At 60.8% G+C, this 853,584-nt stretch carries 721 protein-coding genes, 9 tRNA genes, 1 other RNA gene and 10 pseudogenes (2 of these 741 cut by a window edge); 303 read left to right on the top strand and 438 right to left on the bottom strand.

Annotated features, from left to right (window positions below):
• Positions 1-19, bottom strand: the 5' end (the start) of a protein-coding gene (gene tyrS, locus Thiofri_RS06865) for a tyrosine--tRNA ligase (protein WP_009150966.1). The gene continues 1,187 nt to the left of window position 1, outside the view; only the first 19 of its 1,206 coding nucleotides appear in the window; its start codon is at positions 17-19; its stop codon lies beyond the left edge, outside the window.
• A 248-nt stretch (positions 20-267) separates the two neighbouring features.
• Between tyrS and Thiofri_RS06860 the strand changes: the two genes are divergently transcribed.
• The gene (locus Thiofri_RS06860; RefSeq protein ID WP_009150965.1) at positions 268-2,055 is read left to right on the top strand and encodes a peptidoglycan DD-metalloendopeptidase family protein; all 1,788 of its coding nucleotides are present in this window, start codon (positions 268-270) and stop codon (positions 2,053-2,055) included.
• Between the two features lie 49 nt (positions 2,056-2,104).
• Here the strand turns inward: Thiofri_RS06860 and erpA are convergent, their stop codons facing one another.
• The 5 genes from erpA to Thiofri_RS06835 all read right to left on the bottom strand — a co-directional run bounded on the left by erpA (position 2,105) and on the right by Thiofri_RS06835 (position 5,412).
• Positions 2,105-2,461, bottom strand: coding sequence for an iron-sulfur cluster insertion protein ErpA (erpA, locus tag Thiofri_RS06855; RefSeq protein ID WP_009150964.1), 357 nt, complete (start codon positions 2,459-2,461; stop codon positions 2,105-2,107).
• Between the two features lie 165 nt (positions 2,462-2,626).
• Positions 2,627-3,412, bottom strand: coding sequence for a DUF6776 family protein (locus Thiofri_RS06850; protein ID WP_009150963.1), 786 nt, complete (start codon positions 3,410-3,412; stop codon positions 2,627-2,629).
• Positions 3,413-3,508: 96 nt separating this feature from the next.
• Positions 3,509-4,579, bottom strand: coding sequence for an N-acetyl-gamma-glutamyl-phosphate reductase (gene argC / locus Thiofri_RS06845; RefSeq protein WP_009150962.1), 1,071 nt, complete (start codon positions 4,577-4,579; stop codon positions 3,509-3,511).
• Between the two features lie 94 nt (positions 4,580-4,673).
• Entirely contained in the window at positions 4,674-5,039 is a 366-nt protein-coding gene (locus tag Thiofri_RS06840) for a HesB/IscA family protein (RefSeq protein WP_009150961.1), read from the bottom strand.
• Between the two features lie 208 nt (positions 5,040-5,247).
• Positions 5,248-5,412, bottom strand: coding sequence for a rubredoxin (locus tag Thiofri_RS06835; protein ID WP_009150960.1), 165 nt, complete (start codon positions 5,410-5,412; stop codon positions 5,248-5,250).
• A gap of 297 nt (positions 5,413-5,709) precedes the next feature.
• Between Thiofri_RS06835 and thiD the strand changes: the two genes are divergently transcribed.
• From thiD to Thiofri_RS06820, 3 genes are all read left to right on the top strand, one after another.
• Positions 5,710-6,594, top strand: a complete 885-nt coding sequence (gene thiD, locus Thiofri_RS06830; protein WP_143742023.1) for a bifunctional hydroxymethylpyrimidine kinase/phosphomethylpyrimidine kinase — start codon at positions 5,710-5,712, stop codon at positions 6,592-6,594.
• A gap of 55 nt (positions 6,595-6,649) precedes the next feature.
• Positions 6,650-7,936 carry a glutamate-1-semialdehyde 2,1-aminomutase gene (gene hemL / locus Thiofri_RS06825; protein WP_009150958.1) on the top strand — a complete coding sequence of 429 codons (1,287 nt, stop codon included), beginning with the start codon at positions 6,650-6,652 and terminating at the stop codon, positions 7,934-7,936.
• 85 nt (positions 7,937-8,021) lie between these two features.
• Entirely contained in the window at positions 8,022-10,094 is a 2,073-nt protein-coding gene (locus tag Thiofri_RS06820; protein ID WP_009150957.1) for a VTT domain-containing protein, read from the top strand.
• Here Thiofri_RS06820 and Thiofri_RS06815 read toward each other — a convergent pair.
• From Thiofri_RS06815 to dxs, 6 genes are all read right to left on the bottom strand, one after another.
• The gene (locus Thiofri_RS06815) at positions 10,009-10,686 is read right to left on the bottom strand and encodes a flavin prenyltransferase UbiX (protein ID WP_009150956.1); all 678 of its coding nucleotides are present in this window, start codon (positions 10,684-10,686) and stop codon (positions 10,009-10,011) included. The genes Thiofri_RS06820 and Thiofri_RS06815 overlap by 86 nt on opposite strands.
• 84 nt (positions 10,687-10,770) lie before the next feature.
• Positions 10,771-12,177 (bottom strand): UDP-N-acetylmuramate:L-alanyl-gamma-D-glutamyl-meso-diaminopimelate ligase, encoded by a 1,407-nt coding sequence (gene mpl, locus Thiofri_RS06810; RefSeq protein ID WP_009150955.1) that lies wholly within the window; start codon positions 12,175-12,177, stop codon positions 10,771-10,773.
• A gap of 49 nt (positions 12,178-12,226) precedes the next feature.
• Positions 12,227-12,745 (bottom strand): hypothetical protein, encoded by a 519-nt coding sequence (locus Thiofri_RS06805; protein WP_009150954.1) that lies wholly within the window; start codon positions 12,743-12,745, stop codon positions 12,227-12,229.
• A 71-nt stretch (positions 12,746-12,816) separates the two neighbouring features.
• The gene (lnt, locus tag Thiofri_RS06800) at positions 12,817-14,367 is read right to left on the bottom strand and encodes an apolipoprotein N-acyltransferase (protein ID WP_223296822.1); all 1,551 of its coding nucleotides are present in this window, start codon (positions 14,365-14,367) and stop codon (positions 12,817-12,819) included.
• The gene (gloB, locus tag Thiofri_RS06795) at positions 14,351-15,139 is read right to left on the bottom strand and encodes a hydroxyacylglutathione hydrolase (RefSeq protein WP_009150952.1); all 789 of its coding nucleotides are present in this window, start codon (positions 15,137-15,139) and stop codon (positions 14,351-14,353) included. The genes lnt and gloB overlap by 17 nt, the downstream gene beginning before the upstream one ends.
• A gap of 5 nt (positions 15,140-15,144) precedes the next feature.
• Positions 15,145-17,073 (bottom strand): 1-deoxy-D-xylulose-5-phosphate synthase, encoded by a 1,929-nt coding sequence (gene dxs, locus Thiofri_RS06790; RefSeq protein ID WP_009150951.1) that lies wholly within the window; start codon positions 17,071-17,073, stop codon positions 15,145-15,147.
• Between the two features lie 262 nt (positions 17,074-17,335).
• Between dxs and Thiofri_RS06785 the strand changes: the two genes are divergently transcribed.
• Positions 17,336-18,604 carry a diguanylate cyclase gene (locus tag Thiofri_RS06785; RefSeq protein WP_009150950.1) on the top strand — a complete coding sequence of 423 codons (1,269 nt, stop codon included), beginning with the start codon at positions 17,336-17,338 and terminating at the stop codon, positions 18,602-18,604.
• Here Thiofri_RS06785 and Thiofri_RS06780 read toward each other — a convergent pair.
• Complete coding sequence (locus Thiofri_RS06780) at positions 18,597-21,869, bottom strand: PAS domain S-box protein (RefSeq protein ID WP_009150949.1); 3,273 nt, start codon at positions 21,867-21,869, stop codon at positions 18,597-18,599. The two genes, Thiofri_RS06785 and Thiofri_RS06780, sit on opposite strands and share 8 nt — an antisense overlap.
• Before the next feature lie 79 nt (positions 21,870-21,948).
• Positions 21,949-22,917, bottom strand: coding sequence for a GGDEF domain-containing protein (locus Thiofri_RS06775; RefSeq protein ID WP_009150948.1), 969 nt, complete (start codon positions 22,915-22,917; stop codon positions 21,949-21,951).
• 273 nt (positions 22,918-23,190) lie between these two features.
• Between Thiofri_RS06775 and Thiofri_RS06770 the strand changes: the two genes are divergently transcribed.
• The 3 genes from Thiofri_RS06770 (at position 23,191) to Thiofri_RS06760 (ending at position 28,054) form a co-directional block, all read left to right on the top strand.
• Positions 23,191-23,267: transfer RNA gene (locus tag Thiofri_RS06770), tRNA-Pro, on the top strand.
• A gap of 18 nt (positions 23,268-23,285) precedes the next feature.
• Positions 23,286-25,694 carry a carbamoyltransferase HypF gene (gene hypF / locus Thiofri_RS06765; RefSeq protein ID WP_009150947.1) on the top strand — a complete coding sequence of 803 codons (2,409 nt, stop codon included), beginning with the start codon at positions 23,286-23,288 and terminating at the stop codon, positions 25,692-25,694.
• A 179-nt stretch (positions 25,695-25,873) separates the two neighbouring features.
• Positions 25,874-28,054, top strand: coding sequence for a polysaccharide deacetylase family protein (locus Thiofri_RS06760; RefSeq protein WP_009150946.1), 2,181 nt, complete (start codon positions 25,874-25,876; stop codon positions 28,052-28,054).
• A gap of 43 nt (positions 28,055-28,097) precedes the next feature.
• Here Thiofri_RS06760 and Thiofri_RS24725 read toward each other — a convergent pair whose 3' ends face one another.
• The 7 genes from Thiofri_RS24725 to cobD form a co-directional block, all read right to left on the bottom strand.
• Complete coding sequence (locus tag Thiofri_RS24725) at positions 28,098-28,397, bottom strand: type II toxin-antitoxin system RelE/ParE family toxin (RefSeq protein WP_083848571.1); 300 nt, start codon at positions 28,395-28,397, stop codon at positions 28,098-28,100.
• Positions 28,394-28,663, bottom strand: a complete 270-nt coding sequence (locus Thiofri_RS06755; RefSeq protein ID WP_009150944.1) for a type II toxin-antitoxin system ParD family antitoxin — start codon at positions 28,661-28,663, stop codon at positions 28,394-28,396. The genes Thiofri_RS24725 and Thiofri_RS06755 overlap by 4 nt, the downstream gene beginning before the upstream one ends.
• Before the next feature lie 259 nt (positions 28,664-28,922).
• Positions 28,923-29,255 carry a hypothetical protein gene (locus tag Thiofri_RS06750; RefSeq protein ID WP_009150943.1) on the bottom strand — a complete coding sequence of 111 codons (333 nt, stop codon included), beginning with the start codon at positions 29,253-29,255 and terminating at the stop codon, positions 28,923-28,925.
• Between the two features lie 231 nt (positions 29,256-29,486).
• Entirely contained in the window at positions 29,487-30,797 is a 1,311-nt protein-coding gene (locus Thiofri_RS06745; RefSeq protein ID WP_009150942.1) for a flagellin N-terminal helical domain-containing protein, read from the bottom strand.
• A 585-nt stretch (positions 30,798-31,382) separates the two neighbouring features.
• On the bottom strand, positions 31,383-31,766 hold the full coding sequence (locus Thiofri_RS06740; protein ID WP_009150941.1) for a hypothetical protein: 384 nt from the start codon (positions 31,764-31,766) through the stop codon (positions 31,383-31,385).
• Between the two features lie 2 nt (positions 31,767-31,768).
• Entirely contained in the window at positions 31,769-32,494 is a 726-nt protein-coding gene (pyrF, locus tag Thiofri_RS06735; RefSeq protein WP_009150940.1) for an orotidine-5'-phosphate decarboxylase, read from the bottom strand.
• A gap of 49 nt (positions 32,495-32,543) precedes the next feature.
• Positions 32,544-33,593, bottom strand: coding sequence for a threonine-phosphate decarboxylase CobD (gene cobD / locus Thiofri_RS06730; protein WP_009150939.1), 1,050 nt, complete (start codon positions 33,591-33,593; stop codon positions 32,544-32,546).
• 196 nt (positions 33,594-33,789) lie between these two features.
• Between cobD and bchE the strand changes: the two genes are divergently transcribed.
• Positions 33,790-35,556, top strand: coding sequence for a magnesium-protoporphyrin IX monomethyl ester anaerobic oxidative cyclase (gene bchE, locus Thiofri_RS06725; protein WP_009150938.1), 1,767 nt, complete (start codon positions 33,790-33,792; stop codon positions 35,554-35,556).
• Between the two features lie 56 nt (positions 35,557-35,612).
• Positions 35,613-37,040 carry an MBL fold metallo-hydrolase RNA specificity domain-containing protein gene (locus tag Thiofri_RS06720; RefSeq protein WP_009150937.1) on the top strand — a complete coding sequence of 476 codons (1,428 nt, stop codon included), beginning with the start codon at positions 35,613-35,615 and terminating at the stop codon, positions 37,038-37,040.
• A gap of 94 nt (positions 37,041-37,134) precedes the next feature.
• On the opposite strand, the gene Thiofri_RS06715 is transcribed toward Thiofri_RS06720, so the two are convergent.
• The 9 genes from Thiofri_RS06715 to Thiofri_RS06675 form a co-directional block, all read right to left on the bottom strand.
• Positions 37,135-38,682, bottom strand: a complete 1,548-nt coding sequence (locus Thiofri_RS06715) for an ATP-binding protein (RefSeq protein ID WP_009150936.1) — start codon at positions 38,680-38,682, stop codon at positions 37,135-37,137.
• 94 nt (positions 38,683-38,776) lie between these two features.
• Entirely contained in the window at positions 38,777-40,324 is a 1,548-nt protein-coding gene (locus tag Thiofri_RS06710; RefSeq protein WP_323706023.1) for an ATP-binding protein, read from the bottom strand.
• 88 nt (positions 40,325-40,412) lie between these two features.
• On the bottom strand, positions 40,413-41,960 hold the full coding sequence (locus tag Thiofri_RS06705) for an ATP-binding protein (protein ID WP_323706022.1): 1,548 nt from the start codon (positions 41,958-41,960) through the stop codon (positions 40,413-40,415).
• 88 nt (positions 41,961-42,048) lie between these two features.
• Positions 42,049-43,596 carry an ATP-binding protein gene (locus tag Thiofri_RS06700; RefSeq protein ID WP_323706229.1) on the bottom strand — a complete coding sequence of 516 codons (1,548 nt, stop codon included), beginning with the start codon at positions 43,594-43,596 and terminating at the stop codon, positions 42,049-42,051.
• Between the two features lie 50 nt (positions 43,597-43,646).
• Positions 43,647-44,156, bottom strand: coding sequence for a hypothetical protein (locus tag Thiofri_RS06695; RefSeq protein WP_009150935.1), 510 nt, complete (start codon positions 44,154-44,156; stop codon positions 43,647-43,649).
• 82 nt (positions 44,157-44,238) lie between these two features.
• A complete protein-coding gene (locus Thiofri_RS06690) occupies positions 44,239-45,798 on the bottom strand; it encodes an ATP-binding protein (protein WP_009150934.1) in 1,560 nt (519 codons plus the stop codon).
• A gap of 88 nt (positions 45,799-45,886) precedes the next feature.
• Positions 45,887-47,434 (bottom strand): ATP-binding protein, encoded by a 1,548-nt coding sequence (locus Thiofri_RS06685; RefSeq protein WP_009150933.1) that lies wholly within the window; start codon positions 47,432-47,434, stop codon positions 45,887-45,889.
• 43 nt (positions 47,435-47,477) lie between these two features.
• The gene (locus Thiofri_RS06680; protein WP_223296821.1) at positions 47,478-47,627 is read right to left on the bottom strand and encodes a type II toxin-antitoxin system HigB family toxin; all 150 of its coding nucleotides are present in this window, start codon (positions 47,625-47,627) and stop codon (positions 47,478-47,480) included.
• Positions 47,628-47,743: 116 nt separating this feature from the next.
• Positions 47,744-48,637, bottom strand: a complete 894-nt coding sequence (locus Thiofri_RS06675) for an Rpn family recombination-promoting nuclease/putative transposase (RefSeq protein WP_009150932.1) — start codon at positions 48,635-48,637, stop codon at positions 47,744-47,746.
• 927 nt (positions 48,638-49,564) lie between these two features.
• On the opposite strand from Thiofri_RS06675, the gene Thiofri_RS24720 reads away from it, so the two are divergent.
• Entirely contained in the window at positions 49,565-50,578 is a 1,014-nt protein-coding gene (locus Thiofri_RS24720) for a class I SAM-dependent methyltransferase (RefSeq protein WP_009150930.1), read from the top strand.
• A 101-nt stretch (positions 50,579-50,679) separates the two neighbouring features.
• Positions 50,680-52,422, top strand: coding sequence for a tetratricopeptide repeat-containing sulfotransferase family protein (locus Thiofri_RS06660; protein ID WP_009150929.1), 1,743 nt, complete (start codon positions 50,680-50,682; stop codon positions 52,420-52,422).
• An 89-nt stretch (positions 52,423-52,511) separates the two neighbouring features.
• On the opposite strand, the gene Thiofri_RS06655 is transcribed toward Thiofri_RS06660, so the two are convergent.
• The 3 genes from Thiofri_RS06655 to Thiofri_RS06645 are packed head-to-tail and all read right to left on the bottom strand — an operon-like array spanning position 52,512 to position 59,050.
• Entirely contained in the window at positions 52,512-54,677 is a 2,166-nt protein-coding gene (locus Thiofri_RS06655) for a tetratricopeptide repeat protein (RefSeq protein ID WP_009150928.1), read from the bottom strand.
• 23 nt (positions 54,678-54,700) lie between these two features.
• A complete protein-coding gene (locus tag Thiofri_RS06650) occupies positions 54,701-56,896 on the bottom strand; it encodes a tetratricopeptide repeat protein (protein ID WP_083848570.1) in 2,196 nt (731 codons plus the stop codon).
• A 60-nt stretch (positions 56,897-56,956) separates the two neighbouring features.
• Positions 56,957-59,050, bottom strand: coding sequence for an O-linked N-acetylglucosamine transferase, SPINDLY family protein (locus Thiofri_RS06645; protein ID WP_009150926.1), 2,094 nt, complete (start codon positions 59,048-59,050; stop codon positions 56,957-56,959).
• Between the two features lie 193 nt (positions 59,051-59,243).
• Here Thiofri_RS06645 and Thiofri_RS06640 point away from each other — a divergent pair, with 193 nt between their 5' ends.
• Positions 59,244-61,439, top strand: coding sequence for an O-linked N-acetylglucosamine transferase, SPINDLY family protein (locus Thiofri_RS06640; RefSeq protein WP_009150925.1), 2,196 nt, complete (start codon positions 59,244-59,246; stop codon positions 61,437-61,439).
• A 75-nt stretch (positions 61,440-61,514) separates the two neighbouring features.
• Here the strand turns inward: Thiofri_RS06640 and Thiofri_RS06635 are convergent, their stop codons facing one another.
• The 8 genes from Thiofri_RS06635 to Thiofri_RS06600 all read right to left on the bottom strand — a co-directional run bounded on the left by Thiofri_RS06635 (position 61,515) and on the right by Thiofri_RS06600 (position 74,294).
• Positions 61,515-61,850: a hypothetical protein gene (locus Thiofri_RS06635; RefSeq protein ID WP_009150924.1), complete on the bottom strand. Its 336-nt coding sequence runs from the start codon at positions 61,848-61,850 to the stop codon at positions 61,515-61,517.
• A 65-nt stretch (positions 61,851-61,915) separates the two neighbouring features.
• On the bottom strand, positions 61,916-62,326 hold the full coding sequence (gene fliS, locus Thiofri_RS06630; RefSeq protein ID WP_009150923.1) for a flagellar export chaperone FliS: 411 nt from the start codon (positions 62,324-62,326) through the stop codon (positions 61,916-61,918).
• Between the two features lie 20 nt (positions 62,327-62,346).
• Positions 62,347-63,750 (bottom strand): flagellar filament capping protein FliD, encoded by a 1,404-nt coding sequence (gene fliD / locus Thiofri_RS06625; protein WP_009150922.1) that lies wholly within the window; start codon positions 63,748-63,750, stop codon positions 62,347-62,349.
• A gap of 89 nt (positions 63,751-63,839) precedes the next feature.
• Positions 63,840-64,181, bottom strand: a complete 342-nt coding sequence (locus Thiofri_RS06620; protein ID WP_083848608.1) for a flagellar protein FlaG — start codon at positions 64,179-64,181, stop codon at positions 63,840-63,842.
• Positions 64,182-64,483: 302 nt separating this feature from the next.
• Positions 64,484-65,746 (bottom strand): flagellin N-terminal helical domain-containing protein, encoded by a 1,263-nt coding sequence (locus tag Thiofri_RS06615; protein WP_009150920.1) that lies wholly within the window; start codon positions 65,744-65,746, stop codon positions 64,484-64,486.
• Between the two features lie 119 nt (positions 65,747-65,865).
• On the bottom strand, positions 65,866-68,610 hold the full coding sequence (locus Thiofri_RS06610) for a tetratricopeptide repeat protein (RefSeq protein ID WP_009150919.1): 2,745 nt from the start codon (positions 68,608-68,610) through the stop codon (positions 65,866-65,868).
• On the bottom strand, positions 68,610-71,477 hold the full coding sequence (locus Thiofri_RS06605) for a tetratricopeptide repeat protein (RefSeq protein ID WP_009150918.1): 2,868 nt from the start codon (positions 71,475-71,477) through the stop codon (positions 68,610-68,612). Before Thiofri_RS06605 ends, Thiofri_RS06610 begins: the two co-directional genes overlap by 1 nt.
• Before the next feature lie 6 nt (positions 71,478-71,483).
• Positions 71,484-74,294 carry an FkbM family methyltransferase gene (locus Thiofri_RS06600; protein ID WP_009150917.1) on the bottom strand — a complete coding sequence of 937 codons (2,811 nt, stop codon included), beginning with the start codon at positions 74,292-74,294 and terminating at the stop codon, positions 71,484-71,486.
• A gap of 117 nt (positions 74,295-74,411) precedes the next feature.
• On the opposite strand from Thiofri_RS06600, the gene Thiofri_RS06595 reads away from it, so the two are divergent.
• On the top strand, positions 74,412-75,512 hold the full coding sequence (locus Thiofri_RS06595; RefSeq protein ID WP_009150916.1) for an SET domain-containing protein: 1,101 nt from the start codon (positions 74,412-74,414) through the stop codon (positions 75,510-75,512).
• A 3-nt stretch (positions 75,513-75,515) separates the two neighbouring features.
• Here the strand turns inward: Thiofri_RS06595 and Thiofri_RS06590 are convergent, their stop codons facing one another.
• The 5 genes from Thiofri_RS06590 to Thiofri_RS06570 form a co-directional block, all read right to left on the bottom strand.
• The gene (locus Thiofri_RS06590) at positions 75,516-77,483 is read right to left on the bottom strand and encodes a tetratricopeptide repeat protein (RefSeq protein WP_009150915.1); all 1,968 of its coding nucleotides are present in this window, start codon (positions 77,481-77,483) and stop codon (positions 75,516-75,518) included.
• 144 nt (positions 77,484-77,627) lie between these two features.
• On the bottom strand, positions 77,628-78,530 hold the full coding sequence (locus Thiofri_RS06585) for a tetratricopeptide repeat protein (RefSeq protein WP_190275868.1): 903 nt from the start codon (positions 78,528-78,530) through the stop codon (positions 77,628-77,630).
• A 536-nt stretch (positions 78,531-79,066) separates the two neighbouring features.
• Positions 79,067-79,753 (bottom strand): class I SAM-dependent methyltransferase, encoded by a 687-nt coding sequence (locus tag Thiofri_RS06580; RefSeq protein ID WP_009150913.1) that lies wholly within the window; start codon positions 79,751-79,753, stop codon positions 79,067-79,069.
• Positions 79,754-79,807: 54 nt separating this feature from the next.
• A complete protein-coding gene (locus tag Thiofri_RS06575; protein WP_190275867.1) occupies positions 79,808-81,643 on the bottom strand; it encodes an O-linked N-acetylglucosamine transferase, SPINDLY family protein in 1,836 nt (611 codons plus the stop codon).
• A gap of 50 nt (positions 81,644-81,693) precedes the next feature.
• The gene (locus Thiofri_RS06570) at positions 81,694-82,281 is read right to left on the bottom strand and encodes a Uma2 family endonuclease (RefSeq protein ID WP_009150911.1); all 588 of its coding nucleotides are present in this window, start codon (positions 82,279-82,281) and stop codon (positions 81,694-81,696) included.
• Between the two features lie 64 nt (positions 82,282-82,345).
• On the opposite strand from Thiofri_RS06570, the gene Thiofri_RS06565 reads away from it, so the two are divergent.
• The gene (locus tag Thiofri_RS06565) at positions 82,346-82,537 is read left to right on the top strand and encodes a hypothetical protein (protein ID WP_040857549.1); all 192 of its coding nucleotides are present in this window, start codon (positions 82,346-82,348) and stop codon (positions 82,535-82,537) included.
• A 117-nt stretch (positions 82,538-82,654) separates the two neighbouring features.
• Here the strand turns inward: Thiofri_RS06565 and Thiofri_RS06560 are convergent, their stop codons facing one another.
• The 19 genes from Thiofri_RS06560 to Thiofri_RS06470 form a co-directional block, all read right to left on the bottom strand.
• Positions 82,655-82,924, bottom strand: coding sequence for a CCDC90 family protein (locus Thiofri_RS06560; RefSeq protein ID WP_009150910.1), 270 nt, complete (start codon positions 82,922-82,924; stop codon positions 82,655-82,657).
• Between the two features lie 76 nt (positions 82,925-83,000).
• On the bottom strand, positions 83,001-83,261 hold the full coding sequence (locus tag Thiofri_RS06555) for an O-linked N-acetylglucosamine transferase family protein (protein ID WP_190275866.1): 261 nt from the start codon (positions 83,259-83,261) through the stop codon (positions 83,001-83,003).
• Entirely contained in the window at positions 83,254-83,478 is a 225-nt protein-coding gene (locus Thiofri_RS06550; protein ID WP_083848568.1) for a Txe/YoeB family addiction module toxin, read from the bottom strand. Before Thiofri_RS06550 ends, Thiofri_RS06555 begins: the two co-directional genes overlap by 8 nt.
• The gene (locus tag Thiofri_RS06545; RefSeq protein ID WP_143742021.1) at positions 83,471-83,710 is read right to left on the bottom strand and encodes a hypothetical protein; all 240 of its coding nucleotides are present in this window, start codon (positions 83,708-83,710) and stop codon (positions 83,471-83,473) included. The genes Thiofri_RS06550 and Thiofri_RS06545 overlap by 8 nt, the downstream gene beginning before the upstream one ends.
• A gap of 364 nt (positions 83,711-84,074) precedes the next feature.
• On the bottom strand, positions 84,075-84,290 hold the full coding sequence (locus Thiofri_RS06540) for a DUF2283 domain-containing protein (protein WP_009150907.1): 216 nt from the start codon (positions 84,288-84,290) through the stop codon (positions 84,075-84,077).
• The gene (locus Thiofri_RS06535) at positions 84,287-84,529 is read right to left on the bottom strand and encodes a hypothetical protein (RefSeq protein ID WP_009150906.1); all 243 of its coding nucleotides are present in this window, start codon (positions 84,527-84,529) and stop codon (positions 84,287-84,289) included. The genes Thiofri_RS06540 and Thiofri_RS06535 overlap by 4 nt, the downstream gene beginning before the upstream one ends.
• A gap of 19 nt (positions 84,530-84,548) precedes the next feature.
• On the bottom strand, positions 84,549-84,785 hold the full coding sequence (locus Thiofri_RS06530; RefSeq protein ID WP_040857547.1) for a Rossmann-fold NAD(P)-binding domain-containing protein: 237 nt from the start codon (positions 84,783-84,785) through the stop codon (positions 84,549-84,551).
• A gap of 253 nt (positions 84,786-85,038) precedes the next feature.
• The gene (locus tag Thiofri_RS06525; RefSeq protein WP_009150905.1) at positions 85,039-85,797 is read right to left on the bottom strand and encodes an O-linked N-acetylglucosamine transferase family protein; all 759 of its coding nucleotides are present in this window, start codon (positions 85,795-85,797) and stop codon (positions 85,039-85,041) included.
• A gap of 296 nt (positions 85,798-86,093) precedes the next feature.
• Positions 86,094-86,594, bottom strand: a complete 501-nt coding sequence (locus tag Thiofri_RS06520) for a hypothetical protein (protein ID WP_040858227.1) — start codon at positions 86,592-86,594, stop codon at positions 86,094-86,096.
• A gap of 66 nt (positions 86,595-86,660) precedes the next feature.
• On the bottom strand, positions 86,661-87,104 hold the full coding sequence (locus Thiofri_RS06515; protein ID WP_009150903.1) for a DUF29 domain-containing protein: 444 nt from the start codon (positions 87,102-87,104) through the stop codon (positions 86,661-86,663).
• A gap of 140 nt (positions 87,105-87,244) precedes the next feature.
• On the bottom strand, positions 87,245-87,721 hold the full coding sequence (locus Thiofri_RS06510) for a hypothetical protein (protein ID WP_009150902.1): 477 nt from the start codon (positions 87,719-87,721) through the stop codon (positions 87,245-87,247).
• A 14-nt stretch (positions 87,722-87,735) separates the two neighbouring features.
• The gene (locus Thiofri_RS06505; protein WP_190275865.1) at positions 87,736-87,903 is read right to left on the bottom strand and encodes a hypothetical protein; all 168 of its coding nucleotides are present in this window, start codon (positions 87,901-87,903) and stop codon (positions 87,736-87,738) included.
• A 155-nt stretch (positions 87,904-88,058) separates the two neighbouring features.
• Positions 88,059-88,205 carry a type II toxin-antitoxin system HicB family antitoxin gene (locus Thiofri_RS06500; protein ID WP_009150901.1) on the bottom strand — a complete coding sequence of 49 codons (147 nt, stop codon included), beginning with the start codon at positions 88,203-88,205 and terminating at the stop codon, positions 88,059-88,061.
• Positions 88,206-88,261: 56 nt separating this feature from the next.
• Positions 88,262-88,723, bottom strand: coding sequence for a Uma2 family endonuclease (locus Thiofri_RS06495; protein WP_009150900.1), 462 nt, complete (start codon positions 88,721-88,723; stop codon positions 88,262-88,264).
• Between the two features lie 333 nt (positions 88,724-89,056).
• On the bottom strand, positions 89,057-89,851 hold the full coding sequence (locus Thiofri_RS06490; RefSeq protein ID WP_143742020.1) for an HvfC family RiPP maturation protein: 795 nt from the start codon (positions 89,849-89,851) through the stop codon (positions 89,057-89,059).
• A gap of 26 nt (positions 89,852-89,877) precedes the next feature.
• Entirely contained in the window at positions 89,878-90,777 is a 900-nt protein-coding gene (locus Thiofri_RS06485) for an HvfB family MNIO-type RiPP peptide maturase (protein WP_009150898.1), read from the bottom strand.
• A 42-nt stretch (positions 90,778-90,819) separates the two neighbouring features.
• Entirely contained in the window at positions 90,820-91,116 is a 297-nt protein-coding gene (locus Thiofri_RS06480; RefSeq protein ID WP_009150897.1) for an HvfA family oxazolone/thioamide-modified RiPP metallophore, read from the bottom strand.
• Positions 91,117-91,303: 187 nt separating this feature from the next.
• Positions 91,304-92,623, bottom strand: coding sequence for a sensor domain-containing diguanylate cyclase (locus Thiofri_RS06475; RefSeq protein WP_009150896.1), 1,320 nt, complete (start codon positions 92,621-92,623; stop codon positions 91,304-91,306).
• 4 nt (positions 92,624-92,627) lie between these two features.
• Positions 92,628-95,033 (bottom strand): putative bifunctional diguanylate cyclase/phosphodiesterase, encoded by a 2,406-nt coding sequence (locus Thiofri_RS06470; protein ID WP_009150895.1) that lies wholly within the window; start codon positions 95,031-95,033, stop codon positions 92,628-92,630.
• Between the two features lie 226 nt (positions 95,034-95,259).
• On the opposite strand from Thiofri_RS06470, the gene Thiofri_RS06465 reads away from it, so the two are divergent.
• Positions 95,260-96,828: a GAF domain-containing protein gene (locus Thiofri_RS06465; protein WP_009150894.1), complete on the top strand. Its 1,569-nt coding sequence runs from the start codon at positions 95,260-95,262 to the stop codon at positions 96,826-96,828.
• 9 nt (positions 96,829-96,837) lie between these two features.
• Here the strand turns inward: Thiofri_RS06465 and Thiofri_RS06460 are convergent, their stop codons facing one another.
• Entirely contained in the window at positions 96,838-100,083 is a 3,246-nt protein-coding gene (locus Thiofri_RS06460) for a response regulator (RefSeq protein WP_009150893.1), read from the bottom strand.
• Between the two features lie 221 nt (positions 100,084-100,304).
• On the opposite strand from Thiofri_RS06460, the gene Thiofri_RS06455 reads away from it, so the two are divergent.
• Both Thiofri_RS06455 and Thiofri_RS06450 read left to right on the top strand, forming a co-directional pair.
• Positions 100,305-100,381 (top strand) — tRNA-Arg (locus tag Thiofri_RS06455).
• Positions 100,382-100,496: 115 nt separating this feature from the next.
• Positions 100,497-101,825 carry a (Fe-S)-binding protein gene (locus Thiofri_RS06450; protein ID WP_009150892.1) on the top strand — a complete coding sequence of 443 codons (1,329 nt, stop codon included), beginning with the start codon at positions 100,497-100,499 and terminating at the stop codon, positions 101,823-101,825.
• Between the two features lie 27 nt (positions 101,826-101,852).
• Here the strand turns inward: Thiofri_RS06450 and Thiofri_RS06445 are convergent, their stop codons facing one another.
• The 4 genes from Thiofri_RS06445 to Thiofri_RS06430 form a co-directional block, all read right to left on the bottom strand.
• Positions 101,853-104,972 (bottom strand): efflux RND transporter permease subunit, encoded by a 3,120-nt coding sequence (locus Thiofri_RS06445; RefSeq protein ID WP_040858220.1) that lies wholly within the window; start codon positions 104,970-104,972, stop codon positions 101,853-101,855.
• 41 nt (positions 104,973-105,013) lie between these two features.
• Positions 105,014-106,321, bottom strand: coding sequence for an efflux RND transporter periplasmic adaptor subunit (locus tag Thiofri_RS06440; RefSeq protein ID WP_009150890.1), 1,308 nt, complete (start codon positions 106,319-106,321; stop codon positions 105,014-105,016).
• A gap of 87 nt (positions 106,322-106,408) precedes the next feature.
• Positions 106,409-106,852, bottom strand: coding sequence for a tetratricopeptide repeat protein (locus tag Thiofri_RS06435; protein WP_009150889.1), 444 nt, complete (start codon positions 106,850-106,852; stop codon positions 106,409-106,411).
• A gap of 191 nt (positions 106,853-107,043) precedes the next feature.
• Positions 107,044-107,931: an inositol monophosphatase family protein gene (locus Thiofri_RS06430; protein ID WP_009150888.1), complete on the bottom strand. Its 888-nt coding sequence runs from the start codon at positions 107,929-107,931 to the stop codon at positions 107,044-107,046.
• A 185-nt stretch (positions 107,932-108,116) separates the two neighbouring features.
• On the opposite strand from Thiofri_RS06430, the gene Thiofri_RS06425 reads away from it, so the two are divergent.
• From Thiofri_RS06425 to Thiofri_RS06415, 3 genes are all read left to right on the top strand, one after another.
• Complete coding sequence (locus Thiofri_RS06425; RefSeq protein ID WP_009150887.1) at positions 108,117-110,177, top strand: lytic transglycosylase domain-containing protein; 2,061 nt, start codon at positions 108,117-108,119, stop codon at positions 110,175-110,177.
• A 133-nt stretch (positions 110,178-110,310) separates the two neighbouring features.
• Positions 110,311-110,907 carry a hypothetical protein gene (locus Thiofri_RS06420; protein ID WP_143742018.1) on the top strand — a complete coding sequence of 199 codons (597 nt, stop codon included), beginning with the start codon at positions 110,311-110,313 and terminating at the stop codon, positions 110,905-110,907.
• 229 nt (positions 110,908-111,136) lie between these two features.
• On the top strand, positions 111,137-112,075 hold the full coding sequence (locus Thiofri_RS06415; RefSeq protein WP_009150885.1) for a complex I NDUFA9 subunit family protein: 939 nt from the start codon (positions 111,137-111,139) through the stop codon (positions 112,073-112,075).
• A gap of 23 nt (positions 112,076-112,098) precedes the next feature.
• On the opposite strand, the gene fdxB is transcribed toward Thiofri_RS06415, so the two are convergent.
• From fdxB to Thiofri_RS06380, 7 genes and pseudogenes are all read right to left on the bottom strand, one after another.
• Positions 112,099-112,410: a ferredoxin III, nif-specific gene (gene fdxB, locus Thiofri_RS06410; RefSeq protein ID WP_009150884.1), complete on the bottom strand. Its 312-nt coding sequence runs from the start codon at positions 112,408-112,410 to the stop codon at positions 112,099-112,101.
• Positions 112,411-112,434: 24 nt separating this feature from the next.
• Positions 112,435-112,908, bottom strand: a complete 474-nt coding sequence (locus tag Thiofri_RS06405; protein ID WP_009150883.1) for a NifX-associated nitrogen fixation protein — start codon at positions 112,906-112,908, stop codon at positions 112,435-112,437.
• A 35-nt stretch (positions 112,909-112,943) separates the two neighbouring features.
• Positions 112,944-113,423: a SoxR reducing system RseC family protein gene (locus tag Thiofri_RS06400; RefSeq protein WP_009150882.1), complete on the bottom strand. Its 480-nt coding sequence runs from the start codon at positions 113,421-113,423 to the stop codon at positions 112,944-112,946.
• On the bottom strand, positions 113,420-113,923 hold the full coding sequence (locus tag Thiofri_RS06395) for a NifB/NifX family molybdenum-iron cluster-binding protein (protein WP_009150881.1): 504 nt from the start codon (positions 113,921-113,923) through the stop codon (positions 113,420-113,422). The genes Thiofri_RS06400 and Thiofri_RS06395 overlap by 4 nt, the downstream gene beginning before the upstream one ends.
• A 21-nt stretch (positions 113,924-113,944) precedes the next feature.
• Positions 113,945-115,318: a nitrogenase iron-molybdenum cofactor biosynthesis protein NifN gene (gene nifN / locus Thiofri_RS06390; RefSeq protein ID WP_223296871.1), complete on the bottom strand. Its 1,374-nt coding sequence runs from the start codon at positions 115,316-115,318 to the stop codon at positions 113,945-113,947.
• Positions 115,319-115,357: 39 nt separating this feature from the next.
• Positions 115,358-116,752 (bottom strand): annotated as a pseudogene (nifE, locus tag Thiofri_RS06385) (nitrogenase iron-molybdenum cofactor biosynthesis protein NifE); the annotation flags it as partial.
• A gap of 158 nt (positions 116,753-116,910) precedes the next feature.
• On the bottom strand, positions 116,911-117,480 hold the full coding sequence (locus Thiofri_RS06380; protein ID WP_009150879.1) for a glutathione peroxidase: 570 nt from the start codon (positions 117,478-117,480) through the stop codon (positions 116,911-116,913).
• A gap of 1,086 nt (positions 117,481-118,566) precedes the next feature.
• On the opposite strand from Thiofri_RS06380, the gene Thiofri_RS06375 reads away from it, so the two are divergent.
• The 10 genes from Thiofri_RS06375 (at position 118,567) to Thiofri_RS06330 (ending at position 123,577) form a co-directional block, all read left to right on the top strand.
• Entirely contained in the window at positions 118,567-118,935 is a 369-nt protein-coding gene (locus Thiofri_RS06375; protein ID WP_143742017.1) for a hypothetical protein, read from the top strand.
• 148 nt (positions 118,936-119,083) lie between these two features.
• Positions 119,084-119,437, top strand: a complete 354-nt coding sequence (locus Thiofri_RS06370) for a hypothetical protein (RefSeq protein WP_143742016.1) — start codon at positions 119,084-119,086, stop codon at positions 119,435-119,437.
• A 341-nt stretch (positions 119,438-119,778) separates the two neighbouring features.
• Positions 119,779-119,970, top strand: a complete 192-nt coding sequence (locus Thiofri_RS06365) for a hypothetical protein (protein ID WP_009150878.1) — start codon at positions 119,779-119,781, stop codon at positions 119,968-119,970.
• Positions 119,971-120,086: 116 nt separating this feature from the next.
• The gene (locus tag Thiofri_RS06360) at positions 120,087-120,359 is read left to right on the top strand and encodes a hypothetical protein (RefSeq protein WP_143742015.1); all 273 of its coding nucleotides are present in this window, start codon (positions 120,087-120,089) and stop codon (positions 120,357-120,359) included.
• Positions 120,360-120,436: 77 nt separating this feature from the next.
• Positions 120,437-120,925: a hypothetical protein gene (locus Thiofri_RS06355; protein ID WP_009150877.1), complete on the top strand. Its 489-nt coding sequence runs from the start codon at positions 120,437-120,439 to the stop codon at positions 120,923-120,925.
• A 162-nt stretch (positions 120,926-121,087) separates the two neighbouring features.
• A complete protein-coding gene (locus Thiofri_RS06350; protein ID WP_009150876.1) occupies positions 121,088-121,549 on the top strand; it encodes a type II toxin-antitoxin system VapC family toxin in 462 nt (153 codons plus the stop codon).
• 268 nt (positions 121,550-121,817) lie between these two features.
• Positions 121,818-122,036 carry a DUF4160 domain-containing protein gene (locus Thiofri_RS06345; protein WP_223296869.1) on the top strand — a complete coding sequence of 73 codons (219 nt, stop codon included), beginning with the start codon at positions 121,818-121,820 and terminating at the stop codon, positions 122,034-122,036.
• 2 nt (positions 122,037-122,038) lie between these two features.
• On the top strand, positions 122,039-122,287 hold the full coding sequence (locus Thiofri_RS06340; protein WP_009150873.1) for a DUF2442 domain-containing protein: 249 nt from the start codon (positions 122,039-122,041) through the stop codon (positions 122,285-122,287).
• A gap of 503 nt (positions 122,288-122,790) precedes the next feature.
• On the top strand, positions 122,791-123,153 hold the full coding sequence (locus tag Thiofri_RS06335; protein ID WP_009150872.1) for a toxin-antitoxin system TumE family protein: 363 nt from the start codon (positions 122,791-122,793) through the stop codon (positions 123,151-123,153).
• A 10-nt stretch (positions 123,154-123,163) separates the two neighbouring features.
• Positions 123,164-123,577: an HVO_A0114 family putative DNA-binding protein gene (locus tag Thiofri_RS06330; protein WP_051023962.1), complete on the top strand. Its 414-nt coding sequence runs from the start codon at positions 123,164-123,166 to the stop codon at positions 123,575-123,577.
• Between the two features lie 154 nt (positions 123,578-123,731).
• Here Thiofri_RS06330 and Thiofri_RS06325 read toward each other — a convergent pair whose 3' ends face one another.
• Together Thiofri_RS06325 and Thiofri_RS06320 are read right to left on the bottom strand one after the other, a co-directional pair.
• Positions 123,732-125,432 (bottom strand): ammonia-forming cytochrome c nitrite reductase subunit c552, encoded by a 1,701-nt coding sequence (locus tag Thiofri_RS06325; RefSeq protein WP_009150870.1) that lies wholly within the window; start codon positions 125,430-125,432, stop codon positions 123,732-123,734.
• Positions 125,433-125,613: 181 nt separating this feature from the next.
• On the bottom strand, positions 125,614-126,465 hold the full coding sequence (locus Thiofri_RS06320) for a ferritin-like domain-containing protein (RefSeq protein ID WP_009150869.1): 852 nt from the start codon (positions 126,463-126,465) through the stop codon (positions 125,614-125,616).
• Between the two features lie 168 nt (positions 126,466-126,633).
• Between Thiofri_RS06320 and Thiofri_RS06315 the strand changes: the two genes are divergently transcribed.
• Entirely contained in the window at positions 126,634-126,882 is a 249-nt protein-coding gene (locus Thiofri_RS06315) for a hypothetical protein (protein ID WP_009150868.1), read from the top strand.
• 91 nt (positions 126,883-126,973) lie between these two features.
• On the opposite strand, the gene tsaB is transcribed toward Thiofri_RS06315, so the two are convergent.
• From tsaB to Thiofri_RS06280, 7 genes are all read right to left on the bottom strand, one after another.
• Complete coding sequence (gene tsaB, locus Thiofri_RS06310) at positions 126,974-127,696, bottom strand: tRNA (adenosine(37)-N6)-threonylcarbamoyltransferase complex dimerization subunit type 1 TsaB (protein WP_009150867.1); 723 nt, start codon at positions 127,694-127,696, stop codon at positions 126,974-126,976.
• Positions 127,697-127,721: 25 nt separating this feature from the next.
• Entirely contained in the window at positions 127,722-128,636 is a 915-nt protein-coding gene (locus tag Thiofri_RS06305; protein ID WP_143742014.1) for a hypothetical protein, read from the bottom strand.
• Between the two features lie 233 nt (positions 128,637-128,869).
• The gene (locus tag Thiofri_RS06300) at positions 128,870-130,861 is read right to left on the bottom strand and encodes an ATP-dependent DNA helicase (RefSeq protein ID WP_223296820.1); all 1,992 of its coding nucleotides are present in this window, start codon (positions 130,859-130,861) and stop codon (positions 128,870-128,872) included.
• A 20-nt stretch (positions 130,862-130,881) separates the two neighbouring features.
• On the bottom strand, positions 130,882-131,655 hold the full coding sequence (locus Thiofri_RS06295) for a hypothetical protein (RefSeq protein ID WP_143742013.1): 774 nt from the start codon (positions 131,653-131,655) through the stop codon (positions 130,882-130,884).
• A 56-nt stretch (positions 131,656-131,711) separates the two neighbouring features.
• Complete coding sequence (gene mrcB / locus Thiofri_RS06290; RefSeq protein ID WP_009150863.1) at positions 131,712-134,141, bottom strand: penicillin-binding protein 1B; 2,430 nt, start codon at positions 134,139-134,141, stop codon at positions 131,712-131,714.
• A gap of 58 nt (positions 134,142-134,199) precedes the next feature.
• The gene (locus tag Thiofri_RS06285; protein WP_009150862.1) at positions 134,200-134,976 is read right to left on the bottom strand and encodes an ABC transporter permease; all 777 of its coding nucleotides are present in this window, start codon (positions 134,974-134,976) and stop codon (positions 134,200-134,202) included.
• A complete protein-coding gene (locus Thiofri_RS06280; RefSeq protein WP_009150861.1) occupies positions 134,973-135,935 on the bottom strand; it encodes an ABC transporter ATP-binding protein in 963 nt (320 codons plus the stop codon). Before Thiofri_RS06280 ends, Thiofri_RS06285 begins: the two co-directional genes overlap by 4 nt.
• A 424-nt stretch (positions 135,936-136,359) precedes the next feature.
• On the opposite strand from Thiofri_RS06280, the gene Thiofri_RS06275 reads away from it, so the two are divergent.
• From Thiofri_RS06275 to Thiofri_RS06265, 3 genes are all read left to right on the top strand, one after another.
• Positions 136,360-137,307, top strand: a complete 948-nt coding sequence (locus tag Thiofri_RS06275; RefSeq protein WP_009150860.1) for a DUF808 domain-containing protein — start codon at positions 136,360-136,362, stop codon at positions 137,305-137,307.
• A 185-nt stretch (positions 137,308-137,492) separates the two neighbouring features.
• Positions 137,493-137,939, top strand: coding sequence for a flagellar assembly protein FliW (gene fliW, locus Thiofri_RS06270; RefSeq protein WP_009150859.1), 447 nt, complete (start codon positions 137,493-137,495; stop codon positions 137,937-137,939).
• A 302-nt stretch (positions 137,940-138,241) separates the two neighbouring features.
• The gene (locus Thiofri_RS06265; protein WP_143742012.1) at positions 138,242-139,552 is read left to right on the top strand and encodes a hypothetical protein; all 1,311 of its coding nucleotides are present in this window, start codon (positions 138,242-138,244) and stop codon (positions 139,550-139,552) included.
• Positions 139,553-139,628: 76 nt separating this feature from the next.
• Here the strand turns inward: Thiofri_RS06265 and Thiofri_RS06260 are convergent, their stop codons facing one another.
• The 4 genes and pseudogenes from Thiofri_RS06260 to ureA all read right to left on the bottom strand — a co-directional run.
• Entirely contained in the window at positions 139,629-142,229 is a 2,601-nt protein-coding gene (locus Thiofri_RS06260) for a penicillin-binding protein 1A (protein ID WP_143742011.1), read from the bottom strand.
• Positions 142,230-142,327: 98 nt separating this feature from the next.
• On the bottom strand, positions 142,328-143,974 hold the full coding sequence (locus Thiofri_RS06255; protein ID WP_009150856.1) for an urease subunit alpha: 1,647 nt from the start codon (positions 143,972-143,974) through the stop codon (positions 142,328-142,330).
• Between the two features lie 48 nt (positions 143,975-144,022).
• Positions 144,023-144,415, bottom strand: coding sequence for an urease subunit beta (gene ureB / locus Thiofri_RS06250; protein ID WP_009150855.1), 393 nt, complete (start codon positions 144,413-144,415; stop codon positions 144,023-144,025).
• A gap of 193 nt (positions 144,416-144,608) precedes the next feature.
• Positions 144,609-144,905 (bottom strand): annotated as a pseudogene (gene ureA / locus Thiofri_RS06245) (urease subunit gamma); the annotation flags it as partial.
• A gap of 176 nt (positions 144,906-145,081) precedes the next feature.
• Here ureA and sthA point away from each other — a divergent pair.
• Together sthA and Thiofri_RS06235 are read left to right on the top strand one after the other, a co-directional pair.
• Positions 145,082-146,512, top strand: a complete 1,431-nt coding sequence (gene sthA / locus Thiofri_RS06240) for a Si-specific NAD(P)(+) transhydrogenase (RefSeq protein WP_009150853.1) — start codon at positions 145,082-145,084, stop codon at positions 146,510-146,512.
• A gap of 134 nt (positions 146,513-146,646) precedes the next feature.
• Entirely contained in the window at positions 146,647-147,849 is a 1,203-nt protein-coding gene (locus Thiofri_RS06235; RefSeq protein WP_009150852.1) for a hypothetical protein, read from the top strand.
• A 46-nt stretch (positions 147,850-147,895) separates the two neighbouring features.
• On the opposite strand, the gene Thiofri_RS06230 is transcribed toward Thiofri_RS06235, so the two are convergent.
• The 4 genes from Thiofri_RS06230 to Thiofri_RS06215 form a co-directional block, all read right to left on the bottom strand.
• Entirely contained in the window at positions 147,896-148,603 is a 708-nt protein-coding gene (locus Thiofri_RS06230; protein ID WP_009150851.1) for an NADase-type glycan-binding domain-containing protein, read from the bottom strand.
• A gap of 41 nt (positions 148,604-148,644) precedes the next feature.
• A complete protein-coding gene (locus Thiofri_RS06225) occupies positions 148,645-148,860 on the bottom strand; it encodes a response regulator (protein ID WP_040857540.1) in 216 nt (71 codons plus the stop codon).
• Positions 148,861-148,921: 61 nt separating this feature from the next.
• Positions 148,922-153,394 (bottom strand): transporter substrate-binding domain-containing protein, encoded by a 4,473-nt coding sequence (locus Thiofri_RS06220; protein WP_009150850.1) that lies wholly within the window; start codon positions 153,392-153,394, stop codon positions 148,922-148,924.
• Positions 153,381-154,517 carry a response regulator gene (locus Thiofri_RS06215; RefSeq protein WP_009150849.1) on the bottom strand — a complete coding sequence of 379 codons (1,137 nt, stop codon included), beginning with the start codon at positions 154,515-154,517 and terminating at the stop codon, positions 153,381-153,383. Before Thiofri_RS06215 ends, Thiofri_RS06220 begins: the two co-directional genes overlap by 14 nt.
• A gap of 246 nt (positions 154,518-154,763) precedes the next feature.
• Here Thiofri_RS06215 and Thiofri_RS06210 point away from each other — a divergent pair, with 246 nt between their 5' ends.
• Positions 154,764-156,746 (top strand): hybrid sensor histidine kinase/response regulator, encoded by a 1,983-nt coding sequence (locus Thiofri_RS06210; RefSeq protein ID WP_009150848.1) that lies wholly within the window; start codon positions 154,764-154,766, stop codon positions 156,744-156,746.
• A gap of 27 nt (positions 156,747-156,773) precedes the next feature.
• The gene (locus Thiofri_RS06205; protein ID WP_009150847.1) at positions 156,774-161,090 is read left to right on the top strand and encodes a transporter substrate-binding domain-containing protein; all 4,317 of its coding nucleotides are present in this window, start codon (positions 156,774-156,776) and stop codon (positions 161,088-161,090) included.
• A gap of 116 nt (positions 161,091-161,206) precedes the next feature.
• On the opposite strand, the gene Thiofri_RS06200 is transcribed toward Thiofri_RS06205, so the two are convergent.
• Together Thiofri_RS06200 and Thiofri_RS06195 are read right to left on the bottom strand one after the other, a co-directional pair.
• Positions 161,207-164,410, bottom strand: coding sequence for a PAS domain S-box protein (locus Thiofri_RS06200; RefSeq protein WP_009150846.1), 3,204 nt, complete (start codon positions 164,408-164,410; stop codon positions 161,207-161,209).
• 56 nt (positions 164,411-164,466) lie between these two features.
• Positions 164,467-167,847 carry a PAS domain-containing hybrid sensor histidine kinase/response regulator gene (locus Thiofri_RS06195; RefSeq protein WP_009150845.1) on the bottom strand — a complete coding sequence of 1,127 codons (3,381 nt, stop codon included), beginning with the start codon at positions 167,845-167,847 and terminating at the stop codon, positions 164,467-164,469.
• Between the two features lie 354 nt (positions 167,848-168,201).
• Between Thiofri_RS06195 and aceE the strand changes: the two genes are divergently transcribed.
• The 7 genes from aceE to Thiofri_RS06160 all read left to right on the top strand — a co-directional run bounded on the left by aceE (position 168,202) and on the right by Thiofri_RS06160 (position 179,734).
• Positions 168,202-170,850 (top strand): pyruvate dehydrogenase (acetyl-transferring), homodimeric type, encoded by a 2,649-nt coding sequence (gene aceE, locus Thiofri_RS06190; RefSeq protein WP_009150844.1) that lies wholly within the window; start codon positions 168,202-168,204, stop codon positions 170,848-170,850.
• Between the two features lie 96 nt (positions 170,851-170,946).
• On the top strand, positions 170,947-172,353 hold the full coding sequence (locus tag Thiofri_RS06185) for a dihydrolipoyllysine-residue acetyltransferase (protein ID WP_009150843.1): 1,407 nt from the start codon (positions 170,947-170,949) through the stop codon (positions 172,351-172,353).
• A 107-nt stretch (positions 172,354-172,460) separates the two neighbouring features.
• Positions 172,461-172,688, top strand: coding sequence for a hypothetical protein (locus Thiofri_RS06180; RefSeq protein ID WP_009150842.1), 228 nt, complete (start codon positions 172,461-172,463; stop codon positions 172,686-172,688).
• Positions 172,689-172,720: 32 nt separating this feature from the next.
• Complete coding sequence (locus Thiofri_RS06175; RefSeq protein WP_143742010.1) at positions 172,721-173,041, top strand: type II toxin-antitoxin system PemK/MazF family toxin; 321 nt, start codon at positions 172,721-172,723, stop codon at positions 173,039-173,041.
• A 51-nt stretch (positions 173,042-173,092) separates the two neighbouring features.
• On the top strand, positions 173,093-174,523 hold the full coding sequence (gene lpdA / locus Thiofri_RS06170) for a dihydrolipoyl dehydrogenase (protein WP_009150840.1): 1,431 nt from the start codon (positions 173,093-173,095) through the stop codon (positions 174,521-174,523).
• 358 nt (positions 174,524-174,881) lie between these two features.
• Positions 174,882-178,802: a response regulator gene (locus tag Thiofri_RS06165; RefSeq protein ID WP_009150839.1), complete on the top strand. Its 3,921-nt coding sequence runs from the start codon at positions 174,882-174,884 to the stop codon at positions 178,800-178,802.
• 14 nt (positions 178,803-178,816) lie between these two features.
• The gene (locus tag Thiofri_RS06160) at positions 178,817-179,734 is read left to right on the top strand and encodes a diguanylate cyclase domain-containing protein (protein ID WP_040858187.1); all 918 of its coding nucleotides are present in this window, start codon (positions 178,817-178,819) and stop codon (positions 179,732-179,734) included.
• Between the two features lie 83 nt (positions 179,735-179,817).
• On the opposite strand, the gene Thiofri_RS06155 is transcribed toward Thiofri_RS06160, so the two are convergent.
• The 4 genes and pseudogenes from Thiofri_RS06155 to Thiofri_RS06140 form a co-directional block, all read right to left on the bottom strand.
• Entirely contained in the window at positions 179,818-181,350 is a 1,533-nt protein-coding gene (locus Thiofri_RS06155) for a P-loop NTPase family protein (RefSeq protein ID WP_009150837.1), read from the bottom strand.
• Positions 181,340-182,689, bottom strand: a complete 1,350-nt coding sequence (locus Thiofri_RS06150; RefSeq protein WP_009150836.1) for a KGGVGR-motif variant AAA ATPase — start codon at positions 182,687-182,689, stop codon at positions 181,340-181,342. Before Thiofri_RS06150 ends, Thiofri_RS06155 begins: the two co-directional genes overlap by 11 nt.
• Before the next feature lie 2 nt (positions 182,690-182,691).
• On the bottom strand, positions 182,692-183,075 hold the full coding sequence (locus Thiofri_RS06145) for a hypothetical protein (RefSeq protein ID WP_009150835.1): 384 nt from the start codon (positions 183,073-183,075) through the stop codon (positions 182,692-182,694).
• A gap of 352 nt (positions 183,076-183,427) precedes the next feature.
• Positions 183,428-183,523 (bottom strand): annotated as a pseudogene (locus Thiofri_RS06140) (hypothetical protein); the annotation flags it as partial.
• Between the two features lie 553 nt (positions 183,524-184,076).
• On the opposite strand from Thiofri_RS06140, the gene Thiofri_RS06135 reads away from it, so the two are divergent.
• The 3 genes from Thiofri_RS06135 (at position 184,077) to Thiofri_RS06125 (ending at position 187,415) form a co-directional block, all read left to right on the top strand.
• The gene (locus tag Thiofri_RS06135) at positions 184,077-184,265 is read left to right on the top strand and encodes a PleD family two-component system response regulator (protein WP_009150834.1); all 189 of its coding nucleotides are present in this window, start codon (positions 184,077-184,079) and stop codon (positions 184,263-184,265) included.
• 120 nt (positions 184,266-184,385) lie between these two features.
• Complete coding sequence (locus Thiofri_RS06130) at positions 184,386-185,519, top strand: hypothetical protein (protein ID WP_009150833.1); 1,134 nt, start codon at positions 184,386-184,388, stop codon at positions 185,517-185,519.
• A gap of 108 nt (positions 185,520-185,627) precedes the next feature.
• Positions 185,628-187,415: a mechanosensitive ion channel family protein gene (locus Thiofri_RS06125; protein ID WP_009150832.1), complete on the top strand. Its 1,788-nt coding sequence runs from the start codon at positions 185,628-185,630 to the stop codon at positions 187,413-187,415.
• A 65-nt stretch (positions 187,416-187,480) separates the two neighbouring features.
• Here the strand turns inward: Thiofri_RS06125 and Thiofri_RS06120 are convergent, their stop codons facing one another.
• The 8 genes from Thiofri_RS06120 to Thiofri_RS06085 all read right to left on the bottom strand — a co-directional run bounded on the left by Thiofri_RS06120 (position 187,481) and on the right by Thiofri_RS06085 (position 198,129).
• Positions 187,481-188,212, bottom strand: coding sequence for an LrgB family protein (locus Thiofri_RS06120; protein WP_009150831.1), 732 nt, complete (start codon positions 188,210-188,212; stop codon positions 187,481-187,483).
• 3 nt (positions 188,213-188,215) lie between these two features.
• Positions 188,216-188,581, bottom strand: a complete 366-nt coding sequence (locus tag Thiofri_RS06115) for a CidA/LrgA family protein (RefSeq protein WP_009150830.1) — start codon at positions 188,579-188,581, stop codon at positions 188,216-188,218.
• Between the two features lie 64 nt (positions 188,582-188,645).
• Positions 188,646-190,769, bottom strand: a complete 2,124-nt coding sequence (locus tag Thiofri_RS06110; protein ID WP_009150829.1) for a PAS domain-containing sensor histidine kinase — start codon at positions 190,767-190,769, stop codon at positions 188,646-188,648.
• 115 nt (positions 190,770-190,884) lie between these two features.
• On the bottom strand, positions 190,885-191,367 hold the full coding sequence (locus tag Thiofri_RS06105) for a CZB domain-containing protein (protein WP_083848563.1): 483 nt from the start codon (positions 191,365-191,367) through the stop codon (positions 190,885-190,887).
• Positions 191,368-191,387: 20 nt separating this feature from the next.
• Complete coding sequence (locus Thiofri_RS06100; RefSeq protein ID WP_009150828.1) at positions 191,388-191,738, bottom strand: hypothetical protein; 351 nt, start codon at positions 191,736-191,738, stop codon at positions 191,388-191,390.
• A gap of 45 nt (positions 191,739-191,783) precedes the next feature.
• Complete coding sequence (locus Thiofri_RS06095) at positions 191,784-194,345, bottom strand: methyl-accepting chemotaxis protein (RefSeq protein WP_040857531.1); 2,562 nt, start codon at positions 194,343-194,345, stop codon at positions 191,784-191,786.
• A 20-nt stretch (positions 194,346-194,365) separates the two neighbouring features.
• On the bottom strand, positions 194,366-197,614 hold the full coding sequence (locus Thiofri_RS06090; RefSeq protein ID WP_009150826.1) for a PAS domain S-box protein: 3,249 nt from the start codon (positions 197,612-197,614) through the stop codon (positions 194,366-194,368).
• A gap of 68 nt (positions 197,615-197,682) precedes the next feature.
• On the bottom strand, positions 197,683-198,129 hold the full coding sequence (locus Thiofri_RS06085) for a BLUF domain-containing protein (RefSeq protein ID WP_009150825.1): 447 nt from the start codon (positions 198,127-198,129) through the stop codon (positions 197,683-197,685).
• A gap of 292 nt (positions 198,130-198,421) precedes the next feature.
• Here Thiofri_RS06085 and Thiofri_RS06080 point away from each other — a divergent pair, with 292 nt between their 5' ends.
• Both Thiofri_RS06080 and Thiofri_RS06075 read left to right on the top strand, forming a co-directional pair.
• Positions 198,422-198,607, top strand: coding sequence for a hypothetical protein (locus Thiofri_RS06080; RefSeq protein ID WP_009150824.1), 186 nt, complete (start codon positions 198,422-198,424; stop codon positions 198,605-198,607).
• A 126-nt stretch (positions 198,608-198,733) separates the two neighbouring features.
• Positions 198,734-198,810 (top strand) — tRNA-Met (locus Thiofri_RS06075).
• A 151-nt stretch (positions 198,811-198,961) separates the two neighbouring features.
• Here the strand turns inward: Thiofri_RS06075 and Thiofri_RS06070 are convergent.
• The 3 genes from Thiofri_RS06070 to Thiofri_RS06060 form a co-directional block, all read right to left on the bottom strand.
• Positions 198,962-200,329 (bottom strand): N-acetylmuramoyl-L-alanine amidase, encoded by a 1,368-nt coding sequence (locus tag Thiofri_RS06070; RefSeq protein ID WP_009150823.1) that lies wholly within the window; start codon positions 200,327-200,329, stop codon positions 198,962-198,964.
• 162 nt (positions 200,330-200,491) lie between these two features.
• Positions 200,492-201,064, bottom strand: a complete 573-nt coding sequence (gene tsaE / locus Thiofri_RS06065) for a tRNA (adenosine(37)-N6)-threonylcarbamoyltransferase complex ATPase subunit type 1 TsaE (RefSeq protein WP_009150822.1) — start codon at positions 201,062-201,064, stop codon at positions 200,492-200,494.
• Positions 201,061-202,584 carry an NAD(P)H-hydrate dehydratase gene (locus Thiofri_RS06060; RefSeq protein WP_143742008.1) on the bottom strand — a complete coding sequence of 508 codons (1,524 nt, stop codon included), beginning with the start codon at positions 202,582-202,584 and terminating at the stop codon, positions 201,061-201,063. Before Thiofri_RS06060 ends, tsaE begins: the two co-directional genes overlap by 4 nt.
• A gap of 286 nt (positions 202,585-202,870) precedes the next feature.
• Between Thiofri_RS06060 and queG the strand changes: the two genes are divergently transcribed.
• On the top strand, positions 202,871-203,986 hold the full coding sequence (gene queG / locus Thiofri_RS06055; RefSeq protein ID WP_009150820.1) for a tRNA epoxyqueuosine(34) reductase QueG: 1,116 nt from the start codon (positions 202,871-202,873) through the stop codon (positions 203,984-203,986).
• On the top strand, positions 203,983-205,434 hold the full coding sequence (locus Thiofri_RS06050) for a 2Fe-2S iron-sulfur cluster-binding protein (protein WP_009150819.1): 1,452 nt from the start codon (positions 203,983-203,985) through the stop codon (positions 205,432-205,434). Before queG ends, Thiofri_RS06050 begins: the two co-directional genes overlap by 4 nt.
• A 63-nt stretch (positions 205,435-205,497) precedes the next feature.
• On the opposite strand, the gene Thiofri_RS06045 is transcribed toward Thiofri_RS06050, so the two are convergent.
• The 4 genes from Thiofri_RS06045 to gpmI form a co-directional block, all read right to left on the bottom strand.
• Positions 205,498-206,406: an HAD-IIA family hydrolase gene (locus Thiofri_RS06045; RefSeq protein ID WP_009150818.1), complete on the bottom strand. Its 909-nt coding sequence runs from the start codon at positions 206,404-206,406 to the stop codon at positions 205,498-205,500.
• 78 nt (positions 206,407-206,484) lie between these two features.
• On the bottom strand, positions 206,485-207,495 hold the full coding sequence (gene sohB, locus Thiofri_RS06040; RefSeq protein ID WP_009150817.1) for a protease SohB: 1,011 nt from the start codon (positions 207,493-207,495) through the stop codon (positions 206,485-206,487).
• A 127-nt stretch (positions 207,496-207,622) separates the two neighbouring features.
• Positions 207,623-208,462, bottom strand: coding sequence for a thymidylate synthase (locus Thiofri_RS06035; protein WP_009150816.1), 840 nt, complete (start codon positions 208,460-208,462; stop codon positions 207,623-207,625).
• A gap of 16 nt (positions 208,463-208,478) precedes the next feature.
• A complete protein-coding gene (gpmI, locus tag Thiofri_RS06030; protein ID WP_009150815.1) occupies positions 208,479-210,023 on the bottom strand; it encodes a 2,3-bisphosphoglycerate-independent phosphoglycerate mutase in 1,545 nt (514 codons plus the stop codon).
• Between the two features lie 583 nt (positions 210,024-210,606).
• On the opposite strand from gpmI, the gene Thiofri_RS06025 reads away from it, so the two are divergent.
• From Thiofri_RS06025 to purN, 6 genes are read left to right on the top strand one after another with little or no spacing between them, the layout of a single operon-like run.
• On the top strand, positions 210,607-211,866 hold the full coding sequence (locus tag Thiofri_RS06025) for a glucose-1-phosphate adenylyltransferase (RefSeq protein ID WP_009150814.1): 1,260 nt from the start codon (positions 210,607-210,609) through the stop codon (positions 211,864-211,866).
• A 40-nt stretch (positions 211,867-211,906) separates the two neighbouring features.
• Positions 211,907-213,001 (top strand): dTDP-glucose 4,6-dehydratase, encoded by a 1,095-nt coding sequence (gene rfbB / locus Thiofri_RS06020; RefSeq protein WP_009150813.1) that lies wholly within the window; start codon positions 211,907-211,909, stop codon positions 212,999-213,001.
• Positions 212,998-213,873: a glucose-1-phosphate thymidylyltransferase RfbA gene (gene rfbA / locus Thiofri_RS06015; RefSeq protein WP_009150812.1), complete on the top strand. Its 876-nt coding sequence runs from the start codon at positions 212,998-213,000 to the stop codon at positions 213,871-213,873. Before rfbB ends, rfbA begins: the two co-directional genes overlap by 4 nt.
• Before the next feature lie 45 nt (positions 213,874-213,918).
• Entirely contained in the window at positions 213,919-214,491 is a 573-nt protein-coding gene (rfbC, locus tag Thiofri_RS06010) for a dTDP-4-dehydrorhamnose 3,5-epimerase (RefSeq protein ID WP_009150811.1), read from the top strand.
• Positions 214,492-214,501: 10 nt separating this feature from the next.
• Entirely contained in the window at positions 214,502-215,548 is a 1,047-nt protein-coding gene (gene purM / locus Thiofri_RS06005; RefSeq protein ID WP_009150810.1) for a phosphoribosylformylglycinamidine cyclo-ligase, read from the top strand.
• Positions 215,549-215,604: 56 nt separating this feature from the next.
• A complete protein-coding gene (purN, locus tag Thiofri_RS06000; RefSeq protein ID WP_009150809.1) occupies positions 215,605-216,348 on the top strand; it encodes a phosphoribosylglycinamide formyltransferase in 744 nt (247 codons plus the stop codon).
• Here purN and Thiofri_RS05995 read toward each other — a convergent pair.
• Positions 216,345-216,602 (bottom strand): hypothetical protein, encoded by a 258-nt coding sequence (locus Thiofri_RS05995; RefSeq protein WP_009150808.1) that lies wholly within the window; start codon positions 216,600-216,602, stop codon positions 216,345-216,347. The two genes, purN and Thiofri_RS05995, sit on opposite strands and share 4 nt — an antisense overlap.
• A 192-nt stretch (positions 216,603-216,794) precedes the next feature.
• The gene (locus tag Thiofri_RS05990; RefSeq protein ID WP_390166806.1) at positions 216,795-217,271 is read right to left on the bottom strand and encodes a hypothetical protein; all 477 of its coding nucleotides are present in this window, start codon (positions 217,269-217,271) and stop codon (positions 216,795-216,797) included.
• A 425-nt stretch (positions 217,272-217,696) separates the two neighbouring features.
• On the opposite strand from Thiofri_RS05990, the gene Thiofri_RS05985 reads away from it, so the two are divergent.
• The 3 genes from Thiofri_RS05985 to hslO are packed head-to-tail and all read left to right on the top strand — an operon-like array spanning position 217,697 to position 219,822.
• The gene (locus tag Thiofri_RS05985) at positions 217,697-218,065 is read left to right on the top strand and encodes an MTH1187 family thiamine-binding protein (RefSeq protein ID WP_009150805.1); all 369 of its coding nucleotides are present in this window, start codon (positions 217,697-217,699) and stop codon (positions 218,063-218,065) included.
• On the top strand, positions 218,062-218,937 hold the full coding sequence (locus tag Thiofri_RS05980; protein ID WP_009150804.1) for a metallophosphoesterase family protein: 876 nt from the start codon (positions 218,062-218,064) through the stop codon (positions 218,935-218,937). The genes Thiofri_RS05985 and Thiofri_RS05980 overlap by 4 nt, the downstream gene beginning before the upstream one ends.
• A 9-nt stretch (positions 218,938-218,946) precedes the next feature.
• Complete coding sequence (hslO, locus tag Thiofri_RS05975; protein ID WP_009150803.1) at positions 218,947-219,822, top strand: Hsp33 family molecular chaperone HslO; 876 nt, start codon at positions 218,947-218,949, stop codon at positions 219,820-219,822.
• A 9-nt stretch (positions 219,823-219,831) separates the two neighbouring features.
• On the opposite strand, the gene Thiofri_RS05970 is transcribed toward hslO, so the two are convergent.
• Both Thiofri_RS05970 and Thiofri_RS05965 read right to left on the bottom strand, forming a co-directional pair.
• On the bottom strand, positions 219,832-221,154 hold the full coding sequence (locus tag Thiofri_RS05970; RefSeq protein WP_009150802.1) for an HD-GYP domain-containing protein: 1,323 nt from the start codon (positions 221,152-221,154) through the stop codon (positions 219,832-219,834).
• Positions 221,155-221,334: 180 nt separating this feature from the next.
• A complete protein-coding gene (locus tag Thiofri_RS05965; protein WP_009150801.1) occupies positions 221,335-222,276 on the bottom strand; it encodes an SAM-dependent methyltransferase in 942 nt (313 codons plus the stop codon).
• 132 nt (positions 222,277-222,408) lie between these two features.
• Here Thiofri_RS05965 and Thiofri_RS05960 point away from each other — a divergent pair, with 132 nt between their 5' ends.
• Genes Thiofri_RS05960 through Thiofri_RS05950 form a run of 3 tightly spaced genes read left to right on the top strand, consistent with a single transcriptional unit; the run spans position 222,409 to position 225,400 of the window.
• The gene (locus tag Thiofri_RS05960; RefSeq protein ID WP_009150800.1) at positions 222,409-223,587 is read left to right on the top strand and encodes an ABC transporter permease; all 1,179 of its coding nucleotides are present in this window, start codon (positions 222,409-222,411) and stop codon (positions 223,585-223,587) included.
• Positions 223,587-224,360 carry an ABC transporter ATP-binding protein gene (locus Thiofri_RS05955; protein ID WP_009150799.1) on the top strand — a complete coding sequence of 258 codons (774 nt, stop codon included), beginning with the start codon at positions 223,587-223,589 and terminating at the stop codon, positions 224,358-224,360. Before Thiofri_RS05960 ends, Thiofri_RS05955 begins: the two co-directional genes overlap by 1 nt.
• Positions 224,357-225,400: an MlaD family protein gene (locus Thiofri_RS05950; RefSeq protein ID WP_009150798.1), complete on the top strand. Its 1,044-nt coding sequence runs from the start codon at positions 224,357-224,359 to the stop codon at positions 225,398-225,400. The genes Thiofri_RS05955 and Thiofri_RS05950 overlap by 4 nt, the downstream gene beginning before the upstream one ends.
• A 40-nt stretch (positions 225,401-225,440) precedes the next feature.
• Here the strand turns inward: Thiofri_RS05950 and Thiofri_RS05945 are convergent, their stop codons facing one another.
• The 4 genes from Thiofri_RS05945 to Thiofri_RS05930 form a co-directional block, all read right to left on the bottom strand.
• Positions 225,441-226,229 (bottom strand): J domain-containing protein, encoded by a 789-nt coding sequence (locus Thiofri_RS05945; RefSeq protein ID WP_009150797.1) that lies wholly within the window; start codon positions 226,227-226,229, stop codon positions 225,441-225,443.
• Positions 226,230-226,232: 3 nt separating this feature from the next.
• Entirely contained in the window at positions 226,233-226,967 is a 735-nt protein-coding gene (locus Thiofri_RS05940; protein ID WP_009150796.1) for a vWA domain-containing protein, read from the bottom strand.
• Positions 226,968-227,003: 36 nt separating this feature from the next.
• Positions 227,004-227,429 carry a rubrerythrin family protein gene (locus Thiofri_RS05935; RefSeq protein WP_009150795.1) on the bottom strand — a complete coding sequence of 142 codons (426 nt, stop codon included), beginning with the start codon at positions 227,427-227,429 and terminating at the stop codon, positions 227,004-227,006.
• A gap of 103 nt (positions 227,430-227,532) precedes the next feature.
• Positions 227,533-227,829 carry an acylphosphatase gene (locus tag Thiofri_RS05930; RefSeq protein WP_009150794.1) on the bottom strand — a complete coding sequence of 99 codons (297 nt, stop codon included), beginning with the start codon at positions 227,827-227,829 and terminating at the stop codon, positions 227,533-227,535.
• Positions 227,830-228,200: 371 nt separating this feature from the next.
• Between Thiofri_RS05930 and Thiofri_RS05925 the strand changes: the two are divergent.
• From Thiofri_RS05925 to Thiofri_RS05910, 4 genes and pseudogenes are all read left to right on the top strand, one after another.
• Positions 228,201-229,461 (top strand): annotated as a pseudogene (locus tag Thiofri_RS05925) (NupC/NupG family nucleoside CNT transporter).
• A 189-nt stretch (positions 229,462-229,650) separates the two neighbouring features.
• Positions 229,651-237,012, top strand: coding sequence for a non-ribosomal peptide synthetase (locus Thiofri_RS05920; protein ID WP_009150792.1), 7,362 nt, complete (start codon positions 229,651-229,653; stop codon positions 237,010-237,012).
• A 54-nt stretch (positions 237,013-237,066) separates the two neighbouring features.
• Entirely contained in the window at positions 237,067-238,374 is a 1,308-nt protein-coding gene (locus Thiofri_RS05915; protein ID WP_009150791.1) for an aromatic amino acid transport family protein, read from the top strand.
• A 56-nt stretch (positions 238,375-238,430) separates the two neighbouring features.
• On the top strand, positions 238,431-240,062 hold the full coding sequence (locus Thiofri_RS05910; RefSeq protein WP_040858166.1) for an RNA-binding domain-containing protein: 1,632 nt from the start codon (positions 238,431-238,433) through the stop codon (positions 240,060-240,062).
• Here Thiofri_RS05910 and Thiofri_RS05905 read toward each other — a convergent pair.
• Positions 240,059-241,309, bottom strand: a complete 1,251-nt coding sequence (locus tag Thiofri_RS05905) for a multifunctional CCA addition/repair protein (RefSeq protein WP_009150789.1) — start codon at positions 241,307-241,309, stop codon at positions 240,059-240,061. The genes Thiofri_RS05910 and Thiofri_RS05905 overlap by 4 nt on opposite strands.
• A gap of 146 nt (positions 241,310-241,455) precedes the next feature.
• Between Thiofri_RS05905 and Thiofri_RS05900 the strand changes: the two genes are divergently transcribed.
• A complete protein-coding gene (locus Thiofri_RS05900; RefSeq protein ID WP_009150788.1) occupies positions 241,456-241,959 on the top strand; it encodes a DUF2939 domain-containing protein in 504 nt (167 codons plus the stop codon).
• Between the two features lie 73 nt (positions 241,960-242,032).
• Here the strand turns inward: Thiofri_RS05900 and ubiG are convergent, their stop codons facing one another.
• Both ubiG and Thiofri_RS05890 read right to left on the bottom strand, forming a co-directional pair.
• Positions 242,033-242,779, bottom strand: a complete 747-nt coding sequence (gene ubiG, locus Thiofri_RS05895) for a bifunctional 2-polyprenyl-6-hydroxyphenol methylase/3-demethylubiquinol 3-O-methyltransferase UbiG (protein ID WP_009150787.1) — start codon at positions 242,777-242,779, stop codon at positions 242,033-242,035.
• Positions 242,780-242,896: 117 nt separating this feature from the next.
• Positions 242,897-243,568 (bottom strand): peroxiredoxin family protein, encoded by a 672-nt coding sequence (locus Thiofri_RS05890; RefSeq protein WP_009150786.1) that lies wholly within the window; start codon positions 243,566-243,568, stop codon positions 242,897-242,899.
• Positions 243,569-243,931: 363 nt separating this feature from the next.
• Here Thiofri_RS05890 and Thiofri_RS05885 point away from each other — a divergent pair, with 363 nt between their 5' ends.
• From Thiofri_RS05885 to Thiofri_RS05855, 7 genes and pseudogenes are all read left to right on the top strand, one after another.
• Positions 243,932-247,534, top strand: a complete 3,603-nt coding sequence (locus Thiofri_RS05885) for a response regulator (RefSeq protein ID WP_009150784.1) — start codon at positions 243,932-243,934, stop codon at positions 247,532-247,534.
• A 65-nt stretch (positions 247,535-247,599) separates the two neighbouring features.
• Positions 247,600-248,535, top strand: a complete 936-nt coding sequence (locus tag Thiofri_RS05880) for a GGDEF domain-containing response regulator (RefSeq protein ID WP_009150783.1) — start codon at positions 247,600-247,602, stop codon at positions 248,533-248,535.
• On the top strand, positions 248,532-248,852 hold the full coding sequence (locus Thiofri_RS05875) for a hypothetical protein (RefSeq protein ID WP_009150782.1): 321 nt from the start codon (positions 248,532-248,534) through the stop codon (positions 248,850-248,852). The genes Thiofri_RS05880 and Thiofri_RS05875 overlap by 4 nt, the downstream gene beginning before the upstream one ends.
• 108 nt (positions 248,853-248,960) lie before the next feature.
• Positions 248,961-252,302, top strand: a complete 3,342-nt coding sequence (locus Thiofri_RS05870) for a DEAD/DEAH box helicase (RefSeq protein WP_009150781.1) — start codon at positions 248,961-248,963, stop codon at positions 252,300-252,302.
• Between the two features lie 284 nt (positions 252,303-252,586).
• Positions 252,587-253,243: pseudogene (locus Thiofri_RS05865) on the top strand (hypothetical protein); the annotation flags it as partial.
• A gap of 267 nt (positions 253,244-253,510) precedes the next feature.
• Positions 253,511-254,446, top strand: coding sequence for a DUF3482 domain-containing protein (locus Thiofri_RS05860; protein ID WP_390166793.1), 936 nt, complete (start codon positions 253,511-253,513; stop codon positions 254,444-254,446).
• Positions 254,447-254,781: 335 nt separating this feature from the next.
• Positions 254,782-255,135 (top strand): hypothetical protein, encoded by a 354-nt coding sequence (locus Thiofri_RS05855; protein WP_009150779.1) that lies wholly within the window; start codon positions 254,782-254,784, stop codon positions 255,133-255,135.
• 76 nt (positions 255,136-255,211) lie between these two features.
• Here Thiofri_RS05855 and Thiofri_RS05850 read toward each other — a convergent pair whose 3' ends face one another.
• Positions 255,212-255,355 (bottom strand): hypothetical protein, encoded by a 144-nt coding sequence (locus tag Thiofri_RS05850; protein ID WP_009150778.1) that lies wholly within the window; start codon positions 255,353-255,355, stop codon positions 255,212-255,214.
• Between the two features lie 370 nt (positions 255,356-255,725).
• Here Thiofri_RS05850 and Thiofri_RS05845 point away from each other — a divergent pair.
• The 3 genes and pseudogenes from Thiofri_RS05845 to Thiofri_RS05835 form a co-directional block, all read left to right on the top strand.
• Positions 255,726-255,962 (top strand): annotated as a pseudogene (locus Thiofri_RS05845) (NAD-binding protein); the annotation flags it as partial.
• A 76-nt stretch (positions 255,963-256,038) separates the two neighbouring features.
• Positions 256,039-256,224 (top strand): hypothetical protein, encoded by a 186-nt coding sequence (locus Thiofri_RS05840; RefSeq protein WP_040857524.1) that lies wholly within the window; start codon positions 256,039-256,041, stop codon positions 256,222-256,224.
• Positions 256,225-256,736: 512 nt separating this feature from the next.
• Complete coding sequence (locus tag Thiofri_RS05835) at positions 256,737-257,393, top strand: VPLPA-CTERM sorting domain-containing protein (RefSeq protein ID WP_009150777.1); 657 nt, start codon at positions 256,737-256,739, stop codon at positions 257,391-257,393.
• A 289-nt stretch (positions 257,394-257,682) separates the two neighbouring features.
• Here the strand turns inward: Thiofri_RS05835 and Thiofri_RS05830 are convergent, their stop codons facing one another.
• Positions 257,683-258,306 carry a HyaD/HybD family hydrogenase maturation endopeptidase gene (locus Thiofri_RS05830; RefSeq protein ID WP_009150776.1) on the bottom strand — a complete coding sequence of 208 codons (624 nt, stop codon included), beginning with the start codon at positions 258,304-258,306 and terminating at the stop codon, positions 257,683-257,685.
• Between the two features lie 109 nt (positions 258,307-258,415).
• Here Thiofri_RS05830 and Thiofri_RS05825 point away from each other — a divergent pair, with 109 nt between their 5' ends.
• Positions 258,416-258,544, top strand: a complete 129-nt coding sequence (locus Thiofri_RS05825) for a hypothetical protein (RefSeq protein WP_323706018.1) — start codon at positions 258,416-258,418, stop codon at positions 258,542-258,544.
• A 385-nt stretch (positions 258,545-258,929) separates the two neighbouring features.
• On the opposite strand, the gene Thiofri_RS05820 is transcribed toward Thiofri_RS05825, so the two are convergent.
• Positions 258,930-260,024 carry an amidohydrolase family protein gene (locus Thiofri_RS05820; RefSeq protein WP_009150775.1) on the bottom strand — a complete coding sequence of 365 codons (1,095 nt, stop codon included), beginning with the start codon at positions 260,022-260,024 and terminating at the stop codon, positions 258,930-258,932.
• A 344-nt stretch (positions 260,025-260,368) separates the two neighbouring features.
• Between Thiofri_RS05820 and Thiofri_RS05815 the strand changes: the two genes are divergently transcribed.
• From Thiofri_RS05815 to Thiofri_RS05800, 4 genes are all read left to right on the top strand, one after another.
• The gene (locus tag Thiofri_RS05815) at positions 260,369-260,923 is read left to right on the top strand and encodes a Uma2 family endonuclease (protein ID WP_009150774.1); all 555 of its coding nucleotides are present in this window, start codon (positions 260,369-260,371) and stop codon (positions 260,921-260,923) included.
• A gap of 94 nt (positions 260,924-261,017) precedes the next feature.
• Positions 261,018-262,250, top strand: coding sequence for a hypothetical protein (locus Thiofri_RS05810; RefSeq protein ID WP_040857518.1), 1,233 nt, complete (start codon positions 261,018-261,020; stop codon positions 262,248-262,250).
• Positions 262,247-264,016 carry an NAD(P)H-binding protein gene (locus Thiofri_RS05805; RefSeq protein ID WP_009150772.1) on the top strand — a complete coding sequence of 590 codons (1,770 nt, stop codon included), beginning with the start codon at positions 262,247-262,249 and terminating at the stop codon, positions 264,014-264,016. Before Thiofri_RS05810 ends, Thiofri_RS05805 begins: the two co-directional genes overlap by 4 nt.
• Positions 264,017-264,199: 183 nt before the next feature.
• A complete protein-coding gene (locus Thiofri_RS05800) occupies positions 264,200-264,601 on the top strand; it encodes an SPOR domain-containing protein (RefSeq protein ID WP_009150771.1) in 402 nt (133 codons plus the stop codon).
• 26 nt (positions 264,602-264,627) lie between these two features.
• Here Thiofri_RS05800 and Thiofri_RS05795 read toward each other — a convergent pair whose 3' ends face one another.
• Together Thiofri_RS05795 and Thiofri_RS05790 are read right to left on the bottom strand one after the other, a co-directional pair.
• Entirely contained in the window at positions 264,628-265,422 is a 795-nt protein-coding gene (locus tag Thiofri_RS05795; RefSeq protein WP_009150770.1) for an ABC transporter permease, read from the bottom strand.
• Positions 265,419-266,057 carry an ABC transporter ATP-binding protein gene (locus Thiofri_RS05790; protein ID WP_009150769.1) on the bottom strand — a complete coding sequence of 213 codons (639 nt, stop codon included), beginning with the start codon at positions 266,055-266,057 and terminating at the stop codon, positions 265,419-265,421. Before Thiofri_RS05790 ends, Thiofri_RS05795 begins: the two co-directional genes overlap by 4 nt.
• 97 nt (positions 266,058-266,154) lie before the next feature.
• On the opposite strand from Thiofri_RS05790, the gene Thiofri_RS05785 reads away from it, so the two are divergent.
• Both Thiofri_RS05785 and Thiofri_RS05780 read left to right on the top strand, forming a co-directional pair.
• Entirely contained in the window at positions 266,155-266,697 is a 543-nt protein-coding gene (locus Thiofri_RS05785; protein WP_009150768.1) for a hypothetical protein, read from the top strand.
• A 337-nt stretch (positions 266,698-267,034) separates the two neighbouring features.
• Complete coding sequence (locus Thiofri_RS05780; protein WP_009150767.1) at positions 267,035-267,817, top strand: hypothetical protein; 783 nt, start codon at positions 267,035-267,037, stop codon at positions 267,815-267,817.
• A 123-nt stretch (positions 267,818-267,940) separates the two neighbouring features.
• On the opposite strand, the gene Thiofri_RS05775 is transcribed toward Thiofri_RS05780, so the two are convergent.
• The 7 genes from Thiofri_RS05775 to sufB form a co-directional block, all read right to left on the bottom strand.
• Complete coding sequence (locus Thiofri_RS05775; protein WP_009150766.1) at positions 267,941-269,050, bottom strand: toxic anion resistance protein; 1,110 nt, start codon at positions 269,048-269,050, stop codon at positions 267,941-267,943.
• A complete protein-coding gene (locus Thiofri_RS05770) occupies positions 269,047-269,937 on the bottom strand; it encodes a 5-bromo-4-chloroindolyl phosphate hydrolysis family protein (RefSeq protein ID WP_009150765.1) in 891 nt (296 codons plus the stop codon). Before Thiofri_RS05770 ends, Thiofri_RS05775 begins: the two co-directional genes overlap by 4 nt.
• 11 nt (positions 269,938-269,948) lie before the next feature.
• Positions 269,949-270,140 (bottom strand): hypothetical protein, encoded by a 192-nt coding sequence (locus Thiofri_RS05765; protein WP_009150764.1) that lies wholly within the window; start codon positions 270,138-270,140, stop codon positions 269,949-269,951.
• A 72-nt stretch (positions 270,141-270,212) separates the two neighbouring features.
• Positions 270,213-270,641 (bottom strand): SUF system Fe-S cluster assembly protein, encoded by a 429-nt coding sequence (locus tag Thiofri_RS05760; RefSeq protein ID WP_009150763.1) that lies wholly within the window; start codon positions 270,639-270,641, stop codon positions 270,213-270,215.
• Positions 270,642-270,742: 101 nt separating this feature from the next.
• Positions 270,743-272,092 carry a Fe-S cluster assembly protein SufD gene (sufD, locus tag Thiofri_RS05755; protein ID WP_009150762.1) on the bottom strand — a complete coding sequence of 450 codons (1,350 nt, stop codon included), beginning with the start codon at positions 272,090-272,092 and terminating at the stop codon, positions 270,743-270,745.
• Positions 272,089-272,841: a Fe-S cluster assembly ATPase SufC gene (sufC, locus tag Thiofri_RS05750; RefSeq protein ID WP_009150761.1), complete on the bottom strand. Its 753-nt coding sequence runs from the start codon at positions 272,839-272,841 to the stop codon at positions 272,089-272,091. The genes sufD and sufC overlap by 4 nt, the downstream gene beginning before the upstream one ends.
• Before the next feature lie 58 nt (positions 272,842-272,899).
• Positions 272,900-274,342, bottom strand: coding sequence for a Fe-S cluster assembly protein SufB (gene sufB / locus Thiofri_RS05745; protein WP_009150760.1), 1,443 nt, complete (start codon positions 274,340-274,342; stop codon positions 272,900-272,902).
• A gap of 700 nt (positions 274,343-275,042) precedes the next feature.
• Between sufB and Thiofri_RS05740 the strand changes: the two genes are divergently transcribed.
• The 3 genes from Thiofri_RS05740 to Thiofri_RS05730 all read left to right on the top strand — a co-directional run bounded on the left by Thiofri_RS05740 (position 275,043) and on the right by Thiofri_RS05730 (position 278,942).
• On the top strand, positions 275,043-276,017 hold the full coding sequence (locus Thiofri_RS05740) for a Fe(3+) ABC transporter substrate-binding protein (protein WP_143742006.1): 975 nt from the start codon (positions 275,043-275,045) through the stop codon (positions 276,015-276,017).
• Positions 276,018-276,107: 90 nt separating this feature from the next.
• Positions 276,108-277,778, top strand: a complete 1,671-nt coding sequence (locus Thiofri_RS05735) for an ABC transporter permease (RefSeq protein WP_009150758.1) — start codon at positions 276,108-276,110, stop codon at positions 277,776-277,778.
• A 66-nt stretch (positions 277,779-277,844) separates the two neighbouring features.
• On the top strand, positions 277,845-278,942 hold the full coding sequence (locus tag Thiofri_RS05730; protein ID WP_051024025.1) for an ABC transporter ATP-binding protein: 1,098 nt from the start codon (positions 277,845-277,847) through the stop codon (positions 278,940-278,942).
• A 24-nt stretch (positions 278,943-278,966) separates the two neighbouring features.
• Here the strand turns inward: Thiofri_RS05730 and Thiofri_RS05725 are convergent, their stop codons facing one another.
• A complete protein-coding gene (locus Thiofri_RS05725) occupies positions 278,967-279,215 on the bottom strand; it encodes a hypothetical protein (protein ID WP_009150756.1) in 249 nt (82 codons plus the stop codon).
• A 159-nt stretch (positions 279,216-279,374) separates the two neighbouring features.
• Entirely contained in the window at positions 279,375-280,259 is an 885-nt protein-coding gene (locus Thiofri_RS05720) for a GGDEF domain-containing protein (RefSeq protein ID WP_190275863.1), read from the bottom strand.
• Between the two features lie 452 nt (positions 280,260-280,711).
• Between Thiofri_RS05720 and Thiofri_RS05715 the strand changes: the two genes are divergently transcribed.
• Positions 280,712-280,909 carry a hypothetical protein gene (locus Thiofri_RS05715; protein ID WP_040857513.1) on the top strand — a complete coding sequence of 66 codons (198 nt, stop codon included), beginning with the start codon at positions 280,712-280,714 and terminating at the stop codon, positions 280,907-280,909.
• A 79-nt stretch (positions 280,910-280,988) separates the two neighbouring features.
• Here the strand turns inward: Thiofri_RS05715 and Thiofri_RS05710 are convergent, their stop codons facing one another.
• On the bottom strand, positions 280,989-281,378 hold the full coding sequence (locus Thiofri_RS05710) for a type II toxin-antitoxin system VapC family toxin (protein WP_009150754.1): 390 nt from the start codon (positions 281,376-281,378) through the stop codon (positions 280,989-280,991).
• The gene (locus Thiofri_RS05705; protein ID WP_009150753.1) at positions 281,375-281,644 is read right to left on the bottom strand and encodes an AbrB/MazE/SpoVT family DNA-binding domain-containing protein; all 270 of its coding nucleotides are present in this window, start codon (positions 281,642-281,644) and stop codon (positions 281,375-281,377) included. The genes Thiofri_RS05710 and Thiofri_RS05705 overlap by 4 nt, the downstream gene beginning before the upstream one ends.
• 349 nt (positions 281,645-281,993) lie before the next feature.
• Between Thiofri_RS05705 and Thiofri_RS05700 the strand changes: the two genes are divergently transcribed.
• Positions 281,994-282,353: a hypothetical protein gene (locus Thiofri_RS05700; RefSeq protein ID WP_143742004.1), complete on the top strand. Its 360-nt coding sequence runs from the start codon at positions 281,994-281,996 to the stop codon at positions 282,351-282,353.
• Here the strand turns inward: Thiofri_RS05700 and Thiofri_RS24715 are convergent.
• The 3 genes from Thiofri_RS24715 to Thiofri_RS05690 all read right to left on the bottom strand — a co-directional run bounded on the left by Thiofri_RS24715 (position 282,316) and on the right by Thiofri_RS05690 (position 285,470).
• Complete coding sequence (locus Thiofri_RS24715) at positions 282,316-282,495, bottom strand: formylglycine-generating enzyme family protein (protein ID WP_407702929.1); 180 nt, start codon at positions 282,493-282,495, stop codon at positions 282,316-282,318. The two genes, Thiofri_RS05700 and Thiofri_RS24715, sit on opposite strands and share 38 nt — an antisense overlap.
• Before the next feature lie 188 nt (positions 282,496-282,683).
• Entirely contained in the window at positions 282,684-283,541 is an 858-nt protein-coding gene (locus tag Thiofri_RS05695; RefSeq protein ID WP_009150751.1) for an NAD(+)--dinitrogen-reductase ADP-D-ribosyltransferase, read from the bottom strand.
• A 36-nt stretch (positions 283,542-283,577) separates the two neighbouring features.
• A complete protein-coding gene (locus Thiofri_RS05690) occupies positions 283,578-285,470 on the bottom strand; it encodes a chorismate-binding protein (protein WP_009150750.1) in 1,893 nt (630 codons plus the stop codon).
• A 64-nt stretch (positions 285,471-285,534) separates the two neighbouring features.
• Between Thiofri_RS05690 and Thiofri_RS05685 the strand changes: the two genes are divergently transcribed.
• Positions 285,535-287,103 (top strand): long-chain-fatty-acid--CoA ligase, encoded by a 1,569-nt coding sequence (locus tag Thiofri_RS05685; RefSeq protein WP_009150749.1) that lies wholly within the window; start codon positions 285,535-285,537, stop codon positions 287,101-287,103.
• 78 nt (positions 287,104-287,181) lie between these two features.
• Here the strand turns inward: Thiofri_RS05685 and Thiofri_RS05680 are convergent, their stop codons facing one another.
• Genes Thiofri_RS05680 through Thiofri_RS05660 form a run of 5 tightly spaced genes read right to left on the bottom strand, consistent with a single transcriptional unit; the run spans position 287,182 to position 293,570 of the window.
• The gene (locus Thiofri_RS05680) at positions 287,182-288,588 is read right to left on the bottom strand and encodes an AMP-binding protein (protein WP_009150748.1); all 1,407 of its coding nucleotides are present in this window, start codon (positions 288,586-288,588) and stop codon (positions 287,182-287,184) included.
• A gap of 2 nt (positions 288,589-288,590) precedes the next feature.
• Positions 288,591-289,193: a hypothetical protein gene (locus Thiofri_RS05675; RefSeq protein WP_009150747.1), complete on the bottom strand. Its 603-nt coding sequence runs from the start codon at positions 289,191-289,193 to the stop codon at positions 288,591-288,593.
• On the bottom strand, positions 289,190-290,953 hold the full coding sequence (locus tag Thiofri_RS05670) for a hypothetical protein (RefSeq protein WP_009150746.1): 1,764 nt from the start codon (positions 290,951-290,953) through the stop codon (positions 289,190-289,192). Before Thiofri_RS05670 ends, Thiofri_RS05675 begins: the two co-directional genes overlap by 4 nt.
• The gene (locus Thiofri_RS05665; RefSeq protein ID WP_009150745.1) at positions 290,953-291,984 is read right to left on the bottom strand and encodes a hypothetical protein; all 1,032 of its coding nucleotides are present in this window, start codon (positions 291,982-291,984) and stop codon (positions 290,953-290,955) included. Before Thiofri_RS05665 ends, Thiofri_RS05670 begins: the two co-directional genes overlap by 1 nt.
• Entirely contained in the window at positions 291,981-293,570 is a 1,590-nt protein-coding gene (locus Thiofri_RS05660) for an AAA family ATPase (RefSeq protein ID WP_009150744.1), read from the bottom strand. Before Thiofri_RS05660 ends, Thiofri_RS05665 begins: the two co-directional genes overlap by 4 nt.
• Positions 293,571-293,704: 134 nt before the next feature.
• Between Thiofri_RS05660 and pnuC the strand changes: the two genes are divergently transcribed.
• The 5 genes from pnuC (at position 293,705) to Thiofri_RS05635 (ending at position 297,370) form a co-directional block, all read left to right on the top strand.
• On the top strand, positions 293,705-294,286 hold the full coding sequence (gene pnuC / locus Thiofri_RS05655) for a nicotinamide riboside transporter PnuC (RefSeq protein WP_009150743.1): 582 nt from the start codon (positions 293,705-293,707) through the stop codon (positions 294,284-294,286).
• Entirely contained in the window at positions 294,283-295,269 is a 987-nt protein-coding gene (locus Thiofri_RS05650) for an AAA family ATPase (RefSeq protein ID WP_009150742.1), read from the top strand. The genes pnuC and Thiofri_RS05650 overlap by 4 nt, the downstream gene beginning before the upstream one ends.
• A gap of 586 nt (positions 295,270-295,855) precedes the next feature.
• Positions 295,856-296,293 (top strand): hypothetical protein, encoded by a 438-nt coding sequence (locus Thiofri_RS05645; protein ID WP_009150741.1) that lies wholly within the window; start codon positions 295,856-295,858, stop codon positions 296,291-296,293.
• A 7-nt stretch (positions 296,294-296,300) separates the two neighbouring features.
• Entirely contained in the window at positions 296,301-296,864 is a 564-nt protein-coding gene (locus Thiofri_RS05640) for a type II toxin-antitoxin system MqsA family antitoxin (RefSeq protein ID WP_009150740.1), read from the top strand.
• Positions 296,861-297,370 (top strand): preprotein translocase subunit SecB, encoded by a 510-nt coding sequence (locus tag Thiofri_RS05635; protein WP_009150739.1) that lies wholly within the window; start codon positions 296,861-296,863, stop codon positions 297,368-297,370. Before Thiofri_RS05640 ends, Thiofri_RS05635 begins: the two co-directional genes overlap by 4 nt.
• A 691-nt stretch (positions 297,371-298,061) precedes the next feature.
• Here Thiofri_RS05635 and Thiofri_RS05630 read toward each other — a convergent pair.
• The 3 genes from Thiofri_RS05630 to Thiofri_RS05620 all read right to left on the bottom strand — a co-directional run bounded on the left by Thiofri_RS05630 (position 298,062) and on the right by Thiofri_RS05620 (position 300,825).
• Positions 298,062-298,138, bottom strand: a tRNA-Pro gene (locus Thiofri_RS05630).
• 169 nt (positions 298,139-298,307) lie between these two features.
• Complete coding sequence (locus Thiofri_RS05625) at positions 298,308-299,276, bottom strand: polyprenyl synthetase family protein (protein WP_009150738.1); 969 nt, start codon at positions 299,274-299,276, stop codon at positions 298,308-298,310.
• A 166-nt stretch (positions 299,277-299,442) separates the two neighbouring features.
• Positions 299,443-300,825, bottom strand: a complete 1,383-nt coding sequence (locus Thiofri_RS05620; protein WP_009150737.1) for an HD domain-containing phosphohydrolase — start codon at positions 300,823-300,825, stop codon at positions 299,443-299,445.
• Between the two features lie 259 nt (positions 300,826-301,084).
• Here Thiofri_RS05620 and Thiofri_RS05615 point away from each other — a divergent pair, with 259 nt between their 5' ends.
• From Thiofri_RS05615 to Thiofri_RS05605, 3 genes are all read left to right on the top strand, one after another.
• Positions 301,085-301,396 (top strand): hypothetical protein, encoded by a 312-nt coding sequence (locus tag Thiofri_RS05615; protein WP_009150736.1) that lies wholly within the window; start codon positions 301,085-301,087, stop codon positions 301,394-301,396.
• Positions 301,397-301,655: 259 nt separating this feature from the next.
• Positions 301,656-302,789 carry an efflux RND transporter periplasmic adaptor subunit gene (locus tag Thiofri_RS05610; protein ID WP_009150735.1) on the top strand — a complete coding sequence of 378 codons (1,134 nt, stop codon included), beginning with the start codon at positions 301,656-301,658 and terminating at the stop codon, positions 302,787-302,789.
• On the top strand, positions 302,782-306,039 hold the full coding sequence (locus Thiofri_RS05605; protein WP_009150734.1) for an efflux RND transporter permease subunit: 3,258 nt from the start codon (positions 302,782-302,784) through the stop codon (positions 306,037-306,039). The genes Thiofri_RS05610 and Thiofri_RS05605 overlap by 8 nt, the downstream gene beginning before the upstream one ends.
• Positions 306,040-306,092: 53 nt before the next feature.
• Here Thiofri_RS05605 and Thiofri_RS05600 read toward each other — a convergent pair whose 3' ends face one another.
• Positions 306,093-306,398 (bottom strand): type II toxin-antitoxin system Phd/YefM family antitoxin, encoded by a 306-nt coding sequence (locus Thiofri_RS05600; RefSeq protein WP_009150733.1) that lies wholly within the window; start codon positions 306,396-306,398, stop codon positions 306,093-306,095.
• A 220-nt stretch (positions 306,399-306,618) separates the two neighbouring features.
• Between Thiofri_RS05600 and Thiofri_RS05595 the strand changes: the two genes are divergently transcribed.
• The 4 genes from Thiofri_RS05595 to Thiofri_RS05580 all read left to right on the top strand — a co-directional run bounded on the left by Thiofri_RS05595 (position 306,619) and on the right by Thiofri_RS05580 (position 308,228).
• Positions 306,619-306,885, top strand: a complete 267-nt coding sequence (locus tag Thiofri_RS05595; RefSeq protein ID WP_009150732.1) for a type II toxin-antitoxin system Phd/YefM family antitoxin — start codon at positions 306,619-306,621, stop codon at positions 306,883-306,885.
• 3 nt (positions 306,886-306,888) lie between these two features.
• Positions 306,889-307,152: a Txe/YoeB family addiction module toxin gene (locus tag Thiofri_RS05590; protein WP_009150731.1), complete on the top strand. Its 264-nt coding sequence runs from the start codon at positions 306,889-306,891 to the stop codon at positions 307,150-307,152.
• A 409-nt stretch (positions 307,153-307,561) separates the two neighbouring features.
• Positions 307,562-307,807, top strand: a complete 246-nt coding sequence (locus tag Thiofri_RS05585) for an AbrB/MazE/SpoVT family DNA-binding domain-containing protein (RefSeq protein ID WP_009150730.1) — start codon at positions 307,562-307,564, stop codon at positions 307,805-307,807.
• On the top strand, positions 307,791-308,228 hold the full coding sequence (locus Thiofri_RS05580) for a type II toxin-antitoxin system VapC family toxin (RefSeq protein WP_009150729.1): 438 nt from the start codon (positions 307,791-307,793) through the stop codon (positions 308,226-308,228). The genes Thiofri_RS05585 and Thiofri_RS05580 overlap by 17 nt, the downstream gene beginning before the upstream one ends.
• 47 nt (positions 308,229-308,275) lie before the next feature.
• Here the strand turns inward: Thiofri_RS05580 and Thiofri_RS05575 are convergent, their stop codons facing one another.
• The 15 genes from Thiofri_RS05575 to ppsR form a co-directional block, all read right to left on the bottom strand.
• Positions 308,276-310,018 carry a diguanylate cyclase gene (locus Thiofri_RS05575; protein WP_009150728.1) on the bottom strand — a complete coding sequence of 581 codons (1,743 nt, stop codon included), beginning with the start codon at positions 310,016-310,018 and terminating at the stop codon, positions 308,276-308,278.
• Positions 310,019-310,332: 314 nt separating this feature from the next.
• Positions 310,333-311,868 (bottom strand): transposase, encoded by a 1,536-nt coding sequence (locus tag Thiofri_RS05570; RefSeq protein ID WP_009150727.1) that lies wholly within the window; start codon positions 311,866-311,868, stop codon positions 310,333-310,335.
• A gap of 44 nt (positions 311,869-311,912) precedes the next feature.
• Positions 311,913-312,422, bottom strand: coding sequence for a hypothetical protein (locus tag Thiofri_RS05565; RefSeq protein WP_009150726.1), 510 nt, complete (start codon positions 312,420-312,422; stop codon positions 311,913-311,915).
• 21 nt (positions 312,423-312,443) lie between these two features.
• Positions 312,444-312,986, bottom strand: a complete 543-nt coding sequence (locus Thiofri_RS05560; RefSeq protein WP_009150725.1) for a chemotaxis protein CheW — start codon at positions 312,984-312,986, stop codon at positions 312,444-312,446.
• Between the two features lie 8 nt (positions 312,987-312,994).
• Positions 312,995-313,363 (bottom strand): response regulator, encoded by a 369-nt coding sequence (locus Thiofri_RS05555; protein WP_009150724.1) that lies wholly within the window; start codon positions 313,361-313,363, stop codon positions 312,995-312,997.
• Positions 313,364-313,487: 124 nt separating this feature from the next.
• A complete protein-coding gene (locus Thiofri_RS05550; protein ID WP_009150723.1) occupies positions 313,488-315,731 on the bottom strand; it encodes a hybrid sensor histidine kinase/response regulator in 2,244 nt (747 codons plus the stop codon).
• Between the two features lie 2 nt (positions 315,732-315,733).
• Entirely contained in the window at positions 315,734-317,287 is a 1,554-nt protein-coding gene (locus Thiofri_RS05545; protein ID WP_009150722.1) for a CheR family methyltransferase, read from the bottom strand.
• Positions 317,287-318,336: a chemotaxis-specific protein-glutamate methyltransferase CheB gene (cheB, locus tag Thiofri_RS05540; protein WP_009150721.1), complete on the bottom strand. Its 1,050-nt coding sequence runs from the start codon at positions 318,334-318,336 to the stop codon at positions 317,287-317,289. The genes Thiofri_RS05545 and cheB overlap by 1 nt, the downstream gene beginning before the upstream one ends.
• 13 nt (positions 318,337-318,349) lie before the next feature.
• Positions 318,350-320,251, bottom strand: coding sequence for a methyl-accepting chemotaxis protein (locus Thiofri_RS05535; RefSeq protein WP_009150720.1), 1,902 nt, complete (start codon positions 320,249-320,251; stop codon positions 318,350-318,352).
• Between the two features lie 26 nt (positions 320,252-320,277).
• Positions 320,278-322,902 carry a sensor domain-containing protein gene (locus Thiofri_RS05530; protein WP_009150719.1) on the bottom strand — a complete coding sequence of 875 codons (2,625 nt, stop codon included), beginning with the start codon at positions 322,900-322,902 and terminating at the stop codon, positions 320,278-320,280.
• Entirely contained in the window at positions 322,902-323,186 is a 285-nt protein-coding gene (locus Thiofri_RS05525; protein WP_009150718.1) for a hypothetical protein, read from the bottom strand. Before Thiofri_RS05525 ends, Thiofri_RS05530 begins: the two co-directional genes overlap by 1 nt.
• 258 nt (positions 323,187-323,444) lie before the next feature.
• Complete coding sequence (locus Thiofri_RS05520; RefSeq protein WP_009150717.1) at positions 323,445-324,689, bottom strand: geranylgeranyl diphosphate reductase; 1,245 nt, start codon at positions 324,687-324,689, stop codon at positions 323,445-323,447.
• 117 nt (positions 324,690-324,806) lie between these two features.
• Positions 324,807-324,929, bottom strand: coding sequence for a hypothetical protein (locus Thiofri_RS05515; protein ID WP_009150716.1), 123 nt, complete (start codon positions 324,927-324,929; stop codon positions 324,807-324,809).
• 22 nt (positions 324,930-324,951) lie between these two features.
• The gene (gene chlG / locus Thiofri_RS05510; RefSeq protein WP_009150715.1) at positions 324,952-325,875 is read right to left on the bottom strand and encodes a chlorophyll synthase ChlG; all 924 of its coding nucleotides are present in this window, start codon (positions 325,873-325,875) and stop codon (positions 324,952-324,954) included.
• Between the two features lie 16 nt (positions 325,876-325,891).
• The gene (ppsR, locus tag Thiofri_RS05505; RefSeq protein WP_143742002.1) at positions 325,892-327,328 is read right to left on the bottom strand and encodes a transcriptional regulator PpsR; all 1,437 of its coding nucleotides are present in this window, start codon (positions 327,326-327,328) and stop codon (positions 325,892-325,894) included.
• 657 nt (positions 327,329-327,985) lie between these two features.
• Here ppsR and bchF point away from each other — a divergent pair.
• The 4 genes from bchF to Thiofri_RS05485 are packed head-to-tail and all read left to right on the top strand — an operon-like array spanning position 327,986 to position 332,870.
• Positions 327,986-328,477: a 2-vinyl bacteriochlorophyllide hydratase gene (gene bchF, locus Thiofri_RS05500; protein ID WP_009150713.1), complete on the top strand. Its 492-nt coding sequence runs from the start codon at positions 327,986-327,988 to the stop codon at positions 328,475-328,477.
• Positions 328,474-329,769, top strand: coding sequence for a ferredoxin:protochlorophyllide reductase (ATP-dependent) subunit N (locus Thiofri_RS05495; protein ID WP_009150712.1), 1,296 nt, complete (start codon positions 328,474-328,476; stop codon positions 329,767-329,769). The genes bchF and Thiofri_RS05495 overlap by 4 nt, the downstream gene beginning before the upstream one ends.
• Positions 329,770-329,782: 13 nt before the next feature.
• Positions 329,783-331,387, top strand: a complete 1,605-nt coding sequence (gene bchB / locus Thiofri_RS05490; RefSeq protein ID WP_009150711.1) for a ferredoxin:protochlorophyllide reductase (ATP-dependent) subunit B — start codon at positions 329,783-329,785, stop codon at positions 331,385-331,387.
• 43 nt (positions 331,388-331,430) lie between these two features.
• Positions 331,431-332,870: a BCD family MFS transporter gene (locus tag Thiofri_RS05485; RefSeq protein WP_009150710.1), complete on the top strand. Its 1,440-nt coding sequence runs from the start codon at positions 331,431-331,433 to the stop codon at positions 332,868-332,870.
• 205 nt (positions 332,871-333,075) lie between these two features.
• Here Thiofri_RS05485 and Thiofri_RS05480 read toward each other — a convergent pair whose 3' ends face one another.
• Positions 333,076-334,950 (bottom strand): polysaccharide biosynthesis protein, encoded by a 1,875-nt coding sequence (locus Thiofri_RS05480; RefSeq protein WP_223296817.1) that lies wholly within the window; start codon positions 334,948-334,950, stop codon positions 333,076-333,078.
• A gap of 351 nt (positions 334,951-335,301) precedes the next feature.
• Here Thiofri_RS05480 and rplU point away from each other — a divergent pair.
• The 7 genes and pseudogenes from rplU to Thiofri_RS05445 all read left to right on the top strand — a co-directional run.
• Positions 335,302-335,610, top strand: a pseudogene (gene rplU, locus Thiofri_RS05475) (50S ribosomal protein L21); the annotation flags it as partial.
• Positions 335,611-335,704: 94 nt separating this feature from the next.
• Positions 335,705-335,968 carry a 50S ribosomal protein L27 gene (rpmA, locus tag Thiofri_RS05470; protein WP_009150707.1) on the top strand — a complete coding sequence of 88 codons (264 nt, stop codon included), beginning with the start codon at positions 335,705-335,707 and terminating at the stop codon, positions 335,966-335,968.
• Between the two features lie 50 nt (positions 335,969-336,018).
• Positions 336,019-337,098, top strand: coding sequence for an Obg family GTPase CgtA (gene cgtA, locus Thiofri_RS05465; protein WP_009150706.1), 1,080 nt, complete (start codon positions 336,019-336,021; stop codon positions 337,096-337,098).
• 148 nt (positions 337,099-337,246) lie between these two features.
• Entirely contained in the window at positions 337,247-338,389 is a 1,143-nt protein-coding gene (proB, locus tag Thiofri_RS05460; protein WP_009150705.1) for a glutamate 5-kinase, read from the top strand.
• Between the two features lie 169 nt (positions 338,390-338,558).
• Positions 338,559-339,245, top strand: a complete 687-nt coding sequence (locus Thiofri_RS05455; protein ID WP_009150704.1) for a protein-L-isoaspartate O-methyltransferase family protein — start codon at positions 338,559-338,561, stop codon at positions 339,243-339,245.
• A 26-nt stretch (positions 339,246-339,271) separates the two neighbouring features.
• On the top strand, positions 339,272-339,592 hold the full coding sequence (locus tag Thiofri_RS05450; RefSeq protein WP_009150703.1) for a rhodanese-like domain-containing protein: 321 nt from the start codon (positions 339,272-339,274) through the stop codon (positions 339,590-339,592).
• Positions 339,593-339,658: 66 nt separating this feature from the next.
• Positions 339,659-340,237, top strand: coding sequence for an isochorismatase family protein (locus tag Thiofri_RS05445; RefSeq protein WP_009150702.1), 579 nt, complete (start codon positions 339,659-339,661; stop codon positions 340,235-340,237).
• A 114-nt stretch (positions 340,238-340,351) separates the two neighbouring features.
• Here Thiofri_RS05445 and Thiofri_RS05440 read toward each other — a convergent pair whose 3' ends face one another.
• The 4 genes from Thiofri_RS05440 to Thiofri_RS05425 form a co-directional block, all read right to left on the bottom strand.
• Positions 340,352-341,842: an ArnT family glycosyltransferase gene (locus Thiofri_RS05440; RefSeq protein ID WP_009150701.1), complete on the bottom strand. Its 1,491-nt coding sequence runs from the start codon at positions 341,840-341,842 to the stop codon at positions 340,352-340,354.
• 66 nt (positions 341,843-341,908) lie between these two features.
• Positions 341,909-343,276: a lipid IV(A) 3-deoxy-D-manno-octulosonic acid transferase gene (gene waaA / locus Thiofri_RS05435; RefSeq protein WP_009150700.1), complete on the bottom strand. Its 1,368-nt coding sequence runs from the start codon at positions 343,274-343,276 to the stop codon at positions 341,909-341,911.
• A 242-nt stretch (positions 343,277-343,518) separates the two neighbouring features.
• Positions 343,519-343,773, bottom strand: a complete 255-nt coding sequence (locus tag Thiofri_RS05430; protein WP_009150699.1) for a hypothetical protein — start codon at positions 343,771-343,773, stop codon at positions 343,519-343,521.
• A gap of 23 nt (positions 343,774-343,796) precedes the next feature.
• Positions 343,797-344,441, bottom strand: coding sequence for a hypothetical protein (locus tag Thiofri_RS05425; protein WP_040857503.1), 645 nt, complete (start codon positions 344,439-344,441; stop codon positions 343,797-343,799).
• Positions 344,442-344,528: 87 nt separating this feature from the next.
• Between Thiofri_RS05425 and Thiofri_RS05420 the strand changes: the two genes are divergently transcribed.
• Entirely contained in the window at positions 344,529-344,795 is a 267-nt protein-coding gene (locus tag Thiofri_RS05420) for an AMP-binding protein (protein WP_040857501.1), read from the top strand.
• Between the two features lie 28 nt (positions 344,796-344,823).
• Here the strand turns inward: Thiofri_RS05420 and Thiofri_RS05415 are convergent, their stop codons facing one another.
• The 3 genes from Thiofri_RS05415 to Thiofri_RS05405 are packed head-to-tail and all read right to left on the bottom strand — an operon-like array spanning position 344,824 to position 345,551.
• Positions 344,824-345,081 (bottom strand): DUF2442 domain-containing protein, encoded by a 258-nt coding sequence (locus Thiofri_RS05415; RefSeq protein WP_009150697.1) that lies wholly within the window; start codon positions 345,079-345,081, stop codon positions 344,824-344,826.
• Between the two features lie 4 nt (positions 345,082-345,085).
• Positions 345,086-345,355, bottom strand: a complete 270-nt coding sequence (locus Thiofri_RS05410) for a DUF4160 domain-containing protein (RefSeq protein WP_009150696.1) — start codon at positions 345,353-345,355, stop codon at positions 345,086-345,088.
• Positions 345,356-345,407: 52 nt separating this feature from the next.
• Positions 345,408-345,551 (bottom strand): hypothetical protein, encoded by a 144-nt coding sequence (locus Thiofri_RS05405; RefSeq protein ID WP_009150695.1) that lies wholly within the window; start codon positions 345,549-345,551, stop codon positions 345,408-345,410.
• Between the two features lie 68 nt (positions 345,552-345,619).
• Here Thiofri_RS05405 and Thiofri_RS05400 point away from each other — a divergent pair, with 68 nt between their 5' ends.
• On the top strand, positions 345,620-345,805 hold the full coding sequence (locus Thiofri_RS05400) for a hypothetical protein (protein WP_040857498.1): 186 nt from the start codon (positions 345,620-345,622) through the stop codon (positions 345,803-345,805).
• 93 nt (positions 345,806-345,898) lie between these two features.
• Here the strand turns inward: Thiofri_RS05400 and Thiofri_RS05395 are convergent, their stop codons facing one another.
• From Thiofri_RS05395 to Thiofri_RS05370, 6 genes are read right to left on the bottom strand one after another with little or no spacing between them, the layout of a single operon-like run.
• Positions 345,899-347,050 (bottom strand): glycosyltransferase, encoded by a 1,152-nt coding sequence (locus Thiofri_RS05395; RefSeq protein WP_009150693.1) that lies wholly within the window; start codon positions 347,048-347,050, stop codon positions 345,899-345,901.
• Positions 347,047-348,156 carry a glycosyltransferase family 9 protein gene (locus tag Thiofri_RS05390; RefSeq protein WP_009150692.1) on the bottom strand — a complete coding sequence of 370 codons (1,110 nt, stop codon included), beginning with the start codon at positions 348,154-348,156 and terminating at the stop codon, positions 347,047-347,049. The genes Thiofri_RS05395 and Thiofri_RS05390 overlap by 4 nt, the downstream gene beginning before the upstream one ends.
• On the bottom strand, positions 348,146-349,024 hold the full coding sequence (locus Thiofri_RS05385) for a polysaccharide deacetylase family protein (protein WP_223296816.1): 879 nt from the start codon (positions 349,022-349,024) through the stop codon (positions 348,146-348,148). Before Thiofri_RS05385 ends, Thiofri_RS05390 begins: the two co-directional genes overlap by 11 nt.
• Complete coding sequence (locus Thiofri_RS05380; protein WP_009150690.1) at positions 349,015-350,106, bottom strand: glycosyltransferase; 1,092 nt, start codon at positions 350,104-350,106, stop codon at positions 349,015-349,017. The genes Thiofri_RS05385 and Thiofri_RS05380 overlap by 10 nt, the downstream gene beginning before the upstream one ends.
• An 11-nt stretch (positions 350,107-350,117) precedes the next feature.
• Positions 350,118-350,258, bottom strand: a complete 141-nt coding sequence (locus tag Thiofri_RS05375; protein WP_009150689.1) for a hypothetical protein — start codon at positions 350,256-350,258, stop codon at positions 350,118-350,120.
• Complete coding sequence (locus tag Thiofri_RS05370) at positions 350,255-351,556, bottom strand: O-antigen ligase family protein (RefSeq protein ID WP_009150688.1); 1,302 nt, start codon at positions 351,554-351,556, stop codon at positions 350,255-350,257. Before Thiofri_RS05370 ends, Thiofri_RS05375 begins: the two co-directional genes overlap by 4 nt.
• A gap of 83 nt (positions 351,557-351,639) precedes the next feature.
• On the opposite strand from Thiofri_RS05370, the gene Thiofri_RS05365 reads away from it, so the two are divergent.
• From Thiofri_RS05365 to Thiofri_RS05355, 3 genes are all read left to right on the top strand, one after another.
• Positions 351,640-352,830: a glycosyltransferase gene (locus Thiofri_RS05365; protein WP_009150687.1), complete on the top strand. Its 1,191-nt coding sequence runs from the start codon at positions 351,640-351,642 to the stop codon at positions 352,828-352,830.
• Positions 352,827-353,960 carry a glycosyltransferase gene (locus Thiofri_RS05360; protein ID WP_009150686.1) on the top strand — a complete coding sequence of 378 codons (1,134 nt, stop codon included), beginning with the start codon at positions 352,827-352,829 and terminating at the stop codon, positions 353,958-353,960. The genes Thiofri_RS05365 and Thiofri_RS05360 overlap by 4 nt, the downstream gene beginning before the upstream one ends.
• 76 nt (positions 353,961-354,036) lie before the next feature.
• Entirely contained in the window at positions 354,037-354,738 is a 702-nt protein-coding gene (locus tag Thiofri_RS05355) for a phosphatase PAP2 family protein (protein WP_009150685.1), read from the top strand.
• An 86-nt stretch (positions 354,739-354,824) separates the two neighbouring features.
• Here Thiofri_RS05355 and Thiofri_RS05350 read toward each other — a convergent pair whose 3' ends face one another.
• The 4 genes from Thiofri_RS05350 to Thiofri_RS05335 form a co-directional block, all read right to left on the bottom strand.
• Positions 354,825-355,310, bottom strand: a complete 486-nt coding sequence (locus Thiofri_RS05350; RefSeq protein ID WP_009150684.1) for a cyclic nucleotide-binding domain-containing protein — start codon at positions 355,308-355,310, stop codon at positions 354,825-354,827.
• 120 nt (positions 355,311-355,430) lie between these two features.
• The gene (hisB, locus tag Thiofri_RS05345) at positions 355,431-356,057 is read right to left on the bottom strand and encodes an imidazoleglycerol-phosphate dehydratase HisB (protein ID WP_009150683.1); all 627 of its coding nucleotides are present in this window, start codon (positions 356,055-356,057) and stop codon (positions 355,431-355,433) included.
• A 43-nt stretch (positions 356,058-356,100) separates the two neighbouring features.
• Positions 356,101-357,306 carry an exo-beta-N-acetylmuramidase NamZ family protein gene (locus Thiofri_RS05340; protein ID WP_009150682.1) on the bottom strand — a complete coding sequence of 402 codons (1,206 nt, stop codon included), beginning with the start codon at positions 357,304-357,306 and terminating at the stop codon, positions 356,101-356,103.
• On the bottom strand, positions 357,290-357,949 hold the full coding sequence (locus Thiofri_RS05335) for an arylesterase (RefSeq protein WP_009150681.1): 660 nt from the start codon (positions 357,947-357,949) through the stop codon (positions 357,290-357,292). The genes Thiofri_RS05340 and Thiofri_RS05335 overlap by 17 nt, the downstream gene beginning before the upstream one ends.
• Positions 357,950-358,091: 142 nt before the next feature.
• Between Thiofri_RS05335 and Thiofri_RS05330 the strand changes: the two genes are divergently transcribed.
• The 5 genes from Thiofri_RS05330 to Thiofri_RS05310 all read left to right on the top strand — a co-directional run bounded on the left by Thiofri_RS05330 (position 358,092) and on the right by Thiofri_RS05310 (position 364,277).
• The gene (locus tag Thiofri_RS05330) at positions 358,092-358,799 is read left to right on the top strand and encodes an ABC transporter ATP-binding protein (protein WP_009150680.1); all 708 of its coding nucleotides are present in this window, start codon (positions 358,092-358,094) and stop codon (positions 358,797-358,799) included.
• Complete coding sequence (locus tag Thiofri_RS05325; protein WP_009150679.1) at positions 358,799-361,348, top strand: ABC transporter permease; 2,550 nt, start codon at positions 358,799-358,801, stop codon at positions 361,346-361,348. Before Thiofri_RS05330 ends, Thiofri_RS05325 begins: the two co-directional genes overlap by 1 nt.
• Positions 361,349-361,505: 157 nt before the next feature.
• Positions 361,506-361,841: a DUF2782 domain-containing protein gene (locus tag Thiofri_RS05320; RefSeq protein ID WP_009150678.1), complete on the top strand. Its 336-nt coding sequence runs from the start codon at positions 361,506-361,508 to the stop codon at positions 361,839-361,841.
• Positions 361,842-361,991: 150 nt separating this feature from the next.
• A complete protein-coding gene (locus tag Thiofri_RS05315; protein WP_009150677.1) occupies positions 361,992-363,017 on the top strand; it encodes an amino acid ABC transporter substrate-binding protein in 1,026 nt (341 codons plus the stop codon).
• 30 nt (positions 363,018-363,047) lie between these two features.
• Positions 363,048-364,277 (top strand): DUF1015 domain-containing protein, encoded by a 1,230-nt coding sequence (locus Thiofri_RS05310; protein ID WP_040857495.1) that lies wholly within the window; start codon positions 363,048-363,050, stop codon positions 364,275-364,277.
• Between the two features lie 4 nt (positions 364,278-364,281).
• Here the strand turns inward: Thiofri_RS05310 and Thiofri_RS05305 are convergent, their stop codons facing one another.
• Positions 364,282-364,704 (bottom strand): site-specific integrase, encoded by a 423-nt coding sequence (locus Thiofri_RS05305; protein ID WP_051023959.1) that lies wholly within the window; start codon positions 364,702-364,704, stop codon positions 364,282-364,284.
• 353 nt (positions 364,705-365,057) lie between these two features.
• On the opposite strand from Thiofri_RS05305, the gene Thiofri_RS05300 reads away from it, so the two are divergent.
• From Thiofri_RS05300 to Thiofri_RS05250, 11 genes are all read left to right on the top strand, one after another.
• Entirely contained in the window at positions 365,058-365,435 is a 378-nt protein-coding gene (locus Thiofri_RS05300; protein ID WP_143741999.1) for a hypothetical protein, read from the top strand.
• A 510-nt stretch (positions 365,436-365,945) separates the two neighbouring features.
• On the top strand, positions 365,946-366,899 hold the full coding sequence (locus Thiofri_RS05295; RefSeq protein ID WP_009150675.1) for an IS1595 family transposase: 954 nt from the start codon (positions 365,946-365,948) through the stop codon (positions 366,897-366,899).
• Between the two features lie 45 nt (positions 366,900-366,944).
• Positions 366,945-367,277, top strand: a complete 333-nt coding sequence (locus Thiofri_RS05290) for a hypothetical protein (RefSeq protein ID WP_009150674.1) — start codon at positions 366,945-366,947, stop codon at positions 367,275-367,277.
• 47 nt (positions 367,278-367,324) lie between these two features.
• Complete coding sequence (locus Thiofri_RS05285; RefSeq protein ID WP_190275860.1) at positions 367,325-368,341, top strand: DUF3616 domain-containing protein; 1,017 nt, start codon at positions 367,325-367,327, stop codon at positions 368,339-368,341.
• A gap of 46 nt (positions 368,342-368,387) precedes the next feature.
• Complete coding sequence (locus tag Thiofri_RS05280; protein ID WP_009150672.1) at positions 368,388-368,954, top strand: DUF4956 domain-containing protein; 567 nt, start codon at positions 368,388-368,390, stop codon at positions 368,952-368,954.
• Between the two features lie 40 nt (positions 368,955-368,994).
• Entirely contained in the window at positions 368,995-370,452 is a 1,458-nt protein-coding gene (locus Thiofri_RS05275) for an OprO/OprP family phosphate-selective porin (protein WP_009150671.1), read from the top strand.
• A 42-nt stretch (positions 370,453-370,494) separates the two neighbouring features.
• Entirely contained in the window at positions 370,495-372,225 is a 1,731-nt protein-coding gene (locus Thiofri_RS05270; RefSeq protein WP_009150670.1) for a DUF3616 domain-containing protein, read from the top strand.
• Positions 372,226-372,301: 76 nt separating this feature from the next.
• On the top strand, positions 372,302-373,039 hold the full coding sequence (locus tag Thiofri_RS05265; protein ID WP_190275859.1) for an AMP-binding protein: 738 nt from the start codon (positions 372,302-372,304) through the stop codon (positions 373,037-373,039).
• Positions 373,040-373,116: 77 nt separating this feature from the next.
• Positions 373,117-373,518, top strand: a complete 402-nt coding sequence (locus Thiofri_RS05260) for a hypothetical protein (protein WP_040857492.1) — start codon at positions 373,117-373,119, stop codon at positions 373,516-373,518.
• 70 nt (positions 373,519-373,588) lie between these two features.
• Positions 373,589-374,020 carry an IS1096 element passenger TnpR family protein gene (locus Thiofri_RS05255; RefSeq protein WP_009150667.1) on the top strand — a complete coding sequence of 144 codons (432 nt, stop codon included), beginning with the start codon at positions 373,589-373,591 and terminating at the stop codon, positions 374,018-374,020.
• Between the two features lie 324 nt (positions 374,021-374,344).
• On the top strand, positions 374,345-374,665 hold the full coding sequence (locus Thiofri_RS05250) for a hypothetical protein (protein ID WP_143741997.1): 321 nt from the start codon (positions 374,345-374,347) through the stop codon (positions 374,663-374,665).
• Positions 374,666-375,595: 930 nt separating this feature from the next.
• Here Thiofri_RS05250 and Thiofri_RS05245 read toward each other — a convergent pair.
• Positions 375,596-376,906 carry a class I SAM-dependent methyltransferase gene (locus tag Thiofri_RS05245; RefSeq protein WP_009150665.1) on the bottom strand — a complete coding sequence of 437 codons (1,311 nt, stop codon included), beginning with the start codon at positions 376,904-376,906 and terminating at the stop codon, positions 375,596-375,598.
• A 118-nt stretch (positions 376,907-377,024) separates the two neighbouring features.
• Between Thiofri_RS05245 and Thiofri_RS05240 the strand changes: the two genes are divergently transcribed.
• From Thiofri_RS05240 to Thiofri_RS05220, 5 genes are all read left to right on the top strand, one after another.
• Positions 377,025-377,789, top strand: a complete 765-nt coding sequence (locus Thiofri_RS05240) for a pteridine reductase (protein ID WP_009150664.1) — start codon at positions 377,025-377,027, stop codon at positions 377,787-377,789.
• A 163-nt stretch (positions 377,790-377,952) separates the two neighbouring features.
• Positions 377,953-378,402, top strand: a complete 450-nt coding sequence (locus Thiofri_RS05235; RefSeq protein ID WP_223296814.1) for a DUF2452 domain-containing protein — start codon at positions 377,953-377,955, stop codon at positions 378,400-378,402.
• 105 nt (positions 378,403-378,507) lie between these two features.
• Complete coding sequence (locus tag Thiofri_RS05230) at positions 378,508-379,146, top strand: GNAT family N-acetyltransferase (protein ID WP_009150662.1); 639 nt, start codon at positions 378,508-378,510, stop codon at positions 379,144-379,146.
• A gap of 35 nt (positions 379,147-379,181) precedes the next feature.
• The gene (locus tag Thiofri_RS05225; protein ID WP_009150661.1) at positions 379,182-379,757 is read left to right on the top strand and encodes a LemA family protein; all 576 of its coding nucleotides are present in this window, start codon (positions 379,182-379,184) and stop codon (positions 379,755-379,757) included.
• Positions 379,758-379,829: 72 nt separating this feature from the next.
• Positions 379,830-380,762: a GIDE domain-containing protein gene (locus Thiofri_RS05220; protein WP_009150660.1), complete on the top strand. Its 933-nt coding sequence runs from the start codon at positions 379,830-379,832 to the stop codon at positions 380,760-380,762.
• Between the two features lie 29 nt (positions 380,763-380,791).
• Here Thiofri_RS05220 and Thiofri_RS05215 read toward each other — a convergent pair whose 3' ends face one another.
• Positions 380,792-381,565, bottom strand: coding sequence for a DUF2202 domain-containing protein (locus Thiofri_RS05215; RefSeq protein WP_009150659.1), 774 nt, complete (start codon positions 381,563-381,565; stop codon positions 380,792-380,794).
• A 169-nt stretch (positions 381,566-381,734) separates the two neighbouring features.
• Here Thiofri_RS05215 and ubiD point away from each other — a divergent pair, with 169 nt between their 5' ends.
• On the top strand, positions 381,735-383,201 hold the full coding sequence (gene ubiD / locus Thiofri_RS05210) for a 4-hydroxy-3-polyprenylbenzoate decarboxylase (protein ID WP_009150658.1): 1,467 nt from the start codon (positions 381,735-381,737) through the stop codon (positions 383,199-383,201).
• A gap of 48 nt (positions 383,202-383,249) precedes the next feature.
• Entirely contained in the window at positions 383,250-383,384 is a 135-nt protein-coding gene (locus tag Thiofri_RS05205; protein WP_009150657.1) for a hypothetical protein, read from the top strand.
• A 171-nt stretch (positions 383,385-383,555) separates the two neighbouring features.
• Here the strand turns inward: Thiofri_RS05205 and Thiofri_RS05200 are convergent, their stop codons facing one another.
• The 4 genes from Thiofri_RS05200 to Thiofri_RS05185 all read right to left on the bottom strand — a co-directional run bounded on the left by Thiofri_RS05200 (position 383,556) and on the right by Thiofri_RS05185 (position 387,681).
• On the bottom strand, positions 383,556-385,748 hold the full coding sequence (locus Thiofri_RS05200) for a PAS domain S-box protein (protein WP_009150656.1): 2,193 nt from the start codon (positions 385,746-385,748) through the stop codon (positions 383,556-383,558).
• Positions 385,749-386,003: 255 nt separating this feature from the next.
• Positions 386,004-386,690: a pyridoxamine 5'-phosphate oxidase gene (gene pdxH / locus Thiofri_RS05195; protein WP_009150655.1), complete on the bottom strand. Its 687-nt coding sequence runs from the start codon at positions 386,688-386,690 to the stop codon at positions 386,004-386,006.
• Between the two features lie 61 nt (positions 386,691-386,751).
• Positions 386,752-387,264 (bottom strand): DUF2934 domain-containing protein, encoded by a 513-nt coding sequence (locus Thiofri_RS05190; RefSeq protein ID WP_009150654.1) that lies wholly within the window; start codon positions 387,262-387,264, stop codon positions 386,752-386,754.
• A gap of 168 nt (positions 387,265-387,432) precedes the next feature.
• Positions 387,433-387,681, bottom strand: coding sequence for a hypothetical protein (locus Thiofri_RS05185; RefSeq protein ID WP_009150653.1), 249 nt, complete (start codon positions 387,679-387,681; stop codon positions 387,433-387,435).
• Between the two features lie 80 nt (positions 387,682-387,761).
• On the opposite strand from Thiofri_RS05185, the gene Thiofri_RS05180 reads away from it, so the two are divergent.
• The 3 genes from Thiofri_RS05180 (at position 387,762) to Thiofri_RS05170 (ending at position 390,663) form a co-directional block, all read left to right on the top strand.
• Positions 387,762-387,887, top strand: coding sequence for a hypothetical protein (locus Thiofri_RS05180; RefSeq protein WP_255324732.1), 126 nt, complete (start codon positions 387,762-387,764; stop codon positions 387,885-387,887).
• Between the two features lie 89 nt (positions 387,888-387,976).
• Positions 387,977-389,200 carry a polysaccharide deacetylase family protein gene (locus Thiofri_RS05175; RefSeq protein WP_009150652.1) on the top strand — a complete coding sequence of 408 codons (1,224 nt, stop codon included), beginning with the start codon at positions 387,977-387,979 and terminating at the stop codon, positions 389,198-389,200.
• Positions 389,197-390,663 (top strand): hypothetical protein, encoded by a 1,467-nt coding sequence (locus Thiofri_RS05170; RefSeq protein WP_009150651.1) that lies wholly within the window; start codon positions 389,197-389,199, stop codon positions 390,661-390,663. The genes Thiofri_RS05175 and Thiofri_RS05170 overlap by 4 nt, the downstream gene beginning before the upstream one ends.
• Before the next feature lie 135 nt (positions 390,664-390,798).
• Here Thiofri_RS05170 and Thiofri_RS05165 read toward each other — a convergent pair whose 3' ends face one another.
• Positions 390,799-392,607: an AAA family ATPase gene (locus tag Thiofri_RS05165; RefSeq protein ID WP_009150650.1), complete on the bottom strand. Its 1,809-nt coding sequence runs from the start codon at positions 392,605-392,607 to the stop codon at positions 390,799-390,801.
• A 242-nt stretch (positions 392,608-392,849) separates the two neighbouring features.
• Between Thiofri_RS05165 and mutS the strand changes: the two genes are divergently transcribed.
• A complete protein-coding gene (mutS, locus tag Thiofri_RS05160) occupies positions 392,850-395,573 on the top strand; it encodes a DNA mismatch repair protein MutS (protein ID WP_009150649.1) in 2,724 nt (907 codons plus the stop codon).
• Between the two features lie 95 nt (positions 395,574-395,668).
• On the opposite strand, the gene Thiofri_RS05155 is transcribed toward mutS, so the two are convergent.
• A complete protein-coding gene (locus Thiofri_RS05155) occupies positions 395,669-397,591 on the bottom strand; it encodes a methyl-accepting chemotaxis protein (RefSeq protein ID WP_009150648.1) in 1,923 nt (640 codons plus the stop codon).
• Positions 397,592-397,951: 360 nt separating this feature from the next.
• Here Thiofri_RS05155 and aspS point away from each other — a divergent pair, with 360 nt between their 5' ends.
• From aspS to Thiofri_RS05130, 5 genes are all read left to right on the top strand, one after another.
• Positions 397,952-399,730: an aspartate--tRNA ligase gene (gene aspS, locus Thiofri_RS05150; protein WP_009150647.1), complete on the top strand. Its 1,779-nt coding sequence runs from the start codon at positions 397,952-397,954 to the stop codon at positions 399,728-399,730.
• A 117-nt stretch (positions 399,731-399,847) separates the two neighbouring features.
• Complete coding sequence (gene nudB / locus Thiofri_RS05145; protein ID WP_009150646.1) at positions 399,848-400,309, top strand: dihydroneopterin triphosphate diphosphatase; 462 nt, start codon at positions 399,848-399,850, stop codon at positions 400,307-400,309.
• Positions 400,310-400,647: 338 nt separating this feature from the next.
• On the top strand, positions 400,648-402,798 hold the full coding sequence (locus tag Thiofri_RS05140; RefSeq protein ID WP_009150645.1) for a carboxy terminal-processing peptidase: 2,151 nt from the start codon (positions 400,648-400,650) through the stop codon (positions 402,796-402,798).
• 23 nt (positions 402,799-402,821) lie between these two features.
• A complete protein-coding gene (gshA, locus tag Thiofri_RS05135; protein ID WP_009150644.1) occupies positions 402,822-404,450 on the top strand; it encodes a glutamate--cysteine ligase in 1,629 nt (542 codons plus the stop codon).
• A 167-nt stretch (positions 404,451-404,617) separates the two neighbouring features.
• On the top strand, positions 404,618-405,091 hold the full coding sequence (locus tag Thiofri_RS05130; RefSeq protein ID WP_009150643.1) for a PilZ domain-containing protein: 474 nt from the start codon (positions 404,618-404,620) through the stop codon (positions 405,089-405,091).
• A 119-nt stretch (positions 405,092-405,210) separates the two neighbouring features.
• Here Thiofri_RS05130 and Thiofri_RS05125 read toward each other — a convergent pair whose 3' ends face one another.
• Entirely contained in the window at positions 405,211-406,818 is a 1,608-nt protein-coding gene (locus Thiofri_RS05125; RefSeq protein ID WP_009150642.1) for an imidazole glycerol phosphate synthase HisHF, read from the bottom strand.
• Positions 406,819-406,953: 135 nt separating this feature from the next.
• A complete protein-coding gene (lptF, locus tag Thiofri_RS05120; RefSeq protein WP_009150641.1) occupies positions 406,954-408,081 on the bottom strand; it encodes an LPS export ABC transporter permease LptF in 1,128 nt (375 codons plus the stop codon).
• A gap of 317 nt (positions 408,082-408,398) precedes the next feature.
• Here lptF and Thiofri_RS05115 point away from each other — a divergent pair, with 317 nt between their 5' ends.
• Together Thiofri_RS05115 and Thiofri_RS05110 are read left to right on the top strand one after the other, a co-directional pair.
• Entirely contained in the window at positions 408,399-409,211 is an 813-nt protein-coding gene (locus Thiofri_RS05115) for a PilZ domain-containing protein (RefSeq protein ID WP_009150640.1), read from the top strand.
• A 103-nt stretch (positions 409,212-409,314) separates the two neighbouring features.
• Positions 409,315-411,237, top strand: coding sequence for an AAA family ATPase (locus Thiofri_RS05110; RefSeq protein ID WP_009150639.1), 1,923 nt, complete (start codon positions 409,315-409,317; stop codon positions 411,235-411,237).
• Positions 411,238-411,299: 62 nt separating this feature from the next.
• On the opposite strand, the gene secF is transcribed toward Thiofri_RS05110, so the two are convergent.
• From secF to yajC, 3 genes are all read right to left on the bottom strand, one after another.
• Positions 411,300-412,247, bottom strand: a complete 948-nt coding sequence (secF, locus tag Thiofri_RS05105) for a protein translocase subunit SecF (RefSeq protein ID WP_009150638.1) — start codon at positions 412,245-412,247, stop codon at positions 411,300-411,302.
• Positions 412,248-412,451: 204 nt separating this feature from the next.
• On the bottom strand, positions 412,452-414,308 hold the full coding sequence (gene secD / locus Thiofri_RS05100) for a protein translocase subunit SecD (protein ID WP_009150637.1): 1,857 nt from the start codon (positions 414,306-414,308) through the stop codon (positions 412,452-412,454).
• Positions 414,309-414,470: 162 nt separating this feature from the next.
• Positions 414,471-414,803, bottom strand: coding sequence for a preprotein translocase subunit YajC (gene yajC, locus Thiofri_RS05095; protein ID WP_009150636.1), 333 nt, complete (start codon positions 414,801-414,803; stop codon positions 414,471-414,473).
• A gap of 322 nt (positions 414,804-415,125) precedes the next feature.
• Here yajC and Thiofri_RS05090 point away from each other — a divergent pair, with 322 nt between their 5' ends.
• Positions 415,126-415,878, top strand: coding sequence for a tetratricopeptide repeat protein (locus Thiofri_RS05090; protein WP_009150635.1), 753 nt, complete (start codon positions 415,126-415,128; stop codon positions 415,876-415,878).
• Between the two features lie 74 nt (positions 415,879-415,952).
• Here the strand turns inward: Thiofri_RS05090 and queE are convergent, their stop codons facing one another.
• The 4 genes from queE to Thiofri_RS05070 all read right to left on the bottom strand — a co-directional run bounded on the left by queE (position 415,953) and on the right by Thiofri_RS05070 (position 423,306).
• Complete coding sequence (queE, locus tag Thiofri_RS05085) at positions 415,953-416,603, bottom strand: 7-carboxy-7-deazaguanine synthase (protein WP_009150634.1); 651 nt, start codon at positions 416,601-416,603, stop codon at positions 415,953-415,955.
• A 41-nt stretch (positions 416,604-416,644) separates the two neighbouring features.
• Complete coding sequence (locus tag Thiofri_RS05080) at positions 416,645-417,757, bottom strand: 6-carboxytetrahydropterin synthase (protein ID WP_009150633.1); 1,113 nt, start codon at positions 417,755-417,757, stop codon at positions 416,645-416,647.
• Between the two features lie 157 nt (positions 417,758-417,914).
• On the bottom strand, positions 417,915-418,610 hold the full coding sequence (queC, locus tag Thiofri_RS05075; RefSeq protein WP_009150632.1) for a 7-cyano-7-deazaguanine synthase QueC: 696 nt from the start codon (positions 418,608-418,610) through the stop codon (positions 417,915-417,917).
• A 76-nt stretch (positions 418,611-418,686) separates the two neighbouring features.
• Positions 418,687-423,306, bottom strand: a complete 4,620-nt coding sequence (locus Thiofri_RS05070; RefSeq protein WP_009150631.1) for a hypothetical protein — start codon at positions 423,304-423,306, stop codon at positions 418,687-418,689.
• A gap of 189 nt (positions 423,307-423,495) precedes the next feature.
• Between Thiofri_RS05070 and Thiofri_RS05065 the strand changes: the two genes are divergently transcribed.
• Positions 423,496-424,635, top strand: coding sequence for an aminotransferase class V-fold PLP-dependent enzyme (locus Thiofri_RS05065; protein WP_009150630.1), 1,140 nt, complete (start codon positions 423,496-423,498; stop codon positions 424,633-424,635).
• A gap of 35 nt (positions 424,636-424,670) precedes the next feature.
• Positions 424,671-425,819 (top strand): RNA-binding domain-containing protein, encoded by a 1,149-nt coding sequence (locus tag Thiofri_RS05060; protein ID WP_009150629.1) that lies wholly within the window; start codon positions 424,671-424,673, stop codon positions 425,817-425,819.
• 517 nt (positions 425,820-426,336) lie between these two features.
• Here the strand turns inward: Thiofri_RS05060 and Thiofri_RS05055 are convergent.
• A complete protein-coding gene (locus Thiofri_RS05055) occupies positions 426,337-427,131 on the bottom strand; it encodes a hypothetical protein (RefSeq protein ID WP_009150628.1) in 795 nt (264 codons plus the stop codon).
• Between the two features lie 863 nt (positions 427,132-427,994).
• Between Thiofri_RS05055 and Thiofri_RS05050 the strand changes: the two genes are divergently transcribed.
• From Thiofri_RS05050 to pap, 3 genes are all read left to right on the top strand, one after another.
• Positions 427,995-428,366, top strand: coding sequence for a DUF805 domain-containing protein (locus Thiofri_RS05050; protein WP_009150627.1), 372 nt, complete (start codon positions 427,995-427,997; stop codon positions 428,364-428,366).
• A 635-nt stretch (positions 428,367-429,001) separates the two neighbouring features.
• Entirely contained in the window at positions 429,002-429,331 is a 330-nt protein-coding gene (locus tag Thiofri_RS05045; RefSeq protein WP_223296813.1) for a DUF4357 domain-containing protein, read from the top strand.
• A 252-nt stretch (positions 429,332-429,583) separates the two neighbouring features.
• A complete protein-coding gene (pap, locus tag Thiofri_RS05040) occupies positions 429,584-431,152 on the top strand; it encodes a polyphosphate:AMP phosphotransferase (RefSeq protein ID WP_009150625.1) in 1,569 nt (522 codons plus the stop codon).
• Between the two features lie 61 nt (positions 431,153-431,213).
• Here the strand turns inward: pap and lysM are convergent, their stop codons facing one another.
• Genes lysM through Thiofri_RS05025 form a run of 3 tightly spaced genes read right to left on the bottom strand, consistent with a single transcriptional unit; the run spans position 431,214 to position 434,498 of the window.
• Complete coding sequence (lysM, locus tag Thiofri_RS05035; RefSeq protein ID WP_009150624.1) at positions 431,214-431,651, bottom strand: peptidoglycan-binding protein LysM; 438 nt, start codon at positions 431,649-431,651, stop codon at positions 431,214-431,216.
• 34 nt (positions 431,652-431,685) lie between these two features.
• Complete coding sequence (locus Thiofri_RS05030) at positions 431,686-432,306, bottom strand: redoxin domain-containing protein (RefSeq protein WP_009150623.1); 621 nt, start codon at positions 432,304-432,306, stop codon at positions 431,686-431,688.
• 35 nt (positions 432,307-432,341) lie between these two features.
• Positions 432,342-434,498: a protein-disulfide reductase DsbD family protein gene (locus Thiofri_RS05025; protein ID WP_143741996.1), complete on the bottom strand. Its 2,157-nt coding sequence runs from the start codon at positions 434,496-434,498 to the stop codon at positions 432,342-432,344.
• Positions 434,499-434,945: 447 nt separating this feature from the next.
• On the opposite strand from Thiofri_RS05025, the gene Thiofri_RS05020 reads away from it, so the two are divergent.
• On the top strand, positions 434,946-436,148 hold the full coding sequence (locus Thiofri_RS05020) for a DUF3419 family protein (RefSeq protein WP_040857479.1): 1,203 nt from the start codon (positions 434,946-434,948) through the stop codon (positions 436,146-436,148).
• Positions 436,135-436,929: a class I SAM-dependent methyltransferase gene (locus tag Thiofri_RS05015; RefSeq protein WP_009150620.1), complete on the top strand. Its 795-nt coding sequence runs from the start codon at positions 436,135-436,137 to the stop codon at positions 436,927-436,929. Before Thiofri_RS05020 ends, Thiofri_RS05015 begins: the two co-directional genes overlap by 14 nt.
• A gap of 56 nt (positions 436,930-436,985) precedes the next feature.
• Here Thiofri_RS05015 and Thiofri_RS05010 read toward each other — a convergent pair whose 3' ends face one another.
• Positions 436,986-437,918, bottom strand: coding sequence for an isoaspartyl peptidase/L-asparaginase family protein (locus tag Thiofri_RS05010; protein WP_009150619.1), 933 nt, complete (start codon positions 437,916-437,918; stop codon positions 436,986-436,988).
• Between the two features lie 129 nt (positions 437,919-438,047).
• A complete protein-coding gene (locus Thiofri_RS05005) occupies positions 438,048-439,130 on the bottom strand; it encodes an ATP-grasp domain-containing protein (RefSeq protein ID WP_009150618.1) in 1,083 nt (360 codons plus the stop codon).
• A gap of 442 nt (positions 439,131-439,572) precedes the next feature.
• Here Thiofri_RS05005 and Thiofri_RS05000 point away from each other — a divergent pair, with 442 nt between their 5' ends.
• Positions 439,573-440,403, top strand: a complete 831-nt coding sequence (locus Thiofri_RS05000) for a DUF2189 domain-containing protein (protein WP_009150617.1) — start codon at positions 439,573-439,575, stop codon at positions 440,401-440,403.
• A 133-nt stretch (positions 440,404-440,536) separates the two neighbouring features.
• On the top strand, positions 440,537-441,286 hold the full coding sequence (locus Thiofri_RS04995; RefSeq protein ID WP_009150616.1) for a sulfotransferase family 2 domain-containing protein: 750 nt from the start codon (positions 440,537-440,539) through the stop codon (positions 441,284-441,286).
• Between the two features lie 42 nt (positions 441,287-441,328).
• Here Thiofri_RS04995 and gltX read toward each other — a convergent pair whose 3' ends face one another.
• Positions 441,329-442,747, bottom strand: coding sequence for a glutamate--tRNA ligase (gene gltX, locus Thiofri_RS04990; RefSeq protein ID WP_009150615.1), 1,419 nt, complete (start codon positions 442,745-442,747; stop codon positions 441,329-441,331).
• A 142-nt stretch (positions 442,748-442,889) separates the two neighbouring features.
• Complete coding sequence (locus Thiofri_RS04985; RefSeq protein ID WP_009150614.1) at positions 442,890-443,258, bottom strand: VOC family protein; 369 nt, start codon at positions 443,256-443,258, stop codon at positions 442,890-442,892.
• Between the two features lie 120 nt (positions 443,259-443,378).
• Here Thiofri_RS04985 and dapC point away from each other — a divergent pair, with 120 nt between their 5' ends.
• The 3 genes from dapC to dapE all read left to right on the top strand — a co-directional run bounded on the left by dapC (position 443,379) and on the right by dapE (position 446,771).
• Positions 443,379-444,578, top strand: coding sequence for a succinyldiaminopimelate transaminase (gene dapC / locus Thiofri_RS04980; RefSeq protein ID WP_009150613.1), 1,200 nt, complete (start codon positions 443,379-443,381; stop codon positions 444,576-444,578).
• Between the two features lie 208 nt (positions 444,579-444,786).
• On the top strand, positions 444,787-445,608 hold the full coding sequence (gene dapD, locus Thiofri_RS04975) for a 2,3,4,5-tetrahydropyridine-2,6-dicarboxylate N-succinyltransferase (protein WP_009150612.1): 822 nt from the start codon (positions 444,787-444,789) through the stop codon (positions 445,606-445,608).
• Between the two features lie 11 nt (positions 445,609-445,619).
• Positions 445,620-446,771 carry a succinyl-diaminopimelate desuccinylase gene (gene dapE / locus Thiofri_RS04970; RefSeq protein WP_009150611.1) on the top strand — a complete coding sequence of 384 codons (1,152 nt, stop codon included), beginning with the start codon at positions 445,620-445,622 and terminating at the stop codon, positions 446,769-446,771.
• Here dapE and minE read toward each other — a convergent pair.
• From minE to Thiofri_RS04890, 16 genes are all read right to left on the bottom strand, one after another.
• A complete protein-coding gene (gene minE, locus Thiofri_RS04965; protein WP_009150610.1) occupies positions 446,768-447,034 on the bottom strand; it encodes a cell division topological specificity factor MinE in 267 nt (88 codons plus the stop codon). The two genes, dapE and minE, sit on opposite strands and share 4 nt — an antisense overlap.
• Positions 447,035-447,037: 3 nt before the next feature.
• Complete coding sequence (minD, locus tag Thiofri_RS04960) at positions 447,038-447,847, bottom strand: septum site-determining protein MinD (RefSeq protein WP_009150609.1); 810 nt, start codon at positions 447,845-447,847, stop codon at positions 447,038-447,040.
• Positions 447,848-447,987: 140 nt separating this feature from the next.
• Positions 447,988-448,839, bottom strand: a complete 852-nt coding sequence (gene minC, locus Thiofri_RS04955) for a septum site-determining protein MinC (protein WP_009150608.1) — start codon at positions 448,837-448,839, stop codon at positions 447,988-447,990.
• Between the two features lie 20 nt (positions 448,840-448,859).
• Positions 448,860-449,204, bottom strand: coding sequence for a histidine triad nucleotide-binding protein (locus tag Thiofri_RS04950; protein WP_009150607.1), 345 nt, complete (start codon positions 449,202-449,204; stop codon positions 448,860-448,862).
• Between the two features lie 68 nt (positions 449,205-449,272).
• Entirely contained in the window at positions 449,273-449,914 is a 642-nt protein-coding gene (recR, locus tag Thiofri_RS04945) for a recombination mediator RecR (protein WP_009150606.1), read from the bottom strand.
• A gap of 51 nt (positions 449,915-449,965) precedes the next feature.
• Positions 449,966-450,289, bottom strand: a complete 324-nt coding sequence (locus Thiofri_RS04940) for a YbaB/EbfC family nucleoid-associated protein (protein WP_009150605.1) — start codon at positions 450,287-450,289, stop codon at positions 449,966-449,968.
• Positions 450,290-450,372: 83 nt separating this feature from the next.
• Positions 450,373-452,190: a DNA polymerase III subunit gamma/tau gene (dnaX, locus tag Thiofri_RS04935; protein ID WP_009150604.1), complete on the bottom strand. Its 1,818-nt coding sequence runs from the start codon at positions 452,188-452,190 to the stop codon at positions 450,373-450,375.
• Positions 452,191-452,336: 146 nt separating this feature from the next.
• Positions 452,337-452,433: signal recognition particle sRNA small type (ffs, locus tag Thiofri_RS04930), an RNA gene on the bottom strand.
• Between the two features lie 101 nt (positions 452,434-452,534).
• A complete protein-coding gene (locus Thiofri_RS04925; protein ID WP_009150603.1) occupies positions 452,535-452,819 on the bottom strand; it encodes a DUF6129 family protein in 285 nt (94 codons plus the stop codon).
• Positions 452,816-453,535 (bottom strand): dinitrogenase iron-molybdenum cofactor biosynthesis protein, encoded by a 720-nt coding sequence (locus Thiofri_RS04920; RefSeq protein WP_009150602.1) that lies wholly within the window; start codon positions 453,533-453,535, stop codon positions 452,816-452,818. Before Thiofri_RS04920 ends, Thiofri_RS04925 begins: the two co-directional genes overlap by 4 nt.
• A 103-nt stretch (positions 453,536-453,638) precedes the next feature.
• Positions 453,639-453,833, bottom strand: coding sequence for a 4Fe-4S binding protein (locus tag Thiofri_RS04915; protein ID WP_009150601.1), 195 nt, complete (start codon positions 453,831-453,833; stop codon positions 453,639-453,641).
• A 27-nt stretch (positions 453,834-453,860) separates the two neighbouring features.
• Positions 453,861-454,076: a putative nitrogen fixation protein NifT gene (nifT, locus tag Thiofri_RS04910; RefSeq protein WP_009150600.1), complete on the bottom strand. Its 216-nt coding sequence runs from the start codon at positions 454,074-454,076 to the stop codon at positions 453,861-453,863.
• A gap of 65 nt (positions 454,077-454,141) precedes the next feature.
• Positions 454,142-455,713, bottom strand: a complete 1,572-nt coding sequence (gene nifK / locus Thiofri_RS04905; RefSeq protein ID WP_009150599.1) for a nitrogenase molybdenum-iron protein subunit beta — start codon at positions 455,711-455,713, stop codon at positions 454,142-454,144.
• A gap of 146 nt (positions 455,714-455,859) precedes the next feature.
• A complete protein-coding gene (nifD, locus tag Thiofri_RS04900) occupies positions 455,860-457,344 on the bottom strand; it encodes a nitrogenase molybdenum-iron protein alpha chain (protein WP_009150598.1) in 1,485 nt (494 codons plus the stop codon).
• Positions 457,345-457,440: 96 nt separating this feature from the next.
• Entirely contained in the window at positions 457,441-458,328 is an 888-nt protein-coding gene (nifH, locus tag Thiofri_RS04895) for a nitrogenase iron protein (RefSeq protein WP_009150597.1), read from the bottom strand.
• Between the two features lie 336 nt (positions 458,329-458,664).
• Positions 458,665-459,738, bottom strand: coding sequence for a Gfo/Idh/MocA family protein (locus tag Thiofri_RS04890; protein WP_009150596.1), 1,074 nt, complete (start codon positions 459,736-459,738; stop codon positions 458,665-458,667).
• A 594-nt stretch (positions 459,739-460,332) separates the two neighbouring features.
• Here Thiofri_RS04890 and Thiofri_RS04885 point away from each other — a divergent pair.
• Positions 460,333-460,749 (top strand): PilZ domain-containing protein, encoded by a 417-nt coding sequence (locus Thiofri_RS04885; RefSeq protein ID WP_009150595.1) that lies wholly within the window; start codon positions 460,333-460,335, stop codon positions 460,747-460,749.
• Between the two features lie 78 nt (positions 460,750-460,827).
• Here the strand turns inward: Thiofri_RS04885 and Thiofri_RS04880 are convergent, their stop codons facing one another.
• From Thiofri_RS04880 to Thiofri_RS04845, 8 genes are all read right to left on the bottom strand, one after another.
• The gene (locus tag Thiofri_RS04880; RefSeq protein ID WP_040857474.1) at positions 460,828-461,781 is read right to left on the bottom strand and encodes a BsuBI/PstI family type II restriction endonuclease; all 954 of its coding nucleotides are present in this window, start codon (positions 461,779-461,781) and stop codon (positions 460,828-460,830) included.
• Positions 461,778-463,298 carry an Eco57I restriction-modification methylase domain-containing protein gene (locus Thiofri_RS04875; RefSeq protein WP_223296812.1) on the bottom strand — a complete coding sequence of 507 codons (1,521 nt, stop codon included), beginning with the start codon at positions 463,296-463,298 and terminating at the stop codon, positions 461,778-461,780. The genes Thiofri_RS04880 and Thiofri_RS04875 overlap by 4 nt, the downstream gene beginning before the upstream one ends.
• A gap of 202 nt (positions 463,299-463,500) precedes the next feature.
• Positions 463,501-463,839: a type II toxin-antitoxin system PemK/MazF family toxin gene (locus tag Thiofri_RS04870; protein ID WP_009150593.1), complete on the bottom strand. Its 339-nt coding sequence runs from the start codon at positions 463,837-463,839 to the stop codon at positions 463,501-463,503.
• A complete protein-coding gene (locus Thiofri_RS04865) occupies positions 463,824-464,066 on the bottom strand; it encodes a ribbon-helix-helix domain-containing protein (RefSeq protein WP_009150592.1) in 243 nt (80 codons plus the stop codon). The genes Thiofri_RS04870 and Thiofri_RS04865 overlap by 16 nt, the downstream gene beginning before the upstream one ends.
• 103 nt (positions 464,067-464,169) lie before the next feature.
• On the bottom strand, positions 464,170-465,234 hold the full coding sequence (pseI, locus tag Thiofri_RS04860) for a pseudaminic acid synthase (RefSeq protein ID WP_009150591.1): 1,065 nt from the start codon (positions 465,232-465,234) through the stop codon (positions 464,170-464,172).
• The gene (locus Thiofri_RS04855; protein WP_009150590.1) at positions 465,224-466,351 is read right to left on the bottom strand and encodes an ATP-grasp domain-containing protein; all 1,128 of its coding nucleotides are present in this window, start codon (positions 466,349-466,351) and stop codon (positions 465,224-465,226) included. Before Thiofri_RS04855 ends, pseI begins: the two co-directional genes overlap by 11 nt.
• A gap of 43 nt (positions 466,352-466,394) precedes the next feature.
• Positions 466,395-467,465, bottom strand: a complete 1,071-nt coding sequence (pseG, locus tag Thiofri_RS04850) for a UDP-2,4-diacetamido-2,4,6-trideoxy-beta-L-altropyranose hydrolase (protein ID WP_009150589.1) — start codon at positions 467,463-467,465, stop codon at positions 466,395-466,397.
• Between the two features lie 3 nt (positions 467,466-467,468).
• Positions 467,469-468,257 (bottom strand): cytidylyltransferase domain-containing protein, encoded by a 789-nt coding sequence (locus Thiofri_RS04845; RefSeq protein WP_009150588.1) that lies wholly within the window; start codon positions 468,255-468,257, stop codon positions 467,469-467,471.
• Positions 468,258-468,502: 245 nt separating this feature from the next.
• Here Thiofri_RS04845 and Thiofri_RS04840 point away from each other — a divergent pair, with 245 nt between their 5' ends.
• From Thiofri_RS04840 to gorA, 3 genes are all read left to right on the top strand, one after another.
• Positions 468,503-469,189 (top strand): phosphocholine cytidylyltransferase family protein, encoded by a 687-nt coding sequence (locus Thiofri_RS04840; protein ID WP_040858064.1) that lies wholly within the window; start codon positions 468,503-468,505, stop codon positions 469,187-469,189.
• 183 nt (positions 469,190-469,372) lie between these two features.
• A complete protein-coding gene (locus tag Thiofri_RS04835; RefSeq protein WP_009150586.1) occupies positions 469,373-470,107 on the top strand; it encodes a glutathione peroxidase in 735 nt (244 codons plus the stop codon).
• A 221-nt stretch (positions 470,108-470,328) separates the two neighbouring features.
• Complete coding sequence (gene gorA, locus Thiofri_RS04830; RefSeq protein WP_009150585.1) at positions 470,329-471,696, top strand: glutathione-disulfide reductase; 1,368 nt, start codon at positions 470,329-470,331, stop codon at positions 471,694-471,696.
• Between the two features lie 98 nt (positions 471,697-471,794).
• Here the strand turns inward: gorA and Thiofri_RS04825 are convergent, their stop codons facing one another.
• The 6 genes from Thiofri_RS04825 to Thiofri_RS04800 all read right to left on the bottom strand — a co-directional run bounded on the left by Thiofri_RS04825 (position 471,795) and on the right by Thiofri_RS04800 (position 479,535).
• Positions 471,795-472,493, bottom strand: coding sequence for a M48 family metallopeptidase (locus tag Thiofri_RS04825; RefSeq protein ID WP_009150584.1), 699 nt, complete (start codon positions 472,491-472,493; stop codon positions 471,795-471,797).
• Positions 472,494-472,619: 126 nt separating this feature from the next.
• A complete protein-coding gene (locus Thiofri_RS04820; RefSeq protein ID WP_009150583.1) occupies positions 472,620-473,237 on the bottom strand; it encodes a hypothetical protein in 618 nt (205 codons plus the stop codon).
• Between the two features lie 52 nt (positions 473,238-473,289).
• Positions 473,290-474,447, bottom strand: a complete 1,158-nt coding sequence (locus tag Thiofri_RS04815) for a vWA domain-containing protein (protein ID WP_040857468.1) — start codon at positions 474,445-474,447, stop codon at positions 473,290-473,292.
• Between the two features lie 67 nt (positions 474,448-474,514).
• The gene (locus Thiofri_RS04810) at positions 474,515-476,440 is read right to left on the bottom strand and encodes a serine/threonine protein kinase (protein WP_009150581.1); all 1,926 of its coding nucleotides are present in this window, start codon (positions 476,438-476,440) and stop codon (positions 474,515-474,517) included.
• A gap of 52 nt (positions 476,441-476,492) precedes the next feature.
• Positions 476,493-478,796 (bottom strand): FHA domain-containing protein, encoded by a 2,304-nt coding sequence (locus tag Thiofri_RS04805; protein ID WP_009150580.1) that lies wholly within the window; start codon positions 478,794-478,796, stop codon positions 476,493-476,495.
• A gap of 250 nt (positions 478,797-479,046) precedes the next feature.
• Positions 479,047-479,535: a hypothetical protein gene (locus Thiofri_RS04800; protein WP_009150579.1), complete on the bottom strand. Its 489-nt coding sequence runs from the start codon at positions 479,533-479,535 to the stop codon at positions 479,047-479,049.
• A gap of 369 nt (positions 479,536-479,904) precedes the next feature.
• Here Thiofri_RS04800 and Thiofri_RS04795 point away from each other — a divergent pair, with 369 nt between their 5' ends.
• A complete protein-coding gene (locus tag Thiofri_RS04795) occupies positions 479,905-480,987 on the top strand; it encodes a hypothetical protein (protein ID WP_009150577.1) in 1,083 nt (360 codons plus the stop codon).
• Positions 480,984-481,742, top strand: a complete 759-nt coding sequence (locus tag Thiofri_RS04790) for an OmpA family protein (protein WP_009150576.1) — start codon at positions 480,984-480,986, stop codon at positions 481,740-481,742. Before Thiofri_RS04795 ends, Thiofri_RS04790 begins: the two co-directional genes overlap by 4 nt.
• Before the next feature lie 174 nt (positions 481,743-481,916).
• On the opposite strand, the gene Thiofri_RS04785 is transcribed toward Thiofri_RS04790, so the two are convergent.
• The 3 genes from Thiofri_RS04785 to Thiofri_RS04775 form a co-directional block, all read right to left on the bottom strand.
• The gene (locus Thiofri_RS04785; protein ID WP_040858055.1) at positions 481,917-482,780 is read right to left on the bottom strand and encodes an HDOD domain-containing protein; all 864 of its coding nucleotides are present in this window, start codon (positions 482,778-482,780) and stop codon (positions 481,917-481,919) included.
• Positions 482,781-483,039: 259 nt separating this feature from the next.
• Positions 483,040-484,266, bottom strand: a complete 1,227-nt coding sequence (locus Thiofri_RS04780) for an HDOD domain-containing protein (RefSeq protein WP_009150574.1) — start codon at positions 484,264-484,266, stop codon at positions 483,040-483,042.
• 159 nt (positions 484,267-484,425) lie between these two features.
• A complete protein-coding gene (locus Thiofri_RS04775; protein WP_009150573.1) occupies positions 484,426-484,746 on the bottom strand; it encodes a hypothetical protein in 321 nt (106 codons plus the stop codon).
• A 161-nt stretch (positions 484,747-484,907) separates the two neighbouring features.
• Here Thiofri_RS04775 and Thiofri_RS04770 point away from each other — a divergent pair, with 161 nt between their 5' ends.
• Positions 484,908-485,117 (top strand): YjfB family protein, encoded by a 210-nt coding sequence (locus Thiofri_RS04770; protein ID WP_009150572.1) that lies wholly within the window; start codon positions 484,908-484,910, stop codon positions 485,115-485,117.
• Positions 485,118-485,245: 128 nt separating this feature from the next.
• Here the strand turns inward: Thiofri_RS04770 and Thiofri_RS04765 are convergent, their stop codons facing one another.
• Together Thiofri_RS04765 and Thiofri_RS04760 are read right to left on the bottom strand one after the other, a co-directional pair.
• A complete protein-coding gene (locus Thiofri_RS04765) occupies positions 485,246-485,902 on the bottom strand; it encodes a putative metalloprotease CJM1_0395 family protein (RefSeq protein ID WP_223296811.1) in 657 nt (218 codons plus the stop codon).
• A 458-nt stretch (positions 485,903-486,360) separates the two neighbouring features.
• Positions 486,361-488,112, bottom strand: coding sequence for an AAA family ATPase (locus Thiofri_RS04760; RefSeq protein ID WP_190275857.1), 1,752 nt, complete (start codon positions 488,110-488,112; stop codon positions 486,361-486,363).
• A gap of 464 nt (positions 488,113-488,576) precedes the next feature.
• On the opposite strand from Thiofri_RS04760, the gene Thiofri_RS04755 reads away from it, so the two are divergent.
• Positions 488,577-489,752: a hypothetical protein gene (locus Thiofri_RS04755; RefSeq protein WP_009150569.1), complete on the top strand. Its 1,176-nt coding sequence runs from the start codon at positions 488,577-488,579 to the stop codon at positions 489,750-489,752.
• A 273-nt stretch (positions 489,753-490,025) separates the two neighbouring features.
• Positions 490,026-490,310, top strand: a complete 285-nt coding sequence (locus Thiofri_RS04750) for a PilZ domain-containing protein (protein WP_009150568.1) — start codon at positions 490,026-490,028, stop codon at positions 490,308-490,310.
• Between the two features lie 157 nt (positions 490,311-490,467).
• On the opposite strand, the gene Thiofri_RS04745 is transcribed toward Thiofri_RS04750, so the two are convergent.
• The 8 genes from Thiofri_RS04745 to rimP all read right to left on the bottom strand — a co-directional run bounded on the left by Thiofri_RS04745 (position 490,468) and on the right by rimP (position 501,466).
• Positions 490,468-492,135, bottom strand: coding sequence for an alpha/beta hydrolase (locus Thiofri_RS04745; protein ID WP_009150567.1), 1,668 nt, complete (start codon positions 492,133-492,135; stop codon positions 490,468-490,470).
• Between the two features lie 44 nt (positions 492,136-492,179).
• A complete protein-coding gene (gene pnp / locus Thiofri_RS04740; protein ID WP_009150566.1) occupies positions 492,180-494,288 on the bottom strand; it encodes a polyribonucleotide nucleotidyltransferase in 2,109 nt (702 codons plus the stop codon).
• Between the two features lie 147 nt (positions 494,289-494,435).
• Positions 494,436-494,705, bottom strand: coding sequence for a 30S ribosomal protein S15 (gene rpsO / locus Thiofri_RS04735; protein WP_009150565.1), 270 nt, complete (start codon positions 494,703-494,705; stop codon positions 494,436-494,438).
• 198 nt (positions 494,706-494,903) lie between these two features.
• Positions 494,904-495,866: a tRNA pseudouridine(55) synthase TruB gene (gene truB, locus Thiofri_RS04730; RefSeq protein WP_009150564.1), complete on the bottom strand. Its 963-nt coding sequence runs from the start codon at positions 495,864-495,866 to the stop codon at positions 494,904-494,906.
• Between the two features lie 31 nt (positions 495,867-495,897).
• A complete protein-coding gene (rbfA, locus tag Thiofri_RS04725; RefSeq protein ID WP_009150563.1) occupies positions 495,898-496,329 on the bottom strand; it encodes a 30S ribosome-binding factor RbfA in 432 nt (143 codons plus the stop codon).
• Between the two features lie 37 nt (positions 496,330-496,366).
• Positions 496,367-499,210, bottom strand: coding sequence for a translation initiation factor IF-2 (infB, locus tag Thiofri_RS04720; protein WP_009150562.1), 2,844 nt, complete (start codon positions 499,208-499,210; stop codon positions 496,367-496,369).
• Positions 499,211-499,225: 15 nt separating this feature from the next.
• Positions 499,226-500,794 (bottom strand): transcription termination factor NusA, encoded by a 1,569-nt coding sequence (nusA, locus tag Thiofri_RS04715; protein WP_009150561.1) that lies wholly within the window; start codon positions 500,792-500,794, stop codon positions 499,226-499,228.
• A gap of 210 nt (positions 500,795-501,004) precedes the next feature.
• Positions 501,005-501,466: a ribosome maturation factor RimP gene (gene rimP / locus Thiofri_RS04710; protein WP_009150560.1), complete on the bottom strand. Its 462-nt coding sequence runs from the start codon at positions 501,464-501,466 to the stop codon at positions 501,005-501,007.
• Between the two features lie 429 nt (positions 501,467-501,895).
• Here rimP and Thiofri_RS04705 point away from each other — a divergent pair, with 429 nt between their 5' ends.
• Positions 501,896-502,441, top strand: coding sequence for a SprT family zinc-dependent metalloprotease (locus Thiofri_RS04705; protein ID WP_009150559.1), 546 nt, complete (start codon positions 501,896-501,898; stop codon positions 502,439-502,441).
• A gap of 136 nt (positions 502,442-502,577) precedes the next feature.
• Here Thiofri_RS04705 and Thiofri_RS04700 read toward each other — a convergent pair whose 3' ends face one another.
• The 6 genes from Thiofri_RS04700 to Thiofri_RS04675 form a co-directional block, all read right to left on the bottom strand.
• Positions 502,578-503,387: a hypothetical protein gene (locus tag Thiofri_RS04700; RefSeq protein ID WP_009150558.1), complete on the bottom strand. Its 810-nt coding sequence runs from the start codon at positions 503,385-503,387 to the stop codon at positions 502,578-502,580.
• A gap of 234 nt (positions 503,388-503,621) precedes the next feature.
• Positions 503,622-504,395, bottom strand: coding sequence for an S-methyl-5'-thioinosine phosphorylase (locus tag Thiofri_RS04695; protein ID WP_009150557.1), 774 nt, complete (start codon positions 504,393-504,395; stop codon positions 503,622-503,624).
• A 130-nt stretch (positions 504,396-504,525) separates the two neighbouring features.
• The gene (locus Thiofri_RS04690; RefSeq protein ID WP_009150556.1) at positions 504,526-504,978 is read right to left on the bottom strand and encodes a hemerythrin domain-containing protein; all 453 of its coding nucleotides are present in this window, start codon (positions 504,976-504,978) and stop codon (positions 504,526-504,528) included.
• Between the two features lie 280 nt (positions 504,979-505,258).
• The gene (locus Thiofri_RS04685) at positions 505,259-505,819 is read right to left on the bottom strand and encodes a hypoxanthine-guanine phosphoribosyltransferase (RefSeq protein ID WP_009150555.1); all 561 of its coding nucleotides are present in this window, start codon (positions 505,817-505,819) and stop codon (positions 505,259-505,261) included.
• A gap of 79 nt (positions 505,820-505,898) precedes the next feature.
• Positions 505,899-506,966 (bottom strand): beta-N-acetylhexosaminidase, encoded by a 1,068-nt coding sequence (gene nagZ / locus Thiofri_RS04680; protein ID WP_009150554.1) that lies wholly within the window; start codon positions 506,964-506,966, stop codon positions 505,899-505,901.
• Positions 506,967-507,050: 84 nt separating this feature from the next.
• Complete coding sequence (locus Thiofri_RS04675; RefSeq protein WP_009150553.1) at positions 507,051-507,905, bottom strand: ABC transporter permease; 855 nt, start codon at positions 507,903-507,905, stop codon at positions 507,051-507,053.
• A 154-nt stretch (positions 507,906-508,059) separates the two neighbouring features.
• Here Thiofri_RS04675 and Thiofri_RS04670 point away from each other — a divergent pair, with 154 nt between their 5' ends.
• The 9 genes from Thiofri_RS04670 (at position 508,060) to Thiofri_RS04630 (ending at position 516,420) form a co-directional block, all read left to right on the top strand.
• On the top strand, positions 508,060-508,263 hold the full coding sequence (locus Thiofri_RS04670) for a hypothetical protein (RefSeq protein WP_143741995.1): 204 nt from the start codon (positions 508,060-508,062) through the stop codon (positions 508,261-508,263).
• Positions 508,264-508,654: 391 nt separating this feature from the next.
• A complete protein-coding gene (locus Thiofri_RS04665) occupies positions 508,655-510,250 on the top strand; it encodes a class I SAM-dependent DNA methyltransferase (RefSeq protein WP_009150551.1) in 1,596 nt (531 codons plus the stop codon).
• Positions 510,243-511,535, top strand: a complete 1,293-nt coding sequence (locus Thiofri_RS04660) for a restriction endonuclease subunit S (protein ID WP_083848554.1) — start codon at positions 510,243-510,245, stop codon at positions 511,533-511,535. Before Thiofri_RS04665 ends, Thiofri_RS04660 begins: the two co-directional genes overlap by 8 nt.
• A gap of 25 nt (positions 511,536-511,560) precedes the next feature.
• The gene (locus Thiofri_RS04655; RefSeq protein ID WP_009150549.1) at positions 511,561-511,842 is read left to right on the top strand and encodes a hypothetical protein; all 282 of its coding nucleotides are present in this window, start codon (positions 511,561-511,563) and stop codon (positions 511,840-511,842) included.
• Complete coding sequence (locus Thiofri_RS04650) at positions 511,830-512,258, top strand: PIN domain-containing protein (protein WP_009150548.1); 429 nt, start codon at positions 511,830-511,832, stop codon at positions 512,256-512,258. The genes Thiofri_RS04655 and Thiofri_RS04650 overlap by 13 nt, the downstream gene beginning before the upstream one ends.
• Positions 512,255-512,473 carry a hypothetical protein gene (locus tag Thiofri_RS04645; protein WP_009150547.1) on the top strand — a complete coding sequence of 73 codons (219 nt, stop codon included), beginning with the start codon at positions 512,255-512,257 and terminating at the stop codon, positions 512,471-512,473. Before Thiofri_RS04650 ends, Thiofri_RS04645 begins: the two co-directional genes overlap by 4 nt.
• On the top strand, positions 512,457-515,675 hold the full coding sequence (locus tag Thiofri_RS04640; protein ID WP_009150546.1) for a type I restriction endonuclease subunit R: 3,219 nt from the start codon (positions 512,457-512,459) through the stop codon (positions 515,673-515,675). Before Thiofri_RS04645 ends, Thiofri_RS04640 begins: the two co-directional genes overlap by 17 nt.
• Positions 515,676-515,890: 215 nt before the next feature.
• Positions 515,891-516,166: a PIN domain-containing protein gene (locus Thiofri_RS04635; RefSeq protein WP_190275856.1), complete on the top strand. Its 276-nt coding sequence runs from the start codon at positions 515,891-515,893 to the stop codon at positions 516,164-516,166.
• Between the two features lie 2 nt (positions 516,167-516,168).
• Complete coding sequence (locus tag Thiofri_RS04630; protein ID WP_009150545.1) at positions 516,169-516,420, top strand: hypothetical protein; 252 nt, start codon at positions 516,169-516,171, stop codon at positions 516,418-516,420.
• A 10-nt stretch (positions 516,421-516,430) separates the two neighbouring features.
• Here the strand turns inward: Thiofri_RS04630 and Thiofri_RS04625 are convergent, their stop codons facing one another.
• The gene (locus Thiofri_RS04625; RefSeq protein ID WP_009150544.1) at positions 516,431-517,273 is read right to left on the bottom strand and encodes a hypothetical protein; all 843 of its coding nucleotides are present in this window, start codon (positions 517,271-517,273) and stop codon (positions 516,431-516,433) included.
• A 256-nt stretch (positions 517,274-517,529) separates the two neighbouring features.
• On the opposite strand from Thiofri_RS04625, the pseudogene Thiofri_RS04620 reads away from it, so the two are divergent.
• From Thiofri_RS04620 to Thiofri_RS04605, 4 genes and pseudogenes are all read left to right on the top strand, one after another.
• Positions 517,530-517,913 (top strand): annotated as a pseudogene (locus Thiofri_RS04620) (type I restriction enzyme endonuclease domain-containing protein); the annotation flags it as partial.
• Positions 517,914-518,073: 160 nt separating this feature from the next.
• Complete coding sequence (locus Thiofri_RS04615) at positions 518,074-518,544, top strand: type II toxin-antitoxin system VapC family toxin (protein WP_009150543.1); 471 nt, start codon at positions 518,074-518,076, stop codon at positions 518,542-518,544.
• A gap of 2 nt (positions 518,545-518,546) precedes the next feature.
• A complete protein-coding gene (locus Thiofri_RS04610) occupies positions 518,547-518,798 on the top strand; it encodes a hypothetical protein (protein WP_009150542.1) in 252 nt (83 codons plus the stop codon).
• A gap of 169 nt (positions 518,799-518,967) precedes the next feature.
• Positions 518,968-519,858: a DUF4124 domain-containing protein gene (locus Thiofri_RS04605; protein ID WP_009150541.1), complete on the top strand. Its 891-nt coding sequence runs from the start codon at positions 518,968-518,970 to the stop codon at positions 519,856-519,858.
• Positions 519,859-520,263: 405 nt separating this feature from the next.
• Here Thiofri_RS04605 and Thiofri_RS04600 read toward each other — a convergent pair whose 3' ends face one another.
• The 5 genes from Thiofri_RS04600 to Thiofri_RS04580 all read right to left on the bottom strand — a co-directional run bounded on the left by Thiofri_RS04600 (position 520,264) and on the right by Thiofri_RS04580 (position 523,195).
• Positions 520,264-520,689 (bottom strand): type II toxin-antitoxin system VapC family toxin, encoded by a 426-nt coding sequence (locus Thiofri_RS04600; RefSeq protein WP_009150539.1) that lies wholly within the window; start codon positions 520,687-520,689, stop codon positions 520,264-520,266.
• Positions 520,686-520,943, bottom strand: a complete 258-nt coding sequence (locus Thiofri_RS04595; RefSeq protein WP_009150538.1) for a FitA-like ribbon-helix-helix domain-containing protein — start codon at positions 520,941-520,943, stop codon at positions 520,686-520,688. The genes Thiofri_RS04600 and Thiofri_RS04595 overlap by 4 nt, the downstream gene beginning before the upstream one ends.
• Positions 520,944-520,995: 52 nt before the next feature.
• Positions 520,996-522,534: a sigma-54-dependent transcriptional regulator gene (locus Thiofri_RS04590; protein WP_009150537.1), complete on the bottom strand. Its 1,539-nt coding sequence runs from the start codon at positions 522,532-522,534 to the stop codon at positions 520,996-520,998.
• Positions 522,535-522,592: 58 nt separating this feature from the next.
• Positions 522,593-522,937, bottom strand: coding sequence for a hypothetical protein (locus tag Thiofri_RS04585; RefSeq protein ID WP_009150536.1), 345 nt, complete (start codon positions 522,935-522,937; stop codon positions 522,593-522,595).
• A gap of 111 nt (positions 522,938-523,048) precedes the next feature.
• Positions 523,049-523,195 carry a hypothetical protein gene (locus Thiofri_RS04580; RefSeq protein ID WP_190275855.1) on the bottom strand — a complete coding sequence of 49 codons (147 nt, stop codon included), beginning with the start codon at positions 523,193-523,195 and terminating at the stop codon, positions 523,049-523,051.
• A 94-nt stretch (positions 523,196-523,289) separates the two neighbouring features.
• Here Thiofri_RS04580 and Thiofri_RS04575 point away from each other — a divergent pair, with 94 nt between their 5' ends.
• From Thiofri_RS04575 to Thiofri_RS04560, 4 genes are all read left to right on the top strand, one after another.
• Positions 523,290-523,904 carry a hypothetical protein gene (locus Thiofri_RS04575; RefSeq protein WP_040857455.1) on the top strand — a complete coding sequence of 205 codons (615 nt, stop codon included), beginning with the start codon at positions 523,290-523,292 and terminating at the stop codon, positions 523,902-523,904.
• The gene (locus Thiofri_RS04570) at positions 523,901-524,104 is read left to right on the top strand and encodes a hypothetical protein (RefSeq protein ID WP_040857453.1); all 204 of its coding nucleotides are present in this window, start codon (positions 523,901-523,903) and stop codon (positions 524,102-524,104) included. Before Thiofri_RS04575 ends, Thiofri_RS04570 begins: the two co-directional genes overlap by 4 nt.
• Before the next feature lie 1,149 nt (positions 524,105-525,253).
• A complete protein-coding gene (locus tag Thiofri_RS04565; protein WP_009150534.1) occupies positions 525,254-527,056 on the top strand; it encodes a KAP family P-loop NTPase fold protein in 1,803 nt (600 codons plus the stop codon).
• 439 nt (positions 527,057-527,495) lie between these two features.
• Positions 527,496-529,259, top strand: a complete 1,764-nt coding sequence (locus tag Thiofri_RS04560) for a DUF262 domain-containing protein (RefSeq protein ID WP_009150533.1) — start codon at positions 527,496-527,498, stop codon at positions 529,257-529,259.
• Between the two features lie 279 nt (positions 529,260-529,538).
• Here Thiofri_RS04560 and ltrA read toward each other — a convergent pair whose 3' ends face one another.
• Complete coding sequence (gene ltrA, locus Thiofri_RS04555) at positions 529,539-530,813, bottom strand: group II intron reverse transcriptase/maturase (protein WP_009147486.1); 1,275 nt, start codon at positions 530,811-530,813, stop codon at positions 529,539-529,541.
• Between the two features lie 798 nt (positions 530,814-531,611).
• Here ltrA and Thiofri_RS04550 point away from each other — a divergent pair.
• The 4 genes and pseudogenes from Thiofri_RS04550 to Thiofri_RS04540 all read left to right on the top strand — a co-directional run bounded on the left by Thiofri_RS04550 (position 531,612) and on the right by Thiofri_RS04540 (position 533,354).
• Positions 531,612-532,112 (top strand): tellurite resistance TerB family protein, encoded by a 501-nt coding sequence (locus Thiofri_RS04550; RefSeq protein ID WP_143741994.1) that lies wholly within the window; start codon positions 531,612-531,614, stop codon positions 532,110-532,112.
• Between the two features lie 110 nt (positions 532,113-532,222).
• Positions 532,223-533,098 (top strand): IS110 family transposase, encoded by an 876-nt coding sequence (locus Thiofri_RS04545; RefSeq protein ID WP_040857449.1) that lies wholly within the window; start codon positions 532,223-532,225, stop codon positions 533,096-533,098.
• Positions 533,070-533,138, top strand: a pseudogene (locus Thiofri_RS24710) (hypothetical protein); the annotation flags it as partial. The gene Thiofri_RS04545 and the pseudogene Thiofri_RS24710, both read left to right, overlap by 29 nt.
• A 15-nt stretch (positions 533,139-533,153) precedes the next feature.
• Positions 533,154-533,354: a hypothetical protein gene (locus Thiofri_RS04540; RefSeq protein WP_040857447.1), complete on the top strand. Its 201-nt coding sequence runs from the start codon at positions 533,154-533,156 to the stop codon at positions 533,352-533,354.
• Positions 533,355-534,204: 850 nt separating this feature from the next.
• Here Thiofri_RS04540 and Thiofri_RS04535 read toward each other — a convergent pair.
• The 4 genes from Thiofri_RS04535 to Thiofri_RS04520 all read right to left on the bottom strand — a co-directional run bounded on the left by Thiofri_RS04535 (position 534,205) and on the right by Thiofri_RS04520 (position 539,468).
• Positions 534,205-535,701, bottom strand: coding sequence for a hypothetical protein (locus tag Thiofri_RS04535; RefSeq protein ID WP_009150530.1), 1,497 nt, complete (start codon positions 535,699-535,701; stop codon positions 534,205-534,207).
• The gene (locus tag Thiofri_RS04530) at positions 535,698-536,384 is read right to left on the bottom strand and encodes a PspA/IM30 family protein (protein ID WP_009150529.1); all 687 of its coding nucleotides are present in this window, start codon (positions 536,382-536,384) and stop codon (positions 535,698-535,700) included. Before Thiofri_RS04530 ends, Thiofri_RS04535 begins: the two co-directional genes overlap by 4 nt.
• A gap of 179 nt (positions 536,385-536,563) precedes the next feature.
• On the bottom strand, positions 536,564-538,699 hold the full coding sequence (locus tag Thiofri_RS04525; RefSeq protein ID WP_009150528.1) for a sensor histidine kinase: 2,136 nt from the start codon (positions 538,697-538,699) through the stop codon (positions 536,564-536,566).
• Between the two features lie 61 nt (positions 538,700-538,760).
• Positions 538,761-539,468: a response regulator transcription factor gene (locus tag Thiofri_RS04520; RefSeq protein WP_009150527.1), complete on the bottom strand. Its 708-nt coding sequence runs from the start codon at positions 539,466-539,468 to the stop codon at positions 538,761-538,763.
• 367 nt (positions 539,469-539,835) lie between these two features.
• Here Thiofri_RS04520 and Thiofri_RS04515 point away from each other — a divergent pair, with 367 nt between their 5' ends.
• The 3 genes from Thiofri_RS04515 (at position 539,836) to Thiofri_RS04505 (ending at position 542,254) form a co-directional block, all read left to right on the top strand.
• Positions 539,836-540,387, top strand: a complete 552-nt coding sequence (locus tag Thiofri_RS04515; RefSeq protein ID WP_009150526.1) for a PspA/IM30 family protein — start codon at positions 539,836-539,838, stop codon at positions 540,385-540,387.
• Positions 540,384-540,941: a hypothetical protein gene (locus tag Thiofri_RS04510; protein WP_009150525.1), complete on the top strand. Its 558-nt coding sequence runs from the start codon at positions 540,384-540,386 to the stop codon at positions 540,939-540,941. Before Thiofri_RS04515 ends, Thiofri_RS04510 begins: the two co-directional genes overlap by 4 nt.
• Positions 540,942-541,009: 68 nt before the next feature.
• Positions 541,010-542,254 carry a vWA domain-containing protein gene (locus tag Thiofri_RS04505; protein ID WP_009150524.1) on the top strand — a complete coding sequence of 415 codons (1,245 nt, stop codon included), beginning with the start codon at positions 541,010-541,012 and terminating at the stop codon, positions 542,252-542,254.
• 80 nt (positions 542,255-542,334) lie between these two features.
• Here the strand turns inward: Thiofri_RS04505 and Thiofri_RS04500 are convergent, their stop codons facing one another.
• Entirely contained in the window at positions 542,335-542,913 is a 579-nt protein-coding gene (locus Thiofri_RS04500) for a DUF302 domain-containing protein (RefSeq protein ID WP_009150523.1), read from the bottom strand.
• 558 nt (positions 542,914-543,471) lie between these two features.
• On the opposite strand from Thiofri_RS04500, the gene Thiofri_RS04495 reads away from it, so the two are divergent.
• Positions 543,472-543,927, top strand: a complete 456-nt coding sequence (locus Thiofri_RS04495; protein WP_190275853.1) for a hypothetical protein — start codon at positions 543,472-543,474, stop codon at positions 543,925-543,927.
• 32 nt (positions 543,928-543,959) lie between these two features.
• Positions 543,960-545,036: an NAD(P)/FAD-dependent oxidoreductase gene (locus Thiofri_RS04490; RefSeq protein WP_009150521.1), complete on the top strand. Its 1,077-nt coding sequence runs from the start codon at positions 543,960-543,962 to the stop codon at positions 545,034-545,036.
• Positions 545,037-545,123: 87 nt separating this feature from the next.
• On the opposite strand, the gene Thiofri_RS04485 is transcribed toward Thiofri_RS04490, so the two are convergent.
• Genes Thiofri_RS04485 through Thiofri_RS04475 form a run of 3 tightly spaced genes read right to left on the bottom strand, consistent with a single transcriptional unit; the run spans position 545,124 to position 549,850 of the window.
• Positions 545,124-548,000 carry a response regulator gene (locus Thiofri_RS04485; protein WP_009150520.1) on the bottom strand — a complete coding sequence of 959 codons (2,877 nt, stop codon included), beginning with the start codon at positions 547,998-548,000 and terminating at the stop codon, positions 545,124-545,126.
• A 60-nt stretch (positions 548,001-548,060) separates the two neighbouring features.
• Complete coding sequence (locus tag Thiofri_RS04480) at positions 548,061-549,185, bottom strand: uroporphyrinogen decarboxylase family protein (protein WP_009150519.1); 1,125 nt, start codon at positions 549,183-549,185, stop codon at positions 548,061-548,063.
• Positions 549,182-549,850: a cobalamin B12-binding domain-containing protein gene (locus tag Thiofri_RS04475; protein WP_009150518.1), complete on the bottom strand. Its 669-nt coding sequence runs from the start codon at positions 549,848-549,850 to the stop codon at positions 549,182-549,184. The genes Thiofri_RS04480 and Thiofri_RS04475 overlap by 4 nt, the downstream gene beginning before the upstream one ends.
• 420 nt (positions 549,851-550,270) lie before the next feature.
• Between Thiofri_RS04475 and Thiofri_RS04470 the strand changes: the two genes are divergently transcribed.
• Entirely contained in the window at positions 550,271-552,772 is a 2,502-nt protein-coding gene (locus Thiofri_RS04470) for a vWA domain-containing protein (protein ID WP_009150517.1), read from the top strand.
• Positions 552,773-552,775: 3 nt separating this feature from the next.
• On the opposite strand, the gene Thiofri_RS04465 is transcribed toward Thiofri_RS04470, so the two are convergent.
• The 9 genes from Thiofri_RS04465 to Thiofri_RS04425 form a co-directional block, all read right to left on the bottom strand.
• Complete coding sequence (locus tag Thiofri_RS04465) at positions 552,776-553,039, bottom strand: hypothetical protein (protein WP_040857444.1); 264 nt, start codon at positions 553,037-553,039, stop codon at positions 552,776-552,778.
• 243 nt (positions 553,040-553,282) lie between these two features.
• Positions 553,283-555,085 carry an AAA family ATPase gene (locus Thiofri_RS04460; protein WP_009150516.1) on the bottom strand — a complete coding sequence of 601 codons (1,803 nt, stop codon included), beginning with the start codon at positions 555,083-555,085 and terminating at the stop codon, positions 553,283-553,285.
• A 150-nt stretch (positions 555,086-555,235) separates the two neighbouring features.
• A complete protein-coding gene (locus tag Thiofri_RS04455) occupies positions 555,236-555,934 on the bottom strand; it encodes a porin family protein (protein WP_009150515.1) in 699 nt (232 codons plus the stop codon).
• A 67-nt stretch (positions 555,935-556,001) separates the two neighbouring features.
• Entirely contained in the window at positions 556,002-562,220 is a 6,219-nt protein-coding gene (locus tag Thiofri_RS04450; protein ID WP_009150514.1) for a LamG-like jellyroll fold domain-containing protein, read from the bottom strand.
• Positions 562,221-562,296: 76 nt separating this feature from the next.
• Positions 562,297-562,461: a tetratricopeptide repeat protein gene (locus Thiofri_RS04445; RefSeq protein WP_143741993.1), complete on the bottom strand. Its 165-nt coding sequence runs from the start codon at positions 562,459-562,461 to the stop codon at positions 562,297-562,299.
• A gap of 25 nt (positions 562,462-562,486) precedes the next feature.
• Positions 562,487-563,587: a response regulator gene (locus Thiofri_RS04440; protein ID WP_009150513.1), complete on the bottom strand. Its 1,101-nt coding sequence runs from the start codon at positions 563,585-563,587 to the stop codon at positions 562,487-562,489.
• A 251-nt stretch (positions 563,588-563,838) separates the two neighbouring features.
• Positions 563,839-565,656, bottom strand: a complete 1,818-nt coding sequence (locus Thiofri_RS04435; RefSeq protein WP_040857442.1) for a sensor histidine kinase — start codon at positions 565,654-565,656, stop codon at positions 563,839-563,841.
• Positions 565,657-565,863: 207 nt separating this feature from the next.
• The gene (locus Thiofri_RS04430; RefSeq protein WP_009150511.1) at positions 565,864-566,217 is read right to left on the bottom strand and encodes a hypothetical protein; all 354 of its coding nucleotides are present in this window, start codon (positions 566,215-566,217) and stop codon (positions 565,864-565,866) included.
• Positions 566,218-566,305: 88 nt separating this feature from the next.
• Positions 566,306-568,105, bottom strand: coding sequence for an AAA family ATPase (locus tag Thiofri_RS04425; RefSeq protein WP_323705945.1), 1,800 nt, complete (start codon positions 568,103-568,105; stop codon positions 566,306-566,308).
• A 319-nt stretch (positions 568,106-568,424) separates the two neighbouring features.
• Here Thiofri_RS04425 and Thiofri_RS04420 point away from each other — a divergent pair, with 319 nt between their 5' ends.
• Positions 568,425-568,664, top strand: coding sequence for a type II toxin-antitoxin system Phd/YefM family antitoxin (locus Thiofri_RS04420; protein ID WP_009150508.1), 240 nt, complete (start codon positions 568,425-568,427; stop codon positions 568,662-568,664).
• Positions 568,661-569,047: a type II toxin-antitoxin system VapC family toxin gene (locus Thiofri_RS04415; protein WP_009150507.1), complete on the top strand. Its 387-nt coding sequence runs from the start codon at positions 568,661-568,663 to the stop codon at positions 569,045-569,047. Before Thiofri_RS04420 ends, Thiofri_RS04415 begins: the two co-directional genes overlap by 4 nt.
• 620 nt (positions 569,048-569,667) lie before the next feature.
• On the opposite strand, the gene Thiofri_RS04410 is transcribed toward Thiofri_RS04415, so the two are convergent.
• From Thiofri_RS04410 to Thiofri_RS04380, 7 genes are all read right to left on the bottom strand, one after another.
• Positions 569,668-574,896, bottom strand: a complete 5,229-nt coding sequence (locus tag Thiofri_RS04410) for a beta strand repeat-containing protein (protein WP_009150506.1) — start codon at positions 574,894-574,896, stop codon at positions 569,668-569,670.
• A 3-nt stretch (positions 574,897-574,899) separates the two neighbouring features.
• Positions 574,900-576,048, bottom strand: a complete 1,149-nt coding sequence (locus tag Thiofri_RS04405; RefSeq protein ID WP_190275852.1) for a DUF4347 domain-containing protein — start codon at positions 576,046-576,048, stop codon at positions 574,900-574,902.
• A 250-nt stretch (positions 576,049-576,298) separates the two neighbouring features.
• Positions 576,299-576,520, bottom strand: coding sequence for a helix-turn-helix domain-containing protein (locus tag Thiofri_RS04400; protein WP_083848552.1), 222 nt, complete (start codon positions 576,518-576,520; stop codon positions 576,299-576,301).
• Complete coding sequence (locus Thiofri_RS04395; protein ID WP_223296809.1) at positions 576,469-576,918, bottom strand: hypothetical protein; 450 nt, start codon at positions 576,916-576,918, stop codon at positions 576,469-576,471. Before Thiofri_RS04395 ends, Thiofri_RS04400 begins: the two co-directional genes overlap by 52 nt.
• A 369-nt stretch (positions 576,919-577,287) precedes the next feature.
• Positions 577,288-581,748 carry a hypothetical protein gene (locus Thiofri_RS04390; RefSeq protein ID WP_009150504.1) on the bottom strand — a complete coding sequence of 1,487 codons (4,461 nt, stop codon included), beginning with the start codon at positions 581,746-581,748 and terminating at the stop codon, positions 577,288-577,290.
• 477 nt (positions 581,749-582,225) lie between these two features.
• The gene (locus Thiofri_RS04385) at positions 582,226-582,507 is read right to left on the bottom strand and encodes a helix-turn-helix domain-containing protein (RefSeq protein ID WP_223296866.1); all 282 of its coding nucleotides are present in this window, start codon (positions 582,505-582,507) and stop codon (positions 582,226-582,228) included.
• Complete coding sequence (locus Thiofri_RS04380; RefSeq protein ID WP_223296878.1) at positions 582,390-583,277, bottom strand: hypothetical protein; 888 nt, start codon at positions 583,275-583,277, stop codon at positions 582,390-582,392. The genes Thiofri_RS04385 and Thiofri_RS04380 overlap by 118 nt, the downstream gene beginning before the upstream one ends.
• A 315-nt stretch (positions 583,278-583,592) precedes the next feature.
• Between Thiofri_RS04380 and Thiofri_RS04375 the strand changes: the two genes are divergently transcribed.
• Positions 583,593-584,060, top strand: coding sequence for an SRPBCC family protein (locus Thiofri_RS04375; RefSeq protein WP_009150502.1), 468 nt, complete (start codon positions 583,593-583,595; stop codon positions 584,058-584,060).
• Positions 584,061-584,188: 128 nt separating this feature from the next.
• Complete coding sequence (locus tag Thiofri_RS04370) at positions 584,189-584,656, top strand: PAS domain-containing protein (protein ID WP_009150501.1); 468 nt, start codon at positions 584,189-584,191, stop codon at positions 584,654-584,656.
• 34 nt (positions 584,657-584,690) lie between these two features.
• Here Thiofri_RS04370 and thiO read toward each other — a convergent pair whose 3' ends face one another.
• Positions 584,691-585,782 (bottom strand): glycine oxidase ThiO, encoded by a 1,092-nt coding sequence (gene thiO, locus Thiofri_RS04365; RefSeq protein WP_009150500.1) that lies wholly within the window; start codon positions 585,780-585,782, stop codon positions 584,691-584,693.
• 36 nt (positions 585,783-585,818) lie between these two features.
• On the bottom strand, positions 585,819-586,778 hold the full coding sequence (gene ispH, locus Thiofri_RS04360; protein ID WP_009150499.1) for a 4-hydroxy-3-methylbut-2-enyl diphosphate reductase: 960 nt from the start codon (positions 586,776-586,778) through the stop codon (positions 585,819-585,821).
• 207 nt (positions 586,779-586,985) lie between these two features.
• Between ispH and rimO the strand changes: the two genes are divergently transcribed.
• Entirely contained in the window at positions 586,986-588,308 is a 1,323-nt protein-coding gene (gene rimO / locus Thiofri_RS04355) for a 30S ribosomal protein S12 methylthiotransferase RimO (protein WP_009150498.1), read from the top strand.
• A 36-nt stretch (positions 588,309-588,344) separates the two neighbouring features.
• Here rimO and Thiofri_RS04350 read toward each other — a convergent pair whose 3' ends face one another.
• Positions 588,345-588,854: a hypothetical protein gene (locus Thiofri_RS04350; protein ID WP_051023949.1), complete on the bottom strand. Its 510-nt coding sequence runs from the start codon at positions 588,852-588,854 to the stop codon at positions 588,345-588,347.
• Positions 588,855-589,111: 257 nt separating this feature from the next.
• Positions 589,112-590,227 (bottom strand): SAM-dependent methyltransferase, encoded by a 1,116-nt coding sequence (locus tag Thiofri_RS04345; RefSeq protein WP_040858022.1) that lies wholly within the window; start codon positions 590,225-590,227, stop codon positions 589,112-589,114.
• 188 nt (positions 590,228-590,415) lie between these two features.
• Here Thiofri_RS04345 and Thiofri_RS04340 point away from each other — a divergent pair, with 188 nt between their 5' ends.
• The 3 genes from Thiofri_RS04340 (at position 590,416) to Thiofri_RS04330 (ending at position 594,377) form a co-directional block, all read left to right on the top strand.
• Entirely contained in the window at positions 590,416-591,693 is a 1,278-nt protein-coding gene (locus tag Thiofri_RS04340) for an alpha-amylase family glycosyl hydrolase (RefSeq protein WP_009150495.1), read from the top strand.
• Between the two features lie 233 nt (positions 591,694-591,926).
• Positions 591,927-593,672 carry a DEAD/DEAH box helicase gene (locus tag Thiofri_RS04335; protein WP_143741991.1) on the top strand — a complete coding sequence of 582 codons (1,746 nt, stop codon included), beginning with the start codon at positions 591,927-591,929 and terminating at the stop codon, positions 593,670-593,672.
• A 147-nt stretch (positions 593,673-593,819) separates the two neighbouring features.
• On the top strand, positions 593,820-594,377 hold the full coding sequence (locus Thiofri_RS04330; protein ID WP_009150493.1) for a DUF4124 domain-containing protein: 558 nt from the start codon (positions 593,820-593,822) through the stop codon (positions 594,375-594,377).
• A gap of 51 nt (positions 594,378-594,428) precedes the next feature.
• On the opposite strand, the gene der is transcribed toward Thiofri_RS04330, so the two are convergent.
• From der to ndk, 8 genes are all read right to left on the bottom strand, one after another.
• The gene (gene der, locus Thiofri_RS04325) at positions 594,429-595,838 is read right to left on the bottom strand and encodes a ribosome biogenesis GTPase Der (RefSeq protein ID WP_009150492.1); all 1,410 of its coding nucleotides are present in this window, start codon (positions 595,836-595,838) and stop codon (positions 594,429-594,431) included.
• 1 nt (position 595,839) lies between these two features.
• Positions 595,840-597,093, bottom strand: coding sequence for an outer membrane protein assembly factor BamB (gene bamB, locus Thiofri_RS04320; RefSeq protein ID WP_009150491.1), 1,254 nt, complete (start codon positions 597,091-597,093; stop codon positions 595,840-595,842).
• A 70-nt stretch (positions 597,094-597,163) separates the two neighbouring features.
• The gene (locus Thiofri_RS04315) at positions 597,164-597,877 is read right to left on the bottom strand and encodes a YfgM family protein (protein WP_009150490.1); all 714 of its coding nucleotides are present in this window, start codon (positions 597,875-597,877) and stop codon (positions 597,164-597,166) included.
• A 74-nt stretch (positions 597,878-597,951) separates the two neighbouring features.
• Positions 597,952-599,232, bottom strand: a complete 1,281-nt coding sequence (hisS, locus tag Thiofri_RS04310) for a histidine--tRNA ligase (protein WP_009150489.1) — start codon at positions 599,230-599,232, stop codon at positions 597,952-597,954.
• A 42-nt stretch (positions 599,233-599,274) separates the two neighbouring features.
• Positions 599,275-600,318, bottom strand: coding sequence for a helix-turn-helix domain-containing protein (locus Thiofri_RS04305; protein ID WP_040857431.1), 1,044 nt, complete (start codon positions 600,316-600,318; stop codon positions 599,275-599,277).
• Between the two features lie 36 nt (positions 600,319-600,354).
• Entirely contained in the window at positions 600,355-601,179 is an 825-nt protein-coding gene (gene pilW, locus Thiofri_RS04300; protein WP_223296808.1) for a type IV pilus biogenesis/stability protein PilW, read from the bottom strand.
• A 32-nt stretch (positions 601,180-601,211) separates the two neighbouring features.
• On the bottom strand, positions 601,212-602,318 hold the full coding sequence (locus Thiofri_RS04295) for a bifunctional tRNA (adenosine(37)-C2)-methyltransferase TrmG/ribosomal RNA large subunit methyltransferase RlmN (RefSeq protein WP_009150486.1): 1,107 nt from the start codon (positions 602,316-602,318) through the stop codon (positions 601,212-601,214).
• Positions 602,319-602,350: 32 nt separating this feature from the next.
• A complete protein-coding gene (ndk, locus tag Thiofri_RS04290; protein WP_009150485.1) occupies positions 602,351-602,779 on the bottom strand; it encodes a nucleoside-diphosphate kinase in 429 nt (142 codons plus the stop codon).
• A gap of 470 nt (positions 602,780-603,249) precedes the next feature.
• On the opposite strand from ndk, the gene Thiofri_RS04285 reads away from it, so the two are divergent.
• Together Thiofri_RS04285 and Thiofri_RS04280 are read left to right on the top strand one after the other, a co-directional pair.
• Positions 603,250-604,206 carry a hypothetical protein gene (locus Thiofri_RS04285; RefSeq protein WP_040858013.1) on the top strand — a complete coding sequence of 319 codons (957 nt, stop codon included), beginning with the start codon at positions 603,250-603,252 and terminating at the stop codon, positions 604,204-604,206.
• A 176-nt stretch (positions 604,207-604,382) separates the two neighbouring features.
• On the top strand, positions 604,383-604,604 hold the full coding sequence (locus Thiofri_RS04280; protein ID WP_009150483.1) for a hypothetical protein: 222 nt from the start codon (positions 604,383-604,385) through the stop codon (positions 604,602-604,604).
• 38 nt (positions 604,605-604,642) lie between these two features.
• Here Thiofri_RS04280 and Thiofri_RS04275 read toward each other — a convergent pair whose 3' ends face one another.
• Both Thiofri_RS04275 and Thiofri_RS04270 read right to left on the bottom strand, forming a co-directional pair.
• Positions 604,643-605,272, bottom strand: a complete 630-nt coding sequence (locus Thiofri_RS04275; RefSeq protein ID WP_009150482.1) for a NapC/NirT family cytochrome c — start codon at positions 605,270-605,272, stop codon at positions 604,643-604,645.
• Positions 605,265-606,725, bottom strand: coding sequence for a multiheme c-type cytochrome (locus Thiofri_RS04270; protein ID WP_407702928.1), 1,461 nt, complete (start codon positions 606,723-606,725; stop codon positions 605,265-605,267). The genes Thiofri_RS04275 and Thiofri_RS04270 overlap by 8 nt, the downstream gene beginning before the upstream one ends.
• Before the next feature lie 403 nt (positions 606,726-607,128).
• Between Thiofri_RS04270 and Thiofri_RS04265 the strand changes: the two genes are divergently transcribed.
• The 3 genes from Thiofri_RS04265 to Thiofri_RS04255 all read left to right on the top strand — a co-directional run bounded on the left by Thiofri_RS04265 (position 607,129) and on the right by Thiofri_RS04255 (position 610,490).
• Entirely contained in the window at positions 607,129-608,574 is a 1,446-nt protein-coding gene (locus Thiofri_RS04265) for a cytochrome c family protein (protein ID WP_223296807.1), read from the top strand.
• A 350-nt stretch (positions 608,575-608,924) separates the two neighbouring features.
• Complete coding sequence (gene cobT, locus Thiofri_RS04260; RefSeq protein WP_009150479.1) at positions 608,925-609,986, top strand: nicotinate-nucleotide--dimethylbenzimidazole phosphoribosyltransferase; 1,062 nt, start codon at positions 608,925-608,927, stop codon at positions 609,984-609,986.
• A gap of 57 nt (positions 609,987-610,043) precedes the next feature.
• Positions 610,044-610,490 (top strand): cysteine-rich small domain-containing protein, encoded by a 447-nt coding sequence (locus Thiofri_RS04255; protein WP_009150478.1) that lies wholly within the window; start codon positions 610,044-610,046, stop codon positions 610,488-610,490.
• A gap of 62 nt (positions 610,491-610,552) precedes the next feature.
• On the opposite strand, the gene Thiofri_RS04250 is transcribed toward Thiofri_RS04255, so the two are convergent.
• The 6 genes from Thiofri_RS04250 to Thiofri_RS04225 all read right to left on the bottom strand — a co-directional run bounded on the left by Thiofri_RS04250 (position 610,553) and on the right by Thiofri_RS04225 (position 615,275).
• Complete coding sequence (locus Thiofri_RS04250; RefSeq protein WP_009150477.1) at positions 610,553-611,560, bottom strand: NAD-dependent epimerase; 1,008 nt, start codon at positions 611,558-611,560, stop codon at positions 610,553-610,555.
• Between the two features lie 31 nt (positions 611,561-611,591).
• A complete protein-coding gene (locus Thiofri_RS04245) occupies positions 611,592-612,893 on the bottom strand; it encodes a nucleotide sugar dehydrogenase (RefSeq protein ID WP_009150476.1) in 1,302 nt (433 codons plus the stop codon).
• A 71-nt stretch (positions 612,894-612,964) separates the two neighbouring features.
• Entirely contained in the window at positions 612,965-614,266 is a 1,302-nt protein-coding gene (locus tag Thiofri_RS04240) for an FGGY-family carbohydrate kinase (RefSeq protein WP_009150475.1), read from the bottom strand.
• Between the two features lie 58 nt (positions 614,267-614,324).
• On the bottom strand, positions 614,325-614,714 hold the full coding sequence (queF, locus tag Thiofri_RS04235) for a preQ(1) synthase (RefSeq protein ID WP_009150474.1): 390 nt from the start codon (positions 614,712-614,714) through the stop codon (positions 614,325-614,327).
• A gap of 67 nt (positions 614,715-614,781) precedes the next feature.
• The gene (locus tag Thiofri_RS04230) at positions 614,782-615,051 is read right to left on the bottom strand and encodes a DUF2283 domain-containing protein (protein ID WP_009150473.1); all 270 of its coding nucleotides are present in this window, start codon (positions 615,049-615,051) and stop codon (positions 614,782-614,784) included.
• Positions 615,048-615,275, bottom strand: coding sequence for a hypothetical protein (locus tag Thiofri_RS04225; RefSeq protein WP_143741989.1), 228 nt, complete (start codon positions 615,273-615,275; stop codon positions 615,048-615,050). The genes Thiofri_RS04230 and Thiofri_RS04225 overlap by 4 nt, the downstream gene beginning before the upstream one ends.
• A gap of 256 nt (positions 615,276-615,531) precedes the next feature.
• On the opposite strand from Thiofri_RS04225, the gene smc reads away from it, so the two are divergent.
• The 4 genes from smc (at position 615,532) to Thiofri_RS04205 (ending at position 622,406) form a co-directional block, all read left to right on the top strand.
• On the top strand, positions 615,532-619,035 hold the full coding sequence (smc, locus tag Thiofri_RS04220) for a chromosome segregation protein SMC (protein WP_009150471.1): 3,504 nt from the start codon (positions 615,532-615,534) through the stop codon (positions 619,033-619,035).
• Positions 619,036-619,108: 73 nt separating this feature from the next.
• The gene (locus tag Thiofri_RS04215; protein WP_009150470.1) at positions 619,109-619,924 is read left to right on the top strand and encodes a cell division protein ZipA; all 816 of its coding nucleotides are present in this window, start codon (positions 619,109-619,111) and stop codon (positions 619,922-619,924) included.
• Positions 619,921-621,969, top strand: a complete 2,049-nt coding sequence (gene ligA, locus Thiofri_RS04210; RefSeq protein ID WP_009150469.1) for an NAD-dependent DNA ligase LigA — start codon at positions 619,921-619,923, stop codon at positions 621,967-621,969. Before Thiofri_RS04215 ends, ligA begins: the two co-directional genes overlap by 4 nt.
• Before the next feature lie 155 nt (positions 621,970-622,124).
• A complete protein-coding gene (locus Thiofri_RS04205; RefSeq protein ID WP_009150468.1) occupies positions 622,125-622,406 on the top strand; it encodes a hypothetical protein in 282 nt (93 codons plus the stop codon).
• 181 nt (positions 622,407-622,587) lie between these two features.
• Here Thiofri_RS04205 and Thiofri_RS04200 read toward each other — a convergent pair whose 3' ends face one another.
• The 8 genes from Thiofri_RS04200 to pufB (Thiofri_RS04165) form a co-directional block, all read right to left on the bottom strand.
• Positions 622,588-622,776, bottom strand: coding sequence for a light-harvesting protein (locus Thiofri_RS04200; protein WP_407702935.1), 189 nt, complete (start codon positions 622,774-622,776; stop codon positions 622,588-622,590).
• A gap of 208 nt (positions 622,777-622,984) precedes the next feature.
• Complete coding sequence (pufA, locus tag Thiofri_RS04195; protein ID WP_009150466.1) at positions 622,985-623,230, bottom strand: light-harvesting antenna LH1, alpha subunit; 246 nt, start codon at positions 623,228-623,230, stop codon at positions 622,985-622,987.
• A 97-nt stretch (positions 623,231-623,327) separates the two neighbouring features.
• Positions 623,328-623,468, bottom strand: a complete 141-nt coding sequence (pufB, locus tag Thiofri_RS04190) for a light-harvesting antenna LH1, beta subunit (RefSeq protein WP_009150465.1) — start codon at positions 623,466-623,468, stop codon at positions 623,328-623,330.
• 88 nt (positions 623,469-623,556) lie between these two features.
• A complete protein-coding gene (gene pufC, locus Thiofri_RS04185; RefSeq protein ID WP_009150464.1) occupies positions 623,557-624,747 on the bottom strand; it encodes a photosynthetic reaction center cytochrome PufC in 1,191 nt (396 codons plus the stop codon).
• Entirely contained in the window at positions 624,744-625,718 is a 975-nt protein-coding gene (pufM, locus tag Thiofri_RS04180) for a photosynthetic reaction center subunit M (RefSeq protein ID WP_009150463.1), read from the bottom strand. The genes pufC (Thiofri_RS04185) and pufM (Thiofri_RS04180) overlap by 4 nt, the downstream gene beginning before the upstream one ends.
• 15 nt (positions 625,719-625,733) lie before the next feature.
• On the bottom strand, positions 625,734-626,555 hold the full coding sequence (gene pufL / locus Thiofri_RS04175; RefSeq protein ID WP_009150462.1) for a photosynthetic reaction center subunit L: 822 nt from the start codon (positions 626,553-626,555) through the stop codon (positions 625,734-625,736).
• Between the two features lie 123 nt (positions 626,556-626,678).
• Positions 626,679-626,912 (bottom strand): light-harvesting antenna LH1, alpha subunit, encoded by a 234-nt coding sequence (pufA, locus tag Thiofri_RS04170; protein WP_009150461.1) that lies wholly within the window; start codon positions 626,910-626,912, stop codon positions 626,679-626,681.
• Between the two features lie 82 nt (positions 626,913-626,994).
• Positions 626,995-627,135 (bottom strand): light-harvesting antenna LH1, beta subunit, encoded by a 141-nt coding sequence (gene pufB / locus Thiofri_RS04165; protein ID WP_009150460.1) that lies wholly within the window; start codon positions 627,133-627,135, stop codon positions 626,995-626,997.
• Positions 627,136-628,328: 1,193 nt separating this feature from the next.
• Here pufB (Thiofri_RS04165) and Thiofri_RS04160 point away from each other — a divergent pair.
• Entirely contained in the window at positions 628,329-628,544 is a 216-nt protein-coding gene (locus Thiofri_RS04160) for a YgaP family membrane protein (RefSeq protein ID WP_009150459.1), read from the top strand.
• Positions 628,545-628,743: 199 nt separating this feature from the next.
• Here Thiofri_RS04160 and Thiofri_RS04155 read toward each other — a convergent pair whose 3' ends face one another.
• The 3 genes from Thiofri_RS04155 to Thiofri_RS04145 all read right to left on the bottom strand — a co-directional run bounded on the left by Thiofri_RS04155 (position 628,744) and on the right by Thiofri_RS04145 (position 633,987).
• On the bottom strand, positions 628,744-630,012 hold the full coding sequence (locus Thiofri_RS04155; protein ID WP_223296806.1) for a RidA family protein: 1,269 nt from the start codon (positions 630,010-630,012) through the stop codon (positions 628,744-628,746).
• Between the two features lie 147 nt (positions 630,013-630,159).
• Positions 630,160-631,512 (bottom strand): YncE family protein, encoded by a 1,353-nt coding sequence (locus Thiofri_RS04150; protein ID WP_009150457.1) that lies wholly within the window; start codon positions 631,510-631,512, stop codon positions 630,160-630,162.
• A 309-nt stretch (positions 631,513-631,821) separates the two neighbouring features.
• Positions 631,822-633,987, bottom strand: a complete 2,166-nt coding sequence (locus Thiofri_RS04145; RefSeq protein WP_009150456.1) for a molybdopterin dinucleotide binding domain-containing protein — start codon at positions 633,985-633,987, stop codon at positions 631,822-631,824.
• 475 nt (positions 633,988-634,462) lie between these two features.
• On the opposite strand from Thiofri_RS04145, the gene Thiofri_RS04140 reads away from it, so the two are divergent.
• Complete coding sequence (locus Thiofri_RS04140) at positions 634,463-636,253, top strand: B12-binding domain-containing radical SAM protein (RefSeq protein ID WP_009150455.1); 1,791 nt, start codon at positions 634,463-634,465, stop codon at positions 636,251-636,253.
• Positions 636,254-636,324: 71 nt separating this feature from the next.
• Positions 636,325-638,136, top strand: a complete 1,812-nt coding sequence (locus Thiofri_RS04135) for a B12-binding domain-containing radical SAM protein (protein ID WP_009150454.1) — start codon at positions 636,325-636,327, stop codon at positions 638,134-638,136.
• 197 nt (positions 638,137-638,333) lie between these two features.
• Here the strand turns inward: Thiofri_RS04135 and pufA (Thiofri_RS04130) are convergent, their stop codons facing one another.
• The 12 genes from pufA (Thiofri_RS04130) to Thiofri_RS04075 form a co-directional block, all read right to left on the bottom strand.
• Positions 638,334-638,594: a light-harvesting antenna LH1, alpha subunit gene (gene pufA, locus Thiofri_RS04130; RefSeq protein ID WP_009150453.1), complete on the bottom strand. Its 261-nt coding sequence runs from the start codon at positions 638,592-638,594 to the stop codon at positions 638,334-638,336.
• A 96-nt stretch (positions 638,595-638,690) separates the two neighbouring features.
• The gene (pufB, locus tag Thiofri_RS04125) at positions 638,691-638,831 is read right to left on the bottom strand and encodes a light-harvesting antenna LH1, beta subunit (RefSeq protein ID WP_009150452.1); all 141 of its coding nucleotides are present in this window, start codon (positions 638,829-638,831) and stop codon (positions 638,691-638,693) included.
• A gap of 89 nt (positions 638,832-638,920) precedes the next feature.
• Positions 638,921-640,249 carry a photosynthetic reaction center cytochrome PufC gene (pufC, locus tag Thiofri_RS04120; RefSeq protein WP_009150451.1) on the bottom strand — a complete coding sequence of 443 codons (1,329 nt, stop codon included), beginning with the start codon at positions 640,247-640,249 and terminating at the stop codon, positions 638,921-638,923.
• Positions 640,246-641,220: a photosynthetic reaction center subunit M gene (gene pufM, locus Thiofri_RS04115; protein WP_009150463.1), complete on the bottom strand. Its 975-nt coding sequence runs from the start codon at positions 641,218-641,220 to the stop codon at positions 640,246-640,248. Before pufM (Thiofri_RS04115) ends, pufC (Thiofri_RS04120) begins: the two co-directional genes overlap by 4 nt.
• Positions 641,221-641,235: 15 nt before the next feature.
• The gene (gene pufL / locus Thiofri_RS04110; protein WP_009150462.1) at positions 641,236-642,057 is read right to left on the bottom strand and encodes a photosynthetic reaction center subunit L; all 822 of its coding nucleotides are present in this window, start codon (positions 642,055-642,057) and stop codon (positions 641,236-641,238) included.
• A 132-nt stretch (positions 642,058-642,189) separates the two neighbouring features.
• Positions 642,190-642,411: a light-harvesting antenna LH1, alpha subunit gene (pufA, locus tag Thiofri_RS04105; protein WP_009150448.1), complete on the bottom strand. Its 222-nt coding sequence runs from the start codon at positions 642,409-642,411 to the stop codon at positions 642,190-642,192.
• An 83-nt stretch (positions 642,412-642,494) separates the two neighbouring features.
• The gene (gene pufB / locus Thiofri_RS04100) at positions 642,495-642,635 is read right to left on the bottom strand and encodes a light-harvesting antenna LH1, beta subunit (protein WP_009150447.1); all 141 of its coding nucleotides are present in this window, start codon (positions 642,633-642,635) and stop codon (positions 642,495-642,497) included.
• A gap of 250 nt (positions 642,636-642,885) precedes the next feature.
• Positions 642,886-644,367 (bottom strand): chlorophyllide a reductase subunit Z, encoded by a 1,482-nt coding sequence (gene bchZ / locus Thiofri_RS04095; protein ID WP_009150446.1) that lies wholly within the window; start codon positions 644,365-644,367, stop codon positions 642,886-642,888.
• Positions 644,367-645,881, bottom strand: coding sequence for a chlorophyllide a reductase subunit Y (gene bchY / locus Thiofri_RS04090; protein WP_009150445.1), 1,515 nt, complete (start codon positions 645,879-645,881; stop codon positions 644,367-644,369). Before bchY ends, bchZ begins: the two co-directional genes overlap by 1 nt.
• 49 nt (positions 645,882-645,930) lie before the next feature.
• Positions 645,931-646,938 carry a chlorophyllide a reductase iron protein subunit X gene (locus tag Thiofri_RS04085; RefSeq protein ID WP_009150444.1) on the bottom strand — a complete coding sequence of 336 codons (1,008 nt, stop codon included), beginning with the start codon at positions 646,936-646,938 and terminating at the stop codon, positions 645,931-645,933.
• On the bottom strand, positions 646,931-647,905 hold the full coding sequence (bchC, locus tag Thiofri_RS04080; protein ID WP_009150443.1) for a chlorophyll synthesis pathway protein BchC: 975 nt from the start codon (positions 647,903-647,905) through the stop codon (positions 646,931-646,933). The genes Thiofri_RS04085 and bchC overlap by 8 nt, the downstream gene beginning before the upstream one ends.
• Before the next feature lie 216 nt (positions 647,906-648,121).
• The gene (locus Thiofri_RS04075) at positions 648,122-650,167 is read right to left on the bottom strand and encodes a polyprenyl synthetase family protein (protein WP_313778497.1); all 2,046 of its coding nucleotides are present in this window, start codon (positions 650,165-650,167) and stop codon (positions 648,122-648,124) included.
• A 552-nt stretch (positions 650,168-650,719) separates the two neighbouring features.
• Here Thiofri_RS04075 and Thiofri_RS04070 point away from each other — a divergent pair.
• Complete coding sequence (locus tag Thiofri_RS04070; RefSeq protein WP_009150441.1) at positions 650,720-651,949, top strand: carotenoid 1,2-hydratase; 1,230 nt, start codon at positions 650,720-650,722, stop codon at positions 651,947-651,949.
• Between the two features lie 89 nt (positions 651,950-652,038).
• Here the strand turns inward: Thiofri_RS04070 and Thiofri_RS04065 are convergent, their stop codons facing one another.
• The 7 genes from Thiofri_RS04065 to nifL form a co-directional block, all read right to left on the bottom strand.
• On the bottom strand, positions 652,039-653,583 hold the full coding sequence (locus tag Thiofri_RS04065) for an HDOD domain-containing protein (RefSeq protein ID WP_190275850.1): 1,545 nt from the start codon (positions 653,581-653,583) through the stop codon (positions 652,039-652,041).
• A 257-nt stretch (positions 653,584-653,840) separates the two neighbouring features.
• Positions 653,841-655,886 carry a transglutaminase TgpA family protein gene (locus Thiofri_RS04060; protein ID WP_009150439.1) on the bottom strand — a complete coding sequence of 682 codons (2,046 nt, stop codon included), beginning with the start codon at positions 655,884-655,886 and terminating at the stop codon, positions 653,841-653,843.
• Entirely contained in the window at positions 655,876-656,778 is a 903-nt protein-coding gene (locus Thiofri_RS04055) for a DUF58 domain-containing protein (protein ID WP_223296805.1), read from the bottom strand. The genes Thiofri_RS04060 and Thiofri_RS04055 overlap by 11 nt, the downstream gene beginning before the upstream one ends.
• Before the next feature lie 110 nt (positions 656,779-656,888).
• Complete coding sequence (locus Thiofri_RS04050; protein WP_009150437.1) at positions 656,889-657,848, bottom strand: AAA family ATPase; 960 nt, start codon at positions 657,846-657,848, stop codon at positions 656,889-656,891.
• A gap of 180 nt (positions 657,849-658,028) precedes the next feature.
• Positions 658,029-658,346: a FeoA family protein gene (locus Thiofri_RS04045; protein WP_009150436.1), complete on the bottom strand. Its 318-nt coding sequence runs from the start codon at positions 658,344-658,346 to the stop codon at positions 658,029-658,031.
• A 93-nt stretch (positions 658,347-658,439) separates the two neighbouring features.
• Entirely contained in the window at positions 658,440-660,005 is a 1,566-nt protein-coding gene (nifA, locus tag Thiofri_RS04040; protein ID WP_009150435.1) for a nif-specific transcriptional activator NifA, read from the bottom strand.
• A 34-nt stretch (positions 660,006-660,039) separates the two neighbouring features.
• Complete coding sequence (nifL, locus tag Thiofri_RS04035; RefSeq protein ID WP_009150434.1) at positions 660,040-661,785, bottom strand: nitrogen fixation negative regulator NifL; 1,746 nt, start codon at positions 661,783-661,785, stop codon at positions 660,040-660,042.
• Positions 661,786-662,259: 474 nt separating this feature from the next.
• Here nifL and rsxA point away from each other — a divergent pair, with 474 nt between their 5' ends.
• The 7 genes from rsxA to Thiofri_RS04000 are packed head-to-tail and all read left to right on the top strand — an operon-like array spanning position 662,260 to position 667,631.
• Positions 662,260-662,835 carry an electron transport complex subunit RsxA gene (gene rsxA / locus Thiofri_RS04030; protein ID WP_009150433.1) on the top strand — a complete coding sequence of 192 codons (576 nt, stop codon included), beginning with the start codon at positions 662,260-662,262 and terminating at the stop codon, positions 662,833-662,835.
• Positions 662,832-663,422, top strand: a complete 591-nt coding sequence (gene rsxB / locus Thiofri_RS04025) for an electron transport complex subunit RsxB (protein WP_009150432.1) — start codon at positions 662,832-662,834, stop codon at positions 663,420-663,422. Before rsxA ends, rsxB begins: the two co-directional genes overlap by 4 nt.
• Entirely contained in the window at positions 663,422-664,873 is a 1,452-nt protein-coding gene (gene rsxC, locus Thiofri_RS04020) for an electron transport complex subunit RsxC (RefSeq protein ID WP_009150431.1), read from the top strand. Before rsxB ends, rsxC begins: the two co-directional genes overlap by 1 nt.
• Before the next feature lie 4 nt (positions 664,874-664,877).
• Positions 664,878-666,014, top strand: coding sequence for an RnfABCDGE type electron transport complex subunit D (locus tag Thiofri_RS04015; protein ID WP_009150430.1), 1,137 nt, complete (start codon positions 664,878-664,880; stop codon positions 666,012-666,014).
• A complete protein-coding gene (gene rsxG, locus Thiofri_RS04010) occupies positions 666,011-666,670 on the top strand; it encodes an electron transport complex subunit RsxG (RefSeq protein ID WP_009150429.1) in 660 nt (219 codons plus the stop codon). Before Thiofri_RS04015 ends, rsxG begins: the two co-directional genes overlap by 4 nt.
• Positions 666,654-667,349, top strand: a complete 696-nt coding sequence (locus Thiofri_RS04005; RefSeq protein ID WP_009150428.1) for an electron transport complex subunit E — start codon at positions 666,654-666,656, stop codon at positions 667,347-667,349. Before rsxG ends, Thiofri_RS04005 begins: the two co-directional genes overlap by 17 nt.
• Positions 667,350-667,370: 21 nt before the next feature.
• The gene (locus Thiofri_RS04000) at positions 667,371-667,631 is read left to right on the top strand and encodes an RnfH family protein (RefSeq protein ID WP_009150427.1); all 261 of its coding nucleotides are present in this window, start codon (positions 667,371-667,373) and stop codon (positions 667,629-667,631) included.
• Positions 667,632-667,931: 300 nt separating this feature from the next.
• Here Thiofri_RS04000 and Thiofri_RS03995 read toward each other — a convergent pair whose 3' ends face one another.
• From Thiofri_RS03995 to Thiofri_RS03990, 3 genes are all read right to left on the bottom strand, one after another.
• Complete coding sequence (locus tag Thiofri_RS03995; RefSeq protein ID WP_009150426.1) at positions 667,932-669,092, bottom strand: glycosyltransferase; 1,161 nt, start codon at positions 669,090-669,092, stop codon at positions 667,932-667,934.
• A 251-nt stretch (positions 669,093-669,343) separates the two neighbouring features.
• A complete protein-coding gene (locus tag Thiofri_RS24705; protein WP_009150425.1) occupies positions 669,344-669,631 on the bottom strand; it encodes a type II toxin-antitoxin system RelE/ParE family toxin in 288 nt (95 codons plus the stop codon).
• Entirely contained in the window at positions 669,561-669,986 is a 426-nt protein-coding gene (locus Thiofri_RS03990) for a type II toxin-antitoxin system Phd/YefM family antitoxin (RefSeq protein ID WP_190275849.1), read from the bottom strand. The genes Thiofri_RS24705 and Thiofri_RS03990 overlap by 71 nt, the downstream gene beginning before the upstream one ends.
• 137 nt (positions 669,987-670,123) lie before the next feature.
• On the opposite strand from Thiofri_RS03990, the gene Thiofri_RS03985 reads away from it, so the two are divergent.
• Positions 670,124-670,747 (top strand): Uma2 family endonuclease, encoded by a 624-nt coding sequence (locus tag Thiofri_RS03985; RefSeq protein ID WP_009150423.1) that lies wholly within the window; start codon positions 670,124-670,126, stop codon positions 670,745-670,747.
• A 20-nt stretch (positions 670,748-670,767) separates the two neighbouring features.
• On the opposite strand, the gene Thiofri_RS03980 is transcribed toward Thiofri_RS03985, so the two are convergent.
• Positions 670,768-675,003, bottom strand: a complete 4,236-nt coding sequence (locus tag Thiofri_RS03980; RefSeq protein WP_009150422.1) for an ATP-binding protein — start codon at positions 675,001-675,003, stop codon at positions 670,768-670,770.
• Positions 675,004-675,217: 214 nt separating this feature from the next.
• On the opposite strand from Thiofri_RS03980, the gene gshB reads away from it, so the two are divergent.
• The 9 genes from gshB (at position 675,218) to Thiofri_RS03935 (ending at position 683,620) form a co-directional block, all read left to right on the top strand.
• Complete coding sequence (gene gshB / locus Thiofri_RS03975) at positions 675,218-676,171, top strand: glutathione synthase (RefSeq protein ID WP_009150421.1); 954 nt, start codon at positions 675,218-675,220, stop codon at positions 676,169-676,171.
• Complete coding sequence (locus Thiofri_RS03970) at positions 676,161-677,297, top strand: FAD:protein FMN transferase (protein WP_009150420.1); 1,137 nt, start codon at positions 676,161-676,163, stop codon at positions 677,295-677,297. Before gshB ends, Thiofri_RS03970 begins: the two co-directional genes overlap by 11 nt.
• 16 nt (positions 677,298-677,313) lie before the next feature.
• Complete coding sequence (locus Thiofri_RS03965) at positions 677,314-678,315, top strand: energy transducer TonB (protein ID WP_009150419.1); 1,002 nt, start codon at positions 677,314-677,316, stop codon at positions 678,313-678,315.
• Positions 678,316-678,408: 93 nt separating this feature from the next.
• A complete protein-coding gene (locus Thiofri_RS03960; protein ID WP_009150418.1) occupies positions 678,409-678,972 on the top strand; it encodes a YqgE/AlgH family protein in 564 nt (187 codons plus the stop codon).
• Between the two features lie 39 nt (positions 678,973-679,011).
• On the top strand, positions 679,012-679,452 hold the full coding sequence (gene ruvX / locus Thiofri_RS03955) for a Holliday junction resolvase RuvX (protein WP_009150417.1): 441 nt from the start codon (positions 679,012-679,014) through the stop codon (positions 679,450-679,452).
• Complete coding sequence (pyrR, locus tag Thiofri_RS03950; RefSeq protein ID WP_009150416.1) at positions 679,445-679,978, top strand: bifunctional pyr operon transcriptional regulator/uracil phosphoribosyltransferase PyrR; 534 nt, start codon at positions 679,445-679,447, stop codon at positions 679,976-679,978. Before ruvX ends, pyrR begins: the two co-directional genes overlap by 8 nt.
• Positions 679,978-681,078 carry an aspartate carbamoyltransferase catalytic subunit gene (locus tag Thiofri_RS03945; RefSeq protein ID WP_009150415.1) on the top strand — a complete coding sequence of 367 codons (1,101 nt, stop codon included), beginning with the start codon at positions 679,978-679,980 and terminating at the stop codon, positions 681,076-681,078. Before pyrR ends, Thiofri_RS03945 begins: the two co-directional genes overlap by 1 nt.
• Positions 681,071-682,381 carry a dihydroorotase gene (locus Thiofri_RS03940; protein WP_009150414.1) on the top strand — a complete coding sequence of 437 codons (1,311 nt, stop codon included), beginning with the start codon at positions 681,071-681,073 and terminating at the stop codon, positions 682,379-682,381. The genes Thiofri_RS03945 and Thiofri_RS03940 overlap by 8 nt, the downstream gene beginning before the upstream one ends.
• A 198-nt stretch (positions 682,382-682,579) precedes the next feature.
• Positions 682,580-683,620 (top strand): NADP(H)-dependent aldo-keto reductase, encoded by a 1,041-nt coding sequence (locus Thiofri_RS03935; RefSeq protein WP_009150413.1) that lies wholly within the window; start codon positions 682,580-682,582, stop codon positions 683,618-683,620.
• Between the two features lie 117 nt (positions 683,621-683,737).
• Here the strand turns inward: Thiofri_RS03935 and Thiofri_RS03930 are convergent, their stop codons facing one another.
• The 6 genes from Thiofri_RS03930 to Thiofri_RS03905 form a co-directional block, all read right to left on the bottom strand.
• A complete protein-coding gene (locus Thiofri_RS03930; protein WP_313778482.1) occupies positions 683,738-684,736 on the bottom strand; it encodes a lysylphosphatidylglycerol synthase domain-containing protein in 999 nt (332 codons plus the stop codon).
• Positions 684,733-685,701, bottom strand: a complete 969-nt coding sequence (locus Thiofri_RS03925) for a lysophospholipid acyltransferase family protein (protein ID WP_009150411.1) — start codon at positions 685,699-685,701, stop codon at positions 684,733-684,735. The genes Thiofri_RS03930 and Thiofri_RS03925 overlap by 4 nt, the downstream gene beginning before the upstream one ends.
• Before the next feature lie 241 nt (positions 685,702-685,942).
• Positions 685,943-690,010: a translocation/assembly module TamB domain-containing protein gene (locus Thiofri_RS03920; protein WP_009150410.1), complete on the bottom strand. Its 4,068-nt coding sequence runs from the start codon at positions 690,008-690,010 to the stop codon at positions 685,943-685,945.
• A 9-nt stretch (positions 690,011-690,019) separates the two neighbouring features.
• Positions 690,020-691,828, bottom strand: coding sequence for an autotransporter assembly complex protein TamA (locus tag Thiofri_RS03915; RefSeq protein WP_009150409.1), 1,809 nt, complete (start codon positions 691,826-691,828; stop codon positions 690,020-690,022).
• 12 nt (positions 691,829-691,840) lie between these two features.
• Positions 691,841-692,854 carry a glucokinase gene (glk, locus tag Thiofri_RS03910; RefSeq protein ID WP_009150408.1) on the bottom strand — a complete coding sequence of 338 codons (1,014 nt, stop codon included), beginning with the start codon at positions 692,852-692,854 and terminating at the stop codon, positions 691,841-691,843.
• Positions 692,855-692,973: 119 nt separating this feature from the next.
• Positions 692,974-693,513 carry a hypothetical protein gene (locus Thiofri_RS03905; RefSeq protein ID WP_083848543.1) on the bottom strand — a complete coding sequence of 180 codons (540 nt, stop codon included), beginning with the start codon at positions 693,511-693,513 and terminating at the stop codon, positions 692,974-692,976.
• Between the two features lie 58 nt (positions 693,514-693,571).
• On the opposite strand from Thiofri_RS03905, the gene Thiofri_RS03900 reads away from it, so the two are divergent.
• Both Thiofri_RS03900 and yhbY read left to right on the top strand, forming a co-directional pair.
• A complete protein-coding gene (locus Thiofri_RS03900; RefSeq protein ID WP_009150406.1) occupies positions 693,572-694,564 on the top strand; it encodes a YhdH/YhfP family quinone oxidoreductase in 993 nt (330 codons plus the stop codon).
• A gap of 35 nt (positions 694,565-694,599) precedes the next feature.
• Positions 694,600-694,905 carry a ribosome assembly RNA-binding protein YhbY gene (yhbY, locus tag Thiofri_RS03895; protein ID WP_009150405.1) on the top strand — a complete coding sequence of 102 codons (306 nt, stop codon included), beginning with the start codon at positions 694,600-694,602 and terminating at the stop codon, positions 694,903-694,905.
• 37 nt (positions 694,906-694,942) lie between these two features.
• On the opposite strand, the gene Thiofri_RS03890 is transcribed toward yhbY, so the two are convergent.
• From Thiofri_RS03890 to rnr, 33 genes and pseudogenes are all read right to left on the bottom strand, one after another.
• Positions 694,943-695,731, bottom strand: a complete 789-nt coding sequence (locus tag Thiofri_RS03890) for a TatD family hydrolase (protein WP_009150404.1) — start codon at positions 695,729-695,731, stop codon at positions 694,943-694,945.
• 59 nt (positions 695,732-695,790) lie between these two features.
• Positions 695,791-696,147: a PilZ domain-containing protein gene (locus tag Thiofri_RS03885; protein WP_009150403.1), complete on the bottom strand. Its 357-nt coding sequence runs from the start codon at positions 696,145-696,147 to the stop codon at positions 695,791-695,793.
• 358 nt (positions 696,148-696,505) lie between these two features.
• Positions 696,506-697,558, bottom strand: coding sequence for a DNA polymerase III subunit delta' (locus Thiofri_RS03880; protein ID WP_009150402.1), 1,053 nt, complete (start codon positions 697,556-697,558; stop codon positions 696,506-696,508).
• The gene (gene tmk, locus Thiofri_RS03875) at positions 697,555-698,184 is read right to left on the bottom strand and encodes a dTMP kinase (RefSeq protein ID WP_009150401.1); all 630 of its coding nucleotides are present in this window, start codon (positions 698,182-698,184) and stop codon (positions 697,555-697,557) included. Before tmk ends, Thiofri_RS03880 begins: the two co-directional genes overlap by 4 nt.
• 42 nt (positions 698,185-698,226) lie before the next feature.
• A complete protein-coding gene (gene mltG, locus Thiofri_RS03870; RefSeq protein ID WP_009150400.1) occupies positions 698,227-699,285 on the bottom strand; it encodes an endolytic transglycosylase MltG in 1,059 nt (352 codons plus the stop codon).
• Between the two features lie 49 nt (positions 699,286-699,334).
• The gene (gene fabF / locus Thiofri_RS03865) at positions 699,335-700,573 is read right to left on the bottom strand and encodes a beta-ketoacyl-ACP synthase II (RefSeq protein ID WP_009150399.1); all 1,239 of its coding nucleotides are present in this window, start codon (positions 700,571-700,573) and stop codon (positions 699,335-699,337) included.
• A 425-nt stretch (positions 700,574-700,998) separates the two neighbouring features.
• On the bottom strand, positions 700,999-701,235 hold the full coding sequence (gene acpP, locus Thiofri_RS03860) for an acyl carrier protein (RefSeq protein WP_009150397.1): 237 nt from the start codon (positions 701,233-701,235) through the stop codon (positions 700,999-701,001).
• A 104-nt stretch (positions 701,236-701,339) separates the two neighbouring features.
• Complete coding sequence (gene fabG, locus Thiofri_RS03855) at positions 701,340-702,083, bottom strand: 3-oxoacyl-ACP reductase FabG (RefSeq protein ID WP_009150396.1); 744 nt, start codon at positions 702,081-702,083, stop codon at positions 701,340-701,342.
• Positions 702,080-703,069 (bottom strand): ACP S-malonyltransferase, encoded by a 990-nt coding sequence (gene fabD, locus Thiofri_RS03850; RefSeq protein ID WP_009150395.1) that lies wholly within the window; start codon positions 703,067-703,069, stop codon positions 702,080-702,082. Before fabD ends, fabG begins: the two co-directional genes overlap by 4 nt.
• A 77-nt stretch (positions 703,070-703,146) precedes the next feature.
• A complete protein-coding gene (locus tag Thiofri_RS03845; RefSeq protein ID WP_009150394.1) occupies positions 703,147-704,103 on the bottom strand; it encodes a beta-ketoacyl-ACP synthase III in 957 nt (318 codons plus the stop codon).
• A 143-nt stretch (positions 704,104-704,246) separates the two neighbouring features.
• Positions 704,247-705,236 (bottom strand): annotated as a pseudogene (gene plsX, locus Thiofri_RS03840) (phosphate acyltransferase PlsX); the annotation flags it as partial.
• Positions 705,237-705,438: 202 nt separating this feature from the next.
• Positions 705,439-705,618 (bottom strand): 50S ribosomal protein L32, encoded by a 180-nt coding sequence (gene rpmF, locus Thiofri_RS03835; RefSeq protein WP_009150392.1) that lies wholly within the window; start codon positions 705,616-705,618, stop codon positions 705,439-705,441.
• A gap of 176 nt (positions 705,619-705,794) precedes the next feature.
• Positions 705,795-706,397 (bottom strand): YceD family protein, encoded by a 603-nt coding sequence (locus Thiofri_RS03830; protein WP_009150391.1) that lies wholly within the window; start codon positions 706,395-706,397, stop codon positions 705,795-705,797.
• A gap of 96 nt (positions 706,398-706,493) precedes the next feature.
• Positions 706,494-707,627 carry a sodium ion-translocating decarboxylase subunit beta gene (locus Thiofri_RS03825; protein ID WP_009150390.1) on the bottom strand — a complete coding sequence of 378 codons (1,134 nt, stop codon included), beginning with the start codon at positions 707,625-707,627 and terminating at the stop codon, positions 706,494-706,496.
• Positions 707,628-707,631: 4 nt separating this feature from the next.
• Positions 707,632-709,446: a sodium-extruding oxaloacetate decarboxylase subunit alpha gene (gene oadA / locus Thiofri_RS03820; RefSeq protein ID WP_009150389.1), complete on the bottom strand. Its 1,815-nt coding sequence runs from the start codon at positions 709,444-709,446 to the stop codon at positions 707,632-707,634.
• Between the two features lie 143 nt (positions 709,447-709,589).
• On the bottom strand, positions 709,590-709,871 hold the full coding sequence (locus Thiofri_RS03815; protein WP_009150388.1) for an OadG family protein: 282 nt from the start codon (positions 709,869-709,871) through the stop codon (positions 709,590-709,592).
• 116 nt (positions 709,872-709,987) lie between these two features.
• Complete coding sequence (locus Thiofri_RS03810) at positions 709,988-711,280, bottom strand: adenylosuccinate synthase (protein WP_009150387.1); 1,293 nt, start codon at positions 711,278-711,280, stop codon at positions 709,988-709,990.
• 112 nt (positions 711,281-711,392) lie between these two features.
• Entirely contained in the window at positions 711,393-712,595 is a 1,203-nt protein-coding gene (locus Thiofri_RS03805) for an ATP phosphoribosyltransferase regulatory subunit (RefSeq protein WP_009150386.1), read from the bottom strand.
• Between the two features lie 103 nt (positions 712,596-712,698).
• Positions 712,699-712,884, bottom strand: a complete 186-nt coding sequence (locus Thiofri_RS03800; RefSeq protein WP_009150385.1) for a DUF2065 domain-containing protein — start codon at positions 712,882-712,884, stop codon at positions 712,699-712,701.
• A 49-nt stretch (positions 712,885-712,933) separates the two neighbouring features.
• Positions 712,934-713,860 carry a protease modulator HflC gene (hflC, locus tag Thiofri_RS03795; protein ID WP_009150384.1) on the bottom strand — a complete coding sequence of 309 codons (927 nt, stop codon included), beginning with the start codon at positions 713,858-713,860 and terminating at the stop codon, positions 712,934-712,936.
• Complete coding sequence (hflK, locus tag Thiofri_RS03790; protein ID WP_009150383.1) at positions 713,860-715,035, bottom strand: FtsH protease activity modulator HflK; 1,176 nt, start codon at positions 715,033-715,035, stop codon at positions 713,860-713,862. The genes hflC and hflK overlap by 1 nt, the downstream gene beginning before the upstream one ends.
• 238 nt (positions 715,036-715,273) lie before the next feature.
• Positions 715,274-716,590 (bottom strand): ribosome rescue GTPase HflX, encoded by a 1,317-nt coding sequence (hflX, locus tag Thiofri_RS03785; protein ID WP_009150382.1) that lies wholly within the window; start codon positions 716,588-716,590, stop codon positions 715,274-715,276.
• A gap of 24 nt (positions 716,591-716,614) precedes the next feature.
• On the bottom strand, positions 716,615-716,872 hold the full coding sequence (hfq, locus tag Thiofri_RS03780) for an RNA chaperone Hfq (protein WP_009150381.1): 258 nt from the start codon (positions 716,870-716,872) through the stop codon (positions 716,615-716,617).
• A 266-nt stretch (positions 716,873-717,138) separates the two neighbouring features.
• Positions 717,139-718,113, bottom strand: a complete 975-nt coding sequence (gene miaA, locus Thiofri_RS03775; RefSeq protein WP_040857411.1) for a tRNA (adenosine(37)-N6)-dimethylallyltransferase MiaA — start codon at positions 718,111-718,113, stop codon at positions 717,139-717,141.
• 127 nt (positions 718,114-718,240) lie between these two features.
• Positions 718,241-720,109 carry a DNA mismatch repair endonuclease MutL gene (mutL, locus tag Thiofri_RS03770; RefSeq protein WP_009150379.1) on the bottom strand — a complete coding sequence of 623 codons (1,869 nt, stop codon included), beginning with the start codon at positions 720,107-720,109 and terminating at the stop codon, positions 718,241-718,243.
• A 45-nt stretch (positions 720,110-720,154) separates the two neighbouring features.
• Positions 720,155-723,067 (bottom strand): response regulator, encoded by a 2,913-nt coding sequence (locus tag Thiofri_RS03765; RefSeq protein ID WP_009150378.1) that lies wholly within the window; start codon positions 723,065-723,067, stop codon positions 720,155-720,157.
• Between the two features lie 11 nt (positions 723,068-723,078).
• Positions 723,079-723,672 carry a hypothetical protein gene (locus tag Thiofri_RS03760; RefSeq protein ID WP_143741987.1) on the bottom strand — a complete coding sequence of 198 codons (594 nt, stop codon included), beginning with the start codon at positions 723,670-723,672 and terminating at the stop codon, positions 723,079-723,081.
• A gap of 38 nt (positions 723,673-723,710) precedes the next feature.
• Entirely contained in the window at positions 723,711-725,822 is a 2,112-nt protein-coding gene (locus Thiofri_RS03755; protein WP_083848541.1) for a TonB-dependent receptor plug domain-containing protein, read from the bottom strand.
• A 120-nt stretch (positions 725,823-725,942) separates the two neighbouring features.
• Positions 725,943-727,370: a GGDEF domain-containing protein gene (locus Thiofri_RS03750; RefSeq protein WP_009150375.1), complete on the bottom strand. Its 1,428-nt coding sequence runs from the start codon at positions 727,368-727,370 to the stop codon at positions 725,943-725,945.
• Positions 727,360-727,998: a YfiR/HmsC family protein gene (locus Thiofri_RS03745; protein ID WP_051023944.1), complete on the bottom strand. Its 639-nt coding sequence runs from the start codon at positions 727,996-727,998 to the stop codon at positions 727,360-727,362. Before Thiofri_RS03745 ends, Thiofri_RS03750 begins: the two co-directional genes overlap by 11 nt.
• Positions 727,982-730,069 (bottom strand): TonB-dependent receptor plug domain-containing protein, encoded by a 2,088-nt coding sequence (locus Thiofri_RS03740; protein WP_143741985.1) that lies wholly within the window; start codon positions 730,067-730,069, stop codon positions 727,982-727,984. The genes Thiofri_RS03745 and Thiofri_RS03740 overlap by 17 nt, the downstream gene beginning before the upstream one ends.
• A 16-nt stretch (positions 730,070-730,085) precedes the next feature.
• Entirely contained in the window at positions 730,086-730,928 is an 843-nt protein-coding gene (rlmB, locus tag Thiofri_RS03735) for a 23S rRNA (guanosine(2251)-2'-O)-methyltransferase RlmB (RefSeq protein WP_009150372.1), read from the bottom strand.
• 52 nt (positions 730,929-730,980) lie between these two features.
• A complete protein-coding gene (gene rnr / locus Thiofri_RS03730; protein ID WP_009150371.1) occupies positions 730,981-733,230 on the bottom strand; it encodes a ribonuclease R in 2,250 nt (749 codons plus the stop codon).
• A gap of 251 nt (positions 733,231-733,481) precedes the next feature.
• On the opposite strand from rnr, the gene Thiofri_RS03725 reads away from it, so the two are divergent.
• Together Thiofri_RS03725 and Thiofri_RS03720 are read left to right on the top strand one after the other, a co-directional pair.
• A tRNA-Leu gene (locus Thiofri_RS03725) sits at positions 733,482-733,568 on the top strand.
• Positions 733,569-733,886: 318 nt separating this feature from the next.
• A complete protein-coding gene (locus Thiofri_RS03720) occupies positions 733,887-735,077 on the top strand; it encodes a class I SAM-dependent rRNA methyltransferase (protein WP_009150370.1) in 1,191 nt (396 codons plus the stop codon).
• 86 nt (positions 735,078-735,163) lie between these two features.
• On the opposite strand, the gene typA is transcribed toward Thiofri_RS03720, so the two are convergent.
• Both typA and Thiofri_RS03710 read right to left on the bottom strand, forming a co-directional pair.
• Positions 735,164-736,993: a translational GTPase TypA gene (typA, locus tag Thiofri_RS03715; protein WP_009150369.1), complete on the bottom strand. Its 1,830-nt coding sequence runs from the start codon at positions 736,991-736,993 to the stop codon at positions 735,164-735,166.
• Between the two features lie 247 nt (positions 736,994-737,240).
• Positions 737,241-738,299, bottom strand: coding sequence for a glycoside hydrolase family protein (locus Thiofri_RS03710; RefSeq protein WP_009150368.1), 1,059 nt, complete (start codon positions 738,297-738,299; stop codon positions 737,241-737,243).
• A gap of 199 nt (positions 738,300-738,498) precedes the next feature.
• On the opposite strand from Thiofri_RS03710, the gene Thiofri_RS03705 reads away from it, so the two are divergent.
• Positions 738,499-738,575: transfer RNA gene (locus Thiofri_RS03705), tRNA-Met, on the top strand.
• Positions 738,576-738,667: 92 nt separating this feature from the next.
• Here the strand turns inward: Thiofri_RS03705 and Thiofri_RS03700 are convergent.
• From Thiofri_RS03700 to bioA, 10 genes are all read right to left on the bottom strand, one after another.
• A tRNA-Leu gene (locus Thiofri_RS03700) sits at positions 738,668-738,752 on the bottom strand.
• A 109-nt stretch (positions 738,753-738,861) separates the two neighbouring features.
• Positions 738,862-738,935: transfer RNA gene (locus Thiofri_RS03695), tRNA-Cys, on the bottom strand.
• Positions 738,936-739,079: 144 nt separating this feature from the next.
• On the bottom strand, positions 739,080-739,973 hold the full coding sequence (gene ybgF, locus Thiofri_RS03690; protein WP_009150367.1) for a tol-pal system protein YbgF: 894 nt from the start codon (positions 739,971-739,973) through the stop codon (positions 739,080-739,082).
• Position 739,974: 1 nt separating this feature from the next.
• Positions 739,975-740,520, bottom strand: coding sequence for a peptidoglycan-associated lipoprotein Pal (gene pal / locus Thiofri_RS03685; RefSeq protein ID WP_009150366.1), 546 nt, complete (start codon positions 740,518-740,520; stop codon positions 739,975-739,977).
• A gap of 37 nt (positions 740,521-740,557) precedes the next feature.
• Positions 740,558-741,847 carry a Tol-Pal system beta propeller repeat protein TolB gene (tolB, locus tag Thiofri_RS03680; RefSeq protein ID WP_009150365.1) on the bottom strand — a complete coding sequence of 430 codons (1,290 nt, stop codon included), beginning with the start codon at positions 741,845-741,847 and terminating at the stop codon, positions 740,558-740,560.
• A 12-nt stretch (positions 741,848-741,859) separates the two neighbouring features.
• Complete coding sequence (tolA, locus tag Thiofri_RS03675; RefSeq protein ID WP_009150364.1) at positions 741,860-742,834, bottom strand: cell envelope integrity protein TolA; 975 nt, start codon at positions 742,832-742,834, stop codon at positions 741,860-741,862.
• A gap of 60 nt (positions 742,835-742,894) precedes the next feature.
• Positions 742,895-743,335, bottom strand: coding sequence for a protein TolR (tolR, locus tag Thiofri_RS03670; RefSeq protein ID WP_009150363.1), 441 nt, complete (start codon positions 743,333-743,335; stop codon positions 742,895-742,897).
• A 47-nt stretch (positions 743,336-743,382) separates the two neighbouring features.
• A complete protein-coding gene (gene tolQ, locus Thiofri_RS03665) occupies positions 743,383-744,057 on the bottom strand; it encodes a protein TolQ (protein ID WP_009150362.1) in 675 nt (224 codons plus the stop codon).
• On the bottom strand, positions 744,047-744,586 hold the full coding sequence (gene ybgC / locus Thiofri_RS03660) for a tol-pal system-associated acyl-CoA thioesterase (protein WP_009150361.1): 540 nt from the start codon (positions 744,584-744,586) through the stop codon (positions 744,047-744,049). Before ybgC ends, tolQ begins: the two co-directional genes overlap by 11 nt.
• A 102-nt stretch (positions 744,587-744,688) precedes the next feature.
• The gene (gene bioA, locus Thiofri_RS03655) at positions 744,689-745,966 is read right to left on the bottom strand and encodes an adenosylmethionine--8-amino-7-oxononanoate transaminase (RefSeq protein WP_009150360.1); all 1,278 of its coding nucleotides are present in this window, start codon (positions 745,964-745,966) and stop codon (positions 744,689-744,691) included.
• A 226-nt stretch (positions 745,967-746,192) separates the two neighbouring features.
• Here bioA and Thiofri_RS03650 point away from each other — a divergent pair, with 226 nt between their 5' ends.
• The 5 genes from Thiofri_RS03650 (at position 746,193) to Thiofri_RS03630 (ending at position 750,817) form a co-directional block, all read left to right on the top strand.
• Positions 746,193-746,621: a DUF2782 domain-containing protein gene (locus Thiofri_RS03650; RefSeq protein ID WP_009150359.1), complete on the top strand. Its 429-nt coding sequence runs from the start codon at positions 746,193-746,195 to the stop codon at positions 746,619-746,621.
• Between the two features lie 173 nt (positions 746,622-746,794).
• Positions 746,795-747,382 carry a TRAP transporter small permease subunit gene (locus Thiofri_RS03645; RefSeq protein ID WP_009150358.1) on the top strand — a complete coding sequence of 196 codons (588 nt, stop codon included), beginning with the start codon at positions 746,795-746,797 and terminating at the stop codon, positions 747,380-747,382.
• Complete coding sequence (locus Thiofri_RS03640) at positions 747,375-748,760, top strand: TRAP transporter large permease (RefSeq protein ID WP_009150357.1); 1,386 nt, start codon at positions 747,375-747,377, stop codon at positions 748,758-748,760. The genes Thiofri_RS03645 and Thiofri_RS03640 overlap by 8 nt, the downstream gene beginning before the upstream one ends.
• Positions 748,761-748,831: 71 nt before the next feature.
• Positions 748,832-749,314, top strand: a complete 483-nt coding sequence (gene smpB / locus Thiofri_RS03635; RefSeq protein ID WP_009150356.1) for an SsrA-binding protein SmpB — start codon at positions 748,832-748,834, stop codon at positions 749,312-749,314.
• A gap of 87 nt (positions 749,315-749,401) precedes the next feature.
• Positions 749,402-750,817: a YihY/virulence factor BrkB family protein gene (locus tag Thiofri_RS03630; protein WP_009150355.1), complete on the top strand. Its 1,416-nt coding sequence runs from the start codon at positions 749,402-749,404 to the stop codon at positions 750,815-750,817.
• Between the two features lie 101 nt (positions 750,818-750,918).
• Here the strand turns inward: Thiofri_RS03630 and rnhB are convergent, their stop codons facing one another.
• The 15 genes from rnhB to rpsB form a co-directional block, all read right to left on the bottom strand.
• Positions 750,919-751,500 (bottom strand): ribonuclease HII, encoded by a 582-nt coding sequence (rnhB, locus tag Thiofri_RS03625; RefSeq protein WP_009150354.1) that lies wholly within the window; start codon positions 751,498-751,500, stop codon positions 750,919-750,921.
• A gap of 9 nt (positions 751,501-751,509) precedes the next feature.
• Positions 751,510-752,697 carry a lipid-A-disaccharide synthase gene (gene lpxB / locus Thiofri_RS03620; protein ID WP_040857389.1) on the bottom strand — a complete coding sequence of 396 codons (1,188 nt, stop codon included), beginning with the start codon at positions 752,695-752,697 and terminating at the stop codon, positions 751,510-751,512.
• Positions 752,698-752,742: 45 nt separating this feature from the next.
• The gene (gene lpxA, locus Thiofri_RS03615) at positions 752,743-753,513 is read right to left on the bottom strand and encodes an acyl-ACP--UDP-N-acetylglucosamine O-acyltransferase (RefSeq protein WP_009150352.1); all 771 of its coding nucleotides are present in this window, start codon (positions 753,511-753,513) and stop codon (positions 752,743-752,745) included.
• Positions 753,514-753,516: 3 nt separating this feature from the next.
• On the bottom strand, positions 753,517-753,960 hold the full coding sequence (gene fabZ, locus Thiofri_RS03610) for a 3-hydroxyacyl-ACP dehydratase FabZ (protein WP_009150351.1): 444 nt from the start codon (positions 753,958-753,960) through the stop codon (positions 753,517-753,519).
• Between the two features lie 46 nt (positions 753,961-754,006).
• Positions 754,007-755,080: a UDP-3-O-(3-hydroxymyristoyl)glucosamine N-acyltransferase gene (gene lpxD, locus Thiofri_RS03605; RefSeq protein ID WP_009150350.1), complete on the bottom strand. Its 1,074-nt coding sequence runs from the start codon at positions 755,078-755,080 to the stop codon at positions 754,007-754,009.
• A 35-nt stretch (positions 755,081-755,115) separates the two neighbouring features.
• Positions 755,116-755,646, bottom strand: a complete 531-nt coding sequence (locus Thiofri_RS03600) for an OmpH family outer membrane protein (protein WP_143741984.1) — start codon at positions 755,644-755,646, stop codon at positions 755,116-755,118.
• Positions 755,647-755,726: 80 nt separating this feature from the next.
• A complete protein-coding gene (gene bamA, locus Thiofri_RS03595; protein WP_009150348.1) occupies positions 755,727-758,084 on the bottom strand; it encodes an outer membrane protein assembly factor BamA in 2,358 nt (785 codons plus the stop codon).
• A 75-nt stretch (positions 758,085-758,159) separates the two neighbouring features.
• On the bottom strand, positions 758,160-759,527 hold the full coding sequence (gene rseP, locus Thiofri_RS03590; RefSeq protein WP_009150347.1) for an RIP metalloprotease RseP: 1,368 nt from the start codon (positions 759,525-759,527) through the stop codon (positions 758,160-758,162).
• 3 nt (positions 759,528-759,530) lie between these two features.
• Positions 759,531-760,748 carry a 1-deoxy-D-xylulose-5-phosphate reductoisomerase gene (ispC, locus tag Thiofri_RS03585; protein ID WP_009150346.1) on the bottom strand — a complete coding sequence of 406 codons (1,218 nt, stop codon included), beginning with the start codon at positions 760,746-760,748 and terminating at the stop codon, positions 759,531-759,533.
• A complete protein-coding gene (locus Thiofri_RS03580) occupies positions 760,745-761,533 on the bottom strand; it encodes a phosphatidate cytidylyltransferase (protein ID WP_190275848.1) in 789 nt (262 codons plus the stop codon). Before Thiofri_RS03580 ends, ispC begins: the two co-directional genes overlap by 4 nt.
• 100 nt (positions 761,534-761,633) lie before the next feature.
• Complete coding sequence (gene uppS / locus Thiofri_RS03575; protein WP_407702927.1) at positions 761,634-762,428, bottom strand: polyprenyl diphosphate synthase; 795 nt, start codon at positions 762,426-762,428, stop codon at positions 761,634-761,636.
• 158 nt (positions 762,429-762,586) lie between these two features.
• Positions 762,587-763,144, bottom strand: coding sequence for a ribosome recycling factor (gene frr, locus Thiofri_RS03570; protein WP_009150343.1), 558 nt, complete (start codon positions 763,142-763,144; stop codon positions 762,587-762,589).
• Positions 763,141-763,875 carry a UMP kinase gene (gene pyrH / locus Thiofri_RS03565; RefSeq protein ID WP_009150342.1) on the bottom strand — a complete coding sequence of 245 codons (735 nt, stop codon included), beginning with the start codon at positions 763,873-763,875 and terminating at the stop codon, positions 763,141-763,143. The genes frr and pyrH overlap by 4 nt, the downstream gene beginning before the upstream one ends.
• A gap of 102 nt (positions 763,876-763,977) precedes the next feature.
• Entirely contained in the window at positions 763,978-764,859 is an 882-nt protein-coding gene (gene tsf / locus Thiofri_RS03560) for a translation elongation factor Ts (RefSeq protein WP_009150341.1), read from the bottom strand.
• Positions 764,860-764,991: 132 nt separating this feature from the next.
• On the bottom strand, positions 764,992-765,765 hold the full coding sequence (gene rpsB, locus Thiofri_RS03555) for a 30S ribosomal protein S2 (RefSeq protein ID WP_040857385.1): 774 nt from the start codon (positions 765,763-765,765) through the stop codon (positions 764,992-764,994).
• A gap of 469 nt (positions 765,766-766,234) precedes the next feature.
• Here rpsB and map point away from each other — a divergent pair, with 469 nt between their 5' ends.
• The gene (gene map / locus Thiofri_RS03550) at positions 766,235-767,017 is read left to right on the top strand and encodes a type I methionyl aminopeptidase (protein WP_009150339.1); all 783 of its coding nucleotides are present in this window, start codon (positions 766,235-766,237) and stop codon (positions 767,015-767,017) included.
• Between the two features lie 7 nt (positions 767,018-767,024).
• Complete coding sequence (gene glnD / locus Thiofri_RS03545) at positions 767,025-769,697, top strand: [protein-PII] uridylyltransferase (protein WP_009150338.1); 2,673 nt, start codon at positions 767,025-767,027, stop codon at positions 769,695-769,697.
• A gap of 72 nt (positions 769,698-769,769) precedes the next feature.
• On the opposite strand, the gene Thiofri_RS03540 is transcribed toward glnD, so the two are convergent.
• On the bottom strand, positions 769,770-771,056 hold the full coding sequence (locus Thiofri_RS03540; RefSeq protein WP_009150337.1) for an O-acetylhomoserine aminocarboxypropyltransferase/cysteine synthase family protein: 1,287 nt from the start codon (positions 771,054-771,056) through the stop codon (positions 769,770-769,772).
• Between the two features lie 362 nt (positions 771,057-771,418).
• Here Thiofri_RS03540 and Thiofri_RS03535 point away from each other — a divergent pair, with 362 nt between their 5' ends.
• Positions 771,419-771,637, top strand: coding sequence for a hypothetical protein (locus tag Thiofri_RS03535; RefSeq protein WP_009150336.1), 219 nt, complete (start codon positions 771,419-771,421; stop codon positions 771,635-771,637).
• A gap of 12 nt (positions 771,638-771,649) precedes the next feature.
• A complete protein-coding gene (locus Thiofri_RS03530; RefSeq protein ID WP_009150335.1) occupies positions 771,650-773,896 on the top strand; it encodes a DUF1631 family protein in 2,247 nt (748 codons plus the stop codon).
• A gap of 73 nt (positions 773,897-773,969) precedes the next feature.
• Here Thiofri_RS03530 and Thiofri_RS03525 read toward each other — a convergent pair whose 3' ends face one another.
• A complete protein-coding gene (locus tag Thiofri_RS03525) occupies positions 773,970-774,734 on the bottom strand; it encodes a transglycosylase SLT domain-containing protein (protein ID WP_009150334.1) in 765 nt (254 codons plus the stop codon).
• 503 nt (positions 774,735-775,237) lie between these two features.
• Between Thiofri_RS03525 and Thiofri_RS03520 the strand changes: the two genes are divergently transcribed.
• The 16 genes from Thiofri_RS03520 to Thiofri_RS03450 all read left to right on the top strand — a co-directional run bounded on the left by Thiofri_RS03520 (position 775,238) and on the right by Thiofri_RS03450 (position 789,393).
• The gene (locus Thiofri_RS03520; protein ID WP_009150333.1) at positions 775,238-775,765 is read left to right on the top strand and encodes a YcbK family protein; all 528 of its coding nucleotides are present in this window, start codon (positions 775,238-775,240) and stop codon (positions 775,763-775,765) included.
• Between the two features lie 311 nt (positions 775,766-776,076).
• Positions 776,077-776,152, top strand: a tRNA-Ala gene (locus Thiofri_RS03515).
• Between the two features lie 219 nt (positions 776,153-776,371).
• Positions 776,372-780,142, top strand: coding sequence for a methionine synthase (gene metH / locus Thiofri_RS03510; RefSeq protein WP_009150332.1), 3,771 nt, complete (start codon positions 776,372-776,374; stop codon positions 780,140-780,142).
• A 260-nt stretch (positions 780,143-780,402) separates the two neighbouring features.
• The gene (locus Thiofri_RS03505) at positions 780,403-780,615 is read left to right on the top strand and encodes a type II toxin-antitoxin system HicB family antitoxin (protein WP_009150330.1); all 213 of its coding nucleotides are present in this window, start codon (positions 780,403-780,405) and stop codon (positions 780,613-780,615) included.
• Between the two features lie 131 nt (positions 780,616-780,746).
• Entirely contained in the window at positions 780,747-781,592 is an 846-nt protein-coding gene (locus Thiofri_RS03500; protein WP_009150329.1) for an ABC transporter substrate-binding protein, read from the top strand.
• A 248-nt stretch (positions 781,593-781,840) separates the two neighbouring features.
• Positions 781,841-782,863, top strand: coding sequence for a FecCD family ABC transporter permease (locus Thiofri_RS03495; RefSeq protein WP_009150328.1), 1,023 nt, complete (start codon positions 781,841-781,843; stop codon positions 782,861-782,863).
• Positions 782,860-783,837 (top strand): ABC transporter ATP-binding protein, encoded by a 978-nt coding sequence (locus tag Thiofri_RS03490; RefSeq protein ID WP_009150327.1) that lies wholly within the window; start codon positions 782,860-782,862, stop codon positions 783,835-783,837. The genes Thiofri_RS03495 and Thiofri_RS03490 overlap by 4 nt, the downstream gene beginning before the upstream one ends.
• Before the next feature lie 18 nt (positions 783,838-783,855).
• Entirely contained in the window at positions 783,856-784,827 is a 972-nt protein-coding gene (gene cbiB / locus Thiofri_RS03485) for an adenosylcobinamide-phosphate synthase CbiB (protein WP_009150326.1), read from the top strand.
• A 252-nt stretch (positions 784,828-785,079) separates the two neighbouring features.
• Positions 785,080-785,343, top strand: a complete 264-nt coding sequence (locus tag Thiofri_RS03480) for a type II toxin-antitoxin system ParD family antitoxin (RefSeq protein ID WP_009150324.1) — start codon at positions 785,080-785,082, stop codon at positions 785,341-785,343.
• The gene (locus Thiofri_RS03475) at positions 785,343-785,642 is read left to right on the top strand and encodes a type II toxin-antitoxin system RelE/ParE family toxin (protein WP_009150323.1); all 300 of its coding nucleotides are present in this window, start codon (positions 785,343-785,345) and stop codon (positions 785,640-785,642) included. Before Thiofri_RS03480 ends, Thiofri_RS03475 begins: the two co-directional genes overlap by 1 nt.
• A gap of 17 nt (positions 785,643-785,659) precedes the next feature.
• A complete protein-coding gene (locus Thiofri_RS03470; RefSeq protein ID WP_083848537.1) occupies positions 785,660-785,914 on the top strand; it encodes a helix-turn-helix domain-containing protein in 255 nt (84 codons plus the stop codon).
• 299 nt (positions 785,915-786,213) lie between these two features.
• Positions 786,214-786,453, top strand: coding sequence for a UPF0175 family protein (locus Thiofri_RS03465; RefSeq protein ID WP_009150321.1), 240 nt, complete (start codon positions 786,214-786,216; stop codon positions 786,451-786,453).
• 103 nt (positions 786,454-786,556) lie between these two features.
• On the top strand, positions 786,557-786,694 hold the full coding sequence (locus tag Thiofri_RS24700; RefSeq protein WP_190275847.1) for a DUF3368 domain-containing protein: 138 nt from the start codon (positions 786,557-786,559) through the stop codon (positions 786,692-786,694).
• A gap of 55 nt (positions 786,695-786,749) precedes the next feature.
• Complete coding sequence (locus tag Thiofri_RS03460) at positions 786,750-787,655, top strand: carbon-nitrogen hydrolase (RefSeq protein WP_009150319.1); 906 nt, start codon at positions 786,750-786,752, stop codon at positions 787,653-787,655.
• A 103-nt stretch (positions 787,656-787,758) separates the two neighbouring features.
• On the top strand, positions 787,759-788,859 hold the full coding sequence (locus tag Thiofri_RS03455; RefSeq protein WP_009150318.1) for an anthranilate phosphoribosyltransferase: 1,101 nt from the start codon (positions 787,759-787,761) through the stop codon (positions 788,857-788,859).
• A gap of 198 nt (positions 788,860-789,057) precedes the next feature.
• Entirely contained in the window at positions 789,058-789,393 is a 336-nt protein-coding gene (locus tag Thiofri_RS03450; protein ID WP_009150317.1) for a Rieske (2Fe-2S) protein, read from the top strand.
• Here the strand turns inward: Thiofri_RS03450 and Thiofri_RS03445 are convergent.
• On the bottom strand, positions 789,390-790,019 hold the full coding sequence (locus Thiofri_RS03445; RefSeq protein WP_009150316.1) for a DUF2726 domain-containing protein: 630 nt from the start codon (positions 790,017-790,019) through the stop codon (positions 789,390-789,392). The two genes, Thiofri_RS03450 and Thiofri_RS03445, sit on opposite strands and share 4 nt — an antisense overlap.
• Positions 790,020-790,436: 417 nt before the next feature.
• On the opposite strand from Thiofri_RS03445, the gene ccmA reads away from it, so the two are divergent.
• The 9 genes from ccmA (at position 790,437) to ccmI (ending at position 797,858) form a co-directional block, all read left to right on the top strand.
• Entirely contained in the window at positions 790,437-791,126 is a 690-nt protein-coding gene (gene ccmA / locus Thiofri_RS03440) for a cytochrome c biogenesis heme-transporting ATPase CcmA (RefSeq protein ID WP_009150315.1), read from the top strand.
• Positions 791,120-791,791: a heme exporter protein CcmB gene (ccmB, locus tag Thiofri_RS03435; RefSeq protein ID WP_009150314.1), complete on the top strand. Its 672-nt coding sequence runs from the start codon at positions 791,120-791,122 to the stop codon at positions 791,789-791,791. The genes ccmA and ccmB overlap by 7 nt, the downstream gene beginning before the upstream one ends.
• 102 nt (positions 791,792-791,893) lie before the next feature.
• Positions 791,894-792,652: a cytochrome c biogenesis protein CcsA gene (ccsA, locus tag Thiofri_RS03430; RefSeq protein ID WP_009150313.1), complete on the top strand. Its 759-nt coding sequence runs from the start codon at positions 791,894-791,896 to the stop codon at positions 792,650-792,652.
• The gene (ccmD, locus tag Thiofri_RS03425; RefSeq protein ID WP_009150312.1) at positions 792,649-792,825 is read left to right on the top strand and encodes a heme exporter protein CcmD; all 177 of its coding nucleotides are present in this window, start codon (positions 792,649-792,651) and stop codon (positions 792,823-792,825) included. Before ccsA ends, ccmD begins: the two co-directional genes overlap by 4 nt.
• A gap of 64 nt (positions 792,826-792,889) precedes the next feature.
• Positions 792,890-793,342: a cytochrome c maturation protein CcmE gene (gene ccmE / locus Thiofri_RS03420; RefSeq protein WP_009150311.1), complete on the top strand. Its 453-nt coding sequence runs from the start codon at positions 792,890-792,892 to the stop codon at positions 793,340-793,342.
• A complete protein-coding gene (locus Thiofri_RS03415) occupies positions 793,339-795,339 on the top strand; it encodes a heme lyase CcmF/NrfE family subunit (RefSeq protein ID WP_009150310.1) in 2,001 nt (666 codons plus the stop codon). Before ccmE ends, Thiofri_RS03415 begins: the two co-directional genes overlap by 4 nt.
• Before the next feature lie 8 nt (positions 795,340-795,347).
• Positions 795,348-795,935, top strand: coding sequence for a DsbE family thiol:disulfide interchange protein (locus Thiofri_RS03410; protein WP_009150309.1), 588 nt, complete (start codon positions 795,348-795,350; stop codon positions 795,933-795,935).
• A 22-nt stretch (positions 795,936-795,957) separates the two neighbouring features.
• Positions 795,958-796,440 (top strand): cytochrome c-type biogenesis protein, encoded by a 483-nt coding sequence (locus Thiofri_RS03405; protein ID WP_009150308.1) that lies wholly within the window; start codon positions 795,958-795,960, stop codon positions 796,438-796,440.
• On the top strand, positions 796,437-797,858 hold the full coding sequence (gene ccmI / locus Thiofri_RS03400; RefSeq protein WP_009150307.1) for a c-type cytochrome biogenesis protein CcmI: 1,422 nt from the start codon (positions 796,437-796,439) through the stop codon (positions 797,856-797,858). The genes Thiofri_RS03405 and ccmI overlap by 4 nt, the downstream gene beginning before the upstream one ends.
• On the opposite strand, the gene recD is transcribed toward ccmI, so the two are convergent.
• The 5 genes from recD to radC all read right to left on the bottom strand — a co-directional run bounded on the left by recD (position 797,855) and on the right by radC (position 809,641).
• On the bottom strand, positions 797,855-800,038 hold the full coding sequence (gene recD, locus Thiofri_RS03395; RefSeq protein ID WP_223296803.1) for an exodeoxyribonuclease V subunit alpha: 2,184 nt from the start codon (positions 800,036-800,038) through the stop codon (positions 797,855-797,857). The genes ccmI and recD overlap by 4 nt on opposite strands.
• 48 nt (positions 800,039-800,086) lie before the next feature.
• The gene (gene recB, locus Thiofri_RS03390; RefSeq protein WP_009150304.1) at positions 800,087-804,079 is read right to left on the bottom strand and encodes an exodeoxyribonuclease V subunit beta; all 3,993 of its coding nucleotides are present in this window, start codon (positions 804,077-804,079) and stop codon (positions 800,087-800,089) included.
• The gene (gene recC, locus Thiofri_RS03385; protein WP_009150303.1) at positions 804,079-807,669 is read right to left on the bottom strand and encodes an exodeoxyribonuclease V subunit gamma; all 3,591 of its coding nucleotides are present in this window, start codon (positions 807,667-807,669) and stop codon (positions 804,079-804,081) included. Before recC ends, recB begins: the two co-directional genes overlap by 1 nt.
• Positions 807,670-807,827: 158 nt before the next feature.
• Positions 807,828-808,835: a helix-turn-helix transcriptional regulator gene (locus Thiofri_RS03380; RefSeq protein WP_009150301.1), complete on the bottom strand. Its 1,008-nt coding sequence runs from the start codon at positions 808,833-808,835 to the stop codon at positions 807,828-807,830.
• A gap of 131 nt (positions 808,836-808,966) precedes the next feature.
• Positions 808,967-809,641, bottom strand: coding sequence for a RadC family protein (gene radC / locus Thiofri_RS03375; RefSeq protein ID WP_009150300.1), 675 nt, complete (start codon positions 809,639-809,641; stop codon positions 808,967-808,969).
• Between the two features lie 130 nt (positions 809,642-809,771).
• Between radC and coaBC the strand changes: the two genes are divergently transcribed.
• The 4 genes from coaBC (at position 809,772) to argB (ending at position 815,096) form a co-directional block, all read left to right on the top strand.
• Entirely contained in the window at positions 809,772-810,971 is a 1,200-nt protein-coding gene (coaBC, locus tag Thiofri_RS03370; protein WP_009150299.1) for a bifunctional phosphopantothenoylcysteine decarboxylase/phosphopantothenate--cysteine ligase CoaBC, read from the top strand.
• Positions 810,955-811,413, top strand: coding sequence for a dUTP diphosphatase (gene dut, locus Thiofri_RS03365; RefSeq protein ID WP_009150298.1), 459 nt, complete (start codon positions 810,955-810,957; stop codon positions 811,411-811,413). Before coaBC ends, dut begins: the two co-directional genes overlap by 17 nt.
• Before the next feature lie 103 nt (positions 811,414-811,516).
• Positions 811,517-814,138, top strand: a complete 2,622-nt coding sequence (locus Thiofri_RS03360) for a phosphomannomutase/phosphoglucomutase (RefSeq protein ID WP_009150297.1) — start codon at positions 811,517-811,519, stop codon at positions 814,136-814,138.
• 61 nt (positions 814,139-814,199) lie between these two features.
• Positions 814,200-815,096 carry an acetylglutamate kinase gene (gene argB / locus Thiofri_RS03355; RefSeq protein WP_009150296.1) on the top strand — a complete coding sequence of 299 codons (897 nt, stop codon included), beginning with the start codon at positions 814,200-814,202 and terminating at the stop codon, positions 815,094-815,096.
• 3 nt (positions 815,097-815,099) lie between these two features.
• Here argB and Thiofri_RS03350 read toward each other — a convergent pair whose 3' ends face one another.
• Positions 815,100-816,176, bottom strand: coding sequence for a DUF4124 domain-containing protein (locus Thiofri_RS03350; RefSeq protein WP_190275846.1), 1,077 nt, complete (start codon positions 816,174-816,176; stop codon positions 815,100-815,102).
• Between the two features lie 110 nt (positions 816,177-816,286).
• Positions 816,287-816,985, bottom strand: a complete 699-nt coding sequence (pyrE, locus tag Thiofri_RS03345; protein WP_040857356.1) for an orotate phosphoribosyltransferase — start codon at positions 816,983-816,985, stop codon at positions 816,287-816,289.
• 85 nt (positions 816,986-817,070) lie between these two features.
• On the opposite strand from pyrE, the gene Thiofri_RS03340 reads away from it, so the two are divergent.
• The gene (locus Thiofri_RS03340; RefSeq protein ID WP_009150293.1) at positions 817,071-817,745 is read left to right on the top strand and encodes a sulfite exporter TauE/SafE family protein; all 675 of its coding nucleotides are present in this window, start codon (positions 817,071-817,073) and stop codon (positions 817,743-817,745) included.
• A gap of 48 nt (positions 817,746-817,793) precedes the next feature.
• Here the strand turns inward: Thiofri_RS03340 and Thiofri_RS03335 are convergent, their stop codons facing one another.
• The 7 genes from Thiofri_RS03335 to Thiofri_RS03305 form a co-directional block, all read right to left on the bottom strand.
• Positions 817,794-818,078, bottom strand: a complete 285-nt coding sequence (locus Thiofri_RS03335; RefSeq protein ID WP_009150292.1) for a DUF167 family protein — start codon at positions 818,076-818,078, stop codon at positions 817,794-817,796.
• 30 nt (positions 818,079-818,108) lie between these two features.
• Complete coding sequence (locus tag Thiofri_RS03330; RefSeq protein ID WP_009150291.1) at positions 818,109-818,696, bottom strand: YggT family protein; 588 nt, start codon at positions 818,694-818,696, stop codon at positions 818,109-818,111.
• Between the two features lie 173 nt (positions 818,697-818,869).
• Positions 818,870-819,691, bottom strand: coding sequence for a pyrroline-5-carboxylate reductase (proC, locus tag Thiofri_RS03325; protein WP_009150290.1), 822 nt, complete (start codon positions 819,689-819,691; stop codon positions 818,870-818,872).
• A gap of 106 nt (positions 819,692-819,797) precedes the next feature.
• Positions 819,798-820,502 carry a YggS family pyridoxal phosphate-dependent enzyme gene (locus Thiofri_RS03320; RefSeq protein WP_009150289.1) on the bottom strand — a complete coding sequence of 235 codons (705 nt, stop codon included), beginning with the start codon at positions 820,500-820,502 and terminating at the stop codon, positions 819,798-819,800.
• Positions 820,503-820,535: 33 nt separating this feature from the next.
• Positions 820,536-821,147, bottom strand: a complete 612-nt coding sequence (rdgB, locus tag Thiofri_RS03315) for an RdgB/HAM1 family non-canonical purine NTP pyrophosphatase (RefSeq protein WP_009150288.1) — start codon at positions 821,145-821,147, stop codon at positions 820,536-820,538.
• Positions 821,148-821,169: 22 nt separating this feature from the next.
• Positions 821,170-821,895 (bottom strand): ribonuclease PH, encoded by a 726-nt coding sequence (gene rph, locus Thiofri_RS03310; protein ID WP_009150287.1) that lies wholly within the window; start codon positions 821,893-821,895, stop codon positions 821,170-821,172.
• A 79-nt stretch (positions 821,896-821,974) separates the two neighbouring features.
• Positions 821,975-822,973 carry a serine/threonine protein kinase gene (locus Thiofri_RS03305; protein WP_009150286.1) on the bottom strand — a complete coding sequence of 333 codons (999 nt, stop codon included), beginning with the start codon at positions 822,971-822,973 and terminating at the stop codon, positions 821,975-821,977.
• 201 nt (positions 822,974-823,174) lie between these two features.
• Here Thiofri_RS03305 and Thiofri_RS03300 point away from each other — a divergent pair, with 201 nt between their 5' ends.
• The 5 genes from Thiofri_RS03300 to Thiofri_RS03280 all read left to right on the top strand — a co-directional run bounded on the left by Thiofri_RS03300 (position 823,175) and on the right by Thiofri_RS03280 (position 828,305).
• Positions 823,175-824,050 (top strand): YicC/YloC family endoribonuclease, encoded by an 876-nt coding sequence (locus Thiofri_RS03300; protein ID WP_040857354.1) that lies wholly within the window; start codon positions 823,175-823,177, stop codon positions 824,048-824,050.
• Between the two features lie 11 nt (positions 824,051-824,061).
• Positions 824,062-824,790 (top strand): guanylate kinase, encoded by a 729-nt coding sequence (gmk, locus tag Thiofri_RS03295; protein WP_009150284.1) that lies wholly within the window; start codon positions 824,062-824,064, stop codon positions 824,788-824,790.
• A gap of 162 nt (positions 824,791-824,952) precedes the next feature.
• Positions 824,953-825,234 (top strand): DNA-directed RNA polymerase subunit omega, encoded by a 282-nt coding sequence (gene rpoZ, locus Thiofri_RS03290; RefSeq protein ID WP_009150283.1) that lies wholly within the window; start codon positions 824,953-824,955, stop codon positions 825,232-825,234.
• 17 nt (positions 825,235-825,251) lie between these two features.
• Positions 825,252-827,597 carry a RelA/SpoT family protein gene (locus tag Thiofri_RS03285; RefSeq protein ID WP_009150282.1) on the top strand — a complete coding sequence of 782 codons (2,346 nt, stop codon included), beginning with the start codon at positions 825,252-825,254 and terminating at the stop codon, positions 827,595-827,597.
• A gap of 291 nt (positions 827,598-827,888) precedes the next feature.
• A complete protein-coding gene (locus tag Thiofri_RS03280) occupies positions 827,889-828,305 on the top strand; it encodes a hypothetical protein (protein WP_040857911.1) in 417 nt (138 codons plus the stop codon).
• Positions 828,306-828,351: 46 nt separating this feature from the next.
• Here Thiofri_RS03280 and galE read toward each other — a convergent pair whose 3' ends face one another.
• The 4 genes from galE to prfB all read right to left on the bottom strand — a co-directional run bounded on the left by galE (position 828,352) and on the right by prfB (position 832,691).
• Positions 828,352-829,371 carry a UDP-glucose 4-epimerase GalE gene (gene galE, locus Thiofri_RS03275; protein WP_009150280.1) on the bottom strand — a complete coding sequence of 340 codons (1,020 nt, stop codon included), beginning with the start codon at positions 829,369-829,371 and terminating at the stop codon, positions 828,352-828,354.
• A gap of 61 nt (positions 829,372-829,432) precedes the next feature.
• Positions 829,433-829,870 carry a hypothetical protein gene (locus Thiofri_RS03270; RefSeq protein WP_040857352.1) on the bottom strand — a complete coding sequence of 146 codons (438 nt, stop codon included), beginning with the start codon at positions 829,868-829,870 and terminating at the stop codon, positions 829,433-829,435.
• A 95-nt stretch (positions 829,871-829,965) separates the two neighbouring features.
• Complete coding sequence (gene lysS, locus Thiofri_RS03265) at positions 829,966-831,540, bottom strand: lysine--tRNA ligase (protein WP_009150278.1); 1,575 nt, start codon at positions 831,538-831,540, stop codon at positions 829,966-829,968.
• 52 nt (positions 831,541-831,592) lie between these two features.
• Positions 831,593-832,691, bottom strand: a protein-coding gene (gene prfB, locus Thiofri_RS03260) for a peptide chain release factor 2 (RefSeq protein ID WP_009150277.1) whose coding sequence is annotated in 2 segments (ribosomal slippage) — positions 831,593-832,615 and positions 832,617-832,691 — 1,098 coding nt in all. Because the reading frame shifts where the segments join, the coding sequence is not laid out codon by codon here.
• Positions 832,692-832,764: 73 nt separating this feature from the next.
• On the opposite strand from prfB, the gene Thiofri_RS03255 reads away from it, so the two are divergent.
• The 10 genes from Thiofri_RS03255 (at position 832,765) to Thiofri_RS03210 (ending at position 845,892) form a co-directional block, all read left to right on the top strand.
• On the top strand, positions 832,765-833,136 hold the full coding sequence (locus Thiofri_RS03255) for a cupin domain-containing protein (RefSeq protein ID WP_009150276.1): 372 nt from the start codon (positions 832,765-832,767) through the stop codon (positions 833,134-833,136).
• 332 nt (positions 833,137-833,468) lie between these two features.
• Positions 833,469-835,427 carry a hypothetical protein gene (locus tag Thiofri_RS03250; RefSeq protein ID WP_009150275.1) on the top strand — a complete coding sequence of 653 codons (1,959 nt, stop codon included), beginning with the start codon at positions 833,469-833,471 and terminating at the stop codon, positions 835,425-835,427.
• Between the two features lie 188 nt (positions 835,428-835,615).
• Positions 835,616-837,580 (top strand): tRNA uridine-5-carboxymethylaminomethyl(34) synthesis enzyme MnmG, encoded by a 1,965-nt coding sequence (gene mnmG / locus Thiofri_RS03245; protein ID WP_009150274.1) that lies wholly within the window; start codon positions 835,616-835,618, stop codon positions 837,578-837,580.
• Positions 837,581-837,591: 11 nt separating this feature from the next.
• The gene (rsmG, locus tag Thiofri_RS03240; protein ID WP_040857903.1) at positions 837,592-838,245 is read left to right on the top strand and encodes a 16S rRNA (guanine(527)-N(7))-methyltransferase RsmG; all 654 of its coding nucleotides are present in this window, start codon (positions 837,592-837,594) and stop codon (positions 838,243-838,245) included.
• Positions 838,238-839,026, top strand: coding sequence for a ParA family protein (locus Thiofri_RS03235; RefSeq protein ID WP_009150272.1), 789 nt, complete (start codon positions 838,238-838,240; stop codon positions 839,024-839,026). The genes rsmG and Thiofri_RS03235 overlap by 8 nt, the downstream gene beginning before the upstream one ends.
• 17 nt (positions 839,027-839,043) lie before the next feature.
• The gene (locus Thiofri_RS03230; protein WP_009150271.1) at positions 839,044-839,958 is read left to right on the top strand and encodes a ParB/RepB/Spo0J family partition protein; all 915 of its coding nucleotides are present in this window, start codon (positions 839,044-839,046) and stop codon (positions 839,956-839,958) included.
• Positions 839,959-840,143: 185 nt separating this feature from the next.
• Positions 840,144-841,955 (top strand): DUF262 domain-containing protein, encoded by a 1,812-nt coding sequence (locus Thiofri_RS03225; RefSeq protein WP_009150270.1) that lies wholly within the window; start codon positions 840,144-840,146, stop codon positions 841,953-841,955.
• Positions 841,948-843,954 (top strand): DUF262 domain-containing protein, encoded by a 2,007-nt coding sequence (locus tag Thiofri_RS03220; protein ID WP_009150269.1) that lies wholly within the window; start codon positions 841,948-841,950, stop codon positions 843,952-843,954. Before Thiofri_RS03225 ends, Thiofri_RS03220 begins: the two co-directional genes overlap by 8 nt.
• Positions 843,955-844,385: 431 nt before the next feature.
• Positions 844,386-844,664, top strand: a complete 279-nt coding sequence (locus Thiofri_RS03215) for a helix-turn-helix domain-containing protein (protein ID WP_009150268.1) — start codon at positions 844,386-844,388, stop codon at positions 844,662-844,664.
• Positions 844,654-845,892 (top strand): type II toxin-antitoxin system HipA family toxin, encoded by a 1,239-nt coding sequence (locus tag Thiofri_RS03210; protein ID WP_009150267.1) that lies wholly within the window; start codon positions 844,654-844,656, stop codon positions 845,890-845,892. Before Thiofri_RS03215 ends, Thiofri_RS03210 begins: the two co-directional genes overlap by 11 nt.
• 31 nt (positions 845,893-845,923) lie before the next feature.
• Here Thiofri_RS03210 and Thiofri_RS03205 read toward each other — a convergent pair whose 3' ends face one another.
• Complete coding sequence (locus tag Thiofri_RS03205) at positions 845,924-846,139, bottom strand: FeoC-like transcriptional regulator (RefSeq protein ID WP_009150266.1); 216 nt, start codon at positions 846,137-846,139, stop codon at positions 845,924-845,926.
• Entirely contained in the window at positions 846,139-848,529 is a 2,391-nt protein-coding gene (gene feoB / locus Thiofri_RS03200) for a Fe(2+) transporter permease subunit FeoB (protein ID WP_009150265.1), read from the bottom strand. Before feoB ends, Thiofri_RS03205 begins: the two co-directional genes overlap by 1 nt.
• A 350-nt stretch (positions 848,530-848,879) precedes the next feature.
• Here feoB and Thiofri_RS03195 point away from each other — a divergent pair, with 350 nt between their 5' ends.
• On the top strand, positions 848,880-849,644 hold the full coding sequence (locus tag Thiofri_RS03195) for a DUF4070 domain-containing protein (protein ID WP_040857346.1): 765 nt from the start codon (positions 848,880-848,882) through the stop codon (positions 849,642-849,644).
• Positions 849,645-849,664: 20 nt separating this feature from the next.
• Here Thiofri_RS03195 and Thiofri_RS03190 read toward each other — a convergent pair whose 3' ends face one another.
• Together Thiofri_RS03190 and Thiofri_RS03185 are read right to left on the bottom strand one after the other, a co-directional pair.
• On the bottom strand, positions 849,665-852,196 hold the full coding sequence (locus tag Thiofri_RS03190; protein ID WP_009150263.1) for a GGDEF/EAL domain-containing response regulator: 2,532 nt from the start codon (positions 852,194-852,196) through the stop codon (positions 849,665-849,667).
• A gap of 152 nt (positions 852,197-852,348) precedes the next feature.
• Positions 852,349-853,584: the 3' portion of a response regulator gene (locus tag Thiofri_RS03185; RefSeq protein WP_190275845.1), read on the bottom strand. It continues 2,799 nt past the right edge of the window; 1,236 of the gene's 4,035 nt are visible here — the last part of the coding sequence; its start codon lies off the right edge, out of view; it ends in the stop codon at positions 852,349-852,351.

The following is an 853,584-nucleotide window of genomic DNA, read 5'->3' as shown; positions in this document are numbered from 1 at the left end:
CATCGTCAATCGCCTGCATCAAACCTTTGCTCCTGCGTCATCGTTAGCTAAAAAACCTCTTCATCGTCAGATGTTGCGCCCCTGAATAATGAACGTCTGCATTGTGACACCTTAGGCTTCAGCGCAGAAATATCAGGGCAAGAAAGATCTTGAACCCAGTCCGCTGACCAGGAAACTTGCAAGACCGGTTGACCTTCTTTCAGCATAGTCTAAACTTGCAGCTTAAGCACTTCGCTTTCAAAATCGGCACCTTGGGATGGATTTATAATGCGTGACTACAAGTTTCGCGTGCGCGGACATGGATTTCGGCGCCAGCCAGACCGCCGGTCGCGGCGAGCGCTACGCCTCGGGTCCCTGGCTCTCGGGGCCGGCATCAGCTACGCCGTCGCGCAGCTCATGATGTCGACCGACTCGGTCCCCCGTACAACATCACCCTCGGGAGATCCTGAGGTGATTGAACTGCCACTACCGCCAGGGCATCTTCAGGATCAGCCCCTCGAGCACCCGCCCGCACTTGGCCAGATGATTGATTCGACCGATGCGTCCGCCGGGAAGCAAAGCGCTGACGAACGCCCGATTGGGCTTAGCGATTCGCTAAGCACCCCCGTGGCCAACACAGCGGGCATACAGGACTCCAACCAAGCTCACCCGACTCTGGTGCTTGAGGACCAGCACCAGAGACTAGCGGACCTTGCGCCCGATCTACGCCAGCTGATCGGCATAAACGAAGAAGATCTGCACGAGCTCTCACTCGCGAACGCACAGCCCTTGGCGGTCGAGCTCAACACCAATATCGCGACACTCCAGCCGCAGAGCATCGATCAGGCGCAGCCCAGCCTCAGCTCACTTCCGCCCGGGTTGAAGCCTGCATTAAAGCAGGGCCCTTTCCGCTTGGACTATCAAGTTCAACCAGGCGACACGCTGGGCACCATCCTCGAGCAGCAAGGACAATCGGGGCGCATGGTTTATCAGATTCTCGACCAGGTCTCCGACCAGCATCGTCGCCGTCTTGAGCAGATCCGCCCCGGCGAGACCATCCACCTGCACTTTGATCAGGCACTTGAGCTAACGAGCCTTGAGTTCAAGCTCGATGCCACCCAAAAACTGCTGGTCTCCCGCGCAGGCGAGACAATCAGCACCTCAGTTGAATCAACCCCAACCGAACCGCGCCGCCAATGCCTGACCGCCGTTGTTGACAATTCTCTTTACGGCGCCGCCAAGAGTGCCGGCATCCCCGACCAGGTCACCCAGCGCGCGATCAACATCTTTCGCCACCAGATCAATTTCTCTCGTCAGACCCGCAAAGGTGATCAACTCTCAGTACTATTCGAGCAAATCTATGCCGGTGACGAACCGATCAAAACCGGCCCAGTACTGGCTGTGGAGTTTACCAACGGTAGCAAGCAATATGCCGCCGTGCGCTACACCACATCGAAGGGCGTGACGGACTACTATTCGGCCGATGGCCAACCCGTTAATAAAGGCAAACACACCTTCCTGCGCGCGCCGCTGACCTACACCCGCGTCAGTTCAGGGTTTAGCATGAACCGCATGCACCCAATTCTGCGCAGAGTACGGCCACATCCCGGGATCGACTTCGCCGCACCAGCCGGGCGTCGCGTTCTCGCCGCTGCCGACGGTCAGATTCACTTCAAGGGTCGTAAGAGCGGCTATGGAAACATCGTGATCCTGCGTCACGGATCGCGCTACGAAACCCGCTATGCGCACCTGATGCGCTTTGCCCGGGGCATCTCAAACGGAGGCCGGGTCAAACGCGGTGAGACCATCGGCTATGTCGGGCAGACCGGACTCGCAACTGGCCCGCACTTACACTACGAGATTCGCATTAATGGCACGCCGGTCAATCCGCTAACCGCCAAACTGCCTTTCCTGAACGAATTCGACGACAAGGAAAAAGCCCGTTTTCGCCGCCAGACAAGGCCTTTACTGGCTGAACTACAGCGCAACCGGGAACGCGCCTTGCTAGTGGATGCGCGCTCCTTTGATCAGCCCGACCGTGGTTTGCCCGTTGCCGAGCGCCAGTCAATTCAGTAAAGAATGACCGCAGCGACTCCACCGGTGAGATATTTGTTCACCGCAACCGTTAAACGTCAAAGGACGATCCGCAACCGCAGGTGGTAGTGGCATTGGGATTGCGGATCACAAACTGGGCGCCCTGCAACCCCTCGCTGTAGTCGATCTCGGCCCCTGTGAGATACTGCATGCTCATCGGGTCGATTAGCAGCTTAACGCCATCAGTGATGACTTCAGTGTCCCCGTCCTGCACCTGCTCATCAAAGGTGAATCCGTACTGAAAGCCCGAACAACCGCCTCCTTGGATGTAAACCCTAAGCATCAATTCCTCATTCCCCTCTTCCTTGATCAGATCAGCCACCTTGGCCGCAGCCGAGTTTGTAAAAACAAGCGGGGCATCCCCGGTTAGATCGGTCGTCATTGTCATCGCATCTATCCCCCTGTCGTTGAATCGGGTAGTGAAGGCGGCTAAGGCGGCCGGGAGCACCCGAAATCGCTCATCCCGATAGGGTGCGATCACCGCAGACCCGAATCAAGACCACCCCGAATTTTGGCGCACTTGCAGCCGCCTCCCTACGCCGCCGATGCTTCATCAGTCTTCTGCTGTCTGTTCGTCCAACTGCGCAGCACTCGCCGGTTGCGTAAGGCGCAACGCCTGTGTTGGCTCTGGCCTCCAGGCATCGGGGGTCCAGGCGTAGGTGCGGGATGAAGAAATCAGATTCTTGACGTTCGGTTCAATCTCGACTGTCAGTGTCTGCGGCTGGAAATCGTCAGGCACCTTGAGCACGCCGTTGAAGTTCTGAAAAAACTCAAAATTCATGCGATGCACAGCCGGCTCCGAACCCTTGAGTTGCTCCGCAGTGCGCACCACTGCGTCACCCTCGTTTGTGTTGCCTTTGAGCCGCAGCTTCACCTGCCCGGATGCCTGGCCGAATTCTGGAATCAGCTGCGCCACTGTAAACCGGTAGCCAAACTCTTGCGGCTGCTCGGTTTCCCACAGCTCGAAATCCTGCACTCGGACCACACCGCCACCACCTTCGCGAATCAGGCGCTCGAGCGCCGAAACCTGCTTGGCGTATTCATGCCGCTCGTGCTGTAACTTCTCAAGCTGCTCCTGGGCAAGGCGCTTGGCCTCGCGATCAATGGATTGCGCTTGCTCGAGACCCGCGACGCGTTCCTCGGCGGCCATCAAGGCTTCGCGCAGTTGATGCCGATCCGCCTTGAGCTGCTGCATCTCGATCAGCGTATTATCAGCATCGTGATAGGCAAGCTGATAGCCGAGGACGAAGGCGGTGCCGATCACAGCGAGCCAGCCAAGGGTGACAAAGAGCCGAAACGCCCCTCCGGATGCACCGAAGCGCGCACCAGATGAGCCCATGCTTGGATTCCACCCCATAGCCAGAGATTCGCTAATCGAGTTAACCGAGGTTGTGCACTTGTGGCTCGGCGCTCAGCACCATCCGGGCACCGCCCGCTAGGGAGCCCAGGCCAACTCGGTCAGACCTTTGGTCTCGGCCAGACCGAACATCAGATTCATGTTCTGAATTGCTTGACCGGCTGCGCCCTTGACCAGGTTGTCGATCACCGACTGCACCACCACCACGCGTCCATCTGCGGCTGTCCGGTCGTCCGGCAGGGTCACTGCCAAACGGCAGTTATTGGTCCCACGCACCGAGCGCGTTTCAGGAGCAGAACCCGCAGGCATCACATCGACAAAGCCCTCGTTTTGGTAGCGTTTCTCAAAGAGCGATTGCAGTTGCTCGGCATCCTGATGCCCGGCACTTAAATCAAGACGCGCGTAGAGGGTGGCCTCGATACCGCGAATCATGGGTACCAGATGGGGAACAAAGGTGAGATTGATCGCCGCCGCCCCGGGCGGTTGAACAGCTGTCAGCGTCTGGCAAATCTCAGGCTGATGGCGATGTCCCGCCACGCTGTATGCCTTGAAGCTCTCGCCGACTTCAGCCATCAGCAGGCCGGTCTTGGCCTGGCGGCCAGCACCACTGACACCGGACTTGACATCCGCGACCAGAAAGCCGGTATCGACTAGGCCAGATTCAATCAACGGCAGAAAGCCAAGCGCGACGGCCGTCGGATAACAGCCAGGATTCGCAACCAGGCGCGCCTCGCGCAACGCCTCGCGATTGATCTCCGGTAGGCCATAGACGGCCTCGGGAAGCCGCTCGGGACAGGCATGCGTCATGCCGTACCAAGACGCCCACGACTCGGGGTCACGCAGACGAAAATCTGCCGCGAGATCGATCACCCGCACGCCGGCATCAAGCAGCGCGGGGGCCTCTTGCATGGCCGTGCCATTTGGCGTTGCAAAAAAAACCAGATCACAGTCTTTTAGCAACGGGGAGTCCGCCGCCGCGAACTCAAGCTGGCACACGCCCCTGAGCGCGGGAAAATAATCGCTAACCGGCCTGCCGGCTTCCGCGCGAGAGGTGACGACCAAAAGCTCAGTATCAGGATGGCGCAGCAACAGCCGCAACAACTCGGAACCGGTATAACCCGTCGCGCCGACGATACCCGCGCGAATCATCGCGCCCCGGCCCCGCGCGTGGCGCTCGCGCCAAAACGGCCGGGTGCAGCGGATCGCTTCTGATGATGATTAGCGCCGCGCATGAAGGTCACCATCAGGAACAGCCACCGCTATTCGACGAGCCGCAACTACCGCATCCGCCACCCGTCGTGGGGAGATTATTAAACACAAAGGTGGCGTTGCCATCGCCCTGATCGACAAAGTCAATCTCGACGCCCCGCAAATAGCCGAGCGTACCGTCATCGACAACAACCTTAAAGGCATCAAAATCACGCACGCCATCCTGATCACCAATGTCGTCGGTAAAGGTCATGCCAAAGCTCACTCCGCTGCAGCCACCGGCAGCAGCATAAACCCGCACACCCTGCACGCCTTCTTCTACCTGCGTGAATAGTTCAGCCATTTTTTCAACCGCTGGCCCGGTCAGGGCGATTTCGGCTTCCGTCAATGCGATAGACATACTCGCAGATCACTCCAAATTAACGATTCGATAGCATCGGACAATAGCACGAAGAGCGCGCCTGAATCCAGCAGAACGGACGGGGTTTGATCGCGGACCAACACCGGGCCGTTCGATCAGCCATCGGATTCGAGGTCCCGGCCAACCCGACGGATGGATCCCCGGTGATTCACCGGGAATGCCGGCACCGGCCGATGATCAATCTCACTCAAAGCTCGACCATTTCAAAGTCATCCTTCCCTGCGTTGCACTCGGGGCACACCCAATCCTCGGGCACATCCTCCCACCGGGTGCCGGGCTCAATGCCGTCTTCAGGCCAACCTTTTTCCTCGTCATACACCAAACCACAGAGCAAACAAACATAGCGTTTCATTACAAGCACCAAAATTCTCGACTAAACCAAGCAAATAGCATTGAGAGTGTGGATGTTATAGCCCACAACCGATAAAGCCGCCTGCAATATACCAATCGCAAACTGATTTTCGGTATTGGACGGGGTGACGGACGCGGGGTCTCGGCGGCAAGGATGCCGCCGGGAAGCTTACAGGGAAGTATTCACGACGTCCCCCGTGGCCGTCACCCGGCCCAGAACGAACAGAAATATCAAAGTATTTCGATATAGCGACACCAAGGTTTCCGCTTGAGCGAGGTTTCAGCGACAATGCGGGCCATGAAACCAAAATCCACAGCTCCCGGCGATCCTGTGCTGCTCGCCATCGGTGGCCATGATCCCGGCGGTGGCGCCGGCCTTCAGGCCGATATCGAGACCGCCGCAGCCCTTGGTCTGCATTGCTGCACCGCCATCACAGCCATCACCGTGCAGACCTCCTGCCGGCTGACGCAAATCATTGCGCAACCGGCGGAACAGGTGCGCGATCAGTGCCTAGCTGTTTTTGAGGACTGCCACGTCGCGGCCATCAAAATCGGTCTGATCGGCCATTCGCATCTGGTGCAGACCATTGCCGCTATGCTCAAGGCCCATCCCGAACTGCCGGTGGTGTTCGATCCTGTGCTGGCCAGCGGCACTGGCGAGCGCATCGCCGATGCCGCGCTGCTCAATCAACTGCGGCGCCATCTGCTACAGCGTTGCACGCTGATCACCCCTAACCTGCCAGAGGCGCGGCTGCTGGCCGATGCGTCTGAGCGCGATCAGGCCGCCCGGCGACTGCTGGAACTGGGCGCGAAAGCCGTGCTGGTTACTGGCACCCACGACAGTAGCCACCAAGTCATCAACACATTCTACCCCGCCGATGGCGCGCACAGCCAATGGGAGTGGCCGCGCCTAGAGGGCAGCTTTCATGGTTCTGGCTGCACCCTGGCCAGCGCCATCGCCGCGCGGCTGGCACTCGGCCAGGAAATCAAAGCAGCCGTGGCCGAGGCTCAGCACTATGTGATGGAGACCCTGCGCCAAGCGCGCGCGCTTGCCCGCTGTCAGTTCATTCCGCGCCGGCTGCCCCAGCCCGTTGCCAATAAAGCGAACCCACATCCCTACGCCCTGCGCACCCTGGTTGCGCCGACGGCGGTCACACCAGACAATGAGCACCAGTCAGACTGAGCGCCTGAGATTTTCTCCGCATTTCACCTAGGACCAATCAGGAGACCCACTGTCCATGAGCCGATCCCATGACCTCTTCACCGCCGCCCAGCACCACATTCCCGGTGGCGTCAATTCCCCAGTGCGCGCCTTCCGCAGCGTCGGTGGCGATCCTGTCTTTTTCGCCTCCGCCGCCGGCTCCAAGGTAACCGACGCTGATGGTAAGACCTACATCGACTATGTCGGCTCCTGGGGCCCGATGATTCTCGGCCACGCCCACCCGGAGGTGATCACCGCCGTCACCGAGCAGGCCGCACGCGGCTTGTCCTTCGGCGCGCCAACCGAGCTTGAGACGCAAATGGCCGACAAGGTCTGCGAGCTAGTGCCGAGCATGGACCTGGTGCGCATGGTCAGCTCCGGCACCGAGGCGACCATGAGCGCCCTGCGCCTGGCGCGCGGCTTCACTGGTCGCGACAAGGTCGTGAAGTTCGAGGGCTGCTACCACGGCCATGTCGACTCGCTCCTGGTTAAGGCCGGTTCCGGCATGCTGACCCTGGGTGAGCCGAGCTCCCCGGGCGTACCGGCCGCGCTCGCCGAGTTGACCCTGACACTTACCTACAACGATCTCGATCAGGTGCGCGAGACCTTCGCAAAAATGGGCGACGAGATCGCCTGCATCATCGTCGAGCCGGTCGCCGGCAACATGAACTGCATCCCGCCGGCACCGGGTTTTCTCGAAGGCCTGCGCGAAGTCTGCGACCAACATGGCAGCGTGCTGATTTTCGACGAGGTAATGACCGGCTTTCGGGTTGGCCTCGGCGGCGCCCAGGGCCGCTATGGCATCAAGCCGGACCTGACCGCGCTCGGCAAGGTGATTGGCGGTGGCATGCCGGTCGGTGCCTTTGGCGGACGGCGCGAGATCATGGAGAAGATTTCCCCGCTCGGCCCGGTGTATCAGGCCGGCACCCTGTCCGGCAACCCGATCGCCATGGCTGCGGGGCTGAAGACGCTGGAACTCATCTCCAAGCCTGGCTTCTTCGACCAGGTCGAAGCCAGCACCACGCGTCTGGTCAAGGGCCTGAGCGAGTTGGCATCGGCTGCTGGCGTGGGTTTCAGCACCAATCAAGTCGGCGCCATGTTTGGGCTCTTTTTCACCGCCGATGGTCCGGTGACCAACTACGCCAAGGCCACCGCTTGCGATCAAGACGCCTTCCGCGCCTTCTTCCAATCGATGCTGGAGCAAGGCGTTTATCTCGCGCCATCGGCCTTCGAGGCAGGCTTTGTTTCTTCGGCACATAGCGATTCCGATATCGACGCGACCCTCGACGCCGCGCGTGCAGCTTTCGCCAAGCTGGCCGGCTAAGCACAAGGCGCGCCACCAACGGCGGCATACCCGCCGACGGTGGCGCGTTGCGGTGACAGCCAGCTGCCGCAGAATGCGCTGACGCATGGACGCAGGACTGCGCGCATTGCTCGACACCATCGGCGCCTATCCAGGCGCCGCCTACGCGGTGGTTTTCGCTGCTGCCCTGGCAGAATCCCTGGCGGTGATCGGCCTGGTCGTGCCCGGCGTGCTCATCATGCTCATCGCCGGTGCACTGATTGCCGACGGGGCGTTAGGGTTCTGGCCGGTCTGCCTGCTCGCCATCACCGGCGCCATCCTCGGCGACAGCCTGAGCTTCTGGCTCGGGCGGCACTACAAGAGGAAGCTGCGCTCTTTCTGGCCCTTTAACCGCCACCCGGCCCCGCTCGAACGCGGCATGGCATTTTTTGCCCGCCACGGCGCCAAAAGCGTGGTACTAGGGCGCTTCGTCGGCCCGGTGCGCGCCATAGTGCCACTGGTGGCCGGCATGTTGGAGATGCCGACACAGCGCTTTTTGCTCGCCAATGTCGGCTCGGCGCTATTCTGGGCACCGGCATACCTGGCACCCGGCATCCTGTTCGGCGCCTCGCTCAAACTCGCGACCGAGGCCGCCACCGGGCTCGTGTTCGTCACCCTGAGTCTGATCGCGCTCTTCCTGGTTGCCATCTGGACCAGCCAACGCCTGGTGCGCTGGGCCAGCACCCATGCCAACACCTGGGTACGGACGCTGCTAGGTTGGGCCAATCTGCATCCGCTGATGGGCCGCATCGCCGCCGCTCTGGCCGACCCGCGCCACCCAGATTCCGCCACCCTGGCCGGACTCGCCCTGGCGCTGTTATCCGCCACCCTGGTCCTGGGGCTCAGTCTGGGTTTCGTGCTACTGGGTCCGGAGAACCTGGGCATCAACCAGCTCGCGCGCGATCTGTTTCTGAGCCTGGGTTCGCCCCACGCCGATCATAGTCTGGCGAGCATCAGCGCCCTGGGTGACCCCGCGCTTTTGCTGTTGCTGGTCGCTGTGGTGTTTGTCTATCTGCGCTGGCACCGGCGTGCACGCGACGCTGCCTACTGGCTGGCCGCAGCCAGCTTCGCACTTATTGCCAGTCCGCTGCTCGGCCCGCTCATCGGCACCGCCCGCCCGCCGCCGGCAAACGGAGCAGACTGGCCGCTGCTGTGGCCCTGGTCCTTCCCCACCCCACCGGTGCTTGGTGCCACCCTGGTCTACGGCTTTCTGGCGCTGCTGATGGCCCGCGCCCTGCCGGCAACGACCCGCTGGCTGCCCTTTGCCCTGGCCAGTAGTCTAGTCGGCACACTCAGCTTCGCGCGGCTATATTTCGCCACCGAGTGGCTGACCGACATCCTCGCCAGCTTCACCCTGGCGCTGGTGTGGCTCGCTGCCCTTGGGCTCGCCTTCGCGCGACATAGTCCGCCCGAGCGTTGCACTGGCACTCTGGCCTCCTTGGTGCTGATCACACTCCTGGCCTGGCTAACGGGCTATGGTCTGCTGGGCCTGGATGCCCAGACGCAACGGCTCGCGCACTTACGGCCCGAACAGCCGCTCACACGCCTCACGCAAGAGCAATGGCTGGCTGGAGAGCCGGCCGCACTGGCCAGTGCCCGGCAAGATCTCAGACGTCACAACCGCCAGCCCTTCGACATCCAATACGGAGGCCCGCTGCCGGAACTCGCCAGCGCTCTGCGCGCCAGCGGCTGGCAAGCCGCCGAGCGACTCGACTGGCGCAACGCGCTGCGGCTGTTCTCGCCCTCAGCGGCACTGTCCGACTTGCCACTCGTTTCCCATGTGCATCAGGGCCGCCATGAGCAATTCATTCATACTCATGACAGGCCCGATGGCCGCCGTTATGTGCTCAGGCTCTGGCCCACCCGATACCTGATTGCCGATACTGGCCCGCTGTGGGTTGGCGACATTACAGAGGTCACCAAGGAGCGCATCATCGGGTTCTTCGCCATCCCGGTCACCCAGGCCGGTACCCAGCATGGCGAGCGCCAAGCCCTGATGCAGGCTCTTGGCAACTACCCGGACATTCAACTGCACCGCAACGGGCTGCTGCGCATCAGTTACCATTCGTCGGCTGCTCGCCCCAACGCGGCAGCAGATTCTGGGGCACTCGCAGATGATCCAGCACCCGCGCCACCATGAAGTCGATCAACTCATCGACGGTGCGCGGTTGATAATAAAACCCCGGATTGGCAGGCATAATCACCGCTCCGGCACGCGCCAGACGCAGCATATTTTCCAGATGAATGGCCGTGAAGGGAGTCTCACGTAACACCAGAATCAGCGTCCGGCGCTCCTTGAGCACCACATCGGCAGCGCGCTGGATCAAGTCCTGACTCAGGCCGGCAGCCAGGCTTGCCAGCGTTCCCGTGGTGCAGGGGCAAATCACCATAGCCTCCGGCGGATGACTGCCGCTGGCCACCGGCGCCGTCCACTGCTGACGGCCAAAGACCCGCAACTGACCAGGTGCCGCGCCCAGGCGCTGGCTGAAAAACCGCTCGGCCTCCGCCGGTTGCGCCGACACCTTAATGCCCGCCTCCATTTTGAGCACCACCTGCCCGGCCTGGGAGATCAGCAGATAGACCCGCACTCCGGCATCGATCAGGCATTGCAACAGCCGCAGTCCGTATTGAATGCCTGAGGCCCCGGTGAGCGCGACGGCAATGGTGCGCGGCCAGTCGTCCTGAACGCGCGGCTCGACCGGGGGCTGATCTGTGATGGCTGACCCGGGCATGCTAACCCCCCACCTTCGATGATTTTGGGCAAAGCCTGGCAGCGAATACAGTCGCATCCAAAGGCTGGCGCCCACAAAGGGGCATCACGGACATGACTGCAAGGCATCGAGCAGGCGCTGGTGAATACCCTGGAAACCGCCGTTGCTCATCACCAGCAGATGATCTCCGGGCTGCACGGTTTTGATGATCTCAGCCACCAGTGGCTCGATGGCCTCATGCACCCGCACCCGCTCGCCCAGCGGCGCCATCACCGCCGCCGCATCCCAGCCAAGATCCGCCGGCGCGAACAGATAGACCAGATCGGCCTCTCCCAGCGAGGCTGCCAGGGTCTTGGCATGGACACCAGCGCGCATGGTGTTGGAGCGCGGCTCCAGCACCGCGAGAATACGCGCCTGGCCGACCGACTTGCGCAGGCCATCGAGCGTGGTGGCAATGGCGGTTGGGTGGTGGGCAAAATCGTCATACAGGCGCACGCCGCCGACCTCGCCGCGCAACTCCATACGCCGGCGCACACCTTGAAAACGCTCAAGCGTCGCCATGGCCGCCTGTGGCTCGACGCCAACATGCGCCGCCGCCGCGATGGCCGCCAGCGCATTAGAGACGTTGTGTCGCCCGGTCTGGTTCCAGGACCAGGCGCCTAAGACGGCCCCGTCGCGGTGGAGTCGGACCTCGGCTCCGGCCGGATTCAGTAATTCCGCACGCCAGTCCGCTTCTGGCTGGGTGGACGGATGGGCTGGCGCATCCGTTGGCTCAGGCTCAACCAAGGCCAGCGATTGACGCTGAGTCCAGCAGCCCATGGCCAGCACCTGCTCAATACTCTCCACCCCTTGCGGATGGATAATCAGCCCGGATCCAGGCACAGTGCGCACCAGATGATGAAACTGGCGCTGAATGGCGGCCAGATCGTCGAAAATATCCGCGTGATCGAATTCCAGATTATTGATCACCAGAGTGCGCGGACGGTAATGCAGGAACTTGGAGCGCTTGTCGAAAAAGGCCGTGTCGTACTCATCTGCCTCGACCACGAAATAGCGCCCGGCGCCCAGTCGCGCAGACAGGCCAAAATTGCCCGGCACCCCACCGATCAAAAAACCCGGCTCAAGACCGGCATCCTCAAGCAGCCAGGCCAACAGACTGGCGGTGGTGGTCTTACCATGGGTACCCGCCACCGCCAGCACATGGCGCGCGCCTAGCAGATGCTCCGCCAGCCATTGCGGACCCGACACATAGGGCAGCCCCTGGTCGAGCATGTATTCCACCGCTGGCACCCCACGCGTCATGGCATTGCCCACCACGACAACATCAGGTGCCGGCTGAAGATGCGAGGCCGCATAGCCTTGCGACAGTTCGATACCGGCCGCCTCAAGCTGGGTGCTCATGGGCGGATAGACATTGGCATCGGAGCCAGTGACCCTATGGCCAAGCTCGCGCGCCAGCAGCGCCAGCCCGCCCATGAAAGTGCCGCAAATACCGAGAATGTGCAGATGCATAAGATGCGAGAAAATCAGGAAGACAGGCGTGACGGCCAACTGCCGGGCATCAGCTCAACCCCTGGGTCATGCCACCAATGACCACATAAGCCAGCACATCATAAGTAATGGCAAGAAAGACGCCCTGCATCAGACGAATCTCAAACGCATGGCGCAAAATGTGCGCGCTGGCCAGCACACCCCAGATCACCAGCCCCAGGAACAAGAAGCCGGCCAGCAGCAAAACCCCGCTGGCTTCATCGCCCCAGAGCGCCAGGCTGAGCGGCAGCAGGGCAACCAGCCCAATCAGGGTGTCGACGCCAATGAGTGCCGTGGCCGTTTGCAGAAAACGCACCCGCTTGTCCACTAACCGCAGGATGGCATAGAGCAAGGCCAGCATGAAGCTGATATCCAGCAGCCCTTGCAGCAGTCCGACGAACGCATTGTGCCCGGAACTCATGGCCAGCAGCATGGAGCCGAGGGTACTGGCGCCGACCACCAGGGCAAAGATCACCGGCGAGGGGGGCAGGTCCTGAGGCGCACGGCGCAGCAGACAAAGATCGATAAAAAAATGAAGGATGGCAAGCACGGGAATTCGTCGGCCTTTGGCTGTAAATCAAAGCGTCGCATCATACCGGCTGGTGGATACCGACGCCAAAATCATGCGACCCGCCCTCGCCGCCCGAGTACCAGGGTCGCCAACAGCATGCTCAGGCTGAGACCGATCGGCAACAGGCTGCCGATGCGCGAGAAGGGTGTCTGCCCACTGAAGGGCTGCACCTCACCGACCAGTGCGCCGCGTTCAAAGGCTGGCAACTCGACGTTCACCCGCCCTTTCTGATCGATGATGGCGGAAATGCCAGTGTTGGTGGCGCGCACCAGATAGCGGCCGTTCTCAAGCGCGCGCAAGCGCGCAAATTCAAAATGCTGCGCAGGCGCGAGCGAATCACCAAACCAGGCGTCATTGGAAACATTGATCAGATAATCGGCCTCTGGTAGCGCCTGGCGCACCTGATCAGGAAAGACATCTTCATAACAGATGGACGCGCCAGCAAAGTGGTCGCCCACGCGCAACAAGGGTTTCTCCGCATGACCGGGGCTGAAGGAGGACATCGGCACTTCAAACCAGTCCACCAGGGGCCCGATCAGGCCGCGCAGGGGCAGATACTCACCAAAGGGCACCAGGTGGCGTTTGTAGTAGCTGTCCTCGCTTGTGCCGATGCTGAGCAGACCATTATAGTAGCGCCTGTCGTTTTCCATGATGGGCACGCCAATAACGATTTCCGAGCCCTCGGCGCGGGCACGTTCGGAAAGGGGGTCGATCAGCGGCCGGCGGACCTCGTGCAAAAAGCTTGGGATGGCGGTTTCCGGCCAGACGATCAGCCCGGCGCCCAGGTGCTCGCGCGTCAGCTCAAGATGCGCTTCGAGAGTAGGCTCAAGCGCATCGGGCTGCCATTTGAGCGAGGGCGCGATATTGGCCTGCACCAGCGCGGCAGTGAACGGCTGACCTGCCGGTTGCGTCCATTCAATCATTCGTAGCAAACCGCCGCTGGTCCAGAGCAGCAGCAGCGCGATCAGGGCCGCCACGCGGGCGCGGCGCTCTGCCACGGCAAGCCACAGCAGGCCGGCTGAGAGGGCGGCGAGCAGACTGAGCCCATGCACTCCAAGAATGGGCGCCCAACCCGCGAGCGGCGAATCCACCTGGGTATTGCCAAGCAGCAGCCAAGGGAAACCGGTCAGAAACCAGGAACGCAGCCATTCGCCCAGCACCCAAACTGCCGGCAGCAACAGCACCGCTCCCGCCCAGTCATGCCCGGCGCGCTGCAACGCCGGTTGCACGCGCCCCATCAGCCAGCCCGCCAGCCCGTAGTAGAGCGCCATGGCGGCGACGAACAGCAGCATCATGCCGTTAGCCGCAATGGCGGGCAAACTGGCGAATTCATTCAGGCTGATGCGAATCCAGGCAACACCCACACCCAAAAGTCCCGCGCCATAAAGCCAGCCATGCACAAAGGCACCGCGCCCGCTGCGCCCGCGCAAGCACTGATACCAAAGCGCCAGCGCCAGAATACCAAGCGGATACCAACCAAAGGGCGCGAAAGCCAGAACGGTGGCGGCGCCGGCTGCGGGCGCAAGCAGCCAGCACCAGCGCGGCGAAAGCCGGGTCAGGAACGGCATGGGCGTGACCGGTGCATCAGTCGTAGTCGTCATCTTTCCACCGGCGCAACGCAGCAAAAATCTCGGTCGGTCCATTGAGCTTGTGGCCGGCCGCGCGCTCGGCAGCGACCATGACCTCGGGTTGATCGACACGCAGAAAGGGATTCGTCGCCAACTCAGATGCCAGGATGGTCGGCACAGTTGGCTTTTGGGCGGCACGCAGACGCTCGGCCTCAAGGGCACGTTCGGCCAGCGCCGGGTTCTCGGGCTCAACCCAGCGCGCAAAGCCGATGTTCTCAAGCGTATATTCATGCGCGCAGTAGCAGCGGGTCTCCGGTGCCAGTGCGGCGATCCGGCGCAGAGAAACGGCCAATTGCTCGACCGTCCCGTCAAACACCCGCCCGCAGCCGACACTGAACAGGGTGTCGCCGCAGAAGAGCGCAGGGTGATCCGCCTCAGCCGTTAGATAGGCAATGTGGCTTGAGGTATGACCCGGTACGGCCAGCACCTGGAGGTCAATCTCCAGACCCTCCAGCCTGAAGCGCTCGCCGTCGCCGACGGAGTGGGTCGCGCCTGGGATGCGCGGGTCTTCTGGCGCTATGACCTCGGCGCGCGGCCAGGCTGACTGGAGCGCCGCGACACCGCCGATATGGTCACGGTGATGATGAGTGATCAGAATGGCCGTCAGTTCCAGGTGCTGCGCTGCAAGATAGTCCAGCACCGGCTGCGCATCGCCTGGATCAACCACGGCAACGCGCGGGTCTTGCGGCTGACGCAACAGCCAGATGTAGTTGTCAGCAAAAGCCGGGATGGGCTCGATCCGCATTTGCGTCACACCTGTCCCTGCGCCAGCGCAGGTTTCAGGCTCGGGTCCAGTCCCATATCCGCCATTTCGCTCAACACCGCATCGCGAATGCCGGGCGCATCCAGACCGCAGACGTGCAGCTGCTCGCCATGGCTGGCCTGCTCCTGACAAACATCCGGCAGACCAAGATGCACGCAGCGCACTGCCAGACCATGGGCGGACAATAGTTCGGAGACCGCCGAGCCAGCGCCCCCGGCGATGACGTTCTCCTCGATTGTGATCAGCAGTTGGTGTTGATCGGCCAATTCCAGAATCAGGCGCTCATCAAGAGGCTTGACGAAGCGCATATTGGCCACGGTGGCATTGATTTCTTCGCCCACTTCCAGCGCTGGGGCCACCCGACTGCCAAAGCCGAGCAGGGCGACATGCTCGCCTTGGCGCAAAATTTCCCCCTCGCCGATGGCCAGCACTGGCGCGCTGGGGTCAATTTCCACCCCAGGCCCGCAGCCACGCGGGTAACGCACCATGGCAGGCCCCGGATGCTCAAGCGCCGTTTGCAGCATGCGTCGGCATTCGTTTTCATCCGCCGGCGCCATAATGACCAGATTGGGCAAGGGACGACCGTAGCTGAGATCGAAGCTGCCGGCATGGGTCGCCCCATCAGCGCCAACCAGACCGGCGCGGTCAACTGCGAAGGTCACATCCAGCCGTTGCAGGCAGACATCGTGCACCAGTTGATCGTAGGCACGCTGCAAAAAGGTGGAATAAATCGCCACCACCGGCTTCATGCCCTCGCAGGCCATGCCGGCGGCCAGGGTCACGGCGTGCTGCTCGGCGATGCCAACGTCAAAGTAGCGCTCGGGGAAACGCTCGGAGAAGGCCACCATCCCCGAGCCCTCGCGCATGGCCGGGGTGATGGCCAGCAGGCGCGGCTCCTTCTCAGCCGCCTCGCACAGCCAGTCACCAAAAATCTGGGTGTAGGTCTTGCCACCAGCCTTCTTGTGCATCCGTCCAGTTTTTGAGTCGAACGGCGTGACGCCATGAAACTGCACCGGCTGACCCTCAGCCGGCTCATAGCCACGGCCTTTTTGGGTTGACACATGCAGAAAGCGCGGCCCGGGCATGGCTTTCATGTTATTCAGCGTGGCGACCAGATCGTCCATGTCATGGCCATCAATGGGGCCGATATAGTTAAAGCCCATTTCCTCAAACATGGTGCTCGGCATCACCATGCCTTTCATGTGCTCTTCCCAGCGCCCGACCAAATGGCGCAGATGCGGCATGCTGCGCAGCGCGGTCTTGCTGCCCTCGCGCACGCTGGTGTAGACCCGGCTCGACAGCAGGCGCGAGAGATGCCGACTGATGGCACCCACCGGCGGCGAAATGGACATCTCGTTGTCGTTAAGTATCACCAGCAGGTCGGGGTCGAGCGGGCCGCCGTGATTCAGCGCCTCAAACGCCATGCCGGCGCCAAGCGAACCATCACCAATCACAGCAATCACCTGCCGCTGCTCGCCCTTCACGCGCGCGGCGATGGACATGCCAAGCGCAGCGCTGATGGAGGTACTGGAATGGCCAACGCCAAAGGTGTCGTAACGGCTCTCGCTGCGCTTGGGAAAGCCAGACAGGCCGCCTTTCATGCGCATGCGGTGCATGCGATCACGCCGCCCGGTGAGAATTTTGTGCGGATAGGCCTGGTGCCCGACATCCCACACCAGGCGATCATGCGGAGTATCGAACACATGATGGATCGCAACGGTCAACTCCACCACGCCAAGGCCGGCCGCCAGGTGCCCACCGGTGCGCGAGACGCTGTCGATCAAAAAGGCGCGCAGTTCCGCCGCCAACTCCTTGAGCTGCTCGCTCGACATCGACCGCAGATCGGCCGGGTCCTGAATTTGCTCAAGCAGCGGATAGGTAGCGAGGGCCGCGTCGGCGGCAGAGGCATCAGGCATGATTCTTAACCGGTCTGTCACAGGGCAATCGGTGATTTTAGTCCAATCCGCCGAAGCGCGCGCAATGCAATCTCCCCAGTCTCATATCCGCGCAAGATCGCACCCAGGCGCAGCGACTTGGAATCTGGCTCACAAAACCTTGAAAAGTCCGCGCCAACAAGCAAGGCGCGGCGGCAATCCCCAGGGGGCAAGGGGTTATAATGGCCGGAAATCGCAACATCGCCCGCGATGGCATTGCCACCCTCACCAAAACGGCCACCTTATGATCAGCGCCCCCCCCGAAAAAGCACTGCTCGTCGAAGACAGCCGCTCACTGCGGCAGTATCTCGCCGAAGCCATTCATGAAATCGCCGACATCCAGGTCACCAGCGCAGGCTCGCTTAAACAGGCCCGCCAGCTGATCGATGACCAACCCCAAGAATATTTCGTCGGCATTCTCGATCTCAACCTGCCGGATGCGCCCGATGGCGAGATCGTCGATCTGGTCGCGAAAGCTGGCATCCCCATCATCGTGCTGACCGGTTTCATGGACGACAGCCTACGCGAGCGGATTCTGGCCAAGCCGAATGTGATTGACTATGTCGTCAAGACCAACGCGAGCGAGATCGATTATGTCGCCAGGCTGGTCAGGCGGGTTCATCGCAATCATCAGATCAAGGTGCTGATTGTTGATGACTCGAGCAGTTTCCGCCTCTATCTGCAACAACTGCTGAGCACCCACCGCTACCAGACATTGGAGGCAGCCAATGGGGAGGAAGCCCTCAAAGTGTTGCAGCAACACCCGGACATCCGCCTGATGCTGACTGACTTCCACATGCCAAAGATGGACGGCCAAACACTGATCGCGCAGGCGCGCCGCCACTTCGACCGCAACCAACTCGGCATCATCGGTATGTCTGATCAGAGCGCGCCCATCACCTCGGCCAAGCTGCTCAAGGCCGGCGCCAATGACTTTATCGCCAAGCCCTTTCTCATCGAGGAGTTCTACTGCCGCATTACCCAGAATATCGAAACCCTGGAGTTCATCCACTTTATGCGCGATTCGGCCGTACGCGACTTCCTGACCCAGCTCTACAACAGGCGCTATCTGTTCGATGTCGGCACCAAAGCCTATACACATGCCAAAGCGCAGAACTCCGGGTTCGCGGCAGTGGTGGTCGATATCGATCACTTCAAGCAGGTAAATGACACCCACGGGCATTTTATCGGCGACCGCGTATTGCAGCACGTCGCCAAGGCCATGCAGAAGTCAACCCACAAAGAAGACTTGCTGGTGCGCTACGGCGGCGAGGAGTTCTGCCTGCTGATTCATGGCGAGCGTGCCTCGGAGCATTTGGCCGAAGAACTTGAGCGCATTCGCCGTGCCATTGCCGAGCTTGAAGTCCCGAACGGCAACGAGGTACTCAAGGTGACCGCGAGTCTGGGCGCGACTGTCAACAAAACCAGCTCGCTCTCCGCCATGATCGACATCGCCGACGCTGCGCTCTATCTGGCCAAGACCGAGGGACGGGATCGGGTGCGGATTAGCTGAGAGGATCGCACCTCGCTTCAGCGTCCAGGCCCTCAATCAAAGCAGTGACCGCCCCCCGTGCTTCGGCCAGTGGCGCTTCCAGGGCCGCCGTATCAAGCCCGGTGTCGGGCGTCTGGTTTCTCTCGACTTCCCTTACTGCCACCTGCATCGCAGCCAGGCGCTCGGCAGCCGTTGCAAATCCCATGTTGGCCACCAATCCTGTGAGCGCGTGCAGACGACCTTGCATCCGCCCGATGTCGCGCTCGCGCCAGCCATCCAGCAGCGCGTCCAAGTCCGCCCGGGCATCGCTGACGAAGGTGCGCAGCAGATCGGCCAGTCCCTCGGGGTCGTTGTCAAACAGGGACTCAAGCTCCGCCGGCAGCGCCTGAGGTGGCCCCGGCAACGCGCAAGAGCGGGGATCTGGTGTCACAGCTTGATCGGCGCTCGAATCAACCGAGGGACGCGGTCGTTTCTCGGCATCGTTGAGCCAGCGCCTGAGCGCGCGTTCCAGCAACTCCAGGCGAATCGGCTTGCTCAGATAATCGTCCATGCCAGCTTGCAGGCACTTATCCCGGTCTCCCTCCAGGGCCTGCGCGGTCATGGCCACGATGGGCGTGCTGCGGTTCAGATTGCCGGGCTCGTCGCGGATGGCGACTGTCGTCTGAAAGCCATCCATGAGCGGCATCTGAATATCCATCAGAATGAGATCGAAGGCGCGAGTACGCGATAACTCCAGCGCCTGCAAGCCATTGCCTGCGGTCATCACCTCAATACCGAAGCGCGACAGATAGGACGCCGCCACCTTGCGATTAAACAGTCGGTCTTCCACCAACAGCACCTGGGCACCGGCAAAGCGCGGCGACTGGCTAACCACCTTGGCGTTGGCAGCCTGGCTGGCGTCGGCGAGCGGCCCCAAGGGCAGGGTCAGCGCCTGGCTCATGGCACGCAGCAACTGGCGATGCTTGACCGGCTTGATCAGCAAACTGCGCACGCCCAGAGCACGCAGCCGCGCAGCCTGACCGCGCACACTGGCTGATGCCAACAGCAGAATGTCGGGCGCGCCGCAGGTGCCGTCCCCTTGGATGGCGCGCGCACTCTGTTCGCCGTCCATGCCGGGCATCAGCAGATCAAGCAGCACCAGACGGAAAGGATCGCCGGCGGCATGGGCCTGTTGCAAGGCTTCCAACGCCTCAGCGCCACCTGGCACGGCGTGCGGCTTACAGCCCCAGCCGTTCAGGGTTTTGACAAGCAAACGCCGGTTAGCGCTATTGTCATCCACCACCAGACAGCGCAGGCCACGCAGCTCAGGGGCGGCCAGGTTGGCACTGGGCAACGGACTGCTGGCTGGCTCCAGCGGCAGCAGAAAGCTGAACTCGCTGCCCTGCCCCAGCGTGCTGGTCAGTTCAAGGCGCCCGCCCATCAGCTCGACCAGTTGGCGAGAAATGCTCAGCCCCAAACCAGAGCCGCCATATTCGCGGGTGACACTATTGTCGGCCTGCTGGAATGCCGAGAAAATATCCGCTTGCTTCTCTGGGGCAACCCCGACGCCAGTGTCGCGCACCGCAAAGCGCAGCCATTTGACCTGCACTCTAGGCACTGGCGGCACCGGCGGCGCCAAGGGTCCATCAGGGCCGCAATTTTCAGGTGCCAACTCCACGCTCAGTACCACCTCGCCGGTGGCGGTGAATTTGATCGCATTGCCAAGCAGATTGATCAGCACCTGGCGTAATCGCTGGTTGTCACCCTTGAGACCAAGGGGCACTTGCGGATCAATAAACTCAATCAGCTCAAGCTCTTTTTCGGCGGCGCGCAAGGCAAAGCCGTCGAGCACTTCCTCAAACAGCACGCTGAGGTCGAAATCAACAGGGTCAATCAGCACTCGCCGCGCCTCGAGCTTGGAGAAGTCGAGGATGTCGTCAATCAGCGCCAGCAGCGCCTCGGCTGCGGCATCGACGATTTCGAGATTCTCGCGCTGCTCGGTATCGAGCCGGCTGTCGAGCGTGAGCTTGGTCATGCCGAGAATGGAATTCATCGGCGTGCGAATCTCATGGCTCATCTTGGCGAGAAACTCGCTTTTGGCCAGCGCTGCGGATTCGGCCTCCTCCTTTGCCCGACGCAGCGCCTGCTCAGTCTGCTTCATCGGCGTGACATCGACGAAGCTCTCGATCAGCAAATTGCTCTCCGCCGTTTGAAGCGGGGCCAGGCTCTTGAGCACGCTCACCTGAGTGCCATCGGCGCGCACAAAGACCGACTCGTCGTTGGATACCGAGCGCCAGTTCTCCGGCACTCCTCGCTCAAAGGGGCAGGCGTTCGGATTCAGGCACAGGTGCTCGCTACAGAGTGACCCAATCAGCTCCTCACGCACGGTGCCTAGTATCCGCGCCGCCTGCTCATTAGCGTCCACCACCTCACGAAGATCGTGGTCGATCACCACAATGCCGGTCTGCACGGTATCGAGCACCGCAGCCAGATGCGCCTCCTGCGCGCGCGCTCGATCCTCGGCCCGGCGGCGCGCATCGACGTCGCTGTTGGAGCCGGCCATGCGCAGCGGACGTCCCTGCTCATCGCGCACGCACAGCCCATGGCCGAGAATCCAGCGCCAGGAGCCGTCCTTACAGCGCATGCGAAATTCGGTCGCGAGCAGTTCGGTCTCGCCACGCAGATGCGCCTCAATGGCCGCGTTCGCCCCCGACAGATCGTCCGGATGCACACGCTCAACCCACTCCTCGAAGCGATTAGGAATTTCCTCGTCGCGATAGCCGATCAGCTCCTTCCAGCGCGGGGAGAAATAAACGCGGTTGGTGGGAATATCCCAGTCCCAGATGCCTGCATTGGAACCGGCCACCGCCAGCGCGAAGCGCTCCTCGCTGGCGCGCAAAGCATTTTCAGCACGGGCGGTCCGAGAAATATCGTCGATCACCCAAATCACGCCGTCGGCGCGATCAACGCCATTGAGCGGTCGGCCGGAAAGTGCGGCCTGAAACACCTCGCCATTCGCGCGCTTTAATTCATAATGCACATCGGCCACGCCGGTACTGCGAATGCGCGAAAAGACCTCCTGGCCAAAGCGCTGAAAAGACGCACGCGAAAGGTGCAGCACTTCCACCGACTCACCAAGCAGCTCTGCGGCATCATGGCCGAACAACTGACAGGCGCGGTCGTTGATCTCGATGATGCGCCGGTCGCAATCCACCACGAAAATGCCGATGAGGCTGTTATCAAACACAAGCCGAAAGCGGTCGTGTTCTTCTCTGGAGGCGACCTTGTCAGATATCTCAGAGCCCATGTCCGTATACTGCTGTTATGACGCGTGGGTTTTTGACCCGGATTTTCAAGGCCGGGGTTGAAGCGCTCTGCGGATCAGCTCAAAGCGGACTGTCCTCGACGATTAGACCAGCCGCAAGCTCCTCAACATTTGGATACTCATCGGGCGACAGGGCCATCAGGCAACGCCCCTGGCCTTCGCGTTTGGCGCGGTCCATCGCCTCATTGGCTGCTCGCAGCATGTCATCAACACTGCTGGCATGCTCGGGAAACACCGCTACGCCAACGCTTGCCGTGATTTCAGCCTCACCGCTCGACAGACGAATGGGCGCCGCCACGGCCCCGACCACCTTGCGCCCGAGGGTCATGGCCGCCTCCACGCCGTTGACCTCCGAGAGCAGCACCGCGAACTCATCACCGCCGACCCGGGCAACCGTATCGGAATTTCGCAGGCTATTGGTCAACATGCGCCCGACGCGAACCAGGAGCCGGTCGCCGTCGCTGTAACCGAATTTATCGTTCACCTCGCCAAAGCCGTCAAGGTCGAGCAAAATCAGGCCATAGCGCCGTCGATAGCGGGCAGAATGGAGATGAATACGCTCGAGCCGATCAAAAAACAAGGCGCGATTGGGCAACTCCGTCACAGTATCGAAGTTTGCCAGCTCCTGGGCGCGTTTCTGCTCCCGCCGCCACTTCACCCGCGCATCGGTCAGAAACCAGGCAGCAACGCCCATAAGCACAAAGAAAGTCAGCGCGAATAGCCACAAACGCATCAGAGTGCCGCGACGCTCGGCGCGCACGCCAGTTGCTTGCCCGTTGCTGGCAATGGAAGCCTCGCCCGCGACTTCCACCGCAGCTGCCTGCTGTGCGGGGGTTGCCACCTCAGCCAACTCGGCGCGATAGAAAAGATAGGAGCCGAGCCCGGTTAACAACCCAATCAGCAGAATGAGGCCGCCAAACAGCCGGATAAATTCCCGTCTGGAGTCCGCTTTGGACTCCTGCTCACTGTCCGGCTTCAACGCCGGCACGCTGTCGCCATCTGGCGGTTGATTAGATTCAGATACTGCCATGGTGTTTTCCATCCATTCCCAATGCTATTGGCTCGCCCGCTCTACCACGCACTGAGTCTAATGCAATTCGGTGTTTTTCACAGCCAAAACCCCGCGAGAAATCCACCCGGCTTTGCCCGGCGACGCAGTTCATCAAGGCATGCGCGGGGGATATGGCTGCTGCCTCCCAAGGCGAAGCCGCAGGGGAAACCCGGCAACAAGCACCATAATGACCCAGAGCGGCGCGACAGCAAATTGACAAGGCTGGCACCCGCCATTATGCTTCATCGTTTTCCGGGCGTAGCGCAGTCTGGTAGCGCACCACAATGGGGTTGTGGGGGTCGCAGGTTCGAATCCTGCCGCCCGGACCATTCGTCATCTCGCCGTCGGTGATCAGCCTGACTGAATCCCGCCCCCTCCATGTCGAGCACCTGCGCGTGCGCGGCCTGGTGCAAGGCGTTGGCTTTCGCCCGCACGTCTGGCATCTGGCACACAGCCTGGGCTGCTTGGGCGATGTGCGCAACGACGGCGACGGTGTGCTGATCCGCCTGTGGGCGCCAGATACGAAAACGGCCGATACTTTCTGCCAGCGCCTGCGCGCTGATAGCCCCCCACTCGCGCGCATCGACGCACTCGAGCGCAGCCGCCAACCCGCGCAAAGCAGCGCCCCCCCGCCCACCACAGACTTCCAGATCATCGCCAGCGCCGCCACCGAGGTGCACACTGGGCTCGTCCCAGATGCCGCCACCTGTCCAGCCTGCGCAGCGGAGATCGGCCAGCTCGGCAACCGCCGCCATCGCTACCCCTTCACCAACTGCACCCATTGCGGCCCCAGGCTGAGCATTGTGCGAGCGATCCCCTATGATCGCGCCAACACCAGCATGGCCTGCTTTCCGCTCTGCCCGGATTGCCTGGCCGAATACAACAACCCGGCCAACCGGCGCTTTCACGCCCAACCCAACGCTTGCCCGATGTGCGGACCACGGCTGTGGCTGGAGGACAGCAGTGGCCAGATGCTCGACCCGGCTGATCTTGACGCCGAAGATGCCATCGCAGCCGCCAGCCGACTGATTTCGCGCGGACAGATTCTCGCCATCAAGGGCATCGGCGGTTTTCACCTGGCCTGCGATGCCACCAACAGCCAAGCGGTCGCGCGCCTGCGCCAGCGTAAAGCGCGCGACGCCAAGCCCTTCGCGTTGATGGCGCGCGACCTCGATGTCATTCGTCGCTACTGCGCTGTCAGCGCACAGGAAGCAGCCCTGCTCCAATCCCCAGCCGCGCCCATCGTGCTGCTTGAATGCCGGCATTCAGAACCCGATCAGCCGAGTCTCGCGCCCGGCATCGCACCGGGGCAGACTAGTCTCGGCTTCATGCTGCCTTACAGCCCGCTGCATCTGCTGCTCCTCGCGCACTGGGAACGCCCGCTGGTGATGACCAGCGGCAACCGCAGCGACGAACCCCAGGCTATTGACAATGCAGACGCGCGCACCCGCCTCGCGCCCCTGGCCGATGCCCTGCTGCTGCATGATCGCGACATCCTCAATCGCCTCGATGACTCGGTCGCTCGCGTCGATGCCGGACAGCCGCGTCTGCTACGGCGCGCGCGCGGCCTCGCGCCGGCACCGCTGCTGGTGCCTGAGGGGTTTCATCAGGCACCCCCGGTACTTGCCCTGGGCGGAGAGCTGAAAAACACCTTCTGCCTGCTCGATGCCCCACGGCTCATCCTGTCGCAGCATCTCGGCGATCTCGACGAGCCCGCAACCCTGCGCGAGTTCGAACGCACGCTAAGGCTCTACCGCGAACTCTTCCAACACCAGCCCGAACGCATCGCAGTCGACCAGCACCCGGACTACCGCAGCAGCGCTTTCGGCCGCCACCTGGCCGCCGAACTGGCGCTGCCGCTGATCGAAGTCCAGCACCACCACGCCCACATCGCCGCTGTGCTGGCTGAGAACGCCTGGCCGCGCGACGCAGGCTCCGTGCTTGGACTTGCACTCGACGGCCTCGGCTACGGCAGCGACGGGACACTCTGGGGGGGCGAACTGCTGCGCGCAGACTACCAGGGCTTCACCCGCCTGGGCTGGCTTCGCCCTACCCCCCTGCCCGGCGGCGACCGCGCAGCAAAAGAACCCTGGCGCAATCTGCTCGCCCAGATTCACACCGCCTTCGGCTGGGACCAAGCATGCGCACAATGGCCGCTGCTCACCCGTCTCCCCGGTCTCACCGAGGCCCCCATCCCCGCACTGCTGCGCATCATGGATGCAGGCATCAACGCCCCCTTAAGTTCCTCGACCGGACGGCTATTTGATGCCGTGGCCGCCGCCTTGGGCGTCTGCACCAAAAGCATCGCTTACGAAGGCCAAGCGGCGATGGAACTCGAGACACTGGCGCGCGCCGGGTCAGGCGCAAGCCGCACGCCAAACAGCGCCGGCTATCCTTTTGCCCGCCTCCACAGACCAGAGGGTATCCAGCTCGACCCCGCTCCCATGTGGCAGGCCCTGCTCGACGATCTGAGCCAAGGTCTTCCGCCGGCGCGCATCGCCGCCCGTTTTCACCAGGGTCTCGCCACCGCCCTGACCGAGCTAAGTCTTGATTTGGCGCGCGAACAGGGTCTCGACACCCTCGCCCTGTCCGGCGGCAGCTTTCAGAATCGCATCCTGCTAGGGTCCGTTGTCCATCAAGCAGAACGCGCTGGCCTGCGCGTGTTGGCCCATTCCCGGGTGCCGAGCAACGACGGCGGCATTGCCCTTGGCCAGGCGCTCATTGCGGCTGCCGCCAGTCCGAGACCGGCGCACTGACAAACCGATTGCGCCACGCGGCGGCAACTCTGCGACAATGGCGGGCAAATTCGTCGCCGGCGAGCCGCCGCCATTGAATCAGCTCCAGAGAAGCCGTTCTGAACCAATCAAGCAATTCCCGACACAACATCAGCCTCAGCGATTGAGGACTCGGCGAATGAATTCGCCATGACACATCCATGAATAACATCTTTACCAAGTTTCTTGCCATTGACCTGCCGTCCCAGCTCGCCTGCGACGACACCGGCGGCAACCCCGCCTTCAGCGTCACCCTGACCGCCGATGGCGCCATTCCTTTTCCGCAGGTGATTTTGCGCCAGCACGGGCGCGAGCATCTATTTCGCAACCAGCAGATCGTCTGGCTCACCGATGACTCAGAGCAGGGCTATCAGTACCGCGCCGAGATTCCGCCCGGCCTGCTGAGCGAAGGCGAGGTGCAGGTGCAGATCGAAGGCTGTCGTCAGGCCAATTTCACCCGCGCCAGCGGCGATGACTGGGTCAAGACCTTTCGCGCCCTTGATCTGGTCCGCACAGCCGCGACCCGACAGCCGGCCGCGTCCAAACCCGTATCAGCCAGCCAGGCTGCATCCGCCCCACGCATCCGCGCCGGCAAGGACTTGCCGAAGCTCTACTTCGGCATCCACAAACACATGCACCAGCCCTACTACGATGCGGCCAATCCAGATTACTGGGATGGTGAAAAGGACGGCATCTTCAGCACCCGTGGCGGCCCCTATACCGACTTTGTCCCCGCCGCCATCTGCCAATATGCCGACTCGGGACTACCCCACGCGGGCCTGAGCTGTAGCTGGAGCGGTTCGCTGATCGAGCAGCTCGAGAGTTGCGCCGAGACCGGTCGCGCCGGCGGGCGCTTCAGCGACTGGACCGACGCGTTGCGTCGGGTCGCCAAACTGACCACCGCGAGCGGCAACCGCCGGTTGGACTTAAGCGCCTTCGGCTTCTACCACCCGCTAATGCCGCTGATCCCCGCGCGCAACATCGTGCGCCAGATCCAGCAACACCGTGAGCTCATCCCACGGATCTTCGGCGCGCCGGCATCGGACATTCTGTTTCCGCCCGAGACCGCCTTTCATCCGCGCATCATCCCGGCGCTCAATCAGGCCGGCATCCGCGCGGTGATCTACGACTCCATCCATCGCTACCGCGCCTGCCGCGACTACCCCTACGGCGGCCCGAATGAGGGCATGCTGCCGCCCAACCCGGCCGAGCAGACCAATCCGCCCGCCGATGACTGGCTCCGCCTGAGCAACGTCTGGACCGGCTCGGACATCGCTCCCAGCCTGCTCAAGCCCGAATACTTGGCCTACACCGACCCGGATGGCACCGAGCACAAGATCATCGGCGTGCCGGCCGAGCGCTACATTGGCAACGAGGACGCGCGCGGCGGCTTCGGCGCCCTGCAATATCCCGATGTGCTCGGTCAGGTCTATGCCGAGCTCGAGCGCCACGGCCATTTCGACCCCAAGCATCCGCCGTTTTTCCTGCTACATTCCGATGGCGACAACCACGGCGGCGGCGCCGAAAGCTACTACCGCCACAATACCGCCGCGATGCTCGAGTGGCTTGCGGGCGACCCGCGTTTCGAGCTGACCACCATCGCCGACTATCTCGACCGCTTCCCGCCCGATCCCAGTCAGGCCGTCCATCTCGAGCCCGGCTCCTGGAGCGGCGCCGACAATGGCGACCCGCAATTCATGAAGTGGTTCAGCCGCTACCGCGAGCCCTACTCGCCCGACCTCAACTCCTGGGCGGTGCTGACCGCGCTGCAAAACGCCGTGCATTCGCTCGAAGACACCGAGCCCGAACACCCGCTGCTGCCCAAGCTGGCCCGCCTGATGCTGACCGCCGAGGCCAGCGACTACTGGTATTGGACCGGCCAAGATGTGTGGGATGGCCAGGTCACCCGCGCCGCCAACCACGCCTGGTCCCTGGCCGGGACCGAATTCCAGCGCATGGCCGACGCCAAAAGCGACAAAACCGGCCCAACCATCTTCCCGCCTTGGGTCACGCCTGAGAACCCCGGCGGCCAGCAATGGCGCCCAAATGGACTCGAGCCCGCCCCGCGCGAGGCGACCCTGCATTGCTTTGCCTACGATCTCTCCGGCATCGCGCGGGTCAGGCTGCATCTGCGCCCTGCCGCAGGTGATCCGGCGAGCGAGCAAGTATTCGACCTGACCGACCACGGCCCCTACCCCTGCGAAACAGGCGCGCGCGTCACCGCGCACTACTTCACAGCCGAGTTACCACCGGGCTTAGGCGACATCCGCTACTTCCTGGTCGCCGAGGACAAGAATGGCAACCTCGGCCGCAGCGCGCTTGAGCGGATTTATCTTGCCTGAGATCGGCACTCTGGCACCGATGCAGCCTCGCTGTCTGGACGGTTTAGAGAAGATGCCGCTGCGCATCTTGTCTGCGGTGCAAAACGCGCACGACCTCGACGCAACCGTCCTCGAATCGATAAAATATGACGTGACTTGACACCGGCGCGCTGCGAATTCCAGGCAACAGATCGCTCCGTGCGATGCCGATATGCGGAAGTTCAGTTAATGACCAGAATCGTTCTTTCAGGCGCTGGAGATACTCCCCTGATCGCAGGTCACCCCAGGTAAGCCTTCCGAAGCGGTGAATTTCGATCAGATCTTCCCTCGCCGCCGGTGAGATGACGAGCGGATATCTACTCATGCGCGGGAGTCGTCTTCAATGGCCTCGAACAAGCGGTCAAGCCCGCCTTTGGAATCGATCGGGATGCCCTCACCGCGATCGAGTTGATTGATGCCTGTTTGAAGTTGTTCACGAAGCCGTGCGAGTTTGATTTCCGCAACCCATTCCTCGTGCGAATCCATGAAGCGCAGAGCTTCACGGATCACTTCGCTGGCGTTGTTGTAGAGGCCGCTTTGAACCTTGGCTTTGACGCGGTTCTCAAGCTCGGGGGTTAATGACACATGCATCGCGATTTCCTGCTCCGTGGTTCTCCCGGCATCCTAGGATGCTGATACAAAGACTGTCAATCCTTGTCGAACCCATCAGTACGAGCAACGGCGCGCTTGAGCGGATTTATCTCGCCTGAGATCAGGTAGAGGATCTCGCGCAGGGAACCGCCAACAGGCGACTGCTTCATGTGGGACGTCAGCAACAAACCAGGCCGAGGTTTTCCCTCCGGCCTGGTGCATTAAGGTTGCCGGGTTCATGACGGTTGTGCCGCCTCCTCTAATCGAGCAAGAGCGCAGCAAGCTGACGAAGGCTGTCGGTATTGCCTGCTTGGGCCTCCATGAAGCTTTCGCCCTTCAGCCCGGCAGCCGCCTCGGCGGCGGACGCGGCACTGGTCAGCTTCGGGGGGCTATCGCCGCTTGTCGTTGCCAGCTTGGACAGTTGCGCTGAAATTTTGACCAGCGACTCTTCCTGCTCCGCCTTTGGCGCTTCCGCCGGGACCGCAGTGGTCGCGGAACCCGTCGGTTTTTCGGCACTTTCGGCCTGCTGCTTGATGGTATTCAAATTCCGGGGCATCGGACCGGACAAGTGGGCTTGATTGAGTTCTAACACGTGCGTTCTCCTGTTTAGATTGTGGTGACACGAGGACTGGGTTTATTCGCCAAAGCAAGGGATTAACCATGCTCGGACATTGGCGAAATCCCGACTAAAAGCGCGGCATGCGCCGCGCGCCTAAAAAACCCTGGCGGGATGTTCGTGTCGGCACCCGCGCCAGTTGGTGAAAATTGACTGGCCAATTCGCGCCTCGGCGGCAAGATTGACAGCATCTGTTGTGCCATCGCGTTAGCCGCCTAGCAATTGCAGCGCCTGCTGCGGCAGCGCATTGGCCTGGGTCAAGACCGAGATACCAGACTGTTGCAAGATCTGGACCCGAGTCAGCTCGGCGGTCTCTGCGGCAAAGTCGGCATCACGAATTCGAGAGCGGGCGGCGGACATGCTTTCGTGTCCTACTCGAAGGTTATCGATGGTGGTTTCGAAACGTCTTTGCACCGCCCCCATTTCTGCACGCAAGGAGTTAATCTGGTTTAAAGCGCCGTCAACAATCCCCATCGCTCTGGAGGCTTCTTGTCGCGTCAGAATACTGATGCCCGGGGGGCTCGTTGCAGTCAAGGTATCGAGCGCTTGAGGATCTGCAACGATAGCTGGTGAAAACAAATTCTTTGGTGTATCAGGGTTTCCCTCGTCATCAACGAGAGGACCTGATACTACCAAACCTCCAACCTGGAAAAGTGGGGCCGGCGGATCAGTCGTAAGATCAAACGGGTTAAAATTACTCGTGACAACAATACCGGTCGTTCCGTCATTGTTTGTTCGCAAGAACGCTTTTACTCCTGCTTTGGCCCATGCCTTACCATCCTCAGTTCCCGAGTCGATTTTTATCTGTATTTCTTTGTTTATCTCCGCAACCATATCTTCCAAACTATTAGCATCGCCAGCATGGGTAATAGTAAGTGCGCCTTCAGTCGCCAGTGGACCCAATGGGGTTAGCGCAAATCCAGATATTTTAATGCTTAAATCATCTTGCATTTGTTCCATCTGGGCTGCCGTCAAACCTTCGGCAGGGTTAAAAACCGCTTCTTGATTTCCAAGTCTTCGCGGGCGCGAATCCATATTCGTGATCGAAATCATTTGCCCTTGATTGGGGCCGATCTGGAAAAACGAATCGCCTTTAGAGCCATCTAATATCGCCTCGCCATTAAATTCACTGTTTAAGGCAACACGTCGAACTTCACTAATTAGTTGCTGAACCTCCTCATCAAGCGCTTTGCGATCACTTGCCGAGTTTGTTCCATTAGCTGCTTGCACAGCGAGCTCACGAATCCTTTGCAAATTCGTGCCAACTGTGCTTAACGCCGCCTCGGCTGTCTGCGACAACGAGATCCCGTCATTTGCATTTCGGGTCGCCTGACTCAGTCCCTTGATTTGTGTTGTAAAGCGTTCGCTGATGGCCAGACCAGCGGCATCGTCCTTGGCGCTGTTGATTCGCAAACCAGTGGACAGACGCTCCAAGGTTGTCGCGAGCCCCTTTTGACTGACGGCGAGATTGCGCTGAGCATTCAGCGACGGAATGTTGGTGTTGATGATTTGTGCCACGGTTGCTCTCCTGTCGGCTGCTTGACGCGCCTATCGTCCTTTCGGGACAGGGTCAGGGCCATCGCCGGCCGCGCGTTATTCAAGAATCAGGCGCAGGGGACCATCCCTCTGCACACAAACCACCGGACGCCCGCAGCCGATTCTGACAGTGCCAATCTGGCTGCTTGCCCGGTGCTGCCTCTAGCGACAGTCACCGGACGCATGGCGGTTTGTTTGCCTATAAGCGAGAGCCGTGCCACATTTATTTTTTAATTTACAAACAACAACTTACTTAACTAAAAACCTCCTTTACCCTTGTCTCGAAGAATCTTTGGACAGGAGTCAAACCACTTTTTCGTCAATTTATCGACGCATCGGAATTCTCGCCGACGTTTCAGCTTTTGCTGTTGGCGAAAATCCGCGCCACGCGGTGCCGCACCACCTTTCGCCACACGGTTAAAACCCTTCTGCCATGCGCCTTCGCGACCAGACGGCAAGAAGATGCCGCGGCGGCGACATTTTTCCGTCACATGCACGAATCGATGAGAAACAGGCGGGAATACCGGCCCGTTGCGAGCCTGGTCGTGGAAACGGCGGGGGCTAAGCTTAGTCGGCGGCGCACTGGCGCTCGATGCCGGCGCGCCAGTCTTCGACGAATAGCTCAATGGACTCGATAAAGTCCGGCTCGTGCTCGCTGCGGTTGATGGTGCAGTGCACCAGCACACCGGGGCTGGGGGAGCCCGGCGGGTCGCAGGTCAGGGTCCAGGCCAGGGCGTTGGGGCAGCCTGGCAGGGTAAATCGCAGCCCGTCGCGGATGGGCTCGCGCTGGACGCGGAACTGGCCCCAGAGGCAGTAGATTTCGCCTTGCTCGCCGTCCCACCAGAGCACTTTGTCGATGGCATCGCACCAGGCCGCGAGTTCGGGGCCGATCAGGCGTTGCTGAAGTGTCTCGGGCGTCAGCGGGCAGTTGGCTTTGGCAAAGAATTCCATGCTCAGCCGAAGACGCCGGCAATCTGACGCTGCGCCTGTTCGGCCGCGAGGCGCGGGTCGGCAGCGTCGCGGATGGGGCGACCGATGACGACATAATCCGCGCCATTGCGAAAGGCCTGCTCGATATCGACAGTGCGCTTCTGGTCGTCGACTGGGCGATTGTCGACCGGGCGAATGCCGGGGGTAACGACCAGAAAGTTCTCGCCCAGGTCGGCGCGCAGGCGCGGTGCTTCGAGCCCGGAGGAAATCACTCCGTCGCAGCCGAGTCGCAGGGCTTTCCGAGCGCGAGAGAGCACCAATTCCTCGACATCGCAGGCAAAGCCGAGGGAGTCCAGGTCGGAGCGGTCGAGGCTGGTCAGCACGGTGACGGCGAGGATTTTGACCTCGCCTTTCTCGCGCGCGGCGGCCTCGAGCATGGTGTCGTTGCCATGCACGGTGGCGAAATCGACTTCGCGATCCCGCAGCCGCCGCACCGCACGCCCGACCGTCTCTGGCACGTCGAAGAATTTGAGATCGCAAAACACCCGTTTATCCTGGGCGCGCAACCATTCGACCAGCTCGAAGTAGCCACCGGCCATGAACAGCTCGAGCCCCACTTTGTAGAAACGACAGGCGGGACCGATGCCACGGACCAGATCCTTGGCTGCATCGGCATCTGGCAGGTCAAGGGCGACGATGAGGCGCTCATCGACGGGGATGGCTTTGGTGGAGAGAGAATCTTGAGTCATTGGGTCAGTTTGTTCTCAGGGCTTGCGGCGGACGGATGGTGCAGGGATTCTACCCCAGCCCCCGCAGCGCGCGCTCGAGCCGCTGCCAGGCCTGCTCATCGCCAGGCAGGCCAAAGCGCAGGCTTGGGGGCTCGCGGAACAGGCGGGTTAGGATGCCCTGCCCCGCAAGCTGGACCCAGATCGCCTCCGCCCGATCATCGCACACCCAGGAAAACAGCGCACAGCCGCCAGCCGGCGGGAGACCATGACGACTGAGCAAGTCAGACAACCGCTGCCCGGCTGCAACCAGTGCAGCGCGCGTTTGCAGCTGCCAGTCCTGATCGCACAGTGCCTGAGTCGCCACCCAGCGCGCCGGGCCGGTGAGCGTCCAAGGGCCAAGGCGCCGGCGCAATCGCGCCAGCAAGTCCGGCTCGGCCAGCACAAAGCCAACGCGGGCGCCGGCGAGCCCGAAAAACTTGCCCAGCGAGCGCAGCACCATCAACCCAGGCTGCGGACAGCAGGCAGCCAGACTGTGCTCCGGTGTGACGTCCATGAAGGCCTCATCGACAATCAGCCAACCGCCGCGCTCGGCCAGACGGCGACGCCAGTCAAGCAACTGCTCGTGGGAGAAGCGCAGGCCGGTTGGATTATTGGGCTGGACTAGAATCAGCACATCGCTGCCATCGACCAGTTCATCGACGCGCGGCGCGAGGGCTTGCCGACCACAGAGGGCATCGACACCGGTCACCTGATGACCACCCGCGCGCCAGGCGGCAGCGTGCTCGGCATAGGCAGGTGCCAGCAGCGCGACCCGCGATGGCCCGCGCAGCCAAGGCAGCGCCTGAATGGCGGCCTGGGAGCCGGCAACGGGCAGCAGCGCATCGCAGCCGTAGTAATCCAGCGCGGCGGTCTCCAGCCCGTCGTTGTCCTCAGGGAGCCGCTGCCAGGACGACGCAGGCACCGGCGGCACCGGCCAGCCGCTTGGGTTAATGCCGGTGGACAGGTCCAGCCAGTCGGCGCGCGCGATGCCAAAGCGCGCTGCGGCTTCTTGCAAGCGCCCACCGTGCGCCAGTGCATCGCCCTCCCCGCTATGGCATGAGTCAACAAAGCCTTGTGTCATCCGCGCAGTATGCACCGCGCGCGCATCGACTCACCAGCGGCGCTGATCTGACTGGCCCCAGGTCGGGCGGGGGCCCGGGCAGCTCAGCGCAGACCAAGGCGGCGGGCCGCAAAGGTTTGACAGCCCGTAGCGAATTTGCTGCTATACCCGGTCAAGTTAGCGGAACCGCTCTTGGTTCAATCCTGCGGAGATCAGCATGCGCATTTTGTTCATTCATCCCAACTACAGCGCCGGTGCCGCCGACATCGCCGGCAACTGGTCGCCGGCCTGGGTTGCCTATATTGCAGGCTATCTGAAATCGGGTGGCTATCAAGATTACCAGTTCATCGATGGCCTGGTGGACAAGCTCGACGACGAGCAGATGCGCGCGGCCATCCGCGCGGCCCAGCCGGACATCATCGCCACCACGGCCATGACGCCCATGATCTACGCCGCCCAGCGCGTGCTGCAGATCGCCAAAGAAGAGCATCCGAACGCCATCACCGTGCTCGGCGGCATCCACGGCACCTTTATGTACAACCAGGTGCTGGACGAGGCGCCCTGGATCGATGTCATCGTGCGCGGCGAGGGCGAGGCCGTCACCCTGAATCTGGTGCGCTGCATCGACGAAGGCCGTTGGCCGGCCGAGCGCGAGTCCGTGCGCGGCATCGCCTTCCTCGACGAGAACGGCAAGGTCATCGCCCCCGAGGCCGAGCCATCCATCAGTGACGTGGATGCGATCTGGCCGGACTGGGGCATCCTGGAGTGGAAAAAGTACATCTACATCCCGCTCGGCGTGCCGGTCGCCACCCCGAACATGGCGCGCGGCTGTCCCTTCACCTGTAGCTTCTGCTCGCAGTGGAAGTTCTGGCGCGACTATCGCGTGCGCAACCCCAAGCGCATGGTCGATGAGATCGAGGAGCTGGTGAAGGTCCACGGGGTGGGATTCTTCATCCTGGCCGACGAAGAACCCCAGATCAACAAGAAGATGTTCGTTGACTTCTGTCAGGAACTCATCGACCGCGATCTGGGCATCCACTGGGGCATCAACACCCGCGTCACCGACGTGATGCGCGACGAGGATCTGCTGCCCTTCTACCGCAAGGCCGGTCTGGTGCATGTGTCGCTCGGCACCGAAGCCGCCGCGCAGCTCAATCTGGATCGCTTCGTCAAGGAGACCACGATCGAGCAGAACAAGCGCGCGGTGCGGCTGTTGCAGGAAAACGGCATCGTCACCGAGGCGCAGTTCATCGTCGGTCTGGAGAACGAGACCCGCGAGACCCTGGAAGAAACCTATAACATGGTCATGGACTGGGGCGCGGACATGGCCAACTGGTCAATGTACACCCCCTGGCCATTCTCGGACATGTTCACCGAGATGGGCGACAAGGTCGAGGTGTTCGACTACTCCAAGTACAACTTCGTCTCGCCGATCATGAAGCCCGACAACATCGACCGCGCCGAGCTGCTCGACGGCGTCATGGCCAACTACCGGCGCTTCTACATGAAGCGGATGTTCTTCCAATATCCTTGGGTGCGCGACCCCTTCCGTCGCAAGTATCTGATCGGCTGCATCAAGGCGTTCCTCAAGAGCGCCATGGAGCGTCGCTTCTATCAGCTCGGCAAGCAGAACTACTGGGGGCCGATGTTCAAGAAGCTCATCAAGTTCGATTACGACAAGAACAAGACGAAGATCGTCGAGCCCGACCACAATGCCTGGAAAAAGGCCCCGCCAGCCAAGCGTCCGGGTAGCGCCCCCGCAGGCACACCGGCACCGACGATTTCTGGCGCCATGCCCAAAGCCTGCGGCGGCGGCAATCAGCAGCTTGAAGACATCAGCGACCTGCCCCCAGGTACCGCCAAATGCCAGCCCGGCGGCTGCGGCGGCACCGGCCCGCGCCCGGAGCCAAGCAGCGCCCAGGTCGCCATGCCGACACCGCCGCCTGCGGCCAGCAAGCCGGAGCGGGTGCCCGAGGAGGCTTGATCGATTCTGGCGCCTGATCGATCCTGATAGATGGTCTTGGTCAGGGAGTGACCTCTATGCACATTAAACACCACGGCGCCATCAATGGCGTGACTGGCTCCTGCCACGAGCTGGGGTTGGAAGACGGCAGCTCGCTGCTGATCGACTGCGGACTGTTTCAAGGCGCGGAGGCCGGAGCAGATGGCGCCGGCGCCGCGCATCTTGAGATCGGCTTCGATGTCGCACCCGTTCGCGCCCTGGTGCTGACACATGTGCACATCGACCACTGCGGTCGCCTACCCTATCTGCTCGCCGCAGGCTATCGCGGCCCCATCCTGTGCAGCCCGGCATCAAGTGAGCTGCTGCCGTTGGTGCTCGAAGATGCGCTCGAGATCGGCGTCACCCGCAACCGCAAGCTGATCGAACAAGTGCTGGCGGTGGTCAAGGAGCGCACCATCGCCCTGCCCTATGGCCAATGGCATCAGGTCACCGACAAGCTGCGAATCCGCCTGCAACCGGCTGGGCATATTCTTGGCTCGGCCTATGTGGAGTGCGATGTCCATGACTCCGATAAAGGCATGCGCTCGGCCATGGACGGGAGTGGCGACAAGTCCGGGAGGCGTGTGGTTTTCTCCGGCGATCTGGGCGCACCCGACACGCCGCTGCTGCCCGGCCCACAGCCACCCGAGCGCGCCGATGTGTTGGTGCTGGAGAGCACCTATGGCGATCACAACCACCAGGACTGCTCCGCCCGCGTCGAGCGCCTGCGCGCGGCCATCGAGCATGCCTTGGCCGACGGCGGCACCGTGCTCATCCCCGCCTTCAGCATCGGCCGCACCCAGGAACTGCTTTATGAGCTGGAAGAGCTGTTTCACCAGCTAGGCGAGACAGCGGCCACCTGGCGCGACTTACAAATCGTCTTGGACTCGCCTCTGGCCGCCGACTTCACCCGCGGCTACCAGCGCCTGCGCAAGCACTGGGATGCGGAGGCCAAGTCGCGCATTCGCCAAGGCCGCCACCCGCTGGCGTTCGAGCAGCTGATCACCGTCGATACCCACGACGCCCACCAGCGCATGGTCAACTACCTCGCCCACAGCCGCCAACCAGCCGTGGTCATCGCCGCCAGCGGCATGTGCGCCGGCGGGCGCATGGTCAATTACCTCAAAGCCATGCTCGGCGACCCCCGCCATGACGTTCTTTTTGTCGGCTACCAGGCCGCCGGCACCCCGGGACGCGACATCCAGCGCTATGGCCCACGCGGCGGCTATGTGATGCTTGATGGCGAGCGCCACGACATCCGCGCGCAGATTCACGCCATCGGCGGCTACTCCGCACATGCCGATCAGCGCAATCTGATCGATTTCGTCAAGGACATTCCGGCGCCGCCGCAGGAAATCCGCCTGGTCCATGGCGACACCGACGCCAAGGCGGCGCTGCGCGATGCGTTGCGGCAGGAATTGCCGACCGGCTCGACGCAAGTGCTGATCCCAGGGCGCGAAAGGTAACATCCCGGAGTTGCCTGGAGTCCAGGCATCCGGCCACCGTCTTGAACTGAACCCAAAGGGACGAAACTTCCGGGCCGGCAACGCACCAGCCGCGTTAGTCCAGGGTTTCAACCTCGAAGCCCACCACTGCGCGCTGCTCGGCGCTGAATTCCACACCGATGAGATGAACTGGCTGGCCTCGGCCGCGATATGCGTCGGCATAGCCTTTTTCTTTGAGTTGCGCCATGGCCGCGCCCTCGCCACTGTGCTCGATGACCTTGAATTCGATCAGGTAAATCTGACCATTGAACTTGACCGCCAAATCCAGCCGACCAGCGTTGCTGCTTTCTTCCGGCGTCAAGTCAAGCCCCAGGCTGGCAAAATAGGCATAGAAGACGCTGGCGTAGTAACCCTCATATTGAGCGATCGGGTTGTTGCGATACCAGTCGTGCGGAATGCTGGCGAAGAAAGCCGTAAAGAGCTGTTCCAGACCGCTGAAGTCATTGGCAAGCAACAGATCGTAGAGACGAGAGCTGTGTTCGGCCACTGCGGAACTGCGCGCGCTCAGCGCATCGAGCAGAGCACCATTAAGACTGGCGCGCACTTCCAAATTGGGATATCGCAGCCGGTATTCCGTCGTGGCACCGCGTTCGCGCATGCTATCGATGGTCAAGTAACCGGTCTGAAAGAGCAGCGCCTCAGTGGCGATGTAGTCGACGTCGAAGGCTGACAGCAGCCGGTCATTGGCAATCAGCCGGCCGAGTTTCGGCGCAAATGTCTGACGGGCGGTCAGCACTTCGATCAAAAAGCTTGGCGTGGCAGTTTCGAACCACCAGGGTCGAAACAACCGGCTGTCAAAGAGCAGCAACACGTCGAAGGGGTTATAAACGGCATCACCAGTCCAGTTGTAGCCGTTGTACCAGGCGCGAATCTTTTCCCGATCCAGACCTTCCAACTCGGGGCCGAAGACCTCGTCCATATCCTTTTCGGTGTAGCCACAGAGCGCGGAGTAACGCGAGTCGACTGTGATGTCCTTCAGGTTGTTCAACCCCGAAAACAAGCTCACCTTGCTGAATTTGCTTACCCCGGTCAGAAAAACAAAGCGCAGATGAGCATCAGAGTCCTTAATGACTGAATACAGATCGCGCAGCCCATCGCGCATGGCCCGCGCGGTTTCTTTGTCCCCGAGATTATCCAGAATGGGCTTGTCGTATTCGTCCACCAGGACCACAACCTTTTCCCCGTAAGCAGTCGCGGCGCTTTTGATTAACTGCTGGAGACGGCCAGATGGGCTGCGGTGCGTGGCGCTCAGACCGAGACGTTCGAGGTTGTCCGTGAGCAATTCGTCGATCTTTTCCTCGAGCTTGGCGCGGCTACGCAACACCCCACCGCCGAAACTCAGCCGAATGACCGGATGACGCCGACTCCAGTCCCATTGGTTTTCCGCCACGAGCCCGTTGAAGAATTCCCTGTTACCACTGAACAATTCCGCCAAGGTATCGAGAAACAACGACTTGCCAAAACGGCGCGGACGGGAGAGAAAATAATGGCTACCTTCGTCGATCAGACGCAGGGCGAAGCCGGTCTTGTCGACATAGTAGTAATCGTCTTCGCGCATCGTGGCGAAGGTCTGAACACCAATTGGAAGCTTCTTGCGCGACATCTTCGGACCTGTGGCGAGTGAATATGTTCTGAAATCTTCTCTGGATGTGGTCGCAATCGACAGGTAAGTCCAGCAAGGCACAGCCCGCAAGGCGCTAATTCAGCGTCTCGACCTCGAGCTCCACCACTGCACGTTGTTCGGCGCTAAATTCCACCCCAATCAGATGAATCGGCTGCCCTTGGTTGCGGTATTTTTCCGCATAGCCCTTGGCCTTGAGCTGCGCCATGGCCGCGCCCTCGCCGCTGTGCTCGACCAACTTGAAGTCGATCAGATAAATCTGGCCGTTGAACTTGACGGTCAAATCCAGCCGACCGGCGTTGCTGCTCTCCTCTGGCGTCAGGTCAAATCCCAAGCTGGCGAAATAAGCATAGAAGACGCTGGCGTAGTAACCCTCGTATTGGGCGATCGGGTTGTTGCGATACCAGTCGTGCGGAATGCTGGCGAAAAAGGCGGTGAAGAGGTCTTTCAAACCACTGAAATCATTCGCTTCGAGCAGGTCGTAGAGGCGTGCGGCCTGACTTGGCGTGTCTGACGCACGACCGCGCAGCTGATGCAGCAAGGCATTGTTCAGACTGGAGCGAACTTCCAGATTTGGGTAGCGCAAGACATACTGAGTCACCGCTCCGTGCTGGCGCATGTGATCGATCGTCAAATAGCCGGTCTGGAACAGCAAAGCCTCCGTGGCGATATAGTCGACATCGAAGGTCGAAAGAAGCTGTTCATCCGTCAACAGGCGTTCCAAACTGGGTGCGAACGTATGCCGCCCGGCCAGCACCTCGATCAAGAAAGTCGGCGTGGCGGTCTCGAACCACCAGGAGCGAAATTGCCGGCTGTCGAATAGCAGCAGCACGTCAAAGGGGTTGTAAACGGCATCGCCGGTCCAGTTGTAGCCGTTATACCAGGCGCGAATCTGTTCGCGGTCCAGACCTTCCAACTCGGGAGCAAAGACTTGGTCCAGATCGTTCTCGGTATAGCCGCAGAGCGCCGAGTAACGTTCATCGACGGTGATGTCCTTGAGGTTATTAAGCCCCGAGAACAAGCTGACCTTGCTAAATTTGCTCACCCCGGTGAGGAAGACAAAGCGCAGATGGGCATCGGAGTCCTTGATTACGGAGTAGAGATCGCGCAGTCCATCGCGCATGGCCCGCGCGGTTTCCTTGTCCCCGAGATTATCCAGAATCGGCTTGTCGTATTCGTCAACCAACACCACCGCCGGCGCTCCAGCCTGGACCTTGGCTTCCCGAATCAGCTCCGCAAAGCAGCCCTGCGCAGTTGGCTCAGAGCAGCGGATACCCAGCGCCTTTTGATTGACGCGCAACTGCTCCCAAATCTTTTCCTCCAGCGCGGCTGGCTCGCGAGCGACTCCGGCGCCGAAACTCAGCCGAATCACCGGATGGCGCCGGTCCCAGTTCCATTTGTGCTCCGCCTTAAGGCCAGCGAACAGCTCCCTATTGCCACTGAGAAGCTCCGCCAGAGTATCCAGAAACAACGACTTGCCAAAACGGCGCGGGCGGGACAGAAAATAATGACTACCTTCCTCGATCAGCCGCAGCGCGAAGCCGGTCTTGTCGACATAGTAGTAATCGTCTTCGCGAATCTTGGCGAAGGTCTGAACACCGATTGGAAGCTTCTTGCGCGACATAGGCGGACCTGAGGCGAGTGGCCGTTATCTCTGCTTGCGGTCGCAGTCTAGCAGGCTGGCCGGGTTTTGCCCTGGGCCAGACCACACGTCAACTCAGCGTCTCGACCTCGAAGCCCACTACCGCGCGCTGTTCGGCGCTGAATTCCACCCCGATCAGATGAGTCAACTGGCCCTGGCTACGGTATTTATCGGCATAGCCCTTTGCCTTGAGCTGCGCCATGGCCGCGCCTTCGCCACTGTGCTCGACCACCTTGAATTCGATCAGGTAAATCTGACCATTGAACTTGACCGCCAAATCCAGCCTACCAGCATTGCTGCTCTCTTCTGGCGTCAGATCAAGCCCCAGGCTGGCAAAGTAGGCATAGAAAACGCTGGCATAGTAGCCCTCGTATTGGGAAATCGGGTTGTTGCGATACCAGTCGTGCGGAATGCTGGCATAGAAGGCAGTGATGAGGTCTTTCAAGCCGTCAAAGTCATTGGCCAGCAGCAGGTCGCCCAGGCGGGTCTTGTTGGCCAGGGTTGTCTGCCCGTCGGCGGTCCAGGCGCGTAGCAGGCTGTTGTTGAGGCTTTGGTAGACCTCGCGGTTGGGATAGCGCAGCCGATAGCGATATTCGCCAAAGACAAATTCTTGGCTGTCGATCGTCAGATAACCGGTCTGCCACAGCAGTGCCTCTGTGCTGATATGGCCGACATCGAAAGCGGAGAGCAGTTCGCTATCGGCGCGCAAGTCACCGAGTGCCGGCAGCCAGGTGTGTCTGTCCTTCAAGACATCGATGAGAAACGTTGGCGTGGCGGTCTCAAACCACCAGGGGCGGAACAACCGGCTGTCGAATAGCAGCAGCACGTCAAAGGGGTTGTAGACGGCATCGCCGGTCCAGTTGTAGCCGTTATACCAGGCGCGAATCTGTTCGCGGTCCAGACCTGCCAGCTCGGGAGCGAAGACCTGGTCCAAATCCTCTTCGGTATAACCGCACAGCGCGGAGTAACGTTCGTCGACGGTGATGTCTTTAAGGTTGTTGAGCCCCGAGAACAAGCTGACCTTGCTAAATTTGCTCACCCCGGTGAGGAAGACAAAGCGCAGATGGGCATCCGAGTCCTTGATTACGGAGTAGAGATCGCGCAGTCCATCGCGCATGGCCCGCGCGGTTTCCTTGTCCCCGAGATTATCCAGAATCGGCTTATCGTATTCGTCAACCAACACCACCGCCGGCGCTCCAGCCTGGACCTTGGCTTCCCGAATCAGCTCCGCAAAGCAGCCCTGCGCAGTTGGCTCAGAGCAACGGATACCCAGCGCCTTTTGATTGACGCGCAACTGCTCCCAAATCTTCTCCTTCAGATCCGCAGGCTCGCGCGCCACCCCACCGCCGAAACTCAGCCGAATCACCGGATGGCGCAGGTTCCAGTTCCATTTGTGCTCCGCCGCAAGGCCAGTGAATAACTCCTGGTTGCCACTGAGAAGCTCCGCCAGGGTATCGAGAAACAGCGACTTGCCAAAGCGGCGCGGACGGGAAAGGAAATAGTATTTCCCTTCGGAGACCAGCCGAAAGGCGAAGCCCGATTTGTCGACATAGTAATACCCGCCTTCCCGAATCTCGGCGAAGGTCTGAACACCGATTGGAAGCTTTTTGCGCGACATAGGCGAACCTGAGGCGAGTGGCCGTTCTCTCTGGATGCGATCGCAGTCTAGCAGGCTGGCCGGCTTTTGCCCTGGGCCAGACCGCAACTCAATTCAGCGTCTCGACCTCGAACCCCACCACTGCGCGTTGTTCTGCGCTGAATTCCACCCCAATCAGATGAATCGACTGGCCTTGACCAAGATATTTGTCGGCATAACCTTTCGCCTCGAGCTGCGCCATGGCCGCGCCTTCGCCACTGTGCTCGACCAACTTGAATTCGATCAGATAAATCTGGCCGTTGAACTTGACGGTCAAATCCAGCCGACCGGCGTTGCTGCTCTCCTCTGGCGTCAGGTCAAATCCCAAGCTGGCGAAATAAGCATAGAAGACGCTGGCGTAGTAACCCTCATATTGGGCGATCGGGTTGTTGCGATACCAATCGTGCGGAATGCTGGCGAAAAAGGCGGTAAAGAGATCTTTCAAACCACTGAAATCATTCACTTCGAGCAGGTTGTAGAGGCGTGCGGCCTGACTTGGCGTGTCTGACGCGCGACCGCGCAGCTGATGCAGCAAGGCATTGTTCAGACTGGAGCGAACTTCCAGATTTGGGTAGCGCAAGACATACTGAGTCACCGCTCCGTGCTGGCGCATGTGATCGATAGTCAAATAGCCGGTCTGGAACAGCAAAGCCTCCGTGGCAATGTAGTCGACATCGAAGGTCGAAAGAAGCTGTTCGTCCGTCAACAGGCGTTCCAAACTGGGTGCGAACGTATGCCGCCCGGCCAGCACCTCGATCAAGAAAGTCGGCGTGGCGGTCTCGAACCACCAGGAGCGAAATTGCCGGCTGTCGAATAGCAGCAGCACGTCAAAGGGGTTGTAAACGGCATCGCCGGTCCAGTTGTAGCCGTTATACCAGGCGCGAATCTGTTCGCGGTCCAGACCTTCCAACTCGGGAGCAAAGACTTGGTCCAGATCGTTCTCGGTATAGCCGCAGAGCGCCGAGTAACGTTCATCGACGGTGATGTCCTTGAGGTTATTAAGCCCCGAGAACAAGCTGACCTTGCTAAATTTGCTCACCCCGGTCAAAAAGACAAAGCCCACGTGGGCATCCGAGTCCTTGATGACTGAATACAGATCGCGCAGCCCATCGCGCATCGCCCGCGCTGTTTCCATGTCCCCGAGATTATCCAGAATCGGCTTGTCGTATTCGTCCACCAGGACCACAACCTTTTCCCCGTAAGCAGTCGCGGTGCTTTTGATTAACTGCTGTAAACGCCCGGATGGGCTGCGGTGCGTGGCGCTCACGCCTAGGCGTTCGAGGTTGTCCGTGAGCAATTCATCGATCTTTTCATCGAGCCTGGCGCAGCTATGCAGCACCCCACCGCCGAAACTCAGCCGAATCACAGGATGACGCCGACTCCAGTCCCACTTGTGCTCCGCCTCAAGGCCAGTGAACAGCTCCCTATTGCCACTGAGAAGCTCCGCCAGGGTATCCAGAAACAGCGACTTGCCAAAGCGGCGCGGACGGGAGAGAAAATAATGGCTACCGTCCTCAATCAGCCGCAGGGCGAAGCCGGTCTTGTCGACATAGTAGTAATCGTCTTCGCGAATCTTGGCGAAGGTCTGAACACCAATCGGAAGCTTCTTGCGCAACATCAGATTCTTGCCGAACGCCGTGTCAGGTTGCTGAGTCCGTAAAAGGCGCGTCAAAGCATCGAAAAGCTCCGCAACACACCGGCGAGCTTTTCATCCTCCCTCGCCAGTTGCCGCAACACATTTAGCAACCGCGTTGGCAGCGAGCCCTGCTCGTGGCGGAGTTGCAGATCGCGCTCCAAGTCCTGCTCAAGCTCCGCAAGCCGAGCTTCGAGCGGACGCAGCGCGGTGCGCCGATCCCAAACGATATAGCCAAAGAGTGCAACAATGAGCAGAATCAAGGCGGAGAACATCGAGAGCATGACCAACATCTGATCATCAAGGCGCTTTTCGATGGCCGCGAAACGCTGATCGACAGCCGCGAAACGGTGGTCGATGCCCGCTTCCATCGCCTTGAAACGCTGGTCGGTCTGTTCCGCCAGCGCCTTTTGCCCAGCCTCCAGACGCGCGAGCGACTCGATGATCTCGCGATCTGAAATGCGCGGCGCGGTGTCAACGCCATAAGCCCCCAGGCTCATGCCGGCAAGCACGAGGGCGCAAGATATTTGCTGGCAGTGATTCATGTGACCAGTCTCCCGAAGACTCCATGCTTTGATTCTAGCAGCTGAACAGCTCAGCCAAGCCACCGCAACGAAGCCGCTCGGCTTAGCCGGCTAGGGTCTCGACGGCAAACCCCACCACGGCGCGCTGCTCGGCACTGAACTCCACACCGATGAGATGAACTGGCTGGCCTCGGCCACGATATTTGTCGGCGTAGCCTTTGGCCTTGAGCTGCGCCATGGCCGCTCCCTCGCCGCTGTGCTCGACCACCTTGAATTCGATCAGATACACCTGGCTATTGAACTTGACCGCCAAATCCAGCCGCCCGGCGTTGCTGCTCTCTTCCGGCGTCAGATCAAGGCCAAGACTGGCAAAGTAAGCATAGAAGACGCTGGCGTAGTAGCCCTCGTATTGAGAGATCGGGTTGTTGCGATACCAGTCGTGCGGGATGCTGGCGAAGAAAGCCGTAAAGAGCTGTTCCAGACCGCTGAAGTCATTGGCAAGCAACAGATCGTAGAGGCGAGAGCTGTGTTCGGCCACTGCGGAACTGCGCGCGCTCAGCGCATCGAGCAGAGCACCATTAAGACTGGCGCGCACTTCCAAATTGGGATATCGCAGCCGGTATTCCGTCGTTGCACCGCGCTCGCGCATGCTATCGATGGTCAAGTAACCGGTCTGAAAAAGCAGCGCTTCAGTGGCGATGTAGTCGACGTCGAAGGCCGACAGCAACCGATCATTGGCAATGAGTCGATCCAGTTTCGGCGCAAATGTCTGACGCGTGGTTAGCACGTCGATCAGAAAGCTTGGCGTGGCGGTTTCGAACCACCAAGGGCGGAACAACCCGCTGTCGAACAATAACAAGACATCGAACGGGTTATAGACCGCATCCCCGGTCCAGTTATAGCCATTGTACCAGGCGCGAACCCGGTCGCGATCCAGGTCCTTGAGCTCCGGAGCGAAAACCTGGTCCAGATCGTTCTCGGTATAGCCGCAGAGCGCGGAGTAACGCGCATCGACGGTAATATCCTTGAGATTATTGAGCCCCGAGAACAAACTGACCTTACTGAACTTACTGAACTTACTCACTCCGGTGAGGAAGACAAAGCGCAGATGCGCATCCGAATCCTTGATCACGGAGTAGAGATCGCGCAGCCCGTCGCGCATCGCCCGTGCGATTTCAGGATCGTGCAGATTGTCCAGAATCGGCTTGTCGTATTCGTCAACCAGGACCACTGCCGGCGCTCCAGCCTGGACCTTGGCTTCCCGAATCAGCTCCGCAAAGCAGCCCTGCGCAGTTGGCTCCGAGCAGCGGATGCCCAGTGCCTTTTGATTGACACGCAACTGCTCCCAAATCTTTTCCTCCAGCGCGGCTGGCTCGCGAGCGACTCCGGCGCCGAAACTCAGCCGAATCACCGGATGACGCCGGCTCCAGTCCCACTTATGCTCCGCCTCAAGGCCAGCGAAAAGCTCCCTATTGCCACTGAGAAGCTCCGCCAGAGTATCCAGAAACAACGACTTGCCAAAACGGCGCGGGCGGGACAGAAAATAATGACTACCTTCCTCGATCAGCCGCAGCGCGAAGCCGGTCTTGTCGACATAGTAGTAATCGTCTTCGCGAATCTTGGCGAAGGTCTGAACACCGATTGGAAGCTTCTTGCGCGACATAGGCGGACCTGAGGCGAGTGGCCGTTATCTCTGCTTGCGGTCGCAGTCTAGCAGGCTGGCCGGGTTTTGCCCTGGGCCAGACCACACGTCAACTCAGCGTCTCGACCTCGAAGCCCACTACCGCGCGCTGTTCGGCGCTGAATTCCACCCCGATCAGATGAGTCAACTGGCCCTGGCTACGGTATTTATCGGCATAGCCCTTTGCCTTGAGCTGCGCCATGGCCGCGCCTTCGCCACTGTGCTCGACCACCTTGAATTCGATCAGGTAAATCTGACCATTGAACTTGACCGCCAAATCCAGCCTACCAGCATTGCTGCTCTCTTCTGGCGTCAGATCAAGCCCCAGGCTGGCAAAGTAGGCATAGAAAACGCTGGCATAGTAGCCCTCGTATTGGGAAATCGGGTTGTTGCGATACCAGTCGTGCGGAATGCTGGCATAGAAGGCAGTGATGAGGTCTTTCAAGCCGTCAAAGTCATTGGCCAGCAGCAGGTCGCCCAGGCGGGTCTTGTTGGCCAGGGTTGTCTGCCCGTCGGCGGTCCAGGCGCGTAGCAGGCTGTTGTTGAGGCTTTGGTAGACCTCGCGGTTGGGATAGCGCAGCCGATAGCGATATTCGCCAAAGACAAATTCTTGGCTGTCGATCGTCAGATAACCGGTCTGCCACAGCAGTGCCTCTGTGCTGATATGGCCGACATCGAAAGCGGAGAGCAGTTCGCTATCGGCGCGCAAGTCACCGAGTGCCGGCAGCCAGGTGTGTCTGTCCTTCAAGACATCGATGAGAAACGTTGGCGTGGCGGTCTCAAACCACCATGGCCGGAACAGCCGGCTGTCGAATAGCAGCAGCACGTCAAAGGGGTTGTAAACGGCATCGCCGGTCCAGTTGTAGCCGTTATACCAGGCGCGAATCTGTTCGCGGTCCAAACCTGCCAGCTCGGGAGCGAAGACGCCATCCAGATCCTCTTCGGTATAACCGCAGAGCGCAGAGTAGCGCGCATCGACGGTGATATCCTTCAGATTATTCAACCCGGAAAACAAGCTCACCTTGCTAAATTTGCTCACTCCGGTCAGGAAGACAAAGCGCAGGTGGGCATCCGAGTCCTTGATGACCGAATACAGATCGCGCAGCCCATCGCGCATGGCCCGCGCGGCTTCCTTGTCCCCGAGATTATCCAGAATCGGCTTGTCGTATTCGTCCACCAGGACCACAACCTTTTCCCCGTAAGCAGTCGCGGCGCTTTTGATTAACTGCTGCAAACGCCCGGATGGGCTGCGGTGCGTGGCGCTCACGCCCAGGCGGTCGAGGTTGTCCGTGAGCAATTCATCGATCTTTTCATCGAGCTTGGCACGGCTGTGCAGCACCCCACCGCCGAAACTCAGCCGAATCACCGGATGACGCCGACTCCAGTCCCATTTATGCTCCGCCTCAAGGCCAGCGAACAACTCTCGGTTGCCACCCAACAACTCCGCCAGGGTATCCAGAAACAACGACTTGCCAAAACGGCGCGGTCGAGAGAGAAAATAGTATTTCCCTTCGGAGAACAGCCGCAACGCAAAGCCCGTTTTGTCGACATAGTAGTACCCTCCTTCGCGAATCTCGGCGAAGGTCTGGATACCGATGGGCAGCGATAGACGCGTCATGGCTATCCCCTGAAAGTTTGCAACGGCCACCAAACCATATCAGTCAACCAGCTATGGCATCGTATTCCCGATGGGTACCGATGAATTTCACATAGACCGCTTGATAGCAGTAAACAACAGACACCACCAGCCGGTAATCGTTACCCTTGATATTGAACACTAAGCGGCGATTCTTGAGAATTTTCCGGAACACCCCTTCAGGTTGCTGATTCCGATCAAGGCGCGTCAAAGCATCGAAAAGCTCCGCAACACGAGCAGCTCCAGCGCCTTTTGCCCGGCCTCCAGGCGCGCCAGCGATTCGACCTCGGCCTATTGGTGAAACACGTCTTCCAGCGAATCTGCCGTCAATACACCCACCACCCAATCTTCCAGCTGTGAATCTGTCGCTGATGCGAGTTGCTTGTCCACCCAGTCGGGTAAGGCGCCAAACTTCAGGGCAACTTGCTTCCTGAGCATGGTGCCCATGCCGGCGTGATGGCCTTCCCGATGACCTTCACGCTTTGCCTCATTCAGAAAAGAGACCTCATCATGCAGCGCGCGTTCGCGCACGAAGGCGAGGCGGCGGGCTTCTTCATCGGCGCTGAGCACGCGGATGCGGTTCATGGCTTGTTGGACGGGTTCGTGAGCGACAGCGGCCATGGTGAGTTCCTCCTGCCAGTGCTTGAAAAAGGTGATCCAGGCGCGCAGCGGCCCAGGTGGGAGCCCAAGACGATCAGCCTTGTTGAGTTCGATCAGGTTCATTTGCAGGATGTTCCCCAACGAAACCTGGGGCTGGGTTTCATCGCGCATCTCAAAGCGCCAAAGGGCTTGCTGGCGCTCGCTTTCGGTGGAGGTAAAAAGGTCGAAAGCCAGCAGGTGCAGGCCGACCGAGCTGCGAAGTTCCTGGTAGTCTTCCCCAGCCAGCAGCTGACCGCCGAGAGTGCGCGCAAGGTAGAACAGCCCGCGTTTGTGCCAGGCGCCATAACGGCGGACCTGAATCTCGACATTGTAGCAGTGGCCCTCGGCGTCGCGAGCGAGCACATCGAGGATGATGTATTTGCCACTGAGTTCGCTGGGCTCAATGTTGGGATTGAGGATTTTGACCGAGCTAATCGTGGGCAGATCGGGCCGCAGGTCGTTGATCAACGCCACCAGCAGTTCGGGCGCCTCGACAAAAAGGCGTTTGAAGACATAGTCGTTGGTGGGGTCGAGCAGTGTTTGCATGGCCGATTGCCTTGATCGAGGCTGGAGCCGCTAAGCGGTCATGTTACGCCCAGGTGTGAGGCTCGATTCACCTCATGGTTGGCGTTGATGCCTTCATCCATCCGCGCCACCAAGGCGTCATATCATCCTCGGTCTTGATTGGTGACAACGCAGCGGCATCCTTTGGCTACCCCCAACCTGCTGGCGGTATTCGCACACTGTATCGCAACACAAAGTGGACCTAACGATCATGGTAACGACCGCCCCGAAGGATGAGGCTTGTTGTTTCACGTAAAGTGCGTCATCAGCCTAACGAAGGCTACCACAGTCGGGCAGGCAGACCAGATGGCGACCGCTGTCAGTCCCGCGTCGCGAAAGCAAGACCATGGGGGCGCGCTAGCATAACCACCGCTCACCATGGCACACTGGATTCTCGCACAAGCAGTTGTAAGCATCGGCAGCGTCTCACTAGGAATGCCGAATCCACGCGCAAAACCATCCACATTCTGGATTCATTGACAATTGAGGAGCAAAAGCAATGATTAGCGCATTTAGGTTAAATGAGTTGATCACCGCCACCGAATTCTGTCCGAAGTCCCGATGTAACACACTCTTACGACACATTCGCCAAGGAAACGCTGATTATCCAGTTTATAAAAATCAAGGCCTTGACCTATCAGCCACTTAGCACACAACCAAGTCCCCGAAGTCGAATAAATCAGCGTCTCGCTAACAGCTCATTTTTGAAGCCCGCAAACAATGATTAGTCCACTTGCTAAACTTTTTGACTGCTTTCCTGATCTCCATTCCAATCCATCTCGGAGAAACCCGTGAAACACGAATCCGAGTCACCACAAGAAGCCCCCCCCCCAGAATGACCGGGCAAACCCTAAACATCTATTTCGGGAAGCCGCCACTTATCACTCTGCCGGAAAACTCGAAAACGCCGTGGCGCTTTACCACCAAATATTGCGCGAACAACCCAATCATGCCGAGGCCAATCACAATTTGGGAGTGATCGCCGCGGACACTGGCCAGCTCGACACCGCGATTGATTTGTTCCGCGCAGCCGTTCACGCTAATCCAACGGAAGGACACTTCTGGCAAAGTTACGTTGAAACCCTGATAAAACATGGCGACTTTGACGAAGCGAGCGCACAGCTCCTCGCGGCAGAGAAAGCAAGAATCCAAGAAAGCGTTTTAGCGGGTATTCGCGAACAGATCAACAATAACTCCGAAGAACTCTTTCAGTATCACATTCAACTCGCCCAACAACGTTTACCCGGCCCGCCCTACAATCATTGGTTGGAATGGCTACACATCAATTTACAACCCGAAACTTACCTTGAAATTGGCATTGAGACCGGCTCCTCCCTTGCAAAAGCCCGACCACCAACGCGTTGTATTGGTGTTGATCCAGCGCCAATTCTTAACACTTCGATCACAGCCTGGACAAAAATATTCGCTCAAACCAGCGACGACTTCTTTCGCCAAAACACAGTAACCAAATTACTTGACGACTCGCCGATTGATTTCTGCTTTATAGATGGCTATCACAGTTTCGATCAAGCTCTCCGCGATTTCATTCATGTCGAAGCTAGCAGTCACCCCCGCTCGCTGATTCTTTTCCATGACATTTACCCGCTTGACCCGATCACCGCATCGCGCCAGCGTCAAACAAAGTTTTGGGTCGGCGACACCTGGAAAATCGTGCCGCTGCTCAAACAGGAAAGACCCGACCTTGTCATCATGACAATCCCGAGTTTTCCCAGCGGTCTCGCCCTGGTTAGAAATTTGGACCCCACCTCCCGCCACCTATCGGAAAATCTGCAGGGACTAATCGACAAGTGGATCGAAATCGATTACCTAGAATATGCAGCACACCTCCCGCAGATTCTTAGTTTGTCGCAAAATTGCGAGGCTGACATCCAAAACTTTGTCTCTTCGCTAAACGGGTTATAAAACCAGAACGCCATGCCTGTTTTTACGCACAACTGCTCGCTCTAACGGTAACTGTGGTCAGAACTGGAAGTTAAAGAACTCAGTCCCAAAGAGACACATCAATGCCTACAACGCGCCAACTCACGAGTACAAAAGTTTTGATATCGATGGATGCGCCTACATCACAAAACCGACTGCTAGACACTCCGCTCGACATGGCGAACGCACTAGAGAAGGCATTGATATGCCACGAACAAGGAGACCTCCATCAGGCCGTTGACCTGTATAGGGAAGCATTTCCCTTTCTCCCGCTCTCGCAACGCGGCCGTGTCGCCTACCTCTTAGGAACTATCTTGCTCCGCCATGCCGATTACCAAGAAAGTGAGAAATACCTGCGCACGGCCATTGAAGTAAATCCCTCGGTTGCAGACTACCATCGCGCATACGGCCTGTTACTCGAGGAAACCAACCGCACCGATGATGCCTCTCTCGCCTATCAACGAGCTCTCTCCCTAGACCCAACCAACCACTCGTCCGCCTTGAGCTATGCCAACCTGCTCATTGACAAGGGCCAATACGACGATGCTATTAGCATATGTCGCCAAGCAGAAACAACAGGGGAGGATCAAGCGAGACTTCTAAACACTCTCGGAGTCGCCTGCAAACGTACTAACCAAATTGAAAAAGCGATCAAAGCTTTCAGTCAAGCTATTTCACTAAACCCTTTCTACGCGGCTGCCTATATCAACCGCGCCACAGTAAGAAAAGCCCAATCTCGTTGGTGCGCTGCAATCAATGATTTTCGGGCTGCGCTCTCCATTGACCCGGATAACGCCAACGTCCGACTCCAACTTGCGGTATGCCTGAAAAAGCCGGGCCGAATAGAGGATGCCATCACCGAATGTCACCTAGCATTGAAAGCGAGCCAATGCCAGGTTACTGATTTCAGAACAGGGCATCTTATGCTTGCGTCTCTCTACGAGCAGAAAGCCGACTATGCCCGCGCGTTTCGGCATTACAGCATCGCGCGCGAATATCACCAGAAAGACGAAGGCATAAGCCACGACAACGGCTATACTTACATCCGATGGATTCGGTCTCGGATCACACGATCATTCTTTTCAAGCCATGGGTCCACCGCGCATCCAACTAGACGACCAATCTTCGTGGTAGGTATGCCACGCTCCGGTACAAGCCTGGTCGAGCAAATGCTTGACTGCCATCCCCTTGTACATGGCGCGGGTGAACTTGGGTGGATATCCGAAAAAACGGACCTCCTCGTCCAACAGGAGCGGAATGGCGGAACCCGCCTTGAAGATATCCCTGAAAATCAAGTCAAAGCCATCGCGAACGGGTATCTGAATTACCTCGACACATTCGATAACAAAGCCAAACACGTCGTCGACAAAAACTGTCATAATTTTGCTTACTTATGGTTCATCGTTAAACTTTTCCCAAAGGCAACCATTATCCATTGCCGGCGCAACCCGATGGCCACCTGTTGGTCGATTTTCACCAATCCCTTTGAAAATGGCCATGGCTATGCCAATAGTTTTTTAATGCTCGGACGCTATTACAGCGAATACCTCAAGGTCATGAAACATTGGGAGACAGTGCTTCCGTTAAAGATTCATCACGTCGACTACGAATCTCTCGTCCGCGAACCAGAACCTGTGATTAGAGGCTTGCTTACCCACTGCAGTCTCCCTTTTCATTCTGAATGCCTGACCCCCCACTTGAATAAGCGGGAAATCAAAACAGCAAGTGCTGAACAGGTTAGAAAGCCAATATACACAACGAGAATATCCCATTGGCGAAATTACAAAAAATTCCTCACGGACCTAGAAAAGGCATTGAATTCGTGAATCCAAAACACTGTACAAAGCACAATTTGGTTACAACGAAAATGCCCGATCTAGCAAAACGAAACAAAAGCCTATTATCTGAAATATATTCACGTAGTAAACCAATCCGACCACATTGTTCGGTAAGCTGCTTCAAGCGTTTGCGTAAACCAAGCACCGTCACAAAAGCCCGACGAAAGCATCTTCCTTCTCAATTCCCTTGCCAGTTTCTCCTTTTTTTCTCTATCTCTCGCCAATGAAGACGCAATGGACACGTACTCGTTTTCATCCTGAGCTGAAAACTCGGGAATTCCTAGGGCATTCAGAATACTGGTACTGATTCTGCCAGCCCACGTCTTTCCGCGAAGCGTAACAACAGGCACCCCCATCCACAAAGCGTCTGCCGTAGTCGTACCCCCACCATAGGGTGTAGGATCGAGAGCAACATCGATGTGCCGATAGGACTCTAAATATTCCCTCCGACCCAAAGCTGGCTCTAAGCTCAAACGCTCCGCCGCGAGCCCAAAACTCCCAAAACGCGCCAGCATCCGCTTCCTCATTGACAGTTCGGTGAATGACTTATCGCGAAGGACCAATCGACTATCTTTTGACTCATCCAACACCCGTGCCCAAAGTTTAATCGTAGAATCTGAAATCTTTGCGACATTATTGAAACTTCCGAAAGTGATTTCCCTTGCCTTGCCTCCAAGGCGACTGGTATCAATATCCAGCGCGGGTGGCGTGTAGCAAAGATAACAACCCGGAAGCCGGTATATTCTTTCGACAAAGTATTTTTCGCATCCGGCTGGTGTCACGACCCCATCCCCGATCACATAATCCATCGCGCTGAGGCCAGTGGTTCCGAAATACCCAAGCCAGCTGACTTGGACCGGGGACGGGCGCATAGCGAATACAGGCAGACGATTCCCCGCCGAATGCCCCGAGAGATCGACCAGGATATCAATACCATCTGCTCTAATACGATCTGCCACGCTATCATCCGGAAGACCGAGAATATCGACCCAATGCGTTACTTTTCCCGACAGCGCCTCGGTTAGATTATCCCTGACCTCACCGTTATTGTAGACAAATAGCTCAATCTGCTGAAGGTCATGGTGAGCAAACACCTGCTGCAAGAAAAACCCGACGGAGTGACAGCGGAAATCGGCCGACACATAGCCGACACGCAATTTAGCTTGATTTCTTTTATTCTTCGTATAAGGTCCTTCGTTCGCCGCGTAACCAAATTCACGGCCATACTCAAGTGCAGCAGGGAAAATTGCTCTTTGCACGTTCTCTTCCCAGTAGTGCAGGGAAAATAAGCGATTGGAATGTCCAACAGCTAGGTCCGGCTTACGTGCTATCACCCAGTCGTATTCATCCATGGCCTTCTGAGACAATCCGAGATCCTTCAAAATTCCAGCACGATTAAGGCGCGCGGAAATTGAATCCGGATCTCGTGCCAAAGCCGAATCGCACGCTTCAAGCGCTCGATGAAAATACCCCATTTCCTGCAAAGTGGCGCTACGGTTGAGATGCGCCTCAGTAGAGGCAGGATTCAGGTGAATTGCCGAGTCAAGATATCCCAGCGCCTGCTGCAACATTCCTTGACTGCGCAAGAAGTTCCCGTAATTAATCAGCGCCTCAATGCACTTTCCATCAATCTCCAGTGCCAACCGAAACGCCTGCACTGCCTCTTCATTACGCCCGAATACCCTCAGAAGGTTTCCTCGATTATTCTGCGCTTTTGCATATCTCGGATTGATATCAATTGACGCTTCAAAAGCCCGCAGCGCATCTTCGTGCTTACCAAGTTCTTGCAGCAGAACTCCCCGGTTGTAATGGGCAAGAAAGAGGCTTGGGTTTTCAGCGACGGCGTTATCATAGGCCTCCAGTGCCTCCTGATTTCGGCCCATGCCTTTGAGAACAATGCCGCGATTAAGAAATGCCTCGGCAAAATGTGAATTAAAAGTGATTGCCCTACCATATGCTTCAATGGCTTCCGCTGCCCTCCCAATGGCACGAAGAAGGTTCCCCCGATTAAAATGCGAAACCGGATCACTCGGCGATACCCTGATGGCCCAATCGAAGGCTTCGAGCGCTTCATTTGGGCGCCCCAAGGCTTGCAGGATATTACCCCGGTTCACATGATAGCCGCTGACTTCCGGAGCATCCCTCACCAAGCCATCATAAGCCCGAAGAGCAACATTCAAGTCATCTCCGTTTAGAGCCTCAAGTACGGGCGCAAGAATTTCCAGATCGTCTTTATCTGCCATTTCTTATCGCATTGTTTTTCAGGTTAATGCCAATCGCCATATCCATGTGCAACCCGCTCGGTAATATCTTTCCACATCTCCCGATAGGCACGCTCCAACTCATAAGTGAAGGTTGTAAAATCGCACAGCGGCGAGTTTTGGACCATCCCCCGCAGATCATTTCTCAATTCTCTTCTTCGCTTGACGTCACCGGCAAGGGCTGTCGCGATTCCAACGTATCGTTCCTCATCCTGAGCCACTAACTCTGGCAAACCAACAGTGCGGAGAATACTTTCACCGATCCGCCCTGCCCAGGTTCCACCACTTAAAAAAACCACTGGGACCCCCATCCAGAGAGCTTCTGCGGTCGTGGTGCCGCCCCCAAAGGGAGTGGGGCTTAAAGAGATGTCCACATCGCAATATTCCCGAAGATATTCCTCGCGAGAAACGCTGGACTCCATAACCAGTTGCTCGGGGCATGTTCCAGATTTCACAAATTCTCCAAGAACTTTAGCGCGGACGCCCGGGTCGGCCAGCACTTTATCCCGTATCAACAGATTAGATCCAGGGACCTCTTTCAAAACACGGGACCAGAGCCTGATTGTTCGTTCCGAGAGTTTGAGAATGTTGTTGAAGCTGGCAAAGGTAACAGAGTCCGGCATTGCACACTTTGAGTCAATCTCGCTTCTAGTGACGGGCGGTGTGAAGCATAGGTAGCTTTCCGGGAGACGCCATACCCGTTCAGAGAATTTTTCTTCCTCACCGTCGCGAATCACAAATCGATCTGCGAGGATGAAGTCAATCGCTTTCAGACCCGTTGTACCAAAGTAGCCAAGCCAAGTCACTTGAACCGGAGCCGGCCGCAGCGCAAACAGAGAAAGGCGATTGTTCGCGGTATGCCCGGAAAGATCGACGAGGATATCAATTCCATCTGTGCGAATACACTCGAGCGCAGCCTTGTCTGGCAAATTTTCAATTGTTCGCCATTTGTTGGCGCAAGCCTGCAAACGCGCAGTGAGACGGTCGCGTACTCGGTTATTACTGTAACAATATATCTCTAGTTCAGCACGATCATGATGCAACATGGCGCCCTCGAGAAAATACCCCACTGGATGTTCACGAAAGTCACCGGAGACATATCCAATCCGCATTTTCCGCCTGAGCGTTCGTGCCAACATGGAGGGGCGACAGATTTCCTCTTGCTCGAACCGGGCAGCAAATTGCCTGATTGCTCTCGCAATTCGCTGATCTGGATTTTCCTCCCGATAATGTAACGCCATTATGCGGTTGCTATGTGCTTGGTAGTAACTCGGTTCTGATGTAATTGCCTGTTTAAATGCCGCTATTGCTTCATTTAACTCGCCAACATCCCTTAGCGCTGCACCGTAGTTATTATTCACCTCCGGGTTTTTGGGGTTGATTGCCAAGGCTGTTTCGAATACGCAAATAGCCTCTCGCGATTTCCCTTGTTTGAGCAATAGGCTCGCCCAATTATTAAGTGTTACGATATGGTCCTGATCTACTGCCAAGGCTTTCCTATAGGACTCTTCGGCTTCCTTTAACCGTCCTAATTCAACCAACACATTTCCACGGTTGGCATAGACTGAAGCATCTTTGTCGTCCAATTTAAGCGCATGATCATAAGCTGACAGCGCATCCTGCATGCGCCCGAGCATCCTCAAAACATTTCCAAGTTGAAAATGGGCATCCGAAAGACAAGGATCAATTGCTATTGCGGTCTGAAAAGACTCCACCGATTCACCAAGATGGCCAAGCTCCCCTAGCACTTTCGCTCGATTCACGTGCCCTTCTTGGTTACCAGGCTCCAAACCCACTGCATTATTAAAAGCGGCGAGCGCTTCCTTTAGGCGGCCAGCCCCCATTAAGACAGCGCCCCTATTATTATGGGCCTTCACGAACCCCGGGTTCAATTTCAAAGCTGCGTCAAATGCCGCAAGGGCTTCTTCGGTTCGAGACAGGGCATAGAGGACAAGACCATAATGATTGTAAAAAAGCGCAACTTGACTGTCAGACTGAATTGCGCGATCAATCAGACGCGCCGCCTGCTCGTTTTCCCCCTGTTGATAAAACGCGAGACCGAGAAGATGGAGCGCGTCCGCGTGGTTTGGAGCTTGATTCAGCAGTTCCTTGTAACCAGCTATCGCTCCCGCAAGATCTCCCCGGCGGTGTTTTGCCACCGCATCATCTAAAAGCGCTTTTGCTGTGCGCGTTCTTCCCATTATGGCTAAAATCGATCCAAAAATTGTTCCAGATTTTTCAGTTTAGGTGGGCCTTCGGTTCTATTGCCCAAACGGAGGCGAGGCGCATGGTCGCCGCCAGCTATCCAGCATGCCTAGAAACGCTTCTTCCAAATCGCGCGTGAAAGCTGGACAGTCACAGAAAGGGGAGTTCTCCAACCTTGATCGTAAGCCAGAACGCATTTCGTGAAGCTGATCAGCACGAGTTGCCAACGATGTGGCGATATGAATGTACTCTTCCTCGGTTTCCGCAACCAAGTCCCGCAAACCCACGGTTTTGATAATGCTTTCACTGATCCGCCCAACCCACGTACCTCCACGCAAACAAACAACGGGCACTCCCATCCACAGGGCTTCGGCTGTCGTCGTGCCACCGCCGAACGGCGTCGGACTCAACGAGATATCGACATCGTTATAGGATTCAAGGTACTCCTCGCGACGCAGACTTGGTTTAATATCCAGGCGCTCCTGGACAACGCCCTGGATTGCGAAACGGTCGATAATTCTCTGCCGAACTGTTGCATCACCAAGCGCCTTATCGCGGATAACCAATTGTGAATTTGGCACTCTCAGAATAATTTGCGCCCATAACCAGATGGTCTGATCGGACAACTTTGCAATATTGTTAAAGCTTGCGAACTTGATAAAATTACGAGCTGAGCGACACGGCTTGATGCCCACGTTTTCAGTTGGCGGCGTGAAGCAGAGATAACTATGCGGCAGTCGCACGATCTTCTCAGAAAAAAACTGCTCGTCCGTTTCAGTTACCACATAGCGATCCGCTAATATATAGTCAATCGTTGGCAACCCCGTGGTACCGAAGTACCCTAGCCAGGTCACTTGGACCGGCGCGGGGCGCTGGGCGAACACTAACAATCGGTTATGCGCGGTATGACCAGAAAGATCGATCAATATATCAATTTCGTCTGAGCGGATCTGTTCGGCGGCCCCGGCGTCGTTTATCCCGACAAGACTTCTCCACACCTGCGCATGACGTTTAAGACGCGCAGTCAGGTCATCTTGCGCACCCTGGGTATCGTAGCAATGAACTGAAAACTTCTTGTGGTCGTGATTTTTTAGCACGCTCTCAAGGAAGTACCCGACCGGGTGGTTGTGAAAATCGCCTGATACATAGCCAATATGAACGCGTCCATCTGACTTGCCTCTGAATGGTTCTTGGTCAAAAAAACGAGGCTTACCGAATTTGTCCCCAAACTCACAGGCGGCCGCCCATATCGCGCCTGACGGTGTTCGCTCTCCATAATGCAGGGCAAAAAGGCGATTATTGTGAGCAAGAGAGTAATCCGGTTTGATACGAATCGCTTCGCAATAGGATGCTATTGCCTCATTCTGATAACCCAGCGCCTGAAGCAGGCCGCCTCTGTTGTTATGCGCGTCGACCAAATCCGGCTGTAACTCCAGTCCCGTCTCGCATGCAGCCAGTGCCTCTGCGATTCGTCCCATGTCTTTCAGCACATAACCACGCGTATTATATGCATCGGCCAAATCGGGCTGCAATTGCAGCGCGGCATCACAGGCGGCTAGCGCATCGGTGTATCGACCGAGGTCCTTCAGTACAAAGCCACGGTTATTATGCGCTTTGGCAAAATCAGGCCGCAGGCTGAGCGCGGTGTCGTACGCTGTGAGCGCTTCTTCCAATCTGCCCAGTTCCTTGAGAACAATGCCGCGGTTGTTGTGAGCCGCCGCAAAGCCGGGTTTCAACCGCAGCACCCTGTCAAAAGCGGCTAGAGCCAAGTCGTAGCGCTCCAAGTCCTTTAACGTCAGACCCAGGTTCAGGTAGCCCTCGGCAAAGTTCGGTTGCAGGTTAATCGCCGCTTCAAAGGCAAGAATCGCTTGGTCGTAACGGCCAAGCTGGCGCAACAGGTTGCCCCGATTAAATCTGAGGATCGCGTCCTCGGGCTCCAAGGCCACCGCCGAATCGAAGGCACCCAAGGCGTCCTGCGGACGGCCAAGCGACAACAAGGCATTTCCTAGATTATTATGGACGCTCGCCAAGTCTGGTCTCGCGCCAAGGACCACCTGGTAGCCTGCTACGGCTGCTTCTAGGTTCCCACTTTCGTGATGTTGGGTTGCTTTTCTTAGGATGTGATCTAAGGACTCTTGTGGTCGAGACATGCTACCGGCCTCCGAAACTTCGAACAGCTAACAATGTGGCCTCCTGTCTTTTCGAGCAGCCTAACACCTCGGGAGCCGCAAAAACAGGTGCTGGCCACCGAACGACGATGGCGCCTCGGGCACTCAAGCAATAGCGCTTGCGAAATATTTTCTCGAGCTATCAATGCGACGAAATGAGCATGGATAAATAAGCATGGATACTGAACAATTTGAGTTAGAAACTGGACATCTTGACACTGCAATACAGTACCATCAGCGTGGCGAGATAGAAGGCGCCATACTTCTTTATCAACAATTTCTACGCGTTCATCCGAGACATGCGGATGCATGGTATTTGCTTAGCCTAGCCGCCTATCAAGCAGAGCAGTACTCAGACGCCGAGAATGCGATCAGCGAGGCCATCAGCCTAAATCCAACGGACGCCAGTTATCATGCCCATGCCGGCGAGCTGCTCAAAAGCATGGGAAAACTCGAAGAAGCGCTCGCCAACTATCGCACTGCGGCCGGGTTAGCCCAGACTGATGCCGACCTGTATTTAAATATCGGGATCATTTTTGACCGGCTTAAACGCTTTAGTGAGGCGATTCACGCCTATGACAGAGCGCTGCGATACCGGCCAAATCACCCGGAAACACATTTCAACCGCGGCAGAGCCTTGATGCAATGCGGTCGAGAGCGGGACGCAGTCTCCGCCTTTGACGCTGCACTGGCATGCCGGGAGGATTATGCAAAGGCCTATCACTGTCGTGGTCTGTGTCTGGACGCGCTAAAAAGACCCGAGGATGCCTTGGCGGCATTCGATGCCGCGCTCTCCGTTCAAGGGAACCTTGCTGAAAGCCACTTTTTCCGCGGGACCACACTCCTGCAGCTTGGCCGACTGCATGAAGCGGTTGACGCCTTCGAAACCGCACTGAAGCTCGCCCCCGATTTCGCGGAGGCGCACTTCCATCGGGGCAGCGCCCTGCAAAGCCTTGGTCGCAAAAGCCTCGGGCCGTTCACGAAAGCCCTTGCCGCTTATGATGCTGCGCTTGCAGTCAGAGCCGATTACGCGGAGGCTTTGCACAACCGGGCCACGACCTTGCAAGATCTTGAACGCTTGGACGAGGCCATCGCGGGCTATACACACGCCATCTCAGTCAATCCCAACTACTTGGCGACACACAGTAATCGACTACTTGCCTTGCATTACCGCGAAAATTCCGCCAGAGGGCCAATCCTCTCGGCGGCGCGCCAGTTCGGCGAGCGCTTTGGCCACCACAGCCCCCGAAACGCGCGTGCCAAGCCCCATCCCAAGCGTCGGCCATTATGCATCGGTTATGTGTCGGGGGACTTTCGCCGCCATCCGGTCGGCCATTTCCTGGAGCCTTTGCTGCCGAATCATGATCGAAAAGAAGTCCGGGTGATCTGTTTTCCGACGAGCACTGTGTATGATTCGGTCAGCGCGGAGCTTCAGAGTCATGCCGATGGCTGGCACAGTCTGGTTGGGCTTGATGACGAGACTGCGGCGGACTGTATTCGCGCCCAGAGCATTGATATTCTGCTTGATCTCTCAGGGCATACGGCAGACAACAGGTTATCGATGTTTGCGCTAAAGCCGGCTCCAGTGCAAGCATCTTGGCTCGGATACGTTGGTACCACAGGTCTTAGCGCGATGGACTATGTCCTGGCCGATCGGTTTGTCGCGCCAGAGCAAGACAAGGACTTGTTCATCGAGCAGCTCTGGCGCCTGCCACATTCCTATATGTGCATTCGACCGCCTGAGCCGGCCGTCCCGATCAGGAAAAGAAACGCCAATCCGAGAGAACTGACCTTTGGAAGCTTCAACAACACCATTAAGCTTTCGCCCGCGACCATCGCTCTCTGGTCGCATATTTTGCGAGAAACACCAAACACCCGACTCCTCTTGCGATATGCTTCTTTGCGGCATGCGGAAATCCGGCGACAACTCCTCGAGCGCTTTGCTGCGCATGGTATTTCTGCGGAACGCCTGACACTGGAAGGCAAAGCGTCGCGCACTGAAATGCTCGAGACCTACAATCGGGTCGATATTGCCTTGGACCCAACCCCCTATGGCGGAGGAATTACCACTGCCGAGGCGCTATGGATGGGCGTGCCAGTCATTACCCTGCATGGTGGTGCCTGGCCCGGACGGCATAGCGCGAGCATTCTCAACACCATTGGCTGCCCGGGACTGGTTGCAAAAAACGAGGAAGAGTACGTCGCCCTTGCCATTTCTCTGGCGACCGCACCGCAGCGACGCCGGCAGTATCATGAGACATTGCGGTCGACGGTGGAGCAATCCCCCCTTTGCGACGGCCTCACCTTCGCGCGGGACGTGGAAACCGCTTTTCGCGGGATGTGGGATCTTTCTGCGGGGATCGCTAGATGACGGTCTCCAAGTGCCCAAGTGGCGATAAATCGCTACCGGGGACAGCGCCTGGAGGCCGCAGGTTTTACGCAGCGACTAAAGGGAATGGCGACGAACGTGGGTATAGGTGTTTGCGGATCGCCGATCTTCCCGCAACTGCTGCAGCTGGTCCGCGACTACGCGGCTGTGATTCTCGGCACGGGTGATGAGTTCACGATGGGTCTGCTCGATTGACTCAAGCAGGGTAATCAGCTGATCGCGTGATTCATCGCTTTCAGCCGCTTGTTGGGTGAATTCATCGGAGTCCAGCAACTCGCGCAACTCGGCGTCGAGCGCGGAGAGTTCGCTGACCGGCTGATCAACAGTTGCTTGCTTGAACCTGACAAGCAGTTGCTCGAGACGCTGATCGATTGTCACTGAACTGGCACTCATTGGCAGATATCTTAGCCTGCCGCAAGTTGGCCGCCGGGAGACAAGCCGGTGATGCAACAGGCGCCCTAGCCCGCTGAATTGCGAAGTTCCTCCGGGATCTCATCCCAGCCGGACTTGACTTCCCGCAGGAGCTTCGTCACTTCATCAAGCGCGTCGGGATTGTCCCGAAGGTTGGCCTGGAGCAACTGATAGGACATGTACTCGTAGAGCGCATCCAGCCGTTCGGCAAGCTCACCACCCTTTTCGTGGTCAAGCACGCCGCGCAGGCCATCGATGATATTGATGGCTTTGCTGATCTGTTCGCCCTTCTTGGCGATATTGCCCTGCAACATCGCGCCCTTGCCGACCGCGATGCGCTCAAGGGCGCCCTCGAATAGCAGCTGGATGATCCGATGCGGACTGGCAACCGATATTTCGGACAGCACACCCGCTTGGCGGTATTGGTCAGTACTCTTTTTCATCTCTATAGCATACATGCCAGCTTTCCAGACGGCTACTATTTGCTGCCACCCGAGATGAGATTGCCGAGCTGGGTCGCCAAATAGTTGCTGGTATTGTTCATCTGGGCAACAAGGGAGTCCATCGCCGCGAACTGGGCTGACAATCGCTCCTCGAGCGAGAGCATCCGCTCGTCGAGATCCTCCCGTTGCTGGGCAATGTCATCAATGGTGGTACGCAGGCCATCGGTTCGCGCAGCCAGCATGCCATCGGAGCTGTCGGTAAAGGAGGTGACGGTGTCGTAAAAGTTGCCAGTAAAGCCCTTGACCGCAGCAGCGATGTTGTCGCTACCGTAACTGTCCATTGCGTCGTTGAATACGTCCTGGTCGAAGCTCAGCTTACCGTCCTTGCCTGAGACGATGCCGAGATTGGCTAGCGCGAGATTCTCCCCGTCGTTGGTCTGACCAAATTGCACCATGGAGTTGCCAAGCATACTGCGAATGCCACGCACCGTGCTATCACCCATCAGCAGCGCTCCCTGCTGATTGTCGGCATTGTAGGCCGTCATGGAGTTGGTTTGGTTGATCAGCTCGTTGTAGGCTCCGACGAACTCATTCAGCAGGGAGCGCAAGGACGATTTGTCCTCGGCGACGGTCACGCTTGCGGTGCTTTCCGTGACCGCGTTGAGGGTGACACTCAGCCCATCAACTGCATCGTCCAGCGAGTTGCTGCTGCTGGTGATGGTAATGCCGTTAATCACCGCTTCGGCATCCTGGGCGACCTGGGTGATCTCACCCGCACCGGAACCCGCTGCTTGGCCATCGATGCTCAGGGCAATATCGAACCCGGAGGTTCCGCTCGCGGTCATCTTGATGGTGTTGTCGGCCCCGGTCTCATCAGACGTCAACACCAACCGCGAGCCGTTGTCGTCGTTGATGATGGACGCCGTCACTCCGGCCTCGGCGCCGTTGATGGCGTCGCGCACATCGCCGAGCGTCAGGGCACCTTCGCTAGCATCCAGATTGATTTCGGTCGCGGTACCAGAACCAACCTGAAGCGAGAGCGTTGCGGTGTCGCCCTCATTGACGACCGTGGTTTCAGCCTTGTCGGTAAACGAAGCCGCGTCGGCTTCGTTGGTTGCGAGTGACTGCGCGGCCGCAAGACGATTGACGTCGATCTTGTAGTTGCCACTTGGCGCGTCAGCGTCGGCCTTAACCGTGAGCGCAGTCTTATCAGAATTGGTGACGCTTTGCTTTGGCTCGAACTCGCTCAGGCGCTTTAGCGGCGATTCAAGACTACTCAGCCCACCGCGCAAGGTGCCATAGGCGGAAATCTTCGCCTGAAGGGTCGCTTCTTGCTTGTTCAGACGATTTTCCGTCGGCGCCCGCTCAGCCGCCACGAGATTCTGCAACAGACTGGACAAATCCAGCCCGGAACCCACACCAAGGGAGCTAATGGCCATTGTTTTTTCTCCTCATCTTGTCCGTGACGCCCGCGATCCTTGATCACCCGGAATTGCGCCAGCGCCCCCATGGGGGCCGGCGCGACAGCTCAGGCCTTCTCGGCCAGTCCAGTTGCCGCCATCCCGTCGCCGTCGCGCAGCTTTTGCATCAACTCCAGGGCGGTTTCCGGCGGAATCTGACGGATGACTTTCTCCTTCTCGGCATCCATTACCTTAATGATCGTCCGGCCGCTGGTTTCGTCCACCGAGAACTCCAGTGCGCGCTTGCTTTGCTGCAAAAAGTCGTTGATGGATTCCACAGCTTTATCCAACTCGGTCTCTTCCGGCGGCAGCACTGAAGCGCGCTGCTCGGTCTCATCCGTGGCTTTCTCATTCGCTGCCTGCTCGGCGCGCTGGGTGGGGTTCACCGCTTGGTTCCAAGCTACCCCCATGGCTTGCTGGTCAGCCGCCACAGCATTCGCGCTTTCGTTGCCATTGGCCGGGAGTGGTGATTGATTGGCGACCGGTGAAGCCCCCTCGGCCGCAGGGGTGCTCGCCTGCCGCGTCGAGTACCCGCGCGTGCTGGCAGCATCGCCGCGCCCATAGGCGGGCTGCAATGCCTTGGTTGTGATTGAGAGTGCACTGTCATTCATGGTTTTATCCTCTTGTCAGCGCCAGGGCGCGCCGGTCGGTCAGACCGGCGGCCCCGCTGACAGACGCTCCTTGCGTCTTCAACCGACCATGACCGCATCCGTTACTGCAGCAGCGCCAGCGCGCTCTGCGGCGAGGAGTTGGCCTGTGACAGCACCGAGATGCCAGCCTGTTGAAGGATCTGCACCCGGGTGAGCTCGGCGGTCTCAGCCGCAAAGTCTGCATCGCGGATACGTGAGCGGGCGGCAGACATATTGTCGGAACTCACGCTCAGGCTGCTGATGGTCTGCTCGAAGCGCACCTGGGTGGCGCCAATCTCGGCCCGCAGGGCGTTGATTTGATTGAGCGCACCATCGATCCGACCCATGGCATCCGTGGCCGTCTCACGGGTCATGATGTCAAGGTCCTCAAGCGTTTGAACTCCGGCGGTTTTTGCGCTCGCCCAGAGATTGGTTTCGCCGAACTGACTGGCTTGCCCGGTCTGTGCTCCAATCGATCCACCACTGACCTTGAATTGCGCCACACCAGCGCCGCTGGTGTTGGTGTTGTGATCCCCGGTGATGACCAGACTGGTCTCGCCGTCATTGCCCACGCGCAAGAAGGCGCGGAGATTGGCATCGGCGACCCCCTCGCCAGTCGTTCCGCCTTTGTCGATCTCGTCCTGGATGGCTTTGTTGATGTTAGAAACAGCCTCTTCAAGACTCGACGCGCTTGCACTGGAGAAGGAAATGCCCGAGGCCAGCTTGCCGGCACCACCAAGCCCCTGGATGGTGACGGAGCCGACCGTGACACCCTGGGACTCCATGCGCCTGAGCTCCTCGGTGGTGTAAGAGGCCACGCTCTCAATTTCTTGGTTGCCCAGCGCGGATAATTTGGAATTGACGCCGGAAATAGAGATCATCTGCCCCTGATTGGAGCCAACCTGGAAGAAATTGGCGCTGTCGGAGCCATCCAGGATTGCTCTACCGTTGAACTCTGTATTGAGTGCGACACGCTGGATTTCTTTCAGCAGGCCCTGGACCTCGTTGTCCAGCGCAGTGCGGTCACCCGCCGAGTTACTGGCATTGGTCGACTGCACCGCGAGTTCGCGAATGCGTTGCATGTTGGCGCCGATGGTGCTTAGTGACGCCTCGGCGGTCTGGGTGAAGGAAACGCCATCGTTCGCGTTGCGCATGGCCTGATTGAGGCCCTTGATCTGCGAGGTGAAGCGCTCGGAAATAGCCAGACCGGCGGCGTCGTCCTTGGCGCTATTGATGCGCAGACCGGTCGACAGACGCTCGAGTGTGTTGCCGAGCATTTTCTGCGAGGTTGCCAAGTTGCGCTGCGCGTTGAGCGACTGCATGTTGGTGTTGATAACTTGTGCCACGGTATTTCTCCTAAGTTGGTCCGTTAACGCGCCCGTGCCGAAGAAGCTGTTGCGGGCTACTGTTTTGAGCGGTCCTCTGCCGCGCTCTGATGATGCTAACGGCTCGGGTCAGAAATCCTTTAACGGCGGGTCGCTGACCTGTCGCCCCCGGGATGCCTGGCTGATGATGCGCACAACCAGCGAGCAAACATCGCCTCGAATGCGGCCTCAAGCGCCCGCGCAAGCCCGGTGCCATCACAAAGCTCGCCTTGTTGCATGCACGCGCGCTGGGTCTCACGTATCTGCTTGCGCCCGGCGACATCGCGCGCCAGCTCCACGGCAATACGCACATAGTCGTCCTCGTCGCGGGCAACCCACTGCGTTCTGCCAAGCCCGCTCAGGGCGGAGGCCGCTTGCAGCCCCGCCATTCGGTCGCCCGCGAGGGTTACCAGCGGGCACCCCATCCAAAGCGCATCGAAAGCCGTGGTGGCGCTGTTGAAAGGCAAGGTGTCGAGTGCGATGTCGAGGCGATTATAATAGGCCATATGCTCACTCCATGACGGCGTCGCGCGCAACAAGGCCACGCGGCTTTCATCGATCCCCTGAGCCGCCAGGGCCTTGAGCACGCGCAACTGATGCACGCGATTGGCGCCCTTGAAATCCTTGAGCGCCAAGTGCGCTTGCGGCAAGGCATGCAGGACGCGCGCCCACAGCGCCAGGCTCTCCTCTCTCACCTTAAATAGATTGTTAAAGCTACCGACCCACAAGCGACCGCCCGGATCAGGCCACCAGCGCGGCGCGGGCACCGACTCATGCGGTTCATAGGCGTACCGGCTGCGCGGAAGGCGCCAGATCTTCTCGGAAAAGTGCCGCGCGTGCTCCGGAGGAATCAGCACGCCGTCACCGATGAAATAATCCATCTGGGAGAGGCCAGTGGTTGCATAATAGCCGATATAGTGGCATTGCACCGGCGCCACGCGGCGCGCGATGACGCCCAGACGATTTCCCGCTTCGTGCCCGGAGGTATCGATTAGCAAATCGAGTTGATCACCGAGCAGCACATCCGCCGCGCGCGCGTCCGACAGCCCCTTGAGCGGCTGCCAGTGGTCGGCCAGCGCCTGGAACTCGCCGGTGTAGTCATCGGAGCGACCATGCGCGGGATAGAGGACGACTTCAAAACGGCTGCGGTCCAGCTCCCGCAGCCAGGTGCGCAAAAAACAGGCAACCGGATGGACAATCAGCTCATTGGAGAGCAGCCCAAGGCGCAGCCGACGCCCTTCGCGCGACATCCGCTGGAAGGCTCGCTCGCGGGCGGCTTGGCGGTCCTTGGGTGGCAAGGAGTAGTGCTCCCACTGCTCGGCCTCGGCGCACAGCTTTTCCGGTGGCCAATGCCCTGAATAGGCCATGGCCCCTAACATGGCGCTGCGCAGTCGGTTGTTTTCGGGCTCCCGCGCCAGGGCCCGCCGATAGGCCTCGGCGGACGCTTCCAGTTGCCCAAGCTCCATCCGCACGCGCCCAAGGGTGCCTAGCGCGAGGACCGAATCGGGCTCCAACGCGAGCGCTTGATCCAATGCCGCGAGCGCCTCCTGGTAGCGCTGCTGGCCATTAAGACAAAAGCCAAGCTGGGCATGCGCCTGGGCACATCTCGGGTCGGCCGTGATCGCCCGGCGATAAGCCTCTTCGGCTTGGGTGTGCTGCTCTAGGCTGGTATGGGCGTTTCCCAGCGCGACCCATGTCGGCGCATGCGCTGGCGTCAGCGCCAACGCATTATGGTAGCACCCGATGGCGGAAGGATAATCCTCCAGCATGACATGCACTTGGGCCAGCGTCAGATGGCAATCCGCGTTCTCGGGGGACAATTCCAGCGCTCGCTCGACGCTATCGCGCGCCTTCTCGAAATCCTCCAACCGCGCTTGCGTCAAGCCCAGCTGGTGCCAGGCGTCGCCGCACTCGGGGTCCAAAGCCACCGCCTGTTCCAGTAAACCCCGCGCCTGTTCCGGTTCATTTAGCTCCCGCGTCACGATGCCAAGATTAAGGTGGGCATCGGCCAAATCCGGGGCATCCGCTATCGCTTGCACGAAAGCCTCCCGCGCTTGCTCCAGGCGACCGTCCGCGTGCAGGATGGCGCCGAGGTTGTTTGCCGCCGCGGCAAAGCGCGGCTGAAGCCGCAAGGCCTCTCGGTAGCTGTGCTCGGCATCATCCACGCGACCGAGCTCCTCGAGCAGATTGCCGAGGTTGTAATGGGTGTTTGGCTGCTCTGGGGCGAGCTCCAATGCGCGCCGGTAACTGGCCTCGGCCTCCATCAACTCACCGCGGGCACGCAGCAGCCGAGCACGGTTGGCATGCGCGGAAGCCAAGTGAGAATCCAGCTGCAACGCCCGTTCTAGACTTGCATCCGCCTGCGCGAGGTCGCCGCCTGAGATCAACAAGGACGCCAGATTAGCGTGCCCAGAGGCATCCCCAGGCGCAAGCGCGATGGCCTCGCGCGCCGCCGCGATGGCATCGGGCAGTCTGCCGAGCTGGCGATAGATATCGGTCAGGGACCTCCAGCCCGCGGCTTGCTGCGGCCATCCGCGAGTGACTTGCTCGTTCAACGCGAGCGCGGCTTGGAGGTCTCCAGCCTGCGCAAGCGTCGTCACCCGCCCGAGATCCTGTTCCCAAGGTGGCGGCGACTCGCCTTGGGCCGGGTCCCGCAGACTGTGCCGCAATGCGACCAGGCCGGGGTGATCGCCCACAACGCCGATTGTTCGTTCGAGTGCGCTCAGCGCGGCATTGAGATCACCCTGATGTAAATAGCCCTCGACGAGCGTGAGGCAGGAGCCGATGTCGCCTGGATTCTCGGCAAGCTCGCGCTCAATCTGCTCGATTTGCGCCGATGAGTTCATCACAAGGCCCCTTGGTCGCCGGACTTTTCCGCGCGCTGATACCAACGATCAAACATGCTCTCGAACGCCTCCAGCAAAGTTGCGGCCAGGCCAGCGCCATCGCAGAGCTCGCCCGCTTGCATCCGCTCCCTGAGGCTGAAGCGCAGCCGCTGACGTTGCTGGACATCGTCGAGCAGATCAAGCGCGATGCGTACATAGTCTTCTTGTGTGCACGCAATCCAGTCGGTGCGTCCTAAACCAGTCAGCAAGGAAGCGGCTTGACGGCCTGCCGGCTGATCACCGAGCAGCGTGACCAAGGGCGTCCCCATCCACAGCGCATCAAAACCGGTGGTTGCGCTCGTGAAGGGGGTTGGGTCAAGCGCAAGGTCAACATAGTTATAAAGACCCATGTGATCGCTCCAGGAGTTCGTGCGACTGGCCATTTTCACCCGATCGGCGTGGATACCATGGCGGGCCAAGGTGCCCAAAATGCGTTCTCGCACCATGGGGTCCGCCGCCTTTTTGTCCTTCAAGAACAAATGCGCCTGCGGCACCGCGCGCAGGATCTCGCTCCACAGCTCCAGGCTTTCTTCCCGCACTTTGGCGAATTGATTGAAACTTGCAAGCCACAGGCGCCCCGCGGGATCGGGGCACCAGCTTGGCGCGGGCGCCTCGGCCAGGGGCTCGAACGCATAACGGCTGCGAGGCAAAGCCCATAGCTCTTCGGTGAAATCGGCATGCAGCCATGGTGGGGTAAAAACCGAGTCGCCAATAAAATAGTCCATCTCGGTCAGACCAGTGGTAGCGAAGTAGCCGATATAATGACATTGCACCGGCGCCGCACGATGCGCGACAGCAGCCAAGCGATGATTGCTTGTATGACCGCTGGTTTCGATCAGCACGTCGATACCGTCGGCCCGTATCCGTTCGGCGATTTGCCGGTCATTGAGACCAACAACCGGCGTCCAGGCATCAGCGAGCGACTTGAAAGAATCCGCCCAGGGCCCCGAGCGCAAGCGGGTCGGATAAAGATGCACGGTGCAACGCCGCCGCTCCATCGCACGTAGCCACGGCTTAAGAAAATAGGCTACAGCATGATTGCCCAGCTCACTGGATATCACGCCCAACTTCAGCGGTCGACCAATGCGCGACGGGTTTGAAAACAGCCGTGCGCTCGCCATGTGCCGATCCTGCGGCGAAAGCGCCACCTGCTCCCAGCGGCTTGCCTCATGGCGCATGGTCTTGCCCGGCCAATGCACGGCAAAGCCCATGGTAAACAGCATGTTACTCATAGCCAAGGCAAACTTCGGCTGCCAACGGATTGCCTCGCGAAAAGCCGCGACCGCCTCCTCGAAGCGGGTCAAATCGGTTAACAGCATGCCCAGATTCTGCTGCGCCACGGCAAGCGCGGGATCGATTTCCAAAGCGCGGGCATGGGCCTCGAGCGCCTCTTCGCGGCGATTCAAGTTGCGCAGCAATTCGCCAAGGTGGGTCCAGGCCGACGCATCATTCGCATTCCGCTTGAGTGCTTGGCGGTAGTGTTCTTCCGCCAAGTCAAGCTGGCCCGCGACCTCCGCCACATTGGCACTGAGAAACCAAAGCTCGGCGCGGTCGGGATTGAGCTGCAATGCGCGCCGAAACACGGTCATGGCTTCTTCCAGGGCGTCGATACCGGCGAGGAAGCCTGCCACAGGTTCGAGAATATCCGCCCGGTCCGGCCAGCGCTCCAGTGCTTGCCGGTAGTGATATTCCGCCTGGCCCAAATGTCCCTGATCGAGCGCCAACTCCGCGAGCGCTAGACATGCCTCGGCATGATCCGGCTGCAAGCGCAGTGCTTCAGCATAGGCGCCTGTTGCGGCTTCGGGGCGACCTCGAGCTAGCAGCAAGCGCCCGAGGTGGAAATGCAAGGCTGCTTCGTCGGGCTGTGACGCGAGCGCCGTTGTCAAGGCTTCCTCCGCCTCGTCGTGCCGACCCTGCCCCGTCAGTAAGGTTACGAGATTGCAGACCGCGACCGCCAATGTCGGCTTTAGGCTGAGAGCCCGGCAGAAACTTGCTTCTGCCTCGTCAAGACGCCCAAGCTGCTCAAGCAAATTACCAAGATTGTGATGCGCCTCGGCTTGATCCCCCCGCAATTCAAGCGCGCGACGATAGGAAGCCTCGGCCTCCTCTAACCGACCTTGGGCGCGCGCAGTGCCAGCAAGCGCGAGATGCGCCTCGGGTAAATGCGGGTTGATCGCGATCGCCTTGCACAGGTTGAGGCGCGCATCGGCAAGGAGGCCAGCGCTTTTTTGCATCACGCCAAGATTGGTGAGCCAGCGGGCATTGCCTGGCTCGAGCGTGACGGCGCGCGCCATGGCCGCAACGGCTCCTTGGCGATCTCTTAAGCTTTGTCGACATCGCGCAAGCAGGCTCCAACCTGCCGCCACCTCCGGCCAGCGCGCGGTGAATTGCTCCGCTTGCTCAAACGCAGGTTGCATTTCCCCGGACTCGAACACCCGCGCCAGCGCGTGGAGGTCCTCCTCCCAAGCTGGCCGGTCGGCTACCGTGGCCACTTCCGCCAAGGCGGCCCGCAACCGCTTGAGTCCATCATGCCCCTCACCCACAGCGGCAATAGCACGATTCACGACATCCAAAGCCGCCTTCGCGCCCTTAAGGTTCAATTGGATTTCGATCAGGGATAACCAGTAAGCCAGAGCACCCGGGTCTTCAGACACAGCCTGCTCGAACAGCACCATCGCCAATGGGAGCTTGCCTAGCGCGAGCTGTTCCAGACCGAGCGCGTGCGCTTGTGCCCCAGCCGGCTGGTTCTTGGTATCAATCACCGCCCCATGTCCTTCGGCTGACTCGGGAACTACCGCCACCGGGAGTCCCGCATCAGCCAGCACCATGCTGAATCACCCACGCGCTTGTGCAAACCGCTCCCTCAGCATCTTCACGTAGTCCTGCGAGAGCTGGCTGCCGTTGCGCTGGTCGATGATGCCGAGCACCTCGAGACAGAAGTCCTCGGCCCGCACAACCTCGTCGAGAAGAACCGAGAGCTTGACCAATTTGTCGGTCGAAAGAGACTCCAAGGACATAAAATCCCGCACAAAAATCACATCCGACCAAAGAATTTGTCCACGGGTGGGACCCTTCAGGTCATGCTCGGCGAATTTGCTAAACTGCAACGATTCAGAGGAATCAATGTTATGCAAAAGAAATCCCCGGCCCTCAAGAAAGCGTGCAACATCGGAAAACAAAGGTTGATTCTCATAATGCGGAACCCACTCGACCTCCGTCCAGATGACCAATATATTATCAAGCCGATCCCCAGCCCCCTCAAACACCGATAGTTCCGCGCCCTGCACATCGATTTTCAAAAAGTCAATATCTTCTGCCTCGGGCAAGTCGGCCAGCCGCGTCGTCTTTACCGCCTGAGTTCCCGCGGGACGGACAAAATCAGATAAACGGTTAAACCGATCCAAAAGTGCTATGTTGGGCTTATACAAAGACCCTGTCGCTGACCAAGAGGTTTTATAGAATGTCTGATTTTCTCCATTACCAATAAATGCTTTCACATATCGCCGATCAGGGAAGCTAGCTTTTAAACGAGCACATTCCTCCGCATCCGGCTCGATACCGACAATATCGGCCACACCCGCTTGCGCAAGTTTCCGGTAGGGCTCGATTTCTCCATCCATAATCGCCGCCCCGATATCGAGCACCCGAATGCGAGACGTCAATACCCCCTTGAGTATCTCAAGCACGCATCTTTCCGACGCGGCTTGCGCCGCAGTTCCCTCAGTCACTGCCTGCCGGAGATACTCCCACCAATCTTTATTCCTTAGCGGAGCGTCCGATTGCAAAATCCGCCCGAAGAGATGAACCGGAATGCCGGGTCCGTCCTTCATAATAATGTTCACCAACACCGCACGGCGAAGCATCTCCGGGCTGCAGTTCGGATACCGCACCGCCTCAATGACCGCCTTGTCGTTTCGATGAAAATAGGAAGAGTAAGCTTGCCATCGCTCGATCGCTTCCCAAGCACTTGCGGCCAGCCATTCCTTCAAGGGCGCGGATGGAGCACGATACTCAAATTCTTGCAGCGCGGGAACGAACGGGCGATCCACCCTCAGCACGTTTTCAGCTTCCAACAGTTGCACGAGCCGATGTGTGGTTGCGACAGCGCGCTTTCTCTCACCCAAATCCCAGAGCACACGCGTTTTCAGCAGTTGCGTTGCCCAATGCGCATCACCACGATGCTCCAAGGCTTCCACGCCAGCCAGACACTGCTGCAACCATGCCCAACGCGCCGATAGCGGTTCTGCGGTATCGCTCGCGCTCAAATAGGAATTGAGCGCCAGAATATAGTCGTTAAGCTCTTCATCCACGCGACAAAGCGCCGCCCCATCCAAATCAAAGTCCTCCCCATTTGCGATGATTCTTGCAAAAAAAAGCGCCCGGCCAAGCCGCGACTGCCACCCCGACCTTGGCGGCTCCGCTGTATCACCTAAATCACCAGCGGTTAGGAGCTTCCCTTTCACACGCAGCCATTGCGCGCGCTCGGGCTTGCACGCGAACAGATTTAACGCAAAAGAATCAATTTGATGCTCGACCGAAGCCGGTATTAAGGCGTTGAGGCCGGGAATCAATCTATAACAGTCCATCCCCAGCGCGGTAAACCCGGAAAAAAGTTCCGGATGATAATCCTCCCCGCTCTTCCATTCAAACAGTACCAATGGCGAATGGCGAGACAAACAATCCCGCCCGCCGTTTAGGATATTGAGCTCTTCTCCTTCCGCGTCAAGCTTGATGATATCGAAGGCGCCGGAGCCAGATGCACCATATTCATCACTCAGTTCATCCAGCGTTGTCACGCGGATTGTTTCAACGTTTCTTTCTTGGGCTTCGCCGACATTTTCCTGTGAAATCAGAGCGTTCAGCTCGCTGTTGGAGTTCAATTGAAGCATCGCCTCTCCCGAGTGAACAGAAAGCCCTACTTGCAGCAATGCCACTGCGCCTTCCAAGCCATTCACGGAAATACTGCGCCTGAGCATGCTCGCGGGCGCGCTCGCTGGCTCACAGGCGATAACCTTCCCTTTTTCACCTAGCCGTTTGGCAAGGCTGAGACAATAAACACCGTGATTTGCTCCAACATCGAGTATTGTCATTCCGGGCTCAACCAAATCCCGAAGGAATGGCAACTCTTGCTCGAACCAATCCTCTTGCTCGAGCAAAATATAGGTTGTCATCTTTCCAATATCGGCGGGCACACATATTTTTACGTCGTCCGCAATGGTCAAGGTCCAGGAAGGCATGGCTTGCGGCACGTCTCCTCCTTTAGCGACCGATCCAACCGCGTTTTCCTTGGCTTTGGCCGCACTGCGGGCTCGCTCACGAAGCTGTCTTGCGCTCGACCAATCCAAACCTTTAGCAATCAGATCTTCAATAGTTTCCAGCGCTTCCCGCGGTCGACCAAGGGCTAACAAGCACCCTGTCAACTCAATCCAGTATTCTCCATTGACAGGCGAAAGCTTCAGCGCGTTCTCTACCGCGCCGAGCGCCTCGACAAACCGTTGTTGTCGGGACATAATTCGTGCGAAAAGATGGTAACTCGCATGATCGCCCGGATCGGCGAGCAATGCCAATTGACACTCTTTCTCGGCACGCGTAACATCTCCGAGATTGAAGTATTTCAATGCCTCTGTATACTTTTTATTGCTCACGATAAGCTCTACAATAGGGAATTGAAAAAGTTAACATTGCGAAGCTAGATGCTAATGGCTTGCACTGCAAACTTTATTCGATAATTCAAAAGGTTTACGACTCTCTGGCTTACTACAATGATTGATTTTCGCCATCGTTTTGCAGTCTGGAAAACAATTGCAACAAATCATGGATGTGTATTTAAAAATGTCGACTTCATTGCTGACGACAATGGCGTCCGGGTCGTAGCCGAGCGCCCTTCCGAACGGATATTTTTGCACGTACCCGCAAAGCTACTCGTTAACCTCGATGACGTCAAACTAACCGATGATGCTCACCAGGTTATACCTAGCTCCTGCTCCAACGGTGTTTGGCGGGCGTTGATCGACGATATGCTCGGCTTTATTCTGAGCCCAGGACGCCTTACCAAGAGACGACAGCTTTTACGCGAATTTAATCGGTTACCACCGACACTTAAATATACTTTGGCCAACTCCGGCTTAACCCCTGCGCTTTGCGCACAAGAAAATCCAAATTCGCTCGTTTCAAAATCACTCGCTGCGTTACAAGAAGATCGGTCCGGCTCTCATTCAGAAATCCTAGCACCCAAGGACAAAGAACTGAAGTACCATCTTTTAAAGGAGCGCGTTCTCAAAGACAAGAATCAGACGTTCGTTCTCATGCCCTTTATCGACTTCATCAATCATGATTCCGAGGGCTTGACTTTCCAAGTGGGAGATGCCGGCTTAACGGTGAGCGGACTATGCTCTCCGAGCCGTGAGGTTTTCGCAAAATACAACCACTCCGATCCATGGGGCCTCCTTGATGGTTATCTGTTTACCGGCCCTTCTCACTATGCGTTTTCGGTCAGCGCACAGCTTCGCTTGCCAGATGGCTGCCGTCTTGTCATCGCTCGCCGAGCCGAGGATTATGAACCTCATGAGAACGGCCTGCGCATCCCAAAAACCGAACGGGAAGGGCAAACCGTGCATTTCTCGAACCTATGGCTCGGGGCGGTCGAGCGACCGGAAAGCCCATTTGAAAGTTTCAAAATCGCCTGGGAGTCACTCGGCCGAGGCAACGCCTTTAGTGTTTTCTCCCAAATCGTCCGCCATAATTGGGCCATCATGCGCGAGATTAGGCATCTTTGCCAGGGTGTCGACACAGCAGCTGGCCAGTTAGTTAGGCTTGCCTTGGACGAGCATCTGCGGGTACTTTCCCAGCAACACATTTCGTAGGGCTTATTTGCCTGCATTTTGTTGTCTTGCCATCGCCTCAAAACTGTCCTCAAGTGCCCTTGCAAGACTTCTGCCGTCACACAACTCGCTCGTTTCCATCTGGGCACGAAGAGATTCCCTCAGGTGCCATCGCAGCGGTATATCGCTTGCTAGGGATGCAACGACATCCACAAACTCATCATTATTCCGTGCAATCCACTCCGGCCGGCCCAACCCGGTTAGAATAGAAGCCGCTTGACGACCGGCAAGCTGACCGCCAAGCACAGTCACCAGCGGCGTGCCCATCCAAAGCGCGTCGCAAGCAGTAGTGGCACTGTTAAACGGGATTGTATCAAGTGCGAGGTCGATCTGGTTGTAGAGCGCCAGATGCTCACTCCGGGAGGGTGTATAGGGCCAGAACTCAAGCCGGGCCCCCTCGATACCATGGCCCCGCAAGGTCTCGAGAATCCGCGTTTGGACGGCGGCATCCTCTGCCCCGCGGCCTTTAAGTATTAGCATGGATTCAGGAAGCGCTCGCATGACACGGGACCACAACGCAAGGGTCTGCTCGCCCACCTTCGCCAGATTATTAAAGCTACCTAGCCTTAGTCGGCCGTTTTGGTCCTGATGCCACGCAGGCGCCGGAGCTTCTATAAGGGGGTCGTAGGCGTAGCGCGTGCGCGGCAGACGCCAAACCTGCTCGACAAAATGACTATCGTGCCACGGCGGAATGAGTATCTCGTCAGTCATGAAATAGTCCATGGCATTCAAGCCGGTGCTGGCAAAATAGCCAATATAATGACATTGCACGGGAGCAACGCGCCTGGCTAACACGCCAAGACGGTTACCTTCCGTATGACCACTTGTTTCGACCAGAACATCGAGTTGGGCGGCACGCAATCGCTCAGCGGCCTCGTCGTCAGTCAAGCCGACAAGCGGCGTCCACGACAGTGCGCGGCGCTGAAACATCTCCGCATCGGGGTCGTTTCGTATTACAGCAGGATATAGCTGCAATTCAATGCGGTTCGGATCGATCTCCCACAACCAGGAGTTCAAAAAACACGCCACCACATGGGAACCAAATTCCGCCGACAGAATACCAACCCGCAGCGGACGGGCTGAAGCCCGTGCATGGGTAGTGATCTGCTTTCTTGCTTGAGGGTCCGCACCCACGGCAAGAGTGGCTTGACACCATTTCCGAGCCTCTTGGCAAAGTGCCTCGCCACTACCCGATTTGGAATACGCAAGTACGTGTAATAGATTGATAAATGCCGCTCCGCAGCTTGGATCGATCGCGAGAGCAGCTCGAGATGCCTTTTCAGCGGCCTCCGTCCAGTCGAGTTTCGCGAGCAGGATACCCAGGCGGGCATGGGTCAGCGGATCATTAGGACGAAGCTCACTGGCCCGACGCAAGATCGGCTCAGCCTCGCTAAGGCGACCTTGATCCATGAGCAAGAGACCTAGACTCGAATGAGCCTGGCCATTGTTTGATGCCCGCGCGATCACCTCGCGGTAAAGTGCCTCGGCTTCTTTCTCTCGCGCGGTTGCTCGGTAGATGTTTCCCAAAAGATAAAGCGCCTCGATCATTCCCGGGGCGAGGTCAATCGCACGGCGACAGACCGCCTCGGCCTCCGTATAGCGCCCCAGTTCGCGCAACACCCCACCGAGATTGACGTAGGCGGCAGGAAACTCAGGATCACACTGAAGCGCGCGGTGCAACGCTGACTCTGCTTCGGTGAGGCGTCCGAGTTTCTTCAGCATGACCCCGAGGTTCGAGTGAGCGGACGCGCTATCTGGACTTAGGCGGGCAGCCTCCTCAGCCGCTAGAGCAGCCGCCTCATGATCCCCGGCACGACAGAGACTTTCCGCCAGGATCGACCAGCCCGACGGAAGTTCCGGGTTACGCTTGGTAAAAGCCGTGGCGATGGAAACAGCCTGCTCCGGCGACGACAGGTCGCATTCAGCGGAAAGGGGCTCGCTTGCCGTAGACAAACCAAAACACCGTTTAGCTGCCGCGCTTACGCCCGGACAATAAGGTCTTGCTATCCATTGATTCCAAAAGCTCGCAAGAATCCCAAGCTAGTTTTCTCGTCCCTGACCATCTAAACGCTCCATTAAATCAGGACAACGCATGCTTCATGCTTCCCGGAACGCGATCAAATTAAGGCTTATCGGCTCTCCATAAGGAGCGCAATCACTCGTATCCAGAAATAGCCCAAAACGCTCCACTCGGCGAACCCGAGAAAAACCCGCTGCCGTCAACAGCCGAGAAAGAATTTCATAGTTAAATCCAACGAAATGAAAGTCGTACTCATTCACTTGCCCGCCGAACATCATTCGCATGATTTCAACACGGTCGGCGAAGGAAAACCTTTCCGACAAGAAGCCACGACAAAGAACATCCATGTCCGGCACGCTAATCATTACTCGACCGTTTGGCTTCAAGATACGATACAAGCCTTGCAAGGTTTCGATGACGAACTGCTGCGGGACGTGCTCGAGAACATGGCTTGCGTAGACCTCCTCAAAACACTGGTCGGCAAACATCGACAAATCACGGATGTCACCAATTTCATCCACATCTGGTCCTGGTTGAATATTCAAGATCAGCCAACCAGGCTTTGCCTCGGTCCCCCCGACGCAGAGATTTGACGCTGGACCATCCCGGGCATCTTGGATAGCTTGCTCCCTTGCTATCTCCCTCTCGGAGACTTGCCTAAGTGCCTGTTCCGCTCTTGTCTTGAGGTCTAGCGCGCTTGGCCAATCAAGCCCTTTGCCGATCAAATCGTCAAGGATATCCAGCGCCTCGGCCGGACGTTCCAGTTCAAGCAATACCTCGGTTAGCTTAAGCCAGTAGTCGCCATTTGCCGGCGCGAAACGAAGTGCGTGTTGCAAGTTCTCGAGCGCCTCGGTCAAGCGTCCCTGTCCGAGCATGGCAATCCCTAGATAATAAAGCGCCTGATGGTCATCGGGATGGCTTTGCAGCAGCGAGCGGCACCTCGCCTCGGCCTTTGCAAAACGGTTAGCCTGCAAGCTCACTCGCACTAGCTCATAATGCGATCCACCTTGATTCATAAGAAACTCCTGATTACCCGTCGCTATAACGCCAGCCACAATGACAAATCAGTGCATATCCTTGAAGCATTCTCCGACACAGGTTTATCCTTCAAACAATCCAATCGAGAAGCCTCGTTGCTGACGCGGATGGGCTATAATGTTGGAGTGCGAATTGCCTCCCTTGTCTCCCTTGCCTCCCGATCGTCCCAACCTCATCTGGACATTCGACCAGGAATTTTACTACCCTGGCTGGATTATCGAGACGCACCGGAATATAGTGCTCAAATGCTTTCGGTTGCACGGGTAGCTTAAAGGAATGCTTGTGGGCCATCCATCAATCAGGCATCGCGCGCAATAACTAAGCCCTCCTCGACCCACAGGTATGAGCAGAACTCCTCGGTCCCCCAGATCGTACTCAGTTGTTACGCTAAATTTCATACTTGTGGCAACATCTTTTCCGATCTTTTAGGTGAACCTCGTATTTTTTGAGTAAGCCAGCTTCAAAGCGGCTGTCCAGACTAAGGCGCCTGCGTGATAGCCATTAATTTCGTCGTAATTAAAAATTGGCTATCCTTGGATAAGACGGCTTTACCCGGCTCACCATATGGATGAATATCGTTCTTCACACCAAATTCATTAACTGCCCGCGTCACGCCCGGCCATCCGAGATAATCGTCTAAAATCATGACCCCCTTGGGGTCAAGGATTTCCCAATAATGTTCAATATCGTTTTTTACTGATTCATACTCATGGCCAGCGTCGATATAAATCAGCTTGGCGGTCACTTCAAGGTTTTTCAACAAATAATAGGCGCCATCACTGGTAAGGGAAACGGGTGTAATAATGTCTGAACAATTGTTAGCCATAACATTATTGATAAATGTATGGTAGATTGTGGGGCGGCCATTGGTCACTTTCAGCGACTGATACCATGAGTCCAACATCCAATGTTCTGGAGAGCCTAGCCAGGTATCAATGCACAGAATCTCGCCTGGTATCCCTAGCACTTTCAAGCACTTGGCCATATTTATGGCAGAGCGACCCTTCCAACTTCCTACCTCGATGATTAAAGGGGGGCGCAGCTGATCAATGGCGTAGGTCAGTAGTGGATGGTCGGACCCCCACCCCTCCATGTCGACCAAGGACTGATCCACCGACAAGCCGCGATACGGATCTTCGCCGCGAAAAAGTGTCTGCCGAATCATTCTGCGTTACCTGTCAGGACCACGGCCTTCTCTCAGACTCGCCTTAAAGATAGATCATTCAGACCGTCGGCGCGCGGCAACTTCCATCCGCCAAGGTCGCAACTCAAGCATTTCCTCGATGCTCCGCTCCAAGGCGCGGGCTAGACCTTCACCATCGCATAGCTCGCTTTGGCGCATCTGGGCGCGCTGGATTTCGCGAAGGCGCTGCCCCCGCGCGGGATCTTGGGCGAGACCGGTCACGATGGCCACGAATTCATCGGCGTCGCGCGCGATCCACTCCGTGCGCCCGAGGCCGCTGAGCAGGGAGGCGGCTTGGCGGCCGGCGAGGCGGTCGCCGGTCAGGGTGATCAGGGGCGTGCCCATCCAGAGGGCGTCGAAACCGGTGGTGGCGCTGTTGAATGGCAGGGAGTCGAGCGCGATGTCGGTGTCGTTGTAGGCGTCCATGTGGTCGGACCAGGCGGCGGAGGCGCCGCGAAATTCGACCCGGTCTGGGTGAATGCCTTGTTCCCGCAGGGGGCCGAGAATCCGCGCTTGGACGCTGTGGTCGAGGGCGCGTTTGTCTTTCAGGATCAGGCGGGCTTGGGGAAGTGCACGCAGCACCTGACTCCACAGCACCAGGCTTTCGTGGCGGACCTTGGTCAGGTTATTGAAGCTGCCGAGGCGCAGCTGCCCGTGCCGATCCGGCTGCCAGCGGGGCTCTGGGGCCTGTTGCAGGGGCTCGTAGGCATAGCGGGTGCGCGGCAGGCGCCAGACCTGCTCGGTAAAGTGGCTGTCGTGCTCGGGCGGGATGAGCACGGGGTCCCCGATGAAATAATCCATCTCGGTGAGGCCGGTGGTGGCGAAGTAGCCGATGTAATGGCATTGCACCGGCGCCGCGCGCCGCGCGATGACGCCGAGGCGGTTGTTCTCGGTATGGCCGCTGGTCTCGATCAGCACATCGATCCCGTCAGCCCGCATGCGTTCGGCCGCCTGGGCGTCGCTCAGGTTGTCGATGGGCGACCAGACATCGGCCAGGTCGCGAAAGCGCTGGGACTCTGGCTCCTGGCGTTCGTGGCTGGGGTAGCAGTAGATGACGAAGCGCTCGCGATCAAGGGCGCGCAGCCAGCTCAGAAGAAAATGGCCGACGGGATGGTGGCCGAATTCCGCCGACAGCAGCCCCAGGCGCAGGCGTTGATCGCGCCGCGGCCGGTGGGAGAATTGCCGCTGGCGTGCCTCGGCCCGTTCATTAGGGGTCAGGACTTCGCGTTCCCACAGTTGCGCTTCTTGGCGCTGGCGCTCTGGTGTCAGGGCCGCGGTGAACGCCTGCGAGAACAAGAGATTGCTGCGCGCGCGGCCGTTGTCGGGAGCCAGGGCCACTGCTTGGCGAAAGGCGAGCATGCTTTCGTCCAATCGGTCGAGGTCGCGCAGGGCGGTGCCAAGGTTGTTCCAGGCTTCGGCCAGCTCTGGAGCGCTCTTGAGCGCCTGGCGCAGGGTGGTTTCGGCCGCGCCGGGCTGGCCCTGCATGATCTGCACGATGCCGAGCAGATTGAGGGTTTCTGGTTCCTCGGGGGCGCGTTCCAGCGCTTCGCGCAAAGCCTGCTCGGCCTCGGCCAGTCGGCCGGCGCGCTTGAGCAGGAGGCCGAGGTAGGACCAGTGCCAGGCTGATTGTGGATCGCGCGCGCAGAGTTGTTGGGCGGCCGTGGCAGCGGCGTTCCAGTCGCGGTCGCGCTCGCGCGCTTTGGCGAGAATGGTCCAGCCGGTTGGGCAGTTAGGCCATTGTGTGACATAGTGCTCGGCGGCGGCGCGGAGCTGCTGTTGGTCTCCCTGATGGAAAAGCGCGCGTAGGCTACCCCGCGCTTCAGTCTGGGGGGCGCCGTGAGGGGGGGCATCTTGCGCCGCGGGCGCGCTCATGACGTCATGTGCCTGGAAAGAATTTTGTTCGTTGTTAAATGCCGCCTCCGTCATGCTCGATGTTGGGGCCTCTCGATCTTATCGTAGACTTCGGCCAGCAACAGATGCGCGCCGATCGCCACGAGCGGCACCTGCTGCGCGAGTTGGTCGTAGCTTCGCAGCAACCAGGCGCCGTCATCGGCGCGGGTGTAGAGTTCGGCCTGTACCCGATCCTGCGCGACGAGAAGATAGGTCATCACGCTCGGCAGTGTCCGGTATTGAGCGAATTTGTCGCCACGATCATAGGCCTCGGTGGAATCGGACAGAACTTCGACGATCAGCACCGGGTTAGTGACCACATCCCGGCGCCCGTCGAAATACTGATGTTCGCCGCAGATTGCCATCACATCTGGATAGGCGCTGGCGTCTGCGGCTTCCATGCGGACTTTCAAATCGCCGGAATAGACGCAGCAAGGGCGGCCCTTAAACTGATTGCCCAACTCCCTGACGATATTGGTCACGATCAGATTGTGCTCGCGCGAGCCACCGGACATGGCAAACACTTCCCCGCGAACGTATTCAGTGCGCCCTTCGGTTTGCAGGCGCTCCCCGGCGAGCCAGTCTTCAAACGTCTCACGCAAGAGGGGCTGAGATGACATTTTCGGTCTCCGTTTCGTTCAATGTGGCGTCTTTCGGAGCGACGGGTTTTCCTCAGCGAAAAGCATGGATCCATTGCACTTTTCAAGTGTTTTGTTTGGCAAGGGTATCGCCACCGCCGCCCTGGAACCAGCGATCAAACATGGTCTCGAACGCCGGTTCCAGCGCACGCGCCAATCCCCGGCCATCGCAGAGCTCGCTCGCGCGCATCCGCTGCCGCTGGGTCTCGCGGACTGGTTGAGCAGGGTGTGCCAGTGATCGGCGAGCGCTGCGGTGGTGGCGCTGTTGAAGGGAATGGTTTTGGCGAATATGCTGACGCTGCGCGGCATCTTGAGCAAGAGCGGCCACGCTGTCGACGAATTGACATCTCCCAGCTCAAGGGAAAAACGATTTTAAGATCAATGCCACGACGCCCCCAAGTAAAATACCCAACATCCATTTCATGAGCGTCATTTCGCCTGCGAATCGCGTATCGACCCTGATCAGCTGTGCCTCTAAGCGTTCGATGTCCCGTTTCGTCGCGATCTCCGCCTCGCCGGATGCGTCACGGTAGGCAGCAGCAATGCCTTTTGCTTGCTCATCATTCAACCCATGGTCTTTAAGCGTTTCAACGAATCTGAGCGTATCGAAAGATATTGCAGTCATGGTTGATTCCTGTCAGATAAAGAATATCCGGCGACTGAGTGGATTATGGCATGTATCTGCGGCTGACAGGCTCAGATTAGCACACGCCCCCATGATTCCACTCCGGGCACCCGAGTCCGGTGAGGATAGAGGCCGCCTGGCGTCCGGCGAGTTGATCGCCAAGCAGGGTGACCAGTGGGGTGCCCATCCAGAGGGCGTCGCAGGCGGTGCTGGCGCTGTTGAAAGGTATGGTATCCAGTGCGATGTCGATTTGGTTGTAAGGCGACATGTGCTCGCTCCAGGAGGGGGTGCGGGAAAAGAAGCCGATTCGCTCGCGGCTGATGCCGTGGCTATGCATGACCATCTTGGTAAGTGTATACTAAACGATGTTCGTCATTGATTCGCCGACTCCAAAAACCTGACCATTCATGTTTAAGTGGCTCGGGTTTTCCGATTCCCTCGAAGGGGTTGCGCTGGACATCCTTAACCAATGCGTTGACACGCTTCAAGATACGTTTATCTTCTTGCTGCCAATACAAATAATCCTCCCATGCTTGGGGATGCCAGCTAATCATCAATCAAGGCCCGTTCCTCGAAGCGCCCGCGTCTGATTTCCCCAATTGCCTGATCAAGTCGCTCGCGGTTGCGTGCCGAGCTTTTCAGATACGCGGTTTCAAGATACGCACTCTGGTGATCAATCCGCTCTTCAAGCATCTCCAGAGCCAATTGCTCGGGCGTTTGCTCCGCAAGAGTAGCGATGGCAGCGATCTTTTCCCTCAAACGATCAGGTATTTCGATGTTAAGCATGGCTTGCTCCTGTTCAAACGGCTTCATATTCAACCTCACATATTATCGCGCGCATGGCTTTAAGCCAGATCTGGCTGCCAGGGAAGCCCGATCACGCACGGAGCATCGAACGGATGGACGGGCCGCATGCCAAAGCGCAGCAGGTTGCGGCGACCGACCTCGTCGGCGATGTGCTCGGCTAACTGGCGCACGGTGATGGGGATGCCGGAGCAGATGTTGACCGGCCCCTGTTGTTCGCCGAGCGCGACTTCGGCAATCTACCGACAGGCCTCGCGCAAGTCGAGGCAGTCGCGGATTTGAAGCGTCGGCCGCCGCTGGTCTGGAAGGCTGGGTGTAGCTGATGCAGGGTTTCATTTAGCGCGCATCAAGCCGCGTCAAGCTGAGTCAAAGGCAAGCAGTTGACCGAAAGCTTGGCTAGGTCGGCCTGGTGGCTGGCGTGTTGAATGTCGATGCCGACCAGCGCGCCGGCGGCGTCGTAGTCGAGGACCACGCCATTGGCAATTTCGTCGGAATCGACGGAGGCACGGTCGCTCAGGTGGATGTAAAGCGAGTCCGTCGCGGCGTCGTAGTTAATCTTCATGGCCGGAATCTTCGGTCTGGAAAGGCGTTGTGGATTGTCTGCCCATCGGCCAGGGTCACCACTCGCAGGTAACGATCTAAGGCATCGATCCATATCCAGTGCCGGATGCGCCCGTCGTCCGCTTGCACTTCCCGGCGAATGGGATCGCAAACGGCAGTCTCGCACCATTCGCGCTGGATATAGGGTCGCTTAACCAGGACATTGTCGCGGAAATAGTCCCTAATGGGCAGTTCTAGCATGAGTGCTTGAATGAAGCTGTCAATTCGCCTGTACGCGAAGCGCGGGCACTGCGGTGAAAAAACGCGTGCCCCGTTCAGCCAGATCGGCCAGTTGCGCCTTCACCTCCTCGGCAATATTCCAGGGCAAAATCAGCACCGCGTCCAGTGGCGCCTCGCGCAGCGCCGTCGGCGGGTTGATCGGGATGCGGCTGCCGGCCAAGTAGCGGCATTGTTTGGAGGGCGCGGCGTCGCAGACGTACGGCAGCAGATCAAGCATGAATGTCAATTCTGCATTTCGGGACAGTGTAAATGCCGTGCTTGATTTCGATTTCCGCATCACCCGAAGCGGCAATACGCAGCGACAATGCCTTTAGCCTAATCATCTTTTAACCCATGGCCTTTTAGGGACAATTATAGGAAGCGAAAGCTGACAACCTTTCGCCTGCCGCCTAGCGTGCCTGGATAGCTGCACTTTCATTGTTCAATTTGCAGCTTTTTTTCACGATTTTGGATACTTGAACGATCTATGTTCAAACCAAGCATTTAACATCATCTCGAATTGAAACTGCCGAGGCGAAGCTGTCCCTGCGGGTGTGGTTGCCAACGCGGGTCGGGGCCTGCAGCAGGGGCTCGTAGGCATAGCGGGTGCGTGGCAGTCTCCAGACTTGTTCGGTGAAGTGGCTGTCGTGCTCGGGCGGGATCAGCACGGCGTCACCGATGAAATAATCCATCTCCGTGAGGCCGGTAGTGGCGAAGTAGCCGATGTAGTGACATTGCACCGGTGCCGCGCGCCGGGCGATGATGCCGAGGCGGTTGTTCTCGGTGTGGCCCCTGGTTTCAATCAGCACGTCGATTTTGTCGCTGCGAATCTGTTGCACGGCTTGGGCATCGCTCAAGCCATCAATGGGCAACCAGACATCGGCCAATTCGCGAAAGCGCGCGGATTCTGGCTCCGGGCGCTCGAGGCTGGGGTAGCAGTAGAGCGCGAAGCGTTCGCTGTTGAGGGCGCGTAGCCAACTCAGCAGAAAATGCCCGACCGGGTGACTGCCGAATTCCGCCGATATCAGGCCCAAGCGCAGGCGTCGATCGCGCAACGGCGCAGGGGAGAACGAGCGCCGGCGTGCCTCGGCCCGTGCCTCGGCACTCAGGACTTCGCGTTCCCAACGTTGGGCTTCCTGGCGTTGACGCTCCGGCGTTAGTGCGGCGGTATAGGCTTGCGAGAATAAGAGATTGCTGCGTGCCCGCCCATTCTCCGGAGCCAGGGCCAGCGCTTGGCGAAAGGCGAGCATGCTTTCATCGAGGCGGTCGAGATCGCGCAGGCGGTGCCAAGGTTGTTCCAGGCTTCCGCCATCATGGGCGCACTTTTCAGCGTGCAGCGGCGTTCCAGTCGCGCTCGCGCTCCCAGGCTTTGGCGAGGATGGTCCAGCCGGTGGGGCAATCAGGCCATTGGGTGAGGTAGTGCTCGGCGGCGGTTTGGAGCTGCTGTTGGTCGCCTTGGTGGAAGCTCAGTGGGTGATTAAGATATCGGCCAGCTTGAGGGTGACGCCGAGAATTGCCAGACCACCGTCAGATAAACCCGGTGGGCTCAGGCTTGAGGCTTGTTTGCATCACGCAGCGCCTTGACCTCGTCCTGCGCTAAGCCGGAGGCGGCTGCTATCTGCTCGTCTGTCAATAGCTTCATGGTCATTAGGTTACGCGCGACCTCTTCGCGGCCGTTCCGCAGTCCCTGCTCCAATCCCTGCTCCACCCCTTCCCGCTTGGCTTCATTCACGAAAGAGACCTCGTCGTGCAAGGCGCGCTCGCGCACGAAGGCGAGGCGGCGGGCTTCTTCGTCGGCGCTGAGCTCGCGGATGCGGCTCATGGCTTGCTTGACGGGTTCATGGGCGACGGTGGCCATGGTGAGCTCCTCCTGCCAGTGTTTGAAAAAGGTGATCCAGGCGCGCAAGGGTCCCGGTGGGTGTCCAAGACGGTCGGCCTTGGGCGGGTCCGGGCGCAGGTCATTGATGAGCACGACCAGTAGGTCGGGAGCTTCGACGAACAGGCGCTTGAAGACGTAGTCGTTGGTGGGGTCGAGCAGTGTTGGCATGGCGGATTGATTGATCAAGACCAGACTCACATAACTGTTGGCAATCTCCCACTGCGCACCTGTTTGTTAATAAGAAACCGGCCAAAAGGCATTATCGAGAATGCGCGCAATCGTAAAGGGGCAGGTTGTCGGCAGGACGTCATAATCCAGCGGCGTTTCGCGCACGACCAAATCGCGACTATCGGCGTAAGCAGCGGTGACCAACTCAGGCAGCAAGGGTTGTAGGCTTGGATTCTCGGCGAGTAGCCGCGCAACGTTGCGCCGTTGTTCGTTAATTGTCGCGCGCCAGCTCTTGCGATACGGATAGTCGGGTTGCAGTACCCATTTGAGCAGATGCCCAATTAAGACAACCAGCCGACTTTCCAGTGCGCGACGCTCGCGTTTCCCCAAATCCTCAATCTCCTCGCTCAACGGCCCGATTTGCAATTCTGACCAGCGCCCCGCTCGCAAAAGGACAGCTTGCTCTTGAGACCAGGCATAAAAATCGTTCTCATAGCGATGCGTTGGCATGACTTTCACCTCTGATCGGGCCTAATGGATTTTGGTATTTATCCACAGCTGAGAGGCTCAGATTAGCACAGGGACCTCATAATTTTGGTCCGCACGCTTCTCGGCCTTGCGCTTTAGGTTCCTGCATTCGTGCGCGCTCATCACGCAACCTCGGCGCCGTTGAACTGTTCCTGGGCGGATTTGGGTGCTGGTGTGCCGCGCGCCGTAGCCTTCGGTAGCCGGTGGGTCATCAGATTGCGCGCGACCTCTTCGCGACCGTTCTGCAATCCCTGCTGCAACCCTTTCCGCCTGGCTTCATTCAGGAAGGAGACTTCGTCATGCAAGGCGCGCTCGCGCACGAAGGCGAGACGGCGGGCTTCTTCGTCGGCGCTGAGTTCGCGTATGCGGCTCATGGCTTGCTTGACGGGTTCATGGGCGACGGTGGCCATGGTGGGCTCCTCCTGCCAGTGTTTGAAAAAGGTGATCCAGGCGCGCAATGGTCCCGGTGGGTGTCCAAGACGGTCGGCCTTGGGCGGGTCCGGGCGCAGGTCGTTGATGAGCGCGATCAGTAGGTCAGGAGCTTCGACGAACAGGCGCTTGAAGACGTAGTCGTTGGTGGGGTCGAGCAGTGTTGGCATGGCGGATTGATTGATCAAAACCAGACTCGGGTATGCCGCCAGCGGGCGAGCATTTGCTCGACGCTGTGCTCCAAGGCGCGAGCCAAACTTTCACCATCGCATAGCTCGCTGTGGCGCATCTGGTCGCGTTGGTTTTGGCGAATGCGCTGGCGTTGCGAAGCATCTTGGACGGAAATGGTCACAATGCCCACGAGTTCATCGGTATCCTTTACAATCCACTCCTTACGGCCCCGGCAGAGGCAGCGCGAAATTTAGGCGGGCTCAATCAGGGACCAGGTGCCCTTGCCCGAGCGGCTTGAAAAACCAATCGTGCCTGTTCTCTTTGATTTAAAATAATCTATTGCGGTGCGCCTTTCCACAGTAGGCCAGAGACGACCGTATTGGGATCAGCGACTTCGTAGCGCGCAACGTCGACATCGACTGCCGCCCATAATCCATCGTCAAAATCCGGATTCACCCGATGCTCAGCGATCAGGTGAGGCATCTGCACCTCGCCCCCCCCTCTGCAATCATGCCTTTTCACCTGTAGAGTTTTTCTGTTCAGTCTAACGACGGAAACAAAGTACTTTTCGATAATTTTCCATAACAGTCAAAAAATTCCATTGATCCGAGATCCCGAACTAGCCAGACTTCCACAGCACCAGTCTTTAAATATAGCTCGACTTTCTCCTGCATCTCCAACATTGAGTTGGATGGTGACAGTATCTCAATGCAAAGCTCTGGGGCTGCGGGGTATGGAGTAACAAAACCGTAGCGGCTCACAAACTCGTTTGAAAGCCAGGCTACATCAGCCACTTTCACACCATCAATCGTCGCGACTGAACACTCGGTTACGACCTCGCCGCCAGTTTGTTTCTCAAGTAGTTTTGCGCAGAGCCTACTCTGAATTCTGCCGTGCTCGTTCGATGCCGGACTCATCAAGAGCTTGCCAAATTGAGTTAACTCAATCTTGAAGGGCAAATTGGCGAACATGGGATTATCGACGACTTCCGACCATTCCATTTTTGCCTCCTCACGCTAGATGATTCATATCAGACTATTGTGGCGCCTTACTATTAATTGGGCTTGACGTTTTGTTCCAAGATTTGAGTCTTGAGACGTTCGCGTTCTGCCAAAGCGGTTTCTTCTCCTGGTGTTGGATTTCGGCCACCTGAAGCGCCCTTCCGTGCCTGCAAGGGGATCAGTGCTCTTGTCGTCGCAGTTTAACAGCTAATTATCCCAACCAGCTCTCATCGCGGCGTTCCTTGCCTGCGAGGCGCCGCTGATCGCCCACAGCGCAGCGCTGATCAGCATTTTGCAGGCGATTTGTTTGTTTGTCTCAGATTCCCATTTAATCTAAACCCCACGCAGTGCTCCGAGGATCACGCCGCGCACACGTAGATCTATGAGCAGGTTGGTGCCGAAGGCGATGACTTGTTGCGGTTGCAGATGGCCGAGTTCGGTGGCGATTTGGGCGAGCGCGTCCTGGCCGTTGGGGGCGGGTTGCTGTTGCAGCAGTATGAGCAGGCGCTGGGTGACGGCGTTAAGTTCCATGAAGCGCACTTGCTCGTTGCGGTCGAGATAGACGAGCAGATGGGTTGGCTGTTCCGGGGCTTGCTGGGGTTGGTAGTCGGGGCCGATGCGATGCACGGGGTAACGGTAGCTCAGGTTCCAGGCGAGCGGCGATAGCACGGGGCGCCCGGCGAGCAAGTCGCCATCGGGCATCAGATCAGCCGGTGGTTCATTTGGCGCGCCGTCGCTGATCTGCAGGGCCATTTCGACCCACTCGTAGTGCGCCAGTTCGAGCAGGAAGGGCGGGTCGCGCGGGTCATCGCGACGGTGATGGCTGAGGAAGTCAAGAAACTCGCGCGGCAGTTCGGGGAACAGCGGTGAGACGGCACGATGGCGGCGCAGAAAATCGCGCACCAACTCGCGCCAATGCTCGCGCGGTAGCAGGCGGTGAATGACCGGGAAGTTGCCGGCGAGCAGAGAGGAGAGGTTGTTGAAGATCAGGTCGCGATAGATCTTCATGCGGCGGTCTTCGATGTCTGCTGGCGCACTTGCGCGCTCGGGGTCGCGCAGATGGGCGCTAAAGCGCTGCTGCTGGCGCATGAAGTCCGGCATGGCTGACTGGGGAGTTGGGGAAGTCATTCTTGATCAGCTGATCATGCAGTGCCTCAGCAAGCCGCCAGCGCGGGTTGCTGGGTAACGCGCTGTGTCGCGGCGGAGGGGGCTGTCGCCTGGCTGGTGTAAGGCCGTTGGATGGCGCGGATGCCGTCGACTTCCCGCAGCAATTCGCTCAGCGGCGGGATGTTGAAATCACGCTCTAACAGCGTGGGAAAGACGCCGAAGGTCTGATAGGCCTGGTCGAGCAGTTCCCAGACCGGGTCGATGACGGCAGCGCCATGGGTGTCGATGCGCAGGTCCTCGGCTTCGACGGCGTGTCCGGCGATATGGCCGTAGCGAATCCGCTCGCCTGGCAGCGCGTTCAAGAAGGTCAATGCGTCATAGCCGTGGTTGATGGCATTGACGTAGATATTGTTCACATCGAGCAGCAAATCGCAGTCGGCCTCCGCGAGCACGGCGCGGATGAACTCGCTCTCGGCCATTTCCTGGCCCGGTGCCGCGTAATAGGAGGCATTTTCCAGCGCGATGCGGCGCTCGAGAATGTCTTGGGCCTGACGCACGCGCCCGGCAACATGGTGCACGGCTTCTTCAGTAAAGGGGATGGGCAGCAAGTCGTAGAGTTGACCGCTGTCGGAACAGTAGGTGAGATGTTCGCTGTAGTCGCGAATGCCGTGGTCGTCCAGGAATTGCTTGACCTGGCGCAGAAAATTGGTGTCCAGCGGCGCAGGACCGCCAATAGATAACGACAGCCCGTGGCAGACGAAAGGATATTGCTCGGTCAGTGATCGCAGTGCTCGCCCTTTGCGACCGCCGAAACCGATCCAGTTCTCGGGCGCGATTTCGTAAAAATCTGCTTGATCAACTGGCAGTGACTCGGCCAGGGCGCTCAAAAAGGAGCGCCGCAGGCCAAGTCCGGCGCCGTGCAGCGAACAGGCTAGTTGGCTGTCCATTGTCACGGCTATGGTCAAAGCATGGGTGACTGATCGGCGAGATCAGTTACCGCTGCCACATTTGCCCTCGCCGCCCTTGGCTTCATCCTTGTCGCCATCCTCATCGCTATCAGAACTGCCGCATTTGCCTTCGCCGCCCTTGGCGTCATCCGCATCACTGCTGGAGCCGCCGCATTTCCCTTCGCCACTCTTGCCGTCGGAGTCCGCCTCGGCAAGTTGCATGTAGCCTGCGTCCATATCCTGCGCCGCGAAGGGATTGCCTTCGGCTTGGGCCAGACCAATGGAACCGGCCAGCGCGACACCGACCAGAGTAGCAATGGAAGTCGTTGAATGATTCATGGCGAAATATCCTGTTAGCTGAGGTGAAAATATGAGGTTGATTTGGATTTGGCTTGGATTCGGCTTCGTTTGCATTCGACAGGTGGCATGGCGCCCGACCTGCCGCAACCCAGCCTCACAGGGCTAAGGGATGGAGGCAGATTTTGCCGATGCAATGATCAACCGCAAAAATTCCCGACCATCGCGGTCAGGATTTCGCACCGACCGGCCTCTCACCCAAACCCGTTCCCAGTTCTTCTCCTGAGTCGGCTCCCAGACCTTTCCCCGACTCTTCCCCCAAATCGCTCATGCCCGCCGACTGCTCGGGATGATGGGCCTCGACCCGATTGCGCCCGAGTTCCTTGGCGCGATAAAGCGCCTCGTCGGCCTGACGGATCAGCGCCTCGTGATCGGGATTGCGCGGATCATCGGTGGCCACCCCCATGCTGATGGTGACGATTCCATCGCTCGCCCCCGGATGGCGCATTCCCAGACCGGCAATGGCCTCACGCATGTCCTCGGCCACCTTGACAGCATTGGGCAATGGCGTATCAGGCAGCACCACCACGAACTCCTCGCCGCCGTAGCGGGCGCAGAAATCGCCGCCGCGCTTGAGCCCATCCTGCAAGGCCTGAGCCACGGCACGCAGGCAACGGTCGCCGGCGGGATGGCCGAAGTTGTCGTTGTAGCTCTTGAAGTTGTCGATATCGCAGATAATCAGCGACAGGGGCAGGCGCTGGCGCCGACCACGGCGAAATTCTTCGACCAAATTTTCGACAAAGTAGCGCCGGTTGGGGATGGATGTCAGGGTATCGAACACTGCCTGCTGGCGCAGGCGATCATGCGCCTGTTGCAGCAATCGGGTGCTGAGCAGAATGAGCCCGCCGCCGACCAGACCGATTAGTAGATGGCTCACTGTCAGCGACAGCCACGGCAGAGCCGCAACATCCGGCAGCATCACGCTGATGCCGCCGCGCACGTCGTCAACCTTGTACCCTTGCTCGGCATGGCAGTTCAGACAGGGTTCCTCGGTGATCAGCGGGGCCATGTAGCGATAGGCCTCATGGTCGCCGTTGCTGAAGAACTCGCCGGTTTCTGCCTCCCCCTGCTCGAAGCGCTGAAGGGCCAGCCGCTCCCAGGTTTCCGGCCGGTTTTCCGGGCGAATGGGGTCGAGACTGGTGATATGAAACTGCACGCCATTGGTCTGATCGGCAAGTTCCGCCAGTTGGCGAGTCATATAGGCCGGGTTGACCGCCGTCAGCATCAGATCATCCGAAACGCGAATGTCGCGCTTGGGAATCTTCAAGTAGGGATTGGGCTGGGTATCTTCGGTCACCCGCACATAGACCCCACCATGGCGCGCGTTCCAGCGCCGGGTGAGCACCACCTGATCAAAAAACGACCGCGCGGTCTTGAGCGCCAGCTCGGCGCGCGCGGCCTGCGCCTGATGCAGATTCCACCCCAGGGAACCCAGCACCAGGGTGGTCCAGATCGCCAGAGCCAACCAGGGTTTGAGTAAGAGCTTCATGTGGTCAGGGTATCCCGCCGCTGAGAAAAACTTCCATCGCCTCCGCCGGGCCGGGGCGGGCCAGGTGAAAGCCCTGCACCATGTCGCAGCCGATTAGGCGCAGGGCCTGGTACTGAGCCTCGGTCTCAACGCCCTCGGCGACGGTTTCCATGCCGAACTCGCGCGCCAGGGTGCGGATGGCGGCGACGATGTTGCGCCCGCTGTGGTCGTTTTGCATGCTGGCGACAAAGCTACGGTCGATCTTGAGCTTGGAGACCGGCAAGTCACGCAAATACGCCAGAGACGAATAGCCGGTGCCAAAATCATCGATGGCCAGAGTCACGCCCAGATCGCGCAGGCGTGAGAGCACCGCGACGCAATGGTCAGGCTCGGCCATCAGGGAGCTCTCTGTGAGTTCCAGGCAAAGCACCGACGCGGGCAGGCGCCAGCGTTCGAGCAGTGCCTGCACCGTCTCGACCAGACGCGGCTCGTTGAGTTGACGCACCGAGAGATTCACCGCCACGAACAGCCCCTTCCCGCCCGGGCCAGCCCCAGGCCCAGCGGCTATCCCAGCGGGTATCACGGCATCGGGTACAGCTTCAGACCCGGCATCGGGCCAGGCATCCAGCCAGGCGCGCATCTGGCGCAGCGCCTCGTTCAGCACCCAGGTGCCGATCGGCACGATCAGGCCAGTCTCCTCCGCCGCGGGGATGAACCGCGTCGGTCCCACCAGGCCGCGGCTCGGATGCTGCCAGCGCACCAGCGCCTCGCAGCCACGCAAGCGACGACTGCGGGCCCCGAACAGCGGCTGGTAATGCAGCAGCAGCTGGCCCTCTTCTTCGGCATGGCGCAGATCCGAGACCAGTTCCAGGCGGTCGAGCAAATGGTCACGCATGGGCGCATCGAAGCGTTGCAAGCAGGCGCGACCGCGCTCCTTGGCCAGATACATGGCGGCATCGGCATCACGCAGCACTTCGTCCGGATCGGCATTGCCATCGGCAATCACCAACCCGGCGCTAGCAGTGACGACCTGCTCCACGGCGTTGGCCAGAAACGGACGCTCGAAGACGGCCAGAATGCGCTCGGCCGCACTGACCAGAGTCTCGGGCTGATCCGAGTTGCCCTCCAACACCATGACAAATTCATCGCCGCCGAAGCGCGCAACCGTATCACCGGCACGCAATATCTCGATCAAACGCTGGGCGGCGTCGATCAGCAGACGGTCGCCGGCCTGATGGCCCATGGCGTCGTTGATCAGCTTGAAATGGTCCAGATCAATGAAGACCACTGCCAGCAGATGACCGCTGCGCCGCGCATGAACGATGGACTGCGCCATCCGGTCCATCAGCAGCGCGCGATTAGGCAGGCCGGTGAGGGGATCGTGCAGCGCCTGGTGTTGCAGGGCGAGTTCGGCCGCTTTGCGCTGCGTGATATCGTGTGCGTTTAGCACAATGCCGCCGATGGCGGGGTCAGCGCGCAGGTCGGTGGCCGTGCCAAGAAACCAGACCCAGTCGTTGCGCGCGTGCAGCAGCCGGTGATCCGGCACCGCCGAGCCCGTGCCGGGCGTCGCGCTGGCGGCCGACAAGGCCGCAGCAACCTGATCGACATCCCCAGGATGACAGGCAGCGAAGAACCGCCGCCCAAGCCAGGCATCAATGCGCCAGCCAAGCATGCGTTCAACCGAGGGGCTTAGATAGCTCAAGCGGAAATCTGCGTCGAGAATCAACACCGCGTCGGTTGAATGCCGCGCGAGGGCCCGGTAGCGGCGTTCGCTGGTTACCAAGGCCAGGTATGCCTCACGGCGCATGATGGCGCCAACAAACACATCAGCGACAGCGCGCAGCAGCAGGGTGGCAGCGTGCGACCAGGTGCGCGACTGACGCACGGCGTCAAACCCGATAAAACCGCGCAGCCGGTCTGGCCCGACCAGGGGCACGACCAGCACCGATTGCACGTCCTGTTGGGTCAGAATCTCGCGCTCAAAGCGGCGCGCGTCGGGCAAGTCCGCCACCTTGGGCACATAGATGCTATCGCCGCGCAGGAGTGCATCCTTCCAGAAGTGGATTTCCGCGAAGGGGACGGATTGTAGGTTGTCAATCTCGGGGCGAATCGCCGATGCGCACCACTCGTGGGTGTTACGCAGATATTCCGCCTGATCATCAAGCAGAAACAGGTAGCTGCGATCAACCCCGGCGAATTCGCCAATGGCGGCGAGCGCGCTCTGAATACCAGAATCGACATCCTGATCGGCCAGTCCAGCGAAACGGCGCAGGATGTTGGTCATCAATTCCAGCAGGCCGAGAAGTTCCGGGGAGGACTGAGGGGAGGACTGAGGGGAGGACTGAGGGGAGGCCTGGGCAGATGGCTCGAGATTGGGCCGATCAGCAACAGGAGAAGCTGAAGAAGGTAGCTCGGGCGAGACTGAAGACATGCGGCGAGTGGACTCGATGGAACAACTCAGCCGATTAGAGTGGCCAATTGATTGTGACTTGTCAATACGGCCAGCCCGCGATCTTGAGAGCAGCGCTCAGCGCATGCGCGACCCAATCAGCCCCAAAAAACCCTTATACTCAGGTGCTCTTGTTGCCCGCTGGCCGGCGCGCGTCGCTGGCTTCGGCGGACCCTAAGCCACACCCATCATCGCGGGATGACCAGCCATGAGCGAAAAACCCCTGCAAGGCTTCATCGATGAGTGCGAGCGCGAACAACTGCATCTGACGCGCTTCATTCAGCCCTCCGGCCTGCTGCTGGCCGGCACAGCAGGCGACGCGCGCATCCGCCACCTCAGCGCCAATGCCGCCGAGTGGCTTGGGCGCCAGCCCGAGACCCTGCTTGGCCAGGCCCTGACCGATTGCTTCCCAGAGTTTCCGCCCGACACCACGGCCAGCGACCAGGCCGTGCGCTGGATGTACCCCAGTGCAGATAAACAGCTGTTTCCCGGGTTGTGCTCTGGTCCGGCCGGGTTGCTCGACGGCTGGCTGTCATGCAACGACAACAACTGGCTGCTGGAGCTTGAGCCTGCCCTGCCCGAATCCCAGCGCCTCGCTGCCTACCGCCCCATTCCCCACCGGCTGTTTCGCATGCCCAGCAGCGAATCGGAATGGACGCGCTACGGCCAGTTTCTGGCCGACACCCTGCGCGAAGCCACCGGCTTCGAGCGGGTGATGATTTATCGCTTTCGCGACGATGACAGCGGCGAAGTCATTACCGAGAGCCTGGAGCCCGGCCTGGAGCCCTACCTCGGTCTGCGCTATCCGGCCTCCGATATTCCGCAGACCGCGCGCGATCTTTACCTGGCCAACTCCCACCGGCAGATTCCCGACCGCCGCGCCGAGCCGGTGGCAATTCTCAGCGAGACAGGCCCAGGCGAGACCAGATCACCACTGCTCGACCTCAGCCTATCCGACCTGCGTGCCGTCTCCCCGGTGCATCTGGAGTATTTAAAGAACATGGACGTGACCGCGTCCCTGTCCTTTTCCATTGTGGTTGGCGAGCGCCTGTGGGGTCTGATCGCCTGTCATCATCGCGAACCGCGCGACCTGCCCCTGCCACTGCGCGAGCGCTGCGTGGCCATGTGTCAGGCATTGTCTCTGGCGATTTCCGGCTTTCAGGGCGCACAGCGGCTGCTGGAGCTATCCGCCAGCGAGGAGTACATCACGCGCCTGCATGAGACCATGCGTCAGTCCGACGAGGACTATGCCCGAGGCCACGAGACGGACGCGACACCAGCCTTGGGCAAGTTGTTGCTTGAACTGGTTGGCGCCAGCGGCGCGGCCCTGGTTGACGGGAACAGCTTTACCAGTTTCGCTCAGGTGCCAGAGCCTGCGGCCATTCGCGCCCAGGTCGCGTGGCTGCTGGAGCAGTCAGAAGAACACATCTTCGCCACCAATCATCTGCCCGAGCTGTTCCCGCCGGCGCGGGCTTATGTGGACAGGGCCAGTGGCCTGCTGGCGGTGCGGGTGCGGCATTTTTCCGATCCGGGCGAGCGCCTGTTCCTGTGGTGGCGCCCAGAGCAACCGCAAACAGTCACCTGGGCCGGTGATCCGCGCAAAAGCGCGCTCAGCGATCAGGGCCAGCAGATGCTCTCGCCACGCGCATCCTTTGAGCATTGGGTGGAAACCACCACCGGGCATTCCGAGCCCTGGTCGAGCAGCGATCTGCTGCGCGCGCGCAAATTCCGCAGTCTGCTGCTGCGCGACATTAATGCCGATCTCCTCTCGCCTTGAGCCCCACCATCAGGCTTTCGCGAGCCACTCGGCCAGTTTGTCGCTCAGCTCCTCAAACATCACCGGCTTGGCCAGCATGTCATCCATGCCGGCCGCCATTGCCCGCTCACGATCTTCTGCATAGGCGGCTGCGGTGAGCGCAATGACCGGCACGCGCGGGCACGCCTTCTCCTGCTCAGCTGCACGAATCGCCTGCGTGGCCTGGTAACCGTCCAACTCGGGCATCCGGCAGTCCATCAAAATGACATCCGGAGCCAGCCCCGCGTTGAGCCGGTCCACACACTGCTGACCATTATCGGCCTCGACCACGCTGAAATTGAGCTTGCTCAAAAGCGCGCGCATGAGCTTACGGTTAGTCGGCTCGTCATCAACAACGAAAATCAGGGTGTCGGACGACGCGCCGGTTTTCAATGTCGGGCGCTCCCTGCCAGGTTGGGGCTTAGCACTCGTCTTTGGTTGGGATGTATTCGGTCGGCTTTCAGCAGATGCTGACCCGACCAGGTGCTGCCCGCGCTCCTCGGCCCGGGTTAACGGCGGCGCGTCAGCTTCGCTCACCCGCTCAGCCGGTATCCGCAACCAGAAGCGCGCGCCCTGCCCTTCTTCGCTCTCCACACCGGCCTCGCCACCCATGAGCCGCGCAAGCCGCTTGACGATAGACAAGCCCAACCCTGTGCCGCCATAAAGCCGGGCGGTAGAACTACCAATCTGCGAGAACGGCTGAAACAGCTCCCGCTGCCGATCCGCCGGAATCCCCGGACCACTGTCAACCACGGCAAACTCCAATAGCGGCTTGCGGCTATCGGGCTGGCTCACCGGGGTATCGGCGGGAGGCAACTCCCGCCCTTCAATGCGAACAAAGCCAGCCACCGTGAACTTGATCGCGTTGTTCACCAAATTGATGAGCATCTGTCGCAGCCGATGCGCGTCGGCGCGATAGAAGCGACCAGGGCTGTCGTCATTCCAGACCACAGTGTAGGTCAACCCCTTATCTCTCACCGATTCTGAAAACAGCCAGTGCAATTCACGCAGCAGAATAGCCGGCTTGAAGTGCACGGCATCGATCTTGAGTTTTCCGGCTTCAACCTTTGACAGATCAAGAATGTCGTTCAGCAGCGCCAGCAGGGATTTGCTTGAATTTAGTAGCGTGTTGGCGTAGTCGACTCGCTCGGCATCATTGATATCCGGGCGCGCCAGCAATTGTGCCATGCCCGTAATGCCATTGAGCGGTGTGCGAATTTCGTGACTGATGGTGGCCACGAAGCGGCTTTTTGCAATATTGGCCGACTCTGCCGCCAATCGGGCCTGATGCAATTCGGTAACATCAACCCGAATCCCGACATGAAAACCATCGGGCGTGCGCCGCTCCCGCACCTTGAGCCAGCGATCATCATCAAGCTGCTGCAAGATCTCGGAGCTGTCCTTATGATGCTCGCGCAGCCGGTCCTTAAGCCATTCTTCCTCGCGTCCGACCGCCTCGGGGTATTGCCCGCGCGCGAGGCCATAGCGGAGGATTTCCTCAAAACTCCGCCCCGGTTCGAGAACAGGCGCCGAGGTCCGATAGAGATTGCGATACTCCCGGTTGCAATGCACCAGGCGGTCCTGCGCGTCGTAAACCACAAAGCCCTCGCCGATGGTTTCGATCGCCGCCTTAAGGACAATCTCGGTACGGTGCAGACGTTCCTCGGCATCCTTGCGCAACTCGATGTCGATCAGCCCGCCCAGTTCGAGCGCCGACTGGCGTTGCGCCAACCACCAGCGGTGGCTGTGAAAACGCACCGTCTGGCTCCATTGTTCAAACGATTTACGTGGATTGATGCGCCCGTCATTGCTCAACTCCGCCGCCTTGTCCGGATCCCCGCCCCAGGTGATTTTGCGCAACTGTTCACCGCGAAACCACAGCAGCGTCAGCTGGCTGACCGCGTCGAACGAGAGCATGGCCACCCCGGCGGCCTGCCCCGCCCAAGCGGCCATGTCCGGCAGATGCTCGCTCAGACAGTCGGTCACGAACAGCGGAGACATCTCAGCGGGGCGCAGCTCGCGCAGTCGCTCCAGAATCTCCAGCACCTGGGATTCGGGCGGCGACTGCCCGCCCAGCACCACCTCCCGGCCACGCACCAGTGCGACACCATCGGCATCAACCGCGCACAGCAGATCCTCCCGCCCCGGACCGCGCACCACATCGGTCAGGCGCGCGCCCTGGCGCATGGCCTGCAACACCTGTTCACGACATTGTTTCAGGTTCGCGCGCTCGCGGCGGCGGCGGTTTTGTTCGCTCAGGGTGATCTGGGTGGAGAGATCCTGCGCCATCCAGTCGGCAATTTCGCGCACCTCAAGCGAGATGGGACGCGGGCTGCGATGATGACAGGCAATGAGCCCCCAGAGCTCGCCATCACGCAGCAAAGACAGTGTCAGCGAGGCCGCCACGCCCATGTTGCGCATATATTCCCGATGCACGGGTGAGACGCTGCGCAGCAGGCTGAGCGACAGATCGAGCGATAAGGACTCAGGCGCCTTGGCGCTGGCCATCAGTGGCGAAGGCACATAGTTGGCATCGACAATCACTCGGGTGCGGTTCACCACGTACAGATGCCGCGCCTGCGCCGGAATGTCCGAGGCGGGAAAATGCAGACCAAGATAAGGCGAGAGCGCAGACGTCTTGGACTCGGCCACCACCTCGCCGTGCCAGTCCAGCTCATCAAAGCGGTAGATCATCACCCGGTCATAGCCGGTTAAACGCCGAAACAGCTCGGCTGCGGTTTGCAATTTTTTATCCAGCTCAGCCTGCACGCGCACCGGCTGAAAGCCGCGCACCGCTTCGCCAAGCGCATCCCCAAGCTCCAGGTCTTGTTCCAGCACAGGCAACAGCTCAAGCACCAGCAGACCCCACCCCTCGGTCGTCGATGCCTCGTGCACATAGCCGGTGAATTCAGCCGCCGCACCCTCTGCTGCACTCGGCACTGTCCAGCGAAAGGACACAGGCTCCGTTGGCTGGCAGCGAAAACACCTGGACCCCTCACGCACCAGGTCCACCAAGGCCATCCCCAGCGCATCGGCAAGGGGGCGTCCGAGCAAATCGGCGACTTCAATGCCCAGATGCTGCCGACAGCTGGGCGTGGCCTGAACGATCTCAAGCCCATCGATGGTCAGGGCCAGAAGGACCCCATGCGGTTGAATCGCGCCCGCGAGATGAATAGGCTCCGCTTCACAAACACTTAAATCCAGTGGCGCTTGCGCCACCTCGGTATCGACAGTCATTCGCTTTACCCCCTCCGGCGAAACCGGCGAAACCTCGGCATTTGGTTAAACTCAGTCATATTATCAGGCCACGACAAGAAAGCATGGACAGCAACAGCGTCAGATCACATAATAGCGAGCGAGCATTGAGATGGACCCGAGACGGCGCAAAATTTCACCTGCCGCCAACACTAAGGTCTCGCTATGCTTTGCCAATCGGCTCGTACAACGGGCCACACAACGCGCCCGTAGCTCAGTTGGATAGAGTACAGCCCTCCGAAGGCTGGGGTCGCAGGTTCGAATCCTGCCGGGCGCGCCATTTATAGCAGTTTAACGGCCACTGGCCAACTGGGGGCATCTCGCGCCCATTCCGACCAATACGTCCGTTCCCGCATCCGCTCCAAATCCTCCCCGCATCCGCCGCACATCCTCCCTTGTCGCTTTCCCGTCAGGTCCGTTTCCTCGCGCAGCCCCCTAGGCTTGCCGCGCCCGAACCAGATACCCTGCTACAACTCGCCGATCAGTGCGTCAAGTGCGGGTACTGCCTGCCAGTCTGCCCGACCTTTCGCCTGGAGCACACCGAGGCGGAATCCCCGCGCGGGCGCATTGCCTTGATTCAGGGCTGGCTGACAGACTCCCTGCCGGCCTCACCGGTCCTACTGCGACATCTCGACCAATGCCTGGAGTGTCGCGCCTGCGAGGCCGCCTGCCCGTCTCTGGTGCACTTTGGTCGCCTGATGGACGGCGCCCGGACGCTGCGCCAAGCCCGCAGCCCCTGGTGGCGACGCTGGCCGCGATTGGCCTGGCTTGACTTGTTGAGCCAGCCGCGTTGGCTTCTATTGCTCGCGCCCCTGGGGTTGCTGCTAAGAAAAGCCGGCATCGGGCGTCTTTCCAACCCTTCCAGCCGGTCATGGCCAAGCCTGCTGCTGCGCCTGGGCGCCGCCGTGCATGCACCGCGCCGAGTAGGCGCGTCAATGCCGTCGCAAGCCGAACACTCGTCAAACAGCTCGCCGCACGACTCGTCCCGCGCCCTCTCAAGCGACTTATCCGCCCCGACAACAGCTGCCAGCGCGCCACCTGTGGGGCTTTTTCTCGGCTGCATTGCGCGCGCTACCCAGGGCGCCAGCATCGACGCCGCGCGCCGACTGCTGGCGCAGTTGGGCATTCCCTTCGATGAGCCTTCGGCCCAAGGCTGCTGCGGTGCCCTGCACCGCCATCATGGTTTTACCGCGGCTGCAAATCGGCAATTAGCCGTGAATGCCAAGGCCTTTGGCGAGCGCAGGGTCATTGGCTTCTCCAGCGCCTGCATGCTGGAATTACAGACCAGCGAGGCCATAAGCGCGCAGGAGATTTGCGCGTTTCTGGCCAATTCACAGGCTCTGGCCCAGGCCAGGCCACGCCCCCTGTCAGCCCGGGTATTGGTGCATGAACCCTGCTCGCAGCGCCTACTGCCCGGAGGCGCCAGCGCGATCTACCAGCTGCTCGGGCGGATTCCCGCGCTCGATGTCCAGCCCTTGCCAGGCAACGACAGTTGCTGCGGCGCGGCTGGCACCTATCTAATCGAGCATTCACACACCGCCTTAGCGCTGCTCGAACCCAAGCTCGGGGCCCTGCGCACCCTGCAACCGGACTATCTGCTCACCACCAACACTGGCTGCGCCTTGCATCTCGCTAGCGGACTGGCGAACGCCGGTCTGGCGATCCCCGTGCTACACCCGGTTGAACTGCTTGAGCGCCAGTTGCGGGCAGATGCCGAAGACTGAGGTGATTGATCGGGCCCAGAACGAACATCAGGCCAGCCTGGCGTTCCATTGCTCGCGTAGCCGGATCAGGCCGTGATGGATGCTCTCGTGCAGCGACAGCAGTGCTGGAATGCCGAGCAGCACCAGCAGGGTCGAGAAGGCCAGCCCGAAGGCGATGGAGGTGGCCATGGGGATGAGGAATTGGGCCTGGTAGGAGTGCTCGAACAGAAGCGGCGTGAGGCCGGCGATGGTGGTGAGCGAAGTGAGCAGCACGGCGCGCAAGCGCTGACAGGAGGCCTCGATGAGTGCTTCCGTGACTGCCATGCCCTCGGCGCGCAGGCGCTGGTAGAAGCTGACCAGGATGATGGAATCATTCACCACGATGCCGGAAAGGCCAAACATGCCAAAGAGCGACAGGATGGTGAGGTCCATGCCCATGATCCAGTGGCCGAAAAAGGCGCCACTGATGCCAAAGGGAATCGCCGTCATCACCACCAGCGGCCAGCCGTAGGATGCAAAGACCCAGGCAAGAATAATGTAGATGAGCATCAACCCTAGCAGGGCACCCTTGCGCATGTCGCCCAGAGTCTCGCGCTGATCGGCCGAGCGCCCCTCAAAGGAGTAGCTGATGCCGTGGGTGCGCGCCAGCTCGGGCAGGGTGCCCTCCTCAAGCGCAGCGACGACAAGGTCGGTATTGGCACTTTCGGTATTCACGTCGGCCGTGACTTCAACCGCCAGCTTGCCCTCGGCATGGCGCAGCACCTCAAAGCCCTGACGCGCGCGCCAGTCGGCCACGGCGGTGAGCGGAACCGACTGTCCATCGGGCGTGCGGATGTTCAGCCGATAGAGACTCACCAGACTGTCGCGCTCGACCGCCGGCAGGCGCACCCGCACCTCGACCTCGTCGGAGCCATCTTGAAAAATCTGCACCAGGCGTCCGTCGTAGGCGGTGCGCAATTGGTTCCCGAGATCCGCCACCGTGAGCCCGAGCGCCTCGCCCGCCGGAGTGAGCGAATAGACCAATTGCTCGCGGCCATAGGCCATGTCGTCCTCCACTTCGAGTACGCCCGGCACGCCAGACAGAGTTTCCGACAGGTCCAGCGCCGCGCTCTTGAGTTGCTCAGGATTGTTGCCGGTCAGGCGGATGGTGAGATCCCGCCCCGGCGGGCCAACCCGGCGCGAGGTGATGGTCAAATGCTCAAGCCCGGCGGGCATGTCAAGATGCTTTCGCCAGGCGCGGATGAACTCAGGGTTGCGTACCTCGCGCTCATCGGGTGGCAGCAGCTCGACCTGAATGGCACCGAGTTGATCGGCCGCTGCGCGCGCGCCAGGTCCGGCCTTGGTGCCGTGATAAGTCACCGCCAGGTTGATCAGCCGGCCGGCGTCGAGCGACTGCTCGGCCTGGTACAGCTGCTCCTCGAGATGGTTAAGAAACCGGTCGACGGTCTCGCGCGGGGTGCCGGCAGCAAAGGTGGCATTGGCGTAGATGACCTGCGGCTCGGGCGTGGGGAAAAAGGTAAAGCTGATGCGCCCGCCGGCCACCAGACCGATGGCCAGAATCAGCAACGCCAAAGCGCTGGCGATGGTCGCGAAGCGATGATGAATGGAAAAGGTCGCGATCGGGCGGAACACCTGATCGCGAAACCGATCGAAGGCGCGGTCGAGATGCGCGCGAATGGAATTGGGTTTCATCTTGTGCGAATGCACGAAAGCATGGCGCAGATGCCCTGGCAGAACCAGAAAACTCTCCACCAGGGAAGCGATGATGACGGCGATGATCACCGAGGGGATGGCGATCAGGATGTTGCCGATGCGACCGCCGACCAGCATCAGCGGCAGAAACGACGCAATGGTGGTGAGCGAGGAGGCCACGACCGGCGCCATCATGCGCCGCGCACCGCCCTCGGCCGCGAGCAAGGGGTCCTCGCCCATCTGGTAATGGGCGAGCGCGTCCTCACCAACCACAATGGCATCGTCAACAATGATACCCAGCGCCATAATCAGCGCCAGCATGCTGATCATATTAATGCTGCCACCAGTCAGCAGCATGATGAACAGGGTCGCGGCAAAGGACACCGGAATACCCCAGGCGACCCAGAAGGCCACCCGCCCGGTGAGGAACAGATAGAGAATCGCCACCACCAGGATCAAGCCACCCAGCCCGTTATTGACCAGCAGCATGATGCGGTCGCGGATCAGCGTCCAGGACTGATCGTAGGCTTGCAGCTCTACCCCCGGGGTGAGGCTTGCGCGCGCGTCCTGTAGCCATTGATCGAACACCTTCGCGGCCGCCAGGGAGTCCCCCGCCTCTGCACGCTGCACAATCAATTCCACCGCTGGCTGCTCGCGATAGCTAAGTTCCACGCTGCCGTCCCTTGGGCGGCGCTCCACCTCGGCAATATCGCCCAGGTTCACCCGCAGGTCGGCCTCTGTCACCACCGGCACATTGGCAAACTCCAGCGGATCGCGGCGCTTATCGAGGCTGCGCAGTTCGCGCGCGCCCTCGCCGCGCCCGATCGCGCCGGCCGGCAGGTCGCGACTGAAGGCTGCCACCCGGTCGCCGATCTGCGCAAGGCCCAGGTCGAGTTCTTCGAGCTGCGCGCTATCGATCTCGATGCTGATTTCTTCCTCGGGCAGGCCGTTGATATCGACCTTGTCGATGCCGCGATCAATCAGCTCGGTCTCGAACCGCCGCGCGAGTTGGCGCAGCTCAGCCGGCGAGTCGGGGCCAGTAATTAGCAGTCGCGCGACCTGCTCGTAGCGCGTGACCAGGGCCACCTCGGGCTTCTGGGCATCCTGGGGAAAATTACGAAACTCATCGACAAATCGGCGCACCTGATCGAGCGCCAGCAGCGGGTCGGTGCCCTCTTTGAACTCCAGGGTGATGGAGGAAAGCCCCTGACTGGAGGTCGAGGTCATTTTGTCGAGGTTATCGAGGGTGCGCAGCCGCTGCTCGAGCGGATTAGTGATGCCGTCCTCAATGTCCTCGGCACTGGCCCCGGTCCAGACCACCCGCACCGTGATGATGTCGAGATCGAAGCTTGGGAAGAACTGCACGTTCAACCGGTCGATCGCGAAAATGCCGGTCATCAGCATGATGACCATGAGCAAATTTGCCGCGACCTTGTGATGGGCAAAAAGCCCGATCAGATCCGACTTGTGACCCATGGGAGCGCCCTGACCCTTGGGCGCGTCCTGCCCGGAGGCGCTCACTGCACAACCTCCACCCGCAGGCCATCAATGGCATTGGGCAAATGGGTGATTACGACGCGGTCTCCAGCGGTTAGTTCGGGCGAGCGCACCAGGGCCAGTTCGCGGCCATCGGCACCTCGGCGAGTACCGAGCATGTCGATATCGACCGAGCGCATGCGCAGTGTGGGCTCGGCGGGCTTCTCGGCCTGCTGTTCGTCGCCCGTCTTCGCACCATCGGTTTGGGTCTCCGGCGGCTGCGTCTGTATCTCATACACCCGCTCGCCGCCATAAACGGCCGCCATCGGCAAGGCCACCGCATCACTTTGCGCGCCGCGCGCCAGGCGCAGCGTCAGTAGCTGGCCGATACGAAGCAAATCGGCATTGCTCTGCACCTGAAACAATCCGTCGATACCACTCGCCTGCGCCTCGCCATCCAATCGCCCAAGACGCAGCGCAACCTCGGCGCCGGCGACCTGTGCTGAGGCCGACAGGGTCTTGCCCGCGTTCATGGCAGCGAGAATCTCGTCCTGGTAAGGGGCCGGAATGCGCGCACGCACCTCAAGGCTTGAGCGGGCATAGAGCATCAGCAGCACCTCACCGCGCGAGACCTGATCGCCGGCCGTGACCTCCACATTGGCGATCACACCATCGTAAGGTGCGCTCAAACTGGCACGCTCGTACTCTAGCTCGAGCTGATCGAGTCGCGCTTGGGCACTGGCCAGCTTGGCTTGCAGACCGCGCAGCCGGTTGGGGTGATCGGCAATACTCATCTTGCGATTGGACACCGACAACGCCTGTTGCGCCTGCTGCTGCATGGCCTCGTCGAGCGATTGCTCGGCACCGACCTTCTGCGTTTTCAAGCGCTGCTGACGTTCCACGCTCTGACCAGCCAGATCAAGTAGCTGCTGCTCTTGCTCAAGCGCCAGCTGATCGGACTGCTGGCGATTGTTCTCGCTCTCGATACTGGCCTTAAGTTCCGCAATCTCTGCCCGCGCCTGGTCGATGCGCGGCTCGAAATCGCGCGGGTCGAGTTGAATCAGCACCTCGCCCTTGGTCACCAACTGGCCATCGCGCACCCCAACCCGCTCCACCCAGGCGTTGGCCGAGGCGGTGAGTTTGAGCAGGTCGGGCGTCTCGACCTGACCATAAAGCATCAACTCAGGCGCAAGGGCTTGCGGCTTCACCGCCTCAACCGCCACCCGCCACACCCGCTCTTGCACCTTGGGCGGCGGCTGTTCAGGCTTGGTCGCCTTGAGAAAACGAAACAGGCCAAGCGCCACGGCGATAATGAGCACCGGGAGCAAGAAGGACGAAAGTTTCTTCACGGAAATGATCCTGAGGGCGTCAGCCGATGCCGGCGACGCCAGGGGTTAGGGGATGGGGGTTGGACGCAGTGCCCTGAAATCGGCGATTTATTTCTCGTCGAACCCCGCCAGACGATACCACTTGCGCGCTTCTTCCTGATTCTTTTCAACACCGCGACCTTCCTCGTACATCATCGCGAGGGTGGTCTGGGAGCCGGCCAACCCCTGCTCGGCCGCCTTGGTAAACCACTCCAGCGCGCGCTGGGGATTTTTGTCAGTGCATTCGCCTTCCATGTACATAAAACCCAGCCCGTGCTGTGCCAAGCCGAGTCCAGCCTTGGCAGCGGCTTTCATATAACTGAAAGCCTGTAGCGGATTGGGCATCATGCCAAGCCCGTTCTGCGCCATGATGGCCATGCGGTACTGCGCCTCGGGATGGCCAGCTTCGGCCAGGGGCGCGAGCAGGCCCACAGCGCGCGAAAATTGCTTGCTCTCGAAAGCGGCGATGCCGCTGCTGAGTTCCATATCCTGGTCGGTCAGGGTCTCTGCCATGATGGTCTCCTGCAATGATGAACCGCAACGCATCCCCGCCGCTGGCGGCAGGTCGTCGTTGTCGTTGTCGTCGAATCCAAGACGTTTGGGGGCTGAAAAATGCCAACCCGATACGGGAAGTAAGTCAGTTTTTGCTCACCAAGTCCCAGGGCGAAAATGCCTCGCCCGCGTCTCCCGCGAAGGCTCTGTGGTCACTCTCGCCACGGCAAACCGACATGTTCCCACCACTGATCGAACAGCGCCGGATGGGCTGCGGCCATGGCCAGCCGGGGCGCGAGTGTGAGCCCTGCGCTTGGCTCAGCAAGCCCAGGTGGGAGCATCCGGGTGATAACGCCAGCCTCGGCCGCGATCAGGCGCCCAGCGGCGTAGTCCCACAGCCGCTGCGCGCCGTGCAGATAAATCTGGGCACGACCGGAAGCGAGCCAGCACCAGTCGAGCGCCACCGACCCGAGATTGCGCTGGGAACGAAAAGCGCCGGTGCGAATGAGCCCCGGCACGCGCTCGGGCGGGATGCGTTTGAAGTCGATCAGCGCCATGGCGTCCGCCAGCCGCTGGCAGTCGCGACGACACTGCAAGGGGTCGCCATTGAGCCAGGCGCCCTGCCCCAAGCGCGCGCTAAAGCATTCATCGCGCACCGGATCATAAATGATGCCAAGCTCAGCCTGCCCCTTGCGGAACAGCGCCAGGGAGATGGCGAAAGCCGGGAAACCGCAGGCAAAATTGCTGGTCCCATCAAGCGGGTCCAGGGCCCAGAACGCGCTCGCCTCACCTGCGTGCGCATCATCGGCCGATGCCCGCTCAAGCAACCTGAGCTGCTCGCTCTCGGGCATCTCCTCGCCGAGCACCGCAATTCCCGGCGTCAACCGCTCGAGCGCCTTGATCAGACGCTGCTGCACCGCCAAATCGACCTCGGTGAGCAGACTGCCATCAGCCTTGGCCCGGGCCTGGACAAGACCAAAGGCCGGGAGAATTTCAGCCTGGGCGACCTCGCGCATCACAGCGGCGAGAGACTCCAGTGAGGGGTCTTCTTTGTTGAGGTCGGTAGAATCCATGTGATTCACCGGCGGTTCAGAGAACATGATGGCGGATGACTCCTGACAATAATTTTGTCCAAACTTCCGTGCCAGTTTGCAACATGGGCACAGGAGCGCGCCGATCCAAATGTCCGGTCTTAAAATCCGCGCCAGAAGCTTGCTTCAGGCCGGGGCGCCCGATCAAAGCGCCAGCACCCCACAGTGAGCGAGCCCCGCCCACAGGACAGTTCATGCAATATCGCATAGCCATTCTCGGAAGTCTCTTCGCCCTCGGCTGCGCTCTCATGCCGCTTGCGGGGGGTGAGGACGACAGCACCAGCGCGGCAGATTTGAGCGCCGCGCGCGAGCGCTTCGGACAAGCGCAATGGGCGCTTGAAAACGGCGACATGGAGCGCTTCGACCAGCTCAGCGAATCCCTGGCGCACTACCCGCTCGCGCCGGACCTGGCCATCGCGGCCCTGGTGCAGCGCCTCAATCAAGCCCAGGCCAGCGCGGTTGAACCTCAAATCGCCGCCATGGCCGGCACCGCGCCCGGCGAGCGCCTGCGCCGGCTGTGGCTGGGACGACTCGCGCGCGAAAAGCGCTGGGCCGAGTATGCACGGCTCTACGTCGACAATGGCTCGGAAACGCGCGAATGTCTGTATCGGCGTGCCCTGCGCGACACCGGGGATGCCGAGGCCGCCTTCGCCGGTCTGGCTGATCTCTACCTGACCGGCGGCTCCCTGCCCGATGTCTGCGATCCGCTATTTGCGGCCTGGGCGCAATCCGAGGGGTTCGACCCGGCGCTGGTCTGGCGGCGCATTGAGCTGTTGCTCGCGCGCGGCAATGACAGCATCGCCCGCTTCCAAGGCCAATATTTGCCGGCAGCAGAGCAACCCTGGCTTGCATTCCGACTGGCGGCCGCGACCAGAGCCGAGCGCTTCCCGTCTGCGCCTGCCGGGAAACACCCAAATCGGGCGCGCGTCATCGCCGCCGCCCTGGCCGATTTCGCCGCCCGCCAGCCGAACAGCGCCCTTGAGTTGCTAACCAAAACCTTCGCCGACCTGCCGCCCGCACAGGCTGGACTGGTGCATGCCGCTGCCGGCCTGACCCTGGCCGCACGCGGCGAGCGCGCGCGCGCGCTGGCAGAACTGGAGCGTCTGCCCCCCGGTGCCGGCAGCCTGACCCTGCAACAAAAGCGCTTGCGCACCGGGCTTAAGCTCGGTGCCTGGGAACTCCTGCCGCAGTGGATTGAGGCCCTGCCCAAGGACGAAAGCCGCCGCGCGCTTTGGCAATACTGGCTCGGGCGGGCACTGGAGCAAACACTGGACACTGACCCGCCAGAGCCCCAAACAGCGCAAGCGGATGCGACAGATCAGAAATCCGCCGGAGCCGTCGCCGCCTATCGCCGCGCCGCCGATGATCGCAGCCTGTGGGGCTTTCTCGCCGCAGAGCGTCTCGGCGTCGCAAAAAAAATCGCCCATCGCCCCATCCCCATCAACCCGGAACGGCTTCAAGAACTCCTCGACTCCCCGCGCGCCGCGCGGCTGCGAGAACTCCAGGCACTCCAACAAGACATCGAAATCCGCCGCGAATGGCGCGAATACGCCCGCGCGCTCGAACGCGCCCATCAGGGCGAGGCGCGCGCCATTGCCCTGCGCGAAGCCGCCGCCCTGGCACAAGCGCTGGGATTTCGGATTCAGGCCATTTTAATCCTCGCCCGCAGCGGCTATTGGGACGACCTTGAGCTGCGCTTTCCGCTGCTCTACACCGAGCTGACCGAAGAGGCCGCCAAGGCGACCGGACTGCCCCCATCCTGGCTGCTCGCAATCATCCGCCAGGAGAGCATCTTTAACCCCGACGCCATCTCCCCCGCCGATGCCATGGGGCTGATGCAACTGCTGCCAAGCACCGCGCGCGAGGTTGCCGGGCGCCTTGAGCTTCCCACTCCCGCTGCGGCGGACCTCATCGAACCCGCGCTCAACATCCGCTTGGGCAGCGCCTATCTTGCTTACCTCAATGAGGTATTCGATGGCCATGAAGCCTTGGCCACCGCCGCTTATAATGCCGGGCCGACAGCGGTGCGCCGCTGGCTGCCACAGCAGGCGCCCGATGCGTCCCAAGAACAACCAATGGCGGCGGATGTTTGGATCGCGACCATCCCTTATCGGGAGACCCGCGCCTATGTCGACCGGGTGCTAACCTATCGGGTGCTGTACGATCAACGCCTGGGTCGCCCGCTGCCGGTACTGAGCGAGTTGCTTCCGCCGATTGGCCCGCGTGGCCCGGTTCGACCGGCCAATATGGAATAACAGATACCCCATGCTGACCACCATCGCCAGACTTTTCCGCGCCTCAAACGCAAACCCCTTTCGCCCTGCGTCGACGCCTCCGACTGCTGAGTCAGCACCACAGCTCACACCCAAGTGCGGGGGGCACCTGGTATTGAGTCTGATTGCGGGCCTGCTCCTGGCACAGCCCGCCATCGCCGATGACGGGCTCAGCGGCGAGCGCATGGCGAATGCCATGGCCCGCATGATGGAGGCTTTTGGCTTTGGTGCATCCGGGGACTCATCGCGCGCCAACCCTGGCCAGGCCATGCCAGGCATGATAAACCCGCAGACCAATGGCTGGTCCAGCGCTTGGACTGGGGGCTTCGGCGATCCGGTGCGAGAGTTTGGTCTGCCACAACCGCTGCAAGCGCTCGGCAGCAAACTAGGGGCCTGGCAACCAACGGCACTCGACGGTGTTTGGGAGGGCCGCGGCGGCGGGCTGCTGATCGTGCGCAACTATCGGTTTCGGCTCTACCAACCAAACGCCGGCTATATCGACGGCTTGATCCAGGCGCGCGGCCAACGCATCGCGCTCTACAACCCGGCCACCAAGAGCGCCCGCCCTTATGAGTTTGCACTCCAGGGCGGCCGCCTGGCGCTGCGCGATGCCGAGGGAAGGCTTATTCTCTACCGCCGCCTGTGGCTGGAGAAAGACCTGCCGGGCGATCCCTTCAACCAGCAGGCCCCAGCAGCAGACTTAATGAAATAACCATGGGCAGGTCTATACCCAAACCCTTTGGACCGAAACCCTTTGGAGTTTCGGCTCGTTTTGGGCCGCCCAAAACCCATTGGTTTCGGTGCGCGTCAAAGGACGGCATAATAGCGGATTCATCGCATCACCAACCATTGGCGCAGCATCAACCATTGGTCATCCGCCAGCCCGCGATCATAATCGGCGCCGATGCGGCAATCATCCGGTACATGGCACTGCAACACCCATGAAAAAACATCCCAAGGTCTGCATTCTCGGCGGCACCGGCTTTGTCGGTCGCGAACTGGCTCTGCGCCTGCTCGCCTGCGGTTATCAATGCCAACTGCCGACGCGCCGGGTCCATCGCCACCGCGATCTGAGGCTTCTCCCCGGCATCACACTGCAACCAATCACCACGCTCGACCAAGCCAGCCTGACCGAGGCCTTCGCCAACTGCGACCTGGTCGTGAATCTGATCGGCATCCTGAACGAAAGCGCCCGCACCAGCTTCCGCCAAGTCCATGTCGAACTGGTGGAACGGGTGCTCGCCGCTGCACGCGAAGCCGGTGTGCCACGTCTATTGCACATGAGCGCCCTGCATGCCTGCCCCCCTGGGCAGGAAACAACGGCGTCGCCTTCAAGCCCCCCGAGCGAGTACCTCAAATCCAAAGGCGCCGGGGAAGCTCTGGCCCTGGCCGCCAAAACGCCTGCGACCACGGCCTTTCGCCCCTCGGTCATCTTCGGCCGTCATGACAGCCTGTTCAATCGCTTCGCTGGCTTGATCGACTGGACGCCCGGCTTTTTCCCACTCGCTTGCTCCGGGGCTCGATTCGCGCCCGTGTGGGTGGGAGATGTCGCCGAGGCCATGGTCCGCACCATCGACCGCCCGGAAAGCATTGGGCGCGCTTACGACCTCTGCGGCCCGCGAACACTGAGCTTACGCGAACTGGTGGAGTACAGCGCGACGCTGCGCGGGCGCCAGGTGCGCATCATCGAGCTTAGCGACAAGGCTGCCCGGCGCCAGGCGCGGCTGTTCGAGCGCCTGCCGGGCAAGCCTTTCACCATGGACAATTACCGCTCACTGCAAATCGACAGCGTCTGCTCGGACTCTGACGGTCTGCAGGAGCTTGGTATCACGCCAACGGATATCGAGATGGAGGTTCCCGGCTATCTCGCCAAAGACTGAGTCCGCGACGCGAGACACCCCATTCAGGCCGCCATTGCGTGCGGCTCGTGGCTGAGGCACTGCTTGGGACAGACCCGCGAGCAGGATTCGCAGCCAATGCAATCCAGGGTGTTTTTCAGGTTCATGACCATGCCGGGGGCTTCGTCGAAGTCATCGTCGTCGAAGTCGTCATCGTCATCCAGATCCAGGTCGTCGCGATCAATCAGTTCAAAAACATCGCGCGGGCACACCTTGTAACAACGCCCGCAACCGATGCAATTGTTCTGGTTTAGCGCCACGATAAAGGCTGGCGTCCATTCGGTGCCGCCTCGGGTCAGTCCAGTGATGTTGCTCATATCAGTTTCCCTCTCCCGCGCGGCCTAAAGTCCCGCGACCTCGGAATGATTGCCGATCAACTCCAGGGCAACCGACAGCACCTTGTCGGCTTCGTCTTTCATCTTCGACAGGGAGGCAAAGCCAAAGCGATGCACATCACGCAGCGCGCGATCCATCACCACCAGTTTGCCGACGATAATCAGCCCGCGACCGAAGCCCTCGGCGCTCAGACTGGTCATCGGCGAGGCCATGAGATTGCATTCTTTCTCGATCATGGCGGCAATGGCGTTGTAGAAGGCGCTCAGCCGATCCAGCACGGCCGCATCCGGATTGGCAATGATGGGGATTTCGCGCTTGCGCTCGGCTGTCAGAATGAAGGGGTCAAGCAGTTCGGCATTGGTTTTGTTCTCCAGCCGCCCGTAGGTGTCGAAGGCGCGCATTTGACGCACCAGTTCGACGCCAAAGGAGGTTTGCAGCACTGGATCTTCGGGATCGATGGCATTGGCTTGCGAGGTCATGAAAATCTCCGGTTGTGGTCGCGGCGCCCCTGGGGTCACCGCTTGATGTGGGAAGAGTCTGCCCGCGCCAGAAGCACGGACGCGGAAATAAGCGGGCCAGCCCCCTTGCGGGCGCGGATGAGCAGGCCGCCGAGCGCGAGTCCAGCGCCCAGCCCGAGTGCGGCCAGCGGCACGCTGAGCGCATCGCCCGCCAGATGCTCGCCAAGGCCAGCGCCGAGCAGCATCAGCAGGACGGGCAACACATAGGCAAGCGCAGCGGCGCCAAGCAACGCCTGCGGCGCGATGCCAAGCTGAATGTCATCGCCGGGGCCTGGTGGCTTGGTTGCCTCTGGCATGGGTAGCTCCAAACGCAGGGCACGCTCGCCAAACAGCCCGGCCAGCGCCGCCGTGCCGCAGCCCGAGGCGTGCGCGCAGCCGCCGCAGGCTGAGCGCCGTGCAACCTCAATGCGCAGCCGCTCTGGCTGTGAGGAGGTCGCCGGCAGCACCTGGAGCACGCGGGCGGGTTGTTCAATCATTCACACCAGCCCTCGGCTTCCATGGCATCGAAGCGCTCTTTTTCGCACCCGGAAGCGCCTGGCTGATGCATCGCCATAGCGCGCATCAGCCAGGCACTGGGGCCATCGGCAAGTTCGCGTTGTAACTCCCGCAGCAAGGTCTTGACCAGACTGCCGGCCGGCACTTTCAGCGGCTGAATACCCAAAGCGCGCAACTGCCGCACCGCCGAGGCACCAACGGCCTGGCAATAGACGGCAACGCAGCCCTGCAGCGCATCGAGCTTGGCGGCCAGCTTGTCCTCATGGCCATCCATCGCAAGCTGGCCGAACTGCACCACCTCGAGCAGCTTGCAGCCATTGCGGTCAACGGCGTAAATGGCAAAAGCTTCCGCCGCGCCGAAATGCTGATCGACCCGGCGCCGATCTGCACTGGCAAAGGCCACCTTCACCGCCGGCTCGGCGCTGGACTGCGCCGGCGGTGCATCGCAGTTGAGCAATTTCAGTCGGCGTTCAACGGTCATCAGGGTCTCCGCGTTTTATCCTCAAGCCGCCAGATTCTCGCCAGTCGGCCATTGCTTGAGCCGCGAGCGATATGGGTGAATCTCGCCCTTCTCCAGACTCAGCATGATGTTGGCCAGATCAAAGAGCGTCTGGCGCGCGCCTGTATAGCCAATCCAGCAGCGCTGATAGCCGCCAATCAGGTCATATTGTGGAAAGCCGGCGCGCAGCAATGGAATCCCCAGGCGCTCGGCCGAGGCCGCGCCGTGGGAGTTGCAGATCAGCACCTCGGCTTGGCGCGCGCTGGCAAGTTGCTCCAGGTCTTCAAGGTCACCAATCTTGACCTCTGCGGTCTTGACCGCGCGCAGACTGGGCGCATTCGTCGGCGCCACTGCCGCGACGGTCTCGGCGCCCATCTCGGCAAGCAGCTCGCTGAACGCCAGCAGCAGATCGCCATCACCCGCGATGGCAAAACGCCCCTGACCGAGCGAGAAATGCGCATCCAGCATGGCATCCTGTAGTTGCGAGCGCTGGCGCTCGATGCGCTCAGGCACCGGCTCGGCACTGATGTCAGCCAGGGCCAACACCAGGGCATCCATGGCATCCAGGCCCATTAGGTGCGGGAAACGCACATCCGGCACCCCGGTGCGATCCTTGAGCAAATCGGCCGCCGCATCCATCGACCGGCCAATCACCAGAGTCGCGGCGGCATCGCCCAGGGTCGCGAGTTCTTCAATCAGGGTGCCGCCGATGGTGAGCGCGCTGTAGTCGGTATCCGCCAGATGCCCGTCAAGCGCGTCTGACAGATCCGGCACCACCACCGGACGCAGTTGGAACCGCTCCAGCAGGTCTTTCAGGTATTCGATATCCCCCGGCGTCATCGCGGCACTGACCAGCACATTCACCTGCCGCTGGCGACGACCGGGACGGGTTCCAGCGACTGCGGCATCGGGCACCAGATCCTCGATGATGCTGGTGATGGCCTGAGCATAGCCGCTCTCCAGACAGCCAGCGAAGTCGGGCGAATGCACCGGCACGATGGCGACCTGTTCATACTGCGGATAGCGCGCGCGGAAGTCTTTCAGGGCGCGCTTGGGATCAGCACCCTGGGCCTCGACCAGACCCGTGGTCGGCACGCCGATCAGCGCCGGCTGGTGCTTGTCGCAAATGGTGCGCAGGCCTTCGACCAGGTTCTCATCGCTACCCATGATGGCGCTGACTTGATCGAGCGCCGTGGTTTGCAGCGGGATGGGTTCACGGAAATGCTGAATGAAGAAAATCTTGCCAAAGGCGGTGCAGCCTTGAGAGCCATGGAGCATCGGCAGGCTGCGGTTGAAGCCCAGAAAAGCCAGGGTCGCGCCGACAGTCGCACTGGCCTTTAACGGACCAACCGAGAGTGCCTTGTTGCGCTTAACGATGGTCGCGGGGGCATGCTCTTGTTTCTCTGCCGTCTCAGCGACATGCGCAGCGGCAGGATGTTGCTGCCACGGGGAAGCACCGCGCACCCGCGACCAGATCGGGCTCGAGAGGGTCACATCGAGCTGGCGCGCCAGCTCCAGCATGCCCTCGTACCCGGCATAGCCGAACTCGCGCTCCTGATTCACATCCAGGAAGGGCAATCGCGCCTTAAGCGCCGTGTACTGATTGCGCCCACCGGCGATCATCATATCGACCTGATAATTGGCACAAAGATCGAGCAACGCGCGCGGATTACCGTCCTCGATCATCACCGCCTCTTCGCCCATCAACTCGCGGATGCGCGCCTTGTCGTCTTCGGTCGACTTGCGCGTGCCGGTGGCCACCACCGTCATCCCGAGATCCTGAAGCGCGCTGATCACCGACCAGGACTTGACCCCGCCGGTGTAGAGCAACACTCGCTTGCCGGCAAACTTCTCTCGCCAGGGCGCCAGTGCCTGATGAATGCGCGCTTCCTCGCGCGCAATCAGGGCCTCGGTGCGTTGGGTCAGATCGGGGTCATTGAGCAGGCGGGCGAATTCGCGCAGCGCGTGCGACACATCGGCCACACCATAGAAGCTGCCCTCAAACCAGGGCGTGCCATAGGTCTCTTGCAGCTTGCGCGCCACATTGATCATCGCCTTGGAGCAGACCATCATGTTCGCTTGCGAGCGGTGCATGGTCTGAACTTCCTGGAAGCGCGCATCGCCAGAGAGGGTGCACAGCACCCGCAGCCCTAGCTCATCAAACAACGGCAGCACATGCCACAACTCGCCGGCGATGTTGTACTCGCCAACCAGGCAAATATCGTGGACTTTGAAATCCGGTCGTTCGATACCGGACGGAATGGGATCGGGCTCGCGCGTGCCGCAGACATCACGCACCATCACCTCACCGGCAATCCGGTTGCCGAGATTCTTGGTGCCATAGAAACCGGCTGCATCCACCGAGATCACCGGCTTGCCCCAGCGCTTGCCCGCCTCGCGGCACACAGCACCGACATCGTCCCCGGTTAGCGCCGGCACGCAGGTGTTATAGACAAACACCGCTGCCGGATCATAACTATCGATGGCTTGCTTGATCCCATGGAACAGCCGCTTCTCGCCGCGTCCCATGATCACATCCTGCTCGGTCAGGTCCGTGGTCATGCCGACCTTAAACAGCTTGGGCCCCGAAGAACGCGTGCCGCGATTGTCCCAGGCGCTGCCGGCACAGGCGATAGAGCCATGCACAATGTGCGCGACATCAGCAATCGGCAGCAACGCGATCTGCGCGCCGTCAAAGGAGCAGCCACCCGCCGTGGCCCCTGGCTTGAGCTTGGCGCAACCGGACTTGGACTTGTCGTTATGTTCGCAAGCCGGCTCGTCGAGCAGGGCCGCGATGTCTTTCTGCTTCATGCTGACTCCAGACAAAGGTCTTAATAGAGTCTCGAAAGCAGAGCCCGTGCCAGAGTGGCAAGATTATGATTAAAAAGTCAAAAGACAGTGGGTGACTTGTCGCGAACGCGACAAGGCCCGCAGAGGGAGAAGGATTTGCGACAGGCGACGAGAAGGGCTTACAACAGACTTTCGATCACCTTGACCATCTTGCCGCTCTTGGGATTGGTCATGCTCGAGAACACCTGCACGACCTGACCCTCGCGGTTGATCAGGTACTTGTAGAAGTTCCACTTGGGATAGACCCCGGTCTGCTCAGCCAGATACTGAAACAGCGGGCTGGCCTTGCCCTTCTTGACGTGGGACTTCTCGAACATCGGGAACTCCACCGAATAGGTCAGCCGGCAAAATTCCTGAATCTTTTCCTCGCTGCCAGGCTCCTGGTTGGCGAAGTCATTCGACGGAAAGCCGAGCACCACCAAGCCGCGCTCGCCGTATTTGTCATATAGCGCCTCCAAACCCTCGTACTGGCCGGTGAAGCCGCATTTACTGGCCGTATTGACCATCAGCACCACCTTGCCCTGATACTCATCGCACAAGCGCACCGCCTCATCGCTCGCCAGACGGCGCATCTCGAAGTCCAGCGCTGGCGCGCAAGCCTGCTCCGCCGTATCCGCTCCCGTCGCCATGGTCTCAGTTGCCATCAGTCCACCTCCAATCGCCAGCATCAGCACCAAAAGTATCTTCATCATCTTTCTCCGCCCTTTGAGTCGCGAGCAGCCGGCACGAAAAGCCGTTAGACCGGCGTGCCCGCAGACTCCGAGAGATGGAGCGACGACCGGAGAATCACAAGACTCCCTTGCCCGATCCGAGCAGTTCAGTCGGACACCGCCAGATTCCGGCTCACCCCCGACCGGCCCAAAGCCGGACACCCTTCCAGGACATATCCGTCTTCCGCAACACGAAATATAGATCACCAGAAGGATGCCAGTTGCACTATACTCAAGTGACCAAAAACACCAGAATGATCATGGCCCTGAATGCTCGAATCCACTACCCAGGACGTCACCGCTAGCCTCACGGCGCAGTGTGAAGCGCAGCCTACGCCGAGCGCGAGCACCGGCACCTCTCGAACATGGTTAAGCTGATGATCCACAATCCCAAAGTACCGCAACGGGTCCCACAGCCGGAATTCTCTGCCTATCTCAAATCCGCTTCTGGTGGTCCAACGGGCACTGCGGAGAGATTCATGCAGAACATAAGCGGCGAAATAGCTCCAACAGAAATTGGACTCGGGGCCTGACCACTAGTGCTAGGCAGAATCCATCCTATCGGTGATAGACAGAATCTGTCTAGCACACCAGACCGACATTCTGTCTAGTTAGCTGTTGAACTAAACCGCCTTCGGCGGGGCTTGGCGCCAAGCCGATAACGAGGAAATATGGATCCTCGGCAAACCACTGAGAAAGGAAGTGGGCGTGTCTGATTCGATAGCGCGACGCAGACCGGCAGGATTGTTACAACATGATGAAGGCTGTCACTCTCAGGAGACAAGAAAATGCATTTTTTCAACAAGATAGAACCGCGCCGCCTGAACCAGACGGCAGATACAATACCCTCTTTAGCATAATCTCTGCCAGATCCACTCTCGACCGTCAGTTAGGCCGTTCCCGAAACTGGCACCCCGCATAAGGCGGTTTAGTCCAACAAACATTTATCCGCCGTGCGCTAAAAAATCGGTGCGTCAACTGCGAGAACTGTCTGGCGCACGCCGGATAAAATGCCTTTTCGTTAGGCGACACTAGATTCGTCGATAAATAAAGAGAAAGTTTCAAATGAGAACAGAAATAGCGATTTGCTTTGGGTTGACGTGGTGTTCACAAAGCATTGCAGCCAACACTATTGAAGGAGAGTACGATGGGGAATTTGGCTACTTGACAGTTGAGGAATTACAACCAAACAGATACCAAGTGTGGCTTGGTATTGGAACCGGAAGTTGTGGAGGTGAAGTTTTAATCGATAATAAAACGACTACATTGGAATCTCGTCAATTGATTTATGCAAGAAGTGAAGGAAAAAATACGTGTTTTACAACTATAAAATTCGCAAATAATAGCGCTGATGTCCGCGATAGTTGCATCAAGACAGAAGATGAAGAGAATTCTACGTGTGCAATGATGGGTAATTACCAGAAGAGAGAATGAAATCAAACGGGCCGAGTTTGGTTTAATTCCGAAGATCGAAGTTAATCCATCAAATCGCCTAACGAATTGCTCCAGCCAAAGCCGGTTTCGCTCTCGCTCAACCGGCTCGACCGAGCACGGCGTTAGACAACCGCTTGTGGGAGGAATTGTGATTCGTTACATCGTTTTCTGCTTATTGCTACTATCTCAAATCGCGTTTATGACTGCGGAGGCTGACAATAGCGGTACCAATAGCTTTTGGAAAGACTTTCGTACTGCTATTGCAACAGGAGATAAAGAAAAGTTGATTGATAAAATCAATTTTCCCGTCTCATTAGATTTTGGAGGGAATGAACCATCTAAAGTAAGCCGAGAAATTTTTATACGCGAAGAAAGAAGCGATGATGTCAGCACATTGTCTTTTGTTCTTTTTTACGATGACCTTTCGAAATCGGCAAAAAACTTAGCAAGATTTCACCGGTCAAAAAGGCAAAATATCCTGAATGGTTCCCTTCAAAAATGAAGCAGCGCCAAGTTTACAAAGCAGAACTCCAAGGAAGTCTTTACAATTGGACACAATTATTTTTTACTGAGGTTGATGGAAAGATAAAATTGTTTGCAGTAATAGCGGCTCATGTGGATATCTAAGCGTTCAGACACCCCATCTGTTATCGCTTTCGGTATCGCAACCCGCTGACTCTCCGACCCCCCACGTGGGGGAGGGAGTTCCGGGAAGCTCGGAAAATTCGAAGTTCTGGGTGAAGTTCCGAAGTTCGAAGTTGAAGTTCAAGCAAGTTCCGACAAGTTCAAGTTCAAGTTCAAAGGACAGTTTACTCAATTCTCGAACCTAAGGGGCGCTAAACAATGCCTAACGAGCGGCCAAAGAGCGAGCGCGCGCCATTCGGGGTCGGAGTTGAACTGGCCGATGTCGTGCAGGCGCGCGCCGCCTTAGCCTTTGACGTTATGCCCACAGAAAATGGGCGAAAGTCTGAAGAAACATCGGGCCGAAATTTGATCCAGGTCATCGTTTGGGAAAAAACACCGAAGGCGGTGTAAAGTTCTCCCCTCGAAAAATGAATACGTAGTAGTTGGGCAGCCTGCCTGACTCTTGGTCCATTAGAGAAAACCTAAGGTGACATATGAGTAATTTGAGCCAGGCCCTAGAGAGCGCAATGAGCACGGCATTGCAGGCCATGACGTATGAATTTGACACCCATCAATTCATATTGAAGTTAGCAAGCGAAAATCAGAAACCATATATCAACGCTTTGGCATCTATAGACAGCGGCAAGCCATTCCAAACGTTGCATTCAGCAATCGGAAAAAGATTGAAGGAAGGTGCTATCAGCGGTGAATATGCCATTCAAGAAACTGCGGCGAACATTTCTAGCCGAAACATATTCGGCGAAAATAGCTCTTGCTCAACATGGCGCAAATTAGCCTGAACCGCGCGATATAAGGTCTTAACAAGCGGTCTGGTCAGCCATAACATTAGCTTTACTTAGTAACAACCGAGGTAATAATGAAAATTGATAAACGTTTGTATTTGGCGATCATTGTATTACAATTCGCTGCGTGCGGTGTCAATAAAGCGCCTACATGTTCAGATTCTGATGTGCAAGAATTAGTATTGAATATATCAAATGAAGAGACCCTAAATCAAGTTTTTGTATCGCAGTTAATGAGCAAGAATGGGTATATCTTCGCGACGGCTATCTCTAGGTTCTCGATTGATCAATGGAAAAATGATCCGCCTCAGAATTATGAGGTTGCATCAAACTTCACGTTTGAAAGAGACTATGTACTTTCAATAATTGCTGAGTCAGAAAATTTGGTTGAAGAGGCTGGGTTGAAACTCGATGAAATTAGGACCAATGATAAAAATGTTGAGTTAAAAAAAGCATCCTGTTCAGCGAGTCTCAGATTTAACAACGGCAACAAGCTGCCGATTACCTATTTAGCTCAGGAGACTGATCAAGGGCAATTATATGTTGAAGTCACAGGGCTGTAATAATTAATCTAACGGATTAGGTTCGGTTTGTTTTCAAGGCTGAATCTAATCTTTCAATTCACCTAACGAGCGCATGCAGCCGACCCCAATAAGCGCCGCTCGTTCCTCGCTCTGCTTATTGCGCCGGCTGATGCGTAACGTTAGCTGCAACAATCAAAAGCGATGAAGCTAAAAATATACATCGAAACTAGCGTTTTAAGCTATTTGGTGGCTCGAACATCGAAGAACATAGTAATCGCTGCTCACCAAGCCTCGACCTCCGATTTCTGGGAAAAGCTCAGTGATTATGATGCATATATTTCAGACATTGTAATCCAAGAGGCATCAAAAGGTGACGAAACTCAAGCAACACAGCGATGCAATAAGATCGAAGAATTCCCAGTTCTTAGAATCGACAACGAGGTCAAAGAACTAGCCCGTCAACTTCTCGATCAAAAGATAATCCCGGACAAATGCCCAGAGGATGCTTTGCATATTGCGGTTGCAGCTTCCAATGGCATGGATGTCATAGTGACTTGGAATTTTAAGCATATAAACAATCCCTTCATACGATCTCAAATTCGCCAAGTCGTAGAAAAAACGGCTGGAACTGTCCTGAAATATGTTCTCCCGAAGAATTCTTAGGTAATGAGCTATGAAAGATCCGATCTTAGAATGTGTGCGTCAGGTTCGTGACGAGCACTCAAAAAGGTTCAATTACGATTTGGACGCAATCTGTGAAGATTACAAGACACACCAAGCTCTGGTCGGTAAAAGACTGGTTCGCCTGAAGCCAAGAGCAGCTAACGATGGCCTTCAGCCGGCCGCTCGCTTCGCTCGCGGCGGCTGTGGCTCGCGTTAGGGCACGCCAAGATTAGAGTAATATGCCCGAGATCTCACGTTTTTACGAGTCATCATCAAGCTCTTCTTTGGCGATCATGCGCCACCACACTTTCACGCGGTCTATCGAGAGCACAACGCCATCTTCGACATAGAGACTTTGGAGATGATTGAGGGCGATCTTCCCTCAAGAGCAAGAAAGCTCGTAGTAGAGTGGGCAACCTCTTATAAATCTGATCTTCAAGAAATGTGGAGATTACAGGAATTCAAGAAACTGCCACCCCTTCAATAGCCATGAATATTCCAAAAGTTCAAAGCGCGATACCTCAAGAAGGACATTTTCTTGTTGTGTTATTCTCAAATGGAAAAAGGAAGAAGTACGACATAAATCGGCTCACGGAGCGCGAGATGTTTCTGCCTCTCCAAAACCCAGCATTCTTTAGAAACGTATCGGTTGAGCCGGGTGGTCACGCTGTGTCTTGGAACTCGGAAATTGATATTAGCGAATATGAGCTTTGGCAAAACGGTGAAGAAATGCCTTAACAAGGCAAATACAGGCGATCCCAAAAGCGCGCAACGAGCTCGCAGTTAGGTTTAAGCCCTGTGCAAGCGCGCTTTTGGGTCGCCTGATTTGCGACGTTAGCCATAAAAAGGACAAAGCATGGAACAATCACCAACAAGACGAGAAATGGAACAACGGTGTCCGGATGGCAATCAAAGGGTCGAGCCACCCGGACAAGGACGCCCAGTCCCCTAGCTGATTTCACCTGATCGCTGGTTTTCACCTTTCAGCCCCGAGGTTCGCGCCTCGGGGCTTTTTTGGAGTTCCAGGGACAGCTTGCTTAACTCACTAGACGAATAGCGTCAAATGGTTTACTGGCATCGCGGGTAAGGCAGTTTAGTCCTAGAAAATCCTGAAGGCCGGCCGCTGCAATTGCCGCTCGGTGCGCTCACGCCACTTTCCGGGACGGCTTAGGCTTAAGTTATGAACAACCATGGAACTGTGCTATATTTAAGTTATCAGCCGATGATAATATTGCCAAGCAATGACTGATACATTCTGCTTTGACCAAGGACTGGCCACCTTGCTGGAAATGAATGGCGAGGTTTTCCCGATGGATAACGGATACTGGACCAAGATTGAAGCCAAGGTCGTAGTCCCCAATGAGAAAATACCGCATGGAGTGAAATACTCGTTAACATTGCATGATAGTTACAACAAAAGAATAATTGGATATGATAACGCGCACAGCATTAAGCCTAAACGAGGTAATTATTGTGGAAAACGCTTAGAGTGGGATCATAAGCATGAAAAGCATATAGTATCAGCATACGAGTTTGAAAGTGCAGCACAGTTGCTTGAAGACTTCTGGAATGATGTAAATAGCATTATAAATGGTTTTGTATAGGTAAATTGATATGGCTACAAAAGTAATGAAAGTTGGAATCATATCCAGGCAAGACTATATGAAAAGAACTATTGCGATCGCTAAAGGTGAATATAAGCCCAGGAGAGACGAACCAAAAGTATGGTTTGAATCTTTGGGGTCAATGGCACAGGTCTTAAGCAATGATAATCAAGAATTGCTCAAAATAATTATCGAGCACAAACCTCGATCTCTCGCTGAACTAGAGACTCTTAGCCACAGAAAGAAATCAAATTTATCCCGCACCCTAAAGACGCTTGAGCGATATGGTATTGTTGAGTTGCCGAAGCATGGGAGCAAGCTCGTGCCAAAAGTTAAAGCGACGGACTTTAGAGTTGAGTTTGGCTTGCGCTATAGTAGCCCCGTTCCAAATCATGCTGATATTCTATCTACACAGCATTCCTAACAGTCGCGCTCTGCGGGAAATATCTGCAAAATCATGTCGTCAAGTTGTCAATCGCGAGCCCAAAGGTTTAGTGAAAAATATGCTGAAGGCTGACCCGCTGGCCTGAGCGAAGCTAACCAGGTGAGACCACCTAGCCAGGTTGAGGCGCTGTTGTTTAAGGGTTGGCCGTCTCCGGTGGTTGCTCGGGCGTGACGCCCCGCACCGGTCGGCTGAAGAGCACGCTGACGTCTGGTGTTTCCGGTGCGCGCCAGCGCAGCGCGAGTGCCTGGGCCTGGCGGCTGTGGTCGATGGACTCGGCCAGCACCCGGGCGGCTTCCTGGTCGGCGTGAAAGCCCTTGGAATTTTCGCTGCTGATGTAGTCGAGCCGCCAGGTGGCCTTTCGCTGGTGGGTGAAGACCTCGGCCAGTTCAGCGTCGGTGGCCCCTGCGGCCTGGGCCTCGCGAATGGCATCGAGCATCGCGGTCATGGCCACTGCGGCGCGCTGGGTTAGATCCCGCGTGCGGGTCTGGATGGTGGCGACCCAGGCCCGCAGTTCGCTTTCCGACACTGGATGACAGCTCTGGCAGGCGCTTTTGACGTTCTCCAGCGGACTGGTCACGCGGTGATCGCTCAGTGTCATCGCCTCTTCGCCCTGCTGATTGGGCATGTGGCAGTCTGCGCAACTCACCCCGGCGCGCGCATGAATACCCTGACTCCATAGTTCGAACTCCGGATGCTCGGCCTTGTAGCTGGGCGCACCTGTCTCGCCGTTCTTGAAGTCATAAAAGGCACTGCCGTCAGGGAGGCGAAAATCATCCCAGAAGGCTTCCTCGTCATCGGCGCGCAGCCCCTTGGCCCAGGGGTAGGTCAGGGTTATGTTGTTGCTTACGGAGTATTCGACATGACACTGCCCGCAGACGAAAGAGCGCATCTCCTGGCGCGAGGCGAGTTGGTTGGGGTTATAGGGCTGGTCACGCGGGCCAGTTCGCCATTGGTCGATGCTCGGCAAATGGGGCAGGGCGGCATCTCCGGCGGCCAGCGCTGCAATGCCGTTTAAGAATCCCGGTCGGGTAACGCGCATTGCCATGGTCTTGGGATCATGGCAGTCGATGCAGGTGACCGGGTGGGCCTCGCCGCTGGGGACATGGCCCTGGGGTAGCGGTTCGCCGGTATCTTCGCTGCTATTGCCACCAGCCGGTGCACTGGGGAAGACTGGTTCGTTTTCATCCGGCGTGCCATCAGGCGTGGCCAGCAAGAGCGTCAGCACTTCTTGGTAGGCTTTGCCGTTGAGTTCCTCAAAGCCACGCATCACCGCCGGTTGGTTAAATTCGACCGCCAGCGTCTCGGGCGTGACCTCCTCGCCGAGTGCCTCCATGCCGATGCGCCGGTAGAGCACCGAAGTAGAAGCATGACAATGCAGACAGGCACCAGGCTGGGGCTTTTTCGTCAGACGCTCGGTCACGCCTTGGTCATAGAGCATGTAGGCATGACCGCGCGCCTCGCGGTAATCGATGCTGAAGGCATAGCCAGCGTAGAGGCGCTTCAGCCAGGGATGGGTATCGAGTTTGCTTTGCGGCAGGGCGCTGCTGCCGCCGAAAACTCCGTCCCCGGCAGTGGCTTTCCAGCCGTCGAACTGATGCGGCCAGTTCAGCCCCCAGGGTTCAGGGTCGGTGCTGATTTCGCTGACATCTGCCACTGGTGCGGCAGGTTCCTGCTGATGTCCAACCATGGTCACCAGCCCCCAGATGGCCAGCAGTGCGCCGGTAAGAGTGCCAATCAGAGTGGCGGCGAAGGTCCCGCCAAGCAGCCACGGGCGCGGGCGCGTCTGCGCGGGTTGATCGATCTCGGGTTGATCGACCTTGGAAGCTTCATTCATCGCATTCTCCGCCGAAGAGGTCGGGAAGCAAGAACTCGGCTTTCTTCCTTCCCCTCTTTAGATCCGCAAATCCGCACTTGGACTGTGGTCAATTCTAGCAGCCGCAGCACAAGGCCGCCATGTCGAACTGGCTAGCAGCACGTGCTTTGAGCCGAGCACGCGCGGCCTGATTAAAAAGGGTTTAAACCTCGGCGCAAAGTCGGGCGAGCTGTTCGAGTTCGGCCTGATCGAAGCCGGCGCGACGGCGGTCGGCAAAATTCACCGGACAGGGAAGCCGGCCCTTCATGTGCTGGCGCAGCAGCGCAATGTAGGTGGGAGCCGGATCGAGCGCACGCTGCGCGCACAGGTAGGCGAACCAGCGCGAGCCAGCCGCGACATGGCCGACCTCGTCGTGCAGGATGATGCCGAGCGCCTCGGCGCTTGGGTGATCGCCCACCTCGCGCAGACGCTCGATCATGCCAGGGGTGACATCGAGCCCGCGTGCTTCGAGTCCGCGCGGGACCAGGGCCATACGCGCGAGGACATCATCGGCGGTGGCGGTCGCCATCTCCCAAAGTCCGTTGTGCGCCGGAAAATCACCGTAGTCGAAACCAAGCGCGCGCAGTCGCTTGCGCATCAGCCCGAAGTGCTGGGCTTCCTCGGCGGCTACCTGCACCCAGTCGTTGTAATAATCCCTTGGCAGCCCGGCAAAACGCTGCACCGCATCCAGCGCCAGATTGATGGCATTGAACTCGATATGGGCCACCGCGTGCAACAGAGCGGCGCGCCCCTCGGGCGTGCCAAGCCCGCGTTTGGGCAGCTCGCGCGGGGATACCAGATGCGGTTGTGGCGGCCGGCCGGCGGCTTCGGGCCGCAGTGGCCGGGTCTGCTCATCCCATAACAAGTCGCCGGCTTGCCAGCGCGCGGCCAGGGCTTGGGTGGCGTCGAGCTTGTCTTCGACCACGCAGGCAGCCAAGGCCGTTTGGGCTGCTTCCTGAAGGCTGGTTGGCTGGCGCATTGTCTGTTGTATCGACTCGGGTGGCGGCGTCTCCATGGGCGATTCTCGCTTTGCGGGGTTGGGGCAAGTGCCATCGTCGCGGCGGCAAAAATGCGGTATTCTAAGCTGGATTGCTCGAGACCCGTTGTTGACCCAAGTCCAGGGTGCATGCAGGCAACTCAGGCGGCATGCCCCGGCTGCTTTACAGGCATCGCGAGGCCTTTAATGAGATTCTGTCCCAAGTGCTCCAACAGCCCATGGCCCTTTGCCATGGTCGCCCTGTTCGCCGCCATCCTGACCTTTCTCACCTGGCTGGTACTGAGTTTTTCTCAGGCTGAGCCGGTAACACGAGTAGCAGGAAGCGCGGCGGTTTTTGTCAGCGTTGGGCTGGCCTTAACCCAGTATGTGCTGACCTGCCTGCGCCGCCATTGCCGGCATCGGCATGAAAGCGGCAACTGCCACCCCCAAAGCTGACAGGCGCATTCGCGCAAGATTTCAGAGTCGCCCGGCCGTCCCTTTGGCCAATGAAACTTGGCCGGGGCGCGAGAACGGATTAGGGCTCAAATCAGCGCAAAACTGCGGCGGCCGAGGGCTTGCTCGCCACTTGATCGCGCAGGTAGACCGGACACCCCTGCTCCGGTGGCACCGCCTGATCGTTCGCCAAGGCGACAGCGGCCAGTTCGGCGATGTCGGCTGCGGTGCAGACCAGATGCGCGTCGATGCGTTCCTGGTCGATTCTCGTGCGCGCCATCAGAATGTCGGGATAGATCTCCCAGCCGTTGCCAACGCCAAGGTCGGCTGCCGGCGGTTGTTCGCCAGCGGGCACCAAGGTTGAGGTACCGACTGTCTCGGGCGCACTGACGCTTTCGCCACCCAAGGGGCGCACCTGCCCCGGACCTTCCACGTCAAACAGGCCCCAGTAAAGCTCTCCGATCCGTGCATCGACTGCGGCGAGAATGCGGCTTTGCCGGTGATGACGCCAACCGGCATGCGCCAAGCCGGCCAGAGTGGAAATACCAACCACGGGCAGCCCGGCGCCGAAGGCAACACCCTGGGCCACGGCTGCGGCAATGCGCACGCCGGTGAAGGAACCAGGCCCCTGCCCGAAAGCAATGGCGTCAAGCTCGGCCAGGCTCAGATCGCCCTGCGCAAGGACGGCTTCCATCATCGGCAACAGGCGCTCGCCATGGCGCCGCGCGGCTAGTTCGTGTTGGGAAAACAGGGCGCAATCGCGCAGCAGCGCCACGGAGCAGTAAACCCCGGAGGTCTCAAGCGCGAGTATTTTCATCGGTCAAGGGCGTTGGGAATGGGCATCAGGCCTGGACTGGCGCGCGGTCGCCGTGATTGACGGTGTCGATAAACTCGCGAAAAGCCTCTGGCGGTCGCACCACCCAGCCGCGAAAGGCTTTTGCGAGCGCGCCCTCAAACAGCAGCGGCGGATCGTCCTGGGTGACCTCCAGTTTGATCAGGCCGCTCTGGCCAACCAGACCGTTGGGGTCCAGCAGTCGGGTCTCGCTGGCCCAGCGCTTGAGCTCCTTAAAAAAATCCTCGGTCTTGGCTTTGCGGTTGGTGAGTCGATCAGCCAGCCCCAGCAGCAGGGCGCGCTTGTATTCGATCTCGGCGTCAAACTCCTCGTCGAAAATCGACACGCTGAAGTCCGAGCTGAGCTGCACCATGCCACGTACGACAAGATAGACGAAAAGATCGTGGAGGTCGCGCCAGGTGTGTTGTGGCAGCGGGCGGTCCCAGTCAATTCCGTAGCGAATCTGGCGGGTGAAGAAGCGAAACAGGTGCTGCAACACCCAGATGCGCTCGCTGTCATCATCGGCGTATTGGCTGCTCTGGGTGCGGTCGATCTCATGCAGAGTCTTGCGCAGGTTGTAAATCATCAGTAGCAGCAGGCGCTGCTCAAGGGTGTTGGCATTGCCACTGCTCGGAGGTGGCCCGTGCGGCTTGGGCAGGCTGGCAATGGCTTTCAGCACTGGTTTTTTGACACAGTGCATCACGGTGATGCGCTCCTCGGCGCCAAGGGTCTCGCGGGCGATGCGCTCGAGCTCCATCATCAAGGCCGGCAGCGCTTGACGCAGCCCGCGACTGCGCAGGGAGGCGATGCGATCACAGATGGCGCTCGCCCCGGACTCGGGCTCTTCGAGCGCTTCGCTCTCGGCGAGGAGTTCGCGAAGTTCCTCGCTGTCGACCTCCTTGAGCGAATAGTCCTCCTCCAGCATACCCCGCCCCGTTAGACCGACCAGGCGTGCGCTTTTTGCGCCATACCACAGGCGCCGCGCAAGCACGGAATGGACGAATGAATGAACATCAGATGGTTGATCACTGTCGAAAATGCATTTTCAGTGCTCGGCTGCGACGCGCCGCGCCCGGCAACCGGCGAACAGCTGACACTATAGCCTCTTGGCGACTCAATCCCAAACTCATATAGGTACAAAATCCGCAAAATCAGCCTCTACCCCGCCGCCAGGGCAACGGTCTGCTCGGCACAGCTCGCCGCCGAAAAGAACGCCCGCACCTCGTCCAGGGACTCGGTGCGCCTCATTGGTGGCAAACTCTTCACAAAGGTCGCGCCATAAGAGCGGGTACCCAGGCGCGGATCGCATAGCACGAAAAGCCCACGGTCGCTCGTATCGCGGATTAAACGCCCGACACCCTGCTTCAGCGCAATGACTGCGCGCGGCAGTTGAAAATCGCGAAACGGCTGACCGCCGGCCTCGCGCAGCGCATCAATGCGCGCCTGCACCAGTGGATCGGCCGGCGACGCGAAAGGGAGCTTGTCAACAATCACACAGGAGAGAGCGTCGCCGCGCACATCGACTCCCTCCCAGAAGCTGGAACTGCCAAAAAGCACGGCATGACCATGATCGCGGAAACGCCGGATGAGTTCGGCACGCGGCGCCTGGCCTTGCACCAGCAAGGGGTAGTCGAGTCGCCCTTCCACCCATCCCGCCACCTGTTGCAGCGCGCGATGACTGGTAAAGAGCACGAACATCCGCCCACGGGTCAGCGGGGCGAGTTCGAGCACCAAGTCGGCGACTTTGGCATCGTGGGCGGCATCCGCAGGCTCCGGCATGTGCGGCGGCATTAGCCATAGCGCTTGGCGCGCGTGGTCGAAGGGGCTTTCCCAACTTGCTGTGTCAGCATCTTCGAGTCCCATCTGCCGCGCGAAATGCGCAAAAGACCCACCCACCGCCAGAGTGGCGGAGGTGAACACCCAGGCAGCGGGCAGACGCGCACGGTGTTGCTGAAAGCTACTGGCTACCTCGAGCGGCGTTTGATGCAGACGAAAACCGTGCCCCTGCGCATCGAACCAGCGCACTTGGTCGCTAGCCTCCTCGGCTGCGAAGAGTGCCAGCCGTTCGCGCAGATCGCGGCAGCGTTCCTGATCGTGATCGAGTGCTTTGGCGTGACCGGCAAGGCGCTCAAGCCCTTGGTCGAGCTGCTCGAGAAGCTGCTCCAGCTCCGTGCGTGCGTCTCCAACCGGCGGGTCCGAGCCCACTGCGGCCCAGGCAGCGCGACGGTCCTGGGTGCCTAGCGCTAGGCGCAGTGCCTGCACCGCCGGGCGCAGCCGCGCGAGCGGCACTGACAGATCGATGAGTCCAGGGGCCTCGCGCGCGAGGTCGGCGGTCAGATCGCGCGCAAAATCGAGCAATTGATAACTGCTGAGCGAGCGGCCGAAAAACACCCCAGCCACCTCAGGCAACTGATGCGCCTCGTCGATGATGAAACAATCGGCTCCAGGCAGCACCTCGCCAACACCTTGCTGACGCAGTGCCATGTCGGCGCACAGCAGATGGTGGTTGATGACCACCAAGTCGGCCTCCTGCGCCTGGCGCCGTGCGGCCACCAGATGGCAGTCGTTTAAGTGCGCGCAGTCCTGCCCCAGGCAATTGTCGGCGGTGGAGGTGACCAGTGGCCACACTGGCGAATGCTCGGACAGCCCGGCCTCGGCCACATCGCCGCTGCGCGTGACCTGCGCCCAGTCGCGCACCCGCGCAAGCTCCGCACGCAGGCTGGCATCGGCCATGGCGCGACTGGCACCAGTCTGCGCCAGTCGCTGCACGCACAGGTAATTGGCACGTCCCTTGAGCAGTGCCACCCGCACCGGGATACCGAGCAGACGCCGAGCCAGCGGCAAATCCTGATGAAAGAGTTGATCTTGCAACGTGCGGGTGCCGGTGGAAATGACGACCTTGCGCCCGCACAGCAGGGCAGGAATCAGGTAGGCCAGCGTCTTGCCGGTGCCAGTGCCGGCCTCGCAGATCAGGCTAGCACCAGCGGCGATGACATCGGCAACCCGAGTCGCCATGGCCAATTGCTGCGGCCTGGCACCAAAATGGTGTAAGTGCCGGGCAAGCTGCCCCTGCGGACCAAAAATGCTAGCCAGTCCGCCAGCGGCAGGCGCCGCCGGGGCTTTCTCATCGCGCTGAAATGGCTGTCCCACCAGTTGCCGCAAGCGTGCGCCTAGCCTCCCGAGGCTTTGCGCTGGGCTTCCTGCGCGCCCTCGAGATCACCGGTGCGTCGGCGCGCGTCGGAAATCACCAGCCAGTTGTCGCGCTTGAGGCTGTCGCTATCGCCGGAGAGCGCGTTCGCGCGCGCGGCCAGGTTGGCCGCTTGGCTCGCAAGGCCCTGCTCCAGGCGCACATGCGCGAGGCGATTCCACAGGTAACCTTCGCGCGATTGCAGGCGCAGAGCGCGCTCTAGCGTTGCAGCGGCGCCAGCATAGTCGCCACTCTGGCGCTGACCCTCGGCCTGCTTGGCCAGGGCGTCAACCGCCGGTGCCAGTTGTGGTGTTTGCAACGCGGAGGCCGAGGCGAGCTGCGTTTCGGGGGCCGGTAAAGCGGGCGTGGTTGAGCCTGGCCCGACCACCGCCGGCGCATTGCCAGCCGCCTCGGCGTTCGCATCGGCGGGGAGTTGCGCGGGCGATTCAGTTGCCGGCAACGCGGCGGCGGGTGTTGTCGCACTGCCGGCGGCATTCTCTGCCGCGCCCGTCTGCGCACTGGCTGCACCGGGCGCCATGGAGTCCGCGCCCGCAGGCGGCGCCGTGGTCACCGGCTGGTAGGCGTAGATCCGCGCCGGCTCGGGCGGAGTGGTTGGCTCTGGGGTTTGCTCAGCACGATTGGTCGGCGCAGGCGCGACCCGGGCATCGACAATGGGCGCTGGCGGCTCCTGGCGCTGTGTGGTCGCGCAGCCGCTGATTGCCGCTGCTGTCATCAAGGCCATTGGGACCAGAGCCATTGGCATCGCGGCCATCGGCATCGCAAAAAGAGAGATGAATCGCCTGTGCTCAGTCATCAGTCACCATAAAAATCGCTGAGAAAAAGATTGCGCGAACCGCGATCCTCGCGGTCCGACGCGGGTCGGGACTGCTCGCGACTCGGCCCAGATTCCTCGGGGTCAGTATCGGTGCCGCTGTCAGCCTCGGCCACCGCTTCGCCGCCGGGTTGACCGCTAGGTTCGCGACAGGCAGCCATCTCGGCAAACTCGGCGTTGACCGGCATCGTCAGACCACCACACCCCTGGGCCAGGATCACGCCATCGGGCGGAATGTCGCTCAGTGGCTGGTTGTCGATGTTCGCCATCAGATCGCCCCAGACGCGCAGCGCACCGCTGGAGCCAGTCAGTCCTGTCGATTTATTATTATCGCGCCCAACCCATACGACCGCCACTTTGTCGCCACTAAAACCGGCAAACCAACTGTCGCGCAGATCATTGGTGGTACCGGTCTTGCCCGCCACGCTCAAGCCTTGGGGCAAGCGCTGCTTAAGCCACACAGCGGTGCCCTGCTCCACCACTTGGCGCATGGCCCATTGGGTCATGAAGGCCGCGTCGCCGCGCACCACCGGTTCCACAGCGAGCGGATAGCGCGTCAAGGGGCGACCGGAGGAGTCCAACACCTCGCGAATGGCGCGCAGCGGCGTGCGAAAGCCACCGGCGGCGATGGTCTGGTAGACCTGCGCAAGCTCGATGGGAGCCAGGGACACGGAACCCAGCAGCATGGCCGGTACCGCATTGATCTGGCGCATCGCACCCAGGCGCCTGAGCGTCTGAGCGACCTCATCGACGCCAAGCTCAAGCCCCAGATTGACTGCGGCGAGATTGTAGGACTTGGCCAGCGCCCGGTACAGAGGCACATTACCGTGCACGCGATGATCGTAGTTTTTCGGCTCCCACACATTGGCGCCAATGCGCAGACTAACGGGCTGGTCGGGAATCGAGGTCGCCAGAGAGAATTGCTCCGGGCGCTCAAGGGCGGTGAGGTAGATCACCGGTTTGACCGCAGAGCCGATGGAGCGCACCGCGTCGAGCGCGCGATTAAAGCCTTCGAAGGCGGCATTGCGGCTGCCCACCAGGGCCAGAACCTCACCCTGGGCCACGGAGGTCACCACCGCCGCAGACTCGAAGGTGCCCGAGGAATAACCGCGCTGTTTTTCAAGCTTGGGCAAGCGGTCGCGAATGGCCTGTTCGGCGGCGGTTTGAATCAGCGGGTCGAGCGTGGTGAAAATTTTCAGCCCTTCCGAGCGCAGATCCTCTTCGCGGTAATCTCGCTGCAATTGCCGCCGCACCAGTTGCACAAAGGCCGGGTAATCACCGCTTGGTCGCGCACCGCCCTCGCGCAATCCCAAGGGCGCTGCCTTGGCCTGTTCGGCCTCGGCGAGCGAAATGATCTGATGATGCGCCATGATGTCGATCACCAGATTGCGCCGTTCCAGCGTCTTCTCGGGGTGGCGACGCGGATTGTATTCGGACGGTCCCTTGAGTACCGCAACCAAGAGCGCGGTATCGGCCACGTCAAGCTCCGAGAGCGCACGGTCGAAATAAAACCGACTGGCGAGACCAAAGCCATGAATGCCACGACTGCCATCCTGGCCCATGTAGACCTCGTTGGCATAGGCGGTCAGGATGTCGTCCTTGGCGTAGCGCAGCTCAAGCAACATTGCCATCAGCGCTTCGTTGAGCTTCCGCTCAAGGGTGCGCTCTTGATTCAGATAGAAATTCTTGACCAACTGCTGGGTCAGGGTACTGGCACCTTCCACCGTGCGCCCGGCCATCAGGTTCTTGAAGGCCGCCCGGACAATGCCCTTGGGATCGACCCCAAAGTGGCGGTAGAACTTGCGGTCCTCAACCGCGAGCAGCGTTTTGACGAGAAGATCGGGCAGCTGCGCCCGGCGCAGCAAGACCCGGTCCTCGTTGTGGGTAGGGTAAACGCTGGCGATCAGCGCCGGGTCGAGCCGCACCAGGGTGATCGCCGGGCCCTGATCGAGCGTCGCAACCGCGCTTACTTCGCCCTCGGCAAAGGTCACCTCAAGCAGTGCCGAGCGCTCGGCGCCATCCCAGAAGCGAAAGCCATGGGTGTAGAAACGCACCTTGTTCCCATCCCGGTGGTAGGTGCCTGGGCGGTCGACCTCAGTGACGGGCAGATACTTCAGCCGCTCAAGCTCCGCCACCAGCGCCTCGGGCGCCAGCGTGCGGCCCTGGTAAAGCTCGAGCGGGCGTGCATAAACGCGCGCCGGCAGCGCCCAGCGCTTGCCCTCAAACTTGGAGCGAACGACATCATCGAGTTGCAGCGCGTAGATGCCCAGCACGCCGACGCCGCCAATCCCGAGCAAGACCACAACGCCCAGCAGAAACCGCCAGAAACCGCCGCGCTGCGCGCGAGCGTGAGTGCTGCGCTGCGAACGCCTAAAAAACAAAGGGGAAGAGTACCGGCACAGCTTATTCATAACAGGAATCATCCCACCGCCGCGCACATAGCTCAAGCTGAGCCCGCAGAAATTCCGCTCAACTCTTGATGCCAATGCCCCGGCGCAGCAACTCCAGGCTGAACCAGGTCAGCACAGCGATGCAGCAGGCCACCAGAGTGAAAGCGACCCAGAGCGGAATATCGCTGACCCCTAAAAGCCCATAGCGAAAGGCATTGACCATGTAGAGAATGGGATTGAGCAGAGACAAATCCTGCCAAAACCCTGGCAGCAAATCGATAGAATAGAACACCCCACCCAGATAGGTAAGCGGCGTCAGCACAAAGGTTGGAACAATGGAAATATCATCGAAGCTGTTTGCGAAGACGGCATTGATGAAACCACCCAGGGAGAACAAAATAGCCGTCATCAGAACAATGAGCAGGGTAATCCCATAGCTGTGGATGTCCAGGTCGGTAAAAATAAAGGCGACCAAGGTCACCGCAACACCGACGCTCAGCCCCCGCAATACACCTCCTGTTACGTAACCGGCCAGAATCACCCAGTTGGGTGTCGGCGACACCAGCAGTTCTTCAATGTAGTGCGAGAATTTGCTGCTGTAGAAAGATGAGACCACGTTGGAATAGGAATTGGTGATCACCGCCATTAGGACCAGCCCGGGCACAATAAAGTTCAGGTAGCTGAAGCCCTCCATCGGGCCAATGCGCTCGCCAATCAGCCGGCCGAAAATCACAAAATAGAGCATGGTAGTAATGACCGACGGCAAGAGCGTCTGTATCCAGATGCGCACAAAGCGTAATGCCTCTTTGGCGACCAAGGTCTCATAGGCCACCCAGTACCGCTGCCAGCGATTCATGCCTGAACTCCCGACCAGGCATCTGAGGCTGTCCCAGACTGACCGAGATCTGGATTATCGACCATATCCAAAAACAGCTTCTCCAGCCGATTCTGCTTGTTGCGCATGCTGATGACTTCAATCCCGGAGCGCGACAGGGCCTCGAACAGGCCGTTGATACTGTGATCGCGGCTCACTTCCACCTCCAGGGTGCTCTCATCAATGGTACCCAGCACAAAACCGTCCAGTGTTGGGAGTTCCGTCAGCCGACCGCGCAGATTGAGCACAAAGGTCTCCGAGCGCAGTCCCTTGAGCATCTCTGCAATATCGGCGGTCGCGGCGATCTCGCCCTGGTTAATGATGGCCAGATGTCGGCACAGACTTTCGGCTTCTTCCAGATAGTGGGTGGTCAGGATAATGGTGGTGCCACCGGCGTTTAATTCGCGCAGGTAGTGCCACATGGCGCGGCGAATTTCGATATCCACCCCGGCCGTGGGCTCGTCAAGAATGAGTACCCGTGGCTGATGCACCAGCGCGCGCGCAATCATCAGCCGCCGCTTGAGCCCGCCCGAAAGCTGGCGCATCTGGGTCTCGCGTCTGTCCCAGAGATCGAGCTTGCGCAGATAATGCTCGGCGCGCACCCGCGCCTCGCGCCGCGGAATGCCAAAGTATCCTGCCTGGTTGATGACCACCTCCAACACCGGCAGAAACAGATTAAAGTTAAACTCTTGCGGCACCACACCAAGCAAGGCACGTACCCGCTCCGGCTCGCGGTCAAGGTCATGACCAAACACCTGCACGTTGCCGCCGGTCTTGTTCACCAGCGATGTCAGAATCCCGATCAGCGTCGACTTACCCGCGCCATTGGGCCCGAGCAGGGCGAAAAAGTCGCCTGCCTCGACCCTCAGATCGACGCCTTTCAGAGCCTCAAGACCGGAAGGATAGATTTTTCGCAGATCGCGAGCGATGAGTGCGGACATGGATGCGTACAAAAGCGCTTGGCCGAAACGGGTGGTATGAGGAGAAATCTGTCGCGAGGGAAACTTCTGCTACTGGAAACATAGCGGGAACAGGACGATGGATCATCCGCTGATGCGCAGATCAAGCCACCCCTGCCGATATGGGATCATCAGGCGCGAATTCAGCCCTCCACCCTAACCCAGCGCGCTGACAGCGGCAACCGGTGGAAAGCAGCCTAATTGACAAAAACACTCGAACCGCAGCGATACCCCCGGTGGCGTCATCACACTGAACCCTGGTGCCGCGTGCTGACCTGCTCAAGTTTTTTCAACGATTTGTGATAGAACGAAACCGACCACGAGCCCTGGTCTGGCATCTTGGTTCGAGTCCCAAGCTCGATTATGATGCGCGCGAGAACACTTTCCCCCTTGAGGACACCCGGCCATGGCCACCACGCTGCTTGCCCTGATCGACGATATCGCGTCCGTTCTGGATGACGTTTCCCTGCTGACCAAGGTCGCTGCACGCAAGACCGCTAGTGTGCTTGGCGATGATCTGGCCCTGAATGCTCAACAGGTCACAGGAGTGCGCGCCGATCGCGAGCTGCCGGTGGTCTGGGCGGTGGGCAAGGGGTCGCTGGTGAACAAGGCGATCCTGGTGCCCGCCGCGCTTTTGATCAGCGCGCTCGCGCCCTGGGCCATCCTGCCGCTGCTCATGCTTGGTGGGCTTTATCTGTGCTTCGAGGGGGTCGAGAAGATCGCGCACAGGTTCCTGCATTCGCCGGAGGAAAAGGCCGCGCATCAGGCCGAACTCAGTGCCGCGCTGCGCGACCCGAAGGTCGATCTGGCCAGCCTGGAACAGAAGAAAATCAAGGGCGCCATTCGCACGGATTTTATTCTGTCGGCAGAGATCATTGTCATCACCCTCCGCACGGTGGCGGAGGCCAACTTCCTGTCCCAGGTGCTGGTCCTGATCGGCATTGCCGTGCTGATGACTGTTGGGGTTTATGGGCTGGTTGCGGGGATCGTTAAGCTCGATGACGGCGGTGCCCTGCTGGCCCAGCGCGATGGCGAGACGCTCGGTATCCGCCTGCAACGCGCCTTCGGCCGCTTCATTCTGGCTCTGGCACCCTGGCTAATGAAGCTTCTATCCGTGGCTGGCACCATTGCGATGTTTCTGGTCGGCGGCGGCATCATCGCCCACGGCATCCCCGCTCTGCACAGCCCTATTCACCATTTTGCCGAAATCATGGGCCATCTTCCCGCGCGCGGCGGCATCATGCATTGGCTGACGCCTTTGCTAGTCCATGCGCTCATCGGCATGGCCGCCGGTGCGCTGGTGCTCCTCGGAGTAAATCGGGTTGCGGCCTGGCGCGCACGGCAGACAGCCTGAGATGAAACAAAATCGGACGTTTTCCACCGCGCGCATGCGCATTTACGTCTATAGTAGGCATTGAGTCGGGCAGTTTTTACATTGCCCATATTTATGACAGGCCCCGAGCTGCGCCAGCCTGAGCTGGCCGCGGGCAGCACGCCTCAGGCAAGGGCTTTCGCGACATAGCAAGGAGACAGACCATCATGACGACTGCCCCAGACCAACCTCAGATCGACCCGAACAAAATCATTACCTTTCCTCAGGGCCTGCCGGGGTTCGAGGATGACCACCGCTTCTCGATGTTCCACAGCGAGGGCGAAAAACAAGAGGACAGCAAGCTGTTCTGGCTCGAGTCACTCGACAACCCCGATGTTGGCTTCACTGTCGTGGACCCTACTCTTTACGGGCTAAACTATGTCATTGACCTGACCGACGAGGAGCAGGCACTGCTGCAATCCTCCGATCCTAACCAGATCCTGGTGCTATTGATCCTGGCCAAAAACGAAGAAGGCAAGCCGGGCGAACCGCGCGTGCATGCCAACATCGCCGGGCCCATTCTGATCAATACCGACACCCGCGTCGCGCTGCAGAAGGTACTGACCCGCTCGCGAGTTGAAGTCAACATCGTCGGCGCGAACGCCTCCAACTAGCAGCTGCGGCCGCAACCGCATTGTGCCGGCACAGGGAGGTGCCAATTCCCCACATGCCTCATCATCCCAAAGAATCCGCCTCCCCAAGGAATTCCCGCCAAGCGATGTCTATACCGAAACCCTTTGAGATTTCGGCTCGTTTTGGGTCGGGTGAAAACCACGGGGGACGCCCTGAACACTTCCCTGTAGGCTTCCCGGCGGCGTCCTGCCGCCGAGCCCCCCGTGGCCGTCACCCGACCCAAAACCGGAAATCCGTTTGCGATTGGTATACCAACAGATGCCGCTCCTGGCTGGGCGCCGCCGTGCTCACGCTGAGCGCGACCTCGGTCAGCCTGGCCGCCCCCGAAGACGCCGGCGCGCAGGACGCGACCACCAGCTTAAGCGAACAGACCAGCCAATTGCTTGAGCAATCGCGCGTCGAGGGCGCCGAGATGTGGCGCAAATCGGTCGATGGCGCTGGCGACCTCTGGCAGCGCTCGCGCGACACTGCCACCCAATGGTGGCAAAAATCATCCGATCTCTGGCAACAGGGCACCGACAGCCCGGCGCCACACCAGCGCGAGCACTTCGCCGACCTTTGGTCGGAAGTTCTGCCCCCGATCGAAGACACCCTGACTCTGCAAGAGGCTCAGCGCGACCTGCCGGAACAGGCCTGGTTCGCGCGCGATCAACGCGATGTCGAAAAAGACATCAATGCTCTGCTTGATCAGGCAGTAGCGGCCCTGTCGCTATCGCCCTTGCAGAACGAACGCGCCGAAATCGCCAGCATCCGCGACGAGATTGAAAAATCCCGCGAGAAAATCGCCGAATACCGCCGTGATCGGGTTGCCGCGCCGACGCAATCCATGGTCAAGCGCACGCGCGAGGACTACGACCAGCTAATCAACGCCGAACAGCAGGCCATCGAGGACAGCCAGGCGCGACTGCGGCAGATTCAGCACGACTTCGCCGAGCGCTTGCGTGAGATTGGCCTCGAGCTGACCGACGAGCAGGTTGAGTTCCTACTCGCGACCGTGGTCGGGGACACCATGATCGACCTCGGCATTGTGTTTGACAATGTCAAGATCATTACGGTAGAGCTGGAACGTCTGGTGCGCGAAAGCGGCGAGGATCTGACCAGCGCACGACGCTACTACGGGCTGTACGTGGTGCTGCTGCGGGCGCTGAAGCAGATGCATCTGGAGGTGGAGCAGCGCATCGAGACCGAATACATCCCCCAGATTGATCGCATCCGCCAGCGCGCCCAGGAACTCAGCAAGGAGACGCGCGAATTGCTGCGCACCCAACCGGAGCGCGCCCCGGTGCTTCAAGCCAATCTTGAAGCCCAGCAGATGACCATCAGCGCCGCCGGGCGCTATCGTGATTACCTTGCTGAGCAAGCGCGGCAGGTCCGGCGCGCGCGCGAGGCGCTGGAGCAGGACATTCGCACGGCCTGGAATACCTACGAAACCGTGCGCGTCTCCGGCGAACTGGTCGCCCTGGTGCAATCCAGCCAGCAACTGCTCGACGGGCTGCTGAACCGCCAGGTTCCGCCGCTGCGCCCGTTCGAGAATCTGGAAATGAAGCGCGAGTTCGAGAAGCTGACCGATCAGTTAAGGGCAAGCGAGGGCTGATCGAGAGAGCCAGCGCCTGGTGGTGTTCCACGAATAGCCAGAACCATCAGCCCAGCATCAAACACCCATTAACCTGTCAGAACAATTCGTCGATGACCCGCGGCGCGCTTGAGGCTCGCCCTGCACCAGACCCTGATGCGGAACCAGAAACCGGATCGGGTCCGCCAAGTTTGTCGCGATATTCGACCCGAACCGTCTCGCTGCCGCCGCCGGGCAAGCTCACCACAACCATGCCCTCGGGCTGCTTGATGGTGGCTACCGGGATATCGGCCAGCGCCACGCGCATGAAGTCGACCCACACGCCAAGGGCTGCGGTACCGCCCCACTCCCGGCTGCCCAGAGGACGGTTGTCGTCCATCCCCATCCAGACCACGGTCGCAAGCTCCGGCTGAAAACCAGAAAACCAAGAGTCGCGGGAGTCATTGGTGGTGCCGGTCTTGCCGCCAATATCCGCTCGCCCGAGAACCCGCGCGCGGGTCGCGGTACCCGAGGTCACCACATCTCTGAGAATGGAATCGATATTATAGGCAATGCGCGGATCAACCACCTGCGGCGCAAGAGGCGCATCCGAGGCACCATCGGGAAGCGTACGCGCGCTGCCGTCCGCTGGCGGCTCCAACCAGCACTCTAAGCAGGCGCGCGCAGCATTCGCCTCAAAAAGCAGGTTCCCTTGCACGTCTTCGATCCGCGAAATCAGATAGGGCTCCACTTTATAGCCGCCATTGGCAAACACGCTAAACCCGGTTGCCATTTCGAGCGGCGATACTGCACCCGCCCCCAACGCCATGACAATGTTGTCCGGCATGGACTCGAGCGAAAATCCAAAGCGCTGGATGTAATTGCGTGGCACATCCACTCCCATGCGATTGACCAGATCGATGATCGCCAGGTTGCGCGAGTTGGTCAGTGCTTTGCGGATACGCATAGGACCGAGGAATTTTCCGTCGGAATTCTGCGGTCGCCACATCCCGCGCGCGCCCGGCATCTCAAATGGCTGATCGCGCACAATACTTGCAGGCGTATACCCGTGATCGAATGCAGAGGCATAGACAAAGGGCTTGAAGCTTGAGCCTGGCTGACGCTTGGTATCGACCGCACGATTGAACTTGCTCCACTTAAAGGCATAGCCACCGGAGAGGGCGCGCACCGCGCCATCCTGTGGTGCCATGGCGACCAGCGCGCCACCGACTAAAGGGACCTGGGCCAGGCGCCATTCGCCCTTTTCAGTCAACCGCAGGCGGATCACATCGCCCACCGCCACCGCGTCGCTCACCCGCCGCGGCGCCGGTCCACGCCAGTTCTCGGTCTTGTAGCGTCGCGCCCAGGCGACTTGCTCCCGAGTCAACTGATGCACCTTTCCCTCACCCAGATAGACCTCCGCCTCCTGGGGGCCGACATGGGTGACCACACCGACCGGCAGGCCTGGCACTGGTGGACGCTCCGCCAGGGCCAGATCGAGCTGGCTCCAGGGCAGGGTGGCAGCGCCAGCGATGGTTGCCTCGGGGCCGTGATAGCCATGACGCAGGTTGTACGCCATAAGCCCATCGCGCAGTGCGGTATCGGCGGCCCGCTGCAAGCGCTCATCGACCGTGGTATAGACCTGAAGACCCAGCGAGTAAGCCTGTTTCTCACCGAAGCGCTCGACTACTTCCTGGCGCACCATCTCGGCAATGTAGTTGGCCTCGAACTCGATCTCCGGGCGGTAGTAGGTGGCGGTCAGGGGTTCGGCCAGTGCCTCGCGATAGCGCGGCTCACTGACCAAGCCCAGTTCGCGCATGCGCCTGAGAATGTAGTTGCGCCGCTCAAGCGCCCGCTCAGGATTGCTCAGCGGATTATTGGACGAGGGCGCCTTGGGGAGGCCGGCCAACATGGCCATCTGCGCCAGTGTGAGTTCCGCGAGCGGCTTGCGGTAGTAGAATTCGGCCGCCGCCGAGACGCCATAGGCGCGGTGGCCGAAGAAGATTTTATTCAGATACAGCTCAAGGATTTCTTCTTTGGTGAGCGCTTGTTCGATTTGCATCGCCAGCAGCAACTCGGCGAGCTTGCGGCGAATGGTCTTGTCGCGCGACAGGTAGAAGTTGCGCGCCACCTGCATGGTGATGGTACTGCCGCCCTGGGTCATGGTTCCGGTACGTGCCACGTGCACCGCCGCGCGCAGCAGCCCAACAGCATCCACGCCAACGTGGGCAAAAAAACGCGAATCCTCGGTGGCGATAAAGGCATTGATCAGATTTGACGGCAACTCGCTGAAGGCAACTGCGCGGCGGCGCTGGATGCCAAACTCCGCCATCAGCGAGCCCTCGGCCGAATACACCCGCAAGGGTTCCTCGAAGGCCACATCGGTCAGACCCTCGATGTCGGGCAACTCCGGCAGAGTGACATAGACCACCAGCGCAGCACCGAAGAGACCAAACACGGCAAGATCAAGCGGAATAGCCAGCACTCCAGCCAGCATGCGCCCAAACCACTCGAACACCGCAACCAGGGGATGGGGGCCTGACTTGGGCTTCGCTTTGGATTTCGATTTGGATTTCGATTTGGACGTTGCTTTGGGCGGGGGCGGTGCATTGCCCGCAGCACCTGCCCAGCGCGGGGCCGCACGGCGCTTCGGGGCGTCGCCCGAGCCCTTGCCAGCAGAGCCCGCGCCAGCAGAGGAGGCTTGATCTTTCTTAGTCACGCAGCACCCGACCCGAAGAGGAAAGGTGCCGCCCAGCCGAAAAGTTCCCAGCCCATGTCCCGTCTAGACCTGCCATGTTTTACCCGCACCGAACTGCATCAAAAAAGCGCATATCGCTGACCCAGTGGGACGTCCGGCAGGAGTTCGCAGGCCATCAGCATGCCGTCGGCATGGACCTGCGTACCGCGCGCGTCGACCTCGATGGCCGGCTGCCAAAAATTGTGAATCATATCGATTTTACGCAGCTGACGCACATCGCGCGCCACGCCGATGCGCCGGGCCAAATCCAGTCGCTGCGGCTCACCAGCCTGGAACGCCCATTGAGAGACGAAGGTCATGCAGGTCATGGGCGCGGCAGCACCAGTCACGCCAAACATGGGCGCATATTGCAGCGGCTGCGCATCGGGCACCGAGGCTCCCGCATCTCCCAGGGGGGCCGCAGCAATCAGACCGCCCTTGAGCACCAGACTCGGGCGCACACCAAAGAACGCCGGGCGCCACAGCACCAGATCGGCCAGCTTGCCTACCTCGACCGAGCCGACCTCATGGGCGATGCCATGGTTGATGGCCGGATTGATGCCATACTTGGCGATGTAGCGTTTGATGCGGTAATTGTCATTGTCCTCGCGGTCGATGTCGGCGGCAAAAGGCGGCGGTGCCAGATGACCGCGACGCACTTTCATGGAATGCGCCATCTGCCAGGTGCGGCGGATCAGGTCTCCAATTCGCCCACCGCCTTGGCCACCAGAGGCCACCACGCTGATGGCGCCAAGGTCATGCAGCATCTCCAACGCCCCGACGCGGGTCGCCTGCCCCATCCCTGAGACCGGCGGAGAAAGCACGGAGAGCGGCAGCGCATGGGTCAGCCCCAGGGCCTGTAGCGCCTCCTCCGCCCCGTGATAATCGCGTCCCTGATAATCACGCTGGCCATGCAGAGTGCTGACGCAGCGCTCACCGACGACGGCGAGCAGTTCCGCGACAGTTCCGGCCTCGTTTAAGGTATCTGGCTGCAACAGCAGTTGCACGTCCATCTTATCGACGATCTCGACCGCCCGGGCAATCGCGGCGGGTGCGCAACCCCAGGCGGGATGCAGCATCAGCCCCATGGCACCGGAGCGCACCTGTTCTTCGAGCGGATTGGGCAAACTGCCGCTGCCTTTGGCCAGGATGCCGATATTGACAGGCAGACCCTCGGCGGCTTGCAGCATGCGGCGAATGTTCCAGGGTCCTGGAGTGCTAGGCGCCGCCAGACTCCCGGCACTCGGACCGGTACCGCCGCCAATCAGGGTGGTCACGCCAGCCATGAGCGCGACCTCTGCCTGCGCCGGGCTGATGAAATGGGTCATGGCATCCACGCCACCTGCGGTCAGGATGTGCCCTTCGCCGGCGATGATGTCAGTTCCCGGGCCGATAATGACATCGGCACCAGTTTGGATATTGGGATTACCGGCCTTGCCAATGGCCGCGATACGCCCGTCCTTCAGGCCAATATCGGCCTTGATCACGCCCCAGAAGTCGATCACCAAGGCATTGGTGATGACGGTGTCCATGACCAAGTCCGCCTGACGCTGGCACTGGCCCATGCCATCGCGAATGGACCCGCCGCGCCCGAAACGCACTTCATCGCCGTAATGGGTCAGATCCTCCTCGATCTGAGCGACCAGATTGGTGTCGCCCAGGCGCACACGATCCCCGATGGTCGGACCGTAAAGCGCGGCATATTCGGCTCGGCTGATCTTGCTCATCTTGCGGTCTCCTCGGTATCGGCTCCGGGTTGTCGGCTCCGGGTTCGGTCAGGCACTCTCAGCGCTCGCTTGTGCCGGGTCCACATCAGGCTCCGGCGGTGGCGGATCGATCGGCCCCATCAACTCGCCGCGAAAACCCAGGACTTCGCGGCTTCCGCCATAGGGCAGTAGATCCAGCATACGGCGCTGCCCGGGCTCCAGACGCAAGGTCGTCCCGGATGGAATGGCAAGTCGATAGCCACGCGTGGCCTCGCGATTGAACTCCAGCGCCGGGTTAGCCTCGGCGATATGGTAGTGCGAACCAAGCTCGACCGCGCAATCACCGTTGTTAGCCACCTCAATGGTCAGCACAGACTGGCCGGAATTAAGCTCGATGTCATCGGGAGCGAACAGAATTTCGCCCGGAACGATGCTGTCGGAAATCATGCGGTCGGACATCATGCGCTTGCCTCTGTTGCTTGCAACGCGGTTGGGTCAGTCTCGGGCTCGGCCGGAATGGATTGAAGCCAGAGCCCATGCAGGGGTTCGAGCCAAAGTCGGCTCAACCCGGCTGACCTGTGCCAGGATCTAGGGCGCCGGAATCTGAAGTGCCGGAATCTGAAGTGCCGGAATCTGAAGTACTGGGATTCGAAGCGATAGGACTCGGCACACAAATCAGCCGCACGCCATCGGGAAAAGTGACTTCGACCTTCACCTCTGTGAGCATCTCGGCAATACCTTCCATGACATCGTCCCGGCTGAGCAAATTGCGGCTCGCGCTAATCACCTCCTCCGGGCTTTGCCCGTCGCGGGCGCCCTCAAGGATGGCGCAACTGATCAGGGCGACGGCTTCGGGATAGTTCAGTTTAACGCCACGGTCCTTGCGCCGCTCGGCTAACAGGCCAGCGGTAAACAGCAGCAGTTTGTCTTTGTCCTGCGGTGTCAGTTCCATGGTTCGGTTGCTCCTCCCGGCAGGGATTGCAGCGGTTTCGCCGCGCGGATCATCCGGCAGCGCAGGCGCAGACTGGCGCAGAGCGGGACGAAAATCAATACCCGCCAAACTTAAGCCCTGTGCGCGCTCTGCGAATCGGCCGCGACTTTCCTGACGCCTTGGGTTAATCTCAATCGATGAATCAGGTACAACTGGAACACCGACCCGTGTCGAGCGACAAGCAGTTCAACACCATTATCATCGGCGCCGGCCCCGCTGGCGAGGGCGCAGCCATGAAGCTGACCAAGGCCGGTCAGCAGGTGGCCGTGGTCGATGCCCTGCCCCGCGTCGGCGGCGGCTGCACCCACTGGGGCACTATCCCCAGCAAGGCGCTGCGCCATTCTATCCAGATGCTGGCGGATTATCGCCGCAATCCGCTCTTCGCGCATAGCAGCGGCCTGATCGACATCGATTTTCCTCAACTGCTGCAAGCGGCCGATGCCGTGATTGAGGATCAGGTGCGCACCCGCAACCGCTATTATCAGCGCAATCGCGTCGAGATTATCTCCGGCGAGGCCAGTTTTCTCGACCCTCACCGCATCGCCGTGCGCCGCCCGGATGGGGCGATCGACCAGCTTAGCGCAGAGAGCTTTGTCATCGCCACGGGTTCGCGCCCCTATCATCAGCCGGATGTTGACTTCTCCAACCCACGGGTGCTCGACAGCGATTCCATTCTCCAGCTCAAGCACACCCCCCGCTCGGTGACCATCTATGGCGCCGGGGTGATCGGCTGCGAATATGCGTCCATCATGGGCTATCTGGACGTAAAAGTGAACCTGGTCAACACCCGCGACCGGCTGCTTTCGTTTCTCGATGACGAAATCACCGACGCGCTCGGCTACCACCTGCGCGAGCAGGGCGTGGTAATCCGCCACGACGAAAGCTGCGACCGGGTCGAGCCAGACGGCGACGGCGTGGTACTGCATTGCCATTCGGGCAAAAAGCTCAAGACCGAGGTTCTGCTCTGGGCCAACGGCCGCACCGGCAACACCGACCGCCTCGGTCTCGAGGCCATCGGCCTCACGCCTAACGCGCGCGGCCAGCTTGAGGTCAACGAAAGCTACCAGACCGCCCTGCCCCACATCTACGCCGCCGGCGACGTGGTTGGCCCGCCAGCCCTGGCCAGCGCCAGCTACGATCAGGGGCGCTTTGTCGGCGCGCACATCGCCGACGGGCGCTGCGACTGGTCGCTGATCGACGAATTCCCCACTGGCATCTACACGGTCCCCGAGATCAGCTCAGTCGGGCGCACCGAACGCGAACTCACCAATGCCCAGGTACCCTACGAAGTCGGCCAGGCCAGTTTCAAAAGCATTGCCCGCGCCCAAATCACCGGTCACACCGTCGGCATGCTGAAACTACTGTTTCATCGCGAAACACTCGAAATCCTCGGCATCCATTGCTTCGGCGAACAGGCATCAGAAATTGTCCACATCGGCCAGGCCATCATGTCCCAGCCCGGCCCTGCCAACAACATTCAATACTTCACCGAGACCACCTTCAACTACCCGACCATGGCCGAGGCCTACCGGGTTGCAGCACTCAATGGCTTAAATCGCCTGTTTTGATCATTTGCGCTTTACCGTGAAACAACGGGCTTCATCCGCCGGGGTGGCCGTGACCATGAGCGTTTGGGTGAAACCGCCGCTTCATTCTCGGGGGCGGCCGGGACCATGAGCACGAGTTATCGTCCAATCAACAGATGGATCGTTTCTCTCTGGAATTGACTGGCGAGCTACTGCGCGACGCCAACCCCGAGCAGGCCGCCGCAGCGCTCGCCAAACTGCTGCGGCTCGCGCCCGATCAGGCCGCCGCGCTCTTGCGCGGCCAACCGCGCCGCGTCGGCGGCGTCTTGCCCGGCGAACGGGCGCAGAAAATTCGCCACTATCTCGAGCAGGCGGGCATCGGCTGCCGGCTCGAACCGGCGGCGCTCGCGACAACATCAGCCACCGCTGCCTTTTCCCGACCGTCAAATTTCGGTGTTGAGCGCCCCAGCATTCAGTGCCCCAAATGCGGTCAATCCCAGCCACCCGGTGACATCTGCCAACACTGCGGCATCGTCTTTGACAAATACCAGGCCGCCGAGCGGCGCCGAGAACGCGCTGCCAGTGCCCCGCCGCGACCAGCCGCCGAGACCGAGCGCCTGCCCTATCGTCTCCTCACCCAGCTCGCCTTGCTCCTGTTTCTGAGCAGCCTGGCGGTCGCGCTCTGGAGCCATTGGCGCAAAGACCAATTCCCGCCGCCGGATTTTTATGATCTCACCCGCCTTGAGGAGCCCCGACAGACGCCGACCGCGCTTGAGCCCTTTGCGGTCGAGGCCGAGGACATCCGTTACCGCATCGAGCCGCTGTTCGACTACGAACTCAATGGCGTGGTCGTCAGCCTGCACGACAGCGACGCCTTCATCGATGTCTATCATTTCAAAGACTGGAAGGACTTTCTGAACATCCGCGATCTCTGCGTCGTCTGGGGCGAGAATGTCGCCAGCGGCGCCTTCCGCGACATGCACTACAAGAATTCGACCTGGACCTGCTGGATCTCGACCCGCGACCCCATCGCCGCTGACCGCTTTCACTGGCAACAGTTGAGCAACAACCATGTGCTCGCCCACGAACCGCATTTGTACCAGGCCATCAAATCCGCCGAGATCGGCGACCAGATCAACTTTTCCGGCCAGCTCGCGCGCTACTCCCACGACGGCGGCTTCAGCCGTGGCACCAGCATCAGCCGCACGGATACCGGCAATGGCGCCTGCGAAACGATCTACATCCGCGACTTTCGCATCGTCAAAAAATCCAATCCCGGCTGGCGCCTGACCTATCGCCTGAGCACCGGCCTAACCTGGATCGCACTGATCGCATTCACAGTGCTTTTCTTCATCTCTCCTTATCGGCCTCACCGCTAAGCTGCAACCCCACCCTGAGCGCGGCGGCAGCCAGCGGCATGACCGGCTAAAACCCCATGTCCCACTGCGGGGCAATTTCGATACGAGAAATGCAGGTATCGCTGTATTTCGACCCCATGTCGGCCTTCAGGATACGAATCTCCATCCAGTCGATCACCTTGGGCGGCTGGCCCTCGGGTGAAATTTCGAACACCTGAGGACTGTTCATCTCCAGGTAGGGCACATCCATTGGCTTCCACGACTGCTTCAGAGACGAGGCATCGTAGAAATGCTTACCGAAAACAAGCCGGTATTCCGAGCCATCTGAAAGAGTCAAATGCGCCTCTCTAAGCCGGGAATTTTTGGTGTAAAGATCAAGCGACTTCTCGTAGCCAGGCGATATGTTGAGCAGCGCCAGGGGTTGCGGCGCAGCAAAGTCAAGACGGATCGTCTGCCCGACGCCAACGCCCGCAGCCCCCTCGCACCAGGCAGTCGTCGAATTGCCCCAATACTCGCCCGGCGCAACATCGGGCGCCGCATCAATGGCGTTTGCCGGCGCATACTCGGGGCTGTTTTCAAGCGTCGAGCTCGCGGATGCCGTCGCAGCACGCGCGAGGTCGGTCTTTTGCATATCGCAAGCCAGATTCTGCTCACAAGACTGCCCATTGATCACAGTCGCTGCCTGCGCGAACACCGGTATCACTGTGCTCGTCGCGAGCAACAAGACTGTTAGAAATACCTGTCGTTTTGTGGTCATCCTCATGATATCGCTCATCTTATCCTCAAGTCCTATCAGGGTTGGTGAATACCGTGTTTCTATGCGGCAGGCTTCAACACGGCCAGAAGCGCGTGCTCGAGCGTGTTGAAATTCAGCGGCTTGGAGAGGTAATAAGCAAAGCCGGCCGCCAGTCCCTGCTCGACACCTTCCAGCATGGCATCCGCGCTAATGGCAAAGATGACCAGCAAAAAGCCAACAGCGACGGCACGATAAATAGAGACATTAGCCTTGCGGTCGGTTGCAGTGGGAGACATTAAGGAATTGTGCGCAGTGAAAGACCCTGCATAGTCTACGTGTTATCCACCATCACAGCATCTACCGTCGGGCTGCGGCAGAAGCGTCAATTCCCTGCCAGCGCGAGATCAACTGGTCAACTGCCTCAAAACGGCAGCTGGCGATGGCATCGGCCAGGGCGCGGTAATCCGCCGGGGGAAGCCTTTGGCTCAGGACCGAGCGGGCGGCGCGAAAGTCATCTTCGATGCTCACGTCGTTGCGCGCGGCCTTGGCGGCCAGGGTTTCGAGTAGCGCCGCCAGGTCGAGCGGTTCGCCATTGTCCGCCCTAATCTCCGCGCTGGTGCTCGCGGCCGCGTTGACCTGGGCGGCACTGCGACCGCCCAACTGTTCGGCGATTGTCGCCATCAGTCGCCAGACGTCGATGGGCTTGCTGATGTAAGCATTCATGCCGGCCCCGAGCACCCGCGCGATGTCCTCGGGCCGGGCGTGGGCCGTCACGCCGATAATGGGCAGCGCATCGCCACCAGGCAGGGCGCGCACGCGAGCGGTCGCGCCATAGCCGTCGAGATTGGGCATCTGCACATCCATCAGCACCAGGTCGAAGGCGTCACAGCCGTCGCGTTCCAGCCGTTCGACCGCCTGCAGGCCATCCTCGGCGATGCTGACATTGAGACCCTCGCGTTCGAGCAAGGCGCGGGCAACCTCACGATTGACCTCATTGTCCTCCACCACCAGTACCCGGCGCCCGACCAGGCTGGCGCTGTTTTCCGCTGCCAAGCCCCCGGCGCCAGCCTTGGCAGCAGCCTGAACCTTGGCGCGCGCGAAGCTCAGCCTGATACTGAACCGAGTCCCAACGCCAACCTCACTCTCCACCTGGATGTCCCCACCCATCAGGTCGACCAGACGTTTGCAGATGGACAACCCAAGACCCGTGCCGCCGTAGCGACGGGTGGTGGACGTGTCGGCCTGCTGGAAGGGTTCGAACAGACGCGCGACCATCGCCGAGTCCATACCAATGCCGGTGTCGCTGACGATAAATTCCAGCGCTACCCGCCCAGCACCCTTGCCGCTGATGTCTGCGGTCTGCCGCACCTCAACGCGTACTTCGCCGCCTTCGGTGAACTTGACGCCATTGCCGGCCAGGTTGGTGAGTATCTGACTCAGGCGCAGTGAATCACCGACGAACTGATCGGGCAGGTCATGCCCGCGCGCGACACGAAAATCCAACCCTTTGTCGCGCGCCTGTTGGCCAACAACTGCGCTCAGGTTCTCCAACAGCTCGCTCAATGCAAAGGGCACCTGCTCCAGGCGCAGCTGGTTGGCCTCAACCTTCGACAGGTCAAGAATGTCATTGAGCAGCCCGAGCAGGTTGTGCGCCGCAGTCTGAGCCTTGTCCAGATAGCCGCGCAGGCGCAAGTCGAGATCGGACTGCAGCGCCAGGTGCAGCATGCCGAGAATGGCGTTCATCGGCGTGCGGATTTCGTGGCTCATGTTGGCGAGGAAGTCACTCTTGGCACGGCTGGCGGCCTCCGCCGCCTGCTTAGCCTGGTGCAGGTCGGCCATCACCCGCTCACGCTCAGTGATGTCGGTAAACGACCACAGCCGCGCGCGCTGGCCGCCGATCTCAAGCGGGCGGCTGTAACGCGAGAACACCCGTCCATCGCGAAAAACCAGCGTATCCACCGCTTCGTCGTCACTGGCATAGAGCTCGCGCACGCGCGTGAGGAAACCCTCGGGGTCGACAAGTTGCTGCTTGACCCGGCTAAGCAGCGTGTCGTCACCGCCGCTCGGCACAAGCCAGTCGTCCGGGATATCCCAAAGCTGCTGGAAGCGCCGATTGACAGACAGCAGACGGCCATCGGCGCCGCTCACCAGCACGCCGTTCTCGGTCGCATCCAGGGTGTTGCGCAGCAGCGTCTCGCTGCGGCCCAGCACCTGCTCGGCCAAGCGCCGGCGTTGCACCTGGCGTCTCAGGCTGAGGTTCCACAGCAGCACTAGGCCGAGCACCAGCGCCGCAGCGGCGGCCAGCCGCCAAATCAGCCCATAATCCATCGGCGACGACGGTACTTCCCGCATCCAGCGGCTCTGGATGGCATCGCGCTCGGCGGCAGGAATCGCGGCCATGGCGGTATCCAGGATGTCGATCAAGGGTGCCCAGTCCGGACGCGTGGCCATCGCCAGGCGATAGCTGTAGGGTGTCCCGCCGGCGACGCGAATCTGAAACAGTTTCTCATGCGCGACGGCCTGACTGATAGCAAACAGGTTGCCCACCAGCGCATCGCCCTGCCCTTCGGCCAGGGCGCGCACGGCACCATAGGCATCACGCACCCGCAACAGCCGGATGTCAGGATAGTCGCGTTGCAGCCATTCCTGGGTGGCATGACCGTCGATGATGATCACCCGCTGACCATTGAGCGCGTCGAGCCGATTGATCAACGGCGTCTCCACACGCGCGAAGATCGCCACCGGAAAATCCAGATAAGGCACCGTGAACACAAATCGCTTCTCCCGCTCTGCGGTCGGCGCCATCGCCGGCAGCAGATCAAGACGGCCCCGCGCGAGCCCGTCCATGGCCTGCGGCCAGTCGGCCACCGCCACCGGCTCGAAGCGCACGCCGAGCAGCTCGCCGATGCGCGCGAGATAATCGGGCGCGATGCCGGCGGGCTGGTCATCGCGGTCATAGAAGCCGATCGGCGCCCAGTCGCGACTGACGGCGAAGCGAATGGTCGGATGCGCCCGCAGCCAGGCGCGCGCCTCAGACGACAACGCCAAAGCCGGCCCCCGCAGCGCGCGCGTCTCCCCCAGCCAGCGTTGGTAAATGCGCGCGCGCTGGTCGTCGGGAATGGCACGCAGGGCCTTGTTGAGGATGCCGACCAGCTCGGGCCAATCGTCGCGGATGGACATCAGCACCGGGTGCTCGCTGCCGGCCAGGGTGCCGGTGGGCCCGAACGCCAGCGCGCTGTTTTGCCGCCGCCACCATTCGAGATCGATCGCCCCAATCAGCACATCGACCTCCCCACTGATAAGCGCTGTGGCCATGGCGCGATTGCTGGCCAGGGGCACGAGGGCGGCGTCTGGCACCTCACCCAGCAGTTGCTCGACCTTCTTCATGCCGGCCAGGTAGCCCACCCGCAGACCGTCCAGCTGCTCGACACGGGTGATCGGCGGATCATCGGCGCAGCGGTAGAAGCTGAAAAACCCGTGGTAGAGCGGATCGGTATAGAGAAAATGCGCATCCCAGGCGGGATTGGGCGCGGAACTGGCCAGCCCGTCGATCTCGTGCGCAATGGCTTGGTCGGTGACCGCCCGCCAGTCGCGCTCCACATGCAGCTTCAGGCGCCCGCTCAAGGGAACATTGAGCAGACGCAGAAAATCCACCACCAGGCCGGACTGGCGTCCATTCGGGCCGATAATGATATCGGGCAGAAACTGGTCGCTAATGCCGAGCAGGATCTCGGGATGCGCGTCCAACCAGGCGCGCTCAGCTGCGGTCAGCTCCAGGTCGGCCAGCACTGGGAGGGCAAAGTCGCCCGGCGCCGGCTGATCCAGAACCCCCATCCAGCGCTCGCGAATGGCCGCATGCTCGGCGGCGCCGATGCTCGCAAGTCCGAGATTGAGCATTTCCACAAGCTCCGGCCAGTCCTTGCGCACGGCGGCGGCCACCTCGTAATCCCCTCCGTCAAGGATGCCGACCATGCCGAAACCGACCAGGGTGTTCTCGCGTCGCCACCAGTCGAAGGTGCCATCGGCCACCAGAAAGTCCACCTCGCCGGCGATCAGCGCCGCAGCCATGTCCTCATTGCTGTCATAGCGCACCACCTCGATCTCGTCCGGATGCGCACCGACCAGGCCATTGATGTGCTTCAACCCGCGAAATACGCCAACCCGCCGACCGAAGAGCGCGCTGATGCGGTTGCTCGCCAGACGTTCGCCATCGCGCGCGAAGATGTAGACCTGGGTCTTCACGATGGTATCGGTCAGCAGGAAGTGCTCGCGCCAGAATGGCAGGCGCGCGACCGTTAACAGGCCATCGAGCTCGCCAGTCAGCGCCTGCTCGGTGATCCCGGCCCAGGCCGGCTCGCCCCTGACCTGGATATTGCTGCCGAGGCGCTGATTGAGCAGATGGAGTATATCCATCATCAAGCCGATCAGCCGCCCGTCCGGGGCGCGCATCACCGCCGGTGGAAACTGGTCCGAGCTGCCCAGGATGATCTGCGGATGGGCATCGAGCCAGGCGCGCTGCTCGGGGCTCAAGGCGACACTCGGCTCGGCGCGCGATGCAGCGCCAGACCCACTGTCCGACCGGGCGCGCGACCTTGCATTGGAATTGGCATTCGAACCGACATTCGCATCGGCATTCGCGTCGGCATTCGCGTCGGCCTGCAACAAGGCCCTGGCTTTCTCGGGCGCGTCAGATGCCGTTTCCTGATCAGCGCCTACCGCAGCCCCCATCGCCGTGACGGGCGCGGCCATCACCACCCAGAGGAGCGCCAGCCAAAGCAGCCCGGGGAGTACGCGGATGTGAACAGAAGCCCTGCTCTTACCCCCGGACATAGACTTGACTCAGGGTGTCGATTTCGTCCTGATGATCGGCATTGGCCAATGCGATCTGGCGGAAGTCCTCCTCGTGCACGAGAAACGCATCCGTCACGCGCGGGTCGAAATGCGTCCCGCGCCCTTCGAGAATCATCTCCACCGCACGCGCGTGTGGGAAGGGCGGCTTATAGACGCGGCGACTGATGAGCGCGTCATACACATCGGCCAGCGCCATCAGCCGAGCGGACAGCGGAATGGCATCCCCGGCCTGTCCCTGCGGATAGCCGGCGCCATCCCAGCGTTCATGATGGCAATGGGCAATCTCCTTGGCGAAGCGCAAAAAATGGCATTCCTCGTTGCCCATCGCGTCCTCGGCCACCGCCAGCGCCTGCATGCCGAGTGTGAGGTGAGACTTCATGACTTCGAACTCTTCTTCGGTCAGGCGCCCGGGCTTGAGCAGAATGGCATCCGGGATGCCGACCTTGCCAATATCATGCAGCGGCGCGGATTTATAGAGCATTTCGATATCCCCGTCCGCCAGCGCGAAGGGCTCGCGCAGGTGCTCGGCCAACACCCGAACATAATTCTGGGTGCGGCGAATATGGCCGCCGGTTTCGTTATCGCGGGTTTCGGCCAAGCTGGCCAGGGCATGAATGGTCACATCCTGGGTCAGGGCCAGCTCACGGGTGCGCTCGCGCACTTTCTGCTCGAGGATTTGATTTTGGTTGGCCAACTCCCGCCGCGCCAGGGCCAGCGACAGATGAGTCTCGACCCGCGCACGCACTTCCCGAATCTCGAACGGCTTGGTCATGTAGTCCACGGCGCCGACTTGAAAGCCGCGCGTTTTGCTGCCGATCTCGGTGAGCGCGGTGAGAAAAATCACCGGGATGTCAGCCGTCGTCGCATCGGCCTTGAGCCGCTCGCACACCGCATAGCCATTCATGCCCGGCATCATGATGTCGAGCAAAATCAAATCCGGCGGCGCGCCATCGGCGATGGCGGTGGCGACGGCCTCAAGCGCAGCAGGGCCGTCCATGGCCACCATCAGCTCATAGTCATGGCCGAGGGTATCCATCAGCACGTCGATGTTGGCCTCGGTGTCATCGACGGCGAGGATAGTACAGTGGGAGATGGCAGCCATGTTGCTGGTGACCGATAACGCAATGATTAAAGGTCAGTGTATCCCTTGCAGCCCCAATTGACCAAAAATCGAAAGGTGTCCGCTCCCCCGGCCATTTTTGCTCAGCCTTCTCATCCCTTGGCGTTCCTGACAGACCCGGGATAGAATCCATGCAAATCCTCTGTGTGCTCAGCCTTGAATTCGACTTTATGTGTTTTTTTTCAAAAGGCGTTGGCATGAGAGCGCTGACGCGAGGGAGTTCCCGCCATGTCCAATCCGCCATCCATTCTGGTTGTTGATGATCAGGTCGACAATCTCAAGCTGCTGTTCAGTGCGCTAAAGCCCGATTATCGCGTGCGGGTGGCAAACTCAGGCGCCGAAGCCTTGGATCTGTTGCGCAGCTTCCCTGCGCCAGATCTGTTTCTGCTCGACATCATGATGCCGGAAATGGATGGCTATGCGCTGTGCCAGCGACTTAAAACCATCCCGGCTGCCAGCGAAACACCAGTCATTTTTCTCACCGCACGCGATCGGCCCGAGGATGAGGAACGCGGGTTCGAGGTCGGCGCGGTGGATTATGTCACCAAGCCAGTGAATCCGCGCCTGGTGCGGGCGCGCATCAAGGCACAACTTGCACTGGCCGCTCAGCTCAGGCAGGCACGGCGGGCGGTGCAGGCGAGCAACAAGCTGGTGGCACGGGTGGCCCGCGAACGCGACGACCAGCAAACCCAAAATGCCAGTTTGGCGCGGGAGATCGCCGAGCGCGAGAAAGCCGAGGCGGCGCTGCGCGAAAGCCAGGCCCGCTTCGCACGGTTGACCTCCCAACTGGCCGACCGGCTGTTTTTCTTCACCAACGCGCCCGCTGGCGAGCTGCTGTTCGTCACCGAGGGCTTCAAGCGGCTGCTCGGTGGCCTGACGCCCGAGGATGCCATTGGTCTGTCCTGGCGCAATCTGGCCGAGTGGTCGCCGGAGTCACTGGCCAATGTGATTGATGAAAGCCGTCGCTGGCTCCGCCTGGGGCGCGAGAAAGCCCGCTTTGAGCTGTGTTTTCGCCATCCCGATGATGACTGGCGGCGGCTGGAGATTCATGCCTATCGGATTTTCGATCAAGAGCGCGAGCAGGAACTGATCGAAGGCATCGCGCTCGATGTGACCGAACAACGTGCCTTGGATGCGCGTTTGCGCACCCTGGCGCGCGCGGTGGAGCAGGCGCCGGTCACCATCACGATGACGGACCTCAATGGCGACATTCTCTATGTCAACCCGCATTTCACCCGGCTCTCGGGTTTCAGCCAGGAGGAGGTCCGGGGCGAGAATTCGCGCCTGTTGAAATCCGGCAAACATGACGATGACTTCTACCGAGCGATGTGGGATACCCTGCTGCGTGGCGAGACCTGGCGCGGGGAACTGATCAACAAAAACAAGCAAGGCCAGCTCTATTGGGTGGAAGCCGCCATTTCCCCGGTATTCGACGAACAGGGGGAGGTGCAAAACTATGTGGCGGTCAAGCAGGACATCAAGGATCGCAAGGAACTCGAAAGCATCAAGGAGGATGTCGAGCGCATCATGCGCCATGATCTGAAAACACCGCTCAATGTCGTGATCAATGTGCCGGATCTCCTGTTAATGGACGACAGCCTGAGCGGTGAGTTCCGCGAGGATATCGAACTCATCCGCGAATCCGGCAGGCGCATGCTCGAGATGATCGAGCTGTCCCTGGATCTGTTCAAAATGGAGACTGGGCAACTCCGTGTGAGTGCAAATCCCATCGATTTGATGCCCATCGTCAAGGATGTCTGTGCCTCGGTGGCACAACCGCTCACGCGCAAGCAACTCAGGCTTACGATGCTGCGCAACGACCAACCCCTGCCGGTGGAGATCGCGACCGCGGGTGAACGCCGCCCGGTCATGGTGCCCGCCAACGCTCGGCTGTTAGCTTCCATGCTTGGCAACTTGCTCACCAATGCCGTTGAGGCCTCGCCGCCCGGCGAGACCATTCATCTCGCGATCCAGGAGCATGACGGCGTCGAGCTACAGCTGTGCAACCGGGGCGCGGTACCGGCTGCGATGCGCCCGTGCTTTTTCGAGAAATACCGCACCCACGGCAAGACCAGTGGCACCGGTCTCGGCACCTATTCGGCCAAGCTGATGGCCGACACCATGGGATTTGAGCTAACCATGACCACTTCGGATGTGGAGGATCGCACCTGCCTGCTTCTGCGCATACCGCCCGTGGCGACGGCTGAGTAACACGCAGTGCGGCGAGAGGACGCAGCCATGGAGATGATGCCGGCGATCTGGCATTTCTGGTTCGCGTATCTTCTCCCCCTGCTGACCGGCCTGCTTTTGCTCCTCGGCAATGGGCAGGTGACGGCCGCCTCCGACGCCGTCGCCTTGAGCGCCGAGCAGCGGGCCTGGCTCGATGCCCATCCGGACATCGTGCTGGGCATGACCGACCAATGGCCGCCGGGACTGATTCGCGCCGAGGATGGACGCCTGTCCGGAATCATGGTGGACGTGCTGGAGCGGCTCAATCAACGTCTCGGCAGCAAGATTCGCCTGCGGGTGGATTCCCGCTGGCCGACGCTGATCGCACAGGCGCGCGCGGGGGAGATTGATGGCTTGCTGGCCGTCGGGCGATTGCCGATCTGGGATGATCAGTTCCTGCTGACGGATGAGTATTTTTCGACCTACCTGTATCTCTACACGCGCAACGGTGACAGGCTGCCGGGGACGAATGTGGCGGCGCTTGAAGGCTTGCGGGTGGGCAGCCTGGAAGGCCATCAACAGATCCGCAGCGTGCTCGAACCCCTGGCCGGGCGCATCGACGCGCGCGAATTTGCCTCGCACGAAGCCATGGCTGCCGCCTTGCTCGACGGGCAGCTCGATGTGGTGGTCGATGCCGGCGTGTTCGACTGGTGGCGGCGACAAAAATTCCTGACGGGTTTTCGCATCGCCGCCGTGCTCGAGGGCAGTGAATACCAACTCGCCATGGCCATTCGCAAGGACTGGGCGCCGCTGGTGGAGATGCTCAACCAGGGGCTGGCCAGCATCGGCGAGTCGGAATGGAACCGCATCTACACCCGCTGGGCCGGTGACTTGCCCCGAACGACGGAGCCCCTGGCGCGCCTGGCATTGAGCGCTGAAGAACGCCGCTGGCTGGCCGAGCACCAGGTCATTCGCTATGGCATCGGCGAGTGGGCGCCGATCGAGTATCTGGATGCGGACGGGCAGCCCGCCGGCATCGCCCCGGATTTCGTGCGCCGCATCGCCGAGCTGCTCGGCGTGCGCTTCGAGCCACATGCTTTCGGGCTGTGGCCAGACGCGGTGGAGGCACTCGCCCAAGGGGAACTGGATCTGCTCCCGGCGGCCATGGCCACGGCGCAACGACGCGAGCGCGGCTTGCATTTCACCACGCCCTATCTCCGCTTTCCGGTGGCCATCTTCGCGCCCGTGGAAACGCCCCTGATCGACAGCCTGGAGCGCCTCGCCGGCCAGCGGGTGCTGGTGGTCGAAGGCTATGCCACCGAGGAGTGGCTGCGCAGCGATCATCCCGACATCGACCTGGTGCTGGCCCCGGATGTGCGCGCCGCCGTGCGCCAACTGGCCCAGGGTGAGGCCGATGCCCTGGTCGGCAACCTGTTCGCGGTCAGCCAGGCGATCGCCCACGAGCGGCTGTTTCAACTGCGCGTCGCCGGCGAAACAGCTTATGAATATCAACTCGCGATGGCGGCGCGCCCGGATTGGTCCATCCTGAGCGGCATTTTGGAGCGCGCCCTCGCTGCCATCCCCGCCGGCGAGCGCGAAGCCATTCAAAGCCGTTGGCTCGGTGAGCCGCCGCGCGCGCGCATCGACTACCGGTTGCTCTGGCAAGGTATCTTGGTGGCCACCCTGGTGATCGTGGTGATCCTGGCGTGGAATCTCAGCCTGGCGCGCCAAGTCCAGCGCCGCCGGCGCGCCGAGCAGCGCCTCGCCCAGAGCGAGCAGCGTTATCGCGGCATGGTCGAATCGGCACGCTCGGTCGTGCAGTTCTACGCGCTCGACGTCCAGGGCGAGGTGATTGACGCCGGCGCCGGCTCACGCGAGCTGTTTGGCCGCGAGGAAGCGGAACTGGTGGGCCTGAACTGGCGCGACATCGCCGCCTGGACGCCCGACACCCTGGAGCGCGGGCAGCGCGCCATCGCCACCTGCTGGCTTGGTCAGTCGCCCGGGCCGGTGGCGCTGAAGTACCACCTCGGTGAGGAGCCGCGCTATCTGCTGAGCTTTCCACACCCGGTCAAGGATGAAAACAACCGCGTGCTGCGCATCGAGGGGCTCAATGTCAATCTCACCGAGCGCTTGCGCCTGGAAGAAGAACTGCGCGAGATGGAAGACAACTTCCGCAGCCTGTTCGAGTTCTCCCCGCTGCCCACCTTGATTTCCAGCGGCGCCGACGAGCGCGTGCTCATGGTCAATCAGCGCTTTCGCGAGCTGCTCGGCTACGAGATCGATGACATTCCCGATGTCGAGCACTGGTGGCTCAAGGCCTATCCGGAGCCAAGCTATCGTGCGCAGGTCAAGATGGAATGGCAACAAAACATGCAGCGCGCCATGGCCAGCCAAAGCGCCCTCGAGCCGGTGGAAGCCCGGATCCGCTGCGGCGATGGGCAAACCCGCATCTTCATCGCCCACGCCACCACCTTGCGCCAACGCCATCTGGTGATGTTCATCGATGTGACCGAACAGCGCGCCGCGCAGGAAGCCGCCGAGGCCGCCAATCGCGCCAAAAGCGAATTCCTCGCCAACATGAGCCACGAAATCCGCACGCCCATGAACGCCATTCTTGGCATGCAGCATCTGTGCCTGGAAACCGAGCTCGACGAACGCCAGCGCCAGTATCTGACCAAGGCGCAAACTGCCGCCCAGGCGCTGCTCGGCTTGCTCAATGACATCCTTGATCTGTCCAAGATCGAGGCCGGGCAGTTGCATCTCGAGGCCCGGCCCTTCGCCCTGTCGCAGGTGTTCGATCAACTGCTCGATATCGTCGGTCGCCAGGCCGAGGACAAGGGCCTGGAATTCCTCCTCGATTGCGCGCCCGAGGTGCCCGATGCCCTGCATGGCGACGCCTTGCGCCTCGGGCAGGTGTTACTCAATCTGGCCAACAACGCGGTGAAATTCACCGCGCAAGGCAGTGTTCGCATCGAGGCGCGGTTGCTGCAACGCCTGCCGGCGCAAGGCAGCGCGACGCGGGAGCGCGTGCAGCTGGAATTTCTCGTGTGCGATACCGGCATCGGCCTGCAGGAAAAAGACATCGCCAAGCTGTTCCAGCCCTTCCAGCAAGCCGACGGCTCCATCACCCGCCGCTATGGCGGCACCGGGCTGGGTCTGTCGATCTGCAAACGTCTGGTGACCATGATGGGCGGCAACATTGGCGTCGACAGTCGCCCGGGAGAAGGCAGCACTTTCTGGTTTACCCTGTGGAGCCAGTGCGCGCTGCCCGGGGAGCGCGTCGGCGAGGAGCGCTCAAAAGCCCTGACCCAACCGCCAGCGGAACTGGCTGGACGACGGGTGCTGCTGGTTGAGGACAACGCGGTCAACCGCGAGGTGGCGCGCGCCATGCTCGAGCAAGCCGGCATCATGGTCAGCGAGGCCGAGCACGGCGCCGCGGCCCTTGTCCTGTTAGGCGACCAGGGTTGCGCCGCCTTCGACCTGGTGCTGATGGATTTGCAAATGCCCGAGTTGGACGGCCTGAAAGCCAGTCGGCGCATCCGTGTTCTGCCCGGGGGCGCCGATCTGCCCATCATTGGGCTGACTGCCCATGTGCGCGATGAAGATATTCGCTGCACCCGGGAGGCGGGCATGACCGCCCATTTGGGCAAACCGCTCGATGTGACACGGCTCTATGGACTGCTGGCCGAGCAGCTCGGCGTGACCCTGAATGGGCGCGCGGCGGACGAAACCGAACACCTTCTGGAGGCCACCACCCTGCCGGCGATTCCCGGGCTCGACCCCGTCGCCCTAAAGACTGCGCTCGGGCCATCGTTGTCGCTGTGGCCGAAGTTCCTCAGGCTGTTCGGTGACACTCAGGCCGCGAGTCTGGCGCGCATCGATGCCGCGCTGGCACAAGGCGACTTCGTGGTCGCCGAGCGCGAAGCGCACAGCCTCGCCAGCGCCGCCGCCAATCTGGGTTTGGTCGCGATTCGCACCGCCGGTCGGACATTGGAAGACCTGCTAAGAGACAGCCCCCAAGCCAGCCCCCAAGCAGGCGCCGAAGTCAGTGCCGAGATCGCCGCGGCACGCACCCAGCTCGCCGCGCGGCTGGAACCGGCTTTGGCCGCCATCGCCGCCTGGCGCGACCAAGGCAGCACGCCCCCTTCTCGCGCCACCTCTCCCATCGCCGTAGACCAGGCGCGGGTCGACGACCTGCTCGCGCGGCTGCATGCCCTGACCCAAGCCTATGATCCCAGTGCCGAGGATCTCTGGCTTGACCAGCATGGCCTGCTTCAAGCCGCGCTGGAGACAGAAGCTTACCGCCAACTCGAGCGCCAAATCATCGGCTATCGCTTCGCCGATGCCACCAAGACACTGGAGCGATTGCGCACAAACCTCCGCTAGGGGATGCCCACCTTGCCGTTATCGTGCAGCGGGGCGGACTTGCCATGAGCAGGTCAATGTTTGCCTCGGTATAGTCAACCGCGAGGATGGTGCATTTGCTGGTGGTTGTCATGATCTCAGTCCTTCCTGTTCGTGATCGAGGCATCCTCAATCCTGCTCAGCATGCGTGCAATGGTCTTTCCGGCGTCCTGAAAACGATAGCTGCGCAGCTGGCTGGCCAACTTGGACGCATCCCCCGCCTGAGATTCAGGCCAGTTGGCGGCCTCAATGGTTTTCAAGCTGGCGCGGCAGCGTGTCGCGCGACGCGCGCGCACATCGGGCTGCAGTGCTTCGAGCAAGGCGCGCAGCTCCTTGGTGCCCTCCCGCCCTGGTGGGTGCGCGTCGGAAACGACAGCGGGCGATTCGGCCGCGAGCGGCTGCAAGGTTTGGAGTGCCGCGACCAGCGTCTGTGCGACCTGGTCAAGCGCTGCGGCTAGTTTGGACTCGACATCGGGCGCGGACGTGGACTCGCTCTGGTGTGTCCTTGCAGGCTGAACGGTCCCGCCACCCCCGCGCTCACGCAGGCAATCCTCCAATGTGGCAGCGGCTTGCGCCAGGGTGTCATGCCCCAAACTGCCGCTCGCGCCCTTGAGCGTATGGGCCAGATGCTCGGCGCCGTCCAGGTCACCCAAATCGATTAAAGCGCGCAGGCGCACGGGCGTATCGCGTTGATCCCGCGCGAAACGGATCAACAGCTTGCGATAGACAAGTGTCTCGCCGGCCAAGCGGGCGATGGCGCTTGCGGTGTCGAATCCCGGCAGCGGTGGCAGTGGCGAGTCGGGTCGCAGTGGCGAAGGGCTCGAGCGGTGATGCGTCGGCTGCTGCGGGTGCCGTTGTGGTGACTGGATTGCAAGCAGAGTGTCAGCCAGCGCCTGGGGCCGCACCGGCTTGGCGATAACGGCGAATAGCTGAAGCGACTCAGGCTGGGCCTGGAGCCGCTGGTGATCGCGCGGGCGCGCCAGCGCCACCACCTTGGGTCGGGCATGCTCTGGCAGTTTCCCCAGCTCACGAATCAGCTCGACCTCGGCCATGTCCGGTGGCGGCCAGTCGCACAGCAGCAGGTCGAACGGGCGCGCCAACTCAGCCGCCCTGTGCAGCGTCGTCAGCGCCTCGGCGGCACTGCTGGCGGCTCCGGCCAGAAGCCCCATCGCATCGAACATCTCACCGATGACCAGGGCGAGCGACGGCTGCGCGCTAACAATGAGCGCGCGGCATGCCTGCACGGCACTCGGCAGGCTCCAGGGACTGACGCCCGGCGCTGTCCCCGCAGCCAGAGGCGCGCTAAACCAAAAGGTGCTGCCAACGCCAGGCTCACTGTCGACACGAATCTCGCCGCCCATCAGGGACACCAAGCGCTGACAACAGGCAAGCCCGAGCCCGGCGCCGCCATATTTTCGCGTCATAGAGCCGTCGAGCTGAGAGAACGGTTGAAACAGCTGCGCGCGCTGTACCTCACTCACACCGATGCCGGTGTCGCTGACCTCGAACCGCAGGCGCACGCCACCCCCTTCAACCGCGACGCGCGCGACAGTGACGGTGACTTCCCCGCGCTCGGTGAATTTGATGGCGTTATCGATCAGGCTGCCGAGCACCTGGCCAAGGCGCGCCGAATCGCCAACCAGAGCCTGGGGCACATCGGGGGCGATGCGATAGAGCAGCTCGAGGCCTTTCTCATCCGCGCGCGCAGCGAGCGAAGCGTCGAGTTCGGCGAGTAACTGATCGAGCGAGCATTCAGTCGGTTCGATCACGAGACGGCCAGCTTCGATCTTGGCGTAGTCGAGCACATCGTCAATCAGCCGCAGCAGCGACTTGGCGGCGCTTTCCAGCTTGCTCAGGTAGTCGCGCTGCTGAGCGCTCAGCTCGGTATTCAACGCCAGGTGCGCCATGCCGAGCACGGCCGTCATGGGCGTGCGGATCTCATGGCTGATGTTGGCGAGGAACTCGGACTTGGCGCGGGTGGCCTCCTCGGCCAGGCGCTGGGCCTCCTTGAGCGCGCTGATGTCGACCATGATGCCAATGAGTCCGCCGCAGCGTCCGTCGGAGAGGGTGAAGCCAGCCACCCAGTAGAGCACATCATGCTCGCGCCCGTCGGCAAAGGGCATGCACAGCTCATGGTGGCGCAGCCCGCTCTCGGCAATCACCTGGGCATCCTCGGCCTGATAGGCGGCGCGGGTCTCATCTGGCAAATAGGGCAACTCCAGCACCGTTTTGCCGCGCATGAACTCCCGTGTGGTGCCGAAGGCTTGCTCGTAGGCGCGGTTGCAACCGATAAAACGCGCCTCGGCATCCTTGATGAAGATCGGGTTGGGGATGGTGTCGATTAGCGCTTCCTGCAGGCGTAGCTGGTCCTGCAGGGCACGCTCGGAGCGGCGCATCTCGGTCACATCGACAAAGCTCACCACCAGGGACGCGCCAAAGGCGCGCAGGGACACCAGCACCTGCTTGTGCGCACCGTCGGCGCAGGTCATGCGATATTCCCAGGGAGCCAGTTGCTGCTCGCCGGCCAGGGATGCTTGGCTAACCAGGGTCCAGTCCGCCTGCACGCGCTCGCGATAGGCGGGATCGGGGAAGACGCAGGTCCACCAGTGCGCCAGATCGGGGATCTCCGCAAGCGTCCAACCGAAGGTCTGCGTAAAGATGGGATTGAAGGCCAGAATCTCCCCGCTTGCCTGCATCTCAGCCAAGGGGATGGTCGCGGCCTCGAACAGCCCACGAAAGCGTGCCTCGCTCGCCGCCAGTTCGGTCTCGGCGCGCTTGCGCTCGGTAATGTCCTCCTTGACCGCGAAAAAGTGGGTGATCGCGCCCTGCTCATCAAGGATGGGACTGATGGCGGCATGCTCCCAGAAAATGGCGCCATCCTTGCGCTTGTTGGCCAGTTCCCCGCGCCACACCTTGCCGCCGCAGATGCGCCCCCACAGCTGACGATACTGGGCCGCGTCCTGCAAGCCGGAGTTGAGAATACTGGGATTGCGCCCGAGCACCTCGGCGAGGCTGTAGCCGGTCACGTCGCAGAAGGCGGGATTGACGTATTCAATGCGCCCCTGGGTGTCGGTGATCAGCACCGCAGCAGGGCTCTGCTCGATCACGCGCGAGAGCTTGCGCAGTTCGCGTTCGGCGTTTTTGCGCTTGGCAATCTCGGCGACCAGCTTGCGCTGCCAGATCAGAATCAGCAGCAGGCTGCCGCTCACCAATGCGGCCACCAAGGCGAGCGACCACAGGGAACTCCAGTCGAGCAGTTGCGCCAGCCAGTCAGACTGTGCTACTTCAGGAGCACTATTCACGATGTCCTTCCGTGCCTGTGATTCGATCCGACCCGACCCGCACCGCGCCGAAACATCTAAGGCGCGAGCAAATGCTGTTCGTGTTGAAGAAAACGCCTGAGGAGACTTTCCTCAGCGCGCATGGCCTCGGTCAGACGTGCAGCCTTGGTGGCATCGAAGGGTTGCATCAGTTCCAGTTGCTCGGCAAGCCAGGCCATGCGCTCGAAGGCGCCGCTGGCGGCCACTCCGCGAATGCGATGAGCGACGGCGCGGATGCTCTGCTGGTCGCCCCGCTGATCGCCGCGCTCGGCGGTAAGTTGGGCGGTGAGCTGGGCAAGTTGCTCCAAGCCTTCGGTGAAGGCGCCTTGCATGATCAGCTTAAGCATCTCCTGGAGGGCATCTTCGGCACCGCCGACGCGCTCGAGTAGCGCTTCGCGGTCGAAATGGGGCAGCTCGTTGCCGGCGATGAAATTCGCTCCTGCTGGCGACGATGCTGGCGGCTGCTTTGGCGGCGCGGATGAAGCCAACTCATCTGAAGCCGACGAGGATGGAACTGGTGTAGATGGAGCTGGCGTGGATAATTGGGGCGCTGGTTGTCGCGTCAACCAGTGTTGCAGGCACTCGCGCAACTGATCGGCGGCGATGGGCTTGGTCAGGTAATCATCCATGCCCGCTTGCAGGCAGCGTTCCTTCTCGCCTTTCAGGGTGCCGGCGGTCAGGGCGATGATGGGCACTCGCCTGCCGCTTTCGCGCGCGCGGATCTGGCCGGTTGCGTCATAGCCGTTCATCCCCGGCATTTGTACGTCCATCAAGACCAGGTCCGGCGTGTTTTTAGTAAAGTGGCGCACGGCTTCTTCACCGCCACTGGCTTCCTCGATGTGCGCTCCGGGGAGCACCTCGGCGACCAGGTGTCGTGCCAGCGTGAGGTTGAGCGGATGATCGTCCACCAGCAGAATCCGCAGGTCAGACTGGGTCGTGGCGTCGGCCTTGGCTGCAATCTTGGCAGCCATGCTACCACCGGCGACGGCATCCTCACCGGCGATGCCTCTGGCATCCTCACCAGCATTCGCGGGTGCAACTCCATCCCCGCGCGCTGTCTCTGTTCCAGCCAGCGCACCGCCTTGCTTTAACTCCACCAGGGCATTGTAGAGTTGGCGGCTGTCGATCGGCTTGTTGGCCATTTTATGGATGCCAAGCAGGTCCGCTTGTGCGCGCAGTTGGACGTCTTCAACCAGGCTGTGCAACAACATGATGCGCAGCGACTCGGGGCCAAGATTCAGCTGCTGGCGAATCTTACCGATCACCTCAAGCCCGTCCATGAAAGGCATCTGGTAGTCGACGATGGCGATGTCGACAGCCTGCTGCTGCAAGAAGGACAGCGCGGCCAGTCCGTTGTCCACCGTCGTGCAGGGCACGCCGACCAGCTCGAGCATGTCTTGGATAATCTTGCCGTTGTTCAGATTGTCATCGATCACTAGCACATGCTCGATGGCATCGAGTACGGCCTGATCAGCCAGTTGGTCAAAGGCCCGACCGCCTTCGCTCGGCAGGCACACGCGAAACGAGAAGGTGCTGCCCTGACCCGGCTCGCTGTCAAGCTCAAGCCGGCTGCCCATCAAATGCAGCAGGCGGTTGGAAATCGACAAGCCCAGTCCGGTGCCGCCGAACTTGCGTGTGGTCGAGGCGTCTTCCTGGGTGAAGGCGTCAAAAATGCGTTCCTGCTGATCGAGTGCAATCCCGCACCCAGTGTCGCTGATGGCAAAGCCCAGTTCGCTGATGCCGGGTGTCTGCGTGGGTTCTGCGCTGATGTCGATGCGGATGTGGCCGGCCTCAGTAAACTTAATAGCGTTACTAATCAGGTTGATCAGCACCTGACGCAGCCGGATGGGATCGGCGTGGATGACTTGGGGCACCTCCGAGGCGATGTGCAACAGCAGTTCCAGCCCCTTCTCGTTGGTCTTGTAGCGCACCACATCGATGATCTGGCGCGTCAGTTCATCGAGGTCAACCTGCTCCGGCGACAGCTCGAGCTTGCCCGCCTCGATCTTGGAGAAATCCAAAATGTCGTTTAGCAGATCGAGCAGCGATTTGGCCGACTGATTCACGTAGCCGACATAATTGCGCTGAGTTTCACTCAGCTCCGACTGGCGCAGCAGATCGCTAAAGCCAATCACGCTATTGAGCGGGGTGCGGATCTCGTGGCTCATGTTGGCGAGGAATTCCGACTTGGACCGATTGGCAGCATCCGCTTCTGCCCGCGCCTGTTCGAGCGCTTCGCGAATCTTCTTGGCCTCGTCGATGTCCTGAAGGGTGCCGAACAGCCGCTTGCAGCGCCCCTTGTCGAATTCAGCATTGCCGATGGCGCGCACCCACAAGACCTTGCCGCTGGCAGTGATGATCTGCACTTCCAGATCATAGGGAGTGCCGTCCTCAATGGCTTGCGTAATCACCTGCTGGAGTTTCGCGCCGGTCTCTGGCGTGTAGAAGGCAATCGCCCGCTCGTAAGTGGGTTCGAAGTCCGGCGGAACCTCGTGGATTTCGCGGATGGAGTCGGTCCATTCGAGCTTTCCACTGACCAGGTCATATTCCCAGCCGCCCACGCGCGCGACCCGACTGGTCTGATTGAGGAAGGCATGGGCGCGCTTGAGCTGACGCTCCGCCTCGCGACGCGCGCTGATGTCGGTGATATTGGCAAAGTAATGTGTGACCTGCCCCGTGGCATCGCACAGCGAGCCGGTTGAAAGATGCACGGGGAACCGCTCGCCGTTCTTGCGCTTGAACACCAGCTCGAAATCGCCGGATTCACCACTCAGCGTTTTTTGCATCGCCTGAGTGATGGCTTCGCACTCTTCTTCCGGCCAGCAAGGGAAGGGCGGTTGCCAGCCGAGTTGCTCCTCCTCGCTGAACCCGGTCATCCTGCACAGCGCTTTGTTGGCGACCTGCTGCCGCCCCTGCGTGTCCACGACCGAGAAGCCATCGGCCATGTTGGCGAGCAGTTGCTCGGAGAATCGCTGGCTTTGTTCAAGCGCCAAACGGGCTGCACCCTGCTCGGTGACATCCTGCACCGTGCCCAGAGCACGCATATTCCGGCCATCGACAGGCGGCAGCGCGCGGCCGCGGGAGCGATGCACCCGCTCATCCCCATTCGGCAGCAGAACGCGGTATTCCTCGTCCAGCTCGACGCCATGTGTCAGCAGTGCTTCATAAGCCGTCGCCACCCGCGCCCGGTCATCGGGGTGGACCATCTCCAGCGCCTGGTGAAATTTCAGGTCCCCAGACGTGCCGCGTTCCTCGGCTGTGAGCAGATGTTGGTCCCAGGTGATGGTTCGCTCGGGCAGCGCGATACTCCAGACTCCGATCTGGCTGGCCGCGAGCACCGCCTCAAGCTTGGCGGTTTTCTCTTCAAGCTGGGCCAGGTTGTCTTTGAGCGGCTGCGGGGTTTCTTGCTCGTTAGTCATCGTCTTGGGAAGGCCATTCACGGTCAGGAGGGGAGTGCGGAAAATTGCGATTTCAGGTCAAAGCCCACACACTGCAAATCCATTATTAGGACACATCGAGTCAGACCCAATCAAGAAGTCGGATTGGCCGCGTTATGAAATCCGCTGACTCAATCGTGCCAGCAATTGTTCGGCACAACCAAAATCCTGAGATCACAAAACGCAACTCGCCCTTGTTTTCTCGGGCTCGAGCAACCCGGACAATTTGCCAATCTGCCACGCCTAGGGTAATTTGGCGCGTATTTTGCGCCCCGCGACTGGGACGGTTCATGTCTCGCGCCCGACATCCTGACTCAGACATTCCTTAAGACTGCCATGTCCAACAAGCCCGATATCGACCCTCAGGAAACCCAAGAATGGCTCGAAGCCCTGGATGCCGTCTTGGAGAACGAGGGGGTTGAGCGCGCGCACTATCTGCTCGAACGCCTGATCGACAAGGCGCGCCGCTCCGGTGCGCATCTGCCGTTCAGCGCCAATACGGCCTATGTGAATACCATCCCGGTCACCCAGCAGGAGCGTTTCCCCGGTGATCGCGCCATTGAACGGCGCATCCGCTCCTTCGTGCGCTGGAACGCCATGGCCATGGTGGTGCAGGCCAATCGGCTGTCAACCGAACTCGGCGGGCATATTTCCTCCTTTGCCTCCAGCGCCACGCTCTACGATGTTGGCTTCAATCACTTCTTCCGCGCCGCGAGCAAGGATCATGGCGGAGATCTGGTTTTCATCCAGGGCCACTCGGCGCCCGGTATCTACGCGCGCGCTTTTCTGGAAGGACGCATCAGCGAGGAGCAACTGTACAATTTCCGCCAAGAGGTCGATGGCAACGGCCTGTCGTCTTATCCGCATCCCTGGCTAATGCCGGGCTTCTGGCAGTTCCCGACCGTCTCCATGGGCTTAGGCCCCATTATGGCCATCTATCAGGCGCGCTTCATGCGCTATCTGAGTGATCGTGGCGTACTCAACACCGAGGGACGCAAGGTATGGGCCTTTCTGGGCGACGGCGAGATGGACGAGCCGGAATCCCTGGGCGCCATTTCGCTGGCAGCGCGCGAGCGGCTCGACAACCTGGTCTTTGTGGTCAACTGCAATCTGCAACGGCTCGATGGGCCGGTACGCGGCAATGGCAAAATCATCCAGGAGTTGGAAGCGGTCTTTCGCGGTGCCGGCTGGAATGTCGTCAAGGTGCTCTGGGGCAGTTACTGGGACCCGCTCTTTACCCGCGACAAGCAGGGGCTGCTGGTCAAGCGCATGGAGGAATGCGTCGATGGCGACTACCAGGCTTACAAGGCCAAGGGCGGCGCCTATACCCGCGAGCACTTCTTCGGCAAGTATCCAGAGTTGGCCGACTTGGTCGCCAACCTGACCGATGACGACATCTGGCGGCTGAATCGCGGTGGCCATGATCCGGTGAAGATTTTCGCCGCCTATCAGGAGGCGCTGCGCACTGAAGGCCAGCCGACAGTGATTCTGGCCAAGACCGTTAAAGGTTATGGCATGGGCGTGGCTGGCGAGGGGATGAATATCACCCACTCGCAGAAGAAAATGGGTGAGACCCACCTCAAGGCCTTCCGCGACCGCTTTAATATCCCGATCTCTGACGATCAGATCGGTGCCGCGCCCTTCTACAAGCCACCACCGGACAGCCCCGAGATCCGCTATCTGCACGAGCGTCGCGAAGCCCTCGGTGGCCCGCTGCCGGTGCGTCAGGACAAGTCCGAACGCCTTGAGGTGCCAAGGCTTCAGAGCTTCTCCGCGCTCTTGGAAAGCAGCGGCGAGCGCGAGTTGTCCACCACCATGGCGTTAGTGCGGATGCTCTCCAGCCTGGTGCGCGACAAGACCATTGGCAAGTTTATCGTCCCCATTGTGCCGGACGAGGCGCGTACCTTCGGCATGGAGGGCATGTTCCGTCAGCTCGGCATTTATTCCCACGTGGGGCAGCTCTACGAGCCGGTCGATTCCGACCAGGTGATGTACTACCGCGAGGAGAAAAACGGCCAGATCCTGCAAGAGGGCATCAACGAGGCCGGTGCCATGTCCTCCTGGATTGCCGCCGCCACCGCCTACGCCAACCATGGCCAGGCGATGATTCCTTTCTATATCTATTACTCCATGTTCGGCTTCCAGCGCGTGGGAGATCTGATCTGGGCCTCGGGCGACATGCAGGCGCGCGGCTTTCTAATCGGCGGCACGGCAGGCCGGACAACCCTGGCCGGCGAGGGCTTGCAGCATCAGGACGGCCACAGCCATCTCGCCGCCGCGACCATCCCCAACTGCGTCAGCTATGATCCGGCCTACGCTTATGAGCTGGCAGTGATCGTGCAGGACGGCCTGCGCCGGATGTATCAGGAGAAGGAAAACGTCTTCTACTACATCACAGTGATGAACGAGAACTACCCGCAGCCGGCGCTGCCCGAGGGTGCCGAAGAGGGCATCAAGCGCGGGCTTTATCCGGTGCGGGAGACGGCTGATGCCCAAGTGCAGTTGCTGGGTTCCGGCACCATCCTGCGCGAGGTGCTGGCAGCGGCTGAGCTGCTGGAGAAAGACTTTGGCCTGACCTCCCAGGTGTGGAGCACCACCAGCTTCAACGAGCTGCGTCGCGATGGCCTGGACTGCGAGCGCTGGAACCGCTTGCACCCTGAGGATGCGCCGCGTCAGAGCTTTGTCGAACAGCAACTCGGCACCACCACCGGCCCCATCGTCGCCGCTACCGATTACATGCGCGCCTATGCCGATCAGATTCGCCCCTATCTGACCCGGCGCTATGTAACACTGGGCACCGACGGCTTCGGGCGCAGTGACATGCGCGCGCAATTGCGCAAGTTCTTCGAGGTGAACCGCTGGTACATCGCCGTCGCAGCCCTGAGCGCGCTCGCCGCCGAGGGGACCATCGACAAAGCGCGGGTCAGCGAGGCGATCACCAAATATCGCATTGATCCCGACAAGCCGAACCCGGTCACTCAGTGACCAGCACCCGGCACGCCCGTCAAGGCGGATTGATTCGCCTTGACGGGCGGCCAACTCAAGAATTAACCCAGGATTGACAGCCAGGAGACGCCAGCCTTGGCCACGCTAGAAGACGTTCTGCTTCCCGATATCGGCGATTTCAGCGATGTCGAAATTATCGAGATCCTGGTCGCCCCGGGTGATCGCATCGCGCCCGAGCAGTCGCTGCTGACACTCGAAAGCGACAAGGCCAGTATTGAAATCCCCTCCCCGCTTGGCGGCGAGGTGAAAGAGGTGTTGGTCTCCGTCGGGGAGCGGATCAGCCAGGGCAAGCTGCTGATGCGCGTTGCCACTGGCAGCGCCGGAGCCAGCGCAGAAAGCGGCGCTGCAAGCAACTCGGGGGGTGACCAGGCCGAGTCGACACCCAAACCAGAAACGGCACCAGCGCCATCATCCCCCTCGGTGCCCTCCTCGGCGCAGCCCCGCACACCCGAGCCCGCGCCCTCAGCTCAGCCGTCTGCCAATCAACCCCCGACACGCGCCCCCGGCGAGGCCGAACGGCGCAAGGCACCCATACTGCCGCGCCCGGAAGACATGGCCGCCATCGCCCATGGCCGCACACCCCACGCCAGCCCGGCGGTACGCCGCTTTGCGCGCGAGTTGGGCGTTGACCTGCACCGAGTCAAAGGCAGCGGGCGCAAGCAGCGCATCCTGAAAGATGACGTCCAGCAATTCGTCAAGCAGAGCCTGGCCGCAGGCACAGCGGCGGCGGCCCCGGGCGCACCCTTCCAACTTCCCAGCGCTCCGGCGGTGGACTTCAGCCAATTCGGCCCGGTCACCAGCGAACCGCTGCCGCGCATCAAAAAAATCAGCGGCGCCCATCTCCACCGCTGCTGGCTCACGGTGCCCCATGTCACCCAGTTCGACGAGGCCGACATCACCGAGCTGGAAGCCTTCCGCAAAGGGCAAAAAGCTGCCGCCGAGAAAGCCGGCGTCAGGCTCACCTTCATGCCCTTCCTGCTCAAAGCCGTGGCCACCGCCCTGGGACAAATGCCTGTGGTCAAGGCATCGCTCGCGCCCGACTGCGAGCAACTGATCCACAAGCACTATTGCCACATTGGCGTGGCCGTGGATACGCCCAAGGGCCTGGTGGTGCCGGTGGTGCGCAATGTCGATCAAAAAGGCCTGTTTGCCCTGGCCGAAGAACTCATGACCCTGAGCCAGAAAGCGCGCGACGGCAAGCTGCTGGCCGCCGACATGCAAGGCGGCGTCTTCAGCATCTCCAGCCTCGGCGGCATCGGCGGGACGGCCTTCACGCCCATCGTCAACGCGCCCGAAGTCGCCATTCTTGGCGTGTCGCGCACCGAGATGAAGCCGGTATGGAATGGTCAGGACTTTAAACCCCGGCTGATGCTGCCGCTATCATTGTCTTATGATCACAGAGTCGTCGACGGCGCCGACGGCGTGCGCTTCACCAGCCTGCTGCGGCAGTTGCTGTCGGATATTCGGCGATTGTTGCTGTGATACTGACGGGACTGTCGTCGGTCATTGAATGATTCGGCCCCTGCTCAGAACTATTCAGTAACGAGTAACGGATCAAAGACCTCACCTAACAGAACAACCTTAAGACCATGTTAACGACTGTCGAAGCCACTATCGACGAACAAGGCCAGGTTCGCCTGCTAAGGCCGGTAAGGACCACCGGATGTCGGCGCGCTTTGGTGACGGTGCTGGACGAGGATTTTGGCCTCCCCAACACCAAAAAAACCCCGAATATCACATTGATGTCGGAATCTGCTTTAGGTGAAGACTGGAACCGTTCTGAAGAGGACGAAGCTTGGGCACATCTACAGGAATAGCGCTCTCTTCTGGCCTTTGCCCCGGAGGAGTCGTGCTGCTGCCCTTTCCGTTTTCAGATCTGTCTGAAACAAAGCTGCGCCCTGCACTGCTCATCGCAGAAACCGGGCGGGGAGACTGGATCTGCTGCCAAATCACAAGTCAGCCCTACGCTGACCCACAAGCAGTGGAAATCGATGACAACCACTTCGCAAAGGGCTCACTCCGGCGAATCAGCTATGTCAGGCCAGGCAAGCTCTTCACCGCCAACAGGTCACTTTTTCGACGGTCGCTCGGTTTAATCAGCGCAAACGCGCTTGAGAGCATCCGCAAAGCGCTGATTGCCATCATCAGCAGCCCTGCCGCAAGTGCCTGAGATTCCACACATGAAAAAGCCATCCTATCAACAGGAGCCAGAACAGAAACCATGAGCGACTCCGCGCCCGTCTCTGAACTCAGCGCCCAGGTCGCCGTCTTGGGCGGCGGTCCTGGCGGTTACACCGCCGCCTTTCGCGCTGCCGATCTCGGCCTGCGGGTGGTGCTGATCGAGCGCTACCCGAGCCTTGGCGGAGTGTGCCTGAATGTTGGCTGCATCCCCTCCAAGGCGCTGCTGCATACGGCCATGATCATCGAAGAAGCCAAGACCATGGGCACTATGGGCGTGACCTTCGCGCCACCCGAGATTGATCTTGACAAGATGCGCGCCGGCAAAAACAAGGTGGTCAAGAAACTCACCACCGGGCTTGCCGGCATGGCCAAGCAGCGCGGAGTGCAGGTCATTCAGGGCACTGGCCGCTTCGAGGCGCCCAACCGCATCGGCGTCGACAGCCGCGAGGGCCATGTCGCGGTGCAATTCGACCAGGCCATTATCGCCTGCGGCTCGCGCCCCATTCGCATTCCCGGTTTTCCGCATGAAGACCCGCGCGTGATGGATTCAACCGACGCGCTGGAACTGCCGGATATCCCCGAGCGTTTGCTAATTGTTGGCGGCGGCATCATTGGACTGGAAATGGCGAGCGTTTACAGCGCGCTCGGCAGCGCCATCGATGTGGTGGAGATGAAACCACAACTGATGCCCGGAGCTGATCTCGACCTGGTGCGGGCCCTCGAGAAAGTCATCAAAAAGCGCTACAAGCGGATTCTGCTCGACACCAAAGTGTCCGAGATGACCGCGACCAGCACCGGCATCAAGGTGCGTTTTGAAGGCAAGGAAAACAGCGAGACAGAATACGACCGCGTCCTAGTCGCCATCGGCCGCCTGCCCAATGGCGCTCAGATCGACGCCGAACAGGCCGGGGTCAAGGTCGATCAGCACGGATTTATTAAAGTTGACGCTCACATGCGCACCAATGTGCCCAACATCTTCGCCATCGGCGATGTGGTCGGCGGGCCCATGCTGGCGCACAAAGCCACCCACGAGGCCAAAGTCGCCGCCGAGGTGATCGCCGGCGAGCCAGCGCTGTTTGATCCGCTGACCATTCCCTCGGTCGCCTACACTGATCCGGAGGTCGCTTGGATGGGCCTGACCGAGACCGATGCCAAAGCGCAAAACATCCCCTACGAAAAAGGCGTCTTCCCCTGGGCAGCGAGCGGACGTGCGCTCGGCATTCATCGCGACGAAGGGCTGACCAAGCTGCTGTTCGACCCCGAAACCAAGCGCATTTTGGGCGCCGGCATTGTCGGTCCCAATGCCGGAGAGTTGATTGGCGAGGCTGTGCTGGCGCTGGAGATGGGCGCGGATATGGAAGACATTGGACTGAGCGTTCATCCGCACCCGACGCTGAACGAGACTATCGGCCTTGCCGCCGAAATGGCGCATGGGTCCATTACCGATCTGCTGCCGCCCAAACGGCGATAGTGCCCTAACGCTCATGGTCCCGGCCACCCCGGATGATGAATCCGTGGGATTGACGGTAAGACTCCCAATCGCGACTTCCAATCGATCGCGACTCCCGCCCTGCAGTATCGCCCTCCCCGGCACGCGCGGCGTGCTCGAGGGACAGCATTTGCGCGACTAACACACTTGCCGCCATCATACTTGGGTTAAGTCCAACGCCGGGATGCCAGACCCGGATTATTGCGCTGCGCCATCGCCCGCGCCATCATCCAGGCTGGAATAACGGCATTTCCCAAAGGTGAATAAATTCGCCTCTACAAGCTGCCCCTTGGGGTTATGCTCCCGGAAACGCCCCAAGCAACCTTATGTCAGGCATCCGATGTTTTTCCCCAAACTACAGAGCATCGCCACCTCCACTGTCATCACCCTGCCAGCCACCGCCAACCTCGCCGAGGTGGCCCGGACCATGGGACAGCACAATATCCGCAGTGTCGTTGTCACCCTTGATCCCGGCTACCGGCTGATTCTCTCCAGCCATCTGCTGAGTTTTCAGAACCAAGATGTGCCACTCTCGACACCGCTAGCCGAGCTGGACCTGCCCGAACCGACGCTGCTAAACCCGGATCAGACTGTGCTTGACGGGCTCAATGCCATTCGCAAACCAGCCGAGCACATCTGCCTGGTGAGCGAATCCGGCGCCCTGACCGGCATTGTCAGCTACAGCGATCTCGCCGCCAGCCTGGACCCGAGCATGCTGGCCAAGACCCAAAGCCTGGGCGAACTAATTCCGGGCATGCAGCCGCTCACAGTCGATGACAGCCCATCGGTGCGCGATCTGGTCAGCCTGTTCTACAACCACTGGTTCAATCTGCTCAAAGAGCATCAGCAGGAGTTTGACCAGCTCAACCGGGCAATGCAGTCAAACTACCAGGCGCTGCAAGCCCAGGAAGAGCGCTTCCACGCCCTGTTCAACCACTACCCCGACGCCACCCTGCTAATCGATCTCGCCGACGGCGCTACCCTGGAATTCAACGCCAAGGCACACCAGCAACTGGGCTATAGCGCCGAGGAATTCGCCCGCCTGCGCATTTCCGACTACGAGGCGCTGGAGACGGCCGAGCAAACAGCCCAACGCATCCAAAAAATCATGACTCAGGGTTTCGACCACTTCGAGACCCAGCATCGACGCAAAGACGGTCGCCTGATCAATGTCAGCGTCACCGTCACCCTGCTCCAGTTAGCCGAGCGCCCCTGCCTGCTGGTGGTGTTCCGCGACATCTCTGCATTCAAGGAGACCGAGCAGGAACTCAAAGATCGCGAACAGCGCCTAGAGCAACTGGCAGCACATAGCCGCACCGTGACCTGGGAAGTGGACGCTCAGGGCCGCTACACCTATGTCAGCACGGTTGCCACCACTGTGTGGGGCTATGCGCCGGAGGAACTGGTTGGCCGCAAACACTTTTATGATCTCCACCCGGAAAGCGACCGCGACGCCTTCAAGGCGGCAGTCTTCGCGGGTTTCGCGCGTCGCGAGACCTTTGTGGGGTTGATCAATGCCGTGGTTCACCAGCAGGGACAAACCCTATGGATGTCGACTCACGCCTTCCCTATTGTCGACGCGCACGGCACCTTACGTGGTTACCAGGGCAGCGATCTCGATGTCACCGAGTCCATCCATGCCAAACAAGCCCTGGAGGCTGAGAAGGAACGCTTTGAGGGCATCTTCGAGAAAACCGGCAGCGGCGTTGCCATCTATCAGCCGGTCGGGGCTGGCGAGGACTTTATCTTCACCGGTTACAACAGCACCGCCGAGCGCATGGACCACACCCGCCGCGAGGACATTATCGGCCGGCGCCTGACGGAATGTTTTCCAGCCGCCGAAGACATGGGATTGCTCGACGCCCTGCGCCGAGTTGAACGCAGCGGACAAACTGAACACACTCCTGTCTCGCGCTATCAGCACGACAATCTTGCTGTCTGGCGCGAAAACACCATCTTCAAGCTCTCCTCGGGCGAAGTCGTTGCCGTGTATAACGATCTAACCGGTATTAAACAGGCGCAGGAAGCCGCCGAACGCGCCAACCGCTCCAAAAGCCAGTTTCTCGCCAACATGAGCCACGAGATCCGCACCCCGATGAATGCCGTCATCGGACTGAGTGATCTACTCCTGCACACCCCGCTCGATTCCAAACAGCGCGATTACCTGGGAAAAATTCGCAATTCCTCCCGCATGCTGCTGGGCATCATCAACGACATTCTGGATTATTCAAAAATCGAGGCCGGCAAGCTAGAGCTGGAATCCCAAAGCTTCCGCCTGGAGGATCTGCTCGATCAGATGCGCACCCTGTTCGCCGCCGCCGCCGATGCCAGCGGTATCGAACTCATCTTTGAGCTGGACATTCACCATCCGCGCACCCTCGAAGGCGATGCCCTGCGCTTGGCGCAGGTGCTCACCAATCTGCTCAGCAATGCGATCAAGTTCACCGAGCGCGGACAGGTGACGCTATCCATCCGCGAGCAAGGGCTGAGCAACGCCGAAATGCAACTGACGTTTGCCGTGCGCGACACCGGCATCGGTATCGAACCCGCGCAACAGGAACGACTGTTCAAAGCTTTCTCTCAAGCCGACAGCTCCACCACGCGCAAATACGGCGGCACCGGGCTGGGACTAGTCATCAGCCAGCGCCTGATCGAGCGCATGGGGGGCGAGTTGCGAGTGGAATCGCGCCCGGGACAGGGCAGCACCTTCTCCTTCACCATAACCTTGCCGGTGACGACGGAGGATGCTACCCATCCGGCTGCGGGCTTGATCTGTCCAGGTACCCGCGTGCTGGTGGTGGACGACCATGAAGCCGCGCGCACCGTGCTGCGCGGCATTCTGGAATCCCATGATGCAGATGTCGAAGAAGCTGACAATGGTCTGTCGGCAATCCAGGCCGTGCAGCGTGCCGAGCAGGCCAACGCCCCCTTCGCCTTCATCCTGATGGACTGGAAAATGCCCGGCGAGTTGGACGGCATTCAAACCCTGGAGCGCTTGCAGGCACTGCGCGACAGCGGCGAACTGCGCCAGGACGCCATTCCCGCGCTCATAGTGAGCGCCTACAATCAGGATGATCTTGCGCCCCATGCCACGCTCTATCGTGCCTTTCTCAGCAAACCGATCACGCCGCGCGCCCTGCTCGATACCATTGGCCAAGCCCTGAGCGGGCCGGATGACCGCGCGGACATACCCGCCGCCCGAGCCCTGCCCTGTTTCAGCGAGCAGACCGTGCTGCTGGTAGAGGACAACGCCCTGAATCAGGAAGTGGCCTGTGCCATCATGGAAAAAACCCAGGTGCGCATCATTCTGGCGGAGAACGGCCGCGAGGCAGTGGACCTGGTTAGCCAACACAAGGTCGACTTGATTCTGATGGACTTACAAATGCCGGTTATGGATGGCTTTGAGGCCAGCCGCCGCATTCGCCCGCATTTCCCCGAGCTGCCCATCGTGGCACTCTCTGCTGCGGTGATGGAAGAGGATCGCGCGCGCGCCCAGGCCGCCGGCATGAACGACCATCTGGCCAAACCCATCGACAGCCATGCATTGATTAGCACCCTCAAGAAATGGCTGCACCCGCAGGACAGTAGCGCCGATTTTGCCAAGATTTCCGAGCCCGCCGAGGTCGTCAAGACTGACACCGCCAGCGCCATGCTGCCCGCTACACTCACCGCCATCGACACCAGCAGCGGGCTCGAGCGGTTTGAAGGCAACCAGAGGTTATACCTTCACACATTAAGACGCTTTGGCGAACAGCTTGACCAAGAACTGTCCGCCCTTCCCGAGGCACTGACACACCCCAATGACCCCACCACAGCGCGCCTGATCCATACCCTGAAAGGACTCGCCGCCATGGTCGGCGCTTACGACCTCGCCGAACGCGCCGAACATCTGGAGACCGCGCTGCGAGCCGACGGCAAACTGCTTGAGGCCGACATCAGCGCCTTCGCCCAAGCGCTAACCCAAGTGCGCGAGCAACTGGAGGTGCTGCCAGAGCCACCGGCACGCGACGATGCACCGGACAGCGCGGATGCCAATCATCTGGCCGCGACCATCAGCACCGTACTTGATGCCCTGTCCCAAGGCGAGCTGATCGAAGACGCCGCCCTGGCCGAGATCGTCCGTCACTTCGAGCGTCATGGCGATCCCGCCGCCGCACAGGAACTCCAAGCGCGAATTGAGCAATTTGAGCACGATGCCGCCGCCACGCACCTGCGCCATCTGGCAACCCGCGCAGGGATCAGGCTTGAGCAAGAGCAATGATTTTGAGAGCCAGCATGTCAGAGAAAAAACCCACCGTACTCATCGTCGATGACCAGCCGAGCAACATCCATCTGCTGGCCTCGCTGCTGAAAGCCGACTACCGCATCCTAACCGCCACGCGCGGTCACAAAGCACTCGAACTGGCCGAGAGCAAGCAGCCCCCGGACCTGATTCTGCTTGATGTCATCATGCCCGAGATGGACGGCTATGCCATCTGCCGCCAGCTCAAAGACCTGGAATCCACCCGCAGTATTCCAGTGATCTTTGTCACCGGCATGAGCGACGACAAAGACGAAGAGCACGGTCTCAACCTGGGCGCTGCCGACTACATTACCAAACCCTTCAACCCGGCCATTGTGCGCGCCCGAGTGCGCAACCAGATCAACCTAAAGCTGCGAACCGACATGCTGGAGCAGATATCCTGGGAAGACGCTCTGACCGGCATCCCCAATCGGCGCAGCTTCGACCAGAAACTCACCGAGGAATGGGCACGACTCACCCGCAACGACCAGTCATTGTCCCTGCTAATGCTCGATATCGACCATTTCAAACCCTATAACGACAACTACGGCCACGGCGCCGGAGACGACTGCCTCAGGCGCGTCGCCCAGGCACTGATCCAGGTGCCCAATCGACCGACCGACCTGGTCGCCCGCTACGGCGGCGAGGAGTTCGCCGTCATCCTGCCAGAGACCGACCCCGCCGGCGCGCAACAATACGCCGAGCGCCTGCTGGACGCCATTCGCACACTCAACATCGAACACGCCTACTCCGACATCGCCCCCCATGTCACCCTCAGCATCGGCGGCGCCACCCACAGCAAAACCGACCCCAAGCCAGACGCAGAAGCACTCAAACAAAGCGCAGATGCCGCGCTCTACCAGGCCAAGGCCGGCGGACGCAACCAGTACCTGAGCGCCGCCAGTGGCTAGACTCATTGAATAGCCACCACAGATTGTTGCACCCAATGAAGACCGACCACCCCGATCCATGAGACAAAGACGTATCAGATCGATTATCGAATTGGCCGAACGCCGCCCCGGCGGCCAATGGCTGCCGCCACCCGGAACAGGTCCGGGATATCGACACGGTCGTCGTCGACACGACGAATCACGCCGATACGCTGCAACTCCTGGATCAGCGCCTTTTCGGGAGTATCGGAAGACCTGTCAGCCAGCGCATGCGGCGGCAGATAGAAGCGCTCGTCATCAATCTCTGCGCTGCCGAAAGGCTCCGGGGACAGCGTCGCCGTCCGATCGCGCTCAATCGCCTGCACCGTCTGCGCATTCTCCCAGCGCTGCATGATGTCCTCGTCCCGGCAGGGCACAGTCTGGCCGTTTAGCGGCATCAACACCGTCTGAATCCACGGATAATCCTCTCGCAGTTCCTGCACGCGAACCAATGAGGCGCTCTGCACACCGCGCTTGATGCCCTCCCAGTGCAACACCTCCCCGTGTCCCCTGGCCTGGGTCTCGCGCTGTGCATCGCGCACCGCGATCAAAAAGCTGCGCGGGCTGACCTGCCCCTTGGCATCCGCCAGGTGATTCGGCAGCCATGTATAGGTGCGTCCACGCCGCCGGTTGGCGCCCATGTAGCGGGTCGCCATGTCATGCAGCACCGCCTGTTGCAGGTCTTCGTCCTGGCGCAGCTTCGCCGGAATCGGGTAGACCTGCGCACCATCCGCCTCCGTTGCCGTGAAGGACAAGTGATGCTTCGATTGAAGCCAATGGCGATACATCTTGGCGCCATCACCATGGTTGCACAGCCAATGCCACAAGAGTCCATAAAGATCAGTCCGGCGCCATTCCAGGATGACGCGGCCGTGGTGCAGCTTGGACGAGTCCGGAAACTGCCAGACGGACCGATCCTCCCACATGTCCGGGCGGAGAAAGACCTTCGCCTGTATGCCCGTTTGTCCTTTCAGATCAAGGCAAACCTGAAGCAGTCCGCGCACCAACGCACGGATGGCTTTCCAGTCGGAGCCGGTGCGGTCCAGGGCATCGAAAATCACTAGGTGACGCTTCCCGTCCGCCGCAAGTCGGCCAGCGATTCGGCTCAGCAGCCGCTCCTCGCGCTCGGGGTTGTCCGCGACATAGGCCACGACCTCGGCCCAGTCCTTGCCGGGCAGTTCCTCGTCGTAACGGCTTGTGAGCTGGCGCAGCACCACCGCGCGCCAGATGTCCTCGGCGGCGTGGCTTCCGTGCAAACGCTGAAGCACCCGCCGGGAGGGGTGATCGGCATTGCGTGTAGAAACCGAGAAGCCCCAGCTCGTCTCCACCCGATCCAGCTGCAGTCGGGGTAACTGGGCGTGGATCAGTGCCCGGGACACGGGGCTGTTGAGGGCTGCGCTCCAGAAGCTCTTGCCGCTACCGCGATCCCCGACAACGAGCGTACTGTTTGGGTCCAGCGCGCGCTCGTGGCCGAGCACCACGTATAGATCGTTTGGGTCGGGCGGGTTGGTGCTCGCATCCATGGTATCCGGCAACTCGTCGAGGGAGCGCCGAACCTGATCGGTCGGGAAGGCTCCGTCTTTGATCTTAATCGGCATGGTCGACGGCCTCGAGATCCTCGTTACCGAGAACGCGCTCATCCAGCGCTGCCATGAACGGCCCGAAGCTTGATGCGATGGCGGCGGCGCCCACGGTGCTCAGGTGTTCCAGTGGATTGAACTGCTCGAAGCGCGGGTCATTCAGGATCTGCAACGGGTAATGCGGCGCCGCATCATCCGTCTCGGCAAAGCTGAAGGCGTCCTCGGCGCCTCCGGCCGGCTGCTCGTCGTACAGGCAATCGAGCCAGAGCTGATAGGCGCGCGAGCGGAAACCCTCCAGCGCCCCCTGTTTCTCCGAAGCACGCGCGTAGACCATCTTTAGCCGCAGGCGCCAATCGTCGTCGCCCGCCGGATGGATATGCGCCATCTGCGCCAGTTGCGCCAAGAGATAGCGATACCCTTCCCAAACCGTGGGCTGGTCGGTGGCGAACAGCAGCACGTCCGCGTCCAAGTGCAGGATGGCGGCCGCCGCCGTCTCGTGCAGACCGGCACGGCTGTCGATGAGCACCAGGTCCGGCTCCAAGGCCCGCTCCAGCGTCTCCAGCAGCCGCCTCACCCTCACCGCGAAATCCTCGCCACCGCCGCGGTCATTGTCCAGGTAGGCGCGTGCGAGCTTGGCGATGAAGCCGGCCGGATGCTGCGCAGTGCGCTTGCCCGTGGCCGGTGCCACGTAAAGATAGCCCGGATCGGCCAGTGGTGATCTGGCCACCAGCATGCGCTCCACGAGCATTGCCTCCGCCATCGGGCTACCAACCAGATCCTCCGCCAGCCAATCGACAACGCCGAACTCCGGTCGGGCGTCGTCCGGCAGCAGTTGTGCGCCCAGCCCAGGCGCCTCCAGGTCCAGGTCCAGCAACAGCACCCGTTTTCCCTGTGCCGCCAGCTCGCGGCCCCAAAGGAATAAGGCCGTGCTGCGCCCAACGCCACCCTTGAGACTGAAGAAGGAAACCCGCGGCGGATGTACGACCGATGCACCCGCCTCGGTACCCGGTGCCAGCGCCCAGTCTTGTCCGACCACGCGGCGCTCGATCAGACGGATCAGCGTGCCATTGATGTCCTGTACCAGGAAGGGCTCGTCCATCAGCGCCCCACCGAAGAGGGTATCGGAGAGGCGCACCAAACCGGTCTCCGAGCCGGGGCTGTAGGCTCCCAGCGCATCCGCGAGATGCGGACGCGCGGCGACCACCTCGGCTTGGTCTGCGGAGTCCGGCAGTACCAGATGCACCCGCCCGTTCATGTCGCGGATGAAACGGACATCGGCAAAGTCGATGCCGGCAAAGGTGCCTCGGATCTGCTCCAGGGCGCGGGGCAGGGCGTCGTCGAAGGTGCATGGACTCATGATCAGTTCCCGAGGCTGGCCGCGCCCAACGTGCGCAAGCAATGACTTTGGTGCAGTTTACAGCGCTCCTCGGAGAACGCCGCGTCCGGCCAGTAGCGGTTGTCAATGCGCCAGCCAAGCATGTAGGAATCGCTGTTCAGCAATTGCTGAACAGCCCCATCCCGCCGACGACGCAAGCACTTCAATGCATGGTCGCGCAGCTCCGGCAGATGCGACAGCTTGACATCCGCCCCTTGGTGGCCCTCCAGCAACAGCTTCAGCGCACACTCGGCACCCAGCCCAAAAAGATGACTGGCGTTGGCAAGACGCCCTTGCTCCAGCAGCAGCGTGCCGTCTTTGTGGCAGCGACGCGCCGCCGCCCGATAGTCCGGTTCTGATTCGGTCATCGGACTCGTGATCCTTGCATACGCCAATCTCAGTTGTTGCGCCGCCGCCGTGTCACCGTCAGCGCCGAGGCGCGGATCTGGTCCGGGGTGATGCAGAGTTCGCGGGCTTCGTCGAGGACGAAGCTCGCCGGATAGCAAATCCAACCGCCTCTGCGGGTCTAGCGACACCCGAGTGTTGAGCCTAGCTGGGTGGGCGAGGACTGGTCAAGGCGACATCCGGGGGCGCTGAGCGGCCTGGAAAATTTTGTGCCGCCAATCTGATGAACCTGCGCCAATGTCCAGGCCCGCTCCATCGTCCCGACCAGCTCCAGCCACCCCGTCAGCACCCAGCAAGCAATCCAGATCAGGCCGCCATCCGTCGGGCGTTGCACGAAGGACACACTCCGCGCCCCTTGTATGAGAACGCCACGAGAAAGTCATGACCACAGTCCGGGCAGCGAGATACGGCGACGGGCATGATGGAGTGCTGGTGAGGTTACGATCCGAGACTGTATTGATATACAGTATCATTGCAGCATTGCGGAAGGATTGATAGCTGCAGACCAGCCGATGTGCGCCAGCGGAGTGTTGATCAGGCAAATATTTTTGCGCATACCTTGCCGCAGTGGAAGTGAAAAGTGGCCGTATTCACCAAACACAGACTCTTCAAGAAAACTGCCTGCCGAAGATCACGCAGTGATATATCCAGGCGGAGTTTTGAGTCCGTTTGTAGGTAATTTCCCTACAAAACACGGTAATCCTTTCGGTTTTTCTCCGCAATGCTAAATTGCGGCTAGTGGCTATACCTCCCTTAATGTGACGAGTCTCGGTTTGGAAGTGTTCGATTTATGTTCTAGACTGTGACTTCAGACGTTCGTGCAGGGGCACGAAAAAAGACGGTAAAACAGCACAATAACCGCTTTTCAAATAAGGTAATTTCAAAAAATTCCCGTCAGCACGGGCGCGGCCTTAGACGCGCAATAGCAGCATTACCTGATCCATGTGTATAAGGAGTAGACAGCATGGCTCACCACGGTTCAACAAGTCCGCCGCGGCGCGTCCTGGCCGTTGATGACGATCCGGTAAGCACGCTCATTATTGAGAATGAACTGCCTGACCAGTTTTTGGTCGACACGGCGCATAGTGGCGAGGAAGCGCTGGAGCGCATTGAGCGTGTAATGCCCGACATTATTCTGCTCGATGTGATTTGAGTCATCACGAGAAAGCGACGCAGCGCGTTGGCGTGCCACCGGTATTACTGCCCCTTACTGCGAAACAGCAGGTTCATTCTCCGGGGTGCCCAAGGCTATGACAATTGAGGAGAAACTGTGATGAGAGTGGGAAGAGTCGCATTATTTGTTCTTTTTGCCTTTGCGAGCATTATTGTTCCCGTCGTTGTGATCCTCGTCTATGCCCTTCTGACCTTTCAGCCGCCCTTCATAGTCACGGCTCCTGTCACTGCCGAGACAATTGAACTGCTTCCACTCGACCAGGACTCGCGCAATCCCGCCCGGGTCGAACAAGAACGAGACATCCTCGACGTAGTCCAGTCGATCTCTGTCCAGTTTCCCGACGGCGGTCGCGTGGTTTTGATGGAATTCCCTGCCCTTGCCGACATGCCCGAGCGGTTCTCTGCGATCACCGCCGGCATCCCGACTGACTCAAAAGCACTTGTCTTAGGACGCTATCTGACTTACCACCGCCGTGACAACGGCTTGTACGGGGTGTTGTTCTATGATGCACCATGGATTCTGATCAGCGAAGCAAAGACTAAACAAGCGATTGATGAGCAGTTTCGACAAATCGCCGTACTGGAGGAGCAGCCCAAGAGCGGCTTCATAGCGCTGACGCAAGGCAATCTGGGCATGCTCTTTGGAGTCATCGGCATTTACTGCGCGCTGCTCGTCCTGCTATGGCTGAGAATGGCGAGTTGGGCCGCAGGCATTGATCGCGCCTCGGGCATTCAACCCCTGCCTGTCGAAAGCCTGCGCGCAAGACTGCTCGCTATCAATGAAACCGACGCGCCTTTTATGCTCCAGCCGGGAAAACAGCAAAATGAATTGATCGCGGAGTGGAAGTACGCTGACGCCAAGTGGGTTGGAATCATGGCTGCTGGAGGTTTGAAATCCGTCGCCCGGATCAAGCTGCGCCTGGATGGGAAATCCTGCAAAGTCCGCTCTCAAGACACTCTGTGCCGCCTTCGCTGGACTGGCGCGGCGGGAAGCGGGAGCACAGCTTCAGCGCGCCTGAGCGCATCCTGGTTCAGAGGGATTGCATTTGCTCAATACGACACCGGTTTTATCGGCGGGCTGATTCTTACCAACGATGCTCAGCCGACAGTCAGCGCCGCCTATCACTGGAAATTCAATATCCAGGAAATGAAGCAGCCGCTTGTCGCGATCATCACCCAAGCGGGATGGGATTGGAAACCCGTGATCACCTTTTCACGCCTGCTCAACGGCTAATCACGACCTGGATGCGGACGATTTCCCGCGCCTGCTGTTATGATTTGCGACCTTCGGGTAGCTGGTGATTCTACCCTCTTGTCGTCGCTCTCCTAAGTTCTACTAACAATGTCAAAGTTTCTTCCGCTAGCCCTGATTCTGGCCGTCTTGTTCCTGTCCATGGATGCCGCATGGGCTGAGGCGGCAGCCTCTGCTGAATCCGCTGAAACGCCAGACAAAGTGACTGAGCCCAGCCCGCCTCAGGGGCTTGGGAACCCGCGCGCTACCTGGTCAACACTGCAAACAGCAATCCAGGAAATCCAACAGGGTCAAGAAGAGGAGATCGAGACCGTCATCAGCACCCTGGATCTGTCCGAGATCAATCTTCTGGTTCGCAAGGAACGCGGCAAGGACCTGGCATGGCAACTGATTGATCTGCTGGGGCTGTTACCAGACCCGCCAAGCGCGGAAAAACTTTCTGACGCCCCGGACAGTGAGCCGGTCATTATCTACCAGACAGAGGCCGGACGCATCCGTCTCAGCCGCAGTGCCGGGAATGCCTGGCTGTTCGATCCCACCACCCTGGAGCAGATTCCACCGCTGCGCGACGAGCTGGACCAGATCGCCGAAGCAGTCCCGCCCGCCAGCGAATCCCAGCCAGTCAGCCAAGCCTTAGCCCCCAAACCTGATCGCTCCCATCTGCCGTGGCAGATCCGTTTTCGCCACAGCCTGCCGGCACCGATGCGCCACACCAGTTTTGTTCTGGAGAACTGGATCTGGCTGGCATTGCTCGGGCTGATCCTGCTCGGCCTGGTGATGGACAAACTGGCCAGCCTGCTCTTACGCAGCCTGGTGCGCATCGGCAAAAGGCGCACGGCATTTGCGGAAATCAAATCCGTCTCCGATGACATCCTGCGCCCCTGGGGCCTGATGGCGATGGCGCTGGTCTGGTGGGCCGGCATCAATTTGCTCAGCCTGCCGGAAGGGGCGCTGTTGGTGTTGCTGGTCGCGGTCAAGTTTTTGGCCAGTCTCTCCGGGGTGTGGGCTGCGTTCCGGCTCGTGGATGTCACCGGCGCCTACCTGAGTTACCGCGCCGCACTCACGGAAACCAAACTCGATGATGCCCTGGTTCCTCTGGTACCGCGCACGCTGAAAATCTTTGTGGCTGTGATCGGGCTGGTGTTTATCGCCGACAATCTCAAGATCGATGTCTCTTCGCTGCTCGCCGGCCTCGGTCTGGGCGGCCTCGCCTTTGCCCTGGCAGCGAAGGACATGGTGCAAAACCTGTTCGGCTCGCTCACGGTTTTGCTCGACCGGACTTTCCTGGTCGGCGACTGGATATTGGTGGGAGAAATCGAGGGCACGGTCGAGTCCATCGGCTTTCGCAGCACGCGCATCCGCACCTTCTACAACTCCTTGGTCACTGTGCCCAATTCACGCTTCATCACGGCGGAAGTGGACAACATGGGTCTTCGCCGCTACCGGCGTTACAGTACCAAACTCGGCATTACTTATGACACACCGCCGGAGAGGATCGAGGCATTTTGCGAAGGACTCCGGGAGCTGGTGCGACAGCACCCCTACATGCGCAAGGACTACTTCCACATCTATCTGAATCACTTCGGCAATTCATCGCTGGAAGTGCTGGTTTACGTCTTCTGGCAAACTCCGGATTGGAGTACCGAGTTACGCGAAAGACACCGTTTTTTGCTCGATGTGCTGCGGGTCGGAAAAGAACTCGGCGTGGAATTCGCCTTCCCGACTCAAACCCTCTATCTGAAGTCGTCAGACCAAAACGCGCCGCTCCCGGAACTGGAACTCAGCGCCGCGGAGCAAAGAGGACGGGATGCGGCCAGAGAGATTGTCACCAAAACCACCGGACTGGGAGCCAAGCCATCACCTGTCGTGATTGGATGAGTGGCCATGGATTTTTGGCTTGCTTTGGGCCGCGTAGCGGTGCAAGCCGCCTTTGGCACACGCGCTCAGGATGCCATCACCCAACGCAACACCACGGGCAGGATGAAGCTGGAAGTCAGCGCCATCAGCCCCATGGCGAGGGCCGCGAAGGCGCCGGCCAGGCTGCTAATTTGCAAGGCCCGCGCGGTGCCGATGCCGTGAGAACTCACACCCAGTGCCAGGCCGCGCGCGCGATCATCGCGCACACCCACAAGCGCCAGCAACGCCGGGCCGATCACAGCACCCAGCACTCCGGTCAAGACCACCAGCACCGCCGTTAGCGATGGCAGGCCGCCAGTCTTCTCGGCAATGCCCATGGCCACGGGCGTGGTCACCGACTTGGGCGCCAGAGACATCAGCGTTTGTCGTGAGGCACCCAGCCAGCCGGCGATGAGCACGGCGCTGCTCGCCGCGACCAGGGCTCCGGTGGCAATGGCGACCAGGATCGGCAACCACAGCCGCCGGATCAGATTGAGGTGGCGGTAGAGCGGCACGGCCAGGGCTACGGTTGCCGGTCCGAGCAGAAAATGAATGAATTGCGCCCCTTCGAAATAGGTCGGGTACTGGATGCCGGTCGCCATCAAAAGCGCCACCAGCATGAGAATCGACAGCAGCACCGGATTGAGCAGCGCCTTGCGTCCGCTGCGCTGAAATAGCCAGTCCGCCGCCAGATAGGCTAGCAGAGTCAGCGTCAGGTGCAGCAGTGGGCTGGTTGCCAGATAGGCCCAGACCGCGTCGAGGGAGTTCGCAGGAGGCATGGGTCAGGCGCCATCCTGGCGACGACCTTCGCGCCACCGAATCAATGCGTTCATCAGCAGGCCGGTGGTCACCAGCGTTAGCACTGTGCTCAACACAAGCGCCAGAGTGATGGCCAGCCATTCCTGCCGCAGCATGGAAAAATGCAGCATGACGCCTACGCCAGCAGGCACAAAGAGCAACGCAAGGTGAGCGAGCAGCCCGTCAGCAACGCGACTGAGCCCCTCGGGCACGCCGCCGCGCAGCACCAGCCCGACAAAGAGCAGCAGCATGCCGATGACCGGACCAGGCACCGGCAGACCGGTGAAGAGCACCAGGGCCTCGCCGATGAGTTGGCAGACCAGAAGCAGGGCAATGAATCCGACCGGCATGGAAGTCAAGGCGCGTGCAGGATGCCTTCGGCCGCATGCCAATCCCGGCTGATAGGCTCATTTATCAATGACATCCAGCGGCCTGGTTGATCTGCGCCAGGGTCCGGTCCCAAACCGCACGCAGTTCGGTCAGTTGCCGGTCGAGCCGATCATCGAGCCGGTTATCAAGCCGGCTATCAATTTGGCCATTAGAGGGCTGTTCAGCGCCCGGGTCTAGCGCCATTTCCATATGCTCGGCCGCTCTGCTCAGGGCGAAAGCACCAACATTGGCGGCGGCCCCGCGCAGACGATGGGCCATGGCGCGGGCCTCAGAAGGGTTGTCTTCACTCAAGGCCGTGGCGACGAAATCGACGTAATCGCGCACGGAAACGACGAAATCGCACAGGAACTCATTGATGGCTGCGCGATCATCAAAGATTTCGCAGAGATAATTGAGGTCGAGGTCCGGTTTGGCCAGGACTGTGGCTGGATCTGTCTCTGTCGGCGCTGTGGCTGCGCGCTCGAGCAATTCGGGTGCGGGCGGAATTGGCGCCGGCGCGGCAGCTTGGGTACCGACCACCGGCGGCAGCCAGCGACTTAGCATGCTTTGCAGTTCTTTCAGCCGCACTGGCTTGGCCAGCAAGTCGCTGAGGCCGGCGCTGCGGGTGCGCTCGCGCTCGGCAGTGGTGACGCCGGCGGTCAGGGCGACAACTGGCAGCTTGGCCCAGACTGGATTGGTGCGCAGTTGCTCGGTGGCGGTCAGGCCGTCCATCTCGGGCATCTGTATATCCATCAGCACCAGGTCGAAGTCGTCTTTAGCCAGTTGCTCCAAGGCTTCGCGACCGTTTTGCGCCAGCGTGACCTCGGTGCCAAGCAGGCGCAGCATGTCGGTGATGATGTGCTGGTTGATGGGCTGATCCTCGGCCACCAGAATGCGACGCCCGCGCAAGTTCAGCACGGCGCTCGGGTCATTGGATGCGACGCTGGCCTGGAACTCGACTGGCGGCTCGACCGACGCTAAGCAGACCTCGAAGGAAAAACGACTGCCAACGCCCGGGGCGCTTTCGACATCCAGACGCCCGCCCATGCGCTCGACCAGATGCCGGCTGATGCTCAGGCCCAGACCGGTGCCACCGAAACGCCGCGCGATGGAGTCATCGCCCTGGGTGAAAGGCTGAAACAGTCGCGCCTGGGTGTCCGAGTCCATGCCGATGCCGGTATCGGACACCGACCAACGCAGTCGCACCTGGTTGTCTTTGTGCTCCAGGCATTGCAGGCACAAGCTGATTTCCCCGTGCTCGGTAAACTTGATGGCGTTGCTCAGCAGGTTGGAGAGCACCTGGCGCAAGCGCAGGGCGTCGCCGAGCAGCCAACGCGGCACCGCCGGGTCGCACTCGGACACCAGTCGCAGCCCCTTGTTCTGAGCCATGGGCGCAAACAGCGAACGCTCGTTCTCAAACAGCGCCTCGCGATCAAAGGGGACAGCCTCCAGGCTGAGCTGGCCGGATTCGATCTTGGACTGATCGAGAACGTCGTTGAGGATGCCGAGCAACTGCTCGCCGGACTGATGCAGCTCTTGCAGGTACTGCCGGGTAGTCGCATCGAGCGAGCGGCGCAGGGCCAGTTCCGCCAGACCGAGGATGCCGTTCATCGGTGTGCGGATTTCGTGGCTCATGCGCGCGAGAAAGGCGCTTTTCACCTGAACGGCAGCTTTCGCCTGGGTCACCGCCTCAGTCAGGGCGGTATTGCTGACACGCAGTTGGTCTTCCAATTCATGGCGCTCGGTGATATCGACCGAGATGTTGCCAGTGCCGAGCAGCGTGCCCTGAGCGTCGAAGATGGGGTGCTTTTTGGTCAGATAGAAGCGCAGGCTACCGTCGTGCGCGATGACCGGTTCCTCGCGTGCAATGACCTCGCCAGCAGGCAAGCGCTGGGCGGCGCGCTCGTCGGCCATGTAAGTGCGCACCGGCTCGGACTCCGGGGAAACATCAAAGATCTCGGCATCGGTCTTGCCGATGAGCGCATCGACCGAGGGCTTCCCGGCCACGCGGGCAAAGGCGGCATTCGCGGCCACCACCCGCAGGTCCAGATCCTTGACCACCACGATGGCGTCGCTGTGCTCGACCACGGCGGACAGGGCTGCGGTTTTCCACTGCCACGGGCTGCGGTTTGCCACATCCTGGATTTGGTCGTCTTGTTCGCGCTGCATTCCGCTTCCGCTATCTCGTGCCATTGCTGCCCATCGCAGCGCACAGCCCCATGATGCGCCCGTTGCGCGCTGGGCACTATACGCTAGAGTGCAGTGTGATCCCCAAGCTGATCTTTCAACACCTCAATATGGGTGACGATGGTCTCGGACAGCACGCAAGCCGCTTGAAACGCCTGCTGGGCCTCATCGCGCGCCCGGCGCCGTGACTCTCCACTGTGCGCAGCACCTGACGGTAGAAGTCCTCGTGCGGCGCTTCTATCTCGTGCATCGCCGGCAGATGCCCGTAGCGCTCACCGCCGTCGCCATGGTACCACTGGCCCAAGCTACAGTGGTGAGCATCGGGAACAGCCTCGCGCGCGAGCTTAATCTGCCCGGCCAGAACGCCGCGCAGGCGCGATTTCCAGACAATGTGATTGGCCATGGCGCGGTCAAAGTCGAACCCCGAGCGGCCAAGGTCAAACTGCCCGATACGCTCGAACTGGCGCGCGCTTTCATCCCCAATGAAGACATTGGCGGAAATCATCTCTGCTGCCGCCGCATCCGTCTGCTCGGCCATGCTCGCAATGCTTGAGAGGCTGCTGTCGAGTTCCGTTGCCACCTTGCTCTTTTGTTCGGCGCCTAGGCAATGCGCTCGCTCATGGCGTCCATCTGTTCGACGCGCTCGACGATGCGCCCCAGGCGCGCGTGAGCCAAGGCCGGATCGCCACCAAGGTCGTGGTGCATGGCGCGGCCAAGGCGCCAGATCAACATGCCCTGCAACCGCAGCGCCGCTGTGGTGATCAGGATAAAAAGCCAGTGCCCGGACAGCACGCCGGCGTCGGCGGCAGGCGCGTCAAACTGCAGCAGGCCGCTACTGCCTAACACCAGCAGACCGAGCACGGCGCTGCCAGCGCAGAGTCGAAAATGCCCGTTAAAACCAGAAAGCAGATGCCCCCGCACCGGCTGTTTGCTTACCACTGAAGAATCCATGGCCGCTGCTCCTGCTTTAAGGAGTGGTTAATCCTAGAGTATCACTCACACCTTGAACCGCCCGACACGCTCAAGCTGATCGGCCGCGAGTTGCGCCAACTCGGCTGCGGCATTGTTGATTTGGCTCGAGCCGATGGTAATCTGCGCCATGGCTTCGGCGCTGTTGATCAGGTTGCGATCCACTTCCTCGGCCACCGCGCTCTGCTCCTCGGTGGCGCCAGCGATCTGCATGTTCATGTCGCGGATACGGGTAACCGCCTCGGCAATGGTGGTCAGCGCTTGGCGCGCGCCCTCGGCCATCTCGGCGTTCTTGTCCACCTGGCCACGGGCTTGTTCCATGGCGGTAACGGCCTGGCCGCTGCCTTCCTGCAAGCGCTCGATCATGGTCTGGATCTCGGTGGTGGAATCCTGCGTGCGACTGGCCAGAGTACGCACCTCGCCGGCCACCACAGCAAAACCCCGGCCCTGTTCGCCGGCGCGCGCCGCCTCAATGGCGGCGTTGAGCGCGAGCAAGTTGGTCTGATCGGCAATGCCGCGTATCACATCGAGCACCTGACCGATGTTCTCGGCGTCCTGTGACAATCGGCCGACGGCGGCAGCTGTGGTCTGAATCTGCTTGGCAGCGGTATGAATCAGCTCGGCGGCCTCGACCATCACGCTCTGGCCCTGCTGGGTTTCCTGGTCCGCCGCGCGCGCCGCCTCGGCGGCTTCAGCGGCATTTCTGGCCACCTCGGCAACTGTGGCGGTCATTTCGTTCATGGCCGTAGCGACCTGACCGGACTCCGACTGCTGGCGGCTGATCTGGTCGCTGGTGGCGCTACTGGTAGCGGTCAACTCCTCGGCCGCCGCAGCCACCCGTTCGCTAGCGGTCATGGCCTCGGCCACCAGGTCGCGCACCCGGCGCTGGAAGCGGTTGAAAGCCGTCGCCAGATCGGCGAGTTCATCCTGCCCGGTCTCAGGCAACTTGTGGGTCAGATCGCCCTCACCATCGGCAATCTCGCGCATGGTCTCGGTCGCACCTCGGATACGGCGCACAATGGCCCGAGCCAGCCAGGACATACCGATCACGCCAATAAGAACCGCGACGACGGAGAAGACGATCATGAATGCAGCCGATTGTCGGGTCTGGGCAGCGGCTTCCTCCGCCAAAGTCAGCACCTTGGCCACGGGCACCTTGATCTGCACGGCCCAGGGCGTGCCGGTTCGGCCGACTTCAATGGGCACCAGGGTAAAGATTTCCTCGGTACCTGAGGCGGAGACGGATTTCAGTTGCAGGATCTCGCCCCTGGCAATGGCCTGCTTGACCTTGTCGCCTTGGTCGTGAAGTTCGGACACATCCTTGCCGACAAGCTCAGGATGCGCGTTGCTTGCCACCAGGGTGCCATCGTTGGCAATCACGGCCACACTGGCCTGACCGTCGAACAGCCCCGCAGCGGCACGCTCGACCTGGGCTTGCAGGTCACTGAGGGTCAGATCGATACCAGCCATGCCGCGAAAGACGCCATTGAGCATGACTGGTGCTACCAGGGAGGTAATCAGCACATCCTGGCCCTGCACCTTGGCGAGGTGGGGATTAATAATGGCCTCGCGCCTGGTGTTTTTTGGAATCTGATAATAATCGCCCGCGCCCGACTGGTCGTAACCCGCCAATGCATCCATCACCAGGGTGCCGTCGGCCGCGCGATGCCAGTAGGGAATGAAGCGCCCACTGGCATCCGTGCCCGTAGTATTGGCCAGCGCGGCGTCGCGCCGGTCGAAGGCATCGGGCTCCCAGGCGGTGTAGACGCTGACGAACTCCGGGTTTTCCCGCAGCACCGCCTTGAGGATCTGGTTGATGTCCTCGCGCGAATAGAAGGCGATACGATCAGCCCAGAGCCCGGAGCCGATGATCCAGTCCCACTGCGGGATCAGTCGCCCGTAGGACAGTTTGGGCTTGGGCTCGCTGCTGCCCGGCATGGGCCAGCGGTAATGCACATAGCCTTCGCCATCATCGGCAACTTGTTCTTCAAGCGCGACAAAGAGGTTCTGGTCGCGCCCCATGGCGTTGTCGAACTTGGGGTTGTCGAGCACCTGGCCGTCCAGCTCAGTCGCAATGGGATGCATCAACATGCGCGGCACCGGCTTGAGCCTGTCTTGCACCCATAGATAATTACCGTCGTCGTAGCGCATGGCGCTCAGCACCTTCAGCGCCTCGGCCTGCGCCTGTTCGCGGGTGAGCTCACCGCGTTGTTCGGCAGCAATATAGGGAGCGATAGTAGACTCGGCCAGGTCGGCCGCCATTTCCATGCGCCGAAAGCGCTTGCGCAGACGCTCCCAGTCGGCCTCGGTCAGCTTTTCGTCATCCGGGCGCGCAGCGGAGACAAAGGCCTGGGCCAGGGTGCGCGCGGCATCGAGCGGCACCTCAAGCGAGGCATCGATACTGGCGGCCTCGCGGCTGGCGACATTTAGCGCCAGATCTTTGGCCGCTTGCAGGCCAGACTCGCGCTGGACGTCTGCCATCTCCTGCATGCGCAGGACCGCATAAGCGGTAATGACCACGCCAAGCGCGACCATGCCGAAGCCGGACCAAAAGGCGATGCGAAATCCGATAGAATGGCGATTGAACATGGATATTTCCGTCTCTTTATTTATGTTGTTTCTTGCGTTTGCGGGGGCGCGGCGGCCAGCCATTTGCCAAGCACCTCAGCCACAGACTCGGGTCTAAGCGGCTTGGCGAGGTAGTCGTTCATCCCGGCGGCCAGGCAGCGCTCGCGATCGACGGACCGGGCATGCGCGGTCATGGCAACAATGATGAGCGCCGGACTGGCGGGCTCGAAGCCCGGCACTTGGCCGCGCAGCCGCTGGGTGACCTCCAGGCCATCGAGTCCTGGCATCTGGATGTCCAGCAACACCAGATCGAAGGCCTCGGCAGCCAGGCGTTCCAGCGCTGATTCGCCGTCGCTGACCGCCAAGGCGTTGACGCTAAAGCGCTCGAGCAAGCCCAGAGCGACCTGGCGATTGGTCAAATTATCATCCACCACCAGCACCCGGGCCGATGTGTCCAGTCGCGGCAACACCGGCAGTCGGTCGCTGGTAGACGCAGGCCCAGGCACCTCGCCAGGTACCAGACGACCTAGCAGCTCTCGCAGGTCGCGCTGGCGCACCGGCTTGGGCAGCACGGCCCAGTAGCTCTGGTGCTCATCCGTGCCGGCACTCGGCGGCGCGGTTAGGGCGGGCATTAGCACCAGGCGCAGGTCATCCAGGCGCGGCTCAGCGCGAATCGCACGCGCCAGTGCCGTCGTTGCCAGCCCCGGCAGCTGTTCGGCCAGAAGCGCCAGGCTGAAAGGATCACCGGCACTCAATTGTGCATAGACCCTGGCCAGGGCTTCCTGGCCGTCACCCAGCGCCAAGGTGCGCAGACCAAAGTGATGCAGGCGCTCGACCAGGGCATCGCAGCTGCTTTGATTGGCATCGACGACCAACACCCGCTGACCGCACAGGCGCGCCGGCAGGGTGGCGGGCCGAGCCACCTGGGTCTGCACGCCAAGGCGAGCGGTGAACCAAAACTCGGCACCCTGCCCAGGTTGGCTGGTGACGCCGATCTCGCCATCCATCATCTGGGTGAGTTGATGTGCAATGGCCAGTCCGAGCCCGACACCGCCATACTCGCGGGCGCTGGAGGCGTCGACCTGGGTAAACTTCTCAAACAGACGCGCGCTGGCCTCCGGCGCCAGCCCGATGCCGGTATCGCACACAGAAAAACGCAGGACCAGGGTATCTAGCCGGTGTTCGATCAAGGCAACCCGCACCCGCACCTCGCCCTGGCTGGTGAACTTAATGGCATTGCCGACCAGATTGGTCAGCACCTGGCGCAGGCGCCCGGGATCGCCCCACAGTTGGGTTGGCACCTCGGGGTCGAGGGCGCAGATCAGTTCCAAGCCTTTTTGGTGAGCGCGATAAGCCAGCGCCGCGCCGCAGTCATCGAGCAGCTGAACCAGATCAAAGGCCCGGCGTTCGAGCTTGAGCAGGCCAGTCTCGATACAGGAGAAGTCGAGCAGGTCTTCGATCAGCCTCAGCAGTGCCTCACTGCTTTGATACACGATTTCGCAGTTGCGCTGCTGGTCCGGCGTCAGCTCGCTTGCAAGCAGCAGTTGGGTCATGCCCATGATGCCATTGAGCGGCGTGCGCAGCTCGTGACTGACATTGGCCAGAAAATCGCTCTTGGCCCGATTGGCGCTCTCGGCCTGCTCTGCCAGTTCCTGGGCATGCGCGGTGGTGGCCTCCAGCGCCTGCTCGGCGCGCTTGCGCTCGGTGATGTCGAGATCGGTGCCGCAGTACCCGCGCAGTTCGCCATCAGCGTCCAGCACCGGAATGCCATTGGTCTCGACCCAAATCCGCCGCCCATCGGCGGCCTGGACGGGGTTTTCCATACCCTCGAAGGCCTGGCGCTGGGCAAAGACCTTGAGCGCGGCCTCCTTAAATGCCTCGCGCTCCTCTGGCGGGTGCAAATCGTAAAAGTGCTTGTGCCCAACCAACTCGGTCGGGCTGTAACCAATCACCCGCTCGACACCGTCGCTCAGATAGGTGAAGAGGCCATTGGCATCCACCTCCCAGGCAACCAGCCTGCTATGCGCAGTAACCTGCTCGAAGCGCTGCTCGCTGCGCCGGCGCGCGTTTATGTCCTGCAGGGTGCCTAGCATCCAGAGTGCGCGCGAGGGTTGGCTAACCGACCACTGGGCGACCCGTCCGCGCACCGCTGTCCAAAGCCAGGAACCATCGCGATGGCGCAGGCGCATTTCGCAGCTGTAGAAGGGCGTCTTGCCGTGCAGATGCGCGTAGATCTTGCCACGCACCAACTCGCGGTCCTCGGGATGCACCATAGCGGCCCAGGTATCCATGGTCACGGGCCAGAGTTGCTCCATGGAGTAGCCCAATATCTCGGCCCAGCGTGCGTTAACGAACAAGTCGCCAGTTTCCGGTCGCCATTCCCAGGTACCGGCATGAGTGCCGTCGATAATGCCGGCCAGGCGCTCGCGCTCGCGCGCGAGCGCGTCCTCAACCTCTTTCAGGCGGGTTTGATCAAACAGATAGCCACGGACTTCCGTCACAGTGCCGTCCGCTGCACGCACCACCTGGCTGAAGTCATAAAACCAGCGATAACTCAAGCCGACCCAGTCGCGCACCTCAAGCCGATAGGATTGCTTGAAGTTCTGGTCACCGGCGGCCAGGTGGGCGGCAACCTCGTCACTGGTGCGCGTAACATCCTCGGGGTGAATGAGTTGGATAAAACGAAACTCGGGCGCGCAGAGTTCCTCCGGGGTATACCCAAGAATAGCCTCGGCATTACGCGACACCCGCCGAATGGGCCAGCCCGGCTCCAGACTCCAGACAACAGTGACCACCGGCCCGGCGGAGAACAGATCACGCTCGCCCCTTAACTCCCGCTCGACAAGAGCCAGACGCTCGGCATTCTCGACCCGCTCGGTAATGTCGAAGGCAATCTGCAGGCGTGCATAATGGCTGTCGGTCCAGGCAATCGCCTGATCGCGGCAGTCATAGCGCCGGCCATTGCGGGCGTTTTGCACTTCCCAGTGGCGCACACCGCCGGGCTGGCCGTTGCTATCAAACAGATGTTCGTGGCTGCAGTCGTCGCAACGTGCGTTACGTCCATGCAACGCTTGCCAACAGGTCTGCCCTTCGATATCGCCGAACAGGCCACGGCCATAGGCGTTGACGAACAGAATCTCGTCGCTGTCGAGATCGCTGACATAGACCAGGGCGTCGAGATTATCAAGCACCCTCAGCAAACGCCGTTCGCTGGCCACCAGAGCCTGCTCAGCGGTTTGGGCGCGGTCGGCGGTTAAACCATCGCAATGACCGGTTTTTTGGGGTTGCATAGAATTCTTGCGTTGCGGACGATCATAACGACTGATCGCACAACAAAGGCGATCACACCAACTGCCAATTAAGCGGTCTGCAAGGGTTTTGACCAGAATTCGTTATCGGGCAGACGGTCTCGCAACGCGCGAAACAGCCCGATCGCACTCTGGGCGCCTAGCTTGTATGGATCGAATTCGTCGTCGACAGAGAAGCAACGAACAATGCTGCGAATCTCAGCGGTCCAGGGCACATACGCCATGTCCCAGTCGGTAAAATCGCGCTGAGAAAGCTCCTCACAGGTAAGCAACACCGGACGGGAATGGCGATTATCGTGGACAATTCGGTGATAGGTTTCGTTAACGGCGTCACGCGAACCTTCCAGACATTGCAAAAAGTAAACCCCGTTAAAAAGCAGCATGCCGGTAATCCCAGCCTTGGCGTTCTTCTGGCGCGATACCTGAAGAATGTTAGTGATCGCATCCTTGTCAACACCGGATAATTCGCTGCAATAGATGAGTCGCGTAATGAACATGGCCAATCCTCGGGTTGTTTAACGCCAAGCCGGCGCGAGTCCGGCAAGACGATGCGCGGCCGGATTCAGTGTTTGGGAACTCAGAGAGTACAATAGTCGACAAAAATCATCAACATAAAGTCGAACGCAAAGGCATAGGTTGAGCTGGCGTCGCGCAAATTACCATGACCGAACGGCTGGGATTCGCGATAATGATCAGCACTTGACTCGCACCCGATCACTGCGAAGCTGATCGGAACCGCACCCACCGGCCCGCCTTGGCGCCGGATCTATCCATCTCATGAGGAGTTGTATGAACAACGACGACCTGAAAGATTACGTCATCAACCTGGCGGAACTGGTCGGCTTCGATCTCGAAGCCGGCACCTGGACGCAGGAACCGACCGAACTACAGCAGGTCAAGCCCGGATTGCCAATCGCCCTGTCGCGGCTATTTCTCGCCCTGCGCTGTGCCAACCCCTCCGATACCAGCGACTAACGCTCACTAGCCCGACCAGGCGACAGATGCAACCGCTGTTTCACACCAAGGCCAACCGCGCCCAGCTAAGACCCGCACCGGTGCTTGACCTGCGATTCTGAACATGGCATTCTTAGCAGTCTATTTGGCTACGTAGCTCAGTTGGTTAGAGCGCGGCACTCATAATGCCGATGTCGCTAGTTCGAATCTAGCCGTAGCCACCAACTCTCTCAAAATCAGCCGCTTTATAGCGGCTTTTTTGTGCGCCTTGTTCGACATCTAGCATTGGGGATCGGCATTTTTCTCTACGACTTTTAGATGTCGTGGTGTTGCTCGCTCAGGCACATCAGGCAAGGGAGCGGTGTCAGCCGTTGTTCAGCTTTCAGGAATGCGCAGAACCTGGCCGACGCGGATGCGGTCGCTCTCAAGCTGGTTGAGAGAGCGCAGTGATGGCAGGCTGACCTGATAATCGCGCGCAATATCGAGCAGGGTATCGCCGCGTTCGATGACATGACGGATGGAGCTGGCGCCCCTGTCATTTCTCATCGCAAACAGGGTTTGCGGCGGCGGATTGGCCTCGAAGTAGCGCTTGATTCCCACCAGAATGGCTTTCGCGACCTGGTTCTGAAAGGCTGGGTCGCGCAGGCGCTTTTCTTCCTCGGGATTGGAAATAAAGGCTGTTTCCACCAGCATGGACGGAATGTCCGGCGCTTTTAGCACAGCAAAGCCGGCGGACTGGATGCGACTCTGGTGCATTTTGCCCAGGTGTCCCAACTCGTCCAACACCGGCTTGGCCGCCAGCATGCTGTGCTCCATGGTCATGTTTTGGGTCATGTTCATCAGCACGCCAGCGACTTCTTCGTTGCTTTTCCCCAGGTCAATGCCGGCAAGAAGGTCAACCTCGTTCTCGCGTGCAGCCAGCCATTTGGCGGCCTCGCTGCTCGCGCCACGCTCAGACAGGGTAAAAACGGAAGAACCGCGTACGCTGCGATCGCGAAAGGCATCGGCATGAATTGACACGAACAAATCCGCGCGATGTTTGCGGGCGATGCGAATGCGCTCGCGCAGAATGACGAAGCGGTCGCTGTCGCGGATCATGGCCGCGCGCATCCCGGGCTCTTTATCGACCAAGCGGGCGAGAACGCGCGCAATGGCCAGGGTCACATCCTTCTCCCGAGTGCCGCGCGGGCCAACCGCCCCTGGGTCTTTGCCACCGTGACCAGCATCGATGGCAATCACCACATCGCGCGCCTTGAGCTTGACCGAGCGCTGTTGCACCGAGGGATGACCGGACAGGCCGCGCGAGGCCTCTGCCAACGCCTCCTGGCGGACTTCTTGCTCGGGTTTGGGTGTGAGGTCCACCACCAGACGATAACCATGACGCCCATCGGGTTGTAGACAGAAGCTTTTGACCCGCACCTTGCGCTTGAGGTCGAGCACGATTCTGGCGCTCTCCCCGGGGCGCTCGCCGCTGCGGATGCTTGTCAGCAGCGGATTGGTCGGATCAGGCTGGCGCAGCGGACCAGACAGGCTGACACCGGCTAAGTCGATGACCAGGCGGTCAGGTGAGTCGAGCGAGAAGATGTTGTGCTCAACCACCGGGCCCGAGGTATCGAGCACCAAGCGGGCCATTTCATTCTGGCTGGACAGACGCGCACCCTGGATCTCGACCCGAGCGGCGGCGCTTAAGCCCCATGACAGCAGACAGATGAGCAGAATGGTGATGAGTCGAATATTTTTCATAGTGCCCCCCGCAGGAAGCCTCGGACCCCAAGGTCGCAGGATTTTCGACGCTGGTGCCTCAAAGCATAGCAAGGGACGGCAAAATTGTCTATTTTTTCTGATGTTTGCCGGGGGTTTCTCTAAGTTGCTTAAAGTCTTGCGCGCGCAGCAGGTTTTGCGCGCCTAGGCATTGGCCGTCCCCAGTGCTCGCGCCGCCGCAGTTGCGACCTGCTGCCAGTCGCCACGACCGCAAAAACTCAGCGAACGGCCCGGCGGCTGCATCTCGATGCTGATGCTGAAATCGGGCGGCGGCAGCAGCCCGGCGCCGCGCTCGGGCCATTCGATCAATAATAGACCACCATCGCCGAGCAGCTCCTGCCAGCCGAGATAGTCAAGTTCCTCAGGATCGGCCAAACGATAGAGATCGAGGTGGAAGATGCGCTTGGAAGCAGGTTCGGCCCGGAATTCTTTGGGCTCGATCTCTTTGGGTTCAATCCCATGAGGCTTGATCTGATAGGGCTCGATCAGCGTATAGGTCGGGCTCCGCACCGCGCCCTGAACGCCATAAGCACGCAGCAGGCCGCGCACCAGTGTGGTTTTGCCGGCTCCGAGCTGGCCGTGCAGAAACACCAGTGCTCCTTTGGGTGCTGCCGAGATACTGCCCCGCCCTGTCTCTAGCCAGGGCGATAACAGCGGCGCCAGACTTTGCCCCACGCGCAGCATGCCTGGTTCATCGGGGATATAGAGCGCTGTCATCGCCCCTGCTCCCAACCCGCCAGACGGCACCACTGGCCGCGCAGGGCGGCGATGAGATCGGACGCCAGTAGACCACGTTCACCCTCGCGTGCGGCCCAGTCCGCTGCCGCTGCATGCAGGCAGACACCGGCACTGGCGGCCTGTTCAAGTGGGAGCCCCTGGGCGAGCAGCGCGCCAATGATGCCGGTCAGTGCATCGCCCATGCCGCCACTGGCCATACCGGGATTGCCCTGACTACAAAGCGCTGGCGCTTGTTGTGCGGCGCTGGCGATCAAGGTGCCCGCGCCTTTCAGCACCACAGCGCCACCATAGTGTTGCTGGAGTTCAGCAGCAGCCGCAAATCGGTCTTGTGCGATCTCGGCTGTTGTGCAGGCGAGCAGGCGCGCCGCCTCGCCTGGATGGGGTGTCAGTATCCAGTGATCTCGCCGTTGCGGCTGTTCGGCGAGCAGATTGAGCGCATCGGCATCCAGCACCAGCGGGCGCTGCCCGATGACCTCGGCTTGCAGCAAATACTCAAACAGCGCCCGGCCCCATGGAGCCCGCCCCAGCCCAGGCCCAAGCGCAACCAGACTTGCCCGCTCGAGCAGGGGCGCGAGCTGGTCGGGCGAGGACACTGCCGCAACCATCAACTCTGGGCGGGTCAGGTTGAGCAGCGCGGCATGGTCGGGGTGGGTTGCCAGGGTCACCAGCCCGGCGCCGGCACGCAGCGCGGCCTCGCCACACAGGCGCGCGGCACCGCTCATGCCAGGCGCACCGCCAACCACCAGCAGATGACCACAGCTGCCTTTGTACGCAGTGCGCGACCGGGGCGCGATGCGCGCCGCCTCCTTGGGCCAGTCGGTGCGGCGGGCGGCAGCCACTGTACTGGCATAGACCGCCGCCGGCACCTCAAGCGCGTCGAACTGGATACAACCGGTGCGGTCTGGCCCATCACCGGTAAACAGGCCCTGCTTCAAGCCGATGAAACTTAAGGTTGCAGTCGCGCGAATCGCCGCGCCAAGGATGCAGCCGGTGTCCGCGCTCAGTCCTGAGGGAATATCCACCGCCAGCACCGGCGCGCGACCTTGATTGACACGGTTGATCGCAGCAGCCATGTCGCCAGTCACCACACGCGTCAGCCCAGTGCCCAGCATGGCATCCACGATCAAATCGCTCGCCTCGGGCCATTCGGGCCAGGTCGAGACCTGGCCACCGGCATCGGCATAAGCGCTTGCCGCCGCTGCCGCTGCGCCGCTCAGGCGTTGGTGATCGCCAAGCCGCACCAAGCGCACCTGGCGCCCGGCGCTCCGAGCCAGCCTCGCCAGCACATAGCCGTCGCCACCGTTGTTGCCGGGGCCGGCCAGGACGGTGAGGCGCCCGGCTTGCGGCCAGTCGCGTTCGATGAGTCGCCACAACGCCGCACCGGCGCGCTCCATCAGGGTTTCGCCCGGGATGCCAAAACGCTCAATGGCACAGGCATCGAGCATGCGCACCTGTTCGGCCCGGTAGAGGGCGTAGGGCAGTTGTTCAGTGCTCGGCATCAAACGCGGCATTGGCTTGCCTTGATCAGTGTTTGGGCTCCAGTCCAGACGAATGTCTGACCGCCATCAGCGCATTTCCCGACTGGAGGGCACAAGCCCAGTCTTACGCGCGCTTGCACTGACAGGCCAAACCCACGAGCACGTCTTGCAACAAGCTGACGCGACCTTCCAAGACAGCGGTAGCCATCGATTCACCTCCTGACTGGTCACAACCGGATCGATCTCAGTATGATCCCAACAACAAGGGTTGCAAAGCCCAAACACTCGCACCTTGAGCACGCAGACCTTGACACCCACCACCCTCGCCGCCCACATCAAAACCTGGGGCCGAGAACTCGGCTTTCAGCAAGTTGGCATCGCCGGCTGCGAGCTGAGCGGCCCCGAAAGCTATTTGCACGACTGGCTCGCGCGCGGCTGGCATGGCGAGATGGACTACATGGCCCGTCACGGCAGCAAACGCAGCCGCCCGGCTGAACTGCTACCGGGCACAAAAAGAGTGATCTGCGCGCGCATGGACTACATGCCAGAGGCGCTGGAGGACACCAGGGCCGCTTGCGATCATCCCATCGAGGCCTTTATTTCCCGCTACGCACTCGGGCGTGATTACCACAAGCTGCTGCGCGCGCGGCTGAAACAGCTCGCCCTGCGCATCGAGGCTGAAAGCGGCCCCTTCCAGTGGCGCCCGCTGGTCGACTCGGCACCCGTAATGGAAAAGCCGCTGGCACAAGCCGCTGGCCTGGGCTGGATTGGCAAGCACACCAATTTAATCAACCCAGGCGCCGGTTCCTGGTTCTTTCTCGGCGAGCTTTATGTCGATCTGCTGCTGCCCATTGACGAACCCCTGCCCAGTCATTGCGGACGCTGCCGAGCCTGCATGGATATCTGCCCCACAGGTGCCATTGTCAAACCTTATGAATTGGACGCGCGCCTGTGCATCTCTTATCTGACTATCGAACTGGCCGGTGCGATCCCCGCGCCGCTGCGCCCGCTGCTGGGCAACCGCATCTATGGCTGTGACGACTGCCAACTCGTCTGCCCCTGGAACCGCTTTGCGCATGTCACGAAAGAAGCCGATTTCTGTCCCCGTCATGGTCTGGATGGCGCCAGCCTGATTGCACTCTTTAGCTGGGATGAAGCGGAATTTCTCAAGCGCACCGAGGGCAGCGCCATCCGTCGCATCGGTCATCAGCGCTGGCTGCGTAACATCGCCGTGGCGCTTGGCAACGCCGCGCCCTCCCCTGTCGCACGCCAAGCGCTGGAAGCTCGCAGCGACCACCCGAGCGATCTAATCCGCGAGCATGTCCATTGGGCGCTAGCGCGACAATGCCAGCGGCGCGAGAATGACGACCTCTCTGAGAAAGCACCCGGCACCCCATCTTCTCAACAGGAGCCCCGCGCATGATCAATCTGCTTAGTCTCTCGCGCGCCGCGCGTTTAGCCGGCGTTAGCCGCGGCACTCTACAGGCACGCATTCGCCAGGGCGAAATCGAGACCTTCGAGGGTGAGGTGCGGGTACAGGATTTGCTGCGCGTATACCCCAACGTCAGCCTGGAACACACCGGCCTGCTCGATCAGGTGCAGCAAATCCGGGACAACGCGGTGCCGCGCGACAATGATCAGGACCATCAATTACCCAGCCCCGAGGTGCTGCTCTCGCGCCTGCGTGCGCTGAGCGACGCACTCTCCGCGCAGGTCAGCCGCGCCGATGGGCTACAGCAGTTGATTGCGGATTTGCGCAGCCAGTTGACCCACGCCATCCCCGAGCGCGACACGCGCGAACGTCTGCTCGGCTGGCTGGATGCACAATGCGCAGCCCTCGCCGAAGCGCCCGAGTCCGAGGCACGCCGACAGCTGTTTGCGAAAGACAACTTCCTGCGCCTGATGGCGGCAAGCGTCAAGGTGATCCCGAGTGGGCATGAATTCTTTGTCGAGGGCTCGGAGTCGATTCTCGACGCTGCCGTGCGCGCGGGGCTGCGCATGAACTACGGCTGCGCCAACGGCAACTGCGGCTCTTGCAAGGCGCGGGTGGTGTCAGGTGAGGTGTGGAAGCTGCGCAATCACGACTATGTACTCAGTGCCCGCGAGCAACAGTTGGGTTACTTGCTCGCCTGCTGCCACACGGCGGTCACCGACCTGGTGCTGGAGGCCGCCGAGGCGCATTCGAGCGCGGATTTACCCCACCAGGAGATTCGCGCCCAAATCCGCAAAGTCGAGCACCAGAACGCCGATCTCATGCTATTGCAGGTGCAGGCGCCACGCACCCAGACCCTGCGGTTCATGGCCGGGCAGTCCGCGCGACTACAACTGGAGGACAGCACCAAAACTGAACTGCCCATCGCCAGTTGCCCCTGCAATGGCCGCACTCTGCACTTTTACATTCGGCGCGGACGCGATGCCTTCAGCGATGCCGTCTTCAGTCGCACACTCAGCCGCGCACCCGTGCTGGTCAGCGGCCCTCAGGGCGATTTCGTGCTGCGCGAGGCTGATCCGGGCCCGGCGGTCTTCATCGCCTTCGGCGATGGCATCGCACCAATCAAAAGCCTGATCGAACATGCCGTGTCCATCGACACCGCCGCCAGCCTGCATCTGTACTGGTCAACTTCTGGCACCGAGGGTTTTTATCTCGAAGGCTGGTGCCGCGCGCTCAAGGATGCGCTCGACCACTTCGCCTTCACCCCATTAGTCAATGCCACTGCCGAGGACCTGCTTGCCCTGCTCCGCGCCGATCTTCCAGAGCCAAACACCGCCAGCTATTACCTAGCCGGATCAGCCGAAGAACTGGCGCCCCTAGCCGACAGACTCAGCAACCTGGGCATCGCGGATGAGTCTGTGGCAAGCCTGTCGGTTTAGATGCCTAAGGCTCATGCTCCCGACCGCCCCGGAGCATGAAGCGGCCGCTTCACGGCAAGATGTTCAAACTCTCATCTGATTGTCCACAAGACTGCGGACTTGCCAGGTCGGCTGCGGCAGATCTGCGGCTTTGGTGCCGCCTGCGGCTGGAATCACCGGGGCGCCACCTGCAAGACCGGTGCCAACCAGTACCGCGTCCAGGCCCGCATCCAGGCCACCGCGAATGTCGGTGCCGAGTTGATCGCCAATCATCACCGGCCGCTGAACGCCGAGCTGCTGCCTGGCTTGGTCGAAAATTGGCCGACAGGGTTTGCCGAGGCGCTCGAAGGCGATGGGCTGGTCGGGATGATGGGCGTTGAGCACGGTCTCAAGCATCACGGCCATGGCGCCAGCGGTCAGGCTGAAGGCACCGGGCGCGCAGGGGAAGATGAGGTCGGGATTGCACAACAAGAGATGGATGGACTCACCACCAGCCTGACGGCGCATGATCAGATTGAGCGCACGATTGAAGTCCTCGGGCCAACGCACGCCGTTTTGGTCGGCAATGACCACCACCTCGGCGTCCTGGTCGTCCTCAATCAGCCGCCCACCGGCGCGAGTCACATAACCTTGGGCGCTTGGCGGGCCGAGCAGCAGGCAGGAGGCGCCTTGCAGACCATGGCGGGCAAAATAGGGCTGGAGCAGCATGCCGGAGGTCAGCAGATGCTGAGCGTCGAGCGCCAGCCCCTTGGCGGTGAAGTCGGCCGCGAGCTGTTGCGGCAGACGACTGGCGGCATTGGTGACAATCAGCCAGGGCTTGCCAGCGGCATCAAGGCGGGCGAGAAAGTCCGCCGCGCCAGGTAGCGGGCCGGTATCGTCGAGCAGCACCCCATAGGCATCAAGCAGAAAGCCGTCGTAGCGCTCGATGAGTTGGGACGGGGTAATGAGTGGCGCCGTCAATCTGGCTTCGGGGTCCGAATGGCTTGGGGGCATTGGCGCGGCTCTTGGGGATTTCCGGCGGGCGGCCGGATTTCACTTCCATTGCGATGGGGCGAATACAGTTGCCCCTGCCTACCGGAGTGCATTGCGCCAGCGCGCGGCTTTAAGCTGCAAGGAGCCGAGCAGGCGCTCAAGCGGTTTCTTCTTAACCTGATAGTTGACCAGGTAGAGATCGGCTTCCTCGCGCGCGGCGAGCAGGTAGTCGTCGCTGGTGCGCAGTTCATCAACCAGGCCAAGGGTGAGTGCCTGTTCGCCGTGCCAGTACTCGCCGGTGGCGACCTCCTCCAGCGGCAGGTCGGGACGGTATTCGAGCAGGAAAGATTTGAACTGGCGATGCACATCCTCAAGCTGCTCGCGCACCTTGACACGCGCTTCCTCAGTGTTCTCACCAAAAAGCGTCAGCGTGCGTTTGTGCTCGCCGGCGGTGTGCAGCTCGAAGTCGATGCCGTTGCGCTGGAGCCAGCGGTGGAAGTTAGGTAGCTCTGCCACCACGCCGATGGAGCCGATGACGGCAAAGGGTGCAGCCAGAATCCGATTGGCCACCACAGCCATTAGATAGCCGCCGCTGGCCGCGACCTTGTCGACCGAGACTGTCAGCGCGATCCCCGCCTGGCGCAGTCGCAACAGTTGCGAGGCACCCAGGCCATGCTCATGCACTGCGCCGCCGGTGTTCTCCAGCCGCACCAGCACTTCGTCCTCCTGACGCGCGACCAGCAGCAGGGCCGAGATCAACTCACGCAGACCACCGACCTCGCTGGCCATGATGTCGCCGTGAAAATCGACGACGAAAATCCGCCGTTTTTCGGGCTCGGGATTGGTCTCCTTGGCGCGAGCCTTATCCGCCTTGCGCTCGGCCTTAATGAGCTGCTTGTAGGCTTTCGCCGGCAGCATGGCCTGCTTGAGCCCGAGTGCCATGTCGCGATAGCGCTCGCCAAGGTCGGTAATCTCCAAACGCCCATCATCCCCGCCTTGTGAATCCAAGCGCGCGCGCAACAGCATCATCACCAGCAGGGCGAGCGCGAGCATCAGGGTCAGGGCTTTGGCCGCGAACAGGCCGTATTCAATCAAGGCTTCAATCAACATGCGCGCTCCAGGGTCGGGGAAATTGGCGGGATGTTAGGGTTTGTAGGGCAAATTGATGCGCCCCGATTCGCCTCAGTGCACTTAACGCTGTAACTCAAGGCCCGTTTAAAATCGGACCAAGGCAGCATCACACCGCAATGGGCGCGCGAATGGACGGATGCGGCTCATAACCAATTACCCGAAAGTCCTCGGGTTGATAGTCAAACAGCGAGGGTGGTCGGCGGGCGATCTCAAGCCGTGGCAGCGCACCAGGGGCGCGGCGAAGTTGTTCATGCACAATGTCGTCGGTCAGATGGTTTCGATACAGGTGCACATCGCCGAATGTATGCACCAGATCGCCCGGCTCGAGATCGCACTGCTGGGCAAGCAGATGCGTCAGCAGCGCATAGCTCGCGATATTAAAGGGCACGCCCAGAAACAGATCGGCACTGCGCTGATAGAGTTGCAGGGACAGCCGCCCCTGATCGACATAGCACTGAAACAGACAATGACAGGGCGCCAGCGCCATGCGCCCGGCGGCAGCATTGTCCGGCGGCGCGACCCCGCCCAGCGGCAGCACGGCGGGATTCCAGGCCGAAACCAGGTGGCGGCGGGAGTCGGGGTCCTTGCGCAAAGCGGCGATCAGATCGCTGAGCTGATCAATGGTCTGGCCATCGGCGCTCGGCCAGTTCCGCCACTGCGCACCATAGATGGGACCAAGCTCACCATCGGGCGCGGCCCATTCGTCCCAGATGGTCACCCCGCGCTCATTCAGCCAGCGGTTGTCGGTCGAGCCAGCAAGAAACCACAGCAGCTCAACAACCACGCTTCTGAAATGCACTGTCTTGGTGGTTAGCAGCGGAAACCCGGCGCTGAGATCAAAACGCAACTGCCGCCCGAAAACCGAGCGAGTGCCAACGCCAGTGCGGTCTTCGCGATCACTGCCATGGGCAAGAATATCGCGCATTAAGTCGAGGTATTGCTGCACTAGATTCGCCCTGCCTCTAACGCTTTGCTGGCTTGAGCAACAGCGACTTGCCCTGCATGCTTGCAGGCACCGGCAGCCCCATCAGCGTCAGCACCGTGGGAGCGATGTCGACGATGCCGCCTTCGACGCTCAGTATCCAGGGCATTTCATCAATGACCAGGCAGGGAACAGGGTAGCAGGTATGGCGCGTGTGGGGCTCACCACTGAGGGGGTCGATCATCTCGTCGCAGTTGCCATGATCGGCAGTGAGGAGCACCGAATAGCCATTCTCGCGGGCGGCATCGGCCACTCGACCAACTTCGCGGTCAAGCACGGCAACGGCTTCGAGAATAGCCTCGCGCACCGCAGTGTGCCCAACCATGTCGCCATTGGCAAAGTTGGCGACGATGAAATCGTGCTTGCGCTCGTTCAGCGCGCTAATCAGGGCATCGGCCACTGCGGGCGCGCTCATCTCGGGCTTTAGGTCATAGGTGGCGACCTTGGGCGAGGGGATGAGGACGCGGTCTTCCTTGGGGTAGGGGTCGCTCTGACCGCCGTTGAAGAAAAAGGTCACATGGGCGTATTTTTCGGTCTCGGCGCAGTGCAGTTGCGCCAGGCCCGCGTCGCTGATGATGCCACCCAAGGTGACGCTGGGTGATTCATGATCGAAGGCCACCGGCAGCCCGTACCACTGGTCATACTCCATCATGCAGGTGACCTCGGCGCGGCGGAAACCACCGCGATCAAAGTCGTCGAAGTCCGGGTTGAACAATGCCGAGACTGTCTGGCGCGGGCGGTCCTTGCGGAAGTTAAAGAACACCAGGCTGTCGTCTTCAAGCACCTGCTCGCCGCCGTCGATGATAGTCGGGGAGATGAACTCGTCATCCTCGCCAGACTTGTAGGCGCTCTCGATGGCCGCGCGGGCGCTGACAGCCTTGCGACCCTTGCCATGCACCAAGGCGTCAAAGGCCATTTTGGTGCGATCCCAACGGTTATCTCTATCCATGGCGTAGTAGCGCCCGGAGACGGTCGCGATCTGCCCGTCGGCGGCGGCCAGGGACTCTTCAAGCGAGGGCAGATAGTCGCTGGCAGCGCGCGGCGGGGTGTCGCGCCCATCGGTGATCATGTGCAGCGCGGGTTTGGCGCCGTTGCGTTTGGCGAGCTTGATCAGCGCAGTGAGATGGCGCGTATGGCTGTGGATGCCGCCATCAGAGACCAGCCCCATCAGGTGCAGCGGGCGGCCCGCAGCGGCGGCGCGTCGGGCGGCGGCCACCAGGGCGCGGTTATCGAAAAAGCTGCGGTCGGCAATCGCGTCGTCAATCAGCACCAGGTCTTGTCGAATGACACAGCCGGAGCCAATCGTCATGTGGCCAACCTCGGAGTTGCCCATCTGGCCGTCCGGCAGACCCACGGCACGACCGGAGGCCGAGAGTGTGGTGTGGGAATTTTCGGCGAAAAGGGTGTCGAGCCGTGGCGTGGGGGCCAGCACCACGGCATTGTGGGCTTTGCTTGGATTGACGCCGACTCCGTCGAGAATGATCAAAATGACCGGGCGGCGGGTCATTCCGGCTGAGTTGCTCATGATTGGTCCTTGAGTTTGGTCCGAGGGGATGGGTCCCTGAGTAAATCCAATAGTCCTGGTGGTCGCGACCGAGACGGCACCTTTGGCGAGTATTGGCTGGATGGCTCCAACCGGGGCCGCGTGCGTACCGGCTATTGTATCCCTTTTGTGATCAATCGCCTGTTGTGATCAATCGTTATCAGAAATTGTGACAGACATTCTCTCAGGCAAGGCTGGTAGCGGCAAAAAGCGCGGCGGCCAAGGGCTTGCCTCGGCACTGCGATGGGCCTCTGTTTGCCCCAAAAGCTTTGTTTGGCGGTTGCGCGCGACCCACTCTGGTGCGTATGCTTTCCGGTTGCAAGGGATGGGGGGCTAAGGCCAAGGAGCCACTCGAGTACCTTCCGCTCTGAATTGAGCGCGAAGCGATGGCCAGAAGCCGGAACGGCAGCCCCTCATGATACCTGAGAGGCCGCTTTAAGGACCCATCCGGGGATGCGCCCACCGGGCGTTTTAGCCAAGGGTGACGCTCGGCATTGCCGCTTGCATCACAGCATCATTAAACAAAAAAAGGCCACCGGACACGGCCGTGGCCAGAGAGGCACAGATGTCTGCTGACAGAATCATCGCTTTCGTCATGGCGGGCGGTCAAGGTTCCCGCCTGCAACCGCTCACCTCCGCCCGTTCCAAGCCATCGGTGCCTTTCGGCTCGCGCTACCGCATCGTCGACTTTGTGCTGAGCAACCTGATCAACTCCCAGATCCGCACCATCTATCTCTTGGTGCAATACAAGTCCCAATCGCTGATCGAACACGTGCGCAAGGCTTGGACCATCTCGCCACTGCTTCAGGATCAGTTCGTCACCGTGGTGCCACCGCAGATGCGCTCGGGCTCAAGTTGGTTCCAGGGCACGGCGGATGCGGTGCAGCAAAACATTAATCTGCTCGAGGAGCACGCACCCGATCTCGTCGTGGTGTTCGGTGCCGATCATATCTATCGCATGGACATCCGCCAGATGGTCGACTTTCACCGCGAGCGGGAAGCCGACGTGACCATCGCCGCCCTGCCGGTCCCCCTGGAAGATGCCAAGGGTTTTGGCGTCATCGTAGCCGATGAAACCGGTCGCATCAGTGCCTTTCAAGAGAAGCCCGCCGACCCGCGCCCCATGCCCGGCAATCCGAACTGCGCCTTTGCCTCCATGGGCAATTATGTCTTCGACACCAAAGTGCTGCTAAACGCCCTGCACGACTCCCAGCAGGCGGGCGAAACCGACTTTGGGCAGCATGTGCTGCCGCGTTTGCTCGCCAGCGAGAAACGGCTGTTTTCTTATGATTTTGCCACCAACGAGATCCCGGGCATCAAGCCCTACGAAACACAGGTTTACTGGCGCGATGTTGGCGGCATTGATGCTTATTTCAGCGCGCATAAGGACGTGCTGGGCGCCGAGCCGGTGTTCGATGCCTTCAATCCTGAATGGCCGATTTACTCCAGTAACTACCAAGGCCCGGTCGCCCGGGTGCTTGGCGGTCAGGTCACCAACTCCTTGCTCGGCGCTGCCACTGTCATCCATGACAACAGCCGTCTCAGCAACTCCATTATTCGGCGCGAGACGGTGATCGAGGAAGACGTGGAACTCGAGGACTGCATCATCATGGATTATGTCCGGATCTGTCGTGGCTCACGCCTGCGTCGGGTGATTGTTGATCGGCACAACATCATCGATCCCGGCACTATTATTGGCCATGACCCCGACGCGGATCGCCAGCGGTTTCATGTGAGCCCCGGTGGTGTCACCGTGGTGCCCTCCGGCCTGGTCGGCTTCTTCGCCCGCGATGTGCGCGGCACCGGGCGCGGTTACGCCGAATGAGGGCGCAGCGGGCACGGCAGAAATCACCTAAGGGGTTCGAATGCGAAACATCCTAATCACTGGCGGAGCTGGCTTTATCGGCGGCAATTTCGTGCATCTGATGCTGGCCGAGAGCGACGCACGCATTGTCAATCTCGACAAGCTGACCTACGCCGGCAATCTCGATACCCTGACCGACCTGGAAGAACCCGGGAGCGAACCGCCACGCCACAAGTTCGTGCAGGGCGACATCGGTGACCGCGATCTGGTCAGCCGACTGCTGGTCGCGCACCAGATTGATGCAATCGTGAACTTTGCCGCCGAGAGCCACGTCGACCGCTCCATTGACGGCCCGGCAGCTTTTATCGAAACCAATGTGCTCGGCACCTTCAACCTGCTCGACTGCGCCCGCGCCTACTGGGCCGATCTGCCCACCGAGCGCCGTGATGACTTCCGCTTTCTGCATGTCTCGACCGACGAGGTCTATGGCACTCTGGGCAGCACCGGCAAGTTCACTGAAGCCACCGCCTATGCACCCAACTCGCCCTACTCGGCATCCAAGGCCGCGTCGGATCACCTAGTACGCGCCTGGCACCACACCTACGGCATGCCGGTGCTGACCACCAACTGTTCCAACAACTACGGCCCCTATCAGTTCCCAGAAAAGCTCATCCCGCTGATGATCGCCAAGGCCATGTCCGGCCAGCCCTTGCCCATCTATGGTGATGGCGGCAATGTGCGCGACTGGCTTTATGTCGAGGACCACTGCCGCGCCATCGCCCTGGTGTTGGAGTCTGGCCAGCCCGGCGAGGTCTACAATATCGGCGGCGACAGCGAAAAGACCAATCTCGAGGTCGTCGACACCCTATGCGACCTGCTCGACGAGGCGTTACCTGATTCGCCCTACCGCCCGCATCGGCTGCTGAAATCCTTCGTGCCTGACCGTCCCGGACATGATCGCCGCTATGCGATAGACGCCAGAAAAATCCAAGCGGAGCTCGGCTGGGCACCTCGCGAGAGCTTTTCCTCTGGCATGAAGCGCACCATCGAATGGTACCTGGCACATCAGGACTGGACCGCCCGGATCATGGACGGCAGCTACCGTGGCCAACGCCTCGGCATGGCGGCGCAAACCAGCACCGAGCCCACAGCATGACACGCAAAGGCATTATCCTCGCCGGCGGTGCCGGCACCCGGTTGCATCCGCTCACCATTGCGGTCAGCAAGCAACTGATGCCCGTCTATGACAAGCCGATGATCTACTATCCGCTCTCGGTGCTAATGCTGGCCGGGATTCGCGAGATTCTGGTTATCACCACGCCGCAGGACCAAACGGCCTTTCGCACTTTGCTTGGTGATGGCAGCCAATGGGGTCTATCGCTGGACTACGCCGTGCAACCCGAGCCGGGCGGTCTGGCGCAGGCCTTTCTGATCGGCCGGGATTTCATTGCCGGACAACCCAGCTGTTTGATTCTGGGTGATAACATTTTCTACGGCGGTGGGCTGACACCCTGCTTAAAAAGCGCCGCCGCCCGAACCAAGGGCGCCACTGTCTTTGGCTATCAGGTCCGCGACCCGGAACGCTATGGCGTAGCCGAATTCAATACTGAAGGCCAGGTGATCAGCCTGGAGGAAAAGCCGGCCAAGCCAAAGTCCCAGCATGCAGTGACGGGTCTCTATTTCTATGACGAGCAGGTGTGCGACATCGCCGCGGAGCTGCGGCCTTCACCGCGTGGCGAGCTCGAAATCACTGACCTCAACAACTGCTATCTGGCCAGAGGCGAGCTGTATCTGGAAAAACTCGGCCGCGGCATCGCCTGGCTCGACACCGGCACCCAGGAATCTCTGCTACAAGCGGCCAATTTCATTCAGGCCATTGAGCAGCGCCAGGGACTCAAGATCTGCGCGCCCGAGGAAATGGCCTTTCTGAACCGCTGGATCGACGCCGAACAGTTGCGCGTCCTGGCCGAGCCCCTGCGCAAGAGCGGCTATGGCGACTATCTTCTGCGCCTGTTGCCGACCAACTGACCCGCGAATCGCCTACACTCCAGAACGCATCGAGAACCCACCATTGTGAATATTCTCACCACAGCGCTGCCAGACGTCCTCATCATCGAACCCCAGGTCTTTGGCGACGAGCGCGGCTTTTTTGTCGAGACCTGGCAGCAGGAGCGCTACGCCGAGGCCGGCATCGGCCCGGAGTTTGTGCAGGACAATCTGGCCTATTCCCGCCAAGGCGTGCTGCGCGGGCTGCATCTGCAGAACCCCTACGCCCAAGGGAAACTAGTGCAAGTGCTGCAAGGCGAGGTCTTCGATGTCGCCGTCGATGTGCGTCGTGGCTCGCCGAGCTTCGGGCGTTGGCATGGCTGCCTTCTGAGCGGCGAGAACAAACGCCAGTTCTGGGTGCCAGCCGGCTTCGCCCACGGCTATCTGGTCACCGGCGAAGATGCGCTCTTTAACTACAAGTGCACCGACGCCTACCACCCCGAGACCCAGTTCTCGGTGCGTTGGGACGACCCAGCTATTGGCATCGACTGGCCGTTGAAAGGTGACCCCATCCTGTCAGATGCCGACCGCGCCGCCTTACCCCTGGCCGAGATCACCCCGGAGCGATTGCCAGTGTTCGACCCCGCCGCCCACAGCTGACAATCTTTCAATGAGCCAGACACCCATATCCCAACCACCGCTCGACTACCGCAGCGCTGGTGTTGATATCGACGCCGGCGCCGAGTTGGTCGAGCGCATCAAGCCGCTCGCCGCTGCCACCGCGCGCCCCGGCGTCGGCCGGTTGGGCGGCTTCGGTGGCCTGTTCGAGCTGCCCTTGGGCCGCTACCGCAACCCGGTGCTGGTCTCGGGCACCGACGGCGTCGGCACCAAGCTCAAGCTGGCAATTGACACCGGCCGCCATGATGGCATCGGCATCGATCTGGTCGCGATGTGCGCCAATGATATTTTGGTCACGGGCGCCGAGCCGCTGTTCTTTCTCGACTACTATGCCACCGGCAAGCTGGAACTCGATATTGCCACCGCCGTGATCGCCGGCATCGCCGAGGGCTGCCGCCAGGCCGGCTGCGCCCTGATCGGCGGTGAGACCGCCGAAATGCCCGGCATGTACCAGACCGGAGACTACGACTTGGCCGGCTTCTGCGTCGGCCTCGCTGAAAAGGACGCCCTGCTTGGCCCCGAGCGCGTGCAGGTCGGCGACAACATTATCGCGCTGGCCTCCTCCGGCCCGCATTCCAACGGCTACTCCCTGATTCGCCAGGTACTCGAGCGCAGCGGCGCTGAACTGACCGACCCTTGCGGCGACGCCAGCCTGATCGATGCCCTGCTCGCTCCCACCCGCATCTATGTGCGCTCTCTGCTGCCATTGATCGAGACACTCGACATCCATGCCCTGGCGCACATCACCGGCGGTGGCATCACCGACAACCTGCCCCGTGTCATGCCACCGAACACCAAGGCAATCATTGATCTCTCGAGCTGGACCCTACCACCGGTCTTCGCCTGGCTACAGCAGCAGGGAGGCATCCTTGATGCAGAAATGCGCCGCACCTTCAACTGCGGTGTGGGACTGCTGGTATTGCTGCCACCTGAGCGCACCGATGAAGCATTGGCGGCATTCAACAAGGCCGGCGAACAGGCATGGGTGATTGGACGCATCGATGCAAATCAAGGCGCCCCGGAAGTCCGTTACAACTAAGGCTCATGGACCCCGGCCACTCCGGCGAATGAATCCATGAGATTCGTGGTAACACTATGATCCCAGACATCCCTCAGGGTGAATTTCAGCCGAACCCGGAACTCGATCTCGCCACCAAACCCTCCAGCAAGAGTCCCGAACCAACTCGAAACCCTTTGGCAGTCGTAGTGCTGATCTCAGGCAGCGGCAGCAACCTGCAAGCCCTGATCGATGGCCAACAGGGAGGCGACTTACCCATCGTCATCCGCGCTGTGATCAGCAATGTCCCGGACGTTCGTGGCCTCGAGCGGGCTGAGGCCGCCGGCATCAGCACGGCCGTACTGAATCACAGACTATTTGACGACCGTGCCGCCTTCGATACCGCACTCATGGCACTGATCGACAGCTTCGATCCTGCGCTGGTGGTCCTCGCGGGCTTCATGCGCATCCTGACGCCCGACTTTGTCCGCCACTACCTGGGCCGACTGCTTAACATTCATCCGTCTCTGCTGCCGAAATACCAAGGCCTGCACACCCACGCGCGCGCTTTGGCCGCAGGCGATAGCGAACATGGCGCCACAGTGCATTTCGTCACCGAGGAACTCGACGGCGGTCCGCCAATTTTGCAGGCGCGAGTCCCGGTGCTGCCCGACGACGACGACGACCGCCTTGCCGCCCGGGTGCTAAAGCAGGAACACAAAATCTACCCCGAAGCAGTGCGCTGGTTTGCCAGCGGACGCCTGTGCCTCGACCCGGACAAGCGCGCCCGGCTTGATGGTAAATTACTGACAGCGCCCGTCAGCCTGCCGCCGAATTGTTAGTGCTCGCAACGCCCGAGCTTCTCCCGCGCACCGGGTAGCACCGACAGCAGGAATGTGGAGATCAGCACCACAGGCGCGAGCATGATCAGAACGAGCGCGAGCAGCAGGACAATCGCCTGCAAATGTGCAACCTCCGCAGGAACCACAAAGCGCGCAGCCATAAACAGGGCGACCGCCGCCGCAAAGAAAATCCCGGCAACAACGACGCCGTCGCGCATGGTTTCGCAACCCAGTACTAGCAGTCGATGGGACATCGATACTCTCCTTTCGTGGTCAATCTGATTGTTATGGATGCTGGCTGATGGCCTTGGATGATTTCTGTGGATTGATGTTTACTGAAACCCTTTGAGATTTCGGCTCATTCTGGGCCGGGCGATTGGTATATCAGCCTATCGATTCTGACCAGTGCATGCATTTGCCACCACCGGATTTTCCCACAAATCGCCTCAGTGGCGATGGGAGCGCGGCGGCAGTTCATGCGGCATGGCTTCCTCCACCCAGAGGCCACGGCGGGCGCGACGACCGATGAGCACGCAGGCCTGCTGAAAGGCGTTCTCCGCTTGGCGCGCGTGCCATTCCCAGTCGACTGGAGGGGAGTCGTTACGCAGGTGCCAGTGGCCGATGGTCATGACCCGACCAACGCAAATCTCGAGCGCCCAGTCGTGCCAAACCACATCGACTTCTTCTTCATCGGCAAACTCCTGTTCAATCAGGCGCACGGAATTCTGACCCGAGTCATCCATGGCGACGATCTGATTCAGCACGGAGTCATCCTGCACACAGCTCTCCCAGCCAGTATGGACAGCAGTCGCAGTATCCATCAAGGTCTTTGCCAGCAGCTCCGGAGTCAGGGTAACCTGCAGCGGGCTGTCCCAATCAGGCTCGGCAAGTCCGTCGAGGCTGGTCTCAATATTCAATCTCACTCTCCCTTGTCTGGCTCAAAGTCTTCAGGCTCACCGTCTTAAGGCTCAGCGTGCAAAACGCCATGGCGCCCCGTGGTCGCATGCGAAAGCGCATGGTCGCAAGGGGGGACTGGCTCAGAATGGCAAGGGCTAAAGCGCGGGCCAATGCCAAAGCACAAGAGATCATTTTGGATTGAATCGGCGCAGATTGCACGATAACTTGCTCACCCGAGCCAGACTGAAAAGGCATGAACCCGCGCTGGTTGCCCTGCGCCGCGCGGAGTCTGGGCTCCAAGCTGAGCATTTTCCGCCAATCAGGCGCCGCCCTGCTCATGCATCTGACAGCCGCTTTGCATTAACATCCTTCAACGCCACAGCCCCAACCAGCCCGGAGAATGGCTTCCTGTGGTTCACGGCAAGCACAGCCCCAACCCGGAGAACCTGCCATGTCCGTCTTGCTTGACCTGAGTATTTTTCCGGTTGACCAGGGTAGCAGCCTGAGCCCTTTCATCGCCCCAGTCGTCGAGATGATCGCTGCCAGCGGTCATGACTACCAACTCACCGCCATGGGCACCCTGATCGAAACTGACTCCCTCGCTCAGGCCCTGGCGCTGATTGAAAGCGCCCACGCAATCCTTGCCGAGCACGGCTGCGAGCGCGTCTACGCGACCGCCAAGCTCGACATTCGAGCCCACGCCAACCAACGTCTGAGCGGCAAGGTCGCTTCCGTCAATCAGCGTCTGCGCCAGGGCACCGAGCAACAGACTCGACGAGCGGTTACCGGGCAATCAACCAAGGGAACCACCAGCCAATGAAAGTCGCCGTCTTCTCGGACGTGCAGGGCAACATCCAGGCCTTCGAGCAGGCCATCGCCATCATCGACGCCTGGCAGCCGGATCTGGTTGCCACTGCTGGCGATCTGATCAACCGCGGCCCGGACAACCACAGCTGCCTGGCGTTGTTCGAGCAACGCCGCCGCCAGCACGGCTGGCTGGCCGTGCGCGGCAATCACGAGGCCTGGGTCTCGCGCTGGAGCCGCGAGGGCGCGCGCACGCCTCAGGAACAGGCCATGTTCGCTTTTACCGACTGGACCTGCCGCCAGCTCGGCGAGCTTGCCCAAAGGCTAGACCATTGGCCGGATCATCTGTGCTTCGATGCGCCGGGCGACAGACCGGGCTGCGGCGCCGATCTTTGGGTCCACATCGCCCATGGCACCTTGGCCGGAAATCGCGATGGCATCTCGCCGCGCACCGCAGATGAATCCCTGCAAGACAAGCTGCCCGCCGATCTGGCCCTGTACATTACCGGTCACACCCACAAGGTCCATACGCGCAGGGTCTTAGGCATGGATATCGTCAACGTCGGTTCGGTCGGCTCGCCGTTCGACGACGACCCGCGTGGCAGCCTTGGGCTATTCAGCTTTTATCGCGGACGCTGGCACACTGAGATCCGCCGCTTCGACTATGATCGCGAACAAAGCACGCGTCGCTTCGAGGAATCCGGCTTTCTCGATCAGGGCGGCCCGCTCGCGCAGGTGATTTTTGCCGAGTGGCAACAGGCGCGGCCCCTGCTCGCGCACTGGCGTCACCAGTACGAGGCCGCCGTGATGGCGGGAGAAGTCGATCTGCAATGGTCGGTCGACCAATTTCTGCGCACTGAGCCGCAGCACAACAACAACCACAGGTAAGCAACGCCCATGATCCCCGATGCCGACCGGCTACAACGCTTTCTGCTTGAACAACTGGGCGTGCGCGGCGAGTTGGTGCGGCTTGATGCAAGCTGGCGCGCGGTGCTTGAACGCCATACCTATCCGCCGGCGGTGCGCCAGCCTTTGGGCGAGGCGCTGGTCAGCGCCGTGCTGCTGAGCGCCACACTAAAGTTTGAGGGCAGCCTGACACTCCAGGTACGCGGCGACGGCCCCCTGCATACGCTGATTGCCCAGGCCACGCATGACCACAGCCTGCGCGGTCTGGCGCGCTGGCGCGAGCCTCTGGGCAGCACTCACCTGACCGACCTGCTCGGCCCCGCGCAATTGGTGATGACCATCGAACCCGACGCGGGGCAGAGCTATCAGGGTGTGGTACCGCTGCAAGGCGACAGCCTGGCCGCCGCCATCGGGCACTATTTCGACGTCTCCGAACAGCTTCCCACCCGGCTATGGCTGGCCATTGGCGACAATGCGGCCTTCGGCCTGCTGCTACAGCGCCTGCCAGGACAGACCAGCAGCGACGAAGACAACTGGGATCGCTGCCAATTGCTGGCCGACACCCTAAACAGTGTCGAGATGCTCAAGCTACCCTTTCACCAGCTGCTCCATCGCCTGTTCCACACCGAGCAGGTTAGAGTGTTCGAGCCCGATCTGATCACCTTCCGCTGCACTTGCTCGCGCACGCGCATCGCCACCACCCTGCGCGCGCTCGGCCAAGACGACCTCGAGGCACTGATCGCCGAGCGCGGGGCAGTGGAGGTGACCTGCGAATTCTGCAACCGGAACTATCGCTTCGATGCCGTGGATGTCAGCGAACTTTTCGCCAGCAGCGTACCGAGCACAGCTCCGCCGCAACGGCAGTAATTCTTTGCCTCACCCACGCCGCCCGTGTTTCTTCTTCTCGAAGTAATAGCTCAGCTTGTCGGACACATTCAGATATTCAACCTGGTCCTGGTTCAGGGCACCGACATGCAGGCTCTCGCGCACCCCGAGTTCTTCTTCTGATAAATCCAGAATCACGGCCTCTTCCTTGGGCACATCAGGCGCATAAACCAGCACATTCGGCTTGGCAAGATCGTCGCGGTTCACCGAGGTCACCACCGCCAGTCGTTCATCCTCCAGGCGCACCACCGTGCCTGGAGGATAGACGCCCAGACAGCTGATAAAGGCACTCAGCACCTGCCCATCGTAGTGGCTCTTTTCTTTGGCATACATCAGGGAAACAGCCTGATGGGGTGACAGACCACGGCGCGCGGCAAAGCCGTTGCACAGATTATCGTAGCGATTCACGATACTGATGACGCGGGTCAGCATGCCCAGGTCTTGCTCACGCAGGCCCTGCGGATAACCGCTGCCGTCAAGATGCTCATGGTGCTTGCCGATGATCTCCATCACCGGTCGCGGCAGCGTTGGCATGCGCTTGGCCATCTGCAAGCCGATGGCCGGATGGCGACGGTAGAGCATGAGTTCGGGCCTGGTGAAAGGCCCTTTCTTGAGCAGAATTTGCGACGGCAGCTGCTGGTGCCCCAGGTCATGGAAGAGCGCGCCTAGCCCAAGCAAGCGCAGATCCCTGACATTGAGCGCCAGCTCGCGCCCCAACACCAGCGCCAGTGCCACCACATTAATGGCATGAAAATAGCTGTTCTCCTCGAGATGTTTGAGGTTGATCAGCTGCACCGTGGTTTCCTGATCCGCACCAAGCTCGTCGATCATCCCCGCGACCAGTTCGTTGGCCGCGCGCAGCGCCTCGCCGGGCATGGACTCCAACAGTGGAAACAGCTTGCGCGCCGAAATCACCGAGGTGGTATAGCGCTTGGCGCATTGGTTCAAACGTGCGCGTCTTTCCTTAAGCTTGCGGATACGCTGGTTCTTCTCCTCCCACAGGGCCGCTGTCTCAGCATCCAGATCCGGATCGGCCGCAATGGCCAAGGTCTCCTCAGCCAACTCATCAAGCGCCGACTCGAGTCCGACTTCGGGGCTTGGCGGCGGGACTTCCGCGGGCTCCCAAGGCGCACAGTCACTGCGTTCCGCGTCGACCTGCACCAGCTTGACACCGAGCGAACGCAGAACCTTGAGCTGCTTCTCTGAGCGGAGTTTGAACTTGCTGGTCAGAAATGGGTGCTGCATCCAGGGGGTGTCGAGATGAATGAACACCCCGACACGCAGCCGCTCGACAGCCACTTCAGTCAATGCCATATCGGACAGGAGCCTCTGATTCGGCGCATCGGCGCCATCACAGCCGTGCGCGCACCCAGCAACCTATGGCCTCCCTGCCTCCATCTTGAGAAACACCTGGCAAGAATCCGCGACCATCAGCCAACGGCTGCCAGGGACTCATTGTCAAGGCTAGCTCAAAAACGCAAAGTCTTGGGTATTTTAACCAGGAACAGCCGGCGCGCCACCCGGCTTGATCGCCGATGCCAGCACATAGTCGAGTCCGGAGAAAAGAGTCTTGGCATCCGCCTTGAGTGCCAGACGCACCGCGAAGGCCAGCAGCGGATGCAAACGCGCGAGAATGTCTGGATGTTCGCGCAGATGGGCATGCAGCGGCTGATACACATCATGACGAATAGACTCGACCTCGACCGGTGCGAAGCCAGCCTCGGCCAGCTTGTCCACATAGCTAGCAAGCGGATAAGCATTGGCTTTGGGAATAGCAAACTTGCCTGCCACCAGCGCCCAGGTCAGGCGTTGCTGCCAGCGTTCGCCACCGCCAGCAACCAACGGCATGGGGATGATGTCGGCCAGCACCAGGCGCCCACCCGGGCGTAGCACGCGCAGCGCCTCGGCAAAAAAGCGCTCACGGGTCTGGAAGTGGAAGGCGCACTCGAGTGCAATAATCACGTCAACCGAGCCGGCCGCGACCGGCATGGCGGTGGCCGAGCCCAGACGCAGATCGATCTGCTGCGAGAGCTCCTGTGCCGCCACCCGCTTGCGGGCCACGGCCACCTGCGAGGCGGTAATATTTAGCCCGACGATGCGTTTAGGCGCGAACTCCCGCCACCACAACAGGTCCTGATCGCCGAAACCGAAACCCACATCGAGCAGGCGATCATCAGCCCCCAGGCCGGCGCGCTTGCCGACCAGGCGCACCAGGGCATCACAGGCGTCATCCAGGCTGTCCGCCCCGGTGTTTTCCCCAGGTTCCAGCCCGGCCCAATAGCCCAGATTGAGATAGCGGGCGCGCGTGGTTGGCGACTGCTCCAAAAGCAGATCGTAAACCGAGCGCACATCGCTGCGCTGCAAGGGGTTAAACAGCCAGTTCAAAAATCCGACACTGGCTGCCAGCTCGCGCCATTTGCGCGTTGTCTTGGTCATTAGCAAGGTCTCCGGCTGCAATCGGCTCACCCCGGTCTCGGCTTGCGCACAGGTGCGCAAAGGGTCACTGTATCATCGAAGCGCTCTGAGCGAGAATAATGACGCCCGCCTATCCAGACTCCAAGGCCAGCCGTGACATCCTCCCTGCCCGACACGACGACCACTGAGCGCCCTGGCGCAGCCGCCAGCGCGCAGCTCGCATTGCACAAGGATCAACCCGCCCGGCTCGAACTCAGCGGGCGCTGGCGCATGGACCTGGACCTGCCTGCGCCCGAACCCACCATCGCGCGCCTGCGCGCGGCCGTTGATCTGCACCAGCTGGACCTGAGCGCCAACAACCTCGCCGACTGGGACTCCAGCCTAGCGGTGTTTATCCTGAGCGTACAGCAAGCCTGCAAAATAGACGGCATTGCCTGTGATCTTTCCGCCCTGCCCGAGGCGCTGCGCGCGCTGCTCAAGCTGGCTGGGTCTGCGCCCGAGCAGGACAAGGTGGCCGAGGCCGAACCCGCGCAGCCGGGCTTTCTCGGGCGCCTGGGCCTGGATTTCATCGACCTGGCCAATGCCACCGGGGAAATCATGCACTTCTTCGGCGAGGGCACACTGGCGGTGCAGCGCTTTGTGCGCGGCAAAAGCCGCTTTCGACTGTCGGAGTTCTGGCTGATCATCGAATCCGCCGGCGCCGATGCCCTGCCCATTGTCAGCCTGGTGTGCTTTCTGGTTGGGATGATTCTGGCTTACATCGGCAACCAGCAGCTGGCGCAGTTTGGGGCGCGCATTTATATCGCCGATCTGGTCGGGCTGGCCATGGTGATACAAATCGGCGCCCTGGTCACCGCCATTGTGCTGGCCGGACGCACAGGGGCTGCCTTTGCCGCGCAGATCGGCGCAATGCAGGCGAATGAGGAAATCGACGCCCTGCGCACCTTGGGCGTCTCGCCGATGGAATTTCTGGTGCTACCACGCATGCTGGCGCTCATCTTAATGACGCCGCTGTTAACACTCTATGCCAATCTGTTCGGCATTCTCGGTGGGCTCTTCGTCGGCACCATGGTCGCGGGGCTGACCAGCGGTGAGTACCTGATGGCCACCCGCAATGCCATCGCAGTCAATCATCTCGCCCAGGGACTGATCAGCGCCACTGTCTATGGCGCCATTGTTGCCGCCTCCGGCTGCCTGCGCGGCATGCAGTGCGGGCGCAGCGCGGCGGAAGTCGGCCGCGCGACGACCTCGGCGGTGGTCACGGCCATTCTCTTTATTGTCATCGCCGCAGCCGTGCTGACGGTGTTGTTCGAGGCCATCGGGCTGTCCTGATGTCGGTAGCCGAGCCCCAAAAAAAACAGCAAGCCATGGTGCAGGTATGCGACACCAAGCTAGCCTATGGCGAGACCGTCATCCAGCAGGATCTGAACTTTGTCATCCGGCGCGGGGATATTTTCATCATCATGGGCAGCAGCGGCTGCGGCAAGAGCACCCTGATGCACGCCCTAACCGGCCTACTGCGACCAGCACAGGGACGCATTCTGATCCAGAACCAGGACCTCTGGCACAGCAACACCCAAGAGCGCACAGCCCTGATGCGCCGCCAGGGCGTGATGTACCAAAGCGGTGCCCTCTGGAGCGCCATGACGCTGCGCGAGAATGTCAGCCTGCCGCTTGAAATTCACACCAATCTGAGCGCCGCGCAGATTTGCGCCATCGCCGACTACAAACTGGCACTGGTCGGCCTAGCCGGTTTTGGCGACCATTACCCCTCGGCCATCAGCGGCGGCATGCGCAAGCGCGTCGGCGTAGCGCGAGCCATAGCGCTCGACCCTGAGCTATTATTCTTTGATGAGCCCTCGGCCGGGCTCGACCCACTAAGCGCCAGGCGCTTAGATGAACTCCTGCTGCAACTGCGCGCCAGCCTCAACACCACCATGGTGGTGGTGACCCATGAACTGGCAAGTATTTTCACCATTGCCGACGATGCGGTCTTTCTCGATGCCGAGCGCCGCACCATGCTGACCACAGGCAACCCGCGCTGGCTCAAGGAGCATTCCGAGCTGGCCGGCGTGCGAGCCTTTCTGAACCGGGGCGAGACATGAGCAAACAGGCAAATCCGGCCGTAATCGGCGGCTTTGTGCTCGGCGCGTTGGTGATCTTTGTCGGCGCGCTCATTGTATTTGGTAGCGGTGCCCTGTTGCGCGAGCGCATTGCACTGGTCACATTTTTCCCAGGTTCCGTGCAGGGGCTCAATATCGGTGCCCAAGTGCAATTTCAGGGCGTTCCCATTGGTCAGATCACCGGCATCGGCCTGAACTATCTGCCTGATACCAACAACTTCCGCGTTCCCGTGCGTTATGACATCTGGCCGAAGAATATCGCGGTACTGGGCGGCGTTGGACAAACCAACCCACGCGCCGTCATCCGCCAACTGGTCAAGCAAGAAGGTCTTCGTGCGCGCCTGCAATCCATCAGCGTGGTGACCGGCCAGTATGTGGTCAGCCTAAACCTAAACCCACAGCTACCAGCCCAGCCCGAGGAGCAAGATTACCAAGATGCCATTCAGGTCCCAGCGATTGAGGCCACGCGTGATCGCATGGAAGATCTACTTGCCACCCTACCTCTAAACGACCTGGTCGAGAAAACCACCGGCACTCTGGATGCCATTTACGATCTGTTTTCTTCAGGTAAAATTGACCGGAGCGTGGAGAGCCTCGACGCCACCCTGACGCAAGCCCATCTCGCACTGCAAACGCTAAATCATGATCTAAAGCCCCTGTTGGACAGTCTTCAGCAGGTGCTGACAAACACCAACGAGCTGAGCGTCACAGCACGCGAGAACATCGAGCAGATCGCCCCCGCCTTAACCAGCGCGGCCGAAAACACCGCCACCCTGACCGCCAACCTGCAACGCGATTGGGCACCCCTAAAAGCTTCCGCCCAAGCCGCCCTCACCCAGGGCACCAAAACGCTGGCTGCGCTCGACTCCCTGGTCGCCAGCGACTCCCCAACGCGCTATCAGCTCGATCAACTCCTGCGCGAAACCACCGAGGCAGCGCGCTCCATCCGCACCCTGGCCGATTACCTGGAACGCCACCCGGAAGCCCTGCTGAGCGGCAAATCGGGAGCGCGAGCGCGTTGACCTTGATGCGAAAGGCGATGCCGACAAGCACGGCTCCTGGTCAGTCGCTAAGCAGTGTCTTCTTGGCCTCGTTAATTTTGGCCGCCAGATAATCCGAGCCGCCACGGTCGGGATGGAATTTCTGCATCAGACGTCGGTGGGCGGCGCGGACCTGCTCTGCATCGGCGCCCGGGATGAGACCGAGAATGGCGCCGGCCTCCTCACGGGACAAGCGCCCGGCTGCGGCCGGTGGTGCCCCGCCGCTGCCGGCTCCAGCGTGGGCGTCATCATTCTGCCCATGCTGACCACCCGGGTCGGTGCGCTCCAGGTAGGCCCGCAGCACCGCAGCCGATTGCGCGTCGCTGTCCTCATAGAACTCGAGCATGCGCGCGAGCTGAGTGCGATCAAGCGCGGACAACCGCTCGCCGCTGAAAGGCCCATCGCGCACAGTGCCATCCATGCGCCCGGTGGATTGATCCAGGGTCATGTCCAGATAACGGGTGCGGATGCGGGATTGGCCGGCCGGCCCCCCAGTCGCACCGTAACCCGGGCCGCCAGTCTGTCTGGCACCGGCCGTCTTAAAACCCAGCGCATGCAGGGCTTGCTGGATCAGCGGCAACATGCGCAGCAAATTCAACAGTCGCAGCACCACAGGCACGGCGGCAGCCAGGGCAGCAAAGAGCGGACTCAGGCGCCCACTCGCGACCGCCACCACCAGCAGCCCGATGCCACCCCAGAGCAGCACGCGGCGCAGCATGCGCGCGACCTGGGCCGCAGGCGCGGTACGAAACCAGTGCAGCCCCCACAACAAGAGCCCGAGCAACAAGACGAGCACCAACAAGCGCGCCATGGCTCAGGCTCCGAGTTGGGCGGTTAGCTGGCGCACGGCATCACCGTGACGGCGGCCGAAGTCCTCGAGCGCCGGGCGCCCACCGACAGCATAGACAGCCACGGCGCTGAGCAGATCGCGCAAGAGTTCCGGGCTTGCGCTGTCGAAAGGGCACCAGGCACCACCCGAGAGTTGGGCGATGGCGCGCAGACCCGCCAGGGCATCCCGGTCGCGACCTTCCTGGAACACGAACACTGGCACCCCCAACAGACGCAGGCGCCCGGCTTGGTCGGCAAGGCGATCACGCGGTTCCTCGCAGGCATCGCCGACGAACACCAGGGCCCGCAGGGGTGCGCCCTGGGCGGGTTTGCCAGCGGGGCCGGCGGTGGCGATGGCATGATCGAGCAGGCGGGCGATCTGAGTCACGCCAGGAGAACAGCGCACTGCCGTCATGCGCGGGAGCAGCTCATCGGCGCGCCGACACCAGGGCGAGGTCTTGAACTCGCCCAGGCCGCGATAGTGGCAGAGTTGAACCTCCAGACCACCGAGCGTCTGGGTTTCCTCAAACATGGCGGCCTGAATCTGGGTGGCGCGGTCCCAGGTGCGCTCGCGGCTGGCGGTGGCGTCGAGCGCGAACAGCAGACGCGCACCTGGCACCTGCGTAGCACTGGCCGGCGGCAGTGTCGCCACCCGCGCCAGAAACGCATCGACCTCAGCGCTGCTGGAGACCGACTCAAGCGCTTGATCGGACTTGCTCACGGGTGGGCGCCGGCGCAACTGACGCGGGCGTTGCGCTTAGTCTTCAAGGTCCAGATTATCCAGCGCCTTCTGAAACCGCTTGGCATGAGAGCCCTCGGCCTTGGCGAGAATCTCGAACCAGTCGGCAATTTCATCAAAGCCTTCCTCGCGGGCGATGCGCGCCATGGATGGGTAACCCTCGGACCACTCCTGGCTCTCTCCGGTGATGGCGGAGCGCAGATTATCCGCCGTGGCGCCAATCGGCAGGCCGGTGTCCGGATCACCGATGGCTTCAAGATACTCCAGGTGACCATGGGCATGGCCAGTCTCGCCCTCGGCTGCGGAGCGAAACAGGGCGGCAACATCGTTAAAGCCTTCGATATCCGCCTTGGCGGCGAAGTAGAGATAACGCCGGTTTGCCTTGGCCTCGCCGGCAAAGGCCTCACGCAAACATTGCTCGGTTTTGCTGCCTTTGAGTTCCATACTTGCCTCTGTCTGGAATGTCCTCTGGTTAAAATTTGGCGCCGGGTTTGCCTGGGGATTTGGGCTGCCACTGGCGACTGCCGCCACTCCCACCGCCAAACTGTCAGCCTGTGGTAAAGCCGGAGATCTGTTGCCAGGCGAGCGGCTGACAGTCAAGGTCCATCACCTCTGCTTGGGGCGGCCCCTGCTTGAGCCAAGCGCGCAAAGATCGCACCGCATCGGGCGGTCCGCAGGCGAGCACTTCGACCCGGCCATCAGGCAGATTGCGCGCCCGCCCGCTCACCCCCAAGCGCACAGCCTGTTCGCGCGCGGAGGCGCGAAAAAAGACGCCCTGCACCCGCCCGCTGACCAGGCAAAGGTAGCAGACTTGTTGTTCTGAATCATCGCTGGCGGCTGTCATGCCTTGCTCCTGCCTGATGCTTTAGTCCCGGCCACCCCAAGCAATACAGCGGCTGCGACCTAGCTTGCAGAAATTGTGCGCGCGCTTGCATCCTGTTGCAATCCCGTCGCTCCAGTCGGGTCATCCCCTGATATACCAATCCCAAGATGGCTAACGCTTTTGGGCCGGGTGACGGCCACGGAGGTCTCGGCGGCAGGGCGCCGCCGCGAAGCCTGCAGGGAAGTATTCACGGCGTTCCCCGTGGCCGTCACCCGGCCCAGAACAAACCGAAATTTCAAAGGGTTTCGGTATCGCATCACGCCGAGCTTTTATTTCGGCCCCAAGCCGCATAAGGTGCGGTTTTTGGCTCCGCTTTGATCTGTTACAGCACCATGTCCGAAACCCTCCTACCGACCCTGCAAGCGCTCTTGGGGCTCTCGGCCTTGCTCGCCATTGCCTGGCTGCTCAGCGAATCGCGCCGCCACATCTCGCCACGGCTGGTCATGGGCGGCCTGACATTGCAAGTGCTACTCGGCCTGTTGCTTCTCAAGTGGCCAGGGGCGCGCGATGCCTTTCTGCTGCTCAATGCGATGGTGCTGGCGATACAGAAGGCCACCGATACCGGGGCGCAGTTTGTCTTCGGTTATCTGGCTGGTGGCGAGGCCCCCTTCGATGTGAGCACACCCGTGCATCGCTTTGTCTTCGCCTTCCGTGCCCTGCCGCTGATTCTGGTGGTCTCGGCGCTGTCGGCGCTTTTGTTTCACTGGCGCATTCTGCCACTCCTGGTGCGTGGCTTTGCCTGGGTGCTGCGCCACACACTGGGCACCGGCGGTGCGCTTGGGCTAGCCACGGCAGCCAATGTCTTTATCGGCATGGCCGAAGCGCCCCCTTCTGGTCCGCCCTTATCTCAACACCATGTCTCGCTCGGCACTCTTCGCGCTGATGGTGGGCGGCATGGCCACCATCGCCGGCACCGTCATGCTGCTCTATGCCAGTATTTTGGGGGAGCTAATCCCAAATGCCATGGGACAGATTCTAACCGCCTCTTTAATGAGCGCTCCGGCTGCCCTGGTGATCGCCGGCATCATGGTGCCTGAAAGCACTCCCGAGCAGACTTTTGAGGCGCACATCGAGATCGACTCCGAAAGCGCCATGGACGCTGTCACCCGCGGCACGCTCGCGGCTATTCCGCTAATGCTGAACATAATGGCACTGCTGATTGTGATGCTGGCACTGGTCAGTCTGGCCAATAGCATGCTCGGACTGCTACCGGAACTCGCCGGCGCTCCGGTGACACTAGAACGCATGCTTGGCTGGCTATTCGCCCCCGTGGTCTGGCTGATCGGCATCCCCTGGCAGGAGGCCCAGAGCGCCGGCGCCCTCATGGGAACCAAGACGGTGCTCAATGAACTGATCGCCTATGTGCAGCTCTCGCAACTGCCGCCAGAAGCACTCAGCGAGCGCAGCCGCCTGATCATGCTCTATGCCCTGTGCGGCTTTGCCAACTTCGGCAGCCTGGGAATCATGATCGGCGGACTAGCCAGCATCGCGCCAGAACGGCGATCAGAGATCGTGGCTCTTGGACTCAAATCCATCCTTGCCGGCACCCTGGCGACACTCATGACAGGCGCCATGGCGGGATTGCTGCTTTAATCGCGGTCAAGCAATTCGCCGAGCGCGAGGCTTCGCCACCGGGAGCCTGCTGCCAGGAAACAAGCATCTCAACACAAAGCTGCACGGAATCCTTAGCGATTGCCAGCCCGCAGCAACGACTTGGTGCCGACAGCCTCAGACAAACCTGCAACAGAGCGCGCCACAAAGCGTGCAAAAGGAGGATAAGCCATGCGTTTCGATACCTTCAACCTCACCGAGACTCAAATGGCCCTGCTGGAATCGAGCGACCAGGGTGGCAACCGCTGCGCGGTGTTTCGGCTGGAGGGGAAGGTCGACAAGGAACGACTGGCCACGGCTGTGCAAAGGGTCATTGCACAGTGCCCGCCCTTTCGCTACCGGGTTGAACAAATCGACGGGCACCCGCGCATTTTGCTCACCAAGGAGGCAGCCGCAGCTGCGCCCGAGCGCGACCAGCCCGGACTGCAAATTATCGCAACCGACGGTGGCGAGGCAGCGGCCTTCGCGCTGATCGAGAACATGCTCAACCGCCGCTTGCGCTTGAACAGTGGCACACCCTATTTGTTCGCGCTGGTGCAGGGAGCCAAAGCCGCCTATCTGGTGTTCGTCTGCCATCCGTTGATCCTTGACCGCTTCTCGCTGCGGCCATTGTTTCGCGCGCTATCCGCCGCTTGGCGCGGCGAGACCCTGCCCGATGACTTGGCCCTCCCCCAACCCCTGCTGCTGAGCGAAGAAGCGGCTCGCACCGCCGATCCGGACCGCTACGGGGAGAGCCTGCGTTTCTGGACCGGACTACTGCGCGACACGGCCTTTGAGTGGCGCCCACCACCGCTGGAAGCCCATCTCGACGACAGCCTGTTCAGCCTGACGCTGTCCTATCAGGCCCGTGATCGGATGAGCCGGTTGGCGACCGATCTCGGCATCGGGCTCGACCATCTGCTGGTGTTCGCCTTTCATCTGTTTCTATTCCGGCTGACGCGCTCGGAAAACGTGCTGACCGCCTACCGGCATCGCGTGCGCACCGGCGCGCCGGAGCAGATTGGGTTCAATGAGAATGTCGCCTTCTTCCGCAGCCTACTGGTTGGTGACCTGACGGGTGACCAAGCCGGTCACCAAACTGGCGAGCAGACATTGGGAAGCTTCCTGCGCCGGGCAGCGCGGCTGTTCATGCAGGCCAGTCACTTTTCCGATATGCCGATGCGCGAAGTGCTGCGCGAGTTACAGCGAGCGGACCCGGACTTCAAACCGACCAATGTGCTTTTCGACGAGGACCCGCTGCCCCACGGAGAGCTGGTACTCGAGGGCCTGACGGTGACCCTCCTGTCCTCCCTGTCCCACCAATGGGAAAGTGAAGACATCGCTATTTACTTCGACCTGCGCGACACCCTGGAGTTAAACGTGCTCGCGCGCGCGCCGCAGGATCTGCCTGGTCTCAAAATGGCGCTAGCGCATTTCCTGGTGCTACTGGAGCATCTTCCGGATGAGCTCGATCGTCCCCTGACCACGACCATGCTGTTCACCGAGACGCTGCGCCAGCAAGCAGTCGGGCTGGCGCAGAGTCAGCCACCTGTTGTGCGCGCCGAGGATGTACTCAATCACTTTCTCGCCACCTGCAACCAGCAGCCCGAGGCACCCGCCCTGCGCTTTGGCGAGCGGGTGCTGAGCTATCAGGCGCTGGCACAAGCAGCCGGTGCAGTGGCCGCCGGGCTCGACGCGCTGGACATTGAAGCACGCGAGCCGCTGATCGGCCTGTGCCTGGAGCGCAGCGAGCGCATGATCGCGGCCATCTTTGGCGTACTCGGGGCCGATGCCGGCTATGTGCCGCTCGACCCGAGCATGCCGGCCGAGCGCCTCGGCTTCATCGCCGCCGATGCCGGGCTTGGCGCCGTTATCACGGATGCCGCAACGCGCGCCACCATCGCGCCACCCGATGGCGACCCCATTGTCGACTGCCCGGTGCTCGATATCGACCAGTTGCTGGCCACTCCGCCTCGGGATCTGACACCGGCCGCACCTGAGTCGCTCGGCCAGATCGCCTATGTAATCTATACCTCCGGCACCACCGGCACGCCCAAGGGAGTCGCCATTGAGCGCGGCATGCTGGCGCATTTCATCGCCGCACTAGAAGGCATCTGGGATCGCGGGCCGGGGACACGCTGGATGCAATTCGCCTCAGTCAACTTCGATGCCAGCGTGCTGGAAATCTTCAATCCGCTCACCCATGGTGGCGAGCTGGTGGTGGTGCCAAGCAGCGCCCGCACCGACGCCCTGGCGATCGAAGCCCTGATGCGCGAGCAGCGTGTCACCCACGCCTTCCTGCCGCCGGCCCTGCTGCGGCTGCTGCCGCGACGGCCGCTGCCGGATCTGATAGCCATCTTCTCCGGCGGCGAGGCCGCCGATGAGGACACGGTGCATTTCTGGTCGAAGACCGTCGAGCTGGCCAACATCTATGGCCCGACCGAAACCACGGTGATGGCCACCATCAACCGCATGGGCGGCGACAAGGCGGCCAACAATCTCGGCCACCCGCTGCGCGGCTATGACACCTATCTGCTCGACGAACGGGGCCAGCTCTCGCCGCTCGGTGGCGTTGGGGAAATCTGCATCGGCGGGGCGGCTGTGGCGCGCGGTTATCTCGGCCGACCGGAGCTGACGGCGAAGAAATTCATCCCCAACCCCTTCGGCCCTGGGCGCCTGTATCGCACCGGGGATCTCGGGCGCTACCGCCCCGATGGCGAGCTGGAGTTTCTCGGGCGCAGTGACTTTCAAGTGAAAGTGCGCGGCTTTCGCATCGAGCTGGGCGACATCGAGCATGCCATCGCCGAGCAGCCCGAGATCTCGGGTGTCTATGTCGGCGCCTTCGAGGTGCAGGGCAGCAAGGCGCTGATCGCCTGGTATGTCAGTACCGAGCTGAAGCCCGATGCCTTGCGCACCCGACTAGAAGCCAAGCTGCAGCGCTACATGGTGCCGAGCTATCTGATCCCGCTCGAGGCCTTCCCGCTCAACATCAGCGGCAAGATCGACCGCACCCGCCTGCCGATGCCGGGCGCAGATGACGCGACCGTCGCCGCCAGCCAGGACGTCGACGCGCTCGAGCACCTGGTCCGCGAGACATGGTCAAAAGCGCTTGGGGTGGCTCCGGCCAAGTTCGCGCCAGACAGTCATTTCTTCCACCTCGGTGGCCACTCGCTGCTGGTGGTGCAGGTCTGCCTGCACCTGTCGGAAGCCCTGGGCAGCAACATTCGCCCCAAGCAGCTATTTGAGCACCCGCTGCTTGGAGAGTTTTGCGACCTGCTGCGCGGCGCCCCGGCAGGCGCCAACGCCAACCCACTACCGCCGCTGGTGGCGACCGGCAAGACCAGAGCCCCGGTGCTGAACCGACTCATTGGCCTGATTCAAAGCCGTGCCCTGCGACTGCCAGAGGACAACACTTACAACATCGTGGTGCGGATTGATTTCTCCGCAGAGATCAATCCACTGCAACTGCGCACCGCCACCACCGAGCTGCTGGCCGCGCATCCGGTATTCCGCGCCTGCTTCGCCGAGCAGGATGGGCAACTCTATATTCAGATTCCAGAGCCTGCGGCCAAGGACGATCAGCCCCTAGTGGCTCTGCACGACAGCAGCAACGAAGGCATCCACGCGCGCACCGAGACACTGCGACACCAACCCCTCGGCATCGACAGCGCGCCCCTATGGCGGGCCGAGTTGCATGTCAGCACCGCCGGCACATGTAGCCTTGTGTTCTGCATCCATCATGCGATTTTCGACGGCTGGTCCTTCAATCTCTTTCTTGATGAACTGGGCGAGCGCTACCTGCGCCACCCGGTGCCGGAGCGCCTGAACATTTTCGATTACTGCGACTGGTCGCGGTGCTTGCCGAAGAGTCCGCCCTTCGCCGAGTCCATCGCTTACTGGAAGCACAAGCTCGGAGGGGCCGATGCGCATACCGAACTGCCCATCGACCAAAATCCCGGCAATCCCAATGAATCGCCCGATACGAATCAAGCACTGGCGCTGCGCTTCGCGCCAGAGACAGTCGCCGCCCTGAAGGCCTTTGCCGACGAGGCCGGGATCACCATGTCGCCGCTATTGTTTGCTCTCTACCTGGTATGGATCTGGCGCCTGACCGGCCAGCGCGAACTGGTCTGTGCCTACCCTTACGCCGGGCGCGACATCGCCGGCACCGAGCACATCTACGGCATGTTTGTCACCATGGGATTTCTGCGCCAGACACTCGACCCGCGGGCGTCATTCGGTGAACTGGCGACGGCTGTGCATCGGCAGATGCTGGATGACAAGGACCATTTGCTCGCCACGCCTTACGACGCCGAAATCGCCGGGCTCGAATCCCTAAACCTGATCTTCAGTCTGCAAAGCGGCATTGGCCTGGAGGGAAGCTTCGGCGAGGTGGGCTTCAAGGCCGATGAGCTGCCGGCAGCCACCGCCAAGGCCGATCTGACCGGGATTTTTTATCAAAGTCTCGACGGCGCCATTGAGGGCCGGCTGGAATACGACAGCTCGCGCTTTCACCCAGAGACCGTCAGCGGCTTTCTCGACACCTATCAAAGTCTGGTGGAAGCAGCGGCGCGCGCGCCCCAAAGTCGGGTCAATGAGTTGGCGTATCAGTCCGACGCCGATCTCAGCCGCTTCATGGGGTTTGCCTGTGGGCCACGGCTAGAGCTGCCGCCCTCCACGATCCCTGCGCGCTTTGCCAGTGTCGCAGCGCGCGCACCCGAGGCGCCAGCCGTGCTGTTCGAAGGGCGCTCACTCAGCTACCAGGCGCTCGCCGAGTTGAGTGATCGCATCGCCTCTGGCCTGCTGCGGCGCCTGGCGCCCGGCAGCCGTGTTGGACTCAGCATGCACAAGAGCGACACCTTGGTCGCCACCCTGCTTGGCATCCTCAAGGCCGGTTGCGCCTATGTGCCGCTCGACCCCAGCTACCCGCCGGAGCGGCTGCGCTTCTTCGCCGAGAATGCCGGCGTGACCCATGTCGCCGCCGATGCCCCGAGCCGCGAGGCGCTGACTGAGATAGGACTGGGGGGCCTGCGCTTTTTCGATCCGGATCAGGATCTCGCCCCAAGCGCGGGCGAGCAGCCAAAGGTCGGCCCAGAAACCCTGGCCTACATCATTCACACCTCCGGCTCCACCGGTCAGCCCAAGGGGGTGATGATCGAGCAGCACAACCTGGTGCATTTTGCCGTCAGCGCCGCCGCTGCGATGCAGCTCGAGGCGGGCAGCGTTGTCGCCTTAATCGCCTCGATGAATTTCGATGCCAGCGTGCTCGAGATCTTCCCGGCCCTGCTCAATGGCCACACGCTAGCCGTGGTGCCTGAGGATGCGCGCAAGGAGCCGGCGCTGCTGCATCGCACCATCGGAGAGCTCGGCGTCACACATACCATCATGTCTCCCGTGGTACTAAGGAACCTGCCGCACGAGCCGCTGCCAGCATTGCGCATGCTCGGCTTCGGCGGTGATGTGATCGACCAGCAGACCGCCGACTGGTGGTCGCGCCAAACTCGATTCCTAAGCATGTACGGGCCGACCGAGACCACAGTAATGGCCTCGCTCGGCGAGATCGCGCCAGGCGCCAATGCGCGCATCATCGGCCGTCCGCTGCCGGGTTATCGACTCTATCTGCTCGACCGCGACCATCAGCCGGTGCCCCAGGGCGCGGTTGGCGAAATCTGCATTGGCGGCGAGGGGCTCGCGCGCGGTTATCTGAACCGCGACGATCTGACCGTCGAGCGCTTCGTGCTCGACCCCTTCGGTGGCTCGCCCTATGCGCGCATGTATCTGACTGGCGATCTTGGCCGCTTTTTGCCCGATGGCACCATCGAGTTTTTCGGTCGCAATGACGCGCAGATCAAGGTGCGCGGCTTCCGCATCGAACTCGGCGAGATCGAAAACAGTCTCGCGAGCTTCCCCGGCATCAAGCAGGTGGTCTGCGCGGCCAAGGGCGAGGGCGAGAACCGTTATCTTGCGGCCTACTATCTGGCTGACAGTGATCTCTGCGAGTCGGCCTTGCGCAAGCATGCTGGCGAATTCTTGCCTGATTACATGATTCCGTCGTTCTTTGTGCGATTGTCTGCCCTGCCCGTCTCGCCAAGCGGCAAGATCGATCGCAAGGCACTGCCAGCGGTCGCTGGCAAGGAAAGCCAAAATCCTCCGCAGGAGGGGGCGGAGCGGCAGATCGCCGACATCTGGGAAGACCTGCTGCATTACCACGGCATTGATCGCGATGACAGTTTCTTCAACGTCGGCGGCAACTCGCTGCTGGCGGTGCGCATGCAGGCGGCAGTTGAGAAAAAGCTGGGGCTCGAGTTCAGCATCAGTGATTTCTACCGCGCGCCAACCATCGCCGCGCTGGCGGCTGGTCAGCAGCAGGACTTCATCGCTCAGGCTGTTGCCGATGCCGAGGCTGAACTCCTCGTAGCCGAACCGGCGCAGCATCCCCAGGACCCAATGGCTGCGCCGCAGTCCATCCTGCTGACCGGCGCGCGCGGCTTCCTCGGTATCTTCCTGCTTGCAGAGCTGACCCGGCGCTGCGAGCATGTCCACTGCCTGTTGCGCTGCGATAACAAGGCCGCAGGTCTGGCCGCCTTGCGCAAGCAGGCCGCCGAGGCTGGCGTCGATCCGGATTTTGCTCGCGTCATCATCGTCCCAGGCGATCTGGGCGAACCCGGACTCGGTTTGAGCGACGAGGCGCATGCGCGCCTGGCGAGCGACATCGACGCCATCCTCCACTGCGGCGCCTTCGTCCATCATCTCTACAGCTATGCGACCATGAAGCCGATCAACGTCGGCGGCACCGAGGCGCTGCTGGCGCTCGCCCTGAGCGGTCGGCAGAAACCCTTCTGCTATGTCTCGACCATCACCGTCGGTGCCTCACTGACCGATGTTGATCGGATTGCCGAGGATGTCCTGCCCAACGCGCCGGCGGTGGATAACGGCTATATCCTGACCAAATGGGTCGGCGAGCAGCGCATCGCCCGTGCGGTGCGCAAATTCGGCCTGCCTGCCGTCATCGCTCGGCCAGGCAATATCACCGGCAGCAGTGCGAGCGGCTACAGCAACTATCACAACAACCACTTCTGGCGCTTCACCAAGGGCTGCCTGCAACTCGGCGCCTACCCGGATATCCCCATGCCTATCGAGATGATGCCAGTCGATCACCTAGCCGCTGCCATCGCCGCCTTGGCCACCCGTGCGCCAGAGCCGCCCGAGTCCCAAAGCAGGCTGCTGGTGGCCAACCTGGCCAATCCGACCAGCCTATCGTTGGGCGATTTCTTCGCTCAGCTGTCTGCCGCTGGTTATCCAGCCCAGGCGGAGCCAGCGACCGCGTGGCAGAAGCGCCTCAGTCACCTGGCCCCGGACAACGCGCTGAGCCAAATCAAGGACTTCTACACCGGCGACCTGTCTGGCGAAGCGCCACCCACGGAGCAACAACAGACGCTGGCGGCACTCCAGGCGGCTGGCGCGTCGCTTGATGCCGACTATGACGCGCTCATCCCGCTTTATGCCAGCTATCTCGAGCGATCTGGATGGATTGTTCGCAGTGGCGCAGACTAGGCGGTCAACGGAGCCTGGGTAGCATTTCAGGGGAGCACTTCAGGAGAGCAGTTCATGCGCAAATCACCAGCAGCGCCGGGCGCAGCAGAAGCAGCCGGGGTCCGCAGCGCACCCTTCAGCGAAATCACCTGGATGTTGGCGCTCTTCGGCACCGCCATCGGCGCCGGCATTCTCTATCTGCCCTTGCAGGCCGGCACCGGCAGCCTGTGGGCGCTCATTCTGCTGTCGGCCCTGATTTTTCCGCTGCTTTACCTGGCGCACCGCCGGGTACTGGACATGCTAATGCTCGGCAACGGCGAGTTGGATTACTCCGGAGTCGCCGGACGCTATCTCGGGCGCGGGCTGGATTGGATCATTCTGCTGCTCTTTCTGCTCACTTTCCAGGCGGTACTGGTCTCCTATGCGATTGGCCTCAATGCCAACCTCGGCGACTATCTCCACCAGCAGGGCTGGACCGCCACCGACTGGTCCCAGAAGCCCTTTCTCAGCCTCGGCATTCTGCTTGCGTTCGCGCTCATTTACCTGATCGGCCAGCAGACCCTGCTCCGCCTGATGACACTGGCCTCTGGCCTGTTGATCGTCGCGCTTTTTGGCCTGTCGCTGTATTTGATCCCATTCTGGGATCTGTCACCGTTTTCGCTCGCCATCAGCCCGCTTGCGCTAATCGCCGACATGCTGCTGGTCTTGCCCATCCTGACCTTTTCCCTAATTTTCTTTCCGGCCATGTCCTCCATGGTCATGGCACTCAAGCAGTCGCACCCGCTCTGGCCCGAAGGCGCTGAAACCAGGCTCAAACGGGTGGTGCTGGTGACCTCGGCCCTGCTGATGCTCTTCGTGATTTTTTTCGTCATCTCCTGCGTGCTCGCATTGACGCCGCCGGAACTCGCTTCAGCCATGGCCTCCAATCTGAATGGACTCAGCATGCTAAGCGGCAAGCCGGGCATCTCCCCGGTGCTGGCCGAGATCGGGACACTGCTTGGTTTGTGCGCGCTTTTTACCTCCTTCGTCGGTGTCTTTCTCGCCGTGCGCGACGCAGTCCGAGAACTGATCCGGCGCCTGCTGCCGAGTCAAAGCACCACGGCAAGCGCTGCCCACCGCTGGACCGAATGGCTGCTGCTCACCCTGGTGCTCGGATCTGCCTGGTTGATGACCATTGCCAACCCCTCGATTGTCAAAACCTTCGGTAAGCTCATCTCGCCTTTGGTTGGCATCTTCATCTTTCTGCTGCCGCTTGCCGTTCTCGCGCGTGCGCGCGGTCCTGGCCTGCTGCTGCGGCCAGGCTCGCTTTTCGTGCTGCTGTTTGGTGTGCTGATCCTGTTCTCCTATGATCTCGGCAACTGGCTCAAGGGCGCCTTGCAATAATGCGCGTCCCGACAACGGATAAACCGCGCCGGCCGCGCGCAATGAATCGCTTGCAAATGAAAACCTTTTCTCTGCTCAAAACCTCACCCACGCCCGTGCGCAGCCGGTTGTTCCGCGACCTGCTGCTGTTGCTTGCCGTCACCCTTGGCATTTTGATCGCCGCCAGTGCGCTGCTGATCAAAGATATTCAACATGACATCGCCGCAGCGCGGATCGACAGCGCTAAGGCGCTGGTGCGCGATGAGGTGCGCGCCCTGCTGACGCCGGTGCAGCAGCAATTGCTGATTATCCGCGACCGCTTGCACGACGCCGGCGACCCGCCACCGCAAACCCAGGCAGCCGCGCGAACCCTAAACGCGCAGCTAATACCCTCGCTCAATCACATCCCGCAAATTGCCGGCATTGCCTTTGCTAACAATCAGGGCGAAGAGTATTTTCTGCGCCGCGATGGCAAGGGCTGGCTGACGCGCCTGCGTGGTCAGGGCAGTGCCGCCAAGTTCGAGTTCATCCGCTGGAACGGGCTGGATGATCTGGGGCAAAGCAAGACGGCACAGCTGAACTACGACCCGCGCGAGCGGCCCTGGTTCAAAGACGCCCAGGAGGAGCTCGAGCAAAGCCAGAGCGATGAGGACACTCTCGCCTGGAGCCCACCCTATCGCTTTGAGTCTCTCGACGAGCCCGGCCTGACGGTGTCCAGCGCCTGGCGGCATGGCGATGCCCTTCAAGTACTGGGCCTGGATGTCACTCTGGCACGCATTCTCGACACCATCAACGGGCTCCCGCTGGATTCGGGTACGGGCTTTCTCTTCGACGGCCAAGGGGGTCTTTACACGGATTTTGATGATGACCAATCATCTGCCCAGCAACAGAGGTTCTTCTCGGCCGAGACCCACCACGGCGGACTGCTGCGTTTCAACGCCATTGCCGCCTGGCGTGCCGCCGGGCGACCGGATCAGCAGCTGGTTCGGTTCAGCAGCGGCGGGCACCTTTGGTGGGGCGGTTTTCTGCCGCTGACCGGCGAGGCTGATGGCGCCTGGATTGGCGTGGCCATCCCCCTGTCCGCCACCCTGGACATGCTGCAAAGCCGCTGGTACCTGCTGGCGCTCACCGCGCTTGGCATCGTCGCCCTGGGCGTCGGGCTGGCCGCGCTGCTGGTGCGCAAATACAGCCATCAGCTGCGCGAACTGCCCAAACGCGGAATCGATCCGCGTGACCCGGAAGCGGACATTCGCGCCTTAATCAGCCGTGGTGAGAGCACATACGTCGAGTTCAAATCCACTATGCGGATGAACCTACATACAGGCAAGGCGGGCAAGGAGATTGAACTCGCCTGGCTCAAAGGCGTGGCCGCCTTTCTGAATACCGAGGGCGGCCTGCTGCTCATTGGCGTAGCCGATGACGGCGAACTACTTGGGCTGGATGCTGACGGCTTCGCCAATGATGACAAATGCCAACTGCATTTCAAGAACCTGGTCAACAGCCATCTGGGCGCGGAATACGCCCGCTTTATCGCGCTTCAACTCTACCGAATTGAAGACAAAACTGTCGCTGCGGTGGAATGCCAGCCGGCAGATATTCCGACCTTTGTGCACCACAAGGGCGCCGAGTCTTTTTTGATCCGCAACGGCCCGTCAAATATCGAGTTGCCGATCAGTAAGGCCCTGACCTATATCGCCGGGCGGTATTAGTCGGCGCCAAGCGCCGCCTTGACCGCCTCAAGTCGCGCCAGCCGCACCGACTCGCGGATGCGAGTGGGCTCGCTCGCGCGCGCGATAGCGCCCGAGTCGACCGCAGCGCAGGCTTGAGCCAGTCGCCGCCAGGTTGCGCCTTGAGGATAGTCGCGATCCTCGAAGCCAAGGCGACCGCGAAAGTCAGCCTCGCAGGCAATCAGCAGCCGCTCGAAGCGTTCCGGGCGGCGAAACAAATCCGCGCCCTCAAAGACGCCCAGAATGGTGCTGGCGCGCAGTTCATCGACCTTGTGCACTTTGCCGTGATAACGCGCCACCACCCGCGCCAGTTCACTGAAGCGGGTCGGCACCGGCAGGCGCTGACAGACCTGCCCGAGCAGTTCGACGCTGCGTTCTTCATGCCCGTGATGGCTGGGCAGCACATCGCCCGGCGTGGTGCCCTTACCGAGGTCGTGACAGAGGGCAGCGAAACGCACCTCGGGCTCATCAGACAGACGCGCGCATTGATCAAGCACCATCATGACGTGAACACCGGTATCAACTTCCGGATGCCATTGCTCGGGCTGGGGGACGCCCCAGAGGCGCTCGAGTTCCGGCAGCAAAATCTTCAGTGCTCCGCAGTGGCGCAGTTCCTCGAAAAACCGCGACGGGCGTGCTTCGCCCAAGGCGCGGCTCAGTTCCTGCCAAACGCGATCGGGGACGAGCGCATCGACCTCGCCGGCGGCGACCATCTCGCGCATCAGCGCCGCCGTCTCGGGTGCGGTGCCAAACCCGAGCGCATCGAAGCGGGCGGCAAAGCGCGCCACGCGCAGAATGCGCACCGGGTCTTCGGCAAAGGCCGGGGAGACATGGCGCAGCAGGCGCGCGTGAAGATCGGCCTGACCGCCGAAAGGATCAATGATGCGACCCTCGGCGTCCTGGGCGAGGGCATTGATGGTCAGGTCACGGCGGGCGAGGTCCTCTTCGAGTGTTACCAGAGGGTCGGCATGCACCACAAAGCCGTGATAGCCGGGCGCGCTCTTGCGCTCGGTGCGCGCGAGTGCATACTCCTCTTTGGTCTCGGGGTGGAGAAAGACCGGAAAATCCTTGCCAACCTGAGTAAAGCCCTGGTCGATCATAGTCGCGACATCGCTGCCGACCACCACAAAATCCCGCTCGCGCACTGGCAAGCCCAGCAGTCCGTCGCGCACGGCTCCGCCAACCAGATAAGTGCGCGCGCCTGGAATCTGTTCACCCTCGGCAGTCATCTCAGCCCCTTCAAGGTTAGCGGTGCATTCAAAAGCACGCGGACCAGACCCTGTGCCAGACTCGGCAAGTCGCGACAGTGCGGGTAGAATCGCACAAGAATGCAGCGCCAGACGGCGTCCATGGCATCTCCTCTAGGGCTAGACTCATGCTGAAAATCGCTCGTAATCTCGTCATTGTTGTTGTTCTGCTCTATGCGCTCTGGCCCTATGTGACGGTCTTTCGCCTCAATGGCGCGCTGGCCGAGCCGAATGCCCAAGCATCCGTTCAGGCCCTGACACCACTAGTCGACCTGCCGGCCATTCAGGCACAATACAAGAGTCGGCTTGGCAACAGGGTTGATACCTGGCTGCCAAGCGGTGGGGACAGTGATGAGATTATCGGCTGGCTGTCGAAGAATCTTCAGCACCTGGGCGACAGCGCGCTCAATCAAGCCATCACGCCCGATTGGGTCCGCACCAGCATCCGCGAGGCCATGCAGCGCGCGGCGCCCCCCGGGAAAACCGATTCCTTCCTCGCCGCTGTCGATTTTGCCTTTTTCGAGTCCTGGAACCGCTTTGTGATTCGCCTCGGCAAGTTGGGCGCCAATCCCACCCACTTGGTGCTGAAGCTTGAAGGTTACCGCTGGCAGTTGACGGATATCGCGCGTTAGCGCCGATCCGCTTGACCTCTAGCTGGTCAGGTATCGGACCAAGACCAAATCAGGTATCAGGTCACAAATCAGGTCAGGCGCGCTCAAACACCATCATGTAGTTCACCCCCATGTAAGGGGTGTCATGGAAACTACGGTTAAAGGGATTGACGCGCACGCCAGTGCGATCAAGCACGCGAAACTGAGACCCAAGGCCCGTGATCACTTCCTTTGGCTTGACCAGCTTGCGGAAATGGTGGGTGCCCTTGGGCAACCAGCGCAACACCCACTCGGCCCCGATGATGGCAGTCAGCCAGGCCACCAGGGTGCGGTTGATGGTGGCCACTACCATGACACCGCCGGGGCGCACCAAGCGCGCACAATGGCCGAGGAACTCGGGCAGGCGCTCGACATGCTCGACCACTTCCATATTTAGCACCAGATCGAACTGGGCTCGGCTGGCGGAGAGTTCCTCCACCGTGGTCAGGCGATAGTCGATATCCAACTGGCTCCACTCGGCATGAATGCGCGAGACATGGATGTTCTTCTCGGCGATGTCGATGCCCTGTACGCGCGCGCCCAGCCGGGCAACGGATTCACTCAGGATGCCACCGCCGCAACCGATGTCCAGCACCTTGAGTCCGGCGAAGGGCTGCTCACCCCCAACCGGCCGGCCGAGGGCTGAACATGCCTGCTGGCGAACATAGTCGGCGCGGAAGCTGTTGAGCCGATGCAATGGCCAGAAGGGCCCCTGCTCGTCCCACCAACGGTGCGCCAGGCTCTCGAAGTGCGCGACTTCGCGCGGGTCGATACTGGGTGCTTGCGGATTTTGGCTCGACATGGCGGTATTGGATGGCAAGAGTTGGGAAGAAAACCGGAATAATGGATACCGGGTGCGAGTGCAAATGCAGGGATTAAAGATCAACCATTTGCGTTTGGCGCCGAAGCATCGAAAGGCTCACCAGCCCGTCTGAGTTGCGGGCTTTTCGACGGACGCTGGTGCGGGAGCTGGCACGGACACTGGTGTGGATGTTGGAGCCGTCTGAGCGGGTGGCGAACTACCCGCTGCCAGCGACAAGATCTGCTGCATGATGGGCTGCGCGTCCCAGTCCCGTTCGCCCAGTGCAAGCAAACGCAAATTCCCATCCGCATCCACCACGAAGGTGGTCGGCAAACCGCGCAGTGGCCAAGCCTGAGTGACCTTGCCGCCCGGATCGAGCAGCAGCGGAAAACTCACCCCCGTGCTCTCAGCAAAGGCAGCCACAGTATCACTGTCTTCGTCGACATTAATGGCAACAAAGCGCACGCCCTTATCGCGCAGCCCCTGCCATGCGCGTTCCATTGCCGGCATCTCGGCGCGGCAGGGTGGACACCAGGTCGCCCAAAAGTTGACCACGACGATCTCGCCGCCCAGGTCAGCGAGCGCGACCCGGGTGCCATCTGGCGTTTGCAGATCGAATGCCGGCGCTGGGGGCGCCTCTGGCATGGGATCGAGCAGATCGCCCTCAGCCAAAACAGCGAAAGGAAGGATGACCAGCAGCAGGCCAAACAGCCTGACCGTCGCATTCAGCGGTAACCATGCGCGCGCGAAACGCGGACGAAAAAGAGCCACCAGATTTTTCCAACGCATGCGCTTAACTCCAAACCATGGCATCTGACATTCATGGCCCCGACCACCCCGAAGGATACACTTGTATGATCCAAGGCAACCCGAACCATCGCCCACCCGCTGATCGCGAGTTCGGGCATCACTCCCCGAGCAATGCCCGCATTCTAACCCCGAGGCAGCGGATCGCAACAATGCCGCAATCGCTGCGATAGATGCTATACCGAAACCCATTAAGATTTCGGCTCGTTCTGGGCCGGGTGCGCTAAGCTTTGCCCTTGGACCCTGACCACACCCACACCCAGACCCACACCCAGACCCAGACCCAGACCCAGACAATCGTGGTTCAGCATTCGCCATGCATCTCCCTGACCGATAGGCCAAGCCTTGAGCGATCCCAATTTCCAACCCCAATCTCATCCCGACGCCGCCGCCAAGACACCGCCCCCACCCAAACCGGCTGCGGCGGTTAGCAGGCACCGTACCCTCGGCCTGCAGACGCGCCTGACGCTGCTGTTTTTCGGCATCGCGCTCTTTGTCTCGGCCTTTACCACGCTGACGCTGTTGCAAGTGGCGCGCGACCAGGTGCGCGACGATCTGCGCCAACGGCTGCTCGATCTCGCCCAAATCGGCACCCTGGCCATCGACGGCGACCGGCATGCCGCCATCACCACGGAGGCAGGCATGCAGGCGCCGGATTATCTGCAAATCAAAGCCATCCTCCAGGGCATCCGCGATTCGGACGCAGACATCGGCGAGGTGTACAGCATGCGCCGCGGGGCCAATAGCGGCATCGAGTTCGTGGTCGATGCCGAGGAAGATCCCGCCAATCTGGCTGCGCTGGGCGATGTCTACGAGGAGCCTGGCGAGGCGCTTGCCAAGCACTTCGCCACCCTGGACAGCCCGCTGACCGAGAGCGATTTCTACAGCGACCAATGGGGCACCTGGCTATCCGGCTATGCACCCATCCGCAATAGCGAAGGCGCGCGCGTGGCCTTGCTCGGCATCGACATCTCCGCCGCCACCGTCAAAGCCTACGAGCAACGACTGACCCTGATTGCCGGCGGAATTTTCCTGCTATCGGTGCCCTTGGTTCTGCTGATCGGTTACCTGGTCGGTCGCGCCATCGCCCGCCCCATCGCCCAGCTTGAGCACGGTGTCGCCCTGGTCGGCGAGGACGATCTCAGCGTGCGCATCAACAGCAACAGACCCGATGAAATCGGCCGACTGGCGGATGCCTTCGACCGCATGGCTGACAGCCTGGCCGAGAGCCACGCGCGCCGCACCGAGTTACTGAATCAATATCGCGGCCTGTTTGACAACGCGGTCGAGGGCATCTTCCAGACCACCACCGACGGGCACTTCCTGAACGCCAACCCGGCGCTGCTTGAGTTACTAGGCTATCCGTCACTCGAGGCCCTGCAGGCGCAGGTGCGCAACATCGCTACCGATGTTTATGTGGACCCGGCAACGCGGGAAGAATTGATCGCGCACATGCGCCGAGACGCGCGCGTCGATGCCAGAGAGGTCGAACTCAAACGCCGTGACGGCCACCACTTCTGGGCCGAGATCAGCCTGCGCGCGGGCCACCACCCCGACACCATCGAGGGCATGCTGATTGATGTCACCGCGCGCCGCGAGCGCCAGCAGGCCGAGCAGGCACGCCAGGCGGCCGAAGCGGCGAACGCGGCCAAGAGCGGTTTTCTCGCCAACATGAGCCACGAAATTCGCACCCCACTCAATGCCATCATGGGGCTGACAGACCTGCTGCTGCGCGGCACCCTTGAAGAACGCCAGCGGGAGTTCCTGACCAAGACGAAACTCGCCTCCAAAAGTCTGCTCGCGGTCATCAACGACATCCTCGATTTTTCCAAGATCGAAGCCGGACATCTGGAGATTGAACAGACCGATTTCTCGCTCCATGAGTTGATAGCCAATCTGAGCGAGATGTTCGCCTACCGCGCGCACGAGAAGGGCGTCGAGTTAGTCGTCGCCATCGCACCCGGTACCCCGACGGAACTCATTGGCGACCCGACCCGGCTGAGTCAGATCCTGATCAACCTGACCGGCAATGCGCTTAAATTTACCCAGCAGGGCGAGGTGCAGATCACCGCTGATCTTGCCCAAACCAGCGGCACGCCAGGCAGCGAGGAGGCCCCAGACACCGTCAAGCTGCGTCTGCAGGTCCGCGATACCGGCCCCGGCATCGCCCCCGAGCGACTCGATGCTATCTTCGAGGCCTTCGCCCAAGCCGACGGCTCGGTCACCCGCCGTCATGGCGGCACCGGACTAGGGCTAGCCATCTGCCGGCGGCTCGCGCATCTGATGGGTGGGGATGTGACAGTCGCGAGCGTCCCCGGCCAGGGCAGCACCTTCACCGCCACTGCGTGCCTGCGGCGCCAGCCGAACCGCGCCGCTTCGCCACTGCGCACCCCAGCCGACCTGCGCGGCTTGCGGGTGCTGGTGGTGGAGGACAACGCCACCTCGCGCGAGATGCTGGTCGCCCAGATCGAATCCTTCCACATGCGAGCGGTGGCGGTCGCCTCCGGCGAAGAGGCGCTCAACCAGTTGGCCGACCCAGCGCAGAGCTTCGATCTGGTGCTGCTCGACTGGAAAATGCCCGGCCTCAATGGGCTGGAAACCGCCGTGCGCATCCGCCAGGACCTCAAGCTGCCGCACACCCCGATGGTATGCATGATCTCCGCCTATGCACGCGAGGACCTGTTGCAACAATCCGAACGCTCGGTACTGGACGCCTTCCTGCACAAGCCGGTCAATCAGTCCTTCCTGTTCGACACCATTGTGTCCCTGTTCGGCCATCAGGACGCCGCCGCCAGCACCCGTCCGGTGCTGCTGGCCGAAGCCAGCGACCGCCAGCCTCCGGATCTCAGCGGCCAGCGCGTGCTGCTGGTCGAAGATATCGAGATGAACCGGCTGGTCGCGTTGGAATGGCTCGAAGCCGCCAGACTCGACACCGACATTGCCGAAAATGGCCTGGAAGCGCTGAACAAGGTGCGCGAGAACACCTACAACGCGGTACTGATGGACATCCAAATGCCCGAGCTGGACGGACTGGAAGCCACCCGCCGCATCCGCGCCGAATTCCCTGATCGCCACCTGCCCATCATTGCCATGACCGCCCACGCGCTCAAGGGCGACATGGAGCGCTGCCTGGCCGCCGGCATGGACGATTATCTGAGCAAACCCATTGACCCGGCACAGCTATTCGGCGCACTCGAACGCTGGCTGCAGCCAGAGGGCGCGCAGCCCGCACCAGAGCCGACCGCAACCGATCAAGCAACGCCCGCACCGGCTGCAAACCCGGAAGCCCCCGAACTCGATCAGCACCCCCTGCCCGGCATCGACCTCCAGGGCGGACTCGCGCGCGCCAACAACAACCGCAAGCTTTATCTGAAAATCCTGCGCAGCTTCTTCGCCAGCAATCAACACAGCCTGCCCGAAATCACCGCCGCGCTCCAGGCCGGACAGAGCGAGGACGCACGCCGGCGGGTTCATAGCATCAAAGGCATGGCCGGCAATCTGGGTGCCGAGTCCTTGCATCAGGCCGCCCTGGCCCTGGAGGCCGCTGTGGTCGAGCAAGGCAGCGCCGCCGCGGAAGATGCAACCTGGCAGGCATTCAGCCAGCAATTTACCCAGGTGATTGAGGGCTTGCGCCCGCTCATCAAGGCACCAGAGGCTGCCGCCACCGCCCAGACACTAGCTCCCGCCAACCCCGAATCGGCGCTGGACCCCGCCGCCACTCGGGAACTGCTGCAACAACTGGCCAGCCAGCTCGACGACGACCTCGGTGCCGCAGGCGACACCCTCGAAACACTGCGCGAGACCCTGCTAACATGGTCCGTCACCGATGGCAGCGCCGACAATCGCCACGCACCGATCGCCACCGCCATCGACGACTTCGATATCGAAACCGCCATCGAACTGGTACAGCAATGCCTGGCCGAACTCCCCCCGCCAGAAAGCCAATGATCACCTCGCACCCCAAAGCATCGAGTCACTATTCCACCTGACATCCAAACGCCGCCCCATCGCCCATGAACACCGCCGAACGCCGCCACAAGATTCTGATCGTCGACGACACCAAAGAGAATATCGAGCTGCTGATGGAACTCTTTCGCGGTGACTATCGCGTCAGCGCCGCCACCACGCCGGAGCGCGCGCTCAAGCTCGCGCGCACCGATCCGCAGCCCGACCTGATTCTGCTCGACATCCTGATGCCAGAGATGGACGGCTACCAGGTGTGCGCCGCCCTGAAAAACGACGATGCCACCAAGCGCATCCCGGTGATCTTCGTCACCGCCGTATCCGAAGTGATGGACGCAGCCAAAGGCTTTGCCAGCGGCGCCGTGGATTACATCACCAAACCCTTCCATCCGCCGGTGGTCAAGGCCAGGGTCGCGCTGCATCTCGACCTCAAAAACAAATACGAATTGCTCGAAACCTACGCCTTTATCGACGCCCTGACAGAAATCCCCAACCGGCGCCGCTTCGAGCAGACCCTGGACGAGGAATGGCGTCGTGCCCAGCGCACCGGTCAGCCGCTGTCGCTGCTGCTGTTCGACGTGGACCACTTCAAGCCATTCAATGACAACTACGGCCACGGCAAGGGTGATCAGTGTCTGCGCCAGATCGCGCACGCTGCGAGCAACGTGCTGCGCCGCTCGGGAGATTTCATCGCCCGCTACGGCGGTGAGGAATTCATGGTCGTGCTGCCGCACGCCGACGCCGAACAGGCCACCGCCATCGCCCAAGACATCAGCGACGCAGTCGATGCCCTGGCCATTGTGCACGAGCATTCGCCAGTCGATGCCCATGTCACCATCAGCATCGGCCTGGTCACCTTCCACCCGCATCCGTCCGGCCAATCCTCGCACACCAATGCAGCACTGGTGGAACTGGCCGACCGCGCTTTGTACGCGGCCAAAGGCGCTGGCCGCCACCGCATTGAGCAGATCGACCCTGACTCATGAGCGCAGCCAAAGCGAAGCAAATAGTATGGCATGGCGTCGGCCACACCAGCCTGAGGCTGCTCGCCCTGACCGCGCTTGCGCTACCCGCCTTCAACTGCGCAAGCGCGGTCGCACCGGCAGAAGAGTCCCCTCGCGCCCAAAGACCAGCCAGACACCCAGCTCCCAGCCTGACCGCCGACCAGGCTGCCCAGCGCGCCTGGGAGCAAACCGGCGGCCATGTCATCAGCATCCGCCAGCAGCCCGATGGCTACTGGGTACGCATGCTGAGCGCCCGTGGCCAGGTGCGGGAAATCTGGATCCCCTCGACGAACCGCTGAATGCCTGGAGCCAACCCGCCACAGCGCAAATCCGGCATCCACGTTCAACGTCAGCGCCAAAACCGGTATATTTAGGGGTTTGCCGCAGCCTGAGCCGCCAAAAATACCGTGATCCCAACCGACCTCGTCAACACCTTTCAGAATCAGTTCGACCTCAGAAGCTTTGAACGCGGCGTACGTTATTTTCGCAACGGCCGCGTCCAGAGCCTGAACATCGACTCTGAACGCAGCATGCTGAACGGCCGGGTGCGGGGTTCTGGCAATCAGGTTTACGCGACCCTGGTGCAGATCTCCCAGCCGAGAATTGGCGTGTTGGAACTCACCGGGCAATGCTCCTGCCCGCTTGGCCACAACTGCAAGCATATCGTCGCCTTGCTGTTCGCAGCCGAAAAGCGCCTGCGCGAAGGCACTGCCGATGCCCAGGACGGACAAGGCGTTCTGCCCGGCAGTGCGGCCGCTCCTCTGCCGCGCGAGCTGCTCAACTGGCTGGCTGGCGCCGAGCAGCTTCAGCAGCACCTAACCAAAGACGATAACTATTGCCTGCTGTTTCAAATCGAAATGGCGACCGAGCATCACCGTCGCATGCTATTTCTGACAGGCCAAAAAACCCGCTGCTTGAGCGACGGCGGTTTTGGCAAACGCGAGCCATTTTCCCTGCTCGGGCGCTCGCAGGCAGGCTTCATCACCCCCACCGATCAGCGCATCATGGCCCTGACCGAGAGCGTCACCAGCTCGCGCGGTGGTCCAACCAATCGCCACCGCCTGCGCATTGTCGGCCCCGGCAGCGCCGATCTGCTGCACCAGCTCGCACTCAGCGGACGCGCCTACTGGGAATCCGGCGACCAGCCCCTGAAATGGCAGCCGCCACTGCGCGGCGCATTCCGCTGGCAACTCCAGGGCGACGCTACCCTCAACATCCACCTCGACGGCGGCCCACCCGACACCCTGCTGCTCCCCTGCGAGCCGCCCTGCTGGCTCGATCCGAACAACGGGCACTGCGGCCTGCTCGAGACCGACCTCGACCCGGCCACCGCCACCCTGCTGGTGCAGGCCCCCGCCGTGCCAAGCAGCGCCGCCGAGCCGCTGCGCCAGCGCCTGAACGACCGCCTGCCCAAACTCAAGCTGCCGCTGCCTCCGGCAGTTGAGCGCGAGCGCGTGACTGATATCAAACCCGTGCCAACACTGGAACTCTGGAGCGAGCACCGCGAAGTCGCGCGCGAGCTGCGCCATTGGGGTATGCAGGAATATCCCACCTGGGTCGATGGCGCATCTTTAAGCTTCCGTTATGGCAAACGCCTGATCCCGCTCGACAACCCCCTACCCATGGTCGAGGACGTGCGCGATGGCGTCGTGGTGGAATGCCCGCGCGACCGGGAGCGCGAGCGCCGCGCCAGCCTGGAACTCAGCGCGCTCGGTTTCAGCTTTGAATACCACACCCACGGCCGCCTATTCCTGAGCGATCCAGACAGCGACTGGCTGCAATTCATGGCTTACGGCCTGCCCAGACTGCGCGAGAAAGGCTGGGACATCATCATCAACCCGAACTTCCGCTACCAACTCGCCGACATCGACGACTGGGAGTTCCAGGTGGAAGACGAGGCTCAGGACGCCTGGTTCAGCCTGTCGCTTGGGGTCGAAGTCGAAGGCCAACGCGTCGACCTGCTACCGCTGCTGGTCGAGCTGATGCACAACTATCGCGACCGCTTCAGCGCCGAGGCCCTGGCCGCCACCGAAGACGATGCCAAGCTACCAATCAAGCTCCCCGACGGGCGCTACGCCATGATGCCGCTTGAGCGCGTGCGGCCACTGCTAACAACCCTGATCGAGCTCTACGACGACAAGCCGCTCGACAAGGACGGGCGCCTGCGCCTGGCGCACAGCCAGCGCGGCGAGCTGGCCCAGCTCGCCCAAGCGCTACCCGACACGCGCTGGTCCGGCGCCGAAAAAGCGCTCGAATGGGGCAAGCGACTGCGGGATTTCGAGGGCATCGCGCCGGTTGAGCCACCGGCAAGTCTGAATGCCGAACTGCGCCCCTATCAGCGCAAGGGGCTCGACTGGCTGCAATTCCTGCGCGACTTCGAGCTTGGCGGCGTGCTGGCCGACGACATGGGCCTGGGCAAAACCATCCAATGCCTGACCCATCTGCTGGTCGAGAAAACCGCCGGTCGCGCCGACCTCCCGAGTCTGGTGGTTGCCCCCACCAGCCTGATGTTCAACTGGCGCCGCGAGGCCGAGCGCTTCACGCCCGAGCTGAAAGTCCTGTTACTACAGGGCGCGGACAGGCGCGCGCGTTTCCCCGAAATTCCCGCGCATGATTTGGTGTTGACCACCTATCCCTTGCTGCCGCGCGATTATCAAGAACTGGCCGCGCATCAATACCACCTGCTGATTCTCGATGAAGCCCAAGCGGTCAAGAACCCGCGCAGCAAGGCGGCCGAGGCGGTGCGCATCATCAACGCCCGCCATCGGCTGTGCCTGACCGGCACGCCACTGGAGAATCACTTGGGCGAACTCTGGGCGCTGATCGACTTCTTAATGCCCGGCCTGCTCGGCGATGATCGCCGCTTCAAGCGGCTGTTCCGCAACCCGATTGAAAAGTTCAACGACCAGCCGCGCGCGGAACAACTGCGCCGGCGCATCGCCCCTTTCATGCTGCGCCGCACCAAGGAGGAAGTCGCCCCCGAGCTGCCGCCCAAGACCGAGATCCTGCGCGAAGTACCGCTCGGCGGCGCCCAGCGCGATCTCTACGAGACTCTGCGCTTGGCCATGCACGAGCGGGTGCGCAAGGAGGTCGAGCGCAAGGGCCTGTCGCGCAGTGGCATTGTAATTCTCGATGCCCTGCTGAAACTGCGCCAGGTCTGCTGCGATCCGCGGCTGTTGTCGCTTGAGAGCGCAAAAAAGGTCAAGGAATCGGCCAAACTCGAAATGCTGCTGGAACTCCTGGCCGATCTGCGCGAGGAGGGCCGGCGCATTCTGCTCTTCTCCCAGTTCGCCAGCATGCTGGATCTGATCGAAGGCGAACTCAAAACCCGCCAAAAAATGCGCCCGGAGCAGGACTATGTGAAGCTCACCGGCCGCACCAAGAATCGCGATGTACTGGTCGATCGCTTCCAGTCCGGCGAGGTGCCGGTGTTTCTGATCAGCCTGAAAGCCGGCGGCAGCGGCCTCAACCTGACCGCTGCCGACACCGTCATCCACTACGACCCCTGGTGGAACCCCGCCGCCGAGCGCCAGGCCACCGACCGCGCCCATCGCATCGGCCAGGACAAGCCCGTATTCGTCTATAAATTGCTCACCGAAGGCACAGTGGAGCAAAAAGTCGCCGAGCTACAAGCACGCAAGCAGGCCCTGGCCGACGCCATGCTGACCGGCGGTGCCGCCGCCACCTCCAGCCTGAGCGCGGCCGATCTCGACATGCTGTTCGCGCCCATTGCAGAGGGCGAGAAATAGCCGGGATCAGAACCATCTGCCCAACGGCGGTCAGCTCGACGTCGCCCAACAGATGACCAACCATGAGAGCGCCCGCACCACCGGCCTCTGCGACCGGCGCCAATCTCACATCAGCGTGGATGAAGTAGTGCGCATCGGACTTTGAATGGGGTCGTTCACGGCCATGAACGGACATAGCCGTACCGAATCATACGCTTGCCGTGCCAGTTTCCGACCCAACCTGCGCGTCTTCGAGGTCCGAGTCACAACGTACCGATCTGGCCTTCCCAGCCATGTATCCGGCGCTAGACTATATATATACACAGTCTTCTGGGGGCGCCGATCATGTCACCCACGCAGTCGGGGCCGATGGAAGGCTCCAGCGGTTTCGCCCGGTGAAAGCCCCGACCACCGCTGAACTCACCGAGCTGACGCATACCATCGCCGAACGGGTCGGGTGCTTTCTGCAACGCCAGGGACTGCTTGCTGGAGCGTTACGCGCAGATCAGCTATCTGACCGGCGATGGCCTGGAGGCCGGGCCGATGGACCAGCTGATCGGCCACTCGATCACCTATCGAATTGCCGTCGGCCCACAGGCGGGTCGGAAGGTGTTCACGCTGCAAACTCTGCCAGACAGCGGGAAGGCGTTCGATGACCCGGTGGGTCAGGTGTCCGGATTCTCCCTGCATGCTGGCGTCGCGGCCAAGGCCCGTCAACGCCAAAAGCTAGAACGGCTGTGCCGCTACATCTCAGCAATGACCTGGTCGCAGCGCCTCAAACGCGTCTTCGGCATCGACATCGAGACCTGTGCGGCCTGCGCCGGCGTGCTGCGGATCATCGCCTGCATCGAAGACCTTGCGGTGATCCAGAAGATTCTCACCCACATCGACAGCAAAAACGCTTCCGCCGAACCCGCCCGGTTCCGCCGTGTCGGGCGCCACCGCAGGCGCGTTGGTTCTGATCGAACCTACCACCAGCCCACCACCCGCCCCACATCACCGGCGCCAACCCGGAAAGGCCAAGCTAGGGCAGCGCTCGCCTTAACCGGCAGAATCCGCCCCAACTCGCCCCACTGACGGACAATTTCCCGGCGCGGGAGGCTGGGACTCAGGTCGATATTCCCTCGAAAGCAGCGTTGACAGCCGCCAAACGACCGATTGATACTTGGACGACCTGGGGAACAGGGCGTTTATGCTTCCTATACTCGCTGAGCAAGGCATTTAACTCGGTGCGCGAGTTCAACGCCCACCGCGCCACCTATGCCGAGCGCATCAAACTGCTCAATGCCTTGAAGAGCATCGATCAGCGCTGGGAACCGCAGCTTGAGGAGACCATCGAGGCCTTCAGCCACGACTGGGAGCGGCGCATTGACTCCAGCGTCACCACCATCATCGGCCTCCTGCGGGAAGCCCTGACGTTTCGCATCAACCGCGTGGTGCGCGTCAGCGATCTGCAGTCAGACGCGGACCGGCGCGAAATTCAGCAAAGCTTGCAGAAAACTTTCCAGGACGGACTGCGCAAGCTTGAGGTCGAGGCACAAGCCCAGATCCGCAGCCATTTTCGCCACAACGTCTGGAATCTACCGGCGGATTCCCTGCTGCAAAAAGACCTTTTCTCCGACGAAGTCGGCAGGGCGCTGGGACTCAATCGCGTGCAGATGGCGTTGGCGGGAGCCGCAGCCGGAGCGACCACCGGCGTCGGCATCGACCTGTCCCTGGCTGGCGGCAGCCTAGGCGCCGGACTCTTGCTGGGCGCCGCAGCCGGCAGCGTGCTCGGCGCACTTGGCGGCGCGGCGCTAGCCAAGGTCGACATCCAGCGCACCCTTGGCGTCGAGCGCTTCTCGCTCGGGCCGGTCAGCAATCAGCGTTTTCCTTTCATTCTCCTCGATCGCATCCTGCTTTACTGCGCCCGCGCGATGAACTGGTCACACGGTCGCAAGGCCGCGGATGACAGCGCCCCCAATCGGGTTCCTGACCGGCTGGCAAAGCGCAAGCGCGGCTATACTGAAGAACTTTCCCAGGATCAGCTCAAAACGCTGGCCAAGTTCTTTGGCGACGTGCCCAAAGCCAAAGAAAGCAAGTTCGAAGACGACAGCCGCTTGATTCTCGCCGAGTTACTGCAAGGATTGTCAGCAAGCGAGATCGACAGTCGCGCGGAGCTTTGAGCGCCGACCTGAGGGCAACAAAAAAGTCATACGGTTGTCACAAAAACAGTATACTTTTTGTCAAACTACTGCTCTAAGCTATTGGGCAAGAGCGGCAAAGGCGCCATATTCACAAGCTAGGCAATCGCAGGCCCGTATTAGCAGGCCAGCATACCGAGCCTGCGCTGCTGCCGATCGAGCGATGCCAGATCAATCATCGCTCGAACGATGAATCGCCCCATGAGTCTTCGAGCAATCGCTGCCTCGCATCATCCTGGGATTGCAGGTGCCAGCGATGCCGAGACCAGATCCCATGCTGTTTCGAGCTAACACGATTACCTTGAGGGGATGCCTCCATGCACAGGGAACCCATCACCCGGGCCGCGTCACCAGACGCCGACGCCGACCCAGGCCTTGGCCTTGAGCTGCCCGTTTTTATCCGCTATCGCAAACGCCGTTTCCAGGGCGCGCGCCTGCGCGCACTTTCGAGCGATGAGCTTGAGGTGAGCGTCCATTCGCTCACACTCCCGCCCGGAACCCCGGTTGAACTGGAATTTTTGCACAGCGGACGCCAATGGCGCCTACCCGCCCAAGTCGCCCGCGGCAGCCGCGAGGGGCTCGGACTGCGACTCGATGTCCCGCAGCCAGAGCTGCTGCGGAACGTCCAGAACAAGTCCGATGAGCACATGAACCCGGCCGCTTACCCGTGACAACAAAGGTACCGGGGAAGACTGCGCGTGCCTCACGCGCGGCGTATCACTGTCAGCGTGATCGCGCTTAGAGCTCCTAGAGCTTCATGACAGTGTAACCCTGGGCTCCCAGCTCGATTTCGGCCGCCAGCGCGCCCAAGGCGACGCCGATGTCGTCACGCACGTTCTGATAGTAGTAACCGCTATCGACGATCGCCTGACCGCAGACGTAAAGCTTCACACCCGCATCCTTGAGCTTGCCGCCACCGCAGGCGCGTTGGTTCTGATCGAACCTACCACCAGCCTACCACCCGCCCCACATCACCGGCGCCGACCCTGAAAGGCCAGCTAGGGAAGCGCTCGCCTTAACCGGCAGAACCCGCCCCAACTCGCCCCACTGACGGACAATTTCCCGGCTCGGAAGGCTGGGACTCAGGTCGATATTCCCTCGAAAGCAGCGTTGACAGCCGCCAAACGACCGATCAATACTTCGACGACCTGGGGAGCAGGGCGTTTATGCTTCCTATACTCGCCTGGCGCGGGACCGCGAAAGCCCGGTCGATCCGTCGCTGCGGCTTGGTGGGGACGGCGCTGGCCATGGTCCGCTGCGGGTGGTGATCGGCGGCTTCGGTCGCGTTGGCCATACCATCGGCGCCATTTTGTCTGGCAATGGCATCGCCTATGTCGCCTTCGAGTCCAACCCGGAGTTAGTCGCGAGCTGGCGCCGCGAGGGTTGTCCGTTCTACTACGGGGATGTCGGCGATCCGCATTTGCTCGAGACGGTGGACATCGATCAGGTCGATCTGGTCGTGTTGACCATCGACGATCAGCGCGCCGCCATCAAGGCCACCGAGTTGATCCGCGCCTATGCGCCTGGCGTGATGATCGTCGCGCGCGCGCGACCTGACTGCCTGCGACGCGCTCTTGCGCGCCGGCGCCACCCGCGCCTTTCCCGAAGCGGTCGAGGCCAGCCTGCGCCTGGCCGCGGAAACCCTGAGCGCGCTCGATCTCGCCACCGAGGAAGTCGACATGCTGCTCGACAACGCCTGCGGCGGCGGCTATGCCCTGGTACGCGAGGAGGTGCCGGAGGATCTCAACCGTGGCGATTGAGCGCGACTGCGCGGGCGATTAATCATCATCTCATCCCCCGAATGATTGCCGGGCCGGGCTGGGAGGCAGGCGTGCATCATTGGCGTCGCGCGGCCGGTCCGCGCACGCGTGACTTTCGAGGATACCAGCCAAGGTCTTGCCAGCTTGGCGTTGCTCGCGACTGGCGGCCATTCTCTCGGATCGGCGCGCGTGACGCGCCTGCATGATGCCTGTTCTGGCCGCGATTCATCACCCCTTGGGGCGAGGACATGCCGTCGGTGACTCCAGGTTTTTACTTGCTGATATAGGGGAAAACAACTAAACTCAGGTCAGCGAAACTCCAACAGTGGCTGGTGTTTGGGCATTCGGATCTGAGTAGCTGCCGTGGTGATTGGCTCGGAATCGACGAAATGCGTCCGGTCCCGCCGCATGGCCAGGAGCCAGAAATCCTGTCCGCGGCGGGTGCATGTAAACCCGGACTCGAAAATCGGCCCCTAACCGGCGAATTCAACTTCACAACGAGGGGAAGTGTTATGAAAAAGCTCACCGCATTGCTTGCGCTTGGCACTTTGTTGGCAGGTTCTCATGCGTTGGCTGGAACCGTGGAATTTTCATCATGGCCTAAACTGCATAGCGCCGATGGTGGTGGGCCATTTAAGTTTACGGTGAAGGATACTGAAGACCTTGATGGCGTACCAGGCAGCTTTTTCACGTTTTGCTTGGAGATGAAGGAGAAAATAAAGCCCAACTCAGTTTATCAGGCTGTCATTAATACCGGAGCGCAGAGTGGTCCCAAGTTGTATGGAAAGTATGGGGCTAATGATCAGGGTTTCGACGCTCTGTCGTCGGAGACCGCATGGCTTTACAACCAATATGTCATTGGGGAAATTGTATTTGACAAGACAAAGGATGCTACAGGATTCCAAAACGCGATCTGGTATTTCGAAGATGAAGATTATACGAGAAAGAATGATGCAGATATATACATCGACATGGTAACCCATGCAAAAGCGAATGATAATGAAACGTGGGACTGGGGAGGAATTGGCAATGTTCGGGTGCTCAACTTGACGACAGAAGATGGAAAGCCGGCACAGGACGTTTTAACCACCGTCCCCATCCCCGGCGCCGTCTGGTTGTTCGGTTCCGCTTTGCTGGGCTTTGCTGGACTGGCGCGCAGATCAACATGACCTAGAGCCACGCCTCGGCCGTGAAAAGCCCGCGCCTTTGTCGCGGGCTTTTTTTGTGGGTGCGAGGTCAACTGGGGCGACGGGCGTTCAAGGCTCGGGTTGCGCGAGCGGCGGCTATTCCCGGCTTCTCAATCAGATCGGTGACCGCGATGGCGACGCCTGCGCGCGGGTTCCGGTCACAACTCAACGCGGGCGCGGGGGGCGCCGTGAATACTTCCTTGTAGGCTTCACTGCTGCGGCATCCCCTGATCAGATCAAGGCCGCCAGACCTCCGCGCCCGGCACCCAGCCTAATGCGCGTCAAGCGCGGTGCCGAGAAAGAGCCCGGCGCCGGTGGGGGAGGGGATAACCCCGCCAGCCTGGCGCGGCCGCATGCTGATCTTCCAGTCGCCGAGAATTTTCTGGACGCGGGACAGGATTTCGGGCAACTGAGCTTGGACCGGGGCGGAGAGCTCGGTGCCGAGTTCCAGATTCTCGGGAACCACGCCGAGCAGGACGATTTCGCTCGGGCGGTAGTCGAGCAGTTGCGTCAGGGCCAGGACGTCGCTGATGCCGAGATGATGCATGGACATCTTCTTCGACAGGGCGGCGAGGATGGCATCGTTGCACAGGATCTGGATATCGCCGGGCGCGGCATCCGGCGCGAACAGGGCATCGAGCAGCAGGATGAGGTCGTGCTGACGAAAGAGCTCGAGCAGGTCGAGGCCGGTGGTGCCGCCGTCGACCAGCTCGACCTCGGGGGTGAAATCAAAGCCCTGCTCCAGTTGGCGCAGGGTATGGATGCCGACGCCCTCGTCGCTGAGCAGCAGGTGCCCGAGCCCGATGATTAGGGCATTGGGCGCCTTGACCTCGGCGAGCCGGTCGGCCTGGGGGCTGTCCCCCGGAGCCGGCGGATCGCCGTGGTGGTCGAGCATCGCGGCTCGGAAGGCTGGGACTCAGGTCGATATTCCCTCGAAAGCAGCGTTGACAGCCGCCAAACGACCGATCGATCGATACTTGAACGACCTGGATAGCAGAGCGTTTATGCTTCCTATACTCCAGCACCGGGCGCGCGGTTTGGATCGCGCACTCGCTTGTCTCGGCAAGCGTTGGCGCCAATGCCAAGCAGCCGAGCAAAAATGGCTACAGATGCGCGCGCAGCGGATTCAGTGACATCGGTTAGACCCTGTTTCTAAGGAACTAACCGTGTTGTCACAACCCCCGGCCCAGCGCATACCCAAACCGCGGCAAAAGGCGATCAGCAAAAAGTGATACTGGCCAAGTGCCAATTCACCAAGCCTGAACTCCTGATCATCGACGAACCCACCCGAGGTTTCCCGTCGGCCGGGACCATGAGCGTTATAGTGGCCATGGCGCTTGCGTTCAATCTGTCTTGCATGAGGTCTGTTCCTGAATGGTTAGCGAAAGCGAGCGGCACCACACCAACGCGCTTTTAGTCGGAAATATTCGGATTCGACTCAGTATTCATGTCAGACCTGCGCGGTCAAGAACGGCCGCGACATGGGCAATGGCGTGGCCTCCGCGATGGCTCTGTCCATTATGATGGATAGGGCATCAGCCCTTGATGCGCGTCATCACCAGATTGTGGCAGCAGGCCCAAAAAATTTGTCAGAGCCACCTTTCGCGCTGCGTCAGGCTTCAAGGCATCCAAAAGAGTGTAATATTTTAAAATGTTCTGGTTGTAGGTGGCAAAATGGCCGATGTTGTCAGAGCCGATCATGAACCGGCCGGAAAAATCCGAGATCAGGCTTAGCCATTCGGGGCGGATGCGCGGTTCAAGACTGGAGGTCTGGACGTAGTTTTCGAAGATGATCCAGGACAGATCGATATACAGATTGTCGTGTTTGGCGAGCATCTCCCGCAATAGTCCGGTATAGGCGGTCTGGTCCAGATCCAGCATTCGTGACAGCCCGGCATGAGCCCAGATGATCACGGTTTTAGGATGTCGGGCCAGAGCTTCCTGTACCTCATACACATAAATTGGCTTATCCAGCCGGTTACGCGAGGTGGCGTTGTTGTGCAGATTGACGGGCAGGTTTTTTTGGCCCGCCAGATCGTAGATCGGGTCCAGGGCCGGGTGGTTGGCCCGAGCCGTTTCACCGTAGGTCAGGTTGGTCAGATCGTCGCGGTGTCCGAAAACCTCGCCCACGCCTTGCCACAGACCAGGGTATTCCGCCAGCATTCTCTCCACGTGCATCACGGCGTGTTTGTCAGTGGCGTTGAACCCGCAAATAAACGGATGGAAGCGGGAACGGACCTCGCTCGGCAATTCCAAAAAGCGCCTGGCCACCACAAAGTCCGTGGCTGAATACCAGTAGGCCCGGGCGTTATCGTCGAGGTAGTACTTGGGCTCTTCCGGCTCCGCGGCATCCCATTTCTTGACGAGAGGCATGCCGGAAAACATGATGTGATCCACGCCTGCGGCCTTCATGGACTGCAATAAGGCGTCCACTCCCTCGGTTTTTTGCAGAAAATCCGCATAGTGAAAATGGCTGTCGGCAATCGAATAGCTGATGGTAGCGTCCGCGCCAACATTGGGTGGGGCCATGGCTGCAAAGGGCGCTGATAGCCGCTGGGTTGCGCCAGCCAGTAGCCCCGCGGCGGTGATTTTTAAGAATGCTCTGCGATCCATGTCCGCTCCTTTTTTTGGCAATGAATCAGCGCAACGGCTCGGGACAATAAGCCTTGTCATTTCCAACCCAGCGCATGGCCGACACCAGGGCGGCCGTTATGGCAAGCATCCCAGATCGTCAGCAAACGACAGGCGATGGGGAATTCTATTCCATCAGGGAGCTTGCTGATCAAAATAGGTCATCATTCTCAATCCGGTTTCAACCGGGCACTCTACGCGCGACTGGCGCCGCACATGACAGGCGGCGAAAGCGGCGCAACAGGACTTGTTATCGGGGCGCTCTGGGCCGCGCCCGGTGAGACTTTTTTTCCCACCAAGCCTTGGGGCAGTTTACACTTCTCATCATGGAAGCCTTAAAATTCAAAACCGTCGAGGACCTGCTCGACACCCAGGATGAGCGCGTCGAGCTGATCGACGGCGAGATTGTTCAGCGTCCGATGGCGCGCGCGGAGCATGGCGTGGTGCAGCATCGCGCCTCGGTTGAACTTGGTCCATTCGATCATCCGTCTGGGCCGGGCGACTGGTGGATCGCCAGCGAGATCAGCGTGCGCTATTCGCTGCACCAATGCCCAACCCACGACCTCGCGGGGTGGCGCAAGGAGCGGTTGCCAGAGCGTCCGTGCGGTGTGGTTGATGTTCCACCCGATTGGGTGTGTGAAATCATCTCCCCAGGCCATGAGCGCAAAGACACCCTGACGCTGTTTCTGCTCTTGCAGCGCCAAGGGGTGCCGCATTACTGGCTCATCTGGCCGGAGGAACGCTCGTTGATCGCCTTCCAACTCGAGGGCGATACTTATCGGGTCATCGCCAGCGTCACCGCGACCGATCCGGATGAGCGGAAGATGCGTATTCCCCCCTTCGAGGCCGTCGCCATCGATCTGGATTACCTGCTCGGTTAACTAAAGAGAGATATAAGGGGCCGGGGTGGATCACCGTCTCGTGTTAGCAGTTTCGCAAACCTGCTGTCTCAAAACCCACCCCCATCCGTTCATCATGCTCCAACCTCAAGACCGCAGCGAGGCCCAACGCATGCTGGACCAACTCCTGCTAGAACAAAACCTTTTCGATCCCTTCGAGTTCCTGCTCGCCGCCGGCTGGTTGCGCTTTGCGGACTACGAGGCCTGGCGCCTCGGCCGGCAGCCCGAGCTGTTTACCCTGCTGCGCGTCGAACCAAAGGCCAAAGCCACCGAGCTGGCCGCACTGCTCTCGGAATTGCACAGCTATGCCCGCGCCCAGGGTCTGATCGGTCAGCCCCAGCCGCTCGAGCGCTGGGGGCCGGAGCCCACACCGCTGAAGGTCGGCGGGGGCGCCACCGAGCCGCCGCTCGATGCGCTGCTTGGCACCCGGCTTGAGCCCGACCCGGCGCGCAAGCAGCTCGATCTATTCCACGACAGCGGCGCGACCCTGCTCGAGGAACGCCTGCGCGCGGCCCTGCGCGCCCGTCGCCCACAAGCAGCCGCCGAGGCACTGGCCCAACTGCGCGAGCAGCGCCCGACTCATCCCCAGCTCGCTGGCTGGCAGCAACTCATCGACGCCTCCACGACACTGGCCGCCATGCCCGATGCCAGCGTTCGCTTTCAGGCGCTCGACGCCATAGTCCCGATTGCCCGCCACCTGCTCGGCGCAGGCGCGCGCGACTATCTGGCACCGCTGTGGACAGCGCTGGCCGAGGACCTGACGGCGGCCGGCGGCAGCGACAACCTGCCAGCCAATCCCGCGCATCACCCGGCCATGGCCTGGTCCCGCGCCGAGCACTGGCAACAGACACGCACTGCAATCGAGTCCACCCCGGACTGGAGCAGCCATTTCGAGCTGGTCAGGCTACACGCCCGTGCCTGCTGGCAGGACGGCGACCCGCACACCGCCCGCCGTGACTGGCTGTGGCAGTGCTGGGAGCACCCGGATGAGACCGCACGCTTGCTGCTGGCCAAGGACTTCCCCGACCCGGCCCTGGCGGCGGCCTGGCAGCGGTTCGAGGACAGCGACGCCGAGTTCGACAGCGAAGACTTCCCCGCCTGGCTGCTGTTGACCAGCCCCGGCCTGGTCCCGTCAGACCCCGATTTTTCGCCAGCCGATGACAACCTGGCCGACATCTTCGCCGCCGCCCGCGCGCTCCAGGCCGAGCCCGACCAGATCGCCCGGCGCGAGGCACTGGACGCCCACCACGCCGGCCTGCTGCGGGCCTTTCTCGACACCCGCAATCGATCCCAATCACCCCGGCCATGACCACCAGGACTGATACGGACGTCGTGGGCGCACGGGCACCAGGGAGCACCTCGGCGGCCGCAGCAGTGGACGGGTCAGGCGCGACCTCTGGCAGCACCTCAAACAAGCACTCGGGCATCGCGCCAAACGCCAGCTCAGACAAGAACCTATCCCACAGCAAGCTATCGGGCTCGGGTGCCTTCCGCCTAATCGCCGTCGCTGGCGCTAGCGGCTTCATCGGCACCGCGCTCTGCCCAGAACTCGCCAAGCGTTATCAGGTCCGCGCCCTGACCCGCTCGCAGGTCCGCGCCGCTCGCCCCAGCGCGCACCCCAATATCCACTGGGAGCATTGCGATCTGTTCTCGGCGGACGCCGTGCGCCATGGCCTGCGCGATGTCGATGTCGCCATCTATCTGGTCCACTCCCAGGCGCCGTCCTCGCGGCTCACCCAGGCGCAACCGCGCGATATGGACCTGATTCTGGCCGATAACTTCGCTCAAGCGGCGGCCGCCAACGGGGTGCGTCAGATCCTGTTCGTCAGCGGCCTGCTGCCACGCGGTTTCGAGTTCGCACCTTTGCTATGGAACCGCCGCGAGGTCGAGATGGTGCTGGCCGCGCGCGGCTCCCCGGTCACCGCCCTGCGCGCCAGCCTGGTGGTCGGCCCCGGCGGCTCCGGCCCTTCGCTGCTGATCGACCTGGTCCGCCGGCTCCCGGTGATGCTGCTGCCGCCGAGCGCCCAATCCCTGACCCGTCCGATCGCGCTGCAAGACCTGATCCGCGCCCTGCTGCACTGCCTCGGCCGCCCGCAAGACTTCACCGGCGCCTTCGACATCGGCGGCGCCGACGGCCTGAGCTACGCCGAGATGCTGCGCACCACGGCGGATGCGCTCGGCCTCAAGCGGAGATTCATCCCCGTCCCCGTTCTGCCGAAACGCCTGGCCGCTCTAACGGCCCGCTGGGTCGCCGGCGCCCCGCCTGCCCTGGTCGGCGCCATTGTCGAAAGCCTGCCGGAGGACAATCACCTGCGCGACAACCCGGTGCAGCAAGCCATCGCGCCTGAGGCACTCGGCTTTCGCGCCGCGCTGGAGCAAGTGCTGACAGCGCAAAACCCACTGGCCCGCCAGCCAACCCACAGGCCAGCGCGCCAGGCAACTCATAAGCCAGTAGACAAGCCAGCCCACAAGCCAACTCGGCCGATCAGTCCGCGCGCTGTCTGGTTGCCAGCCGACCGAGCGCGCATGCGCCAGCAGAGTCTGGTGCGTTCCATTCAACGCATCATCACCCCGCCCGGCCTGGATGCCGCCTGGGTCGCCGGCAACTACTTCCGCTGGCTCGGTCGCTGCTGTTTCGGACTCATCAAGACCGAGCTTACTCCGGCCAATCCGCCGAACAATCCGGCGGCCAAGCTAGCAGTGGCCGATCGAGGTATCGAGCACAGGTCCGGCCATAGCTCCAACCAGGAGTCCCGCCATTGGACCGTCACCACTCGCTGGCCCCGCATCACCCTGCTGCGCCTCGAGCTGGAACCTGCCCTGAGCACCAGCGAGCGGCGCGTCTATCGCATCGCCGGTGGGCTGCTCGCCCGCCCCAATGCCCCCGCAACCGAGCAGGCCCTGCCGCGCTTCGAATTCCAATCCCTGCTCGACGGCCGTTACACCATGGCCGCGATCCACGACTATGCCCCCGCCCTGCCCTGGGCCATCTACCGCTTCACCCAGGCCCCGCTGCACCTGTGGGTTATGCGTCGCTACCAGCATCGCCTCGCAACACTGGTTTCCGCGCGTTAGCCATTACTCGCGCAGCAGCCAACGCCAGGCGGGAACGATGTCGACGTTGCCGGAAGGTAGTATTTTTTGTCTTTACAATGGAAAACAGAATTCTGCGACTTCAACTGATCGTTGGTTGTATGCTTTCTGCGACCACAAAGCCTTCTTGGACCACCGCGCCTGCATGGCGCCGGAGAATGACCAATGCCAACACAAACACTTAATGCCACAACATTTTTTCGCACAATCTGGCCCCTGCTTGCGCTCGGATTTCTCATCGCGATTGCGCCCCTTGGCCAGACCCGCGCTGCCGATCCGGGCTGGAGACCGGGCTGGTTCGTGATCCTTGGCAGCCTGCCCGAGACCCAGGCTGGCCTAAACCAGGCGCACCTGCTCGCGGGCACCGTTGAGCGGAACTTCCCCTCCGAGCAGCTGATTGTGTCAGAAACCGCCTTCTATCGCGGACTAACACCCGGCCTCTATGTCGTGATGCTCGGGCCCTACCCGAGCGCAGCAGCGGCCCAACGGGAACTGACCACCAGCGGCCTGAAAGAGCTGGTGCCGGATGCCTATGTGAAGCAGGCCAGCGAACGTGTGCTGGAGTGAGTCGCCCTGACTCACAAATGTCTTCCTTATAAACCCAGGCGATCAAGCCGTAACCGCTCGCGCTCGTCGAATAGCCGCCGAGAGCCGATCCAGACCGCTGTCAGGCTGCCGAGTCCTGTTCCGCCAGCGATCAGGAACATAATGAGCAGCTGATATTTGGCTGCCTCCAACGGTGGGCTACCAGCAAGAATCTGCCCGGTCATCATGCCGGGCAGGCTGACCAGGCCGGCGGTGCCCATGGCATTGACGACGGGAATTAGCCCGGAGCGCAGGGCATCGCGGCGCATCTCGCCGATGGCCTCATCCCAGCGCGCGCCGAGCAACAAGCGCGCCTCAATGAGCGCGCGCCCGTCGCTGGCCTGACGGGTGAGATTATCCAGCGCCACCGCGACCCCGGTCATGGTGTTGCCAAGCAGCATGCCGAGCAGCGGGATCAGATACTGCGGCTGATACCAGGGCTCGATTCGAATGATCACCGTGAGCGCCAGCACTGTGATGCTAAAGGACGACAAAAACATCGACAGCGCGCCAATGCCGTAGCCCCAGAAGCCGCGATACCGGCGCTTTTGCCGCGCGCGCACTTCCCAGCCGGCTACCGAAAGCATGAACGCAGCCATGGCGCCAATCAGCCAAAAGTGGGTCGTGGCGAACAGGCTGCCCAGCACCAGCCCGACCAGCATGAGTTGCACCGTGCTGCGCGCAGCCGCAATGAGCACCCGCTTCTCCACGCCCAGGTGCAGCCGCCACGACAGCCCGGCCAGCAGCAACACCAGCAGTGCGGCCAGGCTGAGATCCCAGGGGCTGAGCAGGATGAGATTCATGACTCCTCCACCAGGCGGGGTGTATCAATCAGCAAGCGCCGGGCTCCGGAGTGTGCCGCCAGACGGGCGCGCTGTTCGGGATCATGACTGACCCAGAGCACAGCGGCCTGCCGCGCTTGGCGGTAGTCCAGCACCAGGCGTTCGACTCGCTCGCGATTGCCGGGGTCGAGATTGGCCGTGGGTTCGTCGAGCAGCAATGCCTCGGGCTGGTTGGCGAGCAATCGCGCCAAGGCCAGGCGCTGGCGCTCACCGGTGGACAGGCGCGCAACCGGCCAGTCGATGACATCAGAAGCGAAACCAAGCCCGTCGAGCAAATTGGCAATGGACGTTGATGCGGCCCCTGCCCCGCCGGCATCTGGAAAATGCGCACCAACAGTTTCCGCCCACCAGCCGGAATCGGCCAACAGCAGCCCAACCCGCCGGCGCCAGTCAGCTGGAGCCATGGCAGAACGCGCCTGCCCGCCAAGAAGAACCTGCCCCTGGTGCGGATCCAGATCGGCGATGGCACGCAGTAGCAGGCTTTTGCCAGATCCCGACGGCCCGGACAGCAGCACCAGTGCCCCGGCCGGGATGTCCAGGTCAACCGGCGCCAGCCCGTAGCGAGGTTGTAGGGCTTGCAGTGATAAGCGAGTCATAGGCGAATATGCGGCAGACGCGAATCGAACTTGGTCTTGAATCTGACAGATGCATCTTCCGCAGCGATACACCGCCATGCGGGTTAGAATCTAAGGCATGAAACCAAAGCTACCACGTTCCTACAAGCTCCTACTGTCACTTGCGCTGGTGATCGGCCCCATTACCTGGCTGATGTTCACCGAGGATGGCAGGCGCCGAAGCGATTTGTTCCTGCTGCATATTCTGGGCAACCCGAGCTTTAATATCGCCTATGAGAAGCTCTCGCCCGCAGTGACCGAGGCGCTGATTCGCGAGCAATTCCCAAAGGTGGAGTTCTACTGTGACACCGTGGCGACGGCCTTTGGAGATCGGCTATGCGCGGCTAAGATCGCCTCCTTTAACGGTTTGCCGGCACGCTCGGCGCAACTCTATTTTGCCGGGGAGCAGCTGCGTGTACTGCAACTCGGCTATCGCCGCCCCTATCACGAGATGCTTGAGCGCTCACTGCGCGAAGGGCTCGGCGAACCCCAGGAAGAGTCAACCGCACAACAACCGGTGCTAATTTGGATGACTGACACGGGCGGGCAAGTGATGCTGCCTGCTGAGCAGCCCGAGGCGCGCGAGGACGCAGCGCTGATCTGGCTGGCGCGTCCGAACTGATTCTGCACGGCTGAGGGCTGCCAGTAATCTGGCTGACGCTTTGCTTGTTGCAAGCCCGGTGACCACTCCAGCAATCCGTGCGGCGCGATTTGTATTCCCGAAAGCTCTGGGCATCGGGTTAGAATGTTCGCTGGTGGGGGTTAGCCTACTCGAACTGGCGGCGAGGGACCAAGGCTTTTCGTTAGATAATAAGAATAGGTAGCGCGGCCAGACCCAAACCGAGACCCAAACCGGGACCCGGACCGCGCGCTAAGACAAAGTTGCATAGAACTTTCCGCAAATGCGCGCCGCGCGCCCTTGGGCGCCGGGACGGGCTCATGCAGATACCGGAGGATGGATGATGTTTTTAATCAAAAAGCTGGCGCGGGCACTGCTGATGCTCTTCATCTGGGGGCTTGCAGGCGGGGTGTTCGGCGCTGTTTTCGTGTCCATGCGTTACATGCTTGGCGATCTTGGTTTCGAGAGCTGGTATCCACTGCTGATCGGCGCCTGTGCTGCCGCCATGACCACGGCGGCGCTGTATAGCGCCATGTTCGTGGCGCTGGTGGGTGCCGCTGCCGGAGTGCTAGCCTCAATTGCCTATCTCATGCTCTACCTGCAGGTGGTCGATTTGGCAATCATCACTGCGGTCGCGGCCAGCGCCGGCCTGATTGCCGGCCTGTTTTTCAATCGTGGCAGGGAGGCAAATGCGCGCGCTTTCGGGGTGACATTCACCGGTTTGCTGGCCGGTGCCGGCGCTGGTCTCGCCATTGCCATTGCGCTACAGCTCTATGTAAAACCCATCGACGACATGGTCGTCGTGGCCGGCGTGGTGGCCCTGGTCGGCACGCTCTTTCAGCTCAATCACCACTGGCTGCTGCGCGGCTGCTCTGGCTGGCCCTGGACGCGCTTGGGCGGCCCGCTGGTCGCAGCCTGGATTGCCGGCGTGGTGGGTGTGGGTGTCTGGCTAATGGTCGGCACCACCAGCGCCGGACTTGAGCTCGATGCGGGCAGCAGCCTAAAACACCTGTTCGAGCAGATCCCGAACGGATCGCTCGGCGGCGCTGTCGGCGGTGCTGTGACTGGTCTGCTACTGGAGTTGCTTGGGTTTGGCCTGGCGGACGAGAAGCACGACATTTAGCGCGATTGCTCAGACAAATACGGCAGTGGCCAACCTGTGGGGCGAATGCACTCGTCCGGATGGCCGCAACTCGCACCCATGGGTAACCAGCTACCCATCCGGCGCCGGTTGATAATACCCCTGTCAGCCGTGCCGGGTTGGCGCTGACGCCTTGCTCAGCGCCTGGCGCAGATTGGTCTCAAGCTGCCTGAGTTCCTGACTAGCTGCAGCGCGCGCGCGCCGCCCTTCATCGGCAATGCTCAGGCTCTCCTCGATGGTGGTGATTAGCGCCTGATTGGCGGCCTTGACGGTTTCAATATCAAACACCCCGCGCTCGATCTGAGTGCGCGCCTGGGTATTGGCCTGTTTGAGGTTCTTGGCATTGGCCATGAGGAGCTCGTTGGTCAGGTCAGTGGCGGCCTTGACCGTCTCGGCTGCGCGCCCGGAGCGGAAAATGGTAATCGCCTGAGCGAGCTGTTGGCGCCACAGCGGCACTGTGTTGACCAGGGTGGAGTTGATCTTGTTGATCAGCCCTTTGTCGTTCTCTTGCACCAGGCGAATGCTCGGCAGCGCCTGCATGGTCACCTGGCGGGTCAGGCGCAGGTCATGCACGCGGCGCTCCAGGTCGTCGCGCGCGCCGCGCAGGTCGCGCAGATTTTGCGCCTTGACCATGTCCTCGCTCTGGCTGGCCTCGGCCTCCAGTGCCGGGATGGTGTCGCGGTCGAGTTCGGCCAGCTTGGCATCCCCGGCGACGATATAGGCCTCCAGCTCGCGAAAATAATCCAGATTGGCGTCATAGAGACGATCAAGCGAGACCACATCGGTCATCAGCCGCGTCTTGTGGCGATCAAGCTCCATGCTGATACGCTCGATCTGGTCGCGGACTTCTTCATACTCCTGCAAGAACTTGCGCACCTGTTTGGTCTTGCCGAACAGACGCCCGAGCAGTCCGCGCTTGGCGTTGGGATCGAGCGCTTCGATATCGAAACCGCGCAATTGTCCGACCATGTTATTCAGCGCATCACCGGCGGGGCCGGTGTCCTTGGCGCGCACCCCTTCGAGCATCTGCTCCGAGACCTGCGTGAGCTGCTGCTGAGCCTTGGCACCAAAGTGCAAGATGGATTGACTGTCGCTCAGGTCAATTTCGGCGAGCAGGTGTTTGATGTCGGCCGAGCTAGAGGCTGGCGCGGGCGCCGGCTGCTCTTGGCTGTCGGTTGGCGCGGATTTTAAGGACTGTTCAGTCGCTACTGTCATGTGATGGCCTCCTGCTCAAGCTGCTTTTGCAGTACTTCGATTTGGATATCCAGATCGGTCACATCGGTTTGGGTCAGGCGCTGGCGCTGATGGATGAACTGATCCTCGATGGTGACCAATACCGAACGAAAGCGTTGTTCGAGTTCTGCTGAATCCGTATGGCGATGGGTGTGCACGTAACCCTTGGAAACCTGCTCAGCACCTTCGAGAAACACGGTCAGAAAGCGCCTGGCGCGGCTGAGGTCCGAGGGCCGTGCGGCGATTTGTGCCAGGATATCCCGGCCATGGGCAGCGATGCGCGAGAGCCGGCCACGCAGCTCCTGATTGCCGAGCGCGTGCGCGGCCTGCTCGATCTGGATCAGCCGGCTTTCGGCCTCGGCTAAGGCCTCAGCGACCAAGCGGGATTCGCGGTCGACGGCTTCGAGTCGCTCGCCTTTGAGCCAGGGCTGCATGCCGTAGGCGAGAAAGAAGCCAGTCATCGCCACTAGCGCGAAGGCCAAGCCGACCGAAGCCGCGTAGCCAGCACCCGCAATGGCTGTGATCGCAGTGGCCGCGCCCACCAGCACGCCAGCGACATTGAGCAACGGCAGATATAGGCGACGGGAGAAGCGTCGGCGTGGTTCGCGCGTGCTGTTGAGATAACCGCGCCGGGCGAGGATGGCGGCAACGGCAAAGAGCGCGTAAGCCAGGGCATCGGCGGTGAATGCGCTGAGGTGGCCAGTGACCAGGCTGGCAAAAGCGGCCGGAATCAGGGGGACGGTCGCCAGCCATAGCAACAGCATGCGCGGGGCTTTTGGGCGCCCTTCACGCCAGCGCTGCCAGCTTTGACGAGCACTGTTGGCGGCTTGGCGCACATCGCCGCTGATGTCATGACGGTCGAGTGACATGATGACCTGCCTCAGAAGATCAACGACTGGCAGCTCAGCAGGCTGAGAGTGGAAAATAGCAACACTGCACCCAGAAAGCGCAAACCGCCGCCGGCACGGCGGATGGCGGGCATCTGCGCGACCTCAGCGAGCGGCTGCGCGCCCTGGCCGGGTGCGCCTGTGGTGCTCAGGGGTTGGTGCGATGGGCGAGTGCTGATGTTCATGCGTGCCAGTTTACAACTCGCACGCCTTTCCCGGTAGCCGGCCGGCTTACATCATGCCCTTACATCCTGCCCTTACATCATGCCAAGCTGCAGCAGAGCCTCTTCGGACATGTTGTCCTGACTCCAGGGCGGGTCCCAGACCAGCTCTACCTCCACCTGGCCGACGCCCTCGACCTTCTGCACCGCGTCCTTGACCATCAGCGGCATCATGCCGGCCACCGGGCAGGCGGCGGCAGTCAGGGTCATGTCAACATCCACATTGCCATTGGAGGCGATGTCGATTTTGTAAATCAGGCCCAGGTCGTAGATGTTGACTGGGATTTCCGGATCATGCACGCGGCGCAGCGCAGCGATAATGGGTTCGCGCAGCTCTTCGGCATCCATCTGTTCAACAACTGCCTCCACTTCAGGCACCTCGGGCGATGGCACTCCGGCGGTGTCGTCCGTCTCCGTTGGTTGTTTGTCGCGGCCAAAGCCGGTGAATCGCGCTAGTCTGTTCATTGCCCTTGATTCCCCTGTCAAATTCCCAATCAGTGAGGGAAAAAAGCCTGCTTGATCCCGATGATACGCGCTTGGCTGGGTCGCAGTTCTGGTCATTGGGTTCATAGCGGCGAGCGCTCCAGGCGTTCACCGACAGCCTCGGAAATCTGCTCGCGCAGTGGCTCGGAGCCGATGGCGTCGATGATCTCCCCGGCAAAGCCAAGGCACAGCATGCGTCGTGCCAGCGCAGCGGCGATGCCGCGCGAGCGCAGGTAAAACAGCATTTCCGGATCGAGTTGGCCAACCGTCGTGCCATGACTGCATTTCACGTCATTGGCATAGATCTCGAGCTGGGGCTTGGTGTCCACCTCGGCATTGGGCGACAAAATCAGGTTGCGGTTGGACATGGCCGCATCGGTTTGGTGCGCGTCCGCCGCAACATAGACTCGTCCGTCGAATACTGCCTTGCCCTTGCCGTGCAAAATCCCTTTGAAGTTCTCGCGGCTCGCACAGCCTGGCACCAGATGTTGCACATCCATGTGGTAGTCGATCAGTTGCCCGTCTCCGGCCAGGTACAGGCCCTGCAGCTCACAGTCAGCCTCCGGGGCGAGGAAGCGCGCGACCAGATCCGTGCGCGCCCAGACACCACCCATGCCGATATTGACGCTGCGGTAGCGGCTGGCAGCGTCCTGCTCCAGATACAGGCCGGTGAGATGATAAGCACTCGGGCTTTCCTGCTGCAGCCGCACGTGGTGCAGGCGCGCCTGCTCGGCCAGGCGGATTTCAACCACGGCGTTGTTGCAGTAAAGCGCGTCACCAAAGCTCAGGTGGCGCTCGATCAGCTCGGCCTGGGCACCTGCGGCCAGATGAATCAGATGGCGCGGCTGCGCAAGCCCGGGGCCTTCGGCTTGATCGAGCCCGATGGAGATATTCAGCAGCTCGACCGGGCGTTCCAGACGCACCTTGGCGTCGATCAGCATCACCAGGCCATCATCAAAACCGGCAGTATTGAGCGAGGTGAACAGATGCTGGCCGTCGCCAGCAATCTGCCCCAGCAGACCGGCGAGCGCATCGGCATCCTGCGCCAAGACATCAGCCAGACTGCCGATGCGTACCCCTGCCGGCAGCCCCTCGAGCTGGGACAGGCGCGGCTCGAAGTGACCGTTGACCATGACCAGCCGATGGCTGTCCAGACCGGGGATCAGCTGGTCTTCGATATCCTCGGGTTGCAGCGCCGTGATGGGCTCTTGGTGGGGCTGAAAACCCTGATCGATCAGCGCGCGCAGGCTGGTATAGCGCCAGCCCTCGGATCGTTTTGTCGGCACACCCTGATTGCTGGCGCGCTCGGTGGCCGCCGCGCGCATGGCGGTCAGCCAGTCTGGCTCACGTCGACGCCGCTCGGCGGGGGCGCCATCCAGCCAGCCAAGCAGGGCTGGTTCGGTCGGCGTGATAGAGGTCGGGGCGCTCTTCATGCCGCTTCCGCCTCGGCGATCCAGCCGTAGCCTTTCTCTTCCAGCTCCAGCGCCAGCTCCTTGCCGCCGGAACGGATGATGCGCCCGTGCGCCAGCACATGCACATGGTCGGGCTGAATGTAGTCAAGCAAGCGCTGATAATGGGTGACCACAATCATGGAGCGCTCGGCGCAGCGCAGGGCATTCACGCCATCGGCGACAATGCGCAGGGCGTCAATGTCCAGGCCCGAGTCGGTCTCATCAAGAATTGCCAGCTTGGGTTCGAGCATGGCCATCTGGAAAATCTCGTTGCGCTTTTTCTCGCCACCCGAGAAACCGAAATTGACCGGGCGCTTGAGCAGGCTGTCATCAAGGTGCAGCACCTTGAGGCGCTCTTTCATCAGCCGCAGAAAAGAGACCGCGTCGAGTTCTTCTTCTCCGCGCGCTTTGCGGATGGCATTGACGGCGGATTTTAAGAAATAGGTGTTGTTCACCCCGGGCAACTCGACCGGGTACTGAAAGGCGAGAAAGAGGCCCAGTTGGGCGCGTTCTTCTGGCTCCAGCGCGAGCAGATCATGGCCGTCGAAGTCGACCGAGCCGGCGGTGACCTCATAGCCCTCGCGCCCCGAGAGGACGTGGGCGAAAGTGCTCTTGCCCGAGCCATTCGGCCCCATGATGGCATGAACCTCGCCCGAACCGACCTCAAAGTCGAGCCCTTTGAGAATCTCTTTGTCACCCACGTTGGCCTTGAGGCCCTTCACAGACAGCATGATGGTTGGCTCCAGAAAAAAGTCGAATGTGGTGATGAATGCGCGCGCGGCCGTTGCCTTAGCCAACCGCCCCTTCAAGGCTGATGCTGAGCAGTTTCTGCGCCTCGACGGCAAACTCCATCGGCAGCTCGTTGAACACCTCTTTACAGAAGCCGTTCACAATCATAGAAACGGCATCTTCCTCGCTCAGACCCCGCGAGCGACAGTAGAAGAGCTGATCCTCGCTGATCTTGGAGGTGGTGGCCTCGTGCTCCATTTTGGCGCTTGGATTTTTCACCTCAATGTAAGGAAAGGTATGGGCTGCACTGCGATCCCCAATCAATAGAGAATCGCACTGCGTGTGGTTGCGCGCGCCCTCGGCCTTGCCCGCGATGCGCACCAGGCCGCGATAGGACTGCTGGCCATGCTGCGCCGAGATGCCCTTGGAGACGATAGTGGAACTGGTGTTGCGCCCGATGTGAATCATCTTGGTGCCGGTATCTGCCTGCTGCCGGCCCTTGGTAACCGCCACCGAGTAGAACTCGCCGACCGAGTGATCGCCGCGCAGGATGCAGCTTGGATACTTCCAGGTGATGGCCGAGCCGGTCTCGACCTGGGTCCAGCTGATTTTGGAACGCGCGCCGCGACAGTCGCCGCGCTTGGTGACGAAGTTATAAATGCCACCCTTGCCGTTCTCATCACCCGGATACCAGTTCTGCACCGTGGAATATTTGATCTCGGCGCCTTCGAGTGCGATTAGCTCTACCACGGCGGCATGGAGCTGGTTCTCATCGCGCTGCGGCGCGGTACAGCCTTCCAGATAGCTCACATAGCTACCTTCGTCAGCGACAATCAGCGTGCGCTCAAACTGCCCGGTCTTGGCGGTGTTGATACGAAAGTAGGTGCTCAACTCCATCGGACAGCGGGTGTTCTTGGGGATGTAGACAAAGGTCCCGTCGGTAAAGACGGCTGCGTTCAGCCCGGCGTAAAAGTTATCGGTCGGCGGCACCACTGTGCCGAGGTGTTGCCTGATTAGCTCCGGATATTCCTGCAACGCCTCGGAGATAGAGCAGAAAATCACCCCGGCCTCGGCGAGCTTGCTGCGGAAGGTGGTCGCCACTGACACGCTATCGAAAACCGCGTCCACCGCGATGCCAGCGAGCGCCTTCTGCTCTTCAATCGGAATGCCGAGTTTCTCGTAGGTCTCCAACAGCACCGGATCAACTTCATCCAGGCTTTTCGGGCCGTCTTTTATCTTTGGCGCGGAGAAGTAGGAAATGTCCTGAAAGTCGATCGCCGGATGATGCACCGCCGCCCACTCGGGCGTTGGCATCTCAAGCCATTTCGCATAGGCGCTCAACCGCCACTCGCGCATCCAGTCAGGCTCGCCCTTGCGCACGGAGATGGCGGTGATGACCGTCTCGTCCAGGCCGGGTGGCAAGGTGTCGGATTCGATATCCGTAATAAATCCGTGCTCGTATTCTGACTTGACCAGATGATCGTATTCGGCGACTGCGCTCATGGCGGTGGCTCCGGGTTGGTGCGGACGTCACCCTTGACGCCACTGGGTGGCGGGGTGGGCGACAAATACTCAGTGCAATGCTTGGTTAATTGACGTTTTCAGCCTTGAGTTTCAAGAGCGCCCGTGCGGGTTCGGGGATTGGCGGGCAAATGCCTACCTGATCCGCCTGCCTGATCCGCGAACGGGGGCTGATGTCTCTTTCATGACGGCAAACTGTAAAGTCTATCGCGACCAGCCCCGCAGCGAAAAATCTGCATCGCACCAGGGCTCCTCCCCAAGGCGGTTGCAAAGCGGTCGAGAACCCGCCCGAGCTTGTCGGCTTTGCGACACTGAACGAGCTCGGCCGCAGTGCGGACAATTGGCGAAAAGTGCTTTTTAGGCAAGGACTTACGCGGATCATAAGGGCTGCACTTGGCTCGACTTGGTTGATTGCACAAGAAGCAGCGCAAGTTCTATGCCCGGGCGACTCAGGGTCGAAAGCCTTGCAGTTAACAAGAATCGTTCGTATTATTATAAACTGGATGTTTCAACCACAATAAGTTCAGAGGAATTAGAAATGGATGATTTGAGAATGCCAGACCCTGGGGTGCGTGCTGACGCTGGAGATTATTGTTCTGACAGACATCCACGTTGGGCAGCCATCTCTTTGAGTGCGCTGCTAGGTGTCACCCTTGGAGCAGCGCTGGGAGCCAAGACGGCCATGGCTACGTCAGAGGACGCGGGGGCTGAGGTGAATCTCTACTCCGCGCGCAAGGAGGCACTGATCAAACCGCTGCTTGATCGTTTCAGCGAGCAGACCGGTATCGAGGTGAACCTGGTCACCGGCAAGGCGGATGCCCTGCTGCAGCGGCTAAAAAGCGAGGGCGCAAAGAGTCCGGCTGATGTGTTACTGACGGTCGATGCCGGCAATCTGCATCGCGCCAAAGAAGCGGGGCTGACCCAAGGGGTCGAGTCCGCCACCATCACCTCAGCGGTGCCGGAAAATTATCGCGATTCGGACGGTCACTGGGTTGGCCTGTCCTTGCGCGCGCGCCCCATCATCTATGTGCCCGAGCGCGTCGATCCGAGCGAGCTGTCCACCTACGAGGATCTGGCCGATTCCAAGTGGAAGAAGCGCATTTGCATTCGCTCCTCCAGCAATGTCTACAACCAATCGCTGGTGGCCTCGCTGATCTTCGCCAATGGCGAAGAGGCCACTGAGACCTGGGCCAAGGGGCTGGTCGAGAACATGGCACGCCCACCCATGGGCGGCGACCGCGATCAGATCAAGGCCGCCGCAGTCGGTGAGTGCGACCTCGCCATCGCCAACACCTACTACCTGGCCGGCATGCTGACCTCCGATGACCCCGCCGAGCGCGAACCCGCTGAGCAGATGGCGATTTTCTGGCCAAATCAGGACGGTCGCGGCGCGCATGTGAATGTCAGTGGCGCGGCAGTCACGGCTGCGGCCAAAAACAAAGAGGCCGCCGTGCAGCTGATTGAGTTCCTGTTAAACCCTGAGTCCCAGGCCTGGTATGCCCAGGCCAATGGCGAGTACCCGGTGCGCGAGGGCGTGGAGATCAGCCCGGTGCTGGCCGAATGGGGGGAGTTCAAGGCCGACGATCTCAACCTTGAAACCCTGGGCGAACTTAACGGCGAGGCGGTGCTGTTGATGGATCGGGCGGGCTGGAAGTAAGGGCTGTCAGAGCAGGGCGGCCGGTCAACGTGAGGGTCATCACCGCGCCGCCCGCTTGGAACCCAGCGAGTCGAGTGCTAGATTGCCGCCATGGTTGTGTCTGCCTTCGCCCGTCTCCCTTCAGCCTCCTGGTGGCCGCCTGTCACAGTCGCGCTTGCGACCGTGCTGGCGCTGCCCGTGCTGGTGGTGGTGGGCTTCCTGTTCGTGCCCGCTGGTGATGTCTGGCAGCACCTGGTCAATACGGTGCTGGCGGACTATGTCATCAACTCACTGCTGCTGATGCTGGGCGTGGCGCTCGGCACCCTGATTGGCGGCGTGGGAACCGCCTGGCTAACCACCATGTGCCAGTTTCCGGGGCGCGGGCTGTTCGAGTGGGCGCTGCTGCTGCCCATGGCGATGCCGGCCTACATCATCGCCTACACCTACACCGGGATGCTGGATGTGGCCGGGCCGGTGCAATCCGGCCTGCGTGCGCTGATGGGCTGGGGCTATGGGGACTATTGGTTCCCGCAAGTACGCTCGCTGCCGGGGGCTGCGGTCATGCTGTCCTTGGTGCTCTACCCCTATGTCTACATGCTGGCGCGGGCGGCTTTTCTGAGTCAGTCGCTGGCGGTACTGGAGGTGAGTCGCACGCTGGGCAATGGCCCCTGGCGCACCTTTCTGACCCTGGCACTGCCGCTGGCCCGACCGGCGGTGGTGGCCGGTCTGGCGCTGGCGCTGATGGAAACCCTGGCCGACTATGGCACTGTGGAGTACTTCGGGGTCGCGACCTTTACCACCGGCATTTTCCGCACCTGGTTTGGGTTGGGCAATCCAGCAGCGGCGGCGCAACTGGCGGCGGTGTTGCTCGGTTTTGTCTTGGTGCTGATGGTGCTGGAAGGCTGGTCGCGGGCCGGGGCGCGTTATCACGCCACCGGGAGCCGCGAGCAGAGCATCCGCCGACTGCGACTGCGCGGCGCAAGCGGCGCGCTGGCCTGGCTGTTTTGCCTGCTGCCGCTGTTGTTGGGTTTTCTGCTGCCGGCGGGGCAACTGGCGTTCTGGTCCTGGTCCTTTGCCACGGACGGGGCCAGTGACGGCTTCTGGCGGCTGGCGATCAACAGCCTGGCGCTGGCCGCCAGCGCGGCGCTGCTGGCGGTCCTGCTGGCACTGCTGGTCGGCTATGGCAAACGGCTTTATCCGGCCACCAGCGTGCGCCTCAGTGCGCGGGTGGCCGGGCTGGGTTACGCAGTGCCGGGCACTGTGATCGCCGTGGGCGTACTGATTCCCTTCGCCTGGCTGGACCATGCCCTTGATGCGCGGATGCGTGACTGGTTTGGCCTGTCCACCGGCCTGCTGCTGAGCGGAACGCTGTTTGCACTCATCTTTGCCTATCTGGTGCGCTTTCTAGCCGTTGCGTTGCAAACAGTGGAATCCGGTCTGGGCAAGATTCGCCCAGCCATTGATGACGCCAGCCGCTCCCTGGGGCTGGCGCCGGGGCAGACGCTGTGGCGGGTGCATATCCCCATGCTGCGCGGCAGCCTGCTCACGGCTGGGCTACTGGTGTTTGTGGATGTCCTGAAAGAACTGCCCGCGACCCTGATTCTGCGTCCCTTTGATTTCAACACCCTGGCGGTGCGCGCCTATGAACTGGCGGCCGATGAACGCTTGGCCGATTCTGGCCCAGCCGCCCTGATGATCGTGCTGGCGGGCTTGCTGCCCGTGGTGCTGCTGAGCCGGGCCATTACGCGCTCGCGGCTTGCAGAAGCTGGCAGTGGGCATTAGGCCGTTTCTTGTGGATTGTGCATGGCGGCTTTGGCGCCAGCACTCGGCAATGGCGAAACGAACAACATGACTGACTCTGGTGACAAGTTGCAGTTCGCGACGGCGACTGAAGCCACCCCTTTGCTGGCACGGGGTGTCAGCCTCGGCTATGGGGGCGCACCCGTGGTACGGGATGCCCATCTTGAGCTGGATCAGGGCCGAATTGGCTGCCTGCTCGGGCCGAGCGGCTGTGGCAAGACCACGCTGCTGCGAGCCATCGCGGGCTTTGAGCCGGTGATGACGGGAGAGATTCTGCTCGGTGGCGTGCCGGTGTCCAGACCCGGGTTCAGCCTGCCAGCAGAGCGCCGCCAGATCGGCATGGTATTTCAGGATTTCGCGCTCTTTCCCCATCTGACCGTGGCGAAGAACATCGGCTTTGGCCTGCGCCGACTCGCTCGGCGCGCGCGCGAGCAGCGGGTGGCCGAGCTGCTGGAGCTGGTTGGTCTTGTCGAGGCGGCACGGTTGCATCCGCATGAGCTGTCCGGCGGCATGCAGCAGCGCGTTGCTCTGGCTCGGGCGCTGGCGCCACGACCGCGGATGCTGTTGCTCGATGAGCCCTTCTCCAGCATGGATGTGGAGCTGCGCGAAGCCCTTGCACGGGAAATCCGCGCGCTGCTGCGCCATGAAGGGGTCACGGCCATCCTGGTGACTCATGATCAGCTTGAGGCTTTTGCCATGGCGGATCGCATCAGTGTGATGCGCGCCGGACGCATTCATCAGACCGGCACGGGCTTTGAGCTTTACCACCAGCCGGCAGATCGCTTCGTGGCCGATTTTATCGGGCAGGGCGAGTTCCTGCCGGGCCAGGTGATCGACGAGCAACGCGTTTCCACCGAGCTTGGCGTGCTGCGCGGCCAGAATCGCATCGCCCTGCCGCCGGGCACTGAGATTGAAGTGCTGGTGCGCCCGGATGACCTCATTTGCGCCCAATGTGAAGAGAACACCGCACTGGTCACAGAGCGCGCCTTTCGCGGAGCCGAATATCTCTGCACCCTGGAACTGGATAGCGGTCGCCGGCTGCTGTCACTGGCGCCCAGTCACGATGACTTTCCGCCCGGCACCCAGGTCGGCATCCGTGCCGAGCTGGACCACCTGGTGGTTTTCGAGTGCGCGTCAGGCGCCTGAGCGCGGACCTGTCACCAGGACGACTCAGTCCTTCTTTTCAACCGCGCCCGCATCGACCCGAGCCTCGACCTGAGTCTCGGCCTCAGCCTGGTTGGCGGTAGCCTCATTCTCGGGCGGTGTGGCCTTGATGCGAATGGTCGATCCGGGTATTGAACCACTCAGCTTGCCGGTCAGCCGGCCGGTCTTGACAGGGCCCTCGTCATCGCGAAACAGCCAGATCCAGATGGCGATCATGGCGATCAGCGCGAGCAGCAAAATGATGTTAGTCCCCATGGATTAAACTCCTTACAAGGTGGTTGCGACAGATTCCAATGTCGGGCCCTGTGCCGGAAAAGCGCCAGACCGGGTATCGGATCAGAAAGGCTGCATTCTACCCGGATGGCACGGACGGGGTGAGACCGGGGAACGGCATCGCGGTTAACCCAAGCCGCGCTAAACAACCGTGGGCTTGTCCTGATACAGCGCTCGATCCGCACAAACAACCAGCTCGTCGAAAAACCCGGCTTGTTCGGATGTGGCGGACACGCCACAACTCACCGAGAGTTCGATCACTGCACTGCCCTGCATGATCGGCTGCTTTTTCACCCCATCTTTGATGCGCTCGGCAAGCAGGGAGGCGCCGCCAACATCGGTGTGCGGAAGAATCAACAGAAACTCACTCCCGCCAAAGCGCCCGAAGACATCCGTCTCCCGGATTGCCGCAAGCACGGTTGCGACAACCGAATGAAGCGCCTTATCACCAACCTCATGGCCAAAAGTGCCATTCACATCCTTAAAACGATCAACAGCAATCAGCAGCAGGCTAAGAGGATGCCCATATCGGGTCGCGCGATCAAACTCTTTATCGCCCAAATCGTATAACGCCCGGCGATTCAAAATCCCGGTCAGCGGATCAATGGTGGCTAATTTGACCAACTCCTGTTTCGTCGCATGTTGCGCCACGCAATAACGGATTGACCGCTCAACCAAGCTGAGGCTCAACTCCGACTTATGCAGATAGTCCATCGCGCCCGCATCCAGTGCCGCCTGGTCAATGTCAGCATCAGCCTGATCTGCCAAGAAAATCATCGGCGGAAACTCAATATCCGCGCTGTGAGCCGAAATAAACCGAATGCCGGCGCCCTCGCCAGCATGGTCCCCCACCAGACACAGATCAAAAGCTTGGGGATCAGACTCCACAACCAGGGTCTCGGCGTCCTCAACCGTGCGAGCCCAGCGCACGCGATACTCCGTGCCTGGTATCTGCTCAAGCAGCGCATTAACCTGAAGATAATCCTCTTCGTTATCCTCAACAAAGAGCACAGAATAAGATGTCATTGAACGCATAATGCCCTCAGCTCCGCCCAGATGGCAGTTCAACAGCTTGCTGGAATCCTTTAACACTTAACCCTCTGCCCGGCGCGCGGGTCCAACCGCAAAAACCCAATCCCGAAACACCACCGCAGCCCAGTCTACCCCCAGGGTATCGCCGCGGCTATCACCACGGCGCCCCAGCCCCCGTCCTAACGCTCATGGTCCCGGTCACCCCGGCGGATGAAAGTTACCTGCTGCCTTTCGGAAAAGGAGCAAAAACAAGACGGTCAGACAACATTTCTTAGCACGGTCACCGTGAATCACGCGGAATTATCTTCCGGGACTGGACACCTAGAGCACTGTCGAGTTCTGGTAAACGGTGGCCGTGTCGAATATGTCACCGATGAAGGCAAGCGCGCACTTTACTGGAACATTCCAATTGCCAACACGACCTGCCTGTTACTTGGAACAGGTACATGGAACAACGCTTGGCTGCGCTATTTGCCAACGATGGCAAAGGCGAAGAGAGACGCTGGACATTCCGCGGGGTGATTGATTGCTTGGCGCAGATCACGCGCAATCGCGTGGCGGTCAACGGTGTCGAGTTCGATCAGAATACTACCCCAACACCCGAGCAAGAACAGATTCTGGAGCTCCTGCAAGTCACGATGTAGCCACCCGCGTGAAACCAAAAATCGCCCGCCAGCCCTGTAGTAGCGAGGGATTTTGGTCGGTCTGCTGGGGTAAAATCAGTTACAGGATCTCCACCGCAAGCCCCGCGGCGTCCGCGAGGCGCGCGAAACGGCTGTCAAAGGTGAAGAGCGGCGAGGCGCTGCCAGCCAGAGCGACATGGAGCGCGTCGGCGAAGTCGAACCCTTGCTCGTAGCGCTCCAACGTCAGGGCGACGAGTCCGGGCGCATCCACCTGGGTATTCGGCAATCCGAGAACCTGGCGGAAGGCGGTGAGAATCGCTGCGCGATCCAGGTCGTAGACGGCGCGCAGCACCCACTCCATCTCCAGAAGCACCGAATGGGGGATGAAGACAGTCTGTGATCCGGCGAGCATATTGACAGCCCGCTGGGCCTGATCCGGATCATCGTTGGTGACGTAACGAACCAGCACGTTGGTGTCGACCGCGATCACGAGGCTCCGTCCTCCCGCCAGCGCCGGCGCAGCTCGGACTCGATCCCGGCGTCCATCTCCTCCAGGGTTCGGGCCGATCCTTGATAGCCGGTACAGCCCAGCCCGTCCTCGACCCGGGTGGGGGCAAAGGGTTTGGCGGCCCGCAGGATCAGGGCGTCGCCCCGGTCATCCAGGATCAGCTCGGTGCCGGTCTCCCAATGGTGCCGCGCGCGCACCGCGTCCGGAATGAAGATCTGGCCCTTGTTGGAAAGTCGTATGATGTTCATGACCCGGTTTCTGTTTCGGATAGCGTCGGCGGATGCTAGCCCTGTTCCCGGGAGCGAGCAAGACGTGGTGTCCGGGATCGGGCATCGATCGTCGTTCCGACTGCCTCCGCACGACCGGGGGGCGGCGGGGCTTCGGTCGGGCGGAAGCAAAGCCCGGGACGGGTTGAGCAGGAGCGGAACCGCATCAATCGTGATACCTCACCGTTCATAGCAAACCCGCGCAGGAATACGCCGCATCGCTTTCGACAGATGCGATTCGCGTATTCACCGCATCCTTTCTCAGCGATTTTGGCGGGCCACTTAACAGGTGCTATTGTCCGCGCGGAAGAAAACCCAGAGATCGGCATCCATGAAAGCGGGATCACCCATGGAACCCCAGGGTTTTCTCTCCCTCATTGAGCAACGCCTGGGCGCCCTGGAGACCCGGCTTGAGACCATCGCCGACCGCCAGTTGACCGGAGAGGTCAAGCGCGCCATCGACATCGCCCGTGTCGATCTGCCCTTCGCCCTGGTCAAGGCGCGCTATGTGCTGGAAGTGATCGTGCGCGACATCTATCGGCGCGAGCTGCCGCGGGCCAAGGTCAAGCACCTGTTCGACATGATCGCGGCGCTGTGCGAGCGGCCGGGGCTGTTCAGCAAGAAGATCACCACCGACATCAACTACATCCGCATCAACGGCACCCCCCCACCGGACGGTCATCGCCCTTGAAGGAGGATGGGTTCTTGCCCGTCACCGCCCGCCATTGGGCCTGGGTGACCTCGTACTTGCCCAAGCGGAAGGGCGCCACCTTCAACGTGTGGGGCGGTTGCTCGCTGGAAAGGCACTGACTGTCCCCGGGGCTGCACCCCATCGCTAGCCGGCGGCGGCCCATCGTCGCCTCTCCGTTCGCGCGTGCTCGGCAGGGCGACCCCGAGGTAGTCGGTAAAGTACCAAGTGGTGACCTGCGCTAGGGCCGAAAGTGGTCGGTACCATGTAATTGGCGTAAATACGAGTCCAGTCCATTATCGCTGAGCCGCTGATGACCCACAGATATCCCACTCAGAAGGTGCTGATGCCCACCTCGTAGAGGCCGCCAACGACCACGTATTCATCCTCGCCTTTGAGCATGCCGGGTAGCAGGCGGTTGTAGAAGAAGATCTTGGGCAGCGGTACCTGGGTTTCCAGAATGTAGTCGCCAAACTCATCGGCGCGTTCGCGCTCGCTGGTGCAGCTGTTGAGATTGTTCAGTAATACCTGATAGCGCTGGCCGGGATGACTGGCGAGAATTTCATGCTCGTCGATGCGATTGATGCCGCGATAGAGCTTGAGATGCGACTGGCCAGGATGTGCCAGTTCCAGCTCGTACTGGCAATAGGTGTAGAGCAGGTCAAGCTGGGCCTCGAGTGCGTTGGTGGCATAGAGCCCGCGGCTGCCTTGCACCAGATAGGCGTGGTAGGCATCGCTGTCGCGCCCGTCGAGCGGCCCACCATGATGGCGCGCCAGCAGCCCGAAACGCGTTTCTACCCAGTGTTTGAGTACCGCGCCTTCGCGCCCGTCGGAGTCGAACGACCAACCGCGCACCATGCGCAGATAATTGGCGTTACAGCGATATTTTTTGCGCGGACCCGGGGTGAAGCCTGCCTCTTCCAGATCCTCCAGGCAGAAATGCACCGTCATGTAGTCAATAAAATAATTCGCCCGCTCATCTTGGCAGGTGAGCGGGGCCAGAGTCGCGAACAGGCTCTGGTGAAAATTCCGCACCCCGTCTAGCTGCAACGGGACGGGATGGCGCTGATAGGTCAGTCCGCCAAGAATGTCTGCCGGCAGATTGCAGCGATTGATCGGTAGCCGGGTCTCTGCCGGCAAGCGCGGAGCCGCGTTCTGGGCTGGGTCCAGCGCTGTCGCATCCTCAGTCAAGAGCGGGGGTTCTCCAGGTTGCAACAAAACCTGCAATCATAACGGGTTTTTGCCCGACTGTTGGCGAAAACCCTTGCCAGGAGACGAGGATGTCGCGATCAGGCAGGGCATCATGCCGCGCACCGAGTTGATCGCCCAGACCGAGCTGGCCCGTTCGAGGTCAGCCGGCGTCAGCGTCCGTTCGCTGATCCGGCCGGTGGCGAGCAGTTCAGCCCGGTAGCAGCCGGGCAGCAGACCGGCTGAAACGGGCGGGGTGTACCAGCATCCGTCCAGTTCAAGGACGATGTTGGTGAAGGTGCCTTCGGTCAGCTCATGGCGCTCGTTGAACAAAAACACCTCTTCGCCCGTGCTGGGAGTCTGACCGGCGGCCAGCTGATAGACGCGGCGGTCAGTGGTTTTGTGGCGCAGCAGAATATCGCGCGAGTCAATTGGCCGTTCGGCCAGGCGCACCCGCAGCGGCTTGGGCATTGGACGTTCGCGCAGCGCGCTGACTGAGACAGAGACCGCGCCCGTAGAGGTTAGAACCAGCCTGAGGATGCGTGCCTCGGGTGTTTCCTGCCGGGTGGCATCCACGGCTGCCTCCAGGCGATGCTTGATGAGGGCCTGGTCGCAGGGAAAGCCAAACACCTGAGCGCTGGCATGCAACCGCTGAAGATGCCGGTTTTCAAGAAACACACGGCCATCAGATTGGAGCAGCAGGGTCTCAAGCAGCTCGAAGCGCGCAGCGGTATCGGCAAGCAGGCAGGCTTTCAGTCGCAGCTCGGCCAATTCTCGGTCCATCTGGCTGTCCCAGACGATGCCGCCGCCACTGCCATATTCGGCCATGCCTGAGCGGCGATGGACCACCAGCGTGCGGATCGCCACACTCCAAAAGGCGCGACCGGTTGCCAGTCGGGTGCCAATGGTGCCGGTGTAGAAGCCGCGCGGAGAGGCTTCGAGTTCGGCGATGATGGCGGTGGCCGCCACCTTGGGCGCGCCGGTGATGGAGGCTGATGGAAAAAGCGCGGCCAGCAGCGCAGCGTCCGGGACATCGGTCTCGGCCGTGACCTCGCTGATCATCTGGTGCACCGTTGGGTAGTGCTCGAGCGCGAACAGCCTGGGGACCCGCACCCGACCGATGCGGGCGACGCGCCCGAGGTCGTTGCGCACCATATCGACGATCATGCGGTTTTCGGCGCGTTCCTTCTCGGAGGTCTGCAAGTATCGCGCGGCCTGGCGGTCGGCTGCCTCGGTCTCGCCGCGCGCGGCGGTGCCCTTCATCGGGCGGCAGCGCACCCGATGCTGGTCGCGTTCAAAGAAGGTTTCCGGGCTCAGGGAGAGCAGCGCAAAATCGCCGGTATCGATGAACGCCGCATGGGGGCTGCGATGCCGTGCGGCGAGCCGAATAAACAGCCGGCGCAGGCCAGCGTGACTCGCTGGCTCGAGCAGTTGGGCGCGATAGCGCTGGGTCAGGTTGATCTGGTAGGCATTCCCGGCAGCCAGATGCGCCTTGACCGCCGCGAAGGCGCGGGCGTAGTCCTGTTCGCTCATCTCCGGCTGCCAGGGACCAAAGAGCGGATCGCGCGGCTCGGCGTCGCCACTGGAGTCACCCTCGGCCAACAGCCTGTCGCTCTCCAAGCGGGTCAGCGTCTGAAAACCCGCCATCCACAGCAAGGGCTGGGTGCCACTTTCCTGGCCGCACAAACAGGGATCGAAGGCCGCGCCGGCTTCATAAGCCAGGCAGCAGAGGCTTGCCGGGGTCTCGGGCCGGTTGAGTCCCTCGGTCAGCAGCGCGCGGACCTGACTCGGCTCGTCCGTGCGCAACACCCAGGCCGGGTCTTGCAGCTGCAGCCAGCCGGCAGAATCGGGATCATGGATCAGTGCGCACGGTGGTTGGGGATGGGACTGGAATTGGGAATCGGACAGCACGGCAGTCAAAGCTTGGGCCATTGAGCGGATATTGCGACAATCGGGTTTCTTGCGTCTCTCCCGACAACGAACATCCCATCATCCCATGACAGCGCTTCAATCCCTACCCCAAGGCTTCCGCCTGACAGCCAGCCGCTACGCTGCGACCCCGGCTATTCTCACCGACGAGAAAACCTGGACCTACGCGGACCTCGACATCGCCAGCGACGGCATCGCCGCCGGCCTGGCCGCGCACGGCATTGTGCCTGGTGAGCGTGTCGGGCTCTATTGCCCAAACGATGCCGACTTCGTCTGCTGTTATCTCGGCATTCTCAAGGCCGGCGCCTGTGCAGTGCCCATCAACCTGCTGCTGCCACCAACCGCCATTGCCTTCGCGCTCAAGGACGCCGGTGTCAAAGCACTCTGTTTTCATGCCGCCTTTGCCGAGCAATCCACCGCAGCCTTGGCCGAGTTGCCGGGCGTGGCGTTGCGCATTGGCATCGGCGCGGTACCCTCCGACTTGATTGATTGCCGACTGGATGATCTGGCCAGCAAATCAGAGCCGCCGGCGCTGAGCATTGATCCCGAACAGGCTCCAGCCGTGATCCTTTACACCTCTGGCACCACTGGCCGGCCCAAGGGCGCCGTGCTGACCCACGCCAACCTGGCCGCCAATGCCAGGGCGGTGGCCGAGGTGCTCGAAGTCCGCCCCGGGGATAGCGGCGGCCAGAGCGGCGACCGCTTCCTGGTCGTTTTGCCCATGTTCCATGCCTTCGCCGCCACCGTCGGCATCCTCACACCCTTGCTCGCCGGGGCGGCACTCATTCCGGTGCCGCGCTTCGATCCAGCTCTGATCACCGAAGCCATCGGCAACCATCGCGCAACCATCTTCCTTGGCGTGCCCAGCCTTTACGCTGTGCTGCTGCGCCTCGACGACAGCCAGACCGCGCGCTGGAGGTCGGTGCGACTGTGCATCTCCGGCGGCGCTGCCATGCCCGAGGCGGTCATGCAGGCATTCGAGGCGCGCTTTTCGGTGCCCATCCTCGAAGGTGACGGTCCCACCGAATGCGGCCCGGTCACCTGCGTCAACCCACCGGCTGGACCGCGCAAGCCGCGCTCCGTCGGGCCACCCCTGCCGGGAGTGGAGATGCGTATCGCCGACCCTGACGGGAACTGGCAAGCGCAGGGCGAGCATGGGGAGGTCTGCGTGCGCGGCCCGAGCGTGATGCGCGGCTATTGGAAGCTACCCGAGGAGACTAGAGCCAGCTTCCACGGCGACTGGTTCCGCACTGGCGATCTTGGCTGGCGCGACAGTGACGGCTGGTTTTTCCTGGTCGACCGCATCAAGGATCTGATCATTACCAATGGGATGAACGTCTATCCGCGCATCATCGAAGAAGTTCTGATCCGCCACCCCGGAGTGGCCGAAGCCGCCGTCGTCGGCGAACCACACCCCTTGCACGGTGAGATCCCGGTCGCTTATGTCACGGCCGCACCGGAGCAAACCAAGCTCGACCTCAGCGCGCTCAAGGACTGGTGTCGCTCCCAACTCGGTCGCCATGAACTCCCTCGACGCTTCGAGCAACTTGACGCCTTGCCAAAAAACGCCGCCGGCAAAATCCTCAAACGCGAACTACGCCGCAGCGGCGAGCACGAGCGGGGAGTGATGACCTGATGAGCCAGTTCTGTTGTCAAGAAAATGGGGCCGGCAAGCGACCGACTCCTATCGGCTAAGTCTGCAAGGTTCACTCGATCAAACCGGTGACATTTCGGAGCGATAGGCCAACACCTTGCCGCCGGGGCGGTCGCCGCCCAGCTCTGGATCTTCAATGATCTCCAGCGGCTGCTTGCCGAACAGGGCCTCGAAACCTGCGTACAACGTCGGCCGGTCGATGCGAGTCGCCAGGCCCGGTCGGATGGTCAGGCGCAGGGAGCCGTCGGGCCGTTGCAGCAGTTCGTGCTGAACCCATGCCTGAGTGCGGAGCACGTAGGCGATGTCTAGGGGATGCACCGGCGCGCCGCTCAAAGCGCGGAACAGCACAGGCTGGCGCGCGTGCAGATCGAGCAGGCGCGGCGCCGGATCATCTGGGTTGCCTGCGGGCTCGAGCCGGGCGTAATCACCGGTGCGGTAGCGCAGCAGCGGCAAGTAGGGATTGCGACCGCCGCTGACGCTAATCTCACCGAGTTCACCCGTGGGCGCCGGGTCGCCGTCCGGGTCGAGCACCTCTAGGTAGAGGTCCGGCGGCAACTGGCTGAAGCCGTCGCCGCCGAGGCCGTCATCAGCGGGCCCAGCATAGGCGATGGGGCCGGTCTCGGTGGTGGAGTAGAAATCGATGACCGGGCAGCCGTAGCGCGCATGCAGCTCCTGCCTGAGCTTTTCGGACAGGCAGGTGGCGGTGGAGACGAAGGCCTTGGGCTGGTAGTCGATAGCCCAGTCGGCGTAGGCGGCGAAAGCCACCGGATCGCCGGTCAGGAACTCGGGCTGGACCTCGGCAAAGAAGCGGCTTGCCTGGTCGCGGGTCCAGCTCGCCTCGTGCAGGTTGATCTTGGCGAACCCTGCGTTATTCCAGGCGGCAAAGACAGTGGCGAAGGTGACGGTGCGCGCCTCGGCACCGACATTAACGCAGGCGACGTGCTGGGCATCGAACTGGGGCCGTACGCCATGCCGGGCCAGGGCGAACTCTAGCAGCGGGTGGTTCAGCGCCACCGCCGCCGGATGATTGGGCACGTCGAGGGCATGGCCGGTGCTGGTGCCGTTGGTCTCGTAGACGATCAGTCGCGAAAGCTCGGCATCCTGAGGCACCAGATGCTCGATGCGGCTGGCGATGTCCTCGCGGCAGGTCGTCGGGATATGCACCCAATCGCGGCGCAGGTCAAAGCCCGCCGGCAGGCGCTCGCGCCACAGCGGCACCTGAGGCCGCAGCCGCTCGATCCAGGTCAGCAGCCAGTCGGGCGGACCGGGCTGCCAGCGCGGCCGATCCCGCGCAATCCGTTGGCGATAGGCGTGCAGTGCCGGCAAGTCCTCGGCCTGCAGGCGATCGCCGACCTGGTAGTTCCAGTGCGGTGCCTGTGGGTGCTCGTGCAGACAGCGAAACATCTGCCAGCCGGCGGCGTCGAGCAGTGGGTTGCGTACCTGGCGGGCGGCGAATTCGGCGTCCATGGCTACCACTCCCGGTTGGCCTTGGCGGCGGCCTCACGAGCCTGCCGCGCTTGCATTTGTTTCTTCAGCTTGCGCACCCGCTCCGCTTCCAGACGAGCACGGGTATCGCGCAGGACCCGCTCGCGTTCGACACTGTCGAGCGCGCTAAGGCGGTCGGCGGCCTGGTGTTCGGACTCCCCGGCCGGACGCAGGTCGAGCTGGGACAGCACCCGCCGCACCAGTTCCTCGCGCCGCTCCGGGTCGCTGACGAAGCGCCCGGCATCGATCAGCGCGGCCAATTCGTCCAGCCCCGACTGGAGCAGCGTCGCGATAGGGGCCGCCAGTTCGGACCGCTGCCGAAAGCACTCAGCATGCAGCAGCCAGCAGCAGATCGCGACCAGGCGGGCGCGGTTGCGCTCACCCTTGTCCTTTGGGGTATAGGCGGCGGCTTGTGTTGGTGTCAGCAGGTCGCCGCCGAGCGCGAGCAGCAGGTCGGTGACCAGAGCGGCGACCTCAAGCTGGCCGCGCCGGCCGATGCGCGGCTCAGCCAGGAACACCGTCGGGGTCTCTGCCAGCCGTCGCGTCAAACCGTCCAGCAGGGGGGCTTTCATCCTATCGGGGCTCATGGCCTGCCCTTCCGGTGGTAGGTGGCCCGAGCGAAGGTGCGGGCGAAGCTGACCAGTTGCTCCTGGCTGGAGACCTGGTGGACCTGCCAACCAATGCCTTCCAGCCGGACCATGGCGCTGTTCTCCTCGCGGTTGTATTGGTAGGGCAGATTGAGCACGGCAGTGGCGCCGCCACCGGCCTTGAGCGCGGCCTGCTCGGCCACCTGCCAGCCGTTGGGATGGCCATCGAGCATCCGAAACAGGTCGGCATCGCTGATGACCAGCAAGTGCACCGGTCGCTTCGGCGGCGGTTGATCCAGGATCGATGCCTGCAAACGCCCGATGCCGAAAGCATAGCCGGTGCCCAGGTAGCCGGTCAGCAGTTTCAGCACCTCAGCCTCGCTGCGCACAAAGCCGTCGGTCTGGTCGAACTTGCCAGGCTCGCCGGACAGACAGGCCATGACCCGGGCGCCGGCGCGCAGCGCGGACAGGGCAACGACGGCGCCCGCCAACACCGGATAAGAAAGTTGCCGCTCCGGATTGGCCATGGAACCGGAGCAGTCGATGCCCAGGTAGAGATCGAGGGGGACAGGCTCCGGCTCGGCCCCGGGTGAGCTGCCGTAGCTGCGCTGCAGGGTGGTCAGGCCGGGCAACACCTGGGGGCTGCGGATCATCGACTCGAGCCAGTCGACGGCGGCCAGGGGCTCGCCCGGATCCCAGGGGTCGAGCCCCTCCGGTAGCGGGTCGCTGGCCTGCTCGACCCGGCGGCTCGGAAAGGGGATCAGGTGGCGGCGCGCAAGTTCGCGGTAGTAGCGCATGATCAGTTCCTTGCGCGGAACCTTGACCCCGGCCGCTTCCATCAGCTCGGTGTAGTCCAACGGACCACGGTAGCGCTGCTTGCGCCCGCCGACAGTCTCGCGCCCGCTCGATGCACCGGGTTCGGCAGCATCGCCAGGCTGATCGACACCGGACAACTCGGGGTCGTTGCGAGGATCGAGGCTGCCGGTCACCTCGGCCTCGTCGATCTCGGCCAAGCCGTCGGGCACCACCTCGCCGCTACCGGCGTCGGTGGCGTCGAGCAGATTGCCAAAGCCGTTTTGCATCTCGGCCTGCTCTGTCGCCAGATAGGGGTAGAGCAGCGAGGCGAAGCGGCCGGCGCCGTTCAGCCAGTCGCGGGCATAGACCCGCACGAGGCGGGCGCCAAGGGCAGCATCGGCGCGCAGGGCCGGGTCGAGCCGGCCCTGGGTCAGGGTACCGCTCGGCAACGACCAGAGCTGCTCGTAGATGCGCATGTACAGGCTCCACAGCTTGCCCGGTTTGTCCTTGGGCTTAAGGGCCTGATAGAGACCGGCCAAGTCTAGTTCGGCGCTGCGAGCCAAGCGGTCGTTGATCAAAAGATCGGTGCAGAGGTTGCCGACGAAAGCGGCGTGCTCTTGCAGCCCCGGCAGCGCAGCACGCAAGCGTGCCAGCAGGCGGCCGTTGTCGGCCAGATCAGCCGGCGCCAGCACATGGTGGCCGACTTCGTGGGCCAGCACCTCGCGGGCGAACCGCTCGAGCCCCAGCTCGGCAACCTGGCGCAAGCTGACCAGCACGGCGTGGTCGTTGAGGCGGATCATGGCAAAGCTGCCACTGAGCCCTTCGGCCTGCTCGGCCGCCTCATCGAGCAGGAAGCGCGGTTCCGGCAGTCGGGTGAAGCGGCTCCAGGCCGCCAGCGCGGCGGGCCAGGCCTGCTGCCAGGCGGGCAGCAGGTCAGCGGCACGATGGCGACCCCGTCCCGGCATCAGCGCAACGCCACCAGAAACAGATAGTGACTGTGCGGCAGAGTCACCACCAGGCTGTGCTCGGTGGAGGCCGCCGAGCGCCAGCCGGCCAGTTCCGGAAAGCGGGCGCGGTGCTTACCGCAACTGACCCTGCCGTCAGTATCAATGTCGAAGTGGGTCGAATCGTCCGGTGCGCCGGCGGGCAGATCGCTGCCCTGCCCTTTCAGCACTTGACCAAAGCGGTCGGCGAACAGCAGCCAGGCCTGCTGGCTGTCCAGCGCATAGATGCGCTCACCGAAGCGGGTCACTTCGGGAGGTTCGATGAAGGGGCCGTCGAAGCCGACGAAACCGCCGACCCGACCGACTCGCTGCAGACGTTTTTCGCCGACACGAGCGGCGGGATCAAACCAGGGATCGGACAGAGCGGCCAGCAGGCGTTCGGCCGCTTTCTCATTCTGGGCCTCGCTCTGGGGCTCGTTCTGAATCTGAGGCTGATCGACCAAGGCGGCCAGCAGGTCAGGTTCCAGCTGGCGAGCCGCCTGCAAGGCACTCTCGCGGTAGTGGGCCATGCCGCAGCGCCAGGCAGCGACCTGGCCGGCCAGCAGCAGGGCGTCCACCGAGGCCAGGCGCGGTGCCAGCGCCACCAGCCGGGCAATCCAGCAGCGCGGGTCCGCCGCCGGTTCCAGCGCCAGGTTGTAGGCAGCATTGCAGAGCGCGACCAAGACCCGCTCGGGTTGCTCGGCGATCAGACCGGCCAGACAGGGAAGCAGCTCGTCGAACAGCTCTGCAAGCACGGGCACACGGGCACGGGAGCCGAGCAGGTCCTGAGCGGTCAGTTGCAGGCAGAGGTCGTACAGAGCCGAAACGATGGTGTCCAGCTCGGCATCGCTGCTGGTCCTCTCGGCCAGCCCTTCGGCGACCGGGGCGGCATAGCGGCGCAACACATCCTGGAAATCATCCGGCGCCAGCCGCCGCTGCAGGTACCGGGCGCGCAGAAACCGCTGGTTGTAGTCGTCCCGCCGGCGCAGCAGGGCCTCGGCCAGTGCCGTCATTTCTGCCACTTCAGCCAACCCAGGTAGTTGCTGTAGCGCTGATGCAGGTACTTAAGCTTGAGGATGTCGTCATACATGTGACCGTAAAGCTTGCGCCCTCTGGTCCAGTCGCGCAGCACACCCTCGATGCGGGCCAGGCGCTTGCGCACCTCGGCCGCCGTCAGCCCGTCGAGGCCGCGCTCGAACTCAGCCTCCAGCTCGGCCACCGGGTCGTCCCGCTCGAGACCGAGCCGGTCGAACTCCTGGCAGGAGCGGTCAAACAGGCCACGAATCCAGCTGATCCGGTCGACACGCAGGGTGGTCTGGCCGTCTTGCTCGAAGGCAGGGGCATCCGGGTTTTGGGTCAGCTTGTCGTGCATGACAAAGGGGATCATCTGGCGCATGTCCTCGAAGCTCACCGCGTGATCGCCGCGAAAGTAGGCCATCGCCTTGATAAAGTGAATGCAGGTCATCAGCGCCCGCACGGAAAAGCCGTTCAGGGACTGACTACCCAACTCGACCTGGGCGCTCTTGCCGGTCTCCTCGGTGTTCAAGGCGCTAAACTCGATACCTGAGAGCTTGACCGTGTCCTTGGTCATGTACTCGAACTGGTTGGCGGCGGGCTCAAAGAACTCGAAGTGACTGGCGAAGAACTCCAGCCGGCGGCGCAGCAGGGCCGGGAACTCCACCGCCAGGATCTCGCGCTCGAGCCGGTCGAGTTCCTCGGGGCTGAAGATGATCTGCGCCGGCACCACCTGCTCGGGCTGGATGCCGTCCTCAATGCGCAGCAGCAACTCGTTGAGAAAGCGCGTGTTGAAGTGCAGCGCCTTGACGACAATGTCGATGCGGTCGCGCAGGGCCTCAATGACCTGGTAGGTGCCGCCGCCAGCGTCGTCGTTGGCGGTTAGGTACCAGGCCGCCGGCGGGCACTCGTAGACTTGGTCGTACAGTTCGGCGTAGTTGTCGGCCATGGTGGTGAGCAGGGCCGACTGAGTGCGGGTGGGAATGCGGTTGTACTCGTCGATGATTTTGACCCGCATCGACAGCCAGCGGCGCCAGGCGATCTTGACCTCGTCCATGGATTGGGCGTTGATAAGAGTCGCCGGCAGCGGGTTGCCGAGCAGATCGGCGATGGTCATCTGCGGTTGGCCGTGCTGGATGGCGCGGCGGATCTCGTGCAAGTTGTAGCCGGCCAGCACGCCCATCAGGATAGCGATGGCGGTCTTGCCGCGACCGGGCCCGCCCACCAGCAGGCAGCGCCGCCGCACCGCCAGGTTCAAAAGCGGCGCCAGGGCGTAACTTGAGTAACTCTGGTCGGTAGGCAAATTGATCGCCACCTTACGGTCGCCGAAGTCGAAGCGCATTGGGGGCGCGTCGTTGTACTCGATGTCGTAGAAGGGCGAGATGATGGCGTGATTGACGATCCAGAAATAGGCCTGGCGCAATTTCTCGTCGAGCGGCTGCTCATCGGCCTGAGCCGTTGCCGGCTCGCTGCTGGCGACCGGGCCGCGGTAGAGGTCAGCGACGTCGAAATCGTGCTGCGGTCGCTCGGCGGCTGGCCGGGTGGGCGACTGGGAAATCTTGGCGTAGCGGTCGCGTTGGCGCATGAGCGGTCTCCAGGAGGACTCTCGCAACTATGGCACAATTTGCCCGTGGCGCGTGTCGATCCAATTTGCGTCCATTGGCATTCTTGGCGAACTGAAACCTAACATCATGAACCGAAAATCATGAGCCTAAATTCATGACGGGCATTGAGGCAACGGCGGTCGTCTTTGGCTTTCTCTGCGTCTGGCTGACCATTCGCCAGAACATCTGGTGCTGGCCTGCCGGGTTGGTGCAGGTGGTGCTGTACCTGTTCATCTTTTACCAGATCAAGCTTTACTCGGACATGCTGCTGCATGGCATCTACGTGGTCATGCAGCTTTACGGTTGGTACTGGTGGCTACATGGCAGCCGGGAGCGCAGCGCGCTTGCGGTCAGCCGGCTCCAGGGCGGCAGCCGGTTCGCTTGGCCCCTGCTGGTGATCGTCGCCAGCCTGCTCTGGGGCCACCTGATGGCGACCCAGACCGATGCCGCCTTGCCCTACGCCGACGCCTTCACCACGGTGGCGAGCCTGGTGGCGCAGTGGCTGCTGGCGCGCAAGAAGCTGGAGTCCTGGCTGTTCTGGATTACCGTCGACCTGGCCGCCATCGCCATCTATTGGCACAAGGACCTTTACTTGACCGCCGGTCTCTACGCAACCTTTCTTGTGATGGCTGTTTTTGGACTGCTCGCCTGGCACAGATCCCAGCGCGAGCGGCAGGCGGTGCCGCAACCGGCATGAGTACCGGGCTGCTACTGGGCAAGTTCGCGCCCTTGCACCGGGGCCACCAACTGCTCATCGAGACCGCCTTGGCGGAAAACGACCGGGTGCTGGCCATGATCTACCACGCCCCCGACGTCACCAAGGTTCCCCTGCCGGTGCGGGCCGGGTGGATTCGCGCCCTGTACCCCCAGGTCGAGGTCATCGAGGCCTGGGACGGGCCCATGCAAGTCAGCAATGCGCCCGAAATCCGGCGCCAGCACGAAACCTACATCCTCGGTCAGCTCGGCGAGCGCCGAGTCGATGCCTTCTACTCCAGTGAGTTCTATGGCAAACACGTCAGCTGCGCCCTCGGCGCAATCGACCGTCGCATCGACCCGGAACGCACCCGCGTGCCCATCTCGGCCACCGCAATCCGCGCCGCCCCCTACCAACACCGTGAATTCCTGGAACCCCTGGTTTATCGCGACTTGATCACCCGCGTGGTGTTTCTCGGCGCCCCTAGCACCGGCAAAAGCACCCTGGCTGCGGCCCTGGCCGCGCGCCATCACACCTGCTGGATGCCAGAATATGGCCGAGAATACTGGGAAGCACACCAGCGCCAGCGCCGCCTGAGCCCGACGCAATTGGTGGAGATCGCCGAAGGGCACCGCCAGCGGGAGGACCGCCTGGCCGAGCAGGCCAACCGCTTTCTGTTCGTCGACACCGACGCATCCACCACGCGGCACTTCGCCCGCTACTACCACGGCAGGGCGCTGCCGCGACTAGACCAACTGGTTGCGGAATGCGCCCAGCGCTACGACCTGATCTTCCTGTGCGAGGACGACATTGCCTACGCCGACACCTGGGATCGCTCCGGCCCGGCCAATCGTCGCGAGATGCAAGCCCAGGTCAAAACCGACCTGGCGCTGCGCAAGCTCCCCTACCTGGCCTTGCACGGTCCGCTCGAGCAGCGGATGGCGCCGGTCGACCAGGAACTGGCCCGCTTCGTCGAATCATGCTGAGATCAAGATGACTCGTTTAGGTGCAATGGCCGGTGAGCTTGAGGAGACGAGGCGCGTCTCCGCTAGGTGGCATTTCTATACCAAAACCCTTTGAGATTTCGGCTCGTTCTAGGCCGGGTAACGGCCACGCGGCACGCCGTAAATCCTTCCTCATGGAATAACAGCTGGGGAGGCTTCACGGGGGCATCCTTGCCGCCGTGACCCCCGTGGCCGCGACCCAACCGAAAACCATTAGTTTGCGATCAACATATCGAATAAGGTTAAATCGTCTGAGCGAAGCGAACGGCGATCTGAACCGTCCAACAGGCGTTGCGGCCTATCGGCGCTGGCAGCCTAACAAGACACCAGAACCACGGAGTGATAGCGATGCCAGTTACATCTACCCGGGGATTTCGGCAATCAAATTTGATTCAATAACTTGCATATCTCGCCGTCACCCTTTCGTGCGCAGAACCGACACGCAAACCGAGTTTGACGCCATTTTCCCCGCCGTCCTCGACCAGGCGTCCAAGGAGGGGAGACTGTAGGCAGCGATAAGAAAATTTTATCGGCCTAGCCCTCGAAAAATCAGGATTTACTTACCATAATGGTAAATAAGACAATCGTCAGCCGATTCACCGGCGATCCCCCTCTGGACGAGGGGGTATGTCGCAAGATTGCCGGTGGTCCGCTCTATCCGGTCGCTGAGGTGCAGGCGTTGCTGACGGGTCTGGGTGCTCAGGCAGTTCGCGCTTGGACCAATAAGTGCCAGAGAGACATGCAAAAGTGGTCGCTGGATACGGATGACTTGTGCGAACTGCTACAAATTGCCTTGCAGTCAGGACGTTTTCGGGGCGCCGAGTGGTGCGTTCAGCACCCGAACGGTCCTTGGGCGGCCTGCGATGCCTACTCACTGGTTCGGCGCGAATGGATTGCCAATGCCCGCAAGGAGATGGGCATAGGTTATTACATCAAGTTCGCGATAGCCAAGACGGGGAAACTGCTGTTGGTGGTTTCTTGCCACCCCTGGGAAGACAGAAGGTAGAGGAACGATGAGCGATTCAAGCAATCTGTGCCCGATCTGTGGTGAAGGAAACCTGCACCCTGAAGTCAGGACGAATCCCTTGGAATATATAGGCCAGACGACAGAATTGGGTCTTCATTTCTCTCTCTGTGATGCCTGCGGTAGCGAGCAGGCAGACGCCGCCCAGACCCGCGTCAACAAACGCCTGATGATCGCTTTCAAAAAGCGGGTGGACGGCTTGCTGATCGGTGCCGAAGTGCGGGCGCTCAGGGAGAAGCTGGGACTGAGCCAGGCGGAGGCCGCACAGGTCTTCGGTGGTGGCCCGGTGGCCTTCTCCAAGTATGAAAGTGATGACGTGGCCCAGACCGAGGCCATGGACAAGCTGCTGCGTTTGGCGGCTGAGCTTCCTTCTGCCTTCGGTCTATTGTGCCGTCGGGCCGGCATTGAGCGTGCACTAGCTGGCGAGCAATGGCAGCAGGCTGAAAGCTGGCTGGCGGAGCCGCGTCGCCCGACCGAAGCCAGATCACTGCGTTTGGTATCCAGCTCTACACCGAGTAATGATCAGCAGGTGAGATATAGGGACGCAGCATGATCAGCACCGGCTTACAGAAGGCCATCGACAACCTGAACATTCAGGACGTTTATGTCCGTGATCAGGTTGCCAGTTGTATCGGAGATTTCGACCCCAAGTATTCGGCGGAGATTGAGCGCCTGAGCATCCAGCAAATGCACGTGGTTAAACGGGCTAGCGTGGCTGCCCTGGATGACGAAAGCCAGTTGTTGCGAGTGTTTGTTCGGCTGGGAGCGCGTTGGATCGATCCAGAGAAAAAAAACGAAGAGCTAGCCGTAAGAGCGGTGATAGAGGCCGAGTTTATTGCCGAATATCAGATGACTGCTACGCTGGAGCAGTCTTGTATCGATGAATTCTCCCTCAAGAACGCCAGTTACCATATTTGGCCTTACTGGCGAGAGCTGTTGAGTAACCAGTGTGCCCGGATGCACCTGCCGAGATTGATTCTACCCACCGTTCAGTTCGCGCATGATCGTCGCCAACAGACAGAGCACCTGGATTCTGACGAGCAGATCGCGCAGAAATAGCGGCTCGGTCAAACTGCGCTGCTATCCGAGCCACCTGCGCATGAGGCGTTGTGCAACACCAGCTATCGCTCGTGTTGTTGCTGACATTGGTCCCGCCCGGCACCAGAAAGGCAAACGACGCCTTACTGGCACCCGGCTCGGATCACCCCCATCCCCCTCAAGGGGGCTGTGAGCGGGCAACTAACTAACGCCAGGTATGCGCCAAGCTCCCTGCTTGTCCGGCGGGCAGCCGGGCGGTCCTGCTACTAGAGCACCTGGCGAAGCTCGAGGATGATGACCCGGACAAGGCAGCAAGCCGCACTGGTGGCATTCTCTATGACAAGGGCATTCTGACAATGCCACCCAGCAGCTTGCAGGAATGACTCGACTACATCGACAACGCCCCGAACCTGTGGGACTGGCTCGCGGTTGTGACAGATGGCGGTGAGACGCTAGAGCAGATTGAAGACCCAGACTCAGACTTCGGGCTGGTCGATCTCGCTGTGATGGCTTAGCGTCACGCTTGGCTCACCGACACCAATCCAAGCTTTGATCGACTGTCAGGCTGGCGCTCTTCCGGTTTCACATAACCATCGCGCGGCAAGGCTGGCAAGCACTGCCGATTCACCCAGGGTTCCGAAAAATTAGTGACCCCGGTGCGACCCCAACAAAAAACCGGCTCAAGGCCGTTCCTGTATGTCTCTGAGAATATTGGTCGGGGTGAGAGGATTCGAACCTCCGGCCCCTGCCTCCCGAAGGCAGTGCTCTACCAGGCTGAGCTACACCCCGATGGTAGATATCCGAAAACCGCGCGGCTTGTCATGCTATTGGCGACGCTGTTGGCGATGCTGTTGGCGATGCTATAGGTGCTGCTTTTGGCGATGCTATAGGTGCTGCTTTTGGCGATGCTCATGCACAGCTGACTGGTGCGCGGCTGATTGGGTCAATCAAGTCCGGCTTAATAGGTCCGGCCGACGGCAAAGTCCGCTGTGGTCAGCAGCGATTGGCGGAAGTCGCTCTCCGGCAAGACGGCAAGCGCGTCGCGGGCGGACTGCGCGTGGCTTTGCGCAAGCGCGGCAGTATACTCCAGTGCCTGGGTTGCGACAATGGCCGCGCCGACCTGGTCGATTTGCTCACGACCGCCGGTTTCGATGGCTTGGCGCAGGATGTTGCGCTGGTCTTCGCTGCCGACTTCCATGGCACGAATGACGGGCAGCGTGGGTTTGCCCTCGGCGAGGTCGTCGCCGATATTTTTGCCGATGGTTTCCTGATCGGAGCCGTAGTCGAGTGCGTCGTCGACCAGTTGGAAGGCAATGCCCAGATGCAGGCCATAAGCGGCAAGGGCGCCTTCGGTCTCGCTTGCAGTATCGGCCAGCACGGCACCTAGGCGTGCGCCGGCCTCGAACAGGGTGGCGGTCTTGCGCTGGATGACTTCCATGTAACGGGCCTCGGTGGTGTCCGGGTCATGGGCGTTCAGCAGTTGCAGGACTTCGCCTTCGGAGATGCGGTTAGTGGCGTGGGCAAGCACATCCATGACGCGCATATGCCCGACGTCGACCATCATCTCGAAGGCCCGCGAGTAGAGAAAATCCCCCACCAGCACGCTGGCCTCATTGCCCCAGACGGCGTTGGCGGTTTCGCGGTTGCGGCGCAGTTCGGAGCCGTCGACCACGTCGTCGTGCAGCAGGGTAGCGGTGTGGATGAATTCGACAATGGCCGCCATGTCGATGTGGCGGTCACTCTGATAACCGCAGGCGCGTGCGGCAAGCAGGACGATGAGTGGGCGCAGGCGTTTGCCGCCGCTGCCAACGATGTAATGGCCAATCTGGTTGATCAGCACCACGTCGGATTGCAGGCGACGCAAAATGAGTGCATCGACGGCGGCAAGGTCCTCCCTTACGGGAGCCCGAATACTGGAAAGATCCATTGAGGCTTAGGGGCTGGTGGCAAATAACCCGAGGGATGCTAGGTGCGGGCGTCGCCACTGTCAAGCAAACGCGACGCCCAACCTGGTCTGATGAACCGATCGATTGACCGGCGATGGGGCGCCAACTGTGATTCAGGCCCTGATTCAGGCCCTAATCACAAGGGGTTCAGGTGGCCGGTTCCAGGTCCTCAAGGCGCAGTCCATGGCTCTTAAAAAGCTGGATGCAGACGTCTGCGGCCTCTGGATCGTAGATGGTGCCGGCGCCGCGGGCAATTTCTTTCAATGCGGCATCCAGCCCCATGGCTTCGCGATAGGGACGCCTGGAACTCATTGCATCGACCACATCGGCAATGGACAGGATGCGCGCCTGGAGCAGAATCTCCTCCCCGCGCAGCCCACGCGGATAGCCGGTGCCGTCGATGCGCTCGTGATGCTGGTGGATCATTTCCGCCAGCGGCCAGGGAAATTCGATGCCGGCAATAATGTCGCGTCCAACGGAGCAGTGGGTTTTAATCAGCATAAACTCCGCGTCGTTGAGCTTGCCTGGCCGATTGAGGATTTCTGCCGGGATGTAAAGCTTGCCGATGTCATGGATAGTGCCGCCCATGTAGACGCCATCGACCATGTGCTGGTCCAGCCCCAAGGCTAGCGCCATCTCACGGCCGAGTGTCGCGACGCGGCGTTGATGACCGGCGGTGTAAGGGTCGCGGGTCTCGACCGTGCGCGAGATGGCCTCGATGGTCTGAACTAGGGCGGTGCGGATGCGCTCAGCGCTGGCAAGTTTTTCCTGTTCGGCCAAATGGCGGTCGGTCAGATCGCGCAGGGTGAGCACATGGGCGCGCTGGTTTTCCCAGGTGGTTTCCATCGCATGCAGCTCCACCGGCACCAATTCGCCCGAGGGCCGTTGCACGTCGATTTCACCACCGCCACTCTGCGAGGTAAGTCCGAGCGGGAAGTCTTCGAGTTCGCGCCCGTCACGCGCAAGCAGCCGCTGCGCGGCCGGGTTGGCAAAACGCACGCAACCGCTGTCGTCGGTGATCAGAATCGCATCGGGGTTGCGATGGATAATTTCGTCAAGCTGGCGTTCGCGGCGTTTGGTTTCGCTAATATCAACAAAAATGCTGACAAAGCCTTGGGCATGATCAGTCTCTGTGCGGCGCGGCAGGGTGCTGACACGCACCGGAATGGCCTGTCCGTCGCGATGCCGGGCGACCACGTCGCCTTGCCAGCTTTCGACTGTGTCGCGCGGTGGCAAACTGCCTTTGTGGTCAAACCCAGGCAGCGCGCAAGTATCAGTATCATGGCTCTCGGGCAGGTCTAGCACGCCGAGGTTGCCGTCAAGGAGATCGGCTGCGGGGTAGCCAAAAAGCTGCTCGAAAGCGGCGTTGACATACTCAATGATGCCACGACCATCGGTAATGCAGACAGCTTCAGGCAAACGGCTGACAATGGACTCCCAGGTGCGGAGTTGTTCGACCAGCGCCTGGCGCGAGATGGCCGGGTCGGAATGGGTGGGCTTTGAGCCGGCTGCGGCAATGGCTGGGGGCATTGGATAATGGAGAGATAGCTGGGGAATGGGAGAATGTTGATTTGCGATGATCTTTTCTGCGCACCCGTCGCTTTAAAGGATAGTCTATCGACCACCCTGACCGCTGACTTTTCGCAATGGAAAACGTGACCAAAGCAGCAGATTACTTTGCCGGATGCGCTCGAAACCAGACCCTCGTTCTCATGGCCGCGCCCGCCAGACCCCGTTCACGATCAGCCCCGTCCGAGTTGCCAAGCCCCACACCGGAGACTCTCCGCTCATGAAATTCTCTGACCTGACATCACGCTTGACCGATCCGACATCTCCTGCGTCACCTGCCGCCTCGCCAATCGAGCGCGTTGAGACGCTGTATCGCGAACTGGTCGAACACTATGGCGACGGTGATCAGCGCGAGTTGCGCGCGGCTGCCAAGTTGCTGCTGGTGGCCCTGGCGCAATTTCGCGTCCATGGCGGACCGGATTGGATGCATCTGCTCGATGACTATGTGGCTTTGATCAAAACCGATCCGGCGCACTTCGAGCGCCTGCTTCAAAGCAATCGCAGCGACCCGCACGATGGCATCTTGGCCTGATGTGCTTTTGGGTGAGAGCAGATATACCGATCGCAAATTGGTTTTGGGTCGGGTGACGGCCACGGGGGTCTCGGCGGCAGGACGCCGCCGGGAAGCAGCCTCCTTGGATGAAAATGGGGATGTATTCACGGCGTCCCCCGTGGCCGTCACCCGGCCCAGAACAAGCTGAAATCTCTAGGGGTTTCGGTATAGCGCCTTGAACAAGACGGGCTATCACCGTATATTAGAAAAATCTAATGTTCTAAGCAGGCAAGCCATCATGCGAATTGTCAAGACGATTTTCCACGGGGTCGGCGTGCTGACGCTGACCGTTCTGGCCGGCGTCGCGATCGCCGGCGATGATGAAAGCGGCGCAAAAGCAACCGGCGCGGATACAACCGGCGTGGATGCCAGGGGCGCCGGGCTGGAAACCGCCCCTGTGAGCTACCACGAGGTTGAGCGCGAATACCGGCTCGACGGCGTGGTGGAGGCGGTCAACCGCACCACGGTCTCCGCTCAGACCCAGGGACTGGTCGAGGAGATGTTCTACGACGTGGACGATTTCGTCGAGCGCGGCTCAGTCATCGCCCGGCTGCGCGACACCGAGCACCGCGCTCGGGTCGCTCAGGCGGCGGCGGAGATGAAAGCCGCCGTGGCCCAGCTGGAGCAGGCACGCGAAGAGCACAGGCGCGTGAAGGGCTTGTATCAAAAGAAAACCGCCTCCGACTCGGAGATGGACAAGGCCGCTGCCGAGCTAAAAAGTGCACAGGCCAGACTTGAGGCCACCCAGGCCGCACTGGAGCAAGCCCAGGAGCAGCTCGGCTACACTCTGATCAAGGCGCCTTACTCCGGCATCGTCAACGAACGCTTCGTCGAGGTCGGCGAAATGGTCAGTCCCGGCAAGCCGGTCATGACAGGCGTCTCGCTGGAGAAGCTGCGGGTCAGTGTCGATGTGCCGCAAAGCGTCATTCCGGCGGTGCGCGAGCAGGGCGCGGTGCGGGTGTTCGCGCCCGATGGCAAGCCGGTCGAGACCGGCGCTATCACGGTGTTCCCCTTCGCTGAGGCCGGCTCCAACAGCTTTGAGGTGCGAGTGGCGCTGGCCGGCGACCATCCGGGGCTCTTCCCCGGCATGTTCGTGAAGACCGTCTTTGTGACTGGCGAGGATACCGAACTGACCATCCCCGTCGAGGCCGTGGTCTATCGCTCCGAGGTCACCGGCACCTATGTGGTGGATGACAAGGGGCGCATCGGCTTCCGGCTGATTCGCGTCGGGCGTCGGCTCAATGGGTCGCTGCGGGTGCTCTCGGGCCTGACCGAAGGCGAGCAAGTGGCGCTCGATCCCATCGCCGCCGGGGTGGCATTAAAGGATCAGTCAGCGGCGCGGGCTGCGGCTAGGAGCGAGGACCATGGCTGACACCGAGCAACTCGGCCTGTCCGGGCGCATCGCCGCCCGCTTTCAGAATACCGAAATCACCCCGCTGTTGGCGCTGGTTGGTCTGCTGCTGGGACTCTTCGCCATCCTGGTCACTCCGCGCGAGGAAGAACCGCAGATCAATGTGACCTTCGCCGATGTGTTTATTCCCTTCCCTGGTGCCTCGGTCAGCGAGGTGGAGCACTTGGTGGCCGGACCGGCCGAACAGGTGCTCTCGGAGATTAAAGGCATCAAGCACGTCTATTCGGTCTCGCGCCCCGGCATGGCGGTGATCACGGTGCAGTTCGAGGTGGGCGAGGACCGCACCCAGGCCATTGTGCGCCTGTTCAGCAAGGTGTTTGCTAATGAGGACTGGCTGCCGCCCAATCTGGGCGTCGGCTCGCCCATCGTCAAGCCCAAGGGAATCGACGATGTGCCCATTGTGACCGCGACCCTGTGGTCACAGAACCCTGATATTGGCGCCTTTGAACTCGGCAAGGTCGCCCATGCCATTGAGCAGGAACTCAAGCGCGTGCCAGGCACCCGGGATATCTACACGCTTGGCGCGCCGGATCAGATCGTGCATGTGCTGCTCGATCCCCAGGCGCTCACCGGCTTTGGGATTGACTTAAGCGATCTGCGCCGCGCGCTTCAAGCCAATAATCTGATTCGCGACGACATCACCGTGACCGCCGACAATCGCGAGATCGAAGTCCAGGCCGGCACCTTTCTGACCTCCCCCGAGCAGATTGCCGATCTGGTGGTGGGCCTGCATGAGGGACGCCCGGTCTATTTGCGCGATGTCGCCAAGGTGGAGCGTGGCCCGGCCTTCCCGGACGTCTATGTGTGGCTTGGTGCCGGGCCGGATGCCGCGAGCCGCGACCTGGAACTGGCCGGCACCACGCCGGCGGTGACCATCGCCCTGGCCAAGCAGGCGGGCACCAATGCCGTGCAGATCGCCGAGGCGGTCACCGAGCGCTTCGAGCAACTGCAGGGCACCTTCATCCCCGAAGGCGTCGAGGTGCTGATCACCCGCGACTATGGCGACACCGCCGATGCCAAGGCCAGTCGGCTGATCCATGAATTGATCTTTGCGACACTCTCAGTGGTCGCTCTGGTGATGCTCGCGCTGGGCTGGCGTGAGGGGCTGATTGTCGGAGCTGCGGTCATTGTCACCCTGTCGCTGACGCTCTTCGCCTCCTGGGCCTGGGGCTTCACGCTCAACCGGGTGTCGCTGTTCGCGCTGATTTTTTCCATCGGAATTTTGGTCGACGATGCCATCGTGGTGGTGGAAAACATCCACCGCCATCTGGCCATGGGAGGGAAAAAGCTGCTCGAAGCCATCCCGCGCGCGGTCGATGAGGTCGGCAATCCCACCATTCTGGCCACCTTCACGGTCATTGCCGCCCTGCTGCCCATGGCCTTCGTCAGCGGCCTGATGGGGCCCTACATGACCCCCATCCCCATCAATGCGTCCATTGGCATGTTGATTTCCCAGGTGGTGGCCTTTGTGTTCACGCCCTGGCTGACTTATAAGATCCTCGCGCCCAAGTTCGCGACCGCCTCTGGCGCACTGCCCACAAACGACCAGGAACACCCGAGCGAGACAGGACCAGACAGTCGCTTGCAACGGCTGTTCAACCGACTGATCAGCCCCTTTCTGCTCGGCGGCAAGGGCAAGCGCAACCGCTGGCTGTTGCTCGGTGGCATTCTGGTGCTCATTGGCTTGTCGCTGTCTCTGGTGGTCAGCCAGGCGGTGATTCTGAAAATGCTCCCCTTTGATAACAAGAGCGAATTTCAGGTGGTGCTCGATATGCCCGAGGGCACCAGTCTGGAGCAGACCGCGCGGGTGCTTGGCGCCATGGGCGAGTATCTGGAAAGCGTCCCCGAGGTGACCGATTATCAGGTCTACACCGGCACGGCGGCGCCCATTAACTTCAATGGTCTGGTGCGCCAGTACTATCTGCGCGAGGGCGCGCACCTAGGCGATATTCAGGTCAATCTGACGGATAAAGAGCATCGCGAGCGCGCCAGTCATGAGATCGCGCTCGCGGTGCGCGAACCCCTGCAAGAGATCGCGCTGGGCTTAGGCGGCAACGCCAAGATCGTCGAGATCCCGCCCGGCCCGCCGGTGCTCGCGCCCCTGGTCGCCGAGGTCTATGGGATCGAATACCCGGGACAGATCGAGATCGCACGTCAGGTGCGCGCGCAATTTGAGGGCACGACAGACATCGTCGATGTCGATGACTCGGTCGAATACCCGGCCGACAAGCTGGTGCTGGTGGTTGATCGCGCCAAGGCCGCACGGCTCGGAGTGGCGCAGAGCAGCATCACCGAGGCACTGGCCACGGTGCTCGATGGCGAGGACATGAGCTACCTGCACGGGGCCAATGTGAAATACGCGGTGCCCATTCGCGTCGAGTATTCCGAGGTCGATAAGGCCGATCTCGACCAGGTGCTGGCACTGCGCGTGCGCTCCCAGGACGACCACCTGGTGCCACTGTCGGAAATTGTCACGGTGCTCGACACCGAGCGCAGCGCGAGCGCCTATCACAAAGACCTGCTACCGGTGGTCTATGTAACCGGCGACATGGCCGGTCGCGCCGACAGCCCGCTCTACGGCATGTTCACCATCGCCAGCGCCCTGACCGACTCCCTGGGGCTGACACAGTGGTACACCCATGCACCAGAAAATCCCTATGAATTCAGCATCAAATGGGATGGCGAATGGCAGATCACCTACGAGACCTTCCGCGACATGGGACTCGCCTATGGCGTCGGACTGGTGCTGATTTATCTCCTGGTGGTGGGCCAGTTCCGCAGCTACCTGGTCCCACTGATCATCATGGCGCCTATTCCGCTCACCATCATCGGCATCCTGCCCGGACATGCGCTGCTCGGCACCCAGTTCACCGCCACCAGCATGATCGGCATGATCGCCCTGGCCGGCATCATCGTGCGCAACTCCATCCTGCTCGTTGACTTCATCAACCTCTCGGTGCGCGATGGCATGCCGTTCGAGGAAGCCGTCGTAAACTCCGCGGTAGTGCGCGCCAAGCCCATCGTGCTCACCGCCATCTCCGCCATGGCCGGCGCCATGTTCCTGCTCAGCGATCCCATTTTCTCCGGACTCGCGGTGTCGTTGCTGTTCGGCCTGTTCGTCTCCACCTTGCTCACGCTGGTGGTGATCCCGGTGGTCTACTACGGCGCGATGCGCAAGCGGGTGGAGTGGATTCGTAACGCGACGGGTTGACTACAGAAACGGCCTAAAGGACCAATACATCGCGCGAGTATCCAGCAATAGCCTCACGGCATATAGTCCGCGAAATCGGTGAGATATTCATCGTCGTCCGCGACAATGGTGATGTACCCCTTCCCAAGGCCAGGAGGCGGACGCAGACGGTTTGTGGCGCCGGAGTCTGGCACCATATCAGCGTCGGATGCTTTCGTTGAGTCCAGTGATCGAGGCTGCTTGACAGACGGCGCCTCACCCGGCAACAAGCGGCCAAGGATCCGACCATTCTCGATGATCCTAACCTCCTCGCCGGGCATCAAATGGTGGAGGAGACCCGGCAGCGTCGCCCGAGCCTCCTGAAGCGAAATGGTTGACATGGTTGGTTTCCTCCATTGGTCAATGCCCAAGCCCTTTTTCGCGCAGCTCGCCCGTGCAGAGGGCTCCCTTATTCTTTGCTGCCCGGGAGGCTGAGAGTTTACCTAAAGACCGAACCGGGCGACATTCGGGCAGAACGAGCTCAAAAGCCTTTCGGCTAAGGTGCGGATCGTCATGGGTGATGCTACACTTGATCAATAATTTGTACAGATCGGAGTGGTCATGAACGTCATCACCTATTCCCATGCGCGCAATGCCTTGAAAACCGTGCTGGATACCGTGGTGCGCGATGTCGATGTCACCATTATCAGCCGCCGCGACGCTGAAGGCGATGCGGTGGTCATGTCACTGGCACACTACAACAGCCTGATGGAAACCCTGCATCTGCTCTCGACGCCCGCCAATGCCCGGGCGCTGGCGCACGCCATCGAACAGGATCGCGCCGGTCAAGCGCAACCGCGCACGCTGCTCGAGGCGGATGGTGACTGAATCGTGCGGACTATCGAGTTCGTGCCCGATGCCTGGGACGCCTATCTGTACTGGCAAAGTCAGGATCGCAAGACACTCAAACGGATCAACGCACTGATTGAGGATGCTGCCCGCGAGCCATTCGCCGGTCTTGGCAAGCCAGAACCGTTGCGTGGCAACCTTTCGGGCTATTGGTCCCGCCGCATCGACGAGAGCCACCGGCTGGTCTATCGGGCGACCGACTCGACACTGGTGATCCTCGCCTGTCGGTTTCATTACGGGAACTGAGGCGCATGAAGTTTTCTGGTTTCAGAGCAGCACTGAGTCAAATTCCACGACCACTCCGGCTATGCCGCGCAACAACGCGAGCAGGTTGCCTCGCGGTTGATTCGTCTGCCAGTGATCGCGAAGGACGCGATTGACGCTGGGGAATGGTTCAAAAACTAGCGATACAACTTTGCCTGCTGAAGTTGGGCACGCTTCGCTTTGCCCAACCTACCTGTATCGGTAATTCTTGAACCGTTGCTGGGTTTCGCCTGATCGCTATTTCTCGGAATATTTCCCCGGTAACTCCAAACCGTCCTGACGAGAAAGCCGGCACGCGTCACTTGTCTCTGGCAGCACCGCGCACCCGTTGGCGCTGGTCTATACTTTTGATATATACCATTGACCCACTGCATCCTGGGAGATTATTTCGATGACCGCTACTGCCAAGCTCTTTATGAATGGCCGCAGCCAGGCTGTTCGCCTGCCAGCTGAGTTCCGCATGAAGGGTAACGAAGTCTTCATCGAACGCATCGGCGATGCTTTGGTATTGCGCGAAAAGCCCAAAGGCTGGGATGACTTTTTCGCCAAGCCAAGCAAAACTCCCGAAGACTTCCTGGCGGATCGGGGTCAAGAGCCACCACAGGATCGGGATTGTTTCCATGATATGGATGCTTGACACCAACACTTGCAGCTTTGTGATCCGGCGTCGGCCAGCATCCGTCAAAGAGCGGTTTGAACAAGTTGGAGACCAAAATCTTGCCATCTCGGTCATCGTACTCGCCGAGATGCGCTTTGGCGCGGAGCTTCACCCCACTCGAAGTGAGGCGATTCTCGAAGACATTGAGGATTTCCGCCGGCGGTTACGGGTGCTCCCCTGGTCCGAAGCTGCAGCGCGCTGTTATGCAAGCCTTCGCGTGCATCTGCAACGCTCGGGAACTCCGATCGGCAATATGGACCTGTTGATCGCTGCCCATGCGGTGGCGGAAGACGCGGTGCTGGTAACCAACAATACCGGCGAGTTCAAGCGCGTATCTGAGCTGCGCCTTGAGGACTGGCTGCCGCAATGCTCTGAGGGTTCGGCGCGCAGAGGCAGCTAAGACAAGACAGCAAATCGACCAGATACCATCGCATCAGTACGCCGTATTCACCGCTCGAGGCCATCGCACACTAATGTGGCGACCTGGTTGCGCCCGGCGTGTTTTGCATTATAGAGAGCGTGGTCGGCGGTTTCGGTCAGTCGGCGGGGGTCGGGGCAATTGGGGAAGGTGGCGATGCCGGCGCTGAAGGTGCAGCTGAACTTCTGGCCGTTTGCCTGGAATTGGATGCGCGAGAAGTCGGTGCGCAGGGCGTCGAGGAGTTCAGTCGCGTCCTTTAGCCCGGTGTCGTTGAGTACGACGGCGAATTCTTCGCCGCCGTAGCGGCCGATGGAGTCGGAGTCGCGTAGGCGTAGACGCAGGGTGCGACTTAAAGCCATGAGAACGTGATCGCCAGCAGGGTGGCCGTGGGTGTCATTGACCAGCTTGAAGTGGTCGACGTCGATCATGGCAAAGCACAGCGGGCTGGTGTTGCGGCGGGCGTTGGCGACGGCAAGCTCAAGAAATTGCAGGATGGTGTTGTGGTTGAACAGGCCGGTCAGGCTGTCGCGCACCATCAGGGAGCGTAGCGTGCGCATGCGCTCGGCCCGCAGCCGCACCTCGTCGACCAGGCGGCGTGGTTCGATGGGTTTGACCAGAAAGCCATCGGCGCCGGCTTGCAGGGCCTGGAACTGGCGTTCCTGATTGGTTTCGGATGACAAAAAAATGATCGGCAGGCTGACGTAGCCGGGAATCTGGCGCAGCATGCTGGCGAGTTCCTGGCCGGAGCAGTCCGGCATGTGCAGATCCATCAGCACCAGATCGGCGCGGAAGCGTTCGAGCACGCTGAGGACATCCTCGGGCGCCGTGACGACCTGGCAGATCATGCCCGCGCTCTCAAGCGTCGCGGCATGCAGCCGGGCCAGCTCGGGTTCGTCATCGACGATCAGCACATTAAACTGCTCGGGCGGCGCGGGGTTGGTCAGGTGATCGAGAAACTCGACCATCTCAGGGATATTCACCGGCTTGGGGCAGAAGGCGCTTGAGCCGGCCCGCACGCTGCGCAGTCGGGCGCTGAAATCATCGCGGCTGGAGATGAAAATAGCCGGTATCTGGGTATTGAGCTGCGGGCGCAGCTCGGCGAGCATTTCCGGGCCGGCGTTTTCGCCCTCGGGGAAGACGATGTCGATCACCACGGCGGCGGGCGTTTGCTCGAGAATGGCCGCCTTGAGCGCGTCGAGCCGACTGAAGGCTTTCAGCGGATAGCCAAAGCAGGCGAGTTGATTGGCCAGTTGCTGCAGTTGATGCGGATCATCGTCGCACAGATAGACCATGCGGTGATCGCGCTGGTGTGGGTCGGCGCGGGCGGCGACGGATGCGGCTTTCGCGTCCGCGGCCTCCGGCGCACTCGGCGGCCTTGCCATCTGGTTGAGAATCGCCCGCTCGATGGCGTCGAGCTGGGGTGTGAGGGTGCGCTCTAGTTTGCGCAAGGATTCCCGCTCGTTGACTGGTGCTTGTTTCAACGCCCCTTGCACCGCCTTTTCGGCGGGTTCCGCAAGTTGCGCGAGCGTGCTGAGGCCAAGGGATGCGCCCGAGCCCTTGAGCGTGTGAAAGCTGAGATGCAGACGCTTCAGCGCCGCCAGACGGTCCTTTTCAGCAGTGCCGTGCGCATTGATGGCAGCAATATCGACGCGACATTGCGCGATGCGCGCTGGCAGTCCCTCGACAAAGCTCTGGCGCAGGCGGGCCTTGATGGCTTCTAGAGACTGACCATCGGAGGACTGATCACTGGGGGACTGATCTTGATCCGTCATTCTGGTTGTTTTTGGCTAGCCTGGGGGCGTTTTCTGTGAATCGAACGGATTGGCTCTTCGGGGGACTGGGATCAAGAGCGCTGGCACGGTTCAGGAGAGTGGGAAAATAGAGCATCATTGAGTCCCCTCCGAAAAGGCACTCCGCCGTCGAGCCGCTGCTGGCTGCGGGCTGAGCGCTAGGGATAGTAAACAGTCGCGCGAGCGGCGGGAATTACACAGATAATTGACGAAAATTGACTGGGTTATGCCGCGATTCGTGTAAGCCTGCCGCGATCGAAGCTGTTGGCAATTGCCGGGCAGCCCCGGGCTAGCGTTCAGGTGAGCATTTCGGCCTCTTTGGCCTGATACAGGACAATCCGCTTCATGTTGAGCCACGCCACTCGGCACACCGCCCAGAGCTGAACGGCGCGGCGACCGCGATACTTCAGCTTCTTGTTTCGGGTGTGGTAGACGAGTTGGAAGATGCTCGCCTCGACGTTGCAACGGCGATTGAAGAGCTCGCGCGGAAGATGCTCCGTGCGCCGTCGAGCGGCTGCGGCATCAATGGTTTTGTCAGTGATGTAGCGCCACTGCCCATCGGCACGGAACCGATAGCGACCGGGTTTGTATTCCTCGGCGAGTTGGCGCTCGCCGCTGTGACGGTCGATGACCACGACGCCCTCCTCGGTGTGCTCAACGTCGTAGCGCCCGGGCTTGCCGGGGAAGCCGGTGTAATGGATGTCTTTGTCCTGCTCGTTGGCGTAGGTCTCATTGGCTTCGCTGTAGTAGGCGCCGTCGGCGGAGATCGCTTCTGCCGGGGTCTCGAGCACCTGTTCGCTGTTAGCGACCGCCTCTTGGAGGTAGCTGTTGTCAGCGGCGGTGGCGGGCTCGACTTGGACGTCGATGATGAGGTTGAGCCCGTCGTCCTGGCAGGTTTCGGTGAGGTTGACGCTGTAACCGCGCGCGGTCTCATCACGCTTCTTGCGGTAGGCGGCGTCTTCGTCATGCGGGGATTGGAGCGAGTCGGCACTGATCTCTTGGGCGGGTTTGAGCGTCACGCGGGTCGCCTCGTTTGAATCATCGACCTGGTATTGCTCAAGCAGTAGCCGCTCGATGAGCGGATAGCGGGGGCTGCTCTGGGCATCGTAAGTCTGATGCAGACGCAGGAGTAATTCGCCAAGCTCCTCGAGCCAGGCGTGCTTGGCGGTTTCTTCCAGGCGGTAGATGTGCTGACTCGGGCGTTTGGCGCACAGGCGCTGCAACAGGGCGCGGTCGGCGTCGCTTAGGCGCGCTTGCTGCTCGGGCGCGAGGCTGTTCCAGAAGACCTGCAGGCAGGCGATGATGAGCTGTAAGCGGGTGCAAGCGGCCAGGTTGCTGCCCAGAAGGGTGCTATCCATGCGCAGGCGATCACCCACCACGCCGAGGCGCTTGGCTTGCTCGCGCGTGAGCTCCTGAAAGACGTCTTTGAGCAGGTTCTCGCCTGTCTCGACTTGGTGGGCATACAATCGCTGCTTGAACAGGTAGTAGGTCGATTCGACCGGCACTTCGTCGGTGAGGTTCATCAGTCCCAAGGCGCGACGCACCAGCAGATTGAAGTGCACCGCCTCGAATAATTCCTCGTCACTCCAGCCGAAGCCCTCTTTGAGGATGAGCATCCCGACCAGCAGGCGCAGCGGGGCGTTCGGGCGACCGGTGGTGTCATCGAACAGCTCGGCGAAACGCTCCTCGGGAATGCGGTTGGTGACTTGGTCGAGGAAGACGTTCTGCCAGGCGTTGGGATCGTTGAGCTTCTTCTGGTCGAGAGCGCGCAAGAACTGCTCGACGTTGCTGAACAGATCAATCTGGCTGCTGGCAGGGCTGGCTCGGAACATCGTTTGGAGGGGCTCGGGTGAGACGGTGGACGGATGGCCCTATTTTACCAGTCCTCGGCTCTCGGTCGAGCGGTCCGGGGGCTTTTCGGAGGGGACTCATCATTGTAGCCTACTGCGGTTAGCGAATTGTTGCTGGCCCGCAGTGCCAGAGTGCGGGGGTCGAGCAGCAGAATCAGTCGCGCGTCAGGGGCTTGTGGGGCTTTCGGAGCTTTTGGAGCTTTTGGAGCTTTTGGCTCTTCTGGCGGCACAAGGGCGAGCGCTCGCAGGCCAGGGAGCGGCGGTTGCAGGGCGAGCAGCGGTGGCAGTGGATGAATGTGGCTGATCGGCAGACTGGTTAATTCTAGTGGTCCGGCAACATCGACAGTCCAGTCGCCATTGCAACCGCGCAGGCTTAGCAGATGGCGGTCTTGTGTTCCATCTTCAGGCAGGCCCAGGCAGGTCTCGAGACTTGTAACCGCAGCCGAGCCACAGTTCTGGGCCTGACGCACCAAGGCAGCTTCAAAACCGAAGCAGTGACCGGCGGCCCGGCACAGCACCAAATCAAGGGCGCTCATGGATTGGCAGCGGCGCCTTGCTCAAGCGGCTTTGTGGGCAACATTCTTGCTGTAGGCCGCCAGCAGGCTGTCGAGATCAAGCAGGCTGACACCGCGCTCGCCAAGGCGGGTCAGGTGGCGCACGTACGGACGCAGATTATCTGGCAGTGTGTCTGGCGCCGGCTGCAGGGCGCTCTCGGGCTGGTCGCACAGGTCAATGACTTCATCGACGCGCAAGCCGGTTTGCAGGCGGGCGCCGCGCGTCAAGAGCACTGCCATTTTCTCAGGGTTGGTTGCTGGCAGTTGCAGCAGATTACGCAGGCAGAGAACGGATTCGATCTCACCGCGCACGCTGATCACCCCCTCAAGCGCCGCAGGCGCGCCAGGCACCTTGTAGACCCAGGGGGCGGCAAGAATTTCGCGAATCTGTTGACCAGGCAAGGCGAATGTCTGGTCGGCCAGGGTGAAGATCACCAGCTTGACGACGGGCTCATCCACATCCACAACCTCGCCCGCCTGACTGGCGCCGGAGGCAAGGCTGCTGTGCCGCTCGGCCAGAATGTCATCGAGGCTGGGACCAGACATGGGCAAGCTCAGGCTTCGTGGCGGCTGGCGGTCAGTTCGGCAACGAGTCGCGGCAAGCTGTGTTCGAGGCTGAAGTCTTTCAGCAGGCAGGCATCGAGCCCCGGTTGCTGTGTTTGCAGTTCCTCGGGCGCGTCGCCGGTGAGCAGAATAAAGCGACAGGGATAGCCGCGCTCACGCACTTCGGCGAAGAATTCAATGCCGTTCATCAGCGGCATGTGCATGTCGCTGACGACCACATCCAGGTCCGGATTGGCCTCGAGCTGTTCGAGTGCATCCAGCGCCTGCTCGGCGACCAGGGTCTGGTAGCCCGCGGCCTGGAGGATGGCGGCGGAGAGTTCAGCGGCCAGCGGGTCATCATCGACAATCAGAATGTGCATTTGGGGGAGCTCCTACGCACGCAGGCGGCAGTGCGGCTGATCAGCGCAAGATACCATGCCGGCTTTGGTGTTGTAGGACCAGTTGTCGGGGCGCGCCGGCGGGTTGCGATCATGCGCGTCACTGTCAGCCAAGCAGCGCGCGCAGGGTGCCGATCAGATTGCTCTGGTCGAAGTCCCCTTTCACGATATAGGCATCGGCGCCGACGCGCAGACCGCGCTGACGGTCTTCTTCCTTCTCGCGCGAGGTGACGATCACAATGGGCGTCGCCTGGTAGGCGTCGAGCGCGCGCAGGCGCTCAGTCAGGGTAAAGCCATCCATGCGCGGCATTTCCACATCGGTCAACACGGCATCGAATTGCTCCCGCATGGCCTTGTGCAGGCCGTCAATGCCGTCCTCGGCCAGGGTGACGCTGTAACCATGGGCTTGGAGTACGTCCTTTTCGATTTCCCGGGTGTTCAGGGAATCATCCACCACCAGCAGGCGATTGACACGCTCGCCTGCTGTCGCCGTTGCCTGAGCACCGTCGCTGACCGACTGACCACGGGCGCGCGCGGCCAGATCGAGTACTGCGGGCGCGTGCAGCACGCTGACCACCGCCAGCGCGCCACTGCTGACAAAGCCTGAGACCAGATGCAGGTGACGCAGATGTTCAGGTACCGGCTTGACCACCAGATCGCGCTCGTCGCGGAGCGCATCGACCTCAAGCGCGAGTTTCTCCTGGCCGACGCGCAGGATGACCAGCAAGACTTGGGGGTTCGCTTCCGGTGCGGTCGCAGTTGCGGGCACGGCCTTGAACGCGGGATTGAGCAACTCGGCAAGCGGCATGACAGGGACGAACTCATTGCGCACGATGACCGCGCGCCGCTCGGCCACCTCGAGCAGGCTGTCGCGCGAAAGGCGCAGGATTTCCGCCACATGCTGGGCAAGAAACCCCAGGGTCTCGCCCCCGGCCTCGATCAAGAGCACCCGCATGATGGCCAGTGACAGGGGCAGGCGCAGGCGAAAGGTCGCGCCCAGACCGGGGCGGTTGTCGACCTGAATACTGCCCTGCAGGCGGTCGAGCACAATGGACTTGACCACGTCCATGCCCACGCCGCGCCCGGAGATATCAGTAATCAGCGCGCTGGTGGAGAAGCCGGGGGTGAAGATCAGATCAACAATCTCGCTGTCGCTGGCCGTGCCCGCCTGCTCGGCACTCAGCAAGCCCTTGCGAATGGCCTTGTCGCGGGCCGCGGCGACATTAATGCCGCGACCGTCGTCGCGAATGACGATCTCCACCCAGCGCCCATCCCGGCGTGCTTCGAGTCGCACAGAACCGCTGCGGGGCTTGCCGGCAGCCTGGCGTTCATCGGGCGGTTCGAGCCCGTGGTCCACGGCATTGCGCAGCAGGTGCAGCAGGGGATCGGCCAGCTCATCAATCAACTGGCGGTCGAGGGAAATGGCGTCGCCCGTGATGGTGCAGCGCACCTCTTTGCCGAGCGAGCGGGCAAGTTGGCGCAGATTGCGCGCTGCGGGCTCGAACAGAATCGACAACGGCAGCATGCGCAGCGCCAGCGCGCGGTCATGCAGCTCGCGGATCAGCACCTCCTGGTCCTGCACATCCTCGCGCAGGCTGTGGGCGAAGGCCTCGCAGGCCGGCGCGATCTCGGCCTCGGCACCCCGGGCGATGCGCCGGGCTTCATCCGGGCGCAGTCGCAATCGGTCGTGCTGGGCGATGATCTCGCCCATCAGGCGGACCAACCCGTCGAGATGGTCGAGGCGCACGCGCAGGGTGTCGCTGTCCGACAGGCCTGACGTGGGTGGGGCCGCTGGAGCTGGGGGCTTAGCTGGAGCCGGAGTCGGTGCTGACGCCGGAGCTGGAGTTGGAGCTGACGCCGGAGCCGAAGCTGCTTTTGCCTCTTGGGTTGCGGCCCGCTCGGACGTCTGGTTGGCTGCCGGAGCGGCCGGTCGGGGAGCATCCCCCGGGGTCGCGGCGGCACTCAGGGCAGCGCACAGCTCGGCATCCGCCGGCGCCAAGGCGTCCGGATCGGGCTGGCGGTCGAGCTGATCGACCGCACTGGCAATGGCATCGACGCCGCGCTGCAGCAGTGCGCTCAGCCCGGTGTCCGCTTGCACCTGTCGGCTGCGGAAGGCGCCGAGCAGGTCTTCGATGGCATGGGCGGTGTCGCAGATGGGCAAGAGTCTCAGCATGCGCGCCGAGCCCTTGATGGTGTGCGCGGAACGAAACAGGGCATCGATCTCGCTGGCAGTGATCCCATCGCCCGCGGTGCCCTGGGCCATTTCCGCCAGGCCGCGGTCGAGTCGGACCAGATGGTCGCGTGCTTCCTCGACAAAGCGGCCGATAAATTTGCTCCGGTCGATGGCCATGCCTAGCTCGACCTCGGTTCCCGCTCGGGCGCCAGATGCCGCTCGCACAGATAGCGGGCCATCTTGGCGGGCGGTTCCAGAGCGCGAAGGCGCAGACCGCTGGCCGGCGGTGGTTCAGCTGCCAGCAGCCGTGCGACGGCGGACCAGGCACGCCCGGTCTGCGCGCCATCACCCCGGGCGCGGTAAAGATCGCCGAGATGAAAATGCGCGGGCCAGCAGTCCGGCTGGATGTAAATCGCGCGCTTAAAAGCCGCCACTGCCGGGTCCGCTTGCTCGCGCCATTTGTTGATGAGCCCCTGCAGTAGCCAGGCATCGGTGAGCCATGGCTGCTGTCCGAGCACCTGGCGGACTTGCTCCTCGGCCGCGTCGAACTGGCGGCGCTCAAGCAGCAGATAGGCGCTAAGCAGCAGGGCATCGGCATCCGCCGGGGCCTGCGCGAGCCGCTCGCCAACCGTCGCCAGCGCTTCGTCGAAGCGCTGCTCGGCAATCAACTGCTGCACCGGGTCGAGTGGCCATGGCGCGGCAGGCGGCTGGGAAGCGAGCGGCATAGGCGCTTGCTTAGCAGGTGCCGGCGGCGCGGGCTGGACCGGAGCAGCCGGACTCGCGGGCGCTGCGGCAAGCGGCCTGGCTCTTTGTGCTGCGGGTGGCGCGAGTTGCGGGGCTGGTGGGTCTGGCGGGCGCGGCGGTGGGAAATCGTCAGTGACCAGAGCCCCAGCCGCGCTCTTGGATACCGGGCTGTCGCTCTCGCCGCAGCAGCGGTTGATGAAATAAAACAGGCCGTCTTCCTGGATCAGTTCCAGCAGACCAATGTCGTTGCCCAGAGTCTCGGAGCTGCCGATGATCAAGCAGCCCTCGGGCTTCAGCAGCCGGATCAGATTGCGCAGCACCCGCTCGCGCGTAGGCTCGTCAAAGTAGATGGAGACATTGCGATACAAAATACAATCGAACCGGCCCAGGCTGGCCGGCGGTGCGCTCAGATTCAGCGGTACGAAGCGCGCCTGAGCGAGAATCCCGTCCCGCACCTGGTAGCCAGAGCCGCTGGGCAGGAAAAACCGCGTCTGGCGCTCGGCGCTGACACCGCGAAAGGAAAAGCGCCCATAGTGCCCGGCGCGGGCTTTCTCCAGAATGGCACTGTCGATGTCGCCGCCCATCACCTCAAACAACTCTGGCGTGCGCTCGCCGTAGACCTCGGTCAGCAGCATGATCAGCGAATAGACTTCCTCGCCCGAGGAACAGCCGGCACTTAGCAGACGCACCCTGGCGTCGTCTGCGCGCACAGCCAGACGGCGCGGAATCAGACGTTGGATCAGCAGCCGCAGTTGCTCGGGCTCGCGAAAAAAATAGGTCTCGTTCACCGTGAGCAGATTGACCAGCGCCTGGCGCTCAGCTGCATCAGCGCGCAGGCGCGCGGCATAGGCGCGTGGCAGATATAGCTCGCAGGCGGCCATGCGTTTGGCCAGAGCGCCGGCGAGCTTGCTCTGGGTCTGCTGCTCGAAGACGAGACCGAAGTGCTCGCGCACCAGGGTTTTGAAGGCGTCGAGCTCAAGCGCTTTCATCACGCGGCCCGCACTGCACGATCAATGCTGGCGCCAAGCTGGGCCAGCGGCAGAACCCGATCGATGGCGCCAGCCTCAATCGCCACCCGGTTCATGCCATAGACCACCGAGCTGGCCTCGTCCTGGGCCAGGGTCAGGCCGCCATGGGCGCGGATATGCGCCATGCCCAGGGCGCCGTCGCTGCTCATGCCGGTGAGAATCAAGCCGATTGCTCGCGGGCCGGCTACCTCGGCCACCGAGCACAGCAGCAGATCGCAGTTTGGGTGGTAGATGTCGCTGGCAGTGCGCGGGCGCAACTCCAAGCGCCCGCCAGCGCTGAGGGCCAGATTGTGCTCCGACGGGGATAGATAGACCTGACCACTGCGGGGCGTTTCACCGTCCCTGGCCAGTTGCACCGGCAGGCGCGAACTCAGCGACAGCCATTGCGCCAGACCGGCACTGAAGCCCTCAGCGATGTGCTGGGCGATGAGCACCGTCGCCGGGAAGTCGGCCGGCAGCGTCGAGAGAATGGTGGCCAGCGCCTGGGGGCCGCCGGTTGAGGCGGCGATGGCCACCAGTCTTGACTGGGCAGAGGCCTGAGGGGGCGCTGGTGAGGGACGCCGGGTGGGTGAAGCCTTGGGTTCTTGTGCCAGTTGGCGCTGGGCTTGCGGGGCTCGCCAACGGGTGGCAACCACCATGCCGGCCAGCAGGCGCACCTTGGCGATGAAGGCCGCGACCCTGGCCTCGCTGTCGTCAGGTTTGGCAATCACATCGAGCGCGCCGCGATTGAGCGCCTCGCAGGCGGTGGCGGCATCCTCGACGTTGCTCACCACCAGAATCGGCAGCGCCTTGGTGCGCATGATCTTGGCAATGGCATCCAGGCCATGCAAGCCCGGCATTTCCATATCCATGGTCACCAGGCTCGGGCGCAGCTCACGTGCCAGATCAACCGCACGGTAACCGTCGGTGGCCTCGCCGACTACCTCGATATCCGGCTCGCGCTCGAGGATGGCGCGCAACAGACCCCGCGCAAGCGGGCTGTCATCGACGATCAGCACCCGGATGCTCATGGGGTGGAGCCGTTCAGGTGGTGCTGCCGCTGTTGCCGCCAGTGTCAATACCAGTGTCGCTGCCCGTGTCCACGCCGGTGTCCATAAGGGCGTCGCCGCGGATCTCGGCGCGCGCAAACTTAAAGCGCTTAAAGAGCGCGCGCAGCCTTTGGGCCATGGATAAAAGCGTGGCGCTGATCTCCGAAATACCGGTCACCGCGCTCGATGTATGCGTGCTGGCCTCGGCGATCTCATGCAGCGCCTGCACCACCTGGGCGCTGGCGGTTTTTTGCTGCTGGGTGGAAAGAGAGATCTTTTGTGCCGCGCCTGTGGTCTGATCTGCGGCCTGTTCCAGCTCATCGAGAATGGCGGCGGTGGATTCGCTGCTCGCCAGACCGGCGGCTATGGTGGTGGAGCTTTTTTCCGAGGTCACCACCAGGCGGGCGATGGTGTCCTGGATGTCCAGCATCTTGCCTTCAATTTCGCGCGTCGACTCGGACACACTGTCGGCTAGACGGCGGATTTCACTCGCCACCACCGAGAAGCGCTTGCCAGCATCCCCGGCGCTGGATGCCTCAAGCGCGGCGTTGAAAGCGATGAGTTTGGTCTGATCCGCCACCGCGTCGATCAGGTCCATAAATTTGCCAATTTCTTTCGAGCGCTGGCCGAGTGCCAGGATTTCATCCAGGCTCTTCTGGTTGTCGGTGCGAATCTCCGCCATGCGCGCGAGCAGTTGGTGCATGGCCTGGGTGCCGGCGCGGCTGCTGGCGAGAGTGCGGCTGGCGACATCCACCACCGCCTGGGAATGATCGGCAATCTGGGTGGAAGAGGCCGAGAGTTCTTCCATGGTAGAGGTAATTTCGGCCACCGATGAGGACATCTCCTCCACGGCTGCGGCGATGGACTGATTGGCCCCGATGCGCATTTCGCCAGAGCGGGCGATGATGCCGGCGGTGTCGGCCAGGCGCTCGGCCGAGTCGGTCAACTGTCCGGCATGGCTGTCGATGTCGCCGAGCATCTTGGCCAGGCTGGCGCGCATGCTTGCCATGGCCGCAAGCAGGCTGTCGTGGTCGCGCGCACGGCGCTTGATGGGCGCCTGTAGATCGCCATCGGCAATGGTCTCGACAATGCCGCGCACATAGGCCGGCTCTCCGCCGAGTTGCCCGCGCAGCCAGCGATAGAGCAAAAAGAGCACCAGAGTGCCCAGCACCAGAGTCAGGCTGACCAGCGCGATAACCTGCTGATAGGCCGCTTGGCTGCGTTGCTGGGCCTCGGCCACAGCCTGGCTGGTGCGCGCATCAAGCAGCACGAAGAACTCATCGACCGGCTTCATGATGCGCGCCTTAAAGGCGTGATAGTCCTTGTCGTGCATCAAGCGCCGGGCCAGCTCGGGATCAGGCTCACCCTGCTGAGCGAAATTGCCGCTGTCGTCACGATAGCGGCCTTTCATCGCATTCATGGCGACCATTTCCGTGTCCACCAGGGCATCGGAATTGGCCTGTGCCTCGGCCAGTTTGGCAAACTCATCCTCGGTAAAACCGGCGCGGCGCATCAGCTCGCGCAGGGCGATGGTGTCGCCATCCGGGCGCGGCTGCTGGTCGCCCGCTGCGACAAAATCCCAGTAGATGCGCTCGTAGTGCTGGGGCCTGGGGTGCTCGCCATTGCGGATGGCCAAGACCTCCCAGTACTCGCGCTCGAACTCCGGATCATCGGTGACCACATAGGTGCGTGCCATGCGGGTGAGATCGTCCGAGCTTTGGCGCAGCTGATCGGCGAGCAGATAAGAGTGATAGCGCTGCTCATAGACCTGCGCCAGTTCGGTTTGCGCCTGGTTGACTTTCCACAGGGCTGCCAGCAGCAGCACCGCGAGCAGGGTGCCAGCGATGGCCAACAGCAGAAACAGGCGCTTGATGGAAAGACTTTGGTTCTTGAACATCGCGGGGCTATTTCATTGAGGGCGCGTTAAGGGGCCGGGCGGCGCAGCCAGTCTTTTTCTATGGTGCTGGCGGCGGCTGGAACGGCGTAGAAAAAGCCTTGCGCCTGATCGCAGCCGTGGGCGTGCAGAAATTCAGCCTGGCTCTGGGTTTCGACACCCTCGGCAAGGATGGTGAAGTTCAGTGCCTTACCGAGCGCGATACTGGCTTTGACGATTTCTGCCGCGTCGCGCTGTTCAGGCAGGCTGACAACCAGGCTGCGATCAAGCTTGAGCTTGGCGACCGGCAAGTCGGACAAATGGCGCAGCGAGGAGAAGCCAGCGCCAAAATCATCGACGGCGAATTGAACGCCAAGCTCCGCGAGTTCACGCAGCTTCTGTTGCGCATGATCGTCGGCCTGGCTGAGCAGGCTTTCGGTCAGCTCCAGCGTCAGGCTCTCGGGGGCAACACCGGTGGTCTCTAAGATGCGTTTGGTGTCGGTGACGAAATGCGGGTGGTTGAGTTGCCGCGCGCACAGATTGACCGCAATCTGATTGTAGTCCAGGCCAGCATTCCGCCAGGCCCCTGCCTGTTTGCAGGCCTGCATCATGGCGGCATTGGCGAGATCGCGCAGCAGGCCGCGTTTGTCCGCCACGGCAAAAAATTCTTCCGGCTTCAGCAGGCCGCGTGTCGGATGGTCCCAGCGCATCAGCGCTTCCATCCCAACCAAGCTGGCGTCGGCCAAGTTCACCTGTGGCTGGTAATACACCTGGATGCGCTCTTGCTGCAAGGCTTCAGACAGTGCGTTGACAATCTCCATCTCCTGTTGCAGATGGCTAGCCAACTCGCTCTCAAAAAAGGCCAGCGTGCCGCGACCGGCGGCCTTAGCTCGGTACAGGGCGGCATCGGCGCGACCAATCATTTCATCAACATTGGAGTCATCGCGGCTCGCAATCAGAATGCCGATACTGGTATTGATGCGCAGCGGGTGCTGATCGATATGGAATTCCTGGTTCAGCGCTTCGATAATCTTGCTCGCCAGTCGCGCGGCATCGTCAGAGGTTTGGATGTTTTCCTGCAGCAGGGCGAATTCATCGCCGCCGAGACGGGCCAGGGTATCGCTGGCGCGTAGCAGATCTGTAATACGAGCACCCACCGCGCACAGGAGTTGATCGCCAACTGGATGCCCAAGGGTGTCGTTGACATCCTTGAAGTGATCAAGATCGAGCATGTGCAGCGCAAAAGGACGGCCCTGGCGCAGAAAATTGGCATGGGCGTGGCTAAGGGTTTCGCGAAACAGCGCCCGGTTAGGCAGGCCGGTCAGGGGATCATGGAAGGCCAGATGCTCGATCTCACGCTCGGCGCGACGCCGCTCGCTGATGTCATGGAAGGTGACAACCGCGCCGGTGACCTGCCCGTCATGATACACGGGCATGGCCCAGTACTCGACCGGAAAGGCGCTGCCATCCAGCCGCCAGAACACCTCGTCACTCACATGTTGCTGGCAAGCTTCGCGCGCCGCGCGCAGCATGCGGCATTCCGAGCGCGGCAGCGGCTCGCCAGCGGCGTTGGCATAGTGAAACAGGGCATGCGGATCGCGACCAATGAGGTCAGCGGTGGTGATCGCCTCGGCGGATCCACCAAGCAGGCGCGCCGTTGACGGATTAGCAAAGCTGATGCGTTCATCGAGGTCGATACCAAAGATACCCTCGACCGTGGAATTCAGCAGCAGTTGAGCCCGCTCCTCGGCCACTCTTCGGGCGTTGGCGTCCTCCTGGTGCTCAATTACGATGCTGGCCAGTTCAGCCGCGGACGCGATGAGTTGCAGGTCAGCGGGCTCGGGCGCGCGCGCGTCCGGCAGGTAAATGGCAAAGGTGCCGAGCACATGTCCATCGCGTCCGAGGATGGGTTCCGACCAGCAGGCGAGCAATCCCAGCGGCAGGACCAGGTCGCGATAGCCGTCCCACTTTGGGTCGCTGCGCAGGTCGCTCGCGATGGTGCGCTCGCCGGTGAAAGCGGCGTGACCGCAGGAACCAACATTGGGGCCGATGCGCACGCCTTCGACAGCTTGCAGGTAGCTGGTGGGCAACCGACTGCTGATGGCAGAATGCAACTTGCCGCATTCGGCGTCGAGCAGATGGATGGAGATCCAGGCATCGCGCATGATGTCCTGGCTGTAATCGACAATGGCGCGCAGCATCTCTTCTAGCGGCGCGCCACGGGCGAGTCGCTCGAGGACGGCATTGCGCCCGTCGAGCAACCGCTGCGACAGTCGAAAGGCGGTGATGTCGGAGGAAATACTGACGAAACCAATCACCGCGCCGCTGTCATCGCGCAGGTAGTTCCAGTCGACCTGCACCTCGATCCAACGCCCGTCCCCGGTGCGGTTGTGGTTGGTATAGGTGAAGGGTTCGGGCTGCTCGGCGACAAAGTAGGCCAGATCCCGGTGCAACTGCTCGGCCTCCTCGGCCGGCAGCAGATCCGCGACCTCCATTTGGACGAGGCGCTCGTGGGTATAGCCCAGCATCCGGCAGGCGGCCGGATTGGCGTAGCGGAAGCGACCCTGGGTGTCGAGTTCCATGATGGCCACTTGATTGACTTCCACCAGGGTGCGGAAGCGCTGCTCGTTGCCTCGATGCGAAGCCGTCGGCGACTGAGACGGGGGAGAAGCCATTATTGCCGGGATGGGTGCTCGCGCGGCCAGCGCAGGAGCAGATCAAGGATGTGAGTAAGCAAAGCCGCCGCAAGTGGCAGCGCGATCAGCGGCCAGGGCGCCTGCACCAGCGCGGCGCGCACGGCGAGCAGCAGCAGGAAACCCGATGCGAGCAGCGGCAACAGGGGTTTGAGTCCCGGCCCGCGCCCGGTGGCGCGGTGCAAAAGCCACAGCACAACAGCTTCCACCAACACCATGATCAAGATGGGGTCGATGATGCGGCCGCTGGCGAAAAGGCTTTCCATTTGATGTGACTGACTGTGCTGCGACTGACTGGGATTGCTGTGGAACAGTAGCTTACACCCTCCGGGGTGGCCGGGACCATCAGCCTGAACGTGAAAGAGCAGCTTTACCCTCCGGGATGTGCCTCACCATGAGCGTGACCGTGAAACAGCAGCAGCTTCACCCTCCCCGGTAGGGGCTCACTATGAGCCTTACCGTAAATCAACAGGCTTAATCTTCCGGGGTGGCCGTGACCATGAGCCTTAGGCAGGCGGTTCCTGTCAAGTCTTCGGGGCCTTGTCCTCGCCGCCCTTCCAAGCCTTGGTCAGGCCGAGCAGATGGGCTGTGTCTTTGAGAAAAATACGCAGGTGCGCCGCGGGTTTGGCGCGCACCAAGCGCTTGTGCATATAGGCTTCCCAGGTCAGATGCTGGATGTCCGGGTCGTCGCACAGGCTGACAAACCGCTCGCGGCGCTTGTCGCTCTTGTACCAGAAGCGCTGCATGATGCCGAGAATCCAGAACACCCGCCCGTGGGCCTTCATAAAACGCTTGCGGGCTTGGGCCAAAGCCTTGGCATCGCCGGTGATCAGAAACTGCTCGACCGCGTCGGCCGCGAGGCGCCCGCCGGTGAGCGCATAGTAGATGCCTTCACCGGAGGCGGGGGCGACCACGCCGGCAGCGTCGCCAGCTAGCACCAGATCGCGATCATTGTCCCATTTCTTCAGCGGATGCAGCGGAATGGGGGCGCCCTCGCAGCGCAGGGTCTCGCAGTCTTCGAGTCCGGCGGCCTTGCGCAGATCGGCGGTGGCCTGCTTGAGCGAAAAGCCCTTTAGCTCGGTGCCGACGCCAACGCTGGTGGTCTCGCCATGGGGGAAGACCCAGCCGTAGAAGTCCGGTGAGATTTTGCCCTGGTAGTAGACATCGCAGCGGGTCGGGTCGAAGTCGCCATGATTGGCATCCGGCGAGCGGACGATCTCATGATAGGCCGCGACATGCGGCAGCTCCTTGGCGCCGGGTACGCAGTCTTTTGCCACGCGCGACATGGCTCCATCGGCGCCGATAATGGCGCGCGCGCGCACCTGCTCGGGCGCCGGTTTGGCCTCGGCTTTGCTGCCTGCTTCCTCGGGCTGGAAGTGGACGATGGCCGTGCCGTCGCTGTCGCGATCAATGCGCTGATAGCTGCCATTGCGCCGGGTGGCACCGGCAGCAGCGGCACGCTCGCGCAGCCATTCGTCGAAGGGGGCGCGGTCAACCATGCCGACATAGCCGCCATTGATGGGCATATCGACGTGGCGCTCGCTCGGCGCCACCATGCGCGCGGAGTTGATCTTGGCAACCAGCTGCTCGTCGGGAATCTCGAATTCAGAGATGGCAATGGGCGGAATGGCACCGCCGCAAGGCTTGATACGCCCGGGACGGTCGAGCAGCAGCACAGAACGCCCGCGACGGGCGAGATCAGTCGCCGCCGTGGCGCCAGCGGGGCCGCCGCCGATCACGACGACATCGAAAGTTTCAAGTTCTGACATGGTGTGTTGAGTGACTTATTGGTCAGTGGATAAGGTTTCTTGACTAAGCTGCCGTGCCAGCGCGTTGGCTTGGGTCGCCAGGGTTTCGATGTCAAGGTCTGGCAATCCAGTTTGACGCTATTTGGTGTAATCAAAGCGTTCACGGGACATCGTCGCCAGAAAACGTTCAGCCTCAATGGATCCCAATGCGCTGATCGGTGCCTGTAGCCCGGCAACGCGAATCTCAGTGTCAGTCATCATAGGGTCTCAGTCATTCATGGTGTCAGACCAACGCGCGGGCGGCGAAGGCACTGATCATCATGCCGCTGACCGAGAGAGTGACGCCGAAGGCGCTGAGCCAGGTGGCGCGCTCAATCGGGGCTTGCAGGAAGCGCAGCATCATCGCGCTCTGCCCGGCGACTAGGGCTGTCACCGCCCAGCCGTGCCAGGGCTGACCCCAGCCAAACAGCAGGCCGATGACAATCAACTGGGGCGCGATCATCACAATGCAGGCCAGCAGCGCGGCGCGATCCGCCCCCAGCTGCACCGGCAGGGAGCGCACACCGAGTTGTTTGTCGCCTTCAATCGCCTTGAAGTCATTCAGCGTCATGATGCCATGGGCGCCGATGCTGTAGAGAAAGGCCAATGTCAGGCTGCGCCAGTCCGGCATCATACCGCCAAGCATCACGGCGGTGCCCGTGACCCAGGCCAGGCCCTCGTAAGAAAAACCGACGGCCGCATTGCCCCACCAGCCGTTTTGCTTCAGTCGCGCCGGCGGGGCGCTGTAAGCCCAGGCGAGCGCGATGCCAAGCAAGGTCGCGACTATGACCCATGGGCCAAGCCACAGCGACCACAGCAGCGACATGGCCGACCAGATGATGGCGATATATAGCCCCCAGCGCCCGGGAATGCGCCCGGAGGGAATCGGCCGGTCGGGCTCATTGATGGCATCGACATGACGATCGAACCAGTCATTCACAGCCTGGCTGGTGGCGCACAGCAGCGGCCCGGCCAGGATGACGCCGGCGATCAGCACCAGCATGTTGGTGAGAATCGGCTGCCCGGAGGACACCACCCCGCAGGTGAAGGCCCACATCGGCGGGAACCAGGTGATGGGGTGCATGAACTCCAGCACATCGGCTGGTTTGATGCGGGTTGGTTCGATCTGTGTTGGTGCTTGGGAGGGTGGGCTGCTGGCTTCGGACATTGGTTCGGGGATCGTGTTAGTGCTCGGTTGCGTGCTCGGCGCCGGATTCGCTACCGGATTCACTGAGGCCGTAACGGCGGAGTTTGACGTACAAACTCTGGCGGCTCAAGCCCAGCAACTCAGCGGCGGAGGCGCGGTTGTCGCCGGTCAGCTCCAGCGCGGCCTCAATGCACAGGCGCTCGATCATATCGGTTGACTCCCGCACCACCTCTTTCAGCGGTACCCGCCCGACCAGTTCGGTAAGCTGTTCGACCGAGCGCGGCAGAGCACGCCCAGCCCCGGAACTGGCTGACACGCGGCGGTCGACATTGCGGATGATAAAGCCAAAACTGGGCTGATCGGCATTTTGCACCGCCACGGCGGAAATCTCGACCTCAGTCGAGCTGCCATAGTCGCTGCGCACGGTGGTGGCGAACAACCGCACCGCGCCGTGCTGACGCAGGTTGGCGATCAGCACGTTCAGGTCCACGCCGGGTCGCCCTAGCCAGCGGTCAAGCGACTCGCCGCGTGCCTGCTCCTCGGTTGAGAGCTGAGCAAGCTCTAAAAAGGCATTGTTGGCACTGAGAATGCGCCCGTCCTGACGGGTGATGACCACACCATCGGGGGCGTTTTCCAACATCTTAAACAGCCGCGAACGCGGTTCGCCAAGCATGCCGGAGTTGTTGTTGGTTTCCACCGGCGTCAGGCGCACCAGCAGCAAGGTGGCGTTCTCTTGGCGCACCGGAGCGGCCGAGACCAGGAATTCTGTCTCAGATTCGCGCAAGCGGGCACGCACGTCGCTGCCGCGCCCGGCCGAGCGCACTCCGGCGAGCAGGGACTTGATCGCCTCGGTGCTCTTGGTGTCGAAGCCCTCGGGGAAGGGGCGACCGACCAGTTTGCGCGAGTCAGTCGCGAGCAACAGGCTGGCGGCCGGGTTGGCCTCGACGATCTTGCCGTTGACCGGATCGACGATCAGAATCGCCTCGGACATGGAGCGGAACAGCAGACGGTAGCGGGTCTCGAGTTGGCGCAGGCGCCAATAGTCGCGCTCCAGCGACTGCTGGGCATCGACCAAGCGCTGCTGGAGCGCGGCGATGCCCTGCTGGCTGCGACCAACCGCAACGATGCGATGACGATCACCCAGGCTGGCAGCGCAATAACGCACAGGCAGCTCATCACCACTGAGTGCCACGTGCTCGATCTGCTCCCAGTGTGGCGGCTGCTCGTCGGCGCGGGCGCTGTCGAGCAGTTGCTCGAGCCGGGCGCGGCTGTCGTTGGTGACGGTGTCCGCCCAGTTCAGGCCAACCCAATCGCCGATCTGGTTGGAAAGCTCGTCATTGCCGAAGGCAAGATCAAGAATCCGCCCCTCACCGTCGATGATAAGCGCAATGTCGGATGCTGCGGCAATCAGCTCTGCCGCAGCATCCGTGCCCAACTCTCCCAGGGCCGATTCCGGTGCGTCGAACAATTTCACCAGTCCGCCAGAATGTCAGGCACGCACAACCCTTGCCAGCCCAAAAGGCCGGTTGGGGTGATCGCCTTGTGATGGATGCGCATGGCGCTCTTGCTGCGACATCGAGCTATTCCAATGGTCAATGGTGGTCAATGGTGGTCCGCGCCGTTTGCAGCTGAGGCAAGAACGGATATGAGGAACCCCCCTGAACCCTCCTGCGGCACCCTCGCCTGCCAGAGCTGTTTGCGCTCAAGCCGGGCCGAGAGCCGAGCCCGGTATCCGGCGCCCAGGTCCGAGCTAGGGGTCGCGTGCCTGGCTGCCGGCTGGCGACCCGAGGCTGAAAACCCGACCGACCATGCGCGAAGGCCAGTGAGGGCGCGCTGGCAGTTGGCAACAAATCAGCCGAGGCGGCACGAGCCGATGGTGGCACAGGTCACCACAGCGGGGATTCTCGCGTGGATTAGTAAAACCCGACAAAATCAATGTCAAGTCCAGTTTACGTTAAGTATAGTTGACATGAACAGTGGAGGGGCTTAATTTTTTCACTCAAGCTTTGGATCGCGATGCCCTGCTGCCTTTTCGTCTGGTAAAGTAGCGGGCTGTTTCGCCATTTCTCTGCCGATCTTCGCTGTCGGTTGTCTGGCTGCAATCGCCCACTGCCCACCGCTTACACACACCATGACTAGGCCCATCCCACCCCTCTATACCCCCGAAGAACGCCGCCGCCGCGATGAGTCCCCCTGGACTCTGGTGCAGGGCATCCTGGCGCCGGTGCAATTCCTGGTATTTCTGGTCAGCCTGGTGCTGGTGCTGCGCTATCTGGCCACCGGCAGCGGCGAATTAGCCGCCACCTGGTCGATTGTGATCAAGACGCTCATCCTCTACACCATCATGATCACCGGCTCCATCTGGGAGAAGGTGGTGTTCGGCAAGTATTTATTTGCCAGGTCGTTTTTCTGGGAAGATGTGTTCAGCATGCTGGTGCTGGCGCAGCATACCGCCTATCTGGGGGCACTGCTGACCGGCTGGCTGGATACCCGTGGGCAGATGTGGCTGGCGCTGGCGGCCTATGCCACCTATGTGGTTAACGCAACCCAGTTTCTGCTCAAGCTGCGCGCGGCGCGGCTGTCGAGCCAGGCAAACGCGACCGCCGGGGAGAACGCGGCATGACGGAGACCGCCTCGTCCAGTTCCACGACCGCTCACCCTGCCGGCTCGAGTTCCGCGCTTCCGATCCGCCAAGAGCGCGGCGAGCGCCAAGCCTTCTGCGGGCTGTCCGGAATTGTCTGGCTGCATCGCAAGATGCAGGACAGCTTTTTTCTGGTGGTCGGTTCGCGCACCTGCGCGCACATGATGCAGTCCGCTGCCGGGGTGATGATCTTTGCCGAGCCGCGTTTCGGCACCGCCCTACTGCAAGATCGCGACCTCGCTGGTCTGGCCGACGCCAACGACGAACTCGACCGGGTGGTGCGCGAACTGCTTGCACGCCGCCCGGACATCGGCACCTTGTTTCTGGTTGCCACCTGCCCGTCGGAGGTCATCAAACTCGACCTCGACACCGCCGCCGCGCGCCTGCAGCAATCACACAACGGGCGAGTGCGCATCCTCGCCTACAGCGGCAGCGGTCTGGATACCAGCTTCACCCAGGGCGAGGATACCTGCCTGCAGGCCTTGGTGCCGCACCTGCCAGAGCTGCCCGCCATGGAGCGTTCGCTGCTGGTGGTGGGCTCGCTGGCCGATGTAGTGGAAGATCAATTCAAACGGCTGTTCGATAAGCTTGGCATTGGGCCGCTACACTTCCTGCCGCCGCGTCGCGCCGCTGATCTGCCGCCAGTCGGCCCCGGCACCTTCCTGATTGCGGCCCAGCCCTTTGTCGGCGAAACCATAGACGCTCTGCGCGAGCGCGGTGCCCACCTAATCGCCGCCCCCTTTCCGCTGGGCATCCAGGGCACCCGCGCCTGGCTGCACGCGGTGGCCGCCGCCTGGGGCGTGGCACCCGAACTGGTCGACGAGGTGATCGCCGCGCCAGCCGCGCGCGCCGAGACCGCCCTGGCGCGCTACCGCGAACAACTGAGCGGCAAGCGCGTTAGCTTTCTGCCCGACTCCCAGCTCGAGATACCGCTGGGGCGCTTCCTCGCACGCGAATGCGGCATGCAGCTTGGCGAACTTGGCGTGCCCTATCTGGACCGGCGTTTGATGGAACCTGAACTGGCCCTGTTGCCGGCTAATACCCGTCTGACCGAAGGTCAGGATCTCGAGCCCCAGCTTGAGCGCCTGCGCGCGGAGCGCCCGGACATCACCGTCTGCGGCCTGGGCCTGGCCAATCCGCTCGAAGCCGAAGGGCTGACCACGAAATGGGCCATCGAGTTGGTCTTTACCCCCATTCAGGGCTTCGATCAGGCCGCCGACCTGGCCGAGCTCTTCGCCCGGCCGCTCAATCGACGTCAGCGGCTTGGGTTTTAATGGAGCAGGCATCATGGAACTGACCGTCTGGACTTACGAAGGCCCGCCGCACATTGGCGCCATGCGCATCGCCGCCTCCATGGACGCGGTGCATCTGGTGCTGCACGCCCCCCTGGGCGACAGCTATGCTGATCTACTCTTTACCATGATCGCGCGCTCACCGGCGCGCCCACCGGTCAGCTACACCAGCTTTCAGGCGCGCGACCTTGGCGGCGATACCGCGCAACTGGTCAAAACGCGCCTGGCCGAGACGGTCGCGCGCTTCAAGCCCCAGGCACTGCTGGTCGGCGAGGCCTGCACGGCCGAGTTGCTGCAAGATCAGCCCGGCGCCCTGGCCACCGGCATGGGCTTTGACATTCCGGTCATCCCGCTGGAGCTGCCCGCTTTCACCCGCAAGGAATCCTGGGGCGCGAGCGAGACCTTCCACCAACTGGTGCGCTCACTCCTGTCCGGCCGCCCGGTGCCCGAGGGCGCTGGCGACCCGGCGAGTCGCGCCAAGGCCGAAGGCCGCCGGCCACGCGCCAATTTACTCGGCCCGACCGCGCTCGGCTTCCGTTGCCGCGATGATGTCGCCGAGGTGACCAAACTGCTCGATACGCTGGGCGTCGATGTGCACCTGGTCGCGCCGGCGGGAGCGACCCCAGCGGATCTCGTGCGCATTCCCGAGGCCGATTTCAACCTCTGCCTTTATCCCGAGATCGCCCATAGCACCTGCATCTGGCTAGAGCGCATGTTCAAACAGCCCTGGGTGCGCACAGTACCCATCGGCGTTGGCGCCACCCGCGACTTTCTACTGGAGGTGGCGCGACTGGCGGGCGCCGATCCCGAACCGGCCCTGGCGCAGGCCCGCACCCGGCTGCCCTGGTTCTCACGCTCGGTCGACTCAACCTATCTCACCGGCAAACGCGTATTCATTTTCGGCGATGCCACCCATGTGATGGCCGCTGTGCGCATCGCGCGCGAGGAGCTGGGCTTTGATGTGGTCGGCCTTGGCAGCTACAGCCGCGAATTCGCCCGCGAACTGCGCGCCCTGGCAGAAGAAATTGGCGTCGAGGCGCTGATCACCGACGACTACCTGGCAGTCGAGGCGCAGGTGGCGGAACTGCACCCCGAGCTGGTGCTCGGCACCCAAATGGAGCGCCACATCGCCAAGCGACTGGGCATCCCCTGCGCGGTCATCTCCTCCCCCGTGCATGTGCAGGACTTTCCCGCCCGCTATGCGCCCCAGATGGGCTTTGAAGGCGCCAATGTCATTTTCGACACCTGGGTCCATCCGCTGATGATGGGGCTCGAAGAGCACCTGATCACCATGTTCCGCGAGGATATCGAGTTTGATGATGGCCAAGTGCCAAAGCGACGGCCCCAGGCGGCTGAAGTCAGCGCAACAGGGGGGGCTGAAGCCGGCGTACCCGAGCATGAGCGGGCTGAAGCCCGCGCACCCGCCGCCGGCGAATCCGAGGTCCGGTGGGAGACTGATGCCGAGAAGGAGTTGCGCAAGATCCCGTTTTTCGTGCGTGGTAAGGCCAGGCGAAATACCGAGAACTTTGCCCGCGAGCGTGGCATCAAAGTGATTTACGTCGATACCCTTTATGAAGCCAAGGCGCACTTCGGGCGCTGAATTCTCACTTCATTCTTGTAACCACTGACCACTGAATACTCCCATGTCCACGAATAATACTCAGCGTAACGAATTCAAACAGCTCGGCATGGAGCTTCTGCAGCGCTTTCTGCCATTCGCGGACGCGGCCACCGATGACTTGCCACTGCCACGCCTGCTGCGCCTGTCGCTGTTCCAGATTTCGGTCGGCGCCGCCATCGTGTTGCTCAATGGCACCCTGAACCGGGTCATGGTAGTGGAGCTCGGCATGCCGGTATGGGTGGTGTCTCTGATGGTGGCCTTGCCGCTGGTCTTTGCACCGCTGAGGGCACTGATCGGCCACAGGTCCGACTATCACAGATCCGCCTTCGGGCTGCGGCGAGTGCCCTACATCTGGTGGGGAACCGCGTTGCAGTTCGGTGGTTTCACCTTTATGCCCTTCGCGCTATTGCTGCTATCCGACCCCGGCAACAATGCGGCTGCCGTGGGCTATGTCGCTGCGGCCGTCGCCTTTCTGTTCGTTGGCGCGGGCCTGCACACCACCCAGACCGCCGGCTTGGCGTTGGCGACCGATCTGGCGCCTGTGGAGGCCCGCCCGCGGGTAGTGGCCTTGCTCTATGTCACCCTGCTGCTCGGCATGATGCTGAGTGCCATCCTCTACGGCCTGTTTCTGCAAGATTTTGATCAGGTGAGGCTGGTTCAGGTGATTCAGGCCACCGCCGCTATGACCGTTGCGCTAAATCTCGTCGCGCTCTGGCGCCAGGAAGCCATCGACCGCAAGCGCGCCGCCAACCCGGTGCGCGCGCCCAAGTTCTCCGCCACCTGGAAAGCCTTCATCAAGGACCGCTATGCCGCGCGCCTGCTGGTCGTCGTCGGACTCGGCACCGCGGCCTTCAGTATGCAAGACATTCTGCTCGAACCCTATGGGGGCGAGGTTCTGGGCCTGACGGTCTCCCAGACCACCCTGCTGACCGCCATCTGGGCCGGCGGCACCCTGATCGCCTTCTCGCTCGCCGGCTGGCTGCTAACAAAAGGCGGAAACCCCAACCGAATGGCCGCCATTGGCGCGGCTCTGGGGCTCTTCGCCTTCGTCGCCGTCATTGTCGCCGGCCTCCTCAGCATGCCCTGGCTCTTCCGCACCGGAGCAGGACTCATCGGCTTCGGCGGCGGACTGTTCGCAGTAGGCACCCTCACAGCCGCCATGGGGCTCGCACAAGGCGGCCACACCGGCCTGGCACTGGGCGCCTGGGGAGCCGTTCAAGCCACGGCGCAAGGTGGAGCCATTTTCCTCGGCGGCGCCATCCGCGACCTTGTCAGCATGATGGTCCACAAAGGCTGGTTTGGCGGCGAAATGTCCGGCCCGGCATTCAGCTACGGCGTGGTCTACCACCTGGAGATCATCCTGCTGCTCGCCACCCTGGTAGTCGTCTTCCCGCTAATGCGCAAAAAGAACCAACCCGATCTGGACGCACCCAAAAAATTCGGCATCTCCGAGATGCTTTAAGGTGACTTGCCCCTGCCTCGCACCTAATCGATCCTTTGTTTTCGGCGCTGATTATGCCAATCGCAAATTGTTTTCGGTTTCGGGCCGGGTGACTGACGCGAGGTGATGCGGCAAGGATGCCGCCGTGAAACCTCCCTGGATGTAATCATAGGGATGGATGCACGGCGCCCCGTGGCCGTCACCCGGCTCAGAAGGAGCGGAAATCTCACAGGGTTTCGGTATACCTCGGGTGCGGGATCAGCGGCACAACATTATCCGACAACTGCGCGGACCGATTCAGCTCAGGCACCAGTTCCCGAACCAGCCAAAGAAGTCGATCCTCCTCATAGGCATCGCAGGCCGCTTTCAACCCTTTCACACGGTCCCACAACCAGTCCCAGTCCAGATAGCGCGGGTCTGCCAAGAGCAGTTTCTCTTGAGCAGTCGGGCGCAGGTTTTCTTGCTCGTGGAACAACTCTTCGAACAGCTTTTCACCAGGACGCAGGCCTGTATAAAGAATCTCTATGTCCTCACCCGGGATTTTGCCGCTCAGACGGATCATTTGCTCGGCCAAGTAATGGATCTTGATCGGGTCGCCCATGTCCAAAACGAAAATCTCGCCACCGCATCCAACCGCTCCCGCCTCTATAATAAGCTGGCAGGCTTCGGGAATCGTCATGAAATAGCGGGTAATCTCCGGATGGGTCACTGTCACAGGCCCCCCCTTGGCGATCTGATCTCGAAACAATGGAACAACGCTGCCCGCCGAACCCAGCACATTGCCGAAGCGCACCGTCACGAACCGAGTCGCGGACCGGGCATTCAAGTTCTGGCAGAAAATCTCCGCAATCCGCTTGCTCGCCCCCATTACATTCGTGGGATTGACCGCCTTGTCGGTCGAAATCAGAATAAACGCCCCGCAGCCATAACGATCAGCTGTCTGAGCTGCAGTGACAGTACCAAGGACATTGTTTCGTATGGCCTCGCGCACCTGCCCTTCAAGCATCGGCACATGCTTATAGGCCGCCGCGTGGAACACTAAATCCGGGCGATGGTGCGCGAAGACCCATTCCAACGCAACCCGGTCACGAACATCCACCAGGTGAGCATGCAGCGCCAAACACGGAAAGCTCCCGCGCAATTCTTGCTCAACCTTGTAGAGGTTATGCTCACCGTTTTCGACAATGACCAGCGACGATGGATCAAGCCCGGCCAATTGGCGACAAAGCTCGGAACCGATAGAACCGCCTCCCCCGCTGACCAGCACACACTTACGTGCGACATGCTCTGTCACGGTCCCCCAGGAGAGTCGAATCGGGTCTCGACCAAGAAGGTCCTCAATCGCCACCTCGCGCAGCTCCTTTATCGAAACCTGGCCAGACACCAAGTCCCTTGTCTGCGGCAAGATGCGAAACGGTACCCCACTGCGTTCGCAAACCTCAACTACCCGGCGCACCTGCCGGCTCGATCCGCCCGGCAACGCGATCAATATCAGCTCAACACTATGGTTTTTTGCAAAAAAGGGAACCCTGTCCACTGAGCCAACAACCCGAACCCCGTGAATTTCTTTCCCTTCTTTAGAGTGGTCGTCATCAACAAATGCGACAGGACTAAAGCCCAGTTCCGGCTGGCGGAGGAGGTCTCGAACCAGAATTTCACCGGCCCGACCGGCACCCACAATTAAGACATTCTTCGTATCACGACCATACAAGCGTCTATCCTTATAACCACGATACGCAAATCTTGATCCACCGAGTAAAAACAAGAGAAATACCGAATAAAGCAACGGTACTGATCGAGGCATTGCCTCCAACCTGTTAAGCATAAAAAGGATGACAGTTCCGAGAATAACTCCGGCGAGCACCGCCTTGCCAATCCGCTGAAGATCGGGAATCGAGGCAAAACGCCATACCCCGCGATAAAGGCCGAAGAACCAGAACACTCCTCCTTGAACCAACATAAGTAATGGCAAAGCGACGAGCGCCTGATCGAAAAACCACACCGGTACTGCCTCAAGGTTAAACCTAACCCAATAGGCAGCTAGCCAAGCAAGAGGGACCATTGCCAGGTCGTACAAAAATACAACGAATGGATTACGCAATCTATTTATCATATATTTTTTACTTAACGCTGCCGGATCATAGCATTTTTTGTTTTCGTTCGCGGATTGCACATATTGATTTCTGCCGAAAATCGGTTTTCAGTTTCGGTCAAGGCTGCAAGAGCAGACCACGCAAGAAACCGTTCTTTTCGCGGTCAATCTTTCTAGCCTAACGTGTGTACCTCATGTTAACTAACACTGCAATACTGCGGTGAAAAACTGGTGCACCCTGAGCCGATAGCGGCCTGCACCACCGACCTCAAGGAGACAACGCCGGATTTGACGCATTTCCTCAGTGTAACTATACTGTTCGGCTTGATCGCAAAAGCAGCATCTTTTGAGGAGTTATCCATGTACGCCGTGATTCGCACCGGTGGCAAACAGTATCGGGTCGCCGAGGGCGACAAGTTGCGCGTTGAGAAGCTCGTCGCTGACGAGGGCGCGGAGATTTCGTTCGATGAGGTGATGATGCTGGCCGACGGGGACCAGGTCCAGGTCGGCAAACCTTTTCTGAGCGGGCAGCAGGTTCAGGCACGGGTGCTGAGCCATGGGCGTGGCAAGAAGGTGAAGATCATCAAGTTTCGTCGTCGCAAGCATCATCTTAAGCGTCAGGGGCATCGTCAGTCCTTCACTGAGGTGCGCATTACCGGCATTGGTGGCGCCAGCAGCGCGGCAAGCGCTCGCCCGGCTGCTGTTTCCGCGCCGGTTGAAGCAGCCGCTGCCGCCTGACCGACGGATTTTCTGGAGAACTCTCATGGCACACAAAAAAGCAGGCGGTAGTTCGCGCAACGGTCGCGATTCAGAATCCAAACGCCTTGGCGTGAAGCGCTTTGGCGGGCAGGCGGTTAACGCCGGCACTATTATTGTGCGGCAGCGCGGCACGCGCTTTCACAATGGCGAGAATGTCGGCCTTGGACGCGACCATACCCTTTTTGCACTCGCCGATGGTGTGGTGCAGTTTGACGTGAAGGGCCCCAACAACCGCAAGTTTGTCAGCGTGCAGCCGGTTGCCGGCTGAAGCGCATTCACTACATTCCGCTATAACGTCCGGCTGCCGGGCAGCCTGCCATGAAATTTGTCGACGAGGCCATGATTCGGGTCGAAGCCGGCGATGGCGGGGCTGGCTGCGTGAGCTTTCGGCGCGAGAAGTTCATCCCCAAGGGTGGGCCAGACGGCGGCGATGGGGGTGATGGTGGGTCGGTCTATCTCCTCGGGGATAGCGGACTCAACACCCTAGTCGATTTCCGCCATAAGCGGGTACATCGTGCCGAGCGCGGTCGCGCCGGCATGGGCCGCAACATGACGGGCCGCTCGGGCGAGAATCTCATTATTCCAGTGCCCGTTGGCACGCGCGTGCGAGATGAAGAAACCGGCGAGTTGCTTGGCGAGGTATTGCAGCCTGACGAGCAACTGCTGGTTGCACGCGGCGGCTTTCACGGCATCGGCAATGCCCGTTACAAGTCCAGCACCAATCGCGCCCCCCGCCAGTCGACTCCTGGCACCCGGGGAGACAAGCGCGCACTCATGCTGGAGCTGATCCTGCTCGCCGACGTCGGACTGCTCGGTCTGCCAAACGCCGGCAAGTCGAGCCTGATTCAGCGTATCTCAAGCGCAAGGCCCAAGGTGGCGGATTATCCTTTCACCACCCTGTATCCCAATCTCGGCGTGGTGCGCGTCTCCGAGCGGCGGCATTTTGTGATGGCCGATATTCCGGGGCTCATTTCTGGAGCATCCGATGGCGCCGGGCTTGGTATCCGCTTTCTCAAGCATCTGGAACGCACCCGCCTGCTGCTGCATCTGGTCGACATCGCACCACTGCCGCATGCCCCGTCCCCTGTCGAGCAGGTGCGCACCATTGAGCAAGAGCTTGGCGCCTTTGAGCGGGATCTGAGCGGGCGCGAGCGCTGGCTGGTGTTGAACAAGATCGACCTGCTCGACGATGATGCGCTGGCGGAGGCGCGCGATCAGCTCCGCCAGACGCTCGACTGGCTAGGTCCGCTCTTCTGCATTTCGGCCGCCACGGGCGCCGGCACGGCGGAGTTGACTGCCGCCCTGATGCAACATCTCGAACACCGCCAACCCGAGCCTGCCGACACTCCCGCACCGGATAGCGACCAAGCGGACGACTCCTGGCACCCACTCGGCTAGCGACACAGCAAGCATCTTCAAGGTGCCAGACTCAAGGGTTCATATCTGCAAGCTGTCAAAGATGTTCCGCCAAACCGGCTATCTGCCCGGCGGCTTATACCCAGTGCCTTCTGTTTTCTGCCGACTTCCTTTTATCCACTGAAACGCCATGCAGCATCCGGGGCCACTTTTCGCACGCGAGCGTATTCCAAGCATCAAGCGCTGGGTGGTCAAGATTGGCAGCGCACTGCTGACCGCCGATGGCGAGGGCCTGTCGGTGGACATTCTCGCGCCCTGGATCGCGCAAATCTCCGCGCAATGCCAACAGGGTCACCAGGTGGTGCTAGTGTCCTCAGGGGCGGTGGCCCAGGGCATGGCGCGCATGGGCTGGCGGCAGCGACCACGCAGATTGCACGAGCTTCAGGCGGCCGCTGCCATCGGACAGATGGGTCTGGTCCGCGCTTACGAGGACGGCTTTGCCCGTCAGGGTCTACACACGGCACAGATTCTGCTCACTCGTGACGACCTGGCCAACCGTGCGCGCTATTTAAACGCCCGCAGCACGCTCAAGACGCTCTTATCGCTGGGCGTGATCCCAGTGGTGAACGAAAACGACACTGTCGCCACTGACGAGCTGCGCTTTGGCGACAACGACACTCTGGCGGCGCTGGTCGCAAACCTGATCGAGGCCGAGCTGTTGATTTTACTGACCGACCAGGACGGGCTATTCGAGACCGATCCACGCATCAACCCGGATGCGAGCTTGATTAGCGAGACGCGCATTGACGACCACCGTCTCGACACCGCCGCCGGCGGCAGCCGTTCTGGCCTTGGCCGTGGCGGCATGCTGACCAAAGTCCGCGCCGCGCGCCTGGCCGCGCGCTCTGGCTGCGCGACCGTGATCGCACCGGGACGCCGCGCCGGGGTGCTTGATGCGATTCACTCCGGGGTGGACATTGGCACCCTACTGATGCCCGTGCAAGGTCCGCAGGCTGCCCGCAAGCAGTGGCTGGCGGGGCAACTCCAGCCCCAAGGCCGCCTGCTACTCGACGATGGCGCCGTGCGCGCATTGCGCGAGAAAGGTCGCAGCCTGCTCGCGGTCGGCGTAAAAGCGGTAGAAGGCCACTTCAGCCGCGGCGATCCTGTCGTCTGTGTCGACCCAGCCGGTCGGGCAATCGCCCGCGGCCTAGTCAACTATGATGCCACCGACACCCGCCGCCTGCTCGGCCAGCCCAGCAGCAATTTTTCCGCGATTCTCGGCTTTATGGATGATGCGGAACTCATCCACCGGGATAATCTGGTCATGGTCTGACTTGCCAGCACCGGACAAAAACCTTAGCCTTGACGCGACCGCAGCGGGAGACTGGTGCGATGAACGCAGCCCCATCAACTTCGCCCCGATTTACTCCGTCCGGCTGTCTCGCACAAAGACGCCTGACGGCCAGGCCAGACTTTTTTAATCTGACAAGGTTGCCCGATCAATGACCACGGATTTCGAGCGCGCGCGTTTTAACATGATCGAACAGCAGGTTCGCCCCTGGCAGGTACTGGATGACAGGGTGCTGGGCATCATGGGCGAACTGCCGCGCGAGCGTTTTGTGCCAGATGCCTACCAGGGTCTGGCCTACGCGGATATAGAGATTCCCATCGGCGCGGCACCCTCGCAGCGCATGCTGCCGCCAAAGATCGTCGGGCGCCTGCTGCAAGCGCTAGCGCTTGAGTCCACCGACCGCGTCTATGAAATCGGCACCGGCACCGGCTATCTGACCGCCTGCCTTGCCCAGCTGGGTGAGGCGGTGCACAGCGTCGAGATCGACAGCACGTTAGCGGATCAGGCGCGCGAGCGGCTAATTGCCGAGGGCACACCTGGGCGCATTGAGATCAGGGCGATGGATGCCTTTGGCGCGCCCTTTGATGAGCGCCACGATGCCGCACCCTTTGCTGCCATTGCGGTGACCGGCTCGGTACCCACGGCGGAGCCGCTGATCCGATTACGTGAACAGCTGATTGATGGCGGGCGCCTCTTTGCCTTTGTGGGCGAGGCACCCGTGATGGAGGCGGTGCTCATCCAGCGCCTGGGCCCTGGGCAATATCGGCAGGAGTCGCTGTTTGAGACCTGTGTGCCGGCGCTCGAGAATGCCCCCCAGCCAGAAGCCTTTGTCTTCTAGACGTCCGCACAGGCTCCAGACGAAAAATGCAGGATATCAGCCCCACCGACTTGAGCGAGCGCCTCGCGACAGACCAGGAACCACCTCTGTTGCTCGATGTGCGCGAACCCTGGGAAACCGCCATCTGCCAGATCCCCGGCTCGCATCTGCTCCCCATGCGCGAGATCCCCGAGCGGCGCGCTGGCCTGGATGCCAACCGCGAGACCGTTGTCATCTGCCACCATGGGGTGCGCAGCTTACAGGTCGCGCTTTACCTAGAGCGCATGGGCCATCGCAATATTTTTAACTTGCAAGGCGGCATCGCCGCCTGGGCCAAACAGGTCGACCCCCAAATGGCGACCTATTGAGCCATTCGCCATCAACCTTGAGCCAACTACCCTGCCCTGCTTTCGCCGCCCCGCGAGGAGTCTGTGATGAGTACCCACCAAGCCGCCATGCCGTTGTGCCAAAGTCAGTTCGCGCAGCTGTTGATCATTGACGCCCAGGAGCGATTGGCCGCCGCCATGGACCAGGAGCTGCGTGCCAATGTTGAAGAGAACATCAACCGCCTGATTCAGGCAGCCAAGATTCTCGACATCCCGGTCATCGCCACCGAGCAGAATCCGGCCGGGCTGGGAACAACCATTCAGGGCATTCGCGAGCACCTGCCATCTGAGGTGGTTGCCACGGAAAAAACCTGTTTCTCATGCTGCACCGCGTCAGGTTTTGAGCGCAACTTAACCAGCGCGCCGGAGCGCAAGCAGGTGGTGCTGGTTGGCATGGAGGCGCATATCTGCATCGTACAGACTGCCTCCGGGTTGCAACGCTGGGGCTATCAGGTGTTCGTGGCGGCCGATGCTATCTGCTCACGCCACGCCCATCATCGTGATAACGCGCTAGAGCGCATGCGCCACTGCGGCATTCACGTCACCAACGCTGAATCCGTCGCCTTCGAGTGGCTGGGCGACTCCAACCACGAGCGCTTCCGCCCGGTTTGGCAGTTGTTCAAGTAGCGGGCTTATCCTGGGACAGACCGCCCGGCTGGAGCCAGCCAGGAAAAGATCAACCGCAGTAAAGCCTCCAGCGGCCAGTTCGAGGTGGGCGGATAGCGAAACGCTCCCGGATCGTCAATTCGGTATCGGGATAATACGGCAATTCTCGGCCAGCGCATCCGGTAGCACGAGCACGCCCATCTGGGAGCCTCCCCCCGCTATGGATTTCTGCCATCGGGCTTCAACATCCTCGACCGACAGGCCCAACTCGGCTTCCAGCAACGCCTTGAGCCGTTTGGGGATTCGCTGATAGCGCTCCGCATTCCAGGCGACCAGGAGATCGTCTCTATCAGAGCATTGCACTCCCTCGGGATTGAATCCCGGAGTCATCGCCTGACTGAGCGGCAGGCGAAAACGCAGATTGCCCGCCGTCACTGCCCGATCCCCCAGGATTAAACCCCGCCGAAACCCCAATGCCCGCGCTTGGGTGACCTTTTCATTGAAGGGATCCTCATACCGATGCCAGTCTTGTACTAACGGCCATTTTTGAACCCGCCACGCCATCGCCACCAGCACGATCAGGGGCATCATCAGGCAAACCGATACGAATGCCTTTACCCGAGCCTCTGTCAAGGCGGCCGCACCCATCATGGCGAAAATGAAAAGCGGAAAGACCAGCAGCAAAGGGAGCAGCCAGCGGTCTTTGAAGTGGGACACCCCAAACAGGGCCATTAGTACCAAAAGTCCCAGCACGGCCCAAAAGTAATGATGGATGGGAAAGGGCGTTGGGCCACCACGGCGTTTCACCAAAGCGCGCGCGAAGTCTCGCTTGAAGACCACCCCCAGCACCAGCAGCAGTGGCGCCAAAAATGCCAGCACCGCCACCAGTGAAGAGCCCATTCCGGACCATGGCCAGAAGCCAACACCGACATCTAACTTATCCAGGGATCGCGTTCCCAGGTCTCGGTTTTGCCACAGCCACAACCCATGGGGCAGCATCACCAGCACTGCCACCAAGGCACTCCACAGGATGTTTGGATGCAGCAACACCGCTCGCCCCCGTGGAAAACTCAGCAGAGCCATTCCAGCAGCGGCAGCAAAGATCAAAAAGTTGTACTTGGACAACACCCCAAGCCCAAGCAACAGGCCAATTAGCAGATAATTCCATACATGAGGCCGATCCAGCCAGCGTAGCATCATATAAAAGGACGCAGCCGCCACCGTGGTCACTATCACCGAGTGACTCAGGTCCCGCTGGGACTCCCAAGCTACCTGGGGAATTAGAAACAGGGACAAGGTTGCCAGCACCGCAAGCCTCAAATCCCCCAGCAGGCATCGGGCGGCAAGAAACACGAAAACCCAAGTCAGAAACAGCAGGGAGTTCTTAAGGATGCTCAGCGACCACAGGTTCACCCCAAACACACGGAACACTGCGCCCTGCAACCAGTCGTAGAGTGGCGGCTGCCCTGAATACCCAGCCAGCCACCACTGGGTGACGATCACCTGTTCGGCTTCGTCCAGTTCCAGTACAGCGGTCCCAGTGGCACGGATGACCACATGAAGGGCGAAATAAATACCCAGTCCCAACAGAAGAAGAAGGGGCCAGTGTCGGTGATTGTCCTGCATTGGCGCAGTATCCCATCGTTGCTCAGACCGGTCCATTCCGGCCCTGCCACCCGGTTTGGCCCTTGTTCAAGTCGTGGGAGCGGCTGCGGACAGCCCGTCCAGATAGGGATCGATCAACCCGAGCAGACGCTTCAGTGCCCCCCGGTTGGCGGCAACGGCCTGGCGACCATTCTCGCCGATGCGCGCGCGCTCGGCGGCATCGGTTAACCACAGATGCAAGCGGTCGGTTAGTTCATCGACTGAGCGCACCTGGACCGCTGCCTGATGCTCGATGAGCACACGGGTGACTTCCAGAAAATTGAACACATGGGGACCAACAATCACAGGCACCCCAACGGCTGCCGCCTCAAGCAGGTTATGCCCCCCAGTCGGCACCAGACTGCCGCCGACAAAGGCGGCATCGGCCGCCGCGATAAAGCTCACCAGCTCGCCCATGGTATCGCCAAGATACAGGCTAGCCTGATCACAGCAAGCCTGACCTGCGCTGCGACGCGCGAGACGAAAGCCACGCCGCTGCGCCAACGCCGCTACCCGATCAAATCGGTCCGGATGGCGCGGCACCAGCACCAACAAAGCCGCCGGTAGGCGCTCTCGCAGTCGGGCATGGGCTTGCAAAAGCAGGTCTTCCTCGCCCTCGTGGGTGCTGGCAGCGACCCAAACCGGGCGATTGCTACCCCAACAGCGACGCATGACCTCGGCTTGATCCGTCAGGCTGGCGGGCAATTGCAGGTCGAACTTGATGCTTCCGGTCACAGCTACTCGCTCTGCAGGCACGCCAAGGCCGATAAAGCGCTCGGCATCGGCCTGAGTTTGCGCGGCAATGAGCGTTAGACGCCGCATGCTCTCGCCCGCCAAAGGCTGGGCCCGCTTGTAGCCGCTCGCCGAACGCTGTGACAGCCTGGCATTCACCAGCAGTACCGGTATCCCGCGTCGCTCGCATTCAGCCAGCAGGTTGGGCCAAATTTCGGTCTCCATCACAATGGCCAGGCGCGGCGACACCCGCGCAAGAAAACGCCGCACAACGGGTGTGAGATCAAAGGGGCAATAAAGATGAGCAACACGATCGCCAAAGAGTTCGCCAAGCCGGCGCGCGCCTGTTGGCGTGGTGGTGGTGACCAGTATCCGGGCAGCCGGGTCGCGCAGCAGCAGATGGCGAATCATGGGCTGCGCGGCCTGCACCTCACCCACTGACACAGCATGCACCCAGATGGTGGCAGGCCCGGATGGCTGGTTGTAAAACCCCAGACGCTCGCGCCAGCGCTCGCGATAAGCCGGCGCGCGCAGGCTGCGCCACAGCAGCCGCAGGAGCAGCGCTGGCAGTAGCAAGTAGAGCAGGGTTGAATACAATCGGCGTCTTATCATTGGGCGTTCTTTATCGAGAAACACCGGCGGCACACCCCATTCGACCTGCGCATAAACAACCAGAAACAGCAACGCGAGAAACTCCGGGAAGAATCGTTCCAGGGCTTCTTTCCGGGGGCTGTCGTAGTCGCCCTTGGGCGACTCGACTGGGGCATTAGGTGTGTCGATGGTAATGAGGCGAGTCTAGCCGATTAAGTGCCAGTAGACACAGCTACTGGCCGGACTCTGCGCAAAGCGAAAAGCCCCGAGGCACAAACTTCGCGCGCAATCTTACATCGCGGGGCCGACCCTATGTGACCCCTTATAGCTCCGGTTCAGTGATCCCTGCGTTGTTTGTTCAGCCAGGCTTCGATCAGATCGGGATCAAACCGCCCCAGCACCTCATCGGGACCCAGCCCCTTCAAGCGCGCTTCGGGATCGAGCCCCTTCAGCCGCGCCTCAGGATCAAGCCCCTTGAGCCGTTGCTCAGGATCAAAGCGTCTGAGGATGGCTTCCGGATCGCGTTTGAGCGCGTTCTCTAGCACCATCTCATCGGTTTCGCGCACGAAGTCTTCCAGGGTGTAGGCCATGTCGGGTGCCTCGCGTTGGTAAATCAGGTGAAGCGTTCGAGCAGTTTCCAGTAACCGCGCTCATTGCGCTCGCGGGGGCGGGCGCGGTAGCGCTCGAGCCCCTGGCGCATCCGATCCTGCTGGCTGGAAAACAGTTCCCAGGGAGCGTTGCGCGGGTGTTTGGCAATTTGGTTCAGGACGATCATGCGCACGCGATGACCACCCCAGGGGAGATCGTAGACCCCTTGCCAAGCGGTGGGTTCCAGGCGGTCGGCTTGGGACAGCGCGCGGGGAAAACGGGTGGCGACGGCGTACAGGCCAAAGGCGTCGAGCGGGTGGCGCGCGTTATCGGGATTCAGTTTAACCTTGCGGTAAATGACGTAGTAGCCAATCAGCTCGTCCAGCGACCAGACATCCAGCGCCTCGTGGCGGGATTTGTAGCTGAGCAGGTTGATGGCACACAGATTCTCCAGCCCATCGGGCAGCGGGTCTGGCAGGTACGCCTTGCGGCCCTCTTCGGCTGCTTCGATGATTGCCACGTCGAGTTCCTGGCTGGTCAGGGCCAGTTCTTGTTCGAGTTCCACCCGCCAGGGAGCACCCGCAAACACATCAACCAGCGCAATGCCGAACGCTCGGTGCCATTGGCGCTGCGGCTCTTTGTCAGGGTTGTCCGGGACTTCGTTCACCATGAGGAAAGTGTAGCGGATTGCGCGTCTGTCGGCACAGTCACTCACTGCACCAAGTATCACGCGAAAATGCGCCCGAGACGTGAACCCATGAGCACTGCGGGCTGGCACATCGGAGTGGCCGATGCGCAAAAGCAGCTGCTGTGCGAAGGCGAGGAAGGCCATCTACAGGATTATTCCCGCCAGCATCTGTTCTCCGGCTACGTCGGCGGCGAGCCAGAAGACAAAACTGCCGCCCTCTCTGCCGATGGCTGGTTTCGCACCGGCGATCTGGGCGTGATGAACAACGGCGAGATCACCATCACCGGCCACACTGTCATGGATAGCATCTCGGGTACGTTGGCGCAAGCGGATTAAAGTTGGGAGTGTTTCATGATCAATGCCATTAAATTGAGTCCAACATCTTTGATTTCTCACCCCGCAGGTAAAGTGTATCAGGGGATAAATCAATGTCTTCACGCCATGCGACCGTGCCATTCTCTACATGCGCCCGCATGAACACTCCAGACTCTTTCAGCTCTGCATAAGCCGGAAAATCAAGGTAAGGCCGCATGTCAAATCGGCGTGTTTCACCTGTCTCAAATTCTGCCTCAATCCAAAAATCTGGAGTGGCGACAACTTTAATGACATCGGGAGTTAGCATTTTTTTACCGCAATGGATCGATCTTGAAAGGCGTTTGTCCAGAACTTGCTAAATACCAATCGGCCATCAGCTCGTCTTGGTGTAGTTCAATCCAAGCTTGAACCAGCTTCATCTGGCGTATTGGAAAATCTCCTTCAAGCACTTCGCCATCAGGTATTTTCAGCACAGCTTTGTATTCGTTATAACGAATGTGAATGTGGGGAAGATGATGCTTCTCTGTATCAAGCGCATACATGGCAACTAAAATACCATAAAACATGCTGATTGTTGGCATGATGAAAATTACCAGAAATACTAAATGCTATGTATGAAGCGCAAAAATAATTCTAACCTGACCTCTTTCCTTTGCCACCGAGCTGTTGGAGTTCTTTGTCGAGAAACTCTGGAAAGAATCGCTCCAGGGCTTCTTTCCAGGGTCTGTTGTAGTCGGGTTTGTCGCTGGTGTCAGCGGCTTGGGCGTCGGCTGTCATGAGCGGAGTTTAGCCGATTCGGTGGCGGGAGTGGGAGGGTTGGGCGCTGGCTGGTGGGATTTAAGTATATGTCCCGGAATTCGGGCGATGCGCAAAACCAGCTGCTTTGCGAAGGCGAGGAAGGCCATCTACAGGTTTATTCCCGCCAGCATCTGTTCTCCGGCTACGTCGGCGGCGAGCCAGGCGACACAGCTGCCGCCTTCACTGCCGATAGCTGGTTTCGCAAGTCGCGCATGAAGTCACGCAACAGCTGAGCGCCGGCGCGCGCAGGCTGCGCCACAGCAGCAGCGCTGGCAGGAGCAAGTAGAGCAGGGTTGAATACAATCGGCGTCTTATCATTGGGCGTCTTATCCTTGGCTGTCCTTCCACGCGCTACATCCAGCCGACAGGAGTTCGCGGTAGACGGCCAGGTTGCCCTCGACCATGGCATCGAGCGAGAACTCAGCGAGCATGCGTGCCCTTCCAGCTTTGCCGAAACGCATGCGCTGCGCGGCATCGGCAAGCAAGCCCGCGATGGCGGCTTGGAGTGCCGCGACATCGCCCGGCGGCACCAGCAGTCCGGTCTCGCCATCCAGCACCGCCTCAGGGATTCCCCCAGCTCGGCTCGCGATCACGGGCACGGCGGCGGCAGCAGCCTGCAACAGGGAGACGCCTAAGCCTTCCATGGTTGCCGGGTGCACCAAGAGGTCCAGACAGGGCAACAGGCGGTCGAGGTCATCGCGAAAACCGACGAGCCTGACGTGCTGTGCGAGCCCGAGAGCCGCAATTTGTGCGCGCAATGCGCCTTCTTCTCGACCGCGACCGAAAAAGAACACCTGCAAACCGGGCCAGCGCGTGACCAAACCCGGCAATGCCTCGAGCAGAACCCCGTGCCCCTTGCGCGCGATGAGCTGTGCCACGACTCCAATGACTGGCGCATCAGTGACAGCCTCTTGGGCTGCCTTGGCAGCTGAGCCGGCGCCGTTCAGTCCGAGTTGCGCGTCGAAATAGGCCTTGTCGCAGGGTTGCGCATAGGCTTGGGTGTCGACGGCACTGCGCACTAGGCGCAGTTTGGACTCTGGCACACCGGCGCCGCGCAACACATCGGCAATCCCGGCTGAGATGGCAATCACCCGATCATGCAGCCGGTACTTGACGGCCGCCAGCCAGCGTGGCTCGGGATTATCGACCCGTCGCGTATGGACCACCGGCACACCGGCCAAGCGCCCGGCCACGCCACCCATCACATCGGCCCCGATGCGGCTGTGCAGATGCACAATATCCGGGCGCGTGCGAGCAATCAGCTTGCGCAGACGTGGAATCAGCAACAGGTCGGCATCGCCATGCATCGACATAGGCTCCACGCGCGCGAAAGGCTGCGCGCGGACGGCAAGTTCGCAATCGGTGCGACAGGCCAGGTGATTGTCGATCCCGCGCGCGGCCAGCCCGCGCAGCAGATAGAGCAGTTGCAACGCCCCGCCGTAGAGGCGCGCTCCGCCTTCGACGTGCAGCACTCTCATTGAGATTGGCCTTCGGGCTTGCACATAGGGGATTTTCCGTGTTCATCGAGCAACGCGCGAGCGGCCAGCAGCACCTGGTCAACATCAATCGCCCGCATGCAGTCGAAGCGCCCGTCGCAGGTCGGCCGGCGCCGACAGGGCGAGCAATCGCGCGCATGGTAGAGCACGCGCGCCTCGGCACGGCCGGTCTTGAGATAGGGCCGGGTGGCCCCGAACAGCAGCAGGGTCGGAATCTGCGCGGCAATGCCCATGTGACTGAGCCCAGTATCTACGCCGATCAATAAAGACGCGCGCTCAATCAGCGCTGCGGCCAACGGCAGGCTGGTCTCGCCCACCCAGGCATCGAGCGGCGCGCCGGCAACCTGCGCGATTCTTTGTGCAGCTGCGCGATCATCCGGGGCGCCCAGCAGTCGCACCGGCAGGCCGATGCCAGCATCCGCTGCCAGCCTGCTCAAGCGTCCGGCTAGCTCCGCCCAGCGATCCTCGAACCAATGCTTCTGCGGTCGTGTGGTGAAAGGACAAAAGAGCACGAAGCCATCGCTCAGGCCAGCCCTCCGGATTAGCTGCTCGGCGCGTGCGCGGGCCTCGGCTCCAGGCGCGAGGCGCATCGCGAAATCCCCGAGCGGAAGATCCAGCGCCTCGGCCAGCACGCGGTATTCGGAACCAATGCGCCTATCGTTGCGCGGCGAGTGGATGACCCGCGTCATCAACAGCCCGCCACCTTCGCGGGAATCCAGGCCGATGCGCGTGGGCGCGCCAGTCAGGCGAGTGGGCAGCGCGCTTTTCATCAGTCCCTGCAAATCCACTGCAAGATCGAAACGCTGCGCGCGCAATTCCTGACCAAGACGCATAAGCTCCCGTCGCAGCACCCCGAAGCGCCGCTCGGCAAGCAAGGCCCGCAGCCTTGGCTGAGGCCACTCGATGACCGCATCCAGTGCCGGTTGATGCACAAGAACGGATGCACAGCCTGGGTGCACCAGCCAAGCGAGATGCGCCTGCGGCCAGGCCGCACGGAAGGCATCGATCAGCGGCGAGGCAAAGACGATGTCGCCGATGGCGCTTAGGCGCACCAGCAAAATGCGCTCTGGGCCGGCCTCAGCTGTCATGCGTAATGATCCGCCGTGGGGGTAAAACGCCGTCGCGCGGCTTGGCTTCCGGACTGGTGTCAGCTGCGGTTAAGGGGAATTCCGCAACGCGTGCACGCCAGTGCTGCAATGCTGGCTTGGGCGCATGCTTCACCAATAACTTCCAGCCATAACCGATAAGATTATCCCCATAGGAGATCGCCTTGCGCGGCAGGATCAGTGGATGATCCACCGCGCTGGCCGCACCGCGCAGACAGGTGGTGGCGCTGCGGTAGCCAGCGTGTGCCGCCAGCCGGATGCTGTCGGCATTAAAGCTGCCAAAGGGATAGCACAGATCTCGCACCGGCTCGCCGAGAACCTCCTGCAAACGCGCGCGGCTGTCACTGAGCTCGGCAGCTTGCTCCGCCACCGACAGCTCTGCAAGGCGCTGATGCGTGCAGCCGTGCGAACCCACGCCAATGCCGGCGGCACGCAGGGATCTAAGTTCAGCGCCGGTCATCAGTCGTGGACAGGCACGCCCGGGCTGCGGATCACGCCAGCGCATGCGCTCGCCGAGCCACTCGCTGATGGCATAGAGGGTCGCCGGGTAACCATGCTCGGCCAGCACCGGGGCGGCGTAGTCAAGAAAATTGGCGTAGGCATCATCGAAAGTCAGCACCACGGCGCGCGCCGGTAGCGGAACGTTCCCTGACAAACACCGGAGCGCGTCATCCAGACTCAGCACCCGGAAGTCCCCAGCACGCAGAAAGGCCATCTGGCGGGCAAAACGGCGATGATCGCAATAATTGGCGCGATGCGCGCGCATGGGCGCGAAACGCCCGATCTGATGATACATCAGGATGGACAACCGGGCCTGCGAGCGCTGCTTGACGAAGTTGCTCATGGCCATGATGGCGCTTCAAGCAGGGATACATATAGATCGCGATACTGCTGCATGATGACTGCCTGACTGAACTCCTCGCGCACCCGGCGCGCACCGCGCTCGACCAGCTCATGTCTCAAGTGCGCATCGCCCAACAATTGCCGGATCGCCACGGACAACGCCGGCGCATCCGCGCAGGGCACGGTTAGTGCATCCTCACCCGGGCGTATCAGTTCACGCGCACCGCGAAAGCTGGCACTCAGCAAGGGTCGACGCCAGGCCCAAGCCTCAAGAATCACATTGCCCAGGGTTTCCTGCTCGAGTGATGGAAAAACAACCAGATCCGCAAGCTGAAGATAGGGCCCAGGATCAGCTTGCCAACCGCACCACCGCAACCGCTGCGAGAGGCCACTGTCTTGCGCCTGCTGCTGCAAGCTCGCGCGCAACGGGCCATCCCCCACCAGCAGCAATACCCAGGGCCGCTGATCAATTTCAGCCGGCAAGCGGCTCAGCGCTTGCAACAGATAACTCTGCCCCTTGACGGGCACAAAGCGTCCCAGTGCCAACAGCACCCAGGCATCGCCCAAGCCCAGGCTATGGCGCAAATGCTCGATAGCGGCGGGTGGGTGCGGGCACACTGGCTCCGCAAAATTATAAAGGTGATGGACCTGAGCCACAGGCAAACCCTGGCCGATCATCCAGTCGCACAGCCCGCGGGTGTTGCCAACCCAGCCATGCGCGTGACGATAGGGCGAGAGCTTGTAATACCCCCCGAGCCGGGCAATATGCACGGCACCGCCCCGCTGGAGACGACCAAGCCGGGTCAGGCGGGTGGCGCGGCCCATATAAGTTTGCACAATCTGCGGGCATTCGCGCCCCACTAGCCGTTTGATGGCCGCGCGAGAAAGCGGGTCCCAAACGCTGAGAAAGGGCAACCGCGCTAGCGACAGGCCAGCATAATCCAGTCGCTCCAGCGCGCTGCCGCGCCGCACACCCAGCACCGCCGGCGCCTGCTCCGTGGCCAGGGCGACAGCAAAACGCTGAAACCAACGCTCAGCCCCGCCAAGTTCCTTGCTGCCAATCAGTTGCAGGCTCGTTGGCCATTCCATGCGCCGCCCCCTCAGCCGCCGTTGCGCAGATCGCGGTAACGGGCCAGCTTGCCCTCGACCATGCCATTGATGAGCGGCGAGGCAAAGACAATGTCGCCGATGGCGCTTAGGCGCACCAGCAAAATGCGCTCTGGGCCGGCTTCAGGTGTCATGCGTTATGATCCGCCGTGCGGGTAAAACGCCTTCGCGCGGCCAGCCCAAAGCTCAACGCCGAGCCGGCCACCAACGCCCAGAACCCACGCCAATCTTGATGCAACATGCGGAAATTGAAAAAATTCCAAATCAGTGTGAGAAGCAGGAGACAGATGAGAAAAATTGCCAGATCGGCCGGCAGGAGTCGCTGGCGCCAGGCAGCAAGCACCCCCTGGAAAAGCGCGGCAACCAGCGCAAAAAATAGCACCAGACCGACGAGACCGAACTGCACGAGAATTTCGAGATAGCTGTTGTGCAGATGGACCAGCACTTCACCGGCGTCAATGAGCGCGTAGTCCTCAGCGCTTGCGGCAATCAGCGAAGGTGTTGTATCTGCGCCCCAGCCAAACCAGGGGCGCTCAAGCCAAAGGTTGAGCCCAAGCTGCTGCGCCCGCCAGCGCAAACCGATGGACGTCTGAACGGTCAGATCAGACGGTTGTTCGAGCAACACCACGGCACTGTCGGCTTCCTGTGTCAGGCGATTGAGCACCAGGGAGGCATTCAAACCGCCAACGACCGCCAGCAGGATGACTGCGGCCCATGCACGCCATCCGGGCTTAATGCCAGCCCACGGCCACGAAAGGCCGGGCGAATTCGAGCGCCGAAGCCATAGACCCACCACTAGCGCAGCCAAAAACGCCAGCCAGGACGCCCTTGACTGGGAGAACAGCAACCCCTGAGCCAACACCAATCCCGCCAGCCAGCGCGCGGCGGTAATAGTTCGCCCAGACGGCCACCGCAGGAACAGCACGCCGAGCAGCGCGGCCGCGCAATAAAGCCCGAAGGCAATGACCACGAAGCCGAAGCCATCTCTTGCCATCAGCCACTGGCCTGGGTCGAGCAGCAGCAACTCCCAATCGGCGCGCAATGGGATGCAGATCAATAAGCCAATGAGCGCCAGCACTAGCACTTGCCGCAAACGCGCGGCATCAGCCCGCAATGCCAACGCGAACGGAAAAACTGCGGCGAGCTGCATCCATTCACCGACCCCGCCCCAATCGCCCTTGGTCGATTCGCCCCCCAACCATTGCCCGATCAGCTGGCGCGCGGGAGAATAGAGCACGAAGGCCAGCACCAGCAGCACAGCGGGATCACGCAGTGAGCCAAGCGTCTCACGCGAGCCTGCGGCCAGCAGGAATCCAAGCCAGAGCAGCACCAAGGCGCCCGCCAGACCCGCCGGAATCAAAAACAACGAGATCCCAAACAGCCATAAGGTCGCTTGTTGCAGGCGCAGTGCCGAGCCGTCAAAGCGCATCATGCCAAGGCTCTGCGATGATGGCGCGTCCTGGACCGCGCGCTGGTGGTATCAATTTTTACTTTTCGCATCTTGCCTGACTCGCCATGCCCAATGAGAACTTATTATCCCCGCAACCAACTGGGGACTCAATCGGCCATCGGGCTCCTGTCGCGCTGCTTGGCTTCCGCCCCGGTCCCGGCGGTATCCCGCGCGTCATGCTGGATCTGATCGACGGATTCCAGCGCTGGCATGTCCCAGTCGAACTGCTGCTGCCAGCGGGCGATTATCCCGATTTCACTCGGCTCGCGAGCGGCAAACCTCCATGCTTTCCGCTTAGCAACGGAAAGCCTGAACGCGCGCATCAAGAAATCCAGTCGTACCTCGCCCAACGCCAGCCCGCTGCCATCCTCAGCAACAAAGAACGCACCAGTGCCCTGCTGGCGGATCTGCGCGAGCAGGGCGTCGAGCTGCCAGCGACCTGGCTGCGCATTGGCAGCGACCTACGGGAAAAAATCCGCCGTCAGCGTTTTTGGCGCCGAGCGGGCTATCGAGCCAGCCTGCATCGTGCTTATCTGGCGGCCGATGGTCTCATCGCCAACTCCGCCGGCGTCGCCGAGAGTATCGAATCTCTGCTGTCGCGCACCCCAGCCGCACGCAAACCGCCGCTGCGCGTGATCGCCAACCCGCTGAATCTGACGCGTGTGCAGGCTCTGAGCAAGGAGCCCGCGCCACACCCCTGGCTGGCGGACGCCGGCGCGCCGGTGATTATTGGCATGGGGCGACTGGTGGCGGTGAAGGACTTCCAAACGCTGATCCGCGCTTTCGCCCGCCTGCGCCAGCACCGGCGCGCGCGCCTGATCCTGTTCGGAGAGGGACGCCAGCGGAGCATGCTAGAACGACTGATCCGCCGTTTGGGTCTGAGCGAAGACATCGCCCTGCCCGGCTTTATCGCCAACCCCTTCGCGGCGCTGTCGCGCGCGGCGCTCTTCGTGCTCTCATCGCGCTATGAGGGCTCACCCAATGTGCTAATAGAGGCACTGGCCTGCGCCACGCCCTGTGTGGCGACCGACTGTCGCAGCGGTCCGCGCGACATTCTCGAACAGGGCCGGCTTGGGCCCCTGGTTCCCGTTGGTCATGTCGACGCGTTGGCGAGCGCGATGGCGCGGACCCTGGATGCCCCCCTGCCAGCCGACACCCTGCTCCACGCCGCGCGCCGCTTCGATCTCGATACCAGCGTAACGGCCTATCTTGAGGCATTGGGCCTGCGCCCAGAAAATGCGGATCGGCCCGAATGAGCCAAGGTCAAGATCAATCCCCACGGCTAGCCATTCTCGCGGCCACTTCTGGTCACAGCGGCGTTGATCGCATTCTGACGAACCTGATCGAGCAATGGGCTGCCTGGGGGCTTGAGATCGATTTACTGCAAATTCGCCGCCACGGGCCGCGTCTTGCGCAGGTCCCTGCTGGCGTGAGCTGCGTTGACCTTAAAGCCAGCCATGTCAATACCGCGCTGCCGGCTCTGGTGCGTTATCTGCGCCGCGAGCGCCCCGTAGCCATGCTGTGCGATAAGGACAGGGTTAACCGCGTAGCCATTGTTGCCCGCCGCTTGGCCGGCTCGCCCACCCGACTGTGCGTGCGGCTTGGCACGGCAGTCTCGGTCAATCTCGCGGAGCGCGGGCGGATAGAGCGGCTCACGCAGCGACTGTCGATGCGTTACCTTTATCCGCTGGCGGATCGGGTGATTGTGCCCGCACAGGGCGTCAAGCTTGACTTGCTAAGCTTTGCCGGACTTGCGGATGCGCAGGTCAATGTCATCCGCAGCCCCATTTTAACGCCAGCATTCACCTCTCTCGCAGCGCACCCAGTGCCACATCCCTGGCTTGAAGATGGCCAACCGCCCGTTATCATGGGTATCGGCGAACTCTGCTACCGCAAGCAGTTCGAGACCTTGGTGCAGGCATTCGCCCTGGTGCGACGCGAGCGCCCCTGTCGGTTGATGATTCTCGGGCGCGGCCGTCGCCATGAGACTTTGCTCAAGCTGGCCCGTGAGTTGGGCGTCGAGCAATACCTAAGTTTGCCCGGATTCCAGAGCAATCCCTATGCCTGGCTGAGCCGCGCTCGGGTCTTTGTGCTGAGTTCATTATGGGAGGGCTTGCCGGTTGCTCTCATTGAGGCTCTTGGGCTTGAGGTCCCCGCTGTTGCGACCGACTGTCCTGGTGGACCGGCTGAAGTTTTAACCAACAGCCACTGCGGCACGCTAGTGCCAATTCAAGATCCGCCTGCCATGGCTACCGCCATCAGGCACTGGCTTGACACCCATGCCCCGCCGGAAGCTTTTGCCGCAATGGTCGCCCCCTATCGTATTGAAGTAAGTGCGACAGCCTATCTGGACACGCTGGGGCTAGCTCCGTCTTGTCGCAGATAAGACAGCTCCCACCGGCGCGCGACCTGGGGCTTATTCGTATAAATAAATGAAATTTTTGCTGAAATCGAGTTACTCCATGACACAAAACCGCCTTTTCGGCGCCCCCATGGCACTTTGGATCGCATTCTTTGCCTTTTCCGACCTGATGCTGGCGTTTCCTGCGCTTGATCTTACCGTGTCGGGTTGGTTCTTCGAGCCGCAGGCGGGCTTTGTGGCTGAGGGGATTTGGTGGGAACGGTTGCTCTATTACTCAATCGATGTTGTTCTCATTGGCCTGATACTCGCGCTGGTGTTTGCCTGGTGGCGGGGTCGCGCACGGGTGAAGAAGGGCCTGGGGCGGCGCGGGCCGAGCGGGCGCCAGCTGGTGTTGCTGCTTGCACTGCTGGCGCTGGTCCCCGGTTTACTGGTTAATCAGGGGCTAAAGGAGAATCTCGGACGGGCGCGACCGATCAGTCTGGCGGAATTCGGCGGAACCCAGCGATTCACGCCAGCATTCGTGCCCTCGGATGAAGGGGGTGGGGCCTTCAGCTCAGGACATGCGGCTGCGGCGTTTTTTCTGGTGGTCGTCGCAGTTGAGCTGGCCTCGGCGCGGAGCCTGTGGTTTGTGCTGGCGCTGGCCTATGTAGTGGCAATTGGGCTGAGCCGCATCGCCAGCGGCGGGCATTTTCTCAGCGATGTGATGACATCGGCCTTTTTGGTGTGGATTGGGTATTTGATGCTTTTGGCCATCTGGCCGCCGGCAGCGGCCAATTCAATCGCCTCCCCACACAAAGAATAAATTCGCCTACCGGTGACTAAGATGGTAATCAAGAGGCGAATGAATTCGCCTCTGCGGATTCGCGATTCCTGTCAGCAGTACCTCTGTTAGTAAAGCGCGTGGGAGCGGTGGATGTACTTGGTCATCTCCACGTATTGGGAGTTCATCCGGCGCAGGATGTCCTGGCCGACCTGAACGATGTTCTGCATCACGCGGTAGACCATCCAGGGGTAGTCAAGCAGCAGAGACTCAAAGGCATCGCGCTCAATGCTGCAAACTTGTGTCATGCCCAGTGAGCGCAGTGAGGCGGTATGGGGGCGACCGCTGATAAAGCCCATTTCGCCAGCCATGTCCCCGGTGCGCAGCACGTGGATCGTCGTGAACTCACCCTTGCCAAGGTCGCGCGTCACCGCCAGGGTTCCTGCGGTGATTATGTGCAGGCTGTTGTCCACTAGGCCTTCCTCGATCAAAAGCTCCTGGTCCGCCAGTCGGCGACAGCAAGCGATACCGGCAAGAGCGCGAACCTGTTCATCGTCAAGGTTGGCCGTCAGCGGTGAGCGACGCAGGGAGGCGAAGTCGTCTTTCGCGGTCATGTTGGAGTCCTCCAATGTTTAAACCGATTGTTCAGGTCACTCCCCACTTCGACCTCCAGATTGGTCGTTGTCATTCTTTTTTCTTTTGATGATTCTTAGCGTGTTTGTGGCAGCATTGCGCTAGAGCCGCCCCTTGGTCGAGGGCAATTGTCCGGCCATGCGCGGATCAGGCTCGACAGCCATGCGCAGCGCGCGGCCGCAAGCCTTAAAGATGGTCTCCGCCTGATGGTGGGCGTTGGTCCCACGCAGGTTATCGATATGCAGCGTCAGGGCGGCGTGATTGACCAACCCCTGGAAAAACTCTTGCAACAAATCCACGTCGAAATCGCCGATATGGGCGCGGGAAAAAGCTACCTGAAATGTCAGGCCCGGCCGGCCGGATAGATCGACTACCACGCGCGACAGGGCTTCGTCCAGGGGCACATAGGCATGGCCGTAGCGCCGGATGCCGCGTTTGTCGCCCAGCGCCTTGCGCAGTGTCTGCCCCAAGGTAATGCCGACGTCCTCCACCGTGTGGTGGGCGTCGATGTGCAGGTCGCCGCGCGCGGCGATGCTGAGGTCGATCAGGCCATGACGGGCGATCTGATCGAGCATGTGATCGAGAAAGGGCACACCGGTGGCAATGGCCGCCTGGCCCTCACCGTCGAGGTTCAGCCCGACCCGCACCTCGGTTTCCAGCGTCTGACGCTGCACCTCGGCGGTGCGTGGGGCGATGATCAGGTCCTTGGATGGGTCATGTTCATTCATGCTTGGTCTTCTCTCGCCAGCAGTGGGTCTACCAGCAGTCGGTCTAGGGGTAAAGCAAGAACGGCCGCCTCGCCTCACTCCAGGCGGCTTCGTCGGCAAGCAAGCGGGTATCCAGGTCGCCGGGCTCTGCCTCGGGGTCGTCTACCCAGGTGCGCAGGCCGTTGCCGCCGTCGATCAGGTCGATGGCCAGGCGTTCGCTCTCGTACTCGTATGGAAAATCGCGCCAGATTGGCTCGTCGGGCCACTCCAGGCGCAGGGCTTTCAAAAATAGCGCCACCAACCGATAGGGGCGGAAGCGCTCGTGGTCATAATGGGCGCTGTCGGTGTGGATTTGAATCCCCTGGCAGAGCGCGCCAGCATGTTTCTGAAATACGGGCGCAAAGGTGCAGCAGCGCACCAGGCAGCCGGCCATCCAATCCGACGCCAGACTTTCCATGCGCTGGAGCAGATGGCACACGTCCAGGCCAGGCGCGCCTATCACCTCCAGCGGCGTTGTAGTGCCGCGCCCTTCCGACAGCTGGGTGCCTTCGATCAACACGGTGCCAGGGAAGGCGCGCGCCATGTTAAGCGAGGAGGCATTGGGGCTGGGGTTGACCCAGGGCAGCTCGTCGCGCGGCCAGCCGAAGCCGGGCGCAATATGCGGATCGTAGCCGTGCATGGGGATGATGCGCAGATCGAGCTCAAGGCGCTGCTCGGCAACGAACCAACGCGCCAGCTCGCCGAAGGTCAGCCCATGGCGCATCGGCAGCCGCCCGGCACCGACGAAGCTCTCCCAGCCGGGCTCCAGCAGGCTGCCCTCGACCGGGCGGCCAGCCGGGTTAGGTCGATCCAGCACCCAGACGCTCTTGCCCTTGCCGGCGCAAGCGCTGAGCATGTTGGCGAGCGTGGTGACATAGGTGTAGATACGCGTGCCAATGTCTTGCAGATCGATCAGCAGCAGGTCGAAGCTCGCCAGCATGTCGTCAGTCGGGTAGCGCACCTGGCCATAGAGGCTGAACACCGGGATGCGATAGACGGGGTCGATATAGTCGTCGGACTCGATCATGTTGTCCTGTTTGTCCCCGCGCATGCCGTGCTGGGGGCCAAAGGCAGCGACCAGCTCGACGGCGCCGACTGTCATCAGCGCATCGAGGGTGTGACGCCCGACATGATTGACCGAGGCGGAATGGCCCAGCAGCGCGACCCGCCGCCCGCGCAATTCGGCACGTGCCTCGGGTTGGCTGAGCAATTGATCAATTCCCAGGCGCATGCAGCATCTCCCGCAAGGTTGGCCAGAGGTTGTCAAGAATCAGCGGTTGCGCCGCTGCCGTGGGATGCAGCCCGTCGGCCTGCATCAAATCCCAACGCTCAGCCACGCCTGCAAGCAGGCGCGGAACCAGTTGGACCCCGGTCTGCCCCGCGACATCTGCAAACATGCGTTGAAAGCCTTGGCTGTAGACCGCACCGTAGTTGGGCGGCAGGCGAATACCGACTAGCAAAACCGATGCGCCGGCGCCCTCGGCCATGTCAATGAGCTGGACCAGCCGCTCGCGAATGTCTTTCAGGGAAAAACCGCGCAGTCCGTCGTTCGCACTCAAGGCAATGATGACCAGATTCGGACGCTGCTCGGCGAGCAAATCGGGCAGGCGTTCGAGCCCGCCGGCGGTGGTCTCACCGGAGATGCTGGCGTTAATCACCTCGACCTCGGGCATGCTGGTTGGAGTCTCTGCCCCTTCGGCCCCCAGGCGCTGTTCGAGCAACGCCACCCATCCGTCCTGGACCGGCAACCCGTAGGCCGCGCTCAGGCTGTCACCCAGCACGAGCAGGCGCACGGGCTCGGCGGCGACGGAAAACCCGGCGGAGAGTGCCAGAATGGCTGCTAATAACAAGATTCGCAAAGCTTTGCCTGCCATGGATCAGGATGACTTCTGGATGACCGATATTTCAGTGGATGACCGATATTTCAGCGAAATGACAAAACGATAAGTTTCCAACGGCGCATTTGTCGCGGCGAATTCATTCGCCGCAGCCCCAAAACAGGACGACCAATTAAGCATGACGGAATCCGATCAGCTCACGCAAGCTCAGGCGCTCTGTCGCGCGCTGGCTGTTGGCAAGCAACTTCAGGGCCCCACCGGCAACCTGACCATTTTGCGCGCTTTGGACCTGGATGTCGCCCCGGGCGAGGCGGTGGCCATTCTCGGTGCTTCGGGCTCAGGCAAGTCCACCCTGCTCGGACTGCTGGCCGGGCTCGACAGTCCGAGCAGTGGCGACATCTGGCTGTGCGGCCAAGCGCTCGCCGGGCTCGACGAGGACGGCCGTGCTGCCTTGCGCCAGAGCCGGGTGGGCTTTGTATTTCAGAACTTTCAACTGCTGCCAACCCTGACCGCGCGCGAGAACGTCCTGCTGCCGCTGGAACTCGCCGGCGAGCGCGCAGCCGACGCCAGCCGCCGCGCCGAGGAAGCGCTCACTGCGGTGGGCTTGAGCGAACGCGCCGGGCATTATCCGCGCCAGCTCTCCGGGGGGGAACAGCAGCGGGTCGCCATCGCGCGCGCCTTCGCACCAGCACCGCGCATTCTGTTTGCTGACGAGCCAACCGGTAATCTGGATGCCGACACAGGGGCTCGCATTATCGAGTTGCTGTTGAAACTGCGCGCCGACGCGGGCGCCGCCCTAGTCCTGGTCACCCATGATCCCGCCCTGGCCGAGCGCTGCGACCGCCGCCTGCACATGCATGCCGGTCAACTTCGGGAGCAAGGCTGATGCGCCCGGATCACCCTTTCGTGAGCACGCCCTCTGCCGCCAGCAACGCCGCGCCAAGGCAAAACGCCTGGCGCCTCGCTCTGCGTCTGCTCGGGCGCGACTGGCGCGGTGGCGAGTTGGGGCTGCTGCTCGCCGCCCTGGTCCTTACAGTCGCGGCTGTGACCGCCGTAGGGTTCTTCACCGACAGCATCGCCACCGCCATCGAGCGCCAGGGCGGCGACCTGCTGGCGGCCGATCTGGTCATCGCCTCGAGCCAGCCGGTCGCCGAATCCTTGCGTGCGCAGGCCGAACAACAGGGCTTGGTGACAGCCGAGACTCTGAGCTTTCGCAGCGTGGTGCTGGCTGGGGAAAAAACCCAGCTGGTGCAGGCCAAGGCGATCAGCCCGAGCTATCCGCTGCGAGGGCGTTTGCGCATCCAGCGCGCGCTGAACGGCCCGAGCGAGACCATGAGCACCGGCCCCACACCCGGCAGCGCCTGGGTCGAAGCGCCGCTGCTGCATGCGCTGGGGCTGACCATCGGCGACAGCCTGCGCCTTGGCGAGCAGCCGTTGCGCATCGACGCCATCATCGCCTACGAGCCAGATCGCGGCGGCGGCTTTGCGCAATTCGCTCCGCGCGTCATGATCGCCGCCGCCGACCTGCCAGGAACCGGACTGATCACACCAGCAAGCCGAGTGGATTACCGCCTGCTGCTTGCAGGCGAACCCGCTTCTCTGCGCGCATTTCGCGATTGGGCAGGGAGTCATCTCACGCCCGATGCCGAGCTACAAAGTGCCCAGGACGCCCGCCCTGAACTAGCCTCGGCCAGCGACCGTGCGGCGCGTTTTCTACATCTGGCGGCCCTGACGACCGTGCTGGTTGCCGGTGCCGCCGTGGCGCTGGCCAGTCGCCGCTTTGTCGAGCGCCAAACCGACGCGGTCGCGGTCATGCGCGCTCTGGGCGCGCCACGCGGTCTGCTGGCGCGGCTGTTCGCCTGGCGACTGCTAGGTCTGGGGCTGATCGCTAGCACCCTCGGCTGCCTGCTTGGCTATCTGGGACAGCAGGGGCTGTTGCTGATTCTCGGCGACTGGTTTGGTGAGCGCCTGCCACCGCCCTCGCTACGTCCGCTGGCGCTGGGCTACGGCACCGGGTTGATCGCCTTGGCCGGCTTCGCCCTGCCGCCCTTGGTGCAACTCGCCCGGGTACCGCCACTGCGGGTGCTGCGGCGCGACCTCGGCGCCCCGCCCGCCTCCCTGGCGCTGGCCATCGGCGCGGCCGTTGCAGCCTTGGCCGCCCTGCTGTTATGGCTGGCCGATGATGCCGACCTGGCGCTGCGGGTGCTCGGCGGCACCCTTGGCGCCATCGCGGCCTTGGCCGGCCTCGGCACCCTGATGGTTTATGGCGCGCGCATTGCCGCCCGCCGTGCACGCGGCATCTGGCGTCTGGGTTTGGCCGGCATCGGCCGCCGCCCGGCCCAATCGGTCATGCAGCTCTGCGGCTTTGGCATCGGCCTGCTGGCGCTGCTGCTGCTTGCCGTGGTGCGGGTTGATCTGCTGCGCGACTGGCAGGCAAGCCTGCCCGAGGGCGCGCCCAATCGCTTCCTGATCAACATTCAGCCGGGCGAGGTTGAACCCCTGCGCGAGTTCTTCAGCGCCGCCGGTATCGACACCTCCGGTCTCTATCCCATGGTGCGCGGGCGGCTGCGTGCCATTGGCGAGCGCGTGATTGATGAAGAGACTTACGACAATCCGCGCGCCGAGCGCCTCGCCCGGCGCGAATTCAACCTAAGCTTTGCCAGCGACTTGCAATCAGACAATCTCCTCACGGCGGGCAGCTGGTGGCCTAATGATCAGGCACCGGCCCAGTTCTCAGTGGAGGAAGGCATTGCCGAAACCCTGGACATCGCGCGGGGCGATATCATGCATTTCTGGGTCGCCGGAAAGGACATCAGCGGCCCCGTCACCAGCCTGCGCGAGGTGCAGTGGGACAGCTTCAATGTGAACTTTTTCGTCATCGCCCCGCCCGCCGCGCTCAGCGACCAGCCGGCAACCTGGGTCACCAGCTTTTATCTGCCACCCGGGCGCGACGGCTGGATTCCCGAGCTGCTCGCGAGTTTCCCCAGTGTGACAGTCATCGACATCGATGCTCTGCTGACCGAGGTGCGCGGCGTGATCGACCAGGGCATCCAGGCGGTAGAATATGTCTTTGGCTTTACCCTGCTCGCCGGGCTGCTGGTGATGATTGCCGGCATCCAGGCAAGCCTCGGCAGTCGCCGCGCCGAGCAGGCAGTATTGCGGACGTTAGGCGCCGGGCGCGCGCCCCTGCTGCGCGCGATCATGATTGAATTCACCACTCTGGGCCTGCTCGCCGGCCTGCTGGCCAGCGCCTTCGCCGCCCTGATCGGCTGGCTACTGGCAACCCAGGTCTTTGACCTGCCTTACGGCATCGACCCCTGGCTGTGGCTGGTTGGCGTGCCCGGCAGCGCGTTGCTCATCGGGATAGCCGGCACCCTGGCAAGCTGGGGGCCGCTGGTGCGCCCGCCACTGAGCGCATTGCGGGCGGGGAATTGATCAATGGCATCATCCTCGCGCGCATCTCGGCGCGACTGCTTTTGGCTGGCTAGCTGGCTCAGCCGATGAGGTCGCCACCTCACCAACAGCCAAGCAACTGAAACCACACTGCCCGTTCTGCTATGATCGCCCTACGTTCAGCCGCCCAGCCGCGATCATGACCGCCAATCCAAAAACGCCTAACATCGTCACTCCCCTGGCCATCGCGATCTTTGCCCTGTCTGCCGGGCCCCTGTCAGCCGTCGAAGTATCAGGGCTAGACTTGACGGTGACCGATGCCGATATCCAGCCGTCAGTGACGCTCAAGCAGTTCGATAATCGTGCTGTCGAGGAATACAGCGTCAACAACAATGTGTATATGCTGAAGATCACGCCAAGTGCCGGCGCACCCTATTATCTGGTGGATCAAGACGGCTCCGGCGACATGACCTGGAACCGTGGCCAGCCCGGAGGCAACCTGCAAGTACCACAATGGACCCTCTTCCGCTGGTAAGTCTGGTGGCCAGCTCACCTTGAACCATCTGCTGGATTCTCCGGGGTAGCCCTAACCGTCAGTGTTTAGAATTTTCCCGCCAGCAGATTTCTGAACGGCGGGAACGCCCGATCACAAAAGCTTCAAGTTTCTATCACGAGAGGCCGCATCATGAAACCTTTTCTCCCACGGCACCGCTGGCTAGTTGCGGCTGCGTTGATTGCTGCCGCCAGCCTGGCAAACGCCGATACCCTGGACAAAATCAAATCCCGTGGCACCCTCAGGTGCGCCGTCAATGGCGAGGTACCCGGCCTGTCGTTCAAGACCGGCGACGACAGCTGGAGCGGGCTTGATGTGGACTTCTGCCGCGCGCTCGCCGCCGCCGTGCTTGGCGACGCGGACAAGGTCGAATTCATCCCGACCCTGCCGGCTGATCGTTTCGAGGCGCTGACCAAAGGCCGCGCCGATGTGCTGGCGCGCAATACCAGCTGGACTCAGGCTCGCGAGCTAACCCAAAACATCCGCTTTATTGGCGTGCTCTACTACGACGGCCAGAGTTTTATGCTGCCGCGCGCCAGTGGCAAGCGCAGCGCATTGGAGCTTGCCAACACCAGAGTCTGCGCCCTGGCCGACACCACCAACATCGACAATGCCCAGCGCTATTTCACCCGCAACCAGATGCCGATGGAAATCATCCCTTTCGATGAGTTATCCGCCGCAGCGGATGCCTACCTCGAAGGCCGTTGCGACACCCTGACGACTGACCAATCCCAACTCCATGCGCTGCGGGCGGTCTTCCCGGACCCCCAGGCGCACCGCATCTTGCCCGAGGTCATCTCGCGCGAACCGCTCAGCCCTGCGGTGCGCGGCGGTGATGACAAATGGTTCGAGCTGGCACGTTGGACGCTGTTCACCCTGATCAATGCCGAGATCCTTGGGATTGATTCAGGCAATGTGACCGGTGCCCGGGAACGCGCCCAGAGCGATGAGGTGCGCACCCTGCTCGGCGATGACCCGGAGATTAACGCCCACCTTGGTCTGGAAGCCGGCTGGGGGGCGCGCATCATCGCCGCCGTTGGCAATTATGGCGAGATGTTCGAGCGCAACCTGGGCAAGGACTCAGGGCTCGACATCAAACGCGGCCTGAATGCGCTTTGGGACCAGGGCGGGCTGCTCTATGCCCCACCACCGCGCTAACCGGCTGCACCGCCCATGCATCTATCGGCCATGCATCTAATCAGCCCCTTCCGCGCCCTGCGCCCGCCCCCGACTCGCGCAAGCGAGGTGATCGCGCCGCCCTATGACGTGATGAGCACCGCCGAGGCGCGCGTCATGGCTCAGGGCAAGCCACACAGCTTTTTGCATGTTTCCAGGCCAGAAATCGACCTGCCCGAAGGGAGCGACCCAAGCGCAAGCGCGGCCTATGCCAAAGCGCGGGAGAACTTACAGACCCTGCGCGAGCAGGGGCTCTTGGCGCGCGACCCCAGACCCTGCCTGTATGTCTACCGACTCACCCAAGGCGACCACAGCCAGACCGGTCTGGCGGCGGTTGCCTCGGTGGCAGCCTATCGCGACGGACGCATTAAAAAGCATGAGCTGACCCGCCCCGCCAAAGAAAACGACCGCGTGCGCCATATTGAGGCGCTCGACGCGCAGACCGGCCCGGTGTTTCTCATCCACCGAGGTGCGGACAGCATCAGCCAACAGCTTGCCCAACACTGCGCCGAACCGGCCCAGATCGAGGTGCTGGCCGAGGATGGAGTTAACCATCAGATCTGGGTGATTCAGGACCAGGCCGCCGTCGGGGCACTTTGTGCCGACTACAATGCGCTTGATGCGCTCTACATCGCCGACGGCCATCACCGCGCCGCCGCCGCCGCGCGCGTTGCCGAAGCGCGGCCAGACGACCCCGGCGCACAAGATTTTCTGGCCGTTACCTTCCCCGACGACCAAACTCGCATCCTCGCCTACAACCGACTGATTCGCGACTTAAACGGCCTGACCACGGGTGCTTTCCTCAAGCGGTTAGAGCAGGATTTCGACCTCAGCGCCCAGCCCGCGCCGGTCACACCCGAAGGCCCCGGCATCTTTGGCCTCTACATTGAGCAGCATTGGTATCGTCTGGCCCCCAAACCCCATCTGAGCGAGCGGCTTGCAGCACGCGACCCGGCCGGACGCCTCGACACCAGCCTGCTGCAAGATTTCCTGATCCAGCCCATTCTCGGCATCGACAACCCCAGAACCGACGAGCGCATCGACTTCGTCGGCGGCAGCAGGGGTATTGCCGGGCTGACCGAGCCGGTCGATCAGGGCCGCATGCGCCTAGCGCTGGCGCTCCATCCCACCAGCGCGAGCGATCTCATGGCTGTTTCCGACGCCAACGCCCTGATGCCACCAAAATCCACCTGGTTTGAGCCCAAGCTGGCCGATGGGCTGTTGTCCCATTTACTGAGCTAAAACATTAGCTTGCAGCTAGGAGCTGAATCTCATCAGGTTCAACGTGACTCAATCGTGACTTATCCAGAATCGCGACAGCAGAGCGGATTCGGTCAGGTGCGAGGTGAGCATAGCGCTCTGTCATGGTGACAGATGAATGGCCAAGCAAGTCTCTAACCTCAGTTAGGGGAACCCCGGAAGTTACAAGCCATGCAGCGCATGTGTGTCGCAGGTCGTGAAACCGAAAGTCTTCAATGCCAGCCTTGGCACACGCGGCGAGAAAGCCCTTGCGGGCGTCACTGATGCGCTTTCCATTTTTCTTGACGAAGACCAGCGGACAGTCAGGTATATTTTCTGCTCGCCACCTTGCACGCGCCACCAGCGCACTGCGGACTTCAAGACTCGCTTCAGAAATGGCAAAGTCCCTGGGCTTAGACGCAAATTTCATGCCTGGGTCGCTATCGGCCTGAGAAGAACAGCTACCCGCAAGGTAGGATACTGCTTTTGCGCGGATTTCCGGCGATTTTTTAGCGTGACTAGAACGTGACGTAGGTTAGTCACGTCAAGGCAGATACAGGCAGGTTGGCAGGTGATGGGGGACCGGCGATGCGTAAGTTATTGAACAATTAAAGGGTCCAGGGTCGAATTGTTTTGCAGGCTTTGGGTTGTCTCGCAAGAAATCGCCTAACGAGATGCAGCACCGGACGCCGCGAATAGCGGCTCTGGTGAGCATGGCGTTAGGCTAGACAAGAGGAAGAAAAATGCAAGAATTCGAGTTACTATATGCAATATCAAAGCAAGATGATCAAGATGATGAATAAATACAAAAAATCTCCACCTATAAAAATCTCTGACGCCATTTTACGTATGGCAGAGCCATTGATTAGAAAATACCCTAAACGTGAACGAATTGTAGTAATAATTGATTTAGCAATTTTTTCTTGGAATGTATCACTAACGACTGAGGTCAAAAGAGAGGAAATAGAGAAAAAGTTAATTGACCAAATGCCAGATGCATTTGATGCGACGGATATTGCTTCAATAATAGAACAAACAGATTTCTTAATTGAGAGAAAGAAAGAGCTTTATCCAGATATAAACTATTTAATAGTTAGCCACAATCTATCAGTTGAAGATAGTGGACAAGTATCATTGGATGTTAACACAATCAAGCAATAGTAAAGGAGGATTAAAAAGGTCTGGATGAAATTATTTTCCAGACACCAAATCAACCCGCAATTAATCGCCTAACAAATGACTCCAGCCCGACCGCTCGCTACGCTCGCGGCGGCTGAGGGTGGCGTTAGCCACAAACTAAAGGCGCATATGCTTACACTACAAGAAAACAGTCTCAATTGGGCACTCAACCATGCGCTTAAAGTGGGTGACACAGACGTATTTCCATTGCCATTTGAATATGAAGCAATACGTCATGACTGGAATGTCATAAGAGCTGAATTAGCAAATACAAACGTCCTTGACTGGTCTACCCGCCCAGCAAGAACATTATTATCCCCAAAAGCGAAATACGGTTTCCGAGCTATCACCCAATTAGATCCAATTGATTTTATTGTTTACTTATCATTGATATACCTGATTAGCAAGCAGCCTCAGCCGAGCAAGAAAAACGACGCCAGCATGAAAAAAAGCGCACACTGGGTTTCCTCCTCTCATTTCAGGACCAAGCGCATGCCGATGAATCGCGTTCAATTCCAGCCCGGGCTGTCACTGCCGGCCTTTCTCGCGCAATTCGGCACCGAAGCGCAGTGCCAGAGTGCCCTGGAGCAGGCGCGTTGGCCCGAGGGGTTCCGCTGCCCTGAGTGCGGCCATGCCCATGCTTACATTCTCCAAGGCGGCACCCACAAAATCTTCCAATGCCAGGGCTGTCGCAAGCAAACCTCGCTGATCGCAGGCACCCTATTTCACAGCACCCATTTGGAACTGACGGTTTGGTTTCTGGCGATCTATCTCATTAGTCAGGCCAAGACGGGCTTGTCCGCTTTGGCGCTGAAGCGCCAACTCGGTGTCAGTTATCCCACCGCTTGGCTGATCCAGCACAAGCTCATGCAGGCAATGAGCGAGCGCGACAATGCCTACACCCTTGCCGGGGATGTTCAAGTCGATGATGTCTACCTGGGCGGGGAGCTGACTGGCGGCAAGGCCGGACGCGGCTCGGAGAACAAAGTGCCCTTCGTTGCGGCCGTCTCACTGACGCCAGAGGGCCATCCGCAGTACGCGAAGATGACGCCCGTGGCGGGGTTCACGCGCAAGGCCATTGCCGAGTGGACGGCTAGCAATCTGAGTCCTGGTTGCCTGGTCACCTCCGATGGGCTGGCTTGCTTCAACGGTGTCACCGATGCCGGCTGTCTGCACAATGCCATTGTGGTAGGCGCGCGCAAACCCAAGGATCTGCCGGAATTCAATTGGATCAATACCATTCTGGGCAATCTCAAGACCAGCTTTGGTGGGGCATACCACGCCTTTGATTTCGACAAATACGCCAGCCGTTATCTCGGCACATTCGCCTACCGGTTTAATCGCCGCTTCCATCTAGACACCATTCACAACCGCCTGCTCGTCGCAGCGGCCACAATCGGAGCACGACCGCAGCGGTGGCTTCGCGCGGCTGAGGCTGCTTGCTAATCAGGTCCTGTCATGCTGCCATTCGGATAAAGGAAATACCTATCAATGTCAAAATTATTTATTTCCAGCCTGTTTGTGCTGTCCCTATCTGGTACAGCTGTTGCCGGAATCACTGCTTCCGAGATCGCACCCTCCAGCTTTTCCGATAGTGTAGGTATGGATGAACGCGATGCAGCAGAACATAGCCGAAAACGGGTTATTGGCCTGCGACGCTTCGTTCTTTGCGTTGACGGGCTAAAACTCTTCCAGACCGTAGGTCCATCGGCTAGCGGCGCGTATGGCAGTAGCGGTTATAACCTGAATCCGTCACTTTCAACCATTCAGCTCTTTGAAGAACGGGATGGCAAGAGCGTTCCGGCAACATGCCAAGAGAAATAGTACTTATGATGTTGTCCCGAATAGTAAAACTGACCACTCTGCTATCCATGACTACCCTGCTATTCATAATTACTCTACTATTTACGGGCACGTCTGATGCCAGCTGGCGACCCTTTACTTCATCGGACGTTACTGATGAACTGTATGAGCCTTCTGCGGTACGCCAATTGCCTAATGGACAATTCCTGGTCGTTCAGGATGAGTCCAAAGATCCATTTGTGTTATTTGAATACATCGATGGCAAACTGAAAAATTTTATTCGTCCGCCACTGAAAACGGAAAAACAGCCGTTTTGGGTGATCGGTGCTGACACCCGTCCCAAAAATCTGGAAGACCTTGAGGGGCTCGCTCAGAGTCCAGATGGTTATCTCTTCGCCATCACATCTCATTCCCGCACCGAATCAGCAGCGAAGAAAAAAGACTCCCGTCAGAAACTGGTTCGGATGCGTATTGCGGATAACGAGATCGTCGAATACGCCCTGTTCGAAGAACTCCTAAAGGCAATAACCGATGCCTATCCTGAGCTGAAGAAACCGACCAAGGACGATAACCCCAAGGGACGGCATGGGTTTGGTATTGAAGGACTCTGTTTTGACGCTACTGGAAAGCACCTGTGGATAGGTCTAAGGGCACCTGTTATCAAAGGGGACTCATTGATCCTGATCCTTGAAAATCCGCATCAGCTATTCAGCGAAAAAAGCACACCGCGCTTTTCCCCCAAACCACTACGACTAAAGATGGGCAAGGGTGGAATTCGAGCAATGACCTATGTTCCCGAGCTGAATGGCTACCTGCTTGTTACCCAGAAAGCCAAGAAAAAAAGTAAATCCGAAAAATCCTTTAAACTTTGGTTCATGGAAAACCGGGAGGGTGCAGAGCCAGAAAAGATTACACTAAATGGCATTGATTTGGAAAAAACTGAAGGAATAACCCATTTTCGTGATAACAATCAGACAGTTATTATGCTGGTAAGTGATGATGGGAATAGTGCCAGCGAACACCCTGCTCAATACTTGACAGTACCTCTGGATGAGTTACACATCCCGTCAAGAGCAGACAATTGAAATTTGGCAGCAATAGTGCTGCAAGGTAAAAACAAGGCGCTTTAAAATGATTATTGACTACATCGACGTGCTACGTGACCTGGCTATCAATTTTGTCTTCATCGTGATATATGCCTTTCTGATCTATTATCGCCGTCATCATGATCGTCAAATGGCAATAACCCTGGTCATGTTTAACATGTTTCTCTTTACTATTATCATCACCATGACGACCACTGAGTTCAATATGGCGTCTGGCTTTGCCCTGTTTGCCATGCTATCCATCATCTCATTACGCAGCGTAAATATCTCCAAGATCGAGGTCGCCTATCTGTTTGGAGCGATTACTCTGGGACTGATCAACGGTATATCCTTGGGTGATTACCTCGTGCTTGCCATAGTGAATAGTATCGTTATCCTGGCGGCCTGGGTTGTAGATAGCCCATGGCTATTGAAGCCCAGTATCTCCATCGATATGACGCTGGACAATATATCCATTATAGAACTCAAAGACCAGAAATTGATCCGTAGCAAGATTTACGACATATATAACCTCCCGGTTCTTGGTTACACTGTCATAAAATACAACTGCAAAAAACAGACTGTGCAACTCACGGCAGAATTGAGACTGTAGTCTGCAATACTCGACTCAGGTGATTTCGAGGAAATTAATCATGAAAAATAAACCCTATGCTAACCTGAAGGTATATTCCCTGTTAGCCCTGCTTGGTTTATCCGCCATCATCCCATCCATTGCAATGAGTTCCGAATTGCTTGCCCTGCTGGATGTTCTGAAGGAGAACGGAGCGATCACTGCGGCGCAGTATGATCGCCTCCGTCGGCAGACAGAGGCGGCGGCGCCGCTGCCCGGTGGAGACTGTCGGCCCGAGTCTCCAGCAGCGAAGCCTGCCGATCACTCCCGGGCCACGATTGCCGCCGCAGCCCGCTTGGACGACCGGGACCAGAAACCCCGCTCGGAGCCCGCCGCGCCAAAGGACAAGGACAAGGACAAGGACAAGGACTCGGGCGCCATCGTCAAAACCAAAGGGGGGCTGTCCATCGAGAGCGCCGATGAGGCCTTCGCGTTCGAACTTGGCGGCAATCTTTGGGTGGATGGCGCGGCGTACAGCGAGGACACTTCGTCACTCGGCAACGGCGTGGATCTGCGGCGGGCACGCCTCAAGCTGGAAGGCCGGCTGTTTACCGACTGGGGCTATCAGGCCGAATACGGATTCGCTGGCAACGAGGCGGAGGTCAAGGATGCCTACGTTGCTTATGAGGGGTTCGACGACCTGGCCATCAAGCTGGGCCAGTTCAAAGAGCCGGTCTCGTTAGAAGAGCAGACCAGCGGCAGCAACATCACCTTCATGGAACGCGCCTTGCCGGTCGAGGCCTTCTCACCGGGGCGAAAGCTCGGCCTTGGGGTAACAAGTGGTGGCAAGGATTGGAGCGCCGCTGGCGGAGTCTTTGGCGAGGCGATCGGAGACGATACGGACGATGAAGGCGACTCCGGCTGGGCACTGGCCGCCCGCGTTACCCATGCACCCATCGACAGTAAAGGCCGACTCGTTCACCTCGGCGCCAGTGCGCAATACCAGAACACCGATGCGCAGAACGAGGTCCGGTACCGCACGCGACCCGAAAGCAATGTCACCGATCAGAGGCTGGTCGATACTAGGAGCATCCAAGAGGCCAGCGAGATCCTGACCTGGGGCCTTGAAGGTGCTGGCGCAGTGGGTCCCGTGTCCATCCAGGGCGAGTACCTTAAAGTAGGTGTGGATCGCCGCGACGCGCAGCCCAAACTCGACTTCGACGGCTGGTACCTGTTCGCGGCCTGGCTGATCACTGGCGAGGAGCGGATTTATGACGCCAGCCAGGGCCGATTCGAAGGCGTCGACCCCGAAGGTCCGTATGGCGCCTTGGAACTGGCGCTGCGTTACAGCACGATCGACCTTGATGACGCCGATATCCTCGGCGGCCAGCAGCAAGACGTGACCCTGGGCCTGAATTGGTACCTGAAGAGGAATCTGCGCTTCATGACCAACTACATCTGGGTAGATGCCGACCCAGACAGGAACGGCGAGCGGGATCGTCCAAACGTGTTCCAATTCCGCGTTCAATTGGATTTCTAATCCAATGGAACTCAAGACAAGTCAGAATCCATGAGCACCGCCATGACCGACAGCACAGATAGCAGTGCCGGTGCGGACACGACCGACAGCACAGCACAGGGCGATGCCATGCCCGCAGGCGACGGCAAGAAGCACAACAAAGGCGACGCCGTCGCCGCAGGCCGGAACACGAATGGCAAGAAAAAGGGCAGTATACCTTCAAAGGCCGCGCCGCAAACGCTGCCGGTCGGATCGGCAAAAGGCATAGAGACGCTGTTCCGCAACGCCTATCGCGCGGAGTTGGAGATTATCGCCCTCGCCGCCACCAAGGCGAACATCATGATTTCTTTAAACGGATTCATTGCCTCGGCATTGATGATCTCCGGGGCCTTCATTTTTGCCTCATCACCCGAGTTCATGGTGCCCGCTGCGGTGTTTCTGTGCACATCCGTCGCGTCGATCTATTTCGCCCTGCTGGCGGCCTCGCCAGACATGCGGGATAGGCCGCGCGGGATTTTTGCCTGGCTAACAGCGCTCTTCAAAAGGGAAGCGTCCCTGCAAGACTTCAAGGCTTACGTGAGGCCCAGGCGCGACTTCGTCGATGGTGAGTCCAACATTCTCATCTATGAGGAGCGCGTCAAGCTCTCCAAATCAGATTATTGGGAGCGGATGCGCGCGTTACTGAACGATAAAGAGGATGTCTATGCCAAGATGAGCGATCAACTGTACTGGCTGGGTCAAATGGCGAGCCGGAAGTTCAAACTGCTCAATATCTCCTACAACGTCTTTCGGTGGGGCCTGATTGTGTCGGTATTGGCCTTTATCGGCGTCGATTTCTATCATTACCTCCGTGATGTGATGGGTAGCGATCCCGCAGTGCGCCTGCGCAATCTCGGCATTGCGCAATTCGAAGACATCTATGAGCCGTCTGCGGTCCAGCAATTGCCGGATGGCCGCATTCTCGTGGTCGAGGACGAGCCGGATCGGACCTTCAGCATCACGCGCTTCGTCGCCGGAGGCTTGCTCACCGAAGACCCGATGCTGGATCTTCGGCTGATGCGGGACTTCCCGAGTAAACCGAACGACCTGGAGGGACTGAGTATGGATGCGGATGGCTACATCTATGCCATCACCTCCCACTCCAGGGACACCAAGGGACGGCGTGAACCCAGTCGGGAACAGCTGTTGCGCTTCCGCATCGTCGGTGACAATGCGTTTGACCCGCAGGAATACACCGACTTGATCGAGCAGTTGCGCCGCTCGCCGGTCTTGCAGCAGACCTTGAGTCAGTACACCGACCAGCCGGTCGACTTTTCTGACATCAATATCGAGGGACTGACCTTCGATCAGAGCAAGCGAGGCCTGTTCATCGGATTCCGTGAACCGGTCGTCGATGGACAATCCATGATAGTGAAGATGGACAATCCGCAGGGCATTTTCGAGCTGGGGGAAGAGGCGCATTTCTCCGCTGTCGCCCTGCTCGACCTGCAAGGCGGCGGTATTCGCGCCCTGACCTATGATCCCATTTTGGGCAGATTCCTGATGGTGAACGAGATCTCTGGCTATCAGGGCAATCCCTATTCGCAGTTATGGTCCTGGTCTGGCGAGCCAGAGGCGCAGCCCGTGCCGATCGCACTGCCGGAGATTATCAACCTGCACAACGTGGAAGCCATCGCTTCTGTCACCGTCAACGGCGAATCCCGTCTGCTGATGATGAGCGACGAGGGCAGCGTTAAAAAGGGCATCCCGGCCAATTACATGCTGCTGGAGTATGGGCAGTTGTCCGCAGACTAGCACCCACAGGCGGCTTACCGCCTGCGGGCAACCAATTTAGCCCTTTGGGAGCCGGCCATCCCGGATCCCTATGGAGATGAACTCAACCCCGAGCATACCCGCCGATCTGAACCTGGATGATCCGCAGACCCTGCCAGGCTTGTTCTCTCGCGTTGCCGCGCGCATGCCGCAGCGTATCGCGGTGCAGTATGGCCGGGCCTGCATCACCTACGCCGAGCTGGAGCTGCTCTCGAACCGGGTGGCCGACTGGCTGCATCGCCAACACCGGGTCGAGCACGGCGACTTGGTCTGTATCGCCTATCCGCGCGGTATCGACTTCATGGTTGCGATGCTGGGGGCGCTCAAGTGCGGCGCCGCCTACGTGCCGATCGACCTGCGCGAACCTCTGGAGCGGCGCCGCGCGATCGTTGAGGATGCGGCGCCCAAGTGCCTGCTGGTAGTAATCAAAGGGTCCAGGTTCAGTAATCAAAGGGTCAATCAAAGGGTCCAGGTTCGATTTATTTCTAAGATAAGTGTTAGACTGCGAAAAAAGGAAATCAAAATGATATCAGTATGCGACGGTTGCCAACAACTATTCGATCATGAACTTAAGACTATCAACGCTAAAGAATGGGATTCCAGCCTATGCAAGGTAAGCGTGAAGAAGTCTTACGACTGCAATCTTACTGATTGTGATTATTCACTTGACGGCGAGTGTTGCGTTGAATTTCAGTTCTGTGAGTCTTGCTTAAATAGTGATGGGCTCGACAAACGTTTTCTGAATTTTATAGAAATAAATGGCGACTTAAAAGCATCTGATTCTTTTCTGGCTTGATGACTTTTGCTAAGAATACTGTAGTTCAAGTCACGTGATTATCCTAATCTGATTGCCGAATCGCATAGATCCATTTTATGAATATTTCTCAAATGATTGTTGATCTTGCTGCTGACTATATTGATCTTGGCAGCACACTGGAAGAAAAGCAGAATTATCTAAATGTTCTCTGTGTAGCCTGGAATATTGCCATTCTACCCGAGTCCTTAAGGAAAGAAGCGCTAGATGAATTCTCGGCCAACTACAAAATGCAAAACCCAAATGACACTGACGAAAACGTTGTCAACATTCAAAAAGATATCCAGCTGTTAATTGATGAAAAAATCCGTATGTTTCCAGAAAATCTTTCATATATTGAGTTTAGTGAAATAAAAATCAAAAATGATGGCTATGCTATCCGGGTGGCATCAAGACCACTTTATAATAACAACCTCGATAGCCCGGACCAAGAAACATATTCTATATCTACGCTTCACTAATAAACTATCTAATCGCAGTTCTCAGCCCAAATTTACTACCTTTCAGTTTTTGCCGCTCTAAGTCTTAAGAATGATCATTACACTGAAACTTGAAGGCGCCTACGGAAGTTTTGATCCAACTTCTAAGGACTGGTATCGGTTGATCGAAATTCCAACTAACTCGAACCTTAAAGACTTACATCTTTGCATCCAAAAGGCAATAAATTTTGACAATGATCACATGTATGAATTTTTTATCGCTAACAATACTAGAAGTCGTGAAAAGAAAAGATTTGATAATGAAAACGCGGGGCTTTGGAATGTCCCTGTAGGCCAACTGTTTCCTCTGGGAAAACATAAGAAGCTTTTTTACTTGTTCGATTATGGAGACAGTTGGTACTTTAGAATCTCCAAAACAAGAAAACAGGTTAAAGCAGAAGAACCCGGAATAACTTACCCACGAGTAGTAGCAGCTGTAGGCCAGAACCCAGTGCAGTATCCTGCCGCTTTTTTGGGATATTAGATCGAATCATCTAGTTCAGAAGACTAGACATTCCGTTCTTCTCATAGTGGAGAAATTCCTATATTTGAAATTTCTTATGTCGATATTGAGACAGCTTTTCCAGATTTAAACGATAAAATAATTAATAGGCTATTAAAATTCACGGCTAAAGCCTGGGACAACCTTCTCAAAGTTTGTGAGACATGCCCGACTGCTTGCGTGACAAACAAGGATATGTATTCCGTCATGTTTGATGATGAGTCAAATTACTCTTAGGTCTATTGTCTACGGTTTTTTACCTCAGCAATGTTGGTAACTTTAGCTTCACCTCTTTTCAAAACCTCTATGAACTCATCTAACCAAAATGACCAAGCTCTGGAGTTTTTAAAAGCTGAATTACCCAGACTTTCAAAGCTGTACAAAGAATGTTTCTTAGCTGTGGGTCGAGGGGCGATGTTAGTTTATGCAAAATGCGCTTTAAGTAAAAAACCTCCCAATAAGCACAATTACAGGACACGTCAGGAGCTATTAGAATTATTCGATGCCGTTGAAAGTAAAGAGAAACTTGGCGGAATGATCGATCAGTATGAGCCAAAAGAAGAAGGCATCCTTGTCTTAATTACTGATTATTCATATGCCACGTATTTTGTTACTGTAAATTTCTGATTCAGTTCCCAAAGTCACTTTTGATGGCGAAATCATTTCATGAAAGGGCAGAATAACATTTCCGATGTTCCTTCGAAGGACCTCGACATCATTAAATACATTATAAAGCAGAAAGTATCGCTGCAACTCCCGTACTTACCTGACATTATCGAGGAAATGTTATTTATGCAAGGGAGAATAGCTTGGAATTACTACTGGACTCTTTTAGAGTTAAGTACAGATGGATCGGGAAGACCTAGAATGAAGATTGAAGTGACGGTCAAATTGAAAAAGCAGTTTCATCAATTTTGTTCTGACGTGCAACATGTTTTTTCATGTAGTGTTCAGGTTACTGAAGATTTTTACCATCCACGGGTAATTGTTAAAAAAAAATTGCATCTCGAAAGTAGTATTGAATACACTCCGTGCTCTGAAGGCGGTTCCCCGCGACTTGCAGCCTGGTCAAGCAGTGATCGGAGGCTTTGCCGACTTCCGTGTGTCTGAATCTTGACAGTCCACATTAACGAAGCATAAACCATGCCATACAGGCACGCCTTCTGCTCCCCTGCCCCGCCGCTTATGCCGTTTCAGGAATCGGGTGGTTTGACCTCCATTTCATGCAAGTCAATCTCACAGACTTTGAGGACTCCCTATCAGAAGTGGGAGACGCCTTTGCGATACGGAAGCAATAGTCGTGCCTATATTGGTCCTATGGGCGTTCGTTTTCTTCATCTCTGGAAGTCTGGTAATCTCGGCTCTCGCAAGGCGCCGGGTCTAACGTGACTAAAACGTGACTTAGAGTAGTCACGTTCGGGCTGGATCAGTCATTTATGGGCATCTGGTGTGGAATCAGCGATGCGTAAGCCGTTGATATTAAAAGGTTGATTTACAAGCTTTCTGGTTTGAGCCCAAGCTGGCCGATGGATTGCTCTGCCATTCATTCGGTTAGAGTTATTCCGATAACCCAGCGCGCGACTGGGTAGCATGTTTGGTGACCTCCAGACGCGCGCGTAGATCGCGCACCCCAAAGCCCCGCCAGGGACGCTCGAGACCCCGCCCGAACCCGATCACCTGAAAACGCTCACCCATGGCGGCGGGCAGCACCAACTGTCTGGCCCCGGCGCTAATTCGCATTTGCTGGTGAGGGTCGATAGCGCCGGCAAGTGCGTCCATCATGTGCTGATCGAGTCCGCAGCCGATAAGAAAATTTGCCTGGGTACTGTAGCCGGCCAGTGTCAAACCAGCAGCAATGGCGGCATCTGCCACGGCGGAGAAGTCAACATGGGCGCTGATATCCTGCAGGCCAAGCCGGGCGAATAACGCGGCCTTGGCCTGATGCTGGTGGTGGCTGATCAGGGTTCCAGCACGACGCTGGGGATGGTAATACTCGCGGCGCGGATAGCCATAGTCGATAATCAGCACCAGCCCACGCTCCACGGCCCCGGCCAGCGCCCGCATCCAGGGCGCCAGGCGCAGGTTGACCTCGGAGCTGTAGCCGGGCTCCAGCGCCAGACCCCGGGCTTGCAGCGCAAGCACGGCGTTCTGCAAGCCTTTGGAGCGCGGCGATCCGACCTGCTCAACCAAGGCTTCGTCGGTCTCCTCGCCGGCTCCCTCACTAGCCCCCTCAACCTTTTCCTTGCCAGCATCGTCAGCACCGTCATAAGCAGCCCCATCGCCAGCCTCATCGAGCACGACAAAGATCTCCGCCGGCACGCCGTCCTCGTCAATACAGAAGCGATGCACGGGCATGGCATCCAGGACTTCATTGGCAATGACCACACCCTGAAAGCCATCCGGCAAGGTCGTCAACCACTGCACGCGATGGCCCTGTTCTGGCAGTCGCTCAGCGATTGTTTCGCGTTGCCGGGCTTGCAAATCAGGGCTTGGCTCCAGAATCAGATAGCGCTCCGGCAGGGCATCGCGGTGCGCCAGCTCCGCCAGCAGATCGACTGCCAGCGCACCACTGCCGGCGCCAAATTCAAGCAGATCGCCACCACCAAGAGCCGCGCGGACCTCTTGGTATTGCGTGGCAAGACAGCGCCCGAACAGAGGCGAGATTTCGGGCGCGGTGACAAAATCACCGGATGCTCCAAGCTTGGGCAGACCGGCCACATAATAGCCAAGCCCGGGCGCGTAGAGCGCAAGCTCCATGAAACGGTCGAAACCCAGGACACCGCCGGCGGCATGGATTTCTTCCGCAATCAGGCCCAGCAGACGCTGATGATGAGCCCGGTCCTCTGGTGCTTGATCCAAGGCTGGCATTGTTCCATGCTCTCCTGTCTGACAACGAACCAGATGCGCGCTTGAGGCGAAGTCCCTCAAGAATTCGCAAACTCTATACCCACCGGACAGGAACTTTCGGCTTATTTGCTAAAGCAATATGACCAACACTCCCGCAAACAACCCAAGCCTGACCGGCCAGGTCGCGCTGATTACCGGTGCGGCAGCGCGCATTGGCGCCGAGATTGCGCGCACCCTGCATGCCGCCGGCTGCGATCTGCTGCTGCATTATCGCCGCTCGGTCGCGCCCGCCGAAGCACTGAAAGCCGAGCTTGAGCAAGCGCGCGCCAACTCCGTTGCGCTGGTGGCCTGCGACCTGAACGAGAGCGACAGCATTGCAAGGCTCGAACAGGCCGCGCGCGCATTTCGCCAGCGGCTGGACATTCTGGTCAACAATGCCTCGAGCTTCTACCCGACCCCGCTCGGGGAGGTCAGCGACAGCCATTGGGATGACCTCATCGGCAGCAACCTGCGGGCGCCGTTTTTTCTCACTCAAGCCCTCGCCCCTCTGCTGCGCGCGAGCGGCGGCTGTGTGATCAATCTGGTCGACATTCATGCCGAGCGCCCGCTGAAGCAATATCCGGTGTATTCCATCGCCAAAGCCGGCAATGCCATGATGGTCAAGGCGCTGGCGCGCGAACTCGGGCCCGAGGTGCGAGTCAATGGCATCGCCCCGGGCGCCATCCTCTGGCCGGAAGAAGGCATGGATGATGCGACAAAAACCGAGATTCTGGAGCGCACCGCGCTGCAACGCCCGGGAAGCCCGGCAGATATCGCCCGCACCCTGCTGTTTTTGGTACGCGACGCGCCCTACATCAGCGGGCAAATCATCGCCGTTGATGGCGGGAGAAGCCTGCAACAATGAGGCCTGCCACCGCTGCTGACATGGCACGCAAGCACCCGCTGAAAAGCACCGGGGCGGGTTGCGACAAAGACTGTCATGGCCGATCATAACAACTGTGACCACAAAGCCAACACCAGCAATGAACCAACATCCCCCTGACCCGGCAGACGCAGTTAACGCCCAAATGGGCAATACTGCCGAAGACTTGACTGCCAACCTCATGACCGCCACCCAGCCGGCGCACAGCTCCACCTACCCAGTCAGCCGCCTGGCACCCGCTTTCCACGCGCCCGATCTTACCGAACAGGTCGGTCGGGTCGAAGCCATGCTAAGCGCGCGCACCAGCGCCAAGCTTGGGTTGATCGCCGATCAAATTCGCCATCTGCAAGACAGTGCCCGCGCGATTCTCAAACAGGCGGAGGACGAACAGAACCTGCATCAGGCGGACTGTGGCTTTGAGCGCAAGCCGGGGCACATTTATCACTTGTATTGCAAGCAGGACGGCTCGCGCTTCTGGTCCATGCTCTCGCCGGCCGACTGGCGCGGGCAGCCGCCGCATGCCTTTACCGGCAGCTATCGGCTGGAAGGCGATTATTCCTGGACGCGACTGACAGACCCTGCGGCGGCAACCTGAGAACCAACCCGGCATCGCTCAGGTTTGCTCCCCCTCCGCATGGCCGCTCGCATCCGCTGACAACGAGTTGACAACCACCAAGCGATTATTCACCCAGGATCGAGAATGACGGCCCCGGATATCAAAATATCGCCGATTACCGGCCCCGAACTAATCGAAAACCTCCCGGCACTGGCAGCGCTGCGCATTGCCGTATTCCGCGAGTATCCCTACCTCTACGACGGCGATAGCAAATACGAAATGCGCTATCTGCGCACTTATTCAGAAAGCCCTGACAGCATCATTGTGCTGGCCACCGACGGCGATCAGGTCATAGGTGCATCCACCGCCGTCCCCATGCGACACGCGCCAGAAGAAGCGCGCGAACCCTTCGATGGCTTTGGCATCGACCCTGATCGGGTGTTTTACCTGGGTGAATCCGTCCTTTATCCGCAATATCGCGGTCGCGGGATTGGCTCGCGATTTTTTGAAGAGCGCGAACGCCATGCCGAGCGCATCGGCGGCTTTGACTACTATGCCTTCTGCGCCGTGGAGCGCGCGCAGGATGACCCGCGCCGCCCCATCGACTATCGCAGCCTGCATGCCTTCTGGCAGCGTCGCGGCTATGATCGTGAGCCGCAGCTGTACACTTGCTTTAACTGGCGCGAGATCGGCGAGGCGCAGGAGTCTTCCAAACCCATGGTGTTCTGGCTCAAGCCGGTGGGCGCCAATGCCGCCAGCCCGGCACCAGAGAGCGCCGACTGACCCACCACGACCTGTACCAGGAAGCGCGCAAGCCCATGAACATCACGCTGATCGTCTTGCTCACCCTGATGCTGCTCGTGTTCGCCTACGGGGTACTCATCTACAACAATCTGGTCCGGCTCAAGCACACAGTCGCCAAATCCTGGTCCAACATCGACGTGGTGCTCAAGCAGCGCCATGACGAAATCCCCAAGCTGGTCACCCTGTGCAAAGAGTACATGCGCTATGAGCAGGAGACGCTCGAGCGCATCGTGCGTGCCCGCAACCAGGTACAAAGTGCCACCGACCGCGGCGACGTGCGCGCCCTGGGCCCCGCCGAGAGCGAACTGCGCGCCGGACTCGGCCGCCTGCTCGCCTTGGCCGAGGGCTACCCGGACCTCAAAGCCAACCGCAGCTTTCGCCAGCTGTCCCAGCGCATCTCCCAACTTGAAGACACCATCGCCGACCGCCGTGAGCTGTACAACGAGAGCGTGAATCTACACAACATCCGCCTAGAGCAATTTCCCGATGCCATCATTGCCCGGCGCTTTCGCTTCCGCCCGCGCGATCTGCTCAAATTTCGCGAGGCGCGCAGCAACCCGGATCTCAACGCCCTATTCCGCGCCAACTAAATTCCGTGGCGACTGACTGAGCGCGGGCTAACCCCAGCGCCCAGATTCTCCACCAACAGGAGCCAGCCCACCATGAACGCCTACCGCGACTGGGTTCTGCAGGCCGAGACCGGAGAGTTCTGGTTCATCGCCAGCGGCGCGCTCATTGCGGCACTCGTCGCGCTCGTCTACGGGCTGCGCAGCTTCTGGCAACTGCGCATCATTGTCGACACCCCCACAGCCAAGATTCGCTCGGCCGCCCAAGGCTATGTCGAGTTGTTCGGCTTCGCGCGCGTGCGCTCCGCGCCACTGATCGCACCCCTGACCCAAACGCCCTGCGTCTGGTACCGTTACCAGGTGGAAGAACAACGCAGCAGCAGTCGCAACAAAAACTGGCGAACAGTCAAGCAAGGCCAGGCCGAGCACCCCTTTCTGCTCGATGACGGCACCGGCGAGTGCCTGGTCGACCCGACCGGCGCCATCCTCAGGTTTCGTGACAAACAGACCTGGCGCACGCGCAAGCCGGACGGTTTTTACGGCGGGCGGTCATCCCCGACCCAGTCCATCAGCAACTTCTTTGGCCTTGAGCGCAACTATCGCCTGACCGAAGAGCGCATCCACGCCGACGAGCCGGTCTATCTGCTTGGTCACTTCGAGACCCCCAGACGCGGCAGCAAAGAACGCCGGCGCCTGGCCAACCAGTTGCTACGCCGCTGGAAGCGCGACCCCGAACGCATGCGTCAGTTCGACCGCAACCAGGACGGCGAGATCGACCTGCAAGATTGGCAACAGGCGCGAGAACAGGCCGACAAGCTTGCCGAGCAAGCCGAACAGCGCCTGGCCGCCAAACCGCCACTGCCGCGTGTGGGCAACACCAGCACCCTGAGTCAGCCCTTCATCATCTCCACCCAAGGCGCGGACGCCCTCGCCTCCGGCCTGCGCTGGCGCACGGGCACAGCCAGCCTGGCAACGCTGCTGCTGGGCGCAGCGTCAGGCGCCGCCATGGTGATACGGCTGGGGGGATGATGCAGGGCTGATAAACCGAACGGCCAGACTCAGCCGATGAGCAAGCCCTCGAAGGCAGCGAGATGGGCTGCGGAGCCATTTAGCAGGTGCTCGTATGCTGTGCCCAGAGGCGTGCCGACCAGTCCGATGGCTGCCTGCTGGAGGTCAGCGATATCGGTGCTTTCCACGATCACCCCAGCTTCCAATGCAGCATCCGCAGATGCGCCACCTGTCTCAAGCAACTCGGAATACAGCGCATTGAGATCCTCGTTGATGTAATCACCAGAAGGCAGCACCATAATCTCCGCTGTGTCCAATCCTATCGCCCCGGCCTGACCAAGCAGTGTTGCCATGTGCCGATCCTCAGATGCTGCGATCTGAGCAAAAGCAACAATCCCGGTCTGCTCGTAAAACGCATCATACAAGTCACCAGCAAGCTTCTCTTCCTCGATCATGTAAAGCAGTTGCGCGATGGATTCCTCGGAGTAGTCGAAGTTATCCGGCTGCACCACCATTGCACATTGCCCGTTTCCCTCACTTTGCTGTATGCCGTCACCACGTGCCCATGCAGGCCCCCGCGCACCGGAAAAACTCGAAAAATCGGAAGAATCACCTTGGCCGCCCCACAGCCAAGAGCCGGGGCCACCTTGGACTTGCGCACCTACCTGCGGCCCTGCACCATACTGTGACAAGGGCTGCGGGTCCACTCCGTCGCAGGCTGTGTATTGCAGGTCTGCCGCAGTTTTCTGGCCGAAATGGTCATCCCCGTCAATGGCGCATGCGCCCCATTGGAGGGTGTCTTTTCCCTGTGCTGTCGCTTTCATGTGCTTCTCCTGTGCTATCTATCCGGCCCACCCGAACCCTAGGGCATGGGCTTAGGACTTGGTGGTATATCACAAAAACGGGGGCTCGCGAGAAAAGTGACAGGATGATGTGAGAGATTTTGTGGAGTTCAGATACCGCGACTGCCCCGTTCTCGGATAGAATAGACACATGCAATACAGAGATTTACGCGATTTTATCGAACAGCTCGAGGCGCGTGGCGAGCTTAAACGTGTGCGCGTCCCGGTCGACCCTTATCTGGAAGTGACCGAAATCTGCGACCGCACCCTACGCGCCGGCGGGCCAGCCTTGTTGTTCGAGCGGCCCAAGGGCTCGGACATCCCGTTGCTCGGCAATCTGTTCGGCACGCCCAAGCGGGTCGCGCTCGGCATGGGGGAAGAGACCACCGAGGCACTGCGCGAGATCGGCGCGCTGCTGGCCTTTCTCAAAGAGCCCGATCCACCCAAAGGCATGAAGGATGCCTGGCGCACTCTCCCGATATTCAAGAAGGTGCTAGACATGGCGCCAAAGGTGCGCAAGCAGCCGGCCTGTCAGGAAGTGGTGCATGAAGGCGCTGCGGTCGATCTCCGGCGCTTTCCCATTCAGCACTGCTGGCCTGGGGATGCCGCCCCCCTGATCACCTGGGGGCTGGTCGTCACGCGCGGACCACAGAAGCCAAGGCAAAATCTCGGTATCTACCGCATGCAGGTCCTGGGACCCAATCGCGTCATCATGCGCTGGCTGGCGCACCGTGGCGGCGCGCTCGATTATCGCGACTGGCAGCAGGCGCATCCGGGCGAGCCTTTTCCCATTGCCGTCGCGCTCGGGGCAGATCCAGCCACCATTCTGGGCGCCGTGACACCAGTGCCAGACAGTCTGTCGGAATATGCCTTTGCCGGTCTACTGCGCGGCAGTCGCACCGAGTTGGCCGCCTGCCTGGGTTCGGACTTGCAGGTACCGGCCAACGCCGAAATAGTGCTCGAAGGACATCTACACCCGGAGGACATGGCCGACGAGGGCCCCTACGGCGACCACACCGGCTATTACAATGAGGTTGATCGCTTCCCGGTCTTCACCATCGAGCGCATTACCCACCGTCGCGATCCCATCTACCACAGCACCTACACCGGCCGGCCACCGGATGAGCCGGCGATTCTCGGCTTGGCGCTAAACGAAGTCTTCATCCCGCTGCTGCAAAAGCAGTTCCCCGAGATTGTCGATTTCTACCTGCCGCCCGAGGGCTGTTCCTACCGCCTCGCGATAGTGAGCATGAACAAGCAATATCCGGGGCATGCCAAGCGGGTGATGATGGGGGTGTGGTCTTTCCTGCGCCAGTTTATGTACACCAAGTTCGTCATCGTAGTGGACAATGACGTGAACGCACGCGACTGGAAGGATGTCATCTGGGCCATGACCACCCGCATGGACCCGGCACGCGATACCCTGCTGATTGAAAACACGCCGATCGATTATCTGGACTTTGCCTCGCCAGTGTCGGGGCTGGGTTCCAAAATTGGCCTGGATGCAACCAACAAGTGGCCGGGCGAGACCAGCCGCGAGTGGGGCCAGCCGATTGTCATGGACCCTGAAGTGAAAGCGCGGGTAGATGGCATCTGGGATCAACTCGGCATCTATTAAACTGACAGGCAGGCCATACGGCTCGACATTGTCGACTGCCTGGAGCGAATGCCAGAGTGGGTCTTCGCCGACTGGTGGCTCCCCTTCGCGAAGATCGAGGAACTCAAGAGCGAGATTCGCAGAGCCGCGACACAGCCTGCCAGTCACTTCACCCTCGACGTGGCGAACGGCTATCTCCACTAGCCGGCGGATGACGGCGGGGAGCGCTGCGAGATGACGATCGCCCTGTTCCGGCAACCCGATGGCAGCGCCCTGCTCGCCCTGGAATGCAGAGAGATATGGGACGTGCTGCTGCCTCGCACTCGCATCGGCGCTCACCAGAAGCGAAGGATGCCGCAGAGATGGTTCTCAATGTCAAAAAGCCTCGGTGAGTGCCATGCCCGGCGTATAGGGTTCAATCCGATTGCGGCCGTTGCGCTTGGCCGCGTACATGGCCAAGTCGGCGTGTTTGAGCAGGGCAGTCAGGTCCGGGCTCGCGTCGCTGAGTTCCGCCACCCCCAGGCTGACGGTTACACGCAGGAGTTCGCCACTGTCTAGTTCGATCTCGGTGTTTTCAACCACCACTCGCAGGCGTTCAGCGACCTCTAACGCCTCATCCAGGCCGGTTTCCGGCAAGCCGGCGACGAACTCTTCGCCGCCGAATCGTCCGCAAAGATCGGCCACCCGCAGCGTACCCGTAACGGTGGCGGAAAGTGCCATCAGCACCCCATCGCCGGCATCATGTCCACGGGTATCATTGATGTGCTTGAAATGATCGACGTCGAACATGATCAGGGAGAAAGGATGGGAGTAACGGTGACTGCGATCCAACTCGCGTTTGACCAATTCAAGAAAGTAGCGGCGGTTCGCGAGTTTCGTTAGGTCATCGAGCGTGGCGAGGAGCCGCATTTTTTCTTCGCCGGCCTTGAGTGCGTCCTCGGCTCTTTTGCGGTCGGTGATATCTCGGCTGACGCCGACCACGCCCCGGTAGTGATCCTGTTCGTCGAAAACGGGAGTGGTGATGGATTCGACCCAAATGCGACGACCGTCCTTGGCTTGCATTTCCACCTCAATGCGATAGGCGGAGCGATCCGGGATCCCGGCTCTGATGGATGCGAGACGCTTTTTCACGTGTCCCATGATCACTTGCCGGGAATGCGCCGGAATCAGCTTTTCCGGTAGTCCCTTGCCCAGTTCCTTGAGCGTGTAGCCGTAGAGGCGCTTGAATGCCGGACTGACGAAGGTGTAGTTCTGGTGTTCGTCCATGGTCCAGATGGCGTCGGCGGCATGATCGGCGAGCAGGCGATATCGGGACTCGCTGGTAGTCAGGGCATCGACAAGTTCCTTGACCGGGGTAATGTCCTGCAGATGGGAAATGAAGTGCAAGGGTTTGCCCTGCTGATCGTGGGCCAGGGCACTGGACACCCGCCCCCAGATCGTCCGACCGTCCTTGCAGATATAGCGCTTTTCAAACACGCCAGTGGTCGTTGTGCCGGCAAGACTTCGCTCAATGAAATGGCCGCTGAGGTCCTTGTCGCCCGGATGCGCGATATCATGGACACTCATGGTCGTAAACTCTGTTTGGGAATAGCCGAGGAGATCGCACATCCGCTGATTCACCCGGCTGAAATTCCCCGCCAGATCGACAATGCAAATGCCGTCATTGGCATGCTCGAAGGCGATGCGGAATTCTTCCTCGCTCGCTTTCAGCGCGGCCTCGGTTTGCTTGCGATCGAGATACATCCCCAGGGACTGGGAGGCGGCACGCAGCAGATTAAGATCGTCCGCCGACCATTGCTTGGCCTGGCGCGTTTCATCGTAGCCAACGAAGCCGCCCCATTCCTTTCCGACCCAGATTGGAATCACCAGAATGGAGAGAATCGACTGCGGCTCGAGGACCGCGCGCTCGGATTCCGGGAAGGTGGCAACAACGCCGTTGATCATGTGGTCGCGCGCGAGCTCGTACTCCCAGCGCGCGAAACCATCCTCGGCATAGACAATATGCTGCAAGGCGGGATTGTCCAACTGTGAACAGGCACCCTCGGCGCAAGCCTCATGGGTTTGCCGCATGGCCAGCCGCCCGTCGGTATCGAGGTAATTCTGAAAAATATACACACGCGAGCACTGGGTGGCGTCCAGAATGTAGGGCAGGCAATGATGGATCGCATCGGGCCGGTCCAGGACCAGGGTGTTGGAGAACAGGGCGAAGTTGCGCTCGTAACGCAGGCGCGTCGCGAGCTTCTCGCGTTGCCGGGTTCGCTCATAAAAGAGCGCGGATAGAGTGCCGGTCAGAAAGGCAATCAGGATCTGCCAGACGATGAAACTGGTTCCGACTGGCCGGGTATCCGTATCCGCGAGCTGCGGTTGCCCATCGGGCGCAGCAGTCTCCTGGGTGAGATGCCGGTCGAGCTGGGGGTTGGCGTCGGGCATCACATGGAACTGCAAGGCCAATTGCAGCACTGAGAAAATGAGTACGCCGAAAACACCAACGGAGACGACCGCCCGGGTGCGTGGCGAAAGACGAAACCGCCGTGCAAGACGGCGGAGCGGGAGCATCGGGTCCTTCATCGTCGGTTCCATCCTGGATTACCTGCGTGCGAGGAACGAAGCCGGGCGGAGAGGAGTACCCAGCCTGCGCGATTGCAGACGATTCTCCCCGACAGGATGTCGCTAGGCAAGGTCAAAATAGCGACACGGAGTGCTATTTCTGCCGTAAGAGCGCCCGCCCCGCCTCAGCTCCGGGCCTTGTCCGGGTCCAAGCGTTCCCGCCAGTCGATGAGCTTGCACACGCGCAGCGGTTGCATGCTTTGCGGGATCGAACAACTAGGGCGCAAGGCGTTCCACCGTCCAGTCGGTGCCGTCATGATCACGGAAATAGCGGAAACGATCATGCAGGCGGTTGTCGCGACCCTGCCAGAATTCGATTTGCTCTGGCACCACCCGATACCCTCCCCAAAAATCCGGCAGCGGGATATGACCCTCGGCGAAGCGCTGTTTCATCTGCTCAACCTTGGCCTCAAGCAGAGAGCGGGAGCGAATCACCTGGCTCTGCGGCGAGGCCCAGGCGCCGATCTGGCTGCCGCGCCCGCGGGTGGCGAAATACTTGAGCGACTCGGCGTTCGAAATGCGCTCGGCGCGACCGTTGATTTGCACCTGGCGCGCGAACGCTACCCAGGGAAACAGCAGCGCCACACGGGGATGACGCTCGATCTGGAGCGCCTTGTCGCTGCCGTAATTGGTGAAGAAGACAAAGCCGTGCCGATCGTAGAGCTTGAGCAGGACACTGCGCACCCAAGGCTGCCCATTGTGATCAACCGTGGCTAGCGTCATCGCATTGGGCTCGGGAATCTCGGTCGCGCAAGCAAAGGCATACCAACGCTCGAATTGGGCGATGGGGTCCGGGTCAAGATCCGCCCGCCGCAACCCTTCGCGCATAAAGTCGGCGCGCCATTGCCCTGGCATGCGGTTGGCCGGGCGGTCGCCAGACGGGTCCAAGGCGGCGTCTGTCATACAATCAACATCCGTGCGGGCGCTTTCGCCAAGAAGCTGCTGCGTCCAGGAGTAAAGCCCGTCATTTCGCAACGCGCGAGGCCAGCAGTGCGTCGATCTCCTGCTCGGCGGCCGCCCAGTCATCGGTCTCATGACCCGCCTCGAATCCGCGGTTCTGCGCGCGATAGTAGGCGGCATCCTGAATCATCTTGTAGCGCTCTTCCGCCGTGACGCCACCGGCTACCTTGGTGGCGCGGGTCGACCCGCGCGTGCTGGTCGCCGTTGTCTTGCGGGGCGCGGTCTTGCTTGTCCTTGCTGCGGCCCCCCCAGCGCCCTTGGCCGCGGTGGCAGTCGATGCCTTGCTCGCTGTCGTCTTACTTGCTGTTGTCTTGCTGGGGCTGGCCTTGCCAGTCTGGCTGGTGGCAGCCGCGCTTGCGGACGTCTTGGTCGCCGTGGTCTTGCTCGCGGGCGTGGCGCGTTTCTTGGGCATGGTTTTCTTTGCCGTTGAACTCGCGCTGGTCGCTGCCGTGCTACCGATGGGCCGCGCTGCGGCGGTCGTTGTCTTGCTGCTGGCGGGTTGCTTTTTTTCAGCCATGATCGTTCTCACTCACTGTTCAGATGGTAGGTAATCGAAAAACGGGATTTCAGACTGAGAATATCCAAGGTTGATCGTGGGCGCTCGCCCGTTTGTTGGTAAGGATACACGAGCAACAGGGCGATCCGAAGACCTGGCACGCAAAAAATTGATCCTTCCTGTCAGGTATTATTCGGCGCAATCGAGCCAACGGACCAGGTAGTAGAGTTTCTGCCCTTCTGAGGAAGCAGACGGCCCATAGACAATGGCAGCCTGCCAGCCACGGCGCTCCTGAGCTCGTAAGCATGCCTCTTGCTCCGTCGGGGTTGCCTCGACGCAACCGGCCGGAAAACGCGCTCGTGACTTGCGCGTTGCCTTGACCAGCGCCGGCTGCTCGGCCAGGGCGCGGGACTCGGGATCGATGATGATTTGTGCCATGGCAATATCGAGCCGCGAATGAGCGCGGGCCCCTCTGTTAAACTTAGATTCCAGCCCCCTCCACCAAGGGTTTGGGGGTTGTGCTCGCACTCGACAAACGTCATTCAAAGGACTGCCAAGTGGACTTCAATATCCTGCGCGTCGCCGCTGTCTTTCTGATCTTCGCGGCCATGATTGCAACCCCCATCATCGCGCCGCAGCCCTGAGCGCCGAGGCTGCGCCCCGGCCGATGCGGGCTGGCAAGCTCGGCTCTCAAGGCCCTATTCGCTGGCATTTTTCAACAGGGACAGACTGAATGATCGCCCACCACGCACTGGTTCTCAACCTCCATCAGCCCGCCGGGAATCTCGAACAACTGCTCGACAACCAACCCTGGGAGGCGAAGGAAATTCTCTTCGCGCTTGATCGCATGCCGCGCAGCCTGTGGGGCTGGGAAGACTTCGCCCGGGTGCACTTGTCGCTGTCCGGCACCCTGCTCGAGACCCTGTCCAACCCGGAGTTCCAAAGCCGCGTCTATGGCATTGTCGACTGCGGCAAGCTTTTGTGGCATTTGCAAAACCAACATCTGTTTGAGATTCTCGGCACCGGCTACTACCATCCAGTGCTGCCGCTGATCCCGGCCGCTGATCGCGACGAGCACCTGCGCCGCTGGCAGGGCATCGCCCGGCATCTGTTCTGGCGCCCGGCATTCGGCGGCTTGTGGCCACCAGAGATGAGTTTTTCGCAAGAACTTATCCCGCTCGCGCGCCGCTTTGGTTATCGCTATGTCATGATTGACAGCGAAAATGTCGAGCCGGTCGACGACATGAGCTGGCAGGAGTTGCGCTACCGCCCGCATATCGCCCGCCAGGGTCAGGATGAGATCATCGTGGTGGTGCGCGACCGCGAACTCTCCGACGCGCAAGAGTCCGGGCTGGATCTAGAATGGTTTTTGCGCGAGGTAACCGAACGCACCAAGTGGTGCGACTTCCCGCCACTGATCACCACGGCAAGCGACGGCGACAATGGCGGCTGGTTCCGCAATGTCACCGACGGGGCAAATTTTTGGACGGCGTTTTATCTGCCCCTGCTCGAACAGGCGCGCACCGATCAGGCACGGGTGCGCCCGACCTTTATCGAAGACTATTTGAACACCCATGGCGCCCATGGTGAGGTCCGCATTCGCACCGCCGCCTGGAACACGGGTTGGCACAACGGCCAGGGCTTCACCCAATGGACCGGTTCGGAGGCGCAGCGCCGCACCTACTCGGCTTATCAGGACTTAAGCCGCCGTTTGCAGGCCACGCGCGAGCGCCTGGCCATGCAGCTCGACCAACCTGGCGTGAGCGAGGCGCTTGAAACCGCCAACTGGCACCTGCTGCGCGCCGAGACCAGTTGCAACACCTACTGGGGCGAGGCTTGGGTCGAGCGCGCTGAGGCCGACCTCATGGCCGCGCGCACGGCATTGAATGATGCCAAAGGCGCCACCAAGGACCGCCCGACTTCCCTTTCAGATCATTCACCGGAGACTGACCAATGACCGCACTCCCAGAAACCATCGACGGCCTGCCCAACATCTGCGGCGCCGAGGATCAGATCGCCGCCGCCATGAAGGCCGGCCAGCAACGCAAGCTCGCGCAATCCCCCGGCGGGGTGGACTTCGGGCGCATCCGCGCTGCCGCCGCCATCGCCCTGCATCAGCATCAGCCACTCATCCCGGCCGGCGGTGGCGACCTGCAAACCGCTGCCATCATTAGCAACCTCAAGCACATGATGGACAACCAGGGCATTGGCGATAACCACAACGCCCCGGTGTTCGTCTGGTGCTACAAGCGCATGGGCGAGTTCATCCCGCAGTTGATCGGCGAGGGCAAGTCCCCGCGTGTGATGCTCGAGTACTCCGGCACCCTGCTCCACGGCCTGCGCGCCATGGGCGAGGATCACGCTATCGACGCGCTGAAAACCATCACCATGAATCCGGACTTCAACTGGGCAGTGGAATGGCTCGGCATGCCCTGGGGTCACGCGGTCGCGCCCTCCACCCCGGTGCAGGACTACCGGCTGCATGTAAAAGCTTTTCAACACCACTTCGCCGCAATGTTCGGGCTCGAGGCACTGGAGCGAGTGCGCGGCTTCTCACCTTCTGAGATGGCCCTACCCAATCATCCCGACGTGGCCTATGAGTTCGTCAAAACCCTGCGCGACTGCGGCTATCAATGGGTACTGGTGCAGGAGCACTCAGTCGAGCAGACCGAAAACGGCTGGCATCCGCAGCGCCCACATCTGCCACATCGACTCGTCTGCACCAACTCCAAAGGCGAGACCGCCAGCATCATCGCCCTGATAAAAACCCAAGGCTCGGACACCAAGCTAGTCGCCCAGATGCAGCCCTGGTACGAGGCCCAGAGCCTGGAGCGCTGGGACCTGGCCGGCAAGTCCGTCCCGCCGCTGGTGACGCAGATCGCCGATGGCGAAAACGGCGGCGTGATGATGAACGAATTCCCCGACAAGTTCTTCGAGGCGGTGCGCGGTGCCTCCGGCAGCGATGTCCCCTTGATGAACGGCAGCGAATACATCGAGCAACTCTTCGCCATGGGCATCAAGGAGAGCGACCTCACCGAGATTCGCCCGGTGCAGCAAGGCAAAATCTGGAGCCAGATGCAGCCCGGCGACGGCCCCGAGAAGCTCGAGAAGGTGATCCAAACCCTAAAAAAAGAAGACCACCAGTTCCACATGGACGGCGGCAGCTGGACCAATGATCTTTCCTGGGTGAAAGGCTACGACAACGTGCTCGGCCCGATGGAAGAAGCCAGCTCCGCCTTCAATGAGAAGGTGCTCAAGTCCGGTGCCTCAACCAGCGACCCGCATTATCGCAACGCGCTCTACCACCTGATGGCATCACAGACCAGCTGCTACCGCTACTGGGGCCAGGGTGAGTGGACCGACTATGGCCGAGAAATCTGCCGCCGCGCTATTGCGATCATTGAGCACGACTTATCCTGACCAAACTTCCCCACCGGCTTCCAACCAATTGAGCCGAACTCTCAGCGTTGCTTGCGCGCGTTTGTCGCGCAAGCCGCTGAGCCAATCCGAATGTCGAAAAATGGTCAGATTGCCGCGATGAGCGGTGTCATCATTTTATTCTGATAGTTTGTCGTCGCCGGTGTCCTGCCCGCGAACCACTCGCCACACCAGCCGTTCCACCCCCAGGGCGACCACGGCGAAAGCGCGCAGGTCGCTCAGGCCATGGCGTTTCGTCAGAGTGCCGCCGTAGTCGCGCACCTGGGCTTCGGCCTCGTCGAGCTTGGCGGCCACCGCCGGCCGTTTGGCCAATGCCTCGCGGGATTCCTGCAGCACTCGCGCGCCGCTCATGCCCAGTTCCTTCAGACTCAGATATTTGAATTCCAGCAGCAGATCAAGTGCCTGAAAGCGACGCATGTCCGGACGGACAATTAAGGCAAGATCGGCATAGCCGCGCTCGGTCTCCAACTCGGAGACAGCCATGTAGAGACGGTCGTCGAACAAGAGGGTCAGGAAGGCGAATTTCACCAGCAGCTCGTTGGTCCAGCGGTAGTCGCGGTTAGACAGCACGGCGAAATAGCTCTGTTCGATCAGCGCGCACAGGGGTGCGAGATCGCCTTGCTGACCGAGGGCGCGCACGGCGTCGGGCAGCTCGCGTGCGCGTCCGCTCGGCGGCAGCCAGCGTTCGCGCAAACGCTCCACATAGAGCCCGCGCGCCACTAGATTGGGAATGCGCATCTGGCACTCGTTAAAGGAGTTCAAGCCTGCCAGGGTGAGGATGCCAAAGAAATACAGCAAGGACGCCATGAACGGCTGATCCTTCACTGCCGCCAGCACATCGGCGACGCCAAAACGCTGCACCAGTTCCGGTACCAGCACTCGGTCATCGCCGCTTAGCGCTTCGATCAATAGCTCCTCGCCATGGGGCAGTGAGGCGATATAGATCAGCTTGTTGCGATCCATGGCCAGGTTTTCATCGAGCATCTGCCGGGGATATTTGCCTTGGGTGGCCAGCGCCTTGAAAAAGTAAAGACTTAGGGTGGGGTTGTAGAGGCTTTCCTCGGCCTCCTCGCTAAAACGATAACCGTTGTAGAAGGTGCGCATGGTCGCTAGCGCCTTGTCCGCTGACCACTCGCCGCCTTCTTGGGCCAGTTGGTTCAGCACGGCTGCAACTTCCCCCTCGGTAAAACCGCACAGGTCGTTGAACTGGGGCCTCAGGAAGATATCCTCGCCGACGTTGTAGCCGCTGGTCATGTCGCTCAAGACCACCGGCGAGACGCCGGTGATGAACACCCGATCCAGCCCCATACCGCCAGCGGCGGCCTTGACTGACTTGAACACGGTTTTCATCAAGCCCTCGCCCTGGAGCAGGGTCTGGTAGCGATCCTGCCCGCCCGGATGCGCGGCCATCAGTACCTCGTTGGCGAAGTTGTCGTATTCGTCGATCAGCAGATAGAGTTTGTGCGAGGTTTGAGAGAGAACGCTCAGAGTAGAGCGCCAGGATGACAAGGCATTGTCGGGGTGGATGACGATGGCTTCAGGCAGCCTGTCGCGATAACGAAGAACAAAGTCGCGAAGGCTGTCGTTGATGTGCTGATGCAGTGCCGCTTCGATGTCACCAATCTCCCCATGTGCGGCAACCAGCGAGAAATCCCATTTGAGCACGAAAAACTGATTGCGCAGAGGCGTCGGGTTCTGCCCGACAGCCAGGTTGCCGAACAACGCATCGAATTGCTCGGAGCGGTTCAGATCGTAATAGTGCTCCAACATGGAGAGCAGCAGGCTTTTGCCGAAGCGGCGCGGGCGCAGGAAGACAAGCTGCCGCCCGGTGTTCTCGAGCGCGGCCAGACGGTCGGTGCGGTCGAGATACCAGTACCCCTCCTGCCTCAGGGTGCCAAAATCGCTTAGACCATAGGGAAAGTACATGAGCGCTCAACTCCTGGACCTAGAGCATGTCTACCAACGGCGGATCGCCAGCACGACAATCCGGCACAAAGGAGGGTTTAAGCGGATGCAATTCAGATCCGGATTATACGTCCTGAAAATCCGCCACGCCTGCAAAGCTCGGCAAAGTAGGTGATAAACTTTGCCAGCTCAGGCCGCCATGCCTCCCGCCACTACCGCACACATCAAGCCGCAAACAAGTGACTGAAAACAAACATACCCCGATGATGCAACAGTACCTCCGGATCAAGGCCGAGCATCCGGACATGCTGCTGTTTTATCGTATGGGGGATTTCTACGAGTTGTTTTTCGAGGATGCGGAGCGCGCGGCGCGGTTGCTCGACATCACCCTGACCAAGCGCGGACAGTCGGCGGGGAAGCCGATTCCAATGGCAGGCATCCCTTATCACGCGGCCGAGAGCTATCTGGCGCGCCTAGTGCGTCAGGGTGTGTCGGTTGCCATTTGCGAGCAGACGGGCGATCCGGCCAAGAGTAAGGGTCCGGTTGATCGCGAGGTGGTGCGCATTGTCACGCCGGGGACGCTTACCGACGAGGCATTACTTGATCAGCGCCGAGAGAATCTGCTGTGCGCCGTCGCCGAGCAATCCCTGCCGGCACCCACCGAGGGTGAGTCGGACAGCCGCGCTCTTGCCTTTGGGCTCGCCAGCCTGGAGCTGGCCAGCGGACGCTTCACGCTGCTGGAACTGAGCGGTCTTGAAGCGCTGAGCGCCGAGCTCGAGCGGCTGCAACCGGCGGAACTGCTGCTGGATGAGGACAGCTTGCTCGACAAACGCTTGGCGCTCGGCAGCGGCTTGGCCCGACGCCCGGCCTGGCATTTCGATGCGGACAGCGCCGAGCGCATGCTATGCGAGCAGTTCGGCACCCGGGATCTCTCGGGCTTTGGCTGCGGCGGGGTCGATACTGGCTCCGGCGCAGCGACCGACTCCAGATCGAATACTGGGCTGCGCCTGGCCGTCGGCGCCGCTGGCTGTCTGCTGCAGTATGTAAAAGACACCCAGCGCGCTGCCCTGCCCCATCTGCGCGGGCTGACGGTGGAGCAGCGCGATCAGGCGGTGATTCTGGATGCGGCGACCCGGCGCAATCTGGAGCTGACCCAGACGCTGTCCGGTCAGGAGGGGCACACCCTGGCCGCGATCATGGACAACACCCGCACCGCCATGGGGGCGCGCCTGCTGCGCCGCTGGCTGAATCGCCCACTGCGCGATGTGCACGATGTACGCCTACGACACGACGCCATCGCCACGCTCATCGAGACCGCCCGCGGTGAGCCGCTGCGCGAAACTCTGTCGGCCATCGGCGACCTGGAGCGCATTCTCGCGCGGGTGGCACTAGGCTCCGCCCGCCCACGCGACCTCGCCACGCTGCGCGATGCCCTCGGCCTGCTGCCTGAGCTGCACCAGTCACTGGCGGCGCTCGACAGCCCGCTGCTGACAAGCCTGGATCAAGACCTAGGGGACCATCCCGAGGTCCGCGACCTGCTCCAGCGTGCGCTGATCGAGCAGCCGCCGATGCTGATCCGCGACGGTAGCGTGCTAGCACCCGGCTACGATGCTGAGCTGGATGAACTGCGCAACCTGGCCGAGCATGGCGATCAGTTCTTGCTGGAGTTGGAGGCGCGCGAGCGTGAGCGCACCGGCATCCCGGCACTCAAGGTCAGCTACAACCGGGTGCATGGTTATTACATTGAGATCGGTCGCACCCATTCCGACAAGGTCCCGGACGACTACCAGCGCCGCCAGACGCTCAAAGGCGTCGAGCGTTACATCACCCCAGAGCTTAAGCGCTTCGAGGACCAGGCGCTGAGCGCCCGCGAGCGTGCCCTGGCGCGCGAGAAAATGCTCTACGACGAGCTGCTCGCCCAGCTGATCGCGCATCTGGCGGCGCTGCAAACCACGGCCGCCGCCATCGCCAGCCTGGATGTGCTGGCCAATCTGGCCGAGCGCGCCGAGCGGCTTGGCTGGACGCGCCCGGAATTGAGCGGCGAGATTGGCATTGAGATCGAGGACGGCCGCCATCCGGTGGTGGAGCAGCTGAGCGACGCGCCCTTTGTCGCCAACAGCGTGCGGCTCGACCCCGAGCGACGCATGCTGATCATCACCGGCCCCAACATGGGCGGTAAGTCCACCTTCATGCGCCAAACCGCGCTCATCGTGCTGATGGCCCATGCCGGCAGCTTCGTGCCGGCGCGCAGCGCACAAATCGGCCCCATTGATCGCATCTTTTCGCGCATCGGAGCCGCCGATGATCTCGCCGGCGGTCGTTCGACCTTTATGGTGGAGATGGAGGAGACGGCCAACATTCTGCACAACGCCAGCGCGAACAGCCTGGTGCTGATGGACGAGATTGGCCGCGGCACCAGCACCTTCGACGGGCTATCGCTGGCCTGGGCCTGCGCGGTGGAGCTGGACACCCGATTGCGCGCGCTGACGCTGTTCGCGACACATTACTTTGAGCTCACCAGCCTGCCCGAGGAGCACCCCGGCATCGCCAACCTGCATCTCGAGGCCATTGAGCATGGCGAGAAGATCGTCTTTATGCACAGCGTGCGCGAGGGACCGGCCAACCAGAGCTACGGCTTGCAGGTGGCCGCGCTGGCCGGAGTGCCGGCGGAGGTGATTGCCCGCGCCCGCGAGCGGCTGCGCCAGCTCGAGGATCAGAGCCAGCGTCAGGCGGCCAGCCAGAACCTGCCTCCGAAGAGAGAAGGCGATGGGGAGCGGGACCAGGGGCCTGATCAGAAGCGGGATCAGGGCCGCGATCCCATAAGGGATCAGGACAGGACTCACATGGCCCAGCTGTCGCTATTCCCCGCCGAACTGCCGAGCCCAGCGCTCGAGCGCCTGCGCGCCATCAATCCGGATGATCTAAGCCCGCGCCAAGCGATTGACCTGCTCTATGAGCTCAGGCAGCTCGATCACAAAAATCGCTAATCCGCGTCGTCACCAGCCAGAATCACCAAACTCAGAGTCTTCCCATCGCAAATGCGTTTCCCTTTTGGGCCGGAAACGCCATCGCGCTGATCACGTCATTTCTGATACTGGCTCAAAATCTCGCGCAGATCATCCGACAGCTCGGCCAAGCGGGCCGAAGCGCTTGCGCTCTTTTGCGCGCCATCGCTGGTGCTCTCGGCAATGTCGCGAATCGCGGTGACGTTGCGGTTCACCTCCTCGGCCACAGCGGTCTGCTCTTCGGCGGCGGCGGCAATCTGGTTGTTCATGTCGTTCATCTGCGCCACCGCATCCGTGATGGTGGTGAGCGATCTGGACGCCAACTCCGCCTGCTCCACAGTCCGTCGGGCGCGATCGCAATTTTCGCTCATGGTCGCAACTGACTCGCGCGAACCCACCTGGAGCGCGTCGATAATCCCGGAAATCTCCTGGGTTGAGCTCTGGGTGCGGGTGGCCAGCGTCCGCACCTCATCGGCCACCACCGCGAAGCCACGCCCCTGTTCACCGGCACGCGCTGCCTCGATCGCCGCATTGAGCGCGAGGAGATTGGTTTGCTCGGCAATGCCACGGATCACATCAAGGACGGTACCGATCTTCTCGCTGTCTTGTTCGAGCTTCTGGATTGTCTGAGCGGCACGCTCGACTTCTTGCGCCAGGGATTCAATCGCGCTCATGGTGCCTTGCACCACCCGATGCCCTTCGCGTGCTTCGCGGTCGGCACTTCCGGTGGCTTCGGCTGCGGCGGCAGCGTTGCGCGCAACCTCCGCGACAGTGGCGGCCATCTCATTCATCGCCGTGGCAACCTGATCGGTCTGGGCGTGCTGATCGCCGACCCCGCGCACTGTTTCATCCGTGACCGTTCTCAGCTCATCGGATGACGAACTGAGCTCGCGCGCGGTGTCGCAGATCTGATCAATGAATCCGCGCAGCACCGTTTGCATCCGATCCAGGGAACTCAGCAAACGACCGATCTCATCGTTGCGGGAGGTCTTGATTGGCGTATCCAAGTGGCCATCACTGATGCGTTGGGCCACCGCCATCGCATCCCGCACCGGCACGATCACCAGGGTTTTGACGAGCAGACCGATGCCAAGAATGGCGAATGCGCCGAGGATCACACCGCTGATGACGATGATGCCGACGGTTTTCAGGATGCGGTCGCGAATCTCGGATTCCTGGTAGGCGGCGACGACCTGATATCCCCAACCGGGGTAATCGACGCGTTCGACCACCCAATCGTCGCGCTTGCCCGCCACCACAGCTTGGGCAATATCATCCTGCTCGTGGGAATGAAAGCGCACCCGCCCCTGATCATCGACCAGAGCCAGAAACCCCTGCTCGAGAATGTGGCTCTCGCGGATCGTCTGTTCCAACTCTCCCAGATCGGCCTTGTAGCCGACGTACCAGATGCCCACCAGCTCACGAGTGGCGTTAAACATCGGCTCATAACTGGTGACATAGGGGGTGCCGAGAATGTCGACCTGACCGGCGAAGGAACGGCCCTCGCGAATCATTTCGATCACTTTTCCGTCTGGCGCCAAGATGGTGCCGATGGCGCGCTGACCGTCTTTCTTGACGTTGGTCGAAATGCGCACAAAGTCCCTGCCCTGGCGCACGAACAGCGTCGCTGTGCCACCCATCAGCTTGGTAACCCCGTCGACAAGTTCGAAGCGGTTGGCCTGCGGCTCCTCGCCAAGCAGGAGATCGCCGAGGGTGCGATCCTTCACCCGCACCGGTTCGCCGATCGACGGGGTGCCAAGCTCGGCGCCACGCTCTTTGAGCAGCGCCATGGAGGAGGCAACGCGCTCGCTCATGAGCGCGTCAGTCACGGACAAGAGTCCCCGCACCCGATTGAGGTTGGTCCTGACCTCCTGATCAGCCCGCGCGTGAATGGCATCGCTCTGGGTGATGGAGACCACGATCACCACCCCCAGGGTGGCAAGCACGATAAACAGGCTCAGCGCGGCGGTGACTTTCGCTTGCAGGGACTTTGCGTTCATTGTTTTGGGCGCGACTCTGAGGTGAATGCACTATGATACAGCGGATGTCGGGCCGAAATGCAGTAATCCAACAAAGCCGAAAACCACGGGCGATGCTATCGGAGACTTCTGCCAGATAATTCTGCCCGGTAATTTCTGCGCTGCCAGCTTCCGCCAGTGCATTTCTCCGCAGCCTTTTCACTCAAATGGGCTGCTCTACTTCTTGTCGGATGCGCCGCCACCGGCTAAGCTAGCCTGTTTTCCTGAACGCCTCGTCAATGCCGCTCGAAGCAGCCTAACTCGCCGCTTTAAGGCGTAACTTTTTTGGCGGGAGATGATCTCATTTGCGACCGGGAACAGGGACTCGAGGACTCGAACGCCATGCGCAGCCATTATTGCGGCACCATTGACACTGGATTTATCGATCAGACCATCGAGCTATGCGGCTGGGTGCATCGCCGGCGCGATCATGGCGGGGTGATTTTCGTCGATCTGCGTGATCGCAGCGGCTTGGTCCAGGTGGTCTTCGATCCGGATCGCGCCGAGATATTCACCCAGGCCGAGCGGATTCGCAGCGAGTATGTGCTGCGGGTTGAGGGGCGGGTGCGGCACCGGCCCGAGGGCACTGTCAACCCCGAGATGCCAACCGGGGAGATCGAGGTCCTGGCCACCGGGCTTGAGGTGTTAAACGCATCGGAAACCCCGCCGATTCAGCTTGATGAATACCACGCGGACGTCAACGAGGAGTTGCGCCTGCGCTATCGCTATCTCGATCTGCGCCGCCCGGAGATGCAGCAGCGGCTGCGCACCCGCGCTCAGGTCACCAGCACCCTGCGGCGATTTCTGGATGATCAGGGCTTTCTGGACATCGAAACGCCCATCCTCACCAAGTCCACGCCCGAGGGCGCGCGCGATTACCTGGTGCCAAGCCGGGTGCATCCGGGCGAGTTCTATGCCCTGCCGCAGTCGCCGCAGCTGTTCAAGCAGTTGCTGATGATGTCGGGCATGGATCGCTACTATCAGATTGCGCGTTGCTTCCGCGATGAAGACCTGCGCGCTGATCGTCAGCCGGAATTCACTCAGCTCGATATCGAGGCGTCCTTCATCGACGAGGCCGAGCTGACCGCCCTGATGGAGCGCATGATTCGTGAGCTGTTCCGCGAGGTGCTCAGCGTCGAGCTGCCCGATCCTTTCCCCCGCCTCACCTATGACGAGGCGATGCAGCGCTATGGCTCCGACCGGCCCGATCTGCGCGTGCCGTTGGAGCTGGTCGATGTCAAAGATCTGATGCAGGACGTCGACTTCAAGGTCTTTGCCGGCCCGGCCAACGACCCCAACGGCAGAGTCGCTGCGCTGCGGGTGCCGGAGGGCGCCAAGCTCTCGCGCAAGGAGATCGACGAGTACACCAAGTATGTTGGCATCTTTGGCGCCCGAGGTCTGGCGTACATTAAGGTGAATGACTGGGCAACCAAGGGCCGCGAGGGCTTGCAGTCGCCGATCCTCAAGAACCTACCCGACGCGGCTGTTGACGGCGTAATGGAGCGCACCGGCGCGGTCGATGGCGACCTGATCTTCTTCGGTGCCGACAAGACGCGTGTGGTCAACGAAGCTCTCGGCGCGCTGCGCGTCAAGCTCGGCCATGAGCGCGGCCTGGCCGAGGATGCCTGGCGTCCGGTCTGGGTGGTCGACTTCCCGATGTTCGAGCGGGATGAAAAGACCGACCGCTGGCAGGCGCTGCATCATCCCTTCACGGCGCCCGGCGAGGATCAGCTCGAGCTGCTCGCCAGCAACCCTGGGGCTTGCAAGTCGCGCGCTTACGATCTGGTGCTCAACGGCACCGAGCTTGGCGGCGGCTCCATCCGTATCCATCGCGAGGAGGTGCAGCGGCGGATTTTTGAGCTGCTGCAAATCAGCGAGGAGGACGCCAATGATCGCTTCGGCTTCCTGCTCACGGCGCTCAAATTCGGCTGCCCGCCGCATGGCGGCATCGCCTTCGGGCTCGATCGGCTGGTGATGCTGATGACCGCAAGCCCCTCGATTCGCGACGTAATGGCCTTCCCGAAAACCCAGGCCGCAGCCTGCCCGCTGACCGGTGCGCCGGCTGCGGTCGATCAGGCGCAGCTTAAGGAGCTGGCGCTGCGCCTGCGCGCGACCAGCTGAGGCGGGCTGGAATGATGTCGGGTCTGGTGGTAAACCCAGTCACGTGCTGACAAGACAAACTAATTCACCTCCACCAGAATATTGTTGGCCAAAACAATCAACCAGAGCAACGCAGCCATGGCACGCCAGACAAAGCAACCAAAGTTCAAGCGCCCAGCCTCGGTGCTGGTGGTTGTCTTTACGCGCGCTGGGGAATTTCTGCTGATGCAACGCACCAATCCGAGCAATTTCTGGCAATCCGTCACTGGCAGTCTGCGCCCCGGCGAAAGCCCAAGACAAGCGGCCGTGCGTGAGCTGGAAGAAGAAACCGGCCTGCTCGGCAGTGCACAACTGATTGATCTGCGCCAATCGCGGCTCTTCCCCATCATCCGCGCCTGGCGCGCGCGCTACCGCAAAAGCCACTGCTTTAACCGCGAGTATTGGTTCGCGCTTAGCCTGCCGGGCCGCCGCCTGATCCGCCTCAATGCAAAGGAGCACAGCCGTTATCAATGGCTCGACCTCGCCGGCGCTCTGGAATTAGCCGGTTCCTGGACCAACCGTGATGCCATGCGCCTACTCGCCGGCCATGCACCCGCCTGACACTGAAGCATCAGACGCCAGGCGCCCCAGCACGATCATCATCCGGCCAGTGACATTCGGGCTGACACTCATGGTCCCAGTCACCCCGGATGATAAAGCGGCTATTACAGGGCAACGCTCATAGCCCGGACCGACCACCCCGGACCGGAGAATGAATCCGCTGTTTCACAGCGATGCCATTGAAGTGTTGCCCGCTTGCCGCTAATCTCTAAAAAATCAGCATGGATCAAACAGATGTCCCCAGGTTTTCAAGCCATCGCGAGCTGCCTCGCACAGGCACTGAAAAGCTGCCATCTCCAGCTAACACATCGACCCGCAAGCCACAACGAGTCCGGCCCATGAAAAAGTTCGTGCTTCGACCAACGCTCCAATGGAGGTCAACCCGGTTGTTCAAGACGCCGCTTGTGCTGCTGATTGCAATGCTGCTTGCTTTGGGCAGCGCGCTCGATGCAGCGGCCCGCCCCGTCGATGTCAGTCTCGCGACCCTATTCCCGACCGAGCGCCAGACCAAAACAGCCGTGGTCATCAACAAGGTGCTCGAACGCTTTCATTATCGGGATTTTGAGCTCAGCCCAGCCTTTGCCACCAATACACTCGAGCACTATTTCGAGGCGTTGGACCCAAACCGGTCATTTTTTCTCGACCGTGACGTCAAGCGCTTCCTCGCCAGCGCTAGCAAACTCGACGATGATTTAGCGCTCGGTCAGGTGGATGTAGCCTTCGATATCTTCCGGGTTTACCGCATGCGGGTCGATGACCGGGTTGAATTTGCCCTGGGACTGCTCAACCAGCCTTTCGATTTCAGCCAGCCTGACACCTACCAGTTTGATCGCGCCGAAGCACCCTGGCCGCAGTCCGAAACCGAGCTTAACGATCTCTGGCGCAAGCGGGTCAAGAACGATTACCTCACGCTCAAACTGGCCGACAAGGACGATACCGAGATCCGCAAGCAGTTGCGCAAACGCTACGAGGGCATCCGCCGGCGAATTCATCAGTTCGATACCGACGATGTATTCCAGACCTTTGTCAACGCCTACACCCAAAGTCTGGAACCACATACGGCCTACATGTCTCCGAGTACCTCGGAGAATTTCGACATCAGCATGCGCCTCTCGCTCGAAGGCATCGGCGCTGTGCTGCGCGCGGATAACGAGTACACCGTGATTCAGCGCACCATTCCCGGTGGTCCGGCGCGTCAGTCCGGCATGGTGAACACCGGCGACAAAATTGTCGGCGTTGCCCAAGGCGTGGATGGCGACTTCGAGGACGTCGTCGGCTGGCGCCTGCAAGATGTCGTCGACATGATTCGCGGCCCCAAGGGCTCGATGGTGCGCCTGCAACTCCTGCCCAAAGCGGAGATCTCCGGCGGTGGACGCATGCGCGAGGTCTCCCTGGTGCGCAACGAGATCAAGCTTGAGGACCAGGCTGCCAAGTCCTACGTCATTGATAAGCTGGACAACGCACCGGATCTGCGCATCGGAGTGATTGAAGTACCCGCTTTCTACCGCGACTTCCGCGCTGAATCCAGTGGCACGCAGGATTTTCGCAGTACCACCCGCGACGTGCGCAAACTTGTCGCCGAACTCAAAGAACAAAAAGTCGACGGTATCGTCATCGATCTGCGCGGCAACGGCGGTGGCTCATTGACCGAAGCGACTTCCCTGACCGGCCTGTTCATTGAGGAGGGCCCGGTTGTTCAGGTCAAGGACTCCTTCGGCAAGGTTGAAGTCGAGACCGATCCCGACCCCGAGATCCTTTACTCAGGGCCGCTTGCGGTCATTGTTGATCGCAACAGCGCTTCAGCTTCAGAGATTTTCGCCGGTGCCATCCAGGACTACGGCCGCGGCATTGTCGTCGGCGAGCCCACCTTCGGCAAGGGTACGGTGCAAACACTCATCGACCTCAATCGCTATGTGCCAGACATCGATCTTGGACGCCTGCGCCTGACCATGGCTGAGTTTTTCCGCATCAGCGGCGGCAGCACCCAGCTCAAGGGTGTTGAGCCTGACATCCCGTTCAATCTTGGCTACGACAGCGACGACCATGGCGAACGTTCGCTCGATAACGCCCTGCCTTGGGGCAGCATCCGCCCGGCTAACTACCAGAAGTTCAACCATGTTGATCTCGACGGGCTAATATCCCGCTCAGCCGAGCGCACCGCCCGCGACCCCGGCTTTCGCATGCTGACTGACCAGGGCCGCATGCTGTCCGAAATTGAAGACCGGGATCTGGTCTCACTGCGCGAAGATGAGCGTCGTCAAGAATCCGAGCGCCGCGACAAAGCACTAAAAGAAGAGCGCAATAACTTCCTGCGCAGCCGTGGCATCGAACCGGTCGACGAGGATGTTGACCCCATTGATGAGGAGGCACTCGAAAAGCAGCAAGAAGTGATCGATGCGATTCAAGTCGATGAAGCCGCGCGCATTCTTGCCGACCTGATCAAGCAGCAGGGCGGCGCGCAGCGCCCGCGCGCAGTCATGCGCGATTAGGCTAGGGAGAGACCGCGTACCCAATGCCCCAGGATTCGCTGTTCGATGCGCGGCTTGCCGCCCTCGCGCGCCTTCCCGCCGGCCTGCTGCACCAGGCTTATCTGATCGGACTGGAAAAAGAAGCCCTGCGAGTGACGCCGGATGGGGAAGTTGCGCGCAGCCGGCATCCCACCGCCTTAGGCTCCGCCCTCACCCATCCCCATATCACCACCGACTTCTCCGAGGCCCTGATCGAACTGGTCACGCCGGCCGTTACAACGCCGGCTGCGGCGCTTGAGTTTCTCAACAATCTGCATCTGTTCGTCTATCAGCATATCGGCAACGAGCGCCTGTGGGCGACCAGCATGCCCTGTGTGATTGGCGGCAACGCGGCCATCCCACTGGCCTACTATGGCGAGTCCAACGCGGGACAGATGAAGACCATCTACCGCCGCGGGCTCGGCAACCGCTATGGTCGGGTGATGCAAGTCATCTCCGGGGTGCACTTTAACTTCTCCCTGCGCGAGGATCTCTGGCCTGTCCTGCACGACGCCTTTGGCCAACACGAGAACCTCGAGGACCAGGCTGGCAGCGATTCGCACGCCTTCCGCGACGCCCTGTACATGGGCATGGTGCGCAACCTGCAACGTCTCGGCTGGCTGGTGCCCTATCTGTTTGGCGCCTCGCCAGCGGTATGCAAAAGCTTCGTGCAAGGCGCACCAGACGAACTCCAGTCTTTTGACGACCACACCTACTACCGCCCCTTCGGTACGTCGCTGCGCATGGGTGACATCGGCTACCAAAATCGCCAGGAAGAAGGTACCGGCATGAAGGCCAGCTACGACAGCCTGGATGCCTATGTCCGCAGCCTGACCTGGGCCATCGAAACCCCCTGCCCTCAATACGAGAGCATCGGCGTGAAAGTCGCCGGTCGCTATGAACAACTCAATGATCACGTGCTGCAGATAGAGAACGAATATTACAGCACGGTGCGACCGAAACAGATTACCGAGGGCATGGAACGCCCAACCCTGGCACTGCGGCGGCGTGGCATCCGTTATGTCGAACTGCGCTCTGTCGATGTCAACGCCTTCCATCCGCTGGGTGTTGACGAGGAGCAACTCTATTTCCTCGCCACCTTCATGTTCCACAGCCTGTTGCGCTCTAGCCCGCGCATTAACTCACGCGAACGCCGGGCGATCGATGCCAACGAAGTCACGGCCGCGCATCGCGGACGCGAGCCGGGACTCAAGCTCGAACGCGAGACAGACGCCATGCCCCTGACCGATTGGGCTCGTAGTGTGCTGACACAGATGGAAGATGTCGCCGCGCTGCTCGACGGCGGCTCCGCTGGCCCGCATCAGGCCAGCGTGCAAGCACAACTCAAGAAGGTGCGAGAACCAGACATCACCCCCTCAGCGCGCATGCTCGCAGAGATGCGCGCCCAGGGCGAAGGCTTCGCCACCTTTGCGCGCCGGCTGAGCGAGATTCACCGCCAGGCGTTTCAGCATCAGCAGCTGCCGGATGCGGCACGGCAGAAGCTCGATGCTCTAAGCAAGGAGTCGCTCGCCAAGCAGGAGCGTATCGAAGCCGCAGACAAGCGCAGCTTCGATGACTTCCTCGCGGATTATTTTCATCAAAGCCAACCCTCTCAGCTCGAGGAAGCTCGCTAGACTGACCCTCAATGGGCCGCCCGGTCAGTGCAGGCCGGCGACTGGCGTATTAGACTAAGGTGCATAGGGCTGCCCCCTGAACATCAAATGCTCGCTTCACGGCCAGGGCCATTCACAGAAGCGAGATTCGCAGCCAGGCTTGGCTGAGCAATACTTGAGACTGACCCATGACATCCATCGGCGCAGATCACCGTGGTAGCCCGCGCAATCAGATCGATTGCCTCATCAGGCTGGAACCTTTGGCAACCGCTGAGGCCCATGGTCTTGAGGTCACGGATGAACATCCGCAGCAGCGCGTTGAGCCATCCAGTCCGGAGCCCCATGACGGCATTGTGCAGGATGCTAGTACCACCGGAGCGCGCGTATGGACAGATCGGCCCTATACGCTCAATGAGCAACTGCTGATCAGTTTTGGCTGCGAGAAGGTCGGCTTGACAGAAACCCGCAGCTGCCGCGCAACCGTGGTCTGGACGGAGAGCGAGCCGGTCGAGGGACGCTGGCAGATAGGTATACGCTTTCATGAAAGCGAGGCATCGGCCACCATCGCCAGCGCACTGACGCATGGCTGTCCCTGGTGCGAGAAGCTGTGCCCGGACATTGTCGCAACGGCACCCCTCGCGGCTAGTGAGGACGCAGCCTAACTCTCATGTTCCCGCCACTCCAGAGGAATGAAGCGACTGTTTCAAGGTAACGCTCATGGTCCCAGCCAACCCGGAGAAATGAAGCGTGTTGGTAGGGTGATCCATCTCGGGCACAACCATCAAGCCCGAATACTCACTCCCCGGTCACTCAGCTCGCGTTTGACCGCAGCAATGGGCACCTCGCGACGATGAAAAATACCCGCCGCCAGCGCGGCTTCAACATCCACAGCAGCAAAGAGGGCGGTGAAGTGCTCGGGGCAGCCGGCGCCGCTTGAAGCGATGACCGGGATGCGCACACCGGCGCGGACCATCTTCAGCAGTTCCAGATCGAAGCCGCGACCACTGCCGTCGCGGTCGATGGAGTTGACCAGAATCTCTCCAGCGCCAAGTTGCTCGCAGGCCTGCACCAATTGCAGCACGTCAAGATCGCGCCCTTCACGCCCGCCCTTGATGGTGCATTGAAACCAGCAGTAGCCCTCGCCATTAGGCCCAGGCTCGAGGGTCTGGATGCAGTGATGGCTGCTAGCCTCGGGTGACTCGACATACACGCGGCGCGGATCGACCGAAATCACCACCGCCTGATTGCCATAAACGCGCGCAATCTGCTCAATGGCGCTGCTGCCGTCGCCATGCCCGCCGCGTGCGTGGAAGGCCTCGGCAATGAGCACCGCCTCGGAGCCTATCGACACCTTGTCGGCCCCAGAGCGGAAATACTCGGTCGCCACCCCGAGCGCCGAATAAGTCTGCCCGTTCTGGTCGGTGAAGGCGCGGATGCCGCCGCCAATGGTGAGGGGGACAAAAATCTGCTCCGAAGCGCGCCTGAGCACCTTGAGCATGGGTTGATCGACCAGCGGAAAATCCCGGAAAGCAGTAATGTTGAGAAAGGTAATCTCGTCGGCCCCTTCGTCGTAGTAGCGCTTGGCCAGATCCACTGGTTTGCCGAGATTGCGCACCTCACCCTGCTCACGCACGTCGTACTGATCGCCCTTGGTCACAACGAGATCGCCATGGTCGTTCGTGCGCACGTCCAGACAGGCAATAATGCGCTTGGCAAGCGCCGTGGGCTCGCTCTGCGAGCCAACGGCGGGCTCATGCCCAGCAGCCGCCTGATCCAGGATGCACTGTCCGGCCAAAAAACGTCGCAATACTTCGAGCCCAGCCGCACCGCTTTTTTCCGGGTGAAACTGCACCGCAGCCACCTCGCCGCGTTGCACAGCGCTGATAAAGGGGCGTCCGTAGTCGGTTTCCGCCAACACCCAGTCCCTGTTGCTTGCATCCGGCTCGGCAAAGTAGGAATGCACAAAATAAAAACGTCGTGCGCCAGCGTCCTCAAGCAGTTCGCACTCGCGCTGCAGGCGCAGCCCGTTCCAGCCCATGTGAGGCACCGATAAAACGCTGTTATCGAAGCGTTTAACAAGCCCGGGGATCAGCCCAAGACCGGCCACGCCTGGAGACTCCTCGCTACCCTCGAACAACGACTGCAAGCCGATGCAGATACCAAGGAAGGGTCGCCCTGCGCGCAGATACTCACGCAGCGGTCCCTCGAAACCCAATTCGCGCAGGCGTTGCATGGCCGGGCCGAAGGCTCCAACGCCAGGAAAAATCAGCCGCTCCGCTGTCAGAATGTCTTCAGGCGTGCGAACGTCGGCCAGCGAATAGCCGAGCGCAGCAATGGCATTGCGCACACTGCGCACATTTCCAGCACCGTAATCAAGGAGAGCAATCATTGGAGATGTTTGACGTTACCGTAAACCAAACAGATTCATTACCCGGGATGGCCGGGACCATGAGCGTTAGGGAATGCAATTGGAAGCGGAAAGTTTGAAGCCTCGGAACAGAATTTGGAAGCGCTCAAGCATTTATCACTTCCAACTTCTAGCGTCGAATTTCTTGTAAACCCATCCCAGTTCACGCCCGCGTTCGATCCAGAACGATTTGGGCGCGAGAATCGTGAACACCAGCACCACCACCAGGGGCTGATACCACAGGCTACCCAGCCAATCTGGCGAAATGCCAAGCTCGAACCAGTTCTCGGCCAAGCGTTGCAAATTGTAAAACGCGAAATAGGTCACCAACACCAACATCAACCGGCCGGTACCTGTCTGCCGGGGCGATACTGTGGTTAACGGAATAGCAATAAGCGCCAAGGCGAAGATCGCCAAGGGGCTGGCCATGCGATGCTGGATTTCGACCCAATCGCCGCGATCTTCCGACCCCAGGAGGTCAGCGGTCTTACGCGTCGAACGCTTGCTTCGTGCCTGCGCTCCGGGGGCGGGCGCATCGAGTTGCAGTTGGTAGCGGTCGAACTCCCCGATGCTGAAATCCGCCCTTCCCGGCACGCCGTCATAGCGCCGCCCATGTTCCAGCACAATGTAGCGCTCGCGACCCTCGTTGGTTTCGCGATAGTAGCCGATATCCGCCAGCACCAGTCGCGGCCTGTCATCGCGGCGATCATAGAGTACAATTTCCTCCAGTCGCTTGCCATCATCGAAGCGCGTGGCGTAGAAAGTGATATTGCCATCGGCCTGTTCGTAAAAGCGCCCAGGCTGCAAACCGGCAATCTGGGTAGCCTGCTCGCCCTGTTGTTTGCGGATCATCTGGATTTTTGCCGAGGCTTCGGGCTGCAACACCAGCGCCAGCCAGGCTGTCAGCAAGGCCAGTGGCAGCGCCAAATAGAGCAACGCCCGGTACATCCGCACCGGGCCGACGCCACAGGCCTGTAGGGCAATCAGTTCGCTGTCGCGTGCCATGCGCCCAAGCGCCACCAGCGCCGCCAAGAAAAACGCCGGCGGCATCAGGTAGCCGCTGTCACGCTGAAGTTGATAGTTTAGGTAACGCAAGGCAAAATCGAGACCGAGTGCACCAATGTTCACCTCCTCGAGGCTGCGCAGAAAGAACAGGCTCGCGGTAATCAGAAACAGGGTCACGATAATGGCCGTGAACACCTTTGCCACTTCTAGCAGCACATATCGATCGATTACCGTCAGCATTGGTTTGGACCACTCTCACAAATTTTCAGTGAAGGCTGCCATTCTGTAAGCCGCTCGTAAATCCGGCAAGTCCGCGCGCGCAGCAGCACCGCCGCGTCATTGATCCCGGCAGGCCACCCGGCCAGAAGGACGCAACATTTCACTTTGCACTTGAAGCCATACGCAAAATATGGCAAAACCGCCTTGGACCATGATCTACAAACCGAAGCGATCCTCCCGCCGCCTGCCTGATCGCTGCCCGCCTGATCGCTGCCAAAGGCCCATCTAACGCTCATGGTCCCGACCACCCCGGACAATAAAGCTGCTGTTTCAAGGTAATGGATGAGCGCCGCCAACAGCCCAGATACCGTTGCAAGCTCAGAACCGGCGTCCTCTTTCCCGATGGACATACCGAACTATTGTGGGCTGAGGATATCTCCCGCCACGGTCTGAGCATTCATGCCGACAAAATCCAGCGCGTCGGCACGCGGCTGCGGGTGCTGCTTTTCATGTTCAGCCACCGCCATGGCAAGGAAGTCCAGGCCGAGGTGATCACCCGGATCGCAAGCTGCGTGCTCGATACAACCACCCAGGATTTTCGCCTTGGCCTCGCTGTCGAGGAGTTCATCGGCGAGGCAGAATCTCTCTTTTTGGCCCAGATCAGTCATCTGGCCGCACCCCTGCAGGCCGAAGCCGAGGTTCAATACGCCGCACCCCGCATGCAACCAAAGGTGTCGAGCTTTCCTCTGCACAGGCGCATCAAGCTCGCGCTTGCCAACGGCAGCAAGCTCATCGGCTGGACCGAAGACGTCACGCCAAACAGCATGCGCATCGCGCTGTCGCAAAAACTTGACAATCATTCCATTCATGGTCTGAACATTCCGGTAGTTCTGGCCGGGGAGGCGGAGATTTTTTCCGTCCAGGCCAAGGCCCGTGTCGATGGCGTTGTCTTCCGCCCCATGGGAGCTTTCGCCACCCATTTCTCGGTGTTCGACTACCAGGCCGACGGCCTCACCCTGCTGCGCAAGGAATTGCGCGAACGCTTCCCGGAAATCGCCCAGGAAACCACAGTCCTGAACGACCCTGCGGCACCCGCCCAAGAAGAAGACACCGAGGCGCTGCCCTCACTGGACGACCTTGGGTTATATTAACCATGCACCTGCCCGCTCACGGAGATCTGCTGCCGTCGGGAGTTAACCCCGTGAAATTTAGCCTTGGAGTCTACCCCCCTCGAGTGTACCCCCTGGAATCGCGATGGCGCTGACAACCGAGTGTCTTGAACGTCTACAGCTGAATCTTCAGCCCTTCGCCGCGAGCGCGCGAGAAGCCTTTCTATACAAAGACACCCTGCTCGACACCCAGATCGAGCGCATGCTGCGCGCGCTCGAAAAGCCTGGCGCCATTCTGCTCCTTAGCGCAAGCAGCCGTGCCGGGCGCAGCACCCAACTGATGCGACTACTTGGCGCCATGCCGCGCCACTTCGAGATCGTCGCGTTTCGCGGACGCAGCAACACCACCTTCGCCTCTGTGGATGTAACCATTCGCAAACATCTGGCCGCGCACGGAGATGATGATCGCAGCCGCTCGCTCAACGATCTAATGATCGAGCGAGGCAAGCGCGGCACCGACATGCTAATCGCGGTTGATGACGCACACCTGCTCGGCTCCGGGATTCTGCGCCAATTACTCAAGCTCGGCGAGGATGTGAGCGCGGCCAGTCCCATCGGACCGCGTCTGCTGCTGATGGGGGACGCAGTGCTCGGGCGCAATTACCAGCGCACTCTGGACACCGAAGACAACCGCCTCGTCCAGCACATCAGCCTGGCGCCCTTCAATCAGGAGCAAAGCGCCGCCTATCTGCACCACCGTCTGGCCGCCGCCGGCAATGCCAACCTCGCGGACCTGTTCAAACCCGAGATCATCGCCAACCTGCACCAACGCAGCCGCGGGCTGCCTGGCGATCTCAACGAGGTCGCCGAGGAATGGCTGAGCGATTACTGCGATAACCTCGCATACAAAGATCTAAACGGCACGCCACCGCCGGAAGACTCTGACGAAGATTCTGCGCAAGAGCCTGATGAGCCGGCTGATGAGCCTAAGGATGAAGACGGCAACCCCGATAACGAAGAAGCCGAACAGCCTCAGGATACCGAAGACCCGGCAATCAGTGATCGACCCGCAGATCAGAATGCAACAAAAGCGGTGACGGACGACACCCCAGTCGCGAAACCGGATCAGTCAGAGCCAACAATCGGTTCTGAGCCAAAAAGCCGCAAGGCCGCCTTTGCCTTTTGGAAACAGCCCTGGTTTCTGCCGACCGTCACAGGGATTGGCCTGGTTGCGCTCATTCTCAGCATCGGACTGAATCTGCCCGAGAACAACTCGGGGCCGTCGTCCTTGCCATTGCGACCGCAACAACCGGACCGCGACAACCCGGGCGGCGCCAACCAGGCAGCCACCGAAGCGGAGACTCCAGCTCCCGACACCGCGCAGCAAGACCCCGACACTGCGACTGTGGCGAGCCCCATGGAGAACGACCAAGTCACCGACCTGACAGCGGATATGGCGAGCGCAACAGCCGCTGATGAGGAGATCACGGAGCCTCAGGGCGCAGCCAATCCGCGCGCCCAAACCAGCGAGGGTGCAAAAGACTCACCCCCGCAGCCGGCGCCCGCGCAAGCTGGTGCAACCGAGCCATCACAGCAAACCCCGGCAGTTACAGAAGAGCCATCCACGCCGTCATCGCCACCGCAAACTGGCACAACCGCGCCATCAGCCCAAGGCGACGGGCAAACACCGAAAAACAGCACCGATCAAGCAGCGACCGACGGCACTGAACAGCCAACCCCCGCAGAGCGCTTGCCCGAGCCCCCAAAGGACTATCAAAAAGCCCGCACCCGCAACGATCTTTTGTGGCTCGCGGAACAGAATCCGGAGCACTTGACCATCCAGTTAATCGCGCTGAGAAAGTTCGCCGCAGTCGAGGACTATCTGCAAACCCATGGGATCGAAGACGCAAACATCATCCCAGACGGCCCGCTGGTCATCGCGATTTACGGAAGCTATCCGGACATGGAGAGCACCATGGCTGGCTTGTCGAGCCTGCCAACCGAGGTGATTGCGCAGGGTTACTGGATTCGCACCATCGGCGATGTGCGCAAGGACGCGCGCCGCTAAGGCTCATAGGCCCAGCTACACCGGACAAGAATCTGCTGCTTCAGGGCAGGGAAGCAACGCCCTCAGGGGCGATCATCGAGCACCTCGCCTTCTTTCACCACGGGCATCAGGTCGGTGCGACTGACTCCGAGCCAAATCACCATGGCGCTGGCCACGTAAATGGTCGAATAGGTACCGGCTACCACGCCGATAATCAACGCCAGCGAAAAGCCGCTGATGGCCGGCCCACCAAGGAAATACAAGGCCAGCAGCACCAGCAGTGTGGTGCCCGAGGTCACGATGGTGCGCGACAGGGTCTGATTGATCGAGCGGTTGGTAATCTCGACAACTGTCCCCTTGCGCATTTTGCGAAAGTTCTCGCGGATGCGGTCAAAAATAACAATGGTGTCATTCAGCGAGTAACCGATCACCGCCAGCACAGCCGCCAGCACGGTGAGATCGAAAGGAATGGCAAAGACCGAGAAAATCCCGATGGTAAAAATCACGTCATGGATGATGGCCACCACGGCACCGGCGGCAAAGCGCCACTCAAAACGCAGCGCCACATAGACAAGAATGCCAATGAGCGAAAACAGCACCGCCAGACCACCCTGCTCGCGCAATTCCTCACCCACCTGGGGGCCGACGAACTCCACCCGACGCAGCTCCACCGCCCCCTCTGACTGGGCACTCAGCGTGCGAAACACCTGGTCACTGAACTCGGCGCTAGACTCTTCATCATCGCGCGGCGCGAGACGGATGAGCACATCGTGGCGCGAGCCGAAATACTGCACCACGGCATCGCTAAAGCCCTCATCGACCAATGCCTGGGTGACGGCCGCCAGCTCCGCCGGCTGTTCGTAGCCCACTTCGATCACGGTACCGCCCGTGAAATCAAGGCCAAAATTAAAGCCGCGCACCAGAATCGACAACAAAAACACCACCATCAGCACGCTGGATGCAATCACCGCAATCCGGTTCTTACCGACAAAATCGATATTGAGTTCTTTGATCAGTTGGGTGTGCGCCATGCTGTTCTCCGCCGTGCGCGTTCGAAATAAGTTTAGCTGTAACAAATACGTTTTTGGTTTTGGGCCGGGCAGCGGTCACGGGGGTCTCGGCGGCCCTTAGTCGGATCAGGGATGCCGCCGGGAAGTCCCCATGGAAGGGTTTACGACGTCCCCCGTGACCGCTGCCCGGTCCAAAACAAGCCGAAGGTTCATGTACGCTGGGAGTTAAATAGCCAGCGTCTTTACCCGCCGCCCGCCGTAGATCAGGTTGATCAGCGCGCGCGAGCCCAGAATGGCCGTAAACATGGAAGTAACAATGCCAATGAACAGCGTCACCGCAAAGCCTTTGATCGGCCCGGTACCAAAGCTAAAGAGCACCACGGCGGCAATCAGCGTTGTCACATTGGCATCGACAATGGTCGACAGGGCTTTATTATAGCCCGCATGAATGCTGGCCTGGGGGGAGCTGCCATTGCGAATCTCCTCCCGAATGCGCTCAAAAATAAGCACGTTCGCATCCACCGCCATACCCACGGTCAGCACGATGCCGGCAATGCCCGGCAAGGTCAGGGTCGCCTGCAAGAGCGAGAGCACGGCAACGATCATCACCAGATTGACTACCAGCACCAAATCGGCCACCAAGCCAAACAGGCGATAGTAGACTGCCATAAAGACCACCACCGCGAGCAGGCCAATGAGCACCGACAGGAAGCCTTGGTCGATGTTGTCCTGCCCCAGGCTCGGACCCACGGTACGCTCCTCAACGATCTCAATGGGCGCAGCCAGAGCGCCGGCGCGCAGCAGCAGGGCCAGATTGGCCGCCTCATCGCTGCTATCGAGACCAGTGGTCTGGAAGCGCCGGCCAAAGGGCTCCAGGATATTGGCTACGCTGATGACCTCCTCAGTGCGCTCGCGCGTCTTCACCGGCTCGCCATCGACCATGCGCGTGAGGGTGCGATTTTCGATAAAGACCACCGCCATCGGCTTGCCGACATTCTCGGTCGTCACATTGCGCATGCGCCGCGCGCCGGGTCCATCAAGGCTCACAAAGACCGCTGGCGAGCCCGACTGCTGGTCAAAGCCGGCCGAGGCATCAGTAATCTGATCGCCGGTCACAATCACCCGCCGCTTGAGCAAGATGGGCTGTCCGTTGCGTTCTTTATACAGAGCCGCACCCACCGGCACTCGCCCATCAATCGCATCTTGGACGCTATGCTCGGTATCAACCAAGCGATACTCAAGCGTCGCGGTGGCGCCGAGCAGATCCTTCAGCCGACCTGGATCCTGCGCGCCGGGCAATTGCACCACGATACGCCGCTCGCCCTGACGCTGGATAATCGGCTCAGCCACACCTAGCGCATTGACTCGATTACGCAGCGTGGTAATGTTCTGCTGCATGGCGAAGCGCTTGACTTCCTCGCGCTGGGCCGGCGGCAGGCTATTGGTCACATAGAAGTCCCCATCGCGTTCAGCCGTCTCGACTGTCAGATTTGGAAACTCACGGCGAATCCGCTGGGCCGCCGCATCGCGGGTCTCTGCATCCTTAAAGCGCACCTCCACTCGGTCGCCCTCGCGCAGCACCGTGAGATAACGAATTTTGGCCTTACGCAATTCGGTGCGGATGTCGCCGGTGTAGCGCTCCAGCGCCTGCGATACCGCCGCATCCATGTCAACATCGATCAGCACATGAATACCGCCGCGCAAATCAAGCCCAAGGAACATCGGCTGCAAGCCCATCGCATCGAGCCAACCCGGCAGATCAGGCGAGAGTGTTAGTGCGCTACGGTAACGGTCGGCCAGAGTGGTCTCCATCACCTCAAGCGCGCGCAACTGCTCGCCGGAAGTGCGAAAGCGCGCAAGCAGCCGGTCGCCGTCGAGCGGCTCGATGCCCTTTACCGGGACGTCGGCATTCTCGAACACTGCGCGAATCTCGGCGATGCTGCCATCATTGAGTTCGACACCACGCTCGGCGGTAATTTCGATCGAGGGGTCCTGAGAGAACAAATTGGGCAGCGCGAGCACCAGCCCGACCAGGACGACACCCAGAATCAGCAGATTTTTCCACAGCGGATAATGATTCATTGCAGAATTGTTGCAATTGGGGATAGTAGTAGAATGAGAAGGCGGCTGAGGGGCGATGCAGAGTCAGTCCGTCTCCGGACCGACCCCAACGACCCACTCGCCTTTCGTTCGTTCATGCACCAAATCAGCACGCCACCGCCAAACGCCAGCGCGCAGATGATGCTAGAGTTCCTTTAGTGAACCCTTGGGCAACACGGCCTCCACCGACGCGCGGCGGATTTTAATGGTCACCCCATCGGCGACCTCCAACTGGGCGAAATTGTCACCGATATCGACAATACGACCGGCCACTCCACCCATGGTAATCACCTCATCCCCCTTGCTCAGCCCATCCACCAGCGCCTTGTGCTCCTTTTGGCGCTTGATCTGCGGGCGAATCATTAAAAAGTAGAGAATAATGATCAGGCCGATAGGAAAGAGTAGACCAAGAAAGGAATCAGCCGGACCCGCCGCCCCTTCAGCCTGGGCCATGGCATCGGAAATGAAAAAGTTCATCTAGACCTCTCCCCGACTCTTGCGCCGGTTAGCAAAAAATCAGCCCGCGACTATACCACAGATGCAGGGACACCCAGCAGACCACAGAATTGGTCAAACCCCGCTTTCGAGCCCCAAGAGCGCCACGACGGTCAAGTTTTCGCGCTTTGCGGGCGTTAATGCTGGAAATACTGGACGAATTCGCACAGACTGATAGAAATCGCGCCGATCATGCGCCCCAACCCCGAGGGTCTCGCAGCCATGCCAAGCCCCCACCAACTTGCCGCGTCCAGCACTGATCGCGCGCTCGCCAGAACACTGAAGCTCTTGAGGACCCACGACCATGGCTGAGATTTTCATGCCCAAAGACGCCTTGCCCGAGACCCAGACCGACGCGCAAGCCGACGAAACCGGGCTCAGCGAAGACGCCGCGCGGGTCGCGAAGGAGCGCCACATCCCGACCGAACTGGCAGAAATGATCAGCCAGGCCGACCGCCTGCACGAAGCAGGCCAGATCGATGAGGCCGAGACCCTCTACCGCGAGGTGCTAAACCAAGACCCCTACGAGCCCATCACGCTCAACCAACTCGGGGTGCTGAAAATCAACGACGGCGACCCGGAAGGAGCGCTGACATTCATCCGCCGCGCCCTGGCCTCTGAACCCGATGCATCGGAATATCATTACAACCTCGGCGTCGCACTGACCCAACTCGAGCGCATCGAAGAAGCCGCTAGCGCCTTTGACCGCAGTTTGGAACTCGACCCCTCCAATGCCGCCGCCTGCAACAATCTCGGCGCCATGCTCATGATGCAGGAGCAAACCGAAGCCGCCACCGCAGCCTTTCTGACCGCGATCAAGCTCGACCCACAATACGCCGGCGCTTACAACAATCTCGGCCGCCTACTGGCCCAGACCGGCAAACACCAGGATGCCGAAACCATCCTTGAGCATGCCATTCGCTTGAGCCCCACCGACCCTGAGGCATGGAAGGTGCTGGCCGAGGCCCAGGCCGCCAACGGCAAGGAGGAAGAAGCCCAGCGCAGCCGCTCGGTGGCGCAGTCCTTGCTCTCCTCCCCCTCCGAGCGTCAGCACTGAGCCGGCTGGGCGCCTGAATCACTGGGGCTGAATCACCGGGGACTCGTCGTCCGGGATGGCTGGCACCATCAGCCTCACCGGATCCCTAGCAGCTTGTGCAACTGTAGGCTCAGCCGCCAGCGCGGGTGGGCCTTGCAGTAACTCAGCGCTGCGTCGATATTGGCCGCGCGTTCGGGTCCATCGCAGGGTTGGAGAAAAAACTCGCGGAACTCGAGCTGCTCGAGAGCCTCAACTGCCTCGGGCGTCAGTCCAGGTTGCGGAAACACCAGCTTTAGTTCATCGCCTCGGGTTGCCACCAGAGTTGCCCCGGCTTTCGGGCTGACACACAGCCAGTCGATTCCCACTGGCGGCTCGATGGTTCCATTGGTCTCAACCGCGATTTCACCACCACGGGCATGCAGGACATCGATCAGCGGCTGATCGAGCTGCAACAGCGGCTCCCCGCCGGTGCAGACAATGTAGGGCCGTTCAGCCCCGCTCGTCTGCGAGTGCCAAAGGTCGCCCAGATGATCGGCCAGCGCGGCGGCCGAGGCAAACACACCGCCCCCGCTGCCATGGGTGCCACGAAACTCGGTATCGCAGAAGCGACAGATGGCTGCCGCACGATCCTGCTCGCGCCCGGACCAAAGATTACAGCCGGCAAAGCGACAGAAAAGCGCCGAGCGCCCGCTGCGCGCGCCTTCACCTTGCAGGCTATGGAAAATCTCGTGGACCTGATAGGCCACAGATCACACCCCTTGCCGCGCTAATTGGGCACCGCCGTGACTCATAACGCCGGCAACGTCAGACCATGATCAGCACCAGCCAAACTCAGCGATGCCCCGCACCCCGGGGTTGGGTTTAGCGCAATCCCATCGATCTGCGGCAAGACATCGGCAACCTGCCCGGCAATCCAGTGCAGCAGCTCCGCCACCCCTGGGCGTTGCAGCCCAGGCAGTGTGCTCAAATCAAAGTGATCGAGCCGCGCATACACCGGTTTAAAGAGCACTTTCACATCGCCGAAATCCACCGTCCAGCCCAGCACCTCGTCCAGAGGCGCACCGAGCATCAAACGCAGCGCATAACTGTGACCATGCAGACCATGCCAGGGATCAGCCTCAGGCAGCTCGCCAAAGCGCAGCGCGCTCTCAAAGAACAGATCCTTCCAGATGCGAAACCGCTGTCCGTCGTAACAGCAACCCGCCGTGCGCGTCTCGCGCACCATCACCTGACGCAGCCCGGGCAGCTCCGGCTCAAGGCGCTGCCACAGCCATAAGCAAAGCAGCTCGCTGGTCGGATTCTCAAGCCCCGACAGGAGGTTCAGGCAGCTATGATGCAATTGGCGCGCAAGCGGTGCCCAAGCGGCATCCAACTTGTCATAGCCGGACAAGCCTGTTGGATCGTCCGGAGCAAGATCAGCATGCAGCGTTACCTCGAAACCATGCCCGTGCATGCGCCCGCAGGGATGCCCCTCGGGCACACTGGGTAATCGATGCGCGGCCTCGAAGCGATAACGCCGCCAGCCGCGCGTTGGCGCCTCAGCGACTGTAGTCACGCCCTGCCAGGCGGTGCTGTTCAATCCCAGAGCGGCGAGCCGGCCCGGATGCAGGGACTCGACCAGGCGCTCGCCCAACCAGGTGGCGATGCCCAGATCGCCGGGCTCCGCGATGAAAGCGTTCAGATCCTGATAATCCAGCGCCGCACTCGCCTGCCGTAGCACATCGCCGAGCGCGCGCGTTTCGGTTCCAGCCCCAAGATCACCGCGCTCGCGCAGATCCGCATGGATCTTGACGCCAAAACCATGTCCATGCACAGCCCTCGCGCGATGCCCCGCCGGCAGGTTGGCAAGCCGACGCGCGGCGTGGAAGGTCTCGGCGGCGGTGAAAAGCAATGCATCCATGGTGGCAGACCCGGCAGACAATCAGTACCCGCAACAAAACGGCAGGCGTCGCGCGCAGGATCGCACAGCTTAGCCGGTTTCGCCTTGCGACCGCGCAAAGGGTCGGCTGGTGGTTAGAGAATGAATTCGCCTCTATACCAATCGCAAACTGGACGAATCAATTCCCATCGACTGGATCGTCCACTCCCGCCTCGGCAAATCCCTTGGCCCTGAGCAGGCAGGCATCGCAGCCGCCGCAGGACTTGCCTTCTGGGCTTGGGTCGTAACAACTTAGGGTGAGCCCGTAGTCCACGCCAAGCGCCAAACCGCAACGGATGATCTGGGCCTTGGTCATTTCGATCAGCGGGGTATGCAGCCGCAGGCGCTCGCGTCCCTCGACCCCGGCGCGCGTGGCCAGGTTGGCCATGCGCTCAAACGCGACTATGTACTCGGGCCGGCAGTCGGGGTAGCCCGAATAGTCCAGCGCATTGACACCAATGAAAATGTCGGTCGCGCCCAGCACCTCGGCCCAGGCCAGCGCCAGGGACAGAAACACGGTATTGCGCGCCGGCACATAGGTGGTTGGAATGCCTAAGCCAATCTCGCCGACATCGCGATGCTTGGGCACGTCCATCTTCGCCGTGAGCGCCGAGCCGCCAAAACCGGCCAGGTCGACCGCCACAACGCGGTGCTCTGCCGCCCCAAGCGCCTCGGCCACCCGGGCAGCCGCCTGGAGTTCAATCAAATGCCGTTGCCCGTAGCGAAAGGACAGCGCGTGGGGGGCAAACCCCTGATCCTTTGCAATGGCCAGCACCGTGGCCGAGTCCAGCCCGCCGCTTAACAGCACCACGGCAGGACGGGAAGTATCAGTCATCATCAGCCTCTTTTGATTATCGAGCACTCTCGCCTTCGCGCTGCGCAACCACGCCAATCCAAGCGCACAATCGGGTTCAAATATCCAGGCTCAGGGACTCATCGGCCCCAGCCTGATTGCCGCCATGATGATCCGGCTTAGTCGGCGCACGCGTCTTACCCCGCGACATCATCGGTGGCAGCGCGCGCCACAACAGCGGCTGGGAGAACGCCTGCCAGCCCCAGCGCAGCCAGGCGAGCAGTCGCAACGCGAGCCACAGCGCCCAGGCCAGCATCAGCAGCCGGTAGGCCAGCATGGGTACCGAGACGACCAGCACCTCGCCCAGCTCTGGCCCGCTGCGGTCCAGGTACCAACGCAGCAGCCCGGCGCTGGAGCCATTGCCAGCAATCTGCATGCGCGGTGGTCCGAGCAGCCCTTGCTGGATGGCGGCCAGCAAGCCTAGCAAGGCCAGCAGCGTCCAGCCCACCAGGACGATCTGCGCGAGATCGAAGCGCCAGGCTGACATGATCTCAAGGCGCTGAGATTCCAGTCGCCGCCGCCAGCCGAGCGCGAGCAGCCAGCCGGCCACCAGCAGACTAACCCAGATGTCCGCTTGACTGAGCCCGATGCCAAGCAGCAGCCAGTCGTGCCAACCCAGAGGTGTCAACCGCCAGCGTGCCAGCCCCCAGGCGAGCAACGCCAGCACCAAGAGCACACTCCAGAAAAGCACCGCCGGGCCGACACCGGCGCCCTGGGTCCAGAGTACCCAACGGTCGGCACCCAGCGAGACCTCGGTGATGGCATTGACACTGCCAACGCCCAGATCCACAGGCTCAGGACGATAGCCCAGCCCGAGCCCGGCGGGCTGGTGCCACCGAAGCTCTACCTGCTGCACGCCGGGCACCAGCGGCAGGTCGACTTTTTGATCTTTGAGGACCAGCCCGCGCGCCTGCCCGTCAATGCGCACTTCGAGCCGCTCGGCGCCCGCTGGCAGAACAATTGGGTGCTGCCCGCCCTGGCTACTGCGAACTTTCAGAGTCAAACGTGCCTCGCTCGCGCGCCGTCCTGGTTCGAGCGCATAGCGCGTTTGATCCAACGTCAGGGTCGGACCGGGCACCGCCTGCGGTCGCGTCAGATTCAGCTCCAGTGTCTCTCCCGGCCAGGGCCGCCACTGCCGGGCAGGCGCTGCCGCGTCCGCCGCCGTGCCGCCAAGATCGCAACCGCCGACTGAGGCGATGCCAGCAGTCTCCAGATGCCAGAAGGGGCTAACACCCAGACACCAGGTCTCCACCAGCCGTGGGTCGTCGCTGGCCTGAAATGCCAAGTGCTCCGATGGCGCCAGTCGGGACGACCATTCAAGCTGGCGCTGACCGGGCGCCAAAGACAGCAGCAGCCGGTCGTCCACTACTTGCGCCTCGGCGCTGGTCACGGCCTCCCCCGGCAACAAGGGCAGCCACAGGCTGACCGAGGTCTCCGCAGGCGACAATCGTTGCACGCGCGAGCGCAAGTCCCAGGTGAGCCCAAGATGCAGGCTGCGTTCCAGGCGCAGCAGCGGGGTCAGCGCTGGTGCGCTGGCCGCCGATGCCGATAGAGCATCGGCGGCCAAGCCAGAGTTCGCCCCAGAACTTGTATCAGAGTCGGCCCCGGCATCCCCACCGGCATCCCCACCAGGGTCCGAGTCCGCCAAAGACACCAGCCGCAGTTGCGAGCCAACCTGACCATTGGCGCGCCGGCCCTCGAGTCGCCAGGCCGAGTCAAGCTCGGTGGTCACCAGGCGCGGGGCCAGCGGCAAGGGCAGCTCGATGCGCCCGGTGGCTGGCAGCGGCCCTGAGAGTTCCACTTGATGATCGCCCTCGGGCACAGGGACCAGCAGATGGCCATCTTTGGTGCGACGTGCCTGCGGCAGCTCGACCCCATCGAGCAACAGCTGTTGCGGCGACCAGGTGGACTCACCACCCGGCAGAGGCAGCGCGCCGGCGGCGCCAGCCGCGACATCCAGGCGCAAGCGCAGTTGGCCGTCGCTGAGCTGCACATGCAGGCGCGTCAGGGTGATGCACTCCGGCCAGCACTCGGGCGCGGAGAGCAGATGCTCGCGCAGTGCATCCAGCAAGCTTTCTGGCGGAAAGATGGCGGCAGCTTGCGCCGCCTCCGCCGGCGGCACGGGTGCCACAGGCGCGGGGGCAGCTTGCACCTGGGGTTGCGGGGGCGATGCGACGTGCGCGGGATCTGGCGTCCTGGACGCCTGCGCCATTGGCGGCACCAGCCAGGCGCCGACGCCGAGCATGACAGCCAAGCCCAAAATGCTCAACGCGGAACTGCGCTGGCGCGCGGTTTGTCCCGGCGCGGACTGGCCAGCATGCAGCCCTTGGCGCAAGGTCCGTCCGGCATCCACCACCGCCGGCCAGCCGCCAGCCAGGCGCAGCGCCAACAAAGGAACCAACAACAACTGCACACAGGCCAGCAGCAGGCCGGCCAGCGGCGGGCGCAGCCACAGAGAGATTTGATGATCGGACTCCACCGGGCCGTTCCATTCCAGTCGGAAAGCGTTCCAGGTCCAATCCGGCACGCCCGCTCCGGTTTGCAAGACCGCCCCTGGTGGTGGCGCATTCCATGCCGGCGCGACTGATTTGGCCATTGAGGCCGAGCCGGCAGAGCGGCTCAGGTAATCCCCCTCAGCAGGCGCGGAGCGTGCCAATTCAGCGGGCGCTGGCGCTGATTGCAATGCCCTTTCTGCCAATATTTGATTCGCCACGCCCGCGCCCATCCGGCTTCCCTCGTCGATGCTGAGTTGCGGATAAAGCCCGTCACGCATTTGCTGCAACAAAAAAGGAAGCGCAATCAGCACCAGCACCAGCAGGGTGGCGCGGAAATACCATTGCACCAGACCGCGTGCTCGCCGCAGTGCCTGCTGTCCCGCCTCCGCCGGCAACACCCGCAGCAGCGCGGCGGCGGCGAGCAGATTCAGCCAGACAGCGCGCGGCGCATCCGCTTCTTGCCAGATCAGCGTGAGAGTGACCAGCGCCAGCAGACCCCAGCGCCAGCCCCACAGGCGCCCGCAAGCCAGAGCCGCAATCAACACCAAAAAAAGATCTAACAGCGACCAGCGCGCCATCCAGGTCTGGGGCAGATTATCCACGCCGCTGGCCGCAAGCAGATCCCAACCCGGCGGCAGGTAAAGGCTGGTTTCAATCCCTTCAAAAGGCACTGTCCAGCCGGATGCGGGCAGCTGACCGCGCAAATCCTCCAGCCGACCGTCGGCTTCCAGAGACAGGCGCTCGCCGCGTACTTCGACGCCAGTGGGCGCTTGGCTGATTGCTGCGGGGACTGCTTTGGTGGGCATTTCAGTGTCCGTTTCGGGGGAGGCATCGGCGGCTCCTTCAGCGCTCCCAGGCTCCGCAACCTCCTCCCTCCCCGGGAGCCGCGTGATCAGGCGCGGCATGCCATCCACGCGCACCTGTCCCAGACGCAGCGGCGCCCGGGCATCCAGACGGCTCAGCCCGGCCAGTTCGCCCTCAATACTGTCGCGCACACTGTAACCGCGACCGCTGAAATCCAGCCACAGATCACGGTTCAGGCGCAGCCGCTCACGGCCAGCACGCGCCGCCGGCAAGGGTTGCAGGACCAGAGCATCTCCTGCCTCCAGACCATAAGCTGGCAGGCTCTGCCAGTCGGCGGGCAGGCGGGTCTGGCGCGCGTCCACCGCCGGAACCCCGCTAACCTCGACCTGACGCAGCGCCGGATCGGCACGAAAAGCCCAGACCTCACGCGTCGGCCAGGGCACCTCGGCATCGGCCAGCTCAAAACGCGTTGGTTGGCCCGGATAGCGTGCCTCGACCTGCACCACCCAGCGTCCCGGTCGCAGCTGTAATTGCAGCCGTCCCTGTTGATCAAGATGCGCCGGCAGCGGGCTGTCGATCCGCAAAGCCAGCGCGCCCGGCAGCACCGCGCCGTCCAATCGAAGCTCGCGCGGTTGGCCCGACACTTCCAAATCCAGCCGGGTGGTGAGGCGCACCGGCACCCCATCGGCCAACAGGCGAGTAACATCCAGCGCCAGGGTATCGGCGCGCGTGGCGTTGCCGTCCTCCGACCCAGGCGCCACATCGGTTGCGGCATTAGGCGCCGCACCCAGCCACAACCGCCCGGCGGCATCAATGCGCGGTGCGAATGTGTCTACAGCACCCGAGCGCAACCGCACCTGGGCGCGAACCTCCGGCAATTGCAGCCCATCGGGCAGTCGCGACCAGACGAAAGTGCCGCTGATTGCATAATCCCCGGCCGGCAAAAACACCGCCGGTCGCCCCTCGCGCGCCAACACCGGTTGCGCTTCACCATTTACCCGCACTTGCTGCGGCCAGGCTTGCTCATCGCCCGGCAGCGGCACCCAGCCGGGAGCATACAGCCGCCAATCCTGGGTGAAACGCCCAGCATCGGCGTCCGCCTCCAGCTGCAAAATACCAGGCCAGCGGCAGAGGCGCCCCTGACTCCCAACTGCCGATTTGGTAACGGATGCCGGCGCTAGCGGGCAGTCCCGCCAGTCGGCATCGCGCAGCACCCAGGGCGCCCAGGGCGTCAGTGCTGGAGGGATGGCAGCCGTTTCCACCTGCGTGCTGGCAGGCGCAATCGGGCTGAACCAGAGTAACAACCAAAGCAGAATCAACCCGCAGAAAAACCTCAATCTCTGAACCTGGATCAGTCGAGTCGATGCAATTTCGCTCATATCGGCGGCTCTTCAGTGGGGCTGTTGAGAATCACGCAGTCATAGAGAAAGCCCCAGAGTTTATCGCACTATTGAAAGGGCTCAGATCAAAGGGCTTAGGGCCGGTATGCTATCCTAAATTTCCATTTATAGAAGCTGTCACTGCCATGCGCATGCTCGGCATCACTATCGCATACCAGAAGGCTCGCAATGAACGCATCACTGGCAGAATTCAACCTCTCCCCCGACCTGCTGCACCTTAACCATGCCGCTGTCGGCCCCTGGCCCAAGCGCACCAGTGATGCCGTGCGCCGCTTCGCCGAGGAAAATACCACCCTGGGCTCTAACCGCTATCCGCACTGGCAGGCCACCGAACAGCGCCTGCGCGAGCGCCTGGCGCGGCTGATCGGCGCAGCTTCAGCCGATGACATCGCCCTGGCCAAGAGCACCTCCGAGGCCCTGTCGGTGATCGCCCATGGACTGGACTGGCAACCGGGCGACAATATTGTCGGCATCGCTGAGGAATTCCCATCAAACCGCATCGTGTGGCAGTCGCTGGCCAACCAGGACGTGGAGTGGCGCCCACTAAAGCTCTCCGAATCCCAGACACCCGAGGATGATCTGCTCGCACTCTGTAACCCACGCACCCGGCTGCTGGCAGTGAGTTGGGTGCAATATGCCCGTGGCCGACGGCTCAACCTGGAACGCCTCGGCAATGCCTGCCGCGAACGCGGCATCCTGCTCTGCATCGACGCCATTCAGGGTCTGGGCGCCCTCCCCTTCAACCTCAGCCGCATGCCGGCCGATTTTGTCGTTGCCGATGCACATAAATGGATGCTCGGCCCCGAGGGCATCGCGCTCTTTTACTGCCGCCCGGAGCTGCGCCCGAAGCTCAAGCTGCATCAATTCGGCTGGCACATGGTCGAGCAGATGGGTGACTTCGACCGCACCGACTGGCAAGCGGCCAGCAGCGCACGCCGCTTTGAATGCGGGAGCCCCAACATGCTCGGCATCCATGCCTTCGAGGCCAGCCTGTCGCTGCTCGAAGAAACCGGCCTGGACCAGATCGAACAGGCCATCAAAGAGCGCATCGACCACCTGATCGAGCTGATCGACGCCCAAGGCTTTGAGCTGCTCTCCCCGCGCGCACCCGAACAACGCGCCGGCATCCTGACCTTCCAAATTCCCGGAATCGAGGATCACCAAGCCCTATGGCGCGCGCTGATGAGCCAAAACCTGCTCTGCGCCGCACGCGGAGGCGGCATCCGCTTCTCACCGCATTTCCACACGCCCATGGAGGATCTGGAGCAGGCGGTGGCACTGGCTGCGGAGCAAAGTCGCACCATCTAAATCATGGAAAGCCTCTTCTAGCACCTCCAAAAGCCATGCCCTCGATTACCGATCTTTGGCGGCAAGGCGAAAACTCTGCCGTCGAATTCAAATCCGCCTCCGTCCGACCCGAGAGCCTGGCACACGAGATGGTGGCATTCGCCAACACCGATGGCGGCAGCATTCTGCTCGGCGTCGAGGATGACGGTCGTGTCAGCGGCATTGGTACAGAGCTCGATTACGAACAATGGGCGGCGAACATCGCGCGCAATAATGTGGTGCCGGCGCTGGATGCAAGGCTCTCGATCGAGCGTCTAGAAAATCAGCGCGTCCTCCTGATCGATATTCCCAAGGGCCGAGACAAGCCCTATCAGACCAATACCAATCAATTTCTGGTCCGGGTAGGCTCGACCAATCGGGTAGCAACCCAACAAGAGCTCATGCGACTGTTTCAGCAGGCAGGCGTTTTCCACTTCGATCTGACGCCGGTGGAACGGGCATCGATCCAGTCCCTGGATTTGAGCAAAATCGACGCCTACTTCCAGCGCTACGATGTTGATTTTGAGCAGGATGAGAACCGCGACGGCTTACTCATCAATACCGACATCCTGACCGAAGAACGCTTGCCAACGCTGGCGGGGCTGTTGGTCTTTGGCATCAATCCGCAACGGTATCTGTCGGATGCCTGCATCTCCTTTGCCCATTTCGCGGGGGCACAAATCGACGAGGAACTGATCGACAAGCAAGTCATCGGTGGCACCCTGGATCGGCAGGTCGAAGGCACGCTCGCGGTGATCAAAAACAACCTGCGCGAAGGATCAATTATTGAGGGCGCGAAGACCCGACCGACCGATTATTACTATCCCGACAAGGTGTTTCGGGAACTGCTGGTCAATGCCTGCGTGCACCGCAACTATGCCATCCACGGCTCGCGCATCCGGGTGTTTCTGTTTTCTGACCGCATCGAGGTCATCAGCCCCGGCCGACTCCCCAATACCGTCACCATCGAGAAGCTTCGCTGCGGGGTCTCTTACGCGGTCAACCCTGTGCTGGTTAAGTTCATGGAAAACCTGCGCTTCATCGACAAGCTTGGACGCGGACTGCCCATGGTCTATCGCGAGGCAGTGACTCATGATCGCCAAGTGATTTTTGAAGAAGTAGGCGAGGAATTTCGCGTCATCTTGGGGCTTCATGATCAGGCTTGACCCGCCAGATTTGGGAACCAAACCTGGCGATCCGTCGGCAAGCTTCTGCCGAGCGAGCGCGGTTGAGGCTTGCCCGAAGCGATCCGGGTCGTTCGTTGGACGAAAATTCGACCCTTAAAATTCGAGCCTGGAACGTTTTCTGTTTAGGACGCTGGTCCGTACCCGAGTGCCTGAGATGCTGGCGGAGAACGCCTGTCCAGCGGATGACGAGATCCCGATCCGGCTGCTAACCACAAGCCGTCTGGCTGATTTGCGCCAGGTCGCGTACTGGGAGCGAACTTTGCGACAGAGTTGGAGCGCATGCTGCGCGCGGCAGGTTGCACTCCTGTGCGCCAAGGCAAAGGGGATCACACGATTTGGCAGAGCCTAATCAACGTCCGGAGCTGACCGACTGCCTGTCTCGACAGGGTCTCAACAGCTCGGCGTAACCTGCTGCCCTGCATGGAATATGCTGTCGGATTCTGCCATTTATGGGAATTAAAGCGAACCTGGAACCATTAATCCATAATTCATTCTGTCAGTGATCCCTGCGCTGCTCGGCCAGCCAGGCTTCAATGGTAGCGGGATCAAGCCCCCGCAGGCGCTGCTCGGGATTGTAGCGCTTGAGCACATCCTCAGGATCAAAGCGCTTTAACACGGACTCGGGATCACTGCGGATGGCTTCTTCAAGCACCATCTCATGGGTTTCTCGCAGAAATTGTTCCATGGAGTAGGCCATTTCAGGTACCTCGCATCGGTAAAGTCGGTAGAGATGTTCAAGCAGTTCCCAGTGGCCGTTGCGGCTCGGGTTTGGGTGACGCGCGCGGTAGTGCGCCCATCCCTGGCGCATCCGATCCTGCTCGCTGGCGAACAGTTCCCAAGCGGCGTTGCGCGGATGCTGGGCAATGCGGTTGAGCACGATGACCCGCACCCGATGGGCACCCCAGAGGAGATCGTAAACGCCGGGCCAGGCGGTGGATTGCAGCGGGTGATGACGCGCGAATGGGTGGGGGTAGCCTGTGACCACGGCGTAGAGGCCAAAGGCGCTGACCGGGTGACGCTTGCCGTTGACATCGACCTTCAGCTTGCGATAGTTGACATAGTGCCCGATCAGCTCGTCCAGCACCCAGGCGGTGAGCGCTTCGTGATGGGATTTGTAGGTCAGTAGATTGTGCGCCCGCAAGTTCTCCAGTCCATCGGGGAGCTCGGGCGCTGGTCGGTCCGGGATGCTCGGTTCGGCGGCTTCGATAATGGCGACATCAAGCAGTTGGCTTTTCAACGCCATTTCCAGTTCAAGTTCAACCACCCAGGGCGCATCGGCAAAGACATCCACCAGTGCAATGCCGAACGCGCGGTGCCATTGGCGCCGGGAGTCTTTCTTTGAAGGGTCGGTGGGCTTGAGGCGAGTTTAGCCGATTGAAAGCGAGCCGGCACGGCAGTGGGTACCGACACCGCGCCGAGCATCGCACGAAAAAGCCAGCTCTGGTCAAACCCTACGGGGCTAGAAGGCAAAGCCTGTGTTCAGGCAGGGAGCAAATGAGGGTGGGTCGCTTTCGTTTGGATGAGTCGGAAATAATGCGAACATGGAACCTTTTGATTTCCTTGAGCAGGCAGTTAAACTCGCCGCTGAGCAAAGCCGAACGATCGCCACCAAGAGCAGGCCCTGATAACCAATCCGAACGCCATACTGTTGAGTTCGATCCGATTTCGACCAAGCCTGCGAAGGCCTACCCCAGCACCAGCCGATCTTGGAACACTCATGCACCTACCGCTCATGGTCTCGGCCACCCCGGAGAACTACCTGCCGCCCATTAGTCGGCCGTCACCACAACCTCTAGCTAGCCGCAAACCGCAACACAGAAAAAGCACTACCGGTGAAGATGTGGTTGTACTATGCTTGAGTGACTTTCAACACCAAAGCGACAACCGCTGCTAATGCCAGCCCACAATCTCTAGAATGAAGATCGCGCCATGAATCATCAACCACCACCCAACGAGCAACCGCCCCATACCGCGCAGCTATCGAAATTGCGCCGACCGCAACCAGCACGAAAGGTGGTCGCATACATTCGTGAGCTGCTCTAGCCTAAACCGATTTTCGCTTTCGCTCAAACGGCTGAGGATTGTCGTTAGGCGGCAGCAACGCCTCAGTTGCCTACCCGACCATATTATAAGCCAGAAGGTAAGGTGCAAAACATGAATTGGTACATTGACGTCTTTAAAAAGTACAATGTGTTTGATGGGAGATCAGGAAGAAAAGAATATTGGTATTTCTTCTTATTCAACATCATCATCGGTCTTTTCCTCGCTGTCATTGATCGTGCAACCGGAACCTTTAGTCCTGACGCAAGAATTGGCCTGTTAGGTGCCATTTTTATGTTGGCCGTTTTAATTTCAGGTATAGCGGTATCTGTGCGTCGCCTGCATGATATCGACAGAAGTGGCTGGTGGTTACTTATCGGTCTCATACCCTTCATTGGTGCTATTGTACTGCTTTTGTTTATGGTTCAAGACAGCAAGCCCGGACAGAACAAATACGGTGTAAATCCAAAAAGCGCAGCCTCATAACGGCCCTTGGTAAACCGAGCCATGATATTGCCCCAGGAACCACTGTATCGAGATATTCTGAAATTTGCGATCAGATCGCAAGACACATTCGACCGGATATTGGCTTAGTGAACGCGTAATAAACTGTTGGCCACAAGGGATGACAATCACATCTGCAACGATCAAGCTGTTCCTTCCAAAAGGGGATGCAAAGAGTCTTCGCACAGCGGAAATCTCGAACTGGTCGGGAAAGGCCGTTGCCGCACCTCGTACGGAGTTCGAGGAACTGGTTGCTAGAGAGGAATTGGAAAAATCCGGGGTTTATGTTCTCACTGGCGTTTCGCCGGACACTGGGCGATCACGCGCGTATATCGGGGAAGCAGAGATCATTCGGGATAGGTTAAAACACCACAAGACGAAGGATTTTTGGGTGTCCGCAATCGTATTCGTAAGTAAAGACGAAAACCTCACAAAGGCGCATATACGATACTTGGAGGGACGTCTAATTGAGGAGGCACAGGGTGTTGGCCGATACGAGCTTGAAAACTCGCAATCCAGTGGATCACGGCTCCCAGAATCAGATCGAGAGGACATGAATGTCTTTCTATATCGGATAAAACAGCTGTTGCCAGTCTGCTGCCACATCCGGCACTGTTGTGATTGACCCGGCCCCGCTTGTCTGCCGCATAAAAGGCGCCCGCGCTTTAGGGCGGCCAACCCCGGATGGATTTGTAGTATTTAAAGACTCAACAGCCGTCCTTCACGAGCGTCCAGCAACACCAAAAAGACAACCATACGTAGTTGCTTTACGAAAGCGGCTCGTCGATGAAGGAATTCTTGTGGAACAAGATGGGTATTTGCAATTTTTACATGATGCCGAGTTTTCTAGTCCGAGCGCTGCGGCCTCCGTCATTCATGGCGGAGGAGCAAATGGACTCACGGAGTGGCGTACCGAGCTCGTATCTGATAACGGCGCCAATGGCTAAAAAGCGCACAAGCTTCGACAACTTAGAGCAGCCTTCGCTCTCGCTTAGACTGCCTCTACACGGATGCTGAAATCAAAGGTGCCGGAGTTAAATTAAGGGCGAGGATCGCAATTCCTCATCTCAACGAGCGGTTCAGATCGTCGCTCGCTTCGGCCGACTGCCTGTCTCGACAGGAGCTCATCAGCTCGGCGTGACCTGCCGCTCTGCATGGAATATGCTGTCAGATTCTGCGTTTTATGGGGACGAGATATCATGTTCGAGGCCACCAAAGTCGGTCGCTCGGTTAGCAAGAGCGAGTTTAAGGAGCAGCGTGACGAGCTGCGCACCCAGTTGCTGGAGGTGCAGAGGCAACTGCGCGAAACCCATATTCCTGTCATTGTGGTCGTCGCTGGGGTGGAAGCGGCCGGCAAGGGCGAGGTGGTTAATCGCTTAAATGAGTGGCTGGATACCCGTGGCCTGCAAACCTTTGCCTACTGGGATCTGAGCGACGAGGAGCGCGAGCGGCCGCGTTACTGGCGCTTCTGGCGCAATCTGCCGCCGCGCGGAGAAATCGCCTTACTGTTTGGCGGTTGGTATCTGACGCCTATCGAGCATCGCTTTCGCGGCTTGTGCGACGATGCAGCCCTAGATGCGGAACTCACGCGCATTGTTGACTTTGAGCGCATGCTGACGCAAGACGGCGCGCTGGTGGTGAAGTTCTGGTTCCATCTGAACGAGAAAGACCAGAAGCAGCGGCTAAAGGAACTCTCGCGCGATGATCGCAGCCGCTGGAAGATGCTGCCGGAAAAGTCCAAGTTCTCGGAGCAGTATGAGCTTTTTGAACATGTTGCCGAGCGCGTGATCCGCCAGACGGATCGCGGCATCGCGCCTTGGTATCTGGTCGAGGCGACTGACAGCCGCTATCGCGATCTGACCGTCGGCAAGACGCTGTTACAGGCGATTCGCGCGCGCATTTCCCAACCCTTGCCAATGGAGCCGCCTCCGACGGCCGATCCGCTCGACCTACCCGACAGCGCGCCGGCGCAGATTACCCTGCTCGATCAGCTCGATCTGACGCAGAAGCTTGAGCGCGATCTCTACAAGTCTGAGCTCAAACGCTTGCAAGCGGAGATTAACGAGCTGACCTGGACGGCCTATAAAAAGCAACGCACCACCGTGCTGGTGTTTGAGGGGATGGACGCCGGCGGCAAGGGCGGCGCGATTCGCCGCATTACCAGCGCGGTGGATGCCAGGCTGTATCGGGCGATTCCGGTTGCGGCACCGTCGGACGAGGAAAAAGCGCATCATTATCTGTGGCGCTTCTGGCGACATATCCCGCGCGCGGGCTATATGATTATTTATGATCGCTCCTGGTATGGTCGGGTGCTGGTTGAGCGAGTCGAGGGCTTTGCCAGCGAGGCCGAATGGCGCCGCGCCTACAGCGAGATCAACGACTTTGAGGAGCAATTAGTCGAGCAGGGCGCCATCTTGCTTAAGTTTTGGCTACAGGTCAGCGACGATGAGCAGCTCGAGCGGTTCCGCGACCGCGAGAAGACGCCTTACAAGCAGTATAAGATCACTGACGAGGATTGGCGCAATCGCGAGAAGGCACCCCAGTACAAGGCGGCGGTCAACGAGATGGTAGCGCGCACCAGCACTGAGTACGCGCCCTGGACCCTGGTGGAGGGCGACGACAAGCCCTTTGCCCGCATCCGCGTGTTGTCCACGATTTGCGAGCAACTGCGCGCGGCACTGGCGGAGGACGTTGGGGCTTCCGTGCGCAGCGTCAAGCGCTGTGGCGATCATCCCGAGCGCCGTGCCAAGCCGGAAGCGCGCGACTGAGCCCCCGCCGAATGTGACGGATATGCCGGAGCCGGCGGCATCAGGCCGGCTCCAGGCTCGCTTAGGCTGTCTGACGCGGAATCCGGATTTTCTGCCCGACAAAAATGAGATCCGGGTCCTTGATCACCTCGCGATTGGCCTCGAAGATCTTCGGATAGGCATTGGCATCGCCATAGAACCGCTGGGCCACCTTCGACAGGGTGTCGCCAGATTCGATCAGGTAGAACTCGACCTCTTCCACTGACTTGGGAGCCGCAACCGCGCTGGCGTCAACCGCCTCGATGCCCTGCACATTACCGACCATCAGCACCGCCTTTTCCATCGCCGCAGCATCTGCTGCTTTGCCGGAGATGGCGACTCGACCATTCTCGACCTTCACATCCAGATCCTGGATACCCGGATTGTCGGCTTCCAGCATTTCACGAATTTTCTGGTCAGCTTCGGACTCCTTGCCGAACACCCGCCGACCAACGTCTTTGGCAAATCCAAACAGATCCATAGGTTTCTCCTGTGGTTTCAATCTTGGTGACTGATCAGTATTTCACCGAGCAGCCGTAAGGCCGGGTCACAGCCGTCGACAGCGGTTTGCCATCCGCGAGTTCGGCAAGCGCCAGGTCGACATAGTTGGTCGCCCCTTCGATGTCGGCCACGTCGGTGGTTCCCTTGTCATCAATACCGCCCATGTAGATCAGCGTGCCTTCGGCATTGATGATGAAGATGTGCGGCGTGGTGCTCGCACCATAAGCACGGCCCATGTCGCCGCTCTCATCAAGCAGCACGGCGGTGGGCGCCGCCTCACGCGAGGCGGTGAGTTCATCGGCCTGCTTTGGGCTGACATGCCCCTGCTTGCCGGGTGCCGATGAGATGACCGAGAGCCAGGGCAGACCCTGCTCAGCGGCCTTGCGTTGCAGGCGTTGCATGTTCCCGCTGTCGTAGTGCTTATGCACGTAGGGACAATCGTGGTTTGTCCATTCGAGAATGGCCGGTTTCCCTTGCAGGTGATCGAGTGTCCAGATCTCGCCCTGAATGTCGGCCACCGCGAAAGCAGGCGCTGGCGCGCCAACCTCGGGCGCAGCCGCAAGATTCATCCCGAACAGTCCGGCCACGAGAGCCAACGTGGCAGTGATCGAACGCTGTTTACCAAGATGCGTCATGAGTCTCCTCCTTATGATTGTATTGGGCTTAGGGCTTATTGCGCCCCAGTTGCGGATCTCTGGTTGATTGCCGCCACAACCAACCCGGGGGTCAGCAACTGGGGAAGCACCACAGCTTTGGCACCCGGCGCATAATAAACGTAGAGCGGCACGCCGTCGCGGCCAAAGGCATTGAGATAGGCCGAGATGGTCGAATCATGGTTGGTCCAGTCGCCTTTCAAATAGAGCACATCTTGCTCGGCGAAGGCGCGTGCGACCTGCTCGGTGCCAAGCGCGACCCGTTCGTTGACCAGACAGGTAATGCACCAGGCGGCGGTCATGTTGATGAAGACTGGCCGGCCCTGATTCAGCGCAGCTTCAAGCGCGGCGGCTGAATAAGGCACGGCGGATAGTCGATGGGTGTTCTCTACAGTCCCATCTGCTTGCTCGACGCTCGCCTTGGGGCTTGCCAGCGGGCCGAGCTGAGTGGTCAGCCCAAGAGCCGCCAACAGACTGGCAAAGGCCAGCAGGCGCAGACTGAATTGCCATCCGCGCGACCAGCGATGTCCGTCCTGGCGCGCCGTCTCCAGCAGCCAGAGCCCGAACACCAGCGCCAGCATCGCGGTCAGTACCAGCGCGAGGCCAGCCGGGCCAGTCTGTTGAGCCAGCACCCACAGCAGCCAGGCGGTGGTGGCAAACAGCGGAAAGGCGAGCAGTTGCTTCAGCCGCTCCATCCACACGCCCGGTCGCGGCAGACGTCGTGCCCAGGCCGGAAACAAGCTGAGCACCGCAAAGGGCAGCGCCATGCCGAGGCCGAGCATCAGGATCACCGCCAGGGCGCCAAACCAGGGCTGGGTCAGAGCATAGCCGAGCGCGGCGCCCATGAAGGGAGCGGTACAGGGGGCGGCGACCAGAGCCGCCAGCGCGCCGGTGCCAAAAGCCGCCAGCGCGGCGCGATCCAGACGCACCTGACCCGGGGCACACTCCGCCAGCAGACGCCCGCCGCTGCCCAGCCCCATCAGATTGGTGCCGAGCGTGAAGGCGCCGAACAGACCAAGCCCTAGCACCAGAAAGAGCACCGCCATCAGCGCCACAAAGATCGGCGATTGCAGCTGAAAGCCCCAGCCGACCGCTGCGCCACCAGCGCGCAGTGCCAGCAGAGCGACACCAAGCAGCGCGAAGAACAGCAGCACGCCAGCGCTGTAAAGCAGGGCATGCCAGGCGCGCGCGGCCAGGCTGAGCTCGCGCTGCTCGGCCAAGCCAAGCAGCTTAATCGCCAGCACCGGAAAGACGCAGGGCATGAGGTTCAGCACCAGACCACCGAGCAGCGCGAACAGCAGCGCCAGCGGCAAACCCAGCGCCGGCGCATGCGCATCGGACAAAAGCGGCAGGTCTTGCTCACTGGCAGAAAGCTCCCAGGAAGACACGCCAGCAGCCGTGGTCGCCACCAGCACGCCCGAGGGTGCGACGCTTGCGGGCGTGGCACCCGGGGTAAGTTCCAGCTCCAGCCAATCGCCTTGCAACTGCCATGGCTGCTCGGCCGCATGCTCGATCAGTCCCCATTCGTCAGCGAAAAACGCAAGGCTTTCAATCCCCTCCGGCAGACCTTCCCGATGCAGGCGCAGACGCAGCGGTGCCCCGGTGCGCTCGATCAGCGCATCGGAAACAAAGACGTCAGGCAAGCCGGCTCGCGCTTGCTCAAACAGCGCGGTGGTCGCTGAATCAGCAGCTGGGCCGGGCGCTTCAGCGCCGGCCGGCAAGCTTGCCAGGGTCAGCGCAAAGCGACCGGACTCTGGGATGCACTGCTCTTTGCATACCAGCCAGTGGGCTTCAAGCTGGATTGGAATGTCACGACCAGCCGGCCAGTCGGGCGCAACGGCCAGTTCGATTAGATGCAAGGCTTGACCGGAATAACCATAGTTTGCCAGCGGTCCGACCGGAATACGGCTGGGATGAGGCCATTGGATAGGACCTGCCCTCACGCCCTTAGGCAGGGTCCAGCTCAGGCGGGGTGGTTCGCCGGAATCCCCCGGATTGCGCCAGTAAGTGTGCCAGCCCGGTTGCAGGTCGAACACCAGCAGCAGATCGATCTGATCGCCGGGAGCAACCCAGGATCGCTCCGGCAGCAGACGGGCGGTGAGATGCTCGGTGACAACCTCGGCCTCGAGCTGGATTGGCAGCGGTGCATCCACTGGCGCAGTCGTGGAAGCCATTACCGGCGCCAGCCCAGCAAGCATAAGCAACCAGAGCAGGCCGAGCCAGGCACCCGGTCCCCGACCTGAGCGGAGGCTGTTGCACGCCTTGGAGTTCAGCAAGGACATCAGCCCCCCTGCCCGACCATGCTTTCGGGCAAGGTCATGCCGCCCCAGGAAAATAGTTTAGGAGTTCCAAACACCGGATTAATGACAGCTCCGCAGGCTTATGTCGGGTTTTGTGACGGGTTGAATCCATATCATGGGGGACAATACGAAAGCCGCAAGGCGACAAAGCCCCAACACACATACAAGCTGCCGAATTTTCAATCTTTTTAACGACTAATGATACCCGATAAAGAAAACCCCCAAGCGCCACAAAACCGTCATAAAAAAACTGTAGGCTACGTCGGTTTGCTCTCGCCCTCAGCGCTCAATTGCTGCCGCCTTGCGGCCCAGAGTATCCAAATGCCTCCAAAAACCCCCGCGACCCTTGGCGATCACCTCGACCAGAGGGTTTTCGACGCCATTTACTCCCGCGCGCTGGTGTACAACACCTGCTGGGAAGACCCGGCCATCGACCGTCAGGCACTGGCCATCAACCCCAGCGATCACATGCTGGTCATCACCAGCGCCGGCTGCAATGTGCTGGACTATGCCCTGGTTGGCCCGGAGCGCATTCATGCGGTCGATGCCAACCCGCGCCAAAATGCCCTGCTGGAGCTAAAGCTTGCCGGCATCCGGGCGCTGGAGTTCGAGGACTTTTTTGCCGCCTTCGGCCATGGTTATCACCCGCGGATGCAGTCCCTGTACCAGCAGGAGCTGCGCGCCGAGCTGAGCGACTTTGCCCGCGCCTTCTGGGACAAACGCATCCGCTGGTTCGGCCACCCACGCGGGAGTTTCTATTTTCATGGCCTCTCCGGCACGGTGGCGCGCGCCTTCCGCGCGTACCTGAAAATCCGCCCGCGCCTGGCTACCAGCATCAAGGACCTCTTCGCCACCCGCTCGCTGGAGGAACAGCGCCACATCTACGACACCCGCGTCGACCCACTGATCTGGACCAAGAGCCTGAACTGGACCCTGTCGCGCCAGTTCACCATGAGCATGCTAGGCGTCCCCCATCCGCAGCGCAAGGAGGTGCAGCAGCAGCACAGCAGTGGCGTAGCCGGCTTTGTGCGCGAGGCCATCGGCTATGTCTTCCGCCAACTGCCAGTCTGGAACAACTACTTCTGGACGCTCTACATCTACGGTCGCTACACCGAGCACTGCTGCCCCGAGTATCTGAAAGCGGACAACTTCGCCCGACTCAAGGCCGGTGCGGCCGATTGCATCGCGCTGCACAGCTCGACAGTGGTGGATTTTCTCAAGCAGCAGCAGACCGCCATTTCCAAATTCGTGCTGCTCGATCACATGGACTGGATGAGTTCCTATGAGCCAGAGGCCCTAGCCGACGAATGGGAGTGGATTTTGGCCCGCGCCCGCCAGGACGCGCGTATCATTTTTCGCAGCGCCCATGCCGCACCCAAATATCTGGAATCCCTGGAGATAGGCCCGGAACGTGAGCGGCTGCCCGAGCGCCTGCAATTCCACCCCGAACTTGCAGCCGAACTCCAGGCCCATGATCGGGTACATACCTACGCCGGGTTCCACATTGCCGATGTCCGCACCTGATATTCCGAGCCCGAGGTTGCCAGCCGCCGACACCCAGGCGAAACGCCGAGGACTGGGCGCGGACCTGCGCGTGCTGTTGCATTTGTTGCGCGGCCAGCCGAAGGACGGCGATCAGCGCGCGCGGCTCGAAGCCTTCTACGGGCCTCAGGCTGGCGACTACGACGCCTTTCGCGACCGCCTGCTGCATGGGCGCGAAGCGCTGATCGGGGAAATTCAAGCTGCGCTGGGGAATGCCCTGCCCGGCGCCCATCTGATCGAACTCGGCGGCGGCACCGGGCGCAATCTGGAGTTCTTTGGCCCGCGCATCGATGACTTTGGTCAGGTGACCCTGGTCGACCTCTGCCCGGCGCTGCTGGAGCAGGCGCGGCGCAAATTCGCCGAGCGCGAGCATGTGCACATCATTGAGGCCGATGCGACCTCCTGGCAGCCCGAGCAACCGGCCGATGCCATCTACTGCGCCTATTCCCTGACCATGATCCCGGACTGGCGCGCGGCGCTGGCCAATGCAATCGCCATGCTGAAACCTGGCGGTATCTTTGGCGTCGTGGATTTTTATGTCTCAGCGGCCCACCCGCCGGCCGATCAGATCCGTCACAACGCCCTGGCCCGCGCCTTCTGGCCCAGGTGGTTCGCGCACGATGGCGTGCATCTCAACCCTGTCCAGCTCGCCGCACTGCGCGAGCATTTTCCCGAACACCAACTGACCGAGGCGCGCGCGCCCGTGCCCTATCTGCCCGGACTGGCAGTGCCTTATTATCGGTTTGTTGGACGCAAGCTCTAGGGCGACCATGGCGACAGACAGCCCCAGCAACGGTCCAAGTGTCGCGTCTGATCCACTTAAAAACGACAGTGGCTCTCGCCGCCCTGTTCAATCCAGCCATGGATCATCTTTTTAGTGGTCATGGCACTGGCGCAGCGGCCCTGGTGGTCGATGCAGATCAGTCCGCCGCGACCACCGACCTTGCGGCGGAAATGTTCCAGCGCGAACTCCACCGCGCCCTTGGCGTCCAGGCCACGGTATTCGATCAAATCCGCCACCATTTTTGCCAGCGCAGTGCGGATAAAGTCTTCGCCATAACCGGTGGTTGAAACGGCACCATTGGCATTGTCGGCATAGACCCCGGCGCCGATGATGCAGGAATCGCCAATGCGTCCGAGCCGTTTGTTGACGATGCCGCCGGTTGACGTAGCTGCGGCCAGATTGCCCTCCTGATCGCGCGCCACCGCACCAATGGTGCCGTATTTCTGCGACTCGCCCGAGTCATCATGGTCGAGCATGATGGAGCGGTGCTCCCGTGCCTGGGCAAGCTGGGCGACCCGCTCCGGGGTGCGGAAATAGTCGTCGTTCGCCAAGGGCACGCCGCAATACTCGGCATAGCGCAGCGCCCCGGCGCCAGAGAGCAACACATGCTCGCTGCCGTCCATGATCAGGCGCGCAAGTTGCACCGGGTTGGCGATGCGACTCACTCCAGCCACGGCACCGGCGGCCAGGTCGCGTCCGTCCATAATGCCGGCGTCCATCTCGACCTGGCCATCCTCGTTTAACACCGAACCGCAGCCGGCGTTGAACAGCGGATTGTCTTCCAGCTCTGAGGCACAGCGCTCCACCGCCTCCACCGCAGTGCCACCGCGCGCAAGGATCTCGCGGCCAAATTCCAGAATCACCCGAATGCTTTCGAGGTAGCGCACTGCGGTCGCCTGGTCGCGCACATTATCGAGCGCACCGGCGCCGCCGTGGATCATCAGGGAGAAGCTGGAACTAGAGGTCATTTAAGGAGCCTTGAGGCGCGCGGCGAAGCGCCGCAAGCATAAAACAGCAGAAGATATCCGGATCGGCCGCGACGCGCGACCGATGATCTCGGCAAGGTCGATTTCTATTTCTTTAGAATGGCGCTGAGATTAAAGCCGCCCCTGCAACTCAACAGCCAGGGCTTGCTGCCGGTCGCGCTTACCGGCCAGCAGCGCAAGGAATTTGCCCACCTGAATTGGCCCCCAATTGACCAGCACCACGCCGGTGCCCGTGGCGGGATTATACTCCAGGCCACTGAGGTCCAGATCGGCCAGGCGCCGGTGCCGGGTGCCGAAGGCCAGCGCCAGCCAATCGGAAATGCCGAGCTTCTGCGCGATGAGTGTGGGATAAGAAGCCCCATTGAAGCGCGGATTGCACTCAATGGCCAGATACTCATTGCCATCTGGCTCCTCAATAACGGCCAGATCAAAGGCAAAGACACCGCGCATGCCGACCTCGCCCAGCCAGTCGGCCAGCGGGTCGACCAATTCCCAGGGCGCATGCGCCGCCGGGTGGCGGTTGCCCTGATGCACATAGCCGTCGAGCACTTGCTCGGTTGCCGCCAGGCGCTCGGCGCGACCGTTATCGCTTTGGTATTGCAGGTTTAGAAAGGTCTCGGCCCGCACTTCCTGCTGGATTTGCACCGCTGTGCCGGGGGCGAGTTCGCTACAGGCTCGGCGCAGTGCGTCCGCATCTGTGCAGCGAAAAATGCCCACGCCCGAGACCGACACCGACGCCTTCAGGTAGCAGGGAAACTGGGTCTCGGCAATGGCATGCTCTCCGATAGCCCCCACATCGGCGAAACACCGGGTCAGGGGCACCGGCACCCCCAGTCGCTCGGCATGGGTCATGAAGGCATTCTTGCAATTCATGCTGACCACTGCGTCATGCCAGGCCGGATCGGGACGCACCTGGTGCTCCTCGGGGCCGAAAAAGAACAGGGATGGCTGATGGTCTGCAAAGTCGCTCAGGCGCCCGCGATCAACATCCCAGACCACCTGTCGGCTGTGGTCGAGCCCGATCCGCTGATAATGGGCGCAGAGGGCATCCCAGTCGTGTTGCAATTGCGGATGCAGCATCAGGATATCGTCAGTATTGCTGATGCCCACCGCTCGCCCCGAATAAAGATGATTTCCCAGCACTCCGTCGGCGGTGCAGTTCATGATGTCGTGGTTAAGAATTCTGCGTCCCATCGCCGGTGCTCCTGCTACCTGTCCTGTCAGGCATCAGTGCACAAATCACGCCAGTACCAGATGGGCTTAGCACGGCCAGACATGACCGCCTCCAAGTTGGGACAAAGACAGGGTGCATGGCTCTCGATTGGTGCGAAAGGCAACAATCAGCGCACCATGTCGGCGCAGCCAAAGCGATGCTGGATCTTGGACCACCACTGATCGAATCCTGCTTGAAATTCGGGGATTTTTTCGCGACTATCCATGGCAGTGGATGACAAATTTACTTGGTCTTTTCCTGGCGGCTGGTGTTCAAAACCCGCGCCCGGTCAGGTCGACCAGGCCCGTCATCCGCTGATGCAACGATTACAAGAACCAAGCCTGCGACGGGTGGTCGCCATTACGCCCGCAGCGCCGCAAGGGCTGACCCATCAAGCCCTGACCATCAAAAGAGGAGTTCAGCATGGAAAATCCAACTATCGATCAGGCCCCAAGCATTGATCGGGTCGCAGTGCCAAGCGCAACCCCGGACGACGGCATCCGCGTCAACCGCATCACGCCTGCCCAACCCTGGGAATGGCTCAGAAAAGGCTGGCAGGACATCCAGCAGGCGCGTCGCTACAGCCTGACCTATGGAGCGGTCGTGGTGCTGATCAGCGCGCTAATGACTTGGGCGCTGGTGTCTGAGGGCTATGTGTTTATCGTGCCTTTTCTTGCCGCTGGCTTTTATCTGCTCGCACCTGTGGTCGGGCTGGGGCTCTATCAGATCAGCGCGCATCTCGAACGCGGAGAACCTTTGCAGTTTTGCAACGCGCTCGAGGCATGGAAGCGTAACCAGGGGCAGCTCAGCATTATTACCGCCGGGCTAATTCTCATTATGCAGTTCTGGATGCTGGCGAATTTCGTGCTTTTTGCGATGCTTTATACCAATCTGCAACCGCCACTGGAGAGCTTCTTCAGCGTGGTCTTCTTGTCCGGCGAGAATAATGCTTTTGTCTTTGCGAGCGTATTGGTCGGCTTTGTACTGGCAGGACTGGCCTATGCCATCAGTGCCATTTCGGTGCCCATGCTGGTGGATCGGAAAATCGACGGTCTCACCGCCATTCGCACCAGCGTGAAGGCGGTCACCACCAACTGGCTGCCGATGGGTTTGTGGGCAACCATCATTGTGATGGTCATCGGCTTGGGCTTTGTGACCTTTTACGTCGGGCTCGCCATCGCCATGCCGCTGCTCGGGCATGCCACCTGGCACGCATACCGAGACCTAGTGCCACGGGAATCCGATCCAGTCTGAGCCCCTCACCAAGAGCGCATCACGCAAAGAAACCATCCGGCGAGGCCGCACTGCGTCCGCTCAGGCCAGATTCCGACCAGAGGTTGGCCAGTTCCCGATCAGATTCGGGCCAAATTCAGGCTAGAATAGCGCCATGCTGCTCTCGCCCGGCCATGGTTTTTTGTTCGTTCATATTGCCAAGACTGGTGGCACCAGCCTGCGCGCGGCGCTGAGCCGCCAACGCTGGCGCGACCCCTGGTATTGGCCGATGTTTCTATGCGCGCGCTTCAGTCATCTGAGCGGCCATCGCCTGGCGCTCAAGCTGCCACGTCATGCCCGGATCATCGCCGCCAAGGAGTTGCTACCGCGCGAGGTGTTCGATGGGCTGTTTAAGTTCGCCTTTGTTCGCAACCCTTGGGATCTGCAAGTCAGCTCCTATCATCACATCCGCCGCGAGCGTCCGCATTATCTGGGCGGCCATGACAATTTCAGCGATTTTTTACGCTGGAAACTCGATCCCGCGCGGCCTTATCAGTATCACATCGATACCTCCATCGAGCGCCAGAGCAATTATCTGGTCGATCTGGATGGCCGGCCTTGCGTGGACTTTATCGGCCGTTATGAACAGCTCGATGACGACTTTCAGCACATCTGCCGCCATCTTGGGCTGAGGCCCCGCCCCTTGCCGCACCATCGGCGCGCACCAGAGCGCAAGCGCGATTATCGCCACTACTACACGGACGAAACGGCAGAATGGATCGCCCGCTATTTTGCGCGGGATATTTCCTGGTTCGGCTACCATTTCGACCCACAAATCAGCCCGCGTCCATCCGCTGAGACCCGGGCACTTTTCACCCCGCCGCCGAAAAACCCGCGCAGCCCAGCGAGCCTTGAGAGCCGCTGAATCCGGGCAACCCCTGAGCGACGCGCGCGGCAAAGGCCGCCGTCAGGCTTGAGCCTCGCGCGCATGGATAAAATCAAGCGCGCGGTCGATGCGACGCAACACGGTCTCCTTGCCGACCAAATGCAGGGTCACATCGATGCCGGGCGAAGCAGCGCGCCCAACCACAGCCACCCGCAGCGGCTGAGCCACCTTGCCCATCGCCAGGTCCAACTCAGCAGCGACCTGATCGACCTGATGATGCAACATCTCAGGCTGCCAGTCCTCTAGTGCCAGCATCTCTAGGGCCGCGCGCATACGCTCAAGCGGCTCCCGCGCCACTGGGCGCAAATGCTTCTTGGCCGCAGCGGCATCGTAGTCGTCAAAATCCTGATAGATGAAGGTGCTAATTTCAGCCAGTTCTCTCAGCGTCTTGGCACGCGGAGCCTGCGCCTCGACCACCGCCGCCAACTCAGGCCCGGTGCTCGGGTCAATGCCCAAATGGCCGAGATGGGGGCTCAGCAGATGAGCGATGCGCTTGGCATCTCCATGCTGGAGATAGTGCTGATTAACCCAGGCAAGCTTGTCATAATCGAACGAAGACGCCGCCTTGTTGACGGACCCGAGATCAAAAAGCGCGATCATCTCGTCGATGGAGAAAATTTCCTGATCGCCATGCGACCAGCCCAAGCGCACCAGATAGTTCAGCAATGCCTCAGGCAAATAGCCCTGATCGCGGAAGGCAATCACACTGACCGCGCCATGGCGTTTTGAAAGCCGGCTACCATCCTCGCCAAGAATCATCGGCAGATGGGCATAGCGCGGCGGCTCCTTGCCCCAGGCACGCAGGATATTGATCTGGCGCGCAGTATTGCCGAGATGATCATCGCCACGGATCACATCGGTAATATTCATCTCGGCATCGTCGACCACCACGGTGAGATTGTAGGTGGGCGAACCGTCGCTGCGGCGGATGATGAGGTCATCGAGTTCGTTATTGTTGAAAGGCACTTTCCCGCGCACGCGGTCATCGACCACCACCAGCCCCTCGACCGGATTGGAAAAACGCACCACATGGGGCTCGTTCGGGTCGATGTTCTTACCACGACAATGCCCGTCATAGCGCGGCTTGACCTTGGCCGCCATCTGACGCTCGCGCAGCTTCTCCAGCCGCTCCTTGGGGCAGCTACAGCGATAGGCCAGCCCTTTGTCGAGCAGTTCGTCGATGACGGCATGGTACCGATCAAAGCGCTGGGTCTGGTAAAAAGGCCCTTCGTCATAATCCAGCCCCAGCCAGGTCATGCCCTCAAGAATGGCATTAACCGACTCAGGCGTGGAGCGCTCAAGATCGGTATCCTCGATGCGCAGAATGAACTGCCCGCCGTGCTTGCGCGCGAAGAGATAGGAAAACAAGGCAGTACGGGCACCGCCGACATGCAGAAAGCCGGTTGGCGAGGGGGCGAAACGGGTGCGAACGGTGGTCATGGGATAGCAGTAACCTCGAGCTGGGCAATGAACGCGCGTTTTTGGGATCAAGACGCGGGCGGCATTCTAGCAGAGGCCGGCGCCTGGGTTCGCGCATGCTGGTCGCGCGGTTTTTTGGATCAGGATCAAGCCGAGACCAGGCTCAAGCCTCTTCGATCAACTCCAGCGCATTCCCGTCGGGGTCGCGACAGAAAATCGCCCGCCGACCGGATTTGCTGCGAGTAAAGCCCACGCCAGCGCCCTGCAACCGCTCGGCCAGCGCGTCCAGATCAGCCACCAGCAAGGCCAGATGCCGATCGCGCCCGCCATGCTCGGGGCGCCCGCTCACAGGGTCTGGATTCGGCAGTTCCAGTAAATGAATCTGCGCCGGCCCCAGCCGCAGCCAGGCACCGGGAAACCCGAGATCGGGGCGGCTTGGCTCGAGCGGCAAGCCGAGCAGATCATGATAAAACGCCAGCGCGCACTCGGTGTCAGCGACGATCAGGCTGACATGGTGAATGTTTAAAATCATCGGAGTCACTCGTCTTATCCAAGACGCGTCCTTGATGAAGATAGGACATCAAATCGCGCAGTCTTGCCCTGGTTAATCTTGTCATTTGCCGCCATTGCCCCGTCAGCCTACACTTCCCGCATGAACCCCGCACTACACCAACTCCAGCCCTACCCGTTTGAACGGCTCGCTGCGCTCAAGCAGGGCGTGACACCGCCGGCCAACCTCAAGCCAATTATGCTCTCTATTGGCGAGCCCAAGCATCCCACGCCGACCATCATCCGCGATGCGCTCATCGCCCACCTGCATCATCTGGCGACCTACCCCAGCACTCGCGGCCTGCCTGGTTTGCGCGCGGCCATCGCCGACTGGCTGAGTTGGCGCTTTGATCTTGGCCCGGACGGCATTGATCCCGAGACACAGATCCTGCCAGTTAATGGCACCCGCGAGGCGCTGTTCGCGGTGGCACAGGCGTTAATCGACCCGGCCAGGCAGCCGCTGGTGATGATACCCAATCCCTTCTATCAGATTTACGAAGGCGCCGCCCTGCTCGCGCGCGCCGAGCCACATTATCTGCCCTGCACCGCCAGCAATGGCTTTTTGCCCGATTTTGATCGAGTCAGTGATGCGACCTGGCAGCGCTGCCAACTACTGTATTTGTGCTCACCCGGCAACCCGAGCGGCGCGGTGATGGATCAGGCCAGCCTGCAACGGCTGATTGCACTGGCCCAGCGGCATGATTTCATCATTGCCGCCGATGAATGCTACTCCGAACTCTACCCGGACGAGTCCAACCCGCCCGTCGGCCTGCTCCAGGCGGCCGCCGCCATGGGCCTGAACGATTATCGTCGCTGCCTGGTCTTTCACAGCCTGTCCAAGCGCTCCAATGCGCCCGGACTGCGTTCCGGCTTTGTCGCCGGCGATGCGCAGCTCATTGCACAATTCTTTGCCTACCGCACCTACCACGGCTGCGCCATGCCCATTGCGCACCAGCATGCCAGCCTAGCCGCCTGGCAGGATGAGACCCATGTGCGCGAGAACCGCGCGCTTTATCGCGAGAAATTTAAAGCAGTGCTGGAGATTCTTGAAGGCGTGCTCGACTGCCGCCAGCCCGAGGGCGGTTTTTATCTCTGGGCACGCACCCCAGAGAAGGACGAGACCAGCTTCGTGCGCGACCTCTTCGCCAGCCAGCATCTGACCCTATTGCCTGGCCGCTTCCTGTCGCGCCCCAGCGCCAAGGGTGCAGACCCCGGCTGCGGCTATGTGCGCATTGCCTTGGTGCCTGAGCTTGCGGATTGCATCCAAGCTGCTGAGCGCATCCGTTGCCATTGCGCATCTTAGACTCACAAGGCCGCGAGCAGCAGACGGCGTACGGGATACCATCGACAGATTCGCCGAACCTGCAAACTTGCGTCTGATTTTCTAGCCGCGCAGCAAGCCCGAGGGCTCCAGGCGCCGCTGTCGCAAACCGGCGCCACCCTCCCGGTGCGGGGCACCTCGGGTATAATGCAAGGTCAATTTAAGCCATTTCACCTTCCGGAGCCCGACCTTGAACGAGCAGCAACAGATTATTGACCAGGCCTTTGAGCGCCGCGCCGAGATTACCCCGCGCAATGTGGAAACCCTGGTGCGGGATGCCGTGCAGGACACCATCGAGCGTCTCGACTGCGGCGAGTTACGAGTCGCGGAAAAACGCGACGGCCAATGGCAGGTGAACGACTGGGTGAAGAAAGCCGTGCTGCTGTCCTTTCGCATCGAGGACAATACTTTTATCAAGGGCGGCTTCACCAATTACTATGACAAGGTGCCCTCGAAGTATCAGGACAGCAACTCCCGCGAGTTCCGCGAGGGTGGCGTGCGTGTCGTCCCGCCGGCAACTGCGCGCCGGGGTTCATACATTGCGCCAAGCTGCGTGCTGATGCCGAGTTATGTAAACATCGGCGCTTATGTTGATTCTGGCACCATGGTGGATACATGGGCCACTGTGGGTTCTTGTGCGCAGATTGGCAAGAATGTCCACCTGTCCGGCGGTGTTGGCATCGGCGGGGTGCTGGAGCCTGTGCAGGCGGCGCCCACCATTATCGAGGACAACTGCTTTATCGGCGCGCGTTCAGAGGTCGTCGAGGGGGTCATTGTCGGCGCGGGCGCAGTCATTTCCATGGGCGTTTACATCGGCCAAAGCACTAAGATTTATAATCGCTTAACCGGTGAAACCCTGTTCGGCCATGTACCAGCCGGATCAGTTGTCGTGCCGGGCAATTTGCCGGCGAAGGATGGCACCCACAGTCTCTACTGCGCGGTCATTATCAAGCAGGTGGATGAGAAAACCCGCAGCAAGGTAGGCATCAACGAACTGCTGCGCGACATCTGAGCCACGCGCTGATGTCACCTGTATTGGAACTGGCCCAGGCACTCATCGCCCGGCCATCACTGACGCCAGATGACGCTGACTGTCAGTCGCTCTTGGGCGAGCGGCTGTCACGTCTTGGCTTTCACCTCGAGACGCTCCGGTTTGGCGAAGTCACCAATCTCTGGGCGCGTTTTGGCGACCAGACGCCGCTGGTATGCCTGGCCGGGCATACGGATGTGGTACCGACCGGCCCGCTCGATCAATGGCACAGCGACCCTTTCGCACCCGCAGTGCGTGACGGTCTGCTCTATGGTCGCGGCGCGGCGGATATGAAAAGCTCCCTGGCGGCCATGGTGGTGGCCTGCGAGCAGTTCTTGGCGAAATGTCCGAAACCCGCAGGCTCCATCGCCTTGCTGATCACCAGTGACGAGGAAGGATCCGCTGTTGATGGCACCTGCCGGGTGATGGAGACATTACAAGCCCGCAGCGAGCACATTGACTACTGCCTGGTTGGCGAGCCTTCAAGCCAGGATAAGCTCGGAGATCAAGTCCGCAATGGGCGTCGCGGTAGCCTGAATGCACGGGTGAGGCTGAGCGGCCGTCAGGGCCATGTGGCTTACCCGGAGTTAGCGCGAAACCCCATCCATCGCCTGGGCGAGGTGCTTGGCCCACTGTGCGCGGAGGTCTGGGACAGGGGCAATGCCTACTTCCCGCCAACCAGCTTTCAGATTTCCAACATCCACGCTGGTACGGGTGCCGAGAATGTCATTCCGGGCGACCTGGAACTCTTGTGCAACTGGCGCTTTTCAACCGAATTAACGCCGGAGCAGATTCAACAGCGCTTTACCGACTTACTGGAGAAAACCGGCCTTGAAAACCAGATTGACTGGCGCTTGTCGGGCGAGCCTTTCCTGACCCCGGCTGGCGCGCTGACGGAGGCGACAGCCGCTGCAATCAAAGAGGTGACAGGCATCGACACCCGACTCTCAACCAGCGGCGGCACCTCGGATGGGCGCTTCATCGCGCCGAGTGGTGCTCAGGTGGTGGAACTTGGCCCGCTGAACGCGACCATTCACAAGATCAACGAATGCGTGCCTGTGGCTGATCTGGAGCCGCTCGCGGCCATTTATGCCGGCATTCTCGTGCGACTGCTGGCCCAGCCGTCACCTTCAGTCGCTGCCTAGCGCGACGCGTGATCCGGCAGCACGATGTTGAGTTCCAGCACTTCTTGAGAATCGTCCTGATCGTAACTCACCGAGACCGCGTTCATATCGACATCGACGTATTTCCGTATCACCTCAAGAATCTCGCGCTCAAGCCTGGGCAGGTAGGACGGCCGGTCACGCGTGCGTCTATCATGCGCAACCAGAATCTGCAAGCGCTCTTTCGCGACCGAGGCTGACCCCTTGGCCTGACCTGTAGAGCGGAAATAGTCGAGTAAGCCCATAAATTAGCCTCCGAACAAACGCCCGAAAAATCCAGGCTTATCGGCGGACATAAAACGCAGGGGAACCTCCTGACCAAGATAGCGCAAGACCATATCCTGATAAGCCTGGCCAGCATTGGAGTTGGTATCGAGAATAACCGGAATGCCCGAGTTGGAAGCGTTCAGGACCGCCTGGGACTCCGGAATGACGCCGAGCATTTTGAGTGACAGGATTTCCTGCACATCAGCCACGCTGAGCATCTCGCCGCGCTCAACCCGTTCGGGGCTATAGCGCGTAAGCAGCAAGTGCTCGTTGATCCGATCAAGATTTTGTTCGGCACGCCGGGACTTACTCGAGAGGATGCCAAGCATGCGGTCAGAATCCCGCACCGAGGACACCTCGGGGTTAGTCACCACCACGGCATCGTCGGCGTAGTACATGGCCATCAGAGCGCCGTGCTCAATCCCAGCGGGGGAATCGCAAATAATATAGTCGTGCTCTTGGGCCAGGTCGTCGAGCACTCGCCCCACCCCCTCGATGCTGAGCGCGTCCTTGTCCCGCGTCTGGGAGGCCGGCAGTATCGAAAGCTTGTCGCAACGCTTGTCGCGGATCAGGGCCTGGTTCAGCCTGGCCTCGCCGTTGATCACGTTGACGAAATCATAGACCACACGACGCTCGCAGCCGAGCACTAAATCCAGGTTGCGCAAGCCGACGTCGAAATCGATCACTGCGGTCCGGTGGCCCTTTTGCGCAAGGCCCATGGCCATAGCTGCTGCCGTCGTCGTTTTGCCGACACCACCTTTGCCCGAGGTGATTACGATAACTCTAGCCAAGGATTGATCCTCCTGCTAACACATTCGGCTGCCAACACATATTGCCCCGCTGCCTTCAGGTAATAAACAGACCGATATCTTGCCGAAAAACAGACTGCACTAGCAACAGCAAACAGCAGCCAAAAAAGGGCATAGCCCGGTCAAAAAGGCTCGATCCGCAGAGTGTCCTGATCGAGATAAATCTGCACTCTGGCATTCTTGAGGTTGGCCGGAATATTCTCGCTCACGCGGTAATGACCTGCCACCGCCACCAGTTCCGCCTGTAAATCCTGACAGAATATCCGCGCCCGGGTATCACCCTTGATCCCGGCAAATACCCGACCGCGCAGCGGGCCGTAGATGTGGATATTGCCATCGGCCATCAACTCGGCCCCCGAGTTGACCGCAGCGGTGACCGTTAAATCGCCGCCGGCGGCATAGACCTTTTGCCCAGATCGCACGGGGCGGTTGATCAGCGTGGAGCCAAACTCGATACCAACACCTTCGACTGCTGTGTCGCCGGTTCTTGATTCGGACTGGCTTGATTCAGTCTGGGCTGCTTCGTCTTGATCTGGATTCTCATGCGCGGCATTTTCGCCGGCCTGTCGGTTTTCCGCCTGCTTGTGTGCCTGCGCGTTCGACTCGTCGTTAACGGGGATCTGATGCATGCGTCGGTGGCCGCCGTCGCTCATCAACACCAACTCCATCGCTCGAGCCGCACTCTGCTGCTCCGGACTGCCACCGCGTAACCCGATGGGCAGCATACCATAGCCACGCAACATCCCGACGAGCTGTGGAAAATTGATCTCGGCGGCGGGATCATCGAGCCCAGTCAGATCAATGACCACTGGAGCATGCCGAAAAAAATCAGGTGCCTGCTCGACCTTGGCAGTGATCTCATCGGCAATCTCGTTCATATCCACCCGCAACACCCGAATCACAGGGAGCGTAAAAGACGCGGCCTTGATCTCCAGGACGTTTTGCGAGCCATTCTGTTCGGATTCTGTCTCCACAGTCAATTCTCCGCCTACCACTAACCCGGCGGCCACTGCAACGCACGACCGCCAAGCAGGTGCACATGCAGATGATAAACCGTCTGCCCGCCCTGGGCGTTGCAGTTGATGACGGTGCGATAGCCCTGCTCGGCCACGCCTTCGCGCGCGGCCAACATGGATGCGACCTGAAACAAACGCCCGATCAGAGCGGCATCCTCGGCGGAGACGTCGTTCAGTGTGGCAATAGGCTTGCGCGGGATAATCAGAATATGCACCGGAGCCTGAGGATTCAGATCGCGAAAGGCGACAACCTCGTCATCCTGATAAAGGATGTCGGCGTCCATCTCCCCGCGCGCGATTTTACCGAACACAGTCTCTGACATAACTTCTCGGCCTCCTGATAATGCTGTTTCGCATTCTGCCATCTCGGAGCGATGCACGGAAGGAAAACTCAAACCGGCTGGCGACCGCAGAAGGCATGGGCCAGGGTGCCACCATCGACATACTCAAGCTCCCCGCCCAGAGGCACGCCGTGGGCGATGCGCGTGACAGGCACCTTCACAGCGGCGGCCATCTCGGCGATATAGTGCGAAGTGGCACTCCCCTCAATGGTGGGGCTGATCGCCAAAATAAGCTCGCGCACGCCGCCTGCGGCAAGCCTTTGCTGCAAGAGCCCAAGCTCAAGTTCTTCCGGGCCGATGCCGTCGAGCGGCGACAGACGTCCGCCAAGCACAAAATAGCCGCCGCTAAACTCCGTTGCCTGCTCGATTGCCGCAACGTCCGACGGACCTTCTACCACGCAGACCAGGCTTTGATCGCGCTTTGGATTCGCACAAATACCACACAGCTGCGCTTCGGTCAGAGTGCGGCAGGACTGGCAACGCCCGATCCGATCCATGGCGGCTGCCATCATGCTGGCCAAATGCCGACCGGCGTCGCGATCCCGCTCAAGCAAATAAAACGCCATGCGCTGGGCTGACTTAGGCCCGACTCCGGGCAGGCAGCGCAGGGCGTCGATCAATTCGGGCAGCAGACTGGATTCTGACACGGCACTGGTCACACACTCAGGCAGCACAACATCCGGTGGTGGCATCAGGTCTTGCAACGGGCCTTGGCAATCCCCGCCCTGCCCCGGAACTCATGGCTAGAACGGCAGCTTCATTCCCGGCGGCAGCGGCAGGCCTGCGGTCAGGTTTGCCATGCTTTCCTTTTGTTTTTCAGCGACACGGTGCACGGCATCGTTGGTGGCGGCGGCAATCAGATCCTCAAGCATCTCCTTGTCGTCGCTGAGCAACGATGGGTCGAGTTCCACCTTGCGCACCTCATACTTGCCGGTCATGGTGATTTTCACCATGCCTCCGCCCGACTCACCCGTCACCTCCTCCAGTGCCAAGCGCTCCTGCGATTCTTGCAGCTCCTGCTGCATTTTCTGCGCCTGCTTGAGCATATTCCCGATTCCGCCTTTCATGCATGATCCTCTGTCGTTTTTCGATGGAATTCTTGATCCCTGCCGGTATCCGCTGCCCCTTGGCTATTCCGATTGGGGGCCGATCAGGCGCCGGTAGCGCGAAAACTCCCCGGTACCCATTCTGCATTGAGTCGCGACACCAGTCCCAAGGCAATGGGATCCTCGCGCACCAGCACTTCGGCCTCGCGCTGAAGCCGTTGTTCTTCGCGCGCCCGCGCCCGTGCCGGGGTGTCGTTCGCCGAGCGTCGCGCCTCGATCCGCAGCCGCACCGGCTGGCCAAGCACCTCTTGCAGGGTTTGCGCGAGCCGCTGCTCCGCTGCGTCAGCCTTGATCAGGTGCTCGCAGTCGGGCTCAAGATGCAGGTGCAGTTCACCGCCGGCCCAGGAGTTGAAGGCGCAGTGCGAGGCCAACTGACGACCGAGCCCGTTCACCGGCAGATGCTCGACCAGCGCATGCCAGTCCCGGTCGCCATTCAGAGGCGGCACCACGCCTGGTGTTATCGCCGGCTGCACTACCTCAGGTTCGCGAGCACTCGCCCGCGCCACCGGGCGCCTGGACTCGGTCGGTTGCGCTGGCGCGGTTGGTTGCGTTGTCGCTGACTCGGGATAAGAGGGTTCAGCCACCTTGCTCGCCCGAGGGAGCGCTTCTGCGGCCTTGCTTCCCTGGCTGGCGTGATTTCCGGACTGGATTCCAGTTTGGGTGCCGGATTGAGCGCCGGAGGGTCCAGGCGCGGGTCCGGCTCCTCCCCCACGGGTGCCGGCGCGCGGTGCTGACGTGCTATCCGGACGGAAGGCAAGCGCGCGCAGAAACACCATTTCAAGCCCGGTGCGGGCATCAGGTGCCAACGGCAAGTCCTGTTGGCCCATGACCGCCACTTGATAGTAAAGCTGCAGATCTTCCGGCGCGACACGCTCAGCCAGGGCGTGAAGGCGCTCATAGTCGGGGTCGGCGCTGTCAAGGGTGGCCGGCACCTGCTGCGCCAGCGCCAGACGATGAAGCAATCCGATCACGGCCTTGAGCACGCCGGCAAAATCCGGTGTCAACTCGGAAACCCGGCCGATTTCCGCAAGCAGTCGGGGGGCATCGCAATCACAAAGCGCCTCGAGTAGCGCCAGGGTCAGATCCTGATCAAGCGCCCCGAGCATGGAACGCACATCGGCCAGCCGCAATTGCCCGCCACCAAAGGCAATGCCTTGATCGAGCAGGCTCAGGCCGTCGCGCATGCTGCCCTCAGCCGCGCGCGCCAGCAGCGCCAGCGCCGGTTGTTCGAATTCGATCCCCTCGGTTTCAAGGACTTGCAGAAACCGCGCCCCGATCTGCTCCGGCAGCAAATGCTTGAGATTGAACTGGAGACAGCGCGATAAAACCGTGGCCGGGAGCTTTTGCGGATCGGTCGTCGCCAGAACAAACTTCACATGCGGCGGCGGCTCCTCAAGGGTTTTGAGCAGCGCATTGAAGCTATGGCCTGAAAACATGTGCACCTCATCAATAAGGTACACTTTGTAACGACCGCGCACGGGCGCGAAGGGGACATTTTCGAGCAATTCCCGAGTCTGCTCGACCTTGGTCCGCGACGCCGCGTCGATCTCCTGCAGATCGATAAAACGCCCCTCGTGAATCTCCCGACAACTGCTGCAGGTGCCACAGGGCGAGGCGCTCACGCCCTGATCGCAATTGAGCGACTTGGCCAGAATGCGCGCCAGCGTGGTCTTGCCAACCCCGCGGGTGCCAGTGAACAGATACGCATGATGCAACTGCCCACGATCAAGCGCATTGGTCAGTGCCTGAACAACATGCTCCTGCCCGACTAGGTCGGCGAAGGTCTGCGGGCGCCATTTGCGCGCCAGCACCTGATAGCCCGTGGTGGCATGCTTGGCCGGGTCGGAATCGCTTGACAACATGCAAATGAAACAGAGCGCGCCGCTGGCTGGATGGTCGAGACACAGGATCTGAGGTTTCTGGTCCCGTCCACCCCGGTGAATGAATCCCGGTTGATGGATCCTGGCCAATAAATGCCAGAAATTCAAGATCTTGGTGGGGTGGTGGACAGTGCCAGCCACACCACGGCACAAACGTCCATCGCTGCGGCTGCTCCCTTCCGGGCCTGACCGGGTTCACGATTTAGTCTTGCGCGGGGACCGACACCACCCACCAAAACGAGAGCGCAGCATCTCAATACGCGGCGCAAGCAGGCAAGTTAGCAGAGACCCGCCGGAGATACAAGATCAGGTGGGAAAGCGCGGGATCAGCGATCCCCGTCGGAATTGGGATCGACCTCGGCCAGCAACACCCCGGTCGCCAATTCCAGATTGCGCGTCAGTTGCAGGCAATGACCGCTGGTGCCTTCAACCAGGTAGAGGTTAAATCCAGAACCGCTGCGCACCGGGCTCTGCTCGCCCAGATCATCATCCATGCATTGGGTGAAGTGCAGATCGGGCAAGGCTTCGCGCAGCGCGCTCAGAGTCTGGAGGTTCAGACCGGCGCGCTCGACGATGGTGACGATCTGATCGATGCGTTCGGGGGTGATCATTCTTCAAGCGCTTCCGCCGTAAAACGCACCCGGGACTCAGCCGGTTGGCCCATGATCTTGGCAAGCCAGGGCGGTGTCTTGTCGCCGATAATCTGTTGCAGCTCAGCAATCAGAGCCGGCGCTGCGCCACCATCGGGTACCTTGATGGGGTGAATGTTGTGCTTGACCACCTTAGCTGCGGCTGGGCCGCCAACGGATACCACATAAAGCAACTGGCAATCGGCGATCAGGCCGGCACGATAGCCGTTCTTGTCGTCATCGGCCTGGCGGTCGTCGATCTCGCGACAGTCAATCAGGCGGACCTGATCAAGGCTGACTTGATACACCAAAAATCGCTCGCAAGAGCCGAAATGGCCGTCGAGCAACTCGCCATTGTTGGAGGCAATGGCGACTCGAATCACGCCTTCGGGGTCGCTTCCCTCTGCATTGGTCAGCGGGCTTTGGGGCGCCGGGGGTGGCAGGCTGTCCGTGCTGGCGGTGCCCTTGAGGTAGGCCAGCGCAGTTTTGAGCACCGAGTTGTCGCAATCAGCAAGTTCGCCGCTGGCGCCATTGCGCAGTTGCTTGATGCTCAGGGTGTCGAGCTTTTCGGCGTTGGGTGGCAGACCAATGCAGTCGGCCAATACCGCCATCAGGCGCGCCGGCGTGGTATCGGGCAGGGCGCGCGCGGCTAGGCCAATGCGCAGCGCCATGTCTTCGGTCAGTGCGGTGGTGGTCATGGTGTTACGGGTGGTCTTAGCCAGTGTTTAGTGCATGGGGCGAACGAGTCCGCAGCCTAAAATTAGATGGGGCGAACAAGTTCGCCCCTGGACACCGCCATTATCAAACAGGAAGAATGCAGCCGTCTTCCATGCAGGCGTCGATGCACTGGGGCATATCGGACTCGCCGTCGCATTCGTTGCAGGTTTCAGTATTAATGGCATAGACGCCTTTGGCCGGGCCGATTGAGTCAGTCGGGCAGACTGGCTCGCAGTCGCCACAGGCGGTGCAAAGGTCTTTCATTATCTGGTAAGCCATGGGATATCTCCTGTCAGGCGGGCGCCATTATGCGGCGCGCTTGAATCTCAGGGTTGTCGGAAAGGCAGGCGGAGGGCTGATCGGGTCGATGTACCAGCGCGAACCGTCAGTCAGGGCCACTTCACCCCCCCAAGCCTCGGCCGTGTCAGTCTCGACGCTGGCGATGGTCTCTTCCATGTCCTTTTTTGCGACATAGAAAAGCAGAGCGCCATCGTCTTTTTTTCGAATCATCACATTGGGCATTCATGCATCCTCATGATTCGCTGCCAACCGGCGCTGTCAGTGCATGACAGCGCCGGCTACCTGCATTAACGAATCAAGTCGTAGTTAAAGTCGGTCTTGGCCATGATGCGCGTTTCTTCATCAAGACGCTCAAGCACCGCATTGACCAACGTGGTGAGAATGTACATGGCACCCTCATAGCCCATGGTGGTCATCCGATGCAGATGATGGCGGTCGAAAATCGGGAAGCCAATGCGGATCAATGGCACCTCGAATTCCTTGCCCTTGTGCAGGGTGTCGCGCTGAATGAACTTACCGTAACTGTTGCCAATCAGGAAGTCTGGCTTGTCGGTAAAGCACAGCGAGCGCATGTGCCACAGATCCTTACTCAGATAGACAGTCGCTTGCTGACCATAGGGCGAGGCAGCGAGAGTTTTTTCCAAGGCCTTTTTCCAGCGCTTGTTGGCGTGGTGACAGAGCACGTGGGTGGGCTCGGCGCCAAGTTCGAGCAGGAAGTTGGTCATACCCATAACAAAGTCCGCATCGCCATAGAGCGCAAACTTCTTGCCGTGCAGCCAGGCATGACTGTCGGTCATCATGTCCACCAAACGACCGCGCTCCTTGGCCAGACTCTCAGGGATAGCCTTACCGGTCACTTCAGAGACTTTCATCAGGAAGTTATCCGTCCACTCCAACCCCATTGGGATATCGACGTGATTACAGGGCTGGTGCCAGATGGTATCGACAAACTTCTTGGTCTTGGGCAACTGCCAAGGCTGCAGCAAGAGGGTATCGATGGCGTTAGGCGCGTCCTTGATTTCATCAATGGTGGTGCCGCCTGCATACATGCGGTACTCGCCATCGGCCGGAGTATCCAATACCTCTGACGGGTCGCACAGCAGGCTGTAGTCCACGCCCATTTCTTTCATCATGCGGTGCATGACGCGATAATTGCCAAGGTAGGTTTCAAAGCCGGGCACCAGGTTGATTTTGCCGTTGCTGCCAACCTGCTTGCCTTCCATCTCATTGACAGTGAAATAGCGCTGCACACCCTCGAACATATTGTCCCAGCCGGTGGTATGGCTGCCGACAAAGCTTGGGGTATGGGCAAAAGGCGTGGGGAATTCCGCCGGAATATGCCCTTCCTTCTTGGCGTTGCCGATGAAGGCATTGAGGTCGTCACCAATAACCTCGGCCATGCAGGTGGTGGAGACCATGATCATCTCGGGCTTGTAGAGCGCCTTGGCATTCTCAAGGCCCTCGTACATGTTCTTGTGGCCGCCAAAGACCGCCGCGTCCTCGGTCATCGAGTCCGACACGCAGGCGATCGGCTCTTTGAAGTGGCGGTTGAAATAGGTGCGGAAATAGGCTACACAGCCCTGGGAGCCATGCACATAGGGCAGGGTCTTCTCAAAGCCCAGGGAGCAGAGCACAGCACCCAGCGGCTGACAGGCCTTGGCCGGGTCGATGGTCAGGGCCTCGCGGGCAAAGTTCTTTTCCTGATACTCTTGCGTGGTAGTCCACTGAAAGACCTCTTCGACCTTATCGACCGAATGGGCTTCTTCGAACTGCTCGCGCTTGTTCTTGAAGCTTTCCTGATAGTCCTCATCAACAAAAAGGGGATAACAAGGTTTGATTTTTTCGACAGTCTGGCTCATGGGTGTACTCCAACCCCGCCGCCAATTCGCGGACAAAGGGCAAAAAGAGGCTGTAATCACCGCCCCATGGGGACGGCGCCAATGCAATATTCCGGAAAACGGTGAGGCTGCTGGTTATCCAGCCTCACCGTCGCGGCCCAGCTGGTTCAGGCGCTAGCTGCCAGTTTGACCGGCTGGTCCTCAGCCGTTTGCAGCCAGGGTGCCTGCATGCGACTCCAGCAGGGATTATTTACTGTCATATCCATATCGCGGGCAAAGATGGCAAAGCCGTCATAGCCGTGATAAGGGCCAGAGTAATCCCAGGAGTGCATCTGCCGGAAGGGAACACCCATCTTCTGGAAGATGTACTTTTCCTTGATGCCAGAGCCGATCAGATCGGGCTTCAGCCGCTTGACAAACTCCTCCAGCTCATAGCCGGTGACATCGTCATAGAGCAGCGTCGCGTTGCCCATTTCCTTCATGGTCCGGTCATAATCATCGTTATGAGCGAACTCATAGCCGGAACCGATAACTTCCATGCCTAGGTCTTCATAGGCGCCGATGATGTGACGCGGGCGCAGACCACCGACGTAGAGCATGACCTTCTTGCCTTCGAGCCGTGGTTTGTACTTGGCAACGACAGCGTCGTACTCAGCCTGGTATTTCGCGATGACCTTCTCAGCATTGGCTTGAATGGTCTCATCAAAACGTGCGGCAATGGCGCGCAGGGACTCGGCGATTTTGGTTGGCCCAAACAGGTTGTATTCCATCCAGGGAATCCCGTACTTTTCTTCCATGTGACGGGTAATATAGTTAATCGACCGATAACAATGCACCAGGTTGAGCTTGACCTTTGAGGTCAGCTCCATTTCTGGCAAGGTACCATCGCCCGACCACATGGCTACCACGCGCAGACCCATTTCCTCGAGCAGAATGCGTGAGGACCAGGCATCACCACCGATGTTGTAATCACCCAGAATGGCCACATCGTAAGGCGTGGTCTCAAAGCTGTTATCGCCATCACGATTCGACAGCACCCAATCGCGCAGCGCGTCGTTGGCAATGTGATGGCCAAGAGACTGCGACACCCCGCGGAAGCCCTCGCAGCGCACCGGAACAACCGGTTTTTCCAGCTCCTTGGTCTTTTTCTTGGACACCGCCTCAATGTCATCGCCAATCAGGCCAATTGGGCACTCAGACTGCACGGAGATGCCTTTAACCAAGGGGAAAAGCTCATTGATCTCATCGATCAGTTTATCGAGCTTCTTATCGCCACCGAAGACGATGTCCTTCTCCTGAAAGTCGGAGGTGAAATTCATGGTGCCGAAGGTATCCACGCCGGTATGGCCGACGTAATAATTCCGCCGTCCAGCGCGTGAATACTGGCCGCAGCCGACCGGTCCGTGCGAAATATGCACCATATCCTTGACCGGCCCCCAAACCACGCCGCGCGAGCCGGCGTAGGCGCAGCCACGCACGGTCATCACGCCAGGCTGGGACTTGCGGTTTGAAGTAATGCACTTCTTGGACTGTTCGACGCTTTGATCATTGGCGGCCAGATGCTTGGCGCGATCTTTCTTGGCCTTCTCGGGATAGACTTCCAGGACTTCCTGAATCAGGGCCTGGGTCTCTTCTTGGGTCATCTTTGCCATGTGGGCGATCCTCTAAACGGCGCCGCCGCTCATTCGCGGACAGACGCGCGGTCAGACTGGGACTAGGGGTTTGTTGACGATCCTGAACCAGAAGGCTTAGGCCGCAACAGCTTGCTCATCAGCGGCGGTCTTGCCGACAATGCTCTCGTCTTCTTCTTCGAGGATGCCGAACTTCATCAGCAGGTCTTCAAGCTCATCCATCGAGATCGGGGTCGGGACAACAAACATCTTGTTGTCGATGACCTTCTGCGCCAGTGTGCGGTACTCATCAGCCTGCTTGGCCTTGGGGTCGTACTCAATGACCGTCATGCGCCGAATCTCAGCGCGCTGCACCACGTTATCGCGCGGCACGAAATGGATCATTTGGGTACCGAGCTGACGGGCTAGCTCAATGATCAGCTCGTCTTCGCGCGCGGTGTTACGGCTATTGCAGATCAGCCCAGCCAGACGCACGCTGCCGGATTTCGCATACTTGCAGATGCCCTTGGCAATGTTGTTGGCGGCGTACATGGCCATCATCTCGCCGGAGCAGACGATGTAGATCTCCTGCGCCTTGTTTTCGCGAATGGGCATGGCGAAACCACCACAGACCACGTCGCCGAGCACGTCGTAGAAAACGAAGTCCAGATCGTCTTCATAGGCGCCTTCCTCTTCGAGGAAGTTGATCGCGGTAATAACGCCACGGCCGGCACAGCCCACACCAGGCTCAGGGCCACCGGACTCAACACACTTGATGCCGCCATAACCAGTCGCCATTACATCCTCAAGCTCCAGATCCTCGACCGAGCCAGCGTCAGCCGCCATCTGCATGATGGTGTCCTGCGCCTTGGAGTGCAGGATCAGACGCGTGGAGTCGGCCTTGGGATCGCAGCCAACGATCATCACCTTTTTACCGATTTCGGCCAGACCGGCGACCAGATTTTGTGTGGTCGTGGACTTACCGATACCACCCTTGCCGTAGATAGCACATTGACGTAATGCCATGAAAGTTCTCCCAGTTGGTCGCCCCTTGGGGCGGTTATTCGACAGAGTCAACTGGGTATAAGCAACTGGTGTGCCAGTCAGGAATATCCGCTTAAACGGTTGATTGGATAGGCCATCAGTCAGTCAGACATGAAGACGACAGCCCGTCGCAGAGCCGACAAAGCCGCAGTGGCTGTGCGGATAACGACATCGGGATGGGAAAACAGAGACAGGGATACAGAGACAGAAGACAGAGGGGAAAGATCGACAATAAGGAGATGGAGAAAAGCGGCTCGGGAGGAAACGCGGCCGACGGTTGGGGCCGCAATGCGCGGCTCCTGTCGCCGCTCATGGCCCTCAGCGGCTCGGCACCCGCAAGTCCGTCGGCACCTCAGCCGGCGCCACCGGCGCGCCACCCTGGCGATGACTGACATGCGCGGCCAGTGCGATAGCCAACGCCTCGCGCCCGTCGCGAATGCCACAGGCCGACTCGGCACGCCCCTCAACCGCCGCGATCAGATTCTCCGCCGCCGAGCGCCAGGTGTTAAAGGGCGCAGGTTCAGGAAATTCCGCTTCGCAGAGCTCCATAAAACCGGCAAAGTGCATGGAGCTGCCCGGCAACCACAGCTGGCGCTGGTCGTTGCCGAGCCGAATCATGCCGCGACTGCCGAGCAACTCGAACTCGAAGCGAAAATAGCCCTTGTCGCGCCCCTGCACCGTGGCGCGCACCCCGTCGGGAAACTCGATCACCACCAGACCGCCGAGGTCCTCGACAATGTCTTGCCCATCGAAGCGATAGCCGCTCTGCTCGGCAAGGCCGGAGTCATCATCCAGCCAGGCGCGCACCGCCGTCGGCTCCCCGCACCACAGCCGCAGCACGTCAAAGGCATGGGTGCCGGTGTGCAGCAGGTTGCTTGCAAAATGCACATTCACGGACTCAAACGCGCCGATGCGCCCCGCGGCAAGCCAATCCCGCACCGTCGCATAGGCCGGCGACCAACGCCGGGTGAAGGCAACAATCATCTGGGTCCCGGATGCATCCAAGGCACGCGCCATCCTGTCGGCCTCTTCCAGCGAGGTGGCCATGGCTTTTTCGCACCAGATGCCGCGCACGCCCCCCTCGGTCGCCGCCAACACCATCTCGCAGCGCTCGGTGGCATAAGCGCAGATGCTCAGTAACTCCGGCCGCTCCTGCTCCAGCATCTCCTGGTAATCATCATACAGAGGCACCTCCGGGAAGAATTCGGCAAAGGCTGCGCGACGCTCCGGGTCCGTGTCGCAGGCACCGACCAGTTCCACATCATCACGTTCCAGCCAGGCACCCAGATGCGTACAAGGCTTGGTGCGCAAAGGGTCGCGCTCCAGCAGCCAAGCCACCCGGCCAAGACCGATGAGTGCGAGACGATATGCCTTGGTCCGACTCTCGGTCATAGGCCGCAACCCCTAAAGGGTTCACCAATCGCCAAAAGATACGGCCTTGCCAGCACGCAGAGGCCACTCGATTCGCCGAGGCGGCATTTAACGGAATTTTTTACGATTTCTCTTTGCCAGATAAACACTCATGTACCCATCGCGATATCAGATCGGCTTCGCGGACATGTTCCCGCCTCCCCCTTGTCCGGAGAGCCGACATGTCTTCCGAACGTGGCTGCAAGAGTTGGTCCAGCTTCCGCGCGCTTAGTGATGCCCAACTCTGCACGCGAAAACGCCCTTCGAGCGTCTGGTGCTGGCGGTGCGCGACGACACCGACCCGGACCACAACCGGAAAACTGATCAAATTTTTTGAAAAGCCTTACAGATCAATGTTTCCAGTTGAATCATACCCGCAGAAGGCACGAGACCCAACGTGACTACAGCGGATTTTTGTGACCGCTCTTGCGGAGTTCTGTCTATAATCTGACACTAGAGCTAGTGCGAAATACTCGAGCACAAGGTTACCGCCAATCCTGCGCTTGTTGCTCGGCCGTGTTGCCCGCTCGCACTTAAGTCGTTGGGCATGGTGAAGGTGCAGCGAGGATTGAGACGATGACAGTCCGTGCGATAACTGATGAACTGACCGAAGCGATTAAGACCCTCGATCCTCAGCAGAAGAAGAAGTTGCTGGCAATCGTGAAACAATGGCGGCTCGGGCACCAGCGTCACTATGATCGCTTTGAGCAAGAATCTGCCGACGTAGCCGTTGCCTGCAATGGCCGAATCTGCCTAGGTCAGGCAAAGAACATCAGTGCAAGCGGCATTTTCATCACAATCGATCACAATTTTTTCCCCCCGTCTGATATCGTCGATCTTGTCTTTTCCCTACCAGGTGTCGACCAACCATTCAAACTCAAAGGCCGTATCGTTCGCCTCACCGAGGATGGCATAGCCGTCGAGTTCGTCAAGGTAACACCGTCTATCGCTCGAACTTTGGATAGCACACTTCGCATCCCTAAAGCCCTCTGACTCTATTGGTAGTAACGGGAGATCGCTAGAAGCGCAATACATCCGAATGATGAGCCCGTCGACCATAGAAATTAATAGTTAGGGCGAACTGTATGGCCCAAGAAATCGCTCGCCGTTGAAATGGATCAGATGTGACGGTGCATCCGCCACCCACACTTCGGTTTCCCATGCGATTTCAGCCAGGTAGCGTCCCATGATCGCCCGATTTGGGAACGCGGTGACATAGACGAGCCCGGCCGTTGAGCTGGCAAACAGGTCTGCAAGCTCGGCGTGCCGCTTGCCATCGACTGGCCCATGACTGGTAACGGACTCCACCAGTACCAACCAATTTTTCGTGGCATAGTGGAGCACCACGTCCGGCATCTTGCCATGCGAATCCACATCGACACCCAACTCTGCCAACAGAGCTGCGTCAAAGTAGCCCCACTTGTCGCCCGTGTCTCCGGCATAAACCAGCACGCTGCCCGGCGCGAAGCGCGGGGCGAAGTCCTCAATGATGGCGCGGATAAGTTCGCTATGCTCGCCCGGGCTGATGGTTATTTGCTGGCCCGGTGCAATCTCAACCGGGATGCGGTTCTGATCGCGTTCTTTGGCGTACTTAGCAACTAATGTTTCACACTTAGCCAGATAGGCAACGAGGTTTTGGTGCCACGCTGGACTGCCGAAGGTTCTTAGCAGGTCTAGCGCGGCAGGTTCGATCTGATAGACCGCTTTCGGGCTATTCACCGGGCGGTCGGGCCTATCCGGATTGTAAAGGGCTACACCCGCGTCACAGAACTGATGCATGGTCTGACGACGCACCGTCTCCCGAGTATTCGGCGCATAGTCCTTGCCGTAGTGCTCCCGCGCCCAATCCATGATCGGTGTGATACCAATCAACGGGTTTTCGGCATCGGCCCATGCTTTGCCCGGCGTGAGGTTTAGCAGGGCCAGCAGGCACAAGGCGGAACGCTCGTTCTGCTGTGCACGAGGAAGCCCCAACGAAAGGATGATCTGCTTTGCAGCCCCAATGGAATCGTTCTTTTCCTTCATGCGTTCAGTGTTCCTAGCCTGGCGTCGATCTGGTCTTGCGAGAGCGTTCCTTGGCTCGCAGCCCATTCGCCAAGTTGGATCAGAGCGTCACGGCTCGGGTACCTCATTAGCCTCAGGTCGGTCGCGTTGACTTGTGTGTGACCACTGAAGCGCCGAAACTGCTCATCTACTGCGGTCATATTCAGGAACACCGCCAACCCACGGGCCAGCGGTTCAGGTAGGCCATGCTTGTTGTCATGAAACAGGTTTAGATGGTTCTCGAAGCCCAGCACAGGCGCCTCACCAAATATCCCAGGTTCAACCACGCTCGCGACAATCCGGCGTTTTTCCTCCTTGGACGAGAACCGGCGCACCACACAATAATACCCGTTCGGGTAGAGCCATTTTTCGGTTTCGGCGTTACGCTCTATGGCGTTCGACTTCTTCATACCTTCTATTGGCCATATTGTGCCGCTGCTGCTGAAATGGCCGGGGTAGAGCAAGGGCACAGCGCCCGGCCCAGGCGTGTCACGCAGATGCGCTTTCAGGCGGAAATCGACTACCGGCCCGGTCGAAATCCGGATGCCAATATCGGCCAGTGTGTAGCGGATCGCTAGGGATTGCTCAAAAGTGCTCTGCTGCGACGACATCGGCACATGGATAAACCGCTCAGGGTCATCCAAAAACACGATCCGGTCAAACGGATGTTGATGGGCGGTAAGGTCGGAAAAGCTGTCATCGGCTGATGTCGAAACCGTCACCGGACCCTGTTGGGCGCCGCGCTCCAAGCGGATGATGATGTTTTCCTGTAGAACATTATCATCCTTAAAAGCCTTGCTGCGCGATTCAAACAGGTGCATGTGGCGGATGGCCGTACGCTCAAGAATGAAATCACGGAATGGTCGGTAATATGGCCCATTGCAGAAGCTGCGCGGGATGATAGCGACAATCTGCCCGCCCTGCGCAGATAGACCAACGGCCAGCGCCACAAAAGCGCTATAGAGATTCACTGTCTCGATGCCAGCACGGCGCAAAGCCAACCGGTGTGCCGAATTGCTGTTGATCTTCTTGTAAGGCGGATTGAGAATTGCGTGAGTAAAGTGTTTCAGGGGGCTAGAAAACAGATCGCCGGTCAATGATTCAACCGCACAATGAATAAAATCTTCTTCTCGGATATTGACGAAAAAATCGCCTTTGCCATCGAACTTAGTTAGTGTCGCCGACAAATATTCAATTAAATTATGGTCAAGCTCAAAGGCATCGATTTCAACGCGCTGAAAATGCAACCCTCCGTTCCTCCATCTATCCAAAAAAGCCGCAGATAGCGAACCGATCCCTGCTCCGGCGTCTAAAAGGCGGCAATCCCCACCTCCATCTGGAAATAGGCCCGCCATAAATGCCGCTGTTCTTTCGGACGTGAGAAACTGCCCGAAATGCGCCTTTTTTTCCGCTCGGGTAGTTTTTGATAGCTGCAGTCTTCTATGCTCAACCGCTGATAGCAAAACGGTTTCTCCTTCTTCTTTGCGCCGGAACGCCAAGCTCAGCAGAGCCGGTTATGCAGGAGCGAAACCGACTTCGACTGGAGCGCATCGTCATGCGATTCTATTGATTATCTATGGGAATAAATCGAACCCGACCCGTTTGATTCAAGGAGATCAGTTTGTTGTGGGCGGCTTGGTTCACGATCAGTCTTCTTGTCCTTGATGTGGCTTCCAAAATAGCTGCGCTATTCTCAGGCCGTTAACCGCCAATAATCTCATTCAGCCCTTCGATGGCATGGGCAAGCTCGTCTGGGCTGAGGCTACCAATCTTCTTTCCGATGCGCTCAGTCGATAGCGTCCGAATCTGACTGATCTTGACCCACGACCGCTTTGGCAGCTTGGAAGCAAGAATCTCGTGTGTCAAAGGAAAGCCTGCGCGCTGCTCTTGGCTAGCAAGCGCCATTGCGATGACAGTGCCGGAGCGCTCATTGAAAATGTCTTGGCTCAGAATGAGAACCGGGCGCTCACCGGATTGCTCGCGCCCAATAGTCGGATTGAGATCAGCCCAGCGAATCTCGCCCCTCAATATTGTGGCCATGCGCCCAACTCCTCAGACAATCCTTCGTCAGCCATGGCCTTCTCAAAGGCAGGGTCCAGTTTGGCACACTGCTCAGCGAGGCGGTTCCGCTCAAGTCGCTCCAGCTTCTCGCGAACAGCCTCCTGTATGGCGCGGCTACGATTGCTAAATACCTTGCGTCTAACCAGGGCATCGACCTTGGCAAGAACACCTTCCTCAATGGTTATTGCTACCTTCGCCTGACTCATTACAGCGACCCTCTTCGGTATGACAAAACATCATACTTCCGGATTGGCATAGTGGCAAGGTCCGAACCCGCTGCGCTCTTGATAGTCAAGCGCCTTCGGCAGATCAGTCTTCCACAAAATGCTCCCAGCGCAAGGGTGTGCCGCGCGCGAGATTGCAGGCGAGCCGGCGCCCGATCACTTGCGGGTAGGCTTTCGGCGGCAGGCCCAGGCCGGGGCGAATGATTTGCAGATGCTCGGGGGCCAGGATGGTACCGGCGGGTAGGTCGGCGACCAAGTAGATGGAGCGGCGATGGGTGAGAGATGCCTGTTCTGCTGGTGCGCAGCCGATTTCGCCGCTGCCGAGAGCGGCGTGGGCGGCGCGGGTGTTGGTGACCAGTGCCTTGAGCTCTTCGGGTTCGAGTGAGAAGGCGGCATCCACTGCGCCGCCAGCGCGCTCAAGACATAGGTGCTTTTCGATGGCGACCGCACCCAGGGCGGTGGCGGCGATGGCGGCGGTCTGTCCGAGACTGTGGTCGGACAGGCCGACTGGGACGCCGTGGCGAGCCGCGAGGGCGGGAATGGCGCGCAGATTGGCCTGGTCGAGGGGCGCGGGGTAGGCGCTGATGCAGTGCAATAGCAGCAGCGAGCAACAGCCGTGAGCGCGCAGGCAGGCGATGGACTCGTCGAGTTCCTCCGCGGTGGCCATGCCGGTGGAGAGAATGACCGGCTTGCCGGTAGCGGCGACGCGTGCAAGCAGCGGCTGGTCGAGATTCTCGAAAGACGCGATCTTGTAGCAGGGGGTGGCGAGGGTTTCGAGAAAGTCCACCGCGCTGGCGTCGAAGGGGGAGCTGAATGCGATCACGCCCAGCTCGCGCGCGCGCGCTAACAGCGCTGGATGCCAGTCCCAGGGGGTGGCCGCGCGCTGGTAGAGGTCGAACAGCCGCTCGCCACGCCACAGGCTGTTTGGGTCGTCGATCACGAAGCCGGGGCCGTCGTGATCCAGCGTCATGGTCTCGGGCTTGTAGGTCTGTAGCTTGATGGCGTCGGCCCCGGCGCGCGCGGCGGCATCGATCAGCGCCAGGGCGGTGTCCAGCGAGCCGCCGTGGTTGCCGGAAAGCTCGGCGATGATGCGCGGCGGCTGGTCGCGGCCAAAGCGCAGATCGCCGATGCGAAAGGCGTCATCCGTCATGGGATGACTGGCTGGATTTCTGGTCCGAGGCGCGCGGCCAGGCGGCGAGTTGCTCGTCGTCCACCAGTCGGTCGATGCCGTGGCGCAGCAGGGTCAGGCCGGCGCGCACTGGGCGCGGGTGGCGGGCGTCGGTGTCGCCGGCCAGCAGGGCAAGCAGGCGGCGCGGGGAGTCTAGCCCAGCGGCAATCGACAGGCTGGAGGCGCCGCCGAAGCGCGCGTTGACCTCGATGACATGGGCGCCCTCCTCCGGCGTCCAGAACGCCTGCATCATGACATGGCCAATGAGGCCAATCGCCTGGCTGAGCGCCAGTGCGAGCTCGGTCAGCGCCGGGACCGATTCGACTCGGCTGGTGCAGGCCTCGCCGCCGCGAATGCGCAGCCGCCGACGGGCAACGGCCTGTAGCGGGGTGCCATCCCAGTCGAGCAGGGCATCGACGGAATACTCGGGCGCGTCCCTAGCTTGTTGCACCAGCAGCTCGGGGCAGTCCGCGCGCATTGCGGCGAGCCGGGCTCTGGTGCGGACCAAGCCGGTGCAGTCGGGCTGGCGACCTAGGCGCGGGCGCACGAAGACCGGGCGCGACGCTGTCGGCGGGCATGCACTGGACTCATCGGCGGCCAGAGCACTGGCTCCCAGGTGCTCCGGCGCGTCCAACCCAGTGGGTGCCTTGATGTTAATCCTGCCGGATGCCGTTTCAAGCCCCTCGGTTGACTCCCAGGCTGGCTCAACCAGCGGGGGAATTGGAAACCCGCGCTGAAGGCAGAATTCGGCGAAGCGCATTTTATCGGCGCACAGGGCGAGCGCGGAGGCCGGGCTGACCAGCGCCTGGGTGCCGATATCGGCCAGGGCCGGTGTCAAGGCCGCGACGCGCGCCAGTTCGACATCAGCCGTCGGCACCAGCACGGCGATGCGTTGGCGCTCGCATAGCTCGAGAAGAGTTGGCGCCCAGTCGGGTTGGTTGCAGTGCGGCAGCAGGAAGGCCTGATCGGCATCGAACAGGGCGGCGGCATCTCGGGCGCAGTCGACTGCGGTCAGGCGGCCACCGCACTCGGCGGTCGCCTCGCGCCAGGCACGCACCAAGGGCACTTTGGCGCCGCAGCTGAGCAGCAGCACATTCATCGCGACCGCTCCCGGCGAGTGCACGCGCCAGAGTGACTGCGCATCAGGCGGCCTCCAGAAGGGCGCGCGGGGCGCGGATGAATGCGGCTTGACCGATCAGCTTGCGGGCATTGCGCGCGATTTCCCGCAGTCGGCCCGGTGCTTGCAGCGCGGCGGCGATGCGCGCGGCCAGTTGCTTGGCGTCGAGCTGTTCGACTGGCCCGAGGTACTCGATGGCATCGCGCGCGGCCAGATCCTCGGCGACCGGGCGCTGATGCGGCACCAGCGCCAGCACCAGCGCGGGCACGCCAAGCCAGCCGCGCTCCCACAGGCTGCCGCCGGCAGCGCCGATAACAAGATCAGCCGCTTGCAGTTGCGCCGCCATGGCCCGCACTTGGCGCACCAGGCGCAGGCGCGGCAGTCCCTGGGCAGCAGTGCGCAGGGCAGGCCAGTGCAGATTGCCGGGGCCGGCCACAAGCAGAATGCGTTCGAGCCCGTCGAGCGCGGAAGTCGCCTGCAGCCGCTTGAGGGCGGCGAGGGTCAGCAGACTGGCGCCGGGCGGATCGCTGCCGCCGAAGGAAATCAGCAACCGTCTCACATGGCCATCCCGCAGGCGCGGCTGACAGCGCAGAAAGTCCTCGCCCAGCAATGCGTATTCCGGCCCCAGTAGCAGGCGGCAATGCGCCGGCACTAGGAACCGATAAGCTCCGGCATCAATAGGCAGATTTGGGTTCAACAGCAGGTCGCACTCTTGTTCGGTTTCGGCCAGATCGTCGATCACCAGCCGCCAGCGTGCCAGACCCCGCAGCCGAGCCTGCCACGCGGCACCCAGGCCGTGGCGGTCAAGAATTAACCAGTCGACCGGTTGCGCCGCCAGCGGGCTTGCGCAGGCGTCAGCGTCGTCAAGCGGGTTGAGCGGCGGTGGTGGGTCAGCGACAGCCGATGGCTCGGCTGGTAACCAGTGTATCGGCAGGCCAGCCGCCTGCATAACAGGCTTGAAGTCTCCGGCCTCGGCGCGGCACAGAAAGGACACCTCGGCACCATCGCGCGTTAAGGCACGCGCCAACGCAAGACAGCGCATCCAGTGTCCCGCCCCCAGCACTGGGGAGACATCGCAACGGATCGCAACCCGCATCGGCTAGTCGCCCAGGGTCTTCTGCCGCACATGGGCATTGAGTCGACAGAGTTCCGGATGAGCGTCGAGCAGATCGAGCACATCGGAAGTGGGGAAAATGCGGGTATCATCGCCAAGTGCCTGATAAATAGCCTCGATCAGCAGCCAGTCGTCTTCGGTGTCCAAGGTCCAGCGATGCTGGGACAGATCCTGGTCGCTGCGGAAAGGGCGCAGGCGGAAATCCTGGGGATGCTGATAGATGTAGGGCGTCACATGCTCGAACTGATAGGCCTGGGTGGATTTTTTGCACACAATATCCAGCACTTTTCGGGTAAAAATTGTGGTATCCAGACCGCGCGGCCAGGTGACACCACCCCACATGTTGCTCAAATAATCCAGCGGCTCGCCGGCGGCACGCAGCCAGCGCCAGCGCTCGAGCATGCGGGTTAGGAGTTCCGGATCATACAGCGGGCAGTCGGCGGTGATGCGGATGATCACATCGGCCTGATGCTCGGCAGCGGCCTCGCAGTAGCGCGAGAGCACATGTTGCTCGCTGCCGCGATAGACGCTGGCACCATAATGGCCAGCGGCGCGGACCAGTTCATCGTCGGCCGCGTTAGTGGTGGTGGCGACCACCACCGCATCCACCAGCGGACAAGCTTTCACTCGGCGTATTACCCAGCCGATGACGGGCACTCCGCAGAGTTCGCGCATCACCTTGCCCGGCAGGCGGGTGGAGGTCATACGCGCCTGAATGATGGCGACGGTGCGCTCGGGCGGGCGCGAAACAGCTTGTTCGGATTCGTTCGGCATGTTCGCACCTCCACACGGCTGAGTGATCGACACTACCTTCTCCCTCCTCCCGCACTCAAGTATAGTGCGCTTTTCCGCATCCAGCGAAAGCCGCAGCCTGATCCGCACGTGAGTGCAGGTGCCTATGAGCAGACATTACTTATGTGTTTTCCGACGCGCCCGGCAAACGAGCTCGTGGGCTCTCCTGATTGCTCACAGTCCGATGATCGAGCTGCAAAACTCGCCGTAGGGTGCGGATGGAACCCATGTACGCGGTGATCCTCGCCGCCGGCATCGGCTCGCGCCTCGGCCAGCCGACGCCGAAGCCACTCACCCGGCTGGCCAATGGCGAGCGCATTCTCGACCGCCAGTTGTCGCAGTTGCGTGCCCTGCTCGACCCCGAGCGCATTCTGGTGGTGGTCGGCTTCAAGAAAGAGCTGATTATGGAGGCGCATCCCGAACTGCTTTACTTGTACAACGCCAATTTCGATGTTACCAACACGGCCGTGAGCCTGGCACTGGCGCTGCGCAAAACCGCCGACGCCGATGTGCTAATGCTCAACGGCGATGTGGTGTGCGATGCCCAGGTACTCCAACGCCTGCTGCGCACAAAAGGCTCGACCATGGCGGTCAACCAGGCGCCGGTCGGTGCCGAAGAGGTCAAGTACCAGCTCGACGCTGCGGGCACCATCAACGCGGTTTCCAAGCAGGTGCAACAGGCGCGCGGCGAGGCGCTCGGCGTCAATTTGTTTCGCGCGACGGATATTCCGCATCTGCGCGCCGGGCTTGATCGCTGCACGCCCGAGGACTACTTCGAGCGCGGCATAGAGCTCGCCATTGGCTCCGGGTTGCGCATTCGCCCGGTCGATGTCAGCGATCTACGCTGTATTGAGGTCGACTTCCCGGACGATCTCGCGCGGGCCGGGCAGGATCTGGCGCCTGTCGCAGGCTGAGCCCTGGGAAGCTCCACAGACTTCTCATCATCGGCGCCGGCAATCGCCATCATCCGAACAACCGATTTTTGCGATTCGCGCATTTGGCCCAATATAGCTGCCAGGCGTAGGGTATTTCCCCGCCAAGCGTTTCCGAACCCATTTTTACATCTCTGTCTTCCACCCTATTAAAAGGAGAACAACATGTTTCCCGATCACACTGGCAAGCCCGTCCCAAAAGTCACCTTCCGCACCCGTACCGATCATGACTGGGCGGATGTGACCACCGACGAGGTCTTTGCCAACAAGACTGTCATCGTCTTCTCGCTGCCGGGCGCTTTTACCCCGACCTGCTCGTCCACCCATGTGCCGCGCTTCAATCAGCTGGCGCCGACCTTCAAGAAGCTGGGTGTGGATGACATCGTCTGCATGTCGGTCAACGACGGCTTCGTGATGAACGCATGGAAGGAAGACGAGCAGGCGCACAACCTGACCTTCATCCCCGATGGTAACGGCGAGTTCACCGAAAAGATGGGCCTGCTGGTCGATAAGGACGACCTCGGCTTCGGCAAGCGCTCCTGGCGCTACTCCATGCTGGTCAAGAACGGCGTGGTTGAAAAGATGTTCATCGAGCCAGAAAAGCCGGGCGACCCCTTCGAGGTCTCAGACGCCGACACCATGCTGGCCTACATGGCCCCAAGCGAGCCAAAGCCGCTGAACATCACCGTCTTCACCCGCCCCGGCTGCCCCTTCTGCGCCAAGGCAAAAGAAGCGCTGACCGAAGAAGGCCTCCCCTATGAAGAGCTGGTACTGAACCGCGACTACACCGAGCAAACCCTGCGCGCCGTCACCAACGGCACCATGGTGCCCCAGGTGTTCATCGACGGGCAGAAGATCGGCGGCTCCGACGATCTGGAAGCCTGGCTGGCCAAGCGCTAAGCAGCTTTCGCCAATCATCGGGCGAACCGGGGGCTTTCGCGCCTCCCGGTCGCCGCATCCGTCAATGCATGATCGGCCTGGGATCGGGCAAGCTGCCTGAAACCTGGCCGTTCGCGGATTTGGCACCCTCCCCTCTCGCGTGCGCCCATCGACCGACCTGATTCGCGGTTCGGTTCCCCGTTTCCCTCTTTCCCCGTTTGCATTCCCCTAAGGAGTCAGCCATGGAACAGCATTTCGATCTCATCGCCATCGGTGGCGGCAGCGGCGGCCTGGCCGTGGCCGAGCGCGCCGCACAGCACGGCAAGAAAGTCGCACTGGTGGAGCCCGCCAAGCTCGGCGGCACCTGCGTCAACCAGGGCTGCGTGCCGAAGAAGCTCATGTGGTACGCCGCCAATTTGGCCGAGGAAGTGCGCCACGCTGCTGAAATGGGCGTGGAAGGGAGCAGCGGTCAGATCGACTGGGCACGGCTGACCAGCGGACGCGACCAGGTCATCAGCAACATCAACAACTACTGGGATGGTTATGCCAAAGAGCAAGGCATCACCGTGATTGAGGGCTATGCGACCTTTGTCGACAACCGCCACATTCGCGTCGGTGAGACCACCTACAGCGCCGATCACATCGCCATCGCCACCGGCAGCCAGCCCATGGTGCCGCCGGTGCCGGGCAAGGAGCTGGGCATCACCTCCGATGGCTTTTTCAAGCTGAAACAACAACCCAAAAAAGTTTGCATCATTGGTGCTGGCTACATCGGCATCGAGTTCGCCGGCATGCTCGCCGCCATGGGCTCGGACGTGACCGTGGTCGCGCTCGAAAGCCGCGTGCTGGAGGTCTTCGACCCCATCATCAGCGAAACCCTGGCGCACAACATGGAATTGGCTGGCATCAAAAGCCATCTGCCCTTCGCCGTCGCCTCGCTGGAACAGCAGGGTGACAGCCTCGCCATCCGCTCACGCGATGATCAGGTGCTCGGCGGCTTCGACACCATCATCTGGGCCATTGGGCGCACGCCTAACACTCGCGATCTGAATCTCGAGGCTGTGGGCATCGAGCTAGAGAAAGGCGGCATCATCGCCACCGACAAGTATCAGAACACCAAGGTCGATGGCATCTATGCGCTCGGCGACATCACCGGCCGCGCACCACTCACACCCGTGGCCATCGCCGCCGGTCGCCGCCTGGCCGACCGTCTGTTCGGCGGCATGTCCGATCGGCATCTGGACTACAGCAACATCCCGACCGTGGTCTTCGCCCATCCGCCGGTCGGCAGCGTCGGCATGACCGAGGCCGCCGCGCGCGAAAGCACGAGCGAGAAGATCACCGTCTACAAGACCGAGTTCACCCCGATGCGCTATGCGCTGAACAAGCAAGGCCCGCGCACCGCAATGAAACTGGTCTGCGCTGGTCCCGAAGAGCGCATTTTAGGCATTCATATGATTGGCGACGGCGTGGATGAAATGCTCCAGGGCTTTGCCGTGGCGCTAAAAATGGGCGCCACCAAGGCCGACTTCGACAACACCGTCGCCATCCACCCGGTCAGCGCCGAGGAATTGGTGACGCTGAAGACACCGGAGCCTGATCCTGTCTGAGGTGGCGCTAGCACTTTATAGCCAGCCCGGGTTGGCCGTTGGCTACCTACCGCCAGCCCGGGAAAAGCAATTGGTTGTGCGCCGCCTCGGCAACAACTTTACTGGCACTGGCGAATGTCGCCCCCGATATCGCCGATCTCTTGAGCAATTTGGGCGCGCGCCTCGCGAAAATCGCGCGAATCTCTGCCGGCCGCTGATGCAGGCGAGTTGTTGGCTCCGTAGAGCACATCAATGCGTTCCCACAGGATGGAACCGCCGACGCCCTGCTCGGCTAAACATTGCAGAATCTGGCGCATGGCGTCAGGATCGAAGCCCGCTGATCCCAGGGTGCGCACGGCTTCCAGATCGGCTTCGACTTCCAGGCGAAGGTCGAAATGCTGCACGATGGAACCAACTCGAATACGTTCGCTAGCTCGGGACTCACGCCGGCAGAAGTGTCCGAGCCGCTGATGGGCAAACTCGTGCGCCAGCACGGCGGCAAGCTGTGACTCGTCGCGCACCATGGCAATCAGGCCATCGCTCACAACAAAACGCCCGCCGCCGAGCGCGAAGGCCATGGGATCGAGGTTTCGCAACACCAGGATGCGCGGTTGATAGCCGATGGCATCGAATCGATTCAGGGTGAGACCCAGCCCATTGAGGTAGCCGGTCACCGGATCGGCCGATGCGCGCACTGGCCATTGGCGTTCCACAAGTTCGATGGCGCGCTGCGCCTGGGCATCGGAAACCGAGCAGTCCTGCCCACCTCCTCCGAACAGCCCCCCAAACAAACCAAGCATCGCGAAAAACTGGATCACGCACACCTCTAGCGATCAAAACAGCAGAGTAAAGAGAGGAACCTGACAGAAGCGGCCGGCCGTCGCTGAAGGACTCCGGCCTGATCAACCCTGGCCGACCGCCTCGTCATCTGACACCCATGCTCGCTAGGCGCGAACCACAAAGGTGGATTCATCCGTGTCGTAGCTGGACCCGGATTTCACGCGGTGCTCGATGACGTAGGTGCCCGGCTCAATCCCGGAAGGCACAGTGATCTCCGCCTCGGCCGCCCAGCCGCCAGCCGTTCTGCTGCTGTTCTTGGACGGCAACTTCGCCACCTCCTTGCCGTCTTTTTTCAGCGCCCAGCTTTCGGTCACACTGGTTGAGCTCTTGCCTGATGGCAGCAGCACTGAGTAATCCGTATTGATATCGATGGATTGCCCGGCCCGAACTGTCTTAGGCGAACTGCTGCCCTGGCGAATTTTGACCTGCGGCGAACTGACCGGCTGAGAGAGACCGTAAATTCGGGTATCCGCAGCGCTGGAGCGAACCTGACGCGCCTGATATTGGTTAATGGAAACCACCGCCAGCCCCATCAGCCCGCCAATGGCAGCGCCGGCCGCTGCTCCTCGTGCATCTCCAGTCACCAGAGCGCCAACACCGGCCCCGACAAGGGCTCCGATCCCGGCTCCCGCCATTTGGTCCTGCGTCCCTCCAGTCGACTCGCAACCGCTCAGTGCAACGACGGAGGACAAAACACCTGCCACAACAATTCTGTTTTTCATGTCATTTCTCTCCACATTATCGAACATTCACTGGTTGATCAGTTCATCTTGGTCATTCGGCCGTTCCGACCGGGGTCGTGGGTCGCTCCCAATAGGGATTTCCATCCGGCAGCGCCGGAATTTTTTGATTCAGGCTCGTAATGGCGGTGTCTATCGCCGGAATGGGTGGCGGCTGAATTGCCTCGAATGTGGTGTCGTCATAGACGTACTTGCCGCTGCCACTCGGATATTCCACACCCAGTTTCAGGTTGTGCTTTTCGCCGTCAACTGGCACATAGGAGCGAAAGGTCAGCACATAGTCGCTCTGCAGAATATTCTGGATCTGTTCCACTACCTGCTGCATGCGATTGGTCGTTTCACCAACAAGGTAATAAATCCCAAAGGAGTTTTTCGACAAAGCTTCCAGGTTCTTGAAGTAAGTCGGCTCAATGCGCGAATACGCCAACGAATAGATGGGCACAGGTATCGACATGCCCGAGATCCGCGTCATCAATTCATCGCGCGATACCGAGCTGCCTTCATCCTTGCCGTCGGAAAAGACCACGACGGAGCAGGAGACCACATAGTTGGCGGAATCGATGACACTTCCCTGCGAGGCCATGCCACACATTTGCAGCGCGGCGCCCACGGCATCGTAGAGCCGAGTTTTCATCCCATCGGCGCGAATATCGGCGATACGCCGCGCAAGTGCTCTTTCATCGCGCTCGAACTGAGAAACCACCTCGTAGCCTTCCTTGGTATCGCGGATGGCCAACACTGCCACCTCGTCCTGCGGGCGTTTGCTCTCGATGTAGCGAATGGCGGCTCGGAGCGTTTCCTCGAAGGGCGCACCAGCCATTGACTGACTCGCATCGATAATCAGAACGCTGCGGGTCGCCTCTTCCCGCTGGCGGATGGACTGAACACCGTATTGCCGTTTCATCGGGTCATAGGTACGCCCCTTGACCATCACGCCGATGTTACGCTCGTTTAAGTTGACGAGCGGCTGCATTTGCGCATCGAAGGTGCGAAAATAGACCTGAACAAAGGGGTAGAGCGAATAGTCCGAGCGATAGATTTTTAATCCGTAACTGCCGGGAGCGGCAAATCCGTACCCTGCCCCCTGCGCAAAGGTCGCTTGCGCCCCCATCAGTCCGGCACTGACGCAGAGTGCTACAAAAGAAACACCGAATACTTTTCGAAAAAAAACCTTTAGTGCCTGAGTTCGCATAAATACCCCCGATCGCCTGTGGGTGGATTGAAACTGCGGTCGTCAGGTCGAACCGACCGCTCTTTGCCTAATACTGCTTTTCCGCGCCCTTATACTTAAACCCCCAGCTCGAAGAGGAACTGCTTGGGGGCGGGCTTGCACGCTTGGGCGGCGGCCTTTTGGCAACCACCCGAGGTTTGGGTTTGGGCTTGGGCTTTGCTGTCACCGGCGGCGCTGCTTTTACCGGCGCAGTCGCCTGTTGGGGCTGCGCTGCCGCAGCAGCTTTGACCTTGTCGGCCCGCTGCTCATCGAACATATCCAGGAGCGAACCGGCTGGCCGACTGGCCTGATGCGACTTGGAGGACTGCTCGGGTGACTGTTCATCGGAGAAAATGCTTGGCAGAGGACCGGACGGAACCGCAGTTGCCGCTGAGGTTGGAATCCCCGCAGCGGTTGTCGCAGGCTTTTTGCCAGCATCCCCAGTATTGATAGACGCCGCCGCTGCATTGGTCGAGCCTCCGGCCCCAGAAACCGCGAGCCCGGCAGCAGCAGCCGCTGCGGCAGCCTTGGCATCTGGCGTGCCGGCATCCGGCAACTCCGCCTCGCCCGGGTTCTCCGCAGCCACTTCTGGCGGCTTTTCTTCTGCCGATTGCGGGCTCGGCTCCGCCACTTCCTCTACCGGGTCTGTCACAGGCTCTACCGGGTCAGTCACAGGGTCATCGCCGCCGGAGGCAAGCTCGTCCCGCAACAAGTCGAGTCCCGGCGCGCCTGAAAACCACCACCCGCCAATGGCTGCGGCAAAAAGGGAAAAGGCCGCGACCGCAATCCATGGCCCCTTGCGCGAGCCCGGCTGAATGTCGCCGACCGGCACCGGGCCGGCAGCTGTCTGGCCAGTCGGCAGTCGCAGCGACGGCAAGCGCGCACTTGGGGAAGTACTGCTGCCGGTGTTCATGCCCGCCCCGCCCGCAGGGTTGGACGGGTCGATCATGATGGTCGCTGCGCCAGTGTCGCCAGACCGGGCCGGGTCCAGGCATTGCAGAAACTCCGGGATCGAGCCATGACGCAGATTGATGTTGAGCTCAAGTGCCTTGAGCACGGCGGCGTCAATCTCGGGCGGGATGTCAGGCAAGAACTGCGTGATCGGCTCCAACAAGGCGCCCGTGACCCGGTCGTAGGCCGCAGCCGGCATCGTGCCCGTCAGCAGGTTGTAGACGATGGCCCCCAGACTATAAACATCGGAGCGTTCGTCGGTTCCGGTTCCAAGCACCTGTTCGGGCGGACTGAACCCCTGACTTGCGGCACGCCCGAGTGTGCGCGTCGTGCCGTCAACCACCGACTCTTTGGCAATTCCGAAGTCGATCAACATGACCCGATCATGATCGTCAAGCAGAATGTTATCGGGCTTGAGATCGCGATGAATAATGGGCGGGTCCTGGTTATGCAGATAGATGATCGCCTCGCCCAACTGCCGCAACCAGGGCAGCAGGACAAAAAGCGGAATCCGCCCGCCACGGCGCTGTTGTTCGCTGCGCAGTGTTCGGTTCCCGCCGAACTCCAGCACTAGACAGTTCATCCCCTCATCGGAGAAGCGGTCCGTGATATCCGGAATCGCGGGGTGGTTTAAACGCCCGAGCAGGCGCGATTCGTATTCATCGAACAGGATTTCGGGGACTTCCTTGAGCGCGCGCCGTTTCCCCTCCAGTAGCAGATCATCGACCAGATAGGTGACGCCAAAACCACCGCGCCCAAGCAATCCGGTGACCTTGTAACGCTCTTTGACAACCTGACCTGGCGAGCGCACCCAGGCAATGACGCCGCGCACCGTCCCTTGCATGGTCATATCGAGATGCGCGAGCTCGTATCCGCAGTCGCCGCAGCGATAATCCCGCGCGGGCAACTCACTGACGACATTCATTGCCTGACATTTCGGGCAAGGCACGGACTCACCGACGTCGGCAGTCGTCTGCGCCAAGGGCTTGGTGACAGCTTCAGATGCGGAGGTATCGGACGTCATGGCGAATGAGGTTTTAGTTTCGGAATGAAAATCGGGCGGGGATCAGGGTCCGCTAGAGCTTCCGGTCCTTCAGCTTGAGCGCAAAAACCGTCAGCAGCAAGAAACCCACCGTCTGCGCCCCAAGCGCCTGCAGGCCCGAAGCCCAGTCAGCCACCAGGGCGATCACCGGCTTGCCATTCTGACCAGACAAGTCGAGTAACTCAGGGCTTAGGGTAGCTCGCATCGCGTCCAAAGCCCAGTAGGCAATGACGCCGATCTGGGCAAAGGTCTCGGTAACACCGGAGAGATCAACCACCGAATTGGACAAAATAAACTGGGGAATCAGCAGCAACGGCAGGGCCGCGATGGCCTTGTCGTTGCTGTTTACCAGGGCGCTCACGGCCAAGCCCATGGCGCTCGCGCCAAGTCCGGCAAGAAAGAGCACGGCCAGACGCTCAAGAAATGATCCTGGGAAATCGATCATGCCGGTGACAATTGCCAGAAAACTTGCACATTGCAGTAAGCACAGCACCGCGAGCGGCAACAGCTTGCTGAGCAGATAGGCAGGGATTTGCACCGTGACCGAGCGCTCGCGCAAATAGACGGGCAGTTCTTTGACGATCTCGCGCGCGGAGTTAATACAGCCGAACCAGATCGCCGAGAGCACCAGCACGAAAGCGATCTGGCTCTCGGCGGCGGCGCGCTCCGGCAGGCTGCCCTCGGTACTGAACACGCTCCCGACGACCAGTGCGATGAGCGGTGCCTGCACCAGTAACACCGCAAGATTGAGCCGATCTGACAGCAGCAAATCGATGTAGCGGCGCATCAGGGTCACGGCCTGGCGCAACCCGAACCAGCCACGCAGACCATCGGACTGGCGCGCGGACCGCTGCTTTGCTTTGATCGGCGCCTGATCCGAACCGGTGAGCTTCTGCCTGCTGGTGACATAGTCCCGATATTGCGAGGACTGACGGAAACGGGACTCCCACGCCTTGGCATCTTGATTTTCGAGCCGTTCGTAAACATCCGACAAACGCTCGACACCAAAATAAGCCGCAGCTTGATCGGGGGGGCCATAGTACACAAGACAACCAGCGTGCAGGAGTGCGACTAGATGGCAGGCATCGATGTTCTCAAGCGAATGGGTCACACAGACCACCGTCTTGCCATCGGCGGCCAGCCCCTCGAACAAGCGCATCATTCGCTTGTCGGTTCCGGCATCGAGACCGCTGGTGACCTCATCAAGGAACAGGATATTCGGATTAGCAACCAACTCGACAGCCAGGCTCACCCGCTTCAATTGCCCACCGCTTAGCGGCTCGGGCGTATCCACGGCCAGTTCGGCCTTCTCCAGTAGCCCGACGCGATCTAGAACCCGCTCGATGTTGTCGTCGATTTCCGCTCGGCTGGTATCCAGCGGCAACCGCAGTCGCGCGGTGTAGCGCAGCGCAGAGTTGACCTTAATCTTGCGATGTACAATGTCCTGCTGCGGCACATAGCCAATGCCCGAGCGAAACAAGTCAAAGGCCGAGTAAAGATCAATCCCGTTGTAGGTCACAGTGCCCGAAGTCGCCGGCCGTCGCCCATTGAGCGCGTCCAGCAGGGTAGATTTTCCAGACCCACTGGTGCCAAAAAGCACCACGAACTCGCCGGGCTCAATGCACAGATCAATCCCGTCGAGCAGTCGGCGCGGCTTGCCGGTCTTGCGATCTTTGACCTCGCGCGTCAGACCGACCACCTCCACCCGGATGCGGTTGCCTTCCTCGCACGGCTCCAGTGCCTGACCGGTAAACTGAAACACCAGGCTACCGAAGGCGACATTATCCCCTTGCTGCAAGGCCACCGGCTTGGTGATGCGCTGGCCATTGACCGAGGTTCCGTTGGTGCTTTTCAGATCCGCGATCCAGACGCGCCCATCGCGGATGGAAATGCGCGCATGGCGTCGGGAAATAGCCGGCGAATCGATTGCAAATCCACAATCTGGCGCGCGACCGACGATGATCTCCGTCGCTCCAGCGTCAGGCGACCTGCCATCACCGCCAGTGACGGGTCCGCTGCTCGCACCAGCCTCAATTTGCGGACAGGAGATTTGCACGGAAATTGCGCCCAACATCAGCCAATCGCCATGCCCAACCGGGACGGCCGAGGTGATCGCATCTCCGTTAACCCGCACAGATGCACCCTGGAGCGGTTCGACAAAGAGACCCTCTTCGCGCCAGAACAGGCGAGCATGCCGGTCAGCGACCGAATCATCGAACAGCCGCAGACTGGCATCCTGCCCGCTACCGATCAGACAGTCATTCTCAGGCTTCAGAACGACGCGCCCGATCGCGCTGCGCTGGGTTCGGAATTCCAGATCGAGAGTCCGCTGGTCCACACATCCCCCTTGACACAACTTGCAATACGATGCGCAATTTAGCGCATTCTGGCGTGCGGGCGAAACAAAAGATTGGCGCGAATCCTCAATCAGCTCTCGCACGCAAGCAGAACCCTGATTTCATGCGCAATGCGGACAGCGCCAAAAAGGCCGCTCGGGCCTGGCTACGAGCTGGGGTGCCGAACTGGGCTGGGGACTGGACGGGAGCTAGCGTTTGGCCAAGGCGAGTGATCGCGCCTTGTGGCAGGTATCAGACCAAGATATTTAACTGTCTGCTGGGTTCTTCGGACGGGAGCGCGATCCGCACGGCCACCTCAACGCGCTGGCGCATTGCGCTGCTGGCGATGGCCGTTTCCTCGTCGCTGCGACTGGCTAGGGAGAAGGTGGGAGATTGGACTGCTTCAGCGCCTGATTGACCGCCTGATTGACCGCCTGATTGACCACCTGATTGACCACCTGATTGACCACCTGATTGACCACTGGCAGCGACCCGAGCGCGAGCACCAAGCTCGGCAATACTCGGGAGGCCTTGCGCGGCGGCACCCGGCTGCTCCTGAGCGAAGCTTGAGTCGAAAGCGGCCTGTCGTTCGGAGAAGGGCGGTTTTGCACTGCCCTCATCGGGCGCATTCAGGGCGCGGGCAGTTTCTGGACGCACGGCGACCTGGCCGAGCCCGAGGCGCTCTGAGCCCGTTGGACGGCCAGTTGGAACTAAGGGTACATAAATGGGCGCATCGATCATTGTGAGGCCCTCCCATGCTTGTGATGCTCTGTTACTTCAATTATAGCCCAGAGCCACTGATTCATCAGCAGGCGCGTTGCCAACGCAGTCTCGATTCAAGCTTATCGCACCAAAACGGGCGGCCGGCGAATTCCAGCAACGAGACAAACGTCAAAGTCTCGACAGTCGCTCCCGCACTCGCGTATTTGCGCTGCTAACAGTATAATTAAAGCTCTCCAACACTCTGTTATAATGATCTTTTTTCCTATTGGCACTGAACCTGCTTAACACCTGTCAGAACGCGAAAGGTCGCATGCACAGCCCCGCGCGCCGGTGTTGCGGATGCCTGGTCTTGTCGCTGCATCTCACTGGCACCAGAGCAGGTTTATTATGTTTGATTCCATTGCCCTTGGTCTAATCACGACCCTCAACCAGCTCGATCCCATTGTGGTGATCGGCGTCTTCACACTGCTGCTGCTCGCGATGTTTGCCGCCGCACTGATCACCACGGCGCGCGGCCGTACCAGCGCCTTCGCGCTGAGCACACCAACCCTGCTGACCACGCTTGGCATCCTTGGCACCTTTCTCGGCATTGCCATCGGGCTGCTGCAATTCGACGTCACACAGGTTGAATACAGCATTCCAACGCTGCTCGAAGGACTCAAGCTCGCATTCATCACCAGTATTGTCGGCATTGCGCTCAGCGCCGTGCTGCGCTTCGTGCAGGTGCTGAGCGCCGGATCAGCCGCCGGGAACAATGGCACGCGGGCACAACCCGGACAGAAGGACGACCGGCGCCAACTTGAACTGGCCGAAGCCCAACTCGCCGCCACCCAGGCGCTCAACAACGGACTGAAAAGCTTCGATCAACACCTGAATCAGACCATGGAAACGCATCACCAACGTCTGATGAAGGGCATGGACAATTTTGCCGCGCAGTTGAGCGAACTGGGCTCGCGCCAACTGGTCGCCGCGCTCGAAGAAGTCATTCGCGACTTCAACGACAAGCTTGGCGTGCAGTTTGGCGAGAACTTCCGCCGCCTCGACGGGGCCGTGGGCAAGTTGCTGGAATGGCAGGACCAGTATCGCCAGCAGATGGAAAGCCTTGGCAGTCAACTCGAGCGCGCCACCGCCGGCGTCGCCAAATCCGAGGCCAGCCTAAAGTCGCTCACCCAGCAGGCGTTGCAGATTTCCCAGCATGTCGCGGACCAGCAAAGCACGCTGTCCAGCCTGAGACGCGAAACCATGGAGCTTGAAGCCCTGCTCGGCGCCATCGCGGAATTGCGCGACAAAGCCCAGGACGCCTTCCCGGCTATGGACAAACGGCTCACAGCCATGCTCGAGAGCATCGAAACTGCCGTGCTCGCCGCGCAACACGCAGGACACGCCTTCATTGAGCCGCCGCCGGCACATCGCCCCGGCCGTCACAACAACCCTGACTTCCAGGGCATTCCACTGGGTGAAAAACAATGAGTGTCATCAGCCTTTCCAATCGCAGCGCAATGGCGGTCGAACCCGACGGCGACAGCCACTGGCTGGTGGTCTCGGACCTGATGGCCTCGCTGATGATGATTTTTTTGTTCCTGGCGCTGTTGCACATGGTGCAACTTGAGCGCAGTCATCAGGTGGAGACCGAGGTACGGGTCACCGCAGCCGAGCTACGCCAGGCAATTTATCTGTCACTGGAAGAGGAATTCCGCGCCGATCTGCCGCGCTGGAATGCCGAGTTCGACCGCCCAACCCTGACGCTGCGCTTTCGCGAACCTGAGGTGCTGTTCGACAGCAACTCGGCGCGCATCAAGCCTGAGTTCGAGGCCATTCTGCAAGACTTCTTGCCGCGCTATGTCCGCCAGCTTGAGCCTTTCCGCGAAGTCATTCGTGAAATTCGCATCGAGGGACATACCTCGAGCGAATGGGGACCAGATAGCAGTCCGCTCGATGCCTATTTTGCCAATATGGCTCTAAGCCAGCAGCGCACCCAGGAGGTGCTGCGCTATGCCTATGGGCTTGATGCGGTGCAGCAGGCGCAGTGGTTTCGCGCTCGCGTTGCGGCGGTGGGTCTGTCATCCTCACGCTTGGTGCGCGATGACCGGGGCGTAGAAGATGCCGAGGCCTCCCGGCGAGTGGAATTTAGCGTGCTGACCAACTTCGAGGCCAGTCTGCTCGCGGGGCGCCCGCTGGAACAATCCGCCACGAACGCCCAGGGTTCCAGCCACCCCGCAGAATAAAGCTTGTTGTTTCGGTAACATTCCAGGCCGGCCGGCTCAGCGACTCACGCCTGGACCATGACGGTTAGCGTCAAAAAGCCGACGCGCTGCCTTCTGGCCTGGCTGAAAGTCTCTATCTACGGGGGATGATTACCATTAACCGTAATGATTAACCGGACTGATTGGCCGGGCGGGTTAATCAGCCAACTCGGGGTCATGCAGAGCCTCGACCGAGATAACCTGGTACTGAGCCTGCTCAATGACAGGCAACAGGGCATCCGCTGCGATCCCCAAAAGCGGCCATACGCTTGGATCGATCGGCGGCGCGTCGGACCAGTCGCGCGAATCGAGCTCGGCAAGATGGGCACCTGTGTTGGCGATATGCACCAGGGCGACAGCTTCGCGAGAGCCCTCGGGTGCTGCAGCCGGGTCATGGTGGTAGCGCAAAATATCACACAACACTGGCGGCAAACCCCAGCATTCGGCCAAGGCGCCGCCAAGCTCGGCATGATCGAATCCCAACTGATCATGCTCGGCGGTCTGGGGGCTAATTGCCTGAGGCGCGCTTAAGCTGTTTAGGAAGGCGCGCTGAGTTTCTTCCGGCGCTTGCGAAAACAGCACTAGCTGACCCAAGTCATGCAGTAAACCGCCAAGAAAAACAACACCATCAAGCGGCCGATGGGTCTCTTCCGCCAGCAGGCGGGCAATCACCGCGCAGTAGGCCGAATGACGCCAAAAAAATTCCAATGGCAACAGGTGCTGCTCCGGCAGACGGTCGGCCGCCCCAGTGACAGCACCGGTAATCACCAGGCGGCGTACTTGCTCGCGTCCGAGCAGTGCGAGAGCCCGATCCACCGAATCGACCGTGCGACTTGGCGAGAAAGCGGCACTATTGGCAAGACGCAGCAGCATGGCCACCAGCGCAGGGTCCTGCGCCAGCGTCTTGGCAATCTGCGCCTGTGCGCTATCCGGATTATCGAGCAGACGCATGACCTCACCCACCACCCGGGGAATGGCCAGCAACTTGCCGGTCGACTTGACGAGCGATTCAATCGTCATGGATGACAAGACAGGACCTCCCATAGTGCGCAAGCATCTCAAGCATCTATAGCCTTAACCGATCCCAACGACCGATTTTCTGGCCTTGGTCTTCTTCAGTTTAGCTGCAAGCGCGGAAATTGGTTAAGGACGACACAGCAGAGTTGGTTACCAGTCGCTCTACCCGGCATCAGCGCCAAGCACCAAGGGCCAGCACCAACACAGACAAGCGCCAGAACAGCAATGGGGCGATCCCTTACAGCGGTGGTTAAGCAACTGTTCAGGTCTCGAACATACTTTGCAAACGGTCAAGGGCCGCCTCGCTTCCCTCAAGCTCTGCCAATGTCCCATCTTCGCCTGGGGGTTGCATCCCCAAGCACGCAAAGGCCGGAATCTCAGCCGCCGGCGGGCGGGGCTGGCCATGATGCGCCAATGCCGCCCAGCGCGCGACAATGCTCAGACTGGCATAGTCCGGTTCAGGTGCCTGATAACTCCAGTTTGTACTTTGCTCTGCCACCGCGACCAGGTCAGAGCCAAGTTCCCAGTAGTTAATGACCAGAACACCGGTAACGCTGAGGAGTTTTTCCAGCAGTTCGTCGAGCTCCTGGCGCCCTCCCCCCGCACTGCCGCGCTGATCAAAAAACTGGATAATGGGCACGGCACCAACGCGCGCCAGCAGCCCGGCCAGCAACGCGCGGTCCTGGTCGAGCAGATTCAATTTCTGTGCGAGCAGCGAACAGTAGGCCGATCTGAGCACACCTTCTGCCCAAACCTCGGCAATCGCATCTCGCGCCACCTGATGCTTTGCTCGAAAAATCTGACGCAAGGCCAGATTCGTCGCCAGCATCCGGGTGTTGGAAAAACCAATTCGGACCACAGCATCCCGCACGGAGGTGATTTCCTTCGCCGCGCGAAAGCGGGGACTATTGGTAGCATGAATCAAGGCACCAGCAAGGGTGGCATCGCTCTGTATCAGCTCGGTCAGCTCAGCAATGCCGGCATCCGGGTCGGCTGTCAGCTTCTGGATACGCAACGCAACCTCTGGACGCGCCGGCAATTCCAGCCTATTGGAATTGATCTGCTCGTAGAGCTCGGTGAGAAAATCCCCTTCGGCGTCATCAAGGTCCAGCTCATTGAGCTGCGCGCCATCGCCGCCCATTTCTGACAACAAGGCCGCCGGCACCCCAAGCAGCAAACACCGCGCCTGAGTCACAATGGCGTCGTCCTCGCAGCCCGTCTCATCGAACAACTCAACCGGATCACTGAGACCAAAGCAGCTGTCGATTTCGCGCTCGAGCCCATTGCAGGCGCGCACGACATTCCCATCGACTAGAAATAACCGCTGACCGCTGAGTTGATTGTCGGCCTGGCGCCGGGCCAAGCGCTTGCCCTTGTCGAGACGCAGCAATCTTGCCTGCCCCGCCAATTCGGCGCGCGCTTGTTCGGACAGGCCTTTGGTGATTTCCATCTGCGCGAGCACGGCCGATGGAGTAATGCCCTCAGACATTAATTCAGCTCCCAGCAGTCAAACCAACTCTCTAAGGCTGATAGTCTAGCAAGAACCGGGCTGTGGGGAGAGAAAACAAACCAGAAACGGGTGGGACTTCAAAAAACCGACCAGGAAAGATTGGCCAACGCAGTGAAGACCAGCAGGAAACAGAGCAGACTAGCTGTCCAGCCGAGGGCGGCGCAGGTCGCCAAGACTCCAAAACTGGTCGCCACGCAAATAACCGGCCGAAACCTGATCAACCAGCGCCATAGGACGCCCACAATCATCGCGCTCGGACACCCAATCGGACGGCAGGGAATCGAGCAGGTGCACGCTCGACAGACGTCCGTCATCGGTCAGGCACAGGCGCACCTGCCCGTCAGCCCCGTGGCGAAAAGCCGGCAAGAAACCAGCTGCAAGCGCCGGTGACTGCGCGGTATCTGCGGCGACGGGTGGGGGTGAGAAAAGTGATTGGGTAACGGCTTGTTGCAACATCATGGGTCTGATCCTCGCGGTCATCTTAACTCAATCTAACGACACATCGGGGTCAAACTTTAAGCAACGCGGCCGATACAGGAGAGGATGGGCGGGAAATGATCGTCACTCCCACCGCCCCAGCTTCGCCCAATCGACGATCACCCAACTGACAGGAGTCATTGATGGATATTTCTTCCGTTTCAGGCGTCGCGAGCCTAGCGACCAATTCCAACAACGCCCAAGTCAGCGACGCTGTCGGTATCTCGGTACTGAACAAAGCCTTGGATGCACAGGTTCAAGGCGCGGCGGCCCTCATCGAGAGTATTGCCGAGACTCCGCAGGCAACCGCCTTGCCGGACAATGTTGGCGGCAACGTCAATGTGACGGCCTGAGGTACAACCGACATTGAGGTGCCACTAAAAGCCCTCAAGCAAGCCTCCCGGACAAGCCCCCCCAGGACAAGCTCCCCCAGGGCAAGCCCCACCCCAGACAGCCCCCCGAGCAAGCGACAAGAAAACTTTCAGGCAAATTGGTTTAAGGCCGCGCCGACTGGCGCGGCAAAGAATCCGGCGAATCGCTGCCCCAAGCGGCCACTGGCATCCGTGGTGGCGGCAACCCCGGCAGCACTGCCCTCTGCTGCCTCACCGGGCCTGTCCCGGGCTTGATCAAGCGCATCGGACATCTCACGCTGATTCTCCTGCAACAGGTCGCCGCGCGCCTGGGCCTCCATGCTCCGCGCCTGCGAGGCAACCCGCTGATCCTGGGACGAGGGTTCCGCTGGCGCCAGTGCCGCGCGCAGAATCACCCCAGCCTTCTCCATGGTGGCTGCGGGATCGTCTGGCACCGGTGAGGTATCGATAGACACCTCACCACCGACCGCGTAACGCTTGCCGTCGGGGCCGGTTTCATAGTCATAACTCGGCGCCTTGGTGACATAACGGCCACCTGCCGCCACATGCGCCTGCTCGTGTGCGCGCACTTCCATATCGCGCTGGCGCAGATCCTGGACTTCGCGTTGCTCTTCGGGGGCGAGTTCCTGCTGCGATTTCTCTTCATTGCCCGGCTCATCGTCGAGTGCCGCAGGATCTTCCTTGGTTTCATCTTCATTCGCTGCATCTTCCGCAACGGCTCCCTGAGAGCTGGCTCCCTGAGAATTGGCGACCCCGGACTCAGCCATCCCAGTCGCCGCCACGTCCGCGTTGGTCGGCGAATTTTGAGAAAACTGCGAATCCTGGGGCGCCAGACGCCCGGTCGCTTGATTGAAGGCTGTCATTTTTCCAATGGCAGCGCCAGCTTCGGCCGCCGGGGCCGGATAGGGGAAAGCCGGAGAGCCGAAAGCCGCAGGCGGATTCTGAGTGCTCCCTTGGTTCGCAACTGGCGCTGATTGGCCTTGGGGCTGGCTTAATGGCTGGCCCAATGGCCGAGCGATAATCGCACGCGCGCCTCCAGGCAAGCCTGGATACACGAAACTATAAGGGTGCGCTGCGAAACCTATCTGCATGTTACTGTTTTTGCGCTTTAAAAAAGTTTTTCAACCCGGCCTACAATGGGACTTCTGCGAAACCTCCGGACAATAATGGGTAACGACCGATTGCTTCGCAACTTAAACGCCGATCTTCGCCTCTGACATGCGCACTATTCGCGCAGCGACTGTCGCACCGAATCAATCGAACGGACCCAGTACCCCTGTTCACGCAACGCGGCAGGCAACTTCTCGAGCGCGCGCTCGGCATCGGCGCGCGCGGGATAGGCACCAGCAAGCACGATCACAAAGTCCTGCGATTTACTGCGCGTCGGCACAAAACGCACATCCAGATTGCCAAATCCCGCCACATGCTGTCGTGCCGCGGCAACCGAGCGCGCGGCGGTCAGTTGAATGGTGAAATGCTCGCCCGACTGCTGCAAAATCCAGTCGCGGTCCAGCCCGCCCGATCCGCTCTCGGCACCATCCGTGCCAGCCGCACTGCTGCGCTCTGCCGAGTCCTCGGACGACGACTCGGTGCTGTCCGTCCCCGCCTGATTCCCGGCGGCATCGGGCAGCGCTGAATCGGCTCCAGCATCGGCGGCCTCAGCCGTATTCTCCGCCACTGGCTCACCGGGAAGAATCGCGGGCACATCCAGTTCGCGCCGAAGCGGCTGCTCCACAGCAGGCGCTGACGGTTGCGGCCCGACCAAGGGCACCCCCGGCGCAACAGGCACTTGCCGAGGGCGCGGAGCGACAGGTAGCTCCCTCGGCGGCAAACGCAGCGCGGGGTCTTCCCCCTCTGAACCGGGCAGTTGCCAAACAAGCGGCAGCAGAAGCGCGAGCAGGCTGAGCACTGCCACTCCCGGAACAAACCAAGGCCGATTCCACACCGGCAAAGTCTCCCCGGCTGGCGCTGCCTGGCTCTTCTTTGCGCGGGCCTTGGTTTGCCCGGAGCGTTTTCCACCCCGAGCGCGATTCTTGGCGGTGGACGACTGACCTGCGCGTGCCGCGCCCTGAGCACCATCGGGACGCGCACCACTGGATGCACCCGCACGCAGAGATTCCTTCTCAGACGACTCTAGGGCCTGGCTCGACGCATTGCGCAGCGCCTCTAGCGCAGTCATCGCCGAGACCATAGCATCGGCCGGCGCTTCCCCCCGCGCCGGAGCGGATGCCGCACTGGGTGCCTGGTCGAAGCTATCACCCTGCCCAGCGGCAAAGGATGCGCCCTGATCGCAGCATTCCTCCAGCCAATCCTCGGCCAGGGCATTGAGATACTTCGGCAGGCCGCTGCTGCTGGTATGCAGCCGATCAATTAGTTCGCGCCTTAATAGGGTATCGGGTTGCGCATGCCCGGCCGTCAGCAGGCGGTGGCGTAGATAGGCGTGCGTCTGCTCGCGATTAAAAGCGCGGAGATGGAGCCTGAGCACCTGGGCATCGGCCTCAGCATCAAGACCCGGCAGCGGGTTGGCGGCAAATGCCGGGTCGCCCACCAGAAACAAGCGCGCGGTGGCACCCAGACGCTCAAGCAACTGCCGTCGCAACGAAAACAGATGCTCCAACACAGACCCACCTAGCAGATGGGCATCGTCGATGGCCAGCAGAAGCGCCCGCCCGGCGCGCAGGCGTTCACCGAACAAATGCAGCAAGGACGCGCTTGCGTCCTCGCTGCCCAGTTGGCCCAGATGGAATCTGAGCGTGGCGTCGACTGCCTCGAAGCCGACCTTAGGCCGGGCGCGAAAAGCAATCAGATCGGTATCGTCCGCCACCAGACTCAAAATCTGTTGCAGCTGGGTACTGCGTCCCACACCCCCAGCCCCCGCCAGCACCAACACGGCGCTCGGCTCAGCTAGCGCGCGTAACCCCAGGTCCCCAAAGCCATCAAGCAGAGCATCGCGGTAGAGCGCGGAATCTTCCGGCACCGGCCCAAATGGCTCAGTTCGCAAACCAAGCTGCGTGAGGCACTCTGGAGTCAGCGACATAGCGACAAGCCACCGCCGCACGCGGCCTCGTCGGAACTCTCAAATCGGCTCTCACCGCGTGCGCGAGAGCCCGAGAGCATCATCTGAGGTTCGCAAAAAAACAGTTGATCAAAAACCATGACAGCCAAGGCAAGAAAATCACGCCACAGGGCAAGCAATGGGCGGGACACCAGCCTGCTGCCCTCCAGTCTCTCAGCGGCCAACCACTATACCTCAATGACGGCCACACCGGCTTGCGCCATCAAGGCACGCGCGGCTCGGACAGCGGTCCGGGAGGCGTTTAGGTTCTCACCATCTGACCCGTTAACCTCATTAGACCCAAAGTAGAGACGGCAGATGCAAACCGGTCGCAATCCGCCTGCATCCCTCCTTATGACACCAGTCGGACCCGGAGTGATCCACCGATGAAAATTGCCAGCTCGGACATGCTGCTGCAAAGCCAGCATAAAGCAGTCAAGGAACACGAAAGCCACGAGCGCCTGAACATGTGGGTAGGTGATCGCCCGAATAACAACGCCAACGCCAACGTCAACACCAACGCTAGCGCTCGCGCCGCTGGTCAGGCACTCGCTCAGGCTCGGGCCGATACCCTTGAACTGTCGCTGCGCGCGCAGGCCGCGCAACCGAAAAAAGCCTTTGCCCCCGCATCCGGTGCAAAAGCCTCTGGCGCAAAAGCATCAGGCGACGTCGACGAAACCCAAATGAGCAACAAAGACGAGCTAAAGCTCTCGCTGCTCAAGAAGATGATCGAGTCCATGACCGGCAAGAAGCTGAAACTGGCCCCCCCTGGCGAATTTGCCAAGAAGATGGAAGAAGCCAGGGGTAAGGCCGAGGCCACCGCTGCCGAACTCAACAGCATTCACGCCCAAGCCACTGCCCAGCCGGCCAACGACAGTGAGAACCAGAGCGCTGGCTTTGGCATCGAGTACGACTCCTACGAGCGCCACTACGAATCCGAATCCACCAGCTTCTCTGCGCAAGGACAAGTCACCACGGCTGACGGCAAAACCATCGACATTTCCGTGGAGCTGAACATGAGCCGCGAATTCCTGCGCGAGCAATCCGTCAGCATTCGCGCCGGCGATGCCCAGGTCAAAGACCCGCTGGTGCTCAATTTTGGCGGCAACGCGGCCGAACTGACCACCACGCGCTTTGAATTCGACATCGACTCCGACGGCCGTTCGGACCAGATTGCCTTTGTCGGCCCCGACAGCGGCTTTCTCGCGCTTGATCGTAACAAGGATGGCAAGGTCAACGATGGCTCCGAGCTCTTCGGTCCCGCCACTGGCGAGGGCTTCGCCGAGCTGGCCGAGTACGACGATGACGGTAATAACTGGATCGATGAAAACGACAGCGTGTATCAAAACCTGCGCATCTGGTCCAAGACCGCAGATGGAAAGGATCAGCTCGTCGGACTCGGCGAGCGCGGCGTTGGTGCCATTTACCTGGGCAATATCACCACCCCGTTTGAGCTAAAAGACCAGGACAACGCCTTGCTCGGGCAAATCCGTTCATCAGGCGTGTTTCTGTCCGAGCGTGGCTCGCCCGGCACCATCCAGCAAATCGACCTCGCTGTCTGACCCGGGCCGAGATTTTCTAGACCCACCAGCACTCAAGACGCCCCCGGCTTCGGCCTGCCTCTGGCCAGTCCGGGCGGTTTCATTGCGCGCTCGCGCACAAAATCCGTGCGCATCCCTGCCCTGACACCCGGTTTGCAGTTATCATTGCCCAAGACCAGCGGCGGCGGTCACACCGTCCTGCAGGTTGCAACACAGATTACTACTTAAACCTGCATGCATGCGCTTAATCCGCCACAGGTATGCAAGTATCGATTACAAAAAGAGGACACACCCATGATCCATGACGATGATCGCCGCGGCTTCATGCGCCTTTCAACAGAAACCACCGCCAGCATCACCCACCTCGGCAACCAGGCAACCGTGAAAGTCAAATTGATTGATCTCAGCGCGGGCGGCTGTAGCTTCTATGCCGATATGCCCCTCGCCGCCGGCGACAAGCTCGACTTCGTTGTCCACGGCGCTACCGAAAGCATCGAACCCCTGACCAAACGCGGCCATGTGTTACGCCTAACCGATGGCGAAGAAGGCAAGCTGGTGGCCTTTGCATTTGACGAATGACCTTGCGGCCTTCGCGGCCAGACACAAACCCAAGGTCTCGCCAGAGGCTTCGCACCATCCCAGCACCGCAAGCCCGGAGTTGTCACTCCGGGCTTGCGGTTGCGGGTTTGGAACATGGGGCTTGGAGGCGCGGAAACCTGGTGGCTTTAGCCTTTAATCAGGCCACGACAGGAAAGGTCGCAGTCACCGTCAGAGCAAACACCAGTGCGCTCGCTATGGCACCCAGCAAGGGCTGCCAGGTGCGCCGATAGGACAGAAAATCCAGCCAGCCGTAAACAACAAACAGCAGCAGGATCGCCGGGACGATAATCACCAGAAAAAATAACTCGTCCAGATTCAGCACCACCGCCAGCACTAGGGAGAGCAGAAACAGCACCTTGGTGAACAGCGAGGCCGCGCGGGCGCCGCCCTGCCCATGGACCAGCCAGGCATCGGCACTCGCGTAGACCAAAGTGCCGAGCAACAGCGCCAAAAAGCTCGGCAGACGTGTCAGCGGCGGGAAAAAGCTCGCCACCAGTTGATGCGTCGGCCAGCCAAAGCCCACCACCGCGTAAATTAGCCAGGCTGTGGCGCCTATCGCCAGAACGCCAGCTGTACTCGCGCGCCCCGCGCGCGCGAAGCTCGCCCCATCTGGCAGACCACCCACCAGCGCCAACGCCCCCCAGGTCAGCAGGCCGTAGAGCAGAAAATGCAGCGCCAGATAATCGCCGATCAGCAGCGGCAGAAAATCGCTCGGCACTGGCCACAGCAACAGGGGCGTCAATAAAGCTGGCATAAAGCCGGCAATGGCCAGTTTGCGCCAGCGCAAGGCCGCACCCAAAGGGCGACTGGCCATTGCCGGCAACAATAGCGACAGCGGCCAGGCGAGCAGGCAAAGCCCGGCGTATAGCCAGCCAAGCCCCGCACCCGCAGTCACAATGGCCCGCGCCGGGGGTTGCTCAGGTGTGCGCCGACCGAAACTGGCATCCAGCCAGTCAAGGGCCTCGCGCTGGGCCTGCCCATTAAAGAGCACCCCGATATGTTCCACCCCGTCGGCCATCACCAGGCGTCGCGCCCTGCCCTCACTCAGATCACCATAGGTGGTTTCTAGCTCAACCCCGGACGGAGCGACTTCTGCCATGGCCTCGAACCCCTGCTGGTGAATCATCTCGGGCTCATAGGCACCGTAGACGAACAGCAGATCAGGCGTAAAGTCCGCGCCAATCGGCTCCGATAGATAAGGCGATACGGCCACAATGGCCTTCACCCCAGGGTGCGCCTTCGCATAGTGGATCAGAATATCGCCGGCCATGGAGTGGCCGAGCAGGGCCAGACCAGCGGACTGATGCGGTTCTTCTGGAGAGTTCTGGCCAAGCGGCGATGATCCGCCAGGAAGATTCTGCCCTTGGGCAAAGGCAACAGCCTGAGTCAGGGCGTCAAGCAGAGAGCTCAGACGCTCTGGAGAACCCAGACCGCCTCCAAGCGGCGCCCCGTGGGTACCATGACCGGGAAAATCGAAGCTTACCGCCCGATAGCCATTTCGCGCCAGATTGAGCGCAAAGGAGCGCATCAGTTGGCGTGAGCCGGCGAAGCCGTGCGCAATAACGACAGTGGGCCCTGGCACCGAGGCGCCCTGACCTTCATCATCCTGCCGTGGCTGATAGAGTGTCAGAGGCAGGTCGCCAACCCGCGCCTGCGACACCTCGACCCCTGAGGACATGCCAAGCAAGCGCGTGCCACCATAGAGCAATGCGGCCAGACCCAGCAGCAGCGCCAGCCAGTGCCAAGCCCGCCAGCACGGTCGTCCATGCTGGGAGCTGACTGTTTCAGTCGTCGTTAAAGACACGGCTCGCTGATCTGTCCTCGCCTATTCCCGCCCAGGGACTTGAACTACTCAGCCGGAGCGGCGCGTTCCTCATCGCTCAGCGCCTTCATGCTCAGGCGAATGCGGCCTTGCTTGTCGACCTCCAGCACCTTGACCCGCACATGGTCGCCTTCCGAGAGCTTGTCGCTGACGCTCTGCACCCGTTCCTCGCAGATTTGCGAGATATGCACCAGACCATCGCGTCCGGGCAGGATGGTGACAAAGGCGCCAAAGTCCATCAGGCGCGCAACCTTGCCCTCGTAGATCTTGCCGACTTCGACATCAGCGGTGATCAGGCGGACGCGCTTTTTCGCCTCTTCGCCAGCGGACTTCTGCACCGAGAAGATTTTGACCACGCCATCGTCGTTGATGTCGATGGTGGCGCCAGTTTCCTCGGTGATTGCGCGGATGGTGGAGCCACCCTTGCCGATGACATCGCGGATCTTTTCCGGATGGATCTTGAACTCGATGATGCGCGGCGCATGCTCGGACATCTCAGAGCGATGGTGGTCGATGACCTTATTCATCTCACCGAGAATGTGCATCCGGCCATCTTTGGCCTGCGCCAGCGCCTGCTGCATGATCTCGCGGGTGATGCCCTCGATCTTGATATCCATCTGCAGGGCGTTAATCCCCTCGGCGGTACCTGCCACCTTGAAGTCCATGTCGCCGAGGTGATCCTCGTCGCCCATGATGTCAGTCAGCACGGCAAACTCGCCGCCCTCTTTGATCAGACCCATGGCCACGCCAGCCACTGACCCTTTAATAGGCACGCCGGCGTCCATCAACGACAGACTGGTGCCGCAGACGCTGGCCATGGAGCTGGAACCGTTGGACTCGGTAATCTCCGAGACCACCCGCACTGAGTAGGGAAACTCCTCAATGCTCGGCATGGCGGCCATCACGCCGCGCTTGGCCAGACGACCATGGCCGATCTCGCGCCGCTTGGGGCTACCGACCCGGCCGGTCTCACCCACGCAGAAGGGCGGGAAGTTGTAATGCAGCATGAAGGGCTCGCGCCGCTCGCCATCAAGGGCATCGATGATCTGCGAATCGCGCTCGGTGCCGAGCGTGGTGACCACCAAGGCCTGGGTCTCGCCACGAGTAAAGAGCGCCGAGCCGTGGGTGCGCGGCAGCACGCCGGTGCGAATGCTGATGGGACGCACAGTGCTGGTGTCGCGGCCGTCAATGCGCGGCTCGCCACGCAGAATACGCCCGCGCACAATGGATTTTTCCAGCTTCTCGAGCGCGGCATAGACCAGCGCTTGCGGCCACTTCTCATCCTCTCCGGAAAGCTCGGCGTAGACCGCATTGCGCACCCGATCGAGCGCGCGATAGCGTTCCATCTTGTCCTTGATGAGATAGGCCTCGCCCAAACCATCGGCGGCCTGGGCCGCAACCGCTTGCGCCAGTTCGGCATCGGTCGCCGCCGGGGTCCACTCCAGAGGCGGCTTGTTAACCTCGGCTGCCAGTTCCTTGATGGTATTGATGACAACCTGCATCTGCTCATGACCAAAGAGCACAGCGCCGAGCATGACATCCTCGGACAGACCGCGCGCCTCGGACTCCACCATCAGCACGGCTTGTTCGGTCCCGGCAACCACCAGATCCAGATCGCTGTCTGGGGTCAGGCCGATCATGGCTGGATTGAGCAGGTATTCCCCATTCTTATAGCCCACGCGCGCGGCACCGATAGGCCCATTGAAGGGCGCGCCCGAGATGGCCAGCGCAGCGGAGGCGCCGATGAGTGCGGGCACCTCTGGATTCACTGCCGGATTGAGCGACTTGACCGTGGCGATGACCTGCACCTCACGGCCAAAGCCATCGGCGAACAGCGGACGGATGGGGCGGTCGATCAGGCGTGAGGTGAGAATCTCGGCCTCGCTCGGGCGCCCTTCACGACGAAAAAAGCCGCCTGGGATGCGCCCGGCGGCATAGGTTTTTTCCTGATAATCGACGGTCAGCGGCAGAAAGTCTTTTTCGACAGTCGCGCGTTTGTCGATGACCACCGTGACCAGGACCACGGTGTCGTTCATATTGACCATGACCGCGCCATCGGCTTGGCGGGCGATCTCGCCGGTCTCGAGCGTTACGGTCTGATCCCCGTATTGGAAAGTCTTGGTGATATGAGTCACTGGAAATAAGCCTCGTTAGGTCTGAAAGGGGGGCTGACTGCGCACCAGCGTTTGCCGTGGCGGCAACGGCCCGGCGATAACGGGCCAGAGCGGTGCGCCGGCCCGCGCTCGCAACGCTTGGGGCCGGCACCATGGAAGGATGCGCAATTAACGACGAAGGCCGAGCGTCTGGATCAGCGCACGATAACGGTCGATGTCCTTTCTTTTCAGATAGTCCAGCAACTTGCGTCGGGAATTAACCATGCGGACCAGACCGCGACGGGAATGGTGGTCGTGTTTGTGCTCGTTAAAATGCCCGGTCAATTGCTTGATGCGCGCCGTCAGCAGAGCGACCTGCACCTCGGGTGAGCCGGTGTCGTTGGTGCCGCGGGCATGCTCGGCGATAACCTGTCTTTTGTCTTCCGCAGTCATTGTCATTGTGTGTCTCCTTATCTGTTGAATACTTGGCCGCGAATGCTCCGCTGTGCGAAGCCCGCTGTTTCCCCAACAATGACTTCAGGGAAACCGGCCCAATAGCGATAATGTCTCATCAAATTCAGCGCGCAGTTTAGGCGATTTTCGTCGAATCTCATACCGCCTTGAACCGCCCGCCCGGCTAAAAAATCTTGTCTGGCTTCAGACCAGTCGCTTTGGCTGCACCCGGCCGTCGTCGAGAATGCTGCCCACCCCAAGAAAGCGCTCTGACTGGTCATAGAGTCGCACCATGCCCTCGGTCGGTGCCTGCGGCACCAGCACCGGCTGCCCCTGCCCCAGGTAAAAGGCTGCATCAGCGGACAGGCGCAGCGCCGGACAGTGGCCCAGCGCGGTATCGAGCGAGAGCAACAAGGCATCAAGGGTTTGCAGCCGCTCGTGCAAGGGCGGCGCGCTGCCATCCTCGGCATCCGCGTCCCGGGCCGCATCGGCCAGAGCTTGCAGCTCATCCATGGTGACAAAGCGGGTGTCGCCCTCAATATAAGGGCCGACGCCGGTGCGCCGCAGACCAATGACATGACCGCCACAGCCTAAGCAGTTGCCGATATCCTCGGCCAAGGTGCGCACATAGGTGCCCTTAGAACAATGCACATCGAGTTCCAGATCCGGCAAAGCAAAGCTCGTCAACTCAAGGCGGTGAATGCGAATCGCGCGCGGCTGGCGCTCAACTTCCCGTCCCTCGCGCGCGAGCTTGTAGAGCCGCTGGCCCTGGTGCTTCACAGCTGAATACATGGGCGGGAGCTGCTCGATGTCGCCAACAAAGCGCTCGATACAGGCCAGCACGCCAGCTTCGGTCACCCCATCAGTCGGTCTGCGTTCGAGAATCTCGCCCTCGGCATCTGCCGTGGTCGTGGTTTCGCCCAGGCGCACCCGCACCCGGTAGCGCTTATCGGCATCAAGCAGAAAGCTTGAAAACTTGGTGGTATGGCCGAGGCAGATCGGCAACAACCCAGTGGCGAGCGGGTCGAGGCTACCCGTGTGCCCTGCCTTGGCCGCATAGAACAAATGCTTGACTCGCTGGAGCGCGTGATTTGATGTGTCCCCTAGGGGCTTATCGAGCAGCAGAATGCCCGCGACCTTGCGGCCTTGTTTACGTCGTCGTGCCATGGAATGCTGTCAACTTAGGTAATTCGGGGGCTCAAAGGCCCGCCGCGGCGTCATCGGTAGCAGCGATTGCATCCGCGTCGGTCTGATGCTCTGGCGGAATCGCAGCGACAGCCTCGTCGATCAGGGCGCTCAGTTGCTCGCCATGGTGAATGGACTCGTCATGGACGAAGTGCAGCTGAGGAATGGTGCGCAGGCGTTCAGTGCGGGAAAGTTCGTGGCGCAGAAAGCCAGCCAGCGGACCATTCAGCAGCGCCTCACGCGCGGCGGTTTCCTCATCAAGCGGGAAACAGGTGAAATAGACCTTGGCGTGGGAGAGATCGCGACTGACCCGCACCTCTTGGATTGTGACACTGCCAAGCCGGGGGTCTTTCACCTCCTCGCGCAGAATCACTGTCAGCGAGCGCATCAGCTCGGCGCCGACACGCTCGCTGCGCTGAAAATCCCGGCCACTGTCGCGCGTCATTGCGTGACCTGACGGCTATGGCAACACCGGAGCGCACTCATAGCACCCGCGCCCGCTCGGTGCGCTCAAACACCTCGACCTGATCGCCAACCTGGACATCGTTGTAGTTCTTCACGCCAATACCGCATTCAGTGCCGGCCTTGACCTCAGAGACGTCGTCTTTGAATCGGCGCAGGGACTCGAGCGCGCCTTCATAGACCACGACATTGTCGCGCAACACCCGGATCGGGCTATTGCGACGGATCACGCCCTCGATGACCATGGAGCCGGCAATGGCGCCAAACTTGGACGATCTGAACACGTCCCGTACAGTAGCGAGCCCGATGATCTCCTCGCTGATAATGGGACTCAGCAGGCCGGAAATGGCCTTTTTGACATCGTCGATTAGCTCGTAGATGACCGAGTAGTAGCGCAAATCCAGGCCTTTCTCCTCGATGGTGCGCCGCGCTGCGGCATCGGCGCGCACATTAAAGCCAAGCAGAATGGCGTTGGAGGTAATGGCCAGATTGGCATCGGACTCGGTCAGACCGCCGACACCGGAGCCGACAATACCCACCTTCACCTCGTCGTTGCTGAGCTTGACCAAGCTGTCTTTCAAAGCCTCAAGACTGCCCTGCACATCGGCCTTCAATATGAGATTAACGCTCTTTCGTTCACCAGCCTTGAGCTGCCCGAAGAGCGCATCCAGACTGGCGACGCCCTGGGCGTCGATCTTCGACTGGCGCTCGCGCGTGGAACGCAACTCGGCGACCTCGCGTGCGCGCTTTTCGTCCGCCACGCTGATAACGTCGTCACCGGCGTTGGGCGTGCCCGATAGCCCCAGAACCTGCACTGGAATGGAGGGGCCTGCCTCCTGCACGGCACGGCCGGTTTCGTCGAACATGGCGCGCACCCGGCCGTACTCGGAGCCGCTGACAATCATGTCGCCGGCTCTCAGGGTACCCGACTGCACCAGCACGGTCGCCACCGGACCACGGCCCTTCTCGAGGCTCGACTCCACAATGGCGCCATGCACCGAGCCGCCGACCGGTGCTTCAAGCTCCAACACCTCGGCCTGCAACAGAACAGCGTCGAGCAGATCGTCAATGCCATCACCGCTTTTCGCGGAGACCTTGACCATCATGGTATCGCCGCCCCACTCCTCAGAGACCACCTCGTGCTGCGAAAGCTCCTGCATCACCCGGTCGGGATTGGCATCCGCCTTGTCCATCTTGTTGATGGCGACCACCAGCGGCACCTTGGAGGCACGCGCGTGCTGGATGGCCTCAATGGTCTGTGGCATCACGCCGTCATCAGCGGCCACCACCAGAATCACCAGGTCGGTCACCTCGGCACCACGCGCGCGCATGGACGAGAAGGCGGCATGGCCCGGGGTGTCGAGAAAACAGATGGTGCCGCGCTCGGAGGTCACATGATAGGCACCGATATGCTGAGTGATGCCCCCGGCCTCACCGTCAGCCACCTTGGCGCGACGGATATAGTCGAGCAATGACGTCTTGCCATGATCGACATGGCCCATAATGGTGACGACAGGGGCGCGCGGCACACGCTCGGCCTTTTCGTTCTCGGCTTCGAGATAGGCGAGCAAGGTGTCCTCGACGTCGTGATCCTTGGCTTCAACCGGCGTGTGGCCCATTTCCTCCACCACAATGGTGGCGGTGTCGCGATCAAGCAATTGGTTGATGGTGACCATCACGCCCTGCTTGAACAGTTCCTTGACCACCTGCGAAGCCTTGACCGACATGCGCGAGGCAAGCTCGCCGACCGAGATTGCCTCGGGGATTTCGACCTCGCGCACCACAGGCGCGGTCGGGCGCTGAAAGCCATGCTTGTCCTGGAGTTGCGCCTTGGCGGGTTTCTTGCGCCGACGCACCGCCGGGCGGCTGACAACCACCTCCTCGTCGCTGGTCTCCTCCGCGTATTCAACCTCGGCATCAAGCCGCTTGGCCCGCCCGGGCTCTTTGCGCGCGCCTTTCTTGGCCGGCTTGTCCTTGTCGGCCAGCTTATCCTTGTCTTTTTCCCCGCGGTCTTTCTCTCCGCGCTCCTTATCCCCACGCTCAGCGCCTTTCTTGCTTGGCTTGCGCGCGCGGCCCTCGTTGCTGTTGCTCGGGGTGTCGGGTTCTTCCACTGGCGGCAGCGCCTCGCCGGCGACCTCGTCGCTGTCGTCAAGCTCGCCCGCAAGGCGAGCCTGTTCGGCCTGCTCATCAGCCAGGCGACGCGCTTCCTCATTCGATTTGCGACGTTCTTCCTCGGCGCTGCGGCGGCGCGCCTCAGCGGCACGCTCCTCGCGCTCGAGTTCCTCGCGCTCAGCCAGGCGCCGCGATTCTTCCTCCGCACGGCGCGCCTCGAGTTCGGCCCGACGGCGCGCATCGGCGCCTGGATCGCGCCCGCCCGCCATGTTGCCGCTACGCGCAGGCTCGGCACTATCGACGCGGCGCCGACCAACCGGCTGCTCGAGCGTCTGGCGCTCGCTGCCGCGCGCGGCCGCAGGCGCCGCGCCTTCAGGCTCACCACGGCGCACATAGGTGCGCTTGCGTCTGACTTCGACACTGACTGTTTTGTTTCCGGCCGTCTTGTTACCCGCACGCGAGCTGACCGTCGGTCTTGAACCGCTCGCTGGGCGCTGAGCGGCTGGCGTCTGGCGCAACTCGCTGACCGACTTGCGCTTCTGGGTGACGCGGCTGGGTGACGCGGAATCGTCCTCGCCCTGCTTGCCGTGGCTGCGGCGCAAGAAACCAAGCAGTTGGACTTTTTCCTGCTCGGTAATGGTTGCCTCAGCATTGGCCGCGGCAATGCCGGCCTCGTGCAACTGCGTAAGCAGCCGCTCTTCGGGGATTCCAACGGTGTTGGCCAGCTGTCTGACCGTGACTTCGCTCGTCATTCGCACCTCCGCGGGCTAGTCCTGATCCGACCGGGTTTCCGAACTAGCGGGTTCCTGATTGGGAACGTCCGGATCGGGGCTCGAGTTAGCGAACCAGGGCTCGCGCGCTTTCATAATCAGCGCTGCTGCGCGCTCTTCATCCATACCGTCAATGTCCATGAGTTCATCGACCGACTGTTCGGCCAGATCATCCATGGTGGTTACCTTCAGTCGCGCCAGTTCGTTGGCTAGGGCCGGGTCCATGCCGGACATCGCCAGCAATTCGGCACTCGGCTCCGTATCGCCTTCTTCTTCGCTTTCTTCTTCGCTGGCAATGGCGCGGGTCAGCACCAAATCCTTGGCTCGTTGACGCAGCAGCTCCACAATCTCGTCATTGAATTCCGCAATCGCCTGTAGCTCCGCCATGGGCACATAGGCGACTTCATCCACTGTGCTAAAGCCTTCCTCGACCAGCACCGCAGCGACACTCTCGTCGACATCGAGCTGCGTCATGAAATTCTCGACCAGCCGCTGGCCCTCTTCCTCGCTCTTGGCGGCGGCGTCCTCCTCACTCATCACATTGAGTTCCCAGCCAGTCAACTGGCTGGCAAGGCGGACATTCTGACCGCCACGTCCGATCGCCTGGGAGAGATTTTCCTCCTTCACTGCCACATCCATGCTATGGGCGTCTTCATCGATCACGATGGAGACCACATCAGCCGGGGACATGGCATTAATCACGAACTGAGCCGGATTCTCGTTCCAGAGAATGATATCAACCCGCTCGCCATTGAGTTCATTGGAGACCGCCTGCACCCGGGAACCGCGCATCCCAACGCAGGCGCCGACCGGATCGATACGGGAGTCCGAGGTGCGCACAGCAATCTTAGCGCGCAACCCAGGGTCGCGGGCAGCACCGAGAATCTCAATAGTGCCCTCACCCACCTCTGGCACCTCAAGCCGAAACAGCTCGATCAGTAACTCCGGCGCCGTGCGGCTGACAAAGAGTTGCGGCCCTTTCAGCTCGGCGCGCACCTCGTAGAGCAAACCGCGCAGGCGATCACCCGGGCGCACGGTTTCGCGCGCAATCATCTGATCACGCGGCACAAGCGCCTCGGCGTTACTGCCCAGATCGAGCACGATGGTATTGCGCTCGGCTTTTTTGACAATGCCGGTGACCAGCTCGCCTTCGCGATCTTGGAAAGCCTCGACAATCTTGGCCCGCTCGGCCTCGCGCACCTTCTGCACAATGACCTGTTTGGCGGTCTGAGCGGCAATGCGCCCGAACAGCACGGACTCGATTTCCTCCTCGATAAAACCACCGAGTTCGGTCCCGGGCTCCAGCTCCACGGCCGCAGAATAGGTAATCTGACGCTCGGGTGCCTCCAGCGGCTCGCCGTCAGGATCGGCCACCACCTCCCAGCGCCGGAAGGTAAGGTATTCCCCTGTCTGCCGGTCGATGCTAACGCGCGCTTCAATATCGCCGCCATGCTTTTTGCGTGTCGCCGAGGCAAGCGCCGCCTCCATCGCCTCGAAGATAATCTCCTTGGCAACATCTTTCTCGTTCGAGACAGCCTCGACAACCAACAGAATCTCTTTACTCATGCGTGATATCCGCGATCAACAAACTACCCTGGGGCGGAAGACAAAACCGGCGGCATCTGAGCCGCCCCGCACTCAAACACTAGGGGCTCAGACACCAGGGGGACCCGACACGAGAAACCCGACAACATGAATCACCGACCACCCATGGTCCCCGGCAACCTCAGCAAAGGTGAATTCCTTATGACAAAGGTCGATTCAGGGTAAAACAAATCATTCAAACTGCGGTACCAGCCGCGCGCGTTCGATCAGCGCCAGCGGCAGGGACTCAACCTCATCGTCGTCAAGCTGCAATTGCAGTGCGTCATCGACCACAGCGACCAGCGCTCCTTCGAAGTTGCGCCGCCCGTTGCGTTTCTCGGCCAGCTGCACGCGCGCACGATGTCCAGCAAAGCGCCGCATCTGCTCCACGGTGAACAGCGGCCGATCCAGACCCGGCGAGGACACTTCAAGCTCATACTCGCCGGGAATGGGATCCTCGAGATCGAACTGACCGCTGAGCTGATGACTGACCAGCGCGCAATCTTCGACAGTGATACCATCTTCACGGTCAATGTACACTCTAACGACCGCATGACGACCACCGGCGACATGCTCCACGCCGACCAACTCGTACCCAAGCGGCTCAACCACCGCACCGGCGAGCGCAGTCAGCTTTGGATTCGCTTGTCGCATTGCCTGCCCCCGGGCCAACTGATGAAAAACCGCCTAACACTCATGGTCCGGGCCACCCCGGAGGATGAAAGCTGCTGTTTCCCGGTAAAAAAACGCTGGTCCAAAAACAAAAAATGGGCGCAAGGCCCAACGCTTGACTGCTTGCCAGGGCATCCTGCCAACAGCCACCAAATCACAAAAAAACCCCGATCACGGGGTTTGGAGGACGCCCTAGTGGCGAGCAACTCACACCGAAGGCCGCTGGAAAGCCGCGCGCGACCAGCGCCAAACGACCGCCTTCGCTTAAGCCTATGCAATATACAGATAACACCCTTTTGACGCAAGATAATCAGCCCATTTCGCGCCCGGGCCAGATGATTTTCGAGCAGCGATTCTTGACTGGCCAGGGCCAGAAAAAAGCCCGACCACAACAGCGGCAGAGAGCCACGCATGCCCTTCACACCCGATGAAAATGCCCGTCTGAAGCACCTGCGGACAATGGTCGAGCAACGGATCGAGGAACTACTCGAGACCGCTCGCCGCGAGCTTAAGTATGGCGCGGCAAGCCCCGCTATCCGCTTCGACCTGCGCGGACAGAGCGCAGGGCAGGCGCGCTTCGATGCACGCGGTCGCGGCACGGTCCGCTTCAATCCCTGGCTGTTACTCCGCCATGGCGAGGAATTCATCGATCAGACGGTCCCGCACGAGATCGCGCACTGGCTGACCTTTTGCCTTTACGGACGCAAAGCACGCCCGCACGGGCCACAATGGCGCCAGCTCATGGTGCTCTTTGGCGCCGAACCGAGACGCTGCCATGAGTACGATCTCGACGACATCCCGCAACGTCGGGTAAGCAGCCACAGTTACCACTGCGCTTGCCAGGAACATCAGCTTAGCGCGGTCCGCCATAACCGCGTGCGCAAAGGCCAGACTTATTTGTGCCGACGCTGCGGTCAACCGCTCAAGCTCAGGGTACCGACCACCGCCAGTCAATAAGAGCCAGTCGCAGACGCAGGTTTTGCGGGCCAATAACGCAAAACGGCTGACCGACCCCGGGGCCGATCAGCCAGTTTCAACCTCGCCCGCTCCTCAGGATTGACCAGGGAGCGGGCGCACCTTGGGTCTTCGTCGCTCAGCGACCGCCCTGGTAGTAGCCCGGCGGATAGTAACCGCGATAGCCACCATAGGCCGGAGCTTGCTGGGGCTGCCCGTAGGCATCTTCCCAGCGTTTGCGCGCGGCCTCGTAGGCTTCGCGCTGCTGGCGCATGTAATCCGCGTATTGACTCGGGTAGCCGGTGCCCGGCTGGGCTGGCGTTGGCGGCTGCCCATAGCCGTAAGCAGGCGGTTGCGGATAGCGCGGCTGAGGCATTGTCCCGGCCGAGGCACCGCCTGATTGGGTCTGAGCAGGCAATTGCGGCTGTGCCGCAGCTTGAGACTCTTGCGGTTTCCCACTCGCGGCCTCGCTCTGGTCACGCATCACGCCTTGCGCGAAGGCTTCTGACTCAGCGGCTTTGATCGCTCCCTGACCAGCATCAGCCGGCTGACTCGACGCCGTTTGAGACGGCTTTGCCGGTGCTGGTGAGGGTTGCGCCGAAGCTGGATGCGTCGCGGGAGTCTGCGGAGCCGATGCGGCCTGACTTGGCGCCCAGCTCTGCGGCATGGCCGGTGCCGGCGGAGCGACCGGTCTGGGAGGCGCGGCAGGTCGCGCTTGGGCAGCGGCCGGCGGAGGCGCGGCGTGCGGCGGCGGTGAGGCAGGCTTGGGCGCCTCGACCTGAGGATAGTCCTTTGCTGGATAATCGAGGGAGCGCAAATAAAGGAAACCGAATGCCAGCACCAAACTCCAGAGCAGCAGTTTTGGCCAGACCCTGGAAGATTTGGTCGAGGGCTGCGCGGAAGATTGGTTGGTCTTTGCAGAGGCGTCGGCAGGGGCGTTATTCGACATGGGTGCTACTCCTGGTTACAGGTCCTGGTTGCAGGGGCATGGAACATTCGTGGATTTTTTTGGTGCTAACATACAAAGCATTTTTTTCGAGATTTCAGCATTGCAAAAGGCCTTCCCCTGGATTACATGGATTCATGAATCCGCGCCCTTCTCTGGACTGGCCGGGGCTGTTAGGGGCTGGTCGCATCGGGGAGCATCTGGCATCGGGGCGAAGTTAGGACACATTGGGCCGCATCAGGCACCGCCGGACTTTTCGGCCGATATCCTTTGCCGGGCCAGGGTTTGCAGCAATCCTCCAACCGACACCGAGCAGAGCCCGAGATTGGCGTTGATTTCGGCCATAGTAACAGGCCCATCGGAGCAACCGGGCGCGCGATTGACCACAAAGCACAGAGCGGCGTAGCACAGGCCAAGCTCGCGCGCCAGCGCCGCTTCCGGCATGCCAGTCATACCGACCAGATCGCAGCCATCGCGCTCCATACGGCGAATTTCCGCCGCTGTCTCAAGCCGCGGTCCCTGGGTTGCACCATAGCAACCTTTGGCCCGCACCGACAGCCCGGCAAGCTCCGCGCTCTCGATCAGCTCCGCACGCAGTTTGGCACAGTAGGGTTCGGTAAAGTCGATGTGATCGAGCGCGGGATCACCGGGATCGCCCTGATAGAAACTACCGAGCCGCGCCGAGGTGTAGTCAATGAGCTGATCCGGCACGCACAACACGCCGGGGCCGCAGTCTGCTGCGATCCCGCCAACGGCACCCAAGCCGATCACATGCTCAGCGCCGGCATCCGCCAGCGCGCGAATGTTGGCGCGGTAGTTAATGCGATGGGGCGGAATACCATGCACATCGCCATGGCGAGGCAGGAATAACAGCGGGCATCCATCAAGACGCCCCCAGGTAAGGGGTGCCGAGGTCTCGCCATAGGCTGTATCAACCTGCTGGCGTCGCTCGACATCCAAGCCAGGCAAGCTGGAAAAACCCGAGCCACCAATTACTGCCAGGCGCGCCATGCAAGCCCCCTTCGTCGTCGTCGTCTACTGAATTGAGATGATCGGGGGATTTTACTGAAGAATCGTCAACCGCGCCCGACTTGCGCAAGCGGCATTGGCCGCCGCGCCTTGGGCGTGGGGCCGGCAGGCGCTAGGCGCTGGCGCGCTCAGCGGCAGCAAAAATGCCAACTTCAACCAATTTTGGCAGCAACACCTGCTCCTCGCGATCAATGCGGCAGGCCACCATGTCGAAAATCTCGTGGGTTTCCTCAAGAAACTCCGGTGTAAAGTTAAAATCGCAGTCTTTCAGCCACTTGCGATGGTACTCGTCGAACGAACGCCGCAGCGGTTTCTCGCCACTGATGAATCCCCAAGCAATGGATTTCACCCGCGGATCCTCATGCGTGAGCAAGTTTGGATACAGGCGCTTGTCTTCTTCGGCAAGATGCGCTTTCACCTTGGTGGCAAGATCGCACAACAGTTGGTAGGCCGTTTTGGCATTAGGGCGAATTTTCAGCATCTCCGGCTGCATGAGCTGGCGCAGGTCATCGATCATCTGGCGCAGATCAGAGTGACTGTCACGGTACCCGGTGAGTGTTTCCATGCGATTGCTCCATACTCTTATTGGTAAATTATCGTTGTGTGCCCGACAAAAATGGTCCGAAATGGGTGGCAACCAGCCAAATAACGCTTACGATCTGTCTGGTCCCGCCAGTAGGTCAGCATCAAGCGAAAACTCCGCTACTCGCCCACCTGCCCCAAACACCATTCCTGTAGGGAAAGAGATTTAATACAAAGCCGCCGCAATGTCAAAAAGTGCTTAATTATATTAAAGTTTTCTTAAGCAGTTGAGGGCTGGCCCCGGGGTTCCCTGAGTGTCTTGTTCAGACGTCCTGGTCGGCTGCGGCAAGGATGCCGTCGGCGTTGCGAAAATAGCTTTTGTAGTCCAGACCGTAGCCCATCAAATAGCGATCAGGCGCAACCAAACCAACCACATCGGGGCGATAGTTGCAGGCGCGCTCGCGCTGTTTTTCCACCAGCACGGCGCTGGTCACGGACGCAGCACCGTCATCGCGACACGCATTGACAACTTCTTGCAAGGTAATGCCTTCATCGAAGATGTCATCAACCACCAGCACATGCTCGCCCTGGATTACATCCGACGGACGGTATTTCCACTCCATGGCGCCGCCGCGCGTGCCCTCGCGATAGCGGGTTGCATGCACATAGCTCAGGCGCAGCGGAAAACGCAGTCGGGGCAGCAGAATGCCGGCCGTCACCACGCCACCGGTCATAACACTGAGCACAATAGGGTCGAGAGCCGCCAGTCGCTGGTCAAGCGCATCGGCCATGCGATCAAAGGCGGCCTCGACCGCCGGACGATCAAACAGGCACTCGGCACGCTCGGCAACGCCCTGGTAGGTCTCGAGAGTCATTTTGTTCATACAGGCTTCTCCATGGAGGCCGTGGCGACAGAAAGGGGCAACAAAAAAGCGGGAGTCATGAAGGCCAGGAGGATTGCTGTCAGACCGAAGTCGACACCTCGCCGTCACTCAGCGGGCGCAGCCGCGCCAGCGCCTGTGCCGCCTGCTCGCGCCGCTTGGCCGACGACGACCCGGCGCTGACCTCATCGGATATGGGATCACGTGCTCTCAGGCGCGCCAGACGTCGGGCGCTCGCCGGGTCATCAAAGGCGACCAGAGACTCAACCACAGACATGGCGGCCAAACGGTTGTTGCACACAATGACCATGTCGCAGCCGGCATCCAGTGCCGCGTGCGCGCGCTCCGGATAGCTACCAGCCACCTCCGCAGCGGTCATGCTGAGATCATCGCTGAAGATCACACCATCAAACCCAAGCTCATCGCGCAAAATCTGCTGAAGCCATACAGCGGAGAATCCGGCCGGCTGCGCGTCGACCGCTGGATAGACCACATGTGCCGGCATCACCGCGTCCAATCCGGTTGCAATCAACGCCTTAAAGGGTTGCAGATCGACCTCGCGCAGCGTCGCGGCCGGGCGACGGTCGACCGGGAACTCCGCGTGCGAATCCTCCACCACCCCGCCATGACCGGGAAAATGCTTGCCGCAAGAGGCCATGCCCGCCGCGCGCGCGCCGATGATCCAAGCGCCAGCAAGCGCAATGACGGTTTCCGGATCGCCTGCAAAGGCACGATCACCGATCACCGCGCTCAGGCCAAAATCGAGATCCAGCACCGGAGCGAAGCTGAAATCGAGCCCCACCTCAAGCAGTTCGCTCGCCAACAGCCAGGCCAGATCACTTGCGGCCTGACGGGCAGCGGCGGGGTCGCTCGCATGGAGTTGGCCAAAAACGCGCGCTGGCGGAAAACGCGTGAAGCCATCACGAAAGCGCTGCACGCGCCCACCTTCCTGGTCAACGGCAATCAGCAGGGACCGCCCGGAAACCGCTCGAATCTCGCCCACCAGCGACTGCAATTGCTCCGGGTGATGGTAATTGCGCGAAAATAAAATCACCCCGCCAACGGCCGGATGATCAAGCAGCTCGCGCTCCTCGCCACTAAGGGTCTCACCTTCCAAATCCAGCATCACGGGTCCGATACGCGCCGTCATCCAAATTTCCCCATGGGATATCTACCTGTTATACCGAAACCCTTTGAGATTTCGGCTCGTTCTGGGTATAGAGTCAGCCAAATATCAAACCACCCGGCCGCGCACGTCAAGCCGGTCGCGCCAAGCATCCCCGACCCGATTGATTGCCAAGACCACCAGCAGCAAGGCTATGCCAGGGGCGAGCACCAGATGAGGCGCCACCAGCAAAGCCCCGACCCCGTCGCGAATCATACTGCCCCAGGATGCCGCCGGCGGCTGCACGCCAAGCCCGAGAAATGACAGTCCGGCCTCGGAGATCACGGCGGCGGCAACGCCAAAGGTGGCCTCCACCAGCAGTGGTGCGGCGGCCAACGGCAGCAGATGACGCAGCAGAATGCGTCCGTCGCCGACCCCGAGCGCACGCGCGGCCAGCACATGCTCGCGCGAGCGCAGCGACAGCACCTGAGCGCGCGCCAGGCGCGCATAGCCAACCCAACCGACCGATGCCAGGGCGATGACCAGGTTGCCCAAGCCGGGCCCCAGAATACCAGCCAGCGCAATGGCGAGCAGGATTCCCGGAAAGGCCAGAAAGATATCGATCAGCCGCACGATCAGCAAATCCCACAGCCCACCCGCCAGCGCGGCGAAACCACCAATCAGCGAACCAATCAGCGCTGAGACCACCACCACACCAAGCCCGACCGCGAGCGCAGTACGCGCGCCCATCAGCACTCGATCAAGCACCGGGCGACCAAGATCATCCGCACCCAACCACAAGCTCGCATCCGGTGGTGCCAGAATCCGCGGCAGGTCGATCTGATTCGGTGACAGCCCCAGCCAGGGCGCAAAGATCGCCGCGAGCAGCCACAGCGCCAGAATCGCAATGGCCAGCACCAGCAGCGGATCTCTGCTCGACCCAACCCTGCTGGTTCCGGTGTCTATGATGCCTTCAGTAACCATGATCAGCGATGTCTTCGAGAGCGCGAGCCATGGCGTCAGTATGGCAACAATGCACACTAGAATACCGATCAGGCAGCCGCCGCGCTTCTTCGACAATCGGGTGAGTCTGCATCGGAGTCGCCTCCCATTAGCGCTTCGGGGGAGCAGTGATTCGGTGATTCCAAAGACCAAGGTTACGGCAAACGCGTTCGATCAGCGAACGCTTAGCAGCGCTGGCAAAATGCGTGCAACTCCAGGTCAGCAGAAAATTGATCCAATGGCAGGCCGAGACAGCGATATGGAAGGCATCGGCTACCTTTTTTATCAGGCAATTTATTCGGGCCAGGGTAAGTTTGTTTTTGCCTCGCTCGCCAAATAATTCGACACAGGCATCTTCAATTATAAATCAGACCCTTATTCTGCAAAAAACTCGACCACGGCCCCTTTAATTGCCTTTAATTGAAGAACACAGATAACCCCTCGCTAGCGCGAGGGTATCTTTCACGCATTGAGGCCAAATGTTCCGTCTGGCGGGGTATTTGTAGGGAATTTCCCTACAAGGTCGCAAAGTATCAATCAGCCGTTTTTCGCAATGCGGACCGGTGTCTTTGAGCGCAACTTGGCTTGATGTGTCCTAGTCCGGGTTTCCAGTGTGCGGCTTTTGACCTAGACTCAGGCTATCGCGCCTGCATGTTCATCCCGGTTCCTTGTCAACGGAATCGGGTAACTGCCAGTGCGGCTCATTCCACAATGCCTGTTGGCGGAGCCCCATGGCCAAGACCTCCAAGAAGAACACCGACACCAACGGCGCCAACCTCGGCTTTGAGGCCCAGCTCTGGCTCGCGGCTGACAAGTTGCGCAACAACATGGAGCCGTCGAGCTACAAGCACATCGCGCTTGGGCTGATCTTCTTAAAGCACATATCCGACAGCTTCGAGGCCAAGCACGCCGAGCTACTGGCCGAGTATCCCGAGGGCGCCGAAGACCCGGACGAATACCGCGCCGAGAACGTCTTCTGGGTGCCCAAGGACGCGCGCTGGTCGCACCTGCAAGACACCGCCAAGCAGCCCGGCATCGGCCAGCGCATCGACGAGGCCATGCTCGCGATTGAAGCCGAGAACCCCAGCCTCAAAGGCGTCCTGCCCAAGGAATACGCCCGCCCGCAACTGAGCGCCACCATGCTCGGCGAGCTGATCGACCTCATCTCCGGCATCGCGCTCGGCGAAGAGCCCGGCCAGGCGCGCGACATCCTCGGCCGCGTCTACGAATACTTCCTTGGCGCTTTCGCCAGCAACGAAGGCAAGCGCGGCGGCGAGTTCTACACCCCGCGCTCCGTGGTGCGAGTGCTGGTCGAACTGCTCGAACCCTTCCCCACTCCCAATCTCGGCATCCAGGGCCGCGTCTACGATCCCTGCTGCGGCTCCGGCGGCATGTTCGTGCAGGCCGAGCGCTTCCTCGCCACCCATGGCGGGCGGGTCGGCGACATCGCCGTCTATGGGCAGGAATCCAACTACACCACCTGGCGGCTGTGCAAGATGAACCTCGCCGTGCGCGGCATCGACGCCGACATCCGCTGGAATGCCGAGGGCAGCTTTCACAAAGACGAGCTACCCGACCTGCGCGCCGACTTCATCCTCGCCAATCCGCCGTTCAACATCTCCGACTGGGGCGGCGACAAGCTCAGGGAAGACGCGCGCTGGACCTTCGGCACCCCGCCCGCCGGCAATGCCAACTTCGGCTGGTTGCAGCACATCCACCACCACCTCAGCCCCAACGGCACCGCCGGCGTGGTGCTGGCCAATGGCTCGATGTCCTCGACCCAATCGGGCGAGGGCGCGATCCGCCAGGCGATGGTCGAGGCCGACGTGGTCGATTGCATGATCGCGCTGCCTGGTCAGTTGTTTTACTCGACCCAGATTCCCGCCTGCCTGTGGTTTCTGGCGCGCAACAAGAACCCTGATCCGAAGGGGGCCGCCGCCGGACTGCGCGACCGGCGCGGGCGGGTGTTGTTTATCGACGCGCGCAAGCTCGGGGCGCTGGTGGATCGCACCCGGCGCGAGTTTTCCGACGAAGACGTGGCGCGCATCGCCCGCACCTACCACGCCTGGCGCGGTGAGCCGGACGCTAGCGACTATGCCGACGAGCCGGGATTCTGCAAGTCCGCCACGCTGGAGGAGATTCGCGGCCATGGGCATGTGCTGACACCGGGACGCTATGTCGGCGCGGCGGCGGTGGAGGATGACGGGGTGCCGTTTCCCGAGAAGTTCGCCGAGTTGCGGGCGAAGCTGGAGACGCAGTTGGCGGAGGGGGAGAAGTTGGGGGCGGTGATTCGGGAGAAGTTGGATGGGGTAGTTGTTGATGGATGATCTATCAACAACATCGCTGGCGGATATGTGCGAGTTCGTTATTGATTGCCCGCACTTCACGCCTAAGTGGACTGATTCCGGCTTCGTAGTTATTAGAAATCAGAATATCCGAGATGGTCGGTTAAATCTCACTGAACCAAGCTTTACTCATCAAGAAGATTTTGAAAGACGCATAAAGCGCGCCAAACCCATAGCTGGAGACATTATTTTTACGCGAGAAGCCCCTATGGGAGAGGTTTGTCTTATACCGGAAGGCTTGGAATGTTGCCTCGGTCAACGGCAAGTTCTTCTACGGCCAAAAAAAGAGATAGACAGACATTACCTCTTTTATTCACTTCGTTCGGAATATGCTAGACATCAAATATTTTGGAACGAGGGAACGGGTTCGACAGTAAGCAATGTTCGTATCCCTGCCCTTAAATCTTTGCGAATTCCGCGACTAGGAGAAGTTGAAGGATTAATCGGCGCTCTTCTCGGAGCACTCGACGACAAAATCGAACTCAACCGCCAGACCAACGAGACGCTGGAAGCCCTGGCGCGGGCGTTGTTCAAGGATTGGTTCGTGGACTTCGGCCCCACCCGCACCAAGGCCGAAGGCGGCGCGCCCTATCTCGCCCCGGAGCTTTGGGCGCTGTTCCCCGACGCGCTGGATGATGAGGATAAGCCGGTGGGGTGGGAGTCCAAACCGTTAAGCTCGTTCATGAGCTTCCGTGGTGGGTCGCAGCCACCAGCTAAGGAATTCATCTCAGAGCCAAAGCCAGGGTATACCAGGCTTCTGCAGATCAGAGATTTCGATACTGATGCTCATATAACTTACGTTCCAGACTCTACAAGGCTCAGAAAGGTATCGATTGATGATATCTGTATTGGCCGATACGGTACAGGCTCTGGCGACAAGAAAGATTCTTTAGGTAGGCTATGCCGGGGACTAAGCGGTGCTATCAATGTTGCGTTAGTTAGAGTTGAACCTAGGTTTCCTTGTCGAGAATGGTTGGCAACTTATATAGGATCTGGTGAATTCCGCCAACAAATCTCCGGCGGTTCTGCGCGCGCGGTTCAGGCCGGTTTCAGGAAAGTTGATCTCGATCATATCTTGATTCCTCGCGCACCTGACGAAGTTTATCAAGCCTTCGAGACATTCGGCGAGCTAGTCTGGGAATCAGCAAAAAGGCTATCTGCTGAAAGTACAACACTCGCCCAAACCCGCGATCTCCTGCTCCCCAAGCTGATGTCCGGCGAAATCCGCCTGCGCGACGCCGAGCGTGCGGTGGATGCGGTGTTGTGATCCCAACCATGAGGTCTGACCAACCATGACCATCCTGCAAAGCCAAATCGACGACGCGCCCAAACAATTGTGCATCGACCTGCCGCCGGAGTGGGAACACCGCCGCCTGCAAGTGATCGTGCGCCCGCTCGTGGAAGGTTCCCCAAAGACCAGCGCGGTCGAACCGCCCAACGAATCGGCAAACTTTTGGCAATCCGTGCTGAACATGCGCGCCGCGCGCGATTTCGAGCCAATTGACTGGGCGCCTGGAGAGATCGATAGCTGGCGGGATCGCTCCACTCAGGAGCCGTTCCCATGGCTCGATTGAGCTATTTGCTGGACACCAATGTCCTCTCCGTACCCTTAGCGAAAATGCCAAATCCTGGAGTGGTGCAAAACCTTGAAGCCCATGCCTCAAAGTTGGCACTGGCCAGTGTGACTTGGCAAGAATTGCTGTTTGGGATGCAGCTGCTCGAACCGGGCCGGCGTCGCGCGCAGATTCAGGATTATCTGGTGTCCCGCGTGCAGCCCTGCCTGCCCATCCTGCCATTCGACACCGAAGCGGCGACCTGGCAGGCCACTGAAAGCGCCCGCTTGCGCCGCTTGGGTCAACCGCCGGCCTATGCGGACGCGCAAATCGCCGCGATTGCCGCCACCAATGGCTTGGTCCTGGTGACCCGCAACCTGCGCGACTTTCGCGCGTTTGACGGTCTCGTATTGGAAAACTGGTTTACGCCATCATGACTTCGCTCACCCTGACACTACCCGACGAGACCTATCAGCGCCTCCATGAGATCGCGCAAGATCGCGGCCAGAGCATCGACGCCATGGCCGGCCATCTGGTCGCCGACGCCGACGCCGAGGCACGCTTTCGCGCCCGCGCCCAGCGTGGCCAAGGCCAGCACGCGCACGGACTCGAACTGCTCGACAAGGCGATGAGCCATGGCGTTTCTGACTGAAGCCGACATCGAAGCCGCCCTGCTCACCGAGCTGGCCGACCTCGGCTATCAAACCACCACCGAAGCCGAGATCGGCCCCGACGGCCAGGCCGCCGAGCGCGACGCCTTCTCCGATGTGCTGCTACTGGGACGCCTGCAAGCCGCCATTGACCGGCTCAACCCAGATCTCCCACCCGAGGCCCGCGCCGATGCCCTGCGCCAAGTCATCGCCACTGTCGCGCCGTCGCTGATCGAGGAAAACCGCCGCCTGCATGGCCTGATCACCGAGGGCGTGGGAATCGATCTCTACGCCGAGGACGGCACCCTGACCGGCGGCCAGGTTCGGCTGATCGACTTCGACCATCCAGAGCGCAACGACTGGCTCGCGGTGCAGCAATTCACCGTCATCGAAGCCGGTCACAACCGCCGCGCCGATGTGGTGCTCTTCATCAATGGCCTGCCGCTGGTGGTGTTTGAGCTGAAAAGCCCGAGCAGTGAACAGGCCAGCATCCATACCGCCTACCAACAGTTCCAGACCTACAAGGCCGAGATCCCCAGCCTGTTTCGGACCAATGCCGCGCTGGTCATCTCCGATGGCCAGATGGCGCGCATCGGCTCCCTGACCGCCAATGCCGAGCGCTTCATGCGCTGGCGCACCATCGACGGCGAGACCATCGCCCCCGATGGCACCCCGGAGCAGCCGGTGCTGGTCCAGGGCGCGCTGGAGCGCCCGCGCCTGCTCGCCTTGCTGCGCGACTTCACCGTCTTCGGGCGCACCGATGCCGGGCCGGTCAAGATCCTCGCCGGCTACCATCAGTTCCATGCCGTGCTGCGCGCAATCGCCTCCACCCTGCGCGCGCTCGCGCTGGCCGATCCTGATGCCCGCCCGAATCTTGGGGAAGACCCTGAAGCCTATGGCCTGCCTGGTGTGAAAGGCTACCGCCGTGGCGACCGCCGCATCGGCGTGATCTGGCACACCCAAGGCTCCGGCAAAAGCCTGCTGATGGCCTTCTACGTCGGCCAACTGGTGCGCCACCCAGCCATGGCCAATCCAACCATCGTGGTCATCACCGACCGCAACGACCTCGACGATCAGCTCTTCGGCACCTTCGTCATGTGCCGCGACCTGCTGCGCCAGACACCACAACAGGCCAACAGCCGCGCCGATCTGCGCACCGCGCTCCAGCGCGCCTCTGGTGGGGTGATCTTCACCACCATTCAGAAGTTCGCCCCGGACAAAGGCGAAGCCCGTCTCGGCCAGCTCAGCGACCGCCGCAACATCGTCGTCATCGCCGACGAGGCCCACCGCAGCCAGTACGGGCTCGCAGCCAAGGTGGACAGCAAGACCGGCGCGGTCGGCTATGGCTTTGCCAAACACCTGCGCGATGCCCTGCCCAACGCCTCCTTCATCGGCTTCACCGGCACGCCCATCGAAGCCGAGGACGTGAACACCCCGGCGCTGTTCGGCCAGTACATCGACATCTACGACATCAGCCGCGCGGTCGAAGACGGCGCCACCGTGCCGATCTACTACGAAAGCCGCCTGGCGCGCATCGCGCTGCCCGAGGACAAGAAGACCGAGCTGGACGAGGAGATCGACGAACTGACCGACGACGCCGACGATGACCGGGTCGAGGAACGCCTCAAGCGCAAATGGTCGCGCATCGAGGCGCTGGTCGGTGCCGAGGATCGTGTCGAGCGCATCGCCGCCGACATTGTCGAGCATTTCGAGCGCCGGCTCGAAGCCCTGGACGGCAAGGCCATGATCGCCTGCATGAGCCGGCGCATCTGTGTCGCCATGTACCAGGCCATCGTCGCCCTGCGCCCAGACTGGCACAGCGACGCCGAAGACCAGGGCGCGGTCAAGATCGTGATGACCGGCTCCGCCTCCGACCCCGAGCACTGGCAGCCCTACATCGGCAACAAAGCCCAGCGCGAACGCCTGGCCACCCGCGCCAAGAACCCCAACGATCCGCTCAAGCTGGTGATCGTGCGGGACATGTGGCTGACCGGCTTTGATGCCCCCGCGCTGCACACCCTCTATGTCGACAAGCCCATGCGCGGCCACGGACTCATGCAGGCCATCGCCCGGGTCAACCGCGTGTTCCGCGACAAACCCGCCGGGCTGGTGGTCGATTACATCGGCATCGCCCAGCGCCTGAAAGAAGCCCTCGGCCAATACTCGCCCTCGGACCGCGAGCGCACCGGCGTCGATACCGCCGCAGCCGTCGCGGTGATGCTGGAGAAGTTCGAGATCGTGCAGGCGATGTTTTATGGCTTCGAGTATCAGGCCGCGCTGACCGGCACGCCCAACGAGCGCCTGGCCCTGATGGGCCGCGCCATCGAATGGATTCTCACCAAACAGCAACAAGCCGCCGCGCGCGAAACCGACGACACCGCCAAGAAGCGCGCCCACCGCCGCTTTGCCGATGCCGTGCTGCAACTGTCCAAAGCCTACGCCCTGGCCTCAGCCAGCGAAGAAGCCAAGGCGATCCGCGACGAGGTGGGTTTCTTCCAGGCCATCCGCGCCGCGTTGGTGAAAACCAGCATCGGCGCCGGCCACAGCAGCGCCGAGCGCGACGCCGCCATCGCCCAACTGATCGACCGCTCCGTCGTCTCCACCGAGATCGTCGACATCCTCGGCGCTGCCGGCATCAACTCCCCGGACATCTCCATCCTGTCTGATGAGTTCCTCGCCGAGATCGCCCAGACCAAGCAAAAGAACCTCGCGCTCGAAGCCCTGCGCAAACTGCTCAACGACCAAGTGCGCTCGCGCAGCAAAAGCAACGTCACCGAAAGCCGCAAATTCTCCGAACGCCTGGAGGACGCCATCGCCCGCTACCACACCAACGCCATCAGCACCGCCGAAGTGCTGCAAGAACTCATCGACATGGCCAAGGATGTCCGCGCGGCACAAGCGCGCGGCGAGGAGGAAGGGCTCAGCCGAGAAGAGCTGGCCTTCTACGACGCCCTCGCGGAGAACGAAAGCGCCGTCGAGGTCATGGGTAGCGATGAACTCAAGGTCATCGCCCATGAATTGCTCATCAAGCTCCAGGGCAACATCACCGTCGACTGGGCGCACCGGGAGAACGCGCGGGCCAAGATACGGGTGCTGGTGAAGCGGATTTTGCGTAAGTACGGGTATCCACCTGACTTGCAGGCAGCCGCCGTGCAGACCGTGCTGGCGCAGGCGGAGGTTTGGTCGGCGGAGTGGGTGAGGTGACGCAGAAACACTCCAACCCGCAGCGCCGTTCCAGGCACAACTTGTCGGATAGCGGTAATAGTCATAAACTCAAAATCCACGGATATGAAAGCCAGCAATCCCGTCGAAGCCGGTCCGAAGGTCAGCGTTTTGTGTGAGCTCCATCATCACAATCTGACACATGAAACCCACTGCAGGAAGCGGCGACTGGTGATCCGGGTGCGGCTCAGCAACGCTTGAATGTTCTCGACGCAATTCCAGAGCTTGAGATCACCGAAGCGGTCGACCGCATTGCCGAGACACTGCTAAGCCAAGCCGCCTTGCCGCCCACCGCCAAGCTTGATGCCTTGCATATCGCCATCGCAGCCATTGGCGGGATGGACTACCTGCTCACATGGAACTGCACCCATATCGCAAATCCCTCTCTTCGTCACCCGATTAGCTTGACGATACAGGCATTCGGCTACGAATCACCAATCATTTGCACGCCCCTCGAGTTACTGGAGGCATGAAGATGGCAACCAACTCAATCCTTAACGAACTCCACGCAATTCGCCGCGAATATGCCGAGCGGTTCAATCAAGACCTACACGCTATCTGTGACGACGCCCGCCGTAAACAGGGACGGAATGGCCGGCGCGTCGTTGCAGCGGCTCCCAGAGTGGCTATCGAGAAGGACAAAATTGACCAAGTCCCGGATCTTTTGCAGCTTGACCTTAAAAACAAATCACCCCTGATCAAAAATAAACCGACCCTGGCCCCATAAATCGAATTCCTCAGTGATCGCGGCGCTGTTTGGCCAGCCAGGCTTCGATGGTAGCTGGATCAAGCCCCTTGAGCCGATCCTCGGGATCAAACCGCTTGAGAATCGCTTCGGGATCGCTGCGCACCGCCTCGTCGATGACCATCTCGTGGGTCTCGCGCAGAAATTGTTCCATGGTGTAGGCCATTTCAGGCTCCTCGCGTCGGTAGAGTCGATACAGGTGTTCGAGCAATTCCCAGTGGCCCTCCTCGCTCGGCTCTGGGTGGCGTGCTCGGTAGTGCGCCAGCCCTTGGCAGATGCGATCTTGTTCGCTGGCGAAGAGTTCCCAGGCGGCGTTGCGCGGATGTAGCTCAATGCGGTTGAGCACGATCACTCGCATCAGATGACCGCCCCAGGGGAGATCATAGACGCCGTCCCAATTGGTGGATTGTAACGGATGCGCGCGCGTGAGCTGCACGGGGTAGCGTGCAGCCACCGCATACAGGCCAAAGGCGTCGGGCGGGTGGCGCTTGCCATCGCTCGCAACCTGCTGCTTGCGATAGTTGACGTAGTGCCCGGTTAGTTCGTCAAGCACCCAGGCGGTGAGCGCTTCGTGATGGGATTTGTACGTCAGCAGGTTGTGCGCGCGCAGGTTCTCCAGGCCATCGGGCAATTCGGGCTCGCTCTGGCGCGGCTCGCCCTGCCCCGCCGCTTCGATGATGGCGACATCAAGCAGTTGGCTTTTCAACGCCATTTCCAGTTCCAGCTCAACCGCCCAGGGCGCCTCGGCAAAGACATCCATCAGCGCGATGCCGAAGGCCCGGTGCCACAGGCGCAGCGGGTCTTTCTCTGACAGTATGGGAGTGTCACTGTCCATGCCGCGAGTCTAGCCGATTCGCCGCAACAAGGGGAGAATTGACATGGGGTTTGGGGATGGGGTTTGGCTGGCATCGGCGCAAGGTGGGGTTGAAGGGGTTGACTGAGAACATTCCAGAAAATGCCAGCCAAACACGAAAAACCCCGCCCCGAATGAACGGGAGCGGGGTTGGAATGGGTTTGGGCGTCCTTGCCCGTGGGGTTAGGGTCTCAAAGGAGGGGCTGGAAAATTAATTCGAGCCTGGACCCTAATGCTCTACCACACCAACGCCATCAGCACCGTCGAGGTTCTGCAAGAACTGATCGACATGGCCAAAGACCTGCGCGCCGCTCAAGCCCGAGGCGAGCAGGAAGGACTCAGCCCGGACGAACTGGCCTTCTACGACGCCCTGGCCGTGAACGAAAGCGCCGTCGAGGTCATGGGCAGCGATGAACTCAAGGTCATTGCCCATGAACTGCTGGTCAAGCTCCAGAGCAACATCACCGTCGATTGGGCACATCGGGAGAGCGCGCGGGCGAATATTCGCAAGCATGTTAAGCGCATTCTGCGCAAGTACGGCTATCCGCCGGACTTGCAGGCGGCAGCGTTGCAGACGGTGTTGGCCCAGGCCGAGGTCTGGTCGGCGGAGTGGGTGCGGTGACGCAGAAACACTCCAACCCGCAGCGCCGTTCCAGGCACAACTTGTCGGATAGCGGTAATAGTCATAAACTCAAAATCCACGGATATGAAAGCCAGCAATCCCGTCGAAGCCGGTCCGAAGGTCAGCGTTTTGTGCTAGCTCCATCATCACAATCTGACACATGAAACCCAAGGTTTACGTCGAAACGTCCGTCATCAGCTATCTCACAGCTCGAGCCAGCCGTGACATCGTCGTGGCAGGCAACCAGGAGACAACGCGAGAATGGTGGGATCGCCGGGACGATTTTGAACTCTTTGTCTCCCAGTTCGTGCTGCAGGAAGCGGCGGCTGGTGATCCGGGTGCGGCTCAGCAACGCTTGAATGTTCTCGACGGAATTCCAGAGCTTGAGATCACCGAAGCGGTCGACCGCATTGCCGAGACACTGCTAAGCCAAGCCGCCTTGCCGCCCACCGCCAAGCTTGATGCCTTGCATATCGCCATCGCAGCCATTGGCGGGATGGACTACCTGCTCACATGGAACTGCACCCATATCGCAAATCCCTCTCTTCGTCACCCGATTAGCTTGACGATACAGGCATTCGGCTACGAATCACCAATCATTTGCACGCCCCTCGAGTTACTGGAGGCATGAAGATGGCAACCAACTCAATCCTTAACGAACTCCACGCAATTCGCCGCGAATATGCCGAGCGGTTCAATCAAGACCTACACGCTATCTGTGACGACGCCCGCCGTAAACAGGGACGGAATGGCCGGCGCGTCGTTGCAGCGGCTCCCAGAGTGGCTATCGAGAAGGACAAAATTGACCAAGTCCCGGATCTTTTGCAGCTTGACCTTAAAAACAAACCACCCCTGATCAAAAACAAACCGACCCTGGCCCCATAAATCGCTGGCCCCATAAATCGGTGTTGGCCCAGGCAGAGGTTTGGTCGGCAGGGTGGGTGCGGTGAGTGTGAAACCAAACCGACTCCATCGGTTCTTGGGCGGCCAAGACCCTAAACGTAGCGACAAAGCTGGCCCCATTTTTCCAGTTGGCCTTTTGTCAGCGAGCTCAATGTACAATACCACGTTGGCTATACTGATAGTTCTCGCTGCGATATCGCCAGTTGCCGGCCAAACTATCAACATTTGCGAAGACGAAAACGGTATTCCGCTCTTCTCAGAGTTCCCTTGCGACAGGGATGACGCAATTTCAATTATTGGCAACCAGACCGTCTATAAATGCGAAGACGGCAACGGCCTCACTCTCTTCTCAGAGAAACCCTGCGTGCCCGAAGTCCCAGCTGCCGATCAATCCCTTTACAAATGCAAAGATGACTATGGCCGCACGGAATTCGCGATAACACCTTGTGAGGCTGCGACCGAGGCGTTGGATACTAATGTCCAGGAATCGAAAACCCAGCAAATCAAGCCTGCAGAAGCGCGCAAACCGGATCAAACCATAGCCGAAGCTGGCCCGAGCCCGGAGCAGTCCACTAATGACAACATCGCCGAGCTCGAAGAAAGACTGGAGGAGCTTTCAAGCCAGCTTAGCAACGTTAGCAGCGCACCAGCGAAAGAGGAGACGCGTCTTGTAATTTTACTCACTGCCGCCCTTGTATTGATGGTTCTGGCGTTTGGGTTATTCAAGATTTCCACTTTCCTATTAAGACAGGGCTTGCCTATCTGGGGCCTGGCGGCTATATTTATTACTATTACTTTTCTTGCTATACATTTTCCGTCCGTTTTACTTCCGGGCTTTATTGGAATAATTATATGGTTCAGAGATTATAGACCTAAACCTAAACCTAAACCTAAACCTAAACCTAAACCTAAACCTAAGCCTAAACCTAAAAAAGATAAGACGCGAGAAGAAAGTAGATGGAGGGGGATAATTACGCATATCCCTCCACATAAAGTTCGACCGTCACCGCCTTCTAAATCGCCACCAGGGTACCGTCCATAGGAATAAAAAGGGAATAAAAAGTACCTGGGTCGAATTGTTTCGCTGGTTTCTCACGGAAACATGATGAACCTCAAGAAAAGGGCTCAGTTCTAACGAATCAAACGGGTCGAATCAAACGAGTCAGGCGAGCCACCCATTTCACCCCCGCTCCCTCGGGGCGGGGCTTTTTCGCGTTCGGATTGGCGTGACGCGCTGCCTGCGCCCATTCTCCCAGCCATGCCACCGAATCGGCTACACTTCACCCCATGTCAGCCGATCCCGACCCCTCAGACACCGCCGCCAAGAGCGACGACGACAGCCCCTGGAAAGAAGCCTTGGAGCGCTTCTTCCCGGAGTTGCTCGACAAGGAACTTTAGCAGATTGGCGGCGACAGCTCGCGCGGTCACCGCTACGCCCACAAACTCTCTACAGCGAGGCTCTCCAAGGGTTAATGACATCAACCCCACCGTCCTCGAAAGGGCCGATGTCCCGCGTCGCCACGCGCATTTTGTGTGACGCGGCGGTGGCGGCGATGTAGCCGTCGGCCAGGCCAATCGCCTTGCCCCTTGTTCTGGCCCGCGCCGTCAACTCGGCGTATGTTTCTGAAATGGCCACATCGAAAGCGAGAACGCGGTCTGTAAAGTGAGGCAAAACTTCATGTTCTAAGCGTTTTCGGTAGATCGTTCGGCGCTTTCCTTCCGGCATGGTCGCGATGCCATAGCGCAACTCTGCCACAGTGACAACGGATAGGTAGAGGGTTTCAATGACTTGGGCATCCAGCCAAGCCAGTATCCTGGGATCCGGTTGTTTCTTCCAGGGTTCAGAAACCACATTGGTGTCGAGCAGGATCATTCAACCACCAATGGCTCGCTTGGCGTTTTATCGCGAATCCGGTCGAAATGTTCCGCCTCGGCATCGGTGAGTGCGCCGGCGTCATGGGTTATGGAGGCCAGCAAAGAGCCAAGCTTGACGCGCTCAGGCGGCTGGGCAGCTGCCTTGAGAATCTCACGAATTTCCGCTTCGGTGCTATGGCCGTTATGGGCGGCGCGAACTCGTAACGCGCGATGCACCTCATCAGGTAAGTTTCTAACCGTCACACTGGCCATGATGCTTCCCTTCTTGTTTGGATATCACTGATATCATTTCACGATTATGAAATCACTTTGAAGACAATGATCGGCGCGCGGATTGCTCGATTACGTCAAGGCGGCTGGCATCTGGGGTAGCAGCCCCCTCGACATGCTTTTTCACCGTGCGCCGATCAAGCCGGGTGACTGCGGCGACTGCCTCGAAGGTGCCTAGTTGATCATAGAGCCTGCTGCAGTAGCCAGCCAGGAGGGCTGCGGCGTCGAGTGAGCCTGCTTTTGCGGCGGTGAGCCAGGGGTCTGGGTGCGCAAATCCGCCGGTTTCATCAGGCAGCGCATCAGGCACATAGCGGCCGTTTAAGATTATTCGCCGCAGCGCCTGTTCGAGTTCGCGCACGTTACCAGGCCAGGGGTAATCGGTTGGCAATTCGTCCAGGGCCTCCATGATGCGCGCGTGCAGACTGGCGGCGGACTCGCCGAGCATGCGCCCGAGCAGGGCGCCGGCCAGTTCGCTCAGCTCGTCCGGGCAATCGGCCAAGCGCTCGCGCAGGCTGGGCATTTCGATGATATTGCCGGACAGGCGATAGAAAAAATCGCGACGGAAGCCCTGGCCTGCGGTGAGTTCGCTCAGCGGGCGGTTGGTCGCGGCCACCACCCGCCCGGCGAAGCGCTTGGTCTGGTGGCTGCCAACGGGCGCGAAGGTGCGTTCTTGCAGCACCCGCAGCAGTTTGGTTTGCACCGGCAGGGAGACATCGCCGATTTCGTCAAGAAACAGCGTGCCCCAGGCATCGCAGCGCGCGAACAGCCCATCGTGGTGGTCCACCGCACCGGTGAAGGCGCCCTTGCGATGGCCGAACAGCTCGGATTCGATCAGGCTCTCGGAGAGTTCCGACAGGTTGGTGGCGATGAAGGTCTGATCGAGTCCGTGGCTAAAGCCGCGCTCGTCAGCCGTGAGCGGGATGGCGCCGGAGCGTCCGATGGCGGCAGCAGCAGAGCCCTTGCCGGTACCGGTTTCGCCGAGCAGCAGAGTGGAGAAGTCCTGCATGCGCTCCCACAGGAGCAAGGTGTAGCCGCGCAGATCGCTGGTGAAAACACTGTTCCAGAGCGCACGGCGCAACCGCTGCATGGGTGCGCTACGCCCGACCATGGCACGTTCAATGAAGAAATAGGCCCGACGCAGCTGGTAGTAGAGCGCCACCCAGCGCCGCACCTCAGCAGGCTCAAAGCCCTGGTCGCGCAGGCTGGCCAGCAACTCCGGCAGCCAGCGCAGATCGGGCGCGCCGGATTGCTGTTCGATCAGCTGATCAAATAGCCCCAGATGACGCTGATAGCCGACGAAGAGAAACACCAGTCGCATCAGCTCCTGATCCTCGCCCGCGAAATGATCGAGGCGCTCCAGCCCGCGCTCGCGCAGAACAGCAAAACGCTGGTCGATCGCCGGCATCAGCTCGCTATAGTGATCGGCCTGGGAGATTGCATCGCTCGGCAAGTCGCGACCGAGCAGGCGGCTCAGACGCGCCGGGTCGCTGCCGAAGGGGTTGGCATAGACGGTTTCGGTCAGCAGAGCGAAGAAGTCGCGTTCGGCGGGGGTGAGACGGCGGGAATTTGGCATTTGGTTATCATCGGGATGCCCTCCCGCGCCGGAACGCGGGAAGGAGAGAACAAAAGACTCAATCAGCCTGCGCGAAATGCGCCCGCCATCCGGCCAGGCCGGTTTTCAGCCGCTCGCCATGCCGCTCGAGCGCGGAACCTGTGATGATAATGCCAATGCCGAGCAAGACCAGCGCGCTCCAGCCACCAAGACTGAAATGCGCCAGGGCATCGGTCGCCAGTGTCGTGAGCGCGGACAGGGCAGTAATCACACCGATGGCAAAGAGCAAGCGCGCGCGGATGGCGTAGCCGAAGCCGAGCGCCGCCAGCCCACCGACCAGGGTCACCACGGCCAGAGCGAAACCGCCGAACAGGGCAAGATCAATCAACCAAAATCCGGCAGTTGAACCGCGCTCGCTGATCATATCCAAGTAAGTCCATTCGGAAATTTCGGCACACGCCAATCACCCGTTGGGTGGCAACTCCAACTGCTCCGCAGTTAGGTTGTCTATTATGAAACAGAAGCTTAGCGAGCATCAGGCATTTTGAACTGCCGGATTTAGGATCAACAGGCTCAGCAGCAGAGCTGCGGTGCTCTGGTAGCCACCCCGGCGACGTTCGCTCAACTGCCACAGATCGAGCAGCATGGTAGCGAAGATACCGGCCGCGAGCGGAAGATGCACGCCATCAGCAATTATTAAAGAAACTATGAGCCCACTCCGAAAACCCCAAAATCGCGTATATAAGAAAAACCTTATACTTATAGACTATTGATTAATGAGCGAGTTCCTCGAGTATGCGCCAGAGCAGGGCGAGCAGCGCAAACAGGATTGCGAGACCAAGGCCTTCCACCGCTTGGCCGAGCGCATCAAAAACGCCTTTCCCCGTCTGCCGGTGATGGTGTTGCTCGATGGGCTTTATGCCAATGGCCCGATCATGGAACGCTGCCGCCGCTATCACTGGGATTTTATGATCGTGCTCAAGGATGGCTCGCTGCCCACTGTCTGGGAGGAGTATCGCAGCCTGGCGCACGAGCACCCGGAGCATCGCTGCGAACAGACATGGGGCGAGCGCCAGCAGCAATTTCAGTGGGTCAACGCGATTCGCTACGAGTATGGACCCAATGGCAAGAAGTTCCTTGAGGTCCATGTGGTGAGTTGCCACGAACACTGGCAGGTGGTGGACCCCAAGACCGCGGAGATCATCACCAAGCGCGCCCGCCATGTCTGGCTCTCCTCGCGCCCGCCCATTGCCAAATGGGCCGGCTCAATGTGCATACCCGCTGCAACCTCGGGGCGCGCTACCGCTGGGGCATCGAAGGGGCGTTTCTGGTCGAAAAGCATCAGTGCTACGCCTATGAGCATGCCTTCGCCAAGCAGTGGAACGCGATGAAGGGCTACCATTTCCTGATGCGTCTGGCGCACCTGATCAACACCCTGGCGCGCTTCTCCAAGCAGCTGGCGGCGCTATTCGTGCAGCTTGGGGTGCAGGCCACCATCGGCTTCATCCGCAATACCCTCACCGGCCCTTGGCTCGACCCCCAAGAGGTGGAGCAGCGCCTGCAGCGACCGTTTCGATTAAGTTTGCTCTGAGCTCACTGCCTGCAGTGAGACGACCGCTTGCCCATCGCGCAGGCGGCGGCTTCCTATGGCCAACCAGTCCTCAAGCGGCTATTTTCGCTTCGGAAGATTCCGTCACAAGGGCACCAATCTTGGGTTTTCACCTGAGTCGGCGCAAAAACTCTCCCCATCCCTCGCTAAGCGCCTCGGTCTGGAAGGTCGTGCGTCAGGGCTGACATGCAGCTATTCCCCTGGGTAATAATCATGGTCTATACTTGGCTTGCACGTTCCGGCATAGCCGGATGAGCGGGCGTGTCGCGACAATCGTGCTGCGAAAGTGCGCGCTATGGGCAAACAGCGGGCACTTGCAACCGCAAGCCGCCGCGCGGCACTCTAGTGCTGGCAATGCTGCCTGGATCAGCCGTAGGTGCTCCATTGCGCGTGCGTCGATAGAGCAGGAGCCTTTCTGTCCTATCCGATCTAGGTAGAATCCGTCCTATTAATCGTTGCAAAAGTTCGTGCTGCTCTGAGTTTCTCACAATCAGTCTGTTAAGCGGCTTGGGGTCCGCGAAGACTTGTGCAACGTTTAATATCAGTGCTAGACCGATTCTGCCTAGCATACCAGACCAAGATTCTGTCTAGTTACCTGCTTAGGTTAACAACAAGAGGAAAAACATAATGGCATCAGTGCGTTTTGAGGTCAAGTATTACTACATTACCCCAGGAACTAACGCTAAGACAGCAGGAACCTTATCGGGTACTGTTAACAGCCAAAGCGAAACACTTGTTATGCAGAAGCTTAGAGACAAACACAAGGGAAAAGAAATCGTACTCCGTGAGCTGAAGTGGAAGTAATCAACCTGAACTGAACTGGTCAGGTTCGGTCTTTTTTCTGCGGATGGTATCGTTTCACGAATCCGTCTAAACGGTGCGCTCTAGCCGAAGCCGGTTTCGCTGTTGCTCGACCGGCTCGGCTGGGCTAGCGCGGAAGTCCGGCAAGCGAAGCTTGGCGCTTCGCGTCGGCTAAAAGTCCTGGTCGGGTTAAGTGCTGGCCATCCGCCCGTATCGAGTATTGCACCTATGGCGGAGAGCGACTCTCGGGTCAGGAGACTTTGGATAAACGGTTTTGATTATAAACGAAAATAACCTTCCAATCCGCAACAGTTTTTTCGGAGAACCTGCGTGAACACAAACTTTGGCGTTGTTGATGAGCCCAACCCCCGTGGTGGTCAAGACGATCTTGGAATTGGAAAGCACGCTCAAGCACTGACGGAATTCATCAAAGTTGCCCCAACGCCGATGACGATAGGAATTCAAGGAGAATGGGGTAGCGGAAAAACTTCCGTGCTAAATACGATCTATTTCGAGCTGGAGCAACTCGGGCACGTTAAGCAGATCTGGATCAACAGTTGGGAGAGTTCTCTTTTGTCAACCCCCGAGGAATCCTTGATAAAAATTATCAATGAAATCCTAAGTAGCTTAATTGAATGCGATGTCAACAAAACCCGTGTGGAGCGCGTTAAATCGCTTTCGAGCAACGTTTTTAGGGGGGCACTTCGAGTTGGCGCAAATCTTGCTCTAGGAGACAAAGCGAGTGAAATCACCGAGGAATTGTTGGGACAACAGAGCAGTTCAATTAAGCAACTGCGTGAGAGTTTGAGTGCGATAACAAATGAAATTATGACTCGCGACACTAACCCGTTCAAAAAAATTGTAGTCTATGTTGATGATCTTGATCGCATAGAACCAAAGGATGCGGTGCGGGTGCTTGAGCTGCTGAAAAATATTTTCAATGTTCAAGGGTGCATATTTGTCCTTGCGATCGATTACCAAGTGGTAGTCAAAGGACTAGAAAATAAATTTGGCAAGCGCTCCGAAGATAACGAATGGGAATTCCGTGCTTTTTTCGATAAGATCATTCAACTGCCTTTCATGATGCCTTTAGGACAATATAATATTGGGAGCTATGTTGGTAAGTTATTGAGACAAGTTGGTTTTACCCTTGATAAGGAGATTAATGAGGATAAAATTAATTCTATTGTCAGGCTGTCGGTAGGCGGTAATCCTCGCTCTTTGAAGCGCCTCATCAATTCTTTAAGCTTGATTATGCTGTTTATTCAAGCGGATGTTGATGATGAAAACGAAAACATTCTTCAAGATGGTCAGTTGAAAGCCGTGTTGCTAGCGCTGTTATGTATTCAAATTGCGTACCCCAAAATTTATGATTTGCTTGTAAAGCATCCTGGTTTCAGTGACTGGAGTAGTGATATAGCTTTCGAACAAACAAAAGGCCTTGAAGATATAGACAGTGAGCAGTTTAATAAGGATCTAGAGCTCGCGTCAAAAACTCAACATTTCGATGAGGACTGGCAAAAAGCGTTGTTTCGAGTTTGTTATGTCACACAAAGCTATCGTCGAAAAGCTTCTGAAGTTTCCCAACTTCTCAATTTGATCAAAAACGAGCTTTTAAAAGACAATGAAGAACAACTTGAGACGGTTATTGCCAGGATCATCGAAGAAACCAGTGTCACCACGGTAAACACAACGGATGAAATTTCAAACTACAAACCGAAATTCCGAAAAACAAACTTTGGAGACTGGGGAGCCTACAGTAGTTCAATGTTGGCGGATATTCCAGCTGACCAAGTTACAGATATGAAATTAGTTCACGACAAATTCGTTGAGATGTTTGGATCAGATCTAGAGATAAAGTATTCGCCATCATTTATTTCTTTCAGAAAAGCGCACGCGACTGGTAGGCAAAAGATTGCATTTAGGTTGGATCCATCTAAGAAGCAGATAGATTTATTTATCTCATTATTGCAGAGATCAAAATTGCCAAACAGCCCGCCCGCACCAGACTTTTTCGTTAAAAAGTACACTAGCGGGTCAAGAATTTGGTGGCGTTATCAAGTAAGTATCAAAAATTTTGATAACCAGGAATTCTGCACACTTTTAGATGGAGTCTTTTCTTCCATAACCTAAAACAGCGCTTCATTTTAATTAAACACAAGCGAAGATGAAAGGGAGCGCTATCCATCATGAAAACCGAAAAAATTGAGCGGGTAATAAACAGGTCAGGTTCGGTTTTATTTTTAAGACCGAATCTAATCCATCAAATCGCCTAACACGGTGCTCCAGCCGAAGCCGGCTTCGCTCTCGCTCAACCGGCTCTGCTGAGCTTGGCGTCGGACTGGATATCCGAGCAAAAACCCAAAACTGCTCTAACTCATCGGCACGCCCGCCACCCAGCGCTAAAATCCAGTCAAGCCCACCCACCGGAAATACGCCATTCACGAAAAGCCTATTAGCGGACACTGAGGTGATAGAAAGACACATTTACCTGCAGTTGCGCCAACTGTAACTAAGCGGCGCATTGGGTCATTTATTTCAATAATCGGCCTATTAGCGCTACGGAGGCTGTGTGAGTACCAAGACACTTGAGATATTCTTTACCGGCAAGAACCTGGTAATCCCACACTACCAGCGGGACTACGCGTGGAAGCCGAGCAACGTCGATGACCTATTCGAGGATGTTGAAGAGGCACTCCAGGTGAAAGGCGGGCATTACCTTGGTACCTTCATCCTGTCACAGAGCGATCGAAGCGCGCCGGTCTTTGTTGTCGACGGTCAGCAGCGCCTGACCACTCTGACCATGATCCTTGACGCGCTGATCGATGCGGTTGAAGACCCAGCGATCCGTCAGCATTACCGCAGCAACTTCATTTCGCACCCGGTTACAGGTGCTAAGTTCAAACTGCAGGGCGGGAATGGCGATTTCTTCGTCAGCCTGCTGGCGGAGCAGAACCCCGCCCCTGCGACCGATGGTCAACAACGCCTACTAGACGCCTATGAGCGCATCCAGCTGCGGGTCGGTGAGCTGCGGAACCGGGGTGGCGAAGAACTCGTGAAGCAGTGGCTCTCGTGTCTAAGCCAACTCGAGGTGCTGGAGTTTGTCGAGCCCGATGAGGGGAAGGCGATCCGCATGTTCCAGTCGGTCAACGACCGCGGCGTACCGCTGGCGCGGATGGACATCGTGAAAAGCCTGCTGGTGTATTATTCCAACCGCTATCTCGACGGCGAGTTGGACCAGTTCATATCGGAACAGTTCGGGCTGGCATTTCACAGCTTCAGCCGCATCAAGCGTCTGGCGGCCGAAGATGGCTATCGGGTGCGGCTGGTGAACCGGGATTCGTTCCGCGAGGACGACGTGCTGCGCTACCATTATTTTGCATTCGACGGTAGCCCGTTCGAATTGGAATCCGGCGCCGACTACAGCGCTACCGCCGATACGGTGCTGGAGACTTTTCTTAAACCGGGATTACGGGACTTGCGCAACGACCCGAGCCGGCTGCGCAATTTCATAGATTCCTATAGCAAGGACCTTGCGGCATTCTTCGGCGCTCTTGAGGCACTGCTCGTCGCGACGCGTACCGACATTGTGACCTACCTGCTATTCGTCGTCCAGGATCTGTCGGCGACTCTTTATCCGCTGGTTATCCGACTGCATCTTCAAGATCGGCTGTCGGCCGTTGGTACCGGTAGCGACCAACGCAGCCTGCAAAAAATCATCGAGATGGTGGACCTGCGGGTATTCAAGCTGCGGGGTACGAACCCACAAGCGGATGTGTTCCGCATCACTGCGGCGCTGTCGAGCCTGTCAGTCGACGAGATCATCTCAGGGCTCAAGCAGTTCTGCCGGCACTTCATGCCTGATGCACTGATGCAATCTCAGGTAGAGAACGAATACCTCTACCGCAACGCCGGAGTGCCACGAATGCTGCTGGAAGTGGAGTTCGAAGAAAGGAAGAAGGGCAAAAAACCCCGCCCGTCCCCGGCCCAGCTTGTCGCCCTAAACTGCAAAGGGCTCACGGTAGAGCACATCCTGCCGCAAGAACCGAACTTCAAGGTAAGGGCCTACGGCTTCCGTAGCCGGGACCATTACGAGGAGCACAAACATCGCATCGGTAATCTTGTGCTGATCGAAGACACATTGAACAAGACTTGCAGCAACCGCACGGTCGAAGACAAGATGTCTGCTCCCGAGTGCTACCAAAAGTCCGGTCTGTGGGCCGTAAAGGCACTATCGGCAATCCACACACCCCCTGGCCAACCATTTAGGCTGTTGGATATCGACAATCGTGCCCAGACGATAGCGAATTTGATGCTGAAGCGCTGGCCGATATGATTCCAGCTCATCAGTCTACAAAGGCACTCAGGCTGCTCGCACCATCGCCAGTGTGCTAAACTCTCCGTATCGTCAATCTATCAGAAGAATTAAGTATCAGAAGAATTAAGGGGTCTGGTTGAAATTATTTTCCCAGACCAAGAAACAACACACGATCAATCGCCATCACGGTAGGACGGCCAGTTACCCGGCCGCCCCCGTACAGATCCCGGCGTGCGGAACTACCGCACCGGGCTCCTCGAAATGATTCGCTTCGCACGCGGCAACATTGCAGAATACTCAGAAGCTGTGGCAGATTCGTGGTCGCTCAAGCTTGAACACCTTGATCAGTTCGGCAAAGCCCTTCCAGTTGTAACTGCGCCGCTGACTGCGGCGATTCAGCTCCCGGTAGAGCATGCGTGTGACATGGTAGAAAAAGTCACCCAGGCTGTCGGAGTTGCCTCGGATACCGTAGTAATTGTAGTACCCGCGCAGCTTCGCATTGAGAGCCGCGAAGAACTTGTCCTTGTGCATCCGGCAGTGTGCCCGACACCAGTCTCGAAAACTGGCCAGGGAGGCGCGGTATTTCTTCCGTGCCGTGCGCCGTTTGAGCGCGGGTTTTCCCCAACGCCCTCGTCCCCAGCGAAACTCGAATCCGAGAAACTCAAAGGTGCCGTTACGCGTCCAGTCCTGACGCGAGAACCGCAGCAACTGCGTTTTCTCTTGCGCGACTTCCAGCCCGAACCGCTCCATCCGCAACCCAAGCACCCGATAAAAGCGCTGGGCGTCGAACTCACATTCAAACGCGCACACAAAATCGTCGGCATACCGACAGAGGTACGCTTTCCCTTTGCAATGTGTCTTGACCGTGTTCTCAAACCACTCATCTAGCGCGTAGTGGAGATAGATATTCGCAAGCATCGGGGAGATGATCCCGCCCTGGGGCGAGCCTGTCTTGGGATGCTGAACCGCGCCATCTGGCTCCAAAACGCCGGCCTTTAACCACTTGCGAATCAGCCGCAAAAAGGGTTCATCGTCTATCCGTCGCTGCAACAGTTCGATCAGTGTATCGTGATCGATTCGATCAAAGAATGCGCGAATATCCGCCTCGACCAGGAAGTGATAACGCCCGCTTCGCAGCTCGGCGCTCAGGTCTCGCACTGCATCCAGGGCACCAACCCGAGGTCGGTAACCATAGCTACAGTCCAGAAAGTCCTGCTCATAAATCTCTTCCAGTATCTTGGTAACCCCCATCTGGAGCACTTTGTCCGCGATGGCCGGAATCCCCAATGGCCTCAACTTTCCGTTGAGCTTGGGGATGTATCTTCTCAGTACCAGCTTGGCCCGATACCATCCCCCTTTGACCGCCGCCGCCAGTGCTTCTACATTGTCCTGAAGGTTGGCTTCATAGGCGCGGGCATCCAGTCGGTCGACACCGCTGGCCGCACCTTTGTTAATCAGCCGCCAACAGGCCAGAAGATAGCTGACGTTGAGCAGGCCAAAGAGGTTGCGGAATCGATGGGCCTTGTCCGATGCCGCCTTTTTCGCTATTCCCAACAGGGAGGTTTGCTTCATGGTCCAGCCCGTCGTGTCTGGGTGAAGTGTCCTTTGTTGGCTGCATCACTTCGCCGACCCCTTTCCCATGTACGCGGCTCTCCCGCGCTCGGAGTACTATGAGTCGGTCTGACTCCCCATCCGCTTCCGGCGAACCTTCCTTCTCGGTCAGTTGCGCTTCCCCGGTCGGTCGGCTCTAGGCTTCGGTCTAATTCCGTTTCGGGGTTTCCCCCTGTGTGTCTCAATACCCGCATGCCTTACCTCTCCCGCCGGGAGCTGATGGGGTCTCCCAAGTTCTCGACGCTTCTGTGCTTGCATGCCAGGCGCTCGGACCCCGACAGACCCTCGGGACTCTCGCCGTGAACGACCTTAGGGCAACGTTTGTTTTCTCTGTTTGCTGCCTGGTTTCCCGGCAGTGCCACAATATCTTGCCCATCGTCGTTCTATTGAGTCCTCTGTGTTGGCTTCCAGGTCGTTAACCCTGTCGCCGTCTGCTTTAATGCTTTTAACGAGGCTGAAATCGCTTCAGGGTGGTGCGTACACCCCTCTGGCCTACAAGTTTCTCTATGTACGCTTCACCTCTTTTGTTCACGATAGCACCAGTCTCCTGACCAGTGCGTCGCTATCCGCCAGAGGCGCAACACGCGATACGGGTGGGTGGCTAGCCCTTACCCGACCGGGACTTTCACCCGGCAAGAAGCGCCAAGCTTCGCTTGGCGCACTAACAATGACCTTCAGTCCGACCGCTCGCTATGCTCGCGGCGGCTGAGGCTGGCGTTAGGCTGTCCAATCAAACTGTGACATACGGTTACAGCTTAATTGAAGCAGGAAAACACTATGAGACTATTAAGAAACATTAATCGGTTAGTTAAGCACTCTATTGCTGAAGGAGTGGAAGCCTTAACTCCTACCAAATTTATCAACGCTACCAAGAGGCTGCTAAATAAAGATTTTATGAAAGCGTTTTCCGCTGGAGTTGCTTTGGTTGCAACAGCAGACGGTTCATATGATGAAGATGAAAAAGAAAAGATCCGGGCATATATAACAAATACCGATGTTCTCGAAGGGTATAACGCGGGAGAAGTGTTGTCTCTCGTTCAGAAATATGCAGACACACTAACTACAGATAGAGAGATTGGAGAAAAGAAAGCCTATGAAGCTCTACTGGAAATTAGTGATGACGAAGAATATTGCGACATGATTATTAAAATATGTTGCGAAATAGGGAAAGCTGACGGGAATTTTGATGATAACGAAAAATCAGTAGTAGTAAATATATGCGACAGGCTAGGAAAAGATAAACGCGAGTATGGGTTATAAAATAGGCTAGATGCATTAATCGCCTAAGGATTAAAGGGATTAAAGAAACTATGTAGGCCGTCCAAGTATAAGGCTCGAAACTGACATTCCGAGCAACGAGGAGACCGCACATGACTGCTGCCGCTGACCAATCGCCGAAGACCCCCTTTTATCAGGCCCTTGAGCTGAGCAACAAAACCTGGAAGCTTGGCTTCAGCAACGGCGAGACGATCCGGATCAAGACCCTCGAAGCACGGGATCTTCCCGCCTTGCGCGAGCAGATCGAGATCGCCAAGGGGAAGCTTGGACTCAGCGCGGATTGTGTCATTGAAAGCGTTTACGAAGCCGGCCGGGATGGATTCTGGATTCATCGTACATTGGAATCCTGGGGGATTCACAGCTGCGTGGTCGACTCGGCCAGCATCGAAGTCAACCGCAAGAAGCGGCGCGTGAAGACCGACCGGGTCGACGTCGAAGCCCTGCTGGTCCAGCTCATGCGTTATCTTGGCGGAGAGGAAAAAGCCCTCGCGGTGGTGATCGTCCCCAGTGCCGAGGCCGAGGATCGGATGCGACTGAACCGCGAGCGCGAGCGACTGATCCGCGAACGTGGCGCCCACAGTTCTCGGATCAAATCGCTCTTCATCGCCCAGGGTCTCGTCATCGAGCGTCTCAACGACACCGTCATCGACACTCTCGATCACTTGTGCACCGCCACCGGCGAGCCCCTCGGCGCCGACCTCAAAGAAGAGATCCGCCGCGAATACCAGCGCTATTGCTTGGCTGATGAGCAAATCCGCGCTATCGAGCAAGAACAAAAGCGCCGCGTCGAGCAAGCCACCGACGTCTCCCACCAGCAAGTCGCACGCATGCTCGAAATCAAAGGCATCGGCTGGGTTTCGAGCTGGATCTTGGTCATGGAATTCTTCAGCTGGCGCGGCTTTCGCAATCGCCAGCAGCTGGCCGCCTGTGCCGGGCTGACTGACCCCCACGCCCTATGCCAGTGGTGATGACGAGCGTGACCAAGGCATCAGCAAGGCAGGCAACCGACGCATCCGCGCGCTCATGGTCGAGCTGTCCTGGCTATGGCTGCGCTACCAGCCCGACAGCGCCCTGAGTTGCTGGTACCGCGAGCGCTTTGCCAAGGGCGGCAAACGCATGCGCCGTATTGGTATTGTTGCGCTGGCGCGCAATCTGCTCATCGACTTGTGGCGCTATCTCGAACAGGGCGAGATCCCAGACGGCACGGTGCTCAAAGCCGGCTAAGCCAGCCAGTCCTAGGGAGACAACAAACACCACCACCCACAACGGCCAAATACTGCGTAATCACAGGATTCAAGCGCACAGCAAGCGATCAAGGCAAAGGTTGTCGAAAGCGCCCGACAGGCCCCTAGGCTGACAGATGTCATGCCGTTTTTAAAGAAGGGGCGCTTTCCTTATATCGGTTTCAGCGGCGAACATCGCATGCAATTTCAGGTGACCGGGTCTCCCGGCACGGATAGGTGGAGCGGATTCGCACAGAGTCCTTAGGCTTCCAAACCGAGACAACCCATGGCGAAGAGACGCGATTGCAGAGCCTGAGAAACCTGAGTAAGAGCGCCCACATACCGTCACCACAAGCAAAGTTGAGCGTATGAGTCCGTAATGACAAAACAGCTTTTAAAAAACTTGACAAGGGATTCCTCATAGAAAGGGTCTGGATGGAATGGCACTAAGATAAGCGCAATGGCTTGAAAACAATTGGGGAAGGCTGGCAGCTAGGGTGATACGGTGCAAATCGCCAAATCAAACCAACCACCCGAGGAGCCAGCCTTCATCCTAAATCCGGCAGTTGAACCGCGCTCGCTGATCATATCCAAGTAAGTCCATTCGGAAATTTCGGCACACGCCAATCACCCATTGGGTGGCAACTCCAACTGCTCCGCAGTTAGGTTGTCTATTATGAAACATAAGCTTAGCGAGCATCAGGCATTTTGAACTGCCAGATTTAGGATAAACGGTTTCGGTCAGCAGAGCGAAGTCGCGTTCGGCGGGGGTGAGACGGCGGGAATTTGGCATTTGGTTATCATCGGGATGCCCTCCCGCGCCGGAACGCGGGAAGGAGAGAACAAAAGACTCAATCAGCCTGCGCGAAATGCGCCCGCCAGCCGGCCAGGCCGGTTTTCAGCCGCTCGCCATGCCGCTCGAGCGCGGAACCTGTGATGATAATGCCAATGCCGAGCAAGACCAGCGCGCTCCAGCCACCAAGACTGAAATGCGCCAGGGCATCGGTCGCCAGCGTCGTGAGCGCGGACAGGGCAGTAATCACACCGATGGCAAAGAGCAAGCGCGCGCGGATGGCGTAGCCGAAGCCGAGCGCCGCAAGCCCACCGACCAGGGTCACCACGGCCAGAGCGAAACCGCCGAACAGGGCAAGATCAATCAACAGGCTCAGGCTCAACAACAGAGCGGCGGTGCTCTGGTAGCCACGGCGGCGACGCTCGCTCAACTGCGACAGATCGAGCAGCATGGTAGCGAAGATACCGGCCGCGAGCGGAAGATGCACGCCCTCGGCGATGGGCCAAGCTGGCAGCAAGGCACCGCTAGCCAAGGTGGTAACGAACAGAGCCATGGACACCGCGAGCGTTTCAATCAGACCGCGCCATTGGCTTGCGGGCGCCATGGCCGCCAAGGTGAAGCGCAGCGCCAGATAACCCAGCAGGCTCAGAGTCGTCAGAAACAGCGCGTCCGGCGCGTAAAGCCACAGGCTACGACCGGCCAGAATCAGCAGCGGCAACATCAGCAATGCGCGCGCAAAGCGGCCCTCGACGGTCGCCAGTGTCGGATCGCGCTGACGCAGACGCAGGCTGAACAGGCCCAGCGTCAAGGTCAGCCCGACCAGCATGAGTGAAACGACCACATCCGCGCGGGTCGGTATCAGCAGGGCCGCATTGGCGAGCAGATAAAGCCCGCTCAGCGCCGCCACCGACTGTCTGGCCATGATGCGCAGCCCAAGCCACACCGACAACGCCAGCGCCAGCAAGCTGCCGACACTGAGCAGCAGCGCTGGCCCCATGGCCAGGTGCCCCTGGGATTGCGTCCAGACCGAGGCGGCGGCACTCAGGCTGCCTGAAGCATCCCAGGTCAGAAATGGATAGATCAGACCGCCAACGAAGGCGACATTCACCGGCACCGCCGCTAGCGCCAGGGCGATAAACAGCCGTGCGCCTTTGTTCTCATGCAGCCAGTGACCGCTGGCCAAGCCAGCCAGGGTGAGTGCCAGGGTATGGCCGATCAGCAACAGGCCGCGACTAAGGTCGTCACTCTCGCGCCAGCCCTCGAACAGGAAAAGGACAAAGGCCGCGACAATGATCAATCCACCGAAGCCGCGCAGCAGCAGGGACAGGGTAATCGGTGAGCCTTGGGAGACCGGCGCGCGATCTTGAGCGGCGGCCGGAGACGGGCTAACCGGAGTCTGCTCCGGCACATTCTGGAATGAGCGACTTTCAGCCTCCACCGGAAACTCCAGCGCATCCGGGTCCAGACTAACGCTCATGGTCACGGCCACCCCGGAGGATGAAGCCTGTTGTTTCACGGTAAGGCTTTGGTTGGGGGTTAATGCCAGCACGCTCATTGTCCACCTCCCAGGCTAGCACCAGCCACTTGGCTCTGCTGCTCGCGGCGCAGGGCTTGCAGCTCGGCCTGCAAGGCGTCGCGTTCCTCGGCGGCAACAAATTCCGCCTCAAAGGGGTCTGAGTCGACCGCACTATCGACGGTCATTTCCGCTTCGGTCAGGCGAATTTCCCAACGCTCGAAGGTATCATCTAAGTCGAGCGCCGGGTCGCGGTCGATCTCGTGCAGACGCACCGCTGCCGTGGCGGTCGCCTCGCGGCTGCGCATCAGCGAGCGGCGATGCTCGAGTTGCGCGACCCGCTCGCGCAGGCTGTCGATCTCGGCGGCCAGACGGCGCTCGACCATCTGATGCTGCTGCCAGGTTTGCTCCAGTGACGCCACCTGCCGCGCAGCCTGATGCGCACGTCTCAGGCATTGCAGCGCCTTGTCCTCGCCAGCAGGGGTAGGCTCGCAGGCTAGCGCGCGCTCGCGCCAGCTGCGTTCATCCTCGCGCAGACCCTCGAGCCGCTGGCGCAGGGACTCGCCATCGCGGCACAGGCGCTGATGGCGCACTTTCGCCTGGGCAAAGAGCCGTCGGCTGTCGCGAATACCGACCTCGACCACGGCGTCATGGTTTTCGATATCCCCGACCAGACGATCAAGCCGGGTCGAGACAGCGACAGTAAAGCGTTTGAACAGTGACATGGGATGCTCCTTGATGAATGATGAATGGCATCCCATGCATGTCAACTTCCGTGCCAATCTGGCGGAATCGTAATTTTTGCTTATTTATTAATCTATTACCGATTCACGTCGAGCACCGCCCGAACCCAAACCAGGCTCGCAAGATGCATTGATTGTACATTGGTGATACAAATTTTGTACTAACCAGGTCTTTCAGTCGCACAAGGCAGCTCTAGCCAAAACTCGACGCCCGGATCGCGCTCGATGACTTCGACCCGGCCATTCATGGCCAGCGTCAGACGCTGCACCAGGGCAAGCCCAATGCCGGTACCAGAGACGGCCGCTTGGCGCGCCAGATCGCCGCGATAAAATAGCTCGAAGATGCGTTTGCGCTGCGACCGGGGAATCCCGGGGCCGTAATCGCGCACCCGCAAACGCAGGCATTCGCCGGCGAGGGGCTCGCAGTCGATATCGATGCGGCGCTGCTCGGCATCGACGCCAAATTTCAGCGCGTTATCGAGCAGGTTGAGCAGAATCTGCACACAGGCATCCGGGTCGGCGAGGATGGCAATGTCCCGCCCGCAGCCGATGTTCAGCTCGAATCCAGCACGCTCGACCTGATAAGCGACCCGCTCGCGCACCATGGTGAGCAATTCCTCGACAGCCAGCGGGCGCGGCTCAAGCGCCAGTCGGCCACGGCCAATGCGGGCGAGTTGCAAGACATTGTTGATCAGCCGCGACAGGCGCTCGCTTTCCTCGTGGATAAAGCGATAGTAGGTTGCCTTGCGTTCCTCGGAGGCGAAGCCGGCGCGCAGCATTTCGGCATACATACGGATGGAGGTAAGCGGGGTTTTCAGCTCATGGCTGACGGCAGAGACGAAATCCTGCTGCTGACGCAGCAGCGCGAGTTGCCGCGCACCCAGTCGATACATGAGCCCGGCACCCACAAGCAGCACCAGCGCGAGCGCGCCGGCCATCCAGCCAATCACGGCAGCACCAGGAGGTGCTGGCAGATGGCTGACGCTAAAGATCAGCTCGAAGCCGCCGAAGGGTTCCCGCAGGCGGGTGCGATAGAGCAAGGCACCGCTTAAGGGTTCGCTCTGGTTGTCACCGCGCGCGCTGATGCCAGGGTAGCCGAGCCGTGGCTCGGCGCGAAAGCTGCGCAGCAACTCACCGCGATAGGCCACACTGAGGTGCGTACTGCGCGCAAGTACGGTGGCACCCAGAGGCTCGGCGATCAGCGCTTGCAGAAAGGGTTCCAACGCAATGAGCGCGCCCTGGATGAAGACCTCGCCACCGCGCTGGACGCTGCGAAACAGCAGCAGATGCCCAGAGTCGAGCAGGCCGACCTCGACCGGCCCGATGGCGCGGCGAAACAACTGCACGGGTGCGAATTCCGGCGCCTGATTGGCTGATAGCCTGGGCGCCAGCCGTTCGGCTGGCATCTCGGCGTCGCGCTCAGCCACTTCCTGCTTGAGTTCGCGGCGACTGCGTTTGGCGTAACTCTCATCGAGCTGCGGCAGTGCCGTCGGCATGGCATCCGCTGGCCCGGCGGCTTCTTCCTCAACGCCACTGCCTTTGGTGCCTTGGGTTTTCAACCTGGCGAAAGCGGCCTGGGACAAGCGCGGGCTTTCATCCTCCGTTGGTGCGGAAACGGGCGCCGGAGCTTCCTCCATCCAGCCAGGAGACGCATCCGATGCCTCCTGATCCATCGCGTTCATTGTGGCCTGCCTCGATCCCACCAGCGCAGAATCGCTTCCGTCAGCGACGGAATCGCGCATCCGCTCCCCGTCGGCTCGATTGCCGGCACCGAGCTGTAGCTGCGCATCCTCCTGCGCGCGTTCGACTAGCCGATTACCAATCAGCACCTGCGCAATGTCATGCGCCCGGGCCTGTCGCAAGACCAATTCGGCGGGATCGAGTCCAAGTTGGGCGACCGACAGTTCCGCCGTCGGCACCAGCGGCGAGCGGAAGCGGCCATCGGGTGCGACTTCAAAGTAGCCGATCAGGCCGGGAATCTCGGTCGCGCCATCCAGCTCGGCGAGCGGGGAGCGGTTGCGAACACCCGGGGCGCTGGCAGAGGGCTCGCGTAAAAAGCCATAGTCCCCAATCGGGCGAGCATCCTCCTCGCGCACCAGCGCCGCCAGGCGGGCGTCGATACGCGCGGCCAGTTCCTCCGCCACCAGTTGCTGGGCGCGGAAAGACTCCCATTTCATCTGGTCGTAGGCCTTGAACACCAGCAAGCCGCTGGGAATCACCAGCGCCAGCACAAACAGCCCGATGCCAAGCTTCAGCCGGCGCCGGGCGCGGCGGTCATCGAGTGCTTGCACGGACATCGTTCTGAGCCGTCATGGATGAGCGCGAGCGATTGATGGCGCGCACTTCAGGGCGCCCACTTCAGGGCGCGAGCCGCAGTCGGTAGCCCAGACCGCGCACTGTTTGCAGCCATTGCGGATGGCCTGGATCGGTCTCGATCTTGCGCCTGAGCTTGGCGATATGAATATCGACAGTGCGGGTCTCGATGCCACAATCACGGGCATAACCCCAAACCCTGTGCAGCAGTTCCTCGCGGCTAACCGGGCGCGCCTCCTGAGCCGCCAGATACCCGAGAATTTCGGCTTCGCGCCGAGTGAAGGGAATCTCTTCCGCGCCGCGCTGCCCGCACAGGTTACCAAGATCGAGCCTGAGATCACCAAGCTGTAGGGGACGGGCGGCGGCATCGTCCGCGCCGCTGCGACGCAGCACCGCCCCCACCCGCAGCACTAGCTCGGTGACAGAAAAGGGCTTGGCGACATAGTCATCGGCCCCCAGGCGTAGGCCCTGGATGATGTCTTCATCGGCAGTGCGCGCGGTTAGCATGATGATGGGTTGGGCGCGATCAACCGCCCGCACCTGATCGCAGATGGCAAAGCCATCGAGGCCCGGCAGCATGATGTCGAGCAGAATCAGATCGAACTTGCCACTGAGCGCCTTGGCCAGCCCGCCTGGCCCGTCGGCGGCGCTCTCCACCTCATAGCCGTGAAAGACGAACAGATCCTCAAGCCCGACGCGAATCGGCTCTTCGTCCTCAATGACCAGCAGACGGGATTTGTTGTGCGTATTCATCCAACCTCAACCTGGAGCCGGTCCAGTTTCACCCCAGTCAATCCTGCGGTGATCGCATAGACCAATTGCAAATTGGTTTGTCGGTTTTGGGTCGGGTGACGGCCACGGGGGTCTCGGCGGCAGGACGCCGCCGGGAAGCCTACAGGGAAGTATTCACGGCGTCCCCCGCGGCCGTCACCCGGCCCAAAACGAGCCAAAATTCCAAAGGGGTTTGGCATATCACAAGCGTAAATGCTCTCTGCCCGCCGGAAGGTAAATATCTGGTAAATCCTCGCGCCTGATCTTTACCAAAGCCTGTCTACGCTTGGCCGCCGCCTGCTCCTAGACTTTAAAGCGTCAATTCACAGCAACGACGGAGGACAGCTTCATGGCCATTATCACCCGATTGTCGCGCCTGCTGCGCGCCGATCTCAATGCCATGCTCGATCGCCTGGAGGCACCCGAGCTGGTGCTGGCGCAGGCGGTGCGCGAGATGGAGCAGGCACAAGCGTTGGAACAAGCCCGGCTCAGGCGTCTGGAGCAGGAAGCGGCGCGAAACGAACAGCGTCAGGCCGAAATCGAACAACGGCTCGCGCAGCATCAGGACGCACTAGAGGATTGCCTGGCCGCTGGACAGGATGACCTGGCCCGCGCGGTGCTGCGGCGCAAACTGGAAGCGGAGCGGGCACTTGCGCGGCTGAACCAAAGCGCGGATGAGAACAACCGCGCACGCACACAATGCCAGGCGCGCCTGAGCGAACAGGACAACCGCTTAAACGACCTGCGCGCCCGCGCGGCGGTGTTTGAGACCGATGCGTCAAACATCGGTGGTGAAGACGTGGATTTCGCCTCGGCTGCGTCTGACAGCCCACCAATACGGGATGCGGATATCGAAATTGCGCTCTTGCAGGCCAAGCGCCAGCAGGAGGCGGCGGCATGAACAGGCCCAGCTTTGGCGAAGGGGTCGCGGTCGCCCTCCTCGGCGCCCTCAGCACCTCTGTGATCCACTATGCACTCATCCCCTTGGCCCCGCCACAGGAGCGCCTGGTCTGGCTGTGCCTGCTTCTGGGATTGGGCTACGGGCTCTATCTGCTCGCACGCAGCCCAACGCCGGCGGGGCGCATCGGGCTACTGCTCGCTTGGGTTCTGGCTGCTTTGTTCAGCGCAACCCTCTTTCCCTCGCTCTGGCCGCTGCTGCTGGTGCAGCTCGGGTTTATCTGGCTGACCCGCGTCTGGTGCTTTCACCGCACGCCAGTGGCAGCGCTATTGGATGCGAGCCTGCTTGTGTTTGGCACCATTGCGGGCTTCTGGGCGCTGGCGCACAGCGCCAGCCTGTTGCTGGCAGTCTGGACCTGGCTACTGACCCAAGCGCTCTTTGTGCTAATTCCGCAACCAGGTGGCAAGACGAGGCGGGAAGCTGATGGCAAGGAAGGTTTCGCGGCGGCCGAACGGGCGGCGGAGCGGGCCTTGCAACGGCTGGCGGCGCGCGGCTGAGAGGACTGCTCAGTCCGACTACGACCAATCAATGACTTGTTATTTTTTACTGTATCGAGGATTCGATCATGCGCAAACACACCAAAACCATGGTTCCGCTGATGGCTGCTGGACTTGGCGGACTCACCCTGCTGGCGATTCTTGGCTATCCGGGCATCCGCGAGGCATTCTCGGCGCCGGCGACGCCAATCCCTGAACTTCCGACCAACGACGCGAACCAGGTCAATTTGCCGGATACCCGACAGCATCCGGTGATTGAAGCCGTCTTCGTGCTGGATACCACCGGCAGCATGGGCGGGCTGATTCAGGCTGCCAAGGACAAGATCTGGTCTATCGCCTCCACCATGGCAGCGGCCGAGCCGGCGCCGGAAATTCGCATCGGGCTGGTGACCTATCGCGATCGCGGCGATGACTATGTCACCCGGGTGACCAATCTTTCACCCGACCTGGACGCCATTCATGCCGAGCTGATGCAGTTTCAGGCCAATGGCGGCGGCGATGGGCCGGAAAGCGTCAATCAGGCGCTGCACGATGCACTGCACCGCATCCAATGGAGCCAGGACGGCAGTGCGTATCAGGTGATTTTCCTGGTTGGGGACGCGCCTGCGCACATGGATTATGCCAACGATACCCCCTACCCGCAGACACTCGCGCTGGCCAAGAAAGGCGGCATTCATGTCAACGCCATTCAGTGCGGCAGCCATGCAGATACGGCGGGCCAATGGCAGCAGATCGCCCAGCTCGGCGGTGGCGGCTATTTTCAGGTTGAGCAGAACGGCAGTGCGGTCGCCGTCGCCACACCCTACGACGGCGAGCTGGCCGAGCTATCCGCAAAGCTTGATGACACCCGACTCTACTATGGCAAGACTGAGGAACGCGCGGCCCGCAGCGACAAGCTCGCCGTCGAGAAGGCCGCCAAGGCAGCAGCCTCGCCCGCAGCCATGGCCAGACGCGCGGACTTTGTCACCTCCAAAAGCGGCAAGGCCAGCCTGATCGGCGAGCACGAGTTGGTCGACGAAGTGACCAGCGGACGCCTGGAACTCGACGCCTTGCCGGCCGAGGAATTACCGGCCCCGCTCGTCAGTCTCAGCAAGACCGAACAGCGCGCCCTGATCGAGCAAAAAGCCCGTGAGCGCGAAGAGCTAAGCGCACAAATCCAGGCATTGAGCGACCAGCGCGCTGAGTATCTGAAGTCAAAAGTTGCCGAAAGCGGCGATGCCGAAGACTCGCTGGATCACAAGATATTTAGCGCAGTGCGCGAGCAGGCGGCCGAGAAAGGACTGAAGTACGACGCCAGCGCCCCGGCATACTAACGTTCATGGTCCCAACCACCCAGGGTAATGAATCCGTGTGATTCACAGTAGGTCGCAGAAACGACTCGCCGCTGCGCGAATCAAAACTCGCCAGCGGCTCCTCCTTCCATAATGGCGCGAATGGTGTCGCGCACTCTGATGGCCGATTCTTTCAGATCCGGCGGCAAGTCCGTCCCGCCGTAAATCATTAAATCGAGATTCAGACTGTAGAGTTTCAGATTGCCCTTTTCGTCTTCAACCAGGGCAATCCGGCACGGCATAAAGCCGCTGTATTCATTGCGATATTCAAGCATCATGCGCCCGACGCGGGCGTCGCAGAACGAGAGAAAATTAACGTAGCGATAGTCCTCGCCAGTAATGGCCTCAATCTGTTTGTAAAAAGGCGACTCCCCGACGAACAGAAAGTTGTGCGCGACGGCAAGACTTTTCATCGACTCAACCACGTCCTCGGCGGTGAGCCCTTCTTCAACCGGCACCGACCACATCAAGGCGACACCCGGATCGCCGCTTTCGAGCAGGCGCTGTGCGAACTCGGCATAAACGCGAGGAAACTCGGGATCGAAATCGGCCAAAGCCGAGCTAACGCGGAGATAGCCGTAGCCGAGCGCAAGCACGGACAAAAGGCCGATGACGGCAAAGAGGTTGCGAACAAATTTCATCCGAATTCTCCAAGTGCGGCAGGCGCCGCTGGTTGTTATGGTGCAACGTGGCTCAATGCACAAAGCAGGCTTGGCCCTCGCTCGGGCGAGCCACATCAAAGGGTCATTTTAGCCTTCTTTGCACTAAGACGGGCGTTCGGGAGGCAATTCGGGGCACCCAAAGACCGCGCCATCCGCGTCCATCGCGAGATTCTTCATCCCCGCGCCAGCAGCTGAGCCACCGCTTTTCCCATGGCATGCCAGGCCTGCCGGACGGCCCGCCAGAAGCGAGACGACAACCGCTTGCACTCCTCATCTCTGGTGAGAAATGGTAAAGTCGGATTCACCAAATTTGATCAATGATAAAAATCAACCAGAAAAATATCTGAAATTAGAAGGAGCCAGGATGCCAAGACCATCGCGACCAAACGAGTGGCCTGCCTATGGCTTGTACTGCTCGGCCTGATCATTTCCCCCGTCGCCTATAGCACAGCGACGGAGCCTGCCCCCCAATCTGCTGCCCTGGAGCCCGCCCCCCAGATTGCACCTGAGTCGGCACAGCAACCGGCGACGGAACTCATGATCGATCACTTCGATCCTGAGACCGGCAAGCGGATCATCCCCAACGAGCGCTGCCTGACCTGTCACGGCGACGAAGAGCAGAAGACAGACGTTCGCGACGACGGCTCCCCGGTCAAGATTTTTGTCCACAGCGAACAGATCAAGGCTAGTGTGCATGGCGAGCAGCCATGCACCAGTTGCCACGTCACCATCGACCGCGTCCCCCATCGCAAGGCACCATCCGTCATCGTCGGCTGCATCGAGTGCCACCGGGAGACCTGGGAGGAGCACCAGGACGACCCCGACGGCAAGTATGAGCGCCTTGGGGTTGTCAACGAGCAGATCGACAATTTTATGCACTCGATCCACGCTCAGCCCAGCGAGCTGGATCAATCCCGTACCAATGCCACCTGCTACGACTGTCACGACGACCACAACATCGGCGAGCTAGGCAGCATCCAGCGCGCCGACTGATCGAGGCCAAACCGGCCTATACCTCCTGCTTCATGAGCAACGAGGTGCTCAGCGGCGAGCGCACGCTCCAATCGCTGACCTTTGGCTATGACGGCCTGCGCCGCTATGGGGTGGAGGTGGTCCAGGATCGGGTCGTCGGCATCAATCCGGACACCAGGCAGGTCACCACCGACAGCGGCAACCGCTTCGATTTCGACGCCTGCGTGGTCTCACCCGGCGTCGGTTTCAAATGGGGCGCGATCGAGGGCTACGACGAACAGATCGCTAACGAGAGCATCCCTCATGCCTGGTTCGCCGGCCCGCAGACGCAACTGCTGCGCAACCAGATCGAGTCCATGCCCGAGGGCGGGCATGTCATCATCGTGGCACCGCCCAACCCCTTCAAATGCCCACCTGGCCCTTACGAGCGTGCCTCGCAGATCGCCATGTACTGCCAGCACCACAAACCCCGGGCCAAAATCACCATCCTCGACGCCAAGGACGCCTTCTCCAAGCAGGGCCTGTACATTGAGGGCTGGACCAAGCTCTACGGCTACGGCACCGACAACAGCATGATCCAATGGATCAGCGCGGCCCAAGGCGGTGCGGTGGAAGAACTCGACCCGGACACGCGCACCCTGGTCGGCCTGGTCGAGGACTTCCAGGGCGATGTGGTGAATATCATCCCGCCGCAGAAAGCCGGGGCCATCGCCTTCGCCGCCGATCTGGTCGATGGCGACTGGTGCCCGGTCGATAAGCGCACCTTCGAGTCGAGCCGCCACAAGGACATCTATGTGCTCGGCGACGCCTCCAGCGCATCAAAAATGCCCAAGTCCGCTTATGCGGCAAACTCCCAGGCCAAGGTTGCCGCCGCTGCCATCATCGCCCGCTTCCAGGACAAGGAGCCGGGCGATCCCACCTTCGTCAACACCTGCTATAGCGTCGTGGGCGAGGACTTCGGCATCTCGGTGGCTGCCGTCTACAACCTCGACAGCGACACTAACACCATCGAGCCAATACCCGGCTCCGGCGGCGTCTCACCGGCCAATGCCAGCCCGGAGATTCGCAAACGCGAGGTGAGCTATGCGCATAGTTGGTTCGCGAATGTGATCAATGACATGATGGAATAGAGACATGGGCGCGGAGAGCATGCTGGAATAATTTGTCGTGTATATCAATGTAAAAACACTGGCCTCGTCGGGCGCTTCAACCGCAGGTTAGGCTGGCACCTTGGCTGCCAGCACCTCGCGAACCGCTGCCGCCAGGCGGTTGAACTCGGCCTGCACGGCGCCAGCTAGCGCCGCATCTGTGATCCCCCCGATGCCTTGCTGCTCGATCTTGCCCAAGACGGCGGCCAGGCGTTCGGCCCCCACATTGGCTGCTGCGCCATACATGGCATGGGCAAGTCGCGCCGTCTCCTGCGGCTCGTCGCACTCGAGCGCGTCGCTCAGCGCCGCGAGTTTGGGCGGTTGATCCTCAACGAAAAGCTCAAGCACCATCCGCGCATCATCGATCTCGTCGCCGAGCCGCCCCAGCAGCCCATCCCAGTCGAGCACCCGCTCGGCGCCATACTCAGGCTGTCCGCCCGAGCTGCTCGCGTGCTCTGATGTCCCTGCCGCCTGGCGCCTTTGCTGTCCATGCTCAAATTGTTCCAGTGGTGTGCTCGCGCCATCTGGAGCTTCTGCCGCCAGCTCGCTGCCGCGCTTGCCGTCGGCATGCCCGATCAGCCCGCCGACCGGTTCCAGTCCGATGCCAAGCCAGCGACCAAGCACCTCAGCCAGATCCGCCGGTTGCAGAGGCTTGACCAAATAGTCGTTCATGCCTGCGGCCAGGCAGCGCTCGCGATAGCCGTGCATGGCGTGTGCTGTCATGGCGATGATGGGCACTGTCGGCGTTCTTACGCCGTCGCGCGCGGTGCGGATGCGAGCGGTCGCCGCGAAGCCATCCATGCGCGGCATCTGCACGTCCATCAGCACCAAATCGAAACACTGCTCGCGCAACGCCGCCAGCGCCTCGAAGCCGTCACCGACCGTGCGCACCTCAAACCCCAACCGCGCGAGCTGGGCCTCGGCAATCTGCTGATTGACCCGATTGTCCTCCGCGAGCAGCACGCGCGCCGGTTGCTGGTCTCTGGCTGACGCGAGCGCAATTGGGGCAAGCGCCACCGACTTCGCCCGAGGCTCCAAGGGCGCGGCCGCCACTTCCAGCTTAGCGGTGAACCAAAAGGTGGAGCCCTCGCCGAGGCAACTGCTGACGCCGACCTCGCCGCCCATCAACTCCGCGAGCTGTTTGACGATGGCAAGACCCAGCCCGGTGCCGCCAAAGCGGCGCGTGGTGGAGGTGTCGACCTGGCTGAACTTGGCAAAGAGCGTGCCGAGCTTGTCCTCGGGGATGCCGATTCCGGTGTCGCTCACCGCCACCCGCAGTCGCACCGGCTGGCCCGGCTCCTCCGGACGCTCTGTCTGCTCTGCCTGCTCTGGCTGCCCCGGTTGCGCAGAGCCTGGCGCTTCCGCCGCCAGCCCGATGGTCACGCGCACCTCGCCCTGTTCAGTGAATTTGATCGCGTTGCCGAGCAGATTGATCAGCACCTGGCGCAGCCGGCCCGGATCGCCGCGCAGATGCAAGGGCACGCGGATGTCGATTTCCTGATGCAGCTTGAGCCCCTGGGCACGCGCGCGCGGTTCGAGAATCGCTAGCGCGCTGTGCAGCAGCTCATCGAGCGCGAAGGGCAGTGTTTCCAGGCGCAGGGCGCCGGCCTCGACCTTGGCGAAGTCGAGAAAATCGTTCACCAGCGCCAGCAGCGCGGTACCGCAATCGCGAATGGTCTCAACCCGTTGGCACTGTTCCCGCTCCAAGGCGGACTCCAGCAGCAGGTCAGTCATGCCGATGACGCCATTGAGCGGCGTGCGGATCTCGTGGGTAACATTAGCGAGAAACTCGCTTTTCGCCCGATTGGCGCTCTCGGCCTGCTCGGCGAGTTGCGTCACCTGCGCGATGGTGCGTTGCAGTTCGGCATAGGTGCGGGCGTTGGCGATGGCCAGTCCGCACAGGCTGGCGATGGCCAGGCCGAGGCTGAAATAGCGCGCCCGATACTGCGGAAAGGTAATGCCCCGCACCACGACCATGGCCAGTATCTGCCGAGCGTGGTCGATGCGCAGCGCGAAGCCGTCCTGCTCGGGCAGTTCCAGGCCGGGGGCATCGAGCCGTTCGAGCAGCGCCTGGAACTCGTCGGTGTCGGCTGCGGACGACGGCTGGGCATGCACTTGCGCGATACGCCCGTCATGCACCTCGATGAAACTGAGCGAACGACAGCCAAAGAGCATCTGGAACAGCTCATGGATGCGACTGATAGTGGTCGGCTCATCGGAAATGTCGGTCAGGCGCATCAGCAGGTCCAGCGCCATGGCGTGGTCTGCCACCTTGCGGTTGGCCCCGGCGAGTTCCTCGCGCAACCGCGCCTGGGTCTGGCCATGGCGCCAGTCACCAAGCTGTTTGTCGAGAAACAGGCGCAGATAGTCGCGGCCAACAAAGCAGCGCCGCCAGGGCAGCGCCACATAGTCGGCCATCTCCGCGAGCTGCCCGGCAATGCGCTCATCGGGCACTGTTTCAAGCCACACTAGCACCCGTGCGGATTCCATAAAGAACGCCCGTGCCGTGGTCTGATCGAAGCCCCATGCGCTCAGGTGCTCGCGCCAGTGCAGCAACCAGCCACCGCTTAACAACCAGCCACCGTCCTTAATCTCGCGCGCGAGCAGATCGGCGCCGGCAAGCATCTCGGTGCAGTGACGCAAGGGCGTCAGGCCAGAGTTTGCCGGTTGCGATTCAGGCATTGACCCCGTTGCTTTTGGGCCCGCGCTGGCACTGGTGCTGGAGGCGCAGTCGCAAGCGCCCAGCACCAACCTGTCGGTGCAGCCATCACCATCGGCCTCGAATACCCGCTGCGCGATCCGACAGCGCCCGGAGGGCTCCAGGCAGGATGCCGGCTCGGGGATCAGGCGCGCATCCCCGACATCCAACTCGGCCAATGCAGCATTGACGTCCGCCAAATAGTGGGCGCAGACGTGGATGCAAAGAATGGCGGGCGATGGGGTCACATCAGCACTCCTGCCGCCTGTGGTAAAGGCGTTGTTCCTTCAAGCGTCTGACTCAGCGCGCTAACCAGAGTCCGAGGTTTTCGATGTGACCCAGTCGAGCGGATAACGTCCCCAGCGCTCGACGGCATCGGCGATGGCGAGCAAGGTCTCCTCCGGCACCTGAAAGGGAATCTCGCCATGGTTATCGGACAGGATAAAGCCCCCACCCGGCCCGGCGGCGGCGATGGCCTGCTTGACCGCTTGCTCGGCGGCGCTCGCGTCCCAGCGGCGCATGGCGATGCCGTTCAGGTTGCCGAACAGCGTCAGGCGCCCGGCCGCAGCCTGCTTGAGTTTGCCCAAATCCTCATCAGCGCTGACGCCGATCAACGCCGCTCCGGTCGCGGGCAGATCGTCAATGATACGCAGGCAGCGACCGGAGGCGAAGTGGGTCGCCACCGGCCCTTGAATCTTGGCGATGGTGCGCACCGCCACCGGCTTGCCCAGACGGCGGAAATCCTCCGGCCGCGAGATGGTCTGGGAAGACACCGGATCGAAATAGCAAATGGCCGTGGCTCCGGACTTGAGCTGCGCATTGGCCCATTCGACACAAAACGCCTCGTTGAGCGTCATCAGATGCGCAAACAGCTCAGGGCGCTCCAGCATCAGCATCAGATAACGCTCGAAGCCGAGCTGCATCACTGGCAGCGAGAAGGGCGACATCACCACGCCGATAATGGGAGTCTCGCCATCGCGCGCGCGCAGCCCTGCGATGGCATCAAGCACCCGCTTCAGGTCGAGTGAGTCGGCCACGCGCGGCAGCTGCAGGCGGCGAATGTCCTCAAGATCTCGCACCAAGGGACCACCACAGTTGGGTGGACCGTCCTCGGCGTAAATCACCTCCGCGCCCCAGGCCTTGGTCTCGATCGCCGCGTAGAAAAAGGCGTAATAGCAGTCGTTGCGGTACTTTGCCCGCATGCGCAACTGACCTTCTACCACGTTGCGCGGATCGGCAAAATAGTCGTGAATCGACAGGCCCAGTTCGCGCGCGCCATGCATGGTCAGCAGCAAAAACAGCGGCACCCGGTCCGGCTCGGACTGGCCGATGGTCGTCAGCACCCGTTGCAGGGAGCTCATGGTGCCGGCCCCAGTTCCGGCCCCGGTTCCTGTCATGGCCTGACTCGTGATCTGGCTCGTGATCTGGCTCATCTGGGTGCCTCCTCCGCTGCGCGCACCAAGGCCAGCGCATCGGCGGCGGTGGCACCAAAGGCATCGGCACCCACCTCCAGATAGAGGTTGGGATCAAACCGAAAGGGCGCGCCACCGACCAGAATGCGAGTGCGCTGGCCGGCGGCATCGAGCGCCGCGCGCAGGTTTTTCACCCGCAGGGCCGAGGGCAGCATGAGCACCGACAGCAACAGCACCTGCACGTCATCACGCACCACATGCTCGGCCAGGGTCGCGGCATCGGCGGTGCCATAATCGCGCACCCGATAACCGCTTGCGCGCAGCACGGCACACACCATGCGCTTACCGAGCAAATGATAATCATCCAGAGTGGAAATACCGATCCGCAGCGGCGGCTTCTCGCTCCCACCATCCGCGCCCCACTCGCTCACGTCTCCGGCCTCAACAGACTTAAACCGTGGCGCCCCGGTGATCAACTCCTCGCACAAACGCCCACTCATATAAACCTGCGACAGCGAGACATCACCCCGCTCCCACTGCTCGCCAATCGACTCCAGCGCCGGCACCACCAACTCATCAATGGGCGCGAGCGAATTGGCAGGGTCCGCACCAGAGACCATTTTCTCGAGCGCCAGGCGATCAATCGCGAGCAGCGCATCCACAAAGGCTCTGACAGGGTCGGTCATTGCGTTGGTCTCCTGCGTGGCTTCGCGGACAAAGGACGTCCGTCCCCGGTTTCTGATAAGGACGCAGAAAGTCCTGGATGATCTCGCGGCAGCCGAAGCTCTCGCGGAAAACGACATCCTGGGGATTGTTGATCGGCTCCATTGCCGCAGTCTAGCTGATTACGAATTACCGTTAGAGGTCAATTGCTCGGGGTGTCCTTCTGCTTTTGTAAAAAATAAAAGAATTCGACCCCCATTTATTCAGGCTATCATTGCCCTCTGCCCCGTTGACCTCTGTGCAACACGCCGTCGAGCTGCAGCTCTATCCTGAAGCTTAGCCGCTTTGGCCGCTCAGCGGGACCACTCCCCCCACGACTCTTCTGTCTGAGGTGCAGCCTCGCTAGCCTTGGGCCACCCTTTTTCCGACTCAGGAATCACAACATGCCGCGCCTTATCGCCTTTCTGCTTCTCATGTCCGCAGGCCTGCTCGCCCAGGGTGCCCAGGATGCACCGCGCACAATCCTAGTGCTCGACGGGTCCGGCTCGATGTGGGGGCAAATCGACGGCGTGAACAAGATCGAGATCGCCCGCAAGGTGATAGTGGATCTGCTCGCTACGCTGCCCCCCGAACAGGAACTTGGGCTCATGACCTACGGCCACCGGCGCAAGGGTGATTGCTCGGATATCGAGCTGATCATCGAGCCCAGCATCGACCGGAATGCGATTGCGCAGGCGGTGCAGGCGATCAGCCCGAAGGGGAAAACACCGCTCTCGGCCGCAGTGATCCAGGCCGCCGAGGCGCTGCGCTACACCGAGGACATGGCGACGGTGATCCTCGTCTCGGACGGGATCGAAACCTGCGACCTCGATCCTTGCGCGGTGGGGCGTGAGCTGGAGACTGCGGGGGTGGACTTTACCGCTCACGTGATCGGGTTTGACGTCGCCGACCCGGCCGCACTTGAGCAGCTGCAATGTCTGGCGCAAGAAACCGGCGGACTGTTTCGCACCGCTGCCAATGCCGAAGAACTCGCCGATGCGCTCGACCTGGTGGTCGCCGAGCCCGAGCCCCTAATCATCAGCGCCGTCGTGTCCTTCCGCGCCATTGCCGGCGCTGGCGGGCCGGAAATCACTGAGGGGCTGGTGTGGAACATCGGTACCGAGGCCGCCGGGCCGATCATCGTCAACGGCGACGAACCGACTCAGCTGCTCGATATCTTTCCCAGTGCCGGGCTTGCCGAAGTGCTGCGCACAGCGGACGAGGCAACGGCCGAGGCGACCTTTACGGTGGTCGACGACACCGCGATGACCGTCACCCTGGTGCTGCCAGCGCTACCACCGGCAGCGCTGCCAGACGCGACAGTGTCTGGCCCTGCGACCGCGCCCTTCGGCGCGACTATCGCCGTTGACTGGACCGGACCTAACATGGCCAATGACCATATCACCCTGGTCCCGGTCGGGGCTAAGGACGACGCAAAGGACGCAAGAGCCCGCACCTCCGATGGCAACCCCGCCCGACTGCGCCTGCCGATGGAAACCGGCGCCTTCGAGATCCGCTACCTGATGACCGAGGGCGCCAAGGTGCTGGCGCGCCAGCCGATCACGCTCACGGAGGTCACCGCCTCGCTCGACGCACCGGCGACGATCAACATCGGCGAAGAGATTTCAGTCGGCTGGCAGGGCCCGGACTATGACCGCGACTTCATCGCCATCGCCAAGCCTGGCGCGCGCGATACGGCATTTGAGACCCGCGCTTATACCGGCAACGGCAACCCGGCGCGCTTCAAGGTGCCCGCGGAGCCTGGCCAATACGAGCTGCGCTACGCGGCGAACGACAACGGCACCCGCGTCATTGCCCGCCAACCGCTCAGCGTGGAAGAGATCAAAGCCACGCTTGACGCGCCCGAGACGGCCGTTGCGGGCTCAACCATCCAGATCGGATGGAGCGGGCCGGACGCCGCGAGCGATTTCATCGCCGTGGCCAAGGATCGTGCGGGCGACAGTAACCGGCTGAACATCGTGCGCACCGAAAAAGGCAACCCGGCCGCTCTGGTCATGCCGCTTAAGCCGGGTATATACGAGCTCCGCTACGTGCTGGAGCAGAACGGAGAGGTCCTGGTGCGCCGCCAGATCACCGTCACGCCGGCGGCGGCGACCCTTGATGCGCCAGAGGAGGCCACCGCAGGCAGCCTGCTCCCGGTCGGTTGGACCGGGCCGAACTATGCGGGCGACTATCTGGCCATCGCCAAGCCCGGCGCGGCTGATGACGACTATGTCGACTTTGTCTATGCCGAAAAGGGCAGCCCGGCGCGGCTGCAGGCCCCGGCGCAGCCGGGGGCTTACGAGCTGCGCTACATCGGCGCTGGTCGCCCGGACAGGGTGATCGCGCACCGCGAGATCATGATCACCGAGGCCAAAGCCACGCTCGACGCGCCAGCCAGCACCCCCGCTGGCAGTACCCTCTCGGTTGGCTGGAACGGCCCCAATGCGGATCGCAACTACATCGCGATCGCAAAGCCAGATGCACCGGCGGAGACCGAGGAAACCTACGAGTACTGCGAAAAAGGCAGCCCTTTGGCCCTGCGCGTGCCGGCAGTGCCCGGTGACTATGAGCTGCGTTTCATCCTGCGCAGCGATGTAAAGGCGATCATCGCCCGCCAGCCGCTCACCGTCACGGCACAAACGGCCACCCTCGACGCCCCCGCCAGCGCACCCGCCGGCAGCAGCATTGAGGTCAACTGGACCGGGCCCAACGTAAACCGTGACTACATCACCGTCGCCAGGGTCGAGCAGCCCGCAGGCGATGAAGAAACTTATGAATACTGCGACAAAGGCAGCCCGATGATTCTCAAAATGCCGGACGAACCGGGTGACTACGAGCTACGTTACATCATGCGCGGCATCTCGAGAGAGATCATCGCACGCCAACCGATCACGGCGGAGTAAAGGTCAATCGAGCAAAACAAACCCCGGCACCGCGCAGACCCGGCCAGGGTTTTCTTTGCTGGAAAGCAATTCAGCCTCGGCCTCGGCAACAGCGAACAGGGCAGGACGGATCGGGATCGGGTTCGACCTCGGCGCGATAACCCGGTGCGCCGAGATCGGTGATGGCGCCGGCAGCTCGCCACCAGCGGCGAGAAAGGCGCGCAGCCGTGTCAGTCCCGCTGCCACCTCGCTCGGCGCATCGCGCGCGAGCGGTTGCTGTGGGAGCAACGGAATGGGTGGACTCGAGATGGCGATGAGAGCAGGAGTTTACCGCCAGGCGTGTTGCAGCAGTACCGCACGGGACCTGCTCAGTCCGATGCTTGGCTGACTCCCGCGCCAAAAGTTACTGCACGGCCATCGGCGATGTCGAAGAAATGCATTCAGGCAGGAGAGACCTGCTAATCGATACCATGGTGATCGAGCCTGAGTGGCCGGCACGGTGCCGGCTGAGGTTTCGGGGCCGACTGCGACTCACCTTTTCTCATCGCCAGCGTCTTGCCCGCCAACCACGCGCCAGACCAAGCGCTCCACCCCTAGGGCGACCACGGCAAAGGCGCGCAGGTCGGTCAGGCCATGGCGCCGGGTCAGGGTGCCGCCATAATCGCGCGCCTGGGCTTCGGCCTCGTCGAGCTTGGCGGCCACCGCCGGCCGTTTGGCCAGTGCGTCGCGGGATTCCTGCCGCACCTGCTCGCCGCTCAGGCCCAGTTTCTTCAGACTCAGATATTTGAATTCCAGCAGCAGATCAAGTGCCTGGAAGCGCCGCATGTCCGGGCGCACGATCAGGGCCAGATCGGCATAGCCGCGCTCGGTCTCCAGCTCGGAGACGGCCATGTAGAGGCGGTCGTCGAACAAGAGCGTCAGGAAGGCGAATTTCACCAGGAGCTCATTGGTCCAGCGGTAGTCGCGGTTGGACAGCACGGCGAAATAGCTCTGTTCGATCAGCGCGCACAGCGGGGTCAGGTCGGCTTCGAGATACAGCCGCTCAGCCGCTGCGCGGCTAGCGGCACGCACATCCGTCGCCGGCAGCCAGCGCTCGCGCAAGCGTTCCACATAAAGCCCGCGCGCGACCAGGTTGGGAATGCGCAGGATCAGTTTGGCCAGTTCGCCTTCGCCCGCCAGGGTCAGGATGCCAAAGAAATACAGCAAGGACGCCATAAACGGCTGATCCTTCACCGCCGCCAGCACATCGGCGACGCCAAAGCGCTGCACCAGCTCTGGCACCAGCACCCGGTCATCGCCACGCAGGGCTTCGATCAACAGCTCCTCGCCATGGGGTAGTAAGGCGATATAACTCAGCTTGTTGCGATCCATAGCCAGGTTGTCATCGAGCAGGCGCCTGGGGTATTGGCCTTGGGTAGCCAGTGCTTTGAAAAAGTACAGGCTTAAGGTCGGGTTGTAGAGACTTTCCTCGGCCTCCTCGCTGAAACGATAGCCGTTGTAGAAAGTGCGCATGGTCGCCAGCGCCTTGTCCGCTGACCAGTCGCCGCCTTCTTGGGCCAGTTGGTTCAGCACGGCGGCCACTTCGCCCTCGGTAAAACCGCACAGGTCGTTGAACTGGGGCCTCAGGAAGATATCCTCGCCGACGTTGTAGCCGCTGGTCATGTCGCTCAAGACCACCGGCGAGACGCCGGTGATGAACACCCGATCCAGCCCCATACCGCCAGCGGCGGCCTTGACCGACTTGAACACGGTTTTCATCAAGCCCTCGCCCTGGAGTAGCGTTTGGTAACGATCCTGCCCGCTCGGATTCGTGGCCATCAGTACCTCGTTGGCGAAGTTGTCGTATTCGTCGATCAGCAGGTAGAGTTTGTGCGGGGTCTGGGAAATGACACTCAACAGCGTTTCCCAAGAAGTGAGCGCGTCCTCGGGATGAATCTGAAGCACTTCCGGCAGTTGCTCGCGATAGCGCCGGGCGAAGGCACGAATGCGCCCGTTGATGTGGCGATGCAGCGCCGCTTCAATATCGCCGATCTCACCATGCGCGGCGACCAGCGAGAAATCCCATTTGAGCACGAAGTATTGATTGTGCCGTGCTGTCGGGTGCTGCCCGATGGCGAGCGGGCCGAACAGTGCCTCGAACTGCTCGGCGCGGTTCAGGTCGTAATAGTGCTCCAGCATCGACAGCAGCAGGCTTTTGCCGAAGCGGCGCGGGCGCAGGAAAATCAGTTGATCGCCGGCGGCTTCCAGTACGGGAATTCGATCCGTGCGATCAAGATACCAATATCCTTGCTCGCGCAATTTGCCAAAATCGCTCAGACCATAGGGAAAGTGCATGGGCGCTCAACTCCTGGGGCGAGACCGGAGTTCAAGCATAGCACGGTCGCAGCGTCCTTCTCGGCGCGCCCCTTGTCGGCCCCTTTAATTTGCCCCGTTTGGTTTGAAGGCTTGGGCTGGAAATCAATTCGAGCCTGGCCCGTTTGGTTTTCAAAAATGATATTGCACGCCGACTGTGAACAGATCGATATCCATCCGCCCCAGCATATCCGGTTTTAGATCGGCGAAACGCCGCCAGTTCAGGTTGATCTGCCAATCTTCGTTGATTTGATATCCAGCGCCCAAACCCATCACCGGCGCCCATTGGGTGCTGGAGCGTGATCGGCTTTCGGCCTCGCTCACCACGGTTTGGCCCAAGCTGTTGAAGGTTTGCCCTGTCGCTTGGCCGTGCGATTTCTGCCACACATGCCCTACTCCGAGACTGGCCTTGAGAACAAGGCTGTCTTTTATCCGCACACTCCCGACTAGGTTCGCCGCGAGGGCGTCTTGCTCGATGCTCTCGGTAATGGTCCGATTGCGCGTGAAGGTGCCCACGCGATCCGAGCTGATCGAGCGCGCGGATGCCTTGCCCATGTCCAAATAGAGCAGCTCCATGCCCCAGTTGGGATGAAACTGATAGCCAATACCAAGCACAAACGCGGTGTCGGGATCGCTGTGCTTGAGGCGCGCTTGCCCACCGCCGGCGGCGATGCTTGCATTGAATGCCTTGAAGTCGCCGAGATTGAGGTCGGCGAAGGCCTTTCCTCCCTCCACGGTAAGATAGGTTTGCGCGGGTGCGTTGAAGGCGCATGCCAGTAGTCCCAGCGGCAAAACACAGCTCACCCAGTTGATCCGTCGTTTTTTGACCATCGTTTTGTTCCTTTTCGTCATTTGCCAATCGTTTACTCGAGTCGCCACGGTTTGCCATGCAACCGATTTATCCCAGTAACATCCAATCGAAGAAGTGGGAGGCGCCGGTCAGGTCAAACGGGCGGATCAGTTCTGGCGCTGGTTCCGGGAATGCTGGAGTGGGAAAGCCTGGGGACGGGGGTTCCGCGACCGGGGGTTCCACGACCGGCGGCTGGAGAATTGGCGGTTCTGTAACTGGGGACGGGGCTTTGAGCGCAAGATAACCGGGTGCGCCGGGGTCGGTGATGGCGCCGGGGGTAAGATTGGTATCGAAGGGGCCATTGTCCTCGATGATGAAGTCGAGGCGAATTTTGTTGCCAACCTGCGTGACTTGCCCGCCATACTCGGCACTGGCGAGATTGACCCAGGCGCCGGCGCTGTCCTTTTTCCAGAATCCGTTGATCTGCTCGTCATCCGGAATGTCGGGGTCTTTTTCAATCAGCAGGCTAAAGGATACTTCGCCGGCAGTCTGCTCGCCCTGGGGGATTTCAGCCGTGGCTTCAAAGCCGATCAAGCCCAGTGGCATGGTAATGCCGGCTTGATCGTCGACAGGCGGGGCGTCTTTCTGGGTGACTGCCTGAATCACGACGCCTCCGGCGGGTGGCGATGGCTCGCTGCCACCGTCGCCCTCACCGTCGTAAGCCGCGCCGCCACCGACCAAGGTGGCAAAGATCATCGGTGCGCCGGGGTTCTTGGAGACCTCGTCGGTGTCGAGAATGGGTACCGAAGCCACATCGTCTTGTGCATTGTCAGGGATACCATCGCCATTCCCGTCGCCCAGCTTGCCTCCTTCTTCCAGGGGCGGCGCAAATGCCTCGATCTGGTCGGGAATCTCATCTCCATCGCCGTTGGGCAGGTCGCTCCAAGCCTCCTTTGGCGGAAGCGTGGGGGCGGGTTCCGGCTCGGGTTCCGGCTCGGGTTCCGGCTCGGGTTCTGGCTCTGGCTCGGGTTCCGGCTCAGGTTGCGGTTCCGGCTCAGGTTGCGGTTCTGGTGCGGGCACAGGTGCTGGCTGCGGCGCGGGTGTCCCGCCACCGCCACCGCCGGTGTTCTCATTAACATCGGTAACGGTCACAGTGATGGTCTGGGTGTCGGTGCCGCCGTTGCCGTCGTCGGCCTGGACCTCGACCACGTAGGTGTTGTTGCCGGCGGTGTCGCCCTGGTCTTGCGGACTCTCGAAGTTCGGCGCGTTGGTGAAGCGGAGCGCGCCGCTGTTGGCGTTGATCTGGAACAGATCCTCATCCGCCCCGCCACTGAGGCTGTAGGTTAGGGTATCGCCGTCGGCATCGGTGGCGGTCACCGTGGTCACGGCGGTGCTGTTTTCGGCGACATTGACCGCCGCTGTTTCGCCGCCGCCGTTAGAGGTAATTTCGGGAGCATCGTTGCTGTCTGCAACAGTATTGGTGACCGCAGTGGCCGACAGATCGGCGGCATCGTTGCCAGCACTATCTTGAATGGCGTGGGTGTCGTCTCCGCCCGTGGGATCGCTGTAAGCGACCGTGACCGATTGCCCGTGGGTGATGGCGGTTTGCAGGGTCAACTCGACGGTGCTGCCGTTGACTGCAACGCTGTCGATGGTGGCCGGACTACCGGCAACCGTGACGGTGGAGGCGCTGGCCTCGGGCGCATTGCTGGCATCGAGTGCCTCGCCGTAGGTGAGAATGACTTTGGTGCCGTCGTTGCTGGTGGCCGCCGACTGGAAGCTCGGGGCTGTGGTGTCCGCCGCCGCAGCGGTGGTGAAGTTGAGCGCGGTCGTGTCGGCGAGGCCTGCGTAGGGGTTGTTCGCCGCGTCCGCAAAGGCACCGCTGTCGATCAGCACGTAGTAGTCGGTGTCGGGAGCGAGGTCGGCGCTCGGGTTGACCGTAACCACGCCACCGGCAATCGTGATCTGCGTGGTGTCGTCCGCCGCGAGGGTGGCGACCACGCTGTCGCCGCTGGCCTTGTGAATGACCAGGTTCTTGCCGGTGACGGCGCTCACGGCCTCGCTGAAGGTCAGCACCAGGTCGGCACCGACCGCCACCTCGGTGGCGTCATCCGCCGGGGTGCTGCTGCTGAGGGTCGGTGCGGTGGTATCGATCACCAGCGCCTTGTTGGCCCCCAGCGAGTTGGCCGCGCCGGGCGCGGGCAGGGTCAGTATGGCGGATTCGTTGTTGGCGGTAATGGTGCCGCCGTTCGACACCAGGGCGGTGGTGCCGGCGTAGTCGAGATCGCTGCTGGTATCGCCCGCCAGCACGGTGTAGGTGAAGGTCAGGGTGTTGGTGCCGGAGCCGCTGGCGTAGGTGGCCGCGTGATCGGTGGCGCCGGTTTCCAGCGTGAGTTGCGGGGTGCCGCCGTTGGTATCGACCGTGACCGTTTCGCTGAAGGTCACCTGAATGCTGATCTCATCGCCGGCTTTGTAGCTGCCATCGGCAGTCGATGACGTGACGGCGGTGATGGTCGCTCCTTCCTGGTCCGTGACATTCACCGTAACGCTTTGGTCGGTAGAAAGCCCTGATGCGCGGTCGGTGGCGCGGACGGTTAAACTGTAGTTGTCTTTGGTCTCATAATCTGCGGGGGCGTTCAGGCTCAGCGCCCCGGTACTGACATCAATGGTGAAGCTACCGCCATCGTCACCACTAACGATGCTGTACTCCATCCTATCGCCGTTCTGAACGGTTGTGTCATTGGTCGTATTGTTGAGGGTGCCATTATTGCCGGAAGTAGAACTGTCGGCAACAGCCGTGCCGCCGGTTTCATCAAATTTGTAGTACCCCACCAGGCCGGCTTCATCACCAACCAGTTCGGTGTTCCTGTTGTCGTTGAGTTCAGCCGCATTTCTAGCGGTATTCCAGATACGGACATCGTTTATCTGGCCTTTGAAGTAGCTGTCAGCATTGATCTGGTTGTTTTCGTAGTAAGCGCCAATGTAGAAATGGGTCGGCGTTGCGGTCTGATTGATTGTTCCGCTACCGTCTTCCACCCCATCAACATACAGGGTCACAGCAGAGCCACTTTTTACGATGGCGACGTGATGCCACTCGTCGTCATTCACTAAGGTGGCACCGGTAACACCCTCCCACCCCCCGGTGTCCATACCGACTTCAAGTTTATTTTCACGTATTCTGAATTGGAAATTATCTGCTGTGCCGTCGCCATTGTTAAGCGTAGATGAGCTGACGATGTTTGGAATGATCCCCGTGCTGCCCGCGGTTTTGATCCATGCCTCGATGGTGATGACATTTTGGTTGCCGCGGTGCACATTAGCGTCGATATCGACATAATCATCCGTACCGTCAAAATTGAGCGCGCTGTTGGTCTTTAGATCTTCGGCCGAGACATCGCCGACGGCGGTGGTATTTTCATCTATAGTGAAGGTGCCGTTGGAGCTGAATACCGGTGCTTCGTTAATATGGCGCTGGATGTTGATGGTTTCAGTCGTCTGGGTGGTGGTGTTGCCGTCGTTGGCGCTGATGGTCAGGGTTTGGCTGTCCGTTGTCGGATTCTCGGCCGAGGTGTAGGTAATCTTGCCCTCGGTGGTAAAGAAAGTGTTCAGGTCGGCGACAGACCCGGCAAAGGTTCTGTCTGTTGCGGTGCCACCGACCGTTATGCCATCACCATCGGCATCTCCTGGTGCATCAATAGTTCCTTCGGTCACCGACAGGGTCACGGTCAGCGGATCGTTATCTCCATCGGCAAAGGGGGTGCCGCTGAACAACAGGTTGGTGATGGCATCCTCTTCCGCTTCGACATCGGTCGGGGTGCCGCTGATTACCGGTGCTTCCTCCACATCAGTCACATTCACCGTAACGCTTTGGTCGGTAGAAAGCCCTGATGCGCTGTCGGTGGCGCGGACGGTTAAACTGTAGGTGTCTTGGGTTTCAACGTCAGCGGGGGTTTTGAGACTCAGATCACCGCTGCTACTATCGATAGTGAACTTATCCCAATCTGCACCTGTTTCGACGATGCTGTACTCCATGATGTCGCCGCTTTGAGTCGCATCAAGATCGGTCTCAGTTCCAGAGGTAACCGCTAAATTGTAATCATTGGCACTGTCCGCAAGCGTCGCGCCGCTGGTCTCATCCATTTTGTAGTAGGCGACCAGGCCAGCTTCATTGCCGACCAGCTCGGTGTTCATGTTGTTTTGAATTTCTGCTTCGGTTCTGGCGGCATTCCAAATACGAAAATCATTGATTTTCACGTTGGCGTTGAATTGGTCATTGTTTTCAGTTGCCAGAATCATTTGGTAAGAATCTGCACTGAAAGCAATCTTCTCAGTTAACCCTTGCGTCGCTACCTGTTGGCCATTAACGTGGATGGAAGCTGTTGCTGAGTCACCGTTATTATCGTAGACGAATGCAAGATGATAGAATTCGTTGGCAACAACGCTGACACCGCTAACCAAAACCACTGCACCATCATTATTATTATTCGCACCATCACTGATAAAAAACGCAATTTTGTTGTCTTCTAATTTTTCCGGAACAATCCTGAGATAGGTATTGCTATCACTTCCTAAACGGAGCAAATTTTGCTGACCTGTCAGATCATTAAACGAGAACCACCCCTCGATGGTCACCGAATCGGAGCTAAAATCAATCCCTGAAACCGCCGCAAAATCGTTCGTTGCGGCGAGATTCAGTGCGCTATTGGTCTTGTTATCCGCCGCCAATACCGTGCCGACTTCCGCGGTATTTTCATCGACGGTAAATGTGGCCTCAGAGGAGAACACCGGCGCTTCGTTGATATTGTGCCGAATGATGATGTCTTGCGTGGCGGAATCACTGCCGCCGTTGCCGTCGGACGCGCTGATGGTCAGGGTTTGACTGTTGGCGCTGGGCTCTGCAGCAGAGGTGTAGGTGATATTGCCGGCAGTGGTAAAAAAGGTGTTGAGATTATCCACACTGCCTGTAAAGGTGACCGCTGCGGAGTTGGTGTCATCGACCGTGACACCACCAGCAGAGGAGGCTGCAATACTCCCTTCGCCCACGCTCAGGGTCACCGTCAGAGTATTGCCATCCGCATCGGCGAAAGGAGTTCCCGAGAACTGCAGGTTACCGGCCTCGTCTTCCGTGACAACTTGCTGGAGTGGACCGGTCGCGGTTACGGGCGTACCAAAATCTATCAGGGTGCCGTTGTAGGCAGGATTGCTGTCGCTGTCATCGCTGAGCGCAGTGCCAAAATCCTGATCAAAGCTGTAGTAGGCGACCAAGCCGGTTTCATCGCCGGCCAGAGAGGTGTTCATGGTGGCCTGGATTGCCGTGGCATCGAGAGCTGTGTTCCAGATACTGACTTCGTCGAGAGCCCCGTCAAAGTTGCCAAAGGCACTAATAGAGGGATGAGGATATCCGCTGCCACCGATATAGGTATGCACATCGACGAAAGCCGATGTATTTGTGCCGCCTCCATCGGCAACACCATTCAGATAGTGGGTGATGGTACCGTCTGATTCTTTAACAACAGCAACATGGCACCATTCCCCGCTAGTAAGAGTTGTATTAGAAAGGATTGTATTACCTGGCGTAAAATAACAGAGTTTATTATCAAAGATTCCCCATATAAACCTTTTGTCAGAAACACCATCATATTGACTGATGAACCATTGTTCATCCTTACTAACATTATCAGGTTTCATCCAGGCCATGAGAGTCATGGCGTGTGAACTGCCGCTTGTTGGCAACAAGGGCGCACCCAAATCGATCTTGTCATCCGCCCCATTAAAGTTCAGCGCCTGATTAATGGCGATGGTGGGGGAAGCGTTAGGGTCACCCAATGGGCCGTTAAATCCCGCCGTAGCGAGCACCGGCGATTCAATATCGCCAATCGCCGCTTCCAGCACCCAGTCGCCACCCATCGCCGCTGACCCGGTCACATCATCCGATGCCGCCACATCCGCCCCGGTGATCTGCGCCAACTCGTCGATAAAGGCGCGACCGCTGTCATCTTCGGTCACATTGCAGCCGTAAAGCAGCAGATCGCCCTCAGCGGTCAAGCTCTGGCCAATTTGCGCGAGGGTTGCGGAATATTCGCTCAGGGATTCGTTATTCAGATGAGCACTGCCAAGCTGGATCTGCCCGGCGCTGCCGTGGGAGATAAGATGCAGCGCTTCAATACCACTGCTCCCTTGCAGCGCGGCGGCGAGTTCGGCGACGCCATCTCCCTGACCAGAGAGCAGAATCACCTCCAGCCCGGCCTGCTCGGCGACGGTTGCCAGGGCTTGATAGTCGCTGACGCTGCGGTCGATAACGGCGATTTGGTGGGTTGCTGAGGCCATGATCAGGCTCCTTTTTTATCAGATTGAGAGGCAGTCATTGGTTGCAGCGCAAACCCGAGGCTTTGTTGCAATTTATTCATTTGTGTTGCGCCGGCACGCTGTCGGGCACCAGGCGCACGGCCTCGCGAAAGTGGGTGATGGCTGCGTCGAGCTGGCCGGCTTTGCGCGCCGCGCGCCCCGCTTGAAAGGCCAGATCACCCGGGTTGGGTGGGGGGCTATCGATGTTGGTTGGCGTGTTCACGGGACTTGCAATTTTGGCGGAGGACTTAGCGGTTTGCGGCGGCGATTAACGCGCGCAACTTACTGCCTGGTTCCGCTTGCAGTTCATCCACCAGCAACTGCGCATAACCGTGGTAGAGGCTCAGGGCATGGGGCAGGCGATTGTCCTGAAGGTAAAGCTCGACCAAGTGGATCACCGTCTGCTCGTTGAACGGATCCTGCTCCCTGGCGGTAAGCAGCAGGATTTCGGCCCGCTCGAGTTGCCCTCGCCGCCGATGTTCGGTCGCGGCACTGAGCAGCGCGGCCTGATACTGCAACCGCAAGCGTTCGCGAAACGGATCAGCCCAGGGCCACGGCGCATCGGCCAGGTAATCACCTTGGTAGAGGTCGATCGCTTGCTCCAGAGAGGGGAGTGGATCTTGCTGTCTGGCCGCCAGTGACAACAGATGGCCAAAATGCGCCTTGTCCCAGAAGACATCAGCGGACAATTCCAGACCAAGTTTCGTCAGCCGGATGCTCTCGCCGACGGCCCCGCTCTCGAGACTTTTGCGGATGTGGTAGCTGTCGTTGTGGAAGCGGCTTTCAGCGCGAGAGAAGGACACATCGGGATGGAGGGCGTCGAGCAGTTGCTCGCGGTTGATCGGGTTGCCGTGGTGATGCAGCAGCCAAGCGAAGAGCTCACGGGTTTTGCTGGAGTGCCATGTCAGCGGGCCCTTTGGCGTCTGGACCCGCAGGCCGCCGAAGGTGGTGATGCGGATGTGGGATTGGCGGGGACCTTGATCGATCCGCGCTCGCAGTCGTTCCACGGTTGTGGCGAGCCGCCGGGGTTGCAGCGGCTTGAGCAGATAATCCTCGGCTGCGCAATCAAAGGCTTTGACCGCGTAACCGGCATGGGCGGTGACAAACACAATGGCAATCTTGGGCAGTTGCTGTTGCAGCTGCCTAGCCAGTGTCAGCCCATCCATGCCCGGCATGGCGACATCAACAAAGGCCACGTCGGGACGCAGCCTTGCGGCCTGCGCCAGCAGATCCTCGGGGTAGCGATAACAGCCGACCACTTGCAGGTCAGCGGCGTGCGCCCTCAGCAATTCTTGTAGTTCATCAAGGGCCGGCTGTTCATCGTCTATCAACACGGCGGTCATGGGCATCAGTGCGATCTCTATTCCGAGGTCTCACAGCCATTGCGTGCGGCTGAATGCCTGCGAGACGCAGGCTTTATCGTCAGTGCTGGATTCACCTGGAGCAGCGAGCTGTGTGAAGCCTAGGCTAGCAGACCGATCTCGCGAAAATCTCACGGCCATGCCGCGAGCCTTTGGGTTCCCGCGGGCGCAATCTGTTGCAAAACACCAATCCGCGCAGAGGTTCAGACAGACCAAGCGGACTTCAGCTGTCGGTGGACTTACTCTGCGGCCGCGGTGACCAGAGGGATGGACCATCGCACTCGGGTGCCCTGGTCGGGGGTGCTGGTAATCTCCAACCCCCGGCCATAGAGATGCAGCAGGCGGCGGTTAATATTATTCAGGCCGATCCCCTGGCGTTGGTCACCCTGCCGGCCCAGGGTGGCGACTGGGTCCATGCCGATGCCATCATCACTGACAACAAAATGGAGTTCTTGCCGGGTTGCTTCGACGCTGACAGCGACAATCCCCCCTTCTCTGCGGGGCAAAATCCCGTGATTGATGGCATTTTCTACAATCGGCTGCAGGACGTTGGCCGGCACCTGGTAGGTTGTGATCCCCGGGAGCTGGTACTTGACCTGAACCCGCTCACCGAAGCGTTCCCGCTGGATGGAAACAAAGAGCTCGACCATTGCCAATTCTTCGTCAAGGCTAGTGTGTTGATTGAGATTCTTGAAATCAAAACTCTGGCGCAGAAATTCGCTAAATTGGTACAGCAGCTGGCGGGCTTTTTCCATGTCGCGCCGCGACAAAGAGATGACGGTATTCAAGGTGTTGTAAAGAAAATGGGGATTAATCTGCGCGCGTAAAAAGGCCATTTCGTTGGCTTGATTCTGTTCGTTAAGCAGGGAGATGCGCTGGGCCTGGAGAATTAACTGCAACAGCAGAAAAACAAAGACACCCAGATGCAGGGAACTGCCGGCAATACTACTGATGGCATTGGTCAGATACAGGACATCATGCAGATTAATGATGACCAGCACCAGCAGGCTGGTCAGGTGAATCAGCCCCCCCTGTTTTCGCGCGCGGACAGCGAGCAGGCAAACCAGCAGGGTGCAGACGAGGACGCTGATGTCCAGCAGGTTGCTCAGCGGACCAAAGGCGGAATAGCTTGACATCGGCAGCAACAGATAAGCACTTTGGGCGACCAAATTGATCGCCAGCCAGATCCGCACAAGCACAGCGGAAAGTGCGGTGGAAAACAGCTGATGGGTATAGAGCAACAGCAGGAAGCCACCCCAGGCTGTACTGGAATAATGAAGAAAGGCGATCTGCTCAATACTGATTGCCGGAGCCAAGCGAGTCAGCAGCAACAGGTGCGCCATGTCCAGAATAACAATCAGGATCAGACAGAAAAGCGCAAAGGTGAGGAGATAGCGATGCCGGCGGAGCAGAAAGTAGACCGCCGCATAGAAAAACCCGATCACCAGCAAAGCGCCGAACAGGGCGGCTTCCTGCAAAGAGCGGCTGAGTACCTGATCAATCAGGGTGTTGGCATCGCCAAGAAAGATGTCAGCCCAGAATCCGCCACGGGCATAATGATGGTTAGACACCTGGATCAACAGCTCGAACCTGGCGTCTGGCACACTGAAGACGGCCACCAGGGGACGATACTGCCCCTGCTCCTCCTCGACGCTAGTCCCAGGGGTGCCATTGGCGGCTACCAGCAGGTCATCAACAAACAGCCGATAGGCACTCGAGAAACTGTGCACTTGCAAGGCCAGCAGGGTCCCGACAGGTAGATCGGTCAGAATCTGTAGACGATAGCTGGCATAGCCGTGCCCAGGCAGGTTTTCACCGGCCATCTGATAATGGTTCCAAGTGGAGGGAACCGAGACATAGCGATCCGGAACTGACTGGCGCGCCTCATTAGGGGGCAGGAAGGTCCGCCAGTGAAAGGCCCACTCGCCCCTGAGTGTGATCGGCCCATTGTGCGGAGTCCAGCCACGCAAATCGAGCACGCCCCGATCTGGACGCGGGGAGCTATCGGTTGCGTTGGTGGCGCAACCGCCGAGCAGGAGCAGAATGACCCAGATCATCCCCAGCAACGCGAGGCGGGACGGGTGGTATGAAATCCTGCGGTAAAGGTCCATGGATTGAGGAGGTTTCCCCGGAAAAGAGAAAAACGATAGTGTCCCTCATTTTCCTCGACAGTCTAGCGAACGATGAGGGGCGGGCGTACCAAGGCCTAGCGCGTTTTGTGCTGAACCGAGGGGCGCGAGGATGTGAACCGGGCCGCCAGCCTCCTAGGCGCGACCGATGAAAAACAGGCGGTTGCTCTGGTAGGTGGTGAAGGCGAGGCTGAGGTCTTGCTCGGCCAGCCAACCCCAGAAGCCGGGATCGTTGTGCAGTTGCAGGGCCGGAGTGCTCGGGCGCTCGGCCAGCTGGGCGCGCTCTTCGGGGCTTAGGCCCTGTTGCAGACTGACCCAGTCACGGGCTTGGTCCAGGGTCATGATGCGGGAGGGGTCGCGCAGATAGGCCAGTTGGCCTTGGTCAAGACGGATGACTTGCACATCCACCAAGTCCTGCGTCTGCTGGCGTGCCTCAGCCGCCAGACAGGTCAGGGTCAGAACAAGCAGCGCGGTCAGTAGGGAGCGCATCAAAAGGTCTTTTGGTCACGCAAGGCCAGCTCCATCACATGGCCAGAAAAGCCACCGGTTATCTGGCCGGTTTGGGTCTCGACAGCGGCTAGCTGGTGATCTTCGCCGCCGTGCCGGGCAGCCGCCGCCAGACCAGTCGCTCGACCCCCAGGGCGACCACGGCGAAAGCGCGCAGGTCGGTCAGGCCATGGCGCCGGGTCAGGGTGCCGCCATAGTCGCGCGCTTGGGCTTCGGCCTCGTCGAGCTTGGCGGCCACCGCCGGCCGTTGGGCCATTGCGTCGCGCGATTCCTGCTGCACCTGCTCGCCGCTCAGGCCGAGTTCCTTCAGGCTGAGATATTTGAATTCCAGCAGCAGGTCGAGCGCCTGGAAACGCCGCATGTCCGGGCGGACGATCAGGGCCAGATCGGCATAACCGCGCTCGGTCTCCAGCTCGGAGACGGCCATGTAGAGGCGGTCGTCGAACAAGAGCGTCAGGAAGGCGAATTTCACCATCAGCTCGTTGGTCCAGCGGTAGTCGCGGTTGGACAGCACGGCGAAATAGCTCTGTTCGATCAGCGCGCACAGCGGGGTCAGGTCGGCTTCCAGATACAGCCGCTCGGCCGCTGCGCGGCTAGCGGCACGCACATCCGTCGCCGGCAGCCAGCGCTCGCGCAAGCGTTCCACATAAAGCCCGCGCGCGACCAGGTTGGGAATGCGCAGGATCAGTTTGGCCAGTTCGCCTTCGCCCGCCAGGGTCAGGATGCCAAAGAAATACAGCAGCGACGCCATGAACGGCTGATCCTTCACCGCCGCCAGCACATCGGCCACGCCAAAGCGTTGCACCAGTTCCGGCACCAGCACTCGGTCATCGCCGCTCAGCGCCTCGATCAACAGGTCCTCGCCATGGGGCATTGAGGCGATATAGATCAGCTTGTTCCGATCCATGGCCAGGTTTTCATCGAGCATCTGCCGGGGATATTTGCCCTGGGTGGCCAGCGCGTCGAAAAAGTACAGGCTTAGGGTGGGGTTGTAGAGACTTTCCCCGGCCTCCTCGCTAAAGCGATAACCGTTGTAGAAGGTTCGCATGGTCGCCAGCGCCTTGTCTGCCGACCAGTCGCCACCTTCTTGGGTGAGCTGGTTCAGCACGGCTGCAACTTCCCCCTCGGTAAAGCCGCACAGGTCGTTGAACTGGGGGAGCAGGAACAGATCCTTGCCGACGTTGTAGCCGCTGGTCATGTCGCTCAAGACCACCGGCGAGACGCCGGTGATGAACACCCGATCCAGCCCCATACCGCCAGCGGCGGCCTTGACTGACTTGAACACGGTTTTCATCAAGCCTTCGCCTTGGAGCAGGGTCTGGTAGCGATCCTGCCCGCCCGGATGCGCGGCCATCAGCACTTCATTGGCGAAGTTGTCGTATTCGTCAATCAGCAGGTAGAGCTTGTGGGGGGTTCTCCGCACCGCGCCTAACAGAGACTCGAACGACGAGAGCGCATTGTGCGGATGCAATGAGATCGCACCTTTCCAGTGCGATTGGTAGTCATCGATGCATTGATAGATTCTGTCGTTGATATGCTGATGCAGCGCTGCTTCGATAGCGCCGATCTCACCATGCGCGGCGACCAGCGAGAAATCCCATTTGAGCACGAAGTATTGATTGTGCCGTGCTGTCGGGTGCTGCCCGATGGCGAGCGGGCCGAACAGTGCCTCGAACTGCTCGGCGCGGTTCAGGTCGTAATAGTGCTCCAGCATCGACAGCAGCAGGCTTTTGCCGAAGCGGCGCGGGCGCAGGAAAATCAGTTGATCGCCGGCGGCTTCCAGTACGGGAATTCGATCCGTGCGATCAAGATACCAATATCCTTGCTCGCGCACTTTGCCAAAATCGCTCAGACCATAGGGAAAGTGCATGGGCGCTCAACTCCTGGGGCGAGATCGGAGTTCAAGCATAGCACGGTCGCAGCGTCCTTCTCGGCGCGCCCCTTGCCGGCCCCTTTAATTTGCCTTTAATTTGGCCCGTTTGGTTGATCAGCTGGTGTTCGAGCCGGAAAAGGATCTGTTTAAGTTCTAACCGCGCCGCACCATAAGGGGTCGAAAAGGAGCCGTGCCCAAATTCATTTTCGAGCCCCCGGGCAAGGCGCCCAGCCCCGTAACCGATTGCAGTTTCTTGCCTTTTCCTTGCGACCAATATAGGCTTAGCCCAACCCCTAAGTCCATTGGAGCGCAGGCAATGTCCGCCTTAACCGTCAACGTCCATGAGGCAAAAACCCATTTTTCTCGCCTGCTTGAACAGGCGCATGCCGGTCAGGAGATCGTCCTGGCTAAAGCGGGAAAGCCCTATGCGCGCCTGATGCCGCTCGACCAAGCAGAGTCGGGGCGCCGCCCCGGGCGCCTTTCTGGGTGCGTGGATGATGCGTTTTTTGAGCCGCTGCCGGATGATGAGCTGCGCGCCTGGGAGCCAACCGGGTGAACGCGCTGCTGGATACGCACGCTTTTCTGTGGTGGGTGACGAATAGCCCAGAACTTTCCGAGCGGGTGCGCAGGATCATTGCAGACGATGACAATGCGATCTTCGTGAGCGCGGCGAGCGCCTGGGAAATCGCCACCAAGGTTCGCTTGGGAAAATTGTCGGGTGCGCCCGGGGTGGTCGAGCGCTTCGGAGAATTGGTGGCGGCCGATGGGTTTCGGCATTTGCCTGTGTCCTACCTGCATGCCTTGCGAAGCGGCGGCTATGGCGTCGCGCACAAAGATCCCTTCGACCGCATGTTGGCAGCGCAAAGCGAGATCGAGCGTTTGCCGCTCGTCACGCGCGATCCGGCGTTGTCGCTTTTTGGCATCGAGACGATTTGGTAGGTGTCAATCCCCGCTCGTTCATCAGTCGTGACATAAGGCATTTCGTATTGCTCCTCGTAGGCATAGAGTTCTTGGCGGAATTCGGCTTCCAGCGTTTCACTGTCTCGGCGTCGTCGGTGACCTTGGCGCGGATCTGCGCCATGACCACCAGGGCAAAGACATTGTCGCTGGCTTCCAGCTCCGCCCAGCGCTCGGGCTCGGCGTAGTCGAACAGTGACGCCGACGAGCTTGTCGGCATAGCGCCGGCTGGTCTTGGCCTCGCGCACGATCTGTTGACAGACATCTCCACTACCGCTGGCAGTTTGGCCTTGTCGCGGCACGAAGGGGTGTCTGCAATGCACTGCCGCTCGTGGCGCCGAGGCCGACGTGAAAAAGCCCCCGCGGGCGAACCCCGGGGGCTGGTAGGTGAAACCTGAGATCAGGTGGAATGGCTCACGGGGCTGGGCGTCCTTGCCCGGGTGGCTCGAAAATTAATTCGAGCACGGCAACTTTAATTTATTTCGAATACGGCCCCTTTAATTTGCCTTCTGGCTTCATTTGAAGCAATGAGCCCGCCGATCAGCCGCGCTGCGTGCGACTCAGCCGCCCTGCACTGCTTCGTTCTTGCGCGCCGCCACCGCTCAGGCCACCAGCAGCGCGTCGTCGAGCACAAAGCCCATGCGTCCCTCGGCCGCGCCCCAGGCGATGAAATGCTCCAGGGCGGGCATGCCGGCGGCGGCAACGTCGGGGTTGGCCTCGAGGTAGGCCGAGGCGTCGAACCAGCCGGAGGGGTCGCGCCCTTCGCCCGCGCCATAGAGGGCATAATGCTGCTCGGCGCTGGCAAACATCCCTGAGGCGACCGCTGCGGCAACGTCGGGGTTCATCGCCAGATAGGCGTCGTTGTCAAACAGAGCATTGCCGGGGCGTCCCTCGAGCAGACCGAATTGCGCGAAGTGCTCGGCGCCATTGGCAAATTGGCCGATCGCGACGGCGGCGGCAACGTCGGGGTTCTGGGCAAGGTAGAACTCGGGGTCGAATCCCACGCCCGCGGCAATTGCATTGCCTTCGGGGCGCACCAGGGTGACGGCGCGGTTCTCAACGAAAGCAAGCAGCTCGACATCCTCGCCAATGCTGTCGGTGCCGCCGGCATCGGTGACGGTGACACTCGCGTCGCGGCGGATGAGCGCGTCGGTGCTGGCGCCGGCGTATTCGGCGGTGTCGATGCCGCTGCCGCCGGTGATGGTGTCGTTGCCCAGGCCACCGATCAGGATGTCGTCGCCGCCCTCGGAGCCGACTTGGTCGTCGCCGGCGCCGCCGTCGAGGATGTCGTCGTCCGGCCCGAGCACGATGCTTTGGCTGCCGCCATCGCCCACAACAATGTTGGCCCCCTCGCCGCCCGTGACGGTGGCGCTGCCAATGATGACGGCGAAATCGATGCCGTCAAGCCGCAGCTCGGTCCCGGGCGGCAGCCCGGAGACGTCGATAACCATGGCCTCGGTGATGCCGTCGCCCGGCACGGCATCGGAGATCACGATGGGCGCGCCGGGCGCTGTTTCGCCCTCAAGCGCGAGGGTGACGGCGCTGACGCAAACGCGCGCGTCATCGGGCAGGCTGCTCAAAAATGCCTGACCGGTCTTGGCCATGTCATCCTGTCCCTGTGCGCCGCTGTTCGCAATGCGCGCACTCAAGTCGGTGATGGCGCTGGATGGGGCCTGAGGCGCGGGCGAGCTGGAGCAGATCAACCCGACCCCGGCCGGCAACCCGGCCGCAACAACCGGCGTGGCGTCGCTGCCGGTAAGGATGTGCTCTGACGAACTATCGCCTGGCTCCAGGGTGATGAGGCGGCTGCCACTCTCATCCATGGTCTCGTCCGCGGGCTTGTCTGGCGTTTCATCGCGACCTGAGGGGGTGCCTCCGCCACCACCACCGCCAGTGGGCGCGGGCGGCGCGAAGGTAACCCGGGCGGCATCCGATGTCGTGCCGTCGCCGTCGCTGAGGGTGACGTCGAAGCTGTGGGTGGTCACGCTGTCGGGCGTGAACAGGATATTCTGCACCAGCGTGCCGACCAGGGCCGGCTTCGCACTGGCGGTCAGGTCGATGACCAGATCATTGGTGCCCTGCCCGGCGCTGGAGACGGTGCCGATGTCCGTGCCGCCCACCGAAACGATCTCGGTGTTGGCCAGTGCCCCGTCGCCGCCCGCCTTGGCGGTGGTGCCGTCCAGGCTGAAGGCGCCGGCCGCCGCGGTGCCCGCGCGCGCGATGGTCAGGGTTCCGCCGTCGAAATCGGTGGAATCGGCATCGGTCACGGCGGCATCGCCGCCCAGATCGAGCGGCAGCGTCGCAACCGCCGTCAGGGTCTGACGGTCACCGTTCAGGTTGGCGATGCTCGGCCGGTCGGATACCGTCACGTCAATGGTATCGGTGTCGGTATAGGTACCGTCGGTGGTCTCGACCGTGAGGATCTTCACGCCGGTGCTGTTGACGGCCGGGGTGTAGCTCAGGGTCGCCAGCGCGGTGTTGACCTGGGCGACCGAGCCCTGGATCTGAAGACTTTCGGTGCCGGCCCCGGTGATGGTGCCGCCGCCCGACGCGGTCAGGGTGCCGTCGCCGGGATTGACCGAAACCGTGGTGGTCAGGGTGGCGCTGTCGGCATCGGCGACGGAAACGCCGGTGATCGCCTTGGCGGTGCCGTCCACGGCGATTTGGGCGCCGGGCACGGTGTTCACGGGTTCGTCCTGGACAGTGATCGTAACCGTGGAGACGGCTGAGGTCGCCCCGCCCAACAATGCGCCGTCACTCAGGGTCACGTCGAATCTGTGTGCGCCGCCGTCGGAAGAGGTGTACTGCAGGGCTTGCAACAGCGTCGCCACATGCACCGGAGTGGCATTGCCATTCAGGTCAATGGTCAGGCCATTGGTGCCCTGGCCGTCCGCGCCGGTGTTCACCACACCGATGGCGACGGAGACGCCGCTCACCTCCACCTTGATGGAATCAGAGGCTTCAATCACGCCATCTGCGCCCGAGGTCGCCTTGCTCGTATCCAGCGAGAAATCGCCCGCCAGGCTGGACGTGCGGGAGAGGGTCAGGGCGCCATCGTCGAAATCATAGCTGTCGGCGTCTGTGACGGTGGCATCGCTATTCAGGTCGAACGCAACGGTGGCGCCCTTGTCCGCCGTCGTGGTATCGCCGTTCAGGTTGTCGATGACCGGCGGATTCTGGGTGACGGTGATCGTGAAGGGGCCGGCGGCATCCTGATCGCCGCCGTTCGCGGTGCCGTCGCCATCATTCAGGGTCAGGCTGAAGACCTGATCCCCCAGCCAGTCACCCGCCCCCCCTGTTGCTGGCGCGTCGTAGGTCAGCGCCTGAAGCAGCGTCTGGATGTTCGCGGACGTCGCCCCGGCGGTGAAGGAAACCTGGAGGGTATTGCCGCCTTGCCCGTCATCGGTGGCATGCACCGTGCCAATGGACACACCGTCGACTGCGATGGTCTCGCCGGCGGCGACGGTGCCATTGCCATCCGATGTCGCGGTTGTGCCGTCCAGCCCCCACGACCCATTCGCGGTGCCGATGTTCTGAACGACGGTCAGGCTGCCCCCGTCGTAATCGGCGGAGTCCGGGTTACTGACGGTGGCATCGTCGAGCAGCGCCACGTTTTGCGCGCCGCCCCCCGCGACCAGGGTCGCGGTCTCACCGAACACGCTGCCCACCTCCGGCGGGTCGTTGACCGGTGTCAGGCTGACGGTCGAGGCGATGGCGGTGGTCGTTGAATCCGCGCCGCCATTGGCCGTACCGCCGCTGTCCTGAACGGCGGTGATGGTCACGACGCGATCCGAAGCGGTGGTCGGGTCATCGCTGGTGTTGCGGTAGGCAAGGCCGTTCACCAGGGTCTTGAACGCGGTCGGGGAGAGACCCATGCCCGTGATCGTCACCGTCGCCGTGGTGCCCGACAGGCTGACCGCCGCCGTGCCGCCGGCCACGGCCACGCTGTTGGCGTCGGTCAGGGCCACGTCGGTCCCGTCGATGGACAGGATCTCGGCAGCGCCGTCGGTGACGTTGCTGACCGTCAGGGTCAGTCCGGCGAAGCTGTCCCCGGGCTCCCCCGCATCCGCGTTGGCGCTGCTGAACAGGCTGGCGCCGCCCCCGCCCTCGGTAAAGGTGGGATTATCCTCGGTCGCGCTCAGGGTGGGCGCCTGGTTGACGGAGGAGATGGTCACCGTCACGGCCCCGCTTCCGGTGCCCGGTGCGTCGCCCGCGCCCTGGTCGCCGGGGCCGCTGTTGCCGTCGGCAAAGGTCCAGGCGAGGTCCACGCTGGCCGGCGGATCGCCGCTGGCGTTTTCGTAGCGGATCGCCTGCATGACCTCGTTGACCAGCGCCGTTGTGGGCGTGGTGCCGTTGGCGTCCGTGAACGAAACGGTGACTTGCCCGGCGGTCGTGGTGGTGTCGAGGGTGGCGAAGACGTTGCCGCTGCTGATGTCATTGCCGGCGACGGTCAGCCTGCCGCCGGTCTGGATCGAGAATACGTCGTCCGTGTTGGCGCCGCCGCTGCGTGCGATGGTCAGGCTGGCGCCCGCGTAGCCGGCGCCGGCGTTGCGGGCATCCAGCTCCGTGTCGCTGATGGTGACGTCGCCGTCCAGGATGACGGCGGACCCGCCTTCGGTGAACGTCGGCGTGCCGTCCAGGCCGGTGAAGGTTGGCGCCTCGTTCGGCGTGTCGGTGATGGTGACCGTGATGGTCTGGGCCGTAGTCTGGCCGAAGGCGTCGGTGGCGGTGACCTCCACCTCGCGGTCATTGTCGCCGCCATGCACATAGGTCTGGCCGGCGGTGAAGGACAGGGCCGCCGTGGTCTCGTCCAGCGCAAATAGCTCCTGATTCGCCCCGCCAGTGATGGCAAAGTTGACGGGGCCGGTGGCATCGGTGGCGCCGACGGTGAGAATGTCGGTCGTGTTCTCGACGACCGAGGGCGCATCGCTGGAGGTGAAGACCGGCCCGGAGCCGTCCACCACAACGTCCAGACCGGCCGAGGCCGCCGACTCGTTGCCCACCGCGTCCGTGGCCGTCGTGGTGAAGGTGTGCGTGCCGTCCGCAAGGGCACTGGCGGTGATCGACCACGCCCCACCCCCGTTGGCGGTCGCCGTGCCGACGTTGCCGGAAATGCTGCTGTACAGCGTGACGGTGACCCCGGCCTCGGCGGTGCCGGTCAGGGTCGGCGTGGTGTCGTTGGTATGGTCGTCGTCATCGGCCGCGCCGGTGTCGCTGGCCGCGTCCAGGTCGGGCACGGAAGGGACGGCCGGCGGTGAGTTGTCGAGGGTATAGGTCTGATCCGTGCCCGGCTCGCCGGCCTGGATCGTGTTGCCCGCCGTATCGGTGAGGTCGGCGGACCCGGACAGGTTCAGCCCCACGGCGCCATCCAGGTTCGCCAGATCGCCGCCGCTGACGGTGACATCATAGGTGGACCCATTGACCGTGCTGACGGCGCTGACCGTCGCCGTGGTACCGGTCGCCGTGAAGTCCGCCGCCGCCACATCCTGCACGGTCTCGTCAAAGGCCACCCGAAAGACCAGCGAGTCGGCGTTGGTCTGTTCACTGGCGGGGGTCTGCCGGACGATGCTTTGCACCTGCGGGGCCACGGTATCGACGGTATGGGCGGTTCCGCCGGTGTAGCCGCCGCTGATCGCATTTCCTCTCGCGTCCTGGATACCCGTTCCGGACGACTTCAGATCCAGCCGCAGAGTCCCATCGCCGGACACGTTCGTGACGGTGACCAGGGCCACGGACCCCCGGGTGCCGCTCGCGCTGTCATACGCAACGCTGCTGATGGTGCCGGAGGCCGTGCCCGTCAACTGGAAGTCGCCCGTCGAAACGTTGGTCACGATCTAGCTGAACGCCACCCGATACGTGACCGTGGTATCACCGGCACTGGCCCCGGCAGCCGGTGCGATGCTGGTCACGGACGGTGCCGTGCTGTCGGCATCCGGCGACGTAAAGATAATGGTGTCGGCCATGAAGCTGGCCGAGCCGCTGGTCGTGTTTCTGACCTCGATCTTCTCGACCAACCCCCAGTTATTTCCCCCGGAAAGATCGACCGTATAGGCCGGCGCCGCATCCCAAGCACCATAGAGGTCGCTGTAGCCGGGTTGGGGGCTGTAGCTTTCGACCCATTCGCCCCCGCGCATGCCCCGGATTTGAAAGGGGCCGGGCGCGTTGCTCCCGCTATAAAATCCGACCAGAAAGCTGGAGACGTCAACCTGATGGGAGAAGTCGAAAATGAGCGAGGCGCCCGTGTTGCCGGTGTCGTAAACCTTGTCGCTGTTTATGCCAAGGCCACCCGTTTCAGTCCCAAAGCTATTCCAGGCCGTGACCCAGACCGTGATGCCGGCCACGGTTTGCGTCGGCGTCGTGGCCCCCGTGAAATCAAACGTTCCCCCGGCCAGCACACCGCCATAGCCCGCCATCGCCTGTGCCGTGACAGCGCCCGCGCTCTCCACCGGGCCGGTGGTGGTTTCCAGGTCCCAGTCGCCGCCCAGATCGGCCGCGCCGGTGCGGTCGTCCGACGCCGCCACGTCGGCCCCTGTCGCCTCCGCCAAGGCATCGATGAACGCGAGCCCGGCGTCATCCGCAGCCAGATCACAGCCATAAAGCAGAATATCCCCGTCGTCACTCAGCGAGCCGCCGATGGTCGCCAATGCGTCGCCCTCGGCGCGCAGGCTCCCGACATCGACAGCGCCGGCGGCAAAATTCAGTGTGCCGGCGCTGCCATGGGAGACAATGTGGATGGCGCCGAGTCCGGCGCGGTCCGTGAGGTGAGCGGCGATCTGCCCGAGAGCGGGTTGATCGGAGGACAGCCACACCACCTCGACGCCATCCCTGACGCCGGAAGCCAGTTGCTCGGCATCCGGAACGGCGGCATCGATAAACAGAATTTCCGCCGCGGAAGACGGCTCGGAAACTGTCACCTCGGGCGGAAGGCCTGCCTTTGCCGGCAAATCCTGGGCAAATTTGTTGAAATCCAGTTGCTTGTTCATCTCTGTCCCCTTGCGCTGGCGATCACGGCCGCTGAGAGAGCCAATATCCCAAGCGGGGAAATCGACTCGCGGGCGCATTCGGCCATCGGGCCGCGGTTTCGCGTCCTTGACTGATGTCATTGAAAAGGCTTGGTGATTTAACCTAACGCATTCCCGACTATTGCACTAGGTCAAAACGCGAAAACTTACGCACCGAATTGGTGCAAACTGGCGGAAAGCGCGGGTAGCGGGCGCTGAGAGGGGCTTGGACTCAGTTAGAAAGAGAGCGCGCCAGCGTGGTGGAGGGTAATTCACCGAACAGGTCGCGGTAGGCGCGGGTAAAGCGCCCCATGTGCAGGAAGCCCCAGCGGGCGGCGACCTCGGTGATGGTGCGGGTGGAGTTGCGGGCGGCGGGTTGATGTTGCCAGCGTGGCTTGCGCCTCAGTGGAAGATCGTCTCGGGCGTCTCGGCGGTGAGGATGCGTTTGGACCATTGCAGGAGCTCTTCAGAGTCGGCTGCCACGACGCGCTCCCGGTGCGCTTCAAGTAAATCTGAGCCGAATTTTTCTTCCAGCTGCATCATCAAGATCGTGGCTTCGCCCTGCTGCAATCCCAGCGTTTTCCCCTTCTCAATCCCCGCTCGTTCATCAGTCGTGACATAAGGCATTTCGTATTGCTCCTCGTAGGCATAGAGTTCTTGGCGGAATTCGGCTTCCAGCGTTTCAGTGTCTCGGCGTCGTCGGTGACCTTGGCGCGGATCTGCGCCATGACCACCAGGGCAAAGACATTGTCGCTGGCTTCCAGCTCGGCCCAGCGCTCGGGCTCTGCGTAGTCGAACAGTGACGCCGACCAGCTTGTCGGCATAGCGCCGGGTGGTCTTGGCCTCGCGCACGATCTGTTGGCCAACATCTCCACCACCGCTGGCAGTTTGGCCTTGTCGCGGCACGAAGGGGTGTCTGCAATGCACCGCCGCTCGTGGCGCCGAGGCCGACATGAAAAATCCCCCGGGGGCGAACCCCGGGGGCTGGTAGGTGAAACCTGAGATCAGGTGGAATGGCTCACGGGGCTGGGCGTCCTTGCCCGGGTGGCTCGAAAATTAATTCGAGCACGGCAACTTTAATTTAATTCGAACACGGCCCCTTTAATTTACCTTTAATTTAGGGCTTGGGCTGGAAATCAATTCGAGCCTGGCCCGTTTGGTTTGAGCCTGGCCCGTTTGGTTTGGCCCGTTTGGTTTATTTTCTTTCGCCCGATTAGATTTCTAGGCAATCAGAATATCGGTTGCGGTGGAACCTGCCGTCACCAGAGCATTGACTTTCGCTTCAACGCCATCGAGCTTAATGCCAATATCACCATTCGCATCCCCCTGCCAAACGAAGACGCCGGGAGCGGCAACCGTGCCGTAGGCAAATGCTACGGTTTCGCCATTAGCAACAACCGTATCGTTGCCAAGGTACATGTCAGCAGCCTTTGATGCGTCCACAGAGGTCATATCAACGATGGCGGTGGCGGCGTTATCCGAGTAGAACGTTGCGAAACCATCAGTCACTGTCATCGCCTCTATGGTGATGACGCCAGAAGTGGCGCTTCCTTCAGTAACGGTGCCATTCCCCTTGATCGTATTCGACGGCAGATCAAGGATGTCATCGCTCGGATCAAAGTTGGTGATCATATCCGGGTCGCCGGCTGGGGAGTCGGGGAGGATTAGGGCACCCGTCGCCGAAGAAGTATCCACCGTACCGGTGGTCTCGGCCAAATCGACGGCCAGGGCTGATTCGTTGAGGTCACTCTGCGCGCCCATAAAGTTGTAGGTGAATACCAACTGGTTACTGACTACCGAGAAGGCCCCGGACAGTTGGCCTGTCCAGTTATCGTTGTTGTTCAACGCGCCGAGGAGCTTGGCCTCTTCATAGGCGCCGCTCTGGGTGAAGAAATAGGTGTCAGCAGAACCGTGCGTCGTCGCTGACGTCGGCAACGTAACCGTAATCTTGTCGCCGTCAACCAGACTGGTCACATCGTGCTCATAGGTGAGTGCCGCCGCAGAGGCATCGGAACCCTCAGCCGAGGTATCATCCACCGAACCGGTGGTCTCGGCCAAATCGACGGCCAGGGCTGATTGGAAGGGGTCATTCTGAAAGCCAAAATGGGTGTAGGTGAAGACCAACTGGTTACTGACTACCGAGAAGGCCCCGGACAGCCCGCCTGTCCAGTTGTCGTTGTTGTTCAACTCGCCGAGGAGCGTGGCCTCGTCATAGGCGCCGCTCTGGGTGAACCTATAGGTGTCAGCGGAATCGTGCGTCGTCGCTGAATCCGGCAACGTGACGGTGATCTTATCGCCGTCAAGCAGACTGGTCACATCGTGCTCATAGCTGATTTCGGCGCGGATATCAACAGCACCCCAACTAACTATTTTGGTAGTATCGGCAGTCTCGGCCAGATCGACGGCCAGGGCTGATTCGTTGAGGTCACTCTGCGCGCCCGTTGCGGTGTAGGTGAATACCAACTGGTTACTGACTACCGAGAAGGCCCCGGACAGTTCGCCCGCCCAGTTGTCGCTGTTGTTCAACTCGCCGAGGAGCTTGGCCTCTTCATAGGCGCCGCTCTGGGTGAAGATATAGGTGTCAGCAGAACCGTGCGTCGTCGCTGAAGTCGGCAACGTAACGGTAATCTTGTCGCCGTCAACCAGACTGGTCACATCGTGCTCATAGGTAAGTTCCGCCGCAGAGGCATCGGAACCCTCAGCCGAGGTATCATCTACCGAACCGGTGGTCTCGGCCAAATCGACGGCCAGGGCTGATTGGGAGAGGTCACTCTGAGAGCCAAATTGGGTGTAGGTGAAGACCAACTGGTTACTGACTACCGAGAAGGCCCCATCCAGCACGCCTGTCCAGTTGTCGTTGTTATTCAACGCGTCAAGGAGCCTGGCCTCGTCATAGGCGCCGCTCTGGGTGAACCTATAGGTGTCAGCGGAATCGTGCGTCGTCGCTGAATCCGGCAACGTGACGGTGATCTTATCGCCGTCAAGCAGACTGGTCACATCGTGCTCATAGGTGAGTGCGGCGGCAACCGCCTCCCCAGCATCTACCACAATGGTATCCACTCCTAAGAGGTTTGGCCCGTCAACCGGCAAATAAATCTGATCGGCGCCCTTGCCGCCGGCGATTGAATTGGTACCGGTGGTCGCCACATTAATCGTCTGATTCCCATCCGACCCTTTTATAGTAATTGCGGCTTCACCCCCACTGTTTTTGCCACTCGCTTGTTCAGCAGAGAGTGTCAAACTCTGATACTTATTGCCGCCATACCATATGAAATTATTGAGCAGAGTAGAGTTCTCGCTGATATCAACTGGAATAGCCCATCGTGGCTCGATCTTGATTTTATCAGCGGTGAATTGACTCGCATTTGTATCGTTATTTATATACGCATGAAAAGTGCCTTCCCCGGATACGGAAACCCCAGAAAAATCAAAAATGACATTGGGGTTCAGAGATGCATTATCTTCAATTATAAAAGAGGCTGTACCTAGGTTTCCCTGGGCGCCTAAAAGACCCATAACTCCCGTGCCCGTTATCGTGACTTCTGCCTTACCAAGGTTGCCGTTGAAATTTGGATTACCCGTAGAGTCAATAGTCGCTGTGACATTATCTGTGTTGATTTGGCCCAGATCTGCCGAAAGTTTTTCATGCAGCGCCGTCACCGCCACCGTGCCCGTGCCGGTGATGGTCTCGCCGGTCAGATCGGCGGCCGTGCCGGTCAGGGTGATGCTGTTGACGATCAGGCTGTCGACTTCGCTAATAAGGACCTCTACGGGGCCGTCGCCATCCGCTGGGGTGAAAACATAATAGCCCCCATCAATCGTAACCATCACATTTCCGTTCTGCGTGCCGACGGTCCAGTCGCCTTCATTGTCTCCAGTACCCTCCGTGACCGTAAAGGTCGGCATCGCCGGCGGGGTGGTGCCACCACCACCTCCCGTATTCGTCGGAACATCCGCATCCGAATCCCCATCGCCATCCACATCGCCGACCTCACTGCCAGCCTCTTCGATGGCCGCGTCGAGGTTGCTGTCGGAGGTCGCCTCCTCGGCATCGCCCAAGTCGCCCGCGGCCGCGCCGCTTTGAACCAGCTGCTCCACATCCCCGGCAACGATCTGAACCTGGGTGATGGCCTTCAATGTCGCGGTGGGATCATCGCCAGCATCCGCGCCCACGGCGTCTTGAATCTTGTTGGTGAGCTGAGTGGTCACCCCGGCCGCGCTTGCGGCCAGACCAGCGACTTTCTCCTGGGTCGCGGCATCGGCATCGCCAGCGGCGCCCTCGAAAACCCCCTGGACCTGCTCTGGGTTGCCAAGGTCGAGACTCTCGCCCTCGCCAAGCGCGTTGGTTGTCGCGGCTAGGGCGGCGAACACCTTGTCCTGACCGTCCTGACCGTCAGTGGCGGCGCCGGCGCCTTGAAGCAGGGCGCTGCCCTGGCCCACAGTGGTGGCGATCTGGGCGGCCTTGGCCTGGATCTCAAGCGCGGCCTGTTTTTGCTCTGGCGTGGCCCCCTCTTTGTTGGCTTCGCCAATGGGGTCGTACTCTTTGAGGTCGATCTCTGCGGGAATGCCGAGGGCTTGTTTGACGGCCGCTTCAGCGGCGGCGGCGCTCATGCCCCCGGCTTCGGCAACGGCCTGCACCAGGGTCGTCAAGGGGCCAATGACTTTGGAGCCCGCGGGCGCCTGGTAGTCGTCAGCCGGCCCGCGGGTGGCGATGTCGGTGCCGCCGGTGGACATCAGCGTGCCCTGGACTGGGCTGCCGTCGTCGTTCTCGAGCACGAAGTTGCCAAGCTCGTCGGTGGTGGTGGAGGGCTCGTCGGGATCCTGGATGGCATCGCCGTCGGTGTCCGCCCAGACGGTGGCGCCGCTGACGTAGCCGTCGACCACCACGCCCTCGATCATCGTGGCGAGCGGCTCGAAGGTATCCGGCAGGACGGTTCCAGCAGGTACTTCAACCCCCTCCGGCACCACGAGCCTCATGCCATCGAGCGGCACGAAGTCGATCGGAATCGGCAGATCAGCAGGCGGGGTCCAACCCGCGGGCGGCACGAAACTCGGCATAAAGGGCGCGACCTCGTTCACACGCGCAAGCGCCGCCATGGCATTGCCACTGGCCAGGGCAGCCTGGAACTCGGGATCATTCGCGAAGTCGCCGAGGTTGATGCCGTTGCCGAGATCGCGCCCTTCTTCGAACCCATGCGAGAACAAGTGATCGACGAGATTAAGCTCTCCACGCGCGGCGGCTTCCCCGACATCCGGGTTCGCCTCGGCATAGGCCTTGAGGTCAATGCCCGGCACGGGCGAGCGAAGCTCGCCATTCGTCCTGCCAAAAAACATGAAATGTGTGAAGAAATCGATGGCGCCTTCCTGCACGGCCGCCGCCACGTCGGGGTTTTGTTGCAGATAAAACTCGGGGTCTAACAAAGGCGAGGGTTGGCGCTGTTCCTGGGCACCGAAAGCAACAAAGTGCTCATAGGCCGTCATGATGCCGTTGGCCACCGCCTCGGCGACGTCGGGATTTTCTTGAAGATAGTAGTCTGCGTCGAAGAACGGATGCGGGCTCCGGTTCTCGTACTGGCCGAACTGCTCAAAGTGCTCCTCAGCGGTCATCACGCCGGCGGCAACCGCCGCGGCAACGTCTGGATTGTTCTGAAGATAAAACGTGGGGTCGAAGAAATTTAACATGCCGTAGAGACTCCCTAATCAAATGCTTGCAGCCGAGGAGAAGTTCGGCGCGTCGAAACGTCGGCAGGGTTATGCTTCGCAGGGTGAATCCCGCCCAGCCTGCTGAACCGCCTTTCACCCATGAGCGCCGAGGAGGAACTTTATCCAGTCTGGCGCAATATTTTTCAACGCAGCTTAGAATCCAGACTTGGTCGACGAATCCTGGGCGAATTTGTCAAAATTCCGTTGATTGTTCATTGACTTGCCCCCCTTGCGCTGAGGATGACGACCGCCGAGAGGCTCGATGCCTCCGGGGTAACGGATTCCCGGGCCTATCTGGCCGCGCCATCTCGTCATTGACTGATGTCATTGAAAAGCCTTCACGCTTTACCCTAGCGGATACCCGAGTACCCAACTAGGTCAAAACGCGAAAACTTACGCACCGAATTGGTGCAAACTGGCGAAAAGCGCGGGTAGCGGGCGCTGAGAGGCTTGGGCTCAGTTAGAAAGAGAGCGCGCCAGCGTGGTGGAGGGTAGTTCACCGAACAGGTCGCGGTAGGCGCGGGTGAAGCGCCCCATGTGCAGGAAGCCCCAGCGGGCGGCGACCTCGGTGATGGTGCGGGTGGAGGCGGTGGGCGCGAGCAGTTCGGCCCGCGCGCCGTTCAACCTGCGCATGCGCAGGTAAGCGCCGGGCGCGAGGCCAAGTTGCTCGCGAAAGGCATGCTGCAGGGTGCGCTCGGATACGCCCGCGGCGGCGCAGAGGTCGCTGACCCTGGACACGTCCCCATGGCTGGCTTGCGCGTCCATGCAGGCTTGCGCGCGGCGGACAATGCGCAGGGAGCGGCGGCGAGCATGGAGGTTGGGCCGCCGCCGCCATCGGGGTCGGAGTGACTAACGGCTAAGAGGAGATATTCGCGCAGGGTCTGGCTGAACCCATCGGGTTGGGGACCACGCAGGTCCCGGTCAAGGTCGCGCGCCAACGCAAGAAGGGCGCGCAGGCTGCGCTCGAGGGGCGCCTTGGCGGTGTGACCGAGCCCGGTGAGATTCCCCTCGCCCGCCAGGCGCTCGGCCAGGGGCTCGTTTAGCAAGGCAAGCTCGCGCAAGAGCTCGGCCTGGTCGAGTCGCACATAGCAGGTGGCAATGCCGCCGGGGACGAGAACATCGAATTCCGTTTGCTCGGGCAGGAAAAACAGCTGCTCGGCGCTATCGTCAGCGAATTGCGTAAACCGCTTCTTGTCCTGCGTGTTGGCGGCCGGTGACAGGATCAGTGAGATGGTGCACTGCCCATTGGGTGTGGCACCGATTTTGTAGAGGTCTTGACTTTGCTGCTCGTGAACGATCTCGATGTCGCCGAGGTCCGCGCGCTCAATCAGGCCGGTGAAACTTCCGGCACTGATCTGCCGACAAGAGAACTCCGCGATCCAGGATTGGGCGTCCGCGGTTTGAGAGGCATCGAGCAACGCGAGGCGCTGGTGGATGGGCGCGCCAGTCGCCGCGGGGGATGACTCTTCCGCGCGGGGCGTCTCATGGGCGTGAAGGTTGGCAGTCATCATCTTCACCGATGGCGGGGCATCCGGCTTTGGTGGCTATGAACGGATGCAATGAGCTTAGACCATATTTGGCATTTCCAAACTGAAAATTGGCGTAAGTGATTGAAATTTTCTTGCGCGGAAAAATTATCGTTCATCTGATCCGTCACTTGAAATTTTCGATCCAAATGTCGTGCCACAACGTACACTTGTTTACACTTATCCTTCTGACTTTAAAGATAATTCTGTCGCAAGATGTCAAACTTGGGATAGACTCTCCAGACCAATCGGTTAACGTCAGGCCTCAGGGAGCGCCACAACCGCGAGGACAGCATCATGGTCAAAGCCAGAGCCAACATTCTGATCGAGCGGCGAGCGGAGCAGGTGTTTGGCTTCGTCGCCGATGACTTCGTCGAGAACTACGCCCGCTGGTCGCCGGAGGTTAGACAAATTGAAGCACTGACGCCTGGCCCCATCGGCGTCGGCAGTCTTCTGCGCCAGGTGCGGGTGGATCAAGGGCGGCGGAGCGATAATCGCTTTACGGTCACCGCATTTGAAAGCCCGGCGCGTTTGGAGTTTGCCGAAAGCACGGATCTGTTTCGCACTGGCTATTGGCTGGCGCCGGAGGGTAACCAGACCCGGCTGGAATTTGGCTTTGAGTTGCGACGCCTTGAGCTTTACATGCGTCCGTTCGAGAAACTGATTCGCCTCGCCATTCAGGAAGGGGCCGAGCGCGTGGTGCGCAACATCAAGACCCTGGCCGAGCGCGAACTCGCAACCGGCTCGACCGAGCCAGGGAACTGAAACCCGTTGCCGCCCTTAACCAGCCACAATAAGACACCAGGGTAAGACCCTGGCGCAAGCCACTGCCCCATTGACCAAGAGCCGCCCCCCTAGGAGCTAACCCTAGGAGCTAACCCCAGGAGCTAATCATGGAATTCATCGCCGACAAAGACCCGGGACTGATTCCCTTTGTGCTGTCCCAAATTCTGGATACCGTTGTCAACGGAGTGACGCTGTCTGACCCCGATCAGCCGGACAACCCCATCGTTTACGCCAACGAGGCCTTCGAGCTGATTACCGGCTATGAGCGCGAGGAGATTATTGGGCGCAACTGCCGCTTTTTACAGGGCGAGGATGACGAGCAGCCCGAGCTTGCGCGCATCCGCGAGGGGCTGGACAAACAGGAATCCGTCACCGTGACCCTGCGCAATTACCGCAAGGACGGCAGTCTGTTCTATAACCAGTTCACCATCCGCCCGTTGTTCGACCACGAGGGCAATTTGCTCTACTACTTAGGGATTCAGTACGACGTGACCGAAAAGGTGCGTGCCGAGAAGGAACTCGCACGGCTCAATGCAATACTCACCGCCGCCGGCTCCCCACCGGAGGCTGACTAAGCACGCCAAAAAGGCGACAGAATGGCCCGCGCCTTCAGCCGCGTGGCTCGTCTAACGCATAAGGCTCGGGCGGCACAATGGGCGGGCGGCCGAGCATCAGGTCGCAGATCAGGCGTGCCGAGGCTGGCCCAGTGACAAGACCGTTGCTGAAGTGCCCGGCATTGACAAACAAATTTTCCACACCCGGATAGGCGCCGATATAGGGCACGCCCTTAGGCGAGCCCGGGCGCAGCCCTGCCCAGTGGTCTTCAATCGGCGCACGTTTGAGCAGAGGGTAGAGTTCCACGGCAAAACGATAGAGTTCTTCTTTTGCCTGGCTGGTGGTCGTTTTGCTAAAGCCAGCCTCCTCTTCGCGCGTGCTGCCGATCAGCACCCGGCCATCCTGGCGCGGGATGATGTAACGCTCGCGATAAAGCGTCAGCTGCCGGATTTGATCGGGCTTGGCAAAAAACAGCATCATCTGCCCCCGCACCGGACGGATTTTTGGCGCCGCGCCAAGACGCTCAATCAACTGCGCGGTCCAGGCCCCGGCGCACACCACCACCCGATGAGCGGGGAGCTGTCCGGCAGTGGTGCGAACGCCGCGCGCCTGCCCCTCATGCACGCGCAGGTCAATCACTTCCTCGTGCTCGCGAATCTTTACCCGCTTGTCGAGCGCGGCGCGCAGGGAGCGCATTAGCCTGGGGTTGCGCACCTGCGCCACGCCCGGCAACCAGAGCGCGTTATCCAGCCGCAGTTCCAGGTTGGGCTCGATTGCCGCCAGCCGGGCACGATCGAGCAGTTCGATCGGCATCTGATGGCGCTCACCCCAAGCCAGAGCCAGATCGCGTTCCTCGGCATCGAGAATCATCAGACCGGTGGCGCGGTATTCTGGATCGACGCCAGTCTGATCGAATAATTCTTGCATTAGCTCGGGATAAAACGCCTGGCTCCAGAGTGCCAGGGCATTTACCGCGCTCGGATGATGCCAGGGGTAGAGGGGCAGCAGAATGCCGCCGCCAGCCCAGGAGGACTGGCGCCCGGTATTGCTCATCTCGACCAGGGTCACCGAGGCGCCGGTCTTGGCCAGTTCATGGGCGGTGAGCAGGCCAATGACACCACCGCCGACAACCAGATAATCACTCATCGTCTGCTCTGCTTCTCGCTGATTGGATCGCGATTATTACGTGGAACGCTCGCCCGCATGATCCGCCGTGGTCAGAGACTTGGGCAAGGCGAACACCACCTCCTCGGACACCCCGCTGCACTCAGTGACCTCCCCTGCCCCCAGTTGTCGCAGGCGCTCGATCACCTGACGCACCAAAAGCTCAGGCGCCGAGGCCCCGGCCGTGACCGACACCCGCGCGCGGTCGAGCAGCCAGGCAGGATCGATATCTTCGGCACCATCGATAAGATAGGCCGGCATGCCCTGCTTCTCGGCCAGTTCGCGCAGGCGATTGGAATTGGAGCTGGTCACCGAGCCCACCACCAGCATCAGATCCGCCTCGGCAGCCAACTTGCGCACCGCATCCTGGCGATTTTGGGTGGCATAGCAGATGTCGCTCTTTTTCGGGCCCTTGATGTTTGGAAACCGGGCTCTCAGCGCCTCGATCATCGCTGCACTGTCATCAACCGATAAAGTGGTCTGGGTGACATAGCAGACCTTGTCCGGGTCGCGTACCTCAAGAGCGTCGATATCCGCGACCGACTCGATCAGCCACACCCGCCCATTGCCGTCCTGACATTGTCCCATGGTGCCTTCCACCTCGGGATGCCCGCGATGGCCAATCAGCACCACATCAGCACCCTCACGGCAATGGCGCGCGACCTCCAGATGCACCTTGGTCACCAGCGGACAGGTGGCATCGTATAAGCGCAGTCCGCGCTCCTCGGCCTGACGGCGCACGCCAAGCGCGACGCCATGCGCGCTGAAAACACACACGGCCCCTGCGGGAACTGTATTGACATCCTCGATGAAAATGACGCCGCGCTCTTTTAGGGACTCAACGACATAGCGGTTGTGCACCACTTCATGGCGCACATACAAGGGCGCGCCGTGCAGATCGAGCACCCGTTCGACAATCTCAATGGCGCGATCAACACCGGCACAGAAGCCGCGCGGGTTCGCCAGTAGAATTTGCATGGAGCTGCCGGGGGAGTTTTCGCTAGGCATATCGATTGTATTGGAGAGGATTGACCGGAGGCGGACAGCGACTCGGGCCAGCCACTGCGAACTGACAATCCTACCGGAAATCCATCGCCCATCAAGATAAAATCCGACAGAAACGCTATAGTTTCACCGCAAATCCTTTCCATCGCAGCTACTCCATCGCCACAACGGGTGTGAGACATGATTCCAAGTGTCGGATTTATCAGCCTGGGATGCCCCAAAGCCACGGTCGACTCCGAGCGCCTGCTCACCCGACTGCGTGCCGATGGCTACCGGATCGCGCCGGATTATGCGACGGCCGATCTGATCATTATCAACACCTGCGGCTTTATCGACGATGCTGTCGCCGAATCGCTCGATACCATCGGCGAGGCCCTTGATGCCTGCGATCAGGTCATGGTGACCGGCTGCCTAGGCGCGCGCGGGGCCATGATTCGCGACGCCTATCCGAACCTGCTGGCCATCACCGGCCCGGAGCAGGATGACCAACTGATGGAAGCCCTGTACCGGCACCTGCCACCACCGGAGCATCCCTCCGGGCGTCTGACTCCGCCGCAGGGCGTCAAGCTCACGCCGGCACACAGTGCTTACATCAAGATTTCCGAGGGCTGCGACCACTTATGCAGTTTCTGCGTGATCCCAAGCCTGCGCGGCCCGCTGCGCAGCCGGCCCATTGGCGAGGTACTCGAGGAGGCGCAGCGACTGGTCGATAACGGCGTGCGTGAACTGATGGTAATCGCGCAAGACACCAGTGCTTACGGTCGCGACAGCAAGCATCAACTGGACTTCTGGGGCGGCCGCCCGCTGCGCACCGACATCACCTCCCTCGCCCAAGTGCTTGGGGAAATCGCGCCCTGGGTGCGCCTGCACTATATCTATCCTTATCCATCAGTGGATCAACTGATCCCGCTCATGGCGCAGGAACTGATCCTGCCCTATCTGGACATGCCGCTACAGCATGCACACCCCGCCATTCTGCGCGCGATGCGCCGCCCGGCAGCCGCCGAGCGGATGCTCGAGAAACTCGCAAACTGGCGCGAACAGTGCCCGACCCTGGCGATTCGCAGCACCTTTATCGTGGGTTTTCCTGGGGAAACAGAAGCGGAGTTCGAACACCTGCTTGAATTTCTGACCGAGGCGCAACTCGACCGCGTGGGCTGTTTCGCCTACTCACCAGTGACCGGTGCTGCGGCCAATGCGCTCCCCGATCAGGTGCCGGAGCGCATCAAGCAGGAGCGACTCGCACAATTGATGCAGCATCAGGCCAAAATCAGCCGCGCCAAGCTCAGGGATCGCATTGGCCAGGAACTCCTGGTGATGATTGATCGGGTCGAACCCGACCGGTGCTTCGCCCGCAGCCATGCCGACGCGCCAGAGATTGACGGCGAGGTAATTATTCCCGGGACCTGGGATGTCACCCCCGGCGATTTCATCCTGGCGCGCATTACCGAGAGCAAAGAGCACGACCTGATTGGCGAGCCGGCAGACTATGACGTGCGCTGAAAGCGCCCAAGGCTAAAGGGCAGCAATAGCCTCCGCTTAAAGATCCACCGCCGCATAGCCAAAAGCAATGCGCCCGTGGCGGCCATCTTCAAGCTTGAACTCGCCAAGGCCGTTACGCCCGCTAAGGTCGAGAATGATGTTGCCCTGCCCGGTCACACCACCATCGCAGTAAATCTTAAAAATCGGCTGTTTATCCCCGTGGAAGGCGTTGTAACGGCCACGACATTGCTGATCCGTTGCGTTACGCGCGGTAAAAGCCGACGCGAAAGGTTCTGAGGTATAGCGCCCAGCGTAGAAATCGCCATCGGCAAACACCATCGCAAAGGGCCCCTGCGTGGCATCTGCAGGCGGCCCATCGATGCGCACCCGCTCGCGATAGTGCTGCATGGCGCGCGTAATACAGGTAGCGCGAATGCCCATGGGCACGCCGTGGCACAGCACTTCGCCGTACTCATGGGGTTTGATGTTGGTGGTGACCAGGTTGTAGTCGATTGTCTGGGGCGACTGTGCGCAACCGGCCATTGCCACCACCGCCAAGCTAAGCATTATCGTCAGAGCCTTCATTGCGAATCCCTTGTGTCATCCAGTCATTTGATTGGCTCACTATAATACCAATCGCAAATTGATTTTTGGTTTTGGGCCGGGTGACGGACGCGGGGGTCTCGGCGGCCCTTGATCGGATCAGGGACGCCGCCGGGGAGCCTCCCTGGATGTAAATGGGGATGTATTTACGGCGCCCCCCGTGGCCGCCACCCGGCCCAGAACAAGCCGAAATTCCAAAGGGTTTCGGTATCACCGCGCGCCTACCCTTTGGGGGCGCTTTCACTTGCTGGACGCTCGAACAAATAATGCCCGACCCACCATTCCTGCCCGGCGCGAAAGCCGAAAAGTTCGGCGCAGGCCATTAGAAACAATCGCCAGCGCATCCACCACAGAGCAGCGGCAGGCGCTGGATTTTTGCTGGGTAGATTTTCGCTGGGTAGATTTTCGCTGGCCGGATCGCCGCCATAGGTTTGCTCGAGAATGGGCATCACCTGCCCCCGGTTCTCATCCATGCGCGCAAGCCAGGCATTGAGCGTGCGCTCGTAATGGCGTCCATCCCAACGCCAGTGGTCAAGCAGACGCAAATGCTGCTGAAACTGCAACGGCAGCGCATCATGGGGCATGATGCCACCGGCAAAGAAAAAGCGCGTCATCCAGTCATCGCCGCCCTGCTCCTCGTAAGGGTAAGGGTGCGCGCGATGACAGAAAATGTGCATCAAAAACCGCCCACCCGGAAGCAACCAGCCATGCAGGCGCTCGAACAGCGCAAACCAATTGCGCATATGCTCGAACATCTCAATCGAGACGATGCGGTCGAACTGCCCCGGAGCCTGAAAGTCATTCATGTCGACTGTGAGCACGCGCAAATTGGTCAAACTCGCGCGCGCGGCCTCGGCATCGATAAATGCCTTCTGGGAATGGGAGTTGGATACGGCGACGAACTCGCTGCCCGGATAATGCGCTGCGGCCCATAGACTGAAAGAGCCCCAGCCGCAGCCAAGCTCCAGCACCCGCTGGCCATCAGCAATGCCGGCTCGCTCGGCGGTGAGTGTGAGCGCTGCATCTTCTGCCTGGGCCAGAGAGTCAACGCCATCGGGCCAGTGGCAGCAGCTGTATTTGCGTCGCGGCCCCAGGACCAGATCAAAAAACTCTGCCGGCACCTCGTAGTGCTGCTGGTTGGCGCGCTCCGGCACCGCAGCAATGGGCGATGCGCGCATCATGGCGAGAAAGTCCCGTTCGGAGGTAATGGCGGCTTCACAGTCGGTCACCGGCAAATCCTTCAGCGTATCGCGCAGACGCGCGCGAATCCCGGCACGCACCAGCGCGTCGGGTAACCAGCCGCGTTCGGCCAAAAGGACCGCCCTGTTGACTAACATGTTATAAAGACCGGACATCATGACTCCTGGCTCGCTGAGGGTTGAACAAGGCTTTGCGATTTGCTAGGAACATCGGTGCAGAGCGCGTGATTCCCAAGTCAGCGAGGTCCAATACGCCGGCGACGCCGGAGGGTGACACTGATGGCCAAGCGCGCAGCAATCCGCCCCTCATCGAGCACCAACCACCAATGATCATCTACAACCTTTTTCCGCTTCTTGCCGGGCCTTTTCCGGACTGGACGCCACATTTTAAGCGTGCCGCCGCCATGGGCTTTGACTGGATTTTCGTCAATCCGGTCCAGGCGCTTGGCGCGTCTGGCAGTCTTTACTCCATCAGCGATTATTTCGGCATCAACCAAGTCTTTGTTGGCCCTGGCAGCCTCTCTAGCTCTAAACAACTCCGCGCCGCCTGCACGAGCGCCGAAAAGCTTGGGCTTAAGATGATGACCGACCTGGTCATCAATCACTGCGCCATCGACAGCCCGCTGGTCAAGCAACATCCACAATGGTTCGTGATGAAGCGCGGCAAGCCAGCCAATCCCTTTTGTGTCGAGCCCGACGGCAGCAAGGTCATTTGGCGCGATCTGGCGCAATTCGATCACCGCAAGTCCGCCGACAAAGAGGGCATGCTCGCGTACTTTGTCAGCGTGGTCGAGCATCTGACGGATCTTGGTTTTCGCGGCTTTCGCTGCGATGCTGCCTACCAGCTCCCTGCTGAATTTTGGCAGAACTTGATTGGTCGTTGCCGCGCCAAGCATCCGGACATTGTCTTTGTGGCCGAAACCCTCGGCTGCTCGCCCAAACAGACCAAAAGCACGGCTGCGGCGGGCTTCGACGCCATTTACAACAGCGCCAAATGGTGGGATTTCACCAGCCCCTGGTTGCTGACCCAGTATGCGCTCACCCGCTCCATGCTGGGCTCCATCAGCTTTCCGGAAAGCCACGACACCGAGCGCCTGTTCAGCGAGACCGACGGCAACCTTGATGCCATGCGCCAGCGCTACCTGTTCGCGGCCCTGTTCTCAAGCCATGTGATGATGCCCATGGGCTTCGAGTACGGCTTCCGCAAGCGTCTGCATGTGGTCAACACCCGCCCAACGGATTGGGAAGAACCCAATATCGACCTGACTGATTTCATCACCCAGATTAACGGCATCAAAAAGCGCAGCGCGGTTTTTAGCAGCGAGGGGCCAATCGAGCAACTCACGCACCCAAACGAGGCGATTCTGATTCTGCGCAAGAAAGCCGCAAAGGGCTCCGAGCAAGCACTGCTGATCCTGAACAAAGACCCGCACAACAATCAGCATTTGCACCTTGATGATCTTTACGCCCTAATCGACGTCCCGCCGCCGCTCCACGACCTTTCTCCCGACTGGCCGATGGATTATCTGCCCACGCCCTTTGAGTTTGACCTTGGCCCCGGGGTAGCGCGAGTATTGACAACAGACGGGGACAAGCGTCCCTAGTCAGCACCTGAGTTCTTGCGGTCATGCTCATAGCCCCGGCCTCCCCAGAGGATGAATCTTCTATTTCACGGTAAAATGTAAGCTGGGGCGTGCAAGCAAGGGCTCGGCTCTTTTTCGACGGGGGTCCGGCTGACATCGCCGATTCGCAATGCCCGATTCGCGCCCTTGAACTATGCTTGAAACTCAACCCCGATTGCATTTCCGCTGCGGGGTCGACCGAGAACGAATACCCCATGGACCATGACCCTATTCAGGACGCTTCGGTTGAAGAACCGACGCTGACCTTCGCGCAACTTGGCCTGTGCGAGCCCATCTTTCGTGCCGTCGCCACCCTTGGCTACGAGACGCCCACGCCCATACAGGCGCAATGCATCCCGCATCTGCTCAATGGGGAGGACTTGCTCGGCCAAGCCCAGACCGGCACCGGCAAGACGGCAGCCTTTGCCTTGCCATTGCTGTGCCGCATGGAGCCCGAGCAAGAGCTACCGCAGTTGCTGGTGCTGACACCCACGCGCGAACTGGCCTTGCAGGTGGCCGAGGCTTTTCAAGACTACGCCTCCCAGCTCAAGAATTTCCACATCTTGCCCATCTACGGTGGGCAAAGCTACAGCCTGCAAATCCGCCAGCTCAAGCGCAGGCCGCAGGTCATCGTCGGCACACCCGGGCGCGTCATGGACCACATGCGTCGTGGCAACCTGTCGCTCGACGGCCTGCGCGCCATGGTGCTCGACGAAGCCGACGAAATGCTTAACATGGGCTTTGCCGAGGATATCGACTGGATCTTTGAGCACTGCCCCGAAAAGCGGCAGGTGGCGCTCTTTTCCGCGACCATGCCAGAGGCGATCAAGCGCGTTGCGCGCGTGCGGCTCAAAAATCCCGTCGAAGTGCGGGTGCGCGCCTCGGCCGAGACAGTCGATACCATCGATCAGCACCATTGCGTGGTCGCGCGCGGGCACAAGCTCGACGCCCTGACCCGCCTGCTGGAAATGGAAACCTTCGACGGCATGGTGATCTTTGTGCGCACCAAGAATGCCACCACCGAGCTGGCCGACAAGCTCAAAGCCCACGGTTTTGCCGCCGAGGCGCTCAATGGCGACATGAACCAAGAGCTGCGCGAACGCACCATTGGCCGATTGAAAGACGGCCAGCTGGATATTCTGATCGCCACGGATGTTGCCGCGCGCGGGCTGGATGTCGAGCGCCTGAGCCATGTGATCAACTACGACATTCCCACCGACCCGGCATCCTATGTACATCGCATCGGCCGCACCGGTCGGGCCGGGCGCACCGGGCGCGCCATTTTGTTGGTCGAGCCGCGCGAGCGCAGTCTGCTGCGCGCCATCGAGCGCACTATCCGCCGCAACATTCCGGCCATGGACCCGCCCTCGGCCGCCGCGCTCAGCGCATCGCGCATCGACCGCTTCACGCAAGACCTGCGCAGCACCCTAAGCGAACAGGACCTGGACTTCTTCTACCGCCTGGTCGCGCGCCTGAGCAAAGAGCAGGAACTCGACCCTGTCGATATGGCAGCAGCTCTGTGCTTCCTGCTGCAACGCGAACGCCCGCTGGAGGTGGAAGAGAAACGCCTGAGCCCGCCGCCGCGCGCCGAACGGGAGCGTGACCGGGACCGCGGGGGTCGGCCGGATCGCGACGGACCGCGCGGACGCCCGCCACGCCGCGAGCAGGACCAACAACTCGCTAGCTACCGCATTGAAGTCGGCCATGCCCACGGCGTCAGCCCGCGGGAGATCGTCGGTGCCATCGCCAACGAGGCCGGGCTCGATGGCCGACGCATTGGTCGCATCGATATCCGCGACGATTTTTCCATCGTCGACCTGCCGCCCGGCATGCCGAAGGAGATTTTTCAGCACTTGCAGCGGGTCTATGTCTGCGGCCAGGCGTTGCGCATTCGCGACTCCGACGAGCCGCCCAGCCGCCCCCGCCCGGGAAAAAAGCACCAGGGTCCGCGCGGGCGCTAAGAGATCAGGCCGCACTGCAACGGAGCAAACCTCAAACAGCACCTGACGCGAAGCCCCTGGTCGGCATACCCGCAGCGGCGGCTTAACCCGGACGTACCTTTGCGCTAGACTCCGACAACCTTCATCCAAAACGCGTGGAGTCCTGTCATGTCCTATCATCCCGTGCTGTTTATTGCTCAGAGCCCTGCACTGATCCTCGCCGGCACCTTTGCCATCGCCATCTCGACGGTCGCCGAGGCCCAACAGCAGGTCTATCGCAGTGTCGACGCACAGGGCAATGTCAGCTTTTCCGCCGAGCCACCGTCCGGAGCCAATGTGCGCAATGTCGAGAGCATCGAGTTGCAGCCCGGACCAAGCGAGGCCGACCGTCAGGCAGCAGAGGCCCGCGCCCGCGACATACAGCAGGCCGCCGACGCCTACGCCCAGCAGCGCCAGGCCGCACGCGAGGCAGCCGCCGGACAACAGGGGTCAGATGCCGCATCCAAATCCTCGGCGGGGTCGGATGATGCATCACCCGCTGCCGAGCAATGGGACCAGCTCCTTGTGAATGACCGCAACCTCACCCCCGAGCAACGCACGAAGGTTGAGGAGGCCAAACGCGAACTGCTCGACGCCCAGCGCGGGCAGCAGGGCAGCGGCAGCGACCTGTACAAAAGCCCCGACAACTATCAGCGCGGCACCACCAGCCGCAGCGGGCGCGAATAGCCAGTCGTCGGCATGGCGGTAGGATGGCGCGCCGCGCCTGAGCGATGCGAGCTAGCGCCCGTGCCGACTCACAAAGCGCTTTAGGCGATCGCGCTGGCGCTGCTGACGCGGGGTGAGTTTGTTGCGCTTGCCAGCAAAGGGATTACTGCCGCTTTTAAACTCGAGTCGCAACGGGGTCCCGTGGAGGCTGAGTTCTTTGCGAAACCGGTTAATCAGGTAGCGACGGTAGGCATCGGGCACTGCCTCCACCTGATTGCCATGGATCACAATCACCGGAGGATTGCGCCCACCCTGATGGGCGTAGCGCAACTTGATGCGCCGACCATGCACCAGCGGCGGCTGATGCTCGCTGACTAGATCGGCCAACAGCCGTGTGAGCAAAGGTGTGGGCAGATCGCGAATCGCGCTGGCGTAAGCACCTTCGACAGCATCAAGCAGCAAACCCACACTCGAGCCATGCAGTGCGGATATCTGAAAGCGCTCGGCAAAATCCAGAAAGGCAAGCTTGCGTTCGTAGCTGTCTTTGATCTTGGCCCGCTCATCGGCGCTGAGCCCGTCCCATTTATTGATGGCGACCACCAGCGCGCGCCCACTGTCGATCACATGGGAGGCCAGAGTCGCGTCCTGCTCACCAATACCAACTTGGGCGTCCACCACCAGAATGACCACATTGCACGCATCAATGGCCTGCATCGCCTTAATGACGCTGTATTTTTCGATTAGTTCGGTGACTTTGGCGCGACGCCGCATGCCGGCGGTATCGATGAGCGTGTAATCCCGGCCGTTGGCCTGAAAAGGAATGAACAAACTATCGCGGGTGGTACCCGGCGTATCGCTGGTCACCACGCGTTCCTCACCGAGCAGGCGATTGATCAGCGTTGATTTGCCGGCATTGGGCCGCCCAACCACGGCGATCTGAATGCCCTTGGCGGCCTCCTCCGTCCCTACTGCCTCGGCATCCGTCTCAGCGGGCGGCAAAGCATCAAAGATGTGCTCGAGCAGGGTGTTCAGACCGCGTCCGTGGCTCGCTGCGATTGGCAGCGGGTCGCCGAGCCCCAGAGTATGAAACTCCGGCAGCACCAGACTGGCATCGAGCCGATCAACCTTGTTGACCACTAGGGTCAAGGGTTTGCCGGTGCGGCGCAGTTCGGCGGCGATATCAAAATCGCCTGTCAGACAACCATCGCGCGCATCGACTAGAAACAGCAGATGATCCGCCTCGGCAATGGCGAGGCGGACCTGACGTTCGGTCAGCATATCAAGCGGATCGGAACTGCCCGACAAGCCGCCGGTATCGACCAGAATGTAAGGACGCGGACCGAGCTGGCCGACGCCATATTGGCGATCACGCGTCAGGCCGGGGTAGTCGGCAACCAGCGCATGACGACTGCGGGTCAGACGATTAAATAGCGTTGACTTGCCGACATTGGGGCGCCCAACCAGGGTGATGACTGGGAGCATGTCAATCCGACGGGGAAACCGCAGTGCCGGTGCGCGCCGGCGGCACCCGTCTGGCCTGCCCGCGTGCGGCGAGCGCAGCAACAGTGCCATCGTTGGCATAGACAAAGACCCGTCCATTGGCCACGGCTGGGCGATGCACAATGCGAGACTTGGACACCCGGTCACGCGCCAGCAGGCGACCGTCATCAAGGGCGAGCCAGTGGACCCAGCCGTCAATATCACCGACCACCAGTTTGTCACCCAGGATGGCCGGTGCCGTCAGTCGCCGATACTTGAGCGCGTCCTGCTTCCACAGACCAGAACCATCAGCGGTGGTGGCGCCCCAGAGGATGTCGGATGAGTCGGTCACAAAAAGTCTGCCTTCATCCGCAGCCAAGCCGGCATAGGCTGAGAGTTCACGCCGCCAGAGCACCGCACCGGTGACGATATCCACTGCTGCCAGGTCACCGTTATAGGTCGCCACATAGGCAATATCCCCCACCACCACCGGATCGACGTCGAGATCGGCAATGCGCTCGAGTTCGCTGCGTCCGCTCGCGGGCGTGACGGTCAGCTCCCAATTGGGCGCGCCGTGCTCGAGTTCGAGACTCACCAGGCGCCCGCCGGCGATGCCGACGATGGCATTATCATTGACGATGATCGGTGAGCTGCTGCCGTGCAGGGTCAATACCGGGGCCGGGTAGCTGTAGCGCCAAAGCTCCTTGCCATCGCTGGCTGACAGCGCATAGACGCTGTCATCGATGGTATGCACGATCACCTGCTCGCCGGCAATGCGGGGTGTCGACAGGATTTCGCTGCTCAATTGCGCGCGCCAGCGTTCGCGGCCGTCTTGCGCGGACAGGCCAATCAACTCGCCATCGCTGGTCCCGAGAACGAGCAAATCGCCCACCACCTCGGGCCCGCCGCTCAAGCGCAGGTCGGTGTCCCGCTCCCAGATCACCCGGCCGTCGTTCTGCGACAGCACCGCCACCTGTCCGCGACCATCGGCCACATATAGGCGACCATCGCGCGGCACTGGCACCAAATTCAGGGCGCGGCCATCGGTACCTTTGCCAATGCGAGTTTTCCACAGGGTATCGACCGCAAGCTGCTGGGCAAAGGACTTATTTAGCTCGGTTGGCGGTCTCGGGTCCTTCTCGCCACCAATCAAGGGCACCATACCACAGCCGCTGAGACCCGAGACCAGCACCAGCAGGATCAGCGCGCCGGCCAGACGGTAACCTGGACCGAGGCTTCTGTTGCTTGTCGTTGTCATCTCTCGTCTCCCGCGCCCTTTGTTTGATCAGATACCACTTAGGCCGGCTCGCACCGTCAAGAAGGCCATCTCAGCTACCCGTGGAAGTGGGCAAATCCTGCAATTTCAGTTCGATCAATCCGGCGGCCGCGACATCCCCCTCCAAGGCTTGGCGATAAGCCGCGCGGGCATCTTCGATGCGGTCCTCGGCCACAGCAATGTCGCCACGCAAAGCGGCAAAGTCAGCCGCGAAGCTATTGTCTTGCTCATGCTGGTCGATCACCGCCCCGGCTGCCGCATAGTCTTGAGCCGCAATCAGCACCCGCGCCAGACGCAGCCCAGCCAGGGTCTTAAGCAGCGCTGTCGGCGCCTGATCAAGCGCCCCGCGCAGCGCCTCGGCCGCCGCCTCGAGTTGGCCCTGATCGCTGTGCGCCTTGGCCAGGGCGAGTTGCCCAAAGTACGCGTAGGCGGTGGAGCCAAAGTCTTCATTCAGGCGCGCCTGCTGCTCGCTGGCAACGGTCAGCAGCGCACTCAACTCGTCGCTAGCCGATTCGGAGTCTGATGAAGCTGGATCGGCATCGGCCGGCGCGGGCGCCATGAGCGAAACCTGGTTCACAGTCACCATCAGCTCCTCGAAGGCGAGCGACGCCTGCTGCCCGAGTTGGTCCTGATAGCTCATCCAGGCACGCCAGCCAAAGATGATCGCCAGTCCGATGGCCACCCCGGAGACCACGGCAAGACCGTTTTCTTTCCACCATTTCTTGATGGCTTCGGCTTTTTCTTCGTCGGTTTGCAACTCGACCACGGTTTTACCCTTATGCGTGAAACGATTCTTGAAAATAGTCCTGACAATAATCAGGGATTTGATCCGGGAATGGATTAGGCGCCAGCTTTCCTGGCCAGATACTTTGACAGATCATCAAGCGCGACTCGCTCTTGTGCCGCATCGCCGCGCAGCGGCTTGACGCTGATTTGGCCCTCGGCCAGCTCATCGTCCCCCAGCACCAGCGCGAAGCGTGCGCCGCTGCGATCTGCTTTCTTGAACTGGCTTTTGAAACTTCCACCACCGCAGTGGCACAGCAGACGCCAGCCGGGCAGCTGCTCGCGCACCTGCTCGGCCACCAGCACCGCCTGCGCCTCGGCCTGCTCGCCGGCCGCGACCAGGAAAAGATCTGGTGCGTCCTTTAGATCTTCAGCTGTGGGCGCGCTCAGCTCCAGCAACCGTTCCAGCCCCATGGCAAAACCCATGGCCGGCGTGGCGCGCCCGCCAAGCTGCTCGACCAAGCCGTCGTAGCGTCCCCCGGCACAGATGGTCCCCTGGGCGCCGAGTGCTTGGGTAATCCACTCAAACACCGTGCGATTGTAGTAATCCAAACCGCGCACCAGGCGCGGGTTAATCCGCACCTCGAGCCCGGCACGCTCGAGCCCTCGGCAGAGTGCATTAAAGTGCGTCCGCGCCTCACTGCCGAGATAATCGAGCAAGCTGGGCGCCGCGGCGATCAGCTCGCGCAATTGCGGATTCTTGCTGTCGAGCACCCGCAGTGGGTTGGTGCCAAGGCGACGCCGGCTATCGTCATCGAGCGCGTCACGATGGCGCTCGAGATAGGCGACCAAATCCTCGCGGTAGCGGACCCGGTCAGCCAGGTCGCCCAGGCTGTTGAGCTCCAGGTGCAGATCGCTCAGCCCCAGCGCGTCCCATAGTCGGCGGGTGAGGAGAATCTGTTCGAGATCAACATCGGGACCAGCCAGCCCAAAGGCCTCCACGCCGATCTGATGAAACTGCCGATAGCGACCGCGCTGCGGCCGCTCGCGCCGAAACATGGGCCCGGCATACCACAGCCGCTGCGGCTGGCTGAGCAGGCCATGCTCGATGGCCGCGCGCACGCAACTCGCGGTGCCCTCAGGACGCAGGCTGAGATGATCCCCACCACGATCTTCGAAGCTGTACATTTCCTTCTCGACGATGTCGGTGACCTCGCCGATGGAGCGTTGAAAAAGTCCGGTTGCCTCGACCAGGGGCATGCGAATTTCGCGATAGCCATAACGCGCGAGCAGGTCGCGCGCGCGCGCCTCCAGCCACTGCCAGCGGGCGCTGTCAGCAGGGAGAATATCGTGCATGCCACGCACGGCGCGCAGCTGTTCTGGTTTCTGTTCGGCCATCTGAATACTTGTTGCCTGTGGGCGGGGATGAGCGCTGTGGACTTAAAGGACAGCGGGGTCGAGATCGAAGCGGGCCACATTGCCGCGCGCGACTGTCTCCACGTCAAACTCTTTCCCGTCCACTGTGACCGCAACCGCCGCCGCATTACCCAGAATGATCGAGTAAGGCCCCCGGCCGCCAAGGGTCTCGCGGTCACCCTTGTTCATTTCACCAAAGAGCTTGTACTCGCCGGTGGCGTCGCGCACATCGACCCAGCAGGGTCCGCTGAAGGTCATGATGACTTCCGCCGTGGCGGAAGCCTCGCTACCATCACTCTCAGTAGCCGTATCATTCTCGTCCGCGTCGGCGCCGATGGACGCGATCAGGCCGGCCATGTCTGCATCGGCCGGCTCTTCATCTGCGGGAGGGGAGTCGGATTCCGGCGCTGTTCCAGATGGCTCGGGCTCGAGTTCGGGCTCGGTATCCAGCGCTTCGGCAGCCGCGTCAGCTGAGGCTTCATCCAGCGGTCTGCCTTCTGGGTTGAGAGCTGCCTCCGGATCGACATCGGCCGGCGGACGCGGCAGAACGGGCCGCGCGACCCTGGGCGTCGGAGAAATTACCCCAGTGTCATCGGCGTCCGGCGCGGAGAGCAGATTGGCAAAGAAGTCGCTGCCGCCCAGTTGCGTCCACCCGAACCATCCCGCGCCACCGAGCACCAGCGCCAACAGCAAACCGATCAGTGGGGCCAGCGGGATGGCAAAGGAACGGCTGTTATCTGCTCGCGCCCGTGCGACAGGCATGGTGGGATGACTATCGGCTGGCTGCACGCGCCGATATTGATCGAGCAGCGGGGCCGGATCCAGCCCGAGTGTGCGCGCATAGGCGCGCAGATAGCCGATCACGAAAACTTCGCTCGGCAATCCCTCGTAGTGGTCGTCCTCCAGCGCGGTGATGGTGCTGACAGACAAATGCAACTCGGCCGCGATCTGCGCCAAGGTAATATTGGCCGTCTCCCGTGCCACTCTGAGCTGCCGTCCAACGCTGTCGTGAAGTGGATCGACCGTATCGGTGTGAAGCGCGGGCGTCGGTTCGTCAATGCTGTGCATGGGTTCAGGCCGGTGGCGGATATTGGATGGCATAGTCTAGGGGGCGAGCTCCATGATCTCGGTTGCATCCGGGAAGCGCTGACGCAGGGAGGTTTCAAGTTTCTTGGCCGCAGCGGTGTTGCCCAGCGCGCGCTCGATGCGCACCGCAAGCAACAAGGCCTGGGGCGTGGCCGCATTTCCGGCTGCGACATAACGTGCCATATAGCCGCGCGCGCCCTGGGCATCGCCATTCGCGAGGTTCTGGCCGGCCATGTTGAGCAGCGCCGGACCGAATCTTGGATTCTTCTCCAGTGCCTGGCGCCAATAACGCTCCGCCTTAACTGTATCGCCAGCACGCCGTGCGCAGTCTGCGGCATTCGCCAGGGCCACCTCCGGGTTGGCGTAGAGCGGGTTGTCGAGCGCCTTCTGAAACTGTTCATCCGCTTCCCGATAACGCGCTTGCTTGCACAGTATCACGCCCCAGGCATTGCGATAGTCAGGATTTTTCGCATCGATCTCGACGGCTTTTTGGAATTGCTTCTCGGCGTCCGCATGCTCGCCAATGCGCTGATAAACAATCGCCAGCATGTAGCGCGCGCGCGCGCTGCCACGATCTTCTCGCACCGCTTGCTTGGCGCGGGTCAAGGCGGCATCAATCTGACCGCGTTGCAGATAGGCGGAAGCCATGTTGACGTAGAGATCAGCCGGGCTTTCCGGCGCAGTGCCAAGCTCGACCTGGAGATCGTGATCGTCGAGGTCGTCCTTGTCACCGCTCGGCAGCAGGGTCGTGCAACCCGAGCCAAACAGGGCAACCGCCAGCGCAGTGGGCAGCAGGAATCTGAATTGATGTCCGGCTTGATCAGTCGGCAGCGGTCCGGTCAAAGCCATTCTCCGGTGAATGAGCGCGAGTTCGGTCATGCTGCTGGCCTCGCGAGGTCCAGCTCGACCCGCTGCGGCGCCCCGCGCCGGCGGTTTTCGACCCGGCCAACGAGCTGACCGCAAGCGGCGGCAATGCCGTCGCCACGCGTTTTGCGGGTGGTGGTGACCAGACCAGCGCCGATCAGGCGCAGGCGAAAGGCATCGACCCGCTCGGGCGGACTGGTCGCAAAGCCGCTGCCGGCAAATGGATTGAACGGGATGAGGTTGACCTTAGAAGGCACGCCCTCGAGCAGACGAATCAGCGCTTTGGCATGCGCTAGGCTGTCGTTGACGCCATCGAGCATGACATACTCCCAGGTGATGCGTCGCCGCTTGTCGGAACCGGCGTAAGCTTTGCAGGCAGGGATCAGTTCCTCGAGCGGATATTTGCGATTGATCGGCACCAGTTCATCGCGCAACGCATTGTCCGGCGCATGCAGCGAAACCGCCAGCGAGACATCGGCAACCTCTTTGAGCCGGTAGATATTGGGCACCAGCCCGGAGGTGGACAGGGTCACCCGGGTCTTGGCCAGCATATAGGCCAGATCATGTTGCATCACCGCCATGGCCTGCACCACGGCGTCGAAATTAGCCAGCGGCTCGCCCATGCCCATCAGCACCACATTGGTTGGGGCAAGACCAGTGCGACGAGTCGCGGCCCACACCTGACCGATGATCTCACCTGGCGTCAGGTTGCGGCTGAAGCCCTCACGCGCGGTGGCGCAAAAACGGCAGTCAAGCGCGCAACCAACCTGAGATGACACACATAGGGTACGTCTTTTCCCCTCCGGGATGAAGACCGTCTCGACCCGCTGCCCATCGCCCAGCTCGAGTATCCATTTCACTGTGCCATCGGGCGCCGGTTGCTCCAGCGCGATCCGGGGCAGTTCGCAGGGGCACCGCAACGCCAGGGACTGACGCATGGCCGCCGGCAGGTCGGTCATGAGATCAAAATCCAGCACGCCATGCTTGTGCACCCATTTGAACAGATTGCGACCATGAAAGGCCTTGCCGCCATGCGCAATGGCGAGCTGCTCGCAACCCTTGAGGTCCAGCTCGAGCGGATTGACAGATTCTTCTGCGTTCAGCAATGGCGTGTTCATTAATGGTCGATTCAGGATGGCCGATAATCCGCTCAGCGGGTGCGCACGCAGACCCCCTCAGGGAAGAAAAAGGCAATCTCGGTCGCCGCCGTGTCAGGTGCATCCGAGCCATGCACGGCATTTTCGGTAAAGGAGTCGGCAAAGTCCGCACGAATGGTGCCGGGTGCAGCTTGGGCGGGGTTGGTGGCACCCATAATCTCGCGGTTAAGCGCGATGGCGTCTTCGCCCTCAAGCGCCATGGCAAGCACCGGACCCGAGGTCATGAAGCCGACCAGCTCGTCGAAAAACGGCTTGCCCTGATGCACCGCATAAAACGCAGCGGCCTGTTCGCGGGACATGTGCAGCATGCGAGCGGCGAGAATGCGCAACCCGGCTTTCTCGAAACGGTCACAAATAGCGCCAATGGCATTCTTGGCAACCGCGTTGGGTTTAATGATGGACAGGGTTTGTTGGACGCTCATGCTGACTCCTTTTGGGCTTGCGCCCGATAAAAAACGAAACTAGGTGCTGGATCGGCGGTGATCGGCAAACTGCGCCAACAGCTGGGCTCGCCTTTCAGGTCGGCCGCCATGATCCAACGACAGCGCACAAGTCTAATCGGGAAAGCGCCCGAAAATCCATCCGTCAAGCGCAAAATATACCAAGCGGACATGGATTTTCGACTTGTCTCGGACCGGGCAGCGGTCACTGGGGATGCAGTAAACCCTGCCCATGGGGCTTCAGGCTGGGGGTTTCACGGCAGCATCCTGCCGCAGAGCCCCCGTGACCACCACTCACCCCAAAATACGCCCCAATTCCATGTCGATTGGGTATAACATTCGCCACCCTGACACGGGCGCCCCGATTCGCGACAACTGGCAGATTTTGGGCCGATTTTGGGCGGATTTTCGGGCTCATCTTCATGAGGCATTACAACCTGGGGGAGCCTGCCTTGGCTGATTATGACCTTTTCAACGGCGATGCGGATGGTCTTTGCGCGCTGCAACAACTGCGCCTGAGCGAGCCACGCGACAGCACCCTGATCACCGGCGTCAAGCGCGACATCGCGCTGCTGAGCCGCGTCGCGCCGGCAGCGGGCGACCGGCTGACAGTGCTTGACATCTCGCTCGATAAAAACCGGGCTGACCTCAGGCGCGTGCTTGAGGCCGGCGCGAGCGTGCGCTGGTTCGACCACCATTATGCGGGCGAAATTCCCAGCCACGACCGATTCGAGGCCCATATCGACCCCCGCCCGGATCAAGGCACCAGCCTGCTGGTGAATCATGCACTCGGCGGGCGATTCTTGGAATGGGCGCTGGTTGGAACCTTTGGCGATAATTTCGACACTAGGGCGCGCGCACTGGCGAGCGAGGTCGATCTGTCCGCACGCGACACCGAGGCGCTGCGTGAGCTTGGCATTCTGCTCAACTACAACGGCTATGGCGCACAGGTCAGCGACCTGCATTTTCCGCCCGACGCGCTCTTTCGACGCCTAGAGCCCTATCACGACCCGCGCGAGTTCATCGCCGCCGATGAGGCGTTCGGCCAACTGCGCGCCGGCTATGCACAAGATATGGCGCTCGCGCAAGCCCTGGCGCCTGAGCTCGCATCCCCAACCCACTGCCTACTGCGGCTGCCGTCCGAGCCCTGGGCGCGGCGCGTCAGCGGCGTGCTCGGCAACGCACTGGCTCAACAGGCACCAGGGCGCGCGCATGCGCTGCTGACAGTGCTCGACCAGGGCGGCTATCTGGTCAGCGTGCGCGCCCCACTCGAGCGCCCCGATGGCGCCGACGCACTCTGCCGCCAGTTCGCTACCGGCGGCGGGCGCAAGGCCGCTGCCGGCATTAACGCGCTGCCGGAATCTGACTACGACCGATTCGTATCAGCTTTCCATGCCGCTTTCACCTGATCGCGGCTATTAGCCTCTGCAATCCGCCCTCATCGCCCCAAGACGCGGCACTCCAAGGTCGTGACAGTGAGGGGATGCGACCTCTCGCACAGGAAAAAACTTGAAAAAGCGCTCCACTGTATTAGAATATACTTATAGACTAACTTAACGGCTCAACGCTTTTTAGGAGCGCGATCATGATCGATTGCAACACGATGCGAGCAGCCGTCCTCTTGTCAGGCGCATTGATGCTAGCCGGGCTTCTGTTGGGCGGCATTGCAATGAACACTCCGCTGGTCATCCCGGCCAGCTACGCTTCGCTGATTCTGGTACTCACAGCCAGCGCAGTTCTTGCGGGGATTTTTATTGTTGCCATGATTCCAGGCGTGTCGCGGCGACTGGAAGAATGCCAGCACTGATCAACTTGGACTGACCGTTCGCCCACTGCCGCCCCCACTCAATGCTCGCCCATCACGGTCGCTGCGGCGCCGGGCTCAAGGCCGAATTCCTCCTCAACCATCGCGTTCCAGGCCTCACGCTTGAAGGTCAGGCGCTCGGGCACTGGCCGGTGCACCAGATTGATGTGACAGTCGATGCAGGTCTTACCCTCAGCATCCTCCTGGTGAATAGCCGCCGTGTTAGCGCGCGTCCCCATGATCGCCTCCTGCGCGTGGCAGCGCTTGCAGGTAGCTGAGTCGCGCTTGCGAAACCAGTCACGCGCGGCAAAGGCTGCCTCAGGCAAATGCAGGGTGTTGACGACAGGATCGTCATAGTCAGGCCCGAAAAGCTGCTTGATCAAATCCTTGGTACCCACGGCATGGTCATAGGTCGCCATGATAATGCCTTCTGATACATGGCAGTCGCCGCAGCTCGCGCGCACGCCCGAGGGCGAGTTGTAGTGCACCGATTGGCGGTAGAAGTCGTCCGCATAGCTCATAGAGTGACACGACAGGCAAAATTCGTTGGAGCTGGTGAAATGATCGAACTCGATCAGAAAAAACATAAACACCACGCCACTGACGCCGCCGACCACCAGTGCAAAAAGCACATGACGGGTAATAAAGAGCGGAGCCCTTAGCTTAATCATTGCCGCTGCCCTCGCTGGCAGGCGCAGCCTCTGTCATGGGGGCAGCGGTCTGAGGTTCGGCAACCTGAGATTCGACTCTGGCTTGCGGTGCTTTTCCTGATTGGTCCGCATCTCCTAAAGCCTCGCTCGGGCCTGGCTCAAGCGCGGGTAGCGGTGACCAGCCAAGGATTGGATTGGCTGCATCAGGACTGGACTGCCATCGGTGATGATCGCTTGCCGCCAACACCGGGTCGATCAACTCGCCTGCAGCATCACCCGCCACCGCCCGTGCCTGGGGCAGGAAGCGGCTGTAGAAATTCCGCCCGACCAGATACATGCCCTCCCACCAGGCATGGTTGGGGCTGGCCATGGCCGCGCCGTGGCGCGCACGCGCACCCTCGTCATGCCACAGCTCCCAATAGGTGAACTCAAGCGGCTCGTCGAAAGGCAGCGGAGTCAGTAGTCCCTGCTCATACAAGCCTTGCATGATGGCGGCAGCCGGTTCGCCGAACTTGCCGTTGTAGAGCGCCACCACAGCGTCGAATTGATCCATGAAGCTCTCGGTAAAGTTCTTGCCATGACACTCCAGGCACACCATGCTCATGATCTTCCGGCGCCGATCCGGGCCGGCCACCACTTTGACTTTGCCGGTGGTCCCATCGGCCTTGGTCAACTCGGTGCCGCGCTTCGGTGGCTTCTGGTCAGCCGGCAGCTCAAGCTTATCCCCGTCCTCGAAGACCACCAGATACTGTTGGACTGAGACCGGGGTATTCAGGCTCCAAGCGTTGCGCATACCAACATCGTGGGTGGAAGGCACCTTGCCAGCCGCACCCATGTGGCAGGTCACACAGGTAGGTGCGGCGGTGTAGTCCTGCCCGGCAACCCAGGTATCGGCATCCAGGTTCATCGCCTCATGCTGAGCTTTGTAGATCATCCCGTGCTTGGAGGCTTCAAAGACTTCCTTGTCTGGCGAATCCGGCCCTGAGTGGCAGCGCACGCAAGCATCGGGCTCGCGCGCCTGCGCCTTGGAGAAGGCATGGCGGCCATGACAGGAGGAACAGGAGCCCTTGGAACCATCGGGATTGATGCGCCCAATGCCGGAATTGGGCCAGGTGGCAGGATCAAGGCTGCCATCGCCACGCACCTTCACGGCCGAGCCATGACACTGGTCGCAGCCCGCTGCCTGCATGGCTGCGCCGGTCAGATTGTGCGCCAGCGCCGGCACCCGCTCGCTGATGATGGCATGGGCCTCGGCATGGACCGAGCCGGACTGCTCATCGAGTTCCGTCTGATGACAGCGGCCGCAGTCCTTGGGCGACACGATCACCGAGATCACCTGCCCCTCATGGGTAATGGCATCGGCATCGGCCGGATCAGCCTGGTGGCAGTCCATGCAGTTCACCCCCGCCTGATGATGCGCGCTACCGCGCCATTGCTCGGCCAAACCGGGCGATGACTTAGTATGGCAACTCACGCAGTTTTCACCCTCAGGATGACCCCAATGGCTCGGGTCCAACTTGACCTTGGCCGCCTGTGCCGGAACTGCAAGCAGAAGAAAGACAGGGAGAATGACCGAACACATAATCGGATACTTCATGAGCGCACCTTCAGAATCGCCGAGAGTTACATCAATGTTTCAGGGTGTCATTCGCAAGCCAAGTCAAGGAAGAGAAGCGGCTGGCTAAACAGATCAACAGGATAAATACCAAAGGCGATACCATCGCGCAGCAACATTAGCAACCACTGAATTAGCATATTCTAATGTTAGAATTTTTGATTAAACCAATGGAACAGCCCTGTCTGGCAGCTTTTGTCGAACCGGTCTGATTAAATCAAGAAGGGCCGTGACTGGCAATCGGCCTTTATTGACCTGCGCCATGTTTCCCGGCACCATTATCATGTCATCATCACCTCGCTCAGCAGACTCAGGTCTCGAGGCTTCCATGATATTCAAAGTGGGCAGAAATACCACCGGGAGGATAATTATGATCTCAGCTCGACTCCATCGCGTCACAGCACCTGTGGCGACGGCCCTTATTGTGTTTGCCTGCGTCTTTGCCGGACTCGGCAACCTGGCCCTGGCGGAGGAATCCGCTGAGGCAGCCACCAACATCCACCACGTCTCTTCCGAAGTGTGCGCGAACTGTCATCAGGAAATATTTAAACAATGGCAAGGTTCAATGCATGCCAATAGCACGGCATTAACCGATCCTATTCATGCTACTTTCTATAAAAATGTCGCTGGCGATCCAACTCAAGAAGGCGTCACTCTGAAAGCATCTGGCAAATTTCCTATTTGCCTGCAATGCCATGCTCCGAACGCTGCAATCGATAAAACAACCAAGCTCGATGCCAAACCCGCTTACCAAGAAGGGGTCAATTGCGTCGCCTGTCATACGCTGGCTCAGTTCAATGGTGTCGACGGCCCAGATGGCAAATTGATGCTGGGCTTGAAGTCCTATGAGATCTCAGACCAGCTGCAAGGCCCATCGGGCATGAACAACAAGCTCGCCGAGCTTGCCAGCAGCGGCGATGATCTCTTCGGCGGCGCCGGAGTGGGTGGGGCGGATTCGCAAAAGCCCAATCCACACTTTGGCGAGCCGGTGGAATACGAGGGCAAGCAGATTCCGGCTCTTCCCATGGCCGGTAATCCCAAGCTGATGAAAAGCTCGGATGCCTGCATGGGCTGCCATGACCAGCGCAATAACCCGCACGGCGTGCCTTTATGCCAGACCGGCAACGAATACGAGCAGAGTGAGTCGCAAGTCAACTGCATTGCCTGCCACATGCCAATTGCCGAGGGACTGGCCGACCATTCCATGGGCGGCGGTCATAGCCCAGCAATGCTCGAACGCGCAGTCATTTTTGATATCGACACCGAGAGCGATGGCGACAATCTCAAAACCACGGTTTATCTCAAAAACCAGCTGCCGCACTCCATGCCCACCGGCGCACCCTTCCGCAATGTCTATCTGAAGCTCACGGCATACGATGAAAGCGGCACCGTTGTCTGGGAGAGTGCCGAAGGCCATCCGGGCAAGGATGATCCTCAAGCCTACTTCTCCTATTCCATGACCGATGATGAAGGCAAGCCCGCCATGCCGCCTGTGGCCACAAAACCTGGCGAGGACACCCGCCTTGGACCCCATGAGGAACGCACCCTGGTCTATGAAATCCCGGCGGAAACCGTCGCCTTGGTGCGCGGCGAGCTTTACTACAACCTTTTGTGGCCCAAGCTGGTGGAGAAATTCACCCACTTGCCTAAAGATCTGACCGATCCGGTACTGATCGCCGTGGCCGAGAACCCCATCGGCGAAGACTGATCTCCGGTCCAACACCCAACCAAACGCCCGGCCCCGCCGGGCGTTTTTTTTGTCACTCGGGCATCCTGGTCCGTCCGAAATACCGAGCCCCCTTGAAATCTCGTCTCGTTCTGGGCCGGGTGACGGCCACGGGGGACGCCGTGAATACATCCCAAAAAGAACCGGCATTTACCATTGGGCTCAGCCGCACTTTGCGCGACAATAGCGGGTTGTCATCGGCGCACCAGTTGCAGCCCCCGGTGCGACAGTGTACTGATGCAGATTAGGGGCGCCACAGTCGCCCGATACTCCCAAACAACCCAGCGCAAACGACGAGGCCGAGACTTCTGAACAACCAACCCTCCCCCACCATCGAATGGCTCGGCATCGCCGCCGTCCAACCCAGCACCAAACACCGCAAAGGCGCCGAAGCGCGTCAGGACCAGCTCACCAAACCGCCAGGCTCCCTCGGCCGGCTCGAGCATCTTGCCTGCCAGCTTGCCGAACTCCAAGCGCGCGAGCGCCCGCAAGTTGAACGCATTCAGATCGTCGTCTTTGCTGGCGATCACGGCATTGCACGCGCGGGGGTATCAGCCTTTCCGCAAGAGGTCACCGCCGCCATGGTGCGCAACTTTGCCGCCGGCGGAGCCGCCATCAGCGTGCTGGCCAAACAGCTCGGCGCGGAGTTTGAAGTGGTGAATCTGGGCACGGTCATTGATCCCGGCCCCCTACCCGGCGTCAAGGACTATCGCCTGGGCCCCGGCACGGCGAGTTTCGATGAACATCCGGCCATGACCGAGCATCAGCTCGCCTGCGCGCTGGGAGCGGGCCGCCATGCAGTTGAGCGCGCCCACTTGCAGGGATGCGAGCTTTTTATTGGCGGGGAGATGGGTATTGGCAACACAACCTCGGCTGCGGCCATCGCCTGCGCACTGCTCGGCCAGCCAGCAGAGATTCTCGCTGGCCCGGGCACTGGACTGGACCTGGCCGGGGTCGCCAGAAAAACCGCCGTTATTGCCTCCGCGCTGCGCCAACACCGGGAGGCTTGCGCATCTCCGCTTGAGACCTTGCGCTGCCTCGGCGGCTTTGAGATCGCGGCACTGGCAGGCGCCTATGTCGCCTGCGCGCAAATCGGGCTACCGGTGGTGATTGACGGCTTTATCAGCAGCGCCGCAGCCCTAACCGCCACGCGTCTGTGCCTAGGCGCGGAGAAGTGGTTCCTCTTCTCCCACAACTCGGCCGAGCCGGGCCATCGCCTGATGCTAGAAGCCATGCACGCAAAGCCCTTGCTGGACATTGGCATGCGCTTGGGCGAAGGCAGCGGCGCGGCAATGGCGGTCCCCATGCTGCGCATGGCCTGCGCCCTGCACAACGACATGGCCACATTCGCCGAGGCGGAAGTGGCCAGCAGCCGTCAACCAGCGGACGCCTGAGGCGGATGGCCAAGACGGATCGCGAGTGCGGATAGTCAGTCTGGATGGCTAAGACAGATGACTGATTCAGATAGACGGGGGGATATTGGTGCGGATCCCGGGTCAGCCGATACCGTGCCAACCTTCCGCGCTCCGGCACCCGAGGATCAGAGCCAGAAGGATCATCTGCCGCCTCCCCCGAAACCAGCGGCTTTCAAAGGGTTCACCCACAGCGCTTGCGAGTATTATCCCTGCCACCCTGGGGTGCGCCGCGCGTTTAATTGTCTGTTTTGCTACTGCCCCCTGATCGAGCGGGAGTGCCCCGGTCCCTACCAGCTCTTCACCGATGCGCGCGGCACGCCCCGCAAGGACTGCTCCGCCTGCCGCCTGCCCCATGATGGCATTGCCCCATCCTGGACTTTCATTCAGCGCTGGCTGCACGCACCAGCCTTTGGCGGACAGCCACAATCGCGCGCGCGAATTCGTGCGCTGTCACAGGCTCTCAGGCCCCCGGTGTCAGAATAGATCAGCGCGCGAGTTGACTGGCATCCGCATCGCAAAGGCTGGCCGGCTGCAAAGCTGACGCATCAAACCCCAAAGTAGTCCCGGTACCAATCCACGAAGCGCCCCACGCCCTGCTCGACCGACGTCTGCGGCCGATAGCCAGTGTCTTCGATCAGCTCAGTGACATCGGCATAGGTATCTGGCACATCACCCGGCTGCAACGGCAGCAGGTTCTTGCGTGCCTCGCGCCCGAGCGCCTGCTCCAGCACCTCGATGTAGCGCATCAGCTCCACCGGCTGGCTGTTGCCGATGTTGTAGAGCCGATAGGGCGCCAGGCTGGTGGCGGAATCCGGGCGCGCGCCGTCCCAGTCGGGGTTCGGCTCAGGCAGGCGGTCGAGCACCCGGATCACACCCTCGACGATATCGTCGATATAGGTGAAATCGCGCCGGTGGTGCCCGTGGTTGAACACATCGATGGGCTCTCCGGCGAGAATGGCTCGGGTGAATTTGAACAGCGCCATGTCCGGTCGGCCCCAGGGACCATAGACGGTGAAAAAGCGCAGACCGGCGGTTGGCAGCCGGTAGAGATGGCTGTAAGTGTGGGCCATCAGCTCGTTGGCTTTTTTGCTCGCGGCATAGAGGCTCAGTGGATGGTCGACATTGTCATGCACCGAGAAGGGCATGCTGGTGTTGGCGCCATAGACCGAGCTGCTCGAGGCATAGACCAGGTGCTCCACCCCGTTGTGCCGGCAACCTTCGAGCACATTGGCAAAGCCCAGCAGGTTGCTGTCGACATAGGCCAGCGGATTTTCGATCGAATAGCGCACCCCGGCCTGGGCGGCCAGATTCACCACCCGCTGCGGGCGGTGCTTGGCGAAGGCCTCGGCCATGCCGGGGCGGTCTTCGAGGTCCAGGCGAAGATCGGTGAAGCCGGCGTGATCGGTTAGCCGGGCCAAACGGGCGCGCTTGAGCTCCGGATCATAGTAGTCGTTCAGGTTGTCGACGCCGACGACCTCGTCGCCGCGCTCAAGGAGCCGCAGCCCCAGAGCGGAGCCGATGAATCCGGCCGCACCGGTAATCAAGACTTTCATGGCTGTATTTCCTCTTGGTTTCGCATCTCGTCTAGAGCCGCCCGTCGACCGCATCCTTGGGAAACAAGTGCTTCACATCATAGAGCACGCCGCCCGGCTTGAGCACCGCGCGCACCGCCTCGCTGCCCATGGCGGCATAGTCGCGATGCGCGACGGCGAGAATCACGGCATCGTAGGCGGGAGCGGTCGGCCAGTCGACCAGCTTGAGCCCATACTCAGACTCGGCCTCGGCAGCACTGGCCCAGGGATCATGCACATCGCAGCCGATGCCATGGTCGCGCAGCTCGGCGAGAATATCGACCACCCGGGTATTGCGCAGATCCGGGCAGTTTTCCTTGAAGGTAAGCCCCATCACCAGCGCGCGAGTGTCCGGACCGATGCGCGCGCGCCGGCACAGAGCCTTAATCACCTCGCCAGCCACGAAGGCGCCCATGCTGTCGTTCAGCCGCCGGCCAGCCAGGATAATCTCCGGCTGATAGCCGATGGCCTGCGCCTTGTGGGTCAGGTAATAAGGATCAACCCCGATGCAGTGCCCGCCCACCAGTCCGGGCCGAAAGGGCAGGAAATTCCATTTACTGCCAGCGGCGGCCAGCACCTCATCAGTGTCGATGCCGAGCCGGTTGAAAATCAGCGCCAGCTCGTTGATCAACGCGATATTCACATCGCGCTGGGTATTTTCGATGACCTTGGCCGCCTCGGCCACGCGGATGCTGCTGGTCGGATGGGTGCCAGCGGTGATGATGCGTCGATAGAGCGCATCAACATAAGCCGCCACCTCCGGCGTCGAACCCGAGGTGACCTTTTTGATGTTGGGCAGGCGCCGCTCAGCGTCGCCCGGATTGATGCGCTCCGGGCTGTAGCCGACAAAAAAGTCCTGATTGAAAATCAGCCCCGAGCCCTGCTCGATCAGCGGCACGCAGACTTCCTCGGTCGCACCGGGGTAGACGGTGGATTCATAGATCACAATGGCGCCGCGCCCGATGATGCCGCCGAGCAGCCGACTGGCGGACTCGAGCGGGCGAAAGTCGGGCTGGCGGTACTCATTGATCGGTGTCGGCACCGTGACGATAAACAGATTGCAGTCGCGAAGCTGCTCCGGGTCATGGGCGTAGCGCAAAGGCTCGGGCAGCGCCGCGATCTCCGCAAGCTCAGCAGGCGAGACCTCGCGGGAGCTGTCCTCCCCGCGCTCAAGCTCAGCGATGCGCTCGCGCTTGATATCGAAGCCAGTGGTCAGGAAATGCTTCGCCAGCTCCACCGCCAGCGGCAGGCCGACATAACCAAGCCCGATCACGCCAATGCGCGGCGGGCGGGATTGTAGCGTGATGTCCGTCATTTTCTTGCGATATCCCTTGTAACGGTTGACCTGAGCTCGCTAAAGATCAGAACACATCTCCAAAACGCATCTTAATGATGCGTTCTCAGCGCTAACCGCGCGACGCCATAAGCAGCCTGCTGCTGCTCGGCAGGCTCCACCGGGACGCCCAGCAAGCGTTCGCGCAGACAGGTCCATGCGGTATTGCGCGCGCCGCCGCCAATGGTGAGCACCCGTCTCGGTGCCGGTGCGCCGAGTTGCTGCAAACGCTCGTATCCAGCCTGCTCGATGCGGGCGATGCCTTCGAGCAGGCCACGCAGAAATTGCACATCCGATGCCGGGCGTGGCTGCATGCGCGGTGCCAGATTCGGATCATTTGTTGGAAAGCGCTCGCCGACGCCGGGGAGCGGATAATAGCCAAGACCGCTGTCGCGCGTTGGGTCGATCCTGGCGCTGAGGGATTTCAGTTCCTGCGGCGAGAAAAACTGCGCCAGCACGCCACCGCCGCTGTTGGAGGCGCCGCCCAGCAACCAGCCCGAGCCGAGGCGATGACTGTAGATGCCGTATTCAGGCGCGGTGACCGCTTGCTCAGCGATCATTTTCACCACCAGGGTGCTGCCCAGGCTGGTGACCGCGTCACCGGGCTCAAGCGCGCCCGTGGCCAGCACGGCGGCGGTACTGTCGGTGGTGCCGGCGAGGATGCGCAAATCCGCAGGCAGGCCAGTCGCAGCGGCAGCTTCCGCTGTGATGGGGCCAAGATCGGTGCCGGGCGCAACCACCTCGGGCAAGCGCAGCGGGGCCAGCCCGAATTGCTCAATCCAGCCTGGCCAGCACTCGGCTTGCGGGTCAAAACCCATTTTCAGGTTATTGTTCCAGTCGCTGAAGCCGAAGCGCCCGGTCAGGCAGCCGCTCAGCCAGTCAGCCTGATGTAACGCCAGCACGTCCGCGACCGGCTGGTGGTGGGCGCGCAGCCACAGGAGCTTGGCGAGGCTGGAACTGGCACCGCGCGCGGGCGAGTCCATTGGTGCGATACGCTCGATCTCCGCCGCCTGTTCGCGCGCGCGGCTGTCGTCGTACATCAGTGCCGGGCCAAGCGGCTGCCCTTGGGCGTCGCACAGCAGCACCGTGGCCGAGGTGGCGTCCAGGCAGAGCGCCCGCAGCCTGAGCCCGCCGCATTGGCTTGCCAGGGTCGAGAGCACCTGCCGCACCCCGAGCCACCAGTCCTGCGGCCGCTGTTCGGCCCAGCCCGGGTTGGCGCGCACCGAGGCCGGCAGCTCGGCCTGCGCCTCGGCGATCTGCGTGCCATCACAGGCAACAGCCACCGCCCGACAGCCGGAGGTACCGACATCGAGTCCGATGACGCCAGCATCCCGCCGGCTCGCGCGCGCGATCACGACGCGATCACGACAGGCGAACCGGTTCCAATAGCATCCTGACGACTGGCACGCGCGATCACGATAAACGCACCGGCTCCGCAGGCGTCCACCCCGGCGCGCGATGCTCGGCCACAACCGTGGTATAGATGCCGCCGCGAACATTGAACTCTGCGGTCAGCCGAATGAAGCGCGGGGAGAGTGCCGCAACCACGTCATCGAGAATGCGATTGGTCACGTCCTCATGGAAATGACCCTCGTCGCGGAAGGACCAGACGTAGAGCTTGAGTGACTTCAGCTCCACGCAAAGCGCATCGGGCACATATTCGATCATCAGCTCAGCAAAGTCCGGCTGCCCGGTCTTGGGACACAGGCAGGTAAACTCCGGCACCTGGATGCGAATGCTGTAATCGCGCTGCGGCTGCGGGTTGGGAAAGGTCTCGAGCGTCTTGCTCGGTTCGCTAGGCATCTTGTCATCCTCAAAAGAAATGGGGGGCGGCCGGTGCCAGTCCGGCGCAACTTCTGGCATTCGGGTTTCAAGCCGCAAGCAGGGGCGCAACATCCTCTTCCGTCACCGCTGACGCGTTCAAAGCGGCCAGCACTTGATTCAGCTCGGCAAGGCTGACATGCCCAGGGGCGGTCATCTCAACACCGATCGGCTTTCCATCGACGGTGAAGTCAACCAGAAGCCCGGAGCCAGCTTGCTCGACATAGTCGCTCCTCTCACCGCTCGCTCGCGGCAAATAAAGGTAAGCCGCCAGTGGGCGCCCATGCCGAAAAGTGACTTCCAGATACGGTGATTTCATGGATTCATCCCCTTAAGTGGATAAGCCGTCACAACCACGAGGAGCTTCTCGATCACATCCGGCTCAACGATAATTTCCCAACGGCGCTGATGGTGCTTTGCCTCGACGATCCATCGGCCCTCGATGACGTCGGGTCGAAACCTAGGCGCAAACGCTAGCATGGTCCGCAGGTCGACTTCGTTGAAATCGCGATCCTCCATCCTCTTAAAGAGGTGCGGCGTCAACTCAAGCTCCCAGTCCCACCACTCGGGCCACGAAGAATCCGTCTGCACACGCTTACCCCTTAACCAGGCCGGCAATGATCACCCTGTTGCCCTGGCAGCAACAAGTCGCCGGTTTCTAGGCATTCTATCGCGCCATTCGCATGAGTGTCTGGCCTCGCGTTTAGGCGCCCATGCGTGGCATCAGCTCCCGCCACCTGGGAACCGCTGCGCATTTTCAAGTATCCTCTTGCCCTGCCATTGATTAGCATCCAACCCCATGCGGCTCGAAAAAATCAAAATCGCCGGTTTTAAGTCCTTCGTCGACCCAACGACGGTGCCTTTTCCGAGCAATTTGGTCGGCATTGTGGGGCCGAATGGCTGCGGTAAGTCGAATGTGATCGACGCCGTACGCTGGGTGATGGGTGAGAGTTCGGCGAAGATGCTGCGTGGGGAGTCCATGGCGGATGTCATCTTCAATGGCTCGACCGGACGCAAGCCTGTGGGGATGGCGACCATTGAGTTGTTGTTCGACAACCACGATGGTGGCGCTGGTGGGGCCTTTGCCGCTTTCGGGCAGATTTCTGTCAAGCGCCAAGTGTCGCGCGATGGGCAGTCGAGTTATTTTCTCAACGGTTCGCGCTGCCGCCGACGCGATATTCAGGATCTTTTCCTTGGCACCGGCCTGGGGCCGCGCAGCTACTCCATCATCGAGCAGGGCATGATCTCGCGCTTTATCGAGGCGCGCCCGGAAGAGCTGCGGCTGTTCATTGAGGAAGCGGCCGGTATTTCCAAATACAAGGAGCGTCGGCGCGAGACCGAGACCCGCATGCGCCACACGCGCGAGAATCTTGAGCGACTCGAGGACGTGCGCGATGAGGTGTCCAAGCAGTTGCAGCATCTCGAACGCCAGGCAGCGACGGCGGAGAAGTATCGCCAGCTGAAGGCGCAGGAGGAGACACTCCAGGCCCAGCTCGCCGCCCTGCACTGGCGCGATCTCGACACCGACATCAACACCCGCGAGCGCGCCCTGGCCGCCGCCGAGAACGCGCTTGAGGCCAATCGCGCCGAGCAACGCGCTTGCGAGGCGGAGATCGAGCGCCTGCGCGCCGCCCATGCCGACGCTTCCGAACAGTTCAATCAGGTGCAGGGCCAATACTATGCCGTGGGCTCGGAGATCGCTCGGCTGGAACAGGCCATCAGCTTCGCGCGCGAGCGCCGCGGCCGTCAGCAGACCGAGCTTAGCCGCGTCGAGCAGGAATTATCCGATGCCCAGCAACTCGACACGCGCGACCGCGACCGCCTGGCCGAGTTGGATACCGAACTTGAACGCGACCAGCCCGCGCTGGAAACCGCACGCGAGCATCTCGAAGGCGTCGCTGAGCAACTCGAGCAAGCGCAAGAGGCGCTCGATGGCATCCAGCGGCAATGGGATGATTGGCAAACGCGCGTTAGCGAGCCGGCGCAGCAGGCGCAAATCGAGCGCGGGCGCATCAATCAAATTGAGCAACGCCTGAACCAGGATCAACAGCGCGCCGAGCGTTTGCAGCAAGAGTTGGCGCGCCTGGACACGGCGGAACTGCAATCCCGACTCGAGCACCTGGCCGAACGCACCGAGGGCCTGGATGAGCGCATCAGCTTGGCCGCCGATACCCAAACCCGCGCCAGCGAGCAATTGCGCAATGCCGACGAGGAGCGCCGCTCCCTGGCCGGTCGCCTGGATGCCGCGCGCACCGAGCTGCAAACCGCACGCGGTCGCCAGTCGTCGCTTGAGGCACTGCAAGAAAGCGCCCTGGCCAGCGACGATGACAGCCGTGCTAACTGGCTGGATCAACAGGGCCTGCTCGACGCCCCGCGCCTGATCGACCTGCTAGAGGTCGCCAGCGGCTGGGAGAACGCGGTCGAGGCCGCGCTCGGCCAAGCTCTTGGCGCCATCGGCAGTGAGGCCTTCGCGCGCCATGCCGAGCAGGCCGACGGCACCGGGCTGATGCTGTTTGACCGCAGGGCGCGCGCGTCTGGCGCGGTCGCTGATGCCGACCGTCTGCTCGCGCACATCACAAGCGACTGGCCGCTCGAAGGACTGCTCGGCCGATATCTATGCGCTGAGAATCTAACCGACGCCCTAGCCCGGCGCGAGCAACTCGCCCCGGGCGAATGCCTGGTCACCCGCGACGGCACCCTGGTCGCACACGACTGGCTGCACAGCACTGCGCCCGATGGCCCCAGCCTGGCCGGCAGCCTGTTACGCGCCGAGGAGCTGAAGAGCCTTCAGGCCCAAACCGAAGAGCTTGACGATGTCATCGCCGAACTGGCCGAGCAGCAAATCACCCTGGCCAATGAGCGCCAGCAGCTTGAGCGGGAGCGCGAAGCAGCCATCAATAGCGTCACCCAACTCAGCCGCGAGCGCGCGGCCATGGACGCCGAAATCGGCGCCGGGCGCGCGCGCCTGGAGCACCTGCGCGAACGTGGCGAAGCCCTCCAAGCGGAGCTGGCTGAACTGGCCGACGCGCGCGAAACTGGTCTGGAAGAGTTAGAAGAGGCGCGCGAACGCCTGACCCTCGCACTCGAAGCCAGCGAGCAGGTCGCCGCCGAGCGCGATCAGTGCGGACGCGAGCGCGAGCGCCTGCGCACCGCGCTCACCAGCGCCCGCGCCGAGGAACAGCAGGCACGCAACCGGGTCGCCGAGCTCACGCTCAACATCGAAACCCGCCGCGCCTCGCGCGAGGCCACCCAGGCCAACTTAGAACGCGCCGAGCAGCAACTCACGCAACTCAGCCAAAGGCGCGATGAACTCGGCAAGGAACTCGAAGCCGCCGCCGAGCCCGAAACCGAAGCGAGAGAGCAGCTCGAAACCCAGCTCGAACGCCGCATGGAGGTAGAAGAGGCACTTAGCGCCGCGCGCACCCAGATGGAACAGCTCAGCACCGAAGTCAACGAGCAAGAGCAAGAACGCCATCGCCTTGAGCAAGCCAACGCCAATGCCCAGGCCGACCTCGCCGAACGCCGGGTGCAGTTACAGGAGCGCTTGGTGCGCCGCCGCACCTTCGAGGAACAGCTCGCCACCGACGGCAAGGAGCCGCGCGCCCTGCTCGAAGGGCTGGAAAGCGGTGCCACAGCCGATCTCTGGCAGCAGCGCCTGAGCGAGATCGGCGCCAAAATCTCGCGTCTGGGCAACATCAACCTGGCCGCCATTGATGAGTTTCAGGAGCAATCCGAGCGCATGCGCTACCTCGACGAGCAGCGTCAGGACATTCAGTCCTCGCTCGACACCCTCGAGAGCGCCATCCGCAAAATCGACCGCGAAACCCGCACCCGTTTCAAGGAGACCTACGACCGCGTCAACTCAGGGCTGCAAGCACTCTTTCCGCGCCTATTCGGCGGCGGTAATGCCTATCTGGAACTGACCGACGACGACCTGCTCGAAACCGGCGTTACCATCATGGCGCGGCCACCAGGCAAGCGTAACGCCAGCATCCATCTGCTCTCCGGCGGCGAAAAAGCGCTCACCGCTGTGGCCCTGGTCTTTTCCATCTTCGAGCTCAACCCCGCCCCCTTCTGTCTGCTCGACGAGGTCGACGCGCCGCTTGATGACGCCAATGTCAGCCGCTTCTGCCAGCTGGTGCGCGAGATGTCGGCACGCACCCAGTTTATTTTTATCAGCCACAACAAGGTCACTATGGAGATTGCCGAGCAGCTCATCGGCGTGACCATGCATGAGCCCGGCGTCTCGCGTCTGGTGTCGGTCGACATTGAGGATGCTGCGCGTTTGGCAGGGGCGTCCTGAGCAGACCTGCAATTTCCCTTTTGATTGGTATACTCAGGAATCAGAACCGGACAACACGGGATTCAAGGCTTCGATGGACGCCACCACACTGCGAATCATTCTGCTGATTGTCGGCATTGCTTTTCTGGTCGCGCTTTTTCTTTGGGAGCGCAACCGGACCATGCGCGCAGACATTGCGCGCATGAATGGCGCATCGCCCCGCAAGAAGGAAAAACGCGAGCCCAATCTTGGCATTGAAGGCGAGGGGGACGGCGACGACTGGCAGCCTGGGCAAGATGCTTCCGACTGGGACTATCCTGACGCCCCCCGGGCCGGGGATGACTCTTCGGCTGCCGCCACGCGCCATGCCAGCGATCAGCACTACCAAGAGACCCCCACCGGCGAGGTGGACCCGGCAGATATTGCCGGCATTGTTACCAACACTGAAAAAGGGCCCGTCATCCAGGTCTTTGTGGTGGCCCGTGATGGCAACCTGTCGGGCCGTGACATTCTCGCCGCTGCCGGCCGGCATTTGTTGGTCATTGGTAGCAAAGACATCTTTCATCGGATTGATGGCGACCCAAGCCAGCCATGCACCCTGTTTAGCATGGCCAATCTTGTTCAGCCCGGCAATTTCCCCTTGTATCCTGATCCAAACGAGGCAATGGCTGACTTTGAGACGCGCGGCATAGCGCTCTTTACCCAGATGCACGGCGAGTATCAAGACATCGAGGCTCTTGACGCCATGCTAACGACGGCCAAATCCCTGGCGCGCGAGTTGACTGCCGAGATTGAGGACGCCCAGCATCGGCCAATCAGCGTCAAGCGCATTGAGAGCCTGCGCAATGCTGTTATTGATTACGCCGACCCTGATAGCGACAGGGGTCAGGGCGGCCGCACTGACCGATGAAAGACAAAATCCCGGCGGGCTCGAGCGCAGCACGCGCAAGCGAACTGCGAACCCTACTCGAGCATCACAATTATCGCTATTACGTTCTTGATGACCCGGAAATCCCGGACGCCGAATTCGACGCCCTGCTGCGCGAGCTCCAGCAAATCGAAGAACAGCACCCCGACTTGCGCACGCCAGACTCGCCCACTCAGCGGGTTGGTGCATCGCCGGCCGAGCGTTTCGCGCCAGCGGAGCATCTCGCGCCCATGCTCTCGCTCGGCAACGCCCGGACTGCCGATGACCTGCGCGACTTCGATCAGCGCATCCGTCGTGAACTCGGCATCGAGCAAGTGCACTATGTCGCCGAGCCAAAGCTTGATGGCCTCGCCATCAGTCTGGTTTATGAAGACGGCCTGCTGACGCGAGCTGCCACCCGCGGCGATGGGCGCACTGGCGAGGATGTCACGGCCCAGGTGCGCACCATTGGTGCCGTGCCGCTACGACTGCGCGGCACGGGTTGGCCGCGGCTGCTTGAGGTACGCGGTGAGGTATATCTGCCGCTTGCCGGCTTCGAAGCGCTCAAGCAGCGCATGCTCGATAACGGTCAGACACCCGTTAAGAACCCCCGCAATGCCGCCGCCGGCAGCCTGCGCCAGCTCGACCCGACCATCACCGCCAGCCGACCGCTGGCCATATTCTGTTACGGCTTCGGCGCCGTCGAAGGTGGCAATCTTGGCTCGACGCAGAGCGACGCACTCGCGCATCTGCGCGCCTTCGGGCTGCGTATTTCGCCTGAGTCGACCTGCGTGACCGGAGCCGAGGGCTGCATCCAATACCAGGAGGCCATGGCCGCGCGGCGCGACGGGCTCGATTACGAAATCGATGGTGTGGTGTTTAAGGTTGATGACCTGACCGCCCAGCGACGGCTCGGTTTTCGCGCACGCGATCCCATCTGGGCCATTGCCTTCAAGTACCCTGCGCGCGAAGAGCAAACCCGGGTGCGAGCGGTGGAATTCCAGGTCGGACGCACAGGCGCTGTCACACCGGTAGCCCGGCTGGAGCCGGTCGATGTTGCCGGGGTCACCGTCTCCAACGCCACCTTGCACAACATCGATGAAGTCCACCGCAAGGATGTGCGCGTTGGCGATACCGTCATCGTGCGCCGCGCTGGCGACGTCATCCCCGAGGTCGTCGGCGTGGTCGCCTCTCTGCGACCTCCAGACACCGAGCCGGTCGCCCTGCCCGCGCACTGTCCAGTGTGCGGCTCAGATGTGATCCGCGCCGAGGGCGAAGCAGTCGCGCGTTGCAGTGGCGGCCTCATCTGCGCCGCTCAACGCAAAGAGGCGCTCAAGCATTTTGCCTCGCGCCGCGCGCTCGACATCGACGGCCTCGGCGACAAACTCATTGAACAACTCATTGAACAGGACTTGGTCAAAACCCCGGCTGATCTGTTTGCGCTTAACACAGAGCAACTCGCCAATCTGCCACGTATGGGCGAGAAATCCGCAACCAATCTGCTCACCGCCCTGGACCAAAGCCGCGAGACAACCCTGGCCCGATTCATCCACGCGCTTGGCATTCGCGAAGTAGGCGAAACCATGGCCAGTGTGCTGGCCTCGCACTTTGGCACCCTGGAGTCGCTGATGCAGGCCGATGAAGAGGCCCTGGTCGCCATTGATGGCGTGGGCCAGACGGTCGCCCAGCACATTCGCAGCTTCTTTGCCCAAGACCACAATCGCGAGGTAATCGCGCAACTCATCGACCCCAGTGGGGCCCGGCTGCACTGGCCCGACCCACCGCGTCCCCACGACAACCAGGAGCAGCCCCTGACTGGCAGAACCTTTGTCCTGACCGGCACCCTCACGCGCCCGAGAGACTACATCAAAGCAGAGCTGATCGCCAGGGGCGCCAAAGTAACAAGCTCTGTCTCATCCAACACCGACTATGTGGTCGCCGGCGAGAACCCCGGTAGCAAGGCGACCAAGGCCGCCCAACTCGGCATCCCCATTCTCGACGAAACCCAACTGCGGTTGCTGCTTGCCGACCCTGGTCCGAATAGCTAGCCTCGCTAGGCGGGCTCTGAATCCTTAAGCACCCAACCTCTCCGCTCCTCTTTCGCAAACGCCAACCAGCCCCAATTCTGGCTGACCAGATCGACAAGGTTAGCACCCCAACTGTGAGCCACCAGATCCAAGCAATCCCAAAAGGAGACTCCCGGATGCACGACCTCAGCAAAGAACAGCAGATATTAATCGCCATGCGCAAGACACTGGCTGCCATCGTTAAGGACGTAACCCCGCCACCGGGCATGAAGCACCCCCTCTCGGAAGCGACAATCGAGGACGTGCGTCAGTGTTTCGGACTCATTTCGGCGCGGGAAAAAGAACTGGCCGATCTTGACGGTCGCGGTGGTGAGCGACCTTACTACCCAGATCAGGACCAGCCTGCCCAGGTAATTTCAGTGACCAAGATCGGCAAGAAAACGCCGGGCATCCATTAGGTTTTCTCCTTCCGTATCTGCTGATGGGCACACCGTGATGCCAAACCACCATCCTGGCACGAATCGACCGTATTTTTTAGGCAAAAAAAAACAGCGCAAAACGCTGCCTTCATAACCCAGGGCGGCCAAAGAGCAGCTTCTAATTTTGCTGCGAGCCTGGCCTATCTTTGCGGACCAAGACCTAACGAGCCAAGCGCTCGGATTGATTTTTGGGATCGAGCTCAGAGAGCATTTCAGACGGGCTGCTTATGGGCGCGCTACCATCATCCGGCCAGTTAGGGTCAGCTCCGAGCACAATGGAATGAACCAGCAGCCCGAGCATAGCCTGGAAACCAAAAATGGTGAGGACCACTCGACCCGGGTCAATCATTTTCCAGACTTTATGCATGTTCAACCCTAATTAAAAGGGGTTGAGCCATCCTGTGAAAAGCACATGATGTTCACTACCTTCGATTACAGTACAGGACGGTACAATTAGGCATCCAGATGCGCGACGACCAAAAATGAATGCAACAAGCCGCTGCAACAAGCCGAACCGGCTCACTGCAGCGGCCCATCCGAAACCCAACAAGGGGTAATCAGTCGAACTTGAAGTTTCTTGCTGAAGGAATGGGCGACATATCAATTGGTGCCGAAGCCTCAGCAGCGTTTGGGAAGTAAAACTTGGGAATGCCGTCACTGTGCCAGTTCAGGTCAGACCCGAGCACGATCATGTGGATCAGGATACCGAGCAATATCTGGAAGGATGCAATAAAAAGCAGCGCCCTCCGAGGATCGATAAACATCCACATCTTGTACGTTCCGGTGAAGTTGTCGTTACTCACTTTATTTTCCCCATGTTAGCGGTGATAGACGCTGTTTAAAGCATCTATCGACCCGCTAGATTACACGTTCATGATGCGTCTCAAATCGTCCGCGGCATTACAGCCAAGGGCGGTACAACCAGGACAAGATGTGAGCAAGAACAACCAAACCAAACCAAAGCGTCATGCTGGCCATAAAAAGTCCGTGGAATTCTTTGGCCTCGCTTTCTGTCAATCCTGTAGCAGTCTTTTCAGCCACGGTAATTTCCTCTTTGTTTTTGGATAGGCCCGAGGGCCTTGTCAAATGTCAATTGGTTTCAGCGGGTTCAACCGAGATGAACCTGACCCTACCGGTCTGCGGGCACCGGGGGTGCTGCCGGTGCTGCTTCAGCAGGAGCCGCCTCAGCTTCCGCAGCGGGAGCTGCTTCAACTGGAGCTGCTTCAGCCGGAGCTTCCGCGACCGGTACTGCTTCAGCAGGAGCTGCCTCAGCTTCCGCAGCAGGAGCCGCTTCAGCCGGTGCCTCTTCCTCTACAGCCGCCGTTTCATAAAGCGCCGGATAGTCCTTCGCCATGGGCACGCCGAACAATGGCTTGTAGGCGCCTTGGTGACAGGTTAAGCAGTTCACCTTGAACGGATCGCCAAGCGGTCCTTTGCGCGACGCAGGCAACACCTCGCCCAATGGCTCGACATACTGGATGTTGATGTCTCGCACATTGCGAATCGCATGCCACGCCGGCACACGCTTGGGTGTGCTCTGATTCCAGTCCATGAAGGCCCGGCTGTTATGGCAATAGGTGCAGTTCACGCCAAGCGCCTCGGAGAAGTGGGTCATCAGTGCAAAGGTCCACTCCGCCTGCTTGATCGACTTGCGGTTGGTATTGCGCAGGTCGGTGTTGCCCGAGACTCGGATTTCATTTTCTCCCAACAGGAAGGGCGTGAATGGATCGAACGGCAGCGCGGTATAAGCCACGTTGTAGCCGATCGTATTTTGCCCATTTGACGGGAAAACAGACGGAATATCCGGACCAGGATCGGTCGTCCAGACATGCTCCGGTACGGGTTTGCCACGATGGCAGGTGTAGCAGGTCACACCGGTATCTGCCACGTGACCCGTCCAGTTGCTGTTTGTGTCACGGGTCATTTCCAACATGCGCCGCGAGGCGATCTTGGTGTAGACGCCATCAGACTCCCAGTTCGTGCCCTCGTGGCAGTAGGTGCAGCCTTCGTTCGGAGCAACCCAGGTGGTCAGTGCCACCATGGTGCGGTTGAACTCGTTGACCGACAGGTCGCCGAGAACCTGGACGTTTTTGTAGACGTCCTTGGCCAATGCTCCACCCGGGGTCGCCGCAGGAATCGCATCCGGCACCTGAGTGGCGTCGATGACTTTCTGCAACAGTTTCGGGTTGTAGTTTTGCTGCATGCCCAAACCACGGTAGCCGGTCTGTACCACGTCTTGCGGCGGAAAATCGCAACCTGTGATGAACGCGGCTACTCCGAGACTCAGAAGTGCCAGCGCGTGATGATTTCGCTGTTTCATTGCGCCACCCCCTGCGTCAGGTAGGGATTATCGATGGTCAGCTCAGATGGGTAGCTGGGTGCTACGCCGTGTTTCACTGCCCAAAGGTACCAGTTGTCTACGACGGTGCCGGTCAAGATAATACCCAGTATGGAGTTAATGATGCAGAAGACTGCGAACCACCAGGCCCAGCGATGGATGGATTCCATGCTGGCATTGAAGCCCATGCACCAGCGCCAGAACAACATGGCGCGCTCAGCTGCAGTACCGCGATCCGTGATCTGATCGATCTCGCGATCACCACCGTAACGAGAGACGGCCAAAATGGTGCCACCGTGCATCGCGAACAGAACGGCTGAACCGTACATAAAGGCGATCGACAACCCGTGGAAGGGATTGTAGTAGAAGTTCCCGTAGCGAATCGAAATCGCCGCTGTCCAGTCAAGATGCGGGAAGATGCCAAACGGTGGTGCCTCTCCCCAGCTTCCCATGAGCACCGGGCGGATAAAGCCGAGTGTCAGGAAAAACAGGATCGCGACAGCAAAGGCCCAGGACAGGTGGGTACCCATGCCAAGATCTTTCGCCCGCTTGTAGACTCGCACCCACCACAGCAGGAGGGACATGGTCAGAAATAAACCAGCGATTAACCACCAGCCACCTTCTGCCAGGGGCGGGATGCTCAGGCCGTATGCAGGCGGCGGCGGCTCCAGACCCAACCAGAAGAATTCCTTGAGGAAAAGCCGCGGGTCCCAGCCGACCGATGCCAGCATGTTCAGACCGATAACCTCAAGAGCGATAAAGCCGGAGATCAGTGAGGCGATGCCCCAACCCCCAAGGTACAACGGTCCAATCTGCGCATCGCCAATCTTTCCAAGCCAGTAACTGAAAATCGGCTTGCCGACGCGTGGCAGACTGCCTTTCGGGAGTTCGACACCAGGGTAAGCAGGTTCGCGAACCTGTACCTTGTTAAAGATATTTTGATATTCAGGCATTTTGGTGTCCTCAGGTTACCAGATTGGAAGGTTGGGCCACCACATCCACCATTCTGGCCAACCGCGCGTCCAGAAGGGACCGGTCAGAATCATGCAGACCGCACTCCAGAAAGCCGCGTTGATCGCCAGAAACAGACCCAGGCGATGGATAGCCAAGGCTCCAATGGAGTAACCCACGATGTCACGGAAAACCGTGTTCTCGTGCTCAGCGGTCTTCACTTCCTCACCTTTCTGCGGATTCACCACGGACAGGATCAGAGAACCGTGCATTGCCAGCGCCAGCGTGTTAATGAAGAAGAAACTGATCGCCAGCATGTGCGCTGGGTTGTAGTGGAAGTGTAGGGTCTGGTAGCCGACATTGGAAACCCAGTCAAGGTGACTGAACAATCCGTATGGGAAAGCATGTCCCCACGCACCCAGTAACACCGGGCGGAAGAACACCAGGGTGAGGTACGCCAAAATCGCGAACGAGAAGGCAAAGGGTACATGCAGCCCCATGCCCAACTTGCGGGCAATCTCAACTTGCCGCAGCGCCCAGGACACAAAGGCCCCAACTGCACAAATGGTGATTACCTGCCACAAACCGCCTTCCCTGATCGGCGCAAATCCAAGACCAACGCTTAGATCAGGCGGGGCAATACTGATTTGCCAGATGTTTAATGTCGGCCCAATTGCCGCTCCAAATAAGATCAGCATGGTACCGAGGGTCGCGAAGAAGACCGCCGAGACTCCGAAGAAGCCGACATAAAACGGCCCCACCCAAAAGTCAAACAGGTCTCCCCCGACCAACGTCCCACCGCGTACGCGGTATTTTTTCTCAAAATTTAGCAAGGCCATCGTAATTTCCTCTGCTGGGGAGACACCATGACCTGCTGCCTCCACATAGCAATTCGGATGCTGACCGACGCGCAAACCCGGGGGGCGAGTACGCCCCGGTCAGCACCATCCGATAAAGACCGTTTATTGGGCGTCTTTCAGTGCTGCTTTCATTTCGAGGTTGACAGGCAACGTCTCGCCCTGCAGCTGATAACCGACAGGAATCTGATCATCATGCCAGTTCAGGTCAGAGCTCAGCACAACCATGTGGATCAGCAGACCCAGGAAGATCTGGAAAATAAAGATGGCCCAAAGCGTGGAAACCGGGTTCATGATCATCCACAGTTTGTGCATACCGTCGAAGCTTTTTGCGTTCATTGTGTCATCTCCAAGTGCGTGTCACAGTGCCGAACATCGGCATCTGCTAAAAAGAAAGGTCGGTCGGACTAGCTCGAAGGGCTTACAGCCAGGGGCGGTACATCCAAGACAGAACGTGAGCAAGAACAACCAAACCAAACCAAAGGGTCATGCTGGCCATGAAAAGCTCGTGAAATTCTTTTGATTCTGCTTCAGTCAGACCGGTGGTTGATTTTTCAGCCATGATGAAATCCTCTCTAGAGAGTGAGTTGAGCCTTGCGGCTTAGGTTTTCGGCGCGCTTGCAACGCACCATCTTGTTTGTTGGGACAAAACTGCCCCAACGGACCAAGTGCCCGTACGACCCGGGCGGCCATGCGCTTCTTGGGTGCATGACAAATCGACAGGCACCACTGAAGCTCTAAACGAGTCGGTTCCCGCAGCAACTCTTGCTCCGGCAACCAACCACGAAACTGTTTCCCCGTTGTGGCACCTGGCCAATCCACAGCCTCCTGATTGAATGCTATTGCGAATATCCACCACACTGTCAGCCTCCCCCAACGGGGTCAGATCCAACCCGCTGAGAGAGGGTTGCCTGGGCGAACGTTGCACAAGAGCAGCCACCGGGGATGTGCTTATGTTATTAGTCAGGCTGTCAGTGGGCATTTGTGCAATGGGTCTAGTCGCGAAGAACCAGGATGACAGAGCCCGCCTCGGGGGCCGGCTCGGGAAACTAGGTGTAAGTCTAGCCTGACTGATGAACATGTCAAGTCCGATTTACACCTCTACCAGGATGAACCCTTAACGACCCAGCAATTCCTGAATCCATTGGGGCACAAGCCATCCTCCGGGAAGCCTGACCCCGAGCGCCTGCTAGCCTTTATTGCGACACTAGGTGATCGGGAATCGCTGTCACTGGCGCATGGATCCAAGGTGGGCTCGAAGCTGGGATGAGGATCGCTCAACCATCCGCACGGAGCGCAGACCGGAGAGCATGAATGCCTTGCAATGCTTCGCCATCGGCGTGATTAAGCTCATCTCGGATGGCACCCTGGCCGCGGCCATTCAACGTCTGGCTCGCTTGCCGCGTCTGGTCTTTGACTAGCTCCGTCTCACTGACAACTGACGCCAGCGCCGCGCCAGGCCGGCTCTCGCGCTGTCTGCTCAGAACAGATTTGCCCTGACTGTGATACGGGATAATGTTGCGGTGCTGGTCGGTTTCGACCTAATATGCTGCCGGGCGCGATACCTTGATATTTCCCGGTCGGCCTGAACCACAGTGGAAAAACAGTCGCTACGGGCACGCCGGCACAGCGAATATCGTGCGCGATTTTAATTTTGCTGCTCAAATCTGTGCGACCGGCCCTGTACTCGGCGGCTCTATCACCCTGATCGCTCCCCCAGGCAATCCTTACACGACTGAATCTTAGGAGAGACCTATGGATCTTCCAAAAAACGTTGGCGATCAAGACCGTAACATTCGCTTCGCCGTTGGCGGCCTGCTCGTGCTGGCAGGTCTCTTTACTGTCAACGCTATTGTGACCGTGCTAGGCTTTATCGTCGTCGGCACTGGGTACATGCGCACTTGCCTTGCCTATGTGCCGCTCAATATCAACACCATGAAAAAGGGTGACGGCAAGACCGAAAGCAAGTAAACGTCTGACTCCAAGACGCACCGCTGGCGCAGGGATGCGCCCGCCGCCCGAAATTGCCCGGCGACTTTTTCTGCTCGCAGGACGCGATCTAGTTACAGACCCCCCAGGAGTGCAAGTCGCCGATTGCCTATCCTTTCGCGTCCGGCGTGGCCAAATTTTTCGGGCTAGTCGGTCCCGAATGGCGCCGGCAAGAGTCCACTCAGCTGGCATTCTTGACCGCTGTAATCTCCATCTCGCAAAGCCACTCGTCCCGACAGACGTCGCAGTCGAGCTGCAACACGCACCGCTCAAGCGGGAAACCGTTCCGACTGAGAATATCGAGACACAGCTCCCTGTCCTCGCCATGTTTGAGCCACAGCATGGCCTGGGCCACATTCTCGAAGTCCATACCCACGCCATTCAGCAGATCGCTCACCGAATCGAGCATATGCTGGCATTGTCGGGCGATGTCGCCGAAATACTTGACCTCGCCGAACTTGTCGGTCGAGGCGGTGCCGCTGATCAGGGCGATCCGACTCTGCGCCATCGACAGCAGGATGCCCCGACTGAACATCTTGCCATACTCGATCGGCTCATTCTGCAAGGAACAGTGCATTTGCTCGACGGCGATGCCCGCGCCATCGACCGCCAGACACTCCAGCGAAAAATAGCCTTCTTGGTTGATTCGGCTCTGGATGCCAGTGCTGGCGGGAATGAAGTCGCCCTTTTTGAACCACTTCGCGAACCACTGGTCGCGCACCTGATTTAGCAGGTCATAGTCGCGCAAGATATCCTTGACGAGGAACCAGGTGCGAGCAATGTTCGTCTCCGTGAAGCCGGTCTGCAAAAGCAGAGCCTCCAGCCCACGATAGGCCTCATTGAATGAGTCGAACGAGATATCCTTCCCGGTCAGAAATGGATAGCTGAACAGCAACCGGATATCATCCGACGCGAGTAGGACACCGGAATCCAGCCGCTCGAATGAATCGATACCAGCCTTCTGCACAGCCACCACAGAGCGCTGCACCGGCAGGCTGCTGTCGTTGAGGATGACCAGCGGATTATCACTGACAGGCTTAACCAAACTCAGCTTCTCGGGCGGAGAAACGATCCTCTCCTGCAACACGAGCAGATCGTTGTCGCATAAATGGTTGACCAGATTGCCGCCGAGGGCATCGGTATCGACGATGTATTCCAATACCAGGTGATTGCCGACAAGACATTCCATACCGCTGAGTACCTCAAGAAGTTGTTGGTCAGTCACCCGCAGCGAACAAACCTGGGTGACAAATCGGCCTCGACGCGCGCTCGATGACATCCCCGGCATCGCCGTCGGCTGCCGCGATGCGGCGATAAAAGCAAGAAGGGCTCGGGGCCCAGGCGAGAAGCGACGGACCTGAAGAGATTTCGGGTTCGGATCGGCGGCGCAAGAAGGCCGCAGATGCCCGACAGTCTCGCCCCGCGAAGCCGAGCACGACAGACCGGCCATCGACGCAGACAACCGCCCTGCACAAACGCGAGAGCAACGTCCACACGCGCAGCAAAACCGGTTTTTCTGTGCCTGTCTGGCATGGCGACGAATTTCCCCGCCAAGTCAATCGTGACAAGAACGATTGACTGACAGGCAGATTTTCGACTAGAAGAAATGATCCACCTTGAGCGTATGAGCCGAAATGTGGAAAACATGGCCATCTCGTTCTTTCCCGAAACTGAAGGTAGCCTGCACCTTACCGGTCTCGAAATCGACGATAAGGAAATCGAAGAAGCAGTTGCAGTAGAACTGCTCACCGTCTTCCGACACCTGTAGGCCATAGAGTGGCTTCAGCCCAGTGTCGATCTTCTTGTGCAGCGTCATCGTCTCCGCATCGATAATGACGATGTAAGGAGACGAGATCGATGCGATGTATTTCCGCCCCCTATTCTTAAATGCGAAATGCCAAGTGGCGCGGAGAAAGTCTTTGCCAGCGGCGTATGTGCCGAGCAGTACCGGTCCTTCGGGTGTCATCCGATACTTGTGAAGCGCGGCTGCGCCGACGAACCCACCAACCTCCTTGGTAACAAACTTGACCCGGGCGATCAAGGTCAAGTCCTCGTTCTTAGTGGCCTCCTCCTCGGTGACATGATCGCGAACAATGATACCGATCTGGTGCTCCGAGATGTAGAAAACGCTGGGGTCGTCAGGATCTGGTTCAACATGGGCAGAGCCCTTGAGACCCGGGATTTCCCATGTCTTCTGCGTCTTCAGATCAACCACGTAGACCGCGTTCAGATCGAACTGGCAATCTTTGTCGAGGGCGAAGCGCAGGTCGCTGAAAATGGCATAGGACTGATCGGCCGTCACCCGAAAACCGTCAACCAGCATGCAATTAATGTCGTCGCTCCAGACCGTCGTGATTTCATCGGTCTTTGGATTCCATTTGCGGATGGAAAAGCGATTCTTGAATTGCGGATCAACCAGAGTCAGTTGCAAGTGGCCGTTGATGCCGTAGGTGAGGAAGAAGACCTCGCCGGTCTTCTCGTCATAGGAAATCTGAGGTCCCAGGAGCACGTCTTCGGTGTCCGGAATAATCGACGTGACCTGCTGTTTTTCCAGATCGCAGATCAAGGCGTTGTGTGTTCCCACGTTGCCGATCCAGAACCGCTTGTCACCAATGTATCTGATGTGGTGCGGAATATTAGCCCCAACGAGCACGCCAAACTGCTTGAGGGTATAGGTCCCGTCCTGAAAGAGCGTCCGCAGCAGGGGAAAGGACTTGTAATCCTTATAATTATTCCTCTCGACTGTCTTCAGGCATCGGTAAAAATTCTGCAATGTATAGAGATTGCTCAGATCGACAATATGACACTTGGAATGCCATAAATCGAAAATGAAATAGGTGTGCGTCCTGAGATGGTTGCGCACTGCCCCGTAGACCACCACGGAATTCAGCTTCTTGTGATTATCAAAATCGACGGTTCGAAAGTTGGCTTTAACAACGCGCTTGTCCATCTCCAAGACTCCGATTTGAACGGATATGAAACTCGACTTGTCGGGAGATGTACCCAAGAGACAACGAACGTCGACGCAGCGCGGAGTGCCCCTCCCGCACCTGCCCTCTCTTGACCTGATCCCTCGGCATATCCTTAAATAGCAGCGATTCCTCGTTTGAAGATCGCAGCTCCAATCCCCGGCGCTCGCCGTTGCAAGACCAGAGGAGACTGGAGCCCACACCGGAAAATCCCGTCCTCAGGCGGCCTGATCGAGTCAGGCGGCACTGTGAAGGTATCCCCAAGTTTAATGACTTGACCCGCTTAGTTGTCAAGCATCATTTACGTAAAGCGCGGTTGACAGATTCGCCGAGACGGCCACAGCCGTGCCAGTGAGCACGGAGGTCGTGCCGAGTGGATCGATCGCCCTCGGGTCAATCAGGCGATTGACATTCACCCCGGGTCGGGCAGCGGCAACCGAAAGCTCGGCGCCCTCGCGATCATGGCCATAGCCGTGCGGCAGACTCACGACCCCGGGCATCATGGTCTCAGTGATATCGAGCGTCACCTCGACAACCCCGTAAGCAGAGCGCACCCGCACCAGAGCACCCTGGCTCAGCCCGCGCGCTGCGGCATCGGCGGGATGCATCAGCAGAGTGCAGCGATCCGCCCCGGCCATCAGACGCGGCAAGTTGTGCATCCAGGAGTTGTTACTACGCAGGCTGCGCCGGCCAATGAGCTGCAAATCCAGCCCAGCGGCGGCAGGCGTCTCGCCGCTGGCATCGAGGCGCGCAAGCTCCTTAATGAAGTCGGCTGGAGCGGCATCAATCCGTTGGTCCTTGGTGCATAACCGATCCGGCAGCCGCGGCACGAGCGGCCCCAGGTCGACGCCGTGCACTGCCGCCTCGAGGCGGCGCAACGTCAGGCGCTTCGAGAACGGCAAAAGCCCCGCCCCACGCGCCTCGACGTGCAGCGCCAGGGCCAGCAGGCGACGCGGCCCGAGGCGCCCGAGAAACGCTGCCATCGCCCGCTGTCGCCAGTTCTCAGCGAGCCGCCGATGCAGCCCACTCAGGATCTCCCAATCGCCCAGCGCGCCAGCCGGCGGCGCGAGCACCGGGGTCGACCACTTGGCCACATTGCGGATCGCGAGGAAGTTGAAGACAAGATCATAGTGCTCGCGCTCCAGTGGCGAGACGGGCGGCAGGATGATGTCGGCATGGCGGCTCGTCTCATTCCGATAGAAGTCGACGCTGACCATAAAATCAAGACCAGCGAGCGCCCGGTCGAGGGCTGCTCCGCCCGGCATCGACAGGGCGGGATTGCCAGCAACCGTCAGCAGCGCACGCACCTGGCCCGCGCCAGGGGTCTGCATCTCCTCGGCCAGCACCGCCACCGGCAGTTCGCCGCAGATTTCAGGCAAGCCCCGCACGCGGCTGTGCCAGCGCCCCACAGTGCCCTGCTTGGACAGCCGCAAAATGCCGATCGGGTCGACCGCAGGCGAGCTGAACAGGTTGCCACCGGGGTGATCGAGGTTCCCCGTCACCAGGTTGAGCAGCTGGATGAGCCACTGACAAAGAACGCCATGCGCCTGCACCGAGGTGCCGATGCGTCCGTAGACCACAGCGGTCTGGGCCGCTGCAAATTCGCGCGCCAGCGCCGTGATCACCTCGGCGGCAATACCGATGCGCTCGGCGACGCGCGCCGGCGTGAAGGGCGCGACGGCGGCGCGCACGGCATCGAGCCCATTGACGAAGGCACCGAGCCGCCCAAGGCGCTCAAGCCGCTCGGCAAAGATCACCTGGAGCAGCGCGGCCAGCAGCAGCGCATCACGGCTGGGGCGGATAAACAGGTGCTGATCGGCCAGCTCAGCCGTGCGCGTGCGGCGCGGATCGACGACGACGACCCGCCCACCACGCTGCTGGATCGCCCGCAGGCGCTGCCCGACCGCCGGCGAGGTCATCGTCGAGCCGTTCGAGGCCAGCGGGTTAGCGCCGAGGATCAGCAGAAAACCTGTGCGATCAAGATCCGGCACCGGCATCAGGAGTTGGTGGCCGTACATCCGCAGAGCCACCAGCATGTGTGGCAGCTGATCCATCGAGGTCGCGGAATAGAGATTGTGCGTGCCGAGCGCACGGATCACCCCGTGGCCGAAGAGGAGCAGGCCGAGGCTGTGGGCGTTCGGGTTGCCCCGGTAGACGGCAACAGCATCGGGACCATGAGCCTGTTTGACGGCACGCAGACCCGCAGCGGCGAAGTCGAGCGCGGCGGGCCAATCGAGCTCCTCCCAGCCCGTCGCTGTGCGCCGCAACGGCCGCCGCAGGCGGTCCGGATCTGCGTGAAGTTCAGGCAGCGCCGCCCCCTTCGTGCACATAAAGCCGCAGCTGAGCGGATCGTCGCGATCACCCCGAACCCGGGTGACCTGATCCCCCTCTAGCGTAAAGAGCAGTCCGCAGCAAGCCTCGCAAAGCGGACAGGTGGCCTCGACAGTTCGGCTCATCGCGCTGACTTCATCGTTCGAATCCAAAACATACCCGACGCTCCGGTAGGAAGGGGCAAAGGCAGCCCCGGTTGGCACTGGCCGCGACGGCCACCCGCCTAAATGTCCACCACCGACTGATGCTGTCGGCAACCAAACTTCACAAGGCTCGCGGCACGAGAGGGCACTAGTTACGCGCGGACGGATCGACCTGTCAACTCGCCCCTTTTGGGCGGCATCCGCACACCACGCACGCCATCCCGATCGTGACGCTGCTAGGGGGTCGCCCGAGCCCCGAAGATCGGTGTTAGACTATCGGGTCTTTGATGGCTAGACTATCTTGTCTGTGATGGCAGGATTCCACGAAGGATCCAGCCGAGACATCGCGAAACCTGTGTCGGCTGACTCGCCTTGCGGTACGCCGAATCACGGGTTTAACCCTCGCAAACGCGGCCATCTGCCGCTCGACTTCCGTGCTCAGTGATTGCGACGAAACATGCACGCCCCCCCGCAAGCAGCCCACTCAGATGGCAATATATTCCACCTGATCCTGATCACACCTACCAAGTACGACGAGGACGGCTACCCGCTGGTGTGGTGGCGTTCGGTACTGCCATCTAACTCGCTGGCCACACTGAACGGCCTCGGCCGCGACTGCCGCGACCGCCATGTCCTCGGAGCCGATGTTAAAATTCAGCTGACCGCGATCGACGAAGCGAACCGCATCGTCCAGCCCCGGAAGATCATCAAGATGGTCCAGCGCGACGGCGGCAAGTGCCTGATCGCGCTGGTTGGCGTGCAGTCCAATCAGTTCCCGCGCGCCATTGACCTCGCTCAGCCCTTCCTCTCGGCGGGCCTGCCGGTCTGCCTCGGCGGCTTCCACGTCTCCGGCTGTTTCGCGATGCTTCCAGAGACCACCCCGGAAATTCAGGCAGCGATGGATCAGGGCATCGCTCTATTCCTCGGCGAGGCCGAGGAGGGCCGGCTTGACGAGATCCTGCGCGATGCCTACGCGAACCAGCTGAAGCCAGTTTACGATTACCTTGGCAAACTGCCGTCAATCGCCGGGGCGCCGATCCCTATCCTCGACGAGGAAGATATCAAGCGCACCATGGGCTGGATCTCCAGCTTCGACGTCGGCCGCGGCTGCCCCTACACCTGTTCGTTTTGCACCATCATCAATGTGCATGGGCGCAAGAGTCGCTTCCGCACCGCCGAGGACCTGGAGAAGATCGTCATCGAAAACGACGTTCAGGGGATTCGCCAGTTCTTTGTCACCGACGACAACCTGGCTCGCAACAAGAATTGGGCGGCCCTGTTCGATACCCTGATCCGGCTGCGAGAGGAGCGCGGCATCGTTCTGGAACTCTCGGTTCAGGTCGACACCCGCTGTCATCAGATCCCTGGCTTTATCGATAAGGCGGCGGCTGCCGGCGTCAACACCGTCTTCATTGGCCTGGAGAACATCAATTCGGACAACCTGGCGACGACCGGTAAGGCGCAGAACCGCATCACCGATTACCGCGAGATGCTGCTCGCCTGGAAAAAATATCCGGTCACTATCTGCGCCGGCTACATCGTTGGCTTGCCCTTCGACACCGTGGAATCGCTGATGCGCGATGTCGAAATCATCAAGCGCGAACTGGCGATCGATCACATCTTCTTCACCATGCTCACGCCGCTGCCAGGCTCCGCCGATCACGCGCGCATTTATCAGTCCGGCGAATGGATGGACCCCGACCTCACACGTTACAACACCAACTTCAGGGTCATCCACCATCCGCAGATGACCGACCAGGAGTGGGACGACGCCTATCGCGAGATGTGGCGCCGTTACTATTCTTGGGATCACATGGAGCGGATGCTCAGGCGCACCCATGCCCTGCGCGGGGACATCCGCAAGACCCTCGAATACCTCGGCTGGTACCACCACTTCCCGATCAATCTGGGGCTCCACCCGCTTGAGGGCGGGCTAGTCCAGTTGCGCTCGCGCCTCGACCGCCGCCCAAGCCTGCCACGCGAGCACCCGCTCATCTTCTATCCGAAGTACGTTTTCCGCGAGCTTCGCGACATGCTGACTTTCTGGCGGATCGTGCAGCGCATGCGCAAGATCAACGCACGCATCGCCGCCGACACCGGGCGCCTCGCTTACCGCGACGAGGCAATTACACCGCCGAGCGCGCAGGACTTCGACGATCTGGCGCTCTATAAGGACACCCGTGGCGGCCGCGAAGCCGTCGCCAAAGCCGCCGAACGCAAGGCCGCGCAGCGTCGACGCGTCGCCTGAAACGAGGCGGCCCCGCAGGCCCATTATTCAATCCCTAACTCTTCAGCAACCAGATGACTCCCCCAGCAACCATGATGCGCAAACCGACGACCAGCGATTCAGACCGCGAGATCTTCCATCTCATCATGATCGTGCCGGCGCGTTACGACGAGGAAGGCTATCCCCTCCAGTGGTGGCGCTCGTGCATGCCGGCCAACTCGCTGGCTACCTTGAACGGGCTAGGCCGCGACTGCCGGGAGCGCCAGGTGCTGGGGCCAAACGTCGACATCCGCCTCACCGCGATCGACGAGACCAACTACATCATCCAGGCGCCCAAACTGATCCGCATGATCCGGCGCGACGGCGGCAAGGCGCTGATCGCGATGGTCGGCGTGCAGTCCAACCAGTTCCCCCGCTCGCTCGACCTGGCTCAGCCGTTCGTCGCCGCTGGTGTGCCGGTCTGCATCGGCGGTTTCCATGTTTCAGGGATCATGGCCACGCTCAAGGAGCCGACGCCTGACATGCAGGCAGCCATGGACCAGGGTATCGGCTTTTTTCTCGGCGAGGCCGAGGAGGGGCGCCTTGACCAGGTTCTCCTGGATGCCTACGCCGGGCGCCTGCAGCCGACCTACAACTATCTGGAGAAGCTGCCGGAAATCGCCGGGGCTCCAATCCCGATCCTGTCCGAGGGAGACATCAGCCGCACCATCGGCTGGATCTCGAGCTTTGATGTCGGCCGCGGCTGCCCGTATCAGTGCACCTTCTGCACCATCATCAACGTCCACGGCCGCAAGAGTCGTTTTCGCACCAAGGAAGACCTGGAAAAGATCATTGTCGAGAACAATGACCAGGGCATTCGTCAGTTCTTCGTCACCGACGACAACCTGGCGCGCAACAAGAATTGGCCTGAACTCCTTGATCACCTGATCCGGGTGCAGCGTGAAATGGGCATCCAGCTCGAACTCTCGATCCAGGTCGATACCCGCTGCCACCAGGTGCCGAACTTCATCCCCAAGGCGGTCGAGGCCGGCACCAAGATCGTCTTCGTCGGCCTGGAGAACGTCAACCCGGACAACCTCGCTGCCGCCGGCAAGCCACAAAACCGCATCACCGACTACCGCGAGATGCTGCTGGAGTGGAAGAAGTATCCGGTAGCCATCTCGGCTGGCTACATCGTCGGCTTCCCGTTCGACACCAAGGAGTCACTAAAGCACGATGTGGAGATCATCAAGCGCGAGCTGCCGGTCGATCACATCTATTTCACCCAGCTGACCCCGCTACCTGGCTCGGCCGATCACGCCCGTCTCTACACCTCAGGTGCCTGGCTGGACCCGGACTTCAACCGCTACAACACCAACTACCGCGTCACCCATCACCCGGTGATGTCGGACGAAGACTGGGACGAGGGATATCTGCACATGTGGCACAGCTATTACTCCTGGGATCACATGACCACTATCCTCAAGCGCGTTCACGCACTCGGCGGCGATATCGAAATGACACGCACCTACGTTGGCTGGTACCACCACTTTCCGGTCAACCTCGGCATCCACCCCGTCGAGGGAGGCTTGCTGCGGCTACCAGCGCGCACCCAACGCCGACCAGGGCTCCCGCGCGAAAATCCGCTAATCTTCTACCCGCGCTACCTTTACCGCGAGATTCGTGACATCTTCACTTTCTGGCGCGTCGTGCGCCGCTTACGCGCCATTGATGCGGCCATCGCTGCCGATCCCGATCGGCTCGAGTACCGCGACCCAGCCATCACACCGGCGACCGAGAACGACTACGAGGATCTCGGTCTCTACCAGACAACACGCGGCGGCAAGGCGGCCGTGGCCAGTGCAGCCGCGCGGGCCACGGCACAGGCCAAGATCCGACGCACCCATCGCCGACCTGCCGCTTGAGCCCCCCCCGCAAAATCTCTGCAGCACTTTCCTAGAGGATTTCGGAAAAGCTCTCTCTCCGGCTAAAGCTTGTAAACCGCTTTAGCCGCACTCTAGCTGCAGTGGCAGCAAGTGTTGACCGCCTACAACGAAAAAAGCCGCGACAGCGAGTCCAATTGACTCACTGTCGCGGCCCGACCGTGCCCACCAAAGGGCAATCAGTTGTAGTTGCGAGCCTGAGGCATCGGCGACCCAGGAATTTCCAAGGGGATTCCTGCGGGACCTACGGCAACATCAACAGGGCGCGGGCTGTAAAACCTGGGAATCCCGTCATTGTGCCAGTTCAAATCAGACCCGAGCACAATCATGTGGATCAGAATACCCAGCATAATCTGGAATGCCACGATGAAAATCAACGTCCTACGCGGATCGATGAAAGTCCACAGTTTGTACATTCCGGCGAATTTGTCACTATTCATTATATTGCCCCCATATTAGCGGTGATAGACGCGGTTTAAAGCGTCTATCGAACCGCTAGATTACACGTTTGCGTTTGCTTCAGATCATCCGGGACATTACAGCCAGGGGCGGTACATCCAGGACAAAATGTGAGCAAGAACAACCAAACCAAACCAAAGGGTCATGCTAGCCATGAAAAGTCCGTGGAATTCTTTGGCTTCGCTTTCTGTAAGGCCAGTACTTGGTTTTTCAGCCATGATAATTTCCTCTTTGTTTCACGATAGGCCCGAGGGCCTTGTCATATGTCGATAAGTTTCGGCGGTTTTCGCCTGGATAAACCCGTCCCCTAGCGTTGCGCAGGTGCCGGTTGGTAGCCTATCGGCGCAGGGACGTACTGCATCGGAGGTGCTGTAGGTTCTGTCGGAGTCGCCTCTGGAGCGACAACGTCACCCGCATCGGCCATCGGAGCCGGAGCCTCAGCTGCTTCGGAAGCAGGAGCTGCTTCAGCCGGAGCTTCCGCAACCGGTGCAACTTCAGCAGGAGCCGCTTCAGCTTCCGCCGCCGGAGCTGCTTCAGCTTCAGCCGGTGCCGCTTCAGCCGGAGCTTCCGCGACCGGTGCTGCTTCAGCAGGAGCTGCCTCAGCTTCCGCAGCAGGAGCCTCTTCCTCTACAGCCGCCGTTTCATAAAGCGCCGGATAGTCCTTCGCCATGGGTACGCCGAACAATGGCTTGTAGGCGCCTTGGTGACAGGTTAAGCAGTTCACCTTGAACGGATCGCCAAGCGGTCCTTTGCGCGACGCAGGCAACACCTCGCCCAATGGCTCGACATACTGGATGTTGATGTCTCGCACATTGCGAATCGCATGCCACGCCGGCACACGCTTGGGTGTGCTCTGATTCCAGTCCATGAAGGCCCGGCTGTTATGGCAATAGGTGCAGTTCACGCCAAGCGCCTCGGAGAAGTGGGTCATCAGTGCAAAGGTCCACTCCGCCTGCTTGATCGACTTGCGGTTGGTATTGCGCAGGTCGGTGTTGCCCGAGACTCGGATTTCATTTTCTCCCAACAGGAAGGGCGTGAATGGATCAAACGGCAGCGCGGTATAAGCCACGTTGTAGCCGATCGTATTTTGCCCATTTGACGGGAAAACAGACGGAATATCCGGACCAGGATCGGTCGTCCAGACATGCTCCGGTACGGGTTTGCCACGATGGCAGGTGTAGCAGGTCACACCGGTATCTGCCACGTGCCCTTTCCAGTTGCTGTTGGTGTCACGGGTCATTTCCAACATGCGCCGCGAGGCGATCTTGGTGTAGACGCCATCAGACTCCCAGTTCGTGCCCTCGTGGCAGTAGGTGCAGCCTTCGTTCGGAGCAACCCAGGTGGTCAGTGCCACCATGGTGCGGTTGAACTCGTTGACCGACAGGTCGCCGAGAACCTGGACGTTTTTGTAGACGTCCTTGGCCAATGCTCCACCCGGGGTCGCCGCAGGAATCGCATCCGGCACCTGAGTGGCGTCGATGACTTTCTGCAACAGTTTCGGGTTGTAGTTTTGCTGCATGCCCAAACCACGGTAGCCGGTCTGTACCACGTCTTGCGGCGGAAAATCGCAACCTGTGATGAACGCGGCTACTCCGAGACTCAGAAGTGCCAGCGCGTGATGATTTCGCTGTTTCATTGCGCCACCCCCTGCGTCAGGTAGGGATTATCGATGGTCAGCTCAGATGGGTAGCTGGGTGCTACGCCGTGCTTCACTGCCCAAAGGTACCAGTTGTCTACGACGGTGCCGGTCAAGATAATACCCAGTATGGAGTTAATGATGCAGAAGACTGCGAACCACCAGGCCCAGCGATGGATGGATTCCATGCTGGCATTGAAGCCCATGCACCAGCGCCAGAACAACATGGCGCGCTCAGCTGCAGTACCGCGATCCGTGATCTGATCGATCTCGCGATCACCACCGTAACGAGAGACGGCCAAAATGGTGCCACCGTGCATCGCGAACAGAACGGCTGAACCGTACATAAAGGCGATCGACAACCCGTGGAAGGGATTGTAGTAGAAGTTCCCGTAGCGAATCGAAATCGCCGCTGTCCAGTCAAGATGCGGGAAGATGCCAAACGGTGGTGCCTCTCCCCAGCTTCCCATGAGCACCGGGCGGATAAAGCCGAGTGTCAGGAAAAACAGGATCGCGACAGCAAAGGCCCAGGACAGGTGGGTACCCATGCCAAGATCTTTCGCCCGCTTGTAGACTCGCACCCACCACAGCAGGAGGGACATGGTCAGAAATAAACCAGCGATTAACCACCAGCCACCTTCTGCCAGGGGCGGGATGCTCAGGCCGTATGCAGGCGGCGGCGGCTCCAGACCCAACCAGAAGAATTCCTTGAGGAAAAGCCGCGGGTCCCAGCCGACCGATGCCAGCATGTTCAGACCGATAACCTCAAGAGCGATAAAGCCGGAGATCAGTGAGGCGATGCCCCAACCCCCAAGGTACAACGGTCCAATCTGCGCATCGCCAATCTTTCCAAGCCAGTAACTGAAAATCGGCTTGCCGACGCGTGGCAGACTGCCTTTCGGGAGTTCGACACCAGGGTAAGCAGGTTCGCGAACCTGTACCTTGTTAAAGATATTTTGATATTCAGGCATTTTGGTGTCCTCAGGTTACCAGATTGGAAGGTTGGGCCACCACATCCACCATTCTGGCCAACCGCGCGTCCAGAAGGGACCGGTCAGAATCATGCAGACCGCACTCCAGAAAGCCGCGTTGATCGCCAGAAACAGACCCAGGCGATGGATAGCCAAGGCTCCAATGGAGTAACCCACGATGTCACGGAAAACCGTGTTCTCGTGCTCAGCGGTCTTCACTTCCTCACCTTTCTGCGGATTCACCACCGACAGGATCAGAGAACCGTGCATTGCCAGCGCCAGCGTGTTAATGAAGAAGAAACTGATCGCCAGCATGTGCGCTGGGTTGTAGTGGAAGTGTAGGGTCTGGTAGCCGACATTGGAAACCCAGTCAAGGTGACTGAACAATCCGTATGGGAAAGCATGTCCCCACGCACCCAGTAACACCGGGCGGAAGAACACCAGGGTGAGGTACGCCAAAATCGCGAACGAGAAGGCAAAGGGTACATGCAGCCCCATGCCCAACTTGCGGGCAATCTCAACTTGCCGCAGCGCCCAGGACACAAAGGCCCCAACTGCACAAATGGTGATTACCTGCCACAAACCGCCTTCCCTGATCGGCGCAAATCCAAGACCAACGCTTAGATCAGGCGGGGCAATACTGATTTGCCAGATGTTTAATGTCGGCCCAATTGCCGCTCCAAATAAGATCAGCATGGTACCGAGGGTCGCGAAGAAGACCGCCGAGACTCCGAAGAAGCCGACATAAAACGGCCCCACCCAAAAGTCAAACAGGTCTCCCCCGACCAACGTCCCACCGCGTACGCGGTATTTTTTCTCAAAATTTAGCAAGGCCATCGTAATTTCCTCTGCTGGGGAGACACCATGACCTGCTGCCTCCACATAGCAATTCGGATGCTGACCGACGCGCAAACCCGGGGGGCGAGTACGCCCCGGTCAGCACCATCCGAAAAGGACCGTTGGGCCGATTTATTGGGCGGCTTTCATTTCGAGGTTGACAGGCAACGTCTCGCCCTGCAGCTGATAACCGACAGGAATCTGATCATCATGCCAGTTCAGGTCAGAGCTCAGCACAACCATGTGGATCAGCAGACCCAGGAAGATCTGGAAAATAAAGATGGCCCAAAGTGTGGAAACCGGGTTCATGATCATCCACAGTTTGTGCATACCGTCGAAGCTTTTTGCGTTCATTGTGTCATCTCCAAGTGCGTGTCACAGTGCCGAACATCGGCATCTGCTAATAAAGAAAGGTCGGTCGGACTAGCTCGAAGGGCTTACAGCCAGGGGCGGTACAACCAAGACAGAATGTGAGCAAGAACAACCAAACCAAACCAAAGGGTCATGCTGGCCATGAAAATTCCGTGGAATTCTTTTGATTCAGCCTCAGTCAGACCAGTCGTTGATTTTTCAGCCATGATGAAATCCTCTCTAGAGAGTGAGTTGAGCCTTACGGCTTCGTTTTCGGCGCGCCTGCGACGCACCTTCTTGTTTGTTGAGACAAAACTGCCCCAACGGACCAAGCGCCCATACGACCTGGGCGGCCATGCGCTTCTTGGGTGCATGACAAATCGACAGGCACCACCGAAGCTCTAAACGTGTCGGTTCCCGCAGCAACACTTGCTCCGGCAACCAACCACGAAACTGTTTCCCCGCTGTGGTACCTGCTCATACCACAGCCTCCTGATTCAACGCCGAAGCCGCTTCCGCGACATGTTCGACTGTCACTCGCTCTTCGCCGGCCTTCAACGCGGCGCGCTCCGCAGCATCGCGCAACCGTTTGGCAGCCGAAATGCGCACCAAGATGGGCGCAGATTCCAGCATCCGATCTAACTCGGCCTTGGCAGCCATGTCCCAGGGCAACTCGCGATGCTCGGTTCCGCTCGCGCGGGCCAGCGTGGCCTCGACTCGGTCGAGATCGGTGCCTAAGGGCAGGATGTTGAACAGCGCATCGAAAAGCGCGTTGCAGACTTCTTGCACCAGATAGGTGGCGCCCGAGAATCCCATGAAGGGCGTTCCCGTGTGGCGACGCACCAGAGTGCCGGGTAGCGAGGCGGGAATGAAAGCCGCGCGTCCACCGGCCTCGGCCAGATACATCCGCTCGTTGTAACCGCCGAAGACCACTAGAGGCGTTTTGCCGCGCACCGCTTCGCGCGTGGCGGCGTTATCTGTCTTGACTCCGGGGCGGCGCGCGATGGCGAAATGACACGGCATGCCGAGTTCGTCTTCGAGGTAATGACGCACGCCCCGGCTGTAGGTTTCCGTCGCGGCGATGCCGAAGCTTGCGGTGCCGAAGAAGTCTTGCGTCACCGAGCGCCACAGATCCCAAATAGGCTTGATGGTGGTGTGCTTCTCGCGCTCAATGAAAGGTTCGGGGTCGAGACCCAGAAGTTCACCGAGTTTGCGCAAAAAGGCCACTGTGCTGTGCAGACCGATGGGCGCTTGCAGGAAGGGCTTCTCAAGCGCCTCGCACAGCTTGCGGCCATACTCGCGGTACATACAGATGTTCACATCGGCATCGGCGAGGCGCGGCAGTTCATCGAGTTGCGCCCCCAGCGGGAAAATCATGTTGATCTCGGCGCCCATGCCCTCGACCAAACGACGCACCTCGGCGAGATCGGAAGCGGTGTTAAAGCACCCATAGGCCGGGCCGATGATGTTGACGCTTGGCTTGCACGTCTTTGCCGAGTCCGCTTTGGTCTTGGCCTTGCCAGCAGCGTGCTTGCCTTTGGCGCCAAACTGCGTCCACAGCCAGACCATGGCACGATCCGCGCTCTGCCACTGGTCTTCGTCGATGGTGCGCGGCAGGAAGCGCTGAATGTTGGTGCCAGCTGGGGTCACGCCGCCACCTATCATTTCGGCGATGGACCCTGTTACCACGACGGCGGGCTGCTTGGGGTCGAGTGTGGCGAAGGCGCGCTTCATGGCGTTCTCGGTGCCTTCCTGGCCGAGTTCTTCTTCACCTAACCCAGTCACCACCACCGGCAGCTCGTGCGGCGGCAGAGCGTCTGTGTAGTGCAGCACCGCAGTGACAGGCAGATTCTCGCAGCCGACGGGGCCGTCAATGATGACTTGTAGGCCCTTAACGGCGGTGAAAACATAGACGGCGCCCCAGTAGCCGCCGGCCCGGTCGAGGTCGAGCACGAACATCAGTACGCCCCCCCCATCGCGGCCGATTGCATCAATGGTGGCACGGTGGGCGCCATCAGGGGCCAGACACCGGCTGTTGCACCAGTGCCAACACCTTTGAAAAAGTCAGTCATGCGATCAAAACGCGACTGGCTTGCGAGTGCTGCATTGACAACCTGCGCCAATGAACCGGCCCCAGCTACACCGATCAGCGGACGCGCCGAGATCAGGTTGGTGAAGTAGAGCGCCGGAATAGATTGTTCTTTGGCATGCTGCACCACAGGCGTGGTCCCAATGGCCAGATCGGGTTTGATGGCATCGACCGCCGCCTTGTCCTGCTCCAGCGAGGCGCGGAAGCGGACTTTGACACCCTTGTCCTCTAGCCATGCAAGATCGGCATCCGCCCAGCGGGTACGACTAGTCGCGGTGCCGACGTAAGGCACATTGGCGCCGCTTTCGACCAGCAGACGGGCAACCAGCAGTTCCGAGCCTTCGTAACCAGAGACGGTGATGGTGCCTTTGATCGACGCTTGGCTCAGCGCGCCCTTGATGGCGGGCAGAACTGCGTTCTTAGCGGCGGCGACCAGATCGGCCTTGATGTTGCAAGCGTCACCAATTGCGCTCAGCCAAGCCTCGGTGCCGTCATGGCCGACCGGTGCCGAGCCAACAATTGGGCGACCGGCCTGCTCGAACTCGCGGATCGAAGCGACATAGTAAGGATGGATGGCAGCGACGGCGGCGCAGTCGAGTGCGCCATAGAGTTCGCGCCATTCGCGCGTCGGCACCACCGGACCAGCAGCCAAGCCCAAAGGCTCAAGCAGCATGCCGATGCCGACTGGATCAGCCGGGAACATGTCGCCCAGCAGTGTCACTGTTGGCTTCTGGCTGCGGCCTCCGCGCGGGGCCTGCACCGGGCCGGTTTCGGCCTCGCCACGAGCGCGCTTGAGCATGGCGCCGCACAGTACATCTTTGGCTTCGGCGTGGGTAGGGACACCAAAGCCGGGCACGTCAATACCGATCACCCGCACGCCATTAATGGACTGAGGCAGCAGCCGCAGCGGCACGCCGGAGGCGGTCGGTACGCAGAGATTCATCACAACGATGGCATCGTACAGCTCGTGATCGGCGAGTTGCTCGACCGCCTCGCGCAGATCCTCGAACAGCTTGCCGGTGACCAGGGTTTCCGAGTCAAAAGGTACATAGCCGACGCTGCGCTTCGCCCCGTAGAAATGGGAGGTGAAGCTCAGGCCATAAACACAGCATGCCGAGCCGCAGAGAACGGAGGCGGTGCGACGCATGCGCAAACCGATCCGCAGCGAACCAAAGGCCGGACACATGGTCTGCGGCCGATCATGAGGTCCAGCGGGATAGTCGGCGGCAAAGCGGTCGAGCAGCTCGCTCTGACCCGCGACCTCTGCGGTCCGGCGTATATGGTCCTCGCCCGCATGACAGGCACCAGCGGACGCCGCTGCGATCTGGTCTGGGACCAGCTCGGGGGCGCGCGGTGCGTGATTGTCAGAGGCGAGGCGAATCATAGCGGTTAGCAAATAGGGTGGTTAGCAAATAGCAGTTATCTAATTGTGGTTAGGCGTCGTCGTAGAGGACTTCTAGTGATGGCTTGACGGTCTTCTGGACGCTGCACATGTCTTCTGGCTTGGCGGGCTCTAGCACCACATCCCGACCGACGGCATCGCTGGCGAAGAGACCAAGCAGATCCTCGTGGGCCAGCGGCGTTGTCTGAAGCGGCGGCGCGATGGCGACCTGCTCAGCCAAACCTTTGAACAAGCCAGCCCAGGGGCTGTCGAGCTTGCCGATGATCTGATAAGCCGCGCTCTTGCGGCGGATGTCATCGTCCTGCGGAATCTCGGCCAGTACCGGGACCCCGACTTTCTCGGCAAAGCGCTGGGCTTCACCCGTGCCGTCGTCTTTGTTGATGACCATGCCAGCCACACCGACATTGCCACCAAGACCGCGAAAATACTCAACCGCCGAGCAAACATTGTTGGCCACATAAAGGGATTGGAGATCGTTGGAGCCGACCAGCATCACCTTTTGGCACATGTCGCGTGCGATTGGCAGGCCGAAGCCGCCGCAGACCACGTCCCCCAGAAAATCGAGCAGGACGTAGTCGAAATCCCAATCGTTGAAACCCAGGCTCTCCAGCAGCTCGAAGCCATGGATGATGCCGCGCCCACCGCAACCGCGTCCGACCTCGGGACCGCCGAGCTCCATCGCGAAGACACCATCGCGCTTAAAGCAGACATCGCCGATCTCGACCGGCTCGCCAGCGAGCTTCTTTTTGCTCGAGGTTTCAATAATTGTCGGGCAGGAACGACCGCCAAACAGCAGGGTGGCGGTATCGCTTTTCGGATCGCAACCGATCAGCAGCACCTTTTTGCCAAGTTGCGCGAACATGTAGGACAAGTTCGCCAGGGTGAAGCTCTTGCCAATGCCGCCCTTGCCGTAGATCGCGATGATCTCGGGACGCTTGCCAGAGCCATTTCCACCAGATCCGGCACCACCAGCTTCGGGCAGGCCAGACGGCTGCTCAAAGGGCTGGCCAGGAGCGAAATGGCCGGCGGGGTTAAACATCGACATGCCTCCAGTCAAGAATCATCTTCAGGCAGCTCGGGTCGGAGAAGGCGGTGACATAAGCCTCCGCCGCTTGATCTGCCGGCAGTCTGTGCGTAATCAGCCCATCGAAGGACAGGCGCCCAGACTCGATCAGGCTTTTCACCGCGATCAGGTCGGGCTCTTTGAATTCTGCCGCCACCCGCAGGCGCAACTCGCGCATAAAGGCGGGCGGGAAGTCGAACGAAAGCGGCGCCTCGTAGAAGCCCCCCAAAACGATCTCGCCACCCGGGGCCATGCGTGCGATCAGGATATCGAGCAGCTTGCTGTCGCCGCTGACGTCGCAGATGCAACGATAATCCCGGCGCTCATCGCTGGCGGGGTCGATCACCTGGTAGCCCTCGGCGCCGGCGACCCGCTCGGGGTTGCGCTCCCAGACGACCGGCTTGCCACCCATGACGACGGCCAAACGAGCCAACAGGCGACCCAGAACACCATGACCAATAATGAGATCAGGTGTTTGGCCAGAATGCGCCTGGCCGGTCGCGACCTCTGGTGCGATGGCATGATGCGCGGTAGCCGCCAGCGCCATCAGGACGCCTTTTTCACCCATATTGGCCGGCAGGGGTAGCAAGCGGTTGCCTGGTGCAACGACACGAGAAGCAGCACCGCCGAAAAGACCGGCTACCTCACCGTAACAACGCGCGCCAGGCACGAACACCTGCTCACCTTCAACCCGACCGCTGTCCTCACCGGCCGCCAGGATCTGGCCGACTGACTCATAGCCTGGCACTAATGGATAAGCCAAGCCCGGAAAAGGCGGCATCCGCCCGGACCAGAGCAAACGCTCGGTCCCGGTGCTGATGCCGCTCCAGTGAATGCCCACGACACAGTCAGCCGGGCTCGGCGGGGTCAGGTCCAAACGCCTGACCGCGAGCTGCTCGGGCTGCTCTAGAACGACCGCAAGGGTGTTCATGTCGATGGGCATAGTCACTAGAAACCGATGTTTAACCGCGATGACCGGTGGCGAGATGCCGACCGGCTGCGCTGAACAGGAACCCGGCAAGGGTGCCCACCCAAGTCTCACTGTAAAGCGGCGAGAGAAAAAGAAACCGCAAGACCAAGGAAACTAGGTGTCAGTCTAGCCTGACTGATGGATATGTCAAGGCTGATTTACACCTCGGATGTAAATTCAGCTTGGCAATCAGTCTCGGTGATCGGGCTTGGCTATCATTACCCGGGTTTGCATCGGTTGGCGCGTCTTGAGCAGACGCACGGAGGAGAAGCCAGCAGCCTTGAGCATGGCTGCAAGCTCGCGCGGCGGGCGCGGGCGACCACTGCCCATAGCAAGCAGGTAGAAACCGAAGTAGGCATCGCCAATAGGCTCCGCCCCAGGCGTCTCGGCCATGGGTTCGGTCACCAGCAGGGTGCCGTTCATCGGGAGTGCGGCACGCGCGGCCTTGAGCATAGTCATGGCCATATCATCGTCGTGGTCATGAATCACCCGCACAAAAGAGATCAGATCGGCGCCCCTGGGCAACGGGTCGCGCTTCATGTCGCCGCCGAAAGTCTGGCTGCGCTCGCCAAGGCCATGGTCGCGCAAGCGGACGGCGGCGCGTTCGGCCACCGCCGGCAGGTCGAAGAGTTGCAGCTTCAGATGCGGCCAGCGTTGCCCGGCCGCGAGCAGGAAACTCCCCTCCCCGCCACCGACATCGAGCAGACACTGGTGGTCCTTGAACGAATAAGCATCGAGGGTATCGCCTGCGACGAAGGCATGAGAGGCCGTCATCAACTGGCTATAGGACGCCACCTCGGCATCGCCGGCCGCACCAGGCGTGGCTGCTCCCGCATAGGCCCAGTAACGCCCCAGTTCGGTTTCCGCCAGTTCGCCACGCAACAGGGCCAGCGGATCAGTCAGATCCCGATACAGCATGCGGTGGTGGCGCACGATGGCGGCAATGCCGGGGTTGCCGAGCATCGCCGCGCCATGGGGTCCGAGCCCGAAGCGCCCGCCTGCGCGGCGATTGAACAGCCGCAGCGCCACCCCGGCGCGCAGCAGCCGATCAGCCGCTGCGGACGAGAGGTCAACCTCGGCGCCCAGTTCCTCGGGGGTCACTGGCTCCTTGGCCAGACGCTCAAAGAGCTCCAGGCGCACACAGGCGTCGAGGATCTGGGAATAGACAAAACCGGCGCAGATGTCGAACAACCCGCTCGCGCGGCGCTGGGCGACAGGACGAGTGAGCGGAAAGTCCGCCGCCCAACGCTGAAAAGCCGGGCTGGCGATGAGCCGACTGAGAGATTGATGCCAGACGTCGCTCAGACGCTCGGACCAGGTGATCTGCATTGCGGCGTTCTCCTCAAGGTTCCCCATGTCCGGTTCTGGCTGGGGCCAGTCAAGTCGGTCAACCAGCTCGGCCGGCAGCAGCCGGCGCATTTCTGAGCCCACCAGCTCGGCCAATTTGGCTCGCCCCGGGCAGGCCGGAATGCCATGGACCGCCGCATCGACCAGCTTTTTCAACCGCCCAAGCGCGCCATCCAGCCCCAGCTCGGCCACTGCACTTGGCCGCCCGTGGGTCTGATCCTGCCCCATGGGCTTACCCATGTCGGCTTCGCTCACGGCAACATCGCGCAAATCGTCCGCCACCTGATAGGCCAGACCGAGCTTTTCGCCAAAGGCATGCCAGGGTGCAGGATCCTGTCCGGCGGCGGCGGCGCCGGCCTCGGTCGCGGCGAAAAAGAGCGCGGCGGTTTTCTGGCGATGGTATTCGGTCAGCTCCACCTCGGGCTCGCACTCCCAAGCCTGCCCGGCGATGATGCCAGAGGTCATGCCCACCGCGCGGCCAACAATGGCCGTCAGACTCGCTGCTCGCGCTGGGTGAGACCCCGCATTCCATGCCAGCAACTCAAAGGCGCGCACAATCAGCCCGTCACCGACCAACACCGCCAGTCGCTCGCCGTAGGCGGCATGCACCGAGGGGCGCCCGCGGCGGGTAGCGGCATCGTCAAAGCAGGGCAGATCGTCATGCACCAGAGAAGCGCAATGGAGCAATTCCAAAGCAGCCGCTGCGGCATCGCTCAGCGCCGGCGCATCGTCGCCGCAGGCCAGCGCCACCGCCAGGCAAAGGCGGGGGCGCACCCGCCCACCACCAGGGAAAACCGCATGGCGGGTCGCAGCTTCCAGGAGCGGTGGTGCCGCCTCCCCGCTACCCTGGGCAATAGCCCGCTTAAGGGTCTGTTCAATTCGCGACATCACATCCATCGGTTGCAGATTCCTCACTGATTTGGCGGTTGGGCGGCAGTGGCGACCAGGGGCATCTCCCGCAGCATCGGGACCAACACTCATGGTCCCGGCTACCCCGAGGCAATGAATCCATGAGATTAGGGTAAGCAGGCGATAAGCTGGTTGCCACGTCTAGCTGTCCTGTAAGATAGACACCGCCCGAGGGGGCGTCAATTCGCATGCTGTCGGCTGCCATGACCAGCGGCGGTTTCACCTTCGCAACCACCCGCCCCGTGATCCGAGCATTCCCCCCCAATCCAGCGCAAAATCCATCCCGACTTCCGATCCCGCATCCAGCATAAAGCCCGTGTTAGCAGCGTGCCCGCCATCACGTCTCACCAAGCTGCCCATTCAGATCAAACCGGTCGAGCTGATGCAGCGGGTCGGACTTGCCAGAAACAGACCGTCTTTATCTGCGCTTAAGACTGCGAAAACATCCCGCAATGGTTGATCGCATAATGTGCACCGCCAATCCCCCACTAATCAGGGGCCTTCATGAATTCACACCACGGAGATCAACGTATGCGCCGAGCACACCTTCGCCCTGCTCAACCGCTTTGGGCCACAGCTGCAAGCTCCGCCGGATTTCACCCACCCGGCCTCACCGACCCTGTTCGAGCAGCTGTTCCCGACCAGCGGTGGCGCCACCTATGGCCGCGCATCCCACGACTGGATGGCGTCTTTCAGTCGACCGGAAGTACGCACCAAGCTGCCGGGCCTGTCTCTGGCGGGGGGCGGCCCCCACCCGGAACAGGAACTGCCGAGGGCGACCCTATTCGGCCATCTGACAGCGCAGATCGAGCTCGCGGACCGGCCTTCGATCAAAGCATCCCGAAGAACGGCTACCTCTGGTGGTACATCGACGCACTGAGCGACGACGGCCAACATGGGCTCACCATCATCGCGCTGCTCGGCAGTGTTTTCTCGCCCTACTATGCCCGGGCAAGGCAGCGCGGCCCAGCCGACCCGGAGCACTTCTGCGCGCTAAACGCCGTGATCTATGGCGCCAGCGGCAAACGTTGGGCCATGACCGAACGCGGTCGCCAACGCCTGAGCCGCACACCGACCGAACTGCGCATCGGCCCCAGCCAATTGCACTGGGATGGCGATGATCTGGTTATCGACATCCATGAAACCGCCGCCCCCATCCCGCTACCCCTGCGCGGCCAAGTGCGCGTGCGCCCCCAGACCATGACCCGCCATGTCGAACAACTCGACCAACACGGACGCCATCACTGGTGGCCCATCGCGCCCGATTCGCGGGTCAGCGTCCAGCTCAGCCATCCGCATCTACACTGGAGCGGCGATGGCTATCTGGACAGCAATTGGGGCTCGGAGCCGCTAGAACAGGGGTTCACAGACTGGGACTGGTCACGCGCCAAACGCCGCCAGGGCGGAGCGGTCGTGCTCTACGAGGCCAATCGGCGCGACGGCAGCGCGCTGTCGCTTGCCCTGCAGGTGAACCGCGACGGCTCGGTTGAGCCCTTCGAGCCACCGGCGCGGGTACCCCTGCCGACCACCACTGTTTGGCGCATTGCGCGCGCTACCCGTAGCGAACATCCTGTAACCGGAGAGACCCGCGCCCAAGTGCTCGAGACCCTGGAAGACACGCCGTTTTATGCGCGCTCCACCATCGCCACCCGCCTCTTGGGCGAGCCTGTCACCGCCGTGCATGAAAGCCTGTCGCTGGATCGTTTCGCCCAGCCCTGGGTGCGCATGCTGCTGCCTTTTCGGATGCCGCGCTGGCCATAAAACTTCTGAGATAGACCAATCGCAAACGGGTTTGCGGTTCTGGGTCGGGTGACGGCCACGGGGGTCTCGGTATATGGGTTGGCGCGGCATCAGCCCCCGCTAATCAACCGCAGACCGATCGACAGCTGCTGGATGAACTGGCGAAAGCTGGCCTCATCAGATGCCTCGATTGGGCGCCCGGAACTGGCACGATCGGCATAGAGAAACCCGATGCATTTGTCGGTGAAGAGCACCGGGTGAATCAAAAAATCACCCTTGCCGACAAATTGCGCAAAAGGCCCGCGCACCAGCTTGCGCTCATCGGGCGAGGAGTCAGCATGAATCCAAAACGCCTTGCGCTGCATGATTACAGCGGCAAGGAGAGGATTCATCTCCGAGCGCACACTGAAGCGAAAGCTCGACTGCAAGCGCTCCTCGACTTCCGTTAGCACATACTTGGCCGCAATCGCGTCTTTCTTGGTGGTCAAGAGCGCAAAGACGGTGCGGTCCATACCAATACCACGGTGAACGCCCTCCACCACGGTCGTCAGCAAGCGATTGATATCCGGCTTGCCATTGAGCAACTCAGCCATGCGACCCAGCATCTCGAGTTGCAGCATCGGATTCGGGCGCAGCAACCCGGCAGGATAGCCATCCTCGCCAAGCGCCGTTTCATCACCCGCCTCGGCAGCGCTAGCCTCGGCAGCGGCTTTGCGTTCCGCCTTGTCGCGCTTTGCCTTGGCCCGCGCGGTTTCCGGAATCAGCGGTGCAACCTTGGTGGCGCCGAACTGCACCGCCATTTCGCGCGCCACATCGGAGCTTTGATGCACCTTCTCGCGCATGTCGGCCAGATTCAGCCCCATGTTGCGCGCCACCCGCGACAACAACTGCTGAATCTCATTCGACTCCCAGCCGCGCCGCATTGCCACCTCAGCAATGCGCCGGCCGGTGGCAATGCGCTCCCCAGCCTGCCCCGGCTCCGACGACAGTGCCTTCTGCAACACCTGACCAAGCGACCAGTGCTGCGCCAAGCGCAGCGAGAGCTGGGTCATATCGCACCCAAAGGTGCGTTTTTCGAGACGCGCGATCTGCACCGCCTCGTCGTCACCAAATTCCGCTTTCTCAGCCAGATAATTGTTCACCCTGGGGTCGGAACTCGACAGCGCCGCGAGCCCCCCAATGCGATACAACAAACCGGCGACGAAAATCTCCGCCACCACGTCATCCTGCGCCATGCGCGCGAGCGTCTGCGCCTGAGTGGCGGTATGAAAGGCCAACGCCATTTCCTCGAGCAGGGCGGCGCGACTCTGACCGCGCAGGACTTGCTCGATCACGCTGAGGGATATCGCCAGATCGCGCACTGCGTCAAAGCCAAGCAGCACCACACCGCGATCAACCGTTTGGATATTGCCGTGACTGCTAGGAAACAACGGACTGTTCGCCAGCTTGACCAGGCGTGCGGCCATCGCGGCATCTTTGGCGATGGCATTGGAGAGCTTGTAGGCGCTGGCTTCCGGATCATTGGAAATCCGCGTCACATCGCTGACGGTGCGCGCAAAGGCCGGAAGTTCGGTATCGGTAAGAAAATTGGTCCAGGCGTTCAGCGTCATTGGCAATGAACGCCCTGAGCCGGCCGCCTGATCAAATGGTGCCATGTTCATATCCCGAACCAATGGCGACATAGCGCCACCAAGGTGCACACTGTTCCAACCAGAGTGCTTGTTCTTATTATCGTTGCTCTGTGCGGGCCTGCTCTGCTCTGACCGGCACCTCGAGCATCACCAAGACGCCACAATTCATGCGAAAACTGGCTAGCTGCCAGCGCGGTATCTTTACCCTGACAGTAGGACTAAAGTCGCGATTTGTCCAGAAAAACTGGTGTTCTCATGCCTGACTCGAATGGCAGACTAAATCACACTTTCCGACGAATATTCATACGCCGTTCACGCAGGATAAGCGCGTCGCGGGCAGAGCCATTTTCCGCACGACCAAAACGCATTGGCAGGTAGAGCTTTAGCCAGACATTCAGCCCCTGCGCCAAATCGGGCCGCGCCACCGCCACCCGTTGCAGATAATCGCGCGGTCCCTCGCCAGGCTTGCGCGCCAGACCCACGCGCGCAAGGCGCTGGCACAGGCGCGCGAAACTGCGTTCGACAGGATCGGCCGGCCAGCGCCGGCGCGCCAGCAGCCCATGCAGGAGCGCCATCAGCACCGCGCCACCGCTGGCCAGACCCAGCACCAGGCCATAGGTGCCCAGATGCTCGAACCCCAGCGCTTCCAGCAAGCGCTGCTGGCGGGTGCTGGAGAAGTTCACCACCCAATTGTTCCAGCCCGCATTGCCCGCATCCACCAGCAGCCGCAGACTGTGCGCCAGCCGCCCCAGGCCGCTGTCGCGCGACATCCGAAAACGCAGCGGCGCGGTACCACCCAGGTCGGCCAGTTCAGCATCGTTGTCGACGCGCTCAGGCGCAACCGCTGCGGTCGGGTCAACTCGGGTCCAGCCGCTGTCTTCCAGCCACACCTCGACCCAGGCGTGAGCATCGGATTGACGCACCAAATAGTGTCCGCCCAGGGGATTGCGCTCGGCGCCCAGGTAGCCCACCACCAGCCGCGCCGGGATGCCAGCCAAACGCATCAGCAGCGCGAAGCTGCTGGCATAATGCTCGCAATAGCCGGCGCGAGTCTCAAACAGGAAATCATCAACCGGATTAGACCCCAGCGGCGGTGGCCTCAGGGTGTAACGGAAGGGCTCACGGCGAATATGCGCCAGCGCGCGAGTCAGGATGGCGCGCGCGCCACCGCCCTGCTCCTGCCATGCGCCCACCAGCAGGCGCATGCGCGGCGTGATCATGCGCTCGGGCAACTCGAGCGCCAATTCACGCTCAGGAGAGGTTAGCGCCAACGAGCGATATTTGAGTGCCGAACGCAGCTCAAAGCGTTTGAGTTCCTGCAGCGGCTCTCTTGCGACCAGGCGCGCATCTCGCGTCAATTGCGCATCCGCTGGCGCCGCAAGAGGCAGATCAAGCGCGAAGATCCAGCGCTGTTCGGTCGCTTCCATCACGATGGCGTAGTCAAGTTCCTCACCCAGCGACTCGATGTCCGCCGGCAGGTCGGTCATCAGCTCCTTGGGTCCGGGCTCCCAGCCACGCCCGTCGGTTTGCCATAGCACAGGCCCACGCCAATAGAGCTCGGAAGGCTCGACCGGCAACGGCTGGTCGAAATAGGCATGGAAGGCCACGGCGCCCACGCGCACCAGCTCGCTGAAGTTGCCAAGCTCCAGCGAATCGCTCACCCCGGTCTGGGCCCGATCGCGCTCCAGCCCCAGGCTCCACAAGGGCGAATCGAGCCGCGGGAAGAGCACGAACAGCAATGCTGCCAGTGGCACCGCCTGGCCGCTCAGCACCACGGCCCGGCGCCCGGCGGCACGCAGGCGTTTGATCCATGCCTGCCGACCAGCGTCGCGCCGCACCGCGCTTAAGTCCGCGAGCAACGCAAAACTGCCAAGCAGCAGCGCCCCCAGATAGACGGCAAAGAGCGGCGACTGATTGAACAGAAAGGCCACCACCAGCAAAAAGCCGAACAGCAGCAAGGACACCCGCAGATCGCGCATGGCGCGAATCTCGAGCGTCTTTAATACCATCATGGTGAGCAGCAGTGCGGTGCCGGCATCCTGACCTGCCAGTTCGCGATAAGCCGCCAGCACCACGCCCATCCCAAGGAACGCCAGAGCCACCAGCGGCCAGCGCCCGGGCGTGAGCGCCGGGCGGAACAGAACCGCGACCCGCGCCAGCAGCACCAGGGCGATATAACCGGCGACCGGTGCCTTCATGTAAAACAGCAGCGGCACTGCGGCCAGACCCAGCAGCGCGGTCAGCAGGCCGATCTGGAGAAAATCCGGTGCGGGTTCGCCAGTGGACCTGGGTGCGAGCCGGCGCGTGGCATTGCGCTTAATCTTCATGGCGAAACCCCGCCAGCACGCTCAGGCAGCGATGCTTGTGTGCATCACCCTGGCCGCGCTCGACACTCAAACCCGGCAGCCGCAGCCCATAGACCAGGTGTTGCTCCGAGGCGTTGAGCACTTGCCGACACAGCAGCGCGGTGCGCGTCTCTTCATCCACCGGCGGCAGCGCATTCCAATCAAGCCACACCCGCGCGGCGCGGTCGCCGCCAAACTGCTTGACCACCAGTCCGCGCTCGCGGGCCAGCGCCTTCCAGTCGATGCGCTTTAATGAGTCGCCTGGTGCATAGCTGCGCGCACCGACAAAATCGTCCGCCCCGATGCCCTGATCGCCGCTGGCGTTGTGATCGACCGAGCTCAGCTGCGGCGGCGCGCCGGCATGGGGTGCCGGGCGTGGATAGACAGTGGCCACGGCATCGACCGACACCAGCGACCAGGCGCGAAACAGCCCCAACGGATAGCGGGTTTCGATCAGCACCTCGCCGAGCGGCAAGGGGCCGCGACGCTCGGTCGGCACCGGTAAAACCACCCGCACCATGCCGCCAGCAACGACATCGACACAGTCGCAGCCGCGCACACAGAGGGCACCACGCTCGCGATCACGCGCGTCCTCGAGAGCAACATCGAAACGCGCCTCCTGGCCGGCGAAGACTGGCGCCCCCGGCTGCGCCCACACCCGCAAACGCAGCAGATTGAACCAGGCATGATGCATGCTGACCAGACTGACCCCGGCCATCACAAAGGTAAACAGCAGACCAAGGTTGTTTTGGTAGTTCAAGGCGCCAAGCAGGGTCACCAACAGCAGCAGGCCATAGCCCATACCGGCCCGCGTGGGGAGAATATAAATCTGTCGCGCCCCGATGGTTGCCTGCCCCTGAGCGTCGACCGGCACCCTTCTGAGTAGCCTGCTGAATCGCGTCGTCCAACCGGGGGTTTGTCGCCGCGCAGGAGATGTCCGAGTCGCCATGTCGCGCAGCGTCCTTCGTCAGCTTGGCAGGATGCTCAGGGAACCGAAACCGCTCGCAGAATAAAGTCCGCGATCTCGGCATGGCCAACGGGACCATTGTCATCCCCGCTCAGCAAACGGTGCGGCACGCACGCCGGCAGCACCGCCTGGATATCTTCTGGGATCACGTAGCCGCGACCATGGATCAAGGCCCAGGCACGCGCCGCGCGCAGCAACCCGAGCCCGGCGCGTGGTGAAAGCCCGTGCAAAAAACGATTGCTCGCGCGGGTAAAGGCCAGAATGCCATGGCAGTAATCGATGACGGGCGCCGCCACATGCACGGACGCGACACGTTGCTGCAACCCCAGCAGTTCGTCGACACTCAGCGCCGGTTCGACAGCGGCTAGGAGTGCACGCCGGTCGGCACCGGCCAGCAGCGCCTTCTCATGCTCGGCGTTTGGGTAGCCAAGCTCAATGCGCATCAAAAAGCGATCAAGCTGCGACTCCGGCAGCGGAAAGGTGCCGACCTGATAGGTCGGGTTCTGGGTGGCGATGACAAAAAAGGGTGTGGGCAGGGCGCGCGTCTCGCCCTCAGCCGTGACCTGGCCCTCTTCCATGGCCTCGAGCAGGGCACTCTGCGCCTTGGGCGTGGCGCGGTTGATTTCATCGGCCAGCACCACCTGGGCAAAAATCGGCCCGGGATGGAAGGCGAAATGCTCGCGCACCCGCTCGTACACCGACACGCCAATGATGTCCGCCGGCAGTAGATCGCTGGTGAACTGAATGCGCGCAAAATTGAGCCCCAGCAGCCGCGCGAGCAAGTGCGCCAGGGTGGTCTTGCCGACCCCCGGCAAATCTTCGATCAACAAATGGCCGCGCGCGAGCAGACAAGCCAGCGCTAGGCGCAGCTCAGGTTCTTTGCCAAGAATGACGGTCCTGGCGGCAGAGAGGATCTGGTCGATTGAACGGGCCTCAGCCGGCGTTGCGCGACCCGTTACAGAATCAGTCTTTGACATGGGATGAAAGATAAAGAGGATCGCATTGCAAAGGCCCCTGAACCCCGCCCGTGTCGAGCCCAAGGCAGATGCTTAAGCTAAGGGTCATCGACCCGGCACCCTCTGGAAAAATAGCCATGAGATGCGCGGCAACGCTCACAGACCCGGACATCGTGGGAAATGCATCCAGGAAAGTCACGGTCAAGCGGAGGGATCAGACAAGGGTGCTGCGTCCTGCGGCAAGACGGCATCGAGTGGCTCGACACGCAGCTTCTCGGCAATGCCGCCGCCGAGGGCGACCCGAGTTGGACCGATTGAGACCACCCGAGCGCGACCCCGGTGATGCTCCACACGCAACTCACTGCCCAAACGCACCCCGAGCGCGAGCAGACGGCGACTAAGATCGCGCCCGCCACTGATGCCGATCACCCGCGCCCGGGCACCGAGCGGAAGCTCTGCAAGGGTCGCGGGCGCAGGCGGAGAAGCAGGGATTGGGCCAAAGGTGGCAGTCTTATCCATAAGCTGAAAGTCTAAGTCAGACAAAAAAGCGAATCAAGAATCACTATCAATACCCAAATCAAGGACAGCGCCAACTGCTAGCACAAGAGCGAATCAGAACTGCTTCACGCGAATATTGAGCGTCTGGATGCGATAAGCAATCTGCCGCGGGGTCATGCCGAGCAGGCGCGCGGCCTTGGCCTGTACCCAGCCGGCTTGCTCCAGCGCCGCGATGACACGCTCACGCTCGTCGAGGTCCGGGTCTTGCAGGTCAACCGCATTGGGCGCAGCGGGCAGGTCCATGCCGGGCTCCAGGCGCAGGCCGGTCAGGTCGATTACATCGCGGTCGATGACGCCGGTTTCACTCATCACCGCCGCGCGTTCCATGCAATTTTCCAGTTCGCGCACATTGCCGGGCCAGTCGTGGCGCATCAGAGCGCGCACGGCGGAATCGGTGATTTCCAGCTCCCGACCCTGGGTCTTGGCGATCTTGGCGACCAGGAAGCGCGCCAGGTCCGGGATGTCCTCGATGCGCTCGCTCAGAGCTGGCATGTAGATGGGCATCACGTTCAGGCGATAATAGAGGTCTTCGCGGAACTGGCCCTCGCGGACTTCTTGCTCAAGATTGCGATTGGTCGCGGCGATGACCCGCACGTCAACCTTGAGGGTGCGATTGCCACCGACGCGCTCGAACTCGCCTTCCTGCAAGACGCGCAGCAGCTTGGCCTGGAAGACGGCGCTGATTTCGCCGATTTCGTCCAGAAACAGCGTCCCGCCATCGGCCTGCTCGAAGCGGCCCTTGCGCAAACCGCTGGCGCCGGTGAAAGCCCCTTTTTCATGGCCGAAGAGTTCAGACTCCAACAGGCTATCCGGCAGCGCAGCGCAGTTGAGCTTGACGAAGGTGCCACGCGCGCGCGGGGAGTTGTAGTGAATCGCGCTGGCAATCAGTTCCTTGCCGGTGCCGGACTCACCGCGAATCAGTACCGTGGTATTCCACTTGGCCACCTGGCGCACTTGGTCAAACACCACGCGCATACGCTGGGTGTGGCCAATAATGTTCTCGAAACCATGGGCGCCCTTGAGATGCCGACGCAGCTTGTCGCGTTCCTCGCGCAGGGCGCTTTGCTCCGCGGCTACCGTGCGCGCCAGCCGCACCGCTTGGCCAATGAGATTAGCGACCATTTCCAAAAAACGCGCGCGCTCCTCGAGCAGACCATCGCGATCTGGCGGTTGCACGGCCAGCACCCCGATGGCGCCTTCCTCGCCTAAGCGAATAGGCACACCAATGAATGGCAGATCGCGGTCGTAGAGATTGAGCCGATCAAGAAAGCGCGGTTCGTCGCCGACGCGCGGCAGGATCCAGGGCTCATCGGCTTCCAGAATACGCCCAATCACCCCCTCCCCTGGGCGATAGCGGATAGTCTCGAAAGGCTCGGCAACCTCGTCATGGATGGCGCTCAGCATCAGCTCGCCGCTGTCCTCATCCATCAGGCAGACGATGCCGCGTTCCAACCCGCCGCGCTCGTGCAAGGTCTTGAGCAGCGCGCGCAGGGTCTGGTGCAGGTCGAGCGAGCGGCTCAGCACCCGGCTGACCTCAAACAGGGTCTCGAGCTGGGACTCAAGCTGGGTCAAGCGGGCACGCGCGCCCGGCTCGCTGCCGTTCGCATCGGTCTGCTTCATGCTCTGCATCCTGGTGTCCACCACGATCGCGCTGTTACTCCTGTGACGGGGCGTGACTCAGCACCAACTTGATCCGACAGCCGTCCTGAAAGGCGTCGTCGATCTCAATGGTACCGCCATGCTGGTTGACAATTTCCTGCGCCAGCGCGAGCCCCATACCGGCCCGTCCGCGCCGGCGCCGCCAACCGACGAAGAAGGGCTCGAACGCCTTGAGCCGATCAGCCGCTGGCAGGCCAGGGCCATTGTCCTGAATGACCACCTCGACCGAGTCGTCGAGCGTGCGCGTGGCCAGGCGCAGTTCGCGCTGCGCGCAGCGGCTTTCATGCAGGGCTTGCAGGGCATTGTCAATCAGATATTTGAACAGGGAACGCAACTGGTTGCGATGTCCAGACAGCTCCGGCAGTTGCATGGCCGGCTGCCAGTCGATCACCACACCAGCGGCCAGCAGCCGGTCAGTTTCCAGCTCCAGCACATGGCGCAGCAGTTCGTTGATATTGACCATCACGCCCGCCTCCGGCGCCTCGTTCGGCAAGGCTGCGTGCAGGGTGGCCAGCGCTCGTTCGCTGGCGGCGCTGATCTGGCGCAATTGTTCGATGAACAGCCCCATTTCGCCGTCGCGATCACCAAACATAGTGGTGGCGGCGCGAATCAAATTCAGCGGCTGTTCGATCTGATAACTCGCTGCGGCCAACGCCTCGCGTACTCCTTCTGATAGTTGCTGCTCGGCCAGGCGCGCGCGCAGATGCTCGAGATGGGCCCGGTCGATTTCGCGCCGACGCGCAGTGACATCGTTGGCCAACAACAGCAACCGATGCTCGCCTTCATCGGCTGCACCGAAGTAGCCGCGCACGCTGGCGTCGGATTCGTTCACTGCTACGCCAGAGCAGGAAAACCAGCGCGGTGCACTGCTGCCGGGGAGCATCAGGCTGATTTCAACGTCCTTGAAACCATCGCCGTGCAACACCCGCTCGAGCGGATCAAAGCCGGCCTGCTCAATCAAGGCCCGGCGCAGCTCTGCGACCGGCTCTTCACCGCGCAGATCGCCGAGGAGCTTTTTGTATTCCATGTTATCGAGCACCACTCGCCCTTCGGCATTGAGCAGCGCGACCAGCACCGGGGCGGCATTCAGCACGGCTTCGCTGCGGATCTTCTGCGCGCGCAGATCGGCTTCCAGGCGATGCTCACGGGTCACATCGCGGTGCATGCCAAGAAAAAACCGAATGCGCCCGCCAGCATCGAGCACGGGGGAGATAATCAGCTCAGCAAGATAATCGCCACCATCCCGGGTGCGATTGACCAAAATGCCTTTCCAGGTGTTTTTGCTCTGGATGGTGCGCCACAGTTGCTGGTAGATGCTGCTCGGCGTGGCATTGCTTGAAAGGATGGACTGATTGCGACCGATGAGTTGGTCGCGACTGTAACCGGTGAGCTGCTCGAAGGCGGCATTCACATAAAGAATATCGGCCTTGTCGTCGGTGATGGAAATGGCCACCGGCGCCTGCTCGACGGTCTCGAAATACACCCGCGGCGGCAGGGGCGCGCCCGGATCGCCCGCCATCAGCGTCAGCACGCGCAGCACTTCGGGCGGGGTGCCGACCGGCGGGGTGGCGAGAAACTGGGCCAAGGCGTTCAAGGCCTGCTGCTCTTCTGCCGTTGGTGGCCGAATGCTAGACCCGACATCCGTTCCTGCGCCCGATGCGGAATCGGCCCCACCATGGGCGCCGACATCGGACCCGACATCAGGTCTAACCTCTGCTTCGGCGAATCTTGATCCAGCCACGAGTGAATTCCTCCAGCATCTGTGCGCCTTGGCTGAGCCCTGTTGACCGGCTCCCGACCGACCGCAAAGTGGCCAGCCTGCCTCTATGAAGATAGCAACAGCATAAAGCAGAACTCGCGCCAGCGTCGATCCGCCATGCTGGATAGCTGCGCCGCTCGTGGGTGAAGACCAAACTCAGCTTGAGCCGCCTGGTTCATGCCACCCCAAAACAGAAATCAGGACCAATTCCGGACTTCGCAATCTCGACACGCGCGAGGATAAGGGCCAGCTTGTCGGAAAGGCAACAAAGACAGGGCTGCCCCCGAGATACCTGTGACGTCCGCGACAAGCCGGGCAACCTGCCAGGCGCTGCAAAAGCCTGCCAGCCGCCCACGACAAGGCTCACAGGCGATTGGCACCGGCTTTGCTTAATCATGCAGACCTGCTGCGTCGGCCCGCCCGACAGACCACCACTGCCTTTTAGTCTTGATTGCCATGTCCGATGCTCTGCTGCTGATTCTTGGCACCGCGCTGGTCAATAACGTGGTGCTGGTGAAATTCTTAGGCTTATGTCCCTTCATGGGCGTGTCGAACAAGCTCGACAGCGCCTTGGGCATGGGCCTGGCCACCACCTTTGTGCTGACCCTGACCGGGGCGGCGAGCTGGCTGCTGGAGCACTGGCTGCTACAGCCTTTGGGCATCGGTTTTTTGCGCATTCTGACCTTCATCCTGGCCATCGCCGCCGTGGTGCAGTTTACCGAAATGGCGGTGCGCAAAATCTCCCCCGCGCTTTACCAGGTGCTGGGCATCTTTCTGCCGCTGATCACCACCAACTGCGCGGTGCTCGGCGTAGCGCTGCTCAATGTGCAGGAGGAGCACGGCTTTAGCGAAAGCCTGCTCTACGGCTTTGGCTCAGCGCTCGGCTTCACCCTGGTGATGGTGCTCTTTGCGGGGTTGCGCGAGCGCCTGGCGCTGGCCCAAGTACCGGACGCTTTTGCAGGCTCGCCCATTGCATTTGTCGTGGCCGGGCTGCTGTCACTGGCCTTCATGGGCTTCGCGGGGCTGGCATGATCAGCGCCATCCTCAGTCTGACCGCACTCGGCCTGGCCCTGGGCACCCTGCTCGGGATCGCTGATCGCTTTCTGCGCGTGCCGGCCAACCCGTTGGAGGCAGAAATCGAGGCCCTACTGCCAGGCTCGCAGTGCGGTCAGTGTGGTTATCCTGGCTGTGCGCCGGCGGCTGCGGCACTAGCGGCTGGCGAGGCCGCAGTCACCTGCTGCCCACCGGGCGGGCGGGCACTGGCCGAGGCACTGGCCGAGAAGCTGGGCGTGACTCTCGATGCCTCGGCGGTAGCCGAGCAAGTGCCCATGGTGGCCTTCATTCATGAGCGCTCCTGCATCGGCTGCACCAAGTGCCTGAAACGCTGCCCGACCGATGCCATTCTGGGGGCCAAGGACATGATTCACGCCGTCTTTGCCGATGCTTGCACCGGTTGCGAGCTGTGCTTTGCCGACTGCCCGACCGAGTGCATCGAAATGCGCCCGGTTGGCTACACGCCCCAGACCTGGTACTGGCCACTGCCGCAAGCCAATTCCAACGCAGGCAAGGCAAGCGCGCCGATCATGGTCACACTCAATGCTGATGGGGTGGCACTCTGATGCGCCTGTTCAGCATTCGCGGCGGGGTTCATCCGCAGGATCAGAAAAGCCTGTCAGCCGAGCGCCCGATTGAGCCGCTTCCCTTACCACAGTTGCTCCACCTGCCTTTGCAGCAGCATATCGGCGCCGCCGCCAACCCCATGGTCGAGCGCCGCCAGCAGGTTGCCAAGGGTGAGCTAATCGCCCGCGCCCAAGGGCCGGTCTCTGCGCCCATTCATGCGCCAACCTCGGGGCGTATCGCCGGCATCGGGCTTTATCCGGCCAATCATCCCTCGGGATTGTCGGTACGCACCATCTCCTTGCAGCCAGACGGCGAGGAGCGCTGGGTTGAAGGACTCGAAGGCGTGGCTGATCCCTTCGCGCTCGAGCCTGAAGAAATCGCCCGACGCGTCGCCGCCGCCGGCGTGGTCGGCTTGGGCGGGGCCACTTTTCCGGCAGCGGTCAAGCTCAATCTGCGCAACCGCTATGAGCTGCACAGGCTGGTAATCAATGGCGCCGAATGCGAGCCTTATCTAACCTGTGATGATCGGCTGATGCGCGAGCAGGCCGCTGCTATTGTCGATGGCGCGCGCATCATGGCCTATGCGCTGGGTGTCGCGCGCATCATCATCGCGATTGAAAACAACAAGCCCCAGGCACAGCAGGCGATGCTAAACACCGCAGTCGGGCATGGCGGTCTCGAAATCGTCGGCCTGCCGATGCACTATCCGATGGGTTCGGAAAAGCATCTGGTGCAGACCCTGACCGGTCAGGAAACCCCGGCGCGGGGCCTGACCGCCGACATCGGCGTAGTAGTGCACAACCCGGCCACCGCCTTTGCCGTGCATCAGGCACTGCGCGACGGACGCCCGTTGATTGATCGGGTGGTGACCATCACCGGCGGTGCCATCAGCCAGCCGCGCAATCTGCGCGTGCCCATCGGCACCCGCATCGAGACCCTGATCGAAGCCAGCGGCGGTTTTGCCGAGCCACCCGCGCGCCTGGTTAGCGGCGGGCCCATGATGGGGCAAGTCATTTCCAGTGCGCGCGCGCCGGTAATCAAGGGCACCAACGGCATTCTGGCGTTAACCGAGGCCGAGACGCGCATCCGCGAGCCCTCCGCCTGCATCCGCTGCGGCAAATGCGTCGAGGTCTGTCCCTGCGGCCTGGTGCCGCTGGAAATGGCCGCCCTGGTGCGCGCCGGTCAGCCCAAACGCGCGGTGGATGCGGGCCTGCTCGACTGCATCAGCTGCGGCTGCTGCGCCTATGCCTGCCCGGCGCACCTACCGCTGGTGCAGTACTTTGTGCACGCCAAGGGCGCCATGGCCGAGCGCGACCGTATCAAGCAGAAACAGACCGAAACCAAGCGCCTGGCTGACCAGCGCACAGCACGCATGGAGGCCATCAAGCAGGCCAAGCGCGCGGCAATGGCGAAGCGCAAGCCAGCCGCAAAACCGGCAGCGAGTGATTGACAAAATGCTAGCCCCAACCTATGCCGCCAGCCCCCACACCCATGCGCAGACCAGCGTCGCGCGCACCATGCGGCTAGTCATGCTGGCGCTGGTGCCAGCGACCCTGCTTGGGCTCTATCAATTCGGCTGGCCGGCAATTTTTCTTTTTGGCATCACTGTGCTGGGCGCACTTTTGTGGGAGGCGCTAGGCCTGAAACTGTCAGGGAAATCCGTGCGGCCGGGGCTCATGGATGGCTCAGCACTGTTGACCGGCTGGCTGCTGGCCATGACGTTGCCACCCTGGGCGCCCTGGTGGGTTGGGCTGCTGGGGGCTTTTCTCGCCATCATTGTCGGCAAGCAGATTTTCGGTGGCTTGGGGCAAAATCTTTTTAACCCGGCCATGGTCGCGCGCATCGCCTTGCTGATCGCGCTGCCGCTGGAGATGACCAGCTTCGTTTCACCCGCGCCCTTGTTCTCGGCTGGCGCGCCCGGTTTTTTGGACGGGCTCAGCATCGCGTTTGGCGGTGCGGCCGAAACCACCATCAATACCGGAATCGGCCAGTATGACGCGTTGAGCGGTGCTTCTGTGCTCAACGATGTCCGCACCTCCCTGGGGCTGGGGCAGTCGCTTGATGCCATTTTGCCCGCTGTCTTTGACCCCTTCGCCGCGCTCTGGGGCGGAGTGGCCGGCAGCCTGGGTGAGACCTCGGCACTGCTGCTACTGCTTGGCGGTCTGTTCCTGCTGCAACAGCGGGTGATCCGCTGGGAAATTCCGCTGGCGGTGCTGGCCAGCATCGGCCTTATGGCCGGCTTAATGCACCTGCTCGACGCCGGGCGCTATCCGGGGCCGCTGTTTCACTGGCTGCAAGGGGCCACGCTGCTGTGCGCCTTTTTCATCGCCACCGACCCGGTCACCTCACCCGTCTCGCGCGCCGGGCAACTCGTTTTCGGCGCTGGCTGCGGGGTGCTGATCTATGTCATCCGCACCTGGGGCGGCTATCCGGAGGGCGTGGGCTTCGCGGTGCTCTTGATGAACGCCTGCACGCCGCTGATCGATCATTACCTGAAACCACGCATCTATGGCCGCGATCGCCGTGGACAGCCGCTCAAGGTATCTGAGACCAAAGCCACGCCGGCCAATCCTCAGGGAGGTCAGCCATGACCGCCGTTCTCAACCCCAGCTATCGCCAGCGCATCGGCTATCAGGCCGGGCTGCTCGGCGGGTTTGCCATGGTCGCGGCCGCGCTGCTGACCATGGGCAACATCGCCACCCACGAGGCCATCGCTGAACGTCACGCCGAGGATCTGCGTGCCTCCCTGACCCAAGTGATCCCGGCGGACCTGCACAACAACGACCTGCTCGCCGCCACCCTGGAGCTGACCGGCCCGGATGGCACGCCCCGGACTGTCTATCGCGCCCTGCAAGGGCTTGAAGTCCAGGCCGTCGCCTTTCGCGTTTCCGAGCCGGGCTATTCCGGGCCGATTGAGCTGATGCTGGGGCTGGATGCGAGCGGGCGCATCTTGGGTGTGCGGGTGCTGTCTCATACCGAAACCCCCGGGCTGGGCGACAAAATCGAAGTGGCGCGCGATGACTGGATTCTGGCCTTCAATGGTCTGACGCTGGGTGATCCGCCGCCTGAGCGCTGGGCGGTAAAAAAAGACGGCGGCGATTTTGATCAGTTCAGCGGCGCCACCATTACCCCCAGGGCCGTGGTCAAGGCCATTAGCGGCGGGCTTCAATGGTTCGCCGACCAGCGCGCAGCCCTGACCACCTCGGCCGTGATTCAGCAGGAGCAACCCCATGGCAACAGCAACTGACACGGCCACTGTGGAATCGAGACCTAAGGCCCCCGCCACCGACTGGGCGCGCCTGGCGCGCGATGGGCTGTGGGACAACAATGTGGTCTTCGCCCAGGCGCTGGCGCTCTGCCCGCTGCTGGCGGTAACCGGCACCGCAACCAACGGCCTTGGGCTTGGTCTGGCCTCAACCTTTGTGCTGGTAATGTCCGGCTTCACCATCGCCCTGCTACGCGGCCTCATCACCCCACAGGTGCGCATTCCGGTGTTCGTGCTGGTGATCGCCACCCTGGTCACCCTGGTTGATCTGGGCATGAACGCCTGGATGCACGATCTGCACAAGGTGCTGGGGCTGTTCATCCCGCTAATTGTCACCAACTGCGCCATTCTCGGTCGCGCGGAGTCTTTTGCCTCGCGCAACCCGGTGCTGCCGGCAGCCTTTGACGGGCTGATGATGGGTCTGGGCTTTACACTGGTGCTGGTTGTGCTCGGTGCGGTGCGCGAGATCCTCGGCTTCGGCACCCTCTTTGCCAACGCATCTCTGCTGCTTGGCGAGGGCCTGCGATTTCTGGAACTGACCATCATCCCCGACTATCGCGGCTTTCTGCTGCTAATCCTGCCGCCAGGCGGTTTTCTGGCACTCGGCTTTCTGCTCGCCGGCAAGCGGCTGATCGACCGCCGCGCCGCGCGCGCAGGCTGACGATTAAGGGAGGGAGAACCCATGCAAGTCAGCGTCGCCTACGCGGACAAATTCAAACAAACCTGGCTCACCCTGGATGTGCCCGATGGCAGCAGCATCCAGGAAGCCATCGAGCACTCCGGCATCCTGCGCCAATACCCGGACATTGACCTCGACACCCAGAGAGTCGGCATTTTCGGGCGCCTCAGCAAGCTCGAGGCCAAGCTCAAGCCCGGCGACCGGGTCGAGATCTACCGCCCCATCACCGCCGATCCCGAGACCATTCCCCGGCGCGATCAATAGAACGCGGGCCGAACAAGGGTCAAAGACAAGACTCTCCCGCCAGTCCCCAGCCGATCTCGCGGCTATAATTTCAGCCGCAGAGACGACATTGAGGACTCCCAATGATCAGCGCGCTGAAAAACGCAGTATGCCAGCGACCCGGCCAGCGAAATAGAAAAACATATTCATTGAAAGATCAATCCCAAAAGAACGAAAGAAGAGGGCTACGTCAAGGGTATTATTATATACTCACAAAGCGTCTTTATTTAAATATTTACAGCAAACGAATTTAACACCAAGGACACCAAAACCCAATGCTTTTCAGCTTTTTATCGCTTTCTTATAAACATCCTCGAATTGACAAACAACACTACTAAGCGAATGTTTTTGTATTATTTTCAAACTTTCCTTTCCCATTGTTTTTCTTAACTCCTTGCTGGCCAATATTTTAATAATTTTCCTGGCCATGTCATCTGCGTCGCCAGGGGTGAACAAAAAACCATTTTTTCCATCATGCACCAACTCCGGAAGGGCATCCTTATTTGTCGCGACCACGGGAAGACCGGTTGCAAGAGCTTCCATTGTGACGATGCTTTGTAATTCCGCCTCCGAGGAAATTGCAAACAGATCCGCTAGCGCATAAATTCCAGGAAAATCTTCTTCTGGAATAAATCCCGTCAGCGTGACATTATCGGAAATTCCGAGTTCCTTCACCATGTTGCATAGACTTTCCTTTTCTCTTCCGCCGCCACAAATGATAAAATGACATTCGATCTCTTCCAGAACTTTTTTTGCCGCTTTAACCCAAACATCCAATCTTTTCTCGCCACTAATCCTTCCTGTATAAAGGACTTTCGGCTTTGCTGGCAGTTGATATCTTTTTTGGAGCTTTCCCGGGTCATTTTTTGGATTGAATATCTCGAAATCTATTCCGTTTGAAATCGGAGTCGCGGAAACGTTAAGTCCATTATCCAGAAGCATATTCACCGCAGTTTGCGTCGGAGAAACAACGTGGTCGCACAAATTATAAAAACCAACCAAAAACCTCCATCCTCCACGTTCTAGAACACGAAATAAAAACCGTGTTTTCGCAATATGCATCACCAGATTTTCTGGCTGCAAATGGTTGCTACCAACGATTGGTATTCCTTTATATTTGGCATATAAAAGCGCCGTGGTTCCAATTGCCCAAGGATTGTGTAGATGCACCACATCTGGCTTGAACTCCTTGATTATTCGCCCAATTCCGATGGCGGGAAAAGGAGAGACTTTGTAATCCTTGTAAAATGGCCAAGTGTATGCATGGCGCCGGTAGATGGTCGTGTTCTTGTCCTTCTCGGTATAGCTGGAGAAATTCGCTGCCGGCGCCAGAATCGAAACGTCGTGGCCATTCTTGGCTAGTTCTATGGCTAGATTGTGCTCCGCCACAGCCCCACCGTCGATGTTAGGATAATAACTTTCTGTCGCAAACACTATTCTCATTCACTTTACCTTGTGTAGTTATAATCTTGATAAGGTGCATTTCATCAAGTCGCTGGAGATCACGCGAAGTGAGTTTCAAACAAACCTCGTACCGGCCATCGGCGAATGCCATGCTTGCGACGGATTCCAGCCACATGGTCGCACACTTTATTATGACTGTCAGCTAGCTCGCTGTTTTCCTGAAATTTCAAATTTGCCCTGGTTACCGCCGGGAGCGCTTCCTGGGTGGGGGCTGGGCTTTTTCCAACGCATCAAGCGAAAGAGGTCATCCCAGGTAGTGAAAACCATGTAAAATTCAAACTAACCTGATTGCCGTACACTTGGTAGACGATTCGATAATTGCCTTCGATCACTTCCCGTATATCATCACGCGAAAGCTCAGGTACTTTGCGGCCAGCAAAAGGCGCATTCACGATCTTCGCGCCTCGCGCGCGCAAACGGCCTATCCAGTTTTGCGCGGCCCTGGGGTTATCTGCGGCAATGTAGTCTCGAATGGCAACAAGATCCCGAGCAGCAGTGACAGTCCATTTTAGCTCCATTAAGCGCCTGCTCAAGCGCTTCTTCGCTCAGCAATCGACCATGTTCCACGTCGTTAAGGCCATCTTTCACGGCTTGAACAAAGCGCAGCTGTTCACGAAGATCCGCATAGTCGCTTGGCGAGACAAGCACGGCGACCGCACACCCATCCTGTGTGATAACGACAGGTTCCTTTGAACTCGCGATACCATTGAGCAACGCCGACGCCTGATGCTGGAAGTCAGCCAAGGACAGGGTGGTTTCTGAAACAGGAGCTGGCTTCATGATCGCCTCTCGCCTCTTTAGGGTGATTGTGTTTGCGAGTACAGCCCGCCAGCGGCTGGCCATCAACGTCCAGCCGGGCGCGAACCCGCTCATGCTGGGACTCGACGCCAGCGGACGCATCCTGGGCGCGCGCGCATCCAATCCAGATCAACGCCAAGCCTCGTTCGTCAAGCCCTCAGTCGGTCTCGTGGTTATAATCAAAACCAAGGAAACGGCATGGAGGGTTGCCCATGGCCAGCGCCCTAAAAGAATGCTTCGTCAGTATCGAGGACTATTTCACCCTGGACTCAGAGACCGCGCCCGAACGCTGGGAATGGCGCAATGGCGATGTCTATTGCAGGAGTGGCGCCCAGCCGGAGCACAATGTGATTTGCATCAATGTGATTTGCATCAATGTGGGCGCCGAACTGCGCGCGCGACTGCGCGGCTCCGCGTGCCGCACCTTCCCAAGCGATCAGCGCGTGAAGGTCCATGCCGGGAGCCCCTACCTGTATCCGGATGTCTCGGTTGCCTGCCATCCCGAGTTCACCACCATCAATGGTCTAGGTACGCTGCTGAACCCGATTCTGATCGTCGAGGTGCTGTCAACGACCACCGCGCAGAATGATCGCGGCACCAAGTTCATGCAGTACCAGACCATTGCGTCACTCACCGACTATCTGCTGGTCGACTCAAGCGAGGTCGCCGTCCTGCATTTTCGTAAGGAAGGCGGGCGCAAGGAAGACTCGGTGTGGACACCGCGATTGCTCGAGCAGGCCAGTGATGCAATCAACTTGCCTGACCTGGACATCAGGCTCCCCCTGGCCGAGATCTATCTCGACACCGGACTGCTCGCTGAAACCAAGCAGGCATGAGCGGACCGCCACAGATTCGATCAAGGCAACTCGGCGTCACGGCGTTTCAGCTCCGCGACCACCAAGGCATCTGCCGGCAATAGGCCATCGGTCTTGGCGAGTTCCTCGCCGAGCGCGAGGGCCTTTTCAAAGTGCATCCGTGCCACCCTGGCTTCGCCATGATCGGCGTGCCACCCGCCGGTGATTGCGTGCGAGATGAACAGATCGCGCTGCCATAGGGTGTTGTGCTGATCGCGCGCGACCAGCTCCTCGACGATGTCCAAGGCATGCTCGAACGCCATGCGAGCCGCAGCCGAATTTCCATTCTTCAATTGCGCATCGCCAATCTTGTTGAAGCTGATGGCAACATTGCGCTGATGGTCGGCATTGTCGGTATCGCTTGCCGCTAGAGCCTTAGCGATGGGAAGACCTTCCTGGTAGGCAGCCAGGGCAGCGGCCACATCGCCTTGCTGCAAGTGGAGATCGCCAATGTCCTGTAGCGAGAGCAGAATATTGGATTGCAGGATGCTGTTTTCGCGATGACGTTCGGCCAGAGGCCGGAGCATGGCCAGCGCCTCCTCATGTGCCTTCAAAGCAGCAGCCCGGTCACCCGTGGTGACTTGGACATTGGCGATCCGGCGAAGAGTGTACCAAAGGTCTCGCTGCCCCTGGATATTGCTCGGATCTTGCTCGGCGTGCCCACGACAGATCTCAAGGGATTCCCTGTACAAATCCAGGGCAGCAGGCGGATCGCCCTGTTGCACCAGGATGTCTCCGACCTTGTTCAGACTGATGGCAAGGTCGCGACCCCACACCCGGTTATTCGGATCCTCGGCGGTCAGGTCACGGGCGATGTCCAGGGCTTCCTGGTAATAGTCCAGAGCCTGATTGACCTCGCCCGAGCGCAAACGCAGGTCACCAATTCGGTTAAGACTAATGGTCAGGTCGCGAAGCCAGACCAGATTGTCCGGATCGCGCACGGCCAGTTCCCGAGACAATTCCAATCCTTCGCTAAAGGCGGCCAGGGCGGCGCGGGACTTTCCAACGGTCAGGTGCAGATCACCGACTTTGGTCAGGGCCACCAGGGTATCCCGAATCCAATCGCTGTTTTCCGGATCGCTCTCGCTGAGCGCGCGGCGGATGCCCAGCACATTCTCATAGGAGGTCAGTGCGGCATCCGTCTGCCCGAGCTGTAGTTGGATATTGCCGATGCGCTCCTGAGTGACCGAGAGGTCGTGCTGCCATTTGGTGTTATCAGGATCGCTCGCGACCAAAACCTGGACGAGGGTCATCGCTTCCTGGTAAGCGGCAAGGGCCCCCTGAGTGTCGCCGCGAAGCACACGCACGTCACCGGTCTTGTTCAAGCTAACTGCCAGGTCACGGCGGGCAGTCGGGCTATTCGGCTCCCGCTTCGCCAGCGACCGCCGGGTGGCAAGCACCTCCTCGTAAGCGGCCAGGGCACCCGCAGCGTCGCCCTGCTGTAGGCTGATATCGCCAACCTTTTCCCATGCGATCGAGACATCCCGCTGCCAACGCGCATTGGTGGCGTCCCCGGCAGCGAGGGCGCGACTGATGGCCAAGGTTTCCTCATAGGCTGTCAGGGCGGCCTCGGCCTGGCCGCTTTCTTTCTCGATGTCGCCAATACGGTCCAAGGTCACGGACAGATCGCGCTGGGCTTCCGCATTATCTGGGTCGGCTGCGGCGAGAATCCTGTCGATGCGCAGTGACTCCTTGTAAGCCGTCAGGGCGTCTTCCAGGCTCCCTTGCAGGGCGTACAGATCTCCCAGCGCCAGCAGGGCAGCAGAGCGGCTGCGCTGAAGCACCATGTCATTGGGATTGGACTCCGCCAAGGTATCTTGCAGACGGCGGGCCCGCTCCAGAATGGAGCGAATAATGGCACTGGGCACGCGCGAGTCTTTAAACTTCTCGGCCAGATCAAATACCAGGGTGTTCGCGCTCTCGGTGGCGGCACGCAGGGCAGTTTCAGCCTCAACCCGACGCTGCTCGGCGATGCCGCGCTGACGTGTTGCCTCCGCCGCGTGCCGTTCTGCCTCCAACTGCCCGGTGAATCCGTACCATGCCCCGAGGCCCGACAGCATGGCCAGCACCGCCATCATGGCGGCGACCAGACGGATACGACGCAGGCGACGATCACGCTGTGCGCGGGCAGCGCGGGACGAGGCATCAATATAGGCAATATCCAAGGCATCAAGATCCTCGCGCCGGCGCGCCAGAAGGTCTTCTGCTTCAGCCAGGGCGATGCCATCGGGCAGCAGGCGCGCATTATCCTTATCTTGATCGAGCCATACACCCAAGGCCGCACTCACTCGCCCCCGCGCTTTCAGAAAGTCGCGCTCCCGCTCCAGCAAGGCGCGATAGCGCGGCCAGCGGCGCAACAACGCCTCATGAGCCAAGCGCACCCTGGCCCCCGTCCCTTCGCTGTTCTCCCCACTAGTCGGAATGGCATCGCTGACCAGCAGCCGCGCCCCCACCAAGGCCTCGACAACCGCCGCCCGTTCCGGATTGCGCCCCAAATCGTCCCACCCCACCAGTCGTCGCGCCGCATCGGCCTCCTCTGACCCATCGCCGGCTTCCAACCCGGCTAGCGCAAGCAATACGCCGTCAACCGCTGCCGTCCGATGCGCTCCCAGAGCCGCACAAACGGCTTCTGCCTGACTGGCGATCGCACCCTCAAGGCCACCGAGAGCGTCATAGCTTGCGAAGGTCAAAACCGACAGGCCTTGTTGCTCAACATCGCGCCGGTAGAGTTCATCCAAGGTGAATTCGAGCAGGGGCAGCGCATCTTGGCCGCTCGCCGCCTCGCGCAAGGAGATATCCAGACCCACCTGGGTTTCTGAATGTTCTTCGAACTCCAACCCCGCCGCCCGCGCTGGCAGACGGATGATCTGATCGAGCTCGGCGCCGCTCGGCGAGCCTAGATTGATCTGAGCCTCTCCGGCGCTCAACTCCAGCAGCGCCGGCACCTCCGCGAGCCGGTGGAAGTAGTCCGAGCGCAGGGTGGCGATCACCCAGACCAAGCCGCAATCCGCCAGGGACCGCAGCAACTCGGCGAAGCGCCCCGCCACCTGAGGCGAGAAGCTGCGGTGATCGGTAAACATCTCCTCTAACTGGTCGATCACCAACACCAGCCGCACTGGCGGGGAATCATTTGCCCCAGACGCCAGGCACTCGCGCTCGGCCACCCGGCGCAATGCGATCTCAAGAATGTCGCTGCCACTCCCATCGCGCAAACGCGCGGCGAGCCGCGCCGGGTCGAACCCCGTTTCCGCGATTTCCGGCAGCGCCGGGGCGGCCTGCAACGCCCCCGCCAGACGGTCGAACACGTCGTCCGCCTCTGCTGCACCATGGGCCCCGGGAGTGAGGATACAGCGCCGCCACAGCGAGACACCCGAGGTCACCCCCGGCCGCTCCAGCAGAGGCAGCACGCCAGCGCGTACCAGCGAGGACTTGCCGCTGCCGCTGGCTCCAAGCACCAGGACGAAGGCACGCCCCCGCTCCGCGCGCGCGCTCAGCCTATCCAGAACCTGGGTGCGTGCCTGCCAGCGCCCGAAAAAGATCGGCGCATGCTCCACATCGAAAGTCTGCAACCCTCGAAACGGCGAGCCTTGGTACCACGACAGACCAACCGCTGCCCTGTCGCTGCCAGGCGCTGCCGAGACCGCAGGCAAGAAGCGCCGCAGTCTCGCGCGCAAATGGATTTCCAGCTTCTCCTCGAACTGGTCCGCGCTGCTATAAGCGTTGTAGCCCAGTTTGAAACCACCGGTCTTGGTGTCCGCGAAGTGGCGGGTCCAAAAGGCCTCGAGCGCATCGAGTTGCGCAGCGGCGTCGCGCAGAGCGCGACTATCCTGGCCTCTCGCCAAAGCTTCGCTGCGGTTGCGGTAGACCAATAAGTCCGGGCGACCTTTGGCAGCGTATGCCTCTAGGGCATGTTCGACTTCCCACTCGGTCCCTGTCACAGGGACGCGCCCGTCAAGCCCACGGTACTCGCGTTTCTCGGTGCGCTCCGGCAGCGGAACGCCCATGCGCGACCAAAGGATGACAACCACGATATCGCTGTCACCTGGCTGCGGCTCGATGATGTCCTGGAAGTGCCCGCCTGCCAGCATGGGCTCGGTCTCCCAGAGCACAGGGCGGATATCCAGGAATCGGCCAAACTCCTGGTTCAATCGGTTGACAACCAGCACACAGCGACGCCGCTCAGCGGCCACATCGCCAGGTGAGGAAATGAAAATCGTGACGGGTGTGCGCTCAGGCATGGTGGCTGCCTCTGGCATAAGTAACGGGACCCCGGATGGGTCTCAAGCGATTCGAGATTCTAACGCATTGTCTCGCCCCCCAAGGCATGAGCCAGCATGGGTTCGTTACGAGGCAGTGATACCTTTCCGCGATACTTTGTCTTTAAATCGATGGAATCGCTGCCAGAACGCACCATGACCTGACAGCACCCGGCGGCTCGGTTACACTCGCATCATGAAACCGCGCTTGGCCATGGTGATGGACCCGATCTCGTCCATCAATATCAAAAAGGACAGCAGCTTCGCCATGCTGCTCGCCGCTCAGGCGCGCGACTGGGAACTCGGCTACCTGGAACTCGGCGATCTGTTCCTGCGCGATCAGCGCGTCTATGGGCGCAGCCGCCCATTGCAAGTGCGCGACGATCCAAGCGGCTGGGTCGATCTCGGTGAGGCCAAGCTGGCACCACTCGAGGCTTTCGACGTGGTGCTGATGCGCAAGGACCCGCCCTTTGATATGGAATACATCTGCGCCACCTACCTGCTCGAGCGCGCCCAGCGCCAGGGCTGCCTGGTGGTGAACGACCCGCGCGCCCTGCGCGACGCGAACGAAAAAATCTTCGCGACCGATTTCCCCGAGCTGGCCCCCGCACATCTGGTCGCGCGCGACGGCGCCGATCTGCGCGCCTTTGTTGCCGAACATCAAGACACCATCCTCAAACCGCTCGACGGCATGGGCGGGCGTTCTATTTTTCGCGTGCGTCAAGATGACCCCAATCTTGGCGTCATTATCGAAACCCTGACCGATCACGGCCAGCGCTTTTGCATGGCACAGCGTTTTATTCCCGAGATCACTGAGGGTGACAAACGGGTGCTAATGATTGAGGGCGAGCCGGTGCCGCACCTGCTCGCACGCATCCCCACGGGTGCTGATCCGCGCGGAAACCTGGCCGCCGGCGCGCTGGGACAGGTGCGACCGCTGGGCGAGACCGAGCACGCCATTGCCGCCCAGGTCGGCCCAGTGCTGCGCGAGCGCGGCATTCTTTTCGCCGGGCTGGATGTGATCGGCAACTTCTTAACCGAGATCAACATTACCAGCCCAACCTGCATTCGCGAGATCGACCGCGAGCGCAACACTGATATCGCAGGTGATCTGATGGACGCCATTGGCCGGAGGCTCGATGCGCGCTAACCCGCTCCACCCGCTCCACCCGCAACGCACCCGCCGCTGCACGCGCGGCCCAGGCAAGCGGCTCCTCACCGCACTGATGCTGGTCAGCCTGGCGCCGATCACCCTAATGCTGCATGGCTGCAACCAGGGCGAGACGCCGGTGCATGTCAGCCAGTTCGACGCCTTCGGCACCCGGGTCGATATGCAGCTTCTGGGCGTGTCCGAGCAACTAGCCACCGAGATCGCACAGCAAACCGCGACTGACTTCGGGTTAGTGGAATACGCCTTGGGGCTCGACCAGCCCGGACCGATGCAGCGGACCAATGAACTCCTTGCCACCACCGATCCCTTTGCCGCGCCTCCCTCCCTATTGCCGCTGCTCAAGCAAAGTCAAACGCTGGCCGCGCGCAGCGGCCATCTGTTCAACCCAGCCATCGGCCTGCTGACGCAGCTGTGGCGACCCGACCCCGTCACCGGTCGCTGCGAGCCCCCCCCTGACGCCGAAACCATCGCGCGCATCCTTGAGGCTCAACCTCGCTTGACCGATCTCAGCCTGAACGGGATTGAACTGCTGAGCGACAATCCTGCGGTCAAACTCGACTTCGGCGCCGTCACGCGCGCCTACGCGACCGATCTCGCCATTACCAACATGCGCGCCCGAGGCATGCGCGGCGCCATGATCCGCATCGGCACTGATCTACGCCTGCTCGGTGATCGCGCCGGGCAACCTTGGCGCATCCCTGTACTGCGTGGCAGTGGCGGCGCTGTTTTGGGCACGCTCAGCCTGCGCGGCGACACCAGCATCATCACCATCGGGCGTTTTCAAAAGCCCTGCGTTCGCGACGGCGAGCACTATCCCAGGACCATCGACCCCCGCACCGGCTACCCTGCAAAGGGCACACAAATGGTCACAGTGGTACATCCGGGAGATGCCGTTTCAGCCGCTGCGGCAGCGGCCGCGCTCTTCGTCGCGGGCCCCGAGCACTGGGGCCAGGTCGGAAAAAGAATGGGCATCACCGCCGCCTTGCTAATCGACGAGACCGGGCAGATTCATCTAAGCCCGGCCATGGCGCGCCTGCTACAGATTATCGACCGCAACGCCCAGGTGAGCCTGAGCCCGGCCTGGCAGGACTCCGGCACCGACTAGCCCCGGACTCCCTGCCATGTCCGCCGCCGCCCCGCTTCCGCCTCACACCCCAAACGCGCGGCTACCGCTGCTGATTGCCACGGCACTCGCGCTGCTCCTGCACCTGGCCGCCGGCTTGGCTGTGGCCGCGCTCGACCGGCCACTGCCCCAAGACGCGAGCGGTACTGAGACACAGGCAGCGCCTCTGACCTTTGATTTAGTCCCAGCACCAACACCAGCGGACGACCCACCCACCAAGCCCGCACCTATCGCAGAAAAGCCGCCCGAGCAGTCAAGCGAGGCGGCATCGACGCCAGACCCCGCATCGGCGCCGCCTGAAGCGGTCGCGGACGAAACCAGCACCGACCCAGACCAGCTCCCCGATCAGAGCCCTGATCAAATCGAGGATCAAATCGAGGATCAGATCCCGGACCAGATCCCAGACCAGATCCCGGACCAGATCAAGGACCAGACCCAGGACCAGGACCAGACTCCAACTGCATCCATCACTGCCACCGAAACGCCTCCAGCCGCGCAGGCCCCACTCGCGCCTGCGCTCGAGCGCCCCAGCGCCCCGCCGACACGGCAGGTCTCGGCGGCGGACATTTTTGCCAGCCGCAATCAGGAGCTTGCAAGCCTGAGCCGGGCGCAGCACCCGAGCCAGCGCGGGGCGACGCAAAGCCGGCGCAAAGCCATCAGCGCCAACACCCAGGAGTACATCTACGCCAACTATCTTGAGTCCTGGCGACGCAAGGTCGAGCGCATCGGCAACCTCAACTACCCCGAAGAAGCCAAGGAGAAGCGCCTGTTCGGCAGCCTGGTGCTGCAAGTCTCGGTGCGCGCCGACGGCAGTCTGGAAGGCGTGCGAGTACTGCGCTCATCCGGGCATCAGGTGCTCGACCAGGCCGCCGTGCGCATTGTCGAACTGGCTGCGCCCTTCGCCCCCTTTCCCGACGACATCCGCGCGCACCACGACGTACTCGATATCACCAGAACCTGGCAATTCCTGCGCGAGCACAAGCTTGGCTGGGACAAATAACGCAAACTGCCTGGCCGGGATTCTGCGGCGCCTGCTTACAGAGGACTCAAAGATGCTTGCTTCCCACCGCTGGGCTCGGGATACTATGGCGCTATGAGCGTTTCCACCTCGCTGACAAACCACTTCCTGATCGCGATGCCGGGTCTGCAAGACCCTAACTTCTCGCGAACAGTGACCTATATTTGCGAACACAACACGCAAGGCGCCATGGGCATTGTCATCAATCGCCCCATGGACCTGAGCCTGGGTGATGTGTTGGAGCAGCTCGACATTGAACCCCAGGCGCCCGACATCAAAAACCAGATCGTCTATCTTGGCGGCCCAGTGCAGACTGACCGCGGCTTTGTAATCCACACCGGGCCGGACACCTTTGACTCCACCCTGAACGTCACACCCGATATCCGCGTCACCACCTCGCGCGATGTCCTTGAGGCCATCGCCAACGGCACCGGGCCCGCGCTGTCGCTGGTGGCCCTGGGCTATGCCGGCTGGACCAGCGGCCAGCTTGAAGAAGAGTTAAGCGCTAACGCCTGGCTCAGCGGCCCGGCTGACAACGAGACCCTGTTCAAGCGCCCGGCATCCAGTCGTCTCCAGGCGGCGGCGCAACTGATCGGCATCGACATCAACCTGCTAATCGGCGAGGCCGGGCACGCCTGATGCTGGCCAACTCCTGATTGTAACCAGCTTGAGTTTCGATTGACCACGCCAACCACCTTGTTCGGCTTCGATTTCGGCCCGCGCAAAATCGGCATCGCGGTCGGCCAAACACTGACCGGCACGGCCAGGCCACTCACCACTTTGCGCAGCCGCCACAACAAGCCCGACTGGACTGGCATTGAGCGCCTGGTGCGCGACTGGCAGCCCTGCGCCGCCGTGCTCGGCCTGCCGAAGCGCATGGATGACACCGAGGAAGACTGGACGCCGCTGGTGCGTCGCTTTGGCCGTCAGCTGGAGGGGCGCTTTGGCCTTGCGGTGCATCTGGTCGACGAGCGCCTGACCAGCCGGGCCGCGCGCGAGGAGCTTGGCGGGCGCTTTGACAACCGCGACGATCAAGTCGATGCGGTGGCCGCCAAGCTGATCCTGGAAACCTGGCTTGGCGAGCAACTTGTGCAGCGCGAGGACCGCGACCATGACTGACAGCAATATCTGGCAGAATGCGGAACAGATCGAAACCATCATCAAAGCCATGGCGCGGGACCTCAAAAACCTGTGCCAGGAGCGCGGCATCGACCGCCCGCTGATGGTGGGCATCCACACGGGCGGCGTTTGGGTGGCCGAGCAGCTGCACCAATTGCTGGACATTGAAGACCCCTTGGGGTTTTTGGATATCTCCTTCTACCGCGATGATTTCACCCGCATCGGCCTGCACCCCCAGGTGCATCCATCAGAACTCCCGGTGGCGGTCGATGATCGGGCGGTAATTTTAGTCGACGACGTGCTCCAGTCCGGGCGCACCATCCGCGCCGCGCTCAATGTGCTCTTTGACTATGGCCGCCCGGCGCAGGTGCTGCTGGCCATTCTGGCCGAGCGCGACGGGCGCGAACTGCCGATCAACCCCGATGTCGTCGGACTGCACGCCGAGCTTGAGCGCGGCAGTCATATCAAACTGAGCGGCCCCGAGCCACTGCAACTCGAGCGGCGCGCTGCTGCGGATCACCCCTGATGAACAATCCACTGGCCAGCGCAAACGGCGCCGACCAACCCCTGGCGCCCTCATCTACCCGACCCGAGCACCCGGCTGCCTTTGCGCAGGTTGCCTCTGCTGCGCACTCCAATCCGCAACTCGACGCCCAGGGGCAGCTGCGCCATTTTCTCGCCATCGACGGCCTTGATCGGACCCTGCTCACAGACATTCTTGACCGCGCCGAGGGCTTTTTGAGCCTGGCCCGCGCGCCAGTCAAGAAAGTCCCCCTGTGTCGCGGCAAGATCATCGCCAATCTGTTCTTCGAGAACAGCACCCGCACCCGCACCACCTTCGAGCTAGCCGCCAAGCGGCTGTCGGCCGATGTGCTTAATCTCAACATCAGCACCTCAGCCACCGCCAAGGGCGAAACCCTGCTCGACACCCTGCGCAATCTTGAAGCCATGCATGTCGACATGTTTGTGGTGCGCCACAGCGACAGCGGCGCGGCCCATTTCATTGCCCGCCATGCCGCGCCCCATGTGAGCGTGATCAACGCTGGCGACGGCTGCCACGCACACCCCACGCAAAGCATGCTGGACATGTTCACCATTCGCCGGCACAAGGGGGAGATTGCCGGGCTCAAGGTTGCCATTGTCGGAGATATCTTGCATTCGCGCGTCGCCCGCTCACAGATCAGTGCGCTCAATACCTTAGGCGCTGCCGAGGTGCGCGTCATCGCGCCGCGCACCCTGATCCCGGCCTGCGCGCCCGAGGCTCTGGGCGTGCGCGTCTTTCACGACCTGCGCGAAGGCGTGGCCGACTGCGATGTGATCATCATGCTGCGCTTGCAGCGCGAGCGCATGACCGGCGGCTTTCTGCCGAGCGAACATGAGTATTTCTTTCTCTTCGGCCTAACCGAAAAGCGCCTGGCCAGCGCCAAGCCCGATGCCATTGTGATGCACCCGGGGCCCATCAATCGCGGGGTCGAGATGGACTCCGAGGTCGCCGATGGACCGCGTTCGGTGATTCTCGAGCAAGTCAGCAACGGACTGGCGGTGCGCATGGCCATCATGTCCACCTGCATTGGCGCGCACCATGCAGCCGGCCAAGGCACCGAGCGGGAGGTCGCGCGTGACTGACACCAAAGGCCAGCACCCGCCGCGCTTATCCATCCTGGGCGCGCACGTCATCGACCCGGCGAGCCGCTTCGATCAAGTTGCCGATCTGCATCTGGCCGACGGGCGAGTGCTCGCCATTGGCCAAAAACCGGCGGATTTCCAGCCCGAAGAGTTGATCGACGCCAGCGGCCTACTCGCCATCCCCGGCTTGGTCGATCTTTGCGCACGCCTGCGCCAGCCCGGTCTGGAACAAAAAGCCACCATTCGCAGCGAGACCCGGGCCGCCGCCAGCGCCGGCATCACCACCCTGTGCTGTCCGCCCGACACCCTGCCTGTGGTCGACACCCCGGCGGTTGCCCAGCTCATCCGCCAGACCGCCGAGCAACACGGCTTTGCTCGGGTACTGCCGGCCGGCAGCCTGACGCAGGACCTGGCCGGCGAGCAGATCAGCGAAATGGCGGCCCTCGCGCGCGCCGGCTGCCCGGTACTGAGCCACGCCGACCGCCCCATCCGCAGCGCCCGGGTGCAGCGCCGGGCACTGGAATACGCCGCCACCTTTGATCTGACCTGCTTTCTGCACCCCGCCAACGCCTCCCTGTCCGAAGGTGGCCTGGTGCATGAGGGCCGCATCAGCACTCGACTCGGTCTGCCTGGCATTCCCGCTGCCGCCGAGACGGTCGCCGTCGCCCGCGACCTGGCCTTGGCCGAACAAACCGGCGCGCGCATTCACTTCCGTGGCCTGTCCACCGCACGCGCCACCGAAATGCTGGCCGAGGCACGCGCGCGCGGCGTGCAGGTCACCGCCGATGTTAGCGCCCATCAGTTGTTTCTCACCGAAGACGACATTGGCACCTTCGACGCCAACGCTCTGGTGCTGCCGCCGCTGCGCACCGAGGCCGACCGCCAGGCACTGCGCGCTGCTGTCGCTTCCGGCGTCATCAGCGCCATTTGCTCCGATCATCAACCACACGAGGCCGACGCCAAGCTGGATACCTTCCCCCAGGCTGCGCCCGGCATCTCGGCACTCGAGACCCTGCTGCCGCTGACACTCCGGCTGGCAGACGAGGGTTTACTGCCAATGACATCCGCACTCGCCTGCGTCACCTGCCATGCCGCCGACATCCTCGGCCTGCCCCATGGACGCTTGCAACCAGGGGCACCAGCCGATCTCTGCCTGCTGGCCCCAAACGAGCACTGGACCCTGACCGCCGAGCGCATGCACAGCCAAGGCAAGAACACACCCTTCCTGGGCCAGAGCATGCATGGCGCGGTGCGCCTAACCTTACTCGGCGGCCAGCCTGCCTTTGACGCCGCAGGCCCATAGACAAAATGGAGTCACTAAAAAAGGAATGGCGCAGCACTCAAGCGCATCCCAGTCTGTACCGTCCTTGTTGTCCTTATCGCTATTGTCCTTAGTACCTTTAAGTACTTGGTGCCGAGCATCGAACGACCAACTCTTGCCGCAACCGCGCGCAGACAATCAAGCCAACAAGGACAAACCACCCACCAATCAGGAGCAACCATGCGCTATCTGCCACTTGGCCGCACCGACATCCGCGTGAGCGAAATTTGCCTTGGCACCATGACCTTCGGCGAACAGAACACCGAGGCTGAAGCCTTTGAGCAGCTCGATTATGCGCTCGATCAAGGGATCAATTTCATCGATACCGCCGAGCTTTATCCTGTCCCTCCGCGCGGCGAGACCCAGGGGCTAACCGAGACCTACATCGGCAATTGGCTAGCCGAGCGCAAGGTGCGCGACAAAGTCATTTTGGCAAGCAAGGTTGTGGGGGCGGCAGACTGGGTTCCGCACATCCGCAACGACCAGGCCAAGCTCGACCGCAGCAACATCCAAAAAGCCCTGAATGAGAGCCTGAAACGGCTAAAAACCGACTACCTCGACCTCTACCAGCTGCACTGGCCGGATCGCGAGACCAATTACTTTGGCAAGCTCGGCTACGAACCCCCGGCGGAAGACAAGAGCGTGCCGCTGCTTGAGACACTGCAAGCCCTGGACGAGCAGGTCAAAGCTGGAAAAATCCGCCATGTCGGCCTGTCGAACGAGACCCCCTGGGGCACCATGACCATGCTTAAGCTCGCTGAGCAGCAGGGTCTGCCGCGCATGGTCAGTATCCAAAATCCCTACAGCCTGCTTAACCGCACCTTCGAGATTGGCTTGGCCGAGGTTGCCATGCGCGAGGATTGCGGCCTGCTGGCCTACTCGCCGCTCGGCTTCGGCGTGCTGAGTGGCAAGTATCTCAATGGCGCGCGCCCAGCCGGCGCCCGCGTCACGCTCTTCTCGCGCTTCGACCGCTACTCCAACCCCGAGGCCGACAAAGCCACCGCTGACTATGTCGCCATCGCCCACCGCCACGACCTTGACCCGGCCCAGATGGCCCTTGCATGGGTAAACAGCCGGCCGTTTTTAACCGCTAATATCATCGGCGCCACCACCATGGAACAACTCAAGGCCAACATTGCCTCGGCCGAGATGCACTTGAGCACCGAGGTAATGGCAGAGATCGAAGCCGCACATCAGCGTCAGCCCAATCCCAGTCCTTAAGCCGGATTGATCGGGACCGCAAATGCCTTTTTCTGTTTGAGCCGGGTAGCGGTCACGGAGCTTTCCGTGCTACGGATGCCGCCGAGACATCTCCCTGGTCCGAAACAAGCCGAAAGTCTAGGGCCGCTGGGTGTCGACAGCCCGCCGCACCGGCAGCGCCAGCGCGAGCAGGCCAAACAGCAGGCTAGCGCCCAGCATGAACAGATGCAGGTTCACCGCGCCGGCCAGGGCATCCTTGGCTGGAACGCCCAGGGGCACCAACGCGGCCAGAATGGCCAGTTCGTAAGAGCCGGCGCCGCCGATGCCATGGAAGGGCAGCACCGAGGATAACTCGGCACCCATGACCCCGGCGAGCAAGCGCCAGAAGTCGATGGGCAGGAAATAGCCCAGCACCCAGGAAAAAGCGATGAACTTCGCCCCCCAGCACAGGGCTGTCCAGCCGTAGAGACCAGCCAGGCGGGCATTTTCGCGCGGCGCAGCCAGGGCCAAAAAGCGCAAAGTACGGCGCCAGCGCGGGCCGGATTCTGGCAGCGCCGACAAAGGCCGCGCCACCAGCGGCACCACCAGCAGAAGACTGAGCCACAGAACCCCTGCCAACGGCCAAAGCGGAGATGGCGAACGCAACCACAGAATCAGCCAGCCAATCAGTGCCAGAAAGTGCAGATCGAGCAGGCGAATCCAAATCAGCGACACTCCAGCACCGAGCATTCCCTGGCCGAAGTAGCGTCGCATCAGCCAGGGAAACACCAGCTCACCCAAACGCATGGGCAAGAGCACATTGGCTGTGGTATGCAGCGCCGACAGCCGCAGGGTGGTTGGAAAAGCACCGGCCATCAGCGGGGCAAAATAGAGTTGCACGCGCAGCGCGCGCGCCAGATAACTGCCAGCACTGAGCATCAGCAGCCCGATCAGCAGCAAGGGTGGAAATTGCAACCAAGGCGCGAGCAACTGCGGCCAGCCGATCCAAAGCTGCACCAGCACGATAAGCCCAAGAAGCAGCGCGCCGCCTAGCAGCCATTCACGCGGGCGCTTTAACTTGAGCGACGCCTTGGCCACCGCCTCCTTCGGCTGCGGCGATGCGAAATCACCGGGCGGCGACACGGGCGGCGACATCATCGCCTGCGCCGACGCCGCGCTGAGCGCGGGTAAAAGGGCGATTCTCCGGGCGGTCGCGTTTTGAAACGCCGATGGACCCAGAAATACTGGACGGGATCGCGACGCACCTCGGCTTCGATCACCTGATTCATCACGCCTGCATCGGCGACGGGGTCCGTGCCCGTCAACCCCTCGATCGGCGAGGAAAAACGCAATTCAATGCGCCGGCCGTTGGTGGCAAGGCGCACGAAGACCGGGATCACAACAGCCTTGGCCAATCGCGCGATGCGCCCCAGAGTTCCAACGGTCGCTGCCTGCTGGCCGCAGAAAGGCGCAAACACACCGCGACGCTTACCAGGATCCTGATCGGGCAGGTAATAAAAGGGAATGCCTTGTTTGAGCGAGCGGATCAAGGTGCGCAGATCGTCATGACGCTCCAGTGGTACATGCCCAAACCGCGTTCGCCCCCGCATCACCTGCCAGTCAAACACCGGATTGCGAATCCTCTGATACATATAGAGTCCGGGCTCGACAGCTGCGGAGTAGGCGACGCTGGCGAGTTCAAGGGCGACGAAATGCGGGACCAGCAGAATGAAGGGCTGCCCGCTCTTCTTGACCTCTTTGAGCATGTCGATACCATGAATATCCAACAGACGGGTCAAACGCTGACGCGAGGAGGACCAGCAGACGCCCTGGGCCAGGGCTGCGGCGGTGAGATATCCAAAATGCTCCCGCGCCATGCGCGAGCACTCGGCTTCAGTCAGTTCCGGAAAACAGGACTTTAGGTTAATCAAGGCCACCTGCCGCCGTGAACCGCCGAGAGGATAAAGCGCAAAACCGATGGCCTTGCCAAGCCCAACCAAAAGTGGCAGCGGCAGCAGACCCAGTAAGCGAATCGCGCCAACCAGCAGCCAAGAGGCCCAGTGCCGGGGATGCAGCAAGGACAGGGGGAAGGTTGCGCGCACAGACTCAAATGGCTCGGACATGGGTCATCCCGGTTATCCGCCCACCGAGACTGCTCGCATAACCCCGACCAATCCGGAGAGTGAAAGCCACTGCTCTGCGGTCACTCGCATAATCCCGACCAACCCGGAGAGTGAAAGCCACTGCTCTGCGGTCACTCGCATAATCCCGACCAACCCGGAGAGTGAAAGCCACTGCTCTGCGGTAAGCGTCTACTCTTGCCAGCGCGGCAATGCGGATTTCAGCGACGGGAGAAACCAAGGTTCAATTCTCAAACTTAAAAAACACATCGGCGCCTTGGCTATCGCCGGTTTCGGTCTGAAGTTGAATCCAATTGTTCAGATCGTAGCGCAACTTGATCTTGTCGCCCTGATCGCCAAGATTGCTTTCATATTCCACAAACAGCTTGGGCGCGACATAGGTGCCGACCGAGAGCGAGCGGTCGACATTGCTGGCATTGCCATTGGGCGGCACGCCGGTGAGCAGATAGTTGACGATTTCAGAATCCGTCATATTGGGGTCGGAGTCGGAGAAGAAGGCCAATTTGGGTTTTTTCAGTGTTCCCAGTACGCGCACGCCAGCGGTCATGTCGCCACCCTCGCGCTGAGCTTTTAGCACCAAACCGGGGTTGCTCAGCGGTGTCTTGGCAAAGACCAAGAAGCCCTGATCGATTTTGAGCGGCGCCCCCACGCTGGCGAGCAGGCCGAATTGGCTCGACAGCCGATAGCTGCCATCCAGAATCTCAAGCTGGCCATCGCCGAGCAAGGGCTGCCCAGGCTCCATAATGGCGCGTAGTTTGCCGCGCAGCTTGGCACTCAAGCCAAAGGCCTCAATCTGCACTAAATTGCGCAGCCTGACTTCCACATCGACGGTCAAGGGAGTAGCGGATTTGTTTCCGGTATCGCCCTGCCCTTCCACCACCACATCCGGCGAGGCCGAGACCGTCCCTGCCGGTATTGAACGCGGCCTGATGCGCGCATCTTCAACCTCGACCACCCCCTGCACCGAACCTCCACTGGGACTCCATCCTGCCGTCAGATCGGTCTTCAACAGGGCCAGATACTCCTTGGTATCGGCCACCTTGAGCTGGTCGCCCTCAATCTTCAGGTTGAGTGTCCAGCCTTGCTGAGCGCGTTGGCCATTGCCCGAGAGCGCAAGCTGACCGCCGCCGATATTGGCACCGCCGCTGATAGCGAGGCGGTCGGCGCCCTGGGTGCGGACTGTCAGATTGGTATCGGTCACCGAAAGACCGATCAGCGGCATGCGGAAGCCGAGATTCTCAAGCTGCGCCTGCCCTTGAATTAACGGCTTGCCGAGGGTGCCGCCGAGTTTGATATCAGCATCGACAGCGCCGGCAAAGTCGCTCATATCAGGCACCAGTTTGCCGAAGCGGCTCAAATCGCGCAGTTCCAGACGCACCGAACCCGTCAGCGCCTGGCGGTCCACATCCAGTGCTGACAGCGCCAGCCCTGGCAGCCTGGCATCGGCATCAAGTGCGCCAAGTCCTTGCACGGGCACCTTGAGTTTGGCGTTTACCCCGCCTGAGTTCAGGATCAGCTCCGCCGCTGCCGAGGAAAACACTAGCTGCTCGCTGGCATCCGGCAGTGCCAGATCAACGGACCCCTGCGGCACTCTGAGGCTCGCCTGCCCGGTGATGGCCCCCTTGCGTGAGTTGAACGCGGCATCCAGCACCGCATGGCCCTTTAGATCCAAGGTCGGTGGCAGCAGCGAATCGATGCGCGTGAAGTTGAGGCGGTCGATCTTCAGGCTCGCATCAAAGTCCCCCGCCGGGGTTTGACTGAAACGCGCGCAACCACCAGAGCCCTGGCTGTCGCCCATGCACAAGGGCCCGGCGTGAATTTGGCCTTGATCAAACACCACTGGCGCCCGTTGCTTCAACGCCCAGGTGCCATAATCGGCTGTGGTGAGCTTGAAGGTATTGAGCTCGCCGCGATAACCGCCCTGGCCTCCTTGCTGGCCCTTTTGTTGGCCGGCAAAGGCCAGCTGCACCGAGAGGGTCTCGCCGTTCAAGGCGGCGCTCAACCGATGGCTCGGCAATGTTCCCTCGGCCGTCACCCGCAAGGATGCGAAAGGCATCCCGCCAAGCAGCAGCTTGGATGCGTTCAGCTCGGCCTGGATGGGATCATTGGCGCCCAGACCAATGTCTGCGTTGCCTTTGATGCTGGCAATGCCCTGCCCCTGCAGATCGAGATCACGACCGTCGATAGCGACAGTCACGCGCGGCGCGCTGACCTCGCCGCGCACCTGCCCGTCGATACTGAGCCGGCCTTTTGCCGCCGGCAGCAGCTCACTCAAATCCGGCGAGCGCATGCTGAAATCGACTGCCAGCTTCTCTGCGGCCTGCCCAGTTGCCGTGAGTTTGGTCGCCCCAGAACGGGCTTCAAGTTCGCGTATCTGGAGCGCGCCCGAAGCCAGCTCGAGCAGCGCAGAGACGCCAACCGGGTAGCCACGCAATTGCCCGCCAAAATCGCTGATGCGCGCCCTGCCCTCAGGTCCTTGGGGAGCCAGACGCCCGCGGCTTGTGATTTGGCCTGACAGACGCCCGGGCCAGTCTTTCGCGTACAGGCCAGGATCGATATCGCTCAGGGTCAGATCGGCGTTCCAGGCGATGTCTGGCGCCCAGTTCAGGCTGGCAGACCCGGTCACCTGACCACCCAGGGTCTCCAGATTCAGCGTGGCGATGCGGGTGTCTACCGTTGTCCCCTTGCCGGTTAAATTCACCACCATGGCCGGATAAGCCTTGAGCCCGACATCGGCCTTGAGCTGATAGCTGTAGCCCTTCTCCAGACTGCCGGAAGACTCGGCTTTGAGCTTGAGCACGCCATCCAGGCCGGGCCATTGCAGACCGGGATTGAGCTGCTGTGCCGTCAGGGCAAATTCCCAGTTGAGTTCGGGGCTCCAGTTCAAGCGACCCTTGCCGATGGTCTGCCCGCCAAGACTGTCGAGCTTGAGTTCGTCGATACGGGTGCCCTGCTGACTGCCAGCACCGCTCAGTGCCAGTCGCGTCTCCGGAATGCCCTGACCGAAGACCTCGGCCGAAAAACTGTAGTCAAAGGCATCAAGTTGACCGCTGACATCAAGAGTACCGCGCGGCGACTCCAGACGTGCCTCGCCGGTCAGGGGCCAGCGCAGCGCCTCCCAAACGCCGGTCACTGCCACCTGCCCTTGCGCGCCTTTGAAATCAATTTGTCCCTTGAGATCAAGCAGACCACCCGAGCCCTGTTCGGTGAGGTTGAGCGCCTGGATACGCAACACCTGATCCTGCCAGGCCAAGTCGAGTTCCGCGCCCAGACGGCCCATTTCGCCGTGGGCCGGAGCTTCCGCGCTCAGGGTACCGGTGAGACTGGCATGATCGACTGTGCCATCGGATTTGAGATTGGCCGTGACATCGACTTGCGGCGCTCCGGCAACCAGTTGCGGCAAATCCAGCGCCTCGAGTTCAATGGCGGCGGTCCAGGCCGGCTGCGCGAGCAAGTCCCGCACCTCGGCATCCAGCCGGACCTCGGCGGACCCGCTGATGCGATGTTCGATGCGCAGCGCGCGCGCATCACCCGACAGCCGTCCCTGCCCTTTCAGCTCCATGGCCGGGGCCTGGGCGAAGGTCCAATCAAGCTGCAAATCGGCCGGATAGTCACCGCGAAGCTCAAGCTGGCCCTTGGCCTCAGCTTGCACATCGGGGACGCTCAGGCGGATGCTCAGGGTGCGCAGCTCGACCTTGGAGCCGTTCATGGCGCCGGCGAGCTCAGCCCGCGTGAGCACAAGCAGCGGTTGCTCAGGCGTCGTCGTGGGGGTCTGGATGGGCTGAGGGGAGAGGTCCAGGGTGCCTAGGCGCAGATGCTCGACCAGCACCGAGTCAGCTTCAAGTGCAAGCGGCAAGTTGATCTCAGGCAGATTGAAAGGTTCTTTTGGCTCGGGCTTCTGACTTGGAGCGGTCAGAATCTCGGTATTCTGAACATGCAGGCGCGCTAGACTGAAGGTACCGCCGAGAAGGCGCGCGGGGCGCCAGTGAAGATCGATGAGACCAACGCGCAGATCAAGCTCGGGCAAACGCAAGTGCAGATCGTGCACCTGAAAGTCATCGATCAGACGGCCCTCCACCGCGCCGATCTCAAGCGCATCTGGCATGGCTTTTTCGCCCAGATCCACCAGCAGGCGCAGACCGCCCTGGGTGGTCAGCACCCAGGCGAAAAGCAATACCAAGAGCAGCAGCAGGGTGGTCAAGGCACCCAGCAGCCAGCGCCAGACATGCCAGCGCCGTCGCGGCGGGATATTGCCGGCGCTTGGGTTTTTGTTGGCGTCTGTCGCTGTCATAAGCTTGCGTTAGAGGTCAGGCCCAATCATCAGGTGCAGGCGCACGCCCGGGTCCGGTTTCGTGAACGCATAGGCCGCATAGAACCGAACCTGACCCAGCGGTGTTTGGTAATTCAAACCCAGCCCAGCGCTCTGTTCCCATTCGGCATCGTACTCGGGGTCGAAGGCGTTGCCAAAATCGGTAAACACCGAGGCACTCCATTTGCCCTTGATCTGCCGTTGCAACTCGAGCGAACCGACTGCCAGATAGCGCCCACCCAGAGTCTGGTCAGTGACCGGATCAATCGGACCTAGCACGTCGAAAGCCCAGCCACGAATGCTGGTATCCCCACCAGCAAAAAAGCGTTGGCCCGCCGGCACGTCTTCTAAATTGGCGGCCCAGGTCGCACCCAGATCGGCGCGGGTGAGAAAGCGGTAGCGCTCGCCAAAGCTCTTGATCCACTTTGCATTCAGCGAGCCGGTGAGCCAGGAGGCACCGGTGGACATGACGCCGCCAACAGTTCCCTGAATCAGCGCCTTGACGCGATAGCCGTTACGCGTGTTGATGGGATCATCGGCGACGATCTTAGACCAGGCAATACTGGGCACCAGACCATTGAAGTTGGAATCTTCCACGTCGCTGACTTCGAAGTCTTCGTATTGATAATTGAGGCCAATATCGCGCCGCCAGCCGGAGCGCCCGACATGGGACCAAGCAGTCTGCAGATTGAACATGGTTCCCTGCCGGGTTGCCGTGTCATAGATGCCGTACTGCGGCTTGATCACAAGCGAATCACGCAAGGGATCGCCCACCGGAATGTCGTATTCCGCAAAAATGGTTTGAATAACAGCTGAGAGCGAGATTTCTGCGTTAAGTGTATGGCCATGGCGACCGATGTAGCGGCGCCGGTAGTCAAGCGTCAAGCGTGGGCCGACATCGGTCCCGTAGCCAAGCCCAACACGGTAGCGATTGGCCTTGTTGCGTTTGGCGATGACGGTGATGGGGACCTCGCGGTCGGCACTGGCGAGTTGCTTGTGCGGATTGATCTCGACGCTTTGGTAGTATTCCGACCCCAGCAAGCGCCCCTGTAGCTCAAGCAGGTCGTCGGGATCGTAGACCGCCCCGGACTCGAACGGCACAAAGCGCTGCAAAAAGTCAGGTGCCAGCAGGTCCTGCTCAAAGCTGACCTGGCCGAAGTAATAACGCGGCCCAGTGTCGAGATGAAAGAACACCCGGGCCTCATAGCTGTCCAGATTGACCAGCACCTGATGGCGTGTCATGGTCGCGTCCAGATAACCCTGCTCGGAGGCAATGGTCTCGATGCTGTCTCTGGCTTTGGTGTAGTTAGAATCCAACAGCACCTCGCCCACCTGCATCGGGAAGGCGTCCGGGAAAACGCCAGCGCTGGCTCCCGGTCCTGTGATCTGGTAGTCGATGCTGGCAATGCGCACCGCCGGCCCCGGGTCGATCTTGTAGCTGGCTACCCAGGTGCCGCCATCAGTGGCGGGCTCGGTGAGTGTGTCTTGAATGCTCACGCGGTAAAGACCGAAGGGCGCAAGCGCCTTGCGAATCTGCTCCGGCGCTCGCCGATGCAGTGCTAACAGCCGCAGTGCACTGATGTCTTTGTCCGCGCGCTCCTGATAGATGCCGAGCAACGCAAGGACGTTCTTTTCCTGTTCGCCACGCAAGCCCGTCACCTCAACCTTCAGCTCCAGCGCCACCGCCGCACCGGGCAGCCACAGCGCCAAAACCAGCAGCCAGAAAGCGACCAACAGGAACTGGATGCGGCGTGCGCGCCGACCTGTCGCGCCTGCGGGGGGATCGGATGGATCAAGCATTTGGTGTTGGGGTCAGCAGATATCCGGGTCGCTCAGGAAACGCGCGGCACCGATCAGGGCGCAGCCTTCCTCAAGCACCAGATGCACCGGCATAGCCTCGAGCAACCCGCGCATCCGCCCCTTATCAACAAAGCCTTGCAAAAATCCCCCGCTCCTCAGCAAATCAACATTTTTTGGCAGGATACCACCAGCCAGATAGACTCCGCCGCGCGCCATGAGCTTGAGTGCGCTATTGCCCACTTCGCGACCGAGCAGCGGCATAAACCAGGCCATGGTCTCCTGGCAGATGTCGCAGTCTCCCGTTGCGGCCAAAGCGGCCACCGTCGCCGCCACATCGCCTGTTTGTTCTCCCTGGGGTTTGTCCTGTTGTGCCAGCACCTCGGCCATCTGCGGATGGTGCGCGGCGCCACGATACTGGAGCAGAAAGCCATAAAGGTTTTCGATGCCCATACCGGAGGCGACCCGTTCCCAGCTCACCCGGCCAAAACGTGCCTGCAAAGACTCAAGCAGGGCGAATTCGCGCGCATCTGTCGGTGCAAAGTCAGTGTGGCCGCCTTCGGTCGCGAACGGACGATGGCGCTTTCCGTCCCAAAACAGACCGGCCTGACCAAGGCCAGTGCCGGGAGCGACCACAGCGATGTTGCCACGCGCATCTAGATCGCCAGCCTGTAGCGTCAGGCGCTGGTCGTCGTCTAGCCCGGGAATGCCCCAAGCAATGGCCTCAAGGTCATTGAGCAGGCGCACGCGCGCGATTCCGGTCGCGGCCTCCAGCGCCCGTGCATCCAGATGCCAGGGCATATTGGTCGCCTCGCAGCGATCATTCGCGACCGGGCCGGCAATTGCCAGGGCCGCTGCTTTGGGAGGCTGCTCCAGTGAGGCCAGGTATTGGGTCAAAATCTCGCCCAACCCCTGATATTCCCGACTCGCGTAGCGGCGCTGGTTGCGCAACAGCCACTTTTGGCCATCGCCTTCGGCGATCGCAATCTGGGTTTTCGTGGCACCGACATCGCCAACCAATACGGTCATCTCAGGGTCTCCCAACTGGCTCGTGGTTTTCCTGCAAAGCGCGGAGAAAATAGTATACCGGACGCGCCGGCCAGGTCCGCCCCGATGCGCACCCGATGGCCAAGAACCGACAACCTGACTCAGTCCCCACGCCGGGTCTCAAAGCGAAACGCGCCCGCCCGAATACCCTCGGGCTCCAATAGCAGCACACGCGCTTCCCACAACATGCGCTGGCGCACGCACAGCGGCAAAATGCCGCTACCGCGATAGCTGTGGCTGTCTGGCGCGCGCCTTTCGTCAGGATCGGCGACAGCTTCGAGAACGACACGGTTGTAGCCCATGTCCATGTCGACACCACGAAAGTCGACCTCGACCCGCAGTGGCGCTCGCATCCGTGCAAGCCGCACCTTGAGCTGCAAAGGTTTGACCAAGGGAATACCGCTAGGAGCGATGGCGAGCATTACCTGCCCACCATCTGCAAACTCGGCCGTGCAGGGCCCTTGGCGCAGGTTGCAGCTTGCCGGCGCTTGCGCGAGCACAGCAACCGGAGTCTGCAACAGGGGCCGCAGTTTCAGCACCAGCGTCGCCAGGATCGCGACCAGAAGACAGGCGAGCACCAGCCACCATCGCGAGGGCCTTGCTGCTGAGCGCGGTCGGGGATCGCTTGTTTGTCGTTCCATGTTAAGGTAGCGCCCCCATGTCGCCCACACCAGTTTCGCGCCAACCCAAGAGCCGGATATGAGAACTGCCCGCGCCTTTCGCATTCATCACAACGCCGACGGCCATCGCGCCGGAGTCGAAACCCTGACCATCGCCGATCCCAAACCGGGCGAGGTGCTGGTCCGGGTCCATTTTTCCTCAATCAATTATAAGGATGCCCTGGCCGGAACCGGCAAGGGCAAGATTCTGCGCCAGTTTCCCTTGATCGGCGGCATTGATGCCAGCGGCACCGTGGAGGTCTCGGCGCATTCGGACTTTCACCCCGGCGATGCGGTACTGACCACCGGTTGGGGCCTGAGTTTTGACCATGACGGCGGCTATTGCGAGTACCTGTGCGTGCCGGGCGACTGGCTCACTATGCTACCACCGGGCCTGGATCTGGCCGGAAGCATGACGCTCGGCACTGCTGGCCTGACTGCGGCTCTGGCAGCCCATCAGATGCTGCTTAATGGTCAAGAACCCGCCATGGGGCCAATTCTGGTCACCGGGGCAAGCGGTGGCGTTGGCTGCATTGCGCTGGCGCTGCTGGCCAAACTTGGCTTCGAGGTGGCCGCCGTCTCTGGCAAGTCTGAGCTACATCCCTGGCTGCAAAGCCTCGGTGCCGGGCAGATCCTTGGACGCGACCAGCTCCCAGGCGGACAGCGACCGCTCGAAAAAGCCGTCTGGGGCGGTGCCATCGACAATGTCGGCGGTGACATGCTCGGGCAGATCACCCGCACCCTGGCGCCCAATGGCAGTATCGCCAGCATCGGCCTGGCTGCTGGGACAGAGCTTAACACCACGGTCATGCCCTTTATTTTGCGTGGCATTAAGTTGCTCGGATGTAATTCGGTCGATGTGTCCAAGGTGTTGCGTCAGCAACTCTGGAGCCGCCTTGCCGAGGACTGGCGAGTGGATCTGGAGCCCATCCGCACAGATACCATTAGCCTGGATGCGCTACCCGCCACCTTCGAGCGCATGCTGGCCGGGCAGACCCATGGCCGGGTGCTGGTGGATCTGCAAGCCAGCTGAGTCACTTGGCCCCGACTGAAAACACATTTTTCACCATGCCCAGTATCACCCCAAAACAACGCCACTGGCTAAAACAGCAGGCGCATCATCTCAAACCCGTGGTGATGCTCGGCCAGCATGGCCTGACCGAGGCCGTGCTGCGAGAAATCCGCATTGCGCTGGATCATCATGAGCTGATCAAGGTCAAGATCAGCGCCGGCGACCGCGCCGAGCGGGACCAGCTCATCACCGCGATCACTGAGGAGACAGGGGCTGAACTGGTCCAGCGAGTGGGCAATGCCGCCAGCCTTTACCGCCACAATCCCGATAAGGCCGAACCCTTTCGCCTGCCTGCCATCTAGCCGCTAAGGCCGGGACCGCCATTGCCCACCTTTGCATTCAGGCGGCCCATTTGGGTTGCAGAAAAAGCCGCTCGAAATTGCGCGCACTGATCTCCGCGACTTCCGCCAACTCTAGGCCACGGATTTCGGCGATCTTCTCCGCCACCAGCGGCACCAAACGCGGCTCGTTCTTCTTGCCCCGGTGTGGCACGGGCGCGAGATAGGGCGAGTCGGTTTCGATCAGCAGGCGCTCCAGCGGGACCTGCCGGGCAACCTCCCTGAGTGACTCGGCGCTTTTAAAGGTAACAATGCCTGAGAAGGAAATGTAAAAGCCCAACTCCAGCGCCGCCTGCGCCATCTCCCAGGTCTCGGTAAAGCAGTGCATCACCCCGCCAACTGCGGCGGCGTTCTCATCGCGCAAAATAGCAATGGTATCCTCGCGCGCATCGCGACTGTGAATAATCAGCGGTTTGCCGCATTGATGCGCGGCCTGGATATGACGGCGAAAGCGCTCGCGCTGCCAGTTGAGATCACCCTGGTTGTAGTGATAATCAAGCCCGGTCTCACCGATGGCCACCACGCGCGCATCGGCGCTGGCAAGGTCCGCCAATTCAGCCACCGAGGGCTCATGGCCCTGCTGTTCGCTCGGATGCACCCCAACCGACACCAGCACCTGGGGATAGGGATCGACGAGCGCGCGCATGGCGGGATAATGCTCAAGATCAATCGCAACGCAGAGCATCCGCCTCACCCCGTCCTGTCCTGCCTGCTCCATCATGGCGGCAAAATCGCCGTCGTAGGCGCTTAAATCAACGCGATCGAGATGGCAGTGGGAGTCGACTAACATCTGGCGGGTCGCAGGAAGTTAAAACGCAGTTAGAACTTAGAACCTAGCCCAAACCCCGGCTACATCGTATGGGTACCGCGATCAGACTCCAGTGCGCCAGCGAGATATTCCTCGATCTTGCGCCTAGCGATGCCTTTATCCTGATCGCTGAATTGAATGCCGACCCCCGCGGCGCGATTGCCCTCGGCACCGACCGGCGTGATCCAGATAATTTCCCCCGCAACCGGGATGCGCTCGGACTCCTGCATGAGTTGCAACAGCAAAAACAACTCATCGCCTAACTGATAACGCTTAGTGGTTGGGATAAAAAGCCCACCGTTTTTGACGAAGGGCATATAGTATGCGTACAGAGCATTCTTATCTTTGATGGCAAAGCTTAGAATGCGTTGACGGCCGGATTTTTTTTCGCCTTCCATCGTCTAGTCCTGGTTACCGGTGCCGATTTCTGGTAACGGCTTCATGCCCAAAGCAACAAGCGGCAGCGCAGATTGGTCTGTTCGATACCCCCCGTTTGCCGTCTTTGGCTGGGTTTGCGTGGAGCTTAGTTGGGGCGGTTGACTGGCGCCTCATCAAATCATGCTGACTTATAACAATCGCAAACTGATTTTCGGTTTTGGGTCGGGTGACAGCCACGGGGTTCTCGGCGGCAGGACGCCGCCGGGAAGCAGCCTCCTTGGATGTATAACTGGAGAAGTATTCACGGTGTCCCCCGTGGCCGTCACCCGACCCGGAACAAGCCAAAATCCAAAGGTTCCGGTATAGCAGCATAACACCTCATTGGGATCTTAACGCCATTGCGCCCGCCCTGCCCAAAAGTGCCCAACGAATCAGCAAGGACTCAAGCAGCAGTTGCCGGTTGACCGAAGCCTGCGGAAGTGCCCGCGCGCCCATGAGCTGGCGCAGATAATCATGTAGCTTCTCGCGTGACAGGCGCAAGGCCAGTGCTTGCAGTGCATCCTGCAAATCCGGGTTACTGAGATATTGCGCCTGCGGGTCGCCAAGCAACCGCGCGATGTCGCACAACCACCCCAGCACAATCTCCAGTAACATGGGGATATCTTGGGACTGCCAAGCGGCCGCCACTGCAAGCGGGTCTTCGCGGCCCTCGGCAACGCCCAGAAACTGCTGAAATCCCTGGCGACGCATACTGAGGTAATCCGCCTTCCCCAGGCTCAGCGCTTTCAAAGGCGCACCCCGCGCCAGACGCAACAGCAACTCGGGCGGCGCTGGTGGGGACTGAAGCATCGCACCGAGCCAGGGCAGCGCCTCGCGCTCTGGCGGCGGCACGCAGACCAACTGCTGACAGCGACTGCGAATGGTCGCCGGCAGCCGGCTTGCATCATCGGCAACCAGCAGCAGCAAGGTACGCTCAGTCGGTTCCTCCAGAGTTTTTAGCAGACTGTTGGCCGCCGCGTTGTTCATGACCTCAGCCGGAACGATCTGGACAACCTTGAAATGCCCGCGATGGCTGGTGAGGTTCTCGAGCGCGACCAGTTCGCGAATCGCATTGACTTTGATCTCGCCACTGGCACTTTCGGCATCGGGGACAATGCGCTGCAAATCCGGATGATGACCTGCTTTGATCAGATGACATTCGGCGCAGACACCACAGGGCACGCCATCCTCGCCAGGATGTTCACAAAGCAGCGCCTGGGCAAGCCGGTCAGCAAAGAGCCGCTTGCCCAGTCCGGCAGGTCCAGTTAACAGCCAGGCATGCCCCAAGCGGGCGTTGCGGTAGGTCTTCCACAGGTGCTGCCAATGGCCAGACAGCCAGGGAGGAAAGTCCCCGCCGGCGATGGGGGCCGAAGCAGAGGCCATCTCGCTCATTGGCCCGAGGACTGCATCCTGGTGACAAAGTCTATGAGCGCTTGACGGACATGTCGCCCAACCTGTTCGACATCCAGGGTCGCGTCCAGCACCCGAAAGCGCCCAGGTTCCTGCTTCGCACGGTGCAAATAGACCTGACGCGCCCGCTCAAAGAACTCGAGCGTTTCGGCTTCAAAGCGATCCAAGTCCGCTCGCGCTTTGGCACGCTTGAGACCAATCTCGGCTGGCAGGTCAAACAGAAAGGTTAGGTCGGGACGCAGCTCGCCCTGCACCAGCGACTCCAGCCCGGTGATCGACTCAGCCGGAATACCACGCCCCCCGCCCTGATAGGCAAAGCTCGCATCAGTGAAGCGATCAGACAACACCCAAGTGCCGGCTTCCAGCGCCGGGCGCATGGTCTGGTCCAAGTGCTCGGCGCGTGCGGCAAAAACCAGCAGCAATTCGGCTTGGGCACAAAGTCCCTTATGCGCCGGGTCCAGCAACAGGGCACGAATACGCTCAGCGATAGGTGAACCCCCAGGCTCGCGCGTCTGCAAAAAAGGGATGCCCAGCTCGGTCAGTGTCGTCGCAAGGGTCTCACGCTGGGTCGATTTACCAGCGCCCTCGATGCCTTCGAGCGTGATCAAGCATCCTCGTGCCGCCTGTGCGCTCACTGCCGGCATCCAGATTCAACGGAAGCGGGCCGGATCGCAGTCACCGCCGCGCTGAAAGCGCTGCACGGCACAGTTGTGTTCATCAAGCGAGGCGGAGAAATGGTGGCTACCATCGCCACGCGCGACAAAATAGAGCGTCTCGCCTTCTTCTGGATGCAGGGCGGCGTGAATGGCTGCGCGCCCGGGCAAGGCAATCGGGGTCGGCGGCAAACCGCTGCGGGTATAGGTGTTGTAAGGCGAATCCGTTTCGAGATCAACGCGTCTTAAATTGCCGTCAAAATCGGCGCCCAGGCCGTAAATCACCGTTGGATCCGTCTGTAGCCGCATGCCTTTTTGCAGGCGCCGCACAAAGACTCCGGCGATTTCCGGACGCTCGCTGCCCAGGGCTGTTTCTTTTTCGATCACCGAGGCAAGAATGAGCGCCTCATAGGGGGATGTCAGCGGAAGATCGGCGCTGCGCTCGGCCCATTCTTCATCGAGCACCTCGCGCATGCGCTCGTGCGCCCGGCGTAAGACCTGAACATCGCTCGCCCCGCGGCGGAATAAGTAGGTATCAGGGAAGAACCAACCTTCCGGATGCTCGATGTCGAGATCGAGCGCGGCAAGAATCTCGTCGTCGCTTAGACCTTCGAGCTCATGCTTGAACTCAGGCTCGGCAGCAATGCTGGCAAGGGCATCGCGAAAAGTCCGCCCTTCGATCAGGGTCACTGGGTATTGAATCGAGCGACCAGAGACCAGCTGATCAAGGAGCTGCGCTGGGGTCATGCCCGGCGTTAGCGCATATTCGCCCGCTTTGATTTGGTCGGCCTGCTGGCGGTTGTAGGCGAGCGCGATCAGGTAATGCGCATTTTCAATCAGCCCATCCGCCTCTAGCCGACTGGCGAGGGTGCGAAGACCCTCCCCGCGCGGAACTTCCAGAATCACTGGTTTGCCAATCAATGGCTCGCCGTCCGGGTCTGGTTCACCCAAGTCGATGGGCATTGCCAGAAAGCGCTGGTAATCTTCCCAATAATAATATCCAGCGCCAGCGCCGAGACCGAGGAGAAGCAACAGGGCGATCAGGGTATTTTTCATCACCATCCGCCAACGCGCGCCCAAGATCGGCCGTCGCGGCTCAAGGCCCTCAAGCCTGTGCGAAAATCAGAGTACCATTGGTGCCGCCAAACCCGAAGGAGTTGCTGAGCGCAACCTTCATCGGCATCTCGCGCGCCTGATTAGGCACCACGTCAAGGTCGCAGTTGGGGTCGGGCGTTTCGTAGTTAATGGTGGGTGGCGCCACCTGATCGCGCAGAGCGAGCACCGAGAAAATGGCCTCGACTCCACCGGCTGCACCAAGCATGTGGCCGGTCATGGATTTGGTCGAACTCACTGCCACGCGCTTGGCATGATCGCCCATCGCCAATTTAACACCCTTGACCTCGGCAATATCCCCGGCTGGGGTGGATGTACCGTGCGCATTGATGTAGTCAACCTGATCGGGGTTGAGGCCAGCATCGGCCAGCGCCAGCTTCATGCAGTTACAGGCGCCCTGCCCGTCCTCGGATGGCGCGGTCATATGGTAGGCGTCTGAGTTCATGCCCACCCCGACAAGCTCGGCATAAATGGTGGCGCCCCGAGCGAGCGCCATGTCGTACTCCTCAAGTACCATAATGCCGGCGCCATCGCTGAGCACGAAACCATCACGATCCTTGTCGAATGGGCGGCTCGCCCGTTGGGGATCATCGTTGCGCGTCGAGAGCGCCCGCGCGGCGGCGAAACCACCGAGACCAACCGGCGAGGTCGCCATTTCCGCTCCACCAGCAATCATCACATCCACCATGCCATGGCGGATCATCATGGCCGCCTCGCCGATGTTGTGGGTACCGGTACTGCAAGCCGAGACGATGGAGAAATTCGGCCCCTTGAGACCAAATTTGATCGACAGATCCCCGGCCACCATGTTGACGATATTGGCCGGCACGAAGAATGGCGAGATCTTACGCGGCCCGCCACTGAGATAGTTGCCATAGTTGTTTTCGATGCCGGTGATACCACCGATGCCCGAACCAACCGCAACGCCAATGCGCTCGCGATTCGCGTCGTTAATCTCCAACCCGGAATCGCGGATCGCCTGCGTGCCAGCCGCGATGCCGTAGTGGATGAAGGCATCCATCTTGCGCAGATCCTTCTTCGACACATACTCGGTTGCGTCAAAGTCATAGATAGGACCACCAAAACGCGTACTGAAGGGCGTCACATCGAAGTGCGTAATGGCCTGAATGCCACCACGGCCATTCAGGATGCTGTCCCAGGCGGAGGCGATATTGAGCCCGACGGGGGAAATAATACCCAGACCGGTAACGGCGACTCTTCTACCTGACATGTATCACCTCTTCACTTGCTCCTGCTGACGAATGCCCTTTGAGCCAAGTTCGCCCCCGGTAGAACCGGGTGGAGAACCGAACAGATCCGCACGGATAGGGCATCAAAAACCTGACGAACAGACTGTTGGGGGCACTTATGCTGAAGGTGCTTAAGGCTGATGATCCCGGCTAACCCAGCGGACGAGACGCCGTTGTTTCACGGCAACTCCCACCAGGCTGGATGAAATTCACATGGTGAAATCCATCGACAGCCGCTCCACCCCGGCATGCGACGCCATCGAGAACCTCCGCGAGCACTTCTGGCCCATCCGGTCCCATCCGGCACATCGCGACACCCAGATTTCAGAATTTGGGCGGCACGGATGAACCGAACTCAGGAAAGTCTCAATTCAGTCTGCATGGGGGCCTCCCCCAAAATCCTGTCTTACCCCGAATGGGCGTTAATGTAATCGACCGCCTGCTTGACGGTGGTGATCTTCTCGGCATCCTCGTCGGGGATTTCGGTTTCGAACTCCTCTTCAAGTGCCATGACCAGTTCGACAGTATCGAGCGAATCGGCACCGAGATCGTCAACGAAGGAAGCCTCCGGGGTGACTTCCTCTTCCTTGACGCCCAACTGTTCGACGACAATTTTCTGGACTCGCTCTTCAACGCTGCTCATTGTTTGACAAACCTCCGGTGAATGAAACCCCCAAGGGGCGAGGGTCGCGGTATTTTAGAGATAAAAACCCCTATTTGAAAGCCGAAAACCGCCTCTCGCGGCCCTTAATCCATCAGCATGCCACCATTGACGTGCAGGGTCTCGCCCGTAATGTACCCGGCCTGAGGCGAGGCGAGAAATGCAACAGCGGCAGCCACTTCCTCGGCCTGCCCAAGCCGCCCGAGCGGAATGCTCCCAAGCAGTGCATCGCGGTGCGCATCTGGCAGGGCACTTGTCATGTCAGTGGCGATGAAGCCCGGTGCGACGCAATTGACAGTGACACCACGGCCCCCGATTTCGCGCGCGAGCGACTTGGAAAACCCGACCAAGCCCGCTTTGGCTGCGGCGTAGTTGGTCTGCCCGGCGTTTCCACTGAAGCCGACGACCGAGGTGATATTGATGATACGACCATGGCGCGCCTTGGTCATCGCCCGCATGCAGCGTTTAGTCAGGTGGAAAACCGCACTCAGGTCGGTGGCGATGATCGCGTCCCACTCCTCGTCTTTCATGCGCATCATCAGATTATCCTTGGTGATGCCGGCATTGTTGACAAGGATCGAAGGCGCGGCGCCGAATTCGTCGCTGATGCGCGCAAGCGCCGCGTCCATGCTGGCTGAGTCTGTGACATTCATGCACAACCCAAGCGCGCGCACGCCTTGGCCGATGAGTTCCTGCTGAATGCGCTGCGCGCCTTCTTCGGTAGTAGCCGTGCCCGCCACTCGCGCGCCTGCTTGACCCAGCACAACTGCGATCGCGCGACCAATGCCGCGGCTTGCACCCGTTACCAGTGCGATTTCATTTTCCATCATGGATTGCCTCTGTCTTGAGCCTCCGTCATGGCCGCCCGCAGTGTTTCGGCATCGAAGATAGCCCTGGTCGGTCGCGTCTTGTCGATGCGCTTACCGAGGCCAGCCAGCACTTTGCCGGGCCCGCATTCAATGAAAAGCTCCACACCCCGATCGGCAATAGCCTGAATGGTCGCCACCCAGCGCACCGGACGATACAGTTGCTGGGCGAGCCACTCGCGGATTTGTTCGATATCGGCAGCCGCCGCCACGCTGGCATTCTGAATGACCGCAATCTCGGGCATGCGCATCGGGCACTGCGCCAATGCGGCCTGAAGCTGCTCGGCGGCTGGGCGCATCAAGGTGCAGTGCGAGGGCACGCTGACCGGCAGCAAGAGTGCGCGTTTGGCGCCCAGTGCCTTGGCACCTGGCAAGGCTCTTTCCACCGCTTCGCGCTGCCCAGCGATCACCACCTGCCCGGGCGCATTGAAGTTTACCGCCTCTAGCACCTGATTGCCCGCCTGATCCGCGCACAGTTGCACTACTTGCTCATCATCAAGACCCAGAATGGCCGCCATGGCACCGGAACCAATAGGCGTCGCCTCCTGCATCAGCCGGGCGCGCACGGCCACCAGGCGCGCCGCGTCGGACAGCTCCAAGGCGCCGGCGCAGACCAAAGCGCTGTATTCGCCGAGACTGTGCCCAGCCATCACATTGGGCACATCGGGCACATCGGGCACATCGGGCACATCGGGCTTTGGCCGGTCGCTGTCGCGCCAGCACCGCCACAGGGCAACCCCGGCCGCCAGCATCGCAGGCTGGGTGTTCTCTGTCTGGTCGAGATCCGCAGCAGGCCCCGCGCTAACCAGCGACCACATGTCATGCCCCAAGATGTCGGAAACCTCGGCAAAGGTTTCTTTCACCTGGGGAAACGCTGTCGCCAGATCGCTCAGCATGCCGACAGATTGCGAACCCTGTCCAGGGAATACAAAGGCCAGTCGTTTGGTCATTGCTCGTTTCGTTGATGCAGATGCAAAAATTGACGAAGTTTCACCGTCGTTGGTCGGAAGATCTGCGCGTCCATCGACTAAAAGCGCACCAGCACCGATCCCCAGGTAAAGCCACCACCAAAAGCCTCCATCAGCAAGGTATGCCCCCGCTGGATGCGGCCATCGCGCACCGCTTGGTCAAGTGCCAGCGGAATGGAGGCCGCTGAGGTATTGCCATGCTTGCCGACTGTAATCACCACCTGTTCCATGTCCAGATCAAGCTTGCGTGCGGTGGCCTGGATGATACGCAGATTGGCCTGATGGGGCACCAGCCAATCGATATCCGAGCGTTCCATGCCATTGGCATCTAGCGCCTCATCAACAATGCGCCCCAAGGTGGTCACGGCAACGCGAAAGACCTCGTTACCCTTCATTTCCATGTAGGGCGAGCCCGTGCTGCCGTTGCCAATGCCAGCCGGAACCTGAAGCAGGGATTTATAGGTTCCATCGGCGTGCAGATGGGAGGAAATAATGCCCGGTTCCTCGCTCGCACGGAGCACCACGGCTCCGGCTCCGTCGCCAAAGAGCACGCAGGTAATGCGATCAGTCCAGTCGACGATGCGCGACATCGTCTCGGACCCCACCACCAAGGCGGTGCGCGCGGCACCGGTGCGCACGAATTTATCCGCCACCGAGAGCGCGTAGACAAAGCCCGTACAAACAGCCTGCACGTCAAAGGCGGGGCAGCCATGAATGTCGAGCCGATGCTGCAACAAACAGGCGTTACTCGGAAAGATCTGATCGGGCGTAGTGGTCGCCACGATAATCAGGTCGATCTCGTCTGCGGCAATGCCGGCGGATTCGATCGCGCGGCGCGCCGCCATCTCAGCCAAGTCAACACAGGTCTCACCTTCTTTAACGATGTGCCGCTGTTCAATGCCTGTGCGTTCTCGAATCCAGCTATCCGTCGTATCGACCATCTGCTCAAGATCATGATTCGTCAGTACTTTCTCTGGCAAATAACTGCCAGTACCGAGAATCTTCGCAAAGGCCATCAGAGAACCGCCCCTGACTGCTGATCGACTACCCCATCGGCACCAGCCGTCAAGGAAGCGACCGAATTGAATTTGAGACTTGGTTCAGGGGACGATTGAGTCTCTGAGGGGGAGGCCGATTCGGGCACAACAAAATGCGCGGCTACCTCATGCTCAATACGTTCAGGGATGTTGCTTAAAATTTCCTTACGCGCGATATGGATGGCGTTCTCGAACGCAAGCTCATCGGCGCCACCGTGACTCTTGATGGCGATGCCCCTCAGACCAAGCAGACTGGCGCCATTGTAACGACGTGGATCAACTTCCTGTCGGAATGCGCGCAGCACCGGCAGCGCCATGAGCCCGGATAGCCGCGTGAGCAGATTCTGGCTGAAGTGCGCCTTGAGTCGATGGGCCAACAAACGCGCGACGCCCTCACTGGTCTTGAGCGCGATATTACCGACAAAGCCGTCGCAGACCACCACATCAACATCGCCAAGATAAATATCGTCGCCCTCGACGTAACCGACGAAGTTGAGCGTGCTCTTGCTCAGCAGTTCATGCGCATTGCGGACCTGCTCGTTGCCCTTGATCTCTTCCTCGCCGATGTTCAACAAGCCCACGCGCGGCGCTTGCAGACCATCGACAGCGCGCACCAACTCGCTGCCCATGACCGCAAACTGAAACAGGTGCTCGGCAGTGCATTCGACATTGGCACCGAGGTCGAGCATGTGGGTGCGACCGTTCACTGCCGGGACTGCGGTCATAATGGCCGGGCGGTTGACATGCGGCAATGTCTTGAGCACAAAGCGGGCGGTCGCCATCAGAGCGCCGGTGTTGCCCGCGCTGACGCAGGCATGCGCGCGACCCTGCTTGACCAGATCAAGCGCCACGCGCATGGACGAATCTTTCTTGTTGCGCAGCGCCTTGGAGGGTAGCTCATCCATGCCAACTTCCTGCGACGCTGGATGCAAGCTAAGACGCGGGTGCCCGGCCTTGTCGCCCAACAAAGGCCGCAGTCGCTCTTCGCGACCGACCAGAATCAGCGACGTATCCTTCGCCTTGCTGAGAAAGTTAACGGCTGCCGGCACCACAACGTCCGGACCATGATCCCCCCCCATGGCATCGAGGGCTATGATGTGACTCGAACTCAAATCAGCAATCCTCGATGACCTTGGGCGTGGCGGACGCCATTTCCTGACCATGATCGGCAAGAGACAATGTCTTTAGGACCAGGCAGGACCTTTAAGACCGGGCAGGCGCAAAGCAAAACTTGGCCAGGCAAAAAAAGAAGCTTCAGCATCTCAACGCCACGACGGGCAGTTCTTGCCCTTTCGGGCAGCCGTCAGTGACGCTTCAGTCCACTGTCTTATCGACGATCTTACGACCGCGATAAAACCCGTCCGCTGTCATGTGGTGGCGACGATGAAGCTCGCCCGTGGTGCTATCTTCCGCCAGCGTTGGCTTGGAGAGCGCGTCATGGGAACGGCGCATGCCGCGTTTTGACGGGGTTTTACGATTTTGCTGAACAGCCATTGGAATCTCCAAAAACTTAAATACCCGGCGGGTCCCACGCAGACAACTGCCAGAACCCTCGAGCAGAAACCGAAAAAAACACAGGGCCGACGTCAAACGCAGGCCGCTAAAAAATCTGGTGAGAAACCGGCAAAAACCTGGCGAAAATATGGGCAACCACTGATGCTCACATGATGTTAGCGCCGATTTGCTTTCCACTCAGCCAAAACAGCAAAGGGCGAAACATCCTGGTCAGATTCCCGCACCCGTTCTGGACTCAAGGGCTCTGAACTCAAGGGCTCTGGCCTCATCGGCCTTGGCAGATCGGCCGGGAGCGAACCTGGCCCATCGCACTGCAAATGCCTTGTAATCGCAGGAACTGCAAGCAGAACCTCGTCCTCAATTAACCGCAGCGGCCGCAACAATGGCTCTTCAAGCAGCAGCGGATCATAGTCATCCGGCAAGCGGGCCGCTTCATCGAAACCCTGCACCAGCGCGAGCACCGAGTGCTCATCGAACAGCCAGTCCATCATCCCAAGACAGCGCTGACATGTTAAACGAAGCCTGCCCCGAACGGCGACATGCACGACAGAGCGGCGCGCGTCATCCCGACCAAAACGCAAGCTGTAAACCAGGTCTTCACACGGCTCTGCAATTAGCGACTGCAACCGCGCCAAGGCACTGGCGCTGATTGTGCCGGCATAATGCTGAGAATGCGCGACAGCCCGCGCCGGGTCCATTAGATCTGGCAGGCTTGGCAGATCGGGCAAGTCAGGCAAGTCAGGCAAATCCTTCGACATCAGCCGCTCAGTATAGCCCGGCGCTCTATTCGCGGTCAATAACGCCGATGACTCAGGGACTTAAAACAAGACCAACAAACTGTGAGGAGCACCAGATTACCCCCCCGTCAGGGCCAACAGCACTCCGGCTGCGACGGCCGAGCCGATGACTCCCGCCACATTCGGCCCCATGGCATGCATCAGAAGGAAGTTTTGATGATTTTCCTCGAGCCCGACGCGATTGACGACGCGCGCCGCCATGGGCACGGCTGAAACACCAGCAGCACCGATCAGCGGATTCACCTTACCGCCGGTAACACGGTGCATGATCTTGCCCATCAGCACTCCTGCGGCAGTGCCTATGGCGAAAGCCAGAGCGCCCAGCGCAAGAATCCCCAGGGTCTCGAGGGTCAGGAATTTTTCCGCCGACAGCTTGGAGCCAATTGCCAAGCCGAGCATGATGGTGACGATGTTGATGATTTCGTTCTGGGCCGCGCGGCTCAGGCGCTCAACCACGCCGCATTCGCGCAGCAGATTGCCAAAGGTGAGCATGCCGATCAGTGGCGCGGCCGAGGGCAGCAGCATGGCGCACAGCAGAAGCACCACAAAAGGAAACAGCATGCGCTCCAGCCGCGACACCGGCCGCAGTTGCTGCATCACCACCGCGCGCTCCTCTTTGGTGGTCAGGACGCGCATGATAGGTGGCTGGATAATAGGCACCAAGGCCATATAGGAATAAGCAGCCACGGCAATAGCGCCGAGCAGATCAGGCGCGAGCCGAGACGCCAGAAAAATCGCCGTTGGCCCGTCGGCGCCGCCGATGATGGCAATGGCCGAGGCATCCTGAAGGGAAAAATCAAACCCGGGGACGAAATTCAGCGCCACCGCGCCAAGCAGCGTGGCAAAAATGCCGAACTGCGCAGCCGCGCCAAGCAGCAGTGTCGAGGGCCGGGCGATCAGCGCACCGAAGTCGGTCAGCGCCCCAACCCCCATAAAAATCAGCAGCGGGAAGACGCCGGTCTCGACCCCAACGGCATAGATCTGGCCGATCATCCCATCATGCCCACCAATATCGGCGACAGGAATGTTGCTCAGCAGCGCCCCAAAGCCGATTGGCACCAGCAGCAGCGGCTCGAACTTCTTCGCAATAGCGAGGTAGATGAGCACACCGCCGACCGCCATCATCAGCACCTGACCCGGGGCCAGGTTGGCGATCCCCATGGACGCCCAGAGTTTGAGCAATTCTTCCACGGGATTATCCCAACACAACCAGGGGAGCGCCCAGCGACACCGAGTCGCCTTCCTTCACCCGGATCTCGACCACTGCTCCGGCCGCTGGTGCTCGCACTTCGGTTTCCATCTTCATGGCCTCAAGCACCACCACCACGTCACCGGCAGCGACTGACTGCCCGGCGCTGATCGGGATTTTGACGATATTGCCCGCCAGTGGAGACTCGATGACTTGGTGCTCGCCCGCCGGCGCGACCGCCTCTGGCGCAGCTGTCGCGGGAGCTGCGGCGACACTGTCGAGCGCGCCTGCTGGCGAAACGCGCACATTGTAGCTCTTGCCATTGACGTCGATACGGTAGGCCTCCGGGCCGCCGGCTGAACCGGGACTCGAGCTGGCAGCGGGCGCCGCTGCGGTGCTGGCTTCGGCCGCCTCGCGCTGGTCGAGTTCCCAGGGCGGCACCTCGAAGGCAGTGGGATTGTCGCGATTTTCCAGAAACTTCAGGCCGACCTGCGGGAACATGGCATAGGTAATGACATCGTCCACCACCGCATCGGCCAGACGGATGCCGCGTTCTTTGGCGAGCTTTTTCAGCTCGGCGGTTAGCTTTTTCAGCTCCGGCTCAATCAGATCCGCCGGGCGGCAAGTGACGGGCTGCGCACCTTCAAGCACCCGTGTCTGCAAGTCTTTGTTCACCGGCGCTGGCGTCGAGCCATAAGTGCCCTTGAGCACCCCGGCGGTTTCCCCGGTAATGCTCTTATAGCGCTCACCCATCAGCACATTCAGCACCGCCTGGGAGCCGACGATCTGCGAAGTAGGCGTGACCAGCGCGATATAGCCCAAGTCCTCGCGGACTTTAGGGATTTCTTCCAGCACGGCGTCGAGGCGGTCGGTCGCGCCCTGTTCGCGCAGCTGGTTTTCCATGTTGGTAAGCATGCCGCCCGGCACCTGGGCGACCAGAATGCGCGAGTCCACGCCTTTGAGCGCGCCCTCGAAACGGGCGTATTTCTTGCGCACCTCGCGGAAGTAGGCAGCGATTTCCTCGAGCAGATTGATGTCTAGCCCGGTATCGCGCGGCGTCCCCTGCATGATGGCAACCACGGACTCGGTCGGCGAATGGCCGTAGGTCATGCTCATCGAGGAGATGGACGAGTCGACCATGTCGATGCCGGCCTCAGCGGCCTTAAGGATAGAAGCCGTGCTGAGCCCGGTGGTGGCGTGGCATTGCATGCCGATGGGCACCGAGCAGGTTTCCTTCAGGCGCCCAATGAGCTCTTCTGCCACATAGGGGCGCAGCAGACCGGCCATGTCCTTAATGGCGATGGAGTGACAACCGAGATCCTCAAGCCGCCGGGCGAGATCAACCCAGTAGTCGATGTTGTGCACCGGGCTCACGGTGTAGCTCAACGCGCCCTGAGCATGGGCGTCGGTTGCCAGGGCCGCCTTGACCGGTCGCTCGAAATTGCGGATATCGTTCATGGCATCGAAGATGCGGAAGACATCAATGCCGTTCACGACGGCGCGCTCGACGAAGGCATCGACCACATCGTCGGCATAATGACGGTAGCCGAGCAAATTCTGCGCGCGCAGCAGCATCTGCTGGCGAGTGTTGGGCATGGCGGCCTTGAGCTTGCGCAGGCGCTCCCAAGGGTCCTCGCCCAGGTAGCGGATGCAGGCGTCGAAGGTCGCGCCGCCCCAGGACTCGAGTGACCAGAACCCGACCTGGTCGAGCTTGGCGGCGATGGGCAGCATGTCATCGATGCGCATGCGAGTGGCAAGCAGCGACTGGTGGGCGTCGCGCAGCACCACATCGGTGATGCCGAGAGCTTTGGTCTGATTCATGCGGGAAATCTCTTAGCAGTTTCCGTCAGTCAATAGAAAAACCAGCGCGGCAACTGGGCGCCGATGCCAGACGCGGGTATGAGCCTCGTCTTGGCTTGGACATTGGTCAGAACCCCTTTTGGCTGGGCACACCTGGGCACGGCCTAGCTAGGCTGCCGCGCTCGATAGCGAGCCACCGCAGCCGCCAGCACCGCGATCAGTTCAGTCTCCGCCGCTGGCGCCCCGACCCCGGTCCCGGCCGCTACAGCAACCGAGCCAGCCGCTCCATCATGGAGGTCGGCCGGTGCCAGGCGGGTGGCAAGCCAGGACATGCCACGCAGCAAGACCACTAACAGCATTAAAAAGCCAAAGACGATGCTCATGCCAATCAGCATCAGCCGCAGGCCTTCCCCCATCATTTGGGTGTCAATTACTGCCGACTCCATCTACCCCACTCCTGTGTCTGCGTCATGCTCCGGTCTGGGCTCTGGTTTTCTCCGGTTTTCTCCGGTTTTCTCCGGGGTTCGACCAGTGCCTATCATGCCAGCAACAGCCGTCCGCTTCAGGCGAACGGGTGGCGCAGCAAAATGGTCTGCGCCCGATCCGCCCCGGTCGAGATGATATCGATCGGCCGACCGCTCAGCTCCTCAATGCGATTGAGATACTCGCGCGCCGCCGAGGGCAAGTCCTCCAGCGACAGCGCGCCTTCGGTCGATTCCCGCCAGCCCGGCATGTCAATGCAGATGGGCTTGACGCGTGCAAGGTCCTCGGCGCCCATGGGCGGTGCATCCAGCGTCTTCCCGTCAAGCTCATATCCGGTGCAAATGCGAATTTGCTCCAGACCATCGAGCACATCGAGCTTGGTGATACAAAGCCCGGAAACACTATTGACCGCAAAGGCTCGCCGCAGGGCGACCATATCGAGCCAGCCGCAGCGGCGCTTGCGCCCGGTGGTGGCGCCAAACTCATGGCCGCGCTCGCCCAAATGATTGCCATCGGCGTCGAAAAGCTCAGTCGGGAAAGGCCCGCCGCCCACCCGGGTGGTATAAGCCTTAACGATACCAAGAACGTAATCCAGATCAAGCGGCCCGACACCACTGCCCGAGGCGGCACCGCCGGCGGTGGTGGTCGATGAGGTGACAAAAGGATAGGTGCCATGGTCAATATCGAGCAGCGATCCCTGCGCGCCCTCAAAAAGAATGTTGGCGTCCTGATTGCGCAGCTCGTGCAACCGGCCTGAAACATCACCCACCATTGGCCGGATGCGCTCGGCCCAGGCCAGTGCTGCATCCAAAGTGGCCGTGACATCGACAGGGTCGGCCTTGAAATAGGCCTTGAGCGCGAAGTTGTGATACTCCATCACCTCGCGCAGGCGCGCCTCAAAATGGCCCGGGTTCAGCAGCTCGCCAAGGCGAATACCGCGCCGGGCGATCTTATCCTCATAAGCCGGACCGATACCGCGCCCGGTGGTGCCGATGGCCTTGTTGCCACGCGCCTTTTCGCGCGCCTGATCGAGGGCGATATGGTAAGGCAGAATGAGCGCGCAACCGGGGCTGATGCGCAAGCGCTCTTCAGCCGCGATTCCTCCGGCGGCAAGGGTGTCGATTTCATGAAACAGCGCATCCGGTGCCAGCACCACGCCATTGCCGATGAAGCACTCGACTCCCGCATGCAGAATGCCCGAGGGGATCAGATGCAAAATGGTCTGTTCGCCATCGATGACCAAGGTATGCCCGGCATTGTGCCCGCCTTGAAAGCGAACCACGGCATTGGCGCGCTCGGTCAGCAGATCGACCACCTTGCCCTTGCCTTCGTCGCCCCATTGCGTCCCGATGATGACCAGATTCTTGCCCATAATGCCTCTACTCACCCGGTCTGAGCCGGTTCAAATATCGCTTTGTTCTTCAAAAACAGCGAAAAGGTCGTTGTCTGAATGGCCGTCACTGGCGATGTCCAACCCCGCCCCATCAGCCCTTGCCAGCCTCCACAGGGACCAGCTGCCAGCGTCCGTCGCAATAGTCGATCCGCTGCTCGCAGCCAAGATCACCCGGGCTGCCATGTTGTCCGGGCAGCCAGGTCAGTACCCGCCGACCGGATGCCCGCAATTCGCCGATCAGTGCCTGCAACTCAGGGTCATGATCGTTCGGCGCCAGCACGGCCGCGGCATGATCCGACAATGCCGCTGGTGCGGCAAGCTCAATCAGACCTTTGAGATCGGTACTAAAACCCACCGCTGGGCGGGCGTGGCCAAAAAACTCCCCAATAGCGTCGTAACGCCCGCCGCGCGCGATTTCGAGTCCCCAGCCGGGCGCAAAGGCGGCAAAGACCACCCCGGTTTTGTAGGTGTAACCGCGCAGCTCGCCGAGATCGAAATGCACCGGCACTTGCGGTAACCAGGCATGCAAGGCGCCGGCAATCTGGCGCAGATTCTCGATTGCCCGATGCACGGAGTCCTGCGCCCGCGCCAGCCGCTCACCGGCGCGCTCGAGCGCATCATCGCCGTTCAGCTCGACCAGCGCCAGCAGCATATCCGCCACCGCAGGCTGCACGCCAGCCTCATCAAGCAGCGCATCAAGCTCAGTACTGGCCTTGCGCTGTAGGATACCAAAGAGCGCCATTTCCTGCTCCCGCGTCAGCCCCGCTTGTTCGGCAAGGCCACGAAAGATGCCCACATGCCCGAGATCGAGATAGGCGGAGCTGATCCCGGCGGTCTCGAGGGTGGTCAGAAGCAGCCTGAGAATTTCGACATCGCTCTCAGCTCCGGCATGGCCGTAAATGTCAGCACCGATTTGCATCGGGCTGCGGGTACCGGCAAAGCCGTCCGAGCGGGTGTGCAGCACAGTGCCGAGATAGCACAGCCGTGTCGGTTCCTCGCGCCGCAACTGATGCGCATCGATGCGCGCCACCTGCGGGGTCATGTCGGCACGAATGCCGAGCAGACGCCCGCTGAGTTGATCGGTCAGCTTGAAGGTCTGGAGATCGAGATCGCGCCCGGTGCCGGTCAGCAGGCTCTCGAGATAATCGATAAAGGGCGGAATCACCAGATCATAGCCCCAGGTATCGAACAGATCGAGCAGGCAGCGGCGCAGACGCTCCATGTCGCGCGCCTGTTGGGGCAGAATTTCCTCAATGCCGGCCGGGAGCAGCCAGCGGTCCTGATGTATTGTCATGGCCTGGTTGCCGGGGTCAGGGTGCGGTGACGAAACAGCGAGAGCTGTGCGGGCGACAGCGGCCCGAGGGTGCGGAATTGGAGATCATGGGGCAAGTTGTCAGCTAACGAACGAAGTAGAGCAGCGTGACACCACCGGCCATGCTGAGCAGGCCCGCAATACGCAGACTGCGATCCGTCTGGCGCGCCACGTCTTCCATCATCTGGCGCATAGCCCTGGGCGCCACGAAGGGCATGATCCCCTCGATGACGAACACCAAAGCCAGCGCCGCCAGGAAATCATGCCACATCGCAAACCAAGCCCAGACCCGGCGTCAGCCAATACCGGCACGCGCGCATCTAGCGCACGCGCAGACGGCTGTCCGCGCCAGTGCCAGCCCCGTCCGGGGAGACGGCCGCGCCCTGCTGATTGTTGAAGTAACGGAAAAACTCCGAGTCTGGCGCCAACACCATGGTCGTGTCCTTGCCCAAGAAAGATTTCCGGTAGGCATCCAGGCTGCGGTAGAAGGCATAGAACTCGCGGTCCTGCTCAAAGGCATCCGCGTAGACCTGCGCCGCCTTGGCATCTCCCAGACCTCGGGTTTCTTCTGACTCCTTATAGGCATCGGCAAGAGTGACCGTGCGCTGGCGGTCGGCATCGGCGCGGATGCGCTCAGCGGCCTCGTGACCCTTGGCGCGCAGATCGCTCGCCACCCGCTCACGCTCGGCGCGCATGCGGTTGTAGACGGACTCGCTGACCTCGGGTGGCAGGTCGATCTTCTTCACCCGCACATCAACCACCTCGACGCCCAACTCTGTGGCCTGGGTGTCGAGTTTACTGGTCAGCACCTGCATCAGTTCCAGGCGGTCTTCCGAGACCACCTCCTGAATGGTGCGTCGGCCAAACTCGTCACGCAGGCTGGTGTTAATGCGCTCGGCCAGCAGGCGCGCGGCGCGGGCGCTGTCGCCGCCGGTGGAGCGGAAAAACTGCGCCGCATTATTGATGCGCCATTTGGCGTAAGAATCGACGATCACGTCTTTCTTCTCGATGGTGAGGAAGCGCTCAGGCTGGGAGTCAAGCGTGCGGATGCGCGCGTCGAATTTGATCACCTTGTTCAGCACCGGCACCTTCCAGTGCAGACCCGGCTGATATTCCGACCCGACGATTTCACCCAGGCGGAGTTTGATCGCGATCTCCCACTGATACACGATAAAGGCCGAAGCGGCGACCGCCCCGACAAGCACCAGGACGGCGACGCCCGAGAGGAGTTTCATGCGGTCCGTCATCAGCGGGTCCTCCGTTCGCGATTCACATTGCGCATCGGCCGTTGGGCCGTCGAGCTGCTCGTGTCGCTACTCGAGGCGCTCGACAAGTCGCCGGTTGAGGTCTTGCCACCACCTGCGCCCGTGTTTTTCATCAGTTGATCCAGCGGCAGATACATCAGGCTATTGCTGTCGGGAACATCAATCAGCACCTTCTGGCTGTCGCCGATGACATCCTCCATTGCAGCCAGATACAGACGCTCACGCATCACCTCAGGTGCCTTGCGATATTCCGTCAGCACCGCCAGGAAGCGCGAACTCTCACCCTCGGCCTCGGCAATGACTTGATCGCGATAAGCCTTGGCATCAGCGATCACCCGGGCCGCTTCACCGCGTGCCTGCGGCAGAATCTGATTGGAGTAAGCCTCGGCCTGGTTCTCGGAGCGCTCCTTGTCCTCGCGCGCCTTAATGGCGTCATCGAAAGCCTCTTTGACCTGCTCCGGTGGCTTGGCTGGCTGCATGTTGATAGAGGTGACCAGGAGCCCGGTCTTGTACTCTTTGATCAGGGCCTGGACGCGCTCGCGGATGGTCGCCGCCACGGCGCTGCGGCCCTCAGTCAGGATGAAGTCGAGCTTGCTGCCACCGATGGTCTTGCGCACCACGGTCTCGGTCACATCACGCAGGGTTTTCTCGGGATTCTGATCCTGGAACAGGTAATTGGACGCATCCTCGATGCGCGACTGCACAGTCAGCTCGACATCGACGATGTTTTCGTCCTGGGTCAGCATCAGGGCTTTATGGCTGAAGGACGAAATCTCGTCAACATTGACAATTTCGACCTGCTCAACCGGCCAGGGCCAGTGCCAGTGCGGGCCAGGCTGGGTGGTTCTTTCATAGACACCAAAGCGCAGCACCACGCCGCGCTCGGCCGGGTCGACGATGTAAATGCCGGTGGCGAGCCAGAGCACCAGAAGCACACCGATGACGATGCCGACGGCCCATGCCCCAAGCGGCCCGACAGGTGAACCACCACCGGAGCCCCCACCAGCACCAGAACCGCCCGAATCGCCACCGAACAGGCCTTTCATTTTGTCCTGCAAATTGCGCACGATCTCATCAAGATCGGGCGGTCCACCCTGGTTTCCCTGCTGGGACCCCCAAGGGTCTTTGCCTCCGCCTCCCGGCTCATTCCAGGCCATAGTGTCTCCGTCTGGGCTAATAATTAGAAGGTGCTGATGCATGCTGCGCCACGACCATCAAACGGGCATTTTAGGTATTCCAGGCCCCGGCGACAATGCGCGGCCTCACCATACAGGAAATTCTGCCGCCTAGCGCTTTCGCTTACCCGCTTCGCGGCGGGCAGCCCCTTGCCTGACTCGGCGCATAAAGTCACCTCTGCAAACTGACAGCCGGCATATTTGTTCGCGGACAACAACCTTATTGGCAAGCGGCCTCAAGTGTTGTCCCGGCCGCAGGCGCCCGCGCATCCAGAAGCCGACCATGACGCTTCAACTCTCTGCGCAGGCGTTCGCGGTCGATCATCACCGCCATGGTCCAGCCGCCATCCGCCCTGGCTTCTTCAGCGAGAATTTGCCCGTGGCGATAGAGCCAGGCGCGCAGGGCGCCTTCTGAAGGATTAAGCTCGAGCTGACAGTTTTCAACCTGGCCGCGAAAACGCTCGGCCAGTGCGTCAATGAGAAGCTCCACGCCATCACCCGTGCGCGCAGACAGCCACACCGTCGTCACCTGCCCCGCCGCGTCGCGATCCACTCGCGGCCCCTGGTCCGCGAGCTGGTCGATTTTGTTCATCACCCGCAGGCGCGCAATGCCCTCGGTGCCGATCTCCATCAGCACCTGTTCGACATCCCGCTCGCAACGCTCACGCTCATTGCCAGCGGCGTCGATGACATGCAGCAGCAATGCCGCCGAGCGCGTTTCCTGCAAGGTCGCGCGGAAGGCCGCGACCAGCTCGTGCGGCAACTGGCTAATGAATCCGACCGTATCCGCCACCACCACGGCCGGTGCATTAGGCAGCTCCAGGCGACGCAGCGTTGGGTCCAGAGTCGCGAACAGCTGATCGGCCTGAAACACCCCGGCCGCAGTCAGGCGATTGAACAGGGTGGACTTGCCGGCATTGGTGTAGCCCACCAGAGACACTGTGGCGATCTCGGCGCGATCCCGCGCCTGGCGCCCCTGGGCGCGCTGGGTCTCAATGCGCTCGAGGCGCTTGTTCAAGGCAACAATGCGCTGGCCGAGCAGGCGCCGGTCGGTCTCGAGCTGGGTTTCACCCGGCCCGCGCAGGCCGATACCACCCTTCTGGCGCTCGAGATGGGTCCAGCCGCGCACCAGGCGAGTCGACAGATGCCGCAGTTGCGCCAGTTCCACCTGGAGTTTGCCCTCGAACGAGCGCGCGCGCCGAGCGAAAATATCCAAAATCAACCCGTTGCGATCCACCACACGGCAGGATAATCGGCGCTCCAGGTTACGTTCCTGCGCCGGACTCAGGGCATGATCAAAAATCACAAGCTCCGCGTCAGTCGCGGCCACCTGCTCGGCCAGCTCAGCCGCCTTGCCCTGTCCAACGAAAAAGCGCGGGTCGGGGGCATCACGCGTGCCAGTGACCAAGCCCACCTCAAGCGCCCCGGCCGCCTCGACAAGGAGGCGGAATTCGGTCGTCTCCTCGGCGTCGAGCTTTCTGCCGATGGCAAGCTGCACCAAAAGCGCGCGCTCGCCCGCGTCCGGTCGCTCAAACATCGCGACCACATCGCAGCTGTTGCCTCATTCCGCTTCGGACTCGTCCGGCTCGGCGTCATCATCTGGATAGGACCATTTGACGTTGCGCGAGGGCACCACGGTGGAAATTGCGTGTTTGTAGATCATCTGGCTGACGTTATTTTTGAGCAAGACCACGAACTGATCGAAGGATTCGATCTGCCCCTGGAGCTTGATGCCATTGACCAGAAAAATCGAAACCGCCACGCGCTCTTTGCGCAGTGCGTTCAAAAATGGGTCCTGAAGACTGTGCCCCTTCGACATACTGAAATACTCTATTGTTGTTTGGGTCCGCTTTCGTCAGCAATGTCCGCTGCACCTATGAAAAACGGATTTCGCTGATACGTTATCACAGAGCCACCGGTGCCTGATCAACTCCATGGCTTGCGATCTCTGGCTTGAGTCTTGAAAAACGCCGGCTTTTCATTCTTCGGGATGGCTGGGACCATAGGTGCTCAGCAAAATATGCGCCATACTAAGATCATGCTTCGGTCTTCTATCCGCCGACTAGCCTAAAAAGTTCGCTCGCATCAACTCGCGCCAATGCCAGCGCAGGCCAGCCTTTCCAGTGCCTGATCGAGCAAAGGCGCACCCTCGGGCAACCACAGGCAGTCGCTTTCCGAGCGCAGCCAGGTCAGCTGTCGCTTGGCAAGTTGCCGCGTTGCCGTGATGGCGAGTTCGCGCATGCGCGCGAAATCATAGTCGCCATCAAGATAGTGCCACATTTGCCGATAGCCAACGGCACGCATTGACGGCAAAGTGGGATGCAAGTCACCACGCACGCGCAAAGACTCCACCTCGGCCTCAAACCCCGCTGCCAGCATGGCGTCGAAACGCGCGGCAATGCGCTCACGCAAGGCATGGCGTTCGCGCTCGCCTGATCCGGCCTGAAGTGGTCCGGCCTGAAATGATCGGGCCTGCCCCACTGCCAGCCCGGGCGCTTGAGCAAGTTTCACAACCCGATAAGGCAACTCTTGAGCAGCAGCTTCCGCCCAATGGTCTCCCAGCGCGCGCCCGGTGGTGAGATAGACCTCGAGCGCGCGCTGAATGCGCTGCGGATCATTGGGGTGAATGCGCGCCGCACTGGCCGCATCCAGCACCGCCAGCCAGCGATGCATCGGCGCCGAGCCCAGGCGCTCGAACTGACGCAACAGATCGCGGCGCAAATCAGGATGCGCCGGCGGCAGGGGCGCCAGCCCGCGCTCCAGCGCACGAAAATAGAGCATAGTGCCGCCAACCAGCAGCGGTATCCGACCCGCGCCGGTGATCTCATCCATGGCCTGCAATGCGTCGACCCGAAACTGCGCGGCTGAATAAGCTTCGTTGGGATCGCGGATATCAATCAGTCGGTGTGGCACCCGGGCGCGAATGTCCAGCGACGGCTTGGCCGTGCCAATGTCCATGCCCCGATACACCAGCGCTGAGTCGACGCTGATGATCTCGCACGGTAGGCGCTCGACCAAATCAATCGCCAAGGCCGTCTTGCCCGAGGCCGTAGGGCCCATCAGGAAGATCCCCGGTGGCAGGGAGTACCGATCCGCAGGACGCTTCCCAAGGCTCATGGTTGGGCCCGCCCCTGACAATGAATCCGTAAGATCACGGCAAGTTCACCGCCGCTGCCGCTTGCATTTTTCATCGCCCGCGCAGGAACAGCCGATCAAGCTCCTGCTGGGAGAGCTTCACCCAGGTCGGGCGCCCGTGATTGCATTGATCTGCCCGCTCGGTCGCTTCCATGGAGCGCAACAGGGCATTCATCTCCGGTAGCGTCAGCCGACGATTGGCGCGCACCGAGCCATGACAGGCCATGGTCGCGAGCAAGGCATTGGCCTGCTGCTGCAAACGCGCGCTCTGGCCGTGCTCGGCGAGATCGGACAGGACATCTCGCAGCAGCTGCTCCGCATCCGCCCCTTGCAGCATGGCCGGAATCTCCCGCACCGCGATCTGCTCCTCCCCCAGGCGGCTGACCCTGAGGCCCAGCGCCTGCAAGTCGGCATCATGCGCCTCGAGCAGATCCACCTCGGCGCGACTCAGCCGCACGCTGACCGGCACCAGCAAGGGCTGGCGGCGCACCTGAGCGTCTGCCTGCCAGGCGCTTTTCAGACGCTCGTAGCACACCCGCTCATGCGCGGCGTGCATATCCACAATCACCAGGCCGTCCAGCGCCTGCGCCAGCACATAGACCCCATTGAGCTGGCCAAGGGCAAAACCCAGCGGCGGCACTTCCCCGACGGCGTTCCGCGCCTGGTCCAGGGTCGTCTCATCATCGCCGGCAGCCTTCTCAGCCAGGGCCTGCTCGGCCGCAGACCAGGGCTGCTGCCAGGCGAAATTGGCCGCGTAAGCTCCGGAGGATTCCCGCAGCGGCAATGATGCCTGCGCGCCTGCCGCCGGAGAGCGCCCTGTCGGTGGCGGTAACGGCGACGACTGAGCAACCGGCTGCGCGTCAGATGGTTGCGATGCCGCCGGGCCGACCCCGTCCGCCGGCATGCCCTCAGCCATGGTGCCACCCGCGAGCCGGCGATGCAGGGCACGAAAAATAAAATCATGCACCTGGCGCGCCTCGCGAAAGCGCACCTCCTGCTTGGCCGGATGGACATTGACATCGACCTGGCGCGGGTCGAGCTCAAAAAACAGCACATAGGCTGGATGGCGACTGTGATGCAGCACATCCTGATAGGCTTGGCGCACCGCATGGGTCACCAGCTTGTCGCGCACCATGCGGCCATTGACGAAAAAAAACTGCCGATCCGCCTGCGAGCGACTGAAAGCCGGCTGCGCGACCCAGCCGAAGAGTCGCAGTCCGATCGCCTGATCGTCGAGCACCAGAGAGGCCGCAAGGAATTCGCCACCCAGGGTTTGCTCAAGCCGCTGCGGCAGGTTTGCTTCCCCGCCGCCGGCGGCACGCAGATCTAGCACTGAGCGCCCGTTGTGCTCCAGCCGGAAGCCGACCGCAGCATGCGCCAGCGCCACACGCCTAATGAGCTGCTCGATATGGCCAAGCTCGGTTTTTTCGGTGCGCAGAAACTTGCGCCGCGCCGGGGTATTGAAAAACAGATCCTGCACCTCGACGCTGGTGCCCGGAGCATGGGCCGCCGGCTCCGCCGCAGGGGTCTGGTCGCTGCCATCGGCCGTGATGGCAAATCCATGCTCGCCCTCGGCACGGCGGGAGACAATGCGCAACCGCGCCACCGAGGCCATGCTGGGCAACGCCTCGCCGCGAAAACCCAAGGTCGCAACGGATTCCAGATCGGCCAGCGAGGCGATCTTGCTGGTGGCATGGCGCGAGACTGCCAGCGGCAGTTCTTCGGCCGTCATGCCGCAGCCGTCATCGCGCACCAGAATGCGCTTGGCGCCGCCGCGTTCCAGGCGCACCTCAATCTGGCGCGCGCCGGCATCCAGGCTGTTCTCCACCAACTCCTTAACGATAGACGCCGGACGCTCAATCACCTCGCCGGCGGCGATCTGGTTAATCAGCTGGGGTGGTAGCGGCCTGATGCGTGTCATCCATTGAATAGAAACAGAAAGGCCGGCGACAGGCAACCCAGGGACTCAACCACCGACCTTGCGGTCTTGCTCCATCTCCGACCCTCGGGTCATGAAGGGCTCAAGCAAGCTTCCCGGATCAACGACGGGATCGCTCTTGACCAGCGCCCGCTGCAAATCCGCCAGTGCTTCGGCGGCCTGGGTTTCACCGGCGAGTCGCGCGGCTGTTTTGAGTCGCTGCGCCAAGGCGATGGCATCGGCCTGTTGCTCGCGCGCAACATAATCGGCAATGACTGGCACTGCCCGGGTCAGTTGACTGTGGAAGTCAGCCTCGGTGCCGGCCCAGGCAGGCGCTTGGTCATTTCTCCGATCATCTGGTCCCTTGGCGTCGTGATGACGCAACAAGGGCAACAGGGTTTTCAGCAACTCGTTTTCGTCGAGCGGCTTGCTCAGTAAGCCGCTCATTCCCGCCCCGCGACAAAGGTGCTCGCCCTCAATCATTCCATGGGCGGTCAGCGCGATGACCGGCAGACGCGCCAGGCGCGGGTCGGCGCGCAGGCGCTCTGTCACCTCAAAGCCATCGAGTCCGGGCATGCGGATGTCGATCAGCACGGCGTCGAACCTCTCCCGACCAAGACAGGCGAGCGCTTCGAATCCGTCGGCGGCAGCGGTCACCTCGAATCCCAAGCCCTCAAGGACATCGACCGCGATTTCGCGGTTGACGGCATGATCGTCAGCCACCAGAACCCGGGTACCAGGTGGAATCTGCCCGACAGGCGCGCGCAGCTGGGATACTTCACGATCTTGGGGCAGCGCTTGGTCCAATGCGCAGAGCAGCACCCCACGCAATGCAGCATTCGAAATAGCACTGGTGACCAGGCCGTCAAAAAGTCCATCGCCAGTCTGCGCTTGGTCACTCTGCATCGCGCCAAGCGTTCCGATCAGCACGACCGCCGGTTTGGGGTCGATCTCCGGTTGTTGGCGCATTTGCCGCGCGGCGACAGCGGCAGCTTGGGCATCGGCCAGGCGCGCGTCGATCAGCACCAGCGCAAAAGCACGCTCTTTTCGGCAGGCGTCGCCGAGCATGGCCAGGGCTTCGCTGCTTGAGGTCGCCAGCGCCACTGCCAGACCGAAGCGGTTGAGTGACTGGCCAAAGAGTGCTTGCGTCAATTCGCGATCACTGACGATCAGGGCGCGTGTGACCGGCTCAGGCCAGTTCGGTCCGCTCAGTTGTTCCTCTTCCTGCGACAAACCAAACTCGGCGGCAAACCGAAAAATGCTGCCCCCTTGGGGCTGACTCTCGACCTCGATGTCCCCGCCCATGAGTTGCACCAGATGGCGCGAAATCGCAAGCCCCAGACCTGTCCCACCCTGAGTGCGGCTTGCAGATGCGTCGAGCTGCGAAAAGGGCTGAAACAGGCGCTGCAGGTCTTCAGAAGCGATGCCGATGCCCGTATCCTCAAGCGCAAATTTCAGTCTGACGCTGCGCCTGTCGCGCTGATCAGGCTGACCAACCGCCTCACTGCGGCCTGGCGCGCGCGCAGCCTGCTCGATGCACAGCAACACCGAGCCGCTCGGCGTGAATTTGATCGCATTGCTGGTCAGGTTCAGGAGCACTTGACCCAGGCGCACAGGATCGCCGCGCAGATGCCGCGGCACGCCAGGGCCGATAGCAAAAGCGATGTCTAGCAACGGCTCCCGATTTCTGATCGCGGCGAAGCTAGCAATCTGCTCGAGCACCTCGTCGAGCATGAAGTCCCGTTCTTCGAGTCTGACCCGTCCGGCTTCCATCTTGGAGACCGCCAGAATGTCATCGAGAATCCTGAGCAGGGACTGGGCTGCCGCGCGAATTTTGTTGGCCCGATCACGCTGCGCCGGCGGAATATCGGCTTGCAGGAGAAGTTTTGCCAGACCAATGATGCTCGACATCGGCGTGCGCAGCTCGTGGCTCACATTGGCGAGCAGCGCGGTCTTGGCACGATTGGCGCTTTCGGCGCGCTCTTTGGCTTCGAGCAGACTGGCTTCGAGCTCTTTCTGGGTGCTCACATCGCGCGCGACACCTTCGATGACCATGGTCCCATTAGGGGCATCGACAGCAAGGGTTTCGGTGCATTCAAGCTGCCGCAGTTGTCCCCAGGCATTGCGCACCCGCACCACGCTGCTGGCTGACAGCTGCGCGTGCCCCGCGCCTAAGGGAAACACCGCAGCCGCACTGCTGACATCGACGAGAAACCGCTCGAGCTCACTGCAGAATACCTGTGGCTCGCAACCCAGCACCTCCCGCACGGAGTCACTGGCAAAGAGCAGCCGGCCATCCGCTGATCGGGCGTAGACGAAATAGCCCTGCAGTCGGTTGAGCAACCGCTCATAGCGTGCCTGGGTCCAGGCCGTTGTTTGCTCGGCACGCTCGCGACGATCACGCTGGCGCTGCATTTGTGCCATCAATGCCAGGACGCCGGCCCAGGCAGCAACCAGCAGAACGCCGCCGAGTGCTGCCTGAATCAGCAAGTGGCGACGGAAAACGCGCAGATGCTCGCGCAAGAACTGATCCGTTGTGAAAAACCGGGCCAACCCAATTAAATGAAAGTCGCGCGGGTCGAGCAGAGGCACCTCAGCCACCAGACAATGCTGACACCGGGTGTCGCCCTGTTGAAGCAGTGCGGGATCAAGAGCATTTCCTTCGGGTGCCAGTTCGATCAAGACGCCTGAGAAAAATGGCCGACCGCTGTCTTTCTCCTTAAGGCTGAGCAGTTCGTTCACGACATCTCTGAGTGACTGCGAGCGCGCCTCGGTCAAGGCAAGGACCAGAGCGCCGGCCAGGCGGTCTGCCTGAGCCTGGGCCATCAGGTTTGCCTGATGCTGAGCCTCGTCACCAAGTCCAGGCTTTAGCGCGACATGCCAGTAACCCGCAACCAGCGCACCGAGTCCCAGCGCAAGTAGCACAAAGGCGAAGGTGATCCAGCGGGCAAAAGCATGCATGGCAATGGGTTTCAGTCAGTCTTCTTCGCAATATCCAGAAAAAAGTCTTGCAGACTAATGCTGCTGGCTCGAAGGGCGCGGCTATTCACAAAAGGCTGCACACGGGCACCCACAAATAACCCAGTCGCTACCCCTCGTTCCACATCGGCCTCAAAGGGTGAAAACAGGACTCGGGAATGGCGAGCACTGAATGTCTTCAGAGACTGCAAAGTCGCCAATGGAAGGCGCGGCTCGGTAATGAACATAGCGGCAGGCGGGCTTGCCGAAAAGGCGCGCAAAGCCGGGTCGTCGCTCAACGAGATGTGCAATCGATGCTCCAACAACCCGCCCGGCTCGGCAAGCCGCTCTCGGTAACGCTCCGCAGAGGCGCGATCATTGGCATAAAAAAGCACGATTGCGAGCCCTTGCTGTTGATCGAGCTTCTGCACCAGATTGAGGTCGGCAGCGAGCGTGGCACGAAAAATCTTAAGGCCAATTTCGACGCGCCGTTTTTCGCCCGCGCTTGCGGCCGTAGCATCCTGGACACCTGCTGCCAAGAATATTCCAAAGAGTGCCAGCGCAGCACAAAAACGAACGGATGGCGCCGCCAGACGCCCGCCTGACACCGCACCCCAAGCAGTTTTAGCTGACATTCTGATCGGCGCTAGGGGAAGGTGTAAGAAATCTGAGCCCAGAGTGCACGACTCTCGACCAAAGGGTAGTCGTATTCGTAGGTATCCAAGGGGGCGGGCGAGCGAATCGAGGCATTCAACAAATTGGTCACCCCCGCGCGCAGCGTCACCCCTTTGGTGCCGACATCAAACCAGCTTAGCGTTAGGGAAACGTCATTGTAAGCATTCAGCGGATCGGAACGGGAGTCCAGTGGATCACGCATTCGCTCCCCAACGTAGCGCCAGCGTCCTGCCAGCAGGACCTCTTTGCGGGGCCTGTAGAAAAGACTAAGGTTCCCAAGCCATTTTGCCGCGCCCGGTATCGGGCCACCAGTCTCCTCGTTTAAAGTGTCCGCATAGCTCAGATTGGCATCCAGCTTGAAGTCGCGCCAGAACCGCTGCTCCCACTCGAGTTCGACCCCCTTCAGACGCTCTTTGCCGCGATTGAAGATGCCTTCAGGAGTCGTGACGATGATGTCAAATAACTTGGAGTAGTAAAGGGTCAGGCGGGCGACAGTGTTCGGCTTGCGGAAAATGTAGCCGATCTCCGCCGTGTGAACGCGCTGCGGTCTATCCGGCGTTTCCTGCTCTGTCGGCGGCAACGGAACATAATACCGCTGAAGCAGCGTGGGCGGAAAAAACGCACCGGCAAGCTGAGCTTTAACCACGTGCCTGTCGTTGATGCGCCAGACACCGGCAATGCGAGGAGAAAAACTGTCGCTAAGATCGCTGTAATGGTCATAGCGTGCGCCTAGCGTCAGATCGAGGTTTTCAAGGATGGACCACTCATCCTGAATAGCCAGGCTGCTGACTGTACGCGCCGCATCTGGCGTAAAAGTCGCAAGTTCTCCCGAATAGCGGCGCATTTCGGGCAACTGTTCGAAGGTAAAGATATCGGCGTTGAAGGCTCGCCATGCATCGAGTCCCTCATCCCTTGCAATGCTGAACTCGACGCGCAACTTGTGGTGGTCCCAGCCCGTCCATTCGAGAAAGGTCTCGGCTTTGGTCGACATAGCCGACAACCATCTCTCGTTGTACAACCCATCTGGCAGGAGAGGGCTGTCTGGCACCGCAGGCGCACCGGGAGGCCGCAGGAGCTTGTCGAAGAAAGACTCGACCTGTTGCCAGCGGAGGATGAAAGCACCGTTCAGATTGGCCATTGGCGCAAAGTCAACGCGGCCCTGAAGCAACCATTGACTGTCATCCAAACGGTTGTTGCGACCAGACGCATCAGGCAGGACGCCGGTGCTGCCGAAGAAGGCGTTTTTGCGGCTAAACTGGTATTGCGCGAACAGCGAGGCATTGGCCACATCAAGTTTAAGCTGCCCGAATCGATATTGCTCGCCACTATCGACTGGCCCCGGAGCATTGGAGACTGAAGCCAGCCCGATGGTATGGAGCAGGTCTCTCTCAACCCACAGATCAGCCCCGCGACTATCCCAGCCTGCCAGGTTCACTCGCAGCGAAAGGTCTCGCTCGGGGTCGTCAAAGCGGTAGATGGCACCGACTTCCGTGGTGCCATTGTCACCGTAGCGCAGGTGTGCGTAGGGTTGCGAGTAGGTAACGATGTTGATGAGGCCCGCGAAAGCCGATTCCCCGTAGAGCGCGGAGCCAGGGCCGCGAATCACCTCGATACGCTCGACTTGCGCAATCGGTAACTCGAAGTACGTCGAGTTTCCCGCGAGGCTGTTATTCAGCGGCACGGAATCAATCAGAACCTTGACTTCATTATTCCCATTATCAAGGCCTCGAAAAGATGCAGTGAAGCGACCTTCTTGCCGACGGTCGATGACCACGCCGGGCACCAGCGTCAAAGCTTCCGCCACAGTCCGCACACCCAGAGCCATCATCTCATCGCGCCTTAGAATGGTCAGGATGCCGGGCACATAGTCCGCATTCATGCGGTTCTTGGTGGCAATCTCCGTCGCGTCAGCGATCACGTCAAGAACCTTGGATTCGAGCGACCGGCTCTCCAACCCCTGCTCTGATGGATCGAACTCCCCCGCAGCCTCGCGGCCAATGCCGCATTCCGGCATCGACAGCCCCGCGCATAGCAGGACAAGAATGCCAGTGCCGAATCGAGGTGTCCGTGTGGATAAAGCCATATCTCCGACGCGAAAAATGCCCTGACCAGATTGCTTCTTGTCACACTTGATTTAAGTGTATTTTGGCGTCTGCCGAGCGCGACCAGAGCAGTCATTATGCGGCATTCGCGCAGAGACCGCTTAGCCGATCACCCGGTTACGCCCCTGCTGCTTAGCCAGGTAGAGATTGCGGTCGGCGGCTTCGAGCAGGCTGTCGACGTCGGTTCCACAATGCTCGGCAATGCCTCCGCTGATGGTCAATTTCAGATTGGGCCGGATCGGGGGCAGGCTTTCGATGCCAACGCGGATGCGCTCGGCGAGCTCTGCAGCGGTAGCGCGGGTCGCGAAGGGCAGAATGACGAGGAATTCTTCACCGCCATAACGCCCGCAGGTATCAGCGGCGCGAATGCAATCGCGCATGACCTCGGCGGTCTGAATCAGCACCGCATCGCCAACGGCATGGCCATAGGTGTCATTAACGGCCTTGAACTCGTCCAGGTCGAACAGGATCACCGAGAGCGAATGGCCGTCATTCTCGGTGCGGGCGATCTCTTCCTCCAGCCGCTCGAACAGGAAACGCCGGTTGTAGCTTTTGGTCAGTCCATCGGTGTTAGCGGCCAGGTGCAGTCGCTGCTGCACGGCCTTGAGCTCGGAGACATCCACCAGCGACACCACTGGGTGAAGCGCGTTCGAGACATTGACCTCGGTCGCGGACAAAATGGCCCAGCGCTGTTCGCCGCCCTCTGAGTTGAGCTGAATCTCGCGCCGTTGGGGTCCAGACAGGTCCATCCCCAGTGCCCTGATTCTTAGCCAGGCCATGCTATCGAGCCGCCCGGTCGCATTGGGGACAAGCCCCAGGTAACGCTGCGCCGCCTTGTTGGCCAGGGCGATACGCCGCTGGTCCTGCTCCAGCAGCAGGATCGGGAAGGGGGCGACGTCGAGCAAATTGCGCACATTCGATTCGCTTTCGCGCAGACGCAGCAGCAACCGCACAGTTCCGAGCCAGGCCACAACAATCAGGGCCAGAATGCTGCCGCCGGCCCAGATCAGTCTGATCCGCACATCACCGATCAGGCGGTTCAACGAAGCTGTATTGCAGTAAAAGGTGGCGATACCGATGAGTTGTTGATTGCGCGGATGATAGAGGGGCGCATCGACCTTCAGGCAGTCGGGACACTGCGCCTGTCCGCGCGCAAGACGCTGGCGCTCAGGCGGGACTGCAGCGCTATCGGGGTCCAGTTCCAGCTCGATGCGCAGCGTCAGCTTGGAGTCATCCTGAGGCTCCTTGAGCAACAGCATCCCATTGATGCGGGTGTCGAGTTCGTCGAGCAATCGCGACTGCGCCAAGTCGAGCCCGAACAGCACTTCCAAACTGCGCGCCTGCGCCTGGGCCAGCGCGCGCACGCGGCTTTCGGCATCGGCGCGCAGATTGGGCTCCAGCACCAGCAGCCAGTAGCCGGTCATCAAGGCCATCAGCAGCACGCCAAGGCTGGCGAACAAAATCGCTAGATTGCGCTCGAATGCCAGCGAGCGATGCAGGGAACCCATAAAGCCGCGCTTACTCCTCATGATGGGCAACCCGCAGGAAAAACGCCTTGAACCGCAGACCGGCGCGTTCGGCCTGCGCGAGATTGACCGCTGGCAGAATGCGGTCGGTAACATAGACGCCAGCCACCGCGCCTCGAGCCACATCGCCGGTAAAAGGGGAAAAGACCAGAACGCCGCGCCCTTCAGACAGACGCTGCAACTGTGCCGAGGCCATCCCGACGCTCGCCACGAACACCGCGGCCAGCGATGCGTCCGCTTCCGCAAGCAAGTCAGCAATGGGTACGGGTCTGACCTTAAGCCGCAGCCCCTGCACCTCCCCAACCTCCTCAATGGAGCTCACCACCTCACGCACGCTGGCATCTAGCGTCTGGTAGCCAACCGCAATATGCAACTGGCCATCGCGGCTGTGGTCCCGCTTCAGGTCCTCTACAGCGCCGAGCACGGCGGGAAAGAGCTTGAGCCCGACCCGCAGGCGCTGCTCTTCCTCCGGCCACAGGCCGCCCGCCAACGCCGCTGCCTGGGCTAGCGCGACACCCACCAGCACCAGACACAAAAAGGCAACAGGCAGACGCCGCCGCGCGGAGATGCGCGGACTGCCAGGACTGGAGCCTGACTCGGGCGGGATCACGCGATCAGAACGCGTACCCAAGCTCGAGCCACCAGCGCCGGTCGGGACGGGGGTAATCGTCAGCGTAGATCCAGTCGACACCGCCAGCGCTCGCCTCCTGATCGGGGTAGCGCACATTGGCATTGGCGAGATTCTTGACCCCGAGACGTGCGAAGGGACCCGAGCCGGGTTTGGCATAACTGAGCGTCAGGTCCAGCGTGGTATAGGCCTCGAGCGGGTCGCGGTCATCGTCCTCGCGGCGCTCAGTTTCGCCAACATAGGCCAGCTGCGCGGCCAGAGTCCAGGCCGGCGCCGGGCGCCAGATCAGCGCCAGATTCGCCAGCAGGTTGGTGCCGCCGGGCAGCGAGCGGCCGCTGCTTTCATCTCGGGTTTGGACATAGGACAGGTTGCCATCGAGCTTAAGATCGCGGCGCAGGCGCTGCTGATACTCAAACTCCACACCTTGCAGTCGGGCATCAGCGACATTGGCATAGGCACTCTCGGGGCTGTAGAAGACGATCGGGTCGGTCAACTCGGAGTGAAACACAATCACCCGCCCTTCCCAGGTCGGCTTTTTCAGGATGTAGCCCAGTTCGTAGGTCGCAATCTCGCCAAAGCCGATGTCATCGGTGGCGGAGTATTCCTGCTCGTAGAAGGTCGGCGGGCGAAAGGCGCGCGCATACTGCGCCTTGATGATGTTCTCGGCATCGATGCGCCAAACTGCCGCCAGCCGCGGGCTGAGATGCGAGCCGACATCGCTGTAGTCATCAAAACGCAGCGCGCCGGTCAGGGTCAGCCGCTCGTTGAGGCGGAATTCATCCTGCACGATCGCGCTCAGGATGCGCCGGTTGCGCTGGTCATCCAGCCAGGGGAAGTCGATTTCAAACGCCGCTGGCCAGTCCCAGGTGGCCTCGTCCACCTCCACATGACTGGCTTCCAGACCAAAGAGGACCTGATGGCGATCATTCGGGTTCCAGTGCGTATCAGCGGCGATTAAATAGCGGGTTTCCTGATAATCCTGGCTCATGACTACCGACTCGTCGTCGAAGAAATAGCCGGTGGGAAACACAAACAGATCATCGCGGTCGCGCTCGTAGCGAAGTACCTCGAACCGTAGCCGGCTGCGCCAGCGCGCATTGAAGGTCAGATCGGTGCCAAGCTGCAAGGATTGGTAACGCTGTCGCGAGGCCAGCCGGTCATCATCCGGCGGCAAAAAGTGATTGATGCCGAAATAGTCGCCGTAGTCGTCATCGAGCAGCTTGATTGAGCCAAAGAAAGCGCCCCAGCGGATGTCGGCAAAGAGTCCGCGATAGCGATGCGACTCATTCGAGAGGCCCGGGGCATTGGAGATCTCGGGCATGCCGAGGTTGAAGGCCGCATCGGTGGCGACATCAACCCCGCCGTCGCCATCCAACCCGTAAGCATTGACCGACAACGCCAGATCGCGTTCGGGGTCGGCCCAGTGCCACATCAGGCCGCCACCGTAATCGCCGTCCTCCATCGCCGAGGCCGAGACTTCGCGGTCGCCCGTGCGCGTGATGACATCGATCACGCCAGCAAAGGCATACTCCCCATGCACCGAGGCGCCGGGGCCGCGAATCACCTCGATGCGCTCGACCTGCTCGATGGGAATGTTGAGCACCGGGTTGGCGGTGGCATAGAGGGTGGCGTTCATCGACACGCCATCGAGCAGGATCTTGAGATTGCCCGAGGCGTAGCCGTAGCCGATGCCGCGGCTCAGAATCTGGCGCTCGCCGGTCATCTCGATGGCCTGGCTGATGCCAGGCACCAGCGCCAGTGCCTCGCTGACCGAGCGCACGCCGCGCGCGCGCAGATCATCGCCGGTTAAAATCGTCGCCATGCCTGGCACATAATCGGCATTCATGCCGCTTTTGGTAGCAAGCTGCGTCTGCTGGTCGATGATGGAGAGCAGGTCATTGAGCGATTCGGTGTCCGCGACTTCCCCAGCCCGTTCGCTGGCGAAACCCGCCGCGCTGAGCAGAGATGTCAGCAAGACAGTTGCCGTCAGGGACTGGCGCGTCCAGGCGCCAAGAGACGAAAATTGCGCGCAGCTGATCAAGACGCCTCCAAAATAAGGTTGAGCTGCAGACATTGCCATTGGTCTCGGCTTAAGCCGCAGCCGCTAACCGCTGGCGCACAGCCTCATAGAGACAAATCCCGGCGCTGACCGAGACATTCAGGCTCTCGACCTGACCGCGCATCGGCAGGGCCGCGAGCTGGTCGCAGTGCTCGCGCGTCAGCCTTCGCATGCCTTTACCCTCGCTGCCGAGCACCAGTGCGAGCGGGCCCTTTAAATCGAGCTCGAACAGACTGTGCGATGCCTCGCCAGCCAACCCAAGAACCCAGAACCCGCGCTCCTGGAGCTGGGTCAAGGTGCGGGACAGATTGGTCACCTGCACGAAAGGCACACTGGCCGCGGCACCGCTGGCCACCTTGACCGCCGTGGCATTCAGCCCCACGGCGCGATCGCGCGGGGCAATGACCGCGAGTGCGCCGGCACCGTCGGCACAGCGCAGGCAGGCGCCCAGATTATGCGGGTCGGTGACGCCGTCGAGCACCAGCAGCAGCGGGTCGCGCGGGCCGGCCGCAAGTAACTGGTCCAGATCGGCCTCGGTGCGAGCGGCGGGCGCATCGGTCCAGGCCAGCGCACCCTGATGATTACCGCCACGGGCGGCATCATCGAGCGCATCCCGGGCCTGCTGGCGCACGGGCACACCATCGGCGCGCGCCTGCTCGACCAGTTCATTCAGACGACGATCGCGCCGGGCGCGGTCAAGCCACAGCTCGCGCACCCCGCCCTGGCTCAGGGCCGCGCGCACGGCATTGATGCCAATCACGACCGCGGCACCTGCGCTTCTCACCAGTCCATCCGCGTTACTGACGCAGGCTTTACTCGCGCCATCCGCTTTGCCCCTGCCACCCGCCTTGGCGTTCCCATTCCCCTTGGCCATGGTGATTCGCTCTGCTCTCCCTTGCTCTGCGCTAGTCCGCTGCGACCACGGTTCAGCTAGCGGCGCGTTTACGGCTGCCGCGACGGCGGGAGCGCTTGGCGCCCTCGGACTTCTTGTCCGCGGGTGCCAGCACGAAGTCGATCTTGCGCTCATCGAGATTGACTGCCGCCACCTGCACCCGCAGCCGGTCGCCGAGCCGATAGACTTGGCCCGTGCGTGCGCCATTGAGTCGGTGGCCGATGGGGTCGAAGTGGTAGAAGTCGTTATCCAGCGCAGTAATGTGCACCAGGCCATCGACATAAACATCGTCGAGCTCGACGAACAGGCCAAAGCCCTGGACGCTTACAATGGTGCCGTCGAACTGCTCGCCGAGCTTGTCGCGCATGTACTCGCATTTCAGCCAGTCGGCGGCATCGCGGGTGGCCTCGTCGGCGCGCCGCTCGGTGCCCGAGCAGTGCTCAGCAATCTGTTGTAACTCGGGCTTGGAGTAGTCCAAATCCGCCACGCTGCCACCCGCCAGAATATGCTTGATGATGCGGTGCACAATCAGGTCCGGATAGCGGCGAATGGGCGAGGTGAAATGGGTATAGCCCTCGTACGCCAGGCCAAAGTGACCAACATTGTCCGAGCTGTACATGGCCTGCTGCATGGAGCGCAGCAGTACGGTTTGGATCAAATGAAAATCCGCCCGTTCGCGCACTAAATCCAACAAGGTGCCATAGTCCTTGGCGGTGGGTTTGTCGCCACCGGGCAGGTTCAGGCCCAATTCGGCGAGGAACTCGCGCAGGTCGGAGAGCTTCTCCGCCTTGGGCTGCTCGTGAATACGGAACAGCGCCGGCATCTTCTTGCGCTCGAACAGGCGCGCGGAGGCGACATTGGCCGCGAGCATGCATTCCTCGATAATGCGATGCGCGTCATTGCGAGTGCGCGGTTCGATGCCCTCAAGCCGGCCCTGCTCGTTGAAGACGAACTGGGTCTCGACCGTGTCGAAATCGATGGCACCGCGCTCGCCACGCGCCTCGAGCAGCGACTGAAACAGCTGATGCAGCTCATGCAGATGGGGCAGCAGCTGCGCATATTGATCGCATAGTTTGGCGTCGCCCTCGAGCATGGCGGCGACCTGCTCATAGGTCAACCGCGCCGCCGAGCGCATCACCGCCTCGAAAAAGCGCGAACGGGTCACCTTGCCATCGCGGTTCACATAGAGCTCGCAGGCCATGCACAGCCGATCAACCTGGGGATTAAGCGAACAGAGCCCGTTGGAGAGCACCTCCGGCAGCATGGGAATCACGCGATCAGGGAAATAGACCGAATTACCGCGCGCACGGCCTTCCTGGTCCAGCGCATCCCCGGGGCTCACATAGGCAGAGACATCGGCAATGCACACCAAAAGCCGCCAACCCTTGGGCTTGCGCTCGGCATAAACGGCGTCGTCAAAATCGCGCGCATCGGCGCCATCGATAGTCACCAGCGGCAAATCGCGCAGATCCAGACGCCCAGCCTTGGCCGCTTCCGGCACCTCTTCGCTTAAGCCAGAGATCTGTTGCAGCACCGCCTCGGGCCAGTCGACAGGGAGATCGTGGGCGCGAATGGCAATGTCGGTCTCCATGCCGGCGGCCATGTGATCGCCGAGCACCTCCAGCACCCGCCCGAGCGGCTGGGTGCGCTTGGTGGGCTGATCAGTGATCTCGGCCACCACGATCTGGCCCTTGGTGGCTGCTCCCGCCCGATCGCTGGGGATAATAATGTCGTGGGGGATACGCTTGTTATCCGGCACCACGAAGCCAACGCCGCTTTCGGCATAAAAGCGTCCCACCACCGACTGAGTATTGCGCTCAAGAATCTCCACCACCGCACCCTCGAGCCGCCCGCGCCGGTCGCGCCCGGTGACCCGCGCAACAATGCGATCACCATGGAAGAGCGCGCGCATTTCCTTCGGATACAGATAAAGATCATCCCCGCCCTCATCGGGCTTGAGGAAGCCAAAGCCATCGGGATGGCCAATCACCCGCCCGGCGATCAGATCCTTCTTATTGACCAGGCAGAAGGCATCGCGGCGGTTGCGCACCAGTTGCCCATCGCGCACCATCGCACCCAGACGCCGCTCGAGTGCCAGCTGCTCCTCGGGGTCGGACAGACTAAGCGCCTTGGCCACGCCCGCGGCGTCCATCGGCACCCCGCGCTCGGTCAGGGTCTCGAGAATGAACTCACGACTGGGAATGGGGTTATCGTACTTCCTCGCCTCGCGCTCGCGGTGTGGGTCAAGCACTTTGGCGGACTGGGAGTTTTTGCGTCTGGCCACGATGGAAGATAATTCCGGCTGAGAAAAACGGCTAGTCTAACGTACCCGAAGCCGCCGGGTGTGCTGACAAGCGATTTTTAATATCAAAGCGGCCAGTCAGATATCGAGTCACACTGGCGTTTTCGGTTTTGGGCCGCATCCATGTCGTTTGGGTATCAAGTCACCGGGCAACGCGCGAGTTGACAGACGCCGGCAGCCCGGCTAATCTTCCCGGCTCTGCACAAGCCGTTCTGGCTGGCACCGCTCCCCCTGCCGAGGTGGCGGAATTGGTAGACGCGCATGGTTCAGGTCCATGTGGGCGAAAGCTCGTGGAGGTTCAAGTCCTCTCCTCGGCACCATCTTCCGATCAATTCTAAAGCCGTTCTGGACCAGCCTTGATCCGGCCGTTCTGGTATGGGTACCCTCTTGCGCATCGGGCTTTTCTCTCAGGCCGCCATTGCTGCCGGCCCCGCCATTCTCCAACCGCCAACAAGCGGGCGATTCAGACTTGGCGATGCCCACCACAAGGACACCCGGCACACCAAGAATTTTTCCACTGCATGGTCCGCATCCTGCCAGCAAAAGGTCGCCTTGGATACCATCATTCTTTGGTTGACATGCAGGACCGATGGACATCAGCTTCCACAAACCCAGGCTAGCCACCAATCGCCGCATCCATGAAAGCCACCCCGTTGTTTTTGAAAAAAGACCAGGAACGCCGCCTGCTCGCTGGCCATTGCTGGGTTTACAGCAATGAGGTCGATACCGAGCGCTCGCCGCTCAAGGGGCTGGAGCCGGGTGTGCCGGTGGAGCTGTTTGCGCGCGGCGGGCGCTGGCTGGGGCATGCTTATGTCAATCCCAATTCCCTGATCTGCGCGCGTCTGATCAGCCGGGATCGCGCACAGCCGTTAAGCCCGGCGCTGTTGCTCGCGCGTCTGCATCAGGCACTGGCACTGCGCGAGCGGCTCTATGCTCAGCCCTTCTATCGGCTGGTGCATGGCGAGAGCGATGGCCTGCCGGGGCTGGTGGTGGATCGCTATGGCGAGCTGCTGGTGGTGCAATTCACTACCGCCGGAATGGAGCGCGAGCGCGGCGAGGTGCTAGCCGCGCTTGAGCAAGTCGCACGACCCAAGCGCCTGTTGCTGCGCAACGACAGCCCGGTACGCGCGCTGGAGGGGCTGGAGCAACAGGTTGAATGGGTGCTGGGGGATGACCCCGGTGAGATTCGCCTGCGCGAATCCGGGCTTGAGTTCCTGATCGATCCGGTCCATGGGCAGAAAACCGGCTGGTTTTTCGATCAGGCCGACAACCGCGCTGCTCTTCAGCGCTTCCGCCCAAATGGTCGGGTGCTGGATGTGTTCTGCTATCTCGGCGCCTGGGGCCTGACGGCGGCGGCAACCGGGGCCGAGCAGGTCAGCTTCATCGACAGCTCGAGCGAGGCCCTGGCGCGCGTGGGCGCCAGCGCTGATCGCAATGGGCTGGCCGAGCGCATCGGCGAGCTGTTGCAAGGCGATGCTTTCGATGCGCTGCGCCAACTGCGCGACGCCGGAGAACGCTTTAATTGCGTCATTCTCGACCCACCCGCTTTCATCAAGCGACGCAAAGATCAGCGCGACGGTGAGCTGGCTTATCGGCGCCTGAACCGGCTGGGCATGGAACTACTGACTCCGGATGGCTTGCTGGTCAGTTCTTCCTGCTCCCACCACCTGAGTCGCGACTCCTTCCACCGCAACTTGCAGCAAGCAGGGCGCGGTGCCGGGCGCGAGCTACAATTGCTTTACGACGGCGGGCAGGGGCCGGATCACCCCATTCATCCAGCGATTCCCGAGACGGCTTACCTCAAAACGGCTTTTCTGCGCGTGCTTTAGCGCCGAGGTCGCGGCGAATCACTTCGCCACGACACCGACACCTTGATGGCGAAGTCGTGGCGCCCAGCTTGCTCCCGAAAACAACCTTAGCTGCTTGCCCTGCTAGCGCGCTTGCGCTCGTGTTCCTTCAGGAAGCGCTTGCGGATGCGGATGGCGGCCGGCGTAATCTCGACCAGTTCATCATCCTCAATGAACTCCAGCGCCTGTTCGAGTGAGAAGCGGATCGGCGGTGTCAGCAGGATGTTCTCGTCCGAGCCAGCCGCACGGATGTTGGTGAGCTGCTTGGCTTTGAGCGGATTGACGACCAGATCGTTGTCGCGCGAGTGGATGCCGACCACTTGCCCCTCGTAGACTTCCTCGCCGGGCGCGACCAGCAGCCGGCCGCGATCTTGTAGGTTAAAGAGCGCGTAGCCAAGCACCTTGCCCTGGCTGTTGGCGATCATGGCGCCATTGCGGCGCGGCGCGATGCCACCCTGATTGGCCGCGCCATAGTGGTCAAACACATGGTGCTTTAAGCCGGTGCCCGACGTCAGCGACATGAACTCAGTCTGGAAGCCGATTAGCCCGCGCGACGGGATTTCGTAGTCCAGGCGCACCCGGCCCTTGCCATCCGGCACCATGTTCTTTAGCTCCCCCTTGCGCTCGCCAAGCGCCTGCATGATCGCGCCCTGATTGGCTTCCTCAAGGTCGACTGTGAGCTGCTCATAAGGCTCGCAGATGACTCCATCGACCTCGCGGAAAATGACCTCGGGACGCGAGACGGCCATTTCATAGCCCTCGCGGCGCATGTTCTCGAGCAGAATGGACAAATGCAGTTCGCCGCGGCCGGAGACGCGGAATTTTTCCGGATCCGTGCCCTCCTCCACCCGCAACGCAACATTGTGAATCAACTCACGCTCTAGGCGATCCTTGAGCTGGCGACTGGTCAGGTATTTGCCATCCTTGCCGGCAAAAGGTGAGGTGTTGACCTGAAAGGTCATGGTCACCGTCGGTTCATCCACGGTCAGCGGGGGCAGTGCCTCAACCGCATCGGGATGACACAGGGTGTCGGACACGTTGGGCGCATCCATTCCAGTGACGGCCACAATGTCGCCCGCGCGCGCTTCCTTCACCTCGCTGCGCTCCAGCCCCATGTAGCCATAGACCAGCCCGACTTTGGCGCGCTGGCGGTCACCATCGCGCTTGACCACAACCACCTGCTGATTGGGCTTGAGGACACCACGCTGAATCCGTCCGACGCCGATAGCACCAACAAAGGAGCTGTAGTCCAGGGTCGATATCTGCATCTGGAAGGGACCGTCCGGATCCACCGCCGGGGCCGGGCAGTGCTCGACAATGGCCTCAAACAGCGGCGTCATGTCGCCCTCGCGCACCTCTTCGCTCAGGCCGGCGTAGCCGTTGATGGCTGAGGCGTAAACAATCGGAAAATCCAGCTGTTCGTCACTCGCGCCAAGGCGATCAAAGAGATCGAAAACCTGATCGACCACCCAGCTCGGGCGCGCGCCCGGCTTATCGATCTTGTTCACCACCACAATGGGCCGCAGCCCATGCTGAAACGCCTTGGTGGTGACGAAGCGCGTCTGCGGCATGGGGCCTTCCTGCGCATCGACCAGCAGCAGCACCGAGTCCACCATGGACAGCACCCGCTCTACCTCACCGCCAAAGTCGGCGTGGCCCGGGGTATCGACAATATTGATGCGGTAGTCTTGGTCCTTCAGCGTCAGGCGCAGCGCGGTGTTCTTGGACAGGATGGTGATGCCACGCTCTTTTTCCAGGTCGTTGGAATCCATCACCCGTTCGACCGGGCCAAACCGGTCGCCGAGGGTTCCCGATTGTTGCAGAAGCTTATCAACCAAGGTCGTTTTGCCATGGTCGACATGGGCGATAATCGCAATGTTGCGCAGACGTTCGATCACTGAACCGTTACTCCGGAGGGGTCAAAAAAAGCGCGGCCAAGAAGCTGGCCGCGCCGGCGCGAGTATAGCTGGTTCCCTCGGCGGCCGCGCGACTAGCTGACCGCGGCCACAGCGGATCGCGCGTCGCGCGTCGCGCATGGCGAAGATCTCTCGAACACCTGATTGAAAGATTTTCGTAACCTCATCCTAGCTGTTGGTGAAATCCCAGACATCCACAAAGGCTGGCGCTGATGCGGCCTATACGCCATCACCACCGCTCCCAGCGCGTGAAGTCGGGGCCGTCACTCATGGCCACGCCGATCTGATGCACCATGGCTAGTTCGTCGGCAAAGCCCGCCGGGGTCTCATTGGCGCCGACATAATAGAGACGGAAGGTCCCATCTGGCAGCGCTACGACGCGCGGGGTGCCAACCGCAAAGGCATCCCAGCGGCCCGAGCCCTTGGGGGCGTGGGTAAAAATCGACCCATTGCTTTCTGGTCCCGGCTGGCGCTGCCAGTCAAGGCCGTTGTCGGAGATGGCGAGCCCGATCGACCGATAGCCGCCCTCGCCAACGCCCTCGTAGAACATCAGCCAGCGACCCTGATGCGCAAAGATGTGTCGCGTACCGATGCCGAGCGCATCGAAGCCGCCCGCTTCCCCCGGCCCTAGAATCTCGCCGCGCTTAGTCCAGGTTAGCCCGTCGTTGGATTCCGCCAGGCAGACAACAAACACCATGCGCGCAGGGTCCAGGCTGTGGTAGTACATGCGCCAGATTCCGTCAGGAAAGCGCCGCACCTGCGGCCAGCCGCACACCGCCATGTCCGGCTCACCGGGCGCACCCAAATCGAGCAAGGCCCCGCAGTAAGGCCCTTCCAACCGCAACCAGTGCAGCCCGTCACGTGAGACTGCGCAGCCAGGGCGCAGCTGTAGCCCCTTGACCTCGAACTGCCCGATGCGCGTGCGCTGCTGGTCGCCGCCGAGATACCACATCCAATAGAGCCCATTCTCGTAGGTCAGATCGCTGACCCCGACATGGGAGGAATCGAAGCGCTTGGGGTCCGGATGCGGCTCGAACACAGCACCATTGGTCAAAGGCCCCAGAACGCGCGCCCAGTGCAGTCCGTCGTCAGAAACCGCCAAACCGCAGCGCCCGGTCGGCAAATTGATCTCAGGATCGAACCCGGTGTCGCGGCCGTAATACCACATGCGCCAACGACCATCGGCCTCCCGCAGCACCACCGGCCCGGACACCCGGGCATCGTCCCAGGCACCAGCGGGGCCAGGGAGCAAGGTCAGACCGGGTGGTCGCGCGTCTTTAGTGGCCATAGGCTCATCATTCTCAAGTGTTGGTCGCACAAAACAAGCCAGGACCAGAAAACCGCCCATCAGTCACCAAGGCCAGCTCCGGGCGATTCCGATGCCTTGTCGTCATTGCGATTCGTCATCACAATCAGGCGGCCCAAAAGAAACCGCCAAACTACCGGTTGCAATTTCGTGACGAACGCATTATGATGGTTGGCTCAGTTGCGGGGTGGAGCAGTCAGGCAGCTCGTCGGGCTCATAACCCGAAGGTCGTAGGTTCAAATCCTGCCCCCGCTACCAATTCAGTCGTGCAAACAAAGGCTTAGAGGGCTATTCTCTAAGCCTTTTTTGTGCGCACATGATCAACAATCAGCGCGCAAGCATCAATAAAGTGGTGCCCGGGGCGGGACTCGAACCCGCACAGCAAAAGCCGAGGGATTTTAAGTCCCTTGCGTCTACCAATTCCGCCACCCGGGCAGGATCGGACAGGGTGGATTTTTGGAGGGAGGGGCCGCAAGAAGTGCGGCTACGACATCTGGATAGGGCACACCTGGACAGGCTAAATAACCCCGCAGATGGCGAATGATGGAGGCTGAGCCCGGAATCGAACCGAGGTACACGGCTTTGCAGGCCGCTGCATAACCACTCTGCCACTCAGCCGTAATCGGCTATTTTAACCTGACGCAGTCGGGTTGTCATCGTCAAATTGCGCCGCGCGGTGGTTCTTAGGGGATTCCAGAGCAACACTCAACCTTACCATGAAACAACAGGCTTCATCCTCCGGGGTGGCCGTGACCATGAGCGTTAGCGTCTGCCTGCATCGGGCTGCATGCTGTTGTCAATCTCGGCGAGTCGCTTGGCGGCAAGGCGGCCTTCGGCACTGTCGGGAAAGCTTCGCACCACAGCCTGAAGCATCGCGCGGGCCTGGTCGATCTCGCCTAGGTCGGCATCGAGATAACCGAGTTTGAGCATGGCGCCCGGGACCTTGGGGCTGGACGGATAGTCCTGGATCAGTTGCTCAAAGGCGGCGCGCGCCTCAGGGTAATCCTTGGCCTGATAGCTAATCTCGCCAAGCCAGTAGCGACTGTCGTCGGCGAAATCCCCGCGCGGATATTGTTCCAACAGGGTCTCGAATGCCACCCGCGCCCCCTCGTCATTGCGCGCCTTGAGATATTCGAAAGCCTGGCGATAAGCTTCGCGCTCGCCGCCATTCTGGGTTTCTGCTGCGGGCAGTGGTGGCAGCAAGGTATCCTCGGGGCTGAGTTCAAGCTGCGTGCCCGCGCCCGGACTAGCGCCCAGGCGCGAGAATTGATCTCGATCTGACGCGGTTGCAGGCAACAACCCCGCAGCACCTGGCGACATGCGCTGCACCGGTATCTCGGTGCTCTGACGGCCGGGTTCTATGCTCGGAACATCGCCGGCGCCGAGCCCTGGCGCACGCTCTTGGTGCTGAAGCAAAAATCGCTGCTTTTCGACGATTCCACGTAGATCCTGAACCTCCTGTTGAAGTTGCTGGATCTGGAGCAGCACGTCGGACAGACGCTGCTCGTTCAGCATGCGCTCCAGCTTGGCGACGCGCGCCTCAAGCATGGGGTCGGCGCTCGCTGGCACGGGAACCAGCAGCGCTGCGACCAGAAGACCGATAGCGATCAGGCCGGCAGCCATGGGGCTAAAACGCGCGCCGGTTAAGGTGCCCATCTTAGTAGACTAGCTCGACACGGCGCGACAGCGAGTAGGCGCGCTCGCTGCTGCCGATCTCGGCCGGGCGCTCCTCACCGTAGCTCAGGGTGCGAATTTTTTGCGCCGGCACGCCCTCGGCCACAAGGAAGCTGCGCACGGCTTCGGCGCGACTTTCGCCTAGTGCGAGGTTGTATTCGCGGGTGCCACGTTCATCGGTGTGTCCTTCGAGCACCACGGTTGCATTGCTGGTGCGGGCCAAATAGTCCGCATGCGCGCGCAGCAGGTTGGCATATTTCGGATCGATGGCCGTGGCATCGTATCCGAAGTAGATCACCCGCTGATACAAGGGGCTGGACGGATCATCCAGCGGCGAACCGCGGCGGTCATCGATCCCTGCGGTCCGAGCGCCGCTCATCGCATCAAGCTCAGCCCCGGTCAGACCAGCATCTGTTTGTGTCGGCGTTGACGGGCAGCCGCTTAGCAGAGGGATCAGGATCAAGCTGGCCAGCAGACCGATCAGCGGATTTTTCACGCGTTTCTCCGGATAAAGATGTTGATTGCGCATTGGCGTTTTCCCCGGTCGGTGCATTAAACAAGAACCATCAGCGCAGGAAAGGCGACCAGGCGGGCTCGCGCACCTCGCCTGCGTCCTGAGTCAGACGCTGCCCCGAACCGCCAGCGATGGGCGTCACGGCTAGGACCCCACGGCCATTGTTTTGTGAGGCGTAAATTACCATGCTCCCATTGGGCGCGAAACTGGGGGACTCGTCCAGGGGTCCGCTGCTCAGCAGGCGACGTGCACCGCCGCCGATTTGGTCGAAGGCGATGCGGAAGCGCCCGGCGGTGCGGGTGACCAGGGCCAACGCGCGACCATTGGGGGCGACCTCGGCGGCGGCATTGTAGTCGCCCTCGAAGCTGATCCGCTCAGCCGCGCCGCCGCTGGCGGAGACCCGATAGACCTGCGGTTGGCCACCACGGTCACTGGTGAAGTAGATGGTGCCACCGTCGGGCGACCAGGCCGGTTCAGTGTCGATCGCGTAGTGGTCGGTCAGGCGCGAGAGCTGGCGACTGCCAAGGTTCATCACATAGACATCCGGGTTGCCGTCTTTCGACAACGTCATGGCCATGCGGCTGCCATCAGGCGAGAAAGCAGGCGAGCCGTTGATGCCCGGGTAACTGGCGATTTTATCCCGTCGACCGGTGGCTAACTCCTGTACATAAATCGAAGACTGGCGATTCTCGAACGACACATAGGCGAGCTTGCGCCCATCTGGCGACCAAGCGGGGGACATGATGGGATCGGGCGAGTCGACGATGGTCTGAGGATTGAAACCATCAGCATCGGCAACGCGCAGGCTGACGCGTTCATCTGAGGTGCCGCGCCCGGTGGAGGTAACATAGGCGATGCGGGTGGAGAAGACACCGGGGTCGCCAGTGAGTTTCTCGTAGATGGCGTCGGCGATGCGGTGGGCACTCAGGCGCAAGCTCTTCTCGCTGCTGCGCAGGCTGCTGCCGAGCAGCTTTTTGCCGCCGTAGACATCCAACAGGCTGTAGTCGATACGATAACCACCGCCCTCGGCCGGGCTGATTTCGCCAATAACCAGGTTATTGGTGGCGAGCAGTTCCCATTCGCGAAAATCGACTTCCTCGGCGCGATGGGGCGTTACCAGCATCTCCCGCGTCGGCATGGGCTTGAAGCGGCCGGTGCGGGCAAGATCAGCGGCGATGACGCTGGCGACATCGACACCGGGCTGGGCACCCTCGACCTGGCCGAAGGGCACCACGGCGATGGGTTGGGCGCCCTCTACGCCGCCGGTGATCTCGATGGTCAGGCGCGCCTGGGCCGGAAGGCTTAGGAGGCAGAGCAGCAGAATTGAGACGATGCGCGGCATAATCGCGGATTCCTAAGGTTTGAAGCGAAAATCGAAGTCTTTAAACACCTTGAAGTCAGCACCATCGGGCACTGGCAACGGTGAGGCGTCCATGATGGCGCGAACCACTGAAGTATCAAAGGCCGGATAGCCGCTGCTTTCGATGACTTTGACGCTGCCGGGCACCACCTCACCGCCCGGATTGAGTTGCAGCCGGACCAGGGTGGAGACTTGGACCTGGAGGCTTTGCGGCCGAATCCAGAATTGTGCCACCCGGGCGCTGATTCTGGGTACCCATTCGTTTGCGAGTTGCTGGGAGTGCGCGGCTGCGGCTGCGGCAGCCTCGCGCCGGGCTTGTTCCTCCGCCTCGCGTAGAGCCTGTTCTTCAGCTTCGCGTCGGGCTTGTTCCTCGGCCTCACGCTGGGCTTGTTCTTCAGCTTCGCGCCGAGCCTGCTCTACGGCTTCGCGCTGGGCTTGTTCTTCGGCCTCGCGTTGAGCTTGTTCTTCGGCTTGGCGTTGCGCAGTTTCTTCTGCCCTGCGCTGCGCTTCAAGCTCGGCTTGGCGCTGGGCTTCCCGCTCTGCTTGCACACGCGCCTCGCGTTCGGCTTCGCGCCGGACCTGTAGCTCGGCTTGGCGCTGGGCTTCGCGTGCCGCCTCTTGCTCTGCCTGGCGTTCGGCCTCAATCGCAGCCCGACGTCGCGCTTCCTGTTCAACCTGGCGCTGGCGTTCGGCCTCAGCCGCCGCCGCAGCCTGACGAGCTTCCTCTACGGCTTGGAGGCGTTCAGCCTCCTGCGCGGCCTGGAAAGCCTGGGGGTCACGCAACTGGGCGACCCGATCCTGCAACTCAGGCGACATACTCAGGCTGGATTCCATCAGGGTTTCCTGTGCGCCTAATTGCTGATCGCCACGCGTCCAGTCGATGTTGCTAAAGATCAGGATCGCCAGCGTCAGATGCAGCAGCAGCGCCCACAAAAAGGCGCGCGGATTGCGTTCCAAAATTTGCCACATGACGGCCCGTCTACCCTATCACAGCCGCTGCATTGTCCGGGATTGCCAGGACCATGAGCCTTAGGGTGTCTCCTCGAGCGGCGGCTGGGTCACCAGTCCCACACTAGGGGCACCGGCGGCCTGAGCGGCGACCATGGCGTCGATAATGCGCCCATAGGACACTGACTCATCCGCACGCAGCATGACTTTCAGCTCCGCGTCGGCACGCAGCGCAGCTTGCAGCCGCTCGAAAAGCTGTTGCTGATCCACCGGTTCCGGGCTGGCGTCGCCAAGATCGAGATAAATATCGCCGACTTGATCGATATGGATGACGACGGGCGGGCGATCCTCAGACGGCTGCGGTTTGGCCTGGGCCTGGGGCAAGTCGAGTTTGACACCCTGGCTGATCAGGGGTGCCGTGACCATGAAGATCACTAGCAGCACCAGCATCACGTCGATGTAAGGCACCACATTGATCTCGGCCATGGGCCGGCGGCGGTTGCGGCGGTCTTTGCGCTTCATCTTGGCCTCGGTGTGGAGTCAGCCAGCCTGGCAGCTATTGCCGGAAATCATTGGTGACCTTGGCGCTGCAGCAGGGTGGAGAATTCCTCCATGAACTCCTCGTAACGATTGTGCAGGCGCTCGACCTGATCGACATAGCGGTTGAAGCCAACCACCGCCGGAATGGCAGCAAAAAGCCCAACGGCGGTGGAGATGAGTGCCTCGGAGATGCCAGGAGCGACCACGGCCAGGGTGGCCTGTTGCAGATTGCCAAGGGCATAGAAGGCATTCATGGTGCCCCAGACAGTGCCAAACAGGCCGATGTAGGGGCCGATGGAACCGATGGTGGCAAGAACAGACAGGTTGGCGTCGAGCCGGTCCATCTCCCGGCTCAGGGCGACCCGCATGGAACGCTCGGCACCGGCGATGACCGCCATGGTGTCGTCTGGATCGGTCTTGCGCAGCCGCACGTATTCCTTGAAGCCGGCGCGGAAAATGGACGCCAGCCCCGAGCTGCTGACCTCGGTCTGACCAAGGTCGCGGTACAGCGCACTCAGATCGCCACCGGACCAAAACCGATGCTCGAAGATTTCAGCCGATTTACGGGCCTGTTTCAGCACCCGCGAACGATCAAAAATGATCGCCCAGGACAGCACCGAGGCCAGCAACAAGATCAGCAGAATCAGTTTCACCGTCAAACCGGCATTGACGAACAGATTAAACAGCGAAAGCTCAGAGCCCATGGGCGGTCTCTCCGGAATGTTGGCCAGAATGATGGCCAGAATGATGGGCGAAAGGTTGGGCGGAAGGCTGAGAAAAAAGCTGGGCAAGCAACGGCGGCGGGATGCGCTTGGGCCGCTGGCGCGCGGCGCTGATAGCGGCAATATTGAAGGTTGCGCTGCAACACAGCTGACCATCTGCCTGGCGACGGATGTCTTGGGCGAAATTGATGCTGGCGCCACCATGGCTCACAATGGCTGCGCTCACCACGAGGGCGTCGTTAAAACGCGCCGGGTGCTGAAAGCGGATCTCGGCGCGACGCGCAACGAACAGCAGGTCTTCTTCTTCCCGCAGCAGGTCCTGCTCATAGCCAAGGGCGCGCAGCCATTCGGTACGCGCCCGCTCGAAAAAACGCAGGTAGTTGGCATGATAGACCAGACCACCGGCGTCGGTGTCTTCGTAATAGACGCGAACCGGCCAGACAAAAGGGCTTGCCCCACCCACTGGCCGGGCAATGTCTTGGTGCGCGCCTTGATTTAGAGCATCCTGCATGGGAGATTGGACTGAGTGAAACAGGCAATATTCAGGCGCATCATCATAGCGGAAAGCGCCCGTCGGCACAGCATGGCGCGAGTAGCTGATCCGCAATGGGTTTCATGCGGCAAGCACCGCTTGCATGGCGGCACAAAGGCGCTCGAGTTGTTCGTCGGAGATAACAAATGGCGGCATCAAATAGACCAGCCGCCCGAAAGGCCGCACCCACACGCCCTGGTCGACAAAACAGCGCTGGATGCTGCGCATGGCGACAGGTTCACGCATCTCCACCACACCGATAGCGCCGAGCACCCGCACCTCGGCAACGCCTGGCAGGTCGCGACAAGGTGCAAGACCCGCGCGCAGCCGGGATTCGATGCGTTGAATATTGGCCTGCCAGTCGCCCTCAAGCAGCAGATCGATACTAGCATTGGCAATGGCAGAGGCGAGCGGGTTCCCCATAAAGGTCGGGCCGTGCATGAAGACGCCCGGATCGCCAGCGGAAATGGTCTCGGCAAGGCTCGCCGTAGTCAGGGTGGCGGCAGAAGTGAGATAACCGCCAGTCAGCGCCTTGCCCAGCGTCATGATATCCGGACTGATACCGGCATGCTCGCAAGCAAACAGCCGTCCAGTGCGACCGAATCCGGTCGCGATTTCGTCGGCAATTAGCAGGACCTGATGCTGATCGCAAAGCGCGCGCACGCGAGCCAGATACTCAGCCGAGTAGAAGCGCATGCCACCGGCGCCTTGGACGATGGGCTCGAGAATGACTGCCGCCAACTCCTGGCCATGGGTTTTGAACAGTTGAGCAAACTCGGCGATGTCCGCATCCGCACAGGGCGCACCAAAGGCCGGGGCAGGCGCCGGCGCGAACAGCTGTTGTGGTAGCGAACCGCTGAACAAGCGATGCATGCCGGTGACCGGATCGCAAACCGACATGGCATGGTAGGTATCGCCATGATAGCCGCGACGCAGCGCCAAAAAGCGCGTCTTGTCGGGCTCGCCGCGCGCCTGCCAGTATTGCATGGCCATTTTGAGCGCGATCTCGACCGCCACTGAGCCGGAGTCGCACAAAAACACCCGGGTCAGGGGTTCGGGAGTCAGGCGCACCAGCCGCTCGACCAGCCCCATGGCCGGAGCATGGGTCAGGCCGCCGAACATCACATGAGCCATGTCATCAAGTTGCGCCTTGGCTGCCGCGTTCAGGCGCGGATGCTTGTAGCCGTGGATCACGCACCACCAAGAGGCCATACCGTCGATCAGCCGGCGGCCATCGGTCAGTTCAAGCACGCAGCCTTGGGCGCGACGCACCAGATAGACCGGATCGGGGTCGAGGGTGGCGCTGTAGGGATGCCAGGCGTGGCGGGCGTCGAGTTCGAGCAGCTGGTCCTCTTCCATTTTGGTCTGTTCCTGTAGCGCGGTCGTTCTATGACGAGAGGGTCTGGGCCTGGCGGATATGGATAGAGCGCGGTCTGGATCAGGTCGGTCTAGCGCGCATGGCAGATTCGGGCGGCAAGCCAAGCGGCATCCGTACTAAACTATGCGCCCGACGCTGAACCCAGTGTGCGGCTGCCCGCGCGCTGCAACCGCGCATGTCGCTAAATTGATGGCTGGAGAGCAACCCATGAAAACCCTGTCGATCAACCCGGACGCGGGCACAATATTGATCGCGACTTTGTCCCCTCAATCCTTTCGTACACTGGCAATGGCACCGGTAATGGCTGTGGCGCTGCTCGGGTTTGGCTCCAGTGCGTTAGCACAGGCACCGGGGGGTAACCCGATTTATCTGCCCACGCCGAACCTTCCGGCAGCACCCGCGCCCGGCATCTACCCGGGCGATGGCATTGAACCCGAGGTGACCATTACCGAAACCGAATCGGAAGTTATTACCGAGTATCGTATCAAGGGCAAGCTCTACATGGTCAAGATCGACCCCCAGGCCGGCGCGTCCTACTATCTGTTTGACACCGATGGCGATGGCCAGCTTGACAATGAGGACAATCGCAGCGGGACGAATCTGTCCGTCCCGCAGTGGTTGCTCTTTAGCTGGTAGCCCGGCCTACCCTGGCACCTGGCACCTGGCACCTGGCACCTGAAACCTGTTGCCTATCTGGATGATTTCCGAGAAATCATGGACCAATCTGTCAATCCTGACTCGGCGAATCCAGTTGCTTGTGCCAGTGGAGCACAGAACACTTGCTCGCGGAAATCAGCTAACGCCCGACCATGACCGATTCCCCCTCATCCCAGACGCGACATAAGCCCTTGCTGCGGCTCGCCCGCGGACTTGAGGCAATGAACCTCTGGCTTGGCCAAAGCGTCGCCTGGCTGGCACTGGCCATGGTGCTGGTGACCTTTCTGGTGGTGCTGCTGCGCTACGCCTTCGATCTGGGCTGGATCGCAATGCAGGAGTCGGTCACCTACATGCATGCCGCCCTGTTTATGCTGGCCACAGCCTATACCCTGGGGCGCGATGGGCATGTGCGGGTCGATATCTTCTACTCCCAGCGCTTCTCGCCGCGTCAGCGCGCCTGGGTGGATCTGCTCGGTACGCTGTTCTTGCTGGTGCCGGTGTGCCTGTTCATTCTGGTCTCGAGCGTCCATTACGTCGCCGCATCCTGGTCGCTGTACGAGGGCTCGCGCGAAGCCGGCGGTCTGCCCGGCGTCTGGCTGCTGAAAACGCTCATTTTGCTCATGCCCGTGCTGCTGCTGATTCAGGCCGCGGTCTGGCTGCTGCGCAACGGGCTCTTCCTGGCCGGTTGCGAGCAGGCGTTGAGCAACGATGGCGAGTCCGCCGGAGGCCCCCATGGCTGAGTTGATGCCGCTGGTGCTTTTTGTGGCGGTCGGCCTGGTGCTGCTGCTCGGCTATCCGGTGGCCCTGTCGCTCGGCGGCACCGCGCTGCTGATGGCGCTGGTCGGTGAATGGTTCGGCCTGTTCGACCACGCCTTTCTGGAGGCGCTGCCCAATCGCATCTACGGCATCATGATCAACGAGACGCTGATCGCAGTGCCGCTGTTCGTCTTCATGGGCGTGATGCTCGAGCGCTCGCGGGTGGCGGAGAAGTTGCTCGAGACCATGGCCATGCTTTTCGGCCCGCTGCGTGGTGGCCTGGGCATCTCAGTCACAGTAGTCGGCATGCTGCTTGCGGCCAGCACCGGCATTGTCGGCGCCACCGTGGTGACCATGGGGCTCTTGTCACTGCCGACCATGCTGAAGCGAAATTATTCCCCCAGCCTAGCCGCCGGCACCATCTGCGCCTCCGGCACCCTGGGGCAGATCATTCCGCCCTCCATCGTGCTGGTGCTGCTCGGCGATGTGCTCTCAAGCGCCTATCAGCAGGCACAGCTCGACATGGGTATCTGGTCGCCGAAGACGGTCTCAGTCGGCGATCTGTTCGTCGGCGCCCTGATTCCGGGCCTGTTGCTGGTCGCGGCCTACATCGCTTATCTGGTGTTAATCGCCGTCATCCGCCCGCACTGGATGCCGGCCATGCCGGCCGCCGAGCGGCTGCACAGCGGCTCGGGGCTGTGGTTGCAAGTCGTGCAGGTGCTGCTCCCGCCCCTGCTGCTGATTGTTGCCGTGCTGGGGTCGATTCTCTACGGCATCGCCACGCCAACCGAGGCCGCCGGCGTTGGCGCCGTGGGCGCCATGCTGCTGGGCGCCCAGCAACGTCAGCTGAACCTCACCACTCTGCGCGAGGTGGTACGGCAAACGGCCATGGTCACCAGCATGGTGTTTCTGATTTTTATCGGCGCGGCTATTTTCTCGCTGGTATTCCGTGGCTTTCATGGCGACGAGCTGGTGACTGACTTCCTGACCAACCTGCCCGGCGGCACCGTCAGCGCGGTCGCGCTGGTGATGGTGGTGATGTTCCTGCTCGGCTTTATTCTGGACTTCATCGAGATCACCTTCGTGGTGGTGCCCATCGTCGGCCCCGTGCTGCTGATGATGGGCCTCGACCCGGTGTGGCTCGGCGTGATGATCGCGGTCAATCTGCAGACCTCCTTCCTGACCCCGCCCTTTGGTTTCTCGCTCTTCTACCTGCGCGGTGTGGCGCCCCCGGAGCTTCGCACCTCACAGATTTACCGGGGTGTCGTGCCTTTCATCGCCATCCAGCTGCTGATGCTGGCGGCGCTGTCGTTTTTCCCGGAACTGGCCACCTGGCTGCCGCACGCGGTTTATCAGGATTAAGTGTCGGAAACATCGCTGATCGTGACTGGCTGGAAGCAAAATTCACAGCCAAAGGGGTGTAAACTGGGCCAATGGCAAAATCCAGCAAAAAGAAATCATCCGGCAGCAACACCATTGCGCTCAATAAAAAGGCCGGGCATGACTACCACATCGAGCAACGCATCGAGGCAGGGCTGTGCCTGCTTGGCTGGGAAGTCAAAAGTCTGCGTGCCGGGCGCGCACAGCTCAAGGAGAGCTACGTCAAGATCCTGCATGCCGAGGCCTTTTTGATCGGCGCCCATGTCTCGCCCCTAAATTCCGCCTCGACCCATGTCACCACCGACCCAACGCGCACCCGCAAGCTGCTGCTCAAGCGCGGGGAACTCGACCGCCTGATCGGCCAGACAGAGCGCGCCGGTTATACCCTGGTGCCCACCGCCATGTACTGGAAGCGCGGCATGGCCAAGCTCGAGATCGGCCTGGCCAAGGGCAAGAAACTGCACGACAAACGCGCGACCGAGAAAGACCGCGACTGGCAGCGCGAGAAGGCGCGGCTGGTGCGCGCGCATGACTAACGTTCATGACTCACCCGCATGAACCACCCGCATGAACCAGCGGTGCGCTAGCGCAACTGGGCGAGCCTCGCCGCCGGCCGCCGCGACATGATCGACTTTCAGCTCGTCCCCACACGACTTGAGCATTTGCTGTGGCAGACGCCATTGGAGCAGCTGCCAGTCGCGCAGCGCTATGCCGTGCTGATCGGGCGCGTCATGTTCGCCCTCGGCCGGGATTTTCACCAGGGCCTGCTATCTCTGCAGGCCATGAGTCTGGTCTACACCACCCTGCTGTCGCTGGTGCCACTGCTGGCAGTCAGCTTCTCGGTGCTCAAGGGCTTTGGCGTGCACAATCAGATCGAGCCCTGGCTGCTGCATGCGCTGGCGCCCCTGGGCGATCAGAGCGGAGAAATCGCACAAAATCTGATCGCCTTCGTCGACAAGACCAACGTCAAGGTGCTGGGTTCCGTCGGGATTGGGGTGCTGCTCTACTCGGTACTGTCGCTGATTCAAAAGATTGAGCAAATCTTCAATGCCACCTGGCGCATCAAACAACTGCGCCCCTTTGGCGAGCGTCTCAGCCATTACCTGAGCGTGCTGCTGATCGGCCCGGTCCTGTTTTTCTCGGCGGTGGGAGCGACGGCTTCCCTGCGCAGCAATACGCTGGTGCAATGGTTGATGGAGCGCGAGGCCATGGGCTTTCTGCTCGGCTCCGTGTGGCCCTGGCTACTGCCCTTCCTGCTGATCAGCCTGGCTTTCACCTTCATCTACGCCTATGTGCCCAACACCCGGGTGCAACTACGCGCGGCCATCATCGGCGCACTGGTGGCCGGGCTGCTGTGGCAGACGGTGGGCTCAATTTTTGCCACCTTTATTACCGGCTCCACCCGTTACGCGGCGATTTATTCCTCACTGGCGATTTTGATCCTGTTCATGATGTGGATCTATATCGCCTGGCTGATTGTGCTGATCGGCGCCAATATCGCCTTTTATGTGCAAAACCCCGCCTACCTGAACACCAAAAAACGCGAACCGCGCCTGAGCAACCGCCTGCGCGAGCGTTTGGCGCTGTTACTGATCGGTCGCATCGCCAGCGACTACGAGCACGGCCGTCTGCCGCCCGATGCCGACACCCTGGCGAAGGCCTGTGGTGTCCCCGGTACCAATATCGCGACCTTGCTCGACATGCTGAAGACCGCCCAGATCATTCGGCGCACGACGGATAGCACCGCAAGCCATCACCTGGCTCTCCCTGAGGGTTTCATCCCCAGCCGCCCGCCAGAGCGCATCAGCATCCAGGCGGTGCTCGATGCCGTGCGCGAATATGAGGAAGAAGGCGCAATCGCACCTCTGACAGGTCCGGTGGCTAACATCGAGACCCGCATCGCGGCCGCCACAAGCGGGGCAACTGAAGGGCTGACGCTAAAGAATCTCATCGACGGTTCCCAAAGCACTAGCCCGGAACACTCAAGCCGGGCCGGACAGGACGACTTGGGCGAAGGGACTTCCGTCACCTCGACTTAGGGCGCACGAAGACACCTTGTTCCCCCTGGCATGCTCGACGAGGCCAGAGAATTCGCCTCTGCGCAGGTTGCCCGACGGGACAATCTTTGTGGCAAGTCACCTCAAACAGGTTTAATAAGCTTGCGCACTGGCGCAAAGCTCAAACGATGCTCGGGGCATGGCCCCAGGCGTTGCAGGGCTTCCAGATGGGCCTTGGTCGGATAGCCTTTGTGGCGTGCAAAGCCGTAGCCCGGATACTCGGCCTCGAGTTCCAGCATCAAGCGGTCACGCGCCACCTTGGCGAGTATGGACGCGGCGCTGATGGCCGGTTCGCTGGCATCGCCGCGCACAATGGCCTCGGCCCGGCAGCGCAGGTCCCGTGGACAGCGGTTGCCGTCGATCAGGGCGTGCTCTGCCGGTGGTTGCAGGGCGTGCAGGGCCTCGCGCATGGCTCTTAAGCTTGCGTTGAGAATGTTTTCCTGATCAATGTCCGCCGCGCTGACCATAGCGATGGCATAGCCGAGCGCGCTGGCGCGAATATCCCGGTCCAGATGCTCGCGCTGAGTCGCGCTGAGTTTTTTCGAGTCGGCCAGGCCGGTCAGTGGCTGATTTGGGTTCAGAATAACCGCCGCGGCCACCACGGGGCCGGCGAGCGGACCGCGCCCGGCTTCATCAACGCCAGCGATGCGCAAGACAGTCGACACAGCCTACGCTCAGGCCGGCCCGGGCGCTTCGATCAGCGCGAGCAACGCATCTGCCGCGCGCGCCGCCGCGTCCTGTCTTAGCTGCTGATGGACCCGCTGGTAGGCGGCCTGAATCTCTTCGCGCAGCGGCGCATCATTGAGCAGTCTAAGCAGCATGGGCGCCATTTCACCGGCGTTGCACCGCCCTTGCAGAAACTCCGGCGCCAACTCTTGGCCCACCAACAGATTGGCCATGGCGGCATAGGGCACCTTGACCAGACGCAGCCCCTTGACCAGCGCCCAGGTCAGCGGATTGACGCGATAGCCGACCAGCATCGGGCGCTTGAGTAGCAGGGTCTCAAGCGTGGCGGTGCCCGATGCCGTCAGCACGATGTCTGCCGCGGCAATGGCCTCGCGCGAGCGCCCGTCAAGTAGCAGCGGCTGCAAGCGGCCTTGCCCGAGCTGCTCCAGCCGGGCTTCAAAAACCGCACGAATGCGCTTTGACACCAGAGGCACCACAAAACGCAGGGCGGGTCGCTCGCGCTGACATTGCAGAGCGGTTTCAATGAAGGGATCGGCGAGGCGCTCGACCTCGCTCAGGCGGCTGCCTGGCAAGAGCGCGACGACAGATTCCGTCACGGACGACCCAGCTGCGGGAAGGCCAATGGCGGCGCGTGCCTGTGCCTGATCGACCTCGAGCGGAATGTCATCGGCCAGCGGATGGCCGATATAGCGCGCCGGCACCTGATGCTGGCGCAAAAAATCCTCCTCGAAGGGGAAGATACTGAGCATCAAATCCACCGCGCGGCGGATCGCCTTGACCCGGCCGGGGCGCCAGGCCCAGACCGTCGGGCACACCAGATGTGCGGTCGGAATTCCCGCCGCGCGCAGATCGCGCTCCAGCCCCAGATTGAAGTCGGGTGCATCGATACCGAGAAACAGATCCGGCTTAAGCGCCAGCAATTTCGCACGCAGTTCACGGCGCAGGGGAAGCAGCCGTGGAAGCTCTTTCAGCACCTCAACGAAGCCCATCACAGAGAGTCGCTCCATCGGCAGCCAGGTTCCGCACCCTTCGGCCAGCATCTTGGGGCCTGCCACGCCGACAAAGCGGGCGTCGGGACGGCGTTCGCGCAGCGCGCGCGCGATCAAGGCGCCGAGCTGGTCACCCGAGGGCTCGTTCGCGACAATGGCGATGGTTAATGGGGCATGGCGGCTCATGTTGCGCGTCAGGTTTTCAGCCGCCTGCAACCAATTGAGATCCTTTCAGCGCAGCAGACTGCGCGCCCGGGCAGCGACGAAATCCGCCATCAGAGCCAGGTCCGGTGCCTCCGCGCCCATGTCGCGCAGGCGCGCGACAGCGTCATCGATCAATAACCCGGACCGATAGAGCAATCGATACCCTTGGCGAATCAGCGCGATCCGCTCGGCGCTGAAATTCCGACGGCGCAGCCCTTCGACATTCACACCACGCGCTCGTGCCGGATGCCCGCTAACGGTAACAAAAGGCGGAATGTCTTTACTCACCACAGAGCCCATGGAGGTAAAGCAGTGGGTACCCAGGCGGCAAAACTGATGCACGATGGTAAAGCCGCCCAGAATCGCCCAGTCGTCGATCTGGATATGACCACCGAGCGAGGCAGCATTGGCCATGATCGCATTGTTGCCGATTCGGCAGTCGTGAGCGACATGGGTATAGGCCATGAGCAGATTGTCATTGCCAATGCGGGTCACGCCCTGATCCTGAGCAGTACCGCGATGCAGGGTGGCGAACTCCCGAATCACATTGCGATCACCAATGACCAGCTCGGAGCGCTCGCCGGCAAATTTCTTGTCCTGCGGCACCTCTCCGACCACCGCGAACTGATAAATCTGATTGTCTTCTCCGATACGCGTCGGCCCTTTGATGACCGCATGCGAGCCAATACGACAGCCGCGGCCAATGCTGACCTCGGCGCCGATCACCGCAAAGGGGCCGACCTCCACCTCCGGATGCAGATCGGCATCGGGGTCGATAACCGCGCTCGGATGAATCAAGGATTAGAAATCCCGCGCCGTGCACATAATTTCGGCTGTCGCGACCAGGTTATCATCGACCCGCGCCACGCCGTCGAATTTCCAGATACCACGGCGCACCTGCTTCAGGGTGACTTCCAGAAACAACTGATCGCCTGGTTCAACCGGCCGCTTGAAGCGCGCCTTGTCGATTCCGACAAAATAATACAAGGACTTTTCGCTCACTTCGTCCGGTCGCGACGCCATGGCCAAAAGCCCGGTGGCTTGTGCCATGGCCTCCACGATCAGCACCCCGGGCATCACCGGGCGCACCGGGAAATGCCCGGTAAAGAAAGGCTCGTTGAAGGTGACATTCTTGAGCGCGAGCAGCCGTTGGTCCGGCTCAAACTCCACCACCCGGTCCACCAACAGAAAGGGATAGCGGTGCGGCAATAAGCTCATCACCTTGTGAATATCCATAATTACCAAAGTAGCCTCCAAGAACCCACTACCGAGTCGTCACCGATCACAAAAATCATTCGTGAGCACCCTGGGACCCAGCGGCGTCAGAGATCTCACTGCCCTCAGGCATCAGTTCGGCAAGACGCGCCTCAAGCCGCTTCAGACGCCGCGCCATTTCATCGAGCTGCCGAAAGCGCGCCACCTGACGTCGCCAATCTGCGGCCGGCATCGCCGGAATACCACTGCTGTAAACCCCGCTCTGGCGAACGGAACGAGTCACCATCGCCATGCCGGAAAAATGCACATTATCGGCAATGCTCAGATGGCCAGCCATACCGACCGCGCCCGCTAGTGTGCAGTTGCGCCCAATGCGAGTGGACCCTGAGATGCCACTACAGGCCGCCATCGCGGTGTTTTCGCCGACCCGCACATTGTGCCCGATCTGCACCAGGCTATCGATCTTGACGCCATCGCCGATGTAGGTATCTTCGATCGCGCCGCGATCCACGGCGGAATTCACGCCGACCTCGACATCATCCCCTAAGACCGCGCGCCCGATCTGACCCATCCGCACCCAGCGCTCTCCGTCCCGGGCGAAACCAAAGCCCTCACGACCGACCACGGCGCCAGGATGCAAAAGCGCGCGCTCGCCGATTACGGAGTTTTCGCACACCACCACACGGGCGACCAGACGACTATCAGCGCCAATGCGCGCCCCAGCCAGCACAATACAGCCGGGGCCAATCTGGACGCGAGGGCCGATCTCGACATCCTGTTCGATCACACACAGAGGACCCAGGGATGCACTCGGATCAATGCGCGCTCCGGCACTGATCACCGCGCTCGGATGGCAGCCTGGCGCCAACCGTGCTGGCGGGTGCAGAACCTCAATGGCGCGCGCAAAGGTCAGATAGGGATTGTCCGATACCAGCGCCTCTGCCGGACACTCCGGCATATCATCAGACTTCAGGATCACCGCAGCAGCGGAGGTCTGCGACAAGCGATCACGCAGCTTTTGATCGCCGAAAAAGGTTAGACAGTCGCTAGTCGCGCGCTCAAGCGTCGCGACCCGAGACACGCAAATGCTGCCATCACCCATCAACTTGGCGCCAATACGCTCCGCCAACTCCGCTAGTGGTATGGTCACTCTGCTGGGAACTCCTCAACGGCGCCAAACCGCCATTAGCGGTCAGCAAACTCCCGTTTGAGGCGCTCGATGATTTCCGCAGACACATCCATGCGTTCGCTAAAATAGACCACGCCATCGGTTAAAATCAGATCAATGTCCTTCTCTCGCGCAATCTGTGCGACGACTTCCTCTACCTGCTTGACCAAGCGCGTGCGCAATTCGTTTTTGCGCAACGCAAAGTCCTCCTGCATTTCCTCTTTCTCATAGCGCAGGCGCCGCGTGCGCGAGCGAATATCGTTCTGCAATCGCTGCAACTCATCCTCACTCATCAATGCGGCGTCGCGCTCGAGACGTTTTTGCAGCCTGTCGATTCCCTCCTGCTGATCGAGCAAGGCACTTTCACGCTCTTTCAATTCCTCTAGGAGCACCTGCCGGGCTGACTCGTACTGCGGCGATTCTTCGACGATCCGATTCGGGTCGACAACGGCAATACGCAGAGTCGCCCCCAGCTCATCTGACGGCTCCGCCCAGAGAGCACCGCTCACAAAAATCGCCAGAAACCCGATCCGGACCAGGGCTCGCATCGCCAGAGGCTGCATAAAACTGGCACTCCCCGATAAAAAGTTATTAGCAATCAGAATGCTGTTGATCAAAATTCTGCCGATCAGAAATTCTGTCCAAAGGAGAACTGGAACACCTGCGTGTCATCCCCACTCTGCGGGTTAATCGGATAGGCGAAGCTAAGTGACAAAGCGCCCACAGGGGACAGCCAGGCCAACGACAGACCTGCGGAATACCGAAGCTCCCCTAGGTCGAAGCCCGTCGGGGCAACCAGGTCGGAGGGCTCCGTCCACCACACATTGCCAAAATCGAAAAAGGCTCCCAAGCGCAGAGTGTCCGCAAATTTCCCGCCAACCGGAGGCGGTGCGAATAATTCCACGCTGCCGGTCAGCTTCATGTTACCGCCCACTGGATCGTTCTCTTGCGTGGTTTCACGCGGACCCAGTGAGTAAGCCTCCCAACCGCGTACCGAACCCGGCCCGCCAGCATAAAAATTGTTAAAAAACGGCATTGCACTCGTATCGCCATAGCCACCGCCGTAGCCGAACTCTGCGCGCAGCGCGAAGGTGAAACGCTGGGTCAGGGGTATGTACTGCCGCCCACGATAGGTGATGCGGTAGAACTCCAGATCGCTGCCCGGGACTGCGACCTCACCATAAAGGGACTGCAACGTGCCCTTGGTTGGGAAGACCGCCGAGTCGCGAGAGTCTTTCGTGTAACTTGCGCTCAAGAAAAAATCATTGTATTCCGTTCCGTTTTGAGCAACAAAGTCCTTAGCCAACGCGGAGTAATCGCCAGCAAAAAAGTTCGTATATTGGTAACGGGCGCCAAAACCGGCCCGGCTGGTATCGGAAATCGGCAAGCCAAAATTCACTCCCGCTAAGCCAACATCGGTCGAATAGTCGGCGCCGATGGTATCGTCGTAATTTGTCGTCTGATACATCAGATTAAATCCGCGACTGATCCCATCGACCGTGTAATAAGGGTTAGTGTAGGCCAGCTGATAAAGTTGATTACCGCTGCTGGCATTGAAGGCAAAGGACACCTGTTTGCCGGTCCCAAGAAAATTATTCTGGGAGATGCTGGTATTGAACAGAATCCCGTCCGATTGCGAATAACCGACACCGGCAAGCAGGTTACCGGAGGGTTTTTCCTTGACGGTCACATCCACATCGACCAGATCGGGCGAGCCGGGCACTGCCGGCGTTTCGACCGTCACATCATCGAAAAAGCCCAGCCGCTTCAGTCGCTCGCGCGACTGTTCCACCCGGTCAGCAGAGAACCAGGCGGTCTCGAGCTGACGCATCTCACGGCGCAGCACTTCATCACGAGTGCGGGTGTTGCCCCGCATATTGACACGGCGAACATAAACCCGCTTACCCGGATCGACGAAGAAGGTCACCGCGACGGTTTTGTTTTCGGCATCAACCTCGGGCACCGTATTGACGTTGGCAAAAGCATAGCCCTCGTTGCCGAGCAGATCGGAAATCCGCTCGGCGCTCTCGCTCGCGGCCTTGCGTGAGAACACCGTGCCACGCTGCATCTGGATCAGCGGAAACAGCTGCTCAACCGGCACCGATGGGTCACCAGCCAGGCGGATGTCGCTGACGTGAAAGACTTCGCCCTCGTCGATACCAATGGTCACATAGATATCATTTTTATCCGGACTGATGGTGACCTGGGTCGAGGTAATCTGAAAGTTGATATAACCGCGATCAAGATAGAACGAGCGCAGGGCTTCCAAATCCCCGGCAAGCTTCTCCTTGGCATAGCGGTCATTTTTTGAGTAGAAGGAACTCCAATTGGTCGGCCCCAGCTTGAACTGCTTGAGCAGGGTCTTTTCCTTGAAATCCTTGTTGCCGATGATATTGACCTGCTTGAGCCGCGCGGTCAGCCCCTCGGTGACCTGGATACGCACAGCCACCCGGTTGCGCTCCAGCGGCGAGACGGTGGACTCGACATCCATCCCGTACTTACCAGCGGCAAAATACTGCCGACGCAGCTCCTGCTCGATACGATCAAGAACCGAGCGGTTGAACACGCGCCCCTCGGCCAGGCCGATTTCCTTCAACCCTTCTTCGAGATCCTCGGTCTTGATGGATTTATTACCAACGATGTCAATTTGGGCCACGGCTGGACGCTCTCGCACCCAGATGACCAGCACATTGGCATCACGCTCGACCTTCACATCATCGAAAAAACCGGTAGCATACAGTGAGCGAATAATGTCTGCCGTGACATCATCCGCCACCGTATCGTCAATCTGCACCGGAAGATAGGAAAAGACGGTGCCGGCAGAGACTCGCTGCAGTCCCTCGACGCGAATATCGGCAATGCGGAACTGGGCGGAGGCGGTTCCCGCCCAGAAGGATGCCAGCAACAGCAGGCTGAGCGCGCCCGCGTATCGCGGTATCCTGCGTTTGATCAGCTTTGGCACAGCTTCAACCTCATTAGGATGCATGGCAGTGGATGCATTGTCGGAAAAATTGGCAGACCAAGGGCGCTAGTATAAGGGAAATCCCGTAACTGCCCCAAGTCATAGACCGAGAAAACGCGCGATATCGACGTAGAAAGCCAGCGTCATCAGTCCGACAAGCAGTGCGATCCCCAGGCGCTGGCCCTGTTCCATCACAACGTCCGGGAGCGGACGGCGAATGACGGCTTCCACCGCGAAAAACAGCAGATGCCCCCCATCGAGCACCGGCACCGGCAGCAGATTCAGCAGCCCAAGACTGACGCTAAGCAGCGCCAGAAATTTCACGAAAGGTTCAAAACCAACCTGCGCCGTGCGCCCGGCCGCATCAGCGATGCCAATCGGGCTGCTCAGATTCTCAACCGAGACACGCCCAGTCAGCATGCGACCGATGAGACGTAAGGTCAGCACGGAGACATCGGTGATTCGTGTCGCGGCCGCACCAGCCGCAGCCAGGGGACCAAGCCGCACCACCACCTGTTGATTCTCGAGCAGATCGTCCGGTACTTGTGGCCCGGCACCAATGCGCCCGAAACGTTCATCACCTTCAGTAATCACCGCCGGCACCACGGGAATCAGCAGGGTATCCGCAGCTCGCTCGATCTGAAAATTCAGCCGCTGCCCCGGATGGGCTCGCACGGACTCGACCAGATCCTCCCATACCCTTATTGCTCGGCCATTGATCGCGGTGATCCGGTCACCTGCTTGCAGGCCGGCCTCGAGCGCCGGCTGCCCGGGCACCGTCTCGCCGATGACCGGTGGCAGCACGGGGCGCGGTCCGACCAAGCCAACAGAGGTCAAAAACCCTCGCGCCGGGTCCAGCCCCCCAAGCTCGGCACTGGGTAGCCAGCGATCCTGTGCCGCGCCCGCCTCATCGCGCACACGCACCAGGACATCCTCGCCACCAAATGCCCCTTGGAGCAACGCAAACCAGACGGCACTCCAGGTTCGGGTGTCACGCTGATCGACCCGCTCGATCAGATCGCCTGGGGTGAAGCCGGCGCTGGCGGCGATGGACTCAGGCAGCACCTCGCCCACCTCGGGCCGCACACCAGACTCACCGGCCATGAGCACCAACCAGTAAATCAGAAAAGCAAACAGAAAGTTGGCAAGTGGACCGGCTGCGACAATAGCCGAGCGTTTCCACAGCGCCTGACGATTGAAGGCGCGCGGCAGATCGGCGGGGTCGACAACCTCCTCCTCGCGCTCATCGACCATCTTGACATAGCCGCCGATGGGCCAGGCCGCGAGGACATATTCGGTTTCATCGCCCCGACGATGCCAGGTCAGCAGCGGACGCCCAAAACCGAGCGAAAAGCGCAGCACCTTGACGCCAAGCCGACGCGCCACCCAAAAGTGGCCAAATTCATGGACCGTAATCAGAATGGCGATAACGACCAGAAAGGCACCGAGTTTGAGCAGTAAATCCATGCTTCACCCCTGGCGCCGCATCGGCGCACCCAGTCTGTCGACGGCCTGTTCCGCGAGCACGCGCGCTTGGCGATCAACCTCCAGCACCTGAGCCAGCCCCTGTTGCGGGCCGTTTCCATCCACCGGCACTGCGGGCATCTGGTCCATGGCCGTTTCAACAATCCGACCGATGTCGGTAAAGCCGATGCGTTCATCGAGAAAGGCCGCCACGGCGATCTCATTGGCTGCGTTCAGCACCACAGGCGCCGTACCACCCTCACGCGCCGCGCGATACGCAAGCCGAAGGCAGGGAAACCGATCAGGCGCTGGCGGTTCAAAATCCAGCCTAGCAACGGAGAAAATATCCAGCATGTCCACGCCCGAGGCGATACGCTCCGGCCAGCCCAATGCGTGGGCGATCGGTGTGCGCATATCGGGATTACCAAGCTGCGCCAGCACCGAGCCGTCGTTGTACTGCACCATGGAATGAATCACACTTTGCGGATGCACCACTACTTGAATACGCTCGGGCGGGGTATCGAACAGCCAGCAGGCCTCGATGATCTCGAGTCCCTTGTTCATCATGGTGGCGGAGTCGACGGAAATTTTCCGTCCCATGCTCCAATTGGGGTGCGCACAAGCCTGCTCGGGCGTCACCCGCGCCAAATCGGCAGCCGGCGTGTTGCGAAAGGGACCGCCGGAAGCCGTCAATAGAATCCGCTCGACACCAGCAGGCACCAGGCCGTCCGGTCGTTGCGACGGCAGACATTGGAAAATAGCATTGTGTTCGCTATCAATCGGCAGTAACTCGGCCCCCGACTCCGCCACGGCACGCATCAGAATCGCGCCCGCGACCACCAAAGCTTCTTTATTGGCGAGCAGCAACCGCTTGCCAGCCTTGGCCGCAGCCAGGGTGGACATAAGTCCGGCGGCGCCGACAATGGCCGCCATCACAGCATCCACCTCAGGCAGGGTCGCAATCTGCTCGAGAGCCTCCGCCCCTGCCAACACCTCCGGCGGATCAGAAATATCGGACAAAGCATCGCGTAGCTGCCCGGCAGCCTCGACATCGACCATCACGGCAAAGCGCGGCCTGACGGCGCGACACTGCTCGGCCATGCGTTCGACATTGCGATGCGCGCTCAGCGCCACGACGCGGAAACGTTGCGGATGACGCCGCACCACATCCAGGGTACTGACGCCAATAGAGCCGGTCGAGCCAAGCACGGCGATGCCAATCATCCTGTCGCCCCCCACAGCAGAAAACCAAGCGCAAACACAGGTGCGGCAGCGAGCAGACTGTCGACCCGGTCAAGCACGCCACCATGGCCCGGCAGCAGGGAGCCAGCATCCTTGAGATTGCGACGACGCTTGAGCCAGCTCTCAAGCAAATCTCCTACCACTGACACCCCAGCCGTCAGCATGCACAGCAGCGCCAGCCACAGCCAGGACAGTGCATCCCCGGCTACCGGCAACAACATCAGACTCCAAAGGCCAGCAGCAAGCAGGCCGCCCATCACGCCCTCGACAGTTTTCCCCGGGCTAACAGTGGGAGCGAGCTTGCGCCGCCCGAAGCGGCGTCCGGCAAAATAGGCACCGATATCCGTCAACCACACCAACGACAGGAAAAAGAGCACCATCCAGCGGCCGCCATCGGGTAGCAAATGCAGCGCCAGGAGGCCAATCCAACAGGATGTAATGACCGGAACGGATAACAGCAGCATCCACCAATCAGCTGCCTTGGCCGGGTGGACGACACCAATACGAAAAACGACGGGCATCAAAAGGAACCAGAAAAGCGCCACCGGCAGCAAGATTGGCAGGGACTCCCCCGGCAAACCGGCAAACCAGCACAACCCCATGACCGCAAGCACTGCCAAGAGATAACCCCAGCGCGAGAAATTGCTGGTCAATCCGAGCAGCAACGAAAGTTCCCAAGCCGCCAAACCGATCGCTGGCACCAGCGCGACCGCCAAGCCTGCGGTGGGCAACCAGAGGACGGCTCCCGTGGTTGCCAGCGCAAGCATCAAGGCGGTCCAGAAACGTTCGCGCAACGCTCCTGACATGCCTGTCGAATTGGAGTCAGACATAGCGGACAGAGAATTCAATGGGTCGGGATTGACCTAATCAGGCCACATCCCGCGATGGTTGAGCCGAGGTGGCCATGGCATCCAGGTGTTGCGCATCGTCCGAGTCGGAAGCCGCCTTGGAGATTCTCGCCGCCTTGTCTTTGCGGCCATCGCCGACCTGCTCGCCGGTGCGGCCAAACCGCCGCTGTCGTCGGGCAAAATCGGCCAAGGCCAGCGCAAGGGCATCGGCATCAAACTCGGGCCACATCAGCTCGGAAAAATACATTTCACTGTAGGCCGACTGCCACAGCAGAAAGTTGCTGAGCCGCTTCTCGCCGCCGGTGCGGATGAATAAATCGGGATCTGGCAAGCCAGAGGTTGCCAGGCGCTCGCCAATGGCTGCCTCGTTGATCGCATCCAGATCCAGGCGCCCAGCCATCAACTCACCGGCCAGAGCGCGCACCGCCTGAGCAATATCCCAACGCCCACCGTAGTTGACCGCCACTTGCAGGGTCAGCGCCTGGTTGTTGCGCGTGTTCTGCTCACCCTCGCGCACCTGGCGCTGAAACTTCTCCGAGAAGGCGCTCAAATCGCCAATCACCCGAAAGCGCACGTCATGCTCGACCAGTCGGCGCATTTCCGTGCGCAAAGTGCTCATAAAGAGCTCGATCAGGACTCTGACTTCGGATTTTGGCCGTTGCCAGTTTTCGCTGCTGAACGCGAAAATAGTTAATGCCGAAATGCCCCGGCGCAGGCATTCCTCCACAACCGCGCGCACACTTTTCGCACCAGCCCTGTGCCCAGCGGTGCGCGGCAAACCGCGCTGGCGGGCCCAACGGCCATTGCCATCCATGACAATCGCCACATGCGTTGGCAAACCCGGAGATGGTACCTTCGGTTCGCGACCCGAAGCAGACCCTTGACTCTGACCGACGTCTAGTCCTGCCGCCCGCGCTGGCGGCGATGTCGAGGAAGGTTCCGGCAACAACTCCCAGGAGGAACTCGGAGTCATCAGATCGCCATCAGGTCGGCTTCTTTGCGCTCCAGGACTTGATCGACTTCCTTGACGTGCTGATCCGTCAGCTTTTGCACGATTTCCTGACCACGGTGTTCGTCGTCCTCGGAGATGAGCTTTTCCTTGACCAGTTCTTTGAGGTCGTTGTTGGCGTCTCGGCGGATGTTGCGCACCGCCACCTTTGCCTGCTCGGCCTCGTGACGGGCGATGCGCTGCAGGTCGCGCCGGCGCTCTTCGGTCAACTGCGGCATGGGCACGCGGATGACTGTGCCGGCGGTGTTAGGGTTCACGCCCAGATCGGACTGGATAATGGCCTTTTCAACCACGGACACCATGTTCCGCTCCCAAGGCGTCACCGTCAGGGTACGGGCGTCCTCTGCCGCGACGTTGGCCACCTGCGAGATGGGCACCTCGGAGCCGTAGTAGGACACCTTGAGATGATCGAGCAGCGACGGATGGGCGCGGCCCGTACGAATTTTCGCCAACTCATGACCGAGCGCCTCGACGCTCTTGGCCATGCGCTCAGCGGCATTTTGCTTGATGTCGTCGATCATTCTTTGGGTTCGCTCTCTGCCGGTTCACTTTCTACAAGGGAGCCAATATCCTCGCCGGCTGCGGCCCGCACCAGCGCTCCCGGCTCGTAAATGTTCATCACTCGCAGCGGCACCTGGTTGTCGCGACACAGCACAATGGCGGTGGCGTCCATCACTTTGAGGTTTTCGCGCAAGGCCTGATCGTAAGTGAGTCGAGGATACAGCACCGCATCGGGATGCGTCACAGGGTCGGCTGAATAAATGCCATCGACCTTGGTGGCCTTAATCAGCAGATCCGCACCGATTTCAATGGCGCGCAGGCTGGCAGCCGAATCGGTGGTGAAGAACGGACTGCCAATACCAGCGGCAAAAATCGCCACCCGCCCGGCATCAAGGTGGGCCACCGCGCGCCGGCGGATGTAGTCCTCGCACACCTGGTTGATTTTGAGCGCCGACATCACGCGGGTTGGCACCTCAATGCGCTCGAGTGCGTCCTGCATGGCCAGGGCATTCATCACAGTGGCAAGCATGCCCATCTGATCGGCGGTGACCCTGTCCATGCCCGCGCCGGCCAAACCGGCACCGCGAAAGATATTGCCGCCGCCAATCACCAGAGCGATCTGAGTCCCGGCGGCGAGCACCTCGGCCACCTCGGCGGCAATGCGGTTCAACACCGCCGGGTCGATCCCGCAGGGCGCGTCGCCGAGCAGGGCTTCCCCGCTCAGCTTCAGCAGAATCCGACGATGCGGCATGGAGGCTCCGTTCTTGGTGCTGGCTTGGGTGCTGGCTTGGGTGCCGGTTTGGATGTCAGACAGCCTAGACTGGTTCAGACTTAATGACTCAGATGCAATGACTTAGGCGCCGCGCGCTTGGGCCTGGACTTCCTCGGCAAAATTCTCGGTTTTCTTCTCGATGCCTTCGCCGACTTCGAAGCGCGCAAAGCGCTTGACCTTGGCGCCGGCCTTTTTCAGCAACTGGCCGACGCTCTGCTCAGCGTCCTTGACGAAGGCCTGGCCGTGCAGGGTAACTTCCTCAAAGAATTTGCGCACCCGTCCCTCGGTGATTTTATCGATGATGTTCTCGGGCTTGCCACTGTCGAGCGCCTGGGCGCGAAAAATCTCGCGCTCCTTGGCCACGGCATCAGCAGGCACCTGATCCTCGCTCACCCAGCCCGGATTAGTGGCGGCGATGTGCATGGCGATGTCGCGGCCAAGCATCTCATCGCCGTCAATCAGTTCAACCACCACGCCGATGCGGGTGCCGTGGCGATAATGATGCAAGCGACCCTCGCAGTTGCTGAAGCGCAGCAAACGACGCAGCTGAATGTTCTCGCCCACCTTGGCGATCAGCGCCTCGCGCGCGGCGTCGACGGTCTCACCCGAGGCCAGGGTCAGTGCAGCCAGAGCGGCGGCATCCTCAACATCGGCCGCCAGCGCGGCATCTGCGGCGGCGGCGGCGAAGGCGGCGAAGTTCTCGTCCTTGGCAACAAAGTCGGTCTCGCTGTTGATCTCCAGCACCACGGCCTGCTTGCCATCGTCGGAAACGCGAATTTCCACCACACCGTCGGCGGCGGTGCGCCCAGCCTTTTTGGCTGCCTTGGCCTGCCCCGACTTGCGCATAGCCTCAATTGCGGCATCAATGTCGCCGGCGGTTTCCACCAGCGCCTTTTTGCATTCCATCATTCCAGCCCCGGTGCGTTCCCGAAGCTCTTTGACCAGACTGGCCGTGATTGCCATGAAATCCCCCAATCAGTAAAAAATTCTGTCAGCAGTCAGCCCGCGATACGGGCCACCGCAGCTTGGCCCTGCGGGCACAATGACTGCCCGGCCGCAACAGCCGGGCAGTGCTATCGATCAGGACGCGGCTGATCAGGACGCAGCAGCTTCCTCAGTCGCAGCCGGCTCGGCCTCGGGCAAGAACTCAGCGCCATCGGCATTGCGACCACCGGCCATGGCCGCAGCGGTCTGGCGACCGTCCAGAATAGCCGAAGCGGCCGACTCAATGTACAAGCGCACGGCGCGAATAGCATCGTCATTGCCCGGGATCACATAATCCACCGAGCCCGGGTCATTATTGGTGTCGACCACGCCGACAATAGGAATGCCAAGCTTGTTCGCCTCGGTGATCGCGATGCGCTCATGGCCAACATCAATGACGAAGAGCGCATCCGGCAGATTTGCCATGTTCTTGATGCCGCCCAGGCTCAGGTCAAGTTTGTCCCGCTCGCGACTCAGCGTCAGCGCCTCCTTTTTGCCGAAGCGCTCAATGCTGCCGTCCTCGAACATGGCCTCGAGTTCCTTCAGCCGTTGGATGGATTTGCGCACTGTCTGGAAGTTGGTCAGCATGCCGCCGAGCCAGCGATGGTTCACATAAGGCATCCCACAGCGCTGCGCCTCCTCACGGACAGGATCGTGCGCGGCGCGCTTGGTGCCGACGAAGAGAATGCGCCCACCATTGGATGCGAGCTTGCCGAGATAATTCATCGCGTCCTGAAACAGCGGCAGGGTCCGCTCCAGGTTGATGATGTGAATTTTGTTGCGATGGCCGAAGATGTAAGCACCCATCTTCGGGTTCCAGTAGCGAGTTTGATGCCCGAAATGCACGCCAGCCTGTAGCATCTGGCGCATGGAAACGTCTGTCATTTGTCTACTCCGCTTGGGTTGAACCTCCGCGACCCCCATCACACAACCTCCCTTTAAGAGGCACCCAGTGTCATGTGTCGGAACGCGTGTGGCGTTGGATGTTTTGCTCGATGTTGCTCTCGCCTACGCGAGCGCGAAGCCGACCGGATCCGGACCGCCCAGAAAACCCTGGTTGGGACATCGGGCACAAGCGCTCACCACGACATCTAGACTGAAGCTCTGGACTGAAGACTAGGCTCGTTGGCGCGGTTTGCGGCTTCGCGGCGCATCTTATACCATGGGGGGCTGTTCATGGGCAACGATGCACCTGCTCCAGGGCCGGGTTCCGGATTGGGATTTTGCTCCCCATCTAGCCACATTAGGGACGCGCTGATTTTTTGCCCCGCGCGACCCGAGCGCGCTGCCGTCTCGCGCCCGTTGTTATCCATCATCCACAGAGCAACTCGCCCAGCATCATCGACTCCCACCCATGAGTGTTACCATCAAAACCCCCGCCGAAATCGAAAAAATGCGCATCGCCGGCCGGCTCGCGGCTGAGGTGCTCGACATGATCGGCGAACACATCGAGCCTGGCGTCACCACCGAGGAACTTGACCGCCTCTGCCATGAGTTCATCATCAAAAAGCAGAAGGCCATTCCCGCGCCACTGCACTATCGCGGCTTTCCCAAGTCCATCTGCACCTCGGTCAACAACCAGGTGTGCCACGGCATTCCGTCGCAAAAACGCCTGAAAAAAGGCGACGTGCTCAATATCGACATTACCGTCATCAAAGACGGCTATCATGGCGATACCAGCAAGATGTTCACCGTCGGCCCACCCTCGGTGCTGGCCAGCCGGCTGATTGATGTCACCCAACAGGCGATGCGCGCGGGTATCGAGGCCGTGCGCCCCGGCGTCACTCTCGGCGACATCGGTTATGCCGTGCAGCGGGTGGTCGAAAGCAATAAGTTTTCCGTGGTGCGCGAATACTGCGGCCATGGCATTGGTCGGCAGTTCCACGAGGAGCCCCAGGTGCTGCACTATGGCAAGCCCGGGGATGGCCTGGTGCTGCAGCCTGGCATGTGCTTTACCATCGAGCCCATGGTGAATGCGGGCAAACGCTTTATCAAACTGCTGCCCGATGGCTGGACGGTTGTCACCAAGGACCGCAGCCTCTCAGCGCAATGGGAACACACCATTCTGGTCACCGCCAGCGGTCATGACATCCTCACCCTGCGCGAAGAAGAGCGCGCCCAGATGGAAGCCGCCTGAGCAGGACATGACCCCAGACGCCATCGTCCACCAGCCGCTAACCTCTGATGAGCGCGACCGCCTCGCGAGCGCTACACCTGAGCAGTGCGTTCGCGTCTTCAAGGAGCTCCTCGCGCAAGCGACCGGGCGCCTGTCCGAGGCCTTCGATGCGGCGGTACCGGTGGGCGCGCTGGCCAATGCCCGCAGCCACCTGATCGACGAACTGCTGATCCAGGCATGGCAACACTTTGGCCCGCATGACGCCCAGGCCGCGCTGATCGCGGTTGGCGGCTACGGGCGCGAGGAACTGATGCCCGCCTCGGACATCGATCTGCTGATGCTGGTGGCGCCCGAGGCGGTCGCAACCACAGCCGAATCCTTGAGCGCCTTCCTCACCTTTTTGTGGGACATTCGCCTGGAAGTCGGTCATGCGGTCAGGACGCCAGCCGAGTGCCAAACCCAGGCGCGCGCCGATGTGACCGTGATCACCAACCTGATCGAAGCGCGGCTAATCACCGGCAGCGCAAGCTTGTTTGCCGAGATGCAGCAGGCGATTGCGCCCGAGCGAATCTGGCCGAGCGAGGCCTTTTTCGACGCCAAATGCCACGAACAGCGCGCGCGTTGGCAAAAATACGGCGACACCGCCTACAACCTCGAGCCCAACATCAAAGAGAACCCGGGCGGACTGCGCGACATTCAGATGATTGCCTGGGTCACCAAGCGTCACTTTGGCACCACCGCCTTCGAGGAACTGGTCCGCCATGGTTTTCTGACCCAGACCGAGTATTTCACCCTGATTGAAAGTCAGGCGCTACTGTGGCGCATTCGCTTCGCGCTGCACCGGCTCGCCGGACGGCGCGAAGACCGGCTGCTGTTCGACTACCAGCGCACCCTGGCGGCCGAATTCGGCTTTTCCGACACCGAAGCCGACCTCGCCGTCGAACAGTTCATGCAGCAGTACTATCGCGCCGTGATGGAGCTCAATCGGCTCAATGAAATGCTGCTGCAGCTGTTCCGCGAGGCCATCGTGCTGCACGATCACATCGGCCCGCCGCAGCCGATCAACAAACGCTTTCAATCCCGCAGCGGTTACCTGGAAGTCACCCACGATCAGGTTTTCAACCGCTCCCCCTTCGCGTTGCTAGAGCTTTTTCACATCCTGCAACTTCATCCCGAGCTCAAAGGCGTGCGCGCCAGCACCATCCGCCAGGTGCGCGAGAGTCGCCATCGCATCGATGATGTTTTTCGCGAGGATCTGCGCGCCCGCAGCCTGTTCATGGAGATTTTTCGCCATCCAACCGGGCTCAGCCGGGTGCTAACGCGCATGAACCGCTACGGCGTGTTGGCGCACTACATCCCCGCCTTTGCCAACATTGTTGGGCGCATGCAGTATGACCTCTTTCACGTCTACACCGTGGACGAGCACACCCTGATGCTGGTGCGCAATCTGCGCCGCTTCAGCGTCAGCCAGCATGATCACGAGTTTCCGCTGTGCAGCGCCATCGCCCGACGCATCCCCAAGCGCGAACTGCTTTACCTGGGCGGACTCTTCCACGACGTCGCCAAGGGGCGCGGTGGCGATCATTCCCAGCTCGGTGCCCGCGATGCTTGGGATTTCTGCCAACTACACCATTTAAGCGAGTACGACAGCCGCCTGGTGGTCTGGCTGGTCGAGACCCACCTGCTAATGTCCCTGACCGCGCAGCGTAAGGACATCCGCGACTCGGATGTGATTCAGGAATTCGCCACCCTGGTCGGCGATGTCAATCGGCTGAATTATCTCTACCTGCTCACCGTGGCCGATTCGCGCGCCACCAACCCCAAGCGCTGGAACTCCTGGAAAGATGCCCTGCTGCGCGAACTCTACCTGAGCACCCGCAATGCGCTCGAGCGCGGTCTGGATAATCCCCAGGCGCAGGATGATCTGATCGAGCAGAAACAAACCGAGGCCATGCGCATCCTCGCCCGCGCCGGCGTCGAGGCTGAGCAGTGCCGCGACCTGTGGCACAAACTCAGCGCCGACTTCTTCGCCCCCGCCGCGCCTGAGGAGATTGCCTGGCAAACCGAGCAAATCCTCGCGAGCGAGCGCCTCGGCCTGCCGCTGGTGGCCATCCGCTCGCTGGCACCGCGCGGCTGTAGCGAGATCTTCATCCATGCCCGCGACGGCAAGAATTTGTTCGTGCGCACCACGGCGCTGCTCGATCAACTCGGCCTAAATATCGTCGATGCCCGCATCACCACCACGGACGACGGCGGCGCCATGAACAGCTTCCAGGTGCTCGGCGCCGATGGTCTTCCCGTTCCTCAGGGAGAGGAGACTGACGAACTCTGTGCCCTGCTACATCGCGAACTCGAACAACTCGACAACGACAAGTTCGAGGTCGCCCGGCGCCTGCCGCGCCAGCATCATCATTTCCCGATCGAAACCCGGGTCAGCTTCAACGACGACCCCAAACGCCAGCGCACCATGATGCGCCTGGTCACCCTCGATCGCCCCGGCCTGCTGGCCGAGGTCGGCAGCGTCTTTGCAAGCTGCGACATCCGCCTGCAAAGCGCCAAGATCGCCACCGTCGGCGCAGAGGTGGACGATGTGTTCTTCATCACCACCCTGGCCGACGAACCCATCCGCTGCGAAACCGTACTGGCCTGCCTGCGCCAGGAAATCCATCGGCGACTGGAAAAATCGCCGGCGCGAGCTTAACCGTTTCTCAACGGGTGCTTAGCGCAAATCACAGGGATGAATAGGCTAAAACTGGCCGGTGCGATGACGGTCTTAAGCAGCTGCCAACGCCTGGTCCAGGTCGGCGACGATGTCATCGACATGCTCGATACCGATTGACAGGCGCACGAGATCTTCCGATACCCCGGCCGTTTTAAGTTCCTCGGGCGAGAGCTGGCGATGGGTGGTGGTTGCCGGATGGCAGGCGAGCGTCTTGGCATCGCCGATATTCACCAGGCGCACCACGAGCTGAAGCGCATCGATAAAACGCGCCCCGGCGGCGCGTCCATCGCCGGAACTGCCGCGAATCCCGAACGACAGGATAGAACTCGCACGCGCATCGCGCATGTACTTTTGCACCAGCGGATAATCCGGGCTGTCCGGCAGGCCGGCATAGCGCACCCAGGCCACCTTGGGGTGATCGCGCAGATACTCTGCCACCGCCAGCGCATTCTCGCAGTGGCGGTCCATGCGCACCGGCAGGGTCTCGACACCCTGCAAAATCAGAAAGCTATTAAAGGGCGAAATGGCCGCGCCCATGTTGCGCAAGGGCACTACCCGTGCGCGCGTAATGTAGGCTGCGGCGCCTACGGCTTCGGTATAAACCACGCCGTGGTAGGACACATCCGGCTCATTGAGCATTGGAAAGCGCGCGGCATGCTCCGCCCAAGGGAACTGACCGCTGTCGACCAGCACCCCGCCGATGGTGGTTCCATGTCCGCCCATGTATTTGGTCAGTGCATGCACAACAATATCTGCGCCATGCTCGAACGGACGGCACAGATAGGGCGTGGGCACTGTGTTATCGGCAATGACTGGCACGCCCTGAGCGTGAGCCATGTCGGCAATCGGCCGCAGATCTGCCACATTGCCAGCAGGATTACCGATGGTCTCGCAAAACACTGCGCGCGTGCGCGCGTCGATTTGCGCGGCCATGGCATCGATGTCATTGGGTGCCACCAGTCGCACTTCGATTCCTAAACGCGGCAAGGTGTGGGCGAACAGATTGTAGGTGCCACCATAGAGCGTTGAGGTGGCAATGAGATTGTCGCCGGCCTGCGCAATGGTCAAAATAGCGTTGGTCACCGCCGACATGCCGGAGGCCAGCGCCAGCGCGCCCACACCGCCCTCCATGGCAGCGACGCGTTTTTCCAGCACGTCGCTGGTCGGGTTCATCATGCGGGTATAGATGTTGCCCGGCACCTTCAGGTCGAACAAATCCGCCGCGTGCTGGGTGTCGTCGAAAGCGTAACTGGTGGTCTGGTAAATGGGTGTGGCAACCGACTTGGTGGTCGGATCGGGCTCGAAGCCCGCATGAATGGACAATGTTTCGATATGCATAATTCTTCCTCTCCCCCTGTGCACTTTTTGCTTCTGATTTTCTATGATCGCCTGACAAGGCGCGGATGAACTGCTCACATTCTTTGGTGACCGAGTCCGCGAAGAATCATAGTCCAAAAGCCCTGCTCAACAAAAACTGGCACCCACCACTGGCTGGCGCGGGTAACCAGCGGTCAGGGCAAGATCGCCAGCGACGCCGCTGCGGAGTATCCTTGCAATTTAAAATCGGTTCTGCGACAAAACAGCGCGAGCGCCAGCCACCGCCCGGCATCGTCCCACTGGTCGATTGACGGCTGCCCAGTGAGTCTGTGCCACGCTGTCGCATCCGTATCTTTTTCGCTTCTGCATCGGGAACGGCCACCATGCCCTATTTCGTCTACAAGGTCTCGTCCAATCGGCAACTGACCTATATCGACACCAAAGAACGCTATCAGGACGCCCGCACCCTGGTACGCGACCTACGCGGCAAGAGCTCCCCCGAGGACACCGGCGAGTTCCGCCTGATCTTCGCCAATCAGCAGGGAGAAGCCGAGAAGCTGCTTTCCACCCCGCGCGATGAGCGTGTGATTGGCGAGGATTGACCTCCCGGCCCCATGCTCCGCTTAAAACCCAAAGCCAGTATCGACCGCGCGCGCGTCCAGGCGGCCATCGACGCCTATCGCGCGCAGGTGCTGACCTTCTGCGAGCGGCGCCTGGGCGCCTTGTTCGGGTCGGCGGGTCCATCGCTGCTCGGCTTTGCCGAGGTGGTCGGTAGCGACCTGGCACAAAGCCTGTTTTTCGACGCTGCCGCGCAGCTCGAAGAGGACCAGCCGGCAATCAGCCTGCGTTTTCAGGACGCCATCGACCAGGGCCTGACCCACTTTTTCACCCATGGACGTGCAGAACCTCGCCCCTGGCTGCCGCAAGCTGACATCCTCGGGGCCGATGACCGGGAAATCCAAACCTTTGCCCGTGACAGCGAGGCGCTGGCGATCAAAAATCTGATCATCCGCACCAATGCACGCTGCTTTCCCGAGCTCTACGCCCTCAGCCAGCGCCTTGCCGTCATTGCCGGTGGCGGCAAATTGCGCGATGACGAAATCCCCGCTGGCCCGCATCATCTGGCCCACAGCTTTCGCGCCGCCATTGCCGAAAAAGACTTTGATATCCGCGTAAAAGCGGTGCTCTACGCGCTCTTTCATCACCGCGTCACCTGGTCAGCCGCCGCACTCTACCGCGTGCTCAACGACATCCTGCGCGATGCCGGAATCCTGCCCAAGACCCGCCCGGTCAATCTACGCCGCTCGCGCCAGCAGAACGCGCAGCTCGGCGCCAATTTGCGCCACCTTCCCGACCCGGATGATCATGATGCAGTGCATCAGGCGCTGGTGGGCGATTTGCTTGAGCTGGCCGCCGCCAGCCAGGCCAGCATGAACGCCGGTGAACATGATCTGATTCCCGAATCATCGGACAGTCACCAGAAGATTGGCCGCAGCTCCCACGAGCATTCGCCTCTGCAGAGCTTTCTGAAAAACATTGCGCATTCAACCGAGGGGGCACAGACCGCTCCGCTGCCGCCGGGAACCCGCCCCGAGCGCATTGCCATCGGCGAACTCAACAAGGCCAGCGCCGATGTCCGCGACCCCGAGTTGATTGGCACCATTGAGCGGCTATTCGCGCAGATGTTCGACACACCCGGCTTGCCCGCGACGGCCAAGGCCGCACTCGCGCAATTGCAAATACCCTATCTGAAAGCGGCAATCATCGACATCAGCCTGGTGCGCGACGGCGGTCACCCCGCACGCCTATTGCTTGATGAATGCGTGGAGGCTGGCAGTTTCTGGATTGACGAATCCGATCCGCACCAGGGTGCGCTGCCAATCCTGCGCGAGATCGTCGAGCGAATTCTTGACACCCCGGAGGGCGAACCACCGCCATTCGATGCGCTACTCGACCATCTGCATGGACAAAGCCGCGCACTGTCTCAATCGGGCTACCCGACGGAACGTCGCTGCCGCGATCTTCAACGCGACCAAGCCGTGGCGCGCGCAGCGCGGCATCAGGCGCGTGGGGCCATCCTTGAGCTGCTGCGACCCTATTCCGTTCCGCGCCTGGTGCGGGTGTTCCTCGACACCACCTGGACAGAGCTACTGACCCTGGTGCGTCAGCATCGCGACGAGGGGCCAGACAGCCCGAGTTGGCAAGAGGCGCTCGACACCGCACGCCGCCTGGTGGAGGTCTTCGATCCGCGCGTCACCGGCGCCGCCCTGCGCACGCGCATCGCTGAGCTACCGCGATTACGCCAGCGCGTCGCCAACGGTGCCCAGCGCCTCGGCAGTCACAACCGGGCAAGTCTGGCCGCACTCGACAACCTGCTGGCCAATCCTCTTGGAGTGCGCGAGCAACTGCGTCGCGGCCAGGAGCTGCCGTCACGCCCTCCCGCCGGCCGCCCGATGCGTCCGGGCAGCCTGCCATCCAGTCACTTTGACGGCAGCCCGAGCATTGAGGAGGAGAGCAATCAACACCCGCCTACCGGAGTCTCCGAGGATGCTCTGCAGGCGATGATCGACGAGCTGCGCAAGACCAAATCCGGCACCTGGTTTGAACTCGACTCGCCCTTCGGGGACGGCGCAACCGAGGGCCGCCGCATTCAGCTGTCGTGGATCAGTCCGCTGACATCAACCTATCTGTTCGTCGATGAAGCCGGTAGCAAGACGGAAATGCGCGGCCTCGAAGACCTGGCTAAAGCCATGCTCAGCGGCCGTGCCCGCGTGGTTGCCCCGCCGGAAAACCTCAAACCCCCACCTGAGCAGCCAGCCGCTGCGGCAAAGCACAGCAGCGCGGGGTCGTCGCCAGCCTAACTTGATAAAAAAGTCCCAGCCAGGCTGGTGAACGAATCCATCTGACTCAGGGTAAGCCGGCCAGGCTCAGCCATCAGGAACGAAACGCCTGGCGTTCGGCATGCAAAAATCGTAATACCTTGCGGACATAATCCTGGGTTTCAGGATACGGGGGGATGCTATTGCCGTAGCGTTTCACCGCGTTCTCACCCGCGTTATAGGCCGCCAGCGCAAGACGCAGATCACTGTGGAACAAATTCAGCAAATAGCGCAAATAGGTCGCCCCTCCCTGCAAATTTTCGGCCGGATCCCAGATATTGCGCACCTTGAAACGCTCGGCCGTGCCGGGCATCAGCTGCATCAAACCGCAGGCTCCAGCGGACGACTGAGCGTCGGCGCGATAGGCCGATTCGGTGCGGACCACCGCGTGCAGCAGTTCGGGCCAGAGCTGATGCGCGCGGGCGGTGTTATCGATCAGCGCCCGGTAGTGCGCACGCCGGTCTTTCAGGGACGCATTGGGCTTGGGGCTGGTCAAGGCTCCTGTCGGAGAGCCCCACAGTGGCGAGCGGCCCAACCACTGATGGCGCTTCAGCGCCAGGCTTGCCTGCAATCTGGCCGCAGCCTCGCGTCGGCGCTCGCGCAACTGTTCCGACTGCTCGCGGTTTTCCGCCACCAGGGTCTTACCAGCGCGCGTCCACTCGAGCGTGAGCCCGGCTTTCTCCAGAGGCTTGTCGGAAAACACCACATTGCCGGCACGATCGACATATTTGAACACGTCCGCCATCACAGAAGGCACAGCTGTGGCAGCAGCTGCGGCAGCACTGGCGGTCATCAGCATCAGCAAAACTCGATTGTGCATCTGTCCTCCCGTAGGAAACAGTTTTCCGCCAGACCCGGCGGTTCGATGACATCCTGCCTGCTGAGCGCGCGGCCAAGCCACTCGCCGCAGGCAGCCTTTGCGCCCTTGATGTGGGTGAAAAACTCACCCTGGGCACAATGATTCTCGCGCCCCGCCGTAGGATGAGAAACCGACGAACGGTAGCGAATTTCATCGGGACTTCAGCGCCCCGGTTTTCCATCTTTATGCTATTATTTCAGCCATCGGTTAGATAAATTCTTTTAGACTAGCAAGTTGGCACCACTTGTTAAGTAAGTTTAGAGGTTAATCGCCAAAGGTCAACCACCAATCAAGCTGCGGCACTGCACTTCAGCGCCCGTCAGCGTCGGTTCTCACCTGGACCAGCTGCTTCGATCACCTGATCGCGCAAAGAGTCCCCGCAGGGCCGGTGCTGGGCTGAAATGCCGCTGAGCGGAGAGGGGTTACCAGACCCGGGCGCCCAAATGTGTTATGGAGAGAGCAAAATGAACCGTCGATATTTCTTAGGCTTCGCACTGTCTACAGCGGTCACACCAGTATTGGCCGCCAAGCAACGCCCTCAGGTCCGGTGCCTGCGTCTACATCACCTGCACACAGAGGAACACCTGGACATCGACTACCGTACCGGCAATTACTACCATCGCAGCGCTCTGGCACGACTCAACGAATTTCTGAAGGATTTCCGTACGGGCGATAAAACACAGATCGATCCGCGTCTATTCGACACCCTTTACGACGTGCAACAGCGACTCGACGGCGAAGGCGCACTCTTTCAGATCATCAGCGGCTACCGCTCCCCCCACACCAACGCCATGCTGAGACGCACCTCCGGCGGCGTCGCCAAACGCAGTCTCCACATGAGCGGTCGCGCCCTCGACATCCGCCTGGCCGAGACCCCGACATCCGTCGTCTGCAAAACAGCGCTGCAACTCGGCCGCGGCGGTGTGGGTTATTACCCGAAATCCGATTTTGTCCACATCGACACCGGGCAGGTTCGCCACTGGGGCGTCTGACGCCTTGGCCCCAATGTTCATGGTCCCGCCCACCGGACAAAAACGCTGTTGTTTCGCGAAAAACAGCGCGGATTCTCTCTCCCGGGTGGCCGGGACCATGGGCGTTCGCCGCGCCGCCACGATCCCGACTGATGGCAGGAGCGACAACAAATATTGCGCAACCCTTGCGTTACGAGGTTTTTCTCCAACGCAATCACGCGATAACCGCATACTTTTCGAGTAATTAACCCAGCCCTTCTTGCGGAGCAAGCCTGCACAGGTTAGGCTTGTTCGGGAGCCTTCGTTAATTACCCCGCCCGACAAGATCGACCGGGGCCGTAGCTCAGCTGGGAGAGCGTCGCGTTCGCAATGCGAAGGTCAGGGGTTCGATCCCCCTCGGCTCCACCAGGCTTCATTCCCCGCGCCGCCATTGCAAGACCCCTGCGCCTCATGGCTGCGCGCCACAACCGAGCGTCATTGAGCCGAGCACCATTCGCTCCGGCATTGGCTCTTGCGCCTGACGACTAGCCGCATCCGCCCAGCCTCTTTGGACCATCCTGATTGGCCCAGCCCAAGACAATACAGCGCCAAGAATCCAGCGCCAGAAATCCTCCGCAAAATATACTTATGACTGACAATTCCCGCCTCCTTCAGGAGCGCCTCGCGCGCTCGATCCTCATTCTCGACGGTGCCATGGGCACAATGATCCAGCGCCACAAGCTCGACGAGGCCGCCTACCGTGGCGAGCGCTTCAAGGACTGGCCGTCCGACCTCAAGGGCAACAATGATCTACTGGTGCTCACCCAGCCCGAGATCATCAAGGGCATTCATTCCGAGTATCTGGCCGCCGGCGCCGACATCATCGAGACCAACACCTTTAACGGCACCCGCATCGCCATGGCCGACTATGGCATGGAGGAGCTGGTCTATGAGATCAACCTGGCCGCCGCGAAGCTGGCCCGACAGGCGGCGGATGAAGCCTCAACGCCCGAGAAACCGCGCTTTGTCGCCGGCATTCTGGGGCCAACCAATCGCACCGCGTCTATCTCGCCGGATGTGAACGACCCAGGCTTTCGCAATGTCGATTTCGACACCCTGGTCAGCGCCTATGCCGAGGCGACTCGGGCGCTGATCGAGGGCGGGGTCGATATCCTGCTGATTGAGACCATTTTCGACACGCTCAACGCGAAGGCTGCGGCCTTTGGCGTCTGGCAGGTGTTTGATCAGGACGGCGTCGAGCGGCCCATCCTGCTCTCGGGCACCATCACCGATCAGTCCGGGCGCACCCTGACCGGCCAGACCACCGAAGCCTTCTACAACTCCCTGCGCCATGCCCAGCCGCTCAGCATCGGGCTGAATTGCGCGCTCGGACCAAGCGAGCTGCGGCCTTATGTGGAAGAACTCTCGCGCATTGCCGAGTGCCAGATCTCCGCGCACCCCAATGCCGGGCTGCCGAATGAGCTGGGCGGCTATGATCTCGGGCCAGAGGACATGGCCAAAGAGGTGTCCGAGTGGGCGCGCAGCGGCTTTTTAAACATTATCGGCGGCTGCTGCGGCACCACGCCGGATCACATCCGCGCCATGGCCGAGGCGGTCGCTGGCATGGCGCCGCGTCAAGCGCCAACAATCAGCCCCGCTTGCCGCCTGTCGGGCCTTGAACCCTGCAACATCACGGAGGACAGTTTCTTCGTCAATGTCGGCGAGCGCACCAATGTCACCGGCTCGGCGCGCTTCAAACGGCTGATCAAAGAGGGCGACTACGACACCGCGCTCAGTGTCGCGGTCGAGCAAGTCGAGAACGGCGCCCAGGTGATTGACGTGAACATGGACGAGGGGCTGCTGGATGCGGTCGCCGCCATGAAGCGGTTTTTGAATTTGACCGCCGCCGAGCCGGACATCGCGCGAGTGCCGGTGATGATCGACTCGTCCAAATGGGAGGTGATCGAGACCGGGCTGAAATGCGTGCAGGGCAAGGCCATCGTCAATTCCATCTCCATGAAGGAAGGCGAGGACAAGTTCATCGAGCAGGCGCGGCTGTGTCGGCGCTATGGCGCGGCGGTGATCGTGATGGCCTTCGACGAGGTCGGCCAGGCCGACACCCAGGCGCGCAAGGTCGAGATCTGCACCCGGGCCTACAAACTGCTGACCGAGCAGGTCGGCTTCCCGGCCGAGGACATTATTTTCGACCCGAACATCTTCGCGGTCGCCACCGGCATCGAGGAGCACAACAACTACGCGGTCGATTTCATCGAGGCGACCCGCGAGATCAAGCGCACGCTACCCCATGCGTTGGTTTCGGGCGGGGTATCAAATGTGTCCTTCTCCTTCCGCGGTAACAACCCGGTGCGCGAGGCCATTCACTGCGTCTTTCTCTACCATGCCGTCAAGGCCGGCATGGATATGGGTATTGTCAACGCCGGGCAGTTGGCCATCTATGACGATCTGCCCGAAGAACTGCGCGAGGCGGTCGAAGATGTGATCCAGAACCGCCGCCCGGATGCCACCGAGCGGCTGCTGGACATCGCGCCCAAGTATCAGGGCGACGGCAGCACCGCCGAAAAGGCCGAAGATCAGGAATGGCGTTCCTGGCCAGTCGAGAAACGCCTGGAGCATTCGCTGGTCAAGGGCATCACCGACTTTATCGACGAGGATACAGAAGCCGCGCGCGCCGCCGCCGACAAGCCGCTGGAGGTCATCGAAGGCCCGCTGATGGCTGGCATGAACGTGGTCGGCGACCTGTTCGGCGAGGGCAAGATGTTCCTGCCCCAGGTGGTGAAGTCGGCGCGGGTCATGAAAAAAGCCGTGGCCTATCTGTTCCCCTATCTGGAAGCCGAGAAAGAAGCCTCCGGCATGGCCGGCACCAGCTATGGCAAGTTCCTGATCGCCACGGTGAAAGGCGATGTGCACGACATCGGCAAGAACATCGTCGCCGTGGTGCTGCAATGCAACGGCTACGAGGTGGTCGACCTCGGCGTGATGGTGCCGACCGAGACCATCTTGAAGCGTGCACGCGAGGAACAGGTCGACATGATCGGCCTGTCCGGCCTGATCACCCCATCGCTCGACGAGATGGTCCATGTTGCCAAGGAGATGGAACGCCAGGGCTTTGATATCCCGCTGCTGATCGGCGGCGCCACCACCTCCAAGCTACACACGGCGGTCAAGATCGCCCCGCAGCGGAAGCATCCGGTGGTCTATGTGGTGGACGCCTCGCGCGCGGTCGGCGTGGTGTCGAACCTGCTCAGCAAGACCCAGCGCGACGGCTATGTGGCGCAGATCGCTGCCGACTACGAGCGCTTGCGCGTCGAGCGCGAGGCCAAGAGCGGGACGCGCAAGTCGATGCCGATTGGCGATGCGCGGGCTAATAAGGTGGGTATTGATTGGGCAGGCTACCAGCCACCGCGCCCGCAGATTCTGGAACCAAGATTCGACACCGGCAGCCTCGATCAGCCGGACTGGAAACTGACGGTAGAGCGCCAGGGCGATGGCGTCATCCTCACCATCGACGACTATCCGCTGGCCGATCTGGTCAACTTCATCGACTGGTCGCCCTTCTTCAACGCCTGGGAGCTGGCCGGCAAGTATCCGGCCATTCTCAATGACAAAGTCGTCGGTCAGGAGGCGCGCAAGCTGTTCGAGGATGCCAAGCCTTTCCTGGAAACCCTGGTCAAGGAGAACTGGCTCACCGCCCGCGCCGTGTGCGGTTTCTTCCCCGCCCAATCGGTCAATGACGATGACATCGCGCTCTTCAGCGATGAGGCCCGCAGCACGCCACTGGCCACCCTGCGCATGCTGCGCCAGCAGATGTTCCGGGCCGCCGGCAAGAACCAGCCCAATCTGTGCCTGACGGATTTCATCGCCCCGGCAGACTCCGGCGCCCAGGACTGGATCGGCGGCTTCGCGGTCACCGCCGGTGTCGGCATCGATGAGCACATCGCCCGTTTCGAGGCCGATCATGATGACTACAACTCCATCATGCTCAAAGCTCTGGCCGACCGCCTGGCGGAAGCCTTCGCCGAGCGCCTGCACCAGATTGTGCGCACGCAGCTTTGGGGCCATGCACCCGACGAACAGCTCGACAACAGCGCCCTGATCGCCGAGAAATATCAGGGCATTCGCCCCGCCCCCGGCTATGCCGCCTGCCCGGATCACACCGAAAAAGGCACCCTGTGGGAACTGCTCAAGCCAGACGAGCGCATCGGGCTCACGCTCACCGAAAGCTACGCCATGCTGCCCACCGCCGCCGTCTCCGGCTGGTACTTCTCCCACCCCGAGTCACGCTACTTCGGCGTCGGGCGCATCCAGAAGGATCAGGTCGAGGACTACGCCCAGCGCAAGGGCATGACGCTCGAGCAGGCCGAGCGCTGGCTGGCGCCGGTGTTGGGGTATGATCCTTAGACCTTGAGCTGGGATCATGACTCGAAAGGAAAAGCGACTTGCTGCCGTCAGACAGAATCCCAAAGCAGTTCGTTTCGACGACGCATGCCAAATCGCGGTTTCGCTCGGCTTTATCCACGAGGGTGGCCAAGGCTCCCATCGGGTGTTTAAGCGCCCTCGGGAACCCATGCAGCTAAACTTTCAAAATTGCGACGGCCTGATTCCTGCGTATCAGGCACGTCAGTTGATTGTAATGATCGACAAGTACGGAGGATAGGTCGATGCCCCATTACTTGATCGAGATTTTCTGGAGCGACGAGGACGACGGCTACATCGCCACTGTTCCGGATCTACCCGGTTGCAGCGCCTGGGGAAAAACGCAAACCGAGGCCGCGCGCGAAATCGAGCCCGCCATGACCGCTTGGATCGACGCTTGCCGCAAATCCGGAGACCCCATTCCTAACCCGAGTACACAAGCTCGGCAAGCGGCCTGACCAATAGCAGAGGATTAGACCTGGCACAGACCTCGAACATCATCAAGCAGAAGGCTCGCGCGTGGAGCTTATCTACGCCAAAGGCCGCCCGACAAGCACCCAGCATCATTGCGCTGCTAATCAGCGTCCTTGTGGCGCCCGCAAGCGCCGAGACTGCGCGCGATTTGCCAACCTTGGCCAGCACCAACCTGTGCGCCGATTTGTTAGTGCTGCGCCTGGCCGCGCCAGAGCAAGTGCTGGCCTTATCGCGCCAGAGCAAGGGATTGGAGCAAACCGAGCTTGCCGCGCAGGCGCAGGCCTATCCCAGCCATCGCGGCAGCATCGAGGAATTGCTGACACTAAAGCCCGATCTGGTGCTGGCTTATGCCGGCTGGGGCGGTCAGCGCCACGCTAAACTGTTCGCTCGCCAGGGGGTTGAAATCGTCGAGATCCCCTATCCCGGCGATTGGGAAGATGCACTGAAAAGCGCGCGACAAATCGGCGAGCGCATCGGCCGCGCGAAAAAGGCCCGGCAAGTCACCGCAGCCACAGATGCGCGCATGAAAGCGCTGGCCGAGCAGATGTCGGCCTATCAGCGCAGCGCGCAGCCAGACAAAGAGACAGGCAAAACGACAGAGATCCAACGTGCCCTGTATTTGCGCCCAAACGGCGGCACAGCCGGCAGCGGCACCTATGTCGATGATCTCATCCAGCGCCTGGGCCTGATCAACCTCGCCAGCGAGCAGGGCATCCGTGGCTGGGGTCAGCTCCCGCTCGAGCGTCTCGTCCTGGCGCCGCCCGATCTTTTCCTGCTCGGCTATTTCGACCAGGATCAGCCAATACAGGCTTCCGGCGTCGCCCGGCATCCGCTGCTGCGTTCTCTGCTCACCAACACCCCCAGCATCGGCCTGCCTGCCAACGGCTGGGGCTGTGGTGGGCTCGAGTTGCTACAGGCGGCCGAGGTCATTGCGCAGGGATATCGCCAGAAAAACCCGTGATGCGTTCAAACATCCTGGTGGTCCATGCTCCAGACGACTAGGATGGGCCAATCGGCGCAACTCGTCTTTTTGCCTCTGCTTGCCTAACGAACCTCTGCTGACTTAAACGAATATTTGCATGAATTGGCAATCCGAATGACAGATCATGCAAAAACTCCCAACCGAACCTTGCCAGCACTTTCACTCCCAGGCGATTTGTCGCCCGTATCTGAACCAGCGTGATACAAGCTGACTCCGCGCCTTCTCCCGTGGCAACCGACGACCGGCAAGCCGCCGGCCTACCGCTGCTTGCCCTGCTGCTGCTCCTGCTGGCGGGCTTGAGTCTGGCATCGCTTACCATCGGCTATGCGCCTTTGTCCCCAGCCGAGGTAGTGGCGGGTTTTTTTGGCCAGGGCCCGGAGGAACAGCGTCTGATTGTGCAGCAAATTCGCCTACCGCGAGTGCTGCTGGCCTGGCTGGTGGGTATGGCACTCGGCGCCTCGGGGGCGGCGCTGCAAGGTCTGCTGCGCAACCCGCTGGCGGAGCCCGGCTTACTCGGCATCTCCGCGAGCGCGGCGCTCGGGGCGGTGCTGGCGCTCTACTTCGGCGCCACCACCATCAGCCTGTGGCTATTACCGGCAGCGGCCATGGGGCTGGCCTTGTTGGCGACCCTGGCACTCTATGCGCTGACCCGCGCGGGCTCATCCAATCTCACGCTCATTCTGGCCGGGATTGCGCTCTCGGCCTGGGCCGGGGCCTTGACCTCCCTGGCGCTTAATCTGGCGCCCAACCCCAATGCGGTGCAGGACATGGTGCTCTGGTTGCTCGGCTCGATCAGCGACCGCAGCTTCGATGACGTGCTGCTGTGCCTGCCCTTCGTGCTGCTGGGGCTGGCGCTGCTGCTTGCCAGTGGACGCGCACTTGAAGTGCTGACCTTGGGCGAAGCAGAAGCTGCCAGTCTTGGCGTGTCGCTGGGGCGACTGCGCGGGCTCATTATCGCCGGCTCCGCCCTGAGCGTCGGCGCCACCGTGGCCGTCACTGGCGCCATCGGCTTCGTCGGGCTGGTGGTGCCGCATATCCTGCGGCCCTGGGTCGGTTACCGCCCGGCACCGCTGATTCTCGCCAGCGCGCTCGGCGGTGCGGCGCTGGTGCTGGCCGCCGACATCGGCCTGCGGCTGCTCGACCAAAACCTGCCGTCATCGCAGGAGCTCAAGCTCGGCGTGGTCACGGCACTGATCGGCGCGCCCTTCTTCCTGGCGCTAGTGTGGCGCGCGCGGGCAGATTTACCATGATCCTGCTCGAACTGGAAAACGTCTCGGTCAAGCTTGGCGGGCGCAGCCTGCTGCGCGATGTCTCGCTGCAACTGAGGGCAGGCGAGCTGCTGGGACTGATCGGCCCCAATGGCGCCGGCAAGAGCACCCTGCTCAAGACCGTGGTGCAACTGCTCCCCACCGCTGGCGGCGCTTGGACCGGCCGGATTCGCCTGCTCGGGCAGGATACGCAAACGCTCGATCCGCGTGAGCGCGCCCGCCGGCTGGCTTATCTCAGTCAGGACGACCGCGTGCAATGGCCGATCCGGGTTGAGGATCTGGTCGCGCTCGGGCGACATCCCTATCACCCGACCTGGCGCGGCGTCGCCCCTTGGGCCTCAGGCCGTCCAACTGCGGACGACCAACGCGCCATCCATCAAGCCCTGCGCACCACCGACATCTGGCACCTGCGCACCCGCCGCGCGACCGAACTCTCCGGCGGCGAGCGCGCCCGCGCCCGGCTCGCCCGGGCACTGGCCGTCGAGGCGCCACTGCTGCTCGCCGACGAACCCGTCGCCGCGCTCGACCCGCTGCATCAGCTCAAGGTGATGAGCTATCTGCGCGACTATTGTCAGGCCGGCGCAACCGCCAGCAAACGCCTCGGCGCGCAAAACGAGGTCGGCCACAGCACCACAAACGGCAGCCAGAACAGCGCTCATCACAGCAGCGGCGACGCAGAGCAAACCGATACTCGCCTACCAGGGCGCGCCGCCATCGTTGTGATGCACGACCTCACCCTCGCCAGCCGCTTCTGCGACCGGCTGCTGCTGCTGCACCAGGGCGAGCCCGTCGCGCTCGGCCCGCCCGGTCAAGTGCTAAGCCCCGAGCGCCTGCGGGACATCTACGGCATTCGCGCAGTCAGCGCCAAGATCGAGGGGCAAAGCTATGTGCTACCTTGGGCGCTGAGCGATGCCGAAGCAAATCGTGCGAATCCCAGTGTTCGGCAAGCTCCCTGAACGCTTGAGAGCCCGCCGCTGAACACCTTCCCCTGGCCCCTGCTGCTCGCCGTCTGGCTGCTTGACGCCGCCCTTGGCGATCCTGACTATCCCTGGCACCCCATCCGGCTGCTCGGCGCACTCAGCCTGCGCCTTGAGCACTGGCTCTTCGACAGCGGACTCAAGGGACATGGCGGCGGCGCGCTGCATTGGCTGTTGGTGATCGGTGCCGCGCTCGCCGGCTGGTGGCTGCCCCATTGGCTTCTGGCCGCCGTCGATCCGCTGCTCGCCATGGGCTGGGATCTGTTTCTCGCCTACAGCCTGCTCTGCACCCGCGACCTCCTGGACCACGGCCGCCGCGTACTGGAGCAACTGCATGACCTGCCGCGTGCCCGCCGCGCGCTGAGCCGCCTGGTCGGTCGCGACACCGAGCCGCTGCAAACCGACGGCATCGTGCGCGCAACCATCGAGAGCCTGGCCGAGAATCTAACCGATGCCGTCCTCACACCCTTCTGGGCGCTCTGCCTGTTCGGCCCGCCCGGACTGGTTCTCGTAAAGGCGATCTCCACGCTCGACTCCATGGTCGGCTACCGCAACGCGCGTTATCGCCGCTTCGGCACCCTCGCCGCCCGCACAGATGATCTCATCCACTGGCTGCCAGCGCGGCTGTCAGCGCCGCTCATCGCACTCGCGGCAGCCTTCTTGCGCCTCGGTGGCCAGCCCCTGCACCCAAAGCTCGCGCTCACCACCGCCTGGCATCAGCATGCCCTGCTGCCCAGTCCGAATTCCGGCTGGAGCGAAGCCGCCTGCGCCGGCGCACTGCGCTCACGCCTGCTCGGCCCCATCCATCGGCACGGCAAACTGGTCAGCAACCGATTCATGGGCGCCACGCATTGGCCGGCCAACCTGGATGCATCCGACCTGCGCCGTGCGCTCACTCTGATCGCCTGCGCCAGTTGGATCAGCCTCGCTTGCGGGCTCGCCATGGCGGTTTTGGTTGTTCGCGGGTAAATTCAGGTTGACGCTATTATTGGGCCTCGGTGCTGCGCATATGGGCGTCACGAAAGGCTCTTAATACGGCGTACATCCGGGTTTGATACCCAGCACCCTGGGTCTTGACATCAAAGGTCTTCATCTGCTCCTTGTCAACATCGCTGGTGATGATGCCTCTTCGTCATGCCTGCTTGTTGGCGGCTAAGACTTGGTTGACCTCCACCGTTGTCTTTGATGAAGTGACTGGTAGCGAAACCTCGGAGGATAGCAATGCCAACAACTCTCGCGCTAAGTTCCCATTTTGAAGATTTCGTCCGACAGCAGATCGATTCAGGCCGCTATGCTAGCGTCAGCGAGGTCGTCGGCGCCGGGCTGCGTCTCCTCGAAGAGCGTGAGGAAGACCAAGCCGGTAAGCGCCAGACCTTGCGCAAGGCAATCACCCTTGGTGTCGACGCCGGACCGGGGATCCCTGCGGAGATGGTGTTTGACCGTCTTGAGGCAAAATATGCCGCCATGACTGAGAAACGCGATTGATGCACCTGAAGTTTCTGCCGCTGGCTGCGAAGGATCTTGAGAACATTGGTGACTACATCGCCCAAGAGAACCCGCATCGGGCCATCACCTTTGTTCGGGAGTTGCGAGCGCAATGCCGCAAGATGACTCAGTCACCCTTGGCCTACCGGTCGCGCCCCGAACTTGGTAAAGGTATTCGCTCCTGTGCGTACGGCCGGTATGTGATTTTCTTCTCAGTTAAAGATGATGTTCTCCAGATTATCCGGGTCTTACATGGAGCGATGGATGCTGATTCACGTTTTGGAAAAGAAAACGGCTAGTCGATATTTTGAACCAAATGGCGCAGGGCAATGCGGTGTCGCTGGTGCCGATTCATGCGGAACTGACGACGCAACGGGCCGCTGATCTGCTCAACGTCTCCCGGCCTTTTCTGGTCAAACAGTTAGAGGCGGGCGAGATCCCATTTCACAAAGTGGGGCGACATCGGCGAATCCGCTTTTCGGACCTGATGGACTACCGCGACCGCATCGATCAGGCAGGCGCAGGCGCTTGGCTTGGGGTACTGAGTGGCGAGTCTCACGGTCATTTATGATGCGTGCCTGTTCTATCCCGCACCGCTTTGAAATCCAAATACAACATCGCGCTGATCTGACCCAACCCTCCCGATATGGCGAGCAAGCAACCCGCCTGATCGCGCTATTAGAAGCCCATGGAATCCAGTGGCGACAGCCTACCGAGCCCGCATCCCCCGTCTCCGAGCGGGAAACCCCGAGGCTGTCAACGGGCCAGAAGGTGGCGCTTTTTCGTCGGCTGTTCCGGGGTGTCAGCGTCATCCTGAAAATGGCGCTACCATAGTGGAAAATTGCTGGTACCAAGCCGAGGAGAATGAAGATGCTGCTCAGCATTCCAGATGAAGCCATTGCCAATCAGGATCTGTCGGCGAGCGACCTTTTGGTGGAGCTTGCCGTTGCGTTGTACCAAACCGGACGCCTGACAATCGGTCACGCCTGCAAGATGACCAATCTGTCTGAGATCGAATTTCAGCGCCAATTGGCGGTTCGTGGCATTGACATCCGTTATCAGCCAGAAGCGCTCGATGACGATTTGTTGACGCTTCGAATCGGACTATGAATAGGACGCAGACCCGAATCTGTGTCAGCGACACCACGGCCATTACGAATCTCGCAGCCATCGGTCGGCTCGATCTCATGGAGTTATCGGTCTCGTTGGTTTATTGATTGAGGCAAAGCGCCGACATCTGATTTCAGCGGTTGCTCCCCTTCTCGATAGGCTTCAGCGAGAAGCCGGATTCCGTCTTGGCACCTCTTTTCGGCAACGCGTTCTGAAGGAAGCCGAGGAACGCGACATTTAATTCCCGCAATCTCGTGGGTTCAAAAACATTGTCAAAAATTACTAGTACCAAACAGATGCAATCCAACCCGGACAGCGCGCGCGTCATCAAGCTTGCCCTAGCGCAGGATCGGGATCACGGTGATGCCGAGACCAACCGCGGGGCCATTCTGCGCCATATCGAGGAGGCAGCGCAGGCGGGCTGCGGGCTGCTGTTGCTGCAAGAGTTGCACAACGGGCCCTATTTCTGCCAGCGCGAAAGCATGATGGAATTCGACCGCGCGGAGCCCGTGCCGGGGCCGACCACCGAGTGGCTCGGCGAGGCTGCGCGTCGGCATGGTCTGGTCATCGTCGGGTCCTTGTTCGAGCGCCGCGCCCCGGGGCTGTATCACAACACGGCGGTGGTGTTGGATGCCGACGGGCGTCTTGCCGGCTGCTATCGCAAGATGCACATTCCGGATGATCCCGGTTACTACGAGAAGTACTATTTCACCCCCGGCGATCTTGGCTTCACCCCCATCGACACTGCCATCGGGCAACTCGGCGTGCTGGTGTGCTGGGATCAGTGGTTTCCGGAGGCGGCACGCCTGATGGCGCTGGCGGGTGCCGAGCTGCTGCTTTATCCGACCGCGATTGGCTGGGATCCGGAGGATTCACCCGCCGAGCAGGCACGCCAACGCGAGGCCTGGATGACGGTGCAGCGCGGACATGCCATTGCCAACGGGCTGCCGCTGCTAGCCTGTAACCGCGTAGGCTTCGAGGCCGATACCAGCGCACCGGGCGGCGGCAGCCAGTTCTGGGGCAGTTCCTTTGTCTGCGGTCCTCAGGGCGAGTTGCTGGCCAGGGCGCCCGAGGATGCGCCCGCGCTGCTGATTACCGAGATTGATCTCAACCACAGCGAACAGGTCCGGCGCGCCTGGCCTTTTCTGCGCGACCGGCGCATCGACGCCTATGGCGATCTCAGCCGCCGGTTTCGCGATTAAGCTTGAAGCGGCTGCGCGCAACCCTGACAATTCGTCCCAAGACTGGCCGCGCCCCGGCGTGCCAAATCAACCAGCGGCCCCATTACAGGCAGGATTTTGCCCCATGAACGACACTCAGAAAACCATGCGTTCCATTATTCAGCGCATTGCAACCGGCCCGGAACTGTCTAAGGATATCTCGCTCGAAGAGGCCCGCATCGGCATGCGCGCCATTCTTGAGGGCGAGATCGACCCGGTACAGGCGGGGCTTTTTCTGATCGGCCTGCGCATGAAGCGCGAGACTGATGACGAAATGCGCGGCGTACTCGAGGCCATACGCAATGTCACCAATAGCGCCGTGGCGGATGTGGACGACGTGGTGGACATTGCCGATCCCTACGACGGCTACAACCGCTGCCTGCCCGCCGCACCCTTTCTGCCGGCAGTGCTGGCCGAGTGCGGGGTACCAGCGGTCAGCCATGGTGTAGATGCCGTGGGGCCGAAGTTTGGCGTCACCGCCCGGCACGTTTTTGAGGCTGCCGGCATTCCGGTTGACCTCTCGCCCGATGACGCCGCCCGACGCCTGTCCGATCCAGCCATCGGCTGGACCTATGTCGATCAGCGCGCCTTCGCACCCAAGTTGCACGATCTGGTCGGCCTGCGCGCCACCATTGTCAAACGCCAGGTCATGACCACCACCGAGGTGATGGCACAGCCCATCCAAGGCCGGCGCAAGACGCACCTGGTCACCGGTTATGTGCACAAACCCTATCCGCGCATTTACGCCCTGCTCGCCCGCCATGCCGATTTCGACTCGGCGCTGATGATCCGCGGCGTTGAAGGTGGAGTCATCCCATCGCTGCGTCAGGCCGGCGCCTGTTTCAACTACCAGCAGATGGGCGAGGAGCAATCCTTCGACATCGACCCAACCGCACTGGGCATCGAGCAGTCCGCACGCGCGGTACCCTTGCCCGACGACCTGCCAACCACCAACCGACCTGGCGATGACATTGCCATTGCGGTCGATGTGCGGGCCACCGCCCGGGCCGCCGCCGAGGCCGGTCAGCGCGCGTTGGCAGGAGAAGCTGGGCCAACCTACGACAGCCTGGTGTTCTCGGGTGCCCTGGTGCTCTGGCATCTGGGGCGGGAGAAAACCCTGCCAGCTGCGGCCGACCGCATCCGCGCGGCGCTCGATTCTGGTGTGGTCACGCAGCGCCTGCGCTGAGTAATATCGCTGTAGCAATGACTTTTCTGTTTTGGGTCGGGCAGCGGCCACGGGGGTCTCGGCGGCAAGGATGCTGCCGGGAAGCCCCCATGGAAGGGTTCACGGCGTCCCCCGTGACCACTGCCCGGCCCGAAACAAGCCGAAAGTCCATGTCCGCTGGTATACCCAAGGAGCAGTCACAACAGGAGCGCTGAAGACATGCAACCGCCCTATGTCGCCGTAGCCAATGCCGAGGATCTCGAACCCGGTCGCTTCCTGAAGGTCGAGGCCGAAGGTCGCGCCTTTCTTATCGCCATGATTGGGGATGATTTTTACGCAGTCGAAGACCTGTGCAGCCACGAGGACTATCCACTGTCCTATGGTTGCCTGGATGGTGATCGCATTAAATGTTCGCTGCACGGCAGCCGCTTCAGCCTGAAAACCGGCGAGCCGCTGGACGAGCCGGCCGATCAACCCATCGCCACCTTTGCCGTGGTGATCGATGAGGGGCAGATCTGGATTGATCCAAGTCGGGCGATGAATGCCGCTGATTAACGCCCGGACGGCCGTTTATCAACGCTGCGATCTCGCATCGCGGCAGCCAGACCCGCCAGCAGGGCGTCTTCGTCTTCACTGGCGACTGGTGGAGAGGTGACCAGACACTCTTCCAACGGCCAGATCAGCTCTTCCAGACGCGCTTTCAGTGTCTCGGGCGCGTCCTGCTCGGCACCAGACAGGGTGAGAACGGGCAAATCCGCCTGTTTGCATAGGCTTTGAATCCGCGCCTGCTCGCGGCGCACCCGGCGCGGGCGCTTGCCGCCAGCGGTCAGCAGCACGGCGCACAGCGGCTCGCTGCCATCGGCTGACAGCACTGCTAGGTCGACGCTCAATGCGCCAACTTCTGCAAGCCAACGCCGGGCGCGGCGCGCGGAGACCCCGGGAGCTGGGCCGATTAGCCGATACAGAGGCATCTGGGCTTGCACCCGTCGCTGGTCACCGAGAAGCTGTTCGAGCAATCCGAGGCATTGGAGCTCGAGCGCATTGAGCATCGGTCGGCGGCGCTTGACGGCCAATTTGCTACGGCGTGCGCTGCTGGGCGACGGCCCCGTCGGGATCAGGCTCAGCAGAAGATTCACCAAGGCCAGCGCAGCGAGGGCCAGCAACAGGAAAAACTGGGTCATTTTTGTCTCTTACCGTAAAACAGCAAATTCATTCTCCGGGGCGGCCGGGACCATGAATCTTATCGTGAAACGGCAGCTTTGTTCTCCGGGGTGGTGCCGCACCATGAACTTTCGTTTAACTGCCCACTTTGCGCGGGATTTTCGTTCCAGCCGTTCGATATGGTTGTCGTCATGGCTATCGGCACCCAAACATCAGCGGTGCCAAGGATGTCAACGCGGCTGCCGGGTAGACATCATGGCAGCTTAAGGTCACTTGATGATCGCAGGTAAAGCGGCTCCCAGCAGTCGGGCGCGGTTGTCGAAAAGCGCCACAGCAGTTAATGTTCATGCCCCGCTGCGGGTTCTAAGACAGGCTTCCCCGTTCGGGTTGTCTGAGTTATTGCACTGCCTATCGCCAGGAGCTTCATCGTCCCCATCATGCTCGAGGTTTCCGCACTGAGCTGCCGTCGTGGCGAGCGTTGTCTGTTCAGCGCGCTCGATCTTCAGCTGGCACCTGGGCAGCTGCTGCATTTGCAGGGGTCGAATGGCAGCGGCAAGACGACCCTGCTGCGCGCGCTCTGCGGGCTGTTGCATCCGGAGGCCGGGCAGATTCGCTGGCGCGGCGAGCCGATCGAGCGCTTGGCCGAGGACTATTATCGCGACTTACTCTACCTGGGGCACCTGAACGGGATCAAAGGGGATTTGACCGGCCTTGAGAATCTGCGCATTGCCTGCCGCCTGGTTGGGCGCCGCGCGAGCGATCAGGCAATCGGCGAGGCGCTGGCGCGCATCGGTCTCGGGGGCTTTGAGGATCTGCCCTGTCGCATGCTGTCGCAGGGACAAAAAAAGCGCGTCGCCTTGGCGCGGTTGCTGCTGAGCAAGGCGCCACTGTGGATTCTCGATGAGCCTTTTGCGGCACTCGATGTGGGTGCTGTGGCCTTGCTCGATGAGTTGATCCGCGCCCATGTCGAGGCTGGTGGGCTCGCGGTGCTGACCACCCATCAGGCGCTGACGCTGGCGGTCGGACAGCGGCTCGATCTCAATCTGGACGCAGCCGCACCGCGCGTGATCCCCGCCGGAGCTGCGACCGACATCCCGAGCGCGTCCCGCACGGAGCCCTCATGCTAGGCACCTTTATCTCCATCCTGAGCCGCGATCTGACGCTCGCGCTGCGAAGGCGCACCGATGTCCTCACGGTGTTGTTTTTCTTTTTGATCGTCGTCAGCCTATTCCCTCTAGGAGTGGGTAGTGAGCAGGCACTGCTGCGCGAACTGGGGCCGGGGGTGGTCTGGGTAGCGGCGCTGCTGGCCTCCATGCTGGCGCTTGAGCGGCTGTTCGCGGCCGATTACGAAGACGGCACCCTGGAGCAGATGCTGCTCACCCCCCAACCACTCGGCCTGCTGGTGTTGGCGAAAGTGCTGGCCCACTGGCTGCTGACTGGGCTGCCGCTGGTGCTAATCGCGCCGCTGATTGCGATGCAGTATCATTTGCAGGATGGTCAAATGCTGATCATGATGGCATCCTTGCTGCTCGGCACTCCCACGCTGGGGCTGATCGGTGCCATCGGCGCGGCTCTGACGCTCGGTCTGCGCGGCGGTGGCATTTTGCTCTCGCTGCTGATTTTACCGCTCTACATCCCGATTTTGATCTACGGCGAGGGAGCAGTGACCGTGAGCGCCATTGCGCTGGCCGATGCCGAGCCTTACCTGATGTTACTGGGCGCGCTGCTGCTGCTGGCGCTGCTGCTCGGCCCCTGGGCTGCGGCAGCGGCCTTGCGGATTTCGGTGGAGTGACTTGACCCTGCGGAAGATTCAGCAGCGAAATCAGCATCGCGCAACAAAAAACTCCAGGTTGAAGTTGTCAATCTTGGTCACACACTGGCCTGACGAATTCTTATGAACATCAACTGGTTCAAATATGCCTCCCCGGCCGCGTTTTATCCCATCGCCGGTCGCATGATTCCCTGGTTTGCCGGCATCGCGCTCGCACTGGTGCTCGGCTCGCTGCTGTGGGGCTTTTTCGGCACTGCCGATCAACTCGGCGGCACAAATCCGCAGAAAGAGTATTACCGCATCATTTACATCCATGTCGCCGGTGCCTGGATGTCCATGTGGCTCTATGTGGTGCTGGCCGGCTGGTCGGCTATTGGGCTGGTCTTCAATACCCGGTTGAGCTTCATGATGGCCAAGGCGGTGGCACCCACCGGGGCCATCTTCACCTTTATCGCGCTCTGGACTGGTGCCTTTTGGGGCCGACCGAGTTGGGGCACCTACTGGGACTGGGATCCGCGCCTGACCTCGGAGCTGATCCTGTTTTTTCTCTACATTGGCTACATTGCCCTGCATTCAGCAATCGATGACAGCCGCCGCGCCGACCGCGCCGCAGCACTGCTGGCCATCGTCGGCCTGGTGATGCTGCCGGTGATTTACTGGTCGATTAACTGCCCGGACCCAACCCAGTGCGCCGCGCTGCACCAGCGCTCTGCTCCAGGCTCGATTCATGCCAGCATTCTGTGGCCCATGCTGGGCGCGACCTTGGGCTTCTGGAGTTACTCCTTCGCCGCGGTCTTCGCGCGACTGCGCGGCATTATTTTGCTGCGCGAGAAGGACAATGCCTGGGTAGCGGAACTGCTACAAGGGGAACCCAAACCATGACAGACTTTCTTAACCAAGGCGGTTACGCCTTTTTCGTCTGGGGCGCCTATGGTATGACCTTCGCGCTGCTCGCAGCGGAAGTGATTGCGCTGATGTTCAGTCGGCGAACGCTGCTCGCTCGGCTTGAACGCTTAGTGCGCGGGCGCGCGCAGGCGGCTGGCCAGCCCGAATAACGCAGACAATTTGTCTCCAGGCAAGCAACTTTGTTTGGAAATTGAATTTTTTTGAGGATTGAGGATGAAAGCCAGACAAAAACGCATCCTGTTCGTCGCGGTTGCCGTGGTCGGTGTCAGCCTGGCGGCTGGGCTGGCGATTAGCGCGCTGCGCAGCAATATTTCTTACTTCTTCAGCCCCACGCAGGTGATGGCGGACGAGCATCCGACCGATGCCGTTTTTCGCGTCGGCGGCCTGGTGGTTGAAAACAGCCTAGAGCGCCAACCGGACGGCTTGACACTGACCTTTGATGTCACTGACAACGCCGCGACCGTGCCAGTGCGCTACACCGGCATCCTTCCGGATCTGTTCAGCGAAGGTCAGGGTGTTGTCGCCAAGGGGCGCATGGGGCCGGATGGCGTCTTCATAGCCGAGAACGTGCTAGCCAAGCATGACGAGTCCTACATGCCGCCCGAGGTGGCCGACACCCTGCAGGCAGCTCACGTCGAAGGCGTGGTGGAGTCAGCCGTCCAATGATTCCTGAGCTTGGTCATTTTGCCCTCATCATCGCGCTTTGCTTTGCCCTCGCGCAGGCAATCATCCCGCTGGTCGGGTCGTTCAACGGCAACCGCCCCTGGATGGCACTGGCCCGGCCGCTCGCCTATGGGCAGCTGACCTTCATCGCCATTTCCTTTGCCTGTCTGGTTCAGGCCTTTGTGGTCAGCGACTTTTCGGTCACCTATGTCGCCACCAACTCCAACAGCCTGCTGCCGACCATCTATAAGGTCTCGGCAGTCTGGGGCGCACATGAAGGCTCGCTACTGCTGTGGGTACTGATGATGGCTGGCTGGGGCGCAGCCGTGGCGATCTACAGCAAGAACTTGCCGCTGGCAATGATCGCGCGCGTGATCTCGGTGCAGGGCATGGTGACCATCGGCTTTCTGCTGTTCACACTGCTGACCTCCAACCCCTTCGACCGGCTATTCCCGGTGCCGCCCGAGGGCCGCGATCTCAACCCCCTGTTGCAGGACTTCGGGCTCGCCATCCATCCGCCCATGCTCTATATGGGCTATGTCGGCTTCTCGGTCGCCTTTGCCTTCGCCATCGCCGCACTCATTGGCGGCAAGCTGGATGCCGCCTGGGCGCGCTGGTCGCGGCCCTGGACCACGGTGGCCTGGATTTTCCTCACCATCGGCATCGCACTCGGCTCTTGGTGGGCCTATTACGAACTCGGCTGGGGCGGCTGGTGGTTCTGGGATCCGGTCGAGAACGCGTCATTAATGCCTTGGCTCATCGGCACCGCGCTGATGCATTCGCTGGCGGTGACGGAAAAGCGCGCCGCCTTCAAGAGCTGGACGGTGCTGCTGGCCATCTCGGCATTTTCGCTCAGCCTGCTCGGTACCTTCCTGGTGCGCTCGGGCGTGCTGACATCCGTCCATGCCTTCGCCACCGACCCGACGCGCGGCGCCTTTATTCTGTTGTTTTTGTGCGTTGTCATCGGGGGCTCCCTGGCGCTCTATGCCTGGCGCGCGCCTAGCGTCTCCTCCGGCGGGCATTTTGATCTCCTCTCGCGCGAGAGTTCGCTTTTAATGAACAATCTGCTGTTCTCTGCCTTCACCATCCTGGTGCTCTTCGGCACCCTGGCGCCATTGATCTACGAGGCATTCGGCTGGGGCAAGATTTCCGTCGGCTTCCCCTGGTTTAACAAGATGTTTGTCGCCCTCGCCCCCTTCCTGGCACTGCTGCTCGGCATCGGCCCGCTGGTGCGCTGGAAGCATGATGCCGCGCTCAGGCTGCTGAGCAAGCTGTGGCCGGCGTTGGTTCTGACGATTGGCGTTGGGTTCTGGGTTGCCAAAGCCGAGTTCGCCGCCAGCCACCTATGGGTAACGATCGGAATCTCGCTTGCGGCCTGGATTTTGTTCTCCCACCTGATGGCCTTGTTCGAGCGCCTGAAAAATCGCCCCGATGGTTTTGTCGCAGGCATCAAGTCCATTGGCACCGATCTGCGCGGAAGCGGGCGCGGCTTCTACGGCATGCTGATCGCGCACCTGGGTGTTGCCGTGTTGATTATTGGCATCACCATGGTGTCCACCTTCGATATGGAGCACGATGTGCGCATGTCACCGGGCGACTCGCACGAGCTTGCCGGCTACCGCTTTGAGTTCCTGGGCGCCGAGCCAAAGGATGGGCCAAACTACAATGCCGATCGCGGGCATTTCATGGTCTATCGCGGCGATAAGACCATCGCCGAACTCTTCCCCGAGAAACGCGCCTACATGGGCGGCGGCATGCCAATGACCGAAGCCGCGATTGATGCTGGCCTGATGCGCGATATCTACGTCTCCCTGGGGGAGCATGTCGGCGGTGGCGACTGGGCGCTGCGGCTTTACTACAAACCTTATGTGCGTTGGATCTGGCTCGGAGCGATTTTCATGGCCATCGGCGGCCTGCTGGCCGTAACTGACCCGCGTTATCGCGCTGCCCGCGTGAAAGCACAGGCACCGGACTTTGACAAAGCCACCGCCAAGGCTTGAACAACACTATGACAGAAGCCACCAACAAAAAATCCTCCACCCTGCGCTTTCTGGTGCCGCTGATCATCTTCGGCGCACTGGCTGGCCTGCTGCTTTACGGCCTCGGTCAGGATCCGCGCGAAGTCCCCTCGCCGCTAATCGGCAAGGCGGCGCCTGAGTTCAAGCTGCCCGATCTCCTCGACCCGTCTCGGTCAGTCTCCAATGCCGATCTGGATGGCAAAATTTCCCTGGTCAACGTCTGGGCGTCCTGGTGCGGTGCCTGCCGCGCCGAGCATGGCATGCTGATGGAGCTGTCCCGGCGCAAGGATATTCAGCTAATCGGCTTGAACTGGAAAGACGACCAGGCCGATGCCACGCAGGTCATCCGCATGAGCGGCAATCCTTATCAGCTGATCGCCTTCGACCCCGACAACAATTCAGGGATCGACTGGGGTGTCTATGGCGCACCCGAGACCTTCGTGGTTGATCGCAACGGGATTATTCGCCACAAGCACATCGGCCCGATTGATCCGGAAGTCTGGCAACAGACGCTGGAGCCCATCATCGCCAAGCTGCAACGCGAACAACCCGACCCAACATCCAATCCGGTACGCTGAGATGCCACTGCGAATCCGACCAATGCTCAAGTCCCTGCGGCTATTTGCTCTGTTGCTGGTCTTCAGCGCAGCCGCCAGCGCCTTTACGCTGGAAGAGTTCCAGTTCGACTCCCCCGGACAGGAAGCAGAATTCCGCGAGCTGATCAGCAAACTGCGCTGCCTGGTATGCCAGAACGAGTCTCTGGAAGGCTCTCAGGCCGATCTGGCCCAGGATCTGCGCGAAGAAGTCTACGGCATGATGCGCGAGGGCAAATCAAAAGAGGAAATCCTGGTCTTCCTCACTGATCGCTATGGCGACTTCGTGCTCTACGACCCGCCGCTCAAACCCTCCACCTATGTGCTCTGGTTCGGCCCCTTCGTGCTGATCGGCATCGCGGCCTTCTTTATGGTGCGCTCACTGGTCCGGAGCCGCGCCGGACCACCCAGTTCCCTCTCCGAGAGCGAACAAGAACGACTGCAACAACTGCTGGATACGCCCCCCGGCGGTGAGGACAAACCCCTATGACCCTCTTCTGGACTCTGGCCGGTGCCATGCTCGTGCTGGCCGCTTTCTTTGTGCTAGTGCCGCTGTGGCGCGCACGCACCGCCATCGCCGGCCAAGCGGATGCCGCAAAAGCAAACGTCACACAGGACGCAGTGAATCTTGGCCTGTTTCGCCAGCAATTGGCCGAACTTGATGTCGATCTGGCCAACGGCAAAATCGACGCCGAGCAACACCAGGCCGCCCGCCTGGAACTGGAGCGCGAACTGCTGCACGACTTGGACGACGCCGGCGCCTCGAGCACAGAGCACGCCACCCGCGGACGCTGGCTGCTGCCGCTGCTGGCATTGGCCATCCCCGCGCTGGCGGTGGCCTTCTACCAGGCCACTGGCACGCCCGATATCATCCCGCGTCTGGCCCAGGCCGGCGCCACCCAGAGCATTCCTGGCCATGGCGGCGATGGCGAGATGCCGCCGCTCGATGAACTGGCCAATCGTCTGGCCGCGCGCATGGAGCAGAACCCGGGAGACATTGAAGGCTGGGTGATGCTCGGGCGCACCTACTTCGCGCTTGGCAACGCTCCCGGCGCCTTGCATGCGCTGGAACGCGCTTACGCACTCGCCCCCGACGACCTGGATGTCAAGCTCACCTACGCCGAGGCGCTGGCCGCCAACAACAACAATAACCTTGAGGGCCAGCCCGCCGAGTTGATCAGCCAAGTGCTCGCTGCCGATCCCAACCACATCAACGCCCGCTGGCTCACTGGCATGTTGTCCTTCCAGCGCGGGCAATACAGCGCCGCCATCCAGTCCTGGCAGCGGATACTGGATCAGACCGCTCCCAACAGCGGTGACGCCGAGGATCTGCGCGGCCTGATCGAAGAAGCGCGCAAGCGCGGTGGCGTGGTGGCTGCACCCGCCTCCGACCAAGCACCAGCCGCTGCGGAGCCGCAACAGAGGAAACCGAGCGAAGCCGATCAGGCGGCCACGGGAGCGGACAAGCCAGCGCCCCAAGCCCCCGCAAGCGCGCAGACAGGGGAAACCAGCGTCAGCGAGGAGACCACCAGTGACGCTGACAAACCGGCCGCGCCCGGCGCGCGCGTTCAGGTCAGCGTCTCGATCGCGCCCGAGCTATCAGACCAATTACCCCCCGACGCGGTGGTCTTCGTCTACGCCAAAGCCGCCGCCGGTCCACCTATGCCATTAGCCGCGCAGCGCCTGCGTGTCGGCGACCTACCCGCCACTCTGACGCTCGATGACAGCATGGCCATGAATCCGGCGATGACGCTGTCCAACTTCCCCAAGGTGATCCTTGGCGCGCGCATCTCTCTCAGCGGTCAGGCCATGCCAATGTCGGGCGACTTGCAGGGCGAGTCCGGCCCCATCGCAACCAGTGCGGCCCAGGCGGCGGTCCCAGTGGTCATCAACCAACGGCTGCCTTAGGCGCTGCCCAAACCGCTGACCCGCTCGACCCGCCGCGCCAGCGTCTCACCCAAGACCGCCTCGCTGCCATAAAGCAGGGTGAATCGGTGGCGGGCGCGGGTGATGGCGGTATAGAGCAACTCGCGCGTCAGCACCGGATTGGCCCGATCTGGCAGCACCAGCGCAGTGTGGATGAACTCCGAGCCCTGGGACTTGTGCACCGTCATCGCAAAAACGGTCTCGACCGCTTGCAGACGACTGGGCAGAATCCAACGCACCTTGCCATCGGCACCGGGAAAGGCCACCCGTAGCATTGGACGAGAAGCCAGCGCTGAGTCCGAGCCGTTCGCCGGTCGCGGCACCGCCAGGGTGACACCAATGTCGCCGTTCATCAGGTTCAGGCCATAGTCGTTGCGGGTCACTAGCACCGGGCGTCCCGGAAACCATTGCCCGCTTGCCAGCCCGCGCGCGTCATCCCCGCCCGCCAGCAGTCCGGCAGCGCGCAGACGCCGAAGAATACATTCATTCAGCCCCTCGATCCCCCAGGGACCGGAGCGCAGGGGCGTGAGGAGCTGAAAACTCTTCTGCGCCTTCAGCACCTCGCCCGCCCAGGCATCAAGCCTGGTCTGCTCAGTGCCAGCCGGCGGCGCCTTGCGCTGCATCAGCGCCAGATAGCTGTCGTCCCCGCCATAGCCTGAGCAAACCAGTTCGGCCAAGGTCGCGGCCTCAGGCGTGGCAAGCGCGATGGATTCAATCGCGCCGAGGCGGTTATCGTCCTGCGTCTGCCCGCGCGCAAACAGCGCCTGCACCGCGCGCAACCGACCCGCTGCGCCGGTATCGGCCGCATCGGGCTGATTCACCAAGGCCGCTAGCGCGCCAATGCCTCCCTCGGCACTAAAGCGATAGCTGTAGCGCAGCATCACAATGGCCTGATCGCGCGCCTGGCCTGCCGGATCGATGAAGGCATCAGGTATCCGCTGCCCGCTGGCCGCTTCCAGCCAGGCGGCTGTCTCTGGGCTGTAGTGAACCCCGGCGGCGCGCTGGCACAGATCGCCCAGCACCGCACCCGCCTCCACCGAGCTGAGCTGATCCTTGTCACCAAGCAGTATCAGTCTGGCATCCGGGCGCATGGCCTCGAGCAGACTGGCCATGATGTCAACATCCACCATGGAAGCCTCGTCCACCACCACGAGATCGGCTGGCAGGGGTTGAGCGGCATGGTGGCGAAAACGCCGACTGCCAGGAATGGTGCCGAGCAGCCGGTGCAGGGTTGTCACCTTGGTCGGGAGTGCGTCCTTGCTAGGGAAGGCTACGGACAGCTTGCGTAGCTGATCGGCGATGGATTCGTTGAGACGCGCGGCGGCCTTGCCGGTGGGCGCGGCCAGAGCAATGCGCAGCGGCGCTTGCCCCGGCGCGACCAGACTTTGCAACACGGCCAAGAGACGCAGCACAGTGGTGGTCTTGCCGGTTCCGGGTCCACCGGTGATGATAAAAAAAGCACTTCGGGCGGCCAAGGCGCAGGCAACACGCTGCCAGTCCGGATCAGCGACCGGTGTCTCCCCCGGAGCCAGAGCAAAGAGCGCATCGAGTTGTTGGCGCAGCGCCTGCACATCAACGGCGCATTGTTGCCGCAACCTTGCATCCAGCCCGTGGCGAATGCGCTGTTCATACTGCCAGTAACGGCGTAGATAAAGCAGCGGCCGATGGGCTGCGCCGGCCAACACCAGCGGGTTTGAGCCATCATCGTATCCCAACTCCGCCCCGGCGCCCTGGCCCCCATCCGCACCGCGCCTATCGCTGACGCAGGGACTTGCGGCCAGGCATTCGGCCCAGTCCGCAGCGGTGCCGATCGCCTCCAGACGCTCGCGCAAGGCATCGCGCACCGCCGCTCCAACCCCAGCATCCTCGGATTCACGTCCAAGGACGGCGTCCGGATTGGCCATCACGGCCGCCAAGTCCAGGCACACATGCCCATGCCCATTGCGCTCGCTGGTCAGCGCCACGGCAAGCAGCACCGCTTGGTCCTGCTCCGGGCCGCGCTCGGCAAGGAAGCGGGTCAGGGCCAGGTCGAGCGGACGCAGGGCGCCAGCATCGACCCAGGCCGCGAAGGTTTTCAGCATGGAATCTACCTGACTAACGCTCATGGTCACGGCCACGCCAGAAAATGATTCCGATTGACTCAGGGTAAGCGCTCGGGGCATTGGCTCCTTCGCATTCATCGTTGGCCACCATGTCGCTGCTTTTCTCCATCACTCACCGTCCTCCTCTTGCGACTGCGCACTGCGCCCCGCAAAGAGCCCATCGAGTGCTTCGATCAGGGCGCGCGGCGGGCGGTCGGTGAAAAGCCCCTGGCTGGGAGCACCCGCACCGCGCAAAAACACATAGACGGCACCGCCGATGTGACGGTCGTAGTCATAGTCAGGCAGGCGCGCGCCAAGCAGCCGGTGCAGCGCGAGCAGATAGAGCAGGTATTGCAGATCGTAACGGTGATGCAAGATGGCGCCGCGCATGGCCTCTGGGGTGTAAGCGCTGTTATCGGGGCCAAGCCAGTTGGATTTCCAGTCGAGCACATAAAACCGACCCTGGTGCTCAAATACCAAATCGATAAAGCCTTTGAGCATGCCATTGAGCTGGCCGGCGTGCAGCGTCGGTCGCGACTCGCCGGCCAGGCAATGCTGTTGCACCAGCGCATCGAGCCGGCGAATATCGACAGACCGGGTCTGAATCCAGAACTCCATCTCGACCTGCACGTCCGATGGCGAAAGTTCGGCCAGCACCAGCTCGCTTCCTGTCTTTCCGCCGGGCGGCTCGGGCGCACTGTCAGGCCGCCCCGCATCCTGGGGCAAGATCCAAGAGCGACTCAGCATCGCGCCAAGCCAAGCGTTTAGCGGATCGGTCCAACCCTGAAGTCCGCGCAGGGTGCAGCGCCGCGCGAGCATCTCGCGGCGCTCGGGCGGTGATGCAGCCGCAGCCGCGAAACCCCGCCCCAAGCCGGATTGGCTGTTTGAGGACTCGGCGCGCCCTGCCCATTCAAGCAGGCCGTGCAGGAAGGTCCCGGCGCGGCTGCCACGGGGGAAGTCGTGCAGCGCCCCCGCTGCCGGGCTTGCAGTCGCAGCGACAGGTGGTTGAGCCTGTGCGGCAGCACCGCCTACCGGCTCAGCGCGCGGAACGAGCGTCTGGGTCAGGTCAAGCGCGGCTTCTTCGAGCGCGGTTTCCTGGTTCGCAGTCTCGGCTCCTGGCGCTGGCTCCTGGTCCTCGGGCGGCGCGCTCATGCCCAGGCGCAGCGCCGAGTAACTCGAAATCCACCAGGGCGCGAAGGGACGGTGCGCGGGCTCGCGAGCCGGGTCCAGGGTTTCGTCATCCTCCGCCGTCAGGCAGCGTGCATCGGGCTCCGGAGCGCTCAGCAGCGCTATGGCATCGCAGCCCTGTGTCAGCTGGGCTAGGCGCTGGTGCACGGCCGCACTGGTCGGGAACGCCTGAGCGCCGTTCAAAGCATAGCCAATGGCGCTTCGGTGGAGTTTCGGCTGCTTGCTGCTATCGTTTTTGAGCGGCGCAATGCCGAGCCAGAGCGCATGGCGCGCACGCGTAGCGGCGACATAGAGCAGGCGCATATCTTCACTCAGGCGTGCGTCATCAGCTTGTTCCCAGGCATCTGGAAAGACCTTATTGCCGGCCACTTCGATGAAGCGCTCCAGAGATTCCATGGACGCATCTGGCCGATAAATGACGCTGCGCGCATTTCCGTCAACCGGGCGCCAACTGCAAATAAAGGGCAAGAGCACCAGGGGATACTCCAGTCCCTTGGATTTGTGAATGGTTATCACGCGGACCAATTCAGCATCGCTTTCCAGGCGCAGAATGGACTCATCGCTGGAGTCGCCCTCGCCGAGGTGCTCGCTCAGATGACGAATCAGCGCCTGTTCCCCATCCAGATTGCTGGCCGCCTGTTGTAACCACTCGCTCAGATGCAGCAGATTGGTCAGGCTGCGCTCGCCTCCTGGCTGCGCCAACAGACGTGCCGGCAGGTCATGATCGTGCATTAGCCGACGCAGCGCGGCCAGCACGCCCCGGTGCTGCCACAGTTGCCGATAGTCGCGAAAGCGCTCGAGTTGCGCTTCCCAGGCCAACTCGTCGCGCTGCCAGTGGTCGAAAGCATCCAACGCCAGGGCCAGGGTATTGGTGCCAAGCGCGGTGCGCACCAGGCCCTCATCCCGGGGTTGCGCGCAGGCCCGCAGCCAATGGAGCACATCAGCAGCCTCTGCGGTTGCGAACACCGAGTCACGATCCGACAGATAGACACTATTGACCCGACGCTTGGCCAGGGCGTCGCGCATGGCCGCTGCTTCCTTGCGGTTGCGCACTAAAATAGCAATGTCGCGCGGGCGCAGCGGTTGCCAGTGATTCCCGGTGCGAAAACCGGCCCGGTCTTCACGCGCCTGTTGCAGCCAGCGCACAATCTCTGAGGCTGCCACCTCGGCCATGGCCTCGCGATAGGCGGGGCTTCCGAGCGGACCGCCGTTCTCGCCGTCGAGCCACCAGAAGGTCATGGCCGGCGCGGGTTGTTGATCGAGCAGGAGTTGATCGGCGCGACCGGCGGCTTTCACCCGCACATAGGGAATGGGATTGTCATCCGGCGCCTCTTTGGACCCAAACCGAAACGCACCGGCGTCATGCTGCTCCGCGTGCTCGAACAGCCTGTTGCAGGCATCGACCACGGCTTGGGTGGAGCGATAGTTGGTCTTGAGCGTATAGAGTTGATCGCGCGTGGCCTGGCGCGCGGCGAGATAGGCGTGAATGTCGGCGCCGCGAAAACCGTAGATGGCTTGCTTGGGGTCGCCGATCATGACCAGCGCTGTCGACTGCGCATCCTTATGTGGCGCATCGCCCTGTACCGCATCGGTTTTTTGCGCATAAATGCGCTCGAAAATACGGTATTGCAGCGGATCAGTGTCCTGAAATTCATCGATCAAGGCGACCGGGAACTGCGCGCGCAGGGTCGCGGCCAGCGTCTCGGCCAGAGTTTGATCGCTTAAGCTGGCCGTTGACGGATTGAGCGCAGCGTCCAGATCGCGCAGCAGATCGTCGAAGCCCATCTCGGCTCGCTGGCCGAGCCGACGCGGCAACTCGCGGCTCAGCCAGTCGGCAGCATGCGCAAGCAGACGCGGCGCCAGCGGCGGATCGGGCGCGACGGATTGGGCTTGCACCCGCGCAACCTCGGCCTGCCAGTCGGCGATGGCCTGAAAGGCGGGATGCGCGGGAGCCTGTTGGACAGGCGCACTGCCCCGGAACTTGAACCCCTCTTGCGCGAAGCGCTGGATCTTGTCGGGCGTCTTGCCACCATCGGCCCATTGCGCAAGTTCAGCCAAGCATGTACCAAAAGATTCCACGGTCTTTTTGGGATAGCTGCGCCCGTCAAGATGGTCACGAATCTCGTACAACAGGGCATCAACCTCTTTGCGATGCTCACGCCAGCGGGCGCGAGCCGGCTCTTCCAGCTCTGCCGCTGCGGCCTCGCGCTGGCGCTGGTCGCAGGTGGCGGCCAGGGGCGCGCGCAGATCCTCAGGCAGCACCGGCTGGCCGCTATGCGACAGCTGGGCATCCGGGCGTTTGATCCAGTCGCCCAGCTTTTGATACAGCGCTTCTGGCGAGTCGACGACGGCCTGAATGCAGGCGATCTGTTCTGCTGGCAGGGGATAGAAATGCATCCGCCAGTAATCGCGCAGGGCATCGAGCAGCAGATCCGACTGATCGGTCACGAGTTCGCGCTGGAACAGGCCACGGGTGGCAAAGGCATGCTCCTTGAGCATGCGCTGACAGAAGCTATGGATGGTGACGATCATCGCCTCGTCCATCCAATCGGCCGCCTGGCGCAGTCGACGGGCGCAGCCCGGCCAGGCATCCGGTGGATAGTCAGCACGCATTTGCCCGAGCAGGGCGTCGGCGGGCGTGGCATCGGCAGGGGCCGCAAACCAGTCGGCGGCTTCGACCAGGCGCTCACGAATGCGTGCGCGCAACTCCTTGGTGGCGGCATCGGTAAAGGTGACGACTAAAATCTCCGGTGGCACCAGGGGGCGGTCGAAGGCGCAGCCGTCCAAACCGTGGCCAAGCACCAGCCGGGTATAGAGCAGCGCCAGGGTGAAGGTCTTGCCAGTGCCGGCGCTGGCTTCGATCAGACGCTGGCCATGCAACGGGAAGCGCAGCGGGTCGAGGCCAACGACAGAATCGGACGCTGAGCCACCCATTATTGGTCTCCTGCCTGTCCCGAGCCGGCGCTTAGATGATCGAACAAAGGCCGGTAGAGCTGGTCTCTGAGCACCGTGAAACGCGCATCGGCCACAAGGTCGTCATAGCTCGGCCAGAAGCGCTGATAGCCCGGATGGTCGGCGTTTTCGCCCGACCGGTTATAGCCGCCCTCGTAGGTGGCACGGGGGTTGGCGGCTTTGGGATTGGAATCGGCGCACAGGGCGGCGAAAGCGGTCTTGCATGCCAGGGGCAGGAGTTCGCTCAGACCCTGACGGTAACCCTGCATCAGTACGAGCAGGTGTTCCCGCGCGTTTTCCCTGGCGAGCGGTTGCAGTTCGATCTCGCTCTCCGGGCCCAGCACCAGGGTGCGGGTCGGCCCCTGATACTGGGCACTCAAATGCAGGGGCCAGTGTTGAATCAGACCATGCCATTTGACTGTGTCGCCGTCATACAGTCGGCTGGCTTGCAGAATCAGGCGCAACCGCTCGCCACTGGCATTGATGCGGATCGGGCTGGTGAAGGCATCGGCGGTATCTTCGAGGATGAGATCATCGAGCGCCAGACGCAGCGGGGTGCCGGCCCGAACACCGGCGTTTCCAGGCTGCTCGGGGTACTCAAGAAGCAAGGCCCGGTAGCGTTCGACCGGTTGTTGCAGCCGCTCACTGAGTTGGTCCCGCCAGGCGCGGTCGAAGGGCGGCAGTGGTAGCTCGCCTGCGCGCGCGCGGCGTCTGATGGCATCACCCAGCGGATCGCCGGCGCGAGAAGTGTGCGCCCCAACGACGGCCAGCGAAGCGCTGACATCGCGCAAGATGGCATCGTCGAGCCCCCAGCGGCCCAGGGCATCGAAGTTGAAAGGTTCTTCGTCCTCGCTCTGTTCGGCATTCTGCCCCAGATAGACCCCGAGCCGGCGGCTGTAGAAGGTCTTAAGCGGATGGCGCAGAAAACGCCCGAGATCGGTGCAGCCAATGGGCGCATCGAAAACGGGCGGGGCGAGCACGGGTGGCGCCTGTTGCTGCGGCTCGGACGCTGCGCTGAGCAGTGACCATTCTTTGGCATGGGTGAAGAGTCCGGCGGGGCGATCCGGCGCGAAATACTGTCGGCTAAAGGGTTGCAGCGGGTGCTCGGTGGTTAGCGCAGCGAGCAGGCTTGCGCCTTCTCCATCCAGCTGCCAGCCGGCTGCAATGTGGTCGCGCAATTGGCCCACCAACACCGAGGGCGGGCGCTCGCTGTTGTCGCGCTGGCTGCGCCCGACCCAGCCAATGGTCAGCCGCTCGCGCGCCGACAACAGCGCCTCGAGGAACAGATAGCGGTCATCCTCGCGCCGGGAACGGTCACCGGGGCGATAATCCCGGGCCATGAGGTCGAAGTCAGCCGGATGCCGCGCACGGGGGTAGTCGCCGTCATTCATGCCAAGCAGCCAGATTTGCCGAAAAGGTACGGCGCGCATTGGCATCAGGGTGGCAAAATTGACCGAGCCGGCAAGAAAGCGCCGGCTCAGGCTCGGTTCGTCTAGCGCGGCAAGCACAGGCTCACGTACCACCTCAAGCGGCAGCAACTCCTCGCTCAGGCCGCCACGGGCGCAATCGAGCACCCATTGTTCCAGGGTATCCCGCACCAGCGTCAGGCTCTGTTCATCGGCATCGCTGACCGGGCGGAAAAAGCCATCGAGCAGGGTCGCGATGCTCTGGCTCCAATCCGCCGGGGAGCGGGGTTGCTGCAACAGCTGCCAGGTATGGGACAAGCGCGCGAGCAGTTCATCGAGAGCGCCGACCAGGACCGCTTCGAGTCCGGCGACTTCGTGATAGGGCTCGATGCCCTGCCAGGCTTCGCCACGACCGCTGGCCACGCCGAGCAGCATGCGCTCCAGACCAAAGCGCCAGGTGTTCTGCGCCAGATTGGGCGGCAAGGAAAAGTCGCGTTCGCGATGATCGGCGTCCAGCCCCCAGCGAATTTGGGCACCAGCGATCCACTGGCGCAGCGCCGGCAGATCGGCTTCGTCCAGGTCGAAACGCGCGCGCAGTGCCGGGATGTCGAGCAGGTCGAGCACATCGGTGACCGTGCAGCGCGCCTGCGGCAGGCTGAGCAGACGTTCGAACCCAAGCAGCAGGGGGCTGCGCTGGCGCGGTCCCTGATCAGAAATGCTGAAGGGGATGAAACGCGCATCATCCGTCGAAAGCCTTCCAAAGACGGCCTCGATGAGCGAGGCGTAGGTCTCAATGGCTGGCACCATCACCAGAATATCGCGCGGAGCGAGCGGCTTGCCGGCAGCATCAGCGGCGGCAAAGGCGTCGAGCAGTTGATCATGCAGAATCTCGACTTCCCGCTGCGGACCGTGGGCGATGACAAAGCGCAGGCTGTGATCCCGACGCGGGTCGATGCGGGCGCCAAGCGCCTGGCGCTCACCAAGCGGGCGCAGTTCCAGGATATCGTCCTGTAATTGTTGCAGCAGGGTTGCTTCGCCGCCGTCATCTGGGTTCGCCTCAAGGGGGGATTCGAACAGGTCGATTTCCAGGGCTTTGGCGGTAAAGGCGGCTTCGTAGTGCTCACGCTGGTCGAACTCATCGAGCAGGCGAATATAGTCGCGCCCTTGCTTGCCCCAGGCGGCCAGCAACGGATGGCCGTGCAGATGCCAGGCGTTTTCGTCCACCGCCTCCGGTACCTTGCGCTCGCGGCTGCGCCGGTAGGCGCTGCGGAAGAGTTCGCGTCCCTCGAGGATATCGCCCCAATAATGTCGGCAGGGGTTATGCACGAACAGCATCACCTGAGTGAGCGAGGATAAGGCATCCAGAACGTCAATCGCCTGACGCGGCAGGGCCGAAACGCCAAAAACGATCACCCGCCGAGGGAGACTCTCGGGCCGGGTCTCGGGACTCAGGCGAGCGGCCAGCGTGAGAAACTGCTGGTGAATCTCGGCACGGCTGCGCTCGCCCGTCACCTCCAGATCCGGAGTCGATGGATCGGCCGGCGGCTGGCATTCCTGGCGCAGCCGCCGCCACAGCAGCGGCTGCCAGCGCTGCCGCTCGGGCACCGCCTGGTGCGCACCATCCGGGCGAATCAGCACATCCTTGCCCTGTGCCCAGGCCGCAAGCCAGTCGGCGCGGTAGACCTGGTATTGGTCGAACAGATCGGCCAGGCGCTCGGCCAGTTGATAACGCCGACGCGGGTCCTGATCCGTCGCCAAGAAAGCGCGCGGCGCATCGAGCCAGAGGGTCTCATCCGGCGTTGCGGCCAAGACATCCAGATCACCCAGAAGCCGATACAGCCGCCAGGTCAGCGGCGCCTTGTCATAGGCGGAGGTATCGGGCAAAGCGCCGAGCACCGCGCGATAACTGTGCCAGATAAAACTCGCTGGCAGCATCAGATCCACTGCCGCAGCAATACCCAAACCTCCGCTGCCGTCGTCTTGCTGCGGCCTGGCCAAGGCGAGCTTGAGCCATTGGCCGATGCCATTGCTCTGCACCACAAGGACCTCGTTCTCCAGCGCTCGCAGTGGATAAGCCCGCAGCCAAGCGGTCATCACGCCACTGAGCCCTTCCAGGCGATTGCCCTGGATGACCATGAAACCGGGTTGGATGTCGGTGGTGCCCATTACTGTCAAACAGCTTTATTATCCGGGGTGGTCGGGGCCATGAGCCTTACCCTGTATCTCATGGATTCATCCTCCGGGGTGGTCGGGACCATGAGCCTTACCCTGTATCTCATGGATTCATCCTCCGGGGTGGTCGGGACCATGAGACTGATACTCGATCAAGAGTAGATGGCGGCCATTTTGGCCGTCTGGGTGACCAAAACCTGACGCAGGGACTCGGGAGCGACCACCTCCAGGTTGTCACCGCCGGCCAGCAGCCAGCGCAGCAGGGCACCACTGGAGGGAATCTGGGCCCAGAGCCGCAGGCTGAAGTCGCTGTCCTCGGGTTCATCCTGCAACCGCTGGCCCTCGCTCAGCGGACAGTCGCGCAGCACGGCGTCAAGATAGCCGCGCACACGCAGGTCCAGCTCGATCATCTCACCGCGGCCAAAGTCGATGCGGCCCTGTTCGATGGCTTGGTCGAGGTCGAAATGCTCGGCCGCACGAGCCGTGTCATCCTCGACTCTTGCCTGGATTAAACGGTGCAAGGCGTAGAAACGCACCGGCTCGGGCTCTTTGTTCTTGAGCGCCAGCAGGTAGGTCACGGGCCCGCGTTGGACCAACGCCTGCGGGTGCAGGCGCGGCTGGCTGCGCTCACCGGCGTTGTTCTGATAGAGCACCTTGAGCGTGCGTTGCTCGCATAATGCGGTAATAACAGCCTTTAGCACCTTCGGCTTCACATCCGCTGGCACCAGCCGCAGGGTATCGGGCAGCATACGCAGGCGCTGCTCGTCAAGAATGGGTCCGTGATCCTGCTGCAAGAGTGAGCGCCAGAGCGCGTTCAGGCGTCGTTGCGGGACCATTTCCCCCACCAGATCAGCGATTTGCCGGCGGGTAAAGGCGAGCACGGCAGGATCATCGTCGTGCGACTGTGCACAGCGACGGTAGCACAACGGCTTGCCACCGGGATTCACCACCTCAATGCGTCCATCGCGCACCAATTCGGTTAAATCCCGCTGCAACCTGCGCCGCCGGGCGGTCGGCGAACTGGGCCGCCCATCCTCATCGCCGAGTTTGCGCTCGAGCCAGCCGACATCCGGGCAACGGGAAGGCGCCCTGTGCGCATGCGCAATCAGCCCCTCCAGGCGCTGCAGCCGCTCGATCCGCTCGAGATGGGTCGCACTCATCGGCAAAAAATCCTCATGCGCGCAAGCTTGCGATCATCATCGTCATCAGGACAAACTGGCGCACTATACCCATCGCAAATCAGTTTTCGGTTTTTGGGGTCCGGCTTTCAAGCTCCGGGCAATCCACGCGCTCAGATTAAACCACGCTCGGCAAAGGAGGTTCCATCGCCCTCGCCGACGATAATGTGATCGAGCACCCGCACCTCGACATAGTCGAGTGCCTGGCGCAGCCGCTCGGTAATGCGGATATCCGCCTGACTGGGTTCGGCCACGCCTGACGGATGATTGTGGGCGAAAATCACCGCTGCGGCGTTGCAGTTCATGGCCGCGCGTACCACCTCGCGCGGATGCACGCTGGCGCCGTCAATGGTGCCGCGAAACAACTCCTGGTATTCAATCACGCGGTGGCGGTTATCGAGAAACAACCCGGCAAAGACCTCGTAGGGATAGCCTCGCAGGCGCATTTTCAGATAGCGACGCGTCGCCTCCGGGCTGGTGATAGCGTCGCGTTCGACCAACTCCTCGCGCAAATACCGCCGGCTCATCTCGAGCACCGCGCGCAGTTGCACAAACTTGGCCTGGCCCAGCCCCTTGGCCGAACAGAAGTCCTGCTGGCTCGCCGACAACAGCCCCACCAGACCGCCATAAGTGGCCAACAATTCGCGCGCCAGGTCGACCGCGCTCTTGCCCGACACCCCGGTTCGTAGAAAAATGGCCAGCAGTTCGGCGTCCGTCAGCGCCTCGGCGCCGAGATCGAGCAGTTTCTCCCGCGGTCGCTCGTCCGCCGGCCAGTCAAGAATCGACATACTTGTCCCCTGGTTCGGATCACAATAAGCCGCCGCACTCGCAGAGAGTAGACGAAATGCCATTCACAGCCAAGCCCCAGCCGCCCCCCCAGCTGAGCACCCAATCGAACGGCCAATTGAGTCCGGGGCCATGACCAGCCAAAACCCGCCACGGATTCTGCTCGGGGTCAGCGGCAGCATTGCTGCCTACAAGGCCGCCGAACTTATCCGCCGTCTGCGCGAGCGGGGGGCCGAGGTGCAGGTGGTCATGACCGCGCATGCGCGGGCCTTTATCTCGCCACTCAGCCTGCAAGCTCTCGCCGGCCGCCCAGTGCGCTCGGAGCTGTTCGATCCCTCGGCCGAAGCCGGTATGGGCCATATCGAGCTCGCCCGCTGGGCGAATCAGATCCTCATCGCTCCAGCCAGCGCAAACCTCATTGCCCGCCTTGCCCATGGGCTGGCCGATGATCTGCTGACGACCCTGGTGCTGGCCAGCCAGGCACCCCTGGCCATCGCACCGGCCATGAATCAACAAATGTGGTCGCATCCGGCGGTGCAAGAGAATGTCGCGCGCCTGCTATCTCGCGGCTTGCGTCTGCTCGGGCCCGAAAGCGGCGAGCAGGCCTGCGGCGAGGTCGGCAGCGGTCGCATGCTCGAGCCCGCCGCCATCGCCGGGGCATTGCTTGACAGCGCCCCGCGTCCACTCACCGGTGCCCAAGTGCTGGTCACGGCTGGGCCAACGCGCGAAGCCCTGGACCCGGTGCGCTTTATTGGCAACCGCAGTTCCGGAAAGATGGGCTATGCTCTAGCACAGGCGTTAACGGAGTTGGGAGCCCAGGTGATTTTGGTTTCTGGCCCCACGGCACTGCCGGCACCTTCGGTCGCGCACTTAATTGAGGTCGAAAGCGCCGCCGAGATGCATGCAGCGGTGATGGCACGGATTGCCGATTGCGCCATTTTCGTCGCCGCAGCAGCCGTGGCCGACTACCGACCGAAGCAACAGGCACCGCACAAACTAAAAAAGCACCCGGATACCATCAATCTGCAACTGGTACCCAACCCCGATATTCTGGCCGAGGTCGCCGCCCGCACTCCCGCTCCTTTTACTCTGGGCTTTGCCGCCGAGACCGAGGCACTGGAAACCAACGCCCGCGCGAAACTCGAGCGCAAAGGCCTGGACATGATCGCCGCAAATCTGGTCGGCGGCGAACAGGGTGGTTTTGATCGCGACGACAACGCCTTGCTGATACTCTGGCGTGACGGTCAACGCGAACTGCCACTGATGTCGAAACAACTCGCCGCGCGCGAAATTGCCTGCATCCTCACAGAACGCTATGGCGCATCCGCTTAAACTCAAAATTCTCGATCAGCGCTTGGGCGATGCCTTTCCGCTGCCAGCCTACGCCACTGAGGGCGCAGCCGGGCTCGACCTGCGTGCGATGCTCAAGGCCCCGATTCACCTGGCCCCTGGCATGGCCGAGCTGATTCCGACCGGGCTGGCGATACATATCGCTGACCCGGGCGTCGCCGCAATGCTCTTGCCGCGCTCTGGCTTGGGGCATCGCCATGGCATTGTGCTCGGCAATCTGGTTGGTCTGATCGACTCCGACTACCAGGGCGAAGTCTTGGTATCCTGCTGGAATCGCGGCCAGGAGAGCTTTGAGATTCAAATCGGCGAGCGCATCGCGCAACTGGTACTTGTGCCCGTGCTCCAAGCCCGGCTTGAAATCGTCGAGGAATTCTCGCCTTCATCACGCGGCGGCGGGGGCTTCGGGCACAGCGGTCGGCATTGAACCGGCAGACCAGGCCATCAAAGGCAAAGAGTGCATTTCTCTCATTCGATCTGTCAGGCGAGGGGCACCTTCCCCGACACCGCAACGGGACTTCACTGACATTATGGCTCTTGGAAAAAAATCCGCCAAACACAGGAACAACAGCGCGCAACCCAAGCCTGCGCAACCCCAGCGCCTGATGCATTACTGGCTTGGTGCCGCCGCCGCGTCTGTTGTGGTTATTGGCGCTGCCTTTGCCGGCACTGCCTGGCTTGAGGTCAGCGTCGAGCGCCAAGCCCAGCAAAATCACCTCCAGGAACTGGTCACCAGCCTGGCCGACACCCTGGGAGAGCGCAAGGAGGGTCTGCGTGAGCAGCTCACACAACTCGCGACTGACCGAGAATTACGAACCACCTTTGAATACGCCGACCAGGCGGATTTCGGCGCCACGGCCACGCGCCTGAAACAACGCGTTCCCCAGGCGCTCGCGCTGCATCTCATCCAGCTCGAATCAGGTCCATCGGGCGCGCGTATTTTGCACGAGGACCGGCTGTCACTGAGCTACGCGGGCCTGGACCTGATCCGCAAGGTCGCCACCTCCGGCGACATTTCCTCGCTGGAGGCACATCAGGTCGACACGCCGGACGCGCATCTGGCGATCGCCGGTCCGGTGTTGGCAAATGATGGCCGCACCCTGCTCGGCGCCATCTATCTGGCACTGCCGCTCGAACTGCTACCCGAGCCGCATGCAAACATCGCGCGCAATCGTCATTTCCTCTTCCAGCAGGGCGAGGGGCGATCCAAGGCAACCATCGCGCCCAAGGCGGCACCTCCACCCGTGTCAGGAGCCGTAACGGCGAGTGCCAAGATACCCGAAACCGAGATCGAACTGCTCGCCTGGCAACCTGCACCCACGCTGAGCAACACCGCCATGCGATGGCAGAATCTGGTTGTCGCCGGCGCTTTGGTGGCAGTCAACCTGGTCATTTTCCTTACTGTCGGTGGAACACAGGCCCGGCGTGTAAAAAAAGACATCGACCAACTCAACGCTGGCCTGGGACAGGTTAACCTCGGACAACCGCCAACCAAGCGCAACATTCGCCTGCAGGAACTACTCGGGCTTGACGACACCCTGAAACACATGTCCCGCAAGCGGGCACATACCGCAAGGAGCAGCGCTGGCATCAACACAACCGAGGATGCGCCTTCCATGAGGCTCACGGACAGCAGTGGCGAGGCGAATGCGGCGACCATGGACGCAAGCCTGACCATACCTTCAAGCGTGATAGCGCCGAGGTCTGATGGCGCCTCTACAAGCGTGCCACCAGGGGACAGCATCACCCGCGTCGATGTGGCCAAAGTCCTGGGCACCATTCCCGCACGGGTGTTTCGCCCCTATGATATTCGTGGACTGATCGACTCCGAACTGACCGCAGACTTCATGCGTCTGCTCGGCCAGGCGGTCGGCACCGAATCCCAGAAAATCGGCAGCAAGGCGGTGCTGGTCGGCCATGATCATCGCGCCAGCGGCACGCCGCTGACCGCCGCCCTGACCGAAGGCCTGCGCGCCAGCGGCTGCGACGTCATTGATCTTGGCACGGTTCCCACACCGGTGCTCTACTTCGCCACCCATCTGGCCGGCGACATCTCCGGTGCCATAGTGACTGCGAGCCATAATCCGGCGCAATACAACGGAGTCAAGCTGGCGTTCTCCGGCAAGTCCGCCACCGCGCTCAATGTCGCCAAGCTCAAACAGCGGCTACAGCGGGGCGAGTTCATGACCGGCGAGGGGAGCTATCGCGAGCAATCCGTGCTAGCGGACTATTTCGACGAAGTTGAACAGAACATCAGCTTCGCACGCCCGTTGAAGGTGGCGTTGGACTGCGGTTTCGCCACCCCGGCGCTGGTAGCGCCACAACTCTTCCGCAACCTGGGCTGCGAGGTGATCGAAGTACGCTGCGACCTGTCCGACCCGCGTGCCGGCACCGAACTCCCCAACCCCTCGGCGCCTGAGAACCTGCGCGATCTGATCGACGCCGTCATCGAGCATGGCGCCGATATCGGATTCGGCTTCGACGGCGATGGTGACCGCCTGGGGGTAGTCGATTCGGCCGGTCAGCTCATACAGACCGACCGCGTGCTGATGCTGCTCGCGGCCGACCTGCTCTCGCGCGCGCCCGGCAGCAATATTGTATTCGACGTCAAATGCAGTCGCCTGCTGACACAACAAATCAAGAGCCTGGGCGGTGAGCCGGTGATGTGGAAATCCGGTCATGCCTTTATCAAAGAAAAGCGCGAAGAACTCAATGCACCGCTGGCAGGTGAATACAGCGGCCATATCGTCTTCGGCGACCGCTGGAACGGCTTTGACGACGCCTTCTACGCCGCTGCGCGCCTGGTTGAAGTGTTGGCCATTGATCCGCGCCCGTCGCAAGATATCTTCGCCGAACTACCCAGCGCGATTGGCACGCCGGAGTTGCTCGCGCGAGTGGCCCCTGGCCAGGAAATCGAGATCATGTCGCAGGTCATGGATGCCAAGGGCCGTTTGAGTGGCGTTAAAGCCATTACCATTGATGGCCTGCGGCTTGAGAGCGACAAAGGCTGGGCGCTGATCCGCGCATCCAACTCCGAGGCGGCGCTGGCCTTCCGCTTCGAGGCGATGAACGAGTCCACCCTTGAGAAGCTCAAGGATCTGGTACGCCGCATCATGCAAAGTGCGGCTCCTGACCTGGAACTGCCATTCTGAGCGGTTATCACACATCAAGCCTCGCTTTCCACCAATCACCCGTCACCAGCCACCAAGAAACATGTCTCTTCCCGCCGAACGCGCCCAGAACATTGCCCACGTACTGATTGAGGCATTGCCTTATATCCGCCGCTTCAGCGGTAAAACCATTGTCATCAAATATGGCGGCAACGCCATGGTCGAACAACGGCTGAAAGAGGGCTTCGCGCGCGATCTGGTGTTGATGAAGCTGGTTGGCATCAACCCGGTGGTGGTGCATGGCGGTGGACCGCAAATTGGCGATCTGCTCAAGCGCCTCGGCAAGGCGACGGAGTTCGTGCAGGGTATGCGCGTCACCGACAGCGAGACCATGGATGTGGTCGAGATGGTCCTGGGCGGCCTGGTGAACAAGGAAATCGTCACCCTGATCAACCGCCATGGCGGCGCGGCCGTGGGACTGACCGGCAAGGACGGAGATTTCATCCGCGCGCGCAAGCTATTGCTGAAGCGCGACGCGCCCGAGTTAAACGAGCCGGAGATCATCGACATCGGCCATGTCGGCGAGGTCGAGAGCATCGACGCCGCCGTGGTGGACATGCTGGTCGGCGGCGATTTTATTCCGGTGATCGCGCCCATCGGCGTCGGTGCCGATGGCTTCTCCTACAACATCAATGCCGACCTGGTCGCCGGCAAGGTGGCCGAGGTATTGCACGCCGAGAAGCTGATCCTCCTGACCAATACCGCCGGACTCCTGGATAACAAGGGCCAGCTCATCAAAGACATTGATGCCGCCAAGGTTGATGAACTCATCAAGGACGGCACCATCCAGGGAGGCATGCTGCCGAAAGTGCGCTGCGCCCTGGAAGCGGTGCAGATGGGCGTTGGGGCCGCCCATATCCTCGACGGACGGATCGAGCATGCCGTGATGCTCGATCTCTTCACCGATGAAGGCATCGGCAGCCTGATTCGCCGGCGCTAGCAGCTATTGCCCAGCCGGCGCGGGTTTCTGTGCAGGCGCTGGTGCCGGAGCTGGTGCACGCTCAGGCGCAGCTGAAGTCGCTTCAGTCCCAGCGGCACCGGCGTCCTCCCCGCTCTTGTCTTCAGGCATCCGACCGGCGGCGTCTCCGAGCAGTGCGGCGCGAAAACCTTCGAGCACCTCAATGCGCGCTGGCGTGCGACAGGAGGACGCCGTTTCGGTATAGCTGCTGCATTGCAGGTCCAGAAACAGCACCGAGCCAGCATCGGGGCTCGTGGCGTCAATGGCAATGCGCGAGACGATCAGGCTGATATCCTCCTCGTCTTGCGGCGCGGTTGTAATCACCACATTATCGCTCAGGCTTTCGATGGGCTGGGTGGAGTGCGCCTCCACATAGCCAATCGCCTGTCCCCAGAGCAGATCGCATTCGCGATCATTGGCGCAGAGCACCAGGTTTTTTAACCCCAGGCGGACCTGTTCACTGCTTTGATCCACCACAGGTTCACGGACATCCTTCAGGCGCCGAAAGCGCTCAAGATCCTCGGCAAATTTCTCATAAACCCCCTGTTTGTCGCGTTCATGCTGCAAAATGAGCGCCAGCTGATCCTCAATGTTGTCTTTCGTCGAGCGAATATCGCCCTCAAGCGTTGGGTGAATCGGCTTGCCCGCGCGCTCGAGATCGGCAGCATTGGCCTGCAAGCGGTTGACGCGATTTTGCAGTCGCCGGATGTTACCCTTGATCTGCTGGATCATCACATCGATCGCCTCGATCTTACCATCGCGCATCATCATCAGATCGTCCGCCGAGCGGTAGGAACGCAGCAGAATTTCGTCCTCCTTGCGCTGTTTGTCGACCTGCGCCTGCGTCTCCCTGCGCAATCGTTCGAGTTCTTGCTCCTGTAGCCACTCCTCGCGCGTCTTGGCACGCTCGACTTCGCGCACGGGGATGCCTTCCTCGGAGAGTTCGACACGCGCCTTGCCGGTTGCCTCGGGCGGCAGCCGGTCAGAGAAATGCGTCTTGCCGTCATCGTCGACCCAGCGATAAAGCTGCTGCCCTGGCGCGGACAGGGAAAAGGCTCCCAAGCCAAGCGCCAGAGCAGCAGCCAATGCTGCGCGAGGCCGAAAATGATTGGAATATAACGCCCGCTCTTGCGAGCGCCCGCGAAGAAGAGCGGACGAATGCAGCCGAGAGATCATTGTGTTCCTCCGTTTTCGGTAACGCCGTACTGCTCCCGATAGGTTTCCATCAGGCCGAGCAGTTCGGGCGTAAAGTCGCCATGACCTGGATGCTGGCGCATGAAGTCGATCAGTTCATCGAGTGAGGCAATGCTGATCACCGGCACGCCATGACGCGCGGCGACCTCATCGGTCGCGGCAACACCGGCAGTCCCGCGCTCACGCCGATCAAGCGCAATCAGCACACCGGCAAGCCGGGCGCCGGCGCCCTCAATCAGTTCGACCGATTCGCGCACCGAGGTGCCGGCCGTAATGACGTCATCGATCACCAGCACCCGCCCCTTCAGCGGACTGCCAACGATCTGCCCGCCCTCGCCGTGATCCTTGGCCTCTTTGCGATTAAACGCATAGGGCAGATCGCGACCATGGTGTTCAGCCAGCGCGATAGCGGTCGCTGCGGCCAGCGGTATACCCTTGTACGCCGGGCCGAACAGCATATCAACCTCAAGTCCAGACTCCGCCAAAGCGCAGGCGTAGAATTGCCCCAGGCGCGCCAACCCCGCGCCGGTACTGAACAGCCCCGCGTTAAAAAAGTAGGGACTGCGCCGCCCGGATTTGAGCGCAAAGTCGCCGAATCGCAACACGCCGGCTTCAATCGCAAAACGGACGAAATCCTGCCGATATTCCTGTCGATGTGCCGTCAAACCAGCCTCCATCAGCAAACCCGATCAAGCCAACTCACCCTTTCCTTATGATAGCCGCTTCCCGCAGCCGCTGCCGCGCAAAACCGGCTTGCCAGTCATGACAGCTTCTCTGATCACTGCGTTTCTGGTCGGTTTGCTCGGCGGCATGCACTGCCTGGGCATGTGCGGCGGCATTGTCACCAGCCTGACGCTCAGCCAGCCGCAGGAACGGCCATTTCCTGATCGCCTGCTGATTCAGCTTGGCTACAACATTGGCCGCCTGCTGGGCTACGGCGTCATCGGCGCCCTCTTCGGCGGGCTGGGCGACTTGATGCTCGAATCCCTGCCGCTTGAGGACGCCCAGCGTCTGCTCTATGCCGCAGCCGCCGTGATGATGCTGCTGCTGGGTCTCTATCTTGGACGGTGGTGGCAGGGACTGGCACGACTCGAACACCTCGGCGCTCGGCTGTGGCGCTTCATCGCGCCCATCGGCCAGCGCTGGCTGCCGATTCGCCATGGCTGGCAGGCCGTGGGTGTCGGATTCGTCTGGGCCTGGCTGCCCTGCGGCCTGGTCTACAGCGTGCTGATTTGGTCGCTGGCCTCGGGCAGCGCCCTGTCCGGTGCGCTGCTGATGCTGGCCTTCGGCCTGGGTACCCTACCCAATCTGCTTGGCATGGGGCTGCTCGCCGGCGCCGCAGCGCGACTGCTCGAGCGTCCCTGGCTCAACCAGGTCGCCGGAGCCCTGATCATCGGCTTTGCGTTGTTGGCTTTCTGGCAGCTTCTGGCGATCTGAGCAACCGCCGCAGCGCCCCGCGCAGGCTCGCCGGCCAGGACGGCTATCTCAATCGCGTTCGATACCGTCCGGCAAGGCTCGCGGCGCCTGAATGCGCAAGCGCTTGCTGCGGCTGTGCTCGCCACTGAGCAGGGTCACCTGCGCGCGCGGCACACCAAAGGCTTTGGCCACAAAGGCGATGAGGCTGGCATTGGCACGCCCATCAACCGGGGGGGCGCGCAACTGGACTTTAACGGCATCGCCAATCGGCTCGGCAAAGCCGTCGCGACGCGCCCGCGGCTGCACCCGCAAATTCAGGGTCAAATCCTCGCCGTCCCAGCGATACCAGGTCATGCTCCTGTCAGGTCGCCCGCTCGCAACCGTTCAGAGCATCAGTCCCGCTGGGGCCATGCTCAACGCAAGCAAAGGCGGCAACAGCAGCATCTGTAGCAGCACCAGCACAATCATCACCACCATGGGCGAGAGATCAAGGCCGCCAATGGGCGGCAGCAAGCGTTGAGCCGGGAGCATCAGCGGATCGGTCAAGCGCCCGAGCAGGGAGACCGCCGGGTTATAGGGGTCGGGATTCACCCAGCTCAGAATCACCCGAATCAGGATGGCGAACAAAAAGAGATTCAGCACCAGCTTGACAAGCGCCGGAATGGCCCACAGCGGTGCCAGCCACGCCAGGCTCGAGGCGCCAAGCAGCAGAGCGATCACGAGCAGCTCGATGCTTTTGACCACCCAAGCCACCACCAGAGAGGAGGTATCCATCCCCTTGATGCTTGGCACAATACGGCGCACCGGCTGCAACACCGGTCCGGTCAGCTTCACCACGAACTGGGAAATCGGGTTATGGAAATCGGCACGCGCCCATTGCAGCAAAAAACGCAGCACCAACAGGGTGGTATAGATGCCGAACAGCGTCTTGACCAGAAAAACAATCGGGTTAATGAAATAGGATGTATCCATGACATGGCCTCCGGGAGATAATCCGTTAGATTTCGTGTTGTGTCGCAGCGCCGGAGTTGCCAGAACACTTCCGCGCGCAGACGAAGCGGCTAACCGTCAATCAGTCCTCGCACTGCATCGCTTTACTGTGAATCAGACGGATTCATTACCCTGGGTGGTCGGGACCATGAAGGTTAGGAAAGCTCGGCGGACAGCTCGGCCGCGCGTGCCCGCGCCGCAGCGATAGCTTGATCAACCAGTCCGCTGAAGCCGCCTTCGTCAAAGCAGGCGATAGCGCGCTCGGTGGTGCCGCCCGGCGAGGTCACCCGGGCGCGCAGTTCAGCCGGCGACTCATCGCTTTCCATCGCCAGGCGAGCGCTGCCAAGCGCGGTCTGGATGGTCAGCAGGCGCGCGGTCTCGGCATCCAGCCCTTGACGGATACCAGCCTGTTCCATCGCTTCCATCAGCAGCAGAAAATAGGCTGGTCCGCTGCCTGAGAGCGCGGTTACAGCATCGATATCGGCTTCGCTCTCGACCCACTGTGTCAGCCCAGCGGCGCGCAGAATCTCCTCGGCCAGATTGCGCTCTTCCTCGCTTGCCTGTGCGTTGGCATAAAGGCCGATGGCGCCCGATTGCACCAGCGCAGGCGTGTTGGGCATGGCGCGCACCAGGGGAACCGACCGGCCCAACCAGTGCTGAATGCTGACATTGGTGACGCCAGCCATCACGGAGATGACCAGTGGCGCACTGGCGGGAAGCAAAGGTGCGAGCGCGCGGCAAACCCCGGCAGCCACCTGCGGCTTGACACTGAGCACCACCACGCGCGCGCCTTGCAGCATCGCCTGGGTGTCCGCACTGGCCGTGACGCCAAAATGGCGCCTGAGTTGTTCGCACTTGGCGGCATCGGGCTCGACAACACGGATAGCTGCAGGCTCGTGGTCATCAGCAATCAGACCGGCAATCAGGCTGCGGGCCATGTTGCCACCACCGATAAAAGTGAGAGATGTATTCGACATGGATTTTGAACGCTTTTGGTCTTTACTGTTTGCTCCAAGCTACTGGAACGTTTCGATACTCTGTAAAAGGACAGAACGAGCCGAAATCTCAAAGGGTTTCGGTTTGTCAGACCGGCGCACGTTCGCCGAAAAGCGCAGTGCCGACGCGCACCATTGTAGCGCCCTCGGCGATGGCAGCTTCAAGATCCCGCGACATGCCCATGGAGAGCGTGGGCAAAGGCCTGTGCTCGCGCGCAAGTTGATCGCGCAGCGCCCGCAGCGCCGCGAAAGGACGCCGCTGGGCGGCGAAATCCTCCGCCGGCGCCGGCAGGGTCATCAAGCCCTCAAGGCGCAAGCTCTCAAAGTCTTCAATCTCCGCGATCAGATCCGCCGCCTGCTCAGGCTCGATACCCGCCTTAGACGCCTCGCCGCTTAGATTGACCTGGACGCAGACGTGCACCGGACCGCGCTCAGATGGGCGCTGAGCCGCCAGGCGCCGCGCATGATCCGCGCTGGTCAGTCCATGCACCCAGTCAAAATGCTCGGCGATCTGGCGGGTTTTGTTCGACTGCACCCGACCGATGAAATGCCATTCGATGTCATGTCCGGCCGCCGCCTGTTGTTTCTCGACACCCTCCTGCACATAGCTTTCGCCAAAGGCGCGCAGGCCGGCGGCATGGGCGGCCATCAGCTTGCTCAGCGGTTGGCGTTTGCTGACCGCCAGCAAGCGCACACTGCCGGGTTCGCGCCCAAAACGCTGCTCGGCTGCCTGAATCCGCGCTCGGACCTGTTCGATACAGGTGGCTATTTGGCTGTCATGATCCGTATTCATGGGGGATTCATCACCGGTTTATGCCCGATATCCTCAAGCAAATCTATCGCCCAGCGCGGCCAACAACTGCGCCAGCGCCTGCCCCCGGTGGCTAAGCGCGTTCTTGGTGCCGGAATCCAGCTCGGCGGCACTGCAATTCTGCCCAGGCACCCAGAACAGCGGATCATAGCCGAAGCCTTGGTCGCCGCGCAGCTCGGTCAAAATCCGTCCCTCCCAGGTGCCCTGACAAATCACCGGGGTCGGGTCCTCGGCATGGCGCAGATAGACCAGCAGACACTGAAAGCGCGCCTGGCGATGCCCCTGGGGCACCTCGGCCAAGGCTTCGAGCAGTTTGGCGCAATTGGCTTGATCATCAGCATGCGGGCCAGCATAGCGCGCCGAATGGATACCTGGCGCCCCCTTTAGCGCGTCAACCTCAAGCCCGGAGTCGTCGGCAATGGCCGGCAGACCACTGCCCGCTGCCGCATGGCGAGCTTTCAAAATCGCATTTTCGACAAAGGTCAGGCCGGTTTCCTCGACGCTGTCGATGCCGAATTCCGCTTGCGCATAAAGGCGCACGGCATCCGGCTGCAAAAGTTGCTCGATTTCGCGCAGCTTGCCAGCGTTATTACTGGCAAGGACCACGGCATGCTGGTGATGGGTCATGGTTGAATGCTCTGAGATTTGCTCAGGCGGCCGCCGGCTCCAGCGCCGCGCGCTGCAGGCTGAATATCTCATTAAGCCCACCGGTGGCCAGATCCAGCAGGGCATCGAACTCGCTGCGGCTGAAGGCGCGCCCCTCGGCCGTGCCCTGCACTTCGATCAAGCCGCCGTCGGCGTTCATGACCACATTCATGTCGGCTTGCGCGTTCGAGTCCTCGGCATAGTCGAGATCGAGCACCGCTGTACCCTCGTAGAGCCCAACCGACACCGCCGCGACCTGCGCCAGCAGCGGAGAGGCCTTCAGCGCCCCGCGCGCCACCAGGCCATCCAGGGCGTCCCGCAACGCGACCCAGGCCCCGCTGATAGCGGCGGTGCGGGTGCCGCCATCGGCCTGTAACACATCGCAGTCGAGCGTGATGGTGCGCTCACCCAAGGCTGTCAGGTCCACCGCCACGCGCAAAGAGCGCCCGATCAGCCGTTGAATCTCAAGGGTGCGCCCACCCTGACGACCACGCGCGGCCTCGCGATCGGTGCGCTCCGAGGTGCTGCCGGGCAGCATGCCATATTCGCCGGTCAACCAGCCGCTGTTCTTGCCGCGCAGAAAGGGCGGCACCCGCTCGGAGACGCTGGCGGTGCAGAGCACCCGGGTATCACCAAACTCCACCAGCACCGAACCGGCCGCATGTCGAGTGTAATGACGAGTAAAGCGAACCGGGCGCAGTTGATCGGGACGGCGGGCGGAGGGACGCATGGGGGACTCCTAGTGGTTCAAGCGGGCAATTTGGATAAGTTGATCAGATGCCGACCAAAGCGACGCCCTGAGGCGGACGTCAAAGCTCCTGCGTCAGCGTCGAACTTGGCGCTCCGATGCGCAGGCCGGTGGTGGCGGAATTGATATCGCCGCCAGCCTGGAACGACGGCAGCAGCTCGCGCAAGGTCGACTTCGGCAGCGCGTAGTCCTGGCTTTGCAGCACGGTCAGGAACTCCCCGGCATCCTGGGGGCGTTTCTCGGGTTCGAGTTCCATCGACCAATCGACAGCCTCAAGCAGCCCGGCAGGATAACGATCTTTCATGACCTCCGCCAGAGGCACCATCACATCGTTCTCGACCCGCTCGGGAGAAGGCTGTGGGGTTTTGGCCTCGATGCAGGAGCGCATGGAGGCGCCCACGGCATAAACATCCGTCCAGGGGCCGATATTGCCGCCGCTACTGTATTGCTCGGGGGGCGAATAACCGGCGGTGATCACCTGCCCGCCAAGGCTGCGCCCGGAGGACATCACCTGCACGGCGCCAAGGTCGAGCAGCAGCGGATCATGCCCATGGCGCAGATGAATATTTCCGGGCTTGATGTCGAGATGCAACATGCTGCGCGCGTGAATCAGCATCAGCGCATCGAGCAGGGGCAGAAAAATGCGCAACAGCAGGGTGGTGCTCAACGCACCACCGCGCTCGTGAACAAACTGCGCCAGATTCCGCCCGCGCTCATGCTGCATCACCAGATAACCGGTGCCATGGGCCAGATAGAGCCCGCGCACCCCGACAATGTTTGGATGCCGCAACGCGGCCATGGCCTTGGCCTCTTGAAAGAACAGCCGCAGACTGCGAATCATGCTCACGCGACTATTCTCATCAGTGGCTTCCACCCACTTGTTCTCCAGACGCCGGGCGATCTTTTTCGGCATAAACTCCTTGATGACCGCCTCATCGCCGGTCTCATCATCCTTGGCCAGATAGATCAGGCTAAAGCCGCCCTTACCGATGGTGCGCACTATACGGTAGCAGTCGATGAAAGTGCCTGGCTCGAGGGTGTCGCGATTGGGCGCTGCCATAGAAATGACTTCCAGCGTTGGAGCAAAAAACGCACGCGGCGGGCGACGCGCACGAACCATGGCGACTTTCGCCACTACAGGTTTGATTGACCCGTCTGGTATATCATAAGACGCGAAACCGCACCAAGGCCACCGAGCGAGACCCAGGCTCCACGGAGGCAAGCCAGTGTGCCACCAAAATCCCAGCCCCAAATGCCCGCAATGATTAAGAGTATGACTGCCTTCGCCCGCCGCCAGACCGGCGGCGCCTCTGGCGAGCTGAGCTGGGAAATCCGCTCGGTCAATCACCGTTTTCTCGAGCCCAATTTGCGTCTGCCCGAGGAGTTGCGCGGGCTAGATCCGGACGTGCGCGAGCGCCTGTCCGCGCGCCTAAGCCGGGGCAAAATCGACTGCACGCTCAGATTCGTGGCACCGACAGGTGGCGGTGTTGAACTGCGCATCAACGAGCCACTGCTGTCCCAAGTGTTGAGCGCCGCCGAGCGCATCGCCGCCCGGATGGGTGACTCCCGCGCGCCTTCCACGCCCTCTGTTATGGATCTGCTGCGCTGGCCCGGCATGCTCGAAGAATCTGAACCGGATATGGACAGTCTCAATACGGCGGCACGAGCGCTTTTTGATGACACCCTGACCGAACTCATCGCCGCGCGCGAGCGCGAAGGCACAAGGCTGCGCGCACTGATCGAACAACGCAGCGAACGCTTGGCCGCGCTTGTTGCCGAGGCACGCGCGCGCATGCCGCAACTGCTCGATGAGATGCGCCGGCGCATCAGCGGGCGCCTGGCGGAAGTGCGCGGTGAACTCGACCCCAACCGTCTCGAGCAAGAGATGGTGCTGCTCGCCCAGCGCTGCGATGTCGATGAAGAAATGGACCGACTGAGCGGCCACATCGAGGAAGTCCGCCGGACGCTCGCCGGCGAGGGTCCCGTCGGTCGCCGCCTGGACTTCTTGATGCAGGAACTCAACCGCGAGGCCAATACCCTGGGATCAAAATCCAGCGACGCGACCCTCACCCGCATCGCCGTCGACATGAAAGTGCTGATCGAGCAAATGCGCGAACAAATCCAAAATCTGGAGTAAGGGAGCCCCGAATGAGCCATAGCAACGCTTCTGAACCGCCATCATCCGCGCCTGGCCAAACTAAGCAAACCACCGGTCAGGGCGACAACAAGATCGGCAAGAACGACGCCGAAGATGATAAAAAAGGCACGCTATTCGTTGTCTCGGCCCCCTCCGGCGCCGGCAAGACCAGCCTGGTACGCGCCCTGCTCGAGCGCAATTCCAATCTGCACCTGTCGGTGTCCTACACCACCCGGGCGCCGCGCGCGGGCGAGATCGACGGCGTGCATTACCATTTTGTCAACCGCAAGACCTTCGAGCGAATGGTGGCCGAGAACGCTTTTGTAGAGCATGCGCAGGTGTTCGACAACGCCTACGGCACCGCGCGCAAAACCCTGCGCCAGGCACTCAATGACGGCCAGGATCTGCTGCTTGAAATCGACTGGCAGGGCGCGCGCCAGGTGCGGACAAATTTTCCCGAGGCCGTATCCATTTTTATTCTGCCGCCATCGCTGACGGAACTCGAACGACGCCTGCGTGACCGTGGGCAAGACAGTGACGAAATCATCGCTCGACGCATGGCCGAGGCGCGCAGCGAACTCTCGCACTACGGGGAATACGACTATCTGATCGTCAATGACCGCTTCGAGTCCGCCCTGGCTGAATTACGCGCCCTGATCTGCGCCTTCGGACTGCGCCGGGCCACCCAGAAGCAGAAGTTCGGCGATACCCTGGACGCCATGCTTGAGGGCGAAGCCTAAGTTGAGAGCGGCAAGACTGGGTGCGATGACTCAGTTGCGCCTGGTTACGGTGATTTTCCGACCAAATTGCGGAAAATCCCTTATCGAAACAGGAAAAGTTTGCTATTTTCCAAGTTAAATGAATCTTCTTTTTACCAAAATCACCACAGGTACCTGCGACCCATGGCCCGTATTACTGTCCAAGACTGCCTCGAACATGTTGATAATCGATTTGAACTCGTCTTGCTTGCGACCAAGCGTGCGCGACAGTTGAGCAATGGGGTTGAGCCCTTGCTCCCCTGGGCCAAGGACAAGTCAACAGTACTGGCGTTAAGAGAAATCGCTGGTGGGCACATCAATCCGGCGCAGGTGGAGGAACCACCGGCCAAGTCCGAAGACATCTCGAAATCGCTCGAGGAAGCCTTGGCCGAAGAACTGGCCGCCTCAGTCGCCAAGGATATTTAGCATCCCGCGCGGTCATCATGGGGGATACCGCATTCGCAGCATCAGTCGCCGAAGCAGCCATACCCGCGCTGAAAGGCGACGCTGATCCGGTTTCAGCTGATCCGGATTCGCCTGATCGGGACCCCGCCAGCCTGGATGCGCGTGTCCCGGGTGCGACAGCAGTCCCAGCCAGTAGACTGCAACCCCCGCCAGCCCCCGCACACGAACGCGCCGATATCAAGCCCGGTACGCGTTTTCTCATCAGCGACCTGTGCAAACAGCTCGAAGGCTATCTGCCACGCGAGCAAATTAGCGAAATTTATCGCGCCTATCTATTTAGCGCCGAAGCGCATGAAGGACAGGCGCGCACCAGCGGCGAGCCCTATATCTACCATCCCATTGCTGTCGCGCGCATCCTTGCCGACCTGCGAATGGACCACAAATGCCTGATGGCGGCGATTCTGCACGATGTAGTAGAAGACACGCCAACCGCCAAGGAACAAATCGCCGAAGTGTTCGACGACGAAATCGCCGAACTGGTCGATGGCGTCAGCAAGCTCACCCAGATTAAGTTCAAGACCGATGCCGAGAAGGAAGCGGCGAATTTCAGCAAAATGATGTTGGCGATGACGCGCGACATTCGCGTGATCCTCGTCAAGCTGGCTGATCGGCTGCACAACATGCGCACCATGGGGGTGATGCCGCCGGAGAAGCGCCGGCGCAAATCGCGCGAGACGCTCGACATCTACGCCCCCATCGCCAACCGCCTGGGTATTAATAGCATCCGCCTGGCGTTAGAGGACTTCGGTTTCAGTCATCTATGGCCGTGGCGGCATTTTGTGCTCAACAATGCAGTGTGCAAGGTACGTTGCGGTCATCATGAGATGATTGCCAGCGTCGAGAGCGCCATCCGTCACCGGCTCGAACAGCAGGGCATCGTCGCCGAGGTAACCGGGCGCGAAAAACACCTCTACAGCATCTATTGCAAGATGCGCGATGAGGGTAAATCCTTCCGCGATTTAGTGGATGTCTTTGCCTTCCGCGTCATCGTCGACTCCATCGACACCTGCTACCGGGTGCTTGGGCAGGTTCACAATCTTTACAAGCCGGTGCCGGGGCGCTTCAAGGACTATATCGCCATCCCCAAGTCGAACGGCTATCAGTCCATCCATACCGTGCTCTTCGGCCCTCAGGGTGTCAAGATCGAAATCCAGATCCGCAGCACCGACATGCACCGGGTGGCGGAGTCAGGAATTGCCTCGCACTGGCTGTATAAAACCGGCGGCGAACATGGCAAGACGCCCGCCCTGGCCAGCGATTGGTTACAGAATCTGCTTGAATTGCAGCGTGATTCCGGCAACCCGCGGGAGTTTCTGGAGCACGTCAAGGTCGATCTCTTCCCCGATGATGTTTATGTCTTCACGCCCAACGGCGAGATCAAGGTCCTGCCGCGCGGCGCAACGGCCATCGACTTCGCCTACGCCATCCATTCCGACATCGGAAACACCGGCGTCTATGCGATGATTGATCGCCGCCCCGTGCCTATTAATTCCATCTTACGCAGCGGCCAGACGGTCGAGATATCGACCATGGCCAGCGCCACGCCCAAGACGCACTGGCTGAAGTTTGTCGTCACTGGCAAGGCACGAGCGAACATCCGCAACTTTCTCAAGAACATGCAGCAGCGCGAAGCGGCGCGCCTGGGACGCGATCTGGTCAATAACGAGCTGACCAACATCGGCCTAAGTCTGGATGATATCAGCGCCGAGCAGATCGCCGCCTATGCCCTGCAGACAGATGCCAGCTCGGCCGATGAGATGTTTGCCGACATCGGCCTGGGCAACCGCATGCCCATGCTGGTCGCCCGCCGACTGGCCAGCCCCGACAGCACCGAACAACCCGAACCCTCGACCGTCACCCCCAGTTCGTCAGTATCCAGACAGCAACTCGCAATTCTGGGCACCGAGGGCATGGTAATGACCTTCCCGCGCTGCTGCCGCCCGATTCCGGGCGATCAGATCGCGGGATTGTTCAATCCCGGCAAAGGCATCGTGGTGCACCGTCTGGAGTGCCACAACCTCGGCGACTTCGAGGCCAAGCGTGGCCGTTGGGTGGACCTGCAATGGGCCGAAGCACCCAGCGGAGATTTCATCACCGAGATCCGCATTGAAGTCGAAGACCAGCGCGGCGCCCTAGCCAGCATCGCCACCGCCATCGCCGAAGCCGGCTCCGACATCGCCAATATTCAATCTCGCGACAAAGCCGGCGGCGCCTCCACGCTCGACTTCCAGATCAAAGTCCAGTCGCGTCGCCACCTCGCCCGCATCCTCCGCCGCCTGCGCCAGATCCCGCTCGTCCTGCGCATTACCCGCCTGTGCCGCTGAGGCGCAGGTTCTTCCCCGAGCACTCCTGGCCACTTGGCTGTTGCACTGAGTCTCATGGTCCCGGCCACCCTGGAGAATAAAATCTTTTTGTCACTATAAGCATCCTTTCGTGCACGATCCGGAAGATGAGCCACTTGTGATTCACAGCCCTGTTGCGCGCCGATTCAATTCCGACTTGCATGCTAGGTTTTTTGCCATCATCATCTGGTCATGATTGCGAGTTTCAGCTTGGCTGATGACAAATTCATGCCCCAGTACCATTGGGGCCCAGTAACCTTCGGGATAGATACCATGACCACCCTGACTCCGGACGACCGCCTCCTGATGACCCGCCGCACCATGAAGCTGCTTGAGGCTTGGGGGCTAGGCGCGAGCGACATCATGCACCTGCTGCGACTGCCTGAGAACGTGAAGGCACGTCATGTTGCGCGTTTTCGCGATGAGGAAGCCTTTCCGGATGATCCAACGGTGAACCGCCAGATCGGCTATCTGCTGCGCATCGAGGAGGCCTTGCACACCTACTTTCCGCGCAACCCGGAAATGCGCGATCTGTGGGTCAAGCGTGGCAACAAACAGTTTGGCAAAAAGGCGCCCGTGGCGGTGATGGTCGAGGATGGTGAGAGCGGCATGATCTCAGTGCTGTCCCATCTCGATTGCACCTTTGCCTGGGATCTGACCGGCTCCAAAGCTGAGTATCAGACAGCCTGAGCGGACATGGGCTTGCGGCTTATTGGGCCGGCCCAAAACCGAAAACTCAGTTGCTAACGCTATAGCCGTGCGGATTTTTGAGCTGCCAGCGCCAGCTATCGGCGGCCATTTCGGCCAGGTCATGCTGCGCCCGCCAGCCAAGTTCGCGCTCGGCCTTGCCTGGATCGGCGTAACACCGGGCTACATCACCCGGGCGACGCGGATGAAATCGAAACGCCAATTCACGCCCGCACGCCTGCTCAAAAGCCTTGAGCATCTCGAGCACCGAGTAACCCTGTCCGGTGCCGAGATTGAACACCCGCACTCCGGGCGCCGTGGCCCCATGCTGAAGGGCCGCGAGATGCCCTCGGGCGAGATCAACCACATGGATATAATCGCGCACCCCGGTGCCATCAGGCGTTGCATAGTCGTTACCGAACACCCGCAGTTCAGGTAAGTGACCGACCGCAACCTGGGCGATATACGGCATGAGGTTGTTCGGGATGCCGTTTGGGTCTTCGCCGATTAGGCCGCTCGGATGGGCGCCGACCGGATTGAAATAGCGCAGCAGGGTGATGTGCCAGCGCGCGTCGGCTGCGGCCAGATCGCGCAGAATGTCTTCGACCATCTGCTTGGTGCGCCCATAGGGGTTGGTAGACCCAAGCGGGGCTTCTTCGTTGATGGGAACCTGTTGCGGGTCGCCATAGACAGTAGCCGAGGAGCTGAATACCAGGTGGCGCACATCGAACTTTTCCATCACGCGACAAAGCGTCAGGGTGCCTGCCACATTGTTGTCGTAATAGAGCAGCGGTTGCTCGGTTGACTCCCCGACGGCTTTCAAACCGGCAAAATGTACCACGGCGTCGACCGGGTGTCGGGCAAACACCTGCTCCAGCGCAGGCGCATCACGCAGGTCAACGCGCTCAAATACAACATCCTGTCCGCTGATCTGGCGCACCCGCGAAAGCGCCTCAGCCTTGCTGTTGCAGAGGTTATCCACCACCACAGGCTCATGCCCGGCGGCCAAGAGTTCGACCAGCGTATGAGTGCCAATGTAGCCAGCTCCACCGGTAACGAGAATCTTCATCAGGTTTTCTCCCTAGCTCGGATGTTGGATGCCCGCTTGTCACTAGGTTTACGGGGCGGCATCATAATCCCTCGCGCAACTCAACTCGCAGCCGACGCAGTAGCTCCCCATCAAGACTATCGCCTGCCAGCGGCAAAGACAGGCGACGCCAGCCACCGACGGCAAAATTCAGCACCATCAGCCGCTGGCCGATAAAGCTCGACCCCAGCAGCCGCGCACGCACGGGCTCGCCGGTGTTCAGCACCAGCTCCCAAGCATCGCACGTGCGATTGGCCTGCATGATCGACCAAGGCAGGCAGCGCCAAAAGTGGGTCGCGAAGCTCCAGTAGCCATGCGCCCCAAGGAGCAGGGCGAGCCCGACTCGAAAGGTCCAGAGTAGGGGCAAGGCGGCAATCACGGCCATGGCGCCGAGATGCAGCAGCGTCCAAACCACCAGCATCTGCCGCGACCATGCCGGTTGCAGGACCAGTCGCGCAGGCTCAGACGGCGATTCTGACATCAAAAAGCACCACTTGAATCTTCCGGGAAGCACTCCCGTGAGCGATCAGGTCGTCGCTGAGAAATAGACCGAGACCCGATAAAGGTTGACTGGGATCAGCCCGAGCCCTCGAGGCTTTCCTGGGAAGATGCCGATTCCGGAGGCTGATCCAGACCATGCCCACCGCTCCCCACCGGGCGCATGTGCGGAAACAGCAGCACATCGCGAATCGAGGGTGCGTCGGTCAGCAGCATCACCAGGCGATCAATGCCGATGCCCTCCCCCGCCGTCGGCGGCATGCCATGCTCTAAGGCGCTAATGTAATCGGCATCAAAGTGCATGGCTTCCAGGTCGCCGGCGGCTTTGTCCTCGACCTGGCGGCGAAAACGCTCAGCCTGATCCTCGGCGTCGTTCAGCTCCGAAAAACCATTGGCAATCTCGCGTCCGGCAACGAAAAACTCGAAGCGATCAGTCACAAAGGGGTTGTGGTCATTCCGGCGCGCCAGCGGAGAGACTTCCAGCGGATACTCGGTGATAAAGGTGGGCTCCATCAGTCGCGACTCGACGGTTTTTTCAAAAATCTCGATCTGCACCTTGCCCAGACCATAGCTCGCTTTGAGCGGAATGCCGAGCCGCTCAGCGACTCGCCGCGCCGGGTCCAGCTCATCAATGTCGGCGCTGCCGAGTTCTGGATTGAACGCCAGAATGGACTCGCGCACGCTCAGGCGCTGAAAGGGCTTGGCCAGATCATAGGTCTCGCCCTGATAGCTCAGTTCCGTCCCGCCGAGCACCTGCTGCACCAGCCGCCGCAGCAGATCTTCGGTCAGGTCCATCAGGTTATGGTAGTCCGCATAGGCCTGATAGAACTCGAGCATGGTGAACTCGGGGTTGTGCCTGGTCGAGAGCCCCTCGTTGCGAAAATTGCGGTTGATTTCATAGACGCGCTCGAAACCACCGACCACCAGGCGCTTCAGGTAGAGCTCAGGGGCGATGCGCAGAAAGAGCTGCATGTCGAGTGCGTTGTGGTGCGTGACGAACGGCCGCGCCAGGGCACCGCCAGGAATGGCCTGCATCATGGGCGTCTCGACCTCCAGGAAGTCGAGCCCGTTCAAATAGTTGCGGATGAACTGGATCACAGCGGTACGCACCCGGAAGGTCGCCCGGGTGGCGTCGTTCATAATGAGGTCGAGATACCGCTGACGATAGCGGGTTTCCTGATCAGCCAGACCGTGGAACTTCTCCGGCAGCGCACGCAGGGATTTGGTCAGCAATCGCAGTTCGTCGACCTTGACCGACAGCTCGCCCGTCTTGGTCTTGAACAACAGGCCCTCGGCGCCGCAGATGTCGCCAATGTCGAGTTCCTTCTTAAACCAGGCGTAAGCCTCATCCCCGATCCGGTCGCGCTGCACAAAGAGTTGCATACGCCCGGACATATCTTGCAGATGCGCAAAACTTGCCTTGCCCATGACGCGCCGGCTCATCAAGCGTCCGGCGAGTTTGACCCGCAGCCCCAGTTCTTCTAGCTCCGCGTCCTCCTTGGGTTCGTATTCGGCCAGCAATTCACCCGCCACGGCGTTACGGCGGAAGTCGTTCGGAAAAGCGACGCCCTGCTCGCGCAGGCGACTGAGCTTCTCGCGGCGCTGGGCGATGAGCTTGTGTTCGTCAGTATCGGACGGGGTTTGGTTGGGCATGGGAAGTCTTAAGGTTTAAAGGCTTGAAGGGTGAGGTTTGAAAAGCAAGAGATCACAAACCGCTTTTCAGGCTTGCTTCGATGAAAGGATCGAGCCCACCATCGAGCACTGCCTGGGTGTTTCCTGTCTCGATGTTGGTTCGCAGATCCTTGATGCGCGACTGATCGAGCACATAAGAGCGAATCTGACTGCCCCAGCCGATGTCTGACTTGGTCTCTTCCAACGCCTGTTGATCGGCGCTGCGCTTTTGCATTTCCAGCTCATAGAGCTTGGCCTTGAGCTGCTTCATCGCCTGGTCTTTGTTCTTGTGCTGCGAGCGATCATTCTGACACTGCACCACCACCCCGGTCGGGTTATGGGTGATGCGCACGGCCGATTCTGTGCGGTTGACGTGCTGACCGCCGGCGCCAGAGGCACGATAGACATCGATGCGCAGATCAGCCGGATTAATTTCAATCTCGACCGAATCATCCACCTCGGGCGCAACAAACACCGCCGCAAACGAGGTATGTCGGCGGTTGCCGGAGTCGAAAGGCGACTTGCGCACCAGCCGATGCACGCCAGTCTCGGTGCGCAGCCAGCCGAAGGCATAGTCGCCCTGCACTGCGACGGTGGCGGACTTGATGCCGGCGACCTCGCCGGGGGAGTATTCCGTCAGCTCGGTCTTAAAGTCATGCGCCTCGCACCAGCGCAGGTACATGCGCAACAGCATCTCGGCCCAGTCCTGTGCCTCAGTGCCGCCGGAGCCGGCCTGAATGTCGACAAAAGCGTTGTTCGCATCCATGTCCCCCGAGAACATGCGCTGAAATTCGAGCTTGGCGATGTGCGCCTCGTAGCCGTCGAGATCGGCGACAACAGAGTCCACCGTATCCCCGTCTTCCTCTGCCACAGCGAGCGCGAGCAGATCATCGGTGTCGTCAAGCCCGGCGCGCAACTCGCGCAGGCCCAGTACGACATTCTCGAGCATCGCGCGCTCGCGCCCCATCCGCTGGGCACGGTCCGGGTCGTTCCAGAGGTTCGGATCTTCGAGCTCGCGCAGCACCTCGGTCAGGCGCTCATCCTTGCCAGCATAGTCAAAGATACCCCCAGAGGGACTCCAAACGTCCCCTCAAATCGCCAAGGCGGGCGCGGATCGGGCTGATATCCTGCATGAATGGTCTCCGCATCTAAGAAAACATATCAGTATACTGGAACCGTCCGATGAACTCCCGAGGCAAAACCATCATGACGCCCCCCATCATTCACCGCCCGGATGAAGCCGATTCCTACGCCTTTCGCGAGGGCTGCGACATTCTCGAGCCTTGGAACCGCAGCGATGATCCAGCGTTGTCCATCGCTCGTGCCACCGTGCCCGTGGGCGTAACCACAAGAGTACATTGGCTTGAGCGGACCACCGAACGCTATCTGATTCTCTCGGGCCAGGGCCTTGCCCGCATTGGCGAGCTGCCGGAGACCCAAGTCCAGCCCGGCGATGTGATCCATATTCCGCCCGGTTGTCCGCAGAGCATCCAGAACACAGGCTCGGTCCCGCTGGTCTTTCTCGCCATTTGCACCCCCAGATTTGAGCCGGCGGTCTACCACCAGTGCGACGACTGACTGCTCGGCCCACTCCTTAAGGTACCAATCGCAAGCTGATTGTCGGTATAAAATCAGGCCCTTTGAACTCTGGTCGGATTTTGGCACGCGCAGAGCCCAGTGCGCATGCGCCATCTGCATTCGCCAGAAGCGTGACCCACCTCACAGGCAAGGCCCCGGTCCTGGGATAGACTCGCTAGTAAGAGCCTGCGCAACAAAAGCCGGAAGCTTGGCGTGAGAATGCCAGTTAATAAGACTGTTCATCGGGATGCCACGGAGGCCGCATTGCTCGCTTTTTGCAAAATCTAGCCCCGTGCCTTCCCGGGGCCAGTTAACACCAGTAGGAGGCCGTCGTGCTCTTTGCCGAAAACACTGCTGCCGCCTCCCCCTCCGAGCGCGACCTGCTCGCCGGTTTGCGCGAAGGGCTTGAGACGCCGAGCCAATGGCGTGCCACCCGCATGCTGCGCCCGACCTCCCTGCGGCTGATCAAGGGCGGGCGCCCACTGGACGAAGCCCTTCCCGAATTGTTGTCCGAACTCCAAGGTGCCAATCGCACCCGGATCAGCGCCTCACAGCGTTTGCAGGAAGCAGAATCCCTGGGCGCGCTGCTGTGGTCCGAGGCCGCCCTGCTGCTTGAACAACAAACCCGCGACCGCCGTGGCTTGCCCGAACGCCCGGCCCAGGCCAGCCAGCTCGATCAACTCAAAGGCTGCATGACCGAGTTGGTCAGAGCCTATCAGCTGGCGCTGGCCGATGCCTACGCCAGCCCGCAAGCCCGCAACAACCAGCAGCCGCTGCAGCTCGGTGCCCTGCGCATTCTTGAGTGGACCTGGCGCGAGATGGAACTCTACCGCCTGCGCTATCAACCCCTGCCCGGCGCCTCCTGGCAGCGCGCCAATCGGGTGTTTTTTGCCCTGCTGGCGTCCAGGACCCCGGATAACCCGCAACCTGCCTGCAACGCACCCGACTTCCTGACCGACGCCGATGGCCGCGCCACCCGCGCGGGGCTGTATCTGAACCTTCAGCTCCAAGGGCTGTTCGACCAGTTCAGCTGGCCCAAGACCACCCAGAATTTCATCGCCCGTTACTGTGCACTGGTGCCGGATGCCGCGCGGCTCGGTATCGCCCTACCGTCCACGGCCTGCCAGCGCTTCCTCCATGCCGATCTCAATGGCCCACCCCAGCCCGCTGCAGCAGACAAGGGTAGCCTAACGCTCGACTACAGCGGCCTCGCCGAGGCAATCCGCAGCGATCACCAAGCCTTTTTCCGCCGCGACCCCGCCGGCACGCGCACCCCCGAGCGCTTGCGCGGCCTGCCGCCCGCCGCGCGTCGCCCGAGCATCCGGCTGCTCTCGCGCGATATGGACAACAGCGCGCCAGAACAGCTCCCAGAGCAACCGCTAAACCAGCCCGAGACCTTGTATCTCAGCGCTGGCATGACCACCATCCGCGCCCTGCTGCATCAAGTGTTCTCGCGCTTTCCGCACTCGACATCGCCCAGCTCACAGCCAAGGGCCAGGCACGACCCCTTGCGCCAACCCAGCAACCTGCGCACCGATGGCGACCCCTGGCAGTTGGTTCACCAGAGCGCGCGCCTGTGGCGCATTCAAAATCCCGGCGCCCAGACCAGCACCGCGCTCAGCGTCGGCACCCTGGTGGCCTTCGGCAGCGGCAAATCCGGCATGGCCCGCCCACATCTCGGGCGCGTCGCACGCATGCTGCGCAGCGCTGGAGTCCTGCAGATCGACGTGCAGGAACTTGCCTGTTTCGCCGTGCCCGCTTCGGTGCGCACAGTCACCACTGCCCTGATTGAGGCCCACTCGAGTGAGGCCGTCACCTCCAGCGCCTTACCACCGACTAGCAAGCCCAGCGACACCACCACCCAGCGCGACACTGACCACGCGCAGGCCCCCAGTCTCACGCCCAGCTTGGCATCCAGCCCCAAAGAAGATCCGCACGCGGACAGCGACCAGACGGCGCAGACCGGCAAGCAGACGGCGCGCGCGCTGCTGATCTACGATCAGGACTTCGGCTGGGGCCTGCTGACGGCACCCCAACCCGGTCTGCACGAAGGGGATGCCATCGCCATCCGCACCGGTCGCCATGAGATCAGTTCGCGCCTGCGCAGCATTCGCGACGCCGGCCAGGACTTTTTGTTATTCCAGATCAACCCGAATGATCCACGCTTGGGCGTGCCGACCTACCCACGCGCCCACAAAGCCCGCCGCCGAGCCGCCGCCCATCGACTGACCGCCAACCCTCTGGATGCGCCCATCCGGAGCGATTCCTCCCCCCGCCCGCCGATTTTCTGAAGTTGCGAGAGGAACGAATCAGAGCACAGCCAGCATCGCCCGGCTGTGCTTGATCATCAAAGCGGTTCAGACTCGCGTGCATTCGGCGCTTTCCAGCTTCAGCCTGTCTGGCGGCACGTCCAAAGCGCGCCAGACGCGCGCATGGTAATCTGAGCTGGCAGACATCTGCCATCCAGACCGGAACATCCATGCGGGCAATTCAAGACTATGACGTCATTATCATCGGCGGCGGCCACGCCGGCACCGAAGCCGCGCTGGCTGCGGCCAGGCTTGGCGCGCGCACTCTGCTGCTGACGCACAATATCGAGACCCTCGGGCAGATGAGCTGCAACCCGGCCATTGGTGGTATTGGCAAGGGACATCTGGTCAAAGAAATCGACGCCCTCGGCGGGCTGATGGCGCGCGCAGCCGATGCTGCCGGCATTCAGTTCCGTATTCTCAACAGCCGCAAGGGGCCGGCGGTGCGCGCCACCCGCGCTCAGGCTGACCGCACGCTCTATAAGGCCGCCGTGCGCCGCGCGCTAGAGCAGCAACAGGGGCTGGACTTGTTTCAGCAGGCAGCGGACGATCTGCTGCTCGATGGCGATGGCGCTCGGGTCGCGGGCGTGCGTACCCAAATGGGGCTCGAGTTTCGCGCGCGCACTGTGGTGCTGACCGCCGGCACCTTTCTTGGCGGGCGCATTCACATCGGGCTGTCAAATTATCGCGGCGGGCGTGCCGGCGATCCGCCCGCGCTGGCGCTGGCCGAGCGCCTGCGCGCGCTGCCGCTGCGGGTGGAGCGGCTGAAAACCGGCACCCCGCCGCGCATCGCCGCACGCAGCATTGACTTCAGCCAGCTCGCCGAGCAACCCGGTGACACACCAGTGCCGGTGTTTTCTTATCTCGGCTCGCCGGCTGATCATCCGCGCCAACTCAGCTGCCACATTGCACGCACCACCGAGCGCACGCACGAGATCATCCGCGCCGGCATCTCGCGCTCGCCCCTATTCAGCGGCGTGATCGAAGGCATCGGACCACGCTACTGCCCGTCGATCGAGGACAAAGTCTTTCGTTTTGCGGACAAGGCCTCGCACCAGATTTTCGTCGAGCCCGAAGGGCTGGACACCGATGAAATCTACCCCAACGGCATCTCCACCAGCCTGCCCTACGATGTGCAAGAGGCGCTGGTGCGCTCCATCCCGGGCTTCGAGCAGGCCCACATCACCCGCCCCGGTTATGCCATCGAGTACGACTTCTTCGACCCGCGCGACCTGCTGCCCTCGCTCGAGACCAAGCCCATCGGCGGCCTGTTCTTTGCCGGTCAGATCAATGGCACCACTGGTTATGAAGAAGCCGCCGCTCAGGGGCTGCTGGCCGGGCTTAACGCCGCGCGCCAGGTACGCGGGCTCGAGCCCTGGTTTCCGCGCCGCGATCAGGCCTATTTGGGCGTAATGATCGATGATTTAATCACGCGCGGCACCAATGAGCCCTATCGCATGTTCACCAGCCGCGCCGAGTACCGGCTGCAACTGCGCGAGGACAATGCCGACTTGCGCCTGACCGAGATCGGTCGCGAACTGGGTCTGGTGGATGATGCGCGCTGGCAGGCATTCGAGACCAAACGCGAGGCCATCGCCTGCGAGCAACAGCGCCTGCGCGAGACCTGGGTGCGCCCCGGCAGCGCCGCTGCGCAAGCGCTCGCCGAACATCTCGGCGAGCCACCGAAACGCGAGGCACGCGCGCTTGAACTGCTCGCCCGCCCCCAGCTCGACTATGCCCGCCTGATCGCCATCACTGGCATCGGCCCCGGCGTGGCAGATCCCACCGTGGCCGAGCAGATTGAGATCCAGGCCAAGTATGCCGGCTATCTCGAGCGCCAACGCGCAGAGGTCGAGCGCCAGCAGGCACAGGAGCACCAGCCGCTGCCGCTGGATTTCGACTTCGACCGGGTGCGCGGGCTCTCGGCCGAAGTGCTGGAAAAACTCAAAGCAACGCGCCCGACCACCCTGGGCCAGGCAGCGCGTATTCCGGGTGTCACGCCAGCGGCCGTGTCTTTGCTGCTGATTCACTTAAAGCGCATCCAGTCGATCGGTCGCGCGGTTGGACAGACGGACAAAGCTGCGGACAAACAGCCGGTCGATGCTGCCCCGCCCGTCGCGCGTCAAAGCGCCTGATGCTTGCCTCCATGCGCCAGCCCCTGCGCGAACGCCTCGATCAGGGCTGCGCGCGCCTCGGCAGCCCCGTCGCCGACCTGAGCGATGCCCAGCGCAACGCCCTGCTCAACTACATCGATCTGCTCGTGCACTGGAACAGCCGTTTTAACCTGACAGCCGTGCGCGATCCGCTCGAAATGATCGGCCGCCATCTGCTCGACAGTCTGGCTGCAATCGCAGCCTTTGATGCCTCCCCGGTGCTGGACCTAGGCACGGGTGCCGGTCTGCCGGGTATTGCGCTCGCCATCGCGCGCCCGGAACTGCAATTTGTCCTGCTCGATAGCGTCGGCAAAAAGACCCGTTTTGTGCGCCAGGCAGCCGCCAGTCTGGAGCTTGGCAATGTCAAAGTGGTGCAGGCGCGCTTCGAGTCATACCAGCCGGTGGAAAAATTCGCTACCATAACGGCTCGTGCGCTGGCGCCGCTCGACGCCCTCTGGTCCGGCAGCACCCATTTGCGCCAGCCGGGCGCCACGCTGCTCGCTTACAAGGGCCACCGACCTGATGAGGAAATGGCCGCACTGACCGCAGCCGGCATTGGCGTGACAGCGCAAAGGCTCGAGGTGCCTTTCGTCACTGGCGAGCGCCATTTGATTCGCATCTACAGCAATCCTGACACCTATGGCTAGAATCATCGCGATCGCTAACCAAAAAGGCGGCGTGGGTAAAACCACCACTGCCGTAAATCTGGCCGCCTCGCTGGCGTCGCTCAAAAGCCGCGTGCTGCTGATCGACATGGACCCGCAGGGCAATGCCACCATGGGCTGCGGGGTGGACAAAAACAGCCTGGAACGCACCGGCTGCGATCTGCTGCTGAACGACGCTGACTTCAATGCCTGCCGGGTCAGGGTCGAGGAACCCGCCCCCGGTTTCGACCTGCTGCCGTCGAATGGCGACATGACCGCCGCCGAGGTCGGCCTGATGAACACCGAGCAGCGCGAACGCAGCCTGTCCGAGGTCATCAGCGCGATCACGGGCGAGTACGACCAGATCCTGATCGACTGCCCGCCCTCGCTCAATATGCTCACCATCAACGCCCTGGTCGCCGCCAACGGCGTGCTGATTCCAATCCAGTGCGAATACTATGCGCTTGAGGGGCTTTCAGCCTTGCTCGACACCATTCGCCAAATTCAGGAAAGCCGCAATCCGGGGTTGGCCGTCGAGGGCATTCTGCGCACCATGCACGACCCGCGCAACAACCTGGCCAATCAGGTCTCCACCCAGTTGATCGAGCACTTCAGCACCCAAGTCTATACCACCATAATCCCGCGCAATGTTCGCCTGGCCGAGGCACCCAGCCACGGCTTGCCGGTGCTTCTCTATGATGCAAGCTCGCGCGGATCCATCGCTTACCAGGCCCTGGCCGGTGAGATACTTGGCCGTGCCGAGCGGGCACCGGCCGTGACCTGAGTGCACCAAAGCTAACAATGAGCACGAAACGCAAAGGACTTGGCCGCGGCCTGGACGCACTGCTTGGCAGCGGCGCAAGCAGCGGCAGCAGCGAATCCAACAGCGGGGCGCCCGACCCGGCGCACGAATCCCCAACCACCGCCCGTCCCGATGAGGTCATCACCGAACTCGGCGTCGAGCGCATCCGCCGCGGGCGCTATCAGCCGCGGCGCGAGTTCAACCCCGAGAGTCTGAGCGAACTGGCCGATTCCATTGCCGCCCAGGGCGTGTTGCAGCCGATTGTGGTTCGCAGCCTTGATGACGGCAATTACGAGATCATCGCCGGCGAACGGCGCTGGCGCGCAACCCAGCAGGCCGGTTTGGCCAAAATACCGGTCGTGGTGCGCGAGGTCGACGAAAAAACTGCACTCGCCATCGCCCTGATCGAGAACATCCAGCGCGATGACCTCCATCCGCTCGAGGAAGCCAGCGCCCTGCATCGCCTTGCAGAAGAATTCAGCCTCACCCACCAGCAGGTGGCCGAGGCCGTAGGCAAGTCCCGCACCACGGTCACCAACCTGCTGCGTCTGCTCGAATTGGAACCCGACACCAAGAGTTATCTGGATCAGCGCCAACTCGAAATGGGCCACGCCCGCGCCCTGCTCGGCCTAAAGGGGCGCAATCAGTGCGACGCCGCGCGCGAGGTGGTGAATCGCGGCCTGTCGGTGCGCGAAACCGAAAAACTGGTGCGCCGCTGGCAAAACGAAGAAACCGACGACGCCCAAAAAGAAAAACCCCAACTCGATCCCAACATTCGCAGCCTGCAAGACGACCTCGCCAACCGCCTCGGCGCCCGCGTTGCGATCAAACACGGCGGCAGCGGCGCCGGCAAGCTGGTGATCGCCTACAACAATTTAGACGAGCTCGACGGGATTTTGGCGCATATTCAGTAACTTTTTTACTAGACCCGACGATTCGCTTCGCATCATGACCCGAGACAGGCGCCGTATGAGGTGTACTCGGTAAACTCACTGATTGAGCGAGTAAAATATTTTTACTATTCAGTAGCCTGAAATATTTGATGTAATTTAGAAACTGCAAATTGATAATTTACTCAGTATAAAACAAGGGAAAGAGTATGAGTGAGACGAATCCGATTCAAAGTGTTTCAGAGCTAATTCGTAAGAACTATTTCATCCCGGCATATCAGCGCGGCTACCGATGGACAGAACAACAGATCATCGATTTGCTTGAAGATATTCATTGTTTCACCCCGAGAGATATCGCTGATAGCAATGACAAAACCTGGTACTGCCTTCAGCCTGTGGTTGCCCGTGAAGTTCGCCGCACCGTAAAAGAAGCTGATAAAGAAGAATTTGAAAAATCATTTTACGAATTGATTGACGGCCAGCAGCGTATCACAACGATTTTTTTGATTACTCATTACATAAACGAAGTAATCCGTGGGAAATTAAAAGAACCGGAACCGTTAATTGAGTATGAAACCCGTATTGCGAGCCCCGACTTTCTTCGTTCTCTGACTATTGATGAACAGGATTTAAATACTGAGCACTCAAACATTGATTTATCCCACATGGCATCTGCTTATAGGACCATTCATGAATGGGTAACAGCAGGAAATAAAAAGAAAGAATTTAAGCAGGATCACTTTATTAATGTGTTCTTAAATTGTACAAAAGTAATCTGGTACGAACCAGTTGTTCAAGGTGATGGGCTTGATGACTCCATTGAAATTTTCACCAGATTGAACATAGGTAAAATACCGTTGACAGATGCAGAACTGATCAAGGCAATATTTATCAAACAGTCAAATTTCTCTTTGTCCGAAATTAAAGAGGATGATAAGCGAAAGCAGTTTGAAATCGGCCTTGAGTGGGATCGAATCGAAAGCGAACTTCATGAATCATCATTTTGGTCATTCCTGACGCCCACTTCATACTCACCTGAAACCCGCATTGACCTTCTCTTTGGACTGCTTACTGATACATTAAATGAAAATGCGAACTATAGCATTTTTCGCGTTTTTGAAAAGAAGTATGAGATGACATCTGCTGAAGATGTTCGTTTAACATGGCGCAAAGTGACAGATACTTTTGAGACCTTGACGGAATGGTATCAATCACGGGAACTGTACCACAAAATTGGTTTTCTAATTGAAGCTGGCACGCCGATTAAGGAGATTTTTGAGAAAGCCGAAAACAGCAAGAAATCTGAATTTGTCAGAAAGTTGAATAACCTGATAAAGAACTATATCCCTGAAGATTTTGATGCTCTTAGCTACAACAAAGACCGCAAACACATTAAAAATTTACTTCTCCTTCACAATATTCAGACCTTGCTGAACAATAGCGAGGAAACTTCACGTTTCCCGTTTGAGCGCTACAAAGAAAACAAAAATGGATGGGATGTTGAGCATATTCACTCACAGACTGATCAGGAATCTTTCCCTCAAAGGGAAAAAGACCAGCGTGAATGGCTTAGTGATGCTCTAGATTATGTGAATGATGACCTTAAAAGGAAGATAAATGACTTTTTAGCAGATGCGACTTGGGACTCAAAAACCTTTATGGACTTTGCGCAGAGGATACTAACGTATCTTGCCGCTGGTGAAAGTCAAGATGACGCTGGAACTCAGGAACCTGGGAAATCCAGTAATAAGAATTCTCTGGGCAATCTGACACTCTTGGATTCTGCAACAAATCGAAGTTATGGTAATGCAATATTTCCCGTTAAAAGAAGTGAAATAATAGATCGGGAAAAAACGGGAACGTTTGTCCCTGTCTGCACTAAAAATGTATTCATGAAGCTCTATAATAAAAATGTAAAGAATTTGAAATTTTGGGGGATAGAGGACCGCAATGCGTATATGGAGGATATCGAAGAAACATTGAAAATCTATACTAACGAAGAAGAGGTTCAGAGTGCCTAATACAACGACTTACTTTCAAAAAATTTCTTTAATTACATTACTAACAGAAATTCCCGTTGAGATTCCGCTGATTCAGCGTGATTACGCACAGGGACGCGAGTCGCAGAAAAAATTGTTCACCAATTTTTTGAAGGTATTGAAAAAAGCTGTTTGTGAATCGCCTGTTGAACTTGATTTTGTTTATGGCGATATAAAAGAAAACAAGTTCCACCCGCTCGATGGACAGCAGCGCCTTACTACGATCTTCCTTCTTCACTGGTATGCAGCGGCTTTCAGTGATACCCCTAAGTCACATGCAGAAATTTTAGGTAGGTTCTCTTACTGTACCCGTATAAGTTCACGCAATTTTTGCGAGCAGATCCTTGGGAATATTGAGGATTTCAAGTCTTCTCAAGTAACACCGGGCAAATGGATTGAAGATCAAACATGGTTTCGCTTAGCCTGGAAAAAAGACCCCACCGTTAGCGGAATGCTAAGTGCTCTTAATACAATTCAAGAGAAATTTCATGATATTAAGGATGATCTCTGGAAAAAACTGGCAGACTCGGAAGAGCCCAAAATTACATTCTATAAAATAACCCTCGATAGAATTGGCCTATCCGATGACCTATATATAAAAATGAATGCCCGCGGGAAAGCCCTGAGCCCATTTGAAAATCTAAAGGCTCAGATTGACCGGAAAATCGAAAAAGAACGATGGGAAGAAAATGTTCCGCATAATCTGAAATTCAGTCATCTCATAGATACAGAGTGGACGAACCTAATCTGGAGGTTATTTGGTAAAGAAAATTTTGATATTTCCTTTATTCGTTTTTTTGCCAATATGGCGATGTATGCAACAATAAACGATACCGCAAATGAATCTTCTAATGATACGGATGACAGATCGATTCAATCTTCAAAGCCTTTACGGGACAGTATAATAGATCGATTAATCAAGGATTCAACTTCGCTTTCGATAGAACATATTTCGCGTAAAGTATATGAGACGCTGTATAATAGCTTTAACGGCCTGTGTATAATAGATGAAAAAAAACTTTCCATAGAGGGATTCAACTGGTTTGAAATGTCTTCTAGTATCAATGACAAAACCCCATCGTTAATTGAATGTATTGGCGAAAAATCTAATCCCACGATGCAGCAAAGACTTCTGAGCTTTGCAATTTACGAATATGCGCAATATGCGAAAAATCACGGCGAAAATATTGCCGAAGAAAATTACCACAACTGGCTGAGGTTTGTAAGGAATATTATTCAGAACAGTCATATTGACAATCTGGAAAGATTTGTTAGTGCTGCGCGTTTTATTCACAAAATGGCAGAAGGGTGCCAAGACATCTATTCGTACATTCGCCAATTAACTTACGAACATAAAGGTTTTGCATTCGCTGCGGTGACAAGAGAAAAGAAGAAAGCTGAGCTAATAGCAGGCAATAAAGAGTTAACAGACACCCTGCATAGCCTAGAGGAAACAAAGTTCTGTTATGGGAATTTGGTTTTTCCATTCCACTATGTCGCAAGAAAATCAAATCAAGAATCGCTCTTTAATGACGTGTTAACAACGATTACTACATACTTTTCTGAGGAGATATCTGATCTTCACAGACGCGCTCTTCTCACCATTGGTGAGGGGGGATATTATAAATATTGGTGGTCGTGGCTTTATGCTGCAGATGGAAATAAACATCGGCTTATTATGAATATCGGAGATCTCCGGGATAATATTTCTCATGATCAATTATTGAATTCATTCTCTGCCTATTTCGACTCTCTTCTGAAGGGAGATACACCAGAACAGTTGATTGCTGGTTTTAGTTATCCGGACAAAGAGCACTGGCGTTACAAAATTATTAAAGACCCGTCTTTACTACAAAAAGCTACTTATAAGTACTTTACACTTTCAAGTGATGGTAAATGCTATTTAATTCCACGATCCAGGGTTGAAAATAGCAAAGAAGGTAGAAAGAGACTTATTGAAGTAGGAAATCATAACGGATAAACGCCCCCAATCTGCAGAATTAGGCATTGATGGCGTTGGCCAGGGTGCCACTGGGGGCGTCGTCGACGGTCGGGCTAAGGCAATTCCCGTATAAGCGATGGTTCCAGACTTGGGCAGCGTTGTGGTGGAAGATGCCGCCGGAGGCCTTCTTGATGGTGTCTTCGAACGCTAGACACAGTAAGTACGGGTTCAACAATAACCGATACAGGACGGGATTGGTGGATCCGCTTCGCTTGATCCACCCTACCTGTCCAGGTCACGGCCACCCCGGAGGATGAAGCCTGCTGTTTCACGGCAAGCAGCAGACAGAAAAGACTGATTTTTCCACTCTCCACGAGTGCTTGGAAGAGGCAAGCGCGAGTCCCGGTTGAGCCAGCGCCCGTGTCAGTTTTAACTTGCAAAGTGAGCTTTTTCGGCCAAGACTGCAAGCTATGACTGACAAAATCCGCCTGCCCGATGAGCTTGGCGCTCAGATCCGCGAACGCCGTCTCGCGCTTGGCCTGTCGAAAAAAGACCTTGCGGAGCGTGCCGGAAAGGTGCGGGAAGTCATTTATCGCCTGGAGCGCGGGGAAGACATTACCCTCTCCTCCCTGATGGCGGTGCTCGCGGCACTGGGTCTCGCCATGCGGCTCGAACAGGCGGGGCTTCCAAGCATGCGGGAAGTCGCCGACAGATTCAGGCTCGGTGAGGACGACGAGGATGCTCCCTGACCGCATTCCGCTGCTTGAGGTTGCCATTGGCGACAACCTCAGCGCTGGCCAACTGCTACGGAAATCCATCTACGAATTCCGCTACCTGTGCCCGGCGGCCCAGCAATCATCGGTCGCCTTGCTGATGCCGGCCAGCACGCAGCTGACCTGGCAGGATGGCGACCTCTTCCCCAGCATGGACCAGAACCTGCCCGAGGGCGATCTGTTCATGCGCATCCGCTCGCTGTTTCCCAAACAGCCGACCACGCCCATGCACTTGCTGGCACTCATTGGCGAAAATGGCATCGGTCGTCTGGGCTATCGCCTGCCGGAGCATCCCAGCAGACCGCCCGCGCCGCCAATTTCAAAAGCAGAACTGCTGCAACTACCCTTTAGCCCTCAAGTCTTTACAGAACTCATCCGTGCCTATCTGAGCACAGGTGCTGGGATCGCCGGCATGCAGCCCAAAATCATGGTTCCTGATCGGGCCACGGTTCCCATTCCATCACTGATCGTCAAGGCAGCCGGTACCTCCTATCCAGGACTGGCGGCCAACGAATATCTCTGCCTGAGCGCCGCCCAACAGGCCGGCATCAAGACCCCCGAATTCGCACTCTCCAACGATGGGCAATTGCTCGTGCTCGACCGCTTCGATGTCATCGAACAGCACGATGGGCGCATCGAGCGGCTGGGATTCGAGGATATTGCAGCGCTTGCGGGTTTAAGGGTCAGGGACACCCTGTCGGATCGCAAATATCAGGGGAGTTATCAGGCCATTGTCGAGCTGCTCAAACAACTTCAATTGTCACGCGAGAATCTCCACCGATTTTTCGAGCAGCTCGCCTTTTCGGTGATGGTGCGCAATGGCGATGCCCACCTGAAAAACTTCGGGCTACTCTATCGTTCGGCCAGCGATGCCTGGCTGGCCCCCATGTTCGATGTGGTCACCACAACCATCTACCGTTACACCCGCTTCGACGGTGGCCCTGAGCTGGAAGACCGAACCATGGCGCTCAAACTGTTTCGCGGACGCCATCAAACCAAGGCCTACCCAACCAAGGAGGAACTTCTCGCATTCGCCCGGCGCCATTGCGATGTTGCCAAACCCGAGATCGTCATCCAGAGGATCGCACAGGCCATGCTCGAAACGCTGGAGCACGCCAACAATGACGAACGCATTCCCTCGCCACTGCGGGCCGCGATCAGCACCGCCTGGGAGGCCGGCCTGGAATACGCGAGCCCAGGCTGAACCGGGCACCGAGACGCCTTCAAGCCAATACTCAATCCCGCCAGCGATACAGCTCCGCCGGCGGGCCCTGACAGAGCTGACAGTTGGCGCAGCCGCTGGCGCAGTCGATGCGCTCGGCCCGTCCTTTGCGAACCCAAACCGCGCACAGCTCTTGTGCCACTTCGGGCGGCACCTTGAGATGCAGCGCGATGTCCTGAAGACTGGCGAGCGGGCGCTCGCGTAAATAGGCGCGCACGTCTGCGAGCATCAGGCACTGCCGCGCAATGCCGCCGCCGGCATCTCGCGCCCCCGTCGCGCCCAGATGCGCAGACCGATGAAGACCAGGACCAGGGTTAACACGCCAGCGCCAATCCAACTGCCGGACCACCAGGGGTGACGTGCGAAAGTCGCCGTCTGATAGAACAGAGTCGCGGTGATGTAGGCGATGCCGGTGGTCCAGGCTCCGACAAAGGCCGCCCAGGGCGTTCCGGCCTCGCGCGCAATGGCGCCGATGGTGGCAATACAGGGAAAATACAGCAACACGAAGAGCAGATAGGCGAAGGCACCGGCACGGCCGTCGAAGCGAACTTCCATGGCGCCGAAGGCGCCGGCGGAGACGCCCGGATCGGCTGCGGCTGCATCCAGATTGCCCAGCCCCAGTGGATCGGCCAGACCGCGCAGCGCCTCGCCGAGATTGGCCGGGATGGTGGCCAGGGCATCGCCCAAGGCTGCGAGCAGATCGAAGGGCTCGGCCGCCTCTGTCTCGGGCTGCTCCTCGGCGGCAAGCTGACCATAGACGGTATCCAGGGTGCCGACGATGACCTCCTTCGCCAGCACGCCCGAGAAAACCCCCAGCACTGCCGGCCAGTTGTCCGAGTGGATTCCCATGGGGGCAAACAGCGGCGTCGTTACGCGGCTGGCGGCACTCAGCACCGAGGCGTCGCTATTGGTATCGCCGATACTGCCATCAGTGCTGATGGAACCAAGCAGATTCAGCACCACTACCATGACCACGATGATCCGCCCGGCCTCGCGCAGAAACAGCCGCACCCGGTCCCAGGTGCGCAGCAGCACGCCGCGCAGAGTTGGCAGGTGATAGGGCGGCAGCTCCATCATAAAACCGGTGCTGCTGCCGGCGAGCAGAGTGCGCTTCATCACCAGCCCGGTCAGCAGGGCCACGGCGATGCCGGTCAAGTAAAGCGCGAACACCACATTCTGCCCCGAATGCGGGAAAAAAGCCGCCGCGAACAGCACATAGACCGGCAGCCGCGCGCCGCAGGACATGAAGGGATTCATCAGAATGGTCAGCTTGCGTTCGCGCTCATTCTCGAGCGTGCGCGTGGCCATAACCGCTGGCACATTGCAGCCGAAGCCCACAATCAAGGGCACAAAGGCCTTGCCCGGCAAGCCGATGGAACGCATGAAACGATCCATCACAAAGGCCGCACGTGCCATGTAGCCGGAGTCTTCGAGTGCCGAGAGAAAAATATACAGACTGGCAATGACCGGAATAAAGGTCGCCACCACGGTCAGCCCGCCGCCGATGCCCTCGGCCAGCAGCAGGCGCAATAGCGCGGGCGCGCCGAGCCCGTCGAGTACAGCGCCAAAGCCATCAACAAAAAGCGCCGTCGCCGCGCCGTCGAAAAAATCGATAAAGGCGCCGCCGATGCTGATGGTGAAGACGAACATCAGGTACATCACCGCCAAAAACAGCGGCACACCCCAGATGCGGCTTAACACCACCCGATCAATGGCATCGGACAGGGTGCCGCCGGCCCGCCCACGGCAGCGCTGCACCCTTGCGGCCAGCGCATGGGCGTGACCGAAGCGCGAATCAGCAATAAAAATATCCGGCTCCTCGCCGGACCGCTCGGCAATGGCCGTGCGCCAGTGCGCGGCCAGCGCGCGGATGGGCTCATCCACCTGATTGATGGCAAAATCATCGCCTTCCAGCAGCTTGAGCGCCAGCCAGCGAGCATTGGGTGGACGTGACAGCGCACCCACAGCGCTCGTTTCTTCAAGTGTCGGTCGCGCATCCGCCTGAATCGCCGCGCTCAGGGCCGCCACGCCCTGCTCGACACACTCATCCTGGGCCAGACCAAAGCCCGCTGACTCCTGGCCGCAGGCCACCGCCAGCGTGCGCGCGCTGAGTTCCGTCAGACCTTCCTTATTGACGGCCACCACAGGCACCACCGGACAGCCAAGTTCCCGCGCCAGCGCGACTGCGTCGATATCGATCCCTCGCCGCCGGGCCAGATCCATCATATTGAGCGCCACCACAATGGGCACGCCCATTTCGAGCAACTGCACGCTAAAGTAAAGATTGCGCTCCAAATTGGTCGCGTCGACCACATTGACGATCACATCGGCCTCGCGCGCGAGCAGATAATCGCGCGTCACCCGCTCATCGAGCGAACTGGCATCGAGCGAATAGATGCCGGGCAGATCGATCACCCGCACCGGTCGGCCATCGAGTTCGCAGCGCCCCTCCTTGCGCTCCACCGTCACCCCCGGCCAGTTGCCGGTGGTCTGGCGGATGCCAGTCAGGGCGTTGAACAGAGCCGACTTGCCGCAGTTGGGGTTGCCGGCCAGGGCCAGAGTCAGGGGACGCGCCAACGCGGACCGATTCGCGGCGAGGGCAACCTCAGCTGCCGGCATTGCGTCAGACTCTGCTGTCACTGCAGATTCCTTATCTATCGCTTTTCTCATTCGTCACACTTCGCATCCACTGGACTTGCTTAACCCCACTCACTGGCAGACGCCGATGCTGGCAGGTCGCGCATTCAAATAAGAACATCGCCGAGCCTTGGTTCAAGCGAACAAACCGCTCAACCGCGACCCGCATGCTACCCCGCAGCGCGAAACGAATCAAGAATCACTATCAACTGGAGCGGACGGCCGGCACCAAGACCCTTAGTCCCACCAAGGCAAAGCCGCTCCAGTTGCGGCTAGCGGATATCTGGGTTAAAAGTCAAAGGCCCGCCAGTCTTAACCCCAGAGTTCATACCATGCGTGCGCTGCTGATTTACCCAAGGTTCCGCGAGAGCTACTGGTCGTTCGAGAAGGTCATGGAGCTAATCAACAAGCGGGCCATGATGCCACCGCTCGGCTTGGTGACCGTCGCGGCCATCCTGCCGCAGACGTGGGACATGCGCTTGCGCGACCACAACATCGAGCCAATTACCACCGCAGATTGGGAATGGGCCGAGATTGTGCTGTTCTCGGGGATGCTGGTACAAAAAGATGACATGCGCATGCTCATCGCAGAAGCGCGCCGCCGCCGCATCCCCAGCGCCTGCGGTGGTCCCTACGCAACCGCCCTGCCCAACGAGTTGCGAGCGGCCGGTGCGGACTATCTGGTGCTCGACGAAGGCGAGTTGACCATCCCCATGTGGCTGGAGGACACCTATCGCCACTACCAGACTCTCGGCGGCGCCGATGTTCACACCAACCCCGACCGGCGTAAGAAAAAGGCACCCAAGCCGCGAGACCCGGATGCGTGGCGTGCGCTGCTCATTGTTATCTGGCGCCAAGGCGTCAAGCGCAAGACCCGATTCGCATTCTGGCAACATCTTTTGTGGATGGCCCGCAACAACCGTGGCGGCCTCGGCAGTTACCTCGGGCTATGCTCCTATATCGAGCACTTCCTGCCCTATCGCGAGTTAGTCAAAGTCCAGATTCAAACCCAGCTTGCCGCCTATTCGGAACGCGAGCGTCAATTGCAGTTGGCGCCCAGCTCCGCGCTCACATCCACACCCAGCTCCGCTCAATAGACGCCCCGGCAGCTATCTATCTACGCGTTATCCACCAGCCAGTCACTCAGCTGGGCAACCGGCAGCGGGCGGGCAATCAGATAGCCCTGGATGAGGTCGCACCCCTGAGCGCACAGTTCCTCGGCCTGATCCTCCTGCTCAACGCCTTCGGCCAGAACCTCAAGACCAAGGTTGTGTCCAAGGGCGATAATGGCCTTAACGATGGCGGCATTGGCCTGGTTGCTGGTCATGTCGCGCACAAAGGACAGGTCGATTTTGAGCTTGTGCACCTGCAATTTTTGCAGATAGGCGAGCGATGAGTAGCCAGTGCCGAAGTCGTCGATGGATAGCCGCACACCGAGGTCGCGCAGTTCGGCCAGGGTTTGCTGAGCACGCTCCTGGTCGCGCATCAGAAAGCTCTCGGTAATTTCCAGTTCCAGATACTCGGATGGCAGAGCGCTGGCGGCAAGCGCGGCTCTGACTGTTTGCGCGAGTTGGCCGTGGCTGAGTTGCACCGCCGAGACATTGACCGCCGTGCGCGGCAGCTTGAGCCCGGCAGCGCGCCAGCTGGCCATCTGACGGCAGGCATCGTGCAGCACCCAGTCGCCGAGCTGCACGATCAGGCCGCTTTCCTCGGCGATGGGGATGAACTCGCCGGGGGAAATCATGCCCTGCTCGGGGTGTTCCCAGCGCACCAGGGCTTCCAGACCGGCCAGCGCACGACTGCGGGCATCAACCTGGGGCTGGTAGTACAGGCACAGTTGGTTCTGTTCAATGCCGCGGCGCAGATCGGCCTCCAGTTGCACGCGCTCGCGCGCGCGATGCGACATACCGCGGGCGAAAAAGCGCATCTGATTGCGCCCGCGATCCTTGGCGCCATGGAGGGCAGCATTGGCATGGCTGAGCAAGGTTTCAGCATCCTCACCATCGGTCGGGTAGAGCGCGATACCGATACTCGCGCTGGTATAGACTTCCTGCCCGCTGAGGGCACAGGGGCGGCACAGGCTCTCAAGCAGACGCTGCGCGAGCAGGTCGATGCCCGAGGGCTCGGTCGCGGGGAGGTCGACGATCAAAGAAAACTCATCACTGCCGATGCGGGCGATGGCTTCGACCTCGGGGCCCTGTTCGAGCAGACGCCGGGCGATGGTCGCGAGCAGTTCGTCGCCAAGACTGTGGCCAAGACTCTCGTTGATGGTCTTGAAGCGGTCAATGTCCACCAGCAGCAGGGCGAAGCGCCCGCGCCCATGACGCGCCTGGTTGATGGCATGCTCGAGCAGCTCGGCAAACAGGGTACGGTTGGGCAGACCGGTTAGGGTATCGCGGTGGGCGAGATCATCGGCCCGCTGCTCGGCGAGATAGCGTTCGGTGACATCGGCGTTGGAGCCACGCCGACCAAGAAAACGTCCGTTCTCGTCGAACACTGGCTTGCAGTAGTGCTCGATCCAATGTTCGCTGCCGTCGCGGGCACGCAGGCGCAGGCGCAACGGCGGCTCGGTATCCGTACTGCAAGCATGGGGCTCATGAGCGAGCCAGCGCGGGCGATCATCGGGGTGGATCATGCGCACCATCAGCTCGGGGTCGGCAAAAAATTCCGCCGGTGCGTGGCCCGTCACCTCCTCACAGGCCGGAGAGACGTAGAGATAGCCGCCGTCGGGTGCCAACCAGTATTCCCAGTTTGGCGAGTAGTCGGCGAGGATGCGGTATTTTTGCTCGCTCTGGCGCAACAGTGCGGTGCGCTCGGTCACCTGATCCTCCAGTGCCGCGCGCAACTGCGCCAGCTCCAGATGGGTGCGCACTCGCGCGCGCACCTCGTCGATGTCAAGCGGCTTGGTCAGATAATCAGCCGCACCAGCCTCAAAGCCGCGCACCTTCTCGGCACTGGCATCGACGACTGTCACAAAGATGACTGGAATCCGCCTTCCACGCGGCAGCGCCTTGATGCGTTGGCAGACTTCGTAGCCGTCCATGCCGGGCATGACGATGTCGAGCAAAATGAGATCCGGCGGCTCGGGCCCGGAGACGATCTCCAAAGCCTTGGGGCCGGTACTGGCCACGCGAATGCGGTAGTCGCTTTTCAGCGCTTCGAGCAGTTCGTGAAGGTTCTCCGGGAGGTCATCGACCAAGAGCAAGCTGGATGGCTGCTCGGGTTTGGGGCTGAATGGCGAGGAGTCGGTGCGCCGATAACGGCAAAGCTCAAGCTGCGTGCGCACGCGCAGATGCAGTAGCTCAGGATCGACCGGCTTGGTGATGTAATCCGCCACCCCGAGCTGCAACCCGCGCGCCTCGTCGTCGGGCGAAGACAAGGCAGTGATAAAAATCACCGGAATCTCGGCTGTGGTGGGCTCGGACTTGAGCTTTGCAAGCACCGAGTAGCCGTCCATGCCGGGCATTTTTACGTCAAGCAGAATCAGGTCGGGCCGGGGCTCGCCGGCGGCCAGCTCCAGCGCCATGGCGCCGCTGGTAGCGGCAAGAATCGCATAGTCCTCGCGCAGCAGTTGCATGAGCGCATGGAGATTTTCATGCACATCATCGACGATCAGAATGCGCGGGCGGTCCGGAGTAGGAGGCGTCATCTGGGGTCGCTCGTGCCGATGGGTCGTGCCTGTTGCTGGTCCCCTTTCCCAATGAGGGCATCAGGCGGCGTGGGTCGATTATGCCAGCAATGGATGGCAAATTCGCGCACCAGCCCAAAACAAAAACGCATTCGCTACAGCTATCAAAGCGATCAAGACAGGCTCGCGCGCAGCTCGGCGAGTTGCGCCCGGGCACTGCTGATGTCGAAAACCTCGAGCAACTCGGCAATGACCGCGAGCCGCTCTTGGGCGCTGGCATCCGCCACCGCATGCGCACGGGCAAGCAGCGACTCGACGACGCCGAGATCGGATTTCAGGCTATGGTCCAGGGCATCCAGCAGGGAGGCGAGATCAGCGTCCTCCGCTCCGGTCTCGCTGATCTCGCTGGTCTCCCCGTTGGCGGGGGGCAGGATGGATACGGGGCGAACAAGGCTGTCGATATCTTGCAGCACCTCGGCCAGGCGAGTGCGCAGCGATTCCAAGCGTTTGGCATCCGGGCGTTGACCGGCTTTGAGTTCAGCATAGAGCGCGGACACTTCCTCAAACAGCGCGGTGGCCCCCAAAGTGCCGGCGACGCCTTTGAGGCCGTGGCAGTCACGCTCGGCAGCACTGACAGCGTCGGTGTCATCGCTGGCCAGGCGGCGTTGGAGCTGATCGACCGCGTCGGCGAAATGCTCGCGAAACCGGCGCAGCTGGCGTCGATAGGCCTCGACCCGCCCACCGATGCGGCGCAGGCCGGCGACGGCGTCCAGGCTGGTGAGCGCAGCCAGATCGGCAGGCAAGGGGGTGGCGGTCGGGGTGGCATGCCGCCGCTCTAGTCGGCTGGGAGCAGAACCCGCGCCAACCCAGCGCGCCAGCACCGCGAACAGATGATCCGGCACCACCGGCTTGGCGATATGGTCGTTCATGCCGGCAGCAGTGACGCGCTCGATGTCGCGGGCCATGGCCAGCGCGGTCATGGCAATAATGGGCAGTCGCGCTAGGCGCTCGTCGCCGTCGCGCTCGGCCTGGGCGCGGAGTTGTGTGGTAGCCTCCAGACCGTCCATGACCGGCATTTGAATATCCATCAGCACGGCGTCGTAGTCGCGCACGCGGATTTTCTCCAGGGCCTCGGCACCGTTGCCGGCCTCATCAATCAGCAGTCCCTCCCCGCGCAGCAGCTCGCCGGAGAATTCGCGATTGATGTCATTGTCTTCGACCAACAGGATGCGCGCACCGACCAGGGCAGACGCGCGCGTTGCCGACTGGATGGGCAGACTGTCGGCCCCGTTCTCGATCCCGGTTTCGGTATCGACCGAGGCAAGATCGCAGGCCCGCGCGGAGCCAAGCAGGCGCTGATGACCAAGCACTGACAGCAGGGTGTCGAGCAAGGTGGAGGGCGAAACGGG

The organism is Thiorhodovibrio frisius, from assembly GCF_033954835.1.
Taxonomy (GTDB): domain Bacteria; phylum Pseudomonadota; class Gammaproteobacteria; order Chromatiales; family Chromatiaceae; genus Thiorhodovibrio; species Thiorhodovibrio frisius.
This window is presented reverse-complemented; position numbering and strand designations above follow the sequence as displayed.

Excerpts from the sequence above, each read along its gene's own strand:
- Thiofri_RS06860 (WP_009150965.1), top strand. The coding sequence starts at position 268 with ATGCGTGACTACAAGTTTCGCGTGCGCGGACATGGATTTCGGCGCCAG.
- erpA (WP_009150964.1), bottom strand. The coding sequence starts at position 2,461 with ATGACAATGACGACCGATCTAACCGGGGATGCCCCGCTTGTTTTTACA.
- Thiofri_RS06850 (WP_009150963.1), bottom strand. The coding sequence starts at position 3,412 with ATGGGCTCATCTGGTGCGCGCTTCGGTGCATCCGGAGGGGCGTTTCGG.
- argC (WP_009150962.1), bottom strand. The coding sequence starts at position 4,579 with ATGATTCGCGCGGGTATCGTCGGCGCGACGGGTTATACCGGTTCCGAG.
- Thiofri_RS06840 (WP_009150961.1), bottom strand. The coding sequence starts at position 5,039 with ATGTCTATCGCATTGACGGAAGCCGAAATCGCCCTGACCGGGCCAGCG.
- Thiofri_RS06835 (WP_009150960.1), bottom strand. The coding sequence starts at position 5,412 with ATGAAACGCTATGTTTGTTTGCTCTGTGGTTTGGTGTATGACGAGGAA.
- thiD (WP_143742023.1), top strand. The coding sequence starts at position 5,710 with ATGAAACCAAAATCCACAGCTCCCGGCGATCCTGTGCTGCTCGCCATC.
- hemL (WP_009150958.1), top strand. The coding sequence starts at position 6,650 with ATGAGCCGATCCCATGACCTCTTCACCGCCGCCCAGCACCACATTCCC.
- Thiofri_RS06820 (WP_009150957.1), top strand. The coding sequence starts at position 8,022 with ATGGACGCAGGACTGCGCGCATTGCTCGACACCATCGGCGCCTATCCA.
- Thiofri_RS06815 (WP_009150956.1), bottom strand. The coding sequence starts at position 10,686 with ATGCCCGGGTCAGCCATCACAGATCAGCCCCCGGTCGAGCCGCGCGTT.
- mpl (WP_009150955.1), bottom strand. The coding sequence starts at position 12,177 with ATGCATCTGCACATTCTCGGTATTTGCGGCACTTTCATGGGCGGGCTG.
- lnt (WP_223296822.1), bottom strand. The coding sequence starts at position 14,367 with ATGACGACTACGACTGATGCACCGGTCACGCCCATGCCGTTCCTGACC.
- gloB (WP_009150952.1), bottom strand. The coding sequence starts at position 15,139 with ATGCGGATCGAGCCCATCCCGGCTTTTGCTGACAACTACATCTGGCTG.
- dxs (WP_009150951.1), bottom strand. The coding sequence starts at position 17,073 with ATGCCTGATGCCTCTGCCGCCGACGCGGCCCTCGCTACCTATCCGCTG.
- Thiofri_RS06785 (WP_009150950.1), top strand. The coding sequence starts at position 17,336 with ATGATCAGCGCCCCCCCCGAAAAAGCACTGCTCGTCGAAGACAGCCGC.
- Thiofri_RS06780 (WP_009150949.1), bottom strand. The coding sequence starts at position 21,869 with ATGGGCTCTGAGATATCTGACAAGGTCGCCTCCAGAGAAGAACACGAC.
- Thiofri_RS06775 (WP_009150948.1), bottom strand. The coding sequence starts at position 22,917 with ATGGCAGTATCTGAATCTAATCAACCGCCAGATGGCGACAGCGTGCCG.
- Thiofri_RS06760 (WP_009150946.1), top strand. The coding sequence starts at position 25,874 with ATGAATAACATCTTTACCAAGTTTCTTGCCATTGACCTGCCGTCCCAG.
- Thiofri_RS24725 (WP_083848571.1), bottom strand. The coding sequence starts at position 28,397 with ATGAGTAGATATCCGCTCGTCATCTCACCGGCGGCGAGGGAAGATCTG.
- Thiofri_RS06755 (WP_009150944.1), bottom strand. The coding sequence starts at position 28,663 with ATGCATGTGTCATTAACCCCCGAGCTTGAGAACCGCGTCAAAGCCAAG.
- Thiofri_RS06740 (WP_009150941.1), bottom strand. The coding sequence starts at position 31,766 with ATGGAATTCTTTGCCAAAGCCAACTGCCCGCTGACGCCCGAGACACTT.
- pyrF (WP_009150940.1), bottom strand. The coding sequence starts at position 32,494 with ATGACTCAAGATTCTCTCTCCACCAAAGCCATCCCCGTCGATGAGCGC.
- cobD (WP_009150939.1), bottom strand. The coding sequence starts at position 33,593 with ATGACACAAGGCTTTGTTGACTCATGCCATAGCGGGGAGGGCGATGCA.
- bchE (WP_009150938.1), top strand. The coding sequence starts at position 33,790 with ATGCGCATTTTGTTCATTCATCCCAACTACAGCGCCGGTGCCGCCGAC.
- Thiofri_RS06720 (WP_009150937.1), top strand. The coding sequence starts at position 35,613 with ATGCACATTAAACACCACGGCGCCATCAATGGCGTGACTGGCTCCTGC.
- Thiofri_RS06715 (WP_009150936.1), bottom strand. The coding sequence starts at position 38,682 with ATGTCGCGCAAGAAGCTTCCAATTGGTGTTCAGACCTTCGCCACGATG.
- Thiofri_RS06710 (WP_323706023.1), bottom strand. The coding sequence starts at position 40,324 with ATGTCGCGCAAGAAGCTTCCAATCGGTGTTCAGACCTTCGCCAAGATT.
- Thiofri_RS06705 (WP_323706022.1), bottom strand. The coding sequence starts at position 41,960 with ATGTCGCGCAAAAAGCTTCCAATCGGTGTTCAGACCTTCGCCGAGATT.
- Thiofri_RS06700 (WP_323706229.1), bottom strand. The coding sequence starts at position 43,596 with ATGTTGCGCAAGAAGCTTCCGATTGGTGTTCAGACCTTCGCCAAGATT.
- Thiofri_RS06695 (WP_009150935.1), bottom strand. The coding sequence starts at position 44,156 with ATGAATCACTGCCAGCAAATATCTTGCGCCCTCGTGCTTGCCGGCATG.
- Thiofri_RS06690 (WP_009150934.1), bottom strand. The coding sequence starts at position 45,798 with ATGTCGCGCAAGAAGCTTCCAATCGGTGTTCAGACCTTCGCCAAGATT.
- Thiofri_RS06685 (WP_009150933.1), bottom strand. The coding sequence starts at position 47,434 with ATGACGCGTCTATCGCTGCCCATCGGTATCCAGACCTTCGCCGAGATT.
- Thiofri_RS06675 (WP_009150932.1), bottom strand. The coding sequence starts at position 48,637 with ATGCAAACACTGCTCGACCCCACCAACGACTATGTCTTCAAACGCCTT.
- Thiofri_RS06660 (WP_009150929.1), top strand. The coding sequence starts at position 50,680 with ATGCCTACAACGCGCCAACTCACGAGTACAAAAGTTTTGATATCGATG.
- Thiofri_RS06655 (WP_009150928.1), bottom strand. The coding sequence starts at position 54,677 with ATGGCAGATAAAGACGATCTGGAAATTCTTGCGCCCGTACTTGAGGCT.
- Thiofri_RS06650 (WP_083848570.1), bottom strand. The coding sequence starts at position 56,896 with ATGGGAAGAACGCGCACAGCAAAAGCGCTTTTAGATGATGCGGTGGCA.
- Thiofri_RS06645 (WP_009150926.1), bottom strand. The coding sequence starts at position 59,050 with ATGTCTCGACCACAAGAGTCCTTAGATCACATCCTAAGAAAAGCAACC.
- Thiofri_RS06640 (WP_009150925.1), top strand. The coding sequence starts at position 59,244 with ATGGATACTGAACAATTTGAGTTAGAAACTGGACATCTTGACACTGCA.
- Thiofri_RS06635 (WP_009150924.1), bottom strand. The coding sequence starts at position 61,850 with ATGAGTGCCAGTTCAGTGACAATCGATCAGCGTCTCGAGCAACTGCTT.
- fliS (WP_009150923.1), bottom strand. The coding sequence starts at position 62,326 with ATGTATGCTATAGAGATGAAAAAGAGTACTGACCAATACCGCCAAGCG.
- fliD (WP_009150922.1), bottom strand. The coding sequence starts at position 63,750 with ATGGCCATTAGCTCCCTTGGTGTGGGTTCCGGGCTGGATTTGTCCAGT.
- Thiofri_RS06620 (WP_083848608.1), bottom strand. The coding sequence starts at position 64,181 with ATGGGGGTAGCTTGGAACCAAGCGGTGAACCCCACCCAGCGCGCCGAG.
- Thiofri_RS06610 (WP_009150919.1), bottom strand. The coding sequence starts at position 68,610 with ATGAACTCATCGGCGCAAATCGAGCAGATTGAGCGCGAGCTTGCCGAG.
- Thiofri_RS06605 (WP_009150918.1), bottom strand. The coding sequence starts at position 71,477 with ATGGTGCTGGCTGATGCGGGACTCCCGGTGGCGGTAGTTCCCGAGTCA.
- Thiofri_RS06595 (WP_009150916.1), top strand. The coding sequence starts at position 74,412 with ATGATTGATTTTCGCCATCGTTTTGCAGTCTGGAAAACAATTGCAACA.
- Thiofri_RS06580 (WP_009150913.1), bottom strand. The coding sequence starts at position 79,753 with ATGATTCGGCAGACACTTTTTCGCGGCGAAGATCCGTATCGCGGCTTG.
- Thiofri_RS06575 (WP_190275867.1), bottom strand. The coding sequence starts at position 81,643 with ATGAGCGCGCCCGCGGCGCAAGATGCCCCCCCTCACGGCGCCCCCCAG.
- Thiofri_RS06570 (WP_009150911.1), bottom strand. The coding sequence starts at position 82,281 with ATGTCATCTCAGCCCCTCTTGCGTGAGACGTTTGAAGACTGGCTCGCC.
- Thiofri_RS06565 (WP_040857549.1), top strand. The coding sequence starts at position 82,346 with ATGGATCCATTGCACTTTTCAAGTGTTTTGTTTGGCAAGGGTATCGCC.
- Thiofri_RS06560 (WP_009150910.1), bottom strand. The coding sequence starts at position 82,924 with ATGACTGCAATATCTTTCGATACGCTCAGATTCGTTGAAACGCTTAAA.
- Thiofri_RS06555 (WP_190275866.1), bottom strand. The coding sequence starts at position 83,261 with ATGCATAGCCACGGCATCAGCCGCGAGCGAATCGGCTTCTTTTCCCGC.
- Thiofri_RS06550 (WP_083848568.1), bottom strand. The coding sequence starts at position 83,478 with ATGATTAGCTGGCATCCCCAAGCATGGGAGGATTATTTGTATTGGCAG.
- Thiofri_RS06545 (WP_143742021.1), bottom strand. The coding sequence starts at position 83,710 with ATGCTTAACATCGAAATACCTGATCGTTTGAGGGAAAAGATCGCTGCC.
- Thiofri_RS06540 (WP_009150907.1), bottom strand. The coding sequence starts at position 84,290 with ATGAAGATTAACTACGACGCCGCGACGGACTCGCTTTACATCCACCTG.
- Thiofri_RS06535 (WP_009150906.1), bottom strand. The coding sequence starts at position 84,529 with ATGCTAGAACTGCCCATTAGGGACTATTTCCGCGACAATGTCCTGGTT.
- Thiofri_RS06530 (WP_040857547.1), bottom strand. The coding sequence starts at position 84,785 with ATGCTTGATCTGCTGCCGTACGTCTGCGACGCCGCGCCCTCCAAACAA.
- Thiofri_RS06525 (WP_009150905.1), bottom strand. The coding sequence starts at position 85,797 with ATGCTCGCCTTTCGCCAAGCGCTGGCCCTGGCTCCGGAGAATGGGCGG.
- Thiofri_RS06520 (WP_040858227.1), bottom strand. The coding sequence starts at position 86,594 with ATGCCAACACTGCTCGACCCCACCAACGACTACGTCTTCAAGCGCCTG.
- Thiofri_RS06515 (WP_009150903.1), bottom strand. The coding sequence starts at position 87,104 with ATGCCAACGCATCGCTATGAGAACGATTTTTATGCCTGGTCTCAAGAG.
- Thiofri_RS06510 (WP_009150902.1), bottom strand. The coding sequence starts at position 87,721 with ATGCCAACACTGCTCGACCCCACCAACGACTACGTCTTCAAGCGCCTG.
- Thiofri_RS06500 (WP_009150901.1), bottom strand. The coding sequence starts at position 88,205 with ATGCCTCACCTGATCGCTGAGCATCGGGTGAATCCGGATTTTGACGAT.
- Thiofri_RS06495 (WP_009150900.1), bottom strand. The coding sequence starts at position 88,723 with ATGGAATGGTCGGAAGTCGTCGATAATCCCATGTTCGCCAATTTGCCC.
- Thiofri_RS06490 (WP_143742020.1), bottom strand. The coding sequence starts at position 89,851 with ATGACTTCCCCAACTCCCCAGTCAGCCATGCCGGACTTCATGCGCCAG.
- Thiofri_RS06485 (WP_009150898.1), bottom strand. The coding sequence starts at position 90,777 with ATGGACAGCCAACTAGCCTGTTCGCTGCACGGCGCCGGACTTGGCCTG.
- Thiofri_RS06480 (WP_009150897.1), bottom strand. The coding sequence starts at position 91,116 with ATGAATCATTCAACGACTTCCATTGCTACTCTGGTCGGTGTCGCGCTG.
- Thiofri_RS06475 (WP_009150896.1), bottom strand. The coding sequence starts at position 92,623 with ATGAAGCTCTTACTCAAACCCTGGTTGGCTCTGGCGATCTGGACCACC.
- Thiofri_RS06470 (WP_009150895.1), bottom strand. The coding sequence starts at position 95,033 with ATGTCTTCAGTCTCGCCCGAGCTACCTTCTTCAGCTTCTCCTGTTGCT.
- Thiofri_RS06465 (WP_009150894.1), top strand. The coding sequence starts at position 95,260 with ATGAGCGAAAAACCCCTGCAAGGCTTCATCGATGAGTGCGAGCGCGAA.
- Thiofri_RS06460 (WP_009150893.1), bottom strand. The coding sequence starts at position 100,083 with ATGACTGTCGATACCGAGGTGGCGCAAGCGCCACTGGATTTAAGTGTT.
- Thiofri_RS06445 (WP_040858220.1), bottom strand. The coding sequence starts at position 104,972 with ATGGGTCACAAGTCGGATCTGATCGGGCTTTTTGCCCATCACAAGGTC.
- Thiofri_RS06435 (WP_009150889.1), bottom strand. The coding sequence starts at position 106,852 with ATGGCAGAGACCCTGACCGACCAGGATATGGAACTCAGCAGCGGCATC.
- Thiofri_RS06430 (WP_009150888.1), bottom strand. The coding sequence starts at position 107,931 with ATGTTCTCTGAACCGCCGGTGAATCACATGGATTCTACCGACCTCAAC.
- Thiofri_RS06425 (WP_009150887.1), top strand. The coding sequence starts at position 108,117 with ATGCAATATCGCATAGCCATTCTCGGAAGTCTCTTCGCCCTCGGCTGC.
- Thiofri_RS06415 (WP_009150885.1), top strand. The coding sequence starts at position 111,137 with ATGAAAAAACATCCCAAGGTCTGCATTCTCGGCGGCACCGGCTTTGTC.
- fdxB (WP_009150884.1), bottom strand. The coding sequence starts at position 112,410 with ATGAGCAACATCACTGGACTGACCCGAGGCGGCACCGAATGGACGCCA.
- Thiofri_RS06405 (WP_009150883.1), bottom strand. The coding sequence starts at position 112,908 with ATGACCTCGCAAGCCAATGCCATCGATCCCGAAGATCCAGTGCTGCAA.
- Thiofri_RS06400 (WP_009150882.1), bottom strand. The coding sequence starts at position 113,423 with ATGATTGAACAACCCGCCCGCGTGCTCCAGGTGCTGCCGGCGACCTCC.
- Thiofri_RS06395 (WP_009150881.1), bottom strand. The coding sequence starts at position 113,923 with ATGACCGTTGAACGCCGACTGAAATTGCTCAACTGCGATGCACCGCCG.
- Thiofri_RS06380 (WP_009150879.1), bottom strand. The coding sequence starts at position 117,480 with ATGAAGATACTTTTGGTGCTGATGCTGGCGATTGGAGGTGGACTGATG.
- Thiofri_RS06375 (WP_143742017.1), top strand. The coding sequence starts at position 118,567 with ATGAGAACAGAAATAGCGATTTGCTTTGGGTTGACGTGGTGTTCACAA.
- Thiofri_RS06365 (WP_009150878.1), top strand. The coding sequence starts at position 119,779 with ATGCCTAACGAGCGGCCAAAGAGCGAGCGCGCGCCATTCGGGGTCGGA.
- Thiofri_RS06360 (WP_143742015.1), top strand. The coding sequence starts at position 120,087 with ATGAGCACGGCATTGCAGGCCATGACGTATGAATTTGACACCCATCAA.
- Thiofri_RS06355 (WP_009150877.1), top strand. The coding sequence starts at position 120,437 with ATGAAAATTGATAAACGTTTGTATTTGGCGATCATTGTATTACAATTC.
- Thiofri_RS06350 (WP_009150876.1), top strand. The coding sequence starts at position 121,088 with ATGAAGCTAAAAATATACATCGAAACTAGCGTTTTAAGCTATTTGGTG.
- Thiofri_RS06340 (WP_009150873.1), top strand. The coding sequence starts at position 122,039 with ATGAATATTCCAAAAGTTCAAAGCGCGATACCTCAAGAAGGACATTTT.
- Thiofri_RS06335 (WP_009150872.1), top strand. The coding sequence starts at position 122,791 with ATGACTGATACATTCTGCTTTGACCAAGGACTGGCCACCTTGCTGGAA.
- Thiofri_RS06330 (WP_051023962.1), top strand. The coding sequence starts at position 123,164 with ATGGCTACAAAAGTAATGAAAGTTGGAATCATATCCAGGCAAGACTAT.
- Thiofri_RS06325 (WP_009150870.1), bottom strand. The coding sequence starts at position 125,432 with ATGAATGAAGCTTCCAAGGTCGATCAACCCGAGATCGATCAACCCGCG.
- Thiofri_RS06320 (WP_009150869.1), bottom strand. The coding sequence starts at position 126,465 with ATGGAGACGCCGCCACCCGAGTCGATACAACAGACAATGCGCCAGCCA.
- Thiofri_RS06315 (WP_009150868.1), top strand. The coding sequence starts at position 126,634 with ATGAGATTCTGTCCCAAGTGCTCCAACAGCCCATGGCCCTTTGCCATG.
- tsaB (WP_009150867.1), bottom strand. The coding sequence starts at position 127,696 with ATGAAAATACTCGCGCTTGAGACCTCCGGGGTTTACTGCTCCGTGGCG.
- Thiofri_RS06305 (WP_143742014.1), bottom strand. The coding sequence starts at position 128,636 with ATGCTGGAGGAGGACTATTCGCTCAAGGAGGTCGACAGCGAGGAACTT.
- Thiofri_RS06295 (WP_143742013.1), bottom strand. The coding sequence starts at position 131,655 with ATGGCTCTGGTCCCAATGGCCTTGATGACAGCAGCGGCAATCAGCGGC.
- mrcB (WP_009150863.1), bottom strand. The coding sequence starts at position 134,141 with ATGAATAAGCTGTGCCGGTACTCTTCCCCTTTGTTTTTTAGGCGTTCG.
- Thiofri_RS06285 (WP_009150862.1), bottom strand. The coding sequence starts at position 134,976 with ATGAATCGCTGGCAGCGGTACTGGGTGGCCTATGAGACCTTGGTCGCC.
- Thiofri_RS06280 (WP_009150861.1), bottom strand. The coding sequence starts at position 135,935 with ATGTCCGCACTCATCGCTCGCGATCTGCGAAAAATCTATCCTTCCGGT.
- Thiofri_RS06275 (WP_009150860.1), top strand. The coding sequence starts at position 136,360 with ATGGCCACCACGCTGCTTGCCCTGATCGACGATATCGCGTCCGTTCTG.
- fliW (WP_009150859.1), top strand. The coding sequence starts at position 137,493 with ATGACGACTGCCCCAGACCAACCTCAGATCGACCCGAACAAAATCATT.
- Thiofri_RS06255 (WP_009150856.1), bottom strand. The coding sequence starts at position 143,974 with ATGAGCAAGATCAGCCGAGCCGAATATGCCGCGCTTTACGGTCCGACC.
- ureB (WP_009150855.1), bottom strand. The coding sequence starts at position 144,415 with ATGATGTCCGACCGCATGATTTCCGACAGCATCGTTCCGGGCGAAATT.
- sthA (WP_009150853.1), top strand. The coding sequence starts at position 145,082 with ATGAATCAGGTACAACTGGAACACCGACCCGTGTCGAGCGACAAGCAG.
- Thiofri_RS06235 (WP_009150852.1), top strand. The coding sequence starts at position 146,647 with ATGGATCGTTTCTCTCTGGAATTGACTGGCGAGCTACTGCGCGACGCC.
- Thiofri_RS06230 (WP_009150851.1), bottom strand. The coding sequence starts at position 148,603 with ATGAGCGATATCATGAGGATGACCACAAAACGACAGGTATTTCTAACA.
- Thiofri_RS06225 (WP_040857540.1), bottom strand. The coding sequence starts at position 148,860 with ATGTCTCCCACTGCAACCGACCGCAAGGCTAATGTCTCTATTTATCGT.
- Thiofri_RS06220 (WP_009150850.1), bottom strand. The coding sequence starts at position 153,394 with ATGTCCGGGGGTAAGAGCAGGGCTTCTGTTCACATCCGCGTACTCCCC.
- Thiofri_RS06215 (WP_009150849.1), bottom strand. The coding sequence starts at position 154,517 with ATGGCTGCCATCTCCCACTGTACTATCCTCGCCGTCGATGACACCGAG.
- Thiofri_RS06210 (WP_009150848.1), top strand. The coding sequence starts at position 154,764 with ATGTCCAATCCGCCATCCATTCTGGTTGTTGATGATCAGGTCGACAAT.
- Thiofri_RS06205 (WP_009150847.1), top strand. The coding sequence starts at position 156,774 with ATGGAGATGATGCCGGCGATCTGGCATTTCTGGTTCGCGTATCTTCTC.
- Thiofri_RS06195 (WP_009150845.1), bottom strand. The coding sequence starts at position 167,847 with ATGACTAACGAGCAAGAAACCCCGCAGCCGCTCAAAGACAACCTGGCC.
- aceE (WP_009150844.1), top strand. The coding sequence starts at position 168,202 with ATGTCCAACAAGCCCGATATCGACCCTCAGGAAACCCAAGAATGGCTC.
- Thiofri_RS06180 (WP_009150842.1), top strand. The coding sequence starts at position 172,461 with ATGTTAACGACTGTCGAAGCCACTATCGACGAACAAGGCCAGGTTCGC.
- lpdA (WP_009150840.1), top strand. The coding sequence starts at position 173,093 with ATGAGCGACTCCGCGCCCGTCTCTGAACTCAGCGCCCAGGTCGCCGTC.
- Thiofri_RS06165 (WP_009150839.1), top strand. The coding sequence starts at position 174,882 with ATGTTTTTCCCCAAACTACAGAGCATCGCCACCTCCACTGTCATCACC.
- Thiofri_RS06160 (WP_040858187.1), top strand. The coding sequence starts at position 178,817 with ATGTCAGAGAAAAAACCCACCGTACTCATCGTCGATGACCAGCCGAGC.
- Thiofri_RS06155 (WP_009150837.1), bottom strand. The coding sequence starts at position 181,350 with ATGCCGATTAAGATCAAAGACGGAGCCTTCCCGACCGATCAGGTTCGG.
- Thiofri_RS06150 (WP_009150836.1), bottom strand. The coding sequence starts at position 182,689 with ATGAGTCCATGCACCTTCGACGACGCCCTGCCCCGCGCCCTGGAGCAG.
- Thiofri_RS06145 (WP_009150835.1), bottom strand. The coding sequence starts at position 183,075 with ATGACCGAATCAGAACCGGACTATCGGGCGGCGGCGCGTCGCTGCCAC.
- Thiofri_RS06135 (WP_009150834.1), top strand. The coding sequence starts at position 184,077 with ATGGCTCACCACGGTTCAACAAGTCCGCCGCGGCGCGTCCTGGCCGTT.
- Thiofri_RS06130 (WP_009150833.1), top strand. The coding sequence starts at position 184,386 with ATGAGAGTGGGAAGAGTCGCATTATTTGTTCTTTTTGCCTTTGCGAGC.
- Thiofri_RS06125 (WP_009150832.1), top strand. The coding sequence starts at position 185,628 with ATGTCAAAGTTTCTTCCGCTAGCCCTGATTCTGGCCGTCTTGTTCCTG.
- Thiofri_RS06120 (WP_009150831.1), bottom strand. The coding sequence starts at position 188,212 with ATGCCTCCTGCGAACTCCCTCGACGCGGTCTGGGCCTATCTGGCAACC.
- Thiofri_RS06115 (WP_009150830.1), bottom strand. The coding sequence starts at position 188,581 with ATGCCGGTCGGATTCATTGCCCTGCTTCTGGTCTGCCAACTCATCGGC.
- Thiofri_RS06110 (WP_009150829.1), bottom strand. The coding sequence starts at position 190,769 with ATGCAGCGCGAACAAGACGACCAAATCCAGGATGTGGCAAACCGCAGC.
- Thiofri_RS06100 (WP_009150828.1), bottom strand. The coding sequence starts at position 191,738 with ATGGATTCTTCAGTGGTAAGCAAACAGCCGGTGCGGGGGCATCTGCTT.
- Thiofri_RS06095 (WP_040857531.1), bottom strand. The coding sequence starts at position 194,345 with ATGTTCAATCGCCATTCTATCGGATTTCGCATCGCCTTTTGGTCCGGC.
- Thiofri_RS06090 (WP_009150826.1), bottom strand. The coding sequence starts at position 197,614 with ATGCAACCCCAAAAAACCGGTCATTGCGATGGTTTAACCGCCGACCGC.
- Thiofri_RS06085 (WP_009150825.1), bottom strand. The coding sequence starts at position 198,129 with ATGTTCATTACGCGACTCATCTATTGCAGCGAATTATCCGGTGTTGAC.
- Thiofri_RS06080 (WP_009150824.1), top strand. The coding sequence starts at position 198,422 with ATGAACAACGACGACCTGAAAGATTACGTCATCAACCTGGCGGAACTG.
- Thiofri_RS06070 (WP_009150823.1), bottom strand. The coding sequence starts at position 200,329 with ATGAAAAATATTCGACTCATCACCATTCTGCTCATCTGTCTGCTGTCA.
- tsaE (WP_009150822.1), bottom strand. The coding sequence starts at position 201,064 with ATGACAGCGCTCTATATCCCCGATGAACCAGGCATGCTGCGCGTGGGG.
- Thiofri_RS06060 (WP_143742008.1), bottom strand. The coding sequence starts at position 202,584 with ATGCCGAGCACTGAACAACTGCCCTACGCCCTCTACCGGGCCGAACAG.
- Thiofri_RS06050 (WP_009150819.1), top strand. The coding sequence starts at position 203,983 with ATGATCAATCTGCTTAGTCTCTCGCGCGCCGCGCGTTTAGCCGGCGTT.
- Thiofri_RS06045 (WP_009150818.1), bottom strand. The coding sequence starts at position 206,406 with ATGCCCCCAAGCCATTCGGACCCCGAAGCCAGATTGACGGCGCCACTC.
- sohB (WP_009150817.1), bottom strand. The coding sequence starts at position 207,495 with ATGTTGATTGAAGCCTTGATTGAATACGGCCTGTTCGCGGCCAAAGCC.
- gpmI (WP_009150815.1), bottom strand. The coding sequence starts at position 210,023 with ATGAGCAACTCAGCCGGAATGACCCGCCGCCCGGTCATTTTGATCATT.
- Thiofri_RS06025 (WP_009150814.1), top strand. The coding sequence starts at position 210,607 with ATGTCTGCTGACAGAATCATCGCTTTCGTCATGGCGGGCGGTCAAGGT.
- rfbB (WP_009150813.1), top strand. The coding sequence starts at position 211,907 with ATGCGAAACATCCTAATCACTGGCGGAGCTGGCTTTATCGGCGGCAAT.
- rfbA (WP_009150812.1), top strand. The coding sequence starts at position 212,998 with ATGACACGCAAAGGCATTATCCTCGCCGGCGGTGCCGGCACCCGGTTG.
- purM (WP_009150810.1), top strand. The coding sequence starts at position 214,502 with ATGAGCCAGACACCCATATCCCAACCACCGCTCGACTACCGCAGCGCT.
- purN (WP_009150809.1), top strand. The coding sequence starts at position 215,605 with ATGATCCCAGACATCCCTCAGGGTGAATTTCAGCCGAACCCGGAACTC.
- Thiofri_RS05995 (WP_009150808.1), bottom strand. The coding sequence starts at position 216,602 with ATGTCCCATCGACTGCTAGTACTGGGTTGCGAAACCATGCGCGACGGC.
- Thiofri_RS05985 (WP_009150805.1), top strand. The coding sequence starts at position 217,697 with ATGTCCGTCTTGCTTGACCTGAGTATTTTTCCGGTTGACCAGGGTAGC.
- Thiofri_RS05980 (WP_009150804.1), top strand. The coding sequence starts at position 218,062 with ATGAAAGTCGCCGTCTTCTCGGACGTGCAGGGCAACATCCAGGCCTTC.
- hslO (WP_009150803.1), top strand. The coding sequence starts at position 218,947 with ATGATCCCCGATGCCGACCGGCTACAACGCTTTCTGCTTGAACAACTG.
- Thiofri_RS05970 (WP_009150802.1), bottom strand. The coding sequence starts at position 221,154 with ATGGCATTGACTGAAGTGGCTGTCGAGCGGCTGCGTGTCGGGGTGTTC.
- Thiofri_RS05965 (WP_009150801.1), bottom strand. The coding sequence starts at position 222,276 with ATGACCAAGACAACGCGCAAATGGCGCGAGCTGGCAGCCAGTGTCGGA.
- Thiofri_RS05955 (WP_009150799.1), top strand. The coding sequence starts at position 223,587 with ATGTCGGTAGCCGAGCCCCAAAAAAAACAGCAAGCCATGGTGCAGGTA.
- Thiofri_RS05950 (WP_009150798.1), top strand. The coding sequence starts at position 224,357 with ATGAGCAAACAGGCAAATCCGGCCGTAATCGGCGGCTTTGTGCTCGGC.
- Thiofri_RS05945 (WP_009150797.1), bottom strand. The coding sequence starts at position 226,229 with ATGGCGCGCTTGTTGGTGCTCGTCTTGTTGCTCGGGCTCTTGTTGTGG.
- Thiofri_RS05935 (WP_009150795.1), bottom strand. The coding sequence starts at position 227,429 with ATGGAACTCAAAGGCAGCAAAACCGAGCAATGTTTGCGTGAGGCCTTT.
- Thiofri_RS05930 (WP_009150794.1), bottom strand. The coding sequence starts at position 227,829 with ATGACAGCCGCCAGCGATGATTCAGAACAACAAGTCTGCTACCTTTGC.
- Thiofri_RS05920 (WP_009150792.1), top strand. The coding sequence starts at position 229,651 with ATGCGTTTCGATACCTTCAACCTCACCGAGACTCAAATGGCCCTGCTG.
- Thiofri_RS05915 (WP_009150791.1), top strand. The coding sequence starts at position 237,067 with ATGCGCAAATCACCAGCAGCGCCGGGCGCAGCAGAAGCAGCCGGGGTC.
- Thiofri_RS05910 (WP_040858166.1), top strand. The coding sequence starts at position 238,431 with ATGAAAACCTTTTCTCTGCTCAAAACCTCACCCACGCCCGTGCGCAGC.
- Thiofri_RS05905 (WP_009150789.1), bottom strand. The coding sequence starts at position 241,309 with ATGACTGCCGAGGGTGAACAGATTCCAGGCGCGCGCACTTATCTGGTT.
- Thiofri_RS05900 (WP_009150788.1), top strand. The coding sequence starts at position 241,456 with ATGCTGAAAATCGCTCGTAATCTCGTCATTGTTGTTGTTCTGCTCTAT.
- ubiG (WP_009150787.1), bottom strand. The coding sequence starts at position 242,779 with ATGTCGAGCCAAAATCCGCAAGCACCCAGTATCGACCCGCGCGAAGTC.
- Thiofri_RS05890 (WP_009150786.1), bottom strand. The coding sequence starts at position 243,568 with ATGCGTTGGAAAAATCTGGTGGCTCTTTTTCGTCCGCGTTTCGCGCGC.
- Thiofri_RS05880 (WP_009150783.1), top strand. The coding sequence starts at position 247,600 with ATGAACACCGCCGAACGCCGCCACAAGATTCTGATCGTCGACGACACC.
- Thiofri_RS05875 (WP_009150782.1), top strand. The coding sequence starts at position 248,532 with ATGAGCGCAGCCAAAGCGAAGCAAATAGTATGGCATGGCGTCGGCCAC.
- Thiofri_RS05855 (WP_009150779.1), top strand. The coding sequence starts at position 254,782 with ATGCACAGGGAACCCATCACCCGGGCCGCGTCACCAGACGCCGACGCC.
- Thiofri_RS05835 (WP_009150777.1), top strand. The coding sequence starts at position 256,737 with ATGAAAAAGCTCACCGCATTGCTTGCGCTTGGCACTTTGTTGGCAGGT.
- Thiofri_RS05830 (WP_009150776.1), bottom strand. The coding sequence starts at position 258,306 with ATGCTCGACCACCACGGCGATCCGCCGGCTCCGGGGGACAGCCCCCAG.
- Thiofri_RS05825 (WP_323706018.1), top strand. The coding sequence starts at position 258,416 with ATGCTTCCTATACTCCAGCACCGGGCGCGCGGTTTGGATCGCGCACTC.
- Thiofri_RS05820 (WP_009150775.1), bottom strand. The coding sequence starts at position 260,024 with ATGGATCGCAGAGCATTCTTAAAAATCACCGCCGCGGGGCTACTGGCT.
- Thiofri_RS05815 (WP_009150774.1), top strand. The coding sequence starts at position 260,369 with ATGGAAGCCTTAAAATTCAAAACCGTCGAGGACCTGCTCGACACCCAG.
- Thiofri_RS05810 (WP_040857518.1), top strand. The coding sequence starts at position 261,018 with ATGCTCCAACCTCAAGACCGCAGCGAGGCCCAACGCATGCTGGACCAA.
- Thiofri_RS05805 (WP_009150772.1), top strand. The coding sequence starts at position 262,247 with ATGACCACCAGGACTGATACGGACGTCGTGGGCGCACGGGCACCAGGG.
- Thiofri_RS05800 (WP_009150771.1), top strand. The coding sequence starts at position 264,200 with ATGCCAACACAAACACTTAATGCCACAACATTTTTTCGCACAATCTGG.
- Thiofri_RS05795 (WP_009150770.1), bottom strand. The coding sequence starts at position 265,422 with ATGAATCTCATCCTGCTCAGCCCCTGGGATCTCAGCCTGGCCGCACTG.
- Thiofri_RS05790 (WP_009150769.1), bottom strand. The coding sequence starts at position 266,057 with ATGACTCGCTTATCACTGCAAGCCCTACAACCTCGCTACGGGCTGGCG.
- Thiofri_RS05785 (WP_009150768.1), top strand. The coding sequence starts at position 266,155 with ATGAAACCAAAGCTACCACGTTCCTACAAGCTCCTACTGTCACTTGCG.
- Thiofri_RS05780 (WP_009150767.1), top strand. The coding sequence starts at position 267,035 with ATGATGTTTTTAATCAAAAAGCTGGCGCGGGCACTGCTGATGCTCTTC.
- Thiofri_RS05775 (WP_009150766.1), bottom strand. The coding sequence starts at position 269,050 with ATGACAGTAGCGACTGAACAGTCCTTAAAATCCGCGCCAACCGACAGC.
- Thiofri_RS05770 (WP_009150765.1), bottom strand. The coding sequence starts at position 269,937 with ATGTCACTCGACCGTCATGACATCAGCGGCGATGTGCGCCAAGCCGCC.
- Thiofri_RS05765 (WP_009150764.1), bottom strand. The coding sequence starts at position 270,140 with ATGAACATCAGCACTCGCCCATCGCACCAACCCCTGAGCACCACAGGC.
- Thiofri_RS05760 (WP_009150763.1), bottom strand. The coding sequence starts at position 270,641 with ATGAACAGACTAGCGCGATTCACCGGCTTTGGCCGCGACAAACAACCA.
- sufD (WP_009150762.1), bottom strand. The coding sequence starts at position 272,092 with ATGAAGAGCGCCCCGACCTCTATCACGCCGACCGAACCAGCCCTGCTT.
- sufC (WP_009150761.1), bottom strand. The coding sequence starts at position 272,841 with ATGCTGTCTGTGAAGGGCCTCAAGGCCAACGTGGGTGACAAAGAGATT.
- sufB (WP_009150760.1), bottom strand. The coding sequence starts at position 274,342 with ATGAGCGCAGTCGCCGAATACGATCATCTGGTCAAGTCAGAATACGAG.
- Thiofri_RS05740 (WP_143742006.1), top strand. The coding sequence starts at position 275,043 with ATGGCTACGTCAGAGGACGCGGGGGCTGAGGTGAATCTCTACTCCGCG.
- Thiofri_RS05735 (WP_009150758.1), top strand. The coding sequence starts at position 276,108 with ATGGTTGTGTCTGCCTTCGCCCGTCTCCCTTCAGCCTCCTGGTGGCCG.
- Thiofri_RS05730 (WP_051024025.1), top strand. The coding sequence starts at position 277,845 with ATGACTGACTCTGGTGACAAGTTGCAGTTCGCGACGGCGACTGAAGCC.
- Thiofri_RS05725 (WP_009150756.1), bottom strand. The coding sequence starts at position 279,215 with ATGGGGACTAACATCATTTTGCTGCTCGCGCTGATCGCCATGATCGCC.
- Thiofri_RS05720 (WP_190275863.1), bottom strand. The coding sequence starts at position 280,259 with ATGACATCTTATTCTGTGCTCTTTGTTGAGGATAACGAAGAGGATTAT.
- Thiofri_RS05715 (WP_040857513.1), top strand. The coding sequence starts at position 280,712 with ATGGAACAACGCTTGGCTGCGCTATTTGCCAACGATGGCAAAGGCGAA.
- Thiofri_RS05705 (WP_009150753.1), bottom strand. The coding sequence starts at position 281,644 with ATGAACATCATACGACTTTCCAACAAGGGCCAGATCTTCATTCCGGAC.
- Thiofri_RS05700 (WP_143742004.1), top strand. The coding sequence starts at position 281,994 with ATGAAAGCGGGATCACCCATGGAACCCCAGGGTTTTCTCTCCCTCATT.
- Thiofri_RS24715 (WP_407702929.1), bottom strand. The coding sequence starts at position 282,495 with ATGGGGTGCAGCCCCGGGGACAGTCAGTGCCTTTCCAGCGAGCAACCG.
- Thiofri_RS05690 (WP_009150750.1), bottom strand. The coding sequence starts at position 285,470 with ATGGCCCAAGCTTTGACTGCCGTGCTGTCCGATTCCCAATTCCAGTCC.
- Thiofri_RS05685 (WP_009150749.1), top strand. The coding sequence starts at position 285,535 with ATGACAGCGCTTCAATCCCTACCCCAAGGCTTCCGCCTGACAGCCAGC.
- Thiofri_RS05680 (WP_009150748.1), bottom strand. The coding sequence starts at position 288,588 with ATGGACGCCGAATTCGCCGCCCGCCAGGTACGCAACCCACTGCTCGAC.
- Thiofri_RS05675 (WP_009150747.1), bottom strand. The coding sequence starts at position 289,193 with ATGAGCCCCGATAGGATGAAAGCCCCCCTGCTGGACGGTTTGACGCGA.
- Thiofri_RS05670 (WP_009150746.1), bottom strand. The coding sequence starts at position 290,953 with ATGCCGGGACGGGGTCGCCATCGTGCCGCTGACCTGCTGCCCGCCTGG.
- Thiofri_RS05665 (WP_009150745.1), bottom strand. The coding sequence starts at position 291,984 with ATGACGGCACTGGCCGAGGCCCTGCTGCGCCGGCGGGACGACTACAAC.
- Thiofri_RS05660 (WP_009150744.1), bottom strand. The coding sequence starts at position 293,570 with ATGCGCCAACGCGACCGCTACGCCAAGATTTCCCAGTCGCCCACCCGG.
- pnuC (WP_009150743.1), top strand. The coding sequence starts at position 293,705 with ATGACGGGCATTGAGGCAACGGCGGTCGTCTTTGGCTTTCTCTGCGTC.
- Thiofri_RS05650 (WP_009150742.1), top strand. The coding sequence starts at position 294,283 with ATGAGTACCGGGCTGCTACTGGGCAAGTTCGCGCCCTTGCACCGGGGC.
- Thiofri_RS05645 (WP_009150741.1), top strand. The coding sequence starts at position 295,856 with ATGGTAAATAAGACAATCGTCAGCCGATTCACCGGCGATCCCCCTCTG.
- Thiofri_RS05640 (WP_009150740.1), top strand. The coding sequence starts at position 296,301 with ATGAGCGATTCAAGCAATCTGTGCCCGATCTGTGGTGAAGGAAACCTG.
- Thiofri_RS05635 (WP_009150739.1), top strand. The coding sequence starts at position 296,861 with ATGATCAGCACCGGCTTACAGAAGGCCATCGACAACCTGAACATTCAG.
- Thiofri_RS05625 (WP_009150738.1), bottom strand. The coding sequence starts at position 299,276 with ATGGATCTTTCCAGTATTCGGGCTCCCGTAAGGGAGGACCTTGCCGCC.
- Thiofri_RS05620 (WP_009150737.1), bottom strand. The coding sequence starts at position 300,825 with ATGCCCCCAGCCATTGCCGCAGCCGGCTCAAAGCCCACCCATTCCGAC.
- Thiofri_RS05615 (WP_009150736.1), top strand. The coding sequence starts at position 301,085 with ATGAAATTCTCTGACCTGACATCACGCTTGACCGATCCGACATCTCCT.
- Thiofri_RS05610 (WP_009150735.1), top strand. The coding sequence starts at position 301,656 with ATGCGAATTGTCAAGACGATTTTCCACGGGGTCGGCGTGCTGACGCTG.
- Thiofri_RS05605 (WP_009150734.1), top strand. The coding sequence starts at position 302,782 with ATGGCTGACACCGAGCAACTCGGCCTGTCCGGGCGCATCGCCGCCCGC.
- Thiofri_RS05600 (WP_009150733.1), bottom strand. The coding sequence starts at position 306,398 with ATGTCAACCATTTCGCTTCAGGAGGCTCGGGCGACGCTGCCGGGTCTC.
- Thiofri_RS05595 (WP_009150732.1), top strand. The coding sequence starts at position 306,619 with ATGAACGTCATCACCTATTCCCATGCGCGCAATGCCTTGAAAACCGTG.
- Thiofri_RS05585 (WP_009150730.1), top strand. The coding sequence starts at position 307,562 with ATGACCGCTACTGCCAAGCTCTTTATGAATGGCCGCAGCCAGGCTGTT.
- Thiofri_RS05580 (WP_009150729.1), top strand. The coding sequence starts at position 307,791 with ATGATATGGATGCTTGACACCAACACTTGCAGCTTTGTGATCCGGCGT.
- Thiofri_RS05575 (WP_009150728.1), bottom strand. The coding sequence starts at position 310,018 with ATGACGGATCAAGATCAGTCCCCCAGTGATCAGTCCTCCGATGGTCAG.
- Thiofri_RS05570 (WP_009150727.1), bottom strand. The coding sequence starts at position 311,868 with ATGTTCCGAGCCAGCCCTGCCAGCAGCCAGATTGATCTGTTCAGCAAC.
- Thiofri_RS05565 (WP_009150726.1), bottom strand. The coding sequence starts at position 312,422 with ATGAGCGCCCTTGATTTGGTGCTGTGCCGGGCCGCCGGTCACTGCTTC.
- Thiofri_RS05560 (WP_009150725.1), bottom strand. The coding sequence starts at position 312,986 with ATGTCTGGTCCCAGCCTCGATGACATTCTGGCCGAGCGGCACAGCAGC.
- Thiofri_RS05555 (WP_009150724.1), bottom strand. The coding sequence starts at position 313,363 with ATGCACATTCTGATTGTCGATGATGACCCGCTGGCCGCTGAACTCTCC.
- Thiofri_RS05550 (WP_009150723.1), bottom strand. The coding sequence starts at position 315,731 with ATGGCCATCGACCGGAGCAAATTTATCGGCCGCTTTGTCGAGGAAGCA.
- Thiofri_RS05545 (WP_009150722.1), bottom strand. The coding sequence starts at position 317,287 with ATGAAAGCGCTTGAGCTCGACGCCTTCAAAACCCTGGTGCGCGAGCAC.
- cheB (WP_009150721.1), bottom strand. The coding sequence starts at position 318,336 with ATGAGCATCCGGGTGCTGATCGTCGATGACAGCCCGCTTGCGCGGGGT.
- Thiofri_RS05535 (WP_009150720.1), bottom strand. The coding sequence starts at position 320,251 with ATGTTCAAGAACCAAAGTCTTTCCATCAAGCGCCTGTTTCTGCTGTTG.
- Thiofri_RS05530 (WP_009150719.1), bottom strand. The coding sequence starts at position 322,902 with ATGGCTTCTCCCCCGTCTCAGTCGCCGACGGCTTCGCATCGAGGCAAC.
- Thiofri_RS05525 (WP_009150718.1), bottom strand. The coding sequence starts at position 323,186 with ATGGAAAGCCTTTTCGCCAGCGGCCGCATCATCGACCCCATCTTGATC.
- Thiofri_RS05520 (WP_009150717.1), bottom strand. The coding sequence starts at position 324,689 with ATGTCAGAACTTGAAACTTTCGATGTCGTCGTGATCGGCGGCGGCCCC.
- Thiofri_RS05515 (WP_009150716.1), bottom strand. The coding sequence starts at position 324,929 with ATGATGACTGACACTGAGATTCGCGTTGCCGGGCTACAGGCACCGATC.
- chlG (WP_009150715.1), bottom strand. The coding sequence starts at position 325,875 with ATGTCCGAAGCCAGCAGCCCACCCTCCCAAGCACCAACACAGATCGAA.
- bchF (WP_009150713.1), top strand. The coding sequence starts at position 327,986 with ATGACTAGGCCCATCCCACCCCTCTATACCCCCGAAGAACGCCGCCGC.
- Thiofri_RS05495 (WP_009150712.1), top strand. The coding sequence starts at position 328,474 with ATGACGGAGACCGCCTCGTCCAGTTCCACGACCGCTCACCCTGCCGGC.
- bchB (WP_009150711.1), top strand. The coding sequence starts at position 329,783 with ATGGAACTGACCGTCTGGACTTACGAAGGCCCGCCGCACATTGGCGCC.
- Thiofri_RS05485 (WP_009150710.1), top strand. The coding sequence starts at position 331,431 with ATGTCCACGAATAATACTCAGCGTAACGAATTCAAACAGCTCGGCATG.
- rpmA (WP_009150707.1), top strand. The coding sequence starts at position 335,705 with ATGGCACACAAAAAAGCAGGCGGTAGTTCGCGCAACGGTCGCGATTCA.
- cgtA (WP_009150706.1), top strand. The coding sequence starts at position 336,019 with ATGAAATTTGTCGACGAGGCCATGATTCGGGTCGAAGCCGGCGATGGC.
- proB (WP_009150705.1), top strand. The coding sequence starts at position 337,247 with ATGCAGCATCCGGGGCCACTTTTCGCACGCGAGCGTATTCCAAGCATC.
- Thiofri_RS05455 (WP_009150704.1), top strand. The coding sequence starts at position 338,559 with ATGACCACGGATTTCGAGCGCGCGCGTTTTAACATGATCGAACAGCAG.
- Thiofri_RS05450 (WP_009150703.1), top strand. The coding sequence starts at position 339,272 with ATGCAGGATATCAGCCCCACCGACTTGAGCGAGCGCCTCGCGACAGAC.
- Thiofri_RS05445 (WP_009150702.1), top strand. The coding sequence starts at position 339,659 with ATGAGTACCCACCAAGCCGCCATGCCGTTGTGCCAAAGTCAGTTCGCG.
- Thiofri_RS05440 (WP_009150701.1), bottom strand. The coding sequence starts at position 341,842 with ATGCAGGACAATCACCGACACTGGCCCCTTCTTCTTCTGTTGGGACTG.
- Thiofri_RS05430 (WP_009150699.1), bottom strand. The coding sequence starts at position 343,773 with ATGGCCTACACCCTGGAAGACTTCGTGCGCGAAACCGATGAGATGGTG.
- Thiofri_RS05425 (WP_040857503.1), bottom strand. The coding sequence starts at position 344,441 with ATGGTGAACGAAGTCCCGGACAACCCTGACAAAGAGCCGCAGCGCCAA.
- Thiofri_RS05420 (WP_040857501.1), top strand. The coding sequence starts at position 344,529 with ATGAGCACTGCGGGCTGGCACATCGGAGTGGCCGATGCGCAAAAGCAG.
- Thiofri_RS05415 (WP_009150697.1), bottom strand. The coding sequence starts at position 345,081 with ATGCTAACTCCCGATGTCATTAAAGTTGTCGCCACTCCAGATTTTTGG.
- Thiofri_RS05410 (WP_009150696.1), bottom strand. The coding sequence starts at position 345,355 with ATGCCAACAATCAGCATGTTTTATGGTATTTTAGTTGCCATGTATGCG.
- Thiofri_RS05405 (WP_009150695.1), bottom strand. The coding sequence starts at position 345,551 with ATGACAGCCGACGCCCAAGCCGCTGACACCAGCGACAAACCCGACTAC.
- Thiofri_RS05400 (WP_040857498.1), top strand. The coding sequence starts at position 345,620 with ATGTCCCGGAATTCGGGCGATGCGCAAAACCAGCTGCTTTGCGAAGGC.
- Thiofri_RS05395 (WP_009150693.1), bottom strand. The coding sequence starts at position 347,050 with ATGAGAGTGCTGCACGTCGAAGGCGGAGCGCGCCTCTACGGCGGGGCG.
- Thiofri_RS05390 (WP_009150692.1), bottom strand. The coding sequence starts at position 348,156 with ATGACAGCTGAGGCCGGCCCAGAGCGCATTTTGCTGGTGCGCCTAAGC.
- Thiofri_RS05385 (WP_223296816.1), bottom strand. The coding sequence starts at position 349,024 with ATGGCCATGAGCAACTTCGTCAAGCAGCGCTCGCAGGCCCGGTTGTCC.
- Thiofri_RS05380 (WP_009150690.1), bottom strand. The coding sequence starts at position 350,106 with ATGGAATGGCCAACGAGCCTGCAACTGATTGGCAGCAAGGAACTTGGC.
- Thiofri_RS05375 (WP_009150689.1), bottom strand. The coding sequence starts at position 350,258 with ATGACACCTGAAGCCGGCCCAGAGCGCATTTTGCTGGTGCGCCTAAGC.
- Thiofri_RS05370 (WP_009150688.1), bottom strand. The coding sequence starts at position 351,556 with ATGATGCGCTTTGACGGCTCGGCACTGCGCCTGCAACAAGCGACCTTA.
- Thiofri_RS05365 (WP_009150687.1), top strand. The coding sequence starts at position 351,640 with ATGCCCAATGAGAACTTATTATCCCCGCAACCAACTGGGGACTCAATC.
- Thiofri_RS05360 (WP_009150686.1), top strand. The coding sequence starts at position 352,827 with ATGAGCCAAGGTCAAGATCAATCCCCACGGCTAGCCATTCTCGCGGCC.
- Thiofri_RS05355 (WP_009150685.1), top strand. The coding sequence starts at position 354,037 with ATGACACAAAACCGCCTTTTCGGCGCCCCCATGGCACTTTGGATCGCA.
- Thiofri_RS05350 (WP_009150684.1), bottom strand. The coding sequence starts at position 355,310 with ATGACCGCGAAAGACGACTTCGCCTCCCTGCGTCGCTCACCGCTGACG.
- hisB (WP_009150683.1), bottom strand. The coding sequence starts at position 356,057 with ATGAATGAACATGACCCATCCAAGGACCTGATCATCGCCCCACGCACC.
- Thiofri_RS05340 (WP_009150682.1), bottom strand. The coding sequence starts at position 357,306 with ATGCGCCTGGGAATTGATCAATTGCTCAGCCAACCCGAGGCACGTGCC.
- Thiofri_RS05335 (WP_009150681.1), bottom strand. The coding sequence starts at position 357,949 with ATGGCAGGCAAAGCTTTGCGAATCTTGTTATTAGCAGCCATTCTGGCA.
- Thiofri_RS05330 (WP_009150680.1), top strand. The coding sequence starts at position 358,092 with ATGACGGAATCCGATCAGCTCACGCAAGCTCAGGCGCTCTGTCGCGCG.
- Thiofri_RS05325 (WP_009150679.1), top strand. The coding sequence starts at position 358,799 with ATGCGCCCGGATCACCCTTTCGTGAGCACGCCCTCTGCCGCCAGCAAC.
- Thiofri_RS05320 (WP_009150678.1), top strand. The coding sequence starts at position 361,506 with ATGACCGCCAATCCAAAAACGCCTAACATCGTCACTCCCCTGGCCATC.
- Thiofri_RS05315 (WP_009150677.1), top strand. The coding sequence starts at position 361,992 with ATGAAACCTTTTCTCCCACGGCACCGCTGGCTAGTTGCGGCTGCGTTG.
- Thiofri_RS05310 (WP_040857495.1), top strand. The coding sequence starts at position 363,048 with ATGCATCTAATCAGCCCCTTCCGCGCCCTGCGCCCGCCCCCGACTCGC.
- Thiofri_RS05305 (WP_051023959.1), bottom strand. The coding sequence starts at position 364,704 with ATGAAATTTGCGTCTAAGCCCAGGGACTTTGCCATTTCTGAAGCGAGT.
- Thiofri_RS05300 (WP_143741999.1), top strand. The coding sequence starts at position 365,058 with ATGATCAAGATGATGAATAAATACAAAAAATCTCCACCTATAAAAATC.
- Thiofri_RS05295 (WP_009150675.1), top strand. The coding sequence starts at position 365,946 with ATGCCGATGAATCGCGTTCAATTCCAGCCCGGGCTGTCACTGCCGGCC.
- Thiofri_RS05290 (WP_009150674.1), top strand. The coding sequence starts at position 366,945 with ATGTCAAAATTATTTATTTCCAGCCTGTTTGTGCTGTCCCTATCTGGT.
- Thiofri_RS05285 (WP_190275860.1), top strand. The coding sequence starts at position 367,325 with ATGACTACCCTGCTATTCATAATTACTCTACTATTTACGGGCACGTCT.
- Thiofri_RS05280 (WP_009150672.1), top strand. The coding sequence starts at position 368,388 with ATGATTATTGACTACATCGACGTGCTACGTGACCTGGCTATCAATTTT.
- Thiofri_RS05275 (WP_009150671.1), top strand. The coding sequence starts at position 368,995 with ATGAAAAATAAACCCTATGCTAACCTGAAGGTATATTCCCTGTTAGCC.
- Thiofri_RS05270 (WP_009150670.1), top strand. The coding sequence starts at position 370,495 with ATGACCGACAGCACAGATAGCAGTGCCGGTGCGGACACGACCGACAGC.
- Thiofri_RS05265 (WP_190275859.1), top strand. The coding sequence starts at position 372,302 with ATGAACTCAACCCCGAGCATACCCGCCGATCTGAACCTGGATGATCCG.
- Thiofri_RS05260 (WP_040857492.1), top strand. The coding sequence starts at position 373,117 with ATGAATATTTCTCAAATGATTGTTGATCTTGCTGCTGACTATATTGAT.
- Thiofri_RS05255 (WP_009150667.1), top strand. The coding sequence starts at position 373,589 with ATGATCATTACACTGAAACTTGAAGGCGCCTACGGAAGTTTTGATCCA.
- Thiofri_RS05250 (WP_143741997.1), top strand. The coding sequence starts at position 374,345 with ATGAACTCATCTAACCAAAATGACCAAGCTCTGGAGTTTTTAAAAGCT.
- Thiofri_RS05245 (WP_009150665.1), bottom strand. The coding sequence starts at position 376,906 with ATGCCAGCCTTGGATCAAGCACCAGAGGACCGGGCTCATCATCAGCGT.
- Thiofri_RS05240 (WP_009150664.1), top strand. The coding sequence starts at position 377,025 with ATGACCAACACTCCCGCAAACAACCCAAGCCTGACCGGCCAGGTCGCG.
- Thiofri_RS05235 (WP_223296814.1), top strand. The coding sequence starts at position 377,953 with ATGGGCAATACTGCCGAAGACTTGACTGCCAACCTCATGACCGCCACC.
- Thiofri_RS05230 (WP_009150662.1), top strand. The coding sequence starts at position 378,508 with ATGACGGCCCCGGATATCAAAATATCGCCGATTACCGGCCCCGAACTA.
- Thiofri_RS05225 (WP_009150661.1), top strand. The coding sequence starts at position 379,182 with ATGAACATCACGCTGATCGTCTTGCTCACCCTGATGCTGCTCGTGTTC.
- Thiofri_RS05220 (WP_009150660.1), top strand. The coding sequence starts at position 379,830 with ATGAACGCCTACCGCGACTGGGTTCTGCAGGCCGAGACCGGAGAGTTC.
- Thiofri_RS05215 (WP_009150659.1), bottom strand. The coding sequence starts at position 381,565 with ATGAAAGCGACAGCACAGGGAAAAGACACCCTCCAATGGGGCGCATGC.
- ubiD (WP_009150658.1), top strand. The coding sequence starts at position 381,735 with ATGCAATACAGAGATTTACGCGATTTTATCGAACAGCTCGAGGCGCGT.
- Thiofri_RS05205 (WP_009150657.1), top strand. The coding sequence starts at position 383,250 with ATGCCAGAGTGGGTCTTCGCCGACTGGTGGCTCCCCTTCGCGAAGATC.
- Thiofri_RS05200 (WP_009150656.1), bottom strand. The coding sequence starts at position 385,748 with ATGAAGGACCCGATGCTCCCGCTCCGCCGTCTTGCACGGCGGTTTCGT.
- pdxH (WP_009150655.1), bottom strand. The coding sequence starts at position 386,690 with ATGACAGACGCCGCCTTGGACCCGTCTGGCGACCGCCCGGCCAACCGC.
- Thiofri_RS05190 (WP_009150654.1), bottom strand. The coding sequence starts at position 387,264 with ATGGCTGAAAAAAAGCAACCCGCCAGCAGCAAGACAACGACCGCCGCA.
- Thiofri_RS05185 (WP_009150653.1), bottom strand. The coding sequence starts at position 387,681 with ATGGCACAAATCATCATCGATCCCGAGTCCCGCGCCCTGGCCGAGCAG.
- Thiofri_RS05175 (WP_009150652.1), top strand. The coding sequence starts at position 387,977 with ATGATCGCCCACCACGCACTGGTTCTCAACCTCCATCAGCCCGCCGGG.
- Thiofri_RS05170 (WP_009150651.1), top strand. The coding sequence starts at position 389,197 with ATGACCGCACTCCCAGAAACCATCGACGGCCTGCCCAACATCTGCGGC.
- Thiofri_RS05165 (WP_009150650.1), bottom strand. The coding sequence starts at position 392,607 with ATGTACTTTCCCTATGGTCTAAGCGATTTTGGCACCCTGAGGCAGGAG.
- mutS (WP_009150649.1), top strand. The coding sequence starts at position 392,850 with ATGATGCAACAGTACCTCCGGATCAAGGCCGAGCATCCGGACATGCTG.
- Thiofri_RS05155 (WP_009150648.1), bottom strand. The coding sequence starts at position 397,591 with ATGAACGCAAAGTCCCTGCAAGCGAAAGTCACCGCCGCGCTGAGCCTG.
- aspS (WP_009150647.1), top strand. The coding sequence starts at position 397,952 with ATGCGCAGCCATTATTGCGGCACCATTGACACTGGATTTATCGATCAG.
- nudB (WP_009150646.1), top strand. The coding sequence starts at position 399,848 with ATGGCACGCCAGACAAAGCAACCAAAGTTCAAGCGCCCAGCCTCGGTG.
- Thiofri_RS05140 (WP_009150645.1), top strand. The coding sequence starts at position 400,648 with ATGAAAAAGTTCGTGCTTCGACCAACGCTCCAATGGAGGTCAACCCGG.
- gshA (WP_009150644.1), top strand. The coding sequence starts at position 402,822 with ATGCCCCAGGATTCGCTGTTCGATGCGCGGCTTGCCGCCCTCGCGCGC.
- Thiofri_RS05130 (WP_009150643.1), top strand. The coding sequence starts at position 404,618 with ATGACATCCATCGGCGCAGATCACCGTGGTAGCCCGCGCAATCAGATC.
- Thiofri_RS05125 (WP_009150642.1), bottom strand. The coding sequence starts at position 406,818 with ATGATTGCTCTCCTTGATTACGGTGCTGGAAATGTGCGCAGTGTGCGC.
- lptF (WP_009150641.1), bottom strand. The coding sequence starts at position 408,081 with ATGCTGACGGTAATCGATCGATATGTGCTGCTAGAAGTGGCAAAGGTG.
- Thiofri_RS05115 (WP_009150640.1), top strand. The coding sequence starts at position 408,399 with ATGGATGAGCGCCGCCAACAGCCCAGATACCGTTGCAAGCTCAGAACC.
- Thiofri_RS05110 (WP_009150639.1), top strand. The coding sequence starts at position 409,315 with ATGGCGCTGACAACCGAGTGTCTTGAACGTCTACAGCTGAATCTTCAG.
- secF (WP_009150638.1), bottom strand. The coding sequence starts at position 412,247 with ATGGCGCACACCCAACTGATCAAAGAACTCAATATCGATTTTGTCGGT.
- secD (WP_009150637.1), bottom strand. The coding sequence starts at position 414,308 with ATGAATCATTATCCGCTGTGGAAAAATCTGCTGATTCTGGGTGTCGTC.
- yajC (WP_009150636.1), bottom strand. The coding sequence starts at position 414,803 with ATGAACTTTTTCATTTCCGATGCCATGGCCCAGGCTGAAGGGGCGGCG.
- Thiofri_RS05090 (WP_009150635.1), top strand. The coding sequence starts at position 415,126 with ATGGCTGAGATTTTCATGCCCAAAGACGCCTTGCCCGAGACCCAGACC.
- Thiofri_RS05080 (WP_009150633.1), bottom strand. The coding sequence starts at position 417,757 with ATGGATGCATTGCTTTTCACCGCCGCCGAGACCTTCCACGCCGCGCGT.
- queC (WP_009150632.1), bottom strand. The coding sequence starts at position 418,610 with ATGACTGATACTTCCCGTCCTGCCGTGGTGCTGTTAAGCGGCGGGCTG.
- Thiofri_RS05070 (WP_009150631.1), bottom strand. The coding sequence starts at position 423,306 with ATGAGCGAAATTGCATCGACTCGACTGATCCAGGTTCAGAGATTGAGG.
- Thiofri_RS05065 (WP_009150630.1), top strand. The coding sequence starts at position 423,496 with ATGAACGCATCACTGGCAGAATTCAACCTCTCCCCCGACCTGCTGCAC.
- Thiofri_RS05060 (WP_009150629.1), top strand. The coding sequence starts at position 424,671 with ATGCCCTCGATTACCGATCTTTGGCGGCAAGGCGAAAACTCTGCCGTC.
- Thiofri_RS05050 (WP_009150627.1), top strand. The coding sequence starts at position 427,995 with ATGAATTGGTACATTGACGTCTTTAAAAAGTACAATGTGTTTGATGGG.
- pap (WP_009150625.1), top strand. The coding sequence starts at position 429,584 with ATGTTCGAGGCCACCAAAGTCGGTCGCTCGGTTAGCAAGAGCGAGTTT.
- lysM (WP_009150624.1), bottom strand. The coding sequence starts at position 431,651 with ATGGATCTGTTTGGATTTGCCAAAGACGTTGGTCGGCGGGTGTTCGGC.
- Thiofri_RS05030 (WP_009150623.1), bottom strand. The coding sequence starts at position 432,306 with ATGACGCATCTTGGTAAACAGCGTTCGATCACTGCCACGTTGGCTCTC.
- Thiofri_RS05025 (WP_143741996.1), bottom strand. The coding sequence starts at position 434,498 with ATGGCTTCCACGACTGCGCCAGTGGATGCACCGCTGCCAATCCAGCTC.
- Thiofri_RS05020 (WP_040857479.1), top strand. The coding sequence starts at position 434,946 with ATGCCTCCAAAAACCCCCGCGACCCTTGGCGATCACCTCGACCAGAGG.
- Thiofri_RS05015 (WP_009150620.1), top strand. The coding sequence starts at position 436,135 with ATGTCCGCACCTGATATTCCGAGCCCGAGGTTGCCAGCCGCCGACACC.
- Thiofri_RS05010 (WP_009150619.1), bottom strand. The coding sequence starts at position 437,918 with ATGACCTCTAGTTCCAGCTTCTCCCTGATGATCCACGGCGGCGCCGGT.
- Thiofri_RS05005 (WP_009150618.1), bottom strand. The coding sequence starts at position 439,130 with ATGGGACGCAGAATTCTTAACCACGACATCATGAACTGCACCGCCGAC.
- Thiofri_RS05000 (WP_009150617.1), top strand. The coding sequence starts at position 439,573 with ATGGAAAATCCAACTATCGATCAGGCCCCAAGCATTGATCGGGTCGCA.
- Thiofri_RS04995 (WP_009150616.1), top strand. The coding sequence starts at position 440,537 with ATGCTGCTCTCGCCCGGCCATGGTTTTTTGTTCGTTCATATTGCCAAG.
- gltX (WP_009150615.1), bottom strand. The coding sequence starts at position 442,747 with ATGACCACCGTTCGCACCCGTTTCGCCCCCTCGCCAACCGGCTTTCTG.
- Thiofri_RS04985 (WP_009150614.1), bottom strand. The coding sequence starts at position 443,258 with ATGATTTTAAACATTCACCATGTCAGCCTGATCGTCGCTGACACCGAG.
- dapC (WP_009150613.1), top strand. The coding sequence starts at position 443,379 with ATGAACCCCGCACTACACCAACTCCAGCCCTACCCGTTTGAACGGCTC.
- dapE (WP_009150611.1), top strand. The coding sequence starts at position 445,620 with ATGTCACCTGTATTGGAACTGGCCCAGGCACTCATCGCCCGGCCATCA.
- minE (WP_009150610.1), bottom strand. The coding sequence starts at position 447,034 with ATGGGCTTACTCGACTATTTCCGCTCTACAGGTCAGGCCAAGGGGTCA.
- Thiofri_RS04950 (WP_009150607.1), bottom strand. The coding sequence starts at position 449,204 with ATGTCAGAGACTGTGTTCGGTAAAATCGCGCGCGGGGAGATGGACGCC.
- recR (WP_009150606.1), bottom strand. The coding sequence starts at position 449,914 with ATGCCACCACCGGATGTTGTGCTGCCTGAGTGTGTGACCAGTGCCGTG.
- Thiofri_RS04940 (WP_009150605.1), bottom strand. The coding sequence starts at position 450,289 with ATGAAAGGCGGAATCGGGAATATGCTCAAGCAGGCGCAGAAAATGCAG.
- dnaX (WP_009150604.1), bottom strand. The coding sequence starts at position 452,190 with ATGTTGTCAAGCGATTCCGACCCGGCCAAGCATGCCACCACGGGCTAT.
- Thiofri_RS04925 (WP_009150603.1), bottom strand. The coding sequence starts at position 452,819 with ATGATCACCCCCGAACGCATCGATCAGATCGTCACCATCGTCGAGCGC.
- Thiofri_RS04920 (WP_009150602.1), bottom strand. The coding sequence starts at position 453,535 with ATGACCACCACCGCACTGACCGAAGACATGGCGCTGCGCATTGGCCTA.
- Thiofri_RS04915 (WP_009150601.1), bottom strand. The coding sequence starts at position 453,833 with ATGGCTTACCAGATAATGAAAGACCTTTGCACCGCCTGTGGCGACTGC.
- nifT (WP_009150600.1), bottom strand. The coding sequence starts at position 454,076 with ATGCCCAATGTGATGATTCGAAAAAAAGACGATGGCGCTCTGCTTTTC.
- nifK (WP_009150599.1), bottom strand. The coding sequence starts at position 455,713 with ATGAGCCAGACTGTCGAAAAAATCAAACCTTGTTATCCCCTTTTTGTT.
- nifD (WP_009150598.1), bottom strand. The coding sequence starts at position 457,344 with ATGGCAAAGATGACCCAAGAAGAGACCCAGGCCCTGATTCAGGAAGTC.
- nifH (WP_009150597.1), bottom strand. The coding sequence starts at position 458,328 with ATGGCATTACGTCAATGTGCTATCTACGGCAAGGGTGGTATCGGTAAG.
- Thiofri_RS04890 (WP_009150596.1), bottom strand. The coding sequence starts at position 459,738 with ATGACCGAGAGTCGGACCAAGGCATATCGTCTCGCACTCATCGGTCTT.
- Thiofri_RS04885 (WP_009150595.1), top strand. The coding sequence starts at position 460,333 with ATGACAGTCCGTGCGATAACTGATGAACTGACCGAAGCGATTAAGACC.
- Thiofri_RS04880 (WP_040857474.1), bottom strand. The coding sequence starts at position 461,781 with ATGAAGGAAAAGAACGATTCCATTGGGGCTGCAAAGCAGATCATCCTT.
- Thiofri_RS04870 (WP_009150593.1), bottom strand. The coding sequence starts at position 463,839 with ATGGCCACAATATTGAGGGGCGAGATTCGCTGGGCTGATCTCAATCCG.
- Thiofri_RS04865 (WP_009150592.1), bottom strand. The coding sequence starts at position 464,066 with ATGAGTCAGGCGAAGGTAGCAATAACCATTGAGGAAGGTGTTCTTGCC.
- pseI (WP_009150591.1), bottom strand. The coding sequence starts at position 465,234 with ATGACGGATGACGCCTTTCGCATCGGCGATCTGCGCTTTGGCCGCGAC.
- Thiofri_RS04855 (WP_009150590.1), bottom strand. The coding sequence starts at position 466,351 with ATGAATGTGCTGCTGCTCAGCTGCGGCGCCAAAGTGCCCTTGGTGCGT.
- pseG (WP_009150589.1), bottom strand. The coding sequence starts at position 467,465 with ATGCGGGTTGCGATCCGTTGCGATGTCTCCCCAGTGCTGGGGGCGGGA.
- Thiofri_RS04845 (WP_009150588.1), bottom strand. The coding sequence starts at position 468,257 with ATGCCGAACGAATCCGAACAAGCTGTTTCGCGCCCGCCCGAGCGCACC.
- Thiofri_RS04840 (WP_040858064.1), top strand. The coding sequence starts at position 468,503 with ATGTACGCGGTGATCCTCGCCGCCGGCATCGGCTCGCGCCTCGGCCAG.
- Thiofri_RS04835 (WP_009150586.1), top strand. The coding sequence starts at position 469,373 with ATGTTTCCCGATCACACTGGCAAGCCCGTCCCAAAAGTCACCTTCCGC.
- gorA (WP_009150585.1), top strand. The coding sequence starts at position 470,329 with ATGGAACAGCATTTCGATCTCATCGCCATCGGTGGCGGCAGCGGCGGC.
- Thiofri_RS04820 (WP_009150583.1), bottom strand. The coding sequence starts at position 473,237 with ATGAAAAACAGAATTGTTGTGGCAGGTGTTTTGTCCTCCGTCGTTGCA.
- Thiofri_RS04815 (WP_040857468.1), bottom strand. The coding sequence starts at position 474,447 with ATGCGAACTCAGGCACTAAAGGTTTTTTTTCGAAAAGTATTCGGTGTT.
- Thiofri_RS04810 (WP_009150581.1), bottom strand. The coding sequence starts at position 476,440 with ATGACGTCCGATACCTCCGCATCTGAAGCTGTCACCAAGCCCTTGGCG.
- Thiofri_RS04800 (WP_009150579.1), bottom strand. The coding sequence starts at position 479,535 with ATGATCGATGCGCCCATTTATGTACCCTTAGTTCCAACTGGCCGTCCA.
- Thiofri_RS04795 (WP_009150577.1), top strand. The coding sequence starts at position 479,905 with ATGTTTGATTCCATTGCCCTTGGTCTAATCACGACCCTCAACCAGCTC.
- Thiofri_RS04790 (WP_009150576.1), top strand. The coding sequence starts at position 480,984 with ATGAGTGTCATCAGCCTTTCCAATCGCAGCGCAATGGCGGTCGAACCC.
- Thiofri_RS04785 (WP_040858055.1), bottom strand. The coding sequence starts at position 482,780 with ATGACGATTGAATCGCTCGTCAAGTCGACCGGCAAGTTGCTGGCCATT.
- Thiofri_RS04780 (WP_009150574.1), bottom strand. The coding sequence starts at position 484,266 with ATGTCTGAGGGCATTACTCCATCGGCCGTGCTCGCGCAGATGGAAATC.
- Thiofri_RS04775 (WP_009150573.1), bottom strand. The coding sequence starts at position 484,746 with ATGATGTTGCAACAAGCCGTTACCCAATCACTTTTCTCACCCCCACCC.
- Thiofri_RS04770 (WP_009150572.1), top strand. The coding sequence starts at position 484,908 with ATGGATATTTCTTCCGTTTCAGGCGTCGCGAGCCTAGCGACCAATTCC.
- Thiofri_RS04765 (WP_223296811.1), bottom strand. The coding sequence starts at position 485,902 with ATGGCTGAGTCCGGGGTCGCCAATTCTCAGGGAGCCAGCTCTCAGGGA.
- Thiofri_RS04755 (WP_009150569.1), top strand. The coding sequence starts at position 488,577 with ATGAAAATTGCCAGCTCGGACATGCTGCTGCAAAGCCAGCATAAAGCA.
- Thiofri_RS04750 (WP_009150568.1), top strand. The coding sequence starts at position 490,026 with ATGATCCATGACGATGATCGCCGCGGCTTCATGCGCCTTTCAACAGAA.
- rpsO (WP_009150565.1), bottom strand. The coding sequence starts at position 494,705 with ATGACAATGACTGCGGAAGACAAAAGACAGGTTATCGCCGAGCATGCC.
- truB (WP_009150564.1), bottom strand. The coding sequence starts at position 495,866 with ATGGCACGACGACGTAAACAAGGCCGCAAGGTCGCGGGCATTCTGCTG.
- rbfA (WP_009150563.1), bottom strand. The coding sequence starts at position 496,329 with ATGACGCGCGACAGTGGCCGGGATTTTCAGCGCAGCGAGCGTGTCGGC.
- infB (WP_009150562.1), bottom strand. The coding sequence starts at position 499,210 with ATGACGAGCGAAGTCACGGTCAGACAGCTGGCCAACACCGTTGGAATC.
- nusA (WP_009150561.1), bottom strand. The coding sequence starts at position 500,794 with ATGAGTAAAGAGATTCTGTTGGTTGTCGAGGCTGTCTCGAACGAGAAA.
- rimP (WP_009150560.1), bottom strand. The coding sequence starts at position 501,466 with ATGCGACAAGCGAATCCAAAGCTGACTGCGCTCGCCGGTGCGGTGGTT.
- Thiofri_RS04705 (WP_009150559.1), top strand. The coding sequence starts at position 501,896 with ATGCCCTTCACACCCGATGAAAATGCCCGTCTGAAGCACCTGCGGACA.
- Thiofri_RS04700 (WP_009150558.1), bottom strand. The coding sequence starts at position 503,387 with ATGTCGAATAACGCCCCTGCCGACGCCTCTGCAAAGACCAACCAATCT.
- Thiofri_RS04695 (WP_009150557.1), bottom strand. The coding sequence starts at position 504,395 with ATGGCGCGCCTGGCAGTAATTGGTGGCTCGGGTTTTTCCAGCTTGCCT.
- Thiofri_RS04690 (WP_009150556.1), bottom strand. The coding sequence starts at position 504,978 with ATGGAAACACTCACCGGGTACCGTGACAGTCACTCTGATCTGCGCCAG.
- Thiofri_RS04685 (WP_009150555.1), bottom strand. The coding sequence starts at position 505,819 with ATGAACAAAATGACTCTCGAGACCTACCAGGGCGTTGCCGAGCGTGCC.
- nagZ (WP_009150554.1), bottom strand. The coding sequence starts at position 506,966 with ATGACGGCGCGTATCGGACCCGTGATGCTGGATTTGGAAGGTGAGACC.
- Thiofri_RS04675 (WP_009150553.1), bottom strand. The coding sequence starts at position 507,905 with ATGGTTACTGAAGGCATCATAGACACCGGAACCAGCAGGGTTGGGTCG.
- Thiofri_RS04665 (WP_009150551.1), top strand. The coding sequence starts at position 508,655 with ATGGCCAAGACCTCCAAGAAGAACACCGACACCAACGGCGCCAACCTC.
- Thiofri_RS04660 (WP_083848554.1), top strand. The coding sequence starts at position 510,243 with ATGGATGATCTATCAACAACATCGCTGGCGGATATGTGCGAGTTCGTT.
- Thiofri_RS04655 (WP_009150549.1), top strand. The coding sequence starts at position 511,561 with ATGACCATCCTGCAAAGCCAAATCGACGACGCGCCCAAACAATTGTGC.
- Thiofri_RS04650 (WP_009150548.1), top strand. The coding sequence starts at position 511,830 with ATGGCTCGATTGAGCTATTTGCTGGACACCAATGTCCTCTCCGTACCC.
- Thiofri_RS04645 (WP_009150547.1), top strand. The coding sequence starts at position 512,255 with ATGACTTCGCTCACCCTGACACTACCCGACGAGACCTATCAGCGCCTC.
- Thiofri_RS04640 (WP_009150546.1), top strand. The coding sequence starts at position 512,457 with ATGGCGTTTCTGACTGAAGCCGACATCGAAGCCGCCCTGCTCACCGAG.
- Thiofri_RS04630 (WP_009150545.1), top strand. The coding sequence starts at position 516,169 with ATGGCAACCAACTCAATCCTTAACGAACTCCACGCAATTCGCCGCGAA.
- Thiofri_RS04625 (WP_009150544.1), bottom strand. The coding sequence starts at position 517,273 with ATGGACAGTGACACTCCCATACTGTCAGAGAAAGACCCGCTGCGCCTG.
- Thiofri_RS04615 (WP_009150543.1), top strand. The coding sequence starts at position 518,074 with ATGAAACCCAAGGTTTACGTCGAAACGTCCGTCATCAGCTATCTCACA.
- Thiofri_RS04610 (WP_009150542.1), top strand. The coding sequence starts at position 518,547 with ATGGCAACCAACTCAATCCTTAACGAACTCCACGCAATTCGCCGCGAA.
- Thiofri_RS04605 (WP_009150541.1), top strand. The coding sequence starts at position 518,968 with ATGTACAATACCACGTTGGCTATACTGATAGTTCTCGCTGCGATATCG.
- Thiofri_RS04600 (WP_009150539.1), bottom strand. The coding sequence starts at position 520,689 with ATGATCCTGCTCGACACCAATGTGGTTTCTGAACCCTGGAAGAAACAA.
- Thiofri_RS04595 (WP_009150538.1), bottom strand. The coding sequence starts at position 520,943 with ATGGCCAGTGTGACGGTTAGAAACTTACCTGATGAGGTGCATCGCGCG.
- Thiofri_RS04590 (WP_009150537.1), bottom strand. The coding sequence starts at position 522,534 with ATGCCAAATTCCCGCCGTCTCACCCCCGCCGAACGCGACTTCTTCGCT.
- Thiofri_RS04585 (WP_009150536.1), bottom strand. The coding sequence starts at position 522,937 with ATGATCAGCGAGCGCGGTTCAACTGCCGGATTTTGGTTGATTGATCTT.
- Thiofri_RS04575 (WP_040857455.1), top strand. The coding sequence starts at position 523,290 with ATGAGCGAGTTCCTCGAGTATGCGCCAGAGCAGGGCGAGCAGCGCAAA.
- Thiofri_RS04570 (WP_040857453.1), top strand. The coding sequence starts at position 523,901 with ATGAAGGGCTACCATTTCCTGATGCGTCTGGCGCACCTGATCAACACC.
- ltrA (WP_009147486.1), bottom strand. The coding sequence starts at position 530,813 with ATGAAGCAAACCTCCCTGTTGGGAATAGCGAAAAAGGCGGCATCGGAC.
- Thiofri_RS04545 (WP_040857449.1), top strand. The coding sequence starts at position 532,223 with ATGACTGCTGCCGCTGACCAATCGCCGAAGACCCCCTTTTATCAGGCC.
- Thiofri_RS04540 (WP_040857447.1), top strand. The coding sequence starts at position 533,154 with ATGGTCGAGCTGTCCTGGCTATGGCTGCGCTACCAGCCCGACAGCGCC.
- Thiofri_RS04535 (WP_009150530.1), bottom strand. The coding sequence starts at position 535,701 with ATGAGCGTGCTGGCATTAACCCCCAACCAAAGCCTTACCGTGAAACAA.
- Thiofri_RS04530 (WP_009150529.1), bottom strand. The coding sequence starts at position 536,384 with ATGTCACTGTTCAAACGCTTTACTGTCGCTGTCTCGACCCGGCTTGAT.
- Thiofri_RS04525 (WP_009150528.1), bottom strand. The coding sequence starts at position 538,699 with ATGTCCGTGCAAGCACTCGATGACCGCCGCGCCCGGCGCCGGCTGAAG.
- Thiofri_RS04520 (WP_009150527.1), bottom strand. The coding sequence starts at position 539,468 with ATGAATACGCACAACAAATCCCGTCTGCTGGTCATTGAGGACGAAGAG.
- Thiofri_RS04515 (WP_009150526.1), top strand. The coding sequence starts at position 539,836 with ATGGCCATTATCACCCGATTGTCGCGCCTGCTGCGCGCCGATCTCAAT.
- Thiofri_RS04510 (WP_009150525.1), top strand. The coding sequence starts at position 540,384 with ATGAACAGGCCCAGCTTTGGCGAAGGGGTCGCGGTCGCCCTCCTCGGC.
- Thiofri_RS04505 (WP_009150524.1), top strand. The coding sequence starts at position 541,010 with ATGCGCAAACACACCAAAACCATGGTTCCGCTGATGGCTGCTGGACTT.
- Thiofri_RS04500 (WP_009150523.1), bottom strand. The coding sequence starts at position 542,913 with ATGAAATTTGTTCGCAACCTCTTTGCCGTCATCGGCCTTTTGTCCGTG.
- Thiofri_RS04495 (WP_190275853.1), top strand. The coding sequence starts at position 543,472 with ATGATCGATCACTTCGATCCTGAGACCGGCAAGCGGATCATCCCCAAC.
- Thiofri_RS04490 (WP_009150521.1), top strand. The coding sequence starts at position 543,960 with ATGAGCAACGAGGTGCTCAGCGGCGAGCGCACGCTCCAATCGCTGACC.
- Thiofri_RS04480 (WP_009150519.1), bottom strand. The coding sequence starts at position 549,185 with ATGAGCCAGATCACGAGCCAGATCACGAGTCAGGCCATGACAGGAACC.
- Thiofri_RS04475 (WP_009150518.1), bottom strand. The coding sequence starts at position 549,850 with ATGACCGACCCTGTCAGAGCCTTTGTGGATGCGCTGCTCGCGATTGAT.
- Thiofri_RS04470 (WP_009150517.1), top strand. The coding sequence starts at position 550,271 with ATGCCGCGCCTTATCGCCTTTCTGCTTCTCATGTCCGCAGGCCTGCTC.
- Thiofri_RS04460 (WP_009150516.1), bottom strand. The coding sequence starts at position 555,085 with ATGCACTTTCCCTATGGTCTGAGCGATTTTGGCAAATTGCGCGAGCAA.
- Thiofri_RS04455 (WP_009150515.1), bottom strand. The coding sequence starts at position 555,934 with ATGGTCAAAAAACGACGGATCAACTGGGTGAGCTGTGTTTTGCCGCTG.
- Thiofri_RS04450 (WP_009150514.1), bottom strand. The coding sequence starts at position 562,220 with ATGGCCTCAGCAACCCACCAAATCGCCGTTATCGACCGCAGCGTCAGC.
- Thiofri_RS04440 (WP_009150513.1), bottom strand. The coding sequence starts at position 563,587 with ATGCCCATGACCGCCGTGTTGATAGACGATGAACAGCCGGCCCTTGAT.
- Thiofri_RS04435 (WP_040857442.1), bottom strand. The coding sequence starts at position 565,656 with ATGATCTGGGTCATTCTGCTCCTGCTCGGCGGTTGCGCCACCAACGCA.
- Thiofri_RS04430 (WP_009150511.1), bottom strand. The coding sequence starts at position 566,217 with ATGCGCTCCCTACTGACCGCGCTGCTTGTTCTGACCCTGACCTGTCTG.
- Thiofri_RS04425 (WP_323705945.1), bottom strand. The coding sequence starts at position 568,105 with ATGCACTTTCCCTATGGTCTGAGCGATTTTGGCAAAGTGCGCGAGCAA.
- Thiofri_RS04420 (WP_009150508.1), top strand. The coding sequence starts at position 568,425 with ATGTCCGCCTTAACCGTCAACGTCCATGAGGCAAAAACCCATTTTTCT.
- Thiofri_RS04405 (WP_190275852.1), bottom strand. The coding sequence starts at position 576,048 with ATGAACAAGCAACTGGATTTCAACAAATTTGCCCAGGATTTGCCGGCA.
- Thiofri_RS04400 (WP_083848552.1), bottom strand. The coding sequence starts at position 576,520 with ATGGTCCAAACGCATCCTCACCGCCGAGACGCCCGAGACGATCTTCCA.
- Thiofri_RS04390 (WP_009150504.1), bottom strand. The coding sequence starts at position 581,748 with ATGTTAAATTTCTTCGACCCCACGTTTTATCTTCAGAACAATCCAGAC.
- Thiofri_RS04380 (WP_223296878.1), bottom strand. The coding sequence starts at position 583,277 with ATGACTGCCAACCTTCACGCCCATGAGACGCCCCGCGCGGAAGAGTCA.
- Thiofri_RS04375 (WP_009150502.1), top strand. The coding sequence starts at position 583,593 with ATGGTCAAAGCCAGAGCCAACATTCTGATCGAGCGGCGAGCGGAGCAG.
- Thiofri_RS04370 (WP_009150501.1), top strand. The coding sequence starts at position 584,189 with ATGGAATTCATCGCCGACAAAGACCCGGGACTGATTCCCTTTGTGCTG.
- thiO (WP_009150500.1), bottom strand. The coding sequence starts at position 585,782 with ATGAGTGATTATCTGGTTGTCGGCGGTGGTGTCATTGGCCTGCTCACC.
- ispH (WP_009150499.1), bottom strand. The coding sequence starts at position 586,778 with ATGCAAATTCTACTGGCGAACCCGCGCGGCTTCTGTGCCGGTGTTGAT.
- rimO (WP_009150498.1), top strand. The coding sequence starts at position 586,986 with ATGATTCCAAGTGTCGGATTTATCAGCCTGGGATGCCCCAAAGCCACG.
- Thiofri_RS04350 (WP_051023949.1), bottom strand. The coding sequence starts at position 588,854 with ATGCTTAGCTTGGCGGTGGTGGCAATGGCCGGTTGCGCACAGTCGCCC.
- Thiofri_RS04345 (WP_040858022.1), bottom strand. The coding sequence starts at position 590,227 with ATGTTAGTCAACAGGGCGGTCCTTTTGGCCGAACGCGGCTGGTTACCC.
- Thiofri_RS04340 (WP_009150495.1), top strand. The coding sequence starts at position 590,416 with ATGATCATCTACAACCTTTTTCCGCTTCTTGCCGGGCCTTTTCCGGAC.
- Thiofri_RS04335 (WP_143741991.1), top strand. The coding sequence starts at position 591,927 with ATGGACCATGACCCTATTCAGGACGCTTCGGTTGAAGAACCGACGCTG.
- Thiofri_RS04330 (WP_009150493.1), top strand. The coding sequence starts at position 593,820 with ATGTCCTATCATCCCGTGCTGTTTATTGCTCAGAGCCCTGCACTGATC.
- der (WP_009150492.1), bottom strand. The coding sequence starts at position 595,838 with ATGCTCCCAGTCATCACCCTGGTTGGGCGCCCCAATGTCGGCAAGTCA.
- bamB (WP_009150491.1), bottom strand. The coding sequence starts at position 597,093 with ATGACAACGACAAGCAACAGAAGCCTCGGTCCAGGTTACCGTCTGGCC.
- hisS (WP_009150489.1), bottom strand. The coding sequence starts at position 599,232 with ATGGCCGAACAGAAACCAGAACAGCTGCGCGCCGTGCGTGGCATGCAC.
- Thiofri_RS04305 (WP_040857431.1), bottom strand. The coding sequence starts at position 600,318 with ATGCACAGCATTGACGAACCGACGCCCGCGCTTCACACCGATACGGTC.
- Thiofri_RS04295 (WP_009150486.1), bottom strand. The coding sequence starts at position 602,318 with ATGAACACGCCATTGCTGAACGCAGAAGAATCTGTCAATCCGCTCGAG.
- ndk (WP_009150485.1), bottom strand. The coding sequence starts at position 602,779 with ATGAGCGTCCAACAAACCCTGTCCATCATTAAACCCAACGCGGTTGCC.
- Thiofri_RS04280 (WP_009150483.1), top strand. The coding sequence starts at position 604,383 with ATGATCGATTGCAACACGATGCGAGCAGCCGTCCTCTTGTCAGGCGCA.
- Thiofri_RS04275 (WP_009150482.1), bottom strand. The coding sequence starts at position 605,272 with ATGATTAAGCTAAGGGCTCCGCTCTTTATTACCCGTCATGTGCTTTTT.
- Thiofri_RS04265 (WP_223296807.1), top strand. The coding sequence starts at position 607,129 with ATGTTTCCCGGCACCATTATCATGTCATCATCACCTCGCTCAGCAGAC.
- Thiofri_RS04255 (WP_009150478.1), top strand. The coding sequence starts at position 610,044 with ATGACTGATTCAGATAGACGGGGGGATATTGGTGCGGATCCCGGGTCA.
- Thiofri_RS04250 (WP_009150477.1), bottom strand. The coding sequence starts at position 611,560 with ATGAAAGTCTTGATTACCGGTGCGGCCGGATTCATCGGCTCCGCTCTG.
- Thiofri_RS04245 (WP_009150476.1), bottom strand. The coding sequence starts at position 612,893 with ATGACGGACATCACGCTACAATCCCGCCCGCCGCGCATTGGCGTGATC.
- queF (WP_009150474.1), bottom strand. The coding sequence starts at position 614,714 with ATGCCTAGCGAACCGAGCAAGACGCTCGAGACCTTTCCCAACCCGCAG.
- Thiofri_RS04230 (WP_009150473.1), bottom strand. The coding sequence starts at position 615,051 with ATGAAATCACCGTATCTGGAAGTCACTTTTCGGCATGGGCGCCCACTG.
- smc (WP_009150471.1), top strand. The coding sequence starts at position 615,532 with ATGCGGCTCGAAAAAATCAAAATCGCCGGTTTTAAGTCCTTCGTCGAC.
- Thiofri_RS04215 (WP_009150470.1), top strand. The coding sequence starts at position 619,109 with ATGGACGCCACCACACTGCGAATCATTCTGCTGATTGTCGGCATTGCT.
- ligA (WP_009150469.1), top strand. The coding sequence starts at position 619,921 with ATGAAAGACAAAATCCCGGCGGGCTCGAGCGCAGCACGCGCAAGCGAA.
- Thiofri_RS04205 (WP_009150468.1), top strand. The coding sequence starts at position 622,125 with ATGCACGACCTCAGCAAAGAACAGCAGATATTAATCGCCATGCGCAAG.
- Thiofri_RS04200 (WP_407702935.1), bottom strand. The coding sequence starts at position 622,776 with ATGATTGACCCGGGTCGAGTGGTCCTCACCATTTTTGGTTTCCAGGCT.
- pufC (WP_009150464.1), bottom strand. The coding sequence starts at position 624,747 with ATGAAACAGCGAAATCATCACGCGCTGGCACTTCTGAGTCTCGGAGTA.
- pufM (WP_009150463.1), bottom strand. The coding sequence starts at position 625,718 with ATGCCTGAATATCAAAATATCTTTAACAAGGTACAGGTTCGCGAACCT.
- pufL (WP_009150462.1), bottom strand. The coding sequence starts at position 626,555 with ATGGCCTTGCTAAATTTTGAGAAAAAATACCGCGTACGCGGTGGGACG.
- pufA (WP_009150461.1), bottom strand. The coding sequence starts at position 626,912 with ATGAACGCAAAAAGCTTCGACGGTATGCACAAACTGTGGATGATCATG.
- pufB (WP_009150460.1), bottom strand. The coding sequence starts at position 627,135 with ATGGCTGAAAAATCAACCACCGGTCTGACTGAAGCAGAATCAAAAGAA.
- Thiofri_RS04160 (WP_009150459.1), top strand. The coding sequence starts at position 628,329 with ATGGATCTTCCAAAAAACGTTGGCGATCAAGACCGTAACATTCGCTTC.
- Thiofri_RS04155 (WP_223296806.1), bottom strand. The coding sequence starts at position 630,012 with ATGGCCGGTCTGTCGTGCTCGGCTTCGCGGGGCGAGACTGTCGGGCAT.
- Thiofri_RS04150 (WP_009150457.1), bottom strand. The coding sequence starts at position 631,512 with ATGGACAAGCGCGTTGTTAAAGCCAACTTTCGAACCGTCGATTTTGAT.
- Thiofri_RS04145 (WP_009150456.1), bottom strand. The coding sequence starts at position 633,987 with ATGAGCCGAACTGTCGAGGCCACCTGTCCGCTTTGCGAGGCTTGCTGC.
- Thiofri_RS04140 (WP_009150455.1), top strand. The coding sequence starts at position 634,463 with ATGCACGCCCCCCCGCAAGCAGCCCACTCAGATGGCAATATATTCCAC.
- Thiofri_RS04135 (WP_009150454.1), top strand. The coding sequence starts at position 636,325 with ATGATGCGCAAACCGACGACCAGCGATTCAGACCGCGAGATCTTCCAT.
- pufA (WP_009150453.1), bottom strand. The coding sequence starts at position 638,594 with ATGAATAGTGACAAATTCGCCGGAATGTACAAACTGTGGACTTTCATC.
- pufB (WP_009150452.1), bottom strand. The coding sequence starts at position 638,831 with ATGGCTGAAAAACCAAGTACTGGCCTTACAGAAAGCGAAGCCAAAGAA.
- pufC (WP_009150451.1), bottom strand. The coding sequence starts at position 640,249 with ATGAAACAGCGAAATCATCACGCGCTGGCACTTCTGAGTCTCGGAGTA.
- pufM (WP_009150463.1), bottom strand. The coding sequence starts at position 641,220 with ATGCCTGAATATCAAAATATCTTTAACAAGGTACAGGTTCGCGAACCT.
- pufL (WP_009150462.1), bottom strand. The coding sequence starts at position 642,057 with ATGGCCTTGCTAAATTTTGAGAAAAAATACCGCGTACGCGGTGGGACG.
- pufA (WP_009150448.1), bottom strand. The coding sequence starts at position 642,411 with ATGAACGCAAAAAGCTTCGACGGTATGCACAAACTGTGGATGATCATG.
- pufB (WP_009150447.1), bottom strand. The coding sequence starts at position 642,635 with ATGGCTGAAAAATCAACGACTGGTCTGACTGAGGCTGAATCAAAAGAA.
- bchZ (WP_009150446.1), bottom strand. The coding sequence starts at position 644,367 with ATGTTCGTGCTCGACCTCGACCGGGCCGGCGGCTACTGGGGCGCCGTC.
- bchY (WP_009150445.1), bottom strand. The coding sequence starts at position 645,881 with ATGATTCGCCTCGCCTCTGACAATCACGCACCGCGCGCCCCCGAGCTG.
- Thiofri_RS04085 (WP_009150444.1), bottom strand. The coding sequence starts at position 646,938 with ATGTTTAACCCCGCCGGCCATTTCGCTCCTGGCCAGCCCTTTGAGCAG.
- bchC (WP_009150443.1), bottom strand. The coding sequence starts at position 647,905 with ATGCCCATCGACATGAACACCCTTGCGGTCGTTCTAGAGCAGCCCGAG.
- Thiofri_RS04075 (WP_313778497.1), bottom strand. The coding sequence starts at position 650,167 with ATGTCGCGAATTGAACAGACCCTTAAGCGGGCTATTGCCCAGGGTAGC.
- Thiofri_RS04070 (WP_009150441.1), top strand. The coding sequence starts at position 650,720 with ATGCGCCGAGCACACCTTCGCCCTGCTCAACCGCTTTGGGCCACAGCT.
- Thiofri_RS04065 (WP_190275850.1), bottom strand. The coding sequence starts at position 653,583 with ATGGCACCATTTGATCAGGCGGCCGGCTCAGGGCGTTCATTGCCAATG.
- Thiofri_RS04060 (WP_009150439.1), bottom strand. The coding sequence starts at position 655,886 with ATGAAGATTAAGCGCAATGCCACGCGCCGGCTCGCACCCAGGTCCACT.
- Thiofri_RS04050 (WP_009150437.1), bottom strand. The coding sequence starts at position 657,848 with ATGTCAAAGACTGATTCTGTAACGGGTCGCGCAACGCCGGCTGAGGCC.
- Thiofri_RS04045 (WP_009150436.1), bottom strand. The coding sequence starts at position 658,346 with ATGGATAAGACTGCCACCTTTGGCCCAATCCCTGCTTCTCCGCCTGCG.
- nifA (WP_009150435.1), bottom strand. The coding sequence starts at position 660,005 with ATGAAGCAGACCGATGCGAACGGCAGCGAGCCGGGCGCGCGTGCCCGC.
- rsxA (WP_009150433.1), top strand. The coding sequence starts at position 662,260 with ATGTCCGATGCTCTGCTGCTGATTCTTGGCACCGCGCTGGTCAATAAC.
- rsxB (WP_009150432.1), top strand. The coding sequence starts at position 662,832 with ATGATCAGCGCCATCCTCAGTCTGACCGCACTCGGCCTGGCCCTGGGC.
- rsxC (WP_009150431.1), top strand. The coding sequence starts at position 663,422 with ATGCGCCTGTTCAGCATTCGCGGCGGGGTTCATCCGCAGGATCAGAAA.
- Thiofri_RS04015 (WP_009150430.1), top strand. The coding sequence starts at position 664,878 with ATGCTAGCCCCAACCTATGCCGCCAGCCCCCACACCCATGCGCAGACC.
- rsxG (WP_009150429.1), top strand. The coding sequence starts at position 666,011 with ATGACCGCCGTTCTCAACCCCAGCTATCGCCAGCGCATCGGCTATCAG.
- Thiofri_RS04005 (WP_009150428.1), top strand. The coding sequence starts at position 666,654 with ATGGCAACAGCAACTGACACGGCCACTGTGGAATCGAGACCTAAGGCC.
- Thiofri_RS04000 (WP_009150427.1), top strand. The coding sequence starts at position 667,371 with ATGCAAGTCAGCGTCGCCTACGCGGACAAATTCAAACAAACCTGGCTC.
- Thiofri_RS03995 (WP_009150426.1), bottom strand. The coding sequence starts at position 669,092 with ATGAGAATAGTGTTTGCGACAGAAAGTTATTATCCTAACATCGACGGT.
- Thiofri_RS24705 (WP_009150425.1), bottom strand. The coding sequence starts at position 669,631 with ATGGAGCTAAAATGGACTGTCACTGCTGCTCGGGATCTTGTTGCCATT.
- Thiofri_RS03990 (WP_190275849.1), bottom strand. The coding sequence starts at position 669,986 with ATGAGCGGGTTCGCGCCCGGCTGGACGTTGATGGCCAGCCGCTGGCGG.
- Thiofri_RS03985 (WP_009150423.1), top strand. The coding sequence starts at position 670,124 with ATGGCCAGCGCCCTAAAAGAATGCTTCGTCAGTATCGAGGACTATTTC.
- Thiofri_RS03980 (WP_009150422.1), bottom strand. The coding sequence starts at position 675,003 with ATGCCTGAGCGCACACCCGTCACGATTTTCATTTCCTCACCTGGCGAT.
- gshB (WP_009150421.1), top strand. The coding sequence starts at position 675,218 with ATGAAACCGCGCTTGGCCATGGTGATGGACCCGATCTCGTCCATCAAT.
- Thiofri_RS03970 (WP_009150420.1), top strand. The coding sequence starts at position 676,161 with ATGCGCGCTAACCCGCTCCACCCGCTCCACCCGCAACGCACCCGCCGC.
- Thiofri_RS03965 (WP_009150419.1), top strand. The coding sequence starts at position 677,314 with ATGTCCGCCGCCGCCCCGCTTCCGCCTCACACCCCAAACGCGCGGCTA.
- Thiofri_RS03960 (WP_009150418.1), top strand. The coding sequence starts at position 678,409 with ATGAGCGTTTCCACCTCGCTGACAAACCACTTCCTGATCGCGATGCCG.
- pyrR (WP_009150416.1), top strand. The coding sequence starts at position 679,445 with ATGACTGACAGCAATATCTGGCAGAATGCGGAACAGATCGAAACCATC.
- Thiofri_RS03945 (WP_009150415.1), top strand. The coding sequence starts at position 679,978 with ATGAACAATCCACTGGCCAGCGCAAACGGCGCCGACCAACCCCTGGCG.
- Thiofri_RS03935 (WP_009150413.1), top strand. The coding sequence starts at position 682,580 with ATGCGCTATCTGCCACTTGGCCGCACCGACATCCGCGTGAGCGAAATT.
- Thiofri_RS03930 (WP_313778482.1), bottom strand. The coding sequence starts at position 684,736 with ATGATGTCGCCGCCCGTGTCGCCGCCCGGTGATTTCGCATCGCCGCAG.
- Thiofri_RS03925 (WP_009150411.1), bottom strand. The coding sequence starts at position 685,701 with ATGTCCGAGCCATTTGAGTCTGTGCGCGCAACCTTCCCCCTGTCCTTG.
- Thiofri_RS03920 (WP_009150410.1), bottom strand. The coding sequence starts at position 690,010 with ATGACAGCGACAGACGCCAACAAAAACCCAAGCGCCGGCAATATCCCG.
- Thiofri_RS03915 (WP_009150409.1), bottom strand. The coding sequence starts at position 691,828 with ATGCTTGATCCATCCGATCCCCCCGCAGGCGCGACAGGTCGGCGCGCA.
- glk (WP_009150408.1), bottom strand. The coding sequence starts at position 692,854 with ATGACCGTATTGGTTGGCGATGTCGGTGCCACGAAAACCCAGATTGCG.
- Thiofri_RS03905 (WP_083848543.1), bottom strand. The coding sequence starts at position 693,513 with ATGGAACGACAAACAAGCGATCCCCGACCGCGCTCAGCAGCAAGGCCC.
- Thiofri_RS03900 (WP_009150406.1), top strand. The coding sequence starts at position 693,572 with ATGAGAACTGCCCGCGCCTTTCGCATTCATCACAACGCCGACGGCCAT.
- yhbY (WP_009150405.1), top strand. The coding sequence starts at position 694,600 with ATGCCCAGTATCACCCCAAAACAACGCCACTGGCTAAAACAGCAGGCG.
- Thiofri_RS03890 (WP_009150404.1), bottom strand. The coding sequence starts at position 695,731 with ATGTTAGTCGACTCCCACTGCCATCTCGATCGCGTTGATTTAAGCGCC.
- Thiofri_RS03885 (WP_009150403.1), bottom strand. The coding sequence starts at position 696,147 with ATGGAAGGCGAAAAAAAATCCGGCCGTCAACGCATTCTAAGCTTTGCC.
- Thiofri_RS03880 (WP_009150402.1), bottom strand. The coding sequence starts at position 697,558 with ATGAGCGAGATGGCCTCTGCTTCGGCCCCCATCGCCGGCGGGGACTTT.
- mltG (WP_009150400.1), bottom strand. The coding sequence starts at position 699,285 with ATGAAAAATACCCTGATCGCCCTGTTGCTTCTCCTCGGTCTCGGCGCT.
- fabF (WP_009150399.1), bottom strand. The coding sequence starts at position 700,573 with ATGTCAGGTAGAAGAGTCGCCGTTACCGGTCTGGGTATTATTTCCCCC.
- acpP (WP_009150397.1), bottom strand. The coding sequence starts at position 701,235 with ATGAGCAGCGTTGAAGAGCGAGTCCAGAAAATTGTCGTCGAACAGTTG.
- fabG (WP_009150396.1), bottom strand. The coding sequence starts at position 702,083 with ATGATGGAAAATGAAATCGCACTGGTAACGGGTGCAAGCCGCGGCATT.
- fabD (WP_009150395.1), bottom strand. The coding sequence starts at position 703,069 with ATGACCAAACGACTGGCCTTTGTATTCCCTGGACAGGGTTCGCAATCT.
- Thiofri_RS03845 (WP_009150394.1), bottom strand. The coding sequence starts at position 704,103 with ATGGCCTTTGCGAAGATTCTCGGTACTGGCAGTTATTTGCCAGAGAAA.
- rpmF (WP_009150392.1), bottom strand. The coding sequence starts at position 705,618 with ATGGCTGTTCAGCAAAATCGTAAAACCCCGTCAAAACGCGGCATGCGC.
- Thiofri_RS03830 (WP_009150391.1), bottom strand. The coding sequence starts at position 706,397 with ATGTCGAAGGATTTGCCTGACTTGCCTGACTTGCCCGATCTGCCAAGC.
- oadA (WP_009150389.1), bottom strand. The coding sequence starts at position 709,446 with ATGAATCAGACCAAAGCTCTCGGCATCACCGATGTGGTGCTGCGCGAC.
- Thiofri_RS03815 (WP_009150388.1), bottom strand. The coding sequence starts at position 709,871 with ATGGAGTCGGCAGTAATTGACACCCAAATGATGGGGGAAGGCCTGCGG.
- Thiofri_RS03810 (WP_009150387.1), bottom strand. The coding sequence starts at position 711,280 with ATGGGCAAGAATCTGGTCATCATCGGGACGCAATGGGGCGACGAAGGC.
- Thiofri_RS03805 (WP_009150386.1), bottom strand. The coding sequence starts at position 712,595 with ATGACAATACATCAGGACCGCTGGCTGCTCCCGGCCGGCATTGAGGAA.
- Thiofri_RS03800 (WP_009150385.1), bottom strand. The coding sequence starts at position 712,884 with ATGTGGCATGATTTCCTGGCGGCGCTGGCTTTGGTGTTCGTCATCGAG.
- hflC (WP_009150384.1), bottom strand. The coding sequence starts at position 713,860 with ATGACGGACCGCATGAAACTCCTCTCGGGCGTCGCCGTCCTGGTGCTT.
- hflK (WP_009150383.1), bottom strand. The coding sequence starts at position 715,035 with ATGGCCTGGAATGAGCCGGGAGGCGGAGGCAAAGACCCTTGGGGGTCC.
- hflX (WP_009150382.1), bottom strand. The coding sequence starts at position 716,590 with ATGTTTGAGCGACCGGACGCGGGCGAGCGCGCGCTTTTGGTGCAGCTT.
- hfq (WP_009150381.1), bottom strand. The coding sequence starts at position 716,872 with ATGTCGAAGGGGCACAGTCTTCAGGACCCATTTTTGAACGCACTGCGC.
- miaA (WP_040857411.1), bottom strand. The coding sequence starts at position 718,113 with ATGGGCCCTACGGCCTCGGGCAAGACGGCCTTGGCGATTGATTTGGTC.
- mutL (WP_009150379.1), bottom strand. The coding sequence starts at position 720,109 with ATGACACGCATCAGGCCGCTACCACCCCAGCTGATTAACCAGATCGCC.
- Thiofri_RS03765 (WP_009150378.1), bottom strand. The coding sequence starts at position 723,067 with ATGCATGCTTTTGCCCGCTGGATCACCTTCGCCTTTGTGCTACTTGCG.
- Thiofri_RS03755 (WP_083848541.1), bottom strand. The coding sequence starts at position 725,822 with ATGGCTTTATCCACACGGACACCTCGATTCGGCACTGGCATTCTTGTC.
- Thiofri_RS03750 (WP_009150375.1), bottom strand. The coding sequence starts at position 727,370 with ATGAGGAGTAAGCGCGGCTTTATGGGTTCCCTGCATCGCTCGCTGGCA.
- Thiofri_RS03740 (WP_143741985.1), bottom strand. The coding sequence starts at position 730,069 with ATGTCTGCAGCTCAACCTTATTTTGGAGGCGTCTTGATCAGCTGCGCG.
- rlmB (WP_009150372.1), bottom strand. The coding sequence starts at position 730,928 with ATGGCCAAGGGGAATGGGAACGCCAAGGCGGGTGGCAGGGGCAAAGCG.
- Thiofri_RS03720 (WP_009150370.1), top strand. The coding sequence starts at position 733,887 with ATGAAAGCCACCCCGTTGTTTTTGAAAAAAGACCAGGAACGCCGCCTG.
- Thiofri_RS03710 (WP_009150368.1), bottom strand. The coding sequence starts at position 738,299 with ATGGCCACTAAAGACGCGCGACCACCCGGTCTGACCTTGCTCCCTGGC.
- ybgF (WP_009150367.1), bottom strand. The coding sequence starts at position 739,973 with ATGGGCACCTTAACCGGCGCGCGTTTTAGCCCCATGGCTGCCGGCCTG.
- pal (WP_009150366.1), bottom strand. The coding sequence starts at position 740,520 with ATGCGCAATCAACATCTTTATCCGGAGAAACGCGTGAAAAATCCGCTG.
- tolB (WP_009150365.1), bottom strand. The coding sequence starts at position 741,847 with ATGCCGCGCATCGTCTCAATTCTGCTGCTCTGCCTCCTAAGCCTTCCG.
- tolA (WP_009150364.1), bottom strand. The coding sequence starts at position 742,834 with ATGTGGCAAATTTTGGAACGCAATCCGCGCGCCTTTTTGTGGGCGCTG.
- tolR (WP_009150363.1), bottom strand. The coding sequence starts at position 743,335 with ATGAAGCGCAAAGACCGCCGCAACCGCCGCCGGCCCATGGCCGAGATC.
- tolQ (WP_009150362.1), bottom strand. The coding sequence starts at position 744,057 with ATGGGCTCTGAGCTTTCGCTGTTTAATCTGTTCGTCAATGCCGGTTTG.
- ybgC (WP_009150361.1), bottom strand. The coding sequence starts at position 744,586 with ATGCAGGATGCTCTAAATCAAGGCGCGCACCAAGACATTGCCCGGCCA.
- bioA (WP_009150360.1), bottom strand. The coding sequence starts at position 745,966 with ATGGAAGAGGACCAGCTGCTCGAACTCGACGCCCGCCACGCCTGGCAT.
- Thiofri_RS03650 (WP_009150359.1), top strand. The coding sequence starts at position 746,193 with ATGAAAACCCTGTCGATCAACCCGGACGCGGGCACAATATTGATCGCG.
- Thiofri_RS03645 (WP_009150358.1), top strand. The coding sequence starts at position 746,795 with ATGACCGATTCCCCCTCATCCCAGACGCGACATAAGCCCTTGCTGCGG.
- Thiofri_RS03640 (WP_009150357.1), top strand. The coding sequence starts at position 747,375 with ATGGCTGAGTTGATGCCGCTGGTGCTTTTTGTGGCGGTCGGCCTGGTG.
- smpB (WP_009150356.1), top strand. The coding sequence starts at position 748,832 with ATGGCAAAATCCAGCAAAAAGAAATCATCCGGCAGCAACACCATTGCG.
- Thiofri_RS03630 (WP_009150355.1), top strand. The coding sequence starts at position 749,402 with ATGATCGACTTTCAGCTCGTCCCCACACGACTTGAGCATTTGCTGTGG.
- lpxB (WP_040857389.1), bottom strand. The coding sequence starts at position 752,697 with ATGAGCCGCCATGCCCCATTAACCATCGCCATTGTCGCGAACGAGCCC.
- Thiofri_RS03600 (WP_143741984.1), bottom strand. The coding sequence starts at position 755,646 with ATGCGAGCCCTGGTCCGGATCGGGTTTCTGGCGATTTTTGTGAGCGGT.
- bamA (WP_009150348.1), bottom strand. The coding sequence starts at position 758,084 with ATGCATCCTAATGAGGTTGAAGCTGTGCCAAAGCTGATCAAACGCAGG.
- rseP (WP_009150347.1), bottom strand. The coding sequence starts at position 759,527 with ATGGATTTACTGCTCAAACTCGGTGCCTTTCTGGTCGTTATCGCCATT.
- ispC (WP_009150346.1), bottom strand. The coding sequence starts at position 760,748 with ATGATTGGCATCGCCGTGCTTGGCTCGACCGGCTCTATTGGCGTCAGT.
- Thiofri_RS03580 (WP_190275848.1), bottom strand. The coding sequence starts at position 761,533 with ATGCTTGCGCTGGCAACCACGGGAGCCGTCCTCTGGTTGCCCACCGCA.
- uppS (WP_407702927.1), bottom strand. The coding sequence starts at position 762,428 with ATGGATGGCAATGGCCGTTGGGCCCGCCAGCGCGGTTTGCCGCGCACC.
- frr (WP_009150343.1), bottom strand. The coding sequence starts at position 763,144 with ATGATCGACGACATCAAGCAAAATGCCGCTGAGCGCATGGCCAAGAGC.
- pyrH (WP_009150342.1), bottom strand. The coding sequence starts at position 763,875 with ATGCCGCATCGTCGGATTCTGCTGAAGCTGAGCGGGGAAGCCCTGCTC.
- tsf (WP_009150341.1), bottom strand. The coding sequence starts at position 764,859 with ATGGCAATCACGGCCAGTCTGGTCAAAGAGCTTCGGGAACGCACCGGG.
- rpsB (WP_040857385.1), bottom strand. The coding sequence starts at position 765,765 with ATGACAGACGTTTCCATGCGCCAGATGCTACAGGCTGGCGTGCATTTC.
- map (WP_009150339.1), top strand. The coding sequence starts at position 766,235 with ATGAGTGTTACCATCAAAACCCCCGCCGAAATCGAAAAAATGCGCATC.
- glnD (WP_009150338.1), top strand. The coding sequence starts at position 767,025 with ATGACCCCAGACGCCATCGTCCACCAGCCGCTAACCTCTGATGAGCGC.
- Thiofri_RS03540 (WP_009150337.1), bottom strand. The coding sequence starts at position 771,056 with ATGCATATCGAAACATTGTCCATTCATGCGGGCTTCGAGCCCGATCCG.
- Thiofri_RS03535 (WP_009150336.1), top strand. The coding sequence starts at position 771,419 with ATGCCCTATTTCGTCTACAAGGTCTCGTCCAATCGGCAACTGACCTAT.
- Thiofri_RS03530 (WP_009150335.1), top strand. The coding sequence starts at position 771,650 with ATGCTCCGCTTAAAACCCAAAGCCAGTATCGACCGCGCGCGCGTCCAG.
- Thiofri_RS03525 (WP_009150334.1), bottom strand. The coding sequence starts at position 774,734 with ATGCACAATCGAGTTTTGCTGATGCTGATGACCGCCAGTGCTGCCGCA.
- Thiofri_RS03520 (WP_009150333.1), top strand. The coding sequence starts at position 775,238 with ATGAACCGTCGATATTTCTTAGGCTTCGCACTGTCTACAGCGGTCACA.
- metH (WP_009150332.1), top strand. The coding sequence starts at position 776,372 with ATGACTGACAATTCCCGCCTCCTTCAGGAGCGCCTCGCGCGCTCGATC.
- Thiofri_RS03505 (WP_009150330.1), top strand. The coding sequence starts at position 780,403 with ATGCCCCATTACTTGATCGAGATTTTCTGGAGCGACGAGGACGACGGC.
- Thiofri_RS03490 (WP_009150327.1), top strand. The coding sequence starts at position 782,860 with ATGATCCTGCTCGAACTGGAAAACGTCTCGGTCAAGCTTGGCGGGCGC.
- Thiofri_RS03480 (WP_009150324.1), top strand. The coding sequence starts at position 785,080 with ATGCCAACAACTCTCGCGCTAAGTTCCCATTTTGAAGATTTCGTCCGA.
- Thiofri_RS03475 (WP_009150323.1), top strand. The coding sequence starts at position 785,343 with ATGCACCTGAAGTTTCTGCCGCTGGCTGCGAAGGATCTTGAGAACATT.
- Thiofri_RS03470 (WP_083848537.1), top strand. The coding sequence starts at position 785,660 with ATGGCGCAGGGCAATGCGGTGTCGCTGGTGCCGATTCATGCGGAACTG.
- Thiofri_RS03465 (WP_009150321.1), top strand. The coding sequence starts at position 786,214 with ATGCTGCTCAGCATTCCAGATGAAGCCATTGCCAATCAGGATCTGTCG.
- Thiofri_RS03460 (WP_009150319.1), top strand. The coding sequence starts at position 786,750 with ATGCAATCCAACCCGGACAGCGCGCGCGTCATCAAGCTTGCCCTAGCG.
- Thiofri_RS03455 (WP_009150318.1), top strand. The coding sequence starts at position 787,759 with ATGAACGACACTCAGAAAACCATGCGTTCCATTATTCAGCGCATTGCA.
- Thiofri_RS03450 (WP_009150317.1), top strand. The coding sequence starts at position 789,058 with ATGCAACCGCCCTATGTCGCCGTAGCCAATGCCGAGGATCTCGAACCC.
- Thiofri_RS03445 (WP_009150316.1), bottom strand. The coding sequence starts at position 790,019 with ATGACCCAGTTTTTCCTGTTGCTGGCCCTCGCTGCGCTGGCCTTGGTG.
- ccmA (WP_009150315.1), top strand. The coding sequence starts at position 790,437 with ATGCTCGAGGTTTCCGCACTGAGCTGCCGTCGTGGCGAGCGTTGTCTG.
- ccmB (WP_009150314.1), top strand. The coding sequence starts at position 791,120 with ATGCTAGGCACCTTTATCTCCATCCTGAGCCGCGATCTGACGCTCGCG.
- ccsA (WP_009150313.1), top strand. The coding sequence starts at position 791,894 with ATGAACATCAACTGGTTCAAATATGCCTCCCCGGCCGCGTTTTATCCC.
- ccmD (WP_009150312.1), top strand. The coding sequence starts at position 792,649 with ATGACAGACTTTCTTAACCAAGGCGGTTACGCCTTTTTCGTCTGGGGC.
- ccmE (WP_009150311.1), top strand. The coding sequence starts at position 792,890 with ATGAAAGCCAGACAAAAACGCATCCTGTTCGTCGCGGTTGCCGTGGTC.
- Thiofri_RS03415 (WP_009150310.1), top strand. The coding sequence starts at position 793,339 with ATGATTCCTGAGCTTGGTCATTTTGCCCTCATCATCGCGCTTTGCTTT.
- Thiofri_RS03410 (WP_009150309.1), top strand. The coding sequence starts at position 795,348 with ATGACAGAAGCCACCAACAAAAAATCCTCCACCCTGCGCTTTCTGGTG.
- Thiofri_RS03405 (WP_009150308.1), top strand. The coding sequence starts at position 795,958 with ATGCTCAAGTCCCTGCGGCTATTTGCTCTGTTGCTGGTCTTCAGCGCA.
- ccmI (WP_009150307.1), top strand. The coding sequence starts at position 796,437 with ATGACCCTCTTCTGGACTCTGGCCGGTGCCATGCTCGTGCTGGCCGCT.
- recD (WP_223296803.1), bottom strand. The coding sequence starts at position 800,038 with ATGCCCCGAGCGCTTACCCTGAGTCAATCGGAATCATTTTCTGGCGTG.
- recB (WP_009150304.1), bottom strand. The coding sequence starts at position 804,079 with ATGGGTGGCTCAGCGTCCGATTCTGTCGTTGGCCTCGACCCGCTGCGC.
- recC (WP_009150303.1), bottom strand. The coding sequence starts at position 807,669 with ATGGGCACCACCGACATCCAACCCGGTTTCATGGTCATCCAGGGCAAT.
- Thiofri_RS03380 (WP_009150301.1), bottom strand. The coding sequence starts at position 808,835 with ATGAGTGCGACCCATCTCGAGCGGATCGAGCGGCTGCAGCGCCTGGAG.
- radC (WP_009150300.1), bottom strand. The coding sequence starts at position 809,641 with ATGTCGATTCTTGACTGGCCGGCGGACGAGCGACCGCGGGAGAAACTG.
- coaBC (WP_009150299.1), top strand. The coding sequence starts at position 809,772 with ATGACCAGCCAAAACCCGCCACGGATTCTGCTCGGGGTCAGCGGCAGC.
- dut (WP_009150298.1), top strand. The coding sequence starts at position 810,955 with ATGGCGCATCCGCTTAAACTCAAAATTCTCGATCAGCGCTTGGGCGAT.
- Thiofri_RS03360 (WP_009150297.1), top strand. The coding sequence starts at position 811,517 with ATGGCTCTTGGAAAAAAATCCGCCAAACACAGGAACAACAGCGCGCAA.
- argB (WP_009150296.1), top strand. The coding sequence starts at position 814,200 with ATGTCTCTTCCCGCCGAACGCGCCCAGAACATTGCCCACGTACTGATT.
- pyrE (WP_040857356.1), bottom strand. The coding sequence starts at position 816,985 with ATGGAGGCTGGTTTGACGGCACATCGACAGGAATATCGGCAGGATTTC.
- Thiofri_RS03340 (WP_009150293.1), top strand. The coding sequence starts at position 817,071 with ATGACAGCTTCTCTGATCACTGCGTTTCTGGTCGGTTTGCTCGGCGGC.
- Thiofri_RS03335 (WP_009150292.1), bottom strand. The coding sequence starts at position 818,078 with ATGACCTGGTATCGCTGGGACGGCGAGGATTTGACCCTGAATTTGCGG.
- Thiofri_RS03330 (WP_009150291.1), bottom strand. The coding sequence starts at position 818,696 with ATGGATACATCCTATTTCATTAACCCGATTGTTTTTCTGGTCAAGACG.
- proC (WP_009150290.1), bottom strand. The coding sequence starts at position 819,691 with ATGTCGAATACATCTCTCACTTTTATCGGTGGTGGCAACATGGCCCGC.
- Thiofri_RS03320 (WP_009150289.1), bottom strand. The coding sequence starts at position 820,502 with ATGAATACGGATCATGACAGCCAAATAGCCACCTGTATCGAACAGGTC.
- rdgB (WP_009150288.1), bottom strand. The coding sequence starts at position 821,147 with ATGACCCATCACCAGCATGCCGTGGTCCTTGCCAGTAATAACGCTGGC.
- rph (WP_009150287.1), bottom strand. The coding sequence starts at position 821,895 with ATGCGTCCCTCCGCCCGCCGTCCCGATCAACTGCGCCCGGTTCGCTTT.
- Thiofri_RS03305 (WP_009150286.1), bottom strand. The coding sequence starts at position 822,973 with ATGGCAGCGCCCAATCGCGACACCCTCGAGCCAGGCACTTTCATCGAC.
- Thiofri_RS03300 (WP_040857354.1), top strand. The coding sequence starts at position 823,175 with ATGATTAAGAGTATGACTGCCTTCGCCCGCCGCCAGACCGGCGGCGCC.
- gmk (WP_009150284.1), top strand. The coding sequence starts at position 824,062 with ATGAGCCATAGCAACGCTTCTGAACCGCCATCATCCGCGCCTGGCCAA.
- rpoZ (WP_009150283.1), top strand. The coding sequence starts at position 824,953 with ATGGCCCGTATTACTGTCCAAGACTGCCTCGAACATGTTGATAATCGA.
- Thiofri_RS03285 (WP_009150282.1), top strand. The coding sequence starts at position 825,252 with ATGGGGGATACCGCATTCGCAGCATCAGTCGCCGAAGCAGCCATACCC.
- Thiofri_RS03280 (WP_040857911.1), top strand. The coding sequence starts at position 827,889 with ATGACCACCCTGACTCCGGACGACCGCCTCCTGATGACCCGCCGCACC.
- galE (WP_009150280.1), bottom strand. The coding sequence starts at position 829,371 with ATGAAGATTCTCGTTACCGGTGGAGCTGGCTACATTGGCACTCATACG.
- Thiofri_RS03270 (WP_040857352.1), bottom strand. The coding sequence starts at position 829,870 with ATGTCAGAATCGCCGTCTGAGCCTGCGCGACTGGTCCTGCAACCGGCA.
- lysS (WP_009150278.1), bottom strand. The coding sequence starts at position 831,540 with ATGCCCAACCAAACCCCGTCCGATACTGACGAACACAAGCTCATCGCC.
- Thiofri_RS03255 (WP_009150276.1), top strand. The coding sequence starts at position 832,765 with ATGACGCCCCCCATCATTCACCGCCCGGATGAAGCCGATTCCTACGCC.
- mnmG (WP_009150274.1), top strand. The coding sequence starts at position 835,616 with ATGCGGGCAATTCAAGACTATGACGTCATTATCATCGGCGGCGGCCAC.
- rsmG (WP_040857903.1), top strand. The coding sequence starts at position 837,592 with ATGCGCCAGCCCCTGCGCGAACGCCTCGATCAGGGCTGCGCGCGCCTC.
- Thiofri_RS03235 (WP_009150272.1), top strand. The coding sequence starts at position 838,238 with ATGGCTAGAATCATCGCGATCGCTAACCAAAAAGGCGGCGTGGGTAAA.
- Thiofri_RS03230 (WP_009150271.1), top strand. The coding sequence starts at position 839,044 with ATGAGCACGAAACGCAAAGGACTTGGCCGCGGCCTGGACGCACTGCTT.
- Thiofri_RS03225 (WP_009150270.1), top strand. The coding sequence starts at position 840,144 with ATGAGTGAGACGAATCCGATTCAAAGTGTTTCAGAGCTAATTCGTAAG.
- Thiofri_RS03215 (WP_009150268.1), top strand. The coding sequence starts at position 844,386 with ATGACTGACAAAATCCGCCTGCCCGATGAGCTTGGCGCTCAGATCCGC.
- Thiofri_RS03210 (WP_009150267.1), top strand. The coding sequence starts at position 844,654 with ATGCTCCCTGACCGCATTCCGCTGCTTGAGGTTGCCATTGGCGACAAC.
- Thiofri_RS03205 (WP_009150266.1), bottom strand. The coding sequence starts at position 846,139 with ATGCTCGCAGACGTGCGCGCCTATTTACGCGAGCGCCCGCTCGCCAGT.
- feoB (WP_009150265.1), bottom strand. The coding sequence starts at position 848,529 with ATGCCGGCAGCTGAGGTTGCCCTCGCCGCGAATCGGTCCGCGTTGGCG.
- Thiofri_RS03195 (WP_040857346.1), top strand. The coding sequence starts at position 848,880 with ATGCGTGCGCTGCTGATTTACCCAAGGTTCCGCGAGAGCTACTGGTCG.
- Thiofri_RS03190 (WP_009150263.1), bottom strand. The coding sequence starts at position 852,196 with ATGACGCCTCCTACTCCGGACCGCCCGCGCATTCTGATCGTCGATGAT.